At 61.7% G+C, this 895,653-nt stretch carries 864 protein-coding genes, 22 tRNA genes, 28 pseudogenes and 1 riboswitch (2 of these 915 running past the window's edge); of the genes and pseudogenes, 556 read left to right on the forward strand and 358 right to left on the reverse strand.

Annotated elements, in window-relative coordinates; translation table 11 throughout:
• Window positions 1-873 carry the 3' portion of an ATP-dependent DNA ligase gene (locus tag USDA257_RS14715; RefSeq protein WP_014763768.1) on the forward strand. 222 nt of this gene lie to the left of the window's left edge, so 873 of the gene's 1,095 nt are visible here — the last part of the coding sequence; the start codon falls outside the window, past its left edge; the stop codon is at window positions 871-873.
• A gap of 5 nt (window positions 874-878) precedes the next feature.
• Here USDA257_RS14715 and USDA257_RS14720 read toward each other — a convergent pair whose 3' ends face one another.
• Window positions 879-1,472 carry a DNA-3-methyladenine glycosylase gene (locus tag USDA257_RS14720; protein WP_086018053.1) on the reverse strand — a complete coding sequence of 198 codons (594 nt, stop codon included), beginning with the start codon at window positions 1,470-1,472 and terminating at the stop codon, window positions 879-881.
• Between the two features lie 111 nt (window positions 1,473-1,583).
• Here USDA257_RS14720 and USDA257_RS14725 point away from each other — a divergent pair, with 111 nt between their 5' ends.
• From USDA257_RS14725 to USDA257_RS37845, 3 genes are all read left to right on the forward strand, one after another.
• Entirely contained in the window at window positions 1,584-2,873 is a 1,290-nt protein-coding gene (locus USDA257_RS14725; RefSeq protein WP_014763770.1) for a DUF763 domain-containing protein, read from the forward strand.
• 80 nt (window positions 2,874-2,953) lie between these two features.
• Window positions 2,954-3,217: a hypothetical protein gene (locus USDA257_RS14730; protein ID WP_014763771.1), complete on the forward strand. Its 264-nt coding sequence runs from the start codon at window positions 2,954-2,956 to the stop codon at window positions 3,215-3,217.
• 27 nt (window positions 3,218-3,244) lie between these two features.
• Complete coding sequence (locus USDA257_RS37845; protein WP_223843436.1) at window positions 3,245-3,556, forward strand: hypothetical protein; 312 nt, start codon at window positions 3,245-3,247, stop codon at window positions 3,554-3,556.
• A 37-nt stretch (window positions 3,557-3,593) separates the two neighbouring features.
• On the opposite strand, the gene USDA257_RS14740 is transcribed toward USDA257_RS37845, so the two are convergent.
• Entirely contained in the window at window positions 3,594-3,920 is a 327-nt protein-coding gene (locus tag USDA257_RS14740) for a hypothetical protein (protein WP_014763773.1), read from the reverse strand.
• 163 nt (window positions 3,921-4,083) lie between these two features.
• Between USDA257_RS14740 and USDA257_RS14745 the strand changes: the two genes are divergently transcribed.
• Genes USDA257_RS14745 through USDA257_RS14755 form a run of 3 tightly spaced genes read left to right on the forward strand, consistent with a single transcriptional unit; the run spans window position 4,084 to window position 5,357 of the window.
• Window positions 4,084-4,299, forward strand: a complete 216-nt coding sequence (locus USDA257_RS14745) for a hypothetical protein (RefSeq protein WP_014763774.1) — start codon at window positions 4,084-4,086, stop codon at window positions 4,297-4,299.
• Window positions 4,300-4,314: 15 nt separating this feature from the next.
• Window positions 4,315-4,614, forward strand: coding sequence for a DUF3175 domain-containing protein (locus USDA257_RS14750; protein WP_014763775.1), 300 nt, complete (start codon window positions 4,315-4,317; stop codon window positions 4,612-4,614).
• Between the two features lie 20 nt (window positions 4,615-4,634).
• The gene (locus tag USDA257_RS14755) at window positions 4,635-5,357 is read left to right on the forward strand and encodes a glutathione S-transferase (protein ID WP_014763776.1); all 723 of its coding nucleotides are present in this window, start codon (window positions 4,635-4,637) and stop codon (window positions 5,355-5,357) included.
• Between the two features lie 5 nt (window positions 5,358-5,362).
• On the opposite strand, the gene USDA257_RS14760 is transcribed toward USDA257_RS14755, so the two are convergent.
• Together USDA257_RS14760 and treZ are read right to left on the reverse strand one after the other, a co-directional pair.
• Window positions 5,363-6,004, reverse strand: coding sequence for a UdgX family uracil-DNA binding protein (locus USDA257_RS14760; protein WP_014763777.1), 642 nt, complete (start codon window positions 6,002-6,004; stop codon window positions 5,363-5,365).
• Between the two features lie 85 nt (window positions 6,005-6,089).
• Complete coding sequence (gene treZ / locus USDA257_RS14765; RefSeq protein WP_014763778.1) at window positions 6,090-7,865, reverse strand: malto-oligosyltrehalose trehalohydrolase; 1,776 nt, start codon at window positions 7,863-7,865, stop codon at window positions 6,090-6,092.
• A gap of 166 nt (window positions 7,866-8,031) precedes the next feature.
• On the opposite strand from treZ, the gene glgX reads away from it, so the two are divergent.
• The 6 genes from glgX to USDA257_RS14790 all read left to right on the forward strand — a co-directional run bounded on the left by glgX (window position 8,032) and on the right by USDA257_RS14790 (window position 12,492).
• Window positions 8,032-10,119 (forward strand): glycogen debranching protein GlgX, encoded by a 2,088-nt coding sequence (gene glgX / locus USDA257_RS14770; protein WP_041414243.1) that lies wholly within the window; start codon window positions 8,032-8,034, stop codon window positions 10,117-10,119.
• 105 nt (window positions 10,120-10,224) lie between these two features.
• Entirely contained in the window at window positions 10,225-10,392 is a 168-nt protein-coding gene (locus tag USDA257_RS37145; RefSeq protein ID WP_162832917.1) for a hypothetical protein, read from the forward strand.
• Between the two features lie 87 nt (window positions 10,393-10,479).
• Window positions 10,480-10,725, forward strand: coding sequence for a DUF2934 domain-containing protein (locus USDA257_RS14775; protein WP_014763780.1), 246 nt, complete (start codon window positions 10,480-10,482; stop codon window positions 10,723-10,725).
• Between the two features lie 83 nt (window positions 10,726-10,808).
• Window positions 10,809-11,246, forward strand: coding sequence for a CBS domain-containing protein (locus USDA257_RS14780; RefSeq protein ID WP_014763781.1), 438 nt, complete (start codon window positions 10,809-10,811; stop codon window positions 11,244-11,246).
• Window positions 11,247-11,303: 57 nt separating this feature from the next.
• A complete protein-coding gene (locus USDA257_RS14785) occupies window positions 11,304-11,789 on the forward strand; it encodes a hypothetical protein (protein ID WP_041414245.1) in 486 nt (161 codons plus the stop codon).
• Window positions 11,790-11,829: 40 nt separating this feature from the next.
• Complete coding sequence (locus USDA257_RS14790; protein ID WP_014763783.1) at window positions 11,830-12,492, forward strand: DUF6766 family protein; 663 nt, start codon at window positions 11,830-11,832, stop codon at window positions 12,490-12,492.
• An 80-nt stretch (window positions 12,493-12,572) separates the two neighbouring features.
• On the opposite strand, the gene USDA257_RS14795 is transcribed toward USDA257_RS14790, so the two are convergent.
• Window positions 12,573-13,016 carry a DUF4168 domain-containing protein gene (locus USDA257_RS14795; protein ID WP_014763784.1) on the reverse strand — a complete coding sequence of 148 codons (444 nt, stop codon included), beginning with the start codon at window positions 13,014-13,016 and terminating at the stop codon, window positions 12,573-12,575.
• A gap of 242 nt (window positions 13,017-13,258) precedes the next feature.
• The gene (locus USDA257_RS14800; protein WP_014763786.1) at window positions 13,259-14,068 is read right to left on the reverse strand and encodes a class I SAM-dependent methyltransferase; all 810 of its coding nucleotides are present in this window, start codon (window positions 14,066-14,068) and stop codon (window positions 13,259-13,261) included.
• Between the two features lie 106 nt (window positions 14,069-14,174).
• On the opposite strand from USDA257_RS14800, the gene USDA257_RS14805 reads away from it, so the two are divergent.
• The 4 genes from USDA257_RS14805 to USDA257_RS14820 are packed head-to-tail and all read left to right on the forward strand — an operon-like array spanning window position 14,175 to window position 18,320.
• Complete coding sequence (locus USDA257_RS14805; RefSeq protein WP_014763787.1) at window positions 14,175-15,308, forward strand: ABC transporter substrate-binding protein; 1,134 nt, start codon at window positions 14,175-14,177, stop codon at window positions 15,306-15,308.
• 53 nt (window positions 15,309-15,361) lie between these two features.
• A complete protein-coding gene (locus USDA257_RS14810) occupies window positions 15,362-16,498 on the forward strand; it encodes an ABC transporter substrate-binding protein (protein ID WP_014763788.1) in 1,137 nt (378 codons plus the stop codon).
• Entirely contained in the window at window positions 16,495-17,565 is a 1,071-nt protein-coding gene (locus USDA257_RS14815) for a FecCD family ABC transporter permease (RefSeq protein WP_014763789.1), read from the forward strand. Before USDA257_RS14810 ends, USDA257_RS14815 begins: the two co-directional genes overlap by 4 nt.
• Window positions 17,559-18,320: an ABC transporter ATP-binding protein gene (locus USDA257_RS14820; RefSeq protein ID WP_014763790.1), complete on the forward strand. Its 762-nt coding sequence runs from the start codon at window positions 17,559-17,561 to the stop codon at window positions 18,318-18,320. Before USDA257_RS14815 ends, USDA257_RS14820 begins: the two co-directional genes overlap by 7 nt.
• 50 nt (window positions 18,321-18,370) lie before the next feature.
• Here the strand turns inward: USDA257_RS14820 and USDA257_RS14825 are convergent, their stop codons facing one another.
• From USDA257_RS14825 to USDA257_RS14850, 6 genes are all read right to left on the reverse strand, one after another.
• Complete coding sequence (locus USDA257_RS14825; protein ID WP_014763791.1) at window positions 18,371-19,417, reverse strand: ABC transporter ATP-binding protein; 1,047 nt, start codon at window positions 19,415-19,417, stop codon at window positions 18,371-18,373.
• Between the two features lie 18 nt (window positions 19,418-19,435).
• Window positions 19,436-21,154, reverse strand: a complete 1,719-nt coding sequence (locus USDA257_RS14830; protein ID WP_014763792.1) for a beta-fructofuranosidase — start codon at window positions 21,152-21,154, stop codon at window positions 19,436-19,438.
• Window positions 21,155-21,157: 3 nt separating this feature from the next.
• The gene (locus USDA257_RS14835; protein ID WP_014763793.1) at window positions 21,158-22,051 is read right to left on the reverse strand and encodes a carbohydrate ABC transporter permease; all 894 of its coding nucleotides are present in this window, start codon (window positions 22,049-22,051) and stop codon (window positions 21,158-21,160) included.
• Entirely contained in the window at window positions 22,044-22,982 is a 939-nt protein-coding gene (locus USDA257_RS14840; RefSeq protein ID WP_041415291.1) for a carbohydrate ABC transporter permease, read from the reverse strand. The genes USDA257_RS14835 and USDA257_RS14840 overlap by 8 nt, the downstream gene beginning before the upstream one ends.
• Before the next feature lie 102 nt (window positions 22,983-23,084).
• On the reverse strand, window positions 23,085-24,377 hold the full coding sequence (locus USDA257_RS14845) for an ABC transporter substrate-binding protein (RefSeq protein WP_041415292.1): 1,293 nt from the start codon (window positions 24,375-24,377) through the stop codon (window positions 23,085-23,087).
• Between the two features lie 44 nt (window positions 24,378-24,421).
• On the reverse strand, window positions 24,422-25,426 hold the full coding sequence (locus tag USDA257_RS14850; RefSeq protein ID WP_014763796.1) for a LacI family DNA-binding transcriptional regulator: 1,005 nt from the start codon (window positions 25,424-25,426) through the stop codon (window positions 24,422-24,424).
• Between the two features lie 307 nt (window positions 25,427-25,733).
• On the opposite strand from USDA257_RS14850, the gene USDA257_RS14855 reads away from it, so the two are divergent.
• A complete protein-coding gene (locus USDA257_RS14855) occupies window positions 25,734-27,104 on the forward strand; it encodes an NfeD family protein (protein ID WP_014763797.1) in 1,371 nt (456 codons plus the stop codon).
• Window positions 27,105-27,120: 16 nt separating this feature from the next.
• A complete protein-coding gene (locus USDA257_RS14860) occupies window positions 27,121-27,894 on the forward strand; it encodes a slipin family protein (protein WP_014763798.1) in 774 nt (257 codons plus the stop codon).
• A 130-nt stretch (window positions 27,895-28,024) separates the two neighbouring features.
• Here the strand turns inward: USDA257_RS14860 and USDA257_RS14865 are convergent, their stop codons facing one another.
• On the reverse strand, window positions 28,025-28,414 hold the full coding sequence (locus USDA257_RS14865) for a phasin family protein (RefSeq protein WP_014763799.1): 390 nt from the start codon (window positions 28,412-28,414) through the stop codon (window positions 28,025-28,027).
• Between the two features lie 591 nt (window positions 28,415-29,005).
• The gene (locus USDA257_RS14870) at window positions 29,006-30,193 is read right to left on the reverse strand and encodes an IS481 family transposase (RefSeq protein WP_014763800.1); all 1,188 of its coding nucleotides are present in this window, start codon (window positions 30,191-30,193) and stop codon (window positions 29,006-29,008) included.
• 32 nt (window positions 30,194-30,225) lie between these two features.
• Between USDA257_RS14870 and USDA257_RS37850 the strand changes: the two genes are divergently transcribed.
• The 5 genes and pseudogenes from USDA257_RS37850 to USDA257_RS14885 all read left to right on the forward strand — a co-directional run.
• A complete protein-coding gene (locus tag USDA257_RS37850) occupies window positions 30,226-30,516 on the forward strand; it encodes a hypothetical protein (protein ID WP_223843437.1) in 291 nt (96 codons plus the stop codon).
• Window positions 30,517-30,552: 36 nt separating this feature from the next.
• Window positions 30,553-30,789, forward strand: coding sequence for a hypothetical protein (locus USDA257_RS37855; RefSeq protein ID WP_223843438.1), 237 nt, complete (start codon window positions 30,553-30,555; stop codon window positions 30,787-30,789).
• Window positions 30,786-30,933: pseudogene (locus USDA257_RS38805) on the forward strand (GcrA family cell cycle regulator); the annotation flags it as partial. The gene USDA257_RS37855 and the pseudogene USDA257_RS38805, both read left to right, overlap by 4 nt.
• A gap of 299 nt (window positions 30,934-31,232) precedes the next feature.
• A pseudogene (locus tag USDA257_RS14880) lies at window positions 31,233-32,433 on the forward strand (IS256 family transposase).
• A gap of 280 nt (window positions 32,434-32,713) precedes the next feature.
• Window positions 32,714-33,174 (forward strand): annotated as a pseudogene (locus tag USDA257_RS14885) (hypothetical protein); the annotation flags it as partial.
• Window positions 33,175-33,367: 193 nt separating this feature from the next.
• Here the strand turns inward: USDA257_RS14885 and USDA257_RS14890 are convergent.
• Window positions 33,368-33,556, reverse strand: a complete 189-nt coding sequence (locus tag USDA257_RS14890; protein WP_014763802.1) for a hypothetical protein — start codon at window positions 33,554-33,556, stop codon at window positions 33,368-33,370.
• A 790-nt stretch (window positions 33,557-34,346) separates the two neighbouring features.
• Between USDA257_RS14890 and USDA257_RS36535 the strand changes: the two genes are divergently transcribed.
• The 7 genes and pseudogenes from USDA257_RS36535 to USDA257_RS37880 all read left to right on the forward strand — a co-directional run.
• A tRNA-Met gene (locus USDA257_RS36535) sits at window positions 34,347-34,421 on the forward strand.
• A 37-nt stretch (window positions 34,422-34,458) separates the two neighbouring features.
• Complete coding sequence (locus tag USDA257_RS14895; protein ID WP_041414249.1) at window positions 34,459-34,668, forward strand: hypothetical protein; 210 nt, start codon at window positions 34,459-34,461, stop codon at window positions 34,666-34,668.
• A gap of 661 nt (window positions 34,669-35,329) precedes the next feature.
• Window positions 35,330-35,488 (forward strand): annotated as a pseudogene (locus tag USDA257_RS14900) (DUF2280 domain-containing protein); the annotation flags it as partial.
• 423 nt (window positions 35,489-35,911) lie between these two features.
• Window positions 35,912-37,045, forward strand: coding sequence for a DUF2213 domain-containing protein (locus tag USDA257_RS14905; RefSeq protein ID WP_014763804.1), 1,134 nt, complete (start codon window positions 35,912-35,914; stop codon window positions 37,043-37,045).
• Window positions 37,045-37,221 carry a structural cement protein Gp24 gene (locus USDA257_RS37870; protein ID WP_014763805.1) on the forward strand — a complete coding sequence of 59 codons (177 nt, stop codon included), beginning with the start codon at window positions 37,045-37,047 and terminating at the stop codon, window positions 37,219-37,221. Before USDA257_RS14905 ends, USDA257_RS37870 begins: the two co-directional genes overlap by 1 nt.
• A gap of 447 nt (window positions 37,222-37,668) precedes the next feature.
• Window positions 37,669-37,995, forward strand: coding sequence for a major capsid family protein (locus USDA257_RS37875; RefSeq protein WP_223843459.1), 327 nt, complete (start codon window positions 37,669-37,671; stop codon window positions 37,993-37,995).
• Window positions 37,991-38,195 (forward strand): annotated as a pseudogene (locus USDA257_RS37880) (hypothetical protein); the annotation flags it as partial. The gene USDA257_RS37875 and the pseudogene USDA257_RS37880, both read left to right, overlap by 5 nt.
• Here USDA257_RS37880 and USDA257_RS38535 read toward each other — a convergent pair.
• Window positions 38,192-38,404 (reverse strand): hypothetical protein, encoded by a 213-nt coding sequence (locus tag USDA257_RS38535; RefSeq protein WP_041414250.1) that lies wholly within the window; start codon window positions 38,402-38,404, stop codon window positions 38,192-38,194. The pseudogene USDA257_RS37880 and the gene USDA257_RS38535 overlap by 4 nt on opposite strands.
• Before the next feature lie 72 nt (window positions 38,405-38,476).
• Between USDA257_RS38535 and USDA257_RS37150 the strand changes: the two genes are divergently transcribed.
• The 3 genes and pseudogenes from USDA257_RS37150 to USDA257_RS14925 all read left to right on the forward strand — a co-directional run bounded on the left by USDA257_RS37150 (window position 38,477) and on the right by USDA257_RS14925 (window position 39,504).
• Window positions 38,477-38,644 (forward strand): hypothetical protein, encoded by a 168-nt coding sequence (locus tag USDA257_RS37150; protein WP_014763807.1) that lies wholly within the window; start codon window positions 38,477-38,479, stop codon window positions 38,642-38,644.
• A gap of 47 nt (window positions 38,645-38,691) precedes the next feature.
• Window positions 38,692-38,874: pseudogene (locus tag USDA257_RS14920) on the forward strand (pyridoxamine 5'-phosphate oxidase family protein); the annotation flags it as partial.
• 165 nt (window positions 38,875-39,039) lie between these two features.
• Window positions 39,040-39,504: an NUDIX domain-containing protein gene (locus tag USDA257_RS14925; RefSeq protein ID WP_014763808.1), complete on the forward strand. Its 465-nt coding sequence runs from the start codon at window positions 39,040-39,042 to the stop codon at window positions 39,502-39,504.
• 67 nt (window positions 39,505-39,571) lie between these two features.
• Here USDA257_RS14925 and USDA257_RS14930 read toward each other — a convergent pair whose 3' ends face one another.
• From USDA257_RS14930 to USDA257_RS14960, 7 genes are all read right to left on the reverse strand, one after another.
• Window positions 39,572-40,744 (reverse strand): siroheme synthase family protein, encoded by a 1,173-nt coding sequence (locus USDA257_RS14930; RefSeq protein WP_014763809.1) that lies wholly within the window; start codon window positions 40,742-40,744, stop codon window positions 39,572-39,574.
• A complete protein-coding gene (locus tag USDA257_RS14935) occupies window positions 40,716-43,373 on the reverse strand; it encodes a nitrate reductase (RefSeq protein WP_014763810.1) in 2,658 nt (885 codons plus the stop codon). Before USDA257_RS14935 ends, USDA257_RS14930 begins: the two co-directional genes overlap by 29 nt.
• 2 nt (window positions 43,374-43,375) lie before the next feature.
• Window positions 43,376-43,714, reverse strand: coding sequence for a nitrite reductase small subunit NirD (gene nirD, locus USDA257_RS14940; RefSeq protein ID WP_041414252.1), 339 nt, complete (start codon window positions 43,712-43,714; stop codon window positions 43,376-43,378).
• A gap of 4 nt (window positions 43,715-43,718) precedes the next feature.
• Window positions 43,719-46,181, reverse strand: a complete 2,463-nt coding sequence (gene nirB, locus USDA257_RS14945) for a nitrite reductase large subunit NirB (protein ID WP_014763812.1) — start codon at window positions 46,179-46,181, stop codon at window positions 43,719-43,721.
• 6 nt (window positions 46,182-46,187) lie between these two features.
• Window positions 46,188-46,385: a hypothetical protein gene (locus USDA257_RS36940; protein WP_014763813.1), complete on the reverse strand. Its 198-nt coding sequence runs from the start codon at window positions 46,383-46,385 to the stop codon at window positions 46,188-46,190.
• 351 nt (window positions 46,386-46,736) lie between these two features.
• On the reverse strand, window positions 46,737-48,041 hold the full coding sequence (locus USDA257_RS14955) for a CmpA/NrtA family ABC transporter substrate-binding protein (RefSeq protein WP_014763814.1): 1,305 nt from the start codon (window positions 48,039-48,041) through the stop codon (window positions 46,737-46,739).
• A gap of 40 nt (window positions 48,042-48,081) precedes the next feature.
• On the reverse strand, window positions 48,082-48,672 hold the full coding sequence (locus USDA257_RS14960) for an ANTAR domain-containing response regulator (protein WP_014763815.1): 591 nt from the start codon (window positions 48,670-48,672) through the stop codon (window positions 48,082-48,084).
• A 363-nt stretch (window positions 48,673-49,035) separates the two neighbouring features.
• Here USDA257_RS14960 and USDA257_RS14965 point away from each other — a divergent pair, with 363 nt between their 5' ends.
• The 5 genes from USDA257_RS14965 (at window position 49,036) to USDA257_RS14985 (ending at window position 54,300) form a co-directional block, all read left to right on the forward strand.
• Window positions 49,036-49,725, forward strand: a complete 690-nt coding sequence (locus USDA257_RS14965) for a response regulator (protein ID WP_014763816.1) — start codon at window positions 49,036-49,038, stop codon at window positions 49,723-49,725.
• A gap of 43 nt (window positions 49,726-49,768) precedes the next feature.
• The gene (locus USDA257_RS14970; RefSeq protein ID WP_014763817.1) at window positions 49,769-50,941 is read left to right on the forward strand and encodes an FIST signal transduction protein; all 1,173 of its coding nucleotides are present in this window, start codon (window positions 49,769-49,771) and stop codon (window positions 50,939-50,941) included.
• Entirely contained in the window at window positions 50,938-53,178 is a 2,241-nt protein-coding gene (locus USDA257_RS14975) for an ATP-binding response regulator (protein ID WP_014763818.1), read from the forward strand. Before USDA257_RS14970 ends, USDA257_RS14975 begins: the two co-directional genes overlap by 4 nt.
• A 97-nt stretch (window positions 53,179-53,275) precedes the next feature.
• Window positions 53,276-53,950 (forward strand): hypothetical protein, encoded by a 675-nt coding sequence (locus USDA257_RS14980; protein WP_014763819.1) that lies wholly within the window; start codon window positions 53,276-53,278, stop codon window positions 53,948-53,950.
• Window positions 53,947-54,300, forward strand: coding sequence for a hypothetical protein (locus tag USDA257_RS14985; protein ID WP_014763820.1), 354 nt, complete (start codon window positions 53,947-53,949; stop codon window positions 54,298-54,300). The genes USDA257_RS14980 and USDA257_RS14985 overlap by 4 nt, the downstream gene beginning before the upstream one ends.
• Window positions 54,301-54,445: 145 nt before the next feature.
• Here the strand turns inward: USDA257_RS14985 and USDA257_RS14990 are convergent, their stop codons facing one another.
• Window positions 54,446-55,054, reverse strand: a complete 609-nt coding sequence (locus USDA257_RS14990) for a hypothetical protein (protein WP_014763821.1) — start codon at window positions 55,052-55,054, stop codon at window positions 54,446-54,448.
• Window positions 55,055-55,225: 171 nt separating this feature from the next.
• Between USDA257_RS14990 and USDA257_RS14995 the strand changes: the two genes are divergently transcribed.
• The 6 genes from USDA257_RS14995 to USDA257_RS15020 all read left to right on the forward strand — a co-directional run bounded on the left by USDA257_RS14995 (window position 55,226) and on the right by USDA257_RS15020 (window position 61,025).
• On the forward strand, window positions 55,226-56,353 hold the full coding sequence (locus tag USDA257_RS14995) for an S-(hydroxymethyl)glutathione dehydrogenase/class III alcohol dehydrogenase (protein ID WP_014763822.1): 1,128 nt from the start codon (window positions 55,226-55,228) through the stop codon (window positions 56,351-56,353).
• 8 nt (window positions 56,354-56,361) lie between these two features.
• The gene (fghA, locus tag USDA257_RS15000) at window positions 56,362-57,192 is read left to right on the forward strand and encodes an S-formylglutathione hydrolase (protein ID WP_041414254.1); all 831 of its coding nucleotides are present in this window, start codon (window positions 56,362-56,364) and stop codon (window positions 57,190-57,192) included.
• A gap of 13 nt (window positions 57,193-57,205) precedes the next feature.
• Window positions 57,206-57,619, forward strand: a complete 414-nt coding sequence (locus tag USDA257_RS15005; protein ID WP_014763824.1) for a c-type cytochrome — start codon at window positions 57,206-57,208, stop codon at window positions 57,617-57,619.
• Window positions 57,620-57,786: 167 nt separating this feature from the next.
• Window positions 57,787-59,589 carry a lanthanide-dependent methanol dehydrogenase XoxF5 gene (gene xoxF5 / locus USDA257_RS15010; RefSeq protein ID WP_014763825.1) on the forward strand — a complete coding sequence of 601 codons (1,803 nt, stop codon included), beginning with the start codon at window positions 57,787-57,789 and terminating at the stop codon, window positions 59,587-59,589.
• A gap of 73 nt (window positions 59,590-59,662) precedes the next feature.
• Window positions 59,663-60,199 (forward strand): c-type cytochrome, methanol metabolism-related, encoded by a 537-nt coding sequence (locus USDA257_RS15015; RefSeq protein WP_014763826.1) that lies wholly within the window; start codon window positions 59,663-59,665, stop codon window positions 60,197-60,199.
• On the forward strand, window positions 60,156-61,025 hold the full coding sequence (locus USDA257_RS15020) for a substrate-binding domain-containing protein (RefSeq protein ID WP_014763827.1): 870 nt from the start codon (window positions 60,156-60,158) through the stop codon (window positions 61,023-61,025). The genes USDA257_RS15015 and USDA257_RS15020 overlap by 44 nt, the downstream gene beginning before the upstream one ends.
• A 106-nt stretch (window positions 61,026-61,131) precedes the next feature.
• On the opposite strand, the gene USDA257_RS15025 is transcribed toward USDA257_RS15020, so the two are convergent.
• From USDA257_RS15025 to USDA257_RS15035, 3 genes are read right to left on the reverse strand one after another with little or no spacing between them, the layout of a single operon-like run.
• On the reverse strand, window positions 61,132-62,130 hold the full coding sequence (locus USDA257_RS15025; protein ID WP_014763828.1) for a YVTN family beta-propeller repeat protein: 999 nt from the start codon (window positions 62,128-62,130) through the stop codon (window positions 61,132-61,134).
• On the reverse strand, window positions 62,102-62,635 hold the full coding sequence (locus USDA257_RS15030) for an SRPBCC family protein (protein ID WP_014763829.1): 534 nt from the start codon (window positions 62,633-62,635) through the stop codon (window positions 62,102-62,104). The genes USDA257_RS15025 and USDA257_RS15030 overlap by 29 nt, the downstream gene beginning before the upstream one ends.
• An 8-nt stretch (window positions 62,636-62,643) precedes the next feature.
• The gene (locus tag USDA257_RS15035; RefSeq protein ID WP_014763830.1) at window positions 62,644-63,153 is read right to left on the reverse strand and encodes a DUF3280 domain-containing protein; all 510 of its coding nucleotides are present in this window, start codon (window positions 63,151-63,153) and stop codon (window positions 62,644-62,646) included.
• Window positions 63,154-63,279: 126 nt separating this feature from the next.
• On the opposite strand from USDA257_RS15035, the gene USDA257_RS15040 reads away from it, so the two are divergent.
• The 10 genes from USDA257_RS15040 to gfa all read left to right on the forward strand — a co-directional run bounded on the left by USDA257_RS15040 (window position 63,280) and on the right by gfa (window position 70,967).
• Window positions 63,280-64,467 carry an ABC transporter substrate-binding protein gene (locus tag USDA257_RS15040; RefSeq protein ID WP_014763831.1) on the forward strand — a complete coding sequence of 396 codons (1,188 nt, stop codon included), beginning with the start codon at window positions 63,280-63,282 and terminating at the stop codon, window positions 64,465-64,467.
• A gap of 1 nt (window position 64,468) precedes the next feature.
• Complete coding sequence (locus USDA257_RS15045) at window positions 64,469-65,443, forward strand: YVTN family beta-propeller repeat protein (RefSeq protein ID WP_014763832.1); 975 nt, start codon at window positions 64,469-64,471, stop codon at window positions 65,441-65,443.
• A gap of 36 nt (window positions 65,444-65,479) precedes the next feature.
• Window positions 65,480-65,923, forward strand: coding sequence for a hypothetical protein (locus USDA257_RS15050; protein ID WP_014763833.1), 444 nt, complete (start codon window positions 65,480-65,482; stop codon window positions 65,921-65,923).
• A gap of 26 nt (window positions 65,924-65,949) precedes the next feature.
• The gene (locus tag USDA257_RS15055; RefSeq protein WP_014763834.1) at window positions 65,950-66,207 is read left to right on the forward strand and encodes a hypothetical protein; all 258 of its coding nucleotides are present in this window, start codon (window positions 65,950-65,952) and stop codon (window positions 66,205-66,207) included.
• Window positions 66,208-66,295: 88 nt separating this feature from the next.
• On the forward strand, window positions 66,296-67,267 hold the full coding sequence (locus USDA257_RS15060; protein ID WP_014763835.1) for an ABC transporter substrate-binding protein: 972 nt from the start codon (window positions 66,296-66,298) through the stop codon (window positions 67,265-67,267).
• Window positions 67,260-68,021 (forward strand): ABC transporter permease, encoded by a 762-nt coding sequence (locus tag USDA257_RS15065; RefSeq protein ID WP_041414256.1) that lies wholly within the window; start codon window positions 67,260-67,262, stop codon window positions 68,019-68,021. The genes USDA257_RS15060 and USDA257_RS15065 overlap by 8 nt, the downstream gene beginning before the upstream one ends.
• On the forward strand, window positions 68,018-68,656 hold the full coding sequence (locus USDA257_RS15070; RefSeq protein WP_014763837.1) for an ABC transporter ATP-binding protein: 639 nt from the start codon (window positions 68,018-68,020) through the stop codon (window positions 68,654-68,656). The genes USDA257_RS15065 and USDA257_RS15070 overlap by 4 nt, the downstream gene beginning before the upstream one ends.
• The gene (locus tag USDA257_RS15075; protein WP_014763838.1) at window positions 68,653-69,381 is read left to right on the forward strand and encodes an ABC transporter ATP-binding protein; all 729 of its coding nucleotides are present in this window, start codon (window positions 68,653-68,655) and stop codon (window positions 69,379-69,381) included. The genes USDA257_RS15070 and USDA257_RS15075 overlap by 4 nt, the downstream gene beginning before the upstream one ends.
• The gene (locus tag USDA257_RS15080) at window positions 69,378-70,169 is read left to right on the forward strand and encodes an ABC transporter permease (RefSeq protein WP_014763839.1); all 792 of its coding nucleotides are present in this window, start codon (window positions 69,378-69,380) and stop codon (window positions 70,167-70,169) included. The genes USDA257_RS15075 and USDA257_RS15080 overlap by 4 nt, the downstream gene beginning before the upstream one ends.
• 228 nt (window positions 70,170-70,397) lie before the next feature.
• Window positions 70,398-70,967 (forward strand): S-(hydroxymethyl)glutathione synthase, encoded by a 570-nt coding sequence (gene gfa / locus USDA257_RS15085; RefSeq protein ID WP_014763840.1) that lies wholly within the window; start codon window positions 70,398-70,400, stop codon window positions 70,965-70,967.
• 201 nt (window positions 70,968-71,168) lie between these two features.
• Here the strand turns inward: gfa and USDA257_RS15090 are convergent, their stop codons facing one another.
• The 9 genes from USDA257_RS15090 to USDA257_RS15130 are packed head-to-tail and all read right to left on the reverse strand — an operon-like array spanning window position 71,169 to window position 80,347.
• Window positions 71,169-71,726: a thioredoxin family protein gene (locus USDA257_RS15090; protein ID WP_014763841.1), complete on the reverse strand. Its 558-nt coding sequence runs from the start codon at window positions 71,724-71,726 to the stop codon at window positions 71,169-71,171.
• A gap of 12 nt (window positions 71,727-71,738) precedes the next feature.
• Window positions 71,739-72,428 (reverse strand): ribulose-phosphate 3-epimerase, encoded by a 690-nt coding sequence (gene rpe, locus USDA257_RS15095; RefSeq protein ID WP_014763842.1) that lies wholly within the window; start codon window positions 72,426-72,428, stop codon window positions 71,739-71,741.
• Window positions 72,425-73,360 carry a CbbX protein gene (gene cbbX, locus USDA257_RS15100; protein ID WP_014763843.1) on the reverse strand — a complete coding sequence of 312 codons (936 nt, stop codon included), beginning with the start codon at window positions 73,358-73,360 and terminating at the stop codon, window positions 72,425-72,427. Before cbbX ends, rpe (USDA257_RS15095) begins: the two co-directional genes overlap by 4 nt.
• Before the next feature lie 12 nt (window positions 73,361-73,372).
• The gene (locus USDA257_RS15105) at window positions 73,373-73,762 is read right to left on the reverse strand and encodes a ribulose bisphosphate carboxylase small subunit (protein ID WP_014763844.1); all 390 of its coding nucleotides are present in this window, start codon (window positions 73,760-73,762) and stop codon (window positions 73,373-73,375) included.
• A 26-nt stretch (window positions 73,763-73,788) separates the two neighbouring features.
• The gene (locus USDA257_RS15110; protein WP_014763845.1) at window positions 73,789-75,249 is read right to left on the reverse strand and encodes a form I ribulose bisphosphate carboxylase large subunit; all 1,461 of its coding nucleotides are present in this window, start codon (window positions 75,247-75,249) and stop codon (window positions 73,789-73,791) included.
• A 30-nt stretch (window positions 75,250-75,279) separates the two neighbouring features.
• On the reverse strand, window positions 75,280-76,359 hold the full coding sequence (gene fba / locus USDA257_RS15115; protein WP_014763846.1) for a class II fructose-bisphosphate aldolase: 1,080 nt from the start codon (window positions 76,357-76,359) through the stop codon (window positions 75,280-75,282).
• A 2-nt stretch (window positions 76,360-76,361) separates the two neighbouring features.
• Window positions 76,362-78,407 (reverse strand): transketolase, encoded by a 2,046-nt coding sequence (tkt, locus tag USDA257_RS15120; RefSeq protein WP_014763847.1) that lies wholly within the window; start codon window positions 78,405-78,407, stop codon window positions 76,362-76,364.
• A 10-nt stretch (window positions 78,408-78,417) separates the two neighbouring features.
• Window positions 78,418-79,287: a phosphoribulokinase gene (locus USDA257_RS15125; RefSeq protein WP_014763848.1), complete on the reverse strand. Its 870-nt coding sequence runs from the start codon at window positions 79,285-79,287 to the stop codon at window positions 78,418-78,420.
• A 10-nt stretch (window positions 79,288-79,297) separates the two neighbouring features.
• Window positions 79,298-80,347, reverse strand: a complete 1,050-nt coding sequence (locus tag USDA257_RS15130) for a class 1 fructose-bisphosphatase (protein WP_014763849.1) — start codon at window positions 80,345-80,347, stop codon at window positions 79,298-79,300.
• Between the two features lie 105 nt (window positions 80,348-80,452).
• Here USDA257_RS15130 and USDA257_RS15135 point away from each other — a divergent pair, with 105 nt between their 5' ends.
• From USDA257_RS15135 to pqqE, 6 genes are all read left to right on the forward strand, one after another.
• Window positions 80,453-81,394, forward strand: coding sequence for a LysR family transcriptional regulator (locus USDA257_RS15135; RefSeq protein ID WP_014763850.1), 942 nt, complete (start codon window positions 80,453-80,455; stop codon window positions 81,392-81,394).
• A 478-nt stretch (window positions 81,395-81,872) separates the two neighbouring features.
• Entirely contained in the window at window positions 81,873-81,968 is a 96-nt protein-coding gene (gene pqqA, locus USDA257_RS15140; RefSeq protein WP_026187092.1) for a pyrroloquinoline quinone precursor peptide PqqA, read from the forward strand.
• A gap of 45 nt (window positions 81,969-82,013) precedes the next feature.
• Window positions 82,014-82,925 carry a pyrroloquinoline quinone biosynthesis protein PqqB gene (gene pqqB, locus USDA257_RS15145; protein WP_014763852.1) on the forward strand — a complete coding sequence of 304 codons (912 nt, stop codon included), beginning with the start codon at window positions 82,014-82,016 and terminating at the stop codon, window positions 82,923-82,925.
• Window positions 82,922-83,692, forward strand: coding sequence for a pyrroloquinoline-quinone synthase PqqC (gene pqqC / locus USDA257_RS15150; RefSeq protein ID WP_014763853.1), 771 nt, complete (start codon window positions 82,922-82,924; stop codon window positions 83,690-83,692). Before pqqB ends, pqqC begins: the two co-directional genes overlap by 4 nt.
• The gene (pqqD, locus tag USDA257_RS15155; protein ID WP_014763854.1) at window positions 83,689-83,985 is read left to right on the forward strand and encodes a pyrroloquinoline quinone biosynthesis peptide chaperone PqqD; all 297 of its coding nucleotides are present in this window, start codon (window positions 83,689-83,691) and stop codon (window positions 83,983-83,985) included. The genes pqqC and pqqD overlap by 4 nt, the downstream gene beginning before the upstream one ends.
• Window positions 83,982-85,112, forward strand: coding sequence for a pyrroloquinoline quinone biosynthesis protein PqqE (gene pqqE / locus USDA257_RS15160; protein WP_014763855.1), 1,131 nt, complete (start codon window positions 83,982-83,984; stop codon window positions 85,110-85,112). The genes pqqD and pqqE overlap by 4 nt, the downstream gene beginning before the upstream one ends.
• On the opposite strand, the gene USDA257_RS37885 is transcribed toward pqqE, so the two are convergent.
• From USDA257_RS37885 to USDA257_RS15175, 4 genes are all read right to left on the reverse strand, one after another.
• A complete protein-coding gene (locus USDA257_RS37885) occupies window positions 85,105-85,314 on the reverse strand; it encodes a hypothetical protein (protein WP_080605601.1) in 210 nt (69 codons plus the stop codon). The genes pqqE and USDA257_RS37885 overlap by 8 nt on opposite strands.
• Before the next feature lie 230 nt (window positions 85,315-85,544).
• Complete coding sequence (locus tag USDA257_RS15165; RefSeq protein ID WP_014763856.1) at window positions 85,545-86,618, reverse strand: alcohol dehydrogenase family protein; 1,074 nt, start codon at window positions 86,616-86,618, stop codon at window positions 85,545-85,547.
• A gap of 12 nt (window positions 86,619-86,630) precedes the next feature.
• Window positions 86,631-88,007 (reverse strand): aspartate aminotransferase family protein, encoded by a 1,377-nt coding sequence (locus tag USDA257_RS15170; protein WP_014763857.1) that lies wholly within the window; start codon window positions 88,005-88,007, stop codon window positions 86,631-86,633.
• A gap of 25 nt (window positions 88,008-88,032) precedes the next feature.
• A complete protein-coding gene (locus USDA257_RS15175) occupies window positions 88,033-89,529 on the reverse strand; it encodes an NAD-dependent succinate-semialdehyde dehydrogenase (protein WP_014763858.1) in 1,497 nt (498 codons plus the stop codon).
• 271 nt (window positions 89,530-89,800) lie between these two features.
• Between USDA257_RS15175 and USDA257_RS15180 the strand changes: the two genes are divergently transcribed.
• Window positions 89,801-90,022: a hypothetical protein gene (locus tag USDA257_RS15180; RefSeq protein ID WP_041414259.1), complete on the forward strand. Its 222-nt coding sequence runs from the start codon at window positions 89,801-89,803 to the stop codon at window positions 90,020-90,022.
• Window positions 90,023-90,186: 164 nt separating this feature from the next.
• Here USDA257_RS15180 and USDA257_RS15185 read toward each other — a convergent pair whose 3' ends face one another.
• Window positions 90,187-90,669 carry an Lrp/AsnC family transcriptional regulator gene (locus tag USDA257_RS15185; RefSeq protein ID WP_014763860.1) on the reverse strand — a complete coding sequence of 161 codons (483 nt, stop codon included), beginning with the start codon at window positions 90,667-90,669 and terminating at the stop codon, window positions 90,187-90,189.
• 163 nt (window positions 90,670-90,832) lie between these two features.
• Between USDA257_RS15185 and ehuR the strand changes: the two genes are divergently transcribed.
• The 10 genes from ehuR to doeB all read left to right on the forward strand — a co-directional run bounded on the left by ehuR (window position 90,833) and on the right by doeB (window position 100,459).
• Complete coding sequence (gene ehuR, locus USDA257_RS15190; protein WP_048657487.1) at window positions 90,833-92,218, forward strand: MocR-like ectoine utilization transcription factor EhuR; 1,386 nt, start codon at window positions 90,833-90,835, stop codon at window positions 92,216-92,218.
• A 121-nt stretch (window positions 92,219-92,339) separates the two neighbouring features.
• Window positions 92,340-93,125 carry an ectoine/hydroxyectoine ABC transporter ATP-binding protein EhuA gene (gene ehuA / locus USDA257_RS15195; protein WP_014763862.1) on the forward strand — a complete coding sequence of 262 codons (786 nt, stop codon included), beginning with the start codon at window positions 92,340-92,342 and terminating at the stop codon, window positions 93,123-93,125.
• A 63-nt stretch (window positions 93,126-93,188) separates the two neighbouring features.
• Entirely contained in the window at window positions 93,189-94,040 is an 852-nt protein-coding gene (gene ehuB / locus USDA257_RS15200; RefSeq protein ID WP_014763863.1) for an ectoine/hydroxyectoine ABC transporter substrate-binding protein EhuB, read from the forward strand.
• Window positions 94,041-94,142: 102 nt separating this feature from the next.
• Window positions 94,143-94,802, forward strand: coding sequence for an ectoine/hydroxyectoine ABC transporter permease subunit EhuC (ehuC, locus tag USDA257_RS15205; RefSeq protein WP_014763864.1), 660 nt, complete (start codon window positions 94,143-94,145; stop codon window positions 94,800-94,802).
• 2 nt (window positions 94,803-94,804) lie between these two features.
• Window positions 94,805-95,467, forward strand: coding sequence for an ectoine/hydroxyectoine ABC transporter permease subunit EhuD (gene ehuD / locus USDA257_RS15210; RefSeq protein WP_014763865.1), 663 nt, complete (start codon window positions 94,805-94,807; stop codon window positions 95,465-95,467).
• Window positions 95,467-96,249 carry an ectoine utilization protein EutA gene (gene eutA / locus USDA257_RS15215; protein WP_014763866.1) on the forward strand — a complete coding sequence of 261 codons (783 nt, stop codon included), beginning with the start codon at window positions 95,467-95,469 and terminating at the stop codon, window positions 96,247-96,249. The genes ehuD and eutA overlap by 1 nt, the downstream gene beginning before the upstream one ends.
• Window positions 96,246-97,250 (forward strand): hydroxyectoine utilization dehydratase EutB, encoded by a 1,005-nt coding sequence (gene eutB, locus USDA257_RS15220; RefSeq protein WP_014763867.1) that lies wholly within the window; start codon window positions 96,246-96,248, stop codon window positions 97,248-97,250. The genes eutA and eutB overlap by 4 nt, the downstream gene beginning before the upstream one ends.
• Window positions 97,247-98,236: an ectoine utilization protein EutC gene (gene eutC, locus USDA257_RS15225; RefSeq protein WP_014763868.1), complete on the forward strand. Its 990-nt coding sequence runs from the start codon at window positions 97,247-97,249 to the stop codon at window positions 98,234-98,236. The genes eutB and eutC overlap by 4 nt, the downstream gene beginning before the upstream one ends.
• A gap of 33 nt (window positions 98,237-98,269) precedes the next feature.
• Window positions 98,270-99,451 carry an ectoine hydrolase DoeA gene (gene doeA / locus USDA257_RS15230; RefSeq protein WP_014763869.1) on the forward strand — a complete coding sequence of 394 codons (1,182 nt, stop codon included), beginning with the start codon at window positions 98,270-98,272 and terminating at the stop codon, window positions 99,449-99,451.
• 3 nt (window positions 99,452-99,454) lie between these two features.
• Window positions 99,455-100,459, forward strand: coding sequence for a N(2)-acetyl-L-2,4-diaminobutanoate deacetylase DoeB (gene doeB, locus USDA257_RS15235; RefSeq protein ID WP_014763870.1), 1,005 nt, complete (start codon window positions 99,455-99,457; stop codon window positions 100,457-100,459).
• Between the two features lie 503 nt (window positions 100,460-100,962).
• Here the strand turns inward: doeB and lpdA (USDA257_RS15245) are convergent.
• Genes lpdA (USDA257_RS15245) through USDA257_RS15255 form a run of 3 tightly spaced genes read right to left on the reverse strand, consistent with a single transcriptional unit; the run spans window position 100,963 to window position 105,670 of the window.
• Window positions 100,963-102,363 (reverse strand): dihydrolipoyl dehydrogenase, encoded by a 1,401-nt coding sequence (gene lpdA, locus USDA257_RS15245; RefSeq protein WP_014763872.1) that lies wholly within the window; start codon window positions 102,361-102,363, stop codon window positions 100,963-100,965.
• Window positions 102,360-103,589 carry a dihydrolipoamide acetyltransferase family protein gene (locus USDA257_RS15250; protein WP_014763873.1) on the reverse strand — a complete coding sequence of 410 codons (1,230 nt, stop codon included), beginning with the start codon at window positions 103,587-103,589 and terminating at the stop codon, window positions 102,360-102,362. The genes lpdA (USDA257_RS15245) and USDA257_RS15250 overlap by 4 nt, the downstream gene beginning before the upstream one ends.
• A 2-nt stretch (window positions 103,590-103,591) precedes the next feature.
• Window positions 103,592-105,670 carry an alpha-ketoacid dehydrogenase subunit alpha/beta gene (locus USDA257_RS15255; RefSeq protein ID WP_014763874.1) on the reverse strand — a complete coding sequence of 693 codons (2,079 nt, stop codon included), beginning with the start codon at window positions 105,668-105,670 and terminating at the stop codon, window positions 103,592-103,594.
• A gap of 122 nt (window positions 105,671-105,792) precedes the next feature.
• Between USDA257_RS15255 and USDA257_RS15260 the strand changes: the two genes are divergently transcribed.
• Entirely contained in the window at window positions 105,793-106,260 is a 468-nt protein-coding gene (locus USDA257_RS15260) for an Lrp/AsnC family transcriptional regulator (protein ID WP_014763875.1), read from the forward strand.
• Between the two features lie 36 nt (window positions 106,261-106,296).
• Here the strand turns inward: USDA257_RS15260 and paaX are convergent, their stop codons facing one another.
• The 6 genes from paaX to USDA257_RS15290 form a co-directional block, all read right to left on the reverse strand.
• Window positions 106,297-107,184, reverse strand: a complete 888-nt coding sequence (paaX, locus tag USDA257_RS15265; protein ID WP_014763876.1) for a phenylacetic acid degradation operon negative regulatory protein PaaX — start codon at window positions 107,182-107,184, stop codon at window positions 106,297-106,299.
• Between the two features lie 123 nt (window positions 107,185-107,307).
• A complete protein-coding gene (locus tag USDA257_RS15270; RefSeq protein WP_014763877.1) occupies window positions 107,308-108,036 on the reverse strand; it encodes a TfuA-like protein in 729 nt (242 codons plus the stop codon).
• 100 nt (window positions 108,037-108,136) lie between these two features.
• Window positions 108,137-108,589, reverse strand: coding sequence for a helix-turn-helix domain-containing protein (locus USDA257_RS15275; protein WP_014763878.1), 453 nt, complete (start codon window positions 108,587-108,589; stop codon window positions 108,137-108,139).
• A gap of 151 nt (window positions 108,590-108,740) precedes the next feature.
• Window positions 108,741-109,370 carry a LysE family translocator gene (locus tag USDA257_RS15280; protein WP_041415300.1) on the reverse strand — a complete coding sequence of 210 codons (630 nt, stop codon included), beginning with the start codon at window positions 109,368-109,370 and terminating at the stop codon, window positions 108,741-108,743.
• Complete coding sequence (locus USDA257_RS15285; protein ID WP_041414260.1) at window positions 109,370-109,840, reverse strand: Lrp/AsnC family transcriptional regulator; 471 nt, start codon at window positions 109,838-109,840, stop codon at window positions 109,370-109,372. Before USDA257_RS15285 ends, USDA257_RS15280 begins: the two co-directional genes overlap by 1 nt.
• A gap of 42 nt (window positions 109,841-109,882) precedes the next feature.
• Window positions 109,883-110,959 (reverse strand): LacI family DNA-binding transcriptional regulator, encoded by a 1,077-nt coding sequence (locus tag USDA257_RS15290; RefSeq protein ID WP_014763880.1) that lies wholly within the window; start codon window positions 110,957-110,959, stop codon window positions 109,883-109,885.
• A 240-nt stretch (window positions 110,960-111,199) separates the two neighbouring features.
• On the opposite strand from USDA257_RS15290, the gene USDA257_RS15295 reads away from it, so the two are divergent.
• From USDA257_RS15295 to USDA257_RS15325, 7 genes are all read left to right on the forward strand, one after another.
• Window positions 111,200-112,192, forward strand: a complete 993-nt coding sequence (locus USDA257_RS15295; protein ID WP_014763881.1) for an autoinducer 2 ABC transporter substrate-binding protein — start codon at window positions 111,200-111,202, stop codon at window positions 112,190-112,192.
• A gap of 225 nt (window positions 112,193-112,417) precedes the next feature.
• On the forward strand, window positions 112,418-113,932 hold the full coding sequence (locus tag USDA257_RS15300; protein ID WP_041414262.1) for a sugar ABC transporter ATP-binding protein: 1,515 nt from the start codon (window positions 112,418-112,420) through the stop codon (window positions 113,930-113,932).
• A complete protein-coding gene (locus USDA257_RS15305; protein ID WP_014763883.1) occupies window positions 113,925-114,923 on the forward strand; it encodes an ABC transporter permease in 999 nt (332 codons plus the stop codon). The genes USDA257_RS15300 and USDA257_RS15305 overlap by 8 nt, the downstream gene beginning before the upstream one ends.
• Window positions 114,920-115,918, forward strand: coding sequence for an ABC transporter permease (locus USDA257_RS15310; RefSeq protein WP_014763884.1), 999 nt, complete (start codon window positions 114,920-114,922; stop codon window positions 115,916-115,918). The genes USDA257_RS15305 and USDA257_RS15310 overlap by 4 nt, the downstream gene beginning before the upstream one ends.
• A 2-nt stretch (window positions 115,919-115,920) precedes the next feature.
• The gene (locus USDA257_RS15315) at window positions 115,921-116,769 is read left to right on the forward strand and encodes a sugar phosphate isomerase/epimerase family protein (protein ID WP_041415304.1); all 849 of its coding nucleotides are present in this window, start codon (window positions 115,921-115,923) and stop codon (window positions 116,767-116,769) included.
• A gap of 104 nt (window positions 116,770-116,873) precedes the next feature.
• Window positions 116,874-118,319 carry an FGGY-family carbohydrate kinase gene (locus tag USDA257_RS15320; protein ID WP_014763886.1) on the forward strand — a complete coding sequence of 482 codons (1,446 nt, stop codon included), beginning with the start codon at window positions 116,874-116,876 and terminating at the stop codon, window positions 118,317-118,319.
• Window positions 118,312-119,016, forward strand: coding sequence for a class II aldolase/adducin family protein (locus USDA257_RS15325; protein ID WP_014763887.1), 705 nt, complete (start codon window positions 118,312-118,314; stop codon window positions 119,014-119,016). Before USDA257_RS15320 ends, USDA257_RS15325 begins: the two co-directional genes overlap by 8 nt.
• 153 nt (window positions 119,017-119,169) lie before the next feature.
• Here the strand turns inward: USDA257_RS15325 and USDA257_RS15330 are convergent, their stop codons facing one another.
• Together USDA257_RS15330 and USDA257_RS36945 are read right to left on the reverse strand one after the other, a co-directional pair.
• Complete coding sequence (locus USDA257_RS15330; protein ID WP_014763888.1) at window positions 119,170-119,400, reverse strand: hypothetical protein; 231 nt, start codon at window positions 119,398-119,400, stop codon at window positions 119,170-119,172.
• A gap of 80 nt (window positions 119,401-119,480) precedes the next feature.
• Window positions 119,481-119,825 carry a hypothetical protein gene (locus tag USDA257_RS36945; RefSeq protein ID WP_153297030.1) on the reverse strand — a complete coding sequence of 115 codons (345 nt, stop codon included), beginning with the start codon at window positions 119,823-119,825 and terminating at the stop codon, window positions 119,481-119,483.
• A 131-nt stretch (window positions 119,826-119,956) separates the two neighbouring features.
• Here USDA257_RS36945 and USDA257_RS15335 point away from each other — a divergent pair, with 131 nt between their 5' ends.
• The 4 genes from USDA257_RS15335 to USDA257_RS15350 are packed head-to-tail and all read left to right on the forward strand — an operon-like array spanning window position 119,957 to window position 125,184.
• Window positions 119,957-121,120: an isovaleryl-CoA dehydrogenase gene (locus USDA257_RS15335; protein ID WP_014763890.1), complete on the forward strand. Its 1,164-nt coding sequence runs from the start codon at window positions 119,957-119,959 to the stop codon at window positions 121,118-121,120.
• Between the two features lie 50 nt (window positions 121,121-121,170).
• Window positions 121,171-122,778 carry a carboxyl transferase domain-containing protein gene (locus USDA257_RS15340; RefSeq protein ID WP_014763891.1) on the forward strand — a complete coding sequence of 536 codons (1,608 nt, stop codon included), beginning with the start codon at window positions 121,171-121,173 and terminating at the stop codon, window positions 122,776-122,778.
• 16 nt (window positions 122,779-122,794) lie between these two features.
• Complete coding sequence (locus USDA257_RS15345; protein ID WP_014763892.1) at window positions 122,795-123,178, forward strand: RidA family protein; 384 nt, start codon at window positions 122,795-122,797, stop codon at window positions 123,176-123,178.
• Between the two features lie 17 nt (window positions 123,179-123,195).
• On the forward strand, window positions 123,196-125,184 hold the full coding sequence (locus USDA257_RS15350) for an acetyl/propionyl/methylcrotonyl-CoA carboxylase subunit alpha (protein ID WP_014763893.1): 1,989 nt from the start codon (window positions 123,196-123,198) through the stop codon (window positions 125,182-125,184).
• 8 nt (window positions 125,185-125,192) lie between these two features.
• Here the strand turns inward: USDA257_RS15350 and USDA257_RS15355 are convergent, their stop codons facing one another.
• Complete coding sequence (locus USDA257_RS15355) at window positions 125,193-126,371, reverse strand: IS110 family transposase (RefSeq protein ID WP_014763894.1); 1,179 nt, start codon at window positions 126,369-126,371, stop codon at window positions 125,193-125,195.
• Between the two features lie 224 nt (window positions 126,372-126,595).
• Between USDA257_RS15355 and USDA257_RS15360 the strand changes: the two genes are divergently transcribed.
• The 4 genes from USDA257_RS15360 to USDA257_RS15375 all read left to right on the forward strand — a co-directional run bounded on the left by USDA257_RS15360 (window position 126,596) and on the right by USDA257_RS15375 (window position 129,287).
• Window positions 126,596-127,465: a hydroxymethylglutaryl-CoA lyase gene (locus tag USDA257_RS15360; RefSeq protein WP_014763895.1), complete on the forward strand. Its 870-nt coding sequence runs from the start codon at window positions 126,596-126,598 to the stop codon at window positions 127,463-127,465.
• The gene (locus tag USDA257_RS15365) at window positions 127,462-128,247 is read left to right on the forward strand and encodes a crotonase/enoyl-CoA hydratase family protein (protein WP_014763896.1); all 786 of its coding nucleotides are present in this window, start codon (window positions 127,462-127,464) and stop codon (window positions 128,245-128,247) included. The genes USDA257_RS15360 and USDA257_RS15365 overlap by 4 nt, the downstream gene beginning before the upstream one ends.
• A gap of 94 nt (window positions 128,248-128,341) precedes the next feature.
• A complete protein-coding gene (locus USDA257_RS15370) occupies window positions 128,342-128,713 on the forward strand; it encodes a DUF2384 domain-containing protein (protein WP_014763897.1) in 372 nt (123 codons plus the stop codon).
• Window positions 128,714-128,792: 79 nt separating this feature from the next.
• Window positions 128,793-129,287 carry an RES family NAD+ phosphorylase gene (locus USDA257_RS15375; RefSeq protein ID WP_080605795.1) on the forward strand — a complete coding sequence of 165 codons (495 nt, stop codon included), beginning with the start codon at window positions 128,793-128,795 and terminating at the stop codon, window positions 129,285-129,287.
• 4 nt (window positions 129,288-129,291) lie between these two features.
• Here the strand turns inward: USDA257_RS15375 and USDA257_RS38965 are convergent, their stop codons facing one another.
• The 7 genes and pseudogenes from USDA257_RS38965 to USDA257_RS15405 form a co-directional block, all read right to left on the reverse strand.
• Complete coding sequence (locus USDA257_RS38965) at window positions 129,292-129,534, reverse strand: FAD-binding oxidoreductase (RefSeq protein ID WP_425475325.1); 243 nt, start codon at window positions 129,532-129,534, stop codon at window positions 129,292-129,294.
• Window positions 129,534-129,859, reverse strand: a pseudogene (locus tag USDA257_RS38970) (FAD-binding oxidoreductase); the annotation flags it as partial. The pseudogene USDA257_RS38970 and the gene USDA257_RS38965, both read right to left, overlap by 1 nt.
• 170 nt (window positions 129,860-130,029) lie before the next feature.
• The gene (locus USDA257_RS15385; protein WP_014763900.1) at window positions 130,030-131,139 is read right to left on the reverse strand and encodes a sulfate/molybdate ABC transporter ATP-binding protein; all 1,110 of its coding nucleotides are present in this window, start codon (window positions 131,137-131,139) and stop codon (window positions 130,030-130,032) included.
• 15 nt (window positions 131,140-131,154) lie between these two features.
• Complete coding sequence (cysW, locus tag USDA257_RS15390; protein ID WP_014763901.1) at window positions 131,155-132,042, reverse strand: sulfate ABC transporter permease subunit CysW; 888 nt, start codon at window positions 132,040-132,042, stop codon at window positions 131,155-131,157.
• Window positions 132,032-132,889: a sulfate ABC transporter permease subunit CysT gene (cysT, locus tag USDA257_RS15395; RefSeq protein ID WP_014763902.1), complete on the reverse strand. Its 858-nt coding sequence runs from the start codon at window positions 132,887-132,889 to the stop codon at window positions 132,032-132,034. The genes cysW and cysT overlap by 11 nt, the downstream gene beginning before the upstream one ends.
• Before the next feature lie 5 nt (window positions 132,890-132,894).
• The gene (locus tag USDA257_RS15400; RefSeq protein ID WP_014763903.1) at window positions 132,895-133,920 is read right to left on the reverse strand and encodes a sulfate ABC transporter substrate-binding protein; all 1,026 of its coding nucleotides are present in this window, start codon (window positions 133,918-133,920) and stop codon (window positions 132,895-132,897) included.
• A 303-nt stretch (window positions 133,921-134,223) separates the two neighbouring features.
• Window positions 134,224-135,282 carry a D-TA family PLP-dependent enzyme gene (locus tag USDA257_RS15405; protein ID WP_014763904.1) on the reverse strand — a complete coding sequence of 353 codons (1,059 nt, stop codon included), beginning with the start codon at window positions 135,280-135,282 and terminating at the stop codon, window positions 134,224-134,226.
• Window positions 135,283-135,438: 156 nt separating this feature from the next.
• Between USDA257_RS15405 and USDA257_RS15410 the strand changes: the two genes are divergently transcribed.
• The 6 genes from USDA257_RS15410 (at window position 135,439) to USDA257_RS15435 (ending at window position 139,745) form a co-directional block, all read left to right on the forward strand.
• Window positions 135,439-136,281 carry a transporter substrate-binding domain-containing protein gene (locus USDA257_RS15410; protein WP_014763905.1) on the forward strand — a complete coding sequence of 281 codons (843 nt, stop codon included), beginning with the start codon at window positions 135,439-135,441 and terminating at the stop codon, window positions 136,279-136,281.
• Between the two features lie 66 nt (window positions 136,282-136,347).
• Window positions 136,348-137,010 carry an amino acid ABC transporter permease gene (locus USDA257_RS15415; RefSeq protein WP_041415306.1) on the forward strand — a complete coding sequence of 221 codons (663 nt, stop codon included), beginning with the start codon at window positions 136,348-136,350 and terminating at the stop codon, window positions 137,008-137,010.
• Window positions 137,011-137,015: 5 nt separating this feature from the next.
• Complete coding sequence (locus USDA257_RS15420) at window positions 137,016-137,675, forward strand: amino acid ABC transporter permease (protein ID WP_014763907.1); 660 nt, start codon at window positions 137,016-137,018, stop codon at window positions 137,673-137,675.
• Window positions 137,676-137,690: 15 nt separating this feature from the next.
• Entirely contained in the window at window positions 137,691-138,458 is a 768-nt protein-coding gene (locus tag USDA257_RS15425) for an amino acid ABC transporter ATP-binding protein (RefSeq protein WP_014763908.1), read from the forward strand.
• Between the two features lie 34 nt (window positions 138,459-138,492).
• Complete coding sequence (locus USDA257_RS15430) at window positions 138,493-138,876, forward strand: RidA family protein (protein WP_014763909.1); 384 nt, start codon at window positions 138,493-138,495, stop codon at window positions 138,874-138,876.
• 56 nt (window positions 138,877-138,932) lie between these two features.
• Complete coding sequence (locus USDA257_RS15435) at window positions 138,933-139,745, forward strand: IclR family transcriptional regulator (RefSeq protein WP_014763910.1); 813 nt, start codon at window positions 138,933-138,935, stop codon at window positions 139,743-139,745.
• 30 nt (window positions 139,746-139,775) lie between these two features.
• Here the strand turns inward: USDA257_RS15435 and USDA257_RS15440 are convergent, their stop codons facing one another.
• From USDA257_RS15440 to USDA257_RS15465, 6 genes are all read right to left on the reverse strand, one after another.
• Complete coding sequence (locus tag USDA257_RS15440; RefSeq protein WP_014763911.1) at window positions 139,776-140,861, reverse strand: ABC transporter ATP-binding protein; 1,086 nt, start codon at window positions 140,859-140,861, stop codon at window positions 139,776-139,778.
• Complete coding sequence (locus tag USDA257_RS15445; RefSeq protein WP_014763912.1) at window positions 140,858-141,793, reverse strand: PfkB family carbohydrate kinase; 936 nt, start codon at window positions 141,791-141,793, stop codon at window positions 140,858-140,860. Before USDA257_RS15445 ends, USDA257_RS15440 begins: the two co-directional genes overlap by 4 nt.
• Window positions 141,794-141,797: 4 nt before the next feature.
• Window positions 141,798-142,817 (reverse strand): SIS domain-containing protein, encoded by a 1,020-nt coding sequence (locus USDA257_RS15450; RefSeq protein ID WP_014763913.1) that lies wholly within the window; start codon window positions 142,815-142,817, stop codon window positions 141,798-141,800.
• A gap of 2 nt (window positions 142,818-142,819) precedes the next feature.
• On the reverse strand, window positions 142,820-143,665 hold the full coding sequence (locus USDA257_RS15455; protein WP_014763914.1) for a carbohydrate ABC transporter permease: 846 nt from the start codon (window positions 143,663-143,665) through the stop codon (window positions 142,820-142,822).
• Complete coding sequence (locus tag USDA257_RS15460; protein ID WP_014763915.1) at window positions 143,665-144,546, reverse strand: carbohydrate ABC transporter permease; 882 nt, start codon at window positions 144,544-144,546, stop codon at window positions 143,665-143,667. Before USDA257_RS15460 ends, USDA257_RS15455 begins: the two co-directional genes overlap by 1 nt.
• A gap of 92 nt (window positions 144,547-144,638) precedes the next feature.
• Complete coding sequence (locus tag USDA257_RS15465) at window positions 144,639-145,877, reverse strand: extracellular solute-binding protein (RefSeq protein WP_014763916.1); 1,239 nt, start codon at window positions 145,875-145,877, stop codon at window positions 144,639-144,641.
• 228 nt (window positions 145,878-146,105) lie between these two features.
• Between USDA257_RS15465 and USDA257_RS15470 the strand changes: the two genes are divergently transcribed.
• The 11 genes and pseudogenes from USDA257_RS15470 (at window position 146,106) to USDA257_RS15515 (ending at window position 157,228) form a co-directional block, all read left to right on the forward strand.
• Window positions 146,106-147,335: an ROK family transcriptional regulator gene (locus tag USDA257_RS15470; protein WP_014763917.1), complete on the forward strand. Its 1,230-nt coding sequence runs from the start codon at window positions 146,106-146,108 to the stop codon at window positions 147,333-147,335.
• Between the two features lie 189 nt (window positions 147,336-147,524).
• On the forward strand, window positions 147,525-148,424 hold the full coding sequence (gene cysD, locus USDA257_RS15475; RefSeq protein ID WP_014763919.1) for a sulfate adenylyltransferase subunit CysD: 900 nt from the start codon (window positions 147,525-147,527) through the stop codon (window positions 148,422-148,424).
• Complete coding sequence (gene cysN, locus USDA257_RS15480; protein ID WP_014763920.1) at window positions 148,424-150,325, forward strand: sulfate adenylyltransferase subunit CysN; 1,902 nt, start codon at window positions 148,424-148,426, stop codon at window positions 150,323-150,325. Before cysD ends, cysN begins: the two co-directional genes overlap by 1 nt.
• The gene (gene cysQ / locus USDA257_RS15485; protein WP_014763921.1) at window positions 150,322-151,128 is read left to right on the forward strand and encodes a 3'(2'),5'-bisphosphate nucleotidase CysQ; all 807 of its coding nucleotides are present in this window, start codon (window positions 150,322-150,324) and stop codon (window positions 151,126-151,128) included. Before cysN ends, cysQ begins: the two co-directional genes overlap by 4 nt.
• Window positions 151,129-151,164: 36 nt before the next feature.
• A complete protein-coding gene (asnB, locus tag USDA257_RS15490; protein ID WP_014763922.1) occupies window positions 151,165-153,126 on the forward strand; it encodes an asparagine synthase (glutamine-hydrolyzing) in 1,962 nt (653 codons plus the stop codon).
• A gap of 41 nt (window positions 153,127-153,167) precedes the next feature.
• Window positions 153,168-153,908 carry a PHP domain-containing protein gene (locus tag USDA257_RS15495; RefSeq protein WP_048657488.1) on the forward strand — a complete coding sequence of 247 codons (741 nt, stop codon included), beginning with the start codon at window positions 153,168-153,170 and terminating at the stop codon, window positions 153,906-153,908.
• Entirely contained in the window at window positions 153,905-154,897 is a 993-nt protein-coding gene (locus USDA257_RS15500; RefSeq protein ID WP_014763924.1) for an ATP-grasp domain-containing protein, read from the forward strand. Before USDA257_RS15495 ends, USDA257_RS15500 begins: the two co-directional genes overlap by 4 nt.
• 15 nt (window positions 154,898-154,912) lie before the next feature.
• Window positions 154,913-155,899 carry an NAD-dependent epimerase/dehydratase family protein gene (locus USDA257_RS15505; protein ID WP_014763925.1) on the forward strand — a complete coding sequence of 329 codons (987 nt, stop codon included), beginning with the start codon at window positions 154,913-154,915 and terminating at the stop codon, window positions 155,897-155,899.
• A 238-nt stretch (window positions 155,900-156,137) separates the two neighbouring features.
• The gene (locus tag USDA257_RS36625; protein ID WP_153297024.1) at window positions 156,138-156,320 is read left to right on the forward strand and encodes a hypothetical protein; all 183 of its coding nucleotides are present in this window, start codon (window positions 156,138-156,140) and stop codon (window positions 156,318-156,320) included.
• Window positions 156,321-156,686: 366 nt separating this feature from the next.
• Window positions 156,687-156,887, forward strand: a pseudogene (locus tag USDA257_RS34170) (response regulator); the annotation flags it as partial.
• Window positions 156,888-157,021: 134 nt separating this feature from the next.
• On the forward strand, window positions 157,022-157,228 hold the full coding sequence (locus tag USDA257_RS15515) for a CsbD family protein (protein WP_014762710.1): 207 nt from the start codon (window positions 157,022-157,024) through the stop codon (window positions 157,226-157,228).
• Window positions 157,229-157,386: 158 nt separating this feature from the next.
• On the opposite strand, the gene USDA257_RS35520 is transcribed toward USDA257_RS15515, so the two are convergent.
• The gene (locus USDA257_RS35520) at window positions 157,387-157,662 is read right to left on the reverse strand and encodes an integrase core domain-containing protein (RefSeq protein WP_420135946.1); all 276 of its coding nucleotides are present in this window, start codon (window positions 157,660-157,662) and stop codon (window positions 157,387-157,389) included.
• Window positions 157,663-158,150: 488 nt separating this feature from the next.
• Here USDA257_RS35520 and USDA257_RS15525 point away from each other — a divergent pair, with 488 nt between their 5' ends.
• Entirely contained in the window at window positions 158,151-158,546 is a 396-nt protein-coding gene (locus tag USDA257_RS15525; protein ID WP_014763926.1) for a PRC-barrel domain-containing protein, read from the forward strand.
• 63 nt (window positions 158,547-158,609) lie between these two features.
• Entirely contained in the window at window positions 158,610-158,966 is a 357-nt protein-coding gene (locus USDA257_RS15530; RefSeq protein WP_014762714.1) for a hypothetical protein, read from the forward strand.
• A 46-nt stretch (window positions 158,967-159,012) separates the two neighbouring features.
• Here the strand turns inward: USDA257_RS15530 and USDA257_RS36630 are convergent, their stop codons facing one another.
• From USDA257_RS36630 to USDA257_RS15545, 3 genes are all read right to left on the reverse strand, one after another.
• On the reverse strand, window positions 159,013-159,270 hold the full coding sequence (locus USDA257_RS36630; protein ID WP_041414269.1) for a hypothetical protein: 258 nt from the start codon (window positions 159,268-159,270) through the stop codon (window positions 159,013-159,015).
• 105 nt (window positions 159,271-159,375) lie between these two features.
• Complete coding sequence (locus USDA257_RS15540) at window positions 159,376-159,636, reverse strand: response regulator (RefSeq protein ID WP_080605607.1); 261 nt, start codon at window positions 159,634-159,636, stop codon at window positions 159,376-159,378.
• Between the two features lie 749 nt (window positions 159,637-160,385).
• Entirely contained in the window at window positions 160,386-161,462 is a 1,077-nt protein-coding gene (locus USDA257_RS15545; RefSeq protein WP_014763927.1) for an AI-2E family transporter, read from the reverse strand.
• Window positions 161,463-161,833: 371 nt separating this feature from the next.
• Here USDA257_RS15545 and USDA257_RS15550 point away from each other — a divergent pair, with 371 nt between their 5' ends.
• From USDA257_RS15550 to USDA257_RS15565, 4 genes are all read left to right on the forward strand, one after another.
• Entirely contained in the window at window positions 161,834-162,922 is a 1,089-nt protein-coding gene (locus USDA257_RS15550; protein WP_014763928.1) for an IS630 family transposase, read from the forward strand.
• Between the two features lie 71 nt (window positions 162,923-162,993).
• The gene (locus USDA257_RS15555; RefSeq protein ID WP_080605608.1) at window positions 162,994-164,208 is read left to right on the forward strand and encodes an IS701 family transposase; all 1,215 of its coding nucleotides are present in this window, start codon (window positions 162,994-162,996) and stop codon (window positions 164,206-164,208) included.
• Between the two features lie 1,017 nt (window positions 164,209-165,225).
• Entirely contained in the window at window positions 165,226-165,627 is a 402-nt protein-coding gene (locus tag USDA257_RS36780; RefSeq protein WP_041414270.1) for a hypothetical protein, read from the forward strand.
• Between the two features lie 199 nt (window positions 165,628-165,826).
• A complete protein-coding gene (locus USDA257_RS15565; RefSeq protein ID WP_041415308.1) occupies window positions 165,827-166,891 on the forward strand; it encodes a sensor histidine kinase in 1,065 nt (354 codons plus the stop codon).
• A 197-nt stretch (window positions 166,892-167,088) separates the two neighbouring features.
• Here USDA257_RS15565 and USDA257_RS15570 read toward each other — a convergent pair whose 3' ends face one another.
• A complete protein-coding gene (locus tag USDA257_RS15570; RefSeq protein WP_014763932.1) occupies window positions 167,089-167,658 on the reverse strand; it encodes a recombinase family protein in 570 nt (189 codons plus the stop codon).
• Window positions 167,659-167,801: 143 nt separating this feature from the next.
• Here USDA257_RS15570 and USDA257_RS15575 point away from each other — a divergent pair.
• A pseudogene (locus tag USDA257_RS15575) lies at window positions 167,802-170,771 on the forward strand (Tn3 family transposase).
• 134 nt (window positions 170,772-170,905) lie between these two features.
• Here the strand turns inward: USDA257_RS15575 and USDA257_RS15580 are convergent.
• From USDA257_RS15580 to USDA257_RS15595, 4 genes are all read right to left on the reverse strand, one after another.
• Window positions 170,906-172,069, reverse strand: a complete 1,164-nt coding sequence (locus USDA257_RS15580) for a calcium-binding protein (RefSeq protein WP_014763935.1) — start codon at window positions 172,067-172,069, stop codon at window positions 170,906-170,908.
• Between the two features lie 260 nt (window positions 172,070-172,329).
• Window positions 172,330-173,412: a glycosyltransferase gene (locus tag USDA257_RS15585; protein ID WP_041415310.1), complete on the reverse strand. Its 1,083-nt coding sequence runs from the start codon at window positions 173,410-173,412 to the stop codon at window positions 172,330-172,332.
• 71 nt (window positions 173,413-173,483) lie between these two features.
• A complete protein-coding gene (locus USDA257_RS15590) occupies window positions 173,484-174,680 on the reverse strand; it encodes a glycosyltransferase family 4 protein (RefSeq protein ID WP_370055510.1) in 1,197 nt (398 codons plus the stop codon).
• Between the two features lie 251 nt (window positions 174,681-174,931).
• The gene (locus tag USDA257_RS15595) at window positions 174,932-177,040 is read right to left on the reverse strand and encodes a polysaccharide biosynthesis protein (RefSeq protein ID WP_223843460.1); all 2,109 of its coding nucleotides are present in this window, start codon (window positions 177,038-177,040) and stop codon (window positions 174,932-174,934) included.
• Window positions 177,041-177,709: 669 nt separating this feature from the next.
• On the opposite strand from USDA257_RS15595, the gene USDA257_RS15600 reads away from it, so the two are divergent.
• Window positions 177,710-178,201, forward strand: coding sequence for a hypothetical protein (locus tag USDA257_RS15600; RefSeq protein WP_014763939.1), 492 nt, complete (start codon window positions 177,710-177,712; stop codon window positions 178,199-178,201).
• Window positions 178,202-178,317: 116 nt separating this feature from the next.
• On the opposite strand, the gene USDA257_RS15605 is transcribed toward USDA257_RS15600, so the two are convergent.
• Genes USDA257_RS15605 through USDA257_RS15610 form a run of 3 tightly spaced genes read right to left on the reverse strand, consistent with a single transcriptional unit; the run spans window position 178,318 to window position 180,804 of the window.
• The gene (locus USDA257_RS15605) at window positions 178,318-180,150 is read right to left on the reverse strand and encodes a carbamoyltransferase family protein (protein WP_014763940.1); all 1,833 of its coding nucleotides are present in this window, start codon (window positions 180,148-180,150) and stop codon (window positions 178,318-178,320) included.
• Window positions 180,151-180,162: 12 nt separating this feature from the next.
• Window positions 180,163-180,312, reverse strand: coding sequence for a DUF5989 family protein (locus USDA257_RS37155; protein WP_014763941.1), 150 nt, complete (start codon window positions 180,310-180,312; stop codon window positions 180,163-180,165).
• 60 nt (window positions 180,313-180,372) lie between these two features.
• On the reverse strand, window positions 180,373-180,804 hold the full coding sequence (locus USDA257_RS15610; RefSeq protein WP_014763942.1) for a hypothetical protein: 432 nt from the start codon (window positions 180,802-180,804) through the stop codon (window positions 180,373-180,375).
• Window positions 180,805-181,233: 429 nt separating this feature from the next.
• Here USDA257_RS15610 and USDA257_RS15615 point away from each other — a divergent pair, with 429 nt between their 5' ends.
• Window positions 181,234-182,565 carry an SGNH/GDSL hydrolase family protein gene (locus USDA257_RS15615; RefSeq protein ID WP_014763943.1) on the forward strand — a complete coding sequence of 444 codons (1,332 nt, stop codon included), beginning with the start codon at window positions 181,234-181,236 and terminating at the stop codon, window positions 182,563-182,565.
• Window positions 182,566-182,605: 40 nt separating this feature from the next.
• On the opposite strand, the gene USDA257_RS15620 is transcribed toward USDA257_RS15615, so the two are convergent.
• From USDA257_RS15620 to USDA257_RS15630, 3 genes are all read right to left on the reverse strand, one after another.
• Complete coding sequence (locus tag USDA257_RS15620; protein ID WP_014763944.1) at window positions 182,606-183,286, reverse strand: response regulator transcription factor; 681 nt, start codon at window positions 183,284-183,286, stop codon at window positions 182,606-182,608.
• Window positions 183,247-185,007 carry a sensor histidine kinase gene (locus USDA257_RS15625; protein ID WP_014763945.1) on the reverse strand — a complete coding sequence of 587 codons (1,761 nt, stop codon included), beginning with the start codon at window positions 185,005-185,007 and terminating at the stop codon, window positions 183,247-183,249. The genes USDA257_RS15620 and USDA257_RS15625 overlap by 40 nt, the downstream gene beginning before the upstream one ends.
• A gap of 408 nt (window positions 185,008-185,415) precedes the next feature.
• Window positions 185,416-186,330 (reverse strand): methionyl-tRNA formyltransferase, encoded by a 915-nt coding sequence (locus tag USDA257_RS15630; RefSeq protein WP_014763946.1) that lies wholly within the window; start codon window positions 186,328-186,330, stop codon window positions 185,416-185,418.
• Window positions 186,331-186,747: 417 nt separating this feature from the next.
• On the opposite strand from USDA257_RS15630, the gene USDA257_RS15635 reads away from it, so the two are divergent.
• The 6 genes and pseudogenes from USDA257_RS15635 to USDA257_RS15660 all read left to right on the forward strand — a co-directional run bounded on the left by USDA257_RS15635 (window position 186,748) and on the right by USDA257_RS15660 (window position 195,420).
• Window positions 186,748-188,748, forward strand: coding sequence for a polysaccharide biosynthesis tyrosine autokinase (locus USDA257_RS15635; protein WP_041415312.1), 2,001 nt, complete (start codon window positions 186,748-186,750; stop codon window positions 188,746-188,748).
• A 90-nt stretch (window positions 188,749-188,838) separates the two neighbouring features.
• Window positions 188,839-190,044: a glycosyltransferase family 4 protein gene (locus tag USDA257_RS15640; RefSeq protein WP_014763949.1), complete on the forward strand. Its 1,206-nt coding sequence runs from the start codon at window positions 188,839-188,841 to the stop codon at window positions 190,042-190,044.
• Between the two features lie 127 nt (window positions 190,045-190,171).
• A pseudogene (locus tag USDA257_RS15645) lies at window positions 190,172-191,487 on the forward strand (O-antigen ligase family protein).
• 414 nt (window positions 191,488-191,901) lie between these two features.
• Window positions 191,902-192,828 (forward strand): sulfotransferase family protein, encoded by a 927-nt coding sequence (locus USDA257_RS15650; protein WP_014763951.1) that lies wholly within the window; start codon window positions 191,902-191,904, stop codon window positions 192,826-192,828.
• A gap of 104 nt (window positions 192,829-192,932) precedes the next feature.
• Window positions 192,933-194,339 carry a pectate lyase gene (locus USDA257_RS15655; RefSeq protein ID WP_370057251.1) on the forward strand — a complete coding sequence of 469 codons (1,407 nt, stop codon included), beginning with the start codon at window positions 192,933-192,935 and terminating at the stop codon, window positions 194,337-194,339.
• Between the two features lie 187 nt (window positions 194,340-194,526).
• Entirely contained in the window at window positions 194,527-195,420 is an 894-nt protein-coding gene (locus USDA257_RS15660) for a hypothetical protein (protein ID WP_014763953.1), read from the forward strand.
• Between the two features lie 137 nt (window positions 195,421-195,557).
• On the opposite strand, the gene USDA257_RS15665 is transcribed toward USDA257_RS15660, so the two are convergent.
• Together USDA257_RS15665 and USDA257_RS15670 are read right to left on the reverse strand one after the other, a co-directional pair.
• Window positions 195,558-196,394 (reverse strand): sulfotransferase family protein, encoded by an 837-nt coding sequence (locus USDA257_RS15665; protein WP_014763954.1) that lies wholly within the window; start codon window positions 196,392-196,394, stop codon window positions 195,558-195,560.
• A gap of 39 nt (window positions 196,395-196,433) precedes the next feature.
• On the reverse strand, window positions 196,434-197,771 hold the full coding sequence (locus USDA257_RS15670) for a lipopolysaccharide biosynthesis protein (RefSeq protein WP_014763955.1): 1,338 nt from the start codon (window positions 197,769-197,771) through the stop codon (window positions 196,434-196,436).
• Window positions 197,772-198,063: 292 nt separating this feature from the next.
• Here USDA257_RS15670 and USDA257_RS15675 point away from each other — a divergent pair, with 292 nt between their 5' ends.
• From USDA257_RS15675 to USDA257_RS15690, 4 genes are all read left to right on the forward strand, one after another.
• On the forward strand, window positions 198,064-199,317 hold the full coding sequence (locus USDA257_RS15675) for a polysaccharide biosynthesis/export family protein (RefSeq protein ID WP_014763956.1): 1,254 nt from the start codon (window positions 198,064-198,066) through the stop codon (window positions 199,315-199,317).
• Between the two features lie 54 nt (window positions 199,318-199,371).
• On the forward strand, window positions 199,372-200,061 hold the full coding sequence (locus USDA257_RS15680; protein WP_014763957.1) for a sugar transferase: 690 nt from the start codon (window positions 199,372-199,374) through the stop codon (window positions 200,059-200,061).
• A gap of 73 nt (window positions 200,062-200,134) precedes the next feature.
• Entirely contained in the window at window positions 200,135-200,821 is a 687-nt protein-coding gene (locus USDA257_RS15685) for a PIG-L deacetylase family protein (RefSeq protein ID WP_014763958.1), read from the forward strand.
• Between the two features lie 95 nt (window positions 200,822-200,916).
• Complete coding sequence (locus tag USDA257_RS15690) at window positions 200,917-202,134, forward strand: DegT/DnrJ/EryC1/StrS aminotransferase family protein (RefSeq protein WP_014763959.1); 1,218 nt, start codon at window positions 200,917-200,919, stop codon at window positions 202,132-202,134.
• Here USDA257_RS15690 and USDA257_RS15695 read toward each other — a convergent pair.
• On the reverse strand, window positions 202,131-203,297 hold the full coding sequence (locus USDA257_RS15695) for a hypothetical protein (protein ID WP_014763960.1): 1,167 nt from the start codon (window positions 203,295-203,297) through the stop codon (window positions 202,131-202,133). The genes USDA257_RS15690 and USDA257_RS15695 overlap by 4 nt on opposite strands.
• Before the next feature lie 737 nt (window positions 203,298-204,034).
• Here USDA257_RS15695 and USDA257_RS15700 point away from each other — a divergent pair.
• From USDA257_RS15700 to USDA257_RS15715, 4 genes are all read left to right on the forward strand, one after another.
• On the forward strand, window positions 204,035-205,213 hold the full coding sequence (locus USDA257_RS15700) for a glycosyltransferase family 4 protein (RefSeq protein ID WP_014763961.1): 1,179 nt from the start codon (window positions 204,035-204,037) through the stop codon (window positions 205,211-205,213).
• Between the two features lie 152 nt (window positions 205,214-205,365).
• Window positions 205,366-207,489, forward strand: coding sequence for a mechanosensitive ion channel family protein (locus USDA257_RS15705; protein ID WP_014763962.1), 2,124 nt, complete (start codon window positions 205,366-205,368; stop codon window positions 207,487-207,489).
• A gap of 82 nt (window positions 207,490-207,571) precedes the next feature.
• Window positions 207,572-208,669, forward strand: a complete 1,098-nt coding sequence (locus USDA257_RS15710; RefSeq protein WP_041414274.1) for a glycosyltransferase family 4 protein — start codon at window positions 207,572-207,574, stop codon at window positions 208,667-208,669.
• Window positions 208,666-209,436 (forward strand): polysaccharide deacetylase family protein, encoded by a 771-nt coding sequence (locus USDA257_RS15715; RefSeq protein ID WP_014763964.1) that lies wholly within the window; start codon window positions 208,666-208,668, stop codon window positions 209,434-209,436. Before USDA257_RS15710 ends, USDA257_RS15715 begins: the two co-directional genes overlap by 4 nt.
• Here the strand turns inward: USDA257_RS15715 and USDA257_RS15720 are convergent.
• The gene (locus tag USDA257_RS15720; protein ID WP_014763965.1) at window positions 209,423-210,253 is read right to left on the reverse strand and encodes an MBL fold metallo-hydrolase; all 831 of its coding nucleotides are present in this window, start codon (window positions 210,251-210,253) and stop codon (window positions 209,423-209,425) included. The two genes, USDA257_RS15715 and USDA257_RS15720, sit on opposite strands and share 14 nt — an antisense overlap.
• Window positions 210,254-210,623: 370 nt before the next feature.
• Between USDA257_RS15720 and USDA257_RS15725 the strand changes: the two genes are divergently transcribed.
• Window positions 210,624-211,811, forward strand: a complete 1,188-nt coding sequence (locus tag USDA257_RS15725) for a DUF3095 domain-containing protein (protein ID WP_014763966.1) — start codon at window positions 210,624-210,626, stop codon at window positions 211,809-211,811.
• On the opposite strand, the gene USDA257_RS15730 is transcribed toward USDA257_RS15725, so the two are convergent.
• On the reverse strand, window positions 211,801-213,138 hold the full coding sequence (locus tag USDA257_RS15730) for a nucleotide sugar dehydrogenase (RefSeq protein ID WP_041414275.1): 1,338 nt from the start codon (window positions 213,136-213,138) through the stop codon (window positions 211,801-211,803). The genes USDA257_RS15725 and USDA257_RS15730 overlap by 11 nt on opposite strands.
• A 498-nt stretch (window positions 213,139-213,636) precedes the next feature.
• Between USDA257_RS15730 and USDA257_RS15735 the strand changes: the two genes are divergently transcribed.
• The 9 genes from USDA257_RS15735 to USDA257_RS15775 all read left to right on the forward strand — a co-directional run bounded on the left by USDA257_RS15735 (window position 213,637) and on the right by USDA257_RS15775 (window position 225,952).
• Window positions 213,637-214,986 (forward strand): adenylate/guanylate cyclase domain-containing protein, encoded by a 1,350-nt coding sequence (locus tag USDA257_RS15735; RefSeq protein ID WP_014763968.1) that lies wholly within the window; start codon window positions 213,637-213,639, stop codon window positions 214,984-214,986.
• A gap of 7 nt (window positions 214,987-214,993) precedes the next feature.
• Window positions 214,994-215,965 (forward strand): polysaccharide lyase, encoded by a 972-nt coding sequence (locus tag USDA257_RS15740; protein ID WP_014763969.1) that lies wholly within the window; start codon window positions 214,994-214,996, stop codon window positions 215,963-215,965.
• Window positions 215,966-216,278: 313 nt separating this feature from the next.
• Window positions 216,279-218,171, forward strand: coding sequence for an ABC transporter ATP-binding protein (locus tag USDA257_RS15745; protein WP_014763970.1), 1,893 nt, complete (start codon window positions 216,279-216,281; stop codon window positions 218,169-218,171).
• Window positions 218,168-220,069 carry an ABC transporter substrate-binding protein gene (locus tag USDA257_RS15750; protein WP_014763971.1) on the forward strand — a complete coding sequence of 634 codons (1,902 nt, stop codon included), beginning with the start codon at window positions 218,168-218,170 and terminating at the stop codon, window positions 220,067-220,069. The genes USDA257_RS15745 and USDA257_RS15750 overlap by 4 nt, the downstream gene beginning before the upstream one ends.
• Window position 220,070: 1 nt before the next feature.
• A complete protein-coding gene (locus tag USDA257_RS15755) occupies window positions 220,071-221,069 on the forward strand; it encodes an ABC transporter permease (protein WP_014763972.1) in 999 nt (332 codons plus the stop codon).
• Complete coding sequence (locus tag USDA257_RS15760) at window positions 221,066-222,241, forward strand: ABC transporter permease (RefSeq protein ID WP_014763973.1); 1,176 nt, start codon at window positions 221,066-221,068, stop codon at window positions 222,239-222,241. The genes USDA257_RS15755 and USDA257_RS15760 overlap by 4 nt, the downstream gene beginning before the upstream one ends.
• Window positions 222,242-222,319: 78 nt before the next feature.
• Window positions 222,320-223,534 carry a glycosyltransferase family protein gene (locus USDA257_RS15765; protein WP_014763974.1) on the forward strand — a complete coding sequence of 405 codons (1,215 nt, stop codon included), beginning with the start codon at window positions 222,320-222,322 and terminating at the stop codon, window positions 223,532-223,534.
• A gap of 7 nt (window positions 223,535-223,541) precedes the next feature.
• Window positions 223,542-224,789, forward strand: a complete 1,248-nt coding sequence (locus tag USDA257_RS15770; protein ID WP_014763975.1) for a glycosyltransferase family 4 protein — start codon at window positions 223,542-223,544, stop codon at window positions 224,787-224,789.
• Window positions 224,771-225,952, forward strand: coding sequence for a glycosyltransferase family protein (locus tag USDA257_RS15775; RefSeq protein WP_041414276.1), 1,182 nt, complete (start codon window positions 224,771-224,773; stop codon window positions 225,950-225,952). The genes USDA257_RS15770 and USDA257_RS15775 overlap by 19 nt, the downstream gene beginning before the upstream one ends.
• Here USDA257_RS15775 and USDA257_RS15780 read toward each other — a convergent pair.
• Window positions 225,930-226,604 (reverse strand): hypothetical protein, encoded by a 675-nt coding sequence (locus USDA257_RS15780; protein ID WP_041415319.1) that lies wholly within the window; start codon window positions 226,602-226,604, stop codon window positions 225,930-225,932. The two genes, USDA257_RS15775 and USDA257_RS15780, sit on opposite strands and share 23 nt — an antisense overlap.
• A gap of 323 nt (window positions 226,605-226,927) precedes the next feature.
• Here USDA257_RS15780 and USDA257_RS15785 point away from each other — a divergent pair, with 323 nt between their 5' ends.
• From USDA257_RS15785 to USDA257_RS15795, 3 genes are all read left to right on the forward strand, one after another.
• On the forward strand, window positions 226,928-229,639 hold the full coding sequence (locus USDA257_RS15785; RefSeq protein ID WP_014763978.1) for an ABC transporter transmembrane domain-containing protein: 2,712 nt from the start codon (window positions 226,928-226,930) through the stop codon (window positions 229,637-229,639).
• Between the two features lie 93 nt (window positions 229,640-229,732).
• Window positions 229,733-230,197, forward strand: a complete 465-nt coding sequence (locus USDA257_RS15790; RefSeq protein WP_014763979.1) for a cyclic nucleotide-binding domain-containing protein — start codon at window positions 229,733-229,735, stop codon at window positions 230,195-230,197.
• A gap of 101 nt (window positions 230,198-230,298) precedes the next feature.
• Window positions 230,299-231,048 (forward strand): FkbM family methyltransferase, encoded by a 750-nt coding sequence (locus USDA257_RS15795; RefSeq protein WP_014763980.1) that lies wholly within the window; start codon window positions 230,299-230,301, stop codon window positions 231,046-231,048.
• A 20-nt stretch (window positions 231,049-231,068) separates the two neighbouring features.
• Here USDA257_RS15795 and USDA257_RS15800 read toward each other — a convergent pair whose 3' ends face one another.
• The 4 genes from USDA257_RS15800 to USDA257_RS15815 form a co-directional block, all read right to left on the reverse strand.
• The gene (locus USDA257_RS15800; protein WP_014763981.1) at window positions 231,069-231,542 is read right to left on the reverse strand and encodes a DUF411 domain-containing protein; all 474 of its coding nucleotides are present in this window, start codon (window positions 231,540-231,542) and stop codon (window positions 231,069-231,071) included.
• 181 nt (window positions 231,543-231,723) lie between these two features.
• A complete protein-coding gene (cueR, locus tag USDA257_RS15805) occupies window positions 231,724-232,209 on the reverse strand; it encodes a Cu(I)-responsive transcriptional regulator (RefSeq protein ID WP_014763982.1) in 486 nt (161 codons plus the stop codon).
• A gap of 88 nt (window positions 232,210-232,297) precedes the next feature.
• Window positions 232,298-234,787 carry a heavy metal translocating P-type ATPase gene (locus tag USDA257_RS15810; RefSeq protein WP_014763983.1) on the reverse strand — a complete coding sequence of 830 codons (2,490 nt, stop codon included), beginning with the start codon at window positions 234,785-234,787 and terminating at the stop codon, window positions 232,298-232,300.
• A 79-nt stretch (window positions 234,788-234,866) separates the two neighbouring features.
• Window positions 234,867-235,064: a heavy-metal-associated domain-containing protein gene (locus USDA257_RS15815; RefSeq protein ID WP_041414277.1), complete on the reverse strand. Its 198-nt coding sequence runs from the start codon at window positions 235,062-235,064 to the stop codon at window positions 234,867-234,869.
• A 209-nt stretch (window positions 235,065-235,273) separates the two neighbouring features.
• On the opposite strand from USDA257_RS15815, the pseudogene USDA257_RS38810 reads away from it, so the two are divergent.
• From USDA257_RS38810 to USDA257_RS15825, 3 genes and pseudogenes are all read left to right on the forward strand, one after another.
• Window positions 235,274-235,375 (forward strand): annotated as a pseudogene (locus tag USDA257_RS38810) (polyphosphate kinase 2); the annotation flags it as partial.
• 49 nt (window positions 235,376-235,424) lie between these two features.
• Window positions 235,425-235,799, forward strand: coding sequence for a YbaN family protein (locus tag USDA257_RS15820; RefSeq protein WP_041414278.1), 375 nt, complete (start codon window positions 235,425-235,427; stop codon window positions 235,797-235,799).
• Window positions 235,800-235,968: 169 nt separating this feature from the next.
• Window positions 235,969-237,051: a hypothetical protein gene (locus USDA257_RS15825; RefSeq protein ID WP_014763985.1), complete on the forward strand. Its 1,083-nt coding sequence runs from the start codon at window positions 235,969-235,971 to the stop codon at window positions 237,049-237,051.
• A gap of 81 nt (window positions 237,052-237,132) precedes the next feature.
• Here USDA257_RS15825 and USDA257_RS15830 read toward each other — a convergent pair.
• Window positions 237,133-237,209, reverse strand: a tRNA-Pro gene (locus USDA257_RS15830).
• A gap of 193 nt (window positions 237,210-237,402) precedes the next feature.
• Here USDA257_RS15830 and USDA257_RS15835 point away from each other — a divergent pair.
• Entirely contained in the window at window positions 237,403-237,618 is a 216-nt protein-coding gene (locus USDA257_RS15835; RefSeq protein ID WP_041414280.1) for a hypothetical protein, read from the forward strand.
• 213 nt (window positions 237,619-237,831) lie between these two features.
• Here the strand turns inward: USDA257_RS15835 and USDA257_RS15840 are convergent, their stop codons facing one another.
• The 4 genes from USDA257_RS15840 to USDA257_RS15855 are packed head-to-tail and all read right to left on the reverse strand — an operon-like array spanning window position 237,832 to window position 242,447.
• Window positions 237,832-239,082, reverse strand: coding sequence for an O-antigen ligase family protein (locus tag USDA257_RS15840; RefSeq protein WP_014763986.1), 1,251 nt, complete (start codon window positions 239,080-239,082; stop codon window positions 237,832-237,834).
• Window positions 239,079-240,641 (reverse strand): undecaprenyl-phosphate glucose phosphotransferase, encoded by a 1,563-nt coding sequence (locus USDA257_RS15845; RefSeq protein ID WP_014763987.1) that lies wholly within the window; start codon window positions 240,639-240,641, stop codon window positions 239,079-239,081. Before USDA257_RS15845 ends, USDA257_RS15840 begins: the two co-directional genes overlap by 4 nt.
• A 56-nt stretch (window positions 240,642-240,697) precedes the next feature.
• On the reverse strand, window positions 240,698-241,867 hold the full coding sequence (locus USDA257_RS15850; RefSeq protein WP_041414281.1) for a glycosyltransferase family 4 protein: 1,170 nt from the start codon (window positions 241,865-241,867) through the stop codon (window positions 240,698-240,700).
• A 4-nt stretch (window positions 241,868-241,871) separates the two neighbouring features.
• Window positions 241,872-242,447, reverse strand: coding sequence for a polysaccharide biosynthesis/export family protein (locus tag USDA257_RS15855; RefSeq protein WP_014763989.1), 576 nt, complete (start codon window positions 242,445-242,447; stop codon window positions 241,872-241,874).
• 211 nt (window positions 242,448-242,658) lie between these two features.
• Between USDA257_RS15855 and USDA257_RS15860 the strand changes: the two genes are divergently transcribed.
• Window positions 242,659-244,791 carry a GumC family protein gene (locus USDA257_RS15860; RefSeq protein WP_014763990.1) on the forward strand — a complete coding sequence of 711 codons (2,133 nt, stop codon included), beginning with the start codon at window positions 242,659-242,661 and terminating at the stop codon, window positions 244,789-244,791.
• 35 nt (window positions 244,792-244,826) lie between these two features.
• On the opposite strand, the gene USDA257_RS15865 is transcribed toward USDA257_RS15860, so the two are convergent.
• Window positions 244,827-246,074 (reverse strand): GNAT family N-acetyltransferase, encoded by a 1,248-nt coding sequence (locus USDA257_RS15865; RefSeq protein WP_041414283.1) that lies wholly within the window; start codon window positions 246,072-246,074, stop codon window positions 244,827-244,829.
• Between the two features lie 215 nt (window positions 246,075-246,289).
• On the opposite strand from USDA257_RS15865, the gene USDA257_RS15870 reads away from it, so the two are divergent.
• Entirely contained in the window at window positions 246,290-246,937 is a 648-nt protein-coding gene (locus USDA257_RS15870) for a CatB-related O-acetyltransferase (protein ID WP_041415324.1), read from the forward strand.
• 2 nt (window positions 246,938-246,939) lie between these two features.
• Here the strand turns inward: USDA257_RS15870 and USDA257_RS15875 are convergent, their stop codons facing one another.
• Window positions 246,940-247,680, reverse strand: a complete 741-nt coding sequence (locus USDA257_RS15875) for a metallophosphoesterase family protein (protein WP_014763993.1) — start codon at window positions 247,678-247,680, stop codon at window positions 246,940-246,942.
• Between the two features lie 19 nt (window positions 247,681-247,699).
• Window positions 247,700-247,912: a DUF2842 domain-containing protein gene (locus USDA257_RS15880; RefSeq protein WP_041414285.1), complete on the reverse strand. Its 213-nt coding sequence runs from the start codon at window positions 247,910-247,912 to the stop codon at window positions 247,700-247,702.
• 217 nt (window positions 247,913-248,129) lie between these two features.
• Here USDA257_RS15880 and USDA257_RS15885 point away from each other — a divergent pair, with 217 nt between their 5' ends.
• Window positions 248,130-249,233, forward strand: a complete 1,104-nt coding sequence (locus USDA257_RS15885; protein ID WP_014763995.1) for a COX15/CtaA family protein — start codon at window positions 248,130-248,132, stop codon at window positions 249,231-249,233.
• 71 nt (window positions 249,234-249,304) lie between these two features.
• Here the strand turns inward: USDA257_RS15885 and argC are convergent, their stop codons facing one another.
• From argC to USDA257_RS15910, 5 genes are all read right to left on the reverse strand, one after another.
• On the reverse strand, window positions 249,305-250,237 hold the full coding sequence (argC, locus tag USDA257_RS15890) for an N-acetyl-gamma-glutamyl-phosphate reductase (protein ID WP_014763996.1): 933 nt from the start codon (window positions 250,235-250,237) through the stop codon (window positions 249,305-249,307).
• Between the two features lie 85 nt (window positions 250,238-250,322).
• On the reverse strand, window positions 250,323-251,279 hold the full coding sequence (gene speB / locus USDA257_RS15895; RefSeq protein WP_014763997.1) for an agmatinase: 957 nt from the start codon (window positions 251,277-251,279) through the stop codon (window positions 250,323-250,325).
• Between the two features lie 143 nt (window positions 251,280-251,422).
• Entirely contained in the window at window positions 251,423-251,890 is a 468-nt protein-coding gene (gene rpsI / locus USDA257_RS15900) for a 30S ribosomal protein S9 (protein ID WP_014763998.1), read from the reverse strand.
• Between the two features lie 2 nt (window positions 251,891-251,892).
• A complete protein-coding gene (gene rplM / locus USDA257_RS15905; protein ID WP_014763999.1) occupies window positions 251,893-252,357 on the reverse strand; it encodes a 50S ribosomal protein L13 in 465 nt (154 codons plus the stop codon).
• 219 nt (window positions 252,358-252,576) lie between these two features.
• On the reverse strand, window positions 252,577-253,008 hold the full coding sequence (locus tag USDA257_RS15910; RefSeq protein WP_014764000.1) for a PaaI family thioesterase: 432 nt from the start codon (window positions 253,006-253,008) through the stop codon (window positions 252,577-252,579).
• A 151-nt stretch (window positions 253,009-253,159) separates the two neighbouring features.
• On the opposite strand from USDA257_RS15910, the gene USDA257_RS15915 reads away from it, so the two are divergent.
• A complete protein-coding gene (locus USDA257_RS15915; protein ID WP_014764001.1) occupies window positions 253,160-253,981 on the forward strand; it encodes an enoyl-CoA hydratase in 822 nt (273 codons plus the stop codon).
• Here USDA257_RS15915 and USDA257_RS15920 read toward each other — a convergent pair.
• Window positions 253,978-254,814 (reverse strand): DMT family transporter, encoded by an 837-nt coding sequence (locus USDA257_RS15920; protein ID WP_014764002.1) that lies wholly within the window; start codon window positions 254,812-254,814, stop codon window positions 253,978-253,980. The genes USDA257_RS15915 and USDA257_RS15920 overlap by 4 nt on opposite strands.
• Before the next feature lie 213 nt (window positions 254,815-255,027).
• Between USDA257_RS15920 and USDA257_RS15925 the strand changes: the two genes are divergently transcribed.
• From USDA257_RS15925 to USDA257_RS15935, 3 genes are read left to right on the forward strand one after another with little or no spacing between them, the layout of a single operon-like run.
• Window positions 255,028-255,456 carry a CoA-binding protein gene (locus tag USDA257_RS15925; RefSeq protein WP_041414287.1) on the forward strand — a complete coding sequence of 143 codons (429 nt, stop codon included), beginning with the start codon at window positions 255,028-255,030 and terminating at the stop codon, window positions 255,454-255,456.
• A gap of 23 nt (window positions 255,457-255,479) precedes the next feature.
• A complete protein-coding gene (locus USDA257_RS15930; RefSeq protein ID WP_014764004.1) occupies window positions 255,480-256,763 on the forward strand; it encodes an O-acetylhomoserine aminocarboxypropyltransferase in 1,284 nt (427 codons plus the stop codon).
• A 40-nt stretch (window positions 256,764-256,803) separates the two neighbouring features.
• Window positions 256,804-257,148, forward strand: coding sequence for a cupin domain-containing protein (locus tag USDA257_RS15935; protein ID WP_041414289.1), 345 nt, complete (start codon window positions 256,804-256,806; stop codon window positions 257,146-257,148).
• Window positions 257,149-257,176: 28 nt separating this feature from the next.
• On the opposite strand, the gene USDA257_RS15940 is transcribed toward USDA257_RS15935, so the two are convergent.
• Window positions 257,177-258,364: a right-handed parallel beta-helix repeat-containing protein gene (locus USDA257_RS15940; RefSeq protein WP_014764006.1), complete on the reverse strand. Its 1,188-nt coding sequence runs from the start codon at window positions 258,362-258,364 to the stop codon at window positions 257,177-257,179.
• Between the two features lie 83 nt (window positions 258,365-258,447).
• A complete protein-coding gene (locus tag USDA257_RS15945; RefSeq protein ID WP_014764007.1) occupies window positions 258,448-259,695 on the reverse strand; it encodes a cytochrome P450 in 1,248 nt (415 codons plus the stop codon).
• A 179-nt stretch (window positions 259,696-259,874) separates the two neighbouring features.
• On the opposite strand from USDA257_RS15945, the gene USDA257_RS15950 reads away from it, so the two are divergent.
• From USDA257_RS15950 to USDA257_RS15980, 7 genes are all read left to right on the forward strand, one after another.
• Complete coding sequence (locus tag USDA257_RS15950; protein ID WP_014764008.1) at window positions 259,875-260,732, forward strand: endonuclease/exonuclease/phosphatase family protein; 858 nt, start codon at window positions 259,875-259,877, stop codon at window positions 260,730-260,732.
• 121 nt (window positions 260,733-260,853) lie between these two features.
• Window positions 260,854-262,413 carry a phospholipase D family protein gene (locus USDA257_RS15955; RefSeq protein ID WP_041415326.1) on the forward strand — a complete coding sequence of 520 codons (1,560 nt, stop codon included), beginning with the start codon at window positions 260,854-260,856 and terminating at the stop codon, window positions 262,411-262,413.
• A 280-nt stretch (window positions 262,414-262,693) separates the two neighbouring features.
• Window positions 262,694-263,320 carry an ATP-dependent Clp endopeptidase proteolytic subunit ClpP gene (clpP, locus tag USDA257_RS15960; RefSeq protein ID WP_014764010.1) on the forward strand — a complete coding sequence of 209 codons (627 nt, stop codon included), beginning with the start codon at window positions 262,694-262,696 and terminating at the stop codon, window positions 263,318-263,320.
• 280 nt (window positions 263,321-263,600) lie between these two features.
• A complete protein-coding gene (gene clpX, locus USDA257_RS15965) occupies window positions 263,601-264,878 on the forward strand; it encodes an ATP-dependent Clp protease ATP-binding subunit ClpX (protein ID WP_014764011.1) in 1,278 nt (425 codons plus the stop codon).
• A 459-nt stretch (window positions 264,879-265,337) separates the two neighbouring features.
• Window positions 265,338-267,755 (forward strand): endopeptidase La, encoded by a 2,418-nt coding sequence (gene lon, locus USDA257_RS15970; RefSeq protein WP_014764012.1) that lies wholly within the window; start codon window positions 265,338-265,340, stop codon window positions 267,753-267,755.
• Between the two features lie 219 nt (window positions 267,756-267,974).
• Entirely contained in the window at window positions 267,975-268,247 is a 273-nt protein-coding gene (gene hupB, locus USDA257_RS15975) for a DNA-binding protein HupB (RefSeq protein ID WP_014764013.1), read from the forward strand.
• A gap of 302 nt (window positions 268,248-268,549) precedes the next feature.
• On the forward strand, window positions 268,550-270,745 hold the full coding sequence (locus tag USDA257_RS15980; RefSeq protein ID WP_014764015.1) for an esterase-like activity of phytase family protein: 2,196 nt from the start codon (window positions 268,550-268,552) through the stop codon (window positions 270,743-270,745).
• Window positions 270,746-270,832: 87 nt separating this feature from the next.
• Here the strand turns inward: USDA257_RS15980 and USDA257_RS15985 are convergent, their stop codons facing one another.
• Window positions 270,833-271,306 (reverse strand): MarR family winged helix-turn-helix transcriptional regulator, encoded by a 474-nt coding sequence (locus USDA257_RS15985; RefSeq protein ID WP_041414290.1) that lies wholly within the window; start codon window positions 271,304-271,306, stop codon window positions 270,833-270,835.
• 193 nt (window positions 271,307-271,499) lie between these two features.
• Window positions 271,500-273,347, reverse strand: coding sequence for a HAMP domain-containing methyl-accepting chemotaxis protein (locus USDA257_RS15990; protein WP_014764017.1), 1,848 nt, complete (start codon window positions 273,345-273,347; stop codon window positions 271,500-271,502).
• 284 nt (window positions 273,348-273,631) lie between these two features.
• On the opposite strand from USDA257_RS15990, the gene USDA257_RS15995 reads away from it, so the two are divergent.
• From USDA257_RS15995 to USDA257_RS16005, 3 genes are all read left to right on the forward strand, one after another.
• Window positions 273,632-274,912 carry a metallophosphoesterase family protein gene (locus tag USDA257_RS15995; protein ID WP_014764018.1) on the forward strand — a complete coding sequence of 427 codons (1,281 nt, stop codon included), beginning with the start codon at window positions 273,632-273,634 and terminating at the stop codon, window positions 274,910-274,912.
• Complete coding sequence (locus USDA257_RS16000) at window positions 274,912-278,373, forward strand: ATP-binding protein (RefSeq protein ID WP_014764019.1); 3,462 nt, start codon at window positions 274,912-274,914, stop codon at window positions 278,371-278,373. The genes USDA257_RS15995 and USDA257_RS16000 overlap by 1 nt, the downstream gene beginning before the upstream one ends.
• Window positions 278,374-278,461: 88 nt before the next feature.
• Window positions 278,462-278,860 carry a (R)-mandelonitrile lyase gene (locus USDA257_RS16005; RefSeq protein WP_014764020.1) on the forward strand — a complete coding sequence of 133 codons (399 nt, stop codon included), beginning with the start codon at window positions 278,462-278,464 and terminating at the stop codon, window positions 278,858-278,860.
• A gap of 58 nt (window positions 278,861-278,918) precedes the next feature.
• Here the strand turns inward: USDA257_RS16005 and USDA257_RS16010 are convergent.
• A tRNA-Val gene (locus USDA257_RS16010) sits at window positions 278,919-278,994 on the reverse strand.
• A 368-nt stretch (window positions 278,995-279,362) separates the two neighbouring features.
• Between USDA257_RS16010 and USDA257_RS16015 the strand changes: the two genes are divergently transcribed.
• The 25 genes from USDA257_RS16015 to USDA257_RS16135 all read left to right on the forward strand — a co-directional run bounded on the left by USDA257_RS16015 (window position 279,363) and on the right by USDA257_RS16135 (window position 303,150).
• Window positions 279,363-279,439 (forward strand) — tRNA-Asp (locus USDA257_RS16015).
• 68 nt (window positions 279,440-279,507) lie between these two features.
• Window positions 279,508-279,584: transfer RNA gene (locus USDA257_RS16020), tRNA-Asp, on the forward strand.
• A gap of 298 nt (window positions 279,585-279,882) precedes the next feature.
• On the forward strand, window positions 279,883-280,248 hold the full coding sequence (locus tag USDA257_RS16025; RefSeq protein WP_041414292.1) for an NADH-quinone oxidoreductase subunit A: 366 nt from the start codon (window positions 279,883-279,885) through the stop codon (window positions 280,246-280,248).
• Entirely contained in the window at window positions 280,239-280,817 is a 579-nt protein-coding gene (locus tag USDA257_RS16030; protein WP_012707619.1) for a NuoB/complex I 20 kDa subunit family protein, read from the forward strand. The genes USDA257_RS16025 and USDA257_RS16030 overlap by 10 nt, the downstream gene beginning before the upstream one ends.
• Before the next feature lie 18 nt (window positions 280,818-280,835).
• On the forward strand, window positions 280,836-281,441 hold the full coding sequence (locus USDA257_RS16035) for an NADH-quinone oxidoreductase subunit C (RefSeq protein WP_041414294.1): 606 nt from the start codon (window positions 280,836-280,838) through the stop codon (window positions 281,439-281,441).
• Between the two features lie 55 nt (window positions 281,442-281,496).
• A complete protein-coding gene (locus USDA257_RS16040; protein ID WP_014764021.1) occupies window positions 281,497-282,687 on the forward strand; it encodes an NADH-quinone oxidoreductase subunit D in 1,191 nt (396 codons plus the stop codon).
• A complete protein-coding gene (locus USDA257_RS16045; protein ID WP_014764022.1) occupies window positions 282,687-282,941 on the forward strand; it encodes a hypothetical protein in 255 nt (84 codons plus the stop codon). The genes USDA257_RS16040 and USDA257_RS16045 overlap by 1 nt, the downstream gene beginning before the upstream one ends.
• Window positions 282,942-282,957: 16 nt before the next feature.
• Window positions 282,958-283,803 carry an NADH-quinone oxidoreductase subunit NuoE gene (gene nuoE, locus USDA257_RS16050; RefSeq protein ID WP_014764023.1) on the forward strand — a complete coding sequence of 282 codons (846 nt, stop codon included), beginning with the start codon at window positions 282,958-282,960 and terminating at the stop codon, window positions 283,801-283,803.
• Window positions 283,804-283,817: 14 nt separating this feature from the next.
• The gene (nuoF, locus tag USDA257_RS16055; protein ID WP_014764024.1) at window positions 283,818-285,122 is read left to right on the forward strand and encodes an NADH-quinone oxidoreductase subunit NuoF; all 1,305 of its coding nucleotides are present in this window, start codon (window positions 283,818-283,820) and stop codon (window positions 285,120-285,122) included.
• A gap of 6 nt (window positions 285,123-285,128) precedes the next feature.
• Entirely contained in the window at window positions 285,129-285,770 is a 642-nt protein-coding gene (locus tag USDA257_RS16060; protein WP_014764025.1) for an NADH ubiquinone oxidoreductase, read from the forward strand.
• Window positions 285,771-285,869: 99 nt separating this feature from the next.
• Entirely contained in the window at window positions 285,870-287,948 is a 2,079-nt protein-coding gene (gene nuoG / locus USDA257_RS16065; protein ID WP_014764026.1) for an NADH-quinone oxidoreductase subunit NuoG, read from the forward strand.
• A gap of 20 nt (window positions 287,949-287,968) precedes the next feature.
• Window positions 287,969-289,012 carry an NADH-quinone oxidoreductase subunit NuoH gene (gene nuoH, locus USDA257_RS16070; RefSeq protein ID WP_014764027.1) on the forward strand — a complete coding sequence of 348 codons (1,044 nt, stop codon included), beginning with the start codon at window positions 287,969-287,971 and terminating at the stop codon, window positions 289,010-289,012.
• Window positions 289,013-289,076: 64 nt separating this feature from the next.
• A complete protein-coding gene (gene nuoI, locus USDA257_RS16075) occupies window positions 289,077-289,568 on the forward strand; it encodes an NADH-quinone oxidoreductase subunit NuoI (protein WP_012707628.1) in 492 nt (163 codons plus the stop codon).
• A gap of 146 nt (window positions 289,569-289,714) precedes the next feature.
• On the forward strand, window positions 289,715-290,329 hold the full coding sequence (locus tag USDA257_RS16080) for an NADH-quinone oxidoreductase subunit J (RefSeq protein WP_041414296.1): 615 nt from the start codon (window positions 289,715-289,717) through the stop codon (window positions 290,327-290,329).
• Between the two features lie 29 nt (window positions 290,330-290,358).
• Window positions 290,359-290,667: an NADH-quinone oxidoreductase subunit NuoK gene (gene nuoK, locus USDA257_RS16085; protein ID WP_014764029.1), complete on the forward strand. Its 309-nt coding sequence runs from the start codon at window positions 290,359-290,361 to the stop codon at window positions 290,665-290,667.
• Window positions 290,668-290,674: 7 nt separating this feature from the next.
• On the forward strand, window positions 290,675-292,669 hold the full coding sequence (gene nuoL / locus USDA257_RS16090) for an NADH-quinone oxidoreductase subunit L (protein WP_014764030.1): 1,995 nt from the start codon (window positions 290,675-290,677) through the stop codon (window positions 292,667-292,669).
• Window positions 292,669-294,180, forward strand: a complete 1,512-nt coding sequence (locus tag USDA257_RS16095) for an NADH-quinone oxidoreductase subunit M (RefSeq protein WP_014764031.1) — start codon at window positions 292,669-292,671, stop codon at window positions 294,178-294,180. Before nuoL ends, USDA257_RS16095 begins: the two co-directional genes overlap by 1 nt.
• 18 nt (window positions 294,181-294,198) lie before the next feature.
• On the forward strand, window positions 294,199-295,641 hold the full coding sequence (nuoN, locus tag USDA257_RS16100; protein WP_041415329.1) for an NADH-quinone oxidoreductase subunit NuoN: 1,443 nt from the start codon (window positions 294,199-294,201) through the stop codon (window positions 295,639-295,641).
• The gene (locus USDA257_RS16105; protein WP_014764033.1) at window positions 295,638-296,405 is read left to right on the forward strand and encodes a biotin--[acetyl-CoA-carboxylase] ligase; all 768 of its coding nucleotides are present in this window, start codon (window positions 295,638-295,640) and stop codon (window positions 296,403-296,405) included. The genes nuoN and USDA257_RS16105 overlap by 4 nt, the downstream gene beginning before the upstream one ends.
• A 23-nt stretch (window positions 296,406-296,428) precedes the next feature.
• The gene (locus tag USDA257_RS16110; RefSeq protein WP_014764034.1) at window positions 296,429-298,096 is read left to right on the forward strand and encodes a ribonuclease J; all 1,668 of its coding nucleotides are present in this window, start codon (window positions 296,429-296,431) and stop codon (window positions 298,094-298,096) included.
• A gap of 57 nt (window positions 298,097-298,153) precedes the next feature.
• The gene (gene mce, locus USDA257_RS16115) at window positions 298,154-298,558 is read left to right on the forward strand and encodes a methylmalonyl-CoA epimerase (RefSeq protein WP_014764035.1); all 405 of its coding nucleotides are present in this window, start codon (window positions 298,154-298,156) and stop codon (window positions 298,556-298,558) included.
• A 155-nt stretch (window positions 298,559-298,713) separates the two neighbouring features.
• Window positions 298,714-298,983, forward strand: coding sequence for a DUF1467 family protein (locus tag USDA257_RS16120; protein WP_014764036.1), 270 nt, complete (start codon window positions 298,714-298,716; stop codon window positions 298,981-298,983).
• An 807-nt stretch (window positions 298,984-299,790) separates the two neighbouring features.
• Window positions 299,791-301,119 (forward strand): proline--tRNA ligase, encoded by a 1,329-nt coding sequence (gene proS, locus USDA257_RS16125; RefSeq protein ID WP_014764037.1) that lies wholly within the window; start codon window positions 299,791-299,793, stop codon window positions 301,117-301,119.
• 17 nt (window positions 301,120-301,136) lie between these two features.
• Entirely contained in the window at window positions 301,137-302,447 is a 1,311-nt protein-coding gene (locus USDA257_RS16130; RefSeq protein WP_014764038.1) for a lipoprotein-releasing ABC transporter permease subunit, read from the forward strand.
• A 16-nt stretch (window positions 302,448-302,463) separates the two neighbouring features.
• A complete protein-coding gene (locus USDA257_RS16135; protein ID WP_014764039.1) occupies window positions 302,464-303,150 on the forward strand; it encodes an ABC transporter ATP-binding protein in 687 nt (228 codons plus the stop codon).
• Between the two features lie 13 nt (window positions 303,151-303,163).
• On the opposite strand, the gene USDA257_RS16140 is transcribed toward USDA257_RS16135, so the two are convergent.
• Both USDA257_RS16140 and USDA257_RS16145 read right to left on the reverse strand, forming a co-directional pair.
• Window positions 303,164-303,631, reverse strand: a complete 468-nt coding sequence (locus USDA257_RS16140; RefSeq protein ID WP_014764040.1) for a DUF5680 domain-containing protein — start codon at window positions 303,629-303,631, stop codon at window positions 303,164-303,166.
• Window positions 303,632-303,703: 72 nt separating this feature from the next.
• The gene (locus USDA257_RS16145; RefSeq protein WP_014764041.1) at window positions 303,704-304,276 is read right to left on the reverse strand and encodes a hypothetical protein; all 573 of its coding nucleotides are present in this window, start codon (window positions 304,274-304,276) and stop codon (window positions 303,704-303,706) included.
• A gap of 445 nt (window positions 304,277-304,721) precedes the next feature.
• On the opposite strand from USDA257_RS16145, the gene dnaE reads away from it, so the two are divergent.
• On the forward strand, window positions 304,722-308,219 hold the full coding sequence (gene dnaE, locus USDA257_RS16150) for a DNA polymerase III subunit alpha (protein ID WP_014764043.1): 3,498 nt from the start codon (window positions 304,722-304,724) through the stop codon (window positions 308,217-308,219).
• Between the two features lie 19 nt (window positions 308,220-308,238).
• Here dnaE and USDA257_RS16155 read toward each other — a convergent pair whose 3' ends face one another.
• Window positions 308,239-309,468 carry a L,D-transpeptidase family protein gene (locus tag USDA257_RS16155; protein ID WP_014764044.1) on the reverse strand — a complete coding sequence of 410 codons (1,230 nt, stop codon included), beginning with the start codon at window positions 309,466-309,468 and terminating at the stop codon, window positions 308,239-308,241.
• A 178-nt stretch (window positions 309,469-309,646) separates the two neighbouring features.
• Window positions 309,647-310,936, reverse strand: a complete 1,290-nt coding sequence (locus USDA257_RS16160) for a DNA polymerase IV (RefSeq protein WP_014764045.1) — start codon at window positions 310,934-310,936, stop codon at window positions 309,647-309,649.
• Window positions 310,937-311,008: 72 nt separating this feature from the next.
• On the opposite strand from USDA257_RS16160, the gene USDA257_RS16165 reads away from it, so the two are divergent.
• A complete protein-coding gene (locus tag USDA257_RS16165) occupies window positions 311,009-311,599 on the forward strand; it encodes a GNAT family N-acetyltransferase (protein ID WP_080605613.1) in 591 nt (196 codons plus the stop codon).
• 44 nt (window positions 311,600-311,643) lie between these two features.
• Here USDA257_RS16165 and USDA257_RS16170 read toward each other — a convergent pair whose 3' ends face one another.
• Window positions 311,644-312,288, reverse strand: coding sequence for a hypothetical protein (locus USDA257_RS16170; RefSeq protein WP_014764047.1), 645 nt, complete (start codon window positions 312,286-312,288; stop codon window positions 311,644-311,646).
• 2 nt (window positions 312,289-312,290) lie between these two features.
• Window positions 312,291-312,563, reverse strand: a complete 273-nt coding sequence (locus USDA257_RS16175; protein WP_014764048.1) for a DUF3572 domain-containing protein — start codon at window positions 312,561-312,563, stop codon at window positions 312,291-312,293.
• Between the two features lie 156 nt (window positions 312,564-312,719).
• Here USDA257_RS16175 and USDA257_RS16180 point away from each other — a divergent pair, with 156 nt between their 5' ends.
• Together USDA257_RS16180 and USDA257_RS16185 are read left to right on the forward strand one after the other, a co-directional pair.
• A complete protein-coding gene (locus USDA257_RS16180) occupies window positions 312,720-313,091 on the forward strand; it encodes a response regulator (RefSeq protein WP_003537642.1) in 372 nt (123 codons plus the stop codon).
• A gap of 17 nt (window positions 313,092-313,108) precedes the next feature.
• Window positions 313,109-314,476 (forward strand): PleD family two-component system response regulator, encoded by a 1,368-nt coding sequence (locus tag USDA257_RS16185; protein ID WP_014764049.1) that lies wholly within the window; start codon window positions 313,109-313,111, stop codon window positions 314,474-314,476.
• A gap of 693 nt (window positions 314,477-315,169) precedes the next feature.
• Here the strand turns inward: USDA257_RS16185 and rpmG are convergent.
• The 10 genes from rpmG to USDA257_RS16235 all read right to left on the reverse strand — a co-directional run bounded on the left by rpmG (window position 315,170) and on the right by USDA257_RS16235 (window position 327,128).
• Complete coding sequence (rpmG, locus tag USDA257_RS16190; protein ID WP_014764050.1) at window positions 315,170-315,337, reverse strand: 50S ribosomal protein L33; 168 nt, start codon at window positions 315,335-315,337, stop codon at window positions 315,170-315,172.
• A gap of 93 nt (window positions 315,338-315,430) precedes the next feature.
• On the reverse strand, window positions 315,431-316,615 hold the full coding sequence (locus tag USDA257_RS16195; protein WP_014764051.1) for an MFS transporter: 1,185 nt from the start codon (window positions 316,613-316,615) through the stop codon (window positions 315,431-315,433).
• A gap of 12 nt (window positions 316,616-316,627) precedes the next feature.
• Window positions 316,628-317,251, reverse strand: a complete 624-nt coding sequence (locus USDA257_RS16200) for an NUDIX hydrolase (RefSeq protein ID WP_041414297.1) — start codon at window positions 317,249-317,251, stop codon at window positions 316,628-316,630.
• An 89-nt stretch (window positions 317,252-317,340) separates the two neighbouring features.
• On the reverse strand, window positions 317,341-317,796 hold the full coding sequence (locus tag USDA257_RS16205; RefSeq protein ID WP_014764053.1) for a DUF983 domain-containing protein: 456 nt from the start codon (window positions 317,794-317,796) through the stop codon (window positions 317,341-317,343).
• A gap of 44 nt (window positions 317,797-317,840) precedes the next feature.
• Complete coding sequence (gene rnr / locus USDA257_RS16210) at window positions 317,841-320,207, reverse strand: ribonuclease R (protein WP_014764054.1); 2,367 nt, start codon at window positions 320,205-320,207, stop codon at window positions 317,841-317,843.
• Window positions 320,208-320,209: 2 nt separating this feature from the next.
• Window positions 320,210-322,870 (reverse strand): type I DNA topoisomerase, encoded by a 2,661-nt coding sequence (gene topA / locus USDA257_RS16215; RefSeq protein WP_041415332.1) that lies wholly within the window; start codon window positions 322,868-322,870, stop codon window positions 320,210-320,212.
• Between the two features lie 226 nt (window positions 322,871-323,096).
• Window positions 323,097-324,257: a DNA-processing protein DprA gene (gene dprA / locus USDA257_RS16220; protein ID WP_014764056.1), complete on the reverse strand. Its 1,161-nt coding sequence runs from the start codon at window positions 324,255-324,257 to the stop codon at window positions 323,097-323,099.
• Window positions 324,257-324,868, reverse strand: a complete 612-nt coding sequence (plsY, locus tag USDA257_RS16225) for a glycerol-3-phosphate 1-O-acyltransferase PlsY (protein WP_014764057.1) — start codon at window positions 324,866-324,868, stop codon at window positions 324,257-324,259. The genes dprA and plsY overlap by 1 nt, the downstream gene beginning before the upstream one ends.
• A 29-nt stretch (window positions 324,869-324,897) precedes the next feature.
• On the reverse strand, window positions 324,898-326,190 hold the full coding sequence (locus USDA257_RS16230; protein ID WP_014764058.1) for a dihydroorotase: 1,293 nt from the start codon (window positions 326,188-326,190) through the stop codon (window positions 324,898-324,900).
• A complete protein-coding gene (locus USDA257_RS16235) occupies window positions 326,187-327,128 on the reverse strand; it encodes an aspartate carbamoyltransferase catalytic subunit (protein ID WP_014764059.1) in 942 nt (313 codons plus the stop codon). The genes USDA257_RS16230 and USDA257_RS16235 overlap by 4 nt, the downstream gene beginning before the upstream one ends.
• Before the next feature lie 169 nt (window positions 327,129-327,297).
• Here USDA257_RS16235 and USDA257_RS16240 point away from each other — a divergent pair, with 169 nt between their 5' ends.
• On the forward strand, window positions 327,298-328,950 hold the full coding sequence (locus USDA257_RS16240; RefSeq protein WP_041414299.1) for an acyl-CoA dehydrogenase family protein: 1,653 nt from the start codon (window positions 327,298-327,300) through the stop codon (window positions 328,948-328,950).
• Here USDA257_RS16240 and USDA257_RS16245 read toward each other — a convergent pair.
• Complete coding sequence (locus USDA257_RS16245) at window positions 328,932-329,867, reverse strand: AEC family transporter (protein ID WP_014764061.1); 936 nt, start codon at window positions 329,865-329,867, stop codon at window positions 328,932-328,934. The two genes, USDA257_RS16240 and USDA257_RS16245, sit on opposite strands and share 19 nt — an antisense overlap.
• A 206-nt stretch (window positions 329,868-330,073) precedes the next feature.
• Between USDA257_RS16245 and USDA257_RS36950 the strand changes: the two genes are divergently transcribed.
• Together USDA257_RS36950 and USDA257_RS16250 are read left to right on the forward strand one after the other, a co-directional pair.
• Window positions 330,074-330,226, forward strand: coding sequence for a hypothetical protein (locus USDA257_RS36950; protein ID WP_162531112.1), 153 nt, complete (start codon window positions 330,074-330,076; stop codon window positions 330,224-330,226).
• Window positions 330,223-330,567, forward strand: coding sequence for a DUF6105 family protein (locus USDA257_RS16250; protein ID WP_014764063.1), 345 nt, complete (start codon window positions 330,223-330,225; stop codon window positions 330,565-330,567). Before USDA257_RS36950 ends, USDA257_RS16250 begins: the two co-directional genes overlap by 4 nt.
• Here USDA257_RS16250 and ruvX read toward each other — a convergent pair.
• The gene (ruvX, locus tag USDA257_RS16255) at window positions 330,510-330,998 is read right to left on the reverse strand and encodes a Holliday junction resolvase RuvX (protein WP_014764064.1); all 489 of its coding nucleotides are present in this window, start codon (window positions 330,996-330,998) and stop codon (window positions 330,510-330,512) included. The two genes, USDA257_RS16250 and ruvX, sit on opposite strands and share 58 nt — an antisense overlap.
• Before the next feature lie 116 nt (window positions 330,999-331,114).
• Here ruvX and USDA257_RS16260 point away from each other — a divergent pair, with 116 nt between their 5' ends.
• From USDA257_RS16260 to USDA257_RS16275, 4 genes are all read left to right on the forward strand, one after another.
• Entirely contained in the window at window positions 331,115-331,819 is a 705-nt protein-coding gene (locus tag USDA257_RS16260) for a metal-dependent hydrolase (RefSeq protein ID WP_014764065.1), read from the forward strand.
• A gap of 106 nt (window positions 331,820-331,925) precedes the next feature.
• Window positions 331,926-332,213 (forward strand): Asp-tRNA(Asn)/Glu-tRNA(Gln) amidotransferase subunit GatC, encoded by a 288-nt coding sequence (gene gatC, locus USDA257_RS16265; protein WP_014764066.1) that lies wholly within the window; start codon window positions 331,926-331,928, stop codon window positions 332,211-332,213.
• 47 nt (window positions 332,214-332,260) lie between these two features.
• Window positions 332,261-333,742: an Asp-tRNA(Asn)/Glu-tRNA(Gln) amidotransferase subunit GatA gene (gene gatA, locus USDA257_RS16270; RefSeq protein WP_014764067.1), complete on the forward strand. Its 1,482-nt coding sequence runs from the start codon at window positions 332,261-332,263 to the stop codon at window positions 333,740-333,742.
• A gap of 80 nt (window positions 333,743-333,822) precedes the next feature.
• Entirely contained in the window at window positions 333,823-334,323 is a 501-nt protein-coding gene (locus tag USDA257_RS16275; protein ID WP_014764068.1) for a GNAT family N-acetyltransferase, read from the forward strand.
• Between the two features lie 73 nt (window positions 334,324-334,396).
• On the opposite strand, the gene USDA257_RS16280 is transcribed toward USDA257_RS16275, so the two are convergent.
• Window positions 334,397-334,651: a YjhX family toxin gene (locus USDA257_RS16280; RefSeq protein ID WP_014764069.1), complete on the reverse strand. Its 255-nt coding sequence runs from the start codon at window positions 334,649-334,651 to the stop codon at window positions 334,397-334,399.
• A 332-nt stretch (window positions 334,652-334,983) separates the two neighbouring features.
• On the opposite strand from USDA257_RS16280, the gene gatB reads away from it, so the two are divergent.
• The 5 genes and pseudogenes from gatB to USDA257_RS16305 form a co-directional block, all read left to right on the forward strand.
• The gene (gene gatB, locus USDA257_RS16285) at window positions 334,984-336,486 is read left to right on the forward strand and encodes an Asp-tRNA(Asn)/Glu-tRNA(Gln) amidotransferase subunit GatB (protein ID WP_041414300.1); all 1,503 of its coding nucleotides are present in this window, start codon (window positions 334,984-334,986) and stop codon (window positions 336,484-336,486) included.
• Window positions 336,483-336,986 (forward strand): GNAT family N-acetyltransferase, encoded by a 504-nt coding sequence (locus USDA257_RS16290; RefSeq protein ID WP_014764071.1) that lies wholly within the window; start codon window positions 336,483-336,485, stop codon window positions 336,984-336,986. Before gatB ends, USDA257_RS16290 begins: the two co-directional genes overlap by 4 nt.
• Before the next feature lie 104 nt (window positions 336,987-337,090).
• A complete protein-coding gene (locus USDA257_RS16295; RefSeq protein ID WP_014764072.1) occupies window positions 337,091-337,549 on the forward strand; it encodes a GNAT family N-acetyltransferase in 459 nt (152 codons plus the stop codon).
• Window positions 337,550-337,656: 107 nt separating this feature from the next.
• Complete coding sequence (locus USDA257_RS16300; protein ID WP_014764073.1) at window positions 337,657-338,052, forward strand: NADH:ubiquinone oxidoreductase subunit NDUFA12; 396 nt, start codon at window positions 337,657-337,659, stop codon at window positions 338,050-338,052.
• Between the two features lie 228 nt (window positions 338,053-338,280).
• Window positions 338,281-338,637: pseudogene (locus tag USDA257_RS16305) on the forward strand (DUF2155 domain-containing protein); the annotation flags it as partial.
• 81 nt (window positions 338,638-338,718) lie between these two features.
• Here the strand turns inward: USDA257_RS16305 and aat are convergent.
• The 5 genes from aat to USDA257_RS16330 all read right to left on the reverse strand — a co-directional run bounded on the left by aat (window position 338,719) and on the right by USDA257_RS16330 (window position 342,561).
• A complete protein-coding gene (aat, locus tag USDA257_RS16310) occupies window positions 338,719-339,333 on the reverse strand; it encodes a leucyl/phenylalanyl-tRNA--protein transferase (RefSeq protein WP_014764075.1) in 615 nt (204 codons plus the stop codon).
• Window positions 339,334-339,342: 9 nt separating this feature from the next.
• Window positions 339,343-340,686 carry an acetyl-CoA carboxylase biotin carboxylase subunit gene (accC, locus tag USDA257_RS16315; protein WP_041415337.1) on the reverse strand — a complete coding sequence of 448 codons (1,344 nt, stop codon included), beginning with the start codon at window positions 340,684-340,686 and terminating at the stop codon, window positions 339,343-339,345.
• 12 nt (window positions 340,687-340,698) lie between these two features.
• Complete coding sequence (gene accB / locus USDA257_RS16320; protein WP_014764077.1) at window positions 340,699-341,178, reverse strand: acetyl-CoA carboxylase biotin carboxyl carrier protein; 480 nt, start codon at window positions 341,176-341,178, stop codon at window positions 340,699-340,701.
• A gap of 23 nt (window positions 341,179-341,201) precedes the next feature.
• Entirely contained in the window at window positions 341,202-341,648 is a 447-nt protein-coding gene (gene aroQ, locus USDA257_RS16325; protein WP_014764078.1) for a type II 3-dehydroquinate dehydratase, read from the reverse strand.
• 145 nt (window positions 341,649-341,793) lie between these two features.
• The gene (locus USDA257_RS16330) at window positions 341,794-342,561 is read right to left on the reverse strand and encodes a DsbA family protein (RefSeq protein ID WP_048657489.1); all 768 of its coding nucleotides are present in this window, start codon (window positions 342,559-342,561) and stop codon (window positions 341,794-341,796) included.
• A gap of 228 nt (window positions 342,562-342,789) precedes the next feature.
• Between USDA257_RS16330 and USDA257_RS16335 the strand changes: the two genes are divergently transcribed.
• Window positions 342,790-343,947, forward strand: a complete 1,158-nt coding sequence (locus USDA257_RS16335) for a pyridoxal phosphate-dependent aminotransferase (protein WP_014764080.1) — start codon at window positions 342,790-342,792, stop codon at window positions 343,945-343,947.
• Between the two features lie 86 nt (window positions 343,948-344,033).
• On the opposite strand, the gene USDA257_RS16340 is transcribed toward USDA257_RS16335, so the two are convergent.
• Window positions 344,034-346,811: an Rne/Rng family ribonuclease gene (locus USDA257_RS16340; protein ID WP_014764081.1), complete on the reverse strand. Its 2,778-nt coding sequence runs from the start codon at window positions 346,809-346,811 to the stop codon at window positions 344,034-344,036.
• 257 nt (window positions 346,812-347,068) lie between these two features.
• Here USDA257_RS16340 and USDA257_RS37480 point away from each other — a divergent pair, with 257 nt between their 5' ends.
• The 4 genes from USDA257_RS37480 (at window position 347,069) to prfB (ending at window position 352,819) form a co-directional block, all read left to right on the forward strand.
• Entirely contained in the window at window positions 347,069-347,395 is a 327-nt protein-coding gene (locus tag USDA257_RS37480; protein WP_080605798.1) for a hypothetical protein, read from the forward strand.
• 198 nt (window positions 347,396-347,593) lie between these two features.
• Complete coding sequence (locus USDA257_RS16345; protein ID WP_048657398.1) at window positions 347,594-348,811, forward strand: N-acetylmuramoyl-L-alanine amidase; 1,218 nt, start codon at window positions 347,594-347,596, stop codon at window positions 348,809-348,811.
• 326 nt (window positions 348,812-349,137) lie between these two features.
• A complete protein-coding gene (locus tag USDA257_RS16350; protein WP_014764083.1) occupies window positions 349,138-351,591 on the forward strand; it encodes a penicillin-binding protein 1A in 2,454 nt (817 codons plus the stop codon).
• A gap of 96 nt (window positions 351,592-351,687) precedes the next feature.
• A protein-coding gene (prfB, locus tag USDA257_RS16355; RefSeq protein WP_144051936.1) for a peptide chain release factor 2 occupies window positions 351,688-352,819 on the forward strand; the annotation gives its coding sequence in 2 pieces (ribosomal slippage) (window positions 351,688-351,756 and window positions 351,758-352,819; 1,131 coding nt in all).
• 62 nt (window positions 352,820-352,881) lie between these two features.
• On the opposite strand, the gene USDA257_RS16360 is transcribed toward prfB, so the two are convergent.
• Together USDA257_RS16360 and USDA257_RS16365 are read right to left on the reverse strand one after the other, a co-directional pair.
• Window positions 352,882-353,370, reverse strand: coding sequence for a hypothetical protein (locus tag USDA257_RS16360; RefSeq protein WP_014764085.1), 489 nt, complete (start codon window positions 353,368-353,370; stop codon window positions 352,882-352,884).
• A gap of 100 nt (window positions 353,371-353,470) precedes the next feature.
• Window positions 353,471-354,241, reverse strand: a complete 771-nt coding sequence (locus USDA257_RS16365) for an NAD kinase (protein WP_014764086.1) — start codon at window positions 354,239-354,241, stop codon at window positions 353,471-353,473.
• Between the two features lie 155 nt (window positions 354,242-354,396).
• Between USDA257_RS16365 and USDA257_RS16370 the strand changes: the two genes are divergently transcribed.
• Window positions 354,397-354,472 (forward strand) — tRNA-Thr (locus USDA257_RS16370).
• A gap of 66 nt (window positions 354,473-354,538) precedes the next feature.
• On the opposite strand, the gene USDA257_RS16375 is transcribed toward USDA257_RS16370, so the two are convergent.
• Window positions 354,539-355,480, reverse strand: a complete 942-nt coding sequence (locus USDA257_RS16375; protein WP_041414301.1) for a LysR family transcriptional regulator — start codon at window positions 355,478-355,480, stop codon at window positions 354,539-354,541.
• A gap of 160 nt (window positions 355,481-355,640) precedes the next feature.
• Between USDA257_RS16375 and USDA257_RS16380 the strand changes: the two genes are divergently transcribed.
• Both USDA257_RS16380 and USDA257_RS16385 read left to right on the forward strand, forming a co-directional pair.
• Window positions 355,641-356,261: an FMN-dependent NADH-azoreductase gene (locus USDA257_RS16380; protein WP_014764087.1), complete on the forward strand. Its 621-nt coding sequence runs from the start codon at window positions 355,641-355,643 to the stop codon at window positions 356,259-356,261.
• Between the two features lie 157 nt (window positions 356,262-356,418).
• Complete coding sequence (locus USDA257_RS16385; protein WP_041415341.1) at window positions 356,419-356,694, forward strand: hypothetical protein; 276 nt, start codon at window positions 356,419-356,421, stop codon at window positions 356,692-356,694.
• 4 nt (window positions 356,695-356,698) lie between these two features.
• Here USDA257_RS16385 and USDA257_RS16390 read toward each other — a convergent pair whose 3' ends face one another.
• The gene (locus tag USDA257_RS16390; protein ID WP_041414302.1) at window positions 356,699-357,574 is read right to left on the reverse strand and encodes a TrmH family RNA methyltransferase; all 876 of its coding nucleotides are present in this window, start codon (window positions 357,572-357,574) and stop codon (window positions 356,699-356,701) included.
• 217 nt (window positions 357,575-357,791) lie between these two features.
• Between USDA257_RS16390 and USDA257_RS16395 the strand changes: the two genes are divergently transcribed.
• The 14 genes from USDA257_RS16395 (at window position 357,792) to rpoC (ending at window position 374,036) form a co-directional block, all read left to right on the forward strand.
• Window positions 357,792-357,876, forward strand: a tRNA-Tyr gene (locus tag USDA257_RS16395).
• A gap of 23 nt (window positions 357,877-357,899) precedes the next feature.
• A tRNA-Gly gene (locus USDA257_RS16400) sits at window positions 357,900-357,973 on the forward strand.
• Window positions 357,974-358,235: 262 nt separating this feature from the next.
• Entirely contained in the window at window positions 358,236-359,411 is a 1,176-nt protein-coding gene (tuf, locus tag USDA257_RS16405; protein ID WP_014764100.1) for an elongation factor Tu, read from the forward strand.
• A 218-nt stretch (window positions 359,412-359,629) separates the two neighbouring features.
• Window positions 359,630-360,295 (forward strand): hypothetical protein, encoded by a 666-nt coding sequence (locus USDA257_RS16410; RefSeq protein ID WP_041414303.1) that lies wholly within the window; start codon window positions 359,630-359,632, stop codon window positions 360,293-360,295.
• 131 nt (window positions 360,296-360,426) lie between these two features.
• Window positions 360,427-361,326, forward strand: a complete 900-nt coding sequence (locus USDA257_RS16415; RefSeq protein WP_014764091.1) for an NAD-dependent epimerase/dehydratase family protein — start codon at window positions 360,427-360,429, stop codon at window positions 361,324-361,326.
• Between the two features lie 253 nt (window positions 361,327-361,579).
• Window positions 361,580-361,655: transfer RNA gene (locus USDA257_RS16420), tRNA-Trp, on the forward strand.
• Window positions 361,656-361,853: 198 nt separating this feature from the next.
• Entirely contained in the window at window positions 361,854-362,054 is a 201-nt protein-coding gene (gene secE / locus USDA257_RS16425) for a preprotein translocase subunit SecE (RefSeq protein WP_012707741.1), read from the forward strand.
• Between the two features lie 17 nt (window positions 362,055-362,071).
• Window positions 362,072-362,602, forward strand: a complete 531-nt coding sequence (gene nusG / locus USDA257_RS16430) for a transcription termination/antitermination protein NusG (protein ID WP_014764092.1) — start codon at window positions 362,072-362,074, stop codon at window positions 362,600-362,602.
• A 217-nt stretch (window positions 362,603-362,819) separates the two neighbouring features.
• Window positions 362,820-363,248, forward strand: coding sequence for a 50S ribosomal protein L11 (gene rplK, locus USDA257_RS16435; RefSeq protein ID WP_014764093.1), 429 nt, complete (start codon window positions 362,820-362,822; stop codon window positions 363,246-363,248).
• A 4-nt stretch (window positions 363,249-363,252) separates the two neighbouring features.
• On the forward strand, window positions 363,253-363,951 hold the full coding sequence (gene rplA / locus USDA257_RS16440; RefSeq protein WP_014328057.1) for a 50S ribosomal protein L1: 699 nt from the start codon (window positions 363,253-363,255) through the stop codon (window positions 363,949-363,951).
• A 328-nt stretch (window positions 363,952-364,279) separates the two neighbouring features.
• Window positions 364,280-364,798: a 50S ribosomal protein L10 gene (gene rplJ, locus USDA257_RS16445; protein ID WP_037402238.1), complete on the forward strand. Its 519-nt coding sequence runs from the start codon at window positions 364,280-364,282 to the stop codon at window positions 364,796-364,798.
• 58 nt (window positions 364,799-364,856) lie between these two features.
• The gene (gene rplL, locus USDA257_RS16450; protein ID WP_014328058.1) at window positions 364,857-365,237 is read left to right on the forward strand and encodes a 50S ribosomal protein L7/L12; all 381 of its coding nucleotides are present in this window, start codon (window positions 364,857-364,859) and stop codon (window positions 365,235-365,237) included.
• A gap of 264 nt (window positions 365,238-365,501) precedes the next feature.
• A complete protein-coding gene (gene rpoB, locus USDA257_RS16455; protein WP_014764095.1) occupies window positions 365,502-369,644 on the forward strand; it encodes a DNA-directed RNA polymerase subunit beta in 4,143 nt (1,380 codons plus the stop codon).
• A 186-nt stretch (window positions 369,645-369,830) separates the two neighbouring features.
• A complete protein-coding gene (gene rpoC, locus USDA257_RS16460) occupies window positions 369,831-374,036 on the forward strand; it encodes a DNA-directed RNA polymerase subunit beta' (protein WP_014764096.1) in 4,206 nt (1,401 codons plus the stop codon).
• A gap of 97 nt (window positions 374,037-374,133) precedes the next feature.
• Here the strand turns inward: rpoC and USDA257_RS16465 are convergent, their stop codons facing one another.
• A complete protein-coding gene (locus USDA257_RS16465; RefSeq protein ID WP_014764097.1) occupies window positions 374,134-374,430 on the reverse strand; it encodes a hypothetical protein in 297 nt (98 codons plus the stop codon).
• Window positions 374,431-375,019: 589 nt separating this feature from the next.
• Between USDA257_RS16465 and rpsL the strand changes: the two genes are divergently transcribed.
• The 31 genes from rpsL (at window position 375,020) to rplQ (ending at window position 394,155) form a co-directional block, all read left to right on the forward strand.
• Window positions 375,020-375,391 carry a 30S ribosomal protein S12 gene (gene rpsL / locus USDA257_RS16470; RefSeq protein WP_003507760.1) on the forward strand — a complete coding sequence of 124 codons (372 nt, stop codon included), beginning with the start codon at window positions 375,020-375,022 and terminating at the stop codon, window positions 375,389-375,391.
• A gap of 58 nt (window positions 375,392-375,449) precedes the next feature.
• On the forward strand, window positions 375,450-375,920 hold the full coding sequence (gene rpsG / locus USDA257_RS16475) for a 30S ribosomal protein S7 (protein ID WP_014764098.1): 471 nt from the start codon (window positions 375,450-375,452) through the stop codon (window positions 375,918-375,920).
• Between the two features lie 29 nt (window positions 375,921-375,949).
• Window positions 375,950-378,049: an elongation factor G gene (gene fusA, locus USDA257_RS16480; protein ID WP_014764099.1), complete on the forward strand. Its 2,100-nt coding sequence runs from the start codon at window positions 375,950-375,952 to the stop codon at window positions 378,047-378,049.
• 71 nt (window positions 378,050-378,120) lie between these two features.
• The gene (gene tuf / locus USDA257_RS16485) at window positions 378,121-379,296 is read left to right on the forward strand and encodes an elongation factor Tu (RefSeq protein WP_014764100.1); all 1,176 of its coding nucleotides are present in this window, start codon (window positions 378,121-378,123) and stop codon (window positions 379,294-379,296) included.
• 146 nt (window positions 379,297-379,442) lie between these two features.
• Entirely contained in the window at window positions 379,443-379,751 is a 309-nt protein-coding gene (gene rpsJ / locus USDA257_RS16490) for a 30S ribosomal protein S10 (protein WP_003507767.1), read from the forward strand.
• Window positions 379,752-379,874: 123 nt separating this feature from the next.
• Window positions 379,875-380,561 (forward strand): 50S ribosomal protein L3, encoded by a 687-nt coding sequence (rplC, locus tag USDA257_RS16495; protein WP_041415342.1) that lies wholly within the window; start codon window positions 379,875-379,877, stop codon window positions 380,559-380,561.
• Between the two features lie 12 nt (window positions 380,562-380,573).
• Entirely contained in the window at window positions 380,574-381,194 is a 621-nt protein-coding gene (gene rplD / locus USDA257_RS16500) for a 50S ribosomal protein L4 (RefSeq protein ID WP_014764102.1), read from the forward strand.
• Window positions 381,191-381,484, forward strand: coding sequence for a 50S ribosomal protein L23 (locus tag USDA257_RS16505; RefSeq protein WP_012707756.1), 294 nt, complete (start codon window positions 381,191-381,193; stop codon window positions 381,482-381,484). Before rplD ends, USDA257_RS16505 begins: the two co-directional genes overlap by 4 nt.
• A 43-nt stretch (window positions 381,485-381,527) precedes the next feature.
• Window positions 381,528-382,364 carry a 50S ribosomal protein L2 gene (rplB, locus tag USDA257_RS16510; RefSeq protein ID WP_014764103.1) on the forward strand — a complete coding sequence of 279 codons (837 nt, stop codon included), beginning with the start codon at window positions 381,528-381,530 and terminating at the stop codon, window positions 382,362-382,364.
• Between the two features lie 15 nt (window positions 382,365-382,379).
• Window positions 382,380-382,658: a 30S ribosomal protein S19 gene (rpsS, locus tag USDA257_RS16515; RefSeq protein ID WP_002964358.1), complete on the forward strand. Its 279-nt coding sequence runs from the start codon at window positions 382,380-382,382 to the stop codon at window positions 382,656-382,658.
• 2 nt (window positions 382,659-382,660) lie between these two features.
• Window positions 382,661-383,050, forward strand: a complete 390-nt coding sequence (gene rplV, locus USDA257_RS16520) for a 50S ribosomal protein L22 (protein ID WP_012707758.1) — start codon at window positions 382,661-382,663, stop codon at window positions 383,048-383,050.
• Window positions 383,050-383,763 carry a 30S ribosomal protein S3 gene (gene rpsC / locus USDA257_RS16525; protein ID WP_012707759.1) on the forward strand — a complete coding sequence of 238 codons (714 nt, stop codon included), beginning with the start codon at window positions 383,050-383,052 and terminating at the stop codon, window positions 383,761-383,763. Before rplV ends, rpsC begins: the two co-directional genes overlap by 1 nt.
• A 38-nt stretch (window positions 383,764-383,801) precedes the next feature.
• The gene (gene rplP, locus USDA257_RS16530; protein ID WP_003536531.1) at window positions 383,802-384,215 is read left to right on the forward strand and encodes a 50S ribosomal protein L16; all 414 of its coding nucleotides are present in this window, start codon (window positions 383,802-383,804) and stop codon (window positions 384,213-384,215) included.
• 12 nt (window positions 384,216-384,227) lie between these two features.
• Window positions 384,228-384,428 (forward strand): 50S ribosomal protein L29, encoded by a 201-nt coding sequence (rpmC, locus tag USDA257_RS16535; protein ID WP_011975176.1) that lies wholly within the window; start codon window positions 384,228-384,230, stop codon window positions 384,426-384,428.
• Between the two features lie 12 nt (window positions 384,429-384,440).
• The gene (gene rpsQ / locus USDA257_RS16540; protein WP_014764104.1) at window positions 384,441-384,677 is read left to right on the forward strand and encodes a 30S ribosomal protein S17; all 237 of its coding nucleotides are present in this window, start codon (window positions 384,441-384,443) and stop codon (window positions 384,675-384,677) included.
• A gap of 178 nt (window positions 384,678-384,855) precedes the next feature.
• Window positions 384,856-385,224, forward strand: a complete 369-nt coding sequence (gene rplN / locus USDA257_RS16545) for a 50S ribosomal protein L14 (RefSeq protein WP_012707761.1) — start codon at window positions 384,856-384,858, stop codon at window positions 385,222-385,224.
• 14 nt (window positions 385,225-385,238) lie between these two features.
• Window positions 385,239-385,550, forward strand: a complete 312-nt coding sequence (rplX, locus tag USDA257_RS16550; RefSeq protein WP_012707762.1) for a 50S ribosomal protein L24 — start codon at window positions 385,239-385,241, stop codon at window positions 385,548-385,550.
• The gene (gene rplE / locus USDA257_RS16555) at window positions 385,543-386,100 is read left to right on the forward strand and encodes a 50S ribosomal protein L5 (protein ID WP_014764105.1); all 558 of its coding nucleotides are present in this window, start codon (window positions 385,543-385,545) and stop codon (window positions 386,098-386,100) included. The genes rplX and rplE overlap by 8 nt, the downstream gene beginning before the upstream one ends.
• A 34-nt stretch (window positions 386,101-386,134) precedes the next feature.
• Entirely contained in the window at window positions 386,135-386,440 is a 306-nt protein-coding gene (gene rpsN / locus USDA257_RS16560; RefSeq protein ID WP_014764106.1) for a 30S ribosomal protein S14, read from the forward strand.
• 12 nt (window positions 386,441-386,452) lie between these two features.
• Complete coding sequence (gene rpsH / locus USDA257_RS16565; RefSeq protein ID WP_014764107.1) at window positions 386,453-386,851, forward strand: 30S ribosomal protein S8; 399 nt, start codon at window positions 386,453-386,455, stop codon at window positions 386,849-386,851.
• Between the two features lie 40 nt (window positions 386,852-386,891).
• Complete coding sequence (rplF, locus tag USDA257_RS16570; protein ID WP_014764108.1) at window positions 386,892-387,425, forward strand: 50S ribosomal protein L6; 534 nt, start codon at window positions 386,892-386,894, stop codon at window positions 387,423-387,425.
• Between the two features lie 12 nt (window positions 387,426-387,437).
• A complete protein-coding gene (rplR, locus tag USDA257_RS16575; protein WP_014764109.1) occupies window positions 387,438-387,800 on the forward strand; it encodes a 50S ribosomal protein L18 in 363 nt (120 codons plus the stop codon).
• A gap of 126 nt (window positions 387,801-387,926) precedes the next feature.
• The gene (gene rpsE / locus USDA257_RS16580; protein ID WP_014328072.1) at window positions 387,927-388,496 is read left to right on the forward strand and encodes a 30S ribosomal protein S5; all 570 of its coding nucleotides are present in this window, start codon (window positions 387,927-387,929) and stop codon (window positions 388,494-388,496) included.
• A 12-nt stretch (window positions 388,497-388,508) separates the two neighbouring features.
• On the forward strand, window positions 388,509-388,712 hold the full coding sequence (gene rpmD / locus USDA257_RS16585) for a 50S ribosomal protein L30 (protein WP_014764110.1): 204 nt from the start codon (window positions 388,509-388,511) through the stop codon (window positions 388,710-388,712).
• 13 nt (window positions 388,713-388,725) lie between these two features.
• Window positions 388,726-389,199 (forward strand): 50S ribosomal protein L15, encoded by a 474-nt coding sequence (gene rplO, locus USDA257_RS16590; RefSeq protein ID WP_014764111.1) that lies wholly within the window; start codon window positions 388,726-388,728, stop codon window positions 389,197-389,199.
• A gap of 236 nt (window positions 389,200-389,435) precedes the next feature.
• Window positions 389,436-390,776: a preprotein translocase subunit SecY gene (secY, locus tag USDA257_RS16595; RefSeq protein ID WP_014764112.1), complete on the forward strand. Its 1,341-nt coding sequence runs from the start codon at window positions 389,436-389,438 to the stop codon at window positions 390,774-390,776.
• Window positions 390,773-391,351 (forward strand): adenylate kinase, encoded by a 579-nt coding sequence (locus tag USDA257_RS16600; RefSeq protein ID WP_014764113.1) that lies wholly within the window; start codon window positions 390,773-390,775, stop codon window positions 391,349-391,351. The genes secY and USDA257_RS16600 overlap by 4 nt, the downstream gene beginning before the upstream one ends.
• 232 nt (window positions 391,352-391,583) lie before the next feature.
• Window positions 391,584-391,952: a 30S ribosomal protein S13 gene (gene rpsM / locus USDA257_RS16605; RefSeq protein WP_014764114.1), complete on the forward strand. Its 369-nt coding sequence runs from the start codon at window positions 391,584-391,586 to the stop codon at window positions 391,950-391,952.
• A 229-nt stretch (window positions 391,953-392,181) separates the two neighbouring features.
• Window positions 392,182-392,571: a 30S ribosomal protein S11 gene (gene rpsK, locus USDA257_RS16610; RefSeq protein ID WP_003536496.1), complete on the forward strand. Its 390-nt coding sequence runs from the start codon at window positions 392,182-392,184 to the stop codon at window positions 392,569-392,571.
• 103 nt (window positions 392,572-392,674) lie between these two features.
• On the forward strand, window positions 392,675-393,685 hold the full coding sequence (locus tag USDA257_RS16615) for a DNA-directed RNA polymerase subunit alpha (protein WP_041414305.1): 1,011 nt from the start codon (window positions 392,675-392,677) through the stop codon (window positions 393,683-393,685).
• Between the two features lie 44 nt (window positions 393,686-393,729).
• On the forward strand, window positions 393,730-394,155 hold the full coding sequence (gene rplQ / locus USDA257_RS16620) for a 50S ribosomal protein L17 (RefSeq protein ID WP_014764116.1): 426 nt from the start codon (window positions 393,730-393,732) through the stop codon (window positions 394,153-394,155).
• 42 nt (window positions 394,156-394,197) lie between these two features.
• Here rplQ and msrQ read toward each other — a convergent pair whose 3' ends face one another.
• Window positions 394,198-394,860, reverse strand: coding sequence for a protein-methionine-sulfoxide reductase heme-binding subunit MsrQ (msrQ, locus tag USDA257_RS16625; RefSeq protein WP_014764117.1), 663 nt, complete (start codon window positions 394,858-394,860; stop codon window positions 394,198-394,200).
• Between the two features lie 2 nt (window positions 394,861-394,862).
• A complete protein-coding gene (gene msrP, locus USDA257_RS16630; RefSeq protein WP_014764118.1) occupies window positions 394,863-395,801 on the reverse strand; it encodes a protein-methionine-sulfoxide reductase catalytic subunit MsrP in 939 nt (312 codons plus the stop codon).
• Between the two features lie 275 nt (window positions 395,802-396,076).
• On the opposite strand from msrP, the gene USDA257_RS16635 reads away from it, so the two are divergent.
• The 3 genes from USDA257_RS16635 (at window position 396,077) to sugE (ending at window position 399,254) form a co-directional block, all read left to right on the forward strand.
• Entirely contained in the window at window positions 396,077-397,474 is a 1,398-nt protein-coding gene (locus USDA257_RS16635; RefSeq protein ID WP_014764119.1) for a DegQ family serine endoprotease, read from the forward strand.
• Complete coding sequence (locus USDA257_RS16640; protein ID WP_041414307.1) at window positions 397,471-398,781, forward strand: replication-associated recombination protein A; 1,311 nt, start codon at window positions 397,471-397,473, stop codon at window positions 398,779-398,781. Before USDA257_RS16635 ends, USDA257_RS16640 begins: the two co-directional genes overlap by 4 nt.
• A gap of 158 nt (window positions 398,782-398,939) precedes the next feature.
• Entirely contained in the window at window positions 398,940-399,254 is a 315-nt protein-coding gene (gene sugE / locus USDA257_RS16645; protein WP_014764121.1) for a quaternary ammonium compound efflux SMR transporter SugE, read from the forward strand.
• A gap of 61 nt (window positions 399,255-399,315) precedes the next feature.
• On the opposite strand, the gene USDA257_RS16650 is transcribed toward sugE, so the two are convergent.
• The 3 genes from USDA257_RS16650 to USDA257_RS16660 are packed head-to-tail and all read right to left on the reverse strand — an operon-like array spanning window position 399,316 to window position 401,751.
• The gene (locus tag USDA257_RS16650; RefSeq protein ID WP_014764122.1) at window positions 399,316-400,101 is read right to left on the reverse strand and encodes an ATP12 family chaperone protein; all 786 of its coding nucleotides are present in this window, start codon (window positions 400,099-400,101) and stop codon (window positions 399,316-399,318) included.
• Entirely contained in the window at window positions 400,094-400,759 is a 666-nt protein-coding gene (locus USDA257_RS16655) for an HAD-IA family hydrolase (protein WP_014764123.1), read from the reverse strand. The genes USDA257_RS16650 and USDA257_RS16655 overlap by 8 nt, the downstream gene beginning before the upstream one ends.
• The gene (locus USDA257_RS16660) at window positions 400,759-401,751 is read right to left on the reverse strand and encodes an RluA family pseudouridine synthase (RefSeq protein ID WP_014764124.1); all 993 of its coding nucleotides are present in this window, start codon (window positions 401,749-401,751) and stop codon (window positions 400,759-400,761) included. Before USDA257_RS16660 ends, USDA257_RS16655 begins: the two co-directional genes overlap by 1 nt.
• A 201-nt stretch (window positions 401,752-401,952) precedes the next feature.
• Here USDA257_RS16660 and USDA257_RS16665 point away from each other — a divergent pair, with 201 nt between their 5' ends.
• The gene (locus tag USDA257_RS16665) at window positions 401,953-402,264 is read left to right on the forward strand and encodes a DUF1883 domain-containing protein (RefSeq protein WP_014764125.1); all 312 of its coding nucleotides are present in this window, start codon (window positions 401,953-401,955) and stop codon (window positions 402,262-402,264) included.
• Window positions 402,265-402,294: 30 nt separating this feature from the next.
• Here USDA257_RS16665 and fghA (USDA257_RS16670) read toward each other — a convergent pair whose 3' ends face one another.
• From fghA (USDA257_RS16670) to USDA257_RS16685, 4 genes are all read right to left on the reverse strand, one after another.
• A complete protein-coding gene (fghA, locus tag USDA257_RS16670; RefSeq protein ID WP_014764126.1) occupies window positions 402,295-403,128 on the reverse strand; it encodes an S-formylglutathione hydrolase in 834 nt (277 codons plus the stop codon).
• Between the two features lie 17 nt (window positions 403,129-403,145).
• The gene (locus tag USDA257_RS16675) at window positions 403,146-403,805 is read right to left on the reverse strand and encodes a DUF1345 domain-containing protein (protein WP_014764127.1); all 660 of its coding nucleotides are present in this window, start codon (window positions 403,803-403,805) and stop codon (window positions 403,146-403,148) included.
• 34 nt (window positions 403,806-403,839) lie between these two features.
• The gene (locus USDA257_RS16680) at window positions 403,840-404,280 is read right to left on the reverse strand and encodes a YaiI/YqxD family protein (protein WP_014764128.1); all 441 of its coding nucleotides are present in this window, start codon (window positions 404,278-404,280) and stop codon (window positions 403,840-403,842) included.
• A 228-nt stretch (window positions 404,281-404,508) separates the two neighbouring features.
• The gene (locus tag USDA257_RS16685; RefSeq protein ID WP_014764129.1) at window positions 404,509-404,904 is read right to left on the reverse strand and encodes a helix-turn-helix domain-containing protein; all 396 of its coding nucleotides are present in this window, start codon (window positions 404,902-404,904) and stop codon (window positions 404,509-404,511) included.
• 285 nt (window positions 404,905-405,189) lie between these two features.
• Here USDA257_RS16685 and USDA257_RS16690 point away from each other — a divergent pair, with 285 nt between their 5' ends.
• On the forward strand, window positions 405,190-406,077 hold the full coding sequence (locus USDA257_RS16690) for a DMT family transporter (protein ID WP_048657490.1): 888 nt from the start codon (window positions 405,190-405,192) through the stop codon (window positions 406,075-406,077).
• Window positions 406,078-406,088: 11 nt separating this feature from the next.
• Here USDA257_RS16690 and lipB read toward each other — a convergent pair whose 3' ends face one another.
• Window positions 406,089-406,814: a lipoyl(octanoyl) transferase LipB gene (gene lipB / locus USDA257_RS16695; protein ID WP_041414308.1), complete on the reverse strand. Its 726-nt coding sequence runs from the start codon at window positions 406,812-406,814 to the stop codon at window positions 406,089-406,091.
• A 195-nt stretch (window positions 406,815-407,009) separates the two neighbouring features.
• Here lipB and USDA257_RS16700 point away from each other — a divergent pair.
• From USDA257_RS16700 to USDA257_RS16715, 4 genes are all read left to right on the forward strand, one after another.
• Window positions 407,010-407,094: transfer RNA gene (locus USDA257_RS16700), tRNA-Leu, on the forward strand.
• A 535-nt stretch (window positions 407,095-407,629) separates the two neighbouring features.
• Window positions 407,630-409,579: a PrkA family serine protein kinase gene (locus USDA257_RS16705; protein ID WP_014764132.1), complete on the forward strand. Its 1,950-nt coding sequence runs from the start codon at window positions 407,630-407,632 to the stop codon at window positions 409,577-409,579.
• 25 nt (window positions 409,580-409,604) lie between these two features.
• Window positions 409,605-410,921 carry a YeaH/YhbH family protein gene (locus USDA257_RS16710; RefSeq protein WP_014764133.1) on the forward strand — a complete coding sequence of 439 codons (1,317 nt, stop codon included), beginning with the start codon at window positions 409,605-409,607 and terminating at the stop codon, window positions 410,919-410,921.
• Between the two features lie 12 nt (window positions 410,922-410,933).
• The gene (locus USDA257_RS16715; protein ID WP_014764134.1) at window positions 410,934-412,487 is read left to right on the forward strand and encodes a SpoVR family protein; all 1,554 of its coding nucleotides are present in this window, start codon (window positions 410,934-410,936) and stop codon (window positions 412,485-412,487) included.
• 110 nt (window positions 412,488-412,597) lie between these two features.
• Here the strand turns inward: USDA257_RS16715 and USDA257_RS16720 are convergent, their stop codons facing one another.
• The 3 genes from USDA257_RS16720 to USDA257_RS16730 all read right to left on the reverse strand — a co-directional run bounded on the left by USDA257_RS16720 (window position 412,598) and on the right by USDA257_RS16730 (window position 413,918).
• Window positions 412,598-412,966: a hypothetical protein gene (locus tag USDA257_RS16720; RefSeq protein WP_041414309.1), complete on the reverse strand. Its 369-nt coding sequence runs from the start codon at window positions 412,964-412,966 to the stop codon at window positions 412,598-412,600.
• Between the two features lie 61 nt (window positions 412,967-413,027).
• Entirely contained in the window at window positions 413,028-413,285 is a 258-nt protein-coding gene (locus USDA257_RS16725) for a hypothetical protein (RefSeq protein WP_014764135.1), read from the reverse strand.
• Window positions 413,286-413,426: 141 nt separating this feature from the next.
• A complete protein-coding gene (locus USDA257_RS16730; protein WP_014764136.1) occupies window positions 413,427-413,918 on the reverse strand; it encodes a peptide deformylase in 492 nt (163 codons plus the stop codon).
• A 218-nt stretch (window positions 413,919-414,136) separates the two neighbouring features.
• On the opposite strand from USDA257_RS16730, the gene mgtE reads away from it, so the two are divergent.
• Both mgtE and USDA257_RS16740 read left to right on the forward strand, forming a co-directional pair.
• Window positions 414,137-415,558 (forward strand): magnesium transporter, encoded by a 1,422-nt coding sequence (gene mgtE / locus USDA257_RS16735; protein WP_014764137.1) that lies wholly within the window; start codon window positions 414,137-414,139, stop codon window positions 415,556-415,558.
• A gap of 55 nt (window positions 415,559-415,613) precedes the next feature.
• On the forward strand, window positions 415,614-416,009 hold the full coding sequence (locus USDA257_RS16740) for a MerR family transcriptional regulator (RefSeq protein ID WP_014764138.1): 396 nt from the start codon (window positions 415,614-415,616) through the stop codon (window positions 416,007-416,009).
• Between the two features lie 62 nt (window positions 416,010-416,071).
• Here the strand turns inward: USDA257_RS16740 and USDA257_RS16745 are convergent, their stop codons facing one another.
• The 3 genes and pseudogenes from USDA257_RS16745 to USDA257_RS16755 all read right to left on the reverse strand — a co-directional run bounded on the left by USDA257_RS16745 (window position 416,072) and on the right by USDA257_RS16755 (window position 418,676).
• Complete coding sequence (locus USDA257_RS16745) at window positions 416,072-416,545, reverse strand: methyltransferase family protein (protein WP_014764139.1); 474 nt, start codon at window positions 416,543-416,545, stop codon at window positions 416,072-416,074.
• Window positions 416,546-416,819: 274 nt separating this feature from the next.
• Window positions 416,820-417,837 (reverse strand): annotated as a pseudogene (locus USDA257_RS16750) (heparan-alpha-glucosaminide N-acetyltransferase).
• A gap of 152 nt (window positions 417,838-417,989) precedes the next feature.
• Window positions 417,990-418,676 (reverse strand): DUF599 domain-containing protein, encoded by a 687-nt coding sequence (locus USDA257_RS16755; protein WP_014764141.1) that lies wholly within the window; start codon window positions 418,674-418,676, stop codon window positions 417,990-417,992.
• 276 nt (window positions 418,677-418,952) lie between these two features.
• On the opposite strand from USDA257_RS16755, the gene USDA257_RS16760 reads away from it, so the two are divergent.
• The gene (locus USDA257_RS16760; protein WP_014764143.1) at window positions 418,953-420,353 is read left to right on the forward strand and encodes an L-serine ammonia-lyase; all 1,401 of its coding nucleotides are present in this window, start codon (window positions 418,953-418,955) and stop codon (window positions 420,351-420,353) included.
• Between the two features lie 76 nt (window positions 420,354-420,429).
• Entirely contained in the window at window positions 420,430-420,867 is a 438-nt protein-coding gene (locus USDA257_RS16765) for a DUF1489 family protein (RefSeq protein ID WP_014764144.1), read from the forward strand.
• 38 nt (window positions 420,868-420,905) lie between these two features.
• Here USDA257_RS16765 and USDA257_RS16770 read toward each other — a convergent pair whose 3' ends face one another.
• From USDA257_RS16770 to USDA257_RS16795, 6 genes are all read right to left on the reverse strand, one after another.
• Complete coding sequence (locus USDA257_RS16770) at window positions 420,906-421,175, reverse strand: hypothetical protein (protein ID WP_014764145.1); 270 nt, start codon at window positions 421,173-421,175, stop codon at window positions 420,906-420,908.
• A gap of 72 nt (window positions 421,176-421,247) precedes the next feature.
• Entirely contained in the window at window positions 421,248-422,756 is a 1,509-nt protein-coding gene (locus USDA257_RS16775; RefSeq protein WP_041415346.1) for a D-alanyl-D-alanine carboxypeptidase, read from the reverse strand.
• A gap of 179 nt (window positions 422,757-422,935) precedes the next feature.
• The gene (locus tag USDA257_RS16780) at window positions 422,936-423,664 is read right to left on the reverse strand and encodes a hypothetical protein (RefSeq protein WP_014764147.1); all 729 of its coding nucleotides are present in this window, start codon (window positions 423,662-423,664) and stop codon (window positions 422,936-422,938) included.
• A 257-nt stretch (window positions 423,665-423,921) separates the two neighbouring features.
• Window positions 423,922-424,527 (reverse strand): transglutaminase-like cysteine peptidase, encoded by a 606-nt coding sequence (locus USDA257_RS16785; protein WP_014764148.1) that lies wholly within the window; start codon window positions 424,525-424,527, stop codon window positions 423,922-423,924.
• Window positions 424,528-425,050: 523 nt separating this feature from the next.
• Window positions 425,051-425,662 (reverse strand): PilZ domain-containing protein, encoded by a 612-nt coding sequence (locus tag USDA257_RS16790; RefSeq protein WP_041414312.1) that lies wholly within the window; start codon window positions 425,660-425,662, stop codon window positions 425,051-425,053.
• 92 nt (window positions 425,663-425,754) lie between these two features.
• Window positions 425,755-426,351: a PAS domain-containing protein gene (locus USDA257_RS16795; protein WP_048657399.1), complete on the reverse strand. Its 597-nt coding sequence runs from the start codon at window positions 426,349-426,351 to the stop codon at window positions 425,755-425,757.
• Between the two features lie 366 nt (window positions 426,352-426,717).
• Between USDA257_RS16795 and USDA257_RS16800 the strand changes: the two genes are divergently transcribed.
• A complete protein-coding gene (locus tag USDA257_RS16800; protein WP_014764150.1) occupies window positions 426,718-427,443 on the forward strand; it encodes a rhomboid family intramembrane serine protease in 726 nt (241 codons plus the stop codon).
• Window positions 427,444-427,788: 345 nt separating this feature from the next.
• Window positions 427,789-428,217, forward strand: a complete 429-nt coding sequence (locus USDA257_RS16805; RefSeq protein ID WP_014764151.1) for a CBS domain-containing protein — start codon at window positions 427,789-427,791, stop codon at window positions 428,215-428,217.
• Window positions 428,218-428,314: 97 nt separating this feature from the next.
• Here USDA257_RS16805 and USDA257_RS16810 read toward each other — a convergent pair.
• The 3 genes and pseudogenes from USDA257_RS16810 to folE form a co-directional block, all read right to left on the reverse strand.
• Window positions 428,315-429,276, reverse strand: a pseudogene (locus tag USDA257_RS16810) (patatin-like phospholipase family protein).
• Between the two features lie 309 nt (window positions 429,277-429,585).
• Window positions 429,586-430,038, reverse strand: coding sequence for a phosphoribosyl-AMP cyclohydrolase (hisI, locus tag USDA257_RS16815; protein ID WP_014764154.1), 453 nt, complete (start codon window positions 430,036-430,038; stop codon window positions 429,586-429,588).
• Window positions 430,039-430,144: 106 nt separating this feature from the next.
• Complete coding sequence (folE, locus tag USDA257_RS16820) at window positions 430,145-430,762, reverse strand: GTP cyclohydrolase I FolE (protein ID WP_014764155.1); 618 nt, start codon at window positions 430,760-430,762, stop codon at window positions 430,145-430,147.
• Between the two features lie 339 nt (window positions 430,763-431,101).
• On the opposite strand from folE, the gene USDA257_RS16825 reads away from it, so the two are divergent.
• The 5 genes from USDA257_RS16825 to thrS all read left to right on the forward strand — a co-directional run bounded on the left by USDA257_RS16825 (window position 431,102) and on the right by thrS (window position 435,011).
• On the forward strand, window positions 431,102-431,548 hold the full coding sequence (locus USDA257_RS16825) for an iron-sulfur cluster assembly scaffold protein (protein ID WP_014764156.1): 447 nt from the start codon (window positions 431,102-431,104) through the stop codon (window positions 431,546-431,548).
• A 3-nt stretch (window positions 431,549-431,551) separates the two neighbouring features.
• On the forward strand, window positions 431,552-431,929 hold the full coding sequence (gene yidD / locus USDA257_RS16830; RefSeq protein ID WP_014764157.1) for a membrane protein insertion efficiency factor YidD: 378 nt from the start codon (window positions 431,552-431,554) through the stop codon (window positions 431,927-431,929).
• A complete protein-coding gene (locus tag USDA257_RS16835; RefSeq protein ID WP_196777084.1) occupies window positions 431,926-432,354 on the forward strand; it encodes a DUF2267 domain-containing protein in 429 nt (142 codons plus the stop codon). The genes yidD and USDA257_RS16835 overlap by 4 nt, the downstream gene beginning before the upstream one ends.
• 13 nt (window positions 432,355-432,367) lie before the next feature.
• A complete protein-coding gene (locus USDA257_RS16840; RefSeq protein WP_014764159.1) occupies window positions 432,368-432,907 on the forward strand; it encodes a DUF1697 domain-containing protein in 540 nt (179 codons plus the stop codon).
• A 118-nt stretch (window positions 432,908-433,025) separates the two neighbouring features.
• Complete coding sequence (thrS, locus tag USDA257_RS16845) at window positions 433,026-435,011, forward strand: threonine--tRNA ligase (protein ID WP_014764160.1); 1,986 nt, start codon at window positions 433,026-433,028, stop codon at window positions 435,009-435,011.
• 133 nt (window positions 435,012-435,144) lie between these two features.
• Here the strand turns inward: thrS and USDA257_RS16850 are convergent, their stop codons facing one another.
• Window positions 435,145-436,146, reverse strand: a complete 1,002-nt coding sequence (locus tag USDA257_RS16850) for a hypothetical protein (protein WP_041414314.1) — start codon at window positions 436,144-436,146, stop codon at window positions 435,145-435,147.
• A gap of 100 nt (window positions 436,147-436,246) precedes the next feature.
• On the opposite strand from USDA257_RS16850, the gene USDA257_RS16855 reads away from it, so the two are divergent.
• Window positions 436,247-436,831 carry a nitroreductase family protein gene (locus tag USDA257_RS16855; protein WP_014764162.1) on the forward strand — a complete coding sequence of 195 codons (585 nt, stop codon included), beginning with the start codon at window positions 436,247-436,249 and terminating at the stop codon, window positions 436,829-436,831.
• Window positions 436,831-437,433 (forward strand): flavin reductase family protein, encoded by a 603-nt coding sequence (locus USDA257_RS16860; RefSeq protein WP_014764163.1) that lies wholly within the window; start codon window positions 436,831-436,833, stop codon window positions 437,431-437,433. Before USDA257_RS16855 ends, USDA257_RS16860 begins: the two co-directional genes overlap by 1 nt.
• 3 nt (window positions 437,434-437,436) lie before the next feature.
• On the opposite strand, the gene USDA257_RS16865 is transcribed toward USDA257_RS16860, so the two are convergent.
• A complete protein-coding gene (locus USDA257_RS16865) occupies window positions 437,437-438,147 on the reverse strand; it encodes an aldolase/citrate lyase family protein (RefSeq protein WP_014764164.1) in 711 nt (236 codons plus the stop codon).
• Between the two features lie 72 nt (window positions 438,148-438,219).
• On the opposite strand from USDA257_RS16865, the gene USDA257_RS16870 reads away from it, so the two are divergent.
• A complete protein-coding gene (locus USDA257_RS16870) occupies window positions 438,220-439,341 on the forward strand; it encodes a DUF2336 domain-containing protein (RefSeq protein WP_014764165.1) in 1,122 nt (373 codons plus the stop codon).
• 8 nt (window positions 439,342-439,349) lie between these two features.
• On the opposite strand, the gene USDA257_RS16875 is transcribed toward USDA257_RS16870, so the two are convergent.
• On the reverse strand, window positions 439,350-439,784 hold the full coding sequence (locus USDA257_RS16875) for a hypothetical protein (protein WP_014764166.1): 435 nt from the start codon (window positions 439,782-439,784) through the stop codon (window positions 439,350-439,352).
• A gap of 220 nt (window positions 439,785-440,004) precedes the next feature.
• Between USDA257_RS16875 and USDA257_RS16880 the strand changes: the two genes are divergently transcribed.
• Window positions 440,005-440,475 carry a GNAT family N-acetyltransferase gene (locus USDA257_RS16880; RefSeq protein ID WP_014764167.1) on the forward strand — a complete coding sequence of 157 codons (471 nt, stop codon included), beginning with the start codon at window positions 440,005-440,007 and terminating at the stop codon, window positions 440,473-440,475.
• A gap of 15 nt (window positions 440,476-440,490) precedes the next feature.
• Here the strand turns inward: USDA257_RS16880 and parE are convergent, their stop codons facing one another.
• Window positions 440,491-442,554 (reverse strand): DNA topoisomerase IV subunit B, encoded by a 2,064-nt coding sequence (parE, locus tag USDA257_RS16885; RefSeq protein WP_041414316.1) that lies wholly within the window; start codon window positions 442,552-442,554, stop codon window positions 440,491-440,493.
• 239 nt (window positions 442,555-442,793) lie between these two features.
• Here parE and USDA257_RS16890 point away from each other — a divergent pair, with 239 nt between their 5' ends.
• Both USDA257_RS16890 and USDA257_RS16895 read left to right on the forward strand, forming a co-directional pair.
• A complete protein-coding gene (locus tag USDA257_RS16890) occupies window positions 442,794-443,672 on the forward strand; it encodes a phospholipase (protein ID WP_080605617.1) in 879 nt (292 codons plus the stop codon).
• A 29-nt stretch (window positions 443,673-443,701) separates the two neighbouring features.
• On the forward strand, window positions 443,702-445,024 hold the full coding sequence (locus USDA257_RS16895; protein ID WP_014764171.1) for an FAD-binding oxidoreductase: 1,323 nt from the start codon (window positions 443,702-443,704) through the stop codon (window positions 445,022-445,024).
• A 6-nt stretch (window positions 445,025-445,030) separates the two neighbouring features.
• On the opposite strand, the gene USDA257_RS16900 is transcribed toward USDA257_RS16895, so the two are convergent.
• Both USDA257_RS16900 and USDA257_RS16905 read right to left on the reverse strand, forming a co-directional pair.
• Entirely contained in the window at window positions 445,031-445,615 is a 585-nt protein-coding gene (locus tag USDA257_RS16900) for a YceI family protein (RefSeq protein ID WP_014764172.1), read from the reverse strand.
• A gap of 3 nt (window positions 445,616-445,618) precedes the next feature.
• Window positions 445,619-446,239, reverse strand: coding sequence for a cytochrome b (locus USDA257_RS16905; protein WP_014764173.1), 621 nt, complete (start codon window positions 446,237-446,239; stop codon window positions 445,619-445,621).
• A 243-nt stretch (window positions 446,240-446,482) separates the two neighbouring features.
• Here USDA257_RS16905 and tpiA point away from each other — a divergent pair, with 243 nt between their 5' ends.
• From tpiA to USDA257_RS16995, 18 genes are all read left to right on the forward strand, one after another.
• Window positions 446,483-447,253 (forward strand): triose-phosphate isomerase, encoded by a 771-nt coding sequence (gene tpiA / locus USDA257_RS16910; RefSeq protein WP_014764174.1) that lies wholly within the window; start codon window positions 446,483-446,485, stop codon window positions 447,251-447,253.
• Window positions 447,254-447,387: 134 nt separating this feature from the next.
• Window positions 447,388-447,864, forward strand: a complete 477-nt coding sequence (gene secG / locus USDA257_RS16915) for a preprotein translocase subunit SecG (protein ID WP_041414318.1) — start codon at window positions 447,388-447,390, stop codon at window positions 447,862-447,864.
• A 138-nt stretch (window positions 447,865-448,002) separates the two neighbouring features.
• Window positions 448,003-449,640: a CTP synthase gene (locus USDA257_RS16920; RefSeq protein ID WP_161623531.1), complete on the forward strand. Its 1,638-nt coding sequence runs from the start codon at window positions 448,003-448,005 to the stop codon at window positions 449,638-449,640.
• A gap of 162 nt (window positions 449,641-449,802) precedes the next feature.
• Window positions 449,803-450,690: a VOC family protein gene (locus USDA257_RS16925; RefSeq protein WP_014764177.1), complete on the forward strand. Its 888-nt coding sequence runs from the start codon at window positions 449,803-449,805 to the stop codon at window positions 450,688-450,690.
• Window positions 450,690-451,532 carry a 3-deoxy-8-phosphooctulonate synthase gene (kdsA, locus tag USDA257_RS16930; RefSeq protein WP_014764178.1) on the forward strand — a complete coding sequence of 281 codons (843 nt, stop codon included), beginning with the start codon at window positions 450,690-450,692 and terminating at the stop codon, window positions 451,530-451,532. Before USDA257_RS16925 ends, kdsA begins: the two co-directional genes overlap by 1 nt.
• A gap of 142 nt (window positions 451,533-451,674) precedes the next feature.
• Complete coding sequence (gene eno, locus USDA257_RS16935; RefSeq protein ID WP_014764179.1) at window positions 451,675-452,949, forward strand: phosphopyruvate hydratase; 1,275 nt, start codon at window positions 451,675-451,677, stop codon at window positions 452,947-452,949.
• 143 nt (window positions 452,950-453,092) lie between these two features.
• Window positions 453,093-453,413 carry an FtsB family cell division protein gene (locus USDA257_RS16940; RefSeq protein WP_014764180.1) on the forward strand — a complete coding sequence of 107 codons (321 nt, stop codon included), beginning with the start codon at window positions 453,093-453,095 and terminating at the stop codon, window positions 453,411-453,413.
• Window positions 453,414-453,550: 137 nt separating this feature from the next.
• The gene (pdhA, locus tag USDA257_RS16945; RefSeq protein ID WP_014764181.1) at window positions 453,551-454,597 is read left to right on the forward strand and encodes a pyruvate dehydrogenase (acetyl-transferring) E1 component subunit alpha; all 1,047 of its coding nucleotides are present in this window, start codon (window positions 453,551-453,553) and stop codon (window positions 454,595-454,597) included.
• 17 nt (window positions 454,598-454,614) lie between these two features.
• Window positions 454,615-455,982: a pyruvate dehydrogenase complex E1 component subunit beta gene (locus tag USDA257_RS16950; RefSeq protein WP_014764182.1), complete on the forward strand. Its 1,368-nt coding sequence runs from the start codon at window positions 454,615-454,617 to the stop codon at window positions 455,980-455,982.
• A 14-nt stretch (window positions 455,983-455,996) separates the two neighbouring features.
• Complete coding sequence (locus USDA257_RS16955) at window positions 455,997-457,337, forward strand: pyruvate dehydrogenase complex dihydrolipoamide acetyltransferase (RefSeq protein WP_014764183.1); 1,341 nt, start codon at window positions 455,997-455,999, stop codon at window positions 457,335-457,337.
• Between the two features lie 57 nt (window positions 457,338-457,394).
• Window positions 457,395-458,036: an SGNH/GDSL hydrolase family protein gene (locus USDA257_RS16960; protein WP_014764184.1), complete on the forward strand. Its 642-nt coding sequence runs from the start codon at window positions 457,395-457,397 to the stop codon at window positions 458,034-458,036.
• A gap of 2 nt (window positions 458,037-458,038) precedes the next feature.
• Entirely contained in the window at window positions 458,039-458,620 is a 582-nt protein-coding gene (locus USDA257_RS16965) for a GNAT family N-acetyltransferase (RefSeq protein ID WP_014764185.1), read from the forward strand.
• 18 nt (window positions 458,621-458,638) lie between these two features.
• Window positions 458,639-460,084, forward strand: a complete 1,446-nt coding sequence (gene lpdA / locus USDA257_RS16970; RefSeq protein WP_014764186.1) for a dihydrolipoyl dehydrogenase — start codon at window positions 458,639-458,641, stop codon at window positions 460,082-460,084.
• Between the two features lie 75 nt (window positions 460,085-460,159).
• Window positions 460,160-460,411: a GlsB/YeaQ/YmgE family stress response membrane protein gene (locus tag USDA257_RS16975; RefSeq protein ID WP_014764187.1), complete on the forward strand. Its 252-nt coding sequence runs from the start codon at window positions 460,160-460,162 to the stop codon at window positions 460,409-460,411.
• Window positions 460,412-460,543: 132 nt separating this feature from the next.
• Window positions 460,544-461,515: a lipoyl synthase gene (lipA, locus tag USDA257_RS16980; RefSeq protein ID WP_014764188.1), complete on the forward strand. Its 972-nt coding sequence runs from the start codon at window positions 460,544-460,546 to the stop codon at window positions 461,513-461,515.
• Between the two features lie 69 nt (window positions 461,516-461,584).
• Window positions 461,585-462,193, forward strand: coding sequence for an ATPase AAA (locus tag USDA257_RS16985; protein WP_041414324.1), 609 nt, complete (start codon window positions 461,585-461,587; stop codon window positions 462,191-462,193).
• 250 nt (window positions 462,194-462,443) lie between these two features.
• Window positions 462,444-463,643: an NAD-dependent formate dehydrogenase gene (locus USDA257_RS16990; protein ID WP_014764190.1), complete on the forward strand. Its 1,200-nt coding sequence runs from the start codon at window positions 462,444-462,446 to the stop codon at window positions 463,641-463,643.
• Between the two features lie 93 nt (window positions 463,644-463,736).
• A complete protein-coding gene (locus tag USDA257_RS16995; RefSeq protein ID WP_014764191.1) occupies window positions 463,737-464,186 on the forward strand; it encodes a type II toxin-antitoxin system RatA family toxin in 450 nt (149 codons plus the stop codon).
• Here USDA257_RS16995 and USDA257_RS17000 read toward each other — a convergent pair.
• Entirely contained in the window at window positions 464,174-464,671 is a 498-nt protein-coding gene (locus USDA257_RS17000; protein ID WP_014764192.1) for a CinA family protein, read from the reverse strand. The two genes, USDA257_RS16995 and USDA257_RS17000, sit on opposite strands and share 13 nt — an antisense overlap.
• On the reverse strand, window positions 464,671-465,885 hold the full coding sequence (locus USDA257_RS17005) for a bifunctional 2-C-methyl-D-erythritol 4-phosphate cytidylyltransferase/2-C-methyl-D-erythritol 2,4-cyclodiphosphate synthase (RefSeq protein WP_041415351.1): 1,215 nt from the start codon (window positions 465,883-465,885) through the stop codon (window positions 464,671-464,673). Before USDA257_RS17005 ends, USDA257_RS17000 begins: the two co-directional genes overlap by 1 nt.
• A 234-nt stretch (window positions 465,886-466,119) precedes the next feature.
• Here USDA257_RS17005 and dusB point away from each other — a divergent pair, with 234 nt between their 5' ends.
• From dusB to hflX, 8 genes are all read left to right on the forward strand, one after another.
• Complete coding sequence (dusB, locus tag USDA257_RS17010) at window positions 466,120-467,148, forward strand: tRNA dihydrouridine synthase DusB (RefSeq protein WP_014764195.1); 1,029 nt, start codon at window positions 466,120-466,122, stop codon at window positions 467,146-467,148.
• Window positions 467,145-468,299 carry a two-component system sensor histidine kinase NtrB gene (locus USDA257_RS17015; RefSeq protein WP_014764196.1) on the forward strand — a complete coding sequence of 385 codons (1,155 nt, stop codon included), beginning with the start codon at window positions 467,145-467,147 and terminating at the stop codon, window positions 468,297-468,299. The genes dusB and USDA257_RS17015 overlap by 4 nt, the downstream gene beginning before the upstream one ends.
• Window positions 468,296-469,750, forward strand: coding sequence for a nitrogen regulation protein NR(I) (gene ntrC, locus USDA257_RS17020; RefSeq protein ID WP_014764197.1), 1,455 nt, complete (start codon window positions 468,296-468,298; stop codon window positions 469,748-469,750). Before USDA257_RS17015 ends, ntrC begins: the two co-directional genes overlap by 4 nt.
• Window positions 469,751-469,957: 207 nt before the next feature.
• Complete coding sequence (locus USDA257_RS17025; protein WP_014764198.1) at window positions 469,958-472,231, forward strand: sensor histidine kinase NtrY-like; 2,274 nt, start codon at window positions 469,958-469,960, stop codon at window positions 472,229-472,231.
• Complete coding sequence (ntrX, locus tag USDA257_RS17030; protein ID WP_014764199.1) at window positions 472,221-473,585, forward strand: two-component system response regulator NtrX; 1,365 nt, start codon at window positions 472,221-472,223, stop codon at window positions 473,583-473,585. Before USDA257_RS17025 ends, ntrX begins: the two co-directional genes overlap by 11 nt.
• Window positions 473,586-473,647: 62 nt before the next feature.
• Window positions 473,648-474,511 (forward strand): D-amino-acid transaminase, encoded by an 864-nt coding sequence (locus USDA257_RS17035; RefSeq protein ID WP_014764200.1) that lies wholly within the window; start codon window positions 473,648-473,650, stop codon window positions 474,509-474,511.
• A gap of 106 nt (window positions 474,512-474,617) precedes the next feature.
• The gene (hfq, locus tag USDA257_RS17040; RefSeq protein ID WP_003535434.1) at window positions 474,618-474,860 is read left to right on the forward strand and encodes an RNA chaperone Hfq; all 243 of its coding nucleotides are present in this window, start codon (window positions 474,618-474,620) and stop codon (window positions 474,858-474,860) included.
• A 6-nt stretch (window positions 474,861-474,866) separates the two neighbouring features.
• A complete protein-coding gene (gene hflX, locus USDA257_RS17045; protein ID WP_086018009.1) occupies window positions 474,867-476,264 on the forward strand; it encodes a GTPase HflX in 1,398 nt (465 codons plus the stop codon).
• A gap of 23 nt (window positions 476,265-476,287) precedes the next feature.
• On the opposite strand, the gene mazG is transcribed toward hflX, so the two are convergent.
• Complete coding sequence (mazG, locus tag USDA257_RS17050) at window positions 476,288-477,121, reverse strand: nucleoside triphosphate pyrophosphohydrolase (protein ID WP_014764202.1); 834 nt, start codon at window positions 477,119-477,121, stop codon at window positions 476,288-476,290.
• A 4-nt stretch (window positions 477,122-477,125) separates the two neighbouring features.
• A complete protein-coding gene (locus USDA257_RS17055) occupies window positions 477,126-477,713 on the reverse strand; it encodes a deaminase (protein ID WP_014764203.1) in 588 nt (195 codons plus the stop codon).
• 229 nt (window positions 477,714-477,942) lie between these two features.
• On the opposite strand from USDA257_RS17055, the gene cysG reads away from it, so the two are divergent.
• The 6 genes and pseudogenes from cysG to USDA257_RS34205 all read left to right on the forward strand — a co-directional run bounded on the left by cysG (window position 477,943) and on the right by USDA257_RS34205 (window position 483,831).
• The gene (gene cysG, locus USDA257_RS17060) at window positions 477,943-479,403 is read left to right on the forward strand and encodes a siroheme synthase CysG (protein WP_014764204.1); all 1,461 of its coding nucleotides are present in this window, start codon (window positions 477,943-477,945) and stop codon (window positions 479,401-479,403) included.
• 10 nt (window positions 479,404-479,413) lie between these two features.
• On the forward strand, window positions 479,414-479,731 hold the full coding sequence (locus USDA257_RS17065; protein WP_014764205.1) for a DUF2849 domain-containing protein: 318 nt from the start codon (window positions 479,414-479,416) through the stop codon (window positions 479,729-479,731).
• 14 nt (window positions 479,732-479,745) lie between these two features.
• Entirely contained in the window at window positions 479,746-481,419 is a 1,674-nt protein-coding gene (locus USDA257_RS17070; protein ID WP_014764206.1) for a nitrite/sulfite reductase, read from the forward strand.
• A 25-nt stretch (window positions 481,420-481,444) separates the two neighbouring features.
• A complete protein-coding gene (locus USDA257_RS17075) occupies window positions 481,445-481,942 on the forward strand; it encodes a DUF934 domain-containing protein (RefSeq protein WP_014764207.1) in 498 nt (165 codons plus the stop codon).
• A 146-nt stretch (window positions 481,943-482,088) separates the two neighbouring features.
• On the forward strand, window positions 482,089-482,901 hold the full coding sequence (locus USDA257_RS17080) for a ferredoxin--NADP reductase (protein ID WP_014764208.1): 813 nt from the start codon (window positions 482,089-482,091) through the stop codon (window positions 482,899-482,901).
• Window positions 482,902-483,071: 170 nt separating this feature from the next.
• Window positions 483,072-483,831: pseudogene (locus USDA257_RS34205) on the forward strand (IS5 family transposase).
• 244 nt (window positions 483,832-484,075) lie between these two features.
• Here USDA257_RS34205 and USDA257_RS17095 read toward each other — a convergent pair.
• Window positions 484,076-484,687 carry a GntR family transcriptional regulator gene (locus USDA257_RS17095; RefSeq protein ID WP_014764211.1) on the reverse strand — a complete coding sequence of 204 codons (612 nt, stop codon included), beginning with the start codon at window positions 484,685-484,687 and terminating at the stop codon, window positions 484,076-484,078.
• A gap of 91 nt (window positions 484,688-484,778) precedes the next feature.
• Between USDA257_RS17095 and USDA257_RS17100 the strand changes: the two genes are divergently transcribed.
• Window positions 484,779-485,669: a dihydrodipicolinate synthase family protein gene (locus USDA257_RS17100; protein WP_014764212.1), complete on the forward strand. Its 891-nt coding sequence runs from the start codon at window positions 484,779-484,781 to the stop codon at window positions 485,667-485,669.
• A 105-nt stretch (window positions 485,670-485,774) separates the two neighbouring features.
• On the opposite strand, the gene USDA257_RS17105 is transcribed toward USDA257_RS17100, so the two are convergent.
• The 4 genes from USDA257_RS17105 to USDA257_RS17120 all read right to left on the reverse strand — a co-directional run bounded on the left by USDA257_RS17105 (window position 485,775) and on the right by USDA257_RS17120 (window position 490,044).
• The gene (locus tag USDA257_RS17105) at window positions 485,775-486,551 is read right to left on the reverse strand and encodes an amino acid ABC transporter ATP-binding protein (RefSeq protein WP_014764213.1); all 777 of its coding nucleotides are present in this window, start codon (window positions 486,549-486,551) and stop codon (window positions 485,775-485,777) included.
• 14 nt (window positions 486,552-486,565) lie between these two features.
• On the reverse strand, window positions 486,566-487,720 hold the full coding sequence (locus tag USDA257_RS17110; protein WP_014764214.1) for an amino acid ABC transporter permease: 1,155 nt from the start codon (window positions 487,718-487,720) through the stop codon (window positions 486,566-486,568).
• Between the two features lie 4 nt (window positions 487,721-487,724).
• A complete protein-coding gene (locus USDA257_RS17115; protein WP_014764215.1) occupies window positions 487,725-488,918 on the reverse strand; it encodes an amino acid ABC transporter permease in 1,194 nt (397 codons plus the stop codon).
• 100 nt (window positions 488,919-489,018) lie between these two features.
• On the reverse strand, window positions 489,019-490,044 hold the full coding sequence (locus tag USDA257_RS17120) for an amino acid ABC transporter substrate-binding protein (protein ID WP_014764216.1): 1,026 nt from the start codon (window positions 490,042-490,044) through the stop codon (window positions 489,019-489,021).
• Between the two features lie 338 nt (window positions 490,045-490,382).
• Here USDA257_RS17120 and USDA257_RS17125 point away from each other — a divergent pair, with 338 nt between their 5' ends.
• On the forward strand, window positions 490,383-491,570 hold the full coding sequence (locus USDA257_RS17125; protein ID WP_014764218.1) for a cystathionine beta-lyase: 1,188 nt from the start codon (window positions 490,383-490,385) through the stop codon (window positions 491,568-491,570).
• A 46-nt stretch (window positions 491,571-491,616) separates the two neighbouring features.
• Here the strand turns inward: USDA257_RS17125 and USDA257_RS17130 are convergent, their stop codons facing one another.
• Complete coding sequence (locus USDA257_RS17130; protein ID WP_014764219.1) at window positions 491,617-492,798, reverse strand: FAD-dependent monooxygenase; 1,182 nt, start codon at window positions 492,796-492,798, stop codon at window positions 491,617-491,619.
• Window positions 492,799-492,826: 28 nt separating this feature from the next.
• Entirely contained in the window at window positions 492,827-493,072 is a 246-nt protein-coding gene (locus USDA257_RS17135; protein WP_014764220.1) for a zinc-finger domain-containing protein, read from the reverse strand.
• 173 nt (window positions 493,073-493,245) lie between these two features.
• On the opposite strand from USDA257_RS17135, the gene USDA257_RS17140 reads away from it, so the two are divergent.
• The 8 genes from USDA257_RS17140 to USDA257_RS17175 all read left to right on the forward strand — a co-directional run bounded on the left by USDA257_RS17140 (window position 493,246) and on the right by USDA257_RS17175 (window position 500,296).
• Entirely contained in the window at window positions 493,246-494,031 is a 786-nt protein-coding gene (locus USDA257_RS17140; protein ID WP_014764221.1) for an alpha/beta fold hydrolase, read from the forward strand.
• A gap of 171 nt (window positions 494,032-494,202) precedes the next feature.
• The gene (cysE, locus tag USDA257_RS17145; protein ID WP_014764222.1) at window positions 494,203-495,030 is read left to right on the forward strand and encodes a serine O-acetyltransferase; all 828 of its coding nucleotides are present in this window, start codon (window positions 494,203-494,205) and stop codon (window positions 495,028-495,030) included.
• Between the two features lie 182 nt (window positions 495,031-495,212).
• Window positions 495,213-495,416, forward strand: a complete 204-nt coding sequence (locus USDA257_RS17150; protein WP_014764223.1) for a DUF3126 family protein — start codon at window positions 495,213-495,215, stop codon at window positions 495,414-495,416.
• Between the two features lie 238 nt (window positions 495,417-495,654).
• On the forward strand, window positions 495,655-496,008 hold the full coding sequence (locus tag USDA257_RS17155) for a phasin family protein (RefSeq protein WP_014764224.1): 354 nt from the start codon (window positions 495,655-495,657) through the stop codon (window positions 496,006-496,008).
• Window positions 496,009-496,277: 269 nt separating this feature from the next.
• Window positions 496,278-496,631: an ATP-dependent Clp protease adapter ClpS gene (gene clpS, locus USDA257_RS17160; RefSeq protein ID WP_014764225.1), complete on the forward strand. Its 354-nt coding sequence runs from the start codon at window positions 496,278-496,280 to the stop codon at window positions 496,629-496,631.
• Window positions 496,632-496,640: 9 nt separating this feature from the next.
• A complete protein-coding gene (gene clpA, locus USDA257_RS17165) occupies window positions 496,641-499,130 on the forward strand; it encodes an ATP-dependent Clp protease ATP-binding subunit ClpA (protein WP_014764226.1) in 2,490 nt (829 codons plus the stop codon).
• Between the two features lie 87 nt (window positions 499,131-499,217).
• Window positions 499,218-499,955 carry an AzlC family ABC transporter permease gene (locus USDA257_RS17170; RefSeq protein ID WP_014764227.1) on the forward strand — a complete coding sequence of 246 codons (738 nt, stop codon included), beginning with the start codon at window positions 499,218-499,220 and terminating at the stop codon, window positions 499,953-499,955.
• Window positions 499,952-500,296 (forward strand): AzlD domain-containing protein, encoded by a 345-nt coding sequence (locus USDA257_RS17175; RefSeq protein WP_014764228.1) that lies wholly within the window; start codon window positions 499,952-499,954, stop codon window positions 500,294-500,296. Before USDA257_RS17170 ends, USDA257_RS17175 begins: the two co-directional genes overlap by 4 nt.
• Before the next feature lie 11 nt (window positions 500,297-500,307).
• On the opposite strand, the gene USDA257_RS17180 is transcribed toward USDA257_RS17175, so the two are convergent.
• From USDA257_RS17180 to USDA257_RS17195, 4 genes are read right to left on the reverse strand one after another with little or no spacing between them, the layout of a single operon-like run.
• Window positions 500,308-500,730 (reverse strand): HIT family protein, encoded by a 423-nt coding sequence (locus USDA257_RS17180; protein WP_014764229.1) that lies wholly within the window; start codon window positions 500,728-500,730, stop codon window positions 500,308-500,310.
• A gap of 42 nt (window positions 500,731-500,772) precedes the next feature.
• Window positions 500,773-501,960: a GNAT family N-acetyltransferase gene (locus tag USDA257_RS17185; RefSeq protein WP_014764230.1), complete on the reverse strand. Its 1,188-nt coding sequence runs from the start codon at window positions 501,958-501,960 to the stop codon at window positions 500,773-500,775.
• Window positions 501,961-501,964: 4 nt separating this feature from the next.
• Window positions 501,965-502,690 carry a glycerophosphodiester phosphodiesterase gene (locus USDA257_RS17190; protein WP_014764231.1) on the reverse strand — a complete coding sequence of 242 codons (726 nt, stop codon included), beginning with the start codon at window positions 502,688-502,690 and terminating at the stop codon, window positions 501,965-501,967.
• A 13-nt stretch (window positions 502,691-502,703) separates the two neighbouring features.
• Window positions 502,704-503,171: a RidA family protein gene (locus USDA257_RS17195; protein WP_014764232.1), complete on the reverse strand. Its 468-nt coding sequence runs from the start codon at window positions 503,169-503,171 to the stop codon at window positions 502,704-502,706.
• A 136-nt stretch (window positions 503,172-503,307) separates the two neighbouring features.
• Here USDA257_RS17195 and USDA257_RS17200 point away from each other — a divergent pair, with 136 nt between their 5' ends.
• The 14 genes from USDA257_RS17200 (at window position 503,308) to lpxB (ending at window position 517,835) form a co-directional block, all read left to right on the forward strand.
• Window positions 503,308-504,129 carry a cell envelope integrity EipB family protein gene (locus USDA257_RS17200; protein ID WP_014764233.1) on the forward strand — a complete coding sequence of 274 codons (822 nt, stop codon included), beginning with the start codon at window positions 503,308-503,310 and terminating at the stop codon, window positions 504,127-504,129.
• A gap of 235 nt (window positions 504,130-504,364) precedes the next feature.
• Entirely contained in the window at window positions 504,365-505,132 is a 768-nt protein-coding gene (rpsB, locus tag USDA257_RS17205; protein WP_014764234.1) for a 30S ribosomal protein S2, read from the forward strand.
• Window positions 505,133-505,477: 345 nt separating this feature from the next.
• On the forward strand, window positions 505,478-506,401 hold the full coding sequence (tsf, locus tag USDA257_RS17210) for a translation elongation factor Ts (RefSeq protein WP_014764235.1): 924 nt from the start codon (window positions 505,478-505,480) through the stop codon (window positions 506,399-506,401).
• 189 nt (window positions 506,402-506,590) lie between these two features.
• Entirely contained in the window at window positions 506,591-507,316 is a 726-nt protein-coding gene (gene pyrH, locus USDA257_RS17215; RefSeq protein ID WP_014764236.1) for a UMP kinase, read from the forward strand.
• A 52-nt stretch (window positions 507,317-507,368) separates the two neighbouring features.
• Window positions 507,369-507,929: a ribosome recycling factor gene (frr, locus tag USDA257_RS17220; protein ID WP_014764237.1), complete on the forward strand. Its 561-nt coding sequence runs from the start codon at window positions 507,369-507,371 to the stop codon at window positions 507,927-507,929.
• 35 nt (window positions 507,930-507,964) lie between these two features.
• Window positions 507,965-508,708, forward strand: coding sequence for an isoprenyl transferase (locus tag USDA257_RS17225; protein WP_014764238.1), 744 nt, complete (start codon window positions 507,965-507,967; stop codon window positions 508,706-508,708).
• A complete protein-coding gene (locus USDA257_RS17230; protein WP_014764239.1) occupies window positions 508,708-509,541 on the forward strand; it encodes a phosphatidate cytidylyltransferase in 834 nt (277 codons plus the stop codon). Before USDA257_RS17225 ends, USDA257_RS17230 begins: the two co-directional genes overlap by 1 nt.
• 137 nt (window positions 509,542-509,678) lie before the next feature.
• On the forward strand, window positions 509,679-510,803 hold the full coding sequence (rseP, locus tag USDA257_RS17235) for an RIP metalloprotease RseP (protein ID WP_014764240.1): 1,125 nt from the start codon (window positions 509,679-509,681) through the stop codon (window positions 510,801-510,803).
• Window positions 510,804-511,053: 250 nt separating this feature from the next.
• Entirely contained in the window at window positions 511,054-513,387 is a 2,334-nt protein-coding gene (bamA, locus tag USDA257_RS17240) for an outer membrane protein assembly factor BamA (protein ID WP_014764241.1), read from the forward strand.
• Between the two features lie 43 nt (window positions 513,388-513,430).
• Window positions 513,431-514,495 (forward strand): UDP-3-O-(3-hydroxymyristoyl)glucosamine N-acyltransferase, encoded by a 1,065-nt coding sequence (lpxD, locus tag USDA257_RS17245; protein WP_014764242.1) that lies wholly within the window; start codon window positions 513,431-513,433, stop codon window positions 514,493-514,495.
• Complete coding sequence (gene fabZ / locus USDA257_RS17250) at window positions 514,488-514,952, forward strand: 3-hydroxyacyl-ACP dehydratase FabZ (protein WP_014764243.1); 465 nt, start codon at window positions 514,488-514,490, stop codon at window positions 514,950-514,952. The genes lpxD and fabZ overlap by 8 nt, the downstream gene beginning before the upstream one ends.
• Window positions 514,949-515,767, forward strand: coding sequence for an acyl-ACP--UDP-N-acetylglucosamine O-acyltransferase (gene lpxA / locus USDA257_RS17255; RefSeq protein WP_161623555.1), 819 nt, complete (start codon window positions 514,949-514,951; stop codon window positions 515,765-515,767). The genes fabZ and lpxA overlap by 4 nt, the downstream gene beginning before the upstream one ends.
• A 5-nt stretch (window positions 515,768-515,772) precedes the next feature.
• Complete coding sequence (locus tag USDA257_RS17260; RefSeq protein WP_014764245.1) at window positions 515,773-516,654, forward strand: LpxI family protein; 882 nt, start codon at window positions 515,773-515,775, stop codon at window positions 516,652-516,654.
• Window positions 516,651-517,835, forward strand: coding sequence for a lipid-A-disaccharide synthase (gene lpxB, locus USDA257_RS17265; RefSeq protein ID WP_014764246.1), 1,185 nt, complete (start codon window positions 516,651-516,653; stop codon window positions 517,833-517,835). The genes USDA257_RS17260 and lpxB overlap by 4 nt, the downstream gene beginning before the upstream one ends.
• Before the next feature lie 26 nt (window positions 517,836-517,861).
• Here the strand turns inward: lpxB and gltA are convergent, their stop codons facing one another.
• Complete coding sequence (gltA, locus tag USDA257_RS17270) at window positions 517,862-519,151, reverse strand: citrate synthase (protein WP_014764247.1); 1,290 nt, start codon at window positions 519,149-519,151, stop codon at window positions 517,862-517,864.
• 317 nt (window positions 519,152-519,468) lie between these two features.
• On the opposite strand from gltA, the gene USDA257_RS17275 reads away from it, so the two are divergent.
• From USDA257_RS17275 to exoR, 9 genes are all read left to right on the forward strand, one after another.
• Window positions 519,469-521,931, forward strand: coding sequence for a ComEC/Rec2 family competence protein (locus USDA257_RS17275; protein WP_041414335.1), 2,463 nt, complete (start codon window positions 519,469-519,471; stop codon window positions 521,929-521,931).
• A gap of 215 nt (window positions 521,932-522,146) precedes the next feature.
• Entirely contained in the window at window positions 522,147-523,094 is a 948-nt protein-coding gene (gene exbB, locus USDA257_RS17280; protein ID WP_014764249.1) for a tonB-system energizer ExbB, read from the forward strand.
• Between the two features lie 5 nt (window positions 523,095-523,099).
• Window positions 523,100-523,525, forward strand: a complete 426-nt coding sequence (gene exbD, locus USDA257_RS17285; protein WP_014764250.1) for a TonB system transport protein ExbD — start codon at window positions 523,100-523,102, stop codon at window positions 523,523-523,525.
• 217 nt (window positions 523,526-523,742) lie between these two features.
• Window positions 523,743-524,402 (forward strand): protein-L-isoaspartate O-methyltransferase family protein, encoded by a 660-nt coding sequence (locus tag USDA257_RS17290; protein WP_014764251.1) that lies wholly within the window; start codon window positions 523,743-523,745, stop codon window positions 524,400-524,402.
• A gap of 279 nt (window positions 524,403-524,681) precedes the next feature.
• Window positions 524,682-526,049 carry an outer membrane channel protein TolC gene (tolC, locus tag USDA257_RS17295; protein WP_014764252.1) on the forward strand — a complete coding sequence of 456 codons (1,368 nt, stop codon included), beginning with the start codon at window positions 524,682-524,684 and terminating at the stop codon, window positions 526,047-526,049.
• A gap of 266 nt (window positions 526,050-526,315) precedes the next feature.
• Window positions 526,316-527,113 (forward strand): PopZ family protein, encoded by a 798-nt coding sequence (locus USDA257_RS17300; protein ID WP_014764253.1) that lies wholly within the window; start codon window positions 526,316-526,318, stop codon window positions 527,111-527,113.
• 202 nt (window positions 527,114-527,315) lie between these two features.
• On the forward strand, window positions 527,316-530,159 hold the full coding sequence (locus USDA257_RS17305) for a valine--tRNA ligase (protein WP_014764254.1): 2,844 nt from the start codon (window positions 527,316-527,318) through the stop codon (window positions 530,157-530,159).
• 442 nt (window positions 530,160-530,601) lie between these two features.
• Window positions 530,602-531,873, forward strand: a complete 1,272-nt coding sequence (locus tag USDA257_RS17310) for an OmpP1/FadL family transporter (RefSeq protein WP_014764255.1) — start codon at window positions 530,602-530,604, stop codon at window positions 531,871-531,873.
• Window positions 531,874-532,317: 444 nt separating this feature from the next.
• Window positions 532,318-533,118, forward strand: coding sequence for an exopolysaccharide production regulator ExoR (exoR, locus tag USDA257_RS17315; protein ID WP_014764256.1), 801 nt, complete (start codon window positions 532,318-532,320; stop codon window positions 533,116-533,118).
• 80 nt (window positions 533,119-533,198) lie between these two features.
• Here exoR and xth read toward each other — a convergent pair whose 3' ends face one another.
• Window positions 533,199-533,981, reverse strand: a complete 783-nt coding sequence (xth, locus tag USDA257_RS17320; RefSeq protein ID WP_014764257.1) for an exodeoxyribonuclease III — start codon at window positions 533,979-533,981, stop codon at window positions 533,199-533,201.
• Between the two features lie 209 nt (window positions 533,982-534,190).
• Between xth and USDA257_RS17325 the strand changes: the two genes are divergently transcribed.
• On the forward strand, window positions 534,191-535,654 hold the full coding sequence (locus USDA257_RS17325) for a phospholipase D-like domain-containing protein (RefSeq protein ID WP_014764258.1): 1,464 nt from the start codon (window positions 534,191-534,193) through the stop codon (window positions 535,652-535,654).
• A 27-nt stretch (window positions 535,655-535,681) separates the two neighbouring features.
• Here the strand turns inward: USDA257_RS17325 and erpA are convergent, their stop codons facing one another.
• On the reverse strand, window positions 535,682-536,014 hold the full coding sequence (erpA, locus tag USDA257_RS17330) for an iron-sulfur cluster insertion protein ErpA (protein WP_014764259.1): 333 nt from the start codon (window positions 536,012-536,014) through the stop codon (window positions 535,682-535,684).
• 193 nt (window positions 536,015-536,207) lie between these two features.
• Here erpA and USDA257_RS17335 point away from each other — a divergent pair, with 193 nt between their 5' ends.
• From USDA257_RS17335 to USDA257_RS17405, 15 genes are all read left to right on the forward strand, one after another.
• On the forward strand, window positions 536,208-537,425 hold the full coding sequence (locus tag USDA257_RS17335) for a deoxyguanosinetriphosphate triphosphohydrolase (protein WP_014764260.1): 1,218 nt from the start codon (window positions 536,208-536,210) through the stop codon (window positions 537,423-537,425).
• Between the two features lie 99 nt (window positions 537,426-537,524).
• Entirely contained in the window at window positions 537,525-539,285 is a 1,761-nt protein-coding gene (argS, locus tag USDA257_RS17340) for an arginine--tRNA ligase (RefSeq protein WP_041415356.1), read from the forward strand.
• 63 nt (window positions 539,286-539,348) lie between these two features.
• Entirely contained in the window at window positions 539,349-542,267 is a 2,919-nt protein-coding gene (locus tag USDA257_RS17345) for an SPOR domain-containing protein (RefSeq protein ID WP_014764262.1), read from the forward strand.
• Between the two features lie 235 nt (window positions 542,268-542,502).
• Window positions 542,503-543,519, forward strand: coding sequence for a beta-N-acetylhexosaminidase (gene nagZ / locus USDA257_RS17350; RefSeq protein ID WP_041415358.1), 1,017 nt, complete (start codon window positions 542,503-542,505; stop codon window positions 543,517-543,519).
• Between the two features lie 49 nt (window positions 543,520-543,568).
• Entirely contained in the window at window positions 543,569-544,432 is an 864-nt protein-coding gene (locus tag USDA257_RS17355) for a segregation and condensation protein A (RefSeq protein WP_014764264.1), read from the forward strand.
• Window positions 544,425-545,150 carry an SMC-Scp complex subunit ScpB gene (gene scpB, locus USDA257_RS17360; RefSeq protein WP_041414339.1) on the forward strand — a complete coding sequence of 242 codons (726 nt, stop codon included), beginning with the start codon at window positions 544,425-544,427 and terminating at the stop codon, window positions 545,148-545,150. The genes USDA257_RS17355 and scpB overlap by 8 nt, the downstream gene beginning before the upstream one ends.
• A 71-nt stretch (window positions 545,151-545,221) precedes the next feature.
• Window positions 545,222-546,331 carry an ABC transporter ATP-binding protein gene (locus USDA257_RS17365; RefSeq protein ID WP_014764266.1) on the forward strand — a complete coding sequence of 370 codons (1,110 nt, stop codon included), beginning with the start codon at window positions 545,222-545,224 and terminating at the stop codon, window positions 546,329-546,331.
• Window positions 546,332-546,423: 92 nt separating this feature from the next.
• Complete coding sequence (locus USDA257_RS17370) at window positions 546,424-546,630, forward strand: twin-arginine translocase TatA/TatE family subunit (RefSeq protein WP_014764267.1); 207 nt, start codon at window positions 546,424-546,426, stop codon at window positions 546,628-546,630.
• Window positions 546,631-546,702: 72 nt separating this feature from the next.
• Window positions 546,703-547,416, forward strand: coding sequence for a Sec-independent protein translocase protein TatB (tatB, locus tag USDA257_RS17375; RefSeq protein WP_014764268.1), 714 nt, complete (start codon window positions 546,703-546,705; stop codon window positions 547,414-547,416).
• Window positions 547,413-548,255, forward strand: a complete 843-nt coding sequence (gene tatC, locus USDA257_RS17380) for a twin-arginine translocase subunit TatC (RefSeq protein WP_014764269.1) — start codon at window positions 547,413-547,415, stop codon at window positions 548,253-548,255. Before tatB ends, tatC begins: the two co-directional genes overlap by 4 nt.
• A 39-nt stretch (window positions 548,256-548,294) precedes the next feature.
• Window positions 548,295-549,578, forward strand: coding sequence for a serine--tRNA ligase (gene serS / locus USDA257_RS17385; protein WP_014764270.1), 1,284 nt, complete (start codon window positions 548,295-548,297; stop codon window positions 549,576-549,578).
• Window positions 549,579-549,604: 26 nt separating this feature from the next.
• On the forward strand, window positions 549,605-550,375 hold the full coding sequence (gene surE, locus USDA257_RS17390) for a 5'/3'-nucleotidase SurE (RefSeq protein WP_014764271.1): 771 nt from the start codon (window positions 549,605-549,607) through the stop codon (window positions 550,373-550,375).
• Entirely contained in the window at window positions 550,372-551,025 is a 654-nt protein-coding gene (locus tag USDA257_RS17395; protein WP_041414340.1) for a protein-L-isoaspartate(D-aspartate) O-methyltransferase, read from the forward strand. Before surE ends, USDA257_RS17395 begins: the two co-directional genes overlap by 4 nt.
• Before the next feature lie 250 nt (window positions 551,026-551,275).
• On the forward strand, window positions 551,276-551,926 hold the full coding sequence (locus tag USDA257_RS17400; protein ID WP_014764273.1) for a hypothetical protein: 651 nt from the start codon (window positions 551,276-551,278) through the stop codon (window positions 551,924-551,926).
• Window positions 551,927-552,100: 174 nt separating this feature from the next.
• Window positions 552,101-553,633 carry a LysM peptidoglycan-binding domain-containing protein gene (locus USDA257_RS17405; protein WP_014764274.1) on the forward strand — a complete coding sequence of 511 codons (1,533 nt, stop codon included), beginning with the start codon at window positions 552,101-552,103 and terminating at the stop codon, window positions 553,631-553,633.
• 30 nt (window positions 553,634-553,663) lie between these two features.
• Here the strand turns inward: USDA257_RS17405 and USDA257_RS17410 are convergent, their stop codons facing one another.
• On the reverse strand, window positions 553,664-554,539 hold the full coding sequence (locus USDA257_RS17410) for an ATP-binding protein (protein ID WP_014764275.1): 876 nt from the start codon (window positions 554,537-554,539) through the stop codon (window positions 553,664-553,666).
• A 300-nt stretch (window positions 554,540-554,839) separates the two neighbouring features.
• On the opposite strand from USDA257_RS17410, the gene yajC reads away from it, so the two are divergent.
• The 5 genes from yajC to USDA257_RS17435 all read left to right on the forward strand — a co-directional run bounded on the left by yajC (window position 554,840) and on the right by USDA257_RS17435 (window position 559,600).
• Window positions 554,840-555,172 carry a preprotein translocase subunit YajC gene (yajC, locus tag USDA257_RS17415; RefSeq protein ID WP_014764277.1) on the forward strand — a complete coding sequence of 111 codons (333 nt, stop codon included), beginning with the start codon at window positions 554,840-554,842 and terminating at the stop codon, window positions 555,170-555,172.
• Window positions 555,173-555,221: 49 nt separating this feature from the next.
• Entirely contained in the window at window positions 555,222-557,789 is a 2,568-nt protein-coding gene (gene secDF, locus USDA257_RS17420) for a protein translocase subunit SecDF (RefSeq protein WP_014764278.1), read from the forward strand.
• 2 nt (window positions 557,790-557,791) lie between these two features.
• Window positions 557,792-558,178, forward strand: a complete 387-nt coding sequence (locus USDA257_RS17425) for an Mth938-like domain-containing protein (RefSeq protein ID WP_014764279.1) — start codon at window positions 557,792-557,794, stop codon at window positions 558,176-558,178.
• A gap of 23 nt (window positions 558,179-558,201) precedes the next feature.
• Window positions 558,202-559,041 (forward strand): phytoene/squalene synthase family protein, encoded by an 840-nt coding sequence (locus tag USDA257_RS17430; RefSeq protein WP_014764280.1) that lies wholly within the window; start codon window positions 558,202-558,204, stop codon window positions 559,039-559,041.
• A gap of 100 nt (window positions 559,042-559,141) precedes the next feature.
• Window positions 559,142-559,600: a hypothetical protein gene (locus USDA257_RS17435; protein WP_014764281.1), complete on the forward strand. Its 459-nt coding sequence runs from the start codon at window positions 559,142-559,144 to the stop codon at window positions 559,598-559,600.
• Between the two features lie 5 nt (window positions 559,601-559,605).
• Here USDA257_RS17435 and trmFO read toward each other — a convergent pair whose 3' ends face one another.
• From trmFO to USDA257_RS17445, 4 genes are all read right to left on the reverse strand, one after another.
• A complete protein-coding gene (trmFO, locus tag USDA257_RS17440) occupies window positions 559,606-561,027 on the reverse strand; it encodes a methylenetetrahydrofolate--tRNA-(uracil(54)-C(5))-methyltransferase (FADH(2)-oxidizing) TrmFO (protein ID WP_014764282.1) in 1,422 nt (473 codons plus the stop codon).
• An 86-nt stretch (window positions 561,028-561,113) separates the two neighbouring features.
• Window positions 561,114-561,257, reverse strand: a complete 144-nt coding sequence (locus USDA257_RS35550; protein WP_014764283.1) for a DUF1127 domain-containing protein — start codon at window positions 561,255-561,257, stop codon at window positions 561,114-561,116.
• A 402-nt stretch (window positions 561,258-561,659) separates the two neighbouring features.
• A complete protein-coding gene (locus tag USDA257_RS34210; RefSeq protein WP_014328243.1) occupies window positions 561,660-561,803 on the reverse strand; it encodes a DUF1127 domain-containing protein in 144 nt (47 codons plus the stop codon).
• A 903-nt stretch (window positions 561,804-562,706) separates the two neighbouring features.
• Window positions 562,707-562,789, reverse strand: a tRNA-Leu gene (locus USDA257_RS17445).
• A gap of 546 nt (window positions 562,790-563,335) precedes the next feature.
• Here USDA257_RS17445 and tig point away from each other — a divergent pair.
• Window positions 563,336-564,811, forward strand: a complete 1,476-nt coding sequence (gene tig, locus USDA257_RS17450) for a trigger factor (protein ID WP_014764284.1) — start codon at window positions 563,336-563,338, stop codon at window positions 564,809-564,811.
• A gap of 117 nt (window positions 564,812-564,928) precedes the next feature.
• Here tig and sthA read toward each other — a convergent pair whose 3' ends face one another.
• Window positions 564,929-566,332, reverse strand: a complete 1,404-nt coding sequence (gene sthA / locus USDA257_RS17455; protein WP_014764285.1) for a Si-specific NAD(P)(+) transhydrogenase — start codon at window positions 566,330-566,332, stop codon at window positions 564,929-564,931.
• 188 nt (window positions 566,333-566,520) lie between these two features.
• On the opposite strand from sthA, the gene USDA257_RS17460 reads away from it, so the two are divergent.
• Window positions 566,521-567,582 carry a magnesium and cobalt transport protein CorA gene (locus USDA257_RS17460; RefSeq protein ID WP_014764286.1) on the forward strand — a complete coding sequence of 354 codons (1,062 nt, stop codon included), beginning with the start codon at window positions 566,521-566,523 and terminating at the stop codon, window positions 567,580-567,582.
• Between the two features lie 33 nt (window positions 567,583-567,615).
• Here USDA257_RS17460 and radC read toward each other — a convergent pair whose 3' ends face one another.
• Genes radC through phaC form a run of 4 tightly spaced genes read right to left on the reverse strand, consistent with a single transcriptional unit; the run spans window position 567,616 to window position 571,853 of the window.
• Window positions 567,616-568,407 carry a RadC family protein gene (gene radC / locus USDA257_RS17465; RefSeq protein WP_014764287.1) on the reverse strand — a complete coding sequence of 264 codons (792 nt, stop codon included), beginning with the start codon at window positions 568,405-568,407 and terminating at the stop codon, window positions 567,616-567,618.
• On the reverse strand, window positions 568,404-569,243 hold the full coding sequence (gene map / locus USDA257_RS17470) for a type I methionyl aminopeptidase (RefSeq protein WP_014764288.1): 840 nt from the start codon (window positions 569,241-569,243) through the stop codon (window positions 568,404-568,406). The genes radC and map overlap by 4 nt, the downstream gene beginning before the upstream one ends.
• A complete protein-coding gene (sfsA, locus tag USDA257_RS17475; RefSeq protein WP_014764289.1) occupies window positions 569,237-569,992 on the reverse strand; it encodes a DNA/RNA nuclease SfsA in 756 nt (251 codons plus the stop codon). Before sfsA ends, map begins: the two co-directional genes overlap by 7 nt.
• A gap of 16 nt (window positions 569,993-570,008) precedes the next feature.
• Complete coding sequence (phaC, locus tag USDA257_RS17480; protein WP_014764290.1) at window positions 570,009-571,853, reverse strand: poly(3-hydroxyalkanoate) polymerase subunit PhaC; 1,845 nt, start codon at window positions 571,851-571,853, stop codon at window positions 570,009-570,011.
• A gap of 109 nt (window positions 571,854-571,962) precedes the next feature.
• Here phaC and USDA257_RS17485 point away from each other — a divergent pair, with 109 nt between their 5' ends.
• The 4 genes from USDA257_RS17485 (at window position 571,963) to recJ (ending at window position 576,930) form a co-directional block, all read left to right on the forward strand.
• A complete protein-coding gene (locus USDA257_RS17485) occupies window positions 571,963-572,268 on the forward strand; it encodes an SHOCT domain-containing protein (protein WP_014764291.1) in 306 nt (101 codons plus the stop codon).
• Window positions 572,269-572,392: 124 nt separating this feature from the next.
• The gene (locus USDA257_RS17490) at window positions 572,393-573,610 is read left to right on the forward strand and encodes an LL-diaminopimelate aminotransferase (RefSeq protein ID WP_012707954.1); all 1,218 of its coding nucleotides are present in this window, start codon (window positions 572,393-572,395) and stop codon (window positions 573,608-573,610) included.
• 73 nt (window positions 573,611-573,683) lie between these two features.
• Window positions 573,684-575,006: a homoserine dehydrogenase gene (locus tag USDA257_RS17495; protein ID WP_014764292.1), complete on the forward strand. Its 1,323-nt coding sequence runs from the start codon at window positions 573,684-573,686 to the stop codon at window positions 575,004-575,006.
• A 121-nt stretch (window positions 575,007-575,127) separates the two neighbouring features.
• Window positions 575,128-576,930 (forward strand): single-stranded-DNA-specific exonuclease RecJ, encoded by a 1,803-nt coding sequence (recJ, locus tag USDA257_RS17500; protein ID WP_014764293.1) that lies wholly within the window; start codon window positions 575,128-575,130, stop codon window positions 576,928-576,930.
• Between the two features lie 83 nt (window positions 576,931-577,013).
• On the opposite strand, the gene USDA257_RS17505 is transcribed toward recJ, so the two are convergent.
• Window positions 577,014-577,089 (reverse strand) — tRNA-Glu (locus tag USDA257_RS17505).
• Window positions 577,090-577,468: 379 nt separating this feature from the next.
• Between USDA257_RS17505 and USDA257_RS17510 the strand changes: the two genes are divergently transcribed.
• The gene (locus USDA257_RS17510; RefSeq protein WP_041414343.1) at window positions 577,469-577,720 is read left to right on the forward strand and encodes a helix-turn-helix domain-containing protein; all 252 of its coding nucleotides are present in this window, start codon (window positions 577,469-577,471) and stop codon (window positions 577,718-577,720) included.
• Between the two features lie 125 nt (window positions 577,721-577,845).
• On the opposite strand, the gene USDA257_RS17515 is transcribed toward USDA257_RS17510, so the two are convergent.
• The 10 genes from USDA257_RS17515 to USDA257_RS17555 all read right to left on the reverse strand — a co-directional run bounded on the left by USDA257_RS17515 (window position 577,846) and on the right by USDA257_RS17555 (window position 585,538).
• Window positions 577,846-580,212 (reverse strand): D-alanyl-D-alanine carboxypeptidase family protein, encoded by a 2,367-nt coding sequence (locus USDA257_RS17515; protein WP_014764294.1) that lies wholly within the window; start codon window positions 580,210-580,212, stop codon window positions 577,846-577,848.
• 105 nt (window positions 580,213-580,317) lie between these two features.
• The gene (locus tag USDA257_RS17520; RefSeq protein WP_014764295.1) at window positions 580,318-580,533 is read right to left on the reverse strand and encodes a hypothetical protein; all 216 of its coding nucleotides are present in this window, start codon (window positions 580,531-580,533) and stop codon (window positions 580,318-580,320) included.
• Complete coding sequence (locus tag USDA257_RS17525; protein WP_014764296.1) at window positions 580,530-580,931, reverse strand: hypothetical protein; 402 nt, start codon at window positions 580,929-580,931, stop codon at window positions 580,530-580,532. The genes USDA257_RS17520 and USDA257_RS17525 overlap by 4 nt, the downstream gene beginning before the upstream one ends.
• Window positions 580,925-582,040, reverse strand: a complete 1,116-nt coding sequence (locus tag USDA257_RS17530) for a hypothetical protein (protein WP_014764297.1) — start codon at window positions 582,038-582,040, stop codon at window positions 580,925-580,927. Before USDA257_RS17530 ends, USDA257_RS17525 begins: the two co-directional genes overlap by 7 nt.
• Before the next feature lie 197 nt (window positions 582,041-582,237).
• Complete coding sequence (locus USDA257_RS36635) at window positions 582,238-582,405, reverse strand: hypothetical protein (protein ID WP_153297031.1); 168 nt, start codon at window positions 582,403-582,405, stop codon at window positions 582,238-582,240.
• A 41-nt stretch (window positions 582,406-582,446) separates the two neighbouring features.
• Window positions 582,447-582,635 carry a helix-turn-helix domain-containing transcriptional regulator gene (locus USDA257_RS17535; protein WP_014764298.1) on the reverse strand — a complete coding sequence of 63 codons (189 nt, stop codon included), beginning with the start codon at window positions 582,633-582,635 and terminating at the stop codon, window positions 582,447-582,449.
• A 199-nt stretch (window positions 582,636-582,834) separates the two neighbouring features.
• Window positions 582,835-583,182, reverse strand: coding sequence for a hypothetical protein (locus tag USDA257_RS17540; protein WP_014764299.1), 348 nt, complete (start codon window positions 583,180-583,182; stop codon window positions 582,835-582,837).
• 31 nt (window positions 583,183-583,213) lie between these two features.
• Complete coding sequence (locus tag USDA257_RS17545) at window positions 583,214-583,585, reverse strand: hypothetical protein (protein ID WP_041414345.1); 372 nt, start codon at window positions 583,583-583,585, stop codon at window positions 583,214-583,216.
• Window positions 583,586-583,808: 223 nt separating this feature from the next.
• The gene (locus tag USDA257_RS17550) at window positions 583,809-585,071 is read right to left on the reverse strand and encodes an AAA family ATPase (RefSeq protein WP_014764302.1); all 1,263 of its coding nucleotides are present in this window, start codon (window positions 585,069-585,071) and stop codon (window positions 583,809-583,811) included.
• Between the two features lie 278 nt (window positions 585,072-585,349).
• Complete coding sequence (locus tag USDA257_RS17555; protein ID WP_041414349.1) at window positions 585,350-585,538, reverse strand: helix-turn-helix domain-containing protein; 189 nt, start codon at window positions 585,536-585,538, stop codon at window positions 585,350-585,352.
• 219 nt (window positions 585,539-585,757) lie between these two features.
• Here USDA257_RS17555 and USDA257_RS17560 point away from each other — a divergent pair, with 219 nt between their 5' ends.
• The 3 genes from USDA257_RS17560 (at window position 585,758) to USDA257_RS17570 (ending at window position 587,419) form a co-directional block, all read left to right on the forward strand.
• Window positions 585,758-586,006: a helix-turn-helix transcriptional regulator gene (locus tag USDA257_RS17560; RefSeq protein WP_014764303.1), complete on the forward strand. Its 249-nt coding sequence runs from the start codon at window positions 585,758-585,760 to the stop codon at window positions 586,004-586,006.
• Between the two features lie 131 nt (window positions 586,007-586,137).
• The gene (locus USDA257_RS17565) at window positions 586,138-586,275 is read left to right on the forward strand and encodes an XRE family transcriptional regulator (protein WP_223843331.1); all 138 of its coding nucleotides are present in this window, start codon (window positions 586,138-586,140) and stop codon (window positions 586,273-586,275) included.
• Window positions 586,259-587,419: a tyrosine-type recombinase/integrase gene (locus tag USDA257_RS17570; protein ID WP_014764305.1), complete on the forward strand. Its 1,161-nt coding sequence runs from the start codon at window positions 586,259-586,261 to the stop codon at window positions 587,417-587,419. Before USDA257_RS17565 ends, USDA257_RS17570 begins: the two co-directional genes overlap by 17 nt.
• A 111-nt stretch (window positions 587,420-587,530) precedes the next feature.
• On the opposite strand, the gene USDA257_RS17575 is transcribed toward USDA257_RS17570, so the two are convergent.
• Window positions 587,531-587,605, reverse strand: a tRNA-Glu gene (locus USDA257_RS17575).
• Between the two features lie 222 nt (window positions 587,606-587,827).
• Here USDA257_RS17575 and USDA257_RS37890 point away from each other — a divergent pair.
• The 4 genes from USDA257_RS37890 to USDA257_RS17590 all read left to right on the forward strand — a co-directional run bounded on the left by USDA257_RS37890 (window position 587,828) and on the right by USDA257_RS17590 (window position 590,709).
• Window positions 587,828-588,424, forward strand: coding sequence for a hypothetical protein (locus USDA257_RS37890; RefSeq protein WP_223843332.1), 597 nt, complete (start codon window positions 587,828-587,830; stop codon window positions 588,422-588,424).
• A 21-nt stretch (window positions 588,425-588,445) separates the two neighbouring features.
• Window positions 588,446-589,267: a hypothetical protein gene (locus USDA257_RS37895; protein ID WP_014764306.1), complete on the forward strand. Its 822-nt coding sequence runs from the start codon at window positions 588,446-588,448 to the stop codon at window positions 589,265-589,267.
• Between the two features lie 41 nt (window positions 589,268-589,308).
• Entirely contained in the window at window positions 589,309-590,064 is a 756-nt protein-coding gene (locus USDA257_RS17585; RefSeq protein WP_041415362.1) for a hypothetical protein, read from the forward strand.
• A 285-nt stretch (window positions 590,065-590,349) separates the two neighbouring features.
• Entirely contained in the window at window positions 590,350-590,709 is a 360-nt protein-coding gene (locus USDA257_RS17590; RefSeq protein WP_014764308.1) for a hypothetical protein, read from the forward strand.
• 113 nt (window positions 590,710-590,822) lie between these two features.
• Here the strand turns inward: USDA257_RS17590 and USDA257_RS17595 are convergent.
• From USDA257_RS17595 to gloA, 4 genes are all read right to left on the reverse strand, one after another.
• Window positions 590,823-590,898: transfer RNA gene (locus USDA257_RS17595), tRNA-Glu, on the reverse strand.
• Between the two features lie 243 nt (window positions 590,899-591,141).
• A tRNA-Glu gene (locus tag USDA257_RS17600) sits at window positions 591,142-591,216 on the reverse strand.
• Between the two features lie 153 nt (window positions 591,217-591,369).
• Complete coding sequence (locus tag USDA257_RS17605; RefSeq protein WP_041414352.1) at window positions 591,370-592,689, reverse strand: D-Ala-D-Ala carboxypeptidase family metallohydrolase; 1,320 nt, start codon at window positions 592,687-592,689, stop codon at window positions 591,370-591,372.
• 508 nt (window positions 592,690-593,197) lie between these two features.
• Window positions 593,198-593,638 (reverse strand): lactoylglutathione lyase, encoded by a 441-nt coding sequence (gloA, locus tag USDA257_RS17610; RefSeq protein ID WP_014764309.1) that lies wholly within the window; start codon window positions 593,636-593,638, stop codon window positions 593,198-593,200.
• A 193-nt stretch (window positions 593,639-593,831) separates the two neighbouring features.
• Here gloA and USDA257_RS17615 point away from each other — a divergent pair, with 193 nt between their 5' ends.
• The 5 genes from USDA257_RS17615 (at window position 593,832) to USDA257_RS17635 (ending at window position 595,791) form a co-directional block, all read left to right on the forward strand.
• The gene (locus USDA257_RS17615) at window positions 593,832-594,410 is read left to right on the forward strand and encodes a cold-shock protein (protein ID WP_014764310.1); all 579 of its coding nucleotides are present in this window, start codon (window positions 593,832-593,834) and stop codon (window positions 594,408-594,410) included.
• On the forward strand, window positions 594,410-594,895 hold the full coding sequence (locus USDA257_RS17620) for a DUF192 domain-containing protein (protein ID WP_014764311.1): 486 nt from the start codon (window positions 594,410-594,412) through the stop codon (window positions 594,893-594,895). The genes USDA257_RS17615 and USDA257_RS17620 overlap by 1 nt, the downstream gene beginning before the upstream one ends.
• 77 nt (window positions 594,896-594,972) lie before the next feature.
• Window positions 594,973-595,049, forward strand: a tRNA-Pro gene (locus USDA257_RS17625).
• A 328-nt stretch (window positions 595,050-595,377) separates the two neighbouring features.
• The gene (locus USDA257_RS17630) at window positions 595,378-595,683 is read left to right on the forward strand and encodes an ETC complex I subunit (protein ID WP_041414354.1); all 306 of its coding nucleotides are present in this window, start codon (window positions 595,378-595,380) and stop codon (window positions 595,681-595,683) included.
• Window positions 595,684-595,714: 31 nt separating this feature from the next.
• Window positions 595,715-595,791: transfer RNA gene (locus USDA257_RS17635), tRNA-Arg, on the forward strand.
• Between the two features lie 751 nt (window positions 595,792-596,542).
• On the opposite strand, the gene USDA257_RS35555 is transcribed toward USDA257_RS17635, so the two are convergent.
• From USDA257_RS35555 to USDA257_RS17665, 6 genes are all read right to left on the reverse strand, one after another.
• Entirely contained in the window at window positions 596,543-596,836 is a 294-nt protein-coding gene (locus USDA257_RS35555; RefSeq protein WP_332908268.1) for a MurR/RpiR family transcriptional regulator, read from the reverse strand.
• An 11-nt stretch (window positions 596,837-596,847) separates the two neighbouring features.
• The gene (locus tag USDA257_RS17645; protein ID WP_014764312.1) at window positions 596,848-597,867 is read right to left on the reverse strand and encodes a Gfo/Idh/MocA family oxidoreductase; all 1,020 of its coding nucleotides are present in this window, start codon (window positions 597,865-597,867) and stop codon (window positions 596,848-596,850) included.
• 26 nt (window positions 597,868-597,893) lie between these two features.
• A complete protein-coding gene (locus USDA257_RS17650) occupies window positions 597,894-598,688 on the reverse strand; it encodes a hydroxypyruvate isomerase family protein (RefSeq protein WP_014764313.1) in 795 nt (264 codons plus the stop codon).
• Between the two features lie 82 nt (window positions 598,689-598,770).
• Window positions 598,771-599,559 carry an ATP-binding cassette domain-containing protein gene (locus USDA257_RS17655; protein WP_014764314.1) on the reverse strand — a complete coding sequence of 263 codons (789 nt, stop codon included), beginning with the start codon at window positions 599,557-599,559 and terminating at the stop codon, window positions 598,771-598,773.
• Window positions 599,559-600,680, reverse strand: coding sequence for an ABC transporter permease (locus USDA257_RS17660; protein ID WP_014764315.1), 1,122 nt, complete (start codon window positions 600,678-600,680; stop codon window positions 599,559-599,561). Before USDA257_RS17660 ends, USDA257_RS17655 begins: the two co-directional genes overlap by 1 nt.
• Before the next feature lie 129 nt (window positions 600,681-600,809).
• A complete protein-coding gene (locus USDA257_RS17665; protein WP_014764316.1) occupies window positions 600,810-601,760 on the reverse strand; it encodes a sugar ABC transporter substrate-binding protein in 951 nt (316 codons plus the stop codon).
• Window positions 601,761-601,940: 180 nt separating this feature from the next.
• Between USDA257_RS17665 and USDA257_RS17670 the strand changes: the two genes are divergently transcribed.
• A complete protein-coding gene (locus tag USDA257_RS17670; protein ID WP_014764318.1) occupies window positions 601,941-602,936 on the forward strand; it encodes a LacI family DNA-binding transcriptional regulator in 996 nt (331 codons plus the stop codon).
• 268 nt (window positions 602,937-603,204) lie between these two features.
• A complete protein-coding gene (locus USDA257_RS17675) occupies window positions 603,205-603,573 on the forward strand; it encodes a hypothetical protein (protein ID WP_014764319.1) in 369 nt (122 codons plus the stop codon).
• Here the strand turns inward: USDA257_RS17675 and USDA257_RS17680 are convergent.
• From USDA257_RS17680 to USDA257_RS17710, 7 genes and pseudogenes are all read right to left on the reverse strand, one after another.
• Window positions 603,489-604,572: pseudogene (locus USDA257_RS17680) on the reverse strand (adenylate/guanylate cyclase domain-containing protein). The gene USDA257_RS17675 and the pseudogene USDA257_RS17680 overlap by 85 nt on opposite strands.
• Before the next feature lie 86 nt (window positions 604,573-604,658).
• Window positions 604,659-604,943 carry a copper-binding protein gene (locus USDA257_RS17685; protein ID WP_014764321.1) on the reverse strand — a complete coding sequence of 95 codons (285 nt, stop codon included), beginning with the start codon at window positions 604,941-604,943 and terminating at the stop codon, window positions 604,659-604,661.
• Window positions 604,944-604,960: 17 nt separating this feature from the next.
• Complete coding sequence (locus USDA257_RS17690; protein WP_014764322.1) at window positions 604,961-605,440, reverse strand: cupredoxin domain-containing protein; 480 nt, start codon at window positions 605,438-605,440, stop codon at window positions 604,961-604,963.
• A 39-nt stretch (window positions 605,441-605,479) separates the two neighbouring features.
• Window positions 605,480-606,829: a multicopper oxidase family protein gene (locus USDA257_RS17695; protein ID WP_014764323.1), complete on the reverse strand. Its 1,350-nt coding sequence runs from the start codon at window positions 606,827-606,829 to the stop codon at window positions 605,480-605,482.
• A 14-nt stretch (window positions 606,830-606,843) separates the two neighbouring features.
• Complete coding sequence (locus tag USDA257_RS17700) at window positions 606,844-608,307, reverse strand: TolC family protein (RefSeq protein ID WP_014764324.1); 1,464 nt, start codon at window positions 608,305-608,307, stop codon at window positions 606,844-606,846.
• Window positions 608,304-608,531 carry a hypothetical protein gene (locus USDA257_RS17705; RefSeq protein ID WP_041414355.1) on the reverse strand — a complete coding sequence of 76 codons (228 nt, stop codon included), beginning with the start codon at window positions 608,529-608,531 and terminating at the stop codon, window positions 608,304-608,306. Before USDA257_RS17705 ends, USDA257_RS17700 begins: the two co-directional genes overlap by 4 nt.
• Window positions 608,532-608,622: 91 nt before the next feature.
• Window positions 608,623-609,003: a hypothetical protein gene (locus USDA257_RS17710; protein ID WP_041414356.1), complete on the reverse strand. Its 381-nt coding sequence runs from the start codon at window positions 609,001-609,003 to the stop codon at window positions 608,623-608,625.
• Between the two features lie 209 nt (window positions 609,004-609,212).
• On the opposite strand from USDA257_RS17710, the gene USDA257_RS17715 reads away from it, so the two are divergent.
• Together USDA257_RS17715 and USDA257_RS17720 are read left to right on the forward strand one after the other, a co-directional pair.
• A complete protein-coding gene (locus tag USDA257_RS17715) occupies window positions 609,213-609,665 on the forward strand; it encodes a YqaA family protein (RefSeq protein WP_041415369.1) in 453 nt (150 codons plus the stop codon).
• A gap of 197 nt (window positions 609,666-609,862) precedes the next feature.
• Entirely contained in the window at window positions 609,863-610,429 is a 567-nt protein-coding gene (locus tag USDA257_RS17720; protein WP_014764327.1) for a cytochrome c, read from the forward strand.
• 15 nt (window positions 610,430-610,444) lie between these two features.
• Here USDA257_RS17720 and USDA257_RS17725 read toward each other — a convergent pair whose 3' ends face one another.
• The 3 genes from USDA257_RS17725 to USDA257_RS17740 form a co-directional block, all read right to left on the reverse strand.
• Window positions 610,445-610,966: a hypothetical protein gene (locus USDA257_RS17725; protein WP_014764328.1), complete on the reverse strand. Its 522-nt coding sequence runs from the start codon at window positions 610,964-610,966 to the stop codon at window positions 610,445-610,447.
• On the reverse strand, window positions 610,963-611,142 hold the full coding sequence (locus USDA257_RS17730; RefSeq protein WP_014764329.1) for a hypothetical protein: 180 nt from the start codon (window positions 611,140-611,142) through the stop codon (window positions 610,963-610,965). The genes USDA257_RS17725 and USDA257_RS17730 overlap by 4 nt, the downstream gene beginning before the upstream one ends.
• Before the next feature lie 418 nt (window positions 611,143-611,560).
• Window positions 611,561-612,151: a Crp/Fnr family transcriptional regulator gene (locus USDA257_RS17740; protein WP_174900817.1), complete on the reverse strand. Its 591-nt coding sequence runs from the start codon at window positions 612,149-612,151 to the stop codon at window positions 611,561-611,563.
• A gap of 69 nt (window positions 612,152-612,220) precedes the next feature.
• Between USDA257_RS17740 and USDA257_RS17745 the strand changes: the two genes are divergently transcribed.
• Complete coding sequence (locus USDA257_RS17745; RefSeq protein ID WP_014764332.1) at window positions 612,221-612,739, forward strand: hypothetical protein; 519 nt, start codon at window positions 612,221-612,223, stop codon at window positions 612,737-612,739.
• Window positions 612,740-613,257: 518 nt separating this feature from the next.
• Here USDA257_RS17745 and USDA257_RS17755 read toward each other — a convergent pair.
• On the reverse strand, window positions 613,258-615,153 hold the full coding sequence (locus tag USDA257_RS17755) for a DUF4396 domain-containing protein (protein ID WP_041415374.1): 1,896 nt from the start codon (window positions 615,151-615,153) through the stop codon (window positions 613,258-613,260).
• Between the two features lie 165 nt (window positions 615,154-615,318).
• The gene (locus USDA257_RS17760; protein ID WP_014764335.1) at window positions 615,319-616,107 is read right to left on the reverse strand and encodes a glutaredoxin family protein; all 789 of its coding nucleotides are present in this window, start codon (window positions 616,105-616,107) and stop codon (window positions 615,319-615,321) included.
• A gap of 54 nt (window positions 616,108-616,161) precedes the next feature.
• Between USDA257_RS17760 and USDA257_RS17765 the strand changes: the two genes are divergently transcribed.
• The 4 genes and pseudogenes from USDA257_RS17765 (at window position 616,162) to USDA257_RS17780 (ending at window position 618,743) form a co-directional block, all read left to right on the forward strand.
• Entirely contained in the window at window positions 616,162-616,566 is a 405-nt protein-coding gene (locus USDA257_RS17765; RefSeq protein WP_014764336.1) for a MerR family transcriptional regulator, read from the forward strand.
• A gap of 264 nt (window positions 616,567-616,830) precedes the next feature.
• Window positions 616,831-617,719: pseudogene (locus USDA257_RS34230) on the forward strand (M20/M25/M40 family metallo-hydrolase).
• 35 nt (window positions 617,720-617,754) lie between these two features.
• On the forward strand, window positions 617,755-618,099 hold the full coding sequence (locus tag USDA257_RS38815; protein WP_052316343.1) for an SDR family NAD(P)-dependent oxidoreductase: 345 nt from the start codon (window positions 617,755-617,757) through the stop codon (window positions 618,097-618,099).
• Between the two features lie 320 nt (window positions 618,100-618,419).
• Window positions 618,420-618,743, forward strand: coding sequence for a hypothetical protein (locus USDA257_RS17780; protein WP_014764337.1), 324 nt, complete (start codon window positions 618,420-618,422; stop codon window positions 618,741-618,743).
• A 131-nt stretch (window positions 618,744-618,874) separates the two neighbouring features.
• Here the strand turns inward: USDA257_RS17780 and USDA257_RS17785 are convergent, their stop codons facing one another.
• Window positions 618,875-619,858, reverse strand: a complete 984-nt coding sequence (locus USDA257_RS17785; protein WP_014764338.1) for a phosphotransferase enzyme family protein — start codon at window positions 619,856-619,858, stop codon at window positions 618,875-618,877.
• 144 nt (window positions 619,859-620,002) lie between these two features.
• Between USDA257_RS17785 and USDA257_RS38820 the strand changes: the two genes are divergently transcribed.
• Window positions 620,003-620,263, forward strand: coding sequence for a hypothetical protein (locus USDA257_RS38820; RefSeq protein WP_041414359.1), 261 nt, complete (start codon window positions 620,003-620,005; stop codon window positions 620,261-620,263).
• Here the strand turns inward: USDA257_RS38820 and USDA257_RS34235 are convergent.
• From USDA257_RS34235 to USDA257_RS17800, 3 genes are all read right to left on the reverse strand, one after another.
• Window positions 620,235-620,417, reverse strand: coding sequence for a hypothetical protein (locus USDA257_RS34235; protein ID WP_080605623.1), 183 nt, complete (start codon window positions 620,415-620,417; stop codon window positions 620,235-620,237). The genes USDA257_RS38820 and USDA257_RS34235 overlap by 29 nt on opposite strands.
• Before the next feature lie 77 nt (window positions 620,418-620,494).
• Window positions 620,495-620,770 (reverse strand): hypothetical protein, encoded by a 276-nt coding sequence (locus USDA257_RS17795; protein WP_041415376.1) that lies wholly within the window; start codon window positions 620,768-620,770, stop codon window positions 620,495-620,497.
• Between the two features lie 226 nt (window positions 620,771-620,996).
• Entirely contained in the window at window positions 620,997-621,647 is a 651-nt protein-coding gene (locus USDA257_RS17800; RefSeq protein ID WP_014764341.1) for an outer membrane protein, read from the reverse strand.
• 248 nt (window positions 621,648-621,895) lie between these two features.
• Between USDA257_RS17800 and USDA257_RS17810 the strand changes: the two genes are divergently transcribed.
• Window positions 621,896-622,927, forward strand: a complete 1,032-nt coding sequence (locus USDA257_RS17810) for a GlxA family transcriptional regulator (RefSeq protein WP_014764342.1) — start codon at window positions 621,896-621,898, stop codon at window positions 622,925-622,927.
• Window positions 622,928-622,942: 15 nt separating this feature from the next.
• Here USDA257_RS17810 and USDA257_RS17815 read toward each other — a convergent pair whose 3' ends face one another.
• The 3 genes from USDA257_RS17815 to USDA257_RS17830 all read right to left on the reverse strand — a co-directional run bounded on the left by USDA257_RS17815 (window position 622,943) and on the right by USDA257_RS17830 (window position 624,866).
• The gene (locus USDA257_RS17815; protein WP_041414363.1) at window positions 622,943-623,245 is read right to left on the reverse strand and encodes a hypothetical protein; all 303 of its coding nucleotides are present in this window, start codon (window positions 623,243-623,245) and stop codon (window positions 622,943-622,945) included.
• Window positions 623,246-623,474: 229 nt separating this feature from the next.
• A complete protein-coding gene (locus tag USDA257_RS17820; RefSeq protein ID WP_014764344.1) occupies window positions 623,475-623,882 on the reverse strand; it encodes a DUF1236 domain-containing protein in 408 nt (135 codons plus the stop codon).
• A gap of 582 nt (window positions 623,883-624,464) precedes the next feature.
• Complete coding sequence (locus USDA257_RS17830) at window positions 624,465-624,866, reverse strand: DUF1236 domain-containing protein (RefSeq protein ID WP_014764346.1); 402 nt, start codon at window positions 624,864-624,866, stop codon at window positions 624,465-624,467.
• A 344-nt stretch (window positions 624,867-625,210) separates the two neighbouring features.
• Between USDA257_RS17830 and USDA257_RS17835 the strand changes: the two genes are divergently transcribed.
• From USDA257_RS17835 to USDA257_RS17850, 4 genes are all read left to right on the forward strand, one after another.
• Window positions 625,211-625,429: a hypothetical protein gene (locus USDA257_RS17835; RefSeq protein ID WP_014764347.1), complete on the forward strand. Its 219-nt coding sequence runs from the start codon at window positions 625,211-625,213 to the stop codon at window positions 625,427-625,429.
• 812 nt (window positions 625,430-626,241) lie between these two features.
• A complete protein-coding gene (locus USDA257_RS33040; RefSeq protein WP_014764348.1) occupies window positions 626,242-626,469 on the forward strand; it encodes a hypothetical protein in 228 nt (75 codons plus the stop codon).
• A gap of 172 nt (window positions 626,470-626,641) precedes the next feature.
• Window positions 626,642-626,899, forward strand: coding sequence for a hypothetical protein (locus USDA257_RS17845; protein ID WP_041414367.1), 258 nt, complete (start codon window positions 626,642-626,644; stop codon window positions 626,897-626,899).
• Window positions 626,874-627,179 (forward strand): hypothetical protein, encoded by a 306-nt coding sequence (locus USDA257_RS17850; RefSeq protein WP_014764349.1) that lies wholly within the window; start codon window positions 626,874-626,876, stop codon window positions 627,177-627,179. The genes USDA257_RS17845 and USDA257_RS17850 overlap by 26 nt, the downstream gene beginning before the upstream one ends.
• A gap of 18 nt (window positions 627,180-627,197) precedes the next feature.
• Here the strand turns inward: USDA257_RS17850 and USDA257_RS17855 are convergent, their stop codons facing one another.
• The 3 genes from USDA257_RS17855 to USDA257_RS17865 form a co-directional block, all read right to left on the reverse strand.
• Complete coding sequence (locus USDA257_RS17855) at window positions 627,198-627,962, reverse strand: hypothetical protein (protein ID WP_014764350.1); 765 nt, start codon at window positions 627,960-627,962, stop codon at window positions 627,198-627,200.
• A complete protein-coding gene (locus USDA257_RS17860) occupies window positions 627,959-628,582 on the reverse strand; it encodes a hypothetical protein (protein WP_041414370.1) in 624 nt (207 codons plus the stop codon). The genes USDA257_RS17855 and USDA257_RS17860 overlap by 4 nt, the downstream gene beginning before the upstream one ends.
• Window positions 628,583-628,771: 189 nt before the next feature.
• Window positions 628,772-628,847, reverse strand: a tRNA-Lys gene (locus USDA257_RS17865).
• 275 nt (window positions 628,848-629,122) lie between these two features.
• Here USDA257_RS17865 and USDA257_RS17870 point away from each other — a divergent pair.
• Both USDA257_RS17870 and USDA257_RS17875 read left to right on the forward strand, forming a co-directional pair.
• Complete coding sequence (locus tag USDA257_RS17870; RefSeq protein ID WP_041414372.1) at window positions 629,123-629,869, forward strand: cytochrome c biogenesis CcdA family protein; 747 nt, start codon at window positions 629,123-629,125, stop codon at window positions 629,867-629,869.
• Between the two features lie 30 nt (window positions 629,870-629,899).
• Window positions 629,900-630,862: an AEC family transporter gene (locus USDA257_RS17875; RefSeq protein ID WP_014764352.1), complete on the forward strand. Its 963-nt coding sequence runs from the start codon at window positions 629,900-629,902 to the stop codon at window positions 630,860-630,862.
• On the opposite strand, the gene USDA257_RS17880 is transcribed toward USDA257_RS17875, so the two are convergent.
• Window positions 630,830-632,041, reverse strand: a complete 1,212-nt coding sequence (locus USDA257_RS17880; protein WP_014764353.1) for a UbiH/UbiF family hydroxylase — start codon at window positions 632,039-632,041, stop codon at window positions 630,830-630,832. The two genes, USDA257_RS17875 and USDA257_RS17880, sit on opposite strands and share 33 nt — an antisense overlap.
• A gap of 275 nt (window positions 632,042-632,316) precedes the next feature.
• On the opposite strand from USDA257_RS17880, the gene pcsA reads away from it, so the two are divergent.
• The 8 genes from pcsA to USDA257_RS17920 all read left to right on the forward strand — a co-directional run bounded on the left by pcsA (window position 632,317) and on the right by USDA257_RS17920 (window position 641,218).
• On the forward strand, window positions 632,317-633,042 hold the full coding sequence (gene pcsA / locus USDA257_RS17885; RefSeq protein ID WP_014764354.1) for a phosphatidylcholine synthase: 726 nt from the start codon (window positions 632,317-632,319) through the stop codon (window positions 633,040-633,042).
• 9 nt (window positions 633,043-633,051) lie between these two features.
• Window positions 633,052-634,029 carry a quinone oxidoreductase family protein gene (locus tag USDA257_RS17890; protein WP_014764355.1) on the forward strand — a complete coding sequence of 326 codons (978 nt, stop codon included), beginning with the start codon at window positions 633,052-633,054 and terminating at the stop codon, window positions 634,027-634,029.
• 51 nt (window positions 634,030-634,080) lie between these two features.
• Window positions 634,081-635,655 carry an ABC transporter ATP-binding protein gene (locus USDA257_RS17895; protein WP_014764356.1) on the forward strand — a complete coding sequence of 525 codons (1,575 nt, stop codon included), beginning with the start codon at window positions 634,081-634,083 and terminating at the stop codon, window positions 635,653-635,655.
• The gene (locus USDA257_RS17900; RefSeq protein ID WP_014764357.1) at window positions 635,645-636,739 is read left to right on the forward strand and encodes an ABC transporter permease; all 1,095 of its coding nucleotides are present in this window, start codon (window positions 635,645-635,647) and stop codon (window positions 636,737-636,739) included. Before USDA257_RS17895 ends, USDA257_RS17900 begins: the two co-directional genes overlap by 11 nt.
• A complete protein-coding gene (locus USDA257_RS17905) occupies window positions 636,739-637,659 on the forward strand; it encodes an ABC transporter permease (protein WP_014764358.1) in 921 nt (306 codons plus the stop codon). Before USDA257_RS17900 ends, USDA257_RS17905 begins: the two co-directional genes overlap by 1 nt.
• 41 nt (window positions 637,660-637,700) lie before the next feature.
• Window positions 637,701-638,771 carry a BMP family ABC transporter substrate-binding protein gene (locus USDA257_RS17910; protein WP_014764359.1) on the forward strand — a complete coding sequence of 357 codons (1,071 nt, stop codon included), beginning with the start codon at window positions 637,701-637,703 and terminating at the stop codon, window positions 638,769-638,771.
• Window positions 638,772-639,021: 250 nt separating this feature from the next.
• A complete protein-coding gene (locus tag USDA257_RS17915) occupies window positions 639,022-639,777 on the forward strand; it encodes a FadR/GntR family transcriptional regulator (RefSeq protein ID WP_014764360.1) in 756 nt (251 codons plus the stop codon).
• A 145-nt stretch (window positions 639,778-639,922) separates the two neighbouring features.
• Window positions 639,923-641,218, forward strand: coding sequence for a hemolysin family protein (locus USDA257_RS17920; protein WP_014764361.1), 1,296 nt, complete (start codon window positions 639,923-639,925; stop codon window positions 641,216-641,218).
• A gap of 69 nt (window positions 641,219-641,287) precedes the next feature.
• Here the strand turns inward: USDA257_RS17920 and USDA257_RS17925 are convergent, their stop codons facing one another.
• The 5 genes from USDA257_RS17925 to USDA257_RS17945 are packed head-to-tail and all read right to left on the reverse strand — an operon-like array spanning window position 641,288 to window position 646,750.
• Window positions 641,288-642,508: a molybdopterin molybdotransferase MoeA gene (locus USDA257_RS17925; protein WP_014764362.1), complete on the reverse strand. Its 1,221-nt coding sequence runs from the start codon at window positions 642,506-642,508 to the stop codon at window positions 641,288-641,290.
• A complete protein-coding gene (gene moaC / locus USDA257_RS17930) occupies window positions 642,508-643,002 on the reverse strand; it encodes a cyclic pyranopterin monophosphate synthase MoaC (protein ID WP_014764363.1) in 495 nt (164 codons plus the stop codon). The genes USDA257_RS17925 and moaC overlap by 1 nt, the downstream gene beginning before the upstream one ends.
• Window positions 643,002-643,817, reverse strand: coding sequence for an indole-3-glycerol phosphate synthase TrpC (gene trpC, locus USDA257_RS17935; RefSeq protein WP_014764364.1), 816 nt, complete (start codon window positions 643,815-643,817; stop codon window positions 643,002-643,004). Before trpC ends, moaC begins: the two co-directional genes overlap by 1 nt.
• Window positions 643,818-643,826: 9 nt before the next feature.
• Window positions 643,827-644,840, reverse strand: coding sequence for an anthranilate phosphoribosyltransferase (gene trpD / locus USDA257_RS17940; protein ID WP_014764365.1), 1,014 nt, complete (start codon window positions 644,838-644,840; stop codon window positions 643,827-643,829).
• Window positions 644,841-644,857: 17 nt separating this feature from the next.
• A complete protein-coding gene (locus tag USDA257_RS17945) occupies window positions 644,858-646,750 on the reverse strand; it encodes a peptidylprolyl isomerase (RefSeq protein ID WP_014764366.1) in 1,893 nt (630 codons plus the stop codon).
• 364 nt (window positions 646,751-647,114) lie between these two features.
• Between USDA257_RS17945 and USDA257_RS17955 the strand changes: the two genes are divergently transcribed.
• The 5 genes from USDA257_RS17955 (at window position 647,115) to USDA257_RS17975 (ending at window position 653,500) form a co-directional block, all read left to right on the forward strand.
• Window positions 647,115-648,761 (forward strand): Na/Pi cotransporter family protein, encoded by a 1,647-nt coding sequence (locus USDA257_RS17955; protein WP_014764368.1) that lies wholly within the window; start codon window positions 647,115-647,117, stop codon window positions 648,759-648,761.
• A gap of 190 nt (window positions 648,762-648,951) precedes the next feature.
• Window positions 648,952-650,322 (forward strand): bifunctional UDP-N-acetylglucosamine diphosphorylase/glucosamine-1-phosphate N-acetyltransferase GlmU, encoded by a 1,371-nt coding sequence (glmU, locus tag USDA257_RS17960; RefSeq protein WP_014764369.1) that lies wholly within the window; start codon window positions 648,952-648,954, stop codon window positions 650,320-650,322.
• Between the two features lie 145 nt (window positions 650,323-650,467).
• Window positions 650,468-652,294, forward strand: coding sequence for a glutamine--fructose-6-phosphate transaminase (isomerizing) (glmS, locus tag USDA257_RS17965; RefSeq protein ID WP_014764370.1), 1,827 nt, complete (start codon window positions 650,468-650,470; stop codon window positions 652,292-652,294).
• Window positions 652,291-652,788, forward strand: a complete 498-nt coding sequence (locus tag USDA257_RS17970; protein ID WP_014764371.1) for a GNAT family N-acetyltransferase — start codon at window positions 652,291-652,293, stop codon at window positions 652,786-652,788. The genes glmS and USDA257_RS17970 overlap by 4 nt, the downstream gene beginning before the upstream one ends.
• A gap of 19 nt (window positions 652,789-652,807) precedes the next feature.
• Entirely contained in the window at window positions 652,808-653,500 is a 693-nt protein-coding gene (locus USDA257_RS17975) for a DUF502 domain-containing protein (protein WP_041414376.1), read from the forward strand.
• Window positions 653,501-653,524: 24 nt separating this feature from the next.
• On the opposite strand, the gene recG is transcribed toward USDA257_RS17975, so the two are convergent.
• The gene (recG, locus tag USDA257_RS17980; protein ID WP_041415379.1) at window positions 653,525-655,630 is read right to left on the reverse strand and encodes an ATP-dependent DNA helicase RecG; all 2,106 of its coding nucleotides are present in this window, start codon (window positions 655,628-655,630) and stop codon (window positions 653,525-653,527) included.
• 117 nt (window positions 655,631-655,747) lie between these two features.
• Here recG and USDA257_RS17985 point away from each other — a divergent pair, with 117 nt between their 5' ends.
• Window positions 655,748-656,053, forward strand: coding sequence for an FAD assembly factor SdhE (locus USDA257_RS17985; RefSeq protein WP_041414377.1), 306 nt, complete (start codon window positions 655,748-655,750; stop codon window positions 656,051-656,053).
• The gene (gene mfd / locus USDA257_RS17990; RefSeq protein WP_014764374.1) at window positions 656,050-659,577 is read left to right on the forward strand and encodes a transcription-repair coupling factor; all 3,528 of its coding nucleotides are present in this window, start codon (window positions 656,050-656,052) and stop codon (window positions 659,575-659,577) included. The genes USDA257_RS17985 and mfd overlap by 4 nt, the downstream gene beginning before the upstream one ends.
• 49 nt (window positions 659,578-659,626) lie before the next feature.
• Here mfd and USDA257_RS17995 read toward each other — a convergent pair whose 3' ends face one another.
• Together USDA257_RS17995 and USDA257_RS18000 are read right to left on the reverse strand one after the other, a co-directional pair.
• Window positions 659,627-660,292, reverse strand: coding sequence for a DsbA family oxidoreductase (locus USDA257_RS17995; protein ID WP_014764375.1), 666 nt, complete (start codon window positions 660,290-660,292; stop codon window positions 659,627-659,629).
• Window positions 660,293-660,372: 80 nt separating this feature from the next.
• A complete protein-coding gene (locus USDA257_RS18000) occupies window positions 660,373-662,169 on the reverse strand; it encodes an extracellular solute-binding protein (protein WP_041415383.1) in 1,797 nt (598 codons plus the stop codon).
• A gap of 342 nt (window positions 662,170-662,511) precedes the next feature.
• Here USDA257_RS18000 and USDA257_RS18005 point away from each other — a divergent pair, with 342 nt between their 5' ends.
• Window positions 662,512-663,135, forward strand: coding sequence for an invasion associated locus B family protein (locus USDA257_RS18005; protein WP_014764377.1), 624 nt, complete (start codon window positions 662,512-662,514; stop codon window positions 663,133-663,135).
• Window positions 663,136-663,296: 161 nt separating this feature from the next.
• On the opposite strand, the gene hspQ is transcribed toward USDA257_RS18005, so the two are convergent.
• From hspQ to USDA257_RS18020, 3 genes are all read right to left on the reverse strand, one after another.
• A complete protein-coding gene (hspQ, locus tag USDA257_RS18010) occupies window positions 663,297-663,626 on the reverse strand; it encodes a heat shock protein HspQ (protein WP_014764378.1) in 330 nt (109 codons plus the stop codon).
• A gap of 184 nt (window positions 663,627-663,810) precedes the next feature.
• A complete protein-coding gene (glnA, locus tag USDA257_RS18015) occupies window positions 663,811-665,220 on the reverse strand; it encodes a type I glutamate--ammonia ligase (protein WP_014764379.1) in 1,410 nt (469 codons plus the stop codon).
• 91 nt (window positions 665,221-665,311) lie between these two features.
• Entirely contained in the window at window positions 665,312-665,650 is a 339-nt protein-coding gene (locus USDA257_RS18020) for a P-II family nitrogen regulator (RefSeq protein WP_003528058.1), read from the reverse strand.
• Window positions 665,651-665,992: 342 nt separating this feature from the next.
• Between USDA257_RS18020 and USDA257_RS18025 the strand changes: the two genes are divergently transcribed.
• Window positions 665,993-667,468 carry an NAD(P)H-hydrate dehydratase gene (locus USDA257_RS18025; protein WP_014764380.1) on the forward strand — a complete coding sequence of 492 codons (1,476 nt, stop codon included), beginning with the start codon at window positions 665,993-665,995 and terminating at the stop codon, window positions 667,466-667,468.
• Window positions 667,469-667,485: 17 nt separating this feature from the next.
• Here USDA257_RS18025 and gpt read toward each other — a convergent pair whose 3' ends face one another.
• From gpt to USDA257_RS18040, 3 genes are all read right to left on the reverse strand, one after another.
• The gene (gpt, locus tag USDA257_RS18030) at window positions 667,486-667,983 is read right to left on the reverse strand and encodes a xanthine phosphoribosyltransferase (RefSeq protein WP_014764381.1); all 498 of its coding nucleotides are present in this window, start codon (window positions 667,981-667,983) and stop codon (window positions 667,486-667,488) included.
• A gap of 271 nt (window positions 667,984-668,254) precedes the next feature.
• Window positions 668,255-668,920, reverse strand: a complete 666-nt coding sequence (locus USDA257_RS18035; RefSeq protein ID WP_014764382.1) for a glutathione S-transferase family protein — start codon at window positions 668,918-668,920, stop codon at window positions 668,255-668,257.
• Between the two features lie 302 nt (window positions 668,921-669,222).
• A complete protein-coding gene (locus USDA257_RS18040; protein WP_014764383.1) occupies window positions 669,223-669,978 on the reverse strand; it encodes a competence/damage-inducible protein A in 756 nt (251 codons plus the stop codon).
• Between the two features lie 244 nt (window positions 669,979-670,222).
• Between USDA257_RS18040 and USDA257_RS38825 the strand changes: the two are divergent.
• The 3 genes and pseudogenes from USDA257_RS38825 to USDA257_RS18050 all read left to right on the forward strand — a co-directional run.
• Window positions 670,223-670,344: pseudogene (locus tag USDA257_RS38825) on the forward strand (NAD(P)H:quinone oxidoreductase); the annotation flags it as partial.
• A gap of 247 nt (window positions 670,345-670,591) precedes the next feature.
• On the forward strand, window positions 670,592-670,834 hold the full coding sequence (locus USDA257_RS18045; RefSeq protein ID WP_014764384.1) for a DUF2188 domain-containing protein: 243 nt from the start codon (window positions 670,592-670,594) through the stop codon (window positions 670,832-670,834).
• A gap of 94 nt (window positions 670,835-670,928) precedes the next feature.
• Window positions 670,929-671,147 carry a hypothetical protein gene (locus tag USDA257_RS18050; protein ID WP_014764385.1) on the forward strand — a complete coding sequence of 73 codons (219 nt, stop codon included), beginning with the start codon at window positions 670,929-670,931 and terminating at the stop codon, window positions 671,145-671,147.
• Between the two features lie 112 nt (window positions 671,148-671,259).
• Here USDA257_RS18050 and USDA257_RS37165 read toward each other — a convergent pair whose 3' ends face one another.
• Both USDA257_RS37165 and USDA257_RS37485 read right to left on the reverse strand, forming a co-directional pair.
• On the reverse strand, window positions 671,260-671,436 hold the full coding sequence (locus tag USDA257_RS37165) for a hypothetical protein (RefSeq protein WP_014764386.1): 177 nt from the start codon (window positions 671,434-671,436) through the stop codon (window positions 671,260-671,262).
• Entirely contained in the window at window positions 671,433-671,672 is a 240-nt protein-coding gene (locus USDA257_RS37485; protein WP_041415385.1) for a hypothetical protein, read from the reverse strand. The genes USDA257_RS37165 and USDA257_RS37485 overlap by 4 nt, the downstream gene beginning before the upstream one ends.
• Before the next feature lie 370 nt (window positions 671,673-672,042).
• On the opposite strand from USDA257_RS37485, the gene USDA257_RS18060 reads away from it, so the two are divergent.
• Window positions 672,043-673,242, forward strand: a complete 1,200-nt coding sequence (locus USDA257_RS18060) for an IS256 family transposase (protein WP_014761859.1) — start codon at window positions 672,043-672,045, stop codon at window positions 673,240-673,242.
• Between the two features lie 162 nt (window positions 673,243-673,404).
• A tRNA-Leu gene (locus USDA257_RS18065) sits at window positions 673,405-673,490 on the forward strand.
• A gap of 52 nt (window positions 673,491-673,542) precedes the next feature.
• Here USDA257_RS18065 and USDA257_RS18070 read toward each other — a convergent pair.
• On the reverse strand, window positions 673,543-674,133 hold the full coding sequence (locus USDA257_RS18070) for a hypothetical protein (protein ID WP_041414379.1): 591 nt from the start codon (window positions 674,131-674,133) through the stop codon (window positions 673,543-673,545).
• Window positions 674,134-674,349: 216 nt separating this feature from the next.
• Here USDA257_RS18070 and ilvA point away from each other — a divergent pair, with 216 nt between their 5' ends.
• Both ilvA and USDA257_RS18080 read left to right on the forward strand, forming a co-directional pair.
• On the forward strand, window positions 674,350-675,597 hold the full coding sequence (ilvA, locus tag USDA257_RS18075; RefSeq protein WP_014764388.1) for a threonine ammonia-lyase: 1,248 nt from the start codon (window positions 674,350-674,352) through the stop codon (window positions 675,595-675,597).
• Window positions 675,598-675,675: 78 nt separating this feature from the next.
• On the forward strand, window positions 675,676-675,996 hold the full coding sequence (locus USDA257_RS18080) for an HlyU family transcriptional regulator (RefSeq protein WP_014764389.1): 321 nt from the start codon (window positions 675,676-675,678) through the stop codon (window positions 675,994-675,996).
• Window positions 675,997-676,144: 148 nt separating this feature from the next.
• Here USDA257_RS18080 and USDA257_RS18085 read toward each other — a convergent pair whose 3' ends face one another.
• Window positions 676,145-678,127, reverse strand: coding sequence for a bifunctional 2',3'-cyclic-nucleotide 2'-phosphodiesterase/3'-nucleotidase (locus tag USDA257_RS18085; protein ID WP_014764390.1), 1,983 nt, complete (start codon window positions 678,125-678,127; stop codon window positions 676,145-676,147).
• A 225-nt stretch (window positions 678,128-678,352) separates the two neighbouring features.
• Between USDA257_RS18085 and USDA257_RS18090 the strand changes: the two genes are divergently transcribed.
• Window positions 678,353-679,600 (forward strand): GGDEF domain-containing protein, encoded by a 1,248-nt coding sequence (locus tag USDA257_RS18090; protein ID WP_014764392.1) that lies wholly within the window; start codon window positions 678,353-678,355, stop codon window positions 679,598-679,600.
• A gap of 12 nt (window positions 679,601-679,612) precedes the next feature.
• Here USDA257_RS18090 and USDA257_RS18095 read toward each other — a convergent pair whose 3' ends face one another.
• Complete coding sequence (locus USDA257_RS18095) at window positions 679,613-680,074, reverse strand: Lrp/AsnC family transcriptional regulator (RefSeq protein WP_014764393.1); 462 nt, start codon at window positions 680,072-680,074, stop codon at window positions 679,613-679,615.
• Between the two features lie 155 nt (window positions 680,075-680,229).
• Here USDA257_RS18095 and ald point away from each other — a divergent pair, with 155 nt between their 5' ends.
• Window positions 680,230-681,348 (forward strand): alanine dehydrogenase, encoded by a 1,119-nt coding sequence (gene ald, locus USDA257_RS18100; RefSeq protein ID WP_014764394.1) that lies wholly within the window; start codon window positions 680,230-680,232, stop codon window positions 681,346-681,348.
• 48 nt (window positions 681,349-681,396) lie between these two features.
• Here ald and USDA257_RS18105 read toward each other — a convergent pair whose 3' ends face one another.
• The 5 genes from USDA257_RS18105 to USDA257_RS18125 all read right to left on the reverse strand — a co-directional run bounded on the left by USDA257_RS18105 (window position 681,397) and on the right by USDA257_RS18125 (window position 685,200).
• On the reverse strand, window positions 681,397-681,864 hold the full coding sequence (locus tag USDA257_RS18105; RefSeq protein ID WP_014764395.1) for a DUF1203 domain-containing protein: 468 nt from the start codon (window positions 681,862-681,864) through the stop codon (window positions 681,397-681,399).
• A gap of 86 nt (window positions 681,865-681,950) precedes the next feature.
• Window positions 681,951-682,514 carry a GNAT family N-acetyltransferase gene (locus tag USDA257_RS35560; protein ID WP_014764396.1) on the reverse strand — a complete coding sequence of 188 codons (564 nt, stop codon included), beginning with the start codon at window positions 682,512-682,514 and terminating at the stop codon, window positions 681,951-681,953.
• Window positions 682,515-682,519: 5 nt separating this feature from the next.
• Window positions 682,520-683,383, reverse strand: a complete 864-nt coding sequence (gene sseA / locus USDA257_RS35565) for a 3-mercaptopyruvate sulfurtransferase (RefSeq protein WP_014764397.1) — start codon at window positions 683,381-683,383, stop codon at window positions 682,520-682,522.
• Between the two features lie 18 nt (window positions 683,384-683,401).
• Entirely contained in the window at window positions 683,402-684,151 is a 750-nt protein-coding gene (locus USDA257_RS18120) for an alanyl-tRNA editing protein (RefSeq protein ID WP_014764398.1), read from the reverse strand.
• An 8-nt stretch (window positions 684,152-684,159) separates the two neighbouring features.
• On the reverse strand, window positions 684,160-685,200 hold the full coding sequence (locus USDA257_RS18125; RefSeq protein ID WP_014764399.1) for a cysteine synthase A: 1,041 nt from the start codon (window positions 685,198-685,200) through the stop codon (window positions 684,160-684,162).
• A 319-nt stretch (window positions 685,201-685,519) separates the two neighbouring features.
• Between USDA257_RS18125 and USDA257_RS18130 the strand changes: the two genes are divergently transcribed.
• Window positions 685,520-686,365, forward strand: coding sequence for an SDR family NAD(P)-dependent oxidoreductase (locus USDA257_RS18130; RefSeq protein ID WP_014764400.1), 846 nt, complete (start codon window positions 685,520-685,522; stop codon window positions 686,363-686,365).
• On the opposite strand, the gene USDA257_RS18135 is transcribed toward USDA257_RS18130, so the two are convergent.
• The 5 genes and pseudogenes from USDA257_RS18135 to USDA257_RS18150 all read right to left on the reverse strand — a co-directional run bounded on the left by USDA257_RS18135 (window position 686,353) and on the right by USDA257_RS18150 (window position 689,602).
• On the reverse strand, window positions 686,353-686,679 hold the full coding sequence (locus USDA257_RS18135; RefSeq protein ID WP_014764401.1) for an SMR family transporter: 327 nt from the start codon (window positions 686,677-686,679) through the stop codon (window positions 686,353-686,355). The genes USDA257_RS18130 and USDA257_RS18135 overlap by 13 nt on opposite strands.
• Window positions 686,676-687,018, reverse strand: a pseudogene (locus USDA257_RS38545) (SMR family transporter). The gene USDA257_RS18135 and the pseudogene USDA257_RS38545 overlap by 4 nt, the downstream one beginning before the upstream one ends.
• Window positions 686,961-687,437 (reverse strand): DUF930 domain-containing protein, encoded by a 477-nt coding sequence (locus USDA257_RS38830; RefSeq protein ID WP_144051938.1) that lies wholly within the window; start codon window positions 687,435-687,437, stop codon window positions 686,961-686,963. The pseudogene USDA257_RS38545 and the gene USDA257_RS38830 overlap by 58 nt, the downstream one beginning before the upstream one ends.
• A 393-nt stretch (window positions 687,438-687,830) precedes the next feature.
• Window positions 687,831-688,400, reverse strand: a complete 570-nt coding sequence (locus USDA257_RS18145) for a hypothetical protein (protein WP_014764403.1) — start codon at window positions 688,398-688,400, stop codon at window positions 687,831-687,833.
• 353 nt (window positions 688,401-688,753) lie between these two features.
• Window positions 688,754-689,602, reverse strand: coding sequence for a protein-L-isoaspartate O-methyltransferase family protein (locus tag USDA257_RS18150; protein ID WP_041414380.1), 849 nt, complete (start codon window positions 689,600-689,602; stop codon window positions 688,754-688,756).
• 208 nt (window positions 689,603-689,810) lie between these two features.
• Here USDA257_RS18150 and USDA257_RS18155 point away from each other — a divergent pair, with 208 nt between their 5' ends.
• The 3 genes from USDA257_RS18155 to USDA257_RS18165 all read left to right on the forward strand — a co-directional run bounded on the left by USDA257_RS18155 (window position 689,811) and on the right by USDA257_RS18165 (window position 693,264).
• A complete protein-coding gene (locus USDA257_RS18155; protein WP_014764405.1) occupies window positions 689,811-691,670 on the forward strand; it encodes an ABC transporter ATP-binding protein in 1,860 nt (619 codons plus the stop codon).
• Between the two features lie 120 nt (window positions 691,671-691,790).
• Complete coding sequence (locus USDA257_RS33045; protein ID WP_014764406.1) at window positions 691,791-692,690, forward strand: class I SAM-dependent methyltransferase; 900 nt, start codon at window positions 691,791-691,793, stop codon at window positions 692,688-692,690.
• Window positions 692,691-692,724: 34 nt separating this feature from the next.
• Entirely contained in the window at window positions 692,725-693,264 is a 540-nt protein-coding gene (locus USDA257_RS18165) for a GNAT family N-acetyltransferase (RefSeq protein ID WP_014764407.1), read from the forward strand.
• An 89-nt stretch (window positions 693,265-693,353) separates the two neighbouring features.
• Here USDA257_RS18165 and USDA257_RS18170 read toward each other — a convergent pair whose 3' ends face one another.
• The 9 genes and pseudogenes from USDA257_RS18170 to USDA257_RS18210 form a co-directional block, all read right to left on the reverse strand.
• Complete coding sequence (locus tag USDA257_RS18170) at window positions 693,354-694,784, reverse strand: IS1182 family transposase (protein ID WP_041414986.1); 1,431 nt, start codon at window positions 694,782-694,784, stop codon at window positions 693,354-693,356.
• Window positions 694,785-694,971: 187 nt separating this feature from the next.
• A complete protein-coding gene (locus USDA257_RS18175) occupies window positions 694,972-696,177 on the reverse strand; it encodes an NAD(P)/FAD-dependent oxidoreductase (RefSeq protein ID WP_014764408.1) in 1,206 nt (401 codons plus the stop codon).
• Between the two features lie 265 nt (window positions 696,178-696,442).
• Window positions 696,443-697,279: an alpha/beta fold hydrolase gene (locus USDA257_RS18180; RefSeq protein ID WP_014764409.1), complete on the reverse strand. Its 837-nt coding sequence runs from the start codon at window positions 697,277-697,279 to the stop codon at window positions 696,443-696,445.
• Window positions 697,280-697,400: 121 nt separating this feature from the next.
• Window positions 697,401-697,820 carry a cupin domain-containing protein gene (locus USDA257_RS18185; protein WP_014764410.1) on the reverse strand — a complete coding sequence of 140 codons (420 nt, stop codon included), beginning with the start codon at window positions 697,818-697,820 and terminating at the stop codon, window positions 697,401-697,403.
• 61 nt (window positions 697,821-697,881) lie between these two features.
• Complete coding sequence (locus USDA257_RS18190; RefSeq protein WP_014764411.1) at window positions 697,882-698,634, reverse strand: SDR family oxidoreductase; 753 nt, start codon at window positions 698,632-698,634, stop codon at window positions 697,882-697,884.
• Between the two features lie 157 nt (window positions 698,635-698,791).
• On the reverse strand, window positions 698,792-699,748 hold the full coding sequence (locus tag USDA257_RS18195; protein ID WP_014764412.1) for an MBL fold metallo-hydrolase: 957 nt from the start codon (window positions 699,746-699,748) through the stop codon (window positions 698,792-698,794).
• Window positions 699,749-699,955: 207 nt separating this feature from the next.
• A pseudogene (locus USDA257_RS38975) lies at window positions 699,956-700,053 on the reverse strand (AraC family transcriptional regulator); the annotation flags it as partial.
• A 278-nt stretch (window positions 700,054-700,331) separates the two neighbouring features.
• Window positions 700,332-701,276: a helix-turn-helix domain-containing protein gene (locus USDA257_RS18205; RefSeq protein ID WP_014764414.1), complete on the reverse strand. Its 945-nt coding sequence runs from the start codon at window positions 701,274-701,276 to the stop codon at window positions 700,332-700,334.
• A 235-nt stretch (window positions 701,277-701,511) separates the two neighbouring features.
• Window positions 701,512-702,431, reverse strand: a pseudogene (locus USDA257_RS18210) (LysR family transcriptional regulator).
• Window positions 702,432-702,503: 72 nt separating this feature from the next.
• Here USDA257_RS18210 and USDA257_RS18215 point away from each other — a divergent pair.
• The 3 genes from USDA257_RS18215 to USDA257_RS18225 all read left to right on the forward strand — a co-directional run bounded on the left by USDA257_RS18215 (window position 702,504) and on the right by USDA257_RS18225 (window position 705,488).
• Complete coding sequence (locus USDA257_RS18215) at window positions 702,504-703,253, forward strand: SDR family NAD(P)-dependent oxidoreductase (RefSeq protein ID WP_014764416.1); 750 nt, start codon at window positions 702,504-702,506, stop codon at window positions 703,251-703,253.
• A 1,009-nt stretch (window positions 703,254-704,262) separates the two neighbouring features.
• A complete protein-coding gene (locus USDA257_RS18220) occupies window positions 704,263-704,937 on the forward strand; it encodes a L,D-transpeptidase (RefSeq protein ID WP_014764418.1) in 675 nt (224 codons plus the stop codon).
• Window positions 704,934-705,488 carry an OmpA family protein gene (locus tag USDA257_RS18225; RefSeq protein ID WP_041414382.1) on the forward strand — a complete coding sequence of 185 codons (555 nt, stop codon included), beginning with the start codon at window positions 704,934-704,936 and terminating at the stop codon, window positions 705,486-705,488. The genes USDA257_RS18220 and USDA257_RS18225 overlap by 4 nt, the downstream gene beginning before the upstream one ends.
• Window positions 705,489-705,833: 345 nt before the next feature.
• Here the strand turns inward: USDA257_RS18225 and USDA257_RS18230 are convergent.
• The 3 genes and pseudogenes from USDA257_RS18230 to USDA257_RS18240 form a co-directional block, all read right to left on the reverse strand.
• Window positions 705,834-706,594, reverse strand: a pseudogene (locus USDA257_RS18230) (glucose 1-dehydrogenase).
• Window positions 706,595-706,638: 44 nt separating this feature from the next.
• On the reverse strand, window positions 706,639-706,881 hold the full coding sequence (locus USDA257_RS18235; protein ID WP_041414383.1) for a hypothetical protein: 243 nt from the start codon (window positions 706,879-706,881) through the stop codon (window positions 706,639-706,641).
• Between the two features lie 73 nt (window positions 706,882-706,954).
• The gene (locus tag USDA257_RS18240) at window positions 706,955-708,043 is read right to left on the reverse strand and encodes an alpha/beta hydrolase (protein WP_014764422.1); all 1,089 of its coding nucleotides are present in this window, start codon (window positions 708,041-708,043) and stop codon (window positions 706,955-706,957) included.
• 315 nt (window positions 708,044-708,358) lie between these two features.
• Between USDA257_RS18240 and USDA257_RS18245 the strand changes: the two genes are divergently transcribed.
• Entirely contained in the window at window positions 708,359-709,252 is an 894-nt protein-coding gene (locus USDA257_RS18245) for a LysR family transcriptional regulator (RefSeq protein WP_014764423.1), read from the forward strand.
• 8 nt (window positions 709,253-709,260) lie between these two features.
• Window positions 709,261-709,371 (forward strand): annotated as a pseudogene (locus USDA257_RS37910) (oxidoreductase); the annotation flags it as partial.
• A gap of 193 nt (window positions 709,372-709,564) precedes the next feature.
• On the opposite strand, the gene USDA257_RS18250 reads toward USDA257_RS37910, so the two are convergent.
• On the reverse strand, window positions 709,565-710,533 hold the full coding sequence (locus USDA257_RS18250; RefSeq protein ID WP_014764424.1) for an MBL fold metallo-hydrolase: 969 nt from the start codon (window positions 710,531-710,533) through the stop codon (window positions 709,565-709,567).
• Between the two features lie 891 nt (window positions 710,534-711,424).
• Between USDA257_RS18250 and USDA257_RS18255 the strand changes: the two genes are divergently transcribed.
• The 8 genes from USDA257_RS18255 to USDA257_RS18290 all read left to right on the forward strand — a co-directional run bounded on the left by USDA257_RS18255 (window position 711,425) and on the right by USDA257_RS18290 (window position 719,441).
• Complete coding sequence (locus USDA257_RS18255) at window positions 711,425-711,826, forward strand: cupin domain-containing protein (protein ID WP_014764426.1); 402 nt, start codon at window positions 711,425-711,427, stop codon at window positions 711,824-711,826.
• A 142-nt stretch (window positions 711,827-711,968) separates the two neighbouring features.
• On the forward strand, window positions 711,969-712,412 hold the full coding sequence (locus USDA257_RS18260) for a carboxymuconolactone decarboxylase family protein (RefSeq protein ID WP_014764427.1): 444 nt from the start codon (window positions 711,969-711,971) through the stop codon (window positions 712,410-712,412).
• Between the two features lie 332 nt (window positions 712,413-712,744).
• Window positions 712,745-713,092, forward strand: coding sequence for a hypothetical protein (locus USDA257_RS18265; RefSeq protein WP_041414388.1), 348 nt, complete (start codon window positions 712,745-712,747; stop codon window positions 713,090-713,092).
• 91 nt (window positions 713,093-713,183) lie between these two features.
• Window positions 713,184-714,527 (forward strand): alpha/beta hydrolase, encoded by a 1,344-nt coding sequence (locus USDA257_RS18270; protein ID WP_014764428.1) that lies wholly within the window; start codon window positions 713,184-713,186, stop codon window positions 714,525-714,527.
• A gap of 370 nt (window positions 714,528-714,897) precedes the next feature.
• A complete protein-coding gene (locus USDA257_RS18275; RefSeq protein WP_014764429.1) occupies window positions 714,898-717,726 on the forward strand; it encodes an MASE1 domain-containing protein in 2,829 nt (942 codons plus the stop codon).
• Complete coding sequence (locus USDA257_RS18280; protein WP_014764430.1) at window positions 717,726-718,373, forward strand: response regulator transcription factor; 648 nt, start codon at window positions 717,726-717,728, stop codon at window positions 718,371-718,373. The genes USDA257_RS18275 and USDA257_RS18280 overlap by 1 nt, the downstream gene beginning before the upstream one ends.
• The gene (locus tag USDA257_RS18285; protein ID WP_014764431.1) at window positions 718,370-718,759 is read left to right on the forward strand and encodes a response regulator; all 390 of its coding nucleotides are present in this window, start codon (window positions 718,370-718,372) and stop codon (window positions 718,757-718,759) included. The genes USDA257_RS18280 and USDA257_RS18285 overlap by 4 nt, the downstream gene beginning before the upstream one ends.
• On the forward strand, window positions 718,749-719,441 hold the full coding sequence (locus tag USDA257_RS18290) for a response regulator transcription factor (RefSeq protein ID WP_014764432.1): 693 nt from the start codon (window positions 718,749-718,751) through the stop codon (window positions 719,439-719,441). The genes USDA257_RS18285 and USDA257_RS18290 overlap by 11 nt, the downstream gene beginning before the upstream one ends.
• Window positions 719,442-719,637: 196 nt before the next feature.
• Here USDA257_RS18290 and USDA257_RS36785 read toward each other — a convergent pair whose 3' ends face one another.
• A complete protein-coding gene (locus USDA257_RS36785; RefSeq protein WP_161623532.1) occupies window positions 719,638-719,826 on the reverse strand; it encodes a TetR/AcrR family transcriptional regulator C-terminal domain-containing protein in 189 nt (62 codons plus the stop codon).
• 350 nt (window positions 719,827-720,176) lie between these two features.
• Here USDA257_RS36785 and USDA257_RS18295 point away from each other — a divergent pair, with 350 nt between their 5' ends.
• The 7 genes and pseudogenes from USDA257_RS18295 to USDA257_RS33225 all read left to right on the forward strand — a co-directional run bounded on the left by USDA257_RS18295 (window position 720,177) and on the right by USDA257_RS33225 (window position 728,435).
• Window positions 720,177-721,187 carry an HlyD family secretion protein gene (locus tag USDA257_RS18295; RefSeq protein ID WP_080605812.1) on the forward strand — a complete coding sequence of 337 codons (1,011 nt, stop codon included), beginning with the start codon at window positions 720,177-720,179 and terminating at the stop codon, window positions 721,185-721,187.
• Window positions 721,184-722,766 (forward strand): annotated as a pseudogene (locus USDA257_RS18300) (MFS transporter); the annotation flags it as partial. The gene USDA257_RS18295 and the pseudogene USDA257_RS18300, both read left to right, overlap by 4 nt.
• A 1,578-nt stretch (window positions 722,767-724,344) precedes the next feature.
• Window positions 724,345-725,025 (forward strand): mechanosensitive ion channel family protein, encoded by a 681-nt coding sequence (locus USDA257_RS37915; RefSeq protein WP_231698941.1) that lies wholly within the window; start codon window positions 724,345-724,347, stop codon window positions 725,023-725,025.
• 521 nt (window positions 725,026-725,546) lie between these two features.
• Window positions 725,547-726,146, forward strand: coding sequence for an SOS response-associated peptidase (locus USDA257_RS18310; protein ID WP_014764437.1), 600 nt, complete (start codon window positions 725,547-725,549; stop codon window positions 726,144-726,146).
• Entirely contained in the window at window positions 726,146-726,697 is a 552-nt protein-coding gene (locus USDA257_RS18315) for a DUF4334 domain-containing protein (RefSeq protein ID WP_014764438.1), read from the forward strand. The genes USDA257_RS18310 and USDA257_RS18315 overlap by 1 nt, the downstream gene beginning before the upstream one ends.
• Window positions 726,698-726,973: 276 nt before the next feature.
• A complete protein-coding gene (locus tag USDA257_RS18320) occupies window positions 726,974-727,846 on the forward strand; it encodes a S1C family serine protease (protein WP_014764439.1) in 873 nt (290 codons plus the stop codon).
• A 16-nt stretch (window positions 727,847-727,862) separates the two neighbouring features.
• Window positions 727,863-728,435, forward strand: coding sequence for a helix-turn-helix transcriptional regulator (locus USDA257_RS33225; RefSeq protein ID WP_014764440.1), 573 nt, complete (start codon window positions 727,863-727,865; stop codon window positions 728,433-728,435).
• A 427-nt stretch (window positions 728,436-728,862) separates the two neighbouring features.
• Here USDA257_RS33225 and USDA257_RS38835 read toward each other — a convergent pair.
• Window positions 728,863-730,183 (reverse strand): annotated as a pseudogene (locus tag USDA257_RS38835) (DUF6538 domain-containing protein).
• 171 nt (window positions 730,184-730,354) lie between these two features.
• Window positions 730,355-730,429 (reverse strand) — tRNA-Asn (locus USDA257_RS18335).
• Window positions 730,430-730,569: 140 nt separating this feature from the next.
• Here USDA257_RS18335 and USDA257_RS18340 point away from each other — a divergent pair.
• Both USDA257_RS18340 and USDA257_RS18345 read left to right on the forward strand, forming a co-directional pair.
• Complete coding sequence (locus USDA257_RS18340) at window positions 730,570-730,860, forward strand: hypothetical protein (protein ID WP_041414389.1); 291 nt, start codon at window positions 730,570-730,572, stop codon at window positions 730,858-730,860.
• A gap of 172 nt (window positions 730,861-731,032) precedes the next feature.
• Window positions 731,033-731,106: transfer RNA gene (locus USDA257_RS18345), tRNA-Cys, on the forward strand.
• Between the two features lie 442 nt (window positions 731,107-731,548).
• On the opposite strand, the gene lexA is transcribed toward USDA257_RS18345, so the two are convergent.
• The 7 genes from lexA to USDA257_RS18375 all read right to left on the reverse strand — a co-directional run bounded on the left by lexA (window position 731,549) and on the right by USDA257_RS18375 (window position 737,746).
• Complete coding sequence (gene lexA / locus USDA257_RS18350) at window positions 731,549-732,259, reverse strand: transcriptional repressor LexA (protein ID WP_041415398.1); 711 nt, start codon at window positions 732,257-732,259, stop codon at window positions 731,549-731,551.
• Between the two features lie 242 nt (window positions 732,260-732,501).
• Window positions 732,502-732,669, reverse strand: coding sequence for a hypothetical protein (locus tag USDA257_RS37180; RefSeq protein WP_014764444.1), 168 nt, complete (start codon window positions 732,667-732,669; stop codon window positions 732,502-732,504).
• A 234-nt stretch (window positions 732,670-732,903) separates the two neighbouring features.
• Window positions 732,904-732,979, reverse strand: a tRNA-Ala gene (locus USDA257_RS18355).
• 120 nt (window positions 732,980-733,099) lie between these two features.
• Window positions 733,100-733,870, reverse strand: a complete 771-nt coding sequence (locus tag USDA257_RS18360; protein WP_041414391.1) for a sugar phosphate isomerase/epimerase family protein — start codon at window positions 733,868-733,870, stop codon at window positions 733,100-733,102.
• The gene (locus USDA257_RS18365) at window positions 733,867-734,877 is read right to left on the reverse strand and encodes a hydroxyacid dehydrogenase (RefSeq protein ID WP_014764445.1); all 1,011 of its coding nucleotides are present in this window, start codon (window positions 734,875-734,877) and stop codon (window positions 733,867-733,869) included. The genes USDA257_RS18360 and USDA257_RS18365 overlap by 4 nt, the downstream gene beginning before the upstream one ends.
• Window positions 734,874-736,727 (reverse strand): DUF2264 domain-containing protein, encoded by a 1,854-nt coding sequence (locus USDA257_RS18370; protein WP_014764446.1) that lies wholly within the window; start codon window positions 736,725-736,727, stop codon window positions 734,874-734,876. The genes USDA257_RS18365 and USDA257_RS18370 overlap by 4 nt, the downstream gene beginning before the upstream one ends.
• Window positions 736,724-737,746 (reverse strand): LacI family DNA-binding transcriptional regulator, encoded by a 1,023-nt coding sequence (locus USDA257_RS18375; RefSeq protein WP_014764447.1) that lies wholly within the window; start codon window positions 737,744-737,746, stop codon window positions 736,724-736,726. Before USDA257_RS18375 ends, USDA257_RS18370 begins: the two co-directional genes overlap by 4 nt.
• Window positions 737,747-737,887: 141 nt before the next feature.
• Between USDA257_RS18375 and USDA257_RS18380 the strand changes: the two genes are divergently transcribed.
• The gene (locus tag USDA257_RS18380; protein WP_014764448.1) at window positions 737,888-739,177 is read left to right on the forward strand and encodes an ABC transporter substrate-binding protein; all 1,290 of its coding nucleotides are present in this window, start codon (window positions 737,888-737,890) and stop codon (window positions 739,175-739,177) included.
• Window positions 739,178-739,243: 66 nt separating this feature from the next.
• On the opposite strand, the gene USDA257_RS18385 is transcribed toward USDA257_RS18380, so the two are convergent.
• Complete coding sequence (locus tag USDA257_RS18385) at window positions 739,244-740,137, reverse strand: LysR substrate-binding domain-containing protein (RefSeq protein ID WP_014764449.1); 894 nt, start codon at window positions 740,135-740,137, stop codon at window positions 739,244-739,246.
• Between the two features lie 232 nt (window positions 740,138-740,369).
• Here USDA257_RS18385 and USDA257_RS18390 point away from each other — a divergent pair, with 232 nt between their 5' ends.
• The 5 genes from USDA257_RS18390 to USDA257_RS18410 are packed head-to-tail and all read left to right on the forward strand — an operon-like array spanning window position 740,370 to window position 745,618.
• Window positions 740,370-741,359, forward strand: coding sequence for an ABC transporter substrate-binding protein (locus tag USDA257_RS18390; protein WP_014764450.1), 990 nt, complete (start codon window positions 740,370-740,372; stop codon window positions 741,357-741,359).
• 44 nt (window positions 741,360-741,403) lie between these two features.
• Window positions 741,404-742,762: an MATE family efflux transporter gene (locus USDA257_RS18395; RefSeq protein ID WP_014764451.1), complete on the forward strand. Its 1,359-nt coding sequence runs from the start codon at window positions 741,404-741,406 to the stop codon at window positions 742,760-742,762.
• Window positions 742,759-743,769 (forward strand): FecCD family ABC transporter permease, encoded by a 1,011-nt coding sequence (locus tag USDA257_RS18400; protein ID WP_014764452.1) that lies wholly within the window; start codon window positions 742,759-742,761, stop codon window positions 743,767-743,769. Before USDA257_RS18395 ends, USDA257_RS18400 begins: the two co-directional genes overlap by 4 nt.
• Window positions 743,766-744,803 (forward strand): FecCD family ABC transporter permease, encoded by a 1,038-nt coding sequence (locus tag USDA257_RS18405; RefSeq protein WP_014764453.1) that lies wholly within the window; start codon window positions 743,766-743,768, stop codon window positions 744,801-744,803. The genes USDA257_RS18400 and USDA257_RS18405 overlap by 4 nt, the downstream gene beginning before the upstream one ends.
• An 8-nt stretch (window positions 744,804-744,811) precedes the next feature.
• Window positions 744,812-745,618 (forward strand): ABC transporter ATP-binding protein, encoded by an 807-nt coding sequence (locus tag USDA257_RS18410; RefSeq protein ID WP_014764454.1) that lies wholly within the window; start codon window positions 744,812-744,814, stop codon window positions 745,616-745,618.
• A 24-nt stretch (window positions 745,619-745,642) separates the two neighbouring features.
• Here the strand turns inward: USDA257_RS18410 and USDA257_RS18415 are convergent, their stop codons facing one another.
• Window positions 745,643-746,197, reverse strand: coding sequence for an RBBP9/YdeN family alpha/beta hydrolase (locus USDA257_RS18415; protein WP_041415402.1), 555 nt, complete (start codon window positions 746,195-746,197; stop codon window positions 745,643-745,645).
• Window positions 746,198-746,358: 161 nt separating this feature from the next.
• Between USDA257_RS18415 and USDA257_RS18420 the strand changes: the two genes are divergently transcribed.
• A complete protein-coding gene (locus USDA257_RS18420; RefSeq protein WP_014764456.1) occupies window positions 746,359-747,168 on the forward strand; it encodes a DUF2189 domain-containing protein in 810 nt (269 codons plus the stop codon).
• A 94-nt stretch (window positions 747,169-747,262) separates the two neighbouring features.
• Here USDA257_RS18420 and USDA257_RS18425 read toward each other — a convergent pair whose 3' ends face one another.
• The 7 genes from USDA257_RS18425 to USDA257_RS18455 all read right to left on the reverse strand — a co-directional run bounded on the left by USDA257_RS18425 (window position 747,263) and on the right by USDA257_RS18455 (window position 753,204).
• The gene (locus USDA257_RS18425) at window positions 747,263-747,568 is read right to left on the reverse strand and encodes a PilZ domain-containing protein (RefSeq protein ID WP_014764457.1); all 306 of its coding nucleotides are present in this window, start codon (window positions 747,566-747,568) and stop codon (window positions 747,263-747,265) included.
• Window positions 747,569-747,715: 147 nt separating this feature from the next.
• Complete coding sequence (gene purB, locus USDA257_RS18430) at window positions 747,716-749,023, reverse strand: adenylosuccinate lyase (protein ID WP_041414393.1); 1,308 nt, start codon at window positions 749,021-749,023, stop codon at window positions 747,716-747,718.
• 67 nt (window positions 749,024-749,090) lie between these two features.
• Window positions 749,091-749,621, reverse strand: coding sequence for a hypothetical protein (locus USDA257_RS18435; protein ID WP_048657407.1), 531 nt, complete (start codon window positions 749,619-749,621; stop codon window positions 749,091-749,093).
• Complete coding sequence (locus tag USDA257_RS18440) at window positions 749,618-750,361, reverse strand: DUF2259 domain-containing protein (RefSeq protein ID WP_014764460.1); 744 nt, start codon at window positions 750,359-750,361, stop codon at window positions 749,618-749,620. The genes USDA257_RS18435 and USDA257_RS18440 overlap by 4 nt, the downstream gene beginning before the upstream one ends.
• Window positions 750,361-751,035 (reverse strand): ribulose-phosphate 3-epimerase, encoded by a 675-nt coding sequence (gene rpe, locus USDA257_RS18445; RefSeq protein ID WP_014764461.1) that lies wholly within the window; start codon window positions 751,033-751,035, stop codon window positions 750,361-750,363. The genes USDA257_RS18440 and rpe (USDA257_RS18445) overlap by 1 nt, the downstream gene beginning before the upstream one ends.
• A 73-nt stretch (window positions 751,036-751,108) precedes the next feature.
• Window positions 751,109-752,119, reverse strand: a complete 1,011-nt coding sequence (locus USDA257_RS18450; protein WP_041414394.1) for a P1 family peptidase — start codon at window positions 752,117-752,119, stop codon at window positions 751,109-751,111.
• Entirely contained in the window at window positions 752,116-753,204 is a 1,089-nt protein-coding gene (locus USDA257_RS18455) for a branched-chain amino acid ABC transporter substrate-binding protein (RefSeq protein WP_014764463.1), read from the reverse strand. Before USDA257_RS18455 ends, USDA257_RS18450 begins: the two co-directional genes overlap by 4 nt.
• Before the next feature lie 156 nt (window positions 753,205-753,360).
• Between USDA257_RS18455 and USDA257_RS18460 the strand changes: the two genes are divergently transcribed.
• From USDA257_RS18460 to USDA257_RS18490, 7 genes are all read left to right on the forward strand, one after another.
• Complete coding sequence (locus USDA257_RS18460) at window positions 753,361-753,888, forward strand: flavin reductase family protein (RefSeq protein WP_014764464.1); 528 nt, start codon at window positions 753,361-753,363, stop codon at window positions 753,886-753,888.
• A gap of 23 nt (window positions 753,889-753,911) precedes the next feature.
• Window positions 753,912-754,841, forward strand: a complete 930-nt coding sequence (locus tag USDA257_RS18465) for an AAA family ATPase (RefSeq protein WP_014764465.1) — start codon at window positions 753,912-753,914, stop codon at window positions 754,839-754,841.
• 4 nt (window positions 754,842-754,845) lie between these two features.
• Window positions 754,846-756,114, forward strand: a complete 1,269-nt coding sequence (locus USDA257_RS18470) for a vWA domain-containing protein (protein ID WP_014764466.1) — start codon at window positions 754,846-754,848, stop codon at window positions 756,112-756,114.
• Window positions 756,115-756,189: 75 nt separating this feature from the next.
• Window positions 756,190-756,522, forward strand: a complete 333-nt coding sequence (locus tag USDA257_RS18475; protein ID WP_014764467.1) for an XdhC family protein — start codon at window positions 756,190-756,192, stop codon at window positions 756,520-756,522.
• A gap of 4 nt (window positions 756,523-756,526) precedes the next feature.
• The gene (locus USDA257_RS18480) at window positions 756,527-757,231 is read left to right on the forward strand and encodes an XdhC family protein (protein WP_014764468.1); all 705 of its coding nucleotides are present in this window, start codon (window positions 756,527-756,529) and stop codon (window positions 757,229-757,231) included.
• Window positions 757,228-758,844 carry an NTP transferase domain-containing protein gene (locus USDA257_RS18485; RefSeq protein ID WP_014764469.1) on the forward strand — a complete coding sequence of 539 codons (1,617 nt, stop codon included), beginning with the start codon at window positions 757,228-757,230 and terminating at the stop codon, window positions 758,842-758,844. The genes USDA257_RS18480 and USDA257_RS18485 overlap by 4 nt, the downstream gene beginning before the upstream one ends.
• 3 nt (window positions 758,845-758,847) lie before the next feature.
• The gene (locus USDA257_RS18490; RefSeq protein WP_014764470.1) at window positions 758,848-759,165 is read left to right on the forward strand and encodes a TfoX/Sxy family protein; all 318 of its coding nucleotides are present in this window, start codon (window positions 758,848-758,850) and stop codon (window positions 759,163-759,165) included.
• A gap of 8 nt (window positions 759,166-759,173) precedes the next feature.
• On the opposite strand, the gene USDA257_RS18495 is transcribed toward USDA257_RS18490, so the two are convergent.
• From USDA257_RS18495 to USDA257_RS18515, 5 genes are all read right to left on the reverse strand, one after another.
• Complete coding sequence (locus tag USDA257_RS18495) at window positions 759,174-759,581, reverse strand: NUDIX hydrolase (RefSeq protein WP_014764471.1); 408 nt, start codon at window positions 759,579-759,581, stop codon at window positions 759,174-759,176.
• Between the two features lie 10 nt (window positions 759,582-759,591).
• Complete coding sequence (locus USDA257_RS18500) at window positions 759,592-761,097, reverse strand: DEAD/DEAH box helicase (protein ID WP_014764472.1); 1,506 nt, start codon at window positions 761,095-761,097, stop codon at window positions 759,592-759,594.
• Window positions 761,098-761,296: 199 nt separating this feature from the next.
• Window positions 761,297-762,634 (reverse strand): M23 family metallopeptidase, encoded by a 1,338-nt coding sequence (locus USDA257_RS18505; RefSeq protein WP_014764473.1) that lies wholly within the window; start codon window positions 762,632-762,634, stop codon window positions 761,297-761,299.
• Window positions 762,635-762,725: 91 nt separating this feature from the next.
• Window positions 762,726-763,553, reverse strand: coding sequence for a ferritin-like domain-containing protein (locus USDA257_RS18510; protein ID WP_014764474.1), 828 nt, complete (start codon window positions 763,551-763,553; stop codon window positions 762,726-762,728).
• Window positions 763,554-763,560: 7 nt separating this feature from the next.
• Window positions 763,561-764,037 (reverse strand): peroxiredoxin, encoded by a 477-nt coding sequence (locus USDA257_RS18515; RefSeq protein ID WP_041414395.1) that lies wholly within the window; start codon window positions 764,035-764,037, stop codon window positions 763,561-763,563.
• 414 nt (window positions 764,038-764,451) lie between these two features.
• On the opposite strand from USDA257_RS18515, the gene USDA257_RS18520 reads away from it, so the two are divergent.
• On the forward strand, window positions 764,452-767,838 hold the full coding sequence (locus USDA257_RS18520; RefSeq protein WP_014764476.1) for a YhdP family protein: 3,387 nt from the start codon (window positions 764,452-764,454) through the stop codon (window positions 767,836-767,838).
• A gap of 46 nt (window positions 767,839-767,884) precedes the next feature.
• Here the strand turns inward: USDA257_RS18520 and tyrS are convergent, their stop codons facing one another.
• Complete coding sequence (gene tyrS / locus USDA257_RS18525) at window positions 767,885-769,138, reverse strand: tyrosine--tRNA ligase (RefSeq protein ID WP_014764477.1); 1,254 nt, start codon at window positions 769,136-769,138, stop codon at window positions 767,885-767,887.
• 131 nt (window positions 769,139-769,269) lie between these two features.
• Between tyrS and USDA257_RS18530 the strand changes: the two genes are divergently transcribed.
• Both USDA257_RS18530 and USDA257_RS18535 read left to right on the forward strand, forming a co-directional pair.
• Entirely contained in the window at window positions 769,270-770,424 is a 1,155-nt protein-coding gene (locus USDA257_RS18530) for an anhydro-N-acetylmuramic acid kinase (protein ID WP_014764478.1), read from the forward strand.
• Window positions 770,425-770,526: 102 nt separating this feature from the next.
• A complete protein-coding gene (locus tag USDA257_RS18535) occupies window positions 770,527-771,723 on the forward strand; it encodes a GGDEF domain-containing protein (protein ID WP_014764479.1) in 1,197 nt (398 codons plus the stop codon).
• Between the two features lie 70 nt (window positions 771,724-771,793).
• Here the strand turns inward: USDA257_RS18535 and USDA257_RS18540 are convergent, their stop codons facing one another.
• On the reverse strand, window positions 771,794-772,471 hold the full coding sequence (locus USDA257_RS18540) for an alpha/beta hydrolase (RefSeq protein ID WP_014764480.1): 678 nt from the start codon (window positions 772,469-772,471) through the stop codon (window positions 771,794-771,796).
• Window positions 772,472-772,695: 224 nt separating this feature from the next.
• On the opposite strand from USDA257_RS18540, the gene USDA257_RS18545 reads away from it, so the two are divergent.
• From USDA257_RS18545 to sufA, 7 genes are all read left to right on the forward strand, one after another.
• Window positions 772,696-773,862, forward strand: a complete 1,167-nt coding sequence (locus USDA257_RS18545; protein WP_014764481.1) for a cysteine desulfurase family protein — start codon at window positions 772,696-772,698, stop codon at window positions 773,860-773,862.
• 154 nt (window positions 773,863-774,016) lie between these two features.
• A complete protein-coding gene (gene sufB / locus USDA257_RS18550) occupies window positions 774,017-775,486 on the forward strand; it encodes a Fe-S cluster assembly protein SufB (RefSeq protein WP_014764482.1) in 1,470 nt (489 codons plus the stop codon).
• Window positions 775,487-775,562: 76 nt separating this feature from the next.
• Window positions 775,563-776,318: a Fe-S cluster assembly ATPase SufC gene (gene sufC, locus USDA257_RS18555; protein ID WP_014764483.1), complete on the forward strand. Its 756-nt coding sequence runs from the start codon at window positions 775,563-775,565 to the stop codon at window positions 776,316-776,318.
• Between the two features lie 22 nt (window positions 776,319-776,340).
• Window positions 776,341-777,618 carry a Fe-S cluster assembly protein SufD gene (gene sufD, locus USDA257_RS18560; RefSeq protein WP_014764484.1) on the forward strand — a complete coding sequence of 426 codons (1,278 nt, stop codon included), beginning with the start codon at window positions 776,341-776,343 and terminating at the stop codon, window positions 777,616-777,618.
• Window positions 777,619-777,630: 12 nt separating this feature from the next.
• Window positions 777,631-778,872 (forward strand): cysteine desulfurase, encoded by a 1,242-nt coding sequence (locus USDA257_RS18565; protein ID WP_014764485.1) that lies wholly within the window; start codon window positions 777,631-777,633, stop codon window positions 778,870-778,872.
• A 10-nt stretch (window positions 778,873-778,882) separates the two neighbouring features.
• The gene (locus USDA257_RS18570) at window positions 778,883-779,263 is read left to right on the forward strand and encodes an SUF system Fe-S cluster assembly protein (RefSeq protein ID WP_014764486.1); all 381 of its coding nucleotides are present in this window, start codon (window positions 778,883-778,885) and stop codon (window positions 779,261-779,263) included.
• 97 nt (window positions 779,264-779,360) lie between these two features.
• Window positions 779,361-779,753 carry a Fe-S cluster assembly scaffold SufA gene (sufA, locus tag USDA257_RS18575; RefSeq protein ID WP_014764487.1) on the forward strand — a complete coding sequence of 131 codons (393 nt, stop codon included), beginning with the start codon at window positions 779,361-779,363 and terminating at the stop codon, window positions 779,751-779,753.
• Window positions 779,754-779,856: 103 nt separating this feature from the next.
• Here sufA and gcvP read toward each other — a convergent pair whose 3' ends face one another.
• Genes gcvP through gcvT form a run of 3 tightly spaced genes read right to left on the reverse strand, consistent with a single transcriptional unit; the run spans window position 779,857 to window position 784,239 of the window.
• The gene (gene gcvP, locus USDA257_RS18580; RefSeq protein WP_014764488.1) at window positions 779,857-782,721 is read right to left on the reverse strand and encodes an aminomethyl-transferring glycine dehydrogenase; all 2,865 of its coding nucleotides are present in this window, start codon (window positions 782,719-782,721) and stop codon (window positions 779,857-779,859) included.
• A complete protein-coding gene (gene gcvH / locus USDA257_RS18585; RefSeq protein ID WP_014764489.1) occupies window positions 782,721-783,083 on the reverse strand; it encodes a glycine cleavage system protein GcvH in 363 nt (120 codons plus the stop codon). The genes gcvP and gcvH overlap by 1 nt, the downstream gene beginning before the upstream one ends.
• A 16-nt stretch (window positions 783,084-783,099) precedes the next feature.
• Window positions 783,100-784,239 (reverse strand): glycine cleavage system aminomethyltransferase GcvT, encoded by a 1,140-nt coding sequence (gene gcvT, locus USDA257_RS18590; protein ID WP_041415407.1) that lies wholly within the window; start codon window positions 784,237-784,239, stop codon window positions 783,100-783,102.
• A gap of 141 nt (window positions 784,240-784,380) precedes the next feature.
• A riboswitch (glycine riboswitch) is annotated at window positions 784,381-784,468 on the reverse strand.
• Window positions 784,469-784,629: 161 nt separating this feature from the next.
• Here gcvT and USDA257_RS18595 point away from each other — a divergent pair.
• Both USDA257_RS18595 and USDA257_RS18600 read left to right on the forward strand, forming a co-directional pair.
• Window positions 784,630-785,031, forward strand: a complete 402-nt coding sequence (locus USDA257_RS18595) for a hypothetical protein (RefSeq protein ID WP_014764491.1) — start codon at window positions 784,630-784,632, stop codon at window positions 785,029-785,031.
• 78 nt (window positions 785,032-785,109) lie between these two features.
• Window positions 785,110-786,087, forward strand: coding sequence for a DUF1775 domain-containing protein (locus tag USDA257_RS18600; protein ID WP_014764492.1), 978 nt, complete (start codon window positions 785,110-785,112; stop codon window positions 786,085-786,087).
• Between the two features lie 51 nt (window positions 786,088-786,138).
• Here USDA257_RS18600 and USDA257_RS18605 read toward each other — a convergent pair whose 3' ends face one another.
• Window positions 786,139-786,519, reverse strand: coding sequence for a hypothetical protein (locus USDA257_RS18605; protein ID WP_014764493.1), 381 nt, complete (start codon window positions 786,517-786,519; stop codon window positions 786,139-786,141).
• Window positions 786,520-786,733: 214 nt separating this feature from the next.
• Here USDA257_RS18605 and USDA257_RS18610 point away from each other — a divergent pair, with 214 nt between their 5' ends.
• Window positions 786,734-787,678, forward strand: a complete 945-nt coding sequence (locus USDA257_RS18610) for an alpha/beta fold hydrolase (protein WP_014764494.1) — start codon at window positions 786,734-786,736, stop codon at window positions 787,676-787,678.
• Window positions 787,679-788,466: 788 nt separating this feature from the next.
• On the opposite strand, the gene USDA257_RS37930 is transcribed toward USDA257_RS18610, so the two are convergent.
• The 5 genes from USDA257_RS37930 to otsB all read right to left on the reverse strand — a co-directional run bounded on the left by USDA257_RS37930 (window position 788,467) and on the right by otsB (window position 791,587).
• The gene (locus USDA257_RS37930; RefSeq protein WP_223843337.1) at window positions 788,467-788,637 is read right to left on the reverse strand and encodes a GNAT family N-acetyltransferase; all 171 of its coding nucleotides are present in this window, start codon (window positions 788,635-788,637) and stop codon (window positions 788,467-788,469) included.
• Window positions 788,637-788,831, reverse strand: coding sequence for a hypothetical protein (locus USDA257_RS37935; RefSeq protein WP_223843338.1), 195 nt, complete (start codon window positions 788,829-788,831; stop codon window positions 788,637-788,639). Before USDA257_RS37935 ends, USDA257_RS37930 begins: the two co-directional genes overlap by 1 nt.
• A 78-nt stretch (window positions 788,832-788,909) precedes the next feature.
• On the reverse strand, window positions 788,910-789,071 hold the full coding sequence (locus tag USDA257_RS37185; protein ID WP_014764496.1) for a hypothetical protein: 162 nt from the start codon (window positions 789,069-789,071) through the stop codon (window positions 788,910-788,912).
• Between the two features lie 298 nt (window positions 789,072-789,369).
• On the reverse strand, window positions 789,370-790,743 hold the full coding sequence (otsA, locus tag USDA257_RS18620) for an alpha,alpha-trehalose-phosphate synthase (UDP-forming) (RefSeq protein ID WP_014764497.1): 1,374 nt from the start codon (window positions 790,741-790,743) through the stop codon (window positions 789,370-789,372).
• Window positions 790,744-790,789: 46 nt separating this feature from the next.
• Window positions 790,790-791,587, reverse strand: coding sequence for a trehalose-phosphatase (otsB, locus tag USDA257_RS18625; protein WP_014764498.1), 798 nt, complete (start codon window positions 791,585-791,587; stop codon window positions 790,790-790,792).
• A gap of 199 nt (window positions 791,588-791,786) precedes the next feature.
• Here otsB and USDA257_RS37190 point away from each other — a divergent pair, with 199 nt between their 5' ends.
• Window positions 791,787-791,951, forward strand: a complete 165-nt coding sequence (locus USDA257_RS37190; protein WP_014764499.1) for a hypothetical protein — start codon at window positions 791,787-791,789, stop codon at window positions 791,949-791,951.
• Between the two features lie 144 nt (window positions 791,952-792,095).
• On the opposite strand, the gene USDA257_RS36160 is transcribed toward USDA257_RS37190, so the two are convergent.
• Entirely contained in the window at window positions 792,096-792,290 is a 195-nt protein-coding gene (locus USDA257_RS36160) for a hypothetical protein (RefSeq protein ID WP_144051942.1), read from the reverse strand.
• 327 nt (window positions 792,291-792,617) lie between these two features.
• Between USDA257_RS36160 and USDA257_RS37940 the strand changes: the two genes are divergently transcribed.
• A complete protein-coding gene (locus USDA257_RS37940) occupies window positions 792,618-792,764 on the forward strand; it encodes an SDR family oxidoreductase (RefSeq protein ID WP_223843339.1) in 147 nt (48 codons plus the stop codon).
• Between the two features lie 71 nt (window positions 792,765-792,835).
• Here USDA257_RS37940 and USDA257_RS18635 read toward each other — a convergent pair whose 3' ends face one another.
• From USDA257_RS18635 to USDA257_RS18655, 5 genes are all read right to left on the reverse strand, one after another.
• Window positions 792,836-794,803, reverse strand: a complete 1,968-nt coding sequence (locus USDA257_RS18635; protein WP_080605631.1) for a TniQ family protein — start codon at window positions 794,801-794,803, stop codon at window positions 792,836-792,838.
• Complete coding sequence (locus USDA257_RS18640; protein ID WP_014764501.1) at window positions 794,700-795,764, reverse strand: TniB family NTP-binding protein; 1,065 nt, start codon at window positions 795,762-795,764, stop codon at window positions 794,700-794,702. The genes USDA257_RS18635 and USDA257_RS18640 overlap by 104 nt, the downstream gene beginning before the upstream one ends.
• A gap of 2 nt (window positions 795,765-795,766) precedes the next feature.
• A complete protein-coding gene (locus USDA257_RS18645; RefSeq protein WP_014764502.1) occupies window positions 795,767-798,130 on the reverse strand; it encodes a transposase in 2,364 nt (787 codons plus the stop codon).
• Window positions 798,130-798,882, reverse strand: coding sequence for a hypothetical protein (locus USDA257_RS18650; RefSeq protein WP_041414397.1), 753 nt, complete (start codon window positions 798,880-798,882; stop codon window positions 798,130-798,132). Before USDA257_RS18650 ends, USDA257_RS18645 begins: the two co-directional genes overlap by 1 nt.
• A 123-nt stretch (window positions 798,883-799,005) precedes the next feature.
• A complete protein-coding gene (locus USDA257_RS18655; RefSeq protein WP_014764504.1) occupies window positions 799,006-799,386 on the reverse strand; it encodes a hypothetical protein in 381 nt (126 codons plus the stop codon).
• A gap of 1,110 nt (window positions 799,387-800,496) precedes the next feature.
• Here USDA257_RS18655 and USDA257_RS18660 point away from each other — a divergent pair.
• Together USDA257_RS18660 and USDA257_RS18665 are read left to right on the forward strand one after the other, a co-directional pair.
• Window positions 800,497-801,498, forward strand: a complete 1,002-nt coding sequence (locus USDA257_RS18660; RefSeq protein WP_014764506.1) for a YihY/virulence factor BrkB family protein — start codon at window positions 800,497-800,499, stop codon at window positions 801,496-801,498.
• A gap of 354 nt (window positions 801,499-801,852) precedes the next feature.
• Window positions 801,853-802,806, forward strand: a complete 954-nt coding sequence (locus USDA257_RS18665; RefSeq protein WP_014764507.1) for a helix-turn-helix domain-containing protein — start codon at window positions 801,853-801,855, stop codon at window positions 802,804-802,806.
• A gap of 132 nt (window positions 802,807-802,938) precedes the next feature.
• Here the strand turns inward: USDA257_RS18665 and USDA257_RS18670 are convergent, their stop codons facing one another.
• Window positions 802,939-803,505, reverse strand: a complete 567-nt coding sequence (locus USDA257_RS18670; protein ID WP_014764508.1) for a type II toxin-antitoxin system VapC family toxin — start codon at window positions 803,503-803,505, stop codon at window positions 802,939-802,941.
• Window positions 803,506-803,622: 117 nt separating this feature from the next.
• Between USDA257_RS18670 and USDA257_RS18675 the strand changes: the two genes are divergently transcribed.
• The 4 genes from USDA257_RS18675 (at window position 803,623) to adhP (ending at window position 806,684) form a co-directional block, all read left to right on the forward strand.
• Window positions 803,623-803,814 (forward strand): hypothetical protein, encoded by a 192-nt coding sequence (locus tag USDA257_RS18675; protein WP_014764509.1) that lies wholly within the window; start codon window positions 803,623-803,625, stop codon window positions 803,812-803,814.
• Window positions 803,815-803,885: 71 nt separating this feature from the next.
• Window positions 803,886-804,263, forward strand: a complete 378-nt coding sequence (locus USDA257_RS18680) for a hypothetical protein (protein ID WP_144051943.1) — start codon at window positions 803,886-803,888, stop codon at window positions 804,261-804,263.
• A gap of 470 nt (window positions 804,264-804,733) precedes the next feature.
• Window positions 804,734-805,411, forward strand: coding sequence for a YoaK family protein (locus USDA257_RS18685; protein ID WP_014764511.1), 678 nt, complete (start codon window positions 804,734-804,736; stop codon window positions 805,409-805,411).
• A gap of 250 nt (window positions 805,412-805,661) precedes the next feature.
• Complete coding sequence (gene adhP / locus USDA257_RS18690) at window positions 805,662-806,684, forward strand: alcohol dehydrogenase AdhP (protein ID WP_014764512.1); 1,023 nt, start codon at window positions 805,662-805,664, stop codon at window positions 806,682-806,684.
• Between the two features lie 545 nt (window positions 806,685-807,229).
• Here the strand turns inward: adhP and USDA257_RS18695 are convergent.
• The 4 genes from USDA257_RS18695 to ubiT form a co-directional block, all read right to left on the reverse strand.
• Entirely contained in the window at window positions 807,230-807,595 is a 366-nt protein-coding gene (locus tag USDA257_RS18695) for a hypothetical protein (RefSeq protein WP_223843340.1), read from the reverse strand.
• Between the two features lie 77 nt (window positions 807,596-807,672).
• Window positions 807,673-808,614 (reverse strand): ubiquinone anaerobic biosynthesis protein UbiV, encoded by a 942-nt coding sequence (gene ubiV / locus USDA257_RS18700; RefSeq protein ID WP_420135947.1) that lies wholly within the window; start codon window positions 808,612-808,614, stop codon window positions 807,673-807,675.
• A 1-nt stretch (window position 808,615) separates the two neighbouring features.
• The gene (gene ubiU / locus USDA257_RS18705) at window positions 808,616-809,593 is read right to left on the reverse strand and encodes a ubiquinone anaerobic biosynthesis protein UbiU (protein WP_014764515.1); all 978 of its coding nucleotides are present in this window, start codon (window positions 809,591-809,593) and stop codon (window positions 808,616-808,618) included.
• Window positions 809,584-810,090 (reverse strand): ubiquinone anaerobic biosynthesis accessory factor UbiT, encoded by a 507-nt coding sequence (gene ubiT / locus USDA257_RS18710; RefSeq protein ID WP_014764516.1) that lies wholly within the window; start codon window positions 810,088-810,090, stop codon window positions 809,584-809,586. Before ubiT ends, ubiU begins: the two co-directional genes overlap by 10 nt.
• A 120-nt stretch (window positions 810,091-810,210) precedes the next feature.
• Here ubiT and USDA257_RS18715 point away from each other — a divergent pair, with 120 nt between their 5' ends.
• Both USDA257_RS18715 and USDA257_RS18720 read left to right on the forward strand, forming a co-directional pair.
• Window positions 810,211-811,719: a UbiD family decarboxylase gene (locus USDA257_RS18715; RefSeq protein WP_041414399.1), complete on the forward strand. Its 1,509-nt coding sequence runs from the start codon at window positions 810,211-810,213 to the stop codon at window positions 811,717-811,719.
• Window positions 811,716-812,333 (forward strand): UbiX family flavin prenyltransferase, encoded by a 618-nt coding sequence (locus USDA257_RS18720; RefSeq protein ID WP_041414400.1) that lies wholly within the window; start codon window positions 811,716-811,718, stop codon window positions 812,331-812,333. The genes USDA257_RS18715 and USDA257_RS18720 overlap by 4 nt, the downstream gene beginning before the upstream one ends.
• A 39-nt stretch (window positions 812,334-812,372) precedes the next feature.
• Here the strand turns inward: USDA257_RS18720 and USDA257_RS18725 are convergent, their stop codons facing one another.
• The 4 genes from USDA257_RS18725 to USDA257_RS37195 all read right to left on the reverse strand — a co-directional run bounded on the left by USDA257_RS18725 (window position 812,373) and on the right by USDA257_RS37195 (window position 814,135).
• Window positions 812,373-812,717 carry a YbaN family protein gene (locus USDA257_RS18725; protein ID WP_014764519.1) on the reverse strand — a complete coding sequence of 115 codons (345 nt, stop codon included), beginning with the start codon at window positions 812,715-812,717 and terminating at the stop codon, window positions 812,373-812,375.
• Window positions 812,718-812,886: 169 nt separating this feature from the next.
• On the reverse strand, window positions 812,887-813,570 hold the full coding sequence (locus USDA257_RS18730) for an NnrU family protein (protein WP_014764520.1): 684 nt from the start codon (window positions 813,568-813,570) through the stop codon (window positions 812,887-812,889).
• 11 nt (window positions 813,571-813,581) lie between these two features.
• On the reverse strand, window positions 813,582-813,830 hold the full coding sequence (locus tag USDA257_RS37945; RefSeq protein ID WP_014764521.1) for a hypothetical protein: 249 nt from the start codon (window positions 813,828-813,830) through the stop codon (window positions 813,582-813,584).
• Between the two features lie 149 nt (window positions 813,831-813,979).
• Window positions 813,980-814,135 carry a hypothetical protein gene (locus USDA257_RS37195; protein ID WP_080605633.1) on the reverse strand — a complete coding sequence of 52 codons (156 nt, stop codon included), beginning with the start codon at window positions 814,133-814,135 and terminating at the stop codon, window positions 813,980-813,982.
• Between the two features lie 118 nt (window positions 814,136-814,253).
• Between USDA257_RS37195 and USDA257_RS18740 the strand changes: the two genes are divergently transcribed.
• The 6 genes from USDA257_RS18740 (at window position 814,254) to USDA257_RS18765 (ending at window position 819,866) form a co-directional block, all read left to right on the forward strand.
• On the forward strand, window positions 814,254-814,805 hold the full coding sequence (locus tag USDA257_RS18740; RefSeq protein ID WP_014764522.1) for a cytochrome c oxidase subunit 3: 552 nt from the start codon (window positions 814,254-814,256) through the stop codon (window positions 814,803-814,805).
• 5 nt (window positions 814,806-814,810) lie between these two features.
• Complete coding sequence (locus USDA257_RS18745; RefSeq protein WP_041414402.1) at window positions 814,811-815,101, forward strand: cytochrome C oxidase subunit IV family protein; 291 nt, start codon at window positions 814,811-814,813, stop codon at window positions 815,099-815,101.
• 162 nt (window positions 815,102-815,263) lie between these two features.
• Entirely contained in the window at window positions 815,264-815,716 is a 453-nt protein-coding gene (locus USDA257_RS18750) for a c-type cytochrome (RefSeq protein WP_014764524.1), read from the forward strand.
• A gap of 24 nt (window positions 815,717-815,740) precedes the next feature.
• Window positions 815,741-817,087, forward strand: coding sequence for a nitric-oxide reductase large subunit (locus USDA257_RS18755; protein WP_014764525.1), 1,347 nt, complete (start codon window positions 815,741-815,743; stop codon window positions 817,085-817,087).
• Between the two features lie 62 nt (window positions 817,088-817,149).
• Window positions 817,150-817,962, forward strand: coding sequence for a CbbQ/NirQ/NorQ/GpvN family protein (locus USDA257_RS18760; RefSeq protein WP_014764526.1), 813 nt, complete (start codon window positions 817,150-817,152; stop codon window positions 817,960-817,962).
• 11 nt (window positions 817,963-817,973) lie between these two features.
• Window positions 817,974-819,866, forward strand: a complete 1,893-nt coding sequence (locus USDA257_RS18765; protein WP_014764527.1) for a nitric oxide reductase activation protein NorD — start codon at window positions 817,974-817,976, stop codon at window positions 819,864-819,866.
• An 81-nt stretch (window positions 819,867-819,947) separates the two neighbouring features.
• Here USDA257_RS18765 and hemN read toward each other — a convergent pair whose 3' ends face one another.
• Window positions 819,948-821,300 carry an oxygen-independent coproporphyrinogen III oxidase gene (hemN, locus tag USDA257_RS18770; RefSeq protein WP_014764528.1) on the reverse strand — a complete coding sequence of 451 codons (1,353 nt, stop codon included), beginning with the start codon at window positions 821,298-821,300 and terminating at the stop codon, window positions 819,948-819,950.
• Between the two features lie 234 nt (window positions 821,301-821,534).
• Between hemN and USDA257_RS18775 the strand changes: the two genes are divergently transcribed.
• From USDA257_RS18775 to USDA257_RS18795, 5 genes are all read left to right on the forward strand, one after another.
• Window positions 821,535-821,816, forward strand: a complete 282-nt coding sequence (locus tag USDA257_RS18775) for a DUF2249 domain-containing protein (protein ID WP_041414403.1) — start codon at window positions 821,535-821,537, stop codon at window positions 821,814-821,816.
• Between the two features lie 44 nt (window positions 821,817-821,860).
• A complete protein-coding gene (locus USDA257_RS18780) occupies window positions 821,861-823,219 on the forward strand; it encodes a hypothetical protein (RefSeq protein WP_014764530.1) in 1,359 nt (452 codons plus the stop codon).
• Between the two features lie 3 nt (window positions 823,220-823,222).
• Window positions 823,223-823,753 carry a DUF2249 domain-containing protein gene (locus tag USDA257_RS18785; protein ID WP_014764531.1) on the forward strand — a complete coding sequence of 177 codons (531 nt, stop codon included), beginning with the start codon at window positions 823,223-823,225 and terminating at the stop codon, window positions 823,751-823,753.
• 4 nt (window positions 823,754-823,757) lie between these two features.
• Window positions 823,758-824,051 (forward strand): metal-sulfur cluster assembly factor, encoded by a 294-nt coding sequence (locus USDA257_RS18790; protein ID WP_014764532.1) that lies wholly within the window; start codon window positions 823,758-823,760, stop codon window positions 824,049-824,051.
• Between the two features lie 309 nt (window positions 824,052-824,360).
• Window positions 824,361-825,581: a cytochrome P450 family protein gene (locus USDA257_RS18795; protein ID WP_014764533.1), complete on the forward strand. Its 1,221-nt coding sequence runs from the start codon at window positions 824,361-824,363 to the stop codon at window positions 825,579-825,581.
• 409 nt (window positions 825,582-825,990) lie between these two features.
• Here the strand turns inward: USDA257_RS18795 and nhaA are convergent, their stop codons facing one another.
• Entirely contained in the window at window positions 825,991-827,166 is a 1,176-nt protein-coding gene (nhaA, locus tag USDA257_RS18800) for a Na+/H+ antiporter NhaA (protein WP_014764534.1), read from the reverse strand.
• A 655-nt stretch (window positions 827,167-827,821) separates the two neighbouring features.
• On the opposite strand from nhaA, the pseudogene USDA257_RS18805 reads away from it, so the two are divergent.
• Window positions 827,822-828,261: pseudogene (locus USDA257_RS18805) on the forward strand (DUF2267 domain-containing protein).
• Between the two features lie 96 nt (window positions 828,262-828,357).
• Window positions 828,358-828,693, forward strand: coding sequence for a hypothetical protein (locus tag USDA257_RS18810; RefSeq protein ID WP_014764536.1), 336 nt, complete (start codon window positions 828,358-828,360; stop codon window positions 828,691-828,693).
• Between the two features lie 165 nt (window positions 828,694-828,858).
• Here USDA257_RS18810 and USDA257_RS18815 read toward each other — a convergent pair whose 3' ends face one another.
• The 3 genes from USDA257_RS18815 to USDA257_RS18825 form a co-directional block, all read right to left on the reverse strand.
• Entirely contained in the window at window positions 828,859-829,320 is a 462-nt protein-coding gene (locus USDA257_RS18815) for a hypothetical protein (protein ID WP_041414404.1), read from the reverse strand.
• Window positions 829,321-829,596: 276 nt separating this feature from the next.
• A complete protein-coding gene (locus tag USDA257_RS18820) occupies window positions 829,597-829,917 on the reverse strand; it encodes a DUF1476 domain-containing protein (RefSeq protein WP_014764537.1) in 321 nt (106 codons plus the stop codon).
• A 501-nt stretch (window positions 829,918-830,418) separates the two neighbouring features.
• Window positions 830,419-831,630 carry an NnrS family protein gene (locus tag USDA257_RS18825; protein ID WP_014764538.1) on the reverse strand — a complete coding sequence of 404 codons (1,212 nt, stop codon included), beginning with the start codon at window positions 831,628-831,630 and terminating at the stop codon, window positions 830,419-830,421.
• Between the two features lie 249 nt (window positions 831,631-831,879).
• On the opposite strand from USDA257_RS18825, the gene nirK reads away from it, so the two are divergent.
• The 10 genes from nirK to USDA257_RS18875 all read left to right on the forward strand — a co-directional run bounded on the left by nirK (window position 831,880) and on the right by USDA257_RS18875 (window position 840,855).
• Window positions 831,880-833,010 carry a copper-containing nitrite reductase gene (nirK, locus tag USDA257_RS18830; protein ID WP_014764539.1) on the forward strand — a complete coding sequence of 377 codons (1,131 nt, stop codon included), beginning with the start codon at window positions 831,880-831,882 and terminating at the stop codon, window positions 833,008-833,010.
• A 104-nt stretch (window positions 833,011-833,114) separates the two neighbouring features.
• Window positions 833,115-834,029: an SUMF1/EgtB/PvdO family nonheme iron enzyme gene (locus tag USDA257_RS18835; RefSeq protein WP_014764540.1), complete on the forward strand. Its 915-nt coding sequence runs from the start codon at window positions 833,115-833,117 to the stop codon at window positions 834,027-834,029.
• A 676-nt stretch (window positions 834,030-834,705) separates the two neighbouring features.
• Entirely contained in the window at window positions 834,706-835,401 is a 696-nt protein-coding gene (locus tag USDA257_RS18840; protein ID WP_014764543.1) for a Crp/Fnr family transcriptional regulator, read from the forward strand.
• 109 nt (window positions 835,402-835,510) lie between these two features.
• A complete protein-coding gene (locus USDA257_RS18845; protein WP_014764544.1) occupies window positions 835,511-835,954 on the forward strand; it encodes a pseudoazurin in 444 nt (147 codons plus the stop codon).
• Window positions 835,955-836,221: 267 nt separating this feature from the next.
• Window positions 836,222-836,407, forward strand: a complete 186-nt coding sequence (gene napE, locus USDA257_RS18850; RefSeq protein WP_014764545.1) for a periplasmic nitrate reductase, NapE protein — start codon at window positions 836,222-836,224, stop codon at window positions 836,405-836,407.
• A 7-nt stretch (window positions 836,408-836,414) separates the two neighbouring features.
• Window positions 836,415-836,915 (forward strand): ferredoxin-type protein NapF, encoded by a 501-nt coding sequence (locus USDA257_RS18855; RefSeq protein ID WP_014764546.1) that lies wholly within the window; start codon window positions 836,415-836,417, stop codon window positions 836,913-836,915.
• Window positions 836,908-837,195 (forward strand): chaperone NapD, encoded by a 288-nt coding sequence (locus USDA257_RS18860; protein WP_014764547.1) that lies wholly within the window; start codon window positions 836,908-836,910, stop codon window positions 837,193-837,195. The genes USDA257_RS18855 and USDA257_RS18860 overlap by 8 nt, the downstream gene beginning before the upstream one ends.
• The gene (gene napA, locus USDA257_RS18865) at window positions 837,170-839,674 is read left to right on the forward strand and encodes a periplasmic nitrate reductase subunit alpha (RefSeq protein WP_014764548.1); all 2,505 of its coding nucleotides are present in this window, start codon (window positions 837,170-837,172) and stop codon (window positions 839,672-839,674) included. Before USDA257_RS18860 ends, napA begins: the two co-directional genes overlap by 26 nt.
• Entirely contained in the window at window positions 839,644-840,150 is a 507-nt protein-coding gene (locus tag USDA257_RS18870) for a nitrate reductase cytochrome c-type subunit (RefSeq protein WP_014764549.1), read from the forward strand. The genes napA and USDA257_RS18870 overlap by 31 nt, the downstream gene beginning before the upstream one ends.
• 3 nt (window positions 840,151-840,153) lie before the next feature.
• Complete coding sequence (locus USDA257_RS18875; protein ID WP_014764550.1) at window positions 840,154-840,855, forward strand: cytochrome c3 family protein; 702 nt, start codon at window positions 840,154-840,156, stop codon at window positions 840,853-840,855.
• A 64-nt stretch (window positions 840,856-840,919) separates the two neighbouring features.
• Here the strand turns inward: USDA257_RS18875 and USDA257_RS18880 are convergent, their stop codons facing one another.
• Window positions 840,920-841,744, reverse strand: a complete 825-nt coding sequence (locus tag USDA257_RS18880; protein ID WP_014764551.1) for a universal stress protein — start codon at window positions 841,742-841,744, stop codon at window positions 840,920-840,922.
• 135 nt (window positions 841,745-841,879) lie between these two features.
• Between USDA257_RS18880 and USDA257_RS38840 the strand changes: the two are divergent.
• The 4 genes and pseudogenes from USDA257_RS38840 to USDA257_RS18900 all read left to right on the forward strand — a co-directional run.
• Window positions 841,880-842,073 (forward strand): annotated as a pseudogene (locus tag USDA257_RS38840) (hypothetical protein); the annotation flags it as partial.
• Between the two features lie 112 nt (window positions 842,074-842,185).
• Window positions 842,186-842,527 carry a transcriptional regulator gene (locus USDA257_RS18890; protein WP_370055278.1) on the forward strand — a complete coding sequence of 114 codons (342 nt, stop codon included), beginning with the start codon at window positions 842,186-842,188 and terminating at the stop codon, window positions 842,525-842,527.
• 79 nt (window positions 842,528-842,606) lie between these two features.
• Window positions 842,607-843,245: a helix-turn-helix domain-containing protein gene (locus USDA257_RS18895; protein WP_014764553.1), complete on the forward strand. Its 639-nt coding sequence runs from the start codon at window positions 842,607-842,609 to the stop codon at window positions 843,243-843,245.
• A 127-nt stretch (window positions 843,246-843,372) separates the two neighbouring features.
• On the forward strand, window positions 843,373-843,837 hold the full coding sequence (locus tag USDA257_RS18900) for a pyridoxamine 5'-phosphate oxidase family protein (RefSeq protein WP_014764554.1): 465 nt from the start codon (window positions 843,373-843,375) through the stop codon (window positions 843,835-843,837).
• A gap of 69 nt (window positions 843,838-843,906) precedes the next feature.
• On the opposite strand, the gene USDA257_RS18905 is transcribed toward USDA257_RS18900, so the two are convergent.
• Window positions 843,907-844,428 carry a hemerythrin domain-containing protein gene (locus USDA257_RS18905; protein WP_014764555.1) on the reverse strand — a complete coding sequence of 174 codons (522 nt, stop codon included), beginning with the start codon at window positions 844,426-844,428 and terminating at the stop codon, window positions 843,907-843,909.
• 189 nt (window positions 844,429-844,617) lie between these two features.
• On the opposite strand from USDA257_RS18905, the gene ccoN reads away from it, so the two are divergent.
• The 20 genes from ccoN (at window position 844,618) to USDA257_RS19000 (ending at window position 863,783) form a co-directional block, all read left to right on the forward strand.
• A complete protein-coding gene (ccoN, locus tag USDA257_RS18910; protein ID WP_014764556.1) occupies window positions 844,618-846,237 on the forward strand; it encodes a cytochrome-c oxidase, cbb3-type subunit I in 1,620 nt (539 codons plus the stop codon).
• 12 nt (window positions 846,238-846,249) lie between these two features.
• On the forward strand, window positions 846,250-846,981 hold the full coding sequence (gene ccoO / locus USDA257_RS18915) for a cytochrome-c oxidase, cbb3-type subunit II (RefSeq protein WP_014764557.1): 732 nt from the start codon (window positions 846,250-846,252) through the stop codon (window positions 846,979-846,981).
• Window positions 846,982-846,993: 12 nt separating this feature from the next.
• The gene (locus USDA257_RS18920) at window positions 846,994-847,146 is read left to right on the forward strand and encodes a CcoQ/FixQ family Cbb3-type cytochrome c oxidase assembly chaperone (protein ID WP_014764558.1); all 153 of its coding nucleotides are present in this window, start codon (window positions 846,994-846,996) and stop codon (window positions 847,144-847,146) included.
• 3 nt (window positions 847,147-847,149) lie between these two features.
• Entirely contained in the window at window positions 847,150-848,013 is an 864-nt protein-coding gene (ccoP, locus tag USDA257_RS18925; protein ID WP_014764559.1) for a cytochrome-c oxidase, cbb3-type subunit III, read from the forward strand.
• Window positions 848,014-848,252: 239 nt separating this feature from the next.
• Window positions 848,253-849,824, forward strand: a complete 1,572-nt coding sequence (gene ccoG, locus USDA257_RS18930; RefSeq protein WP_041415409.1) for a cytochrome c oxidase accessory protein CcoG — start codon at window positions 848,253-848,255, stop codon at window positions 849,822-849,824.
• Window positions 849,824-850,327: a FixH family protein gene (locus tag USDA257_RS18935; RefSeq protein ID WP_041415411.1), complete on the forward strand. Its 504-nt coding sequence runs from the start codon at window positions 849,824-849,826 to the stop codon at window positions 850,325-850,327. Before ccoG ends, USDA257_RS18935 begins: the two co-directional genes overlap by 1 nt.
• Entirely contained in the window at window positions 850,324-852,600 is a 2,277-nt protein-coding gene (locus USDA257_RS18940; RefSeq protein ID WP_014764562.1) for a cation-translocating P-type ATPase, read from the forward strand. The genes USDA257_RS18935 and USDA257_RS18940 overlap by 4 nt, the downstream gene beginning before the upstream one ends.
• On the forward strand, window positions 852,597-852,746 hold the full coding sequence (ccoS, locus tag USDA257_RS18945) for a cbb3-type cytochrome oxidase assembly protein CcoS (RefSeq protein ID WP_014764563.1): 150 nt from the start codon (window positions 852,597-852,599) through the stop codon (window positions 852,744-852,746). The genes USDA257_RS18940 and ccoS overlap by 4 nt, the downstream gene beginning before the upstream one ends.
• A gap of 92 nt (window positions 852,747-852,838) precedes the next feature.
• A complete protein-coding gene (locus USDA257_RS18950; protein WP_014764564.1) occupies window positions 852,839-853,516 on the forward strand; it encodes a Crp/Fnr family transcriptional regulator in 678 nt (225 codons plus the stop codon).
• A gap of 69 nt (window positions 853,517-853,585) precedes the next feature.
• Window positions 853,586-853,918, forward strand: a complete 333-nt coding sequence (locus USDA257_RS38845) for a DUF1275 domain-containing protein (protein ID WP_144051944.1) — start codon at window positions 853,586-853,588, stop codon at window positions 853,916-853,918.
• An 89-nt stretch (window positions 853,919-854,007) separates the two neighbouring features.
• The gene (locus USDA257_RS18955) at window positions 854,008-854,568 is read left to right on the forward strand and encodes a LysE family translocator (RefSeq protein WP_014764566.1); all 561 of its coding nucleotides are present in this window, start codon (window positions 854,008-854,010) and stop codon (window positions 854,566-854,568) included.
• A 286-nt stretch (window positions 854,569-854,854) separates the two neighbouring features.
• Window positions 854,855-855,235: a hypothetical protein gene (locus USDA257_RS18960; RefSeq protein WP_041414410.1), complete on the forward strand. Its 381-nt coding sequence runs from the start codon at window positions 854,855-854,857 to the stop codon at window positions 855,233-855,235.
• 175 nt (window positions 855,236-855,410) lie between these two features.
• Complete coding sequence (locus tag USDA257_RS18965; RefSeq protein WP_014764568.1) at window positions 855,411-855,941, forward strand: YcnI family copper-binding membrane protein; 531 nt, start codon at window positions 855,411-855,413, stop codon at window positions 855,939-855,941.
• Window positions 855,942-856,002: 61 nt separating this feature from the next.
• Window positions 856,003-857,634, forward strand: a complete 1,632-nt coding sequence (locus USDA257_RS18970; protein WP_014764569.1) for a copper resistance CopC/CopD family protein — start codon at window positions 856,003-856,005, stop codon at window positions 857,632-857,634.
• 446 nt (window positions 857,635-858,080) lie between these two features.
• The gene (locus USDA257_RS18975; protein WP_014764570.1) at window positions 858,081-858,629 is read left to right on the forward strand and encodes an iron transporter; all 549 of its coding nucleotides are present in this window, start codon (window positions 858,081-858,083) and stop codon (window positions 858,627-858,629) included.
• Between the two features lie 123 nt (window positions 858,630-858,752).
• Window positions 858,753-860,180, forward strand: a complete 1,428-nt coding sequence (locus tag USDA257_RS18980) for a 4Fe-4S binding protein (protein ID WP_014764571.1) — start codon at window positions 858,753-858,755, stop codon at window positions 860,178-860,180.
• 263 nt (window positions 860,181-860,443) lie between these two features.
• Entirely contained in the window at window positions 860,444-861,961 is a 1,518-nt protein-coding gene (fixL, locus tag USDA257_RS18985) for a PAS domain S-box protein (protein ID WP_014764572.1), read from the forward strand.
• On the forward strand, window positions 861,954-862,568 hold the full coding sequence (gene fixJ, locus USDA257_RS18990) for a response regulator FixJ (protein WP_041415416.1): 615 nt from the start codon (window positions 861,954-861,956) through the stop codon (window positions 862,566-862,568). Before fixL ends, fixJ begins: the two co-directional genes overlap by 8 nt.
• A 51-nt stretch (window positions 862,569-862,619) precedes the next feature.
• A complete protein-coding gene (locus USDA257_RS18995; RefSeq protein ID WP_014764574.1) occupies window positions 862,620-863,015 on the forward strand; it encodes a transcriptional regulator in 396 nt (131 codons plus the stop codon).
• A gap of 129 nt (window positions 863,016-863,144) precedes the next feature.
• Window positions 863,145-863,783 (forward strand): helix-turn-helix domain-containing protein, encoded by a 639-nt coding sequence (locus tag USDA257_RS19000; protein ID WP_014764575.1) that lies wholly within the window; start codon window positions 863,145-863,147, stop codon window positions 863,781-863,783.
• A 104-nt stretch (window positions 863,784-863,887) separates the two neighbouring features.
• Here USDA257_RS19000 and USDA257_RS19005 read toward each other — a convergent pair whose 3' ends face one another.
• Entirely contained in the window at window positions 863,888-864,364 is a 477-nt protein-coding gene (locus tag USDA257_RS19005; protein ID WP_014764576.1) for a hemerythrin domain-containing protein, read from the reverse strand.
• Between the two features lie 368 nt (window positions 864,365-864,732).
• Here USDA257_RS19005 and ric point away from each other — a divergent pair, with 368 nt between their 5' ends.
• The 4 genes from ric (at window position 864,733) to USDA257_RS19025 (ending at window position 867,570) form a co-directional block, all read left to right on the forward strand.
• Entirely contained in the window at window positions 864,733-865,407 is a 675-nt protein-coding gene (gene ric / locus USDA257_RS19010) for an iron-sulfur cluster repair di-iron protein (protein ID WP_014764577.1), read from the forward strand.
• A complete protein-coding gene (locus USDA257_RS19015; protein ID WP_014764578.1) occupies window positions 865,404-866,672 on the forward strand; it encodes an NnrS family protein in 1,269 nt (422 codons plus the stop codon). The genes ric and USDA257_RS19015 overlap by 4 nt, the downstream gene beginning before the upstream one ends.
• On the forward strand, window positions 866,669-866,983 hold the full coding sequence (locus USDA257_RS19020; protein WP_048657411.1) for a DUF6522 family protein: 315 nt from the start codon (window positions 866,669-866,671) through the stop codon (window positions 866,981-866,983). Before USDA257_RS19015 ends, USDA257_RS19020 begins: the two co-directional genes overlap by 4 nt.
• A 218-nt stretch (window positions 866,984-867,201) precedes the next feature.
• A complete protein-coding gene (locus tag USDA257_RS19025; protein ID WP_014764579.1) occupies window positions 867,202-867,570 on the forward strand; it encodes a PRC-barrel domain-containing protein in 369 nt (122 codons plus the stop codon).
• 134 nt (window positions 867,571-867,704) lie between these two features.
• Here USDA257_RS19025 and USDA257_RS19030 read toward each other — a convergent pair whose 3' ends face one another.
• The 7 genes from USDA257_RS19030 to USDA257_RS19060 are packed head-to-tail and all read right to left on the reverse strand — an operon-like array spanning window position 867,705 to window position 876,584.
• Entirely contained in the window at window positions 867,705-868,709 is a 1,005-nt protein-coding gene (locus tag USDA257_RS19030; protein WP_014764581.1) for an FAD:protein FMN transferase, read from the reverse strand.
• The gene (locus USDA257_RS19035) at window positions 868,702-869,262 is read right to left on the reverse strand and encodes a nitrous oxide reductase accessory protein NosL (RefSeq protein ID WP_014764582.1); all 561 of its coding nucleotides are present in this window, start codon (window positions 869,260-869,262) and stop codon (window positions 868,702-868,704) included. Before USDA257_RS19035 ends, USDA257_RS19030 begins: the two co-directional genes overlap by 8 nt.
• The gene (locus USDA257_RS19040) at window positions 869,259-870,086 is read right to left on the reverse strand and encodes an ABC transporter permease (protein WP_014764583.1); all 828 of its coding nucleotides are present in this window, start codon (window positions 870,084-870,086) and stop codon (window positions 869,259-869,261) included. The genes USDA257_RS19035 and USDA257_RS19040 overlap by 4 nt, the downstream gene beginning before the upstream one ends.
• Complete coding sequence (locus USDA257_RS19045; protein ID WP_014764584.1) at window positions 870,080-870,997, reverse strand: ABC transporter ATP-binding protein; 918 nt, start codon at window positions 870,995-870,997, stop codon at window positions 870,080-870,082. Before USDA257_RS19045 ends, USDA257_RS19040 begins: the two co-directional genes overlap by 7 nt.
• The gene (locus USDA257_RS19050) at window positions 870,994-872,331 is read right to left on the reverse strand and encodes a nitrous oxide reductase family maturation protein NosD (RefSeq protein WP_041414411.1); all 1,338 of its coding nucleotides are present in this window, start codon (window positions 872,329-872,331) and stop codon (window positions 870,994-870,996) included. Before USDA257_RS19050 ends, USDA257_RS19045 begins: the two co-directional genes overlap by 4 nt.
• A 32-nt stretch (window positions 872,332-872,363) precedes the next feature.
• Window positions 872,364-874,283 carry a TAT-dependent nitrous-oxide reductase gene (gene nosZ, locus USDA257_RS19055; protein WP_014764586.1) on the reverse strand — a complete coding sequence of 640 codons (1,920 nt, stop codon included), beginning with the start codon at window positions 874,281-874,283 and terminating at the stop codon, window positions 872,364-872,366.
• Between the two features lie 24 nt (window positions 874,284-874,307).
• A complete protein-coding gene (locus tag USDA257_RS19060; protein WP_014764587.1) occupies window positions 874,308-876,584 on the reverse strand; it encodes a regulatory protein NosR in 2,277 nt (758 codons plus the stop codon).
• 174 nt (window positions 876,585-876,758) lie between these two features.
• On the opposite strand from USDA257_RS19060, the gene USDA257_RS19065 reads away from it, so the two are divergent.
• Entirely contained in the window at window positions 876,759-877,586 is an 828-nt protein-coding gene (locus USDA257_RS19065; protein WP_014764588.1) for a ferritin-like domain-containing protein, read from the forward strand.
• Between the two features lie 153 nt (window positions 877,587-877,739).
• Window positions 877,740-878,216 (forward strand): substrate-binding domain-containing protein, encoded by a 477-nt coding sequence (locus USDA257_RS19070; protein WP_231698924.1) that lies wholly within the window; start codon window positions 877,740-877,742, stop codon window positions 878,214-878,216.
• 532 nt (window positions 878,217-878,748) lie between these two features.
• Here USDA257_RS19070 and USDA257_RS33050 read toward each other — a convergent pair.
• On the reverse strand, window positions 878,749-880,752 hold the full coding sequence (locus tag USDA257_RS33050; RefSeq protein ID WP_014764590.1) for a DNA cytosine methyltransferase: 2,004 nt from the start codon (window positions 880,750-880,752) through the stop codon (window positions 878,749-878,751).
• A 533-nt stretch (window positions 880,753-881,285) separates the two neighbouring features.
• On the opposite strand from USDA257_RS33050, the gene USDA257_RS37955 reads away from it, so the two are divergent.
• The 5 genes from USDA257_RS37955 (at window position 881,286) to USDA257_RS19090 (ending at window position 886,030) form a co-directional block, all read left to right on the forward strand.
• Entirely contained in the window at window positions 881,286-882,569 is a 1,284-nt protein-coding gene (locus USDA257_RS37955; RefSeq protein WP_223843341.1) for a helicase HerA domain-containing protein, read from the forward strand.
• Window positions 882,570-882,646: 77 nt separating this feature from the next.
• Window positions 882,647-883,432, forward strand: a complete 786-nt coding sequence (locus USDA257_RS37960; protein ID WP_223843342.1) for a hypothetical protein — start codon at window positions 882,647-882,649, stop codon at window positions 883,430-883,432.
• A gap of 2 nt (window positions 883,433-883,434) precedes the next feature.
• Entirely contained in the window at window positions 883,435-883,671 is a 237-nt protein-coding gene (locus tag USDA257_RS37965; RefSeq protein WP_014764591.1) for a hypothetical protein, read from the forward strand.
• A gap of 8 nt (window positions 883,672-883,679) precedes the next feature.
• Window positions 883,680-884,825, forward strand: coding sequence for a hypothetical protein (locus USDA257_RS19085; RefSeq protein ID WP_014764592.1), 1,146 nt, complete (start codon window positions 883,680-883,682; stop codon window positions 884,823-884,825).
• Window positions 884,822-886,030 carry a DNA methyltransferase gene (locus USDA257_RS19090; protein ID WP_014764593.1) on the forward strand — a complete coding sequence of 403 codons (1,209 nt, stop codon included), beginning with the start codon at window positions 884,822-884,824 and terminating at the stop codon, window positions 886,028-886,030. Before USDA257_RS19085 ends, USDA257_RS19090 begins: the two co-directional genes overlap by 4 nt.
• Window positions 886,031-886,391: 361 nt before the next feature.
• Here USDA257_RS19090 and USDA257_RS37970 read toward each other — a convergent pair whose 3' ends face one another.
• The gene (locus USDA257_RS37970) at window positions 886,392-887,087 is read right to left on the reverse strand and encodes a hypothetical protein (protein ID WP_223843343.1); all 696 of its coding nucleotides are present in this window, start codon (window positions 887,085-887,087) and stop codon (window positions 886,392-886,394) included.
• Between USDA257_RS37970 and USDA257_RS19095 the strand changes: the two genes are divergently transcribed.
• Entirely contained in the window at window positions 887,088-888,650 is a 1,563-nt protein-coding gene (locus tag USDA257_RS19095; RefSeq protein ID WP_223843344.1) for a hypothetical protein, read from the forward strand.
• 168 nt (window positions 888,651-888,818) lie between these two features.
• Here the strand turns inward: USDA257_RS19095 and USDA257_RS19100 are convergent, their stop codons facing one another.
• Window positions 888,819-889,421 carry a nucleotidyltransferase domain-containing protein gene (locus USDA257_RS19100; protein WP_014764595.1) on the reverse strand — a complete coding sequence of 201 codons (603 nt, stop codon included), beginning with the start codon at window positions 889,419-889,421 and terminating at the stop codon, window positions 888,819-888,821.
• Between the two features lie 196 nt (window positions 889,422-889,617).
• On the opposite strand from USDA257_RS19100, the gene USDA257_RS33055 reads away from it, so the two are divergent.
• On the forward strand, window positions 889,618-890,436 hold the full coding sequence (locus USDA257_RS33055) for a hypothetical protein (RefSeq protein WP_014764596.1): 819 nt from the start codon (window positions 889,618-889,620) through the stop codon (window positions 890,434-890,436).
• 28 nt (window positions 890,437-890,464) lie between these two features.
• Complete coding sequence (locus USDA257_RS19110) at window positions 890,465-890,959, forward strand: NAD(P)-dependent oxidoreductase (RefSeq protein WP_231698942.1); 495 nt, start codon at window positions 890,465-890,467, stop codon at window positions 890,957-890,959.
• A 463-nt stretch (window positions 890,960-891,422) separates the two neighbouring features.
• Here the strand turns inward: USDA257_RS19110 and USDA257_RS19115 are convergent, their stop codons facing one another.
• Window positions 891,423-891,743, reverse strand: coding sequence for a hypothetical protein (locus USDA257_RS19115; RefSeq protein WP_196777085.1), 321 nt, complete (start codon window positions 891,741-891,743; stop codon window positions 891,423-891,425).
• 509 nt (window positions 891,744-892,252) lie between these two features.
• Here USDA257_RS19115 and USDA257_RS33230 point away from each other — a divergent pair.
• Window positions 892,253-893,224 (forward strand): restriction endonuclease, encoded by a 972-nt coding sequence (locus USDA257_RS33230; protein WP_161623536.1) that lies wholly within the window; start codon window positions 892,253-892,255, stop codon window positions 893,222-893,224.
• Window positions 893,225-893,365: 141 nt separating this feature from the next.
• On the opposite strand, the pseudogene USDA257_RS34315 reads toward USDA257_RS33230, so the two are convergent.
• The 3 genes and pseudogenes from USDA257_RS34315 to USDA257_RS19130 form a co-directional block, all read right to left on the reverse strand.
• Window positions 893,366-893,646 (reverse strand): annotated as a pseudogene (locus tag USDA257_RS34315) (substrate-binding domain-containing protein).
• A 27-nt stretch (window positions 893,647-893,673) separates the two neighbouring features.
• Window positions 893,674-893,820, reverse strand: coding sequence for an excalibur calcium-binding domain-containing protein (locus tag USDA257_RS38550; RefSeq protein ID WP_332908269.1), 147 nt, complete (start codon window positions 893,818-893,820; stop codon window positions 893,674-893,676).
• A gap of 333 nt (window positions 893,821-894,153) precedes the next feature.
• The gene (locus tag USDA257_RS19130; RefSeq protein ID WP_014764602.1) at window positions 894,154-895,317 is read right to left on the reverse strand and encodes a hypothetical protein; all 1,164 of its coding nucleotides are present in this window, start codon (window positions 895,315-895,317) and stop codon (window positions 894,154-894,156) included.
• 225 nt (window positions 895,318-895,542) lie between these two features.
• Between USDA257_RS19130 and USDA257_RS19135 the strand changes: the two genes are divergently transcribed.
• A protein-coding gene (locus USDA257_RS19135; protein ID WP_014764603.1) for a nucleotidyltransferase domain-containing protein crosses the window boundary here: on the forward strand, window positions 895,543-895,653 show its start. It continues 543 nt past the right edge of the window; only the first 111 of its 654 coding nucleotides appear in the window; its start codon is at window positions 895,543-895,545; its stop codon lies beyond the right edge, outside the window.

An 895,653-nucleotide genomic window follows, 5' to 3' on the forward strand; every position in this document is an offset into this window, starting at 1 on the left:
GAGGAGGTTGATCTCCGGGCAAAATCCGGCAAGCCGCTGGGACGTTTTTTCCCGGAGATCATCGCGCTCATGCGCCAGCTGGACGCCGCGCAATTCGTCGTCGATGGTGAACTTGTGATCGAAGTCGATGGGCGTCTTTCCTTCGACGCCCTCCAGATGCGCCTGCATCCGGCGGCAAGCCGAGTCCAGAAGCTCTCGCAACAAACGCCTGCGCGCCTCATCCTCTTCGACATGCTTGTCGACACGGACGGAGCAATCCTGACCGGCAGGCCTCTCGTCGCCCGGAGAGCGGCACTCGAAGCCTTCGCCGCAGAGAATTCCGGTGCGGCGCAGCTTGAGCTTTCGCCCTTCACCCTGGACCGGCATGAGGCCGAGCGCTGGCTCACCTCATGGGAAGCGGGCGCCACCGACGGAGTCGTGGCAAAGCGGCGCGATGGGCCTTACGAGTGCGGCGAGCGGGCGATGCTGAAGGTCAAACGCCTGAAGACGGCGGATTGTGTCGTCGGCGGTTTCCGCTACGAGAGCGACAGCGAAGAGGTCGGTTCTCTCCTGCTTGGCCTTTACGACACGGACGGGACGCTCAACCATGTCGGCTTCACCGCAACAATTTCCGACAAGGAGCGGCCGGCCTTGACGCGTCGGCTCGAGGCCTTGCGGGAGCCACCCGGTTTCACCGGCAAGGCGCCCGGCGGTCCGAGCCGCTGGAGTACGGAGCGCAGCGGCGAATGGGAACCGGTCCGCCCCGAATTGGTCGTAGAAGTGCGATTCGATCACGTCAGCAGCCGGCGCTTCCGTCACGGCACGAAGCTGATGCGCTGGCGGCCGGACAAGGATCCGCGCCAATGCACCTATGAGCAAATCGAGCCTCGATGAGGGGGCTAGAACTTGCGGCTGAGGAAAGGCGAGTTCTTTAGCCCAAAGCGCCAGGGATGCTCGACCGCCTTGGAAATCCCGACGCGAAGGCCGGCAGATACGGGCGGCCGCTTTGCCGTCGGGCTCAATCGAAACGGTTTTCGGTCGAGCGGCAAGCCATCTTCTTTCTTGCCGATCGCCAAGGCCTGACCGACCCGTCCCGGACCGGAACAGAGCAGTCTGTCCTGCGAAACGCCGCGCCGCTCCCGCATCGTCTCCAGCCCCCATCTTGGCTCGATGGCGCGGATGAGCACGGCACTGCCGGGCAGGCAGACGAAATTCAGGCACCAGTGGAGGCCGTAGGATAGATAGACATAGGCATGTGCCGGCGGGCCGAACATCGAGCGGTTGCGGTTCGTGGCGCCGGTAAAACTGTGCGAGGCCGCATCGTCAGGCAGATAGGCTTCCGTCTCGACGATGATGCCGCCGACTTCGGAGAGCGCGAATTCCGCGCCGATCAGATCGGCGGCGACCGTAACGGCATCGCGTGCAAAGAAGCTGTCGTCCCACTGCAATCGATAGAGCTCCCCGATCTGTGCCGCTCCTATGTAGTCTCCCATTTCGCGCTCGCCAACGTTGCGCCCGGATTCCTGGCGCAGCCACTGAGAACTTTCCGCGAACATCCGAAGCATGTAGTGTGGCATCGGAGACCCAACCGAGGACCGGATAAAATGGCGCAACGAGCAGGCAATGCGGATCTACCGCTGCATGGCGGCCGTGTTCCGAAATGGCTCGGCGACCGCATGACGCGGCTCGGCACGCTGATTACCGAGGCGATCGTCCACCATTACGGGCGCGATGAATTCCTGAGGCGGCTTGCCCACCCGTTCTGGTTCCAGTCCTTCGGCGCGGTCATGGGCATGGACTGGCATTCGTCGGGGATCACCACCAGCGTTATCGGCGCCTTGAAGCGCGGCCTCACGCCGCTCTCGGGCGAGCTTGGCATTCACGTCTGTGGCGGCCGCGGTCAACATTCCCGCAAGACGCCGGGCGAACTTATCGCGATCGGGGATCGCATCGGATTTAACGGTGCCGCGCTTGCCGATGCGAGCCGCCTCGTTGCCAAGGTCGACAGCGCCGCCGTTCAGGACGGCTTCGATCTTTATCTCCACGGCTTCATCGTCACCGACGACGCGAAATGGGTCGTCGTCCAGCAGGGCATGAACGGCGACCGGCGCCAGGCGAGACGCTATCATTGGCTTTCCGAAGGCTTAGAAAGCTTCGTAGATTCGCCCCATGCGGCGATCGAGGGGCGCGGGCAGGGCAAGATCATCAATCTGGCGGACCGGCGCGCGGCGCGCTCGCGGGCAAGCCAGGTCGATCTCCTGAGCGCATTCGGGCCCGATGGGCTGGTGCGCGAGGTGGCGATGATCGAGTCTCGCGGACCCGCCTTGGCGGCTCCAGCTCAGTTGATACTGCCGCATCTCGTCATGCCGGCCCATCACGATGTGCGCGAAAGCGACGTGAACATGCGACGCCTGCACGCCAATTTTGCCGCCGCGGCCGATCGCGGGCCGAAGGATTTCGAGGAATTGCTTCTCGTGCCGGGCGTCGGCGCACGCACCGTCAAGGCGCTCGCCATGATTGCCGAGGTGGTCCACGGCACGCCGTGCCGCTTTTCCGATCCGGCCCGCTTTTCGCTGGCCCATGGCGGCAAGGACCGCCATCCCTTTCCGGTGCCGCTCAAGGTCTATGACGAGACGATCAATGTGATGAAATCGGCGGTTGAGAAGGGGCGGCTCGGGCGAGAGGAAGAACTGGCCGCCTTGAGGCGACTCGACGAGCAGTCGCGCCGAATGGAGCGTTACGTCACCGGGCCGGACCTCAAGGAGATCGTTGCGGGCGAGTTCAGAAATTCGCCCCGTTTTGGCGGGCGGAGCGTGTTCGGCTGGGAGCGGGAGGCAGAAGTAGGTCAAAGGGACGATGCGGGTGCCGCCGTCAAAGGCCGCACCCGCAACTGAGCTGACGGGAACAATCACCGTAGCGGTCGATTAGAGTCGACGAGCGTTGCGAGACAGGCCCAAAGCTGAAGGAGGTTCCGGTGAGCGCTTCGAAGACCACGACCGATCACGACACGATCCGCAAATGGGCAGAGAGCCGCGACGGCCACCCGTCACGCGTCAAGGGGGCATCCGACGGCGGTTTGCTGCGCATCGACTTCGGCAAGCCTGAGCAGAGGCTGGAGGAAATCTCCTGGGAAGATTTTTTCAGGATTTTCGACGAGAACAAGCTGGCCTTCCTCTACCAGGACCAGACGGCGGACGGAAAAGTCAGCCGCTTCTTCAAGTTCATCGACCGCGACTGAGCGGCGCACCCACTTGGAACCCTTTCCTTGAGCGGCGGTTTCCCTGAGGCGCAGTGCGTTTGTCAGGCGCACAAAGATCGCTGTGGCACCTTTGAATCGCTGCCTTTTTTTATCGGCTTCGATTTTAAGGAAACATGCAGTAGTCCATGGAAGGACTTCATGATGCTCGCCATCAGAAAGACGGTCGCTGAGGAGGAAATCGAGGAGCGACGCCCACCGTTGTCCGAGGCCCGGCCGCGGGCAACGAAAGACCTTTTGCCCATGAAAGCCGAAGAGCGTGAAAACCTGGACGACCCGAAGTCGCTCTTCTGGCGCGGCGTGTGGATGGTCGTCTTCTAGCGCCAATCGAGGCGGCGCCACGGGTGAACCTGGATCGCTACCGGGTCGCCATGAGCCTTTCGATCTCCTCCAGGCCCGCCTTCAGCTTCTGGATTTCCTCCCGCTTCTCGGCGACCACATCCTTTGCTGTTTCAATCCGGTCGGCGCCCGGCAGTGTGCCGATGGCGGTATGCGCCTCGGTCGCAATGGCATCGATTTCGGCCTCGAGTTCGGCGATACGTTCACGCATGTCAGTGATCTGTTGCCGTACCGTCGTCTGCGATTGCTTTGCATGACGCGCCGACGCTTTGATTGGCTCGTCGACCCCCGGCGGATCGAGTGGGCGTGCAGTCGAGGAGGAACGGGTTTTTCCGTGCTTGCTCATGGCTCGTCTCCCGTAAGCGCTCATAACGTCAGGCAGCCGCCGTTGTTCCCACAAGAGTAATGCACCACAGCAGGATGCGGATTTTCTCGCAGCTGTTTTTCAGGCGGACTGGAACTTCCTCTCGCGAAGGCCGTTTTCATGAATCATGTCCGGGAGGGAACCCATGCATGCCGAAGAATGCCTGCAGCTTCATTTTGATCTGATGAGCGGTAGAGCGCTGCTCTCCTGCGGCGACAAGGACTATGTGTTGCCCGATTTTTACCCCACGAAGGAAACGGCAAGGATCGCCGCCCAGAAATTCGCCTGGGAGAAGCTCGGCTGGAAGGACCGGGTGCGCGAATTTCGGCAGCCCTCCGAGTTGCCCGTGTGGCTGCGCTGAACCGCCCTAGGCCCGATGCGCAAGAGCATTAAAAAGACGACGAAATGGTCGCAAGAGGTGACAGTGCATAGCAACGCACTGGACATCGAGCACGGCATTTTTGCTTCGGACGATCCGCGGAAGATTGCGCATTCACTGAAACGCTCGGCCGAAGCGAGCGACCGGCGTAAATCGAGCGCCTTTCGGTCCGCCATGTCGATGCTGACCTTCTATATCAATAGGGCCGGGTCTGGATTGGACGACGAACAGAGGCGCGTCCTCGAAAAGGCGAAGGACGAACTCAGAAGGGATTTCGGGCGCGAGCCCAAAGGCTGAATTGCAAACGAGGACCCCGGATGACATTCAAACTCTATTACTGGGACGGAATTCCCGGCCGCGGCGAATTTGTGCGCCTCGCACTGGAGGAGGCGGGCGCCGACTATGTCGATGTGGCGCGGCAGCCGGGAGGTACGGGTGCGATGCTGAAGCTGATGAAAGATGCAGGGGGTGCGACCCCGCCCTTCGCGCCACCCTTCCTGATCGACGGAGAACTGGTTATTTCTCACGTCGCCAATATTTTGTTCTACCTCGGCCCGAGGCTGGGGCTGGCACCCGAGGAAGAGGGACTCCGTCATGTGGCCAACGGCCTGCAACTGACGATCACCGATTGCGTTGCGGAGATCCACGACACGCACCATCCAATCGGCGTGTCGCTCTATTACGAGGAGCAGAAGCCGGAAGCGTCGAAGCGTGCGGCGAACTTTCTGAAGGAACGGCTGCCGAAGTATCTCGGCTATTTCGAACGTGTTCTCACCGAAAACCCCAAGGGCCGGAAGCATAGTGTCGGTGGGCAACTGAGCTATGTCGACTTATCGCTGTTCCAGCTGGTTGAGGGCCTGCGCTACGCATTTCCAAACGCCATGCGTGCCAACGAGGAGCATGTGCCGGCGCTGCTTGCGATGCACGATGCGGTTGCGGTGCGGCCGCGGATACGCAGCTATCTGGCCTCCAGCCGGCGATTGGCCTTCAACGAATCCTGTGTTTTCCGCCACTATCCCGAACTCGACCGACAGTCCTGAGCCGTTTAGTCGACATGGGCCGCGATCTTGGCGAGGTCCTTGACGAAGCGGTCGCGTTCGGCCGCCGCGTCCTCTCGGCTCTGGATCCTCAGCAGATAGGACGGATGGATCGTGACAAGAACCGGGTAGCCGGCGGGCGTGGCGATCAGGTCGCCGCGGTTCTTCATCACGCCGGCGCGGCGTCCCAAGAGCGATGAAAGCGCCGTAGCGCCAAGCGCGACGACGACCTCGGGGTGAAGCTTCTCAAGCTCCGCGCCGAGCCACCAGGAGCAGCGCTGGATCTCTCCTGCATTCGGTCGTGAATGCAGTCGGCGCTTGCCTCGTTGCTCGAACTTGAAATGCTTGACCGCATTGGTGAGATAGCAGCTTGTTCGATCAATACCCGCCTCATGCAGGCACTCGTCCAGAATGCGTCCGGCCGGCCCGACAAACGGTCGGCCCGCCAGATCCTCACGATCGCCGGGCTGTTCGCCGACAAGGACGACGCGGGCCTTGCTGGGTCCTTCGCCAAACACCAGCTGCGTCGCATTCTTGTAGAGGTCGCAGCGCTCGCAGCCCTCGGCCTGTTTGCGCAGCGCTGCAATGGAGGGGGCCTCGGCGTACTCGCCGGAGAGGGCCGGACCCATTTTGACAGGTTCAGTCGGCATGTGTTTCAAGGCGCTGGCCTCGGTCCCATGTCAATCGTGCAATGGACTAAACCGACAGGCTAGGGCCATGTTCCGTCCCCCCAAGCTAATTATGCCGCACGGCAGCAACGATACCCGGCCCCGACAGTTCGGACCCGTCCAGAGTTTCGCCGCCGAAAATCGGTTCCCCATGGATCGGCGGAACGGACTGTCGCTCGGCCGAGAGATTGGCGCGCAACTCGAGCACCGGGCCGAACGACCAATCGATGGCGACAATGCCGTCACGGGCGGGATAGACCTCGAAACTCGGAAGATCGCATTGGCCCATCAGAGGTGCGATGTGCCGCTGCCGGATGTCGGCAAGTTGGCGGATGAAGGCGAGATGTTTCCTGCCGGCCTCGCTCTCCGCGCGTTCCCAGCAAAGCTTCGAAGCGGCAAAGGTTCGGGGATCAAGCGGATCGGGAAGATCATCGACCGTCTTGCCGCGCGGCATGCCGCCGAAATTCTCGGCCTCCCCTTGCCGCCCTCGACGAATGGCCTCGCCGAGGTCGCCCCGAAAATCGGCGAAGAACAGGAACGGCTGGGTTTCCCCATATTCCTCGCCCATGAAGAGCAGCGGAATTTGCGGCGAGAGCATCAGCATTGCTGTCATCACCCGCAGCTGATCATTCCTGGCGAGCGAAGCGAGGCGCTCGCCGAAGGCCCGGTTGCCGATTTGATCGTGGTTCTGGAGGAAACTCACCCGCGCCTGCGGTGGCACCGTGCCTTCCGGCCGATGAGCCGCAGGTTTCTCGGTCGTTTCACTCGCGGCGAAGCCCTCAGTCATGGCTTCGCGCATCGCCTGCCACGGGCGCTTGGCGAAGGGACGATAGAAGCCCCGTGCCTCGCTTGTTGCGACAACATGGAGCCCGTGGTGGAAATCGTCGTTCCACCCGGCGGTGAAGTGCGCGATCGACCCGTCGCCATTGCGCCGCACGAGCTTGCGGCGGCGGGTCGCATCCTCGATCACGAGATGGACGCTGCGATCGACAAAAGTCTCGCGTACCTCGCGCGCCAGGACGGCAAGAAAATGCGGCTCGCTGGTGTCTCGTATCTGGTCCGTCGCATCGAGGCGCAGGCCGTCAAAGCGGAAGTCCCGGAGCCAATAGAGGGCGTTCTCGATGAAGAAGCGCCGCACCGCGGGCTCCTCGAAGGCGATCGAAGCCCCCCATGGGGTCGGCCGATCGCCATTGAAGAAACGGCTGGCGTAGCGGGGGAGGCTGTTGCCCTCCGGTCCGAAGTGATTGTAGACGACGTCGAGCAGGATCATCATGTCGAGCCCGTGCGCCGCATCGATCAGCGCCTTGAGATCGTCGGGCGTCCCATAGACATGGTGCGGAGCATAGGGTAGAACGCCATCGTAGCCCCAGCCGCGCGAGCCCGGGAACTCGGCGACCGGCATGATCTCGATGGCGGTGATCCCCGCCTCGGCGAGATGCGGCAGCCGCCGAGCCGCCGCTCGAAAGGTGCCCTCCGGAGTAAAGCAGCCGACATGCAGCTCTGAGATGATCGCCTCTTCCCAAGGACGGCCGCGCCAGGAGGCCGCTTTCCACTCATAGGCCGAGTGATCGACGAGCACGGACGGGCCGGAAGCTCCCTCCGCCTGGGCGCGGGAGGCGGGATCGGCAACGCGGGTCCCGTCGGAAAGCTCGAACCAGTAGCGGTCTCCCGCTCGCGCCCGGCCGGAGACCTCGAACCAGCCGCCGTCGAGCGCGCGCATGGCGTGCGGGGCGCCATTGAGAATGAGGCGAACCGCACGCTCGTCGGGCGCCCACAGGCGAAAATGTGCATCATCGCCGGAGGTCAGGTCGGCGCCCCAGGTCTTCCGGACACGGCTGTGCATTCGTCTTTCCCTTGCTGCTGTCGAGATCGGCAAGAGACGAAAACTGCCGGGATGCGTCGAAAGTTCCGCTGCACCCGTTCGTTGCCGAGGCTCGGCAGGAACAAAGTTGCCGCCATCGGCGTTGCCCCCTCACTTCCAGGACGCTGCAGGGGGCGCGACGACACGAATGAATGTGGCTTTCTCCGAACTCGATTTCCTGAAGCCGGAGCTTGGCGCCGAATACACCGGCCAGGGCACGCATTTCGCGATCTTTTCCGCGCATGCCGAGAAGATCGAACTTTGTCTCTTTTCCGAGGATGGCAGCAAGGAAACGGCCCGCCTGCCGCTGCCGAAGCGCGAAGGCGACATCTGGTCCGGATACATCGAAGGGCTCGGCCCAGGGACGCTTTACGGCTACCGCGCCTACGGGCCCTATGACCCGCATAACGGCCATCGTTTCAACCCGAACAAGCTGCTCCTCGATCCTTATGCCAAGCAGGTGGCCGGTGAGTTCGTCTGGGACGACGCGCTGTTCGGCTACACGATCGGCAGCCAGGAGGGCGACCTTTCCTTCGACGAGCGCGATAGCGCCCCATACATGGTCAAGGGCGTCGTTCAGGATCCGAACTTCGACTGGGCCGGCGAAGAGGCGATCCGCCGGCCCTGGACGGAGACGATCATCTACGAGACCCACCTTCGCGGCATGACCATGACGCATCCGGACGTGCCGGACGAATTGCGCGGCACCTTCCTCGGCATGGCAAGCGACCCGATCATCGATCATCTGATGAAGCTCGGCGTCTCGGCGGTCGAGCTTCTGCCGGTGCAATATTTCCTCGACGACCGCTACCTCACCGAGCGAAGCCTCAGGAACTATTGGGGTTACCAGCCGCTCGGCTATTTCGCGCCGCATGCCCGCTACCTGAAGGGCACCAGGATCACCGAGTTCAAGACGATGGTGAAGCGCTTCCATGCCGCCGGCATCGAGGTTCTGATGGACGTCGTCTACAACCACACCGCCGAAGGTTCGGAGCAGGGGCCGACCCTCAGCTTCCGCGGCCTCGACAATCTCAGCTATTACCGCCAGTCGCCGGAGCAGCCCCGACATACTTATGACATGACCGGCACCGGCAATACGCTGAACGTGGCGCATCCCATGGTGCTGCGCATGGTGCTCGATAGCCTCCGTTATTGGGTGGGCGTCATGCACATCGACGGTTTCCGCTTCGATCTCGCGAGTGCCCTTGGGCGCGAATACATGGAGTTCGACCGGGAAGGCGGGTTCCTCGATGCGATCAGGCAAGATCCGATCCTGGCCGGCGTCAAGCTGATCGCCGAACCTTGGGATATCGGCGACGGCGGCTACCAGCTCGGCGGTTTTCCGCCGCCCTTCCGTGAGTGGAACGATCGCTTCCGCGACGATATCCGGCGCTTCTGGAAAGGAGATGGCGGCGTTGTGCCGGTGCTTGCCGAACGGCTCGCCGGCTCACCGGTCCAGTTCAACCATTCCGGCCGCGCCGCAACAAGCTCCGTCAACCTTTTGAGTGCGCATGACGGCTTCACGCTGATGGATACGGTTTCCTACGCTGGAAAGCACAACGAGGCGAACGGCGAGGACAATCATGACGGCCACTCGGACAATCACTCCGACAATATGGGTGCCGAGGGGCCGACCGATGACCCCGAGATCGAGCAGGCGCGTCGGCGCCGCCGCTTTGCCATGCTTGCCACCCTGATGGTGAGCCAAGGCGTTCCGATGGTCCTCGGCGGCGACGAGCTCGGCAACAGCCAGAGCGGAAACAACAATGCCTATTGCCAGGACAACGAGATCGGCTGGCTTGATTGGAGCCGGTCGGACGACGCCCTCCTCGCCTTCTGCCGCAAAATGATCGCTTTCCGGCGGGAGCACCCGGTGCTGCGTCAGGAGTACTTCCTGGAAGGTGCCACGGACGAGCACGGACGCATCGAGATCGCCTGGTATAAGCCCGACGGCAGCCACATGGATGAGGCGGCATGGGGTGATGGCGAATTGCGCATCCTCGGTCTCTATCTCTGCCAGCTCTCCCCTGTCGAGGCGCCGGCGGGGGAGATATTCCTCGTCCTCAACGCCGGGGGCGACTGCGAAGTAGCGCTGCCCCCTGTGCACGGTTCGGAATGCTGGCTGTGGGCGCTCAACACGGCCGAGGAAGATGCCTTTGCCGGGTCCGTTGCCCACGATCGGGAAACGATCCCCGCGCAGAGCGTTGCCGCTTTCGTTCCGAAAGACCCCGGGTAAGAGGGCTTCGAGCTGGAGCATGCGGGCGGAACATTCGAGAGCGAGCGGGATTGTCGGAAGGAATGCATGGGATCATCCCATGTTTTCCGAGGAATGGAGGCAGGAATGCAAAATCCGCGTGAGCCGGACCCGACCCCGCCACAACCGCCGCCCTGGGAGCCGGAACCGCCCATCGGCGAACCTGAACCCGACCGCCTTCCGGACGAGGCGCCAGTACCGAATCCTGACGAGAATCCGCAGCCGCCCCAGTATGGCGGCGGCTCCGCCGAGTGATACTGGAATGGCTTTAAGCCATGGAACAAATGGGCGGTCGTCCCGTTTGAATTTTGCGACAAGGTGTTCAACAGCGAGGTAAGGGACATGGAAAACGACAGGGAAGAACTGATCAAGCGCAGGGCTTACGCGATCTGGGAGCAGGAAGGTCGTCCGGACGGCCAGGACCTGCGCCACTGGGAGCAGGCAGCGCGGGAAATGCAGCGACAGGGTGCATCGAACCCGCATGGACGCGAGAACCTCGAAAGCGAGGGAACGACCAATGCCGTGTCGACCCCGAAGCCGCCTGCGCCGCGCGGAAAACCCGCCAGGAACGGAGCGCGAGCGCACTGAGACGTGGCTTCCCGCCGATCTGCTCCGGCCTAGCGGACGACTTGGCTGGAGCAGGCATCGCCTTCCAAGAAAGGAGTAGGACAATGCATGTATCGGAGATCATGACCAGAGACGTTCATATGGTTACCCCCAATGACACGATAAGAGAGGTGGCGCGGCAGATGGCCGACAACGACATCGGCTTCATGCCGGTCGAGGACCATGACCGCCTGGTCGGTATGGTTACCGATCGGGACATCGTCGTGCGGGGCGTGGCGGACGGGCTCGATCCGCAGGCGAAAGTGCGCGACGTGATGACAACCGACGTCAAATACTGCTTCGAGGACGAGGAAGTGGACGACGTGGCGCGGAACATGGGCGACATTCAGGTGCGGCGCCTGCCCGTGGTCAATCGCGACAAGCGCCTCGTCGGCATCGTGTCGCTGGCTGACGCCGCTCGCGAGCAACCCTCGGCTGCGGGCACGGGCCTGAAGGGCGTGACCATGCCCGGTGGCGAGCACAATCAGGCCGAGCGGCACTGACACATCTCTCGCGAGAATCGGATTGGCGCCCTTCGGGGCGCCGACCAGGAGGGCAGCATGCCGCAGAAACAGGATAACGGAGATCCCGGGAAGCGTGGCCCCGCCGCGCAGCGCCCACATCGGGCATCGCCGTCGCCCGATGTGTCGTGGCCGGCGCGTCGCGTAGGCCCGCAGCCGCAAACGACGGGAGAGCGCCAACAGGCGACGCCGGAAAGCGCTTCCGGCGAAGACCATATAGCCGATGCTTCGGACGTCGGCAGCGGCGCACAGGACTTCCGTGCTGAGATGTCGGTTGACCCGCCACAACCGTCCCCACGCGATTACAGCGGCGGCAGTAAACCGATCAGGCCGAAACATCACGATAGCCGGAGCGTCGAGGAGGCCCCAACCCAGGAGTATCAGGAAAATAGTGACGACGGCACGGGTGGAGATGCCTGGAACAGGGTCCTCGGCAATACGACCAATGCCGGGATGCTTCGCTTGCTCGCTGCGATCGGCCTCTTCATTCTCGTGTCGGGGGCCTTCTTCTGGCTCGTCACTTGAGGGTTGGGGGGACACGAACCGGAACGGGCGGAGAAAATGAATGTCGTTCTTGCGTGACAATGGACTGAGCATAACGCTGACCATCTTCACCGCTGCAACCATCGCAGGCATGATCTTCGCCGGCACGAATGCCTTCAATCAAGAGGCGATCATGCATGGCGAGCCGACTGTAACCGTCGCCAATTATCTCGCCACCGGACATTTCCTGTCCGCGCTCTTCGAAAACTGGGAAAGCGAGTTTCTGCAGATGGCGGCGTATGTCTGCCTCACGGCCTTTCTCTACCAGCGCGGCTCGGCCGAATCCAAGGACCCAGACGCTCCCTCGACGGACGTGGACGAGGATCCTCGCAAGAAGAAGAACGATCTAAAGGCCCCCTGGGCGGTTCGGCAAGGGCAACTGGTTAGGACGCTTTATTCCTACTCGTTGGGCATTGTCCTTGCAGGGCTGTTCGTCCTGAGCTTTGTTTTCCACCTGCGCGCCAGCGCCGCGGCCGGAAACATCGAGGCGATGCGCCACGGCGCGCCGCCTGTCGACCTCTGGACGCGACTGGCGGATGCCGAGTTCTGGTTCGAGTGCTTTCAGAACTGGCAATCGGAGTTCCTCTCCACCTTGCTGCTGGTCCTGCTCTCCATTTTCCTACGTTTTCGTGGATCGCCGGAGTCCAAACCGGTCGCGGCTCCGCATGCTGCAACCGGAAAGTAGGCGGCCGCCAGCCCGATTCGCTTCGGCGTTCCGACACTGATGTCGGAACGCCGATATCGTATGCGGTGCAGGTGCGCCGGTTACTGCTGTGCGGGGGCCTGCTGCGCCGGCGCGCTGCTCTGAAGTTTTTCCTCGACCTTCTTGGCCAGAGCCGGATCGTTCTGTGCGGCCGTCAGAATCGTGGTGTATTCCTCGACCGATATGTTCGGGGAAGCCTCTACGGCCTTGACCATCTGCTGGCTGGCTTCGCTCTGCAGCTTTTCCTTTGCAGCTGCATCCTGCGTCGCCCCGATCTTTGCGGAGTATTCCTGCCGGACCTTGTCGACTTGGAGATAGGCGACTGCGAAGGCCTCGATCTTCTGTTCGCTGATGGGGCCGCCCTTGGCGCCCGTCTGTGCCGGGGCCTGTGGGGCCGGCTGTGTTGCCTCTGCCTGGGCGAGTTCCAGCGCCGATGCCGGGCTGATGACCATCAGGCTGAAGACTGCAGCGGTCAGCGATGCAACGGGGGTGTAACGAGTGATCATATTCATTCCTCTTCGACGTGCATGTCGTGATCGGCAGCAATACCGCCTTGCTCAACCGCTCCGTGTTGAATCGCGACGGAGCGGCGATCGACCATGTCGCCCTCAGAAGTGCTCGGTTAGGCAATGTCGGGGCAATTTGCTGACCATTGCGCGGCAGCTTTGTGGCCGGCGAGCCTTTCAAAGCGTAAAAATAGATACAGCCAGAGGTGGCGGCAGTCGGCGTCGGTTTCAGGGTCCGGACCCTAGTTCACACGCTTGCTGGCTCGGATCGCGTAACGGTGCTGGCTCCGTCGCGCGAGTCCCTTGAAGAAGTTCCAGTTCTTCGCCTGCGTCCGATGAATCTCGTCCAGATCGGTGTCGACATCAATGTCCATGAAGCCGGTGGCACGGAGAAGTTCGACGACGGCCTCGGCGCGTGCCCCGTCGGAGAAGTAGACGCGGGAGAGGATGTTTCGATGGGTTTCCATCATCTCGCGTGAGTGCATGAGTGCATCCGGCTTGAAAATCCCCACGCGCTGTCCCCAGTTGCTGAATTTCGAGAACAGCCGCTCCAGCGCACTCGTACTGACGAAATCGCCATCGACGATCAGAAGCGTGCCGCCGGGTTTGAGTACGCGCAGCCATTCGGCGAAGGCTGCGGCCGGATCGACCAGCGTCCAGACCAGATGCCTGTTGACGATCACGTCGTAATGATCGTCCGGCTCCATTGTGCTTTCCGCATCGCCGATGCGGAAAGTGATGGCCCGCTTGCGGTTTCTTGCCTTCTGTCGCGCCCGTTCAAGCATGGGCTCGGCCCAGTCCAGCCCGGTGACCCTGAAGCCGAGGTCGTCGAGCAGATGCGAGATGACGCCAGTGCCGCTGGCGAGGTCGAGTGTAGCGCGACCATCGCCGCGACCGAGATGGCGCAGGAAAAGGCGATGCCAGGCGGCGCGCTCTTCTTCGGAGAAGATCTCGTGTCCCGGTGAGAGATCGAAAGTGGCGGCACGTTCTGACCAATAGGCCTTGATTTCATCGCGAAGATCGTAGTTCCGGCCCGCCGTCACGTCGCTCATTCTTGTCCAGTCCCCTCCCGGTTTGGAAGCGTTCTAAAAGATATATGTTGACTGGTAAAGTCATGAAATATTAGAAGGCAGCGGTTTTCCAAAGGAGCAGGGATCAATGAAGGTTTTCAACAGGGTGGCCGCCGCGGCCATGGGCCTGTGCGTCCTATTTTCAAGTGCTGCGCTCGCTGAAACGGTCAAGGTGAAGGACATCACCGGCCGCGAGGTCGAGGTCAGCGTCCCCGTCAAGCACGTGATCTTGGGCGAAGGACGGCAGATATATTTCGTCGGCGCCCTGGACAAGGACGAGCCCTTCAAGCGCGTCGTCGGCTGGCGCGACGACCTGGCGAAGGCCGATCCGGAAACCTATGCCGCCTATCTCGCCAAGTATCCGGACATCGCCAAGCTGCCGGCCTTCGGCGGCATGAAGGACGGAACCTTCGATATCGAGCAGGCGGTCGCGCTGAAACCCGACGTCATGCTGATGAACATCGATGCGAAGACGGCGACGGAAGAGGCCGGCTATATCGAAAAGCTCGAGAAGGTCGGCATTCCGCTCGTCTATGTCGATTTCCGCGAAAAGCCGATGGAAAACACCGAACCGAGCATGCGCCTGATCGGCAAGCTGTTCGGCGAGGAGGATAAGGCCGAAGAATTCATCAAGTTCCGCGCCGACAGCATCGCCGAGGTGACCGACGTTCTGGCCAAGGCCAATCCGAAGAAGCCGCTCGTCTTCGTCGAGCGCGCCGGCGGCTATTCCGACGATTGCTGCATGTCGTTCGGCGATGAGAATTTCGGCAAGATGGTCGAGTTCGCCGGCGGTACCAACATGGCCAAGGACATCATTCCGGGTACGTTCGGTACGGTAAATCCGGAGCAGATCATCGCATCGAACCCGGACCAGATCATCATCACCGGTGGCAACTGGGAAGGCTACGTGCCGGGCGGCAACTGGGTCGGCGTCGGCTATGGCGCCGACGAGAAGGAAGCGTTCCGCAAGCTCGAGAACCTCACCAAGCGCCCGGCCTTCACCGATGTGAAGGCGGTGAAAGAAGGCAATGTCCACGCCATCTGGCACCAATTCTACAACAATCCGTATCAGTTCGTCGCCATCCAGCAGATTGCCAAGTGGCTGCATCCGGACCTCTTCAAGGATATCGACCCGGAGGCGACGTTCAAGGAGTTGCACGAACGCTTCTTGCCACTGCCTTACAAGAGCGGCTACTTCGTGTCGCTGAATGTCGGCCAGTAAAAGTCCAGATCGGAGGGCGAAAGCCCTCCGATCGTTTTTGACGAGGTTTTGCAATGCGGATCCTGAGCTGTGTTCTCCTGACGCTTGTCGCAGCAGTGCTGGTGGCGTCGACCTCCGTCGCGGCCGAAATCACCGATGTCACCGGCCGCAAGGTCGAGATCGAGCTTCCGGCCAAGCGGATCCTGCTCGGCGAGGCGCGCCAGATCCACGTGGCGGCGGCGCTGAAGGGCAAGCATGTCTTCGACACGATCGTCGGCTGGCGCGACGATCTGATCAAGAAGGATCCGGATTCCTATGACGGCTATCGCGAGCGCTTCCCGGCGATCGAGAAGCTGCCGCGCTTCGGCTATATCCCGAGCGGCGATTTCAGCCTCGAGGCGGCGATCGCGCTGAAGCCGGACGTGCTGACGCTGAACCTGGAAGCCCAGCAGGCCATCGAGGAATCGGGCTTCATCGACAGGGCAGCAGCCGCTGGCATCGCCGTCGTCTATCTCGATTTCCGCGTCGACCCGGCGAAGAACAGCGAGAGATCCGTCGAGATCCTCGGCCAGATATTCGGCGCCGAAGCGCGGGCCAAGGAATTCATCGAATACAGGCGCGCCCAGATCGCCGTCGTCACCGAACGGCTCGCCAAAGCCGGCGCGATCGCGCGACCAAAAGTGTTCATCGAGCGCTCTCCCGGCATAACCGGCGAATTTGCCTGCTGCCGGACCTTCGGGCCGGCGAACTTCGGCGAGATGGTGGAGAAGGCCGGCGGCCACAATGTCGGCTCTGATGTGATCACCGCGACCTTCGGCGATCTCAATCCCGAGCAGCTGGTCGTTGCGAACCCAGATCATGTGATCGTCACCGGCAGCAACTGGTCGGCCGAGTCCGACGTCAATCAGTTCGTCAGCGTCGGCCGCGGCGCCGATCCTGACGCCGCGCGCGAGCGGCTGAAGGGGCTGATGCAGAGGCCGGCCTTTGCCGCGCTGGACGCGGTGAAGGCGGGCAGGGTGCATGCGGTCTGGCATCAGTTCTACGGCGCGCCCTACGAGTTCGTGCCGATCCAGCAGTTCGCCAAATGGTTTCATCCGGCGCTTTTCGCCGATATCGATCCGGACCGAACGTTCCGAGAATTCCACGAGAAGTTCCAGCCGATCGCCTATCGGCCCGGCTATTTCGTCTCGCTGTCGGATGGAGGTGAATGATGGTCGCGATCGCCGATGAAATCGCCGGTGTCGAAGGGCGTGGCCGCTACCGCGCCCTTGTTGCACGCCGGCTGCTGATCCTTTCCGGCCTTATCGCCGCTTTGTTTCTCTCGGTTGCGGTCGACATGGCGCTCGGACCGGCGAACTATCCACTTGCCGATGTCCTGACGGCGCTGTTCCGGTCCGAAACGGTGAGCGACCAGCTTCGCGTGGTGATCTGGGACATCCGCATGCCGATCGCGCTGATGGCAGTGACGGTCGGGGCGTCGCTGTCGGTCGCGGGCGCCCAGATGCAGACGATCCTCGCCAATCCGCTGGCGAGCCCATTCACGCTCGGCATCTCCGCAGCCGCCGGCTTCGGCGCGGCACTCGGCCTCGTCGCCGGCGTCGCGATCTTTCCCGTTGCCGTTCATTACATGGTACCGCTCAACGCCTTCCTGATGGCGATGCTGGCGGCGCTCTTCATCCATTTCGCCTCGACCATGCGCGGGGTAACCGTCGAGACGATCGTGCTTCTCGGCATTGCCCTCGTCTTCACCTTCAATGCGGCGCTGTCGCTGCTCGAATACCTCGCTTCCGAACAGGCGCTCGCCGCTGTCGTCTTCTGGACCATGGGCAGCCTCACCAAGGCAACCTGGCCGAAGGTCTGGATCACCGCGGCCGTACTGGTTTTTGCCGTGCCGCTTTTTGCCCGCCATGCCTGGGCGCTGACGGCGCTCAGGCTCGGCGACGACAAGGCAGCGAGCTTCGGCATCAATGTCCGCCGGCTCAGGCTCGAGACGATGCTGACGGTCAGCCTGCTGGCGGCGATCCCGGTCTCCTTCGTCGGCACGGTCGGCTTCGTCGGCCTCGTCGGCCCGCATATCGCCCGCATGCTGGTCGGCGAAGACCAGCGTTTCTTCCTGCCGGCCTCGGTGCTCTGCGGCGCGCTCTTGCTTTCGACGACCTCCGTCGTCAGCAAGATGATCATTCCAGGCGCGGTGCTGCCGATCGGCATCATCACGGCGCTCGTCGGCGTTCCGTTCTTCTTCGTACTGATCTTCACCAACAGGAGGCGGGCATGGTAGCCATCAGGCTCGACAAGGTCGGCGCCACCTACGCGCGGCGAACCGTGCTGTCGAACATCAATACGGGTGAGCTCAGAGGCGGGCGCCTGACCGCGGTCATCGGGCCGAATGCGGCCGGCAAATCGACGCTCTTCAAGCGCATTGCCGGTCTGGCAGCCGGTCCCGGTCTCGTCCACCTTACCGATACGGAGAAGGGCCGGGAGACGATCTGCTACATGCCGCAGGACACCGGCGCCAATGCGGTGCTGACGGTCTACGAATCCGTCCTGCTGTCGGCCAAGCAGGGTTCCGGCTGGAAGGTGAAGGACGACGAGCTTGCCGAAATCGACCGGGTGCTTGCGGCACTGAGGATCGACGACCTGGCATTTCGCGGGCTCGGCGAGCTTTCCGGTGGCCAGCGACAGCTCGTATCGATCGCCCAGGCGTTGGTTCGCCAGCCCGAGATCCTGCTGATGGACGAACCGACCTCGGCGCTCGATCTGTTTCGCCAGATCGAAGTGCTCGGCTTCATGAAGCGACTGTCCGGTCAATCGGGCATGGCGGTGCTGATCGCGTTGCACGATCTGAACCACGCGCTACGCTATTGCGACGATACGATCGTCATCAGCGATGGCTCGGTGGCGGCGAGCGGCCCGACCGAGGCGGTGATCACCGCCGACATGCTCAAATCCGTCTACCGTGTCGAAGCCCGCGTCGAGGCCTGTTCGCTCGGCCGACCCGTCATCATCGTCGACGATTCCATTCCTCTCCGGTGAACTCCGGTGGTCGCACCGACGCGGTGCGACCACCGGAGCATAGCACCGCCTCAGTTGACTCTTGTTCCCTGCGCAGAAAACAGATGCAGCTTCGCGAGATTCGGGGCGATATGCACTGGCTGACCGGGTTCGAGATCGATCCGGTCGCGCAACACCAGGTTGGCATCCGCCGATCCGAGCTTCACGAGGACGTGCGTTTCGGAGCCGGTCGGTTCGACGACCGACACCGTCGCCGGCACGCCGTCGGTGGCGATGGCGAGATGTTCCGGGCGGACGCCATAGACTTCCGCCTGAGCGCCCCGATAATCGGCAGGCAGCGGCAGCGAGAGGCCGTCACGCGTGACGAACCGACCATCGCCGATCGCGCCCTCGAAAAGGTTCATTGCCGGCGAGCCGATGAAGGTCGCGACGAAGGTGTTGACCGGACGGTCGTAAAGCTCGAGCGGCTTGCCGATCTGCTCGACCTTGCCGCCGCGCATCACGACGATCCGGTCCGCCATGGTCATCGCTTCGATCTGGTCGTGAGTGACATAGACGGTCGTCGTCTTCAGACGCTGGTGCAGGTCCTTGATCTCGGCCCGCATGGTGACGCGCAGCTTGGCGTCGAGGTTCGACAATGGTTCGTCGAACAGGAAGACCTGCGGATGGCGGACGATCGCCCGCCCCATGGCGACGCGCTGGCGCTGGCCGCCCGACAATTGCTTCGGCAGGCGATCGAGAAAGGGTTCGAGGGCAAGGATGTCGGCCGCCTCCCGGACGCGTTTCTCGATTGCCGCCTTGCCTTCGCCCTTGAGCTTCAGCGCGAAGCCCATGTTCTCGGCGACCGTCATATGCGGATAGAGCGCATAGCTCTGGAACACCATGGCGATGTCGCGCTCCTTTGGCGCCACGTCATTGACGACGCGGCCGCCGATACGGATCTCGCCGGCGCTGATGTCCTCGAGCCCGGCGAGCATGCGCAACAGGGTCGACTTGCCACAGCCGGAGGGACCGACGAGCGTGACGAACTCGCCATCTTCGATATCAACCGAGACGCCGTGGATCACCGGCACGGCGCCGTACTGCTTGCGCACCTGTTCGATCGTGACGGATGCCATGGGTTTCCTCCCTTCGTTTCAGAGCTTGAGCTGCCAGATGCTGGCGGCTGCGACATTGCCTTTTGGCGCGATCAGACGCGCCGAGCGAACGCCCTCGAATCCCGGCAGGCGCTTCGTGCCCGTCCAGCGGCCGTTGTCGGCGAAAACCTCGATCGAGCCCTTGTCAAGGAAGATGCGCAGCATCGAGGGGCGCGCCCCCATCGCGATGTAGCGGGGCAGCCATTTTCCGTCCGGCACGTCGTAGAGGATGCTCAGGCCCTCGTGATCCAGCCTGAGGCCGAGTTCGACTTCCGGATGCTCGAATTCGATGTCGAAGTCTGCCCCGGTCACTGCCAGATCGAGGACGATCTCGACGGCTCCGTTGCCAAGCTCGACCGTTTCGCCGGTAACCAGCCGGTTCTCGTCGACAAGCTGCTGGCGCAGGCTGTCGACGGCCTCGACCGGAGGCGTGAGCAGCGCACCGTCCTTGAGCAGGACGCGCCGGGGGAGCGTCATGGCCGCCGGGAAATCGATCTTCTTGGAGATGTCCGTCCAGTTCGCAAGCCATGCGATCCCCACTGGGCCGTCACGGTCGACGAAGGCCTGCAAGGCATAGGCGTCGGTCCCGAAATCGAGTTCCTGTTCAAATTCCTTGTCAAAGCTCCGGCCATCGAAGCGGCCGACGGTCGCGATGGTGATGTTGCGGCGGCCGGTCGCCGGATCGCGGCTGGTCAAGAGGCCGAAGACGAGCGCCCAACGGGTTTGCGGATCATCGGCCGGGCCGAGCGGCACGATGCATGGGCATTCGGCTGCTGTCATGCCGAAACGGTCCTCGCGGTGCAGGATCCCGACGAAGCTCCAACCGCCCGCCGCGTCCAGATCGGCCGTCTCATAGAGCAGGATGACGCCGCCGGCGTGGTCGCGGCTGCCGAGAAGCATTTTCCAGCGGCCGTCCGGCGCCTTGACCACATAGGGGTCGCGAAAGTCGAGTGTCAGGTCCAGGTCCGCCGGGCGCTCGGGAAGAATGATCTCGGCGGGGCCGACCGTGATCTGGTCGCGACTGATAGTAGTCAATTGGATCTGCTCCTCCGGCGCGCGATCCTTGACCTGCTCGGTGAAGAAGACGCGGATGCCCGGCTCCTCACCCGCAAGTGGAATGGCCGAACCGGAGAACGCGCCGCCGCGGCCATCCGCACGCGCTAAAAGTTCCGTCGAGGGGAAGAGGAAGATCGGCAGGTGCGTCCAGCGCAGATAGTCTTCTGAGACCGCATGGCCCCAATGCATCGTGTTCCAGCGCAGGCTATGCGGATAGTGCTGATAGAAGAGATGAACCTTGTCGCCGAAGCGGCCGAAGCCGTTCGGGTCGTTCATCCAGCCGAAGGGCGGGCGGAAGTGGTAGCTGTCGGGAATGGCGGGTGCGGCATTCGCTTCGCCACTGAAAAGCACATGAATACCTTTGTCCAGGACGTCTCTCTCCGAGAAGGCATAGACCACCGAAAGGAGCGTCGTTGCGGCATCATAGGTGAGTGTCGTTTCACCGCCGGCATCGAGCACCAGTGTCTGGAACTCAAATTCCTCGGCGTTGTGCGCTGTGAGCCGGGCGATTTCGCGCCCTTCCTGGCTGGCGCGCAGCTCTGCCGGCGTTCCCGCGTCGGCGGCCTTCACCCACGCATGAATTGTAGTGCCAACGCGAAGGATGGCGCTCAGTGTCTTACCGCCGGCGCCGAGAAGCGAGGAGGGGTTTGCATGAGTTGTCATTGATCAACCTTTCACGGCGGAGCCAACGAAGGAGCTTACGAACCAGCGCTGGAAAACGAGATAGAGGGCGAGGATGGGGATCATCATCAGGACGGATGCTGCCATGGCTCGATCCCAATAAATGCTGTCCTGTCCGAAGAAGGTTGCGATGGCGACGGAGATCGGCCGGGCATAATCGGTCTGAGTCACCAGGATCGGCCAGAGATACTGGTTCCAGCTCTCTATCCCCATGAGGATGGAGACGGTGGCGAGGGCCGGCAGGCTCAGTGGCAGGAAGATCGACCGGTAAATGCGGAACACCGACGCGCCGTCCATCTCGGCCGCTTCGAAGAGCTCCTTCGGAAGCTGGGCGAAGAACTGGTAGAACAGGAAGATGTAGAGTGGACTTGCGACCCAGGGCACGATCTGCACCGTGAAGGTATCGGTTATACCCGCGCGCGACACCATGATGACGAGCGGCATGATGATGCTCTCCTGCGGTATGACGTAGAGCGCGATGACGAGGGAAAGGATCAGCGCACGGCCGCGCAGCGAGCCCCAGGCGAGCACGAAGCCGGCCATCGAATTGATGATCAGACCGGCGCCGACAGTGGTCGCCAGGATGATTAGCGAATTCAGGAGATAGCGGCCGAAGGCAAGTTCGCCGGAGAGGTTGCCGACCTCCGCGAAATTCGAGAGCGTCGGGTTCGACACCCAGAAGGCGCGGAAGCTGCCCATGTCGGCCAGGATCTGGAAGCGGTCGTCCTTAAGGCTGGCAATAACGAGCATGAAGAGTGGCGAGACGATCACGAGGGCGATGACGAAGATGCAGGCCGTCTGGACGATGCGCAGCGAACCGATCGCTGAGCGCTCGCGCTTTGCCTCAGTCTCGAATGTGGAAATGACGAGATCAGACATCGAAACGCCTCAGAAGTTGACGCTGCACGAGCGCGATGATGAGAACGATCACGAACAGAATGACCGAGACGGCCGAGGCATAGCCGAGCTTCTGCTCTTCGAAGCCGGCGCGCACCATGTAGTGAACGACGGTTTCGGTGCTGCTCTTGGGGCCACCCTGGGTGAGGATCGCGACCTGCGTGTAGAGCTTGAACGCCTGGATTGTCGTGATGACCAGCACGAAGACGTGCGTAGGCCTCAAGCCAGGCATGGTGACGTGCCAGAAGCGCTGGAAGGCATTGGCGCCGTCGATCCGGGCCGCGTCATAGAGCTCATCCGGAATGCCCTGAAGGCCGGCGAGGTAGACGATCATCTGGAAGCCATAGGCTTGCCAGGCGGAGAGCAGCACGATCGAGAACATCGCCCAGTTGGGGTCACCCAGCCAGTCGATTGGCTGGATGCGGCCGCCGGAAAGAAAGCCGATGATCTGGTTTAGTGGCCCCGTCGGGTATTGGAACAGCGTTCCCCATATCACGCAGACGACGACCATCGAAGTGATCGCAGGCAGGAAGAACAGCCCGCGGAAGAAATTACGCAATGGCAGCTTCTGGTGCAAGAGCAAGGCGGTCGCGAAGGCCAGCCCGCATTGCACCGGCAGGATCCAGAAGGTGAAGCGCGAAACGTTCCAGAGCGACGTCCAGAACAGGTCGTCCTTGAAGATCCGCAGGAAATTGGTCAAGCCGATGAAGCGGACGGGTGTCGGACGCGGCACCAAGGGTTGATTGGTCATCGCCGTCCAGAACGACAGAAGGAAGGGCACGATCAGGAAGATCGTCAGCAGCGCCACGGCGGGCGCGAGCATGCCGATCTCCTGGAACAGGCGCCCTCTGTCCCTGCGCCGGGCAGGGCGCGCGAGCGCCGTTGCCGGCAGCGCCGGTTGCTGCAAGGTCATGATCTCCTCCTCACTAATCGCGTCATCTGTCGCCGGCCGTGCGACGACGGCCATCGGTCGCGCGGGCCTCGCGGCATGCGCGGCCGCGAGGCCGCTCATTCGTTATTGCTGTTCGTCGAAGGGCGGGTAGCCGTCGTTTTCCTCGATGTCCTCGTCGATCTTCTCGGCCGCGGCGGTTAGCGCCGCCTTGACGTCGCCGCCATTGAAGATCTCATCGACGGCGCCCATGAAGGCGGAGGTGATCGTCGGGTAAGCCGGATGCGGCGGCCGTGCGACCGCGGTCTTGGAGGCCTGCTCGAAGGCGAGGGCCATTGGACCGCCGGCGCTATACAATGGCGAATCCGCGGCAAAGCTCTTCAGGCCGGGATAAGCGGAATCATCCCGCGCGTAATCGCGATACTGCTTGTCCTTGAGCATGAAGCTCAAGAACTTGCCGGCGATGTCCGGATGCTCGGAGGCGGTCGTGATCCCCCAGATCCAGGTTCCGTTCGGGCTGGCGCCCTTCGGGCCGAACTTCGGCAGCGGCATGACGACGATGTCGTCCTTCATCGAGGCTGCGGCTTCCGCGTAGAACCAATGGCCACCGAATGCGAGCGCCGCAGGATGCCCTTCGGCAAAGAACTGGTTGGTGCCGGAGGACTGCGGCACGACCCAACCGTTCTTGACCCATTTCTGCATCATCGTCAGCGCATCGACGCAGGGATCGCTATCGAGCGTTCCCACCGACTTCCAGGTCTTGCGGTCGATCAGGTCGCAGCCCGCCGATTGCAGGATCGGGCCGTAGGCATAGGTGATCCACTCGGTCTTGATGCCGTAGCCGCGGAATGTGTCGATCGGCCACTTGACCCCTTCGAGCTTCGACAGCTTTTCGAGATAGCCCTCGAATTCCTCGCGCGTCCACGCATCGCCCACCCCTTTCGGGATGCGGGCGCCAATCGCTTCGAGGTATTTCCTGTTGCCGTAAAGGACGACCGAGGAGTCGGTGAGGCCGACGGCGTAGAGATCCTTGTCGATCGGATAGGTACCCTGCGCGACGTTGGACTCGGTCATGTCGTCGAGAATGTCCTGGTCAATCAAAGGCTTGATCGGCTGGAGGTAGCCCGACCAGACATAGTTTGCGAGGAACGGCGCGTCGAGTTCCATGAGATCCGGCAACTGCTTGGACATAACGGCGGCGCTGAACTTCTCATTATAGGCGTCGTGCGGCGCGTAGATCAGCTCGATGTCCACGTCCGGATTGGCCGCCTCGAAGCGCTTGGCAACCTCGCCGTAGGTGGTGACCCAGCCGGGGTCGCCCTGATGCATCATATGAATCACGGTCTTCGCCTCGGCATGGCTCATGACGACGCCAAAGGCCGCGGATGCCACAAGCATTGAAAGTAAACGATTACCCATCATAGTCACTCCTCCTCAACGGGTTTTTCACTCTGAAACTGTATTCAAACGGATGACCGCTCCACCAATTGAAACGGCAGCTTTCGCACCTCGCCCGGCGCCGCATCGCTGGTCAGCAGAATGTCGGCCGCCATACGTCCCATCGCGCGATGCGGCAGGGCCATGGTCGTCAGAGGCGGATCGAGGCGAGAGGCGATGTCCACCTGATTGTCGAAGCTGGCGACGGCGACATCATCCGGGATTTGTGCTCCGACTCGTCTGAGTGCGGCATATACTTCCATCGCGACGCGGTCGTTGCCGCACAGGATCGCGTCAGGCCGCTCCGTGCCGCTCATCAAATTGGTAACATGGGAAAGGACGAGGCTATGCGCCCTGTCGCTATAAATCGCGCGGCGCACCGCCGGCAGCACTTGGGAACCGACACCATCGAGCCCGGCATCGGCCAGAGCCTGGCGAAAACCGGCCTCGCGCAGTTCGCCGGCGAGCAGGCCCGGCAGGTTGATGAAAACGATGCTGCGGCGCCCGGCATCGATCAGGTAGCTGGTGATCTCGTGGGCGGCGCCGACCTCGTCTGGCACCAGCGACGTCACCCGGTCGTTCGCATCGCGGCAATTGATCATCACGCCGACCGTGCCGGTAAATTCTTCCGGTAGCGAGACGACCTTGTGATACATGGCCGCATAGGCGATCGCTCGCGGCCGGAAACGGCGGACTTCCTCGACGACGGAGGCGATGTCACGGCGGCCGGAGAGCGTCATCGCGAAGACGGCCATATCGGAGGTCCGGGCGGCGCCGTCGAGTCCCCGGATGATTTCGGTTGCAAAGGGCGAGGTGATCAATTCATCGGCAACGACGCCAATCAGCGGCATCCAGCCTTGGCGCATGCTGCGCGCGGCGAGATTGGTGACGTAGCCGAGTTCCTCGGCGATCTCCTTGATGCGCTGCCGCGTATCGTCCGACATGCGGGCCGAGCCGCCGTGCAGGGCGCCCGAAACCGTCTTGACGGAAACGCCCGCGCGCTCGGCTATGTCGCTCAAAGAAATCGTCAAGACAGTTCCTTGGGTTAACGATTACTCAAGCTAATACCACCGCCCACGGGCCAGAGTCAACCGCCGAGGGTGCCTGTTCATACGGTCTGCTGCGTCCGCCGCTGCTGGCGAGTGGAGCAACAAGAGCCGCTCGTGACGATGCAACTTCCGCGGCAGAGCACCAAGGCCATATCTCTTACGCTTTTCCCCGTTCTGGCCTATATTAGGAAGCATGAATTTCGACGAAAGGTAGAAGTGGGCAGGGAAAGCCCTGGCGTGGACCATCCTCCCGCTTTAGCCCGGTCGCGAACCAGAGGCCTGACGGCGAATGTCCCGAATCCTCACCCTGGTGCTGTTCCTGCTGTCGGCCTTCGCGTTTCCAGTTCCATCTGTATCCGCGGCCGAGCGCGTCGCATTGGTCCTGCATGTGAACGGCGCCATCAGTCCGGCGACGGCCGAATATGTGATCCGGGGATTGCAGCGCGCCGAGGATCGCGGTGTGGCGCTGGTGGTTCTGCAGATGGATACGCCCGGCGGCCTCGACACGTCGATGCGGGACATCATCCGCGCCATCCTCGACTCCTCCGTGCCCGTCGCCAGTTTCGTCGCGCCGAGCGGCGCGAGGGCGGCGAGCGCCGGGACTTATATTCTTTACGCAAGCCATGTGGCGGCGATGGCGCCGGGAACCAATCTAGGCGCCGCGACACCGATCGCCATCGGGGGAGGGCTGTTCGGCGGCGACGAAGAGGACGGCGGCAAAGAGGCGTCCGACGAGCAAGGCAAGCCCGACGCTCCCAAGCAACCAACGAATGCCGGTGAGGCAAAACTGATCAACGATGCGGTGGCCTATATTCGCGGGCTTGCGGAATTGCGAAACCGCAACGCCGATTGGGCCGAGAAGGCGGTGCGCGAGGCCGCCAGCCTCTCTTCGGTCGCGGCGGTACGCGAGAAGGCTGTCGATTTCACGGCCGTTACCGTCGAGGACCTCCTGAAGCAAGCCCATGGCCGGACGGTCCGCATCGGCCAGGCCGATAACCGGCTCGATACGGCGGGGCTCTCCATCGAGGACGTGCTTCCCGACTGGCGCACGCGCCTGCTCTCGGTGATCACCGATCCAAACGTCGCGCTGCTGCTGATGATCGTCGGCATCTACGGGTTGATCTTCGAGTTCCTGACGCCCGGCACCGTGGTGCCGGGCACGATCGGCGGTATCAGCCTCCTGCTCGGTCTCTACGCCCTGGCGGTGCTGCCGGTAAGCTATGCCGGCATCGGCCTGATCATGCTCGGCGTGGCGTTGCTGGTGGCCGAGGCGCACGCGCCGTCCTTTGGCGTCCTCGGGCTCGGCGGCGGGGTTGCCATCGTGCTCGGTGCCGCAATTCTGTTCGACACCGACGTACCGGGGTTGCAGGTGTCCTGGCCGGTTCTCGGCGGCGTGGCGATCGCAAGCCTGGCCTTCAGCTTCATTGTCGCCCGTCTCGCATTCGTTTCCCGCCGGCACAAGGTCGCCACGGGGGCCGAGCAGATGATCGGTATTTTCGGCAAGGTCGACACCTGGGCGGGCGCGGCGGGTTACGTCATCGCGCATGGGGAGCGCTGGAGCGCAGTGAGCAGCGAGCCGCTCGGCCCCGGCGAGGACGTGATGGTCGTCGGCCGCGACGGGTTGACGCTCGAAGTCGAGCGCCGAGCAAAACGAAGCTAGGAAGGGGAGGAAATTGATGCCCTTGTTTGGAAGTCTTGTTCCGCTCGCCGCGGCTCTGTTTCTTCTGCTGATCGTCATCGCCTATGCGATCCGGATCCTCCGGGAATACGAGCGCGGCGTCATCTTCACCCTCGGCCGCTTCACCGGCGTCAAGGGGCCGGGTCTCATCCTGCTCGTTCCCTATGTGCAACAGATGGTGCGCGTCGATCTCAGGACCCGGGTGCTCGACGTGCCGAGTCAGGACGTTATCTCGCATGACAACGTTTCGGTCCGGGTCAGTGCTGTCATCTACTTTCGCGTGATCGATGCGGAGAAATCGACGATCCAGGTCGAGGACTTCATGGCGGCGACGAGCCAGCTGGCCCAGACGACCTTGCGATCGGTGCTCGGCAAGCACGACCTCGACGAGATGCTGGCGGAGCGCGACCGGCTAAACGACGACATCCAGAAGATCCTCGACGTGCAGACTGATGCCTGGGGCATCAAGGTCGCGACCGTCGAGATCAAGCATGTCGACATCAACGAATCGATGATCCGGGCGATCGCCCGCCAGGCGGAGGCCGAACGCGAGCGGCGCGCCAAGGTCATCAATGCCGAGGGTGAGCAGCAGGCGGCGGCGAAACTGCTCGAGGCGGCGCAAATCCTTGCTCGCCAGCCACAGGCCATGCAGTTGCGCTACCTGAGCACGCTCAACGTCATCGCCGGCGAGAAGAATTCGACGATCATTTTCCCCTTCCCGATGGAACTCGCCGAGCTGCTCGCAGCCAAGACCGGAGGGCAGACCAAGTAGACGACTACAGCGCCGTGCGTCTTATCAGACGCACAAAGGACGCTGTAAGACTTTGAAGCGCTGCATGTTTTTCTCCTCAAAGCGGCTTCGATTTAAGGAGACATGCAGCAGCGGCCGGACCGTCACCGCGTCACATGACCATCTTCCGCGCAACTTTCTCGGTCAGGTCTTCCTGCTCTTCGCTCACGCGCTTTGCCGTCTGGGTGGCAAGCTGCGCGCCGATCCGCGTGAATCGCTCAGCCTCGTCGGAATAGTCCTCGAAGGCATCGCGCCAGAAGCTGCAGTAAAGGTCGAAACCATCGCGCGCATAGTCCGACGCGAGCAGTTCCTCCCAAAGCTGGAGATGATGCTCGCTGCGGCTCTGCATGAAGCTGAGCGCCTCGATCTGACCGCGCAAGGCCGTCTGCAGTATGTCCGCCTGGAAACGTGCCATCGAAAGCAGCAGCGATCGCCCTTCAGGCCCCACGGGCCATTGGGGCCAGATCGCCGGAGCAAGTGTGTCAGACATTTTCTTCGACATCGCAGAACCTCCTTTTCTGCAGCATCTCGCTGTCTCATCGCAAACCGAAATCATGCATGACGACCGATCACGTAATTCGGAAAGTGCTGGGCGCCCTCGTCGCGGGCGTGGATTGGCGGTGTCTTTTAGGGACCAAGCTAAGGTGGCCGGTCCGTGCGATCATTGATCGGTGTCAATTGTAAGCGCACGACCTTCGCCGCAGCCACCTCCCGCCTTGACCTTGGTCAAGGCCGGTCCGATCCCTCTGGCATAGACTAGAGCATTTAGATCGCTTGATGAAGGGATTGATTCATGTTCATCAGGGAAATGACCGAAGCGGAGTGCCTCACCGTCGTCGCGCCGGTGACGAAGTCAGCTTATAGTGAAGCAAACTCTGACCACGCCGATTCACCCTTGGCGAAGCAGATTCACGAAGAGCAAAGCAGGCCCGGCACGAACCCGTTGCCACGGTCATTTCTGGGGCATGCGGAAGGCCATCCGGGGCCTCACGCCAGACACTTGCCTTCTAAGCAGGTTGTCGCAGGTTCGAGTCCTGCAGGGGTCGCCATCTACTTTCTTGTCCAGACCGGAGACATAGGTAACAGAACGTACCTAAGACATGGGTGACAACCTCGTGCCGAACGGGTTGTCGATGGTTTGCAGGGTTCTCTGCTCCAGGTCGATATATCCGAGATCATAATGCATGAAGCTGACGAGCCAAATGCCGTCGTCGACTTCCTTGATTCCGAGGTGCTGGCCGGCCAGCACCGTCGAGATGTTGATCTTCTTGCGGTAGATGCAGATGCGGCCACAATTGGTGACGAGCGCATCTCGATCGTGGAATGGATAGTCGATCTCCGGCAGGCCGGTATAGGTACGCTTTGATGCTGTATAGATGTCTGCGGGCGCCTTCATCGCCAGCGCCTCGTGCGGCCGCTCCTGATTGAATTCACTAACGAATGCATCGAAGCGGGCCTGCTGCTGGAGAATGTTTCTGCCGGGCGGTCGGGTGGCCTCCTTCTTCAGCGTCAGGTGCATGCGCTCATGCCGGCCGTTCTGTTGGGGACGGCCCGGCCTGATGCGCTCGAGCGCGATGCCGAGCCTCAGCCACCAGACCGACAGCTTCGAGAGATTGTAGAGCCCGTTTGGCGAGGCAAACGGCAGGCCATTGTCGCTTCTTATGGCGGCTGGCAATCCGTGTTCGACAAACAGCCGCCGGAAGGCATCGAAGACCGCTGCTTCGCGCGTCGATTCAAAGGCTTCGCAGGCGAAGAGGTAACGCGAAGCCTGATCGGTCACCGTCAGCGGGTAACAGTACTGGCCGTTGCCGAGCTTGAACTCGCCCTTGAAGTCGGCGCACCACAGGTCGTTTGGCATGAGCGCCTGCGATAGGGCCGTTCCTTCGGCCCGGTGACGTTGCCGCTTGCGGGCATGGGCGACCAGTCCGTGCCGGTCGAGAACCGCGTGCACCGTGCTCTTGGACGGCACGCGCACGTCGCCGGCCAATCGTTTCACCAGCAGTTCTCGGATCTTGCGTGCGCCCCAGTGCGGTTTCTCCTTCTTGAGGCGCACGATCATCGCCTCGACTGGTCCGGGCAACTGGTTCGCGTAACGCACCGGTCGCCTGGACCGATCCGTCAGCGCCTCCAGTCCGTCTTCCCTGTAGCGGTTGAAGATTTTGTAGCCGGTCTTGCGCGAGATGCCGAACTCCCGGCACACATCGCTCATGCCTTCGCCCTCAAGCAGGCGGGCGACAAATCGTAGACGTTCCTCCATCACCGAAGTCTCTTTCCACGGCATCAACACCTCCGCCAAAGCGGAAAGTGTTACCCATGTCTCCGGTACGAAACGTCACCTATCTCTCAGGTCGGGCATCTGACCATTCGCAGGGCATCGACCCGAAGAAGATCGACGCCGTCCATGGATACGCTCTCGAAGGCGTCCCGACATGCGGCCTCACGATCGCCACGCAGAAGCTGATCAAGGGCGATTACGCCGGCAATCCTGACGTGCTCCTGGGCACCATTCCGAAGCCGCCGATTCTCGCAGCACTGGCCAAGCTTAGGGCAAAGCCGGCCCGAGAAGACCGCGTCCGAAAGCGCGAGATGCTCGAGGCGATGTAGCCGGCCGACGCGCCTGTCGACCGGTCACCCGAGGTCATGGCGCGCGTTCGCGCCGGGCTCAATCAGTTCTGCCAGGAACATGCCGCGTCGAAGTTGGCGGCCGGCGGCATCATCGTTCAAGAGCCTCTGTCACCAGAGCGCGCCGACGAGTTGGCCCGCATGCTGTCATTGCCGGACGCCAAGGAAATCAGCGCCGAGCAGATGGCGTACCGGCGCAAGGTGCAGGCGGACATAGAAGCGGCGGAGCCCCCAGCAGAGGACCAAGCGGCATGACCATCCAGCACCGCACCGTCGACATCGAGGCTGCGTCGAAGCTCTGGAAGGACGATCTATCAGCTTCGTAGATCGCAAAGCGTTTCGGCGTCTCTCGCAACGTCATCGTTGGGATCGCATTTCGAAATCGTGCGTTTTTCCCGGAGAAACAAAGATGTAGGAGTACTAGGCCCCAGAAGGCCGAACCGCCTCGAAGGAAGGTCGAAACGCGCAAGCTGTACACTCCGCACGAGAGAGAACCAGTCCCGGTCTCAGATTATGATGTGAAGCGTTTGCCATATGCAAAGGGTTGTGTCCCGTCGAGTGGTGTAACTCGGCGGTAGCGAAGCCGCTCGGGAGCGCGCCCTCAACAGCGCTGTAGCGAGGGAGCGGCTAGCAGCGGTCATCGATGTTCCCCGGTAGGGTCGGGTTGCTCACACCAACCTGATTCGAAGGAAGCACCGATGACCGATGCCATGATGAACCTGCGCATGCTCGTGGAGAAGACCCCCGACGCCGATATTCTGCGCGAGATGATCGGCTTTGCCGCTGAACGGCTGATGGAGATGGAGGTGGGTGCCTCCACCGGCGCCGGCTATGGCGAGAAGAACCCGTTGCGCACGGCCCAGCGCAACGGATATCGCGACCGGGACTGGGAGACGCGAGCCGGCACCGTCGAGCTGCGCATCCCCAAGCTCAGGAAAGGCACCTACTTCCCTTCGTTCCTGGAGCCGCGGCGCATGGCTGAGAAGGCGCTGACGGCGGTGATCCAGGAGGCTTACATTCAGGGCATCTCGACCCGCTCGGTCGACGACCTGGTCAAGGCCATGGGCATGAGCGGCGTCTCCAAGAGCCAGGTCAGCCGGCTCTGCGAGGAGATCGACGGCAAGGTGAAGGCCTTTTCTCGACCGGCCGATCGAGGGCGACTGGCCATATCTGTGGGTCGATGCCACCTACCTGAAGGTGCGCCGCGGCGGCCGCATCGTCTCCGTCGCTGTGATCATCGCCGTCGGCGTCAACACGGACGGCCGGCGCGAGGTGCTGGGCATGGAGGTCGGCACATCGGAAGCCGAGCCGATCTGGACAGAGTTCCTGCGCAAGCTAACTCGGCGTGGCCTGCGCGGCGTCAGGCTCGTCGTTTCCGATGCCCACGAAGGCATCAAGGCGGCGGTTTCCAAAGTTCTGTGCGCCACCTGGCAGCGCTGCAGGGTTCATTTCGCTCGCAACGTGCTGGCGCATGCCGGAAAGAGTGGCCGTCGTGTCGTGTCGGCCTTCATTGCCACCGCCTTCGCCCAGGAGACGGCAGAGGCGGCAAGCCTGCAATGGCGCGCCGTCGCCGACCAGATCCGCCCGAAAGTGCCGAAGCTCGCCGCCATCATGGACGAGGCCGAGCACGACGTCCTCGCCTACATGAGCTTCCCCAAGGAGCACCGCGTCAAGCTACACTCGATCAATCCGATCGAGCGACTCAATGGCGAGATCAAGCGGCGCACCGAGGTCGTTGGCATCTTTCCCAACGACGATGCCATCGTCCGCCTCGTCGGCGCATTGCTGCTTGAACAAAATGACGAGTGGGCCGTGCAGCGGGCTCGCTACATGACACTGGAAACTATTAGCCAGATGAGTGATGATCCGCTCATCAGCCTGCCGGCAGTGGCACGCTGATCAGTCCGGCCTACGCCGGAGAGCACGGCGACCAAAGCCGTCAGTTACACCACTCCAGTGGGCACGATCTATGCAAAGCGTCTAGAGGATTTGCTTCCCTGCGAATGCAAGTGGCCCCTCAACAACGGCGGCCCATATCTTTTCTGCGCAGCCAAGGCTGCCGGGACATACTGCCAACACCATCAATCTAGATCGCTATCAAGCTACCGCACCAAGAAGCAGGGGTGATCATGCCGGCTGATAGGTGCGCAACGTTAACACAGACTAGCGAGGGACAAGCATGAAGAGATCACGTTGGTATGAGATCAGGGCAGCCCCAGGCTATCAGCGCATGGCGGCCGCCGACGATCGGCTACCGGAAAGCCGACGCATGGAGTCGATCATTGAGCGGAACTGCCGCAAGGATCGCTTCGACATCTTCATGCCGTCGTTTTACCGGGAGTTGAGGCACCATCGGACGCACCAGGTCATCCAGAAACGGTTCCATTTCTTGTCGGATATGCCTTAGTCAACCTGCCGCGGCTGAACTTCGAAGAGCTCCGCAGGGTCGACTGTGTCGTGTGCTTCCTCCGCGGCGGCGCAGGGTACGGCCCGCTCGAATTCCCCGACGGCACAATCGAAGATCTGTACTTCGCCGAGCACGAGCGCCGACAGGCCTTTCTCTACGAACAGCATTGCAGGAAGGCCCGACCGCTGCCGAAAGTTCACACTCGGCGCATTGGAGAAATGCGCCGTTTTCTCGGATAGCCGAGAACGCTTGTTCCTCATCCATTTGAGCTAACCCGGTGTATTTTGAGCGCTTTCCGTGCTCGGAGCGTTCCACGGCTGTTCTTGGCTATTTCAAGTTTTGCTGAATCCGCCCCAGCTCAAACTGGGTAGATAAGGGCCTAGTGGCTGGTGGGATTGATTCCCGTTCGCCTCATCCGCAGCCCGTTTACTCTTCCCAAAGCATTTCCATGATCTCGTCGGGCGATTCCTTAACCTGGAGCGTGACGGAGACCCCGCCTTTAACAGAGCAGGTGACGAGCGTGGTGCTCCGATGGCCTTCGACGCGTTGGAAGTGCATGACAGTGTCCATGTTCACGAAGATCGGCCCATTGTTGTCGTGCAATTTTAGCCACATGCGTTCGCCCTTTCTAATGTAGTGGTTCATTTAGAATACCACAGAAGAGGACCCAATTTCGGGGAGTGGCATGCTCGAGAAATGGAGCAGCCCGGGTTGGCTCGCCGGTCTCATAAGCTGGATCTAGGCAACCTCCCCACGACATCGAAGCGAGAGCAGGTGCTGGCAGCCGCCACGACATCCAGCTTATCACCGACCTGGTATCCGTCCTCGGGCACACCGAGCGTCACCGACGCCCTCGCAAGAATAGGTCTGTCCTTTGTGCGTCCTGGTAAACATGATTGTGCCCACCGTGATGGTCTTGCGGCGCCCCGTGTCAAAGCCTCCCCGCGTCCTAACAGCCACGTCTCTATCGGCGACGCTGGTAACGGTTCCAATAGAGTGAGGGAAGTTATCACGCGCCAACTCTGAAAGGCATAATAGAGAGCGAAGAAGATCGCTGCACTGCCGAGAAGTATGCCTGGGAACGCAAAGCGGAGAGCCTTTCGGTCTTTATCAACAACGTCAGTCATTTGCGCCCCTCGATTGAGGCGCAAACCTAAACCACCACTCGGGCTCAGCCAAGCGGTGAGGCAACGAGTAATTGCGACACCCGATGACCGTCGTCTATGCGGTAGGGTGGTCGCCTTCACAGAAGTCGAATTATCGTGGCAATGATTAAGGCGACGAAAGTAGGGGCACGATAAGGAGTGTCCCCCATTCTAGCCTAGACCATCCTTTCGGTCGGTCCGGGATGTTCAGCAGCATCTCAAGAAGATCAAACACGGGATCCGCTTCAGCCGTGTCATAACGCAGTCAGGGCAACTGGTAAGCCGCGTGGCTCATAACCACGAAAGACCGGGTTCGATTCCCGGGCCTGCATCCAAATTCGACGAATGCCTTCCCGCGTCAGGAGGTGAAGCATGCCCTACCGTGTAGTTGAATACGATTCTGGCCCCAAGGATATGCCGGGCATGGAAGCACTCCTCAACGCCTGGGCGGCAGAGGGGTATTCGCTCCATCAGGCAGTTCGGGAAAGCACATACCGATGGGTGCTGATCTTCTCCTCAACGATCCTGCATTTGCGCGCCGGGCAGGTAAACCTTGGATCCGACGCGCTTTCCATCGAGTAAGGATCCCTCGACCAATAGATAGGCCGATATACCGAGGATGGAGAGCAGTAGAATGCTCACCGGCAGCCCTGCTGAAGAGCGATGATCAGGTTCTTGGAAGTTCTTTCGACCTACCATGGCCGGAACCATTTTGCACATACGAGAGCGACGCCGCCACGCGGGCTCTTCCCGCCAGACGGCCTGACTGGTCAACAAAGTTCGAAGCTCTGTAGCAAGTTGGGATTATACCACGCTCGCCGGAGCGCCGCGCGGGATCACAGGTGGTGAGGCAGATGACTGCCGCAACTTGTTCGCCGTATGTTCATAGCTATTTCAGACGCACAAAAGCCGCCCAACTGAGCTAAGTCCGGACATCGCCAGGGCTCAAATCGCCCATGCTTGCGGCACCTGCCAGCTCAGGGTCGCGTGACGATCACTCTCCGTCACGCACACGTTGCCGGTATCGCTCCCGGTCCTCTTCGGTCGCCCCTGTGGAGAGGTCCTCGCCCGGCTGCATGCGCTGTGCGACCGGAAGCCAAGGCCGACCAGGGTTCTCTTGGGTCCATAGCTTCTTCGCGCGCTTTTCTATTTCGGGATCGTCCACCGTCGCCTCCTGTGCAGGGAGATCATATCAGGGCGCTACAGCGGGCACGAGCCACCTTGATGGAGCCTTTAAAGAGCAATGGCCAATCCGAAGTATTCCGACGAGGTGAAGACCTATGTCGTCCAGGCACTAGCTTGCTTCGATAGCCCTGCCGTCGTCGCCAAGTCAGTCAAGGCAGAGTTCGACGTCGTCATCAGCCCTCAGGCAGTCGAGGCTTACGATCCGACCAAGCGCGCCGGTCGCCCGAGCGGCTCATCAAGAGGCCGAGAATATCACCATGAAAAGTGCGACCCAAAATAAGGCCGACAACTCGGCCGCCAACAGAAACCCAAACGCTGTGTCGCTCATGCAATCCTCCGTAGGCAACCTCCATTGCCGGGAGGAACTATAGGGGAGGGACGACGGTTCCGCTACTCACTAAGACGCAAGCAGCGAGTAAATCAGAACGCCGACAGATCCCCAGAAGCCAACCATTACAAGCGCCATCGCGGCAACCAGAACCTTTGTCATGACAAAACTCCACGACTGTTGTGCAGGTCCAAAGCCTAGCCCAGTGCTGAAATCTTAGTAACGGACCATGGTCTGATCTCGCTGCTTTCGTTGACGGTGTGTCGAACATAGCCGCCCTCGCTGGGCGGTTTTTCTTTTGAGGCACTACTCATGAAATTCACAGACACTGCACCGATCGCGGGCACGCGACGGACCGCCGACGGCTACCTGGTCGCGGACGTTCGCACCGCGCGCACCGGTATCCAGCTCTATGCCGGCCGTGAAGTCGGCAAGCCGGAAATGCAGTCGGTGAAGGTCTACCGGCCCGAGGATCAGGTCTTCGACAGGGCCAGCCTCGGCAGCTACGCGCATAAGCCGGTGACGAACGATCATCCGGCAGAGGCCGTGACGCCTGACAACTGGAAAGCCGTTTCGGTCGGCCAGATCGGCGACGAAGTTGCCCGCGACGGGGAATTCGTCCGCATCCCGCTCATCGTCATGGATGCCGAGGCGATCACGGCGATCGACGAGGGCAAGCGCGAACTGTCGGCAGGCTACACCTGCGATCTTGCCTGGGAACCGCCCGAAGGCGAGAAGTACGACGCCATCCAGAAGGATATCCGGATCAACCACGTCGCCATCGTGCAGCGCGGCCGCGCCGGATCAGAAGCTCGCATCGGCGACGGTGTGAGGTCGTGGGGCGCTGCCCCGTTCACCAGTGATCAGAAACCGAAAGAGGACAAGATCATGACCCTGAAGACGGTTACCGTCGATGGCATCCCGGTTGAAGTAACCGATCAGGGTGCCACGGTGATCGGCACGCTGCAGCAGCGGCTTGCCGACGCCAATATCAAGTTCGCCGACGCCGAGAAGGCACATCAGACGGCACTCGCCGGCAAGGATGCCGAACTGGCGAAGAAGGATGCCGAGCTCGACTCGACGAAGGCGAAGGTGCTTTCGGATGTCGATCTCGACAAGCGGGTCCAGGCTCGCGCCGATCTTATCTCCGCGGCGAAAACGATCGCCAAGGACATCAAGACCGAGGGCCTCTCAGATGCGGCCATCCGCAAGGCCGTTGTCGTCGCCAAGCTCGGCGATGCTGCGGTCGCCGACAAGTCCGACGCCTACATCGATGCTCGCTTCGACATGCTCGTCGAGGACGCCGGCAAGGGCGGCGCCGATCCTTTCCGCACCGTTGTGCAGCAGGGCCTTTCGCAGACCACTGACGCCAACGTCTCCGCAACCGCTCACAAGCCCATGGTCTCCGATCTCGAATCGGCCTGGCAGACGAAGGCAGCTACGTGATGCCTGCAATTCAGACCACTTATAGCGCCACGCACGCCCGCTGGGTCGAAGGCATGGTGCTCACGATGGAGCCGTCCGACATTGTCACCCGGCTTGCGGAAGACGCGGAAGGCATCGGCTTCGGCAAAGTTTGCGTCCAGGCTACCGCCGACAATCAGGTCGTCGACTCCGAATAACCGCCAAGTTCGTTGGGATCGCCGTGCTCGACGCGACGGGCCCTACCGGCAAGTACGACCAGTACGACAACGTCGCGGTCATGGTGGCGTCATCGTCGTTACTGCCTCCGAAGCCGTCGCCGTCGGCGATTCGGTCTAATACACCCCGGCGACCGGCGTCCTTTCCAAGACGTCGACCTCCAACACCCTCGTCGCGAACGCGACATGGGAAACCAGCACCTCTGGCGCCGGTCTCGCAGCGCTTCGCCTCGTTGCATAAGGAGCGATCTCGATGAACGCAATTATCACCAGGGACGCTCAGCAGGTCGCGATGAGCTTCCTTATCCGTCAGGCCTCGTTGATCGAGCCGACGGTCTCGCGATGAAGTATCAGGACATCCAGTATCCGAGCCTCATCCCGGTCGACACTTCGGCGCCCGAATGGATCCAGTCCATCACCTATTTCTCCATGGACTCGGTTGGCCAGGCGCAGTGGTTCTCCGGCCTCGCACATGACGTGCCGAAGGTCGAACTGACCCGCGAGAAGTTCGAGACGACCGTCAGCATAGCCACCATCGGCTACTGCTATACGCTCGAGGAACTGGGCACCGCGCAGCTGCTCGGCATGAACCTCACCAGCGAGAAGGCCTCTTCGGCACGTCGGATCGCCGAGGAGAAGATCGATCAGGTTGCTTTCGTCGGCGACACCGGCAAGGGCTTCACCGGTCCGGTGAACGCCTTGGCGCCGACCGCGACGACGGCGCCGGCGGACGGTACCGGCTCGGCAGACTTATGACCAGCGGTACATCGACAGCACCACGATCACGACGGCGGATCGGCAGATTTACATCTCATCGGTGGGCCTCGCGATCGTGCCAACCGTCGGCGACGTCATAACGGCTGGCGGTCGAATATCACGTCATCGCCGCCGACCCGAACAACTACGACGGCGTGACCAACGTCGTCTTCATCGTCCAAGGAAGGATTGCTCCTTAGTCGTTTTCAGGCGGCGCCCACTGGAGCTGAAAAAGGATGCTGTCATCGTATGACGGGAACCAACAGTGAGCATCGAGCCCAGATGCTCCCGCGTCGCCGCTTGGGGCCTTGAGAACGCAGCATCCCGCGTACGTCTTCACGGACTTGCAAAGCCTCACCAAATCCGAATGGCGGACGTTTTTGAGTAGAACAGGCTCTAACTCTTCCATTGGTCGCTCCCCTACGATCGGGCGGCAAGAGATTATTATCGAACGCTAATGTTGAAAAGAGAGGATTGCGGCATGAAAATCCGCTTTGTGAAGGATTACCCGGGCCATGCCGTCGGCGACGTCGTCGATGCAGCCGATCTGTCGGGCGGTCTTGCCCAGGGGCTGACCAACCTCGGCATCGCTGAGAAGATGCCCGAGAAGGCCGTCAAGAAAGGCGAGAAGGTTGGCGCGGCTGAATAATGTGCCACTGAACTTTCATCCGGCTGTGATTGGAGCCTCGGCGGCATAACGAACGCCTGCACGCCTCGTCACTTCTCCAGGAACATGTCAATTGGTGGGAGCCTGGCGGATTGAAGCCGACACGCCAGGAAACGCTCGGCGCTTCGCCGCATCTCTTTTATTGCGTCAGCATCGACGAGATGACCGGACGTGCTGCCGTGGCGGCGGACCGGCCTAAATCGCCCGAGTAAGCGAGCTGACGGCACCGCTCGAGAACCATCCCCCGTGGGTGTCGGCTAGTTGAAAAAACCGGTCGCGCAACGGACATTCATCCTATCCTGGTGGCGTCGATGATATCCTCCCCTGGCCGCCGAGGTCGAGACGGCCGTCGGTGCTATCTATCGGAGGGATTGGGTATGCCGAAGAGAAGCGCGGGCATCCTGCTATACAAGTACGAAGCCGGTGCGCTTCTCGTCCTGCTCGTTCACCCGGGAGGTCCATTCTGGAGCAACAGGGATCTCGGGGCCTGGTCGATCCCGAAGGGCGAGTACGAGGCCGACGAGGAACCGGAAGCTGCGGCGCGTCGCGAATTCTTCGAAGAGACCGGCATTGAGGTGACGGGAGCGCTCGAACCGCTTGGCGAGGAACGCCTGAAGAGTGGCAAGCTCATCTCTGCCTTTGCGGGCGAAAGCGAATTCGACATCACCAGCATTTCCAGCAACCAGTTCCAGATGGAATGGCCGCCCAAAAGCGGACGCATGCAAACCTTCCCGGAGGTGGATCGTGCCGAATGGTTCACGCTCGACGATGCGCGGGAAAAGGTGAACGCCACCCAAAGGCGGTTCATCGATCGCCTGGAAACCCGGCGCAACGGGCGATAAGCGGGGCGGGGCTCATCCATCAGCTGAGCGGCGGCCGCGCGCAGCAGGACCGAAAGCAGCCTTAGATCTAATGGCCGGCGACCCGAAGACGCTGCTCCTTGGTCTGCTCGGCCATGCCCGCGACAATGACCGACTTGGCACCGTCGTTCTCCCACGGACTCCGGTGGCGCCGAGTGGCAACGCCCGGCACGATTTCCACGGGAACGCCGAGTTTACCGAGCCATGCAGCCTCTTGCTGCGTGGCGGCACTGGTTGTCGGATCGCCCGCCTGGAGGCGCACGACGCGTTTTCCGGCTTTCGCCAGAGCGCCTAGCGACGCACTTCCGCCTTGAACGCCTGCATCCCGGCTCGGCTGGTTGACGAGAATGCGCTTGGCTTCGCGCCGGGCGAGTTCCAGCACCTCATCGGAGATCCGTTCGTCGTAGAGGATGACGTCGGCGGCCTGGAGAGCGCGGACGGCTTTCAGCGTCAGCAGTTCCGCATCCCCAGAGCCCGCGCCAACGATGGTGACGCGGCCGATGGCGGGACGGGGCGTTGCCAGGCGATCCACCTCCGCCATCAGCCGCGTCTCCACACCCTCCTCCGGTGTTTCTACAAAAGCCTGATCGACGAAACGCTCCCAGAAGGTGCGCCGCCGAGCGCCCGGTTGCAAGCGCGCATTCACTCGCTCGCGGATCGCCTGGGCGATCCTCGCCCAGCTCTTGATCGTCGGTGGCAGCAGGGTCTCGATCCGTCGGCGGATCGCCTGCGCCAGGATCGGTGCCGCCCCGTCGGTCGAGATTGCCACGACCACCGGCGACCGATTGACGATCGACCCGAACTGGAACTGGCAGAACTGGGGCTTGTCGACAACGTTGACGGGCACGCCTGCCGCGCGCGCCGCCTTGAAGAAGGCTTTGGCCTCTCGATCATCTTCACAGTCGGCGATTGCCAGCACCGCATCGCCGAAGATGCCGTCGTCCCACGATTGATCGTGATGCACGAAGGAACCGTCTTCATCGGCGGCGCCGCGGGCGAGCAGGTCGAGAAAGCCGTCGCCGAGTTCCGTATGCACTGCAAAGACATGGACCTCGGCGCCGCAGGCCGCGAGGAGTTCAGCTTTCCAGGCCGCCCCATCGCTGCCGCCGGCGACGATGACGCGCTTGCCTTTCAGCGTCCAGAACAGCGGCAGCGTCGCAAGCGCAGCGACACGCTGCGGCTTCGAGGCTCCATCATTCGGCAGCGGCGGCAAGGCATGCATGGATGATCCCCCTGATCTCGGCGCGGCAGGAGCCGCAATTGGTGCCGGCGCTGAGCTTCTCGCCGACCGCCTCGACGCTGTGACAGCCTTCGCGGATGGCCGCGGTGATCTGGTTGACGCCGACGCTGAAGCAGGAACAGACCGTCGCGCCCGGGTCGGGCTTGTCGGCCCCGGGACGCCCAGCCGCCACGGCGAAGCGCTTGCTGAGATTGGCATGCGACGCGCGGAGCTGCGAAACCGCCCAGCTGCGCGCCACAGCGACAGGTCGGGGCGAGAGGAAGAGCGCGGCGAGCAGCCTGTCGCCGTCGAAGAAGGCGAGGCGAAACTCGCCGGAGGTCCGATCCGTATAGCCGATCGGGTCGATATCGGCGGGAATGGAGAAAGCCTGCCGGCACCAGTCGATCCAGTCGCCGTCCATTTCGGTAAAGGCGAGTTCCATCCGCCAACCGCCATCGGCCATGGCGATCGCCCAATAGGCGGCATTGAGCCCCTGGGGTTTTTCGGCCGAAACGGCGAAGCCGTAGATCTTGGCGGCAAAGCGCCTGGCCCGAACGGCGACATTCTTCGAAGCCGGCTGGCCGGAGACGGGGTCGGTGACCGGCGCGACCAGCGCGTCGATGCGCGCCTTCGAAGCGAACTGATCGTTCCAGTGCATCGGCACGAAGAGATTGCCTTCGGCCTGGCGATCGGTGACAAGCGCCCGCACGATTGCCGCGCCATGCGGGCTCTCGATCGCCACGAGATCGGCATCGGAGACGCCAACAATTTGCGCATCGCGGGGATGGATTTCGACGAAGGGCTCGGCGAGATGGCTCGATAGCCGCGCGCTCTTGCCGGTGCGGGTCATGGTGTGCCAGTGGTCACGCACCCGCCCGGTATTGAGGGTATAGGGAAAGGCCTCGTCGACGCGGCGCGTCTGCGGCGCCCGAACGGCGATGAAGCGGGCGCGGCCATCCGGATGATAGAACCCGCCCTCGGCGAAGAAGCGCTTCACCTGAGATGCGGTGCCTTTCTGCTGTGGCCATTGGAAAGGCGCGAGGGCGTCATAGGCGGCCTGCTGGATCGCCGCGTGGGCGCTGATATCGAAGTCGCGGCGTTCGTCGTTTTCGAAGCCCGACAGAGCGGCATGTTCGGCAAAGACTTCGGACTGAGACGAATATCCGAACGCCTCCTGGAATCCCATTCGCCGCCCGACCTCGGCGAGTTGCCACCAGTCGGCGCGTGCCTCTCCCGGCGCTGCGAGAAAGGCGCGCTGGCGCGAGACGCGCCGTTCGGAATTGGTCACCGTGCCGTCCTTTTCGCCCCAGCCGAGCGAGGGCAACAGCACATGCGCGTGGCGGGCCGTATCGGTCTGCCGCTGCATGTCGGAGACGACGACGAAGGGACAGGCCTTGATCGCCGCTTCGACGGCGTCTGCGTCGGGCATGGAGACGACCGGGTTCGTCGCCATGATCCAGAGCGCCTTGATGCGCCCGTCTGCAACGGCGCGGAACATGTCCACTGCCTTGAGGCCCGGCTTGGCGGCGACTGCGGGAGAGCCCCAGAAGCGCCGTACAAGATCGCGGTCGTCCGCCTTCTCGATATCCAGGTGGGCGGCAAGCATGTTTGCCAGCCCGCCGACTTCGCGCCCGCCCATCGCATTTGGCTGGCCGGTCAGCGAAAAGGGGCCCATGCCCGGGCGACCGATGCGGCCGGTTGCGAGGTGACAGTTGATGATGGCGTTGACCTTGTCGGTGCCGGCGGCCGACTGATTGACGCCCTGGCTGTAGCAGGTCACGACCTTTTCGGTCGTTTCGAACAGTCGGAAGAATTCACCCAACTGCTTCTGAGTGAGCCCTGTCGCGTCCGACAGGTGAGGGAGATCGAGTACCGCGGCGGCCTGAAGGGCCTCGGCGAAGCCGTTGGTGTGGGCCCACACATAGTCCTGGTCAACGGCGCTGTTGTCTGCCAGATACGCAAGCAGCCCGTTGAAAAGCGCCGTGTCGCCGTCCGGCGCGATTGCCAGATGCATGTCGGCGATATCGGCCGTCATGGTCCGCCGGGGATCGATGACGACGACCTTCATCTCCGGGCGGCTGGTCTTCGCCGCCGAAAGGCGCTGATAAAGAACCGGGTGGCACCAGGCGAGATTGGAGCCCGTCAGGATGACGAGATCGGCAAGCTCAAGATCCTCATAGGTGCCCGGCACCGTATCGGAGCCAAAGGCGCGGCGGTGGCCGGCGACCGAGGAGGACATGCACAGGCGCGAATTCGTGTCGATATTGGCCGAGCCGATGAAACCCTTCATCAACTTGTTGGCTATGTAATAGTCTTCCGTCAGCAATTGTCCCGAGACGTAGAAGGCAACCGAATCGGGACCGTTCTCGGCGATACTGCGCGAAAAGCGTTCAGCAACAAGATCGAGCGCTTCGTTCCAACCTGCCCGACGGCCGCCGATCTCCGGATGGAGGAGGCGGCCGTCGAGATCCAGCGTCTCGGCCAGCGCCGAGCCCTTGGAGCACAGCCGGCCGAAATTGGCCGGGTGCTCGGGATCACCCTTGACGCTGACCGCGCCATCATCACTCACACGGGCGATGACGCCGCAGCCAACGCCGCAATAGGGACAGGTGGTCTTGACCTCGTGCGCCATGTCTACTCCGCGGCGGCCAGCGTCAGGGCTTCAAGCGCGATGGAGAGGGCGCCGTTGTCGTTCTTCACCGGGATCGTGCGCACCGCACCCTCGTCGGCGCCGAGCGCCTTGCCGGTCTCGAGCGAGATCACCCAGTTGTGCAACGGGCAGGTGACCGCGGTGCCGTGGACGATGCCCTGGCTGAGCGGCCCGCCCTTGTGCGGGCAGTGATCCTCGATCGCGAAGACGTCGTTCTCGGCCGTTCGGAAGACGGCGATCTTGCCGATCGGCGTTTTGACGCAACGGGCGCCGCGGAGCGGAATGTCGCTGATGTCGCCAATAGCAATCCAGTTCATTGTCATCACCTCATTCCGCTGCCTGATTGAACTCGACCGTCGCCATCGGCCGGAATTCGTGCTTGTCCTTGCCGGAGACGCGCTCCGACCAGGGATCGACCTGGGCGAATTTCTGGCTGAAGACGAAGCGGTCGTAGTAGCCCTTGCGCTTCTCGGCATCGTCCATGATCTGGCGGCGGATTTCGTCGAGGCCGACACGCTTCGCCCACTTGTATATGCGCTCCAGGTAACGGGCCTGTTCGCGATACATCTGCGTCAGCGCGACGATGTGCTCGAGCGCCTCGTCCTCGGTCTTGACCAGGCCCAGGACCTCGGTGCCCTTGATGTCGAGGCCGGCGGCGCCAGCGAAGTGGATCTCGAAGCCGGAGTCGACGCAGATAACGCCGATGTCCTTGCAGGTGGCTTCGGCGCAGTTGCGCGGGCAGCCGGAGACGGCCATCTTCAGCTTGGCCGGCGTCCAGGAGCCCCACATGAATTTCTCGATGCGGATACCGAGCCCGGTCGAATCCTGGGTGCCGAAGCGGCACCATTGCGAGCCGACGCAGGTCTTCACGGTGCGCAGGCCCTTGGCATAGGCCTGGCCCGAGACGAATCCGGCCTTGCCGAGATCGGCCCAGACCGCCGGCAGGTCCTCCTTCTCGATTCCGAGCAGGTCGATGCGCTGGCCGCCGGTGACCTTGACCAACGGGACATTGAACTTGTCGGCGACATCGGCGATGGCGCGCAGTTCCTTCGAATTGGTGACGCCGCCCCACATGCGCGGCACCACCGAATAGGTGCCGTCCTTCTGGATATTGGCGTGGACGCGTTCGTTGATGAAGCGCGACTGGTAATCGTCGGCATATTCGTCCGGCCAGTCGCAAACGAGGTAGTAGTTGAGGGCCGGGCGACATTTGGCGCAGCCGCAGGAGGACTTCCACTCGAGCTCCTGCATGACGGCGGGAATGGACTTCAACCCCTTCGCCTTGATGAGCCGGCGCACGTCGTCATGGCCGAGCTCGGTACAGTTGCACATCGGCTGGACGGCGGCCGGGTTGTAGGTCTCACCGAGGGTCAGCGACATCAGCTGCTCGACGAGGCCGGTGCACGAGCCGCAGGAGGCGGATGCCTTGGTGTGGGCACGAACTTCGTCGAGCGAGGTCAGGCCTTTGCCGGTGATCGTGGAGACGATCTTGCCCTTGCAGACGCCGTTGCAGCCGCAGATTTCCGCATCATCCGGCAAGGCTGCAACGGCCGCCATAGGGTCCAGCGGGGACCCTCCCTGATAGGCCTGGCCGAAAATCAGGGTGTCGCGCATCTCCGAGATCTCGGTGCCCCGCTTCAACAGATCGTTGAACCAGGCGCCGTCGGCGGTGTCGCCGTAGAGGACAGTACCGATGATGCGGTTATCCTTGAGCACCAGCCGCTTGTAGATGCCGGCGGTAGCATCGCGCAGCACGATCTCCTCGCGGTCGTCGCCATCGGCGAAGTCGCCGACGGAATAAAGGTTGATGCCGGTGACCTTCAGCTTGGTCGGCGTGTCGGAATGGACGAAGGCAGCCTTGCGATCTCCTGCAAGGTGGGAGGCGGCAACCCGCGCCATTTCATAGAGGGGTGCGACGAGGCCGTAGACCATGCCGCCGACTTCGGCGCATTCGCCGAGCGCCATGATATTTCCGTCGGAGGTCTGCATGCCGGCGTCGACGACAATGCCGCGGTTGATAGCGAGCCCCGCATCCTTGGCAAGGCCTGCATTCGGCCGGATGCCGACCGCCATGACGACGAGTGTCGCCGGAATGATCCGGCCGTCGTCGAGCTCAATGCCCTCGACCTTTTCCTCGCCGACGATCCGCTTGGTGTTTGCCTTGGTGATGACCTTGATGCCGCGCTCTTCGACCGCCTTCTGCAAGAGATAGCCGGCGGCCGGATCGAGCTGACGTTCCATCAGCGTCGGCATGACGTGCAGGACGGTGACATCCATGCCGCGCAGGGCGAGGCCGGCGGCCGCTTCCAGCCCGAGCAGACCGCCACCGATGACGATCGCCTTCTCGCGCGACTGGGCCGCGAGCAACATCGCCTGCACGTCATCGAGATCGCGATAGGTGATGACCCCGCGCAGATCCTTTCCCGGCACCGGAATGATGAAGGGCACCGAACCGGTGGCGATTACCAGCTTGTCGTAGCTTTCCGTCACGCCGTGATCGGAGGTGACCGTCTTGGCGTTACGGTCGATCGCGACGATCTTATGGCCCTTGTAGAGGGTGATGCCATGCTTGATGTACCATCCGTCGCCATGGATGATGATCTCTTCGTATTCCTTTTCACCGGATAGCACCGGAGAGAGCATGATGCGATCGTAATTGACGCGCGGCTCGGCATTGAAGATCGTTACTTGATAGCGCCCGGGCGCCTTCTCGAAGAGCTCTTCCAGCATGCGGCCCGGCGCCATGCCGTTGCCGATGATGACGAGTTTTTCAGGGGTGCGTTCAGCCATTGGGTATCACTCCGCAGCTTCGACGAAGAGGTGGCGCTCGTAGAGAGGCTTGTGCACTGCTTCGCGACAGTTCAGGTAGGTTCGGTCGAGCAACGCGCGGATCTCCATGACCTCATGCCGCACATGTGCGCGCGTCAAAGCGGCCGTCGCGGTCGTCTTCAGGAGGCTGCGGCGGTGGAAGCCGCCCGTTGAGGCCTTGGTCATGTGCACGTTTCCTCAAATGTGGACCGGTCGAACCGGCATAAAAAAACGCCGCTTGGACATTGCGCTCCGGGAACTGGAAAATCCCTTTGGAGGCAAAGACCGTGCGACGTCGGTGTCTTTGGCAGGCGCTATCGGTGCCCGAGCTCGCTTCATTCGCCGTTGAGTGAAGCAATTGTAGAAAAGCAAGCGCCGTGCCATTTTCGAACCGAATCCATATATTATTGAATTTAAAAGAAAATTCTCGTCCTATTCAGATTGCCTAAAAAATGGACAGGGGATCCTGTGATTAATTATTGTGCGACGCGGCATTTGGAGGATTTCTCTGCCGCTTAAACAAGCAGCGCTCGTCGCTCAGATGTCGTCGAGCGAAGCGTGTGGAACGCCCGTCGCCTTCACTGGAAAGGCATCGACGTAATCCCCGATGTGTTCCGGGTCGAAGACGTGCCCGTCCATGAAGCGATCGCCGGGCGTTGCGCCTTCGACAGCCAAGTCGGGCTCCGCCGGCAGCGCACTGTTCGCGAGGGCTCGGCGGTAGAGATCCGGCCGGTAGGCCGCGACGCTTGCCTCCAGGCCCTCGGCAGACAACGCAACCTGTCCCCAGCGAACCATTTGGCTGTAAGTCCACAGCGCCTGGCTCGGCCGCGGGTAATTGGCAGAGCCGGCGTGAAAGACGAAATAGTCGTCGATGACACGCTGGTTACCCTCGGGGTCGATGGTGAACTGGCCGGCCAGCACCCGGCGCAGGATATCGACGGGCGCCGCGACGTAGCGCTGCTCCGAAAGAACCTCTGCGAGGGCTACGCGGTTCTCCGCTGCGTCGCACCAGCGCGCAGCGGCATCGAGCGCGACGAGGAGGCGCGAGACGGTCTCGGGATTGGCTTCGGCCCAATCGGGCCGCATGCCGATTACCTTCTCCGGCGCGGAGGGCCAGATATCCTGCTTGGTCGCCACGATGCGACCGACGCCTCGTTCCGAGGCAACCATGTTCCAGGGCGCCCCGACACAAAAGCCGTCGATGGCGCCGGCCGCGAGCGCATCGGAGGTCATCGGTGGTGGTACGACGACGAGCTTGACGTCGCGGTCCGGGTCGATGCCTCCGGCGGCAAGCCAATAGCGGAACTCGTAATTGTGCGAGGAAAAGGGGTAGGTGACGCCAAGCGTCAGCCGCGGCCTGCCGGCGGCCCGGGCGCGACGAATCACGGTTGCCAGGGCGTCCGCATTCGCCAGGGCGTCCTCGCTCGCGCCGAGTTCGGCCTCCCTCTGCATCTCGGCATAGAGCCGCGTCGACAGGGTGATCGCATTGCCGCCGCGCCCGAGCGAGAAGGGCGTGATCGTTGGCGACGGGTTGGAGCCGAGGCCGAGCATCGCGGCAACGGGCATGGGCGAGAGCATGTGTGCGACGTCGAATTGCCGGAAAGCGAGCCGGTCTCGCACATTCGCCCAGGAGACATCCTTCACCAGATCGAGGGTGATGCCCTCCTTTTGGGCAAAGCCGAATTCGGCTGCGGCGATCAGCACGGCCGAATCGACGAGCGGAATGAAGCCGGCGCGCACGGTGCGCGAGCCCTCGTGTCCCGCAATAGTCGGGGCCGGCAGGGCCGCGCCGGCGGCGAGTTGGCGCGCCTTGGACTCGTCGATATTCGTCAATGCGTTCACTCCGGTCTCTCCCGACGCGCGGCTCTGTGGTGTCCGTCGTTCATCGGATCAGCAATCCGGCGGCGGTCACCACGCTCTGCGCGATTTCCGAGATCTTCTTCTTCTCGTTCATCGCGGTCTGGCGAAGCAGCGTGAAGGCCTCCTCCTCGGAAAGCCCCCGCATTTTCATGAGAATGCCCTTGGCGCGTTCGACGAGCTTGCGTTCCTCAAGGGCCGATTTCGCGTCCGCAAGCTCTCGTTGCAGCCGGCTGAAGGCATTGAAGCGGCTGACAGCCATGTCGAGAATCGGTTTGACGCGTTCCTTTCTCAGCCCGTCGATCACGTAAGCCGAGACGCCAGCCTCGACCGCCGCCTCGATCGAGGCCGTGTCAGAGCGGTCGACAAACATGGCGATCGGCCGACCGACGGTGCGCGTCAGCTGGAAGAGGTGCTCCATCATGTCCCGGTTGGGGTTTTCGATATCGATGACGATGACGTCCGGCTGCAGCGTCTCGATGATGCGCGCAACCCCGTGGACTTCGTGGATGACCGTGACATTGCCGTGGCCCGCCTCGCGCAGGCCCTCTTCGATGATCGAGGCGCGAATGGCGTTCTCGTCAATTACTAGAATGGTCAGGTCTCGGTGGGGCATGTCGCATCATGATGCAGTGCAGCAAATTTCGCAATATGCATGCCTAAAATATTTGCTAACTCGGGAGTTGCATCTATTTAAGGCGAAGTCGCCGCGAAAACACACGCTGCATAAGCAAAGGGGAGAGCTCAAACGCGACTCGCTAGACGTCTCAGTGTTCGAAAGCGATCATGGATCGCCTCCGATAGCGAATGGGGGCGCATGGCGGAACCTCCGCAATTGCCTGACCTGGAAAACTGTGCGACAAAATGCCTCGCGACCTGCTGGGGAGAGCACGGCCGCAATGAGAGGAGAGAATATTTTCCAGTCGTCTTGGAGTCGGTTGAGCCGCTCCTGGAGAGGAAATATTTTGGGAGGAGAGCCATGCCGCGGACTGATGTGTCCGTCCACCCGCTTCCAATTAAGTCGGCTCTGGTGATCGACGATCATCCGCTCTACTGCGATGCCTTGGCCGCTACAATGGAAAGCACCTTCAATACGCGTCGAATTCGCACAGCCTGTTCGCTCGGTGAAGCGCTGCAGCAATTGCGAATGCGGTTTTCGCCTGACCTGATCATGCTAGATTTGAACCTGCCCGATGCGTCGGGTCTAAGCGGCTTTCTGAAGATCAAGGAAAGGACGCCTGATATCCCGGTGATCGTGATCTCGGCAATTACATCCAAAGGCGTCGTCCAGTCGGTCATTGCCGCCGGCGCCGCGGGTTTCATCCCCAAGGATATCGGCCGCCAGCATTTCCAGGAGGCTATGCGGGATATCTGGAACGGCAAGACCTATGTGCCTCCCGGTTACACGATACCTGCCCGCACCCGGCCGACCGATGGGTCGGTGGAAACGATTTCGCGCAAGATCGCGCATTTGTCGCAGCAGCAGACCCGCATTCTGGGGCTGATCTGCGAAGGGATGCCGAACAAGCTGATTGCCTACGAAATGCAACTGGCCGAGGCGACCGTCAAAGCCCACATCACGGCGCTCCTGCGGCGCCTGGGCGTCCACAATCGCACCCAGGCGGCGATGCTGGTGCGCGAAGTCTCGATCCGCCATAGCCTGCAATGAAAAGTGCCGCCAAGGAACGGGGGCTCGTGAGGAATGACGGCGCATGACGGCTGCCGACGATCTTGATCGCAGACCGGCGGTGGGCGTGCGGCTCGCCGTGTCGCATGCCGCTCATGCGGCCGATGCCCTTGCCGAGATCAAGCAGCAACTCGCCACGGCAAGGCCGAGCTTCATCCTTCTGTTTCCGCCGGACCGGTTACAGCCCGACGACCTCGCTGAAGCCGTGCGAATTTCCTTGCCGGACAAGGTCGTTTTCGGCTGCACGACCGCCGGCCAGATCACCCCGCGGGGATATGAGAATGACGCATTGTTGGCGATCGCTTTCGAGCGGCGTCACTTTCGGGTTGCTTCGACCCTGTTCCATCCGATCTCGCCGGTTTCGATTGCCGACGTCGTGTCGCAGACGGAGCGGCTCGCCTCGCAGTTTCGCGCGACGCCGGGCCGCAAACGGCTTGCCCTGGTTTTTGCCGACGGACTGTCCAAGCAGGAGGATATCTTGATGGCGGCCCTGGAGGTTGGCCTGAAAGACATTCCTGTGTTTGGCGGCTCAGCTGGCGACGGGCTGCGGTTCGCGCACACGCAGGTGCTGCACAATGGAGAATTCCACAGCAATGCCGCGCTTCTTTTGCTGCTGGAAACGGATTTGGCTTTCAGCGGTCTCGGCTTTGACCATTTCCAGCCCACGGATGTCCGTATGGTGGTGACCCGTGCAGTTCCGGAAGAGCGGCTGGTGCTGGAGATCAACGGCTCACCGGCGGCACAGGAATATGCCCGGCTCGTCAAGGTGCCGGTTGCCGAGTTGTCGCCGACAATTTTCGCAGAGAACCCCGTGCTGGTGCGCAATCGCAACCTCTATCACGTGCGGGCGATCCAGCAGATTCACGGCGAATCTGGCCTCACTTTTCTTTCGGCAATCGACGACGGTCTGCTGTTAACGCTCGGCCGCGGCAAGGAAATCATCCGCACGCTCGATTCCGGACTTGCCGTCAGCGACAAGGACGGTGAAGCGCCTGATTTCATCCTGGGGTTCGATTGCTATCTGAGGAAGCTTGAGATCGAGCGCAAGGGGCTGGACGGTAAGGCGTCCGAGCAGTTCCGGCAGCGCCGGGTCATCGGCTTCAACACCTATGGCGAACAGCATCTTGGCGTCCATGTCAACCAGACCTTTGTCGGCGTCGCCTTTTTCCGGCCAAAGGAAGGAAGCACGCCACTGTGATCAATCCGGACGAACCCTACGAGATACAGCTCGCCAAGCAGGCCAAGATCATTGAGGCGCTCATCAACCGGGCCGAGCGCGGCCATGAAGTCGGCGGCTCCGCCTATTCTCTCTTCGAATCGGCCATCGCCTTACAGGCCGAAGTCTGGGAAAAGACCAAGGATCTAGAAAAGGCGCTCGACACCCTCGGCAGAGCGTCGAGCGAGCTCGAGATCGCCTATCAGGCGCAGGAGCGCATCCAGAGAAACCTTGCCGATGCTATGGTCGCCATGGAGGGGGGCTTTGCTCTCTTCTCCGAAGATGGGTTGCAGGCCTGCAACGCCCAGTTCCGGCACCTGCTTGCTGATATCGAGCCGCTCATCAAGCCCGGCCTCGGTTATGACGATTACCTCGCGGCCGTCAACGCCAGCAAGTATTTGAACAGGAAGGAAGGCGGGGTGATCGGCCGCTCCCAGCCGCTCGTGAAGGAGCAGGGGCCGGATCAGCGCTTTTCGTCCTTTGTGATGGTGCTGAGGAACGATCGCTGGTTCCAGATATCCTGCCGGCAGACCAGTTCCGGCAACATCACAGTCCTGCAGACCGAAATCACCGATATCGTGCGGGAGAATCGGCGCGAGAAGAACCGCCTGATCGATCAGCATGCTCATTTCCTGCAGGCCGCTTTCGATCACATGTCGCTCGGCATCTGCACGTTTTCGGCGCGCGGCGAATTGCGGGTTCGCAACGAACGCTTCGGCGAGCTTCTCGGCGTGCCGCTCTTGCTTCTGAAGAAGGGAAGTCTCTTTCAGCGCATCGTCGAACATGTCGAGCGTCACGAGATTCTCGATCGCAAGGGACGCAGGTTCGCCGGCTGGTTCAAGGCCACCCGCCGCGGCGAGACGGTGCAGGAACGGTTCAGGCGGCGTGATGGGATGAGCCTCGACATCCGCATCCATTCCCTGCCTGACGACGGCTTCATCGTATCGGTCATGGACGTGACGATAGAGACCCAAGCGGCAGCGCTTCTCGAGCAACGGGTACAGGAGCGTACCGCCGAACTGATCGAAGCCAACCGCTTGCTCAAGGTCCATGCCGATGAGCAAGCCAAGATCGAAGGTGCTCTTCGGCAGGCGAAGGAAGCGGCCGAAGCAGCTCACACGTCCAAGACTCGCTTTCTGGCGGCGGCCAGCCATGATCTTCTTCAGCCGATCAACGCCGCGAAACTCTATCTGTCGATGTTGACGGAAACCGTTGGACAGCCGGGGGTGCAGGATGTGGTCAGCCGGCTGAACCGATCCTTCGCCTCGACAGAATCTCTTCTGCAGGCGCTTCTTGATATTTCGCGCCTCGACAGTTCCGGGGCCGAATTCAACGTCACATCGTTCGACCTTGGAAGCGCGCTACAGCGCCTGGCTGAGGATCTGGCGCCCTTGGCGACCGAAAAGGGCATCGATCTTCGTATGGTCCCTTCCTCGCGCTGGGTCACCAGCGATCAGCGTTACCTGATGCGCTGCATCCAGAATCTGGTGGTGAACGCTATTCAATATACGGAGCGTGGACGTGTGCTCGTCGGCTGCCGACTCGGCAGCGACCGGCTGCGGATCGAAGTGTGGGATACCGGCATCGGCATTTCGGAGGAGGACCAGACGCGGATCTTCAACGAGTTCACTCGGGCCGGCGGTGCGGGAAAAGGCACCGGCATGGGACTTGGCTTATCGATCGTCGAGCGGGCCTGCCGGCATCTCGGCCATCCCGTCCGGCTGGTGTCGCAGACCGGCCGTGGCTCCGTCTTTTCGATCGAGGTGCCGCTCGCCATGCCTGGCCGTGCCAGCGATGCCTGCGAAAATCCGGTAGCGGAGGCGATGCTCGACGGCAGCCTTGATCTCATCGTCATGGTTGTCGAGAACGATCCCGACGAGCTTCACGCGATGACGCAGATTCTGGAGAACTGGGGAGCGAGTGTTCTGGCGGCCGGCTCGACTGCCGATGCCGTGGGGCTGATGCAGGAAATCGGCACGGCGCCCGATATTCTGCTCGCCGATTATCAGCTGGACGACGGCGACAATGGCATAGAAACGATCCAGGCGCTGCGTACGCTGGCAGGAGTTGAAGTCCCTGCAGTCATTATCACGGCCAATCGGCAGCGAGAATTGCTGCGGCTCGGCAACGAGATGTCGTTCGCGGTGCTTGCCAAGCCTGTGCAACTGGTGCGGCTGCGCGCATTGATCGACTGGAAGACCCGGGCGCGCGTCGCGTGAAACACAGACAAAGGTCTCCGGTGACAATGCGGCAGCCATTGCTAGGCTTGTCGCCGACAAACGGGAGCCCGAAACGGCCCGAAACGGGAGGTCTGTGATGCGCGTTCTTCCTCTGCTTGCGCTGTTCCTGCTCGGACTTGGCCACGGGCCTTTGGCGGCTGCCGAAACCTACGCGCTTCTCTTCCGATCGACCGCGCTGAAGGGGCTCGAGGCGGGGCCGGGCAGCAGCGAAGCCGCCCAAGGCACACTCGTCTACGACAGGGTCATAACCGGTGCCGATGAAGGCCAGGCAGACGGCAGCTTCAGCATCGCTCTGAAGATCAAGCCCGACGACAATGTCGCCCTGACACTCCATCAGGGCGCCCGGTCTCGTGGGCTTGGCAGTTATCCGGCCTCGGTGGGCAATCCGCTCATCATGTACTTTCTCGAAAACGTGCTGGCCGATGTCGCCTTTCAGTCGGGCGGCAGCCCTTTCTATATGCGCAATCGGATCAAGGAAGCCCTGCTGCGGGACTCCGAGATCGTGCCCGTGACACTTCGTTACCGGAACCGCGAGATCGGTGCGCAGGAGGTGACGATCCGGCCGTTCACGACCGACAAGGCGCGCGAGCGGATGGGGAGGTTTTCCCAACTGGCGCTCGCCGTCACCGTGTCGGAAGAAATTCCAGGCTGGTACTATTCACTGATTGCCACCGTTCCTGCGGCCGCCGGCGCAGAGGCCGGCTATTCCAACGCCATTACACTGAGAGCGGCGGGGAAGGGCCGGCCATGATGCGGTCCGCGATATTGGCGTTGGCCATCGCGGCAGCCTCGCTACCGGCGAGCGCGCAGGGCATGCCGGAGCGACTGAATGATTACCCGACCGAGGTCCGGGCCGACTATGTCTTTGGTTGCATGGCGACCAACGGCCAGAGCCGGAAGGTTTTGAGCCAATGTTCCTGTTCGATCGATGTGATCGCTTCCATCCTGCCATATCGCAAATATGTCGAAGCCGAAGCGGTGCTGTCGCTCCAGCAGGCAGGCGGCGAACAGATGGCCATGTTCAAGTCGGCGGTCGTGCCACGCACCATGGTGGCCGAACTGAGACGAGCTCAGGCAGAGGCGGAGATCCTGTGCTTCTGAGCCTCAGGCGGGCGGCGGCCTCTCGCCAGAGCGCGGTCGAAGTGATTGTCGTCCAAACGCCGGAGCGCCGGGTCTGTTCGATCTCTTCACCGTGTACGCCGCTCTTGCCTGAACGGAGCCGGAGTGGGACCTGTGGCAGTATGGCTCATTGGGGCAGATGCCTGAGCAGGATCTGGGCAATGGCATAGGCGCGTTTTTCCAGAAGCACCGGTGTTTCGCAGACATAGGTGAGCGCCTGCGAGCGATCGCGGTAGATGCGCTCGTCCCAGTCGATCTGTTCCTCGAGCTTGTCTATGCGATCGAAATCCGGTTTCGTTTCGCCCGCAAGCTTCGCCATCTCGACCCGGCTGCCGTCGATCCGCGCGGACAGTGCGATCTGGCTGCGGGAATAGCGGCCGATCCCTGCGATTAGCCTTTTCCGGTTTTCCGAGAGGTTCTCGAACACTCCGAGGAAGATATTGCCGAGCATTCGGCTGTCCACCGGCGCAGTCTTCTCAACGAACTCCTGGATATGGGCACCGGCCTCTTCCAACGTGACCCGGCGAAGCGACAGGATTGCCACGAGATCGTTTGCCGCAGGCGCAAGCGGCATGCGGGTGATCGGCTCCGGCCACATCAGGCTCACTGACAGGTTCTCGGCCTTGCGCTGAATGCACGGCCAGTCGGGATCGGAAGAATCCACGGCACCTGCAGTGCCTGGAGGTTGTGTTGTTAGGCAAAGCGCCAGAGCAAGCGCATGCCAGGCGGCTCTCATCCTTGTCTCTCCGTCTTCGAACGAAGATCAGTATAGGCTGACCAAGGGAAAAGCCAAAGGTCGCGATTTACACACTAAGGTCGCAATTGTCATTACGCCGCGGCACGTCTGTAATCTGTGTACAAGGCCCGAAAAGGCGACCTTACAAAACGCAGATACCGGAGGCATTTCATGCGCACTCGCGCTGCTCTGGCTGTTGAAGCCGGAAAACCCCTAGTTGTGACCGAAGTCGAGCTCGAAGGCCCGCGGGCCGGCGAGGTGCTGGTCGAGGTGAAGGCCACCGGCATCTGCCACACCGACGACTTCACCCTGTCGGGCGCCGACCCGGAAGGGCTGTTCCCGGCCATCCTCGGCCATGAGGGCGCCGGCATCGTCGTCGATGTCGGCCCCGGCGTCACCTCAGTGAAGAAGGGCGATCACGTCATTCCGCTCTATACGCCGGAATGCCGCGCCTGCCCCTCCTGCCTTTCGCGCAAGACCAATCTGTGCACCGCCATCCGCGCCACCCAAGGCCAGGGCGTCATGCCGGACGGCTCGTCGCGGTTTTCGATCGGCAAGGACAAGATCCACCACTATATGGGCTGCTCGACCTTTGCGAACTTCACCGTCTTGCCGGAGATCGCCGTCGCCAAGGTCAACCCGGACGCAGCCTTCGACAAGATCTGCTACATCGGCTGCGGCGTCACCACCGGCATCGGTGCGGTGATCAACACGGCACGAGTCGAGGTGGGCGCCACCGCGATCGTCTTCGGGCTCGGCGGCATCGGTCTCAACGTCATCCAGGGGCTTCGGCTTGCCGGTGCCGACATGATCATCGGCGTCGATTTGAACAACGACAAGAAGGAATGGGGCGAGCGCTTCGGGATGACCCACTTCGTCAACCCGAAGGAGGTCGAGGGCGACATCGTTGCCTACCTCGTCAACATGACGAAGCGCGGTGCCGACCAGATCGGCGGCGCCGATTACACCTTCGACTGCACCGGCAATACCAGGGTGATGCGCCAGGCGCTCGAAGCCTCGCATCGGGGCTGGGGCAAGTCGGTGATCATCGGCGTGGCCGGTGCCGGCCAGGAGATTTCGACCCGGCCGTTCCAGCTGGTCACCGGCCGCTCCTGGATGGGAACCGCGTTTGGCGGCGCCCGCGGCCGCACCGACGTGCCGAAGATCGTCGACTGGTACATGGAGGGCAAGATCGAGATCGATCCGATGATCACCCACACGATGGCCCTCGACGACATCAACAAGGGCTTCGAGCTGATGCATTCCGGCGAAAGCATCCGGAGCGTGGTGGTCTATTGAGCGCGAAGATGGAACTTGTAGCGCAAAACCAATGCTTCGGCGGGACCCAGTCGGTTTACCGACACGCGTCCGAGGCTTGTGGCGTTGAGATGACCTTCGGCCTTTACATGCCGCCGCAGGCGCGGACGCGTCCGGTCCCGCTCTTATGGTTTCTGTCAGGGCTGACCTGCACGCATGAGAACGCCATGATCAAGGCCGGCCTGCAGCGGCACGCGGCGGAACAGGGACTGGCACTGGTTTTCCCCGACACCTCGCCGCGCGGCGAGGGCGTTGCTGACGACGAAGACTATGATCTCGGTCAGGGCGCGGGGTTCTACGTCAATGCGATGCAGCAACCCTGGGCACGGCACTACCGGATGTATGATTACATCGTCACCGAACTCCCCGCCTTGCTGCAGGAGCACTTGCCGGTCAACGGCGTCAACGGCATTACCGGGCACTCGATGGGCGGCCATGGCGCGCTGACCATCGCCTTTCGCAATCCCGGCCTATTCCGTTCGGTTTCGGCCTTTGCGCCGATCGTCAACCCGACCCGCTCGGATTGGGGCCGCAAGCAGTTTTCGGCCTATCTCGGCGACGACGAGGCGCATTGGGGCAAGTACGACGCCTGCCTGCTGCTCAGCGAACTTGGCTGGCAGGGCGATATCCTGATCGATCAGGGCGCGGCGGACCAGTTTCTCGCACAGTTGCAGCCCGAGGCGATGGCCCGGCTGCTGGCGGAGCGCCGGCAGGCCGGCGTCCTGCGGCTGCAGGCGGGATACGATCATAGCTATTACTTCGTGGCGAGCTTCGGTGAAGACCACGTGCGCTGGCATGCAGAGCGGCTGAACGCCGCGTAAGGGAGAGGAATGGATGACTTCAAGACTTGGTGCCCTCGTCGCGGCTGTAGTCGTATTCGGCGGAATATTCACGGGCGCGGTCGAACCGGCGCTTGCGCTGGATCCCGCGGCGGGTGATCCGGCCGCGGGCGAGAAGGTCTTTCGCAAGTGTCAGGCCTGTCACGCGATTGGTCCGGATGCCAAGGCAAAGACCGGCCCTGTGCTGACCGGCATACTCGGCCGGCCAGCCGGCAAAGCCGAAGGCTTTGCCTATTCCACTGCGATGGGCAAGGTGGCTGAGAGCGGCCTGGTCTGGACGCCGGACAAGATCGGCGAGTTTCTGACCAATCCCAAAGCCTTCCTGCCCGGCACCAAGATGACCTTTGCGGGATTGCGCAAGGATCAGGAGCGCGCCGATCTGATCGCATATCTGGCGAAGTTTCCTTAACCGCAAAACAGGAGCCGGTACACCAGCAGGAGGAAGGCGGCCCAGGCAGCGCATGGATCTTCGAAAATAGTGTCGCAAGCCGATACCGGGAAAGAGGAGACCGCAAGGTTTTCCCGGGGCGAGCGGGGTGAAGTGCCCTGATCGGCAGCACTCAAGAGGAGGATGAAATGAAACGAATTCTTTCAATGCTTGCCTTGATGTCGATAGGCGGTGCGCATGTCGCCCTCGCCAACTCGGAACTGCAGAAGCAAATCGATGACCCCAATCAATGGGCCATCCAAACCGGCGACTACGCCAATCTGCGCTACTCCAAGCTCGACCAAATCAACAAGGATAACGTCGACAAACTACAGGTGGCGTGGACTTTCTCGACCGGTGTTCTGCGCGGTCATGAAGGCTCGCCGCTGGTCGTCGGCGACATCATGTATGTCCATACGCCGTTCCCGAATACGGTTTATGCGCTGGATCTCAGCAAAGAGGGCCAGATCATCTGGAAATACGAGCCGAAGCAGGATTCGGAAGTCATACCCGTCATGTGTTGCGACACCGTCAACCGGGGCGTGGCCTATGCGGATAACAAGATCTTCCTGCATCAGGCAGATACGACCGTGGTCGCACTGGACGCCAAGACCGGCAAGGTGCTCTGGAGCGTCAAGAACGGCGATCCGGCCAAGGGCGAGACCAATACTGCCACCGTTCTTCCGGTGAAGGACAAGGTCATCGTCGGCATCTCCGGCGGTGAGTTCGGGGTTCGCGGTTCCGTGACGGCCTATTCGATGGCCGATGGCAAGCTCCTGTGGCGCGGTTATTCCATGGGCCCGGACAGCGACACGCTGATGGATCCTGAAAAGACCACTCATCTCGGCAAGCCGGTCGGCAAGGACTCAGGCCTCACCACCTGGGAAGGCGATCAGTGGAAGATCGGCGGTGGCACGACCTGGGGCTGGTATTCCTATGATCCCGAAGAGAACCTGATGTATTACGGATCGGGTAACCCTTCGACCTGGAACCCGACCCAACGGCCCGGCGACAACCGCTGGTCGATGACCATCTGGGCGCGCGATGTCGACACCGGCATGGCCAAATGGGTCTATCAGATGACGCCGCATGACGAATGGGATTATGACGGCATCAACGAAATGATCCTGACCGAGCAGAAGATCGGCGACACGGATCGCAAGCTGCTGACCCATTTCGACCGCAACGGCTTTGGCTATACTCTGGATCGTGTCAACGGCGAGTTGCTGGTGGCAGAGAAATACGATCCCACCGTCAACTGGGCGACTGAAGTCGTCATGGACCCGAAGTCAGACCAGTATGGCCGGCCGCAGGTGGTGTCGCAGTATTCGACCGAGCAGAATGGCGAGGACACCAACACGACCGGCGTCTGCCCGGCCGCGCTCGGCACCAAGGACCAGCAGCCCGCGGCCTACTCGCCGAAGACCGAGCTGTTCTACGTGCCGACCAACCACGTCTGCATGGACTACGAACCGTTCCGGGTAAGCTACACCGCCGGTCAGCCCTATGTCGGCGCCACGCTGTCGATGTATCCGCCGAAGGATAGCCACGGAGGCATGGGCAACTTCATTGCCTGGGACAACAAGGAAGGCAAGATCAAGTGGTCGCTGCCAGAACCGTTCTCCGTCTGGTCGGGCGCTCTGGCAACGGCAGGTGACGTGGTCTTCTACGGAACGCTCGAGGGCTATCTGAAGGCGGTCGACGCCGCGACGGGCAAGGAGCTCTATCGCTTCAAGACGCCTTCCGGAGTGATCGGCAACGTGATGACCTATTCCCATGGCGGCAAGCAGTATGTGGCCGTGCTTTCGGGTGTCGGTGGTTGGGCGGGTATCGGCCTGGCGGCCGGCTTGACCAACCCGACTGATGGTCTCGGAGCCGTCGGCGGCTACTCGGCCCTCAGCAACTATACTGCGCTGGGTGGCACGCTCACCGTGTTCTCGCTGCCGAAGTAAAGGCACGCCCAGGGAATTGGCGCGGGTTCATGAAAGCCCGCGCCAATTCGTTCTCTGCCTAAAAGGACGTAAGATGACCAGAATCAGACCAGCACTGCCGATGATCTTCGCCGTGTGGACGCTTATGGCCGGCGCCGCCGGCGCACAGGACGCCCCGGCGGCTACGGACAATATCACCGCTGTCCGCGACGAAAATGGGCGCTACTACACCGCCGATGACGTTCCCACCTTCAATATTGCCAAGGATGGCACGGTCGACTGGATGACCTATTCGGGCTTTCGCCGCTATCACTCCGAATGTCATGTCTGTCATGGTCCAGAGGGCGAAGGCTCGAGCTATGCGCCAGCCTTGAAGAAGTCCGCGATAACCATGGACTACTACGCTTTCGTCGATGTCGTCACGAACGGACGAAAGAAGGTGAATGTTGCCGAGCATTCGGTGATGCCCGCCTTTGGTCAGAACGTCAACGTGATGTGTTATCTCGATGACATCTACACCTATTTGAAGGCGCGCGGAGCCGATGCCCTGCCGCGGGGACGCCCGGCCAAAAAGGAACCGAAATCCGATGCGATCCGAGATGCTGAAAACGATTGCCTCGGCCGCGATTAGCCTCGCTGCAGCCGCCGGCATTCTGCTGCTGGCGGTTGCCTCGACGACGCCGGCGGCGGCCCAGACGTCGGACCTGGTATCGAAACAGGCGTTTCGTGTCTGTGCCGATCCGGCCAATCTGCCGATGTCGGATCGCTCAGGTAAAGGGTTCGAGAACAGGATCGCCGAACTGATGGCATCGAGGCTCGGACTGCCGCTCGAATACACCTGGTTTCCCATGGCGACCGGCTTTATTCGCAAGACGCTGCAAGCCAATGCTTGCGATGTGGTCATCGGTTATGCCCAGGGCGACGAACTGGTATTGAACACCAACCACTACTACACCTCGGCCTATGTGCTGATCGTCGCGTCTAGCAGTCCGCTGGCAGGCGTCACGACTCTGGCCGACCCTCTTCTCAAGGACAAGCGGATCGGCGTCATCGCGGGAACTCCGCCGGCTACGCATGTGGCAAGAAACGGACTGATGCCGAAGGCGAAGGGATACCATCTGATGGTCGACCGGCGCTACGAGGATCCGGCTGAAGAGATGCTGGCCGACCTGAAATCCGGTGCCATTGACGCGGCCATCCTCTGGGGCCCGATCGGCGCCCCGCTGGTCAAGGCGAGTCATCCGGAGTTGAAAGTGACGCCGCTCTTGTCGGAGCCGACTTCGCCGAAGCTCTTCTACCGCATCACCATGGGCGTGCGGCAGGGCGAGAAAGTCTGGGAGCGCAAGCTGAATTCCCTGATCCGCCGAAACCAGTCCGCGATCAACGCCATTCTCGCAGAGGCGGGTGTGCCGCTCCTGAACGACATGGGCACGGGACCGCTCGAGCTGCCAAACTGATCCGCCTGCGCCTTCTTTCCTATTTCCTGCTTATCGACCGTCCGGCGGGCTCCCTGACACGGTGCGCCACGATCTCGGCCCTGAAGCCGGGTGGGCGGTGAAACGGTCACCGCCACATGGAGGGGGCCGCGACATCACCGGGCGCCGGCGCCAGAAAGCGTCCGAAAGCGCGCGGTCCGTCGCCGGTGGCGATCTCGCCAATAACCTTCAGACTGTTGGAGTCGATTACCGTGAGGCTGTTTGAAAACCAGTTCGCCACGACGATCTGACGACCGTCCGTCGATGTATCGATGCCCTCCGGATACTCGCCGGTATTGATGACGGCGACTGCGGCCAGGCTTTGCGCGTCGAAGACGCTGACGCTGTCGTCATATTGGTTGGTGACGAAACCTCGTCCCGAGGCAAAGGCCACGGCATAGGGTCGTTCGCGGGTCTCGGCATGGCCAAGGACCCGACCGCTGACGGGATCGACGGCCGTTACCGTATTGCTGCCGACATCTGCGGAAAACAGCCGGCCATTCGGCGAAAACGTCACACCGAACGGACGCGATCCGACAGTTACCCGATGTCGAAGCGTCAGCGTTTCAGCATCGAAAATCGAAACCTGATTGGCATCCCGGTCGGCAGTCGCCAGCCACTTTCCGTCGGGGGATAGTGCAAGGCCGGCCGGCGCGCTGCCGGTTGAAAGCACCTTCAATGTGGCAAGGCTATCAGCGGCGATGACAAAGACGCGCGCACTGTACCAGTCCGATACGAAGACCCGGCCGCGCCGTTCGTCAACCGCAACGCCGATCGGCCCGCCCTCAAGCCTCCGCTCGGCGACCGGCGCGCCGGCGGGCATGCCATAGCGGCGCAGCACCTTGCTGTCCGGGCTGACGGTGAAAACGGCAGCAAGCCCGGGCGCGACGGCGATGCCGGCCGGCTGGCCTGGTACTGAGATCCGCTCGACCTCTACCATTCGGTCGAGATCGATCACGCTGAGATCGCTCGACGACTGGTTGGTGACATAGGCATAGTCGGCGAAGGCGCTGCCCGGCGTCGTCAGACCGACGAGCACCGCGGCAAGGAGGAGGCGACTATTTGCCGAACTTCTTTTCGAGCGCATCGAGGCCGGCCTTGTAGACTGCGCCAACAGCGGCAAGGGCGGCCTCGTCGTTCAGGTTGGCGGGGGGATCATTGTTCGGATAGCCGCGATAGAAGGCGCCCTTCCATTCGATATGCGAGCCGCCGCCGGCCTTCGGCGTCACCGTCAGGTGCGCGGAATAGTTGGTGACCGGCAACACTGACACGTCGACATCGGTAATCCTGTAGGAATAGGACATTTTCGCCGCATCATACTTGTAGAGGACCTCGGAGATTGTCGGGCCTTCGGCCTCTTTGAGCGTCAGCACGCGGGTCGCGTCAAGCGCGTTGCCACCCTGGCCCGTGGTCGAGAACACGGCCGGGTGCCAGCTCATATTCTGGAAATTGCCGATCACCGCCCAGACGGCATCCGGTGCTGCCGCGACATCGACCGAGAGCACCAGCTTCTGGCGTGTCGGACCATGGGCAAGGACTGTACTTGGCAACAACAGCAGGAATGTCAGCAGGAGATGACCGAGATACCGCATGAAACGCCTCACGATTTGAAGAAGTGGTTGTTCAGGATGTAGCGCATGCCGCGCAGCCAGCTGTCGTCAGTATTCGACCGGATGTCGACCGCAAGGCCACGCCGTTTCTCGCCGGAACGTGCGTCGCGCAGCACGAGATTGATCGATAGGACGAGGTTGGAGACCTTCCGCACTTCGCCGACCAGCACATAGTCGGCGCCGAGCCGGGCGGCCATGCGCACGTCGCAGCCGTAGCAGTCGGCCGGGTTGACTGTGGCGGCAAGCTCGGTCGCCACGGGATCATTCGAGAGGACGACGAAACCTTCGTCGACGAATCGATCGCGCGTGGCACTCTTCAGGAGTTCGATCCGCGCTGTTTCGTCGGCGCGCACACCATTATAGGCGCCTTCCGTCGAGAGATCGATGAAGGTCAGGCCAAGGAACGCCACCTTGGCGCCCGGCATCAGCGGCTTCTCCGGCGCTGCCGAAGCAAGCGTCGGCGACAAGGCGAGCACAAGGGCGACCAGGATGCGTTGCATAAGGCTCAGCCTAGCACAGGCATTTTTCGAGACTACGCTCCATAAGTCTCGGTTTTGCTGTACAAATTGCGCTGCTAATCTCCTCTTCCAGAGGAGTGTCCGGAAGATTGGGAGGTCGTCCCGGCGATGTCTAACCTGTCGCTTGCGCTTGCCGCCTTTTGGGTGGCGATGCTTGTTGCGTCCCCTATGCGGGCGGCGGATGTAAAGACGGCCGTGCTGCGGATCGATCGAGTGGTTGGACCGCCGATCTCTCGGCTCGACGCGCCGCCTGCCGACCTGGGCTTTGCCGGCGCCATGCTGGGGAACGAAGACAACAGGACGACCGGCGCCTTCACCGGCATGGAGTATACGGTGAAAACGCAGGCGGTGGCCCCGGACAAGGCAGCAGCGGCACTCAATGCGTTGAGGGCCGAGGGTATCGGCCTCATTGCGGTGATCGCCGAAGGGGAGACCCTGAAGGCGCTGTCCGACAGGGCCGGGCCGGAGGTGTTGCTTATGAACGCAGGCGCCCGCGACGACGCGCTGCGCGATGCCGACTGCCGGGCCAATGTGCTGCATGTCTCGCCGAGCCGCTCCATGCTCAGCGACAGTGTCGTCCAGTTTCTCATGTGGAAGAAATGGTCGCGTATCCTGCTTATCCACGGCTCGCACCCGGAAGACAAGCTGCTGGCCGACAGCTATCGCAAATCGGCTGCCAAATTCGGCGCGAAGATTGTCGAGGAGCGCGAGTTCGTCGACACCGGCGGAGGCCGCCGCACGGATACTGGCCATGTCATGGTACAAAAACAAATCCCCGTTTTTACACAGGATGCCGAGGATTATGACGTGATTATCGCGGCCGATGAGGCCGGCGTTTTCGCACCCTATTTGCCTTATCATACTTGGGATCCGAGACCTGTGGCAGGATCGGCGGGCCTTCGCCCGGTGTCCTGGCATGCCGCTCATGAAGCCTGGGGCGCGACCCAGTTTCAACGCCGCTTCGAGAAGTTGACCGGCCGCAACATGCGCGAGGAGGACTACCAGGCCTGGCTCGCCATGCGCGTGATTGGCGAGGTCGTGACGCGATCCGGCAAGGCTGATCCGGCGAGCGTGCGGGCCTATGCCCTTTCGGCGGAGTTCGAATTGGCTGCGTTCAAGGGCCAGAAGCTGACCTTCCGCTCCTGGAACGGACAACTGCGCCAGCCAATCCTTTTGACCGAGGGCCGGGTAACAGTTTCCGTGTCGCCGCAGGACGGCTACCTGCACCAGCACTCGCCGCTCGACACGCTGGGCATCGATGCGCCCGAAACCGCCTGCCATGCCTTTGGAGGATAGAATGCCGAGATCCGTACTGGTGCTCGTGCCAGCCTTTCTGTTGTTTGCGGCTCCTGCCGAGGCCAACAAGGTTTTCGTGAGCAACGAGCGCGGCAACAGCGTGACCGTGCTCGACAGCCAAAGCTGGGAGGTGATCGCCACATTTCCGGCCGGCAACAGGCCGCGCGGCATCACCATCAGCCCGGATGGCAAGGAACTCTATGTCTGTGCGTCGGATGATGACACCGTCCGGGTCTTCGATCCCGAGACCTACAAGGAGTTGCACACGCTGCCGTCTGGCCCGGATCCGGAACTTTTCGCCCTCGATCCCAAGGGAAATCCGCTCTACATCGCCAACGAGGACGACAATCTGGTCACCGTCGTCGACGTCAAGACACACCAGGTGCTGGCCGAGGTGCCGGTCGGCGTCGAACCGGAAGGTGTCGCGGTCAGTCCGGATGCCAAGACCGTGATTAATACCTCCGAAACCACCAACATGGCGCATTTCATCGACGCCTCGACCTACAAGATCGTGCACAACGTGCTGGTGGACCAGCGGCCGCGCTATGCCGAGTTCACGGCCGACGGCAAGAAGCTTTACGTCAGTTCCGAGATCGGCGGCACGGTTTCTGTGATCGACTTGTCGGCATCCGAGCCGAAGATCGCCAAGAAGATCAGCTTTGCCGTGCCTGGCGTACTGCCGGAATGGTTGCAGCCCGTCGGCGTCAAGGCCACCAAGGACGGCTCGCGCATTTTCGTGGCGCTCGGCCCGGCCAACCGCGTCGCGGTCATCGACGGCGCGACGGATGAGGTTCTCGACTACCTGCTTGTCGGACAGCGGGTCTGGCAGATGGCATTCACCCCGGGCGAGGAGTTCCTGATCACCACCAATGGCAATTCCAACGACGTTAGTATCATAGACGTCAAGGCGGAAAAGGTGCTCCGATCAGTGCAAGTCGGCGAGCAGCCCTGGGGCGTTGTGGTCGCTCCGAATTGAGACGGCACTATGCATCGACACATTGGGAGGATCTTCATGCATAAATGCGTTTTCGCGGCGCTGGCAGCGCTCTTCTCCGCAATCCCGGCCGTCGCGGCGCCGCTCTGCACCGACCTCGGCTTTGCCGGGTTGCTCGCCAAATGCAATCGCGGCGAGCCGATCGAGATCACGCTCGGCTCCGGCAAGCCGCTGGGCAAGGGTGCCGTCGCGTTGCAGTCCGGCGCCTATTACGAAATGCGCATCACGGCGGACGGCTCGGCGGAACTCGCCATTACCGGTGAGCCGTTCTTTCGGGCGATCTGGATGAACGAGATCGTCATCAACGGCATCGAAGTGCGCCCCATGGCGATCGACAGCCTCGAATTCGACGAGGCGGGCACGGCGACCCTGTCCTTCATCGCCATAAAGCCGGGCAGCTATGAGGTGAGGATTCCGAACACGACAAGCGACAGCCAGAAAGTGGCGATTTCCATTCAGTGACCAGATGGGGACAGGGAAGAAATGCGATGAAAATCCGTTTGACGACCAGCGTCGTTCTTGCAGTTCTGCTTGGCGCGCCGTGGGGCCTGCGTGCCGAAGAGATCGCTGCCGACAAGCAGAAGGCGATAGGGGACATGCTCGCCACCATGAAATGCGAGGTTGACCCCGCCAATATCGAGGCGGGCGGCAAGGGCTACGAGCTCGACGATGTGTTCTGCAGCGATGGCCAATACGATTTGGAGCTCAATGCTGACCTCACCGTCGCCGATAAACGCAAGGAATGAGTGCGGGCGCGAACTGAGTAGCGAAATCATATAGAGATCCGCTGGACGGCAAGGCAGAAACGAAGGCGGCAGTTTCGAGGGGAAGGCAATGAAGGTTTTGAAACGATTTCTCGCCGCATGTTTGTTCGCCTTCGGACCGGCGATTGCTGTGGCCGAGGATCTGCCGCAATTGCGGGCTGCGATGCTGGCGTCAGGCACGGTCAACTGGGAGATTTCTACCATCAAGGCCCACGAGTTCGACCGCAAGAACGGCTTCGAGCTGGCTGTCCAGGACTATGCAGACAACGGTGCAACGCGCGTCGCCTTCGAGGGCGGCGAGGCTGACACGATGGTGGCCGACTGGATATGGGTGGCCAACCAGCGTGCCGCTGGCAAGGACTACGTTTTCATCCCCTATTCGCTGGCAGTCGGGGGGCTCGTGGTCAAGGATGACAGCGGCATCAAGGCGCTGCCAGACCTTGCCGGCAAGAAGATCGGCATCGCCGGCGGGCCGCTCGACAAGAGCTGGCTGATCCTGCGCGCCTATGCCAAGCAGCAACATGGCATGGACCTGGCCACTGAGACCGATCAGGTGTTCGGGGCGCCGCCGCTGATCTTCAAGTCGGCGCTTTCCGGTGAGACGGCGGGCGCGATCAATTTCTGGCACTTCCTCGCCAAGATGAAGGCCAAGGGCATGCATGAGCTGATCTCCGTCTCCGAGGCCGCAGCGGCGCTCAAGCTGGATCCCGACACGCCGCTGCTCGGCTATGTGTTGAAGGGCGAGTATGCCGCGGCCCATCCGGACATCGTCAAAGGTCTCTATAAGGCGTCGCGCGGGGCCAAAGACCTGCTGCGCAACGATGACGCGGCGTGGGAAGGACTGCGAGAAAAGATGAATGCGGGAGACGACGCTGAATTCATCGCGCTTCGCGACGGCTATCGCGCCGGTATTCCGAGCGGCAAGCCGATCGACGAGGCGGCCGCCGACCGGTTTCTGCGGCTGATGGCGGAGCTCGGCGGAGCGGAGCTCGTCGGCAAGGCAACAAGCCTGCCCGAAGGATTGTTCCTGCAACTTGAGTAAGACGCTGCAACATCCTGCGCTGGTGCGGTCAATGTCGTTGGGCCTTCTGCTGCTGCTCTGGATAGCGGCGGCCGAACTGACGGCGGACGCCTCCGTCCTGCCTCAGCCCTGGACGCTATGGGCACCTTTTGTGGAAGCCGTTGTTTCCGGCACTTTGCCTTATCATCTCGGCATGACGTTGGGGCGCGTGGTTTGCGCCTTCGTGCCGGCAATGGCCATCGGCGTGGCGCTCGGCTTCGCGATGGGCCGCGTTCCCTCCGTCGATCGATGGCTCGATCCCTGGCTCGTCGTGTTTCTCAATCTGCCGGCCCTCGTGCTCATCGTGCTGTGCTATCTCTGGATCGGCCTCAACGAGACGGCGGCGATCATGGCCGTGGTGCTCAACAAGATTCCGAATGTCGCCACGATCCTGCGCGAAGGTGCAAGGGCCCTCGATCCGAACCTCGGCGCCATGGCCGAGGTCTATCGCATGGCTCCTCTGGCGCGGCTGCGTCACGTGATCATGCCGCAGCTTGCGCCGTTCCTCGCCGGGGCTGCCCGCTCCGGTATTGCAGTGATTTGGAAGATCGTCCTGGTGGTCGAGTTTCTCGGCCGCTCCAGCGGCGTCGGCTTCCAGATTCATTTCTATTTCCAGCTCTTCGATGTTGCCATGGTGCTGGTCTATGCGCTTTCTTTCATCGGCGTGATGCTGCTGGTCGAAGCTCAGTTCCTGCAGCCGGCCGAACGCCGGGTACGGCGCTGGAGGACGGCATGATCAAGGTCGATGTCAGACGAAAGATATTCGGCGACGAGGAGATCCTCCGCGACATCCGTTTCGAGATGGAGGTCGGTGAGACGCTCGCCATCCTCGGCCCGTCGGGCATCGGCAAATCGACGCTGCTTCGGCTGATCGCCGGGATCGACCACGCCTTCAAAGGCGAGATCAACCGCCCGGAAAAGATCGCCATGGTGTTTCAGGAGCCCGTTCTGCTGCCGTGGCGGAGCGTCCTGCAGAACCTGACCTTGGTGCACACTGAACTCGGTACGCAAGCGGCGCTTTCGGCGCTGGAGCGGGTCGGCATCGTCGACAAGGCGCACCAATTTCCCGGCCAGTTGTCGCTCGGGCAGCAGCGGCGGCTGGCGCTGGCGCGCGCTTTCGCCGGACGGCCGGAACTTCTGGTGATGGACGAGCCCTATGTGTCGCTCGATCCGGCGACCGCCGAGGAAATGTTGGCGCTGACCGAGGCGCTGATCGCCGAAACCGGCCCTGCCGTCATTCTCGTGACCCATTCAGACGTCGAGGCGAACAGGTTGACCCGGCGCTGCCTCCGTCTTGCCGGAAAACCGGCGACAATTACTGGTGACGTTGCGCCACGATCGGTATTGATCACCTCGGAGGGCGCGTTGTGACCGGGCTTGAGATCAGCCATGTCAGCTACAGCTACGGATCGCGCAAGGCGCTCGACGATGTCAGTTTCTCCGTGGCGGCCGGCCGGTTCTGTGCGCTGCTCGGGCCGAACGGTGCCGGTAAATCGACCCTCTTCGCTCTCCTCACCCGGCTGCTGGTCACGAAGGGGGGCGATATCAGCGTGGCCGGCTTCGATATTGCGCGCGATCCCCGTGCGGCGCTCGCCCGTATCGGCGTTGTGTTCCAGCAGCCGACGCTCGATCTGGACATGACGGTGCGGCGCAATTTGCGCTATTTCGCTGGACTGCATGGACTGTCTGGGCGGCAGGCCGTTTTGGCGATCGACGCGGCTCTGACGCAGCTCGGCATGGCCGAGCGGGCCGACGAGCAGGTGCGTGCTCTGAATGGTGGACATCGGCGCCGCATGGAGATCGCCCGGGCGCTGATCCACGACCCTAAGATCCTGTTGCTCGACGAGCCGACGGTCGGATTGGATGCTGCCTCCCGCCAGGCGATCACCGATCATGTGCATCTGCTGGCAGAGCGCGGGCTTGCCGTGCTCTGGGCAACCCATCTGGTCGACGAGATTCAGGCCGCCGATCAGGTCGTCGTTCTGCATCGTGGAAAGGTGCTCAGCGATGGCAGTGCCGAGGACCTCGCTGGCGAAGAGGGGCTCGCCAAGGCATTCCTGTCGATGACGGCCGAGGGCCGGGAGGTTCCGGCATGAAGGCATGGTTGATTGCGCTTTCCGTTATCATCACCCGCGAAAACCTGCGTTTCGTCCGCCAGCGGGGCCGCTTCCTGGCGGCCCTCGTTCGCCCGCTCGTCTGGCTTATCGTCTTTGCCGCGGGCTTCCGCGCAGCGCTCGGCGTGTCGATCATCCCGCCCTACCAGACCTATATCACCTATGAGGTCTATATCCTTCCGGGGCTTTGCGGGATGATCCAGCTGTTCAACGGCATGCAGTCGTCATTGTCGCTGGTCTACGATCAGGAAATGGGGTCGATGCGTCTATTGTTGACGTCGCCCCTGCCGCGCTGGTGGTTACTGTTCTCAAAGCTGCTGGCCGGCGTGATCGTCTCCATTCTGCAGGTCGCCGTCTTCCTGGCAATTGCCGCGCTCACCGGCATCACGCTGCAACCCATCGGCTATATCGCGGTGCTGCCGGCATTGCTGGTGAGCGGATTGATGCTCGGCGCCCTCGGGCTCCTGATTTCCTCGACCGTCCGGCAGCTCGAGAATTTCGCCGGGGTCATGAACTTTGTGATCTTCCCGATGTTCTTTCTCTCGTCGGCGCTCTATCCGTTATGGAAGATGGCGGAAAGCTCTCCGTTGCTGCGCGATATCTGCGCCTTGAACCCGTTTACCTATGCGGTCGAACTGATACGTTTTGCGCTTTATGGCCAGCTTAATCTCACGGCACTCGCTTGGGTCAGCGCCTGCTTCGTCCTGTTCATGCTGGCCGCCCTCTGGGGCTACGATCCGGCCCGCGCCATGCTCCGGGCGAAGAGCTGAGCTACCGCACGTTCCCTTAAATCGTAGCCGATGTAAGGATAAGAGCATGCAGCAATTCAATGGACTGCAGCGACCTTTGTGATCTGAAAAGACGCACGGCGCTGTAGGCGCTGTCGCAGCGGTTCGACCTGAAAACCGACACTTTCCGCTATATTGCCGCCGGCGTCATTTGCCGTGATCCTGCTTTCTCGGAAGGACTTAAAGACGTTCAAGCGAGAGGAGGAACCAATGCTGAAGCTACATCCATCGATCGACAACGGCTTTCCGCCGGCCAGTCCCGGCTTTCACGGCGGCACGCTGAAATGCCAATGCGCCACCAATCCGGTGACCGTTGAGATCGGTGCGCAGACGGCGCACAATCATGCCTGCGGCTGCACCAAATGCTGGAAGCCGGAGGGTGCCACCTTTGCTCAGATCGCCGTCGTCAGCCGTGACAAGGTGAATGTCGCCTCAGGCTCGGAGAAACTGCAGATCGTCGATCCGAGCGCGACGATCCAGCGCTACGCCTGCAAGGATTGCGGCACGCACATGTACGGCCGCATCGAGAACGCCAAGCATCCCTTCTATGGCCTCGATTTCGTTCACACCGAACTCAGTGACGAGACCGGCTGGTCGCCGCCGGAATTCGCGGCCTTCGTTTCTTCCATTATCGAAAGCGGCGTCAACCCCGACAGGATGCCTGAAATTCGAGCTCGCCTGACGGAACTCGGACTGCAACCCTACGACTGCCTGTCTCCGACCCTGATGGACGCCATCGCGACGCATGTCGCCAAGCAGTCCGGCGCCCTGCCGGCCTGACATTCCTTAAGTCGGCTACGATTCAAGAAAACATGCAGCAGGCACTCCGCCTCCTCCCTCGGACCCCGCCCGTGGCCTTCTTTCTGAAAGCCATCAAAACGGGCGGGGGCCTGAGGCGGGTTCCTGAAAAGGGAACGAATGCCATCGCGAAGCCGTCCGATTCCCGGCGCGGCTGAGCAATAGAATGGTTCCTTCCATGCCTCAGACTGGCATTTTCCACTTGATGGAGCAGCCGATCGAGGGCTGCTGTTCCGCCGGACCTCTGCCGGTTCGCGAAACCATGACCATGGCCTCATAAAGGTCACGCCTCAGATCGCCAGGCCCGATTTCCTTGCGAGAGGCGTCCAGCCGGCCGCGATATTGCAGTTCCATGTCCTTGTTGAAGCCGAAGAAGTCGGGCGTGCAGACGGCGCCATAGGCTTTGGCGACGGATTGGTCCTCGTCATAGAGATATGGAAAGGGCAGCATGTTTTGTGATGCGAAACGCTTCATATTGTCGAACGAATCCTGCGGATAGGCTTCGGCATCATTGGAGTTGAGTGCTACGAAGCCGATGCCATGATCCTCCAGCTCGATCGCGTCCCGGACGATGCGGGCGATGACCGCTTTCACATACGGGCAGTGATTGCAGATGAACACGACGACCAGTCCGTTGGGCCCGGAAAAGTCCAGGATCGAACAGTTACGGCCGTCGGTATTCGGCAGGCGGGCATCGACGGCCTTCCAGCCGTAATCGCAGAGCGGTGGGTTCGCTGCCATGTCGCCGTCACCTTACTTCTTAAGTGCCGCCAGCCTCGGATCGTCAGCGGCGGTGCGCAGCGCGATTATATTGCCGGCATAGGCCTCCTGGCCACCCCTGAAGATTGCCGAGCCAGCAACGAGCACATCGGCGCCGGCCCGGGCGACGAGCGGCGCAGTCTCGGGTGTTACCCCGCCGTCGATTTCGATGAGGATCGGCCTCGCGCCGATCATCGCCCGGACCTTGGCCACCTTCTCGATGACCGACGGGATGAACTCCTGGCCACCGAAGCCGGGATTGACCGACATCAGCAGGATCAGGTCGAGCCGGTCCAGCACATATTCGATGACGGTTTCCGGCGTCGAGGGATTGAGCGACACACCGGCCTTGCAGCCGAGGTCGCGGATCGCCTGAAGCGTCCGGTCGAGGTGGGTGGTCGCTTCGGCATGCACGGTGATGATGTTGCAGCCGACGACGGCGAAGGCCCCGAGAAATCGCTCGGCCGGTTCGATCATCAGATGACAGTCGAACACCTTGTCTGTTCGGTCCCGGATCGCCTTGATAACCGGCGGCCCGAACGTGATGTTTGGCACGAAATGGCCATCCATCACGTCAAGATGGATCCAGTCGGCGCCGGCCTCGCAGACGGCCTCGACTTCTTCGCCGAGCCGGGAGAAATCGGCTGACAGGACCGAAGGAGCGATGATGGTCTTCTGGCTCATGGCGATATCTCCGGATGAGTGGGCTCGACGGTGCTGAACACGCGGCTGGCGGAAATGTCCCGAGCCGTGATGGTAGACAGTTGCTCGGCGTCGACCGGCCCGGCGCTTTCCTCGAACAGGCGGTTCGCCTGCCGCAGCCGGGCCCGGTCGAGCGCGTTGCGGATCGAGCGCGCATTGGCGAAATGCGGCTGGCGCCGACGACGGGAGATGTAGTCGCTCATTACGGTCGCCGCCTTGGTGTCGAAATGATAGCCCTGACGGCTTAGCATGCTCTCGGCAATCGACAGGAGCTCCCCGTCGTTATAGTCGGGGAAATCGATATGATGGGCAATGCGCGAGCGGAAGCCCGGATTGCTCTCGAAGAACCGATCCATGCGGTCGGCGTAGCCGGCGAGAATCACCACCAGGTCGTCGCGGTTGTTCTCCATCACCTGCAGCAGGATCTCGATCGCCTCCTGGCCGTAGTCGCGCTCGTTGTCCGGACGGTAGAGATAGTATGCCTCGTCGATGAACAGCACGCCGCCCATTGCCTTCTTCAGGATCTCCTTGGTCTTGGGCGCCGTGTGGCCGATATACTGCCCGACCAGATCGTCGCGCGTCACCGAAACCAAATGCCCCTTGCGGATATAGCCGAGCCTGTGCAGCAGATTGGCCATGCGTAGCGCGACCGTTGTCTTTCCGGTGCCCGGATTTCCGGTGAAGCTCATGTGCAGCGACGGCGGCTCGTGGCTGAGACCCATTGCACGGCGGGCCCGCTCGACGAGCAGCAGGGCTGCCGTCTCGCGGATCCGCTGCTTTACGGGCTTCAGTCCGACGAGTTCGCGGTCCAGTTCGTCGAGGATCTCGGCGACGCCGGAGGCCTTGTATTCCTCGGCGAGGTCGACCGATGTCGGCAGGCCTTCGACACTTGATGAAGCTTCCGCCATTGCCATCTTGCTGCTCCTCTACCGCTGCGTTTCCCAGGCATAGCGTTGGCTGCGACCGCGGCTCTCCGTCCGGGTCATCCGCAGTGTCGGCTCGTTGTCGGGACGGTTGACGATGAAGGACATCGTCACGGTTTCCAAGCCGCGGCTGGAATCGAAGGCGTTGAGGCGGATGTAATCCTGTGCGTGAGCCTTGCGGCAATCCTCCAATTCCATCATCACGCCCTTGGCGTCCTTGAGGTCGAACATCGGATTGCCCCACATCTCCCAGTAGGTGTTGCGCGGGTGCGGGTCGTCGGTATATTCGACGCCGATCGCCCATCCCTTGCCGAGGCAATACTCCACTTGTGCCGTTATCTGCTCATCCGTCAGGTCCGGCAGGAATGAGAAGCATCCTTGGGTGATACGCATGTCGTCTCTCCTTTCTGTCATACCCGTCAGGCGACGCTTACGCTCGGCACGAAATCCGAACTGTCCGTCGGGGTATAGTTGAAGCTGATATTGCCCCAGGTATCGAGGGCGGCTTCCAGCGGCTTGCACCACTTGGCCGCGGCCCTCAAGATTTCAGGACCTTCATTGGCGATATCGCGGCCTTCGTTGCGGGCCAGCACCATGGCCTCCAGCGCCACCCTGTTGGCGGTGGCGCCTGCCTGGATGCCCATCGGATGGCCGATCGTGCCGCCGCCGAACTGCAGCACGACGTCGTCGCCGAAAAGATCGAGCAGTTGGTGCATCTGGCCGGCATGGATGCCGCCCGACGCGACCGGCATGACTTTCTTGATGTCGGCCCAGTCCTGCTCGAAGAAGAGCCCGCGCTGAAGATCGACGACGCTCTTCATTTCGCGGCAGACATTGTAGTAGCCCTGCACGGTCATCGGGTCGCCTTCGAGCTTGCCGACGGCGGTGCCCGCATGCAGATGGTCAACGCCGGCAAGCCGCAGCCATTTGGCGATGACGCGGAAGGAGATGCCGTGGTTCTTCTGCCGCGTGTAGGTGCCGTGACCGGCCCGGTGCATGTGCAGGATCATGTCGTTCTGCCGGCACCATTCCGAGATCGACTGGATTGCCGTCCAACCGATGATGAGATCCACCATGACGATGACCGAGCCGAGCTCCTTGGCGAATTCGGCGCGGCGGTACATTTCCTCCATCGTGCCGGCGGTGATGTTGAGGTAGTGCCCCTTGACCTCGCCGGTGACGGCGGAGGCGTGGTTAACGGCGTCCATGCAGTAAAGATAGCGGTCGCGCCAATGCATGAAGGGCTGCGAATTGATGTTCTCGTCGTCCTTCATGAAGTCGAGGCCGCCCTTCAGGCCCTCGTAGACGACCCGACCATAGTTCTTTCCGGAAAGTCCCAGCTTCGGCTTGGTGGTGGCGCCAAGCAGCGGCTTGCCGAACTTGTCGAGCCGTTCGCGCTCGACGACGATGCCGGTCGGCGGGCCCTTGAAGGTCTTCACATAGGCGACGGGAAGGCGCATGTCCTCAAGCCGTGCCGCCTTCAGCGGCTTGAACGAGAAGACGTTGCCGATGATCGACGCCGTCAGATTGGCGATCGAGCCTTCCTCGAACAGGATGAGGTCGTAGGCGACGTAGCAGAAATATTGCCCAGGCGTTCCGGGGACCGGATCGACCCGGTAGGCCTTGGCGCGGTATTGGTCGCAGGCCGTCAGGCGATCGGTCCAGACGACCGTCCAGGTGGCTGTCGAGCTTTCGCCGGCCACGGCGGCGGCCGCTTCGATCGGATCGACCCCCTCCTGCGGGGTAATCCGGAAGAGCGCGATCAGATCGGTGTCCTTCGGCTCGTAGTCGCCGTTCCAATAGCCCATCTGCGCGTATTTCAGCACCCCGGCCCTGTAGCGTTCCTTGCCTTTGATTTCTGTCTTTGCATCGGCGTTCATATCACAGTCCCTTTCTCTCGATGGATCTGGTCAGGCGGCTCGCGACCGCGCCGCCTGAGGTTTCAGGGAGCCGCTTGCGTAGCGTCGGGCCATCTCCGACATTGGTGCGACCTTGATGCGAGATGCGTTGCCGGCAGTGCCGAATGCCTCGAAGCGGGCCTTGCAGACCGCTGACATGGCGTCCATGGCCGGTTTCAGGAACTTGCGCGGATCGAATTCACTGCGGCTCGTATCCGCAACGCGGCGAAAGGCAGCGGCCGCCGCCAGGCGCAGATCCGTGTCGATATTGACCTTGCGCACGCCGAAGCGGATGCCGCGCACGATCTCCTCGACCGGCACGCCGTAGGTCTCGCGCATTTCGCCGCCATGGGCGTTGAAGACGTCCTGCCATTCCTGCGGCACCGAGGAGGAGCCGTGCATGACGATATGGGTGTCCGGCAGCCGGTTATGGATCTTCTCGATCACGTCCATGGCGAGCACGTCGCCGGTCGGCTTGCGGGTGAACTTGTAGGCGCCGTGCGAGGTGCCGATCGCCACTGCCAGCGCATCGACCTCGGTTTCGGCGACGAAGCGCGCCGCTTCATCTGGATCGGTCAAGAGTTGCGAACGATCGAGTGCGCCTTCGAAGCCGTGGCCGTCCTCGGCCTCACCATGGCCGGTTTCGAGCGATCCGAGGCAGCCGAGCTCACCCTCGACCGAAGCGCCGACCATATGGGCGAGGCGGCTCACTTCCGCAGTGATCGCGACGTTATAGGAATATTCGGCAGGGGTCTTCGCATCCTCCCTCAGCGAACCGTCCATCATCACCGAGGTGAAGCCGTGCTGGATCGCAGTGAGGCAGGTCGCGACATTGTTGCCGTGATCCTGATGAATGCAGAGCGCGATATCGGGATACATCGCTTCAAGCGCTTCCATCATCTTGGCAAGCATGATGTCGTTCGCATAGGAGCGGGCGCCGCGGGAGACCTGCAGGATCACAGGCGCGTCGCAGGCGCGCGCCGCCTCCATGATCGCCAGCCCCTGTTCCATGTTGTTGATGTTGAATGCCGGCACGCCATAGGTTCGTTCTGCGGCATGATCGAGCAATTGGCGGAGCGTGATACGGGCCATGGTCAAGCCTCCTGTGATGAGCGGATGATGTCTTTGCCCGCCTGCCGGCGGACAAGCTTCAAGGCTTCGGCGACGACGTGGTCGGCGGTGATGCCGAAATGGCGGTAGAGCTCTCCGGCCGGTGCCGAGGCACCGAAGCCGAGCATGCCGACGAAGGCACCGTCCGGTCCCATCCAGCGATCCCAGCCGAGGCGGCCGGCCGCTTCGACGGCAATGCGCGGGGCATCTCCGAGGACCTCTTTCTGGTACGATGCATCCTGGACCTCGAACTTCTCCCAGCAGGGTATGGAGACCACCGCCGCCTCTATGCCTTCCTCGCTGCGTAGGTTTTCGGCCGCTGCAAGGGCGATCTCGACCTCGGATCCGGTGGCGAGCAGCGTGATGTCACGAGGTCCGTTCGCATCCTTCAGGACATAGCCCCCGAGCGCTGACAAATTCTCGTCCCCGCCCGTCTGCCGCAGCATCGGCAAAGCCTGCCGCGAAAGGGCAAGGACGCTCGGCCTGTTCTTCTCGCCAAGGGCAATCTCCCAGCATTCTGCCGTCTCGATGATGTCGGCGGGCCGAAAGACATTGAGATTGGGGGTGGCACGCAGCATGGCCAGATGCTCGACCGGCTGGTGGGTCGGTCCGTCCTCGCCCAGCCCGATGGAATCATGCGTCAGCACATAGATGACGGGCAGGCCCATCAGTGCCGAGAGGCGCATCGCGCCGCGCGCATAGTCGGAAAACACCAGGAAGGTGCCGCCATAGGGAATGAAGCCGCCATGCAGGGCGATGCCGTTCATCGCGGCCGCCATGCCGTGCTCGCGGATCCCGTAATGCAGGTAGCGGCCCTTGAAATTGCCCGGCGCAATGGCTTGAGTCTGCGACGTCATTGTCAGGTTCGAGCCGGTCAGGTCGGCGGAGCCGCCAACCGTCAAAGTCGTCGCCCCATTGATGACCTCCAGCACCATCTGCGAGGCCTGCCTTGTTGCGACCTTGGAGGCTCTCTTGCGATGCGAGGCCCGGAACTTTGCCAACAGAGGGGCGACGTCATCGCCCAGCTCTCTGCCGACGGTCTGCTCGTAACGTTTCTTTGAGCGAGACGCTTCGAGGCGGATCTCCCATGCCTCCCGGGCCATCCGACCGCGCAGCGCCACCCTCTCCCATGCCGACTTGATCTCGGGCGGCACGAAAAACGGCGGATGGGACCAGCCAAGCTTTTCGCGCGTCGCCGCGATTTCCTTGTCGCCGAGCGCCGCCCCATGGGTCTTGTGCGAACCCTCCATGCTGGCCGCCCCCTTGCCGATCCGGGTTCGGCAGGCAATCAGCGACGGCTTGCGGGTCCGGCGCGCTCGCTCGATTGCCTTGGCCACGGCCTCAGGGTCGTGGCCATCGACGCGTTGCGCATCCCAACCGGCGGCGCGGAAGCGGGCAAGCTGGTCCATCGAGGTGGAGAGTTCGGTCGAACCGTCGATCGATATCCGGTTGTCGTCCCACAGCACGACCAGCTTGCGCAGCTTCAGATGCCCCGCAAGGTCGATTGCCTCGTGGCTGATGCCCTCCTGCAGGCAGCCGTCGCCGGCCACCACATAGGTGAAGTGGTTACAGAGCGAACTGCCGAAGCGGGCGGCCATCATCTGTTCGGCAATTGCCATGCCGACGGCGGTGGCGATGCCCTGGCCGAGCGGGCCGGTGGTGGTCTCGATACCGAGGGCGTGGCCGTATTCGGGATGGCCGGCGGTTTTCGAGCCGAGCTGGCGGAAGGCCGCAAGCTCGGCCATCGGCATATCGGCAAAACCGATCAGGTGATGGATGGCATAGAGCAATATCGAACCATGGCCGGCCGAAAGCACGAAACGATCGCGATCCGGCCAGTCGGGAAGCGAGGGATCGATCCTGATGAAGCGGTTGAAGAGGACGGTTACTGCATCGGCCATGCCCATCGGCATGCCAGGGTGGCCGGAATTGGCCTTCTGCACTGCATCCATGGCGAGAAACCGGATCGCATCGGCCATGTTCCGTTCCGATGCGGCGGCACGAGTTTCGATCTTCTGCGAAACGTTCATGGTGTCCTCCTCACGACATGCGGTGTTTGCGCTCGAGCAGCTTGTGGATGAGCGGCGTGAAAATCAGCTGCATGGCGAGATCGAGTTTGTCGCCCGGCACCACGATGGAATTGGCGCGCGACATGAAGCTGTTGTGGAGCATCGACAGCAGGTAGGGAAAATCGATGCTCTGCGGTTTGGCGAAGCGGATGACCAGGATGGATTCGGCCGGCGTCGGTATCCAGCGGGCGATGAAGGGATTGGACGTATCGACGATCGGCACGCGCTGGAAATTGATGTCCGTCAGGGAAAACTGCGGGCAGATGTAGTGGACATAATCCGGCATGCGCCGCAGGATGGTGTCGGTCACAGCCTCGGTGGAATAGCCGCGCGTCGCCTTGTCCCGATGGATCTTCTGGATCCATTCGAGGTTGATGACCGGAACGACGCCGATCTTCAGATCGCAGTGCTGGGCGAGATTGACCGTGTCGGTGACGGCGCAGCCATGCAATCCCTCGTAGAACAGCAGATCGCTGTCGCTGAATTCCTCCCAGTCGGTAAACGTGCCCGGTTCCGCGCCGTATTTCGCGGCCTCGTCGTCGTCATGCACGTAGTGACGGGTGCGGCCGACGCCGCGCCTGCCATATTCGGCAAAGACGCTTTCGAGGATTTCCAGTTCGTTGGCCTCGGCGGAGAAATGCGTGAAGTCGACGCCTCTGGCTTTCTCGTCGGCGATCTTGCGGCGCATGGTTTCCCGGTCGAAGCGGTGGAAGGCATCGCCTTCAATGAACGATGCCGAAATCTTCTCGCGCTTGAAGATCTTCTCGAACGTGTCCTTCACGGTCGTGGTGCCGGCACCGGACGAGCCGGTGATGGAGATGATGGGGTATTTGGCTGACATGCTTGTCTCCTCAGGCCCGGAACAGACCGCGCTTGCCGAAGAGCGGTGCGCGTTCGCCGATCATGTTGGGGTCGACGTGATAGCGGGCGACGCGCGCCACCTCGCGGCGCGAACCGAAAGCCAGCGGCACGCGCTGGTGCAGGTTTTCCGGAACGAGATCGAGAATGCGCGTGACGGAAGTCGTGGCAGCGCCGCCGGCGTTCTCGATGATGAAGGCGATCGGGTTGGCCTCGTAGACAAGGCGCAGCCTGCCGTGATGGTAGCCTTTGCGGCCGTCGGCGGGGTACAGGAAGATCCCGCCGCGTACCAGGATCCGGTAGGTATCGGCTACCAGCGAGGCGATCCATCGCATGTTGAAGTCCCGCTCGCGCGGCCCCTCCGAGCCTGCCAGGCAGTCGTCGACATAGAGCCGGATCGCTTCTTCCCAGTGTCGGTAGTTCGACATGTTGATGGCGAACTCGCTGGTGCGCTCCGGGATGTTGACCGACTTGTAGCCCTGTACGAAGCATCCAAGCCGGCTGGAGAAGACGAAAATCTCCGTGCCCCTGCCTAGCGACAGTACCAGCGCGGTTTGTGGTCCGTAGAGGAAGAAGCCGGCTGCCAGCTGCCGGTGTCCGGGCTGCAGAAAGGACTGCGAGGGGTCCGCGCCCGGCCCTTTGACGGCGGGCAGCACGGAGAAGACGGTGCCGATGGAGACGTTGGTGTCGATGTTCGACGAGCCGTCGAGCGGATCGATTGCAACCGCAAGACGCGCATTCGGATCGAGCAGGACGGGATTGTCCAACTCCTCCGACGCGTAACAAGCGACCGGTGCGCCCTGCAGGCATGACAGGAACAGGCCGTCGCATACAACGTCCAGCTCCTTCTGCAGGTCGCCGTCGGCATTGCTGCCGCCGCGGGGGCCGCCGAACGCCGGGCCGAGCGCTCCCAGGTTGACGAGTTTGCGGACATCGAGGGCGGCCGTGGCCAATCTTTGGATTACTGCGGCCACTTCCCGTGCGATGTCGTCGCCATGGGCCGTGCATGAGGCAAGATAAGCCTCGAGAGTTGCGCCTGACATGATGTCTCCTCCCACACAATGTCCAGCGAAGGATGGCGCAAACGGAGAGTTTGTAAAATTTATTCAATTGACTTTGGAAGTTAGTTTTACTTACTTAATTCCATTATGCGCAATGTAACCCTCCGCCAACTTCGCACCGTTGAGGCCATTTGCCGGCTTGGGAAGATCAATCTTGCCGCCGAAGCTTTGGGTCTGACCGGGCCGGCGCTCACCCTGCAGATCCAGCAACTGGAACGGGATGCCGGTGTCTCGCTGTTCGACAGGACGCGCAGCGGCATGGTTCCGACCGAATACGGTCTCGCTTTCCTCGAGGCAGCGCGGGCGGTTGAAGACAGCCTGGTGGGCCTTGGGGATTCGATCGGTGCGATAAAAGGGCTGCGGACCGGGCGATTGCGGCTTGGCGTCGTGTCGACCGGCAAGTATTTCGCGCCGCAATTGATTGCCGCCTTCCGCAATGAGCTTCCTGCGATCGAGATCAATCTCTTTATCGGCAACCGCGCCGAGATCATTGCCAAGCTCAGGGATCATGAGATCGATATCGCCCTGATGGGGCGGCCGCCGCGCGACTTCGAGGTGCGCGCACAGGTCTTCGGCGATCATCCGCTGGTCTTCATCGCCCCGGCCGGTCACGCGCTCGCGGGCGTCCTCGAAATCTCGCGAGAGCGGATTGCGCAGGAACAGTTTCTGGTGCGCGAAAGGGGCTCGGGGACGCGCATCTCGCTCGAGATCTTTCTCAGCGACACGCCGCACAAGCTGGAGGAACTCGGCACGGAGATCGGTTCGAACGAGACGATCAAGCAGGCCGTCATCGCCGGCCTGGGGATCGCCTTCATCTCGGCCCATACCATCGAGCAGGAGGTGAAGCTCGGCCGACTGGTCATACTCGACGTCGTCGATACGCCAATCCGCCGGCAATGGTTCAGCGTATCGCGCTCGGACCGTGCCACCACCCCGGCGATGCAGGCTTTCGAGCGATTCCTGCTTGCGTCGGGCGCGCGATACCTGCCGGTGGTCAGTAAGCCCTATCCCGCCAACGCGTTTCGTTAAGACGCCTGTAGCCAGCGCCCGGAAGCTCCTCGGGCAGCCAGCCGGCACTCCGTGAGAAGATCGGCGGCTATTGGACATTGGCGCTTGCAGCCGCGGCTCCCTGCGGGCAGAATTGCCACCTAGGTCTTAATTGCCGGCCCCTACCTGGTCCGCTACCATTCGGCATGAAGAGAGAGGTGCCTCATGCTGCTTTCGGTCGTGGCCCCCAGTGATACTGCGCAGGGTCGTTGAGCCGGTTTCCGATTGGGGCTCTCGCCGTTGGACACATTGCCATCCGGCGAGCGTGCTTGCCGCGAGATTTGCGAAAAGCCTGGCGGCAGCGCCGCCGCCGGGCCTTGCCGGGGCAGCGGAAAGCCGTTCCGGCTCTGTCACCCAAGCTTCGCTCCTGGAGCAAAGCTTGCCTCATGCTTGCCCTGGCTGGGAGGCGCCTGCAAAGACCGGAGCGAGCATACAGTTGGACAAAGCGCATGGAGGAAACATGTCCTGGCATAAACCGAAATTCATCGAAGTGAGCTGCGCTATGGAAATCACCCGCTACGCTCCCGCGGACGGCGATGAGCCGATCCTCTTCTGAGGCTGATCTCCACGACGATCGGCTCACAACGCATCAGGTAGCCCGGTGAAGGAAAAGTCCGGTCTTCGCATCATCATTCTGGGGACCGCCGCTGGCGGCGGTCTTCCACAATGGAATTGCGGCTGTCTCAACTGTACGATGGCGCGTGATCCAGCCTCCGGCCTCAGGCCGCAGAGCCAATCGTCGCTGGCGGTAAGCCTCGACGGCGAGACTTGGGCGGTCTTCAATGCCTCTCCGGACCTCCGCCAGCAAATTCAGGACAATCGCCCGCTGCAGCCCCGCCGTCTGCGCCACAGTCCGATCAAAAGCGTCGTGCTGACCAATGGCGATATCGATCATCTGGCCGGACTGCTCATTCTGCGGGAAAAACAGGCGTTCACCGTTTTCACTACCGGCGCAGTCAGCCGGATCCTAGCCGAGAATTCCATCTTCGGCGTTCTCGATCCGGAACTCGTTTCAAGGACGATCGTCGCGATCGAGGGAACTTTCTCCCCGCTTCCCGGTCTTCAGGCCCGGCTCTTCACGGTCCCCGGCAAGGTGCCGCTCTTCCTCGAAAGCGGCGAACCGGATCTCAACGTCGAGGGCGAAAACACGGTCGGAGTAGAGCTCAGAGCCGGCACCAGGCGCATTTACTATATTCCGGGATGCGGCATGCTGACCGACTCCCTTACCGCGCGCCTCAGCGATGCCGACGTCGTGTTCTTCGACGGTACGCTCTTCAGCGACGACGAGATGATCGCCACCGGCACGGGGCAGAAGACCGGCCGCCGCATGGGCCACGTGCCGATCGACGGCGACGGCGGCAGCCTCGATGCGCTCGCGGCGTTGAACATCCGCAGAAAGATCTACGTCCACATCAACAACACCAACCCGATCTGGCGGCCCGGCACCGAGCGCGAGCTCGTTGAAAGCCGCGGCTTCGAAATCGGCTTCGACGGCATGGAGGTCCGGCTTTGACGACGGCAGTTGACAGGCAGGCATTTCACGCCCGCCTTCTGGAAATAGGCAAGGACCGCTACCACGACAAGCATCCCTTCCATGGAATGCTGCATGGCGGCCGCTGCACGATGACGCAGGTGCGGGCGTGGGTGATCAACCGTTATTACTACCAGAGCCGGATTCCAATGAAGGATGCCGCCTTCCTGTCGCGTTGCGACGACCCGGACCTGCGTCGGGCATGGCGCACGCGCATCGAGGACCATGACGGCGGCGTCGATGAAGGCGGCGGCATCCGCCGCTGGCTGCGTCTCGCCGAAGCCGTCGGTCTCGATCCCGGCTATGTCGCCTCGACACGGGGCGTGCTGGCGTCGACCCGGTTTGCCGTCGACGCCTATGTCTCGTTCGTGCGTGAGAAGCCGCTCCTCGAAGCGGTGGCCTCCTCGCTCACCGAGCTTTTCGCGCCGAAGATACATTCAGAACGGATCGCCGGGCTTCTGGAGCACTATGCGTTCGCCGACGACGCGGCGCTCGCCTATTTCCGCCAGAGGCTGGCTGAGGCCCCTCGCGATGTCGAATACGGTCTCAGCTATGTCCTTAATCACGCCGACACGAGGGAAAAACAGGATGCAGCCGCTGCGGCGCTCACGTTCAAGACGGATGTTCTGTGGTCCCAGCTCGATGCGCTCTATTCAGCCTATGTGACGCCCGGCCGTATTCCGCCGGGAGGCTGGGACGGCCGGGAAGGCGTTGTCGGCAAGGCGATCTCGACGGAGGCAGCAGAATGACTGCCGATGCGCCCGTGATTTCCGGTTCCAGCGTCGTCAAACTCGCCCGAGGAGTGCGGCTGCGCGAGGATACGGTTCGCGGCCAGACGGTTCTGCTGGCACCGGAACGTGCCATGGCTCTGGACGAGATCGCCGTCGCAATCGTTGCGGCCCTGGATGGCAAGCGGAGCCTCGATCGGATCGCCACCGACTTCGCCGCGCAGTTCGAGGCCCCGGTTGCCCAGGTTGCCAGCGATGTCCAGTCCTTCGCCCGCGAGCTTGCCATCCGCCGCATGCTGGAGATCGTCGAATGAGCGATAGCATCGCCCTTGCAGAAGAAGTCAAAGCCAGTATCCCAAGCGTGCCGCCTCCGATGGCAATGCTGGCGGAGTTGACGCATCGATGTCCCTTGGCCTGCCCGTATTGCTCCAATCCAATCGAGCTGACGCGGGCAGATGAGGAGCTTTCTACCGAGGAATGGATCGGCGTCTTCAGGCAAGCCGCCGCCCTCGGCGTGCTGCATCTGCACTTGTCCGGCGGCGAGCCGGCGGCACGCCGGGATCTGGTGGAATTGACGCAAGCGGCGGCTGCCTTTGGGCTTTATTCCAATCTGATCACGTCGGGCGTCGGCCTGACTGCGGCTCGCATTGGCAAGCTGGCCGATGTGGGTCTCGACCATATTCAGCTCTCCATCCAGGGCGTTTCTCCCGAAAGCGCCGACAGAATCAGCGGATATGGAGGCGGTTATGAACGAAAGATCGCCGTCGCGGGCTGGGTGGCGGATGCCGGCATTCCGCTGACGCTGAACGCCGTCTGTCACCGGCAGAACATGGGCGAAATCGAGGCCATGATCGAATTGGCGATCCGGCTGAAGGCGCGTCGTATCGAGGTCGCGACCGTGCAGTTCCACGGTTGGGCCGAGCGCAACAAGGCGGCTCTCATGCCGACACGCGAACAGGTCGATCGGGCGACGCAAACCGTCACCGAGGCGCGCAAGAAATATGAAGGTACACTGGTCATCGACTATGTACCCGCGGACTATTATTCCACATACCCGAAGGCGTGCATGGGCGGCTGGGGGAGGGTGGGCTTGAACGTCACGCCATCCGGCCGGGTGCTTCCCTGCCATGCGGCGGAAACCATTCCAAGCCTCTCCTTTGAGACTGTACGCGAAGGGTCGCTCTCCCAGATCTGGTATGAGAGTGACGCATTCAATGCTTATCGCGGCGAGGACTGGATGCCGGAACTCTGCCGGAGTTGCGAACGCAAGAAAGTTGATTTCGGCGGCTGCCGTTGCCAGGCGATGGCGCTGGCCGGCGATGCGAGTACGACCGATCCGGTCTGCGTTCGATCGCCGCTTCGCGATCGCCTGACCCGCGAAGCAGATCAGCTTTCGATGGCGCCATCGGATACCTTGACCTACCGCGCTCGTATCAGATGACCCGGTCAACGTCTGGAAGCCTGCATCGCCATTTCTTGACGCGCAGAGCCGGATGCTGCTGCGACCAACTGGCGATGTGCACGGGGGACTGGAACATGCATTGCGCCAGCGATCCGTGGGCCTGAAGTTGCATACTCTCTTCTCGGCACCTTTCGGGTGCCGAGACAAGGCATACGGTCATGACGAGCGTTACCAAATCCATGAAATTCCCCCTTGGTGCGTCAATTTACGCATATGCTAATAAACGCGTCAAATGAACTGAAGCCGGAGCACCAAATCTGGGTTCTGGTAGTTGAGCCTGTCTAGTGTCTCCTTGAGGGAAATCATCGCGGCCAGGCACGACCGACACGACAAACCGCGGCACAGGGCCGCGGTTTTCCTGGCTGGGAATACTCTAATTAGTTGCGCATTTCCGCCGGCAGTCGACGAGTTTCAATCCGGAACGACGACGAGTTTGCCGACGAAATTTTTCGCCATGAAGTCTCTTTGCGCCCGATGGAATTCCGACAGAGGATAAACGCCGCCGACGAGGGGACGGATCTTCTTGTCTTCGATGTATCGGACCAGCCGCCGGAAATCGGCGCGGCTACCCTGGCTCGAGCCGTGCAGCTCCAATTGCTTCAGATACATCGTCCTGAGATCGAGCTGCACGACCGGACCGGCAATGGCGCCGGCGGTCGTGTAGCGACCTTCCGGGCGCAGGATCTTCAAGAGATCATTGAAGAGGGGACCGCCGACCAGATCGGCGACGACGTCGATCGGTTCGCTTTGGACGGCTTCATTGACGGCTTCGAAGAGATCGCCTCGACCGCGGGTCACGACGGCTTCGGCGCCGATATCGAGCATGGCAGCCTCTTTGCCCGGGCCGGCGACGGCGATCGGGATGGCGCCACGGGCGCGGGCGAGCTGGATGATCGCCGAGCCGACGCCGCCCGACGCGCCAGTGACGAGGATCCGTTCGCCCGCCGCAAGCCCCGCTCGTTCCAGCATCCGCTCGCCGGTGAGATAGGCGCAGCAGAAGGTGGCGAGCTCGGTATCGGTGAGATCGGTCGCCACCACGTGAGCGTTTTCGGCCGGCAGCGCCATGTATTCGGCATAGCCGCCATCGCGGCCGTGGCCCATATAGTCGATGTCGGCCAGGCTGTCGTCGTCGCGGTTGTAGATTGAGAAGTCGACCATGACGCGCTCGCCGATACGCGCCTTGTCGATACCGTCTCCGACGGCGACGATGTGCCCGACCGTGTCGGTGCCCTGGATGCGCGGGAAAGTAAGCGTGTTGCCTTGGCGCCGCCAGGTCGACACGGCACCCGGATCATCCTCGGTGCCATAGGCGCCTTCGCGCACCCAGACGTCGGTGTTGTTCATGCCGCAGGCGGTGACCCTGATCAGGATCTCGCCGACTGCCGGAACCGGCACCGGGACCTCTCGGCTATAGACGAGCTTATCGAGCCCGCCGTGGCCGGTGAGCAGCACGGCCGCCATGGTCTTCGGAACGGAATGCATCATAGGCGTTCTCCTTCAGCGGCCGAGGACGGACCGGATCGCGTCGGCGGCCGCCTTGACGACGATGTCGGCTTCCTCATGCGTCAGGCAGAGCGGCGGGGCGAAGCCAAGAATATCGCCCTGCGGCATGGCGCGGCCAATGACGCCACGTTCCAGCAGTGCTGCCGCCACCTGCGGCCCGACCTTCTGGGCCGGATCGAAGAACTTGCGGTCGTCGCGATCCTCGACGAACTCGATTGCCGCCATCAACCCGTCGCCGCGCACCTCGCCGACATGGCGGTGATCACCGACGGCCTTTTGGAGTTCCGCCCGGAAATAGGCGCCGGTCGAACCGGCGTTCTCGACGAGGCCGAGCTCGTCGATCAGCTCGAGATTGGCGATGCCTGCCGCCGCACAGATCGGATGGGCCGAATAGGTCCAGCCATGGCCGATAGCGCCAAGCTCGTCAGAACCGCGCACAAGGACGTCCCAGATCTTGTGCGAGACGATCGAGCCGGAAAGCGGCGCATAGGCCGAAGTCAGCCCCTTGGCGATGGTGATCAGATCCGGCCTGATGCCGTAATGATCGGAGCCGAACATCGTGCCGAGACGGCCGAAGCCGGTCACGACCTCGTCGGCGACGAGCAGGATGTCGTATTTCTGAAGCACCGCCTGGATTTTCTGCCAATAGCCGTTGGGCGGCGGCACGATGCCGCCGGTGCCGAGAATCGGTTCGCCGATAAAGGCCGCAACGGTATCGGGGCCTTCTGCGAGGATCATCTCCTCGAGCTTGTCGGCGCAATATTGCGAGAACTGCTCCTCGTTCATCGAGCGATCGGGACGGCGGAAGTAATAGGGGGCTTCGGTGTGCAGGATCGGCGCGCGCGGCAGATCGAAGGCATTGTGGAAGAGGTGCAGGCCGGTCAGCGAACCAGTCATCACGCCCGAGCCGTGATAGCCGCGCCAGCGCGAGATGATCTTCTTCTTTTCCGGCCGGCCGAGAATATTGTTGTAATACCAGATCAGCTTGATGTTGGTTTCGTTGGCGTCCGAACCGGATAGCCCGAAATAGACGCGCGACATGCCTTCCGGCGCCCGGTCAATGATCATCTTGGAAAGCCGGATCGAGGCTTCCGTGCCGTGGCCGACATAGGCGTGGTAATAGGCGAGGTTCTTCGCCTGCTGTGCAATGGCGTCGGCGATCTTCTGACGGCCATAGCCGACATTGACGCAGTAGAGCCCGGCAAAAGCATCGAGGCTGCGCTTGCCGGCGATGTCGGTGATGTAGACGCCTTCGCCGCCGCCGATGACCCGCGTCGGGCTCTCGCCACGCGCGTGCATCCCCATATGGGTAGAGGGATGGAAGAAGTGGTCGCGGTCCCAGGCGGTGAGTTCGTTGCTTTTTTCGAGCATTGTCTTTCCTTTCGTCAGAAGTCGGTCAGGCGGCGGTGTCGATGCAGAGATATTTGAGCTCGGTGAAGGCCTCCATGCCGTGGCGCGAGCCTTCGCGGCCGAGCCCGGATTGTTTCCATCCGCCGAAGGGGATCGGCCCGCCGGTGATCTTCACCCGGTTGATCGCCACCATCCCGTATTCGAGTGCCCGGGCGAGCCGCATCTGGCGGGCGCCGTTTTCGGTGACGACATAGGCGACGAGGCCATATTCGGTGTCGTTCGCCCGGGCGACTACGTCGTCTTCGCTGTCGAAGGCGGTGACGGCCGCGACGGGGCCGAAAGTCTCTTCGCGCATGATCAGGGCATCGTCGGGCACATCGGTCAGAAGCGTCGGCCGGAAGAACAGCGGCCCGGCCGCGTGGCGCGTGCCGCCGACGGCAAGCTTGGCGCCCAGTTTGAGCGCGTCCTGAACCTGTTCCTCGATCTTGGCGACGGCACGCTCGTGCATCAGCGGCCCGATGTCGGTGCCCGGTCGAAGTCCGGGTCCTACCGTCAAGCGAGCGATCCGCGCCGCGAAAGCCTCCTCGAAGGATTTGAGGATCGGGCGCTCGACATAGATGCGGTTGGCGGCAAGGCAGTCCTGTCCGGAAGTGGCGAACTTCGCGGCGATGGCAATATCGGCCGCTTTCTCTACATCCGCATCGGCAAAGACGATCAGTGGAGCGTGGCCCCCGAGTTCCATGACGAGCCGCTTCATCGTCGGCGCTGATTGGGCGGCAATCAACCGGCCAATCTCCGTCGACCCGGTGAAGCTCATGGCGCGGACTCGCGCGTCTTCGCACACGCGCCCGACGATCGTTGCGGCGTTGCCGGTGACAACGTTGAAGACGCCGGCGGGAAGGCCGGCGCGTTCGCCGAGCTCGGCAAGTGCCAAAGCGGAAAGCGGCGTCTCGGAGGAGGGATGCGCAACCACCGTGCAGCCCGCCGCAAGGGCTGCGGCCGCCTTGCGGGTGATCATGGCGGAGGGGAAATTCCACGGCGTGACGATGCCGACGACGCCGAGCGCCTCCCGGCGGACGATCATCTCGGCGCCGGCGAGGTGGCTCGTCACGGTCTCGGCGTTGAGGCGCTTGCCCTCCTCGGCGTACCACTCGATGAAGGAAGCCGCGTAGTCGATCTCGCCGCGGGACTCGGCGAGTGGCTTGCCCTGTTCAAGTGTCATCAACAGGGCCAGGTCCTCGCGGGCCGCGAGCATCAGCTCGTGCCACTTGCGCAGGATGGCGGCGCGCGCCTGCGGCAGCATATTGCGCCAGGATTTGAATGCCTTCTCCGCCGCATCGATCGCTTCGGTCGTCTGGCCCTCATCGAGCGAAGCGACGAAGGCGAGGGCGGCACCACTGGCTGGATCGCTGACTTCGAGACACCTGCCGTCCCGTCCGGCAATCCAGCGGCCGCCGACATAGGCGAGCTCCCGCAGCAATTGTCGGTCGTTCAGCTGTTTCAACGCTTCGTGAAAGGCGGTGCGCGCAAAAATAGCGGTCATATCCAAGTCTCCTCGTCCGTTGCGAAAGAGATTGACACTGTTACCGCGAGAGATTGTCCATTCCGCCGCTCGCCGGGAGAGACTTTGACCAAAGGAGAGGCTTCCGCGAGAGAGACTGTCTGGACTGGTTGAGGAAAAGTGCGTGCGGTTTTCCGCCGTTTTTGTGAGAGGTCATCCACCTCTCCTGAATATCGATGAGCGAGCGTGGAACAGAAGCTTGATTGGGACGTTGTGAAAAAACACGTCCGCGTGAACGACGGAGGATTGTGCCATGACCGCGTCACTGCCCCATCGCCCTGTCGTGATGGCTGGTGAACACATCCTGACCGTGCAGGAAGCGTTAGAGCCTTTGTATATGGAACTCGAGCAACAGGTAGAAACGAGGCTGGTGCAGGCCGCGGTTTCTGCAGGCTGGTCGGCCGACGAAGCGATTGAGGCCATCGACGAATTGAAACGGCATGAAGTTCTGTCGATGGACGATGGCGAAAGTTAAGACATCTCCTATCTCTGAGGAGAGAGTGCCTAAACCACGGCCGCCTATTTAGTGCAGCGATCGCTGCGCTTTACCAATTCACCCCGTACCAACACCTTCTCGGCCGGTCCAAGAACCCGCGCGCTCGGAAAGGCGTGTGGAATTTCTCCGCCTGCTCGTCGTTTCTAATTCACCTGCGATAACAGCGAACCAAGCGGCAGCACGGTCTCCTCCTTGACCGTCTTGGTGACGATGTAGGTGAAATAGCGGTCGATACCGAGTTCGCGCCCGAGTAGCTCGTCCACCAGCCGCTGATAGGCGTCGATGTCGGCGGTCACGACCTTGAGGATATAGTCGACGCCACCGCCGACCGACCAGCAGGAAACGATCTCTGGAATTGCGGCGATGGCGCGTTCGAAGCGGTCGAAGTCGGCCTGCCGATGATTGCCGAGCGTGACCTCCATCATCACGCTGGCGACCGGTGCCACACGGCGCAGTGCGACGCGCGCATGATAGCCGGTGACGATGCCGGCCTTTTCCAGTTTCCTGAGCCGCATCCAGCAGGGCGTCGGCGACAGCCCGGCCTTTTCGGCGAGCGCCAGCTTGGTGATGCGTCCATCGGCCTGGATCGCCTCGAGGATGCGCAGATCGATCGCATCGAGCTTCATGCGGGTTCCTTCCGTCGATCCCATGCGGCAATCAAAGTGCTGCAGCGACCTTTGCACGTCTTATGAGACGCGCGGCGCTGCAGTCGCGTCAAAGTCCAGGAAAAGACATTGGGTGCTCAGTTTTGCATTGTCAATTGAGCTGATTTTGATCACTGTTCAAATCATGACAAATTGGACGCCCGACACAACACTCCTGCGCCGCCCGGCTTACCTCTCGCTGGCCGATCAATTCGCCCGTGCCATCCAGGAGGGCAGGCTGCAGAACGGCACCCGGCTGCCGACGCATCGCAAGCTCGCAGACGAGCTGAAGCTCTCGGTGCAGACGGTGAGCCGCGCCTATGACGAACTGATCCGGCGTGGTCTGATCTCCGGCGAGGTCGGGCGCGGCAGCTTCGTGCAGACGCGGCCGCGTGAGCCGGAGCCGCCGTATCTGCCCGAGCGGCTCGGCGAGCTGGTCGACCTTTCCATCCTCAAGCCGGTCTGCGAGCAGATCCATCTTGACAAGATGCGGCAGGCCTTCGGCTGGCTTGCCGAGAACCTGCCGGCAAGCTCGGCGCTTTCGTTCCGGCCGAACATGGTGTTTCCGCGCCACCGCAATGTCGCCGCCGAATGGCTTTCGCGCTGCGGTCTCGACATTTCGCCGCTCAACATCAGCCTCACCAACGGCGCGACCTCGGCTATGACGGTGGCGCTGATGAGCGTTGCGCCTCCCGGTTCGACGATTGCGACGGAGGCGATCAGCCATCATACGCTTGTGCCGCTTTCGACCTATCTCGGCATTCACCTCCAGGGCGTCGCGATCGATGACGACGGCATGATCCCGGATGCCCTGGACGAGGCCTGCCGCAAGGGGGTGATACGGGCGATATTCCTGCAGCCCTCGGTGATCAATCCGACGGCGACCTTGATGAGTGCTGCGCGCCGCGCAGCGCTTGCGGAGGTCGCGCGCCGGCATGACATCGCCATCATCGAGAACGACATATTGGGGCCGCTGGTGGAGGAGCGCCTGCCGCCGGTTGCGGCACTGGCGCCGGAACGCACGTTGTATGTCACGAGCTTTACCAAGATCACCGTGCCAGGCTTGCGGATCGGCTACCTCGCTGCTCCCGATCGCTACGTCGCGGCGGTTGCCAACCGGCATCTCGTCTCGAATTGGATGGCGACGCCTTCGATCGCGGAGATCGCAACGCATTGGGTGAGCGACGGCACGGCAATGGAGCTCGTCAACTGGCAGCGCCGGGCGCTCGCCACGCGCCACGCAATCGCCACGGAGACGTTCGGCAGACTTGCCCACCGCACCCATCCACAGAGTCTGCATGTCTGGCTGCCGCTGCCCGAGGGTCACTCCGAAGACGCCTTCGTCTCGCAGGCGCGGCTGCGCGGCGTCGCGATTGCGCCGGGTGCCTCCTTCCGCACCGCCGACAGCGGCTGGCGCCCGGCCGTGCGGATATCGCTCGGCTCGACCAGCGAACAGGAGCTCAAGACCGGGCTCGGAATCGTCGCGTCCCTCGCGCTCGGCGATCCGGAGGCTTTGCTGCTCGTGATTTGATGGCAATGTTCATCCATTGGGCATTTTCGGAATAATTGTCATGATATTATTATTCACATTGACATGATTTGGGAACCGGATCATCGTTAGGACATTATCGGTCTCGAAGGGAGAGCCGCGAATGCCCCAGCCGATCATCCGCATCGACAACATCGTCAAGAGATACGGTCCCCTGACCGTGCTCGATGGACTGTCGATGGAGGTGATGCCGGGCGAGAAGCTCGCCCTCATCGGGCCCTCCGGTTCCGGCAAGACGACGATCCTGCGCATCCTGATGACGCTCGAGACGATCAGCGACGGCTTCATCCAGGTCGATGGCGAGCAGCTCTACCACATGAAGAAGGGCGGCAATCTCGTGCCGGCCGACGAGCGGCATCTCCACAGCATGCGCGAGAAGATCGGCATGGTCTTCCAACACTTCAACCTGTTTCCCCACAAATGCGTCCTCGACAATGTGACGCTGGCGCCGAGGCTGACCAAGGGCATCGCCCGGCCAGAGGCCGAAAAGCGGGCATTGGAACTTCTCGACATGGTCGGCCTCGCCGACAAAGCCAAAAGCATGCCGGCGCAGCTCTCCGGCGGCCAGAAGCAGCGCGTCGCGATCGCCCGGGCGCTGGCGCTTTCGCCGAAGATCATGCTCTTCGACGAGGTGACATCCGCGCTCGATCCGGAGCTCGTCGAAGAAGTCCTGAACGTCATGCGCAAGCTTGCCGCCGAGACCGACATGACGATGCTCCTCGTTACCCACGAGATGGGTTTCGCCCATGACTTCGCCGATCGCGTGCTCTTCTTCGACCGCGGAAAGATCGTCGAGGAAGGCAAGCCCGAGGACATCTTCCGGCATCCGAAGCAGGAACGAACGCAGACCTTCCTGCGCAAGATCATAGCGGCCGGGCACCGCGTCTAAGCCCTTACGGCCGACATTGCCTCACACAACAACAGCAAGAGAACAACAGAGGAGTTGGGAACGATGAAACTGAAAGACTGGATGGCAATGGCAGCAGGTGCAACGGCGTTGATGGCAGTTGTTGTGGCTACTTCCGCCGCCGCGGATGAAAACAAGCTCGAGGAGCTGAAGGAACAGGGCTTCGCGCGCATCGCCATCGCCAACGAACCGCCCTTCACGGCGGTCGGGGCCGACGGCAAGGTTTCCGGTGCAGCACCGGATGTTGCCCGCGAAATCTTCAAGCGCCTCGGCGTTGCGGACGTCGTCGCGTCGATCTCGGAATACGGCGCGATGATCCCGGGCCTGCAGGCGGGGCGTCATGACGCGATCACCGCCGGCCTCTTCATGAAGCCGGAGCGCTGCGCGGCGGTCGCCTATTCCCAGCCGATCCTCTGCGATGCCGAGGCCTTCGCGCTGAAGAAGGGCAATCCGCTCAAGCTGCAGAGCTACAAGGATATTGCCGACAATCCGGATGCGAAGATCGGCGCCCCCGGCGGCGGCACCGAAGAAAAGCTGGCGCTCGAAGCCGGCGTGCCGCGTGATCGCGTCATCGTCGTGCCTGACGGCCAGAGCGGCATGAAGATGCTGCAGGACGGCCGCATCGACGTCTATTCGCTGCCGGTGCTGTCGATCAACGATCTGGTGTCGAAGGCGAATGACCCGAACATCGAGGTGGTTGCTCCGGTCGAAGGGGCTCCGGTCTATTGCGATGGCGCCGCCTTCAGGAAAGGCGACGAGGCGCTGCGTGACGCCTTCGACGTCGAACTCGCCAAGATGAAGGAGTCCGGCGAGTTCGCCAAGATCATCGAGCCCTACGGCTTCTCGGCCAAGGCAGCGATGTCGACGACGCGTGAGAAGCTCTGCGCCGCGAAGTAAGCCTGGGCTGGGTTTTCCCCGCCTTCCCTGCGCCTCGACGCGGGGAAGGCGACCTGGGTCAAGCCCTGAAGCGAGCCGAAATCTGACTGGAACAACTGAACGATGATCGACTGGTCCGGCTATATCGGATTGATCCTTGAGGGCGCATGGGTGACCGTTCAGCTCACGCTGATGGGTTCGGCGCTTGCCGTCGTGGTCGCCTTTGCGGCGGGGCTCGGCCGCGTCAGCCGTTTCACGGCGGTGCGTGCGCTGGCCACGACCTATATCGAGTTCTTCCGCGGCACCTCGATTTTCGTCCAGCTCTTCTGGGTCTATTTCGTGCTGCCCTTTGCCGGCATCACGTTGACGCCGCTGCAGGCCGGCGTCTTGGCGCTCGGCTTGAATGTCGGTGCCTATGGCGCGGAGGTCGTCAGAGGTGCGGTTAAGGCGATCGGCCGCGAGCAGCGCGAAGCCTGCATCGCCCTCAATCTCACGCGCTATCAGGCGATGCGGCACATCATCCTGCCGCAGGCGCTGCCGCTGATGCTGCCGACCTTCGGCAACAACGCGATCGAGCTTTTGAAGGGAACTGCCGTCGTCTCGCTGATTTCGCTGACCGACATGACCTTCCAGGCCCAGGTGGTCCGGGCACAGACCGGTAGCACGCTGATCCCCTTCGCGACGATCCTGGTGCTCTACTTCGTCATGGCCTGGCTCATCTCGCTCGGCATGCGCTGGCTGGAGCGGCGCGTCAGCCGTGGCCTCGACGGCGTGAGGGTTTGATCATGGAATGGGATTGGGAATTCGTCCGCCAGATCATGCCGACCCTCATCGAGGGGCTGCAGATCACCATCCTAGCCACTATCCTCGGCGCCGCCGTTGCCGCGGTGATTGGCCTCCTCTTCGCCATCCTGCGTATGGTCGCGCCGGCGCCGGTCGCCCGCGCCACGAGCTTTGCCGTCGAGTTCATCCGCGGCACGCCCTTGCTGGTGCAGCTCTACTTCATCTTCTACGTGCTGCCGGACATCGGCATCCGTCTGCCGGCTCTCGTCGCCGGCGTCATCGGTCTCGGCATCCACTACGGCACCTATACGGCCGAGGTCTATCGCGCCGGCATCGAGAACGTTCCGCGCGGCCAGTGGGAGGCGGCCAAGGCGACGAATCTCACCGCACGCCAGGCCTGGATCCACGTGATCCTGCCGCAGGCGATCCCGCCGATGATCCCGGCGCTCGCCAACTACCTGATCGCCATGTTCAAGGAGACGCCGCTGCTTTCGGCAATCACGGTGCTCGAACTCATGAACCAGGCAAAAAGCATCGCCAACAGCAACTACCGCTATATCGAGCCGATGACGCTGGTCGGCGTGTTCTTCCTGATCATGAGCCTGATCTCAGTCTTCTTCCTGCGCTGGCTGGAAGAGCGCTACGCACGGGTGGACGAGCGCTGATGGAAGAACCTGTTGCCCTTTCCCTGGCGCGGCGCGCCCCGCGCCTCGACGATCGGCCGCTCGCCAAACGCATAGGTCTCGTCATCCTCGCCACCGATCATACGACTGAGGTGGACTTCCAGCGTCTGGTGGCATCCGACGAGATCGGAGTTTATGTCGCACGCATCCCCTACGCCAATCCGGTGACCCCGGAAAATCTCCGGGCGATGCAGCCTTCGCTGACGGCGGCGGCGGCATTGATCATGCCCGGCGAGACGCTCGACGTTGTCATGTATTCCTGCACCTCGGCCTCCGTCGTCATCGGTGATGAGGAGGTAACTGCAGCGATAAAGGCAGCGAAGCCGGAGGCGGCCGTGGTGACCCCGACGGCCGCCTCGGTCAAAGGCTTGCGAGCTCTGGGCGCTCGACGAATATCCATTCTCACACCCTATACGATCGAGACCAGCCGGCCGATGGCCGACTATTTCGCCGAACTCGGCTTCGGGATCGACCGGTTCACCTGCCTGGGGCTGACCGACGACCGGGAGATGGCGCGGATCGCGCCTGCGGAGATCGTCGCCTTTGCAAAGGAGGCAATGGCGCCCGAATCCGACGCGCTGTTCATCTCCTGCACAGCGGTGCGCGCGGCCGGCGTGATCGCCGAGATCGAAGCTGCGATCGGCAAGCCCGTCGTCAGCAGCAATTACGCGACGGCCTGGGCCTGTCTTCGCCTCTGCGGCCAGTCGGCGCGTCTGGAACTCGGACAGCTGATGGCGCTGCCGCTCGAGGGGGAATGGCCATGAGCGCTTCTCTCCCGGTGACGATTGACGACATCGAAGCCGCGTCGCGGCGCACCTCCGGCCGGGTGTCGCGCACGCCGCTCGTTGCCTCGGCATCGCTCGGCGAGCTCTGCGGCGTCCCCGTTTGCCTGAAACTCGAGCACCACCAGACAACCGGCAGCTTCAAGCTGCGCGGCGCGACCAACGCGGTGCTGTCGCTTTCTGCTGAAGAACGGGCACGCGGCGTCATCGCCGCCTCGACCGGCAATCACGGCCGGGCGCTCGCCCATGCGGCAAAGACGGAAGGCGCGGTCGCGACGATCTGCATGTCGCATTTGGTGCCGGAGAACAAGGTCTCCGAAATCAGGCGCCTTGGCGCCGACGTGCGGATTGTCGGCAAGTCCCAGGACGAGGCGCAGGAAGAAGTCGAGCGTCTCGTCACGGAAAAAGGCCTCCTCATGATTCCGCCCTTCGACGGTCCGTCGGTCGTGGCAGGGCAGGGTACGTTGGGCCTCGAGATCGTCGCGCAGATGCCCGAGGTCGCCACGGTGTTGGTTCCGGTTTCGGGCGGCGGGCTCGCCGCCGGGGTGGCTGCAGCGATCAAGGCGCGTAAGCCGGCGACGCAGGTGATCGGACTCACGATGGAGCGCGGCGCGGCCATGAAGGCGAGCCTTGCCGCCGGCAGGCCCGTGCTCGTCGAGGAATATCCGAGCCTGGCGGATTCGCTCGGCGGCGGCATCGGGCTCGACAATCACCTGACGTTCCGCATGTGCCGCGAGCTCCTCGACGACATCGTCCTGCTGACGGAGGCGGAAATCGCCGCCGGCATGCGCCACGCCTACACGCAAGAGCGCGAAGTGGTGGAAGGGGCCGGCGCCGTCGGCATCGCGGCGCTTCTTGCCGGAAAGGTCAAAGACATCGGCGGCCCGATCGCGGTCATTCTGTCCGGCCGCAATGTCGACATGGGGCTGCATCTGCGGGTGATGAACGGCGAAACGGACCCGTTTCGGGAGGAAGTGGCATGACACGGATGACGATTCTCACGGAAGCGGAACTGCGCCGGATCGTGCCGCTAGATCGCGAGGCGGTTACCTGCGTCGAGGATGCGTTCCATGCGCTCGCCACCAAGGCGGTGGCAATGCCGCCGATCCTGAGGCTCGATATTGTCGAGCATCGCGGCGAAGTGGACGTGAAGACGGCCTATGTGCCGGGTCTCGACGGCTTTGCCATCAAGATCAGCCCCGGCTTCTTCGACAATCCGAAGATCGGCTTACCGAGCACCAACGGCATGATGGTGCTCCTGTCGAGCAAAACCGGGCTGGTGCAGGCGCTGCTGCTCGACAACGGCTATCTCACCGACGTGCGGACCGCGGCGGCCGGTGCGGTGGCGGCCAAGCATCTGTCGCGGGAAGACGCTTCCGTCGCCGCGATCTTCGGCGCCGGCATGCAAGCGAAGCTGCAGCTCGAAGCACTCGCTCTCGTCCGGCCGATCCGCGAGGCGCGCCTGTGGGCCCGCGACGCGGCCAAGGCCGAGACGACGGCGAGCGCGCTTGCAGGAAAGCTCGGCTTCCCGGTGAAGGCGACAACCGACCCGAAGGCGGCAGTCGCGGGCGCCGACATCATTGTCACCACCACGCCGTCGGAGGCGCCGATCCTCAAGGCCGATTGGCTGCAGCCGGGGCAGCATGTCACCGCCATGGGCTCCGACGCCGAACACAAGAACGAACTCGACCCGCAGGCGATTGCTCGCGTCACTTATGTCGCCGACAGCCTGAAGCAGACGCGCCGGCTCGGTGAACTGCATCACGCGATTGCCGCGGAACTCATCACGCCGGATGCCGAATTCGCGGAGCTGGGCCAGATAATCGCCGGGCTGAAGGCCGGACGGAGGCGGGCGGACGAGATCACCATCGCCGACCTGACCGGCACCGGCATCCAGGACACCGCTATCGCAACGCTCGCCTATGCCCGGGCCAACGCGACGAATGCCGGAACCACTTTCGAGAGCTGAAGCCGGCACGGCCGGAAAAACGAGGGAAGAGATATGACCCAACCCATCCTCAAATTCTCCCTTGGGGAATACGAAACGCGCCTCAGGAAAACACGGCAGGCGATGGAAGCCAAGGGCGTCGAGCTCCTGATCGTCAGCGACCCCTCCAACATGGCCTGGCTCACCGGCTATGACGGCTGGTCCTTCTATGTGCACCAGGCGGTGATCGTTCCGCCTTCCGGCGAGCCGATCTGGTTCGGCCGCGGCCAGGACGCCAATGGCGCCAAGCTCACCGCCTATCTCGAGCACGACAACATCGTCGGCTATCCGGACCATTACGTGCAGTCGACCGAGCGCCACCCGATGGACTATCTCTCGGGAATCCTCACCGACCGTGGCTGGGGGTCGCTCAGAATCGGCGTCGAGATGGACAATTACTGGTTCTCGGCGGCCGCTTTCGCCTCGCTGCAGAAGCATCTGCCGAATGCGCGCTTTATCGACGCGACGGCGCTCGTCAACTGGCAGCGCGCCGTCAAGAGCGAGACGGAAATCAAATATATGCGCAACGCCGCGCGCATCGTCGAAGCCATGCATCAGCGCATCTTCGACAAGATCGAAGTCGGCATGCGCAAATGCGATCTGGTCGCCGAGATCTACGATGCCGGCACGCGCGGCGTCGATGGTATCGGTGGCGACTATCCGGCGATCGTGCCGCTTCTCCCGTCCGGCGTCGAGGCTTCCGCTCCGCATCTGACCTGGGACGATCGGCCGATGAAGAAGGGGGAGGGCACCTTCTTCGAGATCGCCGGCTGCTACAATCGCTATCACCTGCCGCTGTCGCGCACGGTGTTTCTCGGCAAGCCGACCCAGGCCTTTCTCGACGCCGAGAAGGCAACGCTCGAAGGTATGGAGGCGGGCCTCGCGGTGGCCAGGCCTGGAAACACCTGTGAGGACATCGCCAATGCCTTCTTCGCGGTCTTGAAGAAATACGGCATCGTCAAGGACAACCGCACCGGCTATCCGATCGGTCTCTCCTATCCGCCGGATTGGGGCGAGCGCACCATGAGCCTGCGCCCGGGCGACAAGACGGAACTGAAGCCCGGCATGACCTTCCATTTCATGACAGGTCTTTGGCTCGAGGACATGGGCTTCGAGACTACCGAGAGCATTCTCATCACCGAGAACGGCGTCGAATGCCTCGCCTCGGTGCCGCGCAAGCTGATGGTCAAGGACTGAGCCATGACGGACCAGCATTTGCGGCCGTCGCCGATTAGCGCCACGGTCGATTTCGAAGCAGACGGCATTCAGCACGGGTTTCTGCGGCTGCCCTATAGCCGCGACGATTCCGCCTGGGGCTCGGTGATGATCCCGATCACCGTCGCCAAGAACGGCGAGGGCCCGACGGCCCTCCTGACCGGCGGCAATCATGGTGATGAATATGAAGGGCCAATCGCCCTTTTCGATCTGGCGCGCAATCTTGATCCGGCGGAGGTGCAGGGGAGGGTGATCATCGTACCAGCGATGAATTACCCCGCTTTTTTGGCCGGAACGCGAACTTCACCGATCGACAAGGGTAATATGAACCGCAGCTTTCCGGGCAGGCCCGACGGTACGGTGACCGAGAAGATCGCCGATTATTTCCAGCGCGTCCTTCTACCACTCGCCGACGTCGTGCTCGACTTCCATTCCGGCGGGCGGACCCTCGATTTCCTGCCTTTCTGCGCGGCCCACATTCTTCCGGAAAAACTGCAGGAGGCAAAGGCCTTCGACTTCGTCAAAGCCTTCGGCGCACCCTACTCGATGAAGATGCTCGAGATCGATGCGGTTGGCATGTATGACACGTCCGCCGAGGAGATGGGCAAGATCTTCATCACGACCGAGCTCGGCGGCGGCGGATCCGCGAGTGCGAAGAGCGTTGCCATCGCCAAGCGCGGCACGACAAATGTCCTGCGCCATGCCGGGATCCTCAAGGGCGAGATCGATGTTCAGCCGACACAGTGGCTGGACATGCCGAGCGGTGATTGTTTCGCCTTCGCCGAAGATGCCGGGATTGTCGAATTCCTGATCGATCTTGGAGAGGCGGTCGAAGCCGGCGCCGTAATCGCACGGATTTATCCGACTGGTCGCACCGGCGCCGAGCCGATCGAAATCCATGCCAAGATGACGGGAATGCTGGTTGCCCGTCACTTTCCCGGGCTGATCAAGGCGGGCGACTGTTGCGCCGTGTTGGCGGTGGCCGTTTAGACATTTCACTGTTTCATTTAAACAATGAAATGACTGGCCTAGGAAAACCGTTACACACTTTCCTGGAATTGCTCTCCACGACGGTTCATTGCCGCGGTCGCCAGCGGCGCGAGGAGGCTGTCCGTGCCGATGGGCGACATCGAGGGCCGCTGCAGCGAGCACCGATACCGGCCCGGTGATTCCAATGGAACTTTTCAACGGTTCGACCGGTTGTAAGTTGCACAAGTCAGCAAAGCTGACGCCGAAGACCAATGGAAATCATCGCTATGCAAGCCGTCGTGTTCGTTTCGGTTCTGGGATCACCGCTTGCGGCAGGTCTGTTGCTCATCTGGCTCGGACCGTTTTGGGTCGCGGAGCGGAATTCCGGTGACGGCCGCTACTGGACAGTACCCAAGCCCAAAGAGACAAGTTCTTCGCCACTCTCGGGCTGCCGCCGTTGATGCCCTCATCGGCGTTGGGCAGGATTTTTCCTTCGCCCGCAGCGCCCCATGTGCGGTGCGTCGTTATATGTGAATAGCTTCCCCGCGAATTCGCATCGCCGCTTCCTTGACCGCTTCACTATGGGTGGGATGGGCATGGCAGCTATAGGCGATGTCTTCGGACGTGGCGCCGAATTCCATGGCCTGGGCGACCTGCGCAATCATCGTGCCCGCCGTCTCCGAAATGATGTGGGCGCCAAGCACGACGTCCGTTTCCCGATCCGCCAGGATCTTGACGAAACCCTCCGGCTCGCGGTTGGCCTTGGTGCGGCTGTTGGCGGACATCGGGAAGACGGCTTTCGTGAAGGAGACGCCGGCCTCCCTCAGTTCCTGTTCCGTCCGACCGACGCTGGCAATTTCCGGGCTCGTATAGACAACGGATGGGATCACCGCATGGCTGATCGGGCGGACGAGGCCCGCCAGATGTTCGGCGACGGCGATCCCTTCATCCTCGGCACGATGCGCCAGCATGGAACCGGGCGTCACATCGCCGATTGCATAGATGCCGCGCACTGCCGTCTCGCATTTGCTGCCGATGGGGATGTGGCCGCGGTGGTCCGTTTGCAAGCCGATCTTTTCGAGCGCCAAACCATCGGTGTTCGGCCGGCGGCCGGTCGCAATCAGGACGGCCGATGCCGAGAGGGTTCGCTTCCCTTCGGCGCCAGCGATTGACAAGGTGACGCCATTCTCGATTTGCGAAATCCGTTCCACCGCCGTGGAGGTGAGGATTGTCATGCCCTGTTGCGTCAGGATCTGCAGGGCCTTGGCGCGGATGTCCTCGTCCATGCCCGGAAGGATGGCGTCCAGATATTCGATGACGGTCACCCGAGAACCCAGCCGCCGCCATACGGAACCGAGTTCGAGACCTATGGCACCGCCGCCGATCACGGCGAGATGCTCCGGAACCTTGCTGAAGGAGAGTGCACCTGTCGAGTCGACGATGCGCCCGCCTGGATTGTCGATCGCGTGGCCATTGAAGGGGGCGGACTTCGAACCAGTCGCGATGACGATGGACTTCGCAGTAACCTGCTTTCCATCGATCGAGATGCTGTTTTCTGCTTCAAACCGCGCCTTGCCTTTCAGGCGTGTGACGCCGCTCTTGCGGAAGAGAAAGTCGATGCCTTTCGTCAGCGACGAGACGGTGTCGTCTTTTGCTGCCATCAGCCGGCTGAGATCGAAGGCTACATTGCCGATGTCGATGCCGAGCGCGCCAAGCTTTCCACTTACGGCGAGTTCGTAGTGGTGCGTCGCGTTGAGGAGCGCCTTGGACGGGATGCAGCCGACATTCAGGCAGGTGCCACCCAAAGTGTCTCGCAAGTCGGCACAGGCCGTCCGCAGCTTCAACTGGGCGGCGCGGATCGCACAGGCATAGCCGCCAGGCCCGCCGCCGATGACGAGCACGTCGTAGTCAGGGGATTTGCTCATTGGGGCCAGCTCTCGAGGGTCTGGACGAAATGGGTGAGCCACGTATTCGTCTGATGGCCGTCCAGCGCCCGGTGATCGATGGTCAGCGACACATAGGCCATCGGTCGGATCTGGATGGTGTCGACACCATCGACCTCACGGACGACGACCCGCTTCTCGAGCTTTCCGACGCCGAGGATCGCCGATTGGGGCTGGTTGATGATGATCGGCGCCGCGACCAGTGATCCGGATATCCCATGATTGGAAATGGTGAAGGTACCGCCCCTGACGTCCGCGGCGTTAAGCGCGTTCGATCGCGCCCGTGAGGTCAGATCCTGCAGCTTCGCCGCAATGCCGGCGAGCGAAAGGTGCTGGGCCTGATGGATCACCGGCACGATCAAGCCTTTGTCGCCAAGGGCGGTTCCGACACCGACATTGATGTCGTCGAACACTTCGAGCGCATCGTCGTGCCAGCGGCTGTTGACCTCGGGAACGGCGCGCATCGCCGCGACGCAGGCGGAAACGATATAGGCGGTGTAGGAGAGAGCGACACTCTCCGCCGCCAGCTTCGCCTTATGGGCGTCGCGGTGGCGCATGATCGCCGAAAAATCGGCTTCAAAGACGGCGGTAACGTGCGGTGCTGTCGTCATCGATTGCAGCATGTGGGTGGCGATCGCTGAGCGCATGCCGCTGTGCGGTATCCGGCGGGAACGCAGCGCCGGTCCGGGCTCGGCGGAGACCGACCTGGGAGCGGGAGTTTGCGGCTCGGGGGCGCTGATTTCGGCCGCAGCCTCGAAATGCTCCGGCTTGGCAGCAAAGGCCCTGTCCATGTCGGCGCGCGTGACACGGCCGTCCCGACCGGTGCCGGCTACGGTTGCGGGATCTATGCCGTATTCTTCCGCAGCGCGGCGCACGGCTGGCGAATAATGCGGAGACTGGGGAGGGGCAGACGACGTCTCCAAGGTGACCGCCGGCACAGGCGAGGCAGGCAGATCGACACCGGCAGCCCGGCTGCCGATCCGGCCGAGAACGGCGCCGGGGGTGGCATTGTCGCCGTTCTCCATCAAAATTTCCTTGAGGACGCCGTCGGCGGGAGCGGGGACCTCCTGCGTCACCTTGTCGGTTTCGAGTTCGACGAGCGGGTCGCCCGATTTGACGCTTTCGCCGATCTTCCTGAGCCAGTTGCGGACGACCGCCTTCGTCCCCTCCTGTTCGACGGGGGCGTTGATGTCGACAAGTTCACCCATGCTCAATACTCCAGAAGCCCGGTGATCTTCCGGCGAATCCGCTCGGTCGAGGGGACCGCCCAGTCGAGCAGGACAGGGTTATGCGGACTCGGTATATCGGGCATGGCCAGCCGCGAAACCGGGGCATCGAGATCGATGAAGGCTTCGTCCGCGACCGCAGCGGCGATTTCCGCCCCGAAGCCCGCGGTGCCGAGATCCTCGTGGACGATGAGGCAGCGACGGGTGCGGCGGACCGAGGAGAGCACGGCATTGCGGTCCCAGGGCATCAATGTCCTGAGATCGATGACGTCGGCGGAAATTCCCTCTGCCGCCTCTTCGCAACGGTGCACCATGGCGCCCCAGGTGACGATGGTGATGTCGTTGCCTTGGCGCGTGAACTTCGCCTTGCCGAAGGGCAGCGCGAAGTTGTCGCCGGGATAGGGGCGCCGTGCCCAGGCGTGGTCCAGCATGGCGCGATGTTCGAAGAAGATCACCGGGTCGTTGCCGCGCAACGAGGTACGCAACAGCCCGACGGCATCCTCGGCATTCGACGGAACGGCGACCTTCCAGCCGGGCTGATGGACGAAGGCGACCTCATTCGTCTGGCTGTGCCACGGATCTCCGCATTTGAAGAAGCCGCCGGGCATACGCAGGACGATCGGCGCGGCGAAGCGGTTGTTGGTCCGCCACCGGACCGTCCCGCAATCGTTGATCTGTTCGCTCGCCGGTTCCGCATATTTGCGGAACTGGATTTCAGGCACGGGCACGAGGCCGGCCAGCGCCATCCCGACGGCGCGGCCGACAATGCCTTCCTCCGACAGCGACGTGTCGAAGACGCGGTCTGTGCCGTATTTTTCCTGCAGCCCCAGGGTGACGGCATGGACGCCGCCTTTCGGGCCGATATCCTCGCCGAACAGGATCACTCGGTCGTTGATCGACATTTCGTGGTCGAGCGTCCGCCGGATCGCCGTCACCATGTTGATTCGCTGGCCGTCACCTGCCGCCCTCTCGGTCGTCTCCGGAGGCCGGTATCCGGCACGGTGCTGACCGCCCATCACCTGCATCTCGCCCTCGAAGAAAACATTGCGGGTGACTGTTTCGGGATCTGCAATCGGTCGGGACTCTGCCTCGACCCGTGCCTTTTCGGCCATCGCCTTGGCAGCGCCGGCGGCCGCATCCCACTCCTCTTCGCTCAAGATGGCAGGAACCAGGTAAGCCTTGAGCCGCGGTAACGGGTCGCGTGCCCACTCGCTTCTGACGAGCTCTTCGCTCTTATAGGTCTGGGTATCCTGGAAGCTGTGTCCCTCGAGGCGAGGGACCCTCAACCGCAACAGGACGGGCCGGCGTTCGTCGCGCACCAGGTCGACGGCGCCTCTGGTCAGGCGCGCGGCCTCTTGCGGATCGGAGCCGTCACCATCGAGGATGGTGAGGTTCTTCCAAGAGGCAAGATTGGCGGCGATGTTGCCCTCGGGCGTCTGCAAGGTGGAGGGTACCGAAATGCCGAAGCCGTTGTCTTCGATATAGAAGAGCATCGGCAGCCCCTGCGTCGTGGCGACCGTGAGCGCCGACCAGAAGCCATTGGAGGCGACCGAACCGTCGCCGCCGAGGACGACGGCGATGTCCCGGTCATAGTCCCCGTTCTTGAGCTGCTTGCTGAAATAGGTGATCGCCTGTGCCCATCCGGCCGTCGGCGTATATTGCGACCCGACGCCGCCGCACATCGGCAGCGCCGAGGCGCCGTTCGGATTGGGGTAGTTGAAGACGACGCCGATATCGCGGCCATCGGAATATCCTCCGGCGCGCGCCATGGCGGAGCCGAGCGCATCGGCCGGATCAACGCCCAGCGACAATAGCAGCGGCCGCGAACGATAGTAGCCGCAGGCGGCGTCATGCCTTCCCGTGAGGTTCAGCCCCAGAAGGATCTGTGCCATGTCATGGCCGCGCGCCGAGAACTGATAGAGCACCTTCTTCTCCGGAACGAGGCGTTTTTCCTCCATCTCGTCGAGTTCCCGGGACAGGAGCATGAGATGCACGACCCGCTTCCAATCGATGCTCTCGTCCGGTGCGTTCCGCCGGTCTGGCTTGAGTGCCGCCTGTCCCATCTTTCGATATCCTCCCAAATTCCTCATTGGAAGAATAGCTCGTCTCAGGCGCAAATCGGTTTCAATCTTAGGGATTTTTCGGTATCAATTGATGAGTTTGTTTCATTTTCATTAGGATTTTGATGAACATGTTCAATTTCGACGCGATCGACCGAAAAATCCTGAGGGTTCTTCAGGAACAGGCCGATATCAGCCATGCCGCATTGGCAGAGGCGGTCGGTGCTTCACCGGCCTCGTGCTGGCGGCGTATCAAGGCCCTCGATACCGCCGGCGTGCTCGGAAAGGCCGTGCGGCTCGTCAATCCCGACATGGTCGGGCGCGGGTTGAACGTCTTCTGCCACGTGCGGATGAAATCGCACGATCCGACCGCGCGCCGCAGCTTCGAGCGCTTCGTCGAGAGCCACGAAGAAGTGCTGGAATGCTATTCGATGTCGGGCGAGTGGGATTATCTGTTGCGTGTCGTCGTCGCGGATGTTGCGGATTACGAACGATTGCTGATGCACGGCATCCTGACGCATGACGCGGTCGCGAATTCGTCGTCGCATTTCGCCCTGAAGAGCGTGAAATACTCGACCGCTGTTCCGGTGTGATGCTCTACAGCGCCATGCGCCATTCAGACGCAAAGCCTAGGCGACCTGTGTTTCGAGGTGCGAAAGACGCTTCTCCGTCTCCTCAGTCACGGCACTGAGCGGACCGGAGCCACTGATGAAGGAGCGCCCGACGTGGTCGTCGGCGGAAGGAGACAAGTGCCGGTAAAGCGCGGCGAAGAGGCGGCGCGCCTCGATGCCGGGCCAATCCGGAGGCAAAGCGGCGGCGGGCAAGCGGGGATCATGCAGCAGGACGGTGCGGAAGCGATGGATCAGAAGCAGCCGCATTGTCAGCGCCGTAGCCGGTGCAAGGGGGCGCTTCCCTGCCAAACGGAGAACCGGGCCGAACTGATCGAGGAACGTGTGATAGGCGGCGGCGTGCGGGGCGAGATTCCAGTAGGCCTCGACGAAGGCCGCCAGTGCCTTCGGATCGGGCGAGTCGGCACGAAGGATCAGGGCGTCGGCCGATGCTGGCGCCTGCCTTGCCGGCCCGATTGCCAGGCGCGGGTCCAGCCGCGCATAGCCGGCGCGCTCGAGGGCCTGCATCCTTTCCTCGGCTTCAGCGCCGGTCAGATGCACGAGCTGCCAGCTTTCCTCTGGAACGCCGCCGAAAATGATGCGCGCCGCGGAGGCGAACTCGCTGCCGGCTGCTCTTGAGAGCCGGTAGTAGCTGCGACGTCCCTCCCTCTCGCCTAAAAGCTGGCCGGCGGCAACGAGTCGCGACACGGCCGTCCGCACCAGCGTTTCGCTGATCCCGACGGCGGCGCAGGTCTCGATCAGATTGCCGATCCACACGACGCCGCCGCGGGGCTCCACGACGTCTCCATAGATCGTCACGATGAAGCCGGCTGCCTTCAGGGGTGTCTGAGCGAGGATGTTTTCGACGCGTTCCGTGACGCGCTCGTCTGCCCCATTGCCTGCTGACATCACTCGACTCGCCTTCTCTCCGCCTGCGGCCCCTCATCACATTTCACGGGCGGCGGCAGAAGACAATCGGGATTGGCGCCCACAATCGCGGAGTGGTGGCGGTGGGCCACAGTGCCCAAGCGCTCAGACATCCGCCTTTGCATTGGAGAGCGGCAACTGGCCCAGTATCGTCGTCCAAAGACTGGTCGCGTTGAATGTCCACTCCTGCGGCGGAGCATGGCGTTCCGCCGGCATCCGTCGCAGCGCTTCGAGAAGTTCGAGCGCATCGATACGTTTTTGGTCGACATATGCGGCGCGCAGCATCGCCGCATCCATTCCCGGCGAAAGCCTTGAGCGGGCAAGGATTGCGGACCAGGTCCGTTCCTTGTAGAACAAGCTTGCCGCCGCATCCTCGATGATGGCCGCATCCGAGGCGGACAGGAGGTCCTGTTCGGTGAGGTGACGAAGTGTGGCGCGTAGATTGACGAGCGGCACGGTAAGCGCTGCGTAGTCGAGTTCCTCCGGCGCATGCAGCAGCGCCACATCCGAATCGTCCGCCGTTTCGCCGACAACATATTGACGAAAAACCTCACCGATCCCGACCATGCCGAAAGGGGCGCATTCAGCCGCCCGCAGGGCGCCCATGCTGGCGGCACCGAGGACCACGACTCCCTCGGAGAGGGCGAACAGTATTTCCTTGTGCCAGACCGGGGCGACGTACTCGAAATTGCCATCGATCAGGCCGATCGCTGTCGCCCCGTCATATACGGCGCGGACGATATCGCCCTGGGTGGCGGGCGGCCGGATCGCCAGTGCGTCGCCGACTATCTTCGCCGCATCGGGGATAGTCGGGCCGACGAACACGACTTTCATGGGGATTCCGCAAAGGGAAACATTAAAGACCGCGCCGCGTGCCTTGTGCGAAGGCGACCGATTGTCCTCTTGCTCTTCGACGCCAGCGACCGCAGGTTGATCAGCCGTGCAAGGGTTCCGTATGGTGGGCCGCCGACGGCACGGCCGTCTGTTCCGTCTCGCCCGACTGCGCCATGGCGGCGACGAGAGCGATGATCTTCTTCCGCAACACTGGATCGGCGATCTTCAGGAAGGCGCGGTTGAGGGCGATTCCCTCTTTCGAAGCGACGAAGGAAGAAATTTCGTGCGACTCATGCACGTCGGCCGCAGTCTCGCGCGACTGGGGCCCTTCGTCCTGCTGAAAGAAAAAGCTCGGATGAACGCCGAGAATGTCAGCGATCGCCTGCAAGCGGCTGGCGCCGATGCGGTTTGTGCCCTTCTCGTATTTCTGCACTTGCTGGAATGTGATGCCGAGACCGTCGGCGAGTTTTTCCTGGCTCATTCCGACCATCAACCTGCGCATTCGGACCCGCGAACCGACGAAGGTATCGATCGGATTTGGATTCTTCTTCATCTGCGATTCTCCTCGCGATCTTTCGTCCTAGTTATATATAAGTCTGCTCGAATACGCGAGCGGATGCAATCACTGCGCGCTAAATTCTACGGTTGAAATGGCGCTTTTGCGGCAAGGGTGCGTGGCGGCCTTGGGTAAACGTCAGACGCGGTTAGAACTCGGCCAAGTTGAGCGCAGCCGAAGCAAGAGCGGCCAGGCCGAAAGCGATGAGGACGAGCCCGGAAATGCGCGAGGTCCAGGCGGCAAAACCGTCAGGCAGCCTGGTCTTGGCGAGGGCGATACCGCCGCTCAGGAGCAACCACCAGCCGAGTGATCCGAGGAAGACACCAGCGACAACGATCGCCGCGCTCATTCCATCACCAACGGCGGCGAGGCCGAAGCCCGCAAAGATGGCGGCGAAGGTCAGGATGGTGGTCGGGTTCGCCATCGTCAGGAGGAACGTCGCAGTCGTCATGTGCAACAGATCACGGGCGCCGATTACGGCCGCCGCCGCAACCGGCCGGGGCTTCAATCCGCGCCAGCCGAGCCACAGCATGAAGGCACCGCCGACGAGCCCGAGGGGAACCGAAAGCGTCGAGAGAAACGTCGCAAAAGCCGCGAAGCCCGCGGCCGCCATCAACGCGTAGGTCGCGTCGGCAAGCGCCGTCCCGAGACCGCCTGCGACGCCGGCCCAGAAACCGCGTTCGAGCGTGCGGCTGATGCAAAGCGTGCCGATCGGTCCAAGCGGCGCGGCAATGGCAAGCCCGAGAAGCAGTCCTTTTGCAAAAAGCAATGCGGTCATCATCTCCCTCGTTTCGCTTCGTCCGCCGCAGGCAAGGTCACGGGTCGTTCCGCGGCGGTGGAGAGCGCGATGACGGTCTCGCTCCGGGCGAGATAGCGGCGCGCTTTCAGTTCCGCCAGAAACGGTTCGATGTCGCCGAGCGCCGGCATGCGCACCTTGGCGCAATAGGACCATGCGCCGGTCACGTGATGACACTCCGCAACCGCCGGATGCGAGGCGATGAAGCTGCGGAACTCGCTCTCGTCGGCGTCAGTCGCCAGGGCGATCCAGACGAAGGCAAGCACGTCGAAGCCGAGGATCCGGTGGTCGACATCGAGCGTGAAGCGGCGGATGACGCCATTTGTCACCAGACGGCGGATGCGTTCGTTGACCGCCGAGGGAGAGAGGTCCACCGCCGCGCCAATGTCGGTCAAAGAGGTGCGGGCGTCTTCGGCCAGAATTCCAACGATTTTTCTGTCTGTAGAGTCCATTGCAGAAAAATATATGGAAATGAGGAAGATGTACAGAGGATGCTAAGTCTTGCCCAGCGACAGGTCGATGTCCTTCAGGGCGTCGAGTGGACCCGTAAGTGCCGTCCTCGGCGGCACGAGCTCCGGCTCGACGAGATGTATTCGCGGCGCCGCCCGAGGTTGGTCGATGACCTCGAAGGCCTTGGCGATCATCCCCTCGACATTTTGCCGGATCATGATGACGGGGAAGGGCAGGAACGAGGCGAAGGGATCGTAGTCGTAACAGCCGACGACGAGGTCCTTGAAATTGTCGTGCGGATGCTCGGCCATGAAGCGCAGCAAGCCTTCGAAGTTGATCGACGAGTTGACGAAGAGGCCGCGGGGCAACTTGCCATGCCCCGCGTAGAAGGCCTCGAAAGCCTTTCGCGCGTTGTTCGCGGCGTAGCCGGTCGGCTGGATGCATTCGTCTGGATCATCCCCGAGCAGTTCCTGTTTGACGGCACGGAAGCCGCGGATGCGCTCGTGGCTCGCATGGTCGTTGCGGCCGCCAAACAGATAAAGGTCGTTCGGCTCGAGCGGGCGGTCGGCGGGAAAGTGGCGGATGATCGCTTCGGTCAGGAGCCGGCCGCCTTCGAAATTGTCGCTGATGACGGACGGGACCTTCGTGCCGGGGAGGTCGATATTGATGTGCTTCAGCCCGGCCGCCTCGCAGACCTCGTGGACCCCGTCCGGATCCGTCGCGCCGCAGATGAACAATTCGTCGATGGAATAGGAGATCAGCGTTTCGGCCGTCCTGCGCTCCTCATCGGGATCGCGGCTGGCGCTGACCACGATCGGGCACTGGCCCTTGCTGCGCACATGCGCCTCGAAGGTCTGGGCGAGAGAGGAGAAGTAGCGGTTGTCGTGCACGGGTAACAGCAGCCCGACGAGTCCGGAGCGCGAACTGCGCAAGCCGCGTGCCTGGCGGTTCGCCGTATATTGGTGTGTCTCGGCGAGGCTGCGGATGAGTTCGGCGGTGCTTTCCTTGATGCGCCGCTTGCGCCAGGTGCCGTTCAGCACTGCGCTCACCGTCGAGGGCGAACTGCCCGAGAGCACCGACAGATCGTAGATCGTCGCCTTTTTCTTGCCGCTGTTCGCCATCTGAGCCTCCTCGAATCTCTTAGAGCCGATTTCCGCTTGACGAAGGATTAAGTCTGCAGGATAGTCTTTGCACCATCGATTGTGCAAATGAGAAATATCAATTGTGCAGTGCTTTGGGTCGTCTGAGGAGGCGACGGTCAGCGGCGGGAAATTTGCTTCTCGTCAATGGAGGATTGAACTGGAGGCCGGCGCGTCAGCGCCCGGGAGAGTTCCCGCTGCGGGAACCTGTGGAGGAGAGACATGATCAAGACATTTCTTGCTGCCGCTCTGGCGGCTTCGCTTTCGCTCGCCGGTGCCTTTTCCGTCGCGGCGCAGGATGCGCCGAAGGTCGGCGTGGTCGTCAAGATCGGCGGCATTCCGTGGTTCAACGCCATGGAAGCGGGTATCAAGGAGCGAGGCCAGCAGCTCGGCCTCGACGCCTTCATGGTCGGCCCCACCAGCGCCGACCCTGCGCTGCAGGTCCGTGCCATCGAGGATCTGATCGCCCAGGGTGTGAAAGTCATTGGCGTGGTGCCGAATGACGCCAAGGTGCTCGAGCCGGTCCTCACCAAGGCCAAGGAAAAGGGCATCATCGTCATCACGCATGAGTCCCCAAGCCAGAAGGGCGCCGACTGGGATTTCGAGCTTGCTTCATCTCAGGGTTTCGGTGAGGCGCATGGCAAGCTGCTCGCAGAGAAAATGGGCGGCAAGGGCGAATATGCGGTGTTCGTCGGCTCGCTGACCGTACCGCTGCACAACGCCTGGGCAGATGCGGCGATCGCCTATATCAAGAAGAACTATCCTGAGATGACGCTGGTCGGCGAACGCTACGGCGTCGCCGAGGACGTCGACAAGAGCCGTTCGACGGCCCTCGACCTGATCTCCGCTCACCCGAACCTGAAGGGCTTCCTCGCCTTCGGCAGCCAAGGCCCGATCGGCGCCGGCCGCGCCATCGAAGAACGCCGCAAGGTGGGTGAGATCTTTGTTCTCGGTCCCTTCTCGCCCGGACAGGGCCAGAAGCTGGTGAAGTCCGACGCGATCTCCGGCGGCTTCATGTGGAATCCGAAGCAGGCCGGCGAAGTCTTTGTAACGATGGCCGATAAGCTCCTCAAGGGCGAGGAGATCAAGGACGGCGACGAGATCGAAGGCCTCGGCGTGGTCCATCCGGATTTCCAGAACCGCAACATCATCGTCGACCAGCTCGTGCCGATCAACAAGGACACGGTCGCCGATCTCGCTGCGATGGGTCTCTAGACCGCAACGGCTTCGGGCGGGATGCCGCGCCGCGCATCCCGTCTACAGCGCCGCGCGTCTGATCAGACGCGCAAAGGTCGCTGTAGCACTTTGAATTGCTGCATGTCTTTGTCCTTCAATCGAGGTCGATTTAAGGAGACATGCGGTAGGGTTCTCCCGGCTGCTGGGCCGGTTCCGGCCGGCCTGGCAAGTCTCATGAAACGAAGTACGACAGGCGCAGGGTCCATGCATCAGGCAACGAGCGCGACGGTCGGCGAGAAGCCGCTTCTGTCCCTCCGCAACATCAACATGACCTTCGGTGGCGTCAAGGCGCTGAAGAATGTGAGCTTCGAGGTGCGCCCCGGCGAAGTGCATTGTCTCGCCGGCGAGAACGGCTGCGGCAAGAGCACGCTGATCAAGGTGATCACAGGCGTCTATCGCCCTGCGGATGGCGCAGTCATCGAATATGACGGCGAGACTTACGCGCATATGTCGCCGGTCACCGCCCAGGACCGCGGCATCCAGGTGATCTGGCAGGATCTGGCGCTTTTCCCGGAAATGAGCGTCGCCGAGAATATCGCCTTCCACGAGGTCCTCGGACGCCGCCCGCGTCTCGTCGACTACGGCCGCATGCGGCGGATTGCCATCGACGCGCTCGGCCGCCTTGGCGTCAGTCTCGACGTCGACCTGCCGCTCAAGGAATATGCGATTGCCCAGCGCCAGATCGTGGCGATCGCCCGCGCACTCATTGGCGAGGCAAAGCTCGTCTTCATGGACGAACCGACCGCATCGCTCACGCAGTCCGAAACCGACCACCTCCTCGATATCGTCCGCAACCTTTCCGCCTCCGGCGTCGCCGTCGTTTTCGTCAGCCATCGACTGGCCGAGGTTCTGGAGATTTCAAGTCGCATCACGGTGCTGCGCGACGGCGCGCTGGTTGGCGTCTATCCCGCCGCCGGCATGACACAGTCGCGGATCACCGAACTGATGACCGGCAAGACATTCGACCAGCACGTCCGCGCACGCCCGAAGGACGATCAGCCTGTCGTGCTCGAGGTTCGTGGGCTGACCCGACCAGGCCAATTCGAAGACATTTCGCTGACCGTCCGCCGCGGTGAGACGGTCGGCATCACGGGCCTGCTGGGGGCAGGGCGGACCGAGCTGGCGCTCGCCCTGTTCGGCATGCTGAAGCCCGCCTCGGGCTCGATCAGCATCGAGGGCAAGGAAGTGCGCTTCGGCTCGAACCGTGAGGCGATCAAGGCTGGAGTCGCCTATCTGTCGGAGGACCGGCTGTCGCTCGGGCTCATCCAGCCGCAGCCGATTGCCGACAATCTGGTGATCGCCTCATTGCGCAAGATCCTTTCCGGAGGGCTGCTTTCGGAAGATCGCAAACGCAGCCTCGTGTCGCGCTGGATCGCCGATCTCGGCGTCAGGATCGGCCGCCAGGCCGATGCGATATCGACGCTGTCCGGCGGCAACCAGCAGCGGGTGGCGATCGCCAAATGGCTCGCTACTGACCCGAAGCTCCTGATTCTCGACTGTCCGACGGTCGGAGTCGATGTCGGTGCTCGCGCCGGGATCTTCGACATTGTTGCCAAGCTCGCCGAGAGCGGCCTTGCGATCCTCCTCATTTCGGACGAGGTGCCGGAGGTCTATTTCAACGCCGACCGGGTGCTGCACATGGCGCAGGGCCGCATCGTCGGCACCTATGATCCGCGTCAGACGCGGCTGGAAGACATCGAGGCGGCCGTCTATGCGTAGCCTGATCCGCACTCACGCGACCGAGTTCTCGTTGCTGGCGGTGATCGTCGTCATCAGCACCGTGCTTTCCTTCGCCACGGCGAACTTCTTCTCGCTCGGCAACGCCTTCGACCTCCTGAACATCAGCGCCGTCAACATCATCTTCGCGGTCGGTCTTCTGGTGGTGCTCATCGCCGGCGGCATCGACATCTCCTTTGCCGTCGCCGCTTCCGTCGTCCAGTATTGTACGGTGATCGTGCTCGGCTGGATCGGCGGTGGCGGCTGGGTATCCGGGCTCCTGATCGCCGGTTCGCTCGGCGTGCTGCTCGGCTGTCTCAATGCTTTCCTGATCCACCGTTTCCGGATCATCTCGATCGTTGCGACGATCTCCACCTTCAACATCTATTTCGGGCTGCTGATGTTCTTCACCCGGGGCGTGTCGATCTATGATCTGCCCGACTGGCTGACCGACCGCGTCATCCTGTTCGAGCACGAGATGCCGGACGGGACCTGGATCGAGATCACGCTGCCCGTTCTCGTCATGGCGATCTGCGTCGCCGCGACCTGGATGCTGATCACCCGCACCACGGTCGGCCGCCAGCTTTATGCCTTCGGCGACAATCCGGAAGGAGCGCGCCGCTTCGGCATCAATATCGGCGCCATGCAGTTCATTGCTTTCGGCTGGCTCGGCCTGATGGCCGGCATCGGCGGCCTCATTCAAGCGCATTATGCCCAGGAGGTGGTGCCGAACGCGCTTTACGGCCGCGAGCTCGACGTGCTTGCCGCTGTAGTCCTGGGCGGCGCCCGCCTCGGCGGCGGCAAGGGCTCGGTGCTCGGCTGCGTGCTTGGCGTGCTCTTGATCTCGATCACCCAGAACGGCCTCAACCTGATGGGCGTCTCGCCCTTCGCCTTCAAGATGATCGTCGGCGCCATCATCCTGGTCGCCATCACCCTTTCGAACACCCGGATAGAGCGCTTGCTGCCGCTCGTCGGACGGGGGACGGGACGATGACCACGATCCTCGAACGCGTCAAAACCGCTCTGGGACCCGAAATGGCCGGTCCCGGCCTCGCCTTCGTTGCCGTCCTCCTCGTCTTCGGGATTGCCTCGCCGCAATTCCTGAGTGCGGCGACCTTCGGCTCGGTCGCCTTCCAGCTTCCGGAGCTGGGCTTGCTGACACTCGCCATGCTGCTGCCGATCCTCACCGGCGGCCTCAATCTGGCAATCACCTTCACGGCGAATATCTCTGGGCTGACGCTCGCCTGGGTCCTCAGGGAAAACGGCGGCGTCGATGCCGGCGTCGGTATCTTCATCGTCGGCTGCCTGCTGGCGTTCATGGTCGGGGCCGCAAGTGGCGTCGTGATGGGGCTGGTGATCGCCTTTACTCGCGCCCACCCGATCCTCGTGTCGCTGTCGATGATGATCTTCCTGCGCGGCCTCGGCGAATTTCTGACGCGCGGCGGCGATATCTCCGGTTTCCCCGCCTTCGTTGGGCCGATCGGCCATGGCTCGATCGCCGGCATTCCCGTGCCGCTGATCGTCTTCATCGTCTGCGTGCTCGGCTGGCACGTGCTGCTCGGCCGCACCAAGCTCGGCTTCAACACCTATATGATCGGCTCCAATCTCGAGGCGACCCACTATTCCGGCATCAATACCCGCAAGGCGATCGTGCTCGTTTACACACTCTCCGGCGTGATGTGCGCCATTGCCGGCATCATCATGCTGGCGCGGTTCAATTCGGTGCGCATCGGCCACGGCGAATCCTATCTGCTGATTACCGTGCTTGCCTGCTTCCTCGGTGGCGTCAATCCGTTCGGCGGTTTCGGCCGGGTGATCCCCGTCTTCGTGGCACTGGTGGTGCTGCAGCTCCTTTCGTCCGGGCTCAATCTCATTGGAGCCAACCAGCATCTCGCGACCGCCGTATGGGGCATCCTGCTCGTCGGCGTGATGATCCTTCGCTGGGTCGCTTCGAGGATCAAGATGTCAATCGTCAGAAGAGGATCATGACCATGCAGGGTTTTGGCGTCCATACGAGCATGTGGACTATGAATTGGGATCGGCCCGGCGCCGAGCGGGCAGTCGCGGCCGCCGTCAAATATCAGGTCGATTTCATCGAAATACCGATGCTCAATCCTCCCGCTGTCGATACGGAGCACACCCGCGCATTGCTGGAGAAACACCGGCTGCGCGCGCTCTGCTCGCTCGGCCTGCCGGAGCGCGCCTGGGCCTCGGTGCGCCCCGATGCAGCGATCGACCATCTGAAGGTCGCGATCGACAAGACTGCCGATCTCGGCGGCGAGGCGCTCTCCGGCGTCATCTACGGCGGCATCGGCGAGCGGACCGGCGTTCCGCCGACCTTGGAGGAGTACGACAACATTGCCCGCGTGCTCGAGGCCGCTGCCAAGCACGCCAAGACGCGCGGCATCGAGCTCGGAGTCGAAGCGGTCAACCGTTATGAGAACCACCTGATCAACACCGGTTGGCAGGCGGTGAAGATGATCGAGCGGGTCGGCGCCGACAACATCTTCGTGCATCTCGACACCTATCACATGAACATTGAGGAGAAGGGTGTCGGCAAAGGCATCCTCGATGCGCGCGAGCATCTCAAATACATCCATCTGTCCGAGAGCGACCGCGGCACGCCCGGATACGGCACCTGCGGCTGGGATGAGATTTTTTCGACACTCGCGGCGATCGGCTTCACGGGCGGGCTCGCCATGGAGAGTTTCATCAACATGCCGCCGGAAGTGGCCTACGGCCTCGCCGTCTGGCGCCCGGTCGCGAAGGACGAGGAAGAAGTGATGGGCAACGGCCTGCCATTCCTGCGCAACAAGGCACGGCAGTACGGGCTGATCTGAAGAGACCTGCAGCGACGGCGGACCGGCTCAGCTGGACCGCCGCGCCGCCGATCGAGGGACAGGAAGTGGAGGCAGCGGTGAGCGACCGAGGAAATGCAGCGACGATGGTCGCCGTCCTCGACGTCGGCAAGACCAATGTCAAGCTCAGCGCCGCCGATGCGGACGGCACGATCATTGAGACACTCAGCGTTCCCAATCCCGTTCTTCCTGGCCCGCCCTGGCGCCATCACGACCTCGACGCCTTGGGTGAATGGGTCTTCGAGACGCTGGCGAGCCTCTCGCGCCGCCATGTCTTCAGCGCCTTCGTCGCCTCCGGACACGGCTCTGGCGGCGTCCTGACCGGCGCCGACCCGAATGCCGGCGATGGGGCCGTGCTGCCGATGATCGACTACGAGCAACCCCTGCCGGCCGACATCCGCGACCGCTATGCGCCGCTGGCCGGTTCCTTTCTCGATCGCGGCAGTGCCACGATGCACGGCGCCACCCATCAGGCCCGCCAGCTCTATTGGATGGAGGAGCGGGAGCCGGATGCGTTCGGGAAAGCCCGCTGGTACCTCGGCCTGCCGCAATATTGGGCCTGGCGGCTCTCCGGCGTCGCTGCCTCCGAAACCAGCTTTCTCGGCGCGCAATCACATCTCTGGAACGTCGCGGCACGTCGCTGGGCGCCGATCGTCGGCGCCCGTGGCTGGCAGCGGCTGATGCCGCCCTTCGCCAAGGCTTGGCAGACTCTGGGGCCGATCCGGCCTGAGCTCGCCCGCCGCTTCGGCCTTCCCGGCGAGTTGGCCGTGCTGACAGGCGGCCACGACAGCAGCCTCAATCATTATCGTTACCACGCTGCGGGGCTGCGGGACTTCACGGTGATCTCGACGGGGACCTGGATCGTCGGCTTCTCAGGCTCGACGCCAATCGAGCGGCTCGACGAGCACCGCGGCATGACCTTGAACAGCGATGTCTTCGGCAACCGGCTCGGCGGCATCCTGACCATGGGCGGGCGGGAATTTTCCCATATCGCCGGCAACGACCCTCCAGCCGACGATGTCCCGGCGGAGGTTTTGGCCAGGCTCATCGGAGAGCGGATCTTCGCCCTGCCGTCTTTCGGTGACGACGACGGCCTGTTCCCTGGAAGTGCGGCTGCCGGACGGTTTGTCGGACCGCCGGCCGAGAGCGCGATGGAACGCAAGGCGCTCGCGCTTCTCTATTGCGCGCTGCTGACCGCCGAATGCCTCGACGCGCTCGGTGACGACCGCCTCGTCGTGCTGGACGGCAGCTTCCTGCGCGATCCTCTCTATGCGCAGTCCCTGGCCGCCCTGCTACCCGAGCGCGAGGTGCGGTTCAATCTCGATTCCTATGGTGTTGCGGCCGGCGCGGCGCTGCTTGCCGGTCACGAAACGCGCCGCCACCCCGCGCCGCTTCCGCTTGGCGAGCCGGCCGATCTCACGGAATTGAATCCCGACCTTTGCCGCTATGGCGCCGAGTGGCGCAACCTTGCCCGCGCGGCGCCGAGTAAGCGAGACGAATTCGAACAGACGAAAGGAAGCTTCCATGGCTGAAACCCCGACGACCGACAAGCTGGCGCTGAGGCGCGAGATGGTGGACATCTGCCGGCGGATGAATTCGAGCGGCATCAACCAGGGCACGGCCGGCAATCTTTCGGTCCGCGCCGGCGACGGATTCCTGATCACGCCCTCTTCCATGCCCTATGACACGATGCAGCCGGAAGATCTGGTCGAGATGGATTTCAACGGAACCTATGTCGGCCATCGGCCGTCGTCCGAATGGCGTTTCCATCGGGATATCCTGCGCGCGCGCACCGATATCGACGTGGTGCTGCATTGCCACTCGATCTATGCGACGACGCTCGCCTGCCACCACAAGGCCATTCCGAGCTTCCACTATATGACTGGGATTGCCGGCGGCACGACGATCCGCTGCGCCGGCTACGCCACCTTCGGCACGCAGGCGCTCTCCGACAACGCGCTCGTCGCGCTTAAGGATCGCACCGCCTGTCTGCTTGGCCAGCACGGCCAGATCTCGCTCGGCAAGACACTCGAATCGGCGCTCTGGCTTGCGATCGAAGTGGAAACGCTGTCGCGGATCTATGTCCAGGCTCTCACCCTCGGCGAACCGCCGATCCTGCCCGACGACGAGATGGAGCGCGTTATCGAGCAGATGCGGCGCATGAGCTACGGCCAGGCGCCCGATGCGGAGAGCGTAAACGATGTTGCCCGCCCGCGCGGCTCCGAGTGACGGGACTCGCAATGCCATCTTGACCCCGACGGGACGGCGTTGGGTGAAGGAGTATTCGGATAATGTCGGCGTGGTGGAGGGAGCCCCCCAACTGCGGCCAGCGTGACGTTGGACGCGTCGGTCCTTAAGGGGACTTCGCCGCCGCCAGCGGTGTTAAATTATCAATTGCACGATCTGAGAGAAGGGCGTCATCGCCCATTTGCCGCTGTCATCTTTCGTCGTTCGATAAATGATGAAGTCTCGGCCGACGGTGAACTTTCCGTGCATGGTGATCTCATTGCCGGTTGAGAGAATTGCTCGGAGTTCGTTTGCATGACGCTGCTCGATTTGGTCGCTGATCAAATCGGCCAGGACCTGATCTAGAATTTCCGGTTTCGCAGTCATTGGAAGCCATCCAACTGTTGCCACAGGCAGGTTGTTGATGGGGCCATATTCCGAGGCCGTAGGCAAGGGCCACCGCCGGTCTAGTTGTCCGGAACGATCGTCGGCATGGCAGGCGGAGGCTCCTCCACTCCTGGATCGAGTGCGAGGATACTGACCACCAGAGCGATGAGGATGCAGATAAGCACGAGGAAGGCCATACCTGCTTTGTCGGTACGCTTCGGCATGCCCCATATGGAGCGCTGAATGTGAGAAATTCGAGGCAATTCCCTTAGAGATCGGCGGGGCTCCGCATCTGTATCCGAAGCCAAGCAATGGCCCTCGCCAATGACCGCCGACAACTCGTCCCAGCGTCTACGCCTTCCGCCAATCAAAGCATCGTTGCGCCGATTGCGTGCCTCCTTCTTTTGCAATTCGTGCTTGGCCACCAGGCTCTTTGGAAGGAAATTAGCCGGCAGCGATGTTATCGTTCGCGAGAGGCCCGCGTAGCGGTAACATGAGCCGGCGCGTCCGCCCGACGAGGAGGAGATCGTCGGGCGGACGTCGGGAGGAGAATGGAATGTTTGAAGGTGGATTGAATTTCGCCCTTGGCGAGGAGATCGATGCATTGCGGGACAGCGTGCGCCGCTTTTCGTCCGAGCGGATCGCGCCGCTGGCGGACGAAACGGATCGCAGCAACGTCTTCCCGGCGCCGCTCTGGCGGGAGATGGGTGAACTCGGCCTGCTCGGCATCACCGCCGACGAGGCCCATGGCGGCGCTGGACTCGGCTATCTCGCCCATTGCGTCGCCATGGAGGAGATCAGCCGCGCCTCGGCGTCGGTGGGCCTGAGCTACGGGGCCCATTCCAACCTCTGCGTCAACCAGATCAACCGCAACGGCAATGCCGCGCAGAAGGCGAAATACCTGCCGAAGCTGATTTCGGGGGAGCATGTCGGGGCGCTCGCCATGTCGGAGCCTGGCGCCGGCTCTGACGTCGTCTCGATGAAGCTCAAGGCCGACAAGCGCGGCGACCGGTATGTTTTGAACGGCAACAAGATGTGGATCACCAACGGCCCCGATGCCGACGTGCTGGTCGTCTATGCCAAGACTGACCCGGCGGCCGGGCCGCGCGGCATCACCGCCTTTCTCGTCGAAAAGACCTTCCCTGGCTTTTCGACCGGCCAGAAGCTCGACAAGCTCGGCATGCGCGGCTCGAACACGTGCGAACTCATCTTCAAGGACTGCGAGGTGCCGGAAGAGAACGTGCTCGGCACGGTCGGCGAAGGCGTCAAGGTGCTGATGTCAGGTCTCGACTATGAGCGGGTCGTGCTTTCCGCCGGGCCGCTCGGCATCATGGCGGCTTGCCTCGATGTCGTCGTCCCCTATCTCCATGAACGCAAGCAGTTCGGCCAGCCGATCGGCGAATTCCAGTTGATGCAGGGAAAACTTGCCGACATGTATGTGACGATGAATACGGCACGCGCCTATGTCTATGCGGTTGCAGCGGCCTGTGATCGCGGCGCGACGGCGCGCAAGGATGCTGCCGGCTGCATTCTCTATGCGGCCGAGAAGGCAACCGCCATGGCGCTCGAGGCGATCCAGGCGCTCGGCGGCAACGGCTACACCAATGACTATCCGGCCGGCCGCCTGCTGCGTGACGCCAAGCTCTACGAGATCGGCGCCGGCACGAGCGAGATCCGCCGCATGCTGATCGGGCGCGAACTGTTTGCCGAAACGAAATAGCCGGGGACGCGGCGCACCGCTGGAATGAGGAAGGGCAGGGCTGGGGGACAATGACAATATTGCGATCGCACATCTCGCCATCCTCGGATGTGTTCAAGGCAAACCGTGCCGCCATGGCGGAGGCGATCTCGACGATAGAGGAAGCGGTGCGGCTGGCGGCGGGCGGCGGTGGAGAGACCGCACGCGAGCGCCATGTCAGCCGCGGCAAGCTCCTGCCGCGGGACCGGGTGGCGGCCCTCGTCGATCCGGGCACGCCCTTTCTCGAAATTGCAGCGACGGCCGCGCATGGGATGTATAACGGCGACGCACCGGCCGCCGGGCTGATTGCCGGCATAGGGCGGATTTCCGGCCGCGAATGCATGGTCGTCTGCAACGACCCCACCGTCAAAGGCGGCACCTATTATCCGCTGACGGTGAAGAAGCATCTGAGGGCGCAGGAGATCGCCGCCGAGAATAGGCTTCCATGCGTCTATCTGGTCGATTCCGGCGGCGCGAACCTTCCGAACCAGGACGAGGTCTTTCCGGATCGCGATCACTTCGGCCGCATCTTCTATAATCAGGCCAACATGTCGGCGGCCGGGATCCCGCAGATCGCCGTGGTCATGGGGTCCTGCACGGCAGGCGGCGCTTATGTGCCGGCGATGTCCGACGAGACGATCATCGTCGAAGGTCAGGGGACGATCTTTCTTGCCGGCCCGCCGCTGGTGCGGGCGGCGACCGGAGAGGTGGTTTCAGCCGAGGACCTCGGCGGCGCCGACGTACATACGCGGCTCTCCGGCGTTGCCGATCACCTGGCGCGCGACGACGCGCACGCGCTGGCGCTCGCCCGACGCGCTGTCGCCGCGCTCAACCGCGAGAAGCCGCAATCCGTGGAGCTTCGCAAGCCGGAACCGCCGCTCTACGATCCGGACGAGATCGCCGGCATCGTCTCCGGCGACCTGAAGACGCCCTATGAAATTCGCGAAGTGATCGCCCGGATCGTCGACGGCTCGCGGTTCGACGAGTTCAAGGCACGCTTCGGCACGACGCTCGTCTGCGGCTTCGCCCATATCCACGGCATCCCGGTCGGCATCGTCGCCAATAACGGCGTATTGTTTTCGGAATCGGCGCTGAAGGGCGCCCATTTCGTCGAACTCTGCGCCCAGCGCAGGATCCCGCTCGTCTTCCTGCAGAACATCACCGGCTTCATGGTCGGGCGCAAATACGAGACCGAAGGCATCGCCAAGCACGGCGCCAAGCTGGTGACGGCTGTTGCAACCGTGCAGGTTCCGAAGATCACCATGCTGGTCGGCGGCTCGTTCGGAGCCGGCAACTACGGCATGTGCGGACGAGCGTTCTCGCCGCGCTTCCTGTGGACCTGGCCGAACAGCCGCATCTCGGTGATGGGCGGCGAACAGGCGGCGGGCGTGCTTTCGACCGTGCGCGGCGAGGCGCTCAGGCGCGCCGGGACTCCCTGGAACGAAGAGGAGGAGGCTCGCTTTCGCCAGCCGGTTCTCGATCTCTTCGAGCGTCAGAGCCATCCGCTCTACGCGTCGGCGCGTCTGTGGGACGATGGCGTCGTCGATCCGCGCAAGAGCCGGGAGGTGCTGGCCCTGTCGCTGTCGGCTGCGCTGAACGCGCCGGTCGAGGACACCCGTTTCGGGCTGTTCAGGATGTAGCGGGGAGAGCTCGGGAATGAAACGCGACAATATCAACGCCATGAGCGCGCCGCAGCCGCGCGGCGGCTATTCGCAGGCAGTCAGCATCGAGAATTTCCGGCGTCTGCTTTTCGTCAGCGGTCAGGTGCCGATGAACTCGAACGATGTCGTGCCGGAAGGTTTCGAGGCGCAGGCCCGCCAGATTTGGCTGAACGTCGATGCACAGCTGAAGGCTGCCGCCATGTCCAAGGCCGACATTGTCAAGGTCACGACCTATCTTGCCGACAGGCATCATCTCGTCGCGAACCGCGAGATCCGCAACGACTATCTGGGGGCGCTGGCGCCGGCGATGACGGTGGTGATTGCCGGCATCTTCGATTCTGCCTGGCTCCTTGAAGTCGAAGTGGTGGCGGCGCAGTAAAGCGGGAAGTGAGGCGCATGTTTTCGAAGCTCCTGATTGCGAATCGTGGTGAGATCGCCTGCCGCGTCATACGCACGGCCCGTCGGCTCGGCATCCGCACTGTCGCCGTCTATTCCGATGCCGACGACGACGCGCTCCATGTGGCACTTGCCGATGAAGCGGTGAGGATCGGGCCGGCGCCGGCCGCCGAGAGCTATCTGTCGATCGAGCGCATCATCGCGGCGGCGAGAAGCGTCGGCGCGGACGCCATTCATCCGGGCTACGGTTTTCTTTCGGAGAATGCCGACTTTGCCGCCGCAGTCGAGGCCGCGGGCATGGTGTTCGTCGGGCCCTCGCCGGACGCGATCCGCGCCATGGGATTGAAGGACGCGGCCAAGGCGCTGATGGAGCGCGCCGGCGTTCCGGTCGTGCCCGGCTATCACGGCGAAGAGCAGGATGCTGCGTTCCTGACGGCGCAGGCTGCCGAGATCGGCTACCCGGTGCTGATCAAGGCCCGCGCCGGCGGCGGCGGCAAGGGCATGCGGCGCGTCGACCGGCCGGAGGATTTCGGCTCGGCGCTCGAGGCTGCCCGGCGGGAGGCCGAGGCAGCCTTCGGCGACGGCTCGGTGCTGATCGAAAAATATCTGTCCAGGCCGCGCCACATCGAGGTTCAGGTGTTCGGCGACCGGCAAGGCAATATCGTCCATCTCTTCGAACGCGATTGCTCGCTGCAGCGCCGGCACCAGAAGGTGATCGAGGAGGCGCCGGCACCGGGCATGACCGCCGAGGTGCGCCGCGCCATGGGCGATGCGGCGGTGAGGGCAGCGCGGGCGATCGGCTATGTCGGCGCCGGGACCGTCGAGTTCATCGCCGACGTGACGGATGGGCTCTGGCCGGATCAGTTCTTTTTCATGGAGATGAACACGAGACTGCAGGTCGAGCACCCGGTGACGGAAGCGATCACCGGCTTCGATCTCGTCGAGTGGCAGTTGCGCGTTGCCGCCGGGGAGCCTCTGCCGAAGAAACAGTCCGACATCCACATCGACGGCTGGTCGTTCGAGGCACGGATCTACGCGGAGGATGCCGCCAAGGGATTCTTGCCCGCAATCGGCCGGTTGAAGCACTTGCACTTTCCCGACGGCAATGTGCGGATCGACTCCGGGGTGCGGCAGGGCGACATGGTCACGTCCTATTACGATCCTTTGATCGCCAAGCTCATCGTCCATGGCCCCAACCGGTCGGCGGCCCTTGGCCAATTGCAGGCGGCGCTTAAGGAATGCCGGATTGGCGGTACGGTCACCAATCTCGACTTCCTCATCCGCCTGACGGAAGAGCATGATTTCCGTTCGGGCAGGCCGGATACAGGGCTGATCGACCGCGAAATCGAGCGTCTGACGGCGCCGGTTGCGCCGGACGACGAGGCGCTGGCGCTGGCGGCAATCGTTGCGACGGGCGTGCTCGATCCCGTCGTCACAAGCGATCCATGGTCGTCGCTCGGCTATTGGCAGATCTGGGGCGACGCGCAGCGGACGGTCACGATCGAGCAGGGGGGAAGCCGCTCGGCGGCAACCCTTAGGGCGCGCGGACGCGACCAGTTCGCAGTGCATGCCGGGTCGAGTACTCTGCCGGTTCTGGTGCTCGAGCGGTTCGAGGGCGGCGCCCGGCTGGAGGTCTCCGGGCAGAAGCGCTTGTTTGGCTTCCTCCGCGACGGCGAGACATTGACCTTGTTCCTCGGCGGCCGCAACCGGGTCTACCACCTGCCGGATTCGCTGACGGGCGGGCACAGCAGCGAGGTCGCCGATGACGAACTCATCGCGCCGATGCCGGGCCTCATCAAGCTGGTGCGCGTCGGCGCCGGCGAGGCGGTCTCCAAGGGGCAGCCGCTCGTCGTCATGGAGGCGATGAAAATGGAGCTGACGCTGTCCGCGACGCGGGAAGGCAAGGTCGCCAGCGTGCATGTCGCCGAGGGCGCGCAGGTCAGCGAAGGCACCGTGCTCGTCAAGCTCGACGAGGAGGCTGCTGAGTAATGGAAAAGTCAAGCCGCTTTTCGGTTGGGATCGAATGCCTGTCTGGATCGGATCATGGTCCAGAGGACGGTTATGCGCCGTCTGGCCAGGGCGATGATAGCCTGGGTGTGGTGTTTTCCCTCTTTTCGCTTTCGGTCGTAGAAGGCCTTGGTCAGTGGGTCCCTTGTGGAGACGGCGCAGAAGGCGCTCTGGAAGAAGACGCGTTTGAGGGCCTTGTCGCCGCCATGGGCACGTCGCCAGTTCCTGGACATTCCGGACTGTCGGATGACAGGCGCCAGACCGGCGGCGCTGGCCAGCGCGTCGGCGGAGGGGAACCTGTCGATGGTGCCGATGTTGGCGATGAGTTCCGCCGTCAATACCGCCCCCATCCCCGGCAGGGAACGGATGAGGGCGCCATCAGGGTGGTCGTCGAGAAGCGCCTCGATATCCCTGTCGAGGCGGCCAAGGATCTGGCGGGCTTCGAGCGCTTCGGCTGCGATCTCACGGATCATGTCGGCGAAGACGGCCTCCCCCGGCACGACGGTTCGCTGGCCCTGGGCGGCTTCGAGTGCGGCCCGGGCAAGCGCTTCGGCCGCATGCAGATGCGGCGTCTTCCTGAGGTAGGCTACGATCCTCTTGTGGCCTGCAGAGCGGATCTCGCCCGGCGTGACATAGCGGGTGATGAGCACGAGCGGTCCCTTGCCCGTCAGGTCGAGGCGCCGCTCCAGGCCGGGATGAATGGCGCCGAGGAGCTGGCGCAATCGGGAGATACGGCGTGTCTGGTCATCGGTGATCTCGCGTCGGCGTGTGACCTTCAGTCGAAGCGCGATGACGGTCTCGTCGTCGGGCAGGATCGGACGCAGCGACCGGGTGCGGACGAGATCGGCGATGGTGTGGGCATCGCGTGGGTCCGACTTGCGCTCGCCGCCGGCAAAGCCGTGTCCGGCCCGGTTGACGGCGATGCCCGGTACGTGGACGAGACGCAGGCCCTCGGCCAGCAGGACCGCTTCAAGGAAGCGGGCCAGCGATCCGGTGATGTCCAGCCCGATCACAACGTCGTCGCCAAGGGCCACCAGTTCCCTGACAAGGGCGTCGATATCGGCCTGTTCGTTGTCGACGGCACGGTTGAGAAGAACGCGAGCCGCATGATCGAGCGCACAGACCCAGTGGGTCTCTTTTGCGACGTCTATTCCAACAAATACCTCCATCGGGTGCCTCGCATCGTTGGGAGCCGGCGCAGGCCTGGGATCGCCGACATCGCCTTACTTAGCCATCGCGGGCATCGAGCAATCAGCGGTCGAACCAAGGGCGGTGAGACAGGCGGCCCAGCCGCCGGAGCCATCGAGGACAGCCGAATGACAGCCATACCCATCTCACCTGCGCCACGACAGCTTGCGGCAATCAATGGCACGTTGAAAAGGGGTAAGGCCGAATGACTTCGCAGCAAGGCGAACATGTGACGATCGTGGAGATGGCGCCCCGGGATGGCCTGCAGAACGAGGCGAGGCTCGTCGATACCGGCGACAAGATCAGACTTGTCGACCTGCTTTCCGACTGCGGCTACGAGCGGATCGAGGTGACGAGTTTCGTCAGTCCGCGCTGGGTGCCGCAGATGGCCGATGCTCCGGCAGTAATGGCCGCAATTGCGAGACGCCAGGGCACGCGCTATGCGGCGCTGACGCCGAACATGCGCGGCTTCGAGGCCGCCCTTGCCTCCGGCGCCGACGAGGTAGCGATCTTCGCTTCCGCCTCCGAAAGCTTCTCCCAAAAGAACATCAACTGTTCGATCGCCGAAAGCATCGAGCGGTTCCGCCCGGTGGCGGAGGCGAGCCGCCATCACCGCCTTCCGCTGCGCGGCTATGTGAGCTGCGTCGTCGAGTGCCCCTATGAGGGTGCAATCGCGCCAGCGGCTACCGCCCACGTGGCGCGGCTGCTTGCCGACCTCGGCTGCTACGAGATCAGCCTGGGTGACACGATTGGGCGCGGTACCCCGGAAGCCATCGACGCCATGCTGGAAGCGGTGCTCGGCGAGATTGCCGCAACGAAGCTCGCAGGCCATTTCCACGATACGTCGGGTCGCGCACTCGAAAATATCGCGATGTCCCTGGAGCGCGGCCTCAGAGTGTTCGACGCATCTGCGGGGGGTCTCGGCGGATGCCCCTATGCGCCGGGCGCAGCCGGCAATGTCGATACGGTCGCGGTGAACACTTTCCTGCAGAAGAGAGGTTTTTCGACAGGTCTCGATGCCGAAAAGCTCGATCGCGCCGCCGCCTTCGCGCGATCCTTGAGGAGTGCGGCATGACTTATCAGACGATCCGTTACGCGAGCGATGAGCGTGGCATTGTCCGGCTGACGCTCGCCCGGTCGGAAAAGCACAACGCGCTCTCTGCCCTGATGATCAGCGAACTCACGGACGTGGCGGGCCGGCTTGGAGCCGATGCGACGGTGCGGGCGGTCGCCCTCGTGGCAGATGGCAAAAGCTTCTGTGCGGGCGGCGACCTGGATTGGATGCGGCAGCAGTTTACCGCCGACAGGCAGACGCGGATCGCCGAGGCGACGCGGCTGGCGATGATGTTCAAGGCGTTGAACGAGATGCCGAAACCCTTGATCGCGCGCGTCCACGGCAATGCTTTCGGCGGCGGCGTCGGGCTGATCAGCGTGTGCGATGCCGTCATCGCCGAGAACGGTGCAAAATTTGGGCTGACGGAAACCCGCCTCGGGCTCATCCCGGCGACGATCAGCCCCTATGTCATCGCCCGGATCGGCGAGGCACGGGCGCGGCCTCTGTTCATGTCCGCGCGGCTTTTCGGGGCCGAAGAGGCGAAAACCGCCGGATTGGTGTCGATGGTTGTCAACGTCGCCACGCTGGATGCCGCCGTCGAAGCGGAAGTTGCGTCCTATCTGGCGGCGGCGCCGGGGGCGGCCGGCCGCGCCAAGCGGCTCGCGCGGTCACTCGGGAGCCCAATTACCGATGTCGTCATCGCCGCGACGATCGAGCAGCTCGCCGACACCTGGGAAACGGACGAAGCGCGGGAAGGGGTCTCCGCCTTCTTCGAGCGCCGCGAGCCTTACTGGCGGACCTGAGCCTTCCGGGCCAAGGTTTCGAATTGTGCTTGAATTGAGCGGCAACTGATCCTATTTTCATGATGAACTGATCAAAACAGGTTCGAGCTCTGTGATGGTGGCGGTCGATTTCCAGATACCGGCGGCGCGTTTCGGGGATGATCACTCCCCGTTCCTGTCGGCACGCCTTGTCGCCGATCGGCTCGGCGTCACGCTTGCCGAACTCGCCAAGCTGATTGGCGTCGCGCGCAATACGCTGACGGCAAAGTCCGGCGCGCGCAAGGTCGACAGCGCCTTGAGCAAGGTCGTTCGCATTCTTGCCATGGCATCCGAGATGGCGGGAGACGAAGCGCGCGCCGTCATCTGGTTCAAGCACCAGCCGATCCCCGGCTGGGCCGGGAAGACCGCATACGATCTGGTCGGCGAAGGCAAGGCCGACAAGGTCCTCGCCTATCTCGAAGCCATCCGCGCCGGCGTCTACGCTTGAGAGCGGGACGAGGAAACGCGTGAGCGGTTCTCCGCCTGCGCCCCGCTCTAGTTCAGGGCCAATGGCGTCGGCCGGGCCGATGACGCTCTCGCGCGCCTTCGTGCCGCGCTGGGCCCATATGCCGCTTTCCGGCGACGGCGCTGCCCGCTTCGGCGGCCGATGGAATCCGATCGGCACCCCGACGATCTATGCCGCACGCGAACTTTCCACCGCCTGGGCGGAATACAATCAAGGCTTCGTGCAGCATCCGGCGCTGATCGTGCAGCTCGAGCTTCGCGATGCGAAGCTGGTGGATCTCACGGATGGCGATGTCCTTGCCGGACTCGGGCTCGAGGAAACCATTCACCGCTGCGAGTGGCGCGACGAGCTCGATAGGGGCTTGTTGCCGCAGACGCACAAGACCCACGCCGACCTTTTGAAGCGCGGCTACGACGGCGTCATTTATCCGTCCTACATGTCACCCGGCGGCACTTGTGTGGCCCTCTGGCGCTGGAACGGGCGCGGCGGCCCTCAACTCGAGGTCATCGACCCGGAAGGCCGGCTGCCGAAATCGCCAGCGTCGTGGCTTGAGTAAGTCATCATCGGCCAAGTACCTTGCCGGGGTTCAAAATACCGTTCGGGTCGAGCGCAGTCTTGATGCGCCGCATCACCTCGAGCTCCGCAGGGCTGCGGGAGCGGTCGAGAAAGTCGCGTTTCAGGATGCCGATGCCGTGTTCCGCAGAGATCGAGCCGTGGTAGCGGCCAACAAGGGCGTAGACGATCCCGTCGACCTCGTGCAGCGTCTCGGCGTCCGCGTCCGGCTCCGAGAAGGCGATGTGCAGGTTCCGGCAAGCACCGTCATCGTTGCGGCGGCGCTGTCGATCTCCTCGATGCCGCTCATCCGCTCCAGCGAGATGACGATATCGTCTGCGTCCGGATTGGCGCCGCCGGCAAGACCGGTCATGCCGCCCTGCGGCACCACGCTCTGGCGGTGCTCGTTGCAGATGCTGAGGGCGGTGGCGACGTCGGCCACGCTCGCCGGACGAATGATGGCCTTCGGCAGGCTGCGTCCGCTCAGGCTGGCATCGCTGCGATAGCGTCGCCGATGCGGTCGCCGGTCAGTAGGACGTCGCCGAGGGTTCGGACAAGCTCTTCGATGATGGTCATGAGGTGGCTCCAAAGGCGATGGGCAGCCGGTTGCGGAATCCGGAGCCGACGCTATCGCTCTGATAGAACAAACCTCATCCCGGCACTACAGCGCCGTGTTCTTTTCAGAAGCACAAAGGTCGCTGTAGCACTTCGAATCGCCGCATGGGCGGCACGTCTGCGGCGCCCGTTCAGGTGCCGGTGCGTGCCAGTTCGCTTGCGGGGGCTTCCACGCGTTGCGGGATGGCTGCTAAGCCGCCTTGCTTGCGGAAAAGCGTCCATTTGGTCGGCCGGAAGGCGATGCGGGTGTGGTCCGTCGAGGAGGCCCGCTCCGGCGGCAGTTCGATCTCGATCGAAGGATGGGTCTTGCCGAGATCGAGCTCCAGGTGCCGGGTGCCCGCGACGCGTCGGCTCGCCGTGACGAGGCCGGCGAGACAGCCGCCGCAACCGTCGATGAGTTCAATGTCGTGCGGGCGGAAGTAGAGGGTCGCCGCCCCGTCCGGTTCGCTTGCGGCACGCAGGCCGATCGGCCGGTCCTCGAACCAGATCTCGCCGCTCGAAAGGGTGACATCAATGCAGTTCGACTGGCCGATGAAGCCGTAGACGAAAGGCGACACCGGGCGATCGTAGATCTCGTCGGGCGTGCCGACCTGTTCGATCGCGCCCTTGCTCATCACCACGACGCGGTCGGCAAGCTCGAGCGCCTCCTCCTGGTCGTGGGTGACGAAGACCGTCGTATGGCCGGTGCGGTCGTGGATCTCGCGCAGCCAGCGGCGGAGCTCCTTGCGAACCTGCGCGTCGAGCGCACCGAAGGGTTCGTCGAGCAGCAGGACGTTCGGCTCCACGGCCATGGCGCGGGCGAGCGCCACGCGCTGGCGCTGGCCGCCGGAGAGCTGGGCCGGATAGCGCTTTTCCAGGCCGGAAAGCTGCACCAGTTCGAGGAGATCGAGGGCTCGGCGGCGGATCTCGGCGGCCGGCGGACGCCGGCTGGAGGGCCTGACCTTCAGCCCGAAGGAGACGTTGTCGAGCACGGTCATGTGCCGGAACAGCGCATAGTGCTGGAAGACGAAACCGATGTTTCGCTGCTGCACACTTTTCCGCGACGCGTCCTCGGCGCCGAAGAAGATCGTCCCGTCGGTCGGGCTTTCGAGCCCGGCGATCAGCCGCAGCAGCGTCGTCTTGCCGGAGCCGGATGGGCCGAGCAGCGCGATCAGTTCGCCGGACCGGATGTCGAGCGATACGTCGTCGAGCGCTGGAAAGCGGCCGAATTCCTTGCGTATGTTCTGGACGCGGACTTCCATGGATGTCTGGACCTTTCAATGCCTGCGGCTGGCAGCGATCTCGTCGCTGTAACGAAGTTCAAGTGCCGTCTTCAGAACGAGCGTCACCAGCGCCAGAAGCGCAAGGACTGTCGCCACCGCGAATGCGGCGACGAAGTTATACTCATTGTAGAGGATTTCGACCTGCAAGGGCATGGTGTTCGTTTGGCCGCGGATATGACCGGAAACCACGGAGACGGCGCCGAACTCGCCCATCGCCCGGGCATTGCAGAGCAGCACGCCGTAGAGCAGGCCCCATTTGATGTTCGGCAGCGTCACATGCCAGAAGGTCTGCCAGCCGGTCGCCCCGAGCGACAGTGCTGCTTCCTCGTCGCTCGTCCCCTGCTCCTGCATCAGCGGGATGAGTTCGCGGGCGACGAACGGGAAGGTGACGAAAACGGTGGCAAGCACAAGGCCCGGCACGGCGAAGAGAATCTGCATGCCGTGCTTCTGCAGGAAGGGGCCAAGGGCGCTGTTGGCGCCGAACAGCAAGATGAAAACGAGACCTGAGATCACCGGCGAGACGGAGAAGGGCAGGTCTATCAGGGTCGTCAAGAACGCCTTGCCCTTGAATTCGAACTTGGCGATCGCCCAGGCGGCCGCCACTCCGAAAATAAGGTTCAGCGGGACGGAGATCGCGGCGACGGTCAGCGTCAGGCGGATCGCCGAAAGGGTCTCGGGATCGCGAAGCGCCGTCGCGAACTCGACCGGTCCCTTGCGAAACGCCTCGATAAAGACGGTCGCCAAGGGTAAGAGCAGGAAGAGGGCAACGAAACCGAGCGCAACGATGATCAGCGTGAGACGCGCAAATCGCGTTTCCGAGGTTGCCGTTTTCACGATTTTGGATGGCGCCGCCGTCGGCGCTGAGCTGGTATCAAGCGTCATTACTGTATCTCCGTCTGCTCCAGGACTGGATCGTGTTGATGATGAGCAGCATGATGAAGGAGAGGACCAGCATCACCGTCGCGATAGCGGTCGCAGCGGGATAGTTGAATTCCTCCAGACGGATAATGATCAGCAGCGGTGCGATCTCCGAGACATAGGGCAGATTGCCGGCGATGAAGATCACCGAACCGTACTCGCCGACGCCGCGGGCAAAGGCAAGCGCAAAGCCGGTCAGTCCGGCCGGAAGCAGACCCGGTAGCAGCACCCGGCTGATCGTCTGATACCGTTTGGCGCCGAGCGTCGCGGCCGCCTCTTCGACCTCCTTGTCGATTTCCTCCATGACGGGTTGAACCGTGCGCACCACGAAGGGCAGACCGACGAAGACGAGCGCCACGACGATGCCGGCCGGCGTGAAGGCGATCTTGATGCCGAGCGGTTCGAGGAGCGAGCCGATCCAGCCGTTCGGCGCATAGAGCGCCGTCAAGGCGATGCCGGCGACCGCCGTCGGCAGCGCGAAGGGCAGATCGACCATGGCGTCTATCACCCGCTTGCCGGGAAACCGATAACGCACCAGCACCCAGGCGAGAATGACGCCGAAGATGAGGTTGACGACCGCGGCGATGAAGGCCGTGCCGAAGCTGATCGTCAACGCGTTGACGGTGCGCTCGTCAAGGACCAGTGCCATGAAATTGGACCAGCCGAGGCCACTTGAGCGCCAGATCAGGCCGGAAAGGGGGATGAGAACGATGAGGGTAAGCCATGTCAGTGTGACGCCGAGCGCCAATCCGAAACCCGGAAGGACGCTCGGCTGCCGAAACCGCCATCGCGTGCTGCTGCGAACGGCCATTGGGTTTATTGTCCCGGCTTGTAGATCTGATCGAAAACGCCGCCATCGGCGAAGAATTTCGGCTGAGCTTCCTTCCAACCGCCGAATTCGTCAATAGTGACAAGTTTGAGATCGGCGAAGCGGGCGATGTCCGCGGGGTCGGCCAGCTGGGGCTTGAACGGCCGGTAGTAGTGCTTCGCAGCGATCTTCTGGCCGGCATCGCTGTAGAGATAGTTGAGGTAGGCTTCGGCCACCTTGCGGGTGCCCTTGCTGTCGACATTGCCGTCGACGAGGGCCACCGGCGGCTCGGCCTTGATCGAAATCGATGGCGTGACGATCTCGAAATTGTGGGGGCCGAGTTCTTCGAGAGAAAGATAGGCTTCGTTTTCCCAGGCGAGCAGCACGTCGCCAAGGCCACGCTGCACGAAGGTGGTGGTTGCGCCGCGCGCACCGGTATCGAGGACCGGAACGTGCTTGAAGAGTTGCGTCACGTATTCCTGCGCCTTGGCATCGTCGCCGCCGTTGGCGGCACGCGCCCAAGCCCAGGCGGCCAGGAAGTTCCAGCGGGCGCCGCCCGAGGTCTTCGGGTTCGGGGTGATCACCTGAATGTCTTCCTTGGTCAGGTCGCCCCAGTCCTTGATGCCTTTGGGATTGCCCTTGCGGACCAGAAAGACGATTGTCGACGTATAAGGAGCACTGTTGTTGTCCAGGCGGCCTTTCCAGTCGGCCGGAATCTTGCCGGTCGCCTTGGCGATCGCGTCGATGTCGGCCTCGAGCGCCAGCGTCACCACATCGGCTTCGAGGCCGTCGATCACAGATCGGGCCTGCTTGCCCGAGCCGCCATGCGAGGTCTGGATTGTTACGGTTTCGCCCGTGTCGGCCTGCCACTTTTCAGCGAAGGCGGCATTGAAATCCTTATAGAGTTCCCGGGTCGGATCATAGGACACGTTCAGGATTGTCGTATCAGCGGCGGCAAGGCCGATCGAGCCGAGCTGCAGGCTTCCGACCAAAAGTGCTAGTTTCACTATTCCGGCAAGTCTATTCGAACTCATGTCGACCTCCATCCTTTGCCAGATAAAACTATCAATTTAATCGACTATCTCAACGCAAACATATGACACCGTCGGGCGGACTCGGGAAATCTCCTATCCTTCTTTAGGCGTTTCCGGGAATTTCTTGCCCCTGCCGACCCAGCCTCCCGATGTTTTGTCGCAGGAATGCCCATCTTGGCCGCGCTAACATAACTGCATTTGCGGCATCTGACGATTGCGGGCTACGAAATATGACTCGGCCACTTTCGCCCAAGCGACTTCATGGCGCTGCTCTCATCTCTCGAAGATGCCGTTGAAAGACGATTAGAGAACGCGGCCGCGGGCGACGACGGTCCACTTAGCCATCGGCTCGCCGCCTTCGATCACATGGACGAGATCGACCATGTTGGTCACCACGCAGGCGTGGTTCGGTACGATGCGAAGCTGCTCGCCGACCTGGAGGCCGATCGGGCCATCGGAAACAAGCCGGCCATGTTCCTCCGAAAGCTGGTCGATGCGGATGTCGTCGCGCCCGAGCACATGGCCGTAGCCCGTGAGACCGAGAAGGTCGGAGGTCAACACCTTGCTGCCGGCGTCGATGATCGCCCTGTTCGGCGCCGGCACGGAGACGACCGTGGCAAGCACGGTGAGCGCACAGTCCTGCCAAGTCGCGACACCGCGGGAGACGAGCGAGCGATCGTTGTAGATATAGGTGCCTGGCCGATACTCGGTTGCGACTGGCGCTTCGGCCGCTTGCATCATGCTCGGCGTGCCACCCGACGTAATGCTCGGAACCTCCAGCCCATCCGCCTCGATCAGCCGTTTCGCCTCGCTCATGAAGGATTGCACCCGCGCCGCACTGCCGACCGGCGGATAGGTCATCAAGCCGCCGAACCGCAATCCCGCTGCATCTGTTATGCGCCGGGCAAGGTCAGCCGCCGCTTCGGGGGTCGCGACGCCGCAGCGATCGCCGCCCGTGTTGCATTCGACCAGCACCGTGAGCGGCTTCTCCGCACCGGCAAAATAGGCTGACAGCCCGTCGATGACCGTCGGATTGTCCGCCACCACACTGAGGATCACCCGCGCGTTCAATCTGGCCAGGCGCGCGAGCTTTGCTTCGCCGAGGATGTTGTATGTGATCAGCACATCCTTGATCCGCGCGCTGCCGTCGACCATCGCCTCCGCTTCGGAAACCTTCTGGCAGGTTATGCCGATGGCCCCTGCCTCGAGTTGCAGGTCGGCCATCTGCGGCAGCTTGTGCGTCTTGATGTGCGGACGCACGCGGATGCCGTGCCGATCGGCATAGGCCTGAAAGGCGTGGACGTTTCGGCGGGCGATGTCGAGATCGACGAGCACCGCAGGCGTTTCGATCGGCAGGGTCATAGGCTCGGTCCTCCCACGAGAAATCACGGACGGCGAATCTCGCCGATGCCGCTTGACAAGTTATGAACTGAGGCATTTCATAGGTCAATCCGGTATTAAGGACGAATGTCCAATATAACGGACAACAGCCCGGGAACGAAAAAGGGGAGATCTCCGATGATCAAGACATTCACCATCGCCGCGAGCCTCGCAGTCGCCGCGCTCGCCGCCATGCCCACTCAAGCGCAGCAACCGTCCAGCAAGCTCGATGAAGTTCTGGCGCGCGGCCACCTGATCCTCGGTACCGGCAGCACGAATGCGCCGTGGCACTTCAAGAGCGCCGAGGACAAGCTGCAGGGCTTCGACGTCGATATGGGTCGCATCATTGCCAAGGCGCTGTTCGGGGACCCGGACAAAATCGAGTACGTCAACCAGTCGTCGGATGCGCGTATCCCGAACATCACCACCGACAAGGTCGATCTCACCTGCCAGTTCATGACCGTCACCGGCGAACGCGCCCAGCAGATCGCCTTCACCATTCCCTATTATCGGGAAGGTGTCGGCCTGATGCTGAAGGGCGATGGGAAGTATGCCGATTACGAGGCGCTGAAGGGCGCCGGTTCGTCGGTCACCATCTCGGTGCTGCAGAACGTCTATGCGGAAGACATGGTCCATGCCGCACTTCCAGAGGCGACGGTCGACCAGTATGAATCCGTCGACCTGATCTATCAGGCGCTCGAATCCGGCCGCGCCGATGCGGCGGCCACCGACCAGTCGTCGCTCGCCTGGTACATGACCCAGAACCCGGGTCGCTACAAGGATGCAGGTCACGGCTGGAACCCGCAGACCTATGCCTGCGGCGTCAAGCGCGGCGATCAGGACTGGCTGAACTTCGTCAACACCGCGCTGCATGAAGCGATGACCGGCGTCGAGTTCGACTTCTACGCCAAGTCGTTCAAGACCTGGTTCGGAAAGGACCTGACCCCGCCGCAGATCGGTTTCCCGGTCGAGTACAAGTAAGCCTTTGTCATCGGCGGCTCCGCCTAGGCGGGGCTGCCGATCGCTTTGCTTCGAATGGCTTCGCCCATGACCTATACATTGAACTTCGCGGCTGTCTGGCGCTCGTTCGACCTGCTTCTCCAGGGGCTGGCGCTCAGCCTTGGTCTCGCGGTCGTGGCGATCCTCGCCGGTTGCGTGATCGGACTGATCACCGCCTTCGGCCTCGTTTCCAAGAGCGTCCTCTTGCGAAAACCGGCCGGACTCTACGTGACGATCATCCGCAACACGCCGATCCTCGTGCTTGTCCTTTTCAGCTATTTCGCCCTTCCCGAGCTCGGCGTCCGGCTTGGAAAAATCGAAAGCTTTGTGATGACGCTGGCGATCTATTCCGGCGCCTATCTGGCCGAAGTGTTCCGCGGCGGCCTGATCGCCGTGCCGGCGGGTCAGCGGGAGGCGGGGCTCGCGATCGGCCTCACGGAGATGCAGATCCGCACCTCGATCATCATTCCGCTGATGCTGCGCAACGTCCTGCCGTCACTCGGCAGCACATTGATCTCGCTGTTCAAGGACACCTCGCTTGCCGCAGCAATCGCCGTGCCGGAGCTTACGTTCGAGGCACGCAAGATCAATGTCGAGACCTTCCGCGTCATCGAAACCTGGATCGTCGCGAGCTGCCTCTATGTCGCAACCTGCTCGCTGCTGGCCGCTCTGATGCGCGCCGTCGAGCGACGTCTTGCCGTTCCGAGGTGATCGCCATGGATTTCAGCTTTGTCGATCAAATCTGGGTCGCACGTGTCCCGCTCCTCAAGGGGCTCGGCGTGTCGATCTCCATCTCGCTCCTCTCGATCGTCGTCGGCACGGTGCTTGGCGTCTTTGTCGGCCTTGCGCTCACCTATGGCTACAGGCCAGTCCAATGGCTTGTGCGCGGCTATACGGACTTCATCCGCGGCACGCCGGTGCTGGTGCTCGTACTCGCGAGCTACTATGTCCTGAGCACCATCGGCATCGATCTCGGTCCGTTCCAGGCGGGCGTCCTTGCGCTGGCGGTCTTCTGCAGTTCGCATGTCGGCGAACTGGTGCGTGGCGCGCTCCAGTCTATCCCTAAGGGCCAGACCGAGGCCGCCAAGGCGATAGGGCTGACCTTCCCGCAGACCTTTGTCTATGTGCTGGGGCCGCAGGCGCTGCGTCAGGCGCTGCCTGCCTGGGTCAACACGGCGGCCGAGATGGTCAAGGCATCGACGCTGCTTTCGATCATCGGCGTCGGCGAACTGCTCTTGCGCACCCAGGAAGTGATCTCCCGCACCTTCATGAGCCTCGAGTTCTATTTCTTCGCGGGCTTCCTCTATTTCGTCATCAACTACGGCATCGAGCGCTTCGGCCGCTACGTCGAGCGCAGAACCGCCGTTCCATCGTGAGGCCTCGGAAATCCGATGACCAATCTTCTTGAAATCCGCGATCTCCATAAGCGCTACGGCACGGTCGAGGTGCTGAAGGGCGTCGACTGCTCGATGCGGCAGGGCGAGGTGATCAGCATCATCGGCTCCAGCGGCTCCGGCAAGACGACGATGCTCCGCTGCATCAACATGCTCGAGGAGTTCCAGGGCGGCACGATCTCGATCGACGGCCAGGAAATCGGCTACGAGACGGCCGGCGGCGTGCGCCGTCGCAAGCCGGAGCGGGAGATCGCCCGACAGCGGGCGCTGACCGGCATGGCCTTCCAGCAGTTCAACCTGTTTCCGCACATGACCGCCGCCGGCAACGTCATGCTTGGGCTCATCAAGGTGAAGAAGATGAGCCGCGACGAGGCGCGGGCGGTGGCGGAGAAATGGCTCGACCGCGTCGGCCTGCTCTCACGCATCGACCATTATCCGGGCCAGCTTTCCGGCGGGCAGCAGCAGCGCGTGGCAATCGCCCGCGCCATCGCCATGAACCCGAAGTTGATGCTCTTCGACGAGGTGACCTCGGCGCTCGACCCGGAGCTCGTCAACGAGGTGTTGCAGGTGATCAAGGCGCTCGCCGACGACGGCATGAGCATGCTGATTGTCACCCACGAGATGCGCTTTGCCTATGAGGTGTCGTCGCGGGTGATCTTCATGAACCAGGGACGCATCGGCGAGGAGGGCAATCCACGCGAAATGTTCCTGAAACCCAGGACCGAACGACTGGCAGAATTTCTGAAAACGTCGACGTTCAACTGACCAGTAAGAGTAAAATCAAGAAGTGGAGTGAAGTGTGACGATCAAGCGTTATGGAACGGGAGAATCCGGTGCGGGCAAGCAGCCGCTGCCTTTTGCGCGCGCCGTCGAGGCGAACGGTTGGCTTTACGTCTCCGGGCAGGTCGCCATGGAAAACGGCGAGATCATCGGCGGCGGCATCGTCGCCGAGAGCCGCAAGGCGATCGAGAACATGATCGCCATCCTGCATGAGGCGGGCTATGGCGTCGAAGACGTGGTGCGCGTAGGCGTCTGGCTCGACGATCCGCGTGACTTCTGGACGTTCAACGGCGTCTACGCGGGATATTTCGGCAGGAACCCGCCGGCGCGTGCCTGCGTGCAATCGCGCATGATGGTCGACTGCAAGGTGGAAGTTGACTGCGTCGCCTACAAGGCTAAATGAGATGCATCCCCCGGGGCCGCTTTGAGCTGGCCCCGACTCACACAAACGAGGACGTGATGGCGGAGGCGGAAGACACGATCAATCGCAGAGCACGGGGTCTCGACCGGGCGTTCGAGATCCTCGATTATCTGCGCCTGCAGCGACAGCCCCTGCGCCCGAACGAGATCGCGCAGGGGATCGGTGCGCCGCGCTCATCCGTCTATGAACTGATCAATCTGCTTCTCCGCCAGGGCGTCATCGAATACCGGGGCGACGACGGCCGCGTCTTCCTCGGCCGCAAGCTCTATTTCCTCGGCGCGGTATACGCGGAGCAGTTCGACCTGATGCGCGAATGCGAGCATCTGCTCGCAAGGATTGCCGAGCAGACTCGCGAGACCGCGCAGATGTGCCAGCTCGAAGGGAACAAGTACGCCGTCGTGCTGATGAACGAGGGCAGTCGTCCCTTCCGCATCTCCACCAATATCGGCGAATCGGTCGCGATTCCCTGGACCGCTTCCGGTCGTCTGCTCGTCGACCACATGAGCGACGAGGAGATATTGGCCTTCATCCCGGAGGCAGATTTCGTGCTGCCGAGCGGCCAGCGCCTCGATCCGGCCGAGTTCATCCGCCAGGTCCGCCAAGCCAAGCAGGACGGCTATTTCACCTTCAACAGCATCGTCGACAGCTTTACCCATTGCTTCGCGGTACCGGTCTACGACGCGGAAGAAATTTGCATCGCCACGCTCTGCCTCGTCGCTCCGAAGGAAGACGGGTTGCGCAACCGCGATGCCTATCTTCGCGTTCTGGTCGATGCGGCAGGCGAGCTGTCCGAGAAGCTTGGCTACCGGCAAGACCGCGGGCCTTCGCCGCGGACCGCTGCAGGTCGCTGAGGGTCTCAGAGGCAGCGCAGTGTCTCGGCGCTACCGCGCCAGAAGCGACCGGCTGTTTTCGGCGTCGAAGAGATGCAGCGCATCTTCATCGAAGCAGAAGATTTGTTCCGATCCGGGGCCAAGCGATGTCCGCGGCGGTAGGCAGGCGGTGATGCGCTGTTCTCCGATCCTGGCGGTGGTCACCAGTTCCGGCCCTGTCAGCTCCATAACTTCAATGCTTGCCGGCAGGCGGATACCTCTCGCGTCCGGGGTGGCAAGCCGGAGCGCCTCGGGCCGGACGCCCACTTTGACGCGACGGGTTGCAGACACGGCGCTGCTGAAAGCTTCCGGTAGTGGAAACGCCTCGTCGGAGCCCGCAATCCTCAAGTCCCTTGCGGTCACTTCCGCATCCAGGATGTTCATGGGCGGCGAGCCGACGAAGCCGGCGACGTAAAGCGTCGCGGGCCTGTCATAGATCTCCCCCGGGGAGCCGAGCTGCTCGATGCGGCCGTCGCGCATCACGGCGATGCGGGTGGCGAGCGTCATCGCTTCGATCTGATCATGCGTGACATAGACGACCGTAGTCTTCAGCATCTGGTGCAGGCGCTTCAGTTCCGTGCGCATCTCCATGCGCAGCTTGGCATCGAGGTTCGACAGCGGCTCGTCGAAGAGGAAAACCCGTGGATTGCGTACCAGCGCCCGGCCGATGGCGACCCGCTGACGCTGCCCGCCGGAAAGCTGGCTCGGCTTGCGGTCGAGCAGGTTCTCGATCTGGAGCAGCTTTGCGGTGTCGCGCACCGCCTTCTCCCGCTCGGCCACCGGTACCTTGCGCATCTCGAGGCCGAAGCCGATGTTGCGGGCGACGCTCATGTTCGGATAGAGCGCATAGGACTGGAACACCATGGCGATGTCGCGGTCCTTGGGATGGGCGCCGAGGATCGAGCGTTCGCCGACCAGGATGTCACCGCCGCTAGGTTCAGCGAGCCCCGCAATGATGTTCAAGAGGGTCGACTTGCCGCAGCCCGAGGATCCGAGCAGCACCAGGAACTCGCCGCTTTCCAGCGCGATATCGATGCCTTTAAGCGTTTCCATATCGCCGTAGCGTTTCTGGATATTGCGGATTTCGAGTGCGCTCATTGACGGGCTTCCTCGACGAGGGCCGAAAGGGGCTTGCCGTAGCTGCGCGGCAGGGTGGAGATCGCTTCCGAGGCGACCGTGACGCCGATCCTCAGGCAGGCCTCCAGCGGCATGTCGGCGGCGAGCGCTGCCAGGAAGCCGGCGTTGAACACGTCGCCGGCGCCGATGGTATCGATCACGGCAACGTGCGGCGCCCCAACGGAAAATTCCTTGCCGTCGCGATCTAGGGCGAGTGCCCCGTGCGGGCCGCGCTTGACGACCACGATCGCGTCGGCAGGCATCCCCGCTTTCAGGCCGCGCGCCGCCTCGGCCGGGTCGGAACGTCCGGTCAGAGTGGTTGTTTCCACTTCGTTGAAGAGGGCGCAATGGCAGCGTTTCAGCCAGCCGAGCGTTCTCAGTCGATTGGCCTCCGTCCAGCCCTCGAGCGGCCAGCCGGTGTCGAGCGCCACGGCGATGTCGTGCGCATCCGCCCAATCGAAGAACGCGTCATAGGCAAGCGTCAGCGCATCGGTCAGGAATGCTCCGGAGAGCAGGGCGAGCCCGCCGCGAAGGCGGCTCCAGTCGAACATCGCGCGCACCTCTTCGAAGTTGAAGAGCGGCAGGTGGCCGCGGGTGGTGAAGAAGGTGCGCTCGCCGTCCGGATGAGTGATGCCGACGGAGAGCGTCGAACCCACGGCTTCAACAGGCCAATGGCGCGACCGCGCGCCGAAGGCCTCCTTCAGCCAGGTACCGAACTGGTCATTGCCGACATTGGCGGCAATCTCGTAGTCGACGCCGAGCGACTCCCAGGCGAGCGCGCTGTTTCCCGCGCAGCCGCCGACCCGCAGTTCGTCGTGGTCGACGATGATTTCCGTGCCGGCCTTCGGCCAGGGCTCGGCAGGGCCGAGGATGAGGTCGACATTGACATTGCCGATGACTGCCAGCGGACGCATCTCTCTACTCGCTCCGGGTGATCTTGGTGGATCGCACCGGCGTGCCGGCGTTTTCGACGCGGGCGTCGGCAAAGGCGATCATGAAGGCTTGTGCGACCGGCAGCATGGCGAAAATCGCCGCCATGCTTGCCGCTGGCCGGAAGGGAACTGTCGTCACGCCTTCGATCGGTGGCTCGCCCGATGCATCGAAGACGACCACCGGGGCACCGGCTTCGGCCGCGGAACTTGCCATTGCCGCAACAAGCCCGGCGGCCGGATCGGCGGCACGGAAAAGCACGACGCCGACGGAGGCGCCGAGCATTTCCATCGGCCCGTGCCGCAACTGTCCGCCTTCGAGCGAGAAGCAGGGCAGCCGCGACAGTTCGGTGAGGCCGAGTGCGATCGCCTCGGCGAGGCCCTGCAACCGTCGGCCGGAGGTGACGACGGCGCGGACGTCGGCGAGCGCGGTAAGCGCACCTTCGATGTCGGGAGCTTCCGGTCCCTTAAGGGCGCGAAGCGCCTCGCTCGGATCGTCCCCGAGGGCGGAAAGGATCGCAAGATGCAGCGCGAAGCTAATCGTCAGGCTGCGGGTTGCCGCGAAGGCCTGCTCGCTGCCGCCGGCGCCAACCAGTGACGGCACGGCCTTCGCGAGAAAGGACTTCGCCTCAAGCGTCAGGCCAAATGTTTCGGTCGTGCCGCCATTCGCTTCCTTGAACCAGCGCAGCACCTCGGCACTTTCACCGGATTGCGAGGTGATGAGAATGGTCCTGCCTTCGACAGCCAAGGGCTGGCCGAGTTGCTCGGAAAGTGGCAGGGCGACGGCCTCGATGGCAAGGGCGCGGTAGAGCGGCTCAACGGCGCGGCCGACAGCATGCGAGCCGCCCATGCCGAGAAGCAGAAGCCGGCCAGTGGACTTCAGCGATGCGGCAATCCGTGGCGCAAGAGCCGACGCTGCCTCATAGGAAGCCAAGGCATCGGCGTGCTGGCGGGCCATCTCCCGATCGATCGCGACGAGCCCGGCCGGGCGCTCTCTTGATGTTCGCATGATCATCCCTTTACGCCACCACTTGTCAGCCCGGAAATCAGGGCGCGTTGCATGACAAGGCCGATCAGCACCGGGGGCAGGGCGGCGAGCACCCCGGCGGTTGCGATCAGCCCGTAATCGGAAACACGGCCGCCGGCGAGATCGGCAATGGCGACGGTCAAGGTCTTGGCGCGCAGATCGGAGGTGAAGAGCAGCGCGTAGAAGAACTCATCCCAGGCAAGCAGGAAGGCGAAGAGCGCCGAGGTTGCCATGACGGGGGCGGCGAGCGGCAGCGTCAGCAGCCGCAGGATCTGATCGAGCCGCGCGCCGTCTATCATTGCGGCGCTCTCGATCTCCCTCGGTATGGCATCGAAGCCGGATTTCAGGAGCCAGGTGGTGAAGGGTGCGAGAATCGTCAGGTAGACGAGCGCCAGCCCGAAGACCGAATTGAGCAGACCGAAATAGGCAAGGCCCATATAGAGCGGCACGGCAAGCGCCACCGGCGGCAGCATATAGGTGGCGATCACCGCGTAGAGCGACCAGGAGACGGCAGGCGTCCGCGACACCGCCCAGGCAGCCGGGATGGCGACCACGATCGCGGCGAGCGTTGCCATGGCGGCGACCTGCAGGCTGTTCATCAGCGAGGCGATGAAGGCGCCGCCGGCGCTGTTTTCGACCGCCGACAGCAGGATGCGATAGCGGGAGAGGTCGATTTCGCTCGGCCACCAGGCGAGCGGCTTGGCGCTGAGGTCGGCGGCCGGCGAAATGCTCATGACGAAGAGCCAGACGACCGGCGCCAGGATCACGGCAGCGAGAAGCAGGGCGCTCGCATAGACGAAGGCGGTGAAGAGCGGGCTCTGGCGTTCCATCACGAAGCTCCTGCTGCCCTGCGGAGCAGTGCGGCATAGGCGGCTGCAAGAACTGTCACGAGCAGGGTGACGATCAGCGCCAGCGACGCGCCGGAACCTGCCCGCTGGAAGGAGAAGGCTTCCTGGTAGACGAGGATCGACAGCGTGCGCGTGCTATTAGCCGGTCCGCCGCGCGTCATCACCCAGATGATGTCGAACACCTTGAAAGCCTCGATGGTGCGTAGCACCAACGCCACCAGCAGGGGGCCAGCCAGGTACGGCATGATGACGAAGCGGAAACGATTGAAAGCACCGGCACCGTCGACGAGCGCCGCGGCAGTGATTTCGCGCGGAACGGCCTGGAGGGCGGCCAGTGCGATGAGCGCCACCAGCGGAAAATTCTTCCAGCAGTCCGCGACGATGAGGGCGGTGAGCGCCGAACCCGGTTCGCCGAGCCAGGAGCGATAGCTGTCGATCAGGCCGAACTGGGTGAGCGCCGCGTTGAGCGCGCCATACTCCGGATTGTAGATCAGCCGCCACAACGTTGCATTGACCACCGTCGGCAACGCCCAGGGCAGGATCATCAGAGCCCGGAGCGCCGTTCGGCCGCGGAACCGCTGATTGAGGAGGAGGGCGGCAAGAACGCCGAGCACCATCTCGGCGGCGACCGACACGACGGCGAACCAGGTCGTCGTAACGAGCGCCCTTCGGAAGTTCGAGCCGGTCACTATTCGCTCGTAATTGTCGAAGCCTACGAAGCTTCCCGCGGTGCCGACGAGCTTCGCGTCAGTGAAGGAAAGCCGGACCGTGTCGACGAGCGGCCAGCCGATCACGCCGATCATCACCACGAGCAGAGGCAGCATCAGCAGCCACGCGCGCGTCGAAATCCAGGTGCCGGACATGGTTGAACCTTTACCGCTCTCGGGTCGGATTGGTGAGACTCGAGATCACATGGCCCCGGACGCGGTGCGTTCGGGGCCCAGATCCGTTTGCTTCAGAGGCCGCTGTTTTCGGCGGCGGTCTTCAGCGCATCTTCCGGCGAAGCCTGGCCGAGCAGCGCTTCCTGGATCGCCTGCTGCAGCGCAGTCGAGAGCTCTTGATATTTCGGCGTGGTCGGCCGCGGATACATGGCGGCAAGCCCGCGCTTGGCCGCGGCGATCAGCTCTTCCTGCCCCTTGGTCACGCTGGGGTCCTCATAAGACGAGGCCCAGATCGGCAGGCTGAGCTTTGCATAGGCGTTCTGCGTTTCCTGCGAGGTCATGTGGACGATATATTTCCACGCCTCTTCCGGATGCTTGCTGGTTGTGGTGATGCCGAGCCCCATGGATCCGTTGACGGCAGAAACCTCGCTCTTGCCGGTGACGCCCGGAGCGGGCACGACGCCGACCTTGCCGGCCACCTTGCTCTCCTTGGGATCATTGGCGAGATTGTACATGTAGGTCCAGTTGAGCGCGAAAGCAGCTTCGCCGTTCTGGAACACCTTGCGCACATCCTCCTCTAGGAATTCCTTCGAATTCGGATTGGTGAGACCGGAGGTGTAGCTCGTCACCATGTAGTTCAGAGCGTCGAGGCCGCCACCGGTCGTGAAGGCGGGCTTGCCGCCGTCGAGAAACTTGCCGCCATAGGCGCTGACCAGTGTCGTGTAGTCGCAGATCGCCGCTTCCGCCTGCGACCAGCTCCAGGCGATCGGCGTCTGGAGGAGCCCCTTGTCCTTGATCGCCTTCGCCTGTTCGGCAAGCTCTTCCCAGGTCTTCGGCGGCGCCTTGATGCCTGCCTTTTCGAGGATTTCCTTGTTGTAGAAGAGGTATTTGGTGTCGAGGATCCATGGCATGCCGTAGCGCTTGCCGTCGTACTCGACCGTCGTCCAGGCGCCCGGCAGGATGCCCTTGTTCATCTCGTCCGTGACGCGCTCGGTGACATCGACGAGCACCTTGTTGCTGGCATATTCCGCTGGCCAGATCACGTCGAACAGGACGACGTCGTAGCCGCCGCCCGAGCCCTGCGCCAGGACCGTCTTGTCATGCAGGCCCTCGTAGGGCACGAATTCGAGATTGATCTTCACGTCCGGATTGGCCTTGGTGAAAGCCTCCGTCATGGCACGCACATCGGCTTCGCTGTAGGCCGCCTGCGCCATGAACAGCGCATTGAGGGTCGTTTCCGCGTGGGCCTGGCCCGCTAACGTGACGCCGAGAAGTGTCGCACCGAGTAAAACATTGCGTGTGGATTTCAACATTGCTGCCTCCAAAGCTGATCGTTCCAGTCTGCGGGGCGCGCCCAACGGCGTGCCGGATGCGAGAATCCGTCGCGCGTCGCGACGGTCGTCGAGAACTCGATCGAAGCGTTTGCGGCGCTGACTGGCCGCTATCGTCGTTCCCCGAGGTTCTAGCGACCTCTCATTAAGTCAATTGTCTTGACTTATTTCTTGTTCAATATTCTAGATGTGTCAAGCGGGATTTGTGGGATGAACGAGATGCGCCCGATCCGGGCCAAGAGCGGCACCAATCAGGAGGGCGCGAGTGCCCACAATAGGCGCGTCATGATCGACGCACTCCGAGTAAACGGGCAATTGTCGCGGGCCGACCTGGCGCGCGCGACCGCACTCACCAAGCAGGCTGTGTCCAACATCATCGAGGAACTCGAGCGCGACGGGCTGGTCGTCTCGCTCGCCGCCGTGCGCAAGGGACGCGGACAGCCTTCGACCCCCTATCGGCTGGTGCCGGAAGGCGCCTTTGCCATCGGCCTGCAGATCGATCGACATGTGACGCGGACGATCGCGGTGGACCTCGTCGGCGCCGTGCTTGCGCGGGGAGAGGCGAACCTGCCCGCCGGTGGACCGGAGAGGGGGACCGAGACCATCCTCTCGCTGATCGAAAAGACCCGGCGAGAGCTGGCCGGGGTAGCGTCGCAGTCGCGCGACCGTCTCGTCGGGCTCGGCGTGGCGATGCCCGGCCCCTTCGGCATCGATACCGATCCGGACGACCCCTGGATGATGGCACTCTGGCAACGCTTCCCGCTATCGGAAGCCTTGGCAATCGGAACGGGTCTCGACGTGCGCTTGCAAAACGATGCGGCCGCGGCGGCGACGGCCGAAAAGATGGTCGGGGCGGCCCATGGCCTGGATCAGGCGATCTGCATCTATGTCGGCTACGGGATTGGCGCCGGCCTGATCCTCGACGGAGAACTGTACCGCGGTGCCAACGGCAATGCCGGCGAAATCGGCATGATCCTCAGCAGGCCGCGACATGGAACCGAAGCTCAGCGGGCGCCGCTCGAGCATCGGGCGTCGATCGCCTCGCTCTGCAAGATTCTGGATCTCGACCCGGCCGATCCCGACCATTACCGGCAGCTCGACGATATCGCAGCGGCATCGGACGCCAGAATTGCCGATTGGATCGCCGAAGCCGCCTTTGAGCTAAGGGGCGCCGTGCAGATCCTCGAGACGATCTTCGATCCGCAGACGATCGTGCTCTGCGGAGGCATGCCGCCAGGGCTCGCCCGCCAGCTCATCGACGCCATTCATCCGTTGCTGCCGTCGATTGCCGAACGGCGGATGCGAAGCGCGCCGCGTCTTCAGCTTGGCTTCACCGATCCCTGGGCAGTGGCGATCGGCGCAGCGGCGGAGCCGATCGGCCGGACCTTCGACCCTCGTTTCTCCGCCATTCTGAAGACCAGATCGGTCGGTCCCATCTGACCGGGAACGGCTGCGATCGTCTTGTTACTTGAAATGTTAGTGATATAGCGCTTAAATGTCGCCTTTCAGTGGGGCAAATTTCGACCGCCCTGCGATTGCTGAGAAACACCCGATCGTTTTTTACGGGTTGCGCATTCGACAAATGCATAGAGAAAAGTTTCTTTTTTCAAAAGTCAGAGGGGTTGCGGCATGTCTCTTGCCAACCTTCGGCGACTTGAAGCTGAAGCCATTCATGTCCTTCGAGAAGTAGTCGCGACATTTTCGAACCCGGTCGTCCTTTATTCGATCGGAAAGGATTCGTCCGTGCTCTTGCATCTGGCCATGAAGGCGTTCTTCCCGGCAAAGCCGCCATTTCCTTTCCTGCATGTGGACACGAGGTGGAAATTCCGGGAGATGATCAAGTTTCGCGATCGCATGGCGCGGGAACTCGGATTCAACCTTCTCGTCCATACCAACCAGGATGGCGTCGACCAGGGCATCGGTCCCTTCACGCATGGGTCCAACCTGCACACCCATGTCATGAAGACGATCGCGCTCAGGCAAGCGCTCGAGAAATACGGCTTCGACGCGGCGCTCGCCGGAGCGCGGCGGGACGAAGAAAAGTCGCGGGCCAAGGAGCGCATGTTTTCGATCCGTAACGCGCAGCATGGATGGGACCCGAAGCGCCAGCGTCCCGAGATGTGGAAGACCTATAACACGCGCGTCGGCGCCGGCGAGACGATGCGGGTGTTTCCGCTGTCCAACTGGACCGAATTCGACATCTGGCAATACATCCTTCAGGAAAGCATCCCGATCGTGCAGCTTTATTTCGCTGCGCCCCGACCGATCGTGCAGCGCGACGGCATGCTCATCATGGTCGACGACGAGCGTATGCCGCTCGATCCGGGCGAAGAGGTGGCGGACCGGATGGTTCGCTTCCGGACGCTCGGTTGTTATCCGCTGACCGGCGCAATCGACTCCGAGGCTGCCACGGTTCCGGACATATTGCGGGAGATGTTGACGGTGCGCACCTCCGAGCGGCTGAGTCGGCTGATCGACACGGACGAGGCCGGTGCGATGGAGAAGAAGAAGCGCGAGGGGTACTTCTGATGTCGTATCTTCAATCGGTGCCGCCACATGACCTGGAAGCGCACCTGGCCGATCACGACAGCAAGTCGGTCCTCCGATTCATCACCTGCGGCTCCGTCGACGATGGCAAATCGACGCTTATCGGGCGCTTGCTCGTCGACGCCAAGCTGATCTTCGAGGACCAATTGACGAATCTCGGGCGCGTCGGTTCTCAGGCCGCCGCCAACGGCGAGGAAATCGACCTTGCCTTGCTGCTCGACGGGCTCGAGGCGGAGCGCGAGCAGGGCATCACCATCGACGTCGCCTACCGCTATTTCGCCACATCGAAGCGAAAATTCATCGTCGCCGACACGCCCGGCCACGAGGAATATACGCGCAACATGGTAACCGGCGCTTCGACGGCGGATTTGGCCGTCATCCTTATAGACAGCCGCCAGGGCATTCTCCAGCAGACCCGGCGCCATTCCTATATCGCCTCGCTGCTCGGCATCCGCCACATCATTTTGGCCGTCAACAAGTTCGATCTCGTCGAGTTCCGTCAATCGGTCTTCGACGAGATCGCCCGCGACTACCGAGCTTTTGCGAAAAAGCTGGGCTTTGTCAGCATCCAGCCGATTCCCATCTCCGCGCGGTTCGGCGACAACGTCATTTCGGCATCGCAGAACACACCCTGGTACAAGGGGCCGTCGCTCCTCGAATACCTCGAGACGGTGCAGCTCGATCCGCCCGAAGCGGAGAGGTCTTTCCGCTTTCCGGTTCAACTGGTCATGCGCCCCAATGCGGATTTCCGCGGCTATGCCGGGCAGGTCGCTTCCGGGAGGATTTCGGTCGGCGAGCCGGTCGTCGTCGCGAAATCCGGGCAACGATCGACGGTCAAGGCGATTGTGTCGTTCGACGGCAATCTGGCCACTGCGGCGGAGGGCGAGGCCGTGACGCTCGTCCTGGCCGATGAGGTCGACGCCTCGCGCGGCAACATGCTGGTGGCACCCGCCTCGAGGCCCTTCGTGGCGGACCAGTTCCAGGCCCATGTCATCTGGTTCGACGCCAATCCCATGCTTCCCGGGCGCAGCTACATCCTGCGCACCGAGACCGACAGCGTCAGCGCAACGGTCACGGCGCTCAAGCATCAGGTGAATATCAACAGCTTTACCCGCGAGGCGGCCAAATCCTTGCAGATGAACGAGGTGGGCGTCTGCAACATCTCGACCCAGGCACCGATCGCCTTCGACGCCTACAAGGACAACAGGGCGACCGGCAATTTCATCTTCGTCGATCGGGTGACCAACGCGACGGTCGGCGCCGGCATGATCGATTTCCCGCTCAGGCGCGCCGACAACGTGCATTGGCAGGCGACCGATGTGAACAAGGGCGCGCGTGCGGCGATGAAGAGCCAGCGCCCCGCCGTGCTGTGGTTCACCGGGCTTTCCGGCTCGGGCAAGTCGACAATTGCCAATGCGCTCGACAGGCTCCTGCATGCCCGCGGCAAGCACACCTACATGCTCGACGGCGACAATGTGCGCCACGGGCTCAACCGGGACCTTGGCTTCACCGAAGCCGATCGCGTCGAAAACATCCGTCGCATCGCGGAGGTCGCCAAGCTGATGGCCGATGCCGGGCTGATCGTGCTTGTGTCCTTCATCTCGCCGTTCCGCGGCGAACGCCGCATGGCGCGCGAGCTGATGGAGGAGGGCGAGTTCATCGAAATTTTCGTCGACACACCGCTCGAAGAATGCGCGCGGCGTGATCCGAAAGGGCTTTACGAGAAGGCTCTCGCCGGCAAGATCGCGAACTTTACCGGCGTCTCCTCGCCCTACGAAGTGCCGGAGAACCCGGAACTGCATCTGAATACGGTCGAAGAGGACCCGATTGCGCTGGCGTTGAAAATCGAGGCATTCCTCGACAGACAGATGGAGGACAAATGACGCCCCTTTGCGAACTGTTCGAGCGCATCGCGCTCGAGGCCGGCGCGTCGATCCTCGCCGTCTACGAGGCGGGCCCGACTGTCTGCTTCAAGGATGATTGTTCGCCCGTGACCGAGGCGGATGAGCGGGCCGAAGCAATCATTCTCGACAGGTTGGCGGCAGCTTTCCCGCATATTCCGGTCGTCGCCGAGGAGGCCGTCGCCTCCGGCCGCGTCCCCGATATCAGCTGTGGCAGGTTCTTCCTGGTTGATCCGCTCGACGGAACGAAGGAATTCATCAACCGGCGCGATGACTTCACTGTCAATATCGCCTTGATCGAGGGTAATGTCCCTGTTGCCGGCATCGTCTACGCGCCGGCGCAGCGCTGCGCCTACGTCGCCGACAGGGACAGGGCGGAGAAGCTTGTCTTCGGCACCGGCACTGCGGTCGGGCATCGGCAGGCGATACGGGTTCGGGCGCGCGGTCCGGTGATGACCGCCGTCGCCAGCCGCTCGCACAACAGCTTGGAGACCGAGGCGTTTCTCGCCGGTCACGGCGTGACGGATTACACCTCCGTCGGCTCGTCGCTTAAATTCTGCCTGCTCGCCGAAGGCAGGGCGGATGTCTATCCCCGCTTCGGCCGCACGATGGAATGGGATACGGCGGCGGGCAATGCGGTGCTCAACGCCGCCGGCGGATCGGTTGTCCGGCTGGACGGTTCTCGCCTCCTTTACGGCAAGATGAAGCAACTGGACGACAGCGATTTCGCAAATCCGCATTTCGTGGCCTGGGCGGACATGTCTCCGGTTTTGGCGGCTCTTTAGTCAGCGGTTCGCTGCAAACCGCCAAAGGAATTTCTCATGTGTGGAATTGCCGGCCAGATAGGTTATGCGCAGCACGGTCGGGAGGAAGTGGCGCAGATCCTGACGCACATGACGGACGCGCTCGCTCACCGCGGGCCCGACGCGTCGGATACCTGGCTCGATCGCGAGGGCTGTGTAGGGCTCGGACACCGCCGCCTGTCCATCATTGACCTCTCCCCCACGGGTGCCCAGCCTATGCATTCAAGCAGCGGCCGCTACTCCATCGTCTTCAACGGCGAGGTCTACGGGTTCCTTGGCTTGCGGGCCGCATTGGAGGAGCAGGGCGCTCGCTTTCGCGGCCACTCCGATACCGAAGTGCTCCTGGAGGCGATCGAGACTTACGGTCTGGAAGGTGCATTGCAGCGCTGCAACGGCATGTTCGCCTTTGCGCTTTACGACAGCGCCACGCGAAATATCATTTTCGCTCGTGACCGTATAGGAAAGAAGCCGCTGTATATCGGCGTATCCAAGAGTGGCATTGCCTTCGGCTCCGAGCTGAAAAGCATCAGGGCGCATCCGTCCTTCCGCTCCGTTGAAGTAGACCCCCAGGCGGCCACGCTTTTCTTGCGACACGGCTACGTGCCAACGCCTTATTCGATCTACCGCGGCGTCTTCAAGCTTCCGCATGGCTCTTGGCTGAGCCTCTCGGTCGACACTCCGCCGGCGTCGGCGTCGGCCGCCCTGAGCGGAGTCAAGAGCTATTGGGATGCTTTCGAGGCTGTGGAACGAGGCTATGAGCAACGGATCGAATGCCCCGACGAAGCCTTGGACGCGCTCGACGCCGAATTGAAACGGGCGGTGAGCGAGCGCCTTGTCTCCGACGTGCCGGTGGGAGCCCTCCTTTCCAGCGGCGTCGACTCTTCCCTGGTGTCGGCCGTTATGCAGGAAGTTTCGACCTCGCGTGTAGAGACCTATACCGTGCGCTTCCTGGAGGAGCAGTATAACGAGGCGGATCTCGCGTCAGGCATCGCCAGGCAGCTCGGCACCGATCATACGGAGATCACGGCAGAACCCGACACGGCACTGCGCATGGTCACCGAGTTGCCGGATGTGTATGACGAGCCCTTCGCCGATCCTTCACAGATTCCGGCGCTGCTTGTATCGAAGCTGGCGCGAAGAACCGTAACGGTGGCACTCTCGGGTGATGGCGGCGACGAGTTCTTCGGCGGCTACAAACGCTATCGGCAAATGCTCGCCTTCGACCGGCTGGCGAGGAAAACGCCTGCCGTTGCCCTGCGGGCGGCAAGGCACGCGCCTCACTGGGTGCTGGAATTTGCTGCCGCGGCGGCTCGCTATGCGGGGCCGTCTTCGCTTCAGGACGAAGTGACCGGCAAACGGCTAAGAAGACTTGCCGAGCTCCTGGAGATCGAGGATCCGGACGCCCGCTACCTGGACTTTCGCTCGCTCTGGCCACATCCGGCCGACGTCGTGCTCGGCGGAGCAGAGCCTCCGACCGCAATGACCTCGAAGCGGATACCGGCTTGCCTGGGCGCAGTCGACAGAATGATGTACCGCGACATGGTCGACTATCTGCCCGACGACATCCTCGTGAAGATGGATCGAGCTTCGATGGCGGTGGGCCTGGAGATGCGGGCTCCGTTGCTCGATTACCGCTTCGTCGAACTGGCCTGGCGCGCGCCAAGGGCGTTGTGTTTTGCCGAAGCTCCGAGCAAGCCCGCGCTGCGCAAGCTCTTGTCCCGGAGGCTGCCGGAACAATTCATAAGTCTTTCAAAACGCGGATTCGGCGTTCCCGTCAATGCTTGGTTGCGCGGACCGCTGCGTGCCTGGGCGGAAGAGATGCTGTCGCCGTCTCGCCTGCAGCGTGATGGAATCTTCCGCGCCGAGCCGATCGTCAGTCGCTGGAAGGCACATCTTGCCGACCGCCGCGACTGGGGTCCGCAGTTGTGGGCGGTGCTGATGTTCAACTTGTGGCACGACCGCTGGGTGCGCCCCGACTGATGGAAACAGAAGGAAGCTTATCAAAGGGCGCAATGAAAAGCATGGAACCGCAACGAAAGACGGATAGCGGCAAGCCTGTGTTCTCCCGTTTTCGGGATCTCAGTCGCGAGCAACTGAATGTGGAACTCCAGGTCCATACCAACTGGACCGATGGGGAGGCGACGGTGCTCGAGGTGCTGCAAACCGCCAAAAAACGCGGCCTCGCCGAGCTCGCCTTCACGGAGCATGTCCGAGAAGACACGTCCTGGTTTCCCGATTTCAAGGCCGAGATCCTTTCGGCTGTGGATGGCTTCGGCGATATGTGCGTCTATGTCGGTTGCGAGACGAAAGCCATGGACGACGATGGACGGTTGGATGTGTCGCAGTCCGTGCTCGACGCCTGCGATATCGTTCTTGGCGTCGTCCACCGCCTGCCGGACGGGCAGGGCGGCTATCTCGATTTCAAGCAATTGTCATTCGAGGAGACGGCCGAAATCGAATTCCGGCTGTCAATAGGCATGATTGCGAACGCGCCGATCGACGTGCTCGGACATCCGGGTGGGATGAGCCTGAGGCGATACGGCCGGTTTCCGGAGAATTACTTTCGCACGCTGATGACGGCGACGCTCGAGCGGGGGATCGCCATCGAGATCAACTCCTCGTACCTGGTCGATATGTCTGGATTCTTGGCGTTGTGCGACGAAATCAATCCATTTGTTTCGATCGGTTCCGATGCGCACAAGCTCAGCGAGTTGGGCCGTTGCCGGGACAGGCTTGTTGAACTGGGGGTAGGGCTGACATGAAGGTCTTCATCACGGGCGGGGGCGCCCTCCTTGGACAGGGCATCATTCGCGCATTGCGGCGCTCCACGCTTCGAGCGACCATAATCGTGGGGGACCCGAGCCCGCTCTCGGCCGGGCTCTACTGGGGCGATGCCGCCTATCTTGTTCCGATGGCGAAGGACCCGGAATATCTGGACAGGCTGGGCGACCTGCTGCGAGCGGAGCGGCCCGACATCCTCATTCCCGGAACCGACGTGGAATTGCCGATCCTTTCAGCCAACCGCGAAGCGATCGAGAGGACCTACGGAACCAAGGTGATCATCAGTTACCCATCTGTCGTATCCATCGCCAACGACAAGTGGCTTACCTCCGAGTTCCTCCGGGAACGCGGACTGGGCTTCGTTCCCTCCTGCCTGCCAGGCGATGAGGAGGCGCTCATCGAAGAGTGCGGCTTTCCGCTTATCGTCAAACCGAGGATCGGCGCCAGGTCGATCGGCTTTGGCATCGTCCGCGATCGAGACCAGCTAAGGCGCGCAATAGCCGAGCAGCCCGGCATCGTCATACAGAAATATGTCGGCTCCGATGCGACCGAATACACTGCCGGCACACTTACCTTCGACGGGAAATGTCGCGCGACGATCGTCATGCGCCGGGATCTACGCGACGGCAATACCTACCGCGCCTTTGCTGAGCCGTTTCCGGCCCTCAACGCGGCAATGGCGCAGGCGGCAGACGCCCTCGGCGCCTACGGGCCTGCAAATTTCCAGTTCCGCCTCGACGACGACGTTCCCAGGATCTTCGAGATCAATGCGCGGTTTTCGGGTACGACCGGGGTGAGGATCCATGCTGGCTTCAATGAAGTGGAGATGTGCATCCGGCGTTTGCTGTTCGGCGAACCGGTCGTTCAGCCGGAAATCACGCCCGTAACCATATTGCGGCACTGGTCGGAAACAGTGGTCAGACCCGGCGAACTGGTCACCGCCCCCGCTCGTCTTGAAGAGAAAGCCTGAGGGAAGAGATCGGCCGTGAGTCCAAAGGAACTGGTGATAACTGGCGCGACGGGCTTTATCGGGGCGAGACTCATTGAGCATGCACTTGCACGAGACTACGCCGTCACGGCGCTTGTGCGCGATCCAGAGCGGGTGCCGGCGCGCAAGCATACGCGCTTGCGCATTGAGCAGTGGTCGATCGGCGAGCCACTTCCGTCGATAAGGCAAGCGGAGGCGCTTCTTCATCTCGCAGCCTTTATTCCTGCCGACCTCAGCGATGCCCATCAGGCCGCCAAGTGTTTCGAACTCAACACGAACGGAGCGCTGCAGGTTGCGATGGATGCCGCCTCGCAGGATGTTCAGCAGTTCGTCTACTTTGGATCGGGGCAGGTGTACACGCCCGCCCCCGAGCCGGCCACGGAGACGAGTCCCGCCTTTCCCGTCAATCGCGCCAGCTACTATCTGTCGAGCAAGCTCTCGGCGGAGATTTGCCTGCTCGCCTTCGGAAAAGCGAAGGGGATGCCCGTGACGGTCCTTCGCCCCGCATCGGTCTACGGTCCCGGCATGCACGGCAAAGGCATGGTGACAGCGTTCATCCGCGCGCTTGCTTGCGGACAGCCCGTGATTATTCGCGATGGGGGCGCCTACCGCGTTGATCTCGTCTATGTCGACGACGTGGTTTCACTGGCTCTCGAAGCCGTCGCAGCCGAAAGGGAGGGCGTGTTCAACGCGGGCAGCGGGCAGGCCTGCACGTCGCTGGAGGCGGCCCGTATCATTGCCGAGGTGATTGGAGCGGACCCCTCCCTGATCAAAGTGGAGGGTGAAGACAGGGACGCAGCGGCGGCGGGCTTTGCGGCGCTGAATGTCGCCAGGGCCGCCGAGCAATTGGCCTACACGCCGCGCGCGTTCCGCCACGGCATCGAGGCATGGAAAGCAGAGACCGGGCTTGGGGACCTTCAGAGCGCGAGCGGGCAGATCAATACTGCCTCGCGAACGGAGGCCGGGACCGCAGTGAGGCCCTAAACAGCAACAGGAGGTCGCCACCCTTTAACTTATTTTTGCTGGCAAGCACGTTGCCTTGAAGAGGACATCGCGTTGAAAGTACGCCAAGCAACACTAAGGGCGAACAAAGCAGGATTATGCGTATATTCCGGCCGCTCGGCGGAAGGCCCTCGTTGACGCACATGCGGATTTGATCAGGCGCGCTCGCGCATTTCGGGTTGCCTGGGCCTATCCATCAGATCCTTCACGTATCAACTTCATGGAATTATGGGAGTCCGAAGCCGACCTGGACCGCGGCCTAGTGGTTTATGCCGCCGACCCTCATAATTACACGCCCCTGACCGGCAATATCCTCGGCAATTCGGTGGATAGGCTCGGCGTCGCTACGCTTAACCACATTGCCTTCGATTACAATGCTGCCGCCCAAAACACGGTACGATAAACTCGTCACGGCGAATGGCACTCCCGATGCGATCGCGCAACGGACAGATGCAATGAGGGACGCCGAGCCGGAGCCTTGGCAATTCTGCCGGCGTAGATCATGTGTGACCAGGACGATGGCAACCTCCCTAACCCTCAAATGCGCAAACGCTAAGTAACCAACGTTGTTCCAGGTGCCGACAATTCACACAAAGATCCGCGTACAGAGATCCGCTGCCTTAACTGACGTATTGGGGTGGTCAGTCATCGAGGCGCGGAAGGCACAATAGGAATATGCGAATGCCACTTTCCGTGAGGATTGCGCTCATCTGCCCGTTTGCGGCGGTATGCCCGCGCTCTGTTAAGAGCGGTCGCACGCACGTAGGATGAGGGCGTCGACCTCTATGGCAAGACATCGCCCAAAATGATTCTGGCGGACATCTTGCCGATGGCAGTTCCGGGATCGATGCGGTCAAGAACATTCTTGCTCAATCTCCAGTGCCGGTGAACTTCATAAACGGCGTTTCCCGAGCGCCTGCTGACTGGTGCGAGACCGGAGCCGGCGTTCCTGGTGACGAAGCCGTTCAATGCGGGTGAAGATTCCGTTTATCGGCGTGAGTTGGAGTCCGCCAAGCCGCCGTTCTGACATATCACTGCGACGGCTCGAACTAATTCAACCGTTGTGAGTTTGTTGTATAGGCGCAAACTCCGGAGAAAACGCATATGGATTGGAATCGGGTCGAAGGCAATTGGAAGCAATTCAAAGGTAAGATTAAGGAGCAGTGGGGTAAGCTCACTGACGACGATCTCGACCAAATCGCCGGTAAACGCGACCAGCTCGAAGGCAAAATCCAAGAACGCTATGGTCTTGAGAAGGACCGCGCGAAGAGGGAGATTGACGACTGGTACAGCAAACAGGACGACTGGTAAGGGTCCCGCTCTGGCATAATCAAGACCCCGCTGTCGGCGGGGTTTCTTATTCGCTCGGTTTGGGCTCTTCCACTGTTCCGTTTGTGCCTGATCGGCGCACACTGATGTTGCTCGCCATTAGTGGGTCTTGCCGAACTACTTGGTGTACAGAAACCTGCCTAGATGTGGAGCCTCAACAGGTTGTCGTCGGTGAGGCCTAGTCTGCTGATCGGCTTGGATTTTAAGCTGCCGTGGGGGCGATGCCAATTGTATCGGTAGAGCCAGATCGGTAGGTCGGCGGCCCGCTGCTCCGATGTTTTGTGGGCCTTGGCATAGGCCCATTCGCGCAGAGCGGTCTGGACGACACGTTCGGCCTCGCCATTGGTCTTGGATGTGCTTGACGGCGAGCCGCCGCAGCGCCTTGGCGCAGCGATGGGAGCGCAAGCTTGTGCCATTGTCGTCATTACGCGATGGACCTTGACGCCATGGGCCGTGTGAAGCGCAAGGCATTGAAGAGAAACCGGAGGCAGGAGCGCCGCGTTTCGTCGGGAAAGATTTCCGAAAGGATTGGGCGGCGGCGCTGGAGGTGTTTCGAGCCTCATTGCAGCGCCGGCGACAAGGACAACCGGCAGGCGGCACGAAACGCGGCATCATCCCGGTCCTTCCGCACAAGGCCAATGAGAAACAAAAGCCGGGCTTCTTCGCCAAGGCCCTTTACATAGGACGCGCCCGCATCGAACAAGCCGTCGGCGAGCTCAAACGCTTCAACGCGTCGCCCTACGATGCGAGAAGACGAAGCGAAATTCCGCTTCCATTTTCGCACTCACAGCAGGCTTCATCTTGGTCAAATCCGTCCACACCGCCCAATTCACTGAGGTCGTTGGAACTTTCGATCGCTTCATGGCGTTTCCGGGTTCCTGAACATCCTCCAAGGGGTGGGACCATGCGACGTATTCTGATTGCTCTTGCAGCTACTACGATGATTGTTGGAGCGGCTGCCGCGCAGACGGCGGAAACCACGACCACCGAAACCTTCATCACCGCCAAGCCGACCGACGTGCTGAGCTACAATCTCGTCAATCTCAACGTCACCAACAATGCCAACGAGTCGATCGGGGAGATCAAGGATCTGGTCCTCTCGGAAGGTCAGCTGGCCGGATATATCGTGTCGGTCGGAGGTGTCCTCGGGATGGGCGAGCGCTACGTTGTTGTCAGCCCGAAGGCTGTCAAAATCACCTACGTCGAAAACGACAAGAAATGGACGGCTGTGATGGACGCGACCAAGGATCAGCTCAAGGCGGCCCCCGAGTTCAAATACGAAGGCCGCTGGAAACGCTAACTCCCGAAAGACGGCTACGCTGCTTTAGCATCGTTCCGTCATTCTCCTATAAGGACACGTTGAATGGCCCAGACTCTTAACCCCGCCGCACCTGGTGTCGGTGATACACAGGAGGCACTAGAAAAACAGATCGCGACGCTTCGCAATGAAGTGACAAAGATCAACAAGATCCTTGCGGAACGAACTGTCGGCGTTTTTGATCAAGCGCGCGAGCGGGCATCCGATCTTTACAATGACGCGTCGAACACGGCCGCGCGCGCAGCGAAGCAACTAGGCACGCAGGTCCAAGCGGTATCAGAGGTCGCTCGAAAGAACCCGGGCGCCACAGCGACTGTGCTTGGCGGGGTCGGCATTGTCAGTTTTCTGCTGGGCGTGGCTGTCGGGCTGACTTTGGCGGATACGCGCCGCCGTTGGTATTGATTCACACTGTTCAAAACTAGGACCGGATAGTCCCAGTTTCTTCCACTTACAAGAAGGCAAGATTGCTCTCCTCATGCAGCAAAACAATACCTTGTACCTGATCATTGGCGGCTTCGTTGTCGCCGTCATAGTCCTGGGCGTCTACCTCTATCGCGAGGAAACGAAGCCGGCCGGCGTTGAACTCCGGCTCGACCAGAATGGCGTTTTCGGTCCAGGAAAACTGAGTGCTGAGCGGATCTGTCAAGCTCCGGGATCGACCGGGAGCGGAGGCCGTCAACCCCATCAGGTCAGCCTTCAGGGACATCTGTTGAGCGCCCCCGATTTCTGCCGATGCGATCGAAGATTTCGTTCGTCAATCATCAATGGAAACTCAATAGACGACGCTCCGCCGCTTTACGCAGAGCGTCGGCTAAACGACCGTTGAGGAGTTGGAGATCGCGGTAATCAACTGCGCTATGGCGAACGGCTTCTCAAGCACGATACTGTTTGGGAACGCCCTTTCGGACGGCCAGTCAACCGCGCCGTGTCCACTGATGTAGACGACAGCTACCTCCGGGTCGATCTCCCGGGCAGTGCGCGCTACCTCCCAACCGTCGACGGCCCTATCCGAGAGCATGATGTCAGTGACCACACCCTTGGCTGCGCCTTCTGCGCTCCTGAGGTACTCCATGGCCTCGTTCCGCTGGAGAAGGCGATGACATTGAAGCCTGCCTCGGTCAGCGCTTCTTCAAAGTCGAAGAGTAACAGCCCTTCGTCTTCCACAAGCATAATCGTAACCGGTTCCATGGCCTTCGACCGTTGCAAGCCCATCCCAATGGCGGGAAACGCAGGCGAAGAGCAACCGTTCCAATGCAACTGAGTCTCCTTTGGACGTTCAATAGGTGACCGTCAACCGCGTCGCTGTAAGTGCCGGCCGGCGAAGTCGCCACCTCGTTTCGTGTCCATGTCCATCCGACCCCTTTGGTGTCTCTTATGTCGGCGTCGTCACCGGGACAAGTAGACGATCGATCACCACGTCGCTGCGTTCGTGAGCTTGATTGTGTCAAGGAGAACGAACTCACGTCAGCGGTATCATGCGTAGCTCAAAATGGAACAAAACCGGGTGCCAAACGTTGTCCAAGGTTGGAGTACAATCACGAGAAAAGCACCGTTCTAGGTACTCCTAGGAGACGTCTATGGATATTACCACGCTTCTCATCATAGTTCTGATAGTTATTCTGCTAGGCGGCGGCTTCTACGGACGAGGACGCTGGTATTAAAACCACGCCAGGATACTTTACTTGTCCACGGAGAAATTTTGGGATTCCGTCAAGCTGCGGTACCACACTGTAGTACAAAACAGCGCTGCAACGGGTCGCCCCATTAATTGAGGTCCACTTTATCCTGCGTCTTGGACGCGAGAGAAGAGTTCAAGAGATATCAGATTTGCTCAGTGGGGTGCCTGCGTTCCTCGACTTCAGCGGTGGTCCACTCAAGGAACAGGCTGTAGGCGACCGCCAACAGCGTTGGCCCAAGGAATACCCCGATGAAGCCAAAGGCGACGACGCCACCAAGGAACCCGAAAAGGCCGAGCAACACGGGCAGGCTGTTGGTCTTGCCGAGGACGTAGGGTCTGAGGACGTTGTCGATGCTGCTGACGAGAAGCAGACCCCATGCTGCGACGAACAGGCCCCACCAAACGGCTCCCTGGACAAAAAACCATAGCGCCACCGCGCCCCACACAAGCGGGGGGCCTATCGCCACGAACGACAGGACAAACGTAAGGAAACCAAGCAATAGCGCCTGAGGCACACCGGCGATCCAGAAACCAATGCCGGCCAGGACGGCCTGGGCGAGGGCCGTGCCGATCAAACCGTAAATGACGCCTTTGACGGTCCCGCCGACGACCGTGAGCAGTTTTCGAGACCGGAGGCCGGCGAACCTTTCGCCAACTTCGCGCACGTAGGCTGCAATCCGCCGACCGTGAAGGAAGAAGAAAAAGGCGATGAATACGCTCATCCCGAGTTCTAAGAGCCCGGCGCCGAGTACCGCTCCGCTGGCTACTGCCAAGTTTGTGGCGGGGCCGATCAGCTTCTTGAGCTCAATGATGAACGCGGGCGCATTGTGGGCCAAGCTCTCCCAATAGGCAGCCACGTTTTCGCCAATGACCGGCAGTCCTGCGACCCAAAGCGGTGGCGCCGGGGGCCCCTGCTCGAGAATCTGGTTCACCGCCGTGAGCAGGTTGCTTACGCTGTCGGTCAATGACGGCACCATCACGGCGAACGGTGCGACGAGAACGAGGGCAACCAGCAACGTCATCACGGCGGCCGCCAGGCTTTTATTGCCACCGACTGCCCGCTCGCACCTCTGGTAGACCGGCCATGTCGAGAAACATATGACCGCCGCCCACAGGATAGCTGAGAGGAAGGGCTGAAGGACGAGAGCGCAACCGAACGCCAGCAGAAGAAGGGCGCCGACCCCGAGAATTTGTTCGATTGGCTTACCGAGGGGTATCATGCCCAACTTTCCTATTGCTTCCGGCCAAATTAACAGCGGGCGAACGCGAGTAGCGGCTCGGGTGGCCATATCGCCGGTGATGTTCGAGCCGCCGCAGAATCATCGAGTATCTCCATTCTTGTTCCGTCGCAGCCGATCGTCTCACTGACGAAAGCCGGTACCTCTAGGCCCATCTTACGACGAGTCGCGCATCCTTCGATGGGCGGCCCCTGGCCGCTGAGCCCGCTGCCAGTATCGCGCTGTCGACATCCCGACACCATCCGCCCGATCCTGATCGGTTGACCTAGGTTCCGTCAATCGGTTGCGGTCTAGTCATCTGGAACTAAAATTCACTACATTGTATGCTTGGCCTCTTCATCGGAGGTTGAGGCATGGCAAATGCGACTGGCCGACCAACGGCCCCATTGGTTTTGAGCGAGGCGGAGCGGGAATATCTGGAGCGACAGGTGCGCAAGCATCGCGTTGCGCGCTCCATGTCGGAGCGGTGCCGGATCATTCTTCGCTGTGGCGAGGGAGTTCCGAGCAAGGTCGTTGCGGGCGAACTCGGCGTGCATGAACATACGGTTGGCAAATGGCGACGGCGCTTCCTTAAAGACCGGCTCGATGGTCTGCTCGACGAAGTTCGCCCTGGTCGGCCCCGAACAATCGACGACGATCAGATTGCGGCTGTGATCGAGCGCACGCTGCGTTCAACGCCAAGCGATGCGACCCATTGGTCGATCCGCTCGATGGCAGGGGCCACAGGCTTTTCGCACACGACAATCCGCCGGATATGGAACGCTTTCGGCCTGCAGCCGCATCGCACAGAGACGTTCAAGCTTTCCAGCGATCCTTTGTTCGTCGATAAGGTCCGCGACATCGTCGGTCTTTATCTGTCACCTCCCAATCGGGCGCTGGTTCTCAGCGTGGACGAGAAGAGCCAAATCCAGGCCCTCGACCGCGAGCAGCCAGTGCTGCCGATGATGCCTGGCGTGCCGGAACGGCGCACGCATTCTTATGTCCGACACGGCACAACCACGTTGTTTGCCGCTCTGGACGTCGCCTCCGGCTTTGTCATCGGCAAATGCTACAAGCGGCACCGTGCCACCGAATTCCTGGATTTCCTGAAGCAGATCGATGCGAGCGTACCGTCCGATTTGGACGTTCATATCGTGATGGACAACTATGCGACCCACAAAACTGCATCGATCAAAAACTGGCTGATGCGACGGCCGCGCTACCACGTCCACTTCACCCCGACCTCGGCGTCATGGATCAATCAGGTCGAACGCTGGTTTGCGGAACTGACCCGCAAGCAGCTCCGTCGCGGCGTCCATACTTCGACTATGCAGCTCGAGGCCGACATCCGAAGCTTCATCGAACGCCACAACGAGAACCCGAAGCCTTACAGGTGGACGAAATCCGCAGACGACATCCTGGCCTCCGTCAAACGTTTCTGCCAGAAAGTCCAGGACTTATGACACGAATTTCGGATTCAGGTGACTAGCATTACAGTTGCATATTTATCTATGGTCTGAATCTATGGGTCTCCATGATTCGGAGGTCATGGATGACAGGTGCATCAATCGAGACTACGCTTGAGCTTTGGGCATCATCGCTGCGTGACGTGAAGGCTCGTATGCGGAAGCTGTTTACGCAGGAGCGAGTTGCAGCATCTGCGAACCTTTTCCTGGACGGCTTGCTGGGTGACGAGCGGCGTAAGACAGGTTGGATGCGCGCTGAGGCGGCCGGTGATCCCGGCCCGTGGCGGCAACAAGCCATTCTGGGTCGCGGGCGTTGGGACGCGGACGGACTTCGCGACATCGTGCGAGAGTATGTTGTCGAAAACCTCGCCACAGATGATGCGGTCCTGGTCATCGATGAGACGGGCTTCCTCAAGCAGGGCAAGACATCGTGCGGTGTTGCGCGTCAATATACAGGTTCGGCAGGCAAGATAACGAACTGCCAGATCGGTGTGTTCGCCGCCTATGTGTCCGCTCGCGGTCATGCCTTTATCGATCGGGCCCTGTACTTGCCCAAAAGCTGGACCGGCGATCCGGCAAGGCTTGCAGCAACCCATGTTCCTGAGGCTGTAGCCTTCGCTACCAAGCCAGGCTTGGCTGTCGATATGATACGGCGTGCGCTGGCAGCCGATGTGCCGTTTTCATGGGTGGCCGCAGATGCGGTGTATGGCGTCGGGGACGTCGAAGGAACCCTGCGCCGAGCCTGCAAAGGCTACGTTCTTGGGGTCAAATCGGACCACCATTTCGGCTCCTGGTCGGGTAAGCCTCCGGTCGCCGGCACAGCTCAGGAGATCGCCCGTGATCTCGATCCAAGTGCATGGCAGCGTCTTTCCGCCGGTGAGGGCACCAAAGGCGCGCGGCTTCATGACTGGGCCTACTGCGAACTCGCCGATCTCGATGCCGACGAATATAACGAGACGAAATCGGGGCTTTGGACCCGTGGCCTGCTGATCCGGCGCAATATCAGCGACGGTGATCTCGCATTCTTCACCACATGGTGCCCGGCCGGGACGGGCATCCAGACGCTCGTTTCCGTGGAAGGCCATCGCTGGGCGATCGAAGACAGCTTCGAGACCGCCAAGAACGAGCTCGGACTCGATCACAACGAAACCCGGTCATGGCATGGCTGGCATCGCCACGTCTCCCTCGTCATGCTCGCCTTCGCCATGATGGCGGTGATCCGATACCGCGCCAATGACGCGACGCCCCAAAAAAGACCGCGGATGCCGACCATCAGGATTTGATCCGCTGGTCTATCCAGGAAGTCCGGCGCATCGCCATCAGACTTGCCCAGCGTCGCATAAACCCCGCCTACGTCATCGCATGGTCATGCTGGAGGCGCGCTCATCAGGCGGCCGCTCGACGTGCTCATCTGAGAACTAAAATGCAACTGTAATGCTAGGGCGTGAACTCATAAACGTGCCCCGCGGATGCTTGCGAGGCCTGTCTCTTGAGCGACGTCTTGCCGGGCTTGGAGGCCGTGAACTGGAAGGGCCTACCTGAAAACATCGCAGACCCACAGCTTGAGGCCGGTTAGCCTTCCCAGGTTCTTTGGCGCGCTGCGGGTTCTTGGACTTCTGGCCGACGATGGAGTTCTTCACAACGGCGTCGCTCAGGTGATCCACCACTGCCGCGATGGCGAAGCCGTCGCCCAGTCGCTCGTAGAAACTTTTCTTTGTTTGCCTGCGCGAACGCGGTTTCCGTCCCCGCCAAAACTGCCACGGAGGCGGCGGTCAGCGTCAGCCCTGCGACCACGCTTCGTTCTTGTGACAGAAGTCCACCTCCTTGGTAGTGAAAGAATGCTGGTCCGTTTAGAACATACCGCCCATTCAAACTTGACGGCGGGCCAATTTAAACTTCACTGGATTTAGATTGGGGCGCAGGGATAAAGTACGGTTAGCATCATCGCGCGTCTAAGTTGTTCGGACGTCTACAAGACTAGGCGATGTCGGCGTGTTACGACTGGATATGACAAACTCGCAGTCAATTATTTGGCTTTCAACGAGCTCGCATCAAACCGAATTTGGCAACGCTGTTAGTGGTGAAAACCTGACGGTTGATCCCCGTCGTGGAAGTCCGCTCTGGGTAGGATTTTCCGTTCGCGTTCGCAATTAGAACGAGCAACCAGCGTACTATACTGACTTCGATGACTACGGGCCTCTCGATGGTATGGGGTTGCCTGCTACACTGAGCCCGTGCCGACCTGGGGAGTACTGGGGCGGGTTATGCAAAGAGATACTGTTTCGGACCGAGGTTCAATCATGATCGAAAACCGGCTCACCATCCTGAATCTTTACGAGCTGAAGAAGACACCGGCAGACTTCGAGATTGCGGTGGGCGCGCTGGCAAGGCGGGTCGAAGCCGAAGGTCATCCGGGAGTCCTGTCCTACAGGTTCTTCGTGAACGCATCGGAGAGGACAGCGCGCGGCGTCATCGACTACAATGATCCTGACGCTTGGATCGGGCACCATGACATCGCCATGAGGTGGCCCGAAATGACCGTGTTGCATGCGGCCGCGACGTTGGCGGAGGTCATCTTTCTCGGCCCGCTGACATCCGAAATCCAGGCCTGGATTGAAAGCTCGGCGCTGACCGCACGAGTTCGTAGCGGGAGTATATTTGCAGGCGGATTCCAGAGGCTGAGTGGCTGGTCGAACGAATGACTGGATGGGGTCACGACTTCCCCTTCGGACACTTCGGCGGAAGGGTAGAAAAGGGGTCCGAGTTGTATTCGCCTCGGGTACCAAGCGTTGATTTTCACCACTAGGTCAATGACATTTAGCGAGGAATCATAATATACGTTGAAAATAAAGCCTTCATTGCAAACAAGTGATCCGCGGCCAGGATTGGATCTATTACGCCATGATCGATTTTCAAAATATTGAAGACGCACAGACGTTGGCGCAAGCAATTGTGAATACCATTCCAGAGCCCTTTATTGTGCTCGACGACCAGTTTTGTGTGCTGGCTGCCAGCCGTTCCTTTTATGAGACGTTCAAGTCCGATCCCGAATATACAAGAGGCCGTCTGCTTTACGCGCTCGGTGACGGCCAATGGGACATTCCCGCCCTGCGCGTTCTTCTGGAGACGATCATTCCCAAACATGTCTCGATGGATGGCTTTGAGGTTGCGCATGATTTTCCCGATCTCGGCCGCCGGATCATGCTGCTTAACGCCCGACAGGTCACTTACGGGAGCCGCTCGACGATCCTCCTGGCATTCACTGATGTCACGGAACGCCGCAAGATCGAGTGGGAAAGGGAAGAGCTCCTTAAACAGACAGAACAGTTGCTCCATCAGAAGGAAATCCTGCTGCGGGAAATGCAGCACCGCGTTGCCAATAGTCTCCAGATCATCGCCAGCATATTGCTGTTGAAAGCCCGGGCGGTCACATCCGAGGAAGCACGCCGCGACTTGCGGGATGCCCACCAGCGCGTAATGTCGGTCGCAGAGGTGCAAAGGCACCTCCACGTATCCGGCATCGACCAGATCGAGGTCGCTTCCTACCTGACGAAGCTTTGCGGCAGCCTGGCTTCTTCGATGATCGGCGAAAGTCAGCCCCTTGCGATCAAGGTGATAGCGGACGAGGGAAGGATGGGGTCCGACAAGGCTGTCGGCCTGGGACTGATCGTCACCGAGCTCGTGATCAATGCTATAAAATACGCGTTCCCTGTCGCCAAGCCGGACACCGTGATCCTCGTTACCTATGAGATTAGGGGCCCGGATTGGCAGCTGATCGTTTCCGACAATGGTGTAGGAAAGCAAGCTGATAGTGCAGTCGAAACAAGTGGCGGGCTCGGGACTGCGATTGTCCAAGCTCTTGCGAAACAGCTCGACGCGCGAGTGGACGTGGTCAGCAATTCCACCGGCACGAGCGTGTCGGTCACGCGAGCGAGCTTCACGTCGCTATTGCCGCGCGGGGTGTGAACTGCTTTGAGCCATCGGCACGTTCTGCATGTTGACGGGTTCCGCTTACCGCCAAAGGCGAAACCGATGCCCGAAGATAAACGACATCCACCGGCAGCTCACAGCATTGGGCTCCGAGGTTGCGGGCCTGATCAGAAAAGTGTCTGGTCAATCGAATGGCGAAAGCTCGGAAACGCGCAACGTAGGAGCGAGTTGCGCTAGCCAGGGCGGCTGATGCCTAGCCGGCGCATTTCGCGATAGACCGTCGAACGGCCAAGGCTAAGTTGCTTGGCAGCCTCCGCCGGAGGCGTTTTCGCCTCGATCAGCTTTATGGCCGCATCGACCTTCTTCATGTCGAGCGGCCGGCGTCCGGGCCTCTTTCCCTTCGCTCGCGCGGCGGCAATGCCATCCTTTGTCCGCTCTGAGATCAATCTGCGTTCGAAATGCGCAATGGCGCCGAACACATGGAAGATCAGCTCGCCAGCGGCCGAGGAGGTGTCGATCTTCTCCTCAAGGCTGAGAAGGTCGATCTGCCGCTCCCGCAGCATCTTTACCGTTTCCAGCAGCTCCGCCAGTGACCGCCCGAGTCGGTCAAGCCGCACGACGGCGAGCGTGTCGCCAACACGGGCATAGGCCAGCAGTTCGGCCAGGCCAGGCCGATCCATGCTCTTGCCAGATTTGATGTCGGTGAAGACCTTAATGGCGCCGGCCTGTTCAAGGCGCATGGTCTGACCGGCGACATCCTGATCGCCGGTGGACACACGCGCGTAACCCAGAATATCCCCCATTTTCCTGTCTCCGAAACGGCCATTCTGTGGACAAACTTCATTGATCTGTGGAACGGCTCTGATTCCGTCCACAGAATATGTCTCTTTACCCTTGTGTGTCCACAAAATCCATGAGCCTTTTATGGACGTCGGGAGGATGGCAAATGCGGAAGCACGAACTGCTGACCGAAGCGGAGCGGGTACAGTTGCTGGGAGTCCCGACCGAGCGCGACGATCTCGCCCGGCTTTATACCTTTGAGCGCCGCGACCTCGACCTGATCAGGCTACGCCGGGAGGACCGCAATCGCCTCGGTCTTGCTCTACAGCTTGCGCTGTTTCGCCACCCTGGCATGACCCTCGCCCAGATTCTTCTGCGATCCACATCGCTCCCTGAGGAACTTGTATCCTTCGTCGCCCAGCAGCTGGACATACCGGCGGCCTCGTTCGCCGACTATGCAGGCCGGGAGCAGACAATGACGGATCACGCCCGCGAGCTCGCCGCTGCGGTTGGCCTTCGCGGCGCAAGCAGAACCGATATCCCCTTCATGATCGACGCGGATGCCGGGGCCGCTTGGGACACCGATAGAGGCATGGCGATCGCCGCCGGCATCATTGCCGCGTTGCGCCAGGCGAAAATTCTCCTCCCCGCGATCTCAACCATCGAGCGCGCCGGCATTGCGGGCCGGGCGCGGGCCAGGAAACAGGCGGCTCATGCGCTTGTCGCCGGTCTTCGCCCGGAGCAACTGGACGCGCTCGATGCCCTTCTGATCCCCCATGCCGGCAAGAGTGCCATCCCGCTTACGTGGCTCAAGACAATCCCGACGACGGCAAAGCCCGACCACGTCCGCGACATTCTCGATCGCCTGCGAATGGTGAGGGAAATCGGGATTCCGGCGAAACTGACCGCCGCCGTGCATCCCGACCGATATCGTCAGTTCGTGCGCGAGGGGCGCGCGTCTCCTGCCTAACTACTCGAACGCTACACAACATCACGCCGGCGCGCGACACTGGTCGCTTGCCTGATCGATCTGGAAGAGCGTCTGACGGACGCCGCCATTGGCTTGGCCGACAAGCTGATCGGCAATGCCTTGAACCGTGCCCAGAACAAACAAAGCCGGCGCTACGCTGCCACCGCCAAGGACGTCGGCCGACTGATGCGCTTGTTTCACGGGACCATCGACGCACTTTCCACCGCTCTCAACAAAGACTCCGACCCGATCGAGGCGATCGAAGAGACAGGCGGCTGGGCGAACTTGATCAAGGTAAGACCCGAAGTCGTAGTACTCGCTGAGACCGCGGATGTCGATCCGCTCATGGTGGCGGTGGACCGCTATGCGACACTGAGAAAGTTCGCCCCCGCGCTGATCGAAGCGCTCGACTTCAAGGCCGGACGAGGAAGCGCCCGGACGATCGCCGGCATTCATTTGCTTCGCGATCTCAACAGATCGGGCAAACGAGATGTGCCGCCCGATGCGCCAATGCTCTTCAAGAAGGAGTGGCGCAAACTCGTGATCGGGCCGGACGGCAGGGTCAATCGCCGGCTCTACGAGACCGCGATGCTCGCTCACCTGCGCAACAAGCTGCGTTCAGGCGACGTCTGGGTCGAGCGATCTTCCGCCTATCGGCGTTTCGACAACTATCTCCTGCCGGAGCCTGCCGCCGCGCCGATAGTCGCCGAACTCGGGCTGCCAACGGCAGCCGAGGGATGGCTCCAACAACGTGGCCGCGAGCTCGACTGGCGGCTGAAGAAATTTGCGCAGCGCCTCAAACGGGAGCAGCTCGAAGGCGTGCGCTTTGTCGAGGATCGGCTGCAGATCTCGCCGGTCAAGACCGCGGTCCCCTCCGAAGCGGAAGCGCTTGCCGATCGGCTTGACGCGTTGATGCCACGCATTCGCATCACCGAACTTCTGCACGAAGTCGCTCGCGAAACCGGCTTCATGGCGGCCTTCACAAACCTGCGCACCGGCGAACGCTGCCCCAACGAGAGCGCTCTTCTCGCCGCCATTCTTGCCGATGCCACCAATCTTGGGCTCTCCCGGATGGCGGCCGCCAGCCAGGGCTTGACGCGCGATCAACTCATCTGGACACAGGATGCCTATGTCCGCGAGGATACCTATCGGGCAGCGCTCGCTACCATCATCAACGCTCAACATCGCCTGCCGATCGCACGGAGTTGGGGCGATGGTACGACGTCAAGCTCGGACGGGCAGTTCTTCCGCGGCGGAAAGCGCGGCGCCGCGGGCGGCGACATCAACGCCCGCTACGGCGTTGATCCCGGTTTCAGCTTCTACACCCACGTCTCGGACCAGCACGGCCCTTATCACGTCAAGGTGATTTCGGCGGCGACGCACGAGGCGCCCTATGTCCTCGACGGCCTGCTTCACCACGGGAGCAATCTCTCAATCGTCGAGCATTACACCGACACTGGCGGCGCCACCGATCATGTGTTTGCGCTCTGCGCCATGCTCGGTTTCCGCTTTTGCCCGAGACTACGCGACTTTCCGGACCGGCGGCTGATCCCGATCGACCACCCTGCGAGCTACCCGACGATCGCGCCGCTTCTCGGAAAACGCATCCGCGCCGACGTCATCGGCGAGCATTGGGATGACGTCATGCGGCTCGTCGCCTCGCTCAAGGCCGGCCATGTCGCGCCATCGGTGATGTTGCGGAAGCTCGCCGCCTATGAGCGCCAGAACCAGGTGGATATCGCCCTCCAGGAAATCGGCAAGGTCGAGCGGACCCTGTTCATGCTCGACTGGCTGGAGAACCCGGCACTGCGCCGCCGATGCCACGCCGGGCTCAACAAAGGCGAGCAGCGCCATGCCCTCGCGCAGGCCATCTATACTTTCCGTCAGGGGCGCGTCATCGATCGCAGCCATGAGGCCCAGCAATACCGGGCGTCGGGCTTGAACCTCGTCATCGCGGCAATCGTCTATTGGAACTCGATCTATATGGCCGACGCCGTGGCGCACCTGCGGGCACAAGGCGAAATTGCCCCCGACGATCTCTTGACCCATACCTCACCGGTCGGATGGGAGCACATCGCTTTCTCCGGCGATTTCCTTTGGGATCGTGCCGCAAGTGCGACCGGTCGGAAACCGCTCAACCTGACCGGAAAACAGCGAGCAGCGTGACGGCGTTCAGGCTTCGTTCTACCTTAGCGTTGTTTAGTGGGAAACCAACGCTATGCCCTCTTGAAGGCGACACACCGCAAGGCGTGTCGCCTTCCCGAATTTATAGGTGCGTCACGGCCTCGTGGCGATCTGCATCAGGCGAAGAGAAAGTCGCCTCTTGAAAAACTAGCGGCGCTCAGAGTGCCGTTGGGGTCGTCCAAGAGAATGGAGAATGCGTTGCCGCCGGAGCTGTGACCCTTTATCAACACGCCGCCGCCGGAGGTATCATAGGCATAGACGGTGCCGTTGCCGCCGGAGCTGGAATACTGGGTGACTCCAAGTTTCTCGATCACCAGGCAATCGACCCCATCCTGGAAATCCATGATCATGTCCTGGCCGCTGAGCGCGGGGGTTGCCTTGAAGACGAAACGGTCGGAGTCGGCACCGCCCCAAAGGATGTCGCTTCCCGCTTCACCGATGAGAGTGTCCTTCCCGGCGTCACCGCGCAAGGTGTCATTGCCATCGCCGGCATAGATGAGGTCGACACCGTTGCCGCCCCTGAGCGAGTCCGCGCCGCCTTCGCCAGACAGGATGTCGTCGCCGTCATCCCCGAAGGCGATGTCGTTACCGTCACCGACCGAGATCCTGTCGTTGCCGATGCCGCCGTGAGCTTCGTCGATTCCAATTTCGGAATCGAGCACGTCATTGCCATCGCCGCCATCAAGATAATTGTTCCCGTCGCCGCCATCGACGATGTCGTCGCCGATGCCGCCATAGACGCGGTCGTGTCCCGACTGGCCCTTCAGGGCGTCATTGCCCGCTTCTCCATAAATTGTATCGTTGCCAGCGCCACCCGAGACAGCCTGCTGCGTCAGCTTTCCAGTTGCCGGATCTATGCGATTGTTGAAGCCGTCATTTCCCGAGCCGGCATAGATGAGGTCATCGCCATAGCCTGCGTCGATATATTCTTCGCCTGCTCCACCGTAGATCTTGTCGTTTCCGCCGTCGCCCAGGATATGGTCGTGACCGTCACCACCGTCGATGATGTCGTTGCCGTCACCGCCTTCGAAGATATCGTTGCCCAAACCACCGATGAGCGTATCGGTCCCAAGCCCACCCTCGATCCTGTCGTTGCCGTCGCCGCCTTCGGCATAGTCGTCACCGAGGCCCGCCTTGATGTGGTCGTTGCCGAGCCCACCGAAAAACCTGTCATTGCCAGCTCCGCCGTCGAGATAGTCGTCGCCGGCATAGCCCCAAAGCTCGTCGTCGCTGAGAGCCCCGCGGATCGTGTCGGACAGAGTGGTTCCCTTCAATATCATCCTCATCTCCTAGCTGTTGCAGGAGGGCCGATAGTTTCAGAATGGGGCGCAAACGTGAACTGGCGCAAAAATGTGAACTAAGGTCTTAGTTTAGTTACCCTCGTCACAAGAACACACAGTTCTACAGGGAAAGAATATTTACTACCTATTTTAGAAATGATCAATGGGCATTCAACCGAATTGAAGACGCCAACGGAGAACCGAGACCGCTTATCGATCTATAAATGCTCGGCCACAAATCTTCCTGATTTCAGTCTTGGTTAAGGCGCTAGAAAACTTGCATATTTTGCCCTTATCGCGCTGATCTCGTACTCATTTTCGACACGCTCTCGGGCGTTGCGCGAATAGCGGGCATATTCGGTCGGGGAAAGGTCGAGGATTTCGCGGATCGCCTCGGCGAGTGCCTCGGGGTCGCATGCGGGTACGGCAATGCCCGCATTTCCGGCGATGGCGGCGGCATCGCCGACGTCCGTCGTGACGATCGGCTTAGCATAACTCATCGCTTCTGCAATCACGTTGGGAAAACCCTCGGTCCTCGACGACAGCACCAAGGCGTCGATGCTGCGGTAGTAGGAAGGCATGTCGGAGATTTCACCCTTGAGATCGATGACGTGCTCAGGCAGACCCGCTTCCACCATCAGGTCGACCACAGCGCGGTTGTCGTGGGAAAGCCCGTTGCCGGCCGCAGAAAAGACCGCTTGTGGGTGCGTCTTGCGAACGGCAGCCACGGCTTTGAAGAACGTGGCGTGATCCTTCTGCGGATGAAATCGGCCGACGATACCGATCCGGCGGGCGGTTGTCGCCTCAGTGGGACCGATCCGCGGCAACTCGAAGCCGTTCGGGATGGCAACCATGTTCCTGTTTGCGTAACCGTAAGCTCGATGTAACTCGAGGGCGCGGGCGCTATTGTAGATGATACCGGCAGGCTGGCTCGACAGGAGCTTTGCGCCGGCAATCGCGAGGCGTGAGCTGCGTGTAAGCGAAGCGGGATCATCCAAGGATTGGCGAATATTCCAGTAGATCGGCACACCACGCCCGGCAAGGCGGGCCGCGATCGTGCCAACGATCATCGCGTGGTACATCCAGCACAGGATCACATCGGGTCGTTCCTTGCGGATAACCCGAGCGAGCCGCAGGATCGCGCCCGGAAGCGCGGCGGGGGACGAGGCGGCCAGCGATACATAGGCAACTCTCGGATTGTCAGCGAGGTTGCGATTCCGATCCGAGACACCGATCAGCGAAACGACGACAATACGCTCATCTGCGGCACCGTGAAGGAGACGTGCGAGCATGGTCTCGGCACCCGCACTGGCCGTGAAATTGGTGATAACATGCATGATCATCGCGGCCGCTCTATCTTCGGCGCTGCCCATGCATCCATCGGAGGAACGATCTGCTGCGCCATGAACGTCCATCAATCGGTCAAGCCCATGCCGGCAAAGAGAATTCGGTTGATCATGTGCACATCAAATCTGGTTTCCGCGAGTTCCCGCGAGCGCCTGCCCATCTTTACGGCGACATCCGGATCGCGCGCAAACGACGCCATCGCATCCGCAAGGGCGGCGACGTCGAGCGGCTTCACGGTCATGCCGTTCACACCCGGCTGCACCGTATCGCGGCAACCCGGCAGATTGGTCGTGATCACCGGTCTTCCGACGGCCAGCGCTTCGAGGATGCTCCGCGGAATGCCTTCGCGATAATAGGAGGGCAGGACGAAGACATTGCATGCCGCTAAGTAAGGGCGCACGTCGTCGGTGGTGCCAAGATACTCCAATACGCCTTCGCCGACCCAATCGTTGATCTCTTGGCGCGAGATTGCCGTCGGATTGCTGTCGAAGTGACCGAGCAATTGAAATCGGGCATCGGGGAAAGTGCGTCGCACGATCCTTGCGGATTCGACATATTCCACCACCCCCTTGTCGCGCAGGAGCCGTGCGATCATAAGGAAGACGGGCCCGCCGGGAGCCGCTCGCGCAAGGGCAAAGTGCTCCAGATCGACGCCGGATCCGGGGACCATCGTTGGCGTTAAAGCGTCCGGCAACATACGGTAGCGGCGAATGTCTTCCGCATCCGCTTCGTTATAGACAAAAACGACCCGCGCGCGCTTGAACGCCAGGCGATATAGCCGGACGCACAGGTGGCGGATGGCCAACGCTTTGAACGAGCGGCCGCCAGCTTCGGAAAAAATGTGGCCGAGACCCGTGATGAGGAAGCAGCGTTCCTTGATCCCGAGCGTTCGGGCGGCGATGCCGGCATAGATGATCGGTTTCATCGTATAGGGCAGGATCATGTCAGGCTTCAGGCGCTTTAAGTGTTGCCGCAGCGACCAAAATGTCCGGATGTCCTCCAGCGGGTTGAGGCCGGTTCGGGCCATGGGAATGCGAATGAAGCGCACGCCGATGTCAGCGAGCGCCTGCTCGACTCGCGGGTCGTGCTCGGGAGCAAAGGCTATGACGTCATGTCCGGCGCAGACCAGGCGCTTCAGCAATTCCAACCGAAAAATCGTGAGAGACGCCGCCAGGCTTGCGACGACGGCGATCACGCGTCTGCCCGCTGGAGGGTATGCAACATCGGGCCGACCCGTCGAACAGGCAACGTCTTCTGTTTGCATGCGAGCAACATGTTCAGCGGAACTCAAAGCCGACCTCCCGAATGGACAGCCGGATTGCGTCCCGTGTGCAGAGCGAGGCGTGAATGTCGCCGCCACGCTCCGGCGCCGGTTTCGGCAGCGCTGCTCGGTGGCACGCCCGAGCCTGAGACGAGGATCTTGGCGTCAGACGGTTTTCGAGAGAACGGCCCCTTTGTGGCCAAACCCCTGTGACCAGTAATGGAGTTCAGGCGAACCGCGCTTCTCATTTTCAATTAATCCGGCAACCGAAGCCCTCCGCGGGCGCTCTTTTGGTAGACTTGTCGCGGTGCAGGCCCAGCCTTGCTGCGGCTTTTCGACTGGAGCCGGCCACGCTTCTTCTTCATGGCGGGAGGCTTCGTAACGGCGGCCTCGTGCTCGTAGCGCGGAAGCAGTTCGCGCATGACGGCCACGACGACCGGATCGTTGCCCCGTTCCGCGTGGCGCTGCAGACGGGCGAACGCGTCCCGCAACGTGGGCAAGGGAATCGGCTCCGGAACCGCGCCCAGAACGCCCGGCACCGGCGACGTTGTGCGCTTGTCGCTCTCGTCGAAAAGTTCCTCGTAGAGCTTCTCGCCCGGCCGGCAACCGATGATCTTGATCTCGATGTCCTGGTCCGGGGTGAAACCGGCCAGCCGGATCATCCGGCGTGCAATGTCGACGATCTTGACCGGCTCGCCCATGTCGAGAACGAAAATCTCTCCCTGTCCGAGCTGTTTTTCAAAACCGTAGGCCGACGCCTGCAATGTCAGTTCCACGGCCTCACGGATCGTCATGAAAAAGCGCGTCATGCATGGATCGGTGACGGTCAATGGGCCGCCTCTTGCAAGCTGACGCTTGAAGAGCGGGATCAGCGATCCGCTTGATCCCAGCACGTTGCCGAAGCGAACAGTCATGAACCGCGGACCTTTGCCGGTTTCGTGACCCTCCAGGTCGAGCGCCTGGCAATAGAGCTCCGCGAGGCGCTTCGTCGCACCCATCACGCTTGTCGAGTTCACAACCTTGTCAGTCGATACCTGGACCATGGCAAGGGTGCCGTATTTCTTTGCCGCATTGGCAACGTTCATAGTGCCGATGACGTTCGTGAGGACGCCCTCGCACGGATTCATCTGCACCATAGGCACATGTTTGAGGGCAGCAGCATGGAAGACCAGCTCGGGCCCGTGTCGCTTGAAAATTTCCTCAACACGCTGGCTGCGACGGACGCTGCAAAGGTAACTCCGCCGAGACAGCTTCGGGAAGGTCTCGGTGAGCGTCATGTCGATCGAGTAAAGATTGTATTCCGAATTGTCGACCAGCACGATCTCCGCCGGCTCGCACGCAGCGACTTGCGAGGTCAGCTCGCTGCCGATCGATCCGCCGGCTCCGGTGATCAGCACGCGCCGGCCACGAACAAGACGGGCGATCGCCTCGCGGTCGAGCGCCGCTTGTGGACGCTCAAGGAGGTCGGTGAGTTCGATCGACCGCAGTTCGTAAGGGTTGTCTCCTTTGGCGTGCTTGAGCTCGGTCAGCTGCGACAGGCGCGACACTGCAATGCCGAGCCTTTCGGCGGACCGCAGCAGCTCGCTCGACGCGGTTTCGCCGAAGTTCGCCGGAGCTTCCGTGAAAACGACGTGACGCGGCCGCTTATCGATTTGCTGCAGTTCCGCCACGACCTGCTCGAAATCCTCGATCCGCCCCGCGATCGGTACGCCACGAAGGCTCATCCCGAGCTGGTCTGCATTCTTGTCGAGGCAGGCCACCGGCACATGAGTGGCGTTTGGATCCCGGGCGAGTGCGCGCAGATAAAGCTCGGCGGCGTCGCCCGCTCCGACGAGCAGCAGCGGGACTTGGTGGTCGTCGCCCGCCCCCTTGCGCCCATTCTTGAAAACGGGCCGCACCAGCGGGAATTCCTCGGCGCGAAAGCTCAGCCGCGCGGCGGCGAGGAAGGCGATCAGAAGGAGCGACTGCATCGGCACGACGGTTCGCGGCATATCGATCAGTCTTGTCGAAAAGAACAGGAGCGAGATGAGCAACAAAGATGTGACGAGGACGGCGCGAAGAATGATCAAAAGATCGGAGATGGAGCCATATTTCCAGTTTCGGCTATAGAGGCCGAACAAGGGGAAAATGAATGCGCAAATGGCGAGGTACTGAGCACCGGACCACAACAGGACAGAGGCGGTTTCAGGCCTCGTACTGAGCTCCGCAAAGCCGTAACGCAGCAACAGCGCCACGGCGAGCGCAATGACTGCGGAGCCAAGGTCGGCAACATATAGGGCAGGGTATTTCTGAACGCTGGAAAAGGCCCGTCGTAGACGCCGAAAACCGATGTCGATGGCCGCACCGCATACCGCCAGCAGCATTTTGGCCGATGATCTTGCTGCTTCGCCTCTCGGCAACATTAGGAAACTATCGCGCACTGCCTTCGCGGCGTCGTAAAAACGCTGCATGACGGCCCCTTCCTAATATCTGCAAGCCTGTCGTCCCGGCGAACGAAAACCGCACCTCCCCAAGAAGGCTAAGGGTGGATCAAGAACGGTGCGTCTGTAAGTCTTGTCGTCGACCAGGTCGAAAGGCTTGATAAAACTAATTCGACAAAAGATTGCGGATCGCGATATGCTAGATCGCGATACAAAACGAACTATGCTAAAAAAGCACTTAATTAGCGGGTTGTAAATAGTCTTCAGTGCATCGGCCCAATTATAGTTTTCCACAAAAATTGACCGGCTGCTGAGAGGTTGAGCGCCTCCGGTAAAAGCGGGCGCTCCACACGAAATTTTGCCGTTCAAGGTGTCGATGAGGGCATGTCGGTCGGCTTGTCTGGTCGCGAGATGAGCAGGGCACACAGCTCAACGAGGCTATATATCCAAAGGCATATGGTGCAACGTGGATGAAGAAGATAGTCTGTGCGCCGTACTTGAAGCTTAGACATTCAAGCTTTCGATGAAATTGTAATCGATCACGCGCCATCTGGCGCATCGCCATAATGATAGTGGCGTCAGCCCCTCTTTTTCACCGAGGTGGGGGGAATCATGCAAGCACGAAGCGTTATCGAGATTGCTGAGTCTGGCGGGCGGCTGCCCACTGAACTGATCGTGGTCGGGTATTGGGCAAGCCAGGCTGGCGTCGTGGTCTATGTTCTCAATGGCGTCACCCCCCACGCGATCAATTTGGTTCTGGACCCGATCGTGACAACGCTGCCGTTGCAGATCCCTGGCGTGCTTTATGTCAGCATCAACGACACGGCGCGCGTATGCGAGGCTGTCCGATGCGCCGAGGAGATTTATGCCGCGACCAGGGTCTTCCGTCGGCAGACAGCTGACTACGGCATCGCACCGAGCCTCATCCGGTCTGTCGCCGCCGCCATTCCAAGACTGGAAAGCCGCACTCTACTGTCCGAAAGAGACGCGCGCGCGCCAAAGCTCGCGAGGCCCCATGTTGTCATGCCTTTCCCGGCGATGAACCGGGTCCACTGGGCTGCGACGGACACGACCGGTAAGCATCCGGCAAAGGCCGCGGTCTGAAGGACTTTCAGATTTTTCGACGGCATGTTTCACCGCCCTCGACATGGGCGAAGGCGACAAGGGCGAACGCGATCTGCGCTCGGCGTGATCACGTCGCCCTTTTTAGGCGGCATGCATTAGTCGAGCTCAAATTGCTCTTTGTAGTCCCGCCGCAGGTGTGACGGCTGATCTTCTTTCCTCAGAAAGCAGTTGCCGACGACAAGACATTCGATCTCGGTGCCCATGAAACAGTGGAACGCATCCTCCGGGGTGCAGACGATCGGCTCACCGCGGACGTTGAAGCTGGTATTGACCAGTACGGGACAGCCGGTTCGCTCCTTGAACGCGCTCAGCAGCTCCCAATAACGCGGATTGGTATCGTGATGCACCGTCTGCACGCGGGCCGAATAATCGACATGGGTGACCGCCGGGATCTCCGATCGTGGGACGTTCAGGCGGTCTATGCCGAACAATGCAGCCTCGCCGGGACCAAGGGGCAATTTCCGCCGGTCGAGCACATCGGCCACGAGCAGCATGTAAGGACTGTCGCTGTCGATATCGAACCACTCCGCCACGTCCTCGCGCCGGACCGAGGGAGCAAAGGGACGGAAGCTTTCCCGGTATTTGACCTTGAGATTGAGCGTCTTTTGCATCGTCGGCGAGCGCGGATCACCCAGGATCGACCTTCCGCCCAGGGCCCGCGGACCGAACTCCATGCGCCCCTGCATCCATCCGACCGCCTTGTCGTCTACCAACGCGTCGACGGTGCGCGCGATCAACACGTCGTCGTCCAGGACGGTGTAAACCGCGCCGGTGGCCGTCAGCCGCTTCTCGATCTCGCGTTGTTCGAAGGCTGGACCGAGATAGGCGCCGGCCATGCGGTCCCGTCCGTCGAGAATGCGGGTGTTTCCGAGATAGCCGTGCCAAGCCGCCAGGGCCGCACCCACCGCGCCACCTGCATCGCCGGCCGCTGGCTGGATCCAGATGTCGTCGAAAATCCGCTTGTTGAGCAGCTTGCCGTTCGCGACGCAGTTCAAGGCGACGCCGCCGGCGAGACAAAGGTGACGCTCGCCGGTTTCCTGACGGCAAAAACGGGCAAGTTTCAAAACGACCTCTTCGGTGACCGCCTGTATCGAAGCGGCGAGATCCATCTCGCGCCGGGTCAGGGGCGATTCCGGCTTTCGAGGCCCGGCGCCGAACAGTTGATGAAAGGCCGGGGACGTCATGGTGAGACCGGCGCAGTAGTCGAAGTAGCGCTGATCGAGACGGAACGAGCCATCCTCCTTCAGGTCGATCAGATGATCCAGTATTTTCTGCGCGAACTGCGGGCGGCCATAGGGAGCCAAGCCCATCACTTTATACTCTCCGGAATTGACCTTGAATCCGGTGTAGTAGGTGAACGCGGAATAAAGCAACCCTAGGGAATGCGGGAAGCGAATCTCCTTGAGTATCTGGAGGTCGTTGTCGCGGCCATGGCCGAGCGACGTCGTGCACCATTCCCCGACCCCGTCCATCGTCAACACCGCGGCGCTCGGGAAGGGCGACGGAAAAAACGCGCTTGCCGCATGCGCCAGATGATGCTCGGTGAACAGGAGCGAACCGGACCATTCCTTCGATCCGGCAAGCTTTCCCAACTGCCTGCGCAACAGTTTCTTTTGAAACAGTTTTTCCTTGATCCAGAGCGGCATCGCCATCCTGAAGGAGCGGAAACCGCGCGGACTTGTCGCAAGATAGGTCTCCAGCAACCGCTCGAACTTCAGGAACGGCTTGTCGTAGAAGACGACATGATCGACGTCGACCATGTCGCATTCGGCCGCAGCTAGGCAATAGGCGATGGCGTTCGCCGGAAACGCGGCGTCGTGTTTCTTGCGAGTGAACCGCTCTTCCTGCGCGGCAGCAACGATGCGCCCATCCTCGATCATCGCAGCCGCGCTGTCGTGGTAAAATGCCGAGATACCGAGAATACGCATGGATGGCCCGGCTCAGAACAGGGTATAGATGAACGGCGCCACCGCGGTACCCTGCGTCAGCACGATCAATCCGCCAAAGACGCCAAGTATTATGAAGATCGGCAGGAGCCAGAACTTCTTGCGGATGCCCATATAGGCCCAGAGTTCACGTACCAGTTCCATATTGCATTTCCTCCACTCAAGAACTCGACAACGGTTTTGGCGCTTCAGAACTGCTTGCGTTCAGAATTGATTGCGCATCGTAGTCGGATCCGGTTCATGTGGTGACCGCTTGTTCCAGTAAGTGTCGACGCTTTTGTCGAATGAGGCGGCGAGCGGATCGTAGCCGCGCAGCCTCAAGAAGAGTCCGATCGGCACGAAGGCCACCGCATAAATCAGCAGCATCACCACGGGATTGACGATCTTGAAGAGCAACAGACCGAGCTTGGTCCATAGCCGGTTTGGCAAGGCAAGCCAGTCGGGCAAGGCGAACGCCAAGAGGACGAGGACACCGCCAATAATCGCAAGTCCTGTTGAGATCGGGGTCAGCTGGCCGCTGATAAGCCACCTCACGAGGACAAAAGCGAGGAGGATGCCGCCGACCGTATAGCCGAAACTGCGGTTCGACGGCCCCTCCAAGGAGTGCTCGGGAAAAGATTCGTGCGACTGGTTCATTGTGCACTTCCTCAGCGGTCAGTGCTAATCCTTGCAATACGGTATGCGCGAAATGCAGTCGCGCTTGCTTGAAAGGAATAATCGAGACGGATGGTATAGAACTAGCGGTGACCGATCCGGTCAATATGCCATTAGATATAGACGGCCGAGAACGCGTGCTTGCGGTTGAAATAAATGGCCGCTTCAATCGGGCCGTCAAGCAAGCCGGGAGTTTTTTTGGGGAGACTCGATCGGCAAAACTCCTTATATTCCGCGCTGCAAAATGCTGCCCATAAGTTCTGTTCTCAATCCATTTGTGTGAATTCAAGTGCAAGAGAAAAGACTCTTATCAGCCAAAGCCGGTGAAACAGACAAGTCTGAATCGGCCGCTTGAACGAGCGGTCCGCAAGCGCTCGTCTTGCTGAACGGTTTGCTAGAGGACAAGAGGTCATGACAAAGCGGCATCTTGGGCTTTTGGTCTGCGCAGTCCCTGGGCTGTACCTTTTATTAAGCCCCATTTACGCTCTGCTGCATTACCAATTGTTCGCAGCCGAAACCCCGCATTTCATCCGCTACGTGCTTATCCCAGGCCTGCTGGGCGCAGCCATCATTGCCATCGGCTTGCTTGCGAAGCCGCGCTTTTCCGCAGTTGTCGGCATCTGTGCCTCGAGCGTGTTGCTCGCCCTCTTCATCTTTGAGGCGATGCACACGGTTTCGGTCGTGTCAGTCCGGTTGGAAATGCTCGGCCAGCTCAGCGAGGCGCAGGCCGAAATGCTCAGGCGCAACAAGAACATTGTTCCTGGCTTCACACTTCGGAGCCTGAACCGGCTTTCCGGCACCGACGAGCTCCCCGAGGCGCTGCTGTCGGGTTTTCCGTCGACGCAAGTGGTGCTGTGCACGTCCAAGGGCGGCATCGTCAGCTACACGGCGGACCGGTACGGCTTCAATAATCCCGACGATGTGTATGACCGCCAACTGGATTTGATGCTCCTCGGAGACTCGTTCGTCGAAGGCTTCTGCCTGCCTCCGGGCGAGGACCTTGCATCGAGCGTGCGGGCGGGCGGCGCTACCACCGCGAGTATAGGCATTCGAGGAAATGGTCCCCTGGTCGAACTCGCAATGCTCGGTCGTTTCGGTGAAGTTTTGCGTCCCCGTCATGTGATGATGGTCTTCGTTGAAGGCAACGACTGGGAGAATCTGGAGCGCGAACTCGCAGTGCCCTGGCTTCGGGAGGCGCTTTCGCCGGATGCGAACTACGGTTTGCAGTCGACCGCGCAGGCAACCATGCGCGAGGCTCGGAGCATTTTGGCGGAGCGAAAAAATACGCCGGTGACGAGTATCGACCTGCTCACGAGAACATCCTTGTTGCGCAATTTCGTCGCCCTGCAGCAAACCCTCGCGAGACTGGGGTTGGTGTATCCGAAGATTGCTGGCAGCAAGCCGGAGTTCAGAAAGATCCTGCACCGCGCGAAAGAACTGGCCACGAGCTGGGGCGGCACGTTTACACTGGTCTACGTACCGAGGATGGACCGTTTTATCGGACCGCTCTCATCGGATCAGCCCTTTGACCCGCTGAGGAGGAGGGTTCTCGATGCTGCCGCGGCAGAGGGGATCCCCGTCATTGATCTTCATGCGACTATACGCGCTCAAGGCGAGCCTCTTCTTCTGTATGCGCCCGACGCTCATTTCAGTCGTGCCGGGGCCAAAATCGTTGCGAACGAAATCCTCCGCTCGATAGCGGCGAAGGAGACTGACATTCCGATAACCGCAGAGAACAAATGATCGGCAAACTGCGGCGCAGCGTGCCAGCCGCCCGTGATGATCAATTCGAACCAAGCTGTAGCCGCTGGGAAATATTCGCGAGCTCCACGCGAGTCGTGATGTTGAGCTTGCTGTAGACACTGTGAAGGTGGAGCTTGACGGTGCCGGGGGTTATTCCGAGCCGCGCGGCTATTTCCCGACTGCGTAAACCTTCGGCTGCGAGGCCGGAGATCTCAAGCTCGCGCGGCGTCAACTTCTGCATGACCGAGCGACGTTCGACATCGCGTTCGCGGATACGATCAATCGCGGCACTCAAACTTTGATCCACCAAATAGGTGCGGCCTCCCATTACCGCCTGAATGCATTCGATAAGGGCGCTCGGCGCCTGTTCCTTGAGGACAACGCCGCGCACACCATTGCGCATCGCCTCGGCAAGTTCTTCATCGCTAATATCAGCGGTGAGAATGACGCAAGCCAGCTCCGGCCGATCGCCGTGGAGGCGACGAACGAGGTCCAGTCCGGTCATTTCCGGCATCCGCAGATCGAGGACGACGACATCGACGGGCTCGCTCGAAACAACATCGATCGCCTCGGCGGCAGTACTGCATTTAGCAATCACCTGCCAATCGGACTCAGCCGCAATCAAAAGGCATAGCGCATCCAGGACTATCAGGTGATCATCGACGATCACGATACGCGGGCTCATGGATGAGCCGGGATCTTGATGGTTATCCGCGTCCATTGCTCCACCTTGTCGATCGAGAGCTCCCCGCCCCACGTGGACACGCGTTCACGCAGACTTCGCGGACCCACCTTGCTGCTCTCCAGCTCGGAATGCTCGAGCCGCCGGTCAAAGCCGAAGCCCGTTCCGTCGTCGTCCACGGTCAGGATCACCGTGGCGCCGTCGAGCCGGAGCCGGGCCTCGACCGTTCGCGCTTGCCCATGACGTGCGGCGTTGGCGGTTGCCTCCGCGATCATCCGCGCCAGCTCGTCGATGATCCCCGCCGGCAACCAAAGATCTTCTGGATCCAGAACGAAGCGAAAGTCGATCGACCATTGCTGCCGCAAACGCTCGGCCAGGGCTTCCAATCGCAGCGCCAGTTGAGAGTCGCCGGCGTGGCGATGGTCGGATCCCGGTTCAAGCGCGCGAATGAGGGCGCGGAGGTCTCTTTGTTCCTCGAAAAGCGTGGCTTGGATAGCCATCAGACGTCTGTCGATCTCGTCAGGCGCGGCCTTTGACGAGCGCAAGGCTTGTAGTTGCAGGGCCGTTCCTGCCAGCGTTTGCAGCACGCCATCGTGTATATCCCGCCCAATTTTGATGCGCTCCTCAAGGGCGGCTGCATCGCTGAGACGGCGCAGCAAGATCGATTGCTCGAAGAGTGTCTTCAATCGGTCGGCGACAATCTCCGCCATGGCGACGTCATCCAGTGTCGGGGCCGGCGGATCGAGAAGGAACAGGCGCGCCTCGACATCGTTCGCGTGGAACTGCACCGAGATTGCCGACGCGATCGAGAAATCGGCGACAAGCGCCGGAGAAATTGGCAACTTGTCTCCGCGCCATCGGTCGAAGCGTCCCTCGCCGCGATGAATGAGGGCTCGGGAGCGCTTTGCGTCGATGATCAGAAGACTGGCATGCTGCAGCACTTCCGGTGTCCACGGCAGATATGCGGCCGGCGACAAATGCCTGACCTCATATGCGCCGTTCTTCCATATAGCGAGGTTGGTCCAAGGTTCGTCACCGTCACTCCAGATCAGCAGCGCTCGGTACACGCGCATCATCTGCGCTGCATAATCCAACGCCGCTTCGGCCGGCCAATCGCGCCCCTCGGGCGCCGAAGGCGTCCGCTCGACCAATCGCAACAAATGGGAGCGCACCGCCTCCTGGTGAGTCCCCAGCCATGTGAGAAGAATCGTCGCCGTCAGCAAGGAGAGAATGAACGACAGGGCGACCGCCGCGTCCACGTCCGAATTAAACGGCCAGCCGGTATTCGAAAGCGCCAAGTATGCCAGGACCGCAATCCCAATGGAACCGGTCCACAGGGCACCGCGCCAGAGCCAGTGCAGCGTCGCTGTCAGCTGGACAAATGGCATGAGCATGAAGACTGGGCCAGACACACGACCTGTAAGAAACGCTAAGGCAATCAAAGTGGCGACGTCGATCATATGCCGAACGAATGTGCCGCGGACCAGATGAACCTGCGCTTTCCAAACGAAAAGGGCCGCGGCGATGGCGTAGACCAGATAAGCGATGAGCAGCCAAAAGGCGAGGTCCGAACGAGGGGGCCGAACGGCGGCATCAAGCCAGGTAATCCAGAGGCTGCCAATCGCCAGAACGATGCGAGCGATGGCGATCACGCCGTCCGAGCGAGCCCGAAATGTGTTGATCCAAGTCTGTCGATTGGTCCCCTTGGCCAACGCATTTTCGCCCTGCACCGTGGAAATTGCGGACGCCCAGGACTTCACCTTCAAGGTCCTTCTTTCAGGCCCACACACCGCTGGCAGGGATTGAACGCGCGCTGCTGGTGGAAGGCCTGCGACAGTCTCATTTCGGCTCCTGTAGCGATAAAATGCACTTACAGAGCTGCGCCAGAGATTGGACGCTTCGCGCAGTGGCAGGCAAGTAATGCCCCGCGTTTCGGCAGAACAGAGGGAATTATGTCGAATTGCGCTCCCAAAGGCCAGATTCGTTGCGGATTTTCTGGCTATGTCCGCCTTCAACGACTGGCAAGCGGCACTTGCACGGTGAAGCGAATAGCCGAAGGCTGACACTTGCTCGAAGATGCCAGTGTTGGAGAGGCACTCCGATGAGTGTCACCGGCCAGTTGCCGGCGGTCACTAGGAGGGACGGAGTTCTGCCCCACTCACCGTCATCTAAGGCGCATGTCGATCGAACTTGCCGTGTACCGGCGGACGCCGGCCAGTGGGCGAGGCCCAGGCGAGCACATCGATACACTCACCGTCGCCACATAGAACGACGAAGCCGCGTTTCGAATGGCATTGAACCTGGCCCACCAACCCGATAAAGCGGCCCGAATTTTCGAACTGCACGGCTGCGTCGATACGGATCCTCTCGCCGGCATAAATGGAAAATGCGCCGGGGTAAGGGGCGCCGACTGCACGGATCAGCCGGAGCACCGAGCCGGCAGAAGCATTCCAGTCGATCAGGCCGTCTTCGGCGGTTCGCTTCGCACAATAGCTCGCCTGGCCATGATCCTGCTCTATCCGTGGCGGGTTATCCGTCTCAACGAGCGTAGCCGCCTCAGCCACCATCTCGCTCAGATTCGTTGTGTGCTTTGCATAGAGGCTCCCAGCGGTTTCGTCGTCCGCGACGGTGAACAGCCGCTGAAGCAGGATGGGGCCGGAGTCGATACCCTCATCCAACCAAAACAATGTTGATCCGGTCTCATGTTCGTCGCGTATTATCGTCCAGGGAATGACCGCACGACCACGCAAATGCGGCAAGGCGGCCGGGTGGAAGCCGATCGTGCCCAGGCGTGCGACATCTCGAAATGGCTGCCGGCAGACTTGCGACCAGCCAATGACAAACGTCAGGTCTGGCTCAACCGACGCCATCGCCTCCAGCACGACAGGGTGATTGATGTCTGTTGTGTAGCAAACGGCACATCCGGCGGTGCGCCCCACGACTGCTACATCGGCATAGTCGGAGTGGCGTCCGGCCAACTCGGGTGGCAGGGTAATAACCAGTGCAGGAGCGCGCCCCGTCTTTACGAGAGCTTCCAGAGCGATTTTGGAGCTCTCAACGGCGCCGACGAAAACGATACGCATGATCTAGCAACGGCCGAACTATTGAAAAGCGCGGGATGTCCTGCGCCGAAGGGCAAACGATGTGATGCAATGCGGGCTGCATTGAACACAATAATGACCACGGTGTCCAGCGCAGGAACAGCCAGTTTGAAGGCCGTATTCGAGAGGCCGCTGCCGCCCTTGCCCTGCATGCGCAATGGCGTTTTCCGAAACCTAATGATCCCTGGCAACGATTTCCGCGCCCGCTTCGAACGCCCGTGCCCCAACAAATTCTGCCCTCGCCTCTTCGGCAAGAAATAAAAAAGATGAGGCTATTGAATGAGTTACGCCTAATTCCGCCAAACTACAGGTGGCGACGGCGATACTAAATTATTGCGCCTTACTAAACATTTCACTAATCTAACCAGATAGAGAAAATTGCTGCTTTAGATGGTTTCCATGACGACATTCGTTTCTGATGGCAGCCTATCTGCTCGCGATCACTACCGAGAAAGCGTCGAACTTGCGGTCCAGCGCGAGGGGAATTCGGTAGGTCTGCTGGATGCCTGGGCCTTGATCAGACGGCGCATGCGGCTCCTTGCGTCAGTGATTGTCGGGTGCACCTTGCTCTCTGCGATAGCATCGTTCACGCTGCCGAAAACGTACACCGCCATTTCTGAAGTCGTGCTCGAGCGGAAAGATGTTCGACCATTTGCCACTGATGCTTCTTTGACGTCCCTTGACCGCGATCGCTCTGCGGCAGAAACCGAAATGGATGTCTTACAGTCCAGACAGTTTGCTGGCCGCGTGGTGGACAGATTGAATCTCACCGACAACCCGGACTTCAACCCGTATGCTCGCGGGGCCACACAACCGCTATCCATCGGTGGCGAAGCTCTTAGACACTTCCAAAGAATATTCGGAATCGATCGGTCGCCTAAGTCTGTCAGGACGCTGCCGGATCTGAAAGCTCAACGGGACCGAGCAATTTCGTCACTACTGCCCCAGTTCAATGTTAGCCGGACAGGGGAGAGCCTGGCGGTAAAAATTGACGTATCAAATCCGGATCCCAAGCTTGCTCAGAAGATAGCGAATACGATTGCCAACCTGTACGTTGAATCCTCGCTCGAGTTCAAACAGGACGAGCGGATCGCCGACAAGCAACGGGCGCTTAATACGGGCGGCGCTGTAGGGTTCCTTCGGCAAAGCATGACGCAACCGCTTTTGGTCACATTGCGGACCGAAGAGGCCCGATTGCTGCAGAGTAGAGCCGAGATCTCAGCGAAGTTCGGTAAGAACCACCCGCAGATGATTGATGCAGATTCGCAACTGGCTGGCGTGCGCAGGATGATCGAAGATGAGGTTCGTCGTATTTTGCTGGACCTTGAGGCGGAAGCTCTAAAGCCAAGCGCTCGAATTGTATCGGCGGCGGAACTTCCGAATTCACCGTCGTTTCCTCAAGCAAGTATTATTGTTCCGGCGGCATTCGCCGGTTCGACTTTGTTGGCCTTTTTGCTCGCGCTCCTGTTTGAAGCAACTGATACGCGAATCCGCAGCGGACAACGCACCGCGCAACTGCTGCGAATACCCAACTTAGGCTACGTGCCCAAGATTCCGAAGAAGTATATGTCGCACGGCGCTAGGCGTTCGTCATGCATACCAGACTGGAGTAATGTGACATCTGCAGAAGCAGAGCGGTCGATCTATATGGCTTCCCGCTTCTCAGAGGCGAAACAACTGCATCGTGTTGTGATGGTCACGTCTTGTCGTCACAACATTGCGAACGCCTCAACAGCTTGGGGGATTGCAACCGCAGCAGCAGCCGACGGCCGCCCCACCGCTTTCGTGAACCTGGATTTCCATCAACACAGCGTTCCATGTTTGAAAAGTATGGGGCGTTCGCCCGAACTCGTCGAGCGCTATCTCAACAATGAAGCAACGCTATTTGATGTTGTGCAGACGATTCCTGCCTTGCCTGGGTTGGGCTTCATTGACGCGACGCGCGCAATGACGGAGCCGTTCAGATTAGTAGACTCTGACAAGCTATGTGAACTGATCGTAGGGCTCAAGCAGAGCGGGTATGATTTCATTGTGCTTCACGCTCCACCCGTCCTTACCTCGGGGGATGCAACTTGGCTCGCGCCCTTTGTTGACGGGGTCATCCTCATGGTTTCTTGGGGCGAAACAACCGAGGACCAATTGTTGGCAGGTGTTTCGCAGCTCCGGATGAACCATGCGCCCCTGATCGGCACTGCAATTAACCAAGTTAATCCTGAAGTTCATAAACGCCACCGCTACGGGGGGTATGTGATAACCTCAAAACGCGTCCCGGCCGGTGGCTGGATCAGGAGCCATTCCCGCGGCAATGGTGCGATCGCCGACCGCCTGACCAAAGAAACGAACACCGCGCCCGTGCTTTCGGCGAGAGCGGCACCCACTTCTTCGTCGAACGTCGTGTAGTTCTGGCTTCCCAAAGTTGGTCGATGGGTTGCTTACATCGAGCAAAGCTCGCCGGTCGGAAGCGATCGTTTGCCAGGGAGAGCATTCAACATGAGCAACGGGGAGCAGCGGATCGTGTGCTTTCCTTTCATAGGGGATTTTATCGGTGGAAGCCATCTGTCTGCCCTCGGACTGATACGAAATCTTCCCAAGTCGGTTTTCGCGCCCTTGGTTGTCCTTCATGACACCGAGGGACCGGTAGCAGAGCTGTTTCGCCGAGAAGGTATCGACTTTGAACCAGCGCCCGTCTTAAACCGCCTAGAGCGGGCCGGTGGGCGCAACGGCGCGGCAGCGCTCAATGTCGCCCGAACTCTTCCGGCGCTTGTCAGATATTTGCGAGCCAGGAACGTCGCAATCGTGCACACCAACGACGGTCGCGCACATCTCATGTGGGGTCTGGCAGCGCGACTGGCGGGATCGAAGCACCTCTGGCACCACCGTGGCGACGCGACTTCTTTCGGGTTGCGGCGCATCGCGCCCTGGCTTCCGAACCGTCTCGTGGCCGTTTCGAAATTTGCGTCGCCGCGCCCTGGGTTTTTTTCCGCTGCGGCCAAGTGCAGTGTCGTTCATAGTCCATTCGACGTCATGAAAGCGATAGAGGTCGAGCGTGGTGATAGCCGAAGAAACATCATAGCCACGATCGGATGCTCGCCGGAAACAAGGCTCGTCGGATATGTAGGAACCTTGGTTGATCGCAAGCGGCCAATTCTTTTCGTCGAGGTACTTGCGGCCCTCAAGCGGCTGGAGCCGAATGTCGAATTTGCGGGGCTGTTCCTGGGTAACGCTCTGAACGGGCTTGACGACGCCGCAAGATCGCGCGCTCAAGCTCTCGGAGTCGGCGACCGCATTCATTTCATGGGTTTCCGCTATCCGAGCGAACCTTGGATCGCGGGGCTGGACGCCCTTCTGGTAACCGCGGTGAATGAACCGCTCGGAAGGACGCTTGTTGAAGCAATGCTGCTCGGAACGCCGGTCATCGCCGCAGACTCAGGTGGCAATCCCGAAGTTGTAGAGGACGGCGAAACGGGCATGCTCGTGCGCCCGGACGACCCGGCTGAATTCGCAAGAGCTTGCTTAAAACTGTTCGGCGATTCCAGCTATCTTACGCACATCGTGGAAACGGCTCGTAGCGAAGCACGCGCCCGCTTCAGCATCGAGCGCCACGTGCACGCAATCACGGCGGTCTACGAAGATCTACTACGCACTGGCGATACGACAGCGCCGCGCGTCGTATCAGACGCGCAGAGATCGCTGTAGCACTTTGAATTGCTACATGTTTTTATCCTTAAATCGGCTGCGATTTAAGGAAGCATGCAGTAGGGGTGCTGACCGAGTGCAGGCCCAGACCCGGTGACGGAGTTGCGATATGCGGCGCGAGACGACAGTGTCAGAAATCGGCAAAACAACGACACCTCACAGTCATTCTGACAGCCATCTGCGCACATTGGCCTTGCCTGCAGTCGAGCGTGCTGTCCTATACACAGGCGTGTTTTTAGCGCCCTATGCAACATTACGGTTTTCCGAACTGTTCTTTACGCTCAGCGATTTCTTTTTCTGTCTTAGTTTTCTCTCCTTTTTATGACTGGACGGATTGGCAGTAAGCCGCTCGGCGAAGCAACGCCACTTTGGCTTATCGCGTTCATGCTCTTGTTCGTCGGGCTAATGATTGGCAGCCTCTTGCACAACAGTCCCGAACGGGGGCTGATCGTGACAGCACAGTATTTGTTCGCCTACATATTTCTAATGTTCATTCTGATCCGAGATGAACCTAAGGTAGCGTATCGTCTGGCCGGCATTTTCCTAGTCAGCATGGTTCTCATCGATATTCACGGTATCATTACGTTCTACGCGATTGGCTATGTGCCTGGGGAGGGAAAGGGCGTCGTAACCGGGGGACGGCGTTTGGCCACACTCCTTCGAAACCCGAACTTAGCTGCGGCAATGAATGCATTGACGCTGCCAATTCCGCTCTTTTTGTGGGCGACGGGCCGGATCAAGTCATACGTCGCTTTACCGATAATAGCGGTATTTATAGGTACGGTGATACTTACCAGCTCGAATAGCGGTCTGTTCGTAACATTGCTTTGCTTGGCTGTCTTCACGGCGTTCCTTTCCACGCCTAAGCTGTTGTTGCGTTTGGCGCTTGCCGCCGGCATACTGGCTGCGGTTGTGGCGGGATTTGGAAGCAAGGACCTGTTGCCCAAGACATTTCAAACGCGTGTCTTGGGCGCGCTTTCCTCTGGCGACATATCTGAAGCGGGAACTTTCGTTTCGAGAGCCGCACTTATCGAGGAAGCACTCGATTTGATATCCGAGGAGCAGATTGCGTTTGTGGGATTGGGCGCAGACCAGTTCCGAGAGAGAAGTGTACAAACAGCTCCCGTTCACAATCTTTATCTTCTCCTCTGGGTCGAAGGCGGACTGCTTGCGCTCATGGGCTGGATCATGTTTTCAGCAGTCGGCATGCTGCATGGATTTATGCTCAGAAAGGCTGGAGGAGATAAGAGGGTACTGGCAGCGATGATTACGACCATCGTCGTTTTTCTCACGATCGCTTTATTCAATCCGCATATGTACGCGCGGTATTGGACGATCCCAATTTTCTTGTGCTGCGGACTCGGCCTCGCGCAACTCCGGCAGGCAGCAGACCTTCCTCGGGCGAGTTTGAGCCCGAAGGCTTTGTCGCTCAAGCGCCGCTAAGTTTATTGTGCCACCGCGTGGAGGAAGGGGTAGTGGTTAACATGGCTGGAACGCCTCCACGTGGAATAAATAGTTGAAGAATATTTGAAATGAAGCGCGTTCAAGGCCGAACGACAGTAAAGCTCATCGGATTGCTAATCAGCCGTACATGCACTATCATTATTTCTTTCTTTCATTTGTCTTGTCGAACGAGAGCAGACATTCCCAGCAGGAAGTTGGACGGGGCTGGTCCACGCGGCTCGCGTCCGATTGCTAGTGAGGTTGCGGCTATTTCGTGCCGACCCTTCTAGTGATGGCGCCCGTGGCAACAAGATTGCAGTCGACCCCGCCTGCTGGTGGGGCGTGCGCAGCCGGCCTTGATGCGCGCAAGTAGAATTGAAGGCAAGCTCAAGCGGTCTCAGATGAAGGGCTGTAATGATGACCTCGCAACCCGCTCGTATTGCTTACATCGCAGGTTATGGACGCAGCGGGACCACCATACTCGACATTGCGTTGGGCCAGCACGATGCCGTGTTAGGGGCGGGTGAGATAACGTCGCTCACACGGCATGTTTGGCGTCACAACGAATATTGTGCATGCGGCAATCCTATTCGGGACTGCAGCTTCTGGAGCACCGTTTGCCAAGAATGGTTTGCGAATTCGGACTCGAGACTTATGTCAGAGTATTGCGCCCTTCAAGCAAAATTCGAGGGCCTGTCGGTACTTGCAAAAGTGTTCTCCGGGCTGGGCCTGGGAAAGCAATTTGCACCGTATGCCCTTCACACAGAGCGTCTGATGAACACGATGCTGTCCTGTTCCGGTAAACAAGTAATCGTCGATTCTTCGAAATTGCCGGGAAGGGCGATGGCGCTTGCTCAAATACCGGGAATAGACATGCGTGTCATCCACATGGTGCGTGACGGGCGCGGAGTAGCCTGGTCATTGCTGAAACCCTATGCGCGTGACGCGAACTCGGGACTGCAAAAGGAGATCCGGCCAAAATCGGTGTTTAGAACGGCGTTGCGGTGGAGCATAGTCAATCTCGCGGTCGAGTACCTCTCGCGAAAACTGGGCCCTGATAAAGTACTGCGTGTGAGGTATGAGGATTTCGTGTCAGACCCCGTCGCTACCATGCAGCAAATCGGGGTGTTTCTCGAGCTTGACCTCCACCAAATCGGCTCTTCTCTGCAGAATGGCGATTCTGTCGGTCCCGGGCACCAAGTCGCAGGGAACCGGCTGCGGATGGCGGGATCTGTCGCACTCACGAGAGACGAGTCGTGGCGGGCCCGGATGCCGGCCGGTCAGCAGATCTCCTTCGAGCGGTTGTGCGGCTGGATGCTCAGACGCTACGGCTATCTTTAAGCATCGCCCGCAAGAGCGAGGGAAAACTTATGCTGGCTGCGCGTTCAACTGTTTCGCGAATATCCCGACACTGGCACAGCCCCGACTTTGTCGTGGCTCCGCTGATGCTGGCAGGGCTACTCCTTGGATTGTGGACCGGGCCTGTGCGGGAGGCCGAGGCTGCAACGGCAGTACAGGAACCGCTTTCACCCAAGCTTCAAGATGGCAGGCAGCGTGCCTTTCCTACGGCCGAAGGCTTCGGCGCCGGTTCCGTTGGAGGCCGAGGCGGCAAGGTGATCTATGTCGTTAACACGAACGAGTCGGGCCCAGGATCTCTGCGTGATTGCGTCGAAGCGTCCGGGCCACGCGTTTGCATTTTCCGCACGGGCGGTACCATAACACTGCGCGAGAAATCGCTCGTGGTCCGAAATCCGTTCTTGACCATTGCCGGGGAGACGGCCCCGGGCGGCGGCGTCGCGATCCGGAACGGTGAGACACAAATTCGTCCTTCAATCGAAATTTGGACCAACGACGTGATCATCAGGCACATTCGCCTCCGTCCAGGGCCGCATGCGCGCAAGGCTTGTTGTTCTGGCGGTCTCGGGATGTACTCCGAGGCGGCAAGAGACATCATGCTTGATCATATCTCCGCCAGCTGGGGATCGGACGAGACGATAGATTCAGAAGATGCCAGAAATTTCACCTGGCAATGGGGAATTGCCAGTGAGCCGCTGTTGAAAGGCGGCCCGGGGAAACAGAATCGTGCACGCAACATGCTGTTCACCAAGGGCGGCAACGTTTCGGTGCACCACTCGCTCTTTGCGTTCGGCAGGTTCAGAAATCCGCAGATAAAAATGAAAACTCCCGGCGCGGTCGCGGATGTCGTGAACAATGTTTTCTTCTCGCCAGCGTGGCAATACGTCGTAAGCTTTGGCGATGAATGGACGCATATTCAGGCCAATGTCGTCGGCAATTACAAGATCGCAGGTCAGAAGTTGCGCAACGACCACATGGTGCATCTTTTCACCGAAAGCGGACTCGGGCACTCGATCTATGTCAAGGACAACTATGACGAACCCTATCGTACTGAGGCTGGCCAAGATGACAGCTTGGTTCTAGCCGAGGATCAAAGGCGGTTTGTTGTGAAGGCACCGTTTGAGGTGCCGACGATTCGCACTTCCGTGCCCAGGGTCGCTTACGACGAAGTCCTGGCGAATGCCGGTGCCACAAAGCCCGAGCGCGATGCGGTCGACAATCGCATCATTGGGGCCATCAAGAGTCGAAGCGGGCGACTGCTGAAAACGGATCCGCGCGACGTTGGCGGCTGGCCTGATCTTGGTGCTGGAACGCCGTACCAAGACGGGGACATGGACGGCATTTCAGATGATTGGGAGACCAAGAACGGCATCGATCCAATGAAGCCGGATGATGGGCAGCAGGACATGGATGGTGACGGGTGGTCAAACCTCGAAGAGTTTCTCCATTTCATGGCCGGCGATCCCGAAGACGGCGTCCAACTGCCCCAACAATGAGCTGATGCATTCGTTGCCCGAGACTGCAAGGGCACGCACAGCGAACATACCGCAAGCGCACCAAACCGGTGTTGAGGCGCCCGGTGTGCAGGGGCTTGAAAGACCGATGCGCTGGCGCGGGCGAGATGATCGTAGTCAGCGATTCGTGAGGCGGGTTCGTTTGGGTTAACTGGGGGATTGATAGGCCATGATCTTGAGTGCCAGCAAGTTCTATTCATCGGGGATGGATTCGACCGACGTGGCGTTGGAATCTGCGTTCTTCGCAAAGCTCAAAATGCGGAACGGCACTTTCAAGTTGACCCAACCGTCGCGCTTTCAAGAACTGGAGGTCGCGTTCCGACCATATGTCGAGGAGCGCGCGAACTCGCTTCGCGAGGTTCTCGACGTGGGAGTTTCCACCGGGCTAACGACCGTGGAGCTCGCCAGATTCCTGACTGATTGTGGAGGTGCTGCCAGCATCGTTGCAACCGATCTTTTCATCGAGGCCCACATCGTCGAACTGGTTCCGGGGTTTAGAGTTTTCTGCGATCCGGAGGGTTGGCCGTTGCAGTATGACGTTCGGGGTATCGCAGTTCGTCCATGGGTCCGAAGACTGGACTACGTGACGCTTGCTTTTATTCCACTCATGTTTGGCCGCAGCGTCCTACGACCTCGCCTGCGCTCGCGCATAGTGGCCGGTATGAGCAGGCCGGTGCAAATGATTACCCGGTCACTGCCATCGAATGGTGAAATCGAATTTGTTGAAGATGACATTATGCGTCGCTCGGAGCGCTTTATCCGCCGGTTCGACATGGTACGCGCCGGCAACATCCTGAATACAGGATACTTTTCTCCGGATCAGATTCATATCGCAATTGAGAACATTTACTCCTATCTCCGCGGTCCCGGCGCCTTGTTCATGATCGCCCGCACCAATCGCGCTCAGGAAAACGCTGGCACCCTGTTTGAGCTAAACGGGAACGGATCGTTTGCCGCATTGGAGCGCGTGGGCGGGGGATCGGAGATCGAAAGGCTCGTGCTGGATTTCCGCGCCCCCGCAACTGTTGACGGCTACCCGGTGAGTTCATTGGTTCATCGATAAGGCGCCAAGAACGTCAGCGAGCGAGCTTTCGGTGGCCGTCTACTGACGCGTCAACTCAAGAGGCATTGTCAACATGGTCGGCTCTCGTTCAGACTCTGCCTGGGGCGGCGTGCATGCCGTTTTGGTGGCAGTGCTCATTACTGAACGCTCCCATTTCTCAGCCACCCATTCAGATCTCTGCCGACGATGGCGCCTAGCTTCTCGATCTCCGTGGTGTAGAAATCGCTCATGCGTTCCCGCAGTTCGCGGGTCAGCGGCGCGTACTCCACTTCGGCAGCGGCCATTGACCGCATTTTCTTGAAGCCGGCATTGTTCCTGAAAGGCGCGACTATAGGCTTCAACGGGCGCAGCAGACGGCGCAAAGTCGGGTTAATCATCGGCTCCGCCTTGTCTTTAACTTTCTTCTCCAGAGGCCTGAGCGGCAGATCGTCCGTCATCTTGATGTGCTTCCGAACGCGATCGAGCTGCGCACACGCGTCAATTCGCATGTCCTCGTAAAGCACGACAAGTATCTGCTCGGCTGGAAACCGATCAAAATAGGCTCGCAACTGCTGAAAGTAGAGGCCGCCGTTCAGGAAACGCCCGCCGGCACCCATGCGTGGGTCAAGATATTGGGCGATGTCGCGGCCGACTTCGCCCCTGCGGTATAGCATGCAATAGTCCGAGTAGGCCCGCTCGATGGGATTGCGCAGCTGTGCGATCAGCATCGCGTCGGGAAGTTTCTGGCTTATTCGCTCAGCTGCGCCCTCTGTATCCATATAGGAATTGGATTTTTCGCCGACGAGATGTCGATCCTTCTGTCCTTCGAAGTTCGAGAGGTACCACTGGTCTCCGCGATCATAGTAACGACTGAAATAATGCAATTCTGGAGCCGGCATGTAAATGCGGGGGTGCTGTTGCAGCGATTGCTGGAGCCACGTCGTGGCGCTCTTGGTCGCGCCGATAATCAGGAAATCGATATCGTGCAATTTCATGGATTTCCCTCCGTCACAGGTCTCGAGAGAAGCGTTCTGCTATCTTGCCTCTGTCTGCCGATACGCCACCGCCATCGTCCAGAGCCAGATGACAGCCATGAGGATATGAGCCAGATTTGCGCCCATTGGGCCGACCCGTGGGATCAGCGTCAACGCGGTGGCATGAAATGCGATTGTTGCGACGAGCGCGCTGCTCAAAACCCGGTCCTCCCGCCCCATGGCGAGAAGCGCTGAGCGCGTAACCGTACCATACAACGTCATAGCCGCCGCGATGGTTTGAACGACGACCAACGGGCCGGCCGCCTCGAATTCCGGACCGACAGCTAGTCTTAGCACCGGATCGATCGCCAAATACACCGCGCCGACCAGCAATATTCCGAAGCCGAGAAGAAGTACTCGCATTTGCGTGGCGGCCCGATGAAACGCTTCAATTGCGCCCGAGGCCCAGGCCCGGGCCAAATCCGGGTAGAGCACGGCCTGCACGTGATCTCCGATTTGCAGCGTCATTCGGCCAATACGCTTAGCAATGTGATAAAGACCCGCGGCGGTCGGGTCGGCCAGGTACCCGACGAGAAGCGTGTCGAGCTGGTTGGCACTCGAACGCAGGGTCAATGACAGGTTCGTCGAGATCGCGAATTTCCAGAGACCTGGAAAATGAGCGGTGATACCGCGAACAGAAGCCTTAAGCATGCTCGCCAACATTCCTTGTCTTCGCAACTCCGCAAGCGAAAGGAAGACGATGGTCAGCGAGCCGAAGATGTGGGCCACCATCCATATCAGGACAAATTCCTGCAAAGTAGCGCCGAAGGCAAACCCGATTGCGCACAATCCCGCGCGGAAAATGCTCGTAGCGACCTGGCCATAGGCGATTGATCGAAACTTCCCGAACAGGCGCAGCACGGCAATCGGCATGCCGGAGATCTGAAACGGCAGAATGGCACAAAACAGGGTGACGAGTCCGGTCATCTCGGGCGAGATCCCGAGCGAGGGACCGAAGGCCCACACGAGCGCCACGGCAATCACGCATCCGGTCGCCGCTGCGGAAATGTCAAGCACAAGGCCGAACTTGAACAATGAAGCGAGCGTTTCCGTGCTCTTCGATTGCGCGCCGAATTTGATCAGTGGCTGCCATGACTGAAAGTTCACGAGCCGCTCTATGGCGCTCGTGTATGTGAAGCAAAGCGCCAAAACGCCATACTCAGACGGACCAAGCGCCCTGGCCGTCAGGGCGAATCCAACGAGGCCTAGCAGAGAGGTAAGCGCATTCCCTGTGAGGAGATGCCGTATATTTCCCAGACGGCCTTTAAGGCCTTTTTCCTGAGCGAGTATCTTGTGGAGGCGGTTGAAATATTTGGCCAGCTTTTCTCGAATCGCCAACGAGACCTCCTGCCTCTAACGAGGCCGCCGGATCAAAAAAAGCGCCGCCCTTCGGCCGTGGCACGCGGCTGGTGCCCCTTTAAATCTATCAGGAGTGAGCCCGACACCGCAGGGCAGGACACCCGCGCGGCCCCCTAGGCGCAGTCGTGTTTGAGCGTCCAGGAAAGTCGCCTTGCCGGTCGCCGGCGCAATAAACAACTAAAATCCTTTGACGGGACAGTATGAGGGAGAATATAGTCGCGCAAGATATTTTGATAGCCTTTTCTTTGTTGCTTTTTGGAGGGCGGTTGCGATGGGGACATTACCTCCGCTGACGGCCATGAGCTTGTCCCTACGGGTTTGGGGCGCGTATATTTTGGCGATCGTGCTGCTGGTGGTCGGACTCTTGGTAGGCCCGACGCCGCGTGCGTTTGCCAGTGAATATCGGCTCAACACGGGAGATGTTCTGACCTTCGACTTCCTCGACGATGCCGAGCTGCCAGTCACCGCGACCATTTCCGGCAACGGCGAAGCAGAGTTCCCCCTTATCGGTGGGGTCAATCTCGTGGGGCTCACGATAACGGAGGCCTTGGAAAAGCTTGGCAGCGAGTACCGGAGACGCGACATCCTCGTCGATCCAAAGCTGTCTCTCAATATCTCGACCTTCCGGCCGATTTTCGTCCTCGGTGAGGTCAGGAGTCCCGGTTCGTTTCCCTTCTATAGCGGCCTAACGGTAGAGCAGGCCATCGGCCTCGCGGGCGGTATGCAGGTTGTCGCGGCGAACGCGTCCGACCGGCTCCTTGTACGCGCCCGCCTGCGTGGGGAGATCGAGTCCGCAAAAACCGAAATCGTTCATGAGGCCATCTATGCGGCGAGACTTGCGGCGCAGTTGAAATCCAGCGAGAAGGTCGACCTGAACGACGTCCCGGAGGTCGCCCGCACGCATGTCGAGGAATTGCCGTTTGAGGGCGTCATCGAGCTTGAGGAGAAGATCCTAAAGGAGGATCTCGCCGCCTATAGATCGCAAGCGCAAATTCTCACGGAAGGGATTGCCCAGGTCGAGGGTGGGATAGAGATCCTGAACGAGCTCGTGCAGCAGCAAAAGGATATAGTGAGCAACAGCGTTGACGATGTGGCGCGCGTCGGCGCGCTCCGGCAGCGCGGGCTGAACACCGAAAGCGAGCTCTCTCGCGCGGAGAACAGCGCGGCAACGGAAAAGGCCCAACTCCTGGAAACCTTTGCGACCCTTGCACGTACGCGCCAGGAGGTGAGTGAGCTGAAATTGCAACTGGCAAAGCTCGCAGCTGATAGAAAGAAGGATATTCTGACCCAGCTCCAAGAGCGTGAAATTGCCATCAAGAAACTGATTTCGGAGCAACGCTCCGCTGAAGAGCAGATCCTCCTCATGGCCGCGGTGGCTCGGGATGAATCGAAAAAAAATCAAATCTCCTATGCTTATGAGATCCGTCGAAACGCAGTTGGCGGCAAGCCGACCAGCCTTCAGGCGTCCCTCGTCACAGAATTGCTGCCGGGCGATGTCGTCGTCGTGAGTATCGCCGGAATGTAACATTCGCAGGCAAGTATATTTGAGAACACGCTCCACGCGCCGAGGGCCATTGAAGTGAAGCCCAATCGAGAGCATGCAGTCTTCGCTTTTGGTTTGCCTGCCTCGTCGGGATCGTACCGTCTCAAGCGCGTTCTCGAGTGTGCGCTTGGCGGAATGCTTCTCGTCCTCTGCCTACCGCTGATGGCGGTAACGGCGATCGTCGTTTGGGTGAGCCTTGGCTCGCCATTGTTCTTCACCCAGTCACGCGCCGGTTCGGGCATGCGGGTATTCACGGTCGCCAAGTTTCGCACGATGACGGACGCGCGCGGTCCGGACGGCGCATTGTTGCAGGACCAAATGCGACAGACCGCCGCGACCTCGCTGCTGCGCAGACTTCGCTTCGATGAGCTGCCACAACTCCTTTCCGTGTTGGCAGGCGACATGTCGATCGTAGGCCCGCGCCCGCTTCCGTTGGCGACGGTTGTAAGCTTCGGTGACCTTGGCCGCCTGCGCTCACTGGTGGCTCCCGGCATGACGGGCTGGGCGCAGGTGAACGGCAATACGTTGCTATCGGACGAGGAGAAGATCGCGCTTGACCTCTGGTATGTCGCGCACGCTAGTGCTTGGCTCGACGTGCGAATTCTCCTGCTGACACTGAAGACAATCGTTCTCGGCGAGCGCGTCAACGAAGTACACCTAAAAATTGCCAAGGATTTTCTTTTGCGTCATTCTTGCGGTCAGCAGCCGCGAGGAAAGATGCGATAGCAGGCCGGGTAGCAGTTTCGGCGAAAAGCCCACCTCTCGGCGTGGGTGGCGGCAAGGTCTTGTGGAGATTTCCGTGGACGGTTCGCATTTCCCTTTTGGACGCACTTTGGTCGTCGCTCCGCACCCTGATGATGAGGTGCTAGGCGCCGGCGGGACGATCGCGAAGCTGGCTTCGGGGGGCGAGGAGGTCTTCGTCGCGATCGTAACCGAGGGAAAGCCGCCGGCTTTCGACGCCGCGACTATCGCCAAGACGCAGGCCGAGGCGAGGGAGGCGCACCGGGCCTTGGGCGTGCGGGAAACCCTTTGGCTGCGTCTGCCTGCCGCACAGCTTGCGGAAACCGCGCACGCGTCCGTCAACGGTGCGCTGCTTGACCTTGTGCTGCGTCTGCGCCCGCAAACCGTGCTCGTTCCCTTTGTGGGCGACATACATATGGATCATCAGCTGACCTTCACCTCGGCGCTGGTTGCCTGTCGACCGCACCAGGCGGGATTTCCGAAGCTGATCCTCGCCTATGAAACGCTTTCGGAAACGAATTGGAATGCGCCGTACCTGTCCCCGGGATTTCTGCCGAATTTTTTCGTCGACATCACCGAGCATCTCGAGGCGAAGGTCAAGGCAATGCAGCTATTTGCATCGCAGCTACGCGAACCACCGCACGAGCGTTCCATAGCGAGCTTGCGTGCGCTCGCCACTTTGCGTGGGGCGACGGTGATGCTCCCCGCGGCCGAAGCGTTCGTCCTGGTTCGACACGTCGTTTGAGGTGGGGACCACCGACCGCGGCATTGCCCGTTGTATATTCGATGCACTCTTTCGGCTCGGCCGGAGGCGGATGAAATACGGAGCTGGAGGGATCCATGGGGCGCTGGCCGATTTACGACGAGGAGCAGATCGAGGACGTCGTCTCGGTTCTTCGATCGGGCGAGGTGAATGCCTGGACGGGACCCCATGTCCGCAACTTCGAGGAGCTTTACGAGCGCTTTCTTGGCGTGAAACACGCGGTGGCCGTGGCGAACGGAACGGTGGCGCTGGACCTGGCTCTGTATGCGCTCGGGCTTCGGCCGGGCGACGAGGTGATTGTTACCCCACGAAGCTTCATCGCCTCGGCCTCTACGGTGCCGATGGCGGGCGGGGTCGCGGTTTTTGCCGATGTTAATCGCGATAGCCAGAACATCACCGTGGAAACTATCAGTGCGAGGCTGACACCGAAGACCAAGGGCATTATCGCCGTCCATCTTGCCGGGTGGCCCTGCGACATGCCGGCGATCATGGCATTCGCGCGCGAAAATGGGCTGTGGGTGATCGAGGACTGCGCCCAGGCGCACGGGGCCGAACTAGACGGTCGGCCGATCGGCAGCTTCGCTGACATAGCAGTCTTCTCCTTCTGTCAGGACAAGATCATTACCACCGGAGGCGAGGGCGGGCTCGTGGCGATGAACGACGACGAGCTATGGAAGAAGGCTTGGAGCCGCAAGGACCACGGCAAGTCTTTCGATGCCGTCTACAACAGAAAGCACCCGCCCGGGTTCCGCTGGCTGCACGAATCAATTGGGACGAACTGGCGCATGACATCTATCCAGGCGGTGTTGGGATCGCGACAATTGCTGCGCCTCGAGCAATGGCGCAGCATTAGGACGCACAATGCTGCCATCCTCGCCAATGCCGCCAAGGAGATCGACGCTCTGCGTACGCCCCTTCCTCCGCGTGGTGCCCGGCATGCTTGGTATCGGTTCTACACCTTCTTGAAGCCGGAGCTTCTGAGGCCGGGATGGAGCAGGGACCGGATCGTCGCGGAGATTAACAGTGCCGGGGTCGCCTGCTTCAGCGGCAGCTGCTCGGAGATTTACCTCGAGAAGGCGTTTGTGGGCTTAAACATGGGGCCAGTCGAGAGATTGCCGAACGCGCGGGAGCTCGGAGAGACGAGCCTCGCATTCCTCGTCGATCCCGCTCTTGACACGGCTGCGGTGGGGAGGGCTGCACAGGTTCTCCGTGAGGTCATGGCAAGCGCCAGTTCAACGAGAAGCGTGCCGTGGAACGTCATAGTTTCGCAAGAGGAGCAACAACCTCGAAACTAATGGCGCGTCTCGGAAGCCGTCGCCTTCATCTCATCCCACAGCGACGAGGCGGTTCTTGCGAAAGCTTCATAACCAGATTCAAACGGATGACCATCGCTGTCCGGATAAAAGCGCTGGCCGGCCAGGATAGCCTCCTGCAGCGCGTCGGCAGTTTCAGCAACCGCGCTGCGATACGGCAAACCAAGTCGGTGGGCGATCTCCCGGATTTTTTCCTCAAGCGCAATCTGACGTTCAACGCTGCCGACAAAACCAGGGTCGGCGGTTGCAAGTTGGCCACGGCGACGCAAGTGTTCGAAGATCACACGCTCTTTTGTCGGAAGCACCAAGAGCCCGACCCGGCCGACCCCTCGTTCAGCCCAATCGACCGCAAAGCGCTCAAAATCCGCAAACATTGCCGCGATCTCGGGCGAGTTCAGATCGGCCATTCGACCAGCTTCGTCGACATAGCGCCTAGACACCGAGGGACATCCGTCCGGAAATACATAGTATTCGGATAGTTCACGATCCCTGGCTGCGAAAAGGCGAGCGTACAAGCTCTTCGCGCGGTCCTTTATCACGTATTGATAGGCGCTCAGAATTGCGACATTCTCGAAGAGCTTCGTCTTGAGGCTTGTCGATCGCGCCTTGGTGCATTGCGAATGGCCTTCGCCCGGACCGGTGAGGGCTTGCAACTGGAGCCGCTCCTGCTCCGCAAGCCAGAAGCCAGAACGCGCGTCCATTATATCGCAAGCGGAAAATACTATTGCGAAGTCGTTGCCAGGGAAAACGGCGACAATAGCTCCTTTCGCGCCAGCAGCCAGCGCATCAAGAACGATCGCGTGGTAGGTGTAAATACCGTAGCTACCAACTCCAAAGTTGTAGGTCGGCTCGCCTGTGATTGCCTCGAAGGCCGCCGGCCAAGCGTTAGCCCTCTCGACGTTGTTGCCGTATGTCATCGAGTCGCCAACCGCCGCGACTTGTAAGCCGTGATGTGCGCCAGCCGGATTCCGGAAGCCCTCCTCATCGACGTCGCCAAGAGCAGGATCGAGGCGATAGCCATACTTCTCGTCGATACTCCGATGCGACTGCGTGCCGACGGGAAAAGGTGTAAACATGCGCAGCATGGCTTCCCCGGCTCCCAGCGCCAGGGTCACCGAGACCAACAGTGCGATCAGATTTTTCATGTGCCCTCTCATCTCTCCGCACGATCAGACGAGATCTCCCTACAGCGCCGTGCGTCTTTATCAGACGCACAAAGGGCGCTGTAGCACTTTGAAATGCTGCATGCTTTTATCCTTAAATCGACTAGGATTTAAGGAAACATGCAGTAGCATTGCGATCCGGCTGGCTGTTTACCGCGGGCCGGCTACGGCTTCCCGGTGTCTGCCAGCACGCGGTGGGGGGAAGCCGATCAGGCCATATTACCCCGCCAGATGCCTGCGGATATCAGAAAGGTCGATGAAGCGGTTTACCAGTCTGAGCAAATACTTCGCCGACACATGCCGCCTCCAAGCCCTGAGCAAAAATTCTTGTCGTCCCCAAGGAATGCAATATTGTCGTGCTGTCGAGCAATACAAGTGCGTGTTTATTGGGAATTCATTGTTCTTATAGTTTCTACCATGTGTTTAGTGCCTCAGCCAGTAGAAACACTCAGCATGCGAGGTTCTGGGCACAGTTTTGAGGACTGATTTTGCGTCTCTCCCAATGCAGTCCCGCTGGCACAGCTTTAGGAAAATCAGGTCTTCAAGTTGATTATCACATGAAAACTTCGCATTCTGTCGACAACGCACTTGCCATTGCGCCGAGAGGCGCGCGCAGGGCCATGGCGCCGGCAACCCTGCGGATCCGCTTGGCGGTCAACGGGAGCTGAAGGTGCGGTCTTCGCTCCGATCACTGGAGAACGGTGGGAGGGCATTTCGGGATGGACAAGCGTGCAGATTCTCGGGCGTCCGGGTTGCCGGAGATCGCGGGGGCAAGGATAACGATCATCGTTCCGGCCTTGGGCGCGGGCGGTACCGAGCACGTCGTAAATCTCGTCGCCAACCACTGGAACAGCATCGGCTGCACGGTGACGCTCATCACGCTGGAGCCATTAGATGCGCAACCTTATTACGATTTTGATCCCGAGATTGCCATTGTCCGTCTGGGTGTGCCGCCGCGTAGAGCCTCGAAGCTGCGGTCGGCTTTCCTTGTGCTTCAGCGAGTTGGACGCTTGCGGTCCGCCATTCGACGGTCTCGGCCGGATTTCGTCTTAAGCTTTCTGACGCGAACGAATGTCTTGACGCTCCTGGCGACGATCGGCTTTACGGTTCCGGTGATCGTCTCCGAGCGCAATAATCCGGCTTCGCAGCCTTTCGGGCCGCTTTGGAGGTGGCTTCAGACAAGCCTGTACCCTCGAGCATTCGGTCTGGTCACGATGACCCAGGGGGCCTTGGATCATTTTCCATCGAACATTCGCCGAAAAGGATGGATTATCGCGAATCCGGTCGATTTGCCGCGGGATTGGCGAAATAGACGTGGAAAGAGCATTCTGGCGGCGGTCGGCCGATTAACCCACCAGAAGGGCTTCGACCTCTTGCTGGAAGCCTTTTCCAAGATCGCCGACGCTCATCCCGAATGGCAGTTGGTAATCTGGGGGGAGGGCGATGAACGACGCAGCCTCGAGGCATTGCGCGACGCGCTCGGATTGCAGAAACGAGTAGACATGCCTGGGATCACCGAACGACCTGGGCTTTGGATTGAAACCGCTGATGCGTTTGTCCTGTCCTCGCGTTACGAGGGATGGGGAATCGTCTTGCTGGAAGCCATGGCTGCTGGCTTGCCTGTTGTTTCCTTCGAATGCGATTGGGGACCTCGGGTCATGATAACGCACGAGAGCGACGGCATACTGGTGCCGAGAGGGGATGTCGAAGCCCTTGCGAAGGCACTCGACAGGATACTTGCCGATCGTGGGCTTAGGGAAGAACTTGGGGCGAGGGCTGCGGCGAGCGCCCAAAGGTACATGCCCGAGCAGATACTTGCCGAATGGGATGTGCTAGCCTCATGCGTGTTGAAGCAGACGTCGAAGATGCACTTGCAGATGCCTGATAACGCTGGCTAATCGGGGCACTCTATTCGTACCTGTTACTTCGCGCCGGGTTTGCGGAACCGGCGCTGCGCGTCTGAACCGGGTTACCGACCTGACCTATGCCGCAAATATTTGATATAACTGGCATTGCGCGATGGTTCAGCGCGTTCATGGGGGGCGCTTGCATGAGTTCGACGTTCAGGCTTGGCGGGCAAGGCGCAGTCCTCGCCCTGTTCGCCCTCGTTCTTCAACTGGCTGGTGGTTTCGACGCTCCCCTGGCTGCGCAGGAGGTTCCGACAACGGCGCCGCCGGCCAAGGTCCAGCAGTTGATCGAGCTGATGGACGACCCGGAGGTACGTCAATGGCTGGCCGCCAAGCAGACCACGCCGCCGCCGGCGGTTGCGACGCCGCCAAGCGGTGTTGCCTCGCAATGGGTCGCGCAAATCAGGCGACATCTCGGCGGCATGCGCGAAGCCGCCCCGCGACTGGTTCCCGAGTGGATGGCGGCAAGAGAGCGCATTGCGGCCGAGATGCAGAACCAGGGCGCGATGCCGATCCTGCGCGGTTTCGGCTTCGTGCTCCTGGTCGGCTATGGCGCCGAATTCCTGCTGCGCTACCTCCTGCGCCGCAGTGCAAACCGCAGCGACGCGACGTCGGGACACGGCCTGGCTGCCCTGTTTCGCATCGCGCCGCTCATCGCCTTCGCGATCGCAGCGATCGCCGCTTTCGTCCTGGCCGACTGGCCGATGCGGCTGGAGGCAGCGGTCGCACCATTGCTGATCGCCTGGATCGCTGCCCGCTTGCTGATTGCCGTCGCAGCGGCAATGGCCAAGCCGGCATACGAGAAAACGCAGGAGGTGGAGGCGGCCCAGCTGGACGCATTGCCTGCGCCAGATGTCGCCCGGTTTTGGCATGGGCGCTTTGTTGTCTTCGTCTGCGCCGTCGCCGTCCTGTGGGCCGTCTTGGATATGATGCAGGCCCTTGCCTTCCCCGCCGACGTTCGGGACTTGACCGCTGCCGGACTCGGTCTCGTTATCCTGGGAATTGCAATCGACACGGCGCTTCGCCGGCCCGCCGCGGACGTGACGGCCGGGCGGCGGTTGTTGGCCAATGCGCTGCTCGTTGCCTTCCTCATTCTACTATGGTTCGTCTGGAGCGCCGGCATGAAGGTGCTGTTCTGGGTCGGCGTCTATATTGTCGGTCTGCCGCCGCTGCTGCGCTTCGTAAGTGCTACAACGCGGACGATGCGGGATGCCGAAGCGGCCGACAACATCCGGGTGATGCGCAATGTGCTGATCGACCGCGGTGCCCGGTTTGCGATCATCGCGCTCGCCGCCGCCTGGCTCGCCGTCGTTTTCCGCTTCAACGGCAGCACGATGATGCAGGACGATGCCTTCAACCGCGTCTTTCGCGGCGTGCTTGCCGGCATCGTCATCCTGCTTGCGGCGGATTTCATCTGGCAACTGGTGAAGGAATTCATCAATCTCCGCCTGAAACAATCAAGCATCGAAATGGCCGATCCGGCGCAGGTCGCCCGCGATATGCGGCTGCGGACTCTGCTGCCGATCCTGCGCAATTTTCTCGCGGTCTTCATTGCGGTGGTCGCCGGGATGATGGTGCTCTCCGGCCTCGGAGTCGCTGTTGGTCCGCTTATCGCGGGGGCGGGCGTCTTCGGCGTCGCCATAGGCTTCGGCTCGCAGACGCTCGTCAAGGATATTCTCAGCGGCGTGTTCTACATGATGGACGATGCCTTCCGGGTCGGCGAATACATCCAGAGCGGCAGCTATATGGGGACAGTCGAATCCTTCAGCATCCGCTCCGTAAAGCTGCGCCACCACCGTGGTCCGGTGTTCACCGTGCCTTTCGGCTCGCTCGGTGCGGTCCAGAACATGAGCCGTGACTGGGTCATCGACAAGTTCAAGATCAACGTCTCCTACGACACCAATATTGCCAAGGTGAAGAAGGTGGTGAAGGGCGTTGGGGCCGCGCTGCTGGAGGATGAGGAGCTCGGACCGCTGATCATCGAGACCGTCAAGATGAAGGGCGTCGAGCAGTTTGGCGACTACGGCGTCACCTTGAGCTTCGCCATGACCACCAAACCGGGTCACCAGACCCAGATCAGGCGGCGGGCCCAGGCGATGATCAAGGAGACCTTTGACGCCAATGGTATCAATTTTGCCTCGCCGACCGTCCAGGTGGCGGGCGACGACGGACAAGCGACTGCGGCAGCGGCCGCGACCCGCGATGCCATTGCCAAGAAGAACGCTGCCTTGGCCGTGCCACAGGGAGGGGAGGCCGCCGCGGAATAGATCGCCCGGGGGAAGGGTGCCGGCCGCGGCCAATCGCCTTCGTGTTGACATCGGAAGGCGAAGGCGGGATAGCTCGCGGCGCATGAAGATCGCCTTCTACGCGCCACTGAAGCCCCCGGATCATCCCGTCCCCTCTGGCGACAGGCAGATGGCACGCATGCTGATCGAAGCGCTCAAGCTGTGCGGACATGACGTCCAAATTGCATCGCCGCTGCGGGCCTTCTCGCGCGAAGCGTTCGACGCGGCTTATTTGGATTTGCGCAAGCAAGCGGACGAGGAAATCGTCCGTCTTCGTCGAACCTGGACCGAGGAGGGGCCGCCGGACACATGGTTCTGCTACCATCCCTATTACAAGGCCCCTGACCTCATCGGCCCCGCGCTCGCCGCCGAATTCTCCATTCCCTATGTGACGGCGGAAAGCTCCTATTCGTCGCGCCGCAACGAAGGGGCGAGGACGCTCGCTCAGGACGCGGTAGCGGCGGGTGTAAGGCAGGCGGCGGTGAACATCTGTTTCACCGAGCGTGATCGCAAAGGGCTGGAAGAGGCGATACCGGAGGGGCGCTATGCCATGCTGCCGCCGTTCATCGACGTCGGACGTTTTCAGGCAATCCCGGCGACGAAACCGGCCGACGCGCGCCTGATCGCGGTCGCCATGATGCGCCCGGGCGACAAGATGGACAGCTATCGGATGCTCGCGGCCGCACTGCAACTGGTCGTCGACATCCCCTGGACGCTGACCATCGTTGGCGACGGCTCAGCGCGCGCGCAGGTGCAGGGGGTGTTCGCCGGATTGCCGGCGGAGCGGCTGGATTGGGCCGGCGAGAATGCGCCCGAAACGGTGGCAGGCCTTCTCTTCGGTAGCGATCTCTATGTCTGGCCGGGGTGCGGCGAGGCCTACGGCCTCTCTTATCTGGAGGCGCAGGCGGCCGGCCTGCCGGTTGTGGCACAGGCGACCGCCGGGGTCCCCGAAGTCGTCAGACATGGGCAGACCGGGCTGTTGACGGCGGCGGGTGACATCGCTCTTTTTGCGGAAGCGATCCGGCGCTTTCTCACCGACGGTGCGTTGCGCGCCGAATTCGGCAAGTGGGCGCGCCGCTTTGTGCTCGAGGAGCGCTCGCTGACTGCTGCCGCTCAGCGACTGGAGGCGATTTTTGACGCCTTTATGAGGAGGGTTGGATGAATACTGGGTCCATCTGGCAAGCGCTTATCGACAGGCTCGACCAAATGCAGGACGCCGGTCAGAACGTCGATTTCTGGCTGCGCGACGATGATGCGATCGAACCGACGGCGGCGCTGCATCGATTGCTCGAAGTGACGGAGCGGTTTTCGGTGCCGCTGACCTTGGCGGTGATCCCGGCGCATACCGACGAGCGCCTCGAGCGCTGCCTCGCCGGCCGCCGTGATATCAGCATTGCCGTTCATGGCTGGTCGCACGAAAACCATGCGCCGGCGGGAGAGAAGCGCCAGGAACTCGGCGGCCACCGTCCCGGCGGTAAGGTATCCGAAGAACTGCGCACCGGATATACCCGTCTCAGGGCCCTCTTCCCCGCCTCCTTCGTACCGCTGCTCGTTCCGCCGTGGAACAGAATCGATACCGAAGTCGTCGCGGGGCTGGGCGCCATTGGGTTCAGGGCGCTGTCCGTCTTTGGGCCGGAGGCGAGCGGCAAGGCTGCCGCTCTTCTTCGACCGGAGCTACAGATCATCAACACGCATGTGGACGTCATCGATTGGCGCGGGACGCGCGGTTGCCGCGATCATGCGCAGATCGTTCGAGACATTCTCACCAGAGTGGAGCAAGTGGCCAAGGGCGAGGGATCGGTCGGCATCCTCACGCATCATCTCGTCCATGACGAGAATGTCTGGGCGTTTCTGTCGAAGCTGTTCGAGATCACTGCCACTCATCCGGCCAGCCGCTGGCGGAAGGTGTCCGATCTCATAGGTCGATGACCTGGTGGTCGCGGGCCGCAAAGGCGCCCGCAAAGAATGTCTGCACTTCCTGTTCTATTGCCGCAAGCGCCGCGTCGGTGCGGGAGGGGTCGTGGTGGAACATGGCAAGGCGCGGAATGCCGGCGGCCATCGCCAAGCGCGAGCCGTGGATCCCGGTCGAATGCCCATAGCCGCGATAGGCCGCCATCTCCGATTCGAGATAGGTGCAGTCGTAAACCAGCAGGTCGGCGCCGGCGATGAAGTCGAGGAGCTCACGATCGAGAATTCCCGGCTCGTGCTCGGTGTCGTAGATGAGAGCGACGGCGCGGCCACCCCAATCGACCCTGTAGCCGACGCAGCCGCCCGGGTGGACAAGGCTCATGGTGCGGATCGAGACGTCCTTGCGCGGCGAAAGCGTCTCGCCCGGGCGGAAGTCGAGGGTGTCGAGGCTCGCCTGACAGATGCCCGGGCCCACCGGGAACCACGGTGGTCGCATGAAGTCATTGATCATCTCCGCCGTGGACATCTTGCCGTGGAGGTGGCCGGACCAGAAGCGGACCGCCGAGCTACAGCGGTAGATCGGCTTGAAATAGGGTAGGCCGATAATGTGGTCATAATGGCTGTGGGTGAAGAAGACGTCGAATTCGGAGACGCTCTCCGACATCAGCGACAGACCGGCCTCACGCAATCCCGAACCGGCGTCGAAGATCAGCACCTCGGCGCCGCAACGGACTTCGATGCAGGGCGTATTGCCTCCATAGCGCAGGAACTGCTCACCGGACACCGGCAGACTGCCCCTTACGCCCCAAAACTTCACTCGAAAGATGTCGTCCCGCATTCCGTTTCGGTTTCATCCTGCCCACCCCAGGCACTTTGCCTGGGCGCGCTCATTAGACAAGCACAAATCATGAGGGTCCTGCAATGCCATTGGCACTTTTGGGGCGTGGAATGCTCGCTGGCCGCCTTCCGGCACCCGGCCGCTATTGAAAGCTTATCGCCGGGCTCAACCTTGATTTAAAGGTTCGTGTTCAGCGATTCAGGGTTGAGAACTTTGGCTTCAAGCCGGTGCCGCTAGCAATCATCATTTGCACAGCTACGTGCGACTTATCAAACGTGCAAAGGTCGCTCTAGCACTTTAAATACTATATTTTTTTGTCCTTTTATCGGCTAGAGTTTAAGGAACCTGCAGCAGGGGATTCGGGGCATCCATGGCGCAGCCAGCCGACATGCGGTTTTACGAGAGCCTGCCGCTCTTCGAAGAGTTCGAAGGCGTGGCCGACGATGCGAATTACAGGCCCCTGCCGGAAGGTTGGTCGCTGGCGATTGCCGACATCGTCGATTCGACCGGGGCAATTGCCGACGGGCGATATAAAAGCGTCAACATGGCTGGCGCCAGCGTGATCTCGGCCCTCATGAACGCGCTGGAGGAAAGAAACCTGCCGTTCGTCTTCGGCGGCGACGGGGCGCTCGCCGTCATACCCGCGGCCTTGGCGGCAAAGGCGCGCACGGCGCTCGCCGCGGCAAAGACCTGGGTGGCGGAAGAGCTCGGCCTCGAGCTCCGGGCCGCGCTCGTTCCGGTCGCCGACATTCGCGCCAGAGGTCTGGATATGCGCGTCGCCCGCTTCAAGACGAGCGAAGAGGTTTCCTACGCGATGTTCTCGGGCGGTGGCGCAAGCTGGGCGGAAGCGGAGATGAAGGCGGGACGCTACCAGATCGACGCCGCAGCGCCGGGGACCAGGCCTGACCTGACCGGACTCTCCTGCCGCTGGAATCCGATCGACTCCCACCACGGCGCCATCGTGTCGATCATTGCGGTACCCGGCGAGCGTGGCAACGGACCGGAATTCCAGGCCCTGATCGCCGATATCGTGGCGCTCGCCGAGGGCGAAGAGCGGGGCGGCCATCCCGTTCCGGAGAACGGTCCCGAGCCTCGCCTTTCGATGCGCGGCGTCACCATGGAATCGCGCGCCATCGCCTCAACGGGCAGACGCGTGCTGGTCTGGCCATGGATAGCGTTGCAGAGCTTGCTTCTGTTTGTGTGCTTCAAGATCGGGCTCAATATCGGCAGTTTCGACGTCACGCAGTACAAGCACGATCTCGCCAACAATTCCGACTTCCGCAAGTTCGACGACGGCCTGAAGATGACGATCGATGTCGGCGCCGGCCGGCTGAAGCAGATCGAGGAGCGATTGAAGCGGGGCGCTGAAGAGGGCGTTTGCCGCTACGGGCTGCATCGGCAGGATTCCGCCTTGATGACCTGCATCGTCCCGTCCCCGATGAGCCGCGATCACATGCATTTCATCGACGGCGCGGCCGGCGGCTACGCCATGGCGGCAAAGAACCTCAAGGAAACGCGTGCAGACGACGGGCCGCAGGCCCGCGCGATCACGCCTTGACGATGTGATCGGCTGCCAGGCGGCGGCGTGCGAAGACATTGCGCGTATCGACGATCAGCGGTGCCCAATCGCAAAGTGCGGCGTAATCGACGGCGTCATGGTCCGTCGCGATGAGCACCGCGTCGAAGCTGCGCACGGTCTTTTCGTCGAATGCGATCGACCGGCGGCCCTTGAGCGCAAGGTGCTCCCGGGTTGAGGGAATTTCCTCGACATGCGGATCGTAAAACGCCGCCCGGCCGCCGCGTTCCTCGATGAGTTCGATCAGCCTGAGCGAGGGGCTTTCGCGAATGTCCGGCACGTTCTTCTTGTAGGCGAGGCCCATGACCAGCACGTTCGAGCGGCTGAGCGCCTTGCCCTGTCTCCGGTCAAGCGCCTCGGCAAGCCGCGTCACTACATGGCGTGGCATGGCCGAGTTGATCTCCCCCGCGAGCTCGATGAAACGGGTCGGCAGCTCGTATTCGCGCGACTTCCATGTGAGATAGAAGGGGTCGATGGGGATGCAATGTCCGCCAAGTCCGGGGCCGGGATAAAACGGCATGTAGCCGAACGGCTTCGTCTTTGCCGCCTCGATGACTTCCCAGACATCGATGCCCATTGCCTCGTAGACAACCTTGAGCTCGTTGACGAGGGCGATATTGACCGCCCGGAAGATGTTCTCCGTGAGCTTCACCGCCTCGGCCGTCGCGTTCGAGGAGACCGGCACGACCGTCTCGACCACGGCGGCGTAGAAGCGTTCCATCAACGCTGCTGCAAGCGGCCCGTCGCCGGCCACGACCTTGGGGATGCTCGCCGTCTCGAAATTCCGGTTGCCGGGATCCTCCCGCTCCGGTGAAAAGCCGAGGAAGAAGTCCTCGCCCGATTTCAGGCCCGTCTCTTCCAAGATCGAACGGACGACACCGTCCGTCGTCCCGGGATAGGTGGTCGACTCGAGAACGACGAGCTGGCCCGGCCGCAGGCAGGCCGCGATCGAGCGGGAGGTCTTTTCCACGAAGGAAAGGTCGGGGTCGCGATGTCTGGTGAGCGGCGTCGGCACGCAGATGACGATCACGTCGCAACGACCGAGCGCGGCGAAGTCCGTCGTCGAGCGAAAGCGCCCGGCCGCGGCCTCCCGGCTGAGCGCATCGTCCGAGACGGCTTCGATATAGGAACGGCCGCCGTCGAGCGCGACGATCTTTGCCGGATCGATGTCGAAACCGGTGACCGGGAAACCTGAGCGCGCAACCGCGATGGCAAGAGGCAGGCCGACATAGCCCAGGCCGATGACACCGACCCTGGCGGTACGCGCGGAGATCGATTCGAGGAGCCTGTCGTGATGAGGGGAGGTCAAGGTCGTTTCCAAATTTGTTGGCGAACAAGCCGTTTTGCGGCGGGCGGCCCGCGAGTTGGTTCCGTTTTGTTGGCGAGAAAGCGGCGCCAAGTCAAGCGCTGGCCTACAGCCGTGCGTCGCTTCAGACGTAAAAAGCGCGCAGTAGCCCTTCGAATTGATGCATGCTTTTATCCATAAATCGGCTGCGACTTAACGGCACATGCAGGAGCGTCCGTCGATAACCCCGACAATTAGAGGGTGTAAACGGATGGTCCCTTCCGTGTAGGATTCACTCACGATTTAAATTGTGAACCCTCTCTGGAAATCGGGCTCGGCGGTGAATATCTGCAAGACAGAATCGTGGCGATCCGATCGCTGCGCGCTGCCGCCGTCAGATGCGGCCGGAGCCTTTCTTTACTGACGGGTGCCACACAGCCAATGCTGCCGGGCAGGCGATCTAGGTCGCCGGTGCACGGGAGTGCTGTTGGCATCGGCCGTCGCGACAAATGAGGACGTGGAATGAGTACGATCAACGACAAAGTTTCCGAAATCCTCCTGGACAAGGTCGCGGATTGGCTGATGCGGACGTCCCTCAGCGACGAATCGCTCGAGACGATTGTGCGGGGCTTCTGCGAGCGCCTGGCGGCGGCCGGCCTGCCTCTCATGCGCGTCCACCTGTCCTTTTCGATGCTTCATCCGCTTTACGACGCGCTCGGCTTCACCTGGTGGCGCGGCCGGGGCGTCGAGGTGAGCGGACTTCGCCACGAGGAATTGGCGCTCAATCCCGATCGTTTTCTCCGCAGCCCCTATTACTATCTGCTCAGCAACAACCTCGACCACGTGCGGCGACGCATCGATCCGGCGCGGCCTTCGGAGTTCCCGATCTTCGACGAACTCAGGGAACAGGGGGCGACCGACTATATCGCCTTCATGCAGCCGCTCGGCGCCGTCTCCGAGCATGGTATGGTCGGCTCCTGGACGACGGATCGTCACGGCGGTTTCAGCGACGACGTCATCGCCGCGTTGCTGAGGCTGCAGAACCATCTGGCGATTGCGGCCAAGGTCGCCGTGCTCGGCAAGCTCGCCGACAACATGTTGACCACCTATCTCGGCGCCAATGCCGGGCGACGGGTCCTCAGCGGCCAGGTCCGCCGGGGCGATGGCGAGACGGTTCGCGCTGTCCTCGTCATGGCCGACATGCGCGACTCGACCGTTCTTGCGGAAAGGGAGGGCCGGCAAGCCTATATCGAAACCCTGAACGGCTTCTTCGACGCGATCGCGACGCCGTTCAACCGCCATGGCGGGCAGATCCTGAGCTTCGTCGGCGATGGGTTCATCGCCGTCTATCCCTGCGGCCGGCACAAGGAACCTTCGGAACTGGCAAGCCGTGAGGCCTTCGCTGCCGTGGGCACGGCACGCGCCCGCGTCGCCGCCCTCAACGCCGAACGGAAAAGGCAGGGTCGCGAACCGATCGGCTATGGGGTCGGCCTCCACATAGGCAACGTCATGTTCGGCAATGTCGGACTGCGGGACCGGCTGACCTTCTCGGTTTTCGGCTCCGCCGTGAACGAGGTTCAGCGGCTGCAGAACCTGACGAAGAAATACGGCCACAACGTTGTTGCGAGCGAAGCTTTCGTCAATTATTGCGGCGGCGATTGGCTGACGCTCGGACAGGAGAGATTGCGCGGGGTGCGCCAGAAGTTCACCGTGCTCTATCCCAAGGACGCTGCCCTGGCCGCGATTGCGCAGGAACGCGCCGAGGATCAGACGGAGGATGGACTTTCCGAAGCGGAGCATGTCATGCTTCTCTATCGCAACAAGATCGGGCCGCCGGGGCCGCGCGGCCTGATCGACAAGATGCTGCAATGAGGGATCTATGTTTCGCGTAAGTTTGCTGGCCGCCACACTTCTCGTACCGAGCACCGCAAATGCTCAAGCACTGCAGCAACAACAACCGCCTCCGGAGCAGAAACTGGTCGACGGTTTCGAAGGTAAGGACTTTGCCCCGGAAGGCGGCCTCTATTATCGCGAGAATTTCGAGCAGAGCGCCGGTACCGTCGAGTTTCAGGAAACGGTCAAACGGACGGGAAATGGCGGGCTGAAGCTCAGCGTCGTGCCGCATTGCCCGACATTGAACGACGGCTGCAGCGAGCGGGCGGAAATCTGGGAAAAGACGGCCCTTCGCGTCCCCTATGACCAGGGCGTCTGGTACGGCTTTGCCGTCAAGTTTGAGGACCCCATTCCGAGAGGGAACCATCGTTACCTGATCGCGCAATGGAAGCGCGAGATCGTTCCTGGCGCCGACGGGGATTTCAGCCCGTTCCTGGCGCTGCGCATGGATCTCGGAAAGCTCTTCGCCACGGTTGAGACCAATTATCAGCCGCCGACTTCCACGGGACCGGAGGGCACGCCGGCCCGCTGCGGCCCGGGGGAGGTGCCTGCCTGGGGCCGGCCCGACGTCAACCAGGTGCGCATCCTGGTTGCCACGGATCCAAACTGGACGACGCAGAACGGCAGCCTTTTCAATTCCTGCACGAAGGCGGTGACGGTCACCAATCACGGCAATCCGCTCCCCGAGCCGAATTCCGGCTGGATCGATTTCGCGATCTTCACCAAGCCCGGGCCGGACGGATCGGGGCACATAGAGCTGTTTGCCAATGGTAAGCCGATCATAACGGTCAAGGGCCATATCGGCCACGCCGACAAGGGCCTGGGAGAGAACCAATATTTCAAGTTCGGTCCCTATCGCGCGGCCGACACGACTGACTGGACGCTCTATTACGACGACTTCCGCCGTTCATCGCGCTGTGCCGATGTTCTGACGGACGGCGTTTGTCCCTTTCCGTGAGGTCCGGCCACCTCTTCCGAACCCCTCCACGCACGACTGCATGCATCCTTAAATCGGCGCCGATGTAAGGATGAGAACATGCAGCGATCTCAAGTCCTACAAGTGACCTTTGTGCGTCTGAAAAGACGCAAGGCGCTGTAGCCGGGTGGCCTGCTGGACAGCCTGCGGAAGCTAAGCTACTGTTTCGACGGTGGCGGACGCTACAGCGCCGCGGGGTTCGTCAAGGTCGCTGTGACACTTGAAATTGCTGCGTAATATCCCCGCCGGACGGCAGGGAGTCATGCAGGAGGGATAATGAGGGTAGTGTGTTGCAATGACTTCAGCAGCGGACCTATTAAGGGTTGAGGGTCTGCGGATCACATTCTCCGTGCTTGGCGGCCAAGTGGAGGCCGTCCGGGGAGCGAACTTCAGGATTTTACCGGGTAAGGTGACGGCACTCGTCGGCGAATCCGGGTCGGGCAAGTCGGCGATCAGCCAGGCGGTGATGGGCATCCTGCCGAGCGTCGCGAAGGTGAGTGGCCGGGTCCTGTTCAACGACACGGCGGCCGGAGAAAAATCGGTCGATCTGCTCTCGCTCGAAACCGACGGGGGCGAGATCCAGGAAATCCGCGGTGCGCGGATCAGCAAGATCTTTCAGGAGCCCATGACTTCACTGTCGCCGCTCCACACGATCGGCAACCAGATTTCCGAAGTGCTGCAGATCCATACGGACGCGGACAAGGCGGAGCGCAGGGCACGAACCGAGGAGCTTCTGGGCGATGTCGGCTTTGCCAATCCGAAGCGGGCCTATGACATGTACCCCTTCGAGCTTTCCGGCGGCATGCGGCAGCGGGCGATGATCGCCATGGCGCTGATCTGCCGTCCGGCGCTGCTGATCGCCGACGAGCCGACGACAGCGCTCGACGTGACGGTGCAGGCGCAAATTCTGCAGTTGCTGCGCGAGCTTCAGTCCAAGCTCAACATGGCCATGCTGCTGATCACGCATGACCTTGGCGTCGTCGCCAACATGGCCGATGAGGTCGTCGTCATCTATCACGGCGATATCGTCGAGGCGGGGCCGGTCGACGCGATCTTCCGCAATCCGCAGCATCCCTATCTCAAAGGGCTGATGGCGGCCGTGCCGCATTTCGACATGAAGCCGGGCGAAAGGCTGAAGGCGCTTCGCGAAGTGCCGGTCAAGGCTGGGACGCTTCTCGGACGCCAGGGAGCCACGAAAGCCACCGGACCGGACGTCCTCGTCTCGGTTCGTAATCTGTGCAAGACGTACTCGACGCGTGCATCGGGTTGGTTCGGCAGCGGCAGCGCGTCGCGTCATCGTGCCGTTGACGATGTCAGCTTCGACGTCCGCCGCGGCGAATGCCTGGGGCTGGTCGGCGAGAGCGGCTGTGGCAAAACGACCGTCAGCAAGATCCTGATGCGCGCGGTGACGCCGGATCAGGGTTCGGTCACCTTCGACGACGGGGAGGGCGCCGTCGACGTCCTGAAGCTCGATGGCGCCGAACTCAAGGCGCTCCGCGCCAAGATCCAGATGGTCTTCCAGGATCCGGTCTCGTCGCTTTCGCCGCGCATGACGGTGAAGAACATTCTCAGCGAGCCGCTCGAGATCCACGGGCGGGGCAACACGAAATCGCGAGTCGAAACCGTCCGTTCCCTGTTGCAGGCGGTCGGCCTCGACCAGCGCTTCATCAATCGCTATCCGCACAGCTTCTCCGGCGGTCAGAGGCAGCGCATCGGGATCGCTCGGGCGCTCGCGCTCGTTCCGCAGCTCTTGATCTGCGACGAGCCCGTTTCGGCTCTCGACGTCTCCGTCCAGGCCCAGATCCTCAACCTTCTCAAGGATCTCCAGAAAGAACTCGGCCTGACGATGCTGTTCATCTCGCACAATCTCGCGGTGGTTGACTACATGGCCGAACGGATCGCCGTCATGTGCGCGGGGCGGATCGTCGAGCTCGCACCGCGCGAGGTGCTGATGCGCAATCCGGTTCATCCCTATACGAAATCGCTGCTGGCAGCCGTGCCCTATCCCGATCTGGATCGGAAGCTCGACTTCGACTCGCTCCAGGCGAGCGGGGGCTCGGACCAGCGTCAATGGGGAGCGCAATTCTCGGACGGCGGCGAGGAGAACGCTCTCTTTCCGGCTGATCTTGGCGGGGGCCATTATGTGCTCGCCAGGAAAACGGCAGATGCAAGGGAGTTACGACCGTGATTACCCGAAGAACAGCGCTTGCCATCCTCGCTTCAACTGCTCTGCCGAAGGTCTTGCTCGCCGCCGCGGGCGGGGTCGACGCCTTGGCGCCGCTTGTCGCAGAAGGCAAGCTTCCGCCGCTCGGCGAGCGACTGCCGAAAACGCCGCGGGTGATCAACGTCGCGGCGATGGGGAGACAAGCCGGCCGGCACGGCGGGACGATCCGCAGCCTGATCGGCAGCGCCAAGGACATCCGCCTGATGACGATCTACGGCTATGCCCGGCTGGTCGGCTATGACGAGGCGCTCAATCTCCACCCGGACGTCCTGGAACGCTACGAGGCGGTCGAGGACCGGATCTTCACCTTCCACCTGCGCGAGGGGCACAAGTGGTCGGACGGCACGCCGCTGACGGCCGAGGACTTCCGCTACTGCTTCGAGGACGTACTGCTCAACGAGGACCTCTCGCCAGCGGGCCTGCCGACGGCGATGGTCATGGACGGCAAGGCGGCGAAGTTCGAGATCCTCGACGAGCGCACGCTGCGCTATTCGTGGCCGATGCCTAATCCGGACTTCCTGCAGAAGCTGGCAGCGCCGCAGCCGCTGGTTCTCGCCATGCCGTCGGCCTATCTCAAGCAGTTCCACAAGAAATACCAGGAAGAGGACAAGCTGAAGGGGCTGATGAAGGAGGAGAGGGTCAAGAAATGGCACCAGCTCCACCAGCGCATGGCGCGTTCCTATCGCCCGGAAAACCCGGACCTTCCCACCCTCGATCCATGGCGCAACACCACGCCGCTGCCGGCCGAACAGTTCATCTTCGAGCGCAATCCGTTCTTCCACCGCGTCGACGAAAACGGCCTGCAACTGCCTTATATCGACAAATTCGTATTGAGCGTCAGTTCGTCGGCGCTCATTCCGGCTAAGGCCGGCACGGGCGAAAGCGACTTGCAGGCGGTAGGCATCGACTTCGTCGACTATACCTACCTGAAGGATGCCGAGAAGCGTTATCCCGTGAAGGTCAAATTGTGGAAGAAGACCTCCGGCTCCCGCCTGGCCCTGCTTCCCAACCTCAATTGCGCCGATCCGGTCTGGCGGCCGCTCTTGAGAGACGTGCGGGTCCGCCGGGCCCTGTCGCTCGCGATAGATCGGCGCGAGATCAACATGGCGGTTTTCTACGGGCTGACGAAGGAGAGCGCCGACACGGTCCTGCCGGACAGCCCGCTGTTTCGTCCAGAGTTCGCGAGTGCCTGGGTCGCCCATGATCCGGAGCAGGCCAACGCCCTGCTCGATCAAGCCGGCCTTGCCAAACGCGACAGCGACGGCATCCGCATCCTGCCCGATGGCCGCAGGGCGCAGATCGTCGTCGAAAGCCCCGGCGAAAGCACGCTCGATACGGATGTGCTGCAGCTGATCACCGACTACTGGCAGAAGGTGGGCATTTCGCTCTTCATTCGTACCTCGCAGCGCGACACATTCCGCAGTCGGGCAGTCGGCGGCGAGATCACTATGTCCATGTGGTTCGGCATCGACAACGGCGTGCCGACGGCGGACATGAACCCGGGTCAACTCGCCCCGACCGCCGATGACCAGTTGCAATGGCCGGTCTGGGGCCTGAACTATATTTCGCACGGCGAAATGGGCGAGGCACCCGACCTGGAGCCGGTCGTCGAGCTTCTCGACCTGCTCAAGCGCTGGCGGCATTCCGCAGACGATGCCGAGCGGGCCGACATATGGCGGCAGATGCTGTCCATCTATACGGACCAGGTCTTCTCGATCGGCCTCGTCAACGGTTCATTTCAGCCGATCCTCGTGACGACCAAGCTGCGCAACCTGCCTGAGGAGGCGCTTTGGGGCTTCGACCCGACGAGTTACTTCGGTGCCTACAAGCCGGATACGTTCTGGCTGCAACAGGATAGCTGAGATGCTGCGGTATATTCTCTGGCGTATCGCAGTGATGGTGCCGACCCTGCTCATCATCTCGGCGCTTGTCTTTACCATCATCGAGCTGCCGCCGGGCGACTATTTCGAAAGCTACATCGCCGAGCTCAGGGCGCAGGGCGAAGGCGTCGACATGGAGCAGATCGAGTCGCTGCGCCAGCAATACGGTTTCGATCAGCCGCCGCTGCTGCGCTACATCTATTGGGTCGGCGGCATGCTGCAGGGCGACTTCGGCTATTCCTTCGAATATGAGCTGCCGGTCGGCGAGGTTGTCGGAGACCGGCTGTGGCTGACGATCCTGGTGTCGTTCTTCACGATCATCTTCACCTGGGTCATCGCCTTCCCGATCGGCATCTATGCGGCGACCAACCAGTACAGCTGGGGCGATTACGGTCTTTCGCTGGTCGGTCTCATCGGCATCGCCATCCCGAACTTCATGCTGGCGCTGATCCTCATGTATTTCGCCAATATCTGGTTCGGCACGACGATCGGCCATCTGATGGACCAGAAATACCTCTCCGAACCGATGAGCTGGGAGAAGGCGAAGTCGATCCTCGAACACATCTGGATCCCGGTCATCATCGTCGGCGCCGCGGGCACGGCGGGGATGATCCGGCGGCTGAGAGCCAATCTGCTTGACGAACTGCAGAAGCAATATGTCGTGACCGCCAGGGCCAAGGGCCTTTCGCCGACGCGAACGCTCGTCAAATATCCGCTGCGGATGGCACTCAACTTCTTCATCTCCGACATTGGCTCGATCCTGCCGGCGATCATCTCGGGGGCGGAAATCACCGCGATCGTGCTTTCGCTCGAGACCACCGGACCGATGCTGATCAAGGCGCTGCAGAGTCAGGACATGTATCTCGCCGGGTCGTTCCTGATGTTCCTCGCATTCCTCACCGTCATCGGCGTCTTGATTTCCGACCTCGCGCTCGCCGTCCTCGACCCAAGAATTCGCCTGCAAGGCAGGAGCACCAAGTGACGTCACCGATTCCTGCCCCCGGCGAGCCGCTACCGCATTACGTGTCGACCGCCCCCTTCGATCCCTATTCCGTCGAGGTGATGACGGAGGAGCAGGTGCGCGTCAATCAGGCGTCGCAGTTGCGGCTGATGTGGTGGAAGTTCAAGCGGCACAGGGTTGCGCTGGCGTCCGGCATTTTCCTGGCGGTGCTATACGGGATGATTCTCATCTGCGAGTTCCTGGCGCCCTACAACCTGCACACGCGCAACATGGACTTCATCTATACGCCGCCGCAGCGGGTGCATTTCTTCCATGAGGGCGACTTCGTCGGCCCCTTCGTCTACGGACGGACGATGGAGCTCGACATGGATACGCTGAAGCGGAACTACTCGGACAATCCCGCCGACATCCAACCGATCCGCTTCTTCTGTCGCGGCGACAGCTACCGCTTCTGGGGCCTGTTTGAAAGCAACCTGCATCTGGCCTGCCCTGCGGAGAATGGCCAGCTGTTCCTGCTCGGGAGCGACAGGCTTGGACGCGACGTGCTGTCGCGCATCATCTACGGCGCGCGGATTTCCCTGACGATCGGGCTTCTCGGCATCACCGTGAGTTTCGTGCTGGGCATCGTGATCGGCGGCCTTGCCGGCTATCACGGCGGTGTGTTCGATCTCGTCGTGCAGCGGTTGATCGAAGTTCTGCAGTCGATTCCGAGCATTCCGCTCTGGCTTTCGCTTGCGGCGATCATGCCGGCGACGTGGAGCCCTATCCTCATCTATCTCGGCATAACCGTCATTCTAGGCCTCCTCGATTGGACTGGGCTGGCACGCGCCGTCCGCTCCAAACTGCTTGCGCTCAGGGAAGAGGATTACGTGCTCGCCGCCCAGTTGATGGGAGCGAGGAGCAGCCGCATCATCGGCCGGCATCTTGTGCCGGGCTTCATGTCGCACCTCATCGCGACGGCAACGATCTCCATTCCTGGCATGATTCTCGGCGAGACGGCGCTCAGCTTCCTCGGCCTCGGGCTGCGCCCACCGATCACGAGCTGGGGCATTCTGCTGACGGAAGCAAAAAGTGTCAGCGTGATTGCCTTCTATCCTTGGCTGTTGTTTCCGACTATACCAGTCATTCTTGTGATATTGGCGTTCAACTTCCTGGGAGACGGGTTGCGCGACGCCGCAGATCCCTACAAATAGCCCCGGGTATCGCCGTTCGATCGAGGCAGGCGCTGCAGCGGACTTGGCATTTCCACGTATGAGAGAAAGGTTCTTCGTATGATTCGGCGCTTCGAAGATGCCCGGATTCTCATGTACAGCCACGACACTTTCGGTCTCGGTCACCTGAGGCGCTGCCGCGCGATCGCGCATGCCCTCGTCGAGGATTATAGCGGCCTGCAGGTGCTGATCATTTCCGGGGCGACGATCGCCGGCGCCTTCGACTACCGGGCCCGCGTCGACTTCGTGAAAATCCCCAGCGTCATCAAGCTGAGGAACGGCGAATACACTTCGCTCGACCGCCACATCGACCTGCACGAGACGCTGAAGATGCGTCAGTCGATCATTCGCTCGACCGCCGAGACCTTCAAGCCGGACATCTTCATCGTCGACAAGGAGCCGATGGGGCTGCGTGGCGAGGTTGAGGACACGTTGACCTACCTGAAGACGCACGGGACGAGATTGGTTCTCGGACTTCGGGAAATCATGGATGCGCCGCACCTGCTCGAGGAAGAGTGGAAACGCCGCGACACCATGCGCAAGATCGAGCAGTTCTACGATTCGATCTGGGTCTACGGCCCCCCGGATTTCTACGACCCGCTGATCGGCCTCGACGTGCCGGCGGCGGTGCGCGACCGCATGAATTTCGTGGGCTTCCTGCAAAGAAGCGTTCCGCATGACGGATTGCCCGATCACAAGCCGGAGGGCGACTATATTCTCGTGACCACCGGGGGCGGCGGCGATGGCGCCGAGCTCATACACAACGTCATCCACGCCTACCAGCAGGATCCCAAGCTCACGCATAATGCGCTTGTGGTCCTCGGTCCCTATATGCCCGCCAAGCAGCGCAACAAGCTGATCCGGAAGGGCAGCCGCATCCCTTTCATCAAGATCATCGAGTTCGACAATCGCATGGAAGAGCTGGTCGCCGGCGCCCGCGGCGTCGTATCGATGGGCGGTTATAACACCTATTGCGAGATCCTCTCCTTCGACAAGCCGGCGCTCATCGTGCCGCGGCTGCAGCCGCGTGAGGAGCAGCTTATCCGGGCGCGGCGTGCGTCCGAATTAGGCCTAGTCGAGATGTTGCTGCCGCACGAGTCGGAAGACCCGCTGCGCTTCGCGGCGGCACTCAAGGCCCTGCCGCAGCGGGCGGCGCCGTCGAGCAACAGGAACGGCCTGAGGCTCGAGGGCCTTGTCCATATCTCCGGGATTGTCGGAGAATGGCTCGATCACAGATCGAAGGAACACCTGAGCGTCGTCAAGCAGACAAGCTGAAAAACCCGTGTCGCAAACTCGAAAGATCGCCGTTGTCCTGAAGGGCTACCCACGCCTTTCCGAAACCTTCATTGCCCAGGAGCTGTTGGGCCTCGAAAGGGCAGGGCACGACCTCGTGCTTGTCGCCCTGCGGCGCCCGACGGACACGAAGCGTCATCCCGTCCATGACGAGATCCGGGCTAAAGTGTTCTATCTGCCGGAATACCTGCATGACGAGCCCTGGCGGGTGTTTGGTTCCCTGTTGAAATCGCTGCCCAAGGCCGGGTTCTGGCGGGCTCTGGTTCCCTTCCTACGGGATCTCCGTCGTGACTGGACGCGCAACCGCTTCCGCCGTTTCGGCCAGGCGCTGGTGCTCGTCGCCGAGTGGCCGGAGGGTGCCCGCTGGCTGCATGCGCATTTCATCCACACGCCGGCCTCGGTGACTGCCTATGCGAGCATCATGGCCGGCGTTCCCTGGACCTGCTCCGCGCACGCCAAGGACATCTGGACCTCTTCGGATTGGGAGTTGTCGGAAAAACTCGGACGGGCGCGCTGGACGGTGACCTGTACGCGCAGCGGCTTCGAGCATCTCAAAAGCCTGACGGCCGAGAAGTCCCGTGTGCATCTGAGTTATCACGGCCTCGACCTGCATCGCTTCCCGAGCTTCGAAGGCGATCATTCTCGCCGCGATGGCTCCGATCCTGGCGACCCGGTGCACATCCTGAGCGTCGGGCGCGCTGTCGCCAAGAAGGGCTACGACATCCTCCTCAAGGCGCTGTCGCTGCTGCCCGCCGATCTCAACTGGCGCTTCGAGCACATCGGCGCAGGCGATCTGACGAAGGAGCTTCGGGGGCTTTCCGACCATCTCGGACTTGCCCAGCACGTCACCTGGCGCGGGGCCCTCGACCAGAAGGACGTGCTCGCACGCTATCGCGCGAGCGACATTTTCGCACTTGCCTGCCGGGTTGCGGTCGATGGCGATCGCGACGGGCTGCCAAACGTGCTGGTCGAGGCGTCGAGCCAGCGGCTTGCCTGCGTTTCGACACGGGTCTCCGGCATTCCGGAACTGCTTGACGACGAGGAGAACGGCCTCCTGGTGCCGCCGGAGGAACCCCGCGCCCTCGCTGCCGCGCTCGAGCGGCTCATCCGCGATCCGGCTCTGCGCATGCGGCTTGGCGCTACGGCGGAAAGGCGCGTGCGGGCCGAGTTCGATCATCACTCGAGCGTCAACCAGTTGAGCGGCCTTTTCGAAAGCGAATGGAGAAAGTCGCCTTGAGCCAGCGTCGCGTTTTTTTCTATGTGCAGCACCTGCTCGGTATCGGGCATCTGGCAAGGGCCAGCCGCATTGCAAAGGCGCTGCTGGTCGGCGGCTTCGATGTGACGATGGCGACCGGCGGTTTGCCCGTCCCTGGCTTCCCGGGAGAGGGCCTGAGGACGGTCGTCCTGCCGCCGGTGACGGCGGGCGACAAGGGCTTCTCCGGCCTGGCTGACGCAGAGGGTAATCCGGTCACGGCCGCTTTCCAGGAACATCGCAAGGATGTGCTCCTGGAGGCGCTTCATCTCTCTGAGCCGGACGTCGTCATCGTCGAGGCCTTTCCGTTCGGCCGCCGGCAGATGCGCTTCGAACTCCTGCCCTTGCTCGACGCGATCGAAGCGATGGATCGGCGCCCGCTGGTGGCGGCTTCGCTGCGCGACATCCTGCAGGAGCGGACAAAACCAGGGCGGGCCGAGGAGACGGTCGAACTGGTGAAGAAGCACTTCGATCTCGTCCTCGTCCATGGCGACCCGGCCTTCGCGCGGCTCGAGGAGACCTTTCCGCTTGCAGGCGAAATCGCCGACCGGGTGGTCTATACCGGGCTTGTCGCTCCGCCTCCGCCGGCTGAACCTGCCGAGACATTCGACATCCTGGTTTCCGCGGGTGGCGGCGCGGTCGGCAAGGAGTTGATCGGCGCAGCACTCGGGGCGGCGAGGATATTGCCGCAAGACCTCCGCTGGTGTCTGGTGACCGGCCCCAATCTGCCGCAGCCGGATTTCGACGACCTCTCCGCCGCGGCGCCGCATGGCGTCAGCCTGTTTCGCTTCCGGCAGGATTTTGCAAGCCTCCTTGCCGGCGCGCGTCTTTCGGTTTCGCAGGCCGGCTATAACACCGTCTGCGACATACTCCGCGCTGGCTGCAGCTCGCTGCTCATCCCCTTTACCGCCGGCGGCGAAACGGAGCAGAGTACGCGGGCAACGAGGTTGGAGAGCCTCGGCCTCGCCGCCGTTCTGCCGGAAGACGGAATCACGCCGCAGGAACTCGCGCAGCAGGTCGAATCGATGCTCGCGCGATCGAAACCGGATATCCCGCCGCTCGACCTCGACGGAGCCGACAGGACGGCGACGATCCTCGAGGAGCATCTGAAGCGGATGGTAGGCCTCAGATCGTGCCGATCAGCATGAAGCGCGTATATTTCTTCATCTGCAGCGCGCCCGCGAAATCGACGCGGGACAGTCCAGCCTTGGCTTGGAATTCCTCGAGCGAGGCAACGCAGTTTATGTGGCTCGGCTCGCTGAAATAGTCGTTTGACTGCAGCAGCACGCGGGTGCCGGAGGGGACGAGGCCGAGCCATGTGCCGAGGTCGGCGATGTGCTCGCAACTGGTGTTGACCACGAGATCAGCCTTCAAGCTGCGATAGTCGATCGCATACATGTCCGCCGTGACAGCGCGAAACCGATCGCCGAACCCGGAATTCAGCGTGCGGGCTACCTGTTCGACAGCCGGATCGATGTCCAAACTGTCGATCGCGTCGATCGTGAAGCGCCGATCGTCGAGGAGCATGGCCGGCAGGACACCGTACCAGCCGCCGAGAACGACGACCCTGCCATAGGCGGGACCGGCATTGTTGAAGAGCTCGTCGCGCGCCCAGAGCTTGCACAGAACCTGCTTGTGGTTGAAGGCATTGGCGATGCTCGCATCGGGATGCTTCGCGACGACCCTGGCTATGCCGTCGACGAGTACGCTTCCCGTGTAAGCGGCCAATCCTCGCGCAAGGTCGTAACCGTTCTCGTGCCATTCGCTGGAACTGTGGGGGGAGTGGCTGGCATGCGTCATGCGGCTGTTGTAAGCTCGGGGTCCGGCAAGCGCAAGGCGCGCAAGGAAAACCGCGACTGACAGGTTGCCGAAGGAGCCGAGTGAACACGCCGCTCGCGCCGGAACGACAGGAACTGGTTCGATTTTTTGGCGGCAGGGAGTTTGCTTGGTCAGCCAAGCGCTTGACATGGAGTAGGCCTCTGCTCTCATGGCAGGTAGTCACGAGTTCGTAGAAGAGGCGCACGCCATTGAAGATCTGGTGGAGAGAAACCATTTGCGGCCAGCGTCCGCTTCCGGAGCGGCGCTGCGATCCCGAAATTTAGATTAGGTCTCATTACCCGCCCATGGAACCACGTCTTTCCCGCTACATCTGGACCCATACCCGAAAGTCACAGCTCTGGATCCTCCTGATCGTAGCGCTGTCAATGATCCCTTATTTCATGTCCTTCGACCTGCCTAAGCAGATCGTCAACGGGCCGATCCAGGGGCAGGGATTCGAAACGCCCGGGGCAACCCAGACGTTTCTGCCGATTTCCTTCAGCCTGCCATTCGTTGGCGAGGTCAATGTCTTTTCGGGAATCGAGCTTGGGCGGCAGGGCACGCTGCTGGCACTCAGTCTCGTCTTTCTCCTGCTGGTGATCATCAACGGGCTCTTCAAGTTCTACATCAACACCTACAAGGGCCGGCTTGGTGAACGGCTCCTGAGGCGCATCCGTTTCGAGCTTATCGATCGCGTCCTGCGCTTCCCACCGCATCACTTGAAGCGCGTGAAGCCGGCGGAAATCTCGACGATGATCAAGGATGAAGTCGAGCCCATGGGCGGCTTCACGGGCGATGCCTTCGTGCAGCCTGCGCTTCTCGGCGGCCAGGCGCTGACGGCGCTGATTTTCATTCTGATTCAGAGCTTCTGGCTCGGCATCATCGCCTTTGTCATCGTCGCGGTCCAGGCGGTGATCATCCCGCGCATGCGCCGGCGGCTGCTGGTGCTCGGGCGCGAACGGCAACTTACGGCGCGTGAGCTCTCGGGGCGGGTCAGCGAAATCGTCGACGGCATCGGCACGATCCGCGGTCATGATACCTCCAATTACGAGCGCGCCGACATTGCCGCGCGTCTCGGCCGGATCTTCAAGATCCGCTACGACATTTATGAATGGAAGTTCCTGGTGAAGTTCCTGAACAACTTCCTCGCCCAGGTCACGCCCTTCTTGTTCTATTCGATCGGCGGCTATTTCGCCCTGCAGGGGCGCCTCGACATCGGCCAGCTCGTCGCGGTCATCGGCGCCTACAAGGATCTGCCCGGACCGCTGAAGGAGCTGATCGATTGGGATCAAGCGCGTCAGGACGTGCAGGTCAAATACTCCCAGGTCGTGGAACAGTTCAGCGTCGAGCCGTTGATCGACCCGAAGGTGCAAGAGGTTTCGGTTGCTCCGCCTCAGGCGCTCTCAGGCACGCTTGCGGCCGTCAATCTCACCATTGCCGACGATGGCGGCGCCAAGCTGATCGAACATGTCTCCTTCCAGGCACGCCCGGGCGAGACGGTCGCCATCACCGGGGGGACGGGCGGCGGCGGAGAGGCTCTGGCCGAGGCGCTCGGCCGCCTAGCCTGGCCGGCAAGCGGCAGGATCGTCATCGGCGACGAGGATATTCACGAACTGCCGGAAGCGGTCATCGGGCGGCGGATGTCGTACGCCTCCTCGGAGGTCTACGCTTTCCAGGGCAGACTCGGCGACAATCTGCTCTATGGTCTCAAGCACGCGCCGCTGACCGAGGTGGCTTACGAGGGCGACAAGGCGGCTCATCGTCGGTGGGAACTGCTCGAAGCGAAGCTCGCTGGCAATCCCTCGTTCGACCTCAATAGCGATTGGATCGACTACGGAGCTGCGGGGGCCAAGGGGCCGGAAGATCTGTTCGGGAAGATCAGGGCCGTGCTCGATGTCGTGCTCCTGACGAACGACATTTCGGCGCTCGCTGTCCGCTCGACGATCAATCCCGTCGAACACGAGGCTTTCGCCAGCGAAATCGTCGAGATGCGTGCCGCGCTGCGCCGGCGGCTCGAGGCAGAGAGGCTCAGCGATCTTGTCGTGTTCTTCGAGCCGGGCTCCTACAATGTCGAAGCAACGGTTGGCGAAAACCTGCTGTTCGGCACAGTCACAGACCAGGCGCGGTGGGAAAGGGCACTGGAGAGCCACCCCTTCTTCAAGACCGTGTTGAAACGGGCCGGCCTTCACGAGACCTTCTACGAAATGGGGCTCGAAATCGCCGAGAACGTCGTCGAATTGTTCCGCGACCTGCCGCCGGATCACCCCTTCTTCCAGCAGCTTACCTTTATGACCAGCGAGGAAATTCCGACCTATGAGGCGCTTCTTCAGAAGCTCAGGGGCCGGCCGCTCGACGAGGTCTCGGAGGAGGACGCAATCCGGATCATCCGGCTGTGCTTCGGCTATATCGAGCCGCGGCATCGCTTCGGCCTCCTGACCGAGGATCTGATGCAGAAGATCGTCGAGGCGCGGCGCGAGTTCAGCGACGGCCTGCCCGCCGATCTCGTCGGCATCATCGAGCATTATCAGCCGAACCGCTATATTGCCTCGGCCAGCATTCTCGACAACGTGCTCTTCGGTCGGATCGGCCATAAGCACACGGACGGGTCGGACAAAATTCGGGCGATCGTTCGCGATCTCTTCGAATCGCTCGGCCTCTACAACAAGGTGTTGGCCTTCGGGCTCGATTTCGATGTCGGGGCCGGTGGCAAGCGCTTGACGGCCGGCCAGCGGCAGAAGCTCAACCTGGCGCGCGCCCTGATCCGGCTTTCCGATTTCTATATCTTCAATGAGCCGCTACGGGCTCTCGACCAACGCACACAGGACCAGATCACCCGCAACACCTTCGCCTTCCTGCATGACGAGAAGCGCGATCCGGCGATCGTATGGGTCCTTTCCAATCCCGCCCTTTCGGAACTCTTCGACCGGGTGGTGCATTTCGAGAACGGCCGGTTGGTATACGAAGAAGCGGTGGAAACGCCGTCGAAAGGCAGCGACTATAAGGAACTGGCATCTTGATGTAGTATTAGCATCGGGAGGCAGGCGTAATTTCCCGGTCGGTCGGGAAGGGACGTGATAGCGCCCACGACACACTCGGAGAAGCGGACTGATATGCTCCTAAAAGACGAAGTGGAAATGTTGCGCCGGATCACGCTTTTTTCCGGCCTGCCGCCTGCGAAACTCAAACTTCTCGCTTTCACCTCCGACCGGGTGATGTACAGCGCTGGCGAAGACCTGTTCCATCAAGGAGATATCGGCGACGCCGCCTATGTCATCCTGTCCGGCAAGGCCGACGTGCTGGTTTCGACGCCAACCGGGCAGTTGAAGGTTGCCGAGGTCGAGCAGAATTCGATCGTCGGCGAGATCGCCATCCTCTGCAACACGCCGCGTACGGCAACCATTCAGACGACCACTCCGCTCGAGGCCTTGCGCATTCGCAAGGACGACTTCCTGAAGCTGCTCGCCGATTTTCCGGAAATGGCGGTGGAGATCATGCGTGTGCTCGCCGACCGCCTCAGCCAAACGACCTCCGAGCTCACCGAAGCCCGCAGCCGCGCGCAACGAGTTGAAGCATAGGGTTCTAAGACGCTCCCGACGGGTCTTGTCCGCCGCACCTTGAGCGGCTGCATGAATTTATTCCGGTTCCGAATTCCGGAATCATGCAGTAGAGAGGCGCGATGCGCGCCATAACCTATTTCGACAAGACCGTTTACTTCCCCGACAAACCGGAAAAGAAGCGCTTCTTCGCCCGCCTGCAAGCGGGCCAGTGGGAGCCCGGCACGTTTCGGAACATCGCCCGCCTCGTAGATACGAAGACGACCTTCATCGACATAGGCGGCTGGATCGGCGTGACGTCCTACTGGGCGGCTCAGATCGCAAACAATGTCATCGTCGTCGAGCCCGATCCGGTGTGCTTCGACATCCTGACGCAGATGAAGGTTGGCAACGCCGGCGAGGTGGCACTTGTCAACGCCGCGCTGTCGCAGGACGAGCGCCTGGTGCTCAACTCCGTCGGGGGCGGCTTCGGCAGTTCGGAAACCTCGGCGCTGATCGCCGACGACACCGGCATGGCGATTTCCGCCGAGACCGTCACGATCCCGAAGCTGCAGGCGATGGCGAAGACCGGGCGGCTCTGCTTCAAGATCGACATCGAAGGCTATGAATACAAGGCGCTCGACCAGTTCCGGGCAATCGACCGGAAGCGGACGGCGGGCGTTCTGCTGGCGGTGCATCCGCAGATCCTGGCTGCCTCGCTTTCCGGCCCCGCGGTTTTGCGGTCGATCCGGACCATGGCGGCAACGGTGCGGCTGATCCGAAGCTTTCGCGGATTTCGCCTGGAGAATCGGTCGGCGATCTTTACGGCGATCCGCAAGTCGATCGCCCGACGCGAACTCAGAGGCTTCGACCTGCTCTTCCTTGCCAAGTGAGTGGCGCGTAGGATGGCGTGTTACGTTGCCGGGCGAACGCTATGGAAAACGGTCGGCGCCGCGCCGGGTATCTTGCTGAACGCATATACTTCATAGGCGGCTTGGGGATCGTCTCCCATGCCGAGCGACCCCGCAGGCATGCCGGGTACGGCGAGACCCGCAATGTCCGGACGCTCAGCCATCAGTTTCTTGATCGCCGCGAGCGGCACGTGTCCTTCAATCAGATAGCCGTCGAGCGTGGCGGTGTGACAGGCCTCCATATCCGCCGGGATGGCGAAGCGGCGTTTGACTGCTGTCATGTCGGTCTCGTTGTGGACTTCTATCGCGAACCCCGCGCCCATCATGGCTGCCGCCCAGCTTTCGCAGCAGCCACAGAGCGGATCCTTGTAGATCACCATGCGCCCGGCACTGGCCAGCGCGATGCGGGGACCGAGCAAGACGAGGAATGCGCCTGCCAGGGTGCCGGCCAGGAAATCTCGGCGATGGATGGTCATGGGGTCACTCCTTTCCTGGCTATTCCTTGCAGCTTGATCCGCTGCTGATCGCACGAAATTAATGCATGTCGCCCAAAAGTGTGCAGCGGTTTTGGGATGACGACATGCATAAAAACAAGAGCCTAAAGCGCTTCGCATGAATACGTTTGAATGCGACGCACTTTAGTAGACGCCGGGTCGCTCAGCGTGTCGATGCACCAGATCGCCGCACACCGCGCACCGGTTCGACACCGCCGCGGCCGAACCTGGCAGGCTCAAGCGGCTTCTCCGGCAGCTTTTCCGCATCGGCAAGATCGTCGATTATCGGGCAATCCGGCCGCGCATCGCCGTGGCAATGGGCGGCAAGATGCTTCAGCGTGCGGCTCATCGCCTTCAACTCCTCCGCCTTGCGTTCGAGTATCGCCACTTGATCGAGCGCGATCTTCTTGACCTCGCTGCTGGCGCGCGAACGATCGCACCAAAGCGCCAGAAGGTCCGCCATCTGCTCGACGGTGAAGCCGAGATCACGGGCGCGCCGGATGAAGCGCAGCGTATGGACATCGTTGTCGCCGTAATTGCGGTAGCCGGACTGGCTCCTGTCGGCCGGCGGGATGAGACCGATCTTCTCGTAGTAACGGATCATCTTCGCCGAAACGCCTGAAGCGTGCGCGAGATCGCCGATATTCATGTCATCACCCTTTCGACAGGCGGCGGTTATCTTGGAGATATAAGGTGGCCCACGACCGGAAGCGAATAGAACCGCTTGTCAGTGCCTATCACCCACGCGCAGAGGACGGAAATCTCTTGAGCCGCAGGGCATTGCCGACCACGAAGACGCTGGAAAGCGCCATCGCACCGGCGGCAAAGACGGGCGAGAGCAGCACGCCATAGCCGGGATAGAGCGCACCGGCGGCCACCGGTATCAGCACCACGTTATAGGCAAAGGCCCAGAACAGGTTTTCCTTGATGTTGCGGATCGTCGCCCGGGAAAGTGCTATCGCATTAGGCACGCCGAGCAGATCGCCGGACATCAGCACCACGTCGGCGCTCTCGATCGCGACGTCGGTTCCCGTGCCGATGGCAATCCCGACATCGGCGGTGGCAAGCGCCGGCGCGTCGTTGATCCCGTCGCCGACGAAGGCGACATTGCGGCCATCCGCCTGCAGGCGGCTCACCGCCGCGACTTTGCCGTCCGGAAGCACCTCGGCGAGAACATCGTCGATGCCGAGCTTGCGGGCGATGGCCTCTGCAGTCCGGCGGTTGTCGCCGGTGACGATCGCGATCTTCAGGCCGAGATCATGCAGCGCCCGAATGGCTTGTGGCGTCGTCTCCTTCACCGGATCGGCAACGGCGATTATCGCGGCGAGCCTGTCATCGATCGCGGCATAGAGCGGGCTCTTGCCTTCGTCGCCGAGCCGGGCGGCCTCCGAGGCAAAGACCGAGACGTCGAGGCCGAGGCGCGCCATCAGCCTGTCGGCGCCCACATGGACGGTCTTTCCGGCGATCTCCGCCCGGGTGCCGAAGCCAGGGATCGCCTTGAAATTGTCGGGGTCGCTGACAGCGAAGCCCTCGGCCTTGGCAGCCGAAACAATGGCTTCGGCGATCGGGTGTTCGGAGCGTGCTTCGGCGGCGGCGACCAAAGCCAGGACGGAACTGCGATCGAAACCCGGCGCCGTGTTGAGGTCGGTCAGTTCCGGCCGCCCCTTGGTCAGCGTGCCGGTCTTGTCGACGGCGATAATTTCGGCATTGCGCAAGGTCTGCAAGGCTTCGCCCTTGCGGAAAAGCACACCCATCTCGGCGGCGCGGCCGGTGCCGACCATGATCGAGGTCGGCGTCGCGAGGCCCATTGCGCAGGGGCAGGCGATAATCAGCACCGCAACGCCGTTGACGAGTGCGAAGGCCAGGGCCGGGTGCGGTCCAAAGATAAGCCAGACGACAAAAGTCAGCAGGGCGACGGCCATGACAGCCGGCACGAACCAGGCCGTGATGCGATCGACGAGCGCCTGGATCGGCAGTTTCGTGCCTTGCGCCTGCTCAACCATCCGGATGATCTGAGCAAGGACCGTATCGGCCCCGACCTTGGTGGCGCGGAATGTGAAGGCGCCGGTCTTGTTGATGGTGCCGCCGACGACGTCCGATGCCTTCGTCTTTTCGACCGGCACCGGCTCGCCGGTGATCATCGATTCATCGACATAGGAATCTCCCTCGACAATCGTGCCGTCGACGGCAATCTTCTCCCCGGGACGCACCAGCACAAAGTCGCCGGCGCGCAACTCGGCAATCGGGATCTCCAGCGCCTCGCCGTCGCGGCGGACCCGTGCAGTCTTCGGCTGAAGCCCCATCAGATGCTTGATCGCCTCCGACGTGCGCCCCTTGGCGCGCGCTTCGAGCAGCCGTCCGAGCAGGATCAGCGTGACGATCACGGCTGCCGCTTCGTAATAGACATTGGATGTCCCGGTCGGCAGAAGCCCCGACGCAAAGGTCGCGACGACGGAATAGCCCCAGGCGGCCGCCGTCCCGATCGCCACCAGCGAATTCATGTCTGGCGCGACACGCAGCAGGGCAGGCACACCCTTCGCGAAAAAGCGCAAGCCGGGGCCGAAGAGAACGATCGTCGCGAGCGCAAACTGCAGGTACCAGCTCTGCTCCATGCCGATCCGGGTCATCACGAAGTCATGGATCGCCGGCACGAAGTGCGACCCCATTTCGAGGACGACGATAGGCAGCGTCAGTAAAGCGGCGATCAGGAAGTCCCGCTGTAGGCGGTTGAGCTCCTCGTCGCGCTTCTCCGCTTCGCGGTCGATGTCGCGGTCATTGCCGCGTTGATGCGCCTCGTAGCCGGCGCCGCGAACCGCGTCCAACAGCATCTGCGTAGACGCGAGCCCCCTGACCAACCGGATCGAGGCTCTCTCGCTGGCCAGATTGACATTCGCCTCGACAATGCCTGGAACGGCCCTCAGCGCTTTCTCCACGCGCCCGACGCAGGAGGCGCAATTCATCCCCTCGATGCCGAGCTCGAGCGTGTCTTCAACCGCTCCGTAACCGACATTCTCGATCGCTTTGACGATCTCGGCTGGTTTCGCCGTCGTATCGAGCCGGACGTCTGCGCGCTTCGTTGCCAGATTGACGGACGCGGATACTACGCCCGGCACGGCGCTGATCGCCTTCTCGACGCGCGCCACGCAGGAGGCGCAGTTCATGCCCTCCACAGAAAGGCTCAGCCTTTGCAAATCTTCTGCATTTCTGACGGCACTCGGGGATGCCATGGTCCTATTCCTTGTGATGTATCTGCCTTGAGGATGGGGGTTTTCGAATGGAGCGCGGCCGAGCAATCGCTTCATCCGCCTAAAGGGGCAGGCTTTCGTAGCCGGCGGCGTTGAGCGCCCGCGCGATCACTGCTCTATCGGCCGCCGTCTCGATGCTGACTTCCCTCGCGCCAAGATCCACCTCAATTCCGGCCGTCGGATCGACGCCGCGAATCGCCTTCTCCACTGCGCTTGCGCAACCGCCGCAGTTCATATCTTCGATCTTGTAGCGCTGCATATCTGTCTCCGTAAATGCGTATGACCGGAAGATAGGCCTTCCCACCGTTGGAAGGTCAAGGGATGCTTTGTGAAGGAAACTCTGCGCAGTGAGAGGCGCCGGTCATTGATGCTTGCGAGGACGTCGGCGGCCATCCGCGTCAATTTTCCTTCACGGCGCTGGAATAAGGTTCAATATGCGGCCTTTACCCAAGACGTCGGAGCGGTGAAATGACCAAATCAACACGCGAGGAAGAAAACTTCGACTGGCTCGAAGCGGAGCTGGCGGACACCTTGGACGAGGATTACGAGCTCGAGCTTTCAGAACCGGCGGATGCGAGCAGATCTCCCGCAGGTTCATGCCCTTACAAGGAAAAATTAGTTGAACCTTTCCATGCGGCTTATTCTTCTCGGGCTCGGTTGGATCATGGTCTGTATCGGCGTGGCAGGCATATTCCTGCCGCTTCTGCCGACGACGCCCTTCCTGCTCCTGGCCGCCTGGCTCTTTGCACGATCATCTCCGCGTCTCGAACAATGGCTGTTCGATCATCCCTTGTTCGGACAGCCATTGCGCGATTGGCGGAAAGACGGTGCTATATCGCGGGGCGCAAAGATATGCGCGTTGTCGCTCATGGCTCTTGGTTTCGCATTCTTCTGGCTCCGCCTTCAACCCTCCATGCTCACGGCATCCATCATTGCATTGATCATGCTTGCCCTGGGCGCGTTCATCGTCTCGCGGCCTGACCCACGGAGGTAAATTCCGTGACAGTGTCGGCCGCGAGCGGAACCGTCTCGTGCGTTCCTATCCCACATTTGGTGGGTGGATCGGGGAAGGAGCGTTCCATAGGTAACACGTACCGCGCGCACTCTGTGGCAAAATACACTGGGTCAGTCCGACCTGGCATTCGCAACCACGGGAGGCAGGCATGCAAGTAGCAGATCACATTGAACGCACGAGAGCAGATCGGTCGTCCCCAGAGGTCCTGGATCGGCTCCAGGCGATCTATCAACGTCGGCAAAAGGATGAGTGGCGCGCAACCGTGGATAAGCTGGATGCGCTGCGCCAGTCGTTCGGCGAAGAGCGGCGCCAGATCTTTCCGTCCGCATTGCGCGACAGAATCACAAGCACTGCGAGGGGCGGCAGACGCGACGATCCCCGCGGTCCGGGCCTTCGCTACAAGTCGCTTCTCGAAGCCAGAAACGCAGACGTGGACCTAAAGGCGGTCAAGGGGCTGCACGACCGTGCCTATGACAAGTTTGGTCAGCTGGTGAAAGGCTACAGTGCCTTTCACTTTCACGAATCGGTGGTCGGAAGCCTCGCCGATGCCTTGGCTCAGCCGCCGATCGTTTACGTCGCGCCCGATCCCGACAAGGAAAAGCTGTTCTATCCGCATTTCGGCGGCTGCTGGGACCGGCTTGATCAAAACCAGGCGACCGGCGACGGAGCGATCGTCGAAAACCGTTCCTATCTGGATTGCGCCGCCCGCATGGGATCCAAGCTGGTTGCCCGCAACGATGACGCGTCCGACGTCGACCTCCTCTGCGCCTATCGGGAGAACGGCTACCTCGTTCCCTTCAAGACGCTGCGCACGGGCATACTTCAGGTCAAGGCCGATCTGTCGGCGCTCATTTGCCGCCATCATATCTCGACCTATGACGAGTTCGGCTGGTCCGACTTCCATGCCACCACGCGCGGCAGGCTCGTCATGGCCGTGTTCTGGAACTGGGATGATGTCGATCCGGCCAACGAGGTAAGTGACCAATGGTTCATATCGGGCCTCGACTGCCGCGGCGACGGCGAGAGCTTCCCCGGCACGAGCGTCCAGGCGACCCCGGGTGAAAGAAGAATCATCAACCTGTTCACGGAGATGGCCTTCCCGGCTGGCCGCGAACTCTGGGTCTATGTCGGCGTTGCTGATCGTATCTGGGCGCTGCTCAATGATGTCAGCATCGACATCTCGATCGACTCGGCTTGGCTGCTGAACTCGCTGGCGATCCGTTCGGTCTGAAATGATCCGGTGGAAAAAGAGCAGGACCTATCCGCTCCCGGTGTGAGGGACAGAATAACTCTTGCCTTTTCAAGGAGATAATGGTCGGAGCGGCGGGATTCGAACCCACGACCCCTTGACCCCCAGTCAAGTGCGCTACCGGGCTGCGCTACGCTCCGACCCGCTTTGTTACAAGCCCGCTCTCATTAATCGGAACATACGGGCGGCGCAAGGGGAAAATGGATTATCGCCCGTCTATGGCAGCTTCGAGGAAAGCCTCAGTGGCGCAGACGCATCGAAGCGAACGGATTTGTGATTTGGTCGACGGCGGAGGCGCAGATACACTGCGCCTGCAACAACAGGAGAAGCCCCATGAAGCGCATCCTCGTACTTGCAGCCGCCCTCGCATTTTCCGCGACGGCAGCATCAGCCGCTTGCCTCGGCCACAACGACACCACGGCCTCTGCGGGCCCGGTAGACAAAGAGATCACGACGGCCAGCGTGACGAAGACCGAAGAGTCCAAGCCGACCGACGAGCTTCTCCTGCAGCAGAAGCTGCAGCAAGAAGAACCGACCACAGAAGACTAGCCCAGGAGAGCGGCGAATGCGGGTCTCGCCGGGCGTTTCATGGCGCCTTCGAGGCCCGCTTTCCGCGTCATATCCGACCACGGTCGCAAGCATCTAATCTGCCGATAACGCATGTTTATTGAGCCCGCCAGCGGTGCGGGCGCATGGCGAGCTGGTTCGGGCACTTCGAGGAGGCGCAATGAAGCGGCTGCCGATCCGTCTCGATCGGCGGCTTCATGGCAGAGCGTGTCTTTCCGCATGGACCTGCCGCCGGTTGCGGTATTCGAGCGCGGCGCAACCCCAGACAATCCCGAGCAGCATGTAGAAATGACGCCAGTGATCGGTATCGATGACATTGCCGATGCCGACATGGCCGACCAGCGTCACCCATGCAATCATCAGGTGTGGCTGCCAGGGTCGGTCGAGCAGCAGAAGTCGAAAGCCGAGCGCGAGCGTCCACGCAATGAGCGTCACATAGGCGACGAACCCCAACCAGCCATAGGAGGTCAGGCTTTTCAGCCAGACATTGTGCTCGTCCTCCAGAAACATCATGCCGAACATCAGCGGCCCCATGCCGAGTGGCCTTTCCATCGACATCAGAAAGCCGATCCGGTGCCGGTCGAAACGCCCGAGGTGCCCGCCGTCATAGTCTTGGACAAGTTGCGAGCGGCTCGAAAAGAGCGCTGCCACCTGTTCCGATTGCAGGGCGGCGGCAAGTGCCGCCATGACGAAGAGCGCGCCGCAGAGCGTAAGCACAAGGATTCTGAGCCGGAACAGGCCGCTGCGCTCCTTGAGGAGCATGACGAAGATCAGGGCGGCGACACAAAAGAGATTGAGCGCCCAGGCAGCGCGGGAGAAGGAAAGGAAGACCCCGAGAGTGAGCGCGACGAGGCCGGCGATTTTCGACGGGGCCCGCCGGATCGGCTGCGTGAGCAGGCCATGCACCAGATAGAGCACCGGCGCGGCGAGAAACGGCCCGAAGACGTTCGGATCCTGGAAGGCACCCTTGGCACGGTCATAAAGGGTGAAGTGTGCCGCCCCCGGGATCGCACCGAAATAGCCGAGAATGCCGAGAAGGGCGGTGATCACAGCGGCCGAAACCCAGGCGTTGAAGATCAGCCGCAGGCGCTGGTGACGGTCTTCGACGATCGCGGCGAAGAAGACGGCGGTAAGCGCGAGGAAGCCCGAGACGGCCATGTACAACGGACCGGTGGCGAGTTCGTCCATCACCGTCAGCGACAGCATGCCGCCAATCATGAACAGGATGAGCAGGGCAAGCAGGGGTGCGATGGCGCGCGAAATCTTCAGACCGAAGAGAAACCAGAGACCGATGAGGCCGGCCATGAAGACTTCATAGGGCGCGGGCTCCGCGATCACGAAGCCCGACAGGAAGACGCCGATCGTCACCAGGCCGGAGCCGATGATCGATACCGCGGCGAGCTGTGGCCGGAAGATGGCCGCCTGCGAAGCGTTGGCGGAGATCAATACGCGTTTTCCGTATTGAGCAGCCGGAAGGGCGTCAGAAACAGAATCTTGAGATCGAGAAGCAGCGACCAGTTCTCGATATAGTAGAGATCGAAGGCGGTGCGGAAGCGGATCTTTTCGTCATTGTCGATCTCGCCGCGCCAGCCGTTGATCTGGGCCCAGCCGGTGACGCCGGGCTTGACCCGGTGGCGGGCGAAATAGCCTTCTACGACATCCGAATAGGTGCGGTTGTGCGTTTGGGCGAGAACGGCATGCGGGCGCGGTCCGACAAGAGAGAGCTCGCCTTTCAGCACGTTGAGGAGCTGCGGCAGTTCGTCGATCGAGGATTTGCGCAGGAAACGGCCGACGGGCGTGACGCGGGGATCTCCCTTGGTTACCGCATTGCGGGCGGTCGGATCGCTCATGTGCGAGTGCATCGAGCGGAACTTGTAAACTTCGATGGTCTCGTTGTTGAAGCCGTGGCGGTGTTGCTTGAAAATGATCGGGCCGGGGGAGGTGAGTTTGACCGCGACCGCGGCGACCAGCATCACGGGCCAGAGCAAGGCGAGCGCCACGATGCTGAAGAAAATGTCGAAGCATCGCTTGGCGACGGAATCCCAATCGGCGATCGGCTTGTCGAAGATGTCGAGCATCGGCACCTGACCGACATGGGAGTAGCTGCGGGGCCGGAAGCGCAGATTGTTGGCATGGGCGGCGAGGCGAATGTCGACCGGCAGCACCCAGAGTTTCCTCAGAAGTTCGAGGATGCGCTTTTCCGCCGTCAGAGGCAGCGAGAAGATCAGCATGTCGATCCGGGCGAGCCGCGCGAATTCGACGAGTTCGTCGACGGTACCGAGCTTCGGGTAACCGGCGATCACGTGCGGCGAGCGCCGTTCGTCGCGGTCGTCGAAGATGCCGCAGATGCGGATGTCGTTGTGTGGCTGGTGCTCGATCGTACGGATCAGGTCTCTTGCCGGAGCACCGCCGCCGACGATCACCGCGCGGCGCTCCATCGTGCCGTTGCGCGACCAATGCCGGATCGAATAGGCGATGAAGGCGCGTTCGGCAACCAGGAAGAGCGCGCCGGCGACGAACCAGCCGCCAACCCAGACGCGCGAATAGAGATGGCCCGATTTCAGGAAGAACAGAACGAGCGCGATCGTGCCGAAAGTCGCCACCCAGGCGGCCAGAATGCGTGGCGTCATTCGCAGCCATGCCCTGAGTGCCGGCACCTGGTAGGTGTCGGCAATCTGCATGGCGATCACGGCGAGTGCTGATCCAAGGGCGAGAATGGCGAGGTAGACCGGTAAATCCTGGAGCGCCGGACGGACATATTGCGTATTGATGGCATAGCCGATCGCAAAGAGGGCGCAGAGATCGAGCAGCCGAATGAGACCGGTGATCATGGACGGAGAATAGGTATCGGCCCGGAACTGGAGCGCGATCTGCCGGGCCAGCGGGTTGAGCGGCGGCAGGCTTTTCTCGGTCTTTTTTCCGTCGAGAGAAGTCGTTCGGATCTCGGAGACCTTCTTGCGAAGCGCCTCGGTATCGAAGGTCTCGGGCCTGTCAAACTGGTTCATGGTGGCTTCCCGGCGCTGTCCCTACGCCCGGATAGCAGAAAGCCACTAAGAAACGCTTACGTTGTACGAAGGCGCGCCTCGGCAAAAAGCGTTTCCTCCGTAAGTTCACGATAGAGCTGCATGACGCGCCGGGTCATCACAGCGGCCGAGAAGCGGGACTTGAAGCGCTCCGCGTCGGGCATCGTCCGGGCCGCCCAGTCCTGATCGACGGCCGCCGCCATGACATCGGCGAGCGCCCTTGCATCTGCCGGCTCGACGAGTGCTCCGCTGTCGGCGCCCAGCACTTCCGGCATGCCGCCGACGCGCGACGCGATGACCGGCTTTCCGGCGGCGAGTGCTTCGAGAAGGATGTAGGGCATCGATTCGGCGCGAGAGGGAATAACCACAGTACGGGCAAGCGTAAACGCATCGCGCGCCTTCATCGCCGGGAGCATCCTGACGCGATCTCCGAGCCCCATGCCCGCGATCATGTCTTCATACTGGGATTGCTGCGGACCGTCCCCGATCATCACGCCCGAGAGCGGCCGTCCCGCAAGTCCTTCGGCCTTTGCGAAGCCCTCGATAAAAAGATCCGGCCCCTTCAGGTCCCGCATCATGCCGATATAGAGGAAGTCGGCTGCATCCGCGCTTGCCGCGACCGGCGCGAACTCCGTGTCGCCGATGCCGTTATAGATCAGCTCGTTGCGCCCCACCGGCCGCCCGACCTTGGCGAAATAGGTCTGCCGCTCGAAATCGCAGACGAAGACGAGCGCGTCGGTGAGACGCTCCTGCAAGCGCTCCATCCGGAAGATGGCGCCGCCGGTCAGGGATCCCCGCTCATAGTGGAGGCTGCCCCCATGGGGCGAATAGAGGCGGGCTACGCGATACTTGTTGACCCGCAGTGCTGAACCGATGATGCGTGCGAGTACGCCGCCCTTGGCGCCGTGCCCGTGCAACACATCCGGTTGCAAGCTCCTGATCTGCTTGTAGCTGCGCCAGAGCGCGCCAATGTCCGAGGGCCCGATCGTGCGATGGATCGGCGTGCGGACGATGCCGAGCGCCAAGAGGGGGCGGATCTCGTCGAAAAGCGCGTCCTCATAGGAGCCGCCCGTCGTGCTGTCGCAGAGAATTCCAACCTGATGGCCCGCTTCCGCATGGGCCTCGGCGAGATCCCGAACATGACGGAAGATGCCGCCGATCGGCGATCTGAAGCAATGAAGGATCCGTATGGGGCGTTCATTCGGCATGGGTTTAGAAGAGCCGTTCGCGAACATAGATCGTGTCGCCCGCAAGCACCGGATCGGTGATCGGCACGCGACCCGTTATGATGCGGCCATTGACCTTGCGGGTGATATCGGCATTTGCCTGGTTTGCACGCGGGGTGAAGCCGCCGGCGACGGCGATGGCGTTCTGCACCGTCATCCCCGGGACATAGCTGTATTGGCCGGACTGACCCACTTCGCCCATGATGAACACCGAGCGGTAGCGGTCGACTTCGATCGTCACGTCCGGATCGCGCAGAAAGCCTTCGCGCAGCTTGGCGGCGATCATTCCCTCCAGTTCCGGCAGCGTATGGCCGCGGGATGGGACGGCTCCAATCAGCGGGAAGGCAACGTAGCCGGCCTGGTCGACCGTGTAGCTACCGCTAAGGCCGGGCTGTTCGAACACGGTGACGCGAAGCCGGTCGCCGCTGTCCAGCCTGTAGGGCTGGATCGTCGCCTCGCTGAAGCCCTTCGGAGCCGGCTGATAACTCGTGCAACCGCTGGCGAGCGCCGACAATATTGCCACGGCGAAAGCGCGTGCGGTCTTTGTGCCTGCGATCGACATGCGGGTTCTCGTTGGCTCCGGAAATGAACACCTCTCTGCGACGTTATCGATCCGTTAGGGTTAATAGCCGGTAAACTCCCGGTGGAATTCCGATGGAGCTGCGATCGGGGTCAGTCAAGGCGCGAACATCTCACAGTTGTGCCTGCAATTAACACTTGCGTTACCATGTTCCTTTACCTTCCGGCTGAATGCGGAAGCTTTGGGGTAGGGCATGTCGAGCGTCGGCGGTCAGCAGGATGTGGATATCGATCTCGGCGGACTCTTTCGCGCCATCTGGCGGCGTCGCGCCCGCGTCTTGCTCGCGACCGTGGGTGCCGCGGCGATTGCTTTTGGGGCGGCGAAGATGGTCGCACCGGCCTATGAGAGCGAGACGCGCGTCCTGATCGAATCGCGCGAGCCGGAATTCAGCGGTCCGAACCAGACTTCTCAGACGGGTGCGGATCGAATGTTCGACGAGTCCGGCATCGCCAGCCAGGTCCAAGTGCTGCGTTCCGCCGACCTCATCAAGCAGGTGGCCCGAAATATGACGCTGCACGAGCTGGAGGAGTTCGACCCGTCCGCGCAGCCTTCTGCCATTTCCGATCTATTGGTCATGCTGGGGCTCAAGAAGAACCCGCTCGAATTGCCGCCCGAAGAACGGATCCTGAATGCGTTCAATTCGAAGCTGCAGGTCTATCAGGTCGAGAAGTCGCGGGTGATCGCCATTGCGTTCACATCGAAGGATTCGAAACTCGCTGCGGCCATTCCGAACGAGATGGCCGAGGTCTATCTCTCGCTGCAGAGCGGCGCGAAGCTCGACTCCAACTCGGAGGCCAGCCGCTGGCTGGAGCCGGAAATCGCCAACCTGGGGGAAAAGGTTCGTGAGGCGGAGGCCAAGGTCGCCGCGTATCGGGCCGAATCCGGTTTGCTTCCGGCCGGCGAGACGGAGAATTTTGCGACCCGGCAGCTCACCGATATTTCAACCGAGTTGGCGCGGATCCGGGCGGAAAGGGCGAATACCGCGGCGCGTGCCGAAGGCGTGCGTGCAGCGCTTGCCGGCGGCCGCTCGGTCGATACGCTCACCGACATCGTCGGTTCGCCGATGATCCAGCGGCTGAAGGAGAGCCAGGCCAGCCTGCAGGCGCAGATCGCCGATCTGTCTACGGCGCTGCTCGACGGTCATCCTCGACTGAAGGGGCTGAAATCACAACTCGAAGGCATTCAGGCGCAGATTCGTGCGGAGACGCGGAAAATCCTCTCCAGCCTCGAAAACGAGGCGCAGGTGGGTCAACTCCGCGAACAGCAATTGCTTCAGCAACTGAACGCGTTGAAGGCGCAGTCGGCGCAGGCGGGCGAAGAAGAAGTGGGGCTCCGCGCCCTCGAACGGGAGGCGGCAGCCCAGCGCCAGCTTCTGGAGACCTATCTCGCCCGTTACCGGGAAGCGACATCGCGAACCGTCGCGAACGCAACGCCCGCCGATGCACGGGTGATATCGAATGCCGTGGTCCCGACCACTGCGACCTTTCCCAAGGTCTTCCCGATCACGATCGTCGCGGCACTTGCAAGCTTCCTGATCAGCTGCGTCGTCATCATGCTGGGCGAACTCTTCAGCGGCAGGGCACTGAGGCCGGTGTCAAGTTCCGGAAGGATGTCCGAGACTACCGCTGCGGCAACGCCGCTTGTCGTGGACGAGGCGCCGGCACTCATTGTCGCGGTCGAAGCACCCGCCGAGGACGAGCAGCAGGAGCACGAGGCAAGCGGTGCCGCAGAGCACGACTTCTCGATCGAGTCGGTTGCCGACCACCTGCTTGGCAATGACATCCGGGTTGCCGTTTCCGTGTCGCCGGGAGGCGACGAGGGATCGACGGCAACGGTGATGCTGGCGCGTCTGCTCGCCGAAGAGGAACACAAGGTCGTGCTCATCGACCTTTCCGGCTCGGCCTGCCCGACGCGGCTGATGGCCCAGTCGCTGCATCTGCCCGGAATCACGAACCTGCTGTCGGGCGACGTCGCCTTCACGGAGACGATCCATGCGGACAGATTTTCCGAGGCCCATGTCATCCCGCAAGGCGATGCCGATCCCCACGCGGCGATGCGCGGCATCGAGCGCCTGCAGATGATCATCGACGCGCTGACGAGTGCCTATGATCTGGTGCTGGTCGAGTGCGGTGCTGCGGACGCGGCTTCCATCGCCAAGGTGGCGCGGCGCGACGACGTCGAGATCATCCTTTCGGCGCCCTCGGTCACCGAGGAAAAGATCATCGAGGAACTCACAAGCTTCGGCGAGGCCGGCTACCGCGACATCGTTTTGATGACCGGCGGGGCGGAAAGCGGCCCGGAGCTTCCCGATCGCCGCGCGGCCTGAAACAGGCCGCAGACTCGGCCGTCGGCTGGTCTGATCTAGTCTTCCGCGCTTTCTGCAGCAGCGCGCAACATCTGGCGCCGTCGTCTCTGCACGAAGGCATAGAGGGTTGTGTTCGCTTTTATGGCGCGCTTGGCGCGGACTACGGCGCGATGCAGGCCTGCTGCCGCATATCCGCGCAGCGTCAGCGGCAGGGTGATGTCCCGCAAGCCGGTTTCCATCGTGCACCATGATCGCTTGTAGGGCTGGTCGCCGATGCCGAAGTCGAAGAGCGCGACGCCTTCACCGCAGAGACGTTCGATCACCCGGTAGAACAGCAATTCGCCCGGGCTGCTGTCGGCCGCGATCGTGTCGTCGATCGAACCAAACTGGCAGATGACGTGGTCGCCTTTTCGCGACAGGCCGGTCACGGCGATGATCCGGCCCTGATGTTCCCCCTTGAGGCGGATCGCGTTGAGTTCCAGCAGCCTGTCGCCATCGCATTGCCGATCGATCAACAGGCGGAAGAAGGCGCGTGTCTCCGAATTGTCGAACACATCCGGCAGGCCCTGGGCCTCCAGCCGCGCGGTTTTCTGCCGGAAGAACGTCTCCAGCAGCGCTTGCGCCTCCGCAGGTTCACGGGCAATTACATAGTCGTAGCCGCCGAGCTCCGCGAGGCGCCTTTCGGAAAGACGCATTTTCTTGCGCCGGCGCTTTGCGTTGAGCTGGACGAGCGTGCGGTCCATGTCGCCGGCGAGCCCGAGCTGGAAAGAGGCGTTCGGATTGGCGATCCCGGGCAGGGCTGCGAGCGGATGGGGCAGGCCGCGCCACACTGCCGGCGTTTTTTCGAGCGTAGCCACATCGGCGTGACTGCGAAGCGCGCGACGGAGTCCCCCGGTCAGCACGCGCCTGAGTTCGTCCCGCGGCACGCGCTCGATGTCGGCGGCAAAGAGCCCGGTGTTGAGATTGCTGTGCCCGGTCGCGATCAGCCGGGCGGTGCGGAAGAAGCGACCTATTTCGACCTCGAACGGCAGGAGGAAGAGCAGTTGCTTCCCGATAGCGCCGCGCACGACAAGCAATCGGCTCTCATGCGCGCTCTTCCAGGCCGCGCACCAGTCGAAGCTCTGATGCAGGGAGTTCAACCTGTTTGCATCGAGCGCACGCCAATCCGCCTCGAGCTCCGCCATATCGTGATGCACGGACAGCGTGATGCGGTCCGCGTTGCGACTTTGAGCAAGCGGTCGCATTGGACCCTCGAGCGTCGATTGCCCGCTCGGCGAGGCAAGGGTGAAATAGGAGTTGGCCATCTCTCGGATCGTTCAGCATGCTTCGTATCTCGATTGGACGGCAAAAATTGCTACATCCCCTTAATGTCTGCATCGGCTTCGTCCGCGAGCGGAAACGCGGTTAGCAAAGCATGAAGCGATCGCTTCACCGTCGGCTTGGAAAATCGTCGCCGGAGCGTTACATCACGCAGCCGATACGAACGTCTCGAGGAACTGCAACTGTGGACCTGCTGATGATGCCGAGCCATGCCCTGCCCGACCCCGAGGCCAAGTTTCCGGTCACGGAATTTCCGCGGATCGGATTTCTGAAGAACATCGTGCGTTCGCCGCTGATCGAGGTCGGAGACTACAGCTACTACGACGATCCGGACGGGCCCGACCGTTTCGAGGAGAAGTGCGTCCTCTATCACTATGACTTCGTCGGAGATCGGCTGGTGATCGGGCGGTTCTGTGCAGTCGCGACGGGTGTTCAGTTCATCATGAATGGCGCCAACCACGCGCTCGGCGGCTTTTCGACCTTTCCGTTCGGCATTTTTCCGGGTGCCTGGCGCGAGGGTTTCGATCCGGCCGCCTATGCGACGGGCCATCGCGGCGACACGACGGTCGGCAACGATGTCTGGCTTGGCATGGAGGCGACGGTTCTGCCGGGCGTCACCATCGGCGACGGCGCGATCGTTGCGGCAAAATCGGTCGTGACGAAGGATATTCCTGCTTACGCGATCGTCGCCGGCAATCCGGCACGGGTCGTCAGGATGCGTTTTCCGGCCGCGACCGTCGAGCGACTGCAGGCGATTGCCTGGTGGAACTGGTCGGTCGACAAGGTGACGCGCAACATCGCGGCGATCACCGGCGCGGACATCGAGGCGCTCGAAAAGGCGGAATAGCCTCAGGCCAGAAAGCCGGTCGCGAGCGCGGCCGCCCATTCGGGTCGGTTGCGGTCGGCGGCAAGGCGCGACATCGCCATGTGGTCATAGCGCACGCAGCGGAAGCTGACGCTCCAATCGATCCCGTCATGCTCCATGACGGCATATCGCGCGTCCGGCGAGCCGGTTTCGACCTTATGCGCGACGGGCTGGTCATCGTCGTAGCCAGGGCAGCCGACGCTGCCGGGATTGACGAGAAGGCGCCCGTCCGCCAGCCGCACCGCCCGCGGAATATGCGTATGGCCGCAGAGGATCACCGGGTAGTCGATACCCTCGGCGAAAGTCTCGATCGCCCTGCGCGCCGCCATGTGGACGACTCCATTGTCCGTCAGCGCCTCCATCCAGTAGGTCTCGTCACTCGTGGGCGTGCCGTGGCAGAGAAAGAAGGTGTCGCGATAGACGAGCGTTTCGGGAAGCGTAGCGAGCCAAGACTTATGGCGCGGCTCGAGCTCGTCATAGGCTGCACGGTCGGACAGTCCCATTTCGTTCGGGTCAAGCATCAGAAGGTAGCGATCATGATTGCCGCGGATCGAAGGCATCTTGCGCCCGATCAGAATGTCGGCGGTGCGTGCGGCATTGAGCGGGCCGCTCAGATGGTCGCCCAGATTGACGATCTCGTCGATGCCCTGAGCGCCGATGTCCGCAAGCACCGCCTCGAGCGCCAGATCGTTGCCGTGAATATCGGAGATGACGGCGATCTTCATTTAGGTGCGCCTCAGTCGGTCAGTGATTGTTTGCAGGCTTTTCCATCCATTTGATGATCAACATCGCCGGAAGGATCCACAGGAGCCCGGTGAACAAGAAATAGAGAAGATGCACCCACCAGGGCGACGCGCCGAGGAGGAGGGAGGCAAAGGTGACCGCCGCCAGCGCATAGACGACGACAAGAATGATGATGAGGATGGTGCCGATCAGTTTTCTGAGGCGTGGAGGCATTGGACTTCTTTCGAATGACGGCAACCGAGCGGGATGAGGAAAGTGCGTGCGGTTACCGCTCGCATCCCCCTTTTGCTCAGAATCAGCCGCGACGGCATGCCGCAAAGGCTTTGGCCTTGTTTTGCACGGCGCTCTGGTGCAAATCAACGGCTTTCGGACCGGCTCGCCAGGCAACCCGTTGATTGCGAGGTCGCGGCCGACAAGCGAGGAAGACGTCATGGCGCATGCCGACCTGGCAACGGAACAGACGCTGCGGAGCGAGATCGACAGGACCGAGCGCAATCGCCGGCAGATCCGCGGCTGGCTCGCCGTCGTCCTGTTTGCGCTGTTTGCCCTGGTGATCGTCGGCGGCGCGACGCGCTTGACCGAGTCCGGCCTGTCGATCACCGAGTGGAAGCCGATCCATGGCGTCGTTCCGCCCTTGTCCGCGGAGGAATGGGAGGAGGAATTCCGCCTCTACCAACGCATTCCCCAGTATGAGCAGATGAACAAGGGAATGACGGTCGAGGCGTTCAAGACGATCTTCTGGTGGGAATGGGCGCACCGACTTCTGGCCCGCTCCATCGGGGTGATTTTCGCCCTGCCGCTTCTCTTTTTCTGGCTGGCGGGGCGGGTCGAGCGGCGACTGCGACTGCCGCTCCTCGGTATCCTGGCGCTCGGGGGCTTCCAAGGCTTTATCGGCTGGTGGATGGTCTCCTCGGGACTTGTCGAACGGACCGAAGTCAGCCAATACCGCCTTGCCACGCACCTGGTCATCGCCTGTTTGATCTTTGCCGCCTGCATGTGGATCTACCGCGGGCTTTCTCCGCATTCCGGCGACGCGGCGCCGACGAAAAGGTCGCAAACGATGGCCGGCATCATCGCCGCCATGAGCCTCTTCCAGATCTATCTCGGCGCTCTGGTCGCCGGTCTCGACGCTGGTTTGAGCTACAACACCTGGCCGCTGATGGATGGCGCCTTCATGCCGGGAGATCTCTTCGTGCAGCAGCCGGCCTGGATCAACTTGTTCGAGAACCCAAAGACGGTGCAATTCCTGCACCGCGCCGGCGCCTACCTGCTTTTTGCCCTGGTCCTCGCGCACATGGCGGTGTCCTTGCGCGCTGCGCCGGGCACGACGCACGCACGCCGTACCGTGCTTCTTTTTGCGCTGGTGACAGTTCAGGCTGTGATCGGGGTCACCACGCTTCTTCTGCAGGTGCCGATCGGCTGGGGCGTGCTGCACCAGGCGGGCGCGCTCCTCGTGCTCGGCTTCGCGATCGCCCATTGGCGCGGTTTCGTCGGTGAATATCCGAGGCCGACCGCCATCGAAGTTCGCGACTGATCAATCTTCGCTTTGGACAAACGAAAACCCCGGCAGAGGTGACTGCCGGGGTTTGGTTTATTGAGCCCCTATCAGGCCGACAGCATCAGATCCATGTTCTGGACGGCGGCACCCGAGGCCCCCTTGCCGAGGTTGTCGAGCAACGCAACAAGGTTCACATGCGCACCGCCAACGGTCCCGAAGACGAAGAGCTTCATCGTGTCCTTGCCGGCAAGTTCGGTCGCGTCGATCCGGGCGATCTGCGCGCTTTCGGCAAGCGGAACCACCTCGACGATCGACTGGCCGGCATAATGCTCGACGAGCGCGGCATGGATAGTTTCGAGCGTCGCTCCGGCGGCGAGGTCGTCGAGGTAGAGCGGCACTTGGACGATCATGCCCTGCGGGAACTTGCCGACGGACGGAGAAAAGATCGGCGCGCGCTCCAGCAGGCCGTGTATCTTCATTTCCGGCACATGCTTGTGCTTGAGCGGGAGCCCGTAGAGGAAATGCGGCGCGCTGATGTGGTCGGCGTGATTCTCGTCTTCCATCTGCGCAATCATCTGCTTGCCGCCGCCGGTATAGCCGGAGACGGCGTTGACGGTCACCGGGTAGCCGTCCGGCACGACGCCTGCCTGGCGTAGCGGCCGGATCAGGCCGATCGCCCCGGTCGGGTAGCAGCCAGGGTTGGAGACGTGGCGCGCATCGCGGATCTTGGCAGGCTGTGTCTTGTCCATCTCGGCAAAGCCATAGGCCCAGTCGGGCGCGACGCGATGCGCGGTAGACGTGTCGATGATGCGGACGCGATTGTTGCCGGCGACCATGGCGACCGCTTCTCGAGAGGCGTCGTCTGGCAGGCAGAGGATGGCAACGTCGGCGCCGTTCAAGAGGTCTTCACGCATTGTCGCGTTGCGGCGTTCCGCTTCCGGGATAGACAGGAGTTCGAGGTCCGAGCGACCGGCCATGCGCGAACGGATCTGCAGGCCCGTCGTGCCGTGTTCGCCATCGATGAAGATCTTCGGTTTCATGATTTTCGTGCTCCTGCAGACGGTTACGGAGGTTTCCGGAATCAATCTTGCATAGAATTGAATCAGTTTCTTGGGAGGCAGGCGATCAGCCGCGCCGTTCCGCGAGCCATTCGGCCCGCAGGCCCAGCATATACATGGCGATGGTCGAGCCAGCAATGGCGGTCAGGTCGGCATGGTCATAGGCAGGCGCTACCTCGACCACGTCGCTTCCGGCGATATGCAACGCTCCAAGCTTGCGCAGTACTGAGAGGATTTTGGCGCTCGACGGACCGCCCGCGACCGGTGTACCGGTGCCCGGTGCGTGGGCCGGGTCGAGGCAGTCGATGTCGAAGGTCAGGTAGGCCGAAGCGCTGTCGACATGCCGGATGATCGTGTCTGCGATCTCCTCGGCACGCATCTCCTCCACCTCGTAGCCATAGACGATCCGAATGCCGCAATCATCGGGGGCGTGCGTGCGAATACCGATCTGGATCGAACGCTCGACGTCGATCAGCCCCTCGCGCGCGGCCCGGCCGACGAAGGAGCCATGGTCGATGCGGCCCTTCTCGTCCGGCCAGGTATCCTGGTGGGCGTCGAACTGTACGAGGGCGAGGGGCCCGTGAAGCGCCGCATGGGCCTTGAGGATTGGATAGGTGACGAAGTGGTCGCCGCCGAGCGTCAGCAGATAGGCGCCGGATTTCAGAATCTTCGCCGCCTCCCGCTCGATCGTGGCCGGCGTCTTGGCGTGGTTGCCGTAGTCGAGCAGGCAATCGCCGTAGTCGATCGTCGCCATGTCGGCGAAGAGGTCGCGTTGAAACGGATACTGCGGATCGTTGTCGAAGATCGCCGATGCCCGGCGGATCGCCTGCGGGCCGAAACGGGCGCCGGGACGGTTCGAGGTCGCGGCGTCGAAGGGAATGCCCCAGACGACGGCGTCCACGCCTCGCAACTGCTTGGAATATTTCCGGCGCATAAAGGAAAGCACGCCGGCATGGGTTGGGTCGGAGGCAGCCGACGCAAGGGACCTCGCGGTGATCGCGTGGTCGATCGTCTTGTTTGCCATGCCGTACCCTCCGGTGAAATCGGCGAGAAGATGGACAATCCGTTCCGGCAAGGCAAGCGCGTGCCGCCAAAATCATGTCCATTTGACTGCAACGAAAAAGGCCGGGACAAGCCCGGCCTTCGAAATGCAGTCTCTGCGAGCGATTAGCGCTTCGAGAACTGGAACGAACGGCGTGCCTTGGCGCGGCCGTACTTCTTACGCTCGACAACGCGGCTGTCGCGGGTGAGGAAGCCGCCACGCTTCAGAACGGAGCGCAGGCCCGGTTCGAAGTAGGTCAGCGCCTTGGCAATGCCGTGACGAACGGCACCGGCCTGGCCGGAGAGACCGCCGCCGGCAACGGTTGCGTCGATGTCGAACTGGCCGTCACGGGCAGCAGCAACGACCGGCTGCTGCAGGATCATCTGCAGAACCGGGCGGGCGAAGTAAGCCGAGAACGGCTTGCCGTTGACGGTGATCTTGCCGGAGCCGGCCTTGATCCAAACGCGGGCGACGGCGTCCTTGCGCTTGCCGGTCGCGTAGGAGCGGCCCTGCGCGTCGACCTTCTTGACGTGAACCGGAGCGGCCGGTTCCGCGGTCGTGGCGATATCCTTGAGGGCAGAAAGGTCAGCCATTATCAGGCGCTCCTTGTGTTCTTGCTGTTCAGCTTGGCGACGTCGAAGACGGCCGGCTGCTGTGCTTCATGCGGGTGGTTGGAGCCGGCGTAAACACGCAGGTTCTTCATCTGGCGGCGGCCGAGCGGGCCACGCGGAACCATGCGCTCAACGGCCTTCTCGATGACGCGCTCCGGGAAGCGGCCTTCGATGATCTGGCGCGCGGTGCGCTCCTTGATGCCGCCGGGATAGCCGGTGTGCCAGTAGTACTTCTTGTCGGTGTACTTCTTGCCGGTGAGCACGGCCTTCTCGGCGTTGATCACGATGACGTTGTCGCCGTCGTCGACGTGGGGCGTGAAGGTGGCCTTATGCTTGCCGCGCAGGCGGTTTGCGATGATGGAAGCGAGGCGACCGACAACGAGGCCTTCGGCGTCGATGAGGATCCACTTCTTCTCCACCTCTGCAGGCTTCTGAACGAAGGTTGCCATATCTAAACTCTTTCGTTGGACCCGGTATCAGGCCGGGCGTTTCTTGTTGCTTGCTTTGGCCCCGATGAGGCCAAAAAAGAAGGCGGCCCGAATAGGACCGCGATCTGCGGCAGCTTATACGGAAGCGCAAAAGCAAGGTCAAGAACAGAGTTTTTTAGATCGTCAGACAAAATGCAAAGAAATCAAATGCTTGACAATGTGGTCTTTTGATACCACACATCAGCGGGGTGGAATCGAGTAGGTCGCGGTTGCGTGAGCCACCAAAGCGTCGCCCTCGACGGGCTTGATCGACGCGTCGAGAACGGCGAGCCGCTTGCCAAGCTTCAGAATCCGGCAGGTGCATTCGAGCGGTTCGGGATCGGGCTTCCTAAGAAAGTTGATGTTGAGGTTGGTGGTGACCGCAAGCGCGACCGGACCGATATGTGCAATCAGCGCGATATAGGCCGAGACGTCGGCAAGCGCGAACAGCGTCGGCCCGGAGACCGTTCCGCCGGGCCGGACATGGCGCTCGTTCGGGTCGAGCCGCATCGTCGCAAAACCTGGCCCGGCGCCGGTCACGGCAAAGACCTTGCCGTCGGTGTGCACCTGCGGGAAATCCGTGTCGAGAAAGCGATTGAGTTCCTCGACGGTCATGATCGGCTGCAAGGCCATGCGCGCCCCTCCATTCTGACCGCCGTTACAGGACGTCTCTGCCTGTCGCGCAAGCCGGAAAATGGTCTTAGGCGGGAAATGCTGCCGGGGTTGAAAGACCGGTGACGGCGGCGTACCACGGGCCGACCCTACGGCCAATCGGGAGAAGACCATGGCGGACGTCGTTGCATTTAAAAAGGAAGAGCCGAACGGCCTGTTGCTGCGAGAGACGAACGGCCCCGTCTTGCGGCTGACGCTCAACAATCCTCCAGCCAACGCGCTGTCGATCGCGCTCCTGCAGGCGCTCGCGGCTGAACTCGACGCTGTTGCCGTGGCGAAGGAGATCAAGGTTGTCGTCATAGCTGCTACCGGCAAGGTCTTCTCGGCCGGGCACGACTTGAAAGAGATGACCTTGCATCGCGCCGACGAGGATGGCGGAAAGGCTTTCTTCGAACGCGCCATCCGCCTGGCGGCCGACATCATGCTGAAGATCACGAAGGTGCCACAGGCGGTTATCGCCGAGATCGACGGCCTCGCGACGGCGGCTGGCTGCCAACTGGTCGCGAGCTGCGATCTCGGGATCTGCACCGACAGCTCGACCTTCTGCACACCGGGCGTGAATATCGGCCTCTTCTGTTCGACGCCGATGGTAGCGTTGTCGCGCGCCGCGCATCGCAAGCAGGCGATGGAGATGCTGCTGACCGGCGAGACGATCGACGCCGGGACGGCCAAGGATTTCGGCCTCGTCAACCGCATCGTGCCGCAGCAATATCTGCGCCAGGTGGTCGACAAATACGCCGCCGTCATCGCCTCCAAGTCGCCGCAGGCCCTGAAGATCGGCAAGGAAGCCTTCTACCGCCAGGCCGAATTGCCGCTCGCCGACGCCTATGACTATGCGGTCGGCGTGATGGTCGAGAACATGCTGGCGAATGACGCGCAGGAAGGGATCGGCGCGTTCCTCGGCAAGCGGATGCCGGAGTGGAAGGAAGACTAGGCGAGCCTCAGCAGCAAGGCCCCAAGAGCGATCACGCTGGCGGCGGCAATGCGCCAGACGCTGACGCGTTCGTTGAGAAAGACGACGGAGATCACCACGGCAAAGAGGATCGCCGTTTCGCGAAGCGCCGCGACGGTCGCCACTGGCGCCTTGGTCATCGCCCAGAGCGCCAGGCCATAAGCGCCGATCGAACCGGCGCCGCCGATCAGACCGCGCCACCAGTGGTGATGGACGTGCCGCAACACCGGCCTGACGCCGCGGCCTGCGAACGCCCAGGCGAAGAGAAGCACCGGCGGCAGCAGCGCCATCCACAGCGTGTAGGAGATCGCATTGCCCGATACCCGCGCGCCGATGCCGTCGACGAACGTATAGCTCGCAATCACGCAGGCATTTGAGAGCGCCAGTGCGATGGCCTGTTTGCCGCCCCTGCGCGACTCGAAGGCAAGCGTCAGCACGCCCGCCGAGATTGTCAGGATGCCCGCGAGGGCTCCGCTGGTCAGATGCTCGCCAATGACGATGCTGCTCGTGGCGGCGACGATGAGCGGCGCAACGCCGCGCATCAGCGGATAGACGAGGCCGATGTCGCCGGCGCGATAGGAGGCAGCCACGAGCTGGAAATAGGCGAACTGAAGGACTGCCGAAACGAGGATGTAGGGCCAGGCTTCGGAATTGGGCAGCGGCATGAAGGGCAGGAAAGGCAGCGCCACGACCGCGGCGCCAAGCGCCACCATGGCGGCATCCAGCGACTTCTCCGAGCCCGCCTTGACGAGCGCGTTCCAGATCGCGTGCAGCAGCGCCCCGAAGAGCACGAGCGCAATGACATCGAGCGGCAAGATGAACCTCAGCGGGCGATTTGGAAGGAAATCTCGACGTTTGTCGCTTTGGCTGGCTCGAAATGCAACCGGATTCGATGGATCGGCGTTGAGATGGTGGCAACCGGCAACGAAACGGTGCAAATACCCTGGCGCGAACACAGGCTCGGTTGACTCGGCGTCATGGGGCGCCAACTATCCGCGCAACCAATAGCAATTCCCGGACGTGCAAGCATGAACCACGATGTCTACCCGGATCACTACCTCGCTGACATCCTGCGCGAGACCAAGACCATCGCGCTCGTAGGCGCGTCGCCGAAGGCAGAGCGTGCGAGCCACCGCGTCATGGCTTTCCTGCTACGCAAGGGCTACCGCGTCATCCCGGTCAATCCCGGTCATGCGGGCCGGGCGATCCTCGACCAGACCGTTGTGGCGAGGCTCGCGGATATTCAGGAGCCGATAGACATGGTCGACGTCTTTCGCGCCGCTCATGCCTTGCCTGCTTTGGTCGACGAAATCCTGGCGCTGCCGAACCTCCCGAAGGCGATCTGGGGTCAATTGTCGGTCCGCGACGACAAGGCGGCCGAAAAGGCCGAGGCTGCCGGCATCAACGTGGTCATGGACCGCTGTCCGGCGATTGAATACCCCCGCCTGATCGGTTGATCGATGAAGCCATGGAGGAATGAATGACGAAGGCCGGCCCCGGTTTCAGCACGCTCGCCGTCCATGCGGGGGCCCAGCCCGACCCGACGACGGGCGCGCGGGCAACACCGATCTACCAGACGACCAGCTTCGTCTTCAACGATGCGGATCACGCGGCCGCGCTCTTCGGCCTGCAGCAGTTCGGCAACATCTACACGCGCATCATGAACCCGACGCAAGCCGTGCTGGAAGAGCGCATCGCTGCGCTCGAAGGCGGAACGGCGGCTTTGGCGGTCGCCTCCGGGCATGCGGCCCAGCTCCTCGTCTTCCATACGATCATGAGCCCAGGAGATAACTTCGTTGCCGCAAGGCAGCTTTACGGTGGCTCCGTCAACCAGTTCGGCCAATCCTTCAAGTCCTTCGACTGGCAGGTCCGCTGGGCAGATTCCGCCGACCCGGAAAGCTTTGAAACGCAGATCGATGAGCGAACAAGGGCCATCTTCATCGAAGGCCTTGCCAATCCCGGCGGCCTGTTCGTCGATATAGCCGCCATTGCCGAAGTCGCACGCCGGCACGGGTTGCCGCTCATCGTCGACAACACGATGGCGACGCCCTATCTGCTGCGACCGCTGGAGCACGGCGCCGATATCATCGTCCACTCGCTCACCAAATTCATCGGCGGCCATGGCAACTCGATGGGCGGGATCATCGTCGACGGCGGCACGTTCGACTGGTCGAAATCCGGGAAATATCCGCTCCTCTCCGAGCCGCGTCCTGAATATGGCGGCGTCGTGCTACTCGAGGCCTTCGGCAATTTCGCCGTTGCGATCGCCGCGCGTGTACTGGGTCTCCGGGATTTCGGCCCGGCGATCTCGCCTTTCAATGCCTTCCTGATCCAGACCGGGGTCGAGACGTTGCCACTCAGGATGCAGCGCCATTGCGACAATGCGCTCGCCGTCGCGAAATGGCTGAAGGGCCAGGAAAAGGTCTCCTGGGTCCGCTATGCCGGGCTCGAGGACGACCCAAACCATGCGCTTCAGAAGCGCTATTCGCCGAAAGGGGCTGGTGCCGTCTTCACCTTTGGTCTTTCGGGTGGATACGAGGCGGGAAAGCGCTTCGTCGAAGGCCTCGAGATGTTTTCGCACCTTGCCAATATCGGCGACACCCGGTCGCTGGTCATCCACCCCGCCTCGACAACCCACCGGCAACTGACGCCGGAACAGCAGGTTGCGGCAGGAGCGGGGCCTGATGTCGTGCGCCTTTCGATCGGCATCGAAGATGTCGATGATATCATCGCCGACCTGGGACAGGCGCTCGCAAAGATCTGAACCGCAGGCGACCGCTGCGTCGCGCCGACAGAGGTGCCCCATGAGTCACATGCTGAAATTCGACCTTTCCTCGGCCGAGGCCGAGATCGGCGCCCCGGCACCGGACCGGCTGATTTCCGGAAACCCGGAGTTCCGCACCTGGAATTTTGAAGATGCGCCGGGAGGGCTTTACGCCGGCATCTGGGAGGCGACACCCGGAAAGTGGCGGATCGTCTATGACGAATGGGAATATTTCCACATCCTCTCCGGCCATTCGATCGTAACCGAAGATGGAGGCGAATCCGTCCATGTCAAGGCCGGCGACAGCATGATCCTGCGGCCGGGTTTTACGGGGACATGGGAAGTCGTCGTGACGACCCGCAAGGATTACGTGATCCGGCTCTGACGCGCGGCAACTCCCTCGGCTCGCCTAGTCACCTGCCGTTGGCGCCGACGTCGTTCGTCGGATCGTCGTTGCGGATGAGGCTGTCTGATCCGCCTTCGAGCTTGTTGTTACGCACCACGTTGTTCTGCGCGAAATCGAGATTGCTGGCGCTGCTGCCGAACGGGTAGGCCGGATCCGTGAAGCAATAGCTGCTGCTGCCGTTGCGCGAATTCAGCCAGACGGCCGGCTTTACGAGAAACGAAGACCGATAGCGGAAGGTGTTGCCGACGATCTGATTGTGCTGCGGTTTCTGGTGGCGGATGACGCCGCCTTCGCCGCAGTTGCGGTAGACGAATATGCCGCCATTGTCGGAGTGTTCGAAGATGTTGTTGGTGATGCGGTTGTTCGCCGAGCCGTCGATTGCGATCAGTTCACGCTTCTCCGTGGATATGCCGAAGACGTTGTTGCTGATCGTGTTGCCTGAGGACTCGGCGTCAAGATAGACGGCGACGGCTGTCGACCGGCCATTGACTTTCGAGTTGACGAGAGCCGCGTTGGTGACGCCGGGTCCAACATAGAAGGGGATGCCATCGGGTGCGTCGAAGGTGACGTTCTCGAGCCGCGCATTCTTCGGAGCAGAGGTTTGAGCAAATGCCGTGTGGTCGGGATTTCGTGACGACGCTTTCATGACCGCGCCATTGGCGTTCTCGCCAAGCCCGGAGATGCGGACGAAGCCCTTGATCCTGCAATTGCGGATCGTGACGCTCGATGGCGCATCCCAGGGGCCGGAGCCGGTTTTTCTGGAGCGAATGGCGACAGCGGTCTTCTCTTTGCGCGATTCGCCTGCGCTGACATCGAGCGTTCCGCCGCCGCAGTCGAGCACCGATCCGGAAGCGGCACTTCCCTCGAAGATCAGCGGATGGGTGATGACATCGGCCGCGGACAGGCGAAGGCTGCAGGCGAGCGTGATCGGATTGCTTCCGGGCGCCTTTAGCTTGGATTGGACCTCCGCGCCGCAATCCGGTTTTGCTTCGACATTCTCCACTGGCGGCGTGGGCGGAACCGTCGACGAGTCAGTTGGTGTCGAGGGTGTGGTCGGCTGACCCAACTCAGGTTGCGTAACCGAATACCGGGGCGGACCCCTGAAAGCCGCATCGGCGACCGTCGCCAGATCGTTCTGGCAGCCGCTCAAGGCAAGGCCGATGAAAACCAGGCTTGTGAACTTGATCGGCGGCATGGCAGGCTCCTGTCGCGGTTCGGTTCAGACCCGATTAGGCCTTTATGCTTAATCGATTCTGAACGCCGGCCCTGACTTTACGGCTACCAGACGAGGTCCAGCCGCTCCAGCCCGTGGAAGTGGAAGCTGTCCTTGACCTGCGGCTCATGCTTGAGCCGAAGGCAGGGCAGGCGCTGGAACAGGATCGGCAGGGACAAATTGAGCTCAAGCCGCGCAAGCGGCGCGCCGATGCAAAAATGCAGGCCGGCGCCAAACGAGACATTGGCGCCCTCGTTGCGGTCCGGTTTGAATTTGCCGGGGGCGGTGAATTTGCGCGGATCGACATTTGCCGCCCCGAGCATAAGGCCGATCTTGTCGCCCTTTCTAAGCGCGATGCCGTCCTCCAGTTCGATATCCGACAGTGCATAACGCTGGAAGATGTGGAGCGGCGCGGCGAAGCGCAGGCACTCCTCCACCGTTCGCTCCGTCGCTTCCTCGCCCGCGAAAAGTGTGGTGGGGGAGAGGCCGGATTGCAGGATGGTGCGGACCGCATTGCCGATCTGGTGTACGGTCGCCTCGTGACCGGCGTTCAGCAGCAGCACCGTCGTCGAGATAAGTTCGGCCTCCGAGAGGCGCTCGCCATCCTTCTCGGAATTGATCATATGGGTGAGCAGGTCGTCTGCGGGCTTCGTTCGTTTGTCAGTGATGATGTTCTTCAGGTATTCAGCAAATTCCGCCGACGCCTGGTTGGCGTCGAGCTCGGTTTCGAAGGTCGGATTGAAGACGTACATCTTCACCATGCGGTGCGACCAGTCGAGAAGGCGAGGGGCGGCCTCGACCGGAATGCCGAGCATGCGGGCGATGATGGTGACGGGGATCGTCTCGGCATAGCTCTTCAGCAGTTCGACCTCGCCATCCGTCTCGAAGCTGTCGATGATCGCGTGCGACAACGTTTCGATGTCCGGCCGGAGCTGTTCGATCTGCCGGGAAACGAAGGCGCGGTTGACGAGCGTCCGCAGCCGCGTGTGGGCCGGAGGCTCCAGTTCGAGCAGCGAATGCGCTTCCAGCGCGTCGAAGTCCTTGAGATGCGGCTTCGGCTCGGGCAGGCCGAGTTCCTCACGGGTCGCAACATGCAGGATCTGACGGCCGAAGCGGCGGTCGCGCAAAAGCGCGTTGACCTGATCATAGCCCGCGAAAAACCATTGCTGCGGCTCTTCCCAGAAGAAGGCCGGACATTGCGCATGGAGTGCGGCATAGGCCGGCAGCGGATTGCGGAAGAAGTCCGGATTGCGAACGTCGAGAGATGCGCGCCGGGCGGGGCCGTCTATGGTGAAAGCGGGGACTGCTGACATGACATCGGCTCTGGAAAACAGACGGATTGAATTCCACCATATCTCTATTGCGCCGGCCGCGGCTGCGGCAAGCGCAATCGACAGACCGTCCGGCTGAAGGAACAAGATCCCTAATATCGACTTTTTCAGTGGCAATGATCGGCCTCATTGAGCATGATGCGGCAGCAGCAGGGAACGGCATGGCAAGAACGCAAGGCAGTTTTTCCGCGGGCATCATGGCCGCGATCCGAAAACGGCGGCCGACCGTGGTCAATCGCGACGCGGCCGTGAGCCGTGGCGATGTCGTGATCGCCTCCTATAATATCCACAAATGCGTCGGCACCGACGGCCGGTTCGATCCAGGCCGCATCGCCCAGGTCATCGGCGAAATTGGCGCGGACATCGTCGCCCTCCAGGAGGCCGATCAGCGGTTCGGCGAACGCGCCGGGCTTCTGGATCTCGAGCATCTGCGACGCGAGGCTCATCTTGTGTCGGTGCCGATTTCTCCTTTCTCGGAAAAAGGGCATGGGTGGCACGGCAATGTCCTTTTGCTCAGGGAAGGTGCCGTATCGGACGTTCGGCAATTGAAACTTCCGGGCGTCGAGCCGCGGGGCGCGCTGGTCGTCGATCTCGACCTGAAGGTCGGACCGCTCAGGGTGATCGCCGCCCATCTTGGCCTGTTGCGTCACTCCCGGGCGCGCCAGGCAGAGACTATTCTGCGGGTCGCGGCCGATGGCGTCGGCCGGCCGACGCTGCTCATCGGCGACCTCAACGAATGGCGCATGGGGAAGCGTTCGTCGCTCACCTTCCTCAGTCCCATCTTCGACCCGAGCCATGCGACGGTCGCGAGCTTTCCGTCGCGCTTCCCACTGTTCCCCCTCGATCGCGTGCTTGGCAATCCGCATCATCTTGTGACTTCAGTGTCGGTACACGACACGCCGCTCGCGCGGGTGGCCTCCGATCACCTTCCGGTGAAGGCATCGATCGACCTGAAGGCCGCTCTCAAGGAAGGCGGTACCGATGACCGCTCCGGGTTGATCGATTTGGAGCCGGCGTGAAGGCCCGCTTGAGCAGCCCCTTAAATCGACACCATTTTTCGAGTAAAATCTCTCGACTATTCAAGATGTTGAAGGAGCCCCGGCGAGTCTGAAGACGCAGCCGATGCTGTGGACCGCGTGCATGTTCTTCTGGATTGCGTTCTTTCTTGCCGTTCTCCTCGGTCTTGTCGCTGCCGCGACACTATATGTCTATGGCGTATTCGGGCGCCGTCCGCAGGCGCCGCCATCCTTTGCCCTGCCTCTCACCGGGGAGCCGACCCGGATCGATGAAAGCGTCGCATCGCTTCTTGCCGCCCACTCCGGCGAATGCGCCGTCGCCCTGATTTCGGACAATATCGAGGCCTTCGTCGCGCGCGCCCATTCGGCGCGATCGGCCGGCCGCAGCCTCGACCTGCAATATTATTATTGGAAGGACGAACTGACGGGGTTTCTTCTGACCCGCGAAATCATTCAGGCGGCCGAGCGTGGCGTGCGTGTGCGGCTGCTGCTCGACGACATCAATGCCGGCATCCACGACCGGCTATGCATCGCGCTTGACGCGCATCCGAATGTCGATGTGCGCCTCTTCAATCCTAGCCGGGCGCGGACCGACCGTTTCCGCCGTGGCTTCGAAATGGCGGTCCGCGCCTTGAGCGCCACGCGGCGGATGCACAACAAGTTGTGGATCGCCGACGGCCGGGTGGCCATTGCCGGCGGACGGAATATAGGCGACGCGTATTTCGATGCCGCCGAACTGTCAAACTTCCGCGACCTGGATGTCTGGATGACGGGACCGGTGGTCGATCAGGCGACGGCCATGTTCGATCAATATTGGAACAGTGCATCCGTGTTGCCGATCGCGGCGCTTCGGACACCGCGCAAGCACTACCTGCCGGCGCTGCGCGAAACGCTCGATGCGCTGGCGCGGACCGCGGCGGCCCGCTTCTATCTGGAACGGGTGGGCGATGCGGAGACAGCAGCGGATCTCTATTGGGGCAGCCGCAGGCTTCACCGCAGCGCCGGCGTCCGCCTGGCTTTCGATCCGCCGGAAAAGGCGCTGATGCAGAAGCGGCAGAACTGGTTGCTGCGCGAGCTTTTTCCGCTGATCAATGGCGCCGAGTGCGACCTGCGCATCATGTCCCCCTATTTCATTCCTGGCGCCGAGGGAACGCGCCAACTGACGGCGCTCGCGAAGAAGGGCGTGCGGGTGGCGGTGCTCACGAATTCACTGGCGGCGACGGACGTTGCCGCCGTGCATGGCGGCTATATGAAATACCGCAAGGGCCTGCTGGAGGGGAGCATCGATCTTTACGAGCTGAAGGAAGACGGCGACGTGATCGATCGCCATCGCATGTCGCTGTTCGGGGCGCGCAATGCCAGCCTGCACACCAAGGCTTTCGTCGTCGATGGCAAGTCCGGTTATGTGGGATCGATGAACTTCGATCCGCGTTCCGCCTCTCTCAATACGGAGATGGGGGTGATTTTCTCCGACGAGGCACTGGCTGCCGAACTCCAGTCCATTTTCGACGAGGAGACGCTGCCGGAGAGGAGTTATCGGTTGGCGCTCGAAGGCGGAAGGCTCGTCTGGCGCGACCGGGCGAACGGAGCGACACGGCTGCTCGGACGGGAGCCGGACGCGGGCGCCCATCGCCGCCTGATTGCCGGAGCGATCCGCTTCTTGCCGCTCGAATCCCAACTCTGATAACAAGGACTTCGGTTTTACGGATCGTTTACCGCGACTTCGCGAATGCCTGTGAGCAAGGCGGCAATGGGCACGCCATCGGGCGGCAACGCTGGAAAATGTTCTATCGTCAGGTCGCCGCGGTCAATGAAAAACGTTGGTCCGAAGCGCTGCGACCATTAAGCTTATCGAATGTTCGCGACTTGAAGTGAAGGGCATTGACACTCTATGTAAGGACTGAGGCTTATCCAATGATTCCCGGTCCGCGAAGGGATTGCGGGCCCGACTATGAAGGTTCGATATGAGAAATCCAGTTGATACGGCCATGGCGCTGGTGCCGATGGTTGTTGAGCAGACCAACCGCGGCGAACGGTCCTACGACATCTATTCGCGGCTGCTCAAGGAGCGCATCATCTTCCTTACGGGCCCCGTCGAAGACCACATGGCGACGCTCGTCTGCGCGCAATTGCTCTTCCTGGAAGCCGAGAACCCGAAGAAGGAAATCGCCCTCTACATCAACTCGCCGGGCGGCGTCGTGACGGCTGGCATGGCGATCTACGACACCATGCAGTTCATCAAGCCGGCGGTATCGACGCTCTGCATCGGTCAGGCAGCGTCGATGGGCTCGTTGCTGCTGGCGGCCGGCCACAAGGACATGCGCTTTGCGACGCCCAATGCGCGCATCATGGTGCACCAGCCCTCCGGCGGCTTCCAGGGGCAGGCCTCCGACATCGAGCGGCATGCCAGAGACATTCTCAAGATGAAGCGCCGCCTGAACGAGGTCTATGTCAAGCATTGCGGCCGCACCTACGAGGAAGTCGACCAGACGCTCGATCGCGACCATTTCATGAGTGCCGACGAGGCGCTCGATTGGGGTCTGATCGATAAGGTAATCACCTCGCGCGAAGCTGCAGAGGGCAGTGAATAGGGTTGAAATCACGCCGCAGATGCGGTTGTGACACATTTGTAACGGCTGAGGGCTTTATCGGAAGGGCAAAGCCGTTAATATGAACCGCTAATGCTATGCCGGAGTTTAGGGTATAGCATGCGGATTTCGACGGGAGAGTCGTTGCAACCGAAATCAGGCATTGCCCTGAGGCGGTGAGTACTCCCAGGAACCCTGCGCGGCGCCTTGATCGCGCGCAAGGCGAATTGACTGGTCCGTGATATCTTTCCGAAGGTGTCCGGCGTGCTGGAAGGAAGTGAAAATGAGCAAGGTCAGCGGCAGCAACGGCGGTGACTCGAAGAATACCCTCTATTGTTCGTTTTGCGGCAAGAGCCAGCACGAAGTGCGCAAGCTGATTGCCGGCCCCACCGTGTTCATCTGTGATGAATGCGTGGAACTCTGCATGGACATCATCCGCGAAGAGAACAAAACCTCGATGGTCAAGTCCCGCGATGGCGTTCCCACCCCGCAGGAAATCATCAAGGTTCTCGACGAATACGTCATCGGGCAGCAGCAGGCCAAGCGCATCCTGTCCGTCGCCGTGCACAACCACTACAAGCGCCTTGCCCACGCGGCCAAGAGCAGCGACGTGGAACTGGCCAAGTCGAACATCATGCTGGTCGGTCCGACCGGTTGCGGCAAGACCTATCTGGCTCAGACGCTCGCCCGTATCATCGACGTGCCCTTCACCATGGCCGACGCGACGACGCTGACGGAAGCGGGCTATGTCGGCGAGGACGTCGAGAACATCATTCTGAAGCTGCTGCAGGCCGCCGACTACAACGTCGAGCGCGCCCAGCGCGGCATCGTCTACATCGACGAGGTCGATAAGATTTCGCGCAAGTCCGACAATCCGTCGATCACGCGCGACGTCTCGGGCGAGGGCGTGCAGCAGGCGCTGCTGAAGATCATGGAAGGCACCGTGGCCTCCGTGCCCCCCCAGGGCGGCCGCAAGCATCCGCAGCAGGAATTCCTGCAGGTGGATACGACCAACATCCTGTTCATCTGCGGCGGCGCCTTCGCGGGCCTTGATAAAATCATCTCCGCCCGCGGCGAAAAGACCTCGATCGGCTTCGGTGCCACGGTTCGCGCGCCGGAAGACCGGCGGGTCGGCGAAGTGCTGCGCGAACTCGAGCCGGAAGATTTGGTCAAGTTCGGCCTCATTCCGGAATTCATCGGCCGTTTGCCGGTTCTCGCGACCCTCGAGGATCTCGACGAGGACGCGCTGATCCAGATTCTGTCGGAGCCGAAGAACGCGCTCGTCAAGCAGTACCAACGGCTGTTCGAGATGGAAGACGTCGAGTTGACCTTCCACGAGGACGCCCTGCGCGAAATCGCCAAGAGGGCCATCGTCCGCAAGACCGGCGCCCGCGGCCTGCGCTCGATCATGGAGAAAATCCTGCTCGACACAATGTTCGAACTGCCGACGCTCGAGGGGGTTCGCGAGGTGGTGATCTCGGACGAAGTGGTCAAGGGAACCGCCCGGCCGCTCTATATCTACTCGGATCGCTCCGAAGAGAAGACCAACGTCTCGGCCTGACGGCTTGCCACGTTCAAATTGCACGAAAAAGCCCGCCCGAGTGCGGGCTTTTTCGTGCGCATACGGCGCATCCTTGATGCTCGCGAAGATGTGAAGGTGGAGATCAGCACGGCTCTTGTCCGCCGTGCGCCTTGTCGTTCGTGAGGACGGAGCAAGCTTGCGAACACTTTCGCCCTAAAATGATTGTGCTCGAGCGATTCGAATGTTGCGAAAGCTCCACAACAACGCAATGATACGACGATTCAATGAACGCGTTTGTGCGCCGGCGTCCGGGGAGCCACGTAAGGCCGGCATCAGCCTCTCAGCGTAAGAAACGGGAATTGTCCATGGAGGCGGAGAATGCGCCTAGCCTTGAAAAGGCCCCTGTTGCACTCCACTTTCATGAAGGAAATTTGACAGCCGGGAGTGCCGTTGAGGCTCCCGGGAACGGGCCCGAAATCGGGACGGAAAGGAAATGACATGACGAACAAAACGCCTCCGGCCGAAAGCGCGACCTATCCGGTTCTGCCGTTGCGCGACATTGTGGTCTTCCCGCATATGATTGTGCCGCTTTTCGTCGGCCGCGAGAAGTCCATCCGCGCGCTTGAAGAGGTGATGGGCACCGACAAGCAGATCATGCTGGCGACCCAGATCAATGCGACGGATGACGATCCGGAGCCTTCTGCGATCTACCGCGTCGGCACGATTGCCAATGTGCTGCAGCTTCTGAAGCTCCCCGATGGCACCGTCAAGGTTCTCGTCGAGGGGCGCGCACGGGCGGAGATCGACCGCTACACGGCACGCGAAGACTTCTACGAAGCGGTCGCCCATGTGCTGCGCGAGCCGGAAGAGGATCCGGTCGAGATCGAAGCGCTGAGCCGCTCGGTCGTCTCCGAATTCGAAAGCTACGTGAAGCTGAACAAGAAGATTTCCCCGGAAGTCGTCGGTGTCGCGAGCCAGATCGATGATTATTCCAAGCTCGCCGATACGGTTGCTTCGCACCTGTCGATCAAGATCGTCGAGAAGCAGGAAATGCTCGAGACGACCAGCGTGAAGATGCGCCTGGAAAAGGCGCTCGGCTTCATGGAAGGCGAGATCTCGGTTCTGCAGGTCGAAAAGCGAATCCGTTCGCGCGTCAAGCGGCAGATGGAGAAGACCCAGCGCGAGTACTACCTCAACGAACAGATGAAGGCGATTCAGAAGGAGCTCGGCGACAGCGAGGACGGCCGCGACGAGATGGCCGAACTCGAGGAGCGCATTGCCAAGACGAAACTTTCCAAGGAAGCCCGTGAGAAGGCCGACGCGGAGCTGAAGAAGCTGCGCCAGATGAGCCCGATGTCTGCGGAAGCGACCGTCGTGCGCAACTATCTGGATTGGCTTCTGGGCCTGCCCTGGGGCAAGAAGTCAAAGATCAAGACCGACCTCAACCACGCCGAGAAGGTGTTGGAGTTGGATCACTTCGGTCTCGACAAGGTCAAGGAGCGCATCGTCGAGTATCTGGCCGTGCAGGCGCGCTCCACGAAGATCAAGGGTCCGATCCTGTGCCTCGTCGGCCCTCCGGGCGTCGGCAAGACCTCGCTTGCCAAGTCGATCGCCAAGGCGACAGGCCGCGAATATATCCGCATGGCTCTCGGCGGCGTTCGCGACGAGGCGGAGATCCGTGGTCACCGCCGGACCTATATCGGCTCCATGCCGGGCAAGGTCGTGCAGTCGATGAAGAAGGCCAAGCGGTCCAACCCGCTCTTCCTGCTCGACGAGATCGACAAGATGGGCCAGGACTTCCGTGGCGATCCGTCTTCGGCGCTTCTGGAAGTACTCGATCCGGAACAGAACTCGACCTTCATGGATCACTATCTCGAGGTTGAATACGACCTCTCGAACGTGATGTTCATCACCACGGCGAACACGCTGAACATTCCGCCGCCGCTGATGGACCGCATGGAAGTCATCCGTATCGCCGGCTACACGGAGGAGGAAAAGCTGGAGATCGCCAAGCGACACCTGCTGCCGAAGGCGATCCGCGATCATGCGCTGCAGCCGAACGAATTCTCCGTGACCGACGGCGCGCTGATGGCGGTGATCCAGACCTACACACGCGAAGCGGGCGTTCGCAACTTCGAACGCGAGCTGATGAAGCTTGCCCGCAAGGCAGTGACCGAGATCCTCAAGGGCAAGACCAAGAAGGTCGAGGTGACGGCCGACAACGTCAACGACTATCTCGGCGTGCCGCGCTTCCGTCATGGTGAAGCCGAGCGCGACGATCAGGTGGGCGTTGTCACGGGTCTCGCCTGGACCGAGGTCGGCGGCGAACTGCTGACGATCGAAGGCGTGATGATGCCCGGCAAGGGCCGCATGACGGTCACCGGCAACCTGCGCGACGTTATGAAGGAATCGATTTCGGCGGCGGCATCCTATGTCCGCTCGCGTGCGATCGATTTCGGCATCGAGCCGCCGCTCTTCGACAAGCGCGACATCCACGTGCACGTGCCGGAAGGTGCGACGCCGAAGGATGGCCCATCCGCCGGCGTTGCCATGGCGACGGCAATCGTCTCGGTGATGACCGGCATTCCGATCCACAAGGATGTGGCGATGACCGGCGAGATCACCCTGCGTGGCCGCGTCCTGCCGATCGGCGGTTTGAAGGAGAAGCTGTTGGCGGCGCTGCGTGGCGGCATCAAGAAGGTGCTGATCCCCGAAGAGAACGCCAAGGATCTCGCCGAGATCCCGGACAATGTGAAGAACAACCTCGAAATCATCCCGGTTTCGCGGATGGGCGAGGTGCTCGAGCACGCATTGACGCGGCGTCCCGAGCCGATCGAATGGGACCCGGCAAGCCACGCCAGCACCATTTCGCCGGTCGATTCGCAGGACGAAGCGGGGGCCTCGATCGCCCACTGAAAATGCGCAAAGAGGGCCGAGACTGTGTCCCTCTTGCGCCCTTTGCCGAGAAAAACGGAAAAGACCGGCCATTTGCCGGTCTTTTCTGTTGTAAAAGCACCCTCTAAGCCTTGCATTTCAAGGGATTCGGCGCAATTGGGAATGGCAAGACGTGGGCGTGCGCAAGCCGCCCCGGCTTAAAAGACAGTCGTTTCGAACCAATATGAAAGGGGTGGAAACATGAACAAAAATGAGCTCGTGTCTGCCGTTGCGGAGAAGGCCGGACTTTCCAAGGCCGATGCGTCTTCCGCTGTTGACGCAGTGTTTGAGACCATTCAGGGCGAACTGAAGAGCGGTGGCGACATTCGTCTCGTCGGCTTCGGCAACTTCTCCGTGAGCCGTCGCGAAGCGAGCAAGGGCCGCAACCCGTCGACGGGTGCGGAAGTTGACATCCCGGCGCGCAACGTGCCGAAGTTCACGGCCGGCAAGGGCCTGAAGGACGCCGTCAACTAATCGGACGCGTTTCAGGTCCGCAAGGATCTGGACGATGCCGGTACGGCCTCTGCTTGGCGGCGCCGCTACAGAGGCCGCAAAGGTTCATGTTCCATCTGCCGCTCCTCGTCGCAGGATCGTCGGCAGGTTGATTGGGGCCCGGTCGATCCGGGCCTCTTTTCATTTCAACCTCCGCTGTCATCGGGCTGTTACAGGACGGTTGCACAAGCCTCCCATTCGGAAGGTGGCGAGTACCGATTCCGGTTAACACCGCGGTGTCGGAATGCCCGATCCCCGGGCGCGCGCCGCGACAGGAGGGACAAATGAGGGCTTTTTCCATAACCGCTGCCTTGGCCACGGCGCTGGCCGCATCGACGGCACCCGCCGCTCGGGCCGAACAGGTCTTTAACCGCATTGCATCCTTTGCCGTCGCCGGCAACCTGCCCCAAGGCGCCGACCGAAAGGCGCCGACATCGGCGGAAATCATCACCGCCAGCGACGACGGCAAGACGCTCATTTATACGGATAGCCCCGGCAAGCGCATTGGCTTCATCAACATCACCGACGCCCGGATGCCGAAGGCTGATGGCATCGTTCCCTTCGACGGCGAGCCGACGTCGGTCGCGGTCGCCGACGCGAAGGCTCTGGTCGCCGTCAACACGCGCGAAAGCTTCACCAAACCCTCCGGCCTGCTTGCCGTCGTCGATATCGCGACGAAAAGGGTTGACGCCACTTGCAATCTCGGCGGCCAGCCGGATTCCGTAGCGGTCAACAAGGATCGGACGCTTGCCGCGATCGCCATCGAGAACGAGCGCGACGAGGAGGTCAACGACGGGCAAATCCCGCAGATGCCGGCGGGCGACCTCGTGATCCTGTCGCTGAAGGACGGAGTCGCGGATTGCGCGACGATCAAGCATGTGGCGCTCACCGGACTTGCCGAAGTCGCCGGTGAGGATCCGGAGCCGGAATTCGTCGCCTTCAACGGCAAGGACGAGATTGCGCTCACCCTGCAGGAAAACAATCACATCGTCATAATCGATGGCAAGTCGGCGACGGTGAAGGCGCATTTCTCCGCCGGGACGGTGGATCTCAACAACGTCGACGCCAAGCGTGACGGCGCCATCGCCTTTACGGGCGAACAGGCTGGCCGCAAACGTGAGCCCGATGCCGTCAAATGGCTCGACGACAACCGCCTGGTGGTCGCCAATGAAGGCGACTACGTAGGCGGCGCCCGCGGCTTTACGATCTTTGACGCGACCGGCAAGGCTTTGTTCGAGTCCGGTGCTAGCCTCGAACACGCGATCGCGCAGATCGGCCACTATCCGGAGAAGCGCTCGTCGGCGAAGGGCATCGAGCCGGAAGGCCTGGAAATGGCGCAATACGGCGACGACAAGCTCTTCTTCGTGCTCTCCGAGCGCGCCTCCATCGTCGGCGTTTACCGGGACACCGGCGCGGAACCGGAACTGCTCCAGCTTCTGCCGTCCGGAATCTCGCCCGAAGGTGCGATCGCCATCCCCGGCCGCAATCTGTTTGCGACCGCCAACGAGGTCGACCTCGTCGAGGACGACGGCGCGCGGGCGCATGTGATGATCTATGAGCGCAGGGAAGGGGAGGCCGCCTACCCGCAGATTCGCTCCGCGGAGAAGAACGGTCTGCCGATCGGGTTCGGCGCGCTGTCCGGCCTTGCGGCGGTAGAGGACAAGCCGGGCATCCTCAGGGCGGTCAACGATTCCGTCCTCTCCTCGCAGCCGACGATTTTCACGGTCGATGCGACGCAGAAGCCGGCGCTGATCACCGAGGCGCTGCCGATCACCCGCGATGGCGCAGCCGCGCAAAAGCTCGACATCGAAGGCGTCGCAAATGACGGCGAAGGCGGATTCTGGCTGGCGTCCGAAGGCAACGCGGACAAGCTTTATAGCCACGCGCTCTTCCACGTGAACAAGAAGGGCGACATCAAGCAGGAGATTGCCCTTCCGGCAGAGCTCGCCGCCAACGAAATTCGCTACGGCTTCGAAGGGATCACGGCCGTTGGCGAAGGGGACGACCTGACGCTCTGGATGGCGGTTCAGCGCGAGTGGAAGGACGATGAGAAGGGCTTCGTCAAGCTCGTCTCCTACAAGCCGGCGAAGGAAGAGTGGGGCGCGGTGCGCTACCCGCTCGACAAGTCCGAGGAAGGATGGGTCGGTCTTTCGGAGATCTCCGTCCATGGCGACTACGCCTATCTCATCGAGCGCGACAATCTGATCGGCGAAGCGGCGAAGCTCAAGAAGCTCTACCGCGTCGCGCTTGCCGATCTGAAACCCGCCGCGCTCGGCGGCGAACTGCCGGTCGTCAAGAAGGAAGAGGTGCGCGATCTCATTCCCGAGCTGAAGTCGCTGAATGGCTATGTGGTCGACAAGGTGGAGGGCTTCACGGTCGATGCGGCTGGAAACGGCTACGTCGTCACGGATAATGACGGCGTCGACGACTCGTCCGGCGAGACCCTGTTCTTCTCCATTGGCGCAATTAACGCGATGTAAGCGTCGGCCGGGAGAAAACGGAAGAGGCCGGGACATGACGACCCAGCCCCTTGTTTTTGGTACCGTGTTCGGCCCGAGCCTGCACGATCAACGCGCGGCAGCGATTTCGGCCTCTTCCTCCGCTTCCTTGCGCTTGCGGATTTCATCGGTCTTGTCGACGAGCTTGCCAACGATCTCGTAGAGCTGATCGAGCTGCTCGTCGTCCAGGGCCGAGAAGATTTCCTCGAGAAGTTGCTTGCGCGGATGTTCCGCCGCCTGGAGGACGGCCCGGCCGGTCTCGGTGATCGAGACGATCTTTGCACGGCGATCGTCCGGATCGGGCTTGCGCATCACCAGACGATCGCGCTCCAGCCCGTCGATCGCTTCCGTCACGGTTCTGGGGGCGAAGTTCAAGGCGCAGGCGATATCGGTGGAGCGGCAAGGGCCGAGTTTGCTCAGGAAGAACAGGAACTTGCTTCGGGCAAGCGATACACCTTCCTCGGTCATCGACTCGTTTACCAGGCGATGGACGCGATGGTAGAGTTCGAACAGCTTGTCGGAGACTTCGAATGTCGTCTTCATGAATACCGTTGAGATATGGTGAGGTGCCATGTCAAATGGCAGTTGGACTATATTTAGTGACGATCGCCGTATTTGTCGACAAAAACCTCCTAATTCTTACGGACAGGGCCTCACGAAGAGAAACGGCGCTCGGATTTGAGGGCCGTTGAACTGGCGTGACGAAGAATTGCTGCCGGCTGAGCCTAGATTAAAATTAAGCGGCGAGGCGCGGTCCGGATGTTCGGCCTTGGGTCCAGCCGTGGCCATTGTCCGTTGTTCCAGCCAGCGTGAAGCGGCCGATCAGTTCGCGCAGGCGGCCGGCCTCCTGTGCCAGGGTGGCGCTGGCGGCATTGGCTTCCTCGACCATAGCCGCGTTCTGCTGCGTCACCTGGTCCATCTGGTTGACTGCCATATTGACTTCGGAAAGGCCGGCGGACTGCTCCTGGGCCGAAACCGCAATGGCGTCCATGTGTTCGTTGATCGTGACGATAAAGCTCTCGATGGTGCGAAGGGCTTCGCCTGTTTCGCGCACGAGCCGAACGCCGCTTTCGACTTCGTTCGCCGAGTTGCGGATCAGCTCCTTGATTTCCTTGGCTGCGTTGGCGGAGCGCTGGGCAAGCTCCCGGACCTCCTGGGCGACGACGGCGAAACCCTTGCCGGCGTCGCCGGCGCGCGCCGCTTCGACGCCGGCATTGAGCGCCAGGAGGTTCGTCTGGAAGGCGATCTCGTCGATGACGCCGATGATGTTGGAAATCTGGCTGGAGGAATGCTTGATCCGCCCCATCGCGTCGATCGCGGCGGAAACGATTGCGCCGGACTTGTGGGCGCTAGCGTTCGCCTGACTCGCCACTGCACGCGCTTCATTGGTGCGCTTCGAGGAATTGGAGACATTGACCGTGATCTGATCGAGCGCGGCGGCGGTTTCTTCGAGCGATGCCGCCTGCTGCTCGGTCCGCCGCGACAGGTCGTCGGCGCTGTGGCTCACTTCGCGCGCGCCCCCGTCGATGCTGCTCGAGCTCGTCGCGACGGCGGAGAGCGTGTCGGCGAGCTGGGCGACCGCCTGGTTCAGGTCGTGCCGCAGCGGTTCGAAGTCGGGCGCGAAAGCTTCGTCGAGCTCGAAGGCGAGGTCGCCGCTGGCCAGCCGCCGAAGGCCGTTGGCGAGACCCGCTCTCGCTTCCTGGAGGCGCCGCTGTGCCGCCGCTTCGGCTTCCTCTGTCACCTTTTGACGCTCGGCTTCCGATTCGGCGCGCTGGAGGCGGGCTTCCTCCTCGAGCTTGTGATTAGTGATCGCCGCCTGGCGGAAGATTTCGACGGCACGAGCCATTTCACCGATCTCGTCCTTGCGGCCGCCGTGGGGAATGCTGCTTGCCGTATCGCCACCGGCAAGTTTCGCCATCGCGGCGGTGATGATCCGGATCGGGCGAGCGACGCCGCGGACGGCATAGGCGATTGCGCCCAGAACGACGAGGGCGGCAAAACCGATGACCACGGTTTCCATCGTCATGGCCTGCTCATGTGTCGCGGCGCTTGCGGCAACGGCGGCATCCGCACCAGCAAGATTAGAGGCAAGCACTTCGTCGATCGCCTCATCGATCTTCTTTTCGGTCGCCGCCATCTCGACCTTGAAAACGCCCTGGGCCTTCATGTTCTCGAGGTTGTTGGAGTATTTCAGCATACTGTCGGCGGTCGACAGATAGGCCTGATAGGCCGCATGCACCTCGGCAAGTGCCGCCTTGTCGGCATCCGAAGTCGCGAGAACCGCATACTCTTCCGAGAGCTTGCCGAAACCGGCGACAGTCTCGCCGATGACCTTTTCCGCCCGTTTCTTCTCGAACGGGGTGAGCGAGATCAGGTGGCGCGCGAAAGCCATCCGTGTGTCCGAGAGCTGGGTTTCGAGAGCGCGCGCTAGCGAAACGCGTGGCAACCAGCTGTCGGCAAGCTCGTTGTTTCGCTCGTTCAGCATGCGAATGCTGTTCATCGAGGAGAGGGCAAGTGCTGCGACGATAACGACGACCAGAACGAAAAGGCCGATCAGCGTATGCGATATCTTCAGGCGGGACATGGACAACTCCGGAATAGCATCCGCAAATCTTGGTGAACTGTTCCGGCTCTTGATCGTCATGACGGAGCGGATGCCGAAGCAGGAATCATTCCGGTGCTGAAAATGCCCAAAGGCGTTCCCGCCGGGAAAACTACCGGGCAAGACGTTACAAAACCGATAATCGGGGAGCCTGCTGGGCGCGGATGCGGCCCACTTGGACAGTTGCGGAACGTTGCCCACAGCTGAGGTTGGGCTATAGCCCCGCGCGCCATTGACGCGCTATTCAGGGGCAGCCATGGTCGGCCATGCCCTTCCGATTTGTTCATACCGCAGATCTCCATCTCGATTCGCCCTTACGCAGCCTGGCACTGCGAAACGAGGAGCTTGCCGGGATCGTCCGGGGCGCCACCCGCAATGCCCTGGTGCGCATCGTCGATCTCTGTATTGCCGAAGGAGTCGATGCGCTGCTGATCGCCGGCGATCTCTATGACGGCAATCAGACCTCGATGAATACGGCACTTTTCCTCGCGGGCGAGCTCCGCCGCCTCGACGAGGCGGGCATCCGCACCTTCATCATCCGCGGCAATCACGACGCCCAGTCGCAAGTGACGCGCGAGCTGACGCTGCCGCCGTCGGTGCATGTCTTTCCGGGGCGCGGCAAGCCGGTCGTCGCCAAGATTCTGGAGAACGGCAGATCCGTCCATATCCACGGCATGAGCTTTTCCGACCCGCATGCGCCGGAAAGCCTGCTGCCGCATTTCCACCCCCCCGTTGCGGATGCCATCAACGTCGGCATGCTGCACACGAGCCTCGCCGGTTCGGCGGGCCATGATCCCTACGCCCCCTGCAGCGTCGCCGACCTTCGGGCACACGGCTACGATTACTGGGCCCTCGGCCACGTCCACCAGCGGCAGGTCCACAGCGAGAGCCCCTGTATCGTCATGCCTGGCATGCCGCAGGGACGCGATATCAACGAATCGGGGGTGAAGGGCGTCACGATCGTGATGATCGACGACGACGGTGAGGTGACACTGGAAGAGCGGCCGGTGGGCGCGGCGGTGTTCGAGCGGGTCTCGATCGACCTGACGGGAACCGCGGACTGGCGCGACATGCTCGAGACGGTTGGCAGGCAGCTCGCCCTGCTTCGCAAGAGCCAACCGGAAGCCGATCTCATCCTGCGGATTACGCTGACGGGCGCGACACCGCTTTCCTGGCGGCTGCGGCGGGATTTCGATCTCCTGCAAGGAGAGTTGGAGAACATCGCAGCCGGGCAGGGCCGATGCTGGGTCGAGAAGGTCGAGACCCTGTTTGCGGGCTGCAGCAAGCATGCGGGCCGCGTCGCTGCCGATCCGATTGGCGAACTGACGGCGCTCGTCGAGAACGAAGTGTTGTCGGCCTTTGCCTTCCGCGCCGACATGCGCGCCGTCGCCGAGGAGCTGTTGCCGCATCTGCCTGCGGAACTGCGGAACCTGCTCGCCGCCGACGAGGAAGGGCTCGACGATCTCGTCGAGAACGCGGCCCTTTCCGGAAGCGCCGACGTCCTGTCGCATCTCCATGGCCGCAGCGCCATCGATGGCATCGACTGATGCGGCTGCAACAGCTGGATCTCGTCCGTTACGGCAAGTTCACCGGGCGCAGCCTCGATTTCGGCGCCGCCAGGTCGGGAGAGCCCGATTTCCACCTGATCTACGGCCCGAACGAAGCGGGCAAATCGACCTTGTTCTCGGGCTTCCTCGATCTCCTCTTCGGCATCGAGCGCGTCAGTCCCTATGGCTTCCTGCATCCCTACCCGACGATGCGGATCGGCGGCGTCGTGGAGGCCGGCGGCAAGAGGCATCACGCCTATCGGATCAAGCGCAACGCAAACAGTCTCGTCGGTCCCGACGAGCAGCCGCTGCCGGACAACCTCTTCTCCGCGGCTCTCGGATCGATCGACCGCGACACCTATCGCATGATGTTCTCGCTCGACGACGACAGCATCGAGGAGGGTGGGGAGGCCATCCTCAAGAGCGAGGGGGAGCTGGGTTCGCTGTTGTTTTCGGCAAGCTCCGGCCTGCCGGACAGCGGCGCGGTGCTCGCCAACCTGCGCGCCGAAGCGGATGCCTTTTTTCGCCCCCAGGCGCGCAAGCATCGGCTAGCGGAACTGAAGGCGGAGTTGGACGCCCTTAAGTCAGAGCGCAAAGCTGTCGACGTCAATGCGCGCGAGTATGCCGATCTTCGCAAGGCGCTGACGAAAGCGCGGGAACGCCATGATGCGGCAGCGCGGCAGCGCGCCGAACTGCGCGTCAGACGGGATCGGCTGCGCGTCGAGCTCGAGGCACTGCCGCTCCTGGCAAGGCTAAGCAATGCGCGGGAACAGCTTGCGGAGATGCAGGCGTTGCCGGTCCCGCCGCAAGATTGGTGGAACGACCTGCCGGCGCTCCGCAGGCAGGAGGTCGAAATCGCCACCCGACTGCGGCAACTGGACGAAGAGCTGGCACAGCGCCGGGCGGAACTCGAAGGACTGCCGCGGGACGATGAGGCGCTTGCGCTCGCGGGGCGGTTCGAGGCGCTGCGTGATTCGGCACTCGACGCCCGCTACCAGACGGCCGCCCGCGATATGCCGTCGCGACTGGACGAACTGGCAAGGACCTCGGCCGAGATCCGCGCATGTCTCATCCGTCTCGGCGAGGCTGACAATCCCGATCCCGTTTCGCTGGTACTGCCGACCACACGGGCTGCTCGACTCCAGGAACTGATTCGTCAGCATGCCGGCCTTTCGGAAAAGCTGGCATCGGCGCGCGAGGAGCTCGACAGTGCAAGGCGCAATCGCGCCCAGTCGGAACGCGAGCTGGACCGGCTCAAGGGCGGCGTCGCCGATACCGGCATCCTCATCGAACGGCTGCATGTGTTGCGCCAGAATGATTGCCTGTTGCGTCAGCAGGCCGCGACCAGGGAGATCGACCGGCTGGAGGCAGCACTTGCCGATGCAAGGGACAGGCTGCGGCCTTTCGCCGGCGATGCCGATGAACTGGCGAGGCTTCCTGTTCCCGCGGCCGGTGTCGTCGCCATGTGGAGGGCGGAGGAAGCGGCCCTCTCGGAGCGGCAATTGCGGCTCGACGATCGGATCGGCGACGAGCGCGAGCGCGAGGCGGGGGACGAGGCGCGGCTCGCCGCAATGGCGGCGGACGGCGCGGCTGTGGATGACGCGACGGCGGGCGCGCTGCGCCGGCGCCGGGACTTTGCCTGGCAATTGCATCGCTCCAGCCTTGACGAGGGGACGGCAGGCGCATTCGAGGCCGCAATGAGGGATGACGATGCCGCCGTGGCACTTCGTCTGGCCCATGCCGAGCGGGTGGCCGAGATGCGCGGCCTCGCTCTCGCGATTTCGGAAAGGCGCGCTCGTCGTGAGGCGCTCGAGAGACAAAGAGCGGCCTTGTCCGAACAGGGTGAGCGGTTGGGTGCGACGGTGGCTGCTGCCGCAACCGCAAGCGGTTTGCCTAACGTGAAGCTGGTGCCGCATCTGGAGGCCTGGCTTGCCACGCGAGCGGCGGCGCTCGAGTTGCGCGCCGATCTGCGCGCCGCGTGCCAGGCGCGCGACACGGCCTCTTCGGAAGAGCAGGCGGCGACACGCGCGTTGCGGGAGGAATTGCTGCGGCTCGGCGTGACCGATTACTTGCCGGACCGGCTCGATGAACTCCTCGTGGCTGCGGAACAAATCGTCTCCCGTGCGCAAAGTGCGGTGGCGGCCCACGGCGCGGCTCTTGCGCAGCTTCGCCGCGCGTCCGAAGCCATGGAAAACCGGGAGACGGTTCTCGCCGCCGCCGAGGCCGCCATGGTCGGCTGGCAAGAGGCGTGGTCGGGGGCGCTCGCCGCGACCTGGCTTGGGGGCCGCACCGATCGGCCGCCTCCGCACGAAATCGGCCCGGCGCTCGCCGTGCTGCAGGATTTCGACAAGCTGATGCAGAGGAAGACCGAACTCGACCATCGCATTGCAGCCATGCGGAAGGATCAGAAGAGCTTTGCCGAGGCGATCGCGGATCTCGCCCGCGAAGTGGCGGAGCGGGGAGGGGGCGATCCGCTCGAGCTCTACGCGTCGCTGCGTGACCGCATTGCGGCGGCGCAGCGTCAGGAAGGGCGACGCCTCGATGCTTCGGGCAATATCGTACGCCTGGAAGAGGCCCTTCGATTGCTGCGAAGTGAAGAGAAGCAGCATCTGGCGATGAGGCAGGTGATTCTCGACTTCTTCGGATGCGGGACGCTCGAAGAGGCCGGGTTCTGCCTGGAGGCGGTTCGCGAGCAGGAGAGGCAACGGCAGAGATGCGCAGAGTTTGAAGATGACCTGGTGACCAGGCTCGGCACAGCCACGAGCAGCGAGGCCGAATTTATCCTCGCTGGTGTGGATGAAGCGGAGCTCAGGCTTGAGCTCGCCCGGCTCGAGGAAGCGATCGATGTCGCCGATCGTGATGTCAGCGAGCTGCATTCGGAAGTGAGAAACAAGGAAAGGGCACTCGCGGAAATCGAGGGCGGCGACAGGGTGGCTGAACTCGAGCAGAAGCAGCGGACGATCCTGCTCGAGATCGAGCATAAGGCGGTTGGTTATCTGAGGCTGAAAGCGGGCGTCGTTGCCGCCGAGCATGCGCTGAGGCTGTTTCGCGAGCGCCATCGCAGCGCCATGATGCAGCGCGCCTCCCGGACATTTTCGCATATCAGCGGCGGTGAGTATGCCGGCCTCTCGACTGAGGCCGACAAGGGGCAGGAATTCCTGATCGCCAACACGGCTGTGGGCGGATCGAAGCTCGCAGGCGATCTCTCGAAAGGCACGCGCTTCCAGCTCTACCTGGCGCTGAGGATCGCCGGCTACCACGAGGTCGCGGCGGCCCGCGAGACGCTGCCTTTCATCGCCGACGACATCATGGAAACCTTCGACGACAATCGCGCCGGCCGGGCCTTCGATCTGATGGCCGAGATGGCGCGGGTCGGCCAGGTGATCTATCTGACGCACCACGAACACCTGTGCGATATCGCCCGCAGCGCCTGCCCCGGGGTAACCGTTCACAAGCTGTAGCGACTTTGCGGAAAAGAGATAAGGTGCAGGCGCTTTGTGCCCGCATTCGCGCTACAAGTTTTGACGCGATCGCCAAGAGGAGGTTCAGATGGAAGTCTTTGAGTGTGGATCGAGGCCCTCGTCCCGCGGACCGGCCGAATATTTCCACGGAGCCGTGCGCCTCGATCCAGCCTTCGAGGCGCCTGCGCCGGCGCGGGTCCGCGGAGCGACGGTGACCTTTGAACCGGGCGCGCGCACCGCCTGGCACACGCATCCGCTCGGCCAGACCCTGATCGTCACGGCCGGTCGTGGCCTCGCACAAAGCTGGGGCGGAGAACTCCGCGAGATCCGCGCCGGCGATGTCGTCTGGTTCCCGCCGGGCGAGAAGCACTGGCACGGCGCGGCCGCGGATACGGCGATGACCCATATCGCCATCCAGGAGGCACTCGACGGCAAGGCGGTCGATTGGCTGGAACATGTGACGGATGAGCAGTATCGGGGGGCGTAAGAGGCGCTGCACGGCAACGATCTTTGCCACTTGCGATCAATTTATGCTTTCGGAAAAATGGTGGGCGATGAGAGACTCGAACTCCCGACATCCTCGGTGTAAACGAGGCGCTCTACCAACTGAGCTAATCGCCCTTTCGCGTGTCGAACATTGTCCGCCGCGTCGGTGGGCGTGATCTATGCGCTGCCGGCGAAAACCGCAAGAGGATTTGCGCGTTTTTTTAGATTTTTTTGCGAGCAGGCGCGATGCAGCTGGGCGGCGCGCTGCCCTCCTTGTGGACAAACCTTCAATGGGGCTGCGCAAACTTGGAGCCGGTAAGGCGCCTGTTCCTGCACACACTTTCCGCCCGCGGGGTACCTTGTGGATCAAAATTCCGTCCGTCACGGTTTTGTCTTCAAACACGCTTGACACCCCAAGGCGAACCGCTTAGTTAGCCGCTCATCGAGACGGCTGGGCCGCCTTGATTGCGGGGTGCGCGAGCGCCCCGGCCAGCCAAGAGGATGCGGGTGTAGCTCAGTCGGTTAGAGTGCCGGCCTGTCACGCCGGAGGTCGCGGGTTCGAGCCCCGTCACTCGCGCCACTCTTCTGGTGCATAGGCATTCTCAAAGAGTGTCGATGGTGAAATAAGGGCCATTCAGGCCACAATGCGCGGGTGTAGCTCAGTCGGTTAGAGTGCCGGCCTGTCACGCCGGAGGTCGCGGGTTCGAGCCCCGTCACTCGCGCCATTTCTCCTCCTTCCGTCTTTCAAGGCCATTCAATTGATTTTTGCATTGCGGCAATGTGTCTCGGACCGTTTCCCATCAGCAAGATGAGCCCGTTCCGGGAATTCGGCGCTTCGCTGTGTCAACAGTGCGAAAGTGCCGTTCAAACGTGTGCCGCGAACCGGTTTAAATGCCTGTACGAGGCTTGCACATGGGCGCGGGCTGCGCTAACCACTCTGGCGTTGCAACATGATTTTCGGCCTGCGGCATTCGTTGTTTTAGCACCTCTCCCGGTGCGCTTCGCAGGCAGGGACGGATAACAATGACAGAACTTCTCGGTTCCTATGTTCCGATCGCGATTTTCATTGGAATCGCTCTAGTGATCGGCCTCGCACTCCTGATCGCTCCCTTCGCAGTTGCCCACAAGGCGCCCGATTCGGAAAAGCTTTCGGCCTATGAGTGCGGCTTCAATGCGTTCGACGACGCCCGCATGAAGTTCGACGTCCGCTTCTATCTCGTGTCGATCCTCTTCATCATCTTCGACCTCGAAGTCGCCTTCCTCTTCCCCTGGGCGGTTTCGTTCAAGGTGTTGGGCTGGTTCGGCTTCTGGTCGATGATGGTCTTCCTCCTGGTGCTGACGGTCGGCTTTATCTATGAATGGAAAAAGGGAGCGCTGGAATGGAACTAGCATCCGGCACCACGCTCGTTGCGCCGCAGCCGAAGGGCATTATCGATCCCGCGACCGGCAAGCCGATCGGCAGCAATGACGCATTCTTCGGCGAGATCAACAACGAGCTCGCCGACAAGGGCTTCCTCGTCACCTCGACCGATGAGCTGATCAACTGGGCGCGCACCGGCTCGCTGATGTGGATGACCTTCGGTCTTGCCTGCTGCGCCGTCGAAATGATGCAGATGTCGATGCCGCGCTACGATGCCGAACGCTTCGGTTTTGCGCCGCGCGCCTCGCCGCGCCAGTCGGACGTGATGATCGTTGCCGGGACGTTGACCAACAAGATGGCGCCGGCGCTGCGCAAGGTCTACGACCAGATGCCGGAGCCCCGCTACGTCATCTCGATGGGCTCCTGCGCCAATGGCGGCGGTTACTATCACTATTCCTATTCGGTCGTGCGCGGTTGCGACCGCGTCGTGCCCGTCGATATCTATGTGCCAGGCTGTCCTCCCACGGCAGAAGCGCTGCTCTATGGCGTGCTTCTGCTGCAGAAGAAGATCCGCCGGACCGGCACGATCGAGCGCTAAGGCAGGGGGTTCTTTTCAATGAGTGAAGCCCTGAACGAGCTTGCGACCTATCTTCGCGAAGCACGCGGATCGCTGATTGCCGATTCGGCGATCAAATATGGCGAGCTGACGCTGACGACGACGGCCGAGAACGTCATCGCGCTGCTGACCTTCCTGCGCGACGATCCGCGATGCGGCTTCGTCAGCTTTATCGACGTCTGCGGTGTCGACTATCCGCAGCGGCCGGATCGATTCGACGTCGTCTACCACCTCCTGTCGCCGCGCCAGAATCTGCGCGTCCGCGTCAAGGTCGCGACCGGCGAGGGCGAGCCGGTGCCGTCGGCAACTCCGGTATTTCCGGGCGCCGACTGGTTCGAACGCGAAGCCTACGACATGTACGGCATTCTCTTCACGGGCCATCCGGATCTGCGTCGCATCCTCACCGACTACGGTTTCGAAGGTTATCCGCTGCGCAAGGACTTCCCGCTGACCGGCTTCGTCGAGGTTCGCTACGACGATGAAGTCAAGCGCGTGGTCTATGAGCCCGTCGAGCTGAGGCAGGAATTCCGCAACTTCGATTTTCTATCGCCCTGGGAAGGCACGGAATACGTCCTGCCCGGCGACGAAAAGGCGAAGGCACGGTGAGATAAGTCGGCCCGCGGGGTCCCGAGGGGATGCCATCCGGCCTGGAGCAATCGGTATGACCGAACACAACGTCCGCAACTTCAACATCAACTTCGGTCCGCAGCATCCGGCGGCGCACGGCGTTCTCCGTCTGGTGCTGGAGCTCGACGGAGAGATCGTCGAGCGCGTCGATCCGCATATCGGTTTGTTGCACCGCGGCACCGAGAAGCTGATCGAAGCCAAGACCTACCTGCAGGCCATTCCCTATTTCGACCGGCTCGACTACGTCGCGCCGATGAACCAGGAGCACGCATTCGCGATTGCCGTTGAAAGATTGACGGGCACGGAGGTGCCGATCCGCGGTCAGCTCATCCGTGTCCTCTATTCGGAAATCGGCCGCATCCTCTCGCATCTCCTCAACGTCACCACGCAGGCGATGGACGTCGGCGCGCTGACGCCGCCGCTCTGGGGCTTCGAGGAGCGCGAAAAGCTGATGGTCTTCTACGAGCGGGCCTGCGGCGCGCGCATGCACTCGGCCTATTTCCGTCCGGGCGGCGTGCATCAGGATCTGCCGCATGAATTGGTCGAGGATATCGGCAAGTGGATCGATCCGTTCCTGAAGACCGTCGACGACATCGACGAGCTTCTGACCGGCAACCGCATCTTCAAGCAGCGCAACGTCGATATCGGCGTCGTCAGCCTCGAGGACGCCTGGGCCTGGGGCTTCTCGGGCGTCATGGTGCGCGGCTCGGGTGCCGCCTGGGACCTGCGCCGGGCGCAGCCCTATGAATGCTATTCCGAGATGGAGTTCGACATCCCGATCGGCAAGAACGGCGACTGCTACGACCGTTATCTCATCCGCATGATCGAGATGCGCCAGTCGGCGCGGATCATGCGCCAATGCGTCGATCGCCTGCTGGGCGACGCGAAGATCGGGCCGGTTTCGTCGCTCGACGGCAAGATCGTGCCGCCGAAGCGCGGTGAGATGAAGCGCTCGATGGAGGCGCTGATCCACCACTTCAAGCTCTATACCGAGGGCTACCACGTGCCGGCCGGCGAGGTATATGCCGCGGTCGAGGCGCCGAAGGGCGAATTCGGCGTCTATCTGGTCTCCGACGGCACCAACAAGCCCTACCGCTGCAAGATCCGCGCGCCCGGCTATGCGCATCTGCAGGCGATGGATTTCCTCTGTCGCGGACACCAGCTGGCCGACGTCTCGGCCGTGCTGGGCTCCCTCGATATCGTGTTCGGCGAGGTGGATCGCTGATGCGTCTGGCGCCGCTTGCCGTTCTCGGATGTGTCGCGCTTGGCCCGGCGGCCCTGGCTCAGGAGGACGTCGGCAGCACGTCGTCGTCGGGGCTGCACGGGGGTTCCATGGCCACGCTCCTGTCGAAGGGATACGAGATCAAGGCAGCCGTCGCCAATGGCACGCGCTACATCGTCTTTATGCAGAAAGACCAGTCCGCCTATGCCTGCGAATTCGTCACGCTGACGAAATCGCGGTGCGGTTCGATTAATTGATAAGGTGTCCACTAGAATGTCCGTTCGTCGACTAGCCGAAGACACTGTCCAGCCAGCGGCCTTTGCATTCAGCAAGGAGAACGCCGCCTGGGCTGAGGCAACGATCAACAAGTATCCGAAGGGCCGCGAGCAGTCAGCGGTCATTCCCCTGCTGATGCGCGCCCAGGAGCAGGATGGGTGGGTGACGAGGGCGGCCATCGAATCGATCGCCGACATGCTCGGCATGCCCTATATCCGCGCCCTCGAAGTGGCGACCTTTTACACGCAGTTCCAGCTGAAGCCGGTCGGATCGCGGGCCCATGTGCAGGTCTGCGGCACGACGCCTTGCATGCTGCGCGGCGCCGAAGACCTGATCAAGGTCTGCAAGACGAAGATTGCGGCCGAGCCTTTCACGCTGAATGGGAGCGGGACGCTCTCCTGGGAAGAGGTCGAATGTCAGGGCGCCTGCGTCAACGCGCCGATGGTGATGATCTTCAAGGACGCTTTCGAGGATCTGACGCCCGAGCGGCTCGAGGAAATCATCGACGGCTTCGACGCAGGCAAGGGCGCTGAAATCCAGCCCGGTCCCCAGATCGACCGCATCTATTCCGCGCCGATCGGTGGGTTGACGACGCTGCAACCTCCGGAAGCCCCCGAAAAGGCGAAGGCGCCTGCCCGGGCCAAAAAGGCAAAGGACGACAAGGCCAGGGATGAACCGGCGGTGAGCGTGCCGCCGTCGAACGCCGCCAAGCCGAAGACCGCTGCAGACGTTACCAATCCGGCGGTAAAGACCCCGGCGACCGCGAAGAAAGCGGCGGCGAAGAACGCCAAGATCGAAGGCGAGACGGTCGACAAGTCCAAGCCGGCAAAGAAGCCGCGGTAAAGAGGTGATACCCCATGCTCAGAGATGAAGATCGCATCTTTACCAACATCTACGGCCTTAAGGACAAGTCGCTCAGGGGCGCAATGGCGCGCGGCCATTGGGATGGCACCAAGGAGTTCCTCGAGAAGGGCCGCGACTGGATCATCAACGAGGTGAAGGCTTCGGGCCTTCGCGGTCGCGGCGGCGCCGGCTTCCCGACCGGCCTCAAGTGGTCCTTCATGCCGAAGGAAAGCGACGGCCGCCCGCACTATCTCGTCGTCAATGCCGACGAGTCGGAGCCTGGCACCTGCAAGGACCGCGATATCATGCGCCACGATCCGCATACGCTGATCGAGGGCTGCGTTGTGGCAAGTTTCGCCATGGGCGCGCACGCCGCCTACATCTACGTGCGTGGTGAGTTCATTCGCGAGCGCGAAGCGCTGCAGGCGGCGATCGACGAATGCTACGATTACGGGCTGCTCGGCAAGAACAACAAGCTTGGCTACGATATCGATATTTTCGTCCATCACGGCGCCGGCGCCTATATCTGCGGCGAGGAAACAGCACTGCTCGAAAGCCTTGAGGGCAAGAAGGGCCAGCCGCGTCTGAAGCCGCCGTTCCCGGCGAACATGGGCCTCTACGGCTGCCCGACGACGGTGAACAACGTCGAATCAATTGCTGTCACGCCGACCATTCTGCGGCGCGGCGCCGGCTGGTACAGCAGTTTCGGCCGCCCGAACAATCACGGCACCAAGCTTTATTCGGTTTCCGGCCACGTCAACCGGCCGTGCACGGTCGAGGACGCGATGTCGATCCCGTTCCACGAACTGATCGAGAAGCACTGCGGCGGCATCCGCGGCGGCTGGGACAACCTGCTCGCGGTCATTCCCGGCGGCTCGTCGGTTCCCTGCGTGCCTGGCGCGCAGATGAAGGACGCCATCATGGATTATGACGGCCTGCGCGAGCTCGGCTCGGGTCTTGGGACGGCGGCCGTCATCGTCATGGACAAATCGACCGACATTATCAAGGCGATCTGGCGCCTCTCCGCCTTCTACAAGCACGAAAGCTGCGGCCAGTGCACGCCGTGCCGCGAAGGCACCGGCTGGATGATGCGCGTCATGGAGCGCATGGTGCAGGGCCGCGCGCAGAAGCGCGAGATCGACATGCTCTTCGACGTGACGAAGCAGGTCGAAGGCCACACGATCTGCGCCCTTGGCGACGCGGCCGCCTGGCCGATCCAGGGCCTGATCAAGCACTTCCGTCCGGAGATGGAACAGCGGATCGACGAATATACGCGCAATGCGACCTCGCATGGCGCCGTATTGCAAGCAGCGGAGTAACGAGCGATGACCGGGACGCGCAATGAAGTACAGGGCATGAAAGCGGCTGCAGTCATTCCTTTTGTGCGGCCCCTGGGCGCCGGCTCGGCCGATCCTTTCGGCATGGCTGAATGGATGAAGGCCATGCCGGCTGTTCCGCTGATGGCCAATCCTGTGGCCGCCGTGGCGGCGGCGACGGCGCTGGGCTTCGGCCTGTCGAGCCACTTCGCAGGCGTCATGTTCGGGGCAATGCAGGGGGCTGCAAGTGCCCTGCAGAAAAGCGCCGGCGCGCTCGAACCGGTAGAATTTGCCGAACCGGCTCCGGCCGTCGCACCGTCGGAGCCCGTAAGCGGGGAGGCCCCGGCCGCGCCTGAAACCCGGCAGGTCCCACCGGCGCCGCCCGCTGTCGCGAAGCCGAAGGCGCGCGCCGCCAGGAAGCCGGTCGCATCGAAGCCGAAAGGCCGTGCCGATGACGATCTGAAGCGTATTTCCGGGATCGGCCCGAAGCTCGAGCAGGTCCTGAAAGGCCAGGGCCTTCGCCGCTTCACCGATATCGCCGGTCTGAGCGAGACGGATGTCGCGCGGATCGATGCCGAATTAGCTCTCAATGGCCGCATCTCCCGGGACGATTGGATCGGGCAGGCGAAGGTGCTGATGCGCGAGAAATGACATGACGGCTGCCCGGTCGTCACCATACCGGAAGAGCCGTGAAGGAATTGTCCGGCGCCACAGAAGGCAGCCGGACGGAAGACAGGATTGAGTACGAAGATGGCAAAGCTGAAAGTCGACGGAAAAGAGATCGAGGTCCCGGATCATTTCACGCTGCTTCAGGCGTGCGAAGAGGCCGGCGCCGAGGTTCCGCGCTTCTGTTTCCATGAGCGGCTTTCGGTTGCCGGCAATTGCCGCATGTGTCTGATCGAGGTGAAGGGCGGCCCGCCGAAGCCGGCTGCCTCCTGCGCCATGGGCGTGCGCGATCTGCGTCCCGGCCCGAATGGCGAGGCGCCGGAAGTCTTCACGACGACGCCGATGGTCAAGAAGGCCCGCGAAGGCGTCATGGAGTTCCTGCTGATCAACCATCCGCTCGACTGCCCCATCTGCGACCAGGGCGGCGAGTGCGACCTGCAGGACCAGGCGATGGCCTTCGGCATCGACAGCTCGCGCTATCAGGAAAACAAGCGCGCCGTCGAGGACAAGTATATCGGCCCGCTCGTCAAGACGGTGATGAACCGCTGCATCCACTGCACCCGCTGCGTCCGCTTCACGACGGAAGTGGCGGGCATTGCCGAACTCGGGCTGATCGGCCGCGGCGAAGATGCGGAGATCACCACCTATCTCGAACAGGCGATGACGTCGGAACTGCAGGGCAACGTCGTCGATCTGTGTCCGGTCGGCGCGCTGACCTCGAAGCCTTTCGCCTTCACGGCGCGGCCGTGGGAGCTCAACAAGACCGAATCGGTCGATGTCATGGATGCGGTCGGCTCGGCGATCCGCGTCGACACGCGCGGCCGCGAGGTGATGCGCATCATGCCGCGCGTCAACGAGGAGATCAACGAAGAGTGGATCTCCGACAAGACCCGCTTCATCTGGGACGGGCTGAAGACGCAGCGTCTCGACCGGCCCTATGTGCGGAAGGACGGCCGCCTGCAGTCGGCGACCTGGAGCGAGGCCTTCCAGGCGATCAGGGCTGCCGTCGACAAGAGCTCCGGCGACAAGGTCGGTGCGATCGCCGGCGACCTCGCATCCGTCGAGGAAATGTACGCCCTGAAGGAGCTGATTGCCTTGCTCGGATCGCAGAACGTCGATTGCCGCCAGGACGGCGCAGCGCTCGACCCGACGCTCGGCCGCGCCAGCTACCTCTTCAACCCGACGATCCAGGGGATCGAGGGCGCCGACGCGCTGCTCATCATCGGCTCCAACCCGCGCTTCGAGGCTTCGGTTCTCAACGCCCGCATCCGCAAGCGTTATCGCATGGGCAATTTCCCGATCGCCGTGATCGGCGAGCGGGCCGAACTGCGCTACGAATATGAATATCTCGGCGCCGGTACGGATACTCTCTCAGAGCTTATGTCCGGCAAGGCGAAGTTCTTCGAGACGCTCGAGAAGGCCGAGCGGCCTCTGATCATCGTCGGTCAGGGCGCGCTCGCAGGGGAGGGCGGCGCTGCCGTTCTCGCCTCCGCCGCGAAGCTCGCCGCCGCGGTCGGCGCAGTCGGCGCGGACTGGAACGGCTTTGCCGTCCTGCACACGGCGGCCTCGCGCGTCGGCGGTCTGGATCTCGGCTTCGTCCCGGGCATGGGCGGCAAATCGGCGGCCCAGATGGTCGACGGCACGGACGTGCTGTTCCTGCTCGGCGCCGACGAGATCGACCTCTCGGCGAGGAAGGGCTTCACCGTCTATATCGGCTCGCACGGCGACAGTGGCGCGCATGCGGCGGACGTCATCCTCCCGGGCGCGGCCTATACGGAAAAGTCCGGCACCTGGGTCAATACCGAAGGCCGCGTCCAGCTCGGCAACCGCGCCGGCTTCGCACCGGGCGACGCGCGCGAAGACTGGGCGATCATCCGTGCGCTTTCGGATGTGCTCGGCCGGAAGCTGCCGTTTGATTCGCTTGGCGAATTGCGTGCGAAGCTCTATGCCGCCCATCCGCATTTCGCAGAGATCGATGGCATTGCCGCTGGTAGCAGCGACGAAATTGCCGCACTTGCCCAAAAAGCCGGTGAGATGGCCAAATCCGTATTTGCGTCTCCGGTCAAAGACTTCTATTTGACGAACCCGATAGCGCGCGCATCCGCCGTCATGGCCGAATGCTCGGCCTTGGCGCGCAACAATCTCAAAGCTGCCGCGGAATGAGCGCGAGGGACTAGAGCATCATGGACGCTTTCATTTCGAGCTACGTCTGGCCCACGGCCATCATCATCGGCCAGTCGCTCCTGCTTCTGGTCGCGCTGCTGGTCTTCATCGCCTATGTCCTGCTGGCGGACCGCAAGATCTGGGCCGCCGTGCAGCTTCGCCGCGGCCCGAATGTCGTCGGCCCGTGGGGGCTGTTCCAGTCCTTTGCCGACCTTTTGAAATTCGTCTTCAAGGAGCCGGTCATTCCGGCCGGCGCCAACAAGACGATTTTCCTGCTCGCGCCACTTGTCTCGGTGACGCTGGCCCTCGCGGCCTGGGCCGTCATCCCGCTCAACGCCAACTGGGTGATCGCGAACATCAATGTCGGCATCCTCTTCGTCTTCGCCATATCTTCTCTTGAGGTTTATGGCATCATCATGGGCGGCTGGGCGTCGAACTCGAAATATCCGTTCCTCGGCGCGCTGCGCTCCGCGGCGCAGATGGTGTCCTATGAAGTCTCGATCGGCTTCGTGATCGTCACCGTGCTGCTCTGCGTCGGCTCGCTCAACCTGACGGACATCGTCAATGCGCAGTCGGACGGCCTCGGAACGATGATCGGCCTGCCGGCCTCCTTTCTCGACTGGCATTGGCTGTCACTGTTCCCGATGTTCATCGTGTTCTTCATCTCGGCGCTTGCCGAGACGAACCGCCCGCCCTTCGACTTGCCCGAAGCCGAGTCCGAACTCGTCGCCGGCTTCATGGTCGAATACGGCTCGACCCCGTACATGATGTTCATGCTCGGCGAATACGCGGCGATCTGCCTGATGTGCGCGCTGACGACGATCCTGTTCCTCGGTGGCTGGCTGCCGCCCGTCGACATCTGGATCCTGAACTGGGTGCCGGGCATCATCTGGTTCGTGCTGAAGGCTTCGTTCGTGTTCTTCATGTTCGCGATGGTGAAGGCCTTCGTGCCGCGCTACCGCTACGACCAGCTGATGCGTCTCGGCTGGAAGGTGTTCCTGCCGCTGTCGCTGGCGATGGTCGTCATCGTCGCATTCGTTCTGAAGCTCATGGGATGGGCATGATGGCCCCGCAAGCTTCGCTGCATACCGCCGGCTTCTCCCAGGCCGGCACATTTGGAGGTTTATGATGGCCGGTCTTTCGCAAGCCGTCAGCTCGCTGTTCCTCAAGGAGTTCGTCGGCGCGTTCTTTCTGTCGATGCGCTATTTCTTCCGGCCGAAGGCGACCCTGAACTATCCCTTCGAAAAAGGCCCGGTCAGCCCTCGTTTCCGCGGCGAGCATGCGTTGCGCCGTTATCCGAACGGCGAAGAGCGCTGCATCGCCTGCAAGCTCTGCGAGGCGATCTGTCCCGCCCAGGCCATCACCATCGAGGCCGGCCCGCGCCGCAACGACGGCACCCGCCGCACGGTGCGCTACGACATCGACATGGTGAAGTGCATCTACTGCGGTTTCTGCCAGGAAGCCTGTCCGGTCGATGCCATCGTCGAAGGGCCGAACTTCGAATTCGCCACCGAGACGCGCGAAGAGCTCTATTACGACAAGGAAAAACTGCTGGCCAATGGCGACCGGTGGGAGCGGGAAATCGCGCGCAACATTGCAATGGACTCGCCCTATCGCTGAGGCCATCTGCGTAAACGCAGCATCGCGCCGCTCGTAAGAGGGTGCATGCGGAACGGGTTGGGCACTGGCCGGACGGACTGTCCGGCTTTGCCTCATGGAGTGAGGGCCGCGCCTTCACGCCGAGCAAGACGAAAAAGGCACCGATCATGGGTCTGCAGGTTCTTTTTTTCTATCTCTTCGCCTTCATCGCAGTGGCGTCGGCATTCATGGTTATCGCGGCAAAGAACCCGGTCTATTCGGTTCTGTTCCTGATCCTGACCTTCTTCAACGCGGCAGGGCTCTTCCTGCTGACGGGTGCCGAGTTCCTGGCGATGATCCTGCTGGTGGTCTATGTCGGCGCGGTTGCGGTTCTCTTCCTTTTCGTGGTCATGATGCTCGACATCGACTTCGCCGAACTGCGCGCAGGCGTACTTGAATACGCGCCGGTCGGGGCGCTGATCGGTCTGATTCTCGCCGCCGAGCTCATCGTCGTCGTCGGTGGTTCGACCTTCTCTCCGGAGATCGCCAAGGGCATCGCCATGCCGATCCCGGCCGCCACCGAACGGACCAACACGGCCGCGCTCGGCGACGTTCTCTACACCCACTACATCTATTTCTTCCAGATCGCCGGGCTCGTGCTTCTCGTCGCCATGATCGGCGCCATCGTGCTCACCCTGCGTCATCGTGAAAACATCAAGCGCCAGAGCATTCCGCGCCAGGTTGCCCGCTCGCCCGAGACCGCCGTCGAGGTGGTCACGGTCAAGCCGGGGCAGGGCCTTTAATCGGGACGCGAGGTCGAGGGATTAGACTTATGGAAATCGGAATCTCCCACTATCTCACCGTCAGCGCCATTCTCTTCACGCTCGGCGTCTTCGGCATCTTCATCAACCGGAAGAACGTCATCATCATTCTGATGTCCGTGGAGCTCATTCTCCTCGCGGTCAACATCAACATGGTGGCCTTCTCGGCGTTCCTGAACGACATCACCGGCCAGGTCTTTGCGCTGTTCATTCTGACCGTCGCGGCCGCCGAAGCCGCTATCGGACTTGCAATTCTCGTCGTCTTCTACCGCAACCGCGGTTCCATCGCCGTCGAAGACGTCAACATGATGAAGGGCTGACAGGGCCATGGACACCATTATCAAGGCTATCGTCTTTCTGCCTCTGATCGGCTTTCTGATCGCCGGCCTTCTTGGCACGCAGATCGGTGCCAAGGCATCCGAATATGTGACCAGCGGCCTGATGCTGATTGCGCTCGCGCTCTCCTGGTTCGTCTTCTTCGACGTCGCTCTCGGCGAGGAAGAGATGATCAAGGTCTCGGTGCTGCACTGGATCCAGTCCGGCAGCTTTGACGTCGAATGGGCGTTCCGCGTCGACAGCTTGACCGCCGTCATGTTCGTGGTCGTCAACACGGTCTCGACGCTGGTGCATATCTATTCGATCGGCTACATGCACCACGATCCGCACCGTCCGCGCTTCTTCGGCTATCTGTCGCTCTTCACCTTCGCGATGCTGATGCTGATCACGTCGGACAACCTGCTGCAAATGTTCTTCGGCTGGGAAGGCGTCGGCCTCGCGTCGTACCTGCTGATCGGCTTCTGGTACAAGAAGCCGTCGGCCAATGCGGCGGCGATCAAGGCCTTCATCGTCAACCGCGTCGGCGACTTCGGCTTCTCGCTCGGCATTTTCTGCGTCTTCGTTCTCTTCGGCTCGATCAATCTGGAAACGGTCTTCGCCGCCGCGCAGAGCTACCTGCCGGCTGAAGGTGCAGAGGCAGGGGAGGCCGTGATCACGCTCTTCGGCATGCACCTCGACAAGGCGGATGCGCTGACGGCAACCTGCCTGCTGCTCTTCATGGGCGCAATGGGCAAGTCGGCCCAGTTCTTGCTGCACACGTGGCTGCCGGACGCCATGGAAGGCCCGACGCCCGTTTCGGCCCTCATCCATGCCGCGACGATGGTAACAGCCGGCGTCTTCCTGGTCGCCCGCATGTCGCCGCTCTTCGAGCTGTCGCCGGATGCGCTGACCGTCGTCACGCTCGTCGGTGCGATCACCGCCTTCTTCGCCGCGACCGTCGGTCTCGTCCAGAACGACATCAAGCGCGTCATCGCCTATTCCACCTGTTCACAGCTCGGCTACATGTTCGTGGCACTCGGCGTCGGAGCTTACGGCGCCGCCATATTCCACCTGTTCACGCACGCCTTCTTCAAGGCGCTTCTCTTCCTTGGCGCCGGTTCGGTGATCCACGCCGTCGATGGCGAGCAGGACATGCGCTACATGGGCGGCCTGCGCACCCATATTCCCGTCACCTACTGGATGATGTTCATCGGCACGATCGCGCTGACCGGCGTCGGTATCCCGGGCACGGTCATCGGCACGGCAGGCTTCTTCTCGAAGGATGCGATCATCGAGTCCACCTTCGCGTCGCACAGCGTCGTTTCGGGGATTGCCTTTGCCCTGTTGGTGATCGCTGCGCTGTTCACCAGCTTCTATTCCTGGCGTCTGACCTTCATGACCTTCCACGGCACGCCGCGCGCCTCCCACGAGGTCATGCATCACGTCCACGAGTCGCCCCAGGTCATGCTGGTGCCGCTCTATGTCCTCGCCCTCGGTGCGCTTGTCGCCGGTTTCCTGTTCCACGACTATTTCTTCGGCCATCACTATGCCGAATTCTGGCAGGGCTCGCTCTTCACCGGGCCGGAAAACGAAATCCTCGAGGAATATCACCACGTTCCGCTTTGGGTGAAGTGGAGCCCGTTCGTGGCCATGGCCCTCGGCCTCTACACTGCCTGGTACATGTACATCCGTTCGCCGGAGACGCCGAAGTACCTGGCCGAGCAGCATCGCGGTCTCTACCAGTTCCTGCTCAACAAGTGGTATTTCGACGAGCTCTACGATTTCCTCTTTGTCCGCACCGCCAAGCGTCTCGGCACCTTCCTCTGGAAGGAGGGTGACGGCCGCGTCATCGACGGCTTCGGGCCGAACGGGGTGGCGGCGCGCGTGCTCGACGTGACCGACCGCGTCGTCCGGCTGCAGACCGGATACCTCTATCACTACGCGTTCGCCATGCTGATCGGCATCGCAGCGCTCGTTACATGGATGATGCTCGGGAGTTCCTTCTGATGACCGATTGGCCCGTACTTTCCGCGGTCACCTTCCTGCCGCTGGTCGGCGCCCTGCTTCTCTTGCTGATGCGGGAAGACAGCGCCAACGGCCGCCGCAACATCCTGAACATCTCGCTGCTGACGACGATCGTCGTTTTCGGCCTGTCGCTCTATGTCTGGTACCAGTTCGACAGCTCGAACCCCGGCTTCCAGATGGTCGAGAAGCATGAGTGGCTCGGCACCGGCATTTCCTACCATCTCGGCATCGACGGAATTTCCGTATTGTTCCTGCCGCTGACGGCATTCCTGATGCCGTTCTGCGTGCTGGCGAGCTGGGTCACGATCGAGAAGCGCCTGAAGGAATACATGATCGCGTTTCTGCTTCTGGAAACGCTGATGCTCGGCGTCTTCGTCTCGCTCGACATCGTGCTCTTCTACGTCTTCTTCGAGGCGGGCCTCATTCCGATGTTCATCATCATCGGCGTCTGGGGCGGCAAGGACCGCGTCTATGCGAGCTACAAGTTCTTCCTCTATACGCTGCTCGGCTCGGTGTTGATGCTGCTCGCCATCATGGCGATGTATTGGCAGGCCGGCACCACCGACATCACCGAACTGCTCAAGTATAACTTCCCGCGCCAGATGCAGACCTGGCTGTGGCTTGCCTTCTTCGCGTCCTTCGCGGTGAAGATGCCGATGTGGCCGGTCCATACCTGGCTTCCCGACGCACACGTCCAGGCACCGACGGCGGGCTCGGTCATCCTGGCCGGCATTCTGCTGAAGCTCGGCGGCTACGGCTTCCTGCGCTTCTCGCTGCCGATGTTTCCGCTGGCCTCCGACTATTTCGCGCCGCTCGTCTATACGCTGTCGATCATCGCGATCATCTACACTTCGCTGGTGGCGATGATGCAGACCGACATCAAGAAGCTGATCGCCTATTCCTCCGTCGCGCATATGGGCTATGTGACGATGGGCACCTTTGCGGCCAACATCCAGGGCGTTCAGGGCGCGATCTTCCAGATGCTCTCGCACGGCATTGTCTCGGGCGCGCTCTTCCTTTGCGTCGGCGTCGTCTATGACCGGCTGCACACGCGCGAAATCGCCGCCTATGGCGGTCTCGTCAACAACATGCCGAAATATGCGGTGGCCTTCATGGTGTTCACCATGGCTAATGTCGGGCTTCCGGGCACCTCGGGCTTTGTCGGCGAAGTCTTGACGCTGGTTGGCGCCTTCCGCGCCAATACCTGGGTTGCGCTCTTTGCGACCAGCGGCGTCATCCTGTCGGCGGCCTATGCCCTTTGGCTCTATCGCCGCGTCATCTTCGGTGCGCTGGAGAAGGATAGCCTGAAGGCGCTGCTCGACCTTTCGACGCGCGAGAAGGTCATCCTCTATCCGCTGGTGATCCTGACGATCTTCTTCGGTGTCTATCCGGCGCCGGTCTTCGATGCGACGGCGGCTTCCGTGGATCTGCTCGTCAACAACTACGCCGCAGCCCTGCAGGCAGCGCAAAACGTTGCGCTTTCGGTGCAATGACCACAGGACGTGATGGACATGACTGCTGAAACCCTATTTGCAAGCCTGCAACTCTCGGTCCCCGAACTGATCCTGGCGGTCGGCGCGCTGGTGCTGCTGATGGTCGGCGTCTATTCGAACGAGCGCGCGACGCCGGTCGTGACCGGGCTATCCGTCGCCGTGCTCGTCGTTGCCGGACTGTGGCTCATTCTGAACACTGATAACGGCGAGGCCTATGCCGGCGCCTTCCTGTCGGATCCCTTCGCGAAGTTCATGAAGGTTCTGGCGCTGATCGGCTCGGTCACCGTCATGGTGATGACGATTGGCCAGGCTCGGGCTGCGCAGATCGACCGCTTCGAGTTTCCGGTGCTTCTGCTGCTCGCGACGCTCGGCATGCTGCTGATGATTTCGGCCAACGACCTGATTTCGCTCTATCTCTCGTTGGAGCTGCAGTCGCTGGCGCTCTATGTCGTGGCCGCGATCAATCGCGACAGCGTGCGCTCGACAGAAGCGGGCCTCAAGTATTTCGTTCTTGGCGCCCTGTCGTCCGGCATGCTGCTTTATGGCATGTCGCTCGTCTATGGCTTCACCGGCCATACCGGCTTCGACGAGATCGCAGGCGCACTCACCGCGGAAGGGCGCTCGCTCGGCCTGGTCTTCGGTCTGGTGTTCATCCTTGCCGGCCTTGCCTTCAAGATCTCGGCCGTTCCGTTCCATATGTGGACGCCGGACGTCTATGAAGGTGCACCGACACCGGTGACGGCCTTCTTTGCGGCCGCACCGAAGGTGGCGGCCATGGCGATGCTCGTCCGCATTGTCATTGAAGCCTTCGAACCGGTCGTCGCCGACTGGCGGCAGATTATCGTCTTCATTTCGATTGCTTCGATGCTGCTCGGTTCCTTCGCCGCCATCGGGCAGCGCAACATCAAGCGACTGATGGCCTATTCCTCGATCGGTCACATGGGCTATGCGCTCGTCGGTCTAGCCGCCGGATCGATGGCCGGGGTGCGCGGCGTCATTCTTTACATGGTGATCTACATGGTGATGACGCTCGGCACCTTCGCCTGCATCCTCGCCATGCGCCGCAGGGACGGCGAACATGTCGAAGGGATAGATGACCTCGCCGGTCTGTCGCAAACCAATCCGTTCATGGCGACGGTGCTGACGATCCTGATGTTCTCGCTCGCCGGCATTCCGCCGCTCGCCGGCTTCTTCGCGAAGTATTTCGTGTTCGTTGCGGCTATCGAAGCCCAGCTCTACGGGCTGGCGATTATTGGCGTGCTCGCTTCCGTCGTCGGCGCTTACTATTACCTGCGCGTTATCAAGGTCATGTGGTTCGACGAGGCCAAGGGCGAATTCGCCCGTACGGCCGGCGAATTGCGGCTGGTCTACGGACTTTCCGGCCTGTTCGTGCTCGGTTACGTGCTGATTGGTGGTCCGCTTGGAAATGCCGCCGAGGCTGCGGCCCGGACCTTCTTTTGACCGGCGGGCGCGGCAGCGGCCCGATATCGCCCGACGATTTCCGGCACATAGCGCTTGCCGAAACTGGCTCGACGAACAGCGAATGCCTGGCGAGGGCGCGCAATGGTGATCCGGGCAATCTCTGGGTCACCGCCACGCGCCAGACGGGCGGCCGCGGTCGACGCGGCCGCGAATGGTTTTCCGAGCCGGGCAATCTCTACGCATCCCTGCTGCTCATCGATCCGGCGCCGGTGGAGCACCTGCATTCATTGCCGCTCGCGGCGGCGGTGGCGGTGCATCGGGCCATTCGCAGGGTGATGCCTCCGGGTTCTGCGGAGGTGGCGATCAAGTGGCCGAACGACATCCTCATCGATGGCCGGAAAGCCTGCGGCATCCTGCTCGAAGGCGAAGGACTTGCTGACGGCCGTCATGCGCTGGTGATCGGCTGCGGTGTGAATGTCGCGGTCATGCCCGAAACGGGGCTTTACCCGGTCACGTCGCTTCGGCACGAGGGCGCGACGATCTCCGCCGAGGAACTGTTTGCTCACCTGTTCGTGACAATGGCGGAGGCTCTCTCGACTTGGGACCGCGGCGCCGGCATCGCCGCGATTATCGATCAGTGGCGGGCCGCCGCGAAGGGCATTGGCGAGACCATCACCGTCAACCTGCCGAACCGGTCTCTTGCGGGCCGCTTCGTCGGTATCGACGAAGGCGGCCGACTGCTGCTCGACACGGGCTCCGGCCCGCCGCAGGCGATTGCGGCGGGCGACGTATTTTTTGGATGAACAAGAATAGAGGCGCATTACAAATGGCGCAGGATGAAGACCTGGTGTTCTTGCCGCTTGGCGGCGTTGGCGAGATCGGCATGAATCTCGGCCTTTATGGCTACGGCAACCCCGGATCCCGGCAATGGATCATGGTCGATTGCGGCGTGACCTTTCCCGGCCCGGAACTGCCCGGCGTGGAACTTGTGCTGCCGGATATATCCTTCCTTGCCGAGGAGCGCCGCAATCTCAAGGCGATCATCATCACGCATGCCCACGAGGATCACTACGGTGCCCTGAACGATCTCTGGCCGGGTCTGAACGTTCCGGTCTACGCCTCGCCCTTCACCGCCGGCATGCTCGAGGCGAAGCGAGAATTCGAAAAGAGCCGCGGCGAAATCCCGATCACCATCTTCAAGGCCGGCGACCGCATCAATGTGGGGCCTTTCAGCATCGAAGCGATCGGCGTCAACCATTCCATTCCCGAGCCGATGTCGCTGGTCATCCGCACGCCGCTCGGAAGCGTCGTGCATACGGGTGACTGGAAGATCGACCTGGAACCCTCGCTTGGTCCGATCACCAATGAAGCGCGTTTTCGCCAGGTGGGTGAAGAAGGCGTTCTGGCGCTCGTCTGCGACTCGACCAATGCGCTGCGCGACGGCGTTTCGCCTTCCGAGCGGGAAGTGTCGGAAAGCCTGGCGAAGATCATCGCGGATGCCGAGGGGCGCGTCGGCATCACCACCTTTTCGTCGAATGTCGGCCGCATCCGCTCGGTCGCTGAAGCCGCCGAGGTCGCAGGCCGCGAAGTGCTCCTGCTCGGCAGCTCGATGAAGCGCGTCGTCGACGTCGCGAAGGATCTCGGCATCATGGAGGGGCTGAAGCCGTTCCTGGCCGAGGACGAATTCGGCTACATCCCACACGACAAGGTCGTCGTCATCTTAACCGGAAGCCAGGGAGAGCCGCGCGCCGCCCTCGCCAAGATCGCCCGCGACGAGATGCGCAATGTGGCGTTTTCGGCCGGGGATACGATCGTCTTCTCGTCGCGCACGATCCCCGGCAACGAAAAGGCGATCAACGACATCAAGAACGGGCTGATCGAGCAGGGCATTCATATCATCACCGACAGCGAGGCGCTGGTGCATGTGTCCGGCCATCCGCGCCGCAATGAACTGCAGCAGATGTATCAATGGCTGAAGCCTGAGATCGTCGTGCCGGTGCATGGCGAAGCGGCGCATCTGACGGCACATGCCGAGCTTGCGCTGCATTCGGGCATCGCGAGCGTTCCGCGGCTGCGCAACGGCGAGATGCTGCGCCTCGCTCCCGGACCGGCCCAGGTCATAAACGAGGCGCCGCACGGCCGCATCTACAAGGACGGGACGCTGATCGGCGATTTCGACGAGATGGGCATTGGCGAACGCCGCAAGCTCTCCTTTGCCGGCCACGTCTCGGTCAATGTCGTGCTCGACAACCGCTACGACTTCCTCGGCGACCCCGACGTCGTGCCGATCGGGCTTCCGCAGTTCGACGACGAAGGCGACGAGATGGACGACGTGCTCTACGACGCCGTCCTCGGCGCGGTGGAAAGCATCCCGCGCGTCAAGCGCAAAGACTTGGCAATGCTGCAGGAAGCTGTCCGGCGCGCGGTGCGCAGCACGGCCAACCAGATCTGGGGCAAGAAGCCGATCGTCACGGTCTTTGTCACCAAAGTCTGATTTGTCCGGCGGCGGAGCCGGTGTAAACCCGTGATCTTCCAATATGGGAGGGCGTCGATGCTCGGAAGAGTGAACCATGTGGCGATCGCGGTGCCGGACCTCGCGTCCGCGGCGGAAAGTTACCGTGCCACCCTCGGCGCCGCGGTCACGCAGCCGCAGGCGCTGCCGGAGCACGGCGTCACCGTAGTCTTTGTCACGCTTCCCAACACCAAGGTCGAATTGCTGGAGCCGCTCGGCGATCAGTCGCCGATCGCCGCCTTTCTCGCGAAGAACCCGGCAGGTGGCATGCACCACATCTGCTACGAGGTCGACGACATCATAGCGGCGCGCGACCGGCTGCGGCAGGCGGGGGCGCGCGTGCTGGGCGACGGCAATCCGAAGATCGGCGCCCACGGCAAGCCGGTGCTCTTCCTGCATCCCAAGGATTTTCAGGGCACACTGATCGAACTCGAAGAGGTGTGACAGTCGGGCGCGGCGAAGCCATTTGCGCGATCGACAGCAAAAGCGCTATAAGGCGCCTGCCGCTCAGGGCTCTTTCGAGAGCCGCTTGTGACCCGCGCAACAAAATACCGCCGCCAAGTTGGCTGCCTGACCGCGTCTTTCATCAGAGAGCCTGGATGTCCGCCTTTTCGACCTTTGCCGTCTATTTCATCATCTGGTGGCTCACGCTTTTCACCGTGCTGCCGTTCGGTGTGAAGACCCAGGCCGAGGAGAACGATGTGGTGCCCGGCAGCGTGGAGAGTGCTCCGGCGCGCTTTCGTGGCCTACGCGTGGTTCTGGTGACGACGGTCATCGCCGCCTTGATCCATCTCGGCTGGTATGTGCTCTCCGTGAAGCTCGGATATGACCTTGATGCGATATTCGGCTTCATCGGTCCGAACGGCTGATCGCGATGCAGGCGCATCACGGGAACTGACGATACGCAAGAAACATGCCGCAAGGTGAAGGGAGCTTTTGTCGGCGGCTCTGCGAACTGGCACAGAGACAAGCCTCTTGACAGACAATGAATTGACATCTTTCGCCGACTGCTTCGCTTCGAACGCGGCCAGAAAAGCAAAAAAAACAAGGCCAAAGCCTTGTTTTTCAAGTTTCGCGTGATCTCAACCGTTACCGGCGGCAGCGAACGAGCGCGCCTAAGATCTTATCCTCCCAAGACTTGACCGCGAAATTCGGCAAGAATTTGGTCTTCTTGCCTGTTTTGTGAGCCGAAACTAGCTTAAACATTGGGCTATGTCATCAGCTTTTTTTGCATTTTTGCTACAGTTTGGCAAAAAAATCCGGTTGACAGAAATCGTCCTTGTCCTGTTACTACCGTGCTCTTTTGACGCAGGGCCCCGAGCGTGTTGCCGCCGGAGGGTCATTATTGGCGCGGCGCTCTTCCCCATGCTCTACAGCGCGCGCGTCTTATTAGACGCGTAAAAGGTCGCTGTAGCGCTTTGAATACTGCATTTCTTGCCCTTAAACCGAGGTTGATTCAAGGAGACATGCAGTAGGGTTTTCTTCCGCGCCCGAAGCGGCTATGAACGCTGAACTCGAAAGTTCCCCTTTGGTCGCGCCGCTGGGAAATCAAGAGCCCGATTTCAAACGGCAATCGCCACCTTTCTCTGTCCGAAGGCGAGGGCGGCTGCTGCAGCACAACGTCATTTCGCCCGAATCCACCGATAGTGCGAGAGTCACCAGTTCCGGAACCCGTCATGCGCCTGTCCCGCTATTTCATGCCCATCTTGAAGGAAAACCCGAAGGAAGCGGAAATCGTTTCCCATCGGCTGATGCTGAGGACCGGCATGATCCGCCAGCAGTCGGCCGGCATTTATAGCTGGCTGCCGCTCGGCAAGCGCGTGCTCGACAAGGTCAATGCGATCATCCGCGAGGAACAGAACCGGTCCGGCGCGATCGAGCTCCTGATGCCGACCTTGCAATCGGCGGAGCTCTGGCAGGAAAGCGGCCGCTATGATGCCTACGGCAAGGAGATGCTGCGCATCAAGGACCGGCAGGATCGGCCGATGCTCTACGGTCCGACCAACGAGGAGATGATTACCGACATATTCCGCTCCTACGTGAAGTCCTATCGCGACCTGCCGCTCAATCTCTACCACATCCAGCTGAAGTTCCGAGACGAGATCCGTCCGCGCTTCGGCACCATGCGTTCGCGCGAATTCCTGATGAAGGACGCCTATTCCTTCGATCTCGATCGGGAAGGCGCGGAGCATGCCTATAACAAGATGTTTGCCGCCTATCTGCGTACCTTCGACCGTATGGGCCTGCGCGCCATTCCGATGCGTGCGGACACCGGCCCGATCGGCGGCAATCTCAGCCATGAATTCATCATCCTTGCCGATACCGGCGAGTCCGAAGTGTTCTGCCACAAGGATTTCCTCGGCTTCGACATCCCCGGCAGGGAAACAAATTTCGACGACGTTGCCGGACTGGAAGCGATCTTCGACAAATGGACCTCGCGCTACGCCGCCACCTCGGAAATGCACGACGAGGCCGCGTTCGACGCGATTTCCGAGGACGAGCGGCTGTCGGCGCGCGGCATCGAAGTCGGCCATATCTTTTATTTCGGCACGAAATATTCGGAGGCGATGGGCGCCAAGGTGCTTGGGCCTGACGGCAAGGAGCACGTCGTTCATATGGGCTCCTACGGCATCGGCCCCACACGTCTCGTGCCGGCGATCATCGAAGCCTCGCATGACGAGAACGGCATTATCTGGCCGAAGTCGGTGGCCCCCTTCGACGCGATTGTCATCAACATGAAAACCGGTGACGCCGCTTGCGATGCGGCCTGCGGCACGCTCTACTCCGACCTCGGCAAAGCCGGATTCGACGTTCTTCTGGACGACACGGACGATCGCGCCGGTGCCAAGTTCGCAACCGCCGATCTCATCGGCGTTCCGGTGCAGATCATCGTCGGGCCGCGCTCGATCGCCAATGGCGAGGTCGAGGTGAAGGACCGCAAGACCGGCGCGCGCGAGACGATGACGGTGGAAGCGGCGATCAACAAGCTGGTTGCGACGAGATAACAGGCGAAGGAACGACGATGACCGCGGCGACGGAAGAGCAAGTGCAGGTTGCCGCCCCGGCCGGCAAATCGTCGAGTCGCCCCTTTTCCGCCTTCGAGCGCATGGTTGCCTGGCGCTACCTGCGCTCGCGGCGGAAGGAAGCCTTCATTTCCGTCATCGCCGGCTTCTCCTTCATCGGCATCATGCTCGGCGTGGCGACGCTGATCATCGTTATGGCGGTGATGAACGGTTTCCGCACCGAGCTCATATCGCGCATCCTCGGCATGAACGGCCATGTGATCGTCCAGCCGCTCGATGGACCGCTCACCAACTATGCCGAACTCGCCACCAAGTTCTCCGCCGTGCCGGGGGTTACGATGGCGATCCCGCTGGTCGAAGGGCAGGTGCTCGCCCAGGGCGTCGGCGACGCTTCGACAGGTGCTCTCGTTCGCGGCATGCGGGCGGAAGACCTCATGAAGCTCAAATCGATTTCGGAGCACATTCAATCCGGTGATCTCGTCGGCTTTGCCTCAGGTGCAGGCGTTGCCATCGGTTCGCGCATGGCCGAACAATTGGGGATTCGCGTCGGCGGCACGATCACGCTCACCTCGCCGAACGGCGACGTTACGCCGCTCGGCATGAATCCCCGCGTCAAGGCCTATACGGTTTCGGCGATCTTCGAGATGGGCATGTCGGAATATGACGCGACGATCGTCTTCATGCCGCTCGAGGAGGCGCAGCTCTATTTCAATGCCGAGGGCCTCGTCCAGTCGATCGAGCTCTTCGTCGAGCAGCCCGACGCCGTCGACGCCTTGCGCAAACCGATCGAGGACGCCGCCGGCCGGCAGGTCTACCTTACGGATTGGCGCGACCGCAACAGAACCTTCTTCTCGGCGCTCGAGGTGGAGCGCAACGTGATGTTCATGATCCTGACGCTGATCGTGCTGGTCGCGGCGCTCAATATCGTCTCCGGCCTGATCATGCTGGTGAAGGACAAGGGCAGCGATATCGCCATCCTGCGCACGATGGGCGCGACCTCCGGGTCGGTGATGCGTATCTTCTTCATGACGGGAGCGGCGATCGGCGTCGCCGGCACGATCGCCGGCGTCATCCTCGGCGTCGTCGTCTGCCTCAACATCGAGTCGATCCGCCAGTTCTTCTCCTGGGTATCCGGGACGACGCTCTTCGATCCCGAGCTTTACTTCCTGAGTCAGCTTCCAGCCGACATGAATGCCGACGAGACCGTCTCCGTGGTCATCATGGCGTTGGCGCTTTCCTTCCTGGCGACGATCTTTCCGGCCTGGCGTGCCTCACGTCTCGATCCGGTGCAGGCCCTGCGGTACGAATAATAGGACAAGAACGTAGATGAATGCGCGCGTGGCACTGCAGCTCTCCGGCGTCGAACGACACTATGGCGAGGGGGACACCTTCCTGCCGATCCTCAAGGGCGCGGATCTGACCCTGCGGAGCGGAGAGACCATCGCGCTTGTTGCGCCCTCGGGTACCGGGAAGTCGACCCTGCTTCACATTGCCGGGCTGCTCGAGCATCCGGACGCGGGCGACGTCGTCGTCAACGGCATTCCATGCAACGGCCTCAGCGACGACCGGCGCACGGCGATCCGCCGCAACGAGATCGGCTTCGTCTATCAGTTTCATCATTTGCTGCCGGAATTCTCCGCGCTCGAGAACATCATGATGCCGCAATTGATCGCCGGCTTGTCCAAGGGGGAAGCGGCCGAGAGGGCAGGGGCTCTGCTGGATTATATGCGCATCGGGCACCGCGCCGCGCACCGCCCGACCGAGCTTTCCGGCGGCGAGCAGCAGCGGGTGGCGATCGCCCGGGCGGTGGCCAACGCGCCGCTCATTCTGCTGGCCGACGAGCCGACCGGCAACCTTGATCCGGAGACGGCCGGCTATGTCTTCGAGGCGATGGAGGCCCTTGCGCGTCAGTCCGGGTTGGCGGCGCTGATTGCCACCCACAACCACGAGCTTGCGGCTCTTATGGATCGCTGCGTGACGATCGAGGACGGCAAGGTCGTCGAGCTGAGATAAGCCGGAACGAGCCTCACGGCACGATCAGCCCGTCGCGATAATCGAGCTCATAGGCCTCTTCGCCATCGACGAAAATGGTCTCGCGTCCGGAAAAGTGGTCGGTCGCGCCGCGGCTGCTGTCGATATAACAGCCATAGGCATGTTGATATTCCATGCCGCCGAGGAAGTGGCGCTTTTCGCGATACATTGTCTGCAGTGCCGCCTTGATGACGGCGCCTGCCCGCCGCGCATCGATAAGTTCCGGGCGAATGATGCGGCCGAAGTAATTCATGGCCCAGCACGGCTTGTCGTCATGCCAGACCGCTTCCTGGCCGGCAAAGTCGGTTCCGCCGAAATAGCTGTCGAGATAGCGCCACGTGCCGCGCTGATGGCCGATATCATGGGAGCCTGTCCGGCTGGACGCCAGTCTTGCGCCGTCGCCGACATAAGTCTTTGCCTTCGCTTCGACGATGAAGCCTGTGAGTTCCTCGATGTTGATCATGGGCGGTCCCCTCGGTCTCCCGCGGAGGATGCCTCAAGAGACTAAGCGTGTAAAGAACAAATAGGGAACGAACTACTTCGCGTCACAGGCCCTTTGGCCGATCTCATCGCTCCAGTCCTTGAGCAGAATGGTGTCGCCCTTGGCCCTGATCGGCTTCCCATTGGCCGTTCCCTTGCCGCTGAGGACGTTGAAGTCGCATCGCATTGTGTTGTCCAGGTCGAGCGTGTCGTAGGACCAATAGGTATAGCCGGCGACGACGAAATCGGAGCTGCGATAGGCGATCGTCAGCGTCTGCTCCCAGCGGTTGCGGCCGATCGCATCGTTGTGCGAGGTGATCTGTATCGAGCCGTTCGGCAGGGCGTTGACCGATGGTGCCTGGCCGTAGACATCGAACTGTCCCCAGACCTTGTCGGGGATCAGCGACCTCAGCACCAGCCTGCCGACGTCATTGGTGAGATAGAGATAGACGGCGTTGCTCTCGCCGCCGGCTTCTACAGGGGCGACAAGCAGCACCAGATCGCTTGCATCATCCTTGTCCCAGTCCCCCGTCGCGGCTGAAACGATTCGGGCGGGATCGATGGCATCTGCCGCGACGGTGAGAGACGACGGTAACAACAGACACGTTGCAAGCAGAACCGTTCGCATGGAAATCCCTTGAAAAGGAGAGGCGGGCGCACTGCACAGATGGTGCGATGCCACAACCTTACGTGATTCGCTCCTTTCCTGTGGTGCCGGGGCTGACGGGTGTCGGCAAAACTGAACGCGCCGGTTGTATTAACCATAGCCGGTGAATAACGGGCGTTTCATGCGCGCTTGCTTGACTATCGAACAAAAATAGAACAAAAAAGAACAATAGCCGAAAGGAGCCATGTTATGACTGATTTCGTCCGTGATCTCGCTGCCTTCGCCTCTATGACCCTTTTCATCGCGAGCATTTCGGTGATCGCACTCGGCATGTAGCCGGTGGCGGCCGGGCGGACCGGCGCAAAAGGCGCAATCCGCACAAAAATGCGCGGTCTGGTTCGTAAGGCTGGACAGTCTGTGCGGGAAACGGGATATCCTCGCTCCGGACAGGAATCGGAGTGCGGCGATGGCAGGTGATGGAAGCATAGGGCAGACCACGGTGGGTCCGGCAGACCCGCAGTTCGTGCACCTGCGCGTGCATTCGGCCTATTCGCTGCTGGAAGGGGCGCTGCCGCTCAAGAAGATCATCGGCAAGGCAGTGGCCGACGATCAACCGGCCATCGGCATTGCCGATACCAACAATTTGTTCGCGGCACTCGAGTTTTCCCAGAAGGCCGCGGACGACGGATTGCAGCCGATCATCGGCTGCCAACTATCCATCGATATGGAGGACGAGGCGGAGGGGGAACGGCGCAGCCATGCGCAGCAACTCGCCAAGCTGCCTTCGATCGTCCTGATTGCCGCGTCCGACGAAGGCTACAAGCGGCTCGTCGACCTCGTCAGCCGTGCCTATCTTGAAGGGGAGGGACATCAGGCGGTGCGCATAGCGCGGTCCTGGCTTGCGGCGGGCGGCACCGATGGTCTGATCGCCTTGACCGGCGCCGGCGGCGGCCCCGTCGACCTGGCGCTGAAGGCCGGCTCGCCGGCCCTTGCCGAGGCGCGCCTCAAAACGCTGATCGAGCTGTTCGGCAATCGTCTCTATGTCGAATTGCAGCGCCACGGCAGTTACGACCGCCGCCAAGAGAGCCGCCTGGTCGAACTTGCCTATCGCTACGACATTCCGCTCGTTGCGACGAATGAGGCCTTCTTCCCTTCGCCGGCCGATTATGATGCGCACGACGCGCTGATGGCCGTCGCCCACAACGCCGTGGTCTCCGACGATCGCCGCTTCCGGCTCACGTCCGATCATTATCTCAAGAGCCGCAAGGAAATGGCGGCGCTTTTCGCCGATCTGCCGGAGGCGCTGGAAAACACCGTCGAGATCGCCCGCCGCTGCTCCTTCATGCTGAAGACCCGCGGGCCGATCCTGCCGCGCTTCACAGGTGCCTCGGATGATCCCGAGGAGGCCGAGCGCGCCGAGTCGGCGGAGCTTCGCCGCCAGGCGGAGGAGGGGCTGGAGCTGCGCCTGGCCAAGCTCGGCATGGCGCCGGGCTACAAGGAAGAAGACTATCGCGAGCGCCTGGCCTTCGAACTCGGCGTCATCGAGCGGATGAAGTTCCCGGGCTACTTCCTGATCGTTGCGGACTTCATCAAATGGGCGAAGCAGCATGACATCCCCGTCGGCCCGGGCCGCGGCTCTGGCGCCGGCTCGCTGGTCGCCTATTCGCTGACGATCACCGATGTCGATCCAATGCGTTTCTCGCTGCTGTTCGAACGCTTCCTCAATCCGGAGCGCGTCTCGATGCCGGACTTCGACATCGACTTCTGCCAGGACCGCCGCGAAGAGGTGATCCGCTACGTGCAGCAGAAGTACGGGCGCGAGCAGGTGGCACAGATCATCACCTTCGGATCGCTGCAGGCGCGCGCGGCGCTGCGCGACGTCGGACGCGTGCTGGAAATGCCCTATGGTCAGGTCGACAAGATCTGCAAGCTGGTGCCGAATAATCCGGCAAATCCGACACCGCTTTCAAAGGCGATCGAGGAGGAGCCGCGCTTGCAGGAGGAGGCGGAAAAGGAGCCCGTCGTCGGCCGGCTTCTCGACATCGCTCAGAAGATCGAGGGTCTCTATCGCCACGCGTCGACGCATGCCGCGGGCATCGTCATCGGCGACCGGCCGCTGTCGCAGCTGGTGCCGATGTACCGCGATCCGCGCTCCGACATGCCGGTCACGCAGTTCAATATGAAGTGGGTGGAGCAGGCCGGCCTCGTCAAGTTCGACTTCCTTGGCCTGAAGACGCTGACGGTGCTGAAGACCGCGGTCGACTTCGTCGCCAAACGCGGCATCGCGGTCGATCTTGCGAGCATTCCGCTCGATGATCCCAAGACGTACGAGATGCTCTCCCGCGGTGAGACGGTCGGGGTGTTCCAGGTGGAAAGTGCCGGCATGCGCAAGGCGCTGATCGGCATGCGGCCCGACTGCATCGAGGACATCATCGCCCTGGTCGCCCTCTACCGGCCGGGTCCGATGGAGAACATTCCGGTCTACAACGCCCGCAAACACGGCGAGGAAGAGATCGAATCGATCCATCCGAAGATCGACTATCTGCTCAAGGAAACGCAAGGGGTTATCGTCTATCAGGAGCAGGTGATGCAGATCGCCCAGGTGCTTTCGGGCTATTCGCTCGGCGAGGCCGATCTCTTGCGCCGCGCCATGGGCAAGAAGATCAAGGAGGAAATGGACAAGCAGCGGGCCCGCTTCGTAGAAGGCGCGATCGGCAATGGCGTGTCAAAGCCGCAGGCAGACCTGATCTTCGATCTGCTCGCCAAGTTCGCCAATTACGGCTTCAACAAGTCGCACGCGGCCGCCTACGCCATCGTCTCCTACCAGACGGCCTATATGAAGGCGCACTATCCGGTCGAGTTCCTGGCGGCGTCGATGACCCTCGACATGTCGAACACCGACAAGATCAACGACTTCCGCCAGGACGCGATGCGTCTCGGCATTCAGGTGTTCGCTCCCTCGGTGCAGACCTCGTTCCGTAACTTCGAGACCGGCGAGAACCGCATCTACTACTCGCTTGCCGCCATCAAGGGCGTGGGCGAATCCGCCGTCGACCACATCGTCACTACTCGCGGCGATCGTCCCTTTGCAAGCCTCGAGGATTTCTGCCTGCGCATTGATCCGAAGCTCTTGAACAGGCGCGTCTTCGAAAGCCTCATCGCCGCAGGCGCCTTCGATTGCTTCGGCTACGACCGGGCCGAACTGATCGGCGGACTCGACCGGATCCTCGGATTTGCGCAGCGCGCCCAGGAAAACAAGCTGAGCGGCCAGAGCGACATGTTCGGCGCCGGAGCGGCGACGGGGCCGGAGAAGGTTGCGCTGCCGGTCTTTACGCCCTGGCTTGCCTCGGAGAAGCTGCACCGGGAGTTCCAGGTGCTCGGCTTCTACCTGTCCGCCCATCCGCTCGACACCTACAACAAGCTCTTGGCGAAGATGCGCGTGCAGACATTCGCGGATTTTTCCGCGGCTGTGAAGCAAGGTGCGACCGCAGGCCGGCTCGCCGGCACGGTGACCTCGAAGCAGGAGCGCAAGACGCGCACCGGCAACAAGATGGGCATTGTCGCCTTTTCGGATGCGTCGGGCCAGTTCGAGGCGGTGCTCTTCTCGGAGATGCTGAACCAGTACCGCGACCTCCTGGAGCCCGGCAAATCGCTGGTGATGACCGTGGATGCGGAGGAGCGGCCGGAAGGCATCGGACTTCGCATCCGGACCCTGCGCTCGCTCGAAGAGGAATCGCTGCAGATGCAGAAGGCGCTGCGCGTCTATGTGCGCGATTCCGGCCCCTTGCGCTCCATCACCTCGCACCTCAATGCCAAGGGGGATGGCCTCGTCTCGTTCATCGTCATCAAGGACAATGGTCAGCGGGAGATCGAGGTGGAGCTCAGCGAAAAATATCGGATCTCGCCGGAGATTGCCGCAGCTCTTCGCTCGGCGCCCGGTGTAGTGGACGTCGAGCTCGTATAGGAGCTTCGACCACTGATCATCAGCCGCCGCTTACGGAACGCGTGACGGTGATGAAGTCGGTCCCTTCGCCGGTCTCCAGCCCCGTGTCGGTATCCGAGATCGAAAGCGACGACCCATCGGCAAGGAGGCCCGCGATGCGCCGGCGGACGTCTTCAGGCAAGGTGATGCGGTTCAAAGTCCGCTGCAAGGCGTTGAACTCCATGGGATCTGCGTCGACCGCTATGCCGAGCCGATTTTTCGCGGCTTTTGACAGAGCGTTGTCCAGGGACATGCCGAACCATTTGCCTTGCCCGGTTGCCGCGTCGATATCCTGGAACTGCAGGAAATGCGTGCCGAGCGCCAGTTCGGCTTTGTCGATCCTGATCTCTGCCTCGAAAAGAGGTTGAAACTCGCGGCGAACGCGCAGAATGCCGTTCGACGGCCGGTCTCGGCCAGCCTTGCGATAGACGGCCTCGACCAGTTCCGGGGTCGCTTTGCCGTCCACCGGCAGCCCCTCGGCCGTTTGGAAGGAGCGGATCGCAGCAAGTGTCGTTGGGCCGCTGTGGCCGTCCGGATCGCCGGCATCGTAGCCGAGCGTTGTCAGCAGCATCTGGAGATCGCGCATGGTCTCCTGAGTGCCACGCCGGGTGATCAGGATTCGGATCGGCGCCCGATCCTCGTCAAGGAACGCCGGCGAAGGGCGTCTGTCCGTCATGGCGACTTCGACAGAACTTCCGTCGAAATGGGTGATAGCGGGGCGGAGGGGCACGTCCGACATCGGCGGCTCTGGCGGTCGCGACTGGTTCGGCTGAAACAGCGTGCTGCTCACGACTTCGACGGGCGTAACCTGACGATCCGAGATCACCACATGCATGCCGCGTTCGGTCATATTGAACAGGCCGACGGCGAACTTGATCGGAAGGCGCACGCAGCCGTGCGAGGCCGGATAGTCCGGTACATGGTTCGATCCATGCAGCGCGATGCCGGACCAGGTGAGCCGCTGCATGAACGGCATCGGCGCATTCGAATAGATATTCGATCTGTGATGACGTCGCTTCTCGAGAATCGAAAAAATGCCCGTCGGGGTCGTGTGGCCGCGCCTGCCGGTGGAGACATTGGACGTGGCGACGACGGTATCGCCGTCATAGACGACGAGCGATTGCTGCTGTCTCGATACGACGATCTGCAAGGGCGCCTTGGCGCCGGCCGCAAAGGCCGATGGCGCCGACACGATGAGAACGGCCAGTCCGATCCTGAGAGTGAAACGCAATACAAACCCTCATTCCGACCTGAAGCGCAAACATGTCGCGGCGCTTCCATCCGGGCGTCGACGTGCGCGTCCATGTTGCTGCTGAACGGGCACGCCGAAGCTATCGATCTAGGGTAACGGGCAATATTTAACGAATTGGATTACTGGAGTCGCGCCGCCGGTCATCGAGCGAGAAGGTCTACTGATCGCGCCGGCGATGTTCGAAGGTGTATCCCGTTTCGACGCTGATCTTGCCGAATTTGTCGCGCAGCTTGTTGATCGCCTCCTCGGCGGCAGCCCGCCGCGTCGCCAGTGGATCGACGAGATCCGGCGGATCGGCGAGATCCGGGGAGGTGAGGTCGCTGACGCCGATGCCGATCAGACGGTATTTCGTACCATCGACTTCCTTCTCGAGCAGCTGAAGGCCAATGCGAAAGATGCGGTCGGCGAGGCGGGTCGGACTTTCAAGCCGTCGATTGCGTGTGCGGATCTTGAAGTCCGCGGTCTTGAGCTTTAGGACGACCGTCTGCCCGGCAAGGTCCGACTTACGCAGCCGCAGCGCGACCTGCTCGCTCAAGCGCCTGAGATGCGAAACGAGTTCGTCCGGGCGCGACAGGTCCACGTTGAAGGTCGTCTCCGAGGACACGCTCTTTGCTTCGTCGTCGGTCTCGACGATGCGCTCGTCCTGTCCGCGCGACAGGCGGTATAGCCTTTGCCCCATCGAGCCGTAGCGGCGCATGAGATCCGCTTCGTCCATCGTCTGCAACTGACCGATGGTGCGGATGCCGTCCCGCTCGAGGGTCGCGGCGAAGGCCTTGCCCACGCCCCAGATCAACGTCACTGGGCGCTCCTTCAGGAAGTCGACCGCTTCGGACTGACCGATGACGGAGAAGCCGCGCGGCTTCTGCAGGTCGGAGGCGACCTTGGCGAGGAACTTGCAGTAGGAAAGTCCGACGGAGACGGTGATGCCGACTTCCTGCTCGACACGCTTGGCAAAGCGCGCCAGCGTTCGTGCGGGGGGATCCTGGTGCAGCCGCTCGGTACCGTTCAAGTCCAGGAACGCCTCGTCGATCGACAGCGGCTGCACGAGCGGCGTCAGCTCGAACATCATCGCCCTGACCTCGCGCCCGACGCGTGAATATTTTTCCATGTTCGGCTTGATCACCACGGCCTCAGGACAGGCTTCGAGCGCCTTGAACATCGGCATTGCCGAACGGACGCCGTGAATGCGGGCGATGTAGCAGGCGGTCGAGACGACGCCGCGCTTGCCGCCGCCGATAATCACCGGCTTGTCGGCAAGCTCTGGATTGTCGCGCTTCTCGATTGAGGCATAGAAGGCGTCGCAATCGACATGCGCCAAGGTCAGCCGATAGAGCTCGGAATGGCTGAGAAGCCGCGGGCTGCCGCAGGCCATGCACCGTCGCGCCGGAGCGGCCAGTTCCTTGAGGCAGTCTCGGCAGAAGCCGGAAAACGGAGCAGAGCTGGGCATGGCCGGAACAAATGTTGAACGCGGCGACTTTACGCTCTACGCTAGTGAGTCTCAAGGCGACGATCGGAGACCATGGTGGATATCGCCCTGCATTTTGCGCCGGTGACAGGAGAGCTCTGGCCGGATTTCGAAAAGCTCTTTGGGCCGAAGGGAGCGTATTGCGGTTGCTGGTGCGTTGCGCTGCGCCTGCCCTATAGGATCCGCGGCAACATGTCGGCCGAGGATCGGAAGGAGTTCATCCGGGCGCGCATCGAAGCCGGTCCGCCGCCGGGCATCCTCGGCTATTGCGAGGGAAAGCCAGTCGCCTGGGTTCAGGTAGGGCCTCGTTACGATGTGCCGCAGTTCAATTCGCCGCGCACGTGTTCGCGACCGCTGGAAGAGAGAGAGGCCGAGGACGCGAGCGTCTGGGCGGTCAGTTGCTTCTTCCTTTCATCGCCGTTGCGCGGCAAAGGATTGAGTCACCGCATGCTCGCCGCCGCCATCGGTCACGCGCGGACAGGAGGCGCGCACTACCTCGATGCCTGCCCGATCGACCACACCAAGCAGCCGAAATCCGTCGCGGTCTATATCGGCTCGACGGCGATCTTCGATGCCGCCGGCTTCGAGATGGCCGCCCGCCGCAAGGTCGGCAGGCCGCTGATGCGACTGGACTTGAGGCAATGAGGATGCTCACGCGCATTGCGGCCGACAGCGGAGTTGAGCGACGTTCAACCGCTCTTTGCGGCGCCCCAGTGGTTGCGGATCAACTTGGCCGCTTCAGGCCAATTCGTCGCAAGCTGCATGCCGGCGTCAGGCGGCGGGGCGAGGCCGCGAAAATCCGCGTTGGCCATCAGGTTGATCAGGAGGCAAGCGGGCGCTTCCGCGCGCACGGAACGGAGATTGCGGAGAATATCGTCGATAAAGACCAGCGGAAACTCTCGCCCGCCATGCAGGTGTTTGACGAGCGGCCCCTTGGGCTCCTCGGAAGCGAGCAACGGATAGGGGAGGCCAAGCGTATCGAGCAGCGCCCGGCGCACCGCAGCATGACGCGGCGGCATCGCCGTCAGGAAGACGATATCCGCGTCGTCGGCAAATCCCGCCAGCGTCTCGATGACCTCGCTGGCTGGCGTCTGCCACTGATCCTGCTCTTTGTAGAAGGCGTCGAGCAGCGCTTGCGTCGCAACATCGCTGACCGCTTCACCGTTGCGTCGATCGACGATATTCCCGGTGAGACGGAAGGACCGCGGCAGCAGCGTGTGCTCGCGCGCCTCAAGGAACGCAGTGAAGGGCGTCAGGAATTCGAGCACGACTTCGTCGACGTCGGCGACGATCAACGGTCGCCGACCAAGACGGATGTCGCCAAGGATAGACACGCTCAGATGTCCTCAAAGTTCGCCGGACCGGAAAATGCCTGGTGTGCCCTGACGACCTCCTCTGGAGCGGTCTGCGTCGCGGTACAGAAGGCGATCAAAGTCGGCTCGTGGTCCATCAGAAACGCGACGAGCCCGCCCATGAAGCCCGGCTCCCCGATGGCCTTGCGCAGCGAATCAGGGTCGGTACCGGTCAGCGCCAGGAAACGGGACAGGAGTTCCGGCTCGCCCGCGAGCCAGCCGAGGATCGCGATCGCCGTTTCGTCAGCGCTCTTCATGCTGTTGAATCTCTTCTCATATGACGTCCGGAGTTACCTCTTTTTCAACCAAATATCGTTAGTCTTGCGACCGAGGAAATGGGTCGAGTCACCGTTCATGAAGCTTATATCTCTCCAGGGGACTTGCAAGGCGGCGACAGACAGCAAGGGATCGACATGCCCAAACAGGTGATGATTGTTGAGGATAACGAGCTGAACATGAAGCTCTTCCGCGACCTGATTGAGGCTTCTGGTTATGCGACGATCCAGACGCGCAACGGCATGGAAGCGCTCGAACTAGCGCGCAAGCACCGGCCCGACCTTATCCTCATGGACATCCAGTTGCCGGAAGTGTCCGGCCTCGAGGTGACGAAGTGGCTCAAGGAAGACGACGAACTCCACGTCATTCCGGTCATTGCCGTAACCGCTTTCGCCATGAAGGGCGACGAGGAGCGCATTCGCCAAGGCGGATGCGAAGCCTATGTTTCCAAACCGATTTCCGTTCCCAAATTCATTGAAACAATCAAGACATATCTGGGCGATGCCTGAGTGCCGGGAAAGACGATATGACTGCGCGCATCCTCGTCGTCGATGACATACCAGCCAATGTGAAGCTTCTTGAGGCGCGGCTGGTCGCCGAGTATTTCGATGTCTTGACGGCCGGCGACGGGCGCTCCGCACTGGCGATCTGCGAGAACACGCCGGTCGATCTTGTCTTGCTCGACATCATGATGCCCGACATGAACGGATTCGAGGTCTGCGAGAGGCTCAAGGCAAACAGCCGCACCGCCCATATTCCGGTGGTCATGGTGACGGCGCTCGACCAGCCCTCCGATCGGGTGCGCGGCTTGAAGGCTGGCGCAGACGATTTCCTCACCAAGCCGGTCAATGATCTCCAGCTGATGTCGCGGGTGAAAAGCCTGGTGCGGCTCAAAAATGTCAGCGACGAGTTGCGCCTCAGGGCGCAGACGGCGCACACCATCGGTTTGCAGGAGCTTGCCCGCGTTGACCGCCCCGACGAGCTAGGCAACGTGCTCCTCGTCGATGGCCGAGCCTCCTCGCAGGAACGGCTGCTGCGCGCCTTGAAGCCGATCGCCGAAGTCGCGGTGATCTCCGATCCCCAGGCCGCCCTCTTCGAAGCCGCCGAGAACAGCTTCGATCTGGTGATCGTCAACGCGAACTTTGATGACTACGATCCGCTGCGCCTCTGCTCGCAGCTACGCTCCCTCGAGAGGACGCGCTTCATACCGATCCTGCTCGTCACCGAGCAGGGGAGCGAAGAGATGATCGTTCGCGCCCTTGAGCTTGGAGTGACGGACTACATCATGCGTCCGGTCGATCCCAACGAATTGGTCGCGCGCTCCCTGACACAGATCCGCCGCAAGCACTGCAATGACCGGCTGCGCGCGAGCGTCCAGCAGACCATCGAATTGGCGATCACCGACGACCTCACCGGTCTCCACAATCGGCGCTATCTCGATACCCATATGAAGCTGTTGATCGACCGGGCGAGTGCACGCGGCCGGCCACTGTCGATCTGCATCACCGATATCGATCGCTTCAAGCTGGTGAACGACACCTATGGGCATGATGCAGGTGATGAGGTTCTGCGCGAATTTGCCAACCGCGTCCGCGCGACGGTACGCGGGGCCGATCTCGCCTGCCGGTTCGGCGGCGAGGAGTTTGTGATCGTCATGCCGGACACCACGCCCGAAATGGCGGCGATCGTGGCCGAACGGCTTCGCTTGATGGTCGAGGGACGCGCATTCGGAATTTCGCAGGAAGATACGGTCCTCACCATTACCGCATCCCTCGGCATAGCCACCTTGCGGCCGCACGAGGATACGGCCGAAGCCTTGCTGAAGCGCGCCGACACGGCGCTTTACCAAGCGAAGAACAACGGGCGCAACCGGGTCGTCGCGGCGGCCGCCTAAATGCATGTCGCTCGAAGGTGTGCAGCGGTTTTGGGATGACGAGATGCATAAGAGCAAGGGCCTATGGCGCGTCGCGTGAATACGTTTGAGTGCGATGCGCTTTAAAGCAACCAGCAAGCCTCTAAGCCCAAATTGGCAAGCAGCGCTTACGGGCGGTCTCGAGCCTCGCCGTTCGGCGTAGCGGAGACTGTAACTTACGCCCAACTCATCTTGCCAGCTTACTTATAAGTTGTAATTTCAGCGGCATCGCTGGCGCTGGGGCAAGCATTTGCATAGGGCGGCGAGTTTGGATTCGTCCGAATACGAGACAGAATTAACCAAACACTGAGCAACGCGTTTCGGTGATTAAGAATTCGTTGATTTTTTTTATTTTCAAGCAATGCTGATATTAAGGAAGTGTGACTTCCACGATCGATCGGTTACCCCATGATGCTCAGGTCCGCCGCATCTCCTGGGTCGTGGGGTCGGTCGGCTGGTTTCTGACATCCGCGGATTCCTCGTGCCGCAGTCGGAGCCAGCCGACCCCCTTTCAAAACGCCGCTTCGAAAGAGGCGGCGTTTTTCGTTCCGATCTCCTGCGCCGCGCATCTTGTCAGATGTCGCTCAGTCGAAGATCTCCGCAGCGACAGCAGGCGCCAAAGAAAAAGCGCCGAACCTTGCGGCCGGCGCTCGTCGGTCGAACCGAAACGTGATCTTACTTGATCTTCGTTTCCTTGAACTCGACGTGCTTCTTGGCGACCGGATCATACTTCGTCTTCGTCATCTTTTCCGTCATCGTGCGGCTGTTCTTGGTCGTGACGTAGAAGTAACCGGTGTCGGCCGTCGACAGCAGCTTGATCTTGATGGTGGTAGCTTTCGCCATGGTCGTCCTGCCTTTTAAAAGATGAAAGCCGTGGACAACCGGTTGCGGGCCACGGTCAAGGTTGGCGCGAAACTACAAATCGCGGTCGAAAAGTCAAGACCGTTTTGGGTTCAAAACAATACGGGCGAGCGAAAGCACAACATAAAGCCCGAAGAAACCGGCAATCGCCCAGGCAAAACCGTCATTGCCGGTGACATCCATCGCTACACCGACAACCTGAGGTCCGGCCACGGTGCCGACCGCATAGGAGAAAACGAAGGCGGCGTTAGCGGCCGCAAGATCGGCTCCCTGAAGCCGCGAGCCAAGATGGCTAAGGCCCACCGTATAGAGGCCGGAGACGCATCCGCCCCAGAACAACAGGACGAGGGCCATCAGGACCCAGCTTTCGACGAGCATCGGCAGAAACAGGGCGCCCACGAAGCCGACCAGCGTCAGCGCCGACAGGATCGTACGGCGATCCTTTACGTGGTCGGAGAGCATGCCGAGCGGGATCTGGAAGATGAAGTTGCCCACGCCCATGACGGTCAGCAACAGAGCGGCCTGCGATTCGGTGAAGCCGGCGCGCGTTCCGAAGATTGGAAACAGCGAAAGCCCGCCTGATTCGACCGCGCCGAAGATGAAAACGGCGGCCGTCGCCGTCGGCACCAGGAAGACGTAGCGCATGAAATGCCGGTCCGGTTTTTCGTCGATAACCGGACTTTCGTCGCGGGCCAAATAGATCGGTATGGCGGCAAGCAAAATGACGCCGGCGCCGACGGCAAAGGGCAGGATCCCCTCGCTGCCGAGGATGGAAAAGAGCAGGGGTCCGCTGGCAAAGCCGAGCGACAGCACGGTGCCGTAGATGCCGAGCACGAAGCCGCGTTTGTTCGGCGGCGCCGTCGCATTGATCCAGAACTCCGAGAGAATGAACAGCACCGTGATAGCGCCGTGAAAGATGATTCTGAGCGGAAACCACAGCCAGAAATTGGTGATGTAGTAGAAGCCGAGGGCGCTTGCCGCCGAAAAGAGAATGGCCAGCAGCATGGTTGGCGCAACGCCATGCCGGTGCGCAAGCTTCGTGGTCAACGGGGCGGCCGCCATCGATGCGAGGCCGGCCATGGCTGAATTGAGCCCGATCAACGTCGGGGCAATTCCGCGCTTCTCCATGATGATGCTGAGCAGGGGAAGGCCGAGGCCGATGGCGATACCCACCGCAGTGATCGAAGCGACTGCAGCGATCAGCGAAGGCCAGTGAATTTCGTCAACCGGCGCAGATGTGCCGGACGGCGGCTTCGACATTCGACAGGATCCCTAGAGAAGCGTGCGAAGAAAGCGCCCGTGGCGCGTGAAATAGAACGGTATCGCCCGTTCAGGAGGAAGCGCGGGATCCGATTCGAGCCCGCCTCTCAGATCGGCGAGGATGGTTGCGGTGATCTCCGGCACTTGTAGAGACGAGAAGTCGTTGACATCGATCCACTGCAAATCCTGAAGCTCCCGGCTGTCCAGGACTTCAGACGGATCGATCTCGGCCTCATCCGCGAAGACCGCAAAGAAGCGCGTGTCGAACCGCCGTGTCTGTCCCGGCGGAGTGATGGCCCGAGCCATATAACGCAAGTTTGTGAGATCGGGAAGAAAGGGAAGGGTGGCATCCGCCCCGTTGTGTGCTCTGCCGAGGCATACGCCCGCCTCTTCGAAAAGTTCTCTGGCGGCGGCGAGGGCCAGCGCGCGGGCGCGTCCATCGGTAATTGGGTGACCGTCGCCTGCTTTCAGAGCGCGCAGGACCGACGGATGGAGATCGCCGGAAAATCTTAGCCGATGGTCGGTCGGGTCGCGACGGCCGCCGGGAAAGACATAGAGGTCCGGCATGAAGGCATGGGCACTATGGCGCTTTCCCATCAAGACGCGCACGCCCACGCCGGAGCGGTCGAGAAGCATGATCGATGCCGCATCCCGCGGTCTGAGCGGCTGATGTCTATTTGTCCCAAGTTGCGGCTGAGAGGGGCTGCCGCTGCCGCGATCAGGCCTCATGTCGACGGATCCCGCGGCGGCAGGATGTCTTCCGGCCGATCCTCGTGATCGCCGAAGCCGTGCAGCTTCAGGGCCCATTGCAGCCCGATGACGGCGCCCTTGACGGGCTGCATCAGGGCGAGAGCGCTGACCAGCGTCACCGGTGCCCAGAGGGCCAGGTGCTGCCAGGTGGAGAGCGGCAGAACGAGATCCGTCATCATGTAGCCGCCGAGGACCACATGGCCGACGATCGTCACGACGATATAGGGCGGAAAGTCGTCGGCACGGTGATGGTCCATCCGCTCGCCGCAGGCGGCGCAGGCATCCACCGATTTGACGAAGCCTCGAAACAGTCGGCCTTGGCCGCAGGCGGGGCACTTTCCCAGAAAGCCGCGCTTGATAGAGCGGCCCACGGGCCGCTGCTCCTGCTGCTCCCCGCCGAGCTGGAGCTTGTCCGTTGCCATTGCCTTCATGTTCAATCCTTAATCGAACGAGGACCGTACCGGCCCGCTGGCGATCAGCGTTTGCCGCGCGGAGGCCGCGTTCCCGGCCGCTTGCCTGTGTTCCCTCGATCGCGGCGGCCGGACTTGTGGAAGGAGCGCATTGCCGTCGGCATCTTTTGCCCTTCGCTCAGCATCTCGAAGCGGAGCGCGCCGGCGAGCGGCACGGCTTCGGCGAGCCTGACGCGAACCGGATCGCCGAGACGATAGCCAAGTCCGGTTTTTTCACCGGACAGCGCCTGATGCGCTTCATCATAGATGAAATAGTCGCGCCCGAGCGTTGATATAGGTATGAAACCGTCTGCGCCATAGGACGGGAGAGTGACAAAAAGTCCCGCCTTGATCACGCCCGAAACGCGCCCGTCGAACTCCTCGCCGACGCGTCCGCTTAGGTGATGGGCGATCAGCCGGTCGACGGTGTCGCGCTCGGCGGCCATTGCGCGTCGCTCGAAAGTGGAGATTTCCGCGGCGATATCGTCGAGCACGCCCTCTTCCTGCGGCGTCAAGCCGCCCTCGCCAAGGCCGAGCGAGCTCACCAGTGCCCGGTGCACGACCAGGTCGGCATAGCGACGGATCGGCGAGGTGAAGTGGGCATAGCGCATCAGGTTGAGGCCGAAATGACCGATATTCTCCGGACTGTAGATCGCTTGGCTCTGCGACCGCAGCACCATCTCGTTGACCATCGTCTCAAAGGGCTTGCCGTCGGCGCGTGCGAGAACGCCGTTGAAGTGGTTGGCACGCATGGCGCCGCCCTTGGCGAGCGAAATGTCGAGCGTCGCCAGGAACTCACGGAGGGTTTCCTGCTTGGCGAGCGATGGCTGGTCGTGAACGCGGTAGATCAGCGCCTGTCGCTTCTGCTCCAACGTCTCCGCCGCGGCGACGTTGGCCTGGATCATCATTTCCTCGATCAGCTTGTGGGCGTCGAGGCGTTCCGGCACGAAGACCCGGTCGACGGTTCCGTCCGGCTTCAGGACGATCTTGCGTTCGGGCACGTCGAGTTCGAGAGGCTGGCGCCGTTCCCGCCCACGGGTGAGGATCCGGTAGCCCTCCCATAGCGGCCTCAGGATCGTGTCCAGAATGGGTCCGGTCTTTTCGTCCGGCGCTCCGTCGATGGCGGCCTGGGCTTGGCTGTAGGAAAGCTTGGCGGCGCTGCGCATCATGATGCGGTGGAAGGTATGTCCCGCCTTACGGCCCTCTTTCGAGAAACGCATTCGCACCGCCAGCGCCGGGCGATCGACACCCTCCTTCAGCGAGCAGAGATCGTTGGAGATGCGCTCGGGCAGCATCGGCACGACACGGTCGGGGAAATAGACCGAATTGCCGCGCTTCAGCGCTTCGAGATCGATCGCCGATTTCGGCCGGACATACCAGGAGACGTCGGCGATCGCGACCGTGACGATGACGCCGCCAGGATTGTCGGGCGAGGGATCCGGTTCGGCATGGACTGCGTCGTCGTGGTCCTTGGCGTCGGCCGGGTCGATGGTGACGAGCGGCAGCGAGCGCCAGTCCTCGCGATGCCCCATCGTAGCGGCCTCGGCCGCATCGGCCTCCTGCACCACGCGCTCCGGGAAGACATGCGGGATGCCATGCGCATGGATGGCAATCATCGAGATCGCCTTTTCGGAGGCGACGGAACCGATGACGTTCTGCACCTGGGCGCGCGGCAGCCCGTAGCGCCCAAGCCGGGCGAGATGCACTTCGACGAGGTCGCCGTCCTTGGCATCGCCGATGAAATCCTGATCGACGAGCACTTCCTCGCCACGCTTGTCGATCGGCATCAGCCGTCCGCCGCCGCCCGGAGTCGCGCGGAAGACGCCGAGCACAGCGTCCTTGCGTTTGTCGAGAACCTTGATAATGCGCGCCGTATAGGCCGGGCCGCCCCGCTCCTTGGCAGGGAAGATCTTGGCAAGCACCCGATCGCCGAGGCCGGCGACGGGCGCCTTGCCCTTCGCCTTGCCGGCCGCCGACTGCCGGATGAGGACTGCCGGTGCGACGCCGTCGTCGTCCAGCCATTCTGCCGGGCGGCCGATCAATTCGCCGTCGATATCGCGGATGGTGATGTCGAGAACGGTGACGGGCGGCAGCGCGCCGGGGCGAACGAGCGACTTGCGCTTCTTCTCGACCAGCCCGTCTTCTTCCAGCGAGCGGAGCAGCGCCTTGAGTTCGACGCGCGCCTCGCCCTTCAGGCCGAATGCCTTGGCGATCTCCCGCTTCGAGGCCTGCTGCGGGTTCTCGGCGATGAAGCGCATCAAGACGTCGCGTGGCGGAACGGCGCCGTGGACGATCGTTTCCCTTACGGAGGGCGCCGCCTGGGCCGCGCGCAACTGCTTCTTGCCGGCACCTTTTGCGGGCCGTTCGGCCGGATCGCGCGGAATTCTGCTCAATGTCAGTCCTTCTTGGCCTTCGCGGCCGTCTTGCTCTTCGGCTTCGCCGCTGTCTTGGGCTTCTCGGCTTTCGCCGCCGTGCTTTTCGTTGCTGCGGCCGCGGATCTGCCCCTGGTCGCCTTGCCCTTCGATCCGCCACCCTTCGCCGCACGTTCGGCAATCAGCGCGAGCGCTTCCTCGACGGTCACGGATTGCGGATCCTTGCCTTTCGACAGGGTGGCGTTCACCTTGCCCCAGTTGACATAGGGGCCGAAGCGCCCGTCGCGCACGGTGATCGCGCCGCCTTCGGGATGTTGGCCGAGTTCCTTGAGGGCGGCGGCAGTGCGCCCGCGTCCGCCGCCGGCGCCCTTCGACTGCTTGTCGGCGAGTGCCGAAACGGCGCGGTTGAGGCCGATCGAGAAGACGTCTTCGACCGATTCCAGATTGGCATAGGTACCATCATGCAGCACGAACGGCCCGTAGCGGCCGAGCCCGGTCGAAATCATCTTGCCCGTTTCCGGATGCTTTCCGATGTCGCGCGGCAGCGAAAGAAGAGCGAGCGCCTTCTCGTGGTCGATCGTCGCGGGCGTCCACCCTTTGGGCAGGCTCGCGCGTTTCGCATCCTTGCCGTCGCCGCGCTGGACGTAAGGTCCGAAGCGACCGCTGCGCAGCGTGATTTCCTCGCCGGTGTGCGGATCCTTGCCGAGGCTCTGCGGCTCGTTCGACGCCGCCGCTTCCGCCTCGCCATTGCTTTCGGACGACAGCTGGCGCGTGTAGTTGCACTCCGGGTAATTGGAGCAGCCGACGAAGGCGCCGTATTTGCCGAGCTTCAGCGAGAGCTTGCCGGTGCCGCAGACCTGGCAGATCCGCGGGTCGCCGCCGTCCTCGCGTTTCGGGAAGACGAGCGGCGCCAGCTCCTCATTGAGTGCATCGAGCACATTGGTGACGCGCAGTTCCTTGGTATCCTCGATCTGCGAGAAGAAGTCCTTCCAGAACTCGCGCAGCACATCTTTCCAATTGAGTTCGCCGGCTGAAATCTGATCGAGCTTCGCCTCGAGCGATGCGGTGAAATCATATTCGACGTAGCGGGCGAAGAAGCTCTCGAGGAATGCCGTCACCAGCCGGCCCTTGGCCTGCGGCACCAGCTTACGCTTGTCGATCTCTACATAGTCGCGGTCGACGAGCGTGCTGATCGTTGCGGCATAGGTCGAAGGGCGGCCGATGCCGAGCTCTTCCATCTTCTTGATGAGCGTCGCTTCCGAATAGCGTGGCGGCGGCTCGGTGAAGTGCTGGGTGGCGTTGATCTTCTGCTTGGCGAGATTTTCGCGTGCGTTGATCTCGGGCAGCCGACCATCCTCGTCGCCGTCGTCCGCCTGTTCGCCGTCTTCCTTCATGTCCGTATAGGCGGCGATGAAGCCGTCGAAGCGAATGACCGAGCCGGTTGCCCTGAGGCCGGCCTTCTTGCCGCCGTTGTCGGCCAGGATCTCCGCTGTCGTCCGTTCGATCTCGGCCGATGCCATCTGGCTGGCGATACCGCGCTTCCAGACCAGATCGTAGAGCTTCAGCATGTCGCCGTCGAGGAAGCGACGTACCTGATCGGGCGTGCGGTTGAAGTCCGTCGGCCGGATGGCTTCGTGTGCTTCCTGGGCGTTCTTCGCCTTGGTCGAGTAGAAGCGCGGCTTTTCCGGCAGGTAGCGGGGACCGAACTGGCTGCCGATCGCCCGGCGCGCGGCGTCGATCGCTTCGGGTGCCATCTGCACGCCGTCGGTTCGCATATAGGTAATGAGACCGACGGTTTCACCACCGATATCGACACCTTCATAGAGCTTCTGCGCCACCTGCATGGTCCGCGACGCCGAGAAACCGAGCTTGGAGGAGGCGGCCTGCTGCAGCGTCGAGGTGGTAAAGGGCGGGGCTGGGTGCCGCTTGACGGGCTTCGCTTCGACGCTTGCGACCACATAGCTTGCGCCGTCGAGCAGGGCCTTCAGCCGATTGGCCTCCTCGCCGTTGCCGATCGACCTCGGCTGCAGCCGCTTGCCGTCGGCCGAGACGAGCCGTGCTTCGAATTCGTCGCCGCGCGGCGTCTTCAAAAGCGCCGAGATATTCCAATATTCTTCTGTGACGAAGCGTTCGATCTCCCCCTCGCGATCGCAGACGAGACGCAGCGCCACCGATTGCACGCGGCCGGCCGAGCGCGCGCCCGGCAGCTTGCGCCAGAGAACCGGCGAGAGGTTGAAGCCGACGAGATAGTCGAGCGCGCGGCGGGCGAGATAGGCGTCGACAAGCGAAATGTCGATGTCGCGCGGATCGGCCATCGCATCGAGCACGGCTTTCTTGGTAATCGCATTGAAGACGACGCGCTTGACCGGCTTGTCGCCAATGACCTTCTTCTTCTTGAGGAGGTCGAGCACATGCCAGGAGATCGCCTCACCCTCGCGATCCGGGTCGGTTGCGAGGAACAGCCCGTCCGACGACTTCACAGCGTCGGCAATGTCCTTCATCCGCTTGGCGGAGGCGCCATCGACTTCCCACGACATTTCGAAGTCTTCGTCCGGGCGAACCGATCCATCCTTGGCCGGCAGATCCCGCACATGGCCGAACGAAGCAAGTACCTTGTAGCCGGGGCCCAGATACTTGTTGATCGTCTTGGCCTTGGAAGGCGACTCCACCACTACAACATTCATCGTCATTCTCTGAGACAATCTCTTCTGGCAAAGCGCAGGCGTTGCGCGGCCGCTATTGAGGCCACGAAATGGACAGGGATTCGGGCGCGGTCAAGGGCTTTATCGAAAATAGCGACATTCCGGCCGACCGCAACCAAACCGCAACAAACGACATTCCGCAACTCGTGGTGGTTCAATTTGCGATTTCTGCGCGTGTTGCGAGGCGACGTACAGCTGTGTTTTCGCGCTATTGCGGGGGAGCGAGGGAGACGAGATTGGCCCCGTGGCGGCAGAGCTGGCCGGCAAGATCGAGTTCGAGCAGCACGAGATAGACCTCGGAGGCGGCAAGGCCGGTGTGGCGAATGATGTCGTCGATCTCGACCGGCGTCGGGCCGAGCGCCTCGACGATGCGGGCACGGTCGCCTTCGCCGGGTGCCGCCGTCGCCGGTATCCCGGAGGGCGCGTGTTCGACCGACGGCTCGCGGGCGCTCAAGCGCGAGAAAAGATCGTCGCGGCTGAGAGGCGACAATCCCTCCAGAACGTCACTTGTGGCGGTAGTGACGATCGCCCCCTGTTTCAGCAGATCGTTCGTGCCGTGACAGCGCGGATCGAGCGGTGAGCCCGGCACGGCAAAGACGAGCCGCCCGAAATCGGCTGCATAGCGGGCGGTGATGAGCGACCCCGAACGGCTGGCAGCCTCGATGATCGCGACGCCGAGGCTGATGCCGGCGACCAGGCGGTTTCTTCTCGGAAAGTCGCGGGCGCGGGGCTCCCAGCCGAAGGGCATTTCGCTGATCGCCAATCCCGTCCCCGCGGTGATCTCCTGCAGAAGGCCGACATTTTCGGGCGGGTAGGGTTGATCGAGACCGCCGGCGAGCGCGGCGATCGTACCGGTCTCAAGGCTGGCGCGGTGGGCGGCGGTATCGATGCCGCGGGCAAGGCCGGAGCTAATGACGTAGCCGGCCGCACCGGCATCGCGGGCGATCATCGCAGCGAATTTCGCGCCGCTGACCGAGGCATTGCGTGAGCCGACGATGCCGAGCGAGGGGCGGCTTGCCGCCTGGAGGTTGCCTTTCATGGCGATGAGCGGAGGTGCGCCGTCGATCTCCCTTAGCGCCGGCGGATAATCGGGTTCGCCGATCCCGACGAACACCGCGCCGAACCGATGCGCTGTTTCGAGCTCCCGCTCCGCGTCCGCCAGCGAGGCGATGCGAAACTGTCGATTCGAGCCACCGCGGCGGGACAGTTCCGGCAGTGCCTCGAGCGCCGCCTCGGCGGAGCCGAAATGGTTGACGAGATCCCGGAAGGTCGCAGGACCGACATTGTCGCTGCGGATCAGCCGCAGCCACGCGATCCTCTGCCGTTCCGTCAGCGCGGTTCCGTTCCGTCGAGCGCTGCCGTTCGGCATTATCCCTTTTCTCCGATCCGGCTTTCCGTGCCGCTCAGGAGCCGCTGGATATTGGCGCGGTGCTTGATCCAGGTGATCACGGTCATCAAGGCAAAGAGCAGGGCGACTTTCCCGTATCCGGTTGCATAGAGTGCAATCGGAATGACCGCCGTCGCGACGAGAGCCGACAGTGAGGAGTAGCGGGTGATCTTGGCCGTGGCGAGCCAGATCGCCGCGAAAGCGGGCACCATCAGCGGCGCAAGGCCAAGCAGGACGCCGATATAGGTGGCGACACCCTTGCCGCCCTTGAAGGAGAGCCAGACCGGAAAGAGATGGCCGAGAAAGGCGGCAAGGCCAGCGGCGATGCCGGCTTCAACACCCCAGAAAGACGCGATTGCTGCTGCAGCCGTTCCCTTGAGTGCGTCGAGCAGTAGCGTGGCGGCCGCGAGTTTCTTGTTGCCGGTTCTCAGCACGTTCGTCGCGCCGATATTGCCGGAGCCGATCTTGCGCACGTCGCCGAGCCCCGCCATGCGGGTGAGAATCAGGCCGAACGGGATAGAGCCCAGCAGATAGCCAAAGACGAGGCACAAGAATGTCGCGGGCAGCCCCAGCTGCCAGGAAAACAGATCCACCGGTTCCTCCCCCGCCTATATGCTTCGGCTCATGATGAATGGACGAGCTTGCCGCCAACATAGGTTTGCACGACCCGGCCGGTAAAGCGCGCATTTTCGAACGGCGTATTCTTGGAGCGGGAAACCAGCTCTTTTTCGTAGAGGATCCAGGGCTCGTCGAGATCGAGGACGGTAATGTCCGCCTTCGCCCCGGCTTTCAGCGTGCCCGCTTCCAGGCCGAAGATTGCGGCAGGGCGCGTCGACAGCGCATCGATCAGCCGCATCAGCGGAACCTGGCCGCTGTGGTAGAGCCGAAGGGCAGCCGCCGCCAGGGTCTCAAGGCCGATCGCGCCATCCGCTGCATCCGCGAAGGGCAGGCGCTTGGTATCGGCGCCCTGTGGGTCATGCGAGGAGACGATGATATCGATCTTGCCGGCGGCAAGCGCTTCGACCATCGCGACCCGGTCGTCTTCGCCGCGCAGCGGCGGCGCCAGCTTGAAGAAGGTCCGGTATTCGCCGATATCGTTCTCGTTCAGCGTCAGGTGGTTGATCGAGATGCCGCAGGTGACGTTCGCCCCGCGCTCTCTCGCCGCGTGCACGGCATCCACCGCTTCGGGGACGGAGATTTCGGCGGCGTGATAGGCGGCCCGGGTCAGTTCGGCGATGCGAAGATCGCGCTCAAGCGGAATGATCTCGGCCTCACGCGGAACGGCCGGAAGTCCGAGCCAGCTTGCCAGCAGGCCTTCATTCATGACGCCGTTGGCGCCAAGATATTTGTCGCGGGTCTCCAGCGCAACGACCGCATCGAACTCGCGCGCATAGGTCATTGCGCGGCGAAGCACGAGCGTGTCGTGGACCGGTTGCCGGCCGTTGGTGAAGCAGACCGCACCCGCATCGCGGAGCAGTCCGAGTTCGCTCATTTCCACCCCGAGCAGACCCTTGGTGACGGCCGCCGCCGGGTAGACGTTGACGAGCGCCTTGTCGCGGGCGGTCTTCTGGACGAATTCGACGAGGGCGATCTCGTCGATCACCGGATTGGTGTCGGGCATGGAGATAAAGGACGTGACGCCGCCGGTCGCCGCCGCCCGCGAGGCCGACTCGATCGTCTCGCGATACTCACTGCCCGGTTCGCCGACGAAGACCCGGGCGTCGACGAGCCCGGGCACGGCGACGAGACCGGCGCAATCCTTGACGAAGGCGCCCGCCGGCACGCCCTGGTTCTGGGCGTTCTTTCCGGCGGCAAGGATCCGTCCGTCGCTCCCGACGATGATCGTGCCGATCTCGTCGAGATTTCGCGAGGGATCGACGATGCGCAGGTTCTGCAGAACAAGCGGTCTGGTCATAGGCGCGGGCCCTGGTTCTGAGAGAGAAGAAGCGTCTCCATGACGGCCATTCGGACGGCGACGCCCATCTCAACCTGCTGTTCGATGACGCTTTGCGGTCCGTCGGCGATCTCCGAGGCGATCTCGACGCCGCGGTTCATCGGTCCTGGATGCATGACGAGCGCATCGGCCTTGGCCGCCTTCAGCTTTTCCGCGTCGAGCCCGTAATAGTGGAAATATTCGCGCACCGACGGGACGAAGGAGCCGGCCATCCGCTCGCGCTGGAGTCTCAGCATCATCACCACGTCGGCGTCCTTCAGGCCTTCCGCCATGGATCGATAGACCTCGACGCCCATCTGTTCGATGCCTGCGGGGAGCAAGGTCGCCGGTGCGACGACGCGAACGCGTGCACCCATCTGGTTGAGCAGCAGAATGTTGGAGCGGGCGACGCGGGAATGCAGGACGTCGCCGCAGATCGCCACGATGATCCGCGACAGCTTTCGCTTGGCGCGGCGGATCGTCAGCGCGTCGAGAAGCGCCTGCGTCGGATGCTCGTGCTGGCCGTCGCCGGCATTGACCACGGAGCAGGAGACCTTCTGCGCGAGCAGTGCTGCGGCGCCGGCGGAAGAGTGGCGAACGACGAGCACGTCCGGGTGCATCGCGTTGAGCGTCATCGCCGTGTCGATCAGCGTCTCGCCTTTCTTCACCGAGGAGTTGCCGACCGACATGTTCATGACGTCGGCACCGAGCCGCTTGCCAGCGAGTTCGAAGGAAGATTGGGTGCGGGTCGACGCCTCGAAGAAGAGGTTGATCTGCGTCAGTCCTCGCAGCGAAGAGGTCTTTTTCTCCCTCTGCCGGGAGATCTTGACCGCTTCGTCGGCGCGATCGAGCAGGAGCGTGATGTCCTGTTCCGTCAGCCCTTTGATGCCAAGCAGGTGGCGATGCGGGAAAGTGATCATGAGCCGCCCTTGCAAGCTGGAATTTGGCTCGCTCTATAGAACGTGGCCCCGGGCGCGGCAAGGGGCGCGGCAAGCCGCGCGCCGGGCCTTCCGAAGAAAACTTGCCGTCGCCACGGTTCTTGGCGCGGGCCTGTTTCGTACCCGCGAAACTTGCGCTAGAACCGGGCCTATGAATCAGATGAACCGGACCGAACAGAAACTCGCCGAACTGAACCAGCCGAAGCCCTGGTCCGGTATCAATGCCTATCGTTCCGACCCCCTGGTCGTCGATATCACCACGGCCATGCCGAAGACGCTGCGTGACGAGTTCGACGCGCTCGGCCGCTATGTGACTTCGCCGGAGGCGCAGGAACTGGCGCGCATGGCCAATGAGGGCGTTCCGAAGCTGAAGACTCACGGGCCGCGTGGCGAGCGCCTCGACGTCGTCGAGTTCCACCCGGCCTGGCATGCGCTGATGCGCCGATCGATGACGACCGGACTGCATTCGTCTGCCTGGGAGAATCTGCCGGACGAGCGCGGCCGTTCGCACAAGGCGAGGGCGCTCCGCTTCTATCTGACGGCGCAGCTCGAATGCGGCCATCTCTGCCCGCTGACGATGACCAGCGCCTCGGTTGCCGCGATCACTGCGTCGCCGGCCGTCCAGAAGGAATGGGCCCCGAAGATCCTGTCGCGCAAATATGACTCGACCAACCGGCCCTGGATGCAGAAATCCGCGGTGACGATCGGCATGGGCATGACCGAGAAGCAGGGCGGCACGGATGTGCGCGCCAACACCTCGACCGCCGAACGCGTCGGTGAAGGGATCTATCGCCTGAACGGCCACAAGTGGTTCATGTCGGCGCCGATGAGCGACGCCTTCGTCATGCTGGCGCAGACGCGCGAGGGGCTCGGCTGTTTCCTCGTGCCGCGGCTGCTCGAGGACGGCGGCGCCAACGGCCTGCGCTTTCAGCGTCTCAAGGACAAGCTCGGCAATCGTTCCAACGCGTCGTCGGAGGTCGAATTTTCGGATACCTTCGGCTTCCTGCTCGGAACGCCGGATGCCGGCATTCGCACGATCCTCGACATGGTGACGCTGACGCGGCTCGATTGCGCGCTCGCCTCGGCCGGCATGATGCGCGCTTCGCTCGCCGAGGCCGTGCACCACACCCGCGGCCGCAAGGTCTTTGGCAAGACGCTCGTCAGCCAGCCGATGATGACGCGTGTTCTGGCCGACATGGCACTCGATGTCGCGGCGGCAAGCGCGCTGTCTTTCCGCCTCGCCGAAGCCTTCGATAATGCGCATAGCAGTGCCGAAGATGCAGCCTACGCCCGCATCATGACGCCTGTCGCGAAGTACTGGTGCTGCAAGATCGCCCCCGCCTTGATCTACGAAGCGATGGAGTGTCTCGGCGGCAACGGTTACGTCGAGGAACGGGCGCTTGCCCGCCACTATCGCGAAGCGCCGGTCAATGCGATCTGGGAGGGCTCCGGCAATGTGATGGCGCTCGACGTGCTCCGGGTGCTCGGGCGTCGAAAGGAACTGTTCGAGCAGTTGTTCGGCGTCTTCAGCCGCGATCTCGGACCCGCTGGACCCAAGACGATCGATGTGCTGCGCGCCGCCATGTCGCTCTGCGAGCGTGACGAGGGCGCGGCGCGCCTGCTGGTCGAGCAGCTTGCGCTGGCGGCGGCAGCGGCCGAGCTCTATCGGCTGGGTGCCGGGCGCATCGCCGATGCCTTCCTGGAGTCGCGGCTGGCCGCCGGCTGGCGCGCCACTTACGGCATGCTCGATTCGCGCTTCGATTCCGCCTACGTGCTCGACCTGCTCTATCCGGCCGCTACATAGCCGGTGGCGAAAAGGACGAGCGGGATCGTGAAGAACGACACGGCCGTCTGCACCGTCGCGACGGCGGCGTAAAGCTCCGCATCTCCCCCCATCTGCTTGGCAAGAAGATAGCCGTTCATCGCCGTCGGCACGGCGGCGCCGAGCGCGATGACGAGCAGGGCGTCGCCGGTGATGCCGAGCAGCGCGCTGGCGCCCACCATGAAGATCGGCATGACGATCAGCTTGAGCGCGACCGCAAGCATCGCGGCGCCGGTCGGCTTCAGGGCGTCGGCGATCCTCAGTCCGGCACCGACCAGCACCAGGCCGAGGCTCAGGGAGGCCGTTGCCAGCATGTCGATCGCCGTCATGACCGGCTCATAGAGCTCGATGCCGGTGAGGTTGAACAGTATCCCCAGCGCCGACGCGATGATCAGCGGATTGGTGATGATCTTCAGGAAGAAGAATCCGACGCCGCGGTCACCGCCGCCGAACCACACCAGCACGGCGACATTATAGAAATTGATCGGGATGATGATCAGCGTCATCACCAGCGCCGTCAGGCTGAGGCCGATCGCACCGTAGAGCTTCTCGGCGACGGCCAGCGCGATGAAGGCGTTCCAGCGCGTCGCTGTTTGGAAGATCGAAGTGAAGGTGGCACCGGAAATGCCGTTCTTTCGCAGGAGGGGCCAGATCAGGAGGAGAGCGATCGACATCAGCGTGACGCTGCCGATTGCCGCAATGGCCGTCGCATCGGCCTCCATCCCGGTGAAGTCCGCTTTCGCCAATGTCGAAAAGAGAAGTGAGGGAAAGAGAAAATAGTAGCCGAACTGCTCGAGTCCCACCCAGAGCCCCTGATCGACGAGCCTCGAACGGCGAAGCCAGACGCCAAGCAACACGAGCAGGAAGACGGGAAGGATGCTTTCGAAAATGGCGGTCATGACGGCTCATGCAGAGGGAGGTGCTACGCTGGGGCGGAGGCGAGAAGGTCTCGCACTCACGCTAGGCTTTTAGAACCGGCGGGCGACGGGCCGCAAGCCGCCTTTGCTTGTGAATATTAACCTTAATGAATGGTTTACGTTGCGCTAGGCCGGCTATGACAGAGATACTGACGTCAGTTCAATGAAGTCTGGAACGGAGCGGTTCGGTGAGAACTGGCTTGATGATCGTCATGATGATGTTTTTCGCCGGAGTGGCGCTCGACATAGCGACGCTCGCTGTCGGCCTGGTCGGTTTTGCCCTCGCCGACCGCGCCGTCTACCCGCTGCTGTGCGGTTGGGCCGAAGGGAGAGGCGCGTGAAGTGGCTTTTGGTCTTCTGGGGCGGCCCGGTGATGCTGCTGACCGGCTGGTATTCGCTCTCCTATTATGACATGAGCTTCGGCATCTTCATGCTGACGCGCGAGGCGCACGACCTGGTCTTCCACCTCTACGGCCATGTTCTCGGAATTCCGCCGGAAAGCATTCCGCCGCTGGTTGCACGGGCGATGGTCCTCGACACCATCGTCCTCTTCGGCCTCGTTGCGCTGCGGAAACATCGGCAAATTACGTCCTGGTACCGCGCGCGGTTCGGAGGCGCGAAATCTCAATCGACGGACGTGTCGCGCCTGCCGAGGGACGCCAATCTGTCGAGCGCTCCCTGAAGGATGAAGGAGGCAGCAGCCGAGTCGATGCGCTCGGCGCGTTTCCTGCGCGAAACGTCCATTTCGATCAGCACCCGCTCGGCCGCGACCGTCGAAAGCCGTTCGTCCCAAAGCACGAAGGGGATATCCGTCTTCTCGCCCATGTTGCGCACGAAGGCCCGCGTCGCCTGGCAGCGCGGCCCTTCCGTCCCGTCCATGTTGACCGGCAGGCCGATGACGAAGGCGGCGATCCGTTCCTTTGTGGCAGCATCGAGCAGCGCCTGCGCGTCGACGCCGAACTTGACGCGGCGAATGACCTCGCGCGGCGTTGCAAAGCGCCGTCCGAGATCGGATACCGACAGTCCGATTGTCTTGGTGCCGAGGTCCAGACCCGCGATCGCCTGATGCGGCGGCAGCCGCGCGGCGAGTTCTTCGATGGTGATAATTGCCATGAGGTTGCCGATTCGATCTTTCCAGTTCGCTGGTGCGATCCATATGCTCGTCTGTCAGATAAATCGATCACCTTTATGGTTTGCTTCGAAGCCGCCATGATTTGAGGGAGAACGTCATGAAGATCAAATGGCTGGGCCATTCCGCCTTTCATATCGAGACCGCGAAGGCGAAGATCCTGATCGATCCGTTCTTCACCGGCAATCCGGCGTTCCGCGCCAGCGAACGCATCGCCGCGACCGCTGGCCTGACGCATATCCTTCTGACGCATGGCCATGGCGATCATGTCGGCGACACGGTGGCGATCGCCAAGGAGACCGGCGCCACCGTCGTCGCCAACTTCGACCTGTGCATGTGGCTCGGACATCGTGGCATCTCGAATATGGAGCCCGGCAATACCGGCGGAACGATCAAGCTCGGTGCGTTCTCGGCCACCTTCGTCAACGCCCTGCATTCCTCGGCTCAGATCACCGAGGACGGCGTTTCGCATTGCCTCGGCAATGCCAACGGCCTCGTCCTGCATTTCGATGACGAGCCGACGCTCTATCACATGGGTGACACCGACATCTTTTCCGACATGGCACTTGTCCAAGAACTGCACGAGCCGGATATCGGCATCGTGCCGATCGGCGACCGCTTCACCATGGGCGGTGCCGTGGCGGCGCTCGCCTGCCAGCGCTATTTCAAGTTCAATACAGCGATCCCTTGCCATTACGGATCATTCCCCATCATCGACCAGACGCCGGAAACCTTTGTCGCCGGCATGGACGGCGCCTCGACGCTGGTCGCGACACCCGAGGTCGGCGGCGTCGTCACCCTTTAAGGAAGAGCTGCGCCTCGCCGCAGAAGCGGGTCGCCGATATTCACGAGTTGCACATTGTGCAACTCGTCTTTATAGCGGGGGAAATCTTGAGATACCGGAGACGATCATGTCCGTAGACCTAGCCACCGTGAAGCGTGTCGCGCGCCTTGCCCGCATCGCCGTCAGCGAGGAGGAAGCCGAACGGATGACCGGCGAGCTCAACGGTATCCTCGGCTTCGTCGAACAGCTTTCCGAGGTCGACGTCGATGGTGTCGAGCCGATGACATCGGTGATGCCGATGGAAATGAAGAAGCGGTCAGATACCGTCGCGGATGGCGACAAGGCGGCCGATGTCGTCGCCAATGCGCCGAATTCGGACCGTGACTTCTTCGTCGTCCCGAAGGTGGTCGAGTAAGACCCGCTTCCGCCGTCCGCGTCCAGATTCCGAAGTTCGATTGCACCATGACCGACCTGACCCGCCTCACGATCGCAGAAGCCCGCGCCAAGCTTGCCGCCAAGGAAATTACCGCCCTCGAATTGACCGATGCCTATATCGCGGCGATCGAGGCAGCCAATGATACGATCAACGCCTATGTCACCGTGACGCCGGAAAAGGCGCGCGACATGGCCAAGGCTTCCGACGCCCGTATCGCCGCCGGCAATGCCGGCGCGCTGGAGGGCATCCCGCTCGGCATCAAGGACCTTTTCGGCACCGAAGGCGTCCATACCCAGGCCTGCAGCCATATCCTCGACGGCTTCAAGCCGCGCTACGAGTCGACCGTCACCCAGAACCTCTGGAACGACGGCGCCGTGATGCTCGGCAAGCTGAACATGGACGAATTCGCCATGGGCTCTTCCAACGAGACATCGTATTACGGCCCGGTCAAGAACCCGTGGCGCGCCAAGGTCTCGAACATGGATCTCGTGCCTGGCGGCTCCTCCGGTGGCTCTGCGGCTGCCGTCGCGGCCTATCTCTGCGCCGGCGCCACGGCCACCGATACCGGCGGTTCCATTCGTCAGCCGGCCGCCTTCACCGGCACTGTCGGCATCAAGCCGACCTATGGCCGCTGCTCGCGCTGGGGCATCGTCGCCTTCGCCTCCTCGCTCGACCAGGCCGGTCCGATCGCCCGCGACGTGCGCGACGCGGCAATCCTGTTGAAGTCGATGGCCAGCGTCGATTCCAAGGATACGACCTCCGTCGACATTCCGGTTCCGGACTACGAGGCGTCGCTCGGCCAGTCGATCAAGGGCATGAAGATCGGCATTCCGAAGGAATATCGCGTCGACGGCATGCCGGAGGAGATCGAGGCGCTCTGGCAGCAGGGTATTGCCTGGCTGAAGGAAGCCGGCGCCGAGATCGTCGACATTACCCTGCCGCATACGAAATACGCGCTGCCCGCCTATTACATCGTCGCGCCGGCCGAAGCGTCGTCCAACCTCGCGCGCTACGACGGGGTGCGCTACGGCCTGCGTGTCGACGGCAAGGACATTGTCGACATGTATGAGAAGACCCGCGCCGCCGGTTTCGGCCGCGAGGTCAAGCGCCGCATCATGATCGGCACCTATGTGCTTTCGGCTGGCTATTACGATGCCTATTACCTGCGTGCCCAGAAGGTTCGCACCCTGATCAAGCGCGACTTCGAGCTTGCTTTCCAGGCAGGTGTCGATGCGATCCTCACGCCGGCCACGCCGTCTTCGGCCTTCGGTATAGCCGACGAGGACCTCGCATCCGATCCGGTCAAGATGTACCTGAACGACATCTTCACCGTGACGGTGAACATGGCCGGACTTCCGGGAATTGCCGTGCCGGGCGGGCTCGACCACAAGGGCCTGCCGCTCGGCCTGCAGTTGATAGGCAAGCCTTTCGACGAAGAGACGCTGTTCAAGACGGCCCATGTTATCGAACAGGCCGCCGGCCGCTTCGCTCCTTCCAGGTGGTGGTAAACGGGGTCACCGCCTGATCCCCGGCAATGGTCAAGCGGCGACAGAAATGATGTAATGCAGGCGGAAAGGGGCTCCGCTTCATGATCGTCATTCGCCACGCTCGCCAGAACGAGATCGGTCCGCTTGCGGCGATCGGGCTCAGGGCCTGGGCGAAGGCGATTGCAGGGCTCGCCGATGTCGCGGGAATGCAGGGCGCGGCGGAGCGTGCTTTCATAGATTTCCTGACGGAGCACTGGCTTTCCGTTCTTCTGATCGAGGAGGAAAACCGCATCTGCGGCTGGGCAGCCCGCGAGGACCTCGACGACACCATCTCCGATCTCTGGATCGATCCCGGCGCGCAGGGCAGGGGACTCGGCCGGGCGCTGCTTGCCGAAATGGAGCAACGCATGGCGGCTGAAGGCTTTGATATCGCCAGCGCAAAGACACACGCGCAGAACGCTTCCGCGGTCGCCTTCTTCCAAAGCGCCGGCTACCAGGTGAAGTGGCTGTCGACCGCCTATTCACAAAAGCTCGACCGTGACATGGAATTCATCGGCCTTTCGAAACAACTCACAGGAGAACCGTCGGAGCACTTGCGATAGTTCGCGTCGCAGGGAACGGCGATACCGGAGATATCCTCTCCGGTATCTGAGCACTTGGTCACGTACCCGCAGGTCACCGGTTGTCGAGTTCGGAGCGGACGAGACACAGGCCGCGCTCGGTGATGCGATAGGGCCTGCCGCCCGACGACTTGATCGCCCGCTTGCGTTTCAGCTTTCGGAAAAGCTCGAGATCGACGCCGGGATAGACCCAACCGTCACGAGTGAAGCAACGGATATCGGCGATTGCCTTGCCGTCGCGGGTAATTTCGATGCGGCCGCCCTGGGCCAAATGGTGAAGGATGCGCTGTTCGGCGCGCGAAATGTCCATGATTTGAGTGTTCCGGAATAGCGTTCTTCAGAACGCAGGAAAACGGACCGCCAATCGACAGGATGAGCGGGGTTCGCGTTTCCGGCCCATGCGCGCACTTCTGGTGAATGCGGGCAGGGCCCTTACCGGGACTCAAGCTGAAGGAACATAAAGACTCCGTTCGGACGCGAATTTTTAGAATGCAGCCGTACGAACGTCAAGGTTGCGCACGTTGGGGGTCGGGATCATTGCCAGCGTGCGCCGGGTCGCGGCTCGCCTCACAAGCCTTGCACCGCAGAACCAATTGCTCTACCGAGAAACCTCAGAATTCAGGCTTCAAAGAAGAGCATGAGATGAGCATCGTCGACGTCCGCACTCCCGATCCGAAACGCTTCATTCCCGGTGCGACCGGCGACTGGGAGGTTATCATCGGCATGGAGGTCCATGCCCAGGTGATGAGCAATTCGAAGCTGTTCTCCGGAGCGTCGACCGAGTTCGGCAATGCGCCGAACGCCAATGTCTCGCTGGTCGATGCGGCGATGCCGGGCATGCTTCCCGTCATCAACGAGGAATGTGTCAAGCAGGCCGTCCGCACCGGCCTCGGTCTGAAAGCCCAGATCAACCATCGCTCGATCTTCGACCGGAAGAACTATTTCTATCCGGACCTGCCGCAGGGCTACCAGATTTCGCAGTACAAGGATCCGATCGTCGGCGAAGGCAAGATCGTCATTTCGATCGGGCCGGACCGCCAGGGCCAGTTCGAGGATGTCGAGATCGGCATCGAGCGCCTGCACCTGGAACAGGATGCCGGCAAGTCGATGCATGACCAGCACCCCTCCATGTCCTATGTCGATCTCAACCGCTCGGGCGTGGCGCTCATGGAGATCGTCTCCAAGCCGGACCTGCGCTCGTCGGACGAGGCAAAAGCGTACCTCACCAAGCTGCGCTCGATCCTGCGCTATCTCGGCACCTGCGACGGCAACATGGACGAGGGCTCGATGCGGGCCGACGTCAACGTCTCGGTGCGCCGTCCGGGCGAGCCCTTCGGCACGCGCTGCGAGATCAAGAACGTCAATTCGATCCGCTTCGTCGGCCAGGCGATCGAATACGAGGCCCGCCGCCAGATCGCGATTCTCGAGGATGGCGGCACGATCGATCAGGAGACCCGGCTCTTCGACCCGAACAAGGGCGAGACACGCTCGATGCGCTCCAAGGAAGATGCGCACGACTACCGCTACTTCCCCGATCCGGACCTGCTGCCGCTCGAGTTCGACGACGCCTTTGTAGAGGCGCTCAAAGCCGATCTTCCGGAACTGCCGGACGACAAGAAGGAACGCTTCGTCCGCGATCTCGGGCTGTCGGTCTATGACGCCTCCGTGCTTGTTTCGGAAAAGGCGATTGCCGATTATTTCGAGGCGGTCGCCGAGGGGCGCGACGGCAAGATTGCCGCGAACTGGGTAATCAACGACCTGCTGGGTGCGTTGAACAAAGCCGGCAAAGCCATTGAAGAGACTCCGGTTTCGCCGGCCCAGCTCGGCGGCATCATCGACCTCATCAAGGCGGAGACGATCTCCGGCAAGCTCGCCAAGGATCTCTTCGAAATCCTGTGGAACGAAGGCGGCGACCCGGCGGAAATCGTCGAGAGCCGCGGCATGAAGCAGGTCACCGACACCGGGGCGATCGAGAAGGCCGTCGATGAGATCATCGCCGCCAACCCGGATCAGGTGGAGAAGGCCAAGGCAAAACCGTCGCTCGCCGGCTGGTTCGTCGGCCAGGTGATGAAGGCGACCGGCGGCAAGGCAAACCCGCAGGCGGTGCAGGCTCTCGTCAGGTCCAAGCTCGGCATCGAAGAGTGACGGAGTTCTTCGTCCGGACGGCAAGCGAGCGCGACCTAGAAAAGGTACGCGCTCTGCTCACCGAGACCTGGCATGCGACCTATGACAGCCTTTATGGCGTCGACAAGGTCGACGAACTGACGGCCAGGTGGCATTCCATAGAGGCTCTCAGAGCTCGGCTGCAGCGCAAGAGGGCCGAATTCGTCGTCGCGGACAATGGCGGCGAGATCGCCGGCATGGGCTTTGCGGCCATGTCGGAGACACTCCCGAAGACCGTCATCCTTCATCAGCTCTACGTCTTGCCGAAATACCAACGGCAGGGGATCGGCCGCGACATGTTCGCCGAACTCGAAACCTGCTTTCCGGATGCAGAGCGCATGCGGCTTGAGGTCGAGCCGGAAAATCTGCATGCGCTCGCCTTTTATCGGGCGCACGGGTTTTCGGAAGTTGACAGGACGTCCAGTTGCGGGGAGGACGGATCCGGCATTCCGGCGCTTGTTCTTGAGAAACGTCTTCCTTGATCTGTACATCTGATGCTGGGACTCCTCACACGCTGTCACAATAGCTTCGCCTCGGGGTGGTTGATGCGATAACTCAGATATCTGCACGCTGGGGCATCACAGTAATGGAAATAGAGATCCGCAAAGCCGAGCGCGAAGACTTGCCAGCCATAATCGGACTTTTCGCGGATGATCTTCTTGGCGGTCACGGCGACACGACCGAACCTGAAGCCTTTGGCGTCTATCTGTCCGCCTTCGAGAAGATCACCGCCTCGGCGCATCAGACGCTCTTCGTCGCCTGCATAGGCGACGAAGTCGTCGGTACTTTCCAGACGGCAGTTTCGACGTCGCTTCCCGGGCGCGGCAGTTCCAGCCTGGTGATCGAAGCCGTGCAGACGAGGGAGGACATGCGCGGCCGTGGCATCGGGGCGCGGATGATCCGCCACGCGATTGCCGAAGCGCGGGAAAGGGGTGCGGCGAAAGTGCGGCTCACCTCCAATGCGGTTCGGGTCGACGCGCATCGCTTCTACGAACGCCTCGGTTTCGAACGCAGTCATTTCGGCTTCAAGACGCAGGTGAAATGACCGCCGGTCCGGTTGAACCACTGGACAAGGCATGAGGGGCGCGGCATAAGCGGGTGCGAGATTTTTATATCCGGCTGGCTCCCATCGGTCGGTAAAGGACGATGCCCATGAAGCTCCTGCTGCAGATATTCACCTGGTGGAACGGACAGACGATCGGTACGCGCTTTCACACCTGGCGCCATGGCCAGCGTGTCGGCGAAGACGAATTCGGCAACGTCTACTACCAGGGCGGCAAGGATTCCGAGGGCCGCACGCGGCGCTGGGTGATCTACAACGGCCCGGCCGAGGCCTCCGCCATTCCTGCCGGTTGGCACGGGTGGATGCATCACCGCACCGATATTTCTCCCGCCGACGAAAAATACGTCGCGCGCGAATGGCAGCAGTCGCATCGCTCGAACCCGACCGGCACGCCCAATGCCTACCGCCCGAAAGGTTCGCTGGCCAATGCAGGCCTGCGCCCGCGCGTGACCGGCGACTACGACGCGTGGACGCCGCGCTCCTGATAGGTGCTGACGAAGGCGGTCCGACCCGCCGCTCCGGTCTCAACTTATGGATCGATCATGGCGCAGCCACATTTCGGGTTTAGCGCCTGAAGGGCTATCCAGAACAAACAGCATCGCAGGGGATTGGCGGGAATGGCAGGTTTCTGTCTGCGGAATTTGATGGGCCGGACGGCCCGGCATACGGGCCTTGCGTTTCTCCTGGCTCTGCCTTTGATTTCCACCGTCGAACCGGCACGCGCGACGCGTCTCTCCAACGCCGTCGCCGTCTTTTCCGGTATCGACAAGATCACCGGCCGCATCACCACCTTCGACGTCTATATCGGCGAGACGGTTCAGTTTGGCGCCCTGCAGGTGACCCCGCACGTCTGCTATAGCCGCGACGAGACTGAGGCGCCGAAGACCACCACCTTCGTGGATGTCGACGAGATCACGCTCGACCGCAAGATCCGCCGCATCTTCACCGGCTGGATGTTCGCCGACAGTCCCGGCCTCAACGCGGTCGAGCATCCCGTCTATGATGTCTGGCTGCAGTCCTGCAAGCCGACTTCCGACGTTCCGCCCCCGGATACGGCGGCGAAGCAATAGGCCGCCGTCCCGCACAAGCAGAGGACACAGCAGGTCAATGTGCGATTGAAAAGTCGCAGGGGCTGCAGGCGGGCATCCCGACTAAAATTCAAGATTCGGCGAGGCGATCGCCCTGGCAAGCAACAGGTCATACTCGGCCTTCGGCACGTCGACAGCGCCGAAGGCTTTCAGGTGCTCCGTCGTAAACTGCGTATCGAGGAGCTGGAAGTGCCGGGCACGAAGCCGCTCGACGAGATGGACCAGACAGATTTTCGAGGCATCGGTGCGCAGCGAAAACATGCTCTCGCCGAAGAAGGCTGCCCCGAGCGAGACGCCGTAGAGGCCACCGACGAGCCTGTCGTCCTCCCAGGCCTCGACGCTGTGCGCATAGCCCATGTGATGCAATGCCGCGTAGAGCGAGCGGATCTTGCCGTTGATCCAGGTGGTCGGACGACCGGGTGCGGGCTTCGCGCATCCCTCGACAACCGCTTCGAAGGCTGTATCGAAGCGGATCTCGAAAGGACGCTTGCGAATTCTCTTGGCCAGGCTGTGGGAGACGTGAAATCGATCCAGCGGAATGACGCCGCGGATTTCCGGCTCGACCCAGAAGAGCTCCGGATCGTCGGCCGAGTCAGCCATCGGAAAGAGACCGATGGAATAGGCGCGCAACAACATGTCCGGGGTGATTTCCGGTTGTTTGCTGCGCGATCCTTTCAATCTCTTACCCTATGCGGACGTTGCGGCCAGATGGTGCTCCAGCCAGTGGATATCGTAATCACCATTGGCGATATCCTGATTGTTTATCAGTTCCTGGAAAAGCGGCAACGTCGTCTTGATGCCATCGATGACAAATTCGTCGAGCACACGGCGCAGCCGCATCATGCATTCGACGCGCGTCCGCCCGTGGACAATCAGCTTGCCAATCAGGCTGTCATAATAGGGGGGAATCCGATAGCCCTGATAGGCGCCGCTATCGACGCGCACGCCGAGGCCGCCGGGCGCGTGGAAATGCGTGATCGTGCCCGGGGAGGGCACGAAAGTGCGCGGATCCTCGGCATTGATGCGGCATTCGATGGCATGACCGGAGAAGACGACGTCTTCCTGCTTGACCGATAGGCCACCGCCCGATGCTACGCGGATCTGCTCGTGCACCAGGTCGATGCCGGTGATAGCTTCGGTGATCGGATGCTCGACCTGCAGGCGCGTGTTCATTTCGATGAAATAGAACTCGCCCTCCTCGTAGAGGAACTCGATCGTGCCGGCGCCGCGATACTTCATCTTCTTCATCGCGTCGGCGCAGACCTGACCGATCTTCATGCGCTGCTCGACGTTGAGAGCCGGGGAATTCGCTTCCTCCCAGACCTTCTGGTGGCGGCGCTGCAGCGAGCAGTCGCGTTCGCCGAGATGGATGGCATTGCCTTCGCCGTCGCCGACGATCTGGATTTCGATATGACGCGGCTTTCCGAGAAATTTCTCCATATAGACCGCGTCGTTGCCGAAGGCGGCCGCCGCCTCCGAGCGTGCCGTCGCGACGGCATGCTCGAGATCCTCTTCCGTTCTGGCGACCTTCATGCCGCGTCCGCCGCCGCCGGCCGTCGCTTTGATCAGGACTGGGAAGCCGATCTCGCGGGCAATCTTAAGAGCGTTCTCGGGCTTCACTTCGCCGTCGGAGCCGGGAACGACCGGAATGCCGAGCTCCTCCGCGGTCTTCTTGGCGGTGATCTTGTCGCCCATCAGACGGATGTGCTCGGCCGTCGGGCCGATGAAGGTGATGCCGTGCGCCTCGAGGATATCCGCGAACTTGGCGTTTTCCGAAAGGAAGCCGTAACCCGGATGCACCGCATCAGCGCCGGTGATCTCACAGGCAGCGACGATCTGATGGATGTTCAGATAGCTTTCGCGGGATGGCGGCGGACCGATGCAGACGCTCTCGTCGGCCAACCGGACATGCATGGCGTCGCTGTCTGCGGTCGAATGCACGGCCACGGTCGCGATGCCGAGTTCCTTGCAGGCGCGCAGCACGCGCAGAGCGATTTCGCCGCGATTGGCAATGAGGATTTTCGAGATCATCGCCATCGTGCCTTATTCGATCACGATCAGAGGTTCGCCATATTCGACCGGAGCGGCGTCTTGCACGAGAATTTCCGTCACCTTGCCGGAGCGGGGAGCCGGGATCTGGTTCATCGTCTTCATGGCCTCGATGATCAGAATCGTCTGGCCTTCCTTGACCGTCGCGCCGACCTCGATGAACGGGCGGGCGCCCGGGGCCGGGGAGAGATAAGCCGTGCCGACCATCGGCGCCGTCACCGCGTTCTTCGTATTGTGGCCACCTTCGAGAGTCGCGGCGGGTGCGGCGACCGGCGCAGGTGCCGCGGACATTGCCGGATGCATCTGGTAGGTGGGCATTGCGTGCATGGGCATCGCAACAGGCGTGCCGTTCCGCGAAACGCGGATGCGCAGATCGTCCTGTTCCACTTCGATCTCGGTCAGGTCGGTATCCTTGAGGATATTGGCGAGATCGCGGATCAGCGCCTGATCGATACCCGGTTTCTTGTCAGCCATGGGATATGAGCCTCGTGTACTTCTTATTTCGACGTGTTTGTCAGGTTCTTTAGCGCATGCAGCGCCAGAATGTAACTCTGCGCACCGAAGCCGCAGATCACGCCCTTGACGGCCGGCGCAATCATCGACTTGTGGCGGAATTCCTCGCGCGCATGGATGTTGGAAAGATGCAGTTCCACGACCGGAACCGCGATCGCGCGAATGGCATCGTGCATGGCAATCGACGTGTGCCCATAGGCGGCCGGATTGATCGCCACGCCGGCGGCCTTTTCGCCCGCCTCGTGCAGCCAGTCGACCAGCACGCCTTCGATGTTCGATTGGCGGAAATCGACGTCGAAGCCAATGAGCTTCCCCTCCGCTTTGCACATCGCCTCGATATCGGCCAAGGTCTGGCCGCCGTAGATGCCCGGTTCGCGCTTGCCGAGGGCATTCAGGTTTGGGCCATTCAGCACAAAAATCGTCGAGGACATAAGGGATTCCGGTCTGGTGATGGGAGGTTACCTATAGACCGATGGTTCCGTGAGGGAAAGCCCCCCGGGTACCCAGGGGATTTGTCCACAAGTCATAGGCTGAATTGAGGGAACCGGCTGTGACGCGTTCCGCGTCGCTGCTCGGTCAGCAGGCCGTTTTGCCGCATTCACGCAGATTGGCGACCTTGCCGGTGAGCTCGGCGGCGCCGACGGCGCCGTAAACCGCCTCGTTGCCGATCACATAGGATGGCGTGCCGGTGATGCCGAGATCATTGGCGAGCATATAGGCTTCGCGCATCGAGGCGTCATTCGGGTCGTCTTCCATTTTGGCGCGCAGTTGCTCTTCGGTCACCCCCAGCTTGGCAGCAACGGCGATCGCCGTTTCCTCCGTGGCCCGCTCTTCGGCGCCAAGCAGCGCACGGTGGAAATCACCGTATTTCTCCGGTGCGAGCACGCGGAACGCGGCGCTGACCTTGTGAGCGGCGAGCGAATCGGGCCCGAGGATGGGGAGCTCCTTCAGCACGAAGCGCACGTTCTTGTCCTTGGCGAGGATCTCATCCATGTCGGAGAGTGCCCGCTTGCAATAGCCGCAATTGTAGTCGAAGAACTCGACGATGGTGATGTCGCCCTTGGGATTGCCGAGCGTCGTGTCGTAGGCGGAATTGAAGATCGCCTCCTTGTTGTTGGCGATCGCGGCTTGCGACGCTTCCTGCTGCTTGGCGCGCTGTTTGGCAGACAGCGCTTCCTGTACTTCCAGCATGATCTCCGGATTGGCGAGCAGATACTCCTTGATGTAGGCGCCGATCTCTTCCTTTTGCTTTGCGTCGAGCGCCGCCGCGGACTGGGGCAGGGCGATGCCGCCTGCGAGCGCAATCAGCGCTCCGGCGGCGATCATCTTCTTCTTGAGCGTCATCATTCCCTCGTTGTCTTCTCGTACCTGTCTGTCGCCCATTTCGCATTGCCGCGTCAACGCATCTTCGAAGGCAACGACAATAGCGAGCCTGCCGTCGATGCGAGCATAGGGTGCGCGGGCGCGAAACGAAACGGCAAAATCGGCCGAATTGCGGCGCTCCCATACTTGTGAAGGGTGAAACGATCGGGCAAAGGGGCGGGATGCCAGCCAACTTATGAGGATCAGCCATTGGCACAGATTTCGAAACGCAGCGCGGTCGAACCGTTTCATGCCATGGATGTACTGGCGGAAGCGACGCGTCGCCGCGATGCCGGCTATCCTGTCATATCTATGGCAGTCGGCCAGCCCGCCCATCCCGCGCCGAAGGCGGTGCTCGAGGCGGCGCGGCGGGCGTTGGAGCACGGTCGTCTCGGCTATACGGACGCCCTCGGCACGCTCTCCCTGAAGCGGGCGATCGCCGCCCACTATCAGAGCCGTCACGGGGTCACGCTTGATCCGCAACGGATCGCGATTACCACTGGCTCCTCGGCGGGCTTCAATCTGGCCTTCCTGGCTCTCTTCGATCCGGGCGACTGCGTCGCCATCGCCCGTCCCGGCTATCCCGCCTATCGCAACATCATGGCCGCACTCGGCCTGAGTGTGGTCGAGATCGAAGCGAATGCCGAAACCGGCTTCACGCTCACGCCGGAAAGCCTGGAGCGGGCCGCGGCGCTGGCCGGCAAGCCGCTGAAGGGGGTGCTCCTCGCCAGTCCGGCAAACCCGACCGGCACGGTCACGGGCAAGGCGCGCCTGAAGGCGCTCGCCGACTATTGCCGAACACAATCGATCGCCTTCATCTCCGACGAGATCTATCACGGGCTGACCTTCGCCGGCGAAGAGACCTCGGCGCTGGAGATCGCCGATGACGCGGTCGTCATCAACTCTTTCTCGAAATATTATTGCATGACCGGCTGGCGCATCGGCTGGATGGTGCTGCCGGAAGCCCAGATCCGGGTCTTCGAGAGAATCGCCCAGAGCCTCTACATCTCGCCCCCGGAGCTTTCGCAGATTGCCGCCGAGGCGGCGCTCGGAGCGCACGAGGAACTGGACGGTTACAAGCGATCCTATGCCGCAAACCGCGATCTCCTGCTGAAGCGCCTTCCCGAAATCGGTTTTTCGATCGCATCGCCCATGGATGGCGCCTTCTATGCCTATGTGGACGCCCGCCGGTTCACCAATGACAGCATGGCATTTGCCCGTCGCATGCTGGCCGAGATCAACGTCGCCGCCACACCAGGCTTCGATTTCGATCCGCTCGAGGGGCACCGCACCATGCGCTTTTCCTACGCGGGTTCGGCCGCCGACATGGCCGAAGCGATGGACCGCATTGCAGGCTGGTTGAAATAGCCGGCCTCCTGCGCTGCTCGGCCGATAGTCGCAATAAAAAAGCCCGGAGCGATCCGGGCTTTCTTGTTGGTAAGCTCATGGTTCCTTTAGAAAAAGCCGCGGCGCTGCCACCAGCCGCCCTTTTTCGGCTTGGCCGGCTCTTCTTCGGCTTCGCCCTTGGCGACGTTCGAGGTCACGACGGGCTCTGAGGCAATCGTCGTCAGATCGCGGTTCGCGCGTGCGGGCTTGGCGCCTTCCAGGTCCGCGGCCGCTTCTTCCACCGCAGCAGGGACGGGTTCGTTCGGCTGCGCTTCGATAGCCTGTTCGGCGGCTGTGTCGGCATTTTCCGCCGGTGCCTCGGCCACGACGGCCTTCTTGCGGCTGCGCTTCGGCTTTGCCGGCTTTGCTTCCTCTGCCGGGGGCTCTGCGACGACAGGCGCGGCATCCACGACCTGTTCGATGGCCGCGGCGGCAGCAACATCCGCATCCTCCGCCTCCGCCGCTTCCTCGGCATCAGCCGGTTCTTCACCGGATTCCGCCGCAAGAGCGGATTCGCCCTCGGCTTCCGACAGCTCCGGCCGGTTGCGGCGGCCGCCCCGCTTGCCGCGACGGCGGCGCTTGCGCTTCTGGTCGCCGTCTGCCGTTAGAGCATCCTGGGCTTCGCCTTCGTCCTCGGCATCGTCGGCTTCGTCGACTGCGCCATCGTCCATGTCTCCGGCTTCGGCGGCGGCCGATTCCGGCGTTTGGCCTGCGCCCTTGCCGCGGCGGCGGCGGCGGCGCTTGCGCTTGCGGCCATTCTGGTCGTCGGACTGCTGTGCCTTCGGCTGCTCCCGGCGTTCGGCGGTGATCTCTTCCGCTTCTTCTTCGTCCAGATCTTCCTCGATGACGACGTCTTCTTCGTCTTCCGGTTCAGGCGCGAAATGCAGGATCTGCTCGATCTTCACCGGATTTTCGACCGGTTCGCCCCGGTCGATCGCGAAGTGCTGCGCGCCCACATGGGCATCGGCTTCGATAATGATGGAGACGCCGAAGCGCCGTTCATAGTCGGTGATCGTGCCGCGCTTCTGATTGAGCAGGTAAAGCGCGATTTCCGGGATCGTGCGGACGGTGATGTCGTGCGTGGTGTTCTTGAGCAGATACTCCTCGATACCGCGCAGGACATGCAGCGCGACGGACGACTGCGAGCGGACATGGCCCGTGCCGTTGCAATGCGGGCAGGACTGCATCGTGCTTTCGAGCACCGAAGCGCGAATGCGCTGGCGCGACATTTCAAGCAGACCGAAATGCGAGATGCGGCCGACCTGGATACGCGCCCGGTCGTTCTTCAGGCAATCCTTGAGCTTCTTCTCGACGGCGCGGTTGTTGCGCTTTTCTTCCATGTCGATGAAGTCGATGACGACAAGCCCGGCGAGGTCGCGAAGACGCAGCTGCCGCGCAACCTCCTCGGCCGCCTCCAGATTGGTCTGAAGCGCGGTGTCCTCGATCGAATGCTCGCGGGTGGAGCGCCCGGAGTTCACGTCGATCGAAACTAGCGCTTCGGTCTGGTTCATGATGATGTAGCCGCCCGACTTCAGCGTCACCTGCGGTTGCAGCATGCGATCGAGCTGGGCTTCGATGCCGGATCGCGAGAAGATCGGATGCACGTCGCGATAGGGCTGCACGACCTTCGCGTGGCTCGGCATCAGCATCTTCATGAAGCTCTTGGCTTCCTTGTATCCCTCTTCACCGGAAACGATGATCTCGCTGATGTCTTTGTTGTAGAGATCGCGGATCGAGCGCTTGATCAGGCTGCCTTCCTCGTAGACGAGGCAGGGGGCGGTCGAATTCAGTGTCAGCGTGCGGACGTTCTCCCACAGGCGCATCAGATATTCGAAGTCGCGCTTGACCTCGACCTTCGTGCGGTTCGCGCCGGCCGTGCGCAGGATCACGCCCATGCCCTGCGGCACGTCGAGCCCGCGGGCGATTTCCTTCAGGCGCTTGCGATCCTGCAGGTTGGTGATCTTGCGGGAGATGCCACCGCCACGCGCCGTGTTCGGCATCAGCACCGAATAGCGGCCGGCAAGTGAAAGATAGGTGGTGAGCGCTGCGCCCTTGTTGCCGCGTTCTTCCTTGGCAACCTGAACAAGAAGGATCTGCCGACGCTTGATCACTTCCTGGATGCGATACTGCTTGCGCGGCTTGCGGGCGTGGCGGTCCGGAACTTCTTCCATCGCGTCTTCGGCACCGACGGACTCGATGATTTCCTTCTCGCCGTCATGGCCGTCGTCATCGTCATCATCATCGTCGTCGCGGCGACGGCGCGCATCGACGTCCTCGGAAATCGAGTCGACATCGACCATCGCGGCCATTTCACCGCTGCTGCCCTCTTCGCTGGCTTCGGCGTCGCCCGGAGCTTCTTCCTTCTGCTCGCTGGCCTTGGCTTTCGGCCGGCGCGTGCGCTTCGGCTTGGCCTTGGGCTTCTCCGCCTCGACTTCCGTTGCCTCTTCCGGCGTCTCGGTTGCAGTCTCGGCGGCCTCGGCCGGAACCTCGTCCTTTGTCGGCGCCGCGGCATGATCGTTTGCGGTTTCGACCGGCTCGATGTCGTCCTCGCGGCGGGCGTCCTCGGCTTCGGCCTTCAACAGGGCCTGACGATCGGCGAGGGGGATCTGGTAGTAGTCGGGGTGAATTTCGGCGAAGGCCAGAAAGCCGTGGCGATTGCCGCCGTAATCCACGAAGGCCGCCTGGAGCGACGGCTCCACTCTGGTCACCTTGGCCAGATAAATATTGCCGCGGATTTGCTTCTTATGTTCCGATTCGAAATCGAATTCTTCTATGCGGTTCCCGCGAACGACAACGACGCGCGTCTCCTCTGAGTGAGACGCATCGATAAGCATTTTCTCTGCCATCTAAGTTCTGCTCCTCGGCGCAGAGCAACGGCAGACAGAGGCACTTCGCGTTGAAGGCTGTCGAACACGTCGGAAACTGCGCCGGATGTGAAAGGTCCTGTTTGGCGCAGGTGATGGTGCAGCAGCCAGACGGCGGCCGGAACGATTCCGTCCCGGGGCCTCTTTACTTCTGACCGATGCTGCTGAGTCACATCAAAGACCAAACAAGAATGCCAATGTCCTGGACCTCGAGGGGGAGGCCCGATGAATACGCCCGCATGCGGGCAGTCGGTGAAAATCACCATCAAGAACTCCGGCCACCGCCGGAAATTGCGATCCAGTGTACGGGAGGAAATGCAGCGACGGCGGATGAATACCTGCGGCCGCGGAAGCTTGATACGGTTGCAACCGGCTGTTCCGGCTCGATCACTTCCCTGGCGCCAAGCTTCTCTAAAGCTCCGGCTGCCCGGCCGACGATTCTATCCCGTCAACACTTTCTCCTTGTGACGCTTTTATGTTTTCTATGTCACATTGGCAAGGGAAAAGCCTTTGCCGCCACAATATTGATCGATTCGCTTGCCCGGGTGAAATCAGGTGTTCGATGAAGCTTGCATCGGTTCGAACCGTGTCGCATTTGGTCGCTTTCGGTGGCCTTGCGTCAAGGTTTGGTTAACCATGACGGTTCATTGGTGGGCAGGTCATGGTCGCGGTTCCTGGGGGACTTGCGCCGGATTTCGAATGACAATGGGGGAGCCCGGGTGAAGCGTTCCGCAACAGAGCGGCATTGGCCGCAGGCGAAAAGGATGTCGCGCCGCGCCCGGTCCGTGGCCGCCGTCCTGTTTGCGGCGCTGGCCATCCTGCTGCCCGTCGCGAGCTGGGCAGCCGATGGGAATGCGCCGTTATTGGCTTATGGGGCGCGAGTCGCCGGCGACGACGCGCGCACGCGCCTCGTGATCGAATTCGATCGCAACCCCGAATACTCCATTCATTACGTCGCAAATCCGGTTCGCGTCATCATCGACCTGCCGGAGACGTCCTTCGGCCTTAAGCCGGAGAGCTTGGAACCACGTGGTCTCTTCGATGCGATTCGCTATGGCGGGATGGGGGAAGGGGCGTCGCGGCTGGTTCTATCCGCCAAAGGGCCGACGGAAGTGACCCATGCGGAAGTGAAGCCGGAGGAAGACGGCAAGGGCTTCCGCCTGGTCATCGATGCCGAGAGAATCGATCAGGCCCGCTTCGACAAGCTTCTTGGCGATCAGCAGTGGACGGGAACGGTGCGCGCCGCCAAGACCGACCGTCCGACCCTCGCGCCGGCAAAGGTTTCCGGAGCGTTCGTGATTGCCGTGGATGCAGGACACGGCGGCATCGACACCGGCGCCATCGGCACCGTCACCAAGACGGAGGAGAAGCACGTCACGCTCGACTTTGCACGGGATCTGGTGGCGACGCTCAATCGCGAGGCCGGCATCGAGGCCTTTCTGACGCGGGATGCCGACGAATTTCTGTCTTTGCCGCAGCGTGTCCAGATCGCCCGTCAGAAAAGCGCCAACCTGTTCATTTCGGTCCATGCCGATACGCTGAAGCAGAAGGACATTCGCGGCGCCACCGTCTACACGATCTCGGACAAGGCGTCCGACCATCTCGCGGCCGATCTCGCGGCGCGCGAAAACCTCTCCGATGAGATCGCCGGCATACCGCTGGAAAGCGAACCGGCGGAGGTTGCCGACATTCTCATCGATCTCACCCGCCGCGAAACTCAGGCCTTTTCGGTCAATCTGGCACGGAGCGTCGTCTCCTCCTTCGAAGGGCAGATCGGACTGATCAACAATCCCCACCGCCATGCCGGCTTTCGCGTCCTGCAGGCGCCGGACGTCCCTTCGATCTTGCTCGAACTCGGCTTCATGTCGAACAAGGAGGACGAGAAGCAATTGCTCGATCCGGTGTGGCGCAAGAAGGTCTCGGAACTGCTGGCCGTTGCCGTCCGACGCTACCGCCAGGCGGCGGTTGCGAACGGCGGATGAGCGGCTGCCTCCCCTACACAAGCGGGAAGTGATTTGTGTCGCCGGCGTAACAGCGATATGCTTTTCAGCGAGATGCGCACGGTATAACCGAAAACCAGCCCTATTTTACTCACAATCCGGGCCTTTTGGGGGAAGGGCATCCCGATTTGTTGGGAAACGATGTTGAAGCTTGAGTTTCCTCGCCATATGAGGGAACCCGCGAAGCGTGTGGCTTTCGTGCCAGGCGATTTCTGACGAAAGAGCTTGGCGCGGTCGCTTGGCTTTGGACAGTGGGTCTTTCGAATGGCGACCCGGCAATGGGACAATAAGGTACCGGTATCTGGCTGATGATCAGACTGATAGGATATTTTTTCGGGATTGGTGCGTTTCTGCTGCTCGGCGTCGCCGCGGCCGTTGCGATCTATCTCGGGGCGATCACCAAGGATTTGCCTGACTATGAGGTGCTGGCCAAATATGCGCCGCCGGTCACGACCCGCTTTCACGCCGGAAACGGGGCGCTGATCGCCGAATATGCGCGCGAGCGCCGCCTCTACCTGCCGATCCAGACCATACCGGATCGCGTCAAGGCGGCCTTCATCTCCGCCGAGGACAAGAACTTCTACCAGCATCCGGGCGTCGACGTGACCGGCCTCGTGCGTGCCATCGCCGTCAACATCCAGAATTATGGCTCGGGCCGCCGTCCGGTGGGTGCCTCGACGATCACCCAGCAGGTGGCGAAGAACTTCCTGCTCTCTGCCGATCAGACGATCGACCGCAAGATCAAGGAGGCGATCCTCTCCTTCCGCATCGAGCAGGCCTACAGCAAGGATCGAATTCTCGAACTCTATCTGAACGAGATCTTCTTCGGTCTTAATTCCTACGGCGTTGCTGGTGCGTCGCTTACCTACTTCGACAAGTCCGTGACGGAACTGACCGTCGCCGAGGCCGCCTATCTTGCGGCGCTTCCGAAGGGACCCGCCAACTATCACCCGTTCCGCAAGACCGAAGCGGCGATCGAACGCCGCAACTGGGTGATCGATCGCATGGTCGAAAACGGTTACGTGACCAAGCCGGATGGCGAGGAGGCGAAGAAACAGCCTCTCGGCGTGATGCCGCGCCGCGGCGGCGCCCATCTTTTCGCGTCCGACTACTTCGCCGAAGAGGTGCGTCGGCAGATCATCCAGAAATATGGCGACAATGCCCTTTACGAAGGTGGTCTCTCGGTGCGCACGTCGCTCGATCCGCACCTGCAGATCATTGCGCGCAAGGCGCTGCAACATGGGCTGTTGAGCTATGACGAGCGCCGCGGTTTTCACGGACCGGTCAAGACGATCGAAATCGGCGGCGACTGGGGCGAGCCTCTGAGCAAGATCCCGGTATTGAACGACGTGCCGGAATGGAAACTCGCCGTCGTGCTCGCCGTCGACAGCGAAGGGGCAGAAATCGGCATCCAGCCGGAGAAGGAAGCGTCCGGCAAGATCGTTGCGGAACGCGTCACCGGACGCATTTCCGCAGAGAACATGCAATGGGCCTATCGCGCCGCCGGCGGCCAGCGCAAGAGCGCGAAGTCCCCTGAAGGCGTCGTCGGCCCCGGCGATGTCGTCTATGTCGAGCCGCTCGATCAGCAGGGCCAGTACCGACTTCGCCAGCCGCCGAAGGTTCAGGGCGGCCTGGTGGCGATGGACCCGCATACGGGCCGCGTCCTGGCAATGGTCGGCGGCTTCTCCTATGGCCAGTCGGAGTTCAACCGCGCCACGCAGGCGATGCGCCAGCCCGGTTCCTCCTTCAAGCCCTTCGTCTATGCGGCAGCCCTCGACAGCGGCTACACCCCCGCTTCGGTCATTCTCGATGCGCCGATCGAGATCGTCGCCGGCGGTCAGGTGTGGCGGCCGGAGAATTACGGCGGCGGCTCCGCCGGTCCCTCGACGCTGCGCCTCGGCATCGAAAAGTCGCGCAACCTCATGACGGTGCGGCTTGCCAACGACATGGGCATGAACCTCGTCGCCGAATATGCCGAGCGCTTCGGCATCTACGACAAGATGCCGCCGCTTCTTTCAATGTCGCTCGGCTCCGGTGAGACGACCGTGCTGCGCATGGTTTCCGCCTACGCCGTCATCGCCAATGGCGGCAAGCAGATCAAACCGTCGCTGATCGACCGGATCCAGGACCGCTACGGCAAGACCATTTTCCGGCACGAGGATCGCACCTGCGACAATTGCAACGCGGACGATTGGACCGAGCAGGAAGAGCCGGTCTTGACCGACAACCGCCTGCAGGTGCTTGACCCGATGACGTCCTATCAGATCACCTCGATGATGGAGGGTGTCATCACCCGGGGTACGGCGGCGGGCAAGATCCAGCTTGATCGCCCGGTCGCCGGCAAGACCGGCACGACCAATGACGAAAAGGATGCCTGGTTCGTTGGCTATACGCCCGATCTCGTCGCCGGACTTTATCTCGGCTTCGACGATCCGGCACCGCTCGGCCGCGGTGCGACGGGCGGCAGCCTGTCGGCGCCGATCTTCAACGCCTTCATGCAGGAGGCTGTCAAGGGAACGCAGCCCGGCAAGTTCGTGGTGCCGGAAGGCATGAACCTGATCCCGGTCAACCGCAAGACCGGCATGGCGGCGGTCGAAGGCGAGCCGGACACGATCATCGAAGCCTTCAAGCCTGGGACCGGTCCGGCCGAAACCTTCTCGGTCATCGGCGATCTCGATGAATATGCGCCCCCGGAGGAGATCCTGAAGAACTCCCCGCAGGCCAATCAGGCGGTTACCTCCGGCTCCAACGGCCTCTTCTAAGCGCTCCCTCCAATACGATGCCCGTCGCCTTTACATTGGCGGCGGGCATCGCTATTTGACCCTCACATTTGTGAAGCCACACCAAGAAGCAGGAACATGCGCAGCGAAATCGAGAACATTGTCGACGAAATCAAGCAGGCCATAAGCCTGCTGAGGAGGCATCTTTGACTGGGACCAGGCGGTAAGACGACTGGACTGGTTGAACAACAAGGCGGAGGATCCGTCGCTCTGGAACGATGCCGCCGAGGCCCAGAAACTGATGCGCGAGCGCCAGCAGCTCGACGACAGCATCATCGGCCTGCGCCGTTTCGAGCGGCAGCTCAACGATAATATCGAGCTCATCGAACTCGGTGAAGAGGAAGGCGATTCGGCAATCGTCACCGAGGCCGAGGAAGCGCTCCGCGAGCTTCGCAACGAGGCTGCGAAGAAACAGGTCGAGGCCATGCTTTCGGGCGAGGCGGACCAGAACGACACCTATCTCGAAGTCCATTCGGGCGCCGGCGGCACCGAAAGCCAGGACTGGGCAAACATGCTGCTTCGCATGTATTCCCGCTGGGCCGAGCGCCAGGGCTACAAGGTGGAACTCCTGGAAATCCAGGACGGCGAAGAGGCCGGTATCAAGTCGGCGACGCTCCTCGTCAAGGGCCACAACGCCTATGGCTGGCTGAAGACGGAATCGGGCGTCCATCGGCTCGTCCGCATCTCGCCCTATGACAGCAACGCGCGCCGTCACACCTCGTTTTCGTCTATCTGGGTCTATCCGGTCGTCGACGATTCGATTCAGATCGACGTCAACGAAAGCGATTGCCGCATCGACACCTATCGTTCGTCGGGCGCCGGCGGCCAGCACGTCAACACCACCGACTCGGCGGTGCGCATCACGCATATGCCGAGCGGCATCGTCGTACAGTGCCAGCAGGAGCGTTCGCAGCACAAGAACCGCGCCAAGGCCTGGGACATGCTGCGGGCGCGGCTCTACGAAGCCGAGCTCAAGAAGCGCGAGGAAGCGGCCAATGCCGAAGCCGCTTCGAAGACCGAGATCGGCTGGGGTCATCAGATTCGCTCCTATGTCCTGCAGCCCTATCAGTTGGTGAAGGACTTGAGGACCGGCGTCGAAAGCACGAGCCCTGGCGACGTGCTCGACGGCGAGCTCAACGACTTCATGGAGGCGGCCCTTGCCCACCGCGTCAGCGGCGGGGCGGATGCGGTCGTCGAGGACCTGGGCTGAACGTCCCGAACGGGATATGCGACAATCGGCCGGGTGCTCCCCGGCCGATTCTATTCTGAGGTTCAGTTGGTCGCCCGCTCTATCTTGATGTCGCCGACTTCGTCGATCAGCACCGTCCAGGATTCCGGTTCGCTGGCGGATGGGTCCGTCTTCAGATAAACGGTCGCGAACATTCCCGGCTGCCGCGTGATGCCTGTTGAGGTTTCGGGTCGAATGTCGGTGACGAAGGGCTTCATCGCCGAGAATTCCTCGAGTTCGGCGGAAGAGATTACTTCGGGACCGGACGGCGTCGAGGCGATCTGCTGGAGATGGATGCGTGCGGTGCCGTCCGTCTGCCGGACGGCAAGCAGCTTATAATAGCCGCGCTGTGCGGCAGCCGACCCTTGCGGGCTGCCGGCCGGATCGTCCGACGGCTCCGGGCCGGCCCCGGCCTCCCAATAACCTGTACTGGTCACGAAGGTGACGTTCGACGGAACGATCTCGCCGTCCTGCGCCCGTAGAGCGCCGGCAGCCAAAACCAGGCAAAGCGCGATCGACAGGGGCTTGTACATCGTCGAGGGTCCCTCATGAATGTCTGGTGTTCATCGCCGCGATGCAGCACGGATGACAACCGCTTCTGCAGAATACCATATTGGTCTGCAACGTGTGATTTCAATTGGAGAACTGTTCGGCCAGGATGCGGTCGGACCACGAATGGTCCGGATCGGAAAGAATGCGGGCCGTGAGCTTTTCCGATTCGGCGATGCGCACCCGGACGACCGACTTGACCTCCTGGTGGTCCGCGACGGCATTGACCGGCCGCTTTTCGGCCTCGATAATCTCGATCTCGACGGTGACCCGATTGGGAAGCAGGGCGCCGCGCCAGCGGCGCGGCCGGAACGGACTGACCGGGGTAAGCGCGAGAAGAGGGGCCTCCAGCGGCAGAATCGGCCCGTGCGCGGAAAGGTTGTAAGCGGTCGAGCCGGCCGGTGTTGCCAGGAGCAGCCCGTCGCAGGTCAGTTCATCGAGCCGCACCTTGCCGTCGACAATGACCTTGAGCTTCGCGGCTTGGTAGGACTGCCGGAAAAGATAGACCTCGTTGATCGCCAGAGCGGTGAATTCATTGCCGTTTGCGTCAACCGTACGCATTTCCAGGGGGTGGAAGGCGTTGTCGACGGCGCTGGCAATGCGCTCGCGCAGGTTCTTGGTGCTGTAACGGTTCATCAGGAAACCGACCGAGCCGCGATTCATGCCGTAGACGCGCTTACCGGTGTTCATCGTCCTGTGCAGCGTGTGCAGCATGAAACCGTCGCCGCCAAGGGCGACGATCACGTCCGCCTCCTCCGGATCGTGATCTCCGTACAATGCCTTGAGTTCCTTTGCCGCCTTTTGCGCCTCTTCGGCCGTCGAGGCTATGAAGGCGAGTGTGCTGAACTGGGTCATGCATTCAGTCCGTTTGTCGTTGCGGCGGCGAAGGGGATCGATGCCATGCCTGTTTTTCTGTCACGCCCCTGCGGCGAGTGCACCCGAAATTTTTAGGGGAGCCGCATTTTTGCTTTACACCGGGAAGGAATATGGTAACTCCCGTGGGCGAATGTGCCCTTATAGCTCAGTTGGTAGAGCGGCTGATTTGTAATCAGTAGGTCGGGAGTTCGAGTCTCTCTGGGGGCACCATTTCTCCAAGCCTTCGGAACATCTGTCACGGCGCCGGGCACGGCTGGTCGGCGCTTTGCGCTTCCCTCAAATATCGAATGATTGTGCCGGCCTCGGATCGACCTCACGGCAGCGTTGCATAGCTTTGATCAGGTTTTCCGCAAGGTAGTCGATCAGCGCGCGCGTTGCCGGCAACATGCCCTGGCGGGAGGGGAAGACGAGGTGGACCATGACGTTGCCGGACGTCCACTCGGGAAGCACCGGAACCAGCACGCCGGTGCGGAAGGCACGTTCGCAGATGTGGTCCGGCAGCAGAGCAATGCCCATGCCCTCGATCGCGGCGCGTTCGAGAATGACAAAGTCGCTGCAGCCGATCACCGGCCGGTGTGCGATCTCGATCGATCCCCCATCGGCGTGGAAGAGGCGCCAAACGTCACTCGGATGTTGCTCGTTCATGGAAAGTGTCGGCATCTCGGAGAGATTGGAGGTCGTGATTTCTCCGAGCCGGGCGAGAAGCGTTGGGCTCACGGCCAGCCGCGATCGCACCTCGCCGAACTTGCGCACGATCAGTTGGCTGTCGGTATCGAGCTGGTCGCGAGCCCGAAGCGCCACGTCGAATCTTTCTTCGATCAGGTCGAGACGGCGATTCGTCGCGGTGATCAGCAGCCGCACACCGGGATAGCGGCGGTGAAAGCCGGGGAGGATATCGGCCAACATCGGCGCGAAGCCGAGCGGGCAGCCGAGCCGCACAACGCCACTCGGTTCTGCCCGCACGGCGGCGACTTCGGCTTCGGCCGCAGCGACGCCCTCGAGCAGCCCCTGCGCATGTTCGTAGAAAACGCGGCCGATTTCCGTCACGCGCAGCTTGCGGGTGGAGCGCTCGAGAAGGCGGACACCCAGTTGATCTTCAAGTCGCGCCACGTGCTTGCTAAGCTTGGATTTCGGGATATTCAGATCGCGCGCCGCGGCGCTGAAGCCGTTGTTCTTCACGACGGCGGCAAAAAGGGCGATATCGTTCAGGTCCTGCATCCCAACCTCCATCAGAGCGGACGAAGAGGCACTCGCAACCGCTCTGGCATGCATTGATTGTTTCCCTCAGGAAACGGAATGTCAAATATTCTCGCTCTTATCCCGCGATTGTTTTCAAATCATATTTTGTGCACCGCAACTCGAAACAAAGGTGCCTCCCATGAACGTCCTCCATATCGACTCCGGCATTCTCGGGGAACATTCGGTTTCCCGTCGCCTGACGGCGGCGATCGTCTCGCAGATCAAGGCCGATCGGGCCGATGCGAAAGTTACTTATCGCGACCTCGTCTCTGAGCGATTGCAGCATCTGACCGGCGCACAGATCATGGCGCCTGCCGACCTCAATGGCGTCGACCCAGCGCTGGCTTCGGATGTCCGAGCCGGACGCGAGATGCTCGAGGAGTTCCTTGCCGCCGACACCATCGTTGTCGGCGCGCCGATGTACAACTTCTCGATCCCGAGCCAGTTGAAAGCCTGGATCGATCGCCTGGCCGTCGCCGGCAAGACCTTCCGCTATACCGAAGCCGGTCCGGAGGGTCTTGCCAAGGGCAAGAAGGTCATCGTCGCCTCGACGCGCGGCGGACATTACTCTGCCGGTCCGGCCTCGGCCATGGACCACCAGGAAAGCTATCTGCGCACCGTCTTCGGCTTCTTCGGAATCACCGACGTCGAGTTCGTCCGCGCCGAAGGCCTGAACCTTGGCGCCGACCAGAAGCAGTTCGCCATTGCCGAAGCTGAAAAGACGATCGCTGAAGGCAACGTTCTGCGGCTGGCCAGCTAACGATTATCTCGGCCGGCGCTGGAACGGAGTGTGCTTGCGGTGTTTCTGCCGCATTCCGCTTCAATCAGGTGCCGGTCTGTTGCGGAAGAATGCCGGCTGCGCAAGCGGCCGGCATTCTTCGTTTCTGCTCGGCTTGGATTTGCGCTATTCTGGCGGAATGAAAAGCCCGATTGCTCTGCGCGTTCTGGCATTGTCGCTGGCAGCTGTCGCCATGGTCGCCGAAAGTGTGGCTGCGTCCCCGCCGGACCGGCGCTGCACCTGTCGCAATCGCGACGGGGCGAAATATGAGCTCGGCCAGGTCGCGTGCATCCGGGTCGACGGCATCGCCTATCTGGCGCGTTGCGAGATGAATCTCAACGTAACGACCTGGAAGAAGGTGCGCGACGGCTGTCCCACGGCTCACCTTACGACGACCGGCGCTGCAATAGACTGAAGTGTCAGGCTTTCAGATGCTGCCTCGCCGCGTACATGGCGATCGCGGCGGCGTTCGAGACGTTGAGCGACTTGATGGCGCCCGGCATCTCGAGTCGCGCCAGCGCCGTGACGGTCTGCCGCGTCTTCTGACGCAGCCCCTTGCCTTCCGACCCCAGTACGAGAGCGATCTTTTCGCCCGAGAAGGTGTCCTCCAGCGGCTGCGGACCCTCCGAATCGAGGCCGATCGTCTGGAAGCCGAGCTTGTGCAACGCATCGATCGTATCGGCGAGATTGGTGATCTGAATATACGGGATGAGTTCCAGCGCACCCGACGCCGACTTGGCCAGCACGCCCGATTCCGTCGGGCTGTGGCGCATGGTGGTAATCAGCGCGCCAGCCTCGAAGGCGACTGCCGAGCGCATGATGGCGCCGACATTGTGCGGATCGGTCACCTGGTCGAGCAGGAGGATCAACGGGCACTCGCTGAGCGCCTCGAGCTTTCGGTGCGGCAGCGGCCGCGTCTCAAGCATCACGCCCTGGTGGATGGCATCCGGCCCGAGGACCCGGTCGAGATCCTGCGGCGTGACGGTCTCGACCGGGAAGGGGAGTGCGGAAAGTTCGCCGAGTTCCAGCCGTGTTGCCGCGTTCTGCGTCACGCTGAGGCGGATGATCGTGCGCTCCGGATTGTCGAGAGCGGCGCGGACCGTGTGCAGCCCATAGAGGAGCACCTCATCGGGCGCGAGCGCCGGTGACTTCCAGTCGACCGGCAGCTTCCGGCGCTTGTCGGGGCGGGGTGTCGGAATCTCGCCACGTTCGCGGCGGGCGTCGCGGTGCGCGCGCCGGAGAGTGGCGTAATGGCTGTCTTTGGCGCTCTTGTCGCCGGTCTTGTCCTTGCTCATGCGCACCTTATAGTAAGGTTTGTGCTGTCTTGGAAATGGATTCGCAAATCCGTGGTCGTCCGTGCCTGTGGAGAATTTCTGAAATTTTCCGTTTCGCTCCTGTTGACAGGAAGAATGTGGGCGGTCATATACCCGGCGCAGATCGCGAGGCGGCACGAAACGGCGCCGGTTCTTCTACGATCTCAAAAGCTTGGTCGATTGATCCCGACAGGATAATGGAGGGATGCCCGAGTGGTTAAAGGGGACGGACTGTAAATCCGTTGGCTCAGCCTACGTTGGTTCAAATCCAACTCCCTCCACCATTCTGCTTCAGGATCGAAGGCCCGCGGGTATAGCTCAATGGTAGAGCAGCAGCCTTCCAAGCTGAATACGCGGGTTCGATTCCCGCTACCCGCTCCAACTTCTTTTTTCATATCGGCAACTATTGGCACGCGACTTTAAAGAAGTCCTGTATGCACTTGGCGGCGCTACGATTCCGGTTTTCGTAAAGTCTGTTCGCGAAGGTTCGGGGGATTCTTTGCGACGGCCTTTCGAACAGCCTGGATCTTGCCGTTTCGGCGGACGCAATTAAGTCTTGCGCAAATGCCGCGAAACCCTTAAACGGCTGCACAAACCGGTCCAGCCGGCTGATCCATCGTATTTGACCACAGGAAGCGTACCCATGGCAAAGAGCAAATTCGAGCGCAACAAGCCGCACGTCAACATCGGCACGATTGGCCACGTTGACCATGGCAAGACGTCGCTGACTGCAGCGATCACCAAGTACTTCGGCGAATTCAAGGCGTATGACCAGATCGACGCTGCGCCGGAAGAGAAGGCCCGTGGCATCACCATTTCGACGGCGCACGTCGAATACGAGACGCCGGCCCGCCACTATGCGCATGTCGACTGCCCCGGCCACGCCGACTACGTCAAGAACATGATCACCGGTGCGGCGCAGATGGACGGCGCGATCCTGGTGGTTTCGGCCGCCGACGGTCCGATGCCGCAGACCCGCGAGCACATCCTGCTGGCTCGCCAGGTCGGCGTTCCGGCGATCGTCGTGTTCCTGAACAAGGTCGACCAGGTTGACGACGCCGAACTGCTCGAGCTCGTCGAGCTGGAAGTGCGCGAACTGCTGTCGTCCTACGAATTCCCGGGCGACGACATTCCGATCGTCAAGGGTTCGGCGCTCGCCGCTCTCGAAGACTCCGACAAGAAGATCGGCGAAGACGCGATCCGCGAGCTGATGGCTGCGGTTGACGCCTACATCCCGACGCCGGAGCGTCCGATCGACCTGCCGTTCCTGATGCCGATCGAAGACGTGTTCTCGATCTCCGGCCGCGGTACGGTCGTCACCGGCCGCGTCGAGCGCGGCATCGTCAAGGTTGGTGAGGAAATCGAGATCGTCGGCATCCGTCCGACGACGAAGACGACCTGCACGGGCGTTGAAATGTTCCGCAAGCTGCTCGACCAGGGCCAGGCCGGCGACAACATCGGTGCGCTCTTGCGCGGTGTCGACCGCAACGGCGTCGAGCGCGGTCAGGTCCTGTGCAAGCCGGGTTCGGTCAAGCCGCACCGCAAGTTCAAGGCTGAAGCCTACATCCTGACGAAGGAAGAAGGCGGCCGTCATACGCCGTTCTTCACCAACTACCGTCCGCAGTTCTACTTCCGCACGACCGACGTGACCGGTATCGTGACGCTGCCGGAAGGCACGGAAATGGTGATGCCGGGCGACAACGTGACGGTCGACGTCGAACTGATCGTGCCGATCGCCATGGAAGAGAAGCTGCGCTTCGCTATCCGTGAAGGCGGCCGCACCGTCGGCGCCGGCATCGTCGCCTCCATCGTCGAGTAACTCCGGTTCTACCGGATTTTGATGAGGGCCCCGCAGGCAACTGCGGGGCTTTTTTCGTTGGCGGGACAACCCCTTGCGTGTGTTGTTTGCAACAGAGCGCCCATGGCTTGGCTTGCCGCGGGCGATTGCCGCGAGGCACTCGCGCCTGAATGTGCTATTCTCCGATCGAGACGATTTGCCGGAATGGCACCGGTTGCGACCGAGGATCGGAATCCCAAATGATAAAATGCAAAGCTGCGCGGCTGGCCGTGGCGAGCATCGCTTTGATCTGTGCGGGACTCTCTGCGGCTACGGCATCGGCCACAGACAGGGACGCCTTTATCTGGGCGCCCTCGAAGACGGGAGCCAATGCCTACAGGCTACGCGCCGGTGTGCGTCTGCCGGGGCGCTGGGACGCGACCGCGGGTGCCGAGATCTCGATGCGTGCGGCGCCGTCCGGGAAACTCGATCCACCGGATGCGCCGTTTCGGCTCTGGGGCTTGCTATCGCGCAAGCGCGGCCACCCGGCGGCCGCACGTTCCACACAGATCAATATGGACTTCAATGCTCTGAGCGGGGTGGGCAACATCGGACTCGGAACCGCGCGCACCTGGATCGTAACGCCGGCACTCGACGCGGAGGTCCGCCGCAACCTGTCGCTTCAATGCAACGCCTATGAAAACCACTGCCGTGGACCAAGCCTGACGCAATCGGCCAGGGTGATTGCTCCGGCAACCCGGACGTCCGTCGTTGTGCATAGTCATATTTCCGATGACGGGCTGAGCGGCTTGAGTCGCATCGGTGTCGAGCAGAAGGTCGGCAACCTTCAATTCGGCGCCGCCGTTGTCGATCCGCTGTTGGCGCCACGCAGCGTTTTCGACGTCCGCTACAGCCTGAGATGGTGACGTGGCAGGCACATGAATCGCCCTGCCGCGTCGTCCGCTGACCATGTTGACCGCACGCCTCGTGCAAACGCATCTTGCGCACGCGCGGAAACGACTTAACTATTGCCGATCATTGTTGCGGGGGAGGCGTCATGAAGAAGCGGATTCTCTTTACCGGCGGCGCCGGCAAGGCCGGGCGGCATGCCGTGCCCTATCTCGTCGAAGCGGGGTATGAAGTGCACAATGTCGACCTTGTGCCGCTCGACAGCCCTGGCGTCACCAACCTGATCGCCGACATCACCGACGGCGGCCAGATGTTCAACGCGCTGTCGATGCATCGGGATTTTCCGGATCTCGATCAGGGGCAGGGGCCGCAACCCTTCGACGCCGTCGTCCACTTTGCCGCCATTCCGCGCATCCTCATCAAGCCGGACAACGAAACCTTCCGAGTCAATGTGATGGGCACCTATAACGTCATCGAGGCGGCGGTGAAGCTCGGGATCCGCAAGGTCATCGTTGCGTCAAGCGAGACGACCTACGGCGTCTGCTTCGCCGAAGGCCACCGCGATTTCCATCGCTTCCCGCTGGAGGAGGATTACGACGTCAATCCGATGGACTCCTACGGCCTTTCCAAGGTGGTGAACGAAAAGACGGCGCGCGCTTTTGCGGAGCGGACCGGCTTCGACATTTACGCGCTGCGCATCGGCAATGTCATCGAGCCGCATGAATATGAGCGCTTTCCCCATTATTTCGCGCATCCGGAGATACGCAAGCGGATTGCCTGGAGCTATATCGACGCTCGGGACTTGGGGCAGATCGTCAAGCTCTGCATCGAGAAGGACGGGCTCGGTTTTGAGATCTTCAATGCCTGCAACGACACGGTCTCTGCCAATACGCCGACCCGGGAACTCGCCAGGCGCTTCTACCCGAATGTACCGTTCACCAGGGAGATCGACGAGTTCGAAGGGCTGCTCTCGAATCGGAAGATCCGTGAGGTCCTCGGCTTCAAGGAGGAGCACGACTGGCGAAAATATGTGCCGCTTGACACCTGATGCATGTCGCCCAAAAGTGTGCAGCGGTTTCGGGATTACAACATGCATGAAACAAAGCCGAAGCCCCCCGCCTGAATACGTTGAAAGGCGACGCGCTATAGCCACGGGGCGATCCTGGGTGTGAACCAATGACCGGAAATTTTCTCGGCACTTTTTTGCTCTTTTGTTGCAAATGCGCTTGAAAGGATCCGGTAAACTGAATAAGAAGCCGCAGACTTGAGATGCATCCGGTCGCGGTTGCGCGTCTTGGTCTAGGGGTATAGCTCAGTTGGTAGAGCGGCGGTCTCCAAAACCGCAGGTCGGGGGTTCGAGCCCCTCTGCCCCTGCCACTTTCCCTCGTTCTTGCCCTGTCGTTCGAATTCGGCGAGAATGTCCGGGACGGGCGGTGCGGCCGTCCTTATTATTCACAAAAAAGACCGATCGGCTCTTGTGGTTTTTGGAATCGGTCTTTATGTAGGGTCCAAACAGACACGCGGTGCGTGGGGCTGATACATCGGCTTTACGTGCCGTAATGGCGTGAGCATTTTATGGCATCCAAAACGAATCCGTTCACGTTTCTGCAGCAGGTACGCTCTGAAACGTCAAAAGTGACTTGGCCTTCGCGGCGCGAGACGACGATCTCGACGCTGATGGTCTTCGTCATGGTCTCTTTTGCCGCCGCCTTCTTCTTTGGTGCGGACCAGTTGATGGGGTGGCTGATGAGCCTGATCCTCAACGTTGGCGCTTGATTTGGGTGGAGAATAGCATGGCTGCGCGCTGGTATATCGTTCACGCCTATTCGAATTTCGAAAAGAAGGTCGCCGAATCGATCGAGGAGAAGGCGAGGCAGAAGGGCCTTTCGCATCTGTTTGAGAAGATTCTCGTTCCGACCGAGAAGGTGGTCGAGGTGCGTCGCGGCCGCAAGGTCGATGCCGAGCGAAAGTTCTTCCCGGGTTATGTTCTCGTGCGGGCGAATTTGACGGACGAGGCCTACCACCTCATCAAGAATACGCCGAAGGTGACCGGATTTCTCGGGACGGACAGCAAGCCTGTGCCGATTCCGGATCATGAGGCGGACCGTATTCTCGGTCAGGTGCAGGATGGCGTCGAGCGTCCGAAACCTTCTATTTCCTTCGAGATCGGCGAGCAGGTCCGTGTCTCGGATGGCCCCTTCGCCTCCTTTAACGGCATCGTACAGGATGTCGATGAGGAGCGCTCGCGCCTGAAGGTCGAGGTGTCGATCTTCGGCCGCGCGACCCCGGTCGAGCTGGAATACGGCCAGGTCGAAAAGGTCTGAGAGAACGCAGGTTTATGAAGTGGGCAGGCTGACGTCGTCGGCTTGCTCCGGCGGAGTGATCCGCATGCGCGTGGGAGGGAGCCGGTCTTAGCCGGGCCGGTATATCCGCACCACGCAACCGCAGCCGCCGGTCAACCGACCGGCAAGGAAGCCGGGCAACCGGCTGAACAGTTCCCGCTTCCGGTTAGCCGGGCGGGGCAAAGAGAGGCAGAGAGAAATGGCTAAGAAAGTTGCAGGCCAGCTCAAGCTGCAGGTAAAGGCCGGCTCGGCGAACCCGTCGCCGCCGATCGGTCCTGCGCTTGGTCAGCGTGGCATTAACATCATGGAATTCTGCAAGGCGTTCAACGCCGCCACGCAGGAAATGGAAAAAGGTATGCCGATTCCGGTCGTCATCACCTATTACCAGGACAAGTCCTTCACCTTCATCATGAAGCAGCCGCCGGTCAGCTACTTCCTGAAGCGCGAAGCGAAGATCCAGTCCGGTTCGAAGACTCCGGGCAAGGCCAAGGCAGCTTCGATCTCCAAGGATCAGATCCGCACGATCGCAGAGGCCAAGATGAAGGACCTCAACGCGGCCGATATCGAAGGCGCAATGGCAATGGTCGAGGGCTCCGCCCGCTCCATGGGCCTGGAAGTGACGGGCTAAGACCATGGCGAAGATTGCAAAGCGTGTACAGAAGTCCCGCGAGGGCATTGATCCGGTGAAGGTCTACGGCCTCACCGAAGCAGTGACGCTCGTCAAGGAGCGTGCAACCGCCAAGTTCGACGAGACGATCGAAGTGGCGATGAACCTCGGCGTCGATCCGCGCCATGCCGACCAGATGGTCCGCGGCGTCGTCAACCTGCCGAACGGCACCGGCCGCTCGGTTCGTGTCGCCGTTTTCGCCCGTGGCGCGAAGGCCGATGAAGCCAAGGCCGCCGGCGCCGACGTCGTCGGCGCGGAAGACCTCGTCGAAATCGTCCAGGGCGGCAAGATCGACTTCGATCGCTGCATCGCGACCCCGGACATGATGCCGCTCGTCGGTCGTCTCGGTAAGGTTCTCGGCCCGCGCGGCATGATGCCGAACCCGAAGGTCGGGACCGTCACCATGGACGTCACGGCGGCCGTCAAGGCTTCGAAGGGCGGCGCCGTCGAGTTCCGCGTCGAGAAGGCGGGCATCGTTCATGCCGGCATCGGCAAGGCATCCTTCGATGCCAAGGCGCTGGAAGAGAACATCCGCGCCTTCGCAGACGCGGTGATCAAGGCGAAGCCGACCGGTGCCAAGGGTAACTACGTCAAGCGCGTGGCCATCTCCTCGACGATGGGCCCCGGCCTCAAGATCGACCCGGCAACGCTGAGCGTCGCCTAAGAAATTGCGGGCTTCGGCCCGAAACCGAATTTCCGGCCTTTCGAGGCCGGAAATATCCGGGCTTCCGGCCCGGAGTTCCTGTCCGAGATTGCGGGTGGTTCTACCTTAATCACCATTGCCCGCATGAGACGGGGAAGACCTGGATTTCAATCGCGCCATTGGCGTCGAAATTCGGTTCGAACCTCGCTTGCCTTGTGTCAGACCCGGCTCTTCCGGGAACGCCAAGGGACAGGATCCTTAAGCGTTGCTTGGGATCGAGCATGATCCCGGTGACAAAGGCAAACCCGGCAGGGCTGCGATGAGCAACCCTGTCAACTGGAGACAGACAGTGGAAAGAGCGGAAAAACGCGAATTCGTCACGGAGCTGAACGAAGTCTTCAAGGCTTCCGGTTCGGTTGTCGTGGCCCACTATGCTGGTGTCACAGTTGCGCAGATGAACGACTTCCGTTCGAAGATGCGCGCTGCTGGCGGCACCGTCAAAGTCGCGAAAAACCGCCTGGCCAAGATCGCTCTTCAGGGCACGGAGTCTGAAGGGATGACCGATCTCTTCAAGGGGCAGACGCTGATCGCTTTCAGCGCCGACCCGATCACGGCTCCGAAGGTCGTCATGGATTTCGCCAAGACCAACGACAAGCTCGTTGTTCTGGGCGGCGCCATGGGGACAACCACGCTCAACGCCGAAGCAGTCAAGTCGCTTGCGACCCTGCCTTCGCTCGATGAGCTGCGCGCGAAGCTGCTGGGCCTTCTCAATGCCCCGGCAACCCGCGTCGCGACGGTTGTCGCAGCACCGGCAAGCCAGCTTGCCCGCGTGTTCTCGGCCTATGCCAAGAAGGACGAAGCCGCCTGAGGCGGAATTTCGCTGTTGTATTTAAAACCAGTTCGAACCGAACAAAAGGAAAAGTAAAATGGCTGATCTCGCAAAGATCGTTGAAGACCTCTCCTCGCTGACCGTTCTGGAAGCTGCAGAACTTTCGAAGCTTCTCGAAGAAAAGTGGGGCGTTTCTGCTGCTGCTCCGGTAGCAGTTGCTGCTGCTGGCGGCGCTGCTGGCGCTGCTGCTCCGGCTGAAGAAGAAAAGACCGAGTTCGACGTCATCCTGACGGATGCCGGCGCGAACAAGATCAACGTCATCAAGGAAGTCCGCGCCATCACCGGCCTCGGCCTCAAGGAAGCCAAGGACCTCGTCGAAGGCGCTCCGAAGGCTGTCAAGGAAGCTGTTTCCAAGGCTGAAGCTGCTGACCTCAAGAAGAAGCTCGAAGACGCTGGCGCCAAGGTCGACGTCAAGTAATTCGACGAAATGCGAAGGGAGGGGGCCCTTGTGGCCGCCTCTCTTTGACCGTTTTTGGAACATATTACCCAAAAGCCTGTCGAAAACGGCTTTTGGGTAATGGGTTCTTCAAGAGGATGGTCGCGATCGGGGGATAGCACAGCAATCCGTGCTGGCGTCTTTCGGAAGCTCGACGAGATTGAACTACTCATTGATCGACGGGATCGACTGGCCATCGGTTCCCGTCCGTTGCAGGCCCGGATGCAAGATTGACAAGGAGCGACGATGGCTCAGACCCTTTCGTTCAACGGTCGTAGGCGCGTACGCAAGTTTTTTGGAAAGATCCCCGAAGTCGCAGAGATGCCGAACCTCATCGAGGTTCAGAAGGCGTCCTACGACCAGTTCCTCATGGTGGAAGAGCCCGCAGGCGGACGCCCCGACGAGGGACTTCAAGCTGTTTTCAAATCGGTATTTCCGATCAAGGATTTCTCGGGCGCCTCGATGCTCGAATTCGTTTCCTACGAATTCGAACCGCCGAAGTTCGACGTCGAAGAATGCCGCCAGCGCGACCTGACCTATGCGGCGCCGCTCAAGGTGACGCTGCGGCTGATCGTGTTCGATATCGACGAGGACACCGGCGCCAAGTCGGTCAAGGACATCAAGGAACAGAACGTCTACATGGGCGACATGCCGCTCATGACGGACAATGGTACCTTCATCGTCAACGGCACCGAGCGCGTCATCGTCTCGCAGATGCACCGTTCGCCGGGCGTCTTCTTCGACCATGACAAGGGCAAGAGCCACTCTTCCGGCAAGCTGCTTTTCGCCGCGCGCGTCATTCCGTATCGCGGTTCGTGGCTCGACATCGAGTTCGACGCCAAGGACATCGTGCATGCGCGTATCGACCGTCGCCGCAAGATTCCGGTGACGTCGCTCCTGATGGCGCTCGGCATGGATGGAGAGGAAATCCTCGACACGTTCTACACGAAGTCGCTCTACCAGCGTGACGGCGAGGGCTGGCGCGTGCCGTTCCAGCCGGATGCGCTGAAGGGTCAGAAGACGCTCGCCGACATGATCGACGCCGACACCGGCGAAGTTGTCGTCGAGACCGGCAAGAAGCTGACGCCGCGCCTGCTGCGGCAGTTGCAGGACAAGGGCCTGAAGGCGCTCAAGGCGACCGACGACGACCTCTACGGCAACTACCTCGCCGAGGACGTCGTCAACATCGAAACCGGCGAAATCTACCTGGAAGCCGGCGACGAGATCGACGAGAAGACGCTTCCCGTCATCCTGTCGGCCGGCTTCGACGAGATCCCGGTTCTCGACATCGACCATATCAATGTCGGTGCCTACATCCGCAACACGCTTTCTGCCGACAAGAATGAGAACCGGCAGGATGCGCTGTTCGACATCTATCGCGTCATGCGCCCCGGCGAGCCGCCGACCATGGATTCGGCCGAAGCCATGTTCAACGCGCTGTTCTTTGACGCCGAGCGCTACGACCTCTCGGCCGTCGGCCGCGTGAAGATGAACATGCGCCTCGACCTCGACGTGCCGGACACCGTCCGCACGCTGCGCAAGGAAGATATCCTGGCGGTCGTCAAGATGCTGGTCGAGCTGCGCGACGGCAAGGGCGAGATCGACGACATCGACAATCTCGGCAACCGCCGCGTCCGCTCGGTCGGCGAGTTGATGGAGAATCAGTACCGTCTGGGCCTCCTGCGCATGGAGCGCGCGATCAAGGAACGCATGTCCTCGATCGAGATCGACACCGTCATGCCGCAGGATCTGATCAACGCGAAGCCGGCAGCTGCTGCCGTTCGCGAGTTCTTCGGCTCCTCGCAGCTTTCGCAGTTCATGGACCAGGTGAACCCGCTCTCGGAAATCACCCACAAGCGCCGCCTTTCGGCTCTTGGCCCGGGTGGTTTGACCCGCGAGCGCGCCGGCTTCGAAGTGCGCGACGTGCATCCGACCCATTACGGCCGCATCTGCCCGATCGAAACGCCGGAAGGTCCGAACATCGGTCTGATCAACTCGCTTGCGACCTTTGCCCGCGTCAACAAGTACGGCTTCATCGAGAGCCCGTATCGCAAGATCGTCGACGGCAATGTGACGAGCGACGTCGTCTATCTTTCGGCGATGGAGGAAGCGAAGTACCACGTCGCTCAGGCCAACTCGGTGCTGAACGATGACGGGTCCTTCGCTGAAGAGTTCGTCGTCTGCCGTCATGCCGGCGAAGTTATGCTGGCACCGCGCGACAACATCAACCTGATGGACGTTTCGCCGAAGCAGCTCGTTTCGGTCGCCGCGGCGCTCATCCCGTTCCTCGAGAACGACGACGCCAACCGAGCGCTGATGGGCTCGAACATGCAGCGTCAGGCTGTGCCGCTGCTGAGAGCCGAGGCTCCGTTCGTCGGCACCGGTATGGAATCGGTGGTTGCGCGCGACTCCGGCGCGGCGATTGCCGCCCGCCGTGGCGGCGTCGTCGACCAGGTCGATGCGACGCGTATCGTTGTCCGCGCTACCGAAGACCTCGATCCGTCGAAGTCCGGCGTCGATATCTACCGTCTGCAGAAGTTCCAGCGCTCCAACCAGAATACCTGCGTCAACCAGCGCCCGCTGGTCACCGTCGGTGACTTGGTGAACAAGGGCGACATCATCGCGGACGGTCCGTCGACCGATCTCGGTGACCTGGCTCTCGGCCGCAACGCGCTCGTCGCGTTCATGCCGTGGAACGGCTACAACTACGAAGACTCGATCCTGCTTTCCGAGCGGATCGTGCGCGATGACGTCTTCACCTCGATCCATATCGAGGAATTCGAAGTGATGGCACGCGACACCAAGCTCGGTCCGGAAGAAATCACGCGCGACATTCCGAACGTATCGGAAGAAGCGCTGAAGAACCTGGACGAAGCCGGTATCGTCTACATCGGCGCCGAAGTTCAGCCGGGGGACATCCTGGTCGGCAAGATCACGCCGAAGGGCGAAAGCCCGATGACGCCGGAAGAAAAGCTGCTGCGCGCCATCTTCGGCGAAAAGGCGTCGGACGTGCGTGATACGTCCATGCGCATGCCGCCCGGCACCTTCGGTACGATCGTCGAAGTTCGTGTCTTCAACCGCCACGGTGTGGAGAAGGACGAGCGTGCGATGGCGATCGAACGCGAGGAGATCGAACGCCTCGCCAAGGACCGCGACGACGAGCAGGCGATCCTCGACCGCAACGTCTATGCGCGCCTCATTGATATGTTGCGCGGTCATGTTGCCGTTGCCGGGCCGAAGGGCTTCAAGAAGGGAACCGAACTGTCGAATGCGGTGATCAGTGAATATCCGCGCTCGCAGTGGTGGATGTTCGCCATCGAGGACGAAAAGGCTCAGGGCGAGATCGAAGCGCTTCGCGCCCAGTACGACGAGTCCAAGTCGCGCCTCGAACAGCGCTTTATGGACAAGGTCGAGAAGGTCCAGCGTGGCGACGAAATGCCTCCGGGCGTCATGAAGATGGTCAAGGTCTTCGTCGCCGTGAAGCGCAAGATCCAGCCGGGTGACAAGATGGCCGGCCGTCACGGCAACAAGGGCGTCGTGTCGCGGATCGTGCCGATCGAAGACATGCCGTTCCTCGAAGATGGCACGCATGTCGACGTGGTGCTGAACCCGCTCGGCGTGCCGTCGCGCATGAACGTCGGTCAGATCCTTGAGACGCATCTCGGCTGGGCTTGCGCCGGAATGGGCAAGAAGATCGGCGCGATGCTCGATGCCTATAAGGCCGGATCTGACATCCAGCCGCTGCGCGACACCATTGACAGCGTCATCGGATCCGGTCCGAAGGGCGAGCCGATCAAGCAGTACGACGATGAATCGATCGTGCGGCTGGCCGAGCAGACCCGCCGCGGCGTCTCTATCGCAACGCCCGTCTTCGACGGCGCTGTCGAGGCGGACGTCAACGAGATGCTTGAGCAGGCAGGTCTGAAGGTAACGGGTCAGTCGACGCTTTATGATGGCCGTACCGGCGATCAGTTCGACCGTCAGGTGACCGTTGGCTACATCTACATGCTGAAGCTCAACCACCTGGTCGACGACAAGATCCACGCCCGTTCGATCGGTCCGTACTCGCTCGTCACCCAGCAGCCGCTGGGCGGCAAGGCGCAGTTCGGCGGCCAGCGCTTCGGCGAAATGGAGGTCTGGGCGCTCGAAGCCTACGGCGCCGCCTACACGCTGCAGGAAATGCTGACGGTCAAGTCGGACGACGTGGCCGGCCGCACCAAGGTCTACGAGGCGATCGTCCGTGGCGACGATACGTTTGAGGCGGGCATTCCGGAGAGCTTCAACGTTCTCGTCAAGGAAATGCGCTCGCTCGGCCTCTCCGTCGAGCTGGAGAACTCGAAGGTCGACGATGTCGGCACGGCGGCGCAGCTGCCGGACGCGGCGGAGTAAGACGATATCCGGTGCGTGCCGCTAGACGGCACGCACCGTTTCCGCCGCTGGGCATCTCGCTTTGCCCGCGGCAGGAACAGGGCCGCACCCGATGCGGTTTTAGCTGTTTATGGGCAGGGGCTGGCGCCCGGGATTTGCCGGCACCCTCGCCAAGCTCAGGGCGTATCGCCCGCAAAGGAGACAGGCATGAACCAAGAGGTCATGAATCTTTTCAATCCGCAGGTGCCTGCACAGACCTTCGATTCCATCCGGATTTCGATCGCGTCGCCGGAGAAGATTCTTTCCTGGTCTTACGGTGAGATCAAGAAACCGGAGACGATCAACTACCGCACCTTCAAGCCAGAGCGCGACGGTCTGTTCTGCGCACGCATCTTCGGTCCGATCAAGGACTACGAGTGCCTGTGCGGCAAGTACAAGCGCATGAAGTACAAGGGCATCATCTGCGAAAAGTGCGGCGTCGAAGTAACGCTGTCGCGCGTTCGCCGCGAGCGCATGGGCCATATCGAGCTCGCCGCGCCCGTTGCCCACATCTGGTTCCTGAAGTCGCTGCCGAGCCGCATCGCGACGCTGCTCGACATGACGCTGAAGGATATCGAGCGCGTTCTTTATTTCGAGAACTACATCGTCACCGAGCCGGGCCTGACTTCGCTCAAGGAGAACCAGCTTCTCAGCGAAGAAGAGTATATGATTGCCGTCGACGAGTTCGGTGAAGACCAGTTCACCGCGATGATCGGCGCCGAAGCGATCTACGAGATGCTCGCTTCGATGAATCTCGAGAAGATCGCCGGCGATCTGCGGGCCGAAATGGCCGAGACGACTTCGGATCTGAAGCAGAAGAAGCTGATGAAGCGGCTGAAGATCGTCGAGAACTTCATGGAGTCCGGCAACCGTCCGGAATGGATGATCATGAAGGTCGTTCCGGTGATCCCGCCGGATCTGCGTCCGCTCGTGCCGCTCGACGGCGGCCGTTTCGCGACGTCGGACCTGAACGACCTCTACCGCCGCGTCATCAACCGTAACAACCGCCTGAAGCGGCTGATCGAACTGCGCGCGCCGGGCATCATCATCCGCAACGAAAAGCGCATGCTGCAGGAATCCGTCGATGCGCTGTTCGACAACGGCCGTCGCGGTCGCGTCATCACCGGTGCCAACAAGCGTCCGCTGAAGTCGCTCTCCGACATGCTCAAGGGCAAGCAGGGCCGCTTCCGCCAGAACCTGCTCGGCAAGCGGGTCGACTATTCCGGCCGTTCGGTCATCGTGACCGGTCCGGAACTCAAGCTGCATCAGTGCGGCCTGCCGAAGAAGATGGCGCTCGAGCTCTTCAAGCCGTTCATCTATGCCCGTCTCGACGCGAAGGGTTATTCCTCGACCGTCAAGCAGGCGAAGAAGCTCGTCGAAAAAGAAAAGCCGGAAGTCTGGGATATCCTCGACGAGGTCATCCGCGAGCATCCGGTGCTCCTGAACCGCGCGCCGACACTGCACCGCCTGGGCATCCAGGCCTTCGAGCCGATCCTGGTCGAAGGCAAGGCGATCCAGTTGCACCCGCTCGTCTGCACCGCCTTCAACGCCGACTTCGATGGCGACCAGATGGCCGTTCACGTGCCGCTGTCGCTCGAAGCCCAGCTTGAAGCCCGCGTGCTGATGATGTCGACGAACAACATCCTGCATCCGGCAAACGGCGCACCGATCATCGTTCCGTCGCAGGACATGGTTCTCGGTCTCTATTACCTGTCGATCTTGAACCAGAACGAACCGGGCGAAGGCATGGCCTTCTCCGACATGGGCGAACTGCACCATGCGCTGGAAACCAAGGTCGTCACCCTGCACGCCAAGATCCGTGGCCGCTACAAGACCGTCGACGCCGAGGGCAACCCGGTCTCGAAGATCTATGAAACGACGCCCGGTCGCATGATCATCGGCGAACTCCTGCCGAAGAACCCGAACGTTCCGTTCGAAACCTGCAACCAGGAGATGACCAAGAAGAACATCTCGAAGATGATCGACACGGTCTATCGCCATTGCGGTCAGAAGGACACGGTGATCTTCTGCGACCGGATCATGCAGCTCGGCTTCGCGCACGCCTGCCGCGCCGGCATTTCGTTCGGCAAGGACGACATGGTGATCCCCGACACCAAGGTGAAGATCGTCGGCGATACCGAAGCGCTCGTGAAGGAATACGAGCAGCAGTACAATGACGGCCTGATCACCCAGGGCGAAAAGTACAACAAGGTCGTCGACGCCTGGGGCAAGGCAACCGAAAAGGTCGCCGAAGAGATGATGGCGCGCATCAAGGCGGTCGAGTTTGACGACAATGGTCGCCAGAAGCCGATGAACTCGATCTACATGATGTCTCACTCGGGTGCTCGTGGTTCGCCGAACCAGATGCGCCAGCTGGGCGGCATGCGCGGCCTCATGGCCAAGCCGTCGGGCGAGATCATCGAAACGCCGATCATCTCGAACTTCAAGGAAGGCCTGACCGTGAACGAGTACTTCAACTCGACGCACGGTGCCCGTAAGGGTCTGGCAGACACCGCCTTGAAGACCGCGAACTCCGGCTACCTGACCCGTCGTCTCGTTGACGTCGCGCAGGACTGCATCGTCACGCATGTCGATTGCGGCACGGACAAGGGTCTGACCATGACGGCGATCGTCGATGCCGGTCAGGTCGTCGCCTCGATCGGACAGCGTATCCTCGGTCGTACGGCGCTCGACAACATCGACAACCCGGTCACTGGCGAACGCATCGTCGATGCCGGCCGGATGATCCTCGAAGCCGATGTCGCACTCATCGAGAAGGCCGGCATTCAGTCCGTCCGCATTCGTTCGGCACTGACCTGCGAAATCCAGACCGGCGTCTGCGGCGTCTGCTATGGCCGTGACCTGGCCCGCGGTACGCCCGTCAACATGGGTGAGGCCGTCGGCGTCATCGCGGCACAGTCGATCGGTGAACCGGGCACGCAGCTGACTATGCGTACCTTCCACCTCGGCGGCACTGCGACCGTGGTCGACCAGTCGTTCCTCGAAGCGTCCTACGAGGGTACGGTCCAGATCAAGAACCGCAACATGCTGCGCAACTCCGATGGCGTACTTGTCGCCATGGGCCGCAACATGGCGATCCAGATCCTGGACGAACGCGGTGTCGAGCGGTCCTCGCAGCGCGTCGCCTATGGTTCGAAGATCTTCGTCGATGACGGCGACAAGGTGAAGCGCGGCCAGCGTTTCGCCGAGTGGGACCCCTATACCCGTCCGATGATGACGGAAGTCGAAGGTACCGTTCACTTCGAAGACGTGGTCGACGGCATCTCGGTTCTCGAGTCGACGGACGAATCGACCGGCATCACCAAGCGTCAGGTTATCGACTGGCGTTCGACGCCGCGCGGTACGGACCTCAAGCCGGCGATCGTCATCAAGGACAAGAGCGGCAGCATTGCCAAGCTCGCCCGCGGCGGCGAAGCCCGCTTCATGCTCTCGGTCGATGCGATCCTTTCGGTCGAGCCGGGACAGAAGGTCAGCCAGGGCGACGTTCTTGCCCGTTCGCCGCTCGAAAGCGCCAAGACCAAGGATATTACCGGTGGTCTGCCGCGCGTTGCCGAGCTCTTCGAGGCCCGTCGTCCGAAGGACCACGCCATCATCGCTGAGATCGACGGTACGGTTCGCTTCGGCCGCGACTACAAGAACAAGCGTCGCGTGCTGATCGAGCCGGCGGAAGACGGTGTGGAGCCGGTCGAGTACCTGATTCCGAAGGGCAAGCCCTTCCACCTTCAGGATGGCGACTACATCGAAAAGGGTGATTACATCCTCGACGGCAACCCGGCGCCGCATGACATTCTGGCGATCAAGGGCGTGGAGGCACTGGCTTCCTACCTCGTCAACGAGATCCAGGAAGTCTACCGTCTGCAGGGCGTTGTCATCAACGACAAGCACATCGAGGTGATCGTCCGGCAGATGCTGCAGAAGGTTGAAATCACCGACGCCGGTGACTCGACCTATATCGTCGGCGACAACGTCGATCGCATCGAGCTCGAGGACGTCAACGATTCGCTGCTTGCCGAGGGCAAGAAGCCGGCATTTGGCGAGCCGGTCCTGCTCGGCATTACCAAGGCATCGCTGCAGACGCCGTCCTTCATCTCGGCTGCGTCGTTCCAGGAGACCACCAAGGTGCTGACGGAGGCCGCGGTCGCTGGCAAGACGGACAACCTGCAGGGCCTCAAGGAAAACGTCATCGTCGGACGCCTCATCCCGGCCGGTACCGGCGGTACGATGACGCAGATCCGTCGCATCGCCACGGCGCGCGACGAATTGATCCTCGAAGAGCGCCGCAAGGGTACGGGTGCCGACGCTGCGACGCCGATGCTCGCCGACATGGCGAACGAGAACGCCGCGGCGGAGTGAACTGAGAGCGGAGGGCGATCGTCACCCTCTTCGCCATCGAAAAAGCCGCCCGGAGCAATCCGGGCGGCTTTCTTCGTTTCATCTCAAGAAAGTTGGGTCAGCCGAAGCGGATGATCGACACCTCGCCCTCGAGCGCGCCCTGGTAGGCCGACGCATGCGGTTCCTCGTCGGGAATGTCGGTCAGGGTGCCGATCTGATCGAGGTCCGCTTGGAAGAAGCCTTCCTCGGCAAGCGCGTTGAGCGCTTCCCGCACGGCGGTGTCGTCATCCGGTGCCCGGAGCATCACGTGAATCTCCACCCCCTCTTCGTCTCTCTCGTTCTCGTAGGCTTTACCGATGATGACGAAGATCAGCGGCTCTTCGGGTGAATTGTCGTTGTCGGGCAAAATGGGCATGGAAAGATCCTCGTTCGAATGCCGGTTACCTTAACCCGGTTTCGGCTTGTCGCGAAGGTGATAGGAGCCGGGATCCTCGGGAAAGGAGAAAATCGACGGCCGTCAGGGGCGGCCGAATCGTGCCGACTCGCGGGAGTGGGGGAACCTCGGGATGTGTTGCCGATTCCTTAAGGGGAGAAGACAATGCGGCGGTTGGTATGACGTGTTTTTACGCGGGAAGCGGCCGGGGCGCCGCAAAGCCTTGTATTTCAGGCATGTCAGGGCTGCAAGACCGAGATTATTTGTTAATTGCCCTTGACTGATCGACCTGAAATCAGTACACCCCGCCGCATCAGAGCCCATGTGAGGCTGGCTGGTTCGGAACGTCGCGTTCTGGAGTTCGCCTCAAACAAGGTTCAAACGCACGCTGAAGACACAATGCTGCACGCAAGACGCGCGAGATAGTGCGTCCTCTGCTTTTGTCGGGGCCATCTGCGGAAAAAGCGGATCGGCCCTCGTTTTGCGCATTTCATAGGCGTTCGGTACCGCCGGCGACGGCAACGATCCGCCCGAAAGGGTAACGAGACAAGTTTTTGCAAGGGATGGTTACATGCCTACCGTAAACCAGCTGATCCGCAAGCCGCGTCAGGCACAGGTAAAGCGCAACAAGGTTCCTGCCCTGCAGGAGAACCCGCAGAAGCGCGGCGTTTGCACCCGCGTCTACACGACGACCCCGAAGAAGCCGAACTCGGCTCTGCGTAAGGTTGCAAAGATCCGCCTGACCAACGGCTTCGAAGTGATCGGCTATATTCCCGGTGAAGGGCACAACCTTCAGGAGCACTCCGTGGTGATGATCCGCGGCGGCCGCGTGAAGGACCTTCCGGGTGTTCGTTACCACATCATCCGCGGCGTTCTCGATACGCAAGGTGTGAAGAACCGCAAGCAGCGTCGTTCGAAGTACGGCGCGAAGCGTCCGAAATAACATCGCAACCGGCGCCATTTCGCTGGTCACAAGATTTAAAAGTTGAGAGACGAAAAGTATGTCCCGACGCCACAGAGCAGAAAAGCGTGAGATCAACCCGGATCCGAAGTTCGGTGATCTGGTCGTCACGAAGTTTATGAACGCAATCATGCTGGACGGTAAGAAGTCCGTCGCAGAAAGCATCGTCTATGGTGCCTTCGAGGCGGTCCAGTCGAAGCTGAAGCAGGAACCGGTTACCGTGTTCCATTCTGCGCTGGACAACATTGCTCCGCATGTCGAAGTGCGTTCGCGCCGCGTCGGTGGTGCTACGTACCAGGTTCCGGTCGACGTTCGTCCGGAGCGTCGCCAGGCCCTCGCCATCCGCTGGCTGATCGCGGCCGCGCGCAAGCGCAACGAAACGACCATGGTTGATCGCCTGTGCGGCGAACTCATGGACGCAGCAAACAACCGTGGCAGCGCCGTGAAGAAGCGCGAAGACACGCACAAGATGGCCGATGCCAACCGTGCGTTCTCGCACTATCGCTGGTAACGGCAACACGTCTCGAAAGGCAGTCACCCATGGCTCGCGAATATAAAATCGAAGACTACCGAAATTTCGGTATCATGGCGCATATCGACGCCGGCAAGACGACGACGACCGAGCGGATCCTCTACTACACCGGCAAGTCCCACAAGATCGGCGAAGTTCACGACGGCGCCGCGACGATGGACTGGATGGAGCAGGAGCAGGAGCGCGGCATCACGATCACGTCTGCAGCCACCACGACCTTCTGGAAGGGCCGTGACGGCAAGATGCGCCGCTTCAACATCATCGACACTCCCGGCCACGTGGACTTCACCATCGAAGTCGAGCGTTCGCTGCGCGTTCTCGACGGCGCCATCGCGCTTCTCGATGCCAACGCCGGCGTTGAGCCGCAGACCGAGACCGTCTGGCGTCAGGCCGAGAAGTATAATGTCCCGCGCATGATCTTCTGCAACAAGATGGACAAGACCGGCGCGGACTTCTACCGCTCAGTCGAGATGATCAAGACCCGTCTCGGCGCGACCGCTGTCGTCATGCAGTTGCCAATCGGCGCCGAAAGCGAATTCAAGGGCGTAGTCGACCTGATCGAGATGAACGCTCTCGTCTGGCGCGACGAGTCGCTCGGCGCCCAGTGGGATGTCGTCGAAATCCCGGCCGACATGAAGGAAAAGGCTGAAGAATACCGCGAAAAGCTGATCGAGACGGTTGTCGAGATCGACGAAGCGGCTATGGAAGCCTATCTCGAAGGTAGCTACCCGGACAACGACAAGATCCGTGAACTGGTTCGCCGCGGCACGATCGACGTGAAGTTCCATCCGATGTTCTGTGGCACGGCCTTCAAGAACAAGGGCGTTCAGCCGCTGCTCGACGCCGTTGTCGACTACCTGCCGTCGCCTATCGATATTCCGGCGATCAAGGGCATCGACGTCAAGACCGAGGCTGAAATCACCCGCAAGGCTGACGATAACGAGCCGCTTTCGATGCTGGCGTTCAAGATCATGAACGACCCCTTCGTCGGTTCGCTGACCTTCGCCCGCATCTATTCCGGCAAGCTCGAAAAGGGCACGTCGGTGATGAACACGGTCAAGGAAAAGCGCGAGCGCGTCGGCCGCATGCTGCAGATGCACTCCAACTCGCGTGAAGACATCGAAGAAGCCTTCGCCGGCGACATCGTTGCTCTCGCGGGCCTCAAGGAAACCACCACTGGCGATACGCTTTGCGATCCGCTGAAGCCGGTTATCCTCGAGCGAATGGAATTCCCCGAGCCGGTCATCCAGATCGCGATCGAGCCGAAGACCAAGGGCGACCAGGAAAAGATGGGCCTCGCGCTCAACCGACTGGCTGCAGAAGACCCGTCCTTCCGCGTCAAGACCGACGAGGAATCCGGCCAGACGATCATTGCCGGCATGGGCGAGCTCCACCTCGACATCATCGTCGACCGCATGCGTCGCGAGTTTAAGGTCGAAGCATCTGTCGGTGCTCCGCAGGTTGCCTACCGTGAAACCATCACGCGTCAGCACGAAGAAGACTACACGCACAAGAAGCAGTCCGGTGGTACCGGTCAGTTCGCACGCGTCAAGATCGTCTTCGAACCGAACCCGGAAGGCGAGGACTTCGCATTCGAATCGAAGATCGTCGGCGGTGCGGTTCCGAAGGAATACATCCCGGGCGTTCAGAAGGGCATCGAAAGCGTCCTGTCTTCGGGTCCGCTCGCGGGCTTCCCGATGCTGGGTGTCAAGGCGACGCTCATCGACGGCGCGTTCCACGATGTCGACTCGTCGGTCCTCGCGTTCGAAATCGCTTCGCGCGCTTGCTTCCGTGAAGCGGCCAAGAAGGCCGGTGCTCAGCTCCTCGAGCCGATCATGAAGGTCGAGGTGGTAACGCCGGAAGATTACGTCGGTGACGTGATCGGTGACCTGAACTCTCGCCGTGGCCAGATCCAGGGTCAGGAATCACGCGGCGTCGCCGTGGTGATCAACGCCCACGTGCCGCTCGCGAACATGTTCAAGTACGTGGACAATCTGCGCTCGATGTCGCAGGGCCGCGCTCAGTACACGATGCTGTTCGATCACTACGCGCCGGTTCCCTCGAACGTCGCGCAGGAAATCCAGGCGAAGTATTCCGGTCAGAAGTGACCGGAATACCCCCGCGCTGAAACAGAATGAAAAGATTTCCCCTCTAGGGGACAGGAAACGGAGAGCCGAAAATGGCAAAGAGCAAATTCGAGCGCAACAAGCCGCACGTCAACATCGGCACGATTGGCCACGTTGACCATGGCAAGACGTCGCTGACTGCAGCGATCACCAAGTACTTCGGCGAATTCAAGGCGTATGACCAGATCGACGCTGCGCCGGAAGAGAAGGCCCGTGGCATCACCATTTCGACGGCGCACGTCGAATACGAGACGCCGGCCCGCCACTATGCGCATGTCGACTGCCCCGGCCACGCCGACTACGTCAAGAACATGATCACCGGTGCGGCGCAGATGGACGGCGCGATCCTGGTGGTTTCGGCCGCCGACGGTCCGATGCCGCAGACCCGCGAGCACATCCTGCTGGCTCGCCAGGTCGGCGTTCCGGCGATCGTCGTGTTCCTGAACAAGGTCGACCAGGTTGACGACGCCGAACTGCTCGAGCTCGTCGAGCTGGAAGTGCGCGAACTGCTGTCGTCCTACGAATTCCCGGGCGACGACATTCCGATCGTCAAGGGTTCGGCGCTCGCCGCTCTCGAAGACTCCGACAAGAAGATCGGCGAAGACGCGATCCGCGAGCTGATGGCTGCGGTTGACGCCTACATCCCGACGCCGGAGCGTCCGATCGACCTGCCGTTCCTGATGCCGATCGAAGACGTGTTCTCGATCTCCGGCCGCGGTACGGTCGTCACCGGCCGCGTCGAGCGCGGCATCGTCAAGGTTGGTGAGGAAATCGAGATCGTCGGCATCCGTCCGACGACGAAGACGACCTGCACGGGCGTTGAAATGTTCCGCAAGCTGCTCGACCAGGGCCAGGCCGGCGACAACATCGGTGCGCTCTTGCGCGGTGTCGACCGCAACGGCGTCGAGCGCGGTCAGGTCCTGTGCAAGCCGGGTTCGGTCAAGCCGCACCGCAAGTTCAAGGCTGAAGCCTACATCCTGACGAAGGAAGAAGGCGGCCGTCATACGCCGTTCTTCACCAACTACCGTCCGCAGTTCTACTTCCGCACGACCGACGTGACCGGTATCGTGACGCTGCCGGAAGGCACGGAAATGGTAATGCCGGGCGACAACGTGACGGTCGACGTCGAACTGATCGTGCCGATCGCCATGGAAGAGAAGCTGCGCTTCGCTATCCGTGAAGGCGGCCGCACCGTCGGCGCCGGCATCGTCGCCTCCATCGTCGAGTAACAAGAAACGTCTTGAGCTGTTTCGGCAGGGACATGGTCGCCCATGTCCCTGCGATTTTTGAAAGAAGCGGCTAGACGAAACGAATACAGAAGTTTGAGTGTGTGCCGTCGAAGGGCACACGGGAAACACGAGCAAGGACAAGTCGAATGAACGGCCAGAATATCCGCATCCGCCTCAAGGCGTTTGATCACCGGATCCTCGATGCCTCCACGCGCGAAATCGTGTCGACGGCCAAGCGCACCGGTGCGAGCGTGCGCGGGCCCGTGCCGCTTCCGACCCGGATTGAAAAGTTCACGGTCAACCGGTCGCCGCACGTCGACAAGAAGAGCCGCGAACAGTTCGAGATGCGCACGCACAAGCGTCTTCTCGATATCGTTGATCCGACCCCGCAGACGGTTGATGCGCTGATGAAGCTCGATCTGGCCGCCGGCGTCGACGTTGAGATCAAGCTCTAAGAATCCCGGCGCAAGCCGAAATAACAAGGAAGGTACGTGGAGTTTCTCCAACGGCTTCCAGGAACAGGAAACCGGAAGGTGCGAATGCACCGGACGGGAACCCTTAACAAGAGGCGTGAACCGATGCGTTCAGGTGTGATTGCACAGAAGGTGGGAATGACCCGCGTCTACAACGACGCCGGTGAGCATATCCCGGTAACAGTTTTGCGGCTGGAGAACTGCCAGGTAGTGGCCCACCGCACGGAAGAAAAGAACGGCTATACCGCAGTTCAGCTGGGTGCTGGCCGTTCCAAAGTGAAGAACACGACGAAGGCTCTGCGCGGCCATTTCGCCGCTGCGAGCGTCGAGCCGAAGGCGAAGCTCGTCGAGTTCCGCGTCAGCGCTGACAACCTGATCGACATCGGCGCCGAACTGACGGCCGGCCATTTTGTCGCCGGTCAGCTGGTGGACGTCACCGGTACCACCATCGGTAAGGGTTTTGCCGGCGCCATCAAGCGTCATAACTTTGGCGGTCTGCGCGCCACGCACGGTGTATCGGTATCGCACCGTTCGCATGGTTCGACCGGTTCCAACCAGGATCCGGGCCGCGTCTGGAAGGGCAAGCGCATGGCTGGTCACATGGGCCAGACCCGCGTCACCACGCAGAACCTGGAAGTCGTGTCGACCGACGAGGATCGCGGTCTGATCCTGGTCAAGGGCGCTGTTCCTGGCTCCAAAGGAGCATGGATCGTGGTTCGCGACGCAATCAAGTCGGGCACTCCGGAAGGCGCACCGCGCCCGGCCGCCGTGCGCGCCGCAGCATCGAAGTAAGGGAGCCGAATAATGGATCTCACCGTCAAAACCCTCGAGGGCAAGGACGCGGGAAAGGTTTCCCTTTCTGACGCCATTTTCGGCCTCGAACCCCGTGAAGACATCATCGCCCGCGTCATCCGCTGGCAACTCGCCAAGCGCCAGCAGGGCACGCACAAGGCCAAGGGCCGCGCCGAAGTCTCGCGCACCGGCGCCAAGATGTACAAGCAGAAGGGTACGGGCCGCGCCCGCCACCACTCCGCTCGTGCTCCGCAGTTCCGCGGCGGTGGCAAGGCTCATGGCCCGGTCGTCCGCAGCCATGAGCATGACCTGCCGAAGAAAGTCCGCGCGCTCGGCCTGCGCCATGCGCTGTCGGCCAAGCTGAAGGCAGAAGAGATCATCGTCCTCGACGATCTCGTCGCCAACGAGGCAAAGACGAAGACGCTCGCCGGCGCATTCGCCTCGCTCGGCCTCACCAACGCTCTGATCATCGGCGGCGCCGAGATCGAGAACAACTTCAAGCTCGCAGCCCAGAACATCCCAAATGTGGACGTTCTGCCGGTCCAGGGCATCAACGTTTACGACATTCTGCGCCGTGGCAAGCTCGTGCTTTCCAAGGCTGCCGTGGAAGCTCTGGAGGAGCGGTTCAAATGACGGATCTTCGCCACTACGACGTGATCGTGTCTCCCTCGATCACCGAAAAGTCGACGCTGGTTTCCGAACAGAACCAGGTCGTCTTCAACGTCGCCAAGGGCGCTTCGAAGCCTGAGATCAAGGCTGCAGTCGAAGCTCTGTTCGGCGTCAAGGTCACGGCCGTGAACACGCTCGTCCGCAAGGGTAAGCTGAAGCGCTTCCGCGGTTTTGCCGGAAAGCAGAAGGACGTCAAGAAGGCGATCATCACGCTCGCCGAAGGTCAGTCCATCGACGTTTCGACCGGTCTCTAACGGATAGGCCCATTAGGGTAAAAACCCAAAAGGGAACAAGAAAATGGCATTGAAAAGTTTCAATCCGACGACACCGAGCCAGCGTCAGCTGGTCATCGTCAACCGGACCGGCCTCTACAAGGGCAAGCCGGTCAAGGCGCTGACCGAGGGCCTGTCCTCCAAGGGCGGCCGCAACAACCTGGGCCGCATCACCGTCCGCTTCCAGGGCGGCGGTCACAAGCGGTCCTACCGTCTGGTCGACTTCAAGCGTCGCAAGTTCGACGTCGAGGGCACGGTCGAGCGTCTGGAATATGACCCGAACCGTACGGCCTTCATCGCGCTGGTCAGCTACGCCGATGGCGAACAGGCCTATATCCTGGCGCCGCAGCGTCTTGCTGCCGGCGACAAGGTCATCGCTTCGGACAAGGCTGTCGACGTGAAGCCCGGCAACACCATGCCTCTGCAGTTCATTCCGGTCGGCTCCATCATCCACAACGTGGAAATGAAGCCGGGCAAGGGCGGCCAGATTGCCCGCTCCGCCGGAACCTACGCGCAGCTCGTCGGCCGCGACCAGGGCATGGCAATCCTTCGCCTGAACTCGGGCGAGCAGCGTCTCGTGCACGGCTCTTGCCTTGCATCGATCGGTGCTGTATCGAACCCCGATCACGGCAATATCAATGACGGTAAGGCTGGCCGTTCGCGTTGGCGCGGCAAGCGTCCGCACGTACGCGGCGTCGTCATGAACCCGGTTGACCATCCGCACGGCGGTGGTGAAGGCCGCACGTCCGGTGGCCGCCACCCGGTAACCCCGTGGGGCAAGCCGACGAAGGGCAAGCGCACGCGCTCCAACAAGTCGACCGACAAGTTCATCATGCGCTCGCGTCATCAGCGCAAGAAGTAAGAGAGGAAGTCTCAAGTGGCTCGTTCAGTTTGGAAAGGTCCGTTTGTTGACGGCTATCTTCTCAAGAAGGCTGAGAAGGTCCGCGAAGGCGGTCGCAACGAAGTGATCAAGATGTGGAGCCGTCGCTCCACGATCCTTCCGCAATTCGTTGGTCTGACCTTTGGCGTCTACAACGGCAACAAGCATGTTCCCGTCTCCGTGTCCGAGGAAATGGTCGGGCACAAGTTCGGTGAATTCGCTCCGACCCGGACCTATTACGGTCATGGCGCGGACAAGAAGGCGAAGAGGAAATAACGATGGGCAAGGCAAAAGCCGAACGCCGGCTGAAGGATAATGAGGCGCAGGCAATTGCGCGCACGATCCGCGTCAGCCCCCAGAAGCTCAACCTCGTTGCTGCGCTGATCCGCGGCAAGAAGGTCGATCGCGCGCTGGCCGAACTCGAGTTCTCCCGCAAGCGCATTGCAGGCACCGTCAAGAAGACGCTTGAATCTGCAATCGCAAATGCCGAGAACAACCACGATCTCGACGTTGATTCGCTCATCGTCGCGGAAGCTTACGTTGGCAAGTCGATCGTGATGAAGCGCTTCCACGCCCGTGGTCGCGGCCGTGCATCGCGCGTCGAAAAGCCGTTCTCGCACTTGACGATCGTTGTTCGTGAAGTGGAAGCCAAAGGGGAGGCCGCATAATGGGCCAGAAGATTAATCCGATCGGTTTCCGTCTCGGCATCAACCGGACCTGGGATAGCCGTTGGTTCGCGGACAACGCCGAATACGGCCAGCTGCTGCACGAAGACCTGAAGATCCGCGCCTACCTGATGGAAGAGCTGAAGGCCGCCGGCATCGCCAAGGTCGTGATCGAGCGTCCGCACAAGAAGTGCCGCGTGACGATCCACTCGGCTCGTCCGGGCCTGATCATCGGCAAGAAGGGCGCCGACATCGAAAAGCTGCGCAAGAAGCTTTCCGAAATGACCAACTCGGAAACGCACCTCAACATCGTTGAAGTGCGCAAGCCCGAAGTCGACGCAACGCTCGTTGCCCAGTCGATCGCCCAGCAGCTCGAGCGCCGCGTGGCTTTCCGCCGTGCGATGAAGCGCGCTGTTCAGTCGGCGATGCGCCTTGGCGCCGAAGGCATCAAGATCACCTGCGCCGGCCGCCTCGGTGGCGCGGAAATCGCCCGTACCGAATGGTATCGCGAAGGCCGCGTTCCGCTGCACACGCTGCGTGCGGACATCGACTACGGCACGGCCGAAGCTGAAACCGCCTTCGGCATCTGCGGCGTCAAGGTCTGGATCTTCAAGGGTGAAATCCTCGAGCACGATCCGATGGCTTCCGAGCGCCGCGCGACCGAGAGTGACAACCAGGGCGGTGGCGGCAGGGACCGTCGTCGTGAGAACGCGTAACATACGCGCGTGGCAGCCAATATCGGAGAAGTAAAAAAATGTTGCAGCCAAAGCGTACGAAGTATCGCAAGCAATTCAAGGGCCGCATCAAGGGCGTAGCCAAGGGCGGTTCTGATCTCGCCTTCGGCGAATTCGGCCTGAAGGCTCAGGAACCGAACCGCGTCAATGCGCGCGAGATCGAAGCGGCCCGCCGCGCGATCACCCGCCACATGAAGCGCGCCGGCCGCGTCTGGATCCGCGTGTTCCCGGACGTCCCGGTTACCGCCAAGCCGACCGAAGTCCGCATGGGTAAGGGTAAGGGTTCGGTGGAATACTGGGCATGCAAGGTCAAGCCCGGCCGTATGATGTTCGAGATCGATGGTGTCAACGAAGAACTCGCCCGTGAGGCACTTCGTCTTGGCGCTGCCAAGCTCTCTGTCAAGACGCGCTTCGTGCAGCGTATCGCAGAGTAAGGAGTGAAGCTCATGAAAGCCGCAGATGTTCGCGCTCTGAGCGCCGATCAACTCAAAGAAGAGCTCGCCAAGCTGAAGAAGGAGCAGTTCAACCTGCGCTTCCAGAAGGCTACCGGCCAGCTCGAGAAGTCTTCGCGTATTGACGAAGTCCGCAAGGACATCGCACGCATCAAAACCATTGCCCGCCAGAAGGCGGCAGAAGCCAAGGCCTAAGGACCACAAAAAATGCCGAAACGCATTCTGCAGGGCACCGTCGTCAGCGACAAGAACGACAAGACCATCGTCGTCAAGGTCGAGCGCCGCTTTGCGCATCCGATCCTCCAGAAGACCGTCCGTCGTTCCAAGAAGTACAAGGCTCACGACGAGAACAACCAGTTCAAGGTCGGTGACGTCGTTTCCATCGAGGAATGCGCGCCGATTTCCAAGGATAAGCGCTGGACGGTTGTCTCCGCCCAGGCTTGATTTCTGCAGGTTTTGTCCGCCGGACCCTTGCGTCTTGGGCAAATATCTGTATGAAGCACGCAATTAAAGCTGGGGAACGCTCGAGTCCGGGCGTTCTTTTGCTTTGAGATGAGCACAATAAGCTGGGCGAGGGGGTTTCGACCCAACCGGCCTGGTAACAACAAGAAGGCGACCTGACATGATTCAGATGCAAACAAACCTCGACGTGGCGGATAATTCCGGCGCACGTCGTGTCATGTGCATCAAGGTGCTGGGCGGCTCCAAGCGCAAGTATGCGTCGATCGGCGACATCATTGTCGTTTCGATCAAGGAAGCCATTCCGCGCGGCCGCGTGAAGAAGGGTGATGTCATGAAGGCCGTTGTCGTTCGCACCGCGAAGGACATCCGCCGTCCGGATGGCAGCGTCATCCGTTTCGACACCAACGCAGCCGTTCTTATCGACAACAAGAAAGAGCCCATCGGCACCCGTATCTTCGGACCGGTTCCGCGCGAACTCCGCGCCAAGAACCACATGAAGATCATCTCGCTGGCTCCGGAAGTACTCTAAGGGGGCGTTGAGAGATGCAGAAGATTCGCAAGGGCGACAAGGTCGTCGTACTCACCGGTAAGGACAAGGGCCGCACCGGCGAAGTCATCCAGGTCATGCCGAAGGAAGACCGGGCTGTGGTGCGTGGCGTCAACGTGGTGAAGCGTCACCAGCGCCAGACCCAGAACCAGGAAGCCGGCATTATCAGCAAGGAAGCCCCGATTCACCTTTCGAACATCGCGATCGCCGATCCGAAGGACGGCAAGCCGACCCGCGTTGGCTTCAAGATCGACGGTGAAAAGAAGGTCCGCGTGGCCAAGCGTTCGGGAGAAGTGATCGATGGCTAAGACCGCTTATGAGCCGCGGCTCAAGAAGGAATATGTAGAGCGCATCCGCAAGGCGATGCAGGAGAAGTTCTCCTACGCCAACGAAATGCAGATCCCGCGTCTCGACAAGATCGTCATCAACATGGGTGTTGGCGAAGCAACGGGCGACTCGAAGAAGCCTTCCGTAGCCGCTGCCGACCTCGCAGCGATTGCCGGCCAGAAGCCGGTGATCACCCGCGCTCGCAACTCTATCGCCGGCTTCAAGCTGCGCGAAGGCATGCCGATTGGTGCCAAGGTTACCCTGCGCGGCGTTCGGATGTATGAGTTCCTGGATCGTCTCGTGAACATCGCTCTTCCGCGGGTCCGCGACTTCCGTGGCCTCAATCCGAAGTCCTTCGATGGTCGTGGCAATTTTGCCATGGGCGTCAAGGAGCACATTGTGTTCCCTGAGATCAACTACGACAAGGTTGATCAGATGTGGGGCATGGACATCATCGTTTGCACGACGGCATCTAACGACGACGAAGCGCGCGCTCTGCTTGCAGAGTTCAACTTCCCGTTCCGTCAGTAATCCGTAACGACAAGCGTAAAGAAGGATAACTGTTATGGCGAAAACGAGCGCAGTTGAAAAGAACAAGCGCCGCCGCAAACTGGTTGCCGGACAAGCCGCTAAGCGTGCGGCCCTCAAGGCAATCATCATGAACCAGTCTCTGGCGATCGAAGAGCGGTTCAAGGCCACTCTCAAGCTGGCAGAACTGCCGCGGGATGGGTCCAAGACTCGTATCCGCAACCGTTGCGAAGTCACCGGCCGTCCGCGCGCCTACTATCGCAAGCTTCGCATGTCGCGTATCGCGCTTCGCGAACTGGGCAATCTCGGCAAGGTGCCGGGCATCGTCAAGTCGAGCTGGTAAGGAGACGGGTACATGGCAATGACTGATCCTTTGGGCGATATGCTCACCCGTATCCGCAACGGTGCTGCTCGCCGCAAGTCCAGCGTTTCGACGCCGGCTTCCAAGCTGCGCGCACGCGTTCTGGATGTCCTTCAGGCCGAAGGCTATATCCGCGGATATTCTGAAGTCGAATTCGGCAACGGCAAGGCCGAGCTGAACATCGAACTGAAATACTACGAAGGCGCTTCCGTGATCCGTGAGATCTCGCGCGTCTCCAAGCCGGGCCGCCGGGTCTATGTCTCGGTCAAGTCCATTCCGCAGGTCGCGAACGGCCTCGGCATCACCATCCTTTCGACCCCGAAGGGCGTGATGGCCGATCACCAGGCACGCGAACAGAATGTTGGTGGCGAGCTTCTTTGCTCGGTCTTCTAAGACCGGGCAGGATCTCCATGGCGAACAGACAGGTATAAAAATGTCTCGTATCGGTAAGAAACCCGTTCAGGTTCCGGCAGGCGTCACGGCAAGCGTTGATGGCCAGAAGGTAACGGCGAAGGGTCCGAAGGGCGAACTGTTCTTCGTCGCAAATGACGAAGTTTCGGTGAAGCTCGAAAACAATGCGGTTGTCGTTCAGCCGCTCAATGAAACCAAGGATGCTCGCGCCAAGTGGGGCATGTCCCGCACCATGGTCGAGAACATCTTCAAGGGCGTCAAGGACGGCTACGAGCGCAAGCTCGAGATCAACGGCGTCGGCTACCGCGCTTCCATGCAGGGCAAGAACCTGCAGCTGGCGCTCGGTTTCAGCCATGACGTCGTCTACCAGACGCCGGAAGGCATCACGATCGCTGTGCCGAAGCCGACGGAAATCGTCGTTTCGGGCATCAACAAACAGCAGGTCGGCCAGGTTGCCGCGGAAATCCGCGAATACCGCGGCCCCGAGCCCTACAAGGGCAAGGGCGTCAAGTATGCCGGAGAGCGGATTGTCCGCAAAGAAGGCAAGAAGAAGTAAGGATCACGCGAAATGGCTAGCAGGAAAGATACTCTTGTGCGTCGCGCCAGCCGCGTGCGCCGTCAAATCAAGGCGGTCGCCAATGGCCGCCCGCGCCTGTCGGTTCATCGCTCGTCGAAGAACATCTATGCGCAGATCATCGATGACGTTGCCGGCAAGACGATCGCCGCTGCCTCGACCCTCGAGGCGGATCTCAAGACTGCGCTGAAGACCGGCGCCGACACGGCAGCAGCCGCTGCCGTCGGCAAGCTCCTCGCCGAGCGCGCTTCCAAGGCAGGCGTCAAGGACGTCGTCTTCGATCGCGGCGCCTTCATCTACCACGGCCGCGTCAAGGCGCTGGCCGAGGCGGCCCGCGAAGGCGGCCTGAACTTCTAAGGTTCACCGCCCGGGCAGAGATGTCCGGGCGAATGCCGCCTCGCATTCCCTCGGTCGCTTCGGCTTGTACGAGGCGACTTTCGTCAATCTGCCGATTGCACCCGGAAAAGAAAAAGGAAGAGGACAATGGCACAAGAAAGAAGAGGTTCTCGCGAAGATCGCCAGAACCGCGAAGAGCGCGACAGCGAATTTGTCGATAAGCTCGTCGCAATCAACCGCGTCGCCAAGGTGGTGAAGGGCGGTCGTCGTTTCGGTTTCGCCGCTCTCGTCGTCGTCGGCGACCAGAAGGGCCGCGTTGGCTTCGGCCATGGCAAGGCTCGCGAAGTGCCTGAAGCCATCCGCAAGGCAACGGAAGCCGCCAAGCGCGACCTGATCTTCGTGCCGCTGCGCGGCGGTCGCACGCTGCATCACGACGTCAATGGCCGTCACGGCGCCGGCAAGGTGCTGCTGCGCTCGGCCAAGGCCGGTACCGGTATCATCGCCGGCGGTCCGATGCGCGCCGTCTTTGAAACGCTCGGTGTGCACGACGTCGTCGCCAAGTCGACCGGTTCGTCGAACCCCTACAACATGGTTCGCGCAACCTTCGACGCGCTCAAGAACCAGATGCACCCGAAGGACATCGCGGCACAGCGCGGCATGAAGTACGCCACGCTCCAGTCCCGTCGCGTTGCCGCCGGCGCTGCTTCCGAAGAATAAGGGAGCTGACAGATGGCTAAGAAAGAAGTTGCCAAGAAGACGGTTACCGTCGAGCAGATTGGTAGCCCCATCCGCCGTCCGACCGTGCAGCGTCAGACGCTTGTCGGTCTGGGCCTTAACAAGATGCACCGGGTTCGCACGCTGGAAGACACTCCGGCCGTCCGCGGCATGATCCGGGCCGTCCAGCACCTCGTTCGCGTCGTCGACGAGAAGTGAGGGGGATCGAGATATGAAACTGAATGAAATCAAGGACAACGAAGGCGCGACGAAGAACCGCAAGCGTCTCGGCCGTGGTATCGGCTCCGGCTCCGGCAAGACCGGCGGTCGCGGCGTGAAGGGCCAGAAGGCTCGTTCGGGCGTCGCGATCAACGGCTTCGAAGGCGGCCAGATGCCCATCTACCGCCGTCTGCCGAAGCGTGGCTTCAACAACATCTTCGCTTCGGAGTTCGTTGTCGTCTCCCTCGGCCGCATCCAGACTGCCGTCGACGCCAAGAAGCTTGATGCTTCGAAGACCATTGATGCGGCCGCCCTCAAGGCTGCCGGCGTCATCCGTCGCGAGAAGGACGGCGTCCGCATCCTCGCCGACGGCGAGCTGAAGGCCAAGGTTTCGCTCGAAGTGGCGGGTGCTTCCAAGCCGGCCGTCGAGAAGATCGAAAAGGCCGGCGGCTCGATAAAGCTGCTCGCAGCCGCCGCTGCCGAATAATATGACTGATGAACCGCCCGGGGTGCTTCACGCCGGGCGGTTTTGCTCCCATATGTGAGCCTCACGTCCGAGGGCGGCGAATCACTTGCCGCGACGGGACACAACGGAAACCACGGTGAGGCATCCGATTGCAGCGACAATCGTCTCGCGCCCGGTTTTCAACGATGAAGACTTTCTCATTCCGGAACTGACCGGGTTTTCCCGCTGATTCCGAGACTTGGTACGCGGAGAATTGCATGGCTTCTGCAGCGGAACAGCTCGCCTCGAACCTGAATTTCTCGACTTTCGCCAAAGCGGAAGATCTGAAGAAAAGGCTCTGGTTCACCCTCGGTGCGCTTCTGGTTTACCGTCTTGGCACCTATATCCCGCTGCCCGGCCTCAATCCGGAAGCGTTTGCGCAAGCCTTCCAGGGGCAGAGCGGCGGCATTCTCGGCCTCTTCAACATGTTTTCGGGCGGTGCGGTTGAGCGCATGGCGATCTTCGCGCTCGGCATCATGCCCTATATCTCTGCCTCGATCATCGTGCAGCTGATGACCTCGGTCGTCCCGGCGCTCGAGCAGCTGAAGAAGGAAGGCGAGCAGGGCCGCAAGGTGATCAACCAGTATACCCGCTACGGCACGGTTCTTCTGGGGGCACTGCAGGCCTACGGCATCGCGGTCGGCCTTGAAAGCGGCAGCGGTCTCGTCAACGATCCGGGTTGGTTCTTCCGTATTTCCACCGTCATTTCGCTGCTCGGCGGTACGATGTTCCTGATGTGGCTTGGCGAGCAGATCACCTCGCGCGGCATCGGCAACGGTATCTCGCTGATCATTTTCGCCGGCATCGTCGCGGCTCTGCCGGGTGCGCTGGCAGGTACGTTGGAACTCGGCCGCACCGGCGCTCTGTCGACGCCGCTCATCCTTGCCATCATCGTGATGGTGGTTGCGGTCATCGCCCTGATCGTCTTCGTCGAGCGCGCCCAGCGCCGCCTGCTGATCCAGTATCCGAAGCGCCAGGTCGGCAACCGCATGTTCCAGGGCGATACGTCGCACCTGCCGCTGAAGCTCAACACGTCCGGTGTGATCCCGGCGATCTTCGCTTCGTCGCTGCTCTTGCTGCCCGCGACGCTTGCCGGTTTCGCCAATGCTGCGACGCTGCCGGGCTGGGCGACCACCATCGTCGGGGCTCTCGCCCATGGCCAGCCGCTGTATATGCTGTTTTATGGCGGGATGATCGCCTTCTTCGCCTTCTTCTACACGGCGATTGTCTTCAATCCGAAGGATACGGCCGACAATCTGAAGAAGCATGGCGGCTTCATTCCGGGGATTCGCCCGGGCGAGCGCACGGCCGAGTATATCGACTACGTGCTGACACGCATCACTGTTATCGGTGCGATTTACCTAATCTTCGTCTGCATCTTGCCTGAAATCCTCATTTCGCAGACCGGCGTGCCGTTCTACCTTGGTGGTACGTCGCTTTTGATTGTTGTCAGCGTCACCCTTGATACGGTAGCACAGATCCAGGGTCACCTCATTGCCCAGCAGTATGAGGGGCTGATCAAGAAGTCGAAGCTGCGCGGAGGAAAGAGGGGACGATGAGACTTATTTTTTTGGGGCCGCCGGGCGCTGGCAAGGGTACGCAGGCCAAGCTTCTGACGGAGAAATACGGCATCCCGCAGCTTTCCACAGGGGACATGCTCCGGGCCGCCGTTGCCCAGGCGACCGAGGTCGGCAAGCGCGCCAAAGCGGTGATGGATGCCGGCCAGCTGGTTTCCGATGAGATCGTCAATGAAATCGTCTCCGACCGCATCGACGTGCCGGATTGCGCGAAAGGCTTCATTCTCGACGGCTATCCGCGCACGGTGCCGCAGGCGATCGCGCTCGATCGCATGCTCCAGGCCAAGGGTTTGAAGCTGGATGCGGTCATCGAGTTGAAGGTCGACGAGGTGGCCCTTGTCCGGCGCATGGAGAATCGCGTAGCGGAGACCGTCGCCTCCGGCGGCACGGTTCGCTCCGACGACAATCCCGAGGCCTTCAAGCGACGCTTGACGGAGTACAGGGAAAAGACTGCGCCGCTTTCGGAGCACTATGCCCGCACCGGTCAGTTGAAGACCGTCGACGGGATGGCGGATGTGGAAGCGGTCACCGCCGAGATCGACAAGATTCTGGCATAGGCTTTCGTCTTTGCCAAAATGGAAGCGCCGGGGAGTTGACTTTTCCGGGTGATTCCTCCAAAGACAGCGTCAACTCGCGACATGAGAAGCGATCGGCGCGGTCTTCAAAAGAAAGAAGTCCGGGTGCGGTCGTTTTTGACATGTCTCGAACCTCAATCAACGTGCGGCTCTTCAAAGTCGCGTAACGAAGCACCTATTGCCGGATGGCAACTGGAACGCAAGGAGAATAGACGTGGCACGTATCGCTGGCGTCAACATCCCGACGGCAAAGCGCGTCGTCATCGCGCTGACCTACATTCACGGGATCGGCACGAAATTTGCTCAGGAAATCGTCGCGAAGGTCGGTATTCCGACTGACCGTCGCGTGCACCAGCTGACGGACGCCGAAGTCCTTCAGATCCGTGAGACGATCGACCGCGACTATCAGGTCGAGGGTGACCTGCGTCGCGAAACGTCGATGAATATCAAGCGCCTGATGGACCTCGGTTGCTACCGTGGTCTGCGTCATCGTCGCGGTCTGCCGGTGCGCGGCCAGCGTACGCACACCAATGCCCGCACCCGCAAGGGTCCGGCAAAGGCGATTGCCGGCAAGAAGAAGTAATTTCCCGAATAGGGAAAGCGGGAGGCTGGCGTCCGCGCCGGCCTCCTTTTTGCAGTTTGGGAAGGGCGAGTGCCCGACCTGTGCAGGACCGCTCGCGGTTCAGCAAATAATAGCGGGGCCGGCGTAACGGCTTCGTGAAAATCTAAGATGCAGGGCAGGGGACGACCAATCCTTTTCCCGGTGGAGCCGCTGGAATTACGGCGGTGCAGAGATCTAAGAAAGGGATCCTATGGCCAAGGAAGCCACCCGCGTTCGCCGTCGCGAGCGCAAGAACATCACGTCTGGCGTCGCGCACGTCAATTCGTCGTTCAACAACACGATGATCACCATCACCGACGCGCAGGGCAATGCAATTGCCTGGTCGTCCGCCGGTGCGAAGGGCTTCAAGGGTTCGCGCAAGTCGACCCCGTTCGCCGCTCAGATCGCCGCCGAAGACTGCGCCAAGAAGGCTCAGGAACACGGCATGAAGTCGCTGGAAGTGGAAGTTTGCGGACCGGGCTCCGGCCGCGAATCTGCCCTTCGCGCGCTGCAAGCCGCGGGCTTCATGATCACGTCGATCCGCGACGTGACGCCGATCCCGCACAACGGCTGCCGCCCGCGCAAGAAGCGCCGCGTCTGATCATTGGTATTCAAGATTCCGGTGAGGGCGCGGGCGCGTTCTCCCGGACTTCGGGGCTCGGTTGCCACGATTGGATGGTGGCAACGAACGGAAGGCAGAAAACATGATCCAGAAAAATTGGCAGGAATTGATCAAGCCGAACAAGGTGGATTTCACCTCCTCGGGCCGCACCAGGGCAACGCTGGTGGCGGAACCGCTTGAGCGCGGCTTCGGTCTGACCCTCGGCAACGCGCTTCGTCGCGTGCTTCTGTCGTCGCTGCGCGGTGCTGCCGTCACCGCAGTGCAGATCGACGGCGTGCTGCACGAGTTCTCCTCGATCCCGGGCGTCCGGGAAGACGTGACGGACATCGTGCTCAACATCAAGGAAATCGCCATCAAGATGGATGGCGACGATTCCAAGCGCATGGTCGTGCGCAAGCAGGGTCCGGGCGTCGTTACGGCCGGCGATATCCAGACGGTTGGCGATATCGAGATCCTCAACCCGAACCATGTGATCTGCACCCTCGACGAGGGCGCGGAAATTCGCATGGAGTTCACCGTCAACAACGGCAAGGGCTACGTGCCGGCCGAGCGTAACCGCTCGGAAGATGCGCCGATCGGTCTCATTCCGGTCGATAGCCTTTATTCGCCGGTCAAGAAGGTGTCCTACAAGGTTGAGAACACGCGCGAAGGCCAGGTTCTCGACTATGACAAGCTGACGATGTCCATCGAGACCGATGGCTCCGTCACCGGCGAAGACGCGATCGCGTTTGCCGCCCGCATTCTTCAGGACCAGCTGTCGGTCTTCGTCAATTTCGACGAGCCGCAGAAGGAAACAGAGGAAGAGGCAGTCACCGAGCTCGCCTTCAACCCGGCGCTTCTCAAGAAGGTCGACGAACTGGAACTCTCGGTCCGTTCGGCCAACTGCCTGAAGAACGACAACATCGTCTATATCGGCGACCTTATTCAGAAGACCGAAGCGGAAATGCTCCGGACGCCGAACTTTGGTCGCAAGTCGCTCAACGAGATCAAGGAAGTTCTCGCTTCCATGGGCCTGCACCTCGGCATGGAAGTGCCGTCCTGGCCGCCGGAGAACATCGAAGATCTCGCCAAGCGATACGAAGACCAATACTAACCATTAGACTGCGGGCGGATGCCTGCAAGTAAAGGAGAATAGCCATGCGCCACGGTAAAGCCGGCCGCAAGCTGAATAGAACCGCAAGCCATCGCAAGGCGATGTTTGCCAACATGGCAGCTTCGCTGATCGAACACGAGCAGATCGTCACGACCCTGCCGAAGGCCAAGGAAATCCGTCCGATCGTCGAGAAGCTCGTCACGCTCGGCAAGCGCGGCGACCTGCACGCTCGCCGCCAGGCGATTTCGCAGATCCGCGACGTTGCTGTCGTCTCGAAGCTGTTCGACGCAATCGCATCGCGCTACGCCACCCGCAACGGCGGCTACCTGCGCATCATGAAGGCGGGCTTCCGCCAGGGCGACAATGCGCCGCTCGCCGTCATCGAATTCGTTGATCGCGATGTCGATGCCAAGGGCGCGAAGGATCGCGCTCGCGCCGCTGCGGAAGCGGAAGCCGTCGAAGCAGCCTGATCAGAGGCAGCTTCCAATCGATTTGAAGCGGTCGGGTGAGTTTCACCCGGCCGCTTTTTGCGTTGCGGGACGGGATCGCACCACGGCGGTCCGCTGCCGCTTCCAGCGCAGGAAGGGCGTCCGGACTGCGCGCCAGGCAAGCAGCAGTGCGACAAGGACGATGTAGAGCATCTGCTCCGGTCCGACGACCTTGACGGCCATGGTGAAATGCAACGCACCGGCTGCCGCGATCACATAGGCGAGCCGGTGCAGCTTGTTCCACCGCTGACCAAGCTTGCGGATCGACCAATTGTTCGAGGTAAGCGCCAACGGGATCAGCATGACGAGCGCCGCCATGCCGATGGTTATGAAGGGCCGGCGGGCAATGTCGGCGAGGATCGCCGGGACGCGCAGCATCTGGTCCAAGAGCATGTAAGAAAGGAAGTGCATCAGCACATAATAGAAGGCGAGCAGGCCCAGGGCGCGACGGTACCTCAGCCAATTCAGGCCGAAGAGGTCGCGAAGCGGCGTTATCGTCAGCGTCGCCACAAGAAAGCGCAACGCCCATAGGCCTAGCAGATGTTCGAATTCCTTGACTGCATTGCCCGGCAATTGGCCGGTTGCGCCGAGATAGAACGCCCAAACTGCGGGTATGAAGCCGAGCGCGTAGAGCGCCCAGACCGAGGCACCGTGAAAACGTTTCGGTAAGGCGGGAACGAGGGCCATGATCAGAAGTTTGCCCTGAGGTCCATGCCGGCATAGAGTCCAGCAACGTCGTCGGCGTAGCCGTTGAAGGGAAGTGTGTCGCGACGGTTGGAGCCAAAGAACCCGTCTCCGCCGATGCGGTTTTCCGTTGCCTGGCTCCAGCGCGGGTGATCGACCGCCGGGTTCACATTGGCATAGAAGCCGTATTCATCCGGGGCGGCGAGGTTCCAGGTGCAGGGCGGCGCGGTGTCGGTCAGCGAGATGCGCACGATCGACTTGATCCCCTTGAAACCGTATTTCCACGGGACGACCAGCCGGATAGGGGCGCCGTTCTGGTTGGGCAACGTCTTGCCGTAGAGGCCGACGGAAAGGATCGTCAGGGGATGGCGTGCTTCGTCGAGCCGCAAGCCCTCGCGGTAGGGCCAAGGCAGCGGCTGGAAATAGCCGGATTGGCCGGGCATTTCCTCGGGCCGCACCACGGTTTCGAACGCGACATACTTGGCGCTGCCGAGCGGTTCGACCTTGTCGAGGAGGCTGGCCAGCGGAAAACCGATCCAGGGGATCACCATCGACCAGGCCTCGACGCAGCGCATCCGGTAGGTTCGCTCTTCGAGCGGGAAGGCAAGGAGCTCCTCGAGGCCGAATTCCCGCGGCTTGCCGACGAGGCCGTCGACCTTCACTGCCCAAGGCGTCGGCTTGAAGCCTTCCGAATTGGCGGCCGGGTCGCCCTTTCCCGTGCCAAACTCGTAGAAATTATTGTAGGTCGTGACGTCCTTCTCTGGCGTCGGGGTCTCGTCGACCTTGTAGGGGCTAGCGGAGGGCTTGAGCGTGGCCGCGTGAGCCGCGCTTGCCCCGCCGAGAACGAGGCCACCTGCGGCGGCGAGAAAGCTGCGTCGATCGAGAAAGAGACGCTCCGGCGTGATTTCGGATGCGGAAATCTGTGGTGGGCGGTAGGCGGGCATAGCGCTTCCTCGACAGGGATTGAAAGCTGATTTCAGCCAAGATGAACAGAGATTCGATCACTGGGAAAGATGGAAGGGACCACGTTTTCGTGTGCGGCGCGTGAGCGGAGCCAGATTCCCAATGCAGCAGCCACCGCGCCTTCACGAATAGACGCAAAAGCCTGAAAATGCGTAAGAAACCCCAGCGCCTTTCATTGCGTAGCGGCGGCCTCGCGTTTGCCTTTTTTCTTGGGAAATCCTATCTGAACTAGCGGTAACGAAAGGGAGAATGCTTCATGATGTTTGGCTGTCGAGCCCTGCCGGCTCTTGTTCTTGCAATTGTCCTGTCGGCACCGGCCGTAGCGCAGGACGTCAAGACCGTCCCCCAATCCCACACGGAAATGCAGCTCTCCTTCGCGCCGCTGGTGAAACAGACGGCGAATGCCGTGGTGAATGTCTATGCCGAGCGGGCCGTCGAGCGGCGTTCGGTCTTTGCCGGCGATCCTTTCTTCGAGGAATTCTTCGGCCAGCGCATGCCGAACCGCACGGAAAAGCAGTCGTCACTCGGTTCGGGCGTGATCGTGCGCCGGGACGGCATCGTCGTTACCAACAATCACGTCATCGAGGGCGCAGACGACATCAAGGTGGCGCTCGCCGACGGGCGTGAGTACCCGTGCAAGATCGTCCTCAAGGACGATCGGCTCGATCTCGCGGTGCTCAAGATCGAAGCAGACGGTCCGTTCGATATCATCCCGATCGGTGATTCCGACGCGGTGGAAGTCGGCGATCTGGTACTGGCGATGGGCAACCCCTTCGGCGTCGGCCAGACTGTAACGAGCGGCATCGTATCTGCACTTGCCCGCAATCAGATCTCAAACGGCGATTTTGGCTTCTTCATCCAGACCGATGCGGCGATCAATCCGGGCAATTCCGGCGGCGGCCTGATCAACATGAAGGGTGAACTGATCGGCATCAACACCGCGATCTTCTCGCGCGGCGGTGGCTCGAACGGCGTCGGCTTCGCGATTCCGGCAAATCTGGTCAAGGTGTTCGTGGGATCGGCGGAGGGCGGTGGTGGCTCCTTCATCCGGCCCTTCGTCGGCGCAACCTTCGAGCCGGTCACCTCCGACGTAGCGGAAGCCCTCGGCCTCGATCGTGCCCGCGGCGCTCTGGTGGCGGCCGTCCAGCCAGGCGGACCGGCGGCAAATGCCGGCATCAAGCCCGGGCAGGTGGTCACGGCCGTCAACGGGATATCTGTGGAGCACCCGGATGCCCTCGGCTACCGTTTGACGACCGTTGGCATCGGTCATGAAGCGCGAGTGACCGTTACCGAACACGGTGAGGCACGCGACATCATCCTGAAGCTTGAGCAGGCGCCGGAAACCGCACCGCGTGACGAGCGACTGATCGAAGGAAGGAATCCCTTTGCCGGCGCTGTCGTCGCCAATCTTTCGCCGCGCCTCGCAGATGAGCTGCGTATGCCGACATCGCTGCAGGGCGTCGTCGTCACCGAGGTCAATCGCGGCTCGCCGGCGGCGCGCATTGGCCTTGGACCGAAAGATATCGTACGCTCTGTCAATGGAACGCCGATCGACAACTCGAAAACGCTGGAAAGCGCAGTCGCTGAAGATGCCTCGTTCTGGCGCGTCGAGATCGAGCGCGACGGCCAGCTTATCCGACAGTTCTTCCGATGAGCGACCTGTTTTCCACCAGTGAACCACCGGAAATGGCCTCGGCCAGGCCGCTTGCCGATCGGCTGCGGCCGCGGACGCTCGCCGAAGTGACTGGGCAGGAACACCTGACCGGTGCGGATGGCGCCCTGACGCGGATGATCGCCGCGGGCTCGCTCGGCTCGATGATCTTCTGGGGGCCGCCGGGCACCGGCAAGACCACCGTCGCCCGGCTGCTTTCCGGGGAGGGCGGTCTCGCCTTCGAACAGATCTCGGCGATCTTTTCCGGCGTCGCCGACCTCAAGAAGGTTTTCGAATCCGCCCGTGCCCGGCGCATGTCGGGTCGGCAGACATTGCTCTTCGTCGACGAGATTCACCGTTTCAACCGCGCCCAGCAGGACAGTTTCCTGCCGGTCATGGAAGACGGGACGGTCATCCTGGTCGGCGCCACCACCGAGAATCCGTCTTTCGAGCTCAATGCGGCGCTCCTTTCGCGGGCGCGAGTGTTGACATTCAAGCCGCATGACGAGGAGAGCCTTGAAGAGCTCCTGAAGCGCGCCGAACAGACCGAGGGCAAGCCGTTGCCGCTCGACGTGGACGCCCGTGCCAGCCTGATCCGCATGGCGGATGGCGACGGCCGGGCGGTGCTGACGCTCGCCGAAGAGGTCTGGCGGGCGGCGCGCAAGGACGAGATTTTCGACACTGAAGCGCTGCGCGAAATCGTCCAGCGCCGTGCGCCGGTCTACGACAAGAGCCAGGACGGCCACTACAATCTGATTTCGGCGCTTCACAAGTCGGTTCGCGGATCCGATCCGGATGCGGCGCTCTACTATCTTTGCCGCATGCTCGATGCCGGCGAGGATCCCTTGTATCTCGGCAGGCGGCTGGTGCGCATGGCCGTCGAGGATATCGGCCTTGCCGATCCGCAGGCGCTGGTGATCTGCAACGCCGCCAAGGACGCCTATGACTATCTCGGTTCGCCGGAAGGGGAACTGGCATTGGCGCAAGCCTGCGTCTATCTCGCCACCGCGCCAAAATCGAACGCCCTCTATACCGCCTATAAAGGGGCAATGCGCGCTGCCAAGGAAAACGGCTCGCTGCTGCCGCCGAAGCATATTCTCAACGCCCCGACCAAGCTCATGAAGGGCGAGGGCTACAGCGAGGGATATCGCTACGACCACGACGAACCGGATGCCTTTTCCGGCCAGGACTACTTTCCGGAGAAGATGGGCCGGAAAACCTTCTACGATCCTCCGGAGCGCGGCTTCGAGCGGGACATCCGCAAGCGGCTCGAGTGGTGGGCCAAACTCCGGCGCGAGCGGAATTCGTGACGAGCCGTGCCGGGGGGCGCAGGGCAGCTTTGCCGACCAGCCACTTGCTGCCCACGCCGCCTTATGGCACAGACCGTAATGCAGACGGCTGCACGGCTCGATCCTGATCGACCCGAACATCCGCGGGGACGGCCTCGCTCCAGATGAAGGAGCCTGAAATGGCCTGGTTCATTCTGATTCTGGCCGGAATTCTCGAAATTGGCTGGGCAATCGGCCTCAAATACACCGACGGATTTACGCGGCTGACGCCGACCGTGCTCACGGTCGGCTCGATGATCCTGAGCATTGGCTTGCTTGGAATTGCCGTTCGTTCACTGCCTCTCGGCACGGCCTATGCCATCTGGACCGGCATCGGCACGATCGGCACCGTCGTGCTTGGCATCATCCTCTTCGCCGAGCCGCTGACGGCTGTGCGCCTCGGCTGCATCGGCCTGATCATCGCCGGTATCGCCGGCCTCAAGCTTGCGGCCTGACCCAAGCTCTGCCTAACCGATAGTAAGGCGCCTGCCGCAACGGCAGGCGCCTTTTTCGACGCTACCGCAGCGAGTCGAGTACCGCGCTGGCCGCACGCATTTCCTGCCAGCGGTTCTCGCGCCGTCGGAAGGCCTCCTCATCGGTGCCCCAATGTTCGATTTGCCAGTCCTCGTCGACATGGGCGGCCGCCCAGGCTTCTTCCGTCGAGAGTCGGCCCATGGCAAAGGCGAGCGCAAGCAGTGCCGATCCGGTCAAGGTGGTGATCGTGTGCAGGCAGGCGAGGCCGAGCGGTGTTGCAAAGGCGCGCAAGCCCTCCGCATAGGCGGAAATCGCCTCGCGCGGCTGTTCCTGGTGAATGACCCCCTCGACAAGGATGAAGCGGGCGCCAAGCGATTGGGCGGCCCAATCGAGGATGGGATTCCAGATGGCGTTCTGCCGTTCCACCAGCCCGGCCGGGCTGTCGGCGCGATAGCAGAGAAGGTCGGTGCCGGCGAACTTTAGGATGTCGTCAAAAACCGCGCGCTGGTCGAGAGCGACACCGTCGATGGCCGTGTTGACGATGCGGGTCAGCGGCATGGCCGAAGGGTCGATGATATCGGCCTGTGCGTCCCACTCGGCGGCCAACAGCTCGGCGAGCTTGAGCGTCGGCACGGTGAACGACCGCCTTGCGGGCGTGCGAACCGACCGTCCGTCGAGTAGCACCGCGTACCCGTCGCCCTCGGCCTGGGCGACGCCGACACCCTTGTAGAAGCGCTTTGCCAGCGGCTTCTGCATCTGAATCTGGGCGCGGCGCACCGGATCTTCGTGGCTAAGTGCACCGCTCAAGTCGTCGCGAATATCAGGCATGGTTCAATCCCATCCATTCGATGATGTCTGCCGGCACTCGGGCGATGTGGTCGGCGCCGGCCTCGATCAGTTCCGGAACGCTGGCATAACCCCAGGAAACGCCGAGGGCGCCGGCCCCGGCTGCCTTCGCCATCTGCATATCGTAGATCGCGTCGCCGATGACAATCGTGTCTTTCGGATCGACGCCCGCCTCGATGCAGCACTCCATCACCATCGCCGGATTCGGCTTCGACGGGCAATCGTCTGCGGTCCGCGACACGAAGAACAGCTTGTCGAAGCCGTGCGTCGCGGCGATGTGGCGGAGGCCCTGCCTCGACTTCCCGGTTACCGCCCCGATCAACAGTTCGTCCCGGGCGGCCAGGGCCTGCACCATCTCGGCAATGCCCGGAAACAGCGCCTCCTGAAAGACCTGTTCGCTGCGCACCGAGCCAAAGATGGCCTTGTAATGTGTCGTCATCGCGGTGGCGCGCGGGTCGACGTGAAGCTGGCCCAGCAACCGGGCGATGGCGATGTCGAGCGTCAGCCCGATGATCGCCCTCGTCGCCAGCGCCTCCGGCCGGGGGAGATCGAAAGCCTCGAAGGTGCGGCTCATCACCTCATGGATGAGACCGGCACTGTCGACCAGCGTTCCGTCACAATCGAAGAGCACCAGTTTCATCAATCGTCCTCGCCGGCGGCGTTCTCGTCGAGGCCGAGCAGATTCCAGCTCTGCACCATATGCGGCGGCAGGGGTGCGGTAATCTTGAGGCGGCCGCCATTCGGATGCGGAATATCGATGGAGCGGGCGTGCAGGTGCAGCCGGTTCTGCATGCCGCCGGGAAAGGTCCAGTTGACGTCCGCATCGAAATATTTCGGGTCGCCGATAATCGGATGGCCGATATGGGCGGCGTGGACGCGGAGCTGGTGGGTGCGGCCGGTATAAGGTTCCATTTCCAGCCAGGAGAGGTTCTGGCCGGCCTGCTCGATGATCCGATAATAGGAAATCGCGTGGTCGGCCCCGTCGTCGCCGTGCTTGGCGATCCGCATCCGGTCGCCGTCCGGCGTCTGCTCCTTGACGAGCCAGGTGGAGACACGGTCCTCGCGCTTGCGCGGGACGCCCTTGACCAGCGACCAATAGATTTTCCTCGTGTCGCGTTCTCGAAAGGCGGCGGTCAATTGCTGTGCCGCGCCGCGCGTCCGGGCGATAACGAGTACGCCGGACGTATCACGGTCCAGCCGATGGACGAGGCGTGGCTTTTCGCCCTTCTGGCTCGTCCATGCTTCGAGCATCTTGTCGATGTGCCGGTTGACGCCCGAGCCACCCTGCACGGCGAGGCCCGCCGGCTTGTTGAGGACGATGACCTTGGCATCCTCGTGCAGTACCATGCGCGACAGAAGGTCTCCATCGGAGGAATGGCGCAAGTCCCGTCCGCCGATCGGGCCCGACTTGGTCTCCTTAGCGTCGACGCCAAGCGGCGGCACGCGGATCGTCTGACCGGGTTGGATACGCGTATCGGATTTCACCCGTGCGCCATCGACGCGGATCTGGCCGGAGCGCAACAGCTTCTGCAGCGGGCCGAAGCCCAAGCCGGGATAATGCACCTTGAACCAGCGGTCGAGGCGCATGCCCGCTTCGTCACCGTCCACCTGCCTGTGTTCTATGCCTGCCATCTGCCGCGATCCGCTTCCAGTTTTTCAAGAGGTGGCTTTAGACCATTGCGGCCATCAGGGCCAGTCCGGCGAAGGCCGTGGGATCAAAAGAACGACGGCGCAGAGGAGGCCGTCGCACCGCCTGTATGAACCACAACACCATTCGTTAAGCGCCCGCCGCTACTGTCGTGAGCGGTGTCTTATAAGGTCCGGTCGACGGCGATGGCGAAGCAAGCATTGAACTACACGCATTACGATCTGAACGCCCAGAGGGCCGGCACGCGGATCGAGATCACCCTGTCGGCCGTCGCCAATGTTCGCCTGATGACCGATGTCAATTTCGCGCGCTACAGGGAAACCCTGAAGCATCAATTCCTTGGCGGCGTGGCGCGGAAGTCGCCGCTACGCATGACGATCCCGGAGACCGCGCACTGGCATCTCGTGATCGACACCGAAGGCCATCACGGCCTGGCGGATTCGAGCGTCCGCGTGATCGAGTCTGCCGGCCAGCCGCGATTCCAGCCGGCATCCTGACGGGCCGACCTTCGGCCAGCGACGTGCGCCTCAGCCGAGCCTCTCGGCGTGCCATCTCAGGTGATCATCCATAAAGGTCGAGATGAAATAATAGGAATGGTCGTAGCGCTCGTGCATGCGAAGCGTGAGGCCGATCCGGGTGCCCTTTACCGCCTCTTCGAAGAGCCACGGTCTGAGACCGTTGTCGAGGAAGCCATCCGCCTTGCCCTGATCGATCAGGAATTCCGGGAAGCGCGCCCCGTCCTCGACGAGCGCGCAGGCGTCGTACTGCCGCCAGGCGGCTTTATCAGCGCCGAGATATTTCTCGAAGGCGCCGACGGACCAGTCGGCACTCGACGGCGCGACGATCGGGGCAAAGGCCGAGCAGCTCTTGAAGCGCTCGGGGTTCTTGAGCGCGATGGTCATCGCGCCATGGCCGCCCATCGAATGGCCGAAGATACCCTGCCGGTCCATGTCGACGCGGAAATGCTCGCGGATAATAGCCGGCAGTTCTTCGGTGATGTAGCTGTACATCCGATAGTGCTCGGCCCAGGGCTCTTCCGTGGCATCGAGGTAGAAGCCGGCGCCCTTGCCCATCTGCCAGTTGGTCAGCTCGTCCGCCACGTCCGGCCCGCGCGGGCTCGTATCCGGGCAGACGACGATCAGCCCGAGCTCCGAAGCCATGCGGCGATACTCGCCCTTTTCCATGACATTGGCGTGGGTGCAGGTGAGGCCGGAGAGATACCAGAGCACCGGGCGCGGTTCGTGGGTCGCCTGCGGCGGCACATAGACGGCGAAGGTCATTTCGCCCTTGCAGGCAATTGAGTCGTGGGCGAAGACGCCCTGCATGCCGCCGAAGGCGGTGTTCTGCGAGACGATTTTCATCGAATGCTCCCTGGAAATTACGGAGTGCCGCCGGCAAGCTGGACCGCGGCGTTGACCGCAGCTGCAACAAGCACCGTGTTGAAGAAGAACGAAACGACCGCATGCATCAGGTTGATGCGTCGCATCGCCGTCGTGGTGATGGCGACGTCGGAGGTCTGCGCGGTCATGCCGATCACGAAGGCGAAATAGAGGAAGTCGTAGCCGCCGGGCGCGTCCGTCTGCGGAAAGGCAAGTCCCCGCGAAGCGGGATCGCTGCCGTCGGCGCGACGGTTTGCGAGCCAGTAAAGATGCGCATAGTGGAGCGCCGCCATAGTATGAACGGTTGCCCATCCAAGTGTGACCGAGGCGAAGGCAAGGATCAGTTCAACCGCGCCGCCGTCGCCGGTGCGATTGAGCGCGACGAACATCGCTGCCAGCGAGATTGCTGCAGCCGAAAGCGTCACAAGAAAGATGATCGGTTCCGGCTCGCCGGTGTCGCGCGCATTTGCCTCGAGATACCCTCCGGTCAGCTTGGGCAGCCGGAAGGCCGTTATCGTCAGATAAATGCAGAAGAAGACGATGGCGGCGACCTCGATCGTCTGATCGCGAAACAATGCATGCCCCACCGGCGCACTGAGAAGGGCACCGGCAAGCGCCAGGTAGAATGGCCAATGTCTCAGGCGCGTCTTTGATTTCATTCGCCGCTCACGCTTATCGGCGCCGTTCCGCGCGTTACCTTTTGACCTGACGGCAGAGCCGGTCAAGCGTTTCGAGAAAAGCGGAGCGGTCCCGCGCCGTAAAGGAGGCGTTGTAGCCCTTGCTTTCGCCCGTCTCCCGCAAATGCGCCCCGAGGTCGCGCATCGCAGAAGCCAGCCCGATATTCGCCTTGTCGAAGACGCGGCCGGTGGGGCCGGTGACGAGCGCGCCCGCGGCGACGCAGCGCCCGGCAAGCGGCACGTCGGCGGTGACGACGATATCGCCTTCACCCGCGTGCTCGGCGATCCAATTGTCCGCAGCGTCGAAGCCCGCCGATACGATGACATTGTGCACCATCGGGTCACGCGAGGGCCGTAGGCCCGAATTGGCAACGAAGGTGACTTCGAAGCCGCGGCGCTCGGCCACCTTGAGGATTTCCGCCTTCACCGGGCAGGCATCGGCATCGACATAGATCATCGGCAATCAACTTCTGAACAAAACGGAAAAGCGCCGGAAACCGCTCCGACGCCTCGATACTTTCGTTGCGACCTCAGTAGACAACGACCGAGCGGATGCTTTCGCCGGAATGCATCAGGCGGCACGTACGTCCATTTTTCTTCTCCCTCGAAAATCGCAACTGTCGGCAATCGCACTGCAATCGTCAATACAACGACAGGCGACGCGCGTAATCTGAAAATGCATGACTTATCGGATATTTTCCTCGATCCGCTCCAGCTCGCTCTCAAGCGCAGCGATCGCTTCCCCGGTTTGTTCGTGGAGCCTTTTGACGAGCTCGAGTTGCTCGCGAAGTGAGGCATGCGAATGGAACGGCCTGTCGTCGGGGGCGCGGCCGATTCCGGCAATCAGCCAGGCTGGCGTGACACCAAGCACGCTGGCGAGCATGAAGAGGCGGTTTGTGCGAGGCTCGGCGCGGTCGCGTTCCCAGGCGGATATGGTCTCGCTGCGCACGCCGACCCTGCTTGCCAGTTCCTTGATCGAAAGCTTTGCCGCGTCGCGCGCTCTCCAGATACGGCCGCCCAGCGTGTCGCCATCTCCTGTTTGGCGCAGGCGCGCGATCACGGTTTCGGTGGATAAGCGCATGGCTCGCTCTCCTCTTCACCTACATTTTCGACGGCCCGCACGGTGTCGGAGTGCCTTGCGGAGCAAAGGTGAGCCGAGCTTATAGGCATTTCTTCTCAGGCGGAGCACTCCGAAGCGTCATAAACACAGCCAAATGCGGCTCGCTCCCTTCGTTCACCATTGTGCTCAGCTCGGCGTTGAAACCGGGGTGAAACGGGCTAGGTTCAGGATCGAAGTTCAGCATTGGAAATGGAATTGCCCGTGAACGGATACGCACGAGCGGCCACTGCCCCGCGCAGCGCAGTGATGCAGGGTGTGACGATTATGCTGTTTGCCATGATCATCCTGCCCTGCATGGATGCCATTGCGAAATACATGGCGGTCCACGAGGGCATGTCGCCTGGGCAGGTGACCTTCTACCGCTTCTTCTTTCAGCTCGTCTCGATCGTTCCGCTGCTGCTGACGGCCGGCGGATTACAGGCGATTTATCCGAAGCGGCTATGGCCGAACCTGCTGCGCGGCGTGCTGCTTGCTGGGGCCGCCCTGTTGTTCTTCGTTTCCGTGAAATACATGCCGCTTGCCGACGCATTCGCGATCTATTTCGTCGAGCCCTTCATCCTGACCTGCCTGTCGGCATTGATCTTGCGAGAGAAAGTCGGCTGGCGCCGGTGGACTGCTATTGCCGTTGGATTCGGCGGCGCGATGATCGTCATCCAGCCGAGCTTCGCGGTCTTCGGTTTGACGGCACTGCTGCCGATGGCCTGCGCCTTCCTGTTCGCCTGCTATCTTTTCCTCAATCGCGCCGTCGGCAGCGCCGATTCGCCGCTCGCCATGCAGACTGTTGCCGGAATTGGCGGCACGCTCTTCATGGTGGTCGTCATCGCAATCGGCAACGGATTCGGCGCGGTCGATTTCGAGCCTTCGCTGCCGCAATCGATTCTAGGCTGGATACTCGTGATCGCCCTGGGCGCGATTTCGGGCTACGGCCATCTCCTCGTCGTGAAGGCCTTCCGCCTTGCGCCGCTGTCGCTACTGGCGCCCTTCCACTATTTCGAGATCGTTTCCGCCACGGCCCTCGGCTATCTTGTGTTCGGCGATTTTCCGACGCCCTCCAGATGGCTCGGCATCGCGGTCATTGTCGGCTCCGGGCTGTTCATCATCTGGCGCGAGAGAGAAAAGCGAGACGCCGACTAAGCCGGTTCCGCTTATTCCCACCCGTTGTCGGTGCGCGTCGGACCGAAAACCATCTCGAACGCTTCCCTGATCCGGATATCCACGTCGGACATCATCACCGGCAGGCCCAGGTCGACAAGGCTGGTCACGCCATAGGCCCGAATGCCGCAGGGCACGATGCCGCCGAAATGATCGAGATCCGGATCGACGTTCAGCGAGAAACCATGGAAGCTGACCCATCTGCGCAGCCGGATGCCGATAGCGGCGATCTTGTCTTCGGCCATTGATCCGTCGATGAGCGGCGGCTTTTCCGGACGGCGCACCCAGACGCCAACGCGGTCCTCGCGGCGCTCGCCCTTGATGTTCATCGAACCGAGTGTTGCAATGACGACACTTTCAAGCGCCGCGACGAAACCGCGAACGTCCTGGCGGCGGCGCTTCAAGTCGAGCATCACATAAACGACCCGCTGTCCCGGGCCGTGATAGGTGTACTCGCCGCCGCGACCAGTCGCAAACACGGGAAAGCGTCCGGGCATCACCAGGTCGGTTTCATTCGCACTCGTCCCGGCCGTGTAGAGGGGGGGATGCTCGACCAGCCAGACCAATTCGTCGGCGGTGCCGTCCGCAATGGAGGCCGCCTCCCGCTCCATTGTCTCGACCGCCTCTGGATAATCGACGAGGGTAGGGGCGATGCGCCAGCGCACCGGCGGCGATTCCGGCGGCGCAAACATAGTTTGGCTGAGAGTCTCACGCTGCATAGGAAGCCTGCATTGACGATTTTTCCGGCCTGTACATGGGGCCGCGCGCAGCAAGAGTCCAGCGTTTCCAGAGCTTCGCGGAGAGGCCATGGAAATAGTTCCATTTCGCGTCAAATTTCTGTCGTCATACCCTTGTGCACCCCGAATCCTTTTGCTACATGCAGCCCCGCCGACGCAATCGGCACCTACCACGATGCGGTCGTGGCGGAATTGGTAGACGCGCAGCGTTGAGGTCGCTGTGGGGCAACCCGTGGAAGTTCGAGTCTTCTCGACCGCACCATCAAAGATTAAAAAGGCCCCGTAACCTTCTGGTTGGACGGGGTTTTTATTTGCCAGACGTCGACGCGTGGACATCTCGATGAGCTCGGCCGCCAGGTTGCCGCAGCTCGCTCTCCTACATACGGGCGTCGTTTCTTTCCCGGAATTGTTAGAGAGTGCCCGACTAGGCTACTCACGATGTCACCGTCTCTACACAACATTGTTTACCGCTAAATTCGTGAAATCCTAAAAAAAAAGTCGGCGAATGGCCGGGTTTTGGTTATGCTCTTATTGTCATGACGGATTCGCGAGAAGCGCCGGCATGATGGGGTGACAGAGCGACGAGTCTTGCGCAATGGCGTTCTCAAGCATCTGATGAGGCGCCGATCGATCGGTCCCGAACTGATATGCGGATAGTCGTCGTGAGCTGCTGCTTCGGCATCCGTTTTCAGTGCCGGTTAAAAAGGAACTTTGAAGTCAGGAAACCGTTCACTTGAAGCAATAGCCGAATGGCAGCGATCCCGGTTCAACCAAGCGGCTTGCCGCGGGAGAGCACGATGCAAAGGAGTGAATCTGACGTCTTCGACCTCTTTTCGGAGATTTATTCGAGTGCAGCGCAAGAAGAGATAAGTCTACAGGAATATCTCCTCGCATGTCGCGACGACAAGACTATGTACGCCACCGCGCAGGAGCGGATGGTGGATGCCATCGGGGAACCGATCCTCATCGATACCAGCGCTGACGAGCGCCTCGGCCGAATATTCTCAAACCGAACCATCAAGATCTATCCGGCCTTCTCCGATTTCTTCGGCATGGAAGACACGATCGAGCGAATCGTGGGCTACTTCCGCTACGCCGCCCAGGGCCTCGAAGAGCGCAAGCAGATTCTCTACCTCCTGGGTCCGGTCGGCGGCGGTAAGTCGTCGCTTGCGGAGCGGCTGAAGAAGCTCATGGAGCAGCGGCCGATCTATACGCTGATGGTCGACGGCAAGATCAGCCCGGTCTTCGAGTCTCCGCTGGGCCTATTTCATCCCGAGCGCATGGCCGACCTCCTGGAGGACAAATACGGCATTGCAAGGCGAAGGCTTACCGGCCTGATTTCGCCCTGGGCCGCAAAGCGGCTCGACGAGGTCGGCGGCGACATATCGAAATTCAGCGTCGTCAAGCTGACGCCGTCGCGCCTGCGTCAGATCGCCATTGCAAAGACGGAACCCGGAGACGAAAACAATCAGGACGTGTCCTCGCTGGTCGGCAAGGTCGACATCCGCCAATTGGAGAATTACAGCCAGGCGGACCCGGATGCCTATTCCTATAGCGGCGGTCTGAACCGCACCACGCAGGGGCTGCTCGAATTCGTGGAGATGTTCAAGGCTCCGATCAAGGTCCTGCACCCGCTTCTGACGGCGACCCAGGAGGGCAGCTACAACGGTACGGAAAACTTCGGTGCCTTCCCGTATCAGGGCACGATCCTGGCGCACTCGAACGAATCGGAATGGCTGCAGTTCAAGAACAACCGCAACAACGAGGCGTTCCTCGACCGCATCCTGGTGGTCAAGGTTCCCTATTGCCTGCGCGTCACCGAGGAGAAGATGATCTACGAGAAGCTTCTCCGCGAGAGCGAGCTTTTCAGCAATCCCTGCGCACCGGAGGTGCTGGAGATCCTGAGCCGCTTTACGGTCTCCACCCGGCTCGTTCCGCACGAGAACTCGTCGCTTTACACGAAGATGCGCGTCTATGACGGCGAGAACCTCAAGGACGTAGATCCCAAGGCCCGCTCGGTTCAGGAATATCGTGATGCCGCCGGCGTTGACGAAGCCATGACGGGCGTCAGCACGCGTTTCGCCTTCAAGGTTCTGTCGGAAACCTTCAACTACGATACGAAGGAGGTCGCCGCCGACCCCGTTCACCTGATGTACATCATGGAACAGGCCATCAAGCGGGAGCAGTTCGCGAAAGAAACGGAAGCGGCCTATCTCGACTTCATCAAGTCGGAACTCGCCAGCCGCTATGCCGAATTCATCGGCCATGAGATCCAGAAGGCCTATCTGGAATCCTACAGCGAATACGGCCAGAACCTCTTCGACCGCTACATCGCCTATGCCGATGCATGGCTTGAGGACCAGGACTTCAAGGACCCCGACACGGGGCAGATCCTCAACCGCAAGATCCTCGACAGCGAGCTGTCGCAGATCGAGAAGCCGGCGGGCATTGCCAACCCGAAGGACTTCCGCAACGAGGTCGTCAAGTTCACCTTGCGGGCCCGTGCCAAGAACCACGGCCGTAACCCGTCCTGGACGAGCTACGAGAAGCTGCGGGAAGTCATCGAGAAACGCATGTTCGGTCAGGTCGAGGACCTGTTGCCGGTTATCAGCTTCGGTTCCAAGAAGGACAGCGCGACCGAGAAGCAACATGCGGAATTCGTCCAGCGCATGAAGGAGCGCGGCTACACCGAGCGCCAGGTACGTCGACTGGTCGACTGGTACATGCGCGTGAACAAGGCAGGGTAAGCGTGCGGTTAACAGGGGGCAGCACATGCCGAACTTTATCGACCGCCGCCTTAACCCGAAGGACAAGAGTCTCGGTAACAGGCAGCGCTTCCTGAAGCGCGCGCGCGAGGAACTGAAGCGGGCCATCAAGGAACAGGTCAAGTCGGGAAAGATCGCCGACGTCGACGCTGAACACAATGTGACGATGCCCGCCCGCGGCGTCGGCGAGCCGACGTTCCAGCCGGCCGGTGACTCCGGCGAACGGCAATATGTCCTGCCCGGCAATCGCGAGTTCGCGGCGGGGGATCGTCTTCCGAAGCGGGCTTCCGGCGGGGGTGCCACGGGCGCGGGTGCCGGCACCGGACGGAGCGAGGACGAATTTCAATTCGTCCTTTCGCGCGAGGAGGTCCTCGATCTCTTCTTCGAGGACCTGGAACTTCCCGATATGGTCAAGCTCAACCTGAAGGAGTCCGTCGCCTTCAAACGGCGCCGCGCCGGCTTTGCCGCGACGGGCTCGCCCACAAATATCAACGTCGGCCGCACGATGCGCAACAGCTTTGGCCGCCGCATCGCCCTACACCGACCGGGGCGACGGGAAGTGGAAGCGATCGCCGAGGAGATCGCCAAGCTGCAGGCAGAGCCGAAGTCCGGCGCGAAGCACCAGCAGCACCTCGAGGAACTGCGTGAGAAGCTGGAAAAGCTGGAGCGGCGGCGCCGGCGCATTCCCTATGTCGATCCGGTCGACATCCGCTTCAATCGGTTCGAGCCGCAGCCGCTGCCGAATGCCAGCGCCGTGATGTTCTGCCTGATGGATGTGTCCGCTTCCATGGGCGAACGCGAGAAGGACCTCGCGAAGCGCTTCTTCGTACTGCTGCACCTCTTTCTGAAGCGGCGTTACGATAGGATTGACATCGTCTTCATTCGCCACACGGACGAGGCCGGCGAAGTGGACGAGAACACCTTCTTCTACAGCAAGCAGAGCGGCGGCACGATCGTCTCGACGGCGCTAGAGGAGATGCTCCGCGTCATTCGGGAGCGTTATCCGGCCCGCGAATGGAATATCTATGCGGCGCAAGCCTCGGATGGCGAGAACATTTCCGGCGACTCGGAACGTTGCGCGTCGCTCCTGCACGATGAATTGATGCGGCTCTGCCAGTATTACGCCTATGTCGAGATCATCGACGAGCGCGAGACGGAAATTTTCGGCACCACCGACAATGGAACCTCGCTCTGGCGTGCCTATCGAACGGTCGATGGCGAGTGGCCGAATTTCCAGATGACCCGCATCGCCAAGCCGGCCGACATCTATCCCGTCTTCCGGAAACTCTTCGGCAAGCAGCCGGCAGTGCAAGTGCGTAAGTGAGAGGCGACCGGGATGCCAAAAAAGGGTGCGGCTTCAAACCTCCTGTTTCAGGGTTCCGACTGGAATTTCGAGACGCTCGCGCGCACCTATGATGCGATCGAGACCGTGGCGCTCGAGGACCTTGGCCTCGACGTCTATCCCAACCAGCTCGAGATCATCTCTTCCGAGCAGATGCTCGACGCCTATTCCTCCGTCGGCATGCCGCTGATGTACCAGCACTGGTCCTTCGGGAAGCGCTTCGTTTTCGAGGACAATCTTTATCGCAGAGGCAGACGCGGGCTCGCCTACGAGTTGGTCATCAACTCCAATCCCTGCATCACCTATCTGATGGAAGAAAACACCATGGCCATGCAGGCCCTGGTGACGGCGCACGCGGCCTTTGGCCACAATCATTTCTTCAAGAACAATTACCTGTTCCGGCAATGGACCGATGCCAGCGCTATCCTGAGCTACATGGAGTTCGCCAAGAAATACATTACCAAATGCGAAGAGCGCTACGGGACCACGGCCGTCGAGGCCATTCTCGATTCCGCCCACGCCCTCATGGATCAAGGCGTCTTCCGCTATCGGCGGCCTCCGAGGCTGTCGTCGGAAAAGGAGCGGGAGCGGATGCGGGAAAGACTGGAATACGAGGAGCAGACCTATAGCGATCTTTGGCGGACCCTTCCGACGACGAGCGAGAGCAGCGACCCGGACGCCCTCGAACGCGACGTGTCGGAGCGCAAGAAGGCGCTCAACCTGCCCGACGAGAATCTTCTCTATTTCCTGGAGAAGACCAGCCTCATCCTCGAACCCTGGCAGCGGGAAATCCTGCGGATCGTCCGTGTCATCGCCCAGTACTTCTACCCACAGCGGCAGACCAAGGTGATGAACGAGGGATGCGCGACCTTCGTTCACTACACGATCATGAACAATTTCTTTGAACAGGGGAGGATAACCGAAGGCGCGATGCTGGAAATTCTCCAGAGCCACACCAATGTCGTCTTCCAACCGTCTTTCGACGATCCGCGCTTTCCTGGAATCAACCCTTATGCGCTCGGTTTCGCCATGATGCAGGACATCGAGCGAATCTGCGTCGATCCCACGGCCGAGGACCGGGACTGGTTTCCCGAGATCGCCGGCAGCGGCAACTGGCGCGAGACGCTGCTGGACGCCTGGGCGAACCACCGCGACGAGTCCTTCATCCTGCAGTATTTGAGCCCGACACTGATACGCAAATTCAGGCTTTTCCTGTTGTCGGATGAGGCGGACGAAAAGTATTGCGAGGTCGCCTCGATCCACAACGAGCGCGGTTACGAGGCCATTCGCGCCGCCCTTGCACGCAGCTATGACATTGGCGCGAATCAGCCGGACATTCAGGTCATGGATGTCGACCTCTTGGGGGATCGCCACTTGCGGCTGCAGCACAATGTCAAGAATGGCATTCTTCTCGAGGAGGCCAGCCGCGACGCCACGCTCCGACATGTACGCCATCTGTGGGGTTATGAGGTCAGCCTTGCCGGTGTCGAGCCTGAAACGGGCGAGACACTCTACGAGTGCTCGACGGCGGATATCGAGGAAGAGTGAAGGGCGATCTGCGCTTTCCGACATAGGCCACCGCTCGGAAATCGCGACGATTTCGGGGTGAAATCATCGCGACCGAGGGGCCATGTCGCTACGACGTCTACGGTTGGCAGTCACTTCTCCGTGCCGTCGGGCGCAACCTGCTGCATCTCTCCGCCGGTTCCAGTTTGCGCGGTCGGGTCGCGGTCCGTCGGCGCGGGTATAGCTGGCGTGGACTGATCTTGATTGACGCTGCCGGTTTGTTCAGGCGACGGCCCCGGCTGCATCTGCTCCGTTTCCGCCGTTCGGTCGCTGTCTATGCTTTCGCCCCAAATTTCGACCGCGCCCCAAACGATGAAGGCTAGCATGAGCCCGCCGAGGAGTACCGCCAGAATCGCGGTCCCGCTGCGGCCTTGCTTCGCCTCCGCAGCCGAAAAACTCTCTCTCTCGGAGTCATGCGTCGCGGTTGCCGGATCGCCGCGTTCATCGAGATATTTGGCCATGGCATCGTCTCCTTAGATTTCCTTGGAGAACGGGCTCGGCATCGCAATGTTCCGACGAGGGTTAGTCGCCCAAGGAATCGACCATGCTGCGGCGAATGAGCTTGTAGGTGTGATCGGGCTGAACCTCGTAGGTCTCGTAGACCGTTCGGCCCTCATGAAGGAACCGGTTCTGTATCTTCGTGCCCGGCGCGGCCAGCGTCTTTCGGGACGAGGCCGTTTCCCCATAGGTGAGGCTTCCGGGAAGCGGCTCGAGGTCGGGCGTGGCGGTGCATCCTGTAAGCGCTATGGCGCAGAGGAGGGGGAGGTGCAGAAGTTTCATCGCATGTCCTTCGGTTTCATTCCGGAACTGCCGAGTTCGGCTCTGATCTTCCCAATTCGTCAGAGGGCGGCGGGCTTCCGGAGCGGCGCGACCCTATTGAACTGGAAGCCGCAGCGCAACCTTGGCGCGCCGATCAGGATGTCAGGTCAGCTTTTCCAACCGCTTCACCGCCCGTTCGCGCTTCAGCCTCGACAGCCGACGGATCCAGAAGATGCCGTCGAGCTGGTCGATCTCGTGCTGAAGGCAGACCGCCATCAGTCCGCTTGCCTCTTCCTCGACCGTCTCGCCCGAAATCGTCTGGTAACGGACGCGAACGCTGCCCGGCCGCTCCACCTCTTCGGTAATGCCGGGCATCGAGACGCTGCCCTCGCTGTGACGCGTCGTCTCTTTAGAGTGCCAGACGATCTGCGGATTGACGAAGATTCGGGGACCTGCCTGGCGATCAAGTTCGATCACCGTCACCCGTTGCAGGACGCCGATATGCGGCCCGGTGATGCCGATTCCGGGAGCCGCACGCATCGTCTCGGTGAGATCGTCGACAAGGCTGCGAAGGTCATTGTCGAAGCGGCTGACCGTTTCGGCGCTCTTGCCGAGGGCCGCGTTTGGAAACCGGATGATGGGTCGAATAGCCATGCAGGATGCTCTCTTGTGTGAATGACCGTCCTGTCGCTTTCGGGTGGTGCCGGCAGGCCTTACTCATTTCACTTTTTTCATGTGCATTTGCAACAGCTTGGAGAAAAGGTCCGCGGCCCGGCGTGGATGTGTGGACCTGGGCAGAGCTTTGCGCTAGCAGGGCAATGGGCTGTCTATAGCGCAGGTTCGGGCGGCGTATTCTTTTGGAGGGCGGGTCCATGAGCGATACAGGCGACGACGACCGCAGTTCCGATGAAATCGCTGCCTTCGAAGGTTCGGATATCTATGCCGACGACGGCTCGGTGCGGTCGGATTTCCTCATGCATGTCGGTGCCGCGATTGCCGACCGCGACACGATCTATCTCCGCAAGCACGTCGCCGGGCTGCACGCGTCCGAATTGGGCGATCTGCTCGAGGCAATCCAAGCGGAACAGCGCCTGGCGCTTGTCTCGCTGCTTGGAAAAGAGTTCGACCTTGCGGCGCTGACCGAGGTCGACGAGGCGATCCGCCTCGATATCGTCGAGCACCTGCCGAATGAGCAGATCGCCGAGGCGATCGGCGAGATGGATTCGGACGACGCAGTCTATATTCTCGAGGACCTCGATCAGGAGGATCAGGAGGAGATCCTCGCCAAGCTGCCCTTCACCGAGCGCGTTCGTCTGCGCCGTTCGCTCGACTATCCGGAAAGCACCGCCGGCCGACGCATGCAGACCGAGTTCGTGGCCGTGCCGCCCTTTTGGACGGTTGGTCAGACAATCGATTACATGCGCGAGGACGAGGATCTCCCCGACAGCTTCACGCAGATCTTCGTGATCGATCCTACCTTCAAACTGCTCGGCACCGTCGATTTGGACCGTGTGCTGCGCACCAAGCGATCGGTGAAGATCGATGCGATCATGCGCGACACCAGTCACTCGGTCCCGGCTGAAATGGACCAGGAGGAAGCGGCTCAGCTTTTCGAGCAGTACGACCTCCTGTCGGCGGCCGTCGTGGACGACAATGGGCGGCTGGTCGGGGTTTTGACGATCGACGATGTCGTCGACGTCATCCAGGAGGAGGCCGAGGAGGACCTGCTGCGCCTCAGCGGCGTCGGCGACGAGGAACTGTCGGATTCGGTCGTCGAAGCTTCCCGCTCGCGCGTCCCCTGGCTGTTCGTCAATTCGATGACCGCCTGCATCTCGGCGTCCGTCATTGGCCTCTTCGATGCCACGATCCAGCAGATCGTCGCACTCGCCATTCTCATGCCGATCGTCGCCGGCATGGGCGGCAATGCCGGCTCGCAGACGATGACCGTGACTGTGCGGGCGCTCGCGACGCGCGGTCTCGATATCCACAACGCGCCACGAATCATCCGCCGCGAAGCGGGCGTCGGCCTCTTGAACGGCATGATCTTCGGCAGCTTCATCGGCCTTGTGGCAGGCTTTTGGTTTCAGAACGTCCATATCGGCGGCATCATCGCAACGGCCATGTTGATCAACATGATGGCAGCGGCACTAGCCGGCATCCTGATCCCGCTTCTCCTGGACAAATCCGGCGCCGATCCGGCCGTCTCCTCCGCGGTCTTCGTGACGGCGGTCACGGATATCACCGGCTTTTTCAGCTTTCTCGGCATCGCCACCTGGTGGTTCCACGTCACATGAGCCGTGTTTGACTTTTACGTCAAAGTCAATGATAGTGAACCTGTGATTGGATGGAATGGCGGGCGTGAACAAATATTATAGCATTACGGAATTGACGCGGGAATTCGGTATCTCCACCCGAACGCTTCGCTTCTACGAGGATGAAGGTCTCATCCATCCGGAGCGCCGCGGACGCACGCGCCTGTTTCGGCCAGCCGATCGACATCTGATCAAGGAAATCCTGCGCGGCCGGCGCATCGGTTTCACCATTGCGGAAATCCGCGAGATTATCTCGGTCTATAAGGACCCTCCGGGCGAAATGGGCCAATTGCAGCTCCTGATGAAGCGCGTCGAGGAGAAGCGCGAGGACCTGCGGCAGAAGCGTAAGGATATCGAGGATACGCTTGCCGAGCTCGACAATGTCGAGGAGGCCTGCCTGACGCGCCTCGCCGAGATCGGCGTCGGGACATAACACGCGAAAAAATCCGCTGTCCGTCGAGAGGTGGCCGCGCGCCGCTTTCTTTCGTCCGCCGTTCAGATCCACCGTGTCGTGTGGCGGCAATAGCGTTCGAATTCGAAGCCGAAACGCGAAAGCAGGTGACGCTCCTCGTTGCGGACGGCGATCAGCGTCGTCAGGGCGACGGCAACGATCCCCATGACGAAGAACCAGGGATTGAGGGTGATGAGGCCAAGGCCGACCATCACGAAGGTATAGCCGAGATAAATCGGATTTCGGGTGAAGCGGAATGGCCCGCCGGTGACGAGGCAGGTTGCGCAACGGTGGGGAAGTACGGCCGTGTGGCGTTCAAGGAGGGTCTTGACGGCCCAGAGATCAAGTGAAACCGCCAGAAGGATCAAGGCGCATCCCGCTAGCCATGGAACCCAGCTGTGCCCGTGGGCGACGGGGATGGGAAAAACGCGGCCCAGCCCCAAAGCCGCCAGGGCCGCCGCACCATAGATGAGCGGAGGCCACGGGAAATTCAGCGGCTTGGCACGATAGGCGTTCATGTCCTAGAGCCTTTCATGGCTAACTGGAAACATTCTGCCGGAGCAGGCTTCGTCAGGGCGGAGGCGATTGACGAAGGTCGTACCCGGATGCACGGCCGAGGCGATCGCCTCTGATCCTTTCGGAAGGATGCCCGGCCCTTCGGGTTGGCTGAAGCGGGGGGCCTGTTTGCTCGGCTGGCTTGGGCGTATGCTCGGGCTACGCCGCGCGCCAGCCGAGCAAACATTCCGCGCCGCTTGAGCCAACAGAATTGTTTCCATTTAGCCATGAAAGGCTCTAGTCCCCCGACTGTGCTTCCATTGTGCACTGAGTCGCGATGCGCGCAATGCGTTCATCAGTCCTCATGTCGATCTTCCCCAGGTTTAGATCCTCGAACAGGTTCTGCTCTTTCAGCCGGTCGAGCGTGCAGCCGCAAAAGGCGCTGCACGAGATATTCGGTTCTTGGCGGTTGCAGGCCTGCTCGCAGTTCAGGCGGTAGGCCTGCGCCGGGCCCGGTACCGGGGGCGGGAACGATGAGAGAGAAAGCATAGACGAGCCCCATAAGCAGCGGCTGGTGTATGAGGTATATGGCCAGACTGTGGCGCCCGCCGAAAGCGAGGGGCTTGATCCACAGCCTGCGATGCCCCGCGTCGCCTTGCGCGGACCGCCACCGGGCCGAGAGCATCGGGTGGAGCAGTTTCGCCGTGCCGAGGCCGAGGAGAAACGGTGCCAGCCACGGCAGCAGCGGCACGTAATCATTGGAGCGGGGGATCGTCTCGGAGAGCCCGATCCACCAGAGCGCCGGCGTGTCGAAGACGGCCGAGCGCAGGTAAAGCGGCGCGGCGAAGGCAGCGGCGGCGGCGAGGAAGGAGACCGCCGCCGGGAGCCGCAGGAAGAGGAGACCGACAAGGCTTGCCGCCGCGATCGCGTGGAGAATGCCGAAAAAGATGAAAGACTGGGGAACGGCGAACCAGGTGGCGATGCTGATGACCGCTGCCGCTCCGGCGATTTTCGCGAAGCGCCGCAGGAATGGACGCACGCGGAATTTCGGACCGTGGCCGAGCACCAGGCTGTAACCGGCGAGAAACAGAAAGCTGCTGGCGATCAGCCTCGCAAACAGCCTCCAACCGCCCGTGCCAGCCGTACCCGCCGCCACATAGCCGAAGAACTCGAGATCCCACGTGAAGTGATAGATTGCCATGGCGACCAGCGCGAGGCCGCGCAGCGCGTCGAGGAGATCAATTCGACCGGACCTCGTCACGCTCGGCTGCGGAGCCGGCGTTTCGTCGATCGTCGTCGCAGGCGTATCAGGCATGTAGTCGCCTTCCTGTTGGGAGAAGGGGAATGCGTTCGGCATTTCGCAGTCGCGTCGCGACTATGTTGAAATGAAGGCCGATGCGCGGCTTTGTCCAGCAGCAAACGCCTCTATGCTGGTGATCAACAGCCAACGGAGGAGGGGGCAATCCATCAGGCCTCTGCGATCAGCGCCTCGCGTGCTTCGGAGAAGAATTGCCGGCGAGTAAGCACGAAAATCACGAAGCCCGTCAGCACGATGAAGATATAGGGGCTGATGAACCAACCGAGATAGCCGATCGACAGGAAGATCGCCCTCAGGCCGGCATTGAAATGCTTGGCGGCGAGGATGTTCATCCGAATGGCGCGCTCGGCGGCCCGTTCGCCGGAGTGGCGATCGCGCGACATGTCGGCCGTCATCGGAATGCCGCCCATGAGGATGGAGCAGTAGTTGAACAGCCGATAGGACCAGCCGAACTTGAAGAAGGAATAGCCGAACAGGCAGGTCAGTCCGCCGACCTTAAGTTCGAATCCTGCCCGTCCACCGCGAAAAACCTGCGGCAGGTCGTTGAAGATCATCTGCACCTGTTCGGTCGCGCCGAGCAGCGCAAAGCAACCGCCGAGCGCGAAAATCGTCGTCGAGGCGAAGAAGGCGGTGCCGGCCTGCAGGCCGGCGATGATCTGGGTGTCGATCATCTTCAGGTCGCGGTTGAGCGAGTTGCGAATCCACCGCGCTCTATTTTCGTTCATCAAACGGGTCAAGCTGACGCGCTTGAAATTGCGCCGGGCATCGGTCGCCCAATTGAAGCTGCCCCACAGCAGGAGGAAGATGCAGAGTGCAATGTAATCTTCGATTGTCATGCACGTCTTTTGGCATGGCCGTTTGAAAATGCAAGATCGCCGCAGCCTGCCCGGACTCGTTGCGACGAGGCAGCCGGGTCCCGCGATGTCGCACGGACAGAATCCGATGTCGGTCGATCACCTGACCGATCGGCATAGGATCGCATAGGCTTTCACCCTATATAAGGAAGATCGGACCGCCTTCGGAAGGATTCGGGACCGGTTACGATCTAATCATCGACAGGGCTTTGGTTCCCACTCAGGCGGGAGCTCTGTCAGGCGCTGGGCAGGCAATTCATGTTTCTTTCCGTCTTCGACGTTTTCAAGATCGGTATCGGTCCTTCGAGCTCACACACGATGGGGCCAATGTCGGCGGCAAACCGGTTTCTCGATCTTATCCTGTCGGACGAATGGCCACGTCCGTCGCACGCCGCAGTAGGCGCCATCAAGGTCAGCCTGCATGGATCGCTGGCCCATACGGGCATCGGCCACGGCACGGGCAGGGCGGTGATCCTGGGGCTGATGGGCGAGCGGCCCGATCTGGTCGATCCGGACCGGATGGACGCGGTCATCGACGAGGTTGAGCGAACGGGCCGCATCACGCCTCCCGGTCACCCCTCCTATGCGTTCCAGCCGAGGACAGATCTCCTCTTCGACAAGAAGGTGCCGCTGCCGGGTCACGCCAACGGCATGTCCTTTTCCGCCTTCGACCGAGATGGCCGGCTGCTGTTGAAGCGGATTTATTATTCGATCGGCGGCGGTTTCGTGGTCACCGACACGGAGCTCGAAGCAATGCGGGCGGCAAAGAACAAGCCTGCCGGCGCCAAGATTCCTTATCCCTTCGCCACCGCTCAGCAGATGCTCGACATGGCGGCGCGCTCCGGACTGACGATTGCCCAGATGAAACGGGCCAATGAGGAATGTTCGATGTCGAGAGAGGAACTCGACGCCGGTCTCGATCGCATCTGGTCGGCGATGAGCGCCTGCATCGATCGCGGCCTCAGCCAGGACGGGATCATGCCGGGCGGCCTGAAGGTTCGCCGCCGGGCCCGTGCAATTCATGACAAATTGCAGGAGGAGTGGCGCTCCAACAAGACCAATCCCTTGCTCGCCAACGATTGGCTGAGCGTCTATGCCATGGCCGTCAATGAAGAGAATGCTGCCGGCGGCCGGGTGGTTACCTCGCCGACCAATGGTGCCGCCGGAGTCGTCCCGGCGACGATCCGCTACTATCTGCATTTTCATGAGGATGCCGATCAGGACGGCATTCGCGACTACCTTCTGACGGCCGCCGCGGTCGGCGGCATCATCAAGCACAACGCCTCGATCTCCGGTGCGGAGGTCGGCTGTCAAGGCGAGGTCGGCTCGGCTTCCGCGATGGCGGCGGCCGGCCTCGCAGCGGTGATGGGCGGCACGCCCGAGCAGGTCGAGAATGCGGCCGAGATCGCGCTGGAGCACCATCTCGGCATGACCTGCGATCCCGTCGCCGGCCTCGTCCAGGTGCCTTGCATCGAGCGCAACGCGCTCGGCGCGGTGAAAGCGGTTACGGCCGCGTCGCTTGCGCTGAAGGGCGACGGCAAGCACTTCGTGCCGCTCGATGCCTGCATCGAGACGATGCGGCAGACCGGCGTCGACATGAACGAAAAATACAAGGAAACCTCTACCGGCGGTCTTGCGGTCAATGTCGTCGAGTGCTGACGCTGAAGCGGCTTTTGTGGACGAATCCGCTCATTGCGCTTGACCGTGACCGGCGGACGGGTGTTCAAGCACTGCCATGGCCTTGCATCTCATAAAGCTCTGCGTCGGCGCAGAATCCGTCGAAGACTTGCGCGAGTGGGTTTCGCGCAAGGCCTTGGCGGCTGTCGCTGCCGGGCAGGAGCCCCATTCCTTTCATACGACCCGCATGGTTCCGAAACGCACCGAGGGCCTTCTGGGCGGCGGATCGCTCTACTGGGTGATCAAGGGTTATGTCCAGGCGCGCCAGCCGCTGATCGGCATCGAGACCTTCACCGACGGCGAGGGCATCGGCCGCTGCAATCTCATCCTCGGACCACAGGTGGTGGAAACCGAACTCCAGCCGCGCCGCGCCTTCCAGGGTTGGCGGTATCTGGAGGAAAAGGAGGCGCCGCGCGATCTCGCTTCGCTTTCCTCCGATGGCGGGGAGATGCCGCTCGAACTGCGGCGTGAACTTGCAGAACTCGGACTTCTGTAGAAGCAAATTCGCCCGCAATCAAAATGCCGCGCTGAGTCTCAATCGATCCGGATTCTCAAGGGATGCCGGCGACCGGCTGCCGTCACGTGGAGATGTATTCCCGCCCGCGGCTGGGTCGAACGCCAGGCGCGGGCGCCATGCGTCAGCAGCATGGCCACCAGATCTCGCGTCTTGGCTTTGGAGCGGTTGAGACCGGCATCCGCTATGCGCATGGCCGCCTCATGGAGCGGATGCAGGCCGATCCGCGAGGGCTTTCCCTTTTTTCCCGGCATCGCAACAACGCCGGGGACATTCTCGTTCACTGCCATGACAAACCTCGTTACGCTATACAATTTCCGAGGAGGACGGCCGGAAACACGCGTCCGGCCGAGTCGTGTCTGTCACTGCTGGCTGGCCCAGCAGGCGAATCCCTTCTTCTTCAAGACCTTGCAGGCGTTGACTGCCTTGTTCTGATCGTCGAAGCCGCCGAAGCGCGCACGATACACCTGCGCCGAACCGTCGCCGAAAGCCACCGCGAACGGCTTTGCATCGCGCAGCACCTTGCCGCCTTTTTCCTTGGCATTGCCGAGGAGGGTCATGGCCTGCGCCTTGTCGGCCGTGGCACCGATCTGGATGACCCAGCCCTGCGGTTGTACGTCCGCCTGCAGCTTGGCCTCCGTGCCGGCCGAAGCTTCTGCCTTGGCGACCGAATTGGTGATTTGCGAGTCGACATCGGCGGAGACGGCGGCCTGTCGGGCAAGCTTGGCGCTTTGGGCTTCGAGCGTGTTCGGCGCTGCCTTGGCGGCGAGAACCGGGTTGTCCGAGGCGGGTTCGGCGGCTGCATAGGCCATCTCGACGCTGCCGGCGCTTTCGCCGCTATAACGGAAATCCGGCACCGGGCCGGTATTCGGCAGGTTCGAAGCCGGCGCGGCAACGGGTGCGGCTGCAGCGACCTCGGTCTCGGCGGCGGCCGTTTCCGCGACGATCTCGACCGGTGTTGCCGGCGCTTCGGCGATCAGGTTGCCGTTGCCGCGACGGGAGGCGGCCGGCATATACTTGGCGACCAGCTTGCGCATCTGCGCATCGCGGGAACCGCCGGACGTCCCGCCCATGACCACGGCAACGATGCTGCGGCCATCGAATTGAGCGGAGGTCACCAGGTTGAATCCGGAAGCGCGCGTATAACCTGTCTTGATGCCGTCGACGCCGCGTACATTGCCGAGGAGGCGGTTGTGGTTGCCGATCGTCTGCTTGCCGAACCGGAAGCTGCGGGTCGAGAAGTAATCGTAATATTGCGGGAAATGCTGCCGCAGGGCGAGACCGAGCCGCGCCTGGTCACGGGCGGTCGTCTTCTGCTCGCCATTAGGCAGGCCATTGGCATTGCGATAGGTCGTGCGCGTCATGCCGAGGGCGCGCGCCTTGTTCGTCATCATGCGGGCGAAGCGCTGTTCGGACCCGCCGAGCAGCTCACCAAGCGCCGTCGCCGCGTCGTTTGCCGACCGCGTGACGAGCGAAAGGATCGCCTGTTCCACGGTGATCGACTTGCCGGCACGCACGCCAAGCTTCGACGGCGGCTCCGCCGCCGCCTTCTTGGAGAAGGGAACGGGTGTGGATTTGCTGATCCGGCCGGCCTCGAGCGCCTCGAAGGTGAGATACAGCGTCATCATCTTGGTGAGCGAGGCCGGATAGCGCAGCTGGTCCGCATCCTCGCCATAAAGCACTTTGCCGGATTTCGCATCGACGACGATGCCGGCATATTTCGAATTGGCAAATGCCGGCGCCGAGAAGGCCAAACTGGCGATAACGCCAGCGAGGACAATTCGTCCAGCCCACTTTGAAAGGCCGCCGAGCGGACGTTTCGCGAGATCAAAAAAAACGGATCGAGACACTGCGCTGCTCTTCATTCTTATGTCGTGGGTGTCGTCCGGAGACCGTTTCCGGATGCGACCGTTCCCGAGACAGTATCGGGATAGCGTTACCAATCGGTTTATGATGAATGATTGGTTTCCGGGGCTGGTCGTTTGTTCGGGAATGGCATCCGCTGGCCGCATCGGCGAGCAGGTGCGTCGACCACGACTCTGTGACAAATTCACGGCACGAGTCGGTCCCGAATGAATCTTTCCATCGACGCGTCGATTGCCTGCCAATCCGGCAGCAACCTTGCCGAGAAACGGTAGAGAATGGTGAGATCTTTGCCCGTGTGAAAGTCTCGCTGGCAATCGGCGCTTGTCGAGGCCGCTGGGCTCTCCGGCAGGAGGCAGCGCAGGACGAACGGCGGACGCCCGGGTCGAGGGGCAGTGAAGAAGACCTCGCCGCCATAGCTGGAACTCGGCTTGGCTTCGTATCTGGTCAGCCCGGCCGGGCCGGGTTGCGGGTCGCTCTCCAGGACGTGGCGATAGATCGGCTCGAGCCTCCCGGACATGTCGCGTGACATCGTGCTTTGGGCGGCCTGTATGAAGATCAGCTTTTCCGGTTGGTCGACATTGTTAAATACATGACGGGTCTCGTCACTGTAGCCCTCAAGCGCCGGCCAGGTGAGATAGAGGTCGACACGCTCGGCGACCCCAGTGGCGCGCTGACTCTCGAAGCGTATGGCGTTGGCCGGCAGGCGCAGGTGGTCCCCTCCGATGAAAATATCGAAGCTACCGCGACTGGAAGTGTGTCCGCCGCGCGCCAGATTCTCGCCGAACCACTGACTGGACAGGGAAATGGCCAATACGAGCGTCGCCAGAAAGCCGACGATCGCCGTGATCTTGTAGGCGAAGCGCGGCGAGAGAAGCGGGGCAAGTTCCGGCTGGGGACTCAGGGGCGTGTTCACGAGAGGCGCCGTCCGTTGCGATGGCGTGGCGAATTAAGATGGCGCGCTCGTCCGCCCTGCAGTCTGATGTCGAGGGCGGGGGCGCCCCCTGACGCTCGCTCAGCATGGTTAATTTTCGGTGAAGCGCGGCGCCGGGTCTCGCACCCAGAAATAAGGACCGGTTCCGGGGACAAACGGAACCGGCCCGAGGGCTTGGTCTGGACGGGGACAAGGACTGACCGAAGCCCGGGTCGCATGGTGATAGCCGGGGGTTCTGCTTACTCGGTGCGGATCGTACCGACGGCAACGGCGCGGCCATCCTGCAGCTTCACCCAGCGTCCGGCATTCTCCGAGGACTGGCGCTTCAGAAAGGTGTATTCGGTCTCCGACCACAGCAGGACCTTGCTGCGCATATTGTCGAGGATGAAATCGCCGCGATCGGTGCGCACCGTCAGGACCGCGTGGCCGTCGCCGTTCTGCTGCAGGACGACGGTGATCAGGAGGTCGGCTGGGGAGAAGCCGCTCTCGATCAGCTTGCGGCGCTTCAGGAGGACATAGTCCTCGCAATCGCCAACGACGTCCGGATAGGACCACTTCTCTTCCACGCCGTGGATTTCCATGTCGGTCATCGGCGTGATGGCCTGGTTGATCGCGTGGTTGACCGCGAGAATTGTCTTCCAGCCTTCGCGCGTCAGTACCGCCGGGCCAGGATCAGCTGTTGCGAAGCACTCGGACGAATGGCCCTTGCAGAACTCGTAATGGCCAACCGGCGGGTTCGTCGAGCCGCCCACGGTCATGTTTGCCGGAAGGGCGTGGGCCGGGCCGGCCAGCAAGCCTGCTATCAGAGCCACGGCGGCGATCGTCTTGGCGATTGTCTTGTGCATGTTTGTCTCCCCGTTGTGGTTCGACAATGGCACAGAGATTTTTATCGCCGGCGAAGATACGAGGTAAAAACAAGTACAAATTAGAACAGCTTAAGAATAAAATTAGAATATAATTTAAGTCGAACAAGAATAAAATTTGATTCAAAATTTAGCAATCAAGGTCACGGATGGATATCGGCGTCGCGTATCCGTTTGAAATATATCGATTTTTACGGGGAGGGTTCGAGCGCGCGCTGCGCATCACACCGCACGGCCTCGGTCGTCCGACCGGGAATGAGCCAAACGGTAGCGATAAAGTTAATCGGCGGCGCACTTGTCGTAACCGGCGATTAACCAAAGAATATTTCCGATCCAGCTCGGCGCGGCTGACGCCAATACAGGAAGGTGGCGTGCAATTCGCAAAGTGAGCTGTAGCGATGGAGGCGCGCTCGGACAGGCGAGGTGTACGGTTCAGGGGAAAAGGAAGGAGGGTCCAGAATTCAGCGCCGCCTCAGAGGTCGGCGTGGGTCGTATCGCTCCGGACTTAGAGGAACTCGGTCAGCGACTCGCGCGCCTGGATTCCGGAAAACTCGATCGCGACGCCCTCCTGGAAATGGCGCACGATCCTGCCCTTCATGCCATTGCCGAGCCTGACCGCCGTTCCTATGGCGGGACGAATGTCGATATCGACCGCTGCGCCCGAGAGCGAAAGGTCGATGATGCGGCAAGTATACTTCTCGCCGCTGTCGACGGTGAGCTCGGTCACGATCTTGCGTGGCGCAAGCCGGTCGTGGCGCCGGTCTTCGGGCAGTCCGAGTTCGTGCTTGTTGGCGATCCAGGTGAGCTGCGCGGCGAGCTTCTCGCGTTTGCGCTCGGTGGCGTTCAACTGGATGACGAACGCATCCTCGGCGAGCCTTGAGACGGTGCCTTCGAGTCGGCCGACATGATCGATATAGGCAATGATGCGCTCACCGGCGCGCGGGCGGGCGGCAGACGCAAAAAGGACGTCGCCCGGCGACATGTCGACCGCAGTGCATTCATATTCGTCGCGATTGGCAAGCATCAGCCGCCCTGTGAGATTTACGGAAACGCGCTGAAAGGCGTTCTCCTGGTGTGGCCTCGGGCCGCTGTTTTGGGCGTGCTGAAACGAGAACATGGTCACTCTGCGATCGACGTATGCTTGCACGCGGAAGTATAGGTCTCGCCGGTTAATAGAAGGTTCGTCAGAAGTCCGGATCCAATCGCAAGTCAGCCGCTTTTCCCGCCTTCGAGGATACGCAGATGCAACAGCTTCCGATTGTCCCCTCCGCGCCATCCTGCAACGCTGACTTTTGTTCCTGAGGATTGGGGCCGATCGAGCGGAAAATTCCGTGAAGTATCGGGAAGGCTGAGGCCGGTTGCGACAAGATGAGTGAGCGGTGTCATGTGCAGCCATCCCGGGCGGGACAGGGGGGATAGCGCGCCGAGCAGCCGATCGTTCGTGCCGTCGGACGACGCGAGCGGCGCAAGCAGCAGTTCGACCTCGAGCTCTTCACCGGCTTCCGTGGCGCCGCTCGCATATAACAGCAGGGGCGTCAATTGCGTCATCACCTGGTCGGCGGTACGGGCGACCCCGTCCGCATCCGAGTTCAACCAGAGGTCGGCGATTTGCCGGTCGCGCAACTCACGACCGAACAGCGCGCAGACCCGGGTGCCTGCAAGACGAAAGTTGATGCCGCCGCTTGCCCGTCTTTGAAGAATGAACAGATCCGGCAGCAGCGAACGGATATGCGACGGATCGATTTCGTCCCGGCGGGGAAGGTCGCGATCTCCTCGGGCGGCATTCCAGTATTGGAACAGCTTCATTGTTGTTCTGCTGTGCATATGGGCGGTTCACTTCCTTATTGAGCGGGTCGGCTGTACCGGAGTGATACAGGCGGCGCGCTCTCGCTCGGTCCCTGGAAACGACGGAGCGATTTCCGTGCCACGCCGGAATTAAGGTTAATGATCGGTTTCGCTTGCCCGCGAGGCTGCCGGCTGGCATTCCGTCGCTATCACTTCACGAAGGGTTGCCTTCGGCACATCGACTGGAGCACTGGAATTGGGCTCGGCGGCCGTTCAGTTTTTGCTGGACGGCCTTTTTTGTTTGCTTATCCCTTTGCGCGCCGTCGCCGGCATTCGTCCGGTCGACCGAGGCACGACCGCCGGTGGTGTGTGAGCAGGAAGAGAGCGATGGAACAGGATCAGCCGGCGACATCGGTCGATGGCGACAGCACGGCCGCCCGCAGCCGGGAACCCGCCTTCAACCTTCCACGCGGCCTGAGCTTCGTTCTGCTGTTCCTGATCGCAATCCACGCGATCAGAACCTACCTTTTGTCGGAAGCACTGGATCAGGAAGTCATCCTGAACTTTGCTTTCCTGCCGGCGCGCTACACGATTCCGCTTGGTGAGCAGGGTCTCGTCTGGCTCTGGACACCCGTGACCTATTCCTTTCTCCACGGCAGTTGGGAGCACCTGATCTTCAACATCTTCTGGATGGTCGCGTTTGGAGCGCCGGTCGTGCGGCGCATCGGCATTGCGCGGCTGGCCATCTTCTGGTGCCTATCGGCAGCGGCGGCCGTTGCCCTGCACGTCGTCTTCCACTGGGGCGAGATGGCGGTGGTCATCGGCGCTTCCGGTGTCGTCTCCGGTTTCATGGGCGCGGCGGCGCGCTTCGTCTTCTCGCCGAGCGGACGCATCAGCCGTCAATTCGCCCATCTCAATCGGCGCCTTTCCCTCACGGAAACGCTCGCAAACCGTTCCGTGTTGGTCTTCACCGGAATATGGTTCCTGACCAACTTCCTCGTCGGACTCGGCCTGTTTTCGATGGGAGGGGCGGGAAGTGTCGCCTGGGAGGCGCATATCGGCGGTTTCCTCTTCGGTTTCCTGCTGTTCCGCCTGTTCGATCCGCGTGACTAAGGCCGCATCCGGCCTGTTTGGCGAGTGATGGATTGTTTCAGCACCAGGACCATCGTGATGGTCAGTTGCCCAGAAGAGACCGAAGGACGCTAGGCGAAGGCTTGATTTCATTGGAGTACTGACGCACCATTCACCACGGTCGCCGATCATCCGATCGGGAAGCGGCCGCTGAAAGGCCGGGTATCGGGCGGTTTCGTGTGGAGGCACGAAGGCTATATCGGGTCAGGTTCCTGCGGCCGTCTGTGCGCAAAGCATCGCCACGAGCGTCTGGATGCGAGCGTAGCGACTGATACGGCCTGAACCACGTCCCGCGAGCCCGGAATTGTCGCAACGGGAGATGTGTGCATGTCAGTTAAAGCGATTCTCAACGAAAAGGGCCGCAATGTCGTAACCGTGACGCCTCAGGTGACGGTGCAGCAGGCGGTAACATTTCTCCACGACAATCATATCGGCGCAGTCGTTGTCGTCGATGCGGATGATTGTATTGTCGGCATTCTCACCGAACGCGACGTCGTCGCCTCCATCGCCAAATATGGCGCCAGCTGCCTCGACAAGCCGGTTTCCTCGGTTATGTGGCAGAACGTCTATTGCTGCGGCGAGGAAATGACCGTGCAAAGCCTGATGGAGATGATGAGCAAATTCCGCGCGCGCCATCTCCCGGTCGAAAGCGAGGGCCGCCTGGCCGGCATCGTGTCGATTGGCGACGTGGTGAAGTATCATATTCGCGCCATCGAGCGCGAGACCGAAGAGATCAAGGCGTATATTGCCGGATAGAGTCGAGGGGGTGGCGCCGCCCACCCCCATCGCGGGTCGTAGACACGCGCAATGGACAACCTCTCCAATCTTTCCAGAATGCTGTGCCGCGCGGCGACTATCGGATGAGTGCTTCCTGCATTCGCTTGATCTCGGCGAGCTTGGCCTTCGCCTCCAGGTAGCCGCGTTCGATCGCTTCACCGGCGCGGTGAAACTCCGACAGTCCGATGTCGTTCAGCTTCGGATGGAGCGCCAGATCCGGCGGATCGCCGGCCAGACGAGCGCGCGAAATGCGGTCCTGGATGATGTTGAAGGCCTGCACCATGACGCTCGTCATGCCGAGGCGCGCCGAATAGGCACTGCCCGTCCTGGCGGGGGCATCGAGGGCTTCCATACCGGCGCTGTGCTTGACGACGGCGGAACGGCCATAAAGATCGTAGTTAAGGTTGACGGCGACGACGAGCTGCTGCTCGTAAGCGCGGCAGACCGAGACGGGAACGGGATTGACGAGCGCGCCGTCGATCAGGGTGCGGCCATTCGCATGGATCGGCTCGAAAATCCCCGGCAGCGCGTAGGACGCGCGAATAGAGGTGATCAGCGACCCCTTCTCCAGCCAGACCTCGTGGCCGCTGTGAACTTCGGTGGCGACGGCGATGAAGGGGCGGTCGAGTTCCTCGATGCTGATATGTTCGAGATGCTCCTGCATGCGTTTGGTGAGCCGCAGGCCGCCGAACAGGCCGCCGCCGCCGATCGCGAAATCGAGCAGGCTGGCGATGCGGCGGACGGTCAGGGACCGGGCGAAGGCCTCCAACTCGTCGAGCTTGCCGGCGAGATAGCAGCCGCCGACGAGCGCACCGATGGACGTGCCGGCGATCATGCCGACCTCGATACCCTCTTCATCGAGCGCTCTCAATACCCCGATATGCGCCCAGCCGCGTGCCGCGCCGCCGCCGAGTGCTATCGCGATCTTCGGCTTCGCAGGAAGTGGGACTGGTTCAGGGGGGTGGTCGTCAGCGATGTGCCATTAGGGCCGGACAGGTCGGCTATCTGGTTGTTGCGCGTAAACGTCCAGTTCAACATCCGGCACCTCCAACACCGCCGAACCAATATGCGCGCGTCTTGTAGGAGACCCTGCCAAGCCGGCGATGGTGCCGGCCTTGTCCACATTCATAGCTGAAAGGCTGGCACCAGGATTTGAGATATAGCACCGAACCTGTCGCCAATGCGGCCGGCCCAGTAAACATTGGATACAAGTTGCAGCACATTTCGGCACGCCGCAGTTACCGCAGGAACCAACTTTACGTTTAATGATTAGGCGCCCGTTTAGTTTCTAAAGAATGAATATAACACGGAGATGTGCGAAGAAAATCCAGATGCTGCGGGCTGGACCTATCTTTCGGCGTAGATCTGTGCCGGATCGAAAAGTCTGCGCTCATCCGCAAGCGTTACTCTCGCCTGACCGTCCTCGAGCCCCACCGTGCGGTAGAAGCAGGAACGGCGTCCCGTATGACAGGTTGCGTCGTGGCCGGCCACGGTCACCTTCAGCCAGATGGCGTCCTGGTCGCAATCGGTCCTGATTTCCTGGACCGTCTGCACGTTGCCGGAGCTTTCGCCCTTCTTCCACAGGCTGTTGCGCGAGCGGCTGTAGTAGTGGGCGATGCCGGTTTCGATTGTCAGTGCCAATGCTTCGGCATTCATATGCGCGACCATCAGCAATTCGCCGTCGCGGGAGTCCGTCACGACGGCCGTGACCAAACCTTTCTCGTCGAAGCGGGGCGTAAAGGCCGAGCCTGTTTCCAGTTCGGCCTTGTCGTTTGAGGGAGCAGCAAAAGTAAGCGTCATCGCGAAAGCTCCACTACAGCGCCGTGCGCCTTTTCAGGCACCCAGTGCTCGCTGCACCTTGAACTGCGGCATGCTTTCCATTCGAGGAAGCATGCCGCGGCGGAGCTTACTTGAAGCCCCTCAACATGGTCATGAAACGGGCCTGCTCGGCCGGCTCTGTCTTGAAGGCACCGGTAAAGGTGGTCGTCAGTGTTGTCGCGCCCTGCTTCTTGATGCCGCGCATCGCCATGCACAGATGCTCGGCCTCGATCATCACAGCGACGCCGCGCGGAGCGAGCGTCTCGTCGATGGCCCTGGCGATTTGCGCCGTCATCGACTCCTGCGTCTGCAGGCGCCGCGCATAGATATCGACGACACGGGCGATCTTGGAGAGGCCCAGGACGCGGCCGTTCGGCAGATAGGCGACATGCGCCTTGCCGATGATCGGCACCATGTGGTGTTCGCAATGCGAATAGAACGGGATGTCCTTCTCGAGGACGATGTCGTCGTAGCCGGAGACTTCTTCGAAGGTCCGGCCAAGCACGTCCTCGGCGACGAGGTCGTAGCCGCCGAAAATTTCCCGATAGGATTTGACGACACGCGTCGGGGTGTCCTTCAGGCCTTCTCGGGTTGGGTCTTCGCCTGCCCAGCGCAGCAGTACGCGAACAGCTTCCTCGGCTTCTTTCTGCGTCGGCCGACCACTGGTGTCGTCGAGCACAGGGAAATTCTTTACTATGGCGTCCATATGGCCTCTTTTGAGCAATCCGGGATTGCTGACGTTTTATCTTTCGGACAACTCGCCATTGGCCATTCGCCTATCCCTGCAGGCTTGGGTTCCGTTGGCGGGCTCCGGGGCTTTCCGGTCCTGGCTTAGCAGTGCACTGGACCGTCCGGCACGGTTTCCCAAACAACAGGCGACACTTATCCCCTTGCGGAACTGTCACCCCAACACGACATAGCATATAGTATGGTGCCACATGGATGAAAGAGGCCCAACGGAGCGCGTCGTGCTTTTTTCCCCTCTACCGGAGAAAATCATGCGCCGATCACTCAAAACCGCGAAAAACCAGCCGGATCGCGTCAAATGATGGATGACATTTATAACAGCAGGATTCTCGAATTCGCCGGCAACATTCCCCGCATCGGCATGCTCGCCGATGCGGATGCTGAAGCTGCCGCGCATTCGAAGCTCTGCGGGTCGAAAGTGCGGATCTGGCTGAAGATGGACGGGGACGTCGTCACCGATTTTGCCCACGACGTGAAGGCCTGCGCACTTGGTCAGGCATCCTCCTCGATCATGGCCCGCCATGTCGTCGGCGCGCAAGCGGCGGAAATCCGCAAGGCGCGCGAGGACATGCTGGCGATGCTGAAGGCGGACGGAGAGGGGCCTGCCGGCCGCTTCGAGGACATGCGCTTTCTGATGCCCGTTCGGGACTACAAGGCGCGCCATGCCTCGACGATGCTTACCTTCGACGCGGTTGTCGACGCGATCGGCCAGATCGAGACGAAGCGCCTCGCAACGGCAGTGTGAAATATGTGCGGAAAGCCGCAGTCTGACCAGGTTCTTGGACGTAGCCGGACCGACATCGCCGGCAGCGGCCGCAATTGGTCCGGGCCGTTCCGCAAGACGCCTGGCCGGCTTTTTGGCATGGCCGCCATCCGCGCCTACCAGCTGACGCTGTCGAGTTTCATCGGCAATTCGTGTCGGCACCTGCCCACCTGCTCGGAATATGGCTTCGAGGCGATCGCCCGGCATGGTCTCTGGGCCGGGGGGTGGCTGACGCTGTTTCGCGTCGTGCGCTGCGGACCCGGCGGGACGCATGGATTCGATCCGGTACCGGAGATGGTTGCGCCGCGCCAGCTCTGGTATGCGCCATGGCGCTTTTGGCAGCGTCGGCGAAAGGATGCGTGAGCGTCATGACGATCCCGATGGAATATCGGCAGGCGTCTGCCGACTTTGACCGCTTCATCCTCGATGCGCGCGACACAGCCGGTCTACAGACGACCAATCAGGCCTATACGATGATGCAGGCGGTGCTTGAGACCTTTCGACGCCGCCTGGACATTTCCGAAGCGCTGCTCTTCGCCAGCGTATTGCCGCCGGTGCTGCGGGCGATCTTCGTCGCGGATTGGGATCTCGAGGAGCCGACGGTGCCTTTCTCGGGCCGCGTTGCGATGACCCGGGAGGTTCAGGGGTTTCGCGGCAATCACAATGTGTCGCCGGATTCGGCCATTGCCGACGTCGCCGCGGCGCTCCGGCGGAACGTCGATGAAGTGAGGCTGGATCGCGTGCTTTCGCGGCTTCCGCAGGGCGCCGTGGATTTCTGGCGGGCGTAATTTCGGAGGGGGAATGAAGAGCTACGTCGCGCTGCTCTATAGCATCATATTGGGGGAGGGCCGGCGTGTCGTAATGGCGGATCTTCGCCAGATGGCGGAGCGGCTCGGCTATCGCTCTCCGCGTACCCTTGTCGCCACCGGCAATCTTATCTTCGAGGCGCCGGTACAGCCGCTTGCAGACATTGAATCGTCGCTCGAGGAGGCATTTTTGGAGACGTTCGGCCGGCATGTGGACATCATTGTCCGCTCCGCCGACGGCTGGCTGAAACTCGCCGCCGACAATCCGTTTCTGGCAACAGGCGAGGAGGACCCGACCAGCGTTCACATTCGCGTAATGCGTTCGCCGCTTGCGCCGGACGTGCTCGATGGACTCCGGAGCTACTGTTCGAGAGGCGAACGCGTCGCGATCGTCGGCGGCGATCTCTGGGCGGATTTCGGCGGCAAGGCGAGCGAGTCTAAACTGCTCGGCGCTGTGACGACGAAACGGCTGGGCATCGGGACGTGGCGCAACTGGAACACGGTCAAGGGTTTACGCGCAATGCTTGGCGGTTGAGAGGCCGGCGCGCCTTTACTCGTCAGCCAAAAACCTTTATCAGGCCCGCGTCAATTCACCGGCCCGGTCGGCAACCATACCACCCGCATTCGTTGGCGGGACTGGATAGGAGATCATGATGTCGCATTTCGTTTCCCTTACATTCCCTGATGGCTCCGTCCGCGAGTTCGCCGCCGGCACGACCGGCCGCTATGTGGCCGAGTCGATCTCGAAGTCGCTGGCCAAGAAGGCTGTGGCAATCGCTCTCGACGGCGAGCTGCGCGACCTTTCCGATCCGGTAGCCGGCGGCAAGATCGAGATCGTCACGCGCGAAGACAAGCGCGCGCTGGAGCTTATCCGCCACGACGCGGCCCATGTGATGGCCGAAGCCGTGCAGGAATTGTGGCCGGGAACGCAGGTGACAATCGGTCCCGTCATCGACAATGGCTTCTACTACGACTTCGCCAAGAACGAGCCCTTCACGCCCGATGACCTGCCCGTCATTGAGAAGAAGATGAAGGAGATCATCGCGCGCAACCAGCCCTTCACCAAGGAGATCTGGTCGCGCGACAAGGCGAAGGAGGTCTTTGCCGCCAAGGGCGAGAGCTACAAGGTCGAGCTCGTCGATGCGATTCCCGAAGGCCAGGACCTGAAGATCTACTACCAGGGCGATTGGTTCGACCTCTGCCGTGGGCCGCACATGGCCTCGACGGGCCAGATCGGCACGGCTTTCAAGCTGATGAAGGTGGCTGGCGCCTATTGGCGCGGCGACAGCAACAATCCGATGCTGACCCGCATCTACGGCACTGCCTGGCATACGCAGGAGGAGCTCGATCAATATCTGCACGTGCTCGCCGAAGCGGAGAAGCGCGACCATCGCCGTCTCGGCCGTGAGATGGACCTCTTCCATTTCCAGGAAGAAGGTCCGGGCGTCGTCTTCTGGCATGGCAAGGGCTGGCGCATATTCCAGAGCCTCGTCGCCTATATGCGGCGCAGGCTCGAAGTCGACTATCAGGAGGTCAACGCACCCCAGGTCCTCGACAAGTCGCTCTGGGAGACCTCCGGTCACTGGGGCTGGTACCGCGACAACATGTTCAAGGTGACGGTTGCCGGCGACGAGACGGATGACGACCGGGTCTTCGCGCTGAAGCCGATGAACTGCCCCGGACACATCCAGATCTTCAAGCATGGTCTGAAGTCTTACCGGGAACTGCCTGTGCGGATGGCCGAATTCGGAGCAGTGCACCGCTATGAGCCGTCCGGCGCGCTTCATGGTCTGATGCGTGTGCGGGGCTTCACGCAGGATGACGCGCACATCTTCTGCACTGACGAGCAGATGGCCGCCGAATGCCTGAAGATCAACGATCTGATCCTCTCCGTCTACGATGACTTCGGTTTCAAGGAAATCGTCGTCAAGCTTTCGACGCGGCCGGACAAGCGGGTCGGCTCCGACGCGCTCTGGGATCGCGCCGAAGCGGTGATGACGGATGTGCTGAACACCATCGAGGCGCAATCCGAGGGCCGCATCAAGACCGGCATCCTGCCGGGCGAGGGCGCCTTCTATGGGCCCAAGTTCGAATACACGCTGAGGGATGCGATCGGCCGCGAATGGCAGTGCGGAACGACTCAGGTCGATTTCAACCTGCCGGAACGGTTCGGGGCCTTCTACATCGACAAGGATTCCGAGAAACGCCAGCCGGTGATGATCCATCGCGCCATCTGCGGTTCGATGGAGCGTTTCCTAGGCATTCTGCTGGAAAACTATGCCGGCCATATGCCGCTGTGGATCTCGCCTCTGCAGGTGGTGGTCGCAACGATCACCTCGGACGCGGACGATTACGGCCGCGAGGTCGCGGCGCGTCTGCGTGAGGCCGGGCTTACCGTCGAAACCGACTTCCGCAACGAGAAGATCAACTACAAAGTCCGCGAGCATTCGGTGACGAAGGTTCCGGTGATCGTCGTCTGCGGCAAGCGCGAGGCGGAGGAGCGTTCGGTCAATATCCGTCGGCTCGGCTCGCAGGCGCAAACGGCGATGACGCTGGAGGAGGCGGTCGCTACGCTGTCGAGCGAAGCGATGGCGCCGGATCTCAAACGCAAGGCGGAACGGAGCGTCAGGGCTGCCTGAGGCTCCGGGTCGTTCGAGCTTCTGAAGTGTGATGGCGCGCGACAGATCGGACGTGCGTCATCAGGCCCGCTAGAAATCAACGGCCTTCCCCACGGTGATTGCCTGACGCTGCGTCAAGCTAACCGCAATCCAGTCAGTCCTGAGCGTGGGCGTTCGCGGTCTCGTCGAGCGCATCATTGCCGTTGAGCAATACTTCCACATCCGTGTTGACGCCTGCCTTCACGGCAAAGTCGCGCTGGTAGATCTTGTCCTTGTTGCGTGCCACGGCCGTGTAGCTGCCTTCCGCGAGGACGAGCGTCGGAAAGGCCCCGACGCTTTCGCTGACGACGTCGCCCGAGGAGGTCAGGATCGACCAGGCGGTATCGGCGATCGCCTCGCCGCCGGGTTCCGAGACGAGCTTCAGTGTGAGCTTCGCGGCGCGATGTTGGATCGTTGCTTCGGTCAGCTTGCCGGCTTCCACCTGGATGTCGGCGCGGATCACCGCATTGACGGAGCCGTAGTCGGAGACGACGTGATAAGTGCCGGCGCCGAGCCGGACCACCGTGCTGGGCTTCACGTCGGCGACGATCAGGGCGCGCTCGCCATCTTCCTTCACATCGGATGAGAAGATCGAAAAGCTGAGTTCGGCCGGTGGAATGCGCACGTCGCTGCCGGAGACGGCGTTCAGCATGACCCCGCCGGCGTCCAGCACCAGAACCTGTTTGTCCAGCTCGCCTTGATCGGGCACACGAATCTTGCGGGTAGCTGCCGCGCGACCGAAGGCGACATTGACGAAATATTCGCCGGGCACGAGATTGAAGGCCGTGGAGCCGCCTTCGGAGGTAGCCAGCAGCGGAAGCTTGCCGTCACCGCCGGGAATGGGACTGAAGACGCGCCAGGTCAGGCCCGACTCCACCGGCTGGCCCTTCGTGGTCAGCAGCGCTTCGAGCTTCACATCCTTCAGTTCGCCATTCTGTGTAGGGTCGCTGACGAGTGGATTGAAGCTCGTGAGTTTCGGCATCTTTCGACTGCCGGAGATCGACGGAAAGCTCTCGAAGGCGTCGGTCGCGTCTTCCGCCGCGGCTCGCTGCGCACCGGAACCGGCGAGCGTAATCGCCAAGGCGGCTCTCAGCAAAATACGAGTGCGGATGCGCATGAGTACAGTTGACTTCCTGACTGCGTGACTCCACTTGAGACGCCGGTATGGCATTTTCGTGGCTGTCGATCCGGCGGCAAGGTAGTGGAATTCGCTCGATATGAAAACCGAAATTAAGCTCGTTGACTATCTCACTTCCCGCAGGTCGATTCCGGCCTTCCAGATGGGGCCGCCGGGACCCGGCAAGGCCGAGGTAGAGGAGATGCTGCGGCTCGCCTCCCGCGTGCCGGACCATGGAAAACTGGCGCCCTGGCGCTTCATCGTCTATCGCGGCGAGGAGAGGGCGCGGATCAGCGGCGAGTTGAAGAAGATGGCACTTGCCGCCAAGCCGGATCTCTCCGAGGAACTGATCAAGGTGGAGGAAACGCGGCTGACGCGTGCCCCCGTCGTCGTCGCGGTCGTCAGCAGGGCTGCACCGCATTTCAAGATTCCCGAATGGGAGCAGATGATGTCGGCCGGTGCCGTGTGCCTCAATCTGTTGATGGCAGCAAACGCGCTCGGCTATGCTTCCAACTGGCTGACCGAATGGTACGCCTTCGACGAAAAAGCTTATCCGCTGCTGGGCGTGGCGCCCGGCGAAAGGATTGCCGGCTTCATTCACATCGGCACGGCCATGGTGCCGCCGACCGAGCGCCCGCGGCCGGAACTGGCCGAGATCGTCACCTGGGTCGGGGAAGACGCCTGATGTTCTACGAAACGGCTACCAATCGGCACGGCTTGCCGCACGATCCGTTCAAGGCGATCGTGTCGCCGAGGCCGATCGGCTGGATCGGCACGCGCGCCACGGACGGTTCGTTGAACCTCGCGCCCTATTCCTTCTTCAATGCGATCAGCGACCGGCCGAAGCTCGTGATGTTTTCATCGAGCGGCTACAAGGATTCCGTGCGTAACATCGAGGCGACCGGTGAGTTCACCGCAAGCTTCGCCAGCCGCAACTTGAGCGAGGCCGTCAACACGAGCTCGGTGGCGGCGCCGCACGGCGAGAGCGAGTTCGAGATCGCCGGACTGACGCCGGTCGAGGGAACGCTCGTCAAGGCGCCTTTCGTCGGCGAGGCCTTCGCCGCGCTCGAATGCCGGATGACGGAGCTGTTCCGGCCGAAGGGCCTCGATGGAGTGATCGCCGACGCCTATGTGGTCATTGGCGCGGTTGTCGGCATCCATATCCGCGACGAGGCCATACGCGACGGACGCTTCGACGTGACGACCGTCAAGCCGCTCGCCCGCCTCGGCTATATGGATTACTGCGATGGCGGCGATGTCTTCCAGATGGTGCGGCCGGTTCGCTAGGCTCTAGGATTTGGGCAGCGCCCCTGCTGCGGCGAGAAGATCGATCTGCTCTGGCGAGCGGGTGGCCACGGCCGAGAAGCCGTTCTCGAGGCTGTTGGTCCAAATCCGTAGCACCGCTGCTTCGTCGACGGCATCGGCGGGCAGCATATCGTAAGCCGCGATGCCGGCCTCGCGCGCCCGGAGCACCGCCGCGGCGCGACCGGCGCGGACGACGGCCGGCACATCGCCCGTCCCGGTGACGCGGTGGCAACCGCAGGCTTCCGCGAGGGCCGAGGCGTCGAATAGCAATGCGGAAAGGCGCGGGGAAACGCCTGCCATCGAGTGCGGCGAGAGCACGCTTTCGGCAACCGTGGCATATTCCGCCAGCAAGGCCGTTCGGCCCTGGCAGATGCCTGCGGCCGCCTCGGCGACTTTCAGCATTACGTCGAGCTTCTGGATATCGGCCGGTCCCCGGCACGCTGTCAGCACGACGCCGTCCATCTCGGTGAGGAGCGCTAAGAGGCCGTCTTCATCGATTGTTTCGGCCGGCCCGATCCGCGCGAGAACGAGGCAGGCTGCTTTCTTGCCGGGCCATCGCAGGCTTGACCGCGTTTGAGGCGTCGTCGCATCGACAACGATCCCTTGAACGGCCTCCAGCATCATCGCCGCCGGAAGCTGCTCGCCTGCTGCAAGATACAGAAGAGGCTTCATAGTTTGCGCGCGGTTAACGGACATGGTGAACCAATCTTAAACCTTTGACCGCTAATATTCGGACATTGGGGCTGATGGGTGTCTAGTGGGGCATAGGTGATCATACAAGCATTTCTTCGCTGGGTCGAAACGGCGAGAACCGGCGATCGCGCGCGCGCCGCCAGTGCGCTGGGCCGAGCCTATGCCCAGGCCGAGATGAACGGCCTTGATCGGCATGCCGCCGAAATGGCGATGACCTTCCTGCTGGACGATCCCTCGCCAAAGGTCCGCCTTGCGCTCAGCGAAGCCCTGGCCGATAGTCCGACGGCGCCGCGAGCGATCGTCAGGGCGCTCGCAGAGGACCAGCCCGAAATCGCTTTCGCGGCAATCGCCCGTTCGCCGGTGCTTACCGATGCGGATCTCGTCGACCTCGCAGCGCGCGGCACGGCCGAGACGCGTGCGCTGATCGCGGCGCGGGGCACTGTTTCTTGCTCCGTCGCCGCTGCGATCGCCGAGATCGGCGACGAGGAGGAAGTCTCCATTCTCCTCGAAAACACCGGCGCCTTGCTCTTGCAGGGTTCACTCAGGAGGATCGCCTGCCGCCTCGGGCATGCTGCGGCGGTGCGTGACCGGCTGCTGGCGCGCGCCGACCTGCCGAGCGACGCGCGGCATGCGCTTGCCGAAAAGATCGGTGCGGCGCTCTCGGCTTCCGGGCTCGTCCAGGCGGTGATCGGCTCGGCTCGCGTGGCGCGCGTCATGAGAGAGGCATGCGATGCAACCGCCTTGGCCATGACGGCAGCCGGCTCGCCGAACGACTTGTCCCGGATGGTCGCCCATTTGCGCGAGACCGGACGCTTGACTCCCGCCTTCCTGATGAGCGCGCTTTGCAGCGGTGCGACGGAATTCTTTATCCTGGCGATCGTCGATCTTTCGGGCCTGTCGGAGAAGCGCGTGCGCTCGATCCTGTCCGGGGGCCGCCTCCACTCGATTCGCGCTCTCTTTGAGAGTGCCGGCCTCGCGCGCGATGTCAGCGAAGCATTCGCAGAAGCTGTCCTGTATTGGCAGGCTCAGGCGGGCGAGGGCGCGCCCGCGTCGCTCGCCGCTCTCCTCGAACGCCTTCGCCGGAGGCCTTCCTCGACGTCGGCCTCCGTCGCCGAATTGGTGGAACGACTGGGCTTTGCCGAACAACGGCAAGTCGCGCGGAACTATGCCCTCATTGCCTCGCGCCAGGCAGCCTGATCGGCAACTCAGTTGCCGAACCGGCGCGCCACCCAGGAATAGCCGTCTTCCATGTAATGCACCGGGGCACTGACGATCGCTTGCAATTTCTGGCGGTCCGGCACCGCGCCGCCGAGCCATGCCAGAGCTCGCTTCGGCAGGCCCGGCTTTTCCTCGTGCATTGCCGGGGGCGTTGCCGCTTGCGGCGCCGGTGTGTTGGGCTCCGGCGCGATCTTGGGAGCCGGCGCAGGTTCGGCGGACGCCACCATGCCGGTCCCGGACGTTTCGCAAACGGCGACGACCACCGGGTAGTTCTTGTTGGAGAACTTCGGCGGTTCCTTTTGCGATTCCGTGTCGCACAGGGCGATCGACGGCCAGGTGCCGTTCACGGTCGAGATGTAGTGGCATTTCGTGACATTGTCATCGCAACCGAGAATGGTCATGACGATCAGGGCGGCTTTCATGTCTTGGGTCCGTTCAGAAGACTGTTGCCCCTATGTTATGGAGCTTCGATTGTTTCCGAAGTAGGGCAAAGTTTCGCATCGTGAAACAAATTGTTTCGACCCGTCACTCGGATTGATTGCAACTCTCCTGCGCCGTTTGACGTATTGGCACCGTTCGTCATCGAAGTTAGTTTTCCTCCCGTTGATCTCTCTAACGACATGATTTGCGTCGAGGCATGGAATGACCGAAATCTCTATCGCCGAGGAACCGCCGCGCCAGCCGGCCATCCTCCGCCTGCTCGAACTCTCAGACGCCTATGCGGCATCGCTTTATCCGGCTGAGAGCAACCATATGGTCGATCTCTCGACTCTGGAGCGGCCCGGAGTGTCCTTCTTCGTCGCGCGAGGGAACGGCGAGATCGTCGGCTGCTGCGCGCTGGTGGACGCCGGCGACGGGACGGCGGAGATCAAGCGGATGTTCGTCGATCCGCAGGCGAGGGGACTGAAAGTCGGCAAACAGCTTCTTGCTGCGCTGGAAGCCAAGGCGGAAGGGTTGGGCCTGACCGCGATCCGCCTCGAAACCGGCATTTACCAGCCGGAAGCGATCGGTCTTTACAGATCGTCCGGTTATGTCGAGCGTCCGCCCTTCGGCGGCTATCTGCCCGATCCGCTGAGTCTGTTCATGGAGAAGGCGCTCGGGCAGACCGTCTAAGCGCGTTACAGCCTGTCAGATATCCAGATTGTCCGCAAAGACGGCGCGCTCCTGGATGAAGCGGAACCGGGCATCGGCCTTCGTTCCCATCAGGTTGTCGACGGCTTCGCGCGTGCCCTCGAAATCGACGTCGTCGATCTCCACCTTGAGCAGGGTCCGGTTGGCCGGATCCATGGTCGTTTCCTTGAGCTGAGCGGGCAGCATCTCGCCGAGACCCTTGAACCGACCGATCTCGACCTTGCCGCGGCCGTTGAACTCGGTGCGCATCAGCTCTTCGCGATGCGCGTCGTCGCGGGCATAAAGCGTCTTTGATCCTTGGCTCAACCGGTAAAGCGGCGGCACGGCGAGATAGAGGTGGCCGCCGCGAATGAGTTCCGGCATCTCCTGATAGAAGAAGGTGATCAGCAGTGAGGCGATATGTGCGCCGTCGACGTCCGCGTCGGTCATGATGACGACGCGCTCATAGCGGAGATCCTCCTCGCGGTACTTCGACCGCGTGCCGCAGCCGAGCGCCTGGACGAGATCGGCGATCTGCTGGTTGGCGCCGAGCTTCTCGCGGCCGGCGCTGGCGACGTTCAGGATCTTGCCTCGCAGGGGCAGGATCGCCTGATTGGCGCGGTTGCGCGCCTGCTTGGCCGAGCCGCCTGCCGAATCGCCCTCGACGATGAAAAGCTCCGCGCCTTCCGCCGTGTTCTGCGCACAGTCGGCCAGCTTGCCTGGCAGGCGCAGTTTGCGCACCGCAGTCTTGCGGTTGACTTCCTTTTCCTTGCGCCGGCGGACGCGCTCTTCGGCGCGCTCGACGACCCAGTCGAGAAGTTTTGCGGCTTCGGCCGGATTGTCGGCGAGGTAATGGTCGAAGGGGTCTCGAAGCGCGTTTTCGACGATGCGCTGCGCCTCGACCGTCGCCAGCTTGTCTTTCGTCTGGCCGACGAATTCCGGTTCGCGAATGAAGACCGAGAGCATGCCTGCCGCCGAGATCATCACGTCGTCGGTGGTCACGATTGCGGCCCGCTTGTTCTGGGTGAGCTCCGCGTAGTTCTTCAGGCCCTTGGTCAGCGCGATGCGCAGTCCGGCCTCGTGCGTGCCGCCTTCCGGCGTAGGGATCGTGTTGCAATAGGAGTGGATCTGCTGATCGCCGCCATACCAGGTGACCGCCCATTCGAGCGAGCCGTGGCCGCCGGCCTTTTCCGATTTGCCGGAGAAGATCTCGCGGGTGACGGTGAATTCCTTGCCGAGCGTCGCGGCTAGGTAGTCCTTGAGGCCGCCGGGGAAATGGAACACGGCCTTGTCGGGAGTCTCCGAACCTTCCAGCAGCAATGCCGGATCGCAGGACCAGCGGATTTCGACACCGCCGAAGAGATAGGCCTTGGAGCGGGCCATGCGGAAGAGCCGCGCCGGCTCGAAGCGGGCATGCGGACCGAAGATTTGCGGGTCCGGATGGAAGCGGACCCTCGTACCACGGCGATTGTGCACCTCGCCGAGTTCTTCAAGTTCACCCTGCGGAATGCCGCGGGAGAAGCGCTGGCGGTAGAGTTTGCGGTTTCGCGCCACCTCGACCTCGAGCGAGTCCGACAGCGCGTTGACGACGGAGACGCCGACGCCATGCAGACCGCCCGAGGTCTCGTACGCCTTGCCGTCGAACTTGCCGCCGGCATGCAGGATCGTCATCACCACTTCGAGGCTCGATTTATTGGGGAACTTCGGGTGATTTTCAACCGGAATGCCGCGGCCGTTGTCGGTCACCGTCAGGAAGCCGTCGGCGTCGAGGTTCACTTCGATGAAGTTCGCGTGGCCGGCGACGGCCTCGTCCATCGAGTTGTCGATCACCTCGGCAAAGAGATGGTGCAGCGCCTTCTCGTCCGTTCCGCCGATATACATGCCCGGCCGGCGACGCACCGGTTCCAGCCCCTCGAGGACCTCGATCGCGGACGCGTCGTAGTCGCTGCCGTCGCTGTTGCGGGGCGCCGGCCGCGATGCATCGTTGCCGGCGGCAGGCGCGGCCGGCTTGCGCGGCGCGGCGGTATCGGCCGGCTTCGGCTGCAAAGGCATGGCGGAAAAGAGATCGCTGCTGTCGTCCATGGGTTGGTTAGATCATTCCTGTCGTCTGTGTCGGCAAGGGCATAGCAAGACCGCGGCGCCGTCGCTATCCCTTGCCGGGCGAATCATCGAGATTCTGCCAGAGTCTTGGGGAAAGCGCGAACAAAAGGCGAATTTTCGTATGCTCGAAGCCGATAACGCGGTGAATTGCGGCTTCAGTGTTGCGTAGCGGAGGTGCGAGTGGCAAGGCATGGGCCGAACCAGGGAGCCCTTGGGTGTCTATGTCCACGATTGTTTTCTCTGTCGGGTGCCTGCTTGCCGCGGTGCTTTTTCCAGGCATTACCGCTTCCGCCGAAGCCGAGCCGTTACGGCCTTACAAGGATGCGTTGTTCGGCTACCCCGGAGTTCTGCGGGAGGAGGATGGCGGCGGTTTCCGTGTCGTCGATTATCAGGAACTCAGGGATATCAACGGGCGCGATCAGATTCCGGAGCGACGCGTCAAGCGGTCCTATGTGTCGCTTGGCGTGAAGAGTTCGCAGGCGGACGAGACGCTGGATCTCGGCGGTCGTTCTCTCGACGTCACGCGCGTTGGTCCGGATCGCGGCGCCGCGTTTACGGTCATCTTCATCCATGGGCGCGGCGGTGACCGGCGCCTCGGTGCCAACGACTTCTCCTTCGGCGGCAATTTCAACCGGCTGAAGAATCTGGCGGTCGGCAATGGCGGCACTTACTATGCGCCGAGCGTGCGCTCCTTCGATGCGGCGGGCGTGGCGGACGTTGCCGCGCTGATTCGTTCTGCCGCCGAGCGGTCCGGCGGCCGGCCGGTGGTGCTGTCCTGCGCGTCCATGGGCAGTTTCATCTGTTGGGGTATCTCGCGCGACCAACAGGCAGCGGCGATGCTCGGCGGCATGATGGTGATGGGCGGCGTCGCCGACCCGGCGTTTGAAGAGAGTGCCGCTTACAAGGCAAGGCTGCCGGTCTTCTTCAGTCATGGCAGCAATGACAGCGTCTATCCCGCCGAGGCACAGGTTGCGCTCTATCGCTCCCTGAGGAACAAGGACTATCCCGCTCGCTTCGTGTTGTTCGAAACCGGTTCGCACGGCACGCCGGTGCGCATGACCGACTGGCGGGATGCGCTGAACTGGATTCTCGAGCGTTGAGCTCTCGCGGTCGTCGTTGGAACCCTGGAATGAGCATCGACAAATTCGAACATTGGTGGCGGACGGAGAAGCGGCCCCGCGGCGCGATCTCGCCCGACGACTATGAGGATCGGCTGGGCACCGTCGCGCCGATGGCGTACCTGCCCTTTGGCAATGGCCTTAGCTACGGCGACGTCTGCCACAATGATCGCGGCACGCTGATCGACAGCGCCAAGCATGGCCGCATACTGGCCTTCGACCCGGGAACCGGGGTGATCACCTGCGAGGCCGGCGCTACACTCGGCGACATTCTCGTCAAAGCGATACCGCATCGCTTCTTCCTGCCCGTGACGCCGGGAACGGGTCTCGTCACGGCCGGTGGCGCCGTCGCCAACGACATCCACGGCAGGAACCATCATGCCCGGGGCTCTTTCGGCAATCACGTCCGGCGGCTGACGCTGCTACGTTCGGACGGCGAACGCCTGACCTGCTCCGCCGAGGAAAACGCCGAGCTCTTCACTGCCACGATCGGCGGAATGGGACTGACGGGGCTGATCCTCGACGTCGAGCTGCGGCTGATGAAAGTTCCGTCGCCGCACGTCCAGCAGCACGCGATCCGCTTCGAAAATTTCGCCGATTATTTCACCCTCATCGATCGCGTTGGTGAGGAGCACGAATATTCCGTCGCCTGGATCGATCAGCTTGCGACCGGTCGCCGGGCGGGCAGGGGTGTGCTCTGGGCTGCCGACCACGCCGACGCATCTTGCGAATATCCGGACATACCCAAGGGACCGAAGGTCGCGTTTCCCTTGTCTCCACCGTTCAACCCGTTGAATTCCGTGATGCTGAAGGCGCTTAACGGATTCCGCTTTCGCCGGGAAAGGCCGGGGGAAACGGTTTCGACAGAGACATGGACGTCCTACTTCCATGCGATCGACCGGCTCGGTGCCTGGCACCGGCTTTACGGGCGCCAAGGGCCTTGTCAGCACCAGAGCGTCTATCCGGCCGAGAATGCGAAGCAGACCACGATCCGCCTCTTGGAGACCGCGCGCAGGCACGGCCACGCATCCTTCCTGACCGCTCTGCACCGTTTCGGAGACGCGGCAGGTCGAGGGCTTCTCTCCTTCCCCCGGCCGGGCTTTTCCCTTACCATGGACTTCGCCAATCAGGGCGAAGCGACCGTCAGATTGCTCGACGCGCTCGACCGTATTGTCATCGAGGTCGGCGGCGCGGTGAACCCGAGCAAGGATTTTCGCATGAGTCCCACAGCCTTCGAGGCCTCTTTTCCGTCGTGGCGAAAGCTCGAAGCATTGCGCGATCCGGCAATGGCCTCGGATTTCTGGAGACGCACCGCGCTCGCACTCAACAACTGAGAACGGTCAACGCCTCAGTCCCCGTATGTCCATGTCGAACTCGACGACGTTGGAATAAATGGGTGTGCCGACGTCCATGCCATAGGGCGCACGGCGGATGCTGCCGCGGATGGTGAAGGAGATCGAGCGTTTGTCCCAGTCGGTCAGGGTGACGGCGAAGCGTTCCTTCCGCGTCTTGCCGCGCGCCGTCAGCGTACCCTCGACGGTCGCCCTATCTGGTCCGGTCTGTGTCACGCTGGTGGAGCGGAAGGTCACCGTCTGATAGTTGGCTGTGTCGAAGACGGCGCTGGACCGCAAAAAATTCTCGATGCGGCGCTCTCTCGCCCTGACACTCTCCGGATAGAGCGTGAACTCGACCGACGACCGCCCGACATTGCCGCCGTCTATCCGGAATCTGCCTGAAAACTTCGCAAAGTTGCCGGCGATGCCGCCGCCGCCCGTCTGCCCGACAGTGAACTGGATGCGCGAGGAACTGGTGATGCTGTAGCTGCCAGCCGCGTCCGCAAGGGACGGGGCCTGCGCGCGAGCCGGCAGAGCGACAGTGATCAGTGCGAAGGTCGCCTTCAGTGCAAGGTTGCGTGGAGCGATCATGGATCATTTCCTTCCAGCAACGGCTTCATGGGTTTCTCGACCATCGGCTGCGCCCGCATTACTCGACCGTAAGCCGGAGCGCAGCATGCGGATCAATACCGCGTCGCCTCGGACGAACTGGTGGTAGAGCGCCGCCGCAGCGTGGATGGCCACCAGAGCGAGCATGACATAGGCAAGCAGTGCGTGGGCGAAGGCCCAAAAAGCTTCCGAGCTCTCCGATTGCGGCAGCGGCAGGTGCGGAATGACGAGGATGTCGAAGTAGAAGCTCGGGATGTTCAATGTCGAGGCGGAGGCGACAGCCCAGCCGGCCAGCGGCGTCAGAAGGCCGAGGATGATCAGCATCCTGTGCGTTTCGCGCGCTGCGGCATGTTCAAGCGGGCGGAGTCCTGGGACCGGCGGCGGGGTTCGTTCCGCCAGCCACCAGATTGTTCTCAGGAGCGCGAGCCCCAACGCGGTGAAGCCGAACGACTTGTGCCACTGATAGAGCGAGAACTGCAGCGCCGGATCGATCTCGGTGCGCCGCATGACGAAACCGATCAGCATCAGGCCGAGGATGAGCAGCGCGATCGTCCAGTGCAGGACGATCGTTACCGTTCCAAAACCACTCTCGCTATTGCGCAGCATTGGACGACTTAACCAACTCGCCTGGGAGTGCCGGTGGGCTGTTTCCGCTGACGTGAGACGCTCGAAGCCGCGGTTTTATTCGGAACGTTGCTGTCCAAATTCGCCCCGGCATCGGGCGTCACTAGCGCGTCACCCGTACTGCTGGCCGTTGGTCGGACCGGAATTTGCGTGCCAGGTGCTTTCAATTGCCCTACCGATTTGCTAGGCCGCTTGCCCAAGAGGCCTGATCCCGGAGGAAGTTTCATGACGCCCGATATCCGCCCGCTGGTTGCCGGCAACTGGAAGATGAATGGTACGCGTGCTTCGCTGGACCAGATCAAGGCAATGGCCGAGGGCGTCAAGGGCGAACTTTCCGCCAAAGTGGAGACGCTGATCTGCCCGCCGGCGACGCTGCTTTATGTTGCAACCGCACTTTGCGACGACAGTCCGCTGATGATCGGCGCTCAGAACTGCCACCAGAAGCAGTCGGGCGCCCACACGGGCGAGATTTCCGCTGAGATGATCGCCGATTGCTTCGGCACGCATGTCATCGTCGGCCACTCCGAACGCCGCACCGATCATGCCGAGACCGATGCGCTGGTACGGGCGAAGACCGAAGCCGCCTACGTGGCGGAACTCGTCGCCATCGTCTGCATCGGCGAGACCGAAGAAGAACGCAAGAGCGGCAAGACGCTCGACGTCCTGAGGCGCCAGCTCGCCGGAAGCTTGCCGGATGGCGCGACAGCCGAGAATACCGTGATCGCCTATGAGCCGGTCTGGGCGATCGGCACGGGCCTGACGCCGACGGTGGGAGATGTGGAAGAGGCGCATGCCTTCATGCGCAGTGAACTTGTCTCGCGCTTCGGCGCCGAGGGCGGCAAGATGCGCATCCTCTACGGCGGCTCTGTCAAGCCATCAAATGCCAAGGAACTGATGGGCGTCGCCAATGTAGACGGTGCGCTGATCGGAGGCGCCAGCTTGAAAGCGGAAGACTTCCTCGCCATCTACCGGGCCTATGAAGAATTGACTGCGTGATCGCCGCGTCGGGCTGGCAGGGGCTTGGAATAGCCGCCTGCTTGGTATAAAGAGGCGCGAAATTTGGACGCGGCCCGCTACGTGGCCGCGATCGTTCGATTCGAATGCCCCGAAGAGGGCAGGACTGGAAGCTGATGCAGACCGTACTCCTCGTCATCTATCTCATGGTCGTCGTTGCCCTGATCGGCGTCGTCCTCATTCAGCGTTCCGAAGGTGGCGGTCTCGGTATCGGCGGCGGTTCGGGCTTCATGTCCGCCCGTGGCACGGCCAATGCACTGACCCGCACGACGGCGATTCTCGCCTTCCTGTTCTTCGGCCTTGCACTTGGGATGGGTATCCTGGCGCGTTACGAGCCGCAGGCAACCGACATTCTCGAGCGTATTCCGGGCACGAGCTCAAGCGGCGGCGTGCTTGATTCGCTCGGCGGCGGCCAGACGGCGCCGGCCGGTGGGAACACGACGGCCCCCGCGACCGGTAACGGTGCAGGCAGCACGGTTCCGGCAGAGGGCGCGGCTCAGCCCGCTCAAGCTCCGGCTGCTCAGCCGACCGCCCCGGCCCCGGCCCCCGGTGCCAACGGCAATACCGGATCGCAAGTTCCGAGCGGCCAGTAAGGTCGAAATTCAGAAGAACCGCCGGCGGATGTTTCATCCGCCGGTTTTGTTTTGTGTGAAATCTGCCGCGGCGAAAAACGGAAAAATTCGGGAAGACGAGTTTTTTCGGTGGCGGAATCGTTTGTGAAAAGGTATCCGGTGACTCCCATGGCGCGATATGTATTCATCACTGGCGGCGTGGTCTCCTCTCTCGGAAAAGGCATCGCTGCGGCTGCTCTCGGAGCTCTGCTGCAGGCGCGTGGCTACCGCGTGAGGCTGCGCAAGCTCGACCCCTATCTCAACGTCGATCCGGGCACCATGAGCCCGACGCAGCATGGCGAAGTGTTCGTCACCGATGACGGGGCGGAAACCGACCTCGATCTCGGCCACTACGAACGCTTCACCGGCCGTTCGGCGACGAAGACCGACAACATCACCACGGGGCGGATCTACAAGAACATCATCGACAAGGAGCGGCGCGGCGACTATCTCGGCGCGACGGTCCAGGTGATCCCGCACGTCACCAACGAAATCAAGAACTTCGTCACCGAGGGCAATGAGGATTACGATTTCGTCATCTGCGAGATCGGCGGCACCGTCGGTGATATCGAGGCGATGCCCTTCATGGAGGCGATCCGCCAGCTCGGTAACGACCTGCCGCGCGGCACCGCCGTCTACGTCCACCTGACGCTGATGCCTTACATTCCGGCGGCGGGTGAACTGAAGACCAAGCCGACCCAGCATTCGGTCAAGGAATTGCAGGCGCTCGGCATTCATCCCGACATTCTGCTCGTGCGCGCCGATCGCGAGATTCCGGAAGCGGAGCGCCGCAAGCTGTCGCTCTTCTGCAATGTGCGGCAATCGGCCGTGATCCAGGCCCTCGATGTGGCGTCGATCTACGACGTGCCGATCGCCTATCATAAGGAGGGGCTGGACAACGAAGTGCTCGCCGCCTTCGGCATCGAGCCGGCACCGAAGCCGCGTATGGAAGCCTGGGAGAATGTGGCGCACCGGATCCGCACCCCGGAAGGCGAAGTCACGATCGCGATCGTCGGCAAATATACCGGCCTGAAGGACGCCTATAAGTCGTTGATCGAGGCGCTCTATCACGGCGGCATCGCCAACCGCGTCAAGGTCAAGCTCGAATGGATCGAATCGGAGGTCTTCGAAAAGGAGGATCCGGCGCCCTATCTCGAGAAGGTCCACGGCATTCTCGTTCCCGGCGGTTTCGGCGAGCGCGGTTCGGAAGGCAAGATCAACGCGGCGCGCTTTGCCCGCGAACGCAAGGTGCCCTATTTCGGCATCTGCTTCGGCATGCAGATGGCGGTGGTCGAAGCCGCACGCAATCTTGCCGGCATCGAAAAGGCGTCGTCGACCGAATTCGGCCCCGCCAAGGAGCCGGTCGTCGGCCTGATGACCGAGTGGGTGAAGGGCAACGCTCTCGAGCAACGCTCGGCCTCCGGCGATCTCGGCGGCACCATGCGGCTCGGCGCCTATCGTGCGACCCTCAAGCAGAACACGAAGATTGCCGAAATCTACGGATCGACAGACATCTTCGAACGCCATCGCCATCGCTACGAGGTCAATGTCGACTACAAGGATCGCCTGGAGTCCTGCGGCCTGGTTTTCTCCGGCATGTCGCCGGACGGTGTGTTGCCGGAAACGGTGGAGTACAATAACCATCCGTGGTTCATCGGCGTGCAGTACCATCCGGAACTGAAGTCCCGGCCTCTTGAACCGCACCCGCTCTTTGCGAGCTTCATCGAAGCGGCGCTCGAACAATCGCGGCTGGTGTAGCCTCGCTCTTTTCGGATGATGCCGATCCTTTCGCGGCCGGTTCCCCAGGGACCGGCCGCACTTATAACTGCCAGTGGCTGCTGGCACTCCGGTCCTCCTGCCGCTTGCAATCGACGGTCAAAAGTTGCAAACAGCGGCAAACCGGTCATCAGGGAAACCGCCATGAGCCTGCCCACGCGCACCGCCCGCCCGCTCGATCATCTCGTGCTGCCGGTTGCGGAACTCGGGCGGGCAAGGCAGCGCCTCTCCGATCTCGGCTTCACCGTTGCCGATGACGCACGTCATCCCTTCGGCACGGAGAACGCCTGCGTCTTCTTTTCCGACAACACCTATCTGGAGCCACTCGCCATCGCTTCCCGCGAAGAATGCGAGGCTGCCGCCCTTGCCGGCAATGCCTTTGTCGCGCGCGACCATGCGTTCCGCTTCCGGCAGGGTCCGGAAGGCCTATCCTCAATCGTGCTCGGGACGCCGGATGCCGCCGCTGATCACATCCGCTATCGGTCCTGCGGCATCTCCGGCGGCGAGATGCTGGAATTCTCGCGGCCCATGCGTCTGCCGGACGGACGCGAAGGGCTCGGCTCTTTCAGGCTGGCTTTTGCCGCCGACCTGCGCGCGCCCGACTTCTTCCTGTTCAGTTGCCAGCGGATCCGCGCCCTGCCGATCGACAGCGCGCTCGCCAACCACCAGAATGGTGTGACCGGTATCGCCGAAGTGGTTCTCTCGGAGCCCAATCCGACAGACTTCCAGTATCTGCTGCAGGAAGCCGTCGATGAGCGCGAAGTCTCGGCCCATTCCTTCGGCATGGACATCCAGGCCGGCAGCGCCAAGCTGTCGGTGCTGAACCCGGCAGGCATGGAGGCCTTCTACGGCCGCTCCGTCAGCGCGTCCGAACGCGGCTTGCGCGGCCGTGCCGTGGTGTTCCGCGTCGCCGACCTGGAAGCGACGCGCGCGCTGTTCGCGCAGAATGATATCGAATTTGCAGAAATGGGCGGACGCCTCATTGTCCCGGAAGCGCCGGGGCAGGGAGTGATCTTCGCGTTTGGAGTGTGATGATGGAAACGAATTCAAGGGTTGTCGTCGGCGAAGGTACCGGCCAGGTGGTGTTCTCGCAGAAGGAGCGGCTGACCCTGATCGCCGGCCCCTGCCAGATGGAAAGCCGCGAGCACGCCTTCATGATGGCCGGCAAGCTTGTCGAGCTCTGCAGGTCGCTCGGTCTCCGCCTCGTCTACAAATCCTCCTTCGACAAGGCAAACCGCACCTCGCTCTCGGGCAAGCGCGGCATCGGCCTTGAAAAGGCGATGGAGATCTTTGCCGATCTCAAGCGCGAATTCGGCTTTCCGGTGCTGGCCGACATCCATACCGAAGAACAGTGCTCGCAAGTCGCCGAGACCGTCGATATTCTGCAGATCCCCGCCTTTCTGTCGCGCCAGACCGATCTGCTCGTCGCTGCCGCCAAGACCGGGAGGACGATCAACGTCAAGAAGGGCCAGTTCCTGGCGCCCTGGGACATGAAGAACGTGCTCGCCAAGTTCACAATGAGCGGCAACCCGAACGTCCTTCTCTGCGAGCGCGGCGCCTCCTTCGGTTATAACACGCTCGTTTCCGACATGCGCTCGCTGCCGATCATGGCGGCGCTCGGAGCGCCCGTGGTCTTCGACGCGACCCATTCGGTGCAGCAGCCGGGCGGGCAGGGTGGCTCGACCGGCGGTCAGCGCGAATTCGTCGAAACTCTGGCACGGGCAGCCGTTGCCGTGGGGGTCGCCGGCGTCTTTGTCGAGACACATGAGGATCCGGACAACGCCCCCTCCGACGGCCCGAACATGGTGCCGCTCGAGGCCATGCCGCGTCTCCTTGAAAAGCTGCTCGCTTTCGACGCGATCGCCAAGGCTTGAATGAGGCGCGGTGTCGCCCAGCGTGAAATTTTCATGAAGGGCGATGGCTCGCCTGCTTCCGGCGCCGCGCGCCATTGTAATTTCAGGGCCATGAATTAAGACAGGCCCACCATCATCATCGTCCACAAGCAGGGAAGAGATCATGACTGCAATCATCGACATCATCGGCCGCGAGATTCTCGACAGCCGCGGCAACCCGACCGTCGAGGTCGATGTCCATCTCGAAGACGGCAGTTTCGGCCGCGCCGCCGTTCCCTCGGGCGCTTCGACCGGCGCGCATGAAGCAGTGGAACTGCGCGACGGCGGCACCCGCTACCTCGGCAAGGGCGTCCAGCGCGCCGTCGATGCGGTCAACGGCGAAATCTTCGAAGCGATCGGCGGTCTCGATGCCGAGAACCAGATCCAGATCGACAAGACCATGATCGAGCTCGACGGCACGTCGAACAAGTCGCGCATCGGCGCCAACGCCATTCTCGGCGTGTCGCTCGCCGTCGCCAAAGCTGCGGCGGAAGCTGCCGGCCTGCCGCTCTACCGCTATGTTGGCGGCCCGAACGCGCATCTCCTGCCGGTGCCGATGATGAACATCATCAACGGCGGGGCGCATGCCGACAACCCGATCGACTTCCAGGAATTCATGATCATGCCGGTCGGCGCCGAGACCCTGAAGGACGCCGTCCGCATGGGTTCGGAAGTCTTCCACACGCTGAAGAAGCAGCTCGCCGCCGAAGGCCACAACACCAATGTCGGCGACGAGGGCGGCTTCGCGCCGGGCCTCGCTTCGGCACCGGCGGCGCTCGACTTCATCATGAAGTCGATTGAAAAAGCCGGCTACAAGCCGGGCGACGACATGTATGTCGCGCTCGACTGCGCCTCGACGGAATTCTTCAAGGACGGCAAATACGTGCTCGAAGGCGAAGGCCGGACGCTCGAGCCGGGCGCAATGGCCGAATACCTCGCCGAGCTTGCCGCAAAGTACCCGATCATCTCGATCGAAGACGGCATGGCCGAAGACGACTGGGACGGCTGGAAGGCCCTGACCGATCTCATCGGCAACAAGTGCCAGCTCGTCGGCGACGACCTGTTCGTCACCAACTCGGCGCGGCTGCGCGACGGTATCAAGATGGGTGTCGCCAACTCGATCCTCGTCAAGGTCAACCAGATCGGTTCGCTCTCCGAAACGCTCGATGCCGTCGAGACGGCGCACAAGGCGCGCTACACCGCGGTAATGTCGCACCGTTCCGGCGAGACCGAAGATTCGACGATCGCCGATCTCGCGGTTGCTACCAATTGCGGTCAGATCAAGACCGGCTCGCTGGCCCGTTCCGACCGGCTCGCCAAGTACAACCAGCTGATCCGCATCGAGGAGCAGCTCGGCCTGCAGGCGGAGTACGCTGGCCGCTCCATCCTGCGCGGTTGATCGCTACCACTGGCGTCAGCGCCAATTTTCGAACCCGCCCGCCTCCCGGCCGGCGGGTTTCCTTTTCCTTGCCATTCATGGTCAACGGTCGGTTAATCAATCGACGTTAATCTGCCTTGGTATTGCGTAGCAGGGCATTGACGATGTGGACACGGCATCACAAGAAGCGGAGACTGGGGCGGCTGGTAGTGCCGGTGATCGCGGTCGCCTTTCTTTCTTACTTCGGCTATCATTCGATCCATGGCGGTTACGGCTTGACGGCGACGGAGGAGTTCGACCGCCAGATCGCCGAGCGGCAGGCACGGCTCGACGAGCTCACTCAGAGGCGGCAAATCCTGGAAAAGGAGGTCGTGCTGATGAGTGACGGTTCGTTGGAAAGAGACATGCTGGATGAGAAGGCTCGCCTCGCGCTCAACATGTCGCGTAGCGACGAGATCGTCATTTTTCATCGACCGGCGGATTAACTGAAATTAGGTTAATTGAAAATAATCCTTTAAGATCATTCAGTTATGCTGAATAATAGCCATGCAAATATGTCATTGCTGTGGCGCTCTTCTTTCCCTATGGTAGCCCACCAAAGGCTAACCATTGGGAGGAATGAATGGCTCCGCGAAAAACCGCGCCCGTCTCCGGCCGCAAGACTGCTGCCAAGCCGGCTAAGAAGGACTTCACCGGCGGCACGATCGCCGAATTCTCCAAAGAAGCTGAACTCAAAGCCTACCGCGAAATGCTGCTGATCCGGCGTTTCGAGGAGAAGGCCGGCCAGCTTTACGGCATGGGCTTCATCGGCGGCTTCTGTCACCTCTATATCGGCCAGGAAGCTGTCGTCGTCGGCATGCAGCTGGCGCTGAAGGAAGGCGATCAGGTCATCACTGGTTACCGCGATCATGGCCACATGCTCGCCTGCGGCATGAGTGCCCGCGGCGTGATGGCCGAACTTACCGGTCGCCGCGGCGGTCTTTCCAAGGGGAAGGGCGGCTCGATGCACATGTTCTCCAAGGAGAAGCACTTCTACGGTGGTCACGGCATCGTCGGCGCCCAGGTTTCCCTCGGCACCGGTCTGGCCTTCGCCAACAGGTATCGCGGCAACGACAATGTCAGCCTCGCTTATTTCGGCGACGGTGCCGCCAACCAGGGCCAGGTCTATGAGAGCTTCAACATGGCAGCGCTCTGGAAGCTGCCGGTGATCTATATCGTCGAGAACAATCGTTATGCGATGGGCACCTCCGTGTCGCGCGCTTCGGCGCAGACCGATTTCTCGCAGCGCGGCGCTTCCTTCGGCATTCCCGGCTATCAGGTCGACGGCATGGACGTGCGTGCCGTCAAGGCGGCAGCCGACGAGGCCGTCGAACATTGCCGCTCCGGCAAGGGGCCGATCATCCTCGAGATGCTGACCTACCGCTACCGCGGTCACTCGATGTCCGACCCGGCGAAATATCGCTCGAAGGACGAAGTGCAGAAGATGCGCTCGGAACATGATCCAATCGAGCAGGTGAAGGCCCGCCTTGTCGAAAAGGGCTGGGCGAGCGAGGACGAGCTGAAGCAGATCGACAAGGAGGTTCGCGACATCGTTGCGGACAGCGCCGATTTTGCCCAGTCTGATCCCGAGCCGGATGTATCCGAGCTCTACACCGACATCCTGCTTTGATCCGGGGAGGGACGAATATGCCAGTAGAAATTCTCATGCCTGCCCTTTCCCCGACGATGGAGGAAGGCACGCTTTCCAAGTGGCTGAAGAACGAGGGCGACAAGGTGTCCTCCGGCGACGTCATCGCCGAGATCGAGACCGACAAGGCGACGATGGAAGTCGAAGCCGTCGACGAAGGGACGATCGGCAAGCTGCTGATCGCCGCCGGCACCGAAGGCGTCAAGGTCAATACGCCGATCGCCGTGCTGCTCCAGGACGGCGAGGCCGCCGGCGATATCGCCACTGCCAAGACGGAAGCGCCGAAGCCGGCAGCGGTCGAGGCTCCGGCGCCGGCCGCTGCCCCCGTCGCGGCTCAGCCGAAGGCCGAAATTCCCGCCGATCCGGCGATTCCGGCCGGAACCGAAATGGTCACGATCACGGTCCGCGAAGCGCTCCGCGATGCCATGGCCGAAGAAATGCGCGCCGATGACAACGTCTTCGTCATGGGCGAGGAGGTCGCCGAATACCAGGGCGCCTACAAGATCACCCAAGGGTTGCTGCAGGAGTTCGGCCCGCGCCGGGTCGTCGACACGCCGATCACCGAGCATGGCTTCGCCGGCGTTGGCGTCGGCGCGGCGATGACGGGCCTGCGCCCGATCGTCGAATTCATGACGTTCAACTTCGCCATGCAGGCGATCGACCAGATCATCAACTCCGCCGCCAAGACGCTCTATATGTCCGGCGGCCAGATGGGCGCGCCGATCGTCTTCCGCGGGCCGAGCGGTGCTGCGGCCCGCGTCGCCGCCCAGCACTCGCAGTGCTATGCCGCCTGGTACAGCCACATTCCCGGCCTGAAGGTCGTCATGCCCTACACGGCGGCGGATGCGAAGGGCCTGTTGAAGGCCGCGATCCGCGATCCGAACCCCGTCATCTTCCTCGAAAACGAAATCCTCTACGGCCAGTCGTTCGAAGTGCCGAAACTCAACGATTTCGTCCTGCCGATCGGCAAGGCGCGTATTCATCGCGTCGGCAAGGACGTGACGGTCGTCTCCTTCGGCATCGGCATGACCTATGCGGTCAAGGCCGCAGCCGAGCTCGAGTCACAGGGCATTGATGTCGAAGTCATCGACCTTCGCACCATCCGCCCGATGGACCTGCCGACCGTCATCGAATCCGTCAAGAAGACCGGTCGCCTCGTCACCGTCGAGGAAGGCTACCCGCAGTCCTCCGTCGGCACCGAGATCGCCACCCGCGTCATGCAGCAGGCCTTCGATTATCTCGATGCGCCGATCCTGACGATCGCCGGCAAGGACGTGCCGATGCCCTATGCGGCCAACCTTGAAAAGCTTGCTCTGCCGAACGTCGCCGAGGTCGTCGATGCGGTGAAAGCCGTCTGCTACAAATAAGAGAGGGACGTTCGATGCCAATCAACATCACAATGCCTGCCCTCTCGCCGACCATGGAAGAAGGCAATCTCGCCAAGTGGCTGGTCAAGGAAGGCGACAAGGTCAAGTCCGGAGACGTCATCGCAGAGATCGAGACCGACAAGGCGACGATGGAAGTCGAAGCCGTCGATGAAGGCACTGTCGCCAAGATTGTCGTTCCAGCCGGCACCGAAGGTGTCAAGGTCAATGCGTTGATCGCTGTCCTGGCTGCTGACGGCGAAGATGTCGCAACGGCTGCCAAGGGCGGCAATGGCGCAGCCGCGCCGGCGTCTGCCGCGAAGGCGGAAGCACCTGCTCCGGCGGCGCCCGCCGCGGCTCCGGTACCGGCCACAGCCCCCGTTGCTCCGGCTGCATCGGCGGCTCCGGCAGCGGCCGGTGACGGCAAGCGCGTCTTCTCGTCGCCGCTGGCCCGGCGTCTTGCCAAGGAAGCAGGCATCGACCTCTCCGCCGTTGCCGGTTCCGGTCCCTATGGCCGCGTCGTCAAGAAGGATGTGGAAGCTGCCGTGTCGGGCGGCATCGCCAAGCCGGCGGCACCGGCTGCCGCTCAAGCACCGGCCGCCGCGCCGCTTGCCAAGGGCATGTCGGAAGACGCCGTCCTCAAGCTGTTCGAGCCGGGCTCCTACGAACTCGTGCCGCATGACGGCATGCGCAAGACGATTGCCAAGCGTCTGCAGGAATCGAAACAGACGATCCCGCATTTCTATGTTTCCCTCGATTGCCAGCTCGATGCGCTGCTGGCGCTGCGTGCCCAGCTCAATACGGCTGCGCCCGAAAAGGACGGCAAGCCGGTCTACAAGCTTTCGGTCAACGACATGGTGATCAAGGCGCTGGCGCTGGCGCTGCGTGACGTTCCGGATGCGAACGTCTCCTGGACGGACAGCAACATGGTCAAGCACAAGCATTCCGATGTCGGCGTTGCCGTGTCGATCCCGGGCGGGCTGATCACGCCGATCATCCGCCAGGCGGAGCTGAAGAGCCTTTCGGCCATCTCCAACGAGATGAAGGATCTCGGCAAGCGCGCCAAGGAGCGCAAGCTGAAGCCTGAGGAATACCAGGGCGGCACCACGGCCGTCTCCAACATGGGTATGATGGGCGTCAAGGACTTCGCCGCCGTCGTCAACCCGCCGCATGCAACGATCCTCGCGGTCGGTGCCGGCGAGGAGCGCGTCATCGTCAAGAACAAGGAGATGGTCATTGCCAACATGATGACCGTGACGCTGTCGACCGACCATCGCTGCGTTGATGGCGCGCTCGGTGCCGAATTGCTCGGCGCATTCAAGCGCTACATCGAAAACCCGATGGGCATGCTTGTCTGATGCGATCCGGACCGGCATCACGCCGGTCCGTCCCTTCCCTGACATGCGAGTAGGCAGATGAAGACAGTCCTTTGCTACGGTGACAGTCTGACTTGGGGCTATGACGCGGAGGGTCCGGGTCGGCACGCTTTGGAAAATCGCTGGCCGACACTGCTTCAGAAGGCGCTCGGCGCCGGCGTCAACGTCATTACCGAAGGACTGAACGGCCGCACCACGGCCTATGACGATCATCTCGCCGATTGCGACCGCAACGGCGCGCGTGTCCTGCCGACCGTGCTGCACAGCCACGCGCCGCTCGACCTCATCATCTTCATGCTCGGCTCGAACGACATGAAGCCGATAATTCACGGCACGGCCTTCGGCGCCGTCAAGGGCATCGAGCGTCTTGTTCGCCTGGTCCGCCGGCACGATTGGCCCGTACAGACGGAGGAGGGGCCGGATATCCTCGTCGTCTCGCCGCCGCCGCTTTGCGAGACCGCCAACGGCGCCTTTGCCGCCATGTTTGCCGGCGGCGTCGAGCAGTCGGCGATGCTGGCGTCGCTCTATCGCGATCTTGCCGACGAACTCGACTGCGGCTTCTTCGATGCCGGCTCGGTCGCCCGGACGACGCCGCTCGATGGGGTTCATCTCGACGCCGAGAATACGCGCGCGATCGGCCGGGGCGTGGAGCCGGTCGTGCGGATGATGCTCGGGCTTTGACGATGGTGGCTGGCGCGACCCTGAGACCTGCGCAGCGAAGCGAAGCGGCGGAACTGGCGATCCTCGTCGATGTAGCCTCGCACGGCTTTGCCTCCTGGCTGTGGTACGGCGGCGTGTTGAGCAAATCGTCGGATACCGCTTTCGAACACGGCCGGAACCGGATGCGTCAGGATAGCGGGCTCGGCACTTGGCGCGACGCGGTCGTCGCCGTCCTCGAAGACGAGATTGTCGGCGTTTCGGTATCTTACGGCATCAATGCATCGGTGCGGGATATCGAGCCGAAACACCCGGTGGTCGTGCCGCTGCTTGCGATCCAGAGAGAGCTTGTCGGCCACTGGTTCATCGACAGCCTCGGCGTCTACAGGGCGCATCGCGGCAAGGGGATCGGCCGGGCGCTGCTCGAAAACGAATTTGTCCGCGCTCGCGAGGCGCCGGTGAGCCTGATCACCGAGAGCCACAATGAGAAGGCGCAGGCGCTTTACAAGAGGAACGGCTTCGAAGAGGTGACGCGCGCTGCAGCCGTGCCGCTCTTCGAAGATAGCAGGAAACATGATTGGGTGCTCTTCACCCGCAAGGTCGCTTGAAACAAAGGTAGGAAACACATGGCTGAGAATTACGACGTCATCGTTATCGGTTCGGGCCCGGGCGGCTATGTCACCGCCATCCGCTCGGCGCAACTGGGCTTGAAGACGGCGATCGTCGAGCGCGAGCACCTGGGCGGCATCTGCCTCAACTGGGGCTGCATTCCCACCAAGGCCCTGCTGCGCTCCGCCGAGATCCTCGACCATGCCAATCACGCCAAGAACTACGGCCTGACACTCGAAGGCAAGATGACCGCCAACGTCACGGATGTCGTGGCCCGCTCGCGCGGCGTTTCGGCGCGCCTGAACGGCGGCGTCGCCTTCCTCATGAAGAAGAACAAGATCGACGTGGTCTGGGGCGAGGCCAAGCTGACGAAGCCCGGCGAGATCGTTGTCGGCGCGCCGTCGAAGCCGGCCGTCCAGCCGCAGAACCCGGTGCCGAAGGGCGTCAAGGGCGAGGGCACCTACACGGCCAAGCACATCATCATCGCGACCGGCGCGCGGCCGCGGGCTCTCCCCGGCATCGAGCCGGACGGCAAGCTGATCTGGACCTATTTCGAGGCGATGAAGCCCGAGGAACTGCCGAAATCGATGGTCGTGATGGGGTCCGGCGCCATCGGTATCGAATTCGCGAGCTTCTATCGTTCCATGGGCGTCGATGTCACGGTCGTCGAGCTCTTGCCGCAGGTGATGCCGGTCGAGGATGCCGAGATTTCCGCCCTTGCACGCAAGCTGCTCGAGAAGCGCGGCCTGAAGATCTTCACCGACGCCAAGGTCACCAAGGTCGAGAAGGGCGCCAACGACGTCACGGCTCATGTCGAGACGAAGGACGGCAAGGTAACGCCGATCAAGGCGGACCGCCTGATCTCGGCCGTCGGTGTTCAGGGCAACATCGAGAACCTCGGGCTCGAGGCGCTCGGCGTGAAGACCGAGCGCGGCTGCATCGTCACCGACGGCTATGGCAAGACGAACGTCGCCGGAATCTATGCGATCGGCGATGTCGCCGGTCCGCCGATGCTGGCGCACAAGGCCGAGCATGAGGGCGTGATCTGCGTCGAGAAGATCGCCGGCGTGCCGGGCGTCCATGCGCTCGACAAAAGCAAGGTCCCGGGCTGCACCTATTGCGACCCGCAGGTCGCTTCGGTGGGTCTTACCGAGGCAATGGCCAAGGAACTCGGCCGCGACATCCGCGTTGGCCGCTACAGCTTCGGCGCCAACGGCAAGGCGATCGCGCTCGGTGAGGACCAAGGCCTGATCAAGACGATCTTCGACAAGAAGACCGGCGAACTGCTCGGCGCTCATATGGTCGGTGCGGAAGTCACCGAACTCATCCAGGGCTTCGTTGTCGCCATGAACCTGGAGACCACCGAGGAAGAGCTGATGCACACGATCTTCCCGCATCCGACACTCTCGGAAATGATGAAGGAAAGCGTACTCGACGCCTACGGAAAAGTGCTGAACGCCTGATGTCGTGCGGCCGTCCGGAACTTACGGTATACTCACGCATTGATTGCGTAGCATCTTCAGTGGGCGGAGGTCGTCATGAGCGTGAACGGCGTGGGTATTTTGGCAGCGATCATCATCGGTGGGCTGGCCGGCTGGCTGGCGGAGAGATTCATGAACAGCCAAATGGGGCTGTTCATGAACATTATTCTCGGCATCATCGGCGCGGTCGTCTTGAACTTCATCCTGGCGGCATTCGGCATGGCCTATACCGGCTGGATCGCCTATCTGATCGTCGGCTTCATTGGCGCCTGCCTGCTGATTGCCGCGGGGCGCGCCGTCCGCGGGTAGAAATATATCCGCCATCCAATTGCGGTCAGGCTGCCATGCAAATGACGGCCTGACTTTTCATGTCTGGCTGTTTATATAGATCGAAAAACCAACGGCCTCCGGCCGCTTGCTCGATGCGATGAAGGAAGACAGATGGTAACGGTTTTCGATGCGGTATCGGATCGAGCTGAACGCGTTCGCCACCCGGAAAAGGCGCACCGGCCGGATACCGAGGTGCTGCGCAAGCCGGACTGGATCCGGGTCAAGGCGCCGACCTCGAAGGGCTATATGGAGACCCGCTCGATCGTGAAGGGCAACAAGCTCGTCACTGTCTGCGAGGAGGCCGGCTGCCCGAACATCGGCGAATGTTGGGACAAGAAGCACGCCACCTTCATGATCATGGGCGAGATCTGCACGCGCGCTTGCGCCTTCTGCAATGTCTCGACCGGCAAGCCGAACGCGCTGGATCTCGACGAGCCCGCCAACGTCGCCAAGGCGATCAAGCAGATGGGCCTCAGCCACGTCGTCATCACCTCGGTCGACCGCGACGACCTCGAGGACGGCGGCGCGGAGCATTTCGAGAAGGTGATCTTTGCGATCCGCGAGGCCTCGCCCACGACGACGATCGAAATCCTGACGCCGGACTTTTTGAGGAAGCCCGGCGCGCTGGAGCGGGTCGTCGCCGCCAAGCCGGACGTCTTCAACCACAACCTCGAGACCGTTCCTTCCAATTATCTGACCGTGCGTCCGGGGGCGCGCTATTTCCATTCGATCCGCCTGCTGCAGCGGGTGAAGGAACTCGATCCGACGATGTTCACCAAGTCCGGCATCATGGTCGGCCTCGGCGAGGAACGGAACGAGGTGCTGCAACTGATGGACGACCTGCGCACCGCCGACGTCGACTTCCTGACGATCGGCCAGTACCTGCAGCCGACCCGCAAGCATCACAAGGTCGAGAAATTCGTGACCCCCGAGGAGTTCAAGTCCTACGAGACGGTCGCCTACACCAAGGGCTTCCTGATGGTTGCGTCGAGCCCGCTGACCCGCTCGTCGCACCATGCCGGCGACGATTTCGCCCGGCTGAAGACGGCGCGCGAGAAGAAGCTGCTGGCCGCAGCGGAGTAGTCCGTCGGCCATCGCCAAAGGAAAGGCCGCGGCGTTTCGACGCCGCGGCTCTTTTGTCTTGGAGGTGGAATGGTGAACTATCTCGCCGATCTTGCGGAGGCGGCGTCCGTCCTTTCCCGTGCGAAGCGCATTCTGGTCGTCGGCTGCTCGGGCGGCGGCAAGACCACATTGGCGCGGGGGCTCTCCACACGATTTGATCTGCCTTTCGTTTCGATGGACCGAGAGTTTTTCTGGCTACCCGGTTGGGTTTCGAGGCCGCGTGCCGAACAAAGGGCAATGATCACGGCCAGGGTCGACGAGCCGGAATGGATCATGGACGGAACCAATTCATCGAGCTTCGATCTGAGACTGCCGCGCACAGAAATTGTCTTTTGGGTCCGGATGCCGCGTCTGCTTTGCCTATCGGGAGCCTTACGCCGTTGGCTGCAATGGCGTGGGCAAGCGCGGCCGGAAATGGCCGACGGCTGCCCCGAACGAGTGAACTGGGAGTTCGTGCGCTACATATGGACGTTCGAACGCAGATACGCGCCGATAATTGCCGCGGGCCTCAAGGAGCACCGGGTTCCCGTCTTGCAGATAAGAAGCCGGGCACAAATGCGACTTCTCCTCGATTTTCTCGGCTGCAGTCCTAACTCGGATTTTGCAACCAACCACGTCGTCAAACATTCGGCCGAATAGATGGTCGACCTCGATGTCGAGCCCTATCCGGAGTTTCTGTCCCATGCGACATTTGGCGCTACTTGAAACCGTGTCCTGCTTCTCCACCTTCTTAAGAGTGGGTACGAATGGAAGAAGATGGGAGCGCCGGGAGCGACCCTGCTGGCCACAGATAATTCAACAGAGCATATCGCCCTGCTGTTCGTCCGAATTGACCGGCTTTGAAGGAGTCACCTGCCTTCCTCTTCGCTTCCAGTGAAGGGAAATGGAAATGGCAAAGGTCGTTTGCGTCCTCTACGACGATCCGGTCGAGGGATATCCCACCGCCTATGCGCGGGATGGGCTGCCGAAGCTTGAGAGCTACTCCGGCGGCCAGACGCTTCCCACACCGAAGGCCATTGATTTTCAGCCGGGTACGCTCCTCGGCAGCGTCTCCGGAGAGCTCGGCTTGAGGACGTTCCTCGAAGGCCAGGGACATAGCCTGGTGGTGACGTCGGACAAGGATGGTCCAGACAGCGTCTTCGAACGTGAGCTCGTCGACGCCGACATCGTGATATCGCAACCTTTCTGGCCGGCCTACCTGACCGCCGAGCGGATCGCCAAGGCGAACAAGCTGAAACTCGCGATCACCGCCGGCATCGGCTCGGACCATGTCGATCTTCAGGCCGCGATAGACCGCGGCATGACGGTCGCCGAGGTGACCTACTGCAACTCGATCAGCGTGTCCGAACATGTGGTCATGATGATCCTCAGCCTGGCGCGGAACTATATCCCCTCCTACCAGTGGGTCGTGAGAGGCGGCTGGAACATCGCCGACTGCGTCGCGCGTTCCTACGATATCGAGGGTATGGAAATCGGCACGGTTGGCGCCGGGCGGATCGGCAGCGCGGTGCTGCGTCGGCTGAAGCCGTTCGACGTCAAGCTGCACTACACCGACCGCCACCGGCTCCCCGACGCGGTCGAAAAGGAACTCGGCGTTACTTTCCACCAGACGGCAGCAGACATGGTGCCCGTCTGCGATGTCGTCACGATCAACGCCCCGCTCCATCCGGAGACGGAAAATCTCTTCGACGAGGCGATGATCGCCGAGATGAAACGTGGCGCCTATCTGGTCAACACGGCGCGCGGCAAGATCTGCAATCGCGATGCCGTTGCGCGGGCGCTGGAGAGCGGCCAACTCGCTGGCTACGCCGGCGACGTGTGGTTCCCGCAGCCGCCGCCCAAGGAACATCCGTGGCGATCGATGTCTCATCACGGCATGACCCCGCATATTTCGGGGTCGTCGCTATCCGCCCAGGCACGCTATGCTGCCGGTACGCGAGAGATTCTGGAGTGCTGGTTCGAAGGCCGGCCGATCCGCGAGGAATATCTGATTGTCGCAGGCGGCAAGCTGGCGGGCGCCGGCGCACACTCCTACAGCGCGGGGGATGCGACCCGCGGGTCTGAGGAGGCGGCGCGTTTCAAGACCTAAGCGTGGCACTGTCGCTTCGGGTGGTTGCAATTATGAAGGCACAAGTGCGCCTTCTTCTTGATCTTCTCGCGCTGCGGCCTTAACTCAAAAATCATGCCGCATTTTGAAACCAACCACGTCGTCAAGCATTCTGCCGAGCAGATGTTCAATCTCGTCGCCGAAGTCGAGCGCTATCCGGAATTTTTGCCGCTTTGCGAGGCGCTGAGCGTGCGCTCCCGCAAGGAACGCGACGGCAAGGCATTGCTGCTTGCCGACATGACGGTGGGCTACAAGGCGATCCGCGAGACGTTTACGACGCAGGTGCTGCTCAAGCCGGCCGAGCGGATGATCGATGTCAATTACATCGAGGGGCCGTTCAAGTATCTCGACAACGTCTGGCGTTTCGAGCCGCTCAACGAGAACCAGTCGATCGTGCATTTTTACATCGACTACGAGTTCAAGAGCCGCATTCTCGGCGCCCTGATGGGCTCGATGTTCGACCGCGCCTTCCGCATGTTTTCCGAAGCCTTCGAGAAACGCGCCGACGCGATCTACGGCGCCTGAGCGATCTCCTTGAGGAGATCGAGCGCCGTTCTGACCGTTGCCAGGCGCACCGCGTCGCGGCCGATATCGCCATAGCGCATCTCGCGGTGAATGAACGAGCCTTGCCGCCCCGCCGCAGCGAGGTGGACAAGCCCGACCGGTTTCTCGGCCGAGCCGCCGCTCGGGCCTGCGATACCTGTGACAGCGACCGCTAGATCGGCACCGGATCGGGAGACGGCGCCCCGCGCCATCTCCGCGGCAATCTCGCGGGAAACGGCACCGTGGGCCGCGAGCGTCGCGGCTTTAACCCCGAGCATGTCGATTTTCGCCGCGTTGGAATAGGTGACGAAGCCGCGGTCGACGACTATGGACGAGCCGGCGATCTCGGTCAGCGCCGCAGCGATCAGGCCGCCGGTGCAGGATTCGGCGGTGGCGACTTTCTGCCCGCGCGCGGTGAAGTCGGCAATGACGGCGCGCGCCGCCGCTTCGATGTCGGCCGGCCACATCAGGCTTTGGTCCCTGGCGCATAGAAGACCGTTGCCGTGGCGATGGCGGCGATGCCTTCCCCGCGCCCGACGAAGCCGAGCTTCTCGTTGGTGGTCGCCTTGACCGAGCAGCGGTCGAGCGCAATGTCGAGCATGGCGGCAAGATTCTCGCGCATCTGCTGGCGGTGGGGGCCGACCTTCGGCGCCTCCGCGATCAGCGAAACGTCCGCATTGGTGATCGTGCCGCCGCGTTCGTGCACGATGCGTGCCGCGTGTTCCAGGAAGATGCGGGACGGCGCGCCCTTCCACTGCGGGTCGGAGGGCGGAAAGTGATCGCCGATGTCGCCGGCGCCGCAGGTGGCAAGCAGCGCGTCGGTCAAGGCATGCAAGGCGACGTCCGCATCGGAATGGCCGGAGAGCCTGCGGTCATGCGGTATGAAGACGCCGCAAAGCGTGACGCCGTCGCCCTCGACGAGCTGGTGCACGTCATAGCCGTTGCCGGTGCGCACGTCGGGAATTGCGTGGCGGGTCAGCCTTTCATCGGCCATCGATAGGTCCCTCTGAAGGGTGAGCTTGACGTTTTCGACCGCACCTTCGACGAGGACGACCGGCATGCCGGCCCATTCGGCGATGGATGCGTCGTCGGTGAAGTCGCTCCGGCCGCTGGCGCTTGCGGCGCGGTGGGCGGCAAGGATCGCCTCGAGGCGGAAGCATTGCGGTGTCTGGGCTGCGTAGAGGCCGGTCCGCGGCACCGTCTCCTCGACAACGCGGCCGTCCGTCGCCCGTTTCAGCGTATCGGCGACAGCGATGGCCGGAAGTGCCGCCTCGGCGCCGCCCTCGAGCGCTGCGCGGCAGCGGTCGAGCAAGGCGTGGTCGGTGAACGGACGCACTGCGTCCTGGATCATCGCGTGTCGGGCGCCGGCCTTGTCGAGCGCTTCGAGGCCGGCAAGAACCGAGAGCTGCCGCGTTGCACCGCCGTGGACGACCGACACCGCGATCGGGCAGGTCATCCGCTTGAGTGCCGCGGCGAGAAGCGCCTCGTCCTCGGGATGGATGACGACGACGATCGGGCCAGTGCCCGGCCATGTCGCGAAAATGTCAAGTGTATGCGCGATAACGGGACGGTCGCCGATCGTGCGGTACTGCTTTGGCCCGTCCGCAGATTGGCCGGCGCGCTCGCCGCGGCCGGCGGCGACGACGACGACGCCACAGGAGAACTGTTCTTCCGGCTGCATCTTCTGTATGGGGTCCCGCAATTCGAAAATCTCCCCCGTCATGTACCGCGAAGGTTCCGTCATTGCCAGCCATCTGTGCATGTCGCCAAAACTGTGGAGCGGTTTTGGGGAGTGTCGACCTGCATGGAACGGAGGATGGGAGGCGCGCTTGCGCGCTCAAAAGGAATTTTGGCGGGCGCGTGGAAATCGCTTGGCAAGCCGAAGAACAATGGCTAAAAATAGTGCATCATAATTATGTGCCTGAAAGATATGCATTTGCCACTGCCGGCCCTGTCATCGTCGCTCCGGATCGGGAATGTTGAAATCCGCAATCGGGTGGCGCTCGCGCCGATGTCCGGTGTAACCGACTTGCCCTTCCGCAGGCTTGCCTGGCGCTTCGGCGCCGGATTCGTCGTGACGGAAATGGTGGCAAGCCGCGAACTGGTCTGCAACGCCGCCGAATCATGGGCGCGGCTGAAGAATTCCGGGATTGATCCCCATATCGTCCAGCTTGCCGGGCGCGAGGCCCACTGGATGGCCGAGGCGGCCAAAATCGTCGAAGCCAACGGCGCGGACATTGTCGACATCAATATGGGCTGCCCGGCAAAGAAGGTCACCGGCGGCTATTCCGGCTCGGCGCTTATGCGCGATCCGGACCATGCCCTGTCGCTGATCGAGGCGACGGTCAAGGCCGTCCGCGTCCCGGTGACGCTGAAGATGCGGCTCGGCTGGGACGAGAACTCAATCAATGCGCCGCTGATTGCGCGCCGGGCCGAAGCTGCGGGCGTGCAGGCGATCACCATTCACGGCCGCACGCGCATGCAATTCTATAGCGGCAAGGCCGACTGGGACGCGATCAGGGCGGTTCGCGACGCGATCTCCATTCCTCTGATCGCCAATGGCGACGTCGACGCGGTCGCCGATGCCACGGAAATCCTGCGCCGCTCCGGTGCCGACGCCGTCATGGTGGGCCGCTCCTGCCAGGGGCGGCCGTGGCATGCAGGCGTGCTGGCCGGTGCCGCAAGTCAGCCGGATGCAGCGGCGATCGCGGCAATATTCGCCGAGCACTACGCGATGATGCTCGAATTCTATGGGTCGGAGATCGGGCTTCGTCATGCCCGCAAGCATGTCGCCTGGTATCTCGAGCGTTTCGCGCCGGATATTGCCGCCGCGGAAAAGGCGGAGATCCTGACGTCGAAGGACGTGAAACTGGTGAGCGATCGGGTTGCGACCGCGATTGCTTGCTCCGGCCTGGAGCCGGCAAGGGAGGGGATGGCGGCATGACCGAAAAGGCACTAGTTCCGGAACCGGCGGAAGGCGCGAGCGACCTCTCGATGGCCGTGCTGAACGCCATACAGAACCCGGTCATACTTGTTGACGAGAACGGGCACGTCGCCTTCGCGAATTGGGAAGCGGAGTCCTTCTTTGGGGCGAGCGCCAACCATCTCGCCCGCCACGATATCAGCGCCTTCATTCCGTTTGGCAGCCCGCTCCTGACGCTCGTCGAACAGGTGCGCGAAAGGCGCGCCCCGGTCAACGAGTACCGCGTCGATCTGAGCTCGCCACGCCTCGGAGCCGACAAGCTGGTCGACCTTTACGTGGCGCCGGTGCTGTCGCAGCCGGGATCCGTCGTGATCGTCTTCCAGGAACGCTCGATGGCCGACAAGATCGATCGGCAGCTCACCCATCGGGCCGCGGCGCGCTCGGTGACCGGCCTTGCCTCGATGCTGGCCCATGAGATCAAGAACCCGCTATCCGGCATCAGGGGCGCGGCCCAGCTCCTCGAAACATCGGTCAATGACGAAGACCGGGCACTCACGCGGCTGATCTGCGACGAGACCGACCGCATCGTCTCTCTCGTCGATCGCATGGAAGTGTTTTCCGACGAGCGGCCGGTCGATCGGGTGCCGCTGAATATCCATTCGGTTCTCGACCATGTGAAGGCAATCGCCAAGGCGGGCTTTGCCCGCGGCATCAAGATTTCCGAAAACTACGACCCTTCGCTGCCGCCGGTCTATGCCAACCGCGACCAGCTCGTCCAGGTATTCCTCAACCTGGTCAAGAACGCCGCCGAGGCGATTGGCGATCGGCCCGAAGGCGAGATCATGCTGACGACGGCCTACCGCCCGGGCATCCGGCTCTCGGTGGCGGGAACCCGCGAAAAGATTTCGCTGCCGCTGGAGTTCTGCGTCCACGACAACGGACCGGGCGTGCCGTCCGACCTGCTGCCGCATCTCTTCGATCCGTTCATCACCACGAAGACGAACGGCTCCGGTCTCGGGCTGGCGCTGGTGGCCAAGATCATTGGCGGCCACGGCGGCATCGTCGAATGCGACAGCCAGCACAGCCGCACGACTTTTCGCGTTCTGATGCCAGCCTCGAAGGGACGGGCGGCAGATGACGTAACACCGATGACAGAAGGAACCATTGCATGACGGGCGCTACGATCCTCGTCGCGGATGACGACGCAGCCATTCGCACCGTGCTCAACCAGGCTCTCAGTCGTGCCGGATACGATGTGCGCATCACATCCAATGCAGCGACTCTGTGGCGCTGGATCGCCGCCGGCGATGGCGACCTGGTCGTCACCGATGTGGTGATGCCGGATGAGAACGCGTTCGATCTCCTGCCGCGGATCAAGAAAGCGCGACCTGACCTGCCGGTGCTGGTGATGAGCGCCCAGAACACCTTCATGACCGCCATCAAGGCGTCGGAGAAGGGCGCCTATGATTATCTCCCGAAACCCTTCGACCTGACCGAACTGATCGGCATCATCGGGCGGGCGCTCGCCGAGCCGAAACGGCGTCCTTCGAAGCTGGACGACGATTCGCAGGACGGCATGCCGCTTGTCGGCCGCTCCGCCGCCATGCAGGAAATCTACCGGGTGCTCGCCCGACTGATGCAGACCGACCTGACGCTGATGATCACCGGCGAATCGGGGACCGGCAAGGAACTGGTCGCACGCGCTTTGCACGACTACGGCAAACGCAGAAATGGTCCGTTTGTCGCGATCAACATGGCGGCGATCCCGCGCGACCTCATCGAGTCGGAATTGTTCGGTCATGAGAAGGGGGCGTTCACGGGCGCCCAGACGCGCTCCACCGGCCGCTTCGAACAGGCCGAGGGCGGAACGCTGTTCCTCGACGAAATCGGCGACATGCCGATGGATGCGCAGACGCGGCTCCTGCGCGTCCTCCAGCAGGGCGAGTATACGACCGTCGGCGGGCGCACGCCGATCCGCTCCGACGTGCGCATCGTCGCGGCGACGAACAAGGACCTGAAACAGTCGATCAATCAGGGACTTTTCCGCGAGGACCTCTACTATCGCTTGAACGTCGTGCCGCTGCGCCTGCCGCCGCTCAGGGACCGCGCCGAGGATATTCCCGATCTGGTTCGGCATTTCGTCCAGCAGGCCGAAAAGGAGGGGCTCGACGTCAAGCGCTTCGACCAGGAGGCGCTGGAACTGATGAAGGCGCATCCCTGGCCCGGCAACGTTCGCGAGCTTGAGAACCTCGTGCGCCGCCTGACCGCACTTTATCCACAGGACGTGATCACCCGGGAGATCATCGAAAACGAGCTGCGCTCGGAGGTGCCGGACAGCCCGATCGACAAGGCGGCGGCGCGTCCGGGCTCGATGTCGATCTCGCAGGCGGTTGAAGAGAACATGCGGCAGTATTTCGCGAGTTTCGGCGAAGCCCTGCCGCCCACCGGCCTTTACGAGCGCGTGCTTGCGGAAATGGAGTATCCGTTGATTCTAGCAGCCTTGACGGCGACGCGCGGCAACCAGATCAAGGCTGCCGATCTGCTCGGGCTGAACCGCAATACGCTCCGCAAGAAGATCCGGGAACTGGGCGTCTCGGTCTATCGGAGCTCACGCACCGCTTGACTGCTTTGCAACACCGTTGCATTTTCGCCACAATACGTTGCTTGAAGGGCTTGTAGGGCGTCGATTCGCTCTGCACCTGGGCGACGGCGGCTCGTGAAGCGGCGCATGCCAGCGCCGTCCGAGCCGAGGCACGTTCAATATCTTGGTCCGGACTTGCAGGCGGGTGCCGGTGTCTTCGGGACGCCGGTTTTGGGGGAAGCTTTTTTCATGGTGGATGGAATGGCCTTGCCATTGGGCACGGAGGAGGGAGGTGCGGCTGCCCAGGATCGGCGAGCCTCCTTCGCGCTCCCCGGCCTAATGCTGGCCACCGGTGCGCTGGTCTGCGCCACCCTGTCGCTGCTCGTCCTTCTTGGCCTCACCCCCATTCGGCCGGAGCGAAACATCGTCATTGCCTGCGCCGGCATCAATGGCGTCTTCGTCGTCGGACTGATCTATCTCATCGCTCGCGAGATCATCAGGCTGCTTCGCGCCCGCAGCAAGGGAAGGGCGGCTGCGCGGCTGCATGTGCGCATCGTCGCCCTGTTCTCGATCGTCGCGATAACGCCGGCCATCCTCGTTGCGATTTTTGCCAGCATCACCCTCGACGTCGGCCTCGACCGCTGGTTCTCGCTGCGCACCCAGGCGATCGTGCGCTCCTCGCTGAACGTCGCCCAGGCCTATGTGCTGGAGAATGCGAGCTATCTCCAGGGGCAGACGGTTTCGATGGCCAACGACCTCGAACGCAACCGACAGCTGTACGCCCTCGACCGCACCGGCTTCACCGAACTGATGACGCGGCAGGCGAGGGGACGCGGCATGCTCGGTGCATTCCTGGTTCGCGCCGACGGCAGCGCCATCCTGCAGGCCAATATCTCGACCGAGCGACCCTTGCCGGCCATTCCGCAGGACGCTTTGAAAAGCACGGTCGCCGGCCAGCCGACGCTCATTCCCCCGGGCGTGACCAATCTCGTCGGAGCGGTCGTACCGCTCGAGAATTTCCCGGGGATCTACCTCTATACGCTTCGCAACGTCGATCCCGAAGTCATGCGTTCCATGCGGTTGATGGAGGAGAACACCGCCGAATACAAGGCGCTCGAGGCGGGGCGCACGTCGTTGCAGGTCGCCTTTGGCGTCCTTTACATCGGCTTCGCGCTGATCGTGCTACTGGCGGCGATCTGGACCGCCATAGCGGTTGCCGACCGCATCGTCCGTCCGATCCGGCAGCTGATCGGGGCGGCCGACAGCGTCGCCTCGGGCAATCTCGATGTCGTCGTGCCGGTGCGCGCCGTCGACGGCGACGTCGGCAACCTGTCACGCACCTTCAACAAGATGGTCAGCGAGATCAGGACGCAGCAGGATCAGATTCTTGTCGCGAAGGACGAGGTCGATCAGCGCCGCCGCTTCATCGAAGCGGTGCTTTCCGGCGTCACGGCGGCGGTGATCGGCGTCGGCCGTGACCGCCGCATTACGATCGCAAACCCCTCGTCGGAGGAATTCCTGCGAAAATCGGCTCCCGGACTGCTCGGTGCGAGCCTGCGCGAAGTCGCGCCGGAGATCGAGCAGGTTCTGGTCGAGGCGGAAAGTCGCTACCGCAACGACTACCGCAAACAGATCAACATCATGCGTGGCGGAACCGAGCGCACCCTGAATGTTCAGGTGACCCGGGAGGAGGGCGAAGGTTCGCAGGGCTCCTACGTCATCACCATCGACGACATCACCGATCTGGTCATCGCCCAGCGCTCGACCGCGTGGGCGGACGTGGCCCGGCGCATCGCGCACGAGATCAAGAACCCGCTGACGCCGATCCAGCTTTCGGCCGAGCGCCTGAAGCGGCGCTATGGCAGGCAGATCGACCAGGAAGACAAGGCCGTGTTCGACCAGTGCACGGATACGATCGTGCGCCAGGTGGAAGACATCGGCCGGATGGTCGACGAGTTCTCGGCCTTTGCGCGCATGCCGAAGCCGACGAAGGAAAAGTCCGACCTACGCTCGATCCTGAAGGATGCGGTCTTCCTGCGCGAGATGGGCAACAGCCATATCACCTTTGTTCGCGATTTCGGCGACGAAGCGCTCGAGGGGCAGTTCGACAGCCGTATGCTCGGCCAGGCCTTTGGAAATATCGTCAAGAATGCGGTGGAGGCGATCGAGGCGGTCCCGGCCGAGGCGGTTCGCGGCGCACCCAGGATTCTGGTGCGCTCCCGTCGCGACGATGTGACCGGCCGCTTCGTCGTCGATGTGATCGACAATGGCAAGGGGCTGCCCACCGAAAACCGGCACCGGATTCTGGAGCCGTACATGACGATGCGCGAGAAAGGCACGGGGCTGGGTCTCGCTATCGTCAAGAAGATCATCGAGGACCATGGCGGACAATTGGAATTGCACGACGCACCGGCGGATTTCGACGGCGGCGTCGGAGCGATGATCCGCGTGATCCTGCCGCCCGCCGGCGAAACCGAGGGCGATGAGACTGTGAAGGATAAGGGTAATACCAATGGCGGCTGACATTCTGGTTGTGGACGATGAGGAAGATATCCGTGAGATCGTCTCGGGTATCCTCTCGGACGAAGGTCACGAGACACGAACGGCTTTCGACAGCGACAGCGCGCTGGCGGCGATCAACGATCGCGTGCCCAGGCTTGTCTTCCTCGACATCTGGATGCAGGGCAGCCGACTGGACGGGCTGGCGCTGCTCGACGAGATTAAGGGCCGTCACCCCGATCTGCCGGTGGTGATGATCTCCGGCCACGGTAACATCGAGACGGCCGTTTCGGCGATCAAACGCGGTGCTTACGACTTCATCGAGAAGCCGTTCAAGGCCGATCGGCTGATCCTGATCGCCGAGCGGGCGCTGGAGAACTCCAAGCTCAAGCGCGAGGTCTTCGAGCTGAAGAAGAGATCCGGCGATCCGGTGGAACTCATCGGCACATCGGTGGCGGTCTCGCAACTGCGCCAGACGATCGAAAAGGTGGCCCCGACCAACAGCCGGATCATGATCCAGGGCCCCTCCGGCTCCGGCAAGGAGCTGGTGGCGCGCATGATCCATCGCAAGTCGACCCGTGCGACCGGTCCCTTCGTGGCCTTGAACGCGGCCGCCATCACGCCGGACCGCATGGAGATTGCTCTCTTCGGCACCGAGGGCACCGCCGGCCAGCCGCGCCGCACCGGTGCGCTGGAGGAAGCCCATGGCGGCATCCTCTATCTCGACGAGGTCGGCGAAATGCCGCGCGAGACGCAGAACAAGATCCTGCGGGTGCTCGTCGACCAGCAGTTCGAGCGGGTCGGCGGCTCGAAGCGCGTCAGGGTGGATGTCCGCATCATATCCTCGACCGCCTACAATCTCGAAAGCATGATCGCGGATGGCCTTTTCCGGGAGGATCTGTATCACCGCCTGGCCGTCATCCCGGTGCGGGTTCCGGCGCTGGCGGAGCGGCGGGAAGATATCCCGTTCCTGGTCGACATGTTCATGCGCCAGGTGAGCGAACATGCCGGCATCCGCCCGCGCAAGATCGGCGAGGATGCGCTCGCGGTCCTCCAGGCGCATGACTGGCCGGGCAATATCCGGCAATTGCGCAACAACATCGAGCGCCTGATGATCCTCGCCCGCACCGACGGGCCGGATACGCCGATCAGCGCCGACATGCTGCCGAACGAGGTGGGCGACACGCTGCCGAAGATTTCCGCCAAGGGCGACCAGCACATCATGACGCTGCCGCTGCGCGAGGCTCGCGAAATGTTCGAACGGGATTATCTGATCGCCCAGATCAATCGCTTCGGCGGAAACATCTCGCGCACTGCGGAATTCGTCGGCATGGAGCGTTCCGCGCTGCATCGCAAGCTGAAGTCGCTGGGTGTCTGATCCGAACGCATGCGAAGCGGCCTTCGGCCGCAGCAAAGCATCCAGTAAGGCCGCAAGATCAGATGCCTAGAATTGCTTATGTCAACGGCGCCTATGTGCGCCATTCGCAAGCCGCAGTCCATGTGGAGGATCGCGGCTACCAGTTCGCCGATGGGGTCTACGAAGTTTGCGAGGTGCGGCACGGCTTCATCGTCGATCTCCGCCGCCATCTCGATCGTCTCGACCGGTCGCTGGGTGAACTCAAGATGGACTGGCCGATGAGCCGCGCCGCGCTGATCCACGTCATTCGCGAGGTGCTGCGGCGGAACCGCGTCCGCAACGGGCTTTTCTATCTTCAGGTGACGCGCGGTGTCGCGCGACGCGACCACGTTTTTCCGGCGAAGAACACGCCGCCCTCTGTCGTCGTAACAGCCAAGCGCACCGATGCCGCCGCAATCGCCCGCAAGAATGCCGAAGGCATCTCGGCGATAACGGTGCTGGAGAACCGCTGGGAGCGGGTCGATATCAAAACCGTCGGTCTTTTGCCGAACGTTCTCGCCCGCCAGCAGGCGAAAGAACTCGGCGCTCAAGAGGCAATCTTCGTCGATGCCGATGGCCTGGTCAAAGAGGGGGCGGCGACGAATGTCTGGATCGTCGATGCTGAGGGAACGCTGCGCACCCGTCCGGCCGAGCACGGCATCCTGCGCGGTATCACGCGCACGACACTGATGGAGGTAGCGAAGCCACTACGCTTGAAGGTCGAGGAAAAGGCCTTTTCTGTAGAGGAAATGCTTGCCGCACGGGAAGTGTTCGTCACCGCTGCAACGAGCATCTGCTTTCCGGTGGTTTCCATCGATGGAAAGACGATCGGCAACGGTCATCCCGGAAGCATAGCACAGAATATTCGTGAAGCCTTTTTCGACGTTGCGGAAAAGACGGCGATTTGATACCAAACCTGAAGAGGTGTCGGGGGAAGGCTTCTGTGATACCTCGGATCGCAATATGACAAAATGCACCGGCGCCAAAGCCGGCAAATAAGAAAGAAGCGGCGCGATGGCGGAACGTTCTCAAAACTTGCAGGATCTTTTTCTTAATACGGTTCGCAAGCAAAAAATATCATTGACCATTTTCCTTATCAATGGCGTGAAACTGACGGGTGTTGTGACATCGTTTGACAATTTCTGTGTCCTGTTGCGCCGTGACGGCCATTCTCAGCTCGTCTATAAGCATGCCATCTCGACCATCATGCCGGGCCAGCCTCTGCAGATGTTCGAGAACGAGGAAGCGGCATCCTGACGGGACCTGAGGACCATCACCAAACGTAATTCGAAATCGCCGTCATCGATCATTCCGGAGCTTGAGAAGCGCCGCGACGACATGCGCGCGGTCGTTGTCGTGCCGGTCTTGAAGAAGACGGGCAAGCCAGCGGCGGAGGTGGCGACGGCCACCACCCGTTCCGATGAAAGCCGGCTTGAAGAGGCAACCGGGCTTGCGCTTGCCATCGATCTCGACGTCGTGCACGGCACGGTCGTTGCCGTCGCGCAGCCGAAACCAGGCACGCTGCTCGGCAGCGGAAAGATCGAGGAGATCGGCCATATCCTGAACGAGAAGGATGCGGGCCTGGTCATCGTCGATCATCCGCTGACGCCGGTGCAGCAGCGCAATCTCGAGAAGGAATGGAACGCCAAGGTCATCGACCGGACGGGTCTTATTCTCGAGATTTTCGGCCGACGCGCCTCCACCAAGGAGGGCACGCTTCAGGTCGATCTCGCCCACCTGAACTATCAGAAGGGCCGCCTGGTACGAAGCTGGACCCACCTGGAGCGCCAGCGCGGCGGCGCCGGCTTCATGGGCGGCCCGGGCGAAACGCAGATCGAAGCCGACCGCCGCCTTCTGCAGGAGAGGATCGTTCGGCTGGAGCGCGAACTGGAGCAGGTGCGGCGTACGCGCCAGCTGCATCGCTCGAAGCGCAAGAAGGTGCCGCATCCTATCGTCGCGCTGGTCGGCTACACCAACGCCGGCAAATCGACGCTCTTCAACCGGATGACCGGCGCTGGCGTTTTGGCCGAGGACATGCTCTTCGCGACGCTCGATCCGACGCTCCGGCGGCTGAAGCTGCCGCATGGCCGAATGGTCATTCTGTCGGACACGGTCGGTTTCATCTCCGATTTGCCGACGCACCTCGTCGCGGCCTTCCGGGCGACGCTGGAGGAGGTGCTCGAAGCCGATCTGGTTCTGCATGTGCGCGATCTCTCTGATCCGGACAATCAGGCACAGGCGAGCGATGTGCTGCGTATCCTTGCCGATCTCGGCATCGACGAGAAGGAAGGCGCCGAACGCATCGTCGAGGTCTGGAACAAAATCGACAGGCTCGAGCCGGAGGTGCGCGAGGCTCTGGTGAAGAAGGCCGCGAGCGCCGACAACACCGTCGCCGTTTCCGCGATCACAGGCGAAGGCGTTGACGATCTGCTTGCCGAGATTGGTCAGCGGCTTTCGGGCGTGATGACCGAGTGCACCGTCGTGTTGGCCGTGGACCAGCTGCAATTCCTGCCCTGGATCTATGAGCACGCGATCGTCGACGGCCGCGATGATCTTGACGACGGAAGGATCAGCCTCGACCTGCGCTTGACCGAGGCCGAGGCGGCCGAGCTCGAAAGACGGTTGGGCAATGGGGCCAAACCCGCGGCAGAGGATTGGTAGGCGCCTTGCGTAACGGCATGCCGCTACGTCAATTGCCTTTCGATCGCCTTTGCCGCCTGCCAAAGCTCTTCCATGCGCTCCAGCGATGCGGCATCCAACGTCTCGCCGCCCGCATGGAGTTCCTGTTCGATATGGCTGAACCGGCGCCGGAATTTCGTATTGGTGCCGCGCAACGCCATTTCGGGGTCGGTGCCGATATGGCGTCCGATATTGACGAGCGCGAAGATCAGGTCGCCGAGCTCGTCGGCGACCTTCCGCCGGTCTCCATCTCTCAGCGCCTGCCGCAATTCGCCGATTTCCTCCTCGACCTTGTCGAGGATCGGTTCGGGTTCCGACCAGTCGAAGCCCACCTTGGCGGCGCGCTCCTGAAGCTTCAGCGCTTCGACCAGCGCCGGAAAACTACGCTGCACTGAACCGAGATGGCCGGAATGCTCCTCCTGCGGCAGGCCGCGTCGCATGCGGCGGGCTCGCCAGTCGGCCTTCTCGGCCTGCTTGATCTCGTCCCATTGCAGTTTGACCGCCTCGGGCGTGTCGGCATTGGAGCGGGCAAAGACATGCGGGTGGCGGCGGATCATCTTGCGGGTGACGGCTTCGACGACGTCGCCGAAGGAGAATTCGTCCGCTTCCTCCGCCATTTGCGCGTGATAGACGACCTGAAGCAGCAGGTCGCCGAGCTCGTCGCAGAGATCGTCCATGTCATGGCGCTCGATGGCGTCGGCGACCTCGTAGGCTTCCTCGATCGTGTAGGGCTTGATCGTCTCGAAGGTCTGGACGATGTCCCAGGGACAGCCGGTCTTCGGGTCGCGAAGGGCTGCCATGATATCGATGAGGCGTTGAATATCGCGAGAAGGTTCCATCGGTTCAATTCAGCGGTATGGCGTTGTTGTTCTTGCCCGCCTGATAGGCTTCCGACAGGCGTTCGTAGCGCTTACGGATACGGGCATCCTGTGCCGCAAGCCGCTTCGCCGTCTCCGGATCGGCATCCTGTACTAGCGCAGCAATCGAGGTCGACTTCCAGAACGCATTTTCCGGGGCATAGCCGCCGGGTTCAAGCCGGAAGACTTCCTTGAGGATCCTCAGGTCGTGCGGGATCGAGAAGCTGTCGCGCGAATCCGCGTGGCTGAAGAGGAAGTAGAAATTGTCGAAACCGGCCCAGGTGATCGCGGAGAGACACATGGAGCAGGGCTCGTGCGTCGACAGGAAGATCAAGTCGCGCGTGTCGGGCTTCTCGGCCATCTCGTAGAAGCACTTGAGCGTGTGCACCTCACCGTGCCACAGCGGGTTTTCGGTCTCGTTGTTGGTCTCGGCCAGCACGAGAGAGAGATCGGTCTTGCGCAGGATCGCCGCACCGAACACCTTGTTTCCTGCCGCAACGCCCTTCTCGGTCAAGGGAAGTATGTCGTTTTCGATGACCGCCAGCAGACGCTCGGCCAATTCGGATTTCTTCATCCTGCAGTCTCCCGCACATGCCTGCCGGCATTTAACGGAGCTTCGGCGGTTGGCGCAATGGCGGTGCCGATGCGATTCAGGATCATCTTCCGGAGATATTTGCTCAAAAAGATTGGCTGTCGAGCAAAACAATACGTGGCCGGAAAGCCATAGAAATTTCTGTTTCTTCAATTGTCAGCGGCTATGAGGGATATTCGCCGCAGCCTGTAGAAGGAGCCGTCCCCTCGATATGTCGCAGCAACTGTCCGTTTTTCCGGCATTCTTTCGCGTCGCGCAGAAGAGCGTGGCGGTGTTCGGCAATGGGGACGAAGCCTTCGCCAAGGTACGCCTGCTGCTGAACACCGAGGCGCGCATCCTCGCCTATGCGGATCAGCCGGAACCGGCCTTCGAGGCCTTCCTGAAGGACAAAGGCATCGAGGCGGTGCGTGGGCCCTTTGCCGACCATCAGGTCGAAGGCGCCGTGTTGGTCTTTGCGGCGACCGGCGATGCGGCTGCCGATAGGGTGATCGTGAGCGCGGCGCGCGAGCGCAAGATCCCTGCGAACGCCGTCGACCAGCCGGACTATTGCGATTTTCTGACGCCGGCGCTCGTCAACCGCGCCCCTGTCGCGGTGGCGATCGGCACGGAAGGGGCGGGGCCGGTTCTGGCGCAGATGATCCGCGCGCAGATCGATCAACTTCTGTCCCCCTCGCTCGGCATCGTCGCGACTTTGGCCGCGAGCTACCGCGAGGCGGTCGATCGTCTTATCCCACGCGGCGTTGCGCGCCGCGTCTTCTGGCGGCGCTTTTTCTCGGGGCCCGTAGCGGATCATGTCGCTCTCGGCGATCTTGCTTCCGCCCGCCGCGAAGCCTCCAGGCTGCTGGACGCGGCCGACCGCATTTCCGGGCACGTCTGGCTGGTTGGAGCGGGTCCGGGTGCTGAGGACCTGCTGACGCTCAGGGCGCAGCGGGTGATGATGGAGGCGGATGCGATCGTCTATGACGCGCTGGTGCCACAGGCAATCGTCGACATGGGGCGCCGCGATGCCGAGCGGCTTTCGGTCGGCAAGCGCAAGGGATGCCACACCAAGTCGCAAGCCGAGATCAATCAGCTGCTGGTGAAGCTCGCCAATGAAGGCAAGCGCGTCGTGCGGCTGAAATCCGGTGATCCACTGATCTTCGGCCGTGCCGGCGAAGAGATGGCCGCGATGCGCGAAGCCGGGATCAGCTACGAGATCGTCCCCGGCATCACCTCGGCCTTTGCCGCAGCGGCGGATTTCGAGCTGCCGCTGACGCTTCGCGGTGTCGCGTCGTCGCTGGTCTTCACGACCGGCCACGATCTTGCCGGCGATGTCCTTCCCGATTGGGCGCGGCTTGCCGTCTCCGGCGCGACGATCGCCGTCTATATGGGCCGTACGGTGGCCGCTTCGGTCGCAGGCCGGCTGATGCAGGCGGGGCTGCCGGCGGAGACCACAGTTGCCGTCATCGAGAATGCCAGCCGCGCCGAGCGGCGTCTGCTGCACGGGATCCTTCGTGAACTGCCGGATCTCGAGAACCGGACGGAGCTCGACGGGCCAGTCATGGTGATCATCGGCGATGCGGTCGCCGGCGCGAATTTCGCCCGGTCGGAACCACTCGCTGCCGGCCTGCGTCACAATGCGGACGCGAGCGATGCTTCTGACGCGAAACGCGCAGAACAGATTTTGAATTGAGGACGACGTGATGGTGAGCAAGGTTTTGACGGCAAATCGCTTGGCGGACGGCATTTCCGTCTGGCTCGACGCCTCCGGCAATTGGGTGGAGTCGCTGCAGGACGCTTTCGTTGCCCGCCATGCCGAGGCCGTCGCCGCGCTCGAGGCGACCGGTAAGACCGCCTTCGCCGACAACAAGGTCGTGGATGTCAACGTCGTTGACGTGGAAGAGGTCGACGGCATACTCCGGCCGCTTCGCATGCGTGAGCGGATCCGGGCGGAAGGTCCGTCAATCGCCTATGCCCCCGGTTATCACGGCCTTGCCGGCCCCAAGAATTTTGCTGCCTGAGGACCTGAGCTTCCATGTACCGTTACGACGAATTCGACCACGCCTTCGTTTCCGCACGCGTCGAGCAGTTCCGCGATCAGGTCCAGCGGCGGCTGTCCGGGGAACTGGCCGAGGATGCCTTCAAGCCGCTGCGCCTGATGAACGGCGTCTACCTGCAGCTTCATGCCTACATGCTCCGCGTCGCGATTCCCTATGGCACGCTGTCGAGCCGCCAGATGCGCATGCTCGGTGATATCGCCCGCAAATATGACCGCGGCTACGGCCATTTCACCACGCGTCAGAACATCCAGTACAATTGGCCGCGCCTTTCCGACACGCCGGACATCCTGAAGGATCTGGCGAGCGTCGAGATGCACGCGCTGCAGACCTCCGGCAACTGCATTCGCAACGTCACGGCGGACCATTTCGCCGGCGCGGCGGCCGACGAGGTCGCCGATCCGCGCCCTTATGCCGAGATCCTGAGGCAATGGTCGAGCGTCCATCCGGAATTCTCGTTCCTGCCGCGCAAGTTCAAGATCGCGGTCACCGGCGCCGAGCGCGACCGCGCCGCCATCCAGGTGCACGACATCGGCCTGCATCTGAAAAAGGGCGACAACGGCAAGATTGGTTTTGCTGTTTATGTCGGCGGTGGACAGGGCCGCACGCCGATGATCGCCAAGAAGATCCGCGATTTCCTGCCGGAAGAGGACTTGCTTTCCTATACGACGGCGATCATGCGCGTTTACAATCTCCATGGCCGACGCGACAACAAGTACAAGGCGCGCATCAAGATCCTCGTGCACGAGACCGGTGCGGAGGAACTGGCGCGTCAGGTCGAGGTCGAATTCGCCAGCCTGAAGGATACGGAACTGAAGCTTCCCGACGCCGACATCCAAGCGATCGCGAGTTACTTCGCGCCGCCGGCGCTGCCGAACCGTCCGGAAGGCTGGGGCAACCTTGCCCGCTGGAAGAAGGCCGATGAGGCTTTCGCTCAGTGGGTCCACCAGAACGTCCAGCCGCACAAGCATCCCGACTACGGCATGGTGACGATCTCGCTGAAGCCGATCGGCGGCATTCCGGGCGACGCGAGCGATGCCCAGATGGATGTCGTGGCCGATATTGCCGAGGACTACGCCTTCGACGAGATCCGCGTCAGCCATGAGCAGAATCTGATCCTGCCGCATGTGGCGCTGGCCGACCTGGAGCCGGTCTATCGTGCGTTGCTAGCCGCTGGCCTGGCGACGGCCAATGCGGGGCTGATCACCGACATCATCGCCTGTCCCGGGCTGGACTATTGCGCACTCGCCAATGCGCGCTCCATTCCCGTCGCCCAAGAGCTTTCGAACCGTTTCGGCGCACCTGAGCGCCAAGCCGACATCGGCGAGCTCAAGATCAAGATTTCCGGCTGCATCAACGCCTGCGGTCACCACCATGTCGGCCATATCGGCCTGCTCGGCGTGGAGAAGAAGGGCGCGGAACTCTATCAGATCACCCTCGGCGGCTCCGGTGACGAGAACACCTCGATCGGCGAGATCATCGGCCGCGGCTTCGAGCCGGAGAAGGTGACGGATGCGGTGGAGACGATCGTCGACACCTATCTTGGCCTCCGCCGCGACAAGTCGGAGACCTTTCTCGAGGCCTACCGACGTGTCGGACCGCAGCCGTTCAAGGATGCCCTTTATGGCGGTGGCGCCCAGGAAGCTGCCTGAACGAAGCGCTATAAGGATTTGGAAGATGACGAAAATCTGGAAAGAAGGCGGCTTCGTGAATGATGACCCGTGGGTCGTCGAGACCGAGGAGGTCAAGGCCGGCTCGAACGAGAAGGCAATCCTCGGCCTTGACGCCTTCCTGGAGCAGGCAGCAGGCGGCGCTTCCGGCCTTGGTGTCCTGATCGCCCCTGCGGACGACGTGACGCGCCTGGCGCCGCATCTCGACCGCATTGCTCTGGTAGCCTTGGGCTTCCCGGCCTTCAACGACGGGCGCGCCTTCAGCCATGCTTCGCTGCTGCGCAGCCGCCTCGGCTTCGAAGGCGAGGTACGTGCCGTTGGCGACGTGTTGATCGACCAGATCCCGTTGATGCTGCGTTGTGGGGTCGACAGTTTTGCGGTGACCAATGCCACGGCGATCAAAATGCTCTCGGAAGGGCGCCTGCCGGGCATCGCCAACCACTACCAGCCGACGGCAAAACCGTCGACCGACGCCAAATCCTACAGTTGGCGCCGCGTTTCCTGAAAAAAACGCGGCCCGCGACAGAGTGAAGCAAGCCGAAATGCTCGAAAGCGACTATATTTGGAAGGGAATTCCTTTCAATTTGCCAAGGCTTGGAATATCCGCTTGTACTTGATAAAAAGCCTCACCATTACAGGACTGAAGCAACGATGAATGCGCCGGCAAAAAAGGAAGATTTCGCGGTACAGGCACCGGCGGGTGTCTTCGTCGAAACGGTCACGAGCGTCGAACATTACACGGACCGGCTCTTCCGCTTCCGCATGACGCGCCCGCAGGAGTTTCGCTTCCGCTCCGGCGAGTTCGCGATGATCGGCCTGATGGTCGGCGAAAAGCCCGTCTATCGCGCCTATTCGATCGCAAGCCCCGCCTGGGACGAGGAACTGGAGTTCTTCTCGATCAAGGTACCTGACGGTCCGCTGACCTCGCATCTGCAGGCGATCAGGCCGGGCGATCAGGTGCTGATGCGCAAGAAGCCGACGGGCACGCTGGTGCTTGACGCGCTTGTGCCCGGCCGCAGGCTCTACATGTTCTCGACCGGCACGGGCATCGCGCCCTTTGCGAGCCTGATGCGCGATCCGGAGACTTACGAGAAGTTCGAGGAGGTCATCCTCACGCATACCTGCCGCGACGTGGCCGAGTTGAAATACGGCTTCGATCTCGTCGAGGAAATCCGCAATCACGAGTTCCTCAATGAAATCGTCGGCGACAAGCTGCGCCACTACGCGACCGTGACGCGCGAGGATTATGGGTTCAAGGGCCGGATCACCGACCTGATGACGAACGGCAAGTTCTTCGCCGACCTCGGCCTGCCGTCGCTCGATCCGGCGATCGATCGCGGCATGATCTGCGGCTCCACCGCCATGCTGAAGGACACCAAGGAAATCCTCGAGGCTGCCGGTCTCACCGAAGGCGCCAACAACAAGCCGGCTGAATTCGTCATCGAGCGCGCATTCGTCGGCTGATACGGCAACCGCCAATCTGATCGGAAAAAGAGGTGCATCCCGCGATGCGCCTCTTTTTCGTCTTGCCGTCCGGCAAACGCCGATGCTGTCTAGGCCGTAGTGACGATTTAAGATTTGGGATTCCCATCAGGGTGCAAATCAGATTCAACGCTGGCTTTTGGAGGCCAGCGATGGAAGGCGAAGCTCTTCGTGACGATCAGTGGGAGAAGGTGAAGCCGTTCGTTCCCGGGGGACGGAAGGGAAGGCGCGGCCCGCGCAGCGACGGGCGCCGCTTCTTCGACGCGTTGTTATGGATGGCCCGTTCCGGTGCACGCTGGCGTGATCTTCCAGAGCGATTCGGCCCATATCAGACGGCCAAGCGTCGCTATTACCGCTGGATCGAGATGGGCGTGTTTGACCGCCTGTTCGAAGCGATTGTCCGTGATCCCGATCTCGAATGGCTGGCGATCGACGCCACTGTCATCCGGGCGAATGCACAAGCCGCAGGCGCGCGGCGCAAAAGGGGGGACCTGAAGCCCAGGCTCTCGGGCGCTCGCGCGGCGGCTTCGGCACCAAGCTCCACGCCGTCGTAGTGCACTCGGCCTGCCGATCCGCTTCGCGATCGGACCCGGCCAGCAGAACGACATGGCGCCAGCCTGCGGCCTTGTCGCCGGACTGGCTTCAGGCCAAGTCATCGCCGACCGCGCCTACGATGCCGACAGCCTCCACGACGCCATCCTGGATCAGGGCGGCGAGCCGGTCATTCCGCCTCGCCGTCATCGCAAGCATCAGCACGGCTATGATCGGATCGCCTACCGCCAACGCTGGGGAATTGAGGGCTTCTTCGCCAAACTCAAGCAGTGGCGCCGCATCGCAACACGCTACGATAAGCTCGCAGCAACCTTCCTCGGCCTCGTCAAGCTCGCCAGCATCATGCTCTGGTTCAAATGATTAAATCGTGCCTAGAGCCTTTCCTGATTAAATTGAACCATTCTGCCGGAGCAGGTTTTCGTCAGAGCAGAGGCGATCGCCTCTGATCCTGGCGGAAAGATGCCCGGCCCTTCGGGTTGGCTGAAGCGCGCGGCCTGTTTGCTCGGCTGGCTTCGCCGTAGCGTTGGCTACGCCGCGCGCCAGCCGAGCAAACATTCCGCTCCGCTTGAGCCAACAGAATGGTTCAATTTAACCAGGAAAGGCTCTAGCCGTCAGCGAGGTAATCCATCAGCTGCGACATGGAAGCGGCGGCGCCCACTGAGTCCGCAGCCTCGATCGCGCGCATCACCTTCACGTGACGCTCCACCGATCCTTTCATCTTTTCCGGCGAGGCGGATGCGAACCAGATGCGCCGCGCATGGGTCTGGAGCGGCGCTAGCGCTGCGGTCAAAAAGCGGTTGGGGCAGGCCGCTTCCATCACCTCGTCGAACCTTTTATCCGCAACCAGAAAGCCCTCCAGATCGCCGTGACCGGCGCAGTCCGCCATCTGTTGCCGGCAGTCGCTAATCTCGTGGCGGGCCCCGGCGCTTGCATGCTCCGCCACAAGGGCTGCCGCCAACGGTTCGAGCCGTTGACGCGTCTGCATCAGATGCATTCGATCGTCCGGCCGGATGGTGCTGATTTGCAAGCCGACTCGCGGGCGAACCTCGATCAGTCCTTGCCAGGCGAGCTTCTGGATCGCCTCGCGGACCGGCGTGCGGCCGTGGTTGGCGAGCTCCAGCAGCTGCCGCTCGGTGACGAGCGTTCCCGGCTTCAGCTTCAAGGTGACGATGAGGCGTTCGAGGGCCAGATAGGCGAGGTGCGATTGGGACGACATGAATGTCCTTGGGCGTGTGATATATCAGAGGTTGACACAGTTCCGAAATCATGGCAAGTGAGCTGATATATCAGAACCAAGGAGGCTTCCCATGTGGCGCGGCGTATTTCCGGCAGTAACGACGAAATTCACCACTGAAGGCGATCTCGACAAGGCCGAGATGGAGCGCTGCTTCGCGCTGCAGTTCGAGGCGGGCGTCGACGGCATGATCGTCTGTGGTTCGCTCGGCGAGAACATGACGCTGGAGGCGGACGAAAAGATCGAGATCCTCAAGATCGCCAAGTCGGTCGCCGGCGGCAAGCCGGTGCTGATGACCATATGCGAAAGCGCAACGCGCCGCGGCGAAGCGGCGGCCAGCGCCGCCGCCAAGGCCGGCGCCGACGGTTTTATGGTTCTGCCGGGCGTCCCTTACAAATCGGCGCCTACCGAGACGCTCAGCCACATTCAGGCGATCGCTGTCGCCGGCGGGCTGCCGATCATGGTCTACAACAACCCGGTCGCCTACGGCGTCGACGTGACGCTTTCGATGTTCGACGAACTGGCCAAGAACGAGTTGGTCGTTGCGATGAAGGAATCGACCGACGACATCCGCCGCATCACCGAGGTGCTGACCCGTTTCGGCGAGCGTTTCGACTGCTTCACCGGCGTCGATAATCTGGCACTCGAAAGCCTGCTGATGGGCGCCCATGGTTGGGTTGCTGGTCTTGTCGTCGCCTTTCCGAAGGAGACAGTTGCGATCTGGAAGCTCGTCCAGGTCGATCGCCTGGAGGAGGCGAGGGCGATCTACCGCTGGTTCCGTCCGCTGCTCGATCTCGACGTCTCCACCAATCTCGTCCAGAACATCAAGCTCGCCGAAGTCTTCGCGATCGATTCCAACGATCGCGTCCGTGCGCCGCGGCTGCCGCTTGCCGGCGCCGAGCGTCAGCGGGTCCAGGGCATCATCGAAGCAGCGCTTGCGAAGCGGCCGGCACTCCCGGTTTAGTGGAGCATGCGCCGGGCGTCGCCCGGTGGCTTTTTTTCTCCTTGGAGACAATGAAAACGGCCCGCCTGATGGCGGGCCGTTTTCGTCTGAGGTCGTTTCGAGACTTCAGTGCAGGATCTGGCTCAGGAACAACTTGGTGCGCTCGTGCTGCGGATTGTCGAAGAACTCGGCCGGCGAATTCTGTTCGACGATCTGGCCCTGGTCCATGAAGATGACCCGGTTGGCGACCTGGCGGGCGAAGCCCATTTCGTGAGTGACGCACAGCATCGTCATGCCTTCTTCTGCAAGGCCCACCATCGTATCGAGCACTTCCTTGATCATTTCCGGATCGAGCGCCGAGGTCGGCTCGTCGAAAAGCATGATCTTCGGGTTCATGCAAAGCGAGCGGGCAATCGCGACGCGCTGCTGCTGACCGCCCGAGAGCTGGCCCGGATATTTGAGTGCCTGCTCGGGGATCTTGACGCGCTTGAGGAAATGCATGGCGATTTCCTCGGCCTGTTTCTTCGGCATCTTGCGCACCCAGATTGGCGCCAGCGTGCAGTTTTCCAGGATGGTCAGGTGCGGAAAGAGGTTGAAGTGCTGGAACACCATGCCGACTTCGCGGCGCACTTCATCGATCTTCTTCAAGTCGTTGGTGAGTTCGATGCCATCGACGACGATCTTGCCCTTCTGGTGCTCCTCGAGACGGTTGATGCAGCGGATCATCGTCGATTTGCCAGAGCCCGACGGGCCGGCGATGACGATGCGCTCGCCGCGCATCACTTTAAGATTGATGTCGCGCAGTACGTGGAAGTCACCATACCACTTGTTCATGTTGGTGATTTCGATTGCGACATCCGTCTTCGAGACGGTCATCTTTGACGCGGTGGCCGTGTTTGCCATTTATGTTTCCCCTTTTATCGGTGGCTCTTGTCGAGCAGGCGTTCCATGAAGCCTGAATAGCGCGACATGCCGAAGCAGAAAAGCCAGAATACAAAGCCCGCGAAGATCAGGCCCGTCAGCGGCGTTACCGCGGACGCCCAGTTCGCGTCGCTAAAGTTCAGGCGGACAATGCCGAGCAGGTCGAACATGCCGATGATCGAAACGAGCGAGGTGTCCTTGAACAGGCCGATGAAGGTGTTGACGATACCGGGAATCACCAGCTTCAGCGCCTGCGGCAGGATGATGAGGTTCATCTTCTGCCAGTAGCTGAGACCGAGCGAATCGGCGCCTTCATATTGGCCCTTCGGAATGGCCTGCAGCCCGCCGCGGACGACCTCGGCCATGTAGGCGGACGCAAAGAACGACACACCGATCAGCGCCCGCAGGAACTTGTCGAAGGTGACGCCCTGCGGCAGGAACAGCGGCAGCATCACGCTAGCCATGAACAGAACCGTGATCAGCGGGACGCCGCGCACCATCTCGATGAAGACGGTGCAGAGCATCTTGATTACCGGCATGTTCGATCGCCGTCCGAGTGCCAGTAGAATGCCGAGCGGCAGCGAAACCGCGATGCCGACGAACGAGAGGACCAGGGTGACCATCAGGCCGCCCCACAGTGCCGTCTCGACATAGGTGAGGCCGAGCCAGCCGCCGGGAAGCAGGATCGTGGCGAGGATCGGCAGGACCGCCAGCAGCAGAACCGCGTTCAACCCCTTGTAAGGAATCTTTGGGATCAACATCGGAACGAGGAGCAGCACGAAAAGGATGCCGACGAGGGCGGGACGCCACTGCTCCTCGAGCGGATAACGGCCGAAGACGAACTGCCCGAGCTTTGCATTGACGAAGGCCCAGCAGGCGCCGCTCCAGCCTTCCGGTTGCGAGCCGCCTTGGGCGACCGTGGCGCAGACGCCGCGACCGCCGCCTGTCCATGCGGCGTCGACGAAAAGCCACTGGATCGCAGGCGGCACCAGCCATGCCAGGATGAGTAGGCTGATGATCGTCAGGACGCTGTCCTTCGGCGTGGCGAAGAGATTCTTGCGCAGCCATCGGACGATGCCAGCTTCCAACGCGGGGGCGGGTGAGGCTTCGATCATCGAAGCACGAACAAAACTTGCCTGATGCGTGCTCATGTTCTCACCTCTCCACCAGCGCCATGCGGGCGTTGTACCAGTTCATGAACAGCGAGGTTGCAAGGCTCAGGCTGAGATAGACGATGAGCCAGATGCTGACCACTTCGATCGCCTGTCCGGTCTGGTTGAGGATCGTGCCGCCGACGGCGACGAGATCCGCATAGCCGACGGCGACCGCGAGCGATGAGTTTTTGGTGAGGTTGAGATATTGGCTGGTCAATGGCGGAATGATGATGCGCATTGCCTGCGGAACGACGACCAGACGAGTCGTCAGCCTTGGGCGTATGCCAAGTGCGTGAGCGGCTTCCGTCTGCCCCTTCGAGACTCCCCGGATGCCGGCCCGGACGATTTCCGCGATGAAGGCCGCAGTGTAGAAGGAAAGCGCGAGGAAGAGCGACATGAATTCCGGTCCGACGACCGAACCGCCCGTAAGATTGAACTTGCCGGCGATCGGAATGTCGAAAGTCAGCGGAGCGCCGGTCGCCAGGAACGTTATCAGCGGCAGACCGATGAGCAAGCCGAGCACGATCGACAAAACGGGCAATCGCTGACCGGTTGCCTCCTGCCGTTGCCGGGCATAGCGGGCGAAAACGAAGCTCGCGACGACGGCGATGATCAACGCGAACAGCGTATATTGCGAACCCTCTCCGAAGATGGCCCTCGGAAACGCAACGCCGCGGTTGCTCACGTAGATATCGAGGGGGAGGGCGAGCGCATCTCGCGCCTGGGGTAAGATCGCCAGAACGCCGCTATACCAGAAGAAGATGACCAGCAGCGGTGGAATGTTGCGGAACACCTCGACATAGGCGAGCGAGAGCTTGGCGATGATCCAGTTGTGCGACAGACGTCCAACGCCGACGATGAAGCCGATGATCGTTGCCGTGATGATACCGGTGATCGCCACCAGCAGTGTGTTGACGAAACCGACGACGAGAGCGCGGCCGTAGGTGGAATCGCTCGTGAAGGCGATCAGTGATTGTCCGAGATCGAACCCCGCCCGGCCGTTCAAAAAGCCATAGCCGGATGCGATGTTCGCGCGCTGCAAGTTCTCGACCGTGTTTTGGATGGTCCAGTAGATGAGAACCGCGAGGATGATGATGGTGATTGCCTGGTAGAATATACCGCGTACCTGAGGATCGTTGATGATAGATCCGGAGGATTTGCTCTTCTCAGGCGCGTTTGTAACGCCAATGGCCATACAATGCCTCTTTCCCCGATCCGCCCTGTTCTCGGGCGTTCTTATTGTAGAACGGAGGAGCGGCGTGCCGCTCCTCCGAGACTCTCAAGCCGACCAGCTTTTAGCGGACCGGCGGTGCGTACTGGATGCCGCCCTTGTTCCAAAGCGCGTTCAGGCCGCGCTCGATCTTCAGCGGGCTGCCAGCTCCGATGTTGCGGTCGAAGACCTCGCCGTAGTTGCCGACGGCCTTGATGATGTTGACGGCCCATTCATTGGTGAGGCCCAGGTCCGTACCGATCTTGCTGTCGGCTTCGACACCAAGGAAGCGCTGGACGTCAGGGTTGGCCGACTTCTTCATCTCTTCGACATTCCCCTGGGTGACGCCGAATTCCTCGGCCTGGACCAAGGCGAAGTGAACCCAGCTGACGATGTCGTACCACTGGTCGTCACCTTGGCGGACGGCCGGGCCGAGCGGCTCCTTCGAGATGATCTCCGGCAGGATCATGTGGTCATCCGGCTTCGAGAGGGTGAGGCGCAGGGAGTACAGGCCGGACTGGTCGGTGGTGTAGACGTCGCAACGGCCTGCGTCATAAGCCGCGTTCACTTCCTCGAGCTTCTCGAAGACGACCGGGTTGTACTGCAGGTTGTTGGTCTTGAAGTAGTCGGCGAGGTTCAACTCGGTCGTGGTGCCGGTCTGGACGCAGACAGCAGCGCCGGAGAGTTCGAGCGCGGACTTCACGTTGAGGCCTTTGCGGACCATGAAGCCTTGGCCGTCATAATAGTTGACCGGGCGGAAGTTGAAGCCGAGCGCCGTATCGCGGTTGATGGTCCAGGTCGTGTTCCGGGCCAGAACGTCGACCTCGCCGGACTGCAGCGCCGGGAAACGCTCCTTTGCGGAGGTCGGCGTATACTTCACCTTCGTGGCATCGCCGAAAACGGCTGCAGCGATCGCCTTGCAATAGTCGACGTCGAAACCGCTCCAGTTGCCGGAAGCGTCAGGGGCTGCGAACCCGGCGAGACCGGTGTTCACGCCGCACTGGACAAAGCCCTTGGCCTTCACGTCGTCAAGGGTCGCGGCCGATGCCGCATGTGCGCCAATCCCCATGACAGCAGCGCCAAAAAGAGCTGTCAGAATTCTTCTTGCCATTTTTTTGAACCTTTTCGGTTGTTCGTAAGTTCCCGTCTGCACCGTGCGTTCTGTCGGCGCGTGCAGCCTCAGCCACCCTCCTGGCATGAGTGCAATCTATCTCATGCTCAAAATCCATGAGGGTCAAGAGATGTTGCCGATTTTCTCATTTTCGATGTGAAAAACTGAAATTTCGCCAGAAGTTTAAGCAGATTTCGCTGGAAAAGCTCCGATCCTGAATAAAAACCACCAATTGTGCCCTTGTCGCGGATGCACATCTCGGCATTGATTTTTCCCTTGACCCCACCCGTGCAGCGTTCGATGAGTTTCCATCGAGTTTTCAACGGCGGAATCGTTCAATGGCAGACAAAATGAGCGCGCGCGGAGAGATCGGCATCAACACCCGCCTCGCGCACACCGGCAACAATCCTTTGGACTACCATGGATTCGTCAATCCGCCGGTGGTCCACGCGTCCACCGTGCTTTTCCCGAACGCGAAAACCATGGAAACGCGGGCGCAGAAATACACCTACGGCACGCGCGGCACGCCGACGACCGATGCGCTCTGCGACGCAATCAACGAACTCGAGCGAGCGGCCGGAACGATTCTCGTCCCCTCGGGCCTGGCCGCGGTCACGGTGCCCTTCTTCGCCTATCTCTCCTCGGGCGATCACGCCCTGATCGTCGATTCGGTCTATTTCCCGACCCGGCACTTCTGCGACACGATGCTGACCCGGCTTGGCGTCACAGTCGAATATTACGATCCAATGATCGGTGCTGCTATTGAAAACCTGATCAGGCCGAACACGCGGCTGGTGCACACGGAGGCACCGGGCTCGAACACCTTCGAGATGCAGGATATCCGGGCGATCGCCGATGCCGCCCACCGCCACGGTTGTGTCGTCACTATGGACAACACCTGGGCAACGCCGCTCTACTTCCGCCCCCTCGACCACGGCGTCGACGTTTCCATCCACGCGGCGACGAAATACCCGTCTGGGCACTCGGACGTGCTGCTCGGAACCGTTTCGGCCAACGCGGTACATTGGCCGGCCTTGACGGAGGCGATGGTGACGCTTGGTGTCTGCGTCTCGCCGGACGACAGCTATCAGATCCTGCGCGGCCTGCGGACCATGGGCATACGCCTCGAGCGCCACCAGGAAAGCGCGCTGGCGCTCGCCCGTTGGCTCGAAAGCCGCGAAGAGGTGGCGCGCGTGCTGCATCCGGCGCTCCCAAGCTTTCCCGGGCACGAGCTCTGGAAGCGCGACTTTGGCGGGGCGAGCGGCATTTTCTCATTTGTGCTGAAGGCCGAACCCGAAACAAGCAAGGCGAAGGCGCATGCCTTCCTCGATGCGCTCTCGTTCTTCGGCCTCGGTTATTCCTGGGGCGGATTCGAAAGCCTCGCGCTGCATGCGAACCTTTCCGATCGCAAGGTCGCCAAGGCCCCGGACGGAGGTCCGGTCATTCGACTGCAGATCGGCCTCGAAGATGTTGCCGACCTGCGCCGCGACATCGAGGCAGGTCTCGCGGCGGCCAATGCGGTCTGAGTAATGAACAGGGCCGGGGCAGGCGGGACGAATTTCTGTCTGTCGCTTAGCGCTTTTTGCGTTCCGAGGCGTCGTAGCCATAGAGCCAATCGAGATCGGCGGCGAGCGCTTCCGCGCCCTTCAGCGCGAGGACCAGGTTTCGTGCGACCCGGACCGGTCCCCGGGCGTGGTAGGCGAAGCGGTTGAAGGCGGCACGTTTGCGCACCCGGGCGATCCGTGCCCGACGCGCGTGCTCGTAGCGCGCGAACGCGGCCGGAGCCTCGGCGCACGCCGCAAGGCAATGCGCGAGTTCGCGGGCATCCTCGATCGCCATCGCCGCGCCTTGGGCAGCAAAGGGCGACATCGCATGGGCGGCATCGCCAATGAGGATGATGTCTCGCCCATTGTGCCAGGCCCCCTCGTCGACGGTGCACAAGGGCCAATAGGTGGCTGAGACGGCATTTTCGATCATCGAACGCAAGTCGGGGTGCCAGGCTTCGAAAGCGGCCGCAAATTCCCGCCGTCGCTCCTCTGATTCCTTGCCGACCCATTCAGTGTCGCTCGACTTGCCTTCGACGATCGCGACGAGATTGAAGCCGTCGATTTCGCGCAGCGGGTAGGCAACCAGGTGCGCTCTAGGTCCGAGGAAGGCGGTGATGCGATTTGACGACAGGCAGGCGGACGCTCCGGCGCGCGGTAGCAACAGTCGCCAGGCGATACTGCCGGAAAACCGGACGGCGCCCGCGCCGGGGATGGCGGCTCTTGCCTGCGACCAGATGCCGTCGGCGCCGATGACCACCGTCGGGCGGCGTCCCGTTGCCGCGGCAATGGCCGCCACCGGATCACCTTCAATGCGGCTTCCCAAATGAAGGCGGCAGCGTGGCTCCGACCGTGCGGCGTTCAGAAGGATTTTCTGCAGACTGGCGCGGTGCAGCACCCCGTAGGGGGCGGCCCAGCGGCTGCGCGCATTCGCACCGGTTGGCACTTCCGCGAGCGATCGCAGAGAGCGTCCGTCGACAAGCGTGATCGACTCCGGTTCGCTCCACACGTCCTCAAGGGCAGGGAACAGGCCGAGTTCCATCAGGACGCGCGAGGCGTTCGGCGACAATTGCAGGCCGGCGCCCACATCGTCCAAGGTGGCGGCCTGCTCGAAAATATCCACGGCAATCCCGTGCCGTGCGAGGCACAGCGCCATTGTCAGTCCGGCGATGCCGGCGCCGACGATCGCGACCGGAGCAGAGTCTTGCATCGACGTCGCGCCAGCGGAGGCAGGGAGGTCAGGCAGCCTTGGTCTCGAAGAGACAGCCCGGCGGGATTGTTTCGGTCGCCTTCAGGCTCGAATTGTAGCGATAGAGCGTCGAACAATAGGAGCAGACCTTCTCATTATCGTCGCCCATGTCGATAAAGATATGCGGGTGGTCGAAGGGAACGGATGCGCCGGTGCACATGAATTCCTTGACGCCGATCTCGATGACCCGGTGCCCGCCGTCATTCTGGAAATGGGGGATGCTGTGGCCGGCCATGTCGTACTCCGATGAATGCAAGTCTGGTGTCGATTTTGCCGGCACCATAGTGAGCTTTGGCACAAATGTGTAGCAGCAATCATGACGCGATTGTGGTTTTTGAGCCGGCGGGGGTTTTCGACAAATCCGTTACCACCTAGTTTGCCGGAAACGGATTGATGTCTGGGAAAACCATGGATTTGAACCCTCCGCCATATTCGCGCTTCACGCATGACGGCCTGGAAATCGCCTACTTCGACGCGGGCGATCCGTCGGGAGATCCAGTCCTGCTCATTCACGGATTCGCTTCGAGCGCCAATGTCAACTGGGTCTACCCCGGCTGGCTGAAGACCCTCGGCGACGCCGGCTATCGGGTCGTCGCACTCGACAACCGCGGCCATGGCGCGAGCAGCAAGCCCTATGACGCTTCGGTTTACCATCCGCACCAGATGGCCGGCGACGCGGCCGCCCTCCTCGTCCATCTTGGTATCGCCGAGGCGCATGTCATGGGTTACTCAATGGGCGCGCGCGTCTCGGCATTTCTGGCGTTGCATCACCTGCATCGCGTCCGTTCGCTCGTGTTCGGGGGCCTCGGAATAGGCATGGTGACCGGGGTGGGGGACTGGGATCCGATCGCCGAGGCGCTGCTTGCACCGTCGCTCGAAGATGTGACGCATGAGCGTGGCCGCATGTTCCGCGCCTTTGCCGACCAGACGAAAAGCGACCGCCACGCGCTTGCCGCCTGCATATCGACCTCACGAGACCTGCTTTCCGCAGAGGATGTCGGGCGCATCGATGTGCCCGTTCTGATCGGGGTTGGAACGAAGGATGACGTAGCGGGTTCCGCCCAGGACCTTGCCGCTCTGATGCCGCATGCCAGGGCCTTGGATATTCCGGGCCGAGACCATATGCTGGCGGTCGGCGACCGCGTCTTCAAGAAGGCGGTCCTGGAGTTTCTCGGTGAGGTCGGCCGAGCATAGTGGCTCGAAGTGACCGCCGATCGAAACGCTGCGCGCCCATTTATGTCGATCGGGATTTGCCCTATATATGTGGCAGCGCAGGCCAAAGATCGGCCCGGCAGCGTTTGACCAGGCCACGTTTGACTCGGCCACGTCTGACTAGGCCACGTTTGACCAGGAAGGAGCGCGACCATGGTCGCCAAGACCGAACTTCGCCACACGGAACCGCTGAAGGCGATCGATCCCATCTGGGACAGCCTGCGTGAAGAGGCCCGCTTCGCCGCCGAGCGCGATCCGATGCTTGCAGCCTTCCTCTATTCGACTGTAGTCAACCAGCATTCGCTTGAAGAGAGCGTGATCTATCGGATTTGCGAGCGGCTCGACCATCCCGACCTGCAGGCAAATCTGCTCCATCAGACCTTCGTTGAGATGCTCGAAGATTGGCCTGAATGGAGCACGATCCTGCGGGTTGACATCCAGGCCGTCTACGACCGCGACCCCGCTTGCACCCGGTTCCTCGAGCCTGTGCTTTATTTCAAGGGCTTCCACGCGATCCAGACGCACCGGCTTGCCCATTGGCTGTGGAACCGCGGGCGGAAGGATTTCGCGCTTTATCTCCAGAGTCGCTCCTCGAGCGTCTTCCAGACCGATATAAACCCGGCCGCCCGCGTCGGACGCGGCATCTTCCTCGACCACGCGACAGGCCTCGTTGTCGGCGAAACGGCGGTCATCGGCGACAATGTGTCGATCCTGCACGGGGTGACGCTCGGCGGCACCGGCAAGGAGGGCAGCGACCGTCACCCGAAGATCGGCGATGGCGTGCTGATCGGCGCCGGGGCGAAGATCCTCGGCAATATCCATATCGGCCATTGCTCGCGGGTGGCGGCCGGATCGGTCGTGCTGAAGGCGGTTCCCCCGAAGACGACGGTGGCCGGTGTCCCCGCCAAGGTCGTTGGCGAGGCCGGGTGCTCCGAGCCGTCGCGGCAGATGGACCAGATCCTGGCAAGCTTCGATATCTGAGGCGGAGGAGGGGCGCGCTTTTTCGCCTCATTCGCTGCAGATCCGGAAAAATCTGAGCGGTAATACAATGCGTTACGGCTATCCTTGATCATCTTCATGAGTGCTCGGCGTCGTGATGGGTTTACACCTGGCAATGCCGCATGCGAGAAGCGCGGCAAATCAATCGGCTACGGAGAATAGATTTGAAGCCCGAAGAAATCCGCAAGCTTGAGGCCTATTTCAAGCGCACCTTGAATCCGGCGATGGTCGTCAAGGCCCGTCCCAGGAAGGACGAATCCGCCGAGGTCTATCTCGGCGACGAATTCCTCGGCGTCATTTTTCGCGACGATGAAGACGGCGAGCTTTCCTATAATTTCTCGATGGCGATCCTCGACGTAGATCTGTGAACTGCAGCAACGCGCCGGACGTGAGAGCCCCGCGGAACTCACCACCCACCGCTGCCGGCCTGAACTATCGGGCCGGCTTTTCTTATTAAGTCATATTTTTACTGAAATTTCTCGATGACGGCTGAAGCTTCATCAAGTCGTTGCAAGCATTGTGGTTTACTGCATCGCACACTGAACTTGACTTTTTGTGCAGTGCACCTAGACTAACGCCTGCCCACCGCCCACAAGGAGAAGCTTGATGTTTAACCTCGACGACGCAAACAAGAAAAGCAAGGAAGCACTAGATGTGGCTGTGAAGAGCTACTCGGCGCTGACCAAGGGCTATCAGGCCATTGCGACCGAAGCAGCAGACTTTTCGAAGAAGTCCTTCGAAGACGGTATCGCTCATCTCGAAAAGCTGTCCAGCACCAAGAGCCTCGAGGCTGCTTTCGAACTCCAGACGAACTATCTGAAGTCGAGCTACGAAGCTTTCGTCGCCGAAGCATCGAAGATCGGTGAAATGTATGCCGATCTCGCCAAGGACGCCTACAAGCCCTATGAGGCACCGGTCGCCAAGGCAACTGCAGCCGTGAAGTCTGCTGCCGCCGCCTGACGCTAAAGACCATTGCTATCGCAACAAGGCCGGTCGCGGTTGCCGCGGCCGGCCTTGTCGTTCTGAAATGCTCGGCCCCTGGAGACCTTGGGAATAGGCTTAATGCCGAGCGTAGCGCCCGAAGAAATTTGATCAATCTTGTGTTCGGCCGTGCGAATATGATTGCAGTGCGTTGGTTCGGTCTTAAAATCCAAGAACGAACCATTAGATAAAGGCAAGCATGCTGCAGCCACCTTCATGGATTGCGGCTGTCAAGGGAATGAAACAGAATGATCGCCATGCCGGTCCGGATGCAGCAGGGTAGCGATGGAAACGGAGGCGCCCCCAATCGCGGCACGTCCGTTATCACACGCACCAAGCCGAAGACCAAGAAGCCGAGTTTGTACCGCGTTCTGCTTTTGAATGACGATTACACGCCGATGGAGTTCGTCGTCCATATCCTGGAACGTTTTTTTCAAAAGGACCGGGAACAAGCGACGATCATCATGCTTCATGTCCACAACCACGGCGTTGGAGAATGCGGCGTCTTTACCTACGAAGTCGCCGAAACCAAAGTGACGCAGGTAATGGATTTCGCCAGGCAGCATCAGCATCCCTTGCAATGCGTCATGGAAAAGAAATGAGGATCTAACGTGCCAACATTTTCGCCCAGCCTCGAAAAGGCGCTGCATCAGGCACTGACTTTTGCCAACGAGCGCCATCATGAATATGCGACGCTCGAGCACCTGCTGCTGGCATTGATCGATGATGCCGATGCGGCGGCCGTGATGGGCGCATGCAATGTAAATCTAGAAACGCTTCGCAAGACCGTGACGGACTATGTCGACAACGAATTGTCCAATCTGATCACCGGCTATGACGAAGATTCGAAGCCGACCGCCGGCTTCCAGCGCGTGATCCAGCGGGCCGTCATCCATGTGCAATCCTCCGGCCGCGAAGAGGTGACGGGAGCCAATGTGCTCGTCGCGATCTTCGCCGAGCGCGAGAGCCATGCGGCCTATTTCCTGCAGGAGCAGGAAATGACGCGCTACGATGCGGTGAATTTCATTTCGCACGGCATTGGCAAGCGGCCGGGCAGTTCGGAATCGCGGCCGGTGCGCGGCGCAGAGGACCAGGAATCGGAACAGAAGTCACCGCGCGAGAGCGAGGAAGCCAGTCCGAAAAAGCAGCAGGATGCGCTGACGGCCTACTGTGTCAACCTGAACGAAAAGGCCAAGTCCGGTAAGATCGATCCGCTGATCGGCCGGCACGCCGAGGTAAACCGGACCATCCAGGTCCTTTGCCGGAGGTCCAAGAACAACCCGCTCTATGTTGGCGACCCCGGCGTCGGCAAGACGGCGATCGCTGAAGGGCTTGCCAAGCGCATCGTCGAGAAGCAGGTGCCGGAGGCACTTCAGGACGCCACGATCTTTGCGCTCGACATGGGAACCCTGCTCGCCGGCACGCGCTATCGCGGCGATTTCGAAGAGCGGCTGAAGCAGGTCGTCAAGGAACTCGAGGACTATCCCGGCGCCGTCCTCTTCATCGACGAGATCCATACGGTGATCGGCGCCGGCGCGACCTCGGGCGGTGCGATGGATGCCTCCAACCTTCTGAAGCCGGCGCTCTCTTCCGGCTCGATCCGCTGCATCGGTTCGACCACCTACAAGGAGTATCGCCAGTTCTTCGAGAAGGACCGGGCGCTTGTCCGCCGTTTCCAGAAGATCGACGTCAACGAGCCGACGGTCGCCGACGCAATCGAGATCATGAGGGGGCTGAAGCCCTATTTCGAGGAGTATCACCACCTCAAATATTCGAACGATGCGATCAGGGCGGCCGTCGAGCTTTCGGCCCGCTACATCAATGACCGCAAGCTGCCGGACAAGGCGATCGACGTCATCGACGAATCGGGAGCGGCGCAGATGCTGTTGCCTGTCAGCAAGCGCCGCAAGCTGATCACCGAAAGGGAGATCGAGGCGACGGTCGCCACGATGGCGCGCATTCCGCCGAAGTCGGTGTCCAAGGACGACGAAGCCGTTCTCGCCAGTCTGGAGAAGGAACTTCGCTCGGTCGTCTATGGCCAGGATCTGGCGATCGAGGCACTCGCCTCGTCGATCAAGCTCGCACGCGCCGGGCTGCGGGAACCGAACAAGCCGATCGGCTGCTACGTGTTCACCGGCCCGACCGGTGTCGGCAAGACCGAAGTGGCGAAACAGCTGGCGACGTCGCTCGGCGTCGAACTGTTGCGCTTCGACATGTCGGAATATATGGAGCGGCATACGGTTTCCCGTCTGCTCGGCGCACCGCCCGGCTATGTCGGGTTTGACCAGGGCGGTCTCCTGACCGACGGCGTCGACCAGCATCCGCACTGCGTGCTGCTGCTCGACGAGATCGAGAAGGCCCATCCGGACCTCTTCAACATCCTTCTGCAGGTGATGGATCACGGCTCGCTGACCGACCACAACGGCAAGAAGATCGACTTCCGCAACGTCATCCTGATCATGACGACCAATGCAGGCGCCTCCGACATGGCGCGGCCGGCAATCGGTTTCGGCTCGTCGAAGCGCACCGGCGAGGACGTCGAAGCCCTGAATCGCCTGTTCACGCCGGAGTTCCGCAACCGTCTGGATGCGGTCATTCCGTTCAACTCGCTGCCCACGCCTGTCATTCATCAGGTCGTGCAGAAGTTCGTCATGCAGCTCGAGACGCAGCTGGCCGAGCGCAACGTCACCTTCGACCTCGCGCCGGAGGCGATCGCCTGGCTTGCGGACAAGGGCTACGACGAAAAGATGGGCGCACGGCCGCTGGCGCGCGTCATCCAGGAAAACATCAAGAAGCCGCTCGCCGACGAAATCCTCTTCGGCAAGCTCAAGAAGGGCGGCGTCGTCAAGGTGACGATCGGCACGAAGGAGGACGGTACCGAGGGGTTGCTCCTCGATGCCGTGCCCGAGACGGCACCGATCAAGCCGAAGGCGGAAGTGTCGCGGCCCGGCGGCAAGAACGTCAAGCCGAAGAAATCGGAGGTGGAAACCGTCGCTGCCGAGGCTGGGCCGAAATCGAAACCGAAGAAGTCCGCCAAGGCAGCTTCGGATGCGGTTCCGCTGAAGGGCAGAACGGTCCCCAAAGTCCCGCGCAAGAAATAGCGCAATCGCGATTTTCGCAGACGGTGCCGGGTGGCTTCACCCGGCACCGTCTTGTTGAGCGGGGCAGTCCCATTCCGCGTGATTTCCATGGATGATTTCGAAGACGAACGGTCAACGCTTGCCTGGTTTTTGACGGGCGCCCGGGGGATTTTCAGTCTTCCGGCCGTCATCCTGATGCTTTCCTTCGTCGGCTTTTGCTCGCTGACCGTTCAGGCCGGCATCCCGCCGGAGCAGGTCGTCTTCATGACCGGAATCGTCTGGGCCTTGCCGGCGAAGGTCATTCTCGTCAGCTCGATCCTGAGCGACGCGAGTCTTGCGACTGCGTTCCTGGCGGTTACTCTCTCATCGGTCCGCCTGATGCCGATGGTCGCGGCGCTCGTTCCGGAATTGCGCAGCTCGAAAACGCCGACCTGGCTGCTGCTCGTCCTGTCGCACTTCGTGGCCATCACCGCGTGGGTCTTCGCGATGGAGCGTGTACCGCAAGTGCCGCGCGACCATCGCGTCGCCTTCTTCGCCGGCTTCGGCATCACCCTGGTGGCGGCTAACATGGTGCTGGTCGGCATCGTCTATCATCTTGTCGCCGACTTTCCGCCGCTGGTGGCGGGCTGCCTCTTCTTCCTGACGCCGGTCTATTTTCTCACTTCGATCTGGCACTCGGCCCGACAGCCGGTCATCTATGTGGCGCTTGCGATCGGCCTCGTTGCGGGCCCGCTGTTCTACTGGATCGCACCGGAATTCGACATCCTCCTGGCCGGCGTCATAGGCGGCACGCTTGCCTGGGGCGCGGAGCGTTTCTGGCGTTCGCGACGGGAGGCGCGCCCGTGACCTGGACCGACGGATGGTGGGCCTACGCCTTCATTGCCGTAGCCGGCTGGCTCGCCACCGATCTCTGGCGCTGGCTCGGCGTGCTCGCCGGCAAGCGGCTTCGCGATGATTCGGAGGCATTGAATTGGGTGAGGGCGGTCGCGACCGCCCTGGTCGCCGCGGTGATCGCGAAGCTCATCCTCTATCCGACCGGGGTCCTCGCACAGTCGCCCCTGTGGCTGCGGCTCGGCGCCGTTGTCATCGGCGCAATCGCCTTCTTTCTCGCCCGGCAAAAGCCGGTCGCGGGCATCGCGACATCGATCGCGGTGCTCGCCATCGGGCTATGGTGGCTGGGGTTCTGACGGCAGGTCGTCTAGATCAGCGCCCGCCGGATCTTCTCGGCATTGGCTGCCAATAGCTCGCCATCCTCCATCTTCCCGGAATGCGGCTTCAGCGGAATGCCTTCCCGGCGCGGGATCACGTGGAAATGCAGGTGAAAGACGGATTGGCCGGCCGGCGGCTCGTTGAACTGCATGATCGTCACGCCGTCCGCGTCGAAAGCGTCCTTGGCGGCAATCGCGATCTTCTGGACAGTGGCGATGAGCGCCGGCAGGGTGGCGGCGTCCGCATCGAGAATGTTGCGCGATGGCGACTTCGGCAGGACGAGCACATGCCCTTCCGCCTGCGGCATGACGTCCATGAACGCCACCGTTGCGTCGTCCTCGTAGACCCGATGCGATGGAATTTCGCCGCGCAGGATCTTGGCGAAAATGTTGTTGGTGTCATAGCCGCTCATGTCGTTTCCTCTTGTCGGTTCGTCGCGGAAGTTCGCTTTTGGTCAATGTTGTTGGCGCTCACCCTTGCGGAAAGGCCCGTGCTCGGCAAGGAATTCGCCGGTTTCTTCGACGTCGCGGCGCTCCCGTTCGAGATAATCCGCGACCGCCCTTGCCAGACCTGGATGGGTGATGAAATGGGCGGAATGGGTCGTGACCGGCATGTAGCCGCGCGCCAACTTGTGCTCGCCCTGCGCGCCCGCTTCGACGCGCCTCAGCCCTCTGGCGATCGCGAAGTCGATTGCCTGGTGATAGCAGACTTCAAAATGCAGGAAGGGATGGTCCTCGATACAGCCCCAATGGCGCCCGTAGAGCGCATCGCCGCCGATGAAATTGATCGCGCCGGCGATATATCGGCCGCCGCGCTTGGCCATGACCAATAGAATGTCGTCTGCCATCCGCTCGCCGATGAGCGAATAGAAGGCGCGGGTCAGATAGGGCCGGCCCCATTTGCGTCCGCCGGTATCCATGTAAAAAGCGAAGAACTGGTCCCAGATGGCTTCGGTAAGATCGCGGCCCGTCAGCCAGTCGATGGTAATTCCATTTTCGACGGCTGTCCGACGCTCCTTCTTCAGCGCTTTGCGCTTTCGCGACGCAAGCGTGGCGAGGAAGTCGTCGTGCGAGCCGTAGCCTTCATTGATGAAATGGAATTGCTGGTCCATCCGGTGCAGAAACCCGGATCGTTCGAAGCTCGGCATTTCCTCAGGGGGGACGAAGGTGACGTGGGCAGAGGAGACGCCGTGACGGCGCGAGAGTTCCTTGAGGCCGGCGGCAAGCGCCTCGCGCACCGGGAGCGGATCGCCGCCCGCGGCGCTGAGCAGGCGTGGCCCAGCCACCGGCGTGAACGGCACGCAACATTGCAGCTTCGGATAGTAGCGGCCGCCGGCCTGTTCGAAGGCGTTTGCCCATCCATGGTCGAAGACATATTCGCCCTGGCTATGGTTCTTCATGTAGCAGACAAGGGCGCCGCGCAGGAAGCCATCGGCATCCTCCATCAAGAGATGCTGACCGAGCCAACCCGTCTCCGCCGTCGCCGAGCCCGACTCCTCGAGCGCCGACAGATAGGCGTGCGAGACGAAGGGATTATAGGCCGTGACGGGGAAGTCTTTCGAGGCGCCGGCAAGCCTGTTCCAGCTCGTCGGCGGGATCGAAGTGAACGAATGTTCTATGCGGATGTTGATCGCGTCTGACATGCGCCTAGGAAATCATGGTCTCCCTGGGATCGAAACCCTCGAACGTCATCTGATCGGCGTGGGCGAAGGTGTGCTCCTGCGCTCGGCCGTCCCGCACCGTCCAGGTGATGATGGTACGGCCGAGGGCTCGCTCCTTGGTTACGAAGGGGTTCGGCAGATCGCCGTAGAAATAGGAGATGAAATCGAGCCCGAGCTGCATGGCCTCCTCGTGCATGAAGAATTTTTCCGGATTGGCGCCGTCAGCGGTAAGGCCGAGCGGATAAGGGGCGTCGAGCGCCTTCAGATCCTTGAGCAGCCAGTGATCGAAGCTCATCAGCGCGACCGGTCCCTTGTACCCCTCGAGCGTGTCGAGCACGGCCGCCGCAAAACCCTCGTCGTCATCTTTGCGGCCCTTGAGTTCGAGGACGAGCGGCACCCGTCCGTCGACGAGACGGAGCATCTGCGTGAGCGTCGGCACCTTGTCCTTCGTGCCGCCGATCGACAATAGGCCGAGCTCGCCGGCGGTCTTCGCCCGCACGTCCCCCCTAATGCCGCAAAGACGCTGAAGGTCGTGGTCGTGGAAGACGACCGGAACGCTATCCGATGTAAACTGCAGATCGCATTCGATCGCAAAGCCTGCTTCTGCGGCGCGGGAGAAGGCTGAGAGTGTATTTTCCCAGACTTCTCGGTTCATGTCGTGGTAACCGCGATGGGCGATCGGCTGGGCTTTGAGCCAGGAAATATCCTTCATGGAGCGTCCCTGATCAGGCGATTTCGAGGATGGCGTCGATTTCGACGGCCGCGTTGAAGGGCAGGGACGCCATGCCGACGGCAGCGCGCGCATGCTTGCCGGCTTCGCCGAGCACGGCGGCAAGGAAGTTCGACGCGCCGTTGATGACGAGGTGTTGTTCGGTGAACTCCGGAACGGAGGCGACGAAGCCGTTGATCTTCACGAGCCGGCGAATGCGTCCGAGATCGCCGCCAAGAGCGGCTTTGGCCTGGGCCAGGATGTTGACTGCGCAGAGTTCGGCGGCGCGCTGCGCGGCCGCGACGTCGACATCCTTGCCGACATGGCCAGTCACAGCGACCTTGCCTGCTTCCATGGGCAGTTGGCCGGAGATGTAGAGCGTCGAGCCGGTAATGACGTAAGGCACATAATTCGCGACCGGCGCCACCGCCTCTGGAATGACGATGCCAAGTTCGTTGAGACGCGTTTCGATCTCTGCGGACATGGAAGGCTCCCTTGTTGTCTTTTGTGATAAAATCCTGCATGCAAAACAGGATCGTGACAGGCACGGAACGGATCTGCCTCGCTTCTGCCGAATGTTTGTTTATCCCATTGCCGGCGAGTCCAACAGGAGGAAACGGATGTTTCGTAAAGGCTTCGGTCGTCTCACACTGGGGAGCGCCTGTCTCGCCGCCGTGACCGTCGCGGGCGCTGCGCACGCGAGCGCACTGGCACCGCACCGCGCCGTCTACGATCTTGAACTGAAAAATGCCTCCGATCGCTCCGGCATCACCGGCATGTATGGACGCATGGTCTATGAGTTCAACGGGTCGGCCTGCGAGGGATATACGGTGAGCTTCCGCTTCGTCACCCAGGTCGACACCGGCGAGGAAGTTCGCCTGACCGACCAGCAGACCACCACCTACGAGGACATGAAGAACAGGAGTTTCCGCTTCCTCACCCGCTCCTTTACCGATGAGAAGCTGGACAAGGAGGTGCGCGGAAGCGCTCACGACGACAAGTCCGGTGTCAAGGTCGAACTCACCGCGCCCGACAAGCGCGAAGTGGCTCTGGCCCAGAGCCGGTTCCCGACCGAGCATATGCTGGAGGTGATCGAGCGGGCCAAGCGCGGCGAGACGCTTTTTGAATCCCGTATCTTCGATGGCTCCGATTCGGGCGACAAGACGCTGATCACCTCTACCTTCGTCGGCAAGCCGGGCAAGCCCACGTCCGACGATGCGGACGCCGGAAAGGCAGGGAAGCTCGCCGGCGAAAGCTATTGGCCGGTGACGATATCCTACTTCAACGACGAGGCGAGCGGCGATGCGCTGCCCATCTACCGCATGTCCTTCAAGCTTTACGAGAATGGCGTCACGCGCGACCTGACGATGGACTACGGCGACTTCGTGCTTTCCGGTAAGCTTGCCGATCTCGAAGTCTTCAATGCGGAAGAGTGCAAGTAGCGCCTGTCACCCGAACTGTGCAGCGGATTCGGGGCAAAGACATGCGACACGCTCTAGACAGCGGTAAAAAACAGACTTCCTGCCTTGATTTATCGGGCAGTTGCAGCTAAGGGGCTGACCATTCCACACGTGAGGCATGGGATTTTCCGGGAGAAATCCGGATTGTTCCGCCGGTGGGCGCATCAAGATGCGCTCGACGCCTTGCGGAGGTTCAACCGGAAAAGGAGAAAAAGGCATGGCATTGCCTGACTTTACCATGCGCCAGCTTCTCGAAGCAGGCGTGCACTTCGGTCACCAGACGCACCGCTGGAACCCGAAGATGAAGCCGTACATCTTCGGCGATCGTAACAACGTTCACATCATCGACCTCGCCCAGACCGTGCCGCTGCTGTCGCGCGCCCTGCAGGTCGTCAGCGACACCGTTGCCAATGGCGGCCGCGTGCTCTTCGTCGGCACCAAGCGCCAGGCGTCCGAGATCATCGCCGACGCTGCAAAGCGCTCTGCCCAGTATTACGTCAATGCCCGCTGGCTCGGCGGCATGATGACCAACTGGAAGACGATCTCGAACTCGATCCAGCGCCTGCGCAAGCTCGACGAAATCCTCGCTTCGGAAGCCTCCGGCTTCACGAAGAAGGAGCGCCTGAACCTCGAGCGCGAGCGCGAGAAGCTGAACCGCGCCCTCGGCGGTATCCGCGACATGGGCGGCACGCCGGACCTGATGTTCATCATCGACACCAACAAGGAATCGATCGCGATCGAAGAAGCCAAGCGCCTTGGCATTCCGGTCGTTGCCGTCATCGATTCCAACTGCGATCCGGACCAGATCGACTATCCGATCCCCGGCAATGACGATGCGTCGCGTGCGGTCGCTCTCTATTGCGATCTCATCGCCCGTGCCGCCATCGACGGCATCGCCCGCCAGCAGGGCGCTTCCGGTCGTGATCTCGGCGCAGCCGAAGAGGCTCCGGTCGAGCCGGCTCTCGACGAATCGTCCGAAGCCTGATCGGGCGTCCGGCAGCCTACCGCGCCGTGCGTCTCTTCAGACGCACAAAGGTCGCTGTAGCACTTTGAATTGCTGCATGTTTTTGTCCTTGAATCGGCTAGGATTTAAGGAAACATGCAGTAAGCTGTCGCACCCAGGAAATAGCGGGACGAGGCCGTTTGTGATGAAAATCTGAACGGCCTTGTTCTTTTCAGCAAGGAATGGTGCCGGGACTACCCTTACCCGCGCAAGCATCGAATGACGGCGTCATAACGATGTCACAGTGAAGGGCCATTCCCTGCCAAACCCACTGGCACGGCGCCATTCGCGGTTGGCGCGCCAGCGAAACAGACAAGAGGCAACAAGATGACTGTTACTGCCGCAATGGTGAAGGAACTGCGCGAAAAGACGGGCGCAGGCATGATGGATTGCAAAAAGGCCCTTGCCGAGACCAACGGCGACATGGAAGCTGCCATCGACTGGCTGCGCGCCAAGGGCATTGCCAAGGCCGACAAGAAGTCCGGCCGCACGGCGGCCGAAGGCCTCATCGGCATCGCCAGCGCCGGCAACACGGCCGTCGTCGTCGAAATCAACTCCGAAACCGACTTCGTGGCCCGCAACGATGCTTTCCAGGACCTGGTTCGCGGCGTCGCTAATGTCGCGCTTGGCACCGACGGCACCGTAGGGGCCGTCGCCAAGGCGACCTATCCGGCGACCGGAAAATCTGTTGAGGATTCCATCAAGGATGCGATCGCAACGATCGGCGAAAACATGACGCTGCGCCGCGCCGCCTTGCTAAAGGTCGAGGACGGCGTGGTTGCGACCTACATCCACAACGCGGCTGGCGACGGTATCGGCAAGCTCGGTGTTCTGGTCGCGCTGAAGTCGACTGGCGACAAGGAAGCGCTGAATGCGATCGGCCGTCAGATTGCGATGCATGTTGCTGCGACCAACCCGCTCGCCGTTCGTCCGAGCGAGATCGACCCGGCCGTCGCCGAGCGTGAGCGCAACGTCTTCATCGAACAGTCGCGCGCTTCCGGCAAGCCGGACAACATCATCGAGAAGATGGTCGACGGCCGCATGCGCAAGTTCTTCGAAGAAGTCGCGCTTCTGTCGCAGGCTTTCGTCATGAACCCCGACCAGACCGTCGAGGCAGCCATCAAGGATGCCGAGAAGACCGTCGGTGCACCGATCGAGGTTGCCGGTATCGCGCGCCTGCTGCTCGGCGAAGGCGTTCAGAAGGAAGAATCCGATTTCGCGGCGGAAGTTGCGGCGGCCGCAAAGGCTTGATTTCTTCTTTCCGATTGGGAAAAGCTGGGGGCATCGCGTGACAACGCGGTGCCCTTCGTGTATCCGGCATGCGTTATTGCGGCGGACCCGCCCGGGCTGTGCCAGGTCGGTCGATACCACGCAAGACGATTTGTCCTCACGCCGCTGTGCGCGTCTGTCGCATGCGTGCCGATCTGCTCAGGAGTGATGATGTCGGCCAAGCCAATCTACACGCGCGTTCTTCTCAAAGCCTCCGGTGAAGCCTTGATGGGAAGCCAGGGCTTCGGCATCGATGTGGCCGTGGCCGATCGGATCGCCTCGGACATTGCCGAGGCGCGAGCCATGGGTGTCGAAGTCGGCGTCGTCGTCGGCGGCGGCAACATCTTCCGCGGCGTCGCCGTCGCCTCGAAGGGCGGCGACCGGGTGACCGGCGACCACATGGGCATGCTGGCGACCGTCATCAATGCGCTTGCGCTCGCGACCTCGCTGCGCAAGCTGGATATCGATACGGTCGTGCTGTCGGCGATCGCCATGCCGGAGATCTGCGAGAGCTTCTCGCAGCGCGCCACGCTCTATCACCTTTCGCTCGGCCGGGTCGTGATCTTCGCCGGTGGCACCGGCAATCCCTTCTTCACCACGGACTCCGCAGCGGCGCTCCGCGCGGCGGAAATGGGGGCGCAGGCGATCTTCAAGGGCACGCAGGTCGACGGGATTTATTCCGCCGATCCGAAGAAGGACCCATCCGCGACGCGCTTCGATCGCCTGACCCACAGCGAGGTCCTCGAGAAGGGGCTCGCCGTCATGGACATTGCCGCAGTGGCGCTGGCGCGGGAAAATGCCATTCCGATCGTCGTATTCTCGATCCATGAGAAAGGTGGCTTCGCGGACATATTGACCGGCGGCGGTCGCGCCACCATCGTGTCGGATAATAATTGATAATCTGCAGAGGCCCAAACGGCCCTCGAGATGAAGAATGGGAGTCTGAACTATGAGTGAAGGTGTGGATCTGAAGGAATTGAAGCGCCGCATGGACGGAGCGATCGCCGCATTCAAGCACGACATCGCGTCGCTGCGCACCGGCCGCGCATCCGCGAACGTTCTCGATCCGGTGACTGTCGAAGCCTACGGTTCGCGCATGCCGCTGAACCAGGTCGCGAACATCACGGTACCGGAGTCGCGGATGCTCTCGGTTTCCGTCTGGGACAAGTCCATGGTCGGTGCTGTCGATCGGGCGATACGGGAGTCCAATCTTGGTCTCAACCCGATCATCGATGGGCAGAATCTGCGCATTCCGCTGCCGGAACTGAACGAGGAGCGGCGCAAATCCCTGGTCAAGGTCGCGCACGACTATGCAGAGAAGAGCAAAGTCGCGGCGCGTCACGTCCGGCGCGATGGCATGGACGGTCTGAAAAAAGCCGAAAAGGATGGCGAGATCAGCCAGGACGAGGGCCGCGCTCAGTCCGAGCGGGTGCAAAAGATGACCGACGAAGTGATTTCCGAAATCGACCGCTTGCTCGCGGAGAAGGAAAAGGAAATCATGCAGGTCTGACCGCGGAAAATCGAGTCTCTAGTTTCGGACGGCCCATGCAAGAATTCGTTTCCACAAACGTGCCGGCTCACGTCGCCATCATCATGGACGGCAACGGTCGTTGGGCGAACGCGCGTGGATTGCCCCGGACGATGGGCCACCGCAAGGGCGTCGAGGCCGTACGCGGTGCCGTCAAGACGGCTGCTGAGCTCGGCATCCGCTATCTGACGCTCTTCGCGTTTTCCTCCGAGAACTGGAGCAGGCCGGAAGACGAGGTCAGCGACCTCATGGGCTTGCTCAAGGCGTTTATTCGGCGGGATCTCGCGGATCTTCATCGCGAGAACGTCCGTATCCGCGTCATCGGCGATCGCGCTAATTTGAGCGGCGACATCCTGCCGCTCCTGATCGAGGCCGAGGAGACGACGAGCGCCAACACCGGGATCACATTGGTGATCGCCTTCAACTACGGCGCACGCGACGAACTGGCGAGAGCGATGCGGCGTCTCGCAGAAGAGGTGGCCGCCGGCCGCCTTCGTCCGGACGATATTACCGCCGGCCGGATCGCGGCGACGCTCGACACCGCAGGTATACCCGACCCGGATCTCATTCTTCGAACGAGTGGCGAGGAGCGCCTTTCCAACTTTCTGCTTTGGCAGGGGGCCTATTCCGAATTGCTGTTCATTCCCGAACTTTGGCCGGATTTCACGCGCGATACATTCATCGCCGCCATCGAGAAATACGCCTCCCGCGAACGCCGATTCGGCGGGCTGTCGCAACCGACTCTGGCGGTCGGGTCCTGATGCAGAGAGAACTCAAGCTGCGCATTGCATCGGGCCTCGTGCTCGCGGCGATAACACTCGGCGCCACCTGGGCGGGCGGCTTCGCCTTCCAGCTTCTGTCTGTCGCAATCGGCCTGCTCGTCTACTACGAATGGTCGATGATCACGAAGCTTGCCGAGCGGGATTTCCAGGGCAATGCCGTGGGCTGGCTTGCGCAGGTCGTCATCGCCGCCCTGGTGCTGATGGACTACATGCCCTACAGCCTGCCGGTGCTCGGCGGCAGCTTGGTCCTTTCGGGTCTCTGGGTGTTGCTCAAGAAGACGAGTTGGTGGCTGCCGGCTGGTGTCGCCTATGCCGGACTGACGAGCATATCGCTGGCGGCCATCCGTGGTGCGGATTACCTGGGCCTCATTGCCATGCTCTTCGTGTTCGCCGTCGTCTGGGGAACGGATATCTTCGCCTATTTCGTCGGGCGGGCGGTCGGCGGTCCGAAACTGGCCCCTGCGATTTCGCCCGGCAAGACTTGGTCGGGGGCGATCGGTGGCGCGGTTTGCGGTGTTCTCGCGGGCGTCGCTGTCTTCATGGCGCATTTCTCGCTCGACGAGGTGCGTCTCCCGGTCGTGGCGCTGTTGCTCTCTGTTGCCAGCCAGATCGGGGACCTTTTCGAATCCTTCGTGAAGCGCCGCTTCGGCGTCAAGGATTCCGGCCGACTGATCCCTGGACACGGCGGCGTCATGGACCGAGTTGACGGGTTGATTTTCGCCAGTGTCGCGGCGCTGCTTCTGGTCCTGGTTCAGCTCCTGCTTGGTGGCGGAACGAACGAGAACTTCGCTTCCGTCCTGTTGGGACTGTAACCAGGAAGCCTCACGCTTTTGTCATCACATCCGGGGCTGCTGCATAGTTTCTTAAACACCACTAGAAATCAGCGTAAGATCGCGCGGCAATCCGAAGTCTGACGGCGGCGACAACAGCGGATGCGATAGGAATCGATATGAGCCTTCTGCTTGACAATCTGCAATACACCATTCCCACCTTCCTGTTCCTCCTGACACTGCTGGTCTTCGTCCATGAAATGGGGCACTACCTCGTAGGTCGCTGGTCCGGCATTCGCATCGTCGCCTTCTCCGTCGGCTTCGGCCCGGAACTCTTCGGCTGGACGGATCGCCTCGGAACGAGATGGAAGTTCTGTGCAATTCCGCTTGGCGGCTATGTGAAATTCTTCGGCGACGAGGATGCGGCAAGCACGCCCGACTACCGGCGGCTGGAAACGATAAAACCGGAAGAGCGCGCCCGGACCTTCCTCGGCGCCAAGCTGTGGAAGCGGGCGGCAACTGTCGCGGCCGGGCCGATCGCCAACTTTCTCCTGGCAATTGCGATCTTTGCCGTCCTCTTTTCGATCTACGGCCGCGCCGTCGCCGATCCGGTGGTGGCATTCGTGGCACCTGGCAGTGCAGCCGAAAAGGCCGGCGTCCTGCCGGGCGACAGGTTGATCTCGATCGACGGCAAGCGGATCGCCACCTTCGACGACGTTCGCCGTTACGTCAGTGTTCGCCCGGAACTGCCGATCAAGGTGCGTATCGATCGTGCCGGTGCGGTCGTCGACCTCGACATGGTGCCGCAACGCACCGAATCGGTCGACCCGCTCGGCAACAAGGTCGAGGAAGGAAAGATCGGCATCGGTACGAATCAAGAGGCCGGCAACTTCCGCGTCGAGACCTATGGCCCCCTCGAAGCGGTCGGGCAGGGCGCCTTGCAGAGCTGGAGGATCGTCACCGGTACGTTCGATTATTTATCGAATTTGTTCGTCGGCCGGATGAACGCCGACCAGGTGGGCGGGCCTATCCGTATCGCACAGATGTCCGGACAGATGGCAAAGCTCGGCATTGCCGAAGTGCTCAATTTTGCCGCGGTGCTCTCGGTTTCGATAGGATTGCTTAACCTCATGCCGGTTCCGGTTCTTGATGGCGGCCATCTCATGTTCTATGCGGTCGAGGCGCTGCGCGGCAAACCGGTCGGCCCGGCGGCCCAGGAACTCGCGTTCCGGATCGGCTTTGCCATGGTGCTGATGCTCACCGTCTTTGCCGCCTGGAACGACATCAACTGGCTGTTCGGTTAGCATTGCGGGCGCGAATGAGGGGATACGAACTTTCAGGAAAGCTGTGAACGAGCGCGTTTCACAAGCTTGCTTTGCAACGATTTGTTTACGATAACGCAACGCCGTAGTGGCTGTTAAGCCACGGTTCGAATTGAAGTAAACAGAAATTAACGAGCTGGCTTGCTTGTATGGGAAAAGCGGGTAAAACGGCAACCGTGACCGGAGTCGGTACGAAATTGCCGCGGGACGTTGGAAAAAGGTAAGAATTGCAATGAAAGCTGGTTCAAGGTTTTTGAACGCGGTGTCGGCGTTTGCGCTGTCGGCAAGCATGGTTGCGACAGGAACCGGTGCGGCGCTGGTTGCGAGCGCGTCGGTCGCACAAGCCGCGGTCATCAACCGTGTTGAAGTGCGTGGTGCCACGCGTGTCAGCCCGGAAACCGTTCGCGCGAACATAACTATTGTCCCCGGCAGGACCTTCAGCAACGCGGATATCGACGCTTCGGTGAAGCGCCTTTATGCAACCGGCTATTTCTCCGATGTCAGCATCAGCGTATCCGGCGGCACGCTCGTCGTGAACGTCAGCGAGAATCAGCTCGTCAACCAGGTCGTCTTCAACGGTAACCGCAAGATCAAGGACGATAAGCTCCAGGGTGTCGTCCGCACGCAGCCGCTCGGTCCCTACAGCGAAGCGACGGTCGAGACCGATATCCAGGCCATCAAGGATGCCTATGCCGCCATCGGCCGCAGCGACGTCACCGTGACGACGCAGGTCGTTCCGATCGCCGAAGGCCGCGTCAACCTCGCCTTCGTCATCAACGAAGGCGAGCGCACGAAGATCACGCAGATCAATTTCGTAGGCAACGAGGCCTACAGTGACGGTCGCCTGCAGTCGGTGATTGCGACCAAGGAGTCCGGAATCTTTTCGTTCCTGACACGCAAGGACGTCTACAACCCCGATAAGCTCCGCGCCGACGAAGAACTGCTCCGCCAGTTCTACTACAATCGCGGCTTTGCCGACTTCCGCATCATTTCGTCCGAAGCGACGCTCAATGAAGCGTCCAACGAATACACGGTGACGATCACCGTCGAGGAAGGGCCGCGCTACGACTTCGGCGCGATCAATGTCGAATCGACCGTCGAAGGCGTCAATGCCGAGGAGTTGAAGGGCCTCGTTCAGAGCCATCAAGGTTCGGTCTACAAGGCCAAGGACATCCAGGACACGATGAGCGCGATCTCCAAGCGTGTCGCCTCGGCGGGCTATCCCTTCGCCCGCGTGACGCCGCGCGGCAACCGCGATCTCGCCAATCACACGATCGCCGTCGACTATCTCGTCGACCAGGGCGAGCGTGCCTATGTCGAGCGCATCGAGATCCGCGGCAATACCCGCACGCGCGATTATGTCATTCGTCGCGAATTCGATGTCGGCGAAGGCGACGCCTTCAACCAGGAAATGATCGCGCGCGCCAAGCGCCGGCTTGAAGCCCTCGGTTATTTCTCGACAGTCAACATCACGACCGAGCCGGGCAGCGCGGCTGACCGCGTCGTCGTCGTTGTCGACGTGCAGGACCAGTCGACTGGCTCGTTCGGCATCGGCGCCGGCTATGCGGCCGGCAGCGGCGGCGGCTTCCTCGTCGAAGCCTCGATCGAGGAAAAGAATTTCCTTGGTCGCGGTCAATATATCCGCTTGGCCGCCGGCAAGGGCGAAGACAGCCAGACCTACAATGTCTCGTTCACGGAACCGTACTTCCTCGGCTACCGACTGGCTGCGGGCTTCGACCTCTTCAAGAACGAGCACGACTACGACGACGATCACTACAGCTACAACGACCAGGGCTTCAGCCTGCGCGTTACGGCGCCGATCACCGAGAACCTGTCGACGACGCTGCGTTACAACTACACAGAGCTTGAATATTTCGGCGATCAGGACGAACTGTCGTCGCCTTACGACCGCGTGATCGACGGCAGCCCCTGGACGCGTTCGTCCGTATCGCAGTCGGTCACCTATAACACGCTGGATGACGCGCAACTGCCGCACGAGGGTATCCTCGCATCGGTGACGCAGGAGTTCGCCGGCCTTGGCGGCACGTCCGATTTCTACAAGCTCACAGGTAAGGCCAAGTGGTATTACACGGTGAACGACGAAGCGGACATCATTGCCTCGCTCGCCGGTAGCGCCGGGCACCTGTTCAAGACCTCGGGTTCGATGGAAGTCTTCGACCAGTTCCAGCTGGGCAGCAACGACATTCGCGGCTTCGAGCGCAACGGTATCGGTCCGCGCGCCAACAATGGCGATGCGCTGGGCGGCACGACCTATTTCACCGCCTCGGCCGAGGCGTCGTTCCCGCTGCCAGGCATTCCGCGTGACAGCGGCTTCCGCGGTGCCTTCTTCGTTGATGCGGGCACGCTGTACGGCAACGACGTAGCGCTGACCGGAGCGGGCGAATTCGCCCGCGGTACGGACGCCTCCTTGCGCGCTTCCGTCGGTGTCAGCCTGATCTGGGCTTCGCCGTTCGGTCCGCTTCGCGTCGATTACGCAGTGCCGGTTGCAAAGGAAGACTTCGACGAGATCCAGAACTTCAAGTTTGGTATCAACTCGTCGTTCTGATAAGTGCAGTCCAGAACTGCCAATAAATCGTTCTGGAGTGTCCATGGAACAGAACTGGTTTTTTCCGCCCCATCAAGGGATTCGTCTGGGTGACCTCGCGGATCGGATTGGGGCGGAACTCACTGACGCCAGCGTGACCGATCATGCCATCCGCACGGTCGCGCCGGTCTATCGCGCCAAGCCCGGCGACGTTTGCTACATGCTGTCGCGCAAGAGCCGGGATGAGTTGGAGACCTGCCAAGCCTCCGCGATCATCTGCGACAAGGCGATCGCATCGATCGTTCCGAGTCACATTCCCGTTCTCCTGACGCAGAAGCCGCATACCGCATTCGCGCTCGCCGGCGCGTTGCTGCATGAGGAGGCGTTGCGTCCATCGTACAACACGAGCGGGCGGGGCATAGCGCCCGGAGCCTTTGTCGACCCGACGGCCCGTCTCGAGCCTGGGGTCGAGGTGGAGCCGACGGCGGTCGTCGGCGCAGGTGCGGAGATCGGCAGCGGCACGCGGATCGCCGCCGGTGCGGTCATCGGGCCGCAAGTTCGGATCGGCAGGGACTGCACGATCTCGGCCGGCGCCAGCATCCTGTGTGCGCTGATCGGCAACAATGTGATCATTCATCCGGGCGCGCGCATCGGCCAGGACGGCTTTGGCTATGCGCCTGGGCCTAAGGGCGGAATGATTAAGATCGTTCAGGTCGGCCGCGTGATCATCCAGGATCATGTGGAAATCGGTGCCAATACGACGGTCGATCGTGGCACGATGGACGATACGGTGATCGGCGAAGGCACGAAGATCGACAATCTCGTCCAGATCGGTCACAACGTCCGCATCGGCCGCTATTGCGGCATCGTCAGCCAGGTCGGCATCGCCGGCAGCGCGCGCATCGGCGATGGCGTGATGATCGGCGGCAATGCCGGCGTCAACGGACATACCACGATTGGAGATGGAGCGCAGATCGCCGCGATGAGCGGTGTGGCGAGCGATGTGCCTGCGGGCGAGCGATACGGCGGAATTCCGGCGCGGCCGATGAGGGACTTCCTGCGGGAGATCGCGGAAATCGCCCTGCGATCGAGCGAAAGGCATAAGAAAAAGGGTGGCAAGGATGAATGACGCTGCGACAGTTCTCGGTACGGCGGATCTTCAAGAGATACTCAGACTTCTTCCTCACCGCTATCCGTTCCTGCTCGTCGACCGAATCATCGAGATCGATGCCGACAATTCGGCGATCGGCATCAAGAACGTGACGGCGAACGAGCCGCATTTCACCGGCCATTTCCCGGAAAAGCCGATCATGCCGGGCGTGCTGCTGATCGAGGGCATGGCCCAGACGGCGGGCGCCATCTGTGCACGCAAGTCGGGCATCGGCAGCAACCTCGTCTACTTCATGACGATAGACAACGCGCGGTTCCGCAAGCCCGTGGTGCCAGGCGATCGGGTCGAGTTCCACGTCACGAAGCAGAAGCAGCGGGGCAATATCTGGAAATTTCACTGCGACGCGAAAGTTGACGGGCAACTTGTCGCGGAAGCTGATATCGGCGCGATGATTGTCAGCAAGGAAGATGCCTGAAAATGATTGCATCAAGTGCCAAGGTCCACCCGGCGTCGGTTGTCGAAGAGGGCGCGGCGATCGGCGAGAACGTCAAGGTCGGCCCGTTCTGCCACATCGGGCCGAATGTCGTTCTGGGCGACGACATTGAACTCCTGAGCCATGTGGTCGTGATCGGGCGCACGACGATCGGCAATGGAACGAAGATCTTCCCTGGCGCGGTGATAGGCGGCGATTCTCAAAGCGTGCATCACAGCGCCGTCGACACGACGCTTGTGATCGGTGAGAAATGCACGATCCGCGAAGGCGTGACGATGAATACCGGCACTGTCGAACATGGCGGGGCGACCGTCGTCGGCGACAACAATCTGTTTCTCGCCTATTCGCATGTGGCGCATGATTGCCAGCTCGGAAACAATATCATCCTGTCGAACAACGTGATGCTTGCCGGTCATGTGACCGTCGAGGACCGCGCTATTCTCGGCGGCGGCTCGGCCGTTCATCAGTTCACCCGCGTCGGCAAGAATGCCTTCATCGGCGGACTGTCGGCTGTCAGCTACGACGTCATTCCCTATGGCATGCTGAACGGCAATCCCGGCGTGCTGAGCGGTCTCAATGTCGTCGGCATGACGCGCGCCGGCATCGATCGTCAGGTCATCCACGCGGTGCGTCGCTGCTACAAACAGATTTTCGAGGGCCCGGAATCGATCCGTGCCAACGCGGCTGCGATCCGCAACGAATATCTCGACTGCCCGCCGGCATTGGAGATTCTCGATTTCATTGCCGCGGAAAGCGACCGCGCGCTGTCGTCGCCCAATCGCGGCGGTAAGGGTTGAGGCCCATGGCCGCTCCGCGCCTGCCGGCTACCGGCGGCAGGCTTGCCATTATCGCCGGCGCCGGCGCGCTTCCCCACCACGTCGCAGAGGCAGCCCGCAGACAGGGGGAAGATCCGTTCATCATTGCGCTTTCGCGGGAGGCCGATGCCGACTGGAGTGGATTCGACCACTCCACTCTGGCCATTGGCGATTTCGCGGCGATCAGCCGAACGTTCGCGACGGAGGGGATTGATCGGGTAGTGCTTTCCGGCGCAGTTCGTCGGCGGCCGGATTGGCGTGACATTCGTCCGACACTGAGAACGCTCGCAAAAGTACCGAGCGTCCTGCGGACGCTGGTCTCAGGCGGCGACGATGCCGTCTTGCGCATGGCCATGGAGCTTATCGAAGCAAGCGGCGCCCGAGTGATCGGCGCTCACGAAGTTGTGCCCGACCTGCTTGCGGATGCAGGTCCGGTTGGAGAGCATGCGCCGACGGATGAGGATCGACGCGACGTCGAGGCGGGCATTGCTGCCGCCGACGCGCTGGGGGCGCTTGATATCGGGCAGGGGGCAGTCGCGGTCGGGGGCAGAGTGGTGGCGCTTGAGGGCGCCGAGGGAACGGACGCAATGCTGGCGCGGGTCGCCGAATTGAAGGCGGACGGCCGCGTCTCGAGCCGCCGTCGCGGGGTTCTTGTCAAGCTCTGCAAGCCGCAACAGGACGAGCGCGCAGATCTGCCGTCGATCGGGCCTTCGACCGTGGCGGGTGCCGCGGCGGCGGGGCTCGCCGGCATAGCGGTCGAGGCGGGGCGCGCACTCGTCCTCGAACGGTCGACGGTAATCGAGACGGCGAATGGATACGGACTCTTTGTTCTGGGGATCGAGCGGAATGCTCGGGAGCGGCCGCGATGACAGAGCAGACGTACCGGCTGGCGATCATCGCCGGGGAGGTTTCCGGAGACCTGCTCGGCGCCGATCTGGTGCGTGCGCTGCAGGCACGGGTCGACGGGCCGATTGAACTCGTCGGCGTCGGTGGCGATGCGCTGGAGGCCGAGGGCCTCGTCTCCCTGTTCGATTATTCCGAGCTGTCGATCATGGGCTTCTCGCAGGTCCTGGCGCGCCTGCCGAAGCTGCTCATGCGCATCCGGCAGACGGCTCGAGCCATCGTGGCGGCGTGTCCGGATGCCCTCGTGATTATCGATAGCCCCGATTTTACCCATCGCGTCGCCCGGCAGGTGCGCGCCGCCCTGCCGAACATGCCGATCATCGACTATGTCTGTCCGAGCGTCTGGGCCTGGAAGCCGGAGCGGGCGCCGCGGATGCTCGGCTATGTCGATCATGTACTTGCCGTCCTGCCCTTCGAGCCAGAGGTGATGGCGAAGCTCGGCGGTCCGCCGACCACCTATGTCGGCCACCGGCTGGCGTCGGACGCCAACCTGCTCGCGGTTCGGGAACACCGGCGTCGGAGACAGCAGATGAATCCGGGGGACGAAACCAAGACCTGTCTGCTGCTCCCTGGCTCGCGTGCCGGCGAGGTCAGCCGCCTGCTGCCGATGTTCGGTGAAGTCGTTTTGGAAATTGCGGCACGCAACCCCGGCACGCGTTTCCTGTTGCCGACCGTGCCACGCCAGGAACGGCGCGTGCGCGAATTGACGACATCCTGGAAGGTCCAGCCGGAGATAACCGTTGATTCGGAGATGAAGTGGCGTGCCTTTAGTGAGGCGGACGCGGCGATTGCCGCGTCGGGCACGGTGATTCTCGAATTGGCCCTGGCAGGCGTTCCGGTTGTTTCGACCTATCGGGCGGACTGGCTCGTAACGCTCCTCCACGAAAAGATCCGCATCTGGACGGCGGCCCTGCCGAACCTCATCGCCGATTTTCCGGTCGTTCCCGAATATTTCAACAAGGCCATTCGGCCAGGGACGCTGGTTCGTTGGTTCGAGAGGCTGTCGGTCGAAACGCCGCAGCGCGCCGCCATGCTCGATGGCTTCGCGATCGTGCAACAGCGCATGACGACAGAGCGTCCGCCGGGCGAAGAAGCGGCTGAGATCGTTCTCGGCTATCTCCAAAGCAAAAAGCCCGGCCATTCCTGACCGGGCTTTTTCAATGGGCGCTGCGATCAGCGCTTGGAGAGCGGCACGTAATCGCGCAGCGGTGCGCCGACATACAGCTGGCGCGGCCGACCGATGCGCTGTTCCGGATCCTCGATCATCTCGTTCCACTGGGCGATCCAGCCGACCGTGCGAGCAAGCGCGAAGAGAACGGTGAACATCGTGGTGGGGAAGCCCAGCGCCTTCAGCGTGATACCGGAATAGAAGTCGATGTTCGGGTAGAGCTTCTTCTCGATGAAGTACTCGTCCGTCAGTGCGATGCGCTCGAGCTCCATCGCCACTTCGAGGAGCGGGTCGTCCTTGTGACCGAGTTCGGCCAGCACCTCATGCGTCGTCTTCTGCATGATCTTCGCACGCGGATCATAGTTCTTGTAGACGCGGTGACCGAAGCCCATCAGGCGGAACGGGTCGTTCTTGTCCTTGGCCCTGGTGATAAATTCCGGAATGCGATCGACGCTGCCGATCTCGGCGAGCATGTTGAGGGCCGCTTCGTTGGCGCCGCCGTGAGCGGGACCCCATAGGCAGGCAATGCCGGCAGCGATACAGGCGAACGGATTGGCGCCCGACGAGCCGGCAAGGCGAACGGTCGAGGTCGAGGCGTTCTGCTCATGGTCAGCGTGCAGGATGAAGATGCGATCCATCGCGCGCGACAGGACCGGATTGACGACATAGTCCTCGCAGGGCACGGCAAAGCACATGCGCAGGAAGTTCGAGGCGTAGTCGAGGTCGTTCTTCGGATAAATGAAGGGCTGGCCGATATGGTACTTGTAGGCCATTGCCGCAATCGTCGGCATCTTGGCGATCATGCGCAGCGAGGCGACCATGCGCTGATGCGGGTCAGTGATGTCGGTCGAGTCATGATAGAAGGCCGACAGCGCCCCGACGCAGCCGCACATGACGGCCATCGGGTGGGCGTCGCGACGGAAGCCGGTGAAGAACCGCGACATCTGCTCGTGAATCATGGTGTGATGCGTCACGCGATAGTCGAAGTCGTCCTTCTGCGCCTTGGTCGGCAGTTCGCCGTAAAGCAGAAGATAGCAGACTTCGAGGAAGTCACCGTGATCGGCAAGCTGCTCGATCGGGTAGCCGCGGTGCAGCAATACGCCCTCGTCGCCGTCGATATAGGTGATCTTGGATTCACACGATGCCGTCGACGTGAAGCCAGGATCGTAGGTGAACATCTTGGTCTGCTTGTAGAGCGAGCCGATGTCCACCACGTCCGGACCGATGGAGCCCGATCGCACCGGGAGGTCCGCTGTTTTTCCATCGATAGAGATCGTCGCGTTTGTTCCTGACATGGGGCCCTCCGTCTAGTGGCGCTGTGGCACGTCGTCCAGTGCCACCAAATTAAGCGTTGCGATTTTGCTATATGATTTACTTTCGACTGCCAAGCTGTACGAAAGGCAAATTGTGCGATGCGAAAATGTGCATATGGCGGCGCAACAATCGTATGCTATGGCAATATATCCGCAAAGATCAATGATCGCTAATCTGGCGGCGCAGCCTCATCCCTCGAAGTCCTGCCTATTTTTTCGGCAGCTAGTCTTCCGATTGCAATACGGTTCCTTTGGTTGCAGGATCGATGCGGGCAGCCTGAGGGACAGAGCGGAACGAAATGCAGGAGGGGCAGGGACAGGCAGCGATGCGCGACACGGAACGTAGCGCATGGCGTCTCTCCGGCCCCGAGGTCGTCCTTCAGACTGCCGAGCTCCCGCAGATCAAGGCAGGTCAACCTCCCTCGGCGAGGCTCGATCGCCGCTTTTCTGCCGGCCGGCTCCGATCTGCGGCGGGCTCCATAGCTGGTCTTCTGCGCTCAGCGCTGCTCGAGGAAGATGACTTCGGCCATGGTTTCGTGTTGATTCCGGTGCTTCTGGCGCTTGGCGCCATTCTGTGGTTTTCGCTGCCAGAGACCGTCGGTATTGCTAAACTCGCAGCACTGCTTTGCATTTTCGGCATATCTGCATCGCTGTGCAGGGGAGAAATGCGTGCGTGCCGGCCGCTGGCGCTCGCGCCAACTCTCCTGGCAGCCGGCATGCTGCTCGCCGCGCTCGAGACGCGCCGTGTCGATACGGTCATCCTCGATGGTCCGGTGACGACGAACCTGCGCGGGACGGTGCTATCGCGTCAGCCGGACGACAAGGGGCGATGGCGCTACCTGGTCGAGATCGTCCGGACGTCCGGGCCGAAGCTTCGCAGGCCCCCCGAGCAGGCGACGCTTTTGGCACGCAGTCGCCACGAACCCTTCCCCATTGGCTCGAGTATCGAGGGCCGGGTTCGTCTCTCGCCGCCCTCCGGTCCGGCGCTGCCGGGTCTCAACGATTTCGCGTTCGATGCCTATTTCAAAGGCGTGGGCGCCGTCGGTTTCTTCTACGGTGCGCCGCGCAGGGCGGAGGATAGCGCCGATCTCCCCCTCTCATTGCAGGCGAGCGCCCGCCTGGCGGCGTTGCGCGAAGCGGTCGGCAATCGGATTCGCTCGGCGATCGGCGGGGATACCGGCGCCATCGCTGCAGCACTGATCACCGGCGAGGAACGTGCCATCAGTCGCGAAACCGTCGAGACGTTGCGGACCGCCGGGCTTTCGCATGTGCTTGCGATCTCCGGGCTCAACATGGTGCTGGCGGCCGGCACCTTCCTCATCGGCGCGCGAACGCTGCTGAGCCTGGTCCCCGGCCTTGCGGCGAAGCGGCCGATCAAGAAATATGCAGCGTCGGGCGCGCTGCTGATGGTTTTCCTCTACATCCTGATTTCCGGCGGCGCGGTGTCGGCCCTCAGATCCTGGATCATGATCTCGATCATGCTCGTCGCCGTCCTTTTCGACCGCGTCTCGATCAGCCTGCGCAATGTCGCGCTTGCCGCGCTCATCATCATCGTGTGGTCGCCCTCGGCAGTCGCCGGTCCCGGCTTTCAGATGTCCTTTGCTGCGACCCTGGCGCTCGTGGCCGGCTACGCCCGCTGGCGCGACCATCGGCTGCGGAACGCGGAGGCCAAGACGTCTCGACTGAGCCTCGGCCAAGTCTCCGGTCCGGTCGTCGCCACCGTCGCGACATCGCTGATAGGCGGCCTGGCCACTGCCGTCTATGCCGCAGCGCATTTCCACCGCCTGCCGGCATACGGCCTGCTGGCGAATGTGCTCACGACGCCATTGATCGGCATTCTCATCATGCCGTTCGGCCTCTTTGCCATGCTGCTCATGCCCTTCGGGCTCGAACATTACCCCTTGATGGTGATGGGGCAGGGGCTGGATTGGATGCTTGCCGTCGCGCGCTATGTAGCGGCGCTCGATGGTGAGTGGGTCACCGGTCGGATCGGCGTCACAGGCTTTTTCCTGCTCGCTTTCGGCGGCGTGTTGCTCTGCGTGCTGAGGACCCGTCTCGCTTTCGCCGGTGCCGCACTGATCCTTCTGGGCGGGTCATCCATCGCGCTGGAACGCCAGGCGGAACGACCCTCGATCACGATATCCGAGGACGGCCAGTTAGTCGGTCTGATCTCCGGCGACGCGATCGCTACCAACAAGGCACGGCCGCCGGAGTTCATCTTCTCGCAATGGCAACGGGCGCTTGCCCTCGACAACCACACCGCGCCAGTCGAGACGTCCGCCTCAGGCCAGGCCCCTAAGAACGGTGTCGACCGCCCCGCGCGGAATGGCGCAGGCTCGCAACAGATCGATAGCGTGGCGAGTGCCGCCAAGGCGACGACGGCCCTGGCTGCCGCGAAGCCAGGAGCCTTTTCTTGCCGCAAGGACGAATGGTGCGTCGGCCGCAGCCAGGAAGGCTGGTCGGTTGCCGTGGTCGATGCGCCGGATATCTTCGCCGTCCTGTGCGGCCGCGTCGATCTGCTGGTCGCGGCAACGCGGCGGACGTTGCCGACCTGTTCGTCAGATAAGTCACTGGTCGTGACGGGCAGGACATTACGGCAGACCGGTGCGGTCGAGATTTATGTTAGTGCGGCTGTTAGTGCGGCGCGGCCTGCGCGCTTTCGCATTGTGACGTCGTTTCCATCGACGCAGAGGCCTTGGCAGCAGCATCGCCGCTATGACTGGCGCAGCGACACTTTTGCCTCGCAACAGGCGGCATACTAGTGCATGTCGCCCAACGTTCGAATGCGGCGCGATTTAGGAAGTGCCGCGGCGCGCCGTTCCGTTTCGGCGTTGCCCCGCCGTTATTCCTGATTATTATACTCCAGAAATCCTTGTCATCGGAGCCTGGTTTGTCGTAAAGAGCGGCGACCTGTTGAGATTGATCTGCCTGACGCGCCGACGTCGATCGGGAAGCGCGCGAAATTATGAGGAACGAGATGTCGAATCGGAGCCGACCGACCTTGAACATGTTGCTGGCGGCTACGCTTGCCATTTTCCTTTCGTGTCCGGCTGTGGTCGTAGCCCAGACGGCACCATCGGCGCCGGTCGGGCAGCAGGCCGCCGCTCCGGCTGCGGCGGAGAGCAATCCGGCTCCCGTAACGACGCCGTTGCCAGCCGAAGGCGTCGCCGGAAGCGCCCCAATCCTTCCGCACGACCTGTCGCCGGTCGGCATGTTCCTCGCAGCGGACGTGGTCGTCAAAAGCGTGATGATATCTCTTGCTTTGGCCTCGGTGGTCACTTGGGCGATTTTCTTCGTCAAGACGCTGGAGCTTGCCTTTGCGAAATCGCGGATGAAGCGCGCGGCTCGCGTGCTCAGTGCAGCAAAGGGTCTGGCCGAGGTGGAACTCGACCGCAAGACTGGAGCGGCTGCCGAGATGGTCGCTGCTGCAATCGACGAGATCACCCGTTCCGAGGCGGTGCTGGATCAAGCGCCGGTAGCAGGCGTCAAGGAACGTGTCGCCTCGCTGCTCGCGCGCATCGAGATCCGCGCCGGCAAAAGGATGAGCGCAGGCACCGGCATTCTCGCATCGATAGGCTCGGTCGGTCCCTTCGTCGGCCTGTTCGGCACCGTCTGGGGGATCATGAACTCCTTCATCGGCATCAGCAAGGCGCAGACCACCAATCTGGCGATCGTCGCGCCCGGCATCGCCGAGGCCCTGCTGGCGACCGCCATCGGGCTTGTCGCGGCCATCCCGGCCGTGGTGATCTACAATTACTTCGCCCGCTCGGTAGGAGGGTACAAGCTGATCCTGGCGGATGCCGCCGCCGCGGTTGAAAGGCTCGTCAGCCGCGATCTCGACCATCGTCATATTCGCAAGGCGCAGCCGCGCCGGCAGGACGGTTACGGCCATGGTGCCGATGCGTCGATCGCCAGGATCGGGTGAGGGCCATGGCGGGAAGAATATCCGAAGGCAGCGGCGATCTCGACGAGAACAGCGATATCAATGTCACGCCGTTCATCGACGTGATGCTGGTTCTCTTGATCATCTTCATGGTGGCGGCGCCCCTGGCGACGGTCGACATGAAGGTCGACTTGCCGCAATCGGTCGCCAGGCCGACGCCACGCGACGACAAGCCGGTGTTCGTGACGTTGAAGGCGGACCTCTCACTCGCGATCGGCAATGAGGAGACGGGACGCGACGCCTTTGTGGCAGAACTCGACCGGCTTACGAACGGAAACAAGGAAACCCGCGTCCTGCTTCGCGCCGACCGGCTGGTCGACTACGGCGAGTTGATGGCGGTCATGAACCTCATACAGGGAGCGGGCTACGCCAAGATAGCGCTCGTCGGGCTCGAGGCTGCTCCGGTGCGCTGACGGCTCTCGCCGTGCCAACCGTCGTCAATCCGATCGCATCGAGCCGCCAGCCTTGCCCGCTGGCGGCTTCGCTTTTTGCGGGCCGAATGCCGCGGTCGCTTGAAACCGGCGGTGTGGCGAATTATGAGCTTAGGAAGAGGCTGTCACGCAGCCAGGCTAAGATCGCGCGGGGTTCCGGGTTGGCGGCGCCGCGTCCATTCGCACACGAGGCAGTATCATGAACTTCGAAGCAGCGCGCATTAAGATGGTGGACAATCAGATCCGAACGACGGATGTGACATCCCATTCGGTTCTGACTGCCTTCCTCTCGGTGCCACGCGAGGAATTCGTGCCAGCGAAGATGAAGGAACTGGCCTATATCGATACCGATATCGAGCTCACTGGCGGCACCGCCCCGCGCTACCTCATGGAGCCTTCTCCGCTGGCCAAATTGCTGCAGCTCGCCGAGATCAGCAAACCGGACAAGGTGCTCGAGATCGGTTCGGGGACCGGTTACGCTTCCGCGGTGCTATCGCTCATCGCCGGCTCCGTCGTGGCGCTGGAGAGTGATGAGTCGTTGGCCGGGTCAGCGACCGAGACGCTGGCGCGTCTCGACTATGGCAATGTTACGGTCGCGACTGGCGATCTCACCAAGGGACACGCTGCCGAAGCGCCCTATGACGTGATCTTCATCAACGGCGCGGTTGAAGTGATTCCCGCTTCCCTTTTCGAGCAGCTTCGAGACGGCGGCCGCCTGGTCGCCGTTGAAGGGTTTGGTAACGCATCGCGTGCGAAACTCTATGTACGCGAATCGGGCAGGACGTCCGAGCGATCCGATTTCAACACGTCGGTGAAGCCGCTGCCTGGCTTCCATCGCGCGCGGTCGTTCATTTTCTGAGGTGCCCCTTGTTGAGGCACCTCAGCATACGCATGTGAAGACCAAATCTGCAATGTTGCCAATCGGCAACGTACCATGTGTTTCTTTTTGAAATACCCCCCTCGTATGCAGTGCACGGTTGTCGTAAGTTCGAATCCGGGGTTCAAAGTGGAAAGAAGCGGTGATTTGCCCGCCGAGGGGTGGCTGGGCGGATCGTTGCATGGAATTGAACAGGCCGCCCATGAGGATTGGTCTGCTGGAAATTGCCGGGTGCGTGCCGCCTGGCTGAACGGAGGGAAGATGGTGTCGATTGTCCGCAAAGCAGCCTTGTGGGCGGCTGTCTCGACCAGCTTATTGCTTGCGCCGCACGCCGTGCTCGCTGAGACGATCTACGGGGCAATGGCCAAGGCCTATGCCAACAATCCGGATCTGAATGCCGCACGTGCCGGCCTGCGTGCCACCGACGAAGGCGTTCCGATAGCCAAGTCCGGTTACCGCCCTCAAGTTGCAGCTTCGGCGACCGGCACGCTGACGCGCGTCGAAAGAGAGGACGGAACTTTCAACTTTCATGACGGGCAGGTCGGGATATCGATCACCCAGATGATCTTCGATGGATTTCAGACCCTGAACAACGTCAGGGCGGCGCAGTCAGACGTATTCTCCGGACGCGAGACGCTGAAGGCGAACGAGATCCAGATTCTTCTGTCGGCCGCCCAGTCCTATGCGAACATCGCCCGCGACCAGCAGATCGTCTCCATACGACGTCAGAACCTGGCCTTCCTCCGGGAGCAGTTGAATGCCGCTCAGGCTCGCCTCGATGTGGGCGAGGGGACCCGGACGGATGTGAGCCAGGCGCAGGCGGAACTCGCCAATGCGCAGTCGCTGCTGGTTTCGGCAGTTGCACAGTTGAAGCAGAGTGAGGCGGTCTATGTCCAGATCGTCGGTGCCGCTCCGACAGGCATCCGGCAGCCGAGGCCGGCTTCGAAGGGCATGCCGAGGTCTCTGGATCAGGCGGTAGCCACGAGCCTGAGGGAGAACCCGCAGATCATCGCCGCCCAGTACAACGTCGACTCGGCGGGCTTCCAGGTGAAATCGGCTGAAGGCACGATGCTGCCCGGTGTCGTTCTTCAGGGATCGGTCACGCGCAACACCGGCAATTCCGGCGGCGGCCTCGATGATACCACCGCGAGCGTTACTGCCCGTGTCGAGGTTCCGATTTACCAGGGTGGCGCTGAATACGGCCAGATTCGCCAGGCGAAGGAAGTTCTGGGTCAGCAGCGCATCCTCGTCGATTCCGCACGCGCCTCGGTGCAGCAGACGGTCGTTACGGCCCATGCCCAGCTCGAATCTGCCCTTGCCCGGATCACGGCCAGCAGGTCGCAGATTTCGGCCGCAAACCTCGCCCTGGAAGGCGTCATCGAAGAACGCAAGGTCGGCCAGCGCACGACGCTGGACGTGCTCGACGCGCAGCAGGACGTTCTGGATGCGCAGGAATCGCTCGCCGGCGCACAGCGCGATGCCGTCGTGGCGAGCTACGCGCTGCTCGCGGCCATGGGCAAGCTGACCGTCTCGGTTCAAGGTCTGCAAGTGGCCGAGTATCGCCCGGAACAGCATTACGAAGCCGTCAAGGATAAGTGGTTCGGCCTGCGTACGGTCGACGGACGCTGAGATTTCCACGCTTCGCTCTGCTTGAACCCGCTTCGGTTTAAGCAGAGGGCTCATATTGTAACGAAGTATCGCGCGCCCATGGGTTATCATGGGCGCGCGATTTGCTTTCGTTGCTGTGGCACCTGCTGAAAAAAACAAATCTGTGCAACAATTTCCTCAGCTGATTCGCGACATTTGTTTCGTTCGCGAACTCACATAAGGTTCGTTCGAAATCGGCACGCGGACAGCTTTTGACTCGCGCTCGTCCGCAGCAAACGAGGATGGAAATGGCACAGCTCAATGTCGCACGAGAACCTTCGATGGATGAGATCCTGGCATCCATTCGCAAGATCATCGAGAACAACGAGCCTGGTCTTGCCGGCGCCCCTGCACTGCAAAACTTCGAGGAAAGTACGGACGACGAGATCGAATTGACGATCGACTCTGAAATCGATGCTGCGGTATTCGATTCATCCGACCACCATGCCTCTTCTCGCATCTCGTCATCGGGCGCCGAGCCGACCTATAGCGGCGCGGGGGCGGCGGCTGCATCCTCTTCGCCGCCGCTTTCGCTTGCCGATGTGGCGGCACGCGTGCGAGCGGCCTCCGAGCGGCATGCATCGCATTACGGCGCCAAGGAGCCGACAAACCCGGAGCCAGCAGGTCCGGTCGAGGACAGCCCGCTGATCACTTCGCGAATGGCGGCAGTGTCGTTTGCGAAAGCGCCTTCGGCCGCCGCCGAACAGGCGCCCGAAGGCGCTTCGTCGCGCATCCTTGCCGAAGAGCCTGCGCCGGTGGCCGCCGTGCCAGCGGCTCCATCGTACCCGCCCGCTCCGGAAGCGGCTGCAGAGAATGAGATGACCGGCGGCGCGATCGTTTCACCGGCCGTGAGCCGTCAGGTGGCGCGTGCTTTTGACGATCTGGCGCATGCGGTGGACCGGGGGCCGAGGCGCTCTTTCGACGAAATTGCCGAAGCCATGCTTCGCCCGATGCTGCAGGAATGGCTCGACGACAATTTGCCGACGCTGGTCGAGCGATTGGTTCGCGAAGAAATCGAACGGGTCGCACGCGGCCCCCGTCGCTGAGCTGTTACGCGCTCAAGATAGCGGCGGGACGCAAGTCCGAGATTCTACCCGGTAGAGCAGTTCAGACGCAAGCCGCTGCCAGACACTCGCGATTCGACAAGATAAAACCGTAATCGTCGCGGCTTTTTCCCGTGTGTGTTGACTTGCGCAGGCCGTTCCGGTTTACAAAACGCAGACATCAATCTCCAAAATTGGTCAAAAAATGCTCGATAAGACCTACGATTCCGCATCCGTCGATCCGCGTATTTCCAAGACGTGGGACGATGAAAACGCGTTTCGTGCCGGCGCCGGCGCAAAGCCGGATGCCGAGACCTTCTGCATCGTGATTCCGCCGCCGAATGTTACCGGCTCCCTGCACATGGGCCATGCGCTCAACAACACGCTGCAGGATGTCATGGTGCGCTTCGAACGCATGCGCGGGAAGGATGTGCTCTGGCAGCCGGGCATGGACCATGCCGGCATTGCCACGCAGATGGTCGTCGAGCGGCAGCTCGCACAGCGCAAGCTGCCGGGGCGCCACGAGATGGGACGCGAGGCCTTCATCGAGAAGGTCTGGGAATGGAAGGCCGAATCCGGGGGGCTGATCTTCAATCAGTTGAAGCGGCTCGGCGCCTCCTGCGACTGGTCGCGCGAGCGCTTCACCATGGACGAGGGGCTGTCCGAAGCGGTCATCGAGGTCTTCGTCAGCCTTTACAAGGAAGGGCTGATCTACCGCGACACCCGTCTGGTCAACTGGGATCCGAAGCTGCAGACGGCAATCTCGGACATCGAGGTCGAGCAGGTCGAGGTCAACGGCCATCTCTGGCATCTGCGCTATCCGCTCGAAGAGGGCGTCACCTATCAGCATCCGGTCGCCTTCGACGAAGACGGCAACGCCACCGAGTGGGAAACCCGCGACTACCTGGTCGTTGCCACCACGCGCCCGGAAACGATGCTTGGCGACACGGGTGTAGCGGTGCATCCGGACGACCCGCGCTACAAGGGGATCGTCGGCAAGCACGTCATCCTGCCGATCGTCGGGCGCCGCATACCGATCGTCGCCGATGAATATCCGGACCCGACGACTGGGACCGGTGCGGTGAAGATGACGCCGGCACACGACTTCAACGATTTCGACGTCGGCAAGCGCAGGGGGCTTCGTCAGGTCAGCGTGCTGACGCCCGACGGACGGATCTCGATCAAGAACAATGAGGACTTCCTCGAGGGCTTGGATCACCCGGCAGCGCTCCACGGTGCCTGGGACCAGATCGAGGGCAAGGACAGGTTCGAGGCGCGCGGGCTGATTGTCGAGATTCTCGAGGCCGCGGGTCTCGTCGACCATATAGAGCCGCACAAGCACACGGTGCCGCACGGTGATCGCGGCGGCGTGCCGATCGAGCCTCGCCTGACCGAGCAGTGGTATGTCGACGCAAAGACGCTGGCCAAGCCAGCCATTGCCTCTGTCAGGGAAGGGCGGACGGCCTTCGTTCCCAACAATTGGGAAAAGACCTACTTCGAATGGATGGAGAATATCCAGCCCTGGTGTATTTCGCGTCAGCTCTGGTGGGGTCACCAGATCCCCGCCTGGTACGGACCGGACGGTCAGGTCTTCGTCGAGAAGACGGAGGAAGAGGCGCTGCACGCGGCGATTCAGCATTACCTGGCGCATGAAGGGCCGATGAAGGCCTATGTCGAGGACCTGCTCGAGAACTTCAAGCCGGGTGAAATCCTGACGCGCGACGAGGATGTGCTGGACACCTGGTTCTCGTCCGCCCTCTGGCCCTTTTCGACGCTCGGCTGGCCGAAGGAGACGCCGGAGCTCGAAAAATACTACGAGACCGATGTGCTGGTTACCGGTTTCGACATCATCTTCTTCTGGGTCGCCCGGATGATGATGATGGGCCTGCACTTCATGAAGGACGCCGATGGAACGCCGGTCGAGCCGTTCCACACCGTCTACGTCCATGCGCTCGTTCGCGACAAGAACGGGCAGAAGATGTCGAAGTCGAAGGGCAACGTCATCGATCCGCTCGAACTGATCGACGAATACGGTGCCGACGCGCTGCGTTTCACACTGGCGATCATGGCGGCCCAGGGCCGCGACGTGAAGCTCGATCCCGCCCGCATCGCCGGTTACCGCAACTTCGGCACCAAGCTCTGGAACGCCACGCGCTTTGCCGAGATGAACGGCGCCACGAGCAGCGACGGCTTCATTCCGGAAGCCGCCTCGCTGACGGTGAACCGTTGGATCCTGACCGAGCTGTCGCGCACGATCCGCGACGTCACGGAAGCGATCGAGGGATATCGGTTCAACGACGCGGCCGGAAGTCTCTACCGCTTCATATGGAACCAGTTCTGCGACTGGTACCTCGAACTGTTGAAGCCTGTCTTCGGCGGCGAGGACGAGGCCGCCAAGCGCGAATCGCAGGCCTGCGTCGCCTACGTTCTGGATGAAACCTACAAGCTGCTGCATCCCTTCATGCCCTTCATGACCGAGGAGCTTTGGGAAAAGACCGCCGGTCCGGGACGCGATCGGGCGACGCTTCTGTGCCACGCCGAATGGCCGGGGGCCTTTTACGCGGATGATCTGGCCGCGGACGAGATCAACTGGCTGATCGATCTCGTCTCCGGGATTCGCTCGGTGCGGGCGGAAATGAACGTTCCGCCCGCGGCAATGGCGCCGCTGGTGATCGTCGGCGCCAAGGGCTTGACGGGCGAGCGGCTCGATCGGCATGCCTCCGCGATCAAGCGGCTGGCAAGGGTGGAGAGCATCGAGCACGCGGCGGCGGCGCCGCGCGGCAGCGCCCAGATCGTCATAGGCGAGGCGACGGCATGCCTTCCGCTCGGCAGCCTCATCGATCTCACAGCCGAAAAATCTCGCCTCGAGAAGGCAATCGCCAAGGTCGAGGTCGAGCGCGAGAGAATTCTCGGCAAACTTGCCAACGAAAAATTCGTCGCGAACGCAAAACCCGAACTGGTCGAAGCGGAACGGGAGCGATTGGCAGAACTCACCCTGCAGAAGGACTCGCTTGGAGTCGCTCTAAGCCGCGTCTCGGAAGCAGGTTAGCCTTCTTCGTGCTAGGATGAAGACGCGAATCCGCGGCAGAAATGCCGCGGATTTTTGTTCGTCGCAGTGCAACTGCGAATCGGTCCGCTCCGGGCGATCAATGGGACAATTACACGCATGGGTTTTGATGAGACCTTTTCCAAGGGGCCTTATCCGGGCTGCTTTGCAAAAAGCAATGTTGTTGTCGTGACGTCACACATTGCTGGTTTGTTAGAATTCTTTTTTAAACTGGGGAGAGTTCATACTGAAAGTGGGAAATGCATTTCGTGTACTTGGGAATATGGCCGAATCGTGAAATTCTTACGTAAATTTGATGACCGAATCTGTCGGGTTCAGGCCCCGGGCCGCGAATTGCCAATCACCGGATCGTGACGAATATTCAGCCCAAGTGCGGCGGCGCGAGGTGAAACGCCGCATTCATGAAATGCAGGGGAGGAGCTGAATGGCTCGAAATAGATTGAAGAAGAGCATTCTCGCAGCGGTTGCCGGAATGCTCGTCGCGTCGGCTGCGCAGGCGGGGGGGCTCGAGCGCAGCGGCTACAATATCGATCTCTTGTTCGATCCTTCGGATTTCGCGGCGGAAGCGACGGCGACTTACGTCAATCCTCAGCGTGAATTGAAGAATGTCGTCGATACGAACCCCGCAAATTCGGATGCGGTCGCGGAGACATTCGGGGGTGGTGACTTGAACTACCGTCCCAATTCTGCAGATGAGACGGAGAGTTATTGGGCGCCCCGCATCGGCTTTAAGGCTGCTTTGGGTGACAGTGTTGACTGTATGGCGGACTACTCGCAGCCTTGGGGCGCCCACACCAATCCCGGCCAAAACTGGGCCGGCGCAAACAACAATATTGAAACGAAAGTCGAGAGCGATAACTACGCGGCGACGTGCTCCTACAAATGGGACATGGGGCCTGGTTTTATGCGCGTTATCGGAGGTGTCTTCTACCAGGAAGTGGGCGGCTTTAAAGAGCGGCTTGTACAGGATTTTACCGGTACCGGGCTCCCATTCTCGGGCGTCGGAAGGCTTGAACTTGAGGACAGCGGATGGGGCTGGCGGACGGGTGTCGCCTACGAAATCCCCGAATATGCCATGCGGGCGAGCCTCGTCTATAATAGTGCTGTCGACCTCGACAACCTCAGCGGCTCCATCGACCTACGTCAGGTCGGTTTTGTGATCCCCGGTGTTGGAGTAGTCAGCGGCAGCAAGTATGATGTCCACGGCTCTGCATCAATGCCAGATTCGCTGGAGCTCAAGGTTCAATCCGGCATTGCTCCCGGGTGGCTGGCCTTTGGTTCGGTTAAGTGGACTGACTGGAGCCAGTTGCAAGTGTTGCGCTTCGTGCCAAATGAACCGGGCTTTGGGAGGTTCGGCACGAGCCTTGACCTGCTGTATCGTGATGGTTGGACAGTCACCGGCGGCATTGGCCACAAGTTCAACGATCAGTGGAGTGGAGCCATCAGTCTCACTTGGGACCGCGGCACGAGCCATGGCTATGGAGCGCAAACCGATACCTGGTTGCTTGGGACAGGCGTGACCTACGCGCCGACCCAGAATGTCGAACTTCGCTTCGCTGGCGTCGCTGGGATCATGACTAGCGGCAGTTCGGGGCAGGTCACCTACCAAGGCGAGGTCATTGGCGACGACGTCTCCTATGACTTCGACAATGACTTCGTCGGGGCGATCTCGACATCGCTAAAAGTCAGGTTCTGATCTCCATCGATCAGCATCTCGAGGCCCGGTTCGCCGGGCCTTTCTTTTTGGCTGGGCGGCGCAGTTCGGCCGCCTCTTATGAGCAATCGCGAATGTGACGATTCAGCAACACATTTATTACTATGGTTCGCTAGTATCCGGTCCGTGTTGGATATGTCCATTTCCCGCCACAAAATGGGAGCAGCGATATTAGCGACAGACGTGCGAGTGCCGTGTTTGCGTTTGAGGTGAACTGAGTTTGTGTGCCGCCGAGACATCCCCTAGCAACTGGCGCTTTGCGCGTGGTCGGACCGATATCGATCGCGGCAAGGCTGACGCGCGCGGCAAGCGAATGAGCCGACCGGCGTCGCTGCGAGAGAGCGCTCGGACGACACAGGGCATGGTCGATGTTGTGGATGGTGCTTGGGTCGGCGTAGCCGGCCGGAACGGAAGAAACTGATTGTGATGCGCACGGGTGAATTCAAGTCGCTTAGGGTGGCGGTACTGGGCATGTCACTGGCGGTTGGCGCCGCCGCCGGGCCGGCGCGAGCCTTCGATCCGTCCGCGGGCGTGACGAAGGAATCCGGTCCGTTCGCGCTCTTCAAGTTCGGCTTCTCCGCCTACAAGAACGGCCGCAAGGACGAGGCGGTCGAGGCCTATCGCTACGCCGCCGAGAAGGGCCATACGGGGTCGCGCTGGGCGCTTGCCAATATGTACGCCTATGGCGACGGAGTCGCCGAGAACGATCTCGAAGCATTCAAGATCTACAGCGAGATTGCCCAGCAGGGCGTCGAGCCCGGTTCGGAAGATACCGGCTATTTTGTCAACGCGCTGATCGCGCTTGCTGGCTATTACCGGCGCGGCATTCCGGACAGCCCGGTAGCGGCGGACCTGCCGCAGGCAAGACAGCTTTATTTCCAGGCGGCCTCGACGTTCGGCATTGCCGAGGCGCAGTTCCAGTTGGCACGGATGCTGCTTTCGGGCGAGGGCGGCACGGTCAATGTCCAGCAGGCCAAGAAATGGCTGAACCGGGCGCGCAAGAACGGCCATGCCGGCGCCATGGGCGTTTTTGGAAACGTCATCTTTCAAGAGGGGCAGACGGTGCGCGGGCTCGCCTACATGACGGCGGCGCTCGACCAATGTTCGCCGAAGGACAGGCTATGGCTCCAGTCTATGCAGGAGCAGGCCTTCTCGCTCGCGACCGAGGACGACCGCCGCGTCGCAATCGCTATGGCGCAGAACATGCATCCGCAGGCCGACGAGTGAGCGGGCCGAGCCGGCTCCTATAACGTCTCCGACCGGCATGCAGCGAGGCGGACGCCTCGCTTTTCGATTCTCTAGCCTACTCAGAAAGCAAATTGGGCGGCGACCGGCACATGGTCGGACGGCTTTTCCCAGGCGCGGACATGCTTTTCGATCGATGTCGATACGAGCTTGTCGGCCGCCTCGGGCGACAGCATCAGGTGGTCGATGCGGATGCCGAAATTCTTCTGCCAGCATCCGGCCTGATAATCCCAGAATGAATAGAGCGGCACTTCGTCCGTCGTGGTGCGAACGGCGTCGGTGAGGCCGAGATTGCGCAGCCGCCGGAAGGCTGCGCGCGTCTCGGGGAGGAAGAGCGCATCGTTGCGCCAGACATTGACATCCCAGCAGTCATGGGCCTCCGGAATGACGTTGTAGTCGCCGGCGAGGATGAGCGGCTCCTCGAGCAACAGTCTCTCCTTGGCGAAGGACGCGAGCCGCTGCATCCATCCAAGCTTGTAGGGGTATTTCTCCGATTCGACCGGATTGCCATTCGGCAGATAGAGGCAGCAAACGCGGATCGCCCCGCCCGCAATGGAAAAGACGCCTTCGATGAACCGTGACTGCTCGTCGGAATCATCGCCCGGCAGTCCGCGGTTGACTTCGTCCGGACGCAGCTTCGAAAGCAGCGCGACCCCGTTGAAGCCTTTTTGACCGTGCGTCTCGATGTGGTAGCCGAGCGCCTCGATCTCCTCCCTCGGGAAGGTGTCATCGACCGACTTGATTTCCTGCAGGCAGGCGATATCCGGGTTCGATGCCTTGAGCCAGGCAACGAGGCCATCGAGCCGCGCCTTGACGCCGTTGATGTTCCAGGTGGCGATCTTCATGGGGCCGCATCTGCCTTTCTTTTATGGTCTCGCTTTGGCGCCGAGTCGTTGTAGCGGCTGCCATTTCTTTTGACAAATCCGATAGCTGCAACATTCGCTTCGCTGGGAGGTGATCGGCAACGGGCCGAATTTTCCGTGCGTTCGCATAAGGAAATGCAGCCGTCGGTGGCGGAATTGATTCCTCATTCGGTCCGTCTATAGTCCCGCGCATGATCGCGTTCATCGAGAATTATTGGCCGCATTTCCTGGCGCTCCTGTCGTTCGCACTGGGCGTGCCGGCGATCATTCATGCGGCCATGACGAAGGACGATGTACGCGCTGCCGCCGGTTGGGTCGGCGTCGTCCTGCTTTCGCCTGTAATCGGGGCAGCCATCTATGCGGTTGCTGGCATCAACCGCATTCGCCGCTCCTCGATCGGCTTGCAACGCTCGCTGCTGCGCACGAGCGGTCCGGATCCGCTTCTCGGTTTCGATGTCACGGACGAAAACGTTGCGGTGCGATTCGGACAGCGATTCGCGGCGATGAAGATCCTCGGCGACCGGGTGTCGCGTTTCGCGATGTCGACCGGGAACCACATCGCCATGCTGGAGGGCGGCGACGACGTCTACGGGGCGATGCTCGAGGCGATTGCTGGCGCTCGCCGCAGCATACTGTTCGAAAGCTATATCTTCGATCGCGATCAGATCGGGCTTCGTTTCGCCGATGCACTGATCGCCGCGGTCAAGCGCGGCGTCAGCGTGCGGGTGCTGATCGACGCGGTCGGTGCTCGCTATTCCGTGCCGAGCATCGTCAGCTATCTGCAGGAAGGAGGGGTCACGACCGCAGTCTTCAATGGCAACATCATCATGGGCCTGAGGCTGCCCTATGCCAATCTGCGGACGCACCGAAAGATCGTCGTCATCGACGGTGGGGTCGCCTTTACCGGCGGCATGAACATACGGGCGGGCTTCACGACGGAGATGGCCGGCATCGCCGCTTCGTTCGACACGCATTTCCGCGTTACCGGACCGATCGTTGCCGACATCTTCCAGGTGGCGGCCGAAGACTGGCAGTTCTCGAGCGGAGAACTGCTCGGGGGCGAAGCCTGGGGGCTGGCCGACCTTGAGGAGCGGGGCGATACGCCATCCGTGCTGATGCGAGCCGTTCCTTCGGGACCTGACAGCACCAACGAGACCAACCATAAGATGCTGATGGGGGCCTTCTCCATTGCGCGCAAGCACATCCGGGTGATGTCGCCCTATTTTCTTCCCGACAGGGAATTGATCAGCGCGCTGGTGACGGCTGCGCGCAGAGGCGTCGAAGTCGATATCATCGTGCCGGCTGTCAACAACCTGACCCTCGTGGATCGTGCAATGACCGCGCAATTCGACCAGGTGCTTGAAGGTCACTGTCGCGTGTGGCGGGCGAAAGGCAGCTTCAACCATTCGAAATTGGTCGTCGTCGACGGTCATTGGTCCTATGTCGGCTCGAGCAACCTGGATCCGCGCTCGCTCCGCCTCAATTTCGAATTCGATGTCGAGATTCTCGACGAGGATTTTGCGAGGACGATCAGCGACAAATTCTGCGCGGTACGCGAGTCGGCCGCGGAAGTGACGCTCGCAAGCCTTGACGCGCAGCCCTTGCTGAACCGACTGGCGAACCGCCTTCTTTGGCTCGGTTCGCCCTATCTCTAGCACTTGGGGATGGGTGGAGGAGGTCCTCTAGACCGAGAAGCTTGTTCCGCAGCCGCAACTTGCGACGGCATTCGGATTCTTGATCTGGAACGACTGGCCGAGCAGATTGTCGACGAAGTCGATTTCCGAGCCGCCCATATAGACCAGCGAGAGACTGTCGATCAGCACCTTGGCATTGCCCTTTTCGAGGACGAGATCGTCATCGTTCTCCTGGTCCACCAGGTCGAACTTGTAGGAGAAGCCGGAACAGCCGCCGCCTTCGACGGAGACGCGCATCGCCGTCTTGTCGTGTTCTGTCTGAAGTATCGTGGCGATGCGCCTGGCGGCCGCATCCGAAAGCGTCACTGTTTCCTGCATCATGTCTGGCCTCCTGCCGGGGTCAAGAACCGGAGAGATTCGTTAGCGTTCTGGCGTTACAATTGCTGCGCTTGAGAAGCGAGCCGCGGGGTGTCCCGGTCATTAAGCGGCGACTCCCTCGTCGCTTTCCTGCAACGCATACTATAGGTATGAAGGCTTGAATGTCCCGTCAATGGGACTGCATCGCAGGTGTGAAATGGCTTTCGACACAAAGGCCCTGGGCTTCGGTTATGGTGAGCACGCAGCTTTCGCTTCCAATCCTTGGGCGTCGCGCGGCAGGCTCTATCCCGAAACCTCCAGTCCGACGCGTTCCGATTTTCAACGCGACCGCGACCGCATCGTCCATACGACCGCCTTCCGTCGCCTGAAACACAAGACCCAGGTGTTCATTGCCGCCGACGGCGACCATTACCGCACGCGTCTCACGCACACGATCGAAGTCGCGCAGATCGCGCGCGCCTTGGCACGGGCCTTGAAGCTCGACGAGGATTTGGCCGAAGGGGTGGCGCTTGTCCACGACTTCGGCCACACGCCGTTCGGCCACACCGGCGAGGATGCGCTGCACGAGATGCTGAAGCCCTATGGCGGCTTCGATCACAATGCCCAGTCGCTGCGCATCGTTACGAAGCTCGAGCGTCGCTATGCGGAATTCGATGGCTTGAACCTCGCCTGGGAGAGCCTCGAGGGCCTGGTCAAGCACAACGGGCCGCTGATGACGCCGGAAGGCGAGGGAATCCGCGGCCCGGTGCCGCAACCGATCCTTGACTATTGCGCCGTCCACGATCTCGAACTGGCGAGCTTCGCCAGCCTCGAAGCCCAAGTGGCCGCAATCGCCGACGATATCGCCTATAATACCCATGACATCGACGATGGATTGCGCGCTGGCTACCTGACGCTCGAGATGCTGGAAGAGGTTCCGTTCCTGGCCCGGGTGATGCGCGAGGTGCACGACCGTTATCCCGCCTTGGAAACCAGCCGCTTCACCCACGAGATCATGCGCCGGCAGATCACCGCGATGGTCGAGGACGTCATCGGCGTCGCCCAGACGCGTCTGCGCGAAGTTCGCCCCAAGAGCGCCAGCGACGTGCGTAACGCCGGCCGGGTCATCGCGACCTTCTCCGAGGAGATGAGCGAGACCGACCGGCAGATCAAGAACCTGCTGATGACGCGCATCTATCGTCACCCGGAGGTCATGCGTGTGCGCCAGGCAGCGGCATCGATCGTCACCGATCTCTATCGGGCGTTCATGGCCGACCCGCTGTTGATGAATGAACACTACTGGATCGACCAGATCGCCGGGATGGCCGAGCCGGCCCGAGCGCGCCATGTGGGCGACTATCTCGCCGGCATGACCGATACCTTCGCGATCAGCGTGCACCGGCGCTTGTTTGACCACACGCCGGATTTGCGGTAGTGACGCGCCGCGCGGAGGCTGCAGGTTCCCTACGGACCCGGCCTCCTTTTATAGTTTTGCGCCATTTTCCAGTTGGCCTGGAAAGAGCGGATGGATCAGATGAACCTTTTCACAGACTTCGAATCAAGAATTAAGAGAATTCTGGAATCGCTTGATATCGTTCGTGAAAAGCGATCCGAAATCGACTTCGGACGGGTTAGCATAGAGCCGCCGCGCGATCCGAGCCACGGCGATGTTGCGACCAACGCAGCGATGGTTCTCGCCAAATCGCTCGGCACGAACCCGCGCGCCCTTGCCGACCTTATCGTTGAGAAGTTGCGCCAGGACCCGGAGGTGGTGGAGGTCACCGTTGCCGGGCCGGGATTCATCAATGTCCGGTTGTCGGTATCCTATTGGCAGAAGCTTCTTTCGGCGATGGTTCGGGCAGGGACGGATTTTGGACGCAGCACAGTCGGCGCCGGGCGGAAGGTCAACGTCGAATATGTTTCGGCGAACCCGACCGGGCCGATGCATGTCGGCCATTGCCGTGGCGCCGTCGTCGGCGACGCCCTGGCAAATCTTCTCGCCTTCGCTGGCTATGACGTCGCCAAGGAATACTACATCAACGACGCTGGCTCGCAGATCGACGTGCTCGCCCGCTCGGCATTCCTGCGCTACCGGCAGGCACTCGGTGAGGAAATCGGCGAGATTCCGGCAGGGCTTTATCCCGGCGATTATCTCGTGCCGGTCGGCGAGGCGCTTGCCGACGAGTTCGGCACGAGCCTGCGGATCATGCCGGAAGACAAATGGATGCCGCTCGTCAAGGAGCGCGTGATCGACGCGATGATGGCGATGATCCGCGAGGACCTGGCGGCGCTCAACGTCAACCACGATGTCTTCTTCTCCGAACGGACGCTGCACGACAACGGCGCGGCGCGGATTCGCACGGCGATCAACGACCTGACCTTCAAGGGCCATGTCTACATAGGCACGCTGCCGCCGCCGAAGGGCCAATTGCCGGAAGATTGGGAAGACCGCGAACAGACGCTCTTCCGTTCGACCGAGGTGGGCGACGACATCGACCGGCCGCTCATCAAGTCCGACGGCAGCTATACTTACTTCGCCGCCGACGTTGCCTATTTCAAGGACAAGTTCGACCGCGGGTTCCACGAGATGATCTACGTCCTTGGCGCCGACCACGGCGGCTATGTCAAACGCCTGGAGGCGCTGGCGCGGGCAATATCCGAGGGCACGGCGAAGCTGACGGTACTGCTGTGCCAGCTCGTCAAGCTCTACCGTAACGGTGAACCGGTGAAGATGTCGAAGCGCTCGGGCGAATTCGTGACGCTGCGCGACGTGGTAGACGAAGTCGGTCGCGATCCGGTCCGGTTCATGATGCTCTACCGGAAGAGTTCGGAGCCGCTTGACTTCGACTTTGCCAAGGTAACGGAACAGTCAAAGGACAATCCGGTCTTCTACGTTCAGTATGCGCATGCGCGTTGCTGCTCGGTCCTCCGCCAGGCAAAAGAAGCTTTCTCCGATCTCGATTTGGCTTCGATCGATCTTGCCGGTGCAGTGATCGGGGCTATCGTTGATCCTGCCGAACTGCAGCTCGTCGCCAAGCTCGCAGAATATCCGCGCGTCGTCGAGGCTGCAGCACTCTCGCAGGAGCCTCATCGAATCGCTTTTTACCTGTATGATCTTGCTGCAGCCTTCCACGCACTCTGGAACAAAGGTAAGGAAAATCCGGAATTACGTTTTGTTAACGATAAGAACAGACAATTGAGCATTGCCAGACTCGGGCTGGTGCATGCTGTCGCCTCGGTATTGAAGTCGGGTCTGTCTGTTACGGGCACCTCGGCACCGGAAGAGATGCGGTAAGTAGTGTCACCATTTCCCCACAATGCGCTGGCAATTCAACGCAGGCAGTTGTGAGTGGAAACTATGGCAGACAAACAATTCGCACGAAGCGGGCCGGCAGAAGTCGATAGATTGGCCGATGATGATCCGTTGAGCGAACTTGCCCGCATTGTCGGTTACGATGCTCGGCCAGCAGTTCAGCAACTGCAGGAGTTGCAGCGGCACCAGGAGGCGATCCGGCGCGATCCGACTTTTGACCTCGAAGACGAGCTGCTGCGCGCATTCGACAGCTACGACGCCCCGCGCGCGGCGCCGGTTCACCCCGACAGCGGGCTCGTCGAGCATCCGGCCGCCAACGCGTCTGCCGGCACGCGTGCCGAGCCGGTGCTGGAAAGCCAAGAACCTGAAGGCGCTGAGCCTTCCGCGCCGAACGTCGAACCCGTCGACGAGGTGGATTACGAGTCGGTAGCGTTGTCCCCGGCTTCCGAAGACCAGATCGCCAACGACCACCAGACGGAAGTTGTTGCGACGCAGGACGTCGATTCCACGGTCGACCTGGAACGCGAACTCGAGCTGTCGCTCGGCTACGAAGATCTGTCGGCGGAGCCGGCACACCGCGTCGATGCGGTGGAATCCGGTCCGCAGGCCGAGACGCCGGAGCTGCCGGCATTCGAAGACTGGCAGGAGCCGCTTGCCTCCAGGCTCGCTGCCGCCGGCAAGGCTGCCGAGCGCGCGAATATCGCGGAACCGGTCTATCTCGATATGGCCGGACCCGATCTACCGCAGGAGGCAGCCGTCACCGAGGCGATTGCCGCGCATGTATCGCCGCCGATGCCGTCCGAGCCGGCCGCTTCGGACCATGTCGATCGGCTGCTCGCCGATGTGGAGCGCTTTCCGGTAATGCCGATCGTCGCGGCAGGCGCTGCGGTCACAACCGCGGCGGCGCAGGCGGCGTCTCCGGCCCCTGTCGCAAAAAAGAACACTTATCCCTTCACGCCGACGTTCAGCCGCGCGACGCCGGTCGCCTCGAGCGCCGGTCCGTCTCAGCAGCGAGCCTTCGCCACGCCGATGTCGGCTCCGGAGGCGGTGAAGACACCGGTCGCTTCGGTCGTCCCGCCGGAGGCAGTCGCCGAACCGGAACCGGAGATCGCGCAAAACAGGCTGCCGCAGGGTGAGGCCGAGCCGAGCTTCGATCTCGATGATTTCGAGTTGGAACTCGCCGACATTGCGCTGGATATGGATATGTCGAAAGACGATGAGCCGCAGGCAGTTGCAGAAGCGCCGCCGGTGGTGGGTCATCCTGCCTTGGTCGAGCCGGCTGCTCAGCCGTTCCTGCAGGCACTCGCTCCGGCGAGCGAGCCGGAACCGCGTCGCGAACAGGCACCGGCGCCCTTAGTTGCTCAAGCGCCTGCGGTCACCGAGGTTGAAGAGACAACGTCCGAAAGTCCGCTGCCTTTCGATCCCGCCATGATCGGCGAGATGGAAAGCGGTGTCGCACCGATCGCCGATCTCGATGTCCCGCAGCTGCCGTCACTGGAGGCCGAGGAGAAGCCGGTTTCCTACCCGGGTGATTTCGACCTGGACATCGACGCGGAAATGGCACAGCTCTTCAGCACGCCGGCTTCGGCTGCAAAGGGCGGTGTGCGCTCCAACCAGGCAGACCTCGCGCCCGCAGCGCACGCCGGATCAGCGGGCAACGGCGGCGCCCCGCTCGCTTCGCTCAACGATTTCGAAGAATTCGAGAAGGCGATGGAAGAGGACTTCCAGCGGTCGATGTCGGAGCGCCGAAGCGCGGCGCAAGACGCCGAGGGGCTGGCGGCAATGCCGCGGGCCGAGGCGGACGACTTTGTTGAACAGAGCTACGGCCGCCGTTCGCAGGCCACGATGCTGCTCGCCGCAAGTGTTGCCGGTGTCATCATCCTCGGGGGTGCCGCCGTCTACGCCTGGATGGGCGGGAGCAGCGCGGTCCTGTCCGGCGACGGCCCCAAGATCATCCTGGCCGACAAGGACCCGGTTAAGATCGTGCCCGAACAGAAGGGCGGCAAGATGGTGCCGAACCAGGACAAGGCGGTCTACGACCGGGTGGCGGGCGACCAGAGCAATGCGCCGCGCCAGGAAGCCCTGGTCTCCTCGACGGAAGAGCCGATGGACGTGGTTCAGAAGACTCTGACACCCGAAACCCTGCCGCTTGAAGGCAGTGACGACGGCGATGCGTTGCCCGGAGTATCCCCCCCGGACGAGGAAGAAGTCGCACGCCTGGCGCCCGATGCGCCTGCGGACGAAGCTGCTGCCGAGCAGGAAAGTGCTCCGGCCGTCGCGCCGCGCAAGGTTCGGACGATGATCGTCAAGCCGGACGGAACGCTCGTTCCTCGTGACGAGCCGGCCGCCGAAGCCGACAACGCCGTTGCGGCTGCCACTCAGCCCATCCCTGCCAACGCTTCGGCGGAAGCGGGCGCTTCCGGCTCCAAGGGCAAGGCGGCGGTCGCGGTTGCTGCAGGCGAGCTGCGCGCCGTCGCAGAGCTGGCCGCTCCCGCCGAGAAGGTTGCGCTTGCAGCGCCAAGCGAGCCGGCCCAGAACGAGGTTGCTCCCGTCCGCAGCGTCAAGACGACGGCCGTCGGCAGCGAACCGGTCCCGCAAGCGCGCCCCGCGGCCGAAGCTCCGGCCGCTGCGGGGCCGAGTGCGGCGCCGCAAACCCAGGCGGCCACGGAAACGGCAGCTGCGCAGCCCACCGCGCCGCTGGCGACCGCGTCCGTCCCGGCCGGCAGCTATGTCGTCCAGATTGCCTCGCTGCCTTCCGAGGCCGAGGCGCAGAAGAGCTACAACAGCCTAGCGGCCAAGTTTGCGAGCGTCATCGGCGGTCGTGGCGTCGATATCCGCAAGGCGGAAATTGCCGGCAAGGGTACCTATTACCGGGTGAGGATACCGGCCGGCTCGCGGGATGAAGCGAATGCGCTTTGCTCGCGCTACAAGGGCGCCGGCGGAAGCTGCCTCGTGACGAAGTAGTTTCAAAAAGCGTTCAGGGAACAAAGCGGGCGCGGCAGGAATGTCGCGCCCGTTTCGTTACTGCATGTTCCTTAAGTCGTATCGATTTAAGGAACATGCAGCGATTCAAAGTGCTACAGCGCCGTGCGTCTGATAAGGCGCACGGCGCTGTAAGGCAGGCGTTTGCCTGTGCACGGAGATGCCCGGCGTCGGTTTGCGGCTTCGCGGTTCGGCAGCAGGATACTATGATCGACTTATGAGCGAATCAAAGGCATTCATCTCGGGCTGCAAAGGCCTTTCCCTGACGGCGGAAGAGCGCAGCTTCTTCGCCGGCGAACGCCCCTGGGGCTTCATTCTGTTCGGCCGCAACATCGGTGAGGAAGAGCAGATTTGCGATCTCGTCGCGGCCCTGCGCGACAGCATCGGCAATCCGAAAGCACCGGTCCTGATCGATCAGGAGGGCGGCCGTGTCCAGCGCATTCGCCCGCCGCTCGCGCAGCAATATCCGAGCGGTGCGGCCATCGGCGAGATCTACCGACGCGACGATCAGATGGGGCTGCGCGCCGCGTGGCTGCTCGGACGCCTGCATGCGTTCGATCTCATGCGCTTCGGCATCACGGTGGATTGCCTGCCGGTCCTCGACGTGCCGGTGCCCGGCAGCCATGACGTCATCGGCAACCGGGCCTATGGACACGATCCGGCGACCGTGACGGCGATCGGCCGTGCGGTGAGCGAGGGCCTGAAAGCCGGCGGCATGTTGCCGGTGATGAAGCACATGCCCGGCCATGGCCGCACCTTCGTGGATTCGCATCACAATCTGCCGGTGGTCAACGCCTCGCTGGAGGAACTGAAGCGGGTCGACTTCCAGCCTTTCGCCGCCATGAAGGACGAGGCAATGGCCATGTCGGCGCACATGGTCTTCATGGCGATCGATCCGGACAATCCCGCGACGACGTCTCCAAGGGTCGTGCGGCAGATCATCCGCGACTATATCGGCTTCGACGGCCTGTTGATGTCCGACGATGTGTCCATGAACGCACTTGCAGGGGATATGACAAGCCGCGCCCGCGGGATTATCGGCGCAGGGCTTGATCTGGTCTTGCATTGTCATGGCATTATGGAGGAAATGAAGGCCGTCGCCGATGTGGTGCCGGTTCTCGCGGGCGATCGGCTGCGCAGGGCCAGCGCGGCCGAGGCTGCCTTCCGGCAGCCTGATGGTTCGGACGAAGACATATTGCGAGCGGAGTTCAATGCGATGTTCTCGCTCGTTTAAGAGCTGATGAGCAAAGGCGGCTCCGGCCGCGCCGGGGGGCATGGTGGCGATGGGTTCTGACGAGAGGCAGGGACAGCCTGCGGCAAAGGCGCCGATGGAGCCTTTGTGGCAGGAGGAATCCGCCGATCGCGGCCTTCACGAGGAAGAGCTCGTCGTCGACATCGGCGGCTTCGAGGGACCGCTCGATCTGCTCCTGCATCTTGCCCGCAGCCAGCGCGTCGATCTTTCCCGCATCTCGGTTCTGGCGCTTGCCGAACAGTATATCGCCTTCATCGAGCGGGCGCGTTCCATCCGTATCGAGCTTGCCGCCGATTACCTGGTGATGGCGGCGTGGCTTGCCTATCTGAAATCGCGCCTGCTGATCCCGCAGCAGCCGAAGGACGAGGGGCCCTCCGGCGAGGAGATGGCTTCCGCCCTCGCATTCCGGCTGAAGCGCCTCGAGGCGATGCGCGATGCGGCGACGCGGCTGGTCAACCGCAACAGGCTGGGTCGCGATGTCTTCGCGCGCGGCGCACCCGAGCATCTCGTATCGGAGAGAAAGTCCGACTACGACGCTTCGCTTTACGACTTGCTCACGGCCTATGCCACGCTTCGGCAACGCCAGGCGATAACCCAGGTGACAATCGAGAAGCGCCATGTCTGGTCGCTTGCCGACGCGCGCCTGATCCTCGCCAGGATGGTCGGTGGCCTCGAAGATTGGACAGCCCTCGACCATTTCCTCATCCGTTACATGACGAGCCCGAAGGAGCGCGCAACGGCAATTGCGAGCTCCTTTGCCGCCTCGCTCGAACTGGTGCGGGAGGGACGTTTGGAAATCCGGCAGGAAGCCGCTTTCGCGCCAATTTATCTGAGGCGCGGGCCGAGGCCGATCGATGCTGCGACCCTGGCGGAAATGGAGGCAGCGCGTGGCTGAGGCACAAAAATATTTGCCCGGATTACCCGACGACGAGGAAGAGGTGGGCATTCTCATCGATCCCGGACTCGCGGAGGAGGCGGAGCGGATCGCCGAAGCGCTCGTCTTCGCATCGGCGCAGCCGATTTCAGAGACCTATATCGCCAGCCGGATACCCCGTGGCGTCGATGTCGGCCGGATCATGTCGCGGCTGAAAGCGTTCTATGCGAGCCGCGGCGTCAATCTCGTGCAGGTCGCCGATCACTGGGCCTTCCGCACCGCGGCCGATCTCTCCTTCGTCGTGCAAACGGACGAGCAGGAAGTCAAGAAGCTCTCCCGCGCTGCTCTCGAAGTGCTGGCCATCATCGCCTACCACCAACCGGTCACCCGCGCGGAGATCGAGGACATTCGCGGCGTGCAGACCTCCAAGGGCACGCTCGATGTGCTGATGGAGGCGGGCTGGGTGCGCTTTCGCGGCCGCAGGCGCACGCCGGGGCGGCCGGTGACGTTCGGGACGTCACGGGATTTCCTCGACCATTTCGGGCTGGAGGAAATCCGCGATCTCCCGGGGATCGAGGAACTGAAGGGCGCGGGTCTCCTGTCCGGTCGCGTTCCCTCGAACCTGCATATCCCGGTGCCCGTCGGCGAGGACGAGCTTTCCGACAATGAAGATCCCATCACCCAGATGGACCTTGAGGAACTGGGCCTCTTGACTCCGAAGGCTGAAGAAGACGATTAGAAATCCTGAGTGGGCGTATCGGCTTTAAAGCCGCTATGCGCGCCGATGCCTTCGGTTCAAGGAATGCAGGTATGGTTTCAGACACGCTCAACGGCGCCCTTGCGACGACGAGGCGGTCGGGCGTGTCGTTTGCCGCAAGTATTGCATTCGAAAACATCAGCCACCGATATCATTCCAAGGACACGATCAAGGGCGTCTCGCTGACCGCCGAAGCCGGAGAGGTGCTGTGCCTGCTCGGGCCCTCGGGCTCCGGCAAGACGACCTTGTTGCGTATTGCCGCCGGTATCGAGATGCAGACCGGCGGCCGTCTTCTGCTGAATGGCCAGGAAATATCGGGTCCTTCCGTTTTCCTGCCGCCGGAAAGGCGCGGCGTCGGGCTGATGTTTCAGGACTTCGCGCTCTTTCCGCACATGACGATCCGGGACAATGTCGGCTTCGGTCTGACCGCCTTGCCGAAGAAGGAGGCCCTTCTCCAGGCCGATGCAGCACTGGATCGCGTGGGCCTGGTTCATTACGCCGATCGCTATCCCCATGTGCTTTCTGGCGGCGAGCAGCAGCGGGTGGCGCTTGCCCGGGCGCTCGCCCCGCGGCCGGCGGTGTTGTTGATGGACGAGCCTTTCTCCGGCCTCGACTCCCGTCTGAAGGACTCCATCCGTGCCGACACGCTGGCCATTTTGCGCGAAACGCGGGCGACGGCGATCGTCGTGACCCACGACGCGGAAGAAGCGATGCGAATGGCCGACCGGATCGCGCTTCTGAAGGATGGCTGTCTGATTCAGGTCGGCACTGCCGACGAGCTCTACCGCAAGCCCCGCAACCTTTTTGCCGCGGGGTTCTTTTCCGAAATCAACGTGTTCGACGCGCGTGTGCGCGGCGGCCGCGTCGAAACGCCGCTTGGTGGCGTGCCTGCCGGAGAGTACAAGGAGGGGCAGCCCTTGAGCGTGGCCGTGCGGCTCTCCGGTGTTCAGTTGAAGCCGGAAGGCGGCGACATCCCGGCGCGCATCCTGTCGCGGCGCTTTCTGGGCGTGGTCGAGCTCCTCGAACTCGCGGTACCGCAGTCGGAACGGACGGTACGGGCCCGCATTCGCGCCGACCTGTTGCCGCAAGGATTGCGTGACGTCACGCTTTCCGTTAACGAGCGCGACATATTGGTGTTTGAAAAAGACGCCTCGACATCTTAGGTTCGGTCAGAACGACGGCGAGCTTTTAAGCGGCGCCTGAAAAATGACAACGTGATGGCTTTAAATCGATAAAGCCGCGAGGGAGTAAGTGGATGGGTTCGTTTAGCATCTGGCATTGGCTGATCGTTCTGGTGGTCGTGCTGCTGTTGTTTGGTCGCGGCAAGATTCCGGAATTGATGGGCGATGTTGCCAAGGGCATCAAGAACTTCAAGAAGGGCATGACCGACGAGGACGCCGCCTCGGCCGACAAGACGCTTGACGGCAAGACCGTCGAACACAAGTCCGACGAAGTCCGCTGACGATCGGAAAATGGCGGGATCGGGTGCGTAGGCGCCCGATGAGCCGCATTACGGGTTTGTAGGGCGCGTCGGATGCTTGATATCGGCTGGACCGAGCTTGTTGTTATTGCAATCGTCTTGATCGTCGTCGTGGGACCGAAGGACCTGCCGCCCATGCTGCGGGCTTTCGGACGGATGACGACACGGATGCGGGGCATGGCCTCCGATTTCCGCCGTCAATTCGATGAAGCGCTGCGGGAGGCCGATCTCGACGAGGTCCGCAAGACGATCAGCGACGCGCAAAGCCTCAATCCGACCACGGCGCTGCGCGACGCGATGAACCCGCTGCGGCAGCTCGGCAACGAGATCAAATCGGACCTGCAGAAGGCGACGACCCCCGACGCGCCGGCTCAACCCGCAACGCCCGAGCCTCCCGTAACGCCCGAACCTCAACTCGAGCCTGCGAGCGCGCCCGCAGGGGTGCCAGCGAAGCCCGTCGACACGGTGGCGGCCGCCGCGGTCGGGTCTGCGTCCCGGCAGATGGAACGTGCAGCCACGGATGAGGTCAAGGTGGCGGCGGCCAGTGAGGCGACGCCGAAGCGCGCCGCCAAGTCCAGGGCCGGAACCGCTGCGCAGAAGGCGCCGACCCAAAAGGAAGCCACCGACGGGGCAGCCCGGAAGAGGACCGCGTCTGCGGCAGCGCCGAAGAAGGCGGCTGCCAGGAAGACTACGGCAGGCGAAGGCGCGGTCGCTGTCAAAACCGATAAGACAAGCGCGTCTGCGCGCAAGAAAAAGGGTGACGCATGAGCGGCGACATCGAGGACAAGCCGCAGCCGTTGATCGAGCACCTGATCGAGCTTCGCGCGCGGCTGATGTGGGCGGTCGGCGCGTTCTTCGTCGCCTTTCTGGTCTGCTTCTATTTCGCCAAGCAGCTATTCAACCTCCTTGTCCTGCCGTTCAAGTGGGCGGTGAGCTGGGCTGGCCTCAGCCATCGCAACGTCGAACTGATCTACACCGCGCCGCAGGAATTCTTCTTCACCCAGATCAAGGTGGCGATGTTCGGCGCGTTGGTGATCGCCTTTCCGGTCATTGCTTCGCAGGTCTACAGGTTCGTCGCACCCGGTCTCTACAAGAATGAACGGGCCGCCTTTCTGCCGTTCCTGATTGCCTCTCCGCTCCTTTTCCTGCTCGGCGGCGCGCTCGTATATTTCTTCTTCACCCCGATGGTCATGTGGTTCTTCCTGGCCATGGAGCAGGGCGGCGGTGAAGGGCAGGTCGCGATCCAGCTCTTGCCGAAGGTATCGGAATATCTGAGCCTGATCATGTCGCTGGTGTTCGCCTTCGGGCTGGTCTTCCAGTTGCCGGTCGTCACCACGCTTCTGGCACGCGTCGGCTTCGTCACCTCGCAGGGGCTCGCCGAAAAGCGCAAATATGCGATCGTTATCGCTTTCGTCGTTGCCGCGGTGCTGACGCCACCGGATCCGGTTTCCCAGATCGGTCTTGCGCTGCCAGCCATCCTTCTCTACGAGATTTCAATCTATACGGCGCGACTCGTTGAAAGACAGCGGGAAGCTGAGGCACGCGCAACCGAGTCTGCCTCGTCGCAGGAAGGTTCTTCGGGGACGGTCGGGCCTGCCCAGGGCTGACGTTCTCGCGCCGTGACCTGACCAACGCGTGGGACGACTATGCTCGATATCAAATGGATTCGTGAGAATGCTGGCGTGCTCGACAGTGCTTTGGCGAAGCGGGGCGCGGAGCCGCTGTCCTCATCGCTGATCGCACTTGACGAGCGCCGCCGCGCGATCCTGCAGTCGTTGCAGGAGATGCAGTCGCGCCGCAATACCGCCTCAAAGGAAATCGGCGCTGCCATGGCGCAGAAGAACAGCGAGCTCGCCGAAAAAATCAAGGCGGAGGTCGCCGAACTCAAGGACGCCCTGCCGGCCGCCGAAGAGGAAAGCCGGCAGATCGAGGCCGAGCTCACGGATATCCTGTCGCGCATTCCGAACGTTCCGCTCGATGACGTCCCGGTCGGACCGGACGAGAGCGGCAATGTAGTTAAGGGGGTCGTCGGCGCCAAGCCCACGTGGAACCACAAGCCTCTCGAGCATTTCGAAATCGGCGAGGCCCTGGGCTTCATGGACTTCGAAGGTGCCGCACGCATTGCCGGCTCGCGTTTCACCATTCTGAAGGGTCAGCTTGCCCGCCTTGAGCGCGCGCTTGGCCAATTCATGCTGGATTTGCATACGCAGGAGCACGGTTACATCGAGGTGCAGCCGCCGCTGCTGGTCCGTGACGATGCGATGTATGGCACCGGCCAACTGCCGAAATTCGCAGAAGACCTTTTCCGCACCACGGACGAACGGTGGCTGATCCCGACGGCGGAGGTTCCGCTGACGAACATGGTGCGCGAACAGATCCTCGAGGGCGAGAAGCTGCCGCTGCGCTTTGCGGCCTTGACGCCGTGCTTCCGCTCGGAGGCGGGTTCGGCCGGGCGCGACACGCGCGGCATGCTGCGCCAGCACCAGTTCAACAAGGTCGAACTGGTATCGATCACCGATGCCGAAAGCTCTATCGAAGAGCATGAGCGGATGACCGCTTGCGCCGAGGAGGTGCTGAAACGGCTCGGTCTCCATTACCGGGTGATGACGCTCTGCACCGGCGACATGGGCTTCGGCGCACGCAAAACCTATGACCTCGAAGTCTGGCTGCCGGGGCAGGATAGCTATCGCGAAATCTCGTCCTGCTCGGTCTGCGGCGACTTCCAGGGGCGCCGCATGAATGCGCGCTATCGCACGAAGGAAGAGAAGGGGACGAAGTTTGTCCACACGCTGAACGGTTCCGGAGTCGCTGTCGGCCGTGCGCTGATCGCCGTCATCGAGAATTACCTGAACGACGATGGCTCGGTCTCCGTGCCTGAGGTCCTCATCCCCTATATGGGCGGCCTGCGACGCATCGAGAAAGCGGCCTGAGGCTCGGGCAAGCGAAAGAGACCGGAATGCGCATCCTGCTGACCAATGACGATGGCATTCATGCCGAAGGGCTCTCTGTCCTCGAGAAGATCGCGCTGACGATCTCGGACGACGTCTGGGTCGTCGCGCCGGAAGTGGACCAGAGCGGTCTCGCTCATTCACTGACGCTATCGGAGCCGTTGCGGCTGCGACAGGTTTCGGAGAGGCGTTTCGCCCTGAGGGGAACGCCGACCGACTGCGTGATCATGGCGGCGCGGAAGATCCTCGATCGCAAGCCGGATCTTGTCCTTTCAGGCGTCAATATCGGCGCCAACCTTGCAGACGACGTCACCTATTCCGGTACCGTGGCCGGCGCCATAGAGGGCACGCTGCAGGGGATACGGTCGATCGCCGTCAGCCAGGCCTACCAGCATGCGCTCGGTGGCGCCGTTTCGTGGGATGCGGCCGAGACCCATGCGCCCGCTTTGATCCGCACCTTGATGGATGTCGAGCTTCCCGGCGGAACCCTTCTCAACGTGAACTTCCCGAATTGTGCGGCCGACGCCGTGGCAGGCGTGGAAGTGACCTCGCAAGGCAAGCTCGAATTCGGCCTCAGCATCGACGAACGTATCGATGGTCGTGGCTTTCCCTATTTCTGGCTCCGCTTCGGCGAACGCTCCGGCGACTTCCGCTCGGGAACGGACATTCGCGCCGTGCGCGAAAACAGGATTTCGGTAACCCCGCTTAAACTGGATATGACCGACTATGCCGTCCAGGAGCGCCTGGCGCGCGCACTGCGGGAAGGGACTGGCGCTTGAACGGACGCGTTTCGCAGCAGGAAGGGTTGGCGGCCATGGCGCTGCGCCTTCGTTCCGCCGGCGTGGTCAATCACGATCTGCTCAAGGCCGTCGAGCAGACCCCGCGAAACAATTTCTGCCCCCCGCAGTATCAGGACGACGTCTATTCCAAGCGGTTGATACCGCTTGACTGCGGTTCGTTCATGGAAGGTTGCGACTTCGCCGTTCGCCTGCTGCACTGCCTCAATATCAAGCCGGGCCAGCGCATTCTGGAAGTCGGGACGGGCAGCGGCTTCACGGCGGCCGTGATGGGGCGTATCGCGGAACGCATTCTGACGATCGACCGGTATCAGACATTGGTGAGTTCGGCGCAGAAGAACCTCGAAAAGACCGGCATGCGCAATGTCGTCGTGAGACACGTGGACGGCAGTTCCGGGGTGCCGGGCGAGGGGACGTTCGACCGGATTCTCATCACTGCCGCCTTCAACAGCCTGCCCCGGATGTTTTCCGATCATCTCGTCTCCGGCGGCACCCTGTTGGTGCCGATCATGATGAGCGAGACCCAGTGCCGCATCGTGCGGGTCAGCCGGACAGGCAGCCGCTTCGATCGCGAAGATCTGTTCGACGCGCCTTATCTACCCATCGTGCCGCAGCTCGCTTCGTTTCTTTAGTGCATCGCTTCTAAGATCGTCGAAATCCCGCGTCGCGTTCGAAAATCAGCGTCGCGGCAGCAGGTGATTCTCGGCACCAGCCATGACACAGGCCTTCCTGCACCCTTCGGCTGGCCTCCGTTCAGAACAGTCGGTTAACGCATTTTTAACGAAATCCAGCTTCGCGCAAGCTTACAACCGTAGGCCGGACGGGCACGATGGCTGAAGGCGCGCTTGCGTCGCTCCATCATGTCAGTGACGGAGACGGTGGATGGAGATTGCAAACAGGCTGACTGCAGCGACGACCGGTGACGGTTTGGGCAATCTTGCCGGCCGTCCCGCCGGGCAGGTTGTCTCCGGAAGCAAAGACGACGGCGGGGCTCAAGCGACGCCGGCAAACTTCTTCGATCCGACGCCGCGCATTTCGCTGTCGGTGGACGCGTTGCTTTATCTGAGCCGGACAAAAAAGGCGCCCGAAAAGCTGCCGCCATTGACCAGGGACGAATGGAACAACACGCTTTCGCCCCAGCTGGCTGCGCGCGAATATCAGGCGTTTGGGAAGCATGCCGAAACCGGCGACTACAAGGCCTATTATAGTGCCTTCATCGATTACCATGACAATCTCCGCCCGGAGGACCAGAACAGCTTGCGTTACTTCGGCACGCGTGAGGCAGCCGTGGCCGGCTTGCGGTCACTCGAATACGATGCTGAAAGTGGGTTGGATACGGGCGGAAATTTCGAAAAGCTCGTTAGCGTTTTCCTGGACAAGGACAAGACGGCGTCTTCAGCCGGCGTCACTGACGTGCCGGCGCTCGAAACCCCTTTCGCCGGTTGGGACGTCGGCAGTATCAGCTATGAGGAGCAACCGCCTCAATCGCGGTCGCTTTCGGAAATCGAACGCCTCTATTCCGAGCTTCTCTAGGCTAAACTAGGCTTCGGCCACAGCCGCGCTTCGCGCGGAGCAGCCTTTCGCCGCATGGGTGGCGGACATCGTATGGTTAGCATTTCGTCAAATCATTGCCGCCCTTAACCGGGCGGTAACTCTAATGCGCTTTAATCATTCCACAGCGAGTTGCGTTCGGAGTGGGTAAGCGTCATGCGTAATTTTTCATCTCCCAGTGCAGGGAAGTCTTTGATCCGCCTGTGCGGGGCGGTTTTGCTGGCAAGCGTCGCGACCGGTTGCAGCTCCGACGTAAGCCGCTTCAACGGGCTCTTTTCGAGTTCCGACGATATTACCACCAGTTCCATCCCGGGAAATGTACCGCGTGGCGATGTTTCTAGCGGCCAACTGGCCTCGTCCTCCGGTTCCGGTGGCGGGTCTTATGGCCAGGCTTTCCCGAACTCCGGCCAGAGCGCATCCTACGATCCGATGAGCACGGCAAGCACTCCGGTCTCCAGCGCCCGGGCTGCTTCCACGCCGGTTAGCGTTCAGCGTACCGCCTTGGCGGAGCCGGCGCCTGCCGCGCCGCGTCAGCCGCAGGCGCCAGCTGCCCGCCAGGTGCAGCCCGCACTCGCGACGGCTGAGCCGTTGCCGTCGGCTCCCAAGACGGCTTCGAACAAAGGTGGCTGGACGACCAACAATGCGCCCACCATCATGGTTCGCCCGGGCGATACGGTGGCCGCATTGGCTCGCCGCTTCGGCGTTCCGGAAAAGGAAATCCTCAAGGCGAACGGCTTGAAATCCGCGAACCAAGTAGAGCCGGGGCAGCGCCTCATCGTGCCGACCTTTGGTGGTGCGAGCAGTGCAGCGAAGGCCGCAGCATCCGGTTCCATCGCCGACTTCGAAGGCGGTAAAAGGCAGCCTCCGCCGCTACCGGCCGGCCAGCGCGAAGTGGCAATTCTCCCCGGCCAGTCGCAATCCCGCGACAAAAGCGAATCGCGCAGCGATGTGGCCGCGGGCAAACTCAATAACGCCGGTGCCGGTGACGGCTCGGATGGCGCCTATACCGTCAAGCCGGGGGACTCGCTGAACAAGATCGCGAAGGCGAACGGCGTATCGGTGGCGGCCCTGAAGCAGGCAAACGGCCTGACGGCAGAAGGCATTCGCGTCGGCCAGAAGCTGAAGATGCCCGGTGCTGCAGCGACGGCAACCGACGCGGTCGTCGCGGCCTCCGTTCCGGCGAAGGGGGAGACGAAGGTGGCGTCGCTTGATCAGGGCAAGCCGGCGGAATACAAGCCGCCGGTCGCCAAGGAAAGCGTATCGGACGTTGCCATCAGATCCGATGTCGACCAGGAGTCTCCGAAGTCGACGGGCATCAGCAAATATCGCTGGCCGGTCCGTGGCGCGGTCGTTGCCGGCTACGGCGCAAATGTCGACGGCAATCGCAATGACGGCATCAACATCTCGGTGCCTGAAGGCACGCCGATCAAGGCGGCCGAGAACGGCGTGGTCATCTATTCCGGCAGCAGCTTGAAGGAACTGGGGAATGCTGTGCTGGTCCGCCACGATGACGGGACTGTCACGGTCTATGGCAATGCTTCGCAGCTCAAGGTGCAGCGCGGCGAGAAGGTGCAGCGTGGTCAGACGCTTGCCGCCTCCGGCATGACCGGCAAGGCAAGCCAACCGCAGGTGCACTTCGAGGTACGCAAGAATGCGACGCCGGTGAACCCGGCGACCTTCCTCGAGTAGTCTTCATCGCGGGCCGCAATGCGCGTCCAATCAGGCTGTTTCGTCAACTTGGCGGCGCAGACGGCCAGCCAGATCCTGAATGAACTGCCAGGCGACGCGGCCGGATCTCGATCCCCGCGTCGTCGCCCATTCCAGCGCCTCGGCGTGAAGTGCCTCGCCCTCGACAGGCAGGTGGAAATAGCGCGCATAGCCATCGACCATGGTCAGATAATCGTCCTGGCTGCACTTGTAGAAGCCGAGCCATAGCCCGAAACGATCCGAAAGGGAGACCTTTTCCTCGACCGCCTCCGAAGGATTGATGGCGGTCGACTGTTCGTTCTCCATCATGTCGCGCGGGAGAAGGTGCCGGCGGTTCGAGGTCGCATAGAGCACGACATTCGCCGGGCGCCCCTCGATGCCCCCGTCGAGAACGGCCTTCAGCGACTTGTAGGATGTATCGTCGTGATCGAAGGAAAGATCGTCACAGAAGACGATCACCGGCATCGGGGCCTGCCGCAGGATGTCCATCAGGGCGGGGAGGGACGCGATGTCCTCACGATGCACCTCGACGAGCTTCAGGTCGCTGCCGCCATCGCGCGCCACCTTCGCGTGAACCGCCTTGACCAGCGAAGACTTGCCCATGCCGCGCGCGCCCCAGAGGAGCACATTGTTCGCCGGATACCCTTGCGCGAAACGAAGCGTGTTGTCGAAGAGAATGTCGCGGACATGGTCGACGCACGTGATCAGCGAGAGATCGATGCGATTCGGTTTGGTGACCGGTTGCAAATGGCGGGTGGCGGGAGCCCAGACGAAGCAATCGGCCTCGCCCCAGTCGTTGTCCGCTGCGGGCGGTCCGGCAATCCGGTCGAGCGCTGCCGAAAGCTTCTGCATTTCGTTGATCAGAACGTCGAGCTTGCTTTCGCGCATCTGCATTTCTCCAGGAATTTTGGTCTGCAGCCCTCACGGAACATACGGAGCCACCGCAATTGCTTGATTTATCGGGCCGCTTCTCCTCCGGCCGTTGCGATTTTGTCGGTAGCACGGCGGTTTGCGCTGGAAAAGCCTGGCTGCACGCGCTCAAGGGGTTCTCCTGTTGCGGAAATTATGTCAGAGGCAGGAGCAACGGAGAAGGGTGCCGGCATTTGTGTCGTGGGATTGCGTCCCTATATTCCCGACGGATTTCGCGCGGGCAAGGTAACCGCGTGGGTTGAACTCAAGGAGTGATCGATGTTCATTACCGAAGCTTTTGCGCAGACTGCCGCCCCCGCCGCCGGCGGGACCGACATTTTGATGTCCATCCTGCCGTTCATCCTGATCTTCGTCGTCATGTACTTCCTGATCATTCGCCCACAGCGTGCGCAGATGAAGCGTCGCGAGGAGCTCTTGAAGAACATCCGCCGCGGCGATCAGGTCGTTACCGGCGGCGGTATCGTCGGCAAGGTGACGAAGGTCGTCGACGATTCGGAACTGGAAGTGGAGATTGCCGAAGGGACCAAGGTCCGCGTGATTCGCAGCGGCGTTTCCGAAGTTCGGGTGAAGGGCGAGCCTGTCAAGGAATAAAGCTCGGCTGCCACGACCGGCCGGGCCTGGCGATGGAGCATTTCGAGGCATGCCCACACTCTCGCCGTTGAAGAACACCCTGATCTGGCTGGTCGTTCTGGCCGGCTTTGCATTTGCTTTGCCGAACATCGTTCCGAGAGAGCAGCTTGCCGGGTGGCCAACATGGCTACCGCATCGGCAGGTGCCGCTCGGCCTCGACCTGCAGGGCGGATCCGACATCGTCCTCAAAATCGACCGCAACAGCATCGTCGTCGAGCGGCTGGAAGCCACGATTGCGGCGATTGCCCAGGCGCTGAGGGATGCCGACATCGGCTATACGGGCCTTTCCGGCAGTGGTCAGCAAATCCAGTTTCGGCTGCGCGATGCGGCGAAGGCGGCGGCTGCGCGCCAGGCGCTCAGCGCACTCACCGCGCCGGTTGAAGCGCCTGAGCAGGACGGAAGCCCGATCCGGGAATTGGTGGCTGACGAGACCACCGCGGTGGAGCCGCTTCGGCTTCGACTGACGGACGAGGGGATTGATTTCCGACTGAATGCAGCGCTCACCCAGTCGATCGAAGTGGTGCGCCGCCGCGTCGGGGAGGTGGTGGCCGTGGAGCCGGTGATCCGGCGTCGCGGCAGCGACCGCTTGAGCATCCAGATACCCGGCTTGGACGACCCGCAACGGCTCAAGGATCTCCTGGGCCAGCGCGGCATTGTCGCCTTCCGGTGGCTCGATCCATCGATGCCGCCGCAGCAGGCGCTCGACACGCGGCCACCAGCCGCATCGGAAATTCTCTATTCGCTAGACGATCCGCCGGTTCCCTATCTCGTCGAAAGGCGGGCGTTCGCTTCTGCCCAAGACTTTACCGATGCGCTACCCGGGCTTGATGCGACCGGCGAGCCCGTGGTCGATATCAAGCTGGCGGCCGATGCATCCCAACGGCTCGTATCGCTGTCGCAATCCGCTTCCCGGCGACAATTCGCCATCGTACTCGACGGACAAGTGGTCTCGACACCGGCGCTTGGGGACGTCATCGAAGGCGATATGGCTCGGCTCTCCGGCGATTTGTCCGAGGAGGGAGCGGCAAATCTCGCCGCATTGCTAAGAGCCGGGCCGCTTCCCGTCTCGCTGACAGTGATCGAAGAGCGCACCGTCGGTCCGGAAGTCGGAACGGACGCCATCGCAAACGGCCTCAAAGCCGGGCTGGTCGCGGCAGCCGCTGTCGCCGCTTGCATGATCGGCTTCTACGGCTTCTTCGGCCTTGTCGCGGTGGCTGCTGTCATCGTCAACGTCGTGCTCATCGTCGCAGTACTGTCGCTCCTCGGCATAACGCTGACCTTGCCGGGGATCGCGGGGATCATTCTCACCATCGGGGTCGCGGTCGATTCGAACGTGCTCATCTACGAACGACTGCGAGAAGAGGTGCGCAACAGCAGCGAACCCTTGCGCAAAGCCCTCGACAACGGTTTTTCGCGCGTATTGAGAAGCATAGTCGACGCGAACCTGACCATGCTGATCGCGGGCGCCATACTCTTCTTTCTAGGTACAGGAGCCATAAGAGGGTTTGCGGCGACGCTTGCGATCGGCAGCGTGACGACCATCCTGACGGCGCACAGCCTGACGCGCCGGCTTATCCGCGGTTGGTATCGCCGCCGCCGGCCGAAACATCTGCCGAGGGGCATCCGTACAGGCTTCTTTGCCGAGGCCGATATCCGATTCATGGCCCTCCGCAATCCGGTCTTCGTCCTGATGGCGTCTCTCTCGCTTGCCTCGCTCGTCCTATTGGCGAGCCTTGGCCTCAACATGGGTGCCGACTTCAAGGGTGGTTCTCTCTTGGAACTGCGGTCGAAGGCAGGCGCTGCCGACGTCGCGGACCTCCGCGCCCGCCTTGACGGGCTGAACCTCGCAGAGGTCCAGATCCAGGAACTTGGCTCGGTGCGGGATATCCTGCTGCGTATCCCTTCGCAGGAAGCCGGCGACAATGCAGACCAGACTGCGATGGGGCTGGTTCGCGCCGAACTCGAAGATGACTACAGCTTCCGGCGTGTCGAAGTCGTCGGCCCCGCGGTTTCCGGAGAACTGACGCGCGCAGGAACCCTCGCCGTCGCAGCGGCGATACTCGCCATCATCTTGTATGTCTGGTTCCGCTTCGATTGGAAGTTCGCTGCCGGCGCCGTCATCACCACGCTTCACGATGTGCTGTTGACCATGGGCTTCCTCGTGGTGGCCGGCATAGAATTTAACCTCGCGAGCCTCGCCGCTCTCCTGACGATCGTCTGCTATTCGCTGAACGACACGATGGTGATCTACGACCGCGTTCGGGAGAACCTGACGCGCTATCAGCGGATGCCGCTTTCGGTTTTGATCGACGCATCGATCAACCAGACCCTGTCGCGTACCATCCTCACCGCAATGACGACGGCACTGGCCCTCGTTGCGCTTTACCTGTTCGGCGAAAGTCGTCTCGTGCAGTCCTTCAGCGCGACGCTGCTCTTCGGCGTGGTTATCGGGACGATTTCATCGATCTACATCGCTGGGCCGGTTCTCATTCTCTTCAACCGCCGAAACAATCGCCTCGGCGGGGCGTTGGGAGGACGCGGTACGAGCCCGCATGACACAGCAACGGGTGCGGCTTGATTATGACAAAAGGTATAGAAATGCGTGAAGCGCACTTCCCCGGACGTGCGCCGATCGACGCCTACGGCAATGGCGGCTTTCGCTTCGCCGACATGTCGCACGTCGGCTCGGTGCTGATGCTGCCATCCGGCATCTATGCCTGGGACGTCGCCGAGGGCGACCCTTTGACGACTGACAAATTCCGGCGCGTCCTGGATGAGGCCCAGGAGATCGAAGTCCTGCTCGTCGGCACCGGTCGTGAAATCAGGCCCTTGCCGGCAGATCTGAAAGCAGCACTGAAAGCCGCCAACATTTCGTCCGATCCGATGAATACCGGCGCAGCGGTCCGCACCTACAACGTCATGCTGGCAGAAACACGCGCCGTCGCTGCAGCACTGATTGCGGTGTGATCGAGTATCGAAGGAATCCCAGCGTGCAAGAGCCCGATGCCCAGATCCTCGCGACTCTGCGGGACACCGATCGCGATCGCTATCTTGCATGCCTGCTCGCCCCGCCGGAAAAGCGGCGTTCGCTTGCCTGTCTCTACGCCTTCCACGCCGAGATTGGCCGTGTCCGCGACATGATACACGAGCCGCTCCCTGGCGAAATTCGGCTGCAATGGTGGCGTGACCTCCTGGAAAACCGATCGGGCGGTGAGGGCCACCCGCTGGCGGAGGCGTTGCTCGGCTGCATTGACGAGCATCGTCTGCCCGTTGGCGTTCTACAGAACATGCTCGACGCGCGGATTTTCGATCTTTACGACGATCCGATGGAGGACACGACGGCGCTGGAAGGCTATGCCGGCGAAACGGCGTCGGCACTCATTCAGCTTGCCTCACTGATTCTCGACCCGGCGAATGCCGCGAAATCGGCGGATGCAGCAGGGCATGCCGGCGTTGCTCAAACGATCGCCGGGCTGTTGCTGCTCCTGCCGATCCATTCTCGGCGGGGTCAGGTCTATTTTCCCGCCGATCTCCTGCGGGCGACCGGGCTCGACAGGGAAATGCTGCTCGACGGCCGCGACGAGGCGGCGATCGGCCGGGCCGTCCGCGCCTTCTGCGGGCTCGGCCGGGATCATCTCGCCAAGGCACGCAGCGGTTTGAGTTCAATCTCTCCGCAGAATTTCTCTGCCTTCGTTCCCGTCGCTCTTGCCGAGCCGATTTTCGAGCGCGCCGAGGTCGCCGGCGCTCGGATCCTCCGGCACTCGATCCAACCGCCCCAGTGGCAGCGTCAATGGCGGATGTGGCGGGCCGGCCGCCGCCGGCGTTTCTGACGGCAATCCCTGCCGGTCGCGTTTCTGTCCAAGCTGGCGCAAGCCTCGAGCAATAGAGGTTAGGCCCCTATAAATACCTCTCGTCCGAAAGGGACGGATGATGCTCTGGTTGATACTTATCGCTCTGATTGTGTTCGTCGGTGCGTTTTATGTCTGGATGAATGCGCGCGCTGAAAGCGACGCCAGCAATCCCGACACCGGTTCGGCGATGGTAGAGTTTGGCCGCGCTTTTCCGGAGGAGGCGATCCGGGCGCTGCATTCGACCACCGATGGCAAGGCCATCTTCCTTCGTCTGCACGACGGCAAGGCCGGCTTCATCCAATCTCACGGCACGCATTATGTTTGCCATGTCATTCAGCCCGGGAAATTGCGGGTGAACAGCTCCGAAAGCGGGCATGGGCTCATCGTCCATTTCCCGGATTTCGCCTATCTGGACAATAACTTCGAATTTCGCACCGCTGCCGAGGCGGCCGAGGTGTCGCTGTGGCTGCTCGGCAGCTTCAACCTAGGGATCGACGCACCGGTGGATGGGAGAGTCGCGGTGCAGACGATCGACTGAAGCCGTCAGGCGGCTTCGTGCGCCAGCCAGTCGGCGCAGTCCTTTAGCGCCCGTGCCGCGGTCGCCTGCTTCTTGGCAACTGCCTTTTCCTTGCCGCGGAAGCGCTTGGCACCCTCGGGCCTGGTGAGCGCACCCGGCTCCAACGGCGGAAACAGGCCGAAATTGATGTTCATCGGCTGGAACGAGCGCTTGCCGGGCTCGTCGTCGGAAACGATGTGCCCGCCGGTGATGTGATTCAGGAGCGCGCCGAAGGCGGTCGTGGCGGGCGGCAGCGATGGCGCTTCGCCCTTGCGTTCGGCAGCGGCAAACCGTCCGGCAAGAAGCCCGATGCTGGCACTTTCAACGTAACCCTCGCAGCCCGTGATCTGGCCGGCGAAGCGAAGACCCGGGCGGGATTTCAGCGTCAGCGAACGATCCAGCAGGATCGGCGAGTTGATATAGGTGTTTCGGTGCAGGCCGCCGAGCCTTGCGAATTCGGCGTTCTCGAGGCCCGGGATCATCCGGAAGACTTCCGTCTGGGCGCCGTATTTCAGTTTGGTCTGGAAGCCCACCATGTTATAGAGCGTGCCCAGCGCATTGTCCTGGCGCAGTTGCACGACGGCGTAAGGCTTGATCGAGGGATTGTGGGCATTTGTCAGCCCCATCGGCTTCATCGGGCCGTGACGCAGCGTTTCACGGCCGCGTTCCGCCATCACCTCGATCGGCAGGCAGCCGTCGAAATAGGGCGTGCCTTCCCATTCCTTGAAGCCGGTCTTGTCGCTGTCGATCAGCGCATCGACGAAGGCGTTGTACTGCTCCTGCGTCATCGGGCAGTTGATATAGTCCTTGCCCGTGCCGCCGGGACCGACCTTGTCATAGCGCGACTGGTGCCAGCACACATCCATGTCGATCGTCTCGGTGTAGACGATCGGCGCTATGGCATCGAAGAAGGCGAGCGCGTCGGCGCCGGTTTCGTGGCGGATCGCCTCGGCGAGAGCGGGGGCGGTCAGTGGACCGGTGGCGACGATCGCGAGGTCCCATTCCTTGGGCGGCAGATCGCCGATTTCCTCGCGAACGATCGAGATCAGCGGGTGGCTTTCGATCCGGGCGCTGACCGCGTGCGAGAAGCCGTCCCGATCTACGGCAAGCGCGCCGCCGGCCGGCACCTGGTGGCGATCGGCGGCCTGCATGATCAGCGAGCCCGCCAGGCGCATTTCCGCATGCAGCACGCCGACGGCATTGCTGGCGGCATCGTCGGAGCGGAAGGAGTTGGAGCAGACGAGTTCGGCGAGACCATCGGTCTTGTGCGCGTCCGTGCCGCGCACGCCGCGCATCTCATGCAGAATGACCGGCACGCCCGCCTCGGCGATCTGCCAGGCAGCTTCCGAGCCGGCAAGCCCGCCGCCGATGACGTGAATGGGAGAATAGAGGGAGGTAGTCTTGTTCATGCGCGGCTTCCTACCACAGCCATTCCGTGCTTCCAACAAAAACGGCGCCCGTGGGCGCCGTCTTTGAAGTCCAGGCTCCGTTCCGATTAACGGAAGGAGCGAGCCGCGATGTTGCGGATATCGTAGCGGGTGATGCCGATGTCGCTCAGCGCGTGGTTCGAGAGGCCGCCGAGCTCGGCGACAGTGCGGCGGTAATTGATCCAGCTCTTTGCAATGCGAATGGGGTTCATGGTCGTTCCTCAGATCAGTTGGGCGCGACAGTGATTTGTCTGCGTCGTTGAGGTTCTTATACGCTTGTCTAATTGGGAGATGGAGTGCAAAGAAAATGCATCTGCTATGCATTTGTGCACTGCGTCGCCGATTTGATGAGCAAGGGCATGAGCGAGCCCGAAAATGCATCACACCACGGGGCGGACGTAAAGGGCGCCTAGGCTGCATAGGGTCTTGTTTCGCCGGAGTTTTCCGGCTGCCAACTGTTTCGCTAGCAGGGGCACCCTAAAGGGGCCGTGGGCGGGGATTTCGCAGGCGCGAACAAGGTGCGGTTTCGCCACCCGATTTTGGCGAAGTCTACAAAGAAAAACGCCCGCCGGCGAGTGCCGGAGGGCGTTTTGAACCAGTGCTTGTCTAGTCGATTACTTGACTGCCTGGCGGGCAACGTAGGGAATGTCAGAGCGGCCGATGCCGAGATCGTTCAGCTCGCGGTCGCTCATGCGGCCGAGCTCGCTGCAGGTCTGACGATACTTGCGCCAGTTATTGAAAGAACGTGCGAGGTTCATGATCCTATTCCTTTCAGGGTCGTTTGCCAGCGCTCTATCTCTCTTGCTGGCCACCATCTTATGGCTCTGAATATAATCGATTTGCGCACCGAAAACAGAGACGATGCTGCATCGCACCCATGCAGGTTTTGCAATCCTCCGCCGGCCGTTAGCCCAGTCTTAATCTATTGCACCGGTGTGCACCTCGAAACCGCCCCGGATGGGGCGGAACAGGGCGGAATCCTGGCTAACTGGAACAAAAACAACGCCCGCTGGGGGAGGAGATCCAGCGGGCGTTGCCTGTTCTGATTGGCAACTGGGAGGAGGAGTGTCGCCAATCCGTATCGGGAGCGCCGGGAGGAGGAGTGCGCTGCCGACCGATGATCTGAAGATAGGCTCGCACCCCTAATTTGTATAGGGACACTGTGGAATGGCACATATGCGCCTGCTGCATGGCTGGAGGCCCTGCTTTAGCTGAAGTGCTTCAATACTGTGCAACTTCGCCCCGGGTAGCTCCGGAAGCGTGATGGTTGCTTCGCAGGTGCAATAAAAAACGCCCGCCGGGGAGGAGGTCCGGCGGGCGTCATTAAGGTGATTGGCAACCGGGAGGAGGAGTGTTGCCAATGCTATCGAAACAGCGATGGGAGGAGGAATGTGCTGTTTCGAATTCCGTCGAGCTGTCGGCTCGGGTCCTTCCGGAAGTCCGGGCGGCGACCACTCCGCGGGCTGCTTTGGCACTCACCGCCGTCGCCGCTTTGATGTGTGGAATATAAGACGGCCGCGCGGACTTGTGCAGTGCGATATCGGCATGGAAGATGTGCGTCTCGCGCAAATAGGCCTTTGCCGAAAAACCATTGGCCGTTTCACGACATCGACGCCGCAGCGTCGCGGGAATCACGTACTTGTACGGCGGGGCGGGTACGATGGTGCCCGGTGAGGGACTCGAACCCCCATGCTCTCGCGCTTGGACCTAAACCAAGTGTGTCTACCAATTCCACCAACCGGGCAACGGAGGGTGCTTGCGAAGCCTGTAGAACAATGACAGGCATTTTGGCAAGCCTTGGATGAAGGCAGGGGGCGACGGCTCCGAGCAGGGCGCGCCGATTGCCCCTTGGCCGGTATGTGCCCCCGCCGGCGCAGCCAAGAACTCCACGGCTCCGGCACCGGAAATGCTTGCCATTCGGCGGCTATCGGGTGTATTTGGCGCCCGTGACACCGCGAAATGTGCCATGACTCCGTGACGCCCTGTCGAAAGTGACGTGGCGATCGCGGCTAAGTGATTGAGTTCACTGTCCTCTGGTAGACGGACATTGCGTGGCGATGAATTGGCCCTGGTGCGGCGAGGCGAGAACGTTCATGTCTTGCCGATCAAACCGGGACAATATCGCGGCCGCATGTCGGTATTCGACGGTGAGGAGGGCGGGCAAAATGCCATTTTGCTTGCAAAACGCTTGCGGAATTGCGTAAAGCCACTCCCGGCAAATGGATCGGCTCAAGTGCTCGCCACACCTTTCGGGGCAAGAGCACTGTCAACGTGAAGTGAAGGTTTGAACATGCAGGTTATCGAAACGCTCGCTCAAGGGCTGAAGCGCGAACTCAAGGTCGTAATCCCGGCCGGTGAAATGGAAGCTCGGATGAACGAGCGTCTGGCCGACGTGAAGGACCGTGTCCGCATCAACGGCTTCCGTCCCGGCAAGGTGCCGGTCGCGCATCTGAAGAAGGTCTACGGCAAGTCGATCATGGCCGAGCTCGTCAACGAGATCGTTCGCGAAAAGCCGACCGAAATCCTCACGGGCCGCGGCGAGAAGTCGGCTACCCAGCCTGAAGTCGCCATGACCGAGGACGAGGCCGAAGCCGACAAGATCCTTAAGGCTGAAGCCGATTTCGAGTTCACGCTCGCCTACGAGATCATCCCGGCGATCGAACTCAAAGATGCGACCGGCATCAAGGTGACCCGCGAAGTCGTCGACATCAGCGAGGACGAAGTCAACGAGCAGATCCTGCGCATCGCCGAAAGCGCGCGCACCTATGAATCGAAGAAGGGCAAGGCAGCCAACGGCGACCGTGTCACCATCGACTATCTCGGCAAGGTGGACGAAGTCGCCTTCGACGGCGGCAAGGACGAGGACGCCGAACTGGTTCTCGGCTCCAACCGGTTCATTCCTGGCTTCGAAGAGCAGCTCGTCGGTGCCAAGGCTGGCGACGAGAAGACGATTACGGTCACCTTCCCGGCTGACTATCCGGCCGCCAACCTCGCTGGCAAGGAAGCAACCTTCGACATCACCGTGAAGGATGTCGCCGGCGCCGCGCCGATCGAAATCAACGACGAACTGGCAACGAAGCTCGGGCTCGAATCAGTCGACAAGCTGAAGGAAATCGTCCGTGGCCAGATCGAAGGCCAGTACGGCTCGGTCACCCGCCAGAAGGTCAAGCGCCAGCTGCTCGACCAGCTCGACGAGCTCTACCAGTTCGAGACGCCGGAGCGGCTCGTCGACGCCGAATTCGAGAACATCTGGCGCCAGATCAACACCGACCTCGAGCAGGCCGGCAAGACCTTCGCCGATGAGGACACGACGGAAGAGGAAGCTCGCGCCGAGTACCGCAAGCTCGCTGAGCGCCGCGTCCGCCTCGGCCTCGTTCTCTCTGAAATCGGCGAGAAGGCCGGCGTCCAGGTGAGCGATGACGAAATGCAGCGCTCGCTGTTTGAGCAGCTGCGTCAGTTCCCCGGCCAGGAAAAGCAGATCCTCGACTACTTCAAGAACACCCCCGGTGCCGCCGCTTCGCTGCGCGCCCCGCTCTTCGAAGAGAAGGTCGTCGATCACCTGCTGTCGGAAGTCTCGGTGACCGACAAGACCGTCTCCAAGGACGAGCTGATGGCTGAGGACGAAGCCGAGGATAAGCCGGCAAAGAAGGCTCCCGCCAAGAAGAAGGCGGCTGCCAAAGCGGAAGCTGCCGAAGGCGAAGAAGCAGCAGCTCCGAAGAAGAAGGCTCCTGCCAAGAAGAAGGCTGCGGACGAAGGCGCCGAGTAATCGAGCTTTCCCGAATACTTTAAAAGAGGCCGCCTCCGGGCGGCCTTTCTCATTTGCGAGAAAGTAAAAGGCCGCCGAAACCGGCGGCCTGACTTGCGGGAACCGAAGGGATTGCGCCTAGATGGCCTTGATCTCGCCCATACGGTTCCAGGCGTCGAGCCCGGCGATCTTGTAGGCCTCGGCAAGCGTCGGGTAGTTGAAGGTGTTCTCGACGAAATATTCGACCGTGCCCTTCAGGTTCAGGACCGCCTGGCCGATATGGACGAGCTCGGTGGCGCCTTCGCCGATGATGTGCACGCCGAGCAGGCGCCGGGTCTTCAGCGAGAAGATCATCTTCAGGAGGCCCGCATCGAGCCCCATGATGTGGCCGCGCGATGTTTCGCGGAACCGGGCGATGCCACACTCATAGGGGATGCCGCGATCCTTCACTTCCTCTTCGGAAAGCCCGCAGGTGGAGATTTCCGGCACCGCATAGATGCCGTAGGGGAAGTACTTTTGCGGCTCCTTGGCGATCGCGCCGACAGCGACGCGCGCTGCGACGCGACCCTGTTCCATCGAGGTCGAGGCGAGGCTCGGGAAGCCGACCACGTCGCCTGCGGCATAGATGTTCGGAACGGCGGTCTGGAATGTTTCCGGATTGACCTTCAGGCGCCCGCGGCTGTCCGCTTCGAGACCGGCAGCCGCGAGATTGAGTGCATCGGTTGCTCCCATGCGGCCGGCGGCGAACAGGACCATTTCCGTCGTGATCTTGCGGCCATTGTCGAGGGTAAGCATGACCTTACCATCATCGAGCCGCTCCACCTTCTCGGCTTTCTGGCCGAGATTGAGTTTCATGTTGCGGTCCCTGAGCTGATAGGTGAAGTCCTCGACGATCTCCTTGTCGATGAAGTCGAGCATGGTGGTCTTGGGGTCGATCACCGTCACCTGCGTATCGAGCGCGCTGAAGATGGTGGCGTATTCGATGCCGACGACGCCCGCGCCGATGACCACCAGCGAACGCGGCAGATTCTGAATCTCGAGGAGCTCATCGCTATCGAGAACGGTCCTGCCGTCGAACGGTATATAATCCGGTCGGAGAGGTCTCGTGCCCACGGCCAGCAGGATGCTGGTGCCGGAAACGTGCATGCTCTCGCCGTCATCCTTGACGATCTCGAGCGTGGTCGGACCAACGAAGCTCGCTTTGCCACGGATGTGCTGGACGCGGTTTCGCGCAAATTGATGCTCCAACACCTCGACCTCGTGGTTGAGCGTGATGATCAGGCGCTGACGCAAGTCTTCGGCGCTGATCTCCTGCTTCACCCGATAGGAACGGCCGTAGAAGCCGCGCTCGCGCCAGCCCGAGAGGTTGAGTGCCGTTTCGCGCAGCGTCTTGGATGGAATCGTGCCGGTGTGGACGGAGACGCCGCCAACACGTTTACCCTGCTCGATGACGAGCACTCTCTTGCCGAGCTTGGCAGCCTGAATTGCGCCTCTGCGGCCGGCCGGACCGCTGCCGACGACGATAAGATCGAACTGGTTCATGAACGCTTCCCTTGAGCCAAGCGAGAATCGTTTTTGCGATGCGGCAAAATTCGCGCACGGACATCTATATCGTCAATCGGACGGTTTGATGAAGTAGCAATGCCGCAACGATCTGTCCTGGATGCGTCCGATGCCAAACATCGCTATGCTGCCTGCGTTCGGCGGCGAGAAAGGGAGAATGGTCAGGCATGGCGCTCGAGTGGATGAAGGGTTCAGCGAACGGTGTGCAACCCGTGCACGATGGCGACGCGCCAGCGGTCGAAGGAAAGGCGAGCCATCGGCACGGCGTCGTGGCGGCTGCCGTCTATCAGAACGGCCGGCGCGTTCGCGACATAGAGATCGAAGAGGCCGGAGAGTGGCGACATCGCGAGAACGCCGTCGTTTGGATCGGCCTGCACGAGCCGGACCAGCAATTGCTGCGGCAGGTGCAGAAGGAGTTCGACCTGCATGATCTGGCGATCGAGGATGCGGGCAAGGCGCACCAGCGTCCGAAGCTCGAAATCTACGGCGATGCGATCTTCGCCGTGGCACGAACCGCTCATATGGTCGATGACGAGATCGCCTTCGGCGAGACGCATCTCTTCGTCGGGCGCGGCTATGTCGTCTCCGTTCGTCACGGTGCATCGACGTCCTATATGGCGGTGAGGCAGCGCTGCGAATCCTCGCCGGGAGCGCTTGCCCATGGCGAAAACTACATTCTCTATTCGATCCTCGATTTCATCGTTGATAACTACATGCCGGTGGTCGAGGCGATCCACAGCGAGGTTGAGGAACTGGAGGATCGGCTGTTGCGCTCACGGCTGGACAAGGCGGATGTCGAGCGGCTCTATTTGATGCGCCGCAATCTGCTCAAACTGCGCAATGCTGTCGTGCCTTTGGTCGATGTCTGCCGCCGTCACGAGCATCTCGAACTGCCTGGCATGGACGCGGCCATGCAGCCGCTCTTCCGTGACGTCACCGATCACGTTCGCCGCGTGCAGGAGGACATCGACGCGCTCCGCGAAGTGTTGGCCTTTACCTTCGAGGCAAGCCTGATGATCGGTCAGTCGGAGCAGACGGAAATCTCGCGCAAGCTCGCCTCATGGGCGGCGATCCTGGCAGTCCCCACGGCAATCGCCGGGATTTACGGCATGAACTTCGAGGACATGCCGGAGCTCCGGTTCCGTTATGGCTATTTCGTCGTATTGGCTGTGATCTTTGGGCTCTGCGCGACGCTTTACCGGTTGTTCCGACGGGCGCGGTGGCTTTGATTTGGAACCGGAACGGTTCTGCGCGAGCCTTATTTAGAACAGCCGCAACCCCTTCATGCTGACGTGTCCGTCCTTGCCGATGATCACGTGGTCGTGGACCGTGATGCCGAGCGGCTTGGCCGCCTCGGCGATCAGCTTCGTCATTTCTATATCCGCGCGCGACGGCGTCGGATCGCCGGACGGATGGTTGTGCACCAGGATCAAAGCGGTCGCGGAAAGCTCCAGGGCACGCTTGACGACCTCGCGCGGATAGACGGGCGTGTGATCGACGGTTCCCTGCTGCTGCACCTCGTCGGCAATCAGCGTGTTGCGTTTGTCGAGAAACAGGATGCGGAACTGTTCCTTCGTTTCATGCGCCATTGCAGCGTGACAATAGTCGATCACGGCGCTCCAGGATGAGAGGACCTGCTTGTTGCGCAGTTCGCTCTTCATCATCCGTTGCGCCGCGGTCGCGATGAGTTTCAGGTCGAGCGCGACGGACTCGCCGACGCCCTTGACCTCCTGCAAAAGCTGCTGCGGCGCGCCGAAAACCCCGGCCAGCGTACCGAAGCGAGCGAGAAGGTCCTTGGCGATCGGTTTCGTGTCGCGGCGGGGTATGAGGCGGAACAGAATGAGTTCGAGGATCTCGTAGTCTGCGAGCGCCGCATCGCCCTGTTCGCGGTAGCGAATCCGTAGCCGATCCCGATGGCCGTGATAGTGCGCCTCGGCGGTGCCGCCAGGCGTCGGCGCCTTGTCGAGCTTGCGTGTCTTCTGGCGCGCGAAGAACTGCCGTTCGTCGGCGGGCTCAGCGGCGTCCGGTTCAGGAAAAAGAGGCGGTTTCGTCACGCGTTGCCCAGTGCGCTGACGCCAGGCATGAAAAGGCCAGCCGGTGAAAGCGTGAAAACTTCGCAGCCGTTCGCCGTAACGCCGACCGTGTGTTCATACTGCGCCGAAAGCGACCGGTCGCGCGTCACGGCCGTCCAGCCGTCTGAGAGCACCTTTACATGCGGGCGGCCGAGATTGATCATCGGCTCGATCGTGAAGATCATGCCCTCCTTAAGTTCCGGACCTTCGCTGGCGTTACCATAGTGGAGGATGTTCGGAGCATCGTGGAAGAGGCGGCCAACGCCGTGGCCGCAGAAGTCCCGGACGACCGAGCAGCGCTCCGACTCCGCATAGATCTGAATTGCCTCGCCGATCGCGCCGGTACGGGCGCCGGGACGAACCGCCGCTATGCCGCGCATCAGGCATTCATGCGTGACTTCGAGCAGGCGTTCGGCGGCGCGCTTGATCTCGCCGACCGGGTACATCCGGCTGGAATCGCCATGCCAGCCATCGACGACATAGGTCACGTCGATGTTGACGATATCGCCGTCGCGCAACGGCTTGTCGTTCGGAATGCCGTGGCAGACGACGTGATTGATCGAGGTGCAGGACGACTTTGTATAGCCGCGATAGTTCAGGGTCGCGGGCAGCGCACCGTGATCCATGCCGAATTCGTAGACGAAGCGATCGATCTCTTCCGTCGTGACGCCGGGCTGCACCTGCGACGCCAGTTCGTCGAGGCAGCGTGCCGTCACCTGACAGGCCTTGCGCATGCCTTCGAATCCATCCGGTCCGTAGAGACGAATGACGCCGGTGTTCTTGTAGGGGGCGGCGCCGGCCTCGATGTAAGTTACCATTCCAAGACTTTCGATGTTTCAGGCGATTTTCTTAAATCAGCAAGGACCGGTTCGTCCACTGTCATCGCTGCGGTCGGCACGATCTCGAATGGCGATATCGCGCATCTGATCGCATAGGCTTCGACGCCGCGCGCAGTGGCCCGTTCGAAAGCCCGAGCATAAACCGGATCGAGGTCGCGGCATATCCGCAAGACGCTGCAGTCGCTTCTTTGAACAAGATAGAGCATGATCGCCCGGTGTCCGGCCTCGACCATGTCGCCGAGTTCGTCAAGGTGCTTGGAGCCGCGCGCCGTCGGGCTGTCGGGAAACTCCGCCATTGCCTCGGCTCGGCTGAAATGGACATTCTTTACTTCGACATAGGCAAGGCCCTTCGCCGGATCGATGAGCAGAATATCGATCCTCGAATTTCGCCCGTATCTCTGTTCGCGGCGGAGCGTTTCATAAGTATGGAGATCGCTGACCAGTCCGGCGGCGATCGCTTCCTCGGCGATCCGGTTTGGCAGCCCGGTGTTGATGCCGACAAGCGTTCCGTCCGCCTCGACAATCTCCAGCATGTGGCGGTACTTGCGTGTTGGCGAGTCATGCTCCGACAGCCAGATGGCCGATCCGGGCGCCGTGAGGCCGCGCATCGAGCCGGTATTCGGGCAGGAGCCGGTGATCCGCGTCCCGTCGGCAAGATCGGCATCGAAGAGGAAGCGTTTGTAACGCTGGAGAAGCGTTGCTGGAACGAGCGGGCGGGAGAAGTTCACGATGCGTTTCCGCGGGTCAGGCGCGAACGCGCACGTAGGAGCCCGGCGCTTCCTCGATGGAGTTGAGCGGCCCTCCGGCCTTGCGGGCGGGAACGCGTCGCTTGTCGAGCTTTTCGACCCAGTCGTGCCAATGCGGCCACCAGGAGCCCGGCGTTTCCTTGGCCTTCTCCAGCCATTCCTCCAGATCGCCCTTCGGGGGTCCGCCCGTCCAGAACTGGTATTTGCTCTTGTCCGGCGGGTTGACGACGCCCGCAATGTGGCCGGAGCCGGACAGAACGAAGGTAACCTTGCCGCCGAAGAGCCCGCTGCCAAGGAAGACGGACTTCGCCGGTGCGATGTGATCTTCCTTGGTGGCGAGGTTGTAGATCGGGATCTTTACGTCGCCGAGCGACACCTTGCGTCCGGCAAGCACCATCTCGCCCTTGGCGAGCTTGTTCTCGAGATAGCAATTGCGCAGATAGAAGGAGTGGTTGGCAGCGGGCATCCGCGTCGAATCGGAGTTCCAGTAGAGCAGGTCGAAGGGCAGGGGGTCCTGGCCCTTGAGGTAGTTGTTCACGAAATAGGGCCAGATCAACTCGGAAGCGCGAAGCATGTTGAATGCGGTCGCCATTTTCGAGCCTTCGAGATAGCCGGTGGCGCTCATTTTGGCTTCGATCTGCTGAATCTGGTCGTCGTCGACGAAGACCTTGAGGTCGCCCGCATAGGTGAAATCCACCTGGGTGGTGAAGAGCGTCGCCGAGCGGATACGGTCGTCGCCTTCGGCTGCATGGAGCGCCAGCGTGGCGCCGAGCAGGGTGCCGCCGACGCAATAGCCGATCGCATTGACCTCGCGCTCGCCGGTTGCCTGTTCGATCGTGTCGAGCGCGAAGCCGACGCCTTCGCGTGCATAGGCTTCCCAGTCCTTTCGGGCGTGGCGCTCATCCGGATTGACCCAGGAGATGACGAAGACCGTGTGGCCCTGGTCCACTGCCCATTTGATGAAGGACTTTTGCGGGTTGAGGTCGAGCACGTAGTACTTGTTGATCCACGGCGGGCAGATCAGGAGCGGCCGCTTCAGCACCGTTTCGGTGCTCGCTTCGTATTGGATGACCTGGCAAATGTCGGATTGTGCGATCACCTTGCCGGGGGTGATCGCAATGTTCTCGCCGATGGCGAACTTGCTGGTATCAGTTTGCCTGAGCCGGAGCTCGCCGCGCCCGGCGGCGATGTCCTCGGCGAGCATCTGCATGCCCTTGACGAGATTTGCCCCGCTCGAGGCGACGGTCTCCCGGTAGAGCTGCGGATTCGTGGTGATGAAATTGCTCGGAGAGAGCGCGCTGGAGATCTGGCGCACGTAGAAGGCCGCCTTGTGGCGGGTATGGTCGTCGAGGCCCTCGGCCTCCTTGACCATTTGCTCCGCCCAGTCGGATGTCGTGAAATAGGCCTGGCGAATGAAGTCGAAGAAGGGATTCTTCACCCAGTCCTCGTCCGCAAAGCGTTTGTCGTTGCGTTGGAGGTTCTCCGATTCGGCGACGTCGTCGCCGGCCATCCGGTGCAGTGTCCGCGACCAGATGTCGAAGAAGCTCCCCATCAGATGCGTCTGCGCTTCCAGCGTTCGACGCGGATCGGAGAGCCAGTATTCGGAGACTTTGGAGAGTGTCTTGACCATGTCGGAGACAGGCTCGGAGTAAGTATCTTTTTTCTCGCCGGCCTCCCGCGGCGCCAACCATGCGGAAGCCGCCTTTCCCATCTGTTCGACCGCGCGGGCCAGGTTGATGGCCAAGTTCTGGGGGTCCTTGACGATGTAAGGCTCGACAGATTTGGGATCGAAGCCTGAAAAGCCGCCCTTGCCCGTGGTGTCCTCGGCCTTGTCTGATGTCACCCGGCGTCCTCCACAGCACGTTGTTTGTTTTGTATTTTTACATTCTGCCCGAAAATGATTACAAGGGCTAGCGCATCGTCGCTCCTTAAAAACAGAGGTCATCGCCAGCATGCTCGTCGTCGCAAACCAGCGTTCGCTTTCCCGGATTTCCGGGTTGATTCTCGCAGGCATGCTTGCCGGATGCAATTCGACGGCCGATCTCGCCACCTATCCTTCGGTCTACGGGCAGAAGCCTGCCGCCATGCAGCAGATGACCGACGCAGAGGCGGTGAACATGCAGGGGCAACTGACGGCGCTTGCCGCGCAGCGTAAATCCGGCGTCATCTCCGAAGCGGAGTATCAGCGCCGTCTGAAGGAATTGCAGTTGCTCGCCGAACAGCATGGGGTCGAAGCGCAAAAACAGATCGAGAATTAGCACTTGCCTTTCTCGTGATTTGGCCGCAAAGCGTTGAATGGCCGCACTGACGGCCATTCACCCCGCGCATGTTGAGCGATTGCCGATGAGGCCCGCGAAACCGCGCGCCAAATGAGGTCTGGAGATGGAAGAGTTTCATAAAGTCCGGCGTTTGCCGCCCTATGTTTTCGAACAGGTCAACCGTTTGAAAGCAAGCGCGCGAGCCGCCGGTGCTGACATCATCGACCTCGGCATGGGCAATCCGGATCTTCCCACTCCGCAGTCGATCGTCGACAAGCTCTGCGAAGTCGTCCAGGACCCGCGCACCCATCGTTATTCTTCCTCGAAGGGCATTCCGGGGCTGCGCCGCGCCCAGGCCGCCTATTATGCCCGCCGCTTCGGCGTCAAGCTCAATCCCGAGACGCAGGTCGTCGCCACGCTGGGCTCAAAAGAAGGCTTCGCCAACATGGCGCAGGCGATCACCGCTCCGGGCGACGTCGTTCTGTGTCCGAACCCGACCTATCCGATCCATGCCTTCGGATTCCTGATGGCCGGCGGCGTCATCCGTTCGATCTCGGTCGAGCCGGACGAGAGCTTCTTCCCGCCGCTTGAGCGCGCCGTGAAGCACTCGATCCCGAAGCCCCTGGCGCTGATCCTCAACTATCCGTCCAATCCGACCGCCCAGGTCGCCACGCTCGATTTCTATAAGGACGTTATCGCCTTCGCGAAGAAGCACGACATCATCGTGCTGTCGGACCTGGCCTATTCGGAAATCTACTTCGACGACGTGCCGCCGCCCTCGGTCCTGGAAGTGCCGGGCGCGATCGACGTCACGGTCGAATTCACCTCGATGTCGAAGACGTTTTCGATGCCCGGCTGGCGGATGGGCTTCGCCGTCGGCAACGAGCGCCTGATCGCGGCGCTGACGCGGGTGAAGTCCTATCTCGATTACGGCGCCTTCACGCCGATCCAGGTGGCCGCGACCCAGGCGTTGAACGGCGACGGCAGCGACATCGCCGAGGTGCGCAACATCTACAAGCGCCGCCGCGACGTGATGGTCGACAGCTTCGGCAAGGCCGGCTTCGAAGTGCCGCCGCCGCCGGCGACGATGTTCGCCTGGGCGAAGATCCCCGAGAAGTTCCGCCACCTCGGCTCGCTGGAGTTCTCCAAGCTGCTCGTCGAGAAGGCGGATGTCGCGGTGGCCCCCGGCATCGGCTTCGGCGAGCAGGGCGACGATTATGTCCGCCTGGCGCTCGTCGAGAACGAGCACCGCATCCGCCAGGCGGCGCGCAACATCAAGCGCTTCCTGTCGACGGCGGATGAGACGATGCACAATGTCGTCTCGCTGAATGCACATCGGTAGGAAAAGAGCCGACTTTCGCGCAAAATGGCCCTGCCGCTCCGGCGGGGCGCCTTCTACATGTTAGGAACTTGCTATGGCAGATGCCCTCAAAATCGGCATTGCGGGCTTGGGGACGGTTGGTGCCTCACTCGTGCGGATTCTCCAGGAACGTCGTGAGATGCTGGCAACGACGTGCGGAAGGCCGATCGAGCTTGTTGCCGTGGCGGCAAGGGATCGCAGCAAGGACCGCGGCGTCGATCTGGGTAAGGCCGCCTGGTTCGAGAACGCGGTGGCACTCGCCTCCGAGGCGGATATCGATGTCTTTGTCGAGTTGATGGGCGGGGCCGGGGATCCGGCCTATTCCTCGGTCAAGGCGGCACTGAAGCGCGGTATCCATGTGGTTACCGCCAACAAGGCGCTGCTGGCGCAGCACGGCATCGAACTCGCCGGCATTGCCGAGGAACAGGGCGCGCTGCTCAACTACGAGGCGGCGGTCGCCGGCGGCATCCCGGTCATCAAGGCGCTGCGCGAATCGCTGACGGGCAATACCGTCTCGCGCGTCTACGGGATCATGAACGGAACCTGCAACTACATCCTGACAAAGATGGAGAAGGAGGGGCTGACCTTCGAGGCTTGCCTGAAGGAAGCGCAGCGCCTCGGCTACGCCGAAGCGGACCCGGCCTTCGATATCGAGGGCAATGACACCGCCCACAAGCTCTCGATCCTGACCAGCCTAGCCTTCGGCACGGCGATCGCCGCCGATGACATCTACCTGGAAGGCATCACCAATATCTCGATCGAGGACATCCAGGCAGCCGCCGACCTTGGCTACCGCATCAAGCTGCTCGGCGTGGCGCAGCGTACCGATAGCGGTATCGAGCAGCGCGTCCACCCGACGATGGTTCCGTATGACTCCGTCATCGCACAAGTCGACGGCGTGACGAATGCGGTCGCGATCGAGTCCGACATTCTGGGCGAATTGCTGATGGTCGGCCCCGGCGCCGGCGGCAATGCGACGGCATCGGCGGTGCTTGGCGATATCGCCGACATCGCCAAGAGCCGCCCGGGCGCCCAACACGTCCCGGCGTTCGGACGGCCCACCACGGCCCTGCTGCCCTACAAGCGGGCCCGGATGCAGAGCCACGAGGGCGGATACTTCATTCGCCTGAAAGTGGTCGATCGCACCGGCGTCTTCGCCAACATCGCCCGGCACATGGCGGAAAACGACATCTCGCTCGAATCGATCATGCAGCATTCCAAGCATTACGCGGATCCTGCCGAACCGAAGACGATCATCCTGGTCACGCATGCAACGCACGAAGCTTCGGTGCGCAGGGCGATCGTCTCGATCAAGGGCGAGGGCTATCTCGTCGGAGAGCCGCAGGTGATCCGCATCGAGCGGCCCAAGGACTGGTGATCCCTTAAATCTGTTGAGAAACACTCCAGGATGCCTGTTACGGGCTGGAGTGGCCGACCTGCCTGTTTTTCTGCCTTAAAATCTTGGTTAAGAACGGAGGGACTTCAGGCGGACAGGCAGCATGGACCTATTGGCGGATCCGATAGAGCGGGCATTTCTCGGCGTCGAACGCTCGATCAGCGGTCAGCGCTGGGTCTCGCGCCTCGATCAGGCCGGGCAGAATCGCGCTTTGGCGATCAGCCAGGTGCACGGCCATTCGGAGCTCATCGCCCGGGTGCTGGCAGGCCGTGGCGTCGGTCTCGACGACGCGGCACAATTCCTCGATCCGACGCTGCGCGCGCTGATGCCCGATCCGGACGTGCTGACCGATTGCCGCAAGGCTGCGGAGCGGCTCGCCGATGCCGTTCGCCGCGGCGAGAAAGTCGCGATATTCGGTGACTACGACGTCGATGGCGCGGCGTCTTCGGCGCTGATGCTGCGGTTCCTCCGCCATTTCGACGTTCAACCCGAGATCTATATTCCCGATCGCATCTTCGAGGGCTACGGGCCGAACCCGCAGGCGATCGAACAGCTGATCGGCAACGGTGCCGGTCTGATCGTCACCGTCGACTGCGGTTCGACAAGCCATGAGTCGCTCGCGGTCGCTGCCGAGCGCGGCATCGACGTGGTCGTCATCGATCACCACCAGGTCGGCGCGACGCTCCCGCCATGCCACGCGCTCGTCAATCCGAATCGCGAGGACGATTTGTCCGGACAGGGGCACCTCTGTGCGGCGGGCGTCGTCTATTTGGTGCTCGTCAACACCTTGCGGGTGCTGCGGCTTGGTGGCAATGCGCGTGCCGCCTCGTTCGATCTGCTGGCACTGCTCGATCTCGTGGCGCTGGCAACGGTCTGCGACGTGGTACCGCTCAAGGGGCTGAACCGTGCCTATGTCGTCAAGGGACTGATCGCGGCGCGGCACATGGGCAATAACGGGCTGGCAGCCCTGCTGCGCAAGGCCGCGATCGGTGGCCCGGTCACGCTGTATCACCTTGGGTTTCTGATCGGACCACGTATCAATGCGGGTGGCCGGATCGGCGATGCCGCGCTCGGCAGCCGGCTATTGACCCTCGACGATGCGACGGCGGCCGAGGTGATCGCCAGCCAGCTCGACGAGCTCAATCGCGAGCGCCAGGCGATGGAGGCGGCGATGCTCGCCGAGGCGGAGGCGGAAGTGCTGGCGGAATACGGCACGGGTGAGGGGGCTTCCGTGATCGTCACCGCCAGGGAGAACTGGCATCCGGGCATCGTCGGTCTCATCGCGGCACGCATCAAGGAGAAGTTCCGCCGGCCGACCTTTGCCATCGCCTTCGATCCGAGCGGCCGCGGGACCGGCTCCGGCCGCTCGATCACTGGTTTCGACATGGGCCGGCTCGTTCGCGCCGCGGTCGACGATGGCCTCCTCGTCAAAGGAGGCGGACATGCGATGGCGGCCGGCCTGACGGTCGAGCGGACCAAACTCGGGCGACTGCGCCAATTCTTCGAGGAACGCGCCGAGGGCGCAGTACGCAACCTGGTCGCCGTTGAGACCCTCAAGCTCGACGGCGCGCTGGCGGCGGCCGGAGCGACGCTCGACCTCGTCGACCTTCTCGACCAGGCCGGCCCCTACGGCTCGGCCCATCCTCAGCCGGTCTTCGCCTTTCCGCAGCATCGGCTGCGCGACAGCCGACAAGTCGGCGCCAATCACGTCAAGGTCACGCTCGAGGGCCATGACGGCAGCCGAATCGACGGCATTGCCTTCCGGGCGACGGAAACGCCGCTCGGCGATTTTCTGCTCGGCAACCGCGGCTCGACGATCCATGTCGCCGGTTCGGTTTCAGCGGACCTTTGGCAGGGATCGCGCCGGGTGCAACTGCGTGTGACGGATGCGGCAAGGGCCAATTGAGTGCGCTCGCGCCGCGGCGAACTCCCCAAGCCGTATCAGCGGGTTGCGCAATGTAACTAAAGGGAATTCTGAAGATTGGAAAATGGCACGCCCAACGGGAATCGAACCCGTGTTTCCGCCGTGAAAGGGCGGCGTCCTAGACCGCTAGACGATGGGCGCCTCCGCACGGCTATTAGCCGTGCAAAGTGTTGCAGCGAACTTCGTGCGCCGAAACGGAGCACGGCGCTGCAAGACGAGGTGGCTTATAGAGGTGCCTTTGGATTCCCGCAAGGGGACCAAGCGCGACTACATTCGATTTTTCTCGGGAAAATGTCGAGGGTAAAACTGGTACGCCCAACGGGCGTGCCATTCCTTTGAAATCATTGACGAATTTTCGGGGACATTTCGGCCAATGTTCCCATATCGTTCTAAACCGTTGGGGACAGTGGTATCCTCTCCTCGCCTCGAAAGAGGCCGGGGCGTCGCGGCTCGATTGAGTTGACCGACCGCCGACGCCCTCTGCGTTTTTATCGTCCCGAACGCGCCGAGGAATGCGCCCATGTCCAATGATGTCGCCGAAATTGCCTCAATGATTCGCCGATTGGAAGAGACCGGATTGTCGCGCAAAGCGATTGCCGAGGGTGCGAATGTCGGCGCGAGCGCGATCACGCGGATCATGCTCGGTGATGCCAAGTCGCCGTCATTCCGGGTGGTCAACTCGATCAAGCGCTTCTATGGCGAAACCTTCCCGAATGCCGATCCGCCGCAGCAACGGTTCGCGCCGGGATGCCAGCCACGGGCGGGGCGGTAAAGCAAAGTGGGGGTGCCCCTACTTTGCTTTAGCCTGAAACTTCCCGCCGGCGGGAAATTCTTGCAGTGGAATCAAAGGGCAATATTGCCGCATGCGGTAATAACTTCTTTAGCCGCTAAACATGTTCACGACGGCATTTTTCGCAGCAGTCCGCCCGGGCGCGACTCGGCGACGAGGACGGATCGAACCGCCGAATTGATCCGCTCGCCGATCTGCCTGCCATCCTCGGACGAGGCGACCACCATGCCGGTTTGAACGTCGACCTTGACGTCGCCGAGATAGGTCCTCGAATTGTCGACCATTCCCGCGCTGCTGCGCCTTGCCGCCTTCGGAATGACGAGTTCACCCCTTTGCAGGATCGCCGGAAACTCGTCCGGCATGAGACCATTGTGCAGCCTCGGCGCGCCCATGAAGACGGCTGGTGAGACCCTGCGCATCGGCGCGGTTGCCCGGACGTCGCCGCCGCCATGATAGAGACCGGCACCGCCGCCGAATGCAATTGCAGCTTGCCCGCCGCCAAACCCGCCGCCGAAGAGACCGCCGAGCGCGTTTTTGGCGAACATCGCCTCAATCGCCATGTTGATCATGCCGTCGATGACGCGGTCGAGCATGTTGCGGAAGGCTTCGCCCGCCGACACGCCGTTCCTCAGATCGTTGACGAAGCCGGAAAATGCCGTCTTCGCGGTGGAAGCGACCGCCTCGGCCAGTTCCCGCTGCTGCCGCGCCTGCTCCTCGGTCCGGGCGGTATCTTCCTTGCGGGCGGCAGTGAGCCGCCGCTGTGCCGCCTCGGTGGTCGCGTAGGCCGTCGCCGTGCGCTCGATCTCGGCGCGGACCTGCGGCGTGATGGCAATCCCTTCGGCCTCGGCCTGATGCAGGAGTTTCGTCGACATCGTCAGCTTGTCGATGGCAATGGCGCGTTGCTCGTCCGACAGCGTCGCATCAGCATTGATGCGGTTTATCTCCTGCTGCAATTCGACAGCCTGCTTCTCCGACAGCACGACGTCCTGAAGCGATTTCTTCTTACGCTCGCGCTGCCCCTCGCGCCTGAGTTCGACGTGCCACGCCTCGTTCTCAAGCCGGAAGACAAGCCCGTAAGCCTCGGCATTGGCGTGCGCCCATTCCCGGACCGCATCCGACTCGAACTGCAAATCGGCGGCGCGTCCGACGTTGTGCTGCGAGCGGCCGGGCGGTGCGACCCATTTGCGCGCCGCTTCCGGTGAGCCGTATTTCTGCAAAGCCTGCTGCCACAGTTGCGCCTGTCGCTCGATCGAACGCGCGCCGCTGGTAATTGTGATCCTGCCCGCCTGCTCGCCCGCCGCCGCGAGGAATTGCGCCAACCGGCTCTGGAATTCCGGATCGAGTTCGGTGATGTGCGACAGCGGTTTGTCCCGCGCGAGATAGTCGCGGAGACCGGTCCTATATGCCTTCGCGTCCTCCTCCCCCTGCTTGATCATCTGCTCGCGACGGAAGATTTCGTTCTGCCGTTCGATGGTGCCCGCGACCGGCCCGCCCTGTCCGGGAATGGGAGTCATCGACGGCGGCGCGAAGGGCGGCGGCCGCATGTCGATGAACGCCTTCTCAATGCCCTTGGCCTCGTTCGCTGCCCTTTTCAGGGCTGGCGTCAACCGGCTGTCGATCTTGCCGGTGAGGTCGTCGACCGAGATGCCGGTGAGATTCGCCGCCTGAGTGATGAGGTCTTGCAGCCGCTTCAACTCGTCGAGACCTGGTCGACCGGCATCGATCTCGGCGCGCCATGCCCTTTGCGCCTTCTGCAGTTCGCGGATGGCGTCCAGTTGCCCGAGATTGTCCAGCTTCAACGTCAAGTCGAGGAGCGCCTGGTCGACCTCGTCGACGAGGTCGCGCACCGGTTCCCACGCCTTGTCGAGGAGCGCCTGCTTGTCGGCGAGCTTCTGCGTCTGGTTCGTCGCTTCGAGCAACTGGTCGATGTAGGTCGCCACCTCCGGATTGATGTCCTTCCAGCGGTCGCGGATCGCCGTCAGTTCGTCGGCCTGCGCCTTGATCGCCTTTTTCGCTTCCTCGCTGCCTTCCTCGGTCGACGAGAAGAATTCGATTGCCTCTTGTGTCAGGTAGCCGAAGGCGAGGATCGCCGCCGAGACGCCGAGCGATGCCGGTGAGATGAGGCTGGCGAGCGACGAGCCGATGCCCTTCAAGAGCCCGCCCGACTTGCGCAGATCATCGATGGCGGTGCCCGCCTGCGCCGCCTGCTGCGCCATGACGGTAAAGGGCGAAGCGCCGGACAGCAGCGACGTGGTGACATCCTGAAACTGAAAAGAGAGATTGCGCGTCGCGTTCTGCATCGAGGCGGATATCTGCTTCGCCGCCCGATCCGCCGCCGGCCCGACCCGCTTGAAATTGTCGTTTACGGCATTGGTGGTTTGCTTGACCGTGATGTCGGCGTCCTTCATCGCCCGTTTCAGGCTGGCGATATCGGCGCTAATCGCAAGGATCAGTCTGGTGTCTTCTTCGGCCATGTCTCACCACCTTTTCCGATTTGAAAAAGGCGGCCCGGCAATAGGAAAACCGGACCGCCCCCGGCAGATGCGCCGCCGAGCCCGCGTGAACAGCGGCGCAAACCGTCAATTGCCGCGAAACGCCGACAAGCCGTAAAGTTCGATCAGCTTCTCAAGCATCTCGGCTCGGGAAAGCCTTGTCGCGCTCATCTGCTCGCCGTCCGGGACGCAATAGAAGCCGGTCCCGTCCGGCATCGTCACAAGCGCGAAGATGCCTTCGCCGGAAAAGCTCTGCCGATGGCGCGCAATGGCGTCGGCGAGCGGTTCGCATTCAGCCTTCATTTCGCGGCCCTCGCTTCCAGTTCCTTCACTCGCGCCTCAAGGAAGTGGAGCGAATTCCTGAGCGTCCCAATTTCGCTGGCGAACGCCTTGCTCTGGTCCTTCAACGCTTTCTTGACCAGCCGCTCGACGAGCGTTTCGTGCGTGTCTCTCAGTTCCGCAAGCAGCGCCGCCTCGTCGTCGTAGACGGCGCGCTGCACCTGCATCTCGGTGCGCAGGTCGCCGAAGGCGAGTTCGACGGCCTTGACGATTTCCCCGAGACGTTTGTCGGTACGCCTTGCCAAGGCCGCGAGCCTCGCCTCGAGTCCGGCTTGTGCCTTGCGCTCGTCCATCTCGCGAAGTTTCCGCGCGGCCCACTGCTCGTAGTCTTCGCCGTTATCGTCCTTGTACGTGCTCACCATGTCACCGCCTCAGTATAAGCGACCGACCCGGCGGACCGCAGACCCCAGCTGACCTGTTGCAGCATGCGCAGACCGAGAAGCCGCATCTGCCACAGCGAGACCGTGCTGGCGGTTGCGAAGTCCGGAACCGGCAGGCCGTCGTCGTTGACCACGACCGCCTTGTCGGAAATGTCGAACTGAGGCGCGTCGCCTTCGCCGGAAACGAAAGCGGCGGCATCGATGGCAACGACGGTTCCGGCGGCAAGCGTCGGTGCGGCGATGATCGTTGCGGCGGCCAAGCCCGGCGCGAGTGTGAGCGCTCTGATGCGCTCGGCGGGCGGCATCAGGTAAACGAGGTCGTCGGCATCGATGGCGGCGGCAAGCGCACCGAGATCGCGCGCAAGAGCGGCAGCACCACCGCCGCCGGTTGGCGTCAACGGCACGACACCGGCAAGCAAGCCGCCAGGTGCGGCGGCGGTCGCCGCCTCGTCCGAAAGCATGACGCTGTCCAGAGCCTCGGCCGTGTCCTCGCGAATGATCGCGGACAGGATCGCCTCGACATTCGAATGCTTGGCGAGTTCAGCCGAAAAGATCGTCAGGATTTTCGCTATAAACGGCCGGATGACGTTCGAAGAGAGGCCAACGCGGCGGACCGGGATCGGGTCGCCTTCGCCGGGAAAGACACCGGCCATCGTTGGCGTCACGCTATCGTCGCGCCGCGGCACGGGAACCGACGAGACGCCCGCAAGCGAAATCCGCAAGCCGCGTGAGGCGAGCGCAGAATACACACTTTGCGGCGCGATGACTTCGAGAACACCCGCAAAGGCGGGTTGCACGATTCCCCACGATGCAGCGTCATCTGTAGTCGCCGGGGGCGCAGCCGCGCGGGCTTTCAGGAAACCGCCGATATCGGAAAGCGCGCGGCTCACATCGGCGTCGCCGGGATAGAGCGAGGCCGCCACCTGGTCGGCATCAGTCTTCCCGAGGAAGGCGTGAACGCGGCAGATGGCGGCGCGGATGATCGCTTGCTGCGGTGCCTTGGCCCGTTTACGCCCTCGGCGTTCGAGGCTGATCAGGAGATGTTTCTGCTCGGAAAGCGCGCGCTCGACGCGGGCAAGTTGGTGATCCATAAAAAACCGCCTCCGTTTTCGGCGGGGCGGTCGGGTATCGACAACGCTTGCCCGCCGGGGGCTTTCTCACGGCAAGGGAAAGCATAGCACTTTCATTTCGGAAGCGAAACGATCATGTTTCGTTCCGTCATAGAAGGCCGCAGACGCGCCTTTTCGTTTTGGACGATCAATCCATCAGGCGAGGGGTGGAACGGCGATCACCGGGCGAGCCTGTCCGTGTGATCGAAGGGATATTCTCGTCTGGAATATCCGCGAATACGCAAAGGCGGGTCGGGAAGGCACACAGGACGATAGCGGATCGGGTTGAGGCGGCGAAGGTTGCGGACAATGTGGGGGATATCCCCCAAAGCGATCTTGCTACTCATTGGTCCTCCTTGGTGGAAATCCATGCCGCGCCGGAACCGGCTTATTCGTCGGTTGCCTTCGGCGCGTCGGGATCGCTGCCATTCCTGCGCTGGGCTTCGCGAATATCGGCGATGATCGTTGCGATCAGATCAGGATCGCCGTCTTCGAGCGCGGCTTCGAGAATGCCAGCCTGATCTTCCGGGGTCTTGAGGAAGTCTTGGATGTCGAAGCGGATTGTTTCCAGTGTCATAGAACGACTCTTAGCGGAAATCGGCGGATTAGGCGAGGTTAGCGCCGGTTGCGGGACGGTCAAAAATGGCAATTTTGTATAGACATAGCCCCCCCATCAACAATTTCCCGATTTTTAGCGTTTGCCTGCGCCGCCGGTCCCGAAGGGACGTCCGAAAGGTTCGAGGACGCCCCCCTCCCTTCGGCATGGCCCCTTATGGTCAAGCGACGATCATCCTTCCATCCTTCAGACGCAACGGTTCGAAGATGTTTTCAAACCATCGTATCCCGTCCATGGGACCGTGCATGCGCCTCGCCAGATCATCGCATTCATAAGCGATGTTATCCCATTGCTCGAAGGTGAGATAAGGCGCAACGCGTTTGGCGAACTCGCGATGCTTTCGCTGCCACGGCTTGTAGAAGAACGGTCGATTGAACATATCGGCAGCAGTGTAGACCCGCACTGTCGAGACTCCCATCCTATCGCATCTGGCATAGAACTTGACGCGGCGTTCGATCTCTTCGCGGCAAAGCGCCAATGCTTCACGGCGTATCGCGTGATAGGTCATCGTGCTTCCTCCCTTTCCGCCTCCAAATCAGTCATTGCACTTCCTCCTGTTGCCCGGATCGGTGGCTCCGGATTGGCCGTATGAACGGGATGACGTTGCTCGCCGTGTACGCCTTCGCTTTCGGCACGGGCGGCGGCTTTTGAACGGGTGGCTTGGCCTTCGCCTTGGCCTTCCGCTTGCGCGGCTCGACTGGCTTGCCTGGGTGAGCGCAGCGCCAGCATCGCCGGTTCGGCGAAAAGCCTGCGGTGACGTGTGCCCGGTAGGCGAACGAAAAGGACGCGCCGCAATCGGCGCATCGGCTCGTCCATTGGGCGACGAGCTTGCGACCGTCGTCGGACAGGCGGACAGCGCTGCACTGATAGCGTTGCCCGCGATAGGTGACGATGACTCCGGGAGCGATCATGATGCGGCACCTCCGAAATTCCCCACGGTGGCGAATTTGCGGGGAAATGCCTTCGGTGCCTTCGCGCCGCTATCGTAGTAAAGGGGGCCGCCGCAAAGCGGCCCTCTATTACGATAGTAATAGGAGAGGGCGCGTCGAGTTTCTAAGTGCTTGTTTTCGTTGAACAACAGCCGAGGCATCGAGAGGCGTCGAGGGGAGAGGGCGTCGATCAGCAGAAGTTGTATTATGCAACCCATAGTCGCCTCGTTCCGGCTGATGGCGGGCCATAAGGGACGCTGGCGATCTGCCCCTTTTCGAGCAGTTCGAACATCGCCGTCTCAAGCATCTTGCTCGATACGTTGTCGTTCTTCGGATGGACGTAGAACCGCTTCGGCGCGTAGTTATTGGCGGTCGGGTTGGCCGAGACGTTGATGCCGAGATCATTGTGCAGCCGAAGCAGTGCGAGGAAGATGCGACGCGCCTTGTCCGCCTTGCCGATGTCCGATCCGGCGCGCGGTCGCTTGTCGGTGCAGATGTAGCGCCCGCAATCCCATTTCAGATTGATAGGCTCGCCGCGCGGGCCATAGTTGGCTTTCATGGTTTCGAGCACGCGCACGCTCTGGTCGGCTTCGCTTCCGTCCTGGCCGATCTGCTTATGCAGGTAGAGCCGAGCGCGAACCGAGTTGGACCATGCCGTCGAGCCGGACGTCCCGGTACCGGAATTAATGCCGGTCAACGAAGGATGCCCGAGCAAGAGGATGTAACAATTGAAACGAATGGCGAGACGCCTGAGCATGCCGATGAACTGTCTGGCCTGCGCGCGAGAAATCTCGTTGCCGCCGAAGACATCGGCGAGATTGTCGAGGACGATCAGCAGCGGCTTGATATTTTCGAGCGAAAGTTCCAAGCGCTGGTAAAGCGTCGTGGTTGCAACCCGCCCCTTTTTGTCTTCGGTCGCCAGCGCCGCATCTTCGCCAGCAAGGCAACTGATCCGCAGATGCTTCATGTCGACGAGGTCGAGCGGTTCGGCGGCGGCGATCTCGGCGGCGCGGATGTGATTTTCCGCTTCGTCCTCCTCGGCCGAGAGATAGAGAACCGCGCCACGTTTGACGGCGATGCCGAGCCACGTACCACCGACCGCCACCGCCATGGCGAGTTGCATCGCGAGCAGCGACTTGCCGGTGCCGCCATCGCCCTGCAGGAGTGTGACATTACGGGCCGGGAACAGGTGGCGGCCATCGAGGAATTCACGCTCTGGAAGGGGCTTTCCGGCGAAGTCGGCAACCGAAAATGTGGCGAGGGGTTCGAGCGGCTTGTCGTCGTTGCTGTCCGATGGCGGATCGCTCTTCTTATAGGTCTCCTCAATCGCGCATGTGAAGCATTCGACGGCGATCTTCCCTTGGCTGTCCTTGACCCGCCGGATCGTCATCCGGTCACCACAATCCGGGCAGGACAAATCCTTTTTGTGGTGCTTGCCGAGTTCGCGATCCAGAGATCGATAGTCCATCACGCCTCCTCCCTCGGCAGAGGTTTGGTGCCACGGCGGTACCATTGTCGGGTGTTTGGAGATGTGTCCCGTTGGGGACGGGTGCGGCGGGTTTCGAGCCCGCCCGACATGTCAGACAGTCCTGCTCATGCTGGCGTTCCTTCACTTTGGAACCGCCGCCGCTTTCATCCGAAATTCGGAAATGATATCTTTGCGACGGGCGACGGGTTTTCCTGCCCTAACCTTGTCTCGAAACCGCCGCGCTGCCCCTCATACGTCGCGGCGGTTTCTTTTGCCGGTCACTCTGCCGTCACACGACGGCGCTCGCACTCCTCGACGTCTTCGGGCCGGAAACGCCACTGGCGACCGAATTTGACGCCTTTCAGTCCCCACAACTTTCGACGGCGCAGGACCGTCTCGCGCTCACAACCCCAGCGGTCGGCAAGGTCGTCGTCTGTCATCAGCTTGCGGATAGGGGTGTCGTTCATCTGTTCCTCACACACGTTCAAATCCAAAATGGTGCTCTACGGGAACCATTTTAACGCTTCCAAATCCGATCTAGCAACAGTATAGTTTCGAGACGGACTTGCATTTCCAAATCTGAACTTTGAATTTTAAGGTATAAATACAGATTTGCACTTATGGATCGAAAGTAGAAAGTGCAAATTTGCATTTATACTCGATGGACCTGTTAAGGGACGGGGAGGATGCCGAAGACTGATCCGCATGGCTGGCCGCCCAGGGGACTGTCGCGAGAGGAGAGCGCCCGCTATGTCGGCGTTTCGCCCGCCAAGTTCGACACGCTCGTCGCCGACAAGCGGATGCCGAAGCCGAAGCGGATCGACGGCCGGACCGTCTGGGACCGCTATCAACTCGACGCCTGTTTCGACGACTTGCCGACTGAGAAGTCCGGCATCGAGGCGCAACTCGAAGCCAGTGGACCACGGATAAGATGAGCTTGCATGATTGCGCAGTGTGCGCATATACATTGCCCTATGCGACGCTCGAGTCGCGTCAAGACAGAAGGGCAATGAACATGGATTTATCCGAGATAGTGAGGGCATGGCGGCAACGGCAGGGGATCACGGTGAACGAAGCCGCCCGCCGCCTGGGCATTCCGGTGAGGACGCTGGACGGCATCGCGCAAGGCCGACCGTTCAGATACGAACGCATGATGCGGCTGGCAATCGAACGACTGGAGGCCCGCGATGGCGACGCATCCTGACTATCCCGGCGCTTCGAGCCGCATGCATCGCGGACGCGAGGTCTGGCGCTATCGCGGCAAGGGTCGCAGCGCAAAGGAATTTGGTCTGCCCGGTCAACCGGGCGACGAATGCTTCGAGGTCGCCTATCAGCGCGCCACGACCGAGACGAAGACCGAAGTCGTCGAAATGCCGCGTGGCATCGTGCCGAAGTCCTTCGCGCATGCGCAGCGCCTCATGCTCAAACAGGCATGGTTCACCTCGCTCGTCGAGTCGACCCGCAACGAGGCGCTTCGCGATCAGGACGAGTTCATGAAGGCGCATGTCGACGACGAGCACGAATTGCGCTGGAAAGACGTCCTCGTCGAGAACGCGCGGGTGAGGGACCTTCGCCGCTTCCTCAACAATGTCGATGCGAAATCGAAGACGAAGGCGAAGCATTTGCTGACCGGCGTCCGCAAACTAGTGCGTGTGGCACTCGACGAAGAATGGGTTGAGATCGATCCGACCCATGTGCTGAAATACGAAGCGCCGCAGACGGACGGCTTCCTTTGGTGGCCCCCCGAAGTGCGCGAGAAGTTCAAGGCGCATTTCCCGCTCGGCACGCGGGCAAGAACGGCTTTCGTGCTCGCCTACGGTCTCGGCAATCGCCGCTCGGACGTCGCAACCGTGAGATGGGATCAGATCGTCAAACGCGAGATCAAGATGGCCGACGGATCGTTGGTCACCGTCGAAGGCTTCCACTTCCGTCAGATGAAGAACCGCAGCGTCAACGGCGGCAGGGAAGTGTTTCTGGTCATCACTGACGACGTCAGGGAAGCGCTAGACGCGCTCGATGGTCCGAGGGAAGGCACGATCCTAAAGAACGCCTATGGCCGCCCGTACACCATCGCGGGCCTAGGCAACCGGATGCAGAAATGGGTGAAGCAAGCGGGCATCCCCGAGGGATATACGTTGCACGGATTGAGGAAGGCGCTCGCCACCGACCTTGCCGAGAACGGTGCGACCGAGTCGCAGATGCAGCATAGCCTCGGCCACGCAACACCGCAGGAAGTGCGAGTCTATACCCGCAAGATGAACGAGGCGGCGGCGGCGACAAAGGCGCTGCTCGACCTAGAAGCGGCGAGGAAGAAAGCCCGCCAGCCGAAACTCGTCGTCGTTAAATGACGGGATGTCGGGGACATCAAATGACGATGTCGGGGACAAAAACCCTATGTTGGGGACAATGTTGGGGACATGTCGGGGACACGTCTCTAAGTCATTGAAAAATAAAGATAGTGGTACGCCCAACGGGACTCGAACCCGTGTTACCGCCGTGAGAGGGCGGCGTCCTAACCGCTAGACGATGGGCGCCTGCGCCGAAGCTTGAGCAACATACTATGAAAAAGATGAAATAGGAAAGAGGAGGAATAGCACGCTCAACGGTTCTGCCGCCACTTAGTTTTTGGTGCTGTGGAGCGCTGTCGCGAACCCAGAAGGACGTGTGGGAGGCGACGTGCGCCAGCGCCGCATTCTCCTCTAGCGGGGAGCAAACCAACGCAGTACTATGGCAAGTCGCCCCGGCGGGACCAAGCTATGGCAACGCTCAGCCTCATTTCGTTCAGCCTCGTTTTGCTACTTGGGTCTCCGGCAGGCCGGGAGGCAGCAACTGTCGACGCACTTGCTCCACAGGACATGCTCGAAATACGCGCTTCGGCGCGAGGAGAGGCTGCTGAAGCGTCGATCAACGATACACCTGAGTTGACCCTGCGCGGACGCGCCAGGAGTGCCGCACCTGAAAAGCTCCTCGCGGCGAGCCAGAACGTCGATGCACCCAAGAACGGTACGCAAATGGCGGGTGGTAAGCTGGAGGAAATTCTCCGCCGCGCTTTGGCGGCGGCCAGAAGAGACCTTGATGCGATGCGGCAAGTCGCCGAAAAGCAACGCCAAAGAGCCGAAGCACGCGCGCGTGATCTGACGATGGTGCTGCAGATAGTTGAAGAGTTGGAGGCCAAAGCCGCCGGAGCAATGCGGTCAAAGGCTGCCGCGCTCAGGGCACGAGACGCCGCGGAAGCGGCGCTGGCCGATGAGAGACGAGCGCTTGAGGAGGTGCGGCAAAAGCTTGGAGCTTACGAGCGCGATCTCGCCTTGGCCCGCCAATCGTCCGCTGCCGCGGAACCCGGCGCCGATTAGGCAGCGGCGGAGAAGGCCGCCGTGCTGGCTCGCCAAGTTGCCGAGGCTGCGGCAAAGCGGGCTGGCGAAGAGCTCGCATTGGAACGCGAGAGGGCAAGGTCGCTCGCTCGCGATCTCGACACTGCTCGCCGGGAGCGCGACACGGCGATGCGGGCGATGCAGCAGCGGGCGATGGAGGACGGGCGCGATCTCGCCCATGCCCTCCAATCGGCTGCTGTTCCGAAGCCCGACGCCAATTTAGCAGCGGCAGAGATGGCGGCTGCTGTGCTGGCTCGCCGGAATGCCGAGGCTGCGGCGAGGCGGGCTGGCGAAGAACTCGCATCGGAACGCGAGAGGGCAAAGTCGCTCGCTCGTGATCTCGACTCTGTTCGCCGGGAGCTCGACTCGGCGATGCGGGCGACGCAGAGGCGGGCGGTGGAGGACGGGCGCGATCTCGCCGATGCCCTCCAATCGGCTGCTGTTCCGGAGCCCGACGCCAATTTCGCAGCGGCAGAGAAGGCTGCCGCTGTGCTGGCTGGCCAAATTGCCGAGGCTGAGGCGAGGCGAGCTGGCGAAGAACTCGCATTGGAACGCGAGAAGGCAAGGTCGCTCGCTCGGGAGCTCGACACCGTTCGCCGAGAACGCGACGTGGCAAAGAAGCAATTGACCCGGGTATTGGCGGCGCAGCGCCGTGCATCGGACGCTGCGCGCGATCGGGGTGGTGGCCGCGAGCGTGCGGCGACGCCGGAGGAAATAGATGGCCGCAAACCCGCTACCGAGCGTCGAAAGGTCGATGTTCAGCCTGTACCGAAGGCGCTGCCCGATTCGCTTTTCCCCCGGCGGCTCGTGCCCGGCCTCTGGTAAGGGAAGTCGAGGTTGATATGCGCAGATTGAGGACTCTGGTGATGCGCATTTACCTGGCTGCCACATTCGTGATTGCAATTGCAATTGGGCTGGCCCCGGCTCTCGACCTCGGTGTCGCCGGCAAGTTCAGCGCCGCCGCGGCTGGTGGTAAGAGCGGCGGCTCGCCAGGGAACAGCTCAGGAGGCGCAGCAAAGGCCGGAGCCTCGACCGGCGCGAAGGCGGGATCAAACAGTGGAGCTAGCGGCAAGAGTCACGGGACCTCGTCCGGATCTGGTGGGGGAGCCGCATCGTCGAAAGGCAAGCGAGCGACCCCTGTTCCGAGCCGTGCTTTACCTGGTCTCCTCGTAAGCCCCGGATCTCGAAAGAGTAGCGTCACTCCAAAGAGTGTCGGTGCAGGAGCGATTGTCGGCATTGCTCCCGCACAGGCCGTACCGCCATCCATCCGTCTGCCTCTCATCCTCTGGCCGATAGAAACTGGGCCTGGTGAGCGCGGCGAATACAAGCAAGGCGTTTCGGGCTATCCCGTTACGGACCCGATGACGACGGGAGCGATTTCGGGTGACTCAAGCGCCGTGGTGCGCGTCTGCCTCCAGGCGATCGCATCGGCTGCGTTGCCCCTTGGCGCCGTGCGCATACGCGCGGCAAGCGCCGGTCCTTTCGTCTCGCAACGCGACGGCGCGCTCACCGCGCCAATTGCAGTGCGCATAGACTATGCAGGACAAGGCGGCATCGAGGTCCGTCGGGCGCGAGTCAGGTGCCATCTCGACTCGAACGGCATGGTCATCGCGGTGAATTAAGCCGGAGCCGCGCGATAGGATCATCGGCGAGTGACCATGGCGATGGACTCCCATTTAGCTGCCACATTGGCTGGCCCGCCTCGCCATCCATCGTCCTGCCACGCATATCTGCCGATCCGCGACGCATTGAGCCCTTGCCACGGAGTATGCTCCTTCCACCAAAAGTCGCACTGCTATTTTGCTGGATAGACAAGCTAGAATGCCGGTCACGCCCCACAGCGCCGCGCGCCTTATCAGACGCGCAAAGGCGGCTGTAGCACTTTCAGTAGGAGAGGATCACAGGCCATGCAGACGATCAGAATGCTCGGTGCCGCCATGTTTTTTCTCGCCGGTCCAGCCTTCGCGGCCGACTTGCTGCCGGAACCGGTGACGCCGGTCAGCCACGGCGTTTCGGAGGCCGACCGGCCGACCGTCGAGCGCTGCAACGAGGCGATCGCCCAATGGGCCGCGCCATACAATCCGGCTGCCGTCGAAACTAGCCTGACCGAGCCGGTGCGCACAGGCGCTGACGGCGCGCAGGTCGCCACGCTTGACGTCAAGATCGACTACCTGCGCCAGGGTGGCGTCGAGCCGCGCTCGGCGACCATCGCCTGCACGGTCGCGTCGGACGGCGAGGTCAGTGTCTCTGTAGTCAAGCAAGGGTAAGACCGGAAATCGAGCCGCAGCGACGTGCGTCTGCAGCTCCTCCGAACTCCGGTTTCGATGGCCGAAACCCACGGTCGTGGATCTGCCTGTAAAAAATGGAAATTTTTAGTGGATGGCACGCCCAACGGGAATCGAACCCGTGTTTCCGCCGTGAAAGGGCGGCGTCCTAGACCGCTAGACGATGGGCGCCTCCGCACGCTTATTTACCGTGCAAAGTGTTGCAGCGGCCTTTTGTGCGCCGGAACGGCGCATGCGCTGCAAGACGAGGTGGCTTATAGAGAGCACTTCGGATTACCGCAAGTCATCCGAAGCAATATTTTCGATCTTTCTGCCGAAATTTAAGAGCAATTGCCGCAAGCCGTTATCACTCGCAAGCATAAACATGCCGTGTGCGCCGATGTCGGAGTATCCGTAAGTATTGGATAAGGAGAATGGCACGCCCAACGGGACTCGAACCCGTGTTACCGCCGTGAAAGGGCGGCGTCCTAACCGCTAGACGATGGGCGCCTCAGCACGGTTATCAAACCGTGCAAAGTTGCAGCGGCCATTGTGCTCCGGAACGGCGCGTGGCGCTGCAAGACGAGGTGGCTTATAGAGAGCACTTTGGATTCCCGCAAGCGGCAAATCCCACTTTTTCTCAGAAAAATGTCCGCAACCACTTCAGCCGTTGCGACGGCGACAGCGCCAATTCCAATCACGCTGCCGGCCGATGTCGATATGCACGGATTCGGTGTGGCAATAGGTGCCGACACCGCCACGGCCCGGCAGGCTCCTGAGATATTCGGCCAGGTCCCACTTGCTGACGCCCTTGACCTGGATGTCGGCCGCTTCGCAGCGCGTGTGGAGCGATTGGCGTTTCCGGTTGACCTTGATCGGCCGAAGCCCTGACGTGACCATCACCTTCTGACCGTAATGCCGCTCGACACTCTTCAGCATTGCGAGAAGCGTCGGTTTGAAGCAGCCGGTTTCCACGCTCTCCGTCTGCAGGATCAGGCCGCTTGGCGCCAAGCGGGCGAGGCCCGACAGATTGGCGACCTCCACCGGCGCGTCATCCTCTTCGCCTGCGTGGTCGGCATGATCCATGTTGAACAGCGGATTCAGCTTGACGCCCGGAAGCGCGGTGTAGGCGAGCGAGGCGACCTGCGGTTCAGCCGCATTGGCGGTCGTGATGGTCCGCTTCTCAGCGGCCTCAGTGTTGCTGGCGTCGCTGCTGCGGAGCTTCGGCTTGCGTTTGGCGGCAAAGAGACTTGCGAACGTCCAGCTCTTGCTCGTCCGCTGCGGCTCCTTCTCGTTGTCTGCGGGCGAGGCGGGTTGAACCGGATCCGCGGCAGGCGGTGCCACCTGTCCGGTCGATGCGACGTCGACCGTCTGCAATGGGGCGGACGTCTCGCCGGCACGCGCCGCCTGTGCGCTCGTGGGCAGCGGGACGGCGGGAGGAAGATCGGCCGTGCTGGCGGTGCTTTCTGTGCCGGGCTGCGCCACCGTCGGAGCTGCATTGCTCGCTCCTTCCTGGGCCGGCAGGACGGGCGGCGCAGCCGGCTGTGCACCGCCGAAGAGGCTGTTGCTCGTCGCATTCACGCCCGGCTGAGCGCCGGCTGGTGTTCCGGATGGTTGGGCGGCGCTCGCAGGCACGCTCCCAGTAACGGGCGACTGCCCGTAAATGCTCGACGACGTGGCGTTGAGGCCGGTGCTTTGCGTCGTCAGGCCCTGTGGCAAAGCGGCCGTATCCGCCTGGGCAGCCGGATCCTCCACTTGCAGTTGAGCGGTCGTACCGGCGCCGGCGGTCTGATTGGAAAGCTCGCCCTCGGATTGCGGCGTCGCGGCACTCGATGGAGCGACGGCTTGCTGCGATTCGACCGGATTGGCGCCCTCCCTGTCGGCGACCGCCGAGACGCAGCCGGCCAGGGCGAGAAGTGATACGGAGAGCGCCGCGACGCGCCCGATCGTCTGGAGCGCGCGTCTCGAATCCAGGTGTTGCAACGTCTTATCCCCACTCTCCGTGCGTGGCCCGGCTTCTCTCACGGACACGCATCAAGTCTCAGTTCCGAAACAGTTCTCAGAACAGACAACTTTGCTCTCGCGGCGAGAAATTACCCCGCCACGGGAAGGTCAGGCCAAGTAGAGGGTTATGGTGCCGCAAATGATTGCGAAGCATAACCCCGTTTCAACTATGGCGCGGAAATTAGTGGACACCGCGCAATTTGTAAACCGGCGCTAACCAATTCCGACTTCACAAAACATATACGAAGGCCGGCGCGCTGGCCGGGCCTGAAAACCTCTGGATCGTTCAGTTGCTGCTGCTGATCTTCGAGTCCGGTCCCGCGCGCCGTGCCGCACCGGCCTACAGCGCCGCGCGTTCACACGCACCAAGTTCGCTGTACCACTGTAAAGTGCCGCAACGTCTTGCCCTTGGGGCGGTCCCCGATCGAGGCAATCATGCGGTACCGGTCGCACCCCCGCACCTTGGGCGCTCCGGATTGTGCGGGGCTTACCAGCTGCCGGTATTGCCCATCGACGCCCAGGGTTCCTGTGCCGATAGGTGCTCTCCCTTCTGCAAAATCTCGATCGATATCCCGTCGGGCGAGCGAACGAAGGCCATGTGACCGTCGCGGGGTGGTCGGTTGATCGTCACTCCGTTATCCATCAGACGCTTGCAAAAGGCGTAGATGTCATCGACCTCATAGGCGAGGTGACCAAAATTCCGTCCACCGGTATAGTCCTCGGTGTCCCAGTTGTAAGTGAGTTCCAGACAGGGCGACACCTCTGCCTTGGCGCGGTCGAGGTCGCCGGGTGCGGCGAGGAAGACGAGCGTGAAGCGGCCTTTCTCGTTCTCGTATCGGCGAATTTCCTGGAGCCCGAACAGCGTTGAGTAGAAATGGAGAGCTTGGTCGAGGTCCTTTACACGAACCATCGTGTGCAGATAGCGCATTGGATTGTCCCTGTTTTGCCGAAGATGGCGTATACTTAAGGGACAGCAAGCCAGAGGCAAGCCTGCGGCCCCATAAATGACCTCGGCCAATTTACGTCGAGGGACTTGCGCATGCGCAGCGGGACGATGTTATTCTGGTCCATAAGAATCAGTTAACCGTATCGAGAGTTGCGCGTAACGAGGGGCTGGGAGAATGGCGGACAGAACATCTTCAAAAGGTGTCATCGAGAATGACGGCCTTGGCAATGACGCTCTCGATCTCATCGAGATCACCGGCGTCATCAAATGGTTCGACGTCGCCAAGGGGTTCGGTTTCATCGTTCCCGACAATGGCATGCAGGACATCTTGCTGCACGTCACCTGCCTGAGGCGCGACGGCTACCAGACCGTGCTCGAGGGCGCCCGAGTCGTGGCGCTCGTGCAAAAGCGCGAGCGCGGTTACCAGGCCTTTCGTATTCTCTCCATGGATCAGTCGACGGCGGTTCATCCCTCGCAGCTCCCGCCGGTACGCACCCATGTCCAGGTGACGCCGACGAGCGGCCTGGAGCGGGTCCTGGTCAAGTGGTTCAACCGCACCAAGGGTTTCGGCTTCCTGACGCGCGGCGAAGGCACCGAGGACATCTTCGTGCATATGGAGACCCTCCGCCGTTTCGGTCTGACGGAACTGCGCCCGGGCCAAGTTGTGCTGTGCCGCTTCGGTGACGGAGAGAAGGGTTTGATGGCTGCGGAAATTCATCCGGACGGCCCGACACCGACCAACCGGTCGCACTGATGCACACGCTTCGCGACTTCCTTGCAAGAAGCGCCATTTCGGCGCTTTTTTTGTTGTCGGTGCTCGTCTCGTCGCTCGCCGCCGATGTCTCCTTCGATAGAGACAAGATCCGGCTTTTCACCAGTGGAGGGCGGGCCCACGACCTCACCGTCGAACTGGCGATCGAACCGGACCAGCGCGAACAGGGCCTGATGCACCGGCGGCGGATGGCGCCGGACCACGGCATGCTGTTCGATTTCGGCGAGACGCGGCGGGTGATGATGTGGATGAGGAACACATATCTGCCGCTCGACATGCTCTTTATCGCCGAAGACGGCACCGTCCGGACCATTCATGAGAACGCCGTCCCCCTGTCGGATGCGATCATCGATTCGAAAGAGCCGGTCGCCTTCGTGCTCGAGCTCAACGCCGGAACGGTGAAACGGCTCGGGATCAGGCCCGGCGACCGGATCGCCGGCGCACGCATTCCGGTCAACGAGCGCTGAGTCCATCGTACGGCCGGCACGACCAAATTTGCTGTTGCAGGTGGAAGGCGAAGCGTGTATCTCCGCCTTCGTCGGTTCGGAGTGTAGCGCAGTCTGGTAGCGCATCTGGTTTGGGACCAGAGGGTCGGGAGTTCGAATCTCTCCACTCCGACCACTTAAATCTTTGATTTTGCTATCCAGTTGAAGATAGCGGGCAGCCGAGGCCCGGCGCCTGCGAGAGCTGCAAATTGTCGCGGCCTGTCGCCACGAGTACCCGCGGCACACGCTTGAAAAAGCTGTATTTTCCTGTCGGAAGTCATTCCGTTTTAAATCATTCTGCGCTAAGGGAAGACGAGGCATGGGGCAGACATTGCCCCGCAGGGCATGGGTCTCGGGAGATTGCACGCGATCCAGGGACAAAATCATGCTCAAAGTCCAAGACACGACAGCGACTTCGCGCATCCGGTGATGCGTCGGGGTCGAGATGGAGAGACGGGAAAGCAATGTCCGCGAAGATCTATCGTCCCGCGAAGACAGCGATGCAGTCCGGCAAGGCCAAGACGAATCTGTGGGTGCTGGAGTTCGATCAGGAAAAGCCGCGTACCATCGACCCGATCATGGGTTATACGAGCTCCGGCGACATGCGGCAGCAGTTGCGGCTGACCTTCGAGACCGCCGAGCAGGCGATCGCCTATGCCGAACGCAACGGCATCGAATACCGCGTCATCGCGCCCAAGGACGCGACGCGCAAGAATGTGTCCTATTCGGACAATTTCCGTTTCAATCGGATGCAGCCCTGGACCCACTGAGGTCCGCGGCAGGCCGGGCCACCGGTCCGACGGCCCCTTAGCTCAGCTGGATAGAGCACCTGCCTTCTAAGCAGGTTGTCGCAGGTTCGAGTCCTGCAGGGGTCGCCAAAAAATTCAATTACTTAACTGATGATTTCGCGGAGCCGCGATTCCGGTGAGGTCTTATTGTGGTCGCATCCGCAGCCGACTGGGCCTGATTGTAATCCAAGCCTTGCTGACGATGGAAACGTGCGCGAGTTTGGCGACGAGCATCGGTTTGGCAGATCAATCCTTCCCAGTCCAGTGCAGCCGGATCCACTCGTGCGCTTGAGGTCTAGGCCAGCCGATCCGCGTGCCGTATATCGATCGGGCCTTCGGAAAAAATCCCGTCCTGCGCAACCCGCAGCATGAGAGCGGGGTCGCAATCGCAGTGCGTCTCGCCGATACCGGGATTATCAGGAAGCCTATCTGAACGAAATCCTCTCGCGTGCAGTGTAGGTTGTGGTGGCCAAGCAATTTGCCTAGCCGGGCTCGTAGCCGCCTCTCTGCACATTCTCAATGGACTTGCGAATCCAACCCTGCCGCGACTGATCTGAACCGGAAAGAGTGACCCAGCACTGTCGTTGGCGTCCGGCGCACGAATGGGTCGGTTGAGCCAAGATGGACATCGCTCAGCTAAGGGCATTTGCGGGAAGGGACGGAATTCCTACGCCAAGACCGCCGCCTTGGCCAACTCCGCCATTGCCCGTGTTGCCGATCGGAGCCGTTCATCACGGTGCTGATCCCAGAGCGGTCGCTGACCGTTACTCGCGTCGACGAGACAAAGGTGGCCGCCGCGGAGGCCGCGGCCGACCGAAGCCTATCAAAGACACCCGCGGGTCTAGGAGTTCGCAGTTCTCCTTAGATGCTGTTGAAAGAACAACTTGAAATCTCGAAAACTATCGAAGCCAAGGGCGGTAGCAAGCCGTGTGACCGTGGTGGGAGAGACAGAGCAAGCAACAGCGATCAAACGCGCGCTGCCGAAGGCGACAACCTCTGGCCGTTCGAGGGCCAGACGAGCGACCTGCTCGAGCTGTTTCGGAAGTTTAAGGGCCCTGGAAGCGAACATGCCTTTAAGCTCCGTGACGTTGGTCGGAGGTTTCGACGCTAGGCTCATTTTTATGACCGCCTCCATTTCTCGCCCTTTTACTTCAGCGCGACGGCTGCCTTCTGTGAAACGGACTCGATGCAGGCAAGCGCGATGCTCAGCGCATTGCGCGCATCAATGCCGGTCGGTCCTTCGGTAATCTCGCCGCGACGAACGGCGGTTACGAAGGACGCGAGCTGCGCTGTGTAACCGTGGACGAAGTGGTCGGTGTCGCGACGCCAGGTCTCGTTTGACACACCGTTCTTATCGAACAGCGTCATGCTGGAGCGGCGCACATCGCCCATGGTCACCATGCCGCCGGAGCCGAAGACCTCGCCGCGGATGTCGTAGCCGTACATCGCGCAAAAATTCGCTTCGGCGACAGCGATCGATCGGTTGTCAAAACGGATCGTGACGACCGCCGTGTCGTGGAAGCCCTTATCCGCAAAATCCGGGCGAACGAGCGCGTCGGCAACGGCCGTAACCTCGACCGGCTTGGCGTTCGGGTTCAGCCAAAGCAGCGTGTCGAAATCGTGGATCAGCGTTTCGTAGAAGATCGTCCACTGCGGAATCCTAGCGGGGTCGGCACCAAACGGACCGGGGTCGCGGGTGAGCGAGCGGAGCAATTGGGGGGCGCCGATCTTTCCGCCATCGATCGCAGCACGTCCTTCCGAGAAGGCCTGATCCCAGCGGCGGTTGAAGCCGACCTGAAGCGGAACGCCGGCAGAGCGCGCCGCCGCGATCGCCCGGTCGGCATCCTCCAGGGTCAACGCCATGGGCTTCTCGCAAAAGATCGCCTTGCCGGCTTCGGCGGCCTGCACGAGGATGTTCGTGTGAAACCGCGCCGGCGTGGCGATGATCACGGCATCGAGACCCGGATGGGCGAGGAGATCCGCGACGTCGGTGTACGAGCTTTCGACGTCGAGCTTGCCAGCGAGGCTAGCCGCGGCCCCTGGCGCGGGATCGGCGATGGCGACGAGCTCGGCGTCGACGACGCGGCGTGCGACGGTCTCACCGTGAAAGGAACCGATGCGGCCGGCACCGATGAGACCGACATTGACGGGTTTGTTCTTGGGCATTGAATTGATCCTGCTGGCTGAAAAAGTCAGATGGTGAATGCGTTACGGAACGCTTCGAGCGCCGCTTCGGGGTCTCCAGCGGCCCAGGCTTCCATGCCGATCGGGCCGGAATAGCCCATGGCATTCAGCGCCCTGGCGACGCCGTTCCAGTTGACCTCGCCGGTACCGGGTTCACAGCGGCCAGGGACGTCAGCCACCTGGATCTCGCCGATCCAAGGCAGGCACTTACGGCAGAGTTCGATCAGGTTCCCCTCGCCGATCTGGGCATGATAGAGATCGAGATTGAGGCGAAGCCGCGGATCGTCGACGCTCGAGACCAGTGTCAGCGTGTCCTCGGCGCGGCCGAAGGGCACGCCGGGGTGGTCGACCGGCAGGTTGAGGTTTTCGAGCGTGAAGGTGACGCCTTCTTCTTCAGCCATCTCCACGATGCGGCAGAGAGTATCGCGCGCCTTCAGCCACATCGCGCCCGTGACGACTTCGACAGGCTGGACCGGCAGTCCGCGGTCTCCGAGGCCCGTGCCATGCAGGTTGAGCCGCTGTACGCCGAGCCGTTTTCCAACCTGCGCGGTCTCGCGCGCCGTCTTGAGGAGCTCTGCTGCACCGTCGTCATCTGTCAGACGGCCGGTCAGATAGCCGTTCATGATCGTGAAGGTCGCGCCGGTCGCTTCCAGTTTCTTGACATCGTGCTCCGGCCAGTTCCAGAGACCAACGCCGAAACCCATTTCCTTGAGGCGCGAGGCGCGCCACTCGATCGGCTTGTCGCGCCAGAGCATTTCCGCGCAGGCTGCGAGGGGGAAGGGAGAAGTCTTCGATACAGTCATTGGCGTTTCCGTATTTTGGGTATGACGATGGGTGGCGCGGCGCAGAAGCGCCGCACCGAAGAGGCATGCGATCAGGATTCGATCAGATCGTTCCGCCGAGCTCTTCCGACAAAGACTGCAGCTCCTTGCCGCCGGCCATCAGGTTCTGCAGTTCGTCGATAGCGATCTCGTTCTTGGCATAGGTTCCAAGCGTCTTGCCGCGGTTGAGCACCGTGAAGCGGTTGCCAACGGCATAGGCGTGACGAACGTTGTGGGTGATGAAGATCACGCCTAGGCCCTTGGCCCGGACCTGGTTGATATACTTCAGCACCATCGACGTCTGGGCTACGCCCAGCGCGGATGTCGGTTCGTCGAGGATCAGCACCTTGGCGCCGAAATAGACCGCTCTGGCGATCGCCACGCATTGCCGTTCGCCGCCTGATAGCGTGCCAACGGCCTGCTGCGGGTCGCGCACATCGATGCCGATCTTGTGCATCTCGTCGCGCGTCACGTTGTCAGCCTCGTCCATGTCCATGCGCTTGAAGGGGCCGAAGCCGATCAAGGGTTCGCGACCCATGAAGAAGTTGCGGGTCACGGACATCAGCGGGATCATCGCAAGGTCCTGATAGACCGTGGCAATGCCGGCATCGAGGGCGTCGCGCGGGCCGGAGAACAACCGAGGCTGCCCCTCGACGAGGAACTCGCCCGAGGTCGGCTTATGCACCCCAGCAAGCGTGTTGATCAGCGTCGATTTGCCCGCACCATTGTCGCCGAGCAGGCATAGAACCTCGTTCCGATACACGTTCATTGACACGCCGTTGAGAGCAATGACGGAGCCGAAATGCTTGACGAGATTCCTGACCTCGACGAGGGGCGTCTGAGATGTGCTCATCAGCGTTCTCCCGTGACGCGTTTGCGGATGACGTTGTTGAAGACGACGGCGGTCAGCAGCATGCCGCCGAGGAAAACAAGGTACCAATCCTGGTCGATCGACGTGTAGGTCAGGCCAATCAGCACCATACCGAACACGATCGATCCGAAGAAAGCGCCGATGGCGGAGCCGTAGCCGCCGGTTAGCAGGCAGCCGCCGATGACAGCCGCGATGATCGCCTCGAACTCTTTCTGAAAGCCGCGGCGGGCGTCCGTCGAACCGGCGTCGAGCACGGTCAGGATGGCGACCAGCGTGGCGCAAAGGGCGGTGATGACGAACAGCGTGGTCTTGACCCTCGCCACCGGCACGCCCGACTTGCGCGCCGCACGTGGATCACCACCGGACGCAAAGATCCAGTTGCCGAAATGTGTTCTCAACAGAACCCAGGTGGCAAGGAGTGCGATGGCGATGAACCACAGGATCTCGACCGGAATACCCGGCACCCTCGGGGTGCCGTTCGGAAAGGTGTCGATGATGCCGGCTTGCGCAAGCCAGGTGAACAGTCCGGGGAAGGCATCTCCGGAGAACAGGGGGGCCAACGGGCTGCCGGCCACTGCTTCCTTCATGCCGCGAAGCTGGGTCGCGCCACCACTTGCCCATTTCAGGCCGACCAGCGTCAGGCCGCGCAGGATGAAGAGGAAGGCCAGCGTCACGATGAAGGAAGGAAGGCCGGTGCGCATGGTGAGCTGCGCGTTGGTGACACCGATGAATACGGCAAACCCGAGCGCCACGAGAATGGCGACGCTGAGCGGCATCTGCCAGACGACGAGCGCCGTGCCGAAGACGAGACCGGCAAAGGCGACCATGGAGCCGATCGAAAGGTCGAATTCGCCGCCGATCATCAAGAGGGCCGCGCCGATGGCGAGAATGCCGAGTTGGGCAGCCGGTGCCATAAAGTTCATCACACCCGCCAACGTGAACATGGCGGGATTAGCGGTGAGGACGAAGAAGATGGTCACGAGCACCAGACCGGCTACAGCGCCGAGCTCGGGACGCCGTAGAATTGCGGTCAATGTCGAAACCTTTTTCAGCCGCTCATCGGGTCCGACTGCAGACCCGTTCTGTTCGTTGGCTAGCGTCATGGTCCGTTCCTTAGATGTCGGTCGTTGTCCGTGCGCGCGACGACCGCCTGCGAACTGAAGTCTCGCGTCGACGGAATGCGCGGGCGCCAGGGGCAGCCCCCGCCAAGACGGGGGCTGCCAGGCTCCGCCTTAGCGGATGCCCTGGGAGGATTTCTCGATCACTTGCGCGGCCGTCTCGGTGGTGACGAAACTGGGGCCAGAAGCCACATTGCCGGCCGGGACCGTGCCGTAACGCGCATTGAGCGCCAGGAAAGTCACCGGCAGATATCCCTGCAAGTATGGCTGCTGATCGACCGCGAACAGCGCCTTGCCGTCGGCTACAGACTGAAGGAAGCTCGCCGAAAGGTCATAGGAGGCGACCTTCACCTTGTCGCCGGCACCCATCTTCTCCACGACCGCCACTGCCCGTTCGCCGACAAGCGGAGCCGAAAGGCCGAGCACTACATCGATCGAAGGATCGGACGTGAGCGCCGCCTGGATCTTCGATTCGATCTCGGCGGGATCGGAGGTCGTCGGCAGCACCGTGACCTTGCCACCCTCGAAGCCCTGCTCCGTGCCGGCACAACGCTGGTCGAGCGCGGCGTTGCCAACTTCCTGGTTGACGCAGAGGACGTGCTTGAGGCCGAGCGACTTCAGCTTCTCGCCGACCTTGACACCAGCCGGCGTCTCATCCTGGCCGACATGCAGCTTGATGCCGAGCTTTTCGGCGGCGGAGATGCCGGAGTTCATCGATATGACCGGAATGCCGGCGGCGACGGCCTTCTCGATCGCCGGGCCGAGCGCGTCCGGATCCGGGTTGGAAATCACGATGCCCGCGGGATTCTGGTTGACGGCAGCTTCGATGAGCTGAGCCATGGCCACCATGTCGAAGGTCTCCGGCGCGCGGTAGTCGACCTGGACGTTGCTGTCCTTGCCGGCTTGCATGATGCCGTTCTTCACGATCGACCAGAACGGGTCGGATGCCTGCCCATGCGTCACGGCGATGATGGTGGGCTCCTGAGCTTTCGCGCTCACGGCCGCCGAGGTGGCGACGCCGAATGCGACAGCGCCGAATGCGAGCTTCTTCAAGAGAGATTTCATTTGCTCCTCCTCAATTCGCCCTCCACTCCACAGGAAGGCGAGAAAAACGAATGCTACCGGGTGCATGTCGGTTTGCTACCGGGTGCAAACAGGTGCATATTATCCTCGGATGCAGTAAAAGCAAGAATTCATTTCATCTGAATCAAAAATGGAATGTCCATTCCATTTGCAGGAGGCTCTATGCGCAAGCGAGCGACAGCGAGGGAAGTAGCGGATGCCGCAGGTGTCTCGAAGTGGACGGTCATACGGGCCTTCACTCCGGGCGCATCGATCGCGGAGGAAAGCAAACGCAAAGTCCTCGAGGCGGCCGCGGCGCTCAACTACACTCCGAACCTGCTTGCCCGCAGCCTCGCGACCAACTCCACCCATCAGGTGGCAGTGTTCGTCGATGATTTCGCCAATCCTCAGAAGTTGCCGTTCCTGGAGACATTGACCGAACGACTGCAGGCCGAAGGCCTCGTCGCCATGCTGATCAATATCAACACGCACTTCGACCATGTGCACGCACTGCTTCACGCAGACCAGCGCCAGGTCGATGCCGTCATCCTGTTTGGGACGGCATTTCGCAGCGAGACACTTAGCGATTTGCAATTGGGCCGGGGGACGCCACCCATGTTCGTGCTGGCGAGAGACAGCCAGATCGAAGGCGTGCCGGCAGTCACATGCGATGCCGAACTGGCGCTATGCGAGATCGTCGATCATCTCTTCGAAAGAGGATACCGGCGGCCCGGCTTCATGACGGGTGCGACAGTCCTATCGACGGCACTCAGACGTCGGCAACACTTCGTCGATTTCTGGAAGGAGAAGGGTGTGGATGACGTCGCGGTGTTCTCGGCTGAGAAATACAGCGCCGAGGCCGGGGCCGAAGCCGTCCTCAGCTATCTCAAGCAGACCGACCCCGTGGACCGAGTCGACGTCCTTATGTGCGAAAACGACATCCTGGCGCTCGGAGCGATGGATGAAATCCGCGGCCGTTTCGGTTTGCGGGTCCCGGAAGACATAGCCGTCGTCGGCTTCGACAACTACGAGCTCTGCGGATCGTCCGCCTACAGCCTCACAACATACGAGCAGCCGCGGCAGGAAATGGTTCAGATAATCGTTGGAATGATCACGGGACGGCTGGAGCCGGAGACCGTGACACTGCCGGGCACCCTTGTCGTGCGCAATTCCACATGAGCCGCCGTCATTAGCGAGACCATCCTCTAACATAGGGAGGTGGCGCACCAGACTGTCGTCGCTGCGCCTTGTTCCACTGTTTTCAGGTCCCTTGCCGGGTCGATTACGGGGGACCCGTCCGGCGCGACTGCACCGAAGGCTTCGAGTTCGAACTGGGTCAGGTTACGAACCCCTGGTGTCACTATCATACCGGGGCGTACGGGTCGTATGCGACCGGACCACCTAGCGTGATATAGTTCTTCCATCGCATGAACCGCGGGAGGGGTGAATGCGCGCAGGAGCGTCATTTGTTGTTGTGCAGGTGTTGCTGCTCTCGCCCGTTGCGGCGACCGAGCCGGTCGTTTTTCATACCGCGCATTTTAGTGATGATACGGTCGTCAGTCTCTCCCTGGTAGGCAGCCAACTCGCCTCGAAGATGGGCTACGATTACGACGTTCTCATTTCGCTGTCGCAGATGCATTCCAAAAACGGTGCTGTGTACAGCGATCCGGGAAAACATCGAGCGTTGGTGAAGTGTGCCGATCCCGCCAAGGTCTCCGTCAGGGGAGTCGACTATCCGATACCTGCGTCGCAGGACGGAAGCTCGGATTGGAAGGACGATCTCTGGAAGGCGGTGTGCACACCTCCGGTCTCGTAGCGCTGATCCGCGATCCGGTGCTGTTCTCAGCCAATATTAAGACATCGATTGGAACGCGCCTGCCAGGTAACTGGGCCGAACTCTGCAGCTGCCAATTTGCGGGCGGGGCTGGGCCCTTCAGTTGCGCTATAAGGTCGGAGGAGACTGACAGGGGAGTAGAGAGCGTTTTTGCGAGGGCCTCGAGCCGTTGTGCCACGTTCACGGCATCGCCGATCACCGTAAACTCGCTGTGGCAGCCGCTGTCGAGGACGCCGCAGACGACCGTGCCGGAGTACAAGCCAATGGCAGCATCGAGGGCAGGGTACCCGTTCAAGAAATTGTGGTTCATCCCGTCTTAAGCGCATCGACCAGGTCGAGAGCGCAAGGTTTCGGTCGTCCGAACACTGCCATGACTCCGTCGCCAATGAACTTGTCGACCGTTCGTGTTCAAAGATTGTCTGGGAAACCAACCGGCGGTACTCCGCAAGCACTAACGCCAGTTCCTGGCGGGCGCTGTTTCGGCAGAACTGGTGAAATCGCGCAGATCGACGAACATGATCGCTGCGTTGTGTCGCTCCAGGCCAAGCGTCTCACCCCGTTCCTGTAGTTCCGAGACAATAAACGGCGAGAAGAATCGAGAGAGATTGAGACGCCGTTGATCCGCCTTCAGGGCCCCCCTGCGCGTGCGGTCGTGATCCTGCGAGGACGATGCCTGAAAAGACGAGCACCAGAAGACGGTCGAGCTTGAGGCCGATATGGACGAGCAGGAGGAAGTCAGGAGGGTATCCAGGATGACGAACAGCGTCTTGAGCCAAGAGCGTCCCGGCAGCAAGCGTACGGTCACGACGGAAGCGACGCTGATGAGGAAATAGCTGACCACCACGAAAGGTGCGTCCCTTCGGCCCCCTCGCTGCCGCCTAGCAGGAGGTTGGCGAGCAGGATCGCGAAGGCGACGAAGCGCAGGAGGATTGCACGGAATTCCCTTGCGGCATCCCATTCAGGGTGAAGCGACGACGTCATGTCCGACAACGTGAGTTCGGGTTCTTTCCGGTTCACACCGGGTAAGTAAAGGACGCGGCCGAGTGATCGTCCGCGTCCTGGCCTTCTTACTTGACCTCGGTCACGGTCAACTTGCCGTTGACGCGCTCGGCGACAAATTCGATATTCGAGCCTTCCTTCAGCTTCTCCAGGATGGCGTCGTCCTGGACGCGGAACACCATGGTCATCGCGGGCATGTCGAGGGACTTCAGTTCCTCGTGGATCAGCGTGACCTTCTTGGCCTTGGCGTCGATCTTCTTGACCGTGCCCTTGGTGAACTCGGCGGCGAGAGCGCCGTAGGCGGTACCGAGGGCGAGAGCGGAGGCGAGGGCGAGTTTGATCAGCGTTTTCATGTCAGGCTCCTTTCGAATTACTTTCCGGCGACGGTGACGTCGCCGTGCATGCCGGCGTCGTAGTGCCCGGGCACGAGGCAGGCGATCTTGAACGTGCCGTCGTTGGTGAACTTCCAGATGATCTCGCCGGACTCCCCTGCGGCGAGACGGATGGCGTTCGGGTCGTCGTGCTCCATCTCCGGGAATTTCTCCATCACCGCCTTGTGCTCCATGATCTTGTCCTCCTGGTCGAGCACAAACTCGTGGTCGAGCTCGCCTGCGTTCCTGATCGCGAAGCGGACGGTCTGGCCCTTGCGGACCTTGAAGGTCGACGGCGTGAAGATCATCTTGCCGTCGTCCGTCTCCTTCATCGTGACCTGAATCGTCTGGGTGGCGGCGGCTTTCTTGCCGGGTTCGCCGACGGCCATGGCCTCGCCGTGCCCGCCCGCGTGATTGCCACCGGCGAGCGCCGGCGTGGCGAGCGCGGCGACGAGAACTCCGAAGAGCGCAGCTTTCATGGTGTGTTCCTTTGGTTGGTTAAACATCGGCATGCGGGATCAGCCGTGGTTCTTATGGTTCGGCATGATCTGGGTCTTGGCGTCCTTGGCTTTCGGCGCGTCGGGAACCTCGCCCGTCCACTCCCAGGCCTGGGTTCCGGGCGGGTTTTCGTACCAGCCGGGATCGGCGTAATCGCCCGCGGAGATGCCCTCGCGCACCTTGACGACCGAGAACATGCCGCCCATCTCGATTGGGCCGTGCGGACCCCAGCCGGTCATCATCGGGATGGTGTTCTCGGGGATTTCCATCTCCATCTCGCCCATGTCGGCCATGCCCTTGGTGCCCATCGGCATGTATTCCGGGCGAAGTTTCTTGATCTTTTCAGCGACCTTCGATTTGTCGACGCCGATAAACGTCGGGATGTCGTGCCCCATGGCGTTCATCGTGTGGTGCGACTTGTGGCAATGAATCGCCCAGTCGCCCTCGTACTTGGCGTCGAACTCGTAGGCCCGCATCGCCCCGACCGGGATGTCGATGCTGACCTCCGGCCAGCGCGCTTCTGGGCGCACCCAGCCGCCGTCGGTGCAGGTGACCTCGAAGTCGTAGCCGTGCATGTGGATCGGGTGGTTGGTCATCGTCAGGTTGCCGACCCGCACCCGCACACGGTCATTCTTGGAGACGACGAGCGGGCTGATGTCCGGAAACACACGGCTGTTCCAGCACCACATGTTGAAGTCGGTCATCTCCATGACGCGCGGCACATAGGAACCGGGATCGATGTCGTAGGCGTTGAGCAGGAAGACGAAGTCGCGGTCGACCGGCATGAACTTCGGGTCTTTGGGGTGGATCACGAAGAAGCCCATCATCCCCATCGCCATCTGCACCATTTCGTCGGAATGCGGGTGGTACATGAAGGTGCCCGACTTCACGAGGTCGAACTCGTAGACGAAGGTCTTGCCGACCGGGATATGCGGCTGCGACAGGCCGCCAACGCCGTCCATGCCGGAGGGAAGAATCATGCCGTGCCAGTGGATGGTCGTGTGCTCGGGGAGCTTGTTGGTGACGAAGATGCGCACCCGGTCACCTTCGACCGCCTCGATCGTCGGGCCCGGCGACTGGCCGTTATAGCCCCAGAGATAGGCGGTCATGCCCTCCGCCATCTCGCGCTCCACCGGCTCGGCGACCAGGTGGAACTCCTTGACGCCGTTATTCATCCGGTAAGGCAGGGTCCAGCCGTTGAGCGTGACGACCGGATTGTAGTCGGGGCCGGAGGTGGGCTTTAGCGGCGGCTGCGTCTCCGCCGTCTCCATCACGGCGGCTTCGGGCAGTCCCATGTTGGACGTCTTCGCCCAGGCGGCGGTCGATACCAGGGCGGCGCTCGCGCCGAGTAGCTGTCTTCTGTTGAACATTGCCTGTTCCTTTCTCAGTGGCCGCCACCACCGCTTTCGGCGGCAGCCGCGATTTCCGTTCCGCCGGCGGCCGCACCCGCGCCGCCGCCGTAGATGGCGGGGACGAGATTGGCCTCGGCCAGCCAGAAGTCGCGCTTGGCGTTGACGGCAAGCAGGTTCGCATTGACCTTCTCGCGGCTGTCGGCAAGCAGCTCGAAGGTGTTGGTGATCATGGCGTTGTAGGTGAGGAGGGATTCCTCCTCGATCTTGGTGCGCAGCGGCACGACGCTGTTTCGGTAGTGGCGGGCAATGTCGTGGTTGGCACGGTACGCCTGGTAGGCCGAGCGCGCTTCGGAGCGGACGTTGACCGCCTTTTCCGCGAGAAGGTTCGCCGCCCGCATATAGGCAAGCTCCGCTTTGCGCATGCGCGCCTTGCCGCTGTCGAAGATCGGGATGACGAATTCGAGTTCTGCCTGGCCGGTTGTCTCGGTTTCGACCTCACCGTCCTCCTTTTCCCGCTCCGTCTCGAACCCGGTGAGGAGTTCGAGGTCGGTGACGTAACGGGTCGCTTCCGTCAGCCTGTAGGACTTGGCGGTCGCCTCGAGGTCGAGCTTCGCCATCTGCAGATCGACGCGGCGCTGGATCGATTCCGCCTCGATCAGGTCACGCTTCATAATTCCCCTAGGCAATTGCGGCAGACGGTTCGGAACCTGATAGTCGATCCCCGAACCCCAGAGCCCCATCAGCCGCGTCAGCTCTTCTTTGGCGAGCCTCGCCTCCAGCCGCGCCTTTGCCGTCTGTCCCGCCAGTTCGGCATAGAACACATGCTCGCGGGCCTGACCTTCTTTCGTCAGCGCGCCGCTCTTGCCGAGTTCCTGTGCAAGTTCCGAGGCCGCATCCGCCGCGGCCTGCGCCTGGTTGAGCTGGCCGACCGTTTCCCAGGCGGCTACCGCATTGATCCAGGCACGGCGTGTATCTGAGGCTAGCTGTAGCGTGCGAAGCGCGGCATTCAACTGCGCCCTTCGGAACTGGGTGTCGGCGATGGCAATATTCCGGTCTCGGGTGGCAAGCGCGAGAATATTGTTGGCGATCATGCCTTCTACGGACCTGAAGGCTTCCAGCCCCGGCGCGCCGATACCGGTGACTCCGAGGGAAACGGTCGGATTGACGAGCATCGTCGATTGCCAGGCGTCGGCGGCCGTGTCACCGAGGTCCGCGTAGGCCGCCTGCAGACCCTTGTTGTTGAGAAGCGCCACCTGGACGGCGGTCTCGACGTCGATGGTCTTCTTCGCCATCAGCGTCTTTACGCGGTCGGAGACGACGCGTGCCTGCTGCTGGTTCTGTATCCAGACCGTCTGCTTGCCTGCGGCCTCGGCGGTCTTGGCCTCGACCGAGGAGAAGCCAGCGTTTTTCGCCGCATACCCCGTGGCTGACACGCAGCCGCCGAGCACGAGCGGCAGGGCGAGGGTCGCAGCGAGTTTGACAGTGGCTCTCATCATGACGCGCCTCCTTCCGGAGTCTGCGCGTCGTTCTGGTTGCGCCACGGCTGGGGATCGACCGGAACGCGGTGGGTGTAGCCCGAAATCGGGCTCGTATATCTGAGGGGGCGGACCTGAGCCTGGGAGGCGGCGAGGTCGCCCGTGGCAATGACATCGGGAGGCAATGTGGCGGCGCATCCGCTCGCGAAAAGCGGCAGGGCGGCCACGAAGAACAATGGTTTCATGGTTTTATCCGAATAGGAATTCTAGCGGCGCTCGAGAGCAACTTACTCGCGAACACTCCTGAGACCCGTGAGAAGAACGGGTGCGTCCTATTCAGATATTTGGGGGACGGTGCAGAGGCGGAAGCTCGCCCGTGGTCCGGGCATCGTCGATGAACTCACGGATGGAGGCTACCCGCGGTCCACCAACAGGGTCGGTTTCCGCAACAATCGCCATGCTGACACAGAATCCCTTGCAGCAGTCGGTCTTCGCAAGCTTCTGCGCACCTTCCGGGGAGGACTTCTGGTCGCCATGCGTATGTCCGCCGCTCGCCATCTCATGATGATGATTGTCGGACTGCGCGATTTCAGGATTGGACCAAGCGCCATGCATGGCGGCAGCCGCCGTCGGCAATGAGTAAACCGTCAGCGACATGACAATCGCCAAGCGGAGCAGAACCAACATCTTTTGCAATGTGATTCGAAACATACCCATGCCCCGAGGACTACCATCGGTCCGTTCAGTTGTCAGCTTCTATCGTCGTTCGTATTCGCGTCTATTATATGGCACTGCAGCAAATCGGCTGATCGTCTTGCGATGCTGATTGAAGGTGTACTGGTTCCAACGATGGTAAGGTCAAGCGAGAAAGTTTTCGAATGCAGAACGACGACGACTCAATCGTTCTTGTCATTTTACGAGACCCGATGACGAGCCTCGCTGCGTATCTGGGATTGTTCTTGGTCGCCTTCGGCGCGGCGACGGTGTTGCCATTCCAATCAGAGCCCTTGCTTGTTGGCCTCCTTGCGTCCGGCAAGTTTTCGACCGCATGGCTTCTTGTTGTTGCCACCATCGGTAACGTACTAGGCGCAGTCTTCAATTGGGTTCTCGGCCTTTTCATCGACCGTTTCCATGACCGGCCCTGGTTTCCGGTTAAGCCGTCCTCCCTGACAAAAGCTAGTGGATGGTATCGGCGCTATGGCCGCTGGTCGCTGCTTCTCTCCTGGATGCCGCTGATCGGGGACGCCCTCACGGTGCTTGCCGGGGTGTTGCGGGAGCCCCTCTGGTCTTTCTTGCTGCTGGTGACGGTCGCAAAGGCCGGACGGTATCTCGTCCTCACCGCAGCCACGCTGGGGACTCAGTCGGTGCTGGGTGGTTAGCCTACAACAGGGGTGAGCGTGATCGCAGCTTGGAGACGCTCATCCAGGAGGGACGTGGCTAAGGCCCGACGATCGCGATACCGCCCCAAAACGGCCACCGATCTCTCATCATCTCGCTCGAGCGAAGCAGCGTAGTGCCGCTCGCGTTGACCGTGATCAATCGCGCGTTCGATGAATTCGTGGAAGGGGAGAGCTGAATGGGGCCAAAGGCGGCGATGACGTTCCGGCTCGTCCTTGCAGGGGCGGCCGTGGCGGCGATCCCCGCGGCGGCGGCACCTGAGTCTCAGCCGCGCGACATCGTGCAGCAAAGACAGCAGGACATGAAAGCGATGGCGAATGCAGCCAAGAGCATCGACGCCATGTTCAAGGGGTCGTCCCCTTATGACGCGAAGGCGTTCAAGGCCGCGGCTGAATCCGTCGGGTCTCATTCGGGAGACAGGCTGTCATCGCTTTTCGACGGGTCTATCGCCGCACCCGGTTCGAAGGCCAGCGCCAATATCGAAGCCGAACGCCAGAAGTTCGACAAACTGGCCGCCGACCTTGGCGTCTATGCTTCGGCGCTCGCGGCGGCGGCAGAGCGCAATCCGGATGTTCTTAGTCCTCAGATGCGCATGCAAGGTGGAGACGCGATGATGGGCGGACCGCTTGCCAGGAAAGCGGAGGCGGATCGGGATGTGAGTTCAATGCCCGCCGAGCATGCGTTTCACCTGATGCTTCAGACCTGCACCTCCTGCCATGCCCAATTTCGAGTGCGAGCCGAGTAGCCGACGTGTGCGGAGCTACGGTCGATTGGCGAGTTGGCCGTGCTGTTTACGCCATCCGTAGCGCGTCAATCCGCGCGGCTTGTAGATCGAAAGCACCGTCGTCGTGATCAGCACGACTATGCCGCCAGCGGCGTGGACCACGAGTGAGCTTCTCGGACCGAGAAGATCGGCTTCCGCTAGTCCTTTCGCAGCAGCCGCCGCGACATAGCCTATCAGGTCCAACTGCAGCAGTAGGACGACGGCGGTCAGCACGGTCAGCAGGAATTTCGCGAGCACCCAGTAGTGGAGGAACACGCCCCAGACTGTTCCGAGTGCCTGGACGAGTCCTGTGATGAGCGATGCCAAAACCATAGGAAGTATGACGAGCCGCGCAATGGCGTCCATCGCCACATAGAGGCTTCCTGCTGTCTGGGCATCCGCGCTGCCGAGGCCGACGAGTCCCAGCGCAAGGAAACACGCCACCGCGCCGAGCGAACTGACGGATGAGATGACATGCACCACGAGAGTGAACTTCCGCAGGGCAGGAGGCATCGTCATGGAGGGTCACCTGCTGGCGGCATTTCGCTGTCGGGCGACATGTGGCGGCCTGGGCCGTGGGGACCGCCGATATCGAAGACGACGATCATCGCCGCAAGCAATATCAGCACAGCGGCAACGATCCCGGAGATTTTTACCCAGCGCGGCATGCCAGGATAGTCGTTTCCCTCGGCCATCTCTCTTTGTCTCCGCCATCTTAGCATCCGGTCCCGTGGCTCGACGTTCTATCGGGAGTTTTGCAACACCGCAGAGTTTACGAAATATTTAGCTTAATTTTGTCGACCTGAAACGGCCTATTTCGATCTGAAAAAAGACAGCTACAACTGTTCCTGGCACCTACTTAGGCGTGTCCAGATCCCTTCTGGTTCAGCCGCGGATCGTCACAGTGGTGGAGAGAACATTCCTCCTCGTTCGGGATTGTGTTCTCTCTCCGAAATGACCCCTCGCGAAGAAAGGCGGATGCCGATTCCAATGCGTCACAAGGCGTTCAGGCCGAACGCGCATTGACGCCGGGGCTTCTTGGCATCGGCCGCGTTAGCGATCTCTACGATGATCGGGCATTCCGGCCGATCGGCGCCATGGCAGGGGTTGGCGTCAAGGGGTGATAGCGCGTTTGCTGCTGGGCTTCATCGATCGACCTTCCTGTAGGATGAGGTGTCGGCGGCTGGACAATTCCCGATAGAGCGCTTCGGGAGATACGCCGATCTCCTCGGCCAGTCTGCGCCATTCACCCTTGGCTGGAAGCTGCCCGTCATTCCACGTTAGCCAAGCGTCGAGCCTGGCTCCCACCGTGCGCAACGACACGATCTCGGCTCGTTTCCTGGCGCTCTGAAGCTCGTGCGATAGATGCCGTGCCCAAGCGCGGGCAAATGCGGGCTCATTGTCCAGCAGGTCACGAATGACGCCCACGGGGACAACCAGAATGTCCGTCTGCGTCGCCGCCACGGCATCGCAGTGATAATGATCCGAAAACACGGAGGCCTCCGCTAGAATCGAGCGGCTCGCTGAACGCTGCAAGACAGCGGGGCTGCCGTCCTCGTGGTAGCGCAGGAGGTTGACGCACCCCTCCATTACGAGAAACAGTGCACGAACGGGGTCGCCCCGATGAAAGAGGTGCTCATTCTTTTCGAGCGACTTTTTCGCGACCGCTTTCGGCTGGAGATGGACGAGAATTTGATCCGACATGATAGCTATCATGGCCAGGACGATCATCGTTTGGCAAGCTCGAGGCCTCGAACTTGTGAACGGTGACTCATGAAAAAGCTTATCCCTGCGCTCGCAGTTTTGCTGCTTCCAATTTCCGCTGCTGCGGAGGGCAAACACGTCCATTCTTCACCGTATGCCGGACAGGAGCATCGCGACATAAAAAGCCTATCGGCGAAAGACATTGCCGAGCTGGAGACTGGAGGAGGCTGGGGCTTGGCGAAGCCCGCCGAGCTCAACGGAATGCCCGGGCCGTCACACGTGCTGAAGATGAAGGCCGAGCTTCATTTGACTGGCGAACAGGAGGATAGAACGCGGAGCATTTTCCAGAGAATGCGCGGCGAAGCGGTTGCGGAAGGCAAGAGATTGGTGGCCGGGGAACAGGCGCTCGAGTTCGCTTTCCGCGAGCGCTCGATCAACCATGGTGGGCTGCGCGAACGTCTCCGCCGGATTGAGGCGAGCCGCGCCAACCTCCGTTACATCCATCTGGCCGCGCACCTGGAGATGCTAAAGGTTCTGAGCGCGAGCCAGATCGACCGCTACAGCGAGTTGCGCGGATATTCCCGGTAGGACAAGGCTGGTAGAGCCGCCCCGTCTTCCCTGGACAGCAGTCGTCTGTTACCGTGCACTTGCGTTCCATCTTTGTTCACCAACAACACGCGCCGTTGCGACGGCGCGTGTTGAATTCATGCGACGTGGCTGCAGCAGGACTTCGCGAACGAAGCCTTGTAGCCAGCGTCTTCAATCGCGGCGACGATCGCTTCGGAGGCGGCCGGCAGCTTGCCGAGAAGCAGCTTGTTTACGCGGTTGGAGACCGAGCTTCGAAAGGATGACGATGAGGCATCGTCGGGGATCGACCTTACGCCATCCAAGGACGTCGCTGAAATTGACTCGACCTTGGAGGAGCGCCCCGAATGGTATGTGCTCGTCGCCAGATGCGGAAAGTGCCGGCGTCGGGCCGGGATTTCCCGTTTTTTAAGCGACCACATTTCAGCATCGGGGCGATAACATTCAACGATGTCTTGTGAGATTTCGGCCAGGGGAGGGTCGTGTCGAACCCCCGGCGTCAGGGACACGCGTACCGAGGATCAACTCTGCACGTCGATCACCAGCATCAAGCCGCCGCCTCCCTGAATCTCGACATTGTTGTTCGTGGTATGATGGGAGATATGGCAGTGAACGAGCCATTTTCCGGGACGCTGGGCCTTCCACAGAACGTCGAACCGCTGACCAGGGCCGACATTTACAGTGTCGGCGAGATAGCGGGCGCTTTGCCGCAGCGTCACGCCGTCGACTGCGGCAACCTCGAAAGGCCCGCCGTGGATGTGCATCGGGTGTATTGCCGTCGTGTGCGACCCGACGAAGCGAACCTTGAGCGTTTGCCCGACCTTCATTCTTATCGTGTCGGTTGCCGGATACGATTTCCCGTTGATGGTGAAGAAGTTCGGGAGCGCACCTTCCATCGGCATCGCGGGGAAGGTTAGCCACTCGCGCTTTAGCCACTCCTGAAGCTGCATAGTATATTCCAGATCGGCGGGAATATCGTCGGAGGGGTCCTCGGGATCGATGATCAAGGCTCCGTAGAGGCCGAGCGATTGCTGGCGGTCGACATGGTCATGCGTGTGGTAGAAGTAGGTGCCGCTCTGACCGACCGTGTACTCGTAGCTGTAGGTTTCGCCGGGTTCGATGGGCTTCTGCGTGATCTCTGCCGGACCGTCCATGTCGTTCGGCAGGATCAGGCCGTGCCAATGGACCGTGGTGCTTTCCGGCAGCCTATTGGTGACATTGATCCTTACCCGGTCGCCTTCCTTTACGCGCAGAGTCGGGCCTGGGACCTGATTGTTGTACGCGTAGGCCTCAACGGTCTCGCCAGGGAGAATCGGCCAGCGGACGACAGAGGCTTCGAGGTCGAAGATCTTGACACCGCCGTCCAGGCGCGGCTTCAAAGTCTGTGCGCCTTGCGCGGTTGGCTCAGCCTCGAAGCTGACGTTCCGTGGATCGACGGCTGCCATGTCCAGCATCGCCCGTCCTGGCGTGTCGAAGGTCATGACCATGCCGGGAGCCATGATAGCGCCGCCCACCTCATGGGCGCTTAGCCGCATGTTCACCTTGGCGAACGGGTACGCGAACCCGGCAGCGAGGAGGATCGTCGTGAACGCCGCCACGGCAGTGATCTGCGCTCTTGTCGGATCGAACGCTGGCGAGTGTTGCCTGTGCTGGGAGTGGTGTTCTCGCGCCATGCCATGCGCGAAGGAGTGAGCAGCTTGGGTGGCGTGACTGTTGCTCATTTCGGATGCCGGCGTCTCCGAGGAATGCTCGCTACGATCCGTCATGAGGCCATGCTTCATGCCTTTGGCGACGAGCCAGACGTTGAACGGATAGGCGGCGAGGAAGCCGACGCCAACGCCGAGAGCCATGACGCCCCAGAACAGCATCTCGCCCGGCCACATGGCACGCATATCGCGGCCCATCATCAGGATTGCCATAACCGGAGCCATGCCGGCCATCATTGCATTCATGCTGATGAATTCGGGCATGAACGACTTGCGGACGTTCTCCGAATAGCTTCCGCCCATCATGTTCTTCATGAACAGCGCCTGGAAGATGAAGAGGCCGAGGGCGAAGCCAGCCGCGTACTCGATGATGATGTCGAGCCACATCGGCAAACCCAGGACCGCCGTGATAACGGCCGCGATGATGATTCCGGTCGCGTCTCCCGCGACGCAATGAATAGTGCTGCCCACCCCTTGCTTCCAAAGCGGCCTGATAAACTCCTCATGGGTGCCGGGGACAGGTTCCTTGTCGGCCAGCACATATAGCAGCAGTCCGACCGGGCCGAGATAAAGCGTGACGAGGATGAAGCCCCATTTCATCACCGACGGCTCGGGATTGTTCCGGAACTGGTCCCAGGCCACATAGATGGTGCTGCCAACCGCCAGGACGAACCAGCCGAACAGCAGATAGTCGATTGGCTGGATGAACATGTTCATCATCTCCCTTGCGCGGTTGCGGAACTGCGATCCCCGGAAAGTTTGCGCGTTACAACTGTTGGAAGGTCAACCCGCAGTTTCTGGAAGCACGCGGGCGAACCGCCGGCGGGATTTCCGGAACCTTCTCCTGGACAGTGGCGTTCGCATCGTGCAGCAGCACTACATGGCGTGGGTTGCCGAGAGGCCAATGCTCCCAGCGGCCATCCAGACTGCCATGGCGATCATCATCAGGTTTTCGGTCAGCGAGATGAAACCAAGGGGGACGTCGCTCGATCCGCCGACGCAAGCGCACTTCAGTTCACGCTTGTCAATGTAGACGGCCTTGAAGACCGAAACAGCCCCTACCGTACCGATGAACATCGCGACCGGAACCGACAGCCAATTCAGAACGCCTGCCACCATGAGCACGCCAGCCAGTCCTTCGGCATAGGGATAGATGTAGCTGTATGGCACCCAGCGCTTTGCCAGGAGGTCATAGTTCAGGAACATCGTCGCAAAGCTCTCGACGTTCTGGAGTTTCATCATTGCCAGAACCACCATTGAAAAGGCGACGAACCATTCGGCTGCGCGCAAGGTGAATGGAGTTCCGTTGACGGCATGGCTCGCCGCCATCGCCGTGAGTGCGGTCAGCGTGAACAGCACGGTAACCGGGCGGTAGGTAGTCGCCTTCGGATCGGCGACCGGCTTCCCCATAAAACGACGCAAATCGTCGTAGCCGCCGACCCGCTTACCATCGATGAAGACCTGAGGCGTCGTCGCCACGCCGTGCTGCGCCTTGAAAGCGTCCGTTTCCTCGCGGGTGGTCAGGTGATGATCATCCACCTCGTAGCCTGACCGCTGCAGCAGGTCCTTCGTCTTCAGTCCGTAGGGGCAGGTGTGGCTTGGCATCACCATCCGGTACAGGACGGCCTTCGTGGAGAGATTCTGCGGATTGGTCTTGTCCAACATTTTCACATCTCCTTGTCCTTGTGAAATCGTTGGCAGGACTATAAGTTCCGTACCATGGTACGGAGTCAAGACCCTCAAGAACTGACGATCGGGAAACTTGCGGCTGCCGGAGGCGTGGGTGTTGAGACCATCCGCTTCTACCAGCGCAAGGGGCTGTTGGCGACGCCGAAGCGGCTGGAGGGCGTGCGGCGTTATGGCGGCGAAGACGTGCGTCGGCTGCGGTTCATCAAACAGGCGCAGACGGCGGGCTTCACGCTGGAGGAGATCGGGGAGCTTCTGGCGCTGGATGCCGGACACAACCGCCCGGCAGCACGGGAACTGGCGAAGAAAAGGCTTGAGCAGCTGGAAGCCAGGATCGGAGAGCTTAATCGTGCTCGGGAAGCACTCCGTAAGCTGGTCTCCGAATGCGCAGAGGGCAAGACCGGGCCTTGCCCGATCCTAGCGTCCTTTGGGGTCTGAATTCGGATCACAGTGCAAGTTTTCGGTCGAAAACGGCCACCGAGAGAGGGCGTGGCTACCCGTCCAAGCACGCGTGGCCTTTTATCGAACATGGCGCGACATCGTACATAGCCCGCATGGGTAATCCCAAGTCTAGACAACTAGAGTATGCTCTCGCCGCCGAGTACGATCAGCAATGACGCTTTCATTGATCGGCGCGCCTGGCCCGTGACGGCGGGGAACTATCTACTGAACAGAGCTTCAAAAAGTCTAGGCGCTTTTCAAATGACCCGCGACGCCGCCATAGCCAAGGCAGAAGACTATTTCGATTCCGGTGACTTCCGCGCCCATCTCGCGCGGCGGGTTGCTATCCCGACTGAGAGCCAAAACCCAGACCGCCGTTCGGTATTGACCGCGTATATCAAGAGCGAAATGGTTCACGCCTTGGAAGAGCTTGGATTTGCCTGCCGCGAGCTTTCCCAAGATGGCTGGCCCTTTCTCTATGCCCAGTGCATTGAGGAGGAAGGTCGTCCGACGGTGCTGGCTACGGGCATGGCGATGTCGTACGAGGTCTCGACGCTGACTGGGACGAGGGGCTGTCGCCCTGGAGCCTGATAGAGAGCGACGGGAAGTGGTTCGGACGCGGCACCGCCGACAACAAGGGCCAGCACTCCGTCAACATCGGCGCGCTTCGGGCCGTGCTGGAAACCCGCGGGAGGCTCGGATTCAACGCCAAGTATCTGATCGAGATGGGCGAGGAGAAGGTCTCTCCCGGGCTACGGGAGCTAGCCGAAAGCCACAAGGAACTCTTGCTCGGACGTCCTGATCGCGTCCGACGGCCCAAGGCTGTCCGGGCGTTCTACGCCACGCGCCTCGACCCGGATCATCCCTGGGTCCGGTGGGCCGTCGGCTCGACCGCCCAAACCGCAGGGAAGAAGCCAGCCGTACTTCCCAATCTTGGCCGCTCGCTGCCGAACGACTCTTCTCGGAAATTCTCGGGCTTCCCACGATCTGGATACCGCATTCCTATCCAGGATGTCCCAGCATGCGCCCCAACGAACATCTCCCGACAGCCATCATTCGCGAGGGGCTGGCGGTGATGGCAGGCATCTATTGGGACCTTGGCGAGACAGGTGCTCCACAGAGGGTCTCTGGGGTGAAGTCGGCCTGCTAAGTCGCACAGATTTGTAGTCGAACGGGGGAGGCAGCATGCGTCTGAAGGATCAAGCGGCGTTCATCACAGGCGGCAGCAGTGGAATCGGCCTTTCCGCAGCGAAGGTGTTTCTCCGAGAGGGCGCGCGAGTAGCGATCACGGTCCGCGGGCGGAGCCAACTCGACGACGCGGTCGAAATTCTGGGCAAGGTTATCGCCTGCGAAGCTGACGTCGACGACGATGAGGCAATGTCCAGGACGTTGGGGGCCGCGGCCGCTGCGTTTGCGGCATCGATGTTGTCTTCGCTAATGCCGGATCATATCGTGATGCCACGCGGGGTAGTGCGACACGCGAGGTCTTCTCGGCGGTCCTGGCGACCAATGTCATCGGGGTGTTCATGACGGTACAGCAGGCGCTGCCTCGCGGATGATAGGGAAGACGATCCAATCTGACGATCCGACTTGGGGAATCGTTTCCTATTTAGGCTTGACCTAGACTTGTAGACTTGAACCGAAGGCGAGGTTCGGCGCTTCCGAAGGCATCGGTCGCGAACTGCTTTGGTCGACCGGTCACAAGATCGAGCGGCTGTGTCAGAAGCCGTTGGCGAGCGCCGCGGTCCGCCGGAAACGCTTGGAGCACTCGCAAACGTCCCCTATTGTCATACCGTGGGGTCTTTTCGAAATTGAGTACTGGCCCTCGGCACCGAGAAGGTCAAGCGGATATGAAGCTCGTCCTCATCGCCCTTGCTGTCGCCCATAATTGGTATTCCGGCCACCATGATCCGGTCACCGGCTACGAATGCTGCGACAACAAGGACTGCCGGGTCATCAGCCCGCGCTATGTCGAGCCGCTGCCGGGCGGCAACTTCAACATCCGCACCGGGTCCAAGACAAGATACTTTATCCCCAGGGACCGGGTTTTGGAGAGCGAAGACAGCCAGTATCACATCTGCACGTCCGCCCCGCATATGACGATCCGCTGCTTCTTCGCGCCACACACTGAGGCAAAAGCGATGGGCAGCGTTGCGGGCTCACTTGAGAGGTAGGCTGAGCCTCCGGCCGGATACGGCGCGCGTTCGCGAGCTGAATGATTTTTTAGGTCAGCCATCGACCAATTGTAAGCGCTGTTGCGGGACCACCTGTCTGGAATGCGCTCAAGCAAAGACGCCGGCAGACTTCAGAATAGACGACCGACAAATCGCTCGGTCTCCCACGTCCTGAGAAAAGTCACCTCCCGTGCTATCCACCCGACACTGTTGCTCCCCCACTCTCGCGCGCGGCTCGCGTACTCACCCATCAGCCAAAAATGGCGGACGATCACAAACCGAATAGCTGCTTCGAAGTCGTCAGGAGTTATTGGTCGGATTGACTGATATCCATCAACGAAGGCAGCCCACATAGCAGTCAACGACCGGCCGAAGGAGACTTGTGCCCACAAAAAAACGGCCAAGTCATACGCAAGGTATCCCGGACCTCCGTCATCGAAGTCGAAAAACACCGCTTCTCCAGCCCCATTTATCCGCGAATTGAAGCCATGGCAGTCCCCGTGGCAATACGTCCATGTTAGATTGCTGAACGCCTTGATAGCCGTCGCAGTCCGCTCGGCGATCTGTCCAAGGTCGCTAAGGACATGTGCGTCTTCCACAATTCCGCTATCGCGAATTCGGGCAAGAGGCCGATGCAGTAAATGTTCCAGATCAAGCCGATACAGCGCACCGCCAACCGGAAATGTCTCGGCCGCGTTATGTAGTAGAGCAAGGGTCTTTCCGTTGGCCCAAGCATCACCGGTGTCAGTTGCAAGCGGTTCTCGGCCATTGATCGCCTGAAAAAGCACACCGTCGCGCGCACCCTCTGGTGCGTGCCCTTGAAGGAAAAACGTGCCATCGCGTGTTGGAATGGGCGCGGCGACCGGAACTCCCAATTTAGAGAGGTGCGTCAAGAATGCAGTTTCGCTCTTGACGTTGGCTGGCCCACGCGCGCGGTGGTGAGAAAGCCGAAACACATAACGCTCGCTGCTGGTCACGCTGGCCAGGTAAACGTCATTCAAGCCGCGTTGAAGCAATTGGCAAGAAACCGGCGATCCCAACACATAGTGCTTATCGATAAAGCGTTCGATCGCCTCAATCTGAGAGGTCGAATATAGCGGATCAAAGTCAAACATGGCCGGTGTTCCGTGGGTGCCGTATAAGCAATCTAGCCTTGCAAACTACGGAGTTCTACAACGACCGCAATGGCGCGAAGCTGTCATGCCGCATCTGTATTGGACTACCGCTCCCACCCTCCACCTCCGCAATGAAGAATTCAAATGTACGGGACCTGGCGTATGGCCGGCGGTGTCCAGGACCAGCATGCCAGGCACGATCTCCTCGCCCGGTTTGACGAGCTCCAGTCGATCGCGGATGGCTACGCGCTCCTCGATGGTCCGGATGGACATCTCGACATCGTGGGCGGCGTGAAGGTGTGGTCGGTCGAAACGACGCTCTCCTTCAACGGCGGCCTGCCACATGCATCGTGCGGTTTCGCCAAATACCGCCGGCTTACATTGCTCCACCAGTTACCGGATTGACCTTCGGTTTTTCGCTGGTGTCCTTCGCGCCGGGAGGCTGAACCACGGGAGGCGCGATTGAAGTCTCGTCTGCATCCGTCTGGCGTCCTGCAGGTGGATGCACGTCTTTCGGATTTCTCTGCTCGGGTTCGGCGTTCGTGTTCTTGATGGCCATCTGAGGTCTCCTTCGCAAGCGAAACGGAGGAGAAGTCGATGAGGTTCCGGCCAGTTTGTCGCGCGGGACAGTCGCGCCTAAGTGTTGCCTTGCTCCTTTTTCGCCGGCGCTCGCCGCTCGAGGAGCTGCTGAAAGATGTCCGCCTGCCGCTCGGCCGCGGCGCGGATCGCAACTAGGTGATCGAGCATCCCGCCAAAAGCGACTAGGACCAACCCACCGGCAATGGTCGCAAACGCCCAGGGAAGAACGGCAAGCAGCGTTTTGACGTCGGGCGAGGGCATCAACATGGTGGCGAGCACGACCAGCGTGCCGATGACGATCGCGCCGCCGAGAAACTCGAGAAACTTTCCCATCTTGGCTCCCCTAACTCGTTGCCAGTCCGACTCGCCGCACTCTTGCTGCTGCATCCGCTGCATGATTCCTCAATCGTGCAGCAATTCAAAGTACTACAGCACTACTTCCGCTTTGAGTGGGACGTGCTCGCTTTCGAGCGGCCTTGACTGCTCCCAGCATTGACCGCCGAATTTCCAGAAAAAACCCCGGCAGGGCCGGGGTTGAGGTCGGGAGGCACTGGAGAATTCAGAATTTGACGCCGACCCCCACCGTGAACTGGTGCTGGTCGAGATCGACATTGGCGCCGCCGATGTCCTTGTCGCCGAAGTCATTGTAGCGATACTCGGCGCGGCCGAACATGCTGTTGGTAAAGGCGTAGTCGATGCCACCGCCGATCGTCCAGCCGTTGAAGGTTTCCTTCTCCTTGGGCGCCCCGGCGACGTCGACGAATCCGCGCGTGACCGCCCAACCACCGGTGCCGTAAAGAAGCGCCTTCTCGTCGAGCGTATAGCCGACCCGGCCGCGCACCGATCCGGAGACGTCCGTCCCGACCTCCGTGCTCGCGCCGAAGACCGTGAAGCTCTTGTCGTTCCAATTGTAGCTGACGTCTCCTTCGACGCCGACGACCCAGTCGCCGATCTGATAATTATAGCCGGCGAAGGCGCCGAAAAGTCCGCCGTTGAAGTCTTCCGAGGCGCTGGCGCCCGGAACGCTGAGATCGCTGTTCAGCCATCCGCCGCCGCCTTGCAGCCCGACATAGCCGCCGGTCCAAACGAAGGTGGGCGTCGTTTCAATGGCCGCGGGGGCCGGTTCCGGAGCTTCGGTGATGTCTGCCGCATAGACTGTTCCGGCGGCCATGGAGGCGCCGAACATTGCAACAAGCACGTTTCTGATCATCACAGATGCCTTCTGTTGTCCGACGACGAGAGTAGCAACTTATCGGGAACAAGTCTGCGAAAAATGGCGCTTTTCGGTATCACTTGCGCGTGCGGCGAAAAAACAGGCCGGTGGATTGCCTCCAGCCGGCCCGCCCGGAAAATCGCGGAAAGGGGAACGTCTCTGCGCGGGGCTGCAAGGCCGCGCGGAAGAGACCGATTGCTTCTTGATAATGCCCGAACGCGATTTTACGCGTTGACATCCTGCGCATGAAATTTGACATTATGCGCATGCCAGCGGCTGCCGAAAAGAGTTCTCCGATTGACGTGGTCGTGGTGGTTCTGCCGGACTCCTCCATCATGTCGCTCGCTTCGGTTCTCGATCCGATGCGGGCCGCCAATCGCGTTGCCGGCCGGCCGGTCTTTCGCTGGCGCCTTCTCTCGGGCGACGGGCAGGCCGTGACGCTGACCTGCGACATCCCGATTTCGGTCGATGGCCGGTTCTCGCTGCCGCTTGCGGGCGACCTTCTCCTGGTCATCGGCGGCTTCAATCTCGAGCGGCACGTCGGCAAGCGGTTTCTCGCGGCCTTGCAGGAATGCGCCCGCCATTTCGACATCGTCGCCGGTATCGAATCGGGCTGCTGGCTGCTTGGCCGATCCGGATTGCTCAACGGCCGCAAGGCGACGGCCCATTGGGAAGAACTCGAAGACTTCAGCCAGACGTTTCCGGCCCTGACGGTGATCGGCGACCGTTTCGTGATGGACGGCAAATACTGGACCTCGGGTGGAGCCTCGCCGACCTTCGACATGATGCTGCATCTGATCACCGAGCGGCTGGGCCCGGCCTTGGCTCTCGATGTCGCGAGCATCTTCGTCTACGACCAGATGCACAGCCCGACCGATGTTCAGCCCTTCGTCTCGCTCGGACGCATCGAAGCGCGCGATCCGGAGCTCGCCGGTGCCATAAGGCTGATGGAACGCACGCTGGAGCGACCGATGACGGTTGCGGCCCTGGCGCGGCGGCTCGCCATTTCGCAGCGCAAGCTCGAATTGCTTTTTGCCAAGGGGCTGTCGATCAGTCCCGGCGCCTATTACCTGCGCCTGAGATTGCAGGTTGCTCATCGGCTCGTCCGCGATTCGGGCATCCCGATGCGCGACATCGCGCTGCGCTGCGGCTTCGACAGTCTTTCCGCCTTCTCGCGTGCCTATCGGCGGGAATATGGGGCGAGTCCATTGAAGATGCGTAGCGCCAATCGCGCGGCGAGCGCTCAGACAGCGGGCAGTTCTCTAGCGCAAACGTAAGTCTAGGTCCTGACCCTAGTTTCGGGCGTGAGGGCCGGATCCGGCCAGCGCGCAGGCTTCTTCGAATTCCTTGACGGTCTCCGGCGTGTTGTCCTCCGGCAGCACCGCGTCGGCGACTTCTTCCGCGGCCGCCGTCTCGCCCCCATAGACAAAGGATTGGATGTAGTAGGCGATTTCTCCCTTCCACACCTTGCGACCATCGATCTGCCGACAGGCGACGGCGGTCTCGAAATCAGCCTGCAGGTCATCCACGCTGGCTGCGGCGGAAGCGCCACCGGAAGGTGCCACAAGCGAAGCAATCAGCAGGGCGGTGAACATGGCGGCAGGCCTCCGGATGGGTCGACAAGGAAGGTGCCGGGTCGTTTCCTTGGTCTCGCTTGATAGAGGGCGAATCTGCTCCGAACGAAAGGGGAATTCTCGCGCTACTGAATTTTGTTGGGTGGTCGATGTGTATAAGTCACAGTCGTGCCTTCCGGCATAAATGCCGTCGCGGGCGCGAACATGAGGGAAGGGCCTTCCGCTCCGCTGAGCGAAAGGCCCCTGGCCCTTACTGGACGATCTGGACGACCGTATAGGTCTTTGGATCGACGATAACGCGCTGCTGATTGACGACAGCATACGCATAGGCAGGATTCTCCGGAACGGGTGTCAGAACAACCGTGCGAGGCAGCGGTCGGCCGACGGCGATCTGCTCCTTGATCATGACCGTGTCAGCCGGGACCGGCTGCTGCTGAACATAGGTCGTAACCTGTCGTGGCGGCGGGGCGATCACCGCTCCGGCAACCAGCCCAACCGCGCCACCGACGGCGGCACCAACGGGGCCGCCAACAATCGCGCCAGTAACGGCGCCGCCTGCGGCGCCAGTTACCGCACCTTGATTGTTGTCATTTGCAATAGCGGGCGCTGCAAAGATGCCGGTCGCGATCGCAGTAGCAATGATGATCTTGGCATTCATCTGTCGTACTCCCTTGCTATACGTGGGGTACAACGCCACACAATTTTATTTGTTCCTTAATATGACTTTCACATTTCCGGGTATGTCTTATAGTAACGCAATGTTACATTTACGTAATCTTGTGAATACTAACCACGGCGCGTGATGGTTCCTGCGTCTCGATCGAGAGGGGCGGATTGCGATCCTTACCGAATCTAACGCCAAACCGCCGGTGTGCGGGCAAACTCCATCGCAGGGGTTTCGTTTTTCGCCCACTCGGCGACCGCAATCGCGGAGCCGAGCATAAGGACTGGCAGAGCCAGCGCGCCGAAGAATTTGAGCACTAGCAGGAATCGCCTGCGTTTTCCTTGCCGATCGTAAACCATGCTCTTTCCGCCGAATCGCATCTGAAGAACAGGTGGGATGAAAACAGAAAAGCCTCGCCCCGTCAGTCTCTTTGGGAACACAGCTTGCAAGTTTCGTCCAACGACTGAGGAGCAACTTGCGTGGTATTGAGAGGTTGGGACGAGAAAAAATCCTACAACCCCCCAACACACCCGCTGTGCCGGGAGGCTATATCGTGGGAAAATGCTGCCTCAGCGGTCAGTTGATGACCTGAACGACAGTGCGAGACTTTGGCTCAACGATCACACGCTGCTCGTTGACCATTGCAAATGCATAGGCCGGGTTATCCGGGATCGGCGTCAGCACCACCGTTTCAGGGATCGGCTTGCCGACAACAACCGGCTGCTGCACGACCACGGAAGCAGCCGCAGGCTGTTGCTGGACATAGGTCACAACCTCCGGAGGAGGCGGAGTGAGTGCGCCGCCTAGTGTGGCGCCGACAACTGCGCCGACTCCTGCGCCAACCGGCCCCCCAAGAATGGCGCCGGTTGCGGCACCACCCACCATACCGGTCGCCGCGTTCTTCCCGTCGTTTTGCTGGGCCACTGCGGCCCCGGAAAGTAGCGTTGCCGCAGCGGTGATAATTACTAGCTTCTTCATAGTCACGTCCTCGCGTTGAAGTCGGGAACTAACGAAGAGGCACAGAAAGAGTTCCCTCCCTTGGACTTTGGTCCGAATGAAAGTTTTGACGGCTGAGCATCCGCCGCGCGGGTTGTGCGAGCTTTATTTCACGTCAGTTCAGAGGCGCAAGAATGTAGCGACTTAATACTGCGATTGTCGCCCGAATTCAGAGTGTCGACACCCGGCATCATGATGACCAGTGCCATGGAGTTTTGAGGGTCGGCGTATCGTGCAGGAAGGCATCCCGTGCGTCCGTCCTTAGCGGGAATATTTAGGGCGCCGATGATGTCATACCGCTGTCGCGCCTATGGAGGAGATGCGCTATGGAAATTGAACCTCCCATCGCTCTTCACGATGCCGACATGCTCAGCGTCGTGTTCGAGGAGTTGCTGCAGGATTATCAAACATCCCGCGACAGCGCAGTCGCAGAGGGCATCCTCACACGCTTGATCTTCACCTATGACCTCGGCGTCCGCGATCCGGTGCTGCTGAAAATGCTTACCGTGCCTTTTCTGCGGCAGCGTTTATCGGGGACGCAGTGAGTCGGGGGACGATCGACCTTGACCCGGAGGCGCCTACTCGTGACCCGCCTGGGATCTATCTGGTCTTCGACGGGCCGATAGAGGTGCCGCTGCCCCGGCAACCGGCGTCGCCACCGATTTGACGGTGGCTGCATGGTAATTGCGACACGAGCGAACAACACTACGGCGGCGCGGTAAGGACTCAAATCCCTGTCGCGCCGCAACCGTTTTGGCGGCAAGGGTCGCCCGCCCGTAAAAACGCCGTAGGAGGCCGCTGGAGAGCGTTAGGCCCCGCCGACCCTACCTTAGAGCCCGCCCCGCCGCGAGAGCGGTCGATCGTGCCACGGTCTGGGCGCTCGTTCCGCGCGGGAGGGGCGCGGCTAAGGCGGCGTGGACCGGGGTAGGAGGGCCTTTGCTGCCGGAGGCGCTGTAAAGGCCGGGGTCTTACGCGCATGATCGAGCGTACGTACGAACGCATAAGCGTATATACGCGCGCCGCGCGAAGGGCTTTAACGGCTTTAAGGCATTACGCATACGTTTTAGGAAGCGTTTCCAAGGAGTTGGCGCAAAGGTGTTTTAGGCGGAAGCCCCTTTCGCTGGCTTTGGAGTCCCCCGGCCCCTGCCGGACACCGTGACGGACCAACTACCTTTCGCCGCCCTCTTGGCCGGGCCGGAACTACCGATGGACCTCGACCGGCTGCGCGAGACAGAGCCGCAGTCGCTGCTGTCGAACATCGTGGCGCTACGCCACCGGCTCTTCGCCATGATGGACGCCGCCGAGGAGGTCATGGACACGGCAGCGGCGCCGCAACTACGAACTGACGGGCAAGCTGTTGGGCGACCTGAACACCGGCACCCAGATCACCAACAATACCCTCGTGTCCCCGGTCTACATCGAGATGCGCACTGAGTTGGTCAAGGCGCTACGGGGCTTTCCTGAGGCGCGGCAGGCCGTGGCGCTGGTGCTCCAGGGTCTGGAGACGCGGTTTGCCGAGGACATGGTGATAGACCATTCCTACGCCAGCGGCCCCGTACCCGGTAGCGGGGAGGCGGGCTCATGAAGAGCATCCCCCGAGTACCAGCGCCGCCCCGTGTGCTGGTTACAGGCAGGCCGGCAGCGCCGACGCGCAGGTCTCCGGCTGGTTTCCCTGTGCGTCGTATCGGGTCTCCTCCTTCTCGTTCGCCCGATGCGCGCCGGTCTGCCCCTTTTCTCCTCTCGCAGAGGTCGCGCTGATGCTGGCTCGTGACCTCGCCCGTGCACTGGACCCCGTCGTCATGGCCCAAGAGTGCGGCATACAACCGGACACGTGGCAGGCGAACCTGCTCCGTGCCAACCCCCGGCGCTCCCTCCTGTTGTGCTCGCGTCAATCGGGCAAGTCCACCGTCGCGGCCTTCCTCGTGATCCAGACGGCACTCTTCGTCCCAGCGGCGCAGATCGTCGTCGTCAGCCCGACGCTCCAGGACCTTGGAGGACCACAGGCTGCGCAGTGAAAATACGCGGCTGAAGGAGGAGGGTAACCGGCGGCGGGTAGTCGAGACGGTGCGCGAGCATCTGTCGCGCCGGATCAGGCCGGAGCTGCTCAATGGTGCCGTGGCGCAGTTCATCGCCGAGCATAAGTTCGGCATCAAGGACGGCAAGGTCGTCATCTACGGCACGCGTGGACGCGAAGAAGCCGAGATGGCGGCGATCAACTGGATCGCTGAGGAGGGGGAGGCTTACGCCGCGCCGCAGCGCGCAGAAGCCGGGGGGCTTTGCCGCCGAGATCGCTAAACTAAAGCGCGCGATCCACTAAATGGTGAGAGGTACGTTCTTCTCCACGTACTGCTGACCGAGTGGAGAGATCACAAGAGCGCTGGTCTTAGAGTTGAAGTCGATTAGACCGGCCTTATGCGCAGGAATCACGATCCCCGTGCGAAATCGAGTGGGATTGCTATACTCAATGGAATCCACAACCTCGCGCACAGTCATGGGGCCGGCTGAGCCATAAAGCAGAGCCATCATCTTGTCCTTGGCGCTCATGCCGGGGCCCAGCACTCGGGTCCGCTCGCCTACCTTCCACAGAAGTGGGACCGGTCTTTCGATCAAGCTTTCTACAACTGCCGTGGCTTCGTCCGTTGAGACGCTGTGAAAAACTCTGACGAGTTCGGCCATTATCCACTGGCACATCGCGAAGACGACAGATGCGTCCATGTGACTGGGATCGACGTCAGCGCCCACATGTCCCACGTTGCGATTGTTGCGCACCTCATAGAGGGCAATAAGCATGCGAGGAATCTGTATTCGTATTGATCGAGGAAACGTGCTACCCGCCTGCTCCAGCTTGCGGCAGTCATCCGCCATGCTCTTGGGTTTGTAAGGGGCATTTGGGAAAGAGCCGTCAACGTGGCCCTTCAATATGGAGTAGACAATCTCGCAAAGCTTGCCGCCGCTCAACTCGGCGGGCTCCCATCGGCCCTCGCGAAAGTTCTTGGCGATCTTGTTGTACTCGTCAACAAGAGGGGTGCGAAGGCAATCAGGAATGTTTGCGAGCACGGTTACGGCATTAGTTGTCATTTAGACGCCTTGTGCGGAAGTTCACGCCTCACAAAGTTTCTTCCCGCCGTCGTTATCTTAATATTGCTCATGTTTGAAACATCAATGTAGAGCTTACGGAAAGCCGCGTTTTGCAACCCCGAACGAAGATTGGTCGGCTCCTTCCAAGCATTGGTCCGACGAAATACCGTGCCGATCTCATTCATCGTAATCGGATTCAGCTTCAAAGTCTCTTCGAGATAATAGACGACTACGGCGTAACGCTCTTGATCGTTGGTGGGCTGCTTTTCGGCAATAAAATCCTCAAAACTCTGTTCGTTTTCAGGATGCAAGTCTATGTCAACCGGAGACCACCCATTTGAGTTACCCCCACCCTTCTTACGCCTCTTCTGTTGCGATGTAGGCGGTGGACTGCTCACGGTCTCAGTGCCGCGCTGTGGCTCGGATTGCTGTTCCTCGAGTGCTGGGTTTTGTTCCGCAGGTTTTGGGGGCTGCACATGCGATTTGCGGTGATGTCCGCCGAACGCTGCTACAAGCGAAGAGAACGCCTCCTGCTGAACTGCTTCTGAGTTGAAACCGTTCACGGCTTCCGCAATTTTAGGCATTCGCTCAAGAAGTGCATCAAGATCTTCGGTAGACATTGCTCGCCCCAGTTGTGATTCGCCCAAAAAAATATTATGGCGGGCAACATTGAGGTGTCTAGCGCGATGAATAAGTAGAAAAACCTCGCGGAGCCCATGGTAACTCGTTAGCGGGGCGTTAGCCGCAGACACAAGCCAGCTAACGTGCTTTTAGTGTGTCCGGCAAGCAACTGATTTTAAAGGATTTTTTGGTGAGCGCGCAGGGATTCGAACCCTGGACCTACTGATTAAAAGTCAGTTGCTCTACCGGCTGAGCTACGCGCTCCCGTGCCCGGCTTGTGAAGCCTGGCGGAGTGGGCGGACATATGCACGCGAGCTTCGCGCCGGTCAACCGAAAAATTGCGCCAGACCAGGATTCTAGACCCTCTCTGGGATAAGGGAAGTCGCAGGCCGCTGCTCCCAGGAGCGAAGCCCGCACCAGCATCCTCCGGCACCCCCGGCCGACCATGCCGGTGCGGCAAAATGATCGCCGAAAGGTGATTGGTGTCGCTGTATACATGCGAGTAAGAAAGCCACCAGCCGAGTGCCGGAGTTCTGAATTTGTCGATTGCCGATGTCTCCATCTGGACCGCCGTTCTTGCAGGCGCTCTTTCCTTTCTCTCCCCCTGCGTCCTGCCGCTCGTCCCACCCTATCTCTGCTACATGGCCGGCGTTTCGGTCGATCAGTTCCGCGGCGGAGATGCTGCGGCGGTCGGCAATACGCGACGGGCGGTCCTGCCAGCGGCATTGTTCTTCACGCTCGGCTTTGCGACGGTCTTCGTGGCGCTCGGGGCAGGGGCGTCGTCGATCGGCCTCCTGCTGAGGCAGTATATCGATCTGCTGTCGCGTATCGGCGGCATCATCATCATCATCATGGGGCTGCATTTCCTCGGCGTCCTTCGCATCGGGCTACTTGCCCGCGAGGCGCGCTTTCATGGGGGCGGCAAGCCGGCGACGCTGTCGGGCGCCTATATCATGGGGCTTGCCTTCGCCTTCGGCTGGACACCCTGCATCGGCCCGGTGCTCGGCACCATCCTTGGCGTCGCCGCGGCGCGCGAGACCGTCGGCGACGGGGCGATGCTGCTGGCGATCTATTCGCTCGGCCTTGCCGTGCCGTTCTGGATCGCCGCCGGCTTTTCCGAGGCCTTCATGCGCTTCCTCATGCGTTTCCGCCGCCATCTCGGTCTGGTCGAGAAGCTGATGGGCGCGCTTCTCGTGCTCGCCGGCCTTGCCTTCGTCTTAGGCTTCATCAGCTCGGTTGCAATCTGGTTCCAGCAGACCTTCCCGATCCTGTCGCAAATCGGCTAAGCAAGGCCGGAAGCCGGACCGGGGGAGAAGATGACGGACATTGCAGGCCTGGTGCTGCCCTTTTTCGGGCTCATCTTTCTCGGTTACCTGACGGCGCGCTTTGTCGAGCACCCCGGCGAGGCGATGGGTTGGCTGAACACCTTCATCGTCTATCTGGCGCTGCCGGCGCTCTTCTTCAAACTGGTGTCGCGCACGCCCGTCGAAGAGCTGACTCGCGCCGACTTCATTCTCACCAGCGTCGGGACGACCTATGTCGTCTTCGTGTTGATCTTTTCGATCGGCCTGTTCCTGCGCCGGAGCACGGTCGCCGAGGCGACGATCCAGGGTTTTGCCGGGGCCTATGGCAATATCGGCTATATGGGACCCGGTCTGGCGCTGCTCGCTTTCGGAGAGGCCGCCGCCGTGCCGGTGGCGCTGATCTTCTGCTTCGAGAATGCCGCGCATTTCACCGTTGCCCCGGCGATGATGGCGCTTGCCGGCGGGCGCAAGCAGAAGCCGCTGTTCCTTGCCCTCGGTATTGTCAGCCGGATCGCCCTTCACCCGTTCATCCTGTCGACCTTCACCGGCGTGGCGGCCGCCTTCCTGGCGCTCGAGCCGCCGACGCCGCTGCAGAGACTGATCGATTACCTCGCGCAGGCCGCCGCGCCCTGTGCGCTGTTTGCCATGGGCATAACCCTGGCGCTCCGTCCGCTGAAGCGTATTCCCGTCGAGATCGGCTACATCGTTCCGGCGAAGCTCGTGCTGCATCCGGTGCTCATGTATCTGGCGCTGAGCCTGGTCGGCACCTACGACCCCGTATGGATGCAGACGGCGGTGCTGCTTGCCGCCTTGCCGACTGCCACCAACGTCTTCGTGATCGGCCATCAATATGGCATCTGGCAGGAGCGTGCCTCCGCGACGATCCTGATCACCACGCTGATCTCGGTCGCGACGGTGACCGGCCTGCTCTATCTCATGCGATCAAGCGCGCTGCCGGCCGATCTTTTCCCGTAGGCTTTCCTTGAGCGACCGTAGCACGCTGCCTGGATGAATGCCTTCGCGCATCAGCAGGCCCCGCAGCGGACCGGCGGAGGCGATGAATTGCAGGCCCACCGCCCGCAGCGCCTGGATGGGCAGGAAATCCGAGAGCAGCGACCGGTTGAGCAGGTCGACGCTTGCGGTTCGGCTGACGATGTCCATGCGGCGGCGGCCGTCGAAACGATCCCCTGTATCTGCCGCCAGATGCCCGCCGGTCGGCCGGCCGACGAGTTCAACGAGCGTCATCACGTCACGCAGGCTGAGATTGAGCCCCTGCGCACCGATCGGCGGGAAAGCATGCGCCGCTTCGCCGACAAGCGCGGCGCGTCCTTTGCCGAAGCGGCGGGCGGTCATGCCGGAGAGGGGAAAGGACTGCGGCGTCCCTTCGGCCGTGACCTTCCCGAGAATCGACTGCATTCGGTCCTCGATGGTGCGCGACAGAACGTCTGTCGGAAGTTTCAGCGTCTCCTCCGCGTCGCGCGGCCTTTGGACCCAAACGAGGCTGGAGCGGTTGCCCGGCAGGGGCACCTGCGTGAACGGACCGCTTTCCGTATGGAACTCCGTCGAAACCTCCTGGTGCGGCAGCTCGTGGCCGAAGTTCAGCACGACCGCCGTTTGCGGATAGGACCATGAGAACGTTTCGATCCCGGCTGCCTCGCGCACGACAGACCGTCGGCCATCGGCGCCGACGATGAGATCCGCGGTGATCGTTCGCCCGTCCTCCAGGCCCACCCGCACCTCGACTTCGCCGAAGTCGAAGGTCATGGCCGGGGCGGTGATCCGCTCGAGCGTCGGCAGGCTCGCTTCGTGCTTTTCGAGGATTTCGAGGAAGGGGGCATTCGGAATATTATAGCCGAACGCGTCGAGACTCACCTCGGCAGCGCGGAAATTGACCGGTGGCGCTCGCAGAAGCCGCTTGGTGCCATCGATGATGTGAATAGCGACCAGCGGCGCCGTCAGCGGCTCGACCTCGTCCCAGAGAGCGAGCGCCTTGAGGTACTCGATCGATTGGTCCATGAGGGCCGTGGTGCGTCCGTCGGCGATGACCGGCCTCGGCCCGATGAGCGCGACGCGGTGGCCATCGCGCGCTAGCGCGATCGCCGCGAGCGAGCCGGCAAGTCCCGCGCCGATGATGGCAATGTCATGATGTTGCATGGCCGGCACCTTCCGGGGCGGTTGTCCGCCTCCAACTCACTTTCTTGGGTTTGTTGTACCCGCTTAGCCCATTGAAATAAATGGGCTGAATCGGCGCAGACGCATTTGTCGCGTGTCCACAGGACAATTACGCTTGAAGGTTGACGGAGGTGAATTTTGCTGGCGATGCCTCGCAATCGGTGCATATTAACCGCCGAAGGGCCGTCACTCGCGGGTCAGCGGCGGTCCGGCGATGGCGCGAAAGACGAAACGAAGGGATGGGGCGGCATTCGCAGATGAAATTCTTCAACTATAAGCCCGTTCCCTATGCCGAAATCCGCGCCTTTTCGGTGCATATTCTCACGGCATCCGGCTCGTTCCTGGCGTTTCTCGGCGTGGTGGCGGCGGCCGAACACCGTTTCGTCGACATGTTCTGGTGGCTGGGGCTGGCGCTGCTCGTCGACGGTATCGACGGCCCGATCGCGCGCAAGGTTCAGGTCAAGGAAGTGCTGCCGAACTGGTCGGGCGATACGCTCGACAATGTCATCGACTACGTGACCTACGTGCTCTTGCCTGCCTTCGCGCTCTACCAGAGCGGCATGATCGGCGAACCCTGGTCCTTCGTGGCGGCCGGCGCCATCGTCGTGTCGAGCGCCATCTACTATGCCGATATGGGGATGAAGACGGATGAGTATTTCTTCTCGGGTTTCCCGGTCGTCTGGAACATGGTCGTCTTCACGCTGTTTGTCATCCAGGCGAGCGAAGTGACTGCATCAATTGTTGTTTTCCTTTCTGTCGTGCTGACGTTCCTGCCGATCAACTTCCTGCATCCGGTGCGCGTGAAAAGGTTGAGGCCCCTCAATCTCGGCGTCTTTCTGGTCTGGTCGGTGCTGGGCATGTACGCCTTGCTTCTGCATTTCGAGACGCCGCCCTGGGTGTTCCTCGGCGTGGTGGCAACGGGGATCTATCTCTATGTCATCGGTTTTGTTCTGCAGCTTTTTCCCAATCTCGGGCGCACTTAGGAGTTGCTCATGCCACAGGCGATCGTCGTTCGCGAACTCGGCGGACCGGAAGTTTTGAAGATGGAGGGCGTGACGCTCGCGGCGCCCGGACCCGGCGAGGTGCAGATCCGGCAAGTCGCCATCGGCCTCAACTTCATCGACGTCTATTTCCGAACCGGTCTTTACAAATCGGCAACCGGTCTGCCCTTCGTTCCGGGCAAGGAGGGTGCCGGCATCGTGACCGCTGTCGGAGACGGCGTCAGCATGTTTTCCGTCGGTGATCGTGTCGCCTATGCTTCCGCCGACGGCGCCTATGCAAGCGAACGCAACGTCGATGCCTCGCAGCTCGTCAAGGTTCCGGATGGGATCAGCCTCGAAACGGCGGCGGCGATGATGCTGAAGGGGATGACCGCGCAATATCTGCTCAATCAGACCTTCAAGGTCGGACCCGAGACGACCTTGCTCTTTCATGCGGCCGCCGGCGGCGTCGGGCTGATTGCCGGACAATGGGCGAAGGCCCTTGGCGCGACGGTCATCGGCACGGCCGGGTCGCAGGAGAAGATCGATCTGGCGCTCGCCCACGGCTACGACCATGTCATCAACTACCGAACGGAGAATTTCGTCTCCCGCGTCAGGGAATTGACGGGCGGACGAGGCGTCGACGTCGTCTATGACTCGGTCGGTCGCGACACCTATCCGGCTTCGCTCGACTGCCTGAAGCCGCGCGGTCTTTGGGTGAGTTTCGGCAATTCTTCCGGGCCGGTGGATGCGTTCAATATCGGCATCCTGGCGCAGAAAGGGGCGCTCTACGCGACCCGCCCGACGCTTTTCACCTATGTCGCGACCCGGCCGGCGCTGGAGGCGTGTGCAAATTCCCTGTTTGATGTTGTGCAAAGCAACAAAGTGCGTATCAATATCCATCAGACCTATCCGCTCGCCGAGGCCGGCCGAGCGCATACGGATCTCGAAACAAGAAAAACGAGTGGAACGACACTGCTGATTCCCTGATCGACGCCTCAAGGCGCCAGGGGATTTTGAAAGAGGGAAAAAGAGGGCAGCGTGCCTGTTAAGGGACAAATTGCGAGCGGTCCGTTGCTGGCCGTGAGCAACCTGACGAAATTGTTCGGCTCGTTCGCAGCCTGCAATGCGATCAATCTGCACATAGAACCCGGAGAAATTCACGCCCTCCTCGGCGAGAACGGGGCGGGGAAATCGACCCTGGTGAAGATGCTGTTCGGCGTGCTTGCGCCGACCGCCGGAGAGATCCTGTGGATGGGCGACACTGTCCGCATCTCCAGTCCCGGCGACGCGCGCAAGCTCGGCATCGGCATGGTCTTCCAGCATTTCTCTCTCTTCGAGGCTTTGACCGTCGCCGAAAACATCGCGCTTTCGATGGATCGCAGCATTTCGCTTGCCCGCGTTGCCGAAGAGGCTTCGCGGCTGTCGCGCCTCTACGGCTTGCCGCTCGATCCAAATGCGCATGTCGCCGATCTTTCCGTCGGAGAACGGCAGCGCATCGAGATCGTGCGCGCTCTGCTGCAGAATCCGCAGCTGATCATCCTCGACGAGCCGACCTCGGTGCTGACCCCGCAGGAGGCCGACCGATTGTTCGAAACGCTGTTGAAGCTGAAGGCGGAGGGGCGCTCCGTCCTCTATATCAGCCATCGGCTCGAGGAAGTGCAGCGCCTTTGCGACCGCGCCACGGTTCTGAGGCACGGCAAGGTCACCGGCGCCTGCGATCCGCGCGTCGAGACGCCGGCTTCGCTGGCGCGCATGATGGTCGGCAACGACGTGGCCGTGGTGACGCCCGAAGGCACGAACACCAAGGGCGACGTGCAACTCGAAGCGCGCCATCTTTCGGTTGCGGCGCGCACGCCGTTCGCGGTTTCCCTGAAGGACGTCTGTCTCAAGGTGAGAGGCGGTGAGGTGTTGGCGATTGCCGGCGTTGCCGGCAATGGCCAAAGCGAGCTCTTCGACGCGCTTTCGGGCGAGTATCCGGTGGCCGACGATAATGCCGTGCAAATTCGCCAGAAGCCGGTCGGAAGCAAGAACATCAATGCTCGCCGCCTGATGGGCGCCGGCTTCGTGCCGGAGGAGCGGCATGGGCATGCCGCGGTCGCCGCACTCTCCCTTTCCGACAATCTGGTCCTGGCGCGCAATCAATCGGACCGGCGCGCTTTTCTCGGTGGCGGCTTCTTGAAGATCATCCGCCAGGGGGCGGTCAAAGCGGCAGCCAAACGAATTTCCGAGGCGATGGACGTGCGCAAGAGCGGCGAGGACCCGCCGGCTGGTTCGCTTTCGGGCGGCAATCTGCAGAAGTTCATCGTTGGCCGCGAACTCGACCGGCAGCCGGCCGTGCTTATCGTCAACCAGCCTACCTGGGGCGTCGACGCCGGGGCGGCGAGCCGGATCCGCCAGGCGCTCGTCGATCTCGCCAAGGCTGGCTCCGCCGTGCTGGTGATCAGCCAGGACCTCGATGAGATATTCGAGGTGGCGACCGAGATCGCCGTGATCAGCGAGGGGCGGCTTTCCGATCCCTATCCCGCCCGCGAACTCTCGCGCGAGAAGATCGGCCTGCTGATGGGGGGCATGCACGGCACCACGGAAGCTGCGGGAGCGGCACATGCGCATTGAGCTCGAAAAGCGCCCGAAGATCTCGGCGCTGTTTTCCATCCTGTCGCCGTTCATCGCCTTTGCGCTGACCATCGTCTTCGGCGGCATCATGTTCGCGCTGCTCGGCAAGAACCCGATAGCGGCCCTCTACAGTTTCTTTGTCGAGCCGCTGAGCGAGGTGTGGTCGCTGCACGAGCTGGCGATCAAGGCCGCACCGCTGATCATGATCGGCGTCGGCCTCTCCGTCTGCTTCCGCTCCAACAACTGGAATATCGGTGCGGAAGGCCAGTTCATCATGGGGGCGATCACCGGCTCGATCCTGCCAGTCATCTTCTACGACTGGCAATCGCCGCTGGTGCTGCCGCTGATGCTGGTGCTTGGGATGATCGGTGGCGCGCTTTTCGCGGCGATTCCTGCCTTTCTCAAGGGCCATATGAACACCAACGAGATCCTGACCAGCCTGATGCTCGTCTATGTTGCCCAGCTCTTTCTCGACTGGCTGGTGCGCGGCCCCTGGCGCAACCCTCAGGGTATGAACTTTCCGGAAACTCGGACGTTCGGCGCCGACGCCATCCTTCCAGAAATGCTCGCCTCCGGGCGCACGCATTGGGGATTTGCCTTCGCGATCATTGCGGCGATCCTGGTCTGGTTCATGATGCGCTACACGCTGCGCGGCTTCGAGATCACCGTTCTCGGCCAGTCCGAGCGGGCAGGGCGCTTTGCAGGCTTCTCATCGCGCAAGATGATCTGGTTCTCGATGCTGTTCTCGGGCGCGCTTGCCGGCCTTGCCGGCATTTCGGAAGTGAGCGGTGCGATCCAGCAGCTCAGGCCTGTCATCTCGCCCGGCTACGGCTTCACGGCGATCATCGTCGCGTTCCTGGGGCGCCTCAATCCGCTCGGCATAATCGCTGCCGGTCTGGTCCTGGCGCTCACCTATCTCGGCGGCGAGGCGGCGCAGCTTTCGATCGGCGTGTCCGAAAAAATGACGCGCGTCTTCCAGGGGCTGCTGCTGTTTTTCGTGCTGTCCTGCGACACGCTCATTCATTATCGGATCCGACTGGTCAGGGAGAGATTCGCGGCGCTCAAGACGGATGAGGCGCGCTGATGGGTATCGTCGAAGCAATCCTCCTGAGTGTCATCACGGCCGCGACGCCGCTCGTCCTTGCCGCAGCCGGCGAGCTTGTCGCCGAGCGGTCGGGCGTGCTGAATCTCGGCGTCGAGGGCATGATGATCATGGGGGCGGTCTGCGCCTTCGCTGCCACGCAGCTGACCGGTTCGCCCTACCTCGGCGTGCTCGCGGGTATCGCCGCCGGCGCGTTGTTCTCGCTGCTGTTCGGTTTCCTGACGCTGACGCTCGTCGCCAACCAGGTGGCGACCGGCCTCGCGCTGACGCTGTTGGGCCTTGGCGTTTCCGGCATGCTGGGTGAGAGTTTCCTCGGAATGCAGGGCATCAAGCTGCAACCGATCGCCGTTCCGCTTCTGTCGCAAGTTCCGTTTGTCGGGCCGCTCATCTTCCGGCAGGACGCGATCTTCTATCTGTCGATCGCGATCGTCGCGGGAATCCATTGGTTTCTGTTCAGAACGCGTTCGGGGCTGAAGCTGCGCGCCGTCGGCGACAGTCACGGTTCCGCCCATGCCCTGGGCGTCGACGTCATCCGAACCCGCTACCTGGCGGTGCTTTTCGGCGGCGCCTGCGCAGGACTTGCCGGCGCGCAGCTTTCGCTGGTCTATACGCCGCAATGGGTCGAGAACATGTCGGCCGGCCGCGGCTGGATCGCGCTTGCCCTGGTGGTCTTCGCATCCTGGCGTCCCTGGCGGGTGGTTGCCGGCGGCTATCTGTTCGGGGCCGTTTCGATCAGCCAGCTTCACGCCCAGGCCTTCGGCATCGGTATACCCTCGCAGTTTCTTTCGTCGCTTCCCTATCTGGCGACAATTGTCGTACTCATTCTGATATCGCACAACCGGCGGATGACCCTGATCAACACGCCGGCATCGCTCGGCAAACCGTTTGTGCCGGACCGGTGAACAACAACCAGACGGAATACTCGAACCGACAGAGGTCAAAAATGAAAAAACTACTCCTCGCCCTCGCAACCACGACTGCGGTGCTCGGCTTTGCATCAGTCGCAAGCGCCCAGGAAAAGGCCAAGATTTGCTTCGTCTACGTGGGCTCGAAGACCGATGGCGGCTGGACGCAGGCGCATGACATCGGTCGCCAGCAGGTCGAAAAGGAACTGGGAGACAAGGTCGAGACGCAGTTCCTCGAAAACGTGCCGGAAGGGCCGGATGCGGAGCGCGCCATCGAGCGCCTGGCGCGTTCGGGCTGCGGTCTGATCTACACCACGTCCTTCGGATTCATGGACGCAACGGTCAAGATCGCCCAGAAATTCCCGGACGTGAAGTTCGAGCACGCCACCGGCTACAAGACCGCACCGAACGTCGCGACCTATAACAGCCGCTTCTATGAGGGCCGCTACATCCAGGGCCAGATCGCCGCCAAGATGTCGCAAAAGGGCGTTGCCGGCTACATCGCCTCCTTCCCGATTCCGGAAGTGGTGATGGGCATCAACGCCTTCGTCATCGGCGCCCGCTCGGTCAATCCGGACTTCAAGATCAAGGTCGTATGGGCGAACACCTGGTTCGACCCGGGCAAGGAGGCGGATGCCGCCAAGGCGCTCATCGACCAAGGCGTCGACATTCTCACCCAGCACACCGACACGACCGCTCCGATGCAGGTTGCGGCCGAACGCGGCATCAAGGCCTTCGGTCAGGCATCCGACATGATCGCCGCCGGTCCGAAGACCCAGCTGACGGCGATCGTCGACACCTGGGGCGCCTATTACGTCAAGCGCACCCAGGCCTTCCTCGACGGCAAGTGGGAGACGACGTCGAGCTGGGACGGCCTGAAGGACGGCATCCTGACGATGGCGCCCTACACGAACATGCCCGATGACGTGAAGGCGATGGCGGAAGCGACGGAAGCGAAGATCAAGTCCGGCGAACTGAAGCCGTTCACCGGTCCGCTCAACAAGCAGGACGGCACGGCATGGCTCAAGGAAGGCGAATCTTCCGATGACGCCACGCTCCTCGGCATGAACTTCTATGTCGAAGGCGTCGACGACAAACTGCCGCAATAAAGCGGGAAGGGCATCGGCCTTTGAAGTCTCTGCAAACCCCACGCAAAGGCGTGGGGTTTTGTCCTTTACGGTATCGGCAATGCGGCACGGGAACCGCGTCCGATGGGCGCCGGGAAGCCTACGTCGGACTATCGGGAATCGTATATTCGATCTACTGTTATGTGAGCTTCTGCTCTCGGAACGAGAAGCAGGGCGACGACATGAAAAACAGCGCCTGCCGCGGCAAGGAGGCACTCTTGGAGGGGACGGGGTGAACAAGAGCCTGCTTGATACGGTCATATCCAGGACACCGAAGCGAACGAGCCATGCGCAGGTCGTGGATCAACTCGGCAAGGCGATCGTTTCGGGAGAATTTCCGGTCGGCAGCATTCTTCCCGGCGACCCTGAACTGGCACTCCGGTTCCGTGTGTCGCGCACTGTTTTGCGCGAGGCGATGAAAACGCTTGCGGCGAAGGGCATGATTGTCCCCCGTGCCCGCATCGGAACGCGCGTGACACCCAGGAAAGAGTGGAATCTCTTCGACGCCGATATTCTGACCTGGCATTTCGCATGTGGGGTGGACGAGGATTTCCTTTATCATCTGAGCGAGGTGCGGCTCGCATTCGAGACGCACGCGGCTGCTTTGGCCGCGCGCAACGCGACCGATGCGGAAATTGCCACCATGATGCGGCTTGCGGTTGCCATGGGCGACGCAAGTCACACGGCTGAAACGCTGGCAGTGGCCGACCTGAAGTTCCATCTCTCCGTTCTCGAAGCATCCGGAAATCCGTTCCTCAGAACGGTCGGCGGTCTGATCGAGGCGGCCTTGGTCGGCGTGTTCAAATTGAGTTCGCCGACTGACGAAAAGGGCGGCATAGACGAGGTGGCTCGCAACCACATCCGCATCGTCGAGGAGATCGGCAGGAGGGATGAGGTTGGCGCGCGGCAAGCGATGGAATACGTCATCAAATACGGGCGTGATCGAATCCAGAAAGCCTTCCATCCGGAGCAGAGCGGCAAGAACTGACGGCGCGGCTGCGCTGTACAACCGCTGCTACGTCCGCGGAAGCCGCAGATCGCCAGACTGGCCTTGCCCGCACAGCCGCCGTGGCCTATCTGAGAGAACAGTCGTTTCTCATCTGCCGACTTCCCAAGAGCGGTGAACGGAGCCTATGTCCGAGCTTTTTGTCATTCTTCTTCTGCTTCTGGTCAATGCTTTCTTTGCGCTCTCGGAAATGGCGATCGTTTCGGCAAGCAAACCCTTGCTGCGTCAGATGGTCAAGCAGGGAAACCTTCGCGCCGAATATGCTCTGCGGCTTGCCGAGGAGCCTGGCAAGTTCCTGTCCACAGTCCAGGTCGGCATTACGCTCGTCGGCATCCTGGCCGGCGCCTATGGCGGCGCGACCATCGCGGCGAAGCTTGCACCGGTCCTGGACGAGATTGCCTGGATAAACCCCTATGGCAATACGGTTGCCGTGGCCCTTGTCGTCACGCTCATCACCTTCCTGTCGGTCGTGATCGGCGAGCTCATCCCGAAGCAGCTGGCGCTCAGGAACTCGGAAGGCCTGGCGATTTTTGTTGCACGGCCGATGACCTTGCTTTCGCGGATAGTCGCGCCGGTTGTCTATCTTTTCGAGACTGCCGCTCGCCTGGCGATGCGCCTGATGGGCATGCAGGCCGAGGATCCCGATCACGTCACCGAAGAGGAAGTGCATGCGATCATGGCCGAAGGCGTGGAGAGCGGCGCGATCGAGAAGAGCGAACACGAGATGCTGCGGCGCATCATCCGGCTCGGCGACAGGAACGTCAAATCGATCATGACACACCGCACGGAGGTGAGCTTTATCGACGTCAATGACAGCCTGGAGACGATCGGTCGCAAGATTCGGCAGTTCGGCCATTCCCGTTATCCGGTCATCGAGGGCCCGGCCGGCGACGTGATCGGAGCGGTGCTGGCAAAGGAAATCCTCAACGCCACGATCGCCGCGCCGTTCGATATCCGCAACTATGTCCGCGAGATTCTGACGCTGCCGGAGACAGCCTCGTGCCTCAAGGCTCTCGAAGCCTTCAAGGCGTCGAGCGTCAACATGGCGATGATCGTCGACGAGTACGGCAGCACGGAAGGCATCATAACGACCGCCGACATCCTGGAGGCGATCGTCGGTGTCATCCCGTCGAACTACGACGATATCGAGCACGCCCATATTCGTGCACGCGAGGATGGCAGCTATCTCGTCGATGGTCGGACGCCGATCGATGAAATTCATCTTCAGATCGGCATCGAAGGCATCGATATGGATGGCGATTTCGAGACGATCGCGGGTTTCCTGGTGCAGCAGTTGCGCAAGACTCCGGAGGAAGGCGATTGCGCCGAGGCGCACGGATATCGCTTCGAAGTGCTCGACATGGACGGCCGCCGCATCGACAAGATCCTTGTCAGCCGCCGCGCCGAAGAACATTCGGCCTGATGGAAGGAAAAGACCGGGCGACGCCTCAGCCCGCACGAGCGTTACGACAAATGCTCGTTGCGGCCAGTCTCAGGCCGGATCCCGAAGCTTGAGAACGGTGCAGTGGTCTCCAGGCGCCGCGGCCGGCGTTTGTGGCGGGCGAACGATCAGGCCGTCCGACTGCGCGAAGACCTTGGTCATCGACGAGTCCTGGCGCGGGAAGGGGTGCGCCAGCAGCGAGCCGTCCGGCTCGCGGGAGAGGCGCGCCCGAACATAGTCCTGGCGGCGGTCGTTGGCAGGCAACGGCGCGGCGAGCTTCGCCGAGATTAGCCGCGAGCGGTGCGGAAGATGTGCAAGCTTACGCGTCAACGGCTCCAGGAAGAGCAGGGCGCAGACGAGACTCGAGACCGGATTGCCGGGCAGTCCGAGCACCGTCATGCCGGCGAGATCTCCGACCATCAGCGGCTTTCCCGGACGCATGGCAATACGCCAGAAATCGAGCGTCATACCGCAGCCGAGGAGCGTCGATTGCACGAGATCATGGTCGCCGACCGAGGCTCCCCCGAGCGTGACGAGCACGTCGGCTTGAGCGGCCTGCGCCTTTGCGACCGCAGCGGCAATCGCAGACTGGTCGTCACGAACGATGCCGAGATCCAGTATGTCCGCGCCATTTTCGCGAGCGATCGCCGCAACACCAAAACTGTTCGAGGCGATGATCTGGTCGGCCCCGGGCAAACTGCCGGGCGGCAGCAATTCGTCACCCGTGGCGAGAATTGCGATCTTTGGACGGAGGAAGACCGGCAGGCTCGCTTGGTTCATACTGGCGGCCAGCGTCAGCCGGCCGGCATCGAGGACGCTTCCGGCATGGAGTGTGATCTCACCCTCTTCGAAGTCCTGTCCCGACAATCGGATATGGCGGCCCTTCGCCGGCGCGAAAAGGGTGCGAATCCGATTGCCCTTAAGGCGCTCGATATCTTCCTGCAGAATGACGGTATCGGCGCCGTCCGCGAGCGGCGCGCCGGTGAAGATGCGTACCGCTTCGCCTGGCCCAACTCGGCCTCGAAATCCGCGTCCCGCCGCCGATTGCCCGATTACCGTCAGTTCGGCGCCGACATCGGCGATGTCCTCGTGGCGGACGGCATAGCCATCCATGGCGGAATTGTCGAAAGGTGGGTGCGTGAGCAGAGCTCCGGTGTCCTCGGCAAGCACGCGGCCGAGGCAATCATGCAGCGCAAGCCGCTCCGTACTCAGCCGCGACCGGGCCAGGGCAAGTACCCTTTCGAGCGCCTCTTCGACCGGGAGCAGCGACATCAGCCCTGGTCTCCATCCCGGCGATAGTCGCCGGATCGCCCGCCCGATTTGCTGACGAGGCGAATGCCGCCGATCTCCATCTCCCGGTCGGCGGCCTTTGCCATGTCGTATATCGTCAGACAGGCTATGCTCACCGCCGTCAACGCCTCCATCTCGACGCCCGTCCTCCCCTTGAGCTTCGCCATTGCCTCGACGCGCAGACCTGGCAAGGCATCGTCCGGCGCGATATCAACGGAGACCTTGGTCAGCATCAGCGGGTGGCAGAGCGGAATGAGGCTCGACGTCTGCTTAGCAGCCATGATGCCGGCGAGCCGGGCCGTGCCGATGACATCGCCTTTCTTGGCGTTGCCTTCGAGGATCAGGGCCAGCGTCTCCGGTTGCATCCGGACAAAGCCTTCGGCGACGGCGACACGCACCGTCTCCGCCTTGTCGCCAACGTCGACCATATGGGCTTCGCCGGCACTGTCGATATGGGTGAGGCGCGGGCCGCTCATCACTCGGCTGCCAGAGCGCTTCCGGAGCCGGTCAACAGCGCGCGCGTTGCCGCCCCCACGTCGTCTTTTCTCATCAGGCTTTCGCCGACGAGAAATGTCGTGATGCCGCTCTTTTCGAGGCGCTTGCAGTCCTCATGCGTGAAGATGCCGCTTTCGCCGACCAGCAGGCGATCGGCCGGGACCATCGGCGCGAGCTGTTCCGAAACGGCAAGATCGACCGCGAACGTCCTCAAGTTGCGGTTGTTGATGCCGATGAGGGGAGACGACAGCCGCAGCGCTCGCTCCATTTCCTCCGCGTCATGCACCTCGACGAGCACATCCATGCCGAGCGCAAACGCCGCGTCTTCGAGACGGTGTGCATCGTCGTCGGTGAGCGATGCCATGATCAGCAGAATGCAGTCTGCGCCCCAGGCGCGGGCTTCGAAGACCTGGTAGGTATCGAACATGAAGTCCTTGCGCAGCGCCGGCAGCGAACAGGCGGCCCGCGCCGCCGTCAGAAATTCGGGGGCGCCCTGAAAACTAGGCGTATCCGTCAGGACCGAAAGGCTGGCAGCCCCGCCCGCCGCATAGGCTTTCGCCAGCCCAGGCGGATCGAAATCCGGGCGAATCAATCCTTTCGATGGACTGGCCTTCTTGATTTCGGCGATCAGACCGAATTCGCCTTTCTGGCGACGCGCCGCAAGCGCGGCGTGAAAGCCGCGCGGCGACGACTGATCGGCGATCCGCGCCCTCAGCGCGTCGAGTGGAACGCGCGATTTCGCGGCAGCGATCTCCTCGCGCTTGTAAGCCTCGATCTTGCGCAGAATGTCCGTCATGTCTTCTCCTCAGGCGGCGTTGGAGACGGTGATCAGCCGCTGCAGGGCGGTCTTGGCAGCGCCGGTCGAAAGCGCCTTGCGCGCGACCTCCATGCCTTCGACGAGATCCTTGGCGCGTCCGGCTATCATCAACGAAGCCGCAGCGTTCGCAAGGGAAATGTCCCGGTAGGCATTCTCCTCGCCATCGAGCACCGCCTGCAATGCCGCCGCATTATGCGCCCCGTCGCCTCCCTTCAAGGCATCGAGCGTGGTGCCCGCCAGACCGAAGTCTGCCGGCGTCAGCTCGAAACTGCGGATCTTTCCGTCCTTCAGCTCGGCAACTTTGGTCACGCCCGTCGTGGTGATCTCGTCCAGTCCCTCGCCGTGTACGACCCAGATACTCTCGGAGCCGAGATCGCGCAGGACTTCCGCGAGCGGATCGACCCACTGCGGCGCGTAGACGCCGACGAGCTGCCGTTTGACGCCGGCCGGATTGGAGAGGGGGCCGAGGAGATTGAAGATGGTTCTCGTGCCGAGTTCGACCCGCGTCGGACCCACATGGCGCATCGCCGAATGGTGCTGCTGGGCGAACATGAAGCCGACGCCAGCCTCGCGGATGCAGCGGGCGATTGTGTCCGGTCCGATATCGAGCTTGACGCCAAGGCAGGAGAGCGCATCGGCCGTCCCGGACTTCGAGCTCAGAGCCCGATTGCCGTGCTTGGCGACCGGCACTCCGGCGCCGGCGACGATCAGCGATGCCAGCGTCGAGATATTGTAGGTGCCGGCACCGTCGCCGCCCGTTCCGACGATGTCGATCGCGTCCTGAGGCGCTTCGACCGGCAGCATACGCGCCCGCATCGCGCTGACGGCGCCGACGATCTCGTCGACGGTCTCGCCGCGCACCCGCAGCGCCATGAGGAAACCGCCGATCTGCGACGGTGTGGCGGCTCCGGACATGATGATCTCGAAGGCCGCTCGCGCGTCTTCGCGGCTCAGTGCCTCGCGTGCGGCCACTTTTGCGACGAACGGCTTCAAATCACTCATGCGTTGTTCCTCGTCCGTCAGCGTTGCGCCAATGCCTGCTCGGCAAGCGTCTGGTTGATCGATACGCCATAGACCGACTGCAGCGTTGCGACCATCTGATCGAGTATGTCGTCGCCGCTCGCGCGGGCGATCGCTTCGATCTGGCGGCTGTCGTTGTCGAGCGCATTGGCGGGCGCACTGTCGTCGAGTCCCGTCACCTGCATGAGAATCTGACCCTCGCCGCCCATGCCCGCCGCATTGGCGACATGTCCGTTCGGGCCGCCGAAGGCTGCCGCGATGGCGGCCTGGCTCAAGGCCGCGTCCTGGGTGGAGCGGCTCAATCTGGTCTTCGTTTCGACGACAAGGCCGAGTTCGGTGGCAATGTCCGCGAGCTTCGCGCCCTTCTTGAGCCGATTCTTCAGTTCGGCCGCCTTGGCGGCCAGCGCCACCCGCTGCTGCTCGGCCGTCCAGTCGGCAGCCACTTCGTCGCGAACCTCGTCGAGCGTGCGATCGCGGGCAGGGATCACCTCCTCGAGGTCGAACCAGGCGTAGCCGTCGCGTCCGATATGGACGGCGAGGGTCTCGAGGCCGACCTCGGCCTTGAATACGTCCTGGAGAAGAGTGCGTTGCTCCGGCAGCCCGGTCACGTCGTCACCGTTCTGGTCCTTGCCAGTCGCATCGATCGCGTCGACTGTGGCGAGCTTGAGCTTCAATTGGTCGGCGACCTCCTTCACGGTCGCACCAGCAGCCCGTTCGTCCTCGATCTTGTCATGCAGGCCGACGAGCTGATCACGCGCCACAGACAGCGCGATCTCCTTGCGCAACTCCTCCTTGACTTCATCGAAACTGCGAACGGCTTCCTGGCGGATATTGGTCACGCGCAGGATGACGGGGCCGAAGGCGCCTTCGACGACGGGCGTCACGCCGCCGTCATTGGCGACGGCGAAGGCCGCTTCAGCCACTTTCTGGTCGGGCATCTGCTCCTTGGTGAAATCCCCGAGGAGAACGTCCGTAGCGCTCTTGCCTTCGGCCTTGATAAGATCGTCGAAGGAGGTGCCGGCGGCAAGTTTTGCGCTTGCAGCGTCGGCCGCTTCGCGGGACGGAAAGGCGAGTTGCTCGATCGTTCTCGTTGCCGGCGTGCGGAAGCTTCCCTGCCGCTTTTCATAGTCGGCGCGCAGCTCTTCCTCGGTAACCGCCTCGGTCGCCATCAGATCCTCGGGTTCGAGTTTGATGTAGCTGAACTTCCGATATTCCGGAGCGCGATAGTTCGTCTTGTGGCTTTCGAACCAGGGAGCGAGCACATCGTCGCCCGGCGCCTTCACCGGATCGATATTTGCGTTCGAGAGCATCAGGTATTCGACGGTGCGGGTCTCATGCCGGTATTTGCCGACGGCATCGACGAGGATCGTCGGTGCCGCAAACCCGTCCGAGAGCGCATCGACAATTTGCGAGCGAACCGCCACCTGGCTGCGGTTCTTGATGTAGTCCTGCTCGGTCAACCCGGCATTGCGCAGCACGCTCGAGAAGGTCATCCGATCGAATTGGCCGTTCGCGCCGTGAAAGGCGGGGTCCTCGCCGATGAGTCTGGCGAGGCGGTCTTCGGAGAGGCCGAGATTCATGTCTTCAGCGAGCTGATCGAGGGTGGCGCCTGCGACGAGCTGTGAATAGACCTGCTGCTCAACGCCGAAGGCGCGGGCCTGCTGTCGTGTGAGTGGCGTTCCAAGCTGCCGCGAAAGCAGGCTCAGCTGACGCTCGAAGGCAAGGCGATAGTCGCTCGTGGATACCTTCACGTCGCCGACCGTCACCACCGCATCGGATGTCCCGGTAACCATCAAGGTCTGACCGCCCCACACCATGAATGAGAGGATGAGAATGGCCAGGAGGCCTTTGACGATCCGCGTCTGGGCGGCGTTTCTCAGGGTGTCGAGCATGGGGGGCAGAAACCTCGTTGCAGTACAGCGGCATTACGGCGAATGATGTCGTTCCTTAGAACAAACCAAATGGGAATTGAAGGCCGATCCGTCGTAAATCGCGATGCCGCGAAGCAGAGGCCCGGGAGATGCGCGGCCCGGCGAATTTCGGAGCGCCGTCTGGCGCTTGCGCAAAGGCATCCATCTACGAAAATTGGGAATCGACGCGAACAAGAAAGCGGATGTCGGAATCGTTAGCCGGCAATTGAAATCAATCTGCAAAATTGTCAGCTTCAGGCTGGTCTCTCTATGGTCAACGAGGGGGATTCGTGTCTTCGATATGTCAGAAACTTGAAGCCCGGCGGCCGTTGCGGATTTCCATGCCATGCAATCCACCATCGTAATGGTCAATCTTTTCGGGGCTGTCGCACTGCTCCTGTTCGGTCTTTCGCTGGTGAAGGAGGGAGTGACGCGCGCCTTCGGATCGAGGCTGCGCGCCGGTCTGGCACGCGGAACGAGCGGCTCGCTGCGGGCATTCGCGACGGGCTTGGTTGCGACGCTCGCCCTACAGAGCTCCACGGCCACCGCCCTTATGACGGCATCCTTCGTGGAGAAGGGCCTCGTGAAGTCGCGGATGGCGCAGATCGTGTTGCTCGGTGCCAATTTAGGCACGGCCATGACGGCATGGATCGTTGCGATCGGCATCGGCTGGCTGGCGCCGTTGTTCATTCTCGCCGGCGTGATGATGCACCGAATGAGCCAGTCGAGCGCGCGCCAGGGTGGCGGATTCGCTCTGGTCGGTGTGGGCCTGATGCTTCTGTCGCTCGAACTGCTCGGCACGGCAACGGAGCCGATGCGTGAGTCCGAGGCTCTGGGAGCCTTTCTGGGCATGCTCGACAACGCCTTGCCGGTCGCCATGCTCATTTCGGCTGCCCTGGCCTTCGCCTCGTCTTCGAGCTTGGCGATCGTCATGCTGGTGCTGTCCCTATCGTCCGCTGGCGTGCTTTCGGCCGGTTTGACCGTCGCGTTGGTGCTGGGAGCCAATCTGGGCGGCGCGATCCCACCGGTGATCGCTACACTCGCTGCGGCTCCTGGCGCTCGGCGTGTGACGCTCGGCAACCTGATTGTGCGCGGTATCGGATGTCTGATCGCGCTTCCGCTTGCCGGTATCAACGCAGAGATGCTGCAGAGCTTACCGCTGCCGCGACAGAACCTGCCGGTCGATGTTCACCTTCTTTTCAATCTGGTCGTCGCGCTGATCGCCTGGCCTTTTGCAGGATTGCTGTCGCGGATGATGAGCCGCCTGATCCCGGACGAAGAGGTAAGCGAGACGGGTCCGCGCTATCTTGATGTCGCGGCGCTCGATACGCCTGTCATGGCGCTCTCCGGCGCGACACGGGAGGTGCTTCGGGTCGGAGACCTCATCGAGGCGATGCTCATCCGGGCATCGTCCGCATTCAACAAGAATGACCTTAGTGAACTCGGCGACATCGGAAAGATGGAGAGACAGGTCGATCTGCTGCAGCAGGAAGTGAAGATTTTCCTGTCACGGCTCGGACGTCACGGGCTGAACGAAGAAGACGGACGCCGCTCGATCGTCATCATCGACTATGCGATCAATCTCGAGCACATGGGCGACATCATTGAGAAGGGCCTTTGCGAGCAGATCCGCAAGAAGGTGGCCAACGGTCTGAAATTTTCCGACGAAGGCTATCAGGAACTGAAGAACCTGTTCGATCTGACCCTCGACAATCTGCGTATTGCCCAGACGATCTTCGTCTCGCGCAATGCGGACCTTGCCCGTCACCTCATCGAGGTCAAGGTCGATGTACGTCACATGGAGAAACGCTCGTCGGAACGGCATCTCGAGCGCCTTCGCGACGGCCTGCTTGAAAGCCTGCAGACGAGTTCGCTGCATCTCGACATGCTGAGAGATCTGAAGCGCGTCAACGCGCACATCGCGTCTGTCGCCTATCCAATCGTCGAAGAGAGCGGCCTTTTGACGGAGAGCAGGCTACGGCCGCAGGCATGATGTCGACGATTACCTGCACGTGGAAGGCGCGGCGGGACTTCCCCGAGATAGAGGAGCCACCATCGCTTTTTAACCGGGTTAACGGGACGTGATTGTGCGATATATGCTTTTCGCAATAATTTGCTGACAGCACGCGTCGAATCGGGCGACGGGCACGCAATTACCCGAAGAATACCAAGGAGAGCAGAGTATGGAACGGACTTGCCTGGCGATCATCCTGGCGGCGGGCGAAAGCACGCGGATGAAATCGGCCACGTCGAAGGTGCTGCATCCGGTGGCAGGCAGGCCGATGATTGCCCATGTCGTCGACGCCCTGGCAAATGCATCCATCTCCGACGTTGCCCTGGTCGTCGGCCGGGACGCGGAGGCCGTTTCGGCTGCCGCGACGACGGGTACGGTTAAGGTTTCCTCCTTCCTGCAAAAGGAACGGTTGGGAACGGCGCATGCCGTCCTTGCGGCGCGTGAGGCGATCGAAAAGGGCTATGACGACGTTCTCGTCGTCTTCGGCGATACGCCGCTCATCACCGCCGCACCTCTGAAGGCGGCGCGCGAGCAGCTGGCCGAGGGCAATGATGTTGTTGTTATCGGCTTCGAAACCGCGGATCCGACCGGCTACGGCCGTCTGATCGTCAAGGATGGGGAGTTGCTTGCGATCCGCGAGCACAAGGACGCTTCGGAAGAGGAGCGCCGCATCACCTATTGTAACGGCGGGCTGATGGCGATCAGCGGCAGCAAGGCGCTCGATCTCCTCGGCCGCATCGGCAATGCCAACGCCAAGGGCGAATACTATCTTACCGACCTCGTCGAGATCGTCCTATCGTTCGGCGGCCGGGCGATTGCCGTCAAGGCGCCGGAGGAGGAACTGACCGGGTGCAACACGCGAGCCGAACTCGCCTATATCGAGCGTCTTTGGCAGCAACGTCGTCGCCAGGAACTGATGCTGGCCGGCGTATCGATGATCGCGCCCGAAACGGTCTTCCTTGCCTGGGACACTGAGCTCGCCCAGGATGTCCTGGTGGAGCCGAATGTGGTCTTCGGCCCCGGGGTGCGTGTCGAGAGCGGCGCCATCATCCACGCTTTCTCGCATGTCGAAGGCGCTTATGTCCGCACGGGCGCGACGGTCGGCCCCTTCGCCCGTCTTCGTCCGGGCGCCGATCTCGGTCCGAAATCGAAGGTCGGCAATTTCTGCGAGGTGAAGAAGGCGGAGATCGGCGCCGGCGCCAAGGTGAACCACCTTACTTATATCGGCGATGCCTTCGTCGGAGCCGGCTCGAACATCGGCGCGGGCACCATCACGTGCAACTATGATGGCGTGAACAAGCACGTCACGCGGATCGGCGAAAATACCTTCATCGGCTCGAACTCGTCGCTCGTCGCTCCCGTGGCGATCGGCGACGGGGCGCTCGTCGCCTCCGGCAGCGTGATTACCGAGGACGTCCCGGCCGATGCCGTGGCTTTCGGCCGGGCACGGCAGGAGATCAAGCCTGGCCGGGCTCCCATATTGCGGGAGCGCTACGAGGCCGAAAAAGCGGCCAAAAAGAAGGTCAAAGCTGCCGAATAGTCTCGTTAATCATTGAAACTGAAAGTGAAATTGCAGCGGATTGCTTCGCGCGATAATTTCGCTACCAAGGCTTCGACATTGGCGACGGGGTCGCTGCATTTGATCTGACACGCCACAACCGGCGTGCGACGGAACGGAGAATGACATGTGCGGGATTGTGGGTATCGTCGGGCAGCAGCCGGTCTCGGAGCGGCTGGTCGATGCGTTGAAGCGCCTGGAATACCGGGGATACGATTCGGCCGGCGTCGCAACAATCGAGGGTGGAGCGCTTGACCGCCGCCGCGCCGAGGGCAAGCTCGTCAATCTCGAGACGAGGCTGAAAGAGGAGCCCCTGGCCGGCACCATCGGCATCGCCCACACGCGCTGGGCGACCCACGGAGCTCCAACCGAACGCAATGCCCATCCGCATTTCACTGATGGCGTCGCCGTCGTTCACAACGGCATCATCGAGAATTTTGCCGAGTTGAAGGACGAGCTTTCGGAGTCGGGTGCCGAATTCCAGACGGAGACCGATACCGAGGTCGTCGCCCAGCTCCTGGCGAGATTTCGCCGCGACGGCCTGGGACGGCGCGAGGCGATGCATGCGATGCTGAAGCGGGTGAGGGGCGCCTATGCACTCGCTATTCTTTTCGAAGACGATCCATCGACGATCATGGCGGCCCGCAACGGCCCGCCGCTGGCGATCGGTCATGGCAACGGCGAGATGTTCCTCGGCTCCGATGCCATCGCCCTGGCGCCCTTCACCAATGAAATCACCTATCTGATCGACGGCGACTGGGCGGTGATCGGCAAGACCGGCGTCCATATCTTCGACATGGACGGCAACGTCGTCACGCGGCCGCGCCAGGTGTCCACGGCCGCCGCCTTTATGGTCGACAAGGGCAACCATCGCCATTTCATGGAGAAGGAAATATACGAGCAGCCGGAGGTCATCTCCCACGCGCTCAGCCATTACATCAACTTCATCGATAATCGGGTGCTGCCGGTTTCCGACGATATTGACTTCGCCAAGGTGCCAAGCCTGGCGATCTCCGCTTGCGGAACGGCTTACCTGGCCGGCCTGATCGGCAAATACTGGTTCGAGCGCTATGCGCGCCTGCCGGTCGAAATCGATGTCGCTTCCGAGTTCCGCTACCGCGAGATCCCGCTGTCGCCGCAGTCGGCCGCTCTCTTCATCTCGCAGTCGGGCGAGACCGCCGATACGCTTGCCTCGCTGCGCTACTGCAAGGAGCACGGCTTGAAGATCGGCGCCGTCGTCAACACGCGCGAATCGACCATCGCGCGGGAGTCCGACGCCGTCTTCCCGATCCTCGCCGGACCCGAAATCGGTGTCGCCTCGACCAAGGCCTTCACCTGCCAGCTCGCCGTCCTGGCTGCCCTCGCTGTCAGTGCGGGCAGGGCGCGCGGCACCGTCAGCGAGCAGGAAGAACAGGCGCTGGTGAGAAGCCTTGCGGAAATGCCGCGCCTCATGGGGCAGGTGCTCAACAGCATCCATCCGAAGATCGAATTCCTGTCGCGCGAATTGTCGAAATGCCGTGACGCGCTTTATCTCGGCCGTGGCACGAGTTTCCCACTCGCCATGGAAGGCGCCCTGAAGCTCAAGGAGATTTCCTACATCCACGCGGAAGGCTATGCGGCCGGCGAACTGAAGCACGGGCCGATCGCGCTGATCGACGAGAACATGCCCGTCATCGTCATTGCGCCGCATGACCGCTTCTTCGACAAGACCGTCTCAAACATGCAGGAGGTGGCGGCGCGCGGCGGACGGATCATCCTGATCACCGACGAGAAGGGTGCTGCCGCATCGAAGCTCGACACGATGCACACGCTCGTGCTGCCGAATGTCGACGAGATCGTCGCGCCGATGATCTTCTCGCTGCCGGTCCAACTGCTCGCCTATCACACGGCGGTCTTCATGGGGACGGACGTCGATCAGCCGCGCAACCTGGCCAAATCGGTCACCGTGGAATGATCATCCGACCGGAAACCGATCGCGATCACGCGGCGATCCACGACGTGACGGCAGCGGCCTTCGCGGGACAGCCCTATAGCGATCAGACCGAGCCGCTGATCATCGACCGCCTGCGCGCCGAGGGCGCCTTGACGCTGTCCCTCGTCGCCGAGGAGCGTGGTGAGGTCATCGGCCACGTCGCATTCTCGCCCGTGACGATCACGCCCTTTGCGTCCGGCTGGTATGGGCTCGGTCCTCTGTCCGTGCGGCCGGATCGGCAGGGACGTGGTACGGGTAACGCGCTCGTCCGACAAGGGCTGGATATGCTTCGAAATTTCGGTGCTTCCGGCTGCGTCTTGGCGGGAAATCCGGCTTTCTATGGTAGGTTTGGTTTCCGAAACGATCCCGCTCTTGTCTTTCCGGGTTGTGCGCCGCAATATTTTATGACGCTGGCCTTGTCCGAGGCGAAGGTTTCCGGCACGGTCAGCTACCATCCGGCATTCGGGCCGGTCTGAGGGTTTTGGTGGCATCAGCATGACGGAAGGTTCCAGAGGCGGCATGATCGCAGCTCGGTTGCGCAACTACTTCCTCACGGGCCTGATCATCTGCGCGCCCGTGGCAATAACGGTCTGGCTGGTTCGCTCTTTCATCGAATGGGCCGACAGCTGGGTGAAGCCCTATCTGCCAAGCTTCTACAATCCGGATAACTACCTGCCGGTGGCAATTCCCGGCTTCGGCCTCCTCGTCGCCATCCTCGTGATCACCCTCGTCGGTTTCCTGACGGCGAACCTCGTTGGCCGCTCGATCATCAATTTCGGCGAGTCGCTGCTCGACCGCATGCCGCTGGTGCGGACGATCTACAAGTCGCTGAAGCAGATTTTCCAGACGGTGCTGCAGGATCAATCCTCCTCCTTCAAGAAGGCCGGGCTGATCGAATATCCCAGTCCCGGGCTTTGGTCGCTGGTCTTCATCGCGACCGACGTGAAGGGCGAGATCGCTGCCAAGTTCGACGAGCGCGGCATGGATATGGTGGCCGTGTTCCTGCCGCCGACGCCATTGCCGACCGCCGGCTTCCTGCTGTTCGTGCCGCGCGACAAGATTGTCCCGCTGCAGATGAGTGCCGAGGATGCGGCCAAGCTCCTGATTTCCGGCGGTCTCGTCACGCCAGACCATAAGCCGCTCGCCAACGCACCGCCACGGACCATCACGCAGCAGAAAAGGGCGTGACGCCCCTTCGCCCAATCCCAAATGTCAACCGGCGCGCAGGAAGCGGATCGCTTCGTCTCGCCGGTGGAGATAGAGCAGTGTCCTTAAAGCCTGTCCGCGCTCCGTCGTCAGGTCCGGGTCGCGCTCGATGAGATAGGCGGCGTCCTTCCGGGCGATCTCCAGAAGATCCCCATGCGCCTCGAGGCTGGCGATGCGAAATCCGGGCGTGCCGGATTGCCGCGTTCCGAGCAATTCGCCTTCGCCGCGCAGCTTCAGGTCCTCTTCCGCAATCACGAAGCCGTCCTCGGTATCGCGCAGGATCGAAAGGCGCGCGTGTCCCGCATCGCTCAGCGGTCCCTTGTAAAGCAGGATGCAGGTCGAAGCCTCGTCGCCGCGCCCGACGCGGCCGCGCAACTGGTGCAGCTGCGCAAGCCCGAAACGCTCCGCATGCTCGATCACCATGATCGTCGCATCGGGAACATCGACCCCGACCTCCACCACCGTCGTCGCCACCAGCACGCGAATCTCGCCATTCTTGAAGGCGAGCATGACAGCGTCCTTTTCCGGCCCTGCCATGCGGCCATGAACGAGTCCGACGTCCTTGCCGAAGCGTTGTACAAGGCTTTGGTACCGCTCGTCGGCGGACATGATATCCGTCTCCTCGGATTCCTCGACCAGCGGGCAGATCCAATAGGCCTTCTTGCCCTGGCTGAGTGCCGAATAGAGCCTGTCGACGATTTCGTCGGTGCGCTCGGTCGGGATAGTGACGGTCTGGATCGGCTTGCGCCCCGCGGGCTTCTCCGTCAGCTTCGAGACGTCCATGTCCCCAAACGCCGCCAGCACCAGCGTGCGCGGGATCGGCGTCGCCGTCATCACCAGCATGTGTGGGGAAATGCCCTTGGCCGTCAGCCGCAGCCGCTGGTGAACGCCGAAGCGATGCTGCTCATCGACAACGGCCAGCACGAGTTGCCGGTAACTGACGGCGTCCTGGAAGAGCGCGTGCGTGCCGATGACCATCTGGGTCTCGCCGGAGGCGATGCGCTCGACGATTGCGTCGCGTTCCTTGCCCTTCGTCCTGCCGGTCAAGACGTCGATCGTGAGGCCTGCCGGCGCCGCCATCTTCGCAAGCGTCGCATGGTGCTGCCGTGCGAGAATTTCCGTCGGCGCCATCAGCACGGCTTGGCCGCCGGATTCGACAGCCGCAAGCATCGCCATCAGCGCAACGGCGGTCTTGCCGGAACCGACATCGCCCTGCAACAGACGCAGCATGCGCTCGCTGCCGGACATGTCGGCAAGGATGTCCCCGACGGCGCCTGACTGGCTGGCCGTGAGAGAGAAGGGCAGGGCGGCGATGACCGGTCGACTCAACTTCCCTGTCGCGTGAACCGGGACTCCGGCAACTTTGCGTAAGCGCTGGCGCACCAGGGACAGCGATAGCTGGCCGGCCAGAAACTCGTCATAGGCGAGCCGCCGGCGCGCCGGTGCCTGCGGAGCGATATCGGTTTCGTCGCGCGGATGATGAAGGCGATGAAAACAGTCTTTCGCGCTCTCGAAGCCCTGCTGGCGCAGCAATGTCTCGTCCATCCACTCGGGCAGATCGGGAACCCGCGCCACCGCCGCTTCGATCGATTTGCGCAGCGGCCGCGGCGAGAGGCCGGCGGTCAGCCCGTAGACCGGTTCCACGAGCGGCAGGCTTTCGGCTTCGGCCGCTCGGACCATATAGTCCGGATGCACCATCGAGGCACGTCCGTTGAACCAGTCCACCTTGCCGCTGACAATAACGATCTCGTCGATCGGCAGGGCCTTCTCCAGCCAGTTTCCCTTGACCCGGAAGAAGGTGAGCGCCAACTCGCCGGTATCGTCGTGTAGGAAGACGCGATAGGGCACGTTCGGTCGGCCGCGCGGTGATGGCTGGTGCCGATCCACGCGGCCAGTAATGGTGACGATCGAGCCCTGCGGCGCATGGGCGATGCCGGGCTGCCGGCGCCGATCGATCAGCGAATAAGGAGCGTGAAACAGGAGATCGATCACGCGGCAGTCGTCGATCGACTCGCGTCCAAGCAGGCGGGCGTAAAGCTCGCCGGTCCTGGGGCCGATGCCAGGCAGGCTATCGAGCGGTGAAAACAGCGGATCGAGCAGGGCAGGGCGCATGGTCATGAAATTGCGACAAGAAATCCGGCATTGGCAAGGCTGACAAGCCGCTTTCCAGCGTTTATAGAGCCCGTGGACACGATCCGCCGTGGCGGCGGGTGGCAGGAAGGACGTTCCATGACCGGCATTTCGCGTACGAGCGCCGATCTTGATCCGCGTCGGCGCCGGATCCTCTTCCGCGCCTGGCATCGCGGTATTCGCGAGATGGACCTGATTCTCGGGCAATTCGCAGAGGCGGAGCTCTCCACGCTTTCCGATGCGGAACTGGATGAGCTCGAAACGATCATGGGCGAGGAAGACAACGACCTGGTTCGCTGGATCACCGGGGAACAGCCGCTGCCGGAGCGCTACGCGACGGACCTGTTTGCGCGCATAGCCGCCTACCGCCCGGATTTCCACCCCGTTCAGCGAGAGGCGGAATGAGTTCGACGATGATCCCTGGTCTTGACGCGAAGAGAATTCTTACGGCGACGCGGGAAGTGACGATCGGGCCCGTACCTTCGGGCGCCGAAGCGCTGATCCTCGCCGATCTGGCGCGGGCCGGCGCGCCGGTCGCCTATGTACTTTCCGACGGCCAGCGGATCGGCGATCTCGAGCAGGTGCTCGGCTTCGTGGCGCCCGACATTCCGGTCCTGACTTTGCCGGGTTGGGACTGTCTGCCCTACGATCGCGTTTCCCCGAGCGCCGATACGTCGGCGCGAAGACTGGCCGCGCTGAGCGCCCTGATCGCGCATCGGCACAAGCCGCACCCGGCGATCGTGCTGGTGACCGTCAATGCGGCCCTGCAGAAGATCTCGCCTCAGGACGTGATCGAAAGCCTCGCCTTCTCGGCCCGGCCCGGCAATCAAGTGCGCATGGACGATCTCGCCGCCCGGCTGGAGCGCAACGGTTTCGAGCGTGTGCCCACCGTGCGCGAGGTCGGCGAGTTTGCCGTGCGCGGCGGCATCCTAGATGTCTATGTGCCGGGAAGTGGCGAGCCGCTGCGTCTCGATTTCTTCGGCGATACGCTGGAGACGATCCGCTCCTTCGATCCGGCCAGCCAGCGCACGACCGGGCAGGTCCGCTCCCTCGATCTCAATCCGATGAGCGAAGTGTCGCTGACGCCCGAGACAATCAGCCATTTCCGCACGCAATATCTCTCCCTCTTCGGAGCCGCGACGCGTGACGACGCGCTTTATCAGGCGGTCTCCGAAGGACGGCGCTATGCCGGCATGGAGCATTGGCTGCCGCTCTTCTACGATCGGCTGGAAACGATCTTCGACTATCTCGAGGGTTTCCGGATCGTCACGGATCACCTGGCGCGCGAGGCGGCGGCGGAGCGCTCGAAGCTCATTCTCGACTACTATGAGGCGCGTCACGCTTCCGCATCACCCGGCAAGTCGCAGATATCCCAGGGCACGCCCTACAAGCCCGTGCCGCCGGAGCTGCTCTATCTCGGTGCGAAAAGCTTTGGCGCCGCGCTGACCGAGCGCAACGCCGTGCGTCTGTCGCCGTTTTCCGAACATGAGGGCGAGGCCCGTCAGGTCCTGACCATCGAAGCTCGGCAGGGCGTCCGCTGGGCGAAGACCGCCGGCGAAGCCGAGAGCGAGAACGACGGCACACGCGCCAATGTCTTCGATCAGGCCGTGAAACACATAGCCGAGAGGCGGGCGAAGGGCGCGAAGGTCGTCATTTCCGGCTGGACGGAGGGTTCGCTCGACCGCCTGCTTCAGGTGCTCGCCGAGCACGGCCTGGCCAACATCCGTCCGGTGAAGGCTCTCGCCGATCTGCGCTCGCTGAAGCCGGGCGAGGCAGCTTCCGCGGTTCTCAGCCTCGAATCAGGCTTCGAGGCCGGCGATCTGGTGGTCATCGGCGAGCAGGATATCCTCGGCGACCGTATGGTGCGCCGCTCGAAGCGCCGCAAGCGCGGCGCCGATTTCATCGCCGAGGTGACGGGCCTCGATGAGGGCAGCTACGTCGTCCATGCCGAACACGGCATCGGCCGCTTCGTCGGCCTGCGCACGATCGAGGCCGCCGGCGCGCCGCATGATTGCCTGGAGCTCGTCTACGCCGATGAGGCGAAGCTCTTTCTGCCGGTGGAAAACATTGAGCTTCTGTCGCGCTACGGGTCGGAGGGGACTGATGCGATCCTCGACAAGCTCGGCGGCGTCGCCTGGCAGGCGCGCAAGGCGAAGCTCAAGAAGCGGCTGCTCGACATGGCGGGCGGCCTCATTCGCATTGCCGCCGAGCGGCACACACGGCACGCGCCGGTCCTTGTCGCGCACGACGGCGTCTATGACGAATTCGCCGCGCGCTTCCCCTATGACGAGACCGAGGATCAGTTGAACTCGATCGAGGCGGTCCGGGACGATCTCGGCGGCGGCAGGCCGATGGATCGCCTCGTCTGCGGCGACGTTGGCTTCGGCAAGACCGAGGTGGCGCTGCGCGCGGCCTTCATCGCGGCGATGAACGGCGTGCAGGTCGCCGTGGTCGTGCCGACGACCTTGTTGTCGCGTCAGCATTTCAAGACGTTTTCGGACCGCTTCCGCGGGCTGCCGATCCGCATCCAGCAAGCCTCCCGCCTCGTCGGCTCGAAGGATCTGGCGCTGACGAAGAAGGAAGTCGCCGAAGGCAAGACGGATATCGTCGTCGGCACCCATGCGCTTCTCGGTTCCTCGATCAACTTCGCCAATCTGGGCCTGCTGATCATCGACGAGGAGCAACACTTCGGCGTCAAGCACAAGGAGCGCTTGAAGGAGCTGAAGACCGACGTTCATGTCCTGACGCTCTCGGCGACCCCCATTCCGCGCACCCTGCAGCTTGCGCTCACCGGCGTTCGCGAATTGTCGCTGATCACTACGCCGCCGGCCGACCGCATGGCGGTGCGCACCTTCATCTCGCCCTTCGACGCTCTGGTCATCCGCGAGACACTGATGCGCGAGCACTATCGCGGCGGCCAGAGCTTTTACGTCTGCCCGCGGCTCAGCGACCTGTCCGAGATCCACGATTTTCTGAAATCCGACGTGCCGGAGCTGAAGGTCGCCGTGGCGCACGGCCAGATGCCGGCAACCGAGCTCGAAGACATCATGAACGCCTTCTATGAGGGCCGTTATGACGTGCTTCTGTCGACGACGATCGTCGAGTCGGGTCTCGACGTGCCGACCGCCAACACGCTGATCGTGCACCGCGCCGATATGTTCGGTCTCGCCCAGCTCTACCAGCTTCGCGGTCGGGTCGGCCGCTCCAAGGTGCGCGCCTTCGCGCTCTTCACCCTTCCGGTCAACAAGACGCTGACGGGCCCGGCGGAGCGGCGCCTCAAGGTGCTGCAGTCGCTCGACACGCTCGGTGCCGGCTTCCAGCTCGCCAGCCACGACCTCGACATTCGCGGCGCCGGCAACCTGCTCGGCGAGGAGCAATCCGGACACATCAAGGAGGTCGGCTTCGAGCTCTACCAGCAGATGCTGGAAGAGGCGGTCGCCGAGCTCAAGGGTGAAGAGGAAATCCACGATTCCGGCTGGTCGCCGCAGATATCGGTCGGCACGCCGGTGATGATACCGGAAGTCTATGTGCCGGATCTCAACTTGAGGCTCGGGCTTTATCGTCGCCTCGGTGAGCTGACCGACCTCAAGGAAATCGACGGCTTCGGCGCCGAACTGATCGACCGTTTCGGCCCGCTGCCGATCGAAGTCCAGCATCTCTTGAAGATCGTCTACATCAAGGCGCTTTGCCGCACGGCCAATGTCGAGAAGCTGGATGCCGGGCCGAAGGGCGTCGTCGTCCAGTTCCGCAACAAGGAGTTTCCCAATCCGGCTGCCCTCGTCGGCCACATCGCCAAACAGGGGACGCTCGCCAAGATTAGGCCCGACCAGAGCATCTTCTTCCAGCGCGAACTCGTCACGCCGGACAAGCGCCTCGCCGGCGCGGCCATGGTGATGACCCAGCTTGCGACACTCGCGAAGGCAGCTTGAAACGTGGCGCGGGGATGCCGGCGCCACGACCCAAAATCGATTGAGCGGATCAGTGGGCTGGGCTGGCCGCCTTCATCTGTGCGATTTCGCGAAGTGCATTCGTCAGCACTTCGACGGATTGCGCTCCCATCACCGCATATTGCTGTTCGATGATGAAGCAGGGAACGCCGGTCACGCCGATCTCCCGGGCCATTTCGATTTCCTGCGTGACGGCGTCCTTGTCCGCATCCGAGGTGAAAAGCGCAGCGATGACGGGTCGGTCGAGGCCCGCCTGTTCGGCGATGTCGAGCAGAACGGCGTGATCGCCGACATTCTTGCCCTCCTCGAAATTCGCCTTGAAAAGCAGCCGTACGGTCTCGGCCTGGGCATCTGCGCCGCTGGTCGATGCCCAGCGGATAAGGCGATGTGCATCGAGCGTGTTCGGGCTGATTTTCACGGCATCGAAATCGAAGGCGATGCCAGCTTCCCGACCGAGGTCTTCCAGCATCTTGTGCGCCCGGTCGACGGCCTCTTGACCGCCGAGCTTTGCCGCAAGATGGCGTTTGTGGTCGACGCCTTCCGGCGGCAGATCGGGATTGAGTTGATAGGGACGCCACTGGATCGCGACATCAACTTCGCCCGCGACATTGGCGATCGCTTGGTCGAGACGGCTCTTGCCGAGATAGCACCACGGGCAGACGACGTCCGAGACGATATCGATATTGACGGTTTCCATGGCGTCGGCCTTTTTCTGTTTTTCTAAAGCAGCGACATAGGCCGACCAGCCGCTTCTTTCAATGCGTTACCAAAAGGGAACTATGGCACCTGCTGTGCGCGCTCATCCCACCAGGTCGGTAGTTGGTAGCCGTAGAGCGGCACGGCCGATGGGCGCCCGATATGCTTCCAGCGGGCAATCCATTGCGCATCCAGATGGTAGAGCGGCACGACATAGGCGTTATTGACCAGCAGCCGATCGTGGGCGCGCACGGCAGCGGTGAAATCTTCGGGGGTGCGCGCCTGCAGGATGTTGTTGATCAGCTTGTCGACGTCCTTGTCGGCAACGCCGGCGAAGTTCTCGCTGCCCTGTCTGTCCCGCGCCTGCGAGCCCCAGCGGCCGACCTGCTCCACGCCCGGCGACAGCGAGGAAGGATAGGACTTTATAATCACGTCGTAATCGAAGGATTGGCTGCGCAGCTGGTATTGAGAATCGTCGACCGTTCGGACGGTTGCGACGATGCCGAGCGGCGCGAGGAAGCGCTGATAGGCAAGCGCGATCTTCTCCTGGCCGGCGTTCTGGCTCATGATCTCGAAGGCAAGCGGCGTGCCCTTGTCATCGACCATCTTGCCGTCCTTGATCGAATAGCCGGCCTCGCGAAGTAGCGTCACCGCCTCGCGCAACACGTTGCGGTCGCGGCCGGAGCCGTCGGTGACCGGCAGCCGATAGGTTCCGTCGAGGATGGCGGGGTTGATTTTCTCTCTCACGTCTCCCAGCAGACCGAGCTCACGGTCGTCGGCGGCGGCGCCCAGGAAGGAGAGCGACGAGTTCTGCCAATAGCTCTGAGTTCGCGCATAGGCACCGTCGAACAGGTTCTTGTTGACCCATTCGAAGTCAAAGACGAGGGCGAGGCCCTGGCGAAGCTTGACGTTGTTGAACATCGGCCTGCGGGTGTTGAAGACGAAGCCGAGCATCCCGGACGGCGTTTTCGGCTTGAAGCTCTCCTTGATGACGTCGCCGGAGCGAACCGCGGGAAAATCATAGGCGCGCGCCCATTTGGTGGCGCTGCCTTCCGGATAGACATCGACCTCGCCCTTTTTGAAGGCTTCGAAAAGGGTGTTCTCCTGGAGGAAATACTCGACGGAAATCTCGTCGTAATTGTCGACGCCGACTTTCGACGGCAGGTCCTTGCCCCAATAGTCGGCATTGCGGCGATAGACGATCCGCTCGCCCGGCCTCACCTCGGCGACGCGATAGGGGCCGGAGCCGAGCGGCGGCTCGAGCGTGGTCCTGTCGAAGCCTTCGACGTTGATGGCGTGCTTCGGCAGCACCGGCGAAAGCGCCAGCAATAGCGGGAACTCGCGGTCGGCATCTTCCTTCAAAGTGAAGCGAACGCTGCGATCGCCGGTCTTCTCCATCTTGGCGACCTTCGACAAACGGTTGCTGAACGGCGCACGTCCCTTGTCGCGCAGCAATTCGAAGGTGAAGATCACGTCCTCGACGGTCACGGGCTGACCGTCGGCCCAGCGCGCCTTGGGATTGAGGTTGAACTGGATGAAGGTGCGGTCGTCGTCCCACTCGACCGATTCCGCAAGCAGTCCGTACATGGTGAAAGGCTCGTCCTGGGAGCGCTGCATCAGCGATTCGTAGACGAGGTTACCGAAACCCGGGTCCCACATTCCCCGCGCGGTCGTACGCATGCTCTTAAGGATGAAGGGGTTGAGGCTGTCGAATGTGCCAACCACTCCATAGGAGATCTTTCCGCCCTTCTTGACGTCCGGTTTGACGTAAGGGAAGTGCTTGAAATCGGCCGGCAGGGCCGGCTCGCCGTGCATGGAGATGGCGTGCACTGGGGCGGCGGCGGCTTCATTGGCCGATATGCTGGTCGCCAGAAGCATGACCAGGCCGGAAAGAACTGCGCGCAACTTCACCTCCCGTAGGATTGGACGGTCCGATTCCCGGCACGTTACCAATGCGCGGGGATATTTCCAACAAGGCAGCCGGGAAGACCCCTATACAGGGCCGCGGTGTCCTCCTCGCGTCTCGTGCGCAATATCCGCTGTCGCCGAGTACAAAAAATGCAAGGAAACACTGGATAAACGGCACGAGCCAATGTAACAGGTGTTTCCGGAATCGGGGCCATTCAAAAGCCTCAATTGGCCAACAGGACAACGGCGGCTGACGATACTCACCAGCGGAACGAACTGTTCCGTGGCCGGTTTTCAGGAGACGGAATCACAATGATCTTCAAGTCGAACTTCACCAAACGTGCGGGAATGGCAGCGCTGGCGCTCTCCGTAGCAGCAGCCGGCGCGCCGGGTATCGCCTCTGCGCAGCAGGGCAAGCCCCCGCAGGGTTGGTTCAAGGTTTGCACGAAGCAGGAGGATAACGACGTCTGCATCGTTCAGAACCTGCTCACCGCTAATAATGGTCAGCTTATCACCGCCGTCGGCCTTATCACCGTCTCCGGCAAGGTCAACCGCAAGGTTGTGCAGGTTTCGGTACCTTCCGCGCGCATGATCCCACCGGGCGTTCAGATGCAGATCGATGGCGGCAAGGGCGTCAAGCTCGACTACGCCATCTGCATGCCCGACAAGTGCGTTGCCGAGGCGCCGCTCTCCGACGCACTCATCGCCAACCTGAAGAAGGGCAATGAAGTCGTCTTCACGTCGGTCAATTTCCAGCGTGCTCCCAACCCGATCAAGATGACGCTGGAAGGCTTTACCGGCATTTTCGACGGCGAGCCGATCGAACAGTCGCAGCTTGAAGAGCGCCAGCGCCTGCTGCAGGAAGAAATGCAGAAGAAGGCGGAAGATGCGCGCAAGAAGCTGGAAGAGGCCCAGAAGGCTGCCAAGCAGCAGTAACTCTTTCGCTTCCGAGATGAAATGCGCCCGGTAGTTCGCCGGGCGTTTTTTTATGGGAATCGGAGGCAGTTAAGAAAAGGTGCGAACGGTTCTCCGTCCGCACCTTGCGCATCCATGGGCCGGTCTGACTTCAGCTCGGCACGGAACCGAAGCGCAATCGTCTAGTGGCGATAATCCGCCCTCGGCTTGTAATGCCCCACATCCGCCTTCTCGAACAAGGCGTCCACCTGCGCGTGGCGGATCGGTTGGTCGCTCTCGTCAGAGACGAGGTTCTGTTCCGAGACATAGGCGACATATTCGCTTTCGTCGTTCTCGGCGAACAGATGATAGAAGGGCTGGTCCTTGCTCGGCCGGATTTCCTGGGGAATTGAGTTCCACCATTCTTCGGTGTTCGCATATTCCGGATCGACGTCGAAGATGACGCCGCGAAACGGAAAGAACCGGTGGCGAACGATCTGCCCGATTTCGAATTTCGCGTTTCTTTGTTTCATGACGCAACACATCCTTTCAGACCAATATTTGGGTTGTCGCATGTGGAACATCAATAGGTGCCCGATCCTGCCGAAAAAGCTTTCCTGCTGTCGCATTTGAGAAAAGGCGGGCTTCGATCGAAGCCCGCCTTTCGCTCTCATCTCGAATGGACCAGCCTTGTCTGACGGACCGGTGGCCTCGCCATCAGACGGAATAATACATGTCGTACTCGACCGGATGCGGGGTCATCTCGAAGCGCATGACTTCCTGCATCTTGAGCTCGATGAACGAGTCGATCTGGTCGTCGTCGAAGACGCCGCCGGCGGTCAGGAACTTGCGGTCCCTGTCGAGGCTTTCGAGGGCCTCGCGCAGGCTGCCGCAAACCGTCGGGATCTTCTTCAGTTCTTTCGGCGGCAGGTCGTAGAGATCCTTGTCCATCGCCTTGCCGGGATGCAGCTTGTTCTTGATGCCATCGAGGCCGGCCATCAGCATGGCGGCGAAGGCGAGATAGGGGTTGGCGGCCGGATCCGGGAAGCGGACTTCGACGCGCTTCGCCTTGGGGTTGCTGCCGAACGGAATGCGGCAGGAGGCCGAGCGGTTACGGGCCGAATAGGCAAGCAGAACCGGTGCCTCGTAGCCGGGGACGAGACGCTTGTAGGAGTTCGTCGACGGGTTGGTGAACGCGTTCAACGCCTTGGCGTGCTTGATGATGCCGCCGATGAAAAAGAGGCAGGTTTCTGAGAGGCCGGCGTATTCGTCACCGGCGAAAGTCGGCTTGCCGTCCTTCCAGATCGACAGGTGCACATGCATGCCCGAGCCGTTGTCGCCGAAAACCGGCTTCGGCATGAAGGTCGCGGTTTTGCCGTAGGCATTGGCAACCTGATGCACGACATACTTGTAGATCTGCATCTTGTCGGCGTTGCGAACGAGCGCGTCGAACTTGACGCCAAGCTCGTGCTGGGCGGCGGCCACTTCGTGGTGATGCTTCTCGACCGTGACGCCCATTTCGGCAAGCACCGTCAGCATTTCGGAACGCATGTCCTGGCAGCTGTCGACCGGCGGAACCGGGAAGTAGCCGCCCTTGATGCGCGGACGATGACCGAGGTTGCCGGTCTCGTAGTCCGTATCGTCGTTGGAGGGCAGTTCGGCGCTGTCGAGCTTGAAGCCGGTGTTGTACGGGTCGGCTTTGTATTTGACGTCGTCGAAGACGAAGAATTCAGCCTCGGGGCCGACGAAGACGGTGTCGCCAATGCCGGATGCCTTGAGGTAGGCCTCGGCCTTCTTCGCCGTGCCGCGCGGATCGCGGTTGTAGGCCTCGCCGGAAACCGGATCGAGAATATCGCAGACGATGACCATGGTGGATTGCGCGAAGAACGGATCCATATGGGCCGTTTCCGGATCGGGCATCAGCACCATGTCGGACTCGTTGATCGCCTTCCAGCCGGCAATCGAAGAACCGTCGAACATGACGCCGTCGGCGAACATGTCCTCGTCGACCACAGCAATGTCCATAGTCACGTGCTGCAATTTGCCCTTCGGGTCGGTAAAGCGCAGATCGACGAACTTGATGTCGTTGTCCTTGATCTGCTTCAGAATTTCACTGGCAGTCGTCATGGTTTGCAAATCCCCGTGTGAGATGACGCAGTTGGAAAATCGGGGCCGAGCGGCCCTCAGGATGGGATGGAGGTATCGGACGGACAGTCAATCAGATGGCGTCGAGGCCGGTTTCGCCGGTGCGGATTCGGATCACTTCCTCCACATTGGACACGAAAATTTTTCCATCGCCGATGCGGCCGGTCTGGGCGGCATTGCGGATGGCCTCGATTACGGCTTCCGCATTCTCGTCCGCCAACACGACTTCGACCTTCACCTTTGGCAGAAAATCGACGACGTATTCGGCGCCCCGGTAGAGCTCCGTGTGTCCCTTTTGCCGTCCGAAGCCCTTGGCTTCCGTGACGGTAATGCCTTGCAAACCGACTTCCTGAAGGGCTTCCTTCACTTCGTCGAGCTTGAAGGGCTTTATGATCGCTTCGATCTTTTTCATGAGAAAATTTCTCTCCGCTTCTCCCTGTAAAGCCGGGTCTCACCCGCTCGCCTTCCAGTATGCATGTAGTGTGCCAATTTTATAGAGGCATGATGCGAGGAGGGGGAATTTTCACCCGCTCAAGTCGAGTCCGCCCGGCACCGGCTCCCGGTCCTGCATGTTCTGCCTATTTTTTATGAAGATTCACCCACTGGAACGCATTATCCCCAGCGATCGCCGCAGTTTCATGCGCAAAGCCCGTTATTTGAGCGCCATTCATAGGCAAATGCCGAAAAAAAGAGCGACATGCATAGTTCCGGCGTGCTCTTGTCTAGCAGGCCTGGGCGGGATTAGATCAGCCCCATGCTCGACGCGCTTGAAAACATGCTGGTGACGCCGACCGAAATGGCGGAGATCGACAGGGGCGCAGCCGATTCCGGCATCGACAGCTTTTCGCTGATGCGCTCGGCGGGGATGGCGGTGTCGGCTGCCGCCCTCCGGCTGTTTCCGGCTGCCTCTCGCTTTGTCGTGCTCTGCGGCCCGGGCAACAATGGCGGCGACGGCTATGTCGCGGCAGAAGCTCTGGCCGAGAGCGGCGCGCAGGTTGTCTTGTACGCGCTGGGAGACCCCGACAAGTTGCGGGGTGACGCGGCCAAGGCCCGCAGCGCCTGCCGGCTCGGGATCATGGACCTCGAGGCATATGAACCCACATCTGGCGACATTGTCGTCGATGCGCTGTTCGGGGCAGGTCTCGCGCGCGACCTGCCGGATGCGGCGCAAAAGCTCATCAAGCGGGTCGATGCGAGTGGGATCCCAGTTCTGGCGGTTGATCTGCCTTCCGGCATCGATGGGCGCACCGGCGAGGTGCGCGGCGCCAGTTTCACCGCCGCGCATACGGTCACTTTCATGGCGGCAAAGCCGGGGCATGTCCTGATGCCGGGGCGTGCGTTGCGCGGCACGCTCGAGGTTTTCGATATCGGCATTCCCGCTCGGCTTGTGGCCGCGAGGGCAAGCGAACTGCGGATCAATACGCCGGCCGTCTGGAGGCAATATGCCGACGGTCTCGAGGCTGGCACTCATAAATACAAGCGCGGCCACCTTGCCGTCCTTTCGGGAGGTCCGACGTCTACCGGCGCGGCGCGGCTTTCTGCGGCGGCCGGTCTGGTCGCAGGGGCAGGGCTGGTGACACTCGGCTCCCCACCGGAAGCGGTCGCCGTCAACGCTTCGCACCTGACGGCCGTCATGCTCAAGGAAATCGGCACTGCCGCCGATCTCGCCGGGTGGCTGCAGGACAAGCGGCTGAATACATTCGTGCTTGGTCCGGGTTTCGGCGTCGGCAAGAAGACGAGGGACTTCGTCCTGATGCTGTGTGATCGGGCCCTGGTTCTCGATGCGGACGGGATGAGTTCCTTTCAGCAGGGCAGGGAAGAGCTGTTTGAAAAGATCGTGAAAAGCAGTGGCCAAGTCGTGATGACGCCGCACGAAGGCGAGTTTGCGCGGCTTTTCCCTGAGATCGCCGCCGATACCTCGTTCTCCAAGATCGAGAAGGCGCAGGCGGCGGCAAGGCTCAGCCATGCGGTGATCGTCTACAAGGGGCCGGATACGGTGGTGGCTGCGCCTTCCGGCCGTGCCGTTGTGAACAGGAATGCGCCGGCCTGGCTTGCCACTGCTGGATCGGGCGATGTGCTGGCCGGGATCATCGGCGCCCATCTGGCGCAAGGCTTGCCCGCCTTCGAAGCGGCCGCCGCTGCGGTCTGGCGCCACGGCGAGGCGGGCGTCCGCGCCGGCCGTACCGCGACGGCCGAAACGCTCGTCGAAAATATTCCGCCGCTCCTTTGAAGCGGCGAAGGGTTAGACTAGCCGCGCGTTCCCTTGGCGATCGGCTCCTGATAGGTGAAGCCCATGTCCCAGGGGAAATAGATCCAGGTATCCTGGCTCACTTCGGTGACGAAGGTGTCGACCATCGGGCGGCCCTTCGGCTTAGCGTATACCGCGGCGAAATGCGCCTTGGGTAGCATGGCACGGACTTCGGCGGCGGTTTTGCCTGTGTCGGTCAGGTCGTCGACGATCAGCACACCTTCGCCGCCGTCTCTGGCGATCTCCGGCGAGATGCCCTTTAGCAGCTTCATCTGCCCCTGCGTGTCGTAGTCGTGATAGGAGGCGATGCAGACGGTTTCGATCATGCGGATGTTGAGTTCCCGGCTGATGATTGCCGCCGGCACTAGGCCGCCCCGGGTGATGCACACCATTGCGCGCCATTCCTGTCCGTTGTCGGCCAGCCGCCAGGCGAGTGCACGCGCGTCGCGGTGGAATTGGTCCCAGGATACGGGGAAGGCTTTTTCGGGAAGAGACATGTGACGCGCTCCGATAACTGGTCGAATAGAAGCGCTCCGGCTGATTGGGAGTGACCCTCGGCGCTTCCGTGTTGGCGAATGCAATACTGGCAAGGAAGCCTGCAGCGCAAGGGCTTGCCTAATGCATGTTGCCCAAAAGTGTGCAGCGGTCTGGGATGACGACATGCATAGACAAGAACCTAAAGCGCGCCGCATGAATACGTTTGAGTGCGACGCGCCTTAGAGTCAGGACCCATAAACTGAGCGAAGGAGTCGCGTGACAGGTTCGAGCCTAGAGCGGCCTTTGTCCGTCGGTCGATGCGGCGGCGAAAACCGCCAACTGGGCGTCGAAAGCACGCTTGTATGCGGGCCGCGCTTCGCCACGGGCGACATAGGCGGAGAGGTTCGGATATTCCTCCAGTATCCCCGATCCTTTCAACCTGCGCAGCACCGTCACCATCAGCAGGTCACCGGCGCTGAACGCACCATCGAGCCATTCGGCATCGCCAAGGCGACTGGAAAGGCCACCCAGCCGTTTCCGGATGCTGTCCTCGAGAGAGCGCAGGCGCTGCTCGTACCAAGGCTCGTCGCGCTCGAGGATCTTGGCGAGGGCCCGGTCGAAGATCGGCGGCTCCACTGTGTTGAGCGCGGCAAACATCCATGTGATCGCGCGCGCCCGAGCATTCGCATCCTCGGGCAGCAGGCCCGCATGGCGCTCCGCGATATGGAACACGATTGCCCCCGACTCGAACAGGGCGAGATCGCCTTCTTCATAGGTCGGAATCTGCCCGAAAGGTTGAAGCGCGAGATGCGCGGGTTCCTTCATCGCTTTGAACGAAAGAAGACGAACCGCGTAAGACTGGCCCACTTCTTCGAGCGCCCAGCGAACGCGCATGTCACGCGCCAGACCCTTGCCGCCATCGGGCGACCGTTCGAAGGCGGTAATAGTAATAGTCATTGTTGTTCTCCATAGCTTGTCTGTCTTGAAGACGACTGGCTAAACGAGATTCCGACTCCCGATGCTCGAGATAGTCCTCGCGGTCAGTTCATCGTGGTTCTAATGCGGCAGGAGGACCTGCCGATGTCTGATCAAGTCTGGTTGCCCGTACTGCAGATGAGGTTGAGCCCGCTGCCGTCAAACTGCGTGCGGACCGAGTCCGAAAGCGAGTTGCATTCAAACCTGTTCACACGGCGCACTTAGGCCTTGGTTTTATGCATGTCGTCATCCCAAAACCGCTGCACACTTTTGGGCGACATGCATTAGCGGCCCTGGCGTAAGCGTGAGATCGCCTCGATCATCGCCACCACCTCGGTCTCGGCCGCGGCAAGCGCCGATTCCTCGCGCCCGCGGATCACGATATCGGTCGAGAAGCTCTTGCCATCGAATTTCGGATAGGAGCCGATGCTCGTTTCGGGATGGCGCTTTTGCACGTCGGTCAAGGGCGTGCCGATATCACCTTCGCCAAAGGGCGAGCGGACCGTTCGCGACAGGATCGGCGTCCCCGCCTGAAGGCTGGGCAATAGGCCATCGAGCATCGCCTGAAACACTTGCGGGACGCCCGCCATGACATAGACATTGCCGATCTTGAAGCCGGGTGCGGTCGATACCGGATTGGCGATGTGATCCGCCCCGAGCGGCATGCGCGCCATCCGCTTGCGGGCCTCGGTGAACTCCATGCCGCGCCGCTCATACATTGCGCCGAGCAGTTCCATCGCCTTCGGATCGTGGACGCATTCGACCCCGAACGCCTTCGATATCGCGTCGGCGGTGATGTCGTCATGCGTCGGGCCGATGCCGCCGGAGGTGAAGACATGGTCGTAGCGTCCGCGCAGTGCATTGACGGCCTCGACGATTGCCTCTTCATCGTCGGCAACGATCCGTACCTCGCGCAGATCGATGCCGACCATGGTCAGCACGTCGGCCAGGTGGCCGATGTTCTTGTCCTTGGTCCGGCCGGAGAGAAGCTCGTCGCCGATGGCGAGCATGGCAGCGGTGACGATACTGGCACTGTTCATTTGCGCTCCGGAATGGTTCGGATCGTTCAACGCGATCTGCTTACTGTTGAACAAGACTGAAAGGTCTGTCGACCGGTCTCGTTCTGGCAATACATCCGTTTGATAGAACCTGCCGGCCGCGGCGATCAAGCGGAATTGCCAATATGTCGAAACGGCTCGTGCCAAAGGGAAGGTCGTCGTCGCAGTGAAGTGACCTCTGGAGCCAACAGGATCCAGGGATAAATGGGCATCACCACATTAAACGGGATGCCCGTATGACTTGTCGACGATCACCGGCGGCGAGGGCTCGCGCCAGTCGTCCGAGGTGGAACTCGACACTTTCAGGGCGCCCACGTCGCGCGGATAGCCGCCAAGCTGGCGGACTGATCAAATGAGCTAGTCCCCTGCGATTGCGGCCCCACTTTGGAGCCGCCTTTAGAATTGAAATTGTTCGGTAATCTTGGCTATAGGCGAACGCCGCGGAGCGCTCTTCAAAAATGGCACAACTATAGCCAATTTGTGTTAACATCGCGCCGTCCGGGTGGACATGCCACAGGCAAGGAGGAGCAGAACGGCCGTGCCGCAACGGCCAAACCGGGGGCAGGATGTCCCTGGAAATCCACGGGAGTGAAGAATGGCGCGGATCACTTATTCGATCGTTCAACACGACGGAGGCTGGGCCTATAAGGCCGCCGACGCGTATTCAGAGTCCTTTCCCAGTCGCGAGATGGCGCTGGCGGCCGCGAAAACTGCGGCGGCGGAACAGCAAGTCGGCGGCGACGATGAGGAAATCAGCTTCCAGGATGAGCAGGGAAACTGGCATTTCGAACACGCCGATGGAGGAGATCGACCTGAAGCAACCGTCGAGGATGGCTGAGAGTGTCGTAGGGGCATTTGCCTGCGGACCTATGTTTCGCCCCTAAAAGCCAGGCCGTCCACGGACGCAAGCGACAGCGCGACGGAGGATATCTATGCACTACAGCGTTCAGATCTTCACCTGGACCGCTCGGGAGGGCGTACACCAGGTCGGATCGGTCATTGAAGTCGATGCACCCAATCCGAAGGCGGCTGCAGTATCGCTGCTCGGGTTACGGCTCGAAGACGACGGCGAGTCGTCGAAACTGGCAGTCCGGGTCTGGCGCGGCGAAGACGCCCAGAAGGCCGATTGCGATTGTTTCTTTTATCACTGAGACGACCGCGCACGGCTTGTTTCCGTGAATGAAAAGGCAAGCCTCGGCATTCGCGTGTATGGCGAATGTGGGAAGCGATGTGCTGCGGATTCACGTCGAGAATGGATGTGTCTCAGCGCTGTTTTCGCGCAAGCATGCCTATCCAACCCGCCCGGTGCCCAGGCATGTCCCGGGCGCGCAGTTCCGCCTGGCGCGCTTCGATCGCGCTTGCGAAGGCATCCTTCATGGCGTCGATGACGCGCCGCTTCTCGGCGAGATCCTCGCTGTCGATCGAAACCTGCTGCGTCATGCCGGCCTCCTTTGTGCGAGGGAATTTTCGATGAACGAGCGTCCGGCGATCAGGAGCACGAGCTCGTCCCTAGTGCCGGCCTGGTACTCTTCGATCAGCATTCGGCCATATCGCTGCGCCTGTGCGCTATTGCGCGACCACCGATATTCGTCACACAACCGGTCGTAGACGCGCTGAAGCGCGTCGAGGTCTTCCGGCAACAAAGCTGTGCTGCTGGACGCTCGCAATGGACGCACGCCGATCCCCTCTGCCATCGAATGTTAGGACAGTCTTGCGGTCAATACATTGCCAGCAACACGCAAGGATTGAACCCCTGGCGAATCAGGGGTTCGTGTGATTTTCTTTGTCAAGGGGGCGTGATGGGAGAGGGATGGCTACCCTCATAGTGCGGCACGGACAACCTGCGTAGGGCGGCTCGACTTTTCGGACTTTGCGAGCGACACTCGCCTGGGTTGTGTCCCGTCGAGTGGTGTAACTCGGCGGTAGCGAAGCCGCTCGGGAGCGCGCCCTCAACAGCGCTGTAGCGAGCGAGCGGCTAGCAGCGGTCATCGATGTTCCCCGGTAGGGTCGGGTTGCTCACACCAACCTGATTCGAAGGAAGCACCGATGACCGATGCCATGATGAACCTGCGCATGCTCGTGGAGAAGACCCCCGACGCCGATATTCTGCGCGAGATGATCGGCTTTGCCGCTGAACGGCTGATGGAGATGGAGGTGGGTGCCTCCACCGGCGCCGGCTATGGCGAGAAGAACCCGTTGCGCACGGCCCAGCGCAACGGATATCGCGACCGGGACTGGGAGACGCGAGCCGGCACCGTCGAGCTGCGCATCCCCAAGCTCAGGAAAGGCACCTACTTCCCTTCGTTCCTGGAGCCGCGGCGCATGGCTGAGAAGGCGCTGACGGCGGTGATCCAGGAGGCTTACATTCAGGGCATCTCGACCCGCTCGGTCGACGACCTGGTCAAGGCCATGGGCATGAGCGGCGTCTCCAAGAGCCAGGTCAGCCGGCTCTGCGAGGAGATCGACGGCAAGGTGAAGGCCTTTCTCGACCGGCCGATCGAGGGCGACTGGCCATATCTGTGGGTCGATGCCACCTACCTGAAGGTGCGCCGCGGCGGCCGCATCGTCTCCGTCGCTGTGATCATCGCCGTCGGCGTCAACACGGACGGCCGGCGCGAGGTGCTGGGCATGGAGGTCGGCACATCGGAAGCCGAGCCGATCTGGACAGAGTTCCTGCGCAAGCTAACTCGGCGTGGCCTGCGCGGCGTCAGGCTCGTCGTTTCCGATGCCCACGAAGGCATCAAGGCGGCGGTTTCCAAAGTTCTGTGCGCCACCTGGCAGCGCTGCAGGGTTCATTTCGCTCGCAACGTGCTGGCGCATGCCGGAAAGAGTGGCCGTCGTGTCGTGTCGGCCTTCATTGCCACCGCCTTCGCCCAGGAGACGGCAGAGGCGGCAAGCCTGCAATGGCGCGCCGTCGCCGACCAGATCCGCCCGAAAGTGCCGAAGCTCGCCGCCATCATGGACGAGGCCGAGCACGACGTCCTCGCCTACATGAGCTTCCCCAAGGAGCACCGCGTCAAGCTACACTCGATCAATCCGATCGAGCGACTCAATGGCGAGATCAAGCGGCGCACCGAGGTCGTTGGCATCTTTCCCAACGACGATGCCATCGTCCGCCTCGTCGGCGCATTGCTGCTTGAACAAAATGACGAGTGGGCCGTGCAGCGGGCTCGCTACATGACACTGGAAACTATTAGCCAGATGAGTGATGATCCGCTCATCAGCCTGCCGGCAGTGGCACGCTGATCAGTCCGGCCTACGCCGGAGAGCACGGCGACCAAAGCCGTCAGTTACACCACTCCAGTGGGCACGATCCTCGCCTGGGCAACGGTCTCTGAACAAACACTAGCGTTTTGTCGGTAAAACTTCGCTTGACTGGAGCGTCTAAGTAATTGATTTAAGTCGCACGCGGACATGGTGGAATTGGTATACACAACAGACTTAAAATCTGTCGCTTCAATAGCTTACGGGTTCGAGTCCCGTTGTCCGCACCAAATGATTGCACAGACGTCGAAGCGTTCTGGAGAAAACTGAGGCCTTCGCCCTTTACTCCCCCGCAATCTTGAAAGGTTGGTCGACGGTCGCGTTCTTGCCGCTGTTGATGTCGTTGAAGCGGAAGCGCAGGACATAGTCGCCGGCCGGGGCGCCGGTGACGTCGACGGTCAGCGTTGCGTAGATCTCCTGGTTACGGAGATAGCCGGTGAAGGTGAAGTCGCCGAAGGCCTTGCGGGTCGCGAGCACTTCGCCCTTGGGGTTGACGATGTCGAGATCGACGGTGAAGCGCGTTTCAAGCTTGCCCTTGGCGCTTGCCTCCTTCCAGGTCAGCCCAACCGGTTCGACATAGGAAACAATCGTTTCGCCCGCCTTGAAGACCGAATCCTGCTTCGGCTCGTACATCGCATAACCTGCCGGTTCGGCCGTGACGAAAATCGCCTTGCCAATCGTGAAGGGGAGGGTTTGCGAGAACGCGCTGAGAGCGTCGCGCAGCGTTTCCCGGGCGCCTGCCGCGTCGCCGGAGCTTGCCTGCTTTTCAGCTTCCGCCGCCGCGTCGGAGAGCGGCCCCGCTTCGGCTTCGCAAACGACGAGCGCCGAAGCCGCAAGCGAGAGTATCGCAAGCATGGGCAGGTAGTTCGCCATCGCACTTCCCCAAGCATCCCGACTGCTCAAACTGTCGGCATTTGAGAGCGCAAGTCAAGACAAGGAAGGTTGTGCCGACTGCAGCAGATCGGCGTAGGATGACGTCCCGAGCCGTTCTCTGCGGCCGAACCGCGAGACGCGCCAAATCGATGGTTTCAACGACAGCAATGTGCGATAGCGACAGCAATCTCAAAACGAACGGATGAATGTGACGAGATGAAGCAGGAAGTTGAACAGGCGGCCGCGGCGATGCGCGAAATCTTTCCGGCGACGCCGCTGCAGCTCAACGACCATCTGAGCGCGCGTTACGGCGCCACGGTCTATCTGAAGCGCGAGGATCTTTCGCCGGTGCGCTCCTACAAGATCCGCGGCGCCTTCAACTTCTTCCGCAGGGCGCTTGCGGCGGGGGCCTCGGGCAAGACCTTCGTTTGCGCCTCTGCGGGCAACCATGCGCAGGGTTTCGCCTTCGTCTGCCGGCACTTCGGCGTTCCGGGCATCGTCTTCATGCCGGTGACGACGCCGCAGCAGAAGATCGACAAGACCCGCATCTTCGGCGGCGAATACATAACGATCCGCCTCGTCGGCGATATCTTCGACCATTGCTACAAGGCCGCACGCGACCACGTGGAGGCGATCGCCGGCGTCATGGTGCCGCCTTTCGATCACCCCGATATCATAGAGGGGCAGGCGACCGTCGCGGCGGAAATTGTCGAGCAATTGCCGGACGGCATGATCCCCGATCTCGTCGTGCTGCCCGTCGGCGGCGGCGGACTGGCGGCTGGCGTGACCGGCTATTTCGCCGATGCTCTGACGACCGATCGGTTTATCTTCTGTGAGCCGGAGGGTGCGCCGAGCTTTAGGCGCAGCCTCGAGGCGGGCAGCGTCGTCACGCTCGATCAGGTGGACAATTTCGTCGACGGCGCGGCGGTGGCGCGGATCGGCGATCTCAATTTTGCAGCGCTCAGCGGCTTTGCGCCTGAGCAGGTCATGCTCCTTGCAGAAAACGCGATCTGCCTGACGATCACCGAGATGCTGAACGTCGAAGGCGTCGTTCTCGAGCCGGCCGGCGCGTTGTCCATTACCGCCCTCGAAGCACTCGGCCGCGAAGGGCTCGAAGGCAAGACGGTGGTCGCCGTCGTTTCCGGCGGCAATTTCGACTTCGAGCGCCTTCCCGACGTGAAGGAGCGGGCGATGCGTTACGCGGGCTTGAAGAAATACTTCATCCTGCGCATGGCGCAGCGGCCGGGCGCCTTGCGCGACTTCCTGAATATGCTGGGCGAGGAGGATGACATTGCCCGGTTCGAATATCTCAAGAAATCGGCGCGCAACTTCGGCTCCGTCCTGATCGGCATCGAGACCAAGCACGCGGAAAATTTCCCGCTGCTGAAGCAGCGCTTCGATGCGGCGGGGCTGCGCTACCAGGATATTACCGAGAACGAGATTCTGGCCAATCTGGTCATCTGACGGGCCGTCGCCGCCTGGCTGCGCGAGCCAACCAACTTTGGCTTTGACAGAGACTGCAGCCACGGCTAACCATGAGACATGGCATCGTTTTTCTCGAAATTGTTCGGCTTGTCCGGTGGCTCCGAAAAGCAGGCTGAGCCTGTCCCAGGCAAGGCTGAGTCCTATGCGGATTGCCTGATCCGCGCCACGCCGATGCGCGAGGGCGCGCAATTCCGGCTCGCCGGCAGCATCGAAAAGGCGATGCCGGACGGCGCCACGAAGGTGCGCAATTTCATTCGTGCCGATCTCTTCACCTCCGAGCAGGACGCCATTGATTCGGCGCTCCGCAAGGGGCGACAGATCGTCGACGAGCAGCGCTCCGCGCTCTTCTCCGACGATGCTCCGTCTCGCTCCGTGTGACGGCATAAATACCGCACATTCAGTCGGTTATGAAGTTTTTCTAAGGCTATAGCTCAATTCTGCTCAGGGCGGGATTCTCATCCTACCGAGCGAGCATCCGCGCATGCGCCGCTCGGCAGAACGGCGCATGCTAGACTCGCCGTTACGCTCAAAGCCTGATGCGAAAGCGGGCGAAGCCGTCAGCGCCGTCGCCGGCGTCTTCGACGGTAACGGCCTTGACCTCAGCCAGGAATTGCCTCGCCTTCGGGCTGCTGTCGAAGACGACGCTGGTGTCTTTGAGCGGCGCAAACTTCCAATTGGCGTCGGCCGACGGGTTGATCGTCCCTTGCTCCACAATGTAGCGGACGATCACGTCGCGATTGGTATCGGGGGCGACGAAGACGACCTTGTCGGCGGCGATGTCCGGAAAATGCCCGCCGCCGCCGGCGCGATAATTATTGGTCGCCACGACGAATTTCTGGGCCGGATCGATTGGCTTACCGTCGTACTGCAGGTCGCGGATGCGGTTCGCAGCCGCGTTCACCAGATTGCCGTCCTTGTCGTATTTGGCCGGCTGGGAAAGGTCGATCTGATAGGTGACGCCGTCGATCACGTCGAAATTGTAGGACGGGAAATCGCCGTTGATCAGGTTCGCATCGGTCGATCTGGAAGCGATCTGATTGAAGATGCCGGCGGACATTTCGAGCCAGTTGTGCACCTGCTCGCCGGTGATGACGACCGCCTGCACGGTGTTTGGATAGAGGTAGAGATCGGCGACGTTCCTGATGGCAATGTCGCCCGCCGGAACGTCCGTATAGTAGTCTGCACCGCCGCGCCCGCCGGCCTTGAAAGGGGCTGCCGCGGAAAGCACCGGCAGGTCCTTGTGCTCGGTGTCCTTCAGCATGTCGCGGATATACCAGGTCTGCGCCTGGCTGACGATCTGCACGGAGGGATCGTCGGCGACGAGGGCGAAATAGGAATAGAGCGGCGCCGAGGTCTTGCCGACGGGCGTGCGGACATAGGCGAGCGTCGCCTCGTGGTCCTTCTGCGCCGCCGCCAGCACTTCCGGCTTGTCACCGACCTCGGCAATGACCTTTTTTTCCTCCCGCCGATAGATCGGCCGTGCCTCGCTCGTCGAACTGATCACGCGCCATGCGCCGCCGTCGCGCTCGAGAAGCAGATCGATCAAGCCGAGATGGGAGCCCCAGAAGCCGCCCATCACGCCGGGTTTGCCCGAGATGAGCCCTGTCTTGTTGTCAACGCCGGCGACCGCCTCGAACTTCGGCCCCGGGAAATCGAGATGGCTGTGCCCGGTGACGATGGCGTCGATGCCGTCGATGGCCGCCAAAGGGACCGAGGCGTTTTCGAGGTTTTCGGCATAGGCCTGTTGTCCGATGCCGGAGTGGGAAAGGGCGATGACGATATCGGCGCCTTCCTCGCGCATCTGCGGCACCCAGGCTGCCGCTGCCCTGACGATGTCGCGGGCGTTTGCCTTTCCTTCGAGGTTCTTGGCATCCCACGTCATGATCTGCGGCGGTACGAAGCCGATCAGGCCGATGCGGATCGGGTGCTCCTGGCCGGCTCCGTCCTTAACCTTGCGATCGAGGATGACGTAGGGCTTGAGGAAAAGTTCGTCCTGTCGGGGACCGGCGGCGAGCACGCCCTTGGTCAGATTGGCGCAGACGATCGGAAAATTCGCGCCGTCCAGCACGTTGAACATGAAGTCCAGGCCGTAATTGAACTCGTGGTTGCCAAGCGTGCCGCAATCGTAGCGGAGCACGTTCATGGCGGCGATGATCGGGTGAACGTCGCCCTCCTTCATGCCGCGTTTGTAGGCAATGTAATCGCCCATCGGGTTGCCCTGAAGGAAGTCGCCATTGTCGACGAGGACGGCATTGGTCGCCTCGGCACGGATCGCGTCGATAATCGAGGCGGTGCGTGCGAGGCCCAACGTGTCGTTCGGCTTGTCGGCGTAGTAGTCGTAGGGGAACACATGCACATGCAGGTCGGTCGTCTCCATGATCCTGAGATGGGCCTGGTTGGCGGCAGCTTTGACGGAGAAGGGATGCAGCACGGCGAGAGCTGACGAGGCGGCCAAGCCGCCGAGCAAGGCGCGGCGGGAAATGGGATGCGGTGCGGTCGTCGATGACATGGCGGTCTCCGTATTCAAACCTCGTTCGGGCATATCAAACCGTGCAAGCGCCGGCAATCGCGCGTCCGGGCCTGCAACCTGACCGCGCGACTATGGCCGATGGCGGCCGAACGGCAAAGCGGCGGATTCTTGTCTCTTCCTCGCCGGCATCCGTCGACCGGTAAAGCTTTATTCAAGTTCTAGCTTTATGCACCGGACAAGTGAAACCGGAAGTTTTCTACGCGCATGCCAAACGCCAATCTCATGCTCCTGCTTGCCGAGGCCTTGGTTTATGTCGCGTCGATGATCGGGCTTCTGCACTTGCGCGCCCGTCTGGGGCTCGGGGTCTTCGTGGCTGCGCTTGGCGTCATGCATTTCATCGAGACTTATCTTGCCGCCGTTTTCTACGTTCAACTGCCGTTCGGGGTGATTTCTCCCGGCTCGGCCGTGTTCTTTTCCGGCAAGCTCATGATGATCCTTCTCCTTTATGTGAAGGAGGACGCGGCGACGGTCCGCCAGCCGATCTACGGGTTGCTCGCCGGTAACTTCCTGACCGTGGCGCTCAGCCTGCTCTTGAGGCGACATGATACGGTATCGATCGTCGCCGGCCGTGTCGCCGATATCGCCTTCATCGACGAGATGGGCTGGCTGATGGTCTGGGGTACGACGCTCCTCTATTTCGATTCCCTGATCATCATCCTGCTTTACGAGAAGCTCGGTCGATGGTTCCGCCGCTTCGTCACGATGCGCTTCCTGATCTGCGGCGTCGTCGTGCTGACATTCGACCAAGTCGGCTTCTATGCCGCGCTCCACTTTGTGAATGGCGCGCCCGCAGACGTGTTCTGGGGCGGGTGGATGGCCAAGATGCTGGCGGCACCCTTCTATGCCGTCGCCATCGGCTTTTATCTCAACGCCTCGCGCCATACTTTCCTGGCGATCTCGGACCGGCCGCTCGGCGACGTCTTCAACGACCTCACCTTCCGCGAACGCTACGAGGATCTGTTGTCGCGTTCGGGTCGCGATACCCTGACGGGTGCGCTGGACCGTGGCCGCTTCGAAGCGGAGGGGCAGCGGATGATCCGCGATGCGGTGGCGCAAAGTGCCCCGGTCAGCCTGATGATCATCGATGTCGACCGTTTCAAGAGCGTCAACGATCAGTTCGGCCATTTGGAAGGCGATCGCGTGCTGCAGAAACTGGCCGAAACGGTAAGAGCAAAGCTCCGACCCACGGACCTCTTGTTCCGCTACGGCGGTGAGGAGTTCGTCGTGCTCTGCCCGGGGCTCCCCTATGCGGATGCGCACGCGCGGGCTGAGGACATACGGCTCGCCGTCTCCGCTGGAGTTAAGACGCCGAACGGGCACCCGGTTACCGCGAGCTTCGGCGTTTCATCGACGCTTGCCGACGGTGCCGGGATTCACGAACTGCTGGCGCAAAGGGATATTCGCCTCTACGCGGCCAAGAATACCGGCCGCAACCGCGTCGTCGGGCGCTGATCCACGCGGCTGTCAAATGCCGACATTCGGGCGGTCGATGATCTCGCGCAGCGAAAAGCTCGAATTGATTTTCACCACATGCGGCAGCGCCGACAGCCAATCGCGGTGAATGCGCTCGTAGTCTTCGAGATCCCTTGCTGCCACACGTAGGATGTAATCGTATTCCCCCGACATCAGATAGCAGACGAGCACGTTCGGGCAGAGTTTGACGGCCGATTCGAATTCGGCGAGCGTCTTGGCGAACTGTCCGGAGAGCGAAATGTGCACGATGACCATGATCTTGTAGTCGAGCGCCTTGTGCGCAATGCGGGCGTGATAGCCGGCGATCGTGCCGGTTTTCTCGAGGATGTCGACCCGCCGCGAGCAGGCGGAAGGCGATAGCCCGACCTTGGCGGCGAGATCGGCGTTGGAGATCCTGCCGTCCTGCTGCAGGATGCGCAGAATCGAACGATCAATGGCGTCCAGGTTGCTCATTCGCACTTTCCCTCAAAAATGCCGTATTACTTGCAATAAACTACGAAATGCATGCGCCGATGAACGCGTCTTTGCAAGGACATTCTCGACGCCATCTGTTTTGCTTGTCTCACCATCAATGTTGCGAAAGCGCACAGACAGGAGAGGACGCAAAGATGCGTGTCGGTTGCCCGAAGGAAATCAAAAATCATGAATACAGGGTCGGACTGACGCCCGGATCGGTGCGGGAATACGTCGCCCACGGCCACGAGGTGATCGTGGAAACCAAGGCCGGGGCGGGGATTGGGGCGGACGACGACGCCTACCGCGCCGCGGGCGCGCGGATCGTTCCGACGGCCAAGGACGTGTTCGAAAGATCGGACATGGTCGTCAAGGTCAAGGAGCCGCAGCCTTCCGAATGGACGCAGCTGCGCGAAGGCCAGATTCTCTATACTTATCTTCATCTGGCGCCGGATCCCGAACAGACGAGGGGACTGCTGAATTCGGGTGTCACCGCCATCGCCTATGAGACGGTAACGGATGAGCGCGGCGGCTTGCCGCTGCTGGCTCCGATGTCTGAAGTGGCAGGCCGTCTCGCTATCCAGGCTGGTGCCACCTCTCTTCAAAAGGCCAATGGCGGCCGGGGTATCCTGCTCGGCGGGGTGCCCGGCGTTCTTCCCGCCAAGGTAGCGATCATTGGTGGCGGCGTCGTCGGTCTGCACGCCGCTAAAATGGCTGTCGGTCTTGGCGCCGATGTTTCGATCCTCGACCGCTCGATCCCGCGCCTGCGCCAACTTGACGACATCTTCAACGGTCGCGTCCACACTCGCTATTCGACGATCGACGCCCTGGAGGATGAGGTGTTTTCCGCCGACCTGGTGATCGGTGCCGTGCTGATCCCCGGTGCCGCTGCGCCGAAGCTCGTCACCCGCGAAATGCTGTCGGGCATGAAGAAGGGTGCGGTGATCGTGGACGTCGCCATCGACCAGGGCGGCTGCTTCGAGACCTCGCACGCGACGACCCATTCCGAGCCGACCTATGAGGTGGACGGCATCGTGCACTATTGCGTCGCCAATATGCCGGGCGCCGTGCCGATCACCTCTGCCCACGCACTCAACAATGCGACGCTCTATTACGGCCTGCAGCTTGCCGACCGCGGCCTGAAGGCGATTGCCGAGGACCGGCATTTGCGGGCGGGCCTCAACGTTCATCGGGGCCGGGTGACGAATGCGCCTGTCGCCGAGGCGCTCGGCTATGATTCCCATGCGCCGGAGAGCGTGCTCAACGTCGCCTGAGCGGACCGCGTCAAACCGGTCCGGCGTCCTCGGATGTCGGGCCGGTCTTCAGGTCGTTTCGATGCGGCACTGGTAGCAATTGTTCTTGGCGGAGCGCACGTGCACAGAGGCGACCTCCGGCCGCGCCAGCAGCTCTTCTGCCCGTTGCTCGAGCATTTCGGCAGGGACGACGCCGCCGGTCCCGTAGACGATGCGCTCGTTGGAACCGTGTCCACGAAGCAGGTATTCCTTGCTGGATGTGAGGATAGGCGGGAGCAGGGACCCGTCCGGCGCAGGGCATGCATCAGCATGCATGAAGATCGGTCCGGTTTCAGCGTAAGGCTGGGCTGACGAAAAGGGGCGATAGGCAAGGATCAGGTAGGCCTGGCCCTCCTTGACATTGCGCAGCCAGTGCCGGCACGGAACGCCCACGCCGTCTGAGATTTGCCGCTCCGGCAGATTGCCATAAGCGTCCCGGCCACCCTGCCGTAGCCATTCCGCTTCCACGTCAGACATCGCGATGTAACGCAGCGCCATTGGGTCTCTCCTCGTCGTTTTGAAGCGTCGAGAAGAATGGCGCCTTGTGTTTGTTGCGACACCCGAAACTTGCCGCAGGCGGCCGTTCAGAGCTTCTTTGCGAAGGTAAGGAGTTCGTCGTCGCTCAGAGGCCGAACGATCGCCTCCCGCGTCGCGACCGGGGAAAAGCCGAACTGCTGATAGAGCTGCAGGGCGCGGGGATGATCGAGATTGTTCGTGGTGACTGTGACCTTGCTCGGGTCCATCGCCCAGGCAGAAAACAAGGTCTGCAGCAGGAACCATTTGCCGAGGCCGAGGCCGAGCGCGTGTTCCATCAGCCCGAAATGGGTAAGTTCGATGACGTCGCCATCCCGCTGCTGCAGTTCGAAGAAGCCGGCGGGAGCACCATTGACGTAGAGGACCGTCAGGTTCGTCCGCTTGTCGTGGACCACCGCCGCCAGGTCTTCGTCGCTCATCCGCAGCCGCTCCGCCCAGTGCCAGCGCTTGCCGACGCGCAGATAGAGAAAGCGATAATAGGGGAGCGGAATGTCGGACACTCGCAGGATCGCGGTGTGTATATTGACGGGCACCGGCAGGCTTTGCTTCGGCGGCGAGGTCATCTCGAGTTCAGTCACGTGTGCCGTGATCGCACCAGGCTTCGATCCTTGCATGGTTCTCACTCTCTACCGATTGCGACCGGGGTATCGGGCCGGCCGCCCCATTCCGACCAGGAACCATCATAGAGCGTATTGTCCGTATGTCCCAATGATTGAAGCGCCAGCGTGATGATTGCAGCCGTCACGCCGGATCCGCAGGTCGTGACGACCGGCTTCGTCAGGTCGATACCGGCATTCGCGAAGATTTGGCGCAACGTGTCGAGGTCCTTGAGCTTGCCTCTTTCGGAAAAGACGCCGGAGGGAAGGCTTCTGGCGCCAGGCATATGGCCCGATCGCATGCCGGCACGCGGCTCCGGCTCCTCGCCGCGGAAGCGGCCGGCGCTCCGTGCATCGGCAACCTGGGCGAGTCGGTTCTCGACCGTATCCTTCATCCGCTCGAAGGAGGTGACGGCCTTCGCGTCGAAGCCCGCATGGAAGCTGCGCGGCGCGGGCCTCGGGATTTCGGCGGTCGTCGGTCTGCCCTCCGCCTTCCAGCCGTCCATGCCGCCGTCAAGAACGAACACGTTCTTCGCGCCCATGATGCGGAAGATCCACCAGACCCGGGGCGCCGTGAAGATGCCCGGTCCGTCGTAGACCACGATCGTGTCGTTCTCCCCGATGCCCATCGCCCCGACTGCTTCGGCAAAAGCTTCCGCAGACGGCAGGGTGTGCGGCAACCCGCTTGCCTGGTCGGCGATCGCATCCTGGTCGAAGAACACCGCTCCGGGGATATGTGCGGCTTCGTATTCCGCCTTGGGGTCGCGCTTTTGCGCCGGCAGGTACCAGGCGGCGTCGACGATCTTGATCTTGGGATCGTCGAGGTGCTGCTCGAGCCAATCCGGGGAAACGACGAAGGCGCTTCTTTTGTTATTATCGTTGGTCATGTCGTTTCCTCCGTGGACTCAAGGGGCATCACGGTCTTCGGCCGATCCGAAACGGATCCGGAAGCGCCGGTTCTCCTTACCCTTCTTTTCGATCTTGGATATGTGAATCGCGCCTACCTCCTGCGTCTCCGAAACGTGGGTGCCGCCGCAAGGCTGGCTGTCGATGGCGGAGTTTTCGCCGATACACACGAGGCTCACGCGCCCCATGCCGATGGGTGGGCGGACATTCTTGGATTTGACGATGCCCGGATTGGCGGCAAGCTCCTCGTCGGTGATCCATTGCACGTAGACCGGATGATTCGCCTCGACGAGCTTCATCAGCGCCGTCGTGACCTCATCCTTGTCGATCGTCTCGCTCATGTCGAAGTCGACCCGGCTCTCCTCCTCGCCGACGGCGGCGCCGGTGATCGGGAAGGGGCAGACGACCGACAGCAGGTGGCAAGCCGTGTGCATCCGCATCAGCCGGTAGCGACGCGGCCAGTCGATGTGGAGAACGACCTTCTCGCCGATCGTCGGCCGTGCGTGTCCATCGGCGGGGACATGGATGATGACATGCTTGGTTGCGCCCTGCCGCGTGTCCACGATGGGGATACGGCTGCCATCCTCTCGCTCGAAGAAACCGGTGTCGCCAGGCTGTCCGCCCGACATTGCATAGAAGCAGGTCTGATCGAGTTCGATCCCGCCGTCTTCCAGTATGGCCGCGACGCTTGCTTCGCAGGTCGAGAGGTAGAAATCCTCGCGGAAGAGGGCGGTCACGGTCCTGGTCATTGCAAGGATTATCCGACTGGTTCGTAGGGAACGGTGATATTCGAATTTCTGTTCAGCCAGGCCGGTACCGGCAGGCCTTTCGAGGCAAGGAAGTCCGGATTGAAGAGCTTCGACTGATAGCGGTTACCATAGTCGCAAAGGATCGTCACGATCATATGCCCAGGACCGAGCTCGCGCGCAAGTCGAACGGCGCCGGCGATATTGATGCCCGTGGAACCGCCGACGCAGAGGCCTTCTCTTTCGATGAGATCGAAGACGTAGGGCACTGCTTCCGAATCGGGAATCTGATAGGCGAAATCGGGTGTAAAGCCTTCGAGATTCGCGGTGACGCGCCCCTGGCCGATGCCCTCGGTGATCGAGCTCCCGCTCGCCTTGAGTTCACCGTGGGCGTAGTAATTGTAAAGTGCCGCACCTTCCGGATCGGCAATGCCGATCTTGACGGCCGGGTTTCTGGCCCGCAATCCCTGCGCCACTCCGGCGAGCGTCCCGCCGGAGCCGACGGCGCAGATGAACCCGTCGACCTTGCCGTCGGTGTCGCGCCAGATCTCCGGCGCTGTTGTCTGGACATGCGCTTCCCGGTTCGCAACGTTATCGAACTGGTTCGCCCAAATGGCGCCGTTCGGATCGGTCTTGGCGAGTTCGGCTGCCAGTCGGCCCGAAACCTTCACATAGTTGTTGGGGTTCTTGTATGGCACGGCCGGAACCTCGACCAGTTCAGCCCCGAGAAGGCGCAACGCGTCCTTCTTTTCCTGGCTCTGCGTTTCCGGAATCACGATGACGGTGCGATATCCGAGCGCGCTGCCGACAACCGCCAGCCCAATGCCGGTGTTGCCGGCAGTTCCTTCGACGATCACGCCACCGGGGCGCAACTGACCGGCCTTCTCGGCCTCGCGAATGATCCACAGCGCCGCCCGGTCCTTCACCGATTGCCCCGGATTGAGGAATTCCGCCTTGCCGAGGATGGTGCAGCCGGTGGCTTCGGACACGGCGTTGAGCCGGATCAACGGCGTATTGCCGATCGCTTCGAGCACGGACGGATAGACACTCATCTTAGAAAACCTCACGCTGGACGGAACGGACGCCGGGCCTCAGCCAAGCATTAACCTCGACGAACGGCAAGCGATAAACCTTTGGAGTAAGAGCAGGATCGCCGAAATATTGGCGTGTTTTCGGCGCACTCTGTTCAATAGGCAAGAAATAGCGTTTCGCCGCTTTCCTGTCCGGGGCAAAAATCGTCTCCGCTGTCAATCGACGGGCGGGAAGCGGAGACTGTGGGCAGGATTTTGCCGTCGGAGAGGCAACTGGTTCGGACGTGCCGAACCTTGCGGGAAGGGAAACCTTTCCTGAACGACGTGCGAGGACGAAAAGATGAACGCATTTACCGCCCGACCCGAGCATGGATGGGCGTGGGTCACCGGCGCAAGCTCCGGAATAGGGCGCGCCGTTGCGCTGCGACTGGTGGAGGAAGGCTATGCGGTCGTCGTCACGGCGCGCAGCCATGAGAAGCTCGTCGCTCTTCAGCATGAGGCCGAAGGACCTGGGAAAATCGTGGTGCTCGACGGTGACGTCACCGATCCGCGCGACATGGAGCGGTTGCTGACGGCGATCGAATACGAGCATGGCCGGGTGGCGCTGGCGATCCTCAATGCGGGCGTCGCCATCCCGGTGCGCGGCGACGACCTTCATCTTGAGGCTTTCGACAGGAGCTTCGCCGTCAATCTGCATGGTGTCGTCAATTGTCTCGTGCCCTTGGTCGAGCATATGAAGACGAACGGACATGGGCAGATCGCCATCATGTCGTCGGTGGCGGGCTATGGCGGCCTGCCCATGAGCGCGGCCTATGGCGCCACCAAGGCGGCTCTCATCAACATGACCGAGAGCCTGAAATTCGATCTCGACCGGATCGGCATACGGCTCCAACTGATTTGTCCCGGCTTCGTCGCGACGCGCGGCACGGTGAAGAGCAACCTTCCGCGCGCCGCCCTCGTCAGCGCCGACGAGGCGGCGGAGTGGATATGCCAGGGACTGAAGTCGAAAAGCTTCGAGATCACCTTTCCGAAACGCTTCACCTATGCCGTCAAGTTGCTGCGGCTGCTGCCATACGGCGCCTATTTCGCCCTCGTCGACTGGCTTGCGTCCGGGCCGGGGCCGCATGGGGCAGCGCCGAAGCACAAGGAGTCTCCCTCCAACAAGCGGCCGCGTCAGGCGGTGTGAAGCACCAGCACTGCGCTGAAGACGAGCATGAGGCCGACCCAGCCGATCGGCTTCAGCTTCTGCCCGAAGAACAGCCGGCCGCAGATCGCCGTGCCGAAGATGCCGGTGCCGCCAAGCACGGCATAGGCGATGGCAAGGTCCATGCCCCTCACGGCTTCGGCAAGCAGGGCGAAGGCGGCGAGCACCAGCAGAATGGAAAGGAGACCCCAGCCGCGCTTTGCGAAACCATTCGACTTCGTTGAAGCGAGATTTGCCGCGACGTCGAGGATGCCGGCCATGACCGCGAAGGCGAAGCAGAGACCGGACGCACTCATACCATTGCTTCCTCCGCCGTCTCTTCCTCGCGAGCCCTCCCGGCATTGACGAGCAACATGCCCCCACGGCCATCGACAGACCGAGCATCTCGCGGCCGGTCAGGACGTGGTCGAAGACGAACACGGAAACAAGGGTGATCAGCGCGACGCCCGAGCCTTCCCAGATCGCACAGGCGACGCCTTCACGGCCCTTGCGAGGAACACGTAGGAGAGGGCGATCGAGGCATACATGACCGCATGGCCGATATAGGCGTCCGACGTCGAGGCTGCCTTCATGACGGTCAGACCGACCACCTCGGTCGCAATCGCGAGCACCAGGAAAAGCCATGCAAAGCGAATGAGGCACCTAAATGAAGATCGGTTGAGGGCAACAAAATGAAAAGAGCCACTCGGGCGCTCGGCGCGAATGGCTCTTTCGAAACTGGCTCCCCGGGCCGGGCCTGGCTCCCAAAGTGGATCTTCTCTTTTAGTGAATAATTCCAAACCGTTAAAAGGTTGTACCAGCGCTGTTCGCTTCGAAGTGCCCACCTTCCACCTGCAGCGTGAGCCCGGAGACTCTCGCGTCGGTCTTGGCGTAGGCGACCACGAAATCCGACCGGTAGTAGCCGTTCCATTTTTTGCACCTGTTCCATTGCCTCGACATTGCAGAGCTGAATAATTCGGTCCTCCGCAGCCAATTGCCTGAGCGCCGCCAACGCCTGGCTGCTGCGCGGATCGGCAAGGACGCTTGCGGAGAACAGTTCCTTGGCGCGCACCATGCCGCCCTTTCCCGGCGCCGAAACAGAGGCGTGAGAGCCTGCCCCGATTTGATCTGCTTGACGGTGGATAGCTCAGATGGGGGCTCAATCCTTCCTTCGACTGCGAGGGGGGACTCCTGTGATATTTGCGTCGGAGGCACGGCGAGAATTTCGACAGCAATACTCTGCTCTGCCGGCGGAGTTTGTAGCTTCTTCGTTGGAACCAAGCCGGCACGAGCAGAAGGAGCACATGAAGCGCCGCTGAGGCTGCGACGCTGCTCAAAAGTGTGGGAGTCTGTCCTCCGCTTCCCCTGCCGATCGGCAAAGCAGTCTTCATATCATCTGCCCGAATGGTGTGCGGATTTTCCGGGCGAAGCGCGACGATCGGTCGGGGCCACCGAGCGGTCTTCTACCTCAATCGACCCGGCGCAGACGTTCTGCAAACACGCCTATATTAGTGCCGCGGCCGATGACGACGATGCGGCTACCGGCTGCCAGGCCTTGCCTGAAGGTGTCTGGGACGCCGCAAATGCTTTCGAAGATAAACGGGAGCCCTTGCAGATCAATGGGTGAACTGCATCGACGGCCGCCGTAACGATCGGCGTCTGCTACGGTAAAAGGGAGCTCGACCTGGTGGCCAGCGATCAACGCAAGCATCATCGGAGGGGCGATGACGACGACATCTTTTCCGAGAACGTAACCGAAGAACACAGCGCCGAGGATGCCGACAGCCTTCTTGACGGGGCTGCCCGGCGTGACGTCCATGCCTTTCCGGGCAATCCAGAGCAGCAGCACCGCAGAGGCTAGACCGGCCGCAACTCCTGGAAAGTTTGTCCTGGACGTCCATTCGATCGATGGCAGGAAGTCATACCCGACCATCTTGGGGAACAACGGCAGCATACCGAGCAGTAGCGAGACGATCAGCAGGATCCCGGCCAGCTTAATACGCGGCTGCCTTGCGACCTCTCCGTTTGAACCAAGCATTAAACCACACACTGCACGTTCGATAGCGATCCTTCTCGAAAGCTCAGTGACATACTCTGGGTTGCAGTTCAAGGCGCCAGTCAGTTATGCGGTGAGTTTGCGTGCGCGGCGTGGACCGTCGTGCCGCCATCGCCCATGGCGAACGGGCGGTAACTTTGACGTCGCCGTCCACTTTGGGCTCAAACGCACCATTCCCGGTCCGCGTCCACTACCGCCGCAGGGTAGAAGGCGCAACTAGCCGATGTAGAGCGCGCCAGTAAGCGAGGTTGTTCCTGTGCTGACGACGGCTGCGGCATCCGAGTCGCTAAAAGGCTTGGTCGCCATCAACGGTGGCCAAACAATTGCCGATCAACTTAGAAGTGCTGGCAGTCAGCACTTGAAAACCAAAGGTCCTTGTAGATTGCAACGGCCGTCTCGTCTGGCGAGCGATCCCGCGTCAGCCAGACCGAGCGTATCGACCATGCATCGGCCGAAGCTGGGAACTTGCTGCATTCGGCACTATCCGGTGCACCGACGCAGGGAATGAACCAAGCCGGCATTAGTGGTCGCGCTTTGTAGCCTGCGGTTGTCCGAGTGATCAGGACTGCAAGACCGGTCCTCTTATTTGCCTGCCAAGGAAAGATTAGCCGGCCTCCCGGGCGCAGTGCTTCTAGCCAGTGCGCTGGGAGCGCCACGACGCCGGCACTCACATAGACGAGATTGGCGCTCTGCATGGGCAAAGCCGTTGCGTCGTCATTGGTGAGCGCAACTCCGTCAAACGGCTCGAGGTTTTCCCGCGCCCGGTCGGCTAAGCGCCGGTCTACCTCAAAAGCTTGAACATGCCCGTTCGGCAGCACGAGCATCGCGAGCAGCGCGGTGTAATAGCCGGTTCCCGCCCCAACATGAACTACCATCTCACCGGCTTTGGGGGCAGCAGCGCCTATTAAGGCCGCGTGGAGGAGTGGTTCGCCGTTGTTGATGCCCTTTGTGACATCCAGTGCGACAAGGACATTCTGATAGACGTAGCAGGGATCGGCACTGGGGGTCTCCACGTAGCGCCGATTGACCTTGATCTGCCACGGCCCGGGACCCAAGAACGCCTCGCGCGGGACAAGCTCGAAAATCCGCTCAAGCCGTTCACCTGCTGAGTTACTGGCAACCGCCATCATCCTCGCGTGGAATGCGCGTATCTCATCCAAGCTGGCACGGCGATTTGTAGTCATTACCTTCCTCCGTCCGTCCGCAAGATATTTTCGGCCGCCCGCCCACTCCCGTTGGTGACGTAGGCTATAGCGACAGCCCTCAGATGAGAAGCTAAGATCTCCTGTCATCAGGAGTTGCATTACGCCTGCTCCGTTCGCATTCTGTCCATGCTCTGATCGCAATGATTCCCTTCGCGCCGTGCCTTTCTCTCCCTCAGCCGGAGCCGCCATGTCGTATTCGGATCTCATCTATCGTCCCTTCGAGACGCTCATTCGTCCGCTCGATATTCCGTACACGCCGCTGCCGTCACGCGGGCCTTTTGCGCTGCTCGTGCATTTCGCCTCGATGTTCCGCGGCGTGCTCGCGGCCGTCGCCATCCTCATGATCGCCATCGAAGGCATCAATCTCGCGACGATCTGGGGCATTTCCTTCGTCGTGGACGGAGTGACGGCCAAGGGCGCAGCCGCTTTCCTCGAAGAGAATTGGCCTACGCTAGCCGTCCTCGGCGTTCTGATTTTCCCCGTGCTGCCGCTGCTGATCTTCCTCGGCAACACACTGAACTCGCAGACCGTGGCCGTATGTATGCCGGCCGCGATGCAATGGCAGGGCCACAGGGCGGTGGAGCGCCAGGACCTCGCCTTCTTCCACGATCTCTTCGCTGGCCAGGTGGCTACGCGCATTTCCCAGGTCGCGTCTGCCGTGCAGCAGCAGATCGTCGTGGCCTTCTACCAAGTACCGCTCTTCCTGGTACAGTTTGTCGGCTCGCTCGTTCTACTCAGCGCGCTCGCCTGGCCGCTGGCGCTCCCGGTCTTCGTCTGGATTGCGGCCAACATCGCGCTTGCGGTGGCGGCGGTGCCACATTTTTCCGAGCGTTCGCGCAGGACCGCCCGCGCTCGCAGCCTCGTCGTCGGCGCCATGACCGACCTCTATAGCAACATCCAGATGGTGAAGCTGTTCGCGGCGGAAGACAGCGAGGCGGGCGCGATGCGCAAGATCATGGAGAACACCGTCGAGAGCCAACAGCGCGAAAGGCGCATCCACTTGACGACCGACACGGGCGTCGTCCTGCTCAACATCGTCCTCATACTCGGCAATTCCGTCATAGGCTTCTGGGGACTTGTGGACGGTTTCGTCACCATCGGCCAGTTCGTCGCCTCGATCGCCATCGTGCTGCGGCTCAACGCCAACTCCCGTGCCTTCCTGCAGATGGGGCAGCAGATTTTCCAGGCGGTGGGAACGATCCGCGACGCCATGCCCGTCGTGACCATGCCACCGACCATCATCGACACGCCGAACGCCAGGTCGCTCGCGGTGACGGCCGGCGAGGTCGAATTCAGGAAAGTCCAGTTTGAGTACCGGCTGGGGCAGGGGGTGATAGAAGGCCTGTCGCTCACCTTGTGCGCCGGCGAGAAGGTGGGGCTGGTCGGTCTCTCCGGCGCCGGCAAGTCGACCCTGGTCAGCCTGCTCCTGCGCTTCTTCGACCTGAAGGGCGGCGCGATCTACATAGATGGACAGGACATACGCAGCGTCACGCAGGCGAGCCTGCGTGAGAGCATCGGAGTGGTCACCCAGGACGTGTCGCTGCTGCATCGCTCGGTCGGCGACAACATCCGCTACGGCCGGCCAAGTGCCTCGCGGGAAGAGGTGGAACATGCCGCGATGCTGGCCGAGGCGGATGGCTTCATCGCCAACCTCAAGGACGGCGAAGGCCGCACTGGCTACGACGCCTTCGTCGGCGACCGCGGCGTAAAACTGTCCGGTGGCCAGCGCCAGCGCGTCGCCATCGCCCGCGTTCTGCTTAAGGACGCGCCGATCCTTGTGCTCGACGAGGCGACGTCAGCATTGGATAGCGAAGCCGAGGCCGTCGTGCAGGAAAAGCTCGCCCTGCTGATGGAGGGAAAGACGGTGATCGCCATCGCGCATCGCCTGTCCACCATTGCCAGCATGGACCGCATCGTCGTGCTCGACAAAGGCCGCATCGTCGAGGAGGGAATGCCGTCGGTGCTGCTCGAACGAGACGGACTCTACGCGCGGCTATGGAAGCGGCAGACGGGTGGCTACATTGCCGATACGGTGGATGCGGCGTGAACTGACGCTGATGGATCAGTCCCGTGTCGCTAGTAAACAGCGAGGTTCGGCTTCGAGGCCGGGCGGAAGGCGGTCTGCGCATTCGAACGTTCCCAAGACCGCTGTGTGAGAATGCTGCTGATGCCGACCGGCCCCATGAAGCGACGTGTTTGCCCCTTTACAGGCTGTGCGGCGGGCCGCAAATTGCTGGCACAACCGCAGACTATGTCCGGACCGAGGACTTCGCATGATGACCGATCCGAATTCCTATTACGCCGGAGGCCTCGGTGTGGAGCTTTACGACCTCTTCACAGGCGGGGACTGCTTGCCAGCGACATTGAGTTCTACCTGGAATACGCACGACGCTTTGGCGGGCCAATCCTTGAGCTCGGGACGGGCACCGGGCGCGTGTTGGTCCCGTTGGCGGACGCGGGCCATGAGGTTGTGGGAATGGACCTTTCCCGGCCCATGCTGGATCGTGCCGCCGCCAAGCTGCGCGAGCGGCCTGAGCTGAGCCATCGCGTCCGGCTTGTCGAAGGTGACATGACGAGCTTCGATTTGGAACAACGGTTTGCACTCGCCCTCGTGCCGGCACGAAGCTTTCAGCACGTGGCCACGCCAGAAGGGCAGCGGAGGGCGCTGGCTTGCATTCGCCGGCATCTCCTTCCGGGCGGCCACCTAATCCTGGGCCGCATTGATCCGAACTTCGAATTGCTGTTTGGAGACGACGGCAAGGCTCCGCCACGCGAGGCGCAGCATCCCCGATCGGGTCACCTGATCCGCAGGATGGTCGTCGCCCGCCACACTGACCCGTTTCAGCAGACAGTCCATGAAGTCCTTCGTTTCGAGGAATTCGACGCAGCGGGAAATGTCGTGGACTCCGAGGAAAGGTCGTGGTCGCTGCGCTGGAGCATGCGGCAGGAGACCGCCTACTTGCTCGAACTGAGCGGTTTCGAGGTGATCGATCTATATTCCGATTTCAGCCGATCATCGCCTGATTACGGCCGGGAACAGCTTTGGATCGCGCGCGCGAGACAATGAACACAGGGAGACCGCAACGTTTGAAAGCTTGCAGATGAAGTCCAACCTTCCCCAACTCCAAGGTGCTCGTCTGACGCTGCGCAGGCCCACTCGTGAGGACGTGGATGTCCGCCTTGCGCTGAGGCGGCACAAGGAAATCATCGAGGCATATGGCGGCACTTTCGACCCTGACGCCCCCTTTACGAGGGAGCATGCGGAAGCCGCCATTCGCTACATCGAGGAGCAGGAATATGCCTGGGTAATTGATGCTGGTCGCTTCATCGGTCATGTCCGCTTTCACAGCATCGACAGGCAGGACAGGCGGGCGGCACTCGCCATCGGCATCGATGACCCCGCCTATCTTGGCAGAGGGTATGGCACGGAAGCGATCAGGCTCGCTCTCACGCATGCATTTTCGACCGGCCTCCACCGCATTTCGCTGCGGGTGCTGGCGAGCAACAGCCGCGCAATGGCCTGCTATCGGAAGTGCGGGTTCGTCGAGGAAGGGCGTGAGCGGGAAGCAGCCTTCGTCAACGGCGGATGGGAAGACGATATAATCATGGGGGTGCTTGACAGAGAATTCTGCCCGTCCTGAGTGGCCGCAATGGGTGGAGGCCGTGTGAAAACGCGTTTTTGGGCGGGACATGAATCTTCAAGGTTGCGGCGTGCGAGGTCGAGACGGTCTCACCCTCTCATTGCACCCATCAACGCGGGAGCGCCGAGGACGGCGATGGCTCGCTTGATGTTGTAGGCGAGGACGTGGAGGCTCATTTCCGTTCCGACATTTCGTAGCCTTCGCATCCGGAAGTGGTCTCTTCCCATCCAGTCTTTGAGGCTGCCAAATACGTGCTCGACGGTGCTGCGCCTGATCCGCATCGCGTCCGGCATCTCGTCCAGCCTGCGCTGCATCTTCTCCAGGACTGCCTCATGCTCCCAGCGGGTGATGCGCCGCTGTTTGCTCGGCGTGCATTTTGCCTTGATGGCGCAGCTGCCGCAGTTGCTCGACCAGTAACGGCTGAGGATCAGACCCTTCTCCACCGCGGTGAAGCGCCAGATCAGTTGTTCGCCTGCCGGGCAGCGATAGCTGTCGGTCTCTGGCTGATAGATGAAGTCCTGCTTGTCGAAACGACCGTCCGCCTTCGCCCCGGATGTTAACGGTCGGGGCACGATCGGCGTCGCTCCAACTGCCTCGCAGGCAACGATTTCCTCACCGGAGAAGTAGCCGCGATCGGCCAGGACTGTCAGTTCCTCGACGCCGGTCGCTTCCTTGGCCTGCTGAGCCATGTTGGCAAGTTGGGACCGGTCGTGGCCGACATTGGTGACCTCATGCGCGACGATCAGATGGTGCTCGGCGTCGACCGCCGCTTGCACGTTGTAGCCGACCATGCCGGTGCCTTTGCCGCTCGTTGCCATGGCCCGCGCATCGGAATCGGTCAGTGAGATCTGGCGGTCCGGCGCGTCTTGGACCGCTTGCTCCATCGCCTGCAACTCGCGCATCTGCCGCCGCAGCGAGTCCAGCCGTTCCTTCAGCCGGCTGACCCGCATCTGTGCGACGTCATCCTCCTGCCGGTCGGCCGTGTCGAGCATGCCCAGATACCGCTCAATGCTGGCATCCACCTGCTCCATACGTCGGCGGATCGCGCCAGGCGTGAAGTTTTTGTCGCGTGTGTTCACCGCCTTGAATCGGCTGCCGTCGACCGCAACCGTGCCACCCGCGATGAGGCCGATCTTGCGGCACAGAAGCACGAATTGGCGGCAGACCGCACGGATCGCTTCGCCGTTGTCACGCCGGAAATCGGCGATCGTTTTGAAGTCGGGCGCGAGCTTACCCATCAGCCACATCAGTTCGACGTTGCGGCCCGCCTCCCGCTCCAGCCGCCGGCTCGACTGCACTTGGTTGAGGTAGCCATAGAGGTAGAGCTTCAGCATGGTTGCCGGGCTATATCCCGGCCGCCCAGTCGCCGCCGCGGCGGCAAAGCCCATTGCACGCAAATCCAGCTCATCGATGAAGACATCGACAACGCGGGCCGGGTTGTCTTCGGTGACATAATCATCGAGGCATTCCGGCAAGAACAGCTGCTCTCGCCGATCCTTACCCTCGATGAAACCCGCCATGCCGAATCCCCCGCTCAACTGGAGGTAGACTATCATGAGCGGGAGTTTTCACACAGCCTCGGTGGATTGCGGAAGTTCATTGCCCAGGCGCGGGACGACTGCTCAGCGCCAAAGCAGTCGCACGGGCCGGGAGCGACCCTCGTCGCTGCGCCCTTGCGCAGGGCGCAGCTTTTATCGCGTGAGGCGCTTACAGATCCGTCACACGCTCCGGATCAGCTGAGGCCAGCGCCGCGGCACGCTCGGCCTTCGGCGGATATATCCACACCGTGTTGATCTCCTGCTTGGTTTTCTTGGCGCTCTCGCCGACCATCTCCACCTTGCGGTCCCAGCCGCGGGTGAAGATTGCGCCGGCTTCGCCGAGGTCGAGGCAGGTGACGTAGGCCTTCTGGTGATAGCACCGGGTCGGCACATCCAGCAGTTCGGCGGCTGCGTTGTTGCCCGCGAAGGCGCCCATGCGGGTGGCGTGCTGGCACGACATCAGCGCATAGTTGCCGATGTCATCGCATGCTGCGCGCGCCGCGTCGCCGGTGGCGAAGACGCCAGGCACGGACAGCACGCGCAAGCACTTGTCGACGAGCAGCCGGTCAAAACTGTCACGCGCGGCGGGAATTTTCGTTGTCAGCGGATTGGCGCGAAAGCCTGCCGCCCAGATCACGGTCGCGGCTTCGATGCGCTCGCCGGTGCTCAGGCTGACGCCGGATTTGTCCAGCGATGCGACGCCAGCATTGAGCCGCGTCTCGACGCCGACGGTGCGCAATGCGTCTTCAATGAAAGGGCGAGGATATTCACCCATGTCCGGGGCGACTGCAGGGCTACGATCGACGATAATGACGCGCGGCTTGGTGTTTTTGTCGAAGATGGTCCGCAGGCGTGAAGGCATCTCCGTTGCCGCCTCGATTCCTGTAAGGCCGGCGCCTGCAATAACGACGGTGTCGCGTGCCTTTGAGGCGGGCATAGTCGCAAGCTTGTGCAGGTGGCGGTCGAGGGCGATTGCGTCATCGAGATTGTCGACGCTGAAGCCGTGTTCTGCGAGGCCGGGAATATTCGGGCGGAACAGCCGGCTACCGGTTGCGATCACCAGGCGATGATAGGAAAGGGACTTGCGCTCCCCCTTGGCATTGACGACGTCCACGGCGCGGGCTTTGGTGTCGACGGCTTCGACGCTGCCTTGCACGTAGACCACGTTGACGGCGTCAAGCACCTCCTTGAGAGGCGCGGTAAGGGTCTCGGGCTTCGGCTCATAAAGCCGAGGGCGGATCACCAACATCGGCTGAGGAGCTACCAGCGCGATCTCGAGTTCTTCGGGCGAAACGTCTTCGATGTCGCGCAGGCGGGCCGCGGAAAGGGCGGCGTACATACCGGCGAAGCCGGCGCCTACAATAACGAGTCTCATGTTATTTACTCCATGGGTTTTAGTTTCAAACGGCCGCGCGTCATCGTTGCCGCTCTTGATAAGCGGCGACGCCGTTGAGCGATGACGATGCGGGTCGTTGAAGCGAAATGCCTATCACCGACCAACTCTAGGCCGGTCGCAACGGCCTCAGCACAGGCGCGATCAACCCGGCCAGCCAGACGGGATCGTTGCCGATGTCCATGGCGAACAGTTTCCTTAGAAATGAGCTGCGGCATTTGATTGCCGCAGCTCGCCCTTGAGGACGTCAAGCCTGGACGAAGGCCAGTAGATCGGCGTTCAGCGCATCGGCATTGATGGTCAGCATGCCGTGCGAGAAGTTCGGATAGGTCTTCAAGGTGCCATTCCTCAGAAGCTTGACTGACTTCAGTGCGGAGTCCGCGATCGGCACGATCTGGTCGTCCTCTCCGTGCAGCACGAGTGTCGGAATGGTGATGGCCTTCAGGTCCTCGGTCTGGTCGGTTTCCGAAAAGGCCTTGATGCCCTCGTAATGAGCTTTGGCGCTGCCCATCATGCCCTGACGCCACCAGTTCTGGACCACCGCTTCCTGCACCGTGGCGCCCCCCCGGTTGAAGCCGTAGAAGGGACCGGCCGGGACCTCGCGGAAGAACTGGGCGCGGTTTGCAGCAAGCGCGGCACGGAAACCGTCGAACACTTCGATCGGCAGACCTTCGGGATTGGCTTCGGTCTTGAGCATCAGCGGCGGAACGGCGGAGACCAGGACGGCCTTGGCAACACGGCCTGCCGGCCCGCCGTATTTTGCGACATAGCGGACGACCTCGCCGCCACCGGTGGAGTGGCCGATATGGACGACAGTCTTCAGGTCCAGCGCTTCGACGACGGCGAAGGCATCGGCTGCATAGTGATCCATGTCATGGCCCTCGGAGACCTGTGAGGAGCGGCCGTGGCCGCGGCGATCATGGGCGATGACGCGATAACCGTTGGAGAGGAAGAAGAGCATCTGAGCATCCCAGTCGTCTGAGCTCAGCGGCCAGCCATGATGGAACATGATCGGCTGTGCGCCCCTCGGTCCCCAGTCCTTGTAGAAGATGTCGACGCCGTCCTTGGTGGTAACATATGCCATTGGCTTGCTCCTTTAGTGAATTGTCGCTGGTGAGCGTCCGCTGCGTGGAAGGGCCCACCAGCAGTGATGTTTAACGATCGGGAAAGGGCCAGATGCCGCAGACCGCCGCTAGCCCGCTCGTCTACTCCTTGATCGGGAAGGTCAGTTCCTTCTCGCTGCTGTCGACGACGAAAACGGCCAGCAGCTTCGCCGGTTCGGTCTCGCTGGCATTCTCGCTGACGCCGTGGCGGTCTCCTGGCATTTCAGAGAAGCTCTCGCCCGCCTTGTAGGTCTTGACGGGACCGTCGTTGACCTGGCTGCGGATGGCACCCTCGAGGACGGTCGCATAGATGAAGGCCGACTCCGGATGCGTGTGGGCCGAGGAGAGGCCGCCGGGACCATATTCAACGAGAACACCTTTCATGCTCTTGCCCGGAACATTCGGCAATTCGTGCTCGTAAACCAGCGTGACCGTAGCATCCTTATCGCCGACGTCGTCAGCAGAGGCGGCAGCGGACAAGAGAGCCGTCATGGCAAAGGCGGCAAAGATTGGCTTGATCATGTCTAAACTCCTTTCGTGAGGTCGGAAGGTGCGCCGCCTCATGCGACGCACCGGTGCTCGGTCATTTCCGCGCTGCGGTTGGGAACCACTGCTCGAAGGTGATGCGGCCGATGCGGGGATTGTTGTCGGAGACGAGCGAGCCATCTTCCAGTTTGGCGCCGAAGTAGCGAGCCTCCGGATCTGCCTCGACCTTGCGAGCATCGCCCATTGCTTTCAGGTAGCGAGCAACGAGTTCGTTCAGCCGGACGCGCTCCGGCCCCGAGATCTCCACAACGCCATTGATCGGCGCGGCCGTCGCAACAGCGGCCATGTTGTCGGCCACATCGTCCGAGGCGATGGGCTGGACGTAGGCTGGCGACAGATGCACCGTGTCGCCGATCGTGCCGGACTGGGCGATGCCGCTGAGGAATTCCATGAATTGCGTCGAGTGGACGATCGTATAGGGAATGCCGGATTCCCGGATGATCTTTTCCTGGGCGACCTTGGCCCGCATGTAGCCGCTGTCAGGCAGCCGATCGACGCCGACGATGGAAAGCGCGATGTGATGCTTTACGCCGGCGGCCTCTTCCGCAGCCATCAGATTGCGGCCCGACGTCTCAAAGAATTCGAGCACGGCCTTGTCTTCGAAGGACGGCGAGTTTGCGAGGTCGATAACGACGGAGGCGCCGGCGAGCGCCTCGGCGAGACCTTCGCCGGTAATCGAGTTGACGCCGGTGTTCGGAGCGGCGGCAATGACTTCATGGCCTTGCTTGCGAAGGCGGTCGGCTGTCTTTGAACCTATCAGGCCGGTTCCGCCGATGATGACGATTTTCATGAGTTTCTCCATTCGCGGGCGCTCAGCGCACCGCATTGTTCATTCGTTCCAGTAGGTGGTTGCGCCGTCTTAGCTCGGGCCGGTCCAGTCCAGGCCATAGGCGTGTCGGCCGAACTGGAAGGATACGCACCCAGTTCAGCCCTAACCCAACAAGGGGTCAGTAGTCCCAGAAGGCCGCGACCCAACGAAAGTCGTCGCCGTCGACCGCCACCCGGCCGACGGACGGGAACGGCAGGTGAGTGGCCACCAGCTGTCCGCCGGTTTCCGCCAGCTCGCGCAAAAGACGGACCCGAACGCGCGCCGCCTCCTCGGGGTCGTGTTCGAAACCGTTGTGCCAATCGGGGTGTTCGAACCCGACCGCGAACACGGCGTCTCCGGCGAACATCAGCCGGTCGCCGCCGGACGCCACGCGGACCACGCTGTGCCCGGGGGTGTGGCCGCCGGTACGAGAGACGATCACGCCCGGCGCCACCTCGTACTCCTCATCGAACAGCCGCAGCTGGCTCTGATACTCCTTCGTGAACCGCTTGGCGGTCGCGCGAAGCGCGTCCGGGAAGCCCGGCGGCATGGAGACGTGGGAGAAATCGGGCGACTCCCAGAACTTGACCTCGGCGGCGGCCACGTGGATCCGCAGGTCCGGACGCAGCTGCTCCCTCACCCCCTCGACGAGCAGCCCGCCGATGTGATCCATGTGCATGTGGGTAAGCACCACGTCGGTCACCGATGCAAGGTCGATGCCGGCGGCCTCCAGTCGCTTGATCAACTGCCCGGCCCGCGGCAAGTTCAGGTCCGGATCCAACCCTAGCCCAGCGTCGATGAGTATGGTCTGGTCGCCGCTCCGCACCACGACCACATTCAGCGCCCAGTCGAAGGCGTCCTGCGGCAGGAACATGTCCTTCAGCCAGGCCGCCCGGGCGGCCGGGTCGGCGTTGTGTCCCAACATCTGGGTTGGGAGCGGCAGCACCCCGTCGCTGATTACCAGCACTTCAATCTCGCCGACCTGCACCGCGTAGCGCGACGGAACCAACTCTTCGGGTCTCGATCTACCGGAGGGTGAGGTGTTGTCCAAGCTCATGTTTGTCTGCTGCTGTGTGTTGGAGATAATCTGGTTCATCTTTGAAAACTCCTGCGTTCGATGTTGGCGCTCGATCCTGCGGCGACCGCGCTCTCCGCGTGAAAGCGCGATCGATGCCGGTGAGGTGTTCAGAGATCGGTGACACGTTCATTGCTGGTGCGTCACAATGATGAATCTATCGAACTTGACTTGCGGCTGCCCCAGAGCGATTGCCGCCGCTATAGAGCGATTGCTGCTAACACTGCGCCTCCACCAATCGAGCAGGGTTTCGCGGGTCAGCTTCCTGAATGCGGCCGCGAAGGCAGTCTGGAGGAGCTAAGCGCCGCGGCAATCGAGACGACCGATTCGTCGGTGTCGCGCGGCATCGTCCGGCTGGGGAGCGGGACGATGCGAGAGCCGGTGCTCTCCTTGAAAGCGCGGCAGAGTTGGAAGCGCGACAGGCCGGCGTCCGAAGCCAGCGCTGCTGGCTGACCGCGGTTATGACGCCCTTCGTGACGTGGCTGGTCTTTTAACTGGATGGAAGACCCTGTTTCCGCCGCGAGGTACTCCGAAATCGCTCTTGGAGTGTTGCCAGATGGCTGACTGCCCCTGAGCGATTGACGTGACTGAGGAGCAATTGCTGCTAACGCGATCGCTGTCGCCATTCGGTCGGGGTCTCGCCGGTCAACTGCCTGAACGCCGCAGCGAAGGCGGTTTGCGAGGCATAGCCGAGCGCCGCGGCAACCGATGCGACCGACATATCGGGGTCACGCAGCATGTCCATGGCCTGATCAAGCCGGTATTGGCGCAGCCAGGCATGCGGCGAAAGCCCGGTGCTTTCCTTGAAGGAACGGCAGAAATGGAAGCGCGACAGGCCGGCATCCGAAGCGAGAGCAGCGAGAGAGAAGTCCGCATCGCTATCCGAGCGTAAGCGTTCGATGGCGCGGCGCATCACCGTCGGCGACAGCCCACCGACGACTGGCTGGTGGGTGGTTGGCGAGCCGACGTGCGCAAGCAGGAGGCGCGTGGCAAGCAGCTCTGTCAGCTGTTGCCTGAACAGTGTATCCAGGGGCCCATTTCCGTCCAGGGCATCGACCGCGCCCAAGAGCAATCGGGATGTAATGGGGTCGGTATGCGCCGTTCGGTCGAGGAGATCGGTCTGTGTGGCGGTCTCGGCTTCATCCGCGACACGCTTCAGCATTGCGGGAGGAAGATAGAGCTGAACGACATCAACAGGTTTCGGAATATCCCACCGGGAGCTTGATCCGGCCGGAATGATGACCACAACCCCACGACGAAACGTTCCAGGCGAAACCGATCTTCCTGATCGCCGCTCCATACGCTGTACCACGCCGTTGTAAGCCATGATGACGTGATCGCCCATCGGCTCGACGACATCGTGCAATGGGTCATGTTTCCAGTGGGCGATCCCGCCACCGGAGGGATCCAATGCCATGCGAAATGGAGTGGTCCCGAGCGCGCGGGCCATCTCCGCATCGGCGGCACGCCCCTTTACATTCGATGCGTTGCTCTTTTGCGCCGCGGCCGACAGATCTCCCGAATGATCATGCAAGTTGGGCTTGCTCATGACTGGTGCTTGCCTGGGCTCGTGACTGCTGGAGATGCAGAGGGGTTTGGCCGCAACTATGACGACAGGCACCGCCCGTGTCAACGCGACTAAAACTCGACTGTTGGCGCGCCCGGGACGAAGGGAGGACCACGGCGGCTAAGACGCCGTCGTTTCTACTGCTGAAGAGGCAGTGCTTGAATTCACCGATCTTTATACAGGCAGGTCGCATTCCGAAACGCCTCACGGTCGCGACTTACATTACTGCGATCGCTTTCGCTGCTTCAGCGACGAAGTCGCAGAACAGTCTCACCCGCAAGGGCGGGGTGCGCCCGAAAGCGTGTAGAGCATTGAAGGGAACCTTGGGAAGGGAGATCCGTGGCGCGAGGTCTACAAGCGTGCCGGACTTCAATTCTGCTGCCACCAGGCATCGTAAAAGGTAAGCCGCACCAAGTCCGCTTTGCGCTGCCTGGATCATCGCAAATCCCGAGTCGCAGTCGACGCGGCCGGAGGGGGCAAAGCTGGTTCCATCGCCAAGCGCACCGGCGCCACCATGCCATCCAATGCGAACCGAGCGAAGGGCAAGCCTGCGAGCGCTTCTGCGGACGTCTGACTGCCCCACCTGCGGAAAAAGGGCGGCGATGCAACCACGACCATTGGCAGATCTGCCAGGTGGCGTACCATCAAGTCGCCCTGCGCGGGATAGCCCACGCGCAACACGACGTCGTAGTCCTCTTTGACCAGATTCACGAACCGATCTGTCAGTCCGACGTCGAGATGCAGATCGGGATAAGCAGTCGCAAAATCGGTAAACATGGCGGGTAGCAGCAGCGGCGCCAGTTCACCCGGCATGCTGACCCGCAGCCGCCCTGCCGGCCCGGCCCGCGACATGATCACCTCGTCGCTCGAATCGAGGTCCCGCAAAAGCGGCGCAACACGTTCGAAAAAGACCTGACCGTCCTGGGTGAGGGTCAGCGCGCGTGTGGAGCGGAGAAAGAGGCGCGTTCCGATTTTCTTTTCCAGCCGCGCCACACTTTTGGAAATCGCAGATGGCGTCGTATTCAAGTCGCGCGCGGCAGCGCTGAAGGTGCCGGCCTCTACAGTCCGCACAAATGCCATCAGTCCTGACGTCTCGCCCAGCAGATTTGGCACTTGCACCTCCGGGGCACAAATCATGTGCCCGACATCGATCTAACAGCTCACGGCGCCGGCGTTTATCTCAAAGGTCAACGGAAATGGAGTTAAGCGATGCAGCACTTGAAAGACAAGGTCGCCGTCATCACGGGTGGCAACAGCGGCATAGGCAAGGCGACCGCGCAGCTGTTTGCGGAAGAAGGAGCGCAGGTCATCATCACTGGTCGGCGGCAGGACGTTGTCGATGAGGCAGTGGGCGAAATCGGCCATGGCGCGATTGGCATCGTTGGCGACGTCGCTGACATCGCGCATCATCGAACTCTCGCAGAGACAGTCAAGAACCGCTTTGGCGGCCTGGACATCTACATGGCCAATGCCGCAATCATTAATCTCACAGCTTCCGGCAACATCACGCCGGAAGAGTACGACCGGCACTTTGCCATCAACACGCGTGGGGTGTTCTTCGGCGTGCAGACGATCGAGCCACTGATCCGCGATGGCGGCAGCATCATCATCACGAGTTCACTGGCCGCGACGAAAGTCCTTCCGGATCATACCGTCTATGCCGGTACAAAGGCAGCAGTCGCAGCATTCGCCAAGAACTGGACGATGGAGTTCAAGGCGCGGCGGATTCGCGTCAACATCCTGAGCCCAGGACCGGTCGACACCGCCATCTTGGGCAAGCTCGGTGTTTCGGAGGCCGAGCGTCCGGCATTCGAACAGCACATGGCGTCACTCATTCCGGCAGGGCGGCTGGGCCGGCCTGAAGAACTCGCGCGGGCGGCTCTTTTCCTCGCCTCCAAGGCAGGTAGTTTCGTCAATGGCATCGAGTTGCATGTCGACGGCGGCATGACGTTGGCTTGAAACGCCCGCGCCATTTCCTGTTTGCTGCCTGCAGAAAGGGTTTTCCGGAGCTTGTTCAGGTCGAGGTGGGCGCCCCCCGCTTCCTTCACCCTCGCGCTTGAACCGGCCATCTTGCGAGCGGTAATTGCTTTGGGGTTCACTTAAAGCAACGCCCGCTAACTCGCCATACTATCTGGCCCGTGGTTTCAAGCTGATCGAGAGCAAGGACTGAACGTGTTTCGATCCAGCGATGCGTCCGTCAACGCCCCAAGACCGGAACTTCGGGGTGCTGTCGGCAAATGGCCGCTTCGGGTGAAGGTTTTTCGATGCGGGCCGTGACACGACGGTCGCGGCTGGGCCTGTGTCGGCCCGCGTTGAAAAACCTCCCAAGGAGGAGGCCGCGGGGCTGGGTGGAGCGCCTATGGGGGAAGCGTCCGGCTGCGGTTCTTCAAGGTGGCTATCGGTGGCAGCGTCGGCTGCAAAAGGATAGCCCCGAAGCTTGCAATGACATGATCGGGATCGGGGGCACAGATCTTTCGCCGGTTCGCTTCGGCGATTTTGCGGTGTGCTGGGTTGCCTGAGGCAGACCGGCGCCACCGCGCAACGCATCGCAGATCCGGGCCGGTCTTGGCTGATGTGACAGGCATTTCGTCATGCGCGTCCTTTCGGGGTGGCGCGCGGCATTTGGGTTGCTGGCCACGGCGGACGATCTCGACATGCGCATCGGACCGCCGCAAAGGGCGCCAGTGCCGCGCGAGCGGCTTCGTCCTTGGGTCGAATCTTCCGGTTCGATAGCGACAGGATGTAGACATGCATGCGGAATTGTAGCGAGCGCCGTAGCGACCGGACACTCTTGAGCTTGCCCTCTAGGCGAACATACCGGTCGAAGATTGAGCGGAAAACGCGCCAGACCCCCGAGAGAGACCAAACACCGTTCTACTTGAGAAAGCCGCGCAATTTTATGTTGTGGCAAATGAAAAATCTGATTTACTGCCACTTCGCTGCTTGGCTTTACAGGGGGATATTGCCGATGGGGTGGATGCGCAGGGATATTGTGCTTGGTGGTTTAGCGTCACTTGGCACCGTGGTGGTCCAGAAACCCACATTCGCAGCGGCGTCTTCCTATTTTTCCGGCACCGCCGTCGACAATGGCGTAACGTTCCGAAGCACCAACTTTGCCAAGATAGATAAGAAGTGGCGCCGCCAGGTTGTCAAATACTTCAGCAGCGAGCCGATTGGCACCATCGTTGTCGATACCAGGCACCATTTTCTCTACCTGATCATGGAAAACAAGACTGCCATCCGCTATGGCGTCGGTGTCGGGCGCGAGGGCTTCAAATGGTATGGCCGCGCCACGATCGACCAGAAATCGCTCTGGCCACGCTGGACGCCACCGCCGGAGATGCGTGAGCGCCACCCGGAACTGCCTGAATCGGTCGCGGGAGGTTCGCCAAAGAACCCGCTTGGCCCGCGCGCCATGTACCTGCTTCGCGATGGTGTCGATACCGGCTATCGCTTACACGGTACGCTGGAGCCGGGCAGCATCGGTAAGGATGCCTCCAGCGGTTGCATCCGCATGTTCAACGAAGATGCAATCGACCTTTATCAGCGTTGCCCCATCGGCACCGCGGTGCAAGTACTGCCGCACATCGCCGACCAGGCTGAAAGTGCCGCTCAGGTCAGCCAAGCAACCTCGGTTAAATGAGGAATATCACCCTGATGTCTGCTTTGACCGGATATACGCGGCTGCTTGCCGCCGCGGCCATGCTCCTGACGCTCGCCGCCTGCAACACCACTGAAATCGCCGCTTTGGAAGAGCCGGGCGCGGCGCCGATGACCGGACATACCAACGATCCTGCGCCCGGTTTCGAAAATGTCGTGGCCGGCAGCGAAGAGGACTTCATCCTGAATGTGGGCCGACGGACCTACTTCACTAAGGACTCGGCCACGCTCGATTCGGTCGCCATGGCAACATTGGATAAGCAGGCCATTTGGCTCAACAGCAACCCGCGTTGGCTGATCAAGCTGCAGGGATTTGCCGACGATTCCGGGTCCGCGTCAGACATGGCAACGCTGTCGCAGAAACGCGCCGATGCGGCAATGGCCTATCTCGTCTCGAAGGGCGTGGACGCCAACCGCATGTGGGCCAAGGGTTACGGCAACGACCGCGAGGTCCGTGATTGCACGGACCGCTCCTGCATGGTGCAGAACCGGCGCGTCGTCTCCAACCTGCGCACCGAGTCCGACTCACTCTGATCGCAGGTTGCCTTGCGGATAGATCTATCTTGCCTCGCATCAAACCCCGTCAGCGAAATGCGTGCAAATGCATGTCGATAGCGGGTTAACCGCCGCCTGTCCGCTAAGGCCCATTTGAGACCTTCAGCGCCTTCACCGCAGATGTCCGCATTGGTCGATCCTTCCGGTTCCCATGCCGCGTCAAGGGAGGGTGGAAGAAGGTCATTCGTCTCGCTCACCGGAATGAGCAGGGTGCGCCAATTGCGGTCATTGCAAGAGGAGGGGCACGCTGGACGAAGAAGATCGAAAAGCTCCGTCCCGAGCCAGTTTTCCGAAGCGACATTCATCCGACGTGCCAATGGGCCACTATTGGGCGGTGTAGCCACCATCGACCGGCAAGGCATGTCCGACGATGAAGCTCGCCGCGTCGCTGCAAAGCCAGAGAACGGCGTCGGCGATCTCCTCAGCTTTGCCAAGCCTGCCGATGGGAACGACCTGCATCAATGCATCCATCGCTTCCGGCTGGGTCTCGAGCATTCCGGTCACCATCGGCGTCTCTATGATGCCTGGGCAGACCGCGTTGACCCGTATTCCCTTGGCGGCGTATTCGAGCCCGGCACTCTTGGTCAAACCGACTACGCCATGTTTCGAGGCATGGTAGATGCCGCGTTCCCCGATGCCGACCAAGCCGCCGAGCGAGGAGTTGTTCACAATTGCTCCGGAACCCTGCTTGCGCATCTGCAGCAGCTCGTACTTCATGCAGTCCAAACGCCGCGCAGGTTGACGCCCATGACGAAGTCGTAATCCTTGGGGTCCGCGTCGGCGGTCTCGGCGACGGGGCTTTGGACTCCGGCGTTGTTGAAAGCGGCGTCGAGCCGGCCAAACTCCGAGACCGTCTTCTCGACCATGGCAGCAACGTGCTCCATGTCGGCGACGTCGCACTGGATCGCGATCGCGCGATGCCCGGCGGAAGTCAGGTTGTCCGCCGCGGCGCGCGCCGCGGTCTCATTGACGTCGGCCAGAGCGACCGCCGCGCCGGCTTTCGCGAAGGCGTTCGCGGTCACCAGACCCATGCCGGACGCGGCACCCGTGACGAGAGCGACTTTATTTTTGAAAGAGATGTTCATGGCATTCACTCGTTGTTGCGTTGGAGAGTTTGTAATGTCGTCCGCTAGAGCTTGGGCGACAGCTTGATGAGATGATCGTCCGATGGACCTTCACCTCGTGGCGATCGGTTCGTCGTGATGGCGTAGAGGTCGTCGCCGACGGAGAGCACGTCCCTAAACCGATCGCCGGACGCATCGATCGGCTTTAGATCGTTTCGGTCGCTCGTCGAGAGAAGCTCGTCCCCTCTGAATGCGATACCCGAGGGTGCCCAGGTGTCGTTGTCGGAATGAAGGTGTGCGGTCTCCATTCCCTCTTGTCGGTCGTCGCCGTCGATCAGCGTCCAGCCGAAGTTCAGGCCCGGCTGGAACGCCGACTGCCTACTAGGCTGGGAGGTGCCGGTCGAAAAAGGACTCAAGCTTGTCCCAGGGGATGAGGTCGGCCTTATCGTAAAGGTCAACGTGACCCGCGCCCGGAACGATGAATAGCTCCTTCGGCCCGGCCGCCTTCGCAATCGCCTGCTCGCTGAAGAAACGCGAATGGGCATTCGCGCCTGCGATCAGTAATACGGGCCGGGGCGAGACCATGTCGAGATGGTCGAACGGCCGGAAGTGCAGGTAAGAAGGGTCTCCGGAAATGGTCATCGCGGTTGTCGCGCGCGGATGAGCGCCACGGGGCGTCCGGTAGTAGTCGAAGAACTCCCGCGTGATCGCATCCGTCTCAGGCGTCAAGGTTTCAGGCAACGCGCCATATTGCTTCTGTGCGCCTGCGGCCTCTGCCCAGCGCTGCTCGCCCATTATGGTGAGCATGTCGATCCGGGCGTCGGCCTTCATTTCTTCGCCCTTCCATGCCCATTTCGCGCCGCCCATGTCGTACATGCTCACCGTTGCGACCGCCTTCATGCGAGGATCGATCTGTGCGGCGGCAAGTGCGAAAGCGCCACTTGCGCAAACGCCGATGATGCCGATGCGATTCCGGTCGACACGCGGGTCAAGACCAAGGAAGTCGACGCCTGCGCTGAAGTCTTCGACAACGGCCTCCGGCGAGGAGATGAAGTGAGGCTGGCCTCCGCTTTCGCCATTGTACGAGGCATCGTGTGCGATGGTGATGAAGCCGCGTTCCGCCATCGTCTGGGCGTAGAACCCGGAAGTCTGCTCTTTAACACCGCCATAGGGATGGCCGACTATCAGCGCGGGATGGCGTTGCGAGGCATTGATGTTCTTCGGGACATACATGTCCGCAACGAGATTGATGCCGAGGCGGTTAACGTACGATACCTTCTGATGCTGCACGCGATCGCTTTGCGCGAAGGTCTTGTCCCACGTTCCGGCATATTGTGCGAACGCGGGGCTGCCCGCGAGCGACATTACGCCTGCAGCGGCAGCGCCGGCCCCTGTCAGTTTCAGAAGATCGCGCCGACCAATACCGATCGTTTCCTGTCCGTCGGTTGATCCAATGGGTCCATTTTCCATAGCCATTCTCCGTTGCCGTCTGATTGGTTCCAGGAGGAATATAGGCCGCCTGGACCTGACTGATTATCGTCTGCGATCTGCAAGCGCTTATGTACCGTGCGCATAATTCGATGACATGGAGACGCCACCCTCCGTGGCTTTGAAAGCATCGCGAACGTGCAGAAAATACGCTGGTTCACGTGCTTAACGACCGTCCATAATGCATCCTCGGCAACCTCAATTCGGATCAATTTATTCTTGAGGAGCAATAATCGGTAATGATGTTGCGCGTTGCAGCCAGTATGTTTCGACGATCACGTGGATAGGAGCGGATGGATGCTGCGTGCGAACGTAAACGACCTGTTGGCTTTCATCGTCGTGGCGCGGGAACGCAGCTTCACGAAAGCCGCCGCGCAGTTGGGTATGTCGCAATCGGGTCTCAGCCATACGATTCGGGCACTCGAGGCTCGTCTTGGGCTTCGATTACTGACTCGCACCACGCGCAGCGTGTCGCCCACGGCCGAAGGCGAGCGACTTTTGAACGTGATCGCTCCCCGGTTCGAGGAGATCGAAGACGAACTCTTTTCAATCACCGAGCTGGGAGAGAAGCCCGCAGGCACGCTCCGGATCACCGCCGAAGACTACGCGATTGACACGGTTCTCTGGCCGAAGCTCGAGAAAGTCCTGCGTCGATATCCCGACATCAAGGTCGAGTTGATCGTCGACTACGGACTGACGGACATCGTCGCCGAGCGGTTCGACGCGGGCGTTCGACTTGGGGAGATCGTGTCGCAAGGCATGATCTCTGTCAGCATCAGCCCCTATCAACGGATGATCGTTGTTGTCAGCCCGGTCTACGTCGAGGAGCGGGGCATTCCGATGAAGCCTCAGGAGCTGACGTCGCATAAATGCATTAACCTCAGACTGCCTACGCATGGCGGAACCTACGCCTGGGAATTCGAAAAGGATGGCGAAGAGTTAAGAGTCCGGGTGGACGGCCAGATCACCTGCAACGGCATCAGGCAGATTTTGAACGCCGCGGTCGATGGCTACGGTTTCGGGTTTGTGCCTGACGGCTTGGCGAAATCTGACATCGAAGCCGGACGGCTGGTTCAGGTGCTCGCCGATTGGTGCCCGTCATATCCTGGGTATCACCTCTATTATCCGAGCCGTCGGCAACCGTCTGCGGCGTTCAAGGTGGTCCTCGATGCGCTTAGGCAGAAGTCCTAGCGCATTGTCTTGCAACACGACCCTCAGCGTCCGGGGGGGCCGTGCGGTTCGCAATCGAGCAGCCGGAAGACGTCAATGTCAGCGAGATCGTCGTGCGTCCAACGCGGGCGGCGCACTGATGCACGGCCGCCCTGACCTTGGCGCAGCCGCCTCTCACCGCTCGACTGCGCGGTGCCAGGCGGGCATTCTTATGGATGTTCATTCGGTCCCCCGAGAATCACTTAAGCTTCGACAACCTCAGTTTTCTCGGCCGGACCGAATGGACAGCCTGTTGAAAGGTCACATCTAGTTCGGCCGTAACCTAATAAGCGGTCAGTAGTCCCAGAAGGCCGGCACCCAACGAAAGGCGTCGCCATCGACCGCCACCCGGCCGACGGACGGGAACGGCAGGTGAGTGGCCACCAGCTGTTCGCCGGTTGCCGCCAGCTCCCGCAAAAGACGGACCCGAACGCGGGCCGCCTCTTCGGGGTCGTGTTCGAAACCGTTGTGCCAGTCGGGATGGTCGAACCCGACCGCGAACACGGCGTCGCCGGCGAAGGTCAGCCGATCGCCGCCGGATGCCAGACGGACCACGCTGTGCCCCGGGGTGTGGCCGCCAGTGCGACGAACAACCACCCCAGGCGCCACCTCGTGCTCCTCATCGAACAGCCGCAGCTGGCTGCGGTACTCTTTTGCGAACCGGGTGGCGGCCGCCCGAAGTGCGTCCGGGAACCCCGGCGGCATGGAGACGCGGGAGAAATCGGGCGACTCCCAGAACTTGACCTCGGCGGCCGCCACATGGATCCGCAGGTCCGGACGCAGCCGGTCTTTCACCCCGTCGACGAGCAACCCGCCAATGTGGTCCATGTGCATGTGGGTCAGCACCACGTCGGTCACGGACGCAAGATCGATGCCGGCAGCCTTCAGCCGCTTGACCAACTGCCCGGCCCGCGGCAAGTTCAAGGCCGGGTCCAACCCTAGCCCAGCATCAACGAGTATGGTCTGCGCGCCGCTACGCACCACGACCACATTCAGCGGCCAGTCGAGAGCGTCCGGCGGCAGGAACATGTCGTCCAGCCAGGCCCCCCGGACAGCCGGGTCGGTGTCGTGCGCCAACATCGCGGTTGGGAGCGGCAGCACCCCATCGCTGATAACAAGCACCTCAATCTCGCCGATCTGCACCGCATAGCGCGACGGAACCAGCTCGTCGCGGGCCGTCGTACCGAGGTTTGAGGTCTTGTCCAAGCTCATGTTTGTCTCCTGCTGACCAATCCTGCGGGGTTTTGTTTCTGCCTGCGACATGATGCGCTCCTGTTTTGCGTGATCGAGACACGTCGATCACGAGCTACGTCGCGGACTCTATGTTGAAGCGTGTTTGGCGGTCGAGCTACACCTGAGGATAGGGCAGCCTGTGCTCTCAGTGGACCGCAGCGAGATTTGGTGGTGAAGAGGCTGGTATGAAGGAGTAGACGCTCTCGCCCGCCGGTGCCCCGCGCTCAGCGTTGATTCGAAGCCGCTCGGCGTCCTCGATATCCGCGACACATTGTCCAAATTTGGCATGATTGCCCCGAGCACCCTGAATCGCCACGGTTCCTCTCCTCTGGGAATGGTCTCGGTATGCGTCGCATCGGCAGAAGGCGGGCGATGTCCAGGCGCGAATACCGCGCTCGGCTTCCTCGTCAAGGAGCCCGAGCGCGAGTTTTGCTAAATAGAGCTTCTGCTTCCTTTAGTCTGGTGCTTCACAGACTCCTTCCAGCCTTATGAGTGCATCGTTGAAGCGGGCAAAAATGCGCTTTTTCAGCGTTGACCTTCTGCATCGCATACGCCGGTTCTTTCCGATGCCAAGACACGCTGCGATAGAATGCTCGAGAACGAGTAGCTCAAAAAACCTGCCTACGTGTACCCGTATCCGAGATCGGCTAGCTTGGTCGCTAGGGCGGCCTAGCGGAAGGTCTAGGGCGAACTACGCCTTTGTCGACAGCAAACATCGGTTCGAACGATAGCGACTGCACTGCCCATTGCGTCATCTTTCACGAAAAACCACCGCGCGGACACATAACGCGCCCGCAGCTCCTCTGCCGCCCTGATGCCATGGCGTTCAAGAAGAGCATGCGAGTGCCACACCCGAGACCATGAACTCCCGATCCACTTCTCCCGAATGCCAAATCCCAATCAACTACAAAGGAGACCGATATGAAGTCTATCCCCCTCATGGTGCTCTTGTCGGCCACGGTCGGCTTTGGCACCTTGTCAGTTGCAGCTGAAGACGGCGCAAAGGTCACACCATTGATGACCAAGGATCTGCCAGACTATCCGGGCAAGGAAGGGCTCATGCTGTCGGTAGAATATCAGCCAGGCGGCTCCTCGCCTATCCACCGCCACGATGCCAACGCATTCGTGTACGTCCTGGAGGGCGCGATCGTGATGCAGGTTAAGGGCGGCGAAGAAGTCACCGTTGCTGCTGGAGAAACCTACTACGAGAACCCCTCCGATATTCACCTCATTAGCCGCAATGCGAGCAAGACGAATTCCGCCAAATTCATCGTAGTACTGCTCAAGAAGAAGGACACGCCGGCCGTTATCCCGCTGGAGTGATCAAGGCGAACACGAGGAAAACCGAAGTGTAATCATCCCCATGGCACATCTGCCTGCTTGCCAAATTCGATACTCCAAGCTTGCAGTTGCGCACAATGCCCCGCTCACACCCTCGATTCTGACCGACGAAAAGGAAAGAGCCATGCAACCTCGTCAAAATAATTACTTCAAACTTGCCGAACCGGGCTTTAAACACGTCTTCGCGCTGGAGAGCGCTCTTAAAAGTGGTCCGCTAGAGCCAAAGCTGCTGCACCTTGTCAAGCTGCGCGCCTCACAGATCAATTCATGTGTGTTCTGCATTCATTTGCACACGACAGAAGCTCTGAAAGACGGGGAAGATCCCATGCGCCTCTATTTGTTGACCGGGTGGCGCGAGGCAACGCTTTACTCGTCGCGTGAGCGTGCTGCTCTTGCCTGGACTGAGGCGTTAACCAACATCGCGCAAACTGGTGCCCCCGACGATGATTGGGGGCTGGTTGAGGCTGCATTTACGGCAGAAGAACGGTCTTGGTTGTCTCTTGCAATCGGTGCGATCAATCTTTGGAATCGGCTTCAGGTAGGGTTCAGGGCTACACATCCTGCTTAACAGCTCGACGTGCGCCGTCAGGCATAATGTCTTTGTGGCGCAGCAGTCGAAATCGCTGCGCCGTTCTTGCCGGTTCGAACAGATTTGAGGAATTAACTGGGTGGTTACAACCAGTCTGCCTCCAGCCTTCGACGATCGCCACCATGCAGCTTCTGACCGGTCGCAGGGCGCAAGCGCTTTCGGGCACCAAGTTCGACGGCCCTAGATAACATCATCAACGGCCATGCACCGGGGATGGATTAGCGGACCTGTTTCGGCGGCCGTCCCTTGAATGCTTCGGCGGGTTACGATCGGAGCCGCCGGCGAGCCCGAGCCTGTCAGGGGAATACATCATGCCCCCCACGAGCCTCGAACCAACACTCGAAGAGATACTGGCCGACCCCATCATCCAGCTTGTGATGAGGCGCGATAACGTCGTCGCGGATGACGTGCGGCGGGTCATTTATGATGCTAGGGAGGCACATCGACGTCGAGACCTGCTGGCCGAACGCCGCCACGCGAGCCCGAACCGGCTAGGGGACCATATCATGGGCACCACGAGGCCCGAATTAACCCTCGAAGAGATGCTGGCCGACCCCATCGTCCAGCTCGTGATGAGGCGCGATAACATCCTCGCGGACGACGTGCGGCGGGTCATTCATGAGGCTCGGCAGGCACATCGAATCGAGAACTGCTGCTAGAGCGGCGCATCGGCGTGGTGCCCGACACCCTCAGCGGCTCAAACGATGACGAAGGCAGGGCCCGAGTTCTGGAGACGAACTGAAGGAAATAATGCCTATGAGCTTTGACGCATCCAATCTGCGATTGCGGATGTTCGCCACTTTATTTTTCTTATTACCATGCATTCTCGTCCCTGCGGCCTGCTCAAGTGGAAGAGGCCTAGTCGGCGAATTGCCGGCTGGGACAGAAACTGCTGCTTCTCCCATTGAACAGAATAATTCGCTCGACCTACTTTACGTGACTAACCGAGCGCCTGCCGCTTCGGCTAATGACGAACTTTCCTACACCTCGTTTCGAGGTCATTCATTGAGCTTCGGTTCGGTTACGCTGGCTCGGGAGCGGTTGCGCTTTCACGATGGGCCGGCTGTGCAGCCTGACGCGTCGCTGCATATTTCACGCACGACCAAACTAGGAGAGTTTCCGAAGTCGCCATACCCAATTGAACTCACGCGTCAGGGGCCCCGACGGGTACCCGCAACTGTAGATGCCCATATACGGGCAGCGGCAGGGTTGCAGGGTGAGGTGACTCGGCGCCTTGCGATGGCAAAACGTAAAGAAGTGGTCATTTTTGTTCATGGCTATAACAACAGTTTCGACGATGCTGCGAAAGCCACTGGCAAGATTTGCAATACCCTTTCTGCAGAGTTTGTGTGCGTGTCGCTTTCGTGGCCAGCGGGCGGATCGGGCGGCGCTTTCTACGGTTACAATATCGACCGGGAGTCTGGCGAGTTCGCAGTGTCGGATTTGAAGAAGGCGATTCGTATCATTTCCGGGACCGACGGTGTCAAACGTCTCCACCTCATCGCGCACAGCCGCGGAGCAGACGTTCTAATATCCGCCCTTCAGCAGTTGGGAATGGAGGCCTACGCCACCCGGTCTTCCCCCACCGAGCGCTACAAAATCAGCAATGTCGTGCTGTTCGCTCCTGACATCGATCTGGATGTTGCCACGACAAAATTGTTCGGCTTCGTGTCTGATCCCGATGCGCCGTTCGGAGCCAAAGCAACCCCCTACGGCCTTTTGCCGCCCATAGGCTCGCTGCATCTGACAGTTTATTCATCCCCAAATGACAAGGCGCTTGCACTTTCAAGCGGGCTGTTCGGAAGCGTTGTTCGACTCGGGCGCCTAACAAGCGCCAGCATCAGCTCTAAGGAGGCGGGCTCGAATGCGCTGTGGAGGAACTCACAGTTATCGGGTATCGCCGACTTTATCGAATACAGGGGAAGTGCGGGCTTTGCGGGTCACAGCTATTTCTTGTCCGACTCTGCAGTTCAAAAAGATCTACGTGCTTTACTTAGGGACCGTCTCAAGGCTGGTGATCCCGGTCGGCAACTGGTCGAAATCAAACGTCCATTTTGGAGAGTGCTCAGCCGCAATAGTAGGCTATCTCACTGATAAGAATACTACTTCATTCGTGACGCTTTGCTCGGTCGTCAGATTCGGTGGTCGGGTTAGACTAGCCGTCGCGGCTTGGCCTTTTACCAGAGCTCGACTTGCTGTCGCGGGAGCTCATGCAAGGCCTCGGGTGTATCGACGTAAATTGTCGCCCTTGTTCACTGTGTCGACGACTGTCTTACGCATTCTTGGTGTGAATGCGCCGATCAGATCCGCAGATATCCACTTTATCTCATGGATTTCCATGAGGTGCGGTTGGGCCATGGCGGGATTAGGGTGGGTCTATGAGTTCGCCAGGCCAGATATTGAAAACAAGTGCTATACGAAGCGCGCTGATAGCCCCCAGGGCTTTGTCCGGCAGGAGAAGCCAATGATATGCGTCTGGTCGCACCGCCCCCAATTCTTGCATCTGGGATTTTTTGTCGCAGCCTATGTTCTGGGCTGCGGTTTCGCTCAGTCGCTCGCAATCGTACCCGGAACAGGTATTTCCATTTGGCCTCCAGGCGGGCTTTTCATGGCTACGCTTATCCTCGCTTCCAGGCACAGCTGGCCGTGGTGGGTGCTGGGAGGCCTTCTGGCGGAACTGTTTAGCAATTTCCTGTGGTTCCATAGTCCGTTTCCTGCCGCCGTCCTGATCTATGCCGGCAACGCTCTTGAAGCGGTGGTTGGCGCGTGGCTCGTGAACCGAGCTTGCAAGCACCCGGTTCGGCTGGAAACCTTGCAGGAGGTTCTCGCATTCGTCGTACTGGCGGCTGGAATTGCCCCGGTCGTAAGCGCGACGGTGGGAAGCGCGACACTTGCGTGGTTTGGCATACAATCGCAATCCTTCACAACTGCCTGGCCTCTTTGGTGGATCGGAGACGCAACCGGAGTCTTGATCGTGGCACCACTGGCGCTGGTCGTGTTGCAGAACTGGCGCGGCAAGGCCCAGCTCTCGGCCGCGCAATGGATGGAAGCCTGTGTCCTGGGGCTGATCTTTCTTGGTGTCGCTGCCCTTTCCTTGAGCGGTTTCTTGCCCTTCGTCTACATAACCATGCCGCCTCTTCTTTGGGCCGCAGTCCGCTTTGAGTTCAAAGGCGCCGCCGTCGCCTTGATCCTCCTCGCTGTGATCACAGCGGTATTCACGATATCAGGCTCCAGCGAATTTGCCGGCGATACTGAGTCCCAGAGGCATAAGCACTTTATGCTGCAGCTGTTTCTGGCCGTCTCGGCATTTTCGGCGCTCATCGTGGCCGCCATATCCCGGCAGCATCAGCTGGCGGTGCTCACATTGCGCCAAAGCGTGGAGGCGTTGCGCGACGGGAAGCGTGAATTGTCGCAGCTCGTGGATATGGTTCCGAGCCTGCTCTGGCGGTTGAGTCCGGAGGGCGAGCCGACCTTCTTCAACCAGCGCCTGATAAATTTTCTCGGCCTGGACATGGCAGATGCAGACAAGCCGGGCATGAGCCGGCTGGCGGCCATCATAGAAGCCGCCGTCCATCCCGATGATGCGGCCAGCCTTAGGGAAGCGCTCAACCATTCTTTCGTCACCGGCGAGCGCTTCTCCAAGACGTATCGCTTGCGGCGTGCGGATGGCGTCTACCGCTGGGTGGAAGGCAGCGCGGAGCCGCTGCGCGACGAGAGCGGGCGCATCCTCCAATGGTACGGCCTCTCGCATGACATCGACGATCAGCTGCGTGTCGAGGAGGCGCTACGACGCAGCGAGCGGCAGCTTCAGCAACTCATTGACACAGTGCCAGTGCAGATTTGGTGCGTAACGCCCGGGGGCGAGCCCGCATACATCAACAAGACCATGATGGATTATATCGGCCTGAAGCTGGAGGATTTTGATGCCCAGCAAGGATTAGCCGGAGCAATTCAGACCATCGTCCATCCTGACGACAGGATCCCTTTGCAGCGCGCCCTAACCCACTCCTTCAGCACGGGTGAAGCGTTTGAGTTGAAATTTCGCAACCGCCGACGGGATGGTTCATACCGCTGGACAGAGGGGCGTGCGGATCCGCTCCGCGATGGGAGTGGCCGCATCATCCGGTGGTACGGCGCCAACGTCGATATCCACGATTTTGTGACTTCTCAGGAAGCGCTGCGCGAGAGAGAACGCTCCCTATGGGAGCTCGTTGAAACGCTACCGGTAATGATCGATTGCGCTGCGCCGGACGGCGAGCCGTTATATCGCAGCCGACAGCTCCGGGAATTTCTCGGGTATGAGCTTGAAGAATTGGACGGAACCGGGAAGTCTCGCTTGGCCGGCACACTCGATGCCGGTGTTCATCCCGACGACGTGGCGGGTGTCAAAGAGAGATATGCCCATTCGCTATCCACCGGCGAGCCGTATGCTCGGAAGCACCGTCTGCGGCGCTTCGATGGCGAATATCGCTGGGTCGATACGCGCGCCGCGGCGATGCGCAACGCCGAAGGCGCCATCGTGCAGTGGAACGTCACCTGCCTGGACATTGATGGTGAGGTTCGGGCGCAGGAAGAGCTGCGTCTGGCGCAAGAGAACCTGGCACGTGCGAGCCAGGCGGCGAGCCTTGCTGAGCTTTCGGCTTCTATCGCGCATGAGGTGAACCAGCCTCTAGCGGCCGTCGTGGCGAACTCGCACGCCTGCCAGCGCTGGCTCACGGCCGAACCGCCAAATCTAGTGCGCGCGCAAAAGACGGTGGAGCGCATCATTCGTGACGCAAACGCCGCCGCCGCCGTCGTGAGCCGCATCCGCGCCTTGTTCAAGCAATCGGTCGAGACGAGGCATGCCACGGCACTGGACAGCGTCATCGCGGAGGCGCGTGACCTGACCGCTGAGGAGGCGGCGCGGCGGCGCGTCCGTATGGACGTTGATGTCGACAGCAACCTTCCGCCTGTTGCGCTCGATCGCGTCCAAATCCAGCAGGTTCTGGTCAATCTTATTCGCAACGGCATGGAGGCCATGGACACCATTACAAGCGACAGAGTTCTTCGGATCCGTGTGCGCCGGATGGGGGACACGGCCGAGACCGAGATCAGTGATCGCGGCCGGGGTGTCGAATCTCCTGACAAGATCTTCGAGCCGTTCTTTACGACGAAAGCTCATGGGATGGGCATGGGGCTCGCCATCTGCCGTTCGATTGTCGAGTCTCACGGCGGGCGGTTGTGGGTGGAGAAGAACCAACCGCATGGAGCGACGTTCGTCTTCACATTACCCGTTGAAGTGGAAGCAGCGTGATGATGACGGACGATCATATCGTCTTCATCGTTGATGACGATGAACGCATTCGGGAGGCGCTCAGCGAACTGCTGGACTCGCATGGCATGCGCGCAATTGCCTTCGGATCGGCCGGCGACTATGTGAATGCGGATAAACCGGACCTGCCTGCCTGTCTGATCCTCGATATCGAGCTGCCCGATATCAATGGCCTCGATCTCCAGAGGCAGATCGCGAACGGCGATCATCCGCCGATCGTCTTCGTTACAGGACATGGCGACATCCCGTCCTCGGTGCGTGCGATCAAGCACGGTGCCGTGGATTTCCTGACCAAGCCTTTCAGCGATGCGGATCTCATGGTCGCAATCCACGCGGCGATCGCCCAGGACCGGGAAAAGAGATCAGAACGCGCTGAACTCGGCGTGTTGAGGCAACGCTATCTCGACCTGACGCCGCGCGAACGCGAGGTGCTGCCGCTCGTGGTGAGTGGTCTTCTCAACAAGCAGGCCGCCGCTGAGCTGGGGATCAGCGAGGTCACGCTGGAAATCCATAGAAGGAATGTGATGCATAAAATGGCAGCGGCGTCGCTCGCTGATCTCGTGCGTATCGCGGAGCGATTGGAAATACCGGTCACTCATTCGCGCCGAGCGGGAGGGAGCGGAGCGTGAGCAAGCGAAGACCTGTCGTGGCGGTCGTCGATGACGATCCAAGACTGCTCGAGTCGCTGGAGGACCTTCTGGAGTCCGCGGGCTATGCCGCGCACAGCTTCTCGTCCGCGGGATCGCTGCTCATCAGCGGGCTGTCGGGCGTGGACGTGCTCATCACCGACATCGGCATGCCAGGCATGGACGGCTTTGAACTTCGTGACTGGGTGAAGAAGGTGCGTCCGGAGCTGCCGGTGTTCCTGATAACCGGCCGCCACGAGATTGCGGATCAGGATCGCGCCCAGGGCATCAGTGGGTTTTTCCGCAAGCCCTTCGATGCCCAGGTCTTGCTGGCTGCCGTGGACAACGCCTTAAACAATCGAAACATGGAGGATGATCATGAGAGTTGACCAGCCGTTCGTGCGGAGATTGGCGCCGCTGTCACAGCAGAGCAAAAGCGAAGCGGAGCAGCCGCTCGTCATCATTGTCGATGACGATGCGTCTGTGCGGGAGGCGCTGTCGGAGTTGATCCTGTCGGCCGGATTCCAGCCCGTTTGCTTTGCCTCGACCGGCGAATTGCTCGACACCAACGTATTGGACAGCCCCGGCTGCTTGATCCTCGATGTTCGCATGCCAGGAGTGAGCGGTCTGGATCTGCAGCATCATTTGGCCCAAAATGGCAACCCCACGCCAATCATCTTCCTGACCGGGCATGGCGACATTCCAATGACCGTCCAGGCGATGAAGGCCGGCGCCGTGGACTTTCTCACCAAGCCAGTACGGGACCAAACGCTGCTTGACGCTGTGATTGCGGGCATTGCGATGGACGCCGCGCGGCGGGAGGAAGCCGTGATCGTCAAGCGCAATGTCGAACGCCTTGAGACGCTGACGCCACGGGAGCGCGAGGTTCTGCACGAAGTGGCGCGCGGACGCCTCAACAAGCAGATCGCCTTTGACCTCGGCATTAGTGAAGTGACGGTCAAGCTGCATCGCGGCAATGTCATGCGCAAGATGGAGGCCGCCTCCGTCGGCGAACTGATCCGGGCATGGGAAACGCTGCCCGCGCCGATGCGTGGGGCCGGCGCGGCCTAGACTCTGGCCAACGCGCGATAGTCGCGGCGGCTGTTCAACGATATTGGCACTGCCGGCGCGACCTCGCTACTCATATTGCTGCGGTGCTCGCTCGCCATAAAGTGGCAGTGCAGCTTCACGCGCAACACCACTGTGCGCCCAAACAGCATGCACGATCGCCTGCTGTGCTGCTTCGTTCCGACAGCGGCGGGCGGAATCAAATAATAACCTGAACAAGGTTGACGCGGCTCATACCTGCAAAGTGCCCGGCCAGGCGTAGGCAATCATCAGTCCGAATTTCTCCTCGTTCGCTGGCGACTTCAAGGACGTCGGCGAGCCGCGACGTGGCCCAACCCGGTCCTTGCTCATAGAACGACTTCACGAGATCAGGAAATCGGTTGCCCATGAGATGCTGACCAAACGCTGTAAGCGCTCTGCCCTCGTGCCATGATGGTCGTTTTCTCCGAGTGCTTCACGGGAACACACGTTTGGAAGCTGTGCTTCAGCTCGGTCAGGGCGCTCCGGCGATCATGTGCCCGTTCCCGGCGTTGGCTGACTAGCGACACGATAAGGATCCCCATCCGCTGGGCGCATCCGACCTAGACCTTACCCTCGCATCACAGAGACTTCGGTAGAATGGGTTCGCCGGACGCATAGGCGCATTCTGGTCATTGCCGGCCACAGCCTGCATGGAGCAAACAATGCGCAATATCATCGGAATTGGAGGTCGTCGTGGCGCAACTGAACAAGAAAAAGATGATCGGCTTGCTGCTGTGCCTCGGCGCCGTGGTGGTCGTGGCTGGCGGATGGGCCAAGGCTCGCTCGAGCGGCGAGGCGTCGACCGACAACGCTTACGTCCGCGGCGATGTGACCTCGCTCGCTCCGAAGGTTGCGGGTTACGTCACGGCGGTAGATATCAAGGACAACCAAGCCGTCCAGGCGGGCGACGTCCTGTTCCGGATCGACGATCGCGACTACCGGGCACGGCTTGCGCAAGCGGTCGCCAACGTCGAGGCGGCGGCGGCTCGGCTCGTCAATGTCGATGCGGAGACAAAGCTTCAGCATGCGCTCATCCGGCAGGCGGAGGCCCAGAGACGGTCGGCCGTGGCCGAGATGAATCTGGCGACCAAGGCCTACGAGCGCCGCCGCGAACTGATCCGCAGCAACACCATCAGCCAGGCCCATGTCGATGAAAGCGACGCGGCGCGATCGAGAGCCGAGGCGAACGTGTCGGCCGCCTCCGCGACGGTAGAGGCGCAGCAGCAGCGCATGGCCGTCCTAGCCGCCCAGCGCGAAGCGGCCGTTGCCGCCGTGGCGCAGGCAGAGGCGGCGCGCGATCTTGCCCAGATCGATCTCGACAGCACCGTGGTACGCGCGCCTGTCGGCGGCGTTATCGGCAACCGTCAGGTCCGCATCGGCCGGCTCGTTGCGCCGGGCGCCGCCTTGCTCGACATCGTTCCGATCAACGATGTCTGGGTCGTGGCGAATTTCAAGGAAACCCAGCTCGAACATATCCGGCCCGGCCAGCGCGTCCGTATCACCATCGACGGCTATCCGAACGGGGCGCTTGAAGGCGTGGTCGACAGCTTTGCGCCCGGTAGCGGCTCCGCCTTCAGCTTGCTGCCGACGGACAATGCCACCGGCAACTTCGTTCGCGTCGTCCAGCGCGTTCCGGTGAAGATCAGGTTTGCCAGCAATCCGTTGCCCGGCCGCCTCGTGCCCGGCTTGTCCGCGCGTGTCGAGATCGCGCCGGGAGGCGGCTCATGACCAGGGTCGTCACTGCCACGCCGAGCCGCGACGGATCGACGGCCGGCGCCCTGCTTGTGGCGGGCATAGTGCTGGCCACGCTGACCGAGGCGATCGCCAGCACCGTCCTGTCGCTCGGGCGCGCCGACATCATCGGCGACACCTATGCAACGCCTGACGAGTTCGCCTGGCTGGATATCGGATACACCGCTCTCAAGCTCATCGGCTTCATCGCCGCCCCCGGGCTGATGAACCGAGTCCGTCCGCTGAGCCTGATCATCGGCGCAACGCTCGCCATGGGCATGGCGTGCGGCATTGCCGCCGTCACCGCCCGGCTGGACCTGCTGGTCGCGCTTCGAATTATCCAGGGCTTCGCCGGCGGCATCCTGCTTGTCGGTGGCCAGGCGATCATTTTCCTCGCCTATCCGCGGTCCCGCCAACCGATCCTTCAAGCCCTGTTCGCGATGGGATCGGTTGTCGCCCCCGCGACCATTGCGCCTGCCCTTCAGGGGTGGTTGATCGACAGCCAATCCTGGACATGGATCTTCTTCAGTGTCGTTCCGCTGGCGCTCGCGGCTGCCGGACTTCTGCTGATCGCCGACGGCCCGATGCCCACCAACACCGCGCAGCGTCCGTTTGATTGGATCGGCTTCTCGCTGATCTGCGTCACGCTGTTCTGCTTCACCTACGTTCTCAGCCAGGGCAGCCGATGGGACTGGTTCGAGGAACCTCGCATCCTGTGGCTGACGGTGATCGGCGCCGCCACCCTGCTGGCCTTTCTCGGCCAACAAGCATTGGCCAAGGGCGAGGGCCTGCTCGACTTCACCCTGTTCCAATCGGACGATTTCTGCTTCGCCCTGATCGTCAGTTTCGTCGCCGGCGCCGCATTGTTCGGGAGCGCCTTCCTGATCCCGTCCTTTGCCGTGTCCGTCCTGGCGTTCACGCCGACCGATGCCGGCCAGCTGCTGTTGCCGAGTGGCGCGCTTTTCGTCGGCGCACTTCTCTTGCCGCCTTTCTCATGCAGGTGCGCCGCGTTCCGCCGTTCGCCACGGTGCCGTTCGGCATCCTGATGATCATGGTCGCGATGTGGATGCTGTCCGGATCGACCAGCGAAAGCGGCGCGGACGACATGATGGCAGCAATCCTGCTGCGCGGCCTCGGCCTTGGCTTCCTGTTTCTGTCGATCACGCTGATCGCTTTCGGCAACCTCAACAACCGAAATCTCGCCTCCGGCATCGGCCTCTTCAATACCGGCCGTCAGCTGGGTGGGCTTATCGGAGTGGCCGCACTCCAGACGCTGATCGACCATAATGTCGTCGCCAATGTCGCGGTCCTCGGTGCCAACGTCACCGCAGGAGGCCCCGCGGTCATCGAGCGGCTGGCGACGACGACCGCGATGCTGACGGCCAAAGGCATGGACGCCGCGGCCGCTGGCCGGGCAGCGACCAGCCTTCTCGGCCGGGTCGTGACAGGTCAGTCCACCGTGATTGCCTTCGACACGGCGTTCAACGCTGTCGCGCTGCTGTTTGTCATAGCCGCGCCCATCCTCGTCGCAATCAAGATCGGACTAGCGAAAGTGCGCGCTGCGCGGTTGCTCAAGACCAAGGAGTCTCGTGAGAACTATGCGGCTTTTTTGGAGAATGTACGCCAAGAGTTGCTGTGGACCGCCGTTCGGACCGGTAAATACGGTGAACGGGCCAAGGAGCGTTCCATCAATCCCTGCTTGTTGCTACTCATCTTCGCTCTACTGATGCCGTGCCAACCAGCCTTGGCCCAAACCGACCGCAATCCGGTCGGGCAGCCGACATCCGTTGCCGCGCTACCTCCGGAAGATTTGCGACAGCTTCTCGATCTCTTGCAACGCCCCGACATTCAAACATGGCTTCAGTCTCAAACGGGGAACCGCCCGGTCGAAGAGCAAAGTTCGGCCGAAGCCGCCAACGCCCGCGAGATCATCGTTGGCCGGCTGAATGCAGTACGCTCCTTCGTTCACGACATGGCGACCGCCATTCCGACACTGCCCGCCGAACTCCATCGAGCGCGTGTCGCTTTGATGACCGAGATGAGGGGACAGGGATCCTTCGCCGCCATTCTGCCGCTGGTCTTTTTTGCGACGCTGGGGTTCGGTTTGGAGTGGCTCTATTGGCACGCCACATCTGGCTTCCGCGACCGGATGATCGTGACACATCTGGATACCGTCGACGATCGATTGCGGGCTGCGGGATTGCGTATCCTCTACGGCCTTGGCGTCCTTCTGGCCTTTGCAGTCGGAAGTGTTGGCGCCTTCCTGCTGTTCGACTGGCCACCGTTACTGCAGCACAGCGTCCTCGCTTATCTTCTCGTCTTCCTGGCCGTCCGTTTGACATTGGTTGTAGGGCGGATCGTGCTTGCTCCCGGCGCTGAACGGTTTCGGCTGATGCCTGTGGCGACAGTCACCGCTCGCTTCTGGTTTTTCTGGTCGGCAGTACTGGTTGGCCTCTTCGCATTTGGGCACTTCACCTATCAGCTGTTGCCGATGCTCGGAGTAGGACATGAGGCCACATACATCGTTGCGCTTGCATCGGGTTTGATCCTGTTCGGGCTGGCCCTCGTCGCACTTTGGCGCTGTCCAACATTCGACGGTGTCGATATGGTGAGCCGCCGACACCGCGTCAGTACCGTCCTTGGGACGCTCTATATAATCGCCAACTGGTTGGTCGCGCTGTCCGGCGTTGCCGCCACGTTTTACATTGGGGTGGTGCTTCTGGTTTTGCCGATTGCGATTTCCTGCGTGAGGCTCTCAATAGACCATATTATGCGTCCGCCGGGCACGATCGCCGCTAATGAAGGTGTACCTTCGCTCGCTGGGGCAGCATTGGAACGCGGTCTCCGCTCTCTGCTGCTGATCGGAGGCGCTTACCTCATTGCATCGCTGCTTGGACTCGACTTCGGCACACTGGCGGCCAGGGACACCATGGCAACCCATTTGATTCGAGGGCTCCTGAATGCCTTTGTCGTCATTCTGCTGGCCGATTTTACATGGCGGATGACGAGTACATGGATAGATCGCAAGCTGATGCAGACAGCGGTGGGCGACGCGGTCGACCCCGACGAGTTGCGACGAAGTGCTAGGCTTCGCACATTACTTCCCGTCCTTCGCAATGTATTGTTTGTCGTGCTGCTCGCAATGGCCATACTGATGGCGCTTTCCAGTCTGGGCGTGGAGATTGGTCCGCTTATCGCCGGCGCAGGTGTCGTCGGGCTTGCTGTTGGTTTCGGTGCCCAGACGCTGGTCAAAGACATTATCTCCGGAATGTTCTTCCTCCTCGACGACGCCTTTCGGGTCGGCGAATACATTGAGAGCGGCAGTATCAAAGGCACCGTCGAATCCTTTTCGTTGCGCTCGATAAAGATCAGGCATCATCGTGGTGCGCTCCATACGATCCCGTTCGGCTCGCTCGACAAGATCACCAACTATTCGCGTGATTGGGCAATCGACAAGATCATGGTGAGCGTCACCTACAATACCGACTTGGACGTCGTAAAAAATACTGTCAAGCAGGTTGGCAAGCAGCTGCTGACAGATGAGGAAATCGCGCCGAGCATCATGGAAACTTTGAAGATGCAGGGCGTCGAGCAGTTTGGCGATTTCGCTATTCAGATTCGCATGAAGATCATGACAAAGCCGGGCGAGCAGGCGGTGATCCGTCGCCGTGCCTATGCTTTGATCAAAAAGGCCTTCGATGCCAAAGGGATCAAATTTGCCGTTCCGACTGTCTCCGTCGCCGGCGGCGGGGACGCAAGCAGCGCGGTCGCGCAGAAGGGGCTTGATCTCATCAAACCACCGCCGCAGACCGAGCAAGCGGCCTTAGATGCCTAGCCACAGCGCTCAAGCCGCCCGTCGCCGCAAGCCCTTGCGAATGCTTATGACCGGCAGATTTCCGATGCAGCGTTCGCGGATGAGACCGTGCTCATCAAGGGTGCTCGATCGCGGCCCCTAGTATTTCGGAAACCCAGGTGGAAGCGCTTCTACCGGTTGGAGCAATCCCGCAACCGTGATACCGGTGAAACCGGCCTCGGGCTTCTCATCGCCCGACAACTCGCGATGGCGATCGGTGCTCACTACACTGCCCTGCGCAACCGCAATGGCGGCGGTCTATCAACAAGGAACACTCGATCAGTGCAAGCAGTCTGAATCGTCTGCTACCCGCACTCAATCGAGCCATTCGGCGCGCCGGACGCCAACGACGACAATCGGTCGAAACGAGGCGCTCACCGACCGGCCTGCTGATGATAGCTCATGGCGCGCAAAGCAGGAAGTCGGCCGACACGCGCTGGCATTCTGCTTGCAGTCATCAGACGTACTGGACGTCCTGATCACGAGCGCTAGGTTGATGCCGCATGTGTAATGACTACGAGCAGCACATCAGATATGCCGAATACTGCAGAATGATGCAGGAGCTCGCGCTCGGCATGCCTCCGCATCAGTCGGAACTCGACCTCCCACAGGCGCGCGACGTCCGGATCGGCGATACGGGACCTGCAATGAGAGCTGCAGATGGTAACGTGGTCGAACTCGTGCCGATGACGTTCGGCTTCCCGCCGCCTGAAGGACGCAAGGGCGGACCGGTCTTCAACTTTCGGAGCGAGGGGCGCAGCTTTGCAGAGAGCAGGCGATGCCTCATACCGGCGTCCGCCTTCTTCGAGTTCACCGGTACAAAGTATCCGAAGGCCAAGCATCGATTCACACTGAACGACGCGCCTTTCATGGCGATTGCCGGACTCTGGCGGGAAGGGCAGGGAAACCAGCCCCCGTCGTTTACAATGCTGACCACGGAACCCGGACCTGATGTCGCGCCTATCCACAATCGCCAGATCGTCGTTCTGCGCCCGCCGGATTGGAAGCGCTGGCTCGACCTGTCGAAGCCGGAAAAGGAGCTTCTCCGGCCGCTTCCCGAGGGAAGCCTCCACGTCGAGGAGGTCAGGTCAGGCAGCGATTGATGATCGACCGATTGACATTCCCATCCGAAGAGGCGGCCTTCGCATATTTCGACCGGCTGCATCCGGTGCCTGCGGTCGAACTGGTCGGCCTTTGGAAGGGAAGCGAAATCTCGACGGGGCATCCGTTCGATGGCGTGCTCGAAAATCTGGGATGGTACGGGAAGCGTTTCCGCGCCGACATGCGCGCCGACGCCCTATTGTTCAAGAAAGATGGCTGCAGTCTCGTGCCGATCGATCCGTCTCCAGTCCCGCTGGGGCTTGCCTTTCGCTTCCATCGGTTGGGCCGTACCGAAGCGGCGAGGACTCTGTTCTCCCACCTGATCAAGCATCTGCGCGCGACGGGTCCAGTCGCTTCGTTGCGAATGATACGCTTCCGCGGCGAGGTCAGCGCGGCAATGGTCTATGACAGTAAGCCTGTTGCTGATCATTTCAGAAAGATCGACACTGACAGGTTGATAGGGGTCATGAGCATACAGGGACACGACGGGCATTTCTTCTTCCAGCTCGAGCGCGTCACGGAGCCTGGCCCTTCGCTTTCGAATGCCACCTAGCGTATGTCACAGCGGCTGCTGCCTTAGCGGCGGCACTTCTGGGGGCGATAAGCGAACTCACTCACGATATGCACTGGTTGAAGGCACCGGTGCCAATGCTGGTGCCGGTCATAAATCGTCACCACAGCCCAGAGCGATCGATGCTTATATGTGTGCTGGAGCACGGCGTGGAGCGACCTGCCCGGATGGGCAGTTCGCGCCAAACCTAGCCGTGCGGCCAGTTGGACGGCGTCGTGAAATAGACGAGATTCCTCAGATGGATTGAGGAGAAAGACCATGCCGAAAGCCAGCCTTGCCGACTTCTCCCGAGAGATCGCCGGCCTTGTCGCCGCCACCGCTCCGGGGATCGCCGCCGTTCATGCCAGCCGCCATAATTCTTCGAGCGCCGTCCATTGGCGTGAAGGATTGTTCGTTGCCGCGAGCGAGGCGATCGAGACCGAGGAAGGTATCACTCTAACTTTGCCGTCCGGCAACTCCGCGGCGGCTGAATTCGTCGGGCGCGATCCAACGACGGGGATCGCGGTGCTGAAATCGGATGTGCCTGATGGCGCGCCGGCTCTAAAACGTGCCGGGCGGACGGAGGCAGGGAATCTTGTCGTCGCTGTCGGCCGGGGGGAAGCTTCTACACTGGCCGGCTTCGGGATTGTCAGCGAGGCCGGACCCGCTTGGCGCAGCATGCGTGGCGGCCTGATCGACCGGCGCATCCGCATTTCCGCGAGCATCGATCCGCGCGCCGAGGGCGGCGCGGCGATCGATGCCGAGGGTGGCTTCATCGGACTCGTCCTGTTCGGCCCCGGCCGGCGCGCTCTTGTCATTCCGGCCGAAACGGTCGAGCGGGTCGCGGCAACGCTCGCCGAAAACGGACATATGCCGCGCGGATACCTCGGAGCAGGGTTGCACCCGGTGCGTCAGGAGAAGGCGCGGGGCGCAATGGTGATGAGCCTCGAGGCGGGCAGTCCGGCGGAGAAGGCTGGGCTGGTGCTCGGCGACATCATCACGTCCTGGAATGGCGAGACGGTGGAAGGCGTGCGGGACCTAATCCGCCAGATCGGTCCCGATAGTGTCGGCAAAACGGTGGCCCTCGGAATATTGCGCGGTGGTGAGGCGCGAAATCTCGACGTCGTCGTCGGCGCACGCCCGCGCTCCTGAGCGACAGTGAGGATGGATGGCTGAGCGCCCGCTGACAGTGATGATAGCCCTCTCCGATCCGGAGCAAACGGAGGAATTGGAACATGCTCTGGGGGAGCGCGGTCATGTGGCCGTAGCGACGTCTTTCGATATCGAGCAGCCGGAGGATTTCGATGTGGTCGTGACCGATGGCGAACCTCTCGACGTGGCAACGCCGCATATCGTGCTTGGTGCAGCAGCCTCGGCTGGCAACATCCATGCTGTGCTGCCGCATGCCGCGGATGCTGCGCTCATCGCTGCCGCGACGACGGTCGTCGCGGCAGGATATCGCCTGTCAGTCGCTGATGCTGGAGATGCAATCGAGACTGCTGATACGGAGGAGGCAGTGCTGCCGAGAGACGTGCCTCACAACCTGTCACTCAGCCCCCGCGAATTGGAAACGCTTGCGCTGCTTGCTGACGGGGCCTCGAACAAGGTGATCGCCCGCCAGCTCAAAATCTCGGTGCATACCGCGAAGTTCCACGTCGCTGCAGTGCTCGCCAAGCTTCATGCGCAGAACCGCGCCGACGCTGTGGCCATAGCGCTGAGGCAAGGGCTGCTTTACATATAACGCTCAGCTAATAAGTGTGAAACCGCAACGGCAGCACAAGGGTGCCCTCGGGTCATAGGGGTCGCGCCGCTCAACTGCCCGGCAGCACGATCAATTCGCCCACCATCGACGGCTGATGAGTCCCACACGGAAACTCAAACACCCCGGCTTGTCAGCAGTGGAGGTTGCGGTCGTGAACTGGCCGCGCTTCGCGCCGTTGGCACCAAGGATCTCGAGCATTCGCCCTGGTTGACGATATCTGATCGGGCTCCCAGCGGTCGGTCGATACGTCTCATCGGCCCTGCCAAGGTCTTCAAAGGGCTCAATCGAGCCGTTCATCGCGTACGCACCGTAGTCCGCAACGGGTCGAGCGCGGAAGACGGGCTATGCGACGAAGGAAACGTTTACCTGACACACGTCTAACAATGAACCGCCTATACAGCCGAAATTATACACCGGCCACTTGGGGCCAGTCGAACATGATTAACCTCGAGGAGCTTCTTCCGGCGCATCATGTCGGCGCCGTCGCCATAGGTTGGGCGGCCGAACTCGTGTCCCATCAGGTCGGCCTGCATGCGATCCGAGCAGCCAACATTCTCAATGCGATCCTGGAAACTGTGCCGCATCGAATAGATCGTATGGTCGGCGGACGGCATCAGCGATGCGCCTCGCACGACCTTGTTGATCAGCGCCGAGGCGTGATCGGCCTTGTCCTGGTAGCGTTTGAATCCTTGGGGACGGCGGTTCATTGCCCAGAGCGACACCCCGACGAGCGGAATGCGGCGAATCGAATACTCGGTTTTTTGACGCCGATCCTCGCGATCGGCAACCTCGACATGCGGCACGTCATCTTCGAGGCGGATATCCTGCGGCCGCAGATTACAGACCTCTCCGAGGCGCAGGCCAGTCTCCACCATCGCATAGACGATATAGCGAGCGTCGTCATTCATCGCGTCGAGCGCGCCTGGTGCCAAAATTTTCTGACGAATCCAGGAAATGGGGAAGGGGGGCGCCTGTTCAGCTTGGTCGCGTTCGTTTCCTTGATGCGTCTTTTCCCATGGCAAATGAAAATCGCTATGCAACGCATTGTCGGTCACCGACAGCATACCCATTATGTCGCTGAAGCAGCGGTTCGCGCTGTAGGCGGTCAGGCCCTCCTTAGCAATCTTGGTCGTCCACCAATCGCGAAGCCTCAGGACATCCTTCCTGCGAATGATCGCTAACTCCATGTCGCCGAGCTCTTCGATCGCGTAGCGGATCGCCCGCTCGCGCGACGTCCTATGCTTCCTTAGCTGATCTCTGGACATTCCAGTGAGGCCGCCCGCATTATGACGTTCGTAGAGTGCCCAAATGTTGCTGAGGCGCGGTGAGGGCTCATCGACAAGGCCGAGGATCGCCGCCTCGACTGCTGGGTGCTCTCTCGCGATCGAGAGGCGCTCGTGCAAATCGGCATAGGGCATCGTCGCCAGTTCGGCGGCGGGCATGTAGGTATAGCCGAGGGAGTGAACGATTTTAACCGCCGCCTAGTAGCGCGCGAAAGCATGCTCGTTATTATTTCCGGCGAGAAGCGCGCGCCAGAAGTTCTCAGCCGCCTCGTGCACTTGCTCTGCCCGCTCCAAGGCCGTCTTCAGGTCCTTCGTCTTCAGCGACTTCTTAACGTGGGCCCGCTTATCGAGATGGGCGACAACGGTCGGAACACGGCGATAGTAGCGGTAGATGCCGCTCGCTGGATGTTTCACAACGTAACGTGAAAAATCATCCGACCTCATCGGATGCCGGTTCTCCACTGCCTTTGTAGGCCTAAAAGTACCCAAAAAGTACCCAGAATGGAAAAATCTAATCGTACTCCACGGGGCTTCACGCGTACGCATGTCACGGTAAGTCTTTGAAGATGCAAATTAAAAAGGCCTGCACTATGAGGTGCAGGCCTTTTCTGAAACTGGCTCCCCGGGCCGGATTCGAACCGGCGACCTATCGATTAACAGTCGAGTGCTCTACCGCTGAGCTACCAGGGATCATCTGCGCCGCAGAAGTGAGGCTGCTAATACAAATGCTTTGTCGATTTGCCAAGCGGTTTTTCAAAAAAATCTACGGTGCCGGTTGCGGGCCTGTGGAGAAAGCACCAACTGTTGGGAAGTTGGATGAAAGAGGCGTGATGACGAACGGCGGCAAGAAGAGGTACTTCGGCATCGATCCGCAAACGCGTCAAATCGTGCTCGGCAAGTGGCGGATCCCGTTGCCCGACTCGCCTGTATTGCGGATTTTGATCGGCTCGCTACTTGTTGTTTGCGGTCTGCTCGGCTTTCTGCCGGTCCTCGGCTTCTGGATGGTTCCGCTCGGCTTGCTCGTCCTGTCCCACGACATTCCTGCAGTGCGCCGTGCCCGCCGCAAGCTCGCCGTCTGGTGGGCCCGTCGACGGGGAACGCAGAATTCATCGGGGAAGTAGGCCACGCTCCGCAGCGACGCCGATTGAAACGCCATAAATCGCAGGCACCAACGGTGCCGCCTTGCAGGCTGTTCAAAGCTATTTGCGAATGTCCTTTTTAGACCTCTCCCTCTTGCGCTCCACATGGATTCGTTTTAAACGCCCGCCATCGCTCGATTTTCCGAGCACGAGAGGCCTCGTGGCGGAGTGGTGACGCAGAGGACTGCAAATCCTTGTACCCCGGTTCAATTCCGGGCGAGGCCTCCAAACAATTCCCTAAATATCACCGCTCAGCGCGATCGGTTTGAATCGCGCCGAAGGCCGGACATTCGAAAACGCCGGGTCGGCCTATCGCCCGCACCGGTCTACGCCTTCTCGACGTTCTCCGCCATGGCGTTCGCGTTCGCGCGCGAATGGCCGGCTTCCTTGATGATCTTTCGAGCCTGTTCTTCGGTGAGCTAGGGCTGTTCCGCAGCAACGCGGCGACGATCGCGCCCCGGGGATTTCCTGACCTCTGCCATGTGCTTCCTCCGACTTTCGCCGAATGACGGCGCCGAAGGAGGTAAGTTCCGTCTGTTGTGGCAGTGGGAACGACCGGGGGCTTGCCGGACGTGAGCGGTTCCAGGCAAAAGATAGTTCGGTGGTGGCCCTGCTATTTGCGCCCGAGGCAGACGAACACTTAGCAAGTCGCCAAGACTGCCCAAGCCGCTCAGTGATAGCGCCGCATCAGGCCGACGAGTTTGCCCTGAATCTTTACCCGGTCGGGACCGAATATCCGGGTTTCGTAAGCCGGATTCGCGGCCTCGAGTGCGATCGATGCGCCCTTGCGGCGGAATCGCTTCAAGGTTGCTTCCTCGTCGTCGATCAGCGCCACGACAATGTCTCCCGGGCTGGCGGTGCTCGTGTTTCGGATAATCACCGTATCCCCATCGAGGATGCCCGCCTCGATCATCGAATCGCCCTTGATTTCGAGCGCGTAGTGCTCGCCATTGCCGATCATCTCGACCGGTACGGAAATTTCGTGGGTGTTGTTCTGAATGGCCGAAATCGGCACGCCCGCGGCGATCCGCCCCATGACGGGCACCGTCATGGACGCGCTGTCGACCGGCGTCGGCGCAGGCTTCGGCGCGAGCGGGGGCTTGCCCAGGCTGCCCTCGATGACGCTCGGCGAGAAGCCGCGTCGCGGCTGAGAGGGAGCCGAATAGGCCTCGGGCAGTTTGATGACCTCGAGCGCACGGGCCCGATTGGGAAGCCGGCGAATGAAACCGCGCTCCTCGAGCGCCGTGATCAACCGGTGGATGCCCGACTTCGACGCGAGATCGAGCGCATCTTTCATCTCGTCGAAGGACGGCGGGACCCCGGATTCCTTCATCCGTTCGTGAATGAACAGAAGCAATTCCTGTTGCTTGCGGGTCAGCATGCGCGTCACTCCAGATTCGCGAAACAAATCAAGAACAGAAACTATCCGTTCCATATGTGTTCCGCAAGCACTTAATATTCCGTGAACTTTAGCCGGGCGTCGAGGCGCGTCGCGGCAACCGGGAGCATTGCCGGACCGGAGTGACAAAGTGTTGGCGAGAGGCGCTTTCGGCGCAGCGTCGCACCTCGGGCGAACGTCCTCTTCGTCCGGGGGGACCTGCGCGTCGGCCTGACGAGCACTTCCTAGTAGGCGAGACGCAACCCGCCGGGGCTAAGAACGTCGAAATCAGGTTCAGGATAGGGGCCGTACCATTGGGTGTAGGTTGTGTTGCCCGTTGCACCCGTCGAAGCGCATCCTGAAAGTGTGAGAAGCGTGATTGCAGTGACGGCGATCAGAGATTTGAGGGGCATGATGTTCTCCACTTCCGGGAGTTGCCGATATGCAATGATGCCAGTAGCTAAGTCTCTCTCAAATCACGGTCTTTGGCAAGCGAGGGCCGATGCCAGAAGCCCGTTTCGGTCCGTGTAAACGCTGTGCCACCACCCTCCAGGGCTCCGGCCGGCGTTCCTTTACTTTCGGGACAGGCGATCGCGGCAGGTGAGGCGCGAATGCAGTTTCTGGTGGTGTTCCGGCGAGGGAAATCCTGGTGGAGTCGAAGGGAGTCGAACCCTCGACCTCCGCAGTGCGATTGCGGCGCTCTCCCAACTGAGCTACGACCCCAGCAAACCAAAGTATATAGGCGGATTTCACCGCCTTCGCCAGTCCATCCTTGTGCCGGGACGACCGCATGTTTTCCTAAAGTTGGGGTCGAGAAGGGTACGCGCCGCGGCGCCCGCTTCTTCACGGGATGAGGATTTGCTCGAGTGTCGCGGCATCCTCGAGAAAGGCGGCCGGGTCGTCATTGGCGACGAATTCCAGCATCGCAAATCGCCGCCCGATCCAGCGAGACCGCGGAAGGGCGGAGAGGATCGTGCGCCAGTAGTCGGCCGCCGACGCCAAGGGAAAGCGGTTACGCTCCCGGTCCCAGGCGAAGACGTGGACATGGGACACATGCTGACCGACCCGCGCGACCTCGGCGAGCGCCTCCTCGACCGCGAGCCCGGGCCGCGGCTGCCAATAGAGATAGACATTGTCGTGGGCGATCGCCTCGATCAGGCGGCATGCCGAATCGGTCGTGTCCGTCAGGGATTGCGGATGATATTCCAACGACACGGTCACCTCGTGCCGCGCGGCCTCGGCGCCCATGTCGCGGATCGCATCTGCCGCAGCGCGTCTCTCAGCGGCGTTGTAGTCCTTGGAATCGCGCCGGCGCGTGCCGGGCCAAATGCGGATATTCGAGGCTCCGAGCGCGGTCGCACTTTCAACTGCGCGCACGAATTCGGAAAGGTCGTCGGTCGGTGGCGCGACGTAGGAGCCGTAGGATGTCGTCAGTCCAGCCCTTTTGCTGAGGCGCCCGACAATCCGGGCTATGGATGTCTTCCCGGGAGGAACATGAGCATCCCCCGCCCATTCGGCTGCGGCAATCCGGGCTTCTCTGGCCAGCTCGACAATTCTGTCCGGGGGCAAGCTACGGAAGGTGACGGTGCAGAGGCCGGCTTCGAAATTGCTCATGCCATGCGCTCCAAGTCGCTCTTGTGGATCTCGAATAGCAGCGGCCGATCCTCAAGAAAACGCTCGATTTCATCGACAGCCATTTCGCCGAGACGTGTCCTTTCGAGGCCGACGGCGCCGGCGATGTGCGGGGTCAGGAAAACGTTCGGCAGATCATAAAGAGGCGACGCATCTTCCGGCACCTCGGGATCTGTGACGTCGATGACGGCGTTGATCGCGCCCGTCTTCAACCTGTCGATGAGCGCGGTTTGATCGACGAGCGCCCCCCGCGCCGTGTTGATCAGGGTTGCCCCGTCCATCATCAAGGACAGCCGCCGTGCGTCGATCATGTGCCTCGTCTCGGGCAGCGCCGGCGCATGCAGCGAGACGATGTCCGAGTTCGCCATCAACGTATCGAGTTCAACTTTTTCCCCACCGAGGCCGGAAGCGCATTCCTGCCCGACCAGCGGATCGTAGAGCAGCACCCGATAATCGAAGGGGCGAAGGAGGTCGATCACCCGTCTTCCGATCCGCGAGGCGCCCACTATGCCGATCGTGCGGCGATAGTTTCCAATCGCCTGTCCCTGCAGGATCAGGGTCCGCTGGCGTCCTCTGTCGGCGGCATAGAGATCGCGGAAGCGAAAGACCTGCTTGCCCGCAAAAATGATTGCCGCGAGCGTGAACTCTGCGACAGGCACGGCATTGGCCACGGCCGCATGGCTCACGGTTATTCCCGCATCAAACACAGTCGTGTCGATCAGGCCCTTGACCGTTCCTGCCGCATGGACAACGAGGCGAAGGCGGGGCGCCGACCGAAGAACGGCCGCATCGAAGCGTGGAGCGCCCCAGCCGGTTACCAGGATTTCCGCTTCGGCGAGCAACCGCTTCGACCGGCTGTCGCCGAACACAGTCATCGGTTGCGGATCGAGTATGCGCGCAAGACCGTCGACCCGCGCGAGAAGTTCCGGCGTCAGGACGTGTTCCGTCCTTTCGGGCTGCATCGCAAAAGCCAGCGCCGGGCGGGTCATGGCTTGCGCCCCGGCGCCTGCATGGCACTGACGGTCACGCCTTGCTCCGCGATGGCGCGCAACGCGGCGATGTCCGGGGCGGCGGGCGGAACGTCCCAGTCGCTCGTTACGGCCGAGATGTCGCGAACCGCCAGGACGGCACAGCGAAGAATCGTTTTGCCAGCGGGAATCGTAGCCCGCAGTTGCGGTATCAACGTCCTTGCGGCGATGAGGTTGGTATTTGGTGGCGCCTTCTGCGCCAGACCTTGGCGCGCGACCATCGAGCCGAGGTCGCGAATTCCGCTGAAATCCTCTTCCCCGATGGCATAGGCCTCGCCTGTCGACGCGGAAAGCGTGTCGGCCTCGAAGTCTCGTCTGGCGATGGCAAAGCCGCCTTCGGCTGTTTCAAGCGGCCTCGGAGTCGTGATCCGGTGCACTCGCACATGCCAGGGTGAGGCCGGCAGCAGCCATGTCTCAACGACAACATCCGGCCAGGGCAACCACCTGGAAAAGAGCACATTGCCATCAAGCCGCGCCTCTTCGTTGGTCTCGCGCACGCGGTAATGAATGCCGTCGTCACTGAAAGCCAGCATGGAATCGAAGGCCCCGCCGGCAAAGGCCCGTTCGTCGCTCTCGACGCTGAAGCCGTAGCGCGTCGAATAAGCGAATTTCGCATATTTTTCCGAGCCGAAGCGCATCTGCCGGTTCTCCTGGCCGGAGGAAAGCGCCACGACGTCACCCTTGCAAGGCATCATCACCATGCCCGGATGACGGAGCGCAACCGTTTCGGAGGGCGGTGAAGGAGGCGTTTCCGTGGAAGTCCAGAACGGATGGTCATTGTCCACTGCGAGCGGCAGGAAGGCCTTGAACGCCCAGTAGGGCGAGCCCGCCGAATTGTAGTTTTCCGACATCAAGAGGTTCGGATAGCTGTAACCGATCGACAGCACGCCGTCCCTGTGCGTCATCGGCTTGTCGGCCCACCATCTGAGGTGGCGAACACAAAGCCCCTTGATCTCGCCCCAAGGCAGCGCCTCGAGATCGGCGAAGGCCAGCGCCGACCAGAAACCGGCGCAGGCGAAGCGATAGGTGAGGCTGCGGCCAAAGGGGACGGTTGCTCCATCCTCGGCGAACCAGTGACGAAAATCCTGAGCAAAGGCGAGGGCGCGCTCGCGATAGCGCTTGGCGTGGTCATCCTCGACGAGGCGCGAGTAGATGAGGCTATAGAAATGCATCGCGAAGGGGATGTAGTGATCGACGCGCGGCACATTGCCGTCCCGATACCACCCGTCCGCAATGTAGAAGCCATCGAGCTCGGAGAGATAGGCATTCGTCAGGCTGCGGTCGTATTCTACGCCCAGGCGATCGAGGGCGATGTCGACCAGGATGCGGAAGAACTTCCAATTGTTGTCGGCGTAGTCGAATTTCCGCGCATGCAGCAGATAGGCGACAAGATTGTCCCGCGCCCGGCCGTTCAGCGGGTCCCATAGTTTCTCCGGCACCAGGGCAAGCGCGAAGCCGAGGGCGGCGAGTTCGACCATGCGCTGGTCGCGGTTGTTCACCTTGCCCCAGAATTCCGGATGGTTCGGATCGGTGCCGTTGGCGATGCCTTCGGCATAACGGTGCCAATGGGGGAAATCGCCGCCACCGGCGGCAAACGGCGCAAGGCCCCACAGAGGCCTCGCGAACCCCTCGAGATCGGCAGCGGCCCGATCGAAGTGGGCGGCCGCAGCGTCAAGGCGCACGCGCGCATTTCCCTCGGAAAAATAAGGCAACAGCGGATCGAAGAGGCCCAGCAGGGCGCGCTGCATGTCGCTGCGCGTTTCGAGTGGATTGGTGGCGAGCGGATTGGCACTGGCGGGATCATAGGTCATGGGCGCTGTCTCTGGTCCAAGCTTCCGCCGGGCACGGGGATCACCGCGTGAGACACATGCCGGGCGGGCGCCTCCCGATGATGGAGACGGAAATGCATCATGCCGATCGCCTCGCGACCAAGGGCGACGCGGTCGACACGCATCGTCGCAAGCCGGGGATTGGCCATCTCGGCGCAAGGCAGGTCGTCGAAACCGATGACGGCGAAATCCTCGGGCACGCGCCGGCCGATCTCCGTGACCGCCTCGAGAACGCCAACGGCGATAAAGTCGTTCATGCAGAACGCGGCGGAAAATCCGCCGTCCTCCGCGAGCGCGGCGAGCGTTGCCGCATGCGCCTCGACGCTGGAATTGCTCTCGAACGGCAGGCGGATGACGCGCGCTTCGCCCCCATCAACCGCGGCGACTGCCGCCTCGAAGCCGCGAACGCGCTCGCGGATCGTGTGCCGATGCGATCCGGTCAGGTGCAGTATGCGGCGATGGCCTGCATCGATTAACCGCTGCGTCGCCGCGTAGGCGCCGAAGAAGTTCGCGGGCGAGACACCGTCGAAACGCATCTGCACATCGGTGCCATTGACCAGAATGACAGGGGTGCCACTGTCCTCGAGCCATTTGCAAAGGACATCGGCCGGATCGATCCCCACCAGGAAGAGCCCTTCTGCGCCGACGGCCTGGAGGTGCTCGCGCACAATTTCCGGCGTCGCTTTCGCCTCCCGGACAAGGCGAATATCGAACGGCATGCCCAATTTGGCCGCCTCGGAACGTAGGCCCTCGACGATGCCCTCATAGAAGACGCTGAGCCCTCCGGTCACGCCATTGCTCGCAATCAGAGCCAGTGCTCCCGGAACCGAAGGCGCCTTTATCGGATAGCCGAGGTCGCTCGCAACCTGGAGGATCTGCCGGCGAACGTCCTCGCTGATGCCCGGTTCGTTCGCAAGGACGCGCGAGACGGTAGAAATGGAGACCCCGGCGCGGGTTGCAATGTCCGCTTGCCGGAGCCGTTTGGAAGATGTGTCTGTCATATCGCAAACATCGCGCAATCAATGCAAATTTGCAAGATTAAAACAAATTCTTGCAAAAGGTAGTTTCTTGCATAAGCTTGCCCGACTTGGTTCCGCCCCGCGCTGGAGGAGAGCGCGAGGCAACGACAGGAGGAGAACGGCATGCTACTCAATCGACGCACATTCCTGCTCGGGTCGGCAGGCACGGCCGCCGCCGGCATCGCGCTCGGGGCAAACTCACCCTTCGCGGCCGAAAACGTGCAGCTACGCGCCATGTGGTGGGGATCCAATGATCGCTCGAAGCGAACGCTGAGCGTTGCCAAGCTGTTCCAGGAGAAGAACCCGGACATATCGGTTGTCGGCGAGAGCCTCAGCGGCGACGGATACTGGACCAAACTCGCCACCCAGATGGCCGGCCGCGCGATCGCCGACGTTTTCCAGCTCGAGCCGAGTACGATTTCCGACTATTCCAAGCGCGGCGCCTGCCTCGCCCTCGACCCGTTCATCCCATCGACATTGGACGTCGATGCCTTCGGCAAGGATGTGCTGAAGCTGACGACGGTGGATGGCAAACTCTGGGGCGTCGGGCTCGGCCTCAACTCCTTCGCATTGTTCTATGACGCCGACGCCTTCGCGAAAGCAGGAATCACGCCTCCCGGGGTTGATACGACCTGGTCCGAATATGCCGACATTGCGATCGAGATGACCAAAGCCGCCGGCAAGAAGAACGTGTGGGGCGGGCCATACGGAGCCCGCTATGCCTATGTCTTCGACGCATGGCTCAGGCAACGCGGAAGCAGCCTCTACACGGAGAGCGGCCTCGGTTTCGGCGTCGATGAAGCCAAGGAGTGGTATGCCTATTGGGAGGATCTGCGCAAGCGCGGCGGTACCGTCGGCGCCGATATCCAGACGCTCGATCAGAACACCATTGACACCAATTGCCTGTCGCTCGGCTACTCGGCCATGGGCATGGCCTATTCCAACCAGATGGTCGGCTATCAGCTCATCATGAAGAGCAAGCTCGGCATCGGCATGTTGCCGCGCGCCGAAAAGGGCGGACCTTCCGGCCACTATTATCGCCCGGCCTTGATCTGGAGCATCGGCGCGACGACCAAGCATGGCGAGGAAGCCGCGAAGTTCATCAATTTCTTCGTCAACGACCCGGAAGCCGGCAAGATCCTCGGCGTCGAGCGCGGCGTGCCGATGTCGCGCAAGGTGCGCGAGGCAATCCTGCCGTCGCTCAACCCGACGGAAACGGAAACAGTAAAATACATCAACGCGCTGAAGGACCAGGTGGGCAGCTATCCGGCGCCCGCACCGCTCGGCTCGACGGAGTTCGACCAGCGGGTGCTTCGCCCGATCGCCGACGAACTGGCCTTCGAACGCGTTTCGATCGCGGACGCGGCGACCCGCTTGGTCGAGGAGGGCAAGGCTACGGTTCGCGCCGGCTGACACCCAATTAGCAGATAGTCGCGGCGGATCGGGGCGGTCGCTCCGACCGCCACGCCTACAGCTCGCTCACTGTTCGCCGACAGTTTCCCTCCAGCCTGACAGCCACTCGTTGAAGGCAACCGATGCCGGGGTCCCCGCGGCGATCGAGATCTCGTAGGCTCCGACGATCGGATTAACGCCGGGGCACAAAGCGACCAGCTGTCCCTCCCGCAACGCTCGTTCGATCAGCGCGGGGCTCGCCTGGCCTATGCCGAGGCCGGATATGCAGGCGTCGATTGACGCTTCGTCGGTGTCGAAGGCGATGCTGCCCCCACGCGGTTTGAACGCCATCTGTGCTGCGCCGCACCAGCGTTGCCATGACCAGGCATCCGCCGTGTCGAGCAGGAGCGGCAGATCGAGGAGGTCCTGCGGCTGGACATGGGACCCCGATCCGCTGATCAGCAGCGGCGAACAGACGGCAATCGACCTGTCGAGCAAGAAGGCGGACGGGAAGTCGGCTTCCGCCGTACCGCGCCTATAGGTGATGACCACGTCGGGCACACCGGTCGCACCGAGTGCCAGCGACTCGATGATGAGATCGACGTTCGGATTTTCATGACGGTACGAGCCGAGCCGCGGGATCAGCCAGCGCCGTGCCAACGTTATCGGCGCCTGTATGACCAATCGCGCCCGATCGGGCTGCAGCGCGCGCGTACCGTTTTCGATCGTCGCGAGGGCGGCGCTGACATGGGTCAGGTATTGCCGCCCGATTTCCGTCAGCGAAATCGCATTGTGGCTCCGATGAAAGAGCAAGACACCGAGCGCGTCTTCCAGCGCCTTGATTTGTCGGCTGATCGCGCCCGGGGTGAGGTTCATCTCGCGTGCGGTGAGTGTCAGACTGCCAGTGCGCGCGGCGCTCGCGAAGGCCGGCAGGGTCGCAAGCGGAGGTAGTTTGAAGCGCTGCGTTTGAGAATTTCTCATGCCGGACTGAAAATCTTTCGCTTGCAATTAACTTGACCATGACTATCCAGATTCCGGCCTGACAGCAACGGATATCTGAAAGTCGCCAGCTTTGAAGACCGTACAGGAGATCGCGCAGCCTTCTCGCGCCGCATGTGAGCCGCAGGGGCCAGATTGCGCGTCACGCAAGCGCCGCCCCTTTGACCGAGTGTCCGTTTCTGAACCCAAGAATTTCTCATCCGGAGAGACCGTCATGTTTCCGAGCCTCACCACTTTCAAAAATTCGGCCGTACTCGGCCGCCTTTTTGCTGCAAGCCTCGCACTCTCCGCTTGTATCGCGGCCCCATCGCACGCCGACGACGCCTTCAACGTCATTGACGACCGCGGTGTCGCCGTCGCCGTCCCGGTACAACCGAAGCGAATCGCTTCGGTTTCTTATTTCGCCGCAGATGTTGCGCTGGCGCTCGGCATCAAGCCGGTCGCCGCCACCTATATGGTCGAGGGCAGGAGCCCTGATTTTCTCGGTGGCCATCTCGACGGGGTGAAGCAGATCGGTCAGCGGGCGACGCCCAATCTCGAGCTTCTCGCAGAGGCGAAGCCGGACGTCACGGTTGCCATCCGCCGCTATACGGAGGGCAACGCCGATCAGTACCAGAAGATCGCGCCTTATCTTGCCTACAGCCTCGAGCTCTTCGCCGATAGCGACCGGACCATCGGCCAACTCGCAACCATCCTAGGCGATACCAAGCGCGGGCAGGAGTTGAACGCCGAGTTCAAGGCCGATCTCGCGTCGTTCGGCGAAAAGGCGCCGAAGGACAAGCATCCGCGCTTCGTGGTGATGTGGGGCGGCGATACCCCATGGGTTTTCCGTTCGGAAAACATGACGGCAGCGATCCTCGTCGCCCTCGGCGCGGAAAACATTGCCGGACAAAACCCGACCCCGTCGGTACCGGACAACTGGGGCATGGAGATGAGCCTCGAAGCCATGCTGGAGAAGGACCCGGAAGTCATCTTCGTCTATGACTACGGTCCGGATCGTCCGCATGAAAACAACCCGATCTGGCAGCAGCTCTCGGCCGTCAGGAATGGACGGGTCCACTATGTCGGCGATCACTGGGTCGAGGCGCATGGGCCGATTGCTCGCGAGATGGTTCTGCGCGAGGCAGCCCATTTCCTCTATCCGGACGTTTTTCCGGCCATCGATGTCAAGGTCGAGGCCCGCAAGATCATCCCGCGACAGTGAATTGATCAGTCGATGGCCGCGAAAGCGGCCGGGCCAAACCGGATATGCCTGCCGTGCCGCTTTCCCGTCCCACCTTCCGCCAGGCGTGCCGCATCGGCGCGCTCGCTATGCCACTGTCCGCAGTGCAATTGGCCCAGGTCGCCATTTCCACCACGGACATGATCATGCTGGGCTGGGTGGGCGGCTCGGCGCTAGCCGCCGGGGCGCTCGGCTTTACGCTGTTCAATCTGCTGCGCACGATGGGGTTCGGGCTCATCGTCGGCACGTCGAACCTTGTTGCTGAAGAAAGTCGTGTCGGCATGTTCCGCGCGCATCTCCTCGCGGGACTTGCCATCGCCACCGGTGCGGCCGTCATCGGCGCGCTGGCTTTGATTGCAGGCGGCTTTCTTCTTCACGGGTTCGGACAGGACGAGAATGTCGCAGAACTTGCAGCGCGCTATCTGCTCTTCGTGGCCCCGGGCCTGTTCCCCCTGTTCTGGTTCTACGCCTACCGTGGCGTGGTCGTTGGTGGCCGGCGCGCCACTCTGTTGCTCTCGATCACCCTGGGCACGGTTGTGGTAAACGCGGTGCTTGACTACGGCTTTCTGTTTGGCGCGTTCGGATTGCCCTTCCTCGGTGTCCCCGGCGTCGCCGCGTCGAGCTCCATTTCCTATTTGGTGCAGTTCCTCGCAATCGCTTCGATGACCCACGGAACGACCCGTTTCATCAGGGAAAAATCCGCAGCCGAGATCGGTTCGTCAGTAAGGCGAATTCTGAAGATCGGAATGCCCACCGCGGGATCCTATGCCTCCGAAGCGGGGTTCACGACGCTCATTGTCCTGATGGCAGGCACTTACGGGGCGGCGGCGCTTGCGGCGCACGCGGCCGTCAACCAGATCATCTATGTCGTCTTCATGCTGTCGATCGGCCTTTCGCACGCCACATCCATCGGCGTCAGCGAAGCGATCGGCGCGCGCGACGGCTTGTCTGCGCTCGCTGCCGGTCGCAGCGGCCTCTGTCTAGGGCTTTCGATCGTGTCGGCCTTTTCAGTCCTGTTGCTGCTTTTCCCATCCGAGGCCTTGGCTCTCTTTTCCATAACGCCGCAGGGCGACCCTCGTCTGCATCAAATCGCAACCGGGCTTCTGTTCGCAGCGGCGTTTTTTCAGGTTTTCGATTTCCTGCAGAACATCGCCATCGGAGCGGTCCGGGGTATCGGCCGCGCGGGGCAGGGGTTCTGGATCACGATCGGAAGCTACTGGATCGTTGGAGCTCCGACAGCATGGCTGGTGGGCTATCATGTCTACCCAGGCATCTTGGGAGTCTGGATCGGCATGGGCGTAGGACTGGCCGCGGCAGCGGCGGGCATGGTGTTCCTGTTCGAGCGGGGCGTTATTCCCACTACCGCCGCGGAACCAGCCCGATGAAAGACATTTCCCGCTCGGCTCTTTTGACAGTGATCATCTCGGCAATAACCTTTGCCGTCGCGATGCTCGGCCTGCTGATCGGCGCAAAGCCGATGACGCTTGCACAGGCCTTGACGGCGGTCGCTTCGCCCAATGATGGGACCGATGGCATCATCGTCTGGACCCTTCGCATGCCGCGCAGCATCGCCGCTTTTCTCGCTGGCGGCGCGCTCGCCGTTTCCGGATTTCTGCTCCAGTCGATCACCAGGAACCCGCTGGCGGCCCCCGACCTGACCGGCGTTTCATCGGGCGCCGTCGCCGCGATCGTCAGCACCTTCGTCTTCTTTCCGGCCATATCGTCGTTCTACTACCCGGCGATCGGCATGGCCGGCGGGCTCGCGGCAGCCTCGATGACGATCTGGGTTGCGCGCGGCGCTCGGGCGTCGCCGCTCCATATGGCGCTCGGAGGCATCACCGTTGCCTTGTTCCTCAACGCGGTCACGACCTACGTGCTCCTCAGGGGCGGCCCGCAATCCCCCTCGGTGCTGTTTTGGCTGTCGGGAGGCTTGCAGGGCAGGTCCTGGCCGCAGATCGTCTACATGTTGCCTTGGATAGTTTCCAGTCTTGCGGTGGCGCTCGCCAGTCACCGGGTCATCGGCGTGTTGATGCTCGGAGACGAAGCCGCTGCCGGCTTGGGTGTCAATCTGTCGATCTGGAAGCCGGTGCTGTTGCTCGCAGCGATTGGGCTCGTGGCCGGCGTCACGCCGGTCGCGGGGCCAGTCGCCTTTGTGGGCCTTGCGGCGCCGCATCTAGTGCGGCTCCTGCGTCCGCAGGACAGCTTCTCGTCGATACTGCTCAATATCGCCATCGGCGGCGGCCTGCTCCTGACAGCCGATGTGGTGGCACGCTCGGTTGCGGCGCCGCGCGAAATTCCGGTCAGCATACTCACTGCGCTGATCGGTGGTCCGATCTTCATCTATCTGGCGCAGCGTCGCGACATCTCGATCGGCAAGGGAGCAATCGAATGACTGTTGCTCCCGTCTCCGATGCAAATCGTTTCGGCAGCAGGGAGATCGCCGGCCTGATCGCGGGCGCTTTCGGCCTCATCATTCTTTCCGTCTTCTTGGGCGTCGTGGATCTGCCCGCTGCGGAGATCATGGCGGTCCTGACCGGGCAGGGATCGGATCAAGGAAACCTCATCATTGCCACGATCCGTATCCCGCGGATCGTCACCGGCATTCTCGCGGGCATGCACTTCGCCGTTGCCGGCATGTTGCTGCAAACGATCACCCGCAATCCGCTTGCAGATCCGACGATCATGGGAATTTCACAAGGCGCGACGGTCGCGGTGACGATCTTCCTGTTCTTTGCCGTCTACCGCCTGAACTCGGATTCCAACACGCTTTACGCCTTGCCAGTCGGCTGGCTGCCACTCATAGGATGCGCAGGCGGGCTCCTCGGGGGCGCCCTGATCTATGCCCTGGCGCTCGGCAAAGGTTTGAGCGCCTTGAGGCTGACGCTCTGCGGCATTGCGATTGGGGCCTTCCTGCATGCGATCGCCATGGGCATCGTGGTTGGCTGGGGCAGCGCCCGCATCGAGATTGTCATGCAGTGGCTTTCCGGCAGTCTCTATGCCCGAGGCTGGGAGCATGTGCTGTTTCTCCTGCCGTTCACAATCGCGGGCCTGTTGGCTCTTCCTTTTGTGCAGCGCCCACTCGCCATGCTCCAGTTCGAGGAGGATGCGGCCCGCTCCTTCGGTCTATCCTATCGCCTGTGGTTCAGCCTTGTTCTTGCGGTTGCCTGCATGCTGGCGGCAAGTGCGGTCGGTGCCGTCGGCCCGCTGATCTTCGTTGGACTTGTGCTGCCGCACATGGCGCGCTTCGTCGCTGGCCGGCATTTCCATCTCGTTCTGCCGCTCTCCGCGCTCGTCGGTGCGGTGCTGGTGACGGCGGCCGATCTCGCTGGACGCCTGGTCGGTGGCCCGGAGGAAATCCCCATCGGTGTCGTCACCGCCTTTGCCGGTGCGCCCATTCTCCTAACGCTGTTGCGACGTCACCAGTGAGGCCCGCCATGCTCCTGTCCGCCAGAAACATCACGGTTCGGTATGGCGAATTGACCGCTCTCAACGATTTTTCCATCGATGTTGCTCCCGGCGAGATCATCGCGCTCATCGGGCCGAACGGTTCCGGCAAAAGCACAGCCCTCCATGCGCTTGCCGGTCTCAACCGACCGTCATTGGGAAGCGCGATGATCGAGGGCCGTGGCGTAGGCCAGTGGAAGAGACGGGAGCTGGCGAAAAGATTGTCCTTCCTGCCGCAGGCGCCGCTGTCGCCGGAGAACATGACGGTCGAACAGCTCGTGCGGCAGGGGCGCTTCGCCCATCTGGGCCTCTTCGGAGGCTTCTCCTCCCGAGATCAGCAGGCGGTCTCGTGGGCATTGAAGCAGACGGGATTGGGCGAACTCGCTGAGCGGCGCCTCGATGCGATATCTGGCGGGGAAAGACAACGCGCCTGGATCGCTGCCGCCCTCGCGCAGGAAGCGAGGATACTCCTTCTCGATGAACCGACATCCTTCCTCGATATCGGTCATCAAGTCGAGGTTCTCGAGCTGGTTTGCCGGCTCGCGCGAGAACGCCAGGTGGCGGTCGTCCTCTCCATCCACGACCTCAATCATGCGATGGCGATCGCTGACAGGATCGTTCTCATGACGAGCGGCGAGGTGCGATTCACCGGCGATGCAACCGCACTTGCGCGAAGCGGACTGATCCAGAAGGCCTTCCAGGTCGAAGGTGAATTCATGCTTGCGCCCGCTGACGGTAGGCCACCCCATTTCCAGGTCCGAATCGCGGCCCGGAATGATTCAGCGGCTGCTGCGTGAGAACGGTCTCGGTCGTCCGGCCGCTCAGGCCTGGAGGCGGGTAAGGAATTGGGCGAATACCATCGTGCCTTCCGGCCATGGCCCGTGGCCGGATTCGGTATTGATGTGGCCCGCCTCGCCGGCGTCGATGAGCATCGATCCCCAGGCATTGGCGATGTCGCCCGCCTGCTCGTAGGAGCCGAAGGAATCGTTGCGGCTGGCGATCACAAGTGATGGAAAGGGCAGCGGGTCGCGCGGATAAGGCCCGAAGGTCATCAGATGCTTCGGGCGGATATTCGGATTGGCGACGTCGGGCGGGGCGACAAGAAAGGCGCCCGCAATCTTCTTCTTGCAATGCGGGAGCGCATGAACGGCAGTGGCGACGCCCAGCGAGTGGGCGATGATCACCACCGGCTTCGTTGCGGCATTGATTTCTTCGATCATCCGCGCCACCCAATCCTCGCGCACCGGCTTCGACCATTCCGCCTGCACGACTCGACGCGCGGTCGACAGCTTCCGCTCCCAACGGCTTTGCCAATGGTCCGGTCCGGAATTGGTATAGCCCGGAACGATGAGGATATGCGCTTCTGAAACCTTCATGATCGCCGCGATTTGGCGACGAAAAGAGCCGAAGTCAAGGCACAGGCGACAAGGGTTGCATTTTCTGTATAATCCGAGATGGCGGTCGCGGTTCGCATCGGCCATCTTCTTGCCGCCGCTGCGGATCCATGGCTGCTCTGGTTCGTTGAGGAGTGTGAGCCATGACAACCTTCCATGTCCTCTCGGGGGCGAACGAAAGCGCCGTTCATCCCGAGATACGAAAGATTGGCATTGCAGATGTGTTCGACGCGCTGCGTCTCGGGTTCGATGATTTCCGCGAGAAGCCGTCGCATTATGTTTTTCTGTGTCTCATCTATCCTATCGCCGGCGTCGTGCTGATGACCTGGAGCGCGGGGGCGAACATGCTGCCGTTGCTCTATCCGCTCGCATCCGGCTTTGCCCTCATCGGGCCTGTCGCGGCCATCGGTCTTTATGAGATCAGCCGGCGCCGCGAACTCGGCATGGACGCGTCTTGGCCGCATGCGCTGCGGTTGCACCGCAATCCGGCAATTCCGTCGATCCTGGCGGTGGCGGCCCTGTTGTTCGTCATTTTCGTCGTCTGGCTCCTGGTCGCCCAGGGCCTCTATGTAACGATGTTCGGCGCAACGCCGCCGAACTCCATCGCCGAATTCTGGAATGGCATCATCGGCACGGAGCAGGGCTGGAACCTGATCCTCATCGGCAATGCGGTTGGATTTGTTTTCGCGGTGATCGTGCTGTCGATCAGCGTCATCTCTTTCCCGCTGCTGCTAGACAGGGATGTCGGCGCCTTTACGGCGATCGAGACCTCGGTAAGAGCAACCCTCGCCAATCCGGTGCCGGTCGCCTTGTGGGGGCTGATCATCGCGGTCGGCCTGGTGATCGGGTCGATCCCGGTCTTTGTTGGTCTAGCAGTTATCATGCCGATCTTCGGCCACGCCACCTGGCATCTCTATCGGAAATTGGTGGAGCCGGCCCAGCCGATCCACTAGTGCATGTCGCCCAAAAGTGCGCAGCGGTTTTGGGGCTACGACATGCATAAACAAGAACCTAAAGCAGGACGGCCGGCCATTGCCGGCCGTCGGCTTACCGGAAAAATTTATAGTAGGACGAGATTTGCGCGGCCGTGTTCGATGACAGCTTGAGCTTGATGCCGATCCTGTCGCCGCGGCACCACCGCACCATGCCGGTGAGGAAGCCTAGCTCCTCGCTGCGGATCGTCACTTCCTGCCCCGTCCGGGCGCCGATATCGAACAGCAGCTGAAAGCAAATTCCTTCGTCGGAAAGATCCTTCACGACGCCGTTGCAAGAGCCGGTCTTGCAACTGACCGTCCCGGTTATTTTCGTGTCAGTGCGGGCGGATGCGCGCTGAACGCTCTCCTTATGCGCCATAGCTTCCTCGAAACCTGATTGTTAGAACGTTCAGATTCCATGCGAGCGCTGAAGGGTCCGCTAATAAAATCGCCCGCATTTGAAGCGAGCGACTCAAATGCGGGTCGATTCCGCGCCTAGCTTTCGAGTGGCACTCGGAGAGTGCGGTCAGACCGCGCCGAACACCCGTCGGAAAATCGTGTCGACGTGCTTGGTGTGATAGCCGAGATCGAATTTCTCGCGGATGTCCTCTTCGGAGAGCGCCGCGCGGACTTCCTGGTCGGCCAGCAGTTCCTCCAGGAAATCCTTGCCTTCTTCCCACACCTTCATGGCATTCCGCTGCACGAGGCGGTAGGCGTCCTCGCGAGAAACGCCGGCCTGGGTGAGGGCGAGAAGCACCCGCTGCGAATGAACAAGCCCGCGGAACTTGTTCATGTTCTTCATCATGTTCTCGGGATAGACGAGGAGCTTGTCGACGACGCCGGTCAGCCGCGCCAGGGCGAAATCGAGCGTCACCGTCGCGTCCGGTCCGATCATCCGTTCGACCGAGGAATGCGAAATATCGCGCTCGTGCCAGAGAGCAACGTTTTCCATCGCCGGAACGACGAAGGCGCGAACTATGCGGGCCAGGCCCGTCAGATTTTCGGTCAGCACCGGATTGCGCTTGTGCGGCATGGCCGAGGAGCCCTTCTGTCCGGGCGAGAAATATTCCTCCGCCTCCAGCACCTCGGTGCGCTGCAGATGGCGGATTTCCGTCGCGAGACGCTCGATCGAGGACGCGATGACGCCGAGGGTGGCGAAGTACATGGCATGGCGGTCGCGCGGGATCACCTGCGTGGAGACTGGCTCCGGCTTCAGGCCTAGCGCCTTCGCGACATGTTCCTCGACGCGCGGATCAATGTTGGCGAAGGTCCCGACGGCACCGGAAATCGCGCAGGTCGCGATCTCCTCGCGGGCGGCGAGAAGGCGCTCTTTGCAGCGGTCGAATTCCGCATAGGCGAGCGCCAGTTTGACGCCGAAAGTGGTGGGCTCCGCATGGATGCCGTGCGAGCGGCCGATTGTCACCGTATCCTTGTGTTCGAAGGCGCGGCGCTTCAGCGCCTCGAGCAGCCTGTCGAGGTCGGCGAGCAGGAGATCCGTGGCACGGACGAGCTGCACGTTGAAGCAGGTGTCGAGCACGTCGGACGAGGTCATGCCCTGATGCACGAAGCGGCTGTCCGGGCCGACGAATTCGGCAAGATGGGTGAGGAAGGCGATGACGTCGTGCTTGGTGACCGCTTCGATTTCGTCGATGCGCGCCACATCGAACTCAGCCGCGCCGCCCTTTTCCCAGATGGTCTTGGCCGCTCCCTTGGGGATCACACCGATTTCGGCCAGCGCGTCGCAGGCGTGCGCCTCGATCTCGAACCAGATGCGGAACTTCGTTTCCGGCGACCAGATGGCCACCATTTCCGGCCGGGAGTAACGGGGGATCATAGGCTCTGTGCTTTCATTCAGTGGAGGATGGCGTGCCATCTATCAAAGATGCGACGGAAGCTCAACGTTATTGCGGACGCGCCAGCCCCAGGCTCGCCAACAGAAGAGCGACAGCCCCGAGGGGCAGGTATAGCCTGACGCCTAGCACCAGAAACTGGTAATAAGCGGAAAGCGACGTGAACAGTGCCTGGTAGAACCAGACGCGCGAGCCGGTCGCCGCATGCCACTGCGAATAGAAGAGCCGATAATCGAGCGCGAAGAGCAGCGCCGTCACCCCGATGGTGCCGGCGATCAGGCACAGGAGATAGGCCGCGAATCGCGTTTCGATGGTGCGATCCTGCGCCAGGCAGCGGCCCGCGAAAAGCGAGAGCGGCCAGGCGATGAGGCCGCCCGAGGCGTAGAGCAGCAGGATGCTTTCGAGGTGGAATGTTGCGTCATGCTCGCGCAGCCAGAGCGCGTACCAGGCCGAAAACGCCATCGCCAGCCCCCAAGCGGGCGCACCGATGAATGTTTCCCGCCATGACGGAATGGCACGAAGCATGCGCGCCCGTGTCGGGCGATTGGCAGGAGCGAACCCGCTCGGGCGGGCCTCTTTCATCGTCCGGGCCAGGTCGGAACCGCGATCCAGCGCCCGTCGGTTGTGCCTTCGAAACCAAGGGATTTGACCAGGACCATAACGACATGCACTTGCGAGCCGTCATCATTGATGTGAGTCACCACCCCGCCGATGCGGTAGCCGGTCGGGCAGTGACGGCTTTCCGGAATGCGGGCATCGTCCTGCAGCACCTCGGACACGGGTTGCCCGGCATTCTCCGCCATAACGAGACGAAAGCCTTTGATCGCTTTCTGGAGATCCTTGCAGATGCCCTGAGCCTCGAAGGTCTTTTCTTCGAGTTTGAGCTCAAAAGTCTTTCGAAAAGGCGGGTCGGCCGCAAAAGCATCGTATCTCAGCCTGTGCTCCGCCGCATCTGCCTCGGTCACCGGGTTGTAGGCGGCAAGCAATCCAGGCGTATCGAGAAGACGGTAGGCGTCGATCAGCGGCGCCGCCCGCTGACGTGCGTCGCGGCGAGCCTCGGGCAGGGCACCGCCATCCTCCTCGACGCGGGCGCGCACGGGGGCGCCTGGGAGAAAAGTGTCGGTCTGCGTGTCGAGGACGTATATCGTCGAATACGGAAAGCCGGAGCCGTCCTGAATGCCATATTCCTCGAAGCCGAAGACCTTGCCGTCCGAAGAAAAGCCGATCGGCTGAAAACTGGCATAGTCGCCGGCGAGCGCGGGCGGCGCGGCAAGCGCCGTTGCGATCAGGGCTGCAGTCGCGATTGCCGCCCGCAAGCTCATCAGCGGCCCTTCTCGGCCGGCGTGCGGATCGCTTCGATGGCGGTGTGGTAGGCCTCGACGGAGCCGCCCTTGAAAATGGCCGAGCCGGCCACCAGCACGTTGGCGCCCGCCCGAGTGACGACGCCAGCGGTTTCGGGCGTGATGCCGCCGTCCACCTCGATCTCGATCGGCCGGTCGCCGACCATTGCCTTGATGCGGCGGATTTTTTCTTCCATCGCGTAGATGAATTTCTGCCCGCCGAAGCCGGGATTGACCGTCATCACCAGGATGAGATCGACGCTGTCCAGGACATATTCGAGTGCGCTTTCGGGCGTAGCCGGATTGAGCGAGACGCCGGCCTTTTTGCCGAGCGCCTTCACGGTCTGCAAGGAACGGTGCAAATGCGGGCCCGCTTCGGCATGGACGGTGAGGATATCGCAGCCGGCCTTGGCGAAGGCTTCGAGAAAGGGGTCGGCCGGCGCGATCATCAGGTGGCAATCGAACGTCGCGTCCGTGTAGGGGCGCAGCGACTTGATCACATCGGGGCCGAAGGTGATGTTCGGCACGAAATGGCCGTCCATGACGTCGAGGTGGATCCAATCGGCGCCGGCATCCACGACATCGCGGACCTCCTGGCCGAGTTTGGAGAAGTTGGCCGCCAGAATTGATGGGGCAATGCGAATGGGGTGGGTCATGAACAGCCTCCGGTCTTTCCCGCGCCCATAGCATTCCGCGACCGGGCGAACAACATGCGAGGGCGGGCCTCGGTTATTCTGGCGGTGCCGACCAGGCCGGCTTGAAATCGCCCGCGGCCGCCGTCGCATCGTGGACGCCACGCGCGATCGCCCGTGCCATTGTTGCCGCCGCCGCGGCGCTGAGATCGATGAAATCCTCCAGAAGGGGTTGCTTGCCGCTCGCACCCGTCGCGAGTGCAAACACAAGATCTCCGTCGAGCGGTGTGTGGGATGGCCACAGCGCGCGAGAGAAGCCGTCATGGGCGGCAATCGCCAGGCGCTTCGCCTCGGCCTTCGAGAGAACCGCGTCGGTGGCGATGACCGCAATGGTCGTGTTGGCGGTTGCCGCCTTCGGCTCGCGGAACTTGAGCCGCGGCTGCGCCGCATCTTGCGGCCAGGGCGAAGGCATCCCGATCCCGCCGAACTCGCCATCCATTTCAAAGGGTGCGGCCCAGAAATGCCGCGTGTCGCCGATCGTGGCCGAGCCGAGCGCGTTGACGGCGACGAGTGCGCCGACGGTGATGCCGTTTGCAAGGATCGTCGAGGCGGAACCGAGGCCGCCCTTGAGGGTTGCCGTCAGTGCCCCTGTCCCGGCTCCGGCGCTGCCGGTCGTGAAGGTCTCGGCCGCAGCGCGTGCAGCCTCGTAGCCGAGTTCGCGATAGGGCGAAAATTGCCCCCAATCCTTCTCGCCGCCGTTCGTCAGATCGAAGAGGATTGCCGCCGGAACGATCGGAATCCGATGGGGGCCGACGGCAAAGCCGCGGCCCAGTTCGCGAAGTGCCGCCTGCACGCCCGAGGCCGCATCTAAGCCAAAGGCCGAGCCGCCCGATAGCACGATCGCATCTACGGTCTGGACCGTATTGTGAGGAGCGAGGAGGTCGGTTTCGCGCGTTCCCGGTGCGCCGCCCAGAACCTGGACCGCAGCCGTGGCGGGCGGATCGCAAAGCACCGCCGTCACGCCGGATTTCAGGCGGTGATCCTCGGCATTGCCGACCAGGACCCCCGCCACATCGGTGATCAGGTTGTTCCGTCCCTTGCGCATCATTGCGCCTTGCCTGCATCCGGGGCGGCCACGAAGCGGCCGTCCTGCCATCGCATCAGCCTATAGGAACTCTCGGCCCGTTCATGTGTGCTGTTGAAGCGGATCGGCCCGAGGACAGTTGCATAGGGCCCTTTCAGCAGAGCATCCAGGACAACTTTGTCATCGTTCTCCGCTTGATCTTTCGCCTGCTCGAGAAGCGACATCGCCGCAAAGGCGGGGAGGACGTAACCGTCTGGTTCAATGCCGGCGGCGCGCATTGCCGCGACGACCGGTGCGGCTTCGCTCGACCGGGCCGGATCGGCAATGGTGACGGCCAGCACGCCATTCTCGAGCGGCACGTCAAGATCCGCGGCGTTCAGCGTATCGCCGCCAAGCAAGGTTATCGGAATATTCTCCGACTTGGCGTCGCGGGCGATTACCGCGGTGTCGTTGCGGTCGCCGCCGGTGAACACATGCGTTGCGCCGCTTTTCGCCAGGCGTCGAACGAGGCCCACCTGCTGTTCCTGCGACGGGCGGTAGGTGTCGGTGAAAACCGGGGTGATGCCGATCTCGGCAAGAGCGTTGCGCACGCTTTCGACAAGTTCGCGGCTGTGGATCGTTCCGTCGTCGATGAGCGCGAGCGGCCTGTCTCTCCAGTTCGTGACGATAGCATCGGTGATCGCCGCGGCTTCCGCCTTGCCGTTCGGCGCCAGGCGAAAGAGCGGCCACTTCTTCTTGAGAGCGTCCTCCATGAGAATATCCGAGCGCACGCTGAGCGTGATTGCGGGAATGCCAGCCTCGGCGAGGGCCGGCAGCGCCGCTTCCAGGCTCTCGGTGCAGAGAAAGCCGATTGCAGCCTCAGCACCGCTGGCAACCAGCGCCTTCGTCAGGGCCTCGCCGCCTGCCGGATCGCAGCTTTCCGCGATGGGGACGATTTCGCTCCCCCGATCGCCTGCCTGGAAGGCGGCGCCATCGGTAATCTGTTTCCCGAGGGCGGCGAACGGGCCGTCGGCAGGAGCGACGACGGCAACCTTCAGTCCGGCGCCAAGCGCCGGGGAGGTCAGCGTCAGTCCGGCGACAAAAAGGGTCGTACCAATTGATTTCAGCATGTTTTTTCCCGTACCGCACGCCATGTTTTAAGGAAGTGGCACAACTCGTCAAAGGAAAAGATCGAGCTGACCCACGATCACCCTGTCTGCGTCATCCGCGTGCGCGCATCGGCAAGAATCTCGGGCGCCCTAGTTTCATATTTTCGGCGACAGTCTATGTATGTGCGAAATACCGATCCGGAGCGTGATGTGTTGGAGAAGACCCGGCTGGACCCGATAAGCTATCGCGATGCGATGAGCCGCCTGTCTCATCACGTGCAGTTGATCACCGCTGCGGATGATACCGAGCGGCGCGGGGTCACCATCACCGCCTCTTGTTCGGTGTCGGACGATCCTCCGACAATTCTCGCTTGCCTCAATGCTGCAAATCCTCGCAACGAGATCTTCTCCCGCAGCGGCGGCTTTGCACTGAACATCCTCGGTGGGCAGCATGTCGCCCTCGCGCACGCCTTCTCCGGACGCGACCAGCTCGATATGGACCGCCGGTTTGCGCTCGGCCGCTGGACGCAGCTTGCTACCGGAGCGCCGATTCTCGCCGACGCCATTGCCGCCTTCGATTGCCGTCTGATCGAAGTGAAGATCATGGCCACCCACGCGATCCTCTTCGGCGAAGTGGTCGATGTGCACATCGGCGAAAGGACACCACCGCTCATTTATGTGGACCGGGGATATCGCACGCTATAATTTTCCTCGACCGAGGAGGGAACATGGCGACACTTGAGACAGGCAGGATGCCCCAGTCCATCGACGAGACGATGGCGCTGCTGGAGGCTGAGAACTACCTCGCCGGGACTGCCCTCGCGACGGTTCTCTTTCTTGCACTCAGAATGAAGCGCCCACTGTTCCTCGAAGGAGAGGCGGGTGTCGGCAAGACCGAGATCGCCAAGGTGCTCGCCCGTTCGCTCGATCGACCGCTGATCCGGCTGCAGTGCTACGAGGGGCTCGACGTCGCATCCGCCGTCTATGAATGGAACTACCCGGCGCAAATGCTGGAAATCCGCCTCGCGGAGGCCGCCGGCATGGTCGACCGGCAAAGGGTGGAAAGCGACATCTTCTCGGAACGGTTCCTCATTCGCCGCCCCGTGCTTCAGGCGATTTCGGCGAGTGTCGGCCGTGCGCCGGTGTTTCTCATCGACGAGCTCGACCGTACCGACGAGGCTTTCGAGGCCTTTCTGCTGGAGGTGCTTTCCGACTTCCAGGTGACAATTCCCGAGCTTGGAACGATCCGGGCGGACGAGCCGCCGATCGTCATCATCACCACCAACCGTACGCGCGAAATTCACGACGCCTTGAAGCGCCGCTGCCTCTATCATTGGGTCGACTACCCCAATGCGGCGCAGGAGCTAGAGATTATCCGGCGCAAGGTGCCGGGCTGCAACGCGGCCCTTTCCCGGGAGATCGTCGCCTATGTCCAGAGACTCCGGACGGTCGATCTCTTCAAGAACCCGGGCGTCGCGGAGACGATCGATTGGGCGACGGCGCTGACCGAGCTCGATACGCTGGCGCTCGATCCGGAGAGGCTGGCCGATACGCTCGGCACCCTCCTCAAATATCAGGATGACATTGCCCGGATAGAAGGCGCGGAGGGGCGTAGGTTGCTTGAAGAGGTCAAGCGCGAACTCACGGCACAGGGCTGACACCATGACCGGCGAGCCTGATGCCGCGAGAGACGACCGGCGCCCGAAGGAGAGCGGGCAGTTTGCCGACAACATCGTCTTCTTTGCCCGGGCGCTGCGACGAGCCGGCATGAGGATCGGTCCAACCGCGATTGCGGATGCCATCGAGGCGGTCGGCGCAATCTGCATCGGATCGCGCCGCGAGTTCTACGCCGCGCTTCAATGCACGCTGGTGAAGAGGCATGAGGACCAGCCGCTCTTTGATGAAGCGTTCCGGCTGTTCTGGCGCAAGCGCGATCTCGTCCGGAAGATGATCGCGCTGTTGTCGCCCGTCGCTCCGGCAGGTGGGAGAGAAGATCGACGGCGGCGCGCCGGCGAGGCACGCCTCAGTGAAGCGCTCCTCAGCGGACGGGACGACGCCCGGCCGCCTCGTGAGGAACAGGAGATCGAAATCGACGCGCGCTATACCGCGTCGGGTCGGGAGATCTTTCGCAAGGCGGATTTTGCGCAGATGACTGCGGCAGAGATCGCGGAGGCACGAAGGGCGATGTCATCGCTGCTCTTGCCGTTCGATCGGGTGAAGACGCGACGTTTCCGTTCTTCCCGTCGGCCGGCCCGGATCGACCCGCGGGCCACCATGCGCGATGCCATGCGGTACGGTGGCGAGTTCATCCTGCCACGTTTCCGGGAACCTCGCCTCAGGCACCCGCCGCTCGTCGTTCTTGCGGATATTTCAGGTTCGATGACACAGTACACGCGGGTGTTCCTGCATTTTCTGCATGCCCTGACAGAGCAGCGGCACCGCGTGCAGACCTTTCTCTTCGGCACGAGGCTGACGAATGTTACCCGCCAAATGCGCAACCGCGATCCCGACGAGGCACTCGACGAATGCGTGGCGGCGGTCAGGGACTGGTCGGGCGGCACGCGCATCGGCGAAACGCTGCACGAGTTCAATCGTCGATGGTCTCGGCGCGTCCTTGGGCAGGGAGCCATTGTCCTGTTGATCACCGATGGCCTCGAGCGCGACGACACGGCGCAGCTCGAGGTCGAGATGGACCGCCTGCATCGCTCCTGCCGCCGGTTGATCTGGCTCAATCCGTTGCTCCGCTTCGAGGGCTTCGAGGCACGGGCGCGCGGTGTCAGGGCGATGCTGCCGCATGTCGATGAATTTCGCACTGTGCACAATCTGAAATCCGTCGCCGAACTGGTGAAGTCCCTGTCGGGCGAAAAGAGCCGCGATGCGGACCCACGACGCTTTCTCTGGCGTAAGCGCGCGCCGGCGCACGCCCCTTGAAGCAGCAACGACGATGTGGGTTGAATCACACCTTTATCGTCATGATCTAAGAAGGAAGAGCGGGAGTGCCCCAATATGACGAACGAAGCGAACATCCGCGATCCGCTGGAGATTGCGGAGGCATGGCATGGGCAAGGCCGCGCCGTGGCACTGGCAACGGTCATAGAGACCTGGGGTTCGGCGCCACGCCCGGTCGGCAGCCATCTGGTGATTGACGGCGAAGGGAACTTCGAAGGATCTGTTTCGGGGGGCTGCGTCGAAGGTGCCGTCGTCGGCGAAGCGGCCAATGTAATCGCGTCGGGTGTCCCCAGGATCCTCGAATTCGGGGTCGCTGACGAAACAGCATGGCGTGTCGGCCTTTCCTGCGGCGGGCGAATCCGTGTCTATCTCGAGCGAATTGACGGCTAAGATCATGCAACTGTCTACCCTTGAGAAGCTAAATGAGGCGCGCACGGCGCGGCGGGCAGCCGTGGTCGTCAACGATCTTTCGAGTGGCCGCGCGGAGGCATTCATCGAAGGAGAACCCTTCCCGGCAGAATGGGATGCCGCAATCTCTGAAACGCTGCGCTCGGCTCGACCCGCTCTTGCGACTGTCAACGAGCGATCGCTGTTCCTCAACGTCTATCTGCCGCCGCCGCGCATTGTCGTCGTCGGCGCCGTTCATATCTCACAGGCGCTTGCGCGACTCGCGCCGATCGCAGGGTTCGATCTAACCATCATAGACCCGCGCACCGCCTTCGCGACGGTGGAGCGCTTTCAAGGCATCGAGCTCCTTGCGGATTGGGCCGAAGATGTTTTGCCCACGCGGCCGCTCGACCGCTACACGGCCCTGGCTGCGGTCACCCACGACCCGAAGATTGACGACTATCCGATCCGGGCCGCCCTGGACGCGGGCTGCTTTTATGTCGGCGCGCTTGGCAGCCGCAAGACGCATGCGGCTCGCGTAGAAAGACTGCGGGCCGCAGGCGTGCCGGAAGAGGCGATCGGCCGCATCAGGGCGCCGATTGGCCTCAATATCGGCGCTGCGAGCCCGGCAGAGATCGCCGTTGCCGTCTTGGCCGAAATCATCGGCGCGTTCCGTCATCGCGATCGCGGGGAACAGGAGCGTGTAGCATGAGGTTCGGTCCTGTGCCGCTCGCCGAAGCGGAAGGTGCGATTCTGGCGCATTCGGTGAAGTCTGCGGAACGCAAGCTGGCAAAAGGCCATCGCCTGAGCGCGGATGACCTCGCGATGCTTGCCGAGGCCGATATCCGGGAGGTCATTGTCGCCCGGCTCGACCCGAAGGATCTGCCGGAGGACGAAGCCGCGGCTCGGGTCGCGGCCGCCATTGCCCCGGATCATCTCCGCCTCTCGCCAGCCGCTACCGGCCGGGTCAATGTCTACGCCACGGCGACGGGTCTCTTCGTCGCTGATCGCTCGATCATCGACAGGGTGAACCGCATCGATCCGGCGATTACGCTCGCCTGCCTTGCAGACCATGTCGCCGTCGAGGCCGGCGACATGGTCGCGACGATCAAGATCATCCCTTTGGCGGTGCCAGAAAAATTCGTTGAGCAAGCGGCGGCAGCACTCCGCGCCGAACCCGCCTTCGAAGTGAAGCCCTTCGCGCCGCGGCGCGCCGCCTTGATTGCAACCGAGTTGCCGTCGCTGAAGCCCCAGGTGATGAACAAGACGCATGCGGTGCTGGCGGCGCGGCTGGCGCGATCCGGCAGCCGCCTTGATACGGAGCGTCGCGTCGCTCACAGCGAGACCGCCGTCGCCGGGGCGATTGCCGAACTGAGGGCTTCGCATGAGCTGCTGATCGTTTTCGGGGCCTCCGCCGTCGCTGACCCTGACGACGTCGTGCCGGCCGCCATCCGACGCGCCGGTGGGACCGTCGAGCATGTCGGCATGCCGGTTGACCCCGGCAACCTGCTCGTCCTTGGCCGCTTGGGGGACATCCCCGTCGTCGGCGCGCCCGGATGTGCCCGCAGCCCAAGGGAAAATGGCTTCGACTGGATCCTCGACCGGCTGCTCGCCGGCGAGTGGCCAAGTCCAGCCGACATTGCCGGCCTTGGCGTCGGCGGTCTGCTCAAGGAAATCCCGTCGCGGCCGCAGCCGCGGGAAGTGGCAGTCGGGCCGCAGCCCGGGCCGGTCGCGATCGTTGTGCTCGCGGCCGGCCGAGCAAGCCGGATGGGACCGGCTGGAAAACACAAGCTTCTTGCCGAGTTCGATGGCGTCCCGCTGGTTCGCCGTTCCGTCGAGACGGCCCTTGCCGCCGGCCAAGGCAAGGTCGTCGTGGTTACCGGATATCGCGAGGATGAGATCCGGGCCGCATTAGGCGGCCTGCCGGTCACGTTTGTTTCGAATCCCGATTACGAGAGCGGCATGGCGTCGTCGCTCGTCGCAGGGCTGACCGCTATGGAAGAAGAGGCGGGCGGCATGCTGGTGATGCTGGCGGACATGCCGGGTGTCACCTCCGGGCATCTGTCGAAGATGTTGGCGGCTTTCGATGCTGAAAATGGCCGCGCCGTCGTGCGGGCGGTCACGGAGGGCCAGCGCGGAAACCCGGTCATCCTGCCGCGGTCCACCTTTGCAGCGGTCCGGCAGCTCTTGGGCGACGTGGGGGCGAGACATATTGTCGAGCGCAGCGGTCTTCCGGTGATCGATGTCGAACTCGGCGCCGCCGCGCGCCTCGACGTCGATACACCCGAAGCAGTCCTGGCCGCCGGCGGCATATTGAAGGATTGAGCGATGGACAATGCTGCGATCGAGGAAATGTTCGAGACACTGGGGCCGATCAGCATTCGCCGCATGTTCGGCGGCAAGGGCATTTATTGCGACGGCGTCATTCTCGCGGTCGAGGTTGACGGGGAGATCCTTTTGAAAGGCGACGCCGAAACGGTTCCGGAATTCGAGGGGGCCGGCGGCCGGCAATGGGCTTACGACGGCAAGGGCAAGCCGGTGAAAATGCCCTATTGGAGTATACCTGAGGCGGCCTATGACGAGCCGGAGGAAATGGCCCGCTGGGTGAAGCTAGCCTACGCGGCCGCGCGCAGGGCGAAGAAGTAGCGGCACTGCTAACCGAGCGCGCGCACCGCATCGGCGGCGAAGCGGGACAATGGCTGGGGCAGGGCGGAAAGGTCGAACCAGCCTATATCGGAAAGCTTGTCCGGTTCGGTGAGGCGCGCTTCGCCTGAAAAATCATTGGTCGCATAGATCAGCGAGATCCAGTGCTGGCGATCGGCTTCGATCATCTGCTCGCTGATGCAAAGAAAGCGCGTCGAACGGACCGAGAGGCCGCTTTCCTCTTCTGCTTCCCGTCGCGCGGCATCCTCCGCGCGCTCCATGTGGTCGACCTTGCCGCCGACGATGCTCCAGTGGCCGGCCTCCGGTGCCTTCAGGCGTCGGCAGAGAAGGATCTTGCCGTCCCGCAGGATCGCAAGGCCGCAGCCGAGGCCCGGAAAGTCGATGCCGGGGAAAGCCATGGGCCGGCTATCAAGCCTTGCCGATGATCAGCATGAAGGCCGGGATCTCGTCGCCGAAGCCGACCGGCGTCGGGCCATCGTCATAATCGCGGCGATTGCGGTTGCGACGGTCGCGATTGTCGTCATTGGCGGCGTTCTGCGCCCGGCCGGGACGCTCATTGCGGCTTGCATGGACCTGCTTGTTGTCGGCGCTACGTTCCGGTTTCACGGCTTCCGCCCTTTCTGCGACTGGTTCGAATTCGGTCACGTTATCGACACGGGCAGTATCGGTTTTATGATCGCCGCGTGCCCGACCGGAGCGTTCCACATCTTTTTTGCGATCCCTGCGGCCGTCGCGGCCGCGCTCGCGCCGGCCGTCATGGCTTTCCATCGGCTCGGGCAGTTGCGAAAGGTCGCCACTCAGCCACTCGACCTTCTCGCCGATCAGCTTCTCGATGGCGTCGGAGAACTTCGTGTCGCGCTTCGTCACGATCGTGAAGGAAGCGCCGGAGCGTCCGGCCCGGCCGGTACGGCCGATGCGGTGCACATAGTCTTCCGCGTGGATCGGCACATCGAAATTGAAGACGTGGCTGACGTCCGGAATGTCAAGGCCGCGCGCCGCGACGTCCGAAGCAACGAGCAACTGGATATTGCCGTCCTTGAAGCTGGCCAGCATCGCCATGCGAGAGCGCTGGTCCATGTCGCCGTGCAGGGCACCAACCGAGAAGCCATGGCGGTCGAGCGAGCGGAAGAGCTCGGCGACGTCCTTCTTGCGGTTGCAGAAGATGATCGCGTTCTTGAGTTCGCCCTGAGCGCGGATGAGATCCCGCAGCACGGCGCGCTTTTCGTAATCCTTTCCGTGCGCGGCGACGAAGCGCTGCGTCACGGTGATTGCCGCCGAGGCGGGGCGGGCGACTTCCACCCGCTCAGGGTTCTGCAGGAACCGGTCGGCGAGCTTCTGAATTTCCGGCGGCATGGTTGCTGAGAAGAACAGCGTCTGGCGGGTGAAGGGAATAAGCTTCGCGATCCGCTCGATATCCGGGATGAAGCCCATGTCGAGCATACGGTCGGCTTCGTCGATGACGAGGATCTCCACGCCGGACATCAGGAGCTTGCCGCGCTCGAAATGATCGAGCAGGCGGCCGGGCGTGCAGATCAGAACGTCGGCGCCGCGCTCGAGCTTGCGGTCCTGCTCGTCGAAGGAGACGCCGCCGATCAAGAGCGCAATATTGAGCTTGTGATTCTTGCCGTACTTGTCGAAGTTCTCTGTAACCTGCGCCGCAAGCTCGCGGGTGGGCTCCAGGATCAAGGTGCGCGGCATACGTGCACGCGCGCGGCCCTTTTCCAGGAGCGTCAACATCGGCAGCACGAAGGACGCCGTCTTGCCCGTGCCGGTCTGCGCGATGCCAAGGATGTCGCGACGCTGAAGGGCCGGCGGAATGGCGCCCACTTGGATCGGTGTCGGCGTTGTGTAGCCCGCGTCAGTAACTGCGGAGAGAACTTTTTGGCTCAGGCCAAGGTCAGCAAAATTGGTCAAAGGGGAATCTGTTTCCGTTCCGGTTCAATAGAACTCTGATCGATCGATGGAAATACACCATCCTATGGCGGCGCTCTTAGGACGAAAGGCGCCGAAAGTCAAGAAATCCAGCACCTTGACGCTTCGGACGGTAAATAGATGCGAATCTATTGCTTTTCTTGTCAAATTGCCGGCGTGGGCTGCGGACGACTTTGACGCGTCAATTCAGATAGCCGGCAAGCTTTGTACCGGCGCGCAGGAAGCGCATCGGATCCGCCGCCTGACCGTTCAGGCGAACTTCATAATGCAGATGCGGACCCGTCGAGCGGCCCGTGCTGCCTGACTGGGCGATCACCTGGTCGGCATCGATGCGATCACCGACATTCACGAGGATCACGGCCAGATGCGCATAGCGCGTCGAGACACCGTTTCCGTGGTCGATCTCGATCATGTTGCCGTATCCGCCCGCCGGCCCCGCCGCCGTTACGGTTCCCTCTGCGGTCGAGCGAATGCGTGTGCCGGTCGCGGCGCGGAAGTCGATGCCGGCGTGGAGCGCCAACCGTCCCAAGAAGGGATCCAGCCGATTTCCGAAACTGCTCGTTACGTCGCTTGTCGGCGCGGGACTTTCGAGCGGGAGCTTCCGTGCAGCGTCGCGGGTCTCTTCCAAGTCGACAAGCGCGCTGTCCAGTGTGGCGAGTGAATGTTCGAAGTCGTCCTGGCTATGCGGCTCGATGAAAGGTCCACCGATCGCCGATCCGTCGGTCGAAACGGGAGTGGCTGAAGCGTCTGCGGTCTTCGGACCCGGAAGGGCAAACCCTGTGCGCTCGACGATCCTCCGGATCGCTTCGGAGGTCCTCTGCGCACTGCTCGTCAACTGCCGAACATGCGCCACCTGGTCACGTTCGATGTCTTTCAGCGAGAGCGTGACTTTTGAAAAGAGGCGATCCGTACGATCTGAAATGGTCTCGCTTGGACCGCTCGACCGCGCTTGCCGCACGTAGCCAAGCGCAGATGCATGAGCCGGCGCGCCGGCGTTCTCTTCCGCGATGCCCATGATCTCCTCGATCGCCTGGATGCCGCCCTGGGCGTCGGCGCGTTTCCCGTAGGCGAGGGGTTCGGCGTCCGACAGCGCGGCCGCTTGTCCGTCGCTCGCGAGCGGCTCGGCATTCCCGGCCAGCGTGCCGAGCCTGCCGCTGCGTGAGGAAAGCTCCAATTGCTGCTGCAGGAGCTTGTCGACTTTTTCCTCGACGATCTGTTGGTCCAGCAGTTGTCGGCTTGTCACTCGATCGACCTGAGCGCGGAGTGCCGTGATTCGGTCCTCGTATTCATGCTGCATGCGCGCTTGGCGGGCGATCGTGCCGCCGATCAGGTCATCGCGAAGCACGAGATAGGTGGTTGCGGCGAGATAGCCGATGCCGAAGACGCCGATGAGCGAGGTGGTGACGGCTGCCATCCACGGACGGACAGTCATGTGACGCACCCTGTCTCCGCTTGCGAGGATCAGGACGTGACTTTGCCGGCGCTTGACGAAGCCCCGGTTTTCCGGACGAACAGACACCCCATCACCCCCGCCAGATGCGACCCAACTCGCGTTTGCCCCGAGGGTGATTACACTTTATTAGGGTTAACAAAGCGTGTGGTGCGGCCCGTTAGATGTTGGTGGAGGCCGTCATTGATCGGTAGAAGGACGGTGTCAAACCGGCCTCGGCCCGCGCGACGTCGTTGAAAGGCGCCTTCAGCGGCCCGCGAAAGTTCGCCCGCACCAGTGCCTGGAAGGTTGCGGCCGGGTTCTTCTTCTGCCGGGCGCACAGGAAGCGGAACCATTTCGCGCCGACGGCAACGTGGCCTTTCTCATCTTCATAGATGACATCGAGAACGGCAGCACTTTCATGATCGCCAGTCTCTCTCATCTTCGCCTGCAGTGCCGGTGTGACGTCCAGGCCGCGCGCCTCCAGGATGAGCGGCACCACGGCCAGGCGCGCGGTCAGATCGTTGCGCGTGTCGTGGGCCGCCTGCCACAGACCATCGTGGGCCGGCAGGTCGCCATAGTCGGAGCCTAGATCGTTAAGCCTTTGCCGCACCAGCCGAAAATGCTTGGCCTCCTCGAAGGCAACCTGCATCCATCCATCGAAGAAGGATTGCGGCACGGGCTCCGTGGCGAAGCGAGCGACGATGTCGAGCGCGAGATCGACGGCATTCAATTCGATATGCGCGATCGCATGGAGCAGTGCGATTCTGCCCTTCGGCGAGCCGAGGGAACGCCGCTTGACCTGTGTCGGCGGCGTGAGGATGGGCTTTTCCGGTCTGCCGGGCCGTGCCGGAACGGGACGATCGAGCGGCGATCGCAAGGAGAGCGTCCGCGCTTGCCAGCGCCGTGTGGCCTTCTGCGCGAGCTCGGTTTTGACGGTCAGGTCACTTGCGCGGAGCGCTTCGACGGCAGCGCCGCGCAGACTGTGGAATTGCGGGAGCACGGCCATCGATCGCTCAGCCGGTACGCAGAGCTTTCGCCGCGGTGAGAACGTCCTCGGCGTGCCCGTCCACCCGGACCTTTTCCCAGACGTGATTGATGATGCCCGCCGCGTCGATCAGAAAAGTCGTCCGTTCGACCCCCATATATTTGCGGCCGTACAGGCTCTTTTCCGCCCAGACGCCATAGGCGTTGACGACAGTTTTCTCCTCGTCCGCCGCAAGCGCGACGGCGAGGTCGTGCTTCTTGGCAAATCGGTCATGGCTTTTGACCGAATCGGGCGAGATACCGATCAGCGCCACACCGGCCGACGCGAACGCTTCCGAGAGGCCGGAGAAGGAAATCGCTTCCACGGTGCAGGTCTTGGTGTCGTCCTTAGGATAGAAGAACAACACAACCGGCTTGCCGCGAAGAGCAGACAATGAAATCGAGCCGCCGCCGTCGCGAGCAAGTTCGAATTCCGGGGCGGGATCGCCGGGCCGCAAAGGTGCCATGATTAAGCCTTTCTTACGCCAAGTTTTATCGACATTTCGCAAATAGGGGATACCCAAGATCGTCGCGGTCCGTCCAGCAGGTTTGCGACTGCATTGACAGCCGCCCGACGGCTTTTATGGCTACGAGCCGTAAAGAATGCCACGTCGCGGGACAAAGGGCACTCCAGCGCCGCGTCCCTTCAGACGCACACGGATCGCTGTAGCGCTTTGAATTGCTGCATGTTTTATCCTTGTTCGGCTTCGACCTGGGAAACCTGCAGTAGGCTGTCGCGCGCTTTCCACAGCAACCACAGCGAAGCGTGGTGACTTGGTTCGGCGACTTATGATCTACAGGATACAACGATCCGGCGCGCATGATGGCGATCCGGACAGGAAGAATGCAATGCAGCAAGCAGGTGGAGGAATCCCGCGCCGATGAGTGATATCCGCGGCGAAAGGGTTTGCTTTCGCAAGGAAGACATCGTCGCGCTGGACGCGCTGCCCTCGGCCCAGGCCCGTGACCCGGTTATTGTGCACACGCCCCTGTCCGGTGGCATGCTGCGTCGTTTCGGCAAGATTCTGCTCTGCTTTTCGCTTGTGGCCTTCGTCGTCATCGCGTCGTTAGTCGCGGTTATCGAAAGCGGGCTCGCCGACGGTCCCTTGAACGCTCGTGCGCGCACTGCGCTCAACACTGCCCTTGGCGCCAACTACAATGCCGAGGTCGAAAGCACAGTTATCCGTGTCACTGGCCAGGGCGCGCTTGCGCTCAAGGCGCGCGGGGTGACACTGAACGACCGCGCCTCCGGCCGCCCGGTCGCCAAGCTGGCGGCCGTCTCGATCGCACTTGATCCTTTGGCCCTGATGACCGGCCGCATAGCCGTGTCGCGGCTGGAAGCGGAAGGAGGGGAGCTCGATACAGGGTTGTTGCCGCGTGGCGAGCCCATAGACCTGACGGCGATTCGTATCGCGGACACCGGCACGGCGCTCGAAAAGCTGTTCGCGCATATCGATGCGATGTCGCGGCTGACGGCGCGGAGTGCGACACGGACCGTTCAGCTTTCGGATCTGACGCTGTCTGTGACCGGATCCCGCGGGCGGATCGTTCCGGTCGATGTAAGGATGCTTGCATTCAGCCGCGACGCCGATGGCGCCATCCGCGTCGACGGCTCCATTGCCATCGACGGCAAGGAAGCACAGCTCGAGGCGAGGGCCGTCGGCCAGGACGAACACATCGCCGGCATCGAGGCGGTCTTTAGATCCCTGCCGCTGTCGCCTTTTCTGTACCACGACAAATCCGGCAGCGAGGATGCCTTCGGGATCGACGCTGCCGCCGAGGTCAGCCTCAGAGCGACGCGCGCCGCGGACAGCGCGAAGCCGGCCTTGGAGGTCGGCATCAGGACTTCTCAGGGATCATTTCACGCCGGAGGACTCGTCTCCGCGCTCAAGCCGTCGGAACTGAACGCTTCCTACGATTTCGAACGCGCTTCGGTCGAGATATTGCCGTCAGCGGTCAAGATCGGACGCTCGGTCTTTCCCTTCACCGGTGCCTTGATTGACCTAGACAAAGTCTCCGATGGAAGCCAGACGGGCTTTGCCGTCGATCTGCTGCTGAAAGACGCGAGCTCCGAGCCGGAAGACATGCAGGAGCGTCCGCTATCCTTCGACGCGAAGGCGAATGGCCGATTCGAAACTGGTAGCCACCGGCTGATCTTCGACCAGCTGGCCATATCGAGCCCGCTCGGATCCATGGCGGGCTCGCTCGCGGTCGCCTTCGGCAAGACGTCGCCTCAGATCGATTTCGCTGCGGTGAGCGACCACATGCAGCCAACGGCGATCAAGCAATTGTGGCCCTGGTGGGTAGCCAAGGGCGCCCGACGATGGGCGATCGGCAATCTCTTCGGCGGTACGGTGACGGATGCGCGCATAGAGGTGTCGATCCCGGAGGGACGAATTGCGAACAGTGATGGCGAACTGAAGCTCAACGAGGACGAGCTCAATATCAACTTCTCTATAGATAACACGCGCGTCAACATCGCCGGCGAAATTCCGCCGCTGCGCGATACCGCCGGGCATTTCAAACTGAGTGGCGAACGCATGACGGTCGACGTTCGGCGCGGCGCGGCGTTTTTCCCGTCCGGACGCTCCGTGGCTCTGAACGGCGGCGACTTCGTCATTCCGGATGTCTACAGCAAGCCGCTGATGGCGGAGATGAAGATCGAGGTCGGCGGCGAGGCCGACTCCATTGCCGAGCTTGTCAGTTACAAGCCGATCCGGGCCCTGCAGAAGACCCCCTTCGTGCCCGAGGATTTTACCGGCCCGATGAGCGCATTGGTCGGTGCCCGCTTCGGCCTGATCTCAAATCAGAATCCACCGCCGCCCTTATGGCAAGCGGAAATGCAGTTGCAGAAGGTGTCGATAAACCGGCCGGTTTCCGGCCGCGAGATCGCCGATCTGTCGGGAGCGATGCGGATCGACAACACCCGAGCGGTTCTCGACGCCGATGCTCTGATCGACGGCGCAGAAATGCGCATCGCCCTGACCGAGCCGGTGGATCCGAAGGCGAATGTCAAGCGGACACGCGCGATCTCCGGAACTCTCGACGATGCGGCGCGCCGCAAGATCGCCCCTGCCTTGTCCGGCATCGTCAGCGGGCCGGTCGGCGTGGAGGTGGCGCTTTCGGATGACGGCAGTCAGTCCGTCAAGGCGGATCTCGGAAAAGCGGCCCTGTCACTGCCGTGGATCGGCTGGAACAAGGGCGCCGGCATTGCCGCCAATGCCGAATTCACGGTGAAGAAAAGCGAGACTCTGACGGAGATAGCTGATTTCCGCATCCAGGGCGATGGATTCGGTGCAGCCGGAGATCTCCGCGTCGACGACCGCGGCCTCGCATCGGCCCGATTGCACGACGTGCGCCTGACCAACGGCGACGATTTTGCCGTGACAGTCGAGCGAGCAAGGGGCGGTCATGTGGTGACACTCACCGGCTCGTCGGCAGATATCAGGCTGCCGCTGGCGCGAGCGAAGGGCGAGTCCGGCTCCGGTGCCGACGGCAATGTGAAGATCAGCGCCCGGCTCGACCGTGTCGTCGGCTTCAACGGCGAGGTCCTTTCCAATGTGAGCTTTGCTCACTCGAGCCGCGGGCAAGAGATCGACGATATCGACCTGTCGGCGGTAACCACAAGCGGGCAGGCGGTGGTCGCCAGGATGGTGAAGGCGGGGCCGGACAACACGCTGGAACTGACCACGAGTGACGCGGGCGCTCTGGCCCGCTTTACCGACATCTATCGCAACATGCGCGGCGGTCTCTTGAACCTGCGACTCCGAGATCGCGGCGCCAGATCCTGGCGTGGTACAGTAGATCTGCGCAAATTTTCCCTCATCGGCGAGCAGAAGTTGCAGTCGATGGTCTCGACGCCGGCCGGTCAGGACGGCCGCAGCCTCAATCAGGCGGTGCGGAGGGATATCGACGTGAGCACGGCCCGTTTCGAGCGGGGCTTCGCCCAGCTTCTATTGGATCGTGGCGTCATCCGGGTCGACAGCGGCGTGTTGCGCGGCCTCGACGTCGGCGCCACCTTCCAGGGCACTGTCCGAGACAGGAACGGTCGCATGGACATGACCGGTACTTTCATGCCAGCCTATGGCATCAACCGCTTGTTCGGCGAGCTGCCGCTGATCGGCGTCCTGCTCGGTAACGGTCGCGATCGTGGCCTGCTCGGCATTACCTTCAAGCTGACCGGACCATTCAACCAGCCGCATCTGACGATCAACCCGCTATCGCTCATCGCCCCGGGCGTTTTCCGCAACATTTTCGAGTTTCAATGAAGGGCCGGCGTAGCGGCCGGCCCCTGGATCGTGACTTGGTGGCCGGTCAGACCGGCCGCACCAGTATGTGCTTCTTCTTGCCGAGCGACAGCTTGAAGACGCCATCGGCGGTGACGTCGCCGCTTCCGACGACACGGCGCTCATCATTGATCTGCTCGTCATTGATGCGAACGCCGCCGCCCTGGACGTGGCGGCGAGCCTCGCCGTTCGATCCGGCGAGGCCGGCACGGACCAGCAGTGTCAGTAGGCCCAGGCCCGATTCGAGCTCGTGGGCGGAAACGTCGATCGACGGCAGGTTTTCTGCAAGCGCACCTTCTTCAAAGGTCTTGCGTGCCGTTTCTGCCGCCTGCTCGGCTGCTGCCCGACCGTGCAGCATCGCAGTGATTTCGGTCGCCAGGATCTTTTTCACCTCGTTGATCTCGGAGCCGCCGAGGTTGGACAGGCGCTCGATTTCCGCCATCGGCAACGTCGTATAGAGCTTCAGGAAGCGCGTGACGTCGGCATCCTCGGTGTTGCGCCAGTACTGCCAGAAATCATAGGACCCCAGCATGTCCGGGTTGAGCCAGATGGCGCCGTTTACCGACTTGCCCATCTTGGCGCCGGAAGCCGTAGTCAGCAGCGGTGACGTCAGCGCATAGAGTTGCGGCGTTCCCATGCGGTGGCCGAGATCGATGCCGTTGACGATGTTTCCCCACTGATCCGAGCCGCCCATCTGCAGGCGGCATCCGGTGCGCTTGCAAAGCTCCACAAAGTCGTAGGCCTGTAGGATCATGTAGTTGAACTCGAGGAACGACAGCGATTGCTCGCGGTCGAGGCGCGTCTTGACGCTGTCGAAGGAAAGCATGCGGTTGACGGAGAAGTGGCGGCCGACATCGCGCAGGAACTCGAGGTAGTTGATGCCCAGCAACCAATCGGCGTTGTTGATCATCAATGCGTCGGTAGGGCCTTCGCCATAGCGCAGATAATTCGAGAAAACCGTCTTGATGCTCGCGATGTTGGCGGCGATCGTTTCCGACGTCATCAACTGCCGTGCCTCATCCTTGAAGGACGGATCGCCAACCATGCCGGTTCCTCCGCCCATCAGCGAGATGGGCCGGTGGCCGGTCGCCTGAAGCCAGTGCAGCATCATGATCTGGATAAGCCCGCCCGCATGCAGGCTCGGCGCCGTCGGGTCGAATCCGATATAGGCAGTCACGATTTCCTTGCGGAACAGCTCATCGAGGCCGGTATCATCCGATGTGGTATGGATGAAACCGCGTTCTTTGAGAGTGTGGAGGAAATCGGACTTGAACTCGGACATAAGCTGTCTCTTTCGGCTTGTTGGGACGTCTGCGGCGGGCGTTTATCACTGTTTTGTCGAAAGTGCACGTTTTTGCTCGGGCAGCGTTTTGCTATGACCGGTGGATAAAGAAAAATGCGCGGAGGGCATCCATGGGCAAGGTGTTGACGGCGATCGGCCTGATGAGCGGCACGAGCATGGATGGTATCGACGTCGCCCTCGTCGAAACCGACGGCGACACGATCGTTCGAAGAGGGCCGTCAGCCGGATATGCCTATGATGCTGCCTTCCGAGATCGTCTGAAGCAGGGGCTCGACGATGCCAAGTCGATCCGCAAGAGAGACGAGCGGCCCGGAACGCTGGCGGACCTCGAGCGGGACCTGTCGCTGAGGCACGCGGATGCGGTGAAGATATTTCTTCACGAAAACAATCTTTTGCAAGACACTGTTGACGTAATAGGTTTCCATGGGCAGACGGTCCTACACCGCCCCGACGAGGCCCTGACCGTTCAGATCGGCGATGGACACCTGCTGGCGAGGGAAACCCTGATCGACGTGGTCTACGACATGCGGGCGAACGACATGGCGCATGGCGGCCAAGGGGCGCCGCTCATCCCGGCCTATCACGCCGCATTGGCCCGCGACTTATCCGAGAGCTCGGAGATCGAAGCGCCTGTCGCCTTCGTGAACATCGGCGGCATTTCCAACATCACCTTCATCGGGACCGGCGAGGCGATCATCGCCTATGACAGCGGGCCGGGAAACACGTTGATCGACCAGTGGGTGGAAGCCCATGCCGGCATTCCCTATGACCAGGGCGGCATGATTGCGAGCGAAGGCTCGGTGCTGCCGGAGCTTGCCGAACGCTACCTCGCTCATCCCTTCTTCTCGTCGGACAAGCGCCGCTCGCTCGACCGCAACGACTTTGCGCCGCCTGCAGCTGCTGACGCGAGCCTCGAAGACGGTGCCCGCACATTGGCGCATGTGACGGCGGCCGCCATATTGCGGTCGGCACGGCATCTTCCGAAAATGCCGGGAACTTACATCATCTGCGGCGGCGGCCGCCTCAATCCCGTCATCATGCGGGACCTGGCCTCACTTGCGGAGGCAGCAGCCGGACGGGTGCTTGCCGCTGAGGCGCTGGGCCTGAACGGCGATTCGATGGAAGCCGAAGCCTGGGCCTACCTGGCCGTCCGGTCATTGCGCGGGCTGCCGTTGAGCTATCCCGGCACCACGGGCGTCACCCAGCCGATGAGCGGCGGCCGGCGGGCGGCAAGGCCGAAAGATGCACTGAAGTCAAAGAGCTGAGGCATTATTTAATGAATTCTTCGTGCGCGATGGCTACATTTCCCGCCGCGAGGCGCAATTTCGCGCCTCGTTGATTTGGGCTGGGACTTTCGGATTCTATCGATGGGTGGTGCGATATCCCTGCTGGCGGTGAATTTCATCATTGCCCAGATATTCGTGGTGGCCTTTCTCATCATTGCCGCAAAAAGTCGTGCAAAAGGCCCGGCGATCTGGTGCGCGGCCGGCTTCGCCGTCGCCTCGCTCGCGGCCGTCTTCGAGACCGTACTGCCCTTCACGCCTGTGCCGAAGTTCTTTGCCGTCGGGGCATTTGCCAGCGTTCTTGGCGGCTTCATCCTCCTTCGCCTTTCGTTAGGGCTCTTCTATCAGGTGCCGGCGCGCCTGCTTGTCCTTACAGTCTTCTTCCTGGGTTCGGTGCTGCTCGATCTGCTGATCTACGACTTGCCGCGCGGAACGCTTCGGCACGCCTTCTTCTACCAGCTGCCGTTCTTCGTCATCCAGGCATGGTCGGCATCGACCGTGCTGAGGTCCAAGCGTCGGTCCCCCGCGGACTGGATCCTGTTCGGCCTATTGGTTCTGACGTCGATCTACTACCTTGTGAAAATCTACGCCGCCATTGCAGCCGGATCGGGCGCCACGGCGGCGGATTACCTCGCAAGTCCGTTCGCTCTCATTTCGCAAGCGCTTGGCGCAATGCTGATCGTCGCGACAGGCATGGCGATCCTCGGGGTGATGGTCAAGGATATCATCGACGAGGCCCGCGCCAGCTCCGAGCTCGACGCGCTCTCCGGCCTCTGCAATCGCCGCGGCTTCGTCGATCGCGTCACACCAATGTTGGAGACCTGTGGGGGCGAGGGGCCCGGGACGCTGATTCTCGCCGACCTCGACCGCTTCAAGCTGGTCAACGATACTTACGGCCATCATGCCGGCGACGGCGTGATCCGGCAGTTCTCCCGTGTTCTTGTGGAGCTCATGCCGATGAGGGCCGTGGCAGCGCGGCTCGGCGGGGAGGAGTTCGCGGTATTTCTGCCTCGTGTCGGGCTGGCGGAAGCGCGCGTGCTCGCTCAGGGGATGCGCGCGGCAATGGCATCGACGCGGGTCGAGGGATTGCCCGAAAGCGTCAGGATCACGGCAAGCTTCGGGGTTGCGGCCATTGTTCCGGGAGAGCCGATGGAAGCGGCGATGCAGCGCGCCGACAAGGCGCTCTATGCCGCCAAGGCCGGGGGCAGGAACCGCGTGGAATGCGCCGAACCGCCGGTGCTCGTGCTGCCCGCCACGTCCCGGCGGGTGGGGCGGTCATAGATTAGATACAAAACGGCCCGGAAATCGAATGCGATCTCCGGGCCGGCTCGTATATGGAAATGGAACTTCCTCAGCGAATGCGCTTCGCCGCGGGCTCCGGCACCAGCTCTCCGTTGAGGCGACGGTCGAGATAGTCCTCGCATTCCCCCATCAGGGTCTCGATCTGGCCGTTGAAGAAGTGGTTCGCGCCGGAAACCGTCTTGTGCGTGATCAGGATGCCCTTCTGCGCCTTCAACTTTTCGACGAGACCGTTCACGTCCTTCTCCGGCGCGACCTTGTCGCTGTCGCCGTTGATGATGAGGCCCGATGACGGGCAGGGCGCCAGGAACGAGAAGTCATAGATGTTCGGCTGCGGTGCAACCGCCATGAAGCCCTCGATCTCGGGACGGCGCATCAGAAGCTGCATGCCGATCCAGGCGCCGAACGAATAGCCGGCCACCCAACAGCTCTTCGAATCGGGATGCAGGCTCTGCACCCAATCGAGCGCCGAGGCCGCATCGGAAAGTTCGCCCGCACCATGGTCGAATTCGCCCTGGCTGCGGCCGATGCCGCGGAAATTGAACCGCAGTGTCGTAAAGCCGCGCTTCTGGAACATGTAAAAGAGCTGGTAGACGATCTGGTTGTTCATCGTCCCGCCGAACTGCGGATGCGGATGCAGGATGATGGCGATCGGTGCACTCTTCTGCTTCGAAGGCTGATAGCGGCCTTCGAGGCGACCGGCCGGTCCGTTGAAGATGATTTCGGGCATAGGTTCTCCGGGAACGTTTCTGGTTCAAATCGTCGTTGTTGATGCCGTTCTGTCTTGACGAAAGCAGTCAGCTTTTCTAGAACGCACTTTAGAACCGTTCAAAACTTCGATGCGGGCACTCCGCCGCGTTCGTCGTCTCATAGGACAAGCGGCGCGGAAAATTCAAGAAAAATGCAACGGCATCGATTGCAGGGATTGAACCGTCGGCTCTAGCGAAGGAAGCAATGCCGGGACCGCGCATATACATGGATTGGAATGCGACAGCGCCGCTTCTGCCCGAAGCGCGCGATGCTTTCCTGTCCGCGCTCGATGCGGTCGGCAATCCCTCGTCCGTTCACGGCGAGGGTCGGGCCCTTCGAGGCCTGATCGAAAGCGCGCGCCGTGATGTTGCCGCGCTTTGCGGCGCCAAGGCCTCCTCGGTGATATTCACCAGCGGCGCCACGGAAGCGGCCAACATGGTGCTGACGCCGGATTTTCGTATGGGCCGCACGCCGCTCAAGCTCGGCAAGCTCTATGTCTCTGCGATCGAGCATCCGGCGGTGCGCGAGGGCGGACGTTTCGCGCGAGAGAATATTTGCGAAGTGCCTGTCACCAGCGACGGCGTTATCGATTGTATCGCGCTCGAGACGTTGCTTGCGGCGCATGATCGCCAGTCGGGCCTGCCGATGGTGGCCGTGATGCTCGCCAATAACGAGACGGGCATTGTCCAGCCGATCGGCGAAGTTTCTGCAATCGTGCGTGCCCACGGGGGACTGTTAGTCGTCGACGCCGTGCAGGCCGCCGGCCGCCTGCCGCTGTCGATCGAGAGCCTGGGCGCCGACTTCCTCATCATCTCGTCGCACAAGCTCGGCGGGCCGAAAGGGGGCGGCGCACTCGTCGCCCGCGGCGAGGTCATGATGCCTGCGCCCCTGATCCGCGGCGGCGGTCAGGAGAAGGGCCATCGCTCGGGCACCGAGAACGCGCCGGCGCTGGCGGGCTTCGGGGCAGCTGCCAGGGCGGCTGCCGACAACCTGGGCGCCCGCGCGGCCGCGATTGCCGCTCTGCGCGATCGGCTTGAGGCGCAGATGCTGGAAAGCGCACCGGACGTGGTGATCCATGGTCGAAACGCGCCGCGAATCGCCAATACGTCCTTCTTCACGCTTCCGGGCCTGAAGGCGGAGACCGGCCAGATTGCCTTCGATCTTGAAGGCGTGGCCCTCTCGGCAGGCTCTGCGTGCTCTTCCGGCAAGGTTGGACAGAGTCATGTGCTGACGGCGATGGGTTATGATCCGCGACAGGGCGCCTTGCGCCTTTCGATCGGTGCATCGACGACGCAAGCGGAGATCGAACGCTGTGCGGCAGTGTTCGCTAAAGTGGCGGCGCGGCGCCGCTCGACCGGGCAGGCCGCGTGAATGCGGAATGCCTTGAACGAAATTGCGGAAAAGCAATTTTCCGCTTGGCAAATGGGGTGAAAACCGCCTTTTAGCCATTACATAAGCGGTGCGCACATATTGCACCGCATTGACAAGCCGCCGGACCTTGGATCCGACGAGATTGGAGAGCGACATGCCTGCCGTGCAGGAAACCATTGATCAGGTCCGCCAGATCGACGTGGACCAGTGCAAATACGGCTTCGAGACGAAGATCGAGATGGACAAGGCGCCGAAGGGCCTGTCCGAGGATATCATCCGCTTGATCTCCGAGAAGAAGAACGAACCGGAATGGATGCTCGAATGGCGCCTCGAGGCCTATCGCCGCTGGCTCACCATGGACGAGCCCAGCTGGGCGCGTGTCCGCTATTCGAAGATCGACTTCAACGAGATTCACTATTACGCCGCGCCGAAGGGCACGACCGGCCCGAAATCGCTCGACGAGGTCGATCCGGAGCTGCTCAAGGTCTATGAGAAGCTCGGCATTCCACTGAAGGAGCAGGAGATTCTGGCCGGCGTCGAGAAGACGAGGATCGCCGTCGATGCGGTGTTCGACTCCGTTTCCGTCGTTACCACCTTCAAGGAAGAACTGAAGAAGGCCGGCGTCATCTTCATGTCGATCTCGGAGGCGATGCGGGAGCACCCGGATCTCGTAAAGAAGTATCTCGGTACGGTGGTACCTCAGTCCGATAACTTCTATGCAACGCTGAACTCCGCCGTCTTCACCGATGGTTCCTTCGTCTATGTGCCGAAGGGCGTCCGTTGCCCGATGGAGCTTTCGACCTATTTCCGCATCAACGAGAAGAACACGGGCCAGTTCGAGCGCACGCTGATCATTGCCGAGGAAGGCGCCTATGTCTCCTACCTCGAAGGCTGCACGGCGCCGCAGCGCGACGAGAACCAGCTTCACGCCGCGGTCGTCGAGCTGATCGCGCTGGATGACGCCGAAATCAAGTATTCGACGGTTCAGAACTGGTATCCGGGCGACAAGCATGGCAAGGGCGGCATCTACAACTTCGTGACCAAGCGTGGCGATTGCCGCGGCAAGAACTCGAAGATCTCCTGGACGCAGGTTGAGACCGGCTCGGCGATCACCTGGAAATATCCGTCCTGCATCCTGCGCGGCGATGGTTCGCGCGGCGAATTCTACTCGATCGCCGTTTCCAACGGCCACCAGCAGGTCGACTCCGGCACGAAGATGATCCACCTCGGCAAGAACACGTCGAGCCGTATCATCTCCAAGGGCATTGCCGCCGGCGTTTCGGACAACACCTATCGCGGCCAGGTCTCGGCCCATCGCAAGGCGGAGAACGCCCGCAACTTCACCCAGTGCGACTCGCTGCTGATCGGCGACAAGTGCGGCGCCCACACGGTGCCCTATATCGAGGCGAAGAACTCGACCGCACAGTTCGAGCACGAGGCGACGACTTCGAAGATCTCCGAGGATCAGCTGTTCTACTGCCTGCAGCGCGGCATCCCGGCAGAACAGGCGATCGCGCTGATCGTCAACGGCTTCGTCAAGGAAGTCATCCAGGAACTGCCGATGGAGTTCGCCGTCGAGGCGCAGAAGCTGATCGGCATCTCGCTGGAAGGCTCCGTTGGCTGAGGCCCGGGACTGATTATTGAACCGGCGCGCTGGATCTGCGCGCGAGAACTATTCGTTTCCCAGAGGACGATTTGAAATGCTTGAAATCAAGAACCTGCACGCACGCATCGCCGAGGACGGCACCGAGATCATCCGCGGCCTGAACCTGACCGTGAAGGCCGGTGAAGTCGCCGCTATCATGGGCCCCAACGGCTCCGGCAAGTCGACGCTCTCCTATATCCTTTCCGGGCGCGAAGACTATGAAGTGACCGAGGGCGACATCCTCTACAACGGCGAGAGCATCCTGGAACTCGACGCTTCGGAGCGTGCAGCCAAGGGCATCTTTCTCGCATTCCAGTATCCGGTCGAGATCCCGGGCGTTGCCACCATGCAGTTCCTGAAGGTGGCAATGAACGAACAGCGCAAGTATCGCGGCGAAGATGAGCTGACGACGCCGGAATTCATGCGCCGCGTCAAGGAAGCCGCCGCTGAGCTGAAGATTGCGCCGGAAATGCTGCGTCGGCCGCTCAATGTCGGCTTCTCCGGCGGTGAAAAGAAGCGCGCGGAAATCCTGCAGATGGCGCTTCTCGAGCCGAAGCTCTGCGTGCTCGACGAGACCGACTCGGGCCTCGACATCGACGCGCTGAAGGTCGTCGCCGACGGCGTCAATGCGCTGCGTTCGCCGGATCGCGCCGTCGTCGTCATCACGCACTACCAGCGCCTGCTCGACTACATCGTCCCGGATACGGTCCACGTTCTCTACAAGGGCCAGGTCGTCAAGTCGGGCGACAAGACGCTGGCGCATGAGCTCGAAGCCAAGGGCTATGCCGACATCATCGAGGCGGCAGCCTGACGCCTGTTGAAGGAGTGTTCGAATGAATATGCAACAGGCCATCAAGATGACGGCAGCCGAAACGGCGCTCGTCGATGCCTATACCGCCCAGATCGGCGACCTGCCCGGCGACGGGGCCGTGCTGTCGCTGCGCGACACGCTCGTCCACGAATTGAGGACGGCGGGGCTGCCGACGCGGCGCGTCGAGTCCTGGCACTATACGGACCTCAGAACCTTGCTGCGCGCGGTGCCCTCCGCTGATCCGTCCGCCTTTGCCGACCGAGTCGAACCGATCGTCGCGGGCGCCACCGTGCTTTCGGTGCGCAACGGTGAGGCCGATCTCAAGAGCCTTCCCGAGGGGATCACTGCGCGCTCCTATACGGAGAGCCTGCTCGACGGTTCGGCAGTCGCCGGTCTTGCCGTCCTCGGCTTCGATGACGCCATTGGCCGCATCAATGGCGGTCTGGTTCGCGGCGGCCTGGAAATCGCAGTCGCGGAAGGCGTCGAGTTGGAAGCGCCGCTGGAAATCCAGGTCGCACAAAGTCACGGCCAGGCCCATACGCGCTTCCCGGTTTCTTTCGGTGCCGGATCCAAGGCAACGGTGCTCGAGCGGCATCTGTCGACCAACGGGGATGCGAGCTTCGTTTCCTCGGTGAGCGACGTGACGCTTGCCGAAGGCGCCGACGTGATCTGGATCATCCTGCAGCAGCAGGGGCCGGCCGACACCCATCTCGGCCAGATTCGTTTCGACCTCGGCAAGAACGCGAAACTGCACCTCTTCGTCATCAATGCTGGTGGCAAGCTGGTACGCCAGGAACTGCATGGCAGGGCGAGCGGCGAGGGTGCGGATCTGACGCTGCGCGGCATCAACCTGCTCGGCGGCGAGAGCCACACGGACGTGACCTTCACGCTGAGCCATGACGTGCCGCACACGACCTCGAGCGAAATCATCCGCAACGTCGTTTTCGACCGCGCGAAGGGTGTGCTTCAGGGCAAGATCCTTGTCGCGAAGGATGCGCAGAAGACCGACGCGAAGATGTCGTGCAATACGCTGCTCTTGTCCGACGACGCGGACTTCTCGGCAAAGCCTGAACTCGAGATCTTCGCCGACGACGTGCAGTGCGGTCACGGTGCAACGGTAATCGATATCGATCATACCCAGCTGTTCTACCTGCTCTCTCGCGGCATTCCGGAGAACAAGGCACGCGCGATGCTCGTCAACGCCTTCGTTGCCGAGATCGTCGAGGAGTTGGAAGATGATGAGGCGCTGGTCGAGGCGCTCGAAGGCGTCATCTCGGCCTGGCTCGTAAAACACGCCTGATTGGACAGGACCATGGAACACACTGTGCCGGTGCCAGCCTATGACGTCGAGGCCGTAAGAAAGGATTTCCCGATCCTTTCCCGGACGGTCTATGGCAAGCCGCTTGTTTATCTCGACAACGGCGCATCGGCGCAGAAGCCGCAGCTCGTCATCGACGCCGTTGCCCATGCCTATGCCAACGAATATGCCAACGTCCATCGCGGCTTGCATTTCCTCTCGAATGCCGCGACGGATGCCTACGAGGGCGCCCGTGAAAAGGTGCGCCGCTTCCTGAATGCACCATCGGTCGAAAACATCGTCTTCACCAAGTCCTCGACCGAGGCGATCAATACCGTTGCCTACGGCTACGGTATGCCGCATCTTGGCGAGGGCGACGAGATCGTCATCTCCATCATGGAGCACCACTCCAACATCGTTCCCTGGCACTTCATCCGTGAACGTCAGGGCGCCAAGCTCGTCTGGGCACCGGTCGATGACGACGGCGCCTTCCATGTCGAGGATTTCGTCAAGTGCCTGACCGAGCGGACGAAACTCATCGCAATCACCCATATGTCGAATGCGCTGGGCACGGTCGTTCCCGTCAAAGAAATCTGCCGTATCGCCCGCGAGCGCGGCATTCCAGTGCTGGTCGATGGCAGCCAGGGCGCGGTGCACATGCCGGTCGATGTCCAGGACATCGACTGCGACTGGTACGTGATGACCGGCCACAAGCTCTACGGTCCGTCCGGCGTCGGCGTGCTTTACGGCAAGACGGAGCGGCTCAAGGAGATGCGGCCGTTCATGGGCGGCGGCGAGATGATCGAGGAAGTGACCGAGGACCGCGTCACCTATAATGATCCTCCGCACCGTTTCGAGGCCGGCACGCCGCCGATCGTCCAGGCGATCGGGCTCGGCTATGCGCTGGACTACATGGAAAAGGTCGGCCGCGAGGCGATCAGGGCGCACGAGGCGGACCTGACGGCCTATGCCCGGGAACGCCTGTCCACCGTGAATTCGCTCCGTGTCTTCGGCGATGCGCCTGGCAAGGGCAGCATCTTCGCCTTCGAGATCGCCGGCATTCATGCCCATGACGTTTCTATGGTGATCGATCGTGCCGGCATCGCCGTCAGGGCGGGAACCCATTGTGCCCAGCCGCTCTTGAAACGCTTCGGCGTCACCTCCACATGCCGTGCGTCCTTCGGTCTCTACAATACCCGGGCCGAGGTCGACGCTCTGGCGGACGCGCTCGAACACGCACGCAAGTTCTTTGCTTAAGGAGGCAATCATGAGTCTCGAGGAAACCGGAGCGAAGGTCGATGTCCGCGAAGGCATCGTGCACTCGGCCATTCCGGCCGAGGAACTGGCTCGCCTTAGCGACGACGTCATCGCCGCGCTGAAGACGGTCTATGACCCCGAGATTCCGGCCGACATCTTCGAACTCGGTCTTATCTACAAGATCGACATCGAAGACGACCGCATGGTGAAGATCGATATGACGCTCACCGCTCCGGGCTGCCCCGTTGCCGGCGAGATGCCGGGCTGGGTCGAAAACGCCGTTGGCGCAGTAGAGGGCGTTTCCGGTGTCGAGGTGACCATGACCTTCGATCCGCCATGGACGCCGGACCGCATGTCGGAAGAGGCGCAGGTGGCGCTCGGCTGGTATTGAGCCGGCGCCCTATATTGATCCGTTAACATACGGGCACTACATTTGATTCTGGAAAGCGCCGGGCCTTTAACCCGGTGATATGAAGGAGAGAAAGCCGATGGGCTTTGCCGTAATGAGTCTGACCGATGCGGCCGCCGGCCGCGTGAGGTCGATCGTCGAGAACGCCGGCGGCGATGCCAAGGGCATTCGCCTGAGCATCAAGAAGGGCGGATGCGCCGGCATGGAATATGCCGTTGATCTCGTCAGCGAGGCGAATGCCAAGGACGATCTGATCGAACACGACGGTGCCAAGGTCTGGGTTGCACCTGAGGCCGTGCTTTATTTGCTCGGCACTCAGATGGATTTCGAAGTAAGCGCCTTGCGCTCCGGCTTCACCTTCAAGAATCCGAACCAGACATCCGCCTGTGGTTGTGGCGAATCGGTCGAGTTGAAGCCCGCTGATCTCGCGGCACTTGCCGCAGAGGGCAATCCGGTGGTGCGCGCGAACTGACCGGTTACCTATTCAGTGAGAGGTAGACGCAACAAAGGCCCGGTTATTGCCGGGCCTTTGCTTTTGAACAGTGGGGCCGATCCATGACTCGGCCCCCCGTGGTTCATTCGGCCGCTTCCGCGTAGCTTTCGATCGGCGGGCAGGTGCAGATGAGATTGCGGTCGCCATAGACATTGTCGACACGGTTGACCGGCGACCAGTATTTGTCGACTCGGAAGGCGCCGGGCGGGAAGCAGGCCTGCTCGCGCGAATAGGGCCGGTCCCAGTCGCCGACGAGGTCTTCCACCGTGTGCGGCGCGTTCTTCAGCGGATTGTTGACTTTGTCCATCCGGCCCTCCTCGATGGCGCGGGCTTCCTCGCGGATCGCCAGCATTGCATCGCAAAAGCGGTCGAGCTCGGCCTTGGTTTCGGATTCCGTCGGCTCGATCATCAGCGTGCCCGCGACCGGCCAGCTCATCGTCGGCGCGTGAAAGCCGCAGTCGATCAGCCGCTTGGCGACGTCGTCGACTGTAACGCCGGCGCTTTCGGCGAGCGGCCGCGTATCGATGATGCACTCATGCGCGACGCGTCCCTTGGCCGACTTGTAGAGCACGTCATAGGCACCCTTCAGGCGGGCGGCGATATAGTTGGCGTTGAGGATCGCCACCTTGGTCGCCTGCGTCAGGCCTTCACCGCCCATCATTAGGCAGTAGCTCCAGGAGATCGGCAGGATCGAGGCCGAGCCGAAAGGCGCGGCGGAAACCGCACCCTCATGACCGTCCGTCTCCGGATGGCCCGGAAGGAACGGCGCAAGATGCGCCTTGACGCCGATCGGCCCCATGCCGGGTCCGCCGCCGCCGTGCGGAATGCAGAAGGTCTTGTGCAGGTTCAGATGGCTCACATCCGAGCCGACGTCGCCGGGGCGCGCAAGGCCGACCATGGCGTTCATGTTGGCGCCGTCCAGGTACACCTGGCCGCCATGCCTGTGGACGATGTCGCAGACCTCGCGCACGTTCTCCTCGAACACGCCGTGCGTCGAGGGATAGGTGATCATGCAGCAGGAGAGGGTGTCGGCATATTGCTCGGCCTTGGCGCGGAAATCGTCCATGTCGATCTCGCCGATATCGCTGACCTTGACGACGACCACCTTCATCCCGGCCATGTGCGCCGAGGCTGGATTGGTTCCATGTGCAGAGGTCGGGATCAGGCAGACGTCCCGATGGGCGTTGCCATTGGCGATGTGATAGGCGCGGATGACCAACAGCCCGGCATATTCGCCCTGCGCACCGGAGTTCGGCTGCATCGAGATCGCATCATAGCCGGTAATCGCGCAGAGCTTGTCCGACAAGTCTTGGATCAGGTGTTGATAACCGCGCGCCTGATCGGCCGGCACGAAGGGGTGAATCTCCGAAAATTCCGGCCAGGTGATCGGCAGCATTTCCGCTGTCGCATTGAGCTTCATCGTGCAGGAGCCGAGCGGGATCATGGCGCGATCGAGCGCCAGATCGCGGTCGGCGAGGCGGCGGATGTAGCGCGTCATCTCGCTTTCAGCGCGGTTCATATGGAAGATCGGATGGGTGAGATAGCCGCTGGTCCGCAACAGCGGCTGCGGCAGCCGATAGCCGGGCTCGAACTCTTCCACCTTAAAGTCGCCGCCGAAGGCCCGCCAGACGGCCTCGAGCGTAACCGGCCGCGAACGCTCGTCAAGGCTGATGCCGATCTTGGTATTACCAATCCTGCGAAGGTTCACTTCCTCGGCCACCGCAGTCTTCAGGATGATTCCCTGCAGCTTGCCGACATCGACGGTGATCGTATCGAAGAACACATCCGGCTCGACCGTATAGCCAAGCTTCTCGAGCCCCATGGCAAGGCGCACCGTCTTCTGGTGGACGCTCTGGGCGATCGCCTTGATGCCCTCCGGGCCGTGGAAGACGGCATACATCGACGCCATCACGGCGAGCAGCACCTGGGCGGTGCAGATGTTCGACGTGGCCTTCTCGCGGCGGATGTGCTGCTCGCGCGTCTGCAGCGAAAGCCGGAAGGCCCGGTTGCCGCGCGCGTCGACGGATACGCCGACCAGGCGGCCGGGCATCGAACGCTTATGGGCATCCTTGACGGCCATATAGGCGGCGTGCGGCCCACCATAGCCGACCGGAACGCCGAAGCGCTGCGTCGAACCGACGGCAATGTCGGCGCCCATTTCTCCCGGTGATTTCAACAGAGCAAGCGCCAGCGGATCGGCGGCAACGGCCACGATCGCCCCCTGTTCGTGCAGCTTGGCGATCAGCTCGGAGAAATCGCGGACATGGCCGTAGGTGCCCGGATATTGGAAGATCGCCCCGAACACGCCGGCCGCATCGAGATCGGAAAAGGGATCGCCGATGACGATCTGCCAGCCGAGCGGCTCGGCGCGGGTCTTCAAAAGAGCGATGGTCTGGGGATGGCAGTTCTCGTCGACGAAGAAGGCCGTGGCCTTGGACTTCGCCACGCGCTCGGCCATCGCCATGGCTTCGGCGGCGGCCGTCGCCTCGTCGAGCAGGGAGGCGTTCGCGATGTCGAGTCCGGTCAGATCGCAGACCATCGTCTGGTAGTTGAGCAGTGCTTCGAGGCGGCCCTGGCTGATCTCCGGCTGGTAGGGCGTATAGGCGGTGTACCAGGCCGGATTTTCCAGGATGTTGCGCTGGATCACCGGCGGCGTGATCGTGCCATAGTAGCCCTGGCCGATCAGCGAAACGAGTTTCTCGTTGCGATTGGCCGTCTCGCGTAGCTTGTCGAGCGCCTCCCGTTCGGTCATCGGTACGCCCCAGGAAAGCGGGGACTTCTGGCGGATGGAAGCTGGAACGGTGTCGTTGATGAGCTCATCGAGGCTCGGATAACCGACGGTCTTCAGCATCTCTTCCATTTCGGCCGGCGAGGGGCCGATATGACGTCGATTGGCGAAATCGTACGGCTTGTAGTCGGTAAAGGTGAAATCCTTGGGCATGCTCATCAGCCGACGAGCTCCTTGTAGGCTGCTTCGTCGAGAAGACCATCGGCGGAGCGCGGATCGGCAAGCTTCAACTTGAAGAACCAGGCGGCCCCGTGCGGATCGCTGTTGACGAGCGACGGGTCGTCGACAATCGCCTGATTGACCTCGATGATCTCTCCATCGAGCGGACAATAGACGTCGGAGGCGGCCTTCACCGATTCAACGGTGGCAGCCGTGTCGCCCTTGGAGAAGGTCACGCCGGATTCCGGCAGTTCCACGAAGACGAGATCGCCAAGCTGGCCGGCGGCGTGTTCGGTGATGCCGACGGTCGCAACGCCGCCCTCGACCTTCAGCCACTCGTGTTCTTCGGTAAATTTCAGCATGCGCGCTCTCTCCTGATCAGCGTTTGTAGGTTTGTTTGACGAAGGGCAGGGCGGAAACCGTGATGGGCAGATACTTGCCGCGCACCTCCGCAAAAAGCTTTGTGCCGTTCCTGGCATGGGCGGTTTCGACGTAACCCATGGCGACCGGGCAATCGACGCTCGGTCCGAAGCCGCCCGAGGTAACGGAGCCGACAAGCACCGTGCCGTCCGGATCGGTAAAAAGCTTGGCGCCGCCACGGACCGGAGCCCTTCCTTCGGGCTTCAGGCCGACGCGCCGCCGGTCGGTTCCGCCTGCAAGTTCTGCAAGGATGCGATCGGCGCCGGGAAAGCCGCCGGCGCGCTCGCCGCCGGCCCGGCGACTCTTCTGGATTGCCCATTCGAGCGCCGCCTCGATCGGCGTCGTGCCGGTGTCGATATCGTTGCCATAAAGACAGAGGCCGGCCTCTAGGCGAAGCGAATCGCGGGCGCCGAGACCGATTGCCAACACGTCCGGATGTTCGAGCAGGCGCTGCGTCACGTCGACCGCCGACGCGGTCGGAATGGAAATTTCGAAACCGTCCTCGCCCGTATAACCGGAGCGGGAAATGATGCAGGCGACGTCGTGGAGATCAGCCTCCGCCAGGTCCATGAAGCGCATCGAGGCGACATCCGCCCAAAGCTCGCAAAGCACCGCCTCCGCACGGGGACCCTGAAGCGCGACGAGGGCGCGGTCATCGAGCAGCGTGACGTCGCAGGCATCGCCGAGCCCGTCTTTCAGATGCGCGTGGTCAGCGTCCTTGCAGGCGGCGTTGACGACGAGAAAGAGATGGTCGCCGCGATTGGCAATCATCAGGTCGTCGAGAATTCCGCCTTCCGGATTGGTGAAAAGCCCGTAGCGCTGGCGACCTTCGGCAAGGCCCAGCACATCCACCGGCACGAGCTTTTCGAGCGCCAGCGCCGCATCGGCGATCCGGCCGGACTTCGGGCGAATGGCGATCTGGCCCATGTGCGACACATCGAACAGGCCGGCGGCGGCACGGGTGTGCAGATGTTCCTTGAGCACGCCCTCGGGATATTGCACCGGCATCTCATAGCCGGCGAAAGGCACCATGCGCGCACCGAGCGACAGATGCAGGGCATGCAATGGCGTATGCTTCAAGCGGGAGATAGGTTCCAAATCCGGCCTCCAGGTCTGGCGCATGGCGCGCCGGCTCACACTACCGGCGTCAAACGCCGACAAATTCGAGCCCCCTCTGTCCGTTTGCCTGAGATTGTTATCCCTTCGGCGAGCGTAACCGCTTCTCTCCAGAGTCCTACCGGCACCTTGCTGGTCCTTTGGCCTGAGAGTTTCCGGGGCGGTTGCTCCTTCGGCACCGGATTGAACCGGTTTCTCCCAACAAGATCGTCTCCAGATAACGGCGAAGTCCGGATGTTGGCAAGGGTGAATGTCGCGATGGAACATATTTTTGTCGTCCTGGCTTCATCGGCGCCGCCGGCCACCTGCGGCAAATCGGCCTTTGCATTTGCCGCAGGTTGTGGCTAACGAAGAGACGACAAAGAGGCGACGATGATCGGGCAACGGGACAGATGGCGAATTGCCGTGCGGCTGCTTGCCGCTATCGCGTTCGTTTTCCTGTCTTTCGCCCACAAGCCCGCACTCGCAACCGGCCAAAACGCGGCACTCGCAGCCGAATATCGTCTGCCGGACGGCTCTTTCGCGGAGATCTGCTTCGGCACAGAGGGTGTCGATCACAGGGGCAGCAAACCGGTTCCGAACGCTCCGATTTGCGAAGCCTGCCGGCTCGCGGCGTCGGTGCTTGTGCCCGAGCCGCCGCAGGCAAGCGTGCGGGCCTACAAAGGCAACTGGCTGGCGGAGCCACCTGTTGCCGAAATTCGGGTCGCACTGTCGCCCTTGCGCCTCCTGCCGCCCCCACGCGGACCCCCATCCTGTCGTAGCGCTCTCCCGTAGACTCAAAGTTCATCACGCCGCTTGGCGGCATTGTCCACGAAGCCCGTGTTTTAGGGTGCGTGGTCCGGAGATTACGACATGACCAAGACCAGATTTACCCTTCTTGCCGCCGGCCTGACGCTCGCTGCCGCGGGCATGGCCCATGCACACGCAAGCTTCGAAGTCGATAACACGCCGACCGAAGAGACCTTCAAGACGGTGCTGCAGGTGCCGCATGGCTGCGACGGCAAACCGACGACCGAGGTGCAGGTGAAGCTGCCGGAGGGTTTCGTCTTCGCCAAGCCGCAGCCGAAGCCCGGTTGGGAGCTCGAGATCATCAAGGGCGATTACCAGAAGACCTATGACAACCACGGAACGAAGGTTTCCTCCGGTCCCGTCGAAATCCGCTGGAAGGGCGGAATTCTGCCGGACGAATTCTACGATACCTTCGTCATCCGCGGCAAAGTCTCGGGCTTCGACAAGGAAACCGTGCTCGCCTTCCCGACAACGCAGCTTTGCGGCTCCGAGGCAAAGGTCGTCTGGGACCAGGTGCCGGCCGCGGGAGAGGACGCGCGCGCGCTCGAATATCCGGCACCGACGATAACCGTGACGCTTGCCAGCGAGGAGCAGGCTCAGGGCGGGCATGGCGCGCATCCGGCCGGGTCCGGCCCGGTCGGAGTCGGCGATCTCGAAATTTCGGGCGGTTCAGTCAAGGCGATGCTGCCGGGTGCCAAGGTCGGCGGCGGCGGCTTTGTCATCAAGAATACAGGAAGTATCGACGACCGGCTGATTGCTGTCGAAAGCCCGGCGGCCGGCCGCGTCGAACTACATGAAATGGCGATGGAAAACGACGTCATGAAGATGCGCAATCTCGGCGACGGCATCGCCATTCCGGCGGGTGAGACCGTAGACCTGAAGAGCGGCGGTTTGCACCTGATGTTCATGGAGCTGCAGAAGCCGTTCGCCGAGGGAGACACTGTGCCCGTCACGCTCACGTTCGAGAAGGCCGGAAAGGTAGACTATGTGCTGCCGGTGGGGGCGGCCGGCGGCGAAGCGGCTGACCACAAGCACAAGTAACTCTTGCCGTTTGCGACTTCGGGAGCGGGTCTGCAGGACCCGCTCCCACCATCAAGACCCTTGGATGAGCTGGTCGAGCATGGCGGCGATTTCGTCCGCCTGCTCCTCCTCATCGGCAGCTGGTTCGTCCTGCTTGTCTTCACGGCGATCGCCGCTTTGCTCGTCCTGCATGAATTCCAGGTAGCGGCGCAAAGTCTCCGCCTCGCTCCCTTGCGGCGGACGCATTCCGGCACTGATCAGCATCAGCGCCAGCGAAAGGGCACTCTTGGTCTTGAGGATTGCCGGCGGAAGGACAGACTGCACCTGCGGCCGGGCAGAGAGCAGGGTGATGGCTTCATCGGCCGGACCGCCGTCGCGCGCCCGCGCGGAAGGCTTGACGGCGTCCGCCGCGTAAGCCGCCGTCGTCGCGGAAACGGTAACGACCTGTGTCACGCAAAACACCCTGAAATACGATCCTCCTTCCTCTCTGGCAGATTTCATTTGCGAGCCGGTGAAACCCGGCGCTCGGATTTTATTTGAATCCGAGCGGTTTCCGGGATCGGCGATCGGGCTTGGGCGTTATTTTTGCTGGTCTGTCGGCTCGCGGTTCTCAGGGTCGTCCTTGAGGCATGAACCCGCTTCACCGGACAGAGTGGAGGACCATCAGATGCTGAAAATGACACTCACGATCTTTGCGACGGTTTTGAGCCTCGTATGCGCCCCGGCGACAAACGGCGCGGAACCGGCGGAAAAGGCGGCGGGACAGCAATCCATGCCGACGCCGAAGAAGACCGGCCATCTCGCCGTCAATGGCATAAACTACTACTATCAGGTCTATGGCGAGGGTGAGCCGGTGCTGCTTCTCCACGGCGGTCTCGGCATCATCGAGATGCTGGGGCCGAATCTCGCGAAATTGGCCGAGGGCCGTGAAGTGATCGGCGTCGATCTCCAGGGACATGGACGCACGCCTCTCGGCAATCGGCCGATCGACCTCGCAGCGATAGGCGCCGACATGGGCATCCTCGTCAGGCAGCTCGGCTACGAGCAGATCGACGTGCTCGGCTATTCGATGGGAGGTGGCGTCGGCCTGCACATGGCGGCGCAGGTACCGGAAACGGTGCGTCGCCTGGCGCTCGTCTCCACCCCGTTTGCGAAGAATGGCTTCTATCCCGAGATGATCGAGGCTCAGGCCAAGGTCGGATCCGGCATGGCGGAGATGATGAAGGAGACGCCGATGTACAAGTCCTATGCCGCCGTCGCCCCCGATGTGACTGCGTTCCCGAAACTGCTGGATGCGATGGGCGATCTGATGCGGCGCGACTACGACGCGTCCGCTGCCGTCGCCAAGCTCACTATGCCGGTCATGCTCGTCTATGGTGACGGCGACATGATCCGCCTCGAGCATATCGTCGATTTCTACCACAGGCTCGGCGGCGGGCTGAAAGACGCCGGCTGGATGCGCGAGAACATGTCGAAGAACCGCCTGGCGATCCTTCCTGATCTGACGCACTACGACATCTTCGTCTCTCCGAAGCTTCTCGAAACTGTACTGCCCTTCCTCAATGGCGAGAGCGGCGCGAAAAGCTGGGCAGAGGCGGTGGATGGGAAGTAGGTCGAGGCGCGCGCGGGCATTCCTCGACAAGAGAACCGTCCTCTTTCGGTGGTCTATGCCGCCGGTCGAGCGAGTTGTACAATCACAGCTCAATGAAGAGAACCAGCGCAGATGCTGCGCCAATGAAGGAGCATCGGGGAACTCGGTCAGGAAGGACGGCCCATGCGTGCTCTGCTGCTGCTAGTAACGCTTTTTGCTCTCGCCGCGTGTTCTCAAACGGGAAGAACCACCGTTCACAACCCCTATTCGCCCGGGTCGGGGGACTACTATCCGGGCATCGTGCCGCCGACGCAGTTCTAGAAGGCTATCCGGAGTCTGCCACAGGTAGCGTAAGCAGGCAGCTTACGCCGGCAAATTTCTGCCGGTCGCATCTACGGGATGAGAGCACCGAATAAGGGAATTGATCCTTCGAGATGGGCGGAATATCAATGGCCGTCAATCCTTTGGGAAAGGGGCCGAGATTCATGCGCAGGATCCTATTGTTGCTCGCGCTCGCAACGCTCACGGCATGCTCGCAAACCGTCCACGTCGGCGGTGAAGGCGAGTACTACCAGGGCATCGTTCCGCCGCGGTGATCGGGGGATCATCTTCGGGTTTGGCTCAATGGCGTGCGGAGAACACATGAAGGGCGCTCGACCCTTTCGGGGAGCGCCCTTCAAACCCGGAAGACGCGACGGCGCGCGACAAAACTGTCGGCAGGCGGTCCTCGATACGGGTGGTGAGCGATAGATGGGGACGCTCAGCCGGATTTCAAGAGATCATACCGGCAAGCGTCTGATGCTAACTGGTCAGAAACGCTTCTTCAGGAAATAGCGTGGAATGGCGCCCGGTCCACCCTCGAGTTCGCCGAAGAGTTGGAAGCCGAGTTTTTCGTAGAAGGGCCGTGCCTGGAATTCAAACGTGTCCAGCCACATGCCGATATAGCCACGCGACCGGGCGATCTTTTCCGCCTCCTGCATCAGCCGTCGCTCGCATAAAGCCCGCCGGTGGCGGCGCGCGTTTGCGGGTCGCGGATGATGACGGCAAAGCCCGCCTGGTCGACCATGCCTCTATAGGCATTGTTGTAGGCGTCGAGTGTCGCGATGATGGCGCGGATGTCGTCCGGGTTGGGGTTGTCGGGAACGATGTCGAGGAGGGGAGCGGACAGATTCAATCCCGACTGTCTGGAGGAGGGGTGACTGATCCGGCGATCACCAGACACCACGCGGGTGTCCGATGACAAGCTCAGCCGTTAGTAGGCCATACGCACGCCGCCGGGCGTTGCGGCGCTGAAATCGGGAACGGGGTTTGGCCCGTACCATTGCGCATAAGTCGTATTGCCGGCGCCGGTGCTTGCGCAACCCGAGAGGGACGCAAGTGCCAATGCAGCGGCGATCAGATATTTCAGTGGCATGGAGGCTCCAATTCTGATTCGTCTAGCGAGGAACAACTTGCGGTATCCGCAAATGACAGTCCATCGGTTTCACATCGGCCCACAGGTGCCAAGCTCCGCAAGGTTCAGATGGATTCCGAGCGCCGAAGCAGGCCGGCTGTAGCAGGAGGCCCTCGGGCGGGACCGGCACCGACATCAGCGGGCAGCGGCTTGCCTGGCGCGGTTCTGCAATGGGCTACCTCTCACGTAGCCGGAGGTCGCTGGCATGACGTGTCGACGACATTGCTTGGGTAGGAATGCTCCAAGCAGACTGATCCGATCATGCTGTGAGATCATCGAGAAAATCCCGGCACCAGCGCGAAACGTCGTGTTTCAGCAAGTGATCCATCATCCTCTTCCATCGCTCCTTCCGCTCTTCGAGCGGCATGCTGAGCGCGCGCGCCATGGCGTTTGCGGTACCCTCTATGTCGTATGGGTTGACGAGCAGCGCTCCCTTTAGTTCGCGGGCAGCTCCCGCGAAACGCGAAAGCACAAGCACGCCCGGATCGTCCGGATCCTGCGCGGCCACGTACTCCTTTGCGACCAGATTCATTCCGTCTCGAAGCGGGGTCACGAGGCCGACCTTGCCGAGCCGATAAAGCCCTGCAAGAATGTGGCGGCCAACGGAGCGGTTGATATAGCGTATGGGCACCCAATCGACGGCGCTGAGCGCGCCGTTCACCCTGCCGGCCTGTTCGGCGACAGTGCGTTGCATGGCTTCGTATTCCGGCACTTCGGAGCGGGACTTCGGCGTGATCTGCAGATAGGTGACACGCCCGCGCTGTGCCGGATTGGCAAGGATGAAGCGTTCAAACGCTTCGATGCGCTGCGTGATTCCCTTGGAATAATCGAGGCGATCGACGCCGATGATCAGGCTCCGGCGTTCGATGCTTTCACGCACTTTTTGGACCGTGTTGCTGGTCGATGCCTTCTTGGCGAATTCGGCAAAGGCCGCGGTCTCGATGCCGATTGGATAAGCGCCGCCCTTGAAGATGCGGCCATAGGCGCTGAAGCGGCCGCCGCCAAGTTCGTCGCCGATGCCTTCCCGCCGGAGACAGCCGGCGAAGTTCTCGAGGTCGTGGTCGGTCTGAAAGCCGACGACATCGTAGTGCGACAGACCACGCATGATTTCCTCATGAACCGGCATGGTGAAGAGCACATCCGCAGGCGGCCAGGGAATGTGAAGGAAGAAGCCGATGCGGTTCTTCAAGCCCATTTGACGCAGTTCCGCGGCGAGAGGGATCAAGTGGTAGTCGTGCACCCAGATGACGTCATCGGGTTTGACAAGCGGCGCCAGCCGATGGGCGAAGAAGCGGTTGACGCGGAAATATCCGGCCATTTCCTTGCGCCCGTATTCGGCGAGATCAAGCCGATAGTGGCAGATCGGCCAGAGAACGCGGTTGGCGAAGCCGTGGTAGTATTCTTCTACATCGGTATCGGTCAGATCCGATAGCGCATAGGTGATATTGCCCTGCTGCAGTTGCGCAAGCGGCTGCGCCTCGTGCTCGCCACTCGATTTTCCCGACCAGCCCATCCAAATGCCGCCATGCTCTTCGAGGGCGACTTTCAGCGCGACCGCTAGGCCACCGGCGGGCGCAATGCCGCCCTTGTCCGGAACGGGTACGCGATTGGAAACAATGACGAGACGGCCCATGCCGAATTCCTTTCGTGCAAGCAAATATGTCAGGTGCTCAAAATATTCAGGAGACCAACGCGGCGATGATGCCCCGCAAGAGCTCTGCAGAGGGGATGGTGCCGAGCGCTTCGCTCGCCGGTAAACGCGATCCGATGCGGATCGAATGACCGCCGAGCCCATTGACGGTGCGAAACATCGTTTCGTCGGTCACATCATCCCCGATCGCGATCGCGCGTCTGCCGGCAAACGGCGGCTGGGCGAGAAATGCCGCAACGGCGTCGCCCTTGTTGGCTCGGGCCGGACGGATTTCGATGACCATCTTGCCGTGCTGGATTGCCCAGTCTGGTCCTGCTCGATACAACGCCCGTTCCATCAGCGGTTCAAGATCGAGTCGTCTGTCCGGCGCAAGCCGGTAGTGGGCGGCGACCGCCGCTCCCTTGTCCTCGATCAGAACGCCCGGCCAGCTCGCAGTAGCGGCGACAAGCTCGGCCTTCAGCCGCTCAAAATCCGCGGTCTCTGCGGCTTTGTGCACGCGGCCATCCGGGTCGCGGCGCTCGGCACCATGAAGCCCCGCAATGGGAAAATGGGCCGGCGAAAAAAGCTGGTCGGCATAAGCAAGGCCGCGACCGGTCACAAGTGCCAGGGCGCCGCCGAGCTTTCTCGACAGTGCATCGAGATTTTCAGGCAGCGACGGCGGAACGGCTACGGCGTCCGGCGTTTCAGCAAGGTCAAGCAACGTACCATCGATATCGAGGAACAGAGCCCAGCTTTCGGGATTGGTCGAGAGAGCGGTGAGAATGAAGTCTTTTCCTGAAACCGGATACGGTTTCGCGGCGTTGAGTAACTGTTTGCGGTATGACATGAGGTCCTATCTATGTCGGACTCCGCCATCGGCAACCGTGGTTTTCCATTTGAAGCGATGTGCCGGGCTTGCAACGGTCCATATCGATAGCGCATCGCAAAGCAGGGGCGATGTCAAAGCGAGAGCCATGTGATCGGAACCGGTGCATTTCGCACCGGCTCCGTGCTATGAAGTCCACCGCCGTCCAACGAGGGGTCATATGAGCGACGACAACATCATTAAGTTTGACCGACGGAAACCAAAGCAGAAGCCAAGGTCGGTCAATCAATGGCAGCGCAAGGCCCTTACCTGGCTCGCGGTAATCGCGGCATTGATCCTGGTGTGGGCGTATTACCAGTTCATCGCGCCGCCGAGCCTACCATGAGAACGGGTGGAATTGCTTCTTCCGGCCAACGCGGATTGCTATCTCCAGGTGATTTATCCGGGCGAGCACTCCAGGCGCTCCCTCGTCATCAGTAAATAGCTGCGTTCCTCCGCAGCCCGCACACGAGCATTCAGGCGTACTCAGTTAAGCAATTCCGGGCACCACGGAGGTGCCCGGAAGAAAATCGCCTTGTTTCACCAGCAGTTGCTGCGTGGTGGTGATGGCTGCTGCTGTTTGTACGATGACACGAACTATGTCGCATGTTAACCAAGATAAAGTAATGAAAACAATGACGCTCTTGACGTCAAGGACGTCGTGGAAATGAGGAACCAATGTCATTGGTTGAGCGCGTGATGGGACGCAATAAGAGAACATCCGCCTGAGCGAGCGGCCGACCGTACGCACCCGGTGAAGACCGCGGCCGAACCCCGCCGAGGGCCGCCGCGCTAAGGTGGTGGTGGTGTCAGGGATTTTCTCCGCCCAGGTTCTCGGTCCCTACGCGACGGGCAACCGCCTGGCTTGCCGAGGCCAAGACCCTCGCTTTCGCGCTTGGACCGCGCGGCATCCACGTCAATACGGTCTCTTTCGGTGGCACGCTTACGCCGCACTATCTCGGCCTGCCTACAGGCGCGTGCCGATGCCGGTGGCATTTCCCCGGAAGAACTCATGGGGGATACCGAGAACGTACCGCTTCGCAAGTACGGAACCTCGGAGGAAGCGGCTCGAACGATCGAGATGCTCCTCTCGGATTTGTCAGACCACTTGACCGGTATCAATCTATCGCAGGATGGTGGCTTCACCAGAGCATACTGATTTCCGATTCACACCTCGGGAGGCTCGGCACAAATCATGAGGAGCGAATATAGTGCTGCGGACTAGCGGTACTACGACGACGAGGTCGCCGAAGGACCTGAACGTTCGCCTGGTATTGGCTCGTCCCTTATAACATCCAATGCCGCAGCGATCTCGGATCGTAGGTAGAACTGCGGGTGCTTTTTGCCTTCGGGTATGGGCGCGAGAATGCCGGAGCGCTTAAGTGCAAGTCGCAACCTTCTCATGGTGACATTGTGCTCCCTAAGAGCACCCCGGAAGGTTATAAACCTGCTAAAGAAAGCTTCAGCGTCAGCGGGTCTCACATAGCGGGTAGACTGATTGTGTCCGTTTCTTCCAATGTAGGAGGCGAGACAACCTGACTCACAGAGGTCTGCTGCAGCGTCGCGGCCAATCTTCCAAATTTCACCCACCTCATCGAGTGACAGATCTTCAATTTCTGGCTTGATAATGAAAGCCTCCAACTCTGTCGGATCGACCAACACGGCCTCGAGGCCAACTTTGCCCCAGTCCCAAGCTACATGCTTCAGCTTGTGAGCTTGAAGCAGCCTTATTATGTCGATCGCCCTGTAGCTGGAGAGCCTGGCTGCGGTATTTATAGGTTTCAGGTGCTCCGCTACCGGGTAAATTTCTGTCGGTCGGATGCTCTCGATGAAGGTTTCGAGAGCTCTTCGAGAAAATCTCTCGGACAACGTGACGCCATTGCCAGGCACGATGACCGGGACGAACAGCCCCTCGCGCCTGTACTTCGCAAAATTTGGATAGGACAGACCGACTGCCGCCGCCGCTTGGTTGGCTAGTAGAGAGTCTGCTAGAATCTTTCCTACCTTGAAGGCGACCTCCTTGGGTATCGCTCCGGAGTTGGCTGATGAAGGCTCCAGCATTCCAAGGGCGACTGCCATCTTTCGCATGTGGCTGGGTCTTAGTCCGAATTGCTGACGTAGCTCCGTCTCGGAAAGACAGCGCGCTTTATCAGACGTGCCGAAGACGTTGGCTGACATGCTTAGCGGAAGGACCTCGAACGCATATTCGTGGATGGCTCGCTTCACGGCGTCCCAGGCGGGATCTTTCTGATCGTAAAGGATTTTGTAGAAACGCCCGTAGAGTTTGCCGCCGCCGAAATCGGATTTGAGCAGGGGCGCCCGCTCGTGGAACAAATCGAGTGCTTCATGGAGGCCGCTGACACCTCGAGAGAGATATCCGTAGCCGTTCTCGCCTGCGCGCCATAGGTGCTCATCATCGAGTGCGCTCTGATCCGCATTGATCCCGAAGAGTATTGCGGTGCCAAGTACTTCGCAAAGGTAACCGGCACGGTCTAGCGGCATTTCATCGAGGAGAGGGCCGTGCTGCCGGACGCCGTTCAAGCGGTCGATCGAGAATCGTTCGAAGTCAGTGATACGTCGCGACCGGACAGCCCCATAATCTTGATAGATATCGGCTGCCAAAAGGCTCTCAACGAAATCATGGCATCGATTTGCGTGCAGAGGGGACCGACCGAGATCATTGAGAGCGCAGTGATGATGCGGGCAGGTCCTCAAGAACTGCAAGGGCCAGGTTCGTCGCATGTATTGACGGGTGCCGGGCATTCGGTCCAGGGCTTGATCGTCCTCCTCAAAGCACTTGGGACATATCTTCAGGTGAGTTCGAATGTAAAAGCGTTCTAGAATAGCCTCGCCGCCGACAATCCAGCTCTTTCCGATCTTGCCGACAGCGGCGTCGTTCAATCGTGCGATCGAGACGCCACCAATTTCAGCCAATTTTCGAATGGCGGCATCTGTACCTCCGATCACATCTTGGAAACGGATCCCCATGTCCAAGCAAAAATCCGGAGCGGTTTTGACGTTGGCCGCAGCCAATCTCGAACAATAGCTGGTCAGAATCTCGTCATCGAATAGAGGGACGCGGAACATGGCGGGCCTAGCTACTGGGGCGCTTCGAGACCGGGCCGAAGACACCATTCCGGTTGATGGGCCGAACGATCTTCCGCCAATCATCGGAAGCGATGACATTGTTGTCGGCATCGTAGTCACCGTTCACGAGACGACGATAGCCTTCTTCCCAGCTTTGTGCGGTTACATCTTCCTGATCGTTCTCCAGCGCGTCTTCGATCGCGTGGTAGATGATTTTCATAATCATGCCGAATCGGAAGTGGGCACCGAACATGAGGCGCTCGATGAAGTCCGGCGGCACGTCGGCGGACATGCGAAGTCCTGCCCGCTTTTCTACAAGTTCCAAGATGATGCGCGCTACCAACTCGCCGTCATTCTCTAAGGACATTTCCAATAGGGGAAAGTCATCGACGCGCCGCAGCAACTGATCCTTCGGGTCGCGCAGCACGACTTCCTTGATTTCGGGAAGGCCGAGAAGGACGATGAAGATGGGCCACTTCGGATTTTGCAGGAGGTTCTTGATCGAGTCCGCCACATGGGTAGGCCCCTTCATCTTAGGCGCGTCCAGAACATGCTGGAATTCGTCTATTATGACGACCCTCGTACCACGCCTCCGCAGGTAGTTGCGGACGTCCCTGACAATCTCGCTCTCGCCCTTCCTGCGGGTAACTGGATAGCCCATCGCATCCAGCATCTCCTCACCGAGATCTATCATAGATGCCTTCGACGGAGCCTTGACGTATAGGACAGGATAAAGGTGATTGCCGTAACCATCGGGTATCGGCTGGAAGGATATCTCCTCTTTTAAACGCTGCTCCAGGAGCGTGGACTTGCCAGTTCCAGATTCGCCGTGGATTGCCACTGCGAAGGTGTCCGGATCCATGCTGGAAACGGCTCGTTTCATCCGTTCGAAAGGCACATCAACATACTTGTCGTTCGGTGTGGCGAAGTATGCCGACTTCACCCTCTTCATAGTGGACATTATGCGAAGGCCTTTGGCATCCAAGCCCTTCGTCGCCGCTGCGGCAACGACTTGCGCGTTCGCGTCCTTGGAGCTCGAAAGCTCGGGCTTCTCGCTTATCGCGGGTCTCACGGTCACTTCTCCTCGTCGCTCCAGTCGGACTTGAACGTGCGGAGTCTCCCGGCGGTGCGACCCTTCTCTTTGGCCTTTCTTGGCAATACCTCGTGCGTTCCTCGCAGAAGATCGGTGACAGTTGTCTGGCGCTGAGGCTCTTCCTTCTTTGGCCTTGCTTTTGTCTCCTTCGGCGTCGGTGGCGTGGCTAGGGGAGGTGCCACGCCGTCCTGCTCTCGCCGCCGCGCGAATTCGTTCGGATCGAACTGCCCCACCGACGGACCGAGAGTGTTGCTGCCGCCGTTGTCCTCGTCGTCAGCTTCAATCAGCAGCTCCGCTGCGTCATCCGCCCCGGAGTTGCCGCTCTGTGGAAGATTGTCGATGAGGAACAGCTCTGGATCAGGATCGTAGTCCGGGATGGACCTGTTCCCGACAACGTATCCGTTGAAAACCTGTTTCTCGAAATTGTCGTAGTCTTCCTTGGTGACGACGTGCGAGGCGACGTTGTGCCTGTCCTCGGAGAACTTCGCGGTGTTCATCACCTGCGTCAGCGCCTGGGAGATGGTTTTCAAGTCCTGGATATCGTGCTGGGAGTACGCCTCATCCAGAAGACGCTTCGTCGCGACCCATTCGATGGCGGAGACGCCGTCGAACCCCGGAACCGCCGCCTTCACCCAGAAGAACCCGTCGTCAGCCACCGTGCGGAAGCCTAGGAGGCCGAGGTTGTATGGATTGACCCTGATGATGACTTCTTTGTTCTTATAGTACGCAAACAGGGCCTGAACCTCGGCGCTGTAATAGGGGATGCCTAGGCAGACGATGCCGGACCTGGAAATTTTTCTCTTGCCGGCGTTCAATCCGAATATGAGGCCTTCTCTTTCAGGATCATCGAGCGTTAGCACCGGATGATCCCTCGTCAATCTTCCCCAGGCGTCGATCGGCTTCTGACCGCCGAGCCCTTTGTGCTTCATTAGGTGGTAGGCATCGACGATGAGACGGACAAGGCATCGGCCGAGTTCCTCAAAGTCCATAGAGGCGTTCGTTGTTGAATCATAAGCACCACGAGCGATCGGATTGGAAAACGTCTGGCCCGTAAAAAGACGCAGCCATCTCTTGTTCGTTTTGAAAAAGCGTTCGATCCTGCCTCGTAGCCTCGGAGTTCCGGTTGGGGGCATGAGGTGGCTGCCGCAGAGTGCGAGCACGGCGGCGTGGAATTCCGCATCGAGGTAAGCGCCACCGTGATCGGTGGCCACTTCTTCCGGGATCCCGAATTGAACCCAGTCGCTTTCCGTACCCGCCGCTTCGGCGAAATTGTCCTTTGGCATGACGGCCATATGCAACGTGGCGACGCCCGACCGTCCGTTTGGATCAGAGTCCAGAAGACGTAGCGCCAGGATCGATCTCGTACCGCAGTCGATGGCCATCGATGCCCAAAACCGGTCCTTCAAAAGGAAGATCTTCTCCTGGATCTCAGGACTTATGACATTCCAAAGTCGGGTGCCCTTTAGCAGCGCGATGATATCGAGCTTGTCCTCGTCCATCTCGATCCTCTCGAGAGGTCGGAACTTTCGATTTGCCGTCTTAGACAACTCGTGCTTGTCTCTCGTGACCTCCTCGCCGAACTGACCGAGATCGATAAGCATCCTCTTCTGTTCGGCCACCCGTCGATAGAATGTGCGGATATGTGGAAGAGGAACGGGATCGTCGCTCGCCTCATTCGTGGCTTCCAGAAGCTGCCAATGGAGGGCGATGTCGATACGCTTCGCGGTGGCGAGCTTCCGTGCTTCTGCGTCGAGAAGTTGGTTCGTCCGATCCGACAGTTTGCGCCGAGGTGGCGAGACGTCGCCGGGGTCGCCCCCATACATGAGGGACAAAGGGCTTCTATATCCTTCCTCGAACCTGTTGACGAGACGCATGAAATGTCGAGGCGTGCAGAGGTGATGCGTCTCGATAACGACCTTTTTCCGCCCTCCGCGAGGGGCCGGAATGTGCTTCTCGTATTCCGCTGCGTAATCGTCATAGAAATCCAAAATGCTTTCGTCCGATCGGGAGCGACGCCCCGCTTTCTCCTCTTCAAGGAATCTCGTGATCATTCGAGCGCGATACATGATGTGCTCCGGGATAATGGCCGGATCGATCAACTTCTTCTTGCGCTTGATGGCTTCCTCTTCGGAGTAGTAGTTCCTCTTGATAACGATCGCGCGGCGGCGGATAAACCGCGCGATTTCTGCATATGTGTAGAACTCTTCGGGTCCGGCGGCTCCGATCTCAGTAAAGACGTAGCCTTTCCTGTTTTGGGAGGGCCTCACACGAAAAGCCCCGCCGTTCATCTCGACCCTGTCGACCACGGACAAGCGAGCGGCCGTGAAAGGTTTTGCGTCGTCCATTAATTTGCCCTCCGCGCGCGGACAAATGAAACGGGTTCAAAAGTCAGCGACTTGTCGCTGGTGACATGCTCGACCAAGCCATCCCCCATCAGATTCCAAAGTGCTATCCACCCGGCTCCCCCGAGGCCGAACTCGTCCAGAAGCTCGAAGGCGCGGACCGGCTTGGTCTTCGTCTTGAGCAGTTCCACGAGTCGCGCGCAGTCGGGGGAGTTCTTGAGGCGTCGCGCCGCCAAAATTTCACGAGCCCGGTAAATATCGGATTTCGTCACCACCTTCTCCGTGAGAATTTCGATGCGGTGCGCGTGATACTTGAGCGCATGGTTACAAATATCTTCAACCATAGCTTTCAGCGCGCCGCGCTTGACCTTCTCCGCAGGGCGAACGCAGTAGAGGACGACTTCGCCGTTGTCGTACTGCACACGCAGGTCCGCCCAGTGCTCGTGGATGACGCCGTCTTCGTCGGTCCATTCGATGGGACCGTACTGCGCTTCGACTGAGCGAACGCTTTTCATCGCCCAAAAGACGACCGCGCAGTCCCGCTCGAAGAGGCTCTCGAAGACCAGGTACTGGTTGGTGCCCGGTGCACACATCAGGATGCGGCAGGAGGAACGCGACTTCAGCGCAACCTTTCGGCCGGCCGGGGCGGGCACCACATCGTAGTAGACCGTGAAGCCGAGTAGCTCTTCGATCGATTCCTTATATTTGCGCGCCTCGGTCGCTAGTCGACGCAATGCCGCCGCGATAACCCGCATCGGGCGTCGCGACGTATGTCTTGCGCTCGTAAGGGCGCGCCCAGGGATAATATCCCTGGCGAGCAAAATAGAGGGCTTCAAGCTGATTGAGCACCTGGATCATAGGCCTATCCTTTCGTAATCTCAGATGGCTTCGGGAACGGCGGACTGGAAACGCATCGCCGAGGCGGCGAACGATGTCGGACGACGCCCGTTGCGCGTCATCCAAACGGCTTCGCGCGGCAGGTCGGCGATACGATTGCGGAAGGTGCTGTACGAGGGACGACGCATGGGGCTGCGCTCGGGCATCATGCGGGCGTCCTCATCGATCAACACCAGTAGTTCGTGCCAAAGCTCGCGGACTGTCGGGCGGCGACGGTCGACGTATGCCAACGCGACCACGCACTGCAGCACCGTTTCCTGGTAGGTGAAGGTGCGGCTGCGCTGGCGCGTGAACCAGTTGCGGAGCTCGGAATTCTCCATGAGGCGGCTCTCGAAAACACATGCGTATGCATTCTGCGACATGGCGCAGTACTCCTTTTTCGGTTCTTTAAGAATCTCTTCGGGCTTAGAGCGCGAGCGCGCCTCGTTGATCGCAGTCTCCTGCGGGAAAGAGAGCGCGGCGGATCCGTACTTTGAGATCCGTCAACTCCTGCTTGTCGACAAAGTTTTTCATTTCAGTCTCGTCCATCTGGCAGGTTCGGCGCGTAGACGCACGACTACTCGGCGGCGAACCTGAGTTCACGCGATTTCGTAAGCGTTCCGCAGCCGAGCGAACCGGACGGAAGAGAGACTTCCGACGTGGTTAGCGCGCTGGCTGGAACGCTTGGAAGCGTTGTTGGAGATGGATGGGGTGGAGACCCTGGTTAGTCATGTCTGCTTCCTCAAATTCCCGGTTGCTTGGAAAACTTATCGAGGAGTGCCGGGGCGTCCGTTTCGGCCGCGGCATAGATACCACGGCGCCTTAGGACGCTTGCCGGCAACCTTGTTGCCCAATTGCTGGTATCATCGTCATGACTATCCGTCTCAGTTCGAGGCCGCCCATTATGGTGCGGTGGCGGCATAAAGCGCAGATCTCATTATTTTAATCAAGATGAAAAATCACCTAGGAAAGATATTTTTTGGACATGTGAGAAGAGAAGTCGCGGAGGGCGGCTGTCTAGGTCCAATTTATAGTTATCGCATAGTAATTTTTTGCGTACGTCGAATCCTTGTTGTCAACAATTAGTAACCGCCATCCCCGTACGAGTCCTGAGTTGTTTCAAAACGAGAGAAGTCGATGGCGGTCCGACCGTGCAGCCGACGAAGCTGGCGTCAATGGCGTTCAAGCAACGCTGCTCACAGGCGAGGATCAGTGCTCATCACATGTCGTGGCGAAGAACCTCCGGGTACGATCTGAAGACACAGCCCTTTCGCGTTACCTTCGCCTCAACCACCTCAAGGGGAACAAGGCACAAAGTGGCTCGTTTGAATGAAGCTAACGAGCCACCGAGACGCTAAAGCCGATAGCTTGCCCCAAATGCGCCTGCGTCGACAGCGGCGTTCCTGTCATCAATCGCAGTGGGAGGCGCTCATCGGCGCACATCAAGTGCTGCGCAGCAGGTGCGGCGCGCCAATGTTCGCGATGCTCGGACTATGAGGTCTCAAAATGAACTCCCAAGAAGACGAAGCAAAGGCGGTGGAACGGGCGATCCGGGGAGAGGAAGGACCGCCAGCACCCCAGGCGACTTCCCGGCGCTCGGCCTGCGCGACGTCTTCTGGCGGGTGGTTTCACAGGTCAGCGAAGATCGGGTGACGCTCGTGGCAGCCGGCGTCACGTTCTATATCCTTCTCGCCCTATTTCCAGCACTGACATCGCTGGTGTCGATCTACGGGCTCGTTTCGGATCCGACTGCCATCGGCGAGCAGATCGCCTATCTGGCGGCCGTTTTGCCTGCCCAGTCGCTGCAGTTGGTCACCGACCAGTTGCAGGCCATCACGTCGCAGAAGCCCTCCAGTCTGAGCATCGGCTTCATCGCCGGGCTGGTCGTCGCGCTCTGGAGTGCCCGTGCCGGGATCGCAGCACTCTTCGATGCCATGAATATCGCCTACGACGAAGTCGAAGAGCGCGGCTTCATCCGGCTGACTATGCTTAGTCTTGCCTTTACGGCGGCTGGTCTCCTCGTCACGGCTGTCCTGATCGCTGCGATCGCGGTCTTGCCGGCAGTCCTCGCCTTTCTCTCGCTTGACCGGTGGCTGGAGAGCCTCGCAAGGATTCTGCGCTGGCCGGTGCTGCTGCTGTTGATCGGCGCGGCAATAGCCCTGCTTTACCGATACGGACCCGACCGCGATCCGCCGAAGTTGAGGTGGCTCACCTGGGGCGCGGCGCTCAGCACGCTCTGCTGGCTCCCGGCCTCGCTCTTGTTCTCGTTCTACATCGACAACTTCGCAGACTATAACGCCACCTACGGCGCCATGGGTGCGCTGATCGGCTTCATGCTCTGGATCTGGCTGTCGACTATCATCATCATCGTCGGCGCAGAGCTCAACGCCGAACTGGAGCACCAGACGGCGCGGGATACCACCATGGGTCCTTCCAAGAAAATGGGCGACCGCGATGCTTACGTGGCCGATACAATAGGCGAGAAAAGCGATTGAGTTCCGGTCCTGCGCTGTCAAGAACGGGGCCTTGCCCGCTCGGGATGTCCTGTCTCGCCAGACATTGGGGTTACGCTGGTGGTGCATTGTTATATTCTCGAGCTCCATCCGGCCGTGGCGGGCCATGCAACGAGATGACCTGATGGACGTGTCGCACAATCAATGCGTATAGTGCGGTCCGACGCAGTCGCGCCGAGCCGGGAGACCGGCGCGAGCTTTTTTCCGCGGGAGGACGTCGAGCGCGATGAACACGCGGTCCTGCTGCCGCATCGCGCTCCCGCTTATGCGAACCGATCACGTTCATGACCTTGACGCGATTTGGTCCAGGGTGATCGTGATCCTGGGAGGAAGCGGATGCCTTCAATCAAGGATCACTCGGAGCAGGTCTACCGTGTCGCGAATCAGTCGTCGGCCGCGGTGAGTTCGCCGGTCGCCGCGTCTTGGCGCCGCTGCATGACTCGTCACGGCCTAGCGCCAGAGGAAGCAAGGCTGCCGTGGCGCCTCCCCGAAGCCGAATTGCTGCAAGCGCGCGAGCGATCCGGCGTTTTGATCTCAGAGGCCGGTGGCGAACTCGACCGGTTGTTCGCCATTGTTGGAAAGGCCGGCTGCTGCCTGCTGCTTACCGATGAGAAGGGCATCGCGCTCGAACGCCGAGGCGCGGCCGGCGACGATGCGGACTTTCGTGACATCGGCCTGTGGTCGGGCACTGTGTGGAGCGAGGCGAGCGTCGGAACCAACGGCATCGGTACGGCGATCGCAGACGAACGTCCGGTAGTCATCCAACGCGACCAACACTTTCTCAGTCGCAATATCGGCTTGAGCTGCGCCACTGCGCCGGTCCGCGACGAAGCCGGGCGCCTCGCGGCGGCGCTGGACGTGTCCACCTGCCGCGGCGATGCCTCGGAGGCAATCGTGTCGATCCTTGCTCAGGCCGTGCGCGATGCAGCGGCTCGTATCGAGGCGAACCTCTTCCGCCGCGCCTTTGCCGGTGCTCGCATTGTGCTGGTGCCCGTCGACCGTGCCGGCCCCGCGCTTCTCGCAGTCGACCGCGACGACCTCGTCCTCGGAGCGACGCGGGCGGCGCGCGTGTCGCTTGGCCTCGACGACAGACGCATAGCCGCCGGAGTTCCTGCCTCCGACCTGCTGCAGGAGGACCTGCGCGAGGGCGGAGAGTTGCCGGATGCCGAAAGAGCGGCCCTGCGCCGCGTGCTGTCGCGCAACAACGGTAACGTCTCGATGGCCGCCGACATCCTCGGGATCAGCCGCGCTACGCTCTACCGGAAGATGAAGCGGGTTTCACTGACTTGAATCCGCCGCACTGTTGGGAATGCCCCCGCACCCTAACTTTCTCTTTGCGTTCGGAGAGGGAGTAAGACGCTACGGTTCTTCTCTTCGTCCGATCGCCGCGACCTACCAATGTGCGGCTCTAGGACCGGGGATCTAGCTGATTGGGACGATCATCTGCCGCCAGTCGTCTGGGCCCGGCTCTCCGAGTTCCGGAATGTGCCAACCGTGAGATGGTTCGACATGCCAGATTCCATCGAGAGGGCTATAGAGGCCGGGGAGGGGAAAGTGCCGGTGGATCCTGAGGAAGTCGCCGACGTCGCATGAGGCGATTGGAATGCCATGCACTATCGCCACAGCAGCTATTTCTGGGTCGCATCCGAACCTCATCTTCGACGAATTGTCCGGACTTCGCCAGAACCCGGCGAGCTCGGGCACCATGGACATTCTTGCCAGCAGCTTTTTCACGCCAGCATCGACCGCCGGCGTGTGGACGTCGGTCTTGAGGAGATCGTCGACCCAGTCCGAAAAGCGTCGGCCGCGTTCCTGGTCAAGGATACCCGCATTGATCGCGCCCCGTTCGAGTTCGAAGATTACAGGAGGGGCGACCGCAACGGCGCCCGGAGGTATCTGGAACAGGAATGCCAGCACGTCCTCGTGCGGCACAGATCGCCGCGCTTCGCTCAGGACACTGGTGTCCAGTAAGATGAAGTTCGCCTGCATGCTGCGAACTCCCCTTGGTCCGCATCCAACGAATCGATATGGATTCGACGCCAGTTATGGTTAATTTGGCGTTACGGCGGTTCATAGGATTCGCAGTTTCGATCGCGAGGATTCAAGATGGCTCAAGACAACAAGTGGGACCTGTCCGATGCCGGGACAGACCTCAATGAAGTCTTCGAGGCCGCAAAGGAGGACGGCCCCCAGCTCGTTTTTGATGGAGAAGGAGTCTTTACTGTTTCATATTCGGCGCGAGGCAAGAAGGGCAGCGCTAAGGAGTTTCTGACGAGCGGCGGGCCGGACGACACCTAGGTAAGCGGCGGTATAAGTTTGGATCGTCGCGACGTGTCAGCGAAACCCAAATGGGAGGTCAGGTACTGATCATGTCCGGACCACTCGGCCATCCACAGTTTAGATCTGCGGCTGGTTCGGGTTTTGATTTTGCTGAAAAACTCCATGGTCGCCACCAAAATATGCGAGCGAGGCGCGCGGTCACGCATTATCCGTTTCACCACGCTATTCGCCACATCCAGTGGCAGTCCAATGACCGCAAGGTGATTGTGGGCACGTATTTCGGACGAGACCTGATGGAAGGCGACATTCGACGGGTCGCCGCGGCGACCGAGGCCTTCACCGGGGTGGACATCGCAAAGATCGCGCGAGAGGCTCGGAGGAAGGCGCGGTCGGCCGGCATCGCAATTGATGCGGAGATGGTGCTTGCCGCACTCCCCCCTGTCGTGAAGATTGAAGGTCAACTCTGATGTGAGCTGTGCTCTGCATAGAACGCTCGCTGCCGAATTGGATGCTTGGCTATGAGAAGGCTTTGATGCAGGTTGCTGGGGAGGTTGAAAGGGCGCGCCCATGGCAGTCAGGCTCGAAGATGAATTCCGCCGAACGGAGAACTGTTCCTGCGACTCATCCGAGCTGGGCTTTCGCTACTAGAATCGGTCGCAACCGCAGAGCGTCTCGCTGATATGGAGATCATCGACACGGACTAGGGATCGCGGCAGGAAGTATCCTGGCGCTTCGTAGAACTGGACGGGCGGGTGGTCACCTCACTGAGCAGCCGACATGCTGCCTGCGAGCCGATACCCAGTTGTGCAATCCATCGCTTTGGGAGCAGCTAGCCTCGCATACTTTCTGCGAGTGCAGGGTGCTCAGTGCAGTTGGAGTGCTTGCCACAGCGGGCCCGGTTTGCTTTCCTTCGTGCGTTTCAACTTGGGCAAAACCAATGACGGTGCAGCGGCGGCGGCAGATCATAAAGCGCCAGCGGAGTTCTGTTGGTCTGGCGCTTATCGCCGCAATATCGTTCCTGGCGGGCATGACCGACGCCATAGGACTCATGTCCATCGGAGACTTCGTGTCCTTCATGAGCGGCAACACGACCCGCGCATCCGTCGCCCTCGTCCAAGGCGATGTCGCTCGAGGGTTGCTTCTCATCGGAGGGCTGGTCAGCTTCGTACTCGGGAACGCCGCGGGAGTGATTGTATCGATCCGGTTTAGACCGCAAGCCGCCTTGTTGTTTGTATCGGTTCTGCTCGCATGCGCTGCGTTGTCTGCCAATCAAACAGAGCTCCGTTTCCTTTTGCTCATCTTCGCCATGGGAGCCGTCAACGCCTCAGTCGAACAGATCGAAGGTCTGCCGGTTGGCCTGACGTACGTCACGGGAGCACTCTCGCGCTTCGGCCGAGGACTCGGACGTTGGGCGATGGGCGTCCGCAACACGTACTGGATCATTCAGATCGTGCCGTGGCTCGGCATGTTCGCAGGAGCCATCATAGGGGCGGTCCTGGTGCGAGAAGCAGGGGATCTCGCCTTATGGGTGCCGTCGCTTGCCGCCTTATTGCTTACTGCCGCAGCGTTTCAAATACCCCGCCGCTGGCAAAGCAGGTTCATCCAAAATCGCTAGTGCGAATGTGCCCATCTGGCACCAGCATCAAATCAGGTTTGGCAGCCCGGTTTGGGCCGTCACGGTTTGCGGGCGCGCGACTGTCTCAACTCTGAGACAACCTCCTCCTCGAAACACCCTCCCTTGATTCCCGTCAAGGAACGGCGGCTTGTTCTCCCGCTAAGCTCCCGATCGTCAGCGCTCGCTCGGAGGAGGTGCGCGATGCCGGCCGCGCCGGCGCCAACACCATCCAGTATTGGAGGAGATTTATATGTCCATGAAAGCCGCTGTGGTCCGCGAGTTCGGTAAGCCGCTTGTCATCGAGGAAGTCCCGATACCGCAGCCAGGGCCTGGCCAGGTCCTCATCAAATACGAGGCGACGGGCGTGTGCCACACCGATCTGCATGCCGCCAAGGGCGATTGGCCAGTCAAGCCAAATCCACCGTTCATTCCCGGCCATGAAGGGGTGGGCTACGTCGCCAAGCTCGGCGCGGGCGTCAAACGGCTGAAAGAGGGGGATCGGGTCGGCGTGCCATGGCTGCACACCGCCTGCGGCTGCTGCACGCCCTGCCGCACCGGCTGGGAGACGCTTTGCGGCAGCCAGCAGAATACCGGCTATTCCCTTGACGGCACCTTTGCCCAGTATGGGCTCGCTGACCCGGATTTCGTCGGGCGGCTGCCTGGCAAGCTGGAGTTCGGTCCGGCAGCACCGGTGCTCTGCGCCGGCGTCACGGTCTACAAGGGCTTGAAGGAGACGGAGGCGAGACCCGGTGAATGGGTCCTCGTCTCCGGCATCGGCGGGCTCGGCCACATGGCCGTGCAATATGCCAAGGCCATGGGCATGCATGTCGCCGCGGCCGACATCTTCCCTGACAAGATTGAGCTTGCCGAGAAGCTCGGCGCCGACCTCGTCATCGATGCCAGGGCGCCCGATGCCGTCGAGGAGGTGCAGAAGCGGACGGGCGGCGTCCACGGAGCGCTGGTCACGGCTGTCTCACCAAAGGCGATGGAGCAGGCTTACAGGATGCTGCGCTCCAAGGGTACCATGGCGCTCGTCGGTCTGCCGCCGAGCCAGATCTGCCTGCCGGTGTTCGATACGGTTCTGAAGCGCATCACGGTTCGCGGCTCTATTGTCGGGACACGCCAGGATCTGGAGGAAGCGTTGGAATTTGCCGGCGAGGGCAAGGTCGCGGCCCACTTCTCCTGGGACAAGATCGAGAACATCAACGCCATCTTCGAGCGCATGGAAGAAGGCAAGATTGACGGCCGTATCGTTCTCGACCTGAACGGTTGAGCCTTCGAGTACATATGCAGTTTTGACAAATAAATCCGCCCGCTGACCCATCCGGTCGGCGGGCGGCTAGCCGCCCGCGCCGCCTCACGCAAAAGAGCCAACGAATCCTTGGTCGACTTGTCAGCGCTGTGAGCACCGCGCATGGATACCACTGAAGGCCAGCGGCAGCTTATGTTGTAGTTCATTCCGATGCGCGAGTGCTTGGCCGGGCGCGCAATGCGTTACTCACCGAACGCGCAACAAGTTTCTGAAGAGCCGCCCGCCAATCATGCTTGCGCTCCCGGCGCTCGGGGTCTCTCGGCCGAGCCAGGTTTTATTCCAACCAGCCTTCAGGGCCGTATGCGGAGAGGGAGGCTTGTGTCACGAAAAACCCGGCGATCTATAAGTCCAGCGTGCCTTCGATCCTCCTGGAGCACTTCGAAAAGAGAACTCATTTCCCCAAGAGCGATGGTTTGAGACATGGCGATGTCTAGCGCCGCATCTCGCCATGGGGTTCGTTTCAAGGCGTCCATCAGTGCATTCCCTTTGATGTTGCTGCTCAGGCTTCACTCATCGATGTCGGACGCGGCGCAATTGGCGCTTCCGGCATCCTCCTGCACCAGCTCGTTTGCAAACTGAAGCTGACGCGATTGCCTCAACAGACTCGAACCCAGCTCTGCGGCTGCGGCGATATCGCCGAAGAGCAGGCCGGCTTCATCGATCATGCCGTCGTCCAGCGGCGACGGCTCTTTCGGGTCGAAATCACCAAGCAGCACGAGCAGCGCCTCAATCCTTCGCCGCTGCTCATCGGCAGCGGCCAGCAGACGCTGGACGATCCGGTCGCGTTCAAGCCTTTCCAGGTCGCGCAGCGCCCCGTCCACCCGGTCGCGGCATTCGCAATCGATGGCGCTACTTAGAACCGCGCCACGCATGCGCCCGACTGCGCGGCTAATTTCCTCATTTGCTTGTGCGAAAGTCGATGCGATTGCCGATGAGGAGTCGTTCGCTCTCATGCGTTTGCTCCGTGTGCAATGTTGCGTGCGCGGGCGATCCAGGCGGCGCCTTCCTGTCCGTGATGAAACCCATTGGAGAACGGCGCGGCGGGATAGATCTGCCGCAGCAGGGCGAGACCGTCTTCAGCATCCACACGGCCCTGCAGGACCTCGTCATAGAGGCGGGCGATCGCCACCATGTCGCAATCCTGCGGCGACAGCCGGAAGCGGCTCACCCCGGAACCGACGAGGCCCGACAGCTCGGCAAGAAGGGCCTGACAGGTGAAGGAAACCGTCTGCACGCCGTTGAGTGCCAGAAAGGATTGTCTGTCGAGCGTTCTCACGGGCAGCCCGTCAGGATCGTCCTTGCAGACGAACTGGCAGTTGTCCTTGATGTGCCCCTTGGCGCGGGCATGGGCGCAGCGAGCCGAAATTGCGAGCGGCATGCGCCCGAAGGCCAACACTTCGAAGTCGACGCCAGGCGTGCGCAAAACGATCTCGTCGATCGAGCTTGCTGGCAGTTCGGGCGGCAAACATATGCTGTTTGCACCCCGCCTCGCGAGCACTCGGGCCGTCGCCGCGTTGTAGACATTGACGAGTGGTCCGATCCAGTGCGGCTCGCCTTCAAGCAAGGCCAGAGCGGAAAGGTCGTTCGCCTCGACGGGGTAGGGGCTGTCGGCGACCAGGCTGCGAACGTACTGGCTCTCGCGCTCGAGCGTCACGAGGGCGAGGGTGGAAAAGACGATGCGTTTTCCCGCCGCCACCAGTCGCTCGATCACCGGCGGGAAATAGGGGTCGGTGAAGTGTAGCCGCTTCGAGCAGACCGTTTCTCCGATGACGACGTGGGTCACCGGGGCCTCGTCGGCCATGCGAAAATAGAAGTCCCGCCATTTCTCGCCCTCCCAGAGGTAGAGAACGGGACCGAGCGTGAGCGTGGGCTTGCCGGCGTTCATGGACAATCTACCTCCAGCGCTTCTCATACGCACCGGACGTCGTCCGCTGCCCCTCGCTCAACAGCCGGAGGCGGGCAAGCAGCGCCCGGCGCTCTTCCGGCCTGGCATCGAGCGCCTTGCGCAGCGTCGAGACCACCTCGGCGACATAGGCCTTGCCGCGCTGCCGGCCTTCGATCTTGAGCGCGCTGACGCCCGCCTCCCGCAGGGCGTCGATCTGGTCCATCACGTCGAGCGAGACGGGATCCTCGAAGGCGTAGCCGCTTGCGTCGGCGATATCGAAGCGGCCCTTGCAGAGCGTCGGATAGCCGGCCGCCTCGTCGCGGGGAAAGCGGTTGATCGTATAAGCGCCGAGCTCCGAGACCAGGTCGCTGCCGTCCTGGCGGTAGCGCACGTGGCTTGCCGGCGAGCAGACGCCGTTCATGTTCGGCGACTTGCCGGTGGCGTAGGATGACAGCGAGCAGCGTCCCTCCGCCATGACGCAGAGGCCGCCGAAGACGAAGACCTCGATCTCGCAGCGGACCTGGCGGGCGAGGCGGGCGATGTCGGAGATCGTCAGCGTGCGCGGCAGCACGACGCGCTTTGCGCCGAAGGCCTCCACCAGGAAATTCACCGCGTCCGGATTGGATGCGGATGCCTGCACCGAAACGTGGAGCCGCTGCTCGGGATAGGTCTCGGCGACGTGGGCCATAAGGCCGAAGTCGGCAAGGATGAGCGCGTCCGCTCCAAGACGGACGGCATCCGCGGCGGCCTGATACCACAGGCTCTCATGTCCGGCACGCATGAAGGTGTTGAGCGCGACGAAGGTCTGCGCGCCTTTCCGCCGGGCATAGGCGATCGTCTCGCCGAGCTCCTCGCGCGAGAAGTTGAGGCCGGGGAAATTGCGCGCGTTAGTCTCGTCGCGGAAGCCGCAATAGACGGCGTCGGCACCGGCATCGACGGCCTCGCGGAAGGCGGCCGGCGTGCCGGCCGGGCAGATCAGTTCCATGCGGCATTCTCCCCGGCAAGGGCGCGGCGGCGGATTGCTTCCGCAGTGCGGCTGACGAGCGGCGCGAGCGGCCCGGCGGTAGCCCCGAGGTCGCGCGGCAGGTCGATCTCGCAGCCGTCGAGCGCATTGCGGAGCGCCAGAATCGCCTCCATGTCTCCGACGACGGTGAGCGCCCGCGAGAAGAACAGGGCGTCCGCGTCGCAACGGCCCTCGAGAAGCGCCAGGAGCAGGAACAGGGGGCCCTCCACGACAGCATCTGCGGCACAATCGGCCGGCTTGCGCATTACCGACACCGCCGCGCGTGACGGTTCAACCAGGAAGACGAGCGGCAGGTCGACCGGGCGGAAGGCATAGCGCTTCGCCTTGTGCTCTCCGAGGCGATCGAAGAGAGCCGGATGCCGCTTGAGCAGGCTTTTTAACATGAGCTTCACCGCCCCCTCGATCAGAGGGATCGGCACGACGGCAAGCGGTGCGGCCAGCGGACGCGGGAATTCCATCTCTTTCGCCTTTTGCAAATGACGACTCGGCGGCTTCGGTGGGGACCCTAGCGGCAAGCTCCGCGGAGCAATTTGCGCTGGAGCAAAGACAGGAGGGTTTTCGCAGGCGAGACACCGCGCATGTATCGCAGGGATCAAGCCACCCGCCGCTTTTCAGGCCTCCAGGACTTCGCCGCCATGCTCGAGCGGCGCGGCCGCTTGCGCCGCATCTCGCGTCCCGTTTCGCTCGTGCATGAGGTTACCGAGATCCACCGGCGCGTCCTCCACGCGGGCGGGCCAGCGCTGCTGTTCGAGAAGCCGGTCGACGCCTCCGGCCGCGTATGCGACATTCCGCTGCTCGCCAATCTCTTCGGCACGCAAGAGAGGATAGAGTGGGGTTTCGGGCTTCCCGCTGGCGGTCTTCCGGTCCTGGCGGAAATGCTGGCGGAGCTGCGCGAACCGAGATCGCCGCAATCGCTGTCGGATGCCTGGGGCAAGCTGCCGCTACTGAAGGCAGCACTCGCGATGCGGCCGCGAAGCGTCGCGCGGCCGCCGGTGCAGGAGTCGGTCTGGCGGGGCGCAGAGGCCGACCTTTCGAGGCTGCCGATCCAATGGTGCTGGCCGGGCGAGCCGGCTCCTCTCGTGACATGGCCGCTCGTGATCACCCGTGCGCCGGACGATCCGAGCGATATCAATGTTGGCATCTATCGCATGCAGGTGCTCGGGCCAAACCGGCTCATTCTGCGCTGGCTGGCGCATCGCGGCGGCGCTCGGCACCATCGGATGTGGCAGCAGCGCGGCGAAGACATGCCGGTGGCGGTCGCGATCGGCGCCGATCCGGCAACGATCCTCGCCGCGGTGATGCCGTTGCCGGAAGGCATGAGCGAGCTTGCCTTTGCCGGACTGTTGAAGGCGGAGCGGCCGCAGGTCGCGCCGGCGATCACCGTGCCGCTGACGGTCCCGGCCACGGCCGAGATCGTTCTCGAGGGCGCCGTTTCGCCTGACGAGACCGCCGAGGAGGGGCCCTATGGCGATCACACGGGGTACTACAACTCCGTCGAACGTTTTCCGGTGATGACGCTCTCGGCGATCACCATGCGACGCAAGCCCTACTATCTCTCAACCTTCACCGGCCGCCCGCCCGACGAGCCGTCGAAGCTAGGGGAGGCGATGATGGAGCTTTTCCTGCCGCTCGTGAAGCGGCAATTCCCGGAGATCATCGATCTCTACCTGCCGCCGGAGGCCTGCTCGTATCGTGCGATGGTCGTCTCTATCGACAAGCGTTACCCCGGTCAGGCGAAACGAATCATGATGGGGCTTTGGTCGATGCTGCCGCAGTTCAGCTACACCAAGCTGATCATCGCCGTTGACCCGGACATCGACGTCAGGAACTGGGACGATGTCATCTGGGCGCTATCGACCCGGTTCGACGCCAGCCGGGACGTGACCATCCTCAACGACACGCCAATTGACTACCTGGATTTCGCGTCTCCAAAGCCAGGGCTTGGCGGCAAGCTCGGGCTCGACGCAACGCGAAAACTCGAGCCGGAGACGACCCGCGAATGGGGACGCGTGCTTGCGATGCCGGCGGAAGTTATCGGGAAGGTCGATCAACTTTGGGCGGAACTTGGCCTAGGAGCAACGCCATGAGCAAGGAACGGGTCGTGGTCGGCGTCTCGGGGGCATCGGGTGCGGCGCTGGCGCTCAGGGTCGTCGAGCGACTCGCGGAGATCCCTTCGGTCGAGACGCATCTCATCGTCTCGGATGCCGGAAAGCGAACGCTGCTCCACGAGGTCGGCCCGCATGCGCTGCATCAATTGCTCACGATCGCTGATCGCAGTTACCAGGCTGGCGACATTGGTGCGGCAACGGCAAGCGGCTCCTTCAGGACTGCTGGCATGATCGTCGTTCCCTGTTCGATGCGGACTCTGGCAGCGATCGCAGCCGGTCTCGCGGACAATCTCATCGTGCGAGCGGCGGATGTGCATCTCAAGGAGCGACGAAGGCTCGTGCTGATGGCGCGCGAGACGCCGCTGCATCTCGGTCATCTGCGCAACATGGCAACTGTCACCGAAATGGGTGCGGTCGTCATGCCGCCGGTGCCGGCCTTCTATCACCGGCCGCAAAGCGTCGAAGAGATCATCGACCATCTTGCAGCGCGCGCGATCGATCTTGTCGGTCTGCCGATCGCGCCACTCGCAACCGAATGGGACCCACAGTCGCACCGTCAGTACGCTGCGGCGAGAAAAAGCGGGTCCGCGTAGAAGAGGCGGCGCGGCCGACGGCGGCAAGAGGCACGTCGCCTACTTCCGCAGTTCGGGTCGAGAGACAATGAAGACGCCGACGGCGAGGACGATCGCCGCTACGACAGCCGCAACCATCGGCGACGGTCCGGACCGAAACAAGAAGTATGCGAAGCCCGTAGCCATGAGCGATATCGCACATATCTTCGGCCCCCGCGATATCGCACCCGCCTCTCGCCAGTCACGCAGCGGCTGCCCGAACACGGGATGATCGAACAGCCATTTTTCGAGATTTGGAGAAGAGCGCGTTGTCGTCGGCAGAAGTGGAAGGAATATGCCGACCGAGCCTAGTCCGACCATCGCCCAGCCGAGCCCAAGAAGAACAACGCGCATGGAAAGGTTCAATTGTCTTCTCCTTGCCAGAGCATGAATCTGCGGGGAAACTTCTGGCGATCCTGTGCTCGTCGCTGCCTAGATTGACGAGACGGCCCAATCAGCACTTCGGGCCTGGTGCATTGGCAATTCTATTATTGAGCCGCCGGCCAATGCCATGCGCTCCGAGGCATGCCAACTGCTATGCCGCCGCCAGAAGGAGGGGGTCGGCAAAAAACAGGGCGGCATGGCCTCCGGCAAGAAGCCAGAGGGTCAAGGCTGCCGTCGCCACGGCGGCGATGGCGATCGGCGTGTCACCCGACAAAGGGGTACGTCCGGTGAAGAGTGCGGCAAACGGCAAAATGGAGGTCTTCGCAGACTGGCGCTGCCATTGATCTCCAAGCCGGCGACGGGCGCGCTTCTCCATCATGGGTATGGTGCCGAGCGCAAAAAGTGCAAATCCGCCGAAGAGAATCAATGAGCGCAAATCGCCGTTGGCGACGAGATGGCTGAGAGCCCAGATGGCGAAGCCCCAGAGAACGGGATGGCGGGTGATCGAGACGATCGCGCCTGGCCTCGGCCCCTGACGGATGGAGACCGACAGCGGATTTACACTGAAGAGACCCGCGAGCACGAGAAACACGCCGACCGGGGCGGCAAGCAACGTCACCCAGGCCTGCCAGGCAGCGGGTTCCCACAGCGGAAGGTAATCGACGTTCAGTGCCGCGTAGAACACCCAGCCGAGCACGAGAATCGAGACGAACGAATACAGCGAGAAATAGGCCGTCCGGCCGAGGAGGGAAATCAGCCGCTCGCGGATGGCGGGGATTGCCGGAATCGAATGCAGGGCGAGAAACACGAACAGCGCCAGCAGAAATTCAACCATCGGGACTTGCCTCAGTTCGGCCGCTTCGACCGCTTCATTGCTTCTATCATCGCCTGCTCCGCCGCAACATGCCGACGGAGGCCTTCGAGGAAGGTCCGCAGCATCGAGTCGATCGCCTGCCAGGAGAACGCACCCCTGCCCGTGGCCACCGACCGCAGCGCGTCGGCGACATCCAGTGGGGACTTTGGAGTTGCCGCCCAGGGGTTGGCTTCAGTCCGACGCGGCACCTCGGTCGCTTGACCGAGCTTCAGCGAGGACATCCTTTCCGCCGTAGCTATGCAGAGCTCCCGGTCCACGCGCCCCGCAATCGAGTCGGCAATCGACTCGATTGCATCGCACAGCGCGAGCAGTTCGCCATATCGATCTTGAAAGCGATGGGGTGGAGAAGGCACGGTCAATTGGATCCCCCTCAGCGCTCGATGAAGAGGACCGCAGCGCAGGCGACCGACGCCAGGACGGCGGCGACCGTGCCGGTCCGCTGCAGGACGCCCATGCGGTAGAGCACGAGTGCGAAGATGATGATGATCGGTGTGGCGACCGAGAGGCCGATCTGCGCGTCAGACATGGTGATCTCCGTTTTCGACGGAACATAGCCGGTCGGCTGGACCGGTCTTTGATCGGGCGCAAAGAAACGGCGGCCCCTTTCTCCTATCCGCTTTCCACGACTTGTGCGGAGATGCGGCATGGAAAACGCGATGACGGCCGGCGCGGCCGGCGAAGAGGAAGCCGATACGTTCATCCTCTGGGTGCTGATCTGGAGCGAACTTGCCGCCTTCGGGATCCTCATCGGCGCCTTCCTGGTCGCCTCGATGATCGCGCCGGAGGACTTCGCCGTCGCGCGGCTGCACCTGAAACCGGGAATTGCCGCTCTCAACACGCTCGTCCTGCTGACGAGCGGCTGGCAGGCAGCGGTTGCGGCAGGAAAGGGCGCGTCCGTTGCCAGGCGGCGCCGGGCATTGGTGCTAGCGGCGCTTCTCGGCTTCGCCTTCGTTGCCATCAAGTTTTACGAGTACAGCACGGAAATCCGCTTTGCCGGGGAAGCAGCGTTTCATTCCTTCTTCGAGCTATACTTCATCCTGACCGGCTTTCACCTCGTCCACGTCGGCTTCGTCGCCATCGTGCTGCTCATCGTCGCCTGGAGGCCACGTCCGGCCAATGTCGGGCTCGTCACCACCCTCTGGCATGTGATCGATCTCGTCTGGATCGTCATGTTTCCGATCCTCTATCTGGTTTGAGCACCATGACTGACCGCAGCCCTCGACAGTTGAAGAAAACCTGGATGATCCTCGTCTTGATGATTGTCGCCGGCCTGCCGCTCTCGCTCCAGGTTCAGGACCCCGCGGCTCCGCTGGTCCTCACGCTCGCCTTGCTGACGCTCGCGGTATTGAAAGCCCGTCTCGTCGTGCTGGACTTTCTGGGCTTGCGTTCGGGACCACGGGTCTTGCGGGTCGGTCTTATCGTCTGGCCGCTCTTCTTTGCGCTTGCGGCTGCGGCAAAAGCGCTCATCGCGGCCGTTTCGCCCATCGGTTGAAGGGCTCTTCGCCACTTGTTTGCCGAAACGCAAAGAACGCCCCCGCGCAAACCTTAGAAGAGATCGCGTTTACCGGTGGGCGGGGGACTCCGCGGCCGACCGGCGGGAATTGCTCAGGCCGGCCCGCACATTGCGGCCTCCGGAAATCGAAAGGACCATGGGATGGCAGAACGCCTTACCAAGACAGGGGCACGCAACGTCTTCTACGGCGGCTCCATCTTCTTCTTCGCGATCTTTGTCGGCCTCACGGCCCACAGCCACTACTACATGAAGACTGAATCCACCGACGAGACGACGCTGACGGACTCCGTCGCGCGCGGCAAGCACGTCTGGGAGAAGAACTCCTGCATCAACTGCCACACCCTGCTCGGCGAGGGCGCCTATTTCGCGCCTGAGCTTGGCAACGTGTGGAAGCGGTGGGGCGGCGCGTCCGACCCGGAAGGCGCGCGCGAGACGCTCAAATCCTGGATGGCGGCACAGCCCTCCGGCGCCGAGGGGCGGCGTCAGATGCCGCAATTCAATCTCACCGAGCAGGAACTGAACGACCTTGCCGACTTCCTCGAATGGACGAGTCGCATCAAGACGCAGAACTGGCCCCCGAACGAGGCAGGCTGAGACGGCGGGACAAGGAGAAAAGACATGAAATATGAAACCCAAAAGGTCGCGATGCTGTATTTCTACGGCGCGCTCGGCCTGTTCCTCGCCCAGATCCTCTTCGGCGTTCTCGCCGGCACGATCTATGTGCTGCCCAATACGCTCTCCGAACTGCTGCCGTTCAACATCGTCCGCATGGTGCACACCAACGCGCTGATCGTCTGGCTGCTGATGGGCTTCATGGGCGCCACCTACTACCTGCTCCCGGAAGAGGCGGAGACGGAGCTCTATAGCCCGAAGATTGCCATCGCCCAGTTCTGGATCTTCCTGGTCGCTGCGGCGATTGCCGTTGTCGGCTACCTCCTCCATATCCACGAGGGTCGCGAATTTCTCGAACAGCCGTTCGCGATCAAGGTCGGCATCGTCGTCGTCGCGCTGATGTTCCTGTTCAACATCACGCTTACCGTCTTGAAGGGTCGCAAGACCACGGTGACCAACATCCTGATTTTCGGGCTCTGGGGCGTGGCGATCTTCTTTCTCTTCGCCTTCTACAATCCAATCAATCTCGCGCTCGACAAGATGTACTGGTGGTACGTCGTCCACCTCTGGGTCGAAGGCGTCTGGGAGCTGATCATGGCGTCGGTGCTCGCCTTCCTGATGATCAAGCTCAACGGCATCGACCGCGAGGTCGTGGAGAAGTGGCTCTATGTCATCGTCGGCCTGGCGCTCTTCTCAGGCATCCTCGGCACCGGCCACCACTACTACTGGATCGGCGCGCCAGGCTACTGGCAGTGGATCGGCTCGCTGTTCTCCACGCTCGAGGTCGCACCCTTCTTCACCATGGTGGTCTTCACATTCGTGATGACCTGGAAGGCCGGTCGCAAGCATCCGAACAAGGCCGCGCTCCTCTGGTCGATCGGCTGCTCGGTGATGGCCTTCTTCGGCGCCGGCGTCTGGGGCTTCCTGCACACGCTGTCGTCGGTCAACTACTACACCCACGGCACGCAGGTCACAGCCGCCCACGGACACCTCGCATTCTTCGGGGCCTATGTGATGCTCAACCTCGCCGTCATGGCCTATGCGATACCGGAGATACGCGGCCGGGCACCCTATAACCAGTGGTTGTCGATCGCCAGCTTCTGGGCCATGTGCAGCGCCATGTCCGTCATGACCTTCGCGCTCACCTTCGCCGGCGTCGTCCAGGTTCACCTGCAGCGGGTCCTCGGCGAGAGCTTCATGGCCGTGCAGGAGCAACTCGCTCTCTTCTACTGGATCCGCCTCGGATCGGGTGTCGTCGTACTCATCTCTGCGCTGATGTTCTTCTGGGCAGTCCTTGTCCCCGGCAGGAGCCTTAGCCCAGCCCTTAATCAGGCCATCCAACCGGCAGAATGATGCGAAGCGGCCGGTCCACGTGGCCGGCCGCCTTGCCGGAAATTCGAACTCGGAGATATCTGATGAACATCGCCCTCAAAGCCCCGCCAATTCCGGATTGCACCATTCCGGCCTATTCCCCTTCAGGCCAGGAATGCGCGCTCTTCGAAAGCGCCTGGACCCGTCAGCTCCCGCTTCTGCTGAAGGGCCCGACCGGCTGTGGCAAGACGCGCTTCGTCGCCCATATGGCCGCGAAACTCGGCCTGCCGCTTGCGACCGTGTCGTGCCACGACGATCTTGCCGCCCCCGACCTGACCGGCCGCTATCTCCTCAAAGGCGGCGACACCGTATGGGTCGACGGACCCTTGACCAAGGCGGTGCGCGAAGGCGGCATCTGCTACCTCGACGAGATCGTCGAGGCGCGCAAGGACGTCGCCGTCGTGCTTCATCCGCTCACCGACGACCGGCGCATCCTGCCGCTGGAGCGGACCGGCGAGGTGCTCGAGGCGCCGCCCGGCTTCATGCTGGTCGTGTCCTACAATCCCGGCTACCAGAACCTCCTCAAAACCCTGAAGCCGAGCACGCGCCAGCGCTTCGTCGCCATCGAGTTCGACTTCCTGCCGCGGGACCGCGAGATTGCCGTCGTCTCCGAGGAGAGCGGCCTCGACGAGAACCGGGTCGCGCCGCTTGTAGATCTTGCGCATCGTCTGCGGAGCCTCAAGGGGCATGATCTCGAAGAGGGCGTCTCAACACGCCTGCTCGTATATTGCGCCAGCCTCATCGATAGCGGGCTTACAGTGCGCGACGCCGTTCTCGCGACGATGATCGAGCCGCTTACAGACGAGCCGGTCGTAAAGGCGGCGCTGATCGAGATTGCAGACGCGGTGATCCGCTGAGGATAAAGATAATGCTGGACTTCCTCGAATTCGAAGAAACGGTCGGCCGCGCGTGGCATCGCTTCATCGGCAACACACGCACCTGGCCGCGCTTTCCGGACGAGGCTGTCCGGCTCGAAGAGGTCCAGCCCGTCCTTGCCGTTTACTTCCGCGGTCTCGGTGGCGAGCAGGCGGTTCAGATCGCGCCCGCACGCGGCCGCACCTCCGCGCACCGGCTGCGCTTGCGCCAGCGCATGGGCCTAGGTGAGGAAAAGCTCGTGCAGCCGGCGCGTGACCATGCGACGCTGATGCTGCCGGCGGAAATCGATCTCTTTCCCCTGAGGCGCCTCAACCGCGATCTCTATTTCTGGCTGGCGGCGGTCATGGCCGTCATGCCGCTGTCGCCCGTTAGCGCCACCGACCCGCTATCACTCGATCTGGCACTCCTTGCACGTGCCGATGAGACGGTACAGTCGGTGCTGGCCGCCTATCCCGCAGTGAACCCCCGCTACCGCCGCCTGTGCAAGGCCGTGCTCAACGTTCGGCAGCGACGCTCGCTTCCCTCCGTCGAGCAGCACGTCGAAAAGCGAATCCTGTACATGCTGAGAAACGGCGCGGGGCTGAGCGACGACGTCCTGCCAAATGTCTTTCCGCAGAAGGCGCCGCCCGGCTATCTCCCCATGCTTCCGGTCCCGCTGTGGCCTGACGTGCTGCTCCGCCAGGAGACGGAGGGCCGCCGCGAGGACGAGCCCGCCCGCGGCGGTGGCAGAACGGAAGGAGCCGAGACGACGCGCCACGTCGCAACGCGGGAAGCGCAGCGGCAATCGGAGCGCAGTCCCTTCATCCTCAACCGCTTCGAGAAGATCCTTGCAATGGCCGAACTGGTCAATGTCGACCGCCCGGCCGACGACAGCAACGATCATGATGCCCAGGCGGCCGAGGAGCTCGACGACATGACTCTCGGCGAGCGCCAGGGACGGCCGGCCGCGCGCTTCCGTTTCGACCTTGATCTGCCGCCCGAAGCGCTCGACCGGACGCCGCTGACGGCCGAACTCACCTATCCCGAATGGGACTATCGCAGCGGCAGCTACCTGAAGGATCATTGCCGGGTGCTTGCAGCGCCCGCATCCGCAGAAGGCGCCGCGGGCGAAGCGGACCCGGCGACGAAGAGCCTGATCCGCCGTGTCCGCCGCCAGTTCGAGGTGCTGCGGCCGCGCCATGAGATGCTGAGGGCACAGATCGATGGTGCCGATCTCGATCTCGATGCGGTCGTGCGCGCTCGCACCGACCTTAAAGCCGGGGGGCAGGGCAGCGACCGCATCCATATGATGAGCCGTCCGCAGGCGCACGACCTTGCGGTAACGATCCTTGTCGACGTGTCGCTTTCGACGGACGCCTGGTTCGACGATCTCAGGGTTCTTGACGTCGAGAAGCAGGCGCTCCTGGTTCTGGCGCACGGGCTCTCGGCCTGTGGCGACAGCCACGAGATACTTACCTTCACCTCGCGGCGGCGCGACTGGGTGAGGATAGAGACGGTGAAGGCCTTCGACGAGGCGATGAGCACGACGGTCGAGGCGCGCATCGCGGCGCTGAAACCCGGTTACTACACGCGCATCGGCACGGCGATCCGTCACGCCGCAGCAGGTCTTGTCGAACGGCCGAACCGCCGCAAGCTGCTCATCGTGCTGACGGACGGCAAGCCGAACGACGTTGATCACTACGAGGGACGTTTCGCGCTCGAAGACAGCCGGCGCGCCGTCGGCGAAGCGCGCCGCTCGGGCGTCAACGTGTTCGGGGTGACGGTCGATCGCGAGGCGAAATCCTATGTGCCGGTGATTTTCGGCCAGAACGGCTATGCCGTCGTCAGCAATATCGGCAGGCTGCCTGCAGCCCTGCCGGCAATCTATCGCGGCCTTGTAAGATAGACGGGGGCAGGTCGCGAGACGGAAGGCCCGGCATGCGCGTACATGCCGGGCCTTTCTGTTTCTCAGCTTTGAGGCGAGGCTTCACGCCGCCTTGCTATGCGTCCGCCCCGATTGGTCGATATAGGCATCGAAGGCGGCAGCGGCGGCACGGATGAGGAAGCGTCCTCCCTCGCGCAGCCGTATGACGCCGTCCGCAATATCAAGGATGCCGTCGCTTTCCAGCATTGCGAGCTTGGCATTGCCGCGGAGCAGCATCTCCGGATCGAAGCCGTGCGCCGTGGCAAGTGCGGGAACATCGACGCCGAAGTCGCACATCAGCCGCTCGATGATCGCTGCCCGCAGCCGATCCTCCTGGGTCAGGCGGTAGCCTTTCACCGTGGCAAGACGGCCGTCGGCGATCGTTTGCGCATAGAGGCCGGGCGGCACTTCGTTCTGCACATAGCCCTCGGTCGTGCGCCCGATCGCCGAGGCGCCGAAGCCGATGAGGGTCTCGCAGGCATCGGTGGTGTAGCCCTGGAAGTTGCGGTGCAGTTGCCCGCTTACCTGCGCGATCGCCAAGCCGTCATCCGGGCGGGCGAAATGGTCCAGGCCGATGCGGCGGTAGCCGGCGGCAATAAGGGTTGCCGCAATGGCTTCAGCCTGGGCGACGCGGCCCCCCGCATCGGCAAGCGCCTTCTCGTCGATCAGTTTCTGATGCTTTTTGAACGACGGGATGTGCGCGTAACCGAAGACGGCGAAGCGCTCGGGCGCCATCCGGATAGCCGCCTCGGCGGTGGCGATGCAGGATTCGACCGTTTGGTGCGGCAGGCCGTAGATGAGATCGAAATTAATGCTGTCGACCCCGGCCTTGCGTAAAGCGGTGACCGCCTCCATCGTCTGTTCCTCGCTCTGGATCCGGTTGATAGCCTTCTGGACGACGGGATCGAAGCTCTGGACGCCGAGGCTCGCCCGGCGGACACCCGCCTCTCCGAGCGCCGTCGCCATCTCCTGTTCCAGCGTTCTCGGATCGATTTCCACCGCGATTTCGGCGGTACTGGCGAAAGCGAACCGCTCGCGCAGAAGCGCAGTCAGCGCCAGCATTTCCTCGGGCCGCATGATCGTCGGCGTCCCCCCGCCGAAATGCACGTGGTCGACGTTGAGCGGCGCCTTCGTCCTTGCGGAAACGAGGCCTATTTCCTCGCGCAACATGTCGAGATAGTCGAGGATCGGCTGGTCGCGTTGGGTGATCGTCGTATGACAGCCGCAGTACCAGCACATGGATCGACAGAAGGGGATGTGCAGGTAGAGCGACGCCGGCTTCTCCGGTGCGATGGCGGCGATACAATCGGCATAGGTGCTGGCGTCGATGGCCGGCGAAAAGCGGGGCGCGGTCGGGTAGCTCGTGTAGCGGGGCAGGCGTGCCTCGCCATATTTTGCGACAAGAGCCGGTTGCATAGCAGAGTCCTTCTAGTGCGTGTGGAACTGGATCGAGCCCCATCCTATGGGCGCACCGGGTTCTTCTCTTTGAGCAATGTCAAGGAATGGGACAGAGGCCGTTTCTTGCAATTGTTTGCTCGCCGTCAAAGTATGACTGAGCTCTTGGGGATAGGGTCGGCCAAGTTCCGATCCGGTTCCAGCCGCCGCCGCATCGGAATGCACGAGGGGCGGTCAACAGAGAACTCCACGACAATGACGGAAACACAGCCGAAACCATCCATCGACGTCCGCACCGTCCCGCCGCGCGAGCGTCACCCCCGGATCTTTGGCATGCTCGGAACGCTGCCTGCCGGCGGCTCTATGCTGATCACCAGCGACCACGATCCGCGCCCGCTCCACTACCAATTGGAAACGAATTTCCCAGGCGAGTTCGGTTGGGACTATCTGGAAGAGGGACCCGAAGTCTGGAGAGTCGAGATCGCCCGTCTTGAGAGCGGTTCCGGCTGCGAATGCTCCTGCGGGTCGGATCATTGATCCGACTCCGGCGAAGGTGCCCGGTAGCGAGCATGGTGATTTAAATGCCAGGAGCCACGCTTTCCCCGTGGACGATGTCCTATTTCGCCGCCGCCTGCCTCTTTCTGGTGGTCGGACTGGGCGCGATGGTAGCCGGCTATGGTTATCCGTTCGCCGCCGTCGAGGCCCCGGCCACCTTGGCGCTGGTGCACGTTGTCGCCATCGGCTGGCTGGGCCTGCTGATGACGGGGGCGCTGCTACAGTTCGTGCCGGTGCTGGTTGCGGCGCCGCTTCGCGGGGGGCGGCTCGCACTCCCGGCTCTGGTTCTCCTTATTCCCGGACTTCTTCTGCTCGTCGGCGGCTTTGCCGCACTTGGCGGGGCTGAAGGAGTGTCGCCAGCCATGTTGCCCTCCGGCGCGCTGCTACTGGCGATGGGCTTTGGTCTCGTCATCATCATGCTCGCGGCGACGCTCTTTACGGTGCGTCCGCTGCCGCTTCCCGCGCGCTTCGTCGCTGTGGGTCTCGGCGCGCTGATCGCCGCGGTCCTTGTCGGCGGCGCCTTCACGCTCGTCCTATCCGGCACGGTCACGAATCCCGCGGCGATCGCGCTTCTCCTCGAGGGAGTGCCGCTGCACGCGACGCTTGGCCTCGCGGGCTGGCTGACCTTCACCGCGATCGGCGTCAGCTACCGGCTGCTGCCGATGTTCATGCTTGCGCCGGATGACACGCGGGCCACCAGCAGGGTCGTCTGGTGGACGGGCGCCGCAGCGCTGGCGATCGTCGCGGCCAGCGTCGTCTCTATTGCAGCGGACAGCGGGGCGATGAAGTGGGCCCTGAGCGTCGCGGCATTGCTCGCGGTCTTCGCCGCCGTTCTCTATTCAGCCGACGTCTTGCGCCTGTTTCGCGAGCGCCGCCGCAAGATCGTGGAACTCAACATCCGTGCGAGCTATGCGGCCTTCGCTGCGCTTTTTGCCTCCGTCGTGATGTTCGCCCTGCCAGCGACGAGAGCGGCGGCCGGTGAAGGCGCCGCGGCTCTCGTCTACCTCTTCGTCTTTGGCTGGTTGACCGGTCTTTGTCTCGCGCAGCTCTACAAGATCGTACCGTTCCTCACATGGCTCGAGTGCTATGGCCCCGTTCTCGGCCGGGCCGCAGTTCCACGTGTGCAGGATTTGGTTGAGGAAAAGATCGCAAGACTTTGGTTTTTCGTCTATTACTGTGCCGTTGTTTCGGCGACGCTTTCGCTCTTTGCCGAAAATCCGGCGGCGTTCCGCATCGCCATCCTGGCGCAACTCTGCGCGACGGTCGGCCTGATGGTGGAACTCGTCCGCGCCCGTATGCTTTCCTCCGTCGCAGCGCCCATGCGCCTTCCCGCGGGCGCGCCGAGGCCGCATCTCTTTCTGCCGATCTCTCGACCACAGGAGTAATCGATGACTATCGAGACCCAGAACCCAGCACCAAGAGAACTCGACGTCCGACCTATATTGAGGAGCGGCGGCGAGCCGTTCCAGGCGATCATGGAGGCGGTGAACGGGCTGAGACCGGGCCAAGCCTTCCGGCTGCTTGCTCCCTTTCGTCCGCAGCCGCTGTTCAAAGTGATGGAAGGCCGCGGCTTCAGCCACGAGGCACAGGAGACGGAGGGCGGCGACTGGGAGGTCCTGTTCACGCCGAAGGCGGCGAGTGACCCCGTAGAGGTCTCCGCCGACGCCGACAATCCGGACACCTGGCCGGACCCGGTCGAGCACCTTGACCTCACCGAGCTCGATCCCCCGGAACCCATGGTCCGCATCCTTGCGACTGCCGAGCGGCTGCAGCCGGGCGAGGTGCTGTTCGCCCTTCTTTCCCGCGAACCGATCTTCCTCTTCCCGGAGCTTTCCAAACGAGGGCACCAGTGGGCGGGCAATTTCGACGAAACACGAACCACCTTCCGCATCTTCGTCCGCGTCGGAGATGGGGGCTGAAGCCATGAGCGAACCGACGAACGCGACCATCTGCGATGCGATCCGCGACGCACTGCGCATGATCATCGATCCCGAGCTTGGCCGCAACATAGTCGATCTTGGTCTTATCTACGACGTATCGGTCGAGGAAGGCGGGATCGCCCATGTGACGATGACGACGACCACGAAGGGCTGTCCGGCCAGCGAATATCTGAAGGAGGCAGTGCGCAACTGCGTCTGGTATGTGCCGGGTGTTGAGTATGCCGAAGTGCGGCTGACCTACGAGCCGCCCTGGACGCCGGATATGATGGCCGGCTGATACTAGGGTCAGGACCTATTAACCGACAGAAGCGTCGGATGACTGCTCTGAGCCCAAAGCGGCGATCCGCTAGATGATTCGGAAATTGCCGCAACGGGTGGAAACAAGAAGTCCAACGCACAGGCTCGGAACAGCCCCTTTTGCTGGAGGAACCGGCCGTCGCAGGATTGCTCGAACTCAAGCCGCCCTTCATGTACATCTCCAGCGCCGGTTCCCATATCCGCGGTTCCCATATCCGCTACTATGCCCTACCGAGCGGATTGGCGAGAATCGCATTGGCCCTTCAAGGAAGCTCTCGGAGTGACAAGCATGATCGAGCCGCATGATTTCGATGTCCTGTCGCCGGAGTTCCACGCGAATCCCTTCCCCACGCTCGACCGCATGCGAGCGGAGGGCGCTGTTGTCCGCATGAAGTTGCCTATCGTCGGCCGCACATGGTTCGCGGTCACACATGACACCTGTGCGGCGCTGTTGAAGGATCACGAGAGCTTCGCGCGCGACCCTGCCAATGCGGGGAGCAGGACACAGGCGCGAATTCTGAAGTTGCTACCGAGGACAATCGGCCTTCTGGCATTGAACATGATCGGCTACGACGACCCGGAGCACCGCCGTCTGCGCGGTCTGGTTGACCAGGCGTTCCAGCGCCGATCGATTGAGGCCATGAAGCCGATGATCACGCAAATCGCCGATCGGCTCCTCGATCGATTGGATGGAAAGAGGGAGGTCGATCTCATGTCCGAGTTCTGCCGGGATCTGCCGCTTTCGGTGATCTGCGCGGTGCTCGGCCTGCCGGAGCAGGATCACGATCGCTTCAAGAGATGGCTCGGCGGTCTGAAGGACACTGCCAATATTGGCGCGATCATCCGCGCCGTTCCCGGCGTTGTCCGTGTGGTGCGTTATCTTCGCCGCGTCTCGCGAGCGGGATGCCGAGCGTTGCCTGACGGTCTGGTCGCCGCGTTGCGCGATGCCGAAACGGATGGGCAGACGCTCAGCGAGGACGAACTTGTCTCGATGATCTTCCTGCTCTTCGGAGCTGGGCAGGAAACCACCACGCATCTGATTTCCGGCGGGCTTTTCGCGCTGCTGTCGCACGAGGATGAACTGCTTCGGCTGCAGAATGATCCAAGCCTGATGCCCACCTGTGTCGAGGAGTGCCTGCGCTACGTATCGCCGGTGCAGATGACCAAGCCGCGCTTCGCGAGGCGCGACATGAGGTGGCAGGGACAGCAATTTCGCCGCGGTGACATGATCGCCGCTTTCCTGGCGGCAGCCAACTGCGATCCTGCCAAGTTCGAGCACCCGCACCGTTTCGACATCACGCGCCACCCGAATCCGCATCTCTCCTTCGGTACTGGAGTGCATTTCTGCCTCGGGTTTCAACTCGCGCGGGCAGAGGCGGCAATCGCGTTCGAACGCATCCTTACGCGCTTTCCAGAAATGAGCCTGAACAGCGACCTATCAAACATCAAGTGGCGCAAGCGCCTTGGGATTCGCGCCCTGGCACAACTGCCCGTGAAGCTCGCGGCGTGAAGCTGAATGTCGGCTGGTGCGCCAATCTTCGGTGCGGTAGTGGCGCAATGACCGGACGTGCGGCCGAGATATGGGGGACGTCTCTGCCTGCCTTCCGCACCACTCAGGACGTTCGCGTCAAGACCCGGAAATGCCGGACAGGGTCGCACTTTGCCGTCTGCAAGGAGCCTGCCCAACGACTGTGTGTGGCGAGGCCGGCCTAATTTCCGTCGTGTGAAAGCTGTCATGGTCGCTTAGGGTGTCATTTTCGCCCCTCCCGCAAACGACCCCCTGCTTGTACTCCTTCATGGTGTCCCGGCAGGTGATCGGTTTCAGGCTACGTCCTCGGACCGCTCCGTCGTGCAGAAAGCAGGCTAAACTGCCCCAGGCAGGCCGCAAAGACCGAATTCCTTCTCATACACCCGCCAATTTAGAATGGGCCTGTCGAGAAGACCCTCAGTATGGCGTATCCGCCTGCTCCGGCTATCAGGGAACCGGCCAGGATTCCCAGTTTGGCTTGGTCTTGCAACTCAGGATCATTGAACGCCAGCTGAGCAATGAACAGACTCATCGTGAAACCGAATCCGCAGAGGAGCGAGATACCGGCAACTTGAAGCCAGGTCGCGCCCTCCGGCAAGTCGGCGCTCTTCGAATAAACCAACAGGAGGACAGTACCGAACACACCGACTAATTTCCCGACAGAAAGACCTGCGGCTACGCCGAGAGTGATAGGCTCGATAAGGGCAGCAGGAGTAACACCAGCTAATGAAACGCCGGCGTTGGCGAAGCCAAAGATTGGCACGATGAGGAAGGCGACGGGCGTCCTCAAATAGTGCTCGAGCCGGTGGAGCGGCGATACCGACGGTAACGCTTTCGATGCGTTGAGCGGCAGCTCTGCCGGAATAGTGAGCGAGACGAGCACGCCGGCAAGCGTCGCATGAACGCCCGACCGCAGCAAAAACGCCCAAAGTGCCAGACCCAGAAGCGCATAGAGAGCAAGATTGCTCATCCTCCAGCGGTTCATGACAGCAAGAAACATGAAGAGCAAAGCTGCAACCGCGAGATCCGGTATCGAAAGGCTGCTGCCAAAGAAGAGCGCGATGACAACGATAGCTCCTACATCATCGATGATCGCCAGCGCGGCGAGGAAAATCTTCAAGGAAGATGGAACACGGCGTCCGAGCAGCGAAAGCACCCCGAGTGCGAAGGCTACATCCGTCGCCGATGGTATGGCCCAGCCGCGCAAGGCCTCTGCATCATGGCGATTGAACAAGGCGTAAAGCACCGCCGGCACCAACATCCCACCTGCCGCTGCAGCGCCGGGCAGGATGCAGCCTCTCCAGCTCGAGAGCTCCCCATGGACCCACTCTCGTTTGATCTCGAGTCCAATCTGAAGAAAGAAAAGCGCCATCAACCCGTCGTTGATCCATTGCTGCACGCTGAAAGGTCCGACACTCGTGCGGAGCCCAGCAAAGTATGAGGCGGAAAAACGCGAGTTCGCCAGCGTGATCGCGAGCAACGCTGCCACCATCAGCAGCAAACCTGCGGAGAATTCCATGTTGAAAAATCGACGGAGGGGGCCGGTGATGCGACCGTTTACAGACATTGCGGCGCCTTGTTCCTCACGCTCGCCCTAAAAGACAATCCAGCGGAACCGAGCATGACCACCGGTTTCGCAAATAGACGCGTCACGCGATATTTCCAGTGCTTAAAGCAGCAGTCATCCCGAGCAACACCTTTCCGTGTCGCGGATTCGGCATAAGAGCCGCCCTCGCGGCTCTCCCGCAGTACCTCATCCCAGCCATCCGAGATACAGGGCGGCAGACAGGCCGAGCTGGAGAACAGCCAATGTGATCACCAGAACTATGAAACCGCGCTTCAGGAGGGTCATTCGATATCCGTCTCCAAGGGTCCGCCAACACCGATTGCACCTTGCGGGGGGCTCGCGAAATCTCACGGTCAGTGAACGCACGTTAAACTGTATGTCGCCAACTGCCGTGACCTTCGGCTGACAGGCAGAGCGAAACAGCTCATCCCCGCGCCGTTGTCAAATCCCGCGTAGTCGCCCAGTCGGAGTTCGGAGTTGGCCACTTTGCTGGAGTGGTGCGAGAAGCGATGTGCGGCCGCTCTGCGCGAAATGTGAAGGCCGTTTAGATCATTTAGACGGGCCGGCACGGACGGTCTCGAGGAAGGTCCGGACGCTGGAACATCGGCGCTTCCTTGTGGTTCGGCCGTCATCACATCAAATTCAGGAGAGCGTCATGAGTGCTTCCGGTGTCGCCGTCTTCGACAAGACGCTTCAGATCACGAATGGCTGGCTCGATGAAATCATCGAACATCAGGGGCCGGATCGTCAGCGCGCATGGCATATTCTGAGTGCTGTTCTTTACACCCTGCGCGATCGCTTTTCCGCCGACCTGTCGGCTCATCTTTCCGCGCAACTGCCGCTGCTCGTGCGGGGACCTATTACGATCAATACGAGCCCTCCAGACAGCCGGTACAGTCGCGGACCCTGGACGAGTTCCTTGGCCGGGTGAAAGAGGAACTCACGTTCACCCGCCCGGTCGATGCCAAGGAGGCCGTGCAAACGGTATTTCACGTGCTGTCGCACCACCTTGATTCCGGCGAAATCCGCAAGATCCGCGAAAGTCTGTCCCAGGATGTGCGGGCACTCTGGCCAGACCCGACCCAGCGTCAATAGTCCGGCCAAGGGTGGGGAAGGTCATGCACCTGCCTTGCGTCGAGAAAGTTGCTGGGGCGAGATCTTTGGGATGGTACACCTCGACGGAGGAATCCAATGTCATTGTTCGAGATCCTGGCTGACCAGGAAACCACCGATAAGCTCGGCGCCGCCATGATCATATTGACCCGTGACGAAGGTGGTGGCCATCCCCGCAAAGGCATCATACTCACGCACGAGCTCGTCGAGGATGCATTCGGTGGCGACCGCGACCGAGCCGCTGGGGTTATCAGGTCGGGAGTAATCGTTCATGAGGCTATGCGCAGGATCGACAGTCCGGACAGGCTGATCTACCAGACGCTCGATGCAGCGACCGCTGTCGTCCGCTGGCACTTGGCCACCTTCAGCCGCGATGATCTGGGACTCTTCGAAGGACCGGTGCGTTCCAGATGAGACTGCCAGGGATCACAGAGCCAGCTCCCGTCATGCGTGGATGCCCGGCAAATCGGCCGTGTTTCATCCGGCACCTGTAGCTCGCTTTTGAGCTGTGGTCGGTGACCACCTTCGACTGTCACCGTGGTGCCCGGTACCGTCTGCCAGAAAGTGCCTGATCGAAACTCAAGCGATATGGGATCTCGGCGGTCCAACGATCAGCAGCGCATTCAATAGCATGGCGAACAGACCGGGCCGAGATTCCAGTATCTCGCGGACACATCGGGCAGCCGCCTCTGCGCGCACCGTCGCACCGGAATGGCAGCTGCATACAAGCTGGTGCAACTCCCAATCGGTTAATTCGAAGAAACGCTTCGCCTCGCCATAGGTATCGTCTTGAAGGCCCTCCGCACGAAGCACAGCGTCCCCAAATGCGACCGTGATGGGCGAGCCTGCGCTTCTCATCGCGTCACGCGCCCATGCCGGCTGATACTCGGTCTCCGAAAGTGTGCTCAGACGGTTATCAGGTGTATTGTCCAAAAGCTCTGCCCAGCGCGCAAGGCGTTCAGCTCGCGTCATCTCCCGGCGCTGCAGGTCTGCGTGAACGCCGGCTACTGCTTGCAGTCGCTCGCGTGGTTCGTATTTCATCGTTGCCTCTCATATTAGAGTATTCTTTGAGAGGTATGGCGCTTAGAGATATCGACAAGGGGTTGGGAGAAGCTTCAACACCCTGCGCGGAGAACGCGGACCGACGCTCGACGATCTTCATGGCAATCCCACCGAAGGTCCGGTATTGCCGGGATTCCCTTGCATCGCCGCGAGCATCCGTTCCACGGCCCACGGCTACTAGAAGCACCAAGCCAGCGGATTGGCCATCCCAGTCCGAGATCGCAGTCGCGGTTTTCTGTCAGAACCCAGTGGTAGTCAGGTGTCCCTGATCTGGTCGACTGCGGTCGCCAGCAGTTCGTCCATGACTACGCGAATCTGTTGATCGGACTGGGCGACGCCAGCCGCGTCGAAATCGGCCCGCACCTTTCGGAACACATCGTTGTCCCCTGCTTCTTCGAAGTCCGCGCTGACCACCTCCTTCGCATAGGCGTCGGCGTCCGCGCCGGCTTTACCGAGCTTTTCAGCGGCCCACAGGCCAAGCAGCTTGTTACGCCGCGCCATCGCCTTGAACTTCAACTCCTCGTCCATCGCGAACTTCTTTTCGAAGCCTTCCTGACGGTCCCTTATGCTGCTCATCGCTTGGCCTTCGTTTCAGGTTGTTGGGTTTCGACCTTCATCCGACATCCAGAAGATGACCGGCTAGTCCGATCCGAGGGTGGCGCGAATGGACGTCGTTGGCAAGACCAGACCATTCGCGCAGATGATCGGCGAGAACTACAAACGCAAGCTGGAACGGTGCGGTTCTTGTTCTGACCCCGGAAAGGTGGCTGATGGCGGGAAATCCGGACCTTCCGACGGGCCGTCGGGAACCTCCACTTCGGGGTGGAGAGCAGGCTTCTCGGCCTTCAGTATCAAAGTCCACTTCTGGGGCGCGCAGCAGACTTCGGCAGACCAGCATTCCATTTGACGTGACATCGTGAGAGGAAGAGCTCCACGTTCGCTTGGACCTGACCCTTCTCATCAGCAATCAAGGGTCTGTGGTGAACGCGGTGGAATGCTCGAAAAAGAGTGCCCGCTGTCTAGGCAGGCGAGTTCCTGTTGCTTTTTGCTCCACGGCTGTTGTGGAATCCGAACGCTCTAGCGCAACGCGCGGCGCTTGCGCACCAGAATCGGCCCATATTCGAAGCAGAACAGCGCAAAGGCCAGGATCCATGCGCTTCCGGAGACGGCATAGAGTCTCGTTGCGATGGCGGGAAGTATCTCCGCGAGCGGGCGCAGCAGCGCCGAAACCACGACCGCGGCATAGGAGGCGGCCGTCAATCGCGATGCGGTCAGCGGGTGGCCCGTGTGCCCGCGGCTGGCGCGGGTCATAACCGCAAGCATCATCGCGGCGATGGCGCCCACCGTAAGCACATGCATGACAGAACGTTCTTCGACGAGGCCGAGCGCGCCGAAGCCGATTGCGGCGAAGCCCAAGGGAACGAAGGCATAGGCCACGTGCAGAATGACGAGCAGCATTTCCGGCCAGGTGGCCCAGCCGCGCCAGCGGCCGAGCCGGACGGTGTGCAGCAGGGCGGCGGCAAGGGCTGCCACCGCCGTGATCGGATGATCCGGAACAAGCGTCCATGCGCCCAGCGCTGCGATGCCTGCGAGGATGGCGACCGTGTCGAAGTGGTTGTAGGAAACCGGAAAGTCGGTGCGGCCGGCACGATTCAGCCAGTTGCGGGTGAAGCTCGGCAGGATTCGCCCGCCGACGATGGTGATAAGGACCACATAGGCAGAGATGGCGAGACGCATCGCAACGGGCGCATGGTCTCCGGTGATCACCGCCACATGGAAGCAGGCATTGGCAAGAGACAGTGCCAAGAGCCCGCCCAGCACCTTCAGATCCTTCCACTTGCGGCCGGCGATCACCTCGCGGGCGCAGATCAAGAGCAGCGCCGGAAGGAAGAGGCAGTCCACCGCCGCGGCGGCCGGAACGCCGATCACATCAGGCGAAAGCAGGGCCATGCGCCCCGCCAGCCACAGCGCGAACAGTGCGGCGAGCGGCCAGCCGGAGACCGGCAGGCGACCCGTCCAGTTCGGCACCGCCGTCAGCAGGAAGCCGGCAAGGACCGCCGGGGCGAACCCGAACAGCATCTCGTGCGCATGCCAGGCGTGAGCGCCGTAGCTGCCGGCGATTTCGAGATGGCCGGCGAGGGCCGCGATCCAGAGGGTCATGGCGGCTACCGCCCAGATAGCGGCGCCTAGGAAAAACGGCCGGAAACCATATGAGAAGAGCACCGGCCCCGTGCGTGCGAGGCCCCGCGGCACGTAGCCGGGACGCTCGGCCACCTTTGATCCATTCATGATTAAACTCCTGATGTCTGGGTCGCACCTGACTACCGGAGTTGCGCAAGGTGTTCTTTGACAATTGGCAAAGACACGGCAGTTGGGTTTCCGGCAGCGACGACCATGCGGAGCTGTCGCCTCCGCTAGTCAAAATGTCGCAGCAGGGCAATTTGACTGTTTGCTCCACCTCAAAGAGCCAGCCCCCGACCACCCTAGGATGAGAACGACCGAGCGATTTTCGCTCCGTCTTCATAAAGGAGAGGTTCCATGTCCGAGCAATTCCAGATGACACGCCGCAGCATGTTGGCGGGCGCCGCGATCGCGGGTGCCCTGACGCCGCTGGTCGGCGCTGTATCCGCGCATGCGGAAGAGGCGGTCGCCAAGGTCGCTCTCGTCGACGTCGCATCGCTGCCGCGGGTGAAGGTCGATCTCGTCAAGCCGCCCTTCGTCCACGCCCATACTCAGAAGGCCGAAGGCGGCCCGAAGGTCGTCGAGTTCACGCTGACGATCGAGGAGAAGAAGATCGTTATCGACGAACAGGGCACGGAAGTTCAGGCGATGACCTTCAACGGCTCGGTTCCCGGTCCGCTAATGGTCGTGCACCAGGACGACTATGTAGAGCTGACGCTGATCAATCCCGAGACCAACCAGTTGCAGCACAATATCGACTTCCATTCGGCAACCGGCGCGCTGGGGGGCGGGGCGCTGACGGTCGTCAATCCGGGCGAGACCACGGTGTTACGCTTCAAGGCGACCAAGGCAGGCGTCTTCGTCTACCACTGCGCACCTCCCGGCATGGTTCCGTGGCACGTCACTTCGGGGATGAACGGCGCGATCATGGTTCTGCCGCGCGAAGGACTGTCCGACGGCAAAGGCAAGTCGATTACCTATGACAAGGTCTACTATGTCGGCGAGCAGGACTTCTATGTACCGCGCGACGAAGACGGCAAGTTCAAGAAGTATGAAAGCGCCGGGGACGCCTATGCCGATACGCTCGAAGTGATGCGCACGCTGACCCCGTCCCATATCGTCTTCAACGGTGCGGTGGGAGCGCTCACCGGCGACAATGCGCTAAAGGCGGCGGTCGGCGAGAAGGTGCTGATCGTCCATTCGCAGGCCAACCGCGACACCCGCCCACATCTGATCGGCGGCCACGGCGACTATGTCTGGGCGACCGGCAAGTTCCGCAATCCTCCGGACGTCGATCAGGAGACCTGGTTCATACCCGGCGGCACGGCGGGCGCTGCCTTCTACACTTTCGAGCAGCCCGGCATCTACGCCTACGTGAACCATAACCTAATCGAGGCGTTCGAGCTCGGCGCCGCCGCCCATTTTGCCGTCACCGGCGATTGGAACGACGACCTGATGACTTCGGTTCGTGCTCCTTCGGGCACCTGACAGATGCCGGTCGCTCCGATGGCCCACGTCGGAGCGACCGTGGAAATCGCCGCCTGACCCCTCGGCGAGACCGGCATGGAAGGGATCGTCGCAAGGAGGCCGCCATGGCCGCACTTTCCAAAATCAGAGAAGGCGCTCCCATCTCGCTTGCAATACCCTCCGCGCTCTTTCTGATTCTCGCGGGACTCCTTGCAATTGAGACGCGGCTGCTGGGGAGCGCTCCGTCTGGCAGCGCCCTCAATGAGCCGCCCGTCGTGACCGTCGCCTCGCACGATTTCCGGTATCGGGTCGCCGGTGAGTTCTTCAAGAATGACTACGCCGTCGACGGGCCGGTGGAGACTGTGCGCATAAGCGCGCCGCTCACGATCATGAAATATCAGGTGACGGCAGCCGATTACGCGCGCTGCGTGGCGGAAGATGCCTGTCCGGCCGCCGAACCCGAGCACGTGCCCAACGATCCCGAAGACATGCCGGCAACGGGCGTGAGCTTCGACGATGCGCAGGCCTATGCGGCCTGGCTCAGCCGGCGAACCGGCGCAGTCTGGGTCCTCCCGACGGACGAGCAGCTTGCCTTTGCGGCGGGCAGCCGTTTTCCCGACGACGCGCTCGGCGTCGAAGACGACGGCTCCAATCCGGCCTTACGATGGCTCGCCGACTACTACCGCGAGACGGCGCGCAAGGCGTCCCGCGAGCCGGAGCCGCAGCGGCTCGGACATTTCGGCGAGAGCGAGACGGGCCTCTCCGACTTCGCCGGCAATGTCTGGGAATGGACGACGACCTGCATCCGGCGCGTCACGCTCGACCGCGCGGGAAAGGTTGCCAGCGATGCCTCATCCTGCGGCATCTACATCGCCACCGGCAAGCATCGGGCCGCGCTCAGCTCCTTTGTGCGCAACCCTAAGGGGGGCGGCTGCGCCGTCGGCGCGCCGCCTGACAATGTCGGCTTCCGCCTGGTGAAGGATACGCGGTGGTATGCGCCCTTGCTGCAGACGCTGCGCGAGAGGGGTCTCGACGTCTGAAGTGCGCCGCCTCGTCGTGATCCGGCACGGAGAATCCTCTTACGAGGATCCACGTGGTTAAAGGGCAGGTTCCGGAGGCCGAACACAGCGCACGAGAGAGCCGCCGCTCCTGTGCGAACGGATCCACCCCGGCGCCTCCGCTGAGCCGCAGCTCGAGATAGAACGAGTCCTTGGGTTCTTGCGGAGCCGGGCAAAGGGGTTGCCCCTCTCCATGCGACTGTCGCCCTGTCCAGGGGCGAACATAGCGCGGCGCGCCAATCCTTCCTCTCGGGCTGAGAGCCGAATCAGGAGCGAAGAATTCGGACACGAGGGTCAGCGGTCGCAAATCCAACCGTGTCGAATGTCGCCATCAATCCAGGCCGCCTCCATCAGGTACCCGGTCAGGTAGAAGTCGCCGGCAACAATGCTTCGGTGCGGGCGATGCAATGCCCGAGGTGAAGCAGGCGCTCAGTGCGGCTCGTCAATAGGCTTGTCCGGTGCGCCAATGCGACGCGCCTTGCTCACCGAGCGCGGTCGGAAGATGGGGATCAGCCTCCAAGTGCTTCTTCAACCACTCCGACGAATCCGCCTTTTGTCGCCACCGCGAAACCTCTGCTTTTTTCCCTGTTTCCGCCATGTTAGTAAAATCGCAGCCGCAATTGTTCCGATTCAAGGACTCCTGCAGTAGGAAAATGGAATGAAGATCGACCGGAGTGTCGTGAGGTCGCTTGCCCTGTTCGACAGGATGAGCGACGCAGATCTGGACAGGCTGCTCGCCCATGCGACGGCAAGACGCGTCCCGCCAGGCGACGCGGTGTTCGAGCAGGGTCAGACAGCCACTAGCTTTTTCCTGCTCCTGCATGGGCGGCTGAAGGTGACCCAAGTCACCGAGGACGGTCAGCAGATCATAGTGCGCGTCGTCCATCCGGGCGACCTCTTCGGATTTGCAAAGGCGCTGCAGCGTTCGGATTATCCAGGTACTGCGACCGCCGCCACTGAAAGCCTCGCTCTTTCCTGGCCGACGGACCTTTGGCCGCAATTCGTCGAGCAGAATCCGCTCCTTGCCGTCAGCACCATGCAGACGATCGGCCAGCGCCTCGAAGAGGCGCACACGCGGATCCGCGAGATGTCGACACAGGAGGTGGAGAGGCGCGTCGCCCATGCGGTGCTGCGCCTTTCGCGACAGGCTGGCAAGCAGGAAAAAGGCGGCATCCGAATCGACTTTCCGATTTCCCGCCAAGACATCGCTGAAATGACGGGAACCACACTGCATACGGTGTCGCGCATTCTCAGCGCCTGGGAGCAGAAGGGGCTGGTCGAGGGTGGGCGTCAGAAGCTCATCATCCGCGACCTGCCAGGCCTGGCGGCGCTCGCCGAAGGTGGACGGGACTAGCTGGATTTTCCCGTGACTGTTTGACAAGCATCAAAGAGCAGTTGCTCTTTCTGTTTTATCTCCTTGCCGTAAGGACCAAACAGGGTTCTGAAACCAAGGAGAAATTCTAGTGCGCATAATTGCAAAGGGCATGGCAGTCGCCGCAGTTCTTGCCGCCTTCACAGGCACGGCATTCGCCGCCGATTTCGAGGTCCGCATGCTGAACAAGGGCGCCGAGGGCGCAATGATCTTCGAACCGGCATTCGTCAAGGTCAATCCGGGCGACAGCGTCACGTTCGTTCCAACTGACAAGGGACATAACGTCGAGACGATCAAGGACATGATTCCCGACGGGGCCACGGCCTTCAAGAGCAAGATGAACGAGACCTATAAAGTGACTTTCGACGTACCGGGAGTCTACGGCGTCAAGTGCACGCCGCATGTCGGCATGGGCATGGTCGCGGCCGTCGTCGTCGGTGATGCGCCTGCCAATGTCGAGAAGGTGAAGGCAGTGAAGTTGCCCAAAAAGGCGCGGGAGCGCCTAGACGCCGCTCTCGCCGGGGCCCTCCAATAGAATCGGCAGCACTTCAAATGAAATATCGGGCCCGGTGCAGTACAACCCTGTCTGCGCCGGGTCCGCTTAATGTAGCTGCCATCGATAGTTTAGTCGTATCGAAATATACTGGAACCTTCACCGTTTCCCGCCAAGTAGTTGACAAAAATCAATTTCTCCGAGTGTTCGAAACTGAGAATCGACGAATTATCTCGGCTCTCCCTTTATTTTTTTGCTCGAGCCACTAGACTTCCTTGAGGCCCATGCGTTTGGAGAGGAGACGCTTGAATGCCCGATGCCGACCAGCCAACGGCGAGCCTTCCACGCACGCGGCGACGAAACGAAGTCGTCACCTTTCTCGTGTTGGCGTTCGGCATCTGGCCGATCGTGGCCGTGGGCGTGGTCGGTGCCTACGGATTTCTCGTCTGGATGTTCCAGCTCATCTTCGGGCCACCTGGTCCGCCAGCGCATTGAGGGCGACATGGGTGAGGGGATAGGCATATCGAGGCGGAATTTTCTGCGCGGTCGCTACGAGGGGCGGGGCAAGCGCATCTGTCCTCCCGGAGCCACGTCCGCGAGCCTTGAAGCCTGTACCGGCTGCGGGAGATGCGTCGACGCCTGTCCGACGCACATCATCCGGCTGATCGCGGATCGCCCCGCGCTCGATTTCTCCGTCGCGGAGTGCACCTTCTGCGGCCAATGCGCGGAACTCTGTCCCGAGCCGGTCTTCACCGGCCAGCCACAACAATTTCCACATGTCGCGATGATCGGCGAGAGCTGTCTTGCCAGGAACCGCACCGATTGCCAGGCCTGTCGCGATGTTTGTCCGACGGAGGCGATCCGCTTCCGTCCGCGTGCCGGCGGACCGTTCTTGCCCGAGCTCAGCGAAGAGGCCTGCACCGGCTGCGGCGCCTGTCTTCCCGTCTGTCCGGTGGCGGCCATAAGCATCCGAGAGGTCGAGTGGGAGCGTGCCCATGTCTGATCCGAGCGCGTCCTATCACATCTCCAGCGCCGTCATCGTGACGATGCCGCATATGCGGGAGCGTGTCGTCGCCTGTCTCGCCGAGATGCCGAACGTCGAGGTTTACGCCCATGAGGCGGGAAAGATCGTCGTCGTGATCGAGGGCACGAGCACCGGGATGCTCGGCGAAAGCCTTTCGCGCATCGCATTGCTCGAGGGCGTGGTGGCAGCCAACATGGTTTTTGAGCATGTCGAAACTCAAGGAGAGATCGGCCATGACCGGCGAACTGACGCGGCGTGAAATGTTGAAGGCGCATGCGGCCGGCATCGCCGCAGCCACTGCGGGCATTGCGCTTCCGGCCGCGGCGCAGCCGGTGCCGGGGGGTGTCGAGGCGCTGCAGATAAAGTGGGCGAAGGCTCCTTGCCGCTTCTGCGGCACCGGCTGCGGCGTCATGGTCGGCGTTAAGGAGGGACAGGTCGTCGCAACCCATGGCGACATGCAGGCCGAGGTCAACCGTGGCCTCAACTGCATCAAGGGCTATTTCCTTTCCAAGATCATGTACGGCGCCGACCGTCTCAAGACGCCCTTGATGCGCAAGCGCAACGGTGTCTTTGCCAAGGACGGCGAGTTCGAGCCGGTGAGCTGGGACGAAGCCTTCGACGTCATGGCAGAGCAGGCGAAGAAGGTGCTGAAGGAGAAGGGCCCGACCGCCGTCGGCATGTTCGGCTCCGGGCAATGGACGATCTTCGAGGGCTATGCGGCCACCAAGCTGATGCGCGCCGGCTTTCGCTCCAACAATCTCGATCCCAATGCCCGCCACTGCATGGCTTCGGCCGCTTACGCCTTCATGCGGACCTTCGGCATGGACGAGCCGATGGGGTGCTACGACGATTTCGAACATGCCGACGCCTTCGTGCTCTGGGGCTCGAATATGGCCGAGATGCACCCGATCCTGTGGACGCGTCTCGCCGACCGAAGGCTTGGACATGAGCATGTCAAGGTGGCGGTGCTCTCGACCTTCACCCATCGCAGCATGGATCTCGCCGACATTCCGATCGTCTTCAAGCCCGGCACCGATCTGGCGATCCTCAACTACATCGCCAATCACATCATCCAGACGGGCCGGGTCAACGAGGAGTTCGTCAAGAAGCATACGACCTTCATGGTTGGCGCGACCGACATCGGCTACGGCCTGAGGCCCGACGATCCACTTGAGCTCAAGGCGACCAACGCCAAGGATGCGGCCAAGATGACGCCGAGCGACTTCGAGAGCTTCAAGACTTTCGTTTCGGAATACACGCTCGACAAGACCGTCGAACTGACGGGGGTCGAGGCCGGGTTCCTCGAACAATTGGCCGATCTCTATGCCGATCCCAGCCGCAAGGTGATGTCGCTCTGGACCATGGGCTTCAACCAGCATGTGCGCGGCGTCTGGGTCAACCACATGGTCTACAACCTCCATTTGTTGACCGGGAAGATCTCCGAGCCCGGCAACAGCCCATTTTCGCTGACCGGCCAGCCTTCGGCCTGCGGTACGGCACGCGAGGTCGGCACCTTCGCCCACCGGCTGCCGGCCGACATGACCGTCACCAATCCGGAGCACCGCAAGCACGCCGAGGAGATCTGGCGCATTCCCCACGGTCTCATTCCGGAGAAGCCCGGCTATCACGCCGTCGAACAGGACCGGATGCTGAAGGACGGCAAGCTCAATTTCTATTGGGTGCAGGTCAACAACAACGTCCAGGCGGCTCCCAATACGGAGAACGAAACCTACCAGGGTTACCGCAATCCGGACAATTTCATCGTCGTCTCGGACGTCTATCCGACGATCACCGCAATGAGCGCCGACCTCATCCTTCCGGCCGCCATGTGGGTGGAGAAGGAGGGCGCCTATGGCAATGCCGAGCGCCGTACGCATGTCTGGCACCAACTCGTCGATGCGCCCGGCGAGGCGCGTTCCGATCTCTGGCAGATGGTGGAATTCTCGAAGCGCTTCACCACCGACGAGGCCTGGCCGGCCGATATCCTCGATGCCAATCCCGGCTATCGCGGCAAGACCCTTTACGAGGTGCTCTTCAAGAACGGCAATGTCGACCGCTTCCCGGCAAGCGAAATCAACAAGGAATACGCCAACCGGGAGGCCGAGGCCTTCGGCTTCTACATCCAGAAAGGCCTGTTCGAGGAGTATGCCTCCTTCGGGCGCGGACACGGCCATGACCTGGCGCCCTATGAGCGTTACCACGAGGAACGGGGGCTCCGCTGGCCTGTCGTCGACGGCAAGGAGACGCTGTGGCGCTACCGGGAAGGCTATGATCCCTATGTGAAGCCGGGGGAGGGCGTGAAGTTTTATGGCCGCCCGGATGGCAAGGCAGTGATCCTCGCCGTTCCCTACGAGCCGCCGGCGGAATCTCCCGACGACGAATACAATGTCTGGCTGGTGACGGGCCGCGTCCTCGAGCATTGGCACTCGGGCTCGATGACGATGCGGGTGCCGGAACTCTACAAGGCGTTCCCCGGTGCCGTCTGCTTCATGAATGCCGGTGACGCCCGCGATCGCGGCATCAACCAGGGCGCCGAGGTGCGGATCGTTTCCCGTCGCGGCGAGATTCGCGCCCGCGTCGAGACGCGCGGCCGCAACCGAATGCCGCCGGGCGTCATCTTCGTACCCTGGTTCGACGCCAGCAGGCTGATCAACAAGGTGACACTCGACGCAACCGATCCCATCTCCAAACAGACGGATTTCAAAAAATGCGCGGTCAAAATCGTCTCTGTCGCATGATGAGAAGCCCCGGATCGTGGCTCGGAGGGCTGTTGGCGATCCTCTTCGTCGCAACGGGGGCGATCGCCCAGATGGTGCCGGGCGAGAGGGTGCCGGAGCTCTCCGGACCGCCGCAGGAGATGGGCGAGGTGGAGGCGGAGCCAATCCCCAAGTGGGTCGTCGACGACGCCCGGAAGGAGCGGGCCTATCCCGACCAGCCGCCGGTCATCCCCCATTCGATCGAAGGGTACCAGCTTTCGGTCAACACCAACCGGTGCCTCTCCTGCCACAAGCGCGAACTGACCCAGGAGTCCGGCGCGCCGATGATCAGCGTGACCCATTACATGACGCGGGAAGGCCAGATGCTCGCGGACGTTTCGCCGCGGCGCTATTTCTGCACGGCGTGCCATGTCCCCCAGGCCGACGTGCGTCCGCTTGTCGAAAACACCTTCAAAGACATGAGCGAGATGGGCGTCAAGCAGGCAGGGAGCGAGTAGGCCATGGCTCGGATAAAGCGCGTCCTGCTCTGGGTGTGGAAGCTTCTGACAACGCCGGCCGCAACCCTCAGCCTCGCATTCCTGACGCTCGGCGGCTTCGTCGGCGGCGTGATCTTCTGGGGCGCCTTCAACACCGCTTTGGAGCTCACCAACACGGAGGAGTTTTGCGTCTCCTGTCATGAGATGCGGACCAACGTCTATGAGGAGCTTACGCGCACGGTTCATTTCGCCAACCGCTCGGGCGTCCGGGCGTCCTGTCCCGACTGTCACGTGCCGCATGAATGGACGGACAAGATCGCTCGCAAGATGCAGGCTTCGAAGGAAGTCTGGGGCAAGATCTTCGGTACCATCAACACGCGCGAGAAATTCCTCGACCACCGGCTGGAGCTCGCCAAGCACGAATGGGCTCGGCTCAAGGCCAATGACAGCCTTGAATGCCGCAACTGTCACTCGTCGGCGGCGATGGACCTCTCGAAGCAGACACAACGCGCCGCCGAGATCCATACCCGCTACCTGCTGCCCGGAAAGGCCACCTGCATCGATTGCCACAAGGGCATCGCCCACGAACTGCCGAACATGCAGGGCGTCGAGCCCGGCTGGAAGTTGCCGCCTGAACTCGAAGGAGAGAAGCTGCCTTCTGCTTCCGCGATCGATGAGCTGAAGCGGGTCATGGACAAGGCTCACAGCGCGGCGCTCGCGAATTGAGACCACCGAACGCCCGAGGCTTGCGGCGGGGCTTCTGAAGCCTCCCGGTAACCGGAACAGACGGTTATCGGACCATCAAGACCGGCATGGCTGGTGCGTCGATCATCGCCTTGGTTACTCCGCCGAATACCCTCTCGCGGATGCGCGAGTGCCCATAGGCGCCGATCACGATCAGGTCGGCCGAAGTGTCGCGTGCGTGCTTGGCGAGTACCTCTTCGACTGCGCGGCCGGCACTCGGAAGCCGGTCGACTGTCACTTTGACGCCGTGGCGTGCAAGATACGCGGCGACATCGGCGCCCGGTTCTTCGCCGTTCTTGGTCCTTGGATCGACGAGCACCAGGTTCACGCCCTCGGCGTTTCTCATCATGTCCAGCGCCTCGCGGGCGGCCCTTGCGGACTCGATGGTCGAGTTCCACGCCAGGAGGATGTTCTTCGGCTGCAAGGTGGCTGACCCAAGATCCGAAGCGAGCAGGACCGGCCGTGCCGAATAGAAGAGAGCACCTTCTATAACTCCCCGCCGGAGGAGCTCATCTACCCCTAGACTTGTGCCGATCAAGCTGACATCAGCATACCGGGCACGCTCTCCGACGTCTTGCCCAAGCCGCGTCGTCTCTGAGTATCGCCCAACCAGATCGAATGAAATCCCGGCACGTCCAAGGATCTCCCTGGCTTCTCTGACCGCTTGACGCAGTTGCTCCATGTCACTGTCGCGGCTGTCAATCCAGGCGGCGGAGATGGCTGCGAGGTCTCCCATCGGAGGGAGAGTGGCTATCTTGCTGGCGAGAACCGAGAGGTGCGCACCCTCCATTGCACAAAGATCTGCCGCTGCCCTCAGGTCGTCGTCGAATTGGCTGACACCAACCACGAGGAGGATCGTCTTGTACGTCATTGCCCTGGTCTCCCGAAAACCGGCTTGAAAATTCAGGAGCGATCCTACTCCGGGTATTGGTGGCTACATTGATCACGGTCAAGAACGTCGCGACGGGCTGCCAGCTTGGGAGGTCATCCTTCGGTGGATAACGAGATGAATTCAGAAAGGGCTGTTGAGGCGGCCTATTTTCTCGCCGCGACGGCAATGTCGAGCGTTTTGCGTTGAGATTGGCACTGGCCGAACTCATCGGCGATGGCCTTCTCTTCTCGTTCATCCCTTCCATCCTCGTCGTGGCGCTGGTCGGCGGCCGGAATCCGATCCTCTTTGCGGCCGGACTGTCGCTTTTGGTCCGTCCTGATTCTTGCGGAGTTGATCTCGCGCAATGCGGCGCGTTGCCGCAAGCGTTAATGGCGGCTCACGGCGGGCAGGTGCACGCCAGATTGCGCGGGACTGAAATTGTTGGCTGCCAGAAGCATTGTCGTCGTTGCACCGGACCAGGGCCTCCGTCGATCCGTGGCGTTCGCCCTTGAGGTCGAAGGATATTCGACGGAGTGCTACGATGCACTTTGGAAGGCCGAAAGCTCCTCGAGGGAGTCATTTTGCGCGATCGTCGACGACGAGATACTGAAGGCAGACGCGCAGGCCGCGCAATCGCTGCGGAATCTGGGATCGCATGTCATCCTTCTCGTGGATGGGCTCTCGGCAGTTAGAGCGCATGCGGACACGATAGTCTTGACGAAGCCGTTCAGCGGTTCCGACCTGCTCGGCGCGGTCGACGGCCTAGCCGAACTGGCTAAGTAGTTTCCCTTAGTGATGTAACCGAATTTATCGCCGTGGCATGAATTGGCAATCTTCCCCCGCAACGATCAGGGGACAAGAGATGTACGCCGCTTCCAACCTTACAGAGCAACGCTTCGCACAGTCCCACGGCCTCTCAGGAGCCCAGCTTCCTGGCCCACATCTTGTTTCAAGCTACAAGGCTGGTCGAGCCGTGTATGCAGAAGGTGACGCCATAGACAAGTGCTACCAGGTTGCCACTGGAGCCGTGCGTGTTTACCGGCTGCTCTCCGACGGGCGGCGACAGGTCGTATCCTTTCATCTGCCGGGGGAAATGTTCGGTTTCGAGGCGGGCTCCAATCACCGCTTTTTTGCAGAGGCCATTACCGAGACTAGACTGGCCGTCTTTGGGCGGCGCTCGATGCATGAGCGTTCGCAGGAACTTCTCGATATTGCACTGGCTGGTATGGCGCGGGCGCAGGAGCATCTTCTGGTTCTGGGACGGCAGTGTGCCGTGGAACGCATCGCCGCATTCTTGGCGGACCTGTCTGACCGCCAGGGAGGCGTGCGGCAGTTGCGGCTGCCGATGTCGCGGCAAGACATTGCGGACTATCTCGGCCTGACGATCGAGACGGTTTCGCGTGTCATGACGAAGCTGAAGGAGCGCAGTGTCATCGCTCTGCGAGACGCAAGGACGGTAAACATCATGAGGCTCGACGCTCTCCGCTCGCTTTGCCACTGAGGGGCGCCGATCATCCAGCCGGCGCGTCTCACCCGTTTGACGCGCTCGTTTCTGCCTCCATACTGCCGCGTTCTCAGCGTCGGCCGCTTACCTGAGAGGCGGCTTTAAGCCTGACGAAGGAAGAGCCATGTTCGTCAAGGAAATGTCTCGGCAGGAATGTTATGAGGTTGTCGCTTCCGGCGATTTGGCCAGACTGGCCTGCTGTAAGAATGACCAGCCTTACATCGTGCCAATCACCTATGCGCTTGCAGGCACCCACCTCTATTGCTTTTCGATGCCGGGCCAGAAAATTGATTGGATGCGTGCCAATCCCAAGGTATGTCTCCAGATCGACGAGTTCTCTGGCAAGTGCAAGTGGAGGAGCGTAGTTCTCACAGGGCAATTCCGTGAGCTTCCTCCCGCGGGCGGACGCTACAGCGAACGCCTTGATGCGTGGTCCCTTCTCGAGAAGAGGGTCAACTGGTGGGAGCCCGGCGGTCTAAAGCCCGTGCCACAGCAGATTTCGGGCGCGTCCGCCCACATCTATTTCAGTGTCGACATCGACGAGATGTCCGGTCGCCAGACCTCAGAGGTTGAGGCCGGGTCTAGCTGATACTGATCGGCCGTCACGCCGTAATGCCGACAGACGGAGCGCAGTGGCCGCTTGCAGGCGGCCCCCGTCTCAGGCCGGCTGTTTTCCGGGCCGCTCGTCTCTCCGCCGGGCGAGGATGCCGCGCAGGCATTCCTGTTCGAAGGTGATGTGCCTGCGCACGCTTGTGAAGAAGCCGCGCAGCATGTAGCCGGCGGTTTCGGCATTGGCGCTTGCGTCAGCGGCGCCGAGCCGAGCCAGCATCTCGGTAACTTCCTCGGCGTAGCATTCGTCCTCGCAATGCTCGTATTTCAGCTCTTCGAGCATGGCCGCCAGGGAGGGATCGTCGCCGTGCCGTGATTCCAGCCAGGCAAACACCAGCCCTTCCTCACCGGCATGCAGTTCTCGGAGCAGGGGGCCGAGCATTCTTGCGGCGTAGCTGCAGATCTCCCGATCGATTTTCGGAAGACTGTCGGCGATAGCCTCCAGGCTGCCGCAGAGCGCCAACTGGTCCCTGTGAGCCTCCGCAAGCCAAGCGAGCGGCTCAGCGGTAGTCTCTGCCGACCGTTCGGACTGCGCGCCGTGAGAAGGCGCGAGTCCCCTGATATTCGCCATAATGCGCTCGGGTCCTGTCCAGCATCTCTTCACGTCGCGGCCCTCCATAACGGGAGGATGCGGTAGTGCGCAGTGCCGAACCTTGATCTGAATCAAGGCAGACGACGGATGATTCCGGCAATTCTGCAGCCGCGATGGCCGACGCGTCACGACGCGCGCCACGCAGGTAGAAAAGTTGGGGGCCCAACAATGAAATATACAGTCGAGACGATTCTGCTCGGAGTAGGCGCCTTTCTGGCGCTGGTGGGGGCCGGTTTCGCCGAGGATCGCTTGTTCGCGGCGCATATGTGGGTGCTGTTCTTCGTGCTGTTCGGCGGCACGATCGTGCTCATGCGGCGGGTCGATTTTCGTCCTGCGCTCGCCGGCCGCGATGTCCGCCATAGCGAATACTTCGACGACGTCGTGAAGTACGGCGTGGTTGCCACGGTCTTCTGGGGCGTGGTCGGGTTCCTCGTCGGGGTGATCGTGGCGATGCAGCTCGCCTTTCCCGACCTCAACGTCGAGCCGTGGTTCAATTTCGGGCGCGTTCGGCCTCTGCACACCTCAGCGGTCATCTTCGCGTTCGGCGGCAACGCCCTGATCGCGACCTCCTTCTACGTCGTGCAGCGCACCAGCCGCGCCCGGCTCTTTGGCGGCAATCTCGGCTGGTTCGTGTTCTGGGGCTACCAGCTCTTCATCGTGCTCGCCGCCACGGGCTATCTGCTCGGAATTACACAGAGCCGCGAATATGCGGAACCGGAATGGTATGTCGACCTCTGGCTGACGATCGTCTGGGTAGCCTATCTCGTCGCCTTCCTCGGCACGATCCTGAAGCGCAAGGAACCGCACATCTACGTGGCGAACTGGTTCTATCTCGCCTTCATTGTCACCATCGCCATGCTGCATATCGTCAACAATCTGGCGGTCCCGGTCTCGTTTCTCGGATCCAAGAGCTATTCGGCATTTTCCGGCGTGCAGGACGCGCTGACGCAGTGGTGGTACGGCCACAACGCCGTCGGCTTCTTCCTGACCGCCGGCTTCCTGGCGATGATGTACTACTTCATTCCCAAGCAGGTGAACCGCCCCGTCTATTCCTACCGGCTGTCGATCATCCACTTCTGGGCGATCATCTTCATGTACATCTGGGCGGGTCCCCACCACCTCCATTACACGGCGCTGCCGGACTGGGCGCAGACGCTCGGCATGGTCTTTTCCGTGATGCTCTGGATGCCCTCCTGGGGCGGCATGATCAACGGTCTGATGACGCTGTCGGGAGCCTGGGACAAGATCCGCACCGACCCCGTGGTGCGCATGATGGTCATGGCTGTCGCCTTTTATGGAATGGCGACCTTCGAAGGGCCGATGATGTCGATCAAGGCCGTCAATTCGCTCAGCCACTATACCGACTGGACCATTGGTCACGTGCATTCCGGCGCGCTCGGCTGGAACGGCCTGATCACTTTCGGTGCTATCTATTACCTAGTGCCTAAGCTGTGGAACCGCGAGCGGCTTTACAGCCTGCGCATGGTCAACTGGCACTTCTGGCTGGCTACCCTCGGCATCGTCGTCTACGCCGCTGTTATGTGGGTTGCCGGCATCCAGCAGGGCCTGATGTGGCGCGAATACGACGATCAGGGCTTCCTCGTCTATTCCTTCGCGGAAACGGTCGCGGCCATGTTCCCCTACTATGTCATGCGTGCCATCGGCGGCGCCCTGTTCCTCGTCGGCGCGCTCCTCATGGCCTTCAACGTAACAATGACGATCCTCGGTCGCGTCCGCGACGAGGAGCCGATCTTCGGTGCTGCGCCGCTGCCGGCACCTGCAGAATAGGAGGGCATGACCATGTCCATTCTCGACAAACACACGATACTCGAGCGCAATGCCACGCTGCTGCTAATAGGCTCGCTCCTGGTCGTTTCCATCGGCGGCATCGTGGAAATCGCGCCCCTCTTCTATCTCGAGAACACGATCGAGAAGGCGGAAGGCATGCGGCCATATTCTCCGCTGGAGCTTGCAGGGCGCGACATCTACATCCGCGAGGGCTGCTATGTCTGTCACAGCCAGATGATCCGTCCTTTCCGTGACGAGGTGGAGCGCTACGGCCATTACTCGCTCGCTGCGGAGTCGATGTACGACCATCCCTTCCAATGGGGTTCTAAGCGAACCGGTCCGGATCTCGCCCGCGTCGGCGAGCGCTATTCCAACGAATGGCACGTCCAGCACATGATCGAGCCACGTTCGGTCGTCCCGGAATCGGTCATGCCCAGCTACGCCTTCCTCAAGGAGACGCCGCTCGAGGTGAAGAACGTGGCCATGAGCCTCAAGGCCAACCGAGCGGTTGGCGTGCCCTATACGGACGAGATGATCGACAGCGCGCTGGCGGACGCCAAGGCGCAGGCCGATCCGAATGCCGACACGTCCGGCCTCGAGGCGCGCTACCCCAAGGCCAAGCTCGGCGATTTCGATGGCGATCCGCAAGAGCTGACGGAGATGGATGCGCTTGTCGCCTATCTGCAGATGCTCGGCACGCTCGTCGACTTTTCCACCTACGACGACACGACCGGCTATCGCTGAGAAGGAGGCCACATGGAAACCTACACGGCCATGCGCCATTTCGCCGATAGCTGGGGGCTGCTCGCTATGCTGCTCTTCTTCCTCGGCGTTGTCACCTTCACCTTCCGGCCGGGCGGCAAGAAGGCCGCTCAAAGGGCCGCCTCTATCCCGCTGAAGGAGGACTGATCCATGGCGGACAAACATATCGACGAGATCAGCGGAGTCGAAACCACCGGACACGAGTGGGACGGCATCCGCGAACTCAACAATCCGATGCCGCGCTGGTGGGTCTACAGTTTCTATGCCACGGTCATCTGGGCAGTTGGCTATGCGATCGCCTATCCCTCATGGCCTATGCTGACGGAAGCGACCAAGGGAGTGCTCGGCTATTCCAGCCGCGCCGAGGTCAGCGTCGAACTGGCCGCTGCCAAGGCTGCACAGGCAGGCAATCTGGACCAGATCGCATCGAGTTCGGTCGAAGAGATCATCGCGGATCGGCAACTGCAGCAATTTGCCGTTTCAGCTGGGGCTTCCATCTTCAAGGTGAACTGCGCCCAGTGCCACGGCTCGGGTGCTGCGGGCGGGCAGGGCTTCCCGAATCTTAACGACGACGAGTGGCTCTGGGGGGGTAAGCCGGAAGAGATCTATCAAACTATTGCTCATGGGGTTCGACACGCCGGCGATGGGGAGACGCGCGTTTCGGAGATGCCGCCCTTCAGCGACATGCTGACGCCCGAGCAGATGCAGCAGACGGCCGCCTATGTCGTGAGCCTCACCCAGGCACCCTCGCAACCGCACCTAGTCGAGCAGGGCAAGCAGGTCTTCGCCGATAATTGCGCTTCCTGCCATGGCACAGACGCGAAAGGCAACCGTGAGATGGGAGCACCCAACCTCGCCGATGCGATCTGGCTGAAGGGCGAGGGCGAGCAGGCAGTGATCGCTCAAATGAAGACGCCGAAGCACGGCGTGATGCCCGCGTGGCTGCCGCGCCTCGGCGACGAAGCCGTCAAGCAGCTCGCGGTGTTCGTACACTCGCTTGGCGGCGGCGAGTAAGGGCCGAAGATCAATCGGTCGCGCCGCACGCAGGCCATCATCTGGGCACGGGCAGGATGAGCTGCGCCGTTTCCCCGGCACGGAGCCGGAGAGACGGCGGCTTGCTGTTCAAAGCCCTCTTGGGGTTTCGCCGCACCCTGCGGCAACTGGGCGCAGACTTGACGCAGATCAAGGCGAGCGGCGTGCGAATGGGGCAAATGTCGCCTCACAAGCGAAACTATCGCCCGGACCTGCCTGATATGCTCCACCAGCCCGTGACCAAAGCTTCAGTCGAACGGCTCGATACCGGACCGGTCAATGCCGCGCGCGTGCGAGGGCCGCTCTATGAAAAGCGCCGGAAGATCTTCCCGAAACGGGCGGAAGGCCGCTTCCGCCGGTTCAAGTGGCTGGTGATGCTGGTGACGCTCGGCATCTACTATCTGACGCCGTGGATCCGATGGGACCGCGGGGCGCATGCGCCCGACCAGGCTGTACTCGTCGATCTCGCTTCTCGTCGCTTCTATTTCTTCTTCATCGAGATCTGGCCGCAGGAGTTCTTCTTCGTCGCCGGGCTCCTGGTGATGGCGGGCTTCGGCCTGTTCCTCGTGACTTCGGCGGTCGGGCGGGCCTGGTGCGGCTATGCCTGCCCGCAGACCGTGTGGGTCGATCTCTTCCTCGTGGTCGAACGCTTCATTGAAGGCGACCGCAATGCGCGAATGCGCCTCGACGCCGGACCCTGGGGCCTCGACAAAATCCGCAAGCGCGTGACCAAGCATGCGATCTGGTTGGCGATCGGCGCTGCGACGGGCGGCGCCTGGGTTTTCTATTTCGCCGATGCGCCGTCGCTTCTGGCGAGCTTAGTCACGCTTGATGCGCCGCCCGTCGCCTATAGCACGATCGGCATTTTGACCGCGACGACCTACGTCTTCGGCGGACTGATGCGCGAGCAGGTCTGCACCTATATGTGTCCCTGGCCGCGCATTCAGGCGGCCATGCTGGACGAGAATTCGCTCGTCGTCACCTACAATGAGTGGCGGGGGGAGCCGCGCTCGCGGCATGCGAAGAAGGCGGCCGCGGCGGCCGAGGTGGTTGGTGATTGCGTCGATTGCAACGCCTGCGTCGCTGTCTGTCCCATGGGCATCGACATCCGCGACGGCCAGCAGCTCGAATGCATTACCTGCGCCCTGTGTATCGATGCCTGTGACGGCGTGATGGACAAGCTCGGTCGCGAGAGAGGGCTGATCTCCTATGCAACGCTCAGCGACTATGCCGCCAATACGTCCCTCGCAACTAGCGGCGGGACCGCGCCGATCAATCCCACACGCGTGCGTGATGCCGACGGAGCCTTCAGCGACAAGGTGCGGCATCTCAACTGGCGCATCATCTTCCGCCCTCGCGTTCTCATCTATTTCGGCGTCTGGGCGCTCGTCGGACTCGGTCTTCTCATCGGCTTGCTGGCGCGCGACCGGCTGGAGCTGAATGTCCTTCACGACCGCAACCCCCAGTTCGTCGTGGAATCCGACGGCTCGGTGCGCAACGGCTACATGGTCAAGCTGCTCAATATGATCCCCGAACAGCGCACCATCAGCCTGACGATCGAGGGGATGCCGGCCGCCACCATGCGCGTGGCAGGACAGGCGACGGGCGACGGACGCAGCTTCGCCATTGGCGTCGAGCCGGACAAGGTCACGCCGCTCAAGGTCTTCGTCACCTTGCCTAAGGCTTCGTTTGCCGAGGCGGAAGAGGGCTTCTCTATCATCGCGGAGGATCCGTCCAGCGACGAACGCGATGTGTATCAGGCCAATTTCAATCTGCCGGGAGCAGCAAGATGATGAGCATGGTAACGAAACAGCGCACCCCAGCCCGCGGATTCACCGGTTGGCATATGGTGGCAGTCATGGGCCTCTTCTTCGGCACCATCATTTCCGTCAACTTCATCATGGCCTGGAACGCCAGCCGAAGCTGGAGCGGCCTCGTCGTAGAGAACACCTATATCGCCAGCCAGCAGTTCAACGGCAAGGTAGCGGAGGGCCGCGCTTTTCAGGCAAGCGGCATCAAGGGTCGGCTGACGGCCGAACCCGGCGCAATCCGCTACGTCCTTACTCGCAACGGCGAACCGGAGCGAATAATCGACAAGGTCGTCGCCGTTCTCAAGCGGCCGGTTGAGGAGCATGAGGACCTTCGCGTACAGCTCCATCCTCGGGGCGAGGGCGCTTTTGTTTTGGCTGAAGAGCTGAAGCCCGGTCAATGGATCGCCGCCATGACGGCCATGGCGGGGGATGCTGTGGTCCACCGCCAGACTATCCGCTTCATTGCAGAGGGAGGAGACAAATGAGCTGCTGCGCCGTCGGTGCCGCAACCATGATGGTTTCCGAAGGAGGGCAGGCGCTGCCCGCCTCCGAAGAGCTTTGGCTTGCGAGCCGGGACCTCGGAGGCGGGTTGCGCCAGACGGAGCTAAGCGTCCCCGACGCCTATTGCGGCGCCTGCATCGCCATGATCGAAGGAGCGCTGCGTGCCAAGCCCGAAGTCGAACGCGCCCGCGTCAATCTCTCCTCCCGTCGCGTTTCAATCGTCTGGAAGGAGGAAGTTGACGCTCGCCGCACCGATCCCTGTGATTTTTTGCATGCCATCGCTGAGCGTGGCTATCAGGCGCACCTTTTTTCGCCCGGCGGGGACGAAGACGATGGCCTGCTGAAGCAGTTGATCCTCGCGGTTGCCGTTTCCGGCTTCGCCGCAACCAATATCATGCTGCTTTCCGTTTCCGTCTGGTCAGGGGCGGATGCGGCCACCCGCGATCTCTTCCACTGGATCTCGGCGCTGATCGCCGGACCAGCACTGATCTATACAGGTCGCTTCTTCTACCAGTCGGCATGGAATGCCCTCCGCCATGGGCGAACAAACATGGATGTACCGATCGCACTCGCCGTCACTCTTTCCTATGGCATGTCGCTCTACGAGACGATCGGCCATGGCGAACATGCCTGGTTCGATGCATCCGTGACCTTGCTGTTCTTCCTGTTGATCGGCCGTACGCTCGATCACATGATGCGGGGCCGTGCAAGAACGGCAATCAGCGGTCTCGCACGTCTGTCGCCGCGCGGCGCCACGGTTGTCCATCCGGATGGCTCGCGCGAGTACCGCGCTGTCGATGAGATCAGGCCAGGCGAACGCCTGATCGTAGCTGCTGGCGAGCGTATCCCGGTTGATGGACGCGTGCTGTCCGGGACGAGCGATCTCGATCGCTCCGTCGTCAACGGCGAGAGCTCGCCGACGGTAGTCGCCACAGGCGACACGGTTCAGGCCGGCACGCTCAACCTCACGGGACCGCTCACGCTTGAGGCGACGGCCGCGGCGCGCGACTCGTTCATCGCCGAAATTATCGGATTGATGGAGGCTGCCGAAGGGGGGAGGGCGCGCTACCGACGCATTGCCGACCGCGCCGCTCGTTACTACTCGCCGGCCGTCCATCTGCTGGCGCTCGTGACCTTCATCGGCTGGATGCTGGTGGAGGGCGATGTCCGCCATGCCATGCTGATCGCGGTGGCGGTGCTCATCATCACGTGTCCCTGCGCACTCGGTCTTGCCGTTCCGGTCGTCCAGGTCGTTGCAGCCGGGCGGCTTTTCCAAGGCGGCGTCATGGTCAAGGATGGCTCGGCGATGGAGCGTCTCGCTGAGATCGACACAGTGCTCCTGGATAAGACCGGCACGCTGACCATCGGCAGACCACGGCTTGTGAACGCGCACGAATTCGCACCGGGTCGGCTCGCGATGGCAGCGGCTATTGCGGTGCATTCGCGCCATCCGATCGCAATGGCGATCCAGAACGCGGTAGGGGCAGTCTCGCCGCTTGCCGGCGATATCCGGGAAATTCCCGGCGCAGGCATCGAAGTGAAGACCAAGAACGGCCTCTACCGGCTCGGGAGCCGCGATTTTGCGGTCGGCGAGCCGGGGTCTGACGATGGGCAATCGGAGGCAATCCTGTCGTTGGATTTTCGTGAGCTTGCCTGCTTCCGCTTCGAGGACCGGCTGCGGCCGGCAACCCGCGAATCGATCGAAGCCCTCGGCCGGCTGGATATTGCGACCGGAATCCTCTCCGGCGACCGGGAGCCTGTGGTAGCGGCCCTCGCCAGCAATTTGGGGATCTCGAACTGGCGTGCCGAACTCTCGCCACGCGAAAAGGTCGAGGAATGCGCCACTGCCGCCGAGGCAGGTCACAAGGCCCTGGTGGTGGGGGACGGCATAAACGACGCGCCCGTTCTGCGTGCGGCGCACGTTTCGATGGCGCCCGCGACTGCCGCCGATGTCGCACGTCAGGCTGCCGACTTCGTCTTCATGCATCAGGCCCTATCGGCAGTCCCCTTCGCTATCGAGACTTCGCGGCATGCCGGCCGCCTTGTCCGGCAGAACTTCGCGCTGGCGATCGGCTACAACATCATCGCCGTGCCGCTCGCCATCCTCGGCTACGCGACCCCGCTGGTTGCCGCTGTCGCTATGTCCACCTCGTCGCTCGTGGTCGTGGTCAATGCTCTGAGACTGAAGCGCACTCTTGTCGGCGGTAAGGCCGCAACCCCAACCACATCGATGCATTCAAGCAGGGTGACCTCATGAACACCCTCATCTATCTCATTCCTATCGCACTCATTCTAGGCGGTCTGGGGCTCGTCGCATTTCTGTGGGCGCTCAAGAGCGGGCAGTACGAGGACCTCGACGGGGCGTCCTGGCGGGTCCTCGACGACGGCGATGGCAAGCGGTGAGTCAAGCCCGGCTTTCTAACTGTTTGACCAAGATCAACTTACCGAAACCGACATAGCGCTAGACTGGTGCGATGTTTATTGGGACATGCGCAATGAAGACCCTGCAATTGACTGCAAGCGATAGGATGACCTTCTTGGGTTCCCGCTTCTTCGCGCGGCTGCCGCGCTCCACCGTCGAGGCTATTCTCGAGGGCGCCAGGCTCTCCACCTACGAAGAGCACGATGTCCTGTTCCATCAGGGTGACAGCATCGAAGATGTTTTCTTTGTGCTCTCTGGCCTGGTCCGACTCTATCGCATTGGCAAGGACGGGCGCGAAGCCGATGTCGCGGTGTTCCCCAAAGGCGAAATGTTCGCCGAAAACGCAATGTTCTTGGGTCGTGCCACCGCTAGTGCGGAGGCTGCCGAAGCCTCGATCATTGCGCGTCTGCAAAGCGCCAAGCTGCGCCACCTGGCCGCTCAAGACCCGGATGTGGCGCAGGCATTCATCGAGCATCTCTGCCATCGTGGCAAGATGACGGAAGACCTACTCGCTCAAGATCGTCTGCTGACTGCGCCTCAGCGAGTTGCAAGCTATATCCTCAGTCATTGTCCAAACGGCTCGACCAGCTTCTCGTTCCGCCTGCCATTCCAGAAGAGCGTGCTCGCGGGCAAGCTTGGACTCGCCCCGGAAGCCCTTTCGCGCGCGTTTTCGGCCCTGCGCCAATCAGGTGTCAGGGTAAAAGGCCGGATGATCGAGATTCACGACCGGCACGCGCTCGAACGATTCTGATGTGGGGGTTGGATCGACGCGGCGAAGGCTGCCCGCGCAGAGGCGGCGGAGTGAACTGTGATGGTTTGAATGTTTGAGCTCAAACGTGAGCTTTTACGCACAGCTTGGCTCCAAGGCCGCAAGGATCTGCGTCAGGAACAGTCGGCGATAAGGTTGACGTCGGCCACCTTGTTGCATTTTGCCTTTCGTTGCAGCGCAGCTAAATGCCGGCGGTTTCATAGCCGTCCATCATATACTTCGCACATGCCGGGCATCGTCTCGGCAATCGCCGACAATATCGTGCTCGGTGATATCGAGCTGGTTACAGTCGGTCTCGGAGCACTGTTGTCGTTCATTGCTGGTGCCGCCGTTTCGGCCGGAGGTTACGGGACGTACGGCGTTTGCCTTGTGGGTCGCTGTTGATGTGTCAAGGGCGAGATTGACTTGCATCAAGGCTGCTTGACGTAAGGGGCCGTAAACAGGTCTTCGTTTCTACCCTCCAGTTCGTCTCCATGGTCACGCTGTACTTCGTCCTGTCCACTCTCCTGATCCTGCTGACGCCAGGTCCGACGAACACCGTCCTGGCCACATGCGGAGCATCGCTTGGCATTCGACACGCGGCAATAATGCCCTTTGCAGAAGCAATTGGGTATTTCCTGGCCGTGTCGTTCTTTGTCGTGTTGGCCGATCGCGTCCAGGGAAACGCGAGCGCATTCGTCGCAACGAAGTTGCTGGCGGCGGGCTGGTTGCTGTATTCGGCGGTCAAGCTTTGGGGCATGCCGTTGCGAACGGATGCGAAGTCGGCCCGGCAGTTGTTCGTTCGCGTATTGCTGACCACCATCGTCAACCCGAAGGCCATGCTGGTCGGAGCGGTGCTGATACCGTCGGAGGCTGACGTCGCAGTCTCCATTTGGGTGGCGACCTACGCAGCCATGTCGACGCTCGTCGGTTTTGGCTGGGTTGTCTTCGGCGCCTGCTTGCCCTTCGGGGTGCGACGGCACTCCTACAAACTGGCGTCATTGGTCTTGGGTGGGTTCTCGATGGCGGCCATGGCAAGCGCGCTATCCGGCTAGCGACTGCCGCCTCAATGGCGAGTTCGAAAGCATCAGCGCCACGCATTGTCCCAAATTCCGGTGGTCGAGCGAGCGAAACCTACTGAGGTGACTGTGCCAGTCGGCCGGCTTTTGAAACTCATCCTAGCGTCCGCGATGGTTCGACATCCAGCGTCTTCGTGACGCCCCTGTGCTTCGATCTCCGACAAGCGTGTCCGGTGGTTGATTTGGAACAATGACGTGCGTCGCGAGGGCTCCTATTGCTGATCTGGTGAAATGACTGGAGCAGCGGCAGGAGACTGGCGAGATGGCGGGACGACGGGTCGGATCGGGCAGGGGGGTGGCGCTGATTGCCGCCTGCATGTTCGTCCTGCAGTCGGTGTTCGGCGCGCTCGCGGGAGAAATGCCGGCCCTCCGGCACGTCGACACCTTCGGCAATCCACTATGCGCCACAGGCACGAGCCACGGTGGTCCTCAACACAGCGGCGGCGGTCAGGACAAACTGCCCGAGTGCTGCATTCTCGGATGCACCGAGACCTCCTGGCTGCCGGATGCCCCTTACGAAGGCGCGCAGATCCTAACGGCACTGCCTTCACGCGACGGTACCATCGTTACGTATGCCGACGTATCTGTTCGCAGAAGCGATCGCCATCCCGGCAGCCCACGCGGCCCTCCGCCGGCCGCCTGACACCCTATTGCGTCCTTGGACTTCGACTACCTCACAGAGACGTTCGTACTCTGACGCACCCCTCGTGCGCGGTCGCCCAGGCGCTACCCCTTTCGCAATGCAGCGGACCAGTGACGCTGATCTACGTGAACAATCTCCCCGGCAGAGCCGGCATTGAAACAGGAAACAAACTCAGATGTTTAAGAAACGGTCATTAGTCGCCGCGGTGCTCGCTGTGGTTTCGACAGCCGCGTCGGCCCACACCACACTCGAAGCAACAGAGGCCCCGGTCGGCGCAAGTCACAAAGCCGTCTTCCGCGTGCCACATGGTTGCGAGGGCAAGCCGACCAATGTGGTGCGCGTCCAGATTCCGGAAGGTGTAATCGCCGTAAAGCCGATGCCGAAGTCCGGCTGGACCCTGGAAAAGGTCACCGGGGCATACGCGAAATCCTACGACTATCACGGCACTCCGGTGAAGGAAGGTGTGAAGGAGGTGCTGTGGAAGAGCGGCAACCTGGGTGACGACGAATATGACGAGTTCGTAGTACGCGTCTATCTGACGCCGGACCTGCCGGTGGGCAAGATGCTCTACTTCCCGACTGTGCAGGAATGCCCCGAAGGCGCAGTCGAACGGTGGATCGAGATTCCCGTCGAAGGCCAGAACGGCGACGATCTCGAATTTCCGGCGCCCGGCATAAAGCTGCTCGAGAAAAAGGGAGGCCACTGAACCGCCGTGTGACGGAAGTGCGCCCGCCCGGCGCGCCTCCATTTGATCGAAGAGGTATTGCATGACCGCCGCACCGAAGATGCGCTTGAACGAAAGCTGGTCTCGCCTGGCTCGCGTGCTGGCTTTTTCGGTACTCGCCTTTTCCGCCTGGTTCTGGCTTGCTGTGGCCGCCTTCGCCCACGCTTCATTCGTCGGATCCAATCCGGCCGGCGATGCCGTCGTTGCGGAAGCGCCTGCGACGTTCTCTTTGACCTTCAGCGAGCCAGTCTCGCCGCTCTCCCTCAGACTGGTCAAGCCGGATGGATCGAGCTTCGGCCTCGAACGCTTCGTGCTGCGCGACCGAACGCTGGAAATCGAGCTTCCGCCAAGCCTCGTCCGGGGAACGCATGTGCTGAGCTGGCGTGTGGTCTCCGAAGATGGCCATCCGGTCGGCGGCTCCGTAGTCTTTTCCATTGGAGCTCCGAGCACGACGCCTGCGGCATCCACCGTGAAAATCGAACGCGACGTCGGTACAGCAATCTGGTTGGCGAAGATCGCCCTTTATCTCGGCCTCTTTCTCGGGATCGGCGGGTCGTTCGCCGTGACGTGGCTCGGACGGGGCGAGCGCTCCGGATCTTTTGCAATCCTTGTACTTCTCGGAATTGCGCTGGTCGCAACGCCGCTGTCTGTGGGATTCCAGGGCATTGATGCACTCGACGTTCCATTTCGGCGCCTCTTGGATCTGGCGATCTGGCAAGCTGGAATGAGCACGAGCTTCGGTCGGACTTCTGTCGTCGCCGCTCTTGCCTTCTTGAGCGCTATCTGCGCGCTTGCCGCGAAAGCTGACCGCGGGCGCCTGCTTTCGCTCATCGCGCTCGTGGGGACTGGTCTGGCGCTTGCGCTGAGCGGCCACGCCAGCTCGGCGGACCCGCAGTGGCTGACGCGGCCGATGGTCTTCCTGCATGGGGTCGGCATCGCTTTCTGGACAGGTGCGCTCATCCCGCTTGCCCAGGCGCTCGCTCGGCGAACCCCGGAGTCCGGCGAGATGCTTCGCCGCTTCTCCAGAACGATCCCGTTCCTTCTCGCCTTCCTGATCGTGGCCGGTGTCGTGCTGAGCGTGATCCAAGTCCGGAAACCGGCTGCATTGATAGAGACTGCCTACGGACAGGTCCTCCTTGTCAAATTGGCCTTGCTCGTCCTGCTCTTCGCACTGGCCGCATTCAATCGCTGGCGGCTGACGGAGCCGGCAGCGCACCGGGACCCGGCGACAACACGGCGGCTGGCAGGGTTCATCGCTGTCGAAACCGTGGTCGTCGTATTGATTGTCGGAGTGGCCGCCATATGGCGGTTCACGCCGCCGCCGCGCGCGCTGGAGATCGGCGCTGTCGAGCCAACGGCCATCCATCTCCACTCAGCCCGAGCCATGGCGAACGTCCAGCTCTCGCCCGGACGTGCAGGGCAGGTCGCCGGCTCCATCGAAGTGTTTAGCAAGGACAGGCAGGTTCTCACGCCCAAGGAGGTCACGCTCGTTCTTTCCAACCCGTCGTCCGGAATCCAGGCGATTCGCCGGTCGGCGCAGCGCACCGGAGAGGCTAAGTGGCGCGTCGACGGGGTCGCCGTCCCCTTGCCTGGGACCTGGCAGGTGCGGCTCGACATTCTGGTCTCCGACTTCGAGCTCGTGAAGCTCGAAGGCAAGGCTGAAATCCGTCCCTGAGCACCATGTCTTTTTCGCGCGCATCATAAGACTCATATTGTCGAGCGAGGCGATCCCTAAACCATGCCGGCGACGCGCGCGTCGCCAACTGAAGAAGTAGTTCGGATCCTGATCGGCTCCCCAGAGGCTCCGCGCGGCAGTGCAACAGCCCTGCGGGACTGGCATGTCGGCGAGCCGGTCAACCGAACTTGACCAGGTTGAGTGCAGGGAGCGGCGTTCGATTCAGCAAGAGAGCTTGCTTCGTCGGTGATCCCACCCGAAATCAGCGGGAGCGAATCCTGCCTTACGGTGCGAGCGATACCCAAGTGGTCCGCGCGGTCCTCCCCGTCGCGCTTCGCCTGCAGACGTTGTTTGCTCCAGCGCAAAGAACCCCGAGATAGGTGAACGTAAACATGACATCAGAACTCATGAAATAACTCCGACCGGCTTGTGTAGAAGGAATTCCAATGCGTCGCTTCAGCCTGCTCCCGTTCGCATCCCTCGGTCTGCTCATGACGGCAGCCTCTCCAGCATATTCAGCGGAATACTCGATCGGCGAACCGAATGTTCTGAACGGAATGGAAATCGCGGCAGTCTACCTTCAGCCGATCGAAATGGATCCGCCTGGTGTGATGACGCCGGCAGCGGAGGCCGACATCCACCTGGAGGCAGACATTCACGCGACAGCCAACAACAAGAACGGCTTCGCTGAAGGCGACTGGCTGCCCAACCTCCACGTGGAATACCGCTTGGTGAAGGTCGACACCGGTGAGGAAACGGCCGGTTCCTTCATGCCCATGGTCGCGAGCGACGGACCGCACTATGGCGACAACGTCAAGCTGATGGGGCCGGGAAAGTACAGGCTCGAATTGACGGTTCACTCGGAATCTCATGACGATTCGGCCGATTTCGGCCGCCATGTCGACAAGGAGACCGGGGTTGCCGCCTGGCCCGCGGAGTTTTCAGTCGGCTATGAATTCACCTTTGCCGGCGTGGGCAAGAAGGGCGGCTACTGACGCCTTGCGGCGGACGATCGTAGCGGTCGTCGTTCCGACAACGGATTGGCTGCGGCCGCCCTCAAACGCGCAGCAGGCCGTCGCTGCAACCGCCGCAGCACTCAACAACAGCCTGGAGGAATAATGCTGCCGCGGCACGAGGCAGACAACCGCAGGACGACGGGCGTTTTCTTGGCTCAGCCGCAGAGCGACGTCTGGCAACGTATAGGCGACTGGCTGTTCCGCCATCAAAAACAGATCGGCTGGGTGCAGTGGAGCGTCGTTGGCGTCTATCTGATGCTGCTGGTGCTGCCCGCAGTCCTGCCGCTCCCGGACAACTCGGCCCATCTCTGGGACGACTTCACCCGCTTCGCGCAGTTTGTGTTCTGGGGCGTCTGGTGGCCTTTTGTTCTCCTTGCCACGGCGCTCGTCGGTCGTGTCTGGTGCGGGCTTTTGTGCCCCGAGGGTGCGATCTCGGAATTCAGCAGCCGACACGGCCGCGGAGGTGCCATTCCTCGCTGGATAAAATGGGGCGGATGGCCCACGGTGGCATTCGCCTCGACAACGCTCTACGGTCAGATGGTCAGCGTCTATCAATATCCAAAACCGGCGCTGCTCGTGCTTGGCGGCTCGACGATTGCGGCGGCGGCGATCGGCTATCTCTACGGCAAGGAAAAGCGCGTGTGGTGCCGCTACCTTTGCCCTGTCGGCGCCGTCTTCGGCCTGCTGGCAAAGCTTGCACCGCTGCATTTCCGCGTCGATGCGGATCGTTGGAGGCGCTCGCAACTCGCCGGTCTGCAACCGGGCGCAGTGAATTGCGCGCCGCTCGTGCCGCTGAAGACGATGCGCAGCGCCAGCGATTGCCACATGTGCGGCCGGTGCAGCGGCTTTCGCGGAGCGATCCGGCTGGCGCGACGCTCGCCCGCACATGAAATCGTGCACGTTGCGGGTGATCAGCCGAAGCTCTGGGAGACCGTGCTGATCGTCTTCGGCTTGATGGGCGTCGCCGTCGGAGCCTTTCACTGGAGCTCGAGCCCCTGGTTCAATGGTGCGAAACAATCGGCTGCGGAATGGCTCGTTGAACGCGGCGTGCTGTGGCCACTTGAGATCTCGGCGCCATGGTGGGTACTGACGAACTATCCCGAAAGAAGCGACGTGCTGACGCTGTTGGATGGAGCGGTTCTCATCTTCTATGTGCTAGCGGTAGCGTTCGCAGTGGGCATCGTCGTCCTGCTGCTGCTTGCCCTTGCGACCCTGGGTCTCGGCCGCTGGCACGCCGCACGACTTCATCATCTGGCGCAGACACTCATTCCGCTTGCGGCCGCGGGCGTCTTCCTCGGTCTGTCGGCCATGTCGGTCACGCAGCTCCGAATGGATGGAATCGACGTGCCTTGGGTCGGCGAAATGCGGGCGGCCATGCTGCTCCTTGCGAGCGTGTGGTCCGGCACCCTGTGCTGGCGGGTCACCGGCCTCTATTCCGCAACGACAATTCGACGCCTGCTAGCGCTTTTAAGCTTTGGACTGGTTCTGGCGATCGCCGACGCAGGCTGGTTTCTGTTTTTCTGGAGTTAGTAGACAGAGCGGTGCTACCATTGTCGTCGTCCGGGCAAGCGCGCTGCAAGACCCATTCTCGCTCCGAATGGTTCGCCGGGAGTACCGCCAGCGGCCATGCCAAACAAAGATCTGCCGATCCCTGCTGCCCCTAGACCGCCTCCACATGACGGGATGGCCGATTGCGCCTGCATGCTCTATGAAAGGTCACGCGGGTGTGGGGTGGGTCTTGCCGCGCGCCGGGCGCAGCAGCATGCAATTCATTCCCATGATTGGACAACGGAATGCATTCACAAGGCATCGTGGAGAGGGCGCGGCCCGGACAATCGCTCATCAGGTGGCGAGCCAATGGCATCTCGGCCTATCTTCTCGCGTCTGCGGCCGTGCTGGGTGTTCTTGCGCTGAGGTTGGCGCTCGGGGAGTTCATCAGCGACAGCATTGTTCTCCTTTCACTCATTCCCGCGCTCCTGATCACCGCAATGGTCGGCGGCCTGGGACCGATAGCTTTCGCAGCCGGGCTGACGCTTGCTGCAGCGATCTCTGTTCAGCAGATCGATAGCACCTCCGATCTGAGCATCTCCGAACTGGTTGTCTTCGGTTCGATAGTGCTTCTGATCATGGCTTTGGGAGAAGTGCTCCAGGCGGCGAAACGCGCCATCGATCGGGCAGAGGATGTCGTGAGAGCTCGCGACGCGCATCTAAGGTCCATATTGGACACGGTTCCGGATGCCACAGTGGTCAGTGCGACGGATGGCACTATCGTCTCCTTCAACGCTGCGGCCGTCCGGCAGTTCGGATATGCGGAAGAGGAGGTCATCGGCGAGAACCTGCGCATATTGATGCCGGAACCCTATCGTCACGAGCACGATGGATACATGCAGCGCTATATGAGAACCGGCGAAAAGCGCATCATTGGCATTGACCGGGTCGTCGTCGGGCGGCGGAAGGATGGATCGACATTTCCGATGAAGCTCGCCGTTGGGGAGATGAAATCGGGTGGCGTACGGTTTTTCACGGGCTTCATCAGAGATCTGACGGAGCGAGAAGAGTCGGCCGCGCGCCTCGAACAGATTCAGGCTGAACTGGCGAGACTGGCCCGTCTTAATGAGATGGGCGAAATGGCGTCGACGCTTGCGCACGAGCTGAACCAGCCCCTGTCGGCGATCGCAAACTACGCCCATGGCTGCACGAGGCTGTTGCGTGACATGGACGACGCGGTTGCCACGCGAATGCGCGAAGCGCTCGAAGAGGTGGCGAGCCAATCTCTGCGCGCCGGCCAGATCATCAAGCATCTCAGGGAATTCGTCACGAAAGGCGAAACCGAAAAGGCGCCCGAAGACATTCGCAAACTGGTGGAAGAGGCCGGAGCGCTGGCCTTGGTCGGCTCCCGCGAGGGGGGCGTCAGAACCGTATTCGACTATCTGCCGGGTGCCGAAATGGTGATGGTCGACCGCATTCAGGTCCAACAGGTCCTCATCAATCTGATGCGCAACGCCATCGAGGCGATGCGTCACGTCGAGCGCCGAGAGCTGACAATCCGCACGATGCCGGCCGGTGCGGGCGAGGTTGCCGTCGTCGTTGAAGACACCGGCGGGGGCATTCCAGAGGAAATCGCCGGTCAGCTCTTCAAGCCATTCGTCACGACAAAGGCAAGCGGAATGGGCATCGGTCTCTCCATTTCGAAGCGCATCGTCGAGGCGCATGGCGGCGAGATGACCGTCTCAAAAAATGCGGCCGGCGGGGCTACTTTCCGGTTTACTCTTCCGGCATATGTAGATGAACGGATTGATGCAAATGACTGACTATATTGTGCATATTGTTGATGACGAAGAGGCCGTGAGGAAATCGCTTGCCTTCATGCTGACGATGAACGGCTTCGCTGTGAAAATGCATCAATCGGCCGAGGCCTTTCTCGCCTTCGCGCCGAACGTCAGAAACGGGATTCTCGTGACGGATCTGAGAATGCCAGATATGTCCGGCGTCGAACTCCTGCGCAGTCTCGGCACTCAGAAAATCAAGATACCTTCGATTGTCATCACGGGACACGGCGACGTGCCTATGGCGGTAGAGGCCATGAAGGCGGGGGCGATCGATTTCATCGAGAAGCCTTTCGAAGACTCCGTGATCGTCGAGGCGATCGAGAGGGCATCCGAACATCTGGTCGTCCCGGAAGCCGACGCGGAGGAAATCGTCGACATTCAGGCACGCCTCCAGACGCTCAGTGAGAGGGAACGCCAGGTGCTCTCGGCGGTGGTGGCTGGCCTTCCCAACAAATCGATCGCCTACGATCTTGATATCAGCCCCCGCACCGTCGAGGTGCACCGCGCAAACGTAATGGCCAAGATGAAGGCGAAGAGCCTTCCCCATCTCGTTCGAATGGCGCTCGCCGCCGGCTTCGGGCCTTCCTGATTCTTGCAGAGTTGATCTCGCGCAATGCGTTGCGTTGTCGCAATCGCTTAAATGGCAGCTCATCGGCGGGCATGCGCGCGCCGGTTTGCACAGGACCGTAAGTCGTTGGCCGACAAAAGCATTGTCATCGTTGCACCAGACCAAGGCCTCCGGCGTTCCCTCGCGTTTGCGCTCGAGGTCGAGGGATATCCGACCCAGTCGTACGACGCCTTGTGGAAAGCCGAAGGCTCCGCGACCGCCTCGCTCTGCACGATCATCGACGACGAGATATTGAAGTCCGAGGCGCAAGCCGTGCAGTCTCTGCAGCGGCGAGGGCGCCGCATCATCCTGTTGGTGGACGGAATGTCGGTGCTTCAAGAGCATGCCGGCACCATCGTTCTGACGAAGCCGATAAACGGTTCTGATCTCCTGGACGTGGTGAACAGCCTGGCTGCGGTGGTGGGTTAGAGAGGGAAAAGCGCGCTGGCGGAAGCCTGCTCGTGCCGCTCTACGTAGTTCCCCGTAGTGAACTAACCGAATTTATCGCCGAAGCGTGATTTGGCAATCTTCCCTCGGAACGATCATGAGGGACAACAGATGTACGCCGCTTCCCAACCCGCAGAGCAAAGCTTCCAGCCATCGGACAGCGTCACCAGCGCCTCCATTCCGGGACCTCATCTAGTCGCAACGTACAAGTCAGGCCGGGAGATCTACGCGGAAGGCGACGCCGTCGAAAAATGCTACCAGGTCGCCACGGGCGCGGTGCGCGTCTACCGCCTGCTTTCGGACGGGCGGCGACAGGTCGTCTCATTTCACCTGGCAGGTGAAATGTTCGGCTTCGAGGCAGGCGTCGAGCACCGCTTCTTCGCGGAGGCGATCACCGAAACAAGGTTGGCCGTTTTTGGCCGGCGCTCGATCCAGGAATATTCGCGCGAGCTCCTGGCGCTTGCCTTGACCGGCCTGGCGCGTGCCCAGCAGCATCTTCTGGTCGTCGGCAGGCAATGTGCTGTCGAACGCATCGCCGCGTTCCTGTTGGATTTGTCAAACCGTCAGGGTGGCGTTCGACAGCTACGACTGCCGATGTCGCGGCAGGACATTGCGGACTACCTCGGCCTTACGATCGAGACGGTATCTCGTGCCATGACCAAGCTGAAGGAGCGCAGGCTCATTGCGCTACGGGACGCGAGGACAGTGGAAATCATGAGGCCCGATGCGTTGTGCTCGCTCTGCAACTAGAAGGGCGCCCATGGTCCCACACGTGTCTCTGTGCAAGTGAACTGCTCGTGCCGGTAGTCACAAGGGATGCGGAGGAGCATCCCTTTCATCGAATTGACGCTTGATCATGCCGCGCAGGCACTCCTGTTCGAGGCGAACATGCCGGCGGGATTGGTGAAGAAACCGCGCAGCATGTAGCCGGCCGTCTCCGGGTTGACGCTATCGTCTGCGGCCCCCAACCGGGCCAACATATCCGCGAGTTCCTCGGCGAAGCACTCGTCTTCGCGATGCTCGTGCCTTAGGCAATCCAGCATAGTTGGCACTGACGGATCACTGCCAAAGCACTTCTCGGCCCACGCGAAAACGACCTGCTCCTCCGTCACATGGAGGTGTCGTAGGATCGAGCCGAGCGTCTCAGTCGCATAGGCGCACATCTTGCGGTCGAGCTGATCTGGGAGGCTGTCCGCGATTGCCTCGAGGCTGTCGCAGAGCGCCAATAGGTCAATGTGACCTCTTGCAAGCCGGGCAAGCCGAGCGGCGAGCTCTTCCGGAACTGGAGACCGTTCACGCGGGGGTGCAAGCCCGATGATCCTGGCGATCATGCGCCCTGGTCCTTTCCAGCATTTCTTCACGGCATGCAAGGATGCGACCGCACGCAGTGCTTGACGTTGATCTCTATCAACGTCAGCGGCGATTTCGTTAGGACACTCCTGAGGACCGAATGGGACGGGACACAGACAAGCGCTTGGACTCGGTTGCCGAAGCACGCGGCATACGTTGTTCGCCGCAGTTCAGCAATCGGTATGCCCCTCCGGCTGTTTGCGCAGGCACAAAGACGGGCAGGTTCTACTTCGGCACAAACGACGAATGAGGATGCCGCGATCAGGAGAGGCAAACTTGGGCCCGTCGCTTGGCGACTGGAGCAAGCTCTTGACGATCTTGGCAAGCAAAACCAAGCAAGGACCAGCACATGACCGAAATTAGCCTCGACAACACAGTGGCGGCAATCGCAGCAGAGCTGCCCGGAGCCGCGGAACTCTTTCGCCGCCATGACATCAGCTTCTGTTGCGGTGGCCACGTTCGCCTTTCCGAAGCCGCCGTCAAGGCGGGTCTGGCTCCGTCTGCACTTGTTTCCGAATTGAAGGCACTCGAACAGGCGGCAAAACGGGATGCGCCCGAAGAGACGTCCGACCTCATCGGCCATATTCTCGACAGGTACCACCAGACACACCGCGCAGAACTCGCCTGGCTCATTCCGCTCGCCCAGAAGGTGGAGCGGGTACACGGCGACCACCCCTCGGCGCCGATCGGACTCTCCCAGGTACTGGAGCGACTGCGGGACGAACTCGAGAGCCATATGATGAAGGAAGAGCAAGTTCTTTTTCCGATGATGCGGCGCGGCGGGAGTCCAGCAATCGCGCATCCGATCGCGCAGATGCGGGACGATCACGAGGAGGAGGTGGAGCATCTCCGTACGCTCGAACACGTGACCCACGGCCTTTCGCTGCCGCAGGGCGCGTGCGGCTCATGGACAGCGCTCTACACGGGGCTGCGCAAGTTCACCGACGATCTGGTGACGCACATGCATCTTGAGAACGCAGTGCTGTTCCCACGCTTCGAAGCTCAATCCCCGGCGGCCAGTTGACGACAGCCGTTCCGCTTTGGAAATGCCTCTGGGAGGCGCCATACCGCCCTCTGTTCCTGCTAGCGGGGCTCTGGGCGCTTATCGTACCCATCGTGTGGCTTCTCCCGGATGAGACCTCGCCGGAGAGAATTTCTTGGCATAGCCGCGAGCTTCTGTTCGGCATGGCCGGTGCAGCGGCAGGGGGATACCTCCTGACTGCCCTGCCAGCCTGGACGAAGAGGGGGCCCGTCCCCCCGGTGGTCAGCGTAGTCGCCACATGCCTCTGGTGCGCCGCCCGCGTGGCGGCGGCTCTCCCCGAGCATTTGCCGCCCGCTGCTGCCGCGATCGGGGCCTCGGCCTATTTCGTGTTCTTGACTGCAGTACTGGCGAGCGGCGTGGTATCCTCAAAGTCCTGGAGCCGCTCCTGGGCGCCGCTCGGCACGGCCGTGCTTGCCATAAGCGCCTTGCTCTTAGTTGCAAATCGCCCGATCCCGCCGAACGCCACACCGCTGCTATTCATGCTCTTGATCGTCCTCATAGGTGGGCGCGCCGTGCCTGCCTTCACACGGCGCTGGCTGGACCGGATTGGGGCAGGGCAGTTCTTCTTCGATCGTCCACATCTGTCGTGGCTGTCGGTGTCGGGAATCTTTGCCGCTATCTACCTCGATGGCGCCGGCCATCACACCTCGTCTGGAATCCTGTTGCTGTTTTCGGCAGCTCTGCTGCTATTGCAAATGAAGGGATGGCAAAGCCTCAGGACCTGCCGTTACCCGGCGTTGTTCATGCTGCACGTCGCCTTCGGTTGGACACCGACGGCGCTCGTCCTCGGCGGCCTTTCAGCTATAATTCCAGAACAGGTTCCGCCGGCTGCCGCCACGCATGCGCTGACGATGGGCGCTATGGGAACAATGATCGCAGCCTTTATGATGCGGTCCGCTATGGTTCGCAACGGAGAGAGCCTGGTCATCAACTGGACCATGGCCTGTGCCTTCGCTCTCATATCACTGTCGGCGCTGCTGCGTGTTGGCGGCTGCTGGTGGAGCAATGTGCAATTCAATCCGGTTGCTGGAGCCGTCATCTGCTGGATGGCTGGATGGGCGTTCTTCATTTCGGCCTATTTTCCGGCTTTGAAGCGTCCGGTTCCCAGACCGGTTTTGAGCGCCGCAATCGCGACTCGGTCGAGCCTCGCGGCGGTCACCAGCAAGCCCCTTGAGGTCGATATTCGCGGGGGGCCGTTCGTTCAGGCCAACTGCGTGAAGCAAACCCCGCAAGGAAGGAAACCATGATCGTAGAGCGATCTCGGGACGGAGATTTGATACTGGACCCCGCCGAACTGGCCAATCGCTTCGGTGTCTCCGCGGACGACTTGCGTCAGTACCAGAGGAAGGGGCTGGTGACTTGCATGGTCGAGCGCGGCGAGGGGGAGGATGCTGGAACTTGCCGCTTGAGCGTGAAGTTTGGAAATCGCATATGGCGCGTGATCCTGAACTGCGAAGATAGGGTTGTTAGCGAAGAGATGACCTTCTGCCGCATGAACCGGCAGACCGCGCGATCGCAGCAATACCGCACCGGTGAACCGTCACCTCGGCAGCGTTAAGGGGCGCGAGACTGGCTCTCTCATGCGCCCCATCTGCGAGAGAGATTGTTGTCGGACTCTGTTTGTGCGCTTTAGCTCCGTCGTTCCCCACCCGATAAAAAAAGAGGTCGCGAATATCGGATTTCTAGCTCGAGAACGGGGGCGCATCGCCGAGACTAGACCCGTCTAGGAACAAATTCCGACTCCTAGCGTTGGCCCCCTGCTAAAGGAGAACGACGATGGTGAATCCGGATCTACATGAATCCCACGATCTTATAGCCAGCGACATGGTGGAGGGCACCACCGTCTACGACATGAGTGGCAACGACGTTGGTTCTATTGAGCGAATCATACTGGAGAAGCGCGGCGGACGCGTTGCCTATGCCGTGATGAGTTTCGGCGGCTTCCTGGGTCTCGGCCATGATCATTACCCGCTGCCATGGCAGAAGCTCGACTACAATACCACTCTTGGGGGCTTCCAGGTCGACATTACCAGGGACCAGCTTGAAGGTGCGCCGAAGTATCCGGCGGAGCAGGACTTCGACTGGAGTTCAGAGAGCGGTCGCCGTGTCTATGACTATTACGGCATTCCGCCCTACTGGGTTTGATCGGCGTCGTCCAGAGAGCTCGCCACAAGGCACTGGTATGGGCGACCAGTTCAAGTGGCTGCATGGCGTTTGAACACGACGTCGAGAACAAAGGCGAGGGGCACCGAAAGGGCACCTTGGTGTAAGCGCACACCTCAGCCAATCCGGCCGAAGCGCGCGTGGGCACCTGACGTGGACACCAAATCGACTCCAAGATCAGAGTGGCGCTCGCATACGCCGCGGATTGCCGCCCCCTTCATCAGGCTGAAGGCCGTCGAGAACGCGTCCCCCGCCGCCGCAGTCGGGGCCACGACGCTCACCCGCCGGTAGAGCCGGGGCGCTTCCCCGCTCAGCGGGTCGAGAATGTGACCGAAGCGGGCGGAGTCTCCGAAGTGGAAGCCATCCGGACTCGAGGTGGCGACCGCTCTGTTGACGAGGTTCAGAATGCTGTCCGGCGCGCCGGCATCTTCACTCGCTGCCAGCCCGATCCGCCATGGCCCACCGTCCTCTCGCGATCCGATAGCGCGTGCTTCCCCCATGCTGACGAGGCTGTTTGCAACGCCCGCGTCCTTAAGCAGATCGACGATCCGGTCGGTGATGTAGCCTTGCGCGACGCCGTTGAGCGTCAACGCCATTCCCGGTCGGGCAAATACGACGCGATCGCGATCGAACCTAAGCTTGTCGAAGCCGACGCCGGATAATGCGCGACGCTTCTCGTCCTCGGACGGCCCTGCGGGATTGGCATCCGCCGCCGAAAAATGCTGGGCATAGAGGATCCAAAGGGGCTGGACGGTCGGATCGAAGGCGCCGTCCGTCGCCTCCCATGCGTCGCGGCTTGCACCCAGCAGGCTCACCAGATCCGCCGGGGGAGCGGCAATCGCTCCAGTGCGGTTCAGCTCGGAGAGGGCGGAATCGGGCCGGTACAGACTGAATATCCTCTCGAGCCGCGATACCTCGGCAACGACGCGCTCTATCAGCCGCGCTGCTTTGGCCTTGTCGTCGAGGTTCAGGATCAATGTCGCCGGCGCACCCAGGGCACGGCCGTTCCAGGTGATTGCGGTCGTTGCAGCTTCTGCACGGCCGCCATGGCCCAGCAGAGGGAGCCCGGCCGCAGCAGCCATGATGCAGATCGCCCTCCGGCGAGAAATCGCGCTACCCATGGGGGCCTCCTTTCTCCTCGTGTTCGATTTGCAAGTTCGCGTCTTGCTGTTCGCTCCCGGTCCCTAGCACGTATTCCGTGGGCACCTCTGCAAACCGCTTCACCTGGCCCCCGTTCTTCGCAGCGAACTCACGCGCGGCGCCATCGCTAGAGAACGGCACCGCTTCCTCCGAGCCCATGCCGCCTTTGACGGTGCTGCCGACGACGTAGAAGGCCTTTCTTGCATCGATCCAGTTCTCGGCGCCCGGCTCCTCCCAGCTCGGCGCCGTGCCCATGTCCGACACGTAGATGGCGGCGATATCCTTCGGCTCCTCCGGCAGCATGGTGAAGGCGATGGTGTCGCGCGCCGACGAGAACCAGATCGGTTCCGGGATGTCCACCAGAATCACCTGGCCCTTCGGCCCCGGATGCTCGAGGACGTTCATACCGCAATAGCGCCCCATCGCGTCGGTCGTGAGCGAATAGGGAGCCGGCATTTTCGCCTCCTGATCCTTTTCGCAAGCAGCGAGGAAAAGCGTTGCGGTCAGTACTGCCGTGACGATTGCCAGCCTCATAATTCCCTCCTGGAGAAGATCAATGTGGCGAATGCCAGCGGCGCAAGCGTCCAAAGGCCGAGGGCTGCAAGCAGAACGGGCGAGGACAGGCCGGTGTGGTCGGCGACTCCGCCCATGGCCGAAAGAGCGCCGGCGCCGCCCGAGCCGAGATTGAGGAGGCGATAGACGTCCGTCGGATTGGCAAGCAGGAGCAGGTTGAGCAGTCCGGCCGGGATGGTCCGCCCCTGGGCGGCTACCAGGCCGCCCAGCAGCGCCATGTCGTAGATCAGGACGAAGAACAGCCATATCCCGATGGCGATGCCGCCGGCGGTGGCGCGTTCGTTGGCAAGCGTGCTGATCAGATAGCCGATCGCGGCAAACACCGCGCCGAGCAGGACCGAGGATGCGATCATCGAAACGAAGGCCTGCCAGCTATCCGGACCGACAGCGCTTCCCGTCGCGACCAGCGCCGCGGCAGCCAGGCCGTAGCCGAAGAGCGTTGCGAAGGCGAGAATCGCCAGATGACCGAGAAACTTCCCGAAGACGACTTCGCGGCGCCCGATCGGGTAGCTGAGCAGAAGCAGCATCGTTCCCCGCTCCATCTCGCCGACGATCGCGTCATGCGACAGTAGGAGCGCAATCAGCGGCACGAGGAAGATGGTGAGGCTCGAAAGGCTGACGATGACCACGTCGAGCTTGTTTACGCCCACGCTGCCCGTCGGCGCGCTGCCGAGGAAGGACAGCGTCAAGGCAAGCGTGGCAAGCAGCAAGGTGGTCGCCAGCACCCATCGGTTGCGCATGCCTTCCTGGATTTCCTTGCCAGCGATGGTGAGAATATTCAGCATTTCGTCACCTGGCCGTTGAGAAAGTGCGCATAGAGGTCGTCCAGCGTCGGCTCCGTGATCGTCAGACCGGCGAGCAGCGCCGCGTCGGCGGTGATGTCATGCAGCAGCGGGATCTTGCGATCGGACGATATCTCCGCATCAAGGCTCCCGTCCGGGGCGGGAGACCAGTTCATGCCACCATTGAGCCATGCAGGCGCTGCGTTGGCGTGCGAGAGCTTGACGCTGATGCGCGTCGGCATACGGGCGACGTGCCGCAGCTCCTCGAGCGTGCCGTCGGCGATCTTCAAGCCCTTGTTGACGATGATGACGCGGTCCGCGCGGCCCTCGAGTTCGGTAAGAGCGTGCGACGAGAGCAGCACCGTAGTGCCCTTGGCCCGCAGTTCCGTGATCAGGTCGTAGAAGTTCCGCCGCAGGGCGGGGTCAAGGCCGCTGGTTGGCTCGTCGAGAAGCAGGACCCGTGGCGTTCCGAGCAGAGCCTGCGCCAGCCCGAGGCGCTGCCGCATGCCCTTGGAATAGGTCCGCACCGGCCGGTTGACAGCTTCCTCGGCCAGCCCGACCCGCTCGAAGAGGGCGTCGGCGGCGGCAACGTCCACCCGCTTCAGCCGCGCGTAGAAGCGCAGGGTTTCGCGCCCCGTCAACGCCATGTTGAAGGAGACGCTTTCCGGCAGGTAGCCGAGACTTTGACGAACTGCAAAATCGCCGGTTGCCGGATCCTCGCCCAGGACGCGCACCGTGCCGGTGGTCGGCCGGATGAGGCCGAGCATTAGCTTGATGAGCGTGGTCTTGCCGGCGCCGTTGTGGCCGACAAGCGCGACGGTTTCAGCTTCGTCGAGCGCAAAGGACAGGTCCCGGATCACGGTCGATTGGCCGTAGCGCTTGCTGACGCCGGCTATCTTGACGGTCTGGGTCATCGCAAGGCTCCCGCGCGGCCGGCCGGCACCATCAGCGGATGGCTGTCGACGACCCCGCCTGGCAGCAATGCAGGGAACTGCGCCTGTGCCCAGCGGATGACCTGGACCGCCGGGCTGGTGGTCAGCAGCTTGGCCTGGGGCGACGTCCACAAGACCCTGTCGATGAGATCGTTCGGCCTGTAGGGGCTGTCGCCGATGCCGTCGCCGTCGAGGTCGAACGCGGGATTGTCGCTCCAGTAGTTTCCCTGCTTCCCGGACGACCAGTCAAGGTGGCGCGTTCCGACGTACTTGACCTGGTTCCGGTTGCTGATGAAGGAGTTGTGGCTGATCAAGTTGCCTTCCGATCCGGCCGTGAAATGAATGCCGATGGCGCAGCCCTCGAACACGTTGTCGTAGAAGCGATTCTTGTTGGCGTTGTAGATGAAGACGCATTTTTCCGGCCCGAGCCGGCCACCCTCCTGGGCAATCGTGTTCTCGCCCGCGGATTGGGGCACCTCGTGCCCGGCGGACCGCGTTCCTGTCGCCCATCGCTCCGGCGGCTGAAGTCGGCCCAGCACCGTGTTTCGACTGATCTCGGAGCTGTTAGCATAGTTCAGGAGAAGACCGTGGTCGCGGTCGCCGTCGGAACGGTTGCCGGTGATCTTCAGCCGGTTGGAATACATGATCGCATAGCCGACCGAATTGCCGGTGGAGACGTTGTCGCTGATCTCGCTGTCGTTCGTGTACATGTAGTGGATGGCAAAGCGCAGGTAGCGAAAGCGGTTGCCGCTGAAGACGTTCCGCTTGCTAGCCATTGTGGCGATCCCGTCGCGCCCGTAGCTGATGTCGTTGTCGAGAACCTTCGAACCGGGCGCATTCCAGATCGTCACGCCATTGCCGGATTCGCTTAAGCGGCCTTCCATCATGCCTAAGATCCGGTTTCCCCGGACGACGCTGTCGGCCGCTCCGTGAATATATATGCCGAAGAGATTGCCGCTGACGGTATTCCCTTCGATTACGGCACGCTTGGCCGTCTTCGCCGCAAAGATTCCGGAATCCAGCTTCGCGAGGTCGATACCGGATCCGCTGACCCGCACGCCGCGAACCGAGACGCCTTCCGCGGTGATCGTGACGACGCTGCCCTTGCCGCTTCCGACAATCGCCGCGCCGTCCTGCCCCCTCAGCGACAGCGCTTTGGAGATCGTGACCGGCCCCTCGTACTCGCCTGCCTGCAACGTGATGACGTCGCCCGGCGCCGCCGCGTCGATCACCGCCTGCAGCGGGCTTTCAGCCGGAGTAATGGACCGGCTTTCGGCGCTTGCAGTCGCCGGGAGGGCGGCCATGAAGGCCGCCATCCCGATTCTCGTTATGTGGGCTCTCATGCGCATCATGCCGCCGTGGGCTCGACGAACATCCGGCCCTTCATCTCCATGTGCATGGCATGGCAGAACCAGGAGCAATAGTACCAGTAGACGCCGGGCTTGCTGGCCTTGAAGGTCACCGAAGCGGTCGCCTGCGGCGCCACCTCCATGTTGATGCCGTAGTTGATGATGGAGAAGCCGTGCGTCAGGTCCTCGACCTCGTCGATGTTGGTCACGTAGACGGTGACCTCGTCGTCCTGCTTCACCGTGAAGCTCTCCAGACCGAAGGCCGGAGCCGCGGACGTCATGTAGACACGGACCTTGTTGCCGTCGCGGATGACCTCTGAATCGACCAGCAGATCGATGTTGTCAGCCTTGGCCTGGGCGACCGCGTCGGCGAAGACCGGGTCGTCGCGATTCCAGACGTGCACCGGGTTGATCTTGGAGGCGTGCACGATGGTCGCGTCATGCGGCTCGGCGAACGTAGGGTTGTCATGCACGATGACCATCTCGTCCCCGGAGATGTCGATCAACTGATCGTTCTCCGGCTTCAGCGGACCGACGTTCAGATAGCGGTCCTTGGAGAACTTGTTCAGCGAGATCAGCCACTTGCCATCGGCATCCTTGGTCTGTCCCATGGATGTGTGGTTGTGGCCCGGCTGGTAGTGGACGTCGAGCTTCTGGCGGATTGGATCGACCTTCTCGCCGGCGAAGGCCCGCTTGGCGTCCTCGATGTTCCATTTGCACACCTGGCTGTCGATGAACAGGGTCGTGTAGGCGTTGCCCTTGCCATCGTAGGCTGTGTGCAGCGGGCCGAGGCCGAGTTCGGGTTCAGCGACGACGGTGTCGCGCGGCTTGATCTTGTCATCGAACAGATCGTCGAACTTGCGCACGTCGAACACGGTCACGGTCGGGGACAGCTTGCCGTTCGCAACCACGTGGATGCCGTCGGGCGCCGTGTTGATGCCGTGAGGGCTGTTGGAGACCGGAATGTAGCGCGTGTAGGGCGATCCCTTGCGGCCGTCGAGGACCGGCACGCCGCCCATTTCCTTGTAGTCGCCCTTGGCGACCGCTTCCTCGATCCGCTTGAGGTTGAAGACGACGACCCAGTCCTGCTCGCTGCCCATCATCTCGGCGAGATTGACGCCTTCTTCGGAGTTGTAGCAGGTTGCGAAGCAGTACTTGCCCTGGTAGTCGGCGTCGACGTTGTCGAGGTTGCCGTCGACCATGACCTGCCAGGCGACCTTCATCGTCTCGCCGTCGACGGCGGTGAAGATCGCGCTGTACTGCTTGTGGTCGTCGAGCACCTTGCCGTCGTTCGGGATCGGCACGCGATCCTCGCCGTTGCAGAAGACGTAGCCGGTCTTCGGATACTTCTGGACCCGGAGCCCGTGGACCGTGTGCTGGTTGGGAAGCTGGATGATCTTGTCGCACTTCATAACGTCGAGTCGGATGCGGCAGACGCGCGTGTTCGCCTTGTCGTTGGCGAAAAGGTAGCGGCCGTCGTAAGTGCCCTCGGTGAACGACGGATGCGGATGATGAAGGTCGCCGTTCGTGTACACGCCGCCCCGGTCCTTCAAGAACTCCACGGTCTCGGGAAGCAGGCCTTCGGTCAGGATCTTGCGGCTTTCGTTCGTCTGGCCCCAGCCGGTGGCGCTGCACCGGTTGAAGACGGGAATCCGCATCATTTCGCGCATCGACGGCGCGCCGACGACACGAATTTCACCCGACTGCCCCGACGAGAAGAAGACATAGTATTCGTCGAGTTCTCCCGGCTTCACCTCGTAGCTTCCCGCGGACGCCTCCTGCGCCTTCGCCGCGGTCGCCATGCCGCCCGAAAGCGTCAGCGCGCCACCGGCGCCCACGGCACCGGCTGCCGCCACGAAGGCGGTGGTGCCGAGCATTTGTCGTCTGTTCAGACGCATCTTGGTTTCTTCGTTTGACATTGTGCCTCTCCTTGGGTGTTGGCGTCAGACGGGATTTCCGGGCGCCGTCTCAGCTTTTCTGATCGGGGCGCCCTTGTGGGTCACGGCGGTCTTTGCGGGCACTTCTCCCCGCGAAACCGGGGTGGAAAGCGCCATGAACTTCTCGCGCTTCAGCCGCACCTGGATCATGTGCGGACAGCGCTGATCGTCGTGGTAAAGCTCCTGGCAGTGCATGCAGTAGATGCACTCGTTGACATTGATTGCTCCCTCCGGGTGGATCGACTGGACCGGGCACTCCTTGGCGCAGCGCTGGCAGGGCGAGCCGCACTCCGGCCACCGCTTCAGCCACTCGAACATGCGGATCCGGCCCGGTATCGCGAGAGCGGCCCCCAAAGGACACAGATAGCGGCAGTAGAACCGCTCGATGAACAGGCCGGCGGAGAGCATGGTGAGCGCAAAGATTACGAAGGGCCATTCCCGGACGAACTTCAGGATTATCGCGGTCTTGAACGGCTCGACTTCCGAGAACATTTCTGCAAGCGCGAGCGAGTAGAGCGACAATCCGAAAAGGCCGAGGAAGATGATGTACTTGATCGGCCAGAGACGTTCGTGCAGGCCCCAGGGCACCCGCACTTGAGGCACCTTCAGCCACTGCGCGACGTTGTTGGTCAGTTCCTGCAGCGCCCCGAACGGACACAGCCAGCCGCAGAAGGGACCCCGGCCCCAGAACAGCAGCGCGGCGGCCACGCTCCCCCACAGGATGAAGACTAGCGGGGCGGAAAGGAAGAATTCCCAGTGAAAGCCGGTCACCAAGGAGTTGAAGAATGTCAGGACGTTGACGACGGAAAGCTGGGCGTTGGCGTACCAGCCAAGCCACACGAGCGTGAAGGACAGGTAGCCGCGCCTTACCCAGGCAAACAGTGCAGGCCGTTTCACGAGCCAGTCCTGGAAGAAGAAGATCAGGGTCAGGACGAGCACGGCCGCTACAGTGATAGCCACCGTTACGCGGTTCATGTCCCACATCTTCATCCACAGCGGCTCGCCTTCAGGGATCGGCTCGGCGGGTGTCGCCTGTTCGGCGACACTTGGCGCGACTGTTGTCGGCGGCGATGCTGATGCCGCCTCGACAGTCACGTAGTCGCCGGGAAGGGTGAAGCCCAGATTGTAAGGCAGCGCGGCCTTTTCGCGCCCGCCGGCGCTGCGCTGCACCAGCAACTGCAGCTCCCAGGGCGCGGTCACATCGAAGTCGAACTCGGCGGGAACGACGAATAGCGCGATTTCGCGAAGCCGCGGCGCGCCGGGCGCTGCAAGCGCCGGCAGCCTGGTGTGGTAGCGGTCGCGGAACCGCAGCCCCTGACCGTCCTGAAGCAGTTCGATGCGGTCGAAGATGCCGCCCCGGACGTAGCCGGAACCCTTGAATGAGTAGGCGCCGTCTCCCGCCACGACGATCGCCTCTTCGCCCGGCTTCAGCTTGGCGCGCATCTGCTGATAACGCGAATCGCCGAGCAGCGATCTTCCGATTGCCGGCACGCTCACCGGAGCGATGTAGAGGTCGATGAATCTGTCGCCGGGACCGTGCGTCTCGGGTCGCCCGGCTGCACCTGGCTGGCCGGCCTGCCGGAACGCCTCCGAAACCTCGCCGACCGTCAGCCGAAGGCTTCTCACGGAGCCGTTGCCGATCAGGGTCTGCCAGTCGCTCGTGTCTGTCTTGTTCGGATCGACCTTCCGGATTTCGGTGGAGGATCCGGGCCGCGCGGCGGCGTCCGCGCCGAGCCTGTTGCTGCGGATCAGCTTGACGGCGGAGCGGACGACGCTGTCGCCCATGACGAGGACGGTCACGGTGGCTCCGCTGACGATGTCGACTTGCGGTGGCCGTTCTGCCCCTGCCGAGACGCGCCCGAGGTCCTTGCCGATGAGTGCGTTGACCGAGGCGACGACCTTCGCCTCCGGTATGCCTATGAGGACGATCGGCTCCTTGTGGTCGACGAGCTTCAGCCCGCGGACGACGCCCTTTGGATCGATGCCGACGACGATATGGATGGGCTTGCCGGAATAGCCGACGGAGCTCGTGACGTCGGAATTGAGATAGGCGTAACCCAGCAGGCTGTCGCCGCGGAAGACCGGTGCGATCGGCGGATATCCGGTCACCTCGCCGAAACGGGTCGCGCCCGGAAAGATCTCCGCTGGCTGCACCTTTTGAAGGTAGATGGAAAGTTGGCCCGCGGCCATGCTTGGAAAGGCCAGCAGCAGAGCGACGCAGAGAACAACGAGACCGCGGAGAAGGCGTTGCACGTGCATTTTATGAATCGCTGCCTGGTACATCGGGTTTCCTGGGCCATGCGCGGCCACTGCATCGCAGCCATTTCACACGGGTGGGAACGAGTTTCTTTGCGCCAAATCAACTTGATCAAATTCAACTAGGTCCAAACTGTCTGGGGTCCTGAGGACCAGAACCAAAATGCGCAACTTGCGCGTGCCAACCGGGAGAACAGGAACATGCCGGAAAAGAGAACCGAGCCTTGGGTGATGGCTTCGATGAGCGAGCTGCTGTCGTTCGCCCGAGCGATGGAGCAGGAGGCCGTGGACGGCTATGTCGCCCTGGCCGCACGCATGCGGACCGAAAGGCGACCCGACCTGGCCGCGGTCTTCGAGCGTCTGATCGCGGAAGAGGAGGGACATCTTGGGAAGGTGGACCAATGGCTTGGCGGCAGGGCACCCGAACCCGTCGACCTCTCGGAGCCGCTCTTCGACGACGAAGGGGCGGGGATCGTCGCCCCGGAGCTGCTGACGTCGTACCGCGCCTTTTCCATGGCGGTCCGCAACGAGGAGCGGGCCTTCGTGTTCTGGACTTATGCGGCGGCGCACGCGCCTTCCGAAGAGATCAGGCAGGCAGCCGAGCGACTGGCAAGGGAGGAACTGGGCCACGTCGCGACGCTGCGCCGCGAGCGGCGTCGGGCGTTTCATGAGATGCGCCGCGCGGAACCCGATTCCGTCAGGGGCGACCTCCCGTCGCTCGAGAGGCGGCTCTTGGAGCTGCTGAGACACCATCCATCGGCGCCCGGCGCGCGCGCAGAGCGGCTGCGAGGACTGGCGAACGAGGCGCTCGAGCGGGCGACTGCTCTGTCGGAAGCGCCTCCTGGCGAAACGCCTCTCCTGGGCCATGTTCCGGAGAACGTGCCGGGGCGGCTGGTGCCTCTCTGCGAATTCCTACTCGACTGCTACCTGGACCTCGCGGAACGCGGGAGCGACGAAGCGGGGAGGGCACGGATGCAGACATTCGCCAGCGAGATGATCCGATGCCTCTACGCAGCACGGGAACTGTAGTTGCCGCCGGTTCATCGGCCGCGGCGAGCCGGTCGCGACAGTCGCGACGGATCTTCCCGGAATTTCGGGCGTGAAATATTGCGGCATCAACCCGTTCGAGGCCGGTGCCACGGCCGCTATGTGATGGGGCGAATGGTGGGGAGGGCGGGCCGCGTGCTAGTGATCGGATCGCGCAGCGACTACCATGGCCATCAGGACAGGCGGGCAGGGTTCGCCGCGACGATCGCACGTTTCCCAAATCATGTGCTCGAGATCGGTGACACCGACACCCATGACGATCCGGAGCGATGCTTTCGGGCGGTGTCCTCGTCCTTGCGGCGCCAGGAGCCGCCCTGTGGCGTTTACAATACCGGCGCGGGCTCGGAAGGCGTGCTGCGTGCGCTGCAGGCAGGGTCGAAGCCGGGCGAGATCATCTGGATCACCCATGAAATCTCGCCGGATCACCGGAGCTATCTGCAGCAGGGCTGGCTGGAGCTTGCCATCGATCAGGATCCCGAGCGCCAAGCCTCGGCAGCACTCCAGCATCTGCTCTTTCGAAACGAAATCATTCACCAGTTGCCGAAGTCGGCTGGCCGTGGAGAGCTCCGGTTGTTTTTCGCCACGAACGTTGGACCCGGAATGTTAGCTTGACACGAGCCCACCACGGAAAGTCCACCTTGAGGTCCGTAGCCTGGAGGGCGCGCCCCGAGAGCTGATTAGGAACCAATCAGCCAACGAAAAGTTTTGCCTGCTCTAGATTCTGCGAATGTGAGTGTGTCAATGAGCCGTGAGTCGGGACAAAATCAGTATAAGGCCTTCCTGCGTCACGGCAGGGAAGTAAGGCGATATCTGCAAACGCTTCGCGCCTTAGCACTGCCCGAGGATTCTCCTCACGTGTTCAGCGATCTGCTCCAAAGACTCGACAGTGCTGAGAGAACGGCGAGACGGCACCCTGCAGATGACCTTGCTCGCCCTAACTAATAGCGCTCATCTGCCCATGTCAGAGTCTAAGCGACGCCGACATGGGCTTGCTTACGGAACCCGTAGATAGGCGCCTCTTAGATCAGCTTCCATTGCGGGCGCCAGCGAGGCTCCGCGCGGCCTCAAGCGCTTGCTGCAGCGAGCCGCAATGCGTTCAGGCTCACGAGAGTGCAAACCGACCCATTTGCCCCGCTGTACGCGTTCAGGCTTCAGCGAAAGTGACCGTAGGGTGGCGATCTTCTCCGACGAGGCCGACGGGACTTAGCAACGGCGCCTCCATCGCGGTCCTTGGCGCCTCCACCCGTTCCGCTTGGTGCGGCCGCAGCAACATTCTGGCGTAGTCAAACACGACCTCGTCGAGTGCCGCATGAATCGCCAGGCCCATCGCTTGGGCGATTACGGGTGGAACTGCATTTCCGATCTGCCTCGCCGCCGAATCCTTTCCTCCGACGAATTGCCAGGAGTCGGGGAATCCTTGAAGCCTGGCTCGCATCCTTAGCGTCAGCCTAGGCAGAAAGCCTTCGCCGGCCGCATCCGCATCGGCCCGCGTCGGCGCCTCGTCTGCGACGCCGTCGATGCTCAGGCCCTTCAGCGCCCAGCGGAGGCGCTCCTTCTCGCGCGAGCCTCCCTTGCGGCCAACGATCGTCGATGCCAGCACGCCGCGCAGCAGAGCCCCGTCCTTCTTGACGATCTGCTCCCTGCGCGCCCGGCTCCATTCCTGGGCGCCCTCCCAGCCGTTCGCGGCCATCAGGTCGCCGATAGCGTCACCCAGGTTCGTGCGCCATTGGGGGAAGCTTGGAGGCATGCGGAAGCCGCTCATGGATTCGCCTCGCATGCCGACGATCAAGAGGCGCTCCCGTTCCTGGGCCACCCCGTAGTCCTCCGTATTCATGCGGAACAGGTCGACCACATAGCCGGCCTTCTTCAGTGCGCTGAGGAAGGCTCCGAGATGGTCGGCGTGCTTTGAATGCTGCAGGCCCGCCACGTTCTCGAACATGCATGCCCATGGACGCATCTCCTCGACAGCTCTTGCGCCCTGCATCAGGAGATCGCGGGGATCATCCTTGCCGAGGCCCTTGCCGTCCTCGGAATACGGCTGGCAGGGCAGTCCTCCTACAAGCAGGTCGATGCGCTGGCTGCGGAACGGCTTGAAGTCGACGGTCCTGACGTCTTGCTGGATGACGTTCCAGCCCGGCCGGTTGAGGCGCAGCGTCGCTGCCGCGTTCTTGTCGATCTCCACCAGTGCCGCCGGCTCGAAGCCCGCGGCTTCCAGGCCGAGCGCCATCCCACCAGATCCAGCGCACAATTCGACGAACGAGAGGCGGCGGTCCGGAAGCTCCACAAGAGGGCCGTGCTGCTTGATCCAGGGGCGGACGATCCATGACCGAGGCGCGCTCGTCACCGCGCGCAGGCACTCGATGATGTTCGTCTGCCTTGCTCCGGCGCGCGAGCTGTCGAGCGCATATCCGCCATGACGTCCGAACCTTCCCTCGGCGAACTTCCGCAACGAGTGGTGTACGAGGCCGATCCGCCGTTCCTCGGGGCTCGTCGAAGACGCGACAAGGTCCCGCACGGAGCGATGGCTGCTGCCGAACGCCGCTTCAAACAGGGGGAGGAGGGTGGTGGCTTCCGCCTTGACTCGCTCGGATGCGAGGGATTCGCTCTCCACTTCCATACGGTCCATTCCGCTGCGGCAGTCCTCGGCAAGGCGGATGAAGGCGGTCATTCGGCCGTCGAGCCCCGCCGCGGCCTTGGAAGCCCGCCTTCCGGCGGCGGCCACCACTCTCCGCATGCGCGACTGCGCCAGCACCTGTTCCGGCAACAGCTTCTCCTCGCGAAGCCTTATTTTGATGGCGGCGACGTCGCGCACTTCGACGCGGGCGCCGGCGCGCATCTTCCAGAGAGCTTCCTTCCGCGTTTCCGCGTCGGCGGACACGAGCGCTTTGACGAGGGGGAACTGGGTCCGGGAGGCGCGGAGGGTTTCGCCGACTCCATCCAGCCTTGTCGAGAACTTGCAGTAGGTGGAAGCGTCGGAAGCGCTTAGGCCGCAGGCGGCCTGAAGGAAGTGCACGGTCTCGCGAGGCGTAAGGTGCTCCATAAGATTATCGACTTCGGCAGCGACCTTCAGGATGCGCTCCGTCATCTGTCGCTGAAGGTTCACGATTGCCTTCTTCGCCCTTGCAAGCGCTTCCGCCTTTGCGTCCATTCGCAGTTGCCCCTCTGTCGTATTAAGCTCGGGCTGTCTCATAACGGCACGGATCTTGCGGGACCGGTAAGCTGATCGGTAAAATTTGAGAGGAAGACCTTATTCAATCGGGCAGGCGGACTGGGTCATGGCACGAGCGTGCATCATTCGCGTCTCGACTCGGGGGAGCGGCAGCTACAAGGCCACGGCCGAATGCTTCCGATTTCGCTCCGCGAAGCTGCGGATGTTTCGCCCCAACTTTATCTCCGCGACCCGGACTTGAATGTGGTGAGATCAATGGAGCGCCCTTGGGCAACGTTACCCGCGACGTCAAGCTCACCACGAAAGCGTGTCCAATCGGACCTGGACTCTTCTGATGACGTGTCCGCTCCGGTGCGGGCGTCGCAAGGCGCGACCCCGCCCGTCGCACGGAAGACCTGCATGCTTCAGTAAACTTTTTCGTGCACCCTCATTCCAATACGGCATTCGACGGTTGTTTGCCTGAAAGATTCGATGGAACATCGGATTATGGAATCGGCGGAGTCGAGGGAACCATGCAGAGCTTTCTTACCGACCTTGAGCGGGCAGGCAGACGTGACGCCGCCATCGCGGCTGGCAAGCAACTCGCGGATCTCCTCAATCCCGACCGAATATGCGGTGATCTCATCAGCATAGACTACAGTTCGGCCACGGTGCTCGTACACGACAGGCTCCGCGCGAACGTGGGAGGCGTTTCGAAGGGATGTTTCCTCGTCGCTTCACGGATTGAGCCTGGCTCGTCCCCCGACGCCTCTTCCGAAGACACCTCCCTGATACTGCTGCGAGTCCTGGACAAGGCGCCTCTGCCGAACGCCTCGGAAACGGACAGGATGCGCTATGAGGCTGGCACCAGGGTGTCGGCGTCGAAGGACCGTGTGAACTGGGACGACGAGCGTTCGCTGGATAAGTTCACGGCGAACTTCCTGCGCTTCGCAGGGGTCGACTGCCGCGTCGTCGGCACCTTCATGATGCGGATGAGCCGGAACGGGGTCTGGCACTTCGTGTTCGGTGCGGATCTGTCGAACATCTATTCCGGCAGGGGCATGAAGGTCTACAAGCCGGACGGCGAGGCTCTGAGCAAGATCGCCAACTATGTGCGGCCTCAGGGCAGGGATGCGCACCCTCTTGCGGGAAAACGGATAAGGATCGGACGCGTCCGGTACGCCGCCAGCGAGCGCGAGGGCGATACGATTGACCAGGTCGAGGTGACACTGGACCCGACGGATCTGATCGCGCGCCGTACCGCGCTGTTCGGAATGAGCCGCACCGGCAAGTCCAATACCGTAAAGATCATCGCATCCTCCGTCTTCAATCTCAGATCCAGCGACGCGCAGCTCGGGCGGGTCGGCCAGCTAATCCTCGACGCCAACGGCGAGTACGCGAACGAGAACCCGATGGACAGGGGCGCGCTGCGCAACGTCTGGCGCGGCTGTCGGAACGCGCAAGAGACCGACGTGGTCACCTACGGCCTGCACGAGCATCCGGGGGACCCCAACAGGCGTCTCGTCAAGCTGAATTTCTTCGGAGCCGAGCCCCGCAACTGGCGGGAGCGAAAGGAGGTCGTCGCAGCTCTGACTCCGCTAATACAGGCGAAGGCCGTCGTCGATTCGGCTCTGATCTCTCAGGGAACGGCTCAGTACAGGACAGCGTTCATCAACGTCAGTCTGGAAGTCCCGGAGACATGGGACGAGGGCGCAAGAACGCGCTACCAGCGCGTTGTCACAGCCTATCGCGCTTTGCTCGCGAAGGCCGGCCTGGCGCCTCCGGCCCTTCTGGGGAAGGCCACCATATCGGGCTGACGAACGCCGCGCTGAGAAAGAGCCTGAGCGCAAACGAGACCTACAGCCGCGCGGCCGTCCTGTTCGAGAAGGGAACGGTGTCGTGGGACGAGGCATACGAGGCGTTCAACCTCCTTCGGCTGGCAATAGGCGACAAGGACTCAGGATACGCCGAATTCAACAGGGAACGGCGCAAGGAGGACGAGGAGAAGGATTGGCATGACGCCAATCTCATGGGAATCCTTGCACTGATGGAGCAGCCGGGCGGTCTCAGGCTGCTAGGCAAGGTCGCTCCGCAGCATTCTCCTAAGACGAGCGAAGACTTTGCCGACCAGATTGTGTCCGACCTGTCCAAGGGTCGGCTCGTCATCGTCGACCAGTCCACAGGCGACCCGGAGATGAACGAGGAAGCGGCCCGGCGTCTGATGTGGCGCGTCTTCGAACACCAGAAGTCCGCGTTCACCAATCCTAGGCTCGACGAGTCGGGGGAAATGATCCTCCCGCCCGACGTCATCGTCTACGTCGAGGAGGCCCATAACCTCCTTCCGAAGGACGGAGAGGACCTTCGAGAGGTCTGGCCGCGCGTGGCTAAGGAAGGGTCCAAATACCGGATAGGGCTGGTGTACGCCACGCAGGAGCCGAGCTCTATCATGACGAACATCCTTTCGAACACCGACAACTGGTTCGTCGCTCACCTGAACCGGGGGGCGGAGGTCAAGCAGGTGCGCGATTTCTACGATTTCGGCGACTTCGAGCAGCAGATACTCAATGTGCCGCTGCCAGGGTTCATACGAATGAGGACGCTGTCGAATCCATATGTGGTCCCGGTGCAGATTGACCCATTCGTCGCGCTAACGCCTGCCAAAGAAAGCGGGAAGCCGTAGAGATGCCGTTCGAAATGGAAAGAGCATCCGGCGAGGCGCTTTTGACCTTGGAAGCGAGCCAAGCCATGCAGCGCTTCCGCGCCGAAATCCGGGCGCCGGAGGACGAGGATCCCGTTCCCCCGCAAGTGGCGAACGTCGCCCGCAGCCGCTGGATTCCGGGCCGGGTCATTGCGATAGATGGATCTACGATTACGACGCAGCTCAGGCTGGGGCCCCCGGCGCGGACGCCTCGCTCTTGAAGGTCTCGGTGCTCCTGATCGACCTGAAGGAGCTTAGCGCACTGCCCCCCGACGAGATACCGTCGCCATCGTTGTTTCGGGATATGGAGCAGGTCGAGACGCTTGACGCCGTCCTTCCGGGCGCGAACGTCGTTCGCAAGGGACTGATCAATGACACGCCGTCGGCGTTCTTTCGCGAGTCCGTCCACGACCTGCTGACGTCGCGCATCGACAAGAGCTGGGAGACGCTCGGCGAGACGCTGGCGGCGATCACCTATGGTCACGACACGTCGCGGACGCGTTGCCCGGTCGAAGAATGCGAAGAGCGCCTCACGCCGGGCAAGGGGGCTTATCCCTGCCACTGTCACAGGGCCCAGACGATCTTTGAAAGCGATTCGCTGCGATTCGTCGAGCGCTTCAATCCTACCGGCAGCAACGGCGAGGCCCATGGCGAGGTCCGGCATCTGCTCGAAGTCCTGGCTCTCTTCAACATCCTGAGATTCTTTGCTGCCGAACCGGACCGGCTGGTTCACCTCCGAGACAATGTTTTCATTCTCGACGGCCCGCTTGCTATGTTCGGCCACGCCGCCTGGCTGACTCCCTACCTCCGGAAGGAGCTAGCCCGCATGAACGACCTTTGCCGCTCCAGCGGTTTCGACATCGCCCTTTTCGGCTTCGAGAAGTCTGGCCAGTTCGTGAACCATTTCGAGATGATCGACTTCGACGAAGAGGAGGGGCCGAGGAAGGTCTTCTCCGCAGGGACCGTGATCACCCCAGACGCGGACTACATAAACCGGCGAATCACCCTGCGGCCGAAGGGGGCGAAGGTCCACGGCGACATCACGTATTTCGGTAGAAAGGTGCTCTACAAGACCCGGTCCGGTGACCATGCCGTTATCACGACAGCAATGGTGGACGGCGCGTCCCAGGACTTCACCCGGAACGACTCGGGCTGCTATCCCAGGCTCGGAGACTGCCTGAACGTCCTGGACGAGCTCTCCACCTACCTCTACAGAGATGGCTTCATGCCTCTCATACGCGCCCATGCCCATGCCGCGATTCCGATCCAGCGTGGTTCCGACATCCTACGCAAGACCTTCATTGACACCAGCCGTCCACCCAAGGTTTCCGAGGGACCGGCTTCCTCGAGAGCCGGCTCCTTCGGAAAACCATGAACAAGACGATAGACTGGACCCCCTCCGTCCCAGAAGGAAGGTGGGCGACCCTGGGCCCCTACTACGCCATGTTTCCCACTGATTTCGTTCGGGAAGCTGTTGCTCGATTTTCCAGACCGGGGGACGGGGTTCTGGATCCGTTTTGCGGTCGAGGCACCGTCCCATTCGTTGCGGCCTCCACGGGTCGCTTCGCCGTAGGTGTCGATGTCAATCCAGTCGCCTGGGTGTTCGCCTCCGCCAAAACGTCGCCCGAGCCCGACGTCCAGAAGCTTGTCCGCCGCATCCATGAGATCGCGGCCTTGGTGGCGCCCGAAGATCGGCACCCTGAGAACGAGTTCCAGGCTTGGGCCTGGGATGCCGGCATGCTCGGCTTCTTGCGCGCCGCAAGGCGCGAACTTCGCTGGCGGGCGGACCGGACCGACTGGACGCTAGCGGCGATAATACTTGTTCATCTCCACGGCAAGGCGGGAACAGCGGTGAGCAACCAGATGAGGCAGTCGAAGGCGATGTCGCCGGACTATTCTGTCCGATGGTGGAAGGCCCGCGAGATGCGCCCCCCGGAAATCGACCCCGTCACCTATTTCGAGGCCAGAGTGGCATGGAGGTATACCAAGGGGCTGCCCCGCATGCGCGAGTGGAGCGAGATCGAGCTTGGCGACGCCCGCGACAGGCTGGTCTCCTGGAAAGGTTCTGCATTCCGGCTCCTGCTGACCTCGCCGCCTTATTGCGGGGTGACGAACTACCGTCTGGACAACTGGATCCGGCTGTGGCTTCTCGGGGACTCCCCGCTTCCTAACGGGAGCACCGCCCAGAAGTATGCTGACCGGGAGGGATACAGGCGGCTTCTCATGGAGGCCTTTTCCACGGCACGGAACGCGATGTCCCCGCACTCGGTCATCCTCGTTAGGACGGATTCACGCGTGTTCACCCGTGACGCGACCGCTGCCACCCTCCGTTGTCTCTGGCCGTCGCATCGGATGCTTGCGAGAAGTGAAAAGCCGGTGCGTTCCCAAACGCAGCTTTTTGGGGACAAGAGCGAGAAGCCCGGCGAGACGGACATCCTGATGCTTCCGCCCCTGGACCGACGTCGTCCCCAGGGATACAGGTCCGTACCCGACGCCGCGATGACTAGCGTGCAGCCTTGGCTCGAAGCGTTCCCTGACAGACAGCCGGCCGCAAATCGGTCCGTTCGTTCCGTGTCATGATATCGGCATGGTGCTGAACGCGACCTGGCGACGCTGCCTGATGGGGTCTCCCAGATCGTCTAAAGACGTATCGTCGAGCTTGCCCTTAGCGCCCACTTCACCCCGGCGTGGACGCGATCGATTCCAGGGCTTGGCTCCATATCATTTGGTTGTAAGATACGCACGGCACCGACCTGAAGTGGATGACGTTTGCTTTCCCGCCTTCTTGGAAAGTTGGGGGTGAAGTGACAGGTCATAGTCAACACTGCTTAACCGATTGACTAAGCAGCGATGCTAAAAGGCGATAGTGCCAAGACATTCCGTCCGGGGGGCTCGGGACATGGCTATTAGACGGCTCGATCGAGAGTACGATCAACTCTCACTACGCGATCTTCTCGACGCGCGTGACCAATACCACGTCCACCTGATGCGCCACCCGAACGTAGTCGCGACTGCCGTCGGGCTTTATCGCATTCGCTCGAAGGATAGTTGGCCGAGCGAGCGCGGCTCCGGAAAGGTCCATGGCACTTATGCACGTACGCTGGCAAACTCCCAAGTTCGCTATTACTCGTGGCCTTCCATTCTCGTGTTCGTCGAGCAATGGGTTTCGAAGAAGGATCTGGAGCCGGGCGAGATCGTACCAAAGACGCTCTATCTGCCCGACGGTCGTCGGGTGCCAGTCTGCGTCATAGAGGCGCCGAAAGAGGAGAAAAACGAAAAGCGGCCGCTGACCACGGTCTTCCCGGTCAATAACATAGGGGGCGGTTGGCCAGTTATTTCTCACAACCAAGGTCAAAGCTACGCCGCGACCATTGCCTGCCTCGTAAGCGACGGCCATACAGTCTACGCCTTGACCAACCGCCACGTCGCCGGAGAGGCTGGCGAGATCATCTACTCGCGGCTGGGAGGCAAGCAGGAACGGATCGGAGTGAGTTCCGAGAAGCACCTGACTCGAGCCCTTTTCACCACGCACTATCCCGGCTGGCCTGGTCGAGACGTCTACGTCAATCTCGATGTTGGCTTGATCGACATCGACAACCTCGATCGGTGGACCGCCGAAATCCGCGACATCGGCCAAATGGGCAAGATGGTCGACCTGTCGGTTCACACCATCTCATTGGCACTGATCGGCCGTGACGTACGAGGCACCGGTGCGGCAAGCGGCCTGATGCAGGGCGAGATCGCGGCGCTGTTTTACCGCTACAAGACGAACGGCGGTTTCGAGTATGTGGCTGACCTCCTGATCGGTCCGCGTCCTGCCGACGACGGGGACCGGAACACAGTGCCATTCGAGACACATCCAGGCGACTCCGGAACGCTCTGGCTCCTTGAGCCTGATAAGAACGACAGGTCCGGCAAGTCCCCGTCCAAAGGCAAGAAGCCGCCAGACTACCTGCCGCTCGCCATGCAGTGGGGCCGGAACATGCTCTATTCTGCCGGCGAGGCGCGGCCACAGAGTTTCGTCCTGGCAACGCTGTTGTCCCGTGTCTGCGCTGATTTGGGCGTTGATCCGGTCCGCAACTGGAATCTCGACCAACCGGACACTTGGAGTGCCATCGGCCACTTCTCGATAGCGTCGCGCGCCCAAGTCGCGCTGTCGAACCGATCTCAGAAGCTTGTCTCGCTGATGAACAACAACGCCGAAATCATCAGTCATGACGACGCAGCCATTCTTGCAGGGAACTTCTCAGGCATGGGCACTGCAGACTTCGTCGCTCTTGCAGACGTGCCCGATTTCTATTGGAAGCCGAGAATCGCCAAGCAAGGCTTCGATCGCACTTACGAAGGTCCGAACCACTTCGCCGACATGGATCAGCCCGACGCCAACGGAGACACGCTCCTGGATTTATGCAGGGACCCTGTTTTCCTCGATCCCCGAAAATGGGCGAACTTCTACGACTCCATCGTTGACCTCGAGAGCGGCGAGCCCATTGCCGAGGATCGCCGTGGCTTCCTGCCGTTTCGAGTCTGGCAGATTTTCGATGCGATGGTCACCTTTGTGGCGGCTGGGAAAGGGCCGGAGTTTGTGTGCGCGGCCGGAACTCTGACCCACTACATCGGCGACGCATGTCAGCCCCTGCACATCTCCTACCTCCACGACGGGGATCCTTCACGCCGTGTCGAATACACGATCACCCGCGGCGCCAGAAAAGGCCAAACCGAAATGCGGCGCTTTGGCGCGGGCGTGCATAGCGGATACGAGGATGCGATGATCAGCGCCTTCCGCGATAAGGTCCTCGCCGGCCTGATGAACACGCGCAAGACGGAAGCAGCGGAGATGATTACGACCGGGTTCGAGGCCGCGCAGCTCACGGTCGCAATGATGCGCAAGACGTTCACCACAATTCCGCCTATGGCCATCGTCAGGGAATTCGGCAGCTTTGCAGGCAAGCCGAAGGAGCGCGCTGAGCACTTGTGGACGAAGTTCGGCACAAAGACCATCAAGAACATGCAGAGCGGCGCGCACCTGCTCGCCGTTCTGTGGGAGAGCGCTTGGGCGGTCGGCGACGGCGACTCGCATGTGTCCTCGACAGAGGCCCTAACGAAGGAACGGGCGATGCGCATATGCGCGGACTTCAACTTCATTCCTTCAGTTACTATTTCCAGGATTGGGGCCCTTCTGAAACCTCCCGTCGTCTAGGGCAGTTGCGCCTTTTCGACTTTGTTCTCGGCAATGGCGAGCCCTTATGCAGCGTATGCAGTCCTTCGTATGCCAGTGAAACCGGGAACGAGGAGAAGTCGCCAGCTTCGCGTCTCGAAGAAATCCGGCCGAGTCGTCGGACATCGTCATCGACATAATCTGCGGGTTTCAGGACGCCGATCTTGACGCGGTTGTCGATATTGTCCTTCCAGCTCGTTGCTCGATCACCATGATCTTTTCCTTTTTCAAGATTGCTCCGATAACCTGGTCGCTCTGGAGCGCCTCCCATTCTTCCGACGTGTGCAGATTAAGATCGACTTCTCGTCCAAGAACTTTCTGGATACGCTCGATTGCTCCCCCGAGGTCGAAGACGTCGAGATTTCCAACGACCATGAGATCGACGTCGCTGTCTGCCCGCTCGGTTCCCTGGACGATCGATCCAAACACGAATGCCAGACTGATGCGGTCCTTGAACGGTGCAAGTTCCCCGGCGATCACGTCCGCGATCCCGAATGTCTTGAAGCAGATCGAGCGCAGATCTGGATAAATAGGATGCCGGCCGTTCACGGAATAGAGGCGCTGATTGCCACGGGCAGTCTTCACGACGATCGCCGACCGCTCGAACTGTTCGAGAATTCGCTTGCCGGCGCCGTAGCCGGGACCGCCGATGGCGATAAGCTCGTTCGAGCCGTACTGCCGGTCCGGATGGAGCAGCAATGCCCCCAGCATCTTCTGCTGCCGTTCCGAAAGCATGAAGTCGATGGCTGACATTTTGCACCCATTACTGGTTTGATCGCACCAATATTGGGTGCGTTTCGAGCTTTATCAAGTCCACCGCCAGTCATGCCTAATCCGCAAGGGTCAACGGGGCAGGCCTACTCCCTGATCCCCTTCAAAGCGGACTTGCTTACCGCCCTGATGTTCGTAAGAACGTAGCTCTCGAATCGTCCAGGAGAAATGTTCGAACATGCATCAGAACACGCCCGTCTATCTCGGCCGCTACCGCGATATCATAGATCGGAAGGGCGAGGAGGCGGTGAAGTCGAAAGAGACGTTGATGGCGGCCACCGGGTCCGACGAGATCTTCTATGTCCCGTTCGAGTGGACAAACCCAGCGGCGAAGCTTGTCGTTGTGGGCATAACGCCCGGACCGAACCAGATGGAACTCGCTTACCGCACCGCCAGCAGCAAGATAAAGGTGGGTCTCGATGACGAGGGAATCCTGAAGGCCGCAAAGATTCACGGTGCCTTCGGTAGTCCGACGATGCGTCCGAACCTTGTTAAGATGATGAACCATTTCGGTTTCGCGGATTTATTTGGAATCGACACTGTCGATGATTTCTGGGGCAAGAACGCGGACATCTTTCTCGGCACGTCGGTTGTTCCGCACGCTGCTTTCAGGCGGGGAAAGCCGTTCGCGGGATCCTTCGAAGACATCATGAAGTCCTTGGTCTTTTCAAAGTGCTTCCATTCCGACTTCATAACTTCATTGAAGGACATTCCGGATACGGCGCGCTTCGTCGCTCTGGGCGAGACGCCGCTTTCCGCACTCGCGTGGTGCGTTCGCCAGGGACACCTCAAAGATGAGCAGGTGCTCGGTGCCTTCGCCCATCCGTCGACAAGCGGCGGCAGCGCAGTCGATGCCTACCTCGGCATCAAGACGACATTCGATCCGCGAGATCCGGTGAAAGGTCGAGTCGATCGCCTGAGAATGTTCTACGATCGAATGAGGCAAAGCGTCGAAGTGCTGAAGTCGCATCACAGCGCAGACGCGCAGAGCGGGTAAACTTGCGGAAACAGCGGCCGTCCGCGTCATAGTTGGCTCGCCTACCGATGAAGCGTTTTTGAAACAGCATGTTGCCGGTCACGACGCCGTCATTCTTGCGATCGGCATCGACAGCACTGGCAGAACGACGTTGTTCTCGGAGACCGCCAAAGCCGTCATAGCCGCGATGAAGGCGGCGGGTGCCAGACGCCTCGTGGTGATTACCGGGATCGGGGCCGGGAACACCAAAGGCCACGGAGGGTGGGTCTACAATCACGTCATCTATCCCCTCTTCACCCACAACCGCTATACTGACAAGGATCGGCAAGAAGCGATGATTGAGCAAACCGATCTGGATTGGACTATCATTCGACCTGCCCCCTTTGCCGCTCATGCCGGAAACGGGCCGTGGCAGGTCGTCACGGAAATCCCGGAGGAGCTGCAACTCCGCTCCATTACCCGTGCGGAGGGCGTCACCTTCATCCTCGATTGCATCGAGAACGGCAGTTTCATACGTCAAAAACCTTTTATAGGGCATTCTTGACCAGCATCGCCGAATACGTGCTCTCTTTAGCAGCGGACAAGCGCCGGACGATCAATCGCAAAGCAGAAGGGTGTCCGTTTCGACCGACCGCTCGTACTCAAGGCCGAACAGATAGCGCTTGGGCAGAAACTACTCGATGAAGGGACGGCCCCACGAGAGGTCACCAAAGCTTTGAATGTTCACCCATCGACCATTTACCGAGCGATTCGCAGCTCGATATCCAGCGTCATTTGACTTTGGGCCGCGTTTTCCATGGTCCCGTCGACGCTACAGAGCGACCTCGCGTTCATACCTGTTCATCCACCTGGCCAATATCGCAGCTTCGGGCCGATTGCCGGATCGGGCGCGCGGACATCCGTCCGTCGCAAACGGCGGCGACACCTATCCGACGCCGGGCTCCCATGGCAAGGCGTCTTTAGTCTACGAAGCTCTTATAATGAGGAGGCCCACTTGGCCTCGCAAGCTAATAGGGTGGGCAGGGGCCCACCGCGGCTCCGCGATCGACAACGGCCTTCTCGCAGTGCTTACGCTGCCCGTAGTTAAATGTGCCTGTGAAGCAATATTGCTTGCCGGCAAACGTGAGCGACGGCGCTGGCTGACAGAGCGGCAGTGTGGTCGATTTGAGCGTCTCACCGAGTTCAAAGTCACGGTTGCAAAAGCGATTTAGCGTATCGAGAAGTTCGCCCTTTTCCTCCTCGTCCACAACACCATCGGACAGGATTTCATTCACTCGCTGATAGAGAGTGCGCAGGAGTGGCTGGTCGCCGATATCGATGTTGGCCACGAGCCATTTCTGTAGGAACTCAACTTCCGCTTGATTGACCAAGCCGTCCGCCGCAAGCCCCCGCGCAATGCCTCAATTCGTCGACTTGCCGGCTTGTAATGCGATCGCCGCCCAGAATGTTGTGATGCTGTGTAGTCATTTTGCTTCTCCCCTCAGCATCGGAGCAGAGAAGCAGAACTTCAACCGAAAGTCGATTATCATTTCCCTTGTCGCCTATCCCCTTCTCAGGGACGAGATCACCAGCTTGCTCCAGTGCTGCGGATTTGCCCCAGAATATCGAGGCGCTCGAGCACCTTGAACGTCGGGCTGCCTGTCTCCGCTGTATGGGCTCCGCGATCTCCTCTGGATTGGGCATCGGGCACTCGCCGTTCTCTCCCTCGAAGCCCTTCGCGGCGCATAGGCAGCCCATCACTGGAAGACGCGCTGCCGAGGAGGAGCTGCTTGGCTCCGCCTACGAGGGAGCCGGAAGCAGCGAAGGATCCGACCTCCACGCGGCTAGAAATCTGGCAATGTCGGTGGAAATCCAACTCGACATGGGTGAGGGACTTTCATATCTGTCGGCGAGGTCGCCTGAGCAGCGGATACGCCGGGACAATCCCGATAAGGGCGATGCAGGGAAAGGAAAACAAGGAGGTCATATGTCACAGCCGAGTAAGGTAGCTGTAGGCACGGAGTATGAGAAACTGGCTCGCGACATCTACGAGCGGATCATCAGGGCCGAGGGCGTCGAGACGATCGAGGTGGAGCACAACAAGATTGTCACCGGCAAATCCGGTTGCAACCACCAGATCGACGTTTACTGGGAATTCCGCATCGCCGGCAAGACGTATCGGACGGCAATCGAATGCAAGGCGTTTTCCAGCGAGGTCTCGATCGGACGAATCCGCGACTTCTATGGGGTCCTTGTCGACGTCAACAACCTCAGCGGCCTGTTCGTCACCAAGGTGGGGTTCCAGAGCGGTGCAAGAAGGTTCGCCGAGCATTATGGAATTACCTTGAAGGAGTTGAGAGAACCGACCGCAACTGACTGGAGCGGGCGCGCCAAGGACATCCACCTCAAGTGCCATGTCGTCCAGGTCGACATAGTGGAATTCGCACCTCGAGTGAGCCAGGCATTCCTCGACACTCTCCCGCCCGAAGGCATCGGACTGTCAGGAGGTATCATGACCGACGAGCAGATCGTATTCGACGCTTCAGGCGCTCCGGTTGCCAGCTTGGAAGATCTTAGGCAGCGCCTACCGAGCAGCAACGAGACGCTTAAAGGCCAGCAGCACTATTTTAAGTTCCCTGGACACATTCTTCGAATTGAAGGGTACGACCTGCCTCTCGATGGCATCGATATTGTCTATGACGTGAACATCGAAACAGAAGAAGTGATCTCCCGTGGGGAAGAGATCGTGCAGGCGATCATCAAGGACGCGTTGGACGGAGACCTAACCGTCGTCCACCATGACGGCACGGTGAAGAAGGTCCCCGCTTGAACACGCGAAGCTACGAATGGACGACTGATAGACCACGTCCTCGACAAAGAAGTAGCCGTCGATGCCCTCATCGCCAAGACTTCCGTGCGGCTCGCCACCCTTCGTGACAAGGGGGCGGCGCGCGGGGTGAGGGTGGGCAGCTTAGCCTGCCGGGTTCCTGAAGCTTGTCGATGGACTCGATGCGCGCGGACGGGAGCGTATTCTCGGCGGCCGGCCGGCGATCATATCGACCAGCATGCGGACGGCCAGAGCGCCCATATCGCGATAAGGCAAGGCCATCGTCGTGAGAGACGGGTGAATACCCGTCGAGACGACCTGGAAATCGTCGAAACCGACGATTGGACGTCCTCCGGCACCCGCAATCGCAGGTCCGCGGCCGCGCCGTAGACTTGCAGCGCGGTCTCGTCATTTCCGCAGACGATTGCCGTCGGCCAGTCGGGGCAGGAACGTTACCCCTTCCTCCGCGGACGCCACGCCGTCGCCATCCCGGTCAAGCTTCCGGCGTTAGTCGGCTCGCCGAAACGAATCGGCGCTGCACCAGCCGCGCGCGCGGCGGCGCAATTCCTAAAGTGGCGTCCACCGTTTTCGGAAGCCACTGGCCGTCCTCCAACGCCTGCCGGTCTTTATAATTCGTCTGCGCCATCGGCGGCAGATCCATGACGGCAAGCAGGGTGTTCTTCATTCGATTTCTCCGTGGCCGGAAGGAAGGTCGATGTGTTGGAGTCTTCGACCTGGGGGCGCCAAGATCGTTAGACGGTCGCGTTCTGCGTGCCTATGGCTAGTCTGGTTGGCTGCGGCCTCGTGACTGATCGGTCGAGGCTCGGGGCGACTGTGCTGCCGATCGCTCCTTAGAAAGCTACATCGTCAGGGGTCAGCTACGAATATGCGACGGCCGCCACTTGCCATAGTGCCGCCATCGCCTTCGCTTGTCACACAAGGCGAGATAGAAAAAATCGGCGAAGATTGACAAAGAAACTCATCGCGGTCCATGCGAGACCGAGGCACCAGCCGATTGCGAATACGATCGCGGCGGCGATCTCGAATATCAGGTCTCCGAGCCAGATCGCCCCTTTACCAAACAGCCGTATAATACCGGCTGTCCGATCTCCCATCCCTTTAGCGAGAGACCTGAAACGCCCGAGTTCGGCAGGACTGTCGGCCCGTTCGATGACCTTGAATACCGAACGGATGCCGGCATCGCTTCGGATGCTGCTGATGCTCGAGGCCGCGATCCGAAGCTCGTCGATGGCGGCCGGCCTTAGCACGCCGTCGAATTGCCTGCGGAGGGCAGAGGCGTCGATCGGCCACGCATTCTTCACGGCGCCGTCGAACTTCGAGAAGTCGAGCTTCCTAACGTCGGCAAATGTGAGATCCGATATGGCGCTCGTCAGGCGCGGCAGACCGGAGAAGGAGACCTTGGGAGGTGGCATCGAGGTCAGGCCCTTCTTCAGGATATTGACATCGATGGTTTCGTTGGCCGATCGGACGAGCCGGGTTGCCAGCTTGCTGCTCAGCTTGCCCGCCTTGTGGGCGTTCTTCAGGACAGAGGCTCCGGCATCGAACGCTCCCGTGCCTGGGGCGAGCATTGCAATTCCAAACAAGGAAGCGCCGAGAGTGAAACGGTCGTAATCGATGCCGGAGAGAAGCTTGCTGCCCTCTGAATAGGTGTCGCGGATGTCGCCGAATACGAAATAGTCGGCTGCGACGGCGCCGAAGATGCTGGGTACCGAATTCACCTTCCCGTAGATGAAACCTTGGGCGAACCCAGTCGAATGCCTCCACAACGCGTCAGCAGTAGGCTCTTCTGTGGAGGCAACGACCTCTGGCGGAATCTCATGCCCAAGCTCGTGTCCGATCCTCAACAGATCCTCGGCGTCGGCAAACTCGCGCGCCGCAACGGCTGCCCTAATCTCCTTCACGAGAGTTTCGGTCGAAAGGCGCTCCAGCCTGTACCGCGTGATGGCTTCGGGTTCGTGGTCAAACACGAGAGGAAGAGCGCCTGCGAAGGGCGACGAGTAGAAAGCCGTCAGCGACCCCGCGAGAGTCGTAGCGGCCAGTGCCAGACGTGCAGCAGAACGGATCTGCCCAAACATTTACGGAACCCTTATTCGACGCATGAGCTCGGGTCCACCCAGTTCCGACAATTTATCACTACGTCCCTCCGGTGGTAACTGAACGCCCTTCTGTCCGCAACTAGACTAGGTAGCACCTGCCCCCAATGCCCAATCCTAGCTCTGTCCTATGGAACTCTTGAAAAAGGCAGATAGCTAGATATTAAGGGGTTTGACCAGGTATTAAGGCGAGCCAGAGGAGTTTCGTTGGCCCGTTCGGAACGAGAAAGCGCGATCAGAAATCCCCTAACTTTCGTGCTCGGCGTGGACTCAAGCCTCAGGGTTCTACGCGCGCTGGTGCAGCATGGAGGGATGCTT

The sequence above is a fragment of the Sinorhizobium fredii USDA 257 genome, from assembly GCF_000265205.3.
Taxonomy (GTDB): Bacteria; Pseudomonadota; Alphaproteobacteria; order Rhizobiales; family Rhizobiaceae; genus Sinorhizobium; species Sinorhizobium fredii_B.

Bases quoted from the DNA above. Each gene is read 5' to 3' on its own strand.
- hspQ (WP_014764378.1), bottom strand. From the start codon at position 663,626: ATGAAACAAAGAAACGCGAAATTCGAAATCGGGCAGATCGTTCGCCAC.
- USDA257_RS17945 (WP_014764366.1), bottom strand. From the start codon at position 646,750: ATGCTCGACACCCTGAGAAACGCCGCCCAGACGCGGATCGTCAAAGGC.
- accB (WP_014764077.1), bottom strand. From the start codon at position 341,178: ATGGCTGACAAGAAACCGGGTATCGATCAGGCGCTGATCCGCGATCTC.
- USDA257_RS16875 (WP_014764166.1), bottom strand. From the start codon at position 439,784: ATGAAAGCCGCCCTGATCGTCATGACCATTCTCGGTTGCGATGACAAT.
- USDA257_RS15455 (WP_014763914.1), bottom strand. From the start codon at position 143,665: ATGGAACGCCAGAGCCCGCTCTTCACCGCCTTCGTCTATGCGAGCGCC.
- USDA257_RS17545 (WP_041414345.1), bottom strand. From the start codon at position 583,585: ATGATCGCTCCCGGAGTCATCGTCACCTATCGCGGGCAACGCTATCAG.
- USDA257_RS14780 (WP_014763781.1), top strand. From the start codon at position 10,809: ATGCATGTATCGGAGATCATGACCAGAGACGTTCATATGGTTACCCCC.
- USDA257_RS15325 (WP_014763887.1), top strand. From the start codon at position 118,312: ATGGCTGAAACCCCGACGACCGACAAGCTGGCGCTGAGGCGCGAGATG.
- USDA257_RS15055 (WP_014763834.1), top strand. From the start codon at position 65,950: ATGAAAATCCGTTTGACGACCAGCGTCGTTCTTGCAGTTCTGCTTGGC.
- USDA257_RS16615 (WP_041414305.1), top strand. From the start codon at position 392,675: ATGATCCAGAAAAATTGGCAGGAATTGATCAAGCCGAACAAGGTGGAT.
- USDA257_RS16725 (WP_014764135.1), bottom strand. From the start codon at position 413,285: ATGAAACTTCTGCACCTCCCCCTCCTCTGCGCCATAGCGCTTACAGGA.
- USDA257_RS36625 (WP_153297024.1), top strand. From the start codon at position 156,138: ATGGAATTATGGGAGTCCGAAGCCGACCTGGACCGCGGCCTAGTGGTT.
- USDA257_RS17670 (WP_014764318.1), top strand. From the start codon at position 601,941: ATGCGCAAGCGAGCGACAGCGAGGGAAGTAGCGGATGCCGCAGGTGTC.
- frr (WP_014764237.1), top strand. From the start codon at position 507,369: ATGAGTGAAGGTGTGGATCTGAAGGAATTGAAGCGCCGCATGGACGGA.
- USDA257_RS15470 (WP_014763917.1), top strand. From the start codon at position 146,106: ATGAACGAGATGCGCCCGATCCGGGCCAAGAGCGGCACCAATCAGGAG.
- USDA257_RS17370 (WP_014764267.1), top strand. From the start codon at position 546,424: ATGGGTTCGTTTAGCATCTGGCATTGGCTGATCGTTCTGGTGGTCGTG.
- USDA257_RS14845 (WP_041415292.1), bottom strand. From the start codon at position 24,377: ATGGGTAATCGTTTACTTTCAATGCTTGTGGCATCCGCGGCCTTTGGC.
- USDA257_RS15090 (WP_014763841.1), bottom strand. From the start codon at position 71,726: ATGGCAGCGAACCCACCGCTCTGCGATTACGGCTGGAAGGCCGTCGAT.
- USDA257_RS17335 (WP_014764260.1), top strand. From the start codon at position 536,208: ATGGCTTTCGACACAAAGGCCCTGGGCTTCGGTTATGGTGAGCACGCA.
- USDA257_RS16950 (WP_014764182.1), top strand. From the start codon at position 454,615: ATGCCAGTAGAAATTCTCATGCCTGCCCTTTCCCCGACGATGGAGGAA.
- USDA257_RS15070 (WP_014763837.1), top strand. From the start codon at position 68,018: ATGATCAAGGTCGATGTCAGACGAAAGATATTCGGCGACGAGGAGATC.
- USDA257_RS14760 (WP_014763777.1), bottom strand. From the start codon at position 6,004: ATGCCGACTGAACCTGTCAAAATGGGTCCGGCCCTCTCCGGCGAGTAC.
- cysT (WP_014763902.1), bottom strand. From the start codon at position 132,889: ATGGCCGTTCGCAGCAGCACGCGATGGCGGTTTCGGCAGCCGAGCGTC.
- rplV (WP_012707758.1), top strand. From the start codon at position 382,661: ATGGGCAAGGCAAAAGCCGAACGCCGGCTGAAGGATAATGAGGCGCAG.
- USDA257_RS18130 (WP_014764400.1), top strand. From the start codon at position 685,520: ATGAACGCATTTACCGCCCGACCCGAGCATGGATGGGCGTGGGTCACC.
- USDA257_RS16865 (WP_014764164.1), bottom strand. From the start codon at position 438,147: ATGTCCGTTAACCGCGCGCAAACTATGAAGCCTCTTCTGTATCTTGCA.
- rplD (WP_014764102.1), top strand. From the start codon at position 380,574: ATGGATCTCACCGTCAAAACCCTCGAGGGCAAGGACGCGGGAAAGGTT.
- USDA257_RS36785 (WP_161623532.1), bottom strand. From the start codon at position 719,826: ATGGGCAACCGATTTCCTGATCTCGTGAAGTCGTTCTATGAGCAAGGA.
- USDA257_RS15350 (WP_014763893.1), top strand. From the start codon at position 123,196: ATGTTTTCGAAGCTCCTGATTGCGAATCGTGGTGAGATCGCCTGCCGC.
- ehuC (WP_014763864.1), top strand. From the start codon at position 94,143: ATGATCGACTGGTCCGGCTATATCGGATTGATCCTTGAGGGCGCATGG.
- USDA257_RS18490 (WP_014764470.1), top strand. From the start codon at position 758,848: ATGGACAATGCTGCGATCGAGGAAATGTTCGAGACACTGGGGCCGATC.
- USDA257_RS17535 (WP_014764298.1), bottom strand. From the start codon at position 582,635: ATGACACTGGAAACAATCCGCTTCGACATCCAAGACTTCCTCAAGACC.
- USDA257_RS15745 (WP_014763970.1), top strand. From the start codon at position 216,279: ATGACTTCAGCAGCGGACCTATTAAGGGTTGAGGGTCTGCGGATCACA.
- USDA257_RS37915 (WP_231698941.1), top strand. From the start codon at position 724,345: ATGGCGCTTTCCAGTCTGGGCGTGGAGATTGGTCCGCTTATCGCCGGC.
- USDA257_RS14890 (WP_014763802.1), bottom strand. From the start codon at position 33,556: ATGTGGCTAAAATTGCACGACAACAATGGGCCGATCTTCGTGAACATG.
- USDA257_RS16680 (WP_014764128.1), bottom strand. From the start codon at position 404,280: ATGATCTATGTCGATGCCGATGCCTGCCCGGTGAAGGCGGAAATCCTC.
- USDA257_RS18755 (WP_014764525.1), top strand. From the start codon at position 815,741: ATGAAATATGAAACCCAAAAGGTCGCGATGCTGTATTTCTACGGCGCG.
- USDA257_RS16685 (WP_014764129.1), bottom strand. From the start codon at position 404,904: ATGCGCTTATCCACCGAAACCGTGATCGCGCGCCTGCGCCAAACAGGA.
- fixL (WP_014764572.1), top strand. From the start codon at position 860,444: ATGCATTCACAAGGCATCGTGGAGAGGGCGCGGCCCGGACAATCGCTC.
- rpoB (WP_014764095.1), top strand. From the start codon at position 365,502: ATGGCTCAGACCCTTTCGTTCAACGGTCGTAGGCGCGTACGCAAGTTT.
- USDA257_RS16330 (WP_048657489.1), bottom strand. From the start codon at position 342,561: ATGACGCTCAAGAAGAAGATGATCGCCGCCGGAGCGCTGATTGCGCTC.
- USDA257_RS18365 (WP_014764445.1), bottom strand. From the start codon at position 734,877: ATGACCCGCCCGGCGCTGGCTTTTGCGATGCAGCCCGAAAGGACGGAA.
- trpD (WP_014764365.1), bottom strand. From the start codon at position 644,840: ATGAGTGATTTGAAGCCGTTCGTCGCAAAAGTGGCCGCACGCGAGGCA.
- USDA257_RS16410 (WP_041414303.1), top strand. From the start codon at position 359,630: ATGATAAAATGCAAAGCTGCGCGGCTGGCCGTGGCGAGCATCGCTTTG.
- fabZ (WP_014764243.1), top strand. From the start codon at position 514,488: ATGAATGACGCTGCGACAGTTCTCGGTACGGCGGATCTTCAAGAGATA.
- rpmD (WP_014764110.1), top strand. From the start codon at position 388,509: ATGGCTAAGAAAGAAGTTGCCAAGAAGACGGTTACCGTCGAGCAGATT.
- USDA257_RS17460 (WP_014764286.1), top strand. From the start codon at position 566,521: ATGGCGCTCGAGTGGATGAAGGGTTCAGCGAACGGTGTGCAACCCGTG.
- USDA257_RS17710 (WP_041414356.1), bottom strand. From the start codon at position 609,003: ATGGGTATGTTTCGAATCACATTGCAAAAGATGTTGGTTCTGCTCCGC.
- USDA257_RS15410 (WP_014763905.1), top strand. From the start codon at position 135,439: ATGATCAAGACATTCACCATCGCCGCGAGCCTCGCAGTCGCCGCGCTC.
- USDA257_RS15595 (WP_223843460.1), bottom strand. From the start codon at position 177,040: ATGCTGCTGGCGGTATGCGGTGCGGCCATCGACATCGGTTTTCGGCGT.
- USDA257_RS17985 (WP_041414377.1), top strand. From the start codon at position 655,748: ATGACCGGCATTTCGCGTACGAGCGCCGATCTTGATCCGCGTCGGCGC.
- USDA257_RS19100 (WP_014764595.1), bottom strand. From the start codon at position 889,421: ATGTCAGCCATCGACTTCATGCTTTCGGAACGGCAGCAGAAGATGCTG.
- USDA257_RS18420 (WP_014764456.1), top strand. From the start codon at position 746,359: ATGACAACCTTCCATGTCCTCTCGGGGGCGAACGAAAGCGCCGTTCAT.
- USDA257_RS15515 (WP_014762710.1), top strand. From the start codon at position 157,022: ATGGATTGGAATCGGGTCGAAGGCAATTGGAAGCAATTCAAAGGTAAG.
- USDA257_RS18935 (WP_041415411.1), top strand. From the start codon at position 849,824: ATGAGCATGGTAACGAAACAGCGCACCCCAGCCCGCGGATTCACCGGT.
- USDA257_RS14895 (WP_041414249.1), top strand. From the start codon at position 34,459: ATGCCCTACCGTGTAGTTGAATACGATTCTGGCCCCAAGGATATGCCG.
- sufD (WP_014764484.1), top strand. From the start codon at position 776,341: ATGAATATGCAACAGGCCATCAAGATGACGGCAGCCGAAACGGCGCTC.
- USDA257_RS37165 (WP_014764386.1), bottom strand. From the start codon at position 671,436: ATGACGCAGCAGGTTTCGATCGACAGCGAGGATCTCGCCGAGAAGCGG.
- USDA257_RS17760 (WP_014764335.1), bottom strand. From the start codon at position 616,107: ATGTTGGACAAGACCAATCCGCAGAATCTCTCCACGAAGGCCGTCCTG.
- USDA257_RS18450 (WP_041414394.1), bottom strand. From the start codon at position 752,119: ATGATGCGCAAGGGACGGAACAACCTGATCACCGATGTGGCGGGGGTC.
- USDA257_RS15365 (WP_014763896.1), top strand. From the start codon at position 127,462: ATGACTTATCAGACGATCCGTTACGCGAGCGATGAGCGTGGCATTGTC.
- USDA257_RS15855 (WP_014763989.1), bottom strand. From the start codon at position 242,447: ATGTCGATCGCAGGCACAAAGACCGCACGCGCTTTCGCCGTGGCAATA.
- USDA257_RS14995 (WP_014763822.1), top strand. From the start codon at position 55,226: ATGCGCACTCGCGCTGCTCTGGCTGTTGAAGCCGGAAAACCCCTAGTT.
- USDA257_RS14745 (WP_014763774.1), top strand. From the start codon at position 4,084: ATGCATGCCGAAGAATGCCTGCAGCTTCATTTTGATCTGATGAGCGGT.
- dusB (WP_014764195.1), top strand. From the start codon at position 466,120: ATGTGCCTGAAAGATATGCATTTGCCACTGCCGGCCCTGTCATCGTCG.
- USDA257_RS17510 (WP_041414343.1), top strand. From the start codon at position 577,469: ATGTCCAATGATGTCGCCGAAATTGCCTCAATGATTCGCCGATTGGAA.
- USDA257_RS16380 (WP_014764087.1), top strand. From the start codon at position 355,641: ATGAACGTCCTCCATATCGACTCCGGCATTCTCGGGGAACATTCGGTT.
- USDA257_RS18280 (WP_014764430.1), top strand. From the start codon at position 717,726: ATGATGACGGACGATCATATCGTCTTCATCGTTGATGACGATGAACGC.
- USDA257_RS18660 (WP_014764506.1), top strand. From the start codon at position 800,497: ATGAGGTCTCAAAATGAACTCCCAAGAAGACGAAGCAAAGGCGGTGGA.
- USDA257_RS15720 (WP_014763965.1), bottom strand. From the start codon at position 210,253: ATGCGGGACGACATCTTTCGAGTGAAGTTTTGGGGCGTAAGGGGCAGT.
- USDA257_RS16230 (WP_014764058.1), bottom strand. From the start codon at position 326,190: ATGACCAGACCGCTTGTTCTGCAGAACCTGCGCATCGTCGATCCCTCG.
- dprA (WP_014764056.1), bottom strand. From the start codon at position 324,257: ATGCCGAACGGCAGCGCTCGACGGAACGGAACCGCGCTGACGGAACGG.
- USDA257_RS15930 (WP_014764004.1), top strand. From the start codon at position 255,480: ATGACGAAGGCCGGCCCCGGTTTCAGCACGCTCGCCGTCCATGCGGGG.
- gloA (WP_014764309.1), bottom strand. From the start codon at position 593,638: ATGCGCTATCTGCACACGATGGTTCGTGTAAAGGACCTCGACCAAGCT.
- USDA257_RS19130 (WP_014764602.1), bottom strand. From the start codon at position 895,317: ATGTTTGGGCAGATCCGTTCTGCTGCACGTCTGGCACTGGCCGCTACG.
- USDA257_RS17275 (WP_041414335.1), top strand. From the start codon at position 519,469: ATGCAGGAGGGGCAGGGACAGGCAGCGATGCGCGACACGGAACGTAGC.
- USDA257_RS15435 (WP_014763910.1), top strand. From the start codon at position 138,933: ATGGCGGAGGCGGAAGACACGATCAATCGCAGAGCACGGGGTCTCGAC.
- lexA (WP_041415398.1), bottom strand. From the start codon at position 732,259: ATGCTGACCCGCAAGCAACAGGAATTGCTTCTGTTCATTCACGAACGG.
- USDA257_RS18395 (WP_014764451.1), top strand. From the start codon at position 741,404: ATGCCTGCCGTGCCGCTTTCCCGTCCCACCTTCCGCCAGGCGTGCCGC.
- USDA257_RS16240 (WP_041414299.1), top strand. From the start codon at position 327,298: ATGAATCAGATGAACCGGACCGAACAGAAACTCGCCGAACTGAACCAG.
- USDA257_RS15005 (WP_014763824.1), top strand. From the start codon at position 57,206: ATGACTTCAAGACTTGGTGCCCTCGTCGCGGCTGTAGTCGTATTCGGC.
- doeB (WP_014763870.1), top strand. From the start codon at position 99,455: ATGACGGACCAGCATTTGCGGCCGTCGCCGATTAGCGCCACGGTCGAT.
- USDA257_RS18485 (WP_014764469.1), top strand. From the start codon at position 757,228: ATGAGGTTCGGTCCTGTGCCGCTCGCCGAAGCGGAAGGTGCGATTCTG.
- USDA257_RS37885 (WP_080605601.1), bottom strand. From the start codon at position 85,314: ATGGATTTGGTAACGCTCGTCATGACCGTATGCCTTGTCTCGGCACCC.
- USDA257_RS15590 (WP_370055510.1), bottom strand. From the start codon at position 174,680: ATGCAAACAGAAGACGTTGCCTGTTCGACGGGTCGGCCCGATGTTGCA.
- USDA257_RS17795 (WP_041415376.1), bottom strand. From the start codon at position 620,770: ATGGGAAAGTTTCTCGAGTTTCTCGGCGGCGCGATCGTCATCGGCACG.
- USDA257_RS14785 (WP_041414245.1), top strand. From the start codon at position 11,304: ATGCCGCAGAAACAGGATAACGGAGATCCCGGGAAGCGTGGCCCCGCC.
- USDA257_RS15985 (WP_041414290.1), bottom strand. From the start codon at position 271,306: ATGAAGACGACATTCGAAGTCTCCGACAAGCTGTTCGAACTCTACCAT.
- USDA257_RS17200 (WP_014764233.1), top strand. From the start codon at position 503,308: ATGTTTCGTAAAGGCTTCGGTCGTCTCACACTGGGGAGCGCCTGTCTC.
- USDA257_RS17685 (WP_014764321.1), bottom strand. From the start codon at position 604,943: ATGAAAACGCTGATCAAACTCGCCCTCGCCTCCGCTCTCGCCCTCGGT.
- USDA257_RS17720 (WP_014764327.1), top strand. From the start codon at position 609,863: ATGGGGCCAAAGGCGGCGATGACGTTCCGGCTCGTCCTTGCAGGGGCG.
- USDA257_RS18980 (WP_014764571.1), top strand. From the start codon at position 858,753: ATGCTGCCGCGGCACGAGGCAGACAACCGCAGGACGACGGGCGTTTTC.
- USDA257_RS16140 (WP_014764040.1), bottom strand. From the start codon at position 303,631: ATGATCAACATCGAGGAACTCACAGGCTTCATCGTCGAAGCGAAGGCA.
- USDA257_RS16300 (WP_014764073.1), top strand. From the start codon at position 337,657: ATGAAGCTCCTGCTGCAGATATTCACCTGGTGGAACGGACAGACGATC.
- USDA257_RS16205 (WP_014764053.1), bottom strand. From the start codon at position 317,796: ATGAAGGCAATGGCAACGGACAAGCTCCAGCTCGGCGGGGAGCAGCAG.
- USDA257_RS17495 (WP_014764292.1), top strand. From the start codon at position 573,684: ATGGCAGATGCCCTCAAAATCGGCATTGCGGGCTTGGGGACGGTTGGT.
- USDA257_RS15290 (WP_014763880.1), bottom strand. From the start codon at position 110,959: ATGGCGAACAGCGGCAAGAAAAAGGCGACGATCTACGATCTGTCGGTG.
- USDA257_RS17180 (WP_014764229.1), bottom strand. From the start codon at position 500,730: ATGAGCGGCTATGACACCAACAACATTTTCGCCAAGATCCTGCGCGGC.
- USDA257_RS37480 (WP_080605798.1), top strand. From the start codon at position 347,069: ATGCGGGCAGTCGGTGAAAATCACCATCAAGAACTCCGGCCACCGCCG.
- USDA257_RS17130 (WP_014764219.1), bottom strand. From the start codon at position 492,798: ATGCAAGACTCTGCTCCGGTCGCGATCGTCGGCGCCGGCATCGCCGGA.
- USDA257_RS17290 (WP_014764251.1), top strand. From the start codon at position 523,743: ATGAACTTCGAAGCAGCGCGCATTAAGATGGTGGACAATCAGATCCGA.
- USDA257_RS18265 (WP_041414388.1), top strand. From the start codon at position 712,745: ATGCCCCCCACGAGCCTCGAACCAACACTCGAAGAGATACTGGCCGAC.
- USDA257_RS14935 (WP_014763810.1), bottom strand. From the start codon at position 43,373: ATGGCGCACGAGGTCAAGACCACCTGTCCCTATTGCGGCGTTGGCTGC.
- ald (WP_014764394.1), top strand. From the start codon at position 680,230: ATGCGTGTCGGTTGCCCGAAGGAAATCAAAAATCATGAATACAGGGTC.
- USDA257_RS18435 (WP_048657407.1), bottom strand. From the start codon at position 749,621: ATGAAAGAGGCCCGCCCGAGCGGGTTCGCTCCTGCCAATCGCCCGACA.
- USDA257_RS18960 (WP_041414410.1), top strand. From the start codon at position 854,855: ATGGCGGGACGACGGGTCGGATCGGGCAGGGGGGTGGCGCTGATTGCC.
- USDA257_RS14830 (WP_014763792.1), bottom strand. From the start codon at position 21,154: ATGACAACTCATGCAAACCCCTCCTCGCTTCTCGGCGCCGGCGGTAAG.
- fghA (WP_041414254.1), top strand. From the start codon at position 56,362: ATGGAACTTGTAGCGCAAAACCAATGCTTCGGCGGGACCCAGTCGGTT.
- fba (WP_014763846.1), bottom strand. From the start codon at position 76,359: ATGGCCCGTATCACGCTCCGCCAATTGCTCGATCATGCCGCAGAACGA.
- USDA257_RS17490 (WP_012707954.1), top strand. From the start codon at position 572,393: ATGGAAGAGTTTCATAAAGTCCGGCGTTTGCCGCCCTATGTTTTCGAA.
- USDA257_RS17875 (WP_014764352.1), top strand. From the start codon at position 629,900: ATGACGGACATTGCAGGCCTGGTGCTGCCCTTTTTCGGGCTCATCTTT.
- USDA257_RS18040 (WP_014764383.1), bottom strand. From the start codon at position 669,978: ATGAACAGTGCCAGTATCGTCACCGCTGCCATGCTCGCCATCGGCGAC.
- USDA257_RS16805 (WP_014764151.1), top strand. From the start codon at position 427,789: ATGTCAGTTAAAGCGATTCTCAACGAAAAGGGCCGCAATGTCGTAACC.
- USDA257_RS18405 (WP_014764453.1), top strand. From the start codon at position 743,766: ATGACTGTTGCTCCCGTCTCCGATGCAAATCGTTTCGGCAGCAGGGAG.
- USDA257_RS16035 (WP_041414294.1), top strand. From the start codon at position 280,836: ATGAGTGAAGCCCTGAACGAGCTTGCGACCTATCTTCGCGAAGCACGC.
- USDA257_RS18970 (WP_014764569.1), top strand. From the start codon at position 856,003: ATGACCGCCGCACCGAAGATGCGCTTGAACGAAAGCTGGTCTCGCCTG.
- USDA257_RS17690 (WP_014764322.1), bottom strand. From the start codon at position 605,440: ATGAAAGCTGCGCTCTTCGGAGTTCTCGTCGCCGCGCTCGCCACGCCG.
- USDA257_RS16860 (WP_014764163.1), top strand. From the start codon at position 436,831: ATGTTCTACGAAACGGCTACCAATCGGCACGGCTTGCCGCACGATCCG.
- USDA257_RS15735 (WP_014763968.1), top strand. From the start codon at position 213,637: ATGAGTACGATCAACGACAAAGTTTCCGAAATCCTCCTGGACAAGGTC.
- USDA257_RS14855 (WP_014763797.1), top strand. From the start codon at position 25,734: ATGTCCCGAATCCTCACCCTGGTGCTGTTCCTGCTGTCGGCCTTCGCG.
- USDA257_RS17810 (WP_014764342.1), top strand. From the start codon at position 621,896: ATGAAATTTGACATTATGCGCATGCCAGCGGCTGCCGAAAAGAGTTCT.
- USDA257_RS18155 (WP_014764405.1), top strand. From the start codon at position 689,811: ATGTCGTATTCGGATCTCATCTATCGTCCCTTCGAGACGCTCATTCGT.
- USDA257_RS18530 (WP_014764478.1), top strand. From the start codon at position 769,270: ATGGGCAAGGTGTTGACGGCGATCGGCCTGATGAGCGGCACGAGCATG.
- USDA257_RS18170 (WP_041414986.1), bottom strand. From the start codon at position 694,784: ATGGCGGGTTTCATCGAGGGTAAGGATCGGCGAGAGCAGCTGTTCTTG.
- USDA257_RS17435 (WP_014764281.1), top strand. From the start codon at position 559,142: ATGCTCTGGTTGATACTTATCGCTCTGATTGTGTTCGTCGGTGCGTTT.
- USDA257_RS15250 (WP_014763873.1), bottom strand. From the start codon at position 103,589: ATGGGTGAACTTGTCGACATCAACGCCCCCGTCGAACAGGAGGGGACG.
- ilvA (WP_014764388.1), top strand. From the start codon at position 674,350: ATGAAGCAGGAAGTTGAACAGGCGGCCGCGGCGATGCGCGAAATCTTT.
- USDA257_RS18540 (WP_014764480.1), bottom strand. From the start codon at position 772,471: ATGCCCGAAATCATCTTCAACGGACCGGCCGGTCGCCTCGAAGGCCGC.
- USDA257_RS16960 (WP_014764184.1), top strand. From the start codon at position 457,395: ATGAAGACAGTCCTTTGCTACGGTGACAGTCTGACTTGGGGCTATGAC.
- tpiA (WP_014764174.1), top strand. From the start codon at position 446,483: ATGACGCCCGATATCCGCCCGCTGGTTGCCGGCAACTGGAAGATGAAT.
- USDA257_RS15695 (WP_014763960.1), bottom strand. From the start codon at position 203,297: ATGAAAAATCTGATCGCACTGTTGGTCTCGGTGACCCTGGCGCTGGGA.
- USDA257_RS17230 (WP_014764239.1), top strand. From the start codon at position 508,708: ATGCAGAGAGAACTCAAGCTGCGCATTGCATCGGGCCTCGTGCTCGCG.
- USDA257_RS18125 (WP_014764399.1), bottom strand. From the start codon at position 685,200: ATGAGTGTCTATCCGTCCGTGCTCGAAGCGATCGGCAATACGCCGTTG.
- USDA257_RS18080 (WP_014764389.1), top strand. From the start codon at position 675,676: ATGGCATCGTTTTTCTCGAAATTGTTCGGCTTGTCCGGTGGCTCCGAA.
- USDA257_RS38815 (WP_052316343.1), top strand. From the start codon at position 617,755: ATGCGTCTGAAGGATCAAGCGGCGTTCATCACAGGCGGCAGCAGTGGA.
- USDA257_RS18730 (WP_014764520.1), bottom strand. From the start codon at position 813,570: ATGGTTGAATTTCTGCTGGCGCTGTTCGTGTTTCTCGCCCTGCATTCG.
- USDA257_RS18440 (WP_014764460.1), bottom strand. From the start codon at position 750,361: ATGAGCTTGCGGGCGGCAATCGCGACTGCAGCCCTGATCGCAACGGCG.
- USDA257_RS19095 (WP_223843344.1), top strand. From the start codon at position 887,088: ATGGGCAAGATGGTCGACCTGTCGGTTCACACCATCTCATTGGCACTG.
- USDA257_RS38820 (WP_041414359.1), top strand. From the start codon at position 620,003: ATGTACGGGACCTGGCGTATGGCCGGCGGTGTCCAGGACCAGCATGCC.
- USDA257_RS19000 (WP_014764575.1), top strand. From the start codon at position 863,145: ATGTACGCCGCTTCCCAACCCGCAGAGCAAAGCTTCCAGCCATCGGAC.
- USDA257_RS17345 (WP_014764262.1), top strand. From the start codon at position 539,349: ATGGCAGACAAACAATTCGCACGAAGCGGGCCGGCAGAAGTCGATAGA.
- USDA257_RS18955 (WP_014764566.1), top strand. From the start codon at position 854,008: ATGGTCACGCTGTACTTCGTCCTGTCCACTCTCCTGATCCTGCTGACG.
- USDA257_RS19030 (WP_014764581.1), bottom strand. From the start codon at position 868,709: ATGGGTAGCGCGATTTCTCGCCGGAGGGCGATCTGCATCATGGCTGCT.
- USDA257_RS14720 (WP_086018053.1), bottom strand. From the start codon at position 1,472: ATGGGAGACTACATAGGAGCGGCACAGATCGGGGAGCTCTATCGATTG.
- napE (WP_014764545.1), top strand. From the start codon at position 836,222: ATGCCCGATGCCGACCAGCCAACGGCGAGCCTTCCACGCACGCGGCGA.
- USDA257_RS35550 (WP_014764283.1), bottom strand. From the start codon at position 561,257: ATGAACCCCATTCGCATTGCAAAGAGCTGGATCAATTACCGCCGCACT.
- USDA257_RS16375 (WP_041414301.1), bottom strand. From the start codon at position 355,480: ATGCAGGACCTGAACGATATCGCCCTTTTTGCCGCCGTCGTGAAGAAC.
- USDA257_RS37870 (WP_014763805.1), top strand. From the start codon at position 37,045: ATGCCTGCAATTCAGACCACTTATAGCGCCACGCACGCCCGCTGGGTC.
- USDA257_RS16800 (WP_014764150.1), top strand. From the start codon at position 426,718: ATGGAACAGGATCAGCCGGCGACATCGGTCGATGGCGACAGCACGGCC.
- hisI (WP_014764154.1), bottom strand. From the start codon at position 430,038: ATGACGCTTACTTTTGCTGCTCCCTCAAACGACAAGGCCGAACTGGAA.
- USDA257_RS17820 (WP_014764344.1), bottom strand. From the start codon at position 623,882: ATGAATGCCAAGATCATCATTGCTACTGCGATCGCGACCGGCATCTTT.
- USDA257_RS36160 (WP_144051942.1), bottom strand. From the start codon at position 792,290: ATGACATTGGTTCCTCATTTCCACGACGTCCTTGACGTCAAGAGCGTC.
- USDA257_RS15740 (WP_014763969.1), top strand. From the start codon at position 214,994: ATGTTTCGCGTAAGTTTGCTGGCCGCCACACTTCTCGTACCGAGCACC.
- nuoN (WP_041415329.1), top strand. From the start codon at position 294,199: ATGACTGCTGAAACCCTATTTGCAAGCCTGCAACTCTCGGTCCCCGAA.
- USDA257_RS17765 (WP_014764336.1), top strand. From the start codon at position 616,162: ATGGTACGGAGTCAAGACCCTCAAGAACTGACGATCGGGAAACTTGCG.
- gatC (WP_014764066.1), top strand. From the start codon at position 331,926: ATGTCCGTAGACCTAGCCACCGTGAAGCGTGTCGCGCGCCTTGCCCGC.
- ntrC (WP_014764197.1), top strand. From the start codon at position 468,296: ATGACGGGCGCTACGATCCTCGTCGCGGATGACGACGCAGCCATTCGC.
- USDA257_RS16890 (WP_080605617.1), top strand. From the start codon at position 442,794: ATGTCCACGATTGTTTTCTCTGTCGGGTGCCTGCTTGCCGCGGTGCTT.
- USDA257_RS15980 (WP_014764015.1), top strand. From the start codon at position 268,550: ATGAGGGCTTTTTCCATAACCGCTGCCTTGGCCACGGCGCTGGCCGCA.
- USDA257_RS36780 (WP_041414270.1), top strand. From the start codon at position 165,226: ATGATCGAAAACCGGCTCACCATCCTGAATCTTTACGAGCTGAAGAAG.
- tsf (WP_014764235.1), top strand. From the start codon at position 505,478: ATGACTGTTACTGCCGCAATGGTGAAGGAACTGCGCGAAAAGACGGGC.
- USDA257_RS15650 (WP_014763951.1), top strand. From the start codon at position 191,902: ATGATGACCTCGCAACCCGCTCGTATTGCTTACATCGCAGGTTATGGA.
- USDA257_RS14755 (WP_014763776.1), top strand. From the start codon at position 4,635: ATGACATTCAAACTCTATTACTGGGACGGAATTCCCGGCCGCGGCGAA.
- USDA257_RS17925 (WP_014764362.1), bottom strand. From the start codon at position 642,508: ATGTCGCTGCTCCCGGTCGAAGAGGCGCTCGAAAGGGTACTTGCCCTG.
- USDA257_RS14905 (WP_014763804.1), top strand. From the start codon at position 35,912: ATGAAATTCACAGACACTGCACCGATCGCGGGCACGCGACGGACCGCC.
- USDA257_RS15870 (WP_041415324.1), top strand. From the start codon at position 246,290: ATGCCGAGCCATGCCCTGCCCGACCCCGAGGCCAAGTTTCCGGTCACG.
- otsA (WP_014764497.1), bottom strand. From the start codon at position 790,743: ATGGGCCGTCTCGTCATTGTTTCCAATCGCGTACCCGTTCCGGACAAG.
- USDA257_RS15710 (WP_041414274.1), top strand. From the start codon at position 207,572: ATGAAGATCGCCTTCTACGCGCCACTGAAGCCCCCGGATCATCCCGTC.
- USDA257_RS15615 (WP_014763943.1), top strand. From the start codon at position 181,234: ATGACAAAGCGGCATCTTGGGCTTTTGGTCTGCGCAGTCCCTGGGCTG.
- USDA257_RS17725 (WP_014764328.1), bottom strand. From the start codon at position 610,966: ATGACGATGCCTCCTGCCCTGCGGAAGTTCACTCTCGTGGTGCATGTC.
- USDA257_RS18175 (WP_014764408.1), bottom strand. From the start codon at position 696,177: ATGAGACTCGTTATTGTAGGCGCCGGCTTCGCCGGTATGTACGCCGCC.
- USDA257_RS16675 (WP_014764127.1), bottom strand. From the start codon at position 403,805: ATGAAATCAAAGACGCGCCTGAGACATTGGCCATTCTACCTGGCGCTT.
- USDA257_RS15795 (WP_014763980.1), top strand. From the start codon at position 230,299: ATGCGCGCCATAACCTATTTCGACAAGACCGTTTACTTCCCCGACAAA.
- USDA257_RS17695 (WP_014764323.1), bottom strand. From the start codon at position 606,829: ATGTTCAACAGAAGACAGCTACTCGGCGCGAGCGCCGCCCTGGTATCG.
- USDA257_RS15580 (WP_014763935.1), bottom strand. From the start codon at position 172,069: ATGATATTGAAGGGAACCACTCTGTCCGACACGATCCGCGGGGCTCTC.
- USDA257_RS34235 (WP_080605623.1), bottom strand. From the start codon at position 620,417: ATGGCCATCAAGAACACGAACGCCGAACCCGAGCAGAGAAATCCGAAA.
- gpt (WP_014764381.1), bottom strand. From the start codon at position 667,983: ATGTCTCTTCCCGAAAAAGCCTTCCCCGTATCCTGGGACCAATTCCAC.
- USDA257_RS17425 (WP_014764279.1), top strand. From the start codon at position 557,792: ATGACAAAAGGTATAGAAATGCGTGAAGCGCACTTCCCCGGACGTGCG.
- USDA257_RS18695 (WP_223843340.1), bottom strand. From the start codon at position 807,595: ATGCGTGGCGCGGTTCTAAGTAGCGCCATCGATTGCGAATGCCGCGAC.
- USDA257_RS16160 (WP_014764045.1), bottom strand. From the start codon at position 310,936: ATGCCCAGCTCTGCTCCGTTTTCCGGCTTCTGCCGAGACTGCCTCAAG.
- USDA257_RS18535 (WP_014764479.1), top strand. From the start codon at position 770,527: ATGGGTGGTGCGATATCCCTGCTGGCGGTGAATTTCATCATTGCCCAG.
- USDA257_RS17660 (WP_014764315.1), bottom strand. From the start codon at position 600,680: ATGACGCTAGCCAACGAACAGAACGGGTCTGCAGTCGGACCCGATGAG.
- USDA257_RS16175 (WP_014764048.1), bottom strand. From the start codon at position 312,563: ATGAAGAGCGCTGACGAAACGGCGATCGCGATCCTCGGCTGGCTCGCG.
- USDA257_RS18950 (WP_014764564.1), top strand. From the start codon at position 852,839: ATGAAGACCCTGCAATTGACTGCAAGCGATAGGATGACCTTCTTGGGT.
- nusG (WP_014764092.1), top strand. From the start codon at position 362,072: ATGGCTGCGCGCTGGTATATCGTTCACGCCTATTCGAATTTCGAAAAG.
- USDA257_RS15995 (WP_014764018.1), top strand. From the start codon at position 273,632: ATGCCCTTCCGATTTGTTCATACCGCAGATCTCCATCTCGATTCGCCC.
- nuoG (WP_014764026.1), top strand. From the start codon at position 285,870: ATGGCAAAGCTGAAAGTCGACGGAAAAGAGATCGAGGTCCCGGATCAT.
- USDA257_RS18760 (WP_014764526.1), top strand. From the start codon at position 817,150: ATGAACATCGCCCTCAAAGCCCCGCCAATTCCGGATTGCACCATTCCG.
- USDA257_RS16040 (WP_014764021.1), top strand. From the start codon at position 281,497: ATGACCGAACACAACGTCCGCAACTTCAACATCAACTTCGGTCCGCAG.
- USDA257_RS18680 (WP_144051943.1), top strand. From the start codon at position 803,886: ATGTCCGGACCACTCGGCCATCCACAGTTTAGATCTGCGGCTGGTTCG.
- USDA257_RS18370 (WP_014764446.1), bottom strand. From the start codon at position 736,727: ATGACCTATGATCCCGCCAGTGCCAATCCGCTCGCCACCAATCCACTC.
- pcsA (WP_014764354.1), top strand. From the start codon at position 632,317: ATGAAATTCTTCAACTATAAGCCCGTTCCCTATGCCGAAATCCGCGCC.
- USDA257_RS16135 (WP_014764039.1), top strand. From the start codon at position 302,464: ATGAATGCGCGCGTGGCACTGCAGCTCTCCGGCGTCGAACGACACTAT.
- USDA257_RS16080 (WP_041414296.1), top strand. From the start codon at position 289,715: ATGGGTCTGCAGGTTCTTTTTTTCTATCTCTTCGCCTTCATCGCAGTG.
- USDA257_RS18315 (WP_014764438.1), top strand. From the start codon at position 726,146: ATGATCGACCGATTGACATTCCCATCCGAAGAGGCGGCCTTCGCATAT.
- rpe (WP_014764461.1), bottom strand. From the start codon at position 751,035: ATGACCCACCCCATTCGCATTGCCCCATCAATTCTGGCGGCCAACTTC.
- USDA257_RS18470 (WP_014764466.1), top strand. From the start codon at position 754,846: ATGACCGGCGAGCCTGATGCCGCGAGAGACGACCGGCGCCCGAAGGAG.
- nuoI (WP_012707628.1), top strand. From the start codon at position 289,077: ATGGCCGGTCTTTCGCAAGCCGTCAGCTCGCTGTTCCTCAAGGAGTTC.
- USDA257_RS16690 (WP_048657490.1), top strand. From the start codon at position 405,190: ATGCAGGGTGTGACGATTATGCTGTTTGCCATGATCATCCTGCCCTGC.
- rpsL (WP_003507760.1), top strand. From the start codon at position 375,020: ATGCCTACCGTAAACCAGCTGATCCGCAAGCCGCGTCAGGCACAGGTA.
- USDA257_RS16025 (WP_041414292.1), top strand. From the start codon at position 279,883: ATGACAGAACTTCTCGGTTCCTATGTTCCGATCGCGATTTTCATTGGA.
- USDA257_RS15170 (WP_014763857.1), bottom strand. From the start codon at position 88,007: ATGCTCGAAAAAAGCAACGAACTCACCGCCTGGGACCGCGACCACTTC.
- USDA257_RS17585 (WP_041415362.1), top strand. From the start codon at position 589,309: ATGCGCATTTACCTGGCTGCCACATTCGTGATTGCAATTGCAATTGGG.
- USDA257_RS18675 (WP_014764509.1), top strand. From the start codon at position 803,623: ATGGCTCAAGACAACAAGTGGGACCTGTCCGATGCCGGGACAGACCTC.
- rpsG (WP_014764098.1), top strand. From the start codon at position 375,450: ATGTCCCGACGCCACAGAGCAGAAAAGCGTGAGATCAACCCGGATCCG.
- USDA257_RS14825 (WP_014763791.1), bottom strand. From the start codon at position 19,417: ATGGCATCCGTCACGATCGAACAGGTGCGCAAGCAGTACGGCGCCGTG.
- USDA257_RS17190 (WP_014764231.1), bottom strand. From the start codon at position 502,690: ATGAAGGATATTTCCTGGCTCAAAGCCCAGCCGATCGCCCATCGCGGT.
- USDA257_RS15255 (WP_014763874.1), bottom strand. From the start codon at position 105,670: ATGGGACAGGCGGCACTCAAGCCAGACCGGCGGAACGCACCGGACGAG.
- USDA257_RS14860 (WP_014763798.1), top strand. From the start codon at position 27,121: ATGCCCTTGTTTGGAAGTCTTGTTCCGCTCGCCGCGGCTCTGTTTCTT.
- USDA257_RS14965 (WP_014763816.1), top strand. From the start codon at position 49,036: ATGCCGCGGACTGATGTGTCCGTCCACCCGCTTCCAATTAAGTCGGCT.
- nhaA (WP_014764534.1), bottom strand. From the start codon at position 827,166: ATGTCTGTAAACGGTCGCATCACCGGCCCCCTCCGTCGATTTTTCAAC.
- USDA257_RS17905 (WP_014764358.1), top strand. From the start codon at position 636,739: ATGGGTATCGTCGAAGCAATCCTCCTGAGTGTCATCACGGCCGCGACG.
- nagZ (WP_041415358.1), top strand. From the start codon at position 542,503: ATGAGCGAATCAAAGGCATTCATCTCGGGCTGCAAAGGCCTTTCCCTG.
- USDA257_RS15765 (WP_014763974.1), top strand. From the start codon at position 222,320: ATGATTCGGCGCTTCGAAGATGCCCGGATTCTCATGTACAGCCACGAC.
- USDA257_RS18740 (WP_014764522.1), top strand. From the start codon at position 814,254: ATGGAAAACGCGATGACGGCCGGCGCGGCCGGCGAAGAGGAAGCCGAT.
- tig (WP_014764284.1), top strand. From the start codon at position 563,336: ATGCAGGTTATCGAAACGCTCGCTCAAGGGCTGAAGCGCGAACTCAAG.
- fixJ (WP_041415416.1), top strand. From the start codon at position 861,954: ATGACTGACTATATTGTGCATATTGTTGATGACGAAGAGGCCGTGAGG.
- USDA257_RS16900 (WP_014764172.1), bottom strand. From the start codon at position 445,615: ATGATCGCTCCACGCAACCTTGCACTGAAGGCGACCTTCGCACTGATC.
- USDA257_RS15340 (WP_014763891.1), top strand. From the start codon at position 121,171: ATGACAATATTGCGATCGCACATCTCGCCATCCTCGGATGTGTTCAAG.
- USDA257_RS15135 (WP_014763850.1), top strand. From the start codon at position 80,453: ATGCGCAATGTAACCCTCCGCCAACTTCGCACCGTTGAGGCCATTTGC.
- lpdA (WP_014764186.1), top strand. From the start codon at position 458,639: ATGGCTGAGAATTACGACGTCATCGTTATCGGTTCGGGCCCGGGCGGC.
- glnA (WP_014764379.1), bottom strand. From the start codon at position 665,220: ATGACGACTGCCAGTGAAATTCTGAAGCAGATCAAGGACAACGACATC.
- USDA257_RS19005 (WP_014764576.1), bottom strand. From the start codon at position 864,364: ATGATCGCCAGGATCATCGGGCTTGCACCCCCGCGTGAACGGTCTCCA.
- USDA257_RS14840 (WP_041415291.1), bottom strand. From the start codon at position 22,982: ATGACCTTGCAGCAACCGGCGCTGCCGGCAACGGCGCTCGCGCGCCCT.
- USDA257_RS17120 (WP_014764216.1), bottom strand. From the start codon at position 490,044: ATGGCAAGAAGAATTCTGACAGCTCTTTTTGGCGCTGCTGTCATGGGG.
- USDA257_RS15030 (WP_014763829.1), bottom strand. From the start codon at position 62,635: ATGCGGTATCTCGGTCATCTCCTGCTGACATTCCTGCTGTTGTTGCCA.
- ehuR (WP_048657487.1), top strand. From the start codon at position 90,833: ATGACAAATTGGACGCCCGACACAACACTCCTGCGCCGCCCGGCTTAC.
- USDA257_RS17025 (WP_014764198.1), top strand. From the start codon at position 469,958: ATGGTGGATGGAATGGCCTTGCCATTGGGCACGGAGGAGGGAGGTGCG.
- USDA257_RS17035 (WP_014764200.1), top strand. From the start codon at position 473,648: ATGCCTAGAATTGCTTATGTCAACGGCGCCTATGTGCGCCATTCGCAA.
- glmS (WP_014764370.1), top strand. From the start codon at position 650,468: ATGTGCGGGATTGTGGGTATCGTCGGGCAGCAGCCGGTCTCGGAGCGG.
- USDA257_RS17550 (WP_014764302.1), bottom strand. From the start codon at position 585,071: ATGGACTATCGATCTCTGGATCGCGAACTCGGCAAGCACCACAAAAAG.
- hfq (WP_003535434.1), top strand. From the start codon at position 474,618: ATGGCGGAACGTTCTCAAAACTTGCAGGATCTTTTTCTTAATACGGTT.
- thrS (WP_014764160.1), top strand. From the start codon at position 433,026: ATGTCGCATTTCGTTTCCCTTACATTCCCTGATGGCTCCGTCCGCGAG.
- ntrX (WP_014764199.1), top strand. From the start codon at position 472,221: ATGGCGGCTGACATTCTGGTTGTGGACGATGAGGAAGATATCCGTGAG.
- USDA257_RS18290 (WP_014764432.1), top strand. From the start codon at position 718,749: ATGAGAGTTGACCAGCCGTTCGTGCGGAGATTGGCGCCGCTGTCACAG.
- USDA257_RS15060 (WP_014763835.1), top strand. From the start codon at position 66,296: ATGAAGGTTTTGAAACGATTTCTCGCCGCATGTTTGTTCGCCTTCGGA.
- rpmG (WP_014764050.1), bottom strand. From the start codon at position 315,337: ATGGCGAAAGCTACCACCATCAAGATCAAGCTGCTGTCGACGGCCGAC.
- argC (WP_014763996.1), bottom strand. From the start codon at position 250,237: ATGAAACCGAAGATCTTCATCGATGGCGAACACGGCACGACGGGCCTG.
- USDA257_RS15785 (WP_014763978.1), top strand. From the start codon at position 226,928: ATGGAACCACGTCTTTCCCGCTACATCTGGACCCATACCCGAAAGTCA.
- USDA257_RS16905 (WP_014764173.1), bottom strand. From the start codon at position 446,239: ATGCTGCGCAATAGCGAGAGTGGTTTTGGAACGGTAACGATCGTCCTG.
- nuoF (WP_014764024.1), top strand. From the start codon at position 283,818: ATGCTCAGAGATGAAGATCGCATCTTTACCAACATCTACGGCCTTAAG.
- mfd (WP_014764374.1), top strand. From the start codon at position 656,050: ATGAGTTCGACGATGATCCCTGGTCTTGACGCGAAGAGAATTCTTACG.
- USDA257_RS16655 (WP_014764123.1), bottom strand. From the start codon at position 400,759: ATGAAACTGGTGCTCTTCGATTGTGACGGAACGCTGGTCGACAGTGCC.
- USDA257_RS15950 (WP_014764008.1), top strand. From the start codon at position 259,875: ATGGCAAGAACGCAAGGCAGTTTTTCCGCGGGCATCATGGCCGCGATC.
- USDA257_RS16600 (WP_014764113.1), top strand. From the start codon at position 390,773: ATGAGACTTATTTTTTTGGGGCCGCCGGGCGCTGGCAAGGGTACGCAG.
- USDA257_RS18665 (WP_014764507.1), top strand. From the start codon at position 801,853: ATGCCTTCAATCAAGGATCACTCGGAGCAGGTCTACCGTGTCGCGAAT.
- exbB (WP_014764249.1), top strand. From the start codon at position 522,147: ATGTCGAATCGGAGCCGACCGACCTTGAACATGTTGCTGGCGGCTACG.
- USDA257_RS15700 (WP_014763961.1), top strand. From the start codon at position 204,035: ATGGACAAGCGTGCAGATTCTCGGGCGTCCGGGTTGCCGGAGATCGCG.
- cysE (WP_014764222.1), top strand. From the start codon at position 494,203: ATGGTCGCCAAGACCGAACTTCGCCACACGGAACCGCTGAAGGCGATC.
- USDA257_RS17675 (WP_014764319.1), top strand. From the start codon at position 603,205: ATGCGCGCAGGAGCGTCATTTGTTGTTGTGCAGGTGTTGCTGCTCTCG.
- exoR (WP_014764256.1), top strand. From the start codon at position 532,318: ATGCGCACGGGTGAATTCAAGTCGCTTAGGGTGGCGGTACTGGGCATG.
- lpxD (WP_014764242.1), top strand. From the start codon at position 513,431: ATGGAACAGAACTGGTTTTTTCCGCCCCATCAAGGGATTCGTCTGGGT.
- USDA257_RS19045 (WP_014764584.1), bottom strand. From the start codon at position 870,997: ATGACCCAGACCGTCAAGATAGCCGGCGTCAGCAAGCGCTACGGCCAA.
- glmU (WP_014764369.1), top strand. From the start codon at position 648,952: ATGGAACGGACTTGCCTGGCGATCATCCTGGCGGCGGGCGAAAGCACG.
- USDA257_RS15420 (WP_014763907.1), top strand. From the start codon at position 137,016: ATGGATTTCAGCTTTGTCGATCAAATCTGGGTCGCACGTGTCCCGCTC.
- eno (WP_014764179.1), top strand. From the start codon at position 451,675: ATGACTGCAATCATCGACATCATCGGCCGCGAGATTCTCGACAGCCGC.
- USDA257_RS15845 (WP_014763987.1), bottom strand. From the start codon at position 240,641: ATGAACCAGTTTGACAGGCCCGAGACCTTCGATACCGAGGCGCTTCGC.
- USDA257_RS16730 (WP_014764136.1), bottom strand. From the start codon at position 413,918: ATGGCTATTCGACCCATCATCCGGTTTCCAAACGCGGCCCTCGGCAAG.
- USDA257_RS37180 (WP_014764444.1), bottom strand. From the start codon at position 732,669: ATGCCCCTCAAATCTCTGATCGCCGTCACTGCAATCACGCTTCTCACA.
- folE (WP_014764155.1), bottom strand. From the start codon at position 430,762: ATGGACGCCATAGTAAAGAATTTCCCTGTGCTCGACGACACCAGTGGT.
- USDA257_RS18475 (WP_014764467.1), top strand. From the start codon at position 756,190: ATGACGAACGAAGCGAACATCCGCGATCCGCTGGAGATTGCGGAGGCA.
- USDA257_RS16340 (WP_014764081.1), bottom strand. From the start codon at position 346,811: ATGGCAGAGAAAATGCTTATCGATGCGTCTCACTCAGAGGAGACGCGC.
- USDA257_RS15630 (WP_014763946.1), bottom strand. From the start codon at position 186,330: ATGCGTATCGTTTTCGTCGGCGCCGTTGAGAGCTCCAAAATCGCTCTG.
- USDA257_RS14990 (WP_014763821.1), bottom strand. From the start codon at position 55,054: ATGAGAGCCGCCTGGCATGCGCTTGCTCTGGCGCTTTGCCTAACAACA.
- USDA257_RS15465 (WP_014763916.1), bottom strand. From the start codon at position 145,877: ATGTTGAAATCCACACGCAATGTTTTACTCGGTGCGACACTTCTCGGC.
- USDA257_RS18545 (WP_014764481.1), top strand. From the start codon at position 772,696: ATGCCGGGACCGCGCATATACATGGATTGGAATGCGACAGCGCCGCTT.
- USDA257_RS15815 (WP_041414277.1), bottom strand. From the start codon at position 235,064: ATGCAGCGCTACAAGATCGAAGATATGAACTGCGGCGGTTGCGCAAGC.
- mce (WP_014764035.1), top strand. From the start codon at position 298,154: ATGCTCGGAAGAGTGAACCATGTGGCGATCGCGGTGCCGGACCTCGCG.
- USDA257_RS36630 (WP_041414269.1), bottom strand. From the start codon at position 159,270: ATGTCCCTGAAGGCTGACCTGATGGGGTTGACGGCCTCCGCTCCCGGT.
- USDA257_RS18340 (WP_041414389.1), top strand. From the start codon at position 730,570: ATGACGAACGGCGGCAAGAAGAGGTACTTCGGCATCGATCCGCAAACG.
- USDA257_RS17715 (WP_041415369.1), top strand. From the start codon at position 609,213: ATGACGAGCCTCGCTGCGTATCTGGGATTGTTCTTGGTCGCCTTCGGC.
- USDA257_RS17835 (WP_014764347.1), top strand. From the start codon at position 625,211: ATGGAAATTGAACCTCCCATCGCTCTTCACGATGCCGACATGCTCAGC.
- USDA257_RS15105 (WP_014763844.1), bottom strand. From the start codon at position 73,762: ATGCGTATCACCCAAGGATGCTTCTCATTCCTGCCGGACCTGACGGAT.
- USDA257_RS17410 (WP_014764275.1), bottom strand. From the start codon at position 554,539: ATGCGCGAAAGCAAGCTCGACGTTCTGATCAACGAAATGCAGAAGCTT.
- rplA (WP_014328057.1), top strand. From the start codon at position 363,253: ATGGCGAAGATTGCAAAGCGTGTACAGAAGTCCCGCGAGGGCATTGAT.
- USDA257_RS18875 (WP_014764550.1), top strand. From the start codon at position 840,154: ATGGCTCGGATAAAGCGCGTCCTGCTCTGGGTGTGGAAGCTTCTGACA.
- USDA257_RS16760 (WP_014764143.1), top strand. From the start codon at position 418,953: ATGTTTCTTTCCGTCTTCGACGTTTTCAAGATCGGTATCGGTCCTTCG.
- USDA257_RS17355 (WP_014764264.1), top strand. From the start codon at position 543,569: ATGGGTTCTGACGAGAGGCAGGGACAGCCTGCGGCAAAGGCGCCGATG.
- USDA257_RS17630 (WP_041414354.1), top strand. From the start codon at position 595,378: ATGTCCGCGAAGATCTATCGTCCCGCGAAGACAGCGATGCAGTCCGGC.
- USDA257_RS16880 (WP_014764167.1), top strand. From the start codon at position 440,005: ATGACCGAAATCTCTATCGCCGAGGAACCGCCGCGCCAGCCGGCCATC.
- USDA257_RS16275 (WP_014764068.1), top strand. From the start codon at position 333,823: ATGATCGTCATTCGCCACGCTCGCCAGAACGAGATCGGTCCGCTTGCG.
- USDA257_RS17800 (WP_014764341.1), bottom strand. From the start codon at position 621,647: ATGATCAGAAACGTGCTTGTTGCAATGTTCGGCGCCTCCATGGCCGCC.
- USDA257_RS18190 (WP_014764411.1), bottom strand. From the start codon at position 698,634: ATGAAAATCGTCATCATCGGCGGAACCGGCCTGATAGGTTCAAAGACA.
- USDA257_RS18150 (WP_041414380.1), bottom strand. From the start codon at position 689,602: ATGACTACAAATCGCCGTGCCAGCTTGGATGAGATACGCGCATTCCAC.
- tatB (WP_014764268.1), top strand. From the start codon at position 546,703: ATGCTTGATATCGGCTGGACCGAGCTTGTTGTTATTGCAATCGTCTTG.
- USDA257_RS15810 (WP_014763983.1), bottom strand. From the start codon at position 234,787: ATGGCATCCCCGAGTGCCGTCAGAAATGCAGAAGATTTGCAAAGGCTG.
- USDA257_RS16235 (WP_014764059.1), bottom strand. From the start codon at position 327,128: ATGATCACTTTCCCGCATCGCCACCTGCTTGGCATCAAAGGGCTGACG.
- USDA257_RS15800 (WP_014763981.1), bottom strand. From the start codon at position 231,542: ATGACCATCCATCGCCGAGATTTCCTGGCCGGCACCCTGGCAGGCGCA.
- USDA257_RS15165 (WP_014763856.1), bottom strand. From the start codon at position 86,618: ATGATGCATTCCGTTCCGAAGACCATGGCGGCCGTGCTGCTCACCGGC.
- proS (WP_014764037.1), top strand. From the start codon at position 299,791: ATGCGCCTGTCCCGCTATTTCATGCCCATCTTGAAGGAAAACCCGAAG.
- USDA257_RS18655 (WP_014764504.1), bottom strand. From the start codon at position 799,386: ATGTCGCAGAATGCATACGCATGTGTTTTCGAGAGCCGCCTCATGGAG.
- USDA257_RS15335 (WP_014763890.1), top strand. From the start codon at position 119,957: ATGTTTGAAGGTGGATTGAATTTCGCCCTTGGCGAGGAGATCGATGCA.
- USDA257_RS18600 (WP_014764492.1), top strand. From the start codon at position 785,110: ATGACCAAGACCAGATTTACCCTTCTTGCCGCCGGCCTGACGCTCGCT.
- USDA257_RS17135 (WP_014764220.1), bottom strand. From the start codon at position 493,072: ATGGCCGGCCACAGCATCCCCCATTTCCAGAATGACGGCGGGCACCGG.
- USDA257_RS15955 (WP_041415326.1), top strand. From the start codon at position 260,854: ATGTTCTTCTGGATTGCGTTCTTTCTTGCCGTTCTCCTCGGTCTTGTC.
- USDA257_RS17070 (WP_014764206.1), top strand. From the start codon at position 479,746: ATGTACCGTTACGACGAATTCGACCACGCCTTCGTTTCCGCACGCGTC.
- lipA (WP_014764188.1), top strand. From the start codon at position 460,544: ATGGTAACGGTTTTCGATGCGGTATCGGATCGAGCTGAACGCGTTCGC.
- USDA257_RS35560 (WP_014764396.1), bottom strand. From the start codon at position 682,514: ATGCAAGGATCGAAGCCTGGTGCGATCACGGCACACGTGACTGAACTC.
- tuf (WP_014764100.1), top strand. From the start codon at position 378,121: ATGGCAAAGAGCAAATTCGAGCGCAACAAGCCGCACGTCAACATCGGC.
- USDA257_RS18360 (WP_041414391.1), bottom strand. From the start codon at position 733,870: ATGAGCAATTTCGAAGCCGGCCTCTGCACCGTCACCTTCCGTAGCTTG.
- USDA257_RS18510 (WP_014764474.1), bottom strand. From the start codon at position 763,553: ATGGCCGTGCTCCCGCAATTCCACAGTCTGCGCGGCGCTGCCGTCGAA.
- USDA257_RS15605 (WP_014763940.1), bottom strand. From the start codon at position 180,150: ATGCGTATTCTCGGTATCTCGGCATTTTACCACGACAGCGCGGCTGCG.
- USDA257_RS15425 (WP_014763908.1), top strand. From the start codon at position 137,691: ATGACCAATCTTCTTGAAATCCGCGATCTCCATAAGCGCTACGGCACG.
- USDA257_RS17785 (WP_014764338.1), bottom strand. From the start codon at position 619,858: ATGTTTGACTTTGATCCGCTATATTCGACCTCTCAGATTGAGGCGATC.
- USDA257_RS16360 (WP_014764085.1), bottom strand. From the start codon at position 353,370: ATGTACAAGCCCCTGTCGATCGCGCTTTGCCTGGTTTTGGCTGCCGGC.
- rplR (WP_014764109.1), top strand. From the start codon at position 387,438: ATGGCTAGCAGGAAAGATACTCTTGTGCGTCGCGCCAGCCGCGTGCGC.
- USDA257_RS15300 (WP_041414262.1), top strand. From the start codon at position 112,418: ATGCATCAGGCAACGAGCGCGACGGTCGGCGAGAAGCCGCTTCTGTCC.
- serS (WP_014764270.1), top strand. From the start codon at position 548,295: ATGCTCGATATCAAATGGATTCGTGAGAATGCTGGCGTGCTCGACAGT.
- USDA257_RS15675 (WP_014763956.1), top strand. From the start codon at position 198,064: ATGGGGACATTACCTCCGCTGACGGCCATGAGCTTGTCCCTACGGGTT.
- USDA257_RS16650 (WP_014764122.1), bottom strand. From the start codon at position 400,101: ATGCCTGATATTCGCGACGACTTGAGCGGTGCACTTAGCCACGAAGAT.
- rpoC (WP_014764096.1), top strand. From the start codon at position 369,831: ATGAACCAAGAGGTCATGAATCTTTTCAATCCGCAGGTGCCTGCACAG.
- USDA257_RS17530 (WP_014764297.1), bottom strand. From the start codon at position 582,040: ATGGATCACCAACTTGCCCGCGTCGAGCGCGCGCTTTCCGAGCAGAAA.
- surE (WP_014764271.1), top strand. From the start codon at position 549,605: ATGCGCATCCTGCTGACCAATGACGATGGCATTCATGCCGAAGGGCTC.
- USDA257_RS18250 (WP_014764424.1), bottom strand. From the start codon at position 710,533: ATGTCGCAGGCAGAAACAAAACCCCGCAGGATTGGTCAGCAGGAGACA.
- USDA257_RS15540 (WP_080605607.1), bottom strand. From the start codon at position 159,636: ATGGAGTACCTCAGGAGCGCAGAAGGCGCAGCCAAGGGTGTGGTCACT.
- USDA257_RS18310 (WP_014764437.1), top strand. From the start codon at position 725,547: ATGTGTAATGACTACGAGCAGCACATCAGATATGCCGAATACTGCAGA.
- USDA257_RS15385 (WP_014763900.1), bottom strand. From the start codon at position 131,139: ATGGAAGTCCGCGTCCAGAACATACGCAAGGAATTCGGCCGCTTTCCA.
- USDA257_RS37190 (WP_014764499.1), top strand. From the start codon at position 791,787: ATGAGCGACGACAACATCATTAAGTTTGACCGACGGAAACCAAAGCAG.
- USDA257_RS15360 (WP_014763895.1), top strand. From the start codon at position 126,596: ATGACTTCGCAGCAAGGCGAACATGTGACGATCGTGGAGATGGCGCCC.
- USDA257_RS17970 (WP_014764371.1), top strand. From the start codon at position 652,291: ATGATCATCCGACCGGAAACCGATCGCGATCACGCGGCGATCCACGAC.
- USDA257_RS15885 (WP_014763995.1), top strand. From the start codon at position 248,130: ATGGCGCATGCCGACCTGGCAACGGAACAGACGCTGCGGAGCGAGATC.
- hemN (WP_014764528.1), bottom strand. From the start codon at position 821,300: ATGCAACCGGCTCTTGTCGCAAAATATGGCGAGGCACGCCTGCCCCGC.
- yidD (WP_014764157.1), top strand. From the start codon at position 431,552: ATGTGCGGAAAGCCGCAGTCTGACCAGGTTCTTGGACGTAGCCGGACC.
- USDA257_RS18685 (WP_014764511.1), top strand. From the start codon at position 804,734: ATGACGGTGCAGCGGCGGCGGCAGATCATAAAGCGCCAGCGGAGTTCT.
- tolC (WP_014764252.1), top strand. From the start codon at position 524,682: ATGGTGTCGATTGTCCGCAAAGCAGCCTTGTGGGCGGCTGTCTCGACC.
- rpsQ (WP_014764104.1), top strand. From the start codon at position 384,441: ATGCCGAAACGCATTCTGCAGGGCACCGTCGTCAGCGACAAGAACGAC.
- USDA257_RS18780 (WP_014764530.1), top strand. From the start codon at position 821,861: ATGCCAGGAGCCACGCTTTCCCCGTGGACGATGTCCTATTTCGCCGCC.
- tyrS (WP_014764477.1), bottom strand. From the start codon at position 769,138: ATGTCCGAGTTCAAGTCCGATTTCCTCCACACTCTCAAAGAACGCGGT.
- USDA257_RS17065 (WP_014764205.1), top strand. From the start codon at position 479,414: ATGGTGAGCAAGGTTTTGACGGCAAATCGCTTGGCGGACGGCATTTCC.
- otsB (WP_014764498.1), bottom strand. From the start codon at position 791,587: ATGTCATACCGCAAACAGTTACTCAACGCCGCGAAACCGTATCCGGTT.
- USDA257_RS15270 (WP_014763877.1), bottom strand. From the start codon at position 108,036: ATGAAAGTCGTGTTCGTCGGCCCGACTATCCCCGATGCGGCGAAGATA.
- secE (WP_012707741.1), top strand. From the start codon at position 361,854: ATGGCATCCAAAACGAATCCGTTCACGTTTCTGCAGCAGGTACGCTCT.
- USDA257_RS16635 (WP_014764119.1), top strand. From the start codon at position 396,077: ATGATGTTTGGCTGTCGAGCCCTGCCGGCTCTTGTTCTTGCAATTGTC.
- USDA257_RS15295 (WP_014763881.1), top strand. From the start codon at position 111,200: ATGATCAAGACATTTCTTGCTGCCGCTCTGGCGGCTTCGCTTTCGCTC.
- USDA257_RS18220 (WP_014764418.1), top strand. From the start codon at position 704,263: ATGGGGTGGATGCGCAGGGATATTGTGCTTGGTGGTTTAGCGTCACTT.
- USDA257_RS37875 (WP_223843459.1), top strand. From the start codon at position 37,669: ATGGACTCGGTTGGCCAGGCGCAGTGGTTCTCCGGCCTCGCACATGAC.
- USDA257_RS14925 (WP_014763808.1), top strand. From the start codon at position 39,040: ATGCCGAAGAGAAGCGCGGGCATCCTGCTATACAAGTACGAAGCCGGT.
- USDA257_RS18320 (WP_014764439.1), top strand. From the start codon at position 726,974: ATGCCGAAAGCCAGCCTTGCCGACTTCTCCCGAGAGATCGCCGGCCTT.
- USDA257_RS18295 (WP_080605812.1), top strand. From the start codon at position 720,177: ATGATCGGCTTGCTGCTGTGCCTCGGCGCCGTGGTGGTCGTGGCTGGC.
- gatA (WP_014764067.1), top strand. From the start codon at position 332,261: ATGACCGACCTGACCCGCCTCACGATCGCAGAAGCCCGCGCCAAGCTT.
- USDA257_RS18240 (WP_014764422.1), bottom strand. From the start codon at position 708,043: ATGGAAAATGGACCCATTGGATCAACCGACGGACAGGAAACGATCGGT.
- USDA257_RS17055 (WP_014764203.1), bottom strand. From the start codon at position 477,713: ATGAAGAAATCCGAATTGGCCGAGCGTCTGCTGGCGGTCATCGAAAAC.
- USDA257_RS17310 (WP_014764255.1), top strand. From the start codon at position 530,602: ATGGCTCGAAATAGATTGAAGAAGAGCATTCTCGCAGCGGTTGCCGGA.
- USDA257_RS35520 (WP_420135946.1), bottom strand. From the start codon at position 157,662: ATGGCACAAGCTTGCGCTCCCATCGCTGCGCCAAGGCGCTGCGGCGGC.
- clpX (WP_014764011.1), top strand. From the start codon at position 263,601: ATGAGCAAGGTCAGCGGCAGCAACGGCGGTGACTCGAAGAATACCCTC.
- USDA257_RS19060 (WP_014764587.1), bottom strand. From the start codon at position 876,584: ATGTACCAGGCAGCGATTCATAAAATGCACGTGCAACGCCTTCTCCGC.
- USDA257_RS17700 (WP_014764324.1), bottom strand. From the start codon at position 608,307: ATGATGAGAGCCACTGTCAAACTCGCTGCGACCCTCGCCCTGCCGCTC.
- yajC (WP_014764277.1), top strand. From the start codon at position 554,840: ATGTTCATTACCGAAGCTTTTGCGCAGACTGCCGCCCCCGCCGCCGGC.
- USDA257_RS15040 (WP_014763831.1), top strand. From the start codon at position 63,280: ATGTCTAACCTGTCGCTTGCGCTTGCCGCCTTTTGGGTGGCGATGCTT.
- eutC (WP_014763868.1), top strand. From the start codon at position 97,247: ATGACACGGATGACGATTCTCACGGAAGCGGAACTGCGCCGGATCGTG.
- USDA257_RS18750 (WP_014764524.1), top strand. From the start codon at position 815,264: ATGGCAGAACGCCTTACCAAGACAGGGGCACGCAACGTCTTCTACGGC.
- rplX (WP_012707762.1), top strand. From the start codon at position 385,239: ATGCAGAAGATTCGCAAGGGCGACAAGGTCGTCGTACTCACCGGTAAG.
- USDA257_RS18825 (WP_014764538.1), bottom strand. From the start codon at position 831,630: ATGAATGGATCAAAGGTGGCCGAGCGTCCCGGCTACGTGCCGCGGGGC.
- xth (WP_014764257.1), bottom strand. From the start codon at position 533,981: ATGAAGATCGCCACCTGGAACATCAACGGCGTCAAGGCGCGGCTCGAT.
- nosZ (WP_014764586.1), bottom strand. From the start codon at position 874,283: ATGTCAAACGAAGAAACCAAGATGCGTCTGAACAGACGACAAATGCTC.
- USDA257_RS14865 (WP_014763799.1), bottom strand. From the start codon at position 28,414: ATGTCGAAGAAAATGTCTGACACACTTGCTCCGGCGATCTGGCCCCAA.
- USDA257_RS18380 (WP_014764448.1), top strand. From the start codon at position 737,888: ATGCTACTCAATCGACGCACATTCCTGCTCGGGTCGGCAGGCACGGCC.
- lpxB (WP_014764246.1), top strand. From the start codon at position 516,651: ATGACAGAGCAGACGTACCGGCTGGCGATCATCGCCGGGGAGGTTTCC.
- USDA257_RS15825 (WP_014763985.1), top strand. From the start codon at position 235,969: ATGCAAGTAGCAGATCACATTGAACGCACGAGAGCAGATCGGTCGTCC.
- USDA257_RS33050 (WP_014764590.1), bottom strand. From the start codon at position 880,752: ATGGACGCAAAGGCGGAAGCGCTTGCAAGGGCGAAGAAGGCAATCGTG.
- rseP (WP_014764240.1), top strand. From the start codon at position 509,679: ATGAGCCTTCTGCTTGACAATCTGCAATACACCATTCCCACCTTCCTG.
- USDA257_RS15640 (WP_014763949.1), top strand. From the start codon at position 188,839: ATGAGCAACGGGGAGCAGCGGATCGTGTGCTTTCCTTTCATAGGGGAT.
- USDA257_RS18715 (WP_041414399.1), top strand. From the start codon at position 810,211: ATGTATCGCAGGGATCAAGCCACCCGCCGCTTTTCAGGCCTCCAGGAC.
- USDA257_RS15315 (WP_041415304.1), top strand. From the start codon at position 115,921: ATGCAGGGTTTTGGCGTCCATACGAGCATGTGGACTATGAATTGGGAT.
- fusA (WP_014764099.1), top strand. From the start codon at position 375,950: ATGGCTCGCGAATATAAAATCGAAGACTACCGAAATTTCGGTATCATG.
- USDA257_RS18410 (WP_014764454.1), top strand. From the start codon at position 744,812: ATGCTCCTGTCCGCCAGAAACATCACGGTTCGGTATGGCGAATTGACC.
- nirD (WP_041414252.1), bottom strand. From the start codon at position 43,714: ATGACAATGAACTGGATTGCTATTGGCGACATCAGCGACATTCCGCTC.
- USDA257_RS14970 (WP_014763817.1), top strand. From the start codon at position 49,769: ATGACGGCTGCCGACGATCTTGATCGCAGACCGGCGGTGGGCGTGCGG.
- USDA257_RS37890 (WP_223843332.1), top strand. From the start codon at position 587,828: ATGGCAACGCTCAGCCTCATTTCGTTCAGCCTCGTTTTGCTACTTGGG.
- USDA257_RS15780 (WP_041415319.1), bottom strand. From the start codon at position 226,604: ATGACGCATGCCAGCCACTCCCCCCACAGTTCCAGCGAATGGCACGAG.
- USDA257_RS19050 (WP_041414411.1), bottom strand. From the start codon at position 872,331: ATGGCGGCCTTCATGGCCGCCCTCCCGGCGACTGCAAGCGCCGAAAGC.
- USDA257_RS18090 (WP_014764392.1), top strand. From the start codon at position 678,353: ATGCCAAACGCCAATCTCATGCTCCTGCTTGCCGAGGCCTTGGTTTAT.
- USDA257_RS14805 (WP_014763787.1), top strand. From the start codon at position 14,175: ATGAAGGTTTTCAACAGGGTGGCCGCCGCGGCCATGGGCCTGTGCGTC.
- USDA257_RS15125 (WP_014763848.1), bottom strand. From the start codon at position 79,287: ATGTCAGCCAAATACCCCATCATCTCCATCACCGGCTCGTCCGGTGCC.
- USDA257_RS16770 (WP_014764145.1), bottom strand. From the start codon at position 421,175: ATGGCAGTGAACGAGAATGTCCCCGGCGTTGTTGCGATGCCGGGAAAA.
- USDA257_RS18965 (WP_014764568.1), top strand. From the start codon at position 855,411: ATGTTTAAGAAACGGTCATTAGTCGCCGCGGTGCTCGCTGTGGTTTCG.
- USDA257_RS18465 (WP_014764465.1), top strand. From the start codon at position 753,912: ATGGCGACACTTGAGACAGGCAGGATGCCCCAGTCCATCGACGAGACG.
- ric (WP_014764577.1), top strand. From the start codon at position 864,733: ATGACCGAAATTAGCCTCGACAACACAGTGGCGGCAATCGCAGCAGAG.
- USDA257_RS18810 (WP_014764536.1), top strand. From the start codon at position 828,358: ATGTCATTGTTCGAGATCCTGGCTGACCAGGAAACCACCGATAAGCTC.
- secDF (WP_014764278.1), top strand. From the start codon at position 555,222: ATGCCCACACTCTCGCCGTTGAAGAACACCCTGATCTGGCTGGTCGTT.
- rpsI (WP_014763998.1), bottom strand. From the start codon at position 251,890: ATGGCTGACCTTTCTGCCCTCAAGGATATCGCCACGACCGCGGAACCG.
- USDA257_RS17125 (WP_014764218.1), top strand. From the start codon at position 490,383: ATGGCAGACAAAATGAGCGCGCGCGGAGAGATCGGCATCAACACCCGC.
- USDA257_RS17185 (WP_014764230.1), bottom strand. From the start codon at position 501,960: ATGTCAGACGCGATCAACATCCGCATAGAACATTCGTTCACTTCGATC.
- USDA257_RS15330 (WP_014763888.1), bottom strand. From the start codon at position 119,400: ATGACTGCGAAACCGGAAATTCTAGATCAGGTCCTGGCCGATTTGATC.
- USDA257_RS36940 (WP_014763813.1), bottom strand. From the start codon at position 46,385: ATGACCAAGGCCTCAACGGGCGGCTTCCACCGCCGCAGCCTCCTGAAG.
- eutA (WP_014763866.1), top strand. From the start codon at position 95,467: ATGGAAGAACCTGTTGCCCTTTCCCTGGCGCGGCGCGCCCCGCGCCTC.
- USDA257_RS15600 (WP_014763939.1), top strand. From the start codon at position 177,710: ATGCAAGCACGAAGCGTTATCGAGATTGCTGAGTCTGGCGGGCGGCTG.
- USDA257_RS38845 (WP_144051944.1), top strand. From the start codon at position 853,586: ATGTTTGAGCTCAAACGTGAGCTTTTACGCACAGCTTGGCTCCAAGGC.
- USDA257_RS16940 (WP_014764180.1), top strand. From the start codon at position 453,093: ATGTGGACACGGCATCACAAGAAGCGGAGACTGGGGCGGCTGGTAGTG.
- rplN (WP_012707761.1), top strand. From the start codon at position 384,856: ATGATTCAGATGCAAACAAACCTCGACGTGGCGGATAATTCCGGCGCA.
- USDA257_RS16165 (WP_080605613.1), top strand. From the start codon at position 311,009: ATGGTGGATATCGCCCTGCATTTTGCGCCGGTGACAGGAGAGCTCTGG.
- USDA257_RS17560 (WP_014764303.1), top strand. From the start codon at position 585,758: ATGCCGAAGACTGATCCGCATGGCTGGCCGCCCAGGGGACTGTCGCGA.
- rpsE (WP_014328072.1), top strand. From the start codon at position 387,927: ATGGCACAAGAAAGAAGAGGTTCTCGCGAAGATCGCCAGAACCGCGAA.
- USDA257_RS17755 (WP_041415374.1), bottom strand. From the start codon at position 615,153: ATGTTCATCCAGCCAATCGACTATCTGCTGTTCGGCTGGTTCGTCCTG.
- USDA257_RS15110 (WP_014763845.1), bottom strand. From the start codon at position 75,249: ATGAACGCCGATGCAAAGACAGAAATCAAAGGCAAGGAACGCTACAGG.
- USDA257_RS16990 (WP_014764190.1), top strand. From the start codon at position 462,444: ATGGCAAAGGTCGTTTGCGTCCTCTACGACGATCCGGTCGAGGGATAT.
- rplK (WP_014764093.1), top strand. From the start codon at position 362,820: ATGGCTAAGAAAGTTGCAGGCCAGCTCAAGCTGCAGGTAAAGGCCGGC.
- USDA257_RS16185 (WP_014764049.1), top strand. From the start codon at position 313,109: ATGACTGCGCGCATCCTCGTCGTCGATGACATACCAGCCAATGTGAAG.
- USDA257_RS18765 (WP_014764527.1), top strand. From the start codon at position 817,974: ATGCTGGACTTCCTCGAATTCGAAGAAACGGTCGGCCGCGCGTGGCAT.
- USDA257_RS15320 (WP_014763886.1), top strand. From the start codon at position 116,874: ATGGTCGCCGTCCTCGACGTCGGCAAGACCAATGTCAAGCTCAGCGCC.
- USDA257_RS18815 (WP_041414404.1), bottom strand. From the start codon at position 829,320: ATGAAATACGAACCACGCGAGCGACTGCAAGCAGTAGCCGGCGTTCAC.
- eutB (WP_014763867.1), top strand. From the start codon at position 96,246: ATGAGCGCTTCTCTCCCGGTGACGATTGACGACATCGAAGCCGCGTCG.
- USDA257_RS15020 (WP_014763827.1), top strand. From the start codon at position 60,156: ATGCGATCCGAGATGCTGAAAACGATTGCCTCGGCCGCGATTAGCCTC.
- USDA257_RS18375 (WP_014764447.1), bottom strand. From the start codon at position 737,746: ATGACAGACACATCTTCCAAACGGCTCCGGCAAGCGGACATTGCAACC.
- USDA257_RS15585 (WP_041415310.1), bottom strand. From the start codon at position 173,412: ATGATCATGCATGTTATCACCAATTTCACGGCCAGTGCGGGTGCCGAG.
- aroQ (WP_014764078.1), bottom strand. From the start codon at position 341,648: ATGTCCTCGACGATTTTTGTGCTGAATGGCCCAAACCTGAATGCCCTC.
- USDA257_RS17525 (WP_014764296.1), bottom strand. From the start codon at position 580,931: ATGGTGAGCACGTACAAGGACGATAACGGCGAAGACTACGAGCAGTGG.
- USDA257_RS18790 (WP_014764532.1), top strand. From the start codon at position 823,758: ATGAGCGAACCGACGAACGCGACCATCTGCGATGCGATCCGCGACGCA.
- cysQ (WP_014763921.1), top strand. From the start codon at position 150,322: ATGACGCCCCTTTGCGAACTGTTCGAGCGCATCGCGCTCGAGGCCGGC.
- USDA257_RS15035 (WP_014763830.1), bottom strand. From the start codon at position 63,153: ATGCAACGCATCCTGGTCGCCCTTGTGCTCGCCTTGTCGCCGACGCTT.
- USDA257_RS18745 (WP_041414402.1), top strand. From the start codon at position 814,811: ATGACTGACCGCAGCCCTCGACAGTTGAAGAAAACCTGGATGATCCTC.
- exbD (WP_014764250.1), top strand. From the start codon at position 523,100: ATGGCGGGAAGAATATCCGAAGGCAGCGGCGATCTCGACGAGAACAGC.
- rpe (WP_014763842.1), bottom strand. From the start codon at position 72,428: ATGAGCCAGAAGACCATCATCGCTCCTTCGGTCCTGTCAGCCGATTTC.
- USDA257_RS17115 (WP_014764215.1), bottom strand. From the start codon at position 488,918: ATGGCCATTGGCGTTACAAACGCGCCTGAGAAGAGCAAATCCTCCGGA.
- treZ (WP_014763778.1), bottom strand. From the start codon at position 7,865: ATGCACAGCCGTGTCCGGAAGACCTGGGGCGCCGACCTGACCTCCGGC.
- nuoE (WP_014764023.1), top strand. From the start codon at position 282,958: ATGTCCGTTCGTCGACTAGCCGAAGACACTGTCCAGCCAGCGGCCTTT.
- pqqA (WP_026187092.1), top strand. From the start codon at position 81,873: ATGTCCTGGCATAAACCGAAATTCATCGAAGTGAGCTGCGCTATGGAA.
- USDA257_RS16855 (WP_014764162.1), top strand. From the start codon at position 436,247: ATGAAAACCGAAATTAAGCTCGTTGACTATCTCACTTCCCGCAGGTCG.
- USDA257_RS17100 (WP_014764212.1), top strand. From the start codon at position 484,779: ATGTGGCGCGGCGTATTTCCGGCAGTAACGACGAAATTCACCACTGAA.
- USDA257_RS17515 (WP_014764294.1), bottom strand. From the start codon at position 580,212: ATGGCCGAAGAAGACACCAGACTGATCCTTGCGATTAGCGCCGATATC.
- USDA257_RS18195 (WP_014764412.1), bottom strand. From the start codon at position 699,748: ATGAACCAGATTATCTCCAACACACAGCAGCAGACAAACATGAGCTTG.
- USDA257_RS18650 (WP_041414397.1), bottom strand. From the start codon at position 798,882: ATGCGGGTTATCGCGGCGGCATTGCGTCGACTAGCGACCGAGGCGCGC.
- nuoL (WP_014764030.1), top strand. From the start codon at position 290,675: ATGGACACCATTATCAAGGCTATCGTCTTTCTGCCTCTGATCGGCTTT.
- USDA257_RS15310 (WP_014763884.1), top strand. From the start codon at position 114,920: ATGACCACGATCCTCGAACGCGTCAAAACCGCTCTGGGACCCGAAATG.
- asnB (WP_014763922.1), top strand. From the start codon at position 151,165: ATGTGTGGAATTGCCGGCCAGATAGGTTATGCGCAGCACGGTCGGGAG.
- USDA257_RS14810 (WP_014763788.1), top strand. From the start codon at position 15,362: ATGCGGATCCTGAGCTGTGTTCTCCTGACGCTTGTCGCAGCAGTGCTG.
- USDA257_RS15015 (WP_014763826.1), top strand. From the start codon at position 59,663: ATGACCAGAATCAGACCAGCACTGCCGATGATCTTCGCCGTGTGGACG.
- hupB (WP_014764013.1), top strand. From the start codon at position 267,975: ATGAACAAAAATGAGCTCGTGTCTGCCGTTGCGGAGAAGGCCGGACTT.
- USDA257_RS15690 (WP_014763959.1), top strand. From the start codon at position 200,917: ATGGGGCGCTGGCCGATTTACGACGAGGAGCAGATCGAGGACGTCGTC.
- USDA257_RS18900 (WP_014764554.1), top strand. From the start codon at position 843,373: ATGTTCGTCAAGGAAATGTCTCGGCAGGAATGTTATGAGGTTGTCGCT.
- USDA257_RS37145 (WP_162832917.1), top strand. From the start codon at position 10,225: ATGCAAAATCCGCGTGAGCCGGACCCGACCCCGCCACAACCGCCGCCC.
- nirK (WP_014764539.1), top strand. From the start codon at position 831,880: ATGTCCGAGCAATTCCAGATGACACGCCGCAGCATGTTGGCGGGCGCC.
- USDA257_RS15405 (WP_014763904.1), bottom strand. From the start codon at position 135,282: ATGACCCTGCCGATCGAAACGCCTGCGGTGCTCGTCGATCTCGACATC.
- USDA257_RS18390 (WP_014764450.1), top strand. From the start codon at position 740,370: ATGTTTCCGAGCCTCACCACTTTCAAAAATTCGGCCGTACTCGGCCGC.
- USDA257_RS18000 (WP_041415383.1), bottom strand. From the start codon at position 662,169: ATGCTTCTGGCGACCAGCATATCGGCCAATGAAGCCGCCGCCGCCCCA.
- USDA257_RS18050 (WP_014764385.1), top strand. From the start codon at position 670,929: ATGCACTACAGCGTTCAGATCTTCACCTGGACCGCTCGGGAGGGCGTA.
- USDA257_RS37195 (WP_080605633.1), bottom strand. From the start codon at position 814,135: ATGTCTGACGCGCAGATCGGCCTCTCGGTCGCCACACCGATCATCATC.
- USDA257_RS17815 (WP_041414363.1), bottom strand. From the start codon at position 623,245: ATGTTCACCGCCCTGCTGATTGCTTCGCTTGTGGCACCTTCCGGTGGC.
- USDA257_RS16130 (WP_014764038.1), top strand. From the start codon at position 301,137: ATGACCGCGGCGACGGAAGAGCAAGTGCAGGTTGCCGCCCCGGCCGGC.
- mgtE (WP_014764137.1), top strand. From the start codon at position 414,137: ATGAGCGATACAGGCGACGACGACCGCAGTTCCGATGAAATCGCTGCC.
- USDA257_RS18425 (WP_014764457.1), bottom strand. From the start codon at position 747,568: ATGGCGCATAAGGAGAGCGTTCAGCGCGCATCCGCCCGCACTGACACG.
- cysD (WP_014763919.1), top strand. From the start codon at position 147,525: ATGTCTCTTGCCAACCTTCGGCGACTTGAAGCTGAAGCCATTCATGTC.
- USDA257_RS15525 (WP_014763926.1), top strand. From the start codon at position 158,151: ATGCGACGTATTCTGATTGCTCTTGCAGCTACTACGATGATTGTTGGA.
- purB (WP_041414393.1), bottom strand. From the start codon at position 749,023: ATGATCCCCCGTTACTCCCGGCCGGAAATGGTGGCCATCTGGTCGCCG.
- USDA257_RS16765 (WP_014764144.1), top strand. From the start codon at position 420,430: ATGGCCTTGCATCTCATAAAGCTCTGCGTCGGCGCAGAATCCGTCGAA.
- USDA257_RS17095 (WP_014764211.1), bottom strand. From the start codon at position 484,687: ATGTCGTCCCAATCGCACCTCGCCTATCTGGCCCTCGAACGCCTCATC.
- USDA257_RS15415 (WP_041415306.1), top strand. From the start codon at position 136,348: ATGACCTATACATTGAACTTCGCGGCTGTCTGGCGCTCGTTCGACCTG.
- USDA257_RS37155 (WP_014763941.1), bottom strand. From the start codon at position 180,312: ATGGAACTGGTACGTGAACTCTGGGCCTATATGGGCATCCGCAAGAAG.
- USDA257_RS14775 (WP_014763780.1), top strand. From the start codon at position 10,480: ATGGAAAACGACAGGGAAGAACTGATCAAGCGCAGGGCTTACGCGATC.
- USDA257_RS18975 (WP_014764570.1), top strand. From the start codon at position 858,081: ATGCGTCGCTTCAGCCTGCTCCCGTTCGCATCCCTCGGTCTGCTCATG.
- USDA257_RS17730 (WP_014764329.1), bottom strand. From the start codon at position 611,142: ATGGCCGAGGGAAACGACTATCCTGGCATGCCGCGCTGGGTAAAAATC.
- USDA257_RS18255 (WP_014764426.1), top strand. From the start codon at position 711,425: ATGAAGTCTATCCCCCTCATGGTGCTCTTGTCGGCCACGGTCGGCTTT.
- USDA257_RS14790 (WP_014763783.1), top strand. From the start codon at position 11,830: ATGTCGTTCTTGCGTGACAATGGACTGAGCATAACGCTGACCATCTTC.
- USDA257_RS15440 (WP_014763911.1), bottom strand. From the start codon at position 140,861: ATGAGCGCACTCGAAATCCGCAATATCCAGAAACGCTACGGCGATATG.
- USDA257_RS16120 (WP_014764036.1), top strand. From the start codon at position 298,714: ATGTCCGCCTTTTCGACCTTTGCCGTCTATTTCATCATCTGGTGGCTC.
- USDA257_RS14815 (WP_014763789.1), top strand. From the start codon at position 16,495: ATGATGGTCGCGATCGCCGATGAAATCGCCGGTGTCGAAGGGCGTGGC.
- USDA257_RS18610 (WP_014764494.1), top strand. From the start codon at position 786,734: ATGCTGAAAATGACACTCACGATCTTTGCGACGGTTTTGAGCCTCGTA.
- rpsB (WP_014764234.1), top strand. From the start codon at position 504,365: ATGGCATTGCCTGACTTTACCATGCGCCAGCTTCTCGAAGCAGGCGTG.
- gcvP (WP_014764488.1), bottom strand. From the start codon at position 782,721: ATGAGCATGCCCAAGGATTTCACCTTTACCGACTACAAGCCGTACGAT.
- USDA257_RS18415 (WP_041415402.1), bottom strand. From the start codon at position 746,197: ATGAAGGTTTCAGAAGCGCATATCCTCATCGTTCCGGGCTATACCAAT.
- USDA257_RS18870 (WP_014764549.1), top strand. From the start codon at position 839,644: ATGCGCGGTCAAAATCGTCTCTGTCGCATGATGAGAAGCCCCGGATCG.
- USDA257_RS16390 (WP_041414302.1), bottom strand. From the start codon at position 357,574: ATGAGCAAGGACAAGACCGGCGACAAGAGCGCCAAAGACAGCCATTAC.
- USDA257_RS16350 (WP_014764083.1), top strand. From the start codon at position 349,138: ATGATCAGACTGATAGGATATTTTTTCGGGATTGGTGCGTTTCTGCTG.
- USDA257_RS17995 (WP_014764375.1), bottom strand. From the start codon at position 660,292: ATGGAAACCGTCAATATCGATATCGTCTCGGACGTCGTCTGCCCGTGG.
- topA (WP_041415332.1), bottom strand. From the start codon at position 322,870: ATGAATGTTGTAGTGGTGGAGTCGCCTTCCAAGGCCAAGACGATCAAC.
- rplM (WP_014763999.1), bottom strand. From the start codon at position 252,357: ATGGCAACCTTCGTTCAGAAGCCTGCAGAGGTGGAGAAGAAGTGGATC.
- kdsA (WP_014764178.1), top strand. From the start codon at position 450,690: ATGATGGAAACGAATTCAAGGGTTGTCGTCGGCGAAGGTACCGGCCAG.
- USDA257_RS16795 (WP_048657399.1), bottom strand. From the start codon at position 426,351: ATGAAGCTGTTCCAATACTGGAATGCCGCCCGAGGAGATCGCGACCTT.
- USDA257_RS14800 (WP_014763786.1), bottom strand. From the start codon at position 14,068: ATGAGCGACGTGACGGCGGGCCGGAACTACGATCTTCGCGATGAAATC.
- USDA257_RS16785 (WP_014764148.1), bottom strand. From the start codon at position 424,527: ATGCACAAGACAATCGCCAAGACGATCGCCGCCGTGGCTCTGATAGCA.
- USDA257_RS18775 (WP_041414403.1), top strand. From the start codon at position 821,535: ATGACGGAAACACAGCCGAAACCATCCATCGACGTCCGCACCGTCCCG.
- USDA257_RS18940 (WP_014764562.1), top strand. From the start codon at position 850,324: ATGAGCTGCTGCGCCGTCGGTGCCGCAACCATGATGGTTTCCGAAGGA.
- USDA257_RS15570 (WP_014763932.1), bottom strand. From the start codon at position 167,658: ATGGGGGATATTCTGGGTTACGCGCGTGTGTCCACCGGCGATCAGGAT.
- USDA257_RS18275 (WP_014764429.1), top strand. From the start codon at position 714,898: ATGATATGCGTCTGGTCGCACCGCCCCCAATTCTTGCATCTGGGATTT.
- USDA257_RS15655 (WP_370057251.1), top strand. From the start codon at position 192,933: ATGCTGGCAGGGCTACTCCTTGGATTGTGGACCGGGCCTGTGCGGGAG.
- USDA257_RS33225 (WP_014764440.1), top strand. From the start codon at position 727,863: ATGGCTGAGCGCCCGCTGACAGTGATGATAGCCCTCTCCGATCCGGAG.
- USDA257_RS15050 (WP_014763833.1), top strand. From the start codon at position 65,480: ATGCATAAATGCGTTTTCGCGGCGCTGGCAGCGCTCTTCTCCGCAATC.
- accC (WP_041415337.1), bottom strand. From the start codon at position 340,686: ATGATCTCGAAAATCCTCATTGCCAATCGCGGCGAAATCGCTCTGCGC.
- USDA257_RS17520 (WP_014764295.1), bottom strand. From the start codon at position 580,533: ATGAAGGCTGAATGCGAACCGCTCGCCGACGCCATTGCGCGCCATCGG.
- USDA257_RS16260 (WP_014764065.1), top strand. From the start codon at position 331,115: ATGAAGATCAAATGGCTGGGCCATTCCGCCTTTCATATCGAGACCGCG.
- USDA257_RS15345 (WP_014763892.1), top strand. From the start codon at position 122,795: ATGAAACGCGACAATATCAACGCCATGAGCGCGCCGCAGCCGCGCGGC.
- USDA257_RS17880 (WP_014764353.1), bottom strand. From the start codon at position 632,041: ATGCAACATCATGACATTGCCATCATCGGCGCGGGACTTGCCGGCTCG.
- USDA257_RS15260 (WP_014763875.1), top strand. From the start codon at position 105,793: ATGAACATGTTCAATTTCGACGCGATCGACCGAAAAATCCTGAGGGTT.
- rpsN (WP_014764106.1), top strand. From the start codon at position 386,135: ATGGCGAAAACGAGCGCAGTTGAAAAGAACAAGCGCCGCCGCAAACTG.
- rpsK (WP_003536496.1), top strand. From the start codon at position 392,182: ATGGCCAAGGAAGCCACCCGCGTTCGCCGTCGCGAGCGCAAGAACATC.
- USDA257_RS17645 (WP_014764312.1), bottom strand. From the start codon at position 597,867: ATGCCCAAGAACAAACCCGTCAATGTCGGTCTCATCGGTGCCGGCCGC.
- rpmC (WP_011975176.1), top strand. From the start codon at position 384,228: ATGAAAGCCGCAGATGTTCGCGCTCTGAGCGCCGATCAACTCAAAGAA.
- USDA257_RS37855 (WP_223843438.1), top strand. From the start codon at position 30,553: ATGGCGCGCGTTCGCGCCGGGCTCAATCAGTTCTGCCAGGAACATGCC.
- USDA257_RS16245 (WP_014764061.1), bottom strand. From the start codon at position 329,867: ATGACCGCCATTTTCGAAAGCATCCTTCCCGTCTTCCTGCTCGTGTTG.
- USDA257_RS15080 (WP_014763839.1), top strand. From the start codon at position 69,378: ATGAAGGCATGGTTGATTGCGCTTTCCGTTATCATCACCCGCGAAAAC.
- USDA257_RS16975 (WP_014764187.1), top strand. From the start codon at position 460,160: ATGAGCGTGAACGGCGTGGGTATTTTGGCAGCGATCATCATCGGTGGG.
- USDA257_RS15495 (WP_048657488.1), top strand. From the start codon at position 153,168: ATGGAACCGCAACGAAAGACGGATAGCGGCAAGCCTGTGTTCTCCCGT.
- nirB (WP_014763812.1), bottom strand. From the start codon at position 46,181: ATGGCTGAACGCACCCCTGAAAAACTCGTCATCATCGGCAACGGCATG.
- argS (WP_041415356.1), top strand. From the start codon at position 537,525: ATGAACCTTTTCACAGACTTCGAATCAAGAATTAAGAGAATTCTGGAA.
- USDA257_RS17620 (WP_014764311.1), top strand. From the start codon at position 594,410: ATGCACACGCTTCGCGACTTCCTTGCAAGAAGCGCCATTTCGGCGCTT.
- USDA257_RS16060 (WP_014764025.1), top strand. From the start codon at position 285,129: ATGACCGGGACGCGCAATGAAGTACAGGGCATGAAAGCGGCTGCAGTC.
- USDA257_RS16415 (WP_014764091.1), top strand. From the start codon at position 360,427: ATGAAGAAGCGGATTCTCTTTACCGGCGGCGCCGGCAAGGCCGGGCGG.
- sufB (WP_014764482.1), top strand. From the start codon at position 774,017: ATGCCTGCCGTGCAGGAAACCATTGATCAGGTCCGCCAGATCGACGTG.
- rplC (WP_041415342.1), top strand. From the start codon at position 379,875: ATGCGTTCAGGTGTGATTGCACAGAAGGTGGGAATGACCCGCGTCTAC.
- USDA257_RS17570 (WP_014764305.1), top strand. From the start codon at position 586,259: ATGGCGACGCATCCTGACTATCCCGGCGCTTCGAGCCGCATGCATCGC.
- USDA257_RS18035 (WP_014764382.1), bottom strand. From the start codon at position 668,920: ATGACTATTACTATTACCGCCTTCGAACGGTCGCCCGATGGCGGCAAG.
- USDA257_RS14725 (WP_014763770.1), top strand. From the start codon at position 1,584: ATGGCGCAACGAGCAGGCAATGCGGATCTACCGCTGCATGGCGGCCGT.
- USDA257_RS17910 (WP_014764359.1), top strand. From the start codon at position 637,701: ATGAAAAAACTACTCCTCGCCCTCGCAACCACGACTGCGGTGCTCGGC.
- xoxF5 (WP_014763825.1), top strand. From the start codon at position 57,787: ATGAAACGAATTCTTTCAATGCTTGCCTTGATGTCGATAGGCGGTGCG.
- USDA257_RS15790 (WP_014763979.1), top strand. From the start codon at position 229,733: ATGCTCCTAAAAGACGAAGTGGAAATGTTGCGCCGGATCACGCTTTTT.
- sufA (WP_014764487.1), top strand. From the start codon at position 779,361: ATGGGCTTTGCCGTAATGAGTCTGACCGATGCGGCCGCCGGCCGCGTG.
- USDA257_RS15130 (WP_014763849.1), bottom strand. From the start codon at position 80,347: ATGTCAGGCGCAACTCTCGAGGCTTATCTTGCCTCATGCACGGCCCAT.
- secY (WP_014764112.1), top strand. From the start codon at position 389,436: ATGGCTTCTGCAGCGGAACAGCTCGCCTCGAACCTGAATTTCTCGACT.
- recJ (WP_014764293.1), top strand. From the start codon at position 575,128: ATGGACCTATTGGCGGATCCGATAGAGCGGGCATTTCTCGGCGTCGAA.
- rplP (WP_003536531.1), top strand. From the start codon at position 383,802: ATGTTGCAGCCAAAGCGTACGAAGTATCGCAAGCAATTCAAGGGCCGC.
- USDA257_RS18020 (WP_003528058.1), bottom strand. From the start codon at position 665,650: ATGAAAAAGATCGAAGCGATCATAAAGCCCTTCAAGCTCGACGAAGTG.
- rpsJ (WP_003507767.1), top strand. From the start codon at position 379,443: ATGAACGGCCAGAATATCCGCATCCGCCTCAAGGCGTTTGATCACCGG.
- pqqD (WP_014763854.1), top strand. From the start codon at position 83,689: ATGACTGCCGATGCGCCCGTGATTTCCGGTTCCAGCGTCGTCAAACTC.
- USDA257_RS17890 (WP_014764355.1), top strand. From the start codon at position 633,052: ATGCCACAGGCGATCGTCGTTCGCGAACTCGGCGGACCGGAAGTTTTG.
- USDA257_RS18045 (WP_014764384.1), top strand. From the start codon at position 670,592: ATGGCGCGGATCACTTATTCGATCGTTCAACACGACGGAGGCTGGGCC.
- USDA257_RS16720 (WP_041414309.1), bottom strand. From the start codon at position 412,966: ATGGCCAAATATCTCGATGAACGCGGCGATCCGGCAACCGCGACGCAT.
- bamA (WP_014764241.1), top strand. From the start codon at position 511,054: ATGAAAGCTGGTTCAAGGTTTTTGAACGCGGTGTCGGCGTTTGCGCTG.
- USDA257_RS15610 (WP_014763942.1), bottom strand. From the start codon at position 180,804: ATGAACCAGTCGCACGAATCTTTTCCCGAGCACTCCTTGGAGGGGCCG.
- USDA257_RS17665 (WP_014764316.1), bottom strand. From the start codon at position 601,760: ATGAAATCTCTCTTGAAGAAGCTCGCATTCGGCGCTGTCGCATTCGGC.
- USDA257_RS14820 (WP_014763790.1), top strand. From the start codon at position 17,559: ATGGTAGCCATCAGGCTCGACAAGGTCGGCGCCACCTACGCGCGGCGA.
- USDA257_RS18185 (WP_014764410.1), bottom strand. From the start codon at position 697,820: ATGATCAAGCCAATCTTTGCCGCCTTTGCCATGACGGCTCTCTTGTCC.
- USDA257_RS17325 (WP_014764258.1), top strand. From the start codon at position 534,191: ATGATCGCGTTCATCGAGAATTATTGGCCGCATTTCCTGGCGCTCCTG.
- gatB (WP_041414300.1), top strand. From the start codon at position 334,984: ATGAGCATCGTCGACGTCCGCACTCCCGATCCGAAACGCTTCATTCCC.
- USDA257_RS15180 (WP_041414259.1), top strand. From the start codon at position 89,801: ATGACCGCGTCACTGCCCCATCGCCCTGTCGTGATGGCTGGTGAACAC.
- USDA257_RS18820 (WP_014764537.1), bottom strand. From the start codon at position 829,917: ATGAGCAGCATAAGGGACCGTCAGGAAGGCTTCGAAAAGAAGTTCGCG.
- USDA257_RS17705 (WP_041414355.1), bottom strand. From the start codon at position 608,531: ATGAAACCATTGTTCTTCGTGGCCGCCCTGCCGCTTTTCGCGAGCGGA.
- tkt (WP_014763847.1), bottom strand. From the start codon at position 78,407: ATGAACGTTTCGCAGAAGATCGAAACTCGTGCCGCCGCATCGGAACGG.
- USDA257_RS18060 (WP_014761859.1), top strand. From the start codon at position 672,043: ATGACCGATGCCATGATGAACCTGCGCATGCTCGTGGAGAAGACCCCC.
- pdhA (WP_014764181.1), top strand. From the start codon at position 453,551: ATGGCTCCGCGAAAAACCGCGCCCGTCTCCGGCCGCAAGACTGCTGCC.
- USDA257_RS17780 (WP_014764337.1), top strand. From the start codon at position 618,420: ATGAAGCTCGTCCTCATCGCCCTTGCTGTCGCCCATAATTGGTATTCC.
- USDA257_RS37965 (WP_014764591.1), top strand. From the start codon at position 883,435: ATGCCGTTCGAAATGGAAAGAGCATCCGGCGAGGCGCTTTTGACCTTG.
- ccoN (WP_014764556.1), top strand. From the start codon at position 844,618: ATGAAATATACAGTCGAGACGATTCTGCTCGGAGTAGGCGCCTTTCTG.
- USDA257_RS16180 (WP_003537642.1), top strand. From the start codon at position 312,720: ATGCCCAAACAGGTGATGATTGTTGAGGATAACGAGCTGAACATGAAG.
- USDA257_RS17590 (WP_014764308.1), top strand. From the start codon at position 590,350: ATGCAGACGATCAGAATGCTCGGTGCCGCCATGTTTTTTCTCGCCGGT.
- USDA257_RS18095 (WP_014764393.1), bottom strand. From the start codon at position 680,074: ATGAGCAACCTGGACGCCATTGATCGTTCGATTCTGCGCATCCTGCAG.
- USDA257_RS18400 (WP_014764452.1), top strand. From the start codon at position 742,759: ATGAAAGACATTTCCCGCTCGGCTCTTTTGACAGTGATCATCTCGGCA.
- USDA257_RS18635 (WP_080605631.1), bottom strand. From the start codon at position 794,803: ATGCCGACAACAATGTCATCGCTTCCGATGATTGGCGGAAGATCGTTC.
- sugE (WP_014764121.1), top strand. From the start codon at position 398,940: ATGGCCTGGTTCATTCTGATTCTGGCCGGAATTCTCGAAATTGGCTGG.
- ccoG (WP_041415409.1), top strand. From the start codon at position 848,253: ATGCTCCACCAGCCCGTGACCAAAGCTTCAGTCGAACGGCTCGATACC.
- USDA257_RS15940 (WP_014764006.1), bottom strand. From the start codon at position 258,364: ATGCCGCCGATCAAGTTCACAAGCCTGGTTTTCATCGGCCTTGCCTTG.
- USDA257_RS18495 (WP_014764471.1), bottom strand. From the start codon at position 759,581: ATGGCTTTCCCCGGCATCGACTTTCCGGGCCTCGGCTGCGGCCTTGCG.
- USDA257_RS18245 (WP_014764423.1), top strand. From the start codon at position 708,359: ATGCTGCGTGCGAACGTAAACGACCTGTTGGCTTTCATCGTCGTGGCG.
- rpsC (WP_012707759.1), top strand. From the start codon at position 383,050: ATGGGCCAGAAGATTAATCCGATCGGTTTCCGTCTCGGCATCAACCGG.
- USDA257_RS18515 (WP_041414395.1), bottom strand. From the start codon at position 764,037: ATGGCACCTTTGCGGCCCGGCGATCCCGCCCCGGAATTCGAACTTGCT.
- USDA257_RS18595 (WP_014764491.1), top strand. From the start codon at position 784,630: ATGATCGGGCAACGGGACAGATGGCGAATTGCCGTGCGGCTGCTTGCC.
- USDA257_RS14795 (WP_014763784.1), bottom strand. From the start codon at position 13,016: ATGATCACTCGTTACACCCCCGTTGCATCGCTGACCGCTGCAGTCTTC.
- USDA257_RS18670 (WP_014764508.1), bottom strand. From the start codon at position 803,505: ATGCAGGCGAACTTCATCTTACTGGACACCAGTGTCCTGAGCGAAGCG.
- USDA257_RS17485 (WP_014764291.1), top strand. From the start codon at position 571,963: ATGCTCGTCGTCGCAAACCAGCGTTCGCTTTCCCGGATTTCCGGGTTG.
- USDA257_RS15550 (WP_014763928.1), top strand. From the start codon at position 161,834: ATGGCAAATGCGACTGGCCGACCAACGGCCCCATTGGTTTTGAGCGAG.
- USDA257_RS15665 (WP_014763954.1), bottom strand. From the start codon at position 196,394: ATGAAATTGCACGATATCGATTTCCTGATTATCGGCGCGACCAAGAGC.
- doeA (WP_014763869.1), top strand. From the start codon at position 98,270: ATGACCCAACCCATCCTCAAATTCTCCCTTGGGGAATACGAAACGCGC.
- USDA257_RS18225 (WP_041414382.1), top strand. From the start codon at position 704,934: ATGAGGAATATCACCCTGATGTCTGCTTTGACCGGATATACGCGGCTG.
- USDA257_RS15935 (WP_041414289.1), top strand. From the start codon at position 256,804: ATGAGTCACATGCTGAAATTCGACCTTTCCTCGGCCGAGGCCGAGATC.
- USDA257_RS16740 (WP_014764138.1), top strand. From the start codon at position 415,614: ATGGCGGGCGTGAACAAATATTATAGCATTACGGAATTGACGCGGGAA.
- USDA257_RS18120 (WP_014764398.1), bottom strand. From the start codon at position 684,151: ATGACCAGGACCGTGACCGCCCTCTTCCGCGAGGATTTCTACCTCTCG.
- recG (WP_041415379.1), bottom strand. From the start codon at position 655,630: ATGCGCCCTGCCCTGCTCGATCCGCTGTTTTCACCGCTCGATAGCCTG.
- USDA257_RS16850 (WP_041414314.1), bottom strand. From the start codon at position 436,146: ATGCGCATCCGCACTCGTATTTTGCTGAGAGCCGCCTTGGCGATTACG.
- rplE (WP_014764105.1), top strand. From the start codon at position 385,543: ATGGCTAAGACCGCTTATGAGCCGCGGCTCAAGAAGGAATATGTAGAG.
- USDA257_RS35555 (WP_332908268.1), bottom strand. From the start codon at position 596,836: ATGGAGGCGGTCATAAAAATGAGCCTAGCGTCGAAACCTCCGACCAAC.
- USDA257_RS16195 (WP_014764051.1), bottom strand. From the start codon at position 316,615: ATGTCGAAGCCGCCGTCCGGCACATCTGCGCCGGTTGACGAAATTCAC.
- USDA257_RS15460 (WP_014763915.1), bottom strand. From the start codon at position 144,546: ATGTCCGGCACCTGGATTTCGACGCGCGCGTGGCTGCTGATGCTGCCT.
- USDA257_RS19020 (WP_048657411.1), top strand. From the start codon at position 866,669: ATGATCGTAGAGCGATCTCGGGACGGAGATTTGATACTGGACCCCGCC.
- map (WP_014764288.1), bottom strand. From the start codon at position 569,243: ATGGTAACTTACATCGAGGCCGGCGCCGCCCCCTACAAGAACACCGGC.
- USDA257_RS16640 (WP_041414307.1), top strand. From the start codon at position 397,471: ATGAGCGACCTGTTTTCCACCAGTGAACCACCGGAAATGGCCTCGGCC.
- pqqE (WP_014763855.1), top strand. From the start codon at position 83,982: ATGAGCGATAGCATCGCCCTTGCAGAAGAAGTCAAAGCCAGTATCCCA.
- USDA257_RS18270 (WP_014764428.1), top strand. From the start codon at position 713,184: ATGCCTATGAGCTTTGACGCATCCAATCTGCGATTGCGGATGTTCGCC.
- USDA257_RS18260 (WP_014764427.1), top strand. From the start codon at position 711,969: ATGCAACCTCGTCAAAATAATTACTTCAAACTTGCCGAACCGGGCTTT.
- erpA (WP_014764259.1), bottom strand. From the start codon at position 536,014: ATGATGCAGGAAACAGTGACGCTTTCGGATGCGGCCGCCAGGCGCATC.
- USDA257_RS17740 (WP_174900817.1), bottom strand. From the start codon at position 612,151: ATGTCGGATCAAATTCTCGTCCATCTCCAGCCGAAAGCGGTCGCGAAA.
- USDA257_RS15275 (WP_014763878.1), bottom strand. From the start codon at position 108,589: ATGAAGAAGAATCCAAATCCGATCGATACCTTCGTCGGTTCGCGGGTC.
- USDA257_RS15705 (WP_014763962.1), top strand. From the start codon at position 205,366: ATGAGTTCGACGTTCAGGCTTGGCGGGCAAGGCGCAGTCCTCGCCCTG.
- USDA257_RS15565 (WP_041415308.1), top strand. From the start codon at position 165,827: ATGATCGATTTTCAAAATATTGAAGACGCACAGACGTTGGCGCAAGCA.
- USDA257_RS33055 (WP_014764596.1), top strand. From the start codon at position 889,618: ATGCATCAGAACACGCCCGTCTATCTCGGCCGCTACCGCGATATCATA.
- USDA257_RS15775 (WP_041414276.1), top strand. From the start codon at position 224,771: ATGGAGAAAGTCGCCTTGAGCCAGCGTCGCGTTTTTTTCTATGTGCAG.
- lpdA (WP_014763872.1), bottom strand. From the start codon at position 102,363: ATGAGCAAATCCCCTGACTACGACGTGCTCGTCATCGGCGGCGGGCCT.
- USDA257_RS17405 (WP_014764274.1), top strand. From the start codon at position 552,101: ATGCGTAATTTTTCATCTCCCAGTGCAGGGAAGTCTTTGATCCGCCTG.
- USDA257_RS18025 (WP_014764380.1), top strand. From the start codon at position 665,993: ATGCTCGACGCGCTTGAAAACATGCTGGTGACGCCGACCGAAATGGCG.
- USDA257_RS19035 (WP_014764582.1), bottom strand. From the start codon at position 869,262: ATGAGGCTGGCAATCGTCACGGCAGTACTGACCGCAACGCTTTTCCTC.
- ccoS (WP_014764563.1), top strand. From the start codon at position 852,597: ATGAACACCCTCATCTATCTCATTCCTATCGCACTCATTCTAGGCGGT.
- ubiT (WP_014764516.1), bottom strand. From the start codon at position 810,090: ATGGAATTCCCGCGTCCGCTGGCCGCACCGCTTGCCGTCGTGCCGATC.
- USDA257_RS17540 (WP_014764299.1), bottom strand. From the start codon at position 583,182: ATGACCTATCACGCGATACGCCGTGAAGCATTGGCGCTTTGCCGCGAA.
- USDA257_RS15910 (WP_014764000.1), bottom strand. From the start codon at position 253,008: ATGGCCTTGCAGCCGATCATGACCGTCGAGGAACTCAATCGCTTTCTC.
- USDA257_RS18215 (WP_014764416.1), top strand. From the start codon at position 702,504: ATGCAGCACTTGAAAGACAAGGTCGCCGTCATCACGGGTGGCAACAGC.
- USDA257_RS16710 (WP_014764133.1), top strand. From the start codon at position 409,605: ATGCCGAACTTTATCGACCGCCGCCTTAACCCGAAGGACAAGAGTCTC.
- parE (WP_041414316.1), bottom strand. From the start codon at position 442,554: ATGGACGACAGCAGCGATCTCTTTTCCGCCATGCCTTTGCAGCCGAAG.
- USDA257_RS15880 (WP_041414285.1), bottom strand. From the start codon at position 247,912: ATGCCTCCACGCCTCAGAAAACTGATCGGCACCATCCTCATCATCATT.
- USDA257_RS17655 (WP_014764314.1), bottom strand. From the start codon at position 599,559: ATGAGCACATCTCAGACGCCCCTCGTCGAGGTCAGGAATCTCGTCAAG.
- USDA257_RS17845 (WP_041414367.1), top strand. From the start codon at position 626,642: ATGCTGGCTCGTGACCTCGCCCGTGCACTGGACCCCGTCGTCATGGCC.
- USDA257_RS16955 (WP_014764183.1), top strand. From the start codon at position 455,997: ATGCCAATCAACATCACAATGCCTGCCCTCTCGCCGACCATGGAAGAA.
- napA (WP_014764548.1), top strand. From the start codon at position 837,170: ATGACCGGCGAACTGACGCGGCGTGAAATGTTGAAGGCGCATGCGGCC.
- USDA257_RS15185 (WP_014763860.1), bottom strand. From the start codon at position 90,669: ATGAAGCTCGATGCGATCGATCTGCGCATCCTCGAGGCGATCCAGGCC.
- USDA257_RS16825 (WP_014764156.1), top strand. From the start codon at position 431,102: ATGATGGATGACATTTATAACAGCAGGATTCTCGAATTCGCCGGCAAC.
- USDA257_RS16505 (WP_012707756.1), top strand. From the start codon at position 381,191: ATGACGGATCTTCGCCACTACGACGTGATCGTGTCTCCCTCGATCACC.
- USDA257_RS15925 (WP_041414287.1), top strand. From the start codon at position 255,028: ATGAACCACGATGTCTACCCGGATCACTACCTCGCTGACATCCTGCGC.
- msrQ (WP_014764117.1), bottom strand. From the start codon at position 394,860: ATGGCCCTCGTTCCCGCCTTACCGAAACGTTTTCACGGTGCCTCGGTC.
- USDA257_RS17555 (WP_041414349.1), bottom strand. From the start codon at position 585,538: ATGAACGACACCCCTATCCGCAAGCTGATGACAGACGACGACCTTGCC.
- USDA257_RS17650 (WP_014764313.1), bottom strand. From the start codon at position 598,688: ATGACTGTATCGAAGACTTCTCCCTTCCCCCTCGCAGCCTGCGCGGAA.
- USDA257_RS18570 (WP_014764486.1), top strand. From the start codon at position 778,883: ATGAGTCTCGAGGAAACCGGAGCGAAGGTCGATGTCCGCGAAGGCATC.
- USDA257_RS18205 (WP_014764414.1), bottom strand. From the start codon at position 701,276: ATGAGCAAGCCCAACTTGCATGATCATTCGGGAGATCTGTCGGCCGCG.
- USDA257_RS16365 (WP_014764086.1), bottom strand. From the start codon at position 354,241: ATGACCCAGTTCAGCACACTCGCCTTCATAGCCTCGACGGCCGAAGAG.
- USDA257_RS18385 (WP_014764449.1), bottom strand. From the start codon at position 740,137: ATGAGAAATTCTCAAACGCAGCGCTTCAAACTACCTCCGCTTGCGACC.
- USDA257_RS18135 (WP_014764401.1), bottom strand. From the start codon at position 686,679: ATGAGTGCGTCCGGTCTCTGCTTCGCCTTCGCGGTCATGGCCGGCATC.
- USDA257_RS15445 (WP_014763912.1), bottom strand. From the start codon at position 141,793: ATGCGTCCGCTGGCAGTCATCGGCAATGTCAATGTCGACCTCATCCTC.
- USDA257_RS15715 (WP_014763964.1), top strand. From the start codon at position 208,666: ATGAATACTGGGTCCATCTGGCAAGCGCTTATCGACAGGCTCGACCAA.
- clpP (WP_014764010.1), top strand. From the start codon at position 262,694: ATGAGAAATCCAGTTGATACGGCCATGGCGCTGGTGCCGATGGTTGTT.
- USDA257_RS17140 (WP_014764221.1), top strand. From the start codon at position 493,246: ATGGATTTGAACCCTCCGCCATATTCGCGCTTCACGCATGACGGCCTG.
- USDA257_RS14750 (WP_014763775.1), top strand. From the start codon at position 4,315: ATGCGCAAGAGCATTAAAAAGACGACGAAATGGTCGCAAGAGGTGACA.
- gcvH (WP_014764489.1), bottom strand. From the start codon at position 783,083: ATGCTGAAATTTACCGAAGAACACGAGTGGCTGAAGGTCGAGGGCGGC.
- USDA257_RS18460 (WP_014764464.1), top strand. From the start codon at position 753,361: ATGTATGTGCGAAATACCGATCCGGAGCGTGATGTGTTGGAGAAGACC.
- trpC (WP_014764364.1), bottom strand. From the start codon at position 643,817: ATGACGGACATTCTGCGCAAGATCGAGGCTTACAAGCGCGAGGAGATC.
- USDA257_RS17000 (WP_014764192.1), bottom strand. From the start codon at position 464,671: ATGTGGCCGGCCGACATCGAAGCGGCGGCGCGCGCCGTCATTGCCGAC.
- USDA257_RS16715 (WP_014764134.1), top strand. From the start codon at position 410,934: ATGCCAAAAAAGGGTGCGGCTTCAAACCTCCTGTTTCAGGGTTCCGAC.
- USDA257_RS18880 (WP_014764551.1), bottom strand. From the start codon at position 841,744: ATGACGTACAAGACGATCCTCCTCGTGGTTGGTGTCAGCCAATTCGAC.
- rplQ (WP_014764116.1), top strand. From the start codon at position 393,730: ATGCGCCACGGTAAAGCCGGCCGCAAGCTGAATAGAACCGCAAGCCAT.
- tuf (WP_014764100.1), top strand. From the start codon at position 358,236: ATGGCAAAGAGCAAATTCGAGCGCAACAAGCCGCACGTCAACATCGGC.
- USDA257_RS15375 (WP_080605795.1), top strand. From the start codon at position 128,793: ATGACGCTCTCGCGCGCCTTCGTGCCGCGCTGGGCCCATATGCCGCTT.
- USDA257_RS18145 (WP_014764403.1), bottom strand. From the start codon at position 688,400: ATGCTTGGTTCAAACGGAGAGGTCGCAAGGCAGCCGCGTATTAAGCTG.
- USDA257_RS15175 (WP_014763858.1), bottom strand. From the start codon at position 89,529: ATGACCGCTATTTTTGCGCGCACCGCCTTTCACGAAGCGTTGAAACAG.
- USDA257_RS37955 (WP_223843341.1), top strand. From the start codon at position 881,286: ATGCAGAGCTTTCTTACCGACCTTGAGCGGGCAGGCAGACGTGACGCC.
- USDA257_RS15370 (WP_014763897.1), top strand. From the start codon at position 128,342: ATGGTGGCGGTCGATTTCCAGATACCGGCGGCGCGTTTCGGGGATGAT.
- USDA257_RS16295 (WP_014764072.1), top strand. From the start codon at position 337,091: ATGGAAATAGAGATCCGCAAAGCCGAGCGCGAAGACTTGCCAGCCATA.
- ehuA (WP_014763862.1), top strand. From the start codon at position 92,340: ATGCCCCAGCCGATCATCCGCATCGACAACATCGTCAAGAGATACGGT.
- lon (WP_014764012.1), top strand. From the start codon at position 265,338: ATGACGAACAAAACGCCTCCGGCCGAAAGCGCGACCTATCCGGTTCTG.
- USDA257_RS17110 (WP_014764214.1), bottom strand. From the start codon at position 487,720: ATGAGCACGCATCAGGCAAGTTTTGTTCGTGCTTCGATGATCGAAGCC.
- USDA257_RS18565 (WP_014764485.1), top strand. From the start codon at position 777,631: ATGGAACACACTGTGCCGGTGCCAGCCTATGACGTCGAGGCCGTAAGA.
- USDA257_RS19025 (WP_014764579.1), top strand. From the start codon at position 867,202: ATGGTGAATCCGGATCTACATGAATCCCACGATCTTATAGCCAGCGAC.
- USDA257_RS16790 (WP_041414312.1), bottom strand. From the start codon at position 425,662: ATGTTCTCGTTTCAGCACGCCCAAAACAGCGGCCCGAGGCCACACCAG.
- USDA257_RS17105 (WP_014764213.1), bottom strand. From the start codon at position 486,551: ATGGCAAACACGGCCACCGCGTCAAAGATGACCGTCTCGAAGACGGAT.
- sthA (WP_014764285.1), bottom strand. From the start codon at position 566,332: ATGAACCAGTTCGATCTTATCGTCGTCGGCAGCGGTCCGGCCGGCCGC.
- lipB (WP_041414308.1), bottom strand. From the start codon at position 406,814: ATGCAGCGTGAGACTCTCAGCCAAACTATGTTTGCGCCGCCGGAATCG.
- USDA257_RS17975 (WP_041414376.1), top strand. From the start codon at position 652,808: ATGACGGAAGGTTCCAGAGGCGGCATGATCGCAGCTCGGTTGCGCAAC.
- USDA257_RS15025 (WP_014763828.1), bottom strand. From the start codon at position 62,130: ATGCGCTCGAAAAGAAGTTCGGCAAATAGTCGCCTCCTCCTTGCCGCG.
- USDA257_RS34210 (WP_014328243.1), bottom strand. From the start codon at position 561,803: ATGAACCTCGCACGTTCTTTCAATAACTGGCGCAAGTATCGTCAGACC.
- USDA257_RS18520 (WP_014764476.1), top strand. From the start codon at position 764,452: ATGAGTGATATCCGCGGCGAAAGGGTTTGCTTTCGCAAGGAAGACATC.
- USDA257_RS15860 (WP_014763990.1), top strand. From the start codon at position 242,659: ATGTCGAGCGTCGGCGGTCAGCAGGATGTGGATATCGATCTCGGCGGA.
- USDA257_RS19090 (WP_014764593.1), top strand. From the start codon at position 884,822: ATGAACAAGACGATAGACTGGACCCCCTCCGTCCCAGAAGGAAGGTGG.
- USDA257_RS16705 (WP_014764132.1), top strand. From the start codon at position 407,630: ATGCAAAGGAGTGAATCTGACGTCTTCGACCTCTTTTCGGAGATTTAT.
- clpS (WP_014764225.1), top strand. From the start codon at position 496,278: ATGATCGCCATGCCGGTCCGGATGCAGCAGGGTAGCGATGGAAACGGA.
- USDA257_RS18995 (WP_014764574.1), top strand. From the start codon at position 862,620: ATGGCAGCTCATCGGCGGGCATGCGCGCGCCGGTTTGCACAGGACCGT.
- USDA257_RS16985 (WP_041414324.1), top strand. From the start codon at position 461,585: ATGGTGAACTATCTCGCCGATCTTGCGGAGGCGGCGTCCGTCCTTTCC.
- USDA257_RS18085 (WP_014764390.1), bottom strand. From the start codon at position 678,127: ATGTCATCGACGACCGCACCGCATCCCATTTCCCGCCGCGCCTTGCTC.
- adhP (WP_014764512.1), top strand. From the start codon at position 805,662: ATGTCCATGAAAGCCGCTGTGGTCCGCGAGTTCGGTAAGCCGCTTGTC.
- USDA257_RS17170 (WP_014764227.1), top strand. From the start codon at position 499,218: ATGGATGATTTCGAAGACGAACGGTCAACGCTTGCCTGGTTTTTGACG.
- USDA257_RS17005 (WP_041415351.1), bottom strand. From the start codon at position 465,885: ATGCAGCCGGAAGAACAGTTCTCCTGTGGCGTCGTCGTCGTCGCCGCC.
- USDA257_RS37850 (WP_223843437.1), top strand. From the start codon at position 30,226: ATGTCTCCGGTACGAAACGTCACCTATCTCTCAGGTCGGGCATCTGAC.
- USDA257_RS17855 (WP_014764350.1), bottom strand. From the start codon at position 627,962: ATGACAACTAATGCCGTAACCGTGCTCGCAAACATTCCTGATTGCCTT.
- USDA257_RS17745 (WP_014764332.1), top strand. From the start codon at position 612,221: ATGAAAAAGCTTATCCCTGCGCTCGCAGTTTTGCTGCTTCCAATTTCC.
- rplL (WP_014328058.1), top strand. From the start codon at position 364,857: ATGGCTGATCTCGCAAAGATCGTTGAAGACCTCTCCTCGCTGACCGTT.
- USDA257_RS17195 (WP_014764232.1), bottom strand. From the start codon at position 503,171: ATGTCCGCAGAGATCGAAACGCGTCTCAACGAACTTGGCATCGTCATT.
- USDA257_RS37150 (WP_014763807.1), top strand. From the start codon at position 38,477: ATGAAAATCCGCTTTGTGAAGGATTACCCGGGCCATGCCGTCGGCGAC.
- USDA257_RS17075 (WP_014764207.1), top strand. From the start codon at position 481,445: ATGACGAAAATCTGGAAAGAAGGCGGCTTCGTGAATGATGACCCGTGG.
- USDA257_RS16995 (WP_014764191.1), top strand. From the start codon at position 463,737: ATGCCGCATTTTGAAACCAACCACGTCGTCAAGCATTCTGCCGAGCAG.
- USDA257_RS16465 (WP_014764097.1), bottom strand. From the start codon at position 374,430: ATGCCCATTTTGCCCGACAACGACAATTCACCCGAAGAGCCGCTGATC.
- USDA257_RS15355 (WP_014763894.1), bottom strand. From the start codon at position 126,371: ATGGAGGTATTTGTTGGAATAGACGTCGCAAAAGAGACCCACTGGGTC.
- USDA257_RS17400 (WP_014764273.1), top strand. From the start codon at position 551,276: ATGGAGATTGCAAACAGGCTGACTGCAGCGACGACCGGTGACGGTTTG.
- cysG (WP_014764204.1), top strand. From the start codon at position 477,943: ATGTCGCAGCAACTGTCCGTTTTTCCGGCATTCTTTCGCGTCGCGCAG.
- ccoP (WP_014764559.1), top strand. From the start codon at position 847,150: ATGGCGGACAAACATATCGACGAGATCAGCGGAGTCGAAACCACCGGA.
- USDA257_RS18895 (WP_014764553.1), top strand. From the start codon at position 842,607: ATGTACGCCGCTTCCAACCTTACAGAGCAACGCTTCGCACAGTCCCAC.
- USDA257_RS14930 (WP_014763809.1), bottom strand. From the start codon at position 40,744: ATGCATGCCTTGCCGCCGCTGCCGAATGATGGAGCCTCGAAGCCGCAG.
- USDA257_RS17955 (WP_014764368.1), top strand. From the start codon at position 647,115: ATGCAATCCACCATCGTAATGGTCAATCTTTTCGGGGCTGTCGCACTG.
- msrP (WP_014764118.1), bottom strand. From the start codon at position 395,801: ATGCCCGCCTACCGCCCACCACAGATTTCCGCATCCGAAATCACGCCG.
- USDA257_RS15875 (WP_014763993.1), bottom strand. From the start codon at position 247,680: ATGAAGATCGCCGTCATCTCCGATATTCACGGCAACGATCTGGCGCTC.
- USDA257_RS15500 (WP_014763924.1), top strand. From the start codon at position 153,905: ATGAAGGTCTTCATCACGGGCGGGGGCGCCCTCCTTGGACAGGGCATC.
- USDA257_RS38830 (WP_144051938.1), bottom strand. From the start codon at position 687,437: ATGGTGCGCGCCAAGGAACTGTTCTCCGCAAGCGTCCTTGCCGATCCG.
- USDA257_RS18005 (WP_014764377.1), top strand. From the start codon at position 662,512: ATGATCTTCAAGTCGAACTTCACCAAACGTGCGGGAATGGCAGCGCTG.
- USDA257_RS37945 (WP_014764521.1), bottom strand. From the start codon at position 813,830: ATGTCCTCGCTGAAGCTCGGTCAAGCGACCGAGGTGCCGCGTCGGACT.
- USDA257_RS19065 (WP_014764588.1), top strand. From the start codon at position 876,759: ATGCCGGAAAAGAGAACCGAGCCTTGGGTGATGGCTTCGATGAGCGAG.
- USDA257_RS17225 (WP_014764238.1), top strand. From the start codon at position 507,965: ATGCAAGAATTCGTTTCCACAAACGTGCCGGCTCACGTCGCCATCATC.
- USDA257_RS15555 (WP_080605608.1), top strand. From the start codon at position 162,994: ATGATTCGGAGGTCATGGATGACAGGTGCATCAATCGAGACTACGCTT.
- USDA257_RS17920 (WP_014764361.1), top strand. From the start codon at position 639,923: ATGTCCGAGCTTTTTGTCATTCTTCTTCTGCTTCTGGTCAATGCTTTC.
- USDA257_RS15305 (WP_014763883.1), top strand. From the start codon at position 113,925: ATGCGTAGCCTGATCCGCACTCACGCGACCGAGTTCTCGTTGCTGGCG.
- USDA257_RS18480 (WP_014764468.1), top strand. From the start codon at position 756,527: ATGCAACTGTCTACCCTTGAGAAGCTAAATGAGGCGCGCACGGCGCGG.
- cysN (WP_014763920.1), top strand. From the start codon at position 148,424: ATGTCGTATCTTCAATCGGTGCCGCCACATGACCTGGAAGCGCACCTG.
- cbbX (WP_014763843.1), bottom strand. From the start codon at position 73,360: ATGGCAATGGCGGAAGCTTCATCAAGTGTCGAAGGCCTGCCGACATCG.
- ubiU (WP_014764515.1), bottom strand. From the start codon at position 809,593: ATGGAACTGATCTGCCCGGCCGGCACGCCGGCCGCCTTCCGCGAGGCC.
- USDA257_RS37930 (WP_223843337.1), bottom strand. From the start codon at position 788,637: ATGCAGGAGGCGGAAAAGATCGCCCGGTCGCGTGGCTATATCGGCATG.
- tatC (WP_014764269.1), top strand. From the start codon at position 547,413: ATGAGCGGCGACATCGAGGACAAGCCGCAGCCGTTGATCGAGCACCTG.
- USDA257_RS16895 (WP_014764171.1), top strand. From the start codon at position 443,702: ATGAGCATCGACAAATTCGAACATTGGTGGCGGACGGAGAAGCGGCCC.
- USDA257_RS16925 (WP_014764177.1), top strand. From the start codon at position 449,803: ATGAGCCTGCCCACGCGCACCGCCCGCCCGCTCGATCATCTCGTGCTG.
- gfa (WP_014763840.1), top strand. From the start codon at position 70,398: ATGCTGAAGCTACATCCATCGATCGACAACGGCTTTCCGCCGGCCAGT.
- USDA257_RS17900 (WP_014764357.1), top strand. From the start codon at position 635,645: ATGCGCATTGAGCTCGAAAAGCGCCCGAAGATCTCGGCGCTGTTTTCC.
- ccoO (WP_014764557.1), top strand. From the start codon at position 846,250: ATGTCCATTCTCGACAAACACACGATACTCGAGCGCAATGCCACGCTG.
- USDA257_RS16965 (WP_014764185.1), top strand. From the start codon at position 458,039: ATGGTGGCTGGCGCGACCCTGAGACCTGCGCAGCGAAGCGAAGCGGCG.
- USDA257_RS15865 (WP_041414283.1), bottom strand. From the start codon at position 246,074: ATGGCCAACTCCTATTTCACCCTTGCCTCGCCGAGCGGGCAATCGACG.
- USDA257_RS16005 (WP_014764020.1), top strand. From the start codon at position 278,462: ATGGAAGTCTTTGAGTGTGGATCGAGGCCCTCGTCCCGCGGACCGGCC.
- USDA257_RS38535 (WP_041414250.1), bottom strand. From the start codon at position 38,404: ATGGAAGAGTTAGAGCCTGTTCTACTCAAAAACGTCCGCCATTCGGAT.
- ruvX (WP_014764064.1), bottom strand. From the start codon at position 330,998: ATGGCAATTATCACCATCGAAGAACTCGCCGCGCGGCTGCCGCCGCAT.
- USDA257_RS14980 (WP_014763819.1), top strand. From the start codon at position 53,276: ATGCGCGTTCTTCCTCTGCTTGCGCTGTTCCTGCTCGGACTTGGCCAC.
- pyrH (WP_014764236.1), top strand. From the start codon at position 506,591: ATGTCGGCCAAGCCAATCTACACGCGCGTTCTTCTCAAAGCCTCCGGT.
- USDA257_RS15620 (WP_014763944.1), bottom strand. From the start codon at position 183,286: ATGGACGCGGATAACCATCAAGATCCCGGCTCATCCATGAGCCCGCGT.
- USDA257_RS37940 (WP_223843339.1), top strand. From the start codon at position 792,618: ATGGGGGATACCGAGAACGTACCGCTTCGCAAGTACGGAACCTCGGAG.
- USDA257_RS17260 (WP_014764245.1), top strand. From the start codon at position 515,773: ATGGCCGCTCCGCGCCTGCCGGCTACCGGCGGCAGGCTTGCCATTATC.
- USDA257_RS18835 (WP_014764540.1), top strand. From the start codon at position 833,115: ATGGCCGCACTTTCCAAAATCAGAGAAGGCGCTCCCATCTCGCTTGCA.
- USDA257_RS16000 (WP_014764019.1), top strand. From the start codon at position 274,912: ATGCGGCTGCAACAGCTGGATCTCGTCCGTTACGGCAAGTTCACCGGG.
- USDA257_RS14835 (WP_014763793.1), bottom strand. From the start codon at position 22,051: ATGTCTGATCTCGTCATTTCCACATTCGAGACTGAGGCAAAGCGCGAG.
- USDA257_RS15725 (WP_014763966.1), top strand. From the start codon at position 210,624: ATGGCGCAGCCAGCCGACATGCGGTTTTACGAGAGCCTGCCGCTCTTC.
- USDA257_RS14870 (WP_014763800.1), bottom strand. From the start codon at position 30,193: ATGCCGTGGAAAGAGACTTCGGTGATGGAGGAACGTCTACGATTTGTC.
- USDA257_RS18920 (WP_014764558.1), top strand. From the start codon at position 846,994: ATGGAAACCTACACGGCCATGCGCCATTTCGCCGATAGCTGGGGGCTG.
- USDA257_RS15530 (WP_014762714.1), top strand. From the start codon at position 158,610: ATGGCCCAGACTCTTAACCCCGCCGCACCTGGTGTCGGTGATACACAG.
- USDA257_RS15045 (WP_014763832.1), top strand. From the start codon at position 64,469: ATGCCGAGATCCGTACTGGTGCTCGTGCCAGCCTTTCTGTTGTTTGCG.
- gltA (WP_014764247.1), bottom strand. From the start codon at position 519,151: ATGTCAGGAACAAACGCGACGATCTCTATCGATGGAAAAACAGCGGAC.
- rplF (WP_014764108.1), top strand. From the start codon at position 386,892: ATGTCTCGTATCGGTAAGAAACCCGTTCAGGTTCCGGCAGGCGTCACG.
- USDA257_RS15660 (WP_014763953.1), top strand. From the start codon at position 194,527: ATGATCTTGAGTGCCAGCAAGTTCTATTCATCGGGGATGGATTCGACC.
- rplB (WP_014764103.1), top strand. From the start codon at position 381,528: ATGGCATTGAAAAGTTTCAATCCGACGACACCGAGCCAGCGTCAGCTG.
- USDA257_RS15280 (WP_041415300.1), bottom strand. From the start codon at position 109,370: ATGACCGCATTGCTTTTTGCAAAAGGACTGCTTCTCGGGCTTGCCATT.
- sufC (WP_014764483.1), top strand. From the start codon at position 775,563: ATGCTTGAAATCAAGAACCTGCACGCACGCATCGCCGAGGACGGCACC.
- secG (WP_041414318.1), top strand. From the start codon at position 447,388: ATGCAGACCGTACTCCTCGTCATCTATCTCATGGTCGTCGTTGCCCTG.
- ehuB (WP_014763863.1), top strand. From the start codon at position 93,189: ATGAAACTGAAAGACTGGATGGCAATGGCAGCAGGTGCAACGGCGTTG.
- USDA257_RS16745 (WP_014764139.1), bottom strand. From the start codon at position 416,545: ATGAACGCCTATCGTGCCAAGCCGCTGAATTTCCCGTGGCCTCCGCTC.
- USDA257_RS14960 (WP_014763815.1), bottom strand. From the start codon at position 48,672: ATGCCCCACCGAGACCTGACCATTCTAGTAATTGACGAGAACGCCATT.
- USDA257_RS15835 (WP_041414280.1), top strand. From the start codon at position 237,403: ATGAAGCGCATCCTCGTACTTGCAGCCGCCCTCGCATTTTCCGCGACG.
- USDA257_RS17615 (WP_014764310.1), top strand. From the start codon at position 593,832: ATGGCGGACAGAACATCTTCAAAAGGTGTCATCGAGAATGACGGCCTT.
- paaX (WP_014763876.1), bottom strand. From the start codon at position 107,184: ATGTCAGCAGGCAATGGGGCAGACGAGCGCGTCACGGAACGCGTCGAA.
- USDA257_RS17830 (WP_014764346.1), bottom strand. From the start codon at position 624,866: ATGAAGAAGCTAGTAATTATCACCGCTGCGGCAACGCTACTTTCCGGG.
- USDA257_RS16280 (WP_014764069.1), bottom strand. From the start codon at position 334,651: ATGGACATTTCGCGCGCCGAACAGCGCATCCTTCACCATTTGGCCCAG.
- USDA257_RS15915 (WP_014764001.1), top strand. From the start codon at position 253,160: ATGGCGGACGTCGTTGCATTTAAAAAGGAAGAGCCGAACGGCCTGTTG.
- USDA257_RS36635 (WP_153297031.1), bottom strand. From the start codon at position 582,405: ATGAGTAGCAAGATCGCTTTGGGGGATATCCCCCACATTGTCCGCAAC.
- rpsH (WP_014764107.1), top strand. From the start codon at position 386,453: ATGGCAATGACTGATCCTTTGGGCGATATGCTCACCCGTATCCGCAAC.
- USDA257_RS18840 (WP_014764543.1), top strand. From the start codon at position 834,706: ATGAAGATCGACCGGAGTGTCGTGAGGTCGCTTGCCCTGTTCGACAGG.
- USDA257_RS15545 (WP_014763927.1), bottom strand. From the start codon at position 161,462: ATGATACCCCTCGGTAAGCCAATCGAACAAATTCTCGGGGTCGGCGCC.
- USDA257_RS37185 (WP_014764496.1), bottom strand. From the start codon at position 789,071: ATGCCACTGAAATATCTGATCGCCGCTGCATTGGCACTTGCGTCCCTC.
- USDA257_RS16095 (WP_014764031.1), top strand. From the start codon at position 292,669: ATGACCGATTGGCCCGTACTTTCCGCGGTCACCTTCCTGCCGCTGGTC.
- USDA257_RS18720 (WP_041414400.1), top strand. From the start codon at position 811,716: ATGAGCAAGGAACGGGTCGTGGTCGGCGTCTCGGGGGCATCGGGTGCG.
- USDA257_RS18860 (WP_014764547.1), top strand. From the start codon at position 836,908: ATGTCTGATCCGAGCGCGTCCTATCACATCTCCAGCGCCGTCATCGTG.
- trmFO (WP_014764282.1), bottom strand. From the start codon at position 561,027: ATGAACAAGACTACCTCCCTCTATTCTCCCATTCACGTCATCGGCGGC.
- USDA257_RS15850 (WP_041414281.1), bottom strand. From the start codon at position 241,867: ATGCCGAATGAACGCCCCATACGGATCCTTCATTGCTTCAGATCGCCG.
- USDA257_RS18455 (WP_014764463.1), bottom strand. From the start codon at position 753,204: ATGCTGAAATCAATTGGTACGACCCTTTTTGTCGCCGGACTGACGCTG.
- nuoH (WP_014764027.1), top strand. From the start codon at position 287,969: ATGGACGCTTTCATTTCGAGCTACGTCTGGCCCACGGCCATCATCATC.
- USDA257_RS18235 (WP_041414383.1), bottom strand. From the start codon at position 706,881: ATGGAGACCGCACACCTTCATTCCGACAACGACACCTGGGCACCCTCG.
- cueR (WP_014763982.1), bottom strand. From the start codon at position 232,209: ATGAATATCGGCGATCTCGCGCACGCTTCAGGCGTTTCGGCGAAGATG.
- USDA257_RS18105 (WP_014764395.1), bottom strand. From the start codon at position 681,864: ATGGCGCTGCGTTACATCGCGATGTCTGACGTGGAAGCGGAATGGCTA.
- USDA257_RS15635 (WP_041415312.1), top strand. From the start codon at position 186,748: ATGACGACATTCGTTTCTGATGGCAGCCTATCTGCTCGCGATCACTAC.
- USDA257_RS17155 (WP_014764224.1), top strand. From the start codon at position 495,655: ATGTTTAACCTCGACGACGCAAACAAGAAAAGCAAGGAAGCACTAGAT.
- USDA257_RS16110 (WP_014764034.1), top strand. From the start codon at position 296,429: ATGGCGCAGGATGAAGACCTGGTGTTCTTGCCGCTTGGCGGCGTTGGC.
- USDA257_RS18070 (WP_041414379.1), bottom strand. From the start codon at position 674,133: ATGGCGAACTACCTGCCCATGCTTGCGATACTCTCGCTTGCGGCTTCG.
- USDA257_RS33045 (WP_014764406.1), top strand. From the start codon at position 691,791: ATGCCGACCGGCCCCATGAAGCGACGTGTTTGCCCCTTTACAGGCTGT.
- glgX (WP_041414243.1), top strand. From the start codon at position 8,032: ATGAATGTGGCTTTCTCCGAACTCGATTTCCTGAAGCCGGAGCTTGGC.
- USDA257_RS15990 (WP_014764017.1), bottom strand. From the start codon at position 273,347: ATGTCCCGCCTGAAGATATCGCATACGCTGATCGGCCTTTTCGTTCTG.
- USDA257_RS17080 (WP_014764208.1), top strand. From the start codon at position 482,089: ATGAATGCGCCGGCAAAAAAGGAAGATTTCGCGGTACAGGCACCGGCG.
- USDA257_RS17305 (WP_014764254.1), top strand. From the start codon at position 527,316: ATGCTCGATAAGACCTACGATTCCGCATCCGTCGATCCGCGTATTTCC.
- mazG (WP_014764202.1), bottom strand. From the start codon at position 477,121: ATGGAACCTTCTCGCGATATTCAACGCCTCATCGATATCATGGCAGCC.
- USDA257_RS15945 (WP_014764007.1), bottom strand. From the start codon at position 259,695: ATGTCAGCAGTCCCCGCTTTCACCATAGACGGCCCCGCCCGGCGCGCA.
- USDA257_RS17860 (WP_041414370.1), bottom strand. From the start codon at position 628,582: ATGTCTACCGAAGATCTTGATGCACTTCTTGAGCGAATGCCTAAAATT.
- cysW (WP_014763901.1), bottom strand. From the start codon at position 132,042: ATGACGCTTGATACCAGCTCAGCGCCGACGGCGGCGCCATCCAAAATC.
- USDA257_RS16200 (WP_041414297.1), bottom strand. From the start codon at position 317,251: ATGCTTCTCGACCGCTCCGGCGTGGGCGTGCGCGTCTTGATGGGAAAG.
- USDA257_RS14985 (WP_014763820.1), top strand. From the start codon at position 53,947: ATGATGCGGTCCGCGATATTGGCGTTGGCCATCGCGGCAGCCTCGCTA.
- USDA257_RS14740 (WP_014763773.1), bottom strand. From the start codon at position 3,920: ATGAGCAAGCACGGAAAAACCCGTTCCTCCTCGACTGCACGCCCACTC.
- rplO (WP_014764111.1), top strand. From the start codon at position 388,726: ATGAAACTGAATGAAATCAAGGACAACGAAGGCGCGACGAAGAACCGC.
- dnaE (WP_014764043.1), top strand. From the start codon at position 304,722: ATGGCAGGTGATGGAAGCATAGGGCAGACCACGGTGGGTCCGGCAGAC.
- nuoK (WP_014764029.1), top strand. From the start codon at position 290,359: ATGGAAATCGGAATCTCCCACTATCTCACCGTCAGCGCCATTCTCTTC.
- fghA (WP_014764126.1), bottom strand. From the start codon at position 403,128: ATGAAAATCGTCTCGCAGAACACCGCCTTCGGCGGCATGCAGGGCGTC.
- USDA257_RS18180 (WP_014764409.1), bottom strand. From the start codon at position 697,279: ATGGCATATGTTACCACCAAGGACGGCGTCGACATCTTCTACAAGGAC.
- USDA257_RS16385 (WP_041415341.1), top strand. From the start codon at position 356,419: ATGAAAAGCCCGATTGCTCTGCGCGTTCTGGCATTGTCGCTGGCAGCT.
- USDA257_RS18855 (WP_014764546.1), top strand. From the start codon at position 836,415: ATGGGTGAGGGGATAGGCATATCGAGGCGGAATTTTCTGCGCGGTCGC.
- USDA257_RS19040 (WP_014764583.1), bottom strand. From the start codon at position 870,086: ATGCTGAATATTCTCACCATCGCTGGCAAGGAAATCCAGGAAGGCATG.
- speB (WP_014763997.1), bottom strand. From the start codon at position 251,279: ATGGCAAACAAGACGATCGACCACGCGATCACCGCGAGGTCCCTTGCG.
- USDA257_RS16030 (WP_012707619.1), top strand. From the start codon at position 280,239: ATGGAACTAGCATCCGGCACCACGCTCGTTGCGCCGCAGCCGAAGGGC.
- ehuD (WP_014763865.1), top strand. From the start codon at position 94,805: ATGGAATGGGATTGGGAATTCGTCCGCCAGATCATGCCGACCCTCATC.
- USDA257_RS18785 (WP_014764531.1), top strand. From the start codon at position 823,223: ATGACTATCGAGACCCAGAACCCAGCACCAAGAGAACTCGACGTCCGA.
- USDA257_RS16145 (WP_014764041.1), bottom strand. From the start codon at position 304,276: ATGCGAACGGTTCTGCTTGCAACGTGTCTGTTGTTACCGTCGTCTCTC.
- moaC (WP_014764363.1), bottom strand. From the start codon at position 643,002: ATGAGCGGCCCGCGCCTCACCCATATCGACAGTGCCGGCGAAGCCCAT.
- USDA257_RS15755 (WP_014763972.1), top strand. From the start codon at position 220,071: ATGCTGCGGTATATTCTCTGGCGTATCGCAGTGATGGTGCCGACCCTG.
- USDA257_RS16660 (WP_014764124.1), bottom strand. From the start codon at position 401,751: ATGGCAGGCATAGAACACAGGCAGGTGGACGGTGACGAAGCGGGCATG.
- USDA257_RS18795 (WP_014764533.1), top strand. From the start codon at position 824,361: ATGATCGAGCCGCATGATTTCGATGTCCTGTCGCCGGAGTTCCACGCG.
- USDA257_RS17300 (WP_014764253.1), top strand. From the start codon at position 526,316: ATGGCACAGCTCAATGTCGCACGAGAACCTTCGATGGATGAGATCCTG.
- USDA257_RS18905 (WP_014764555.1), bottom strand. From the start codon at position 844,428: ATGGCGAATATCAGGGGACTCGCGCCTTCTCACGGCGCGCAGTCCGAA.
- USDA257_RS17015 (WP_014764196.1), top strand. From the start codon at position 467,145: ATGACCGAAAAGGCACTAGTTCCGGAACCGGCGGAAGGCGCGAGCGAC.
- USDA257_RS15450 (WP_014763913.1), bottom strand. From the start codon at position 142,817: ATGCGAACATCAAGAGAGCGCCCGGCCGGGCTCGTCGCGATCGATCGG.
- USDA257_RS18645 (WP_014764502.1), bottom strand. From the start codon at position 798,130: ATGGACGACGCAAAACCTTTCACGGCCGCTCGCTTGTCCGTGGTCGAC.
- USDA257_RS15400 (WP_014763903.1), bottom strand. From the start codon at position 133,920: ATGAGTTCGAATAGACTTGCCGGAATAGTGAAACTAGCACTTTTGGTC.
- USDA257_RS16665 (WP_014764125.1), top strand. From the start codon at position 401,953: ATGGCGAAGCAAGCATTGAACTACACGCATTACGATCTGAACGCCCAG.
- USDA257_RS17365 (WP_014764266.1), top strand. From the start codon at position 545,222: ATGGTTTCAGACACGCTCAACGGCGCCCTTGCGACGACGAGGCGGTCG.
- USDA257_RS16755 (WP_014764141.1), bottom strand. From the start codon at position 418,676: ATGACAATCGAAGATTACATTGCACTCTGCATCTTCCTCCTGCTGTGG.
- USDA257_RS33230 (WP_161623536.1), top strand. From the start codon at position 892,253: ATGTCGGTGGAAATCCAACTCGACATGGGTGAGGGACTTTCATATCTG.
- USDA257_RS16045 (WP_014764022.1), top strand. From the start codon at position 282,687: ATGCGTCTGGCGCCGCTTGCCGTTCTCGGATGTGTCGCGCTTGGCCCG.
- USDA257_RS18165 (WP_014764407.1), top strand. From the start codon at position 692,725: ATGAAGTCCAACCTTCCCCAACTCCAAGGTGCTCGTCTGACGCTGCGC.
- sseA (WP_014764397.1), bottom strand. From the start codon at position 683,383: ATGACCAACGATAATAACAAAAGAAGCGCCTTCGTCGTTTCCCCGGAT.
- USDA257_RS15285 (WP_041414260.1), bottom strand. From the start codon at position 109,840: ATGGACTCTACAGACAGAAAAATCGTTGGAATTCTGGCCGAAGACGCC.
- USDA257_RS16840 (WP_014764159.1), top strand. From the start codon at position 432,368: ATGAAGAGCTACGTCGCGCTGCTCTATAGCATCATATTGGGGGAGGGC.
- USDA257_RS16345 (WP_048657398.1), top strand. From the start codon at position 347,594: ATGTCGCGCCGCGCCCGGTCCGTGGCCGCCGTCCTGTTTGCGGCGCTG.